This is a genomic window from Bacillus sp. hwrm1, assembly GCF_040207805.1.
GTDB classification, from domain to species: domain Bacteria; phylum Bacillota; class Bacilli; order Bacillales; family Bacillaceae; genus Bacillus; species Bacillus velezensis.
Map to the genome: position 1 here is coordinate 2,058,896 of NZ_CP157943.1, position 922,746 is coordinate 2,981,641.

770 protein-coding genes, 2 tRNA genes, 1 other RNA gene, 18 pseudogenes, 12 riboswitches and 1 other annotated feature (2 of these 804 only partly in view) are annotated in these 922,746 nt (G+C 46.2%); of the genes and pseudogenes, 221 read left to right on the forward strand and 570 right to left on the reverse strand.

What is annotated here, in order from left to right; all coding sequences use genetic code 11:
- Positions 1-220, forward strand: partial view of a PH domain-containing protein gene (locus tag ABK447_RS10905; protein ID WP_003153783.1) — the 3' portion only. 125 nt of this gene lie to the left of the window's left edge; only the last 220 of its 345 coding nucleotides appear in the window; the start codon falls outside the window, past its left edge; the stop codon is at positions 218-220.
- Positions 221-264: 44 nt separating this feature from the next.
- On the opposite strand, the gene ABK447_RS10910 is transcribed toward ABK447_RS10905, so the two are convergent.
- Together ABK447_RS10910 and ABK447_RS10915 are read right to left on the reverse strand one after the other, a co-directional pair.
- A complete protein-coding gene (locus ABK447_RS10910; protein ID WP_003153785.1) occupies positions 265-498 on the reverse strand; it encodes a hypothetical protein in 234 nt (77 codons plus the stop codon).
- A complete protein-coding gene (locus tag ABK447_RS10915; protein WP_003153786.1) occupies positions 495-767 on the reverse strand; it encodes a hypothetical protein in 273 nt (90 codons plus the stop codon). The genes ABK447_RS10910 and ABK447_RS10915 overlap by 4 nt, the downstream gene beginning before the upstream one ends.
- Before the next feature lie 70 nt (positions 768-837).
- Between ABK447_RS10915 and ABK447_RS10920 the strand changes: the two genes are divergently transcribed.
- On the forward strand, positions 838-1,320 hold the full coding sequence (locus ABK447_RS10920) for an Hsp20/alpha crystallin family protein (RefSeq protein ID WP_003153787.1): 483 nt from the start codon (positions 838-840) through the stop codon (positions 1,318-1,320).
- On the opposite strand, the gene ABK447_RS10925 is transcribed toward ABK447_RS10920, so the two are convergent.
- Complete coding sequence (locus tag ABK447_RS10925; RefSeq protein WP_012117743.1) at positions 1,307-1,540, reverse strand: hypothetical protein; 234 nt, start codon at positions 1,538-1,540, stop codon at positions 1,307-1,309. The two genes, ABK447_RS10920 and ABK447_RS10925, sit on opposite strands and share 14 nt — an antisense overlap.
- 92 nt (positions 1,541-1,632) lie before the next feature.
- Here ABK447_RS10925 and gerPC point away from each other — a divergent pair, with 92 nt between their 5' ends.
- The 7 genes from gerPC (at position 1,633) to ABK447_RS10960 (ending at position 7,303) form a co-directional block, all read left to right on the forward strand.
- Complete coding sequence (gene gerPC, locus ABK447_RS10930; protein ID WP_025284852.1) at positions 1,633-2,013, forward strand: spore germination protein GerPC; 381 nt, start codon at positions 1,633-1,635, stop codon at positions 2,011-2,013.
- A gap of 81 nt (positions 2,014-2,094) precedes the next feature.
- Entirely contained in the window at positions 2,095-2,586 is a 492-nt protein-coding gene (locus tag ABK447_RS10935; protein ID WP_015240004.1) for a TraR/DksA C4-type zinc finger protein, read from the forward strand.
- A 144-nt stretch (positions 2,587-2,730) separates the two neighbouring features.
- On the forward strand, positions 2,731-3,357 hold the full coding sequence (locus ABK447_RS10940) for an FMN-dependent NADH-azoreductase (protein ID WP_007407983.1): 627 nt from the start codon (positions 2,731-2,733) through the stop codon (positions 3,355-3,357).
- A 215-nt stretch (positions 3,358-3,572) separates the two neighbouring features.
- Positions 3,573-3,758, forward strand: a non-coding RNA gene (gene ssrS / locus ABK447_RS10945) — 6S RNA.
- 107 nt (positions 3,759-3,865) lie between these two features.
- Positions 3,866-5,644: a DNA helicase RecQ gene (recQ, locus tag ABK447_RS10950; protein ID WP_061046687.1), complete on the forward strand. Its 1,779-nt coding sequence runs from the start codon at positions 3,866-3,868 to the stop codon at positions 5,642-5,644.
- A gap of 235 nt (positions 5,645-5,879) precedes the next feature.
- Positions 5,880-6,749 (forward strand): 3D domain-containing protein, encoded by an 870-nt coding sequence (locus ABK447_RS10955; RefSeq protein WP_007407985.1) that lies wholly within the window; start codon positions 5,880-5,882, stop codon positions 6,747-6,749.
- A gap of 161 nt (positions 6,750-6,910) precedes the next feature.
- Positions 6,911-7,303 (forward strand): hypothetical protein, encoded by a 393-nt coding sequence (locus ABK447_RS10960; protein ID WP_052827570.1) that lies wholly within the window; start codon positions 6,911-6,913, stop codon positions 7,301-7,303.
- Between the two features lie 31 nt (positions 7,304-7,334).
- Here the strand turns inward: ABK447_RS10960 and ABK447_RS10965 are convergent, their stop codons facing one another.
- Together ABK447_RS10965 and ABK447_RS10970 are read right to left on the reverse strand one after the other, a co-directional pair.
- Complete coding sequence (locus ABK447_RS10965) at positions 7,335-8,312, reverse strand: S66 peptidase family protein (protein ID WP_094031772.1); 978 nt, start codon at positions 8,310-8,312, stop codon at positions 7,335-7,337.
- Between the two features lie 63 nt (positions 8,313-8,375).
- Entirely contained in the window at positions 8,376-8,879 is a 504-nt protein-coding gene (locus ABK447_RS10970; protein WP_014418107.1) for an N-acetyltransferase, read from the reverse strand.
- A gap of 188 nt (positions 8,880-9,067) precedes the next feature.
- Here ABK447_RS10970 and ABK447_RS10975 point away from each other — a divergent pair, with 188 nt between their 5' ends.
- The gene (locus ABK447_RS10975) at positions 9,068-9,853 is read left to right on the forward strand and encodes a VLRF1 family aeRF1-type release factor (RefSeq protein ID WP_094031771.1); all 786 of its coding nucleotides are present in this window, start codon (positions 9,068-9,070) and stop codon (positions 9,851-9,853) included.
- Positions 9,854-9,997: 144 nt separating this feature from the next.
- Positions 9,998-10,534 carry a DUF420 domain-containing protein gene (locus ABK447_RS10980; RefSeq protein WP_007611945.1) on the forward strand — a complete coding sequence of 179 codons (537 nt, stop codon included), beginning with the start codon at positions 9,998-10,000 and terminating at the stop codon, positions 10,532-10,534.
- Positions 10,535-10,598: 64 nt separating this feature from the next.
- Here ABK447_RS10980 and ABK447_RS10985 read toward each other — a convergent pair whose 3' ends face one another.
- Positions 10,599-11,264: a lysozyme family protein gene (locus ABK447_RS10985; protein ID WP_003153802.1), complete on the reverse strand. Its 666-nt coding sequence runs from the start codon at positions 11,262-11,264 to the stop codon at positions 10,599-10,601.
- Positions 11,265-11,455: 191 nt separating this feature from the next.
- On the opposite strand from ABK447_RS10985, the gene czrA reads away from it, so the two are divergent.
- On the forward strand, positions 11,456-11,788 hold the full coding sequence (gene czrA, locus ABK447_RS10990; protein WP_012117736.1) for a Zn(II)-responsive metalloregulatory transcriptional repressor CzrA: 333 nt from the start codon (positions 11,456-11,458) through the stop codon (positions 11,786-11,788).
- A 29-nt stretch (positions 11,789-11,817) separates the two neighbouring features.
- Here the strand turns inward: czrA and ABK447_RS10995 are convergent, their stop codons facing one another.
- Positions 11,818-12,339 (reverse strand): kinase, encoded by a 522-nt coding sequence (locus ABK447_RS10995; protein ID WP_100001522.1) that lies wholly within the window; start codon positions 12,337-12,339, stop codon positions 11,818-11,820.
- Positions 12,340-12,564: 225 nt separating this feature from the next.
- On the opposite strand from ABK447_RS10995, the gene ABK447_RS11000 reads away from it, so the two are divergent.
- The 6 genes and pseudogenes from ABK447_RS11000 to ABK447_RS11025 all read left to right on the forward strand — a co-directional run bounded on the left by ABK447_RS11000 (position 12,565) and on the right by ABK447_RS11025 (position 17,618).
- The gene (locus tag ABK447_RS11000) at positions 12,565-13,284 is read left to right on the forward strand and encodes an MBL fold metallo-hydrolase (RefSeq protein ID WP_100001520.1); all 720 of its coding nucleotides are present in this window, start codon (positions 12,565-12,567) and stop codon (positions 13,282-13,284) included.
- Positions 13,284-13,850 carry a TetR/AcrR family transcriptional regulator gene (locus ABK447_RS11005; RefSeq protein ID WP_012117734.1) on the forward strand — a complete coding sequence of 189 codons (567 nt, stop codon included), beginning with the start codon at positions 13,284-13,286 and terminating at the stop codon, positions 13,848-13,850. Before ABK447_RS11000 ends, ABK447_RS11005 begins: the two co-directional genes overlap by 1 nt.
- Positions 13,851-13,901: 51 nt before the next feature.
- A complete protein-coding gene (locus ABK447_RS11010) occupies positions 13,902-14,612 on the forward strand; it encodes a helix-turn-helix domain-containing protein (RefSeq protein WP_007407997.1) in 711 nt (236 codons plus the stop codon).
- 68 nt (positions 14,613-14,680) lie between these two features.
- Positions 14,681-15,013 (forward strand): chaperone CsaA, encoded by a 333-nt coding sequence (csaA, locus tag ABK447_RS11015; protein WP_007611940.1) that lies wholly within the window; start codon positions 14,681-14,683, stop codon positions 15,011-15,013.
- Positions 15,014-15,343: 330 nt separating this feature from the next.
- Positions 15,344-17,145 (forward strand): annotated as a pseudogene (locus ABK447_RS11020) (T7SS effector LXG polymorphic toxin).
- 14 nt (positions 17,146-17,159) lie between these two features.
- On the forward strand, positions 17,160-17,618 hold the full coding sequence (locus ABK447_RS11025) for an SMI1/KNR4 family protein (RefSeq protein WP_014418100.1): 459 nt from the start codon (positions 17,160-17,162) through the stop codon (positions 17,616-17,618).
- Between the two features lie 39 nt (positions 17,619-17,657).
- Here the strand turns inward: ABK447_RS11025 and ABK447_RS11030 are convergent, their stop codons facing one another.
- Together ABK447_RS11030 and ABK447_RS11035 are read right to left on the reverse strand one after the other, a co-directional pair.
- Entirely contained in the window at positions 17,658-17,939 is a 282-nt protein-coding gene (locus ABK447_RS11030; RefSeq protein ID WP_061581688.1) for a hypothetical protein, read from the reverse strand.
- On the reverse strand, positions 17,932-18,510 hold the full coding sequence (locus tag ABK447_RS11035; protein ID WP_052827535.1) for a MarR family winged helix-turn-helix transcriptional regulator: 579 nt from the start codon (positions 18,508-18,510) through the stop codon (positions 17,932-17,934). The genes ABK447_RS11030 and ABK447_RS11035 overlap by 8 nt, the downstream gene beginning before the upstream one ends.
- 199 nt (positions 18,511-18,709) lie before the next feature.
- On the opposite strand from ABK447_RS11035, the gene ABK447_RS11040 reads away from it, so the two are divergent.
- Entirely contained in the window at positions 18,710-18,934 is a 225-nt protein-coding gene (locus ABK447_RS11040) for a hypothetical protein (protein ID WP_094031769.1), read from the forward strand.
- Between the two features lie 43 nt (positions 18,935-18,977).
- Here ABK447_RS11040 and ABK447_RS11045 read toward each other — a convergent pair.
- Both ABK447_RS11045 and ABK447_RS11050 read right to left on the reverse strand, forming a co-directional pair.
- Positions 18,978-19,288: pseudogene (locus tag ABK447_RS11045) on the reverse strand (hypothetical protein).
- Between the two features lie 80 nt (positions 19,289-19,368).
- Positions 19,369-21,408 (reverse strand): annotated as a pseudogene (locus ABK447_RS11050) (molybdopterin oxidoreductase family protein); the annotation flags it as partial.
- A gap of 147 nt (positions 21,409-21,555) precedes the next feature.
- Positions 21,556-21,648: riboswitch (SAM riboswitch) on the forward strand.
- Between the two features lie 121 nt (positions 21,649-21,769).
- Between ABK447_RS11050 and ABK447_RS11055 the strand changes: the two are divergent.
- From ABK447_RS11055 to ABK447_RS11065, 3 genes are read left to right on the forward strand one after another with little or no spacing between them, the layout of a single operon-like run.
- Entirely contained in the window at positions 21,770-22,786 is a 1,017-nt protein-coding gene (locus ABK447_RS11055; protein WP_349908917.1) for a 2-hydroxyacid dehydrogenase, read from the forward strand.
- Entirely contained in the window at positions 22,779-24,245 is a 1,467-nt protein-coding gene (locus ABK447_RS11060; RefSeq protein WP_039063210.1) for an FGGY-family carbohydrate kinase, read from the forward strand. Before ABK447_RS11055 ends, ABK447_RS11060 begins: the two co-directional genes overlap by 8 nt.
- 47 nt (positions 24,246-24,292) lie before the next feature.
- Positions 24,293-25,540: an RbtT/DalT/CsbX family MFS transporter gene (locus ABK447_RS11065; protein WP_020955920.1), complete on the forward strand. Its 1,248-nt coding sequence runs from the start codon at positions 24,293-24,295 to the stop codon at positions 25,538-25,540.
- Between the two features lie 31 nt (positions 25,541-25,571).
- Here ABK447_RS11065 and ABK447_RS11070 read toward each other — a convergent pair whose 3' ends face one another.
- Positions 25,572-26,333 (reverse strand): hypothetical protein, encoded by a 762-nt coding sequence (locus ABK447_RS11070; RefSeq protein WP_007407342.1) that lies wholly within the window; start codon positions 26,331-26,333, stop codon positions 25,572-25,574.
- 67 nt (positions 26,334-26,400) lie between these two features.
- Complete coding sequence (locus ABK447_RS11075; RefSeq protein ID WP_032866226.1) at positions 26,401-26,706, reverse strand: DUF948 domain-containing protein; 306 nt, start codon at positions 26,704-26,706, stop codon at positions 26,401-26,403.
- Between the two features lie 129 nt (positions 26,707-26,835).
- Here ABK447_RS11075 and ABK447_RS11080 point away from each other — a divergent pair, with 129 nt between their 5' ends.
- The 4 genes from ABK447_RS11080 to proB (ABK447_RS11095) all read left to right on the forward strand — a co-directional run bounded on the left by ABK447_RS11080 (position 26,836) and on the right by proB (ABK447_RS11095) (position 30,374).
- Positions 26,836-27,552, forward strand: coding sequence for a 3-ketoacyl-ACP reductase (locus ABK447_RS11080; RefSeq protein WP_007407344.1), 717 nt, complete (start codon positions 26,836-26,838; stop codon positions 27,550-27,552).
- Between the two features lie 285 nt (positions 27,553-27,837).
- Positions 27,838-28,206 carry a replication termination protein gene (gene rtp, locus ABK447_RS11085; RefSeq protein ID WP_003153833.1) on the forward strand — a complete coding sequence of 123 codons (369 nt, stop codon included), beginning with the start codon at positions 27,838-27,840 and terminating at the stop codon, positions 28,204-28,206.
- 176 nt (positions 28,207-28,382) lie between these two features.
- Positions 28,383-29,231, forward strand: coding sequence for a pyrroline-5-carboxylate reductase (gene proC / locus ABK447_RS11090; protein ID WP_076983476.1), 849 nt, complete (start codon positions 28,383-28,385; stop codon positions 29,229-29,231).
- Between the two features lie 24 nt (positions 29,232-29,255).
- Entirely contained in the window at positions 29,256-30,374 is a 1,119-nt protein-coding gene (proB, locus tag ABK447_RS11095; protein WP_007407346.1) for a glutamate 5-kinase, read from the forward strand.
- A 60-nt stretch (positions 30,375-30,434) separates the two neighbouring features.
- On the opposite strand, the gene ABK447_RS11100 is transcribed toward proB (ABK447_RS11095), so the two are convergent.
- On the reverse strand, positions 30,435-31,337 hold the full coding sequence (locus ABK447_RS11100; protein ID WP_007407347.1) for a LysR family transcriptional regulator: 903 nt from the start codon (positions 31,335-31,337) through the stop codon (positions 30,435-30,437).
- Positions 31,338-31,482: 145 nt separating this feature from the next.
- On the opposite strand from ABK447_RS11100, the gene gltB reads away from it, so the two are divergent.
- From gltB to ABK447_RS11115, 3 genes are all read left to right on the forward strand, one after another.
- Positions 31,483-36,042, forward strand: a complete 4,560-nt coding sequence (gltB, locus tag ABK447_RS11105; RefSeq protein WP_039063209.1) for a glutamate synthase large subunit — start codon at positions 31,483-31,485, stop codon at positions 36,040-36,042.
- A 16-nt stretch (positions 36,043-36,058) separates the two neighbouring features.
- A complete protein-coding gene (gene gltD / locus ABK447_RS11110) occupies positions 36,059-37,540 on the forward strand; it encodes a glutamate synthase small subunit (RefSeq protein WP_039063208.1) in 1,482 nt (493 codons plus the stop codon).
- Positions 37,541-37,635: 95 nt separating this feature from the next.
- Positions 37,636-37,836, forward strand: a complete 201-nt coding sequence (locus ABK447_RS11115; protein WP_047935787.1) for a hypothetical protein — start codon at positions 37,636-37,638, stop codon at positions 37,834-37,836.
- 26 nt (positions 37,837-37,862) lie between these two features.
- Here ABK447_RS11115 and ABK447_RS11120 read toward each other — a convergent pair whose 3' ends face one another.
- Positions 37,863-38,843, reverse strand: coding sequence for a zinc-binding dehydrogenase (locus tag ABK447_RS11120; RefSeq protein ID WP_191974106.1), 981 nt, complete (start codon positions 38,841-38,843; stop codon positions 37,863-37,865).
- Between the two features lie 118 nt (positions 38,844-38,961).
- On the opposite strand from ABK447_RS11120, the gene ABK447_RS11125 reads away from it, so the two are divergent.
- From ABK447_RS11125 to ABK447_RS11140, 4 genes and pseudogenes are all read left to right on the forward strand, one after another.
- On the forward strand, positions 38,962-39,828 hold the full coding sequence (locus ABK447_RS11125; protein ID WP_039063207.1) for a LysR family transcriptional regulator: 867 nt from the start codon (positions 38,962-38,964) through the stop codon (positions 39,826-39,828).
- Positions 39,829-39,879: 51 nt separating this feature from the next.
- Positions 39,880-40,110, forward strand: a pseudogene (locus tag ABK447_RS11130) (His/Gly/Thr/Pro-type tRNA ligase C-terminal domain-containing protein); the annotation flags it as partial.
- Between the two features lie 46 nt (positions 40,111-40,156).
- Complete coding sequence (locus ABK447_RS11135) at positions 40,157-40,459, forward strand: helix-turn-helix transcriptional regulator (protein ID WP_003153841.1); 303 nt, start codon at positions 40,157-40,159, stop codon at positions 40,457-40,459.
- 143 nt (positions 40,460-40,602) lie between these two features.
- Entirely contained in the window at positions 40,603-41,778 is a 1,176-nt protein-coding gene (locus ABK447_RS11140; protein ID WP_007407356.1) for an MFS transporter, read from the forward strand.
- Positions 41,779-41,824: 46 nt separating this feature from the next.
- Here the strand turns inward: ABK447_RS11140 and ggt are convergent, their stop codons facing one another.
- Positions 41,825-43,600: a gamma-glutamyltransferase gene (gene ggt / locus ABK447_RS11145; RefSeq protein WP_349908925.1), complete on the reverse strand. Its 1,776-nt coding sequence runs from the start codon at positions 43,598-43,600 to the stop codon at positions 41,825-41,827.
- 243 nt (positions 43,601-43,843) lie between these two features.
- Here ggt and ABK447_RS11150 point away from each other — a divergent pair, with 243 nt between their 5' ends.
- The 3 genes from ABK447_RS11150 to ABK447_RS11160 all read left to right on the forward strand — a co-directional run bounded on the left by ABK447_RS11150 (position 43,844) and on the right by ABK447_RS11160 (position 45,050).
- Positions 43,844-44,074 (forward strand): excisionase family DNA-binding protein, encoded by a 231-nt coding sequence (locus tag ABK447_RS11150; RefSeq protein WP_003153848.1) that lies wholly within the window; start codon positions 43,844-43,846, stop codon positions 44,072-44,074.
- 315 nt (positions 44,075-44,389) lie between these two features.
- The gene (locus ABK447_RS11155) at positions 44,390-44,935 is read left to right on the forward strand and encodes a site-specific integrase (protein ID WP_094031767.1); all 546 of its coding nucleotides are present in this window, start codon (positions 44,390-44,392) and stop codon (positions 44,933-44,935) included.
- A 42-nt stretch (positions 44,936-44,977) separates the two neighbouring features.
- Positions 44,978-45,050, forward strand: a tRNA-Arg gene (locus ABK447_RS11160).
- A 145-nt stretch (positions 45,051-45,195) separates the two neighbouring features.
- Here ABK447_RS11160 and ABK447_RS11165 read toward each other — a convergent pair.
- Positions 45,196-45,738 carry an IseA DL-endopeptidase inhibitor family protein gene (locus ABK447_RS11165; RefSeq protein WP_053104023.1) on the reverse strand — a complete coding sequence of 181 codons (543 nt, stop codon included), beginning with the start codon at positions 45,736-45,738 and terminating at the stop codon, positions 45,196-45,198.
- Positions 45,739-45,966: 228 nt separating this feature from the next.
- Between ABK447_RS11165 and ABK447_RS11170 the strand changes: the two genes are divergently transcribed.
- From ABK447_RS11170 to ABK447_RS11250, 17 genes are all read left to right on the forward strand, one after another.
- Positions 45,967-47,355 (forward strand): MATE family efflux transporter, encoded by a 1,389-nt coding sequence (locus tag ABK447_RS11170; RefSeq protein ID WP_007407362.1) that lies wholly within the window; start codon positions 45,967-45,969, stop codon positions 47,353-47,355.
- Between the two features lie 115 nt (positions 47,356-47,470).
- A complete protein-coding gene (locus ABK447_RS11175) occupies positions 47,471-48,439 on the forward strand; it encodes an aldose 1-epimerase (protein ID WP_039063411.1) in 969 nt (322 codons plus the stop codon).
- A gap of 18 nt (positions 48,440-48,457) precedes the next feature.
- Positions 48,458-49,933, forward strand: coding sequence for a D-alanyl-D-alanine carboxypeptidase/D-alanyl-D-alanine-endopeptidase (dacB, locus tag ABK447_RS11180; RefSeq protein ID WP_020955915.1), 1,476 nt, complete (start codon positions 48,458-48,460; stop codon positions 49,931-49,933).
- A 479-nt stretch (positions 49,934-50,412) separates the two neighbouring features.
- On the forward strand, positions 50,413-58,071 hold the full coding sequence (locus ABK447_RS11185; RefSeq protein WP_349908927.1) for an amino acid adenylation domain-containing protein: 7,659 nt from the start codon (positions 50,413-50,415) through the stop codon (positions 58,069-58,071).
- A 25-nt stretch (positions 58,072-58,096) separates the two neighbouring features.
- Positions 58,097-65,794: a non-ribosomal peptide synthetase gene (locus ABK447_RS11190; RefSeq protein ID WP_099320054.1), complete on the forward strand. Its 7,698-nt coding sequence runs from the start codon at positions 58,097-58,099 to the stop codon at positions 65,792-65,794.
- Between the two features lie 15 nt (positions 65,795-65,809).
- Positions 65,810-73,459, forward strand: a complete 7,650-nt coding sequence (locus tag ABK447_RS11195) for a non-ribosomal peptide synthetase (RefSeq protein WP_094031762.1) — start codon at positions 65,810-65,812, stop codon at positions 73,457-73,459.
- A 25-nt stretch (positions 73,460-73,484) separates the two neighbouring features.
- Positions 73,485-84,260 carry a non-ribosomal peptide synthetase gene (locus ABK447_RS11200; RefSeq protein WP_094031761.1) on the forward strand — a complete coding sequence of 3,592 codons (10,776 nt, stop codon included), beginning with the start codon at positions 73,485-73,487 and terminating at the stop codon, positions 84,258-84,260.
- A gap of 18 nt (positions 84,261-84,278) precedes the next feature.
- Positions 84,279-88,082, forward strand: a complete 3,804-nt coding sequence (locus tag ABK447_RS11205; protein ID WP_038463981.1) for a non-ribosomal peptide synthetase — start codon at positions 84,279-84,281, stop codon at positions 88,080-88,082.
- A 72-nt stretch (positions 88,083-88,154) separates the two neighbouring features.
- Positions 88,155-88,535: a DUF1360 domain-containing protein gene (locus ABK447_RS11210; protein WP_007410116.1), complete on the forward strand. Its 381-nt coding sequence runs from the start codon at positions 88,155-88,157 to the stop codon at positions 88,533-88,535.
- A gap of 121 nt (positions 88,536-88,656) precedes the next feature.
- Entirely contained in the window at positions 88,657-90,195 is a 1,539-nt protein-coding gene (locus ABK447_RS11215) for a glycoside hydrolase family 10 protein (protein WP_094031760.1), read from the forward strand.
- Between the two features lie 140 nt (positions 90,196-90,335).
- The gene (locus ABK447_RS11220) at positions 90,336-91,478 is read left to right on the forward strand and encodes an acyl-CoA dehydrogenase family protein (RefSeq protein WP_007410118.1); all 1,143 of its coding nucleotides are present in this window, start codon (positions 90,336-90,338) and stop codon (positions 91,476-91,478) included.
- Between the two features lie 44 nt (positions 91,479-91,522).
- Entirely contained in the window at positions 91,523-93,163 is a 1,641-nt protein-coding gene (locus ABK447_RS11225) for an AMP-binding protein (protein ID WP_042635251.1), read from the forward strand.
- 21 nt (positions 93,164-93,184) lie between these two features.
- Positions 93,185-94,534, forward strand: coding sequence for an acetyl-CoA carboxylase biotin carboxylase subunit (locus ABK447_RS11230; protein WP_032865960.1), 1,350 nt, complete (start codon positions 93,185-93,187; stop codon positions 94,532-94,534).
- A complete protein-coding gene (locus ABK447_RS11235) occupies positions 94,531-94,743 on the forward strand; it encodes an acetyl-CoA carboxylase biotin carboxyl carrier protein subunit (protein WP_007410121.1) in 213 nt (70 codons plus the stop codon). The genes ABK447_RS11230 and ABK447_RS11235 overlap by 4 nt, the downstream gene beginning before the upstream one ends.
- 15 nt (positions 94,744-94,758) lie before the next feature.
- Positions 94,759-95,658, forward strand: coding sequence for a hydroxymethylglutaryl-CoA lyase (locus tag ABK447_RS11240; RefSeq protein WP_007410122.1), 900 nt, complete (start codon positions 94,759-94,761; stop codon positions 95,656-95,658).
- Positions 95,659-95,671: 13 nt separating this feature from the next.
- Positions 95,672-96,451 carry an enoyl-CoA hydratase gene (locus ABK447_RS11245; RefSeq protein WP_020955908.1) on the forward strand — a complete coding sequence of 260 codons (780 nt, stop codon included), beginning with the start codon at positions 95,672-95,674 and terminating at the stop codon, positions 96,449-96,451.
- A gap of 17 nt (positions 96,452-96,468) precedes the next feature.
- Positions 96,469-97,998: an acyl-CoA carboxylase subunit beta gene (locus ABK447_RS11250; RefSeq protein WP_038463969.1), complete on the forward strand. Its 1,530-nt coding sequence runs from the start codon at positions 96,469-96,471 to the stop codon at positions 97,996-97,998.
- A 55-nt stretch (positions 97,999-98,053) separates the two neighbouring features.
- Here the strand turns inward: ABK447_RS11250 and ABK447_RS11255 are convergent, their stop codons facing one another.
- The 3 genes and pseudogenes from ABK447_RS11255 to ABK447_RS11265 all read right to left on the reverse strand — a co-directional run bounded on the left by ABK447_RS11255 (position 98,054) and on the right by ABK447_RS11265 (position 100,070).
- Positions 98,054-98,644, reverse strand: coding sequence for a DedA family protein (locus tag ABK447_RS11255; RefSeq protein ID WP_016935933.1), 591 nt, complete (start codon positions 98,642-98,644; stop codon positions 98,054-98,056).
- A gap of 74 nt (positions 98,645-98,718) precedes the next feature.
- Positions 98,719-99,612: a UTP--glucose-1-phosphate uridylyltransferase GalU gene (gene galU, locus ABK447_RS11260; RefSeq protein WP_038463964.1), complete on the reverse strand. Its 894-nt coding sequence runs from the start codon at positions 99,610-99,612 to the stop codon at positions 98,719-98,721.
- 6 nt (positions 99,613-99,618) lie between these two features.
- Positions 99,619-100,070, reverse strand: a pseudogene (locus tag ABK447_RS11265) (GtrA family protein).
- Between the two features lie 222 nt (positions 100,071-100,292).
- On the opposite strand from ABK447_RS11265, the gene ABK447_RS11270 reads away from it, so the two are divergent.
- The 18 genes from ABK447_RS11270 (at position 100,293) to ABK447_RS11355 (ending at position 153,682) form a co-directional block, all read left to right on the forward strand.
- On the forward strand, positions 100,293-101,060 hold the full coding sequence (locus tag ABK447_RS11270) for a 6-carboxyhexanoate--CoA ligase (protein ID WP_094031759.1): 768 nt from the start codon (positions 100,293-100,295) through the stop codon (positions 101,058-101,060).
- Entirely contained in the window at positions 101,060-102,406 is a 1,347-nt protein-coding gene (gene bioA, locus ABK447_RS11275; protein ID WP_085342051.1) for an adenosylmethionine--8-amino-7-oxononanoate transaminase, read from the forward strand. Before ABK447_RS11270 ends, bioA begins: the two co-directional genes overlap by 1 nt.
- On the forward strand, positions 102,396-103,556 hold the full coding sequence (bioF, locus tag ABK447_RS11280; RefSeq protein ID WP_094031758.1) for an 8-amino-7-oxononanoate synthase: 1,161 nt from the start codon (positions 102,396-102,398) through the stop codon (positions 103,554-103,556). Before bioA ends, bioF begins: the two co-directional genes overlap by 11 nt.
- Positions 103,553-104,254 carry a dethiobiotin synthase gene (gene bioD, locus ABK447_RS11285; protein WP_059367361.1) on the forward strand — a complete coding sequence of 234 codons (702 nt, stop codon included), beginning with the start codon at positions 103,553-103,555 and terminating at the stop codon, positions 104,252-104,254. The genes bioF and bioD overlap by 4 nt, the downstream gene beginning before the upstream one ends.
- A 2-nt stretch (positions 104,255-104,256) precedes the next feature.
- Positions 104,257-105,276, forward strand: coding sequence for a biotin synthase BioB (gene bioB / locus ABK447_RS11290; protein ID WP_007410132.1), 1,020 nt, complete (start codon positions 104,257-104,259; stop codon positions 105,274-105,276).
- 1 nt (position 105,277) lies between these two features.
- On the forward strand, positions 105,278-106,474 hold the full coding sequence (locus ABK447_RS11295) for a cytochrome P450 (protein ID WP_012117684.1): 1,197 nt from the start codon (positions 105,278-105,280) through the stop codon (positions 106,472-106,474).
- A gap of 304 nt (positions 106,475-106,778) precedes the next feature.
- On the forward strand, positions 106,779-108,224 hold the full coding sequence (locus ABK447_RS11300) for a GntP family permease (RefSeq protein ID WP_017417906.1): 1,446 nt from the start codon (positions 106,779-106,781) through the stop codon (positions 108,222-108,224).
- Between the two features lie 24 nt (positions 108,225-108,248).
- Positions 108,249-108,950: a CoA transferase subunit A gene (locus ABK447_RS11305; protein WP_094031756.1), complete on the forward strand. Its 702-nt coding sequence runs from the start codon at positions 108,249-108,251 to the stop codon at positions 108,948-108,950.
- Between the two features lie 17 nt (positions 108,951-108,967).
- A complete protein-coding gene (locus tag ABK447_RS11310) occupies positions 108,968-109,630 on the forward strand; it encodes a CoA transferase subunit B (protein WP_014305098.1) in 663 nt (220 codons plus the stop codon).
- A gap of 12 nt (positions 109,631-109,642) precedes the next feature.
- Positions 109,643-110,428: a 3-hydroxybutyrate dehydrogenase gene (locus tag ABK447_RS11315; RefSeq protein WP_007410137.1), complete on the forward strand. Its 786-nt coding sequence runs from the start codon at positions 109,643-109,645 to the stop codon at positions 110,426-110,428.
- Between the two features lie 559 nt (positions 110,429-110,987).
- Positions 110,988-112,190, forward strand: a complete 1,203-nt coding sequence (gene bamD / locus ABK447_RS11320) for a bacillomycin D biosynthesis malonyl-CoA transacylase BamD (RefSeq protein ID WP_017417904.1) — start codon at positions 110,988-110,990, stop codon at positions 112,188-112,190.
- Between the two features lie 19 nt (positions 112,191-112,209).
- A complete protein-coding gene (gene bamA, locus ABK447_RS11325) occupies positions 112,210-124,158 on the forward strand; it encodes a bacillomycin D hybrid PKS/NRPS BamA (protein WP_221663979.1) in 11,949 nt (3,982 codons plus the stop codon).
- Positions 124,159-124,201: 43 nt separating this feature from the next.
- The gene (locus ABK447_RS11330) at positions 124,202-140,290 is read left to right on the forward strand and encodes a non-ribosomal peptide synthase/polyketide synthase (RefSeq protein WP_349908939.1); all 16,089 of its coding nucleotides are present in this window, start codon (positions 124,202-124,204) and stop codon (positions 140,288-140,290) included.
- Between the two features lie 88 nt (positions 140,291-140,378).
- Positions 140,379-148,235, forward strand: a complete 7,857-nt coding sequence (locus ABK447_RS11335) for a non-ribosomal peptide synthetase (protein ID WP_094031753.1) — start codon at positions 140,379-140,381, stop codon at positions 148,233-148,235.
- A 324-nt stretch (positions 148,236-148,559) separates the two neighbouring features.
- Entirely contained in the window at positions 148,560-150,098 is a 1,539-nt protein-coding gene (locus ABK447_RS11340) for a glycoside hydrolase family 43 protein (protein WP_094031752.1), read from the forward strand.
- A 61-nt stretch (positions 150,099-150,159) separates the two neighbouring features.
- Positions 150,160-151,431, forward strand: coding sequence for a glycoside hydrolase family 30 beta sandwich domain-containing protein (locus ABK447_RS11345; RefSeq protein ID WP_042635241.1), 1,272 nt, complete (start codon positions 150,160-150,162; stop codon positions 151,429-151,431).
- 143 nt (positions 151,432-151,574) lie between these two features.
- Entirely contained in the window at positions 151,575-152,282 is a 708-nt protein-coding gene (locus ABK447_RS11350; protein WP_094031751.1) for a response regulator transcription factor, read from the forward strand.
- Positions 152,283-152,284: 2 nt separating this feature from the next.
- Positions 152,285-153,682, forward strand: a complete 1,398-nt coding sequence (locus ABK447_RS11355; protein ID WP_094031750.1) for a sensor histidine kinase KdpD — start codon at positions 152,285-152,287, stop codon at positions 153,680-153,682.
- A 54-nt stretch (positions 153,683-153,736) separates the two neighbouring features.
- On the opposite strand, the gene ABK447_RS11360 is transcribed toward ABK447_RS11355, so the two are convergent.
- Positions 153,737-154,048: a DUF4870 domain-containing protein gene (locus ABK447_RS11360; protein ID WP_017417895.1), complete on the reverse strand. Its 312-nt coding sequence runs from the start codon at positions 154,046-154,048 to the stop codon at positions 153,737-153,739.
- Positions 154,049-154,497: 449 nt separating this feature from the next.
- Here ABK447_RS11360 and ABK447_RS11365 point away from each other — a divergent pair, with 449 nt between their 5' ends.
- Together ABK447_RS11365 and ABK447_RS11370 are read left to right on the forward strand one after the other, a co-directional pair.
- Positions 154,498-155,997, forward strand: a complete 1,500-nt coding sequence (locus ABK447_RS11365) for a cellulase family glycosylhydrolase (RefSeq protein WP_094031749.1) — start codon at positions 154,498-154,500, stop codon at positions 155,995-155,997.
- A 244-nt stretch (positions 155,998-156,241) separates the two neighbouring features.
- The gene (locus ABK447_RS11370; RefSeq protein WP_094031748.1) at positions 156,242-157,378 is read left to right on the forward strand and encodes a choline esterase; all 1,137 of its coding nucleotides are present in this window, start codon (positions 156,242-156,244) and stop codon (positions 157,376-157,378) included.
- Positions 157,379-157,670: 292 nt separating this feature from the next.
- Here ABK447_RS11370 and ABK447_RS11375 read toward each other — a convergent pair whose 3' ends face one another.
- The 15 genes from ABK447_RS11375 to ABK447_RS11445 all read right to left on the reverse strand — a co-directional run bounded on the left by ABK447_RS11375 (position 157,671) and on the right by ABK447_RS11445 (position 173,196).
- Positions 157,671-157,940, reverse strand: coding sequence for a hypothetical protein (locus ABK447_RS11375; protein WP_052250225.1), 270 nt, complete (start codon positions 157,938-157,940; stop codon positions 157,671-157,673).
- 301 nt (positions 157,941-158,241) lie between these two features.
- Complete coding sequence (locus tag ABK447_RS11380; RefSeq protein WP_052827494.1) at positions 158,242-158,451, reverse strand: bacteriocin-like WGxF protein; 210 nt, start codon at positions 158,449-158,451, stop codon at positions 158,242-158,244.
- 13 nt (positions 158,452-158,464) lie between these two features.
- Positions 158,465-159,085: an ABC transporter ATP-binding protein gene (locus tag ABK447_RS11385; protein ID WP_059367392.1), complete on the reverse strand. Its 621-nt coding sequence runs from the start codon at positions 159,083-159,085 to the stop codon at positions 158,465-158,467.
- Entirely contained in the window at positions 159,082-161,247 is a 2,166-nt protein-coding gene (locus ABK447_RS11390) for a DUF1430 domain-containing protein (RefSeq protein ID WP_094031746.1), read from the reverse strand. The genes ABK447_RS11385 and ABK447_RS11390 overlap by 4 nt, the downstream gene beginning before the upstream one ends.
- A 163-nt stretch (positions 161,248-161,410) precedes the next feature.
- Positions 161,411-163,048, reverse strand: a complete 1,638-nt coding sequence (locus ABK447_RS11395) for a YndJ family protein (protein ID WP_221663971.1) — start codon at positions 163,046-163,048, stop codon at positions 161,411-161,413.
- Positions 163,042-163,650, reverse strand: a complete 609-nt coding sequence (locus ABK447_RS11400) for a DUF4166 domain-containing protein (protein WP_007410154.1) — start codon at positions 163,648-163,650, stop codon at positions 163,042-163,044. Before ABK447_RS11400 ends, ABK447_RS11395 begins: the two co-directional genes overlap by 7 nt.
- Entirely contained in the window at positions 163,647-164,462 is an 816-nt protein-coding gene (locus ABK447_RS11405; protein WP_007410155.1) for a hypothetical protein, read from the reverse strand. The genes ABK447_RS11400 and ABK447_RS11405 overlap by 4 nt, the downstream gene beginning before the upstream one ends.
- A gap of 118 nt (positions 164,463-164,580) precedes the next feature.
- A complete protein-coding gene (locus ABK447_RS11410; RefSeq protein ID WP_039063165.1) occupies positions 164,581-165,852 on the reverse strand; it encodes an MFS transporter in 1,272 nt (423 codons plus the stop codon).
- Positions 165,853-165,926: 74 nt separating this feature from the next.
- Entirely contained in the window at positions 165,927-166,928 is a 1,002-nt protein-coding gene (locus tag ABK447_RS11415) for a substrate-binding domain-containing protein (RefSeq protein ID WP_020955884.1), read from the reverse strand.
- 83 nt (positions 166,929-167,011) lie between these two features.
- Positions 167,012-167,848, reverse strand: coding sequence for an SDR family oxidoreductase (locus ABK447_RS11420; protein ID WP_007410158.1), 837 nt, complete (start codon positions 167,846-167,848; stop codon positions 167,012-167,014).
- Positions 167,845-168,921 carry a mannonate dehydratase gene (gene uxuA / locus ABK447_RS11425; protein WP_039063163.1) on the reverse strand — a complete coding sequence of 359 codons (1,077 nt, stop codon included), beginning with the start codon at positions 168,919-168,921 and terminating at the stop codon, positions 167,845-167,847. The genes ABK447_RS11420 and uxuA overlap by 4 nt, the downstream gene beginning before the upstream one ends.
- Before the next feature lies 1 nt (position 168,922).
- The gene (locus ABK447_RS11430) at positions 168,923-169,558 is read right to left on the reverse strand and encodes a bifunctional 2-keto-4-hydroxyglutarate aldolase/2-keto-3-deoxy-6-phosphogluconate aldolase (protein ID WP_007410160.1); all 636 of its coding nucleotides are present in this window, start codon (positions 169,556-169,558) and stop codon (positions 168,923-168,925) included.
- Positions 169,559-169,571: 13 nt separating this feature from the next.
- The gene (locus ABK447_RS11435) at positions 169,572-170,591 is read right to left on the reverse strand and encodes a zinc-binding alcohol dehydrogenase family protein (RefSeq protein WP_039063162.1); all 1,020 of its coding nucleotides are present in this window, start codon (positions 170,589-170,591) and stop codon (positions 169,572-169,574) included.
- Between the two features lie 29 nt (positions 170,592-170,620).
- Complete coding sequence (locus tag ABK447_RS11440) at positions 170,621-171,577, reverse strand: sugar kinase (protein WP_032871576.1); 957 nt, start codon at positions 171,575-171,577, stop codon at positions 170,621-170,623.
- A gap of 200 nt (positions 171,578-171,777) precedes the next feature.
- Complete coding sequence (locus tag ABK447_RS11445; RefSeq protein ID WP_007410311.1) at positions 171,778-173,196, reverse strand: sodium:alanine symporter family protein; 1,419 nt, start codon at positions 173,194-173,196, stop codon at positions 171,778-171,780.
- Positions 173,197-173,572: 376 nt separating this feature from the next.
- Here ABK447_RS11445 and ABK447_RS11450 point away from each other — a divergent pair, with 376 nt between their 5' ends.
- Both ABK447_RS11450 and ABK447_RS11455 read left to right on the forward strand, forming a co-directional pair.
- Positions 173,573-173,926, forward strand: coding sequence for a hypothetical protein (locus ABK447_RS11450; protein WP_003153956.1), 354 nt, complete (start codon positions 173,573-173,575; stop codon positions 173,924-173,926).
- A 24-nt stretch (positions 173,927-173,950) separates the two neighbouring features.
- A complete protein-coding gene (locus ABK447_RS11455; protein WP_003153957.1) occupies positions 173,951-174,076 on the forward strand; it encodes a hypothetical protein in 126 nt (41 codons plus the stop codon).
- Positions 174,077-174,128: 52 nt separating this feature from the next.
- Here ABK447_RS11455 and parC read toward each other — a convergent pair whose 3' ends face one another.
- From parC to ABK447_RS11470, 3 genes are all read right to left on the reverse strand, one after another.
- Entirely contained in the window at positions 174,129-176,552 is a 2,424-nt protein-coding gene (gene parC / locus ABK447_RS11460; RefSeq protein WP_012117653.1) for a DNA topoisomerase IV subunit A, read from the reverse strand.
- A gap of 2 nt (positions 176,553-176,554) precedes the next feature.
- Complete coding sequence (gene parE, locus ABK447_RS11465) at positions 176,555-178,522, reverse strand: DNA topoisomerase IV subunit B (protein WP_007611767.1); 1,968 nt, start codon at positions 178,520-178,522, stop codon at positions 176,555-176,557.
- 423 nt (positions 178,523-178,945) lie between these two features.
- Positions 178,946-179,353, reverse strand: coding sequence for a CoA-binding protein (locus ABK447_RS11470; protein WP_007410316.1), 408 nt, complete (start codon positions 179,351-179,353; stop codon positions 178,946-178,948).
- A gap of 151 nt (positions 179,354-179,504) precedes the next feature.
- Here ABK447_RS11470 and plsY point away from each other — a divergent pair, with 151 nt between their 5' ends.
- Positions 179,505-180,086 carry a glycerol-3-phosphate 1-O-acyltransferase PlsY gene (gene plsY, locus ABK447_RS11475; protein WP_007410317.1) on the forward strand — a complete coding sequence of 194 codons (582 nt, stop codon included), beginning with the start codon at positions 179,505-179,507 and terminating at the stop codon, positions 180,084-180,086.
- An 88-nt stretch (positions 180,087-180,174) separates the two neighbouring features.
- Positions 180,175-180,462, forward strand: a complete 288-nt coding sequence (locus ABK447_RS11480; protein WP_007410318.1) for a HesB/YadR/YfhF family protein — start codon at positions 180,175-180,177, stop codon at positions 180,460-180,462.
- A gap of 32 nt (positions 180,463-180,494) precedes the next feature.
- On the opposite strand, the gene ABK447_RS11485 is transcribed toward ABK447_RS11480, so the two are convergent.
- The 7 genes from ABK447_RS11485 to acnA form a co-directional block, all read right to left on the reverse strand.
- Positions 180,495-180,794: a hypothetical protein gene (locus ABK447_RS11485; RefSeq protein WP_007410319.1), complete on the reverse strand. Its 300-nt coding sequence runs from the start codon at positions 180,792-180,794 to the stop codon at positions 180,495-180,497.
- A 15-nt stretch (positions 180,795-180,809) separates the two neighbouring features.
- Positions 180,810-181,226 (reverse strand): YbgC/FadM family acyl-CoA thioesterase, encoded by a 417-nt coding sequence (locus ABK447_RS11490; RefSeq protein WP_003153973.1) that lies wholly within the window; start codon positions 181,224-181,226, stop codon positions 180,810-180,812.
- Positions 181,227-181,312: 86 nt separating this feature from the next.
- On the reverse strand, positions 181,313-181,555 hold the full coding sequence (gene tlp, locus ABK447_RS11495) for a small acid-soluble spore protein Tlp (RefSeq protein ID WP_007410320.1): 243 nt from the start codon (positions 181,553-181,555) through the stop codon (positions 181,313-181,315).
- Between the two features lie 24 nt (positions 181,556-181,579).
- Positions 181,580-181,726 carry an acid-soluble spore protein N gene (locus tag ABK447_RS11500; RefSeq protein ID WP_003153977.1) on the reverse strand — a complete coding sequence of 49 codons (147 nt, stop codon included), beginning with the start codon at positions 181,724-181,726 and terminating at the stop codon, positions 181,580-181,582.
- A gap of 63 nt (positions 181,727-181,789) precedes the next feature.
- On the reverse strand, positions 181,790-181,915 hold the full coding sequence (locus ABK447_RS11505; RefSeq protein ID WP_012117651.1) for an FbpB family small basic protein: 126 nt from the start codon (positions 181,913-181,915) through the stop codon (positions 181,790-181,792).
- Between the two features lie 79 nt (positions 181,916-181,994).
- On the reverse strand, positions 181,995-182,504 hold the full coding sequence (locus ABK447_RS11510) for a redoxin domain-containing protein (RefSeq protein WP_007410322.1): 510 nt from the start codon (positions 182,502-182,504) through the stop codon (positions 181,995-181,997).
- Between the two features lie 61 nt (positions 182,505-182,565).
- Positions 182,566-185,292 carry an aconitate hydratase AcnA gene (acnA, locus tag ABK447_RS11515; RefSeq protein ID WP_221663968.1) on the reverse strand — a complete coding sequence of 909 codons (2,727 nt, stop codon included), beginning with the start codon at positions 185,290-185,292 and terminating at the stop codon, positions 182,566-182,568.
- A gap of 231 nt (positions 185,293-185,523) precedes the next feature.
- Here acnA and sspO point away from each other — a divergent pair, with 231 nt between their 5' ends.
- The 4 genes from sspO (at position 185,524) to ABK447_RS11535 (ending at position 186,974) form a co-directional block, all read left to right on the forward strand.
- Positions 185,524-185,670, forward strand: a complete 147-nt coding sequence (gene sspO / locus ABK447_RS11520; protein ID WP_003153982.1) for an acid-soluble spore protein SspO — start codon at positions 185,524-185,526, stop codon at positions 185,668-185,670.
- 29 nt (positions 185,671-185,699) lie between these two features.
- On the forward strand, positions 185,700-185,846 hold the full coding sequence (locus ABK447_RS11525) for a small acid-soluble spore protein P (RefSeq protein WP_003153984.1): 147 nt from the start codon (positions 185,700-185,702) through the stop codon (positions 185,844-185,846).
- Between the two features lie 93 nt (positions 185,847-185,939).
- Entirely contained in the window at positions 185,940-186,311 is a 372-nt protein-coding gene (locus ABK447_RS11530) for an Hsp20/alpha crystallin family protein (RefSeq protein ID WP_015239929.1), read from the forward strand.
- Between the two features lie 234 nt (positions 186,312-186,545).
- A complete protein-coding gene (locus tag ABK447_RS11535; RefSeq protein WP_007410325.1) occupies positions 186,546-186,974 on the forward strand; it encodes a DUF2621 domain-containing protein in 429 nt (142 codons plus the stop codon).
- Positions 186,975-187,001: 27 nt separating this feature from the next.
- Here the strand turns inward: ABK447_RS11535 and ABK447_RS11540 are convergent, their stop codons facing one another.
- From ABK447_RS11540 to ABK447_RS11550, 3 genes are all read right to left on the reverse strand, one after another.
- Entirely contained in the window at positions 187,002-187,493 is a 492-nt protein-coding gene (locus tag ABK447_RS11540; RefSeq protein ID WP_094031738.1) for a CcdC family protein, read from the reverse strand.
- A 79-nt stretch (positions 187,494-187,572) separates the two neighbouring features.
- A complete protein-coding gene (locus ABK447_RS11545; protein ID WP_094031737.1) occupies positions 187,573-187,935 on the reverse strand; it encodes a response regulator in 363 nt (120 codons plus the stop codon).
- Between the two features lie 85 nt (positions 187,936-188,020).
- Positions 188,021-188,728 carry a cytochrome c biogenesis protein CcdA gene (locus ABK447_RS11550; RefSeq protein ID WP_088056486.1) on the reverse strand — a complete coding sequence of 236 codons (708 nt, stop codon included), beginning with the start codon at positions 188,726-188,728 and terminating at the stop codon, positions 188,021-188,023.
- A gap of 201 nt (positions 188,729-188,929) precedes the next feature.
- On the opposite strand from ABK447_RS11550, the gene ABK447_RS11555 reads away from it, so the two are divergent.
- Positions 188,930-189,103: an aspartyl-phosphate phosphatase Spo0E family protein gene (locus ABK447_RS11555; protein WP_012117647.1), complete on the forward strand. Its 174-nt coding sequence runs from the start codon at positions 188,930-188,932 to the stop codon at positions 189,101-189,103.
- A gap of 73 nt (positions 189,104-189,176) precedes the next feature.
- Here the strand turns inward: ABK447_RS11555 and ABK447_RS11560 are convergent, their stop codons facing one another.
- The 6 genes from ABK447_RS11560 to yneA form a co-directional block, all read right to left on the reverse strand.
- Positions 189,177-189,395: a YneF family protein gene (locus ABK447_RS11560; RefSeq protein WP_003153994.1), complete on the reverse strand. Its 219-nt coding sequence runs from the start codon at positions 189,393-189,395 to the stop codon at positions 189,177-189,179.
- An 85-nt stretch (positions 189,396-189,480) separates the two neighbouring features.
- The gene (gene sirA, locus ABK447_RS11565) at positions 189,481-189,927 is read right to left on the reverse strand and encodes a sporulation inhibitor of replication protein SirA (protein ID WP_094031736.1); all 447 of its coding nucleotides are present in this window, start codon (positions 189,925-189,927) and stop codon (positions 189,481-189,483) included.
- Between the two features lie 151 nt (positions 189,928-190,078).
- Complete coding sequence (tkt, locus tag ABK447_RS11570; protein WP_032865999.1) at positions 190,079-192,082, reverse strand: transketolase; 2,004 nt, start codon at positions 192,080-192,082, stop codon at positions 190,079-190,081.
- 166 nt (positions 192,083-192,248) lie between these two features.
- The gene (locus ABK447_RS11575; RefSeq protein ID WP_003153997.1) at positions 192,249-192,482 is read right to left on the reverse strand and encodes a DUF896 domain-containing protein; all 234 of its coding nucleotides are present in this window, start codon (positions 192,480-192,482) and stop codon (positions 192,249-192,251) included.
- Between the two features lie 68 nt (positions 192,483-192,550).
- Complete coding sequence (locus ABK447_RS11580) at positions 192,551-193,201, reverse strand: recombinase family protein (RefSeq protein ID WP_003153998.1); 651 nt, start codon at positions 193,199-193,201, stop codon at positions 192,551-192,553.
- 15 nt (positions 193,202-193,216) lie between these two features.
- On the reverse strand, positions 193,217-193,528 hold the full coding sequence (gene yneA / locus ABK447_RS11585) for a cell division suppressor protein YneA (protein WP_003154001.1): 312 nt from the start codon (positions 193,526-193,528) through the stop codon (positions 193,217-193,219).
- Positions 193,529-193,684: 156 nt separating this feature from the next.
- Between yneA and lexA the strand changes: the two genes are divergently transcribed.
- A complete protein-coding gene (gene lexA / locus ABK447_RS11590; protein ID WP_007611720.1) occupies positions 193,685-194,305 on the forward strand; it encodes a transcriptional repressor LexA in 621 nt (206 codons plus the stop codon).
- A 339-nt stretch (positions 194,306-194,644) separates the two neighbouring features.
- Here lexA and ABK447_RS11595 read toward each other — a convergent pair whose 3' ends face one another.
- The gene (locus ABK447_RS11595) at positions 194,645-195,073 is read right to left on the reverse strand and encodes a hypothetical protein (protein WP_094031735.1); all 429 of its coding nucleotides are present in this window, start codon (positions 195,071-195,073) and stop codon (positions 194,645-194,647) included.
- A 153-nt stretch (positions 195,074-195,226) separates the two neighbouring features.
- Between ABK447_RS11595 and ABK447_RS11600 the strand changes: the two genes are divergently transcribed.
- Positions 195,227-195,676 (forward strand): YndM family protein, encoded by a 450-nt coding sequence (locus ABK447_RS11600; protein ID WP_052827479.1) that lies wholly within the window; start codon positions 195,227-195,229, stop codon positions 195,674-195,676.
- 29 nt (positions 195,677-195,705) lie between these two features.
- Here the strand turns inward: ABK447_RS11600 and ABK447_RS11605 are convergent, their stop codons facing one another.
- From ABK447_RS11605 to ABK447_RS11620, 4 genes are all read right to left on the reverse strand, one after another.
- Positions 195,706-196,536 carry a prohibitin family protein gene (locus ABK447_RS11605; RefSeq protein WP_007410333.1) on the reverse strand — a complete coding sequence of 277 codons (831 nt, stop codon included), beginning with the start codon at positions 196,534-196,536 and terminating at the stop codon, positions 195,706-195,708.
- Positions 196,523-196,672: a hypothetical protein gene (locus ABK447_RS11610; RefSeq protein WP_007410334.1), complete on the reverse strand. Its 150-nt coding sequence runs from the start codon at positions 196,670-196,672 to the stop codon at positions 196,523-196,525. Before ABK447_RS11610 ends, ABK447_RS11605 begins: the two co-directional genes overlap by 14 nt.
- A gap of 108 nt (positions 196,673-196,780) precedes the next feature.
- Positions 196,781-197,602, reverse strand: coding sequence for a poly-gamma-glutamate hydrolase family protein (locus ABK447_RS11615; protein ID WP_094031734.1), 822 nt, complete (start codon positions 197,600-197,602; stop codon positions 196,781-196,783).
- Positions 197,603-198,008: 406 nt separating this feature from the next.
- Entirely contained in the window at positions 198,009-198,443 is a 435-nt protein-coding gene (locus ABK447_RS11620; RefSeq protein WP_003154017.1) for a dUTP diphosphatase, read from the reverse strand.
- Between the two features lie 378 nt (positions 198,444-198,821).
- Between ABK447_RS11620 and ABK447_RS11625 the strand changes: the two genes are divergently transcribed.
- The 5 genes and pseudogenes from ABK447_RS11625 to ABK447_RS11645 all read left to right on the forward strand — a co-directional run bounded on the left by ABK447_RS11625 (position 198,822) and on the right by ABK447_RS11645 (position 203,274).
- Positions 198,822-201,239, forward strand: coding sequence for a peptidase G2 autoproteolytic cleavage domain-containing protein (locus tag ABK447_RS11625; protein ID WP_007410336.1), 2,418 nt, complete (start codon positions 198,822-198,824; stop codon positions 201,237-201,239).
- A 168-nt stretch (positions 201,240-201,407) separates the two neighbouring features.
- A complete protein-coding gene (locus ABK447_RS11630; RefSeq protein ID WP_164463355.1) occupies positions 201,408-201,578 on the forward strand; it encodes a hypothetical protein in 171 nt (56 codons plus the stop codon).
- 281 nt (positions 201,579-201,859) lie between these two features.
- Complete coding sequence (locus tag ABK447_RS11635; protein ID WP_227749522.1) at positions 201,860-202,012, forward strand: hypothetical protein; 153 nt, start codon at positions 201,860-201,862, stop codon at positions 202,010-202,012.
- A 33-nt stretch (positions 202,013-202,045) separates the two neighbouring features.
- Positions 202,046-202,396: pseudogene (locus ABK447_RS11640) on the forward strand (stress protein); the annotation flags it as partial.
- A 779-nt stretch (positions 202,397-203,175) separates the two neighbouring features.
- Positions 203,176-203,274 (forward strand): YjcZ family sporulation protein, encoded by a 99-nt coding sequence (locus ABK447_RS11645; RefSeq protein WP_003154022.1) that lies wholly within the window; start codon positions 203,176-203,178, stop codon positions 203,272-203,274.
- Positions 203,275-203,438: 164 nt separating this feature from the next.
- Here the strand turns inward: ABK447_RS11645 and ABK447_RS11650 are convergent, their stop codons facing one another.
- The 3 genes from ABK447_RS11650 to ABK447_RS11660 all read right to left on the reverse strand — a co-directional run bounded on the left by ABK447_RS11650 (position 203,439) and on the right by ABK447_RS11660 (position 206,185).
- The gene (locus ABK447_RS11650; RefSeq protein ID WP_015239922.1) at positions 203,439-204,059 is read right to left on the reverse strand and encodes a lytic polysaccharide monooxygenase; all 621 of its coding nucleotides are present in this window, start codon (positions 204,057-204,059) and stop codon (positions 203,439-203,441) included.
- A 207-nt stretch (positions 204,060-204,266) separates the two neighbouring features.
- Complete coding sequence (locus tag ABK447_RS11655; protein WP_012117638.1) at positions 204,267-205,340, reverse strand: LLM class flavin-dependent oxidoreductase; 1,074 nt, start codon at positions 205,338-205,340, stop codon at positions 204,267-204,269.
- Positions 205,341-205,564: 224 nt separating this feature from the next.
- Complete coding sequence (locus tag ABK447_RS11660) at positions 205,565-206,185, reverse strand: DUF3885 domain-containing protein (RefSeq protein ID WP_046702322.1); 621 nt, start codon at positions 206,183-206,185, stop codon at positions 205,565-205,567.
- A 276-nt stretch (positions 206,186-206,461) separates the two neighbouring features.
- On the opposite strand from ABK447_RS11660, the gene ABK447_RS11665 reads away from it, so the two are divergent.
- Positions 206,462-206,698 carry a hypothetical protein gene (locus ABK447_RS11665; RefSeq protein WP_228842175.1) on the forward strand — a complete coding sequence of 79 codons (237 nt, stop codon included), beginning with the start codon at positions 206,462-206,464 and terminating at the stop codon, positions 206,696-206,698.
- A gap of 45 nt (positions 206,699-206,743) precedes the next feature.
- On the opposite strand, the gene ABK447_RS11670 is transcribed toward ABK447_RS11665, so the two are convergent.
- The 7 genes and pseudogenes from ABK447_RS11670 to ABK447_RS11700 form a co-directional block, all read right to left on the reverse strand.
- A complete protein-coding gene (locus ABK447_RS11670) occupies positions 206,744-207,223 on the reverse strand; it encodes a DUF4944 domain-containing protein (RefSeq protein ID WP_032871562.1) in 480 nt (159 codons plus the stop codon).
- Between the two features lie 129 nt (positions 207,224-207,352).
- Positions 207,353-207,787 (reverse strand): DUF3902 family protein, encoded by a 435-nt coding sequence (locus ABK447_RS11675; RefSeq protein ID WP_032866003.1) that lies wholly within the window; start codon positions 207,785-207,787, stop codon positions 207,353-207,355.
- A 30-nt stretch (positions 207,788-207,817) separates the two neighbouring features.
- Positions 207,818-208,136: pseudogene (locus tag ABK447_RS11680) on the reverse strand (hypothetical protein).
- A gap of 214 nt (positions 208,137-208,350) precedes the next feature.
- Positions 208,351-208,893, reverse strand: a complete 543-nt coding sequence (locus ABK447_RS11685) for a GNAT family N-acetyltransferase (RefSeq protein ID WP_046702324.1) — start codon at positions 208,891-208,893, stop codon at positions 208,351-208,353.
- 231 nt (positions 208,894-209,124) lie between these two features.
- Complete coding sequence (locus ABK447_RS11690) at positions 209,125-209,886, reverse strand: N-acetyltransferase (RefSeq protein ID WP_032866005.1); 762 nt, start codon at positions 209,884-209,886, stop codon at positions 209,125-209,127.
- A 35-nt stretch (positions 209,887-209,921) separates the two neighbouring features.
- Positions 209,922-210,338: a UPF0715 family protein gene (locus ABK447_RS11695; protein WP_032866080.1), complete on the reverse strand. Its 417-nt coding sequence runs from the start codon at positions 210,336-210,338 to the stop codon at positions 209,922-209,924.
- A 182-nt stretch (positions 210,339-210,520) separates the two neighbouring features.
- Positions 210,521-210,664: a hypothetical protein gene (locus tag ABK447_RS11700; RefSeq protein WP_007611678.1), complete on the reverse strand. Its 144-nt coding sequence runs from the start codon at positions 210,662-210,664 to the stop codon at positions 210,521-210,523.
- A gap of 297 nt (positions 210,665-210,961) precedes the next feature.
- Between ABK447_RS11700 and adhP the strand changes: the two genes are divergently transcribed.
- A complete protein-coding gene (adhP, locus tag ABK447_RS11705) occupies positions 210,962-211,978 on the forward strand; it encodes an alcohol dehydrogenase AdhP (protein WP_020955863.1) in 1,017 nt (338 codons plus the stop codon).
- Between the two features lie 150 nt (positions 211,979-212,128).
- Here the strand turns inward: adhP and ABK447_RS11710 are convergent.
- Positions 212,129-212,381 (reverse strand): annotated as a pseudogene (locus tag ABK447_RS11710) (DinB family protein); the annotation flags it as partial.
- A gap of 201 nt (positions 212,382-212,582) precedes the next feature.
- Here ABK447_RS11710 and ABK447_RS11715 point away from each other — a divergent pair.
- Positions 212,583-212,750, forward strand: a complete 168-nt coding sequence (locus ABK447_RS11715; protein ID WP_195155831.1) for a hypothetical protein — start codon at positions 212,583-212,585, stop codon at positions 212,748-212,750.
- Positions 212,751-212,798: 48 nt separating this feature from the next.
- On the opposite strand, the gene ABK447_RS11720 is transcribed toward ABK447_RS11715, so the two are convergent.
- Positions 212,799-212,984, reverse strand: coding sequence for a hypothetical protein (locus tag ABK447_RS11720; RefSeq protein ID WP_039063147.1), 186 nt, complete (start codon positions 212,982-212,984; stop codon positions 212,799-212,801).
- A gap of 812 nt (positions 212,985-213,796) precedes the next feature.
- Here ABK447_RS11720 and ABK447_RS11725 point away from each other — a divergent pair.
- Complete coding sequence (locus tag ABK447_RS11725) at positions 213,797-213,895, forward strand: YjcZ family sporulation protein (RefSeq protein ID WP_003154037.1); 99 nt, start codon at positions 213,797-213,799, stop codon at positions 213,893-213,895.
- Here ABK447_RS11725 and ABK447_RS11730 read toward each other — a convergent pair.
- From ABK447_RS11730 to xylA, 4 genes are all read right to left on the reverse strand, one after another.
- Positions 213,867-214,343: a hypothetical protein gene (locus ABK447_RS11730; protein ID WP_007410356.1), complete on the reverse strand. Its 477-nt coding sequence runs from the start codon at positions 214,341-214,343 to the stop codon at positions 213,867-213,869. The two genes, ABK447_RS11725 and ABK447_RS11730, sit on opposite strands and share 29 nt — an antisense overlap.
- A 328-nt stretch (positions 214,344-214,671) precedes the next feature.
- Positions 214,672-217,269 carry a phosphoenolpyruvate synthase gene (gene ppsA / locus ABK447_RS11735; protein WP_046702325.1) on the reverse strand — a complete coding sequence of 866 codons (2,598 nt, stop codon included), beginning with the start codon at positions 217,267-217,269 and terminating at the stop codon, positions 214,672-214,674.
- A 174-nt stretch (positions 217,270-217,443) separates the two neighbouring features.
- A complete protein-coding gene (xylB, locus tag ABK447_RS11740) occupies positions 217,444-218,943 on the reverse strand; it encodes a xylulokinase (protein WP_046702326.1) in 1,500 nt (499 codons plus the stop codon).
- 135 nt (positions 218,944-219,078) lie between these two features.
- Positions 219,079-220,416: a xylose isomerase gene (gene xylA, locus ABK447_RS11745; protein ID WP_053104422.1), complete on the reverse strand. Its 1,338-nt coding sequence runs from the start codon at positions 220,414-220,416 to the stop codon at positions 219,079-219,081.
- Positions 220,417-220,679: 263 nt separating this feature from the next.
- On the opposite strand from xylA, the gene ABK447_RS11750 reads away from it, so the two are divergent.
- On the forward strand, positions 220,680-221,834 hold the full coding sequence (locus tag ABK447_RS11750) for a xylose repressor (RefSeq protein ID WP_025284775.1): 1,155 nt from the start codon (positions 220,680-220,682) through the stop codon (positions 221,832-221,834).
- 143 nt (positions 221,835-221,977) lie between these two features.
- Here the strand turns inward: ABK447_RS11750 and xynB are convergent, their stop codons facing one another.
- Both xynB and ABK447_RS11760 read right to left on the reverse strand, forming a co-directional pair.
- Complete coding sequence (gene xynB / locus ABK447_RS11755) at positions 221,978-223,579, reverse strand: xylan 1,4-beta-xylosidase (protein ID WP_046702327.1); 1,602 nt, start codon at positions 223,577-223,579, stop codon at positions 221,978-221,980.
- A 42-nt stretch (positions 223,580-223,621) separates the two neighbouring features.
- Positions 223,622-225,013, reverse strand: a complete 1,392-nt coding sequence (locus ABK447_RS11760; RefSeq protein WP_007410362.1) for an MFS transporter — start codon at positions 225,011-225,013, stop codon at positions 223,622-223,624.
- A gap of 565 nt (positions 225,014-225,578) precedes the next feature.
- On the opposite strand from ABK447_RS11760, the gene ABK447_RS11765 reads away from it, so the two are divergent.
- On the forward strand, positions 225,579-226,673 hold the full coding sequence (locus tag ABK447_RS11765; protein WP_046702328.1) for an L-dopachrome tautomerase-related protein: 1,095 nt from the start codon (positions 225,579-225,581) through the stop codon (positions 226,671-226,673).
- Positions 226,674-227,408: 735 nt separating this feature from the next.
- Here ABK447_RS11765 and ABK447_RS11770 read toward each other — a convergent pair.
- On the reverse strand, positions 227,409-228,011 hold the full coding sequence (locus tag ABK447_RS11770) for a tetratricopeptide repeat protein (RefSeq protein WP_059366946.1): 603 nt from the start codon (positions 228,009-228,011) through the stop codon (positions 227,409-227,411).
- 311 nt (positions 228,012-228,322) lie between these two features.
- On the reverse strand, positions 228,323-228,514 hold the full coding sequence (locus tag ABK447_RS11775; RefSeq protein ID WP_160223069.1) for a hypothetical protein: 192 nt from the start codon (positions 228,512-228,514) through the stop codon (positions 228,323-228,325).
- A 279-nt stretch (positions 228,515-228,793) separates the two neighbouring features.
- On the opposite strand from ABK447_RS11775, the pseudogene ABK447_RS11780 reads away from it, so the two are divergent.
- The 3 genes and pseudogenes from ABK447_RS11780 to ABK447_RS11790 all read left to right on the forward strand — a co-directional run.
- Positions 228,794-230,003, forward strand: a pseudogene (locus ABK447_RS11780) (ribonuclease YeeF family protein); the annotation flags it as partial.
- A 110-nt stretch (positions 230,004-230,113) separates the two neighbouring features.
- Positions 230,114-230,467 (forward strand): hypothetical protein, encoded by a 354-nt coding sequence (locus ABK447_RS11785; RefSeq protein WP_079978832.1) that lies wholly within the window; start codon positions 230,114-230,116, stop codon positions 230,465-230,467.
- A 25-nt stretch (positions 230,468-230,492) separates the two neighbouring features.
- Complete coding sequence (locus ABK447_RS11790; RefSeq protein WP_059366950.1) at positions 230,493-230,774, forward strand: hypothetical protein; 282 nt, start codon at positions 230,493-230,495, stop codon at positions 230,772-230,774.
- A gap of 55 nt (positions 230,775-230,829) precedes the next feature.
- Here the strand turns inward: ABK447_RS11790 and ABK447_RS11795 are convergent, their stop codons facing one another.
- The 7 genes and pseudogenes from ABK447_RS11795 to spoVK form a co-directional block, all read right to left on the reverse strand.
- Positions 230,830-231,246 (reverse strand): hypothetical protein, encoded by a 417-nt coding sequence (locus tag ABK447_RS11795; RefSeq protein ID WP_059366952.1) that lies wholly within the window; start codon positions 231,244-231,246, stop codon positions 230,830-230,832.
- A gap of 118 nt (positions 231,247-231,364) precedes the next feature.
- A pseudogene (locus ABK447_RS11800) lies at positions 231,365-231,628 on the reverse strand (peptidoglycan-binding protein); the annotation flags it as partial.
- A gap of 397 nt (positions 231,629-232,025) precedes the next feature.
- A complete protein-coding gene (gene glnA / locus ABK447_RS11805; protein ID WP_007410365.1) occupies positions 232,026-233,360 on the reverse strand; it encodes a type I glutamate--ammonia ligase in 1,335 nt (444 codons plus the stop codon).
- Positions 233,361-233,417: 57 nt separating this feature from the next.
- Entirely contained in the window at positions 233,418-233,822 is a 405-nt protein-coding gene (locus ABK447_RS11810) for a MerR family transcriptional regulator (RefSeq protein ID WP_007410366.1), read from the reverse strand.
- Positions 233,823-233,931: 109 nt separating this feature from the next.
- A complete protein-coding gene (locus ABK447_RS11815; RefSeq protein ID WP_025284770.1) occupies positions 233,932-235,197 on the reverse strand; it encodes an aminotransferase class I/II-fold pyridoxal phosphate-dependent enzyme in 1,266 nt (421 codons plus the stop codon).
- Positions 235,198-235,213: 16 nt separating this feature from the next.
- Positions 235,214-236,476 carry a GTPase HflX gene (hflX, locus tag ABK447_RS11820; protein WP_042635219.1) on the reverse strand — a complete coding sequence of 421 codons (1,263 nt, stop codon included), beginning with the start codon at positions 236,474-236,476 and terminating at the stop codon, positions 235,214-235,216.
- Between the two features lie 129 nt (positions 236,477-236,605).
- A complete protein-coding gene (gene spoVK / locus ABK447_RS11825) occupies positions 236,606-237,574 on the reverse strand; it encodes a stage V sporulation protein K (protein WP_015417523.1) in 969 nt (322 codons plus the stop codon).
- Positions 237,575-237,880: 306 nt separating this feature from the next.
- On the opposite strand from spoVK, the gene ABK447_RS11830 reads away from it, so the two are divergent.
- A complete protein-coding gene (locus ABK447_RS11830; RefSeq protein ID WP_012117610.1) occupies positions 237,881-238,639 on the forward strand; it encodes an N-acetylmuramoyl-L-alanine amidase in 759 nt (252 codons plus the stop codon).
- A gap of 49 nt (positions 238,640-238,688) precedes the next feature.
- Here ABK447_RS11830 and ABK447_RS11835 read toward each other — a convergent pair whose 3' ends face one another.
- The 9 genes from ABK447_RS11835 to ABK447_RS11875 all read right to left on the reverse strand — a co-directional run bounded on the left by ABK447_RS11835 (position 238,689) and on the right by ABK447_RS11875 (position 245,457).
- On the reverse strand, positions 238,689-239,309 hold the full coding sequence (locus ABK447_RS11835) for a hypothetical protein (RefSeq protein ID WP_012117609.1): 621 nt from the start codon (positions 239,307-239,309) through the stop codon (positions 238,689-238,691).
- 48 nt (positions 239,310-239,357) lie between these two features.
- Positions 239,358-240,347, reverse strand: a complete 990-nt coding sequence (gene nrdF, locus ABK447_RS11840; protein ID WP_012117608.1) for a class 1b ribonucleoside-diphosphate reductase subunit beta — start codon at positions 240,345-240,347, stop codon at positions 239,358-239,360.
- 17 nt (positions 240,348-240,364) lie between these two features.
- The gene (nrdE, locus tag ABK447_RS11845; RefSeq protein WP_007410373.1) at positions 240,365-242,467 is read right to left on the reverse strand and encodes a class 1b ribonucleoside-diphosphate reductase subunit alpha; all 2,103 of its coding nucleotides are present in this window, start codon (positions 242,465-242,467) and stop codon (positions 240,365-240,367) included.
- Complete coding sequence (nrdI, locus tag ABK447_RS11850; protein ID WP_003154061.1) at positions 242,427-242,819, reverse strand: class Ib ribonucleoside-diphosphate reductase assembly flavoprotein NrdI; 393 nt, start codon at positions 242,817-242,819, stop codon at positions 242,427-242,429. Before nrdI ends, nrdE begins: the two co-directional genes overlap by 41 nt.
- 259 nt (positions 242,820-243,078) lie before the next feature.
- On the reverse strand, positions 243,079-243,294 hold the full coding sequence (locus ABK447_RS11855; RefSeq protein WP_003154062.1) for a hypothetical protein: 216 nt from the start codon (positions 243,292-243,294) through the stop codon (positions 243,079-243,081).
- Between the two features lie 82 nt (positions 243,295-243,376).
- Positions 243,377-243,652 (reverse strand): YmzC family protein, encoded by a 276-nt coding sequence (locus tag ABK447_RS11860; RefSeq protein WP_007611597.1) that lies wholly within the window; start codon positions 243,650-243,652, stop codon positions 243,377-243,379.
- A gap of 96 nt (positions 243,653-243,748) precedes the next feature.
- The gene (gene hfq, locus ABK447_RS11865; RefSeq protein ID WP_003154064.1) at positions 243,749-243,970 is read right to left on the reverse strand and encodes an RNA chaperone Hfq; all 222 of its coding nucleotides are present in this window, start codon (positions 243,968-243,970) and stop codon (positions 243,749-243,751) included.
- 39 nt (positions 243,971-244,009) lie between these two features.
- On the reverse strand, positions 244,010-244,954 hold the full coding sequence (gene miaA / locus ABK447_RS11870; protein ID WP_007410375.1) for a tRNA (adenosine(37)-N6)-dimethylallyltransferase MiaA: 945 nt from the start codon (positions 244,952-244,954) through the stop codon (positions 244,010-244,012).
- 98 nt (positions 244,955-245,052) lie between these two features.
- Complete coding sequence (locus ABK447_RS11875) at positions 245,053-245,457, reverse strand: YmaF family protein (protein ID WP_007410376.1); 405 nt, start codon at positions 245,455-245,457, stop codon at positions 245,053-245,055.
- Positions 245,458-245,558: 101 nt separating this feature from the next.
- On the opposite strand from ABK447_RS11875, the gene ABK447_RS11880 reads away from it, so the two are divergent.
- The 3 genes from ABK447_RS11880 (at position 245,559) to ABK447_RS11890 (ending at position 246,688) form a co-directional block, all read left to right on the forward strand.
- The gene (locus ABK447_RS11880) at positions 245,559-245,864 is read left to right on the forward strand and encodes a hypothetical protein (RefSeq protein WP_015239898.1); all 306 of its coding nucleotides are present in this window, start codon (positions 245,559-245,561) and stop codon (positions 245,862-245,864) included.
- Between the two features lie 138 nt (positions 245,865-246,002).
- Positions 246,003-246,317, forward strand: a complete 315-nt coding sequence (locus tag ABK447_RS11885; protein WP_007410378.1) for a multidrug efflux SMR transporter — start codon at positions 246,003-246,005, stop codon at positions 246,315-246,317.
- Between the two features lie 17 nt (positions 246,318-246,334).
- Positions 246,335-246,688, forward strand: coding sequence for a multidrug efflux SMR transporter (locus ABK447_RS11890; protein ID WP_007410379.1), 354 nt, complete (start codon positions 246,335-246,337; stop codon positions 246,686-246,688).
- A 13-nt stretch (positions 246,689-246,701) separates the two neighbouring features.
- Here ABK447_RS11890 and ABK447_RS11895 read toward each other — a convergent pair whose 3' ends face one another.
- The 3 genes from ABK447_RS11895 to ABK447_RS11905 form a co-directional block, all read right to left on the reverse strand.
- Positions 246,702-247,154, reverse strand: coding sequence for an OsmC family protein (locus tag ABK447_RS11895; protein ID WP_014305039.1), 453 nt, complete (start codon positions 247,152-247,154; stop codon positions 246,702-246,704).
- 58 nt (positions 247,155-247,212) lie between these two features.
- Positions 247,213-247,920: a poly-gamma-glutamate hydrolase family protein gene (locus tag ABK447_RS11900; protein ID WP_007410381.1), complete on the reverse strand. Its 708-nt coding sequence runs from the start codon at positions 247,918-247,920 to the stop codon at positions 247,213-247,215.
- 255 nt (positions 247,921-248,175) lie between these two features.
- A complete protein-coding gene (locus tag ABK447_RS11905) occupies positions 248,176-248,409 on the reverse strand; it encodes a hypothetical protein (RefSeq protein ID WP_015239897.1) in 234 nt (77 codons plus the stop codon).
- A 178-nt stretch (positions 248,410-248,587) separates the two neighbouring features.
- On the opposite strand from ABK447_RS11905, the gene ABK447_RS11910 reads away from it, so the two are divergent.
- Together ABK447_RS11910 and ABK447_RS11915 are read left to right on the forward strand one after the other, a co-directional pair.
- Complete coding sequence (locus tag ABK447_RS11910; RefSeq protein ID WP_007410382.1) at positions 248,588-249,916, forward strand: S8 family peptidase; 1,329 nt, start codon at positions 248,588-248,590, stop codon at positions 249,914-249,916.
- A gap of 192 nt (positions 249,917-250,108) precedes the next feature.
- Positions 250,109-250,471: a hypothetical protein gene (locus tag ABK447_RS11915; protein ID WP_007410383.1), complete on the forward strand. Its 363-nt coding sequence runs from the start codon at positions 250,109-250,111 to the stop codon at positions 250,469-250,471.
- Between the two features lie 33 nt (positions 250,472-250,504).
- Here ABK447_RS11915 and ABK447_RS11920 read toward each other — a convergent pair whose 3' ends face one another.
- Entirely contained in the window at positions 250,505-251,260 is a 756-nt protein-coding gene (locus ABK447_RS11920; protein ID WP_003154084.1) for a YoaK family protein, read from the reverse strand.
- A 59-nt stretch (positions 251,261-251,319) separates the two neighbouring features.
- Entirely contained in the window at positions 251,320-251,754 is a 435-nt protein-coding gene (locus ABK447_RS11925; protein ID WP_015417516.1) for a NucA/NucB deoxyribonuclease domain-containing protein, read from the reverse strand.
- Between the two features lie 288 nt (positions 251,755-252,042).
- Between ABK447_RS11925 and ABK447_RS11930 the strand changes: the two genes are divergently transcribed.
- The gene (locus ABK447_RS11930; RefSeq protein ID WP_094031922.1) at positions 252,043-253,254 is read left to right on the forward strand and encodes a cytochrome P450; all 1,212 of its coding nucleotides are present in this window, start codon (positions 252,043-252,045) and stop codon (positions 253,252-253,254) included.
- A gap of 135 nt (positions 253,255-253,389) precedes the next feature.
- Here the strand turns inward: ABK447_RS11930 and ABK447_RS11935 are convergent, their stop codons facing one another.
- From ABK447_RS11935 to ABK447_RS11995, 13 genes are all read right to left on the reverse strand, one after another.
- Positions 253,390-260,847 carry a beta-ketoacyl synthase N-terminal-like domain-containing protein gene (locus tag ABK447_RS11935; RefSeq protein ID WP_094031725.1) on the reverse strand — a complete coding sequence of 2,486 codons (7,458 nt, stop codon included), beginning with the start codon at positions 260,845-260,847 and terminating at the stop codon, positions 253,390-253,392.
- Positions 260,848-260,860: 13 nt separating this feature from the next.
- The gene (locus ABK447_RS11940; protein WP_124934931.1) at positions 260,861-277,162 is read right to left on the reverse strand and encodes a non-ribosomal peptide synthetase; all 16,302 of its coding nucleotides are present in this window, start codon (positions 277,160-277,162) and stop codon (positions 260,861-260,863) included.
- Positions 277,152-287,687: an SDR family NAD(P)-dependent oxidoreductase gene (locus tag ABK447_RS11945; protein WP_221663954.1), complete on the reverse strand. Its 10,536-nt coding sequence runs from the start codon at positions 287,685-287,687 to the stop codon at positions 277,152-277,154. The genes ABK447_RS11940 and ABK447_RS11945 overlap by 11 nt, the downstream gene beginning before the upstream one ends.
- A gap of 17 nt (positions 287,688-287,704) precedes the next feature.
- Positions 287,705-301,129: a type I polyketide synthase gene (locus tag ABK447_RS11950; protein WP_191974078.1), complete on the reverse strand. Its 13,425-nt coding sequence runs from the start codon at positions 301,127-301,129 to the stop codon at positions 287,705-287,707.
- Position 301,130: 1 nt separating this feature from the next.
- The gene (locus tag ABK447_RS11955) at positions 301,131-316,082 is read right to left on the reverse strand and encodes a non-ribosomal peptide synthetase (protein ID WP_094031722.1); all 14,952 of its coding nucleotides are present in this window, start codon (positions 316,080-316,082) and stop codon (positions 301,131-301,133) included.
- A 39-nt stretch (positions 316,083-316,121) separates the two neighbouring features.
- Positions 316,122-316,871 carry a polyketide synthase gene (locus ABK447_RS11960; protein WP_094031721.1) on the reverse strand — a complete coding sequence of 250 codons (750 nt, stop codon included), beginning with the start codon at positions 316,869-316,871 and terminating at the stop codon, positions 316,122-316,124.
- A 9-nt stretch (positions 316,872-316,880) separates the two neighbouring features.
- Positions 316,881-317,654, reverse strand: a complete 774-nt coding sequence (locus tag ABK447_RS11965) for an enoyl-CoA hydratase/isomerase (RefSeq protein ID WP_094031720.1) — start codon at positions 317,652-317,654, stop codon at positions 316,881-316,883.
- Positions 317,651-318,913, reverse strand: a complete 1,263-nt coding sequence (locus ABK447_RS11970) for a hydroxymethylglutaryl-CoA synthase family protein (RefSeq protein ID WP_094031719.1) — start codon at positions 318,911-318,913, stop codon at positions 317,651-317,653. Before ABK447_RS11970 ends, ABK447_RS11965 begins: the two co-directional genes overlap by 4 nt.
- A gap of 51 nt (positions 318,914-318,964) precedes the next feature.
- Complete coding sequence (locus ABK447_RS11975; protein ID WP_012117592.1) at positions 318,965-319,213, reverse strand: acyl carrier protein; 249 nt, start codon at positions 319,211-319,213, stop codon at positions 318,965-318,967.
- A 65-nt stretch (positions 319,214-319,278) separates the two neighbouring features.
- Positions 319,279-321,519 carry an ACP S-malonyltransferase gene (fabD, locus tag ABK447_RS11980; protein ID WP_094031718.1) on the reverse strand — a complete coding sequence of 747 codons (2,241 nt, stop codon included), beginning with the start codon at positions 321,517-321,519 and terminating at the stop codon, positions 319,279-319,281.
- Between the two features lies 1 nt (position 321,520).
- On the reverse strand, positions 321,521-322,495 hold the full coding sequence (locus ABK447_RS11985) for an acyltransferase domain-containing protein (protein WP_094031717.1): 975 nt from the start codon (positions 322,493-322,495) through the stop codon (positions 321,521-321,523).
- A 136-nt stretch (positions 322,496-322,631) separates the two neighbouring features.
- Entirely contained in the window at positions 322,632-323,501 is an 870-nt protein-coding gene (fabD, locus tag ABK447_RS11990) for an ACP S-malonyltransferase (protein WP_069007012.1), read from the reverse strand.
- A gap of 314 nt (positions 323,502-323,815) precedes the next feature.
- Positions 323,816-324,493 carry an MBL fold metallo-hydrolase gene (locus ABK447_RS11995; protein WP_012117588.1) on the reverse strand — a complete coding sequence of 226 codons (678 nt, stop codon included), beginning with the start codon at positions 324,491-324,493 and terminating at the stop codon, positions 323,816-323,818.
- Between the two features lie 971 nt (positions 324,494-325,464).
- On the opposite strand from ABK447_RS11995, the gene ABK447_RS12000 reads away from it, so the two are divergent.
- Positions 325,465-325,674: a hypothetical protein gene (locus tag ABK447_RS12000; protein ID WP_094031716.1), complete on the forward strand. Its 210-nt coding sequence runs from the start codon at positions 325,465-325,467 to the stop codon at positions 325,672-325,674.
- A gap of 387 nt (positions 325,675-326,061) precedes the next feature.
- Here ABK447_RS12000 and mutL read toward each other — a convergent pair whose 3' ends face one another.
- The 124 genes from mutL to ABK447_RS12620 form a co-directional block, all read right to left on the reverse strand.
- Positions 326,062-327,936: a DNA mismatch repair endonuclease MutL gene (gene mutL, locus ABK447_RS12005; protein WP_025284750.1), complete on the reverse strand. Its 1,875-nt coding sequence runs from the start codon at positions 327,934-327,936 to the stop codon at positions 326,062-326,064.
- Between the two features lie 15 nt (positions 327,937-327,951).
- On the reverse strand, positions 327,952-330,537 hold the full coding sequence (mutS, locus tag ABK447_RS12010) for a DNA mismatch repair protein MutS (RefSeq protein ID WP_094031921.1): 2,586 nt from the start codon (positions 330,535-330,537) through the stop codon (positions 327,952-327,954).
- A 118-nt stretch (positions 330,538-330,655) separates the two neighbouring features.
- Positions 330,656-331,201: an outer spore coat protein CotE gene (cotE, locus tag ABK447_RS12015; protein WP_003154111.1), complete on the reverse strand. Its 546-nt coding sequence runs from the start codon at positions 331,199-331,201 to the stop codon at positions 330,656-330,658.
- A 252-nt stretch (positions 331,202-331,453) separates the two neighbouring features.
- Positions 331,454-331,885 (reverse strand): RicAFT regulatory complex protein RicA family protein, encoded by a 432-nt coding sequence (locus ABK447_RS12020; RefSeq protein ID WP_003154113.1) that lies wholly within the window; start codon positions 331,883-331,885, stop codon positions 331,454-331,456.
- A 2-nt stretch (positions 331,886-331,887) separates the two neighbouring features.
- The gene (gene miaB / locus ABK447_RS12025; protein WP_012117585.1) at positions 331,888-333,417 is read right to left on the reverse strand and encodes a tRNA (N6-isopentenyl adenosine(37)-C2)-methylthiotransferase MiaB; all 1,530 of its coding nucleotides are present in this window, start codon (positions 333,415-333,417) and stop codon (positions 331,888-331,890) included.
- Positions 333,418-333,559: 142 nt separating this feature from the next.
- Complete coding sequence (locus ABK447_RS12030) at positions 333,560-334,738, reverse strand: glycine C-acetyltransferase (RefSeq protein ID WP_136396372.1); 1,179 nt, start codon at positions 334,736-334,738, stop codon at positions 333,560-333,562.
- 12 nt (positions 334,739-334,750) lie between these two features.
- Positions 334,751-335,797, reverse strand: coding sequence for an L-threonine 3-dehydrogenase (gene tdh, locus ABK447_RS12035; RefSeq protein WP_032866039.1), 1,047 nt, complete (start codon positions 335,795-335,797; stop codon positions 334,751-334,753).
- Positions 335,798-336,054: 257 nt separating this feature from the next.
- Positions 336,055-336,315, reverse strand: coding sequence for a stage V sporulation protein SpoVS (gene spoVS, locus ABK447_RS12040; protein WP_003154135.1), 261 nt, complete (start codon positions 336,313-336,315; stop codon positions 336,055-336,057).
- A gap of 199 nt (positions 336,316-336,514) precedes the next feature.
- On the reverse strand, positions 336,515-337,309 hold the full coding sequence (locus ABK447_RS12045; protein WP_038463885.1) for a TIGR00282 family metallophosphoesterase: 795 nt from the start codon (positions 337,307-337,309) through the stop codon (positions 336,515-336,517).
- Between the two features lie 60 nt (positions 337,310-337,369).
- Positions 337,370-338,929 carry a ribonuclease Y gene (gene rny, locus ABK447_RS12050; RefSeq protein ID WP_003154140.1) on the reverse strand — a complete coding sequence of 520 codons (1,560 nt, stop codon included), beginning with the start codon at positions 338,927-338,929 and terminating at the stop codon, positions 337,370-337,372.
- A 292-nt stretch (positions 338,930-339,221) separates the two neighbouring features.
- Positions 339,222-340,403 (reverse strand): serine hydrolase, encoded by a 1,182-nt coding sequence (locus ABK447_RS12055; protein WP_007409824.1) that lies wholly within the window; start codon positions 340,401-340,403, stop codon positions 339,222-339,224.
- 167 nt (positions 340,404-340,570) lie between these two features.
- The gene (recA, locus tag ABK447_RS12060; RefSeq protein WP_003154145.1) at positions 340,571-341,614 is read right to left on the reverse strand and encodes a recombinase RecA; all 1,044 of its coding nucleotides are present in this window, start codon (positions 341,612-341,614) and stop codon (positions 340,571-340,573) included.
- A gap of 170 nt (positions 341,615-341,784) precedes the next feature.
- Positions 341,785-343,035 (reverse strand): competence/damage-inducible protein A, encoded by a 1,251-nt coding sequence (locus tag ABK447_RS12065; protein WP_033574781.1) that lies wholly within the window; start codon positions 343,033-343,035, stop codon positions 341,785-341,787.
- A gap of 17 nt (positions 343,036-343,052) precedes the next feature.
- The gene (gene pgsA, locus ABK447_RS12070) at positions 343,053-343,634 is read right to left on the reverse strand and encodes a CDP-diacylglycerol--glycerol-3-phosphate 3-phosphatidyltransferase (RefSeq protein WP_007409821.1); all 582 of its coding nucleotides are present in this window, start codon (positions 343,632-343,634) and stop codon (positions 343,053-343,055) included.
- A gap of 72 nt (positions 343,635-343,706) precedes the next feature.
- A complete protein-coding gene (locus ABK447_RS12075; protein WP_014417801.1) occupies positions 343,707-344,606 on the reverse strand; it encodes a RodZ domain-containing protein in 900 nt (299 codons plus the stop codon).
- Between the two features lie 18 nt (positions 344,607-344,624).
- Positions 344,625-345,416 carry a YmfK family protein gene (locus ABK447_RS12080; protein ID WP_007409819.1) on the reverse strand — a complete coding sequence of 264 codons (792 nt, stop codon included), beginning with the start codon at positions 345,414-345,416 and terminating at the stop codon, positions 344,625-344,627.
- A gap of 127 nt (positions 345,417-345,543) precedes the next feature.
- Positions 345,544-345,801: a DUF3243 domain-containing protein gene (locus tag ABK447_RS12085; RefSeq protein WP_003154150.1), complete on the reverse strand. Its 258-nt coding sequence runs from the start codon at positions 345,799-345,801 to the stop codon at positions 345,544-345,546.
- A 75-nt stretch (positions 345,802-345,876) separates the two neighbouring features.
- Positions 345,877-346,605 carry an elongation factor P 5-aminopentanone reductase gene (gene ymfI, locus ABK447_RS12090; RefSeq protein WP_094031714.1) on the reverse strand — a complete coding sequence of 243 codons (729 nt, stop codon included), beginning with the start codon at positions 346,603-346,605 and terminating at the stop codon, positions 345,877-345,879.
- A 59-nt stretch (positions 346,606-346,664) separates the two neighbouring features.
- The gene (gene yfmH, locus ABK447_RS12095) at positions 346,665-347,951 is read right to left on the reverse strand and encodes an EF-P 5-aminopentanol modification-associated protein YfmH (RefSeq protein ID WP_094031713.1); all 1,287 of its coding nucleotides are present in this window, start codon (positions 347,949-347,951) and stop codon (positions 346,665-346,667) included.
- Entirely contained in the window at positions 347,948-349,228 is a 1,281-nt protein-coding gene (gene yfmF, locus ABK447_RS12100; protein WP_012117578.1) for an EF-P 5-aminopentanol modification-associated protein YfmF, read from the reverse strand. Before yfmF ends, yfmH begins: the two co-directional genes overlap by 4 nt.
- Positions 349,229-349,379: 151 nt before the next feature.
- On the reverse strand, positions 349,380-352,499 hold the full coding sequence (locus ABK447_RS12105; RefSeq protein WP_197200190.1) for an MMPL family transporter: 3,120 nt from the start codon (positions 352,497-352,499) through the stop codon (positions 349,380-349,382).
- On the reverse strand, positions 352,499-352,954 hold the full coding sequence (locus ABK447_RS12110; RefSeq protein WP_003154157.1) for a MarR family winged helix-turn-helix transcriptional regulator: 456 nt from the start codon (positions 352,952-352,954) through the stop codon (positions 352,499-352,501). Before ABK447_RS12110 ends, ABK447_RS12105 begins: the two co-directional genes overlap by 1 nt.
- A gap of 107 nt (positions 352,955-353,061) precedes the next feature.
- On the reverse strand, positions 353,062-354,333 hold the full coding sequence (locus tag ABK447_RS12115; RefSeq protein WP_234631238.1) for an MFS transporter: 1,272 nt from the start codon (positions 354,331-354,333) through the stop codon (positions 353,062-353,064).
- 70 nt (positions 354,334-354,403) lie between these two features.
- Positions 354,404-355,129: a GntR family transcriptional regulator gene (locus ABK447_RS12120; RefSeq protein ID WP_007409813.1), complete on the reverse strand. Its 726-nt coding sequence runs from the start codon at positions 355,127-355,129 to the stop codon at positions 354,404-354,406.
- 124 nt (positions 355,130-355,253) lie between these two features.
- Positions 355,254-357,614 (reverse strand): DNA translocase FtsK, encoded by a 2,361-nt coding sequence (locus ABK447_RS12125; RefSeq protein ID WP_061861466.1) that lies wholly within the window; start codon positions 357,612-357,614, stop codon positions 355,254-355,256.
- Positions 357,615-357,748: 134 nt separating this feature from the next.
- On the reverse strand, positions 357,749-357,958 hold the full coding sequence (locus ABK447_RS12130) for a YlzJ-like family protein (RefSeq protein WP_003154161.1): 210 nt from the start codon (positions 357,956-357,958) through the stop codon (positions 357,749-357,751).
- Positions 357,955-358,692: a ClpP family protease gene (locus ABK447_RS12135; protein WP_003154162.1), complete on the reverse strand. Its 738-nt coding sequence runs from the start codon at positions 358,690-358,692 to the stop codon at positions 357,955-357,957. Before ABK447_RS12135 ends, ABK447_RS12130 begins: the two co-directional genes overlap by 4 nt.
- A 115-nt stretch (positions 358,693-358,807) precedes the next feature.
- Positions 358,808-360,475 carry a ribonuclease J2 gene (rnjB, locus tag ABK447_RS12140; protein WP_221663946.1) on the reverse strand — a complete coding sequence of 556 codons (1,668 nt, stop codon included), beginning with the start codon at positions 360,473-360,475 and terminating at the stop codon, positions 358,808-358,810.
- Between the two features lie 178 nt (positions 360,476-360,653).
- Positions 360,654-361,523, reverse strand: coding sequence for a 4-hydroxy-tetrahydrodipicolinate synthase (dapA, locus tag ABK447_RS12145; RefSeq protein ID WP_003154166.1), 870 nt, complete (start codon positions 361,521-361,523; stop codon positions 360,654-360,656).
- A gap of 30 nt (positions 361,524-361,553) precedes the next feature.
- Entirely contained in the window at positions 361,554-362,768 is a 1,215-nt protein-coding gene (dapG, locus tag ABK447_RS12150) for an aspartate kinase (protein WP_003154168.1), read from the reverse strand.
- Positions 362,769-362,855: 87 nt separating this feature from the next.
- Complete coding sequence (asd, locus tag ABK447_RS12155; protein ID WP_007409810.1) at positions 362,856-363,896, reverse strand: aspartate-semialdehyde dehydrogenase; 1,041 nt, start codon at positions 363,894-363,896, stop codon at positions 362,856-362,858.
- Between the two features lie 134 nt (positions 363,897-364,030).
- The gene (dpaB, locus tag ABK447_RS12160) at positions 364,031-364,621 is read right to left on the reverse strand and encodes a dipicolinate synthase subunit B (RefSeq protein ID WP_015239869.1); all 591 of its coding nucleotides are present in this window, start codon (positions 364,619-364,621) and stop codon (positions 364,031-364,033) included.
- A gap of 2 nt (positions 364,622-364,623) precedes the next feature.
- On the reverse strand, positions 364,624-365,514 hold the full coding sequence (gene dpaA / locus ABK447_RS12165) for a dipicolinic acid synthetase subunit A (RefSeq protein ID WP_007409808.1): 891 nt from the start codon (positions 365,512-365,514) through the stop codon (positions 364,624-364,626).
- A 157-nt stretch (positions 365,515-365,671) separates the two neighbouring features.
- On the reverse strand, positions 365,672-365,929 hold the full coding sequence (locus ABK447_RS12170) for a YlmC/YmxH family sporulation protein (RefSeq protein WP_003154176.1): 258 nt from the start codon (positions 365,927-365,929) through the stop codon (positions 365,672-365,674).
- A 78-nt stretch (positions 365,930-366,007) separates the two neighbouring features.
- Positions 366,008-367,243 (reverse strand): pitrilysin family protein, encoded by a 1,236-nt coding sequence (locus ABK447_RS12175; RefSeq protein ID WP_033574777.1) that lies wholly within the window; start codon positions 367,241-367,243, stop codon positions 366,008-366,010.
- Between the two features lie 39 nt (positions 367,244-367,282).
- Positions 367,283-368,242 carry a polysaccharide deacetylase family protein gene (locus ABK447_RS12180; RefSeq protein WP_012117569.1) on the reverse strand — a complete coding sequence of 320 codons (960 nt, stop codon included), beginning with the start codon at positions 368,240-368,242 and terminating at the stop codon, positions 367,283-367,285.
- A 112-nt stretch (positions 368,243-368,354) separates the two neighbouring features.
- The gene (gene pnp / locus ABK447_RS12185) at positions 368,355-370,478 is read right to left on the reverse strand and encodes a polyribonucleotide nucleotidyltransferase (RefSeq protein ID WP_015239868.1); all 2,124 of its coding nucleotides are present in this window, start codon (positions 370,476-370,478) and stop codon (positions 368,355-368,357) included.
- A gap of 174 nt (positions 370,479-370,652) precedes the next feature.
- Positions 370,653-370,922, reverse strand: coding sequence for a 30S ribosomal protein S15 (rpsO, locus tag ABK447_RS12190; RefSeq protein ID WP_003154182.1), 270 nt, complete (start codon positions 370,920-370,922; stop codon positions 370,653-370,655).
- Positions 370,923-371,087: 165 nt separating this feature from the next.
- Positions 371,088-372,029, reverse strand: a complete 942-nt coding sequence (ribF, locus tag ABK447_RS12195; RefSeq protein ID WP_191974072.1) for a bifunctional riboflavin kinase/FAD synthetase — start codon at positions 372,027-372,029, stop codon at positions 371,088-371,090.
- Positions 372,030-372,048: 19 nt separating this feature from the next.
- Complete coding sequence (gene truB / locus ABK447_RS12200; RefSeq protein WP_025284736.1) at positions 372,049-372,978, reverse strand: tRNA pseudouridine(55) synthase TruB; 930 nt, start codon at positions 372,976-372,978, stop codon at positions 372,049-372,051.
- A gap of 84 nt (positions 372,979-373,062) precedes the next feature.
- Positions 373,063-373,416: a 30S ribosome-binding factor RbfA gene (gene rbfA / locus ABK447_RS12205; protein ID WP_003154185.1), complete on the reverse strand. Its 354-nt coding sequence runs from the start codon at positions 373,414-373,416 to the stop codon at positions 373,063-373,065.
- A gap of 16 nt (positions 373,417-373,432) precedes the next feature.
- Positions 373,433-373,711 carry a DUF503 domain-containing protein gene (locus tag ABK447_RS12210; RefSeq protein WP_003154188.1) on the reverse strand — a complete coding sequence of 93 codons (279 nt, stop codon included), beginning with the start codon at positions 373,709-373,711 and terminating at the stop codon, positions 373,433-373,435.
- Positions 373,708-375,858 carry a translation initiation factor IF-2 gene (gene infB, locus ABK447_RS12215; RefSeq protein WP_007611462.1) on the reverse strand — a complete coding sequence of 717 codons (2,151 nt, stop codon included), beginning with the start codon at positions 375,856-375,858 and terminating at the stop codon, positions 373,708-373,710. Before infB ends, ABK447_RS12210 begins: the two co-directional genes overlap by 4 nt.
- Positions 375,859-375,877: 19 nt before the next feature.
- On the reverse strand, positions 375,878-376,180 hold the full coding sequence (locus ABK447_RS12220; RefSeq protein WP_003154192.1) for a YlxQ family RNA-binding protein: 303 nt from the start codon (positions 376,178-376,180) through the stop codon (positions 375,878-375,880).
- Position 376,181: 1 nt separating this feature from the next.
- Positions 376,182-376,457 (reverse strand): glucose-induced regulator RulR, encoded by a 276-nt coding sequence (gene rulR / locus ABK447_RS12225; RefSeq protein ID WP_003154193.1) that lies wholly within the window; start codon positions 376,455-376,457, stop codon positions 376,182-376,184.
- Between the two features lie 13 nt (positions 376,458-376,470).
- Entirely contained in the window at positions 376,471-377,592 is a 1,122-nt protein-coding gene (nusA, locus tag ABK447_RS12230) for a transcription termination factor NusA (RefSeq protein ID WP_094031709.1), read from the reverse strand.
- Positions 377,593-377,631: 39 nt separating this feature from the next.
- Positions 377,632-378,102 carry a ribosome maturation factor RimP gene (gene rimP, locus ABK447_RS12235; protein WP_007409801.1) on the reverse strand — a complete coding sequence of 157 codons (471 nt, stop codon included), beginning with the start codon at positions 378,100-378,102 and terminating at the stop codon, positions 377,632-377,634.
- A 239-nt stretch (positions 378,103-378,341) separates the two neighbouring features.
- Positions 378,342-382,655 carry a PolC-type DNA polymerase III gene (locus ABK447_RS12240; protein WP_025284735.1) on the reverse strand — a complete coding sequence of 1,438 codons (4,314 nt, stop codon included), beginning with the start codon at positions 382,653-382,655 and terminating at the stop codon, positions 378,342-378,344.
- 111 nt (positions 382,656-382,766) lie between these two features.
- Positions 382,767-384,461 (reverse strand): proline--tRNA ligase, encoded by a 1,695-nt coding sequence (proS, locus tag ABK447_RS12245; RefSeq protein WP_003154202.1) that lies wholly within the window; start codon positions 384,459-384,461, stop codon positions 382,767-382,769.
- A 31-nt stretch (positions 384,462-384,492) separates the two neighbouring features.
- On the reverse strand, positions 384,493-385,761 hold the full coding sequence (gene rseP, locus ABK447_RS12250) for an RIP metalloprotease RseP (RefSeq protein WP_099566744.1): 1,269 nt from the start codon (positions 385,759-385,761) through the stop codon (positions 384,493-384,495).
- 6 nt (positions 385,762-385,767) lie between these two features.
- Positions 385,768-386,919, reverse strand: a complete 1,152-nt coding sequence (gene dxr, locus ABK447_RS12255) for a 1-deoxy-D-xylulose-5-phosphate reductoisomerase (protein WP_197200193.1) — start codon at positions 386,917-386,919, stop codon at positions 385,768-385,770.
- 55 nt (positions 386,920-386,974) lie between these two features.
- Positions 386,975-387,772 (reverse strand): phosphatidate cytidylyltransferase, encoded by a 798-nt coding sequence (locus tag ABK447_RS12260; protein WP_007409796.1) that lies wholly within the window; start codon positions 387,770-387,772, stop codon positions 386,975-386,977.
- A gap of 3 nt (positions 387,773-387,775) precedes the next feature.
- Positions 387,776-388,558, reverse strand: coding sequence for an isoprenyl transferase (locus tag ABK447_RS12265; protein WP_007611457.1), 783 nt, complete (start codon positions 388,556-388,558; stop codon positions 387,776-387,778).
- A 125-nt stretch (positions 388,559-388,683) separates the two neighbouring features.
- Complete coding sequence (frr, locus tag ABK447_RS12270; protein WP_003154212.1) at positions 388,684-389,241, reverse strand: ribosome recycling factor; 558 nt, start codon at positions 389,239-389,241, stop codon at positions 388,684-388,686.
- Positions 389,242-389,243: 2 nt separating this feature from the next.
- Positions 389,244-389,966 (reverse strand): UMP kinase, encoded by a 723-nt coding sequence (pyrH, locus tag ABK447_RS12275; RefSeq protein ID WP_094031707.1) that lies wholly within the window; start codon positions 389,964-389,966, stop codon positions 389,244-389,246.
- 145 nt (positions 389,967-390,111) lie between these two features.
- The gene (gene tsf / locus ABK447_RS12280) at positions 390,112-390,993 is read right to left on the reverse strand and encodes a translation elongation factor Ts (RefSeq protein ID WP_007611455.1); all 882 of its coding nucleotides are present in this window, start codon (positions 390,991-390,993) and stop codon (positions 390,112-390,114) included.
- 99 nt (positions 390,994-391,092) lie between these two features.
- Positions 391,093-391,833 (reverse strand): 30S ribosomal protein S2, encoded by a 741-nt coding sequence (gene rpsB, locus ABK447_RS12285; RefSeq protein ID WP_003154215.1) that lies wholly within the window; start codon positions 391,831-391,833, stop codon positions 391,093-391,095.
- 143 nt (positions 391,834-391,976) lie between these two features.
- On the reverse strand, positions 391,977-392,444 hold the full coding sequence (locus ABK447_RS12290) for a DUF6115 domain-containing protein (protein ID WP_012117563.1): 468 nt from the start codon (positions 392,442-392,444) through the stop codon (positions 391,977-391,979).
- A 27-nt stretch (positions 392,445-392,471) separates the two neighbouring features.
- Positions 392,472-393,236: an RNA polymerase sigma-28 factor SigD gene (sigD, locus tag ABK447_RS12295; protein ID WP_025284732.1), complete on the reverse strand. Its 765-nt coding sequence runs from the start codon at positions 393,234-393,236 to the stop codon at positions 392,472-392,474.
- 26 nt (positions 393,237-393,262) lie between these two features.
- On the reverse strand, positions 393,263-393,763 hold the full coding sequence (gene cheD / locus ABK447_RS12300; RefSeq protein ID WP_060561686.1) for a chemoreceptor glutamine deamidase CheD: 501 nt from the start codon (positions 393,761-393,763) through the stop codon (positions 393,263-393,265).
- On the reverse strand, positions 393,760-394,389 hold the full coding sequence (cheC, locus tag ABK447_RS12305; protein WP_003154222.1) for a CheY-P phosphatase CheC: 630 nt from the start codon (positions 394,387-394,389) through the stop codon (positions 393,760-393,762). The genes cheD and cheC overlap by 4 nt, the downstream gene beginning before the upstream one ends.
- A gap of 15 nt (positions 394,390-394,404) precedes the next feature.
- On the reverse strand, positions 394,405-394,878 hold the full coding sequence (gene cheW / locus ABK447_RS12310; RefSeq protein ID WP_003154225.1) for a chemotaxis protein CheW: 474 nt from the start codon (positions 394,876-394,878) through the stop codon (positions 394,405-394,407).
- Between the two features lie 22 nt (positions 394,879-394,900).
- Positions 394,901-396,922 carry a chemotaxis protein CheA gene (gene cheA / locus ABK447_RS12315; protein WP_099320050.1) on the reverse strand — a complete coding sequence of 674 codons (2,022 nt, stop codon included), beginning with the start codon at positions 396,920-396,922 and terminating at the stop codon, positions 394,901-394,903.
- Positions 396,923-396,927: 5 nt separating this feature from the next.
- Positions 396,928-397,995, reverse strand: a complete 1,068-nt coding sequence (locus tag ABK447_RS12320; RefSeq protein WP_015239861.1) for a chemotaxis response regulator protein-glutamate methylesterase — start codon at positions 397,993-397,995, stop codon at positions 396,928-396,930.
- Positions 397,992-398,885, reverse strand: coding sequence for a MinD/ParA family protein (locus tag ABK447_RS12325; RefSeq protein ID WP_015239860.1), 894 nt, complete (start codon positions 398,883-398,885; stop codon positions 397,992-397,994). Before ABK447_RS12325 ends, ABK447_RS12320 begins: the two co-directional genes overlap by 4 nt.
- Positions 398,882-399,973, reverse strand: coding sequence for a flagellar biosynthesis protein FlhF (flhF, locus tag ABK447_RS12330; protein WP_039063107.1), 1,092 nt, complete (start codon positions 399,971-399,973; stop codon positions 398,882-398,884). The genes ABK447_RS12325 and flhF overlap by 4 nt, the downstream gene beginning before the upstream one ends.
- Entirely contained in the window at positions 399,973-402,006 is a 2,034-nt protein-coding gene (flhA, locus tag ABK447_RS12335) for a flagellar biosynthesis protein FlhA (RefSeq protein ID WP_007409788.1), read from the reverse strand. The genes flhF and flhA overlap by 1 nt, the downstream gene beginning before the upstream one ends.
- 33 nt (positions 402,007-402,039) lie before the next feature.
- Positions 402,040-403,119, reverse strand: a complete 1,080-nt coding sequence (gene flhB / locus ABK447_RS12340) for a flagellar biosynthesis protein FlhB (RefSeq protein WP_007409787.1) — start codon at positions 403,117-403,119, stop codon at positions 402,040-402,042.
- On the reverse strand, positions 403,119-403,898 hold the full coding sequence (fliR, locus tag ABK447_RS12345) for a flagellar biosynthetic protein FliR (protein WP_003154233.1): 780 nt from the start codon (positions 403,896-403,898) through the stop codon (positions 403,119-403,121). Before fliR ends, flhB begins: the two co-directional genes overlap by 1 nt.
- 6 nt (positions 403,899-403,904) lie before the next feature.
- Positions 403,905-404,174, reverse strand: a complete 270-nt coding sequence (gene fliQ, locus ABK447_RS12350; RefSeq protein WP_003154234.1) for a flagellar biosynthesis protein FliQ — start codon at positions 404,172-404,174, stop codon at positions 403,905-403,907.
- Positions 404,175-404,188: 14 nt separating this feature from the next.
- Positions 404,189-404,854: a flagellar type III secretion system pore protein FliP gene (gene fliP / locus ABK447_RS12355; RefSeq protein ID WP_094031706.1), complete on the reverse strand. Its 666-nt coding sequence runs from the start codon at positions 404,852-404,854 to the stop codon at positions 404,189-404,191.
- Complete coding sequence (gene fliZ, locus ABK447_RS12360) at positions 404,847-405,500, reverse strand: flagella biosynthesis regulatory protein FliZ (protein WP_003154237.1); 654 nt, start codon at positions 405,498-405,500, stop codon at positions 404,847-404,849. Before fliZ ends, fliP begins: the two co-directional genes overlap by 8 nt.
- 14 nt (positions 405,501-405,514) lie before the next feature.
- Positions 405,515-405,877, reverse strand: a complete 363-nt coding sequence (cheY, locus tag ABK447_RS12365) for a chemotaxis protein CheY (RefSeq protein ID WP_003154238.1) — start codon at positions 405,875-405,877, stop codon at positions 405,515-405,517.
- Positions 405,878-405,903: 26 nt separating this feature from the next.
- Positions 405,904-407,040, reverse strand: a complete 1,137-nt coding sequence (gene fliY / locus ABK447_RS12370) for a flagellar motor switch phosphatase FliY (RefSeq protein WP_015417472.1) — start codon at positions 407,038-407,040, stop codon at positions 405,904-405,906.
- Positions 407,030-408,028 (reverse strand): flagellar motor switch protein FliM, encoded by a 999-nt coding sequence (fliM, locus tag ABK447_RS12375; RefSeq protein WP_003154240.1) that lies wholly within the window; start codon positions 408,026-408,028, stop codon positions 407,030-407,032. The genes fliY and fliM overlap by 11 nt, the downstream gene beginning before the upstream one ends.
- Positions 408,029-408,061: 33 nt before the next feature.
- On the reverse strand, positions 408,062-408,481 hold the full coding sequence (gene fliL, locus ABK447_RS12380; protein WP_003154241.1) for a flagellar basal body-associated protein FliL: 420 nt from the start codon (positions 408,479-408,481) through the stop codon (positions 408,062-408,064).
- The gene (locus ABK447_RS12385) at positions 408,478-408,693 is read right to left on the reverse strand and encodes a flagellar FlbD family protein (RefSeq protein ID WP_003154243.1); all 216 of its coding nucleotides are present in this window, start codon (positions 408,691-408,693) and stop codon (positions 408,478-408,480) included. The genes fliL and ABK447_RS12385 overlap by 4 nt, the downstream gene beginning before the upstream one ends.
- A gap of 39 nt (positions 408,694-408,732) precedes the next feature.
- Positions 408,733-409,509 carry a flagellar basal body rod protein FlgG gene (flgG, locus tag ABK447_RS12390; RefSeq protein WP_007409783.1) on the reverse strand — a complete coding sequence of 259 codons (777 nt, stop codon included), beginning with the start codon at positions 409,507-409,509 and terminating at the stop codon, positions 408,733-408,735.
- A gap of 24 nt (positions 409,510-409,533) precedes the next feature.
- On the reverse strand, positions 409,534-409,974 hold the full coding sequence (gene flgD, locus ABK447_RS12395) for a flagellar hook assembly protein FlgD (protein WP_007409782.1): 441 nt from the start codon (positions 409,972-409,974) through the stop codon (positions 409,534-409,536).
- Entirely contained in the window at positions 409,975-411,318 is a 1,344-nt protein-coding gene (locus ABK447_RS12400) for a flagellar hook-length control protein FliK (protein WP_076424139.1), read from the reverse strand.
- A 6-nt stretch (positions 411,319-411,324) separates the two neighbouring features.
- Entirely contained in the window at positions 411,325-411,939 is a 615-nt protein-coding gene (locus ABK447_RS12405; RefSeq protein WP_007409780.1) for a MotE family protein, read from the reverse strand.
- Positions 411,940-411,950: 11 nt separating this feature from the next.
- Positions 411,951-412,394 carry a flagellar export protein FliJ gene (fliJ, locus tag ABK447_RS12410; protein WP_003154253.1) on the reverse strand — a complete coding sequence of 148 codons (444 nt, stop codon included), beginning with the start codon at positions 412,392-412,394 and terminating at the stop codon, positions 411,951-411,953.
- A 5-nt stretch (positions 412,395-412,399) separates the two neighbouring features.
- Positions 412,400-413,716 (reverse strand): flagellar protein export ATPase FliI, encoded by a 1,317-nt coding sequence (gene fliI, locus ABK447_RS12415; RefSeq protein ID WP_015239853.1) that lies wholly within the window; start codon positions 413,714-413,716, stop codon positions 412,400-412,402.
- Positions 413,713-414,468: a flagellar assembly protein FliH gene (fliH, locus tag ABK447_RS12420; RefSeq protein ID WP_015239852.1), complete on the reverse strand. Its 756-nt coding sequence runs from the start codon at positions 414,466-414,468 to the stop codon at positions 413,713-413,715. Before fliH ends, fliI begins: the two co-directional genes overlap by 4 nt.
- A complete protein-coding gene (fliG, locus tag ABK447_RS12425; protein WP_003154256.1) occupies positions 414,461-415,477 on the reverse strand; it encodes a flagellar motor switch protein FliG in 1,017 nt (338 codons plus the stop codon). The genes fliH and fliG overlap by 8 nt, the downstream gene beginning before the upstream one ends.
- Before the next feature lie 12 nt (positions 415,478-415,489).
- The gene (fliF, locus tag ABK447_RS12430) at positions 415,490-417,100 is read right to left on the reverse strand and encodes a flagellar basal-body MS-ring/collar protein FliF (protein WP_076424137.1); all 1,611 of its coding nucleotides are present in this window, start codon (positions 417,098-417,100) and stop codon (positions 415,490-415,492) included.
- Between the two features lie 42 nt (positions 417,101-417,142).
- A complete protein-coding gene (gene fliE / locus ABK447_RS12435) occupies positions 417,143-417,463 on the reverse strand; it encodes a flagellar hook-basal body complex protein FliE (RefSeq protein ID WP_007409777.1) in 321 nt (106 codons plus the stop codon).
- A 10-nt stretch (positions 417,464-417,473) separates the two neighbouring features.
- Complete coding sequence (gene flgC / locus ABK447_RS12440) at positions 417,474-417,926, reverse strand: flagellar basal body rod protein FlgC (RefSeq protein ID WP_015239851.1); 453 nt, start codon at positions 417,924-417,926, stop codon at positions 417,474-417,476.
- Positions 417,926-418,315, reverse strand: coding sequence for a flagellar basal body rod protein FlgB (gene flgB, locus ABK447_RS12445; protein WP_003154260.1), 390 nt, complete (start codon positions 418,313-418,315; stop codon positions 417,926-417,928). The genes flgC and flgB overlap by 1 nt, the downstream gene beginning before the upstream one ends.
- A 353-nt stretch (positions 418,316-418,668) precedes the next feature.
- Positions 418,669-419,448 carry a GTP-sensing pleiotropic transcriptional regulator CodY gene (codY, locus tag ABK447_RS12450; RefSeq protein WP_003154263.1) on the reverse strand — a complete coding sequence of 260 codons (780 nt, stop codon included), beginning with the start codon at positions 419,446-419,448 and terminating at the stop codon, positions 418,669-418,671.
- A gap of 37 nt (positions 419,449-419,485) precedes the next feature.
- Entirely contained in the window at positions 419,486-420,889 is a 1,404-nt protein-coding gene (hslU, locus tag ABK447_RS12455; protein ID WP_007409775.1) for an HslU--HslV peptidase ATPase subunit, read from the reverse strand.
- A gap of 16 nt (positions 420,890-420,905) precedes the next feature.
- Entirely contained in the window at positions 420,906-421,451 is a 546-nt protein-coding gene (gene hslV, locus ABK447_RS12460; RefSeq protein ID WP_014417767.1) for an ATP-dependent protease subunit HslV, read from the reverse strand.
- A 15-nt stretch (positions 421,452-421,466) separates the two neighbouring features.
- Complete coding sequence (xerC, locus tag ABK447_RS12465) at positions 421,467-422,384, reverse strand: tyrosine recombinase XerC (RefSeq protein WP_032871470.1); 918 nt, start codon at positions 422,382-422,384, stop codon at positions 421,467-421,469.
- A 69-nt stretch (positions 422,385-422,453) separates the two neighbouring features.
- Positions 422,454-423,761, reverse strand: a complete 1,308-nt coding sequence (trmFO, locus tag ABK447_RS12470) for an FADH(2)-oxidizing methylenetetrahydrofolate--tRNA-(uracil(54)-C(5))-methyltransferase TrmFO (protein ID WP_094031705.1) — start codon at positions 423,759-423,761, stop codon at positions 422,454-422,456.
- 64 nt (positions 423,762-423,825) lie between these two features.
- On the reverse strand, positions 423,826-425,901 hold the full coding sequence (topA, locus tag ABK447_RS12475; protein ID WP_007409771.1) for a type I DNA topoisomerase: 2,076 nt from the start codon (positions 425,899-425,901) through the stop codon (positions 423,826-423,828).
- Between the two features lie 181 nt (positions 425,902-426,082).
- A complete protein-coding gene (dprA, locus tag ABK447_RS12480; RefSeq protein WP_094031704.1) occupies positions 426,083-426,982 on the reverse strand; it encodes a DNA-processing protein DprA in 900 nt (299 codons plus the stop codon).
- A gap of 65 nt (positions 426,983-427,047) precedes the next feature.
- Positions 427,048-427,950, reverse strand: a complete 903-nt coding sequence (sucD, locus tag ABK447_RS12485) for a succinate--CoA ligase subunit alpha (protein ID WP_003154281.1) — start codon at positions 427,948-427,950, stop codon at positions 427,048-427,050.
- 28 nt (positions 427,951-427,978) lie between these two features.
- Positions 427,979-429,136 (reverse strand): ADP-forming succinate--CoA ligase subunit beta, encoded by a 1,158-nt coding sequence (sucC, locus tag ABK447_RS12490; RefSeq protein ID WP_094031703.1) that lies wholly within the window; start codon positions 429,134-429,136, stop codon positions 427,979-427,981.
- A gap of 174 nt (positions 429,137-429,310) precedes the next feature.
- Positions 429,311-429,592: a FlhB-like flagellar biosynthesis protein gene (locus ABK447_RS12495; protein ID WP_015239847.1), complete on the reverse strand. Its 282-nt coding sequence runs from the start codon at positions 429,590-429,592 to the stop codon at positions 429,311-429,313.
- Complete coding sequence (locus tag ABK447_RS12500; RefSeq protein ID WP_052827416.1) at positions 429,589-431,292, reverse strand: hypothetical protein; 1,704 nt, start codon at positions 431,290-431,292, stop codon at positions 429,589-429,591. The genes ABK447_RS12495 and ABK447_RS12500 overlap by 4 nt, the downstream gene beginning before the upstream one ends.
- Before the next feature lie 16 nt (positions 431,293-431,308).
- The gene (locus ABK447_RS12505; RefSeq protein ID WP_007611398.1) at positions 431,309-432,076 is read right to left on the reverse strand and encodes a ribonuclease HII; all 768 of its coding nucleotides are present in this window, start codon (positions 432,074-432,076) and stop codon (positions 431,309-431,311) included.
- 72 nt (positions 432,077-432,148) lie between these two features.
- Positions 432,149-432,997 (reverse strand): ribosome biogenesis GTPase YlqF, encoded by an 849-nt coding sequence (gene ylqF, locus ABK447_RS12510; RefSeq protein WP_007409766.1) that lies wholly within the window; start codon positions 432,995-432,997, stop codon positions 432,149-432,151.
- Positions 432,998-433,139: 142 nt separating this feature from the next.
- Positions 433,140-433,487 carry a 50S ribosomal protein L19 gene (gene rplS, locus ABK447_RS12515; RefSeq protein WP_003154288.1) on the reverse strand — a complete coding sequence of 116 codons (348 nt, stop codon included), beginning with the start codon at positions 433,485-433,487 and terminating at the stop codon, positions 433,140-433,142.
- A 140-nt stretch (positions 433,488-433,627) separates the two neighbouring features.
- Positions 433,628-434,359 carry a tRNA (guanosine(37)-N1)-methyltransferase TrmD gene (gene trmD, locus ABK447_RS12520; RefSeq protein WP_007409764.1) on the reverse strand — a complete coding sequence of 244 codons (732 nt, stop codon included), beginning with the start codon at positions 434,357-434,359 and terminating at the stop codon, positions 433,628-433,630.
- On the reverse strand, positions 434,356-434,880 hold the full coding sequence (rimM, locus tag ABK447_RS12525; RefSeq protein ID WP_003154290.1) for a ribosome maturation factor RimM: 525 nt from the start codon (positions 434,878-434,880) through the stop codon (positions 434,356-434,358). Before rimM ends, trmD begins: the two co-directional genes overlap by 4 nt.
- A gap of 4 nt (positions 434,881-434,884) precedes the next feature.
- A complete protein-coding gene (locus ABK447_RS12530) occupies positions 434,885-435,271 on the reverse strand; it encodes a YlqD family protein (protein WP_003154291.1) in 387 nt (128 codons plus the stop codon).
- A gap of 90 nt (positions 435,272-435,361) precedes the next feature.
- Positions 435,362-435,607 carry a KH domain-containing protein gene (locus tag ABK447_RS12535; protein ID WP_007611392.1) on the reverse strand — a complete coding sequence of 82 codons (246 nt, stop codon included), beginning with the start codon at positions 435,605-435,607 and terminating at the stop codon, positions 435,362-435,364.
- Entirely contained in the window at positions 435,607-435,879 is a 273-nt protein-coding gene (gene rpsP, locus ABK447_RS12540; RefSeq protein ID WP_003154296.1) for a 30S ribosomal protein S16, read from the reverse strand. The genes ABK447_RS12535 and rpsP overlap by 1 nt, the downstream gene beginning before the upstream one ends.
- Positions 435,880-435,984: 105 nt before the next feature.
- Positions 435,985-437,325, reverse strand: a complete 1,341-nt coding sequence (ffh, locus tag ABK447_RS12545; RefSeq protein ID WP_025284722.1) for a signal recognition particle protein — start codon at positions 437,323-437,325, stop codon at positions 435,985-435,987.
- A 13-nt stretch (positions 437,326-437,338) separates the two neighbouring features.
- Complete coding sequence (locus tag ABK447_RS12550; RefSeq protein ID WP_003154299.1) at positions 437,339-437,671, reverse strand: putative DNA-binding protein; 333 nt, start codon at positions 437,669-437,671, stop codon at positions 437,339-437,341.
- Positions 437,672-437,792: 121 nt separating this feature from the next.
- Positions 437,793-438,563 (reverse strand): phosphotransferase family protein, encoded by a 771-nt coding sequence (locus ABK447_RS12555; RefSeq protein ID WP_072589091.1) that lies wholly within the window; start codon positions 438,561-438,563, stop codon positions 437,793-437,795.
- Between the two features lie 83 nt (positions 438,564-438,646).
- Positions 438,647-439,636, reverse strand: coding sequence for a signal recognition particle-docking protein FtsY (gene ftsY, locus ABK447_RS12560; protein ID WP_003154301.1), 990 nt, complete (start codon positions 439,634-439,636; stop codon positions 438,647-438,649).
- Positions 439,637-439,655: 19 nt separating this feature from the next.
- Complete coding sequence (gene smc, locus ABK447_RS12565) at positions 439,656-443,216, reverse strand: chromosome segregation protein SMC (protein WP_100001437.1); 3,561 nt, start codon at positions 443,214-443,216, stop codon at positions 439,656-439,658.
- A gap of 101 nt (positions 443,217-443,317) precedes the next feature.
- The gene (gene rncS / locus ABK447_RS12570) at positions 443,318-444,067 is read right to left on the reverse strand and encodes a ribonuclease III (protein ID WP_014417754.1); all 750 of its coding nucleotides are present in this window, start codon (positions 444,065-444,067) and stop codon (positions 443,318-443,320) included.
- Positions 444,068-444,205: 138 nt separating this feature from the next.
- Positions 444,206-444,439, reverse strand: coding sequence for an acyl carrier protein (gene acpP / locus ABK447_RS12575; protein WP_003154310.1), 234 nt, complete (start codon positions 444,437-444,439; stop codon positions 444,206-444,208).
- An 84-nt stretch (positions 444,440-444,523) separates the two neighbouring features.
- Positions 444,524-445,264 (reverse strand): 3-oxoacyl-[acyl-carrier-protein] reductase, encoded by a 741-nt coding sequence (gene fabG, locus ABK447_RS12580; RefSeq protein WP_003154312.1) that lies wholly within the window; start codon positions 445,262-445,264, stop codon positions 444,524-444,526.
- Positions 445,257-446,210, reverse strand: coding sequence for an ACP S-malonyltransferase (gene fabD / locus ABK447_RS12585; protein WP_100001435.1), 954 nt, complete (start codon positions 446,208-446,210; stop codon positions 445,257-445,259). The genes fabG and fabD (ABK447_RS12585) overlap by 8 nt, the downstream gene beginning before the upstream one ends.
- Before the next feature lie 18 nt (positions 446,211-446,228).
- On the reverse strand, positions 446,229-447,227 hold the full coding sequence (gene plsX, locus ABK447_RS12590; protein ID WP_007409758.1) for a phosphate acyltransferase PlsX: 999 nt from the start codon (positions 447,225-447,227) through the stop codon (positions 446,229-446,231).
- Positions 447,228-447,240: 13 nt separating this feature from the next.
- Entirely contained in the window at positions 447,241-447,807 is a 567-nt protein-coding gene (gene fapR / locus ABK447_RS12595) for a transcription factor FapR (protein WP_003154320.1), read from the reverse strand.
- 106 nt (positions 447,808-447,913) lie between these two features.
- On the reverse strand, positions 447,914-449,962 hold the full coding sequence (gene recG, locus ABK447_RS12600) for an ATP-dependent DNA helicase RecG (RefSeq protein WP_012117540.1): 2,049 nt from the start codon (positions 449,960-449,962) through the stop codon (positions 447,914-447,916).
- Positions 449,940-450,842, reverse strand: coding sequence for an L-serine ammonia-lyase, iron-sulfur-dependent, subunit alpha (gene sdaAA, locus ABK447_RS12605; protein ID WP_012117539.1), 903 nt, complete (start codon positions 450,840-450,842; stop codon positions 449,940-449,942). The genes recG and sdaAA overlap by 23 nt, the downstream gene beginning before the upstream one ends.
- 20 nt (positions 450,843-450,862) lie before the next feature.
- On the reverse strand, positions 450,863-451,525 hold the full coding sequence (gene sdaAB, locus ABK447_RS12610) for an L-serine ammonia-lyase, iron-sulfur-dependent subunit beta (RefSeq protein WP_003154325.1): 663 nt from the start codon (positions 451,523-451,525) through the stop codon (positions 450,863-450,865).
- 142 nt (positions 451,526-451,667) lie between these two features.
- Entirely contained in the window at positions 451,668-453,335 is a 1,668-nt protein-coding gene (locus tag ABK447_RS12615) for a DAK2 domain-containing protein (RefSeq protein ID WP_022553356.1), read from the reverse strand.
- A 15-nt stretch (positions 453,336-453,350) separates the two neighbouring features.
- A complete protein-coding gene (locus ABK447_RS12620) occupies positions 453,351-453,713 on the reverse strand; it encodes an Asp23/Gls24 family envelope stress response protein (protein WP_003154327.1) in 363 nt (120 codons plus the stop codon).
- 258 nt (positions 453,714-453,971) lie between these two features.
- Here ABK447_RS12620 and rpmB point away from each other — a divergent pair, with 258 nt between their 5' ends.
- Entirely contained in the window at positions 453,972-454,160 is a 189-nt protein-coding gene (gene rpmB, locus ABK447_RS12625; protein ID WP_003154328.1) for a 50S ribosomal protein L28, read from the forward strand.
- Positions 454,161-454,237: 77 nt separating this feature from the next.
- Here rpmB and spoVM read toward each other — a convergent pair whose 3' ends face one another.
- The 17 genes from spoVM to ABK447_RS12710 form a co-directional block, all read right to left on the reverse strand.
- Positions 454,238-454,318 carry a stage V sporulation protein SpoVM gene (gene spoVM / locus ABK447_RS12630; RefSeq protein ID WP_003154329.1) on the reverse strand — a complete coding sequence of 27 codons (81 nt, stop codon included), beginning with the start codon at positions 454,316-454,318 and terminating at the stop codon, positions 454,238-454,240.
- An 86-nt stretch (positions 454,319-454,404) separates the two neighbouring features.
- Positions 454,405-455,049: a thiamine diphosphokinase gene (locus ABK447_RS12635; RefSeq protein WP_100001433.1), complete on the reverse strand. Its 645-nt coding sequence runs from the start codon at positions 455,047-455,049 to the stop codon at positions 454,405-454,407.
- Between the two features lie 68 nt (positions 455,050-455,117).
- Entirely contained in the window at positions 455,118-455,768 is a 651-nt protein-coding gene (gene rpe / locus ABK447_RS12640; protein WP_100001431.1) for a ribulose-phosphate 3-epimerase, read from the reverse strand.
- 1 nt (position 455,769) lies between these two features.
- Positions 455,770-456,660 (reverse strand): ribosome small subunit-dependent GTPase A, encoded by an 891-nt coding sequence (gene rsgA / locus ABK447_RS12645; RefSeq protein WP_100001429.1) that lies wholly within the window; start codon positions 456,658-456,660, stop codon positions 455,770-455,772.
- A gap of 14 nt (positions 456,661-456,674) precedes the next feature.
- Entirely contained in the window at positions 456,675-458,618 is a 1,944-nt protein-coding gene (pknB, locus tag ABK447_RS12650; RefSeq protein ID WP_012117534.1) for a Stk1 family PASTA domain-containing Ser/Thr kinase, read from the reverse strand.
- Positions 458,612-459,373 (reverse strand): Stp1/IreP family PP2C-type Ser/Thr phosphatase, encoded by a 762-nt coding sequence (locus ABK447_RS12655; RefSeq protein WP_007409750.1) that lies wholly within the window; start codon positions 459,371-459,373, stop codon positions 458,612-458,614. The genes pknB and ABK447_RS12655 overlap by 7 nt, the downstream gene beginning before the upstream one ends.
- A gap of 5 nt (positions 459,374-459,378) precedes the next feature.
- Positions 459,379-460,470 carry a 23S rRNA (adenine(2503)-C(2))-methyltransferase RlmN gene (gene rlmN, locus ABK447_RS12660; RefSeq protein ID WP_003154339.1) on the reverse strand — a complete coding sequence of 364 codons (1,092 nt, stop codon included), beginning with the start codon at positions 460,468-460,470 and terminating at the stop codon, positions 459,379-459,381.
- A gap of 3 nt (positions 460,471-460,473) precedes the next feature.
- Positions 460,474-461,817 (reverse strand): 16S rRNA (cytosine(967)-C(5))-methyltransferase RsmB, encoded by a 1,344-nt coding sequence (rsmB, locus tag ABK447_RS12665; protein WP_100001427.1) that lies wholly within the window; start codon positions 461,815-461,817, stop codon positions 460,474-460,476.
- Positions 461,804-462,757 (reverse strand): methionyl-tRNA formyltransferase, encoded by a 954-nt coding sequence (fmt, locus tag ABK447_RS12670; protein ID WP_100001425.1) that lies wholly within the window; start codon positions 462,755-462,757, stop codon positions 461,804-461,806. The genes rsmB and fmt overlap by 14 nt, the downstream gene beginning before the upstream one ends.
- Positions 462,758-462,761: 4 nt before the next feature.
- Positions 462,762-463,244: a peptide deformylase gene (gene def, locus ABK447_RS12675; RefSeq protein ID WP_100001423.1), complete on the reverse strand. Its 483-nt coding sequence runs from the start codon at positions 463,242-463,244 to the stop codon at positions 462,762-462,764.
- Positions 463,245-463,268: 24 nt separating this feature from the next.
- Positions 463,269-465,680, reverse strand: a complete 2,412-nt coding sequence (priA, locus tag ABK447_RS12680; RefSeq protein WP_039063083.1) for a primosomal protein N' — start codon at positions 465,678-465,680, stop codon at positions 463,269-463,271.
- On the reverse strand, positions 465,677-466,897 hold the full coding sequence (coaBC, locus tag ABK447_RS12685) for a bifunctional phosphopantothenoylcysteine decarboxylase/phosphopantothenate--cysteine ligase CoaBC (protein ID WP_100001421.1): 1,221 nt from the start codon (positions 466,895-466,897) through the stop codon (positions 465,677-465,679). The genes priA and coaBC overlap by 4 nt, the downstream gene beginning before the upstream one ends.
- 90 nt (positions 466,898-466,987) lie before the next feature.
- Positions 466,988-467,191, reverse strand: coding sequence for a DNA-directed RNA polymerase subunit omega (gene rpoZ, locus ABK447_RS12690; protein WP_003154346.1), 204 nt, complete (start codon positions 467,189-467,191; stop codon positions 466,988-466,990).
- A 3-nt stretch (positions 467,192-467,194) separates the two neighbouring features.
- A complete protein-coding gene (gmk, locus tag ABK447_RS12695) occupies positions 467,195-467,809 on the reverse strand; it encodes a guanylate kinase (RefSeq protein ID WP_003154347.1) in 615 nt (204 codons plus the stop codon).
- A gap of 7 nt (positions 467,810-467,816) precedes the next feature.
- Positions 467,817-468,086, reverse strand: a complete 270-nt coding sequence (remA, locus tag ABK447_RS12700) for an extracellular matrix/biofilm regulator RemA (RefSeq protein WP_003154355.1) — start codon at positions 468,084-468,086, stop codon at positions 467,817-467,819.
- A gap of 76 nt (positions 468,087-468,162) precedes the next feature.
- On the reverse strand, positions 468,163-469,038 hold the full coding sequence (locus ABK447_RS12705) for a YicC/YloC family endoribonuclease (RefSeq protein ID WP_007409745.1): 876 nt from the start codon (positions 469,036-469,038) through the stop codon (positions 468,163-468,165).
- Between the two features lie 81 nt (positions 469,039-469,119).
- Positions 469,120-471,792, reverse strand: coding sequence for a calcium-translocating P-type ATPase, SERCA-type (locus ABK447_RS12710; RefSeq protein WP_025284709.1), 2,673 nt, complete (start codon positions 471,790-471,792; stop codon positions 469,120-469,122).
- Positions 471,793-471,911: 119 nt separating this feature from the next.
- Here ABK447_RS12710 and ABK447_RS12715 point away from each other — a divergent pair, with 119 nt between their 5' ends.
- Entirely contained in the window at positions 471,912-473,618 is a 1,707-nt protein-coding gene (locus ABK447_RS12715) for an NFACT RNA binding domain-containing protein (protein WP_100001718.1), read from the forward strand.
- 445 nt (positions 473,619-474,063) lie between these two features.
- On the opposite strand, the gene ABK447_RS12720 is transcribed toward ABK447_RS12715, so the two are convergent.
- The 51 genes from ABK447_RS12720 to ABK447_RS12970 all read right to left on the reverse strand — a co-directional run bounded on the left by ABK447_RS12720 (position 474,064) and on the right by ABK447_RS12970 (position 532,409).
- Positions 474,064-475,214 (reverse strand): IS3 family transposase gene (locus ABK447_RS12720; RefSeq protein WP_094031235.1). Its coding sequence is split into 2 segments (ribosomal slippage): positions 474,064-474,941 and positions 474,941-475,214, totalling 1,152 coding nucleotides; the frame shifts between segments, so codons are not numbered across the junction.
- Positions 475,215-475,329: 115 nt separating this feature from the next.
- Positions 475,330-475,818 carry a bifunctional precorrin-2 dehydrogenase/sirohydrochlorin ferrochelatase gene (locus ABK447_RS12725; RefSeq protein WP_076424117.1) on the reverse strand — a complete coding sequence of 163 codons (489 nt, stop codon included), beginning with the start codon at positions 475,816-475,818 and terminating at the stop codon, positions 475,330-475,332.
- Entirely contained in the window at positions 475,799-476,584 is a 786-nt protein-coding gene (locus ABK447_RS12730; protein ID WP_043021070.1) for a sirohydrochlorin chelatase, read from the reverse strand. Before ABK447_RS12730 ends, ABK447_RS12725 begins: the two co-directional genes overlap by 20 nt.
- Entirely contained in the window at positions 476,585-477,358 is a 774-nt protein-coding gene (cobA, locus tag ABK447_RS12735; RefSeq protein ID WP_007409740.1) for a uroporphyrinogen-III C-methyltransferase, read from the reverse strand.
- A 124-nt stretch (positions 477,359-477,482) separates the two neighbouring features.
- Entirely contained in the window at positions 477,483-478,076 is a 594-nt protein-coding gene (cysC, locus tag ABK447_RS12740; RefSeq protein WP_007611313.1) for an adenylyl-sulfate kinase, read from the reverse strand.
- 13 nt (positions 478,077-478,089) lie between these two features.
- A complete protein-coding gene (gene sat, locus ABK447_RS12745) occupies positions 478,090-479,238 on the reverse strand; it encodes a sulfate adenylyltransferase (protein ID WP_061581574.1) in 1,149 nt (382 codons plus the stop codon).
- A 48-nt stretch (positions 479,239-479,286) separates the two neighbouring features.
- Complete coding sequence (locus ABK447_RS12750) at positions 479,287-480,351, reverse strand: inorganic phosphate transporter (RefSeq protein ID WP_015239832.1); 1,065 nt, start codon at positions 480,349-480,351, stop codon at positions 479,287-479,289.
- A gap of 12 nt (positions 480,352-480,363) precedes the next feature.
- On the reverse strand, positions 480,364-481,065 hold the full coding sequence (locus ABK447_RS12755; RefSeq protein ID WP_003154369.1) for a phosphoadenylyl-sulfate reductase: 702 nt from the start codon (positions 481,063-481,065) through the stop codon (positions 480,364-480,366).
- Between the two features lie 127 nt (positions 481,066-481,192).
- Positions 481,193-481,297: riboswitch (SAM riboswitch) on the reverse strand.
- 102 nt (positions 481,298-481,399) lie between these two features.
- Positions 481,400-482,032 carry an orotate phosphoribosyltransferase gene (gene pyrE / locus ABK447_RS12760; RefSeq protein WP_059367014.1) on the reverse strand — a complete coding sequence of 211 codons (633 nt, stop codon included), beginning with the start codon at positions 482,030-482,032 and terminating at the stop codon, positions 481,400-481,402.
- Positions 482,029-482,748: an orotidine-5'-phosphate decarboxylase gene (gene pyrF, locus ABK447_RS12765; RefSeq protein ID WP_015239830.1), complete on the reverse strand. Its 720-nt coding sequence runs from the start codon at positions 482,746-482,748 to the stop codon at positions 482,029-482,031. The genes pyrE and pyrF overlap by 4 nt, the downstream gene beginning before the upstream one ends.
- A complete protein-coding gene (locus ABK447_RS12770) occupies positions 482,717-483,652 on the reverse strand; it encodes a dihydroorotate dehydrogenase (RefSeq protein ID WP_094031699.1) in 936 nt (311 codons plus the stop codon). The genes pyrF and ABK447_RS12770 overlap by 32 nt, the downstream gene beginning before the upstream one ends.
- On the reverse strand, positions 483,652-484,422 hold the full coding sequence (locus tag ABK447_RS12775) for a dihydroorotate dehydrogenase electron transfer subunit (protein ID WP_094031698.1): 771 nt from the start codon (positions 484,420-484,422) through the stop codon (positions 483,652-483,654). The genes ABK447_RS12770 and ABK447_RS12775 overlap by 1 nt, the downstream gene beginning before the upstream one ends.
- Complete coding sequence (gene carB / locus ABK447_RS12780) at positions 484,419-487,634, reverse strand: carbamoyl-phosphate synthase (glutamine-hydrolyzing) large subunit (RefSeq protein WP_094031697.1); 3,216 nt, start codon at positions 487,632-487,634, stop codon at positions 484,419-484,421. The genes ABK447_RS12775 and carB overlap by 4 nt, the downstream gene beginning before the upstream one ends.
- Complete coding sequence (locus ABK447_RS12785) at positions 487,619-488,713, reverse strand: carbamoyl phosphate synthase small subunit (protein ID WP_007409730.1); 1,095 nt, start codon at positions 488,711-488,713, stop codon at positions 487,619-487,621. Before ABK447_RS12785 ends, carB begins: the two co-directional genes overlap by 16 nt.
- Positions 488,710-489,996, reverse strand: coding sequence for a dihydroorotase (locus ABK447_RS12790; protein WP_094031696.1), 1,287 nt, complete (start codon positions 489,994-489,996; stop codon positions 488,710-488,712). The genes ABK447_RS12785 and ABK447_RS12790 overlap by 4 nt, the downstream gene beginning before the upstream one ends.
- Positions 489,980-490,894 carry an aspartate carbamoyltransferase catalytic subunit gene (locus ABK447_RS12795; RefSeq protein ID WP_072589082.1) on the reverse strand — a complete coding sequence of 305 codons (915 nt, stop codon included), beginning with the start codon at positions 490,892-490,894 and terminating at the stop codon, positions 489,980-489,982. Before ABK447_RS12795 ends, ABK447_RS12790 begins: the two co-directional genes overlap by 17 nt.
- Before the next feature lie 142 nt (positions 490,895-491,036).
- Complete coding sequence (gene pyrP, locus ABK447_RS12800) at positions 491,037-492,347, reverse strand: uracil permease PyrP (RefSeq protein ID WP_007409727.1); 1,311 nt, start codon at positions 492,345-492,347, stop codon at positions 491,037-491,039.
- A gap of 153 nt (positions 492,348-492,500) precedes the next feature.
- A complete protein-coding gene (pyrR, locus tag ABK447_RS12805) occupies positions 492,501-493,046 on the reverse strand; it encodes a bifunctional pyrimidine operon transcriptional regulator/uracil phosphoribosyltransferase (protein ID WP_003154392.1) in 546 nt (181 codons plus the stop codon).
- A gap of 188 nt (positions 493,047-493,234) precedes the next feature.
- Positions 493,235-494,149: an RluA family pseudouridine synthase gene (locus ABK447_RS12810; protein ID WP_072589081.1), complete on the reverse strand. Its 915-nt coding sequence runs from the start codon at positions 494,147-494,149 to the stop codon at positions 493,235-493,237.
- A 1-nt stretch (position 494,150) separates the two neighbouring features.
- On the reverse strand, positions 494,151-494,612 hold the full coding sequence (gene lspA / locus ABK447_RS12815; protein WP_003154398.1) for a signal peptidase II: 462 nt from the start codon (positions 494,610-494,612) through the stop codon (positions 494,151-494,153).
- A gap of 101 nt (positions 494,613-494,713) precedes the next feature.
- Positions 494,714-495,085 (reverse strand): TraR/DksA family transcriptional regulator, encoded by a 372-nt coding sequence (locus tag ABK447_RS12820; RefSeq protein ID WP_007409725.1) that lies wholly within the window; start codon positions 495,083-495,085, stop codon positions 494,714-494,716.
- Between the two features lie 149 nt (positions 495,086-495,234).
- Positions 495,235-498,000: an isoleucine--tRNA ligase gene (gene ileS, locus ABK447_RS12825; protein WP_094031694.1), complete on the reverse strand. Its 2,766-nt coding sequence runs from the start codon at positions 497,998-498,000 to the stop codon at positions 495,235-495,237.
- A gap of 341 nt (positions 498,001-498,341) precedes the next feature.
- A complete protein-coding gene (gene divIVA / locus ABK447_RS12830; RefSeq protein WP_003154406.1) occupies positions 498,342-498,836 on the reverse strand; it encodes a septum site-determining protein DivIVA in 495 nt (164 codons plus the stop codon).
- Positions 498,837-498,930: 94 nt separating this feature from the next.
- A complete protein-coding gene (locus ABK447_RS12835) occupies positions 498,931-499,701 on the reverse strand; it encodes an RNA-binding protein (protein ID WP_007409722.1) in 771 nt (256 codons plus the stop codon).
- A 61-nt stretch (positions 499,702-499,762) separates the two neighbouring features.
- Positions 499,763-500,041: a YggT family protein gene (locus ABK447_RS12840; RefSeq protein WP_003154408.1), complete on the reverse strand. Its 279-nt coding sequence runs from the start codon at positions 500,039-500,041 to the stop codon at positions 499,763-499,765.
- A gap of 6 nt (positions 500,042-500,047) precedes the next feature.
- Positions 500,048-500,506 carry a cell division protein SepF gene (sepF, locus tag ABK447_RS12845; RefSeq protein ID WP_007409719.1) on the reverse strand — a complete coding sequence of 153 codons (459 nt, stop codon included), beginning with the start codon at positions 500,504-500,506 and terminating at the stop codon, positions 500,048-500,050.
- Positions 500,503-501,195 (reverse strand): YggS family pyridoxal phosphate-dependent enzyme, encoded by a 693-nt coding sequence (locus ABK447_RS12850; protein WP_094031693.1) that lies wholly within the window; start codon positions 501,193-501,195, stop codon positions 500,503-500,505. Before ABK447_RS12850 ends, sepF begins: the two co-directional genes overlap by 4 nt.
- Positions 501,196-501,199: 4 nt before the next feature.
- Positions 501,200-502,036: a peptidoglycan editing factor PgeF gene (gene pgeF, locus ABK447_RS12855; RefSeq protein ID WP_014304972.1), complete on the reverse strand. Its 837-nt coding sequence runs from the start codon at positions 502,034-502,036 to the stop codon at positions 501,200-501,202.
- Between the two features lie 154 nt (positions 502,037-502,190).
- Positions 502,191-502,442: a YlmC/YmxH family sporulation protein gene (locus ABK447_RS12860; protein ID WP_003154415.1), complete on the reverse strand. Its 252-nt coding sequence runs from the start codon at positions 502,440-502,442 to the stop codon at positions 502,191-502,193.
- 60 nt (positions 502,443-502,502) lie between these two features.
- The gene (locus ABK447_RS12865; RefSeq protein ID WP_025284699.1) at positions 502,503-503,783 is read right to left on the reverse strand and encodes an acetylornithine deacetylase; all 1,281 of its coding nucleotides are present in this window, start codon (positions 503,781-503,783) and stop codon (positions 502,503-502,505) included.
- A 76-nt stretch (positions 503,784-503,859) separates the two neighbouring features.
- Positions 503,860-503,965, reverse strand: a riboswitch (TPP riboswitch).
- Between the two features lie 4 nt (positions 503,966-503,969).
- A complete protein-coding gene (locus ABK447_RS12870; RefSeq protein WP_094031692.1) occupies positions 503,970-504,767 on the reverse strand; it encodes an ABC transporter ATP-binding protein in 798 nt (265 codons plus the stop codon).
- 127 nt (positions 504,768-504,894) lie between these two features.
- Positions 504,895-505,677 carry an RNA polymerase sporulation sigma factor SigG gene (gene sigG, locus ABK447_RS12875; protein ID WP_003154420.1) on the reverse strand — a complete coding sequence of 261 codons (783 nt, stop codon included), beginning with the start codon at positions 505,675-505,677 and terminating at the stop codon, positions 504,895-504,897.
- A 140-nt stretch (positions 505,678-505,817) separates the two neighbouring features.
- Positions 505,818-506,537 (reverse strand): RNA polymerase sporulation sigma factor SigE, encoded by a 720-nt coding sequence (gene sigE / locus ABK447_RS12880; protein ID WP_007409714.1) that lies wholly within the window; start codon positions 506,535-506,537, stop codon positions 505,818-505,820.
- A 57-nt stretch (positions 506,538-506,594) separates the two neighbouring features.
- Positions 506,595-507,524 carry a sigma-E processing peptidase SpoIIGA gene (gene spoIIGA / locus ABK447_RS12885; protein WP_025284698.1) on the reverse strand — a complete coding sequence of 310 codons (930 nt, stop codon included), beginning with the start codon at positions 507,522-507,524 and terminating at the stop codon, positions 506,595-506,597.
- A gap of 215 nt (positions 507,525-507,739) precedes the next feature.
- Positions 507,740-512,035 (reverse strand): S8 family peptidase, encoded by a 4,296-nt coding sequence (locus tag ABK447_RS12890; protein ID WP_100001419.1) that lies wholly within the window; start codon positions 512,033-512,035, stop codon positions 507,740-507,742.
- Between the two features lie 273 nt (positions 512,036-512,308).
- Positions 512,309-513,457, reverse strand: a complete 1,149-nt coding sequence (gene ftsZ, locus ABK447_RS12895; RefSeq protein WP_003154424.1) for a cell division protein FtsZ — start codon at positions 513,455-513,457, stop codon at positions 512,309-512,311.
- Between the two features lie 35 nt (positions 513,458-513,492).
- Entirely contained in the window at positions 513,493-514,806 is a 1,314-nt protein-coding gene (gene ftsA, locus ABK447_RS12900) for a cell division protein FtsA (RefSeq protein ID WP_003154425.1), read from the reverse strand.
- A gap of 549 nt (positions 514,807-515,355) precedes the next feature.
- The gene (locus ABK447_RS12905; protein WP_007409710.1) at positions 515,356-516,144 is read right to left on the reverse strand and encodes a cell division protein FtsQ/DivIB; all 789 of its coding nucleotides are present in this window, start codon (positions 516,142-516,144) and stop codon (positions 515,356-515,358) included.
- 128 nt (positions 516,145-516,272) lie between these two features.
- Entirely contained in the window at positions 516,273-517,184 is a 912-nt protein-coding gene (gene murB, locus ABK447_RS12910) for a UDP-N-acetylmuramate dehydrogenase (RefSeq protein ID WP_015388267.1), read from the reverse strand.
- Between the two features lie 25 nt (positions 517,185-517,209).
- Positions 517,210-518,301: an undecaprenyldiphospho-muramoylpentapeptide beta-N-acetylglucosaminyltransferase gene (murG, locus tag ABK447_RS12915; protein ID WP_003154428.1), complete on the reverse strand. Its 1,092-nt coding sequence runs from the start codon at positions 518,299-518,301 to the stop codon at positions 517,210-517,212.
- Positions 518,302-518,417: 116 nt separating this feature from the next.
- The gene (gene spoVE / locus ABK447_RS12920) at positions 518,418-519,518 is read right to left on the reverse strand and encodes a stage V sporulation protein E (protein WP_015239818.1); all 1,101 of its coding nucleotides are present in this window, start codon (positions 519,516-519,518) and stop codon (positions 518,418-518,420) included.
- A 58-nt stretch (positions 519,519-519,576) separates the two neighbouring features.
- The gene (gene murD / locus ABK447_RS12925) at positions 519,577-520,932 is read right to left on the reverse strand and encodes a UDP-N-acetylmuramoyl-L-alanine--D-glutamate ligase (RefSeq protein ID WP_015417422.1); all 1,356 of its coding nucleotides are present in this window, start codon (positions 520,930-520,932) and stop codon (positions 519,577-519,579) included.
- The gene (mraY, locus tag ABK447_RS12930; protein WP_007409707.1) at positions 520,933-521,907 is read right to left on the reverse strand and encodes a phospho-N-acetylmuramoyl-pentapeptide-transferase; all 975 of its coding nucleotides are present in this window, start codon (positions 521,905-521,907) and stop codon (positions 520,933-520,935) included. It lies immediately after the preceding gene.
- Positions 521,908-522,014: 107 nt separating this feature from the next.
- Positions 522,015-523,487 (reverse strand): UDP-N-acetylmuramoyl-L-alanyl-D-glutamate--2,6-diaminopimelate ligase, encoded by a 1,473-nt coding sequence (locus tag ABK447_RS12935; protein WP_094031690.1) that lies wholly within the window; start codon positions 523,485-523,487, stop codon positions 522,015-522,017.
- Between the two features lie 195 nt (positions 523,488-523,682).
- On the reverse strand, positions 523,683-525,602 hold the full coding sequence (locus ABK447_RS12940) for a stage V sporulation protein D (protein WP_025284695.1): 1,920 nt from the start codon (positions 525,600-525,602) through the stop codon (positions 523,683-523,685).
- Positions 525,603-525,715: 113 nt separating this feature from the next.
- Positions 525,716-527,860: a penicillin-binding protein 2B gene (gene pbpB / locus ABK447_RS12945; protein ID WP_015239816.1), complete on the reverse strand. Its 2,145-nt coding sequence runs from the start codon at positions 527,858-527,860 to the stop codon at positions 525,716-525,718.
- Between the two features lie 6 nt (positions 527,861-527,866).
- Positions 527,867-528,220 (reverse strand): cell division protein FtsL, encoded by a 354-nt coding sequence (ftsL, locus tag ABK447_RS12950; RefSeq protein WP_015239815.1) that lies wholly within the window; start codon positions 528,218-528,220, stop codon positions 527,867-527,869.
- Between the two features lie 39 nt (positions 528,221-528,259).
- Entirely contained in the window at positions 528,260-529,195 is a 936-nt protein-coding gene (rsmH, locus tag ABK447_RS12955) for a 16S rRNA (cytosine(1402)-N(4))-methyltransferase RsmH (RefSeq protein ID WP_015239814.1), read from the reverse strand.
- Between the two features lie 69 nt (positions 529,196-529,264).
- Positions 529,265-529,696 (reverse strand): division/cell wall cluster transcriptional repressor MraZ, encoded by a 432-nt coding sequence (gene mraZ, locus ABK447_RS12960; RefSeq protein ID WP_007409703.1) that lies wholly within the window; start codon positions 529,694-529,696, stop codon positions 529,265-529,267.
- Positions 529,697-529,821: 125 nt separating this feature from the next.
- Complete coding sequence (bshC, locus tag ABK447_RS12965) at positions 529,822-531,441, reverse strand: bacillithiol biosynthesis cysteine-adding enzyme BshC (protein ID WP_015239813.1); 1,620 nt, start codon at positions 531,439-531,441, stop codon at positions 529,822-529,824.
- An 86-nt stretch (positions 531,442-531,527) separates the two neighbouring features.
- Positions 531,528-532,409 carry a 2-dehydropantoate 2-reductase gene (locus ABK447_RS12970; RefSeq protein ID WP_072589072.1) on the reverse strand — a complete coding sequence of 294 codons (882 nt, stop codon included), beginning with the start codon at positions 532,407-532,409 and terminating at the stop codon, positions 531,528-531,530.
- Positions 532,410-532,571: 162 nt separating this feature from the next.
- On the opposite strand from ABK447_RS12970, the gene ABK447_RS12975 reads away from it, so the two are divergent.
- On the forward strand, positions 532,572-533,054 hold the full coding sequence (locus ABK447_RS12975; protein ID WP_007409700.1) for an N-acetyltransferase: 483 nt from the start codon (positions 532,572-532,574) through the stop codon (positions 533,052-533,054).
- A gap of 39 nt (positions 533,055-533,093) precedes the next feature.
- On the opposite strand, the gene gerR is transcribed toward ABK447_RS12975, so the two are convergent.
- From gerR to ABK447_RS12990, 3 genes are all read right to left on the reverse strand, one after another.
- On the reverse strand, positions 533,094-533,669 hold the full coding sequence (gene gerR / locus ABK447_RS12980) for a sporulation-specific transcriptional regulator GerR (RefSeq protein ID WP_012117496.1): 576 nt from the start codon (positions 533,667-533,669) through the stop codon (positions 533,094-533,096).
- A 159-nt stretch (positions 533,670-533,828) separates the two neighbouring features.
- Positions 533,829-534,008, reverse strand: a complete 180-nt coding sequence (gene rpmF / locus ABK447_RS12985) for a 50S ribosomal protein L32 (protein ID WP_003154457.1) — start codon at positions 534,006-534,008, stop codon at positions 533,829-533,831.
- 21 nt (positions 534,009-534,029) lie between these two features.
- Positions 534,030-534,548: a DUF177 domain-containing protein gene (locus tag ABK447_RS12990; RefSeq protein WP_012117495.1), complete on the reverse strand. Its 519-nt coding sequence runs from the start codon at positions 534,546-534,548 to the stop codon at positions 534,030-534,032.
- A gap of 208 nt (positions 534,549-534,756) precedes the next feature.
- Here ABK447_RS12990 and ABK447_RS12995 point away from each other — a divergent pair, with 208 nt between their 5' ends.
- Entirely contained in the window at positions 534,757-536,004 is a 1,248-nt protein-coding gene (locus ABK447_RS12995; RefSeq protein WP_094031689.1) for a nucleotidyltransferase, read from the forward strand.
- A gap of 18 nt (positions 536,005-536,022) precedes the next feature.
- On the opposite strand, the gene ABK447_RS13000 is transcribed toward ABK447_RS12995, so the two are convergent.
- Both ABK447_RS13000 and ABK447_RS13005 read right to left on the reverse strand, forming a co-directional pair.
- Positions 536,023-537,045 (reverse strand): SepM family pheromone-processing serine protease, encoded by a 1,023-nt coding sequence (locus ABK447_RS13000; protein WP_007409697.1) that lies wholly within the window; start codon positions 537,043-537,045, stop codon positions 536,023-536,025.
- Positions 537,046-537,050: 5 nt separating this feature from the next.
- Positions 537,051-537,830 (reverse strand): patatin family protein, encoded by a 780-nt coding sequence (locus ABK447_RS13005; protein ID WP_007409696.1) that lies wholly within the window; start codon positions 537,828-537,830, stop codon positions 537,051-537,053.
- 179 nt (positions 537,831-538,009) lie between these two features.
- Here ABK447_RS13005 and ylbJ point away from each other — a divergent pair, with 179 nt between their 5' ends.
- Positions 538,010-539,236: a sporulation integral membrane protein YlbJ gene (ylbJ, locus tag ABK447_RS13010; protein WP_094031688.1), complete on the forward strand. Its 1,227-nt coding sequence runs from the start codon at positions 538,010-538,012 to the stop codon at positions 539,234-539,236.
- Between the two features lie 18 nt (positions 539,237-539,254).
- On the opposite strand, the gene coaD is transcribed toward ylbJ, so the two are convergent.
- The 8 genes from coaD to ABK447_RS13050 all read right to left on the reverse strand — a co-directional run bounded on the left by coaD (position 539,255) and on the right by ABK447_RS13050 (position 543,856).
- Complete coding sequence (gene coaD, locus ABK447_RS13015; protein WP_007409694.1) at positions 539,255-539,737, reverse strand: pantetheine-phosphate adenylyltransferase; 483 nt, start codon at positions 539,735-539,737, stop codon at positions 539,255-539,257.
- Positions 539,738-539,741: 4 nt separating this feature from the next.
- Positions 539,742-540,296, reverse strand: a complete 555-nt coding sequence (rsmD, locus tag ABK447_RS13020; RefSeq protein WP_007409693.1) for a 16S rRNA (guanine(966)-N(2))-methyltransferase RsmD — start codon at positions 540,294-540,296, stop codon at positions 539,742-539,744.
- A 299-nt stretch (positions 540,297-540,595) separates the two neighbouring features.
- Positions 540,596-540,868: a YlbG family protein gene (locus ABK447_RS13025; protein ID WP_003154470.1), complete on the reverse strand. Its 273-nt coding sequence runs from the start codon at positions 540,866-540,868 to the stop codon at positions 540,596-540,598.
- 58 nt (positions 540,869-540,926) lie between these two features.
- Positions 540,927-541,376 (reverse strand): YlbF family regulator, encoded by a 450-nt coding sequence (locus tag ABK447_RS13030; protein WP_003154472.1) that lies wholly within the window; start codon positions 541,374-541,376, stop codon positions 540,927-540,929.
- 70 nt (positions 541,377-541,446) lie between these two features.
- Positions 541,447-541,686 (reverse strand): YlbE-like family protein, encoded by a 240-nt coding sequence (locus ABK447_RS13035; protein WP_003154475.1) that lies wholly within the window; start codon positions 541,684-541,686, stop codon positions 541,447-541,449.
- Between the two features lie 15 nt (positions 541,687-541,701).
- The gene (locus ABK447_RS13040; protein WP_025284691.1) at positions 541,702-542,112 is read right to left on the reverse strand and encodes a YlbD family protein; all 411 of its coding nucleotides are present in this window, start codon (positions 542,110-542,112) and stop codon (positions 541,702-541,704) included.
- Positions 542,113-542,287: 175 nt separating this feature from the next.
- On the reverse strand, positions 542,288-543,328 hold the full coding sequence (locus tag ABK447_RS13045) for a CAP domain-containing protein (RefSeq protein ID WP_007409690.1): 1,041 nt from the start codon (positions 543,326-543,328) through the stop codon (positions 542,288-542,290).
- Positions 543,329-543,412: 84 nt separating this feature from the next.
- A complete protein-coding gene (locus ABK447_RS13050; RefSeq protein WP_017417724.1) occupies positions 543,413-543,856 on the reverse strand; it encodes a CBS domain-containing protein in 444 nt (147 codons plus the stop codon).
- Positions 543,857-543,996: 140 nt separating this feature from the next.
- Between ABK447_RS13050 and ABK447_RS13055 the strand changes: the two genes are divergently transcribed.
- A complete protein-coding gene (locus ABK447_RS13055; RefSeq protein WP_007409688.1) occupies positions 543,997-544,356 on the forward strand; it encodes a YugN family protein in 360 nt (119 codons plus the stop codon).
- Positions 544,357-544,390: 34 nt separating this feature from the next.
- On the opposite strand, the gene ctaG is transcribed toward ABK447_RS13055, so the two are convergent.
- From ctaG to cyoE, 6 genes are all read right to left on the reverse strand, one after another.
- Entirely contained in the window at positions 544,391-545,275 is an 885-nt protein-coding gene (ctaG, locus tag ABK447_RS13060; protein ID WP_020953993.1) for a cytochrome c oxidase assembly factor CtaG, read from the reverse strand.
- Between the two features lie 24 nt (positions 545,276-545,299).
- Positions 545,300-545,632 (reverse strand): cytochrome c oxidase subunit IVB, encoded by a 333-nt coding sequence (gene ctaF / locus ABK447_RS13065; protein WP_007409686.1) that lies wholly within the window; start codon positions 545,630-545,632, stop codon positions 545,300-545,302.
- 2 nt (positions 545,633-545,634) lie between these two features.
- Entirely contained in the window at positions 545,635-546,258 is a 624-nt protein-coding gene (ctaE, locus tag ABK447_RS13070) for a cytochrome c oxidase subunit III (protein WP_003154482.1), read from the reverse strand.
- Positions 546,258-548,126, reverse strand: a complete 1,869-nt coding sequence (gene ctaD, locus ABK447_RS13075; RefSeq protein ID WP_007611227.1) for a cytochrome c oxidase subunit I — start codon at positions 548,124-548,126, stop codon at positions 546,258-546,260. Before ctaD ends, ctaE begins: the two co-directional genes overlap by 1 nt.
- Positions 548,127-548,157: 31 nt before the next feature.
- The gene (coxB, locus tag ABK447_RS13080; protein ID WP_100001416.1) at positions 548,158-549,228 is read right to left on the reverse strand and encodes a cytochrome c oxidase subunit II; all 1,071 of its coding nucleotides are present in this window, start codon (positions 549,226-549,228) and stop codon (positions 548,158-548,160) included.
- Positions 549,229-549,445: 217 nt separating this feature from the next.
- A complete protein-coding gene (cyoE, locus tag ABK447_RS13085; RefSeq protein ID WP_003154486.1) occupies positions 549,446-550,363 on the reverse strand; it encodes a heme o synthase in 918 nt (305 codons plus the stop codon).
- 343 nt (positions 550,364-550,706) lie between these two features.
- Between cyoE and ctaA the strand changes: the two genes are divergently transcribed.
- The gene (gene ctaA, locus ABK447_RS13090; protein WP_072589067.1) at positions 550,707-551,633 is read left to right on the forward strand and encodes a heme A synthase CtaA; all 927 of its coding nucleotides are present in this window, start codon (positions 550,707-550,709) and stop codon (positions 551,631-551,633) included.
- Positions 551,634-551,729: 96 nt separating this feature from the next.
- On the opposite strand, the gene pyc is transcribed toward ctaA, so the two are convergent.
- The 4 genes from pyc to glsA form a co-directional block, all read right to left on the reverse strand.
- Entirely contained in the window at positions 551,730-555,176 is a 3,447-nt protein-coding gene (pyc, locus tag ABK447_RS13095) for a pyruvate carboxylase (protein WP_100001414.1), read from the reverse strand.
- Between the two features lie 75 nt (positions 555,177-555,251).
- Positions 555,252-556,463, reverse strand: a complete 1,212-nt coding sequence (locus ABK447_RS13100) for an FtsW/RodA/SpoVE family cell cycle protein (RefSeq protein WP_100001412.1) — start codon at positions 556,461-556,463, stop codon at positions 555,252-555,254.
- A gap of 205 nt (positions 556,464-556,668) precedes the next feature.
- Positions 556,669-556,950: a YlaN family protein gene (locus ABK447_RS13105; protein ID WP_003154494.1), complete on the reverse strand. Its 282-nt coding sequence runs from the start codon at positions 556,948-556,950 to the stop codon at positions 556,669-556,671.
- 107 nt (positions 556,951-557,057) lie between these two features.
- Complete coding sequence (gene glsA, locus ABK447_RS13110) at positions 557,058-557,987, reverse strand: glutaminase A (RefSeq protein ID WP_012117487.1); 930 nt, start codon at positions 557,985-557,987, stop codon at positions 557,058-557,060.
- 103 nt (positions 557,988-558,090) lie between these two features.
- Between glsA and ABK447_RS13115 the strand changes: the two genes are divergently transcribed.
- Positions 558,091-558,567 (forward strand): hypothetical protein, encoded by a 477-nt coding sequence (locus tag ABK447_RS13115; protein WP_038463864.1) that lies wholly within the window; start codon positions 558,091-558,093, stop codon positions 558,565-558,567.
- Here ABK447_RS13115 and ABK447_RS13120 read toward each other — a convergent pair.
- Positions 558,562-559,890 carry a PhoH family protein gene (locus ABK447_RS13120; protein WP_015239795.1) on the reverse strand — a complete coding sequence of 443 codons (1,329 nt, stop codon included), beginning with the start codon at positions 559,888-559,890 and terminating at the stop codon, positions 558,562-558,564. The two genes, ABK447_RS13115 and ABK447_RS13120, sit on opposite strands and share 6 nt — an antisense overlap.
- Positions 559,891-560,044: 154 nt before the next feature.
- Between ABK447_RS13120 and ABK447_RS13125 the strand changes: the two genes are divergently transcribed.
- The gene (locus ABK447_RS13125; protein WP_012117484.1) at positions 560,045-560,668 is read left to right on the forward strand and encodes a YhcN/YlaJ family sporulation lipoprotein; all 624 of its coding nucleotides are present in this window, start codon (positions 560,045-560,047) and stop codon (positions 560,666-560,668) included.
- 101 nt (positions 560,669-560,769) lie between these two features.
- A complete protein-coding gene (locus tag ABK447_RS13130) occupies positions 560,770-560,979 on the forward strand; it encodes a YlaI family protein (protein WP_007409677.1) in 210 nt (69 codons plus the stop codon).
- A 41-nt stretch (positions 560,980-561,020) separates the two neighbouring features.
- On the opposite strand, the gene ABK447_RS13135 is transcribed toward ABK447_RS13130, so the two are convergent.
- Positions 561,021-561,341, reverse strand: a complete 321-nt coding sequence (locus ABK447_RS13135; RefSeq protein ID WP_015239793.1) for a YlaH-like family protein — start codon at positions 561,339-561,341, stop codon at positions 561,021-561,023.
- Positions 561,342-561,397: 56 nt separating this feature from the next.
- Complete coding sequence (gene typA / locus ABK447_RS13140; protein ID WP_007409675.1) at positions 561,398-563,236, reverse strand: translational GTPase TypA; 1,839 nt, start codon at positions 563,234-563,236, stop codon at positions 561,398-561,400.
- Between the two features lie 111 nt (positions 563,237-563,347).
- Between typA and ABK447_RS13145 the strand changes: the two genes are divergently transcribed.
- Entirely contained in the window at positions 563,348-563,536 is a 189-nt protein-coding gene (locus ABK447_RS13145; protein ID WP_003154504.1) for a YlaF family protein, read from the forward strand.
- 309 nt (positions 563,537-563,845) lie between these two features.
- Positions 563,846-564,463 carry a hypothetical protein gene (locus ABK447_RS13150; RefSeq protein ID WP_038463860.1) on the forward strand — a complete coding sequence of 206 codons (618 nt, stop codon included), beginning with the start codon at positions 563,846-563,848 and terminating at the stop codon, positions 564,461-564,463.
- Positions 564,464-564,501: 38 nt separating this feature from the next.
- On the opposite strand, the gene ABK447_RS13155 is transcribed toward ABK447_RS13150, so the two are convergent.
- Together ABK447_RS13155 and ABK447_RS13160 are read right to left on the reverse strand one after the other, a co-directional pair.
- Positions 564,502-564,795 (reverse strand): anti-sigma factor, encoded by a 294-nt coding sequence (locus ABK447_RS13155; RefSeq protein WP_038463857.1) that lies wholly within the window; start codon positions 564,793-564,795, stop codon positions 564,502-564,504.
- Positions 564,792-564,926, reverse strand: a pseudogene (locus tag ABK447_RS13160) (RNA polymerase sigma factor); the annotation flags it as partial. The gene ABK447_RS13155 and the pseudogene ABK447_RS13160, both read right to left, overlap by 4 nt.
- Positions 564,927-565,292: 366 nt before the next feature.
- On the opposite strand from ABK447_RS13160, the gene ABK447_RS13165 reads away from it, so the two are divergent.
- Complete coding sequence (locus ABK447_RS13165) at positions 565,293-566,858, forward strand: M4 family metallopeptidase (RefSeq protein WP_038463854.1); 1,566 nt, start codon at positions 565,293-565,295, stop codon at positions 566,856-566,858.
- A gap of 51 nt (positions 566,859-566,909) precedes the next feature.
- On the opposite strand, the gene ABK447_RS13170 is transcribed toward ABK447_RS13165, so the two are convergent.
- The 3 genes from ABK447_RS13170 to ABK447_RS13180 all read right to left on the reverse strand — a co-directional run bounded on the left by ABK447_RS13170 (position 566,910) and on the right by ABK447_RS13180 (position 568,468).
- Complete coding sequence (locus ABK447_RS13170) at positions 566,910-567,362, reverse strand: GNAT family N-acetyltransferase (RefSeq protein WP_015239788.1); 453 nt, start codon at positions 567,360-567,362, stop codon at positions 566,910-566,912.
- Positions 567,349-568,146, reverse strand: a complete 798-nt coding sequence (gene suhB / locus ABK447_RS13175; protein ID WP_007409670.1) for an inositol-1-monophosphatase — start codon at positions 568,144-568,146, stop codon at positions 567,349-567,351. Before suhB ends, ABK447_RS13170 begins: the two co-directional genes overlap by 14 nt.
- A 133-nt stretch (positions 568,147-568,279) precedes the next feature.
- Positions 568,280-568,468, reverse strand: a complete 189-nt coding sequence (locus ABK447_RS13180) for a hypothetical protein (protein ID WP_003154513.1) — start codon at positions 568,466-568,468, stop codon at positions 568,280-568,282.
- 236 nt (positions 568,469-568,704) lie between these two features.
- Between ABK447_RS13180 and ABK447_RS13185 the strand changes: the two genes are divergently transcribed.
- Positions 568,705-569,337: a DUF1054 domain-containing protein gene (locus ABK447_RS13185; protein ID WP_007409668.1), complete on the forward strand. Its 633-nt coding sequence runs from the start codon at positions 568,705-568,707 to the stop codon at positions 569,335-569,337.
- A gap of 34 nt (positions 569,338-569,371) precedes the next feature.
- Here ABK447_RS13185 and ABK447_RS13190 read toward each other — a convergent pair whose 3' ends face one another.
- On the reverse strand, positions 569,372-569,638 hold the full coding sequence (locus ABK447_RS13190; RefSeq protein WP_038463851.1) for a UPF0223 family protein: 267 nt from the start codon (positions 569,636-569,638) through the stop codon (positions 569,372-569,374).
- Positions 569,639-569,817: 179 nt separating this feature from the next.
- Here ABK447_RS13190 and ABK447_RS13195 point away from each other — a divergent pair, with 179 nt between their 5' ends.
- A complete protein-coding gene (locus ABK447_RS13195) occupies positions 569,818-571,290 on the forward strand; it encodes an aminotransferase class I/II-fold pyridoxal phosphate-dependent enzyme (RefSeq protein ID WP_007409666.1) in 1,473 nt (490 codons plus the stop codon).
- A 47-nt stretch (positions 571,291-571,337) separates the two neighbouring features.
- Here the strand turns inward: ABK447_RS13195 and ABK447_RS13200 are convergent, their stop codons facing one another.
- Both ABK447_RS13200 and ABK447_RS13205 read right to left on the reverse strand, forming a co-directional pair.
- Positions 571,338-571,457: a GapA-binding peptide SR1P gene (locus tag ABK447_RS13200; RefSeq protein WP_003154518.1), complete on the reverse strand. Its 120-nt coding sequence runs from the start codon at positions 571,455-571,457 to the stop codon at positions 571,338-571,340.
- A gap of 112 nt (positions 571,458-571,569) precedes the next feature.
- Positions 571,570-572,370: a polysaccharide deacetylase family protein gene (locus ABK447_RS13205; RefSeq protein ID WP_038463848.1), complete on the reverse strand. Its 801-nt coding sequence runs from the start codon at positions 572,368-572,370 to the stop codon at positions 571,570-571,572.
- 248 nt (positions 572,371-572,618) lie between these two features.
- Between ABK447_RS13205 and ABK447_RS13210 the strand changes: the two genes are divergently transcribed.
- Complete coding sequence (locus tag ABK447_RS13210; protein ID WP_007409664.1) at positions 572,619-572,993, forward strand: hypothetical protein; 375 nt, start codon at positions 572,619-572,621, stop codon at positions 572,991-572,993.
- A gap of 47 nt (positions 572,994-573,040) precedes the next feature.
- Here ABK447_RS13210 and lpdA read toward each other — a convergent pair whose 3' ends face one another.
- From lpdA to ABK447_RS13280, 14 genes are all read right to left on the reverse strand, one after another.
- On the reverse strand, positions 573,041-574,453 hold the full coding sequence (gene lpdA, locus ABK447_RS13215) for a dihydrolipoyl dehydrogenase (protein ID WP_007409663.1): 1,413 nt from the start codon (positions 574,451-574,453) through the stop codon (positions 573,041-573,043).
- A gap of 4 nt (positions 574,454-574,457) precedes the next feature.
- Positions 574,458-575,786 (reverse strand): pyruvate dehydrogenase complex dihydrolipoyllysine-residue acetyltransferase, encoded by a 1,329-nt coding sequence (gene pdhC, locus ABK447_RS13220; protein WP_003154526.1) that lies wholly within the window; start codon positions 575,784-575,786, stop codon positions 574,458-574,460.
- 123 nt (positions 575,787-575,909) lie between these two features.
- The gene (pdhB, locus tag ABK447_RS13225; protein ID WP_003154528.1) at positions 575,910-576,887 is read right to left on the reverse strand and encodes a pyruvate dehydrogenase complex E1 component subunit beta; all 978 of its coding nucleotides are present in this window, start codon (positions 576,885-576,887) and stop codon (positions 575,910-575,912) included.
- Positions 576,888-576,890: 3 nt separating this feature from the next.
- Positions 576,891-578,006, reverse strand: coding sequence for a pyruvate dehydrogenase (acetyl-transferring) E1 component subunit alpha (gene pdhA / locus ABK447_RS13230; protein WP_007611171.1), 1,116 nt, complete (start codon positions 578,004-578,006; stop codon positions 576,891-576,893).
- 470 nt (positions 578,007-578,476) lie between these two features.
- Positions 578,477-579,568, reverse strand: a complete 1,092-nt coding sequence (locus ABK447_RS13235; RefSeq protein ID WP_007409662.1) for a serine hydrolase — start codon at positions 579,566-579,568, stop codon at positions 578,477-578,479.
- Between the two features lie 32 nt (positions 579,569-579,600).
- Complete coding sequence (locus ABK447_RS13240; protein ID WP_094031687.1) at positions 579,601-583,452, reverse strand: alpha/beta fold hydrolase; 3,852 nt, start codon at positions 583,450-583,452, stop codon at positions 579,601-579,603.
- Positions 583,453-583,502: 50 nt separating this feature from the next.
- Positions 583,503-590,903 carry a type I polyketide synthase gene (locus tag ABK447_RS13245; RefSeq protein WP_349909078.1) on the reverse strand — a complete coding sequence of 2,467 codons (7,401 nt, stop codon included), beginning with the start codon at positions 590,901-590,903 and terminating at the stop codon, positions 583,503-583,505.
- Entirely contained in the window at positions 590,903-596,614 is a 5,712-nt protein-coding gene (locus ABK447_RS13250; RefSeq protein ID WP_349909079.1) for an SDR family NAD(P)-dependent oxidoreductase, read from the reverse strand. The genes ABK447_RS13245 and ABK447_RS13250 overlap by 1 nt, the downstream gene beginning before the upstream one ends.
- Positions 596,615-596,637: 23 nt before the next feature.
- Positions 596,638-603,642, reverse strand: a complete 7,005-nt coding sequence (locus ABK447_RS13255; RefSeq protein ID WP_349909080.1) for an SDR family NAD(P)-dependent oxidoreductase — start codon at positions 603,640-603,642, stop codon at positions 596,638-596,640.
- Complete coding sequence (locus ABK447_RS13260) at positions 603,635-612,343, reverse strand: type I polyketide synthase (RefSeq protein WP_349909081.1); 8,709 nt, start codon at positions 612,341-612,343, stop codon at positions 603,635-603,637. The genes ABK447_RS13255 and ABK447_RS13260 overlap by 8 nt, the downstream gene beginning before the upstream one ends.
- Positions 612,344-612,390: 47 nt before the next feature.
- Positions 612,391-617,163, reverse strand: a complete 4,773-nt coding sequence (locus ABK447_RS13265; RefSeq protein ID WP_349909083.1) for a type I polyketide synthase — start codon at positions 617,161-617,163, stop codon at positions 612,391-612,393.
- Positions 617,163-629,423 (reverse strand): SDR family NAD(P)-dependent oxidoreductase, encoded by a 12,261-nt coding sequence (locus ABK447_RS13270; protein WP_349909084.1) that lies wholly within the window; start codon positions 629,421-629,423, stop codon positions 617,163-617,165. Before ABK447_RS13270 ends, ABK447_RS13265 begins: the two co-directional genes overlap by 1 nt.
- Before the next feature lie 21 nt (positions 629,424-629,444).
- Complete coding sequence (fabD, locus tag ABK447_RS13275) at positions 629,445-631,751, reverse strand: ACP S-malonyltransferase (RefSeq protein WP_039063012.1); 2,307 nt, start codon at positions 631,749-631,751, stop codon at positions 629,445-629,447.
- Between the two features lie 456 nt (positions 631,752-632,207).
- Positions 632,208-632,846 (reverse strand): YkyA family protein, encoded by a 639-nt coding sequence (locus tag ABK447_RS13280; protein WP_032865273.1) that lies wholly within the window; start codon positions 632,844-632,846, stop codon positions 632,208-632,210.
- 246 nt (positions 632,847-633,092) lie between these two features.
- On the opposite strand from ABK447_RS13280, the gene ABK447_RS13285 reads away from it, so the two are divergent.
- Both ABK447_RS13285 and def (ABK447_RS13290) read left to right on the forward strand, forming a co-directional pair.
- Positions 633,093-633,269, forward strand: coding sequence for a YjcZ family sporulation protein (locus ABK447_RS13285; protein WP_032862645.1), 177 nt, complete (start codon positions 633,093-633,095; stop codon positions 633,267-633,269).
- Positions 633,270-633,381: 112 nt separating this feature from the next.
- Entirely contained in the window at positions 633,382-633,936 is a 555-nt protein-coding gene (gene def, locus ABK447_RS13290; protein WP_039063011.1) for a peptide deformylase, read from the forward strand.
- Between the two features lie 33 nt (positions 633,937-633,969).
- On the opposite strand, the gene ABK447_RS13295 is transcribed toward def (ABK447_RS13290), so the two are convergent.
- Positions 633,970-634,743 (reverse strand): Cof-type HAD-IIB family hydrolase, encoded by a 774-nt coding sequence (locus ABK447_RS13295; protein WP_020955758.1) that lies wholly within the window; start codon positions 634,741-634,743, stop codon positions 633,970-633,972.
- A 354-nt stretch (positions 634,744-635,097) separates the two neighbouring features.
- Here ABK447_RS13295 and ABK447_RS13300 point away from each other — a divergent pair, with 354 nt between their 5' ends.
- Positions 635,098-635,307, forward strand: a complete 210-nt coding sequence (locus tag ABK447_RS13300) for a DNA-dependent RNA polymerase subunit epsilon (protein ID WP_003154548.1) — start codon at positions 635,098-635,100, stop codon at positions 635,305-635,307.
- Positions 635,308-635,312: 5 nt separating this feature from the next.
- Positions 635,313-636,980, forward strand: coding sequence for a ribonuclease J1 (rnjA, locus tag ABK447_RS13305; RefSeq protein ID WP_007409649.1), 1,668 nt, complete (start codon positions 635,313-635,315; stop codon positions 636,978-636,980).
- Positions 636,981-637,012: 32 nt separating this feature from the next.
- On the opposite strand, the gene ade is transcribed toward rnjA, so the two are convergent.
- From ade to ABK447_RS13330, 5 genes are all read right to left on the reverse strand, one after another.
- Positions 637,013-638,746, reverse strand: coding sequence for an adenine deaminase (gene ade / locus ABK447_RS13310; protein ID WP_216062236.1), 1,734 nt, complete (start codon positions 638,744-638,746; stop codon positions 637,013-637,015).
- A gap of 148 nt (positions 638,747-638,894) precedes the next feature.
- Positions 638,895-639,560 (reverse strand): Ktr system potassium transporter KtrC, encoded by a 666-nt coding sequence (ktrC, locus tag ABK447_RS13315; RefSeq protein WP_003154554.1) that lies wholly within the window; start codon positions 639,558-639,560, stop codon positions 638,895-638,897.
- A gap of 40 nt (positions 639,561-639,600) precedes the next feature.
- Positions 639,601-640,428, reverse strand: a complete 828-nt coding sequence (locus ABK447_RS13320; RefSeq protein WP_039063009.1) for a gamma-glutamylcyclotransferase — start codon at positions 640,426-640,428, stop codon at positions 639,601-639,603.
- Between the two features lies 1 nt (position 640,429).
- A complete protein-coding gene (locus ABK447_RS13325) occupies positions 640,430-641,734 on the reverse strand; it encodes an ATP-binding protein (RefSeq protein ID WP_007409646.1) in 1,305 nt (434 codons plus the stop codon).
- Positions 641,735-641,906: 172 nt separating this feature from the next.
- Positions 641,907-642,191 (reverse strand): AbrB/MazE/SpoVT family DNA-binding domain-containing protein, encoded by a 285-nt coding sequence (locus tag ABK447_RS13330; protein WP_003154557.1) that lies wholly within the window; start codon positions 642,189-642,191, stop codon positions 641,907-641,909.
- A gap of 270 nt (positions 642,192-642,461) precedes the next feature.
- Between ABK447_RS13330 and mreBH the strand changes: the two genes are divergently transcribed.
- The 3 genes from mreBH to ABK447_RS13345 all read left to right on the forward strand — a co-directional run bounded on the left by mreBH (position 642,462) and on the right by ABK447_RS13345 (position 645,008).
- On the forward strand, positions 642,462-643,469 hold the full coding sequence (gene mreBH / locus ABK447_RS13335; RefSeq protein WP_003154558.1) for a cell shape-determining protein MreBH: 1,008 nt from the start codon (positions 642,462-642,464) through the stop codon (positions 643,467-643,469).
- A 71-nt stretch (positions 643,470-643,540) separates the two neighbouring features.
- Positions 643,541-643,675: a protein YkpC gene (locus ABK447_RS13340; protein WP_003154559.1), complete on the forward strand. Its 135-nt coding sequence runs from the start codon at positions 643,541-643,543 to the stop codon at positions 643,673-643,675.
- Between the two features lie 100 nt (positions 643,676-643,775).
- Positions 643,776-645,008 (forward strand): aminopeptidase, encoded by a 1,233-nt coding sequence (locus ABK447_RS13345; protein ID WP_007409644.1) that lies wholly within the window; start codon positions 643,776-643,778, stop codon positions 645,006-645,008.
- Positions 645,009-645,039: 31 nt separating this feature from the next.
- Here the strand turns inward: ABK447_RS13345 and ABK447_RS13350 are convergent, their stop codons facing one another.
- Complete coding sequence (locus ABK447_RS13350) at positions 645,040-645,948, reverse strand: ketopantoate reductase family protein (protein WP_124934920.1); 909 nt, start codon at positions 645,946-645,948, stop codon at positions 645,040-645,042.
- Positions 645,949-646,060: 112 nt separating this feature from the next.
- Entirely contained in the window at positions 646,061-647,680 is a 1,620-nt protein-coding gene (locus ABK447_RS13355) for an ABC-F family ATP-binding cassette domain-containing protein (protein ID WP_007409642.1), read from the reverse strand.
- Positions 647,681-647,839: 159 nt separating this feature from the next.
- Here ABK447_RS13355 and ABK447_RS13360 point away from each other — a divergent pair, with 159 nt between their 5' ends.
- Positions 647,840-648,109: a hypothetical protein gene (locus ABK447_RS13360; protein WP_007409641.1), complete on the forward strand. Its 270-nt coding sequence runs from the start codon at positions 647,840-647,842 to the stop codon at positions 648,107-648,109.
- Between the two features lie 37 nt (positions 648,110-648,146).
- Here the strand turns inward: ABK447_RS13360 and sipT are convergent, their stop codons facing one another.
- From sipT to ABK447_RS13430, 14 genes are all read right to left on the reverse strand, one after another.
- Positions 648,147-648,728 carry a signal peptidase I sipT gene (gene sipT / locus ABK447_RS13365; RefSeq protein ID WP_003154568.1) on the reverse strand — a complete coding sequence of 194 codons (582 nt, stop codon included), beginning with the start codon at positions 648,726-648,728 and terminating at the stop codon, positions 648,147-648,149.
- Positions 648,729-648,858: 130 nt separating this feature from the next.
- Positions 648,859-650,763 (reverse strand): PTS fructose transporter subunit IIABC, encoded by a 1,905-nt coding sequence (locus ABK447_RS13370; protein ID WP_007409640.1) that lies wholly within the window; start codon positions 650,761-650,763, stop codon positions 648,859-648,861.
- Between the two features lie 14 nt (positions 650,764-650,777).
- Positions 650,778-651,689 carry a 1-phosphofructokinase gene (pfkB, locus tag ABK447_RS13375; protein WP_003154572.1) on the reverse strand — a complete coding sequence of 304 codons (912 nt, stop codon included), beginning with the start codon at positions 651,687-651,689 and terminating at the stop codon, positions 650,778-650,780.
- A complete protein-coding gene (locus ABK447_RS13380; protein WP_007409639.1) occupies positions 651,686-652,441 on the reverse strand; it encodes a DeoR/GlpR family DNA-binding transcription regulator in 756 nt (251 codons plus the stop codon). Before ABK447_RS13380 ends, pfkB begins: the two co-directional genes overlap by 4 nt.
- A 282-nt stretch (positions 652,442-652,723) precedes the next feature.
- Entirely contained in the window at positions 652,724-653,917 is a 1,194-nt protein-coding gene (locus ABK447_RS13385) for an ABC transporter permease (protein WP_007409638.1), read from the reverse strand.
- Entirely contained in the window at positions 653,914-654,606 is a 693-nt protein-coding gene (locus ABK447_RS13390) for an ABC transporter ATP-binding protein (RefSeq protein WP_007409637.1), read from the reverse strand. Before ABK447_RS13390 ends, ABK447_RS13385 begins: the two co-directional genes overlap by 4 nt.
- Positions 654,607-655,743, reverse strand: coding sequence for an efflux RND transporter periplasmic adaptor subunit (locus tag ABK447_RS13395; RefSeq protein WP_007409636.1), 1,137 nt, complete (start codon positions 655,741-655,743; stop codon positions 654,607-654,609).
- A 1-nt stretch (position 655,744) separates the two neighbouring features.
- Positions 655,745-656,443: a Yip1 family protein gene (locus tag ABK447_RS13400; RefSeq protein ID WP_007409635.1), complete on the reverse strand. Its 699-nt coding sequence runs from the start codon at positions 656,441-656,443 to the stop codon at positions 655,745-655,747.
- 323 nt (positions 656,444-656,766) lie between these two features.
- Positions 656,767-657,000, reverse strand: coding sequence for a molybdopterin converting factor subunit 1 (gene moaD, locus ABK447_RS13405; protein WP_007409633.1), 234 nt, complete (start codon positions 656,998-657,000; stop codon positions 656,767-656,769).
- Complete coding sequence (locus ABK447_RS13410) at positions 656,997-657,467, reverse strand: molybdenum cofactor biosynthesis protein MoaE (protein ID WP_007409632.1); 471 nt, start codon at positions 657,465-657,467, stop codon at positions 656,997-656,999. The genes moaD and ABK447_RS13410 overlap by 4 nt, the downstream gene beginning before the upstream one ends.
- On the reverse strand, positions 657,468-657,989 hold the full coding sequence (gene mobB, locus ABK447_RS13415) for a molybdopterin-guanine dinucleotide biosynthesis protein B (protein WP_032868152.1): 522 nt from the start codon (positions 657,987-657,989) through the stop codon (positions 657,468-657,470). It abuts the gene before it with no gap.
- Entirely contained in the window at positions 657,950-659,242 is a 1,293-nt protein-coding gene (gene glp / locus ABK447_RS13420) for a gephyrin-like molybdotransferase Glp (protein ID WP_077391926.1), read from the reverse strand. The genes mobB and glp overlap by 40 nt, the downstream gene beginning before the upstream one ends.
- A gap of 17 nt (positions 659,243-659,259) precedes the next feature.
- The gene (locus tag ABK447_RS13425) at positions 659,260-660,279 is read right to left on the reverse strand and encodes a molybdopterin-synthase adenylyltransferase MoeB (RefSeq protein WP_007611113.1); all 1,020 of its coding nucleotides are present in this window, start codon (positions 660,277-660,279) and stop codon (positions 659,260-659,262) included.
- 51 nt (positions 660,280-660,330) lie between these two features.
- Complete coding sequence (locus ABK447_RS13430; protein WP_076424045.1) at positions 660,331-660,933, reverse strand: molybdenum cofactor guanylyltransferase; 603 nt, start codon at positions 660,931-660,933, stop codon at positions 660,331-660,333.
- 145 nt (positions 660,934-661,078) lie between these two features.
- Between ABK447_RS13430 and ABK447_RS13435 the strand changes: the two genes are divergently transcribed.
- Entirely contained in the window at positions 661,079-662,071 is a 993-nt protein-coding gene (locus ABK447_RS13435) for a hypothetical protein (protein WP_043021218.1), read from the forward strand.
- Positions 662,072-662,094: 23 nt separating this feature from the next.
- Here the strand turns inward: ABK447_RS13435 and rok are convergent, their stop codons facing one another.
- Together rok and ABK447_RS13445 are read right to left on the reverse strand one after the other, a co-directional pair.
- A complete protein-coding gene (rok, locus tag ABK447_RS13440) occupies positions 662,095-662,691 on the reverse strand; it encodes a transcriptional regulator Rok (protein WP_012117447.1) in 597 nt (198 codons plus the stop codon).
- Positions 662,692-663,143: 452 nt separating this feature from the next.
- Positions 663,144-663,602, reverse strand: coding sequence for a TlpA disulfide reductase family protein (locus ABK447_RS13445; RefSeq protein WP_038463805.1), 459 nt, complete (start codon positions 663,600-663,602; stop codon positions 663,144-663,146).
- 287 nt (positions 663,603-663,889) lie between these two features.
- Here ABK447_RS13445 and ABK447_RS13450 point away from each other — a divergent pair, with 287 nt between their 5' ends.
- Positions 663,890-664,696 carry a mechanosensitive ion channel family protein gene (locus ABK447_RS13450; RefSeq protein ID WP_038463800.1) on the forward strand — a complete coding sequence of 269 codons (807 nt, stop codon included), beginning with the start codon at positions 663,890-663,892 and terminating at the stop codon, positions 664,694-664,696.
- Positions 664,697-664,729: 33 nt separating this feature from the next.
- On the opposite strand, the gene ABK447_RS13455 is transcribed toward ABK447_RS13450, so the two are convergent.
- The 14 genes and pseudogenes from ABK447_RS13455 to fadH form a co-directional block, all read right to left on the reverse strand.
- Positions 664,730-664,975, reverse strand: a complete 246-nt coding sequence (locus tag ABK447_RS13455; RefSeq protein WP_003154596.1) for a YkuS family protein — start codon at positions 664,973-664,975, stop codon at positions 664,730-664,732.
- Positions 664,976-665,035: 60 nt separating this feature from the next.
- Complete coding sequence (locus ABK447_RS13460) at positions 665,036-666,160, reverse strand: N-acetyldiaminopimelate deacetylase (protein WP_038463797.1); 1,125 nt, start codon at positions 666,158-666,160, stop codon at positions 665,036-665,038.
- 70 nt (positions 666,161-666,230) lie between these two features.
- Positions 666,231-666,941: a 2,3,4,5-tetrahydropyridine-2,6-dicarboxylate N-acetyltransferase gene (dapD, locus tag ABK447_RS13465; protein ID WP_007409623.1), complete on the reverse strand. Its 711-nt coding sequence runs from the start codon at positions 666,939-666,941 to the stop codon at positions 666,231-666,233.
- 81 nt (positions 666,942-667,022) lie between these two features.
- Entirely contained in the window at positions 667,023-667,478 is a 456-nt protein-coding gene (locus tag ABK447_RS13470) for a flavodoxin (protein WP_038463794.1), read from the reverse strand.
- 26 nt (positions 667,479-667,504) lie between these two features.
- Complete coding sequence (locus ABK447_RS13475; protein ID WP_020955746.1) at positions 667,505-668,398, reverse strand: sialidase family protein; 894 nt, start codon at positions 668,396-668,398, stop codon at positions 667,505-667,507.
- On the reverse strand, positions 668,388-668,861 hold the full coding sequence (locus ABK447_RS13480) for a flavodoxin (protein ID WP_020955745.1): 474 nt from the start codon (positions 668,859-668,861) through the stop codon (positions 668,388-668,390). Before ABK447_RS13480 ends, ABK447_RS13475 begins: the two co-directional genes overlap by 11 nt.
- Before the next feature lie 111 nt (positions 668,862-668,972).
- The gene (gene ccpC, locus ABK447_RS13485) at positions 668,973-669,854 is read right to left on the reverse strand and encodes a transcriptional regulator CcpC (protein WP_007409619.1); all 882 of its coding nucleotides are present in this window, start codon (positions 669,852-669,854) and stop codon (positions 668,973-668,975) included.
- Between the two features lie 140 nt (positions 669,855-669,994).
- Positions 669,995-670,438, reverse strand: coding sequence for a cyclic-di-AMP-binding protein CbpB (cbpB, locus tag ABK447_RS13490; protein WP_003154608.1), 444 nt, complete (start codon positions 670,436-670,438; stop codon positions 669,995-669,997).
- Positions 670,439-670,581: 143 nt separating this feature from the next.
- The gene (gene abbA, locus ABK447_RS13495) at positions 670,582-670,773 is read right to left on the reverse strand and encodes an antirepressor AbbA (RefSeq protein WP_007409618.1); all 192 of its coding nucleotides are present in this window, start codon (positions 670,771-670,773) and stop codon (positions 670,582-670,584) included.
- Between the two features lie 140 nt (positions 670,774-670,913).
- Positions 670,914-671,432 (reverse strand): ribonuclease H-like YkuK family protein, encoded by a 519-nt coding sequence (locus ABK447_RS13500; protein ID WP_007409617.1) that lies wholly within the window; start codon positions 671,430-671,432, stop codon positions 670,914-670,916.
- A 122-nt stretch (positions 671,433-671,554) separates the two neighbouring features.
- Positions 671,555-671,794: a YkuJ family protein gene (locus ABK447_RS13505; RefSeq protein WP_003154613.1), complete on the reverse strand. Its 240-nt coding sequence runs from the start codon at positions 671,792-671,794 to the stop codon at positions 671,555-671,557.
- A 443-nt stretch (positions 671,795-672,237) separates the two neighbouring features.
- On the reverse strand, positions 672,238-673,458 hold the full coding sequence (locus ABK447_RS13510) for an EAL-associated domain-containing protein (protein WP_007409615.1): 1,221 nt from the start codon (positions 673,456-673,458) through the stop codon (positions 672,238-672,240).
- A gap of 141 nt (positions 673,459-673,599) precedes the next feature.
- Positions 673,600-674,146: pseudogene (locus ABK447_RS13515) on the reverse strand (hypothetical protein).
- A 113-nt stretch (positions 674,147-674,259) separates the two neighbouring features.
- Positions 674,260-675,024 carry a 2,4-dienoyl-CoA reductase gene (gene fadH, locus ABK447_RS13520; protein WP_038463789.1) on the reverse strand — a complete coding sequence of 255 codons (765 nt, stop codon included), beginning with the start codon at positions 675,022-675,024 and terminating at the stop codon, positions 674,260-674,262.
- Between the two features lie 144 nt (positions 675,025-675,168).
- On the opposite strand from fadH, the gene ABK447_RS13525 reads away from it, so the two are divergent.
- From ABK447_RS13525 to ABK447_RS13540, 4 genes are all read left to right on the forward strand, one after another.
- Positions 675,169-676,032 (forward strand): metallophosphoesterase, encoded by an 864-nt coding sequence (locus tag ABK447_RS13525; protein ID WP_038463786.1) that lies wholly within the window; start codon positions 675,169-675,171, stop codon positions 676,030-676,032.
- Positions 676,033-676,106: 74 nt separating this feature from the next.
- Complete coding sequence (locus ABK447_RS13530) at positions 676,107-676,601, forward strand: L,D-transpeptidase family protein (protein WP_088462390.1); 495 nt, start codon at positions 676,107-676,109, stop codon at positions 676,599-676,601.
- 75 nt (positions 676,602-676,676) lie between these two features.
- Complete coding sequence (locus ABK447_RS13535; RefSeq protein ID WP_015239757.1) at positions 676,677-677,969, forward strand: MFS transporter; 1,293 nt, start codon at positions 676,677-676,679, stop codon at positions 677,967-677,969.
- Positions 677,970-678,091: 122 nt separating this feature from the next.
- The gene (locus ABK447_RS13540) at positions 678,092-678,556 is read left to right on the forward strand and encodes a YkyB family protein (protein ID WP_003154622.1); all 465 of its coding nucleotides are present in this window, start codon (positions 678,092-678,094) and stop codon (positions 678,554-678,556) included.
- Positions 678,557-678,598: 42 nt separating this feature from the next.
- Here the strand turns inward: ABK447_RS13540 and cheV are convergent, their stop codons facing one another.
- Positions 678,599-679,510, reverse strand: coding sequence for a chemotaxis protein CheV (gene cheV, locus ABK447_RS13545; RefSeq protein ID WP_007409609.1), 912 nt, complete (start codon positions 679,508-679,510; stop codon positions 678,599-678,601).
- A 188-nt stretch (positions 679,511-679,698) separates the two neighbouring features.
- On the opposite strand from cheV, the gene ABK447_RS13550 reads away from it, so the two are divergent.
- Both ABK447_RS13550 and ABK447_RS13555 read left to right on the forward strand, forming a co-directional pair.
- Positions 679,699-679,860, forward strand: coding sequence for a hypothetical protein (locus ABK447_RS13550; RefSeq protein ID WP_007409608.1), 162 nt, complete (start codon positions 679,699-679,701; stop codon positions 679,858-679,860).
- A gap of 200 nt (positions 679,861-680,060) precedes the next feature.
- Positions 680,061-681,274, forward strand: a pseudogene (locus ABK447_RS13555) (aminotransferase A).
- Here ABK447_RS13555 and ABK447_RS13560 read toward each other — a convergent pair.
- Together ABK447_RS13560 and ABK447_RS13565 are read right to left on the reverse strand one after the other, a co-directional pair.
- Entirely contained in the window at positions 681,255-683,075 is a 1,821-nt protein-coding gene (locus tag ABK447_RS13560) for a PAS domain-containing protein (RefSeq protein ID WP_023356869.1), read from the reverse strand. The pseudogene ABK447_RS13555 and the gene ABK447_RS13560 sit on opposite strands and share 20 nt — an antisense overlap.
- A 177-nt stretch (positions 683,076-683,252) precedes the next feature.
- Positions 683,253-685,385: a penicillin-binding protein 2 gene (locus ABK447_RS13565; RefSeq protein WP_124934919.1), complete on the reverse strand. Its 2,133-nt coding sequence runs from the start codon at positions 685,383-685,385 to the stop codon at positions 683,253-683,255.
- 340 nt (positions 685,386-685,725) lie between these two features.
- On the opposite strand from ABK447_RS13565, the gene ABK447_RS13570 reads away from it, so the two are divergent.
- The 3 genes and pseudogenes from ABK447_RS13570 to ABK447_RS13580 all read left to right on the forward strand — a co-directional run bounded on the left by ABK447_RS13570 (position 685,726) and on the right by ABK447_RS13580 (position 687,251).
- Positions 685,726-686,511, forward strand: a complete 786-nt coding sequence (locus tag ABK447_RS13570; protein ID WP_167860098.1) for a CAP domain-containing protein — start codon at positions 685,726-685,728, stop codon at positions 686,509-686,511.
- A gap of 5 nt (positions 686,512-686,516) precedes the next feature.
- Positions 686,517-686,642: pseudogene (locus ABK447_RS13575) on the forward strand (P-II family nitrogen regulator); the annotation flags it as partial.
- A 216-nt stretch (positions 686,643-686,858) separates the two neighbouring features.
- A complete protein-coding gene (locus ABK447_RS13580; protein WP_167860097.1) occupies positions 686,859-687,251 on the forward strand; it encodes a hypothetical protein in 393 nt (130 codons plus the stop codon).
- 563 nt (positions 687,252-687,814) lie between these two features.
- Here the strand turns inward: ABK447_RS13580 and ABK447_RS13585 are convergent.
- From ABK447_RS13585 to ABK447_RS13625, 9 genes are all read right to left on the reverse strand, one after another.
- On the reverse strand, positions 687,815-688,681 hold the full coding sequence (locus tag ABK447_RS13585; RefSeq protein WP_167860096.1) for an NAD(P)-dependent oxidoreductase: 867 nt from the start codon (positions 688,679-688,681) through the stop codon (positions 687,815-687,817).
- An 81-nt stretch (positions 688,682-688,762) separates the two neighbouring features.
- Positions 688,763-690,730 carry a methyl-accepting chemotaxis protein gene (locus tag ABK447_RS13590; protein ID WP_167860095.1) on the reverse strand — a complete coding sequence of 656 codons (1,968 nt, stop codon included), beginning with the start codon at positions 690,728-690,730 and terminating at the stop codon, positions 688,763-688,765.
- A gap of 126 nt (positions 690,731-690,856) precedes the next feature.
- On the reverse strand, positions 690,857-691,885 hold the full coding sequence (splB, locus tag ABK447_RS13595) for a spore photoproduct lyase (RefSeq protein WP_167860094.1): 1,029 nt from the start codon (positions 691,883-691,885) through the stop codon (positions 690,857-690,859).
- A gap of 84 nt (positions 691,886-691,969) precedes the next feature.
- Positions 691,970-692,209, reverse strand: coding sequence for a transcriptional regulator SplA domain-containing protein (locus ABK447_RS13600; protein ID WP_003154646.1), 240 nt, complete (start codon positions 692,207-692,209; stop codon positions 691,970-691,972).
- 87 nt (positions 692,210-692,296) lie between these two features.
- Positions 692,297-694,012 (reverse strand): phosphoenolpyruvate--protein phosphotransferase, encoded by a 1,716-nt coding sequence (gene ptsP, locus ABK447_RS13605; RefSeq protein ID WP_015417356.1) that lies wholly within the window; start codon positions 694,010-694,012, stop codon positions 692,297-692,299.
- Positions 694,012-694,278 carry a phosphocarrier protein HPr gene (locus tag ABK447_RS13610; protein WP_003154654.1) on the reverse strand — a complete coding sequence of 89 codons (267 nt, stop codon included), beginning with the start codon at positions 694,276-694,278 and terminating at the stop codon, positions 694,012-694,014. The genes ptsP and ABK447_RS13610 overlap by 1 nt, the downstream gene beginning before the upstream one ends.
- 96 nt (positions 694,279-694,374) lie before the next feature.
- On the reverse strand, positions 694,375-696,471 hold the full coding sequence (gene ptsG, locus ABK447_RS13615; protein ID WP_007409599.1) for a glucose-specific PTS transporter subunit IIBC: 2,097 nt from the start codon (positions 696,469-696,471) through the stop codon (positions 694,375-694,377).
- 230 nt (positions 696,472-696,701) lie between these two features.
- A complete protein-coding gene (gene glcT, locus ABK447_RS13620) occupies positions 696,702-697,568 on the reverse strand; it encodes a glucose PTS transporter transcription antiterminator GlcT (RefSeq protein WP_094031680.1) in 867 nt (288 codons plus the stop codon).
- A gap of 50 nt (positions 697,569-697,618) precedes the next feature.
- Positions 697,619-698,584 (reverse strand): LacI family DNA-binding transcriptional regulator, encoded by a 966-nt coding sequence (locus ABK447_RS13625; RefSeq protein WP_015417354.1) that lies wholly within the window; start codon positions 698,582-698,584, stop codon positions 697,619-697,621.
- Positions 698,585-698,675: 91 nt separating this feature from the next.
- Between ABK447_RS13625 and ABK447_RS13630 the strand changes: the two genes are divergently transcribed.
- Positions 698,676-698,801 carry a hypothetical protein gene (locus ABK447_RS13630; protein ID WP_014721086.1) on the forward strand — a complete coding sequence of 42 codons (126 nt, stop codon included), beginning with the start codon at positions 698,676-698,678 and terminating at the stop codon, positions 698,799-698,801.
- 56 nt (positions 698,802-698,857) lie between these two features.
- Here ABK447_RS13630 and ABK447_RS13635 read toward each other — a convergent pair whose 3' ends face one another.
- From ABK447_RS13635 to ABK447_RS13660, 6 genes are all read right to left on the reverse strand, one after another.
- Positions 698,858-699,952: a Xaa-Pro peptidase family protein gene (locus tag ABK447_RS13635; protein WP_191974047.1), complete on the reverse strand. Its 1,095-nt coding sequence runs from the start codon at positions 699,950-699,952 to the stop codon at positions 698,858-698,860.
- Between the two features lie 113 nt (positions 699,953-700,065).
- On the reverse strand, positions 700,066-701,979 hold the full coding sequence (locus ABK447_RS13640) for a heavy metal translocating P-type ATPase (protein WP_007409595.1): 1,914 nt from the start codon (positions 701,977-701,979) through the stop codon (positions 700,066-700,068).
- Between the two features lie 241 nt (positions 701,980-702,220).
- A complete protein-coding gene (gene stoA / locus ABK447_RS13645; RefSeq protein ID WP_007409594.1) occupies positions 702,221-702,715 on the reverse strand; it encodes an endospore biogenesis thiol-disulfide oxidoreductase StoA in 495 nt (164 codons plus the stop codon).
- Positions 702,716-702,777: 62 nt separating this feature from the next.
- Complete coding sequence (locus ABK447_RS13650) at positions 702,778-704,118, reverse strand: polysaccharide biosynthesis protein (RefSeq protein WP_007409593.1); 1,341 nt, start codon at positions 704,116-704,118, stop codon at positions 702,778-702,780.
- A 115-nt stretch (positions 704,119-704,233) separates the two neighbouring features.
- A complete protein-coding gene (locus ABK447_RS13655) occupies positions 704,234-704,857 on the reverse strand; it encodes a cell wall hydrolase (RefSeq protein ID WP_025284651.1) in 624 nt (207 codons plus the stop codon).
- A gap of 274 nt (positions 704,858-705,131) precedes the next feature.
- Positions 705,132-705,326: a hypothetical protein gene (locus ABK447_RS13660; protein ID WP_059367104.1), complete on the reverse strand. Its 195-nt coding sequence runs from the start codon at positions 705,324-705,326 to the stop codon at positions 705,132-705,134.
- Positions 705,327-705,489: 163 nt separating this feature from the next.
- Here ABK447_RS13660 and ABK447_RS13665 point away from each other — a divergent pair, with 163 nt between their 5' ends.
- Entirely contained in the window at positions 705,490-705,675 is a 186-nt protein-coding gene (locus ABK447_RS13665) for a YkvS family protein (protein WP_003154669.1), read from the forward strand.
- 72 nt (positions 705,676-705,747) lie between these two features.
- Here ABK447_RS13665 and ABK447_RS13670 read toward each other — a convergent pair whose 3' ends face one another.
- The 3 genes and pseudogenes from ABK447_RS13670 to ABK447_RS13680 form a co-directional block, all read right to left on the reverse strand.
- The gene (locus ABK447_RS13670) at positions 705,748-706,023 is read right to left on the reverse strand and encodes a DUF3219 family protein (RefSeq protein ID WP_059367106.1); all 276 of its coding nucleotides are present in this window, start codon (positions 706,021-706,023) and stop codon (positions 705,748-705,750) included.
- A 335-nt stretch (positions 706,024-706,358) separates the two neighbouring features.
- A pseudogene (locus tag ABK447_RS13675) lies at positions 706,359-706,571 on the reverse strand (7-cyano-7-deazaguanine reductase); the annotation flags it as partial.
- Positions 706,572-706,685: 114 nt separating this feature from the next.
- Positions 706,686-707,432, reverse strand: a complete 747-nt coding sequence (locus ABK447_RS13680) for an SDR family NAD(P)-dependent oxidoreductase (RefSeq protein WP_007410450.1) — start codon at positions 707,430-707,432, stop codon at positions 706,686-706,688.
- A gap of 168 nt (positions 707,433-707,600) precedes the next feature.
- Here ABK447_RS13680 and ABK447_RS13685 point away from each other — a divergent pair, with 168 nt between their 5' ends.
- Positions 707,601-707,969 carry a winged helix-turn-helix transcriptional regulator gene (locus ABK447_RS13685; protein ID WP_007410449.1) on the forward strand — a complete coding sequence of 123 codons (369 nt, stop codon included), beginning with the start codon at positions 707,601-707,603 and terminating at the stop codon, positions 707,967-707,969.
- A gap of 571 nt (positions 707,970-708,540) precedes the next feature.
- Here ABK447_RS13685 and queF read toward each other — a convergent pair.
- The 6 genes from queF to ABK447_RS13715 form a co-directional block, all read right to left on the reverse strand.
- The gene (gene queF / locus ABK447_RS13690) at positions 708,541-709,035 is read right to left on the reverse strand and encodes a preQ(1) synthase (protein WP_003154673.1); all 495 of its coding nucleotides are present in this window, start codon (positions 709,033-709,035) and stop codon (positions 708,541-708,543) included.
- A gap of 17 nt (positions 709,036-709,052) precedes the next feature.
- A complete protein-coding gene (gene queE, locus ABK447_RS13695) occupies positions 709,053-709,784 on the reverse strand; it encodes a 7-carboxy-7-deazaguanine synthase QueE (RefSeq protein ID WP_003154676.1) in 732 nt (243 codons plus the stop codon).
- On the reverse strand, positions 709,777-710,160 hold the full coding sequence (gene queD, locus ABK447_RS13700; RefSeq protein WP_229024199.1) for a 6-carboxytetrahydropterin synthase QueD: 384 nt from the start codon (positions 710,158-710,160) through the stop codon (positions 709,777-709,779). Before queD ends, queE begins: the two co-directional genes overlap by 8 nt.
- A 60-nt stretch (positions 710,161-710,220) precedes the next feature.
- Positions 710,221-710,880 (reverse strand): 7-cyano-7-deazaguanine synthase QueC, encoded by a 660-nt coding sequence (gene queC, locus ABK447_RS13705; protein ID WP_003154679.1) that lies wholly within the window; start codon positions 710,878-710,880, stop codon positions 710,221-710,223.
- A 96-nt stretch (positions 710,881-710,976) separates the two neighbouring features.
- A riboswitch (PreQ1 riboswitch) is annotated at positions 710,977-711,021 on the reverse strand.
- 108 nt (positions 711,022-711,129) lie between these two features.
- On the reverse strand, positions 711,130-712,251 hold the full coding sequence (locus tag ABK447_RS13710) for a hypothetical protein (RefSeq protein WP_007408456.1): 1,122 nt from the start codon (positions 712,249-712,251) through the stop codon (positions 711,130-711,132).
- Positions 712,252-712,348: 97 nt separating this feature from the next.
- Positions 712,349-713,386, reverse strand: a complete 1,038-nt coding sequence (locus ABK447_RS13715; RefSeq protein WP_020953988.1) for a transporter — start codon at positions 713,384-713,386, stop codon at positions 712,349-712,351.
- A 401-nt stretch (positions 713,387-713,787) separates the two neighbouring features.
- Here ABK447_RS13715 and clpE point away from each other — a divergent pair, with 401 nt between their 5' ends.
- From clpE to motB, 3 genes are all read left to right on the forward strand, one after another.
- Positions 713,788-715,884: an ATP-dependent protease ATP-binding subunit ClpE gene (clpE, locus tag ABK447_RS13720; RefSeq protein ID WP_007408460.1), complete on the forward strand. Its 2,097-nt coding sequence runs from the start codon at positions 713,788-713,790 to the stop codon at positions 715,882-715,884.
- A 169-nt stretch (positions 715,885-716,053) separates the two neighbouring features.
- Positions 716,054-716,869 (forward strand): flagellar motor stator protein MotA, encoded by an 816-nt coding sequence (gene motA, locus ABK447_RS13725; RefSeq protein ID WP_007408461.1) that lies wholly within the window; start codon positions 716,054-716,056, stop codon positions 716,867-716,869.
- A complete protein-coding gene (motB, locus tag ABK447_RS13730; RefSeq protein ID WP_003154685.1) occupies positions 716,841-717,626 on the forward strand; it encodes a flagellar motor protein MotB in 786 nt (261 codons plus the stop codon). Before motA ends, motB begins: the two co-directional genes overlap by 29 nt.
- Positions 717,627-717,661: 35 nt before the next feature.
- Here motB and ABK447_RS13735 read toward each other — a convergent pair whose 3' ends face one another.
- On the reverse strand, positions 717,662-718,108 hold the full coding sequence (locus tag ABK447_RS13735; RefSeq protein ID WP_007408463.1) for a MarR family winged helix-turn-helix transcriptional regulator: 447 nt from the start codon (positions 718,106-718,108) through the stop codon (positions 717,662-717,664).
- A gap of 198 nt (positions 718,109-718,306) precedes the next feature.
- Here ABK447_RS13735 and ABK447_RS13740 point away from each other — a divergent pair, with 198 nt between their 5' ends.
- A complete protein-coding gene (locus ABK447_RS13740; protein WP_061046826.1) occupies positions 718,307-719,824 on the forward strand; it encodes an ATP-binding protein in 1,518 nt (505 codons plus the stop codon).
- 209 nt (positions 719,825-720,033) lie between these two features.
- Here the strand turns inward: ABK447_RS13740 and ABK447_RS13745 are convergent, their stop codons facing one another.
- The 6 genes from ABK447_RS13745 to ABK447_RS13770 all read right to left on the reverse strand — a co-directional run bounded on the left by ABK447_RS13745 (position 720,034) and on the right by ABK447_RS13770 (position 725,043).
- Positions 720,034-720,294 carry an aspartyl-phosphate phosphatase Spo0E family protein gene (locus tag ABK447_RS13745; RefSeq protein ID WP_007408464.1) on the reverse strand — a complete coding sequence of 87 codons (261 nt, stop codon included), beginning with the start codon at positions 720,292-720,294 and terminating at the stop codon, positions 720,034-720,036.
- A gap of 280 nt (positions 720,295-720,574) precedes the next feature.
- A complete protein-coding gene (locus ABK447_RS13750; protein WP_108725003.1) occupies positions 720,575-721,111 on the reverse strand; it encodes an acireductone dioxygenase in 537 nt (178 codons plus the stop codon).
- Between the two features lie 15 nt (positions 721,112-721,126).
- Positions 721,127-721,756, reverse strand: coding sequence for a methylthioribulose 1-phosphate dehydratase (locus ABK447_RS13755; protein ID WP_012117414.1), 630 nt, complete (start codon positions 721,754-721,756; stop codon positions 721,127-721,129).
- Positions 721,714-722,418, reverse strand: a complete 705-nt coding sequence (gene mtnX / locus ABK447_RS13760; RefSeq protein WP_007408467.1) for a 2-hydroxy-3-keto-5-methylthiopentenyl-1-phosphate phosphatase — start codon at positions 722,416-722,418, stop codon at positions 721,714-721,716. Before mtnX ends, ABK447_RS13755 begins: the two co-directional genes overlap by 43 nt.
- Positions 722,415-723,629: a 2,3-diketo-5-methylthiopentyl-1-phosphate enolase gene (gene mtnW / locus ABK447_RS13765; RefSeq protein WP_015239734.1), complete on the reverse strand. Its 1,215-nt coding sequence runs from the start codon at positions 723,627-723,629 to the stop codon at positions 722,415-722,417. Before mtnW ends, mtnX begins: the two co-directional genes overlap by 4 nt.
- 81 nt (positions 723,630-723,710) lie before the next feature.
- Positions 723,711-723,810, reverse strand: a riboswitch (SAM riboswitch).
- Positions 723,811-723,846: 36 nt separating this feature from the next.
- A complete protein-coding gene (locus ABK447_RS13770) occupies positions 723,847-725,043 on the reverse strand; it encodes a pyridoxal phosphate-dependent aminotransferase (RefSeq protein ID WP_060561769.1) in 1,197 nt (398 codons plus the stop codon).
- A gap of 91 nt (positions 725,044-725,134) precedes the next feature.
- On the opposite strand from ABK447_RS13770, the gene ABK447_RS13775 reads away from it, so the two are divergent.
- From ABK447_RS13775 to mtnA, 3 genes are all read left to right on the forward strand, one after another.
- On the forward strand, positions 725,135-725,914 hold the full coding sequence (locus ABK447_RS13775; RefSeq protein ID WP_144463986.1) for a carbon-nitrogen family hydrolase: 780 nt from the start codon (positions 725,135-725,137) through the stop codon (positions 725,912-725,914).
- Between the two features lie 92 nt (positions 725,915-726,006).
- Positions 726,007-726,161, forward strand: a riboswitch (SAM riboswitch).
- 110 nt (positions 726,162-726,271) lie between these two features.
- Positions 726,272-727,456: an S-methyl-5-thioribose kinase gene (mtnK, locus tag ABK447_RS13780; protein WP_014417574.1), complete on the forward strand. Its 1,185-nt coding sequence runs from the start codon at positions 726,272-726,274 to the stop codon at positions 727,454-727,456.
- 6 nt (positions 727,457-727,462) lie between these two features.
- Complete coding sequence (gene mtnA, locus ABK447_RS13785) at positions 727,463-728,524, forward strand: S-methyl-5-thioribose-1-phosphate isomerase (RefSeq protein ID WP_197200162.1); 1,062 nt, start codon at positions 727,463-727,465, stop codon at positions 728,522-728,524.
- Between the two features lie 241 nt (positions 728,525-728,765).
- Here the strand turns inward: mtnA and ABK447_RS13795 are convergent, their stop codons facing one another.
- Together ABK447_RS13795 and ABK447_RS13800 are read right to left on the reverse strand one after the other, a co-directional pair.
- Positions 728,766-729,263: a methylated-DNA--[protein]-cysteine S-methyltransferase gene (locus ABK447_RS13795; RefSeq protein WP_197200161.1), complete on the reverse strand. Its 498-nt coding sequence runs from the start codon at positions 729,261-729,263 to the stop codon at positions 728,766-728,768.
- Positions 729,260-731,479 (reverse strand): PAS domain-containing sensor histidine kinase, encoded by a 2,220-nt coding sequence (locus tag ABK447_RS13800; RefSeq protein WP_014417571.1) that lies wholly within the window; start codon positions 731,477-731,479, stop codon positions 729,260-729,262. Before ABK447_RS13800 ends, ABK447_RS13795 begins: the two co-directional genes overlap by 4 nt.
- Positions 731,480-731,734: 255 nt before the next feature.
- Between ABK447_RS13800 and ABK447_RS13805 the strand changes: the two genes are divergently transcribed.
- Positions 731,735-732,757, forward strand: a complete 1,023-nt coding sequence (locus ABK447_RS13805; protein WP_015239729.1) for an acyltransferase family protein — start codon at positions 731,735-731,737, stop codon at positions 732,755-732,757.
- Between the two features lie 41 nt (positions 732,758-732,798).
- Here the strand turns inward: ABK447_RS13805 and ABK447_RS13810 are convergent, their stop codons facing one another.
- The 3 genes from ABK447_RS13810 to ABK447_RS13820 form a co-directional block, all read right to left on the reverse strand.
- Complete coding sequence (locus ABK447_RS13810) at positions 732,799-732,969, reverse strand: hypothetical protein (protein ID WP_007610936.1); 171 nt, start codon at positions 732,967-732,969, stop codon at positions 732,799-732,801.
- 1 nt (position 732,970) lies between these two features.
- Entirely contained in the window at positions 732,971-733,645 is a 675-nt protein-coding gene (locus tag ABK447_RS13815) for a DUF421 domain-containing protein (protein WP_042635144.1), read from the reverse strand.
- 94 nt (positions 733,646-733,739) lie between these two features.
- On the reverse strand, positions 733,740-735,092 hold the full coding sequence (locus tag ABK447_RS13820) for a TrkH family potassium uptake protein (RefSeq protein WP_007408478.1): 1,353 nt from the start codon (positions 735,090-735,092) through the stop codon (positions 733,740-733,742).
- A gap of 233 nt (positions 735,093-735,325) precedes the next feature.
- Between ABK447_RS13820 and ABK447_RS13825 the strand changes: the two genes are divergently transcribed.
- A protein-coding gene (locus ABK447_RS13825; protein WP_160223007.1) for an IS3 family transposase occupies positions 735,326-736,476 on the forward strand; the annotation gives its coding sequence in 2 pieces (ribosomal slippage) (positions 735,326-735,599 and positions 735,599-736,476; 1,152 coding nt in all).
- A 63-nt stretch (positions 736,477-736,539) separates the two neighbouring features.
- Here the strand turns inward: ABK447_RS13825 and htpX are convergent.
- Positions 736,540-737,433, reverse strand: coding sequence for a protease HtpX (gene htpX / locus ABK447_RS13830; RefSeq protein ID WP_197200252.1), 894 nt, complete (start codon positions 737,431-737,433; stop codon positions 736,540-736,542).
- A gap of 148 nt (positions 737,434-737,581) precedes the next feature.
- Between htpX and ABK447_RS13835 the strand changes: the two genes are divergently transcribed.
- Positions 737,582-738,283, forward strand: coding sequence for a DUF1836 domain-containing protein (locus tag ABK447_RS13835; RefSeq protein WP_007407208.1), 702 nt, complete (start codon positions 737,582-737,584; stop codon positions 738,281-738,283).
- A 135-nt stretch (positions 738,284-738,418) separates the two neighbouring features.
- A complete protein-coding gene (locus tag ABK447_RS13840; protein WP_003154717.1) occupies positions 738,419-738,613 on the forward strand; it encodes an alpha/beta-type small acid-soluble spore protein in 195 nt (64 codons plus the stop codon).
- Between the two features lie 6 nt (positions 738,614-738,619).
- On the opposite strand, the gene ABK447_RS13845 is transcribed toward ABK447_RS13840, so the two are convergent.
- The 4 genes and pseudogenes from ABK447_RS13845 to ABK447_RS13860 form a co-directional block, all read right to left on the reverse strand.
- Positions 738,620-739,789, reverse strand: coding sequence for an anti-sigma factor domain-containing protein (locus tag ABK447_RS13845; protein WP_007407209.1), 1,170 nt, complete (start codon positions 739,787-739,789; stop codon positions 738,620-738,622).
- The gene (gene sigI, locus ABK447_RS13850) at positions 739,786-740,541 is read right to left on the reverse strand and encodes an RNA polymerase sigma factor SigI (RefSeq protein WP_003154719.1); all 756 of its coding nucleotides are present in this window, start codon (positions 740,539-740,541) and stop codon (positions 739,786-739,788) included. Before sigI ends, ABK447_RS13845 begins: the two co-directional genes overlap by 4 nt.
- Before the next feature lie 278 nt (positions 740,542-740,819).
- A pseudogene (locus tag ABK447_RS13855) lies at positions 740,820-741,717 on the reverse strand (TerC family protein).
- A gap of 130 nt (positions 741,718-741,847) precedes the next feature.
- Entirely contained in the window at positions 741,848-742,483 is a 636-nt protein-coding gene (locus tag ABK447_RS13860) for a DedA family protein (RefSeq protein ID WP_369878818.1), read from the reverse strand.
- Positions 742,484-743,016: 533 nt separating this feature from the next.
- On the opposite strand from ABK447_RS13860, the gene ABK447_RS13865 reads away from it, so the two are divergent.
- Positions 743,017-743,898: a Ku protein gene (locus tag ABK447_RS13865; protein WP_015239724.1), complete on the forward strand. Its 882-nt coding sequence runs from the start codon at positions 743,017-743,019 to the stop codon at positions 743,896-743,898.
- A gap of 2 nt (positions 743,899-743,900) precedes the next feature.
- The gene (locus tag ABK447_RS13870; protein ID WP_039062973.1) at positions 743,901-745,736 is read left to right on the forward strand and encodes a DNA ligase D; all 1,836 of its coding nucleotides are present in this window, start codon (positions 743,901-743,903) and stop codon (positions 745,734-745,736) included.
- 9 nt (positions 745,737-745,745) lie between these two features.
- Here ABK447_RS13870 and ABK447_RS13875 read toward each other — a convergent pair whose 3' ends face one another.
- The 4 genes from ABK447_RS13875 to ABK447_RS13890 all read right to left on the reverse strand — a co-directional run bounded on the left by ABK447_RS13875 (position 745,746) and on the right by ABK447_RS13890 (position 747,512).
- Positions 745,746-746,300 carry a hypothetical protein gene (locus tag ABK447_RS13875; protein WP_007407215.1) on the reverse strand — a complete coding sequence of 185 codons (555 nt, stop codon included), beginning with the start codon at positions 746,298-746,300 and terminating at the stop codon, positions 745,746-745,748.
- A gap of 178 nt (positions 746,301-746,478) precedes the next feature.
- The gene (locus tag ABK447_RS13880; protein ID WP_007610911.1) at positions 746,479-746,943 is read right to left on the reverse strand and encodes a MarR family winged helix-turn-helix transcriptional regulator; all 465 of its coding nucleotides are present in this window, start codon (positions 746,941-746,943) and stop codon (positions 746,479-746,481) included.
- A gap of 142 nt (positions 746,944-747,085) precedes the next feature.
- A complete protein-coding gene (locus tag ABK447_RS13885) occupies positions 747,086-747,268 on the reverse strand; it encodes a Fur-regulated basic protein FbpA (protein ID WP_003154731.1) in 183 nt (60 codons plus the stop codon).
- Between the two features lie 88 nt (positions 747,269-747,356).
- The gene (locus ABK447_RS13890) at positions 747,357-747,512 is read right to left on the reverse strand and encodes a hypothetical protein (protein WP_003154733.1); all 156 of its coding nucleotides are present in this window, start codon (positions 747,510-747,512) and stop codon (positions 747,357-747,359) included.
- 193 nt (positions 747,513-747,705) lie between these two features.
- Here ABK447_RS13890 and tnrA point away from each other — a divergent pair, with 193 nt between their 5' ends.
- Positions 747,706-748,038 (forward strand): MerR family transcriptional regulator TnrA, encoded by a 333-nt coding sequence (gene tnrA / locus ABK447_RS13895; RefSeq protein WP_003154734.1) that lies wholly within the window; start codon positions 747,706-747,708, stop codon positions 748,036-748,038.
- A gap of 35 nt (positions 748,039-748,073) precedes the next feature.
- Here tnrA and mgtE read toward each other — a convergent pair whose 3' ends face one another.
- The 3 genes from mgtE to ABK447_RS13910 form a co-directional block, all read right to left on the reverse strand.
- Positions 748,074-749,429 carry a magnesium transporter gene (mgtE, locus tag ABK447_RS13900; protein ID WP_012117400.1) on the reverse strand — a complete coding sequence of 452 codons (1,356 nt, stop codon included), beginning with the start codon at positions 749,427-749,429 and terminating at the stop codon, positions 748,074-748,076.
- Positions 749,430-749,663: 234 nt separating this feature from the next.
- Positions 749,664-749,829: riboswitch (M-box (ykoK) riboswitch) on the reverse strand.
- 106 nt (positions 749,830-749,935) lie between these two features.
- Positions 749,936-750,073: a transcriptional regulator SplA domain-containing protein gene (locus tag ABK447_RS13905; protein ID WP_003154740.1), complete on the reverse strand. Its 138-nt coding sequence runs from the start codon at positions 750,071-750,073 to the stop codon at positions 749,936-749,938.
- A 90-nt stretch (positions 750,074-750,163) separates the two neighbouring features.
- On the reverse strand, positions 750,164-751,426 hold the full coding sequence (locus tag ABK447_RS13910) for a glycoside hydrolase family 18 protein (protein ID WP_015239721.1): 1,263 nt from the start codon (positions 751,424-751,426) through the stop codon (positions 750,164-750,166).
- Positions 751,427-751,574: 148 nt separating this feature from the next.
- Positions 751,575-751,688: riboswitch (TPP riboswitch) on the forward strand.
- A gap of 179 nt (positions 751,689-751,867) precedes the next feature.
- On the opposite strand from ABK447_RS13910, the gene ABK447_RS13915 reads away from it, so the two are divergent.
- Genes ABK447_RS13915 through ABK447_RS13925 form a run of 3 tightly spaced genes read left to right on the forward strand, consistent with a single transcriptional unit; the run spans position 751,868 to position 754,827 of the window.
- Positions 751,868-752,467, forward strand: a complete 600-nt coding sequence (locus ABK447_RS13915) for an ECF transporter S component (protein WP_069007511.1) — start codon at positions 751,868-751,870, stop codon at positions 752,465-752,467.
- A complete protein-coding gene (locus ABK447_RS13920) occupies positions 752,454-754,091 on the forward strand; it encodes an ABC transporter ATP-binding protein (RefSeq protein WP_160223004.1) in 1,638 nt (545 codons plus the stop codon). The genes ABK447_RS13915 and ABK447_RS13920 overlap by 14 nt, the downstream gene beginning before the upstream one ends.
- A complete protein-coding gene (locus tag ABK447_RS13925) occupies positions 754,066-754,827 on the forward strand; it encodes an energy-coupling factor transporter transmembrane protein EcfT (RefSeq protein ID WP_022553447.1) in 762 nt (253 codons plus the stop codon). Before ABK447_RS13920 ends, ABK447_RS13925 begins: the two co-directional genes overlap by 26 nt.
- A gap of 45 nt (positions 754,828-754,872) precedes the next feature.
- On the opposite strand, the gene ABK447_RS13930 is transcribed toward ABK447_RS13925, so the two are convergent.
- A complete protein-coding gene (locus tag ABK447_RS13930; RefSeq protein ID WP_025284633.1) occupies positions 754,873-755,706 on the reverse strand; it encodes an STAS domain-containing protein in 834 nt (277 codons plus the stop codon).
- Between the two features lie 219 nt (positions 755,707-755,925).
- Between ABK447_RS13930 and ABK447_RS13935 the strand changes: the two genes are divergently transcribed.
- Both ABK447_RS13935 and metE read left to right on the forward strand, forming a co-directional pair.
- Entirely contained in the window at positions 755,926-756,885 is a 960-nt protein-coding gene (locus ABK447_RS13935) for a S8 family peptidase (protein ID WP_007407222.1), read from the forward strand.
- A gap of 139 nt (positions 756,886-757,024) precedes the next feature.
- A riboswitch (SAM riboswitch) is annotated at positions 757,025-757,179 on the forward strand.
- 83 nt (positions 757,180-757,262) lie between these two features.
- Positions 757,263-759,551, forward strand: coding sequence for a 5-methyltetrahydropteroyltriglutamate--homocysteine S-methyltransferase (metE, locus tag ABK447_RS13940; protein WP_094031677.1), 2,289 nt, complete (start codon positions 757,263-757,265; stop codon positions 759,549-759,551).
- Between the two features lie 50 nt (positions 759,552-759,601).
- On the opposite strand, the gene yeiL is transcribed toward metE, so the two are convergent.
- Complete coding sequence (gene yeiL / locus ABK447_RS13945) at positions 759,602-760,273, reverse strand: transcriptional regulator YeiL (RefSeq protein ID WP_094031676.1); 672 nt, start codon at positions 760,271-760,273, stop codon at positions 759,602-759,604.
- Between the two features lie 80 nt (positions 760,274-760,353).
- Here yeiL and ABK447_RS13950 point away from each other — a divergent pair, with 80 nt between their 5' ends.
- Both ABK447_RS13950 and ABK447_RS13955 read left to right on the forward strand, forming a co-directional pair.
- Positions 760,354-761,538 carry an MFS transporter gene (locus ABK447_RS13950; protein WP_094031675.1) on the forward strand — a complete coding sequence of 395 codons (1,185 nt, stop codon included), beginning with the start codon at positions 760,354-760,356 and terminating at the stop codon, positions 761,536-761,538.
- Between the two features lie 271 nt (positions 761,539-761,809).
- Entirely contained in the window at positions 761,810-763,123 is a 1,314-nt protein-coding gene (locus ABK447_RS13955; RefSeq protein ID WP_094031674.1) for a hypothetical protein, read from the forward strand.
- Between the two features lie 20 nt (positions 763,124-763,143).
- Here ABK447_RS13955 and ABK447_RS13960 read toward each other — a convergent pair whose 3' ends face one another.
- From ABK447_RS13960 to ABK447_RS13975, 4 genes are all read right to left on the reverse strand, one after another.
- The gene (locus tag ABK447_RS13960; protein ID WP_094031673.1) at positions 763,144-764,271 is read right to left on the reverse strand and encodes a glycosyltransferase; all 1,128 of its coding nucleotides are present in this window, start codon (positions 764,269-764,271) and stop codon (positions 763,144-763,146) included.
- A gap of 4 nt (positions 764,272-764,275) precedes the next feature.
- Positions 764,276-764,737, reverse strand: coding sequence for a hypothetical protein (locus tag ABK447_RS13965; RefSeq protein ID WP_234631208.1), 462 nt, complete (start codon positions 764,735-764,737; stop codon positions 764,276-764,278).
- Positions 764,738-764,758: 21 nt separating this feature from the next.
- On the reverse strand, positions 764,759-765,343 hold the full coding sequence (locus ABK447_RS13970; protein ID WP_032871298.1) for a hypothetical protein: 585 nt from the start codon (positions 765,341-765,343) through the stop codon (positions 764,759-764,761).
- A gap of 140 nt (positions 765,344-765,483) precedes the next feature.
- A complete protein-coding gene (locus ABK447_RS13975) occupies positions 765,484-765,894 on the reverse strand; it encodes an organic hydroperoxide resistance protein (RefSeq protein WP_003154758.1) in 411 nt (136 codons plus the stop codon).
- Between the two features lie 73 nt (positions 765,895-765,967).
- On the opposite strand from ABK447_RS13975, the gene ABK447_RS13980 reads away from it, so the two are divergent.
- Positions 765,968-766,477, forward strand: a complete 510-nt coding sequence (locus ABK447_RS13980; RefSeq protein ID WP_015417314.1) for a MarR family winged helix-turn-helix transcriptional regulator — start codon at positions 765,968-765,970, stop codon at positions 766,475-766,477.
- Positions 766,478-766,504: 27 nt separating this feature from the next.
- Here the strand turns inward: ABK447_RS13980 and ABK447_RS13985 are convergent, their stop codons facing one another.
- From ABK447_RS13985 to ABK447_RS14020, 8 genes are all read right to left on the reverse strand, one after another.
- Positions 766,505-766,930, reverse strand: a complete 426-nt coding sequence (locus tag ABK447_RS13985) for an organic hydroperoxide resistance protein (RefSeq protein WP_007610880.1) — start codon at positions 766,928-766,930, stop codon at positions 766,505-766,507.
- Between the two features lie 113 nt (positions 766,931-767,043).
- Positions 767,044-768,291, reverse strand: a complete 1,248-nt coding sequence (gene proA / locus ABK447_RS13990) for a glutamate-5-semialdehyde dehydrogenase (protein WP_025284624.1) — start codon at positions 768,289-768,291, stop codon at positions 767,044-767,046.
- Positions 768,288-769,400, reverse strand: coding sequence for a glutamate 5-kinase (proB, locus tag ABK447_RS13995; protein ID WP_072589014.1), 1,113 nt, complete (start codon positions 769,398-769,400; stop codon positions 768,288-768,290). Before proB (ABK447_RS13995) ends, proA begins: the two co-directional genes overlap by 4 nt.
- 369 nt (positions 769,401-769,769) lie before the next feature.
- Complete coding sequence (gene purU / locus ABK447_RS14000; protein WP_007407234.1) at positions 769,770-770,672, reverse strand: formyltetrahydrofolate deformylase; 903 nt, start codon at positions 770,670-770,672, stop codon at positions 769,770-769,772.
- Between the two features lie 74 nt (positions 770,673-770,746).
- Positions 770,747-771,061: a multidrug efflux SMR transporter gene (locus ABK447_RS14005; protein WP_100001403.1), complete on the reverse strand. Its 315-nt coding sequence runs from the start codon at positions 771,059-771,061 to the stop codon at positions 770,747-770,749.
- Positions 771,061-771,399 carry a multidrug efflux SMR transporter gene (locus ABK447_RS14010; RefSeq protein ID WP_015239709.1) on the reverse strand — a complete coding sequence of 113 codons (339 nt, stop codon included), beginning with the start codon at positions 771,397-771,399 and terminating at the stop codon, positions 771,061-771,063. Before ABK447_RS14010 ends, ABK447_RS14005 begins: the two co-directional genes overlap by 1 nt.
- Positions 771,400-771,465: 66 nt before the next feature.
- Positions 771,466-771,574: riboswitch (guanidine-I (ykkC/yxkD leader) on the reverse strand.
- Positions 771,575-771,586: 12 nt separating this feature from the next.
- Positions 771,587-772,132 carry a GNAT family N-acetyltransferase gene (locus ABK447_RS14015; protein ID WP_007407237.1) on the reverse strand — a complete coding sequence of 182 codons (546 nt, stop codon included), beginning with the start codon at positions 772,130-772,132 and terminating at the stop codon, positions 771,587-771,589.
- A 99-nt stretch (positions 772,133-772,231) separates the two neighbouring features.
- Positions 772,232-772,750 carry an acyl-CoA thioesterase gene (locus ABK447_RS14020; RefSeq protein ID WP_003154772.1) on the reverse strand — a complete coding sequence of 173 codons (519 nt, stop codon included), beginning with the start codon at positions 772,748-772,750 and terminating at the stop codon, positions 772,232-772,234.
- Positions 772,751-772,939: 189 nt separating this feature from the next.
- Between ABK447_RS14020 and ABK447_RS14025 the strand changes: the two genes are divergently transcribed.
- Entirely contained in the window at positions 772,940-773,800 is an 861-nt protein-coding gene (locus tag ABK447_RS14025) for a dimethylarginine dimethylaminohydrolase family protein (RefSeq protein WP_015239707.1), read from the forward strand.
- Positions 773,801-773,870: 70 nt separating this feature from the next.
- On the forward strand, positions 773,871-774,920 hold the full coding sequence (locus tag ABK447_RS14030; RefSeq protein ID WP_025284622.1) for a lactonase family protein: 1,050 nt from the start codon (positions 773,871-773,873) through the stop codon (positions 774,918-774,920).
- 27 nt (positions 774,921-774,947) lie between these two features.
- On the opposite strand, the gene ABK447_RS14035 is transcribed toward ABK447_RS14030, so the two are convergent.
- The 10 genes from ABK447_RS14035 to ABK447_RS14080 form a co-directional block, all read right to left on the reverse strand.
- Positions 774,948-775,919 (reverse strand): ABC transporter ATP-binding protein, encoded by a 972-nt coding sequence (locus tag ABK447_RS14035; RefSeq protein WP_007610864.1) that lies wholly within the window; start codon positions 775,917-775,919, stop codon positions 774,948-774,950.
- A gap of 3 nt (positions 775,920-775,922) precedes the next feature.
- Complete coding sequence (locus ABK447_RS14040; protein WP_015239704.1) at positions 775,923-776,822, reverse strand: C40 family peptidase; 900 nt, start codon at positions 776,820-776,822, stop codon at positions 775,923-775,925.
- Positions 776,819-777,886 (reverse strand): dipeptide epimerase, encoded by a 1,068-nt coding sequence (locus ABK447_RS14045; protein WP_206701171.1) that lies wholly within the window; start codon positions 777,884-777,886, stop codon positions 776,819-776,821. The genes ABK447_RS14040 and ABK447_RS14045 overlap by 4 nt, the downstream gene beginning before the upstream one ends.
- Positions 777,887-777,922: 36 nt before the next feature.
- Positions 777,923-778,858 carry an LD-carboxypeptidase gene (locus ABK447_RS14050; RefSeq protein WP_061581970.1) on the reverse strand — a complete coding sequence of 312 codons (936 nt, stop codon included), beginning with the start codon at positions 778,856-778,858 and terminating at the stop codon, positions 777,923-777,925.
- An 87-nt stretch (positions 778,859-778,945) separates the two neighbouring features.
- Positions 778,946-780,565: a peptide ABC transporter substrate-binding protein gene (locus ABK447_RS14055; protein ID WP_012117375.1), complete on the reverse strand. Its 1,620-nt coding sequence runs from the start codon at positions 780,563-780,565 to the stop codon at positions 778,946-778,948.
- Positions 780,562-781,590, reverse strand: a complete 1,029-nt coding sequence (locus tag ABK447_RS14060; RefSeq protein ID WP_094031672.1) for an ABC transporter ATP-binding protein — start codon at positions 781,588-781,590, stop codon at positions 780,562-780,564. Before ABK447_RS14060 ends, ABK447_RS14055 begins: the two co-directional genes overlap by 4 nt.
- A gap of 5 nt (positions 781,591-781,595) precedes the next feature.
- The gene (locus tag ABK447_RS14065) at positions 781,596-782,543 is read right to left on the reverse strand and encodes an ABC transporter permease (protein ID WP_094031671.1); all 948 of its coding nucleotides are present in this window, start codon (positions 782,541-782,543) and stop codon (positions 781,596-781,598) included.
- A gap of 5 nt (positions 782,544-782,548) precedes the next feature.
- Entirely contained in the window at positions 782,549-783,475 is a 927-nt protein-coding gene (locus tag ABK447_RS14070) for an ABC transporter permease (RefSeq protein ID WP_007610853.1), read from the reverse strand.
- A 14-nt stretch (positions 783,476-783,489) separates the two neighbouring features.
- Positions 783,490-784,314 (reverse strand): M55 family metallopeptidase, encoded by an 825-nt coding sequence (locus ABK447_RS14075; RefSeq protein WP_007407248.1) that lies wholly within the window; start codon positions 784,312-784,314, stop codon positions 783,490-783,492.
- A gap of 155 nt (positions 784,315-784,469) precedes the next feature.
- Complete coding sequence (locus ABK447_RS14080; RefSeq protein ID WP_094031670.1) at positions 784,470-786,026, reverse strand: MFS transporter; 1,557 nt, start codon at positions 786,024-786,026, stop codon at positions 784,470-784,472.
- A gap of 287 nt (positions 786,027-786,313) precedes the next feature.
- Here ABK447_RS14080 and ABK447_RS14085 point away from each other — a divergent pair, with 287 nt between their 5' ends.
- Both ABK447_RS14085 and ABK447_RS14090 read left to right on the forward strand, forming a co-directional pair.
- Positions 786,314-787,663 (forward strand): S1C family serine protease, encoded by a 1,350-nt coding sequence (locus ABK447_RS14085; protein ID WP_157696431.1) that lies wholly within the window; start codon positions 786,314-786,316, stop codon positions 787,661-787,663.
- A 99-nt stretch (positions 787,664-787,762) separates the two neighbouring features.
- Positions 787,763-787,939, forward strand: a complete 177-nt coding sequence (locus ABK447_RS14090) for a hypothetical protein (protein WP_164463354.1) — start codon at positions 787,763-787,765, stop codon at positions 787,937-787,939.
- A gap of 88 nt (positions 787,940-788,027) precedes the next feature.
- Here the strand turns inward: ABK447_RS14090 and ABK447_RS14095 are convergent, their stop codons facing one another.
- The 3 genes from ABK447_RS14095 to ABK447_RS14105 form a co-directional block, all read right to left on the reverse strand.
- A complete protein-coding gene (locus ABK447_RS14095; protein WP_007610846.1) occupies positions 788,028-788,999 on the reverse strand; it encodes a glycosyltransferase family 2 protein in 972 nt (323 codons plus the stop codon).
- An 11-nt stretch (positions 789,000-789,010) separates the two neighbouring features.
- The gene (locus tag ABK447_RS14100; protein WP_094031668.1) at positions 789,011-791,158 is read right to left on the reverse strand and encodes a glycosyltransferase family 39 protein; all 2,148 of its coding nucleotides are present in this window, start codon (positions 791,156-791,158) and stop codon (positions 789,011-789,013) included.
- A gap of 183 nt (positions 791,159-791,341) precedes the next feature.
- Positions 791,342-792,292 carry a ring-cleaving dioxygenase gene (locus ABK447_RS14105; protein ID WP_349909086.1) on the reverse strand — a complete coding sequence of 317 codons (951 nt, stop codon included), beginning with the start codon at positions 792,290-792,292 and terminating at the stop codon, positions 791,342-791,344.
- Between the two features lie 324 nt (positions 792,293-792,616).
- Here ABK447_RS14105 and ABK447_RS14110 point away from each other — a divergent pair, with 324 nt between their 5' ends.
- The 6 genes from ABK447_RS14110 (at position 792,617) to ABK447_RS14135 (ending at position 797,091) form a co-directional block, all read left to right on the forward strand.
- On the forward strand, positions 792,617-793,933 hold the full coding sequence (locus ABK447_RS14110) for an APC family permease (RefSeq protein WP_007407254.1): 1,317 nt from the start codon (positions 792,617-792,619) through the stop codon (positions 793,931-793,933).
- A 285-nt stretch (positions 793,934-794,218) separates the two neighbouring features.
- On the forward strand, positions 794,219-794,836 hold the full coding sequence (locus tag ABK447_RS14115) for a DUF47 domain-containing protein (RefSeq protein WP_003154804.1): 618 nt from the start codon (positions 794,219-794,221) through the stop codon (positions 794,834-794,836).
- A 12-nt stretch (positions 794,837-794,848) separates the two neighbouring features.
- A complete protein-coding gene (locus ABK447_RS14120) occupies positions 794,849-795,847 on the forward strand; it encodes an inorganic phosphate transporter (RefSeq protein ID WP_007407255.1) in 999 nt (332 codons plus the stop codon).
- Positions 795,848-795,951: 104 nt separating this feature from the next.
- Positions 795,952-796,698, forward strand: coding sequence for a type II toxin-antitoxin system SpoIISA family toxin (locus ABK447_RS14125; RefSeq protein WP_007407256.1), 747 nt, complete (start codon positions 795,952-795,954; stop codon positions 796,696-796,698).
- Positions 796,699-796,869: a type II toxin-antitoxin system SpoIISB family antitoxin gene (locus ABK447_RS14130; protein WP_003154807.1), complete on the forward strand. Its 171-nt coding sequence runs from the start codon at positions 796,699-796,701 to the stop codon at positions 796,867-796,869.
- Between the two features lie 96 nt (positions 796,870-796,965).
- Positions 796,966-797,091: a hypothetical protein gene (locus tag ABK447_RS14135; protein WP_023356844.1), complete on the forward strand. Its 126-nt coding sequence runs from the start codon at positions 796,966-796,968 to the stop codon at positions 797,089-797,091.
- 34 nt (positions 797,092-797,125) lie between these two features.
- Here the strand turns inward: ABK447_RS14135 and ABK447_RS14140 are convergent, their stop codons facing one another.
- From ABK447_RS14140 to ABK447_RS14315, 36 genes are all read right to left on the reverse strand, one after another.
- Positions 797,126-798,004 (reverse strand): N-acetylmuramoyl-L-alanine amidase, encoded by an 879-nt coding sequence (locus tag ABK447_RS14140; RefSeq protein WP_020955695.1) that lies wholly within the window; start codon positions 798,002-798,004, stop codon positions 797,126-797,128.
- A 13-nt stretch (positions 798,005-798,017) separates the two neighbouring features.
- Complete coding sequence (locus ABK447_RS14145) at positions 798,018-798,281, reverse strand: phage holin (RefSeq protein ID WP_003154813.1); 264 nt, start codon at positions 798,279-798,281, stop codon at positions 798,018-798,020.
- Between the two features lie 13 nt (positions 798,282-798,294).
- Entirely contained in the window at positions 798,295-798,558 is a 264-nt protein-coding gene (locus ABK447_RS14150; protein WP_003154815.1) for a hemolysin XhlA family protein, read from the reverse strand.
- Between the two features lie 51 nt (positions 798,559-798,609).
- Entirely contained in the window at positions 798,610-799,371 is a 762-nt protein-coding gene (locus tag ABK447_RS14155; RefSeq protein WP_015239693.1) for a hypothetical protein, read from the reverse strand.
- A gap of 56 nt (positions 799,372-799,427) precedes the next feature.
- Positions 799,428-799,625 carry an XkdX family protein gene (locus ABK447_RS14160; RefSeq protein ID WP_012117366.1) on the reverse strand — a complete coding sequence of 66 codons (198 nt, stop codon included), beginning with the start codon at positions 799,623-799,625 and terminating at the stop codon, positions 799,428-799,430.
- 4 nt (positions 799,626-799,629) lie between these two features.
- Positions 799,630-800,001 (reverse strand): XkdW family protein, encoded by a 372-nt coding sequence (locus tag ABK447_RS14165; RefSeq protein ID WP_043021266.1) that lies wholly within the window; start codon positions 799,999-800,001, stop codon positions 799,630-799,632.
- 12 nt (positions 800,002-800,013) lie between these two features.
- Entirely contained in the window at positions 800,014-801,645 is a 1,632-nt protein-coding gene (locus tag ABK447_RS14170; protein ID WP_221663993.1) for a hypothetical protein, read from the reverse strand.
- A gap of 2 nt (positions 801,646-801,647) precedes the next feature.
- The gene (locus ABK447_RS14175; RefSeq protein WP_060674884.1) at positions 801,648-801,920 is read right to left on the reverse strand and encodes a hypothetical protein; all 273 of its coding nucleotides are present in this window, start codon (positions 801,918-801,920) and stop codon (positions 801,648-801,650) included.
- The gene (locus ABK447_RS14180) at positions 801,917-802,495 is read right to left on the reverse strand and encodes a YmfQ family protein (RefSeq protein WP_015239689.1); all 579 of its coding nucleotides are present in this window, start codon (positions 802,493-802,495) and stop codon (positions 801,917-801,919) included. Before ABK447_RS14180 ends, ABK447_RS14175 begins: the two co-directional genes overlap by 4 nt.
- Positions 802,479-803,525: a baseplate J/gp47 family protein gene (locus ABK447_RS14185; protein WP_015239688.1), complete on the reverse strand. Its 1,047-nt coding sequence runs from the start codon at positions 803,523-803,525 to the stop codon at positions 802,479-802,481. The genes ABK447_RS14180 and ABK447_RS14185 overlap by 17 nt, the downstream gene beginning before the upstream one ends.
- A complete protein-coding gene (locus ABK447_RS14190) occupies positions 803,518-803,943 on the reverse strand; it encodes a DUF2634 domain-containing protein (protein WP_094031917.1) in 426 nt (141 codons plus the stop codon). Before ABK447_RS14190 ends, ABK447_RS14185 begins: the two co-directional genes overlap by 8 nt.
- A gap of 103 nt (positions 803,944-804,046) precedes the next feature.
- Entirely contained in the window at positions 804,047-804,313 is a 267-nt protein-coding gene (locus tag ABK447_RS14195; protein ID WP_007610818.1) for a DUF2577 family protein, read from the reverse strand.
- A complete protein-coding gene (locus ABK447_RS14200; RefSeq protein ID WP_044802866.1) occupies positions 804,313-805,290 on the reverse strand; it encodes a hypothetical protein in 978 nt (325 codons plus the stop codon). The genes ABK447_RS14195 and ABK447_RS14200 overlap by 1 nt, the downstream gene beginning before the upstream one ends.
- A gap of 13 nt (positions 805,291-805,303) precedes the next feature.
- Complete coding sequence (locus ABK447_RS14205; RefSeq protein WP_007610816.1) at positions 805,304-805,963, reverse strand: LysM peptidoglycan-binding domain-containing protein; 660 nt, start codon at positions 805,961-805,963, stop codon at positions 805,304-805,306.
- Positions 805,956-811,244 (reverse strand): transglycosylase SLT domain-containing protein, encoded by a 5,289-nt coding sequence (locus ABK447_RS14210; RefSeq protein ID WP_094031667.1) that lies wholly within the window; start codon positions 811,242-811,244, stop codon positions 805,956-805,958. Before ABK447_RS14210 ends, ABK447_RS14205 begins: the two co-directional genes overlap by 8 nt.
- Positions 811,232-811,384, reverse strand: coding sequence for a hypothetical protein (locus ABK447_RS14215; protein WP_015239684.1), 153 nt, complete (start codon positions 811,382-811,384; stop codon positions 811,232-811,234). Before ABK447_RS14215 ends, ABK447_RS14210 begins: the two co-directional genes overlap by 13 nt.
- Positions 811,385-811,425: 41 nt before the next feature.
- A complete protein-coding gene (locus tag ABK447_RS14220; RefSeq protein WP_094031666.1) occupies positions 811,426-811,872 on the reverse strand; it encodes a phage portal protein in 447 nt (148 codons plus the stop codon).
- 76 nt (positions 811,873-811,948) lie between these two features.
- A complete protein-coding gene (locus tag ABK447_RS14225; protein WP_003154837.1) occupies positions 811,949-812,392 on the reverse strand; it encodes a phage tail tube protein in 444 nt (147 codons plus the stop codon).
- A gap of 1 nt (position 812,393) precedes the next feature.
- The gene (locus ABK447_RS14230) at positions 812,394-813,791 is read right to left on the reverse strand and encodes a phage tail sheath family protein (RefSeq protein ID WP_015239683.1); all 1,398 of its coding nucleotides are present in this window, start codon (positions 813,789-813,791) and stop codon (positions 812,394-812,396) included.
- Positions 813,791-814,000, reverse strand: a complete 210-nt coding sequence (locus tag ABK447_RS14235) for a hypothetical protein (RefSeq protein ID WP_007610809.1) — start codon at positions 813,998-814,000, stop codon at positions 813,791-813,793. Before ABK447_RS14235 ends, ABK447_RS14230 begins: the two co-directional genes overlap by 1 nt.
- Entirely contained in the window at positions 813,997-814,443 is a 447-nt protein-coding gene (locus tag ABK447_RS14240; protein ID WP_032871277.1) for a hypothetical protein, read from the reverse strand. Before ABK447_RS14240 ends, ABK447_RS14235 begins: the two co-directional genes overlap by 4 nt.
- The gene (locus ABK447_RS14245) at positions 814,440-814,943 is read right to left on the reverse strand and encodes an HK97 gp10 family phage protein (protein WP_015239681.1); all 504 of its coding nucleotides are present in this window, start codon (positions 814,941-814,943) and stop codon (positions 814,440-814,442) included. Before ABK447_RS14245 ends, ABK447_RS14240 begins: the two co-directional genes overlap by 4 nt.
- Positions 814,940-815,296 carry a DUF3599 family protein gene (locus ABK447_RS14250; RefSeq protein WP_007407272.1) on the reverse strand — a complete coding sequence of 119 codons (357 nt, stop codon included), beginning with the start codon at positions 815,294-815,296 and terminating at the stop codon, positions 814,940-814,942. The genes ABK447_RS14245 and ABK447_RS14250 overlap by 4 nt, the downstream gene beginning before the upstream one ends.
- The gene (locus ABK447_RS14255) at positions 815,293-815,676 is read right to left on the reverse strand and encodes a DUF3199 family protein (protein ID WP_015239680.1); all 384 of its coding nucleotides are present in this window, start codon (positions 815,674-815,676) and stop codon (positions 815,293-815,295) included. Before ABK447_RS14255 ends, ABK447_RS14250 begins: the two co-directional genes overlap by 4 nt.
- Positions 815,677-815,692: 16 nt before the next feature.
- A complete protein-coding gene (locus ABK447_RS14260) occupies positions 815,693-816,628 on the reverse strand; it encodes a phage major capsid protein (protein WP_007407274.1) in 936 nt (311 codons plus the stop codon).
- 26 nt (positions 816,629-816,654) lie between these two features.
- Positions 816,655-817,500: an XkdF-like putative serine protease domain-containing protein gene (locus tag ABK447_RS14265; protein WP_094031665.1), complete on the reverse strand. Its 846-nt coding sequence runs from the start codon at positions 817,498-817,500 to the stop codon at positions 816,655-816,657.
- 19 nt (positions 817,501-817,519) lie between these two features.
- Complete coding sequence (locus tag ABK447_RS14270) at positions 817,520-818,911, reverse strand: phage portal protein (RefSeq protein ID WP_094031916.1); 1,392 nt, start codon at positions 818,909-818,911, stop codon at positions 817,520-817,522.
- 48 nt (positions 818,912-818,959) lie between these two features.
- On the reverse strand, positions 818,960-820,258 hold the full coding sequence (locus tag ABK447_RS14275; protein ID WP_032871272.1) for a PBSX family phage terminase large subunit: 1,299 nt from the start codon (positions 820,256-820,258) through the stop codon (positions 818,960-818,962).
- Positions 820,255-821,052 carry a terminase small subunit gene (locus ABK447_RS14280; protein WP_100001390.1) on the reverse strand — a complete coding sequence of 266 codons (798 nt, stop codon included), beginning with the start codon at positions 821,050-821,052 and terminating at the stop codon, positions 820,255-820,257. Before ABK447_RS14280 ends, ABK447_RS14275 begins: the two co-directional genes overlap by 4 nt.
- Positions 821,053-821,164: 112 nt before the next feature.
- Positions 821,165-821,677 carry a sigma-70 family RNA polymerase sigma factor gene (locus ABK447_RS14285; RefSeq protein WP_007407279.1) on the reverse strand — a complete coding sequence of 171 codons (513 nt, stop codon included), beginning with the start codon at positions 821,675-821,677 and terminating at the stop codon, positions 821,165-821,167.
- 113 nt (positions 821,678-821,790) lie between these two features.
- Complete coding sequence (locus ABK447_RS14290; RefSeq protein ID WP_100001388.1) at positions 821,791-821,994, reverse strand: XtrA/YqaO family protein; 204 nt, start codon at positions 821,992-821,994, stop codon at positions 821,791-821,793.
- Positions 821,984-822,325 (reverse strand): phage portal protein, encoded by a 342-nt coding sequence (locus ABK447_RS14295; RefSeq protein WP_100001386.1) that lies wholly within the window; start codon positions 822,323-822,325, stop codon positions 821,984-821,986. Before ABK447_RS14295 ends, ABK447_RS14290 begins: the two co-directional genes overlap by 11 nt.
- 97 nt (positions 822,326-822,422) lie before the next feature.
- Complete coding sequence (locus ABK447_RS14300) at positions 822,423-822,590, reverse strand: hypothetical protein (protein WP_003154863.1); 168 nt, start codon at positions 822,588-822,590, stop codon at positions 822,423-822,425.
- The gene (locus ABK447_RS14305; RefSeq protein WP_014417520.1) at positions 822,590-823,390 is read right to left on the reverse strand and encodes an ATP-binding protein; all 801 of its coding nucleotides are present in this window, start codon (positions 823,388-823,390) and stop codon (positions 822,590-822,592) included. The genes ABK447_RS14300 and ABK447_RS14305 overlap by 1 nt, the downstream gene beginning before the upstream one ends.
- Positions 823,290-824,117: a phage portal protein gene (locus ABK447_RS14310; RefSeq protein WP_100001383.1), complete on the reverse strand. Its 828-nt coding sequence runs from the start codon at positions 824,115-824,117 to the stop codon at positions 823,290-823,292. The genes ABK447_RS14305 and ABK447_RS14310 overlap by 101 nt, the downstream gene beginning before the upstream one ends.
- Positions 824,107-824,286 (reverse strand): hypothetical protein, encoded by a 180-nt coding sequence (locus ABK447_RS14315; protein ID WP_007407285.1) that lies wholly within the window; start codon positions 824,284-824,286, stop codon positions 824,107-824,109. Before ABK447_RS14315 ends, ABK447_RS14310 begins: the two co-directional genes overlap by 11 nt.
- 190 nt (positions 824,287-824,476) lie before the next feature.
- Between ABK447_RS14315 and xre the strand changes: the two genes are divergently transcribed.
- The gene (gene xre, locus ABK447_RS14320) at positions 824,477-824,815 is read left to right on the forward strand and encodes an HTH-type transcriptional regulator Xre (RefSeq protein WP_003154871.1); all 339 of its coding nucleotides are present in this window, start codon (positions 824,477-824,479) and stop codon (positions 824,813-824,815) included.
- A 148-nt stretch (positions 824,816-824,963) separates the two neighbouring features.
- Positions 824,964-825,554, forward strand: coding sequence for an ImmA/IrrE family metallo-endopeptidase (locus tag ABK447_RS14325; protein ID WP_007610775.1), 591 nt, complete (start codon positions 824,964-824,966; stop codon positions 825,552-825,554).
- 118 nt (positions 825,555-825,672) lie between these two features.
- Here the strand turns inward: ABK447_RS14325 and ABK447_RS14330 are convergent, their stop codons facing one another.
- Positions 825,673-826,278, reverse strand: coding sequence for a poly-gamma-glutamate hydrolase family protein (locus tag ABK447_RS14330; protein ID WP_047935636.1), 606 nt, complete (start codon positions 826,276-826,278; stop codon positions 825,673-825,675).
- A gap of 109 nt (positions 826,279-826,387) precedes the next feature.
- Here ABK447_RS14330 and ABK447_RS14335 point away from each other — a divergent pair, with 109 nt between their 5' ends.
- Positions 826,388-826,765, forward strand: a complete 378-nt coding sequence (locus ABK447_RS14335; protein WP_007610770.1) for a PH domain-containing protein — start codon at positions 826,388-826,390, stop codon at positions 826,763-826,765.
- Between the two features lie 37 nt (positions 826,766-826,802).
- Here ABK447_RS14335 and ABK447_RS14340 read toward each other — a convergent pair whose 3' ends face one another.
- From ABK447_RS14340 to ABK447_RS14350, 3 genes are all read right to left on the reverse strand, one after another.
- Positions 826,803-827,756: an N-acetylmuramoyl-L-alanine amidase gene (locus ABK447_RS14340; protein ID WP_015417280.1), complete on the reverse strand. Its 954-nt coding sequence runs from the start codon at positions 827,754-827,756 to the stop codon at positions 826,803-826,805.
- Between the two features lie 142 nt (positions 827,757-827,898).
- Entirely contained in the window at positions 827,899-828,033 is a 135-nt protein-coding gene (locus ABK447_RS14345; protein ID WP_003154881.1) for a PhrA family phosphatase inhibitor, read from the reverse strand.
- Entirely contained in the window at positions 828,023-829,159 is a 1,137-nt protein-coding gene (locus ABK447_RS14350) for a Rap family tetratricopeptide repeat protein (protein ID WP_087920760.1), read from the reverse strand. The genes ABK447_RS14345 and ABK447_RS14350 overlap by 11 nt, the downstream gene beginning before the upstream one ends.
- A 205-nt stretch (positions 829,160-829,364) precedes the next feature.
- Here ABK447_RS14350 and ABK447_RS14355 point away from each other — a divergent pair, with 205 nt between their 5' ends.
- Together ABK447_RS14355 and ABK447_RS14360 are read left to right on the forward strand one after the other, a co-directional pair.
- The gene (locus ABK447_RS14355; protein ID WP_025284602.1) at positions 829,365-829,832 is read left to right on the forward strand and encodes a DinB family protein; all 468 of its coding nucleotides are present in this window, start codon (positions 829,365-829,367) and stop codon (positions 829,830-829,832) included.
- Positions 829,833-829,976: 144 nt separating this feature from the next.
- A complete protein-coding gene (locus ABK447_RS14360; protein ID WP_020955677.1) occupies positions 829,977-830,741 on the forward strand; it encodes a sulfite exporter TauE/SafE family protein in 765 nt (254 codons plus the stop codon).
- Between the two features lie 33 nt (positions 830,742-830,774).
- Here ABK447_RS14360 and ABK447_RS14365 read toward each other — a convergent pair whose 3' ends face one another.
- From ABK447_RS14365 to ABK447_RS14400, 8 genes are all read right to left on the reverse strand, one after another.
- Positions 830,775-832,268, reverse strand: a complete 1,494-nt coding sequence (locus ABK447_RS14365; protein WP_349909087.1) for an altronate dehydratase family protein — start codon at positions 832,266-832,268, stop codon at positions 830,775-830,777.
- Positions 832,265-833,710, reverse strand: coding sequence for a tagaturonate reductase (locus ABK447_RS14370; protein WP_033574554.1), 1,446 nt, complete (start codon positions 833,708-833,710; stop codon positions 832,265-832,267). The genes ABK447_RS14365 and ABK447_RS14370 overlap by 4 nt, the downstream gene beginning before the upstream one ends.
- Positions 833,711-833,785: 75 nt before the next feature.
- Entirely contained in the window at positions 833,786-834,784 is a 999-nt protein-coding gene (locus tag ABK447_RS14375; RefSeq protein ID WP_007407297.1) for a LacI family DNA-binding transcriptional regulator, read from the reverse strand.
- A gap of 70 nt (positions 834,785-834,854) precedes the next feature.
- Positions 834,855-836,246, reverse strand: a complete 1,392-nt coding sequence (locus ABK447_RS14380; RefSeq protein WP_033574553.1) for an MFS transporter — start codon at positions 836,244-836,246, stop codon at positions 834,855-834,857.
- Between the two features lie 24 nt (positions 836,247-836,270).
- On the reverse strand, positions 836,271-837,668 hold the full coding sequence (uxaC, locus tag ABK447_RS14385; RefSeq protein WP_015417271.1) for a glucuronate isomerase: 1,398 nt from the start codon (positions 837,666-837,668) through the stop codon (positions 836,271-836,273).
- Between the two features lie 171 nt (positions 837,669-837,839).
- Positions 837,840-839,018, reverse strand: a complete 1,179-nt coding sequence (locus ABK447_RS14390; RefSeq protein ID WP_012117352.1) for an NAD(P)/FAD-dependent oxidoreductase — start codon at positions 839,016-839,018, stop codon at positions 837,840-837,842.
- 39 nt (positions 839,019-839,057) lie between these two features.
- Positions 839,058-839,474: a DUF1641 domain-containing protein gene (locus ABK447_RS14395; protein WP_003154908.1), complete on the reverse strand. Its 417-nt coding sequence runs from the start codon at positions 839,472-839,474 to the stop codon at positions 839,058-839,060.
- A 386-nt stretch (positions 839,475-839,860) separates the two neighbouring features.
- Positions 839,861-840,358 (reverse strand): cupin domain-containing protein, encoded by a 498-nt coding sequence (locus tag ABK447_RS14400; protein WP_060561819.1) that lies wholly within the window; start codon positions 840,356-840,358, stop codon positions 839,861-839,863.
- 129 nt (positions 840,359-840,487) lie between these two features.
- On the opposite strand from ABK447_RS14400, the gene ABK447_RS14405 reads away from it, so the two are divergent.
- From ABK447_RS14405 to fetB, 3 genes are read left to right on the forward strand one after another with little or no spacing between them, the layout of a single operon-like run.
- Complete coding sequence (locus tag ABK447_RS14405) at positions 840,488-841,471, forward strand: multidrug resistance efflux transporter family protein (RefSeq protein ID WP_032871245.1); 984 nt, start codon at positions 840,488-840,490, stop codon at positions 841,469-841,471.
- Positions 841,472-841,497: 26 nt separating this feature from the next.
- Entirely contained in the window at positions 841,498-842,235 is a 738-nt protein-coding gene (locus ABK447_RS14410; protein WP_085341908.1) for a phosphate ABC transporter ATP-binding protein, read from the forward strand.
- 1 nt (position 842,236) lies between these two features.
- On the forward strand, positions 842,237-842,998 hold the full coding sequence (gene fetB / locus ABK447_RS14415) for an iron export ABC transporter permease subunit FetB (protein WP_003154915.1): 762 nt from the start codon (positions 842,237-842,239) through the stop codon (positions 842,996-842,998).
- A 25-nt stretch (positions 842,999-843,023) separates the two neighbouring features.
- On the opposite strand, the gene ABK447_RS14420 is transcribed toward fetB, so the two are convergent.
- Positions 843,024-843,842 carry a uroporphyrinogen-III synthase gene (locus tag ABK447_RS14420; protein WP_025284589.1) on the reverse strand — a complete coding sequence of 273 codons (819 nt, stop codon included), beginning with the start codon at positions 843,840-843,842 and terminating at the stop codon, positions 843,024-843,026.
- Positions 843,843-844,017: 175 nt separating this feature from the next.
- Here ABK447_RS14420 and ABK447_RS14425 point away from each other — a divergent pair, with 175 nt between their 5' ends.
- Entirely contained in the window at positions 844,018-844,203 is a 186-nt protein-coding gene (locus ABK447_RS14425; protein WP_003154919.1) for a hypothetical protein, read from the forward strand.
- A gap of 42 nt (positions 844,204-844,245) precedes the next feature.
- Here the strand turns inward: ABK447_RS14425 and ABK447_RS14430 are convergent, their stop codons facing one another.
- The 4 genes from ABK447_RS14430 to fdhF all read right to left on the reverse strand — a co-directional run bounded on the left by ABK447_RS14430 (position 844,246) and on the right by fdhF (position 850,347).
- Positions 844,246-845,430 (reverse strand): macrolide family glycosyltransferase, encoded by a 1,185-nt coding sequence (locus tag ABK447_RS14430; protein WP_160222987.1) that lies wholly within the window; start codon positions 845,428-845,430, stop codon positions 844,246-844,248.
- Positions 845,430-846,647 (reverse strand): cytochrome P450, encoded by a 1,218-nt coding sequence (locus ABK447_RS14435; RefSeq protein WP_012117345.1) that lies wholly within the window; start codon positions 846,645-846,647, stop codon positions 845,430-845,432. The genes ABK447_RS14430 and ABK447_RS14435 overlap by 1 nt, the downstream gene beginning before the upstream one ends.
- 207 nt (positions 846,648-846,854) lie before the next feature.
- Positions 846,855-847,397 (reverse strand): DUF1641 domain-containing protein, encoded by a 543-nt coding sequence (locus ABK447_RS14440; RefSeq protein WP_069007192.1) that lies wholly within the window; start codon positions 847,395-847,397, stop codon positions 846,855-846,857.
- Positions 847,390-850,347, reverse strand: coding sequence for a formate dehydrogenase subunit alpha (gene fdhF / locus ABK447_RS14445; protein WP_038463763.1), 2,958 nt, complete (start codon positions 850,345-850,347; stop codon positions 847,390-847,392). The genes ABK447_RS14440 and fdhF overlap by 8 nt, the downstream gene beginning before the upstream one ends.
- A gap of 124 nt (positions 850,348-850,471) precedes the next feature.
- On the opposite strand from fdhF, the gene ABK447_RS14450 reads away from it, so the two are divergent.
- The 3 genes from ABK447_RS14450 to ABK447_RS20930 all read left to right on the forward strand — a co-directional run bounded on the left by ABK447_RS14450 (position 850,472) and on the right by ABK447_RS20930 (position 851,894).
- The gene (locus ABK447_RS14450; protein ID WP_124934912.1) at positions 850,472-851,041 is read left to right on the forward strand and encodes a YjgB family protein; all 570 of its coding nucleotides are present in this window, start codon (positions 850,472-850,474) and stop codon (positions 851,039-851,041) included.
- Positions 851,042-851,139: 98 nt separating this feature from the next.
- Positions 851,140-851,598, forward strand: coding sequence for a DUF2809 domain-containing protein (locus ABK447_RS14455; protein ID WP_241159519.1), 459 nt, complete (start codon positions 851,140-851,142; stop codon positions 851,596-851,598).
- A 113-nt stretch (positions 851,599-851,711) separates the two neighbouring features.
- Positions 851,712-851,894 carry a hypothetical protein gene (locus tag ABK447_RS20930; RefSeq protein WP_124934911.1) on the forward strand — a complete coding sequence of 61 codons (183 nt, stop codon included), beginning with the start codon at positions 851,712-851,714 and terminating at the stop codon, positions 851,892-851,894.
- 283 nt (positions 851,895-852,177) lie between these two features.
- Here the strand turns inward: ABK447_RS20930 and ABK447_RS20935 are convergent.
- Positions 852,178-852,574, reverse strand: a pseudogene (locus ABK447_RS20935) (MgtC/SapB family protein); the annotation flags it as partial.
- Between the two features lie 361 nt (positions 852,575-852,935).
- Here ABK447_RS20935 and ABK447_RS14465 point away from each other — a divergent pair.
- Positions 852,936-853,361 (forward strand): MarR family winged helix-turn-helix transcriptional regulator, encoded by a 426-nt coding sequence (locus ABK447_RS14465; RefSeq protein ID WP_124934909.1) that lies wholly within the window; start codon positions 852,936-852,938, stop codon positions 853,359-853,361.
- On the forward strand, positions 853,345-853,692 hold the full coding sequence (locus ABK447_RS14470) for a DUF3147 family protein (RefSeq protein ID WP_124934908.1): 348 nt from the start codon (positions 853,345-853,347) through the stop codon (positions 853,690-853,692). Before ABK447_RS14465 ends, ABK447_RS14470 begins: the two co-directional genes overlap by 17 nt.
- A 195-nt stretch (positions 853,693-853,887) precedes the next feature.
- Here the strand turns inward: ABK447_RS14470 and ABK447_RS14475 are convergent, their stop codons facing one another.
- Complete coding sequence (locus ABK447_RS14475; RefSeq protein ID WP_007407320.1) at positions 853,888-854,571, reverse strand: HAD family phosphatase; 684 nt, start codon at positions 854,569-854,571, stop codon at positions 853,888-853,890.
- Positions 854,552-855,349: a DeoR/GlpR family DNA-binding transcription regulator gene (locus ABK447_RS14480; RefSeq protein ID WP_039062927.1), complete on the reverse strand. Its 798-nt coding sequence runs from the start codon at positions 855,347-855,349 to the stop codon at positions 854,552-854,554. The genes ABK447_RS14475 and ABK447_RS14480 overlap by 20 nt, the downstream gene beginning before the upstream one ends.
- Before the next feature lie 252 nt (positions 855,350-855,601).
- On the opposite strand from ABK447_RS14480, the gene lacG reads away from it, so the two are divergent.
- The 9 genes from lacG to ABK447_RS14525 all read left to right on the forward strand — a co-directional run bounded on the left by lacG (position 855,602) and on the right by ABK447_RS14525 (position 866,249).
- Positions 855,602-857,002, forward strand: a complete 1,401-nt coding sequence (lacG, locus tag ABK447_RS14485; protein ID WP_039062926.1) for a 6-phospho-beta-galactosidase — start codon at positions 855,602-855,604, stop codon at positions 857,000-857,002.
- A 63-nt stretch (positions 857,003-857,065) separates the two neighbouring features.
- Complete coding sequence (locus ABK447_RS14490) at positions 857,066-857,380, forward strand: PTS lactose/cellobiose transporter subunit IIA (RefSeq protein ID WP_039062924.1); 315 nt, start codon at positions 857,066-857,068, stop codon at positions 857,378-857,380.
- 11 nt (positions 857,381-857,391) lie between these two features.
- Entirely contained in the window at positions 857,392-859,089 is a 1,698-nt protein-coding gene (locus ABK447_RS14495; protein WP_015239654.1) for a PTS lactose transporter subunit IIBC, read from the forward strand.
- Positions 859,090-859,104: 15 nt separating this feature from the next.
- Positions 859,105-860,274 (forward strand): galactokinase, encoded by a 1,170-nt coding sequence (locus ABK447_RS14500; RefSeq protein ID WP_124934907.1) that lies wholly within the window; start codon positions 859,105-859,107, stop codon positions 860,272-860,274.
- Positions 860,275-860,277: 3 nt separating this feature from the next.
- On the forward strand, positions 860,278-861,270 hold the full coding sequence (galE, locus tag ABK447_RS14505; RefSeq protein ID WP_032874510.1) for a UDP-glucose 4-epimerase GalE: 993 nt from the start codon (positions 860,278-860,280) through the stop codon (positions 861,268-861,270).
- A gap of 1 nt (position 861,271) precedes the next feature.
- A complete protein-coding gene (galT, locus tag ABK447_RS14510; RefSeq protein WP_124934906.1) occupies positions 861,272-862,771 on the forward strand; it encodes a UDP-glucose--hexose-1-phosphate uridylyltransferase in 1,500 nt (499 codons plus the stop codon).
- 51 nt (positions 862,772-862,822) lie between these two features.
- Positions 862,823-863,935, forward strand: a complete 1,113-nt coding sequence (locus ABK447_RS14515) for a glycosyl hydrolase 53 family protein (RefSeq protein WP_124934905.1) — start codon at positions 862,823-862,825, stop codon at positions 863,933-863,935.
- Positions 863,936-864,220: 285 nt separating this feature from the next.
- Positions 864,221-864,694 carry a MarR family transcriptional regulator gene (locus tag ABK447_RS14520; protein ID WP_124934904.1) on the forward strand — a complete coding sequence of 158 codons (474 nt, stop codon included), beginning with the start codon at positions 864,221-864,223 and terminating at the stop codon, positions 864,692-864,694.
- Positions 864,695-864,836: 142 nt separating this feature from the next.
- On the forward strand, positions 864,837-866,249 hold the full coding sequence (locus ABK447_RS14525) for an MDR family MFS transporter (protein WP_221664011.1): 1,413 nt from the start codon (positions 864,837-864,839) through the stop codon (positions 866,247-866,249).
- A 99-nt stretch (positions 866,250-866,348) separates the two neighbouring features.
- Here ABK447_RS14525 and ABK447_RS14530 read toward each other — a convergent pair whose 3' ends face one another.
- From ABK447_RS14530 to ABK447_RS14545, 4 genes are all read right to left on the reverse strand, one after another.
- Positions 866,349-866,630 carry a putative quinol monooxygenase gene (locus ABK447_RS14530; protein WP_003154950.1) on the reverse strand — a complete coding sequence of 94 codons (282 nt, stop codon included), beginning with the start codon at positions 866,628-866,630 and terminating at the stop codon, positions 866,349-866,351.
- A gap of 121 nt (positions 866,631-866,751) precedes the next feature.
- Entirely contained in the window at positions 866,752-867,672 is a 921-nt protein-coding gene (bla, locus tag ABK447_RS14535) for a class A beta-lactamase (RefSeq protein WP_124934903.1), read from the reverse strand.
- A gap of 347 nt (positions 867,673-868,019) precedes the next feature.
- On the reverse strand, positions 868,020-868,406 hold the full coding sequence (locus ABK447_RS14540) for a VOC family protein (RefSeq protein WP_007407334.1): 387 nt from the start codon (positions 868,404-868,406) through the stop codon (positions 868,020-868,022).
- A 290-nt stretch (positions 868,407-868,696) separates the two neighbouring features.
- Positions 868,697-869,059, reverse strand: a complete 363-nt coding sequence (locus ABK447_RS14545; protein WP_021494062.1) for a hypothetical protein — start codon at positions 869,057-869,059, stop codon at positions 868,697-868,699.
- A gap of 521 nt (positions 869,060-869,580) precedes the next feature.
- On the opposite strand from ABK447_RS14545, the gene ABK447_RS14550 reads away from it, so the two are divergent.
- Positions 869,581-871,419, forward strand: a complete 1,839-nt coding sequence (locus tag ABK447_RS14550; RefSeq protein WP_124934902.1) for a T7SS effector LXG polymorphic toxin — start codon at positions 869,581-869,583, stop codon at positions 871,417-871,419.
- A gap of 21 nt (positions 871,420-871,440) precedes the next feature.
- The gene (locus ABK447_RS14555) at positions 871,441-871,776 is read left to right on the forward strand and encodes a hypothetical protein (RefSeq protein ID WP_045506862.1); all 336 of its coding nucleotides are present in this window, start codon (positions 871,441-871,443) and stop codon (positions 871,774-871,776) included.
- A gap of 514 nt (positions 871,777-872,290) precedes the next feature.
- Here the strand turns inward: ABK447_RS14555 and ABK447_RS14560 are convergent.
- From ABK447_RS14560 to ABK447_RS14570, 3 genes are all read right to left on the reverse strand, one after another.
- Positions 872,291-872,363: transfer RNA gene (locus ABK447_RS14560), tRNA-Val, on the reverse strand.
- A gap of 138 nt (positions 872,364-872,501) precedes the next feature.
- Positions 872,502-873,677 (reverse strand): cystathionine beta-lyase, encoded by a 1,176-nt coding sequence (gene metC / locus ABK447_RS14565; protein WP_007409073.1) that lies wholly within the window; start codon positions 873,675-873,677, stop codon positions 872,502-872,504.
- The gene (locus ABK447_RS14570; protein WP_012117314.1) at positions 873,670-874,791 is read right to left on the reverse strand and encodes a methionine biosynthesis PLP-dependent protein; all 1,122 of its coding nucleotides are present in this window, start codon (positions 874,789-874,791) and stop codon (positions 873,670-873,672) included. The genes metC and ABK447_RS14570 overlap by 8 nt, the downstream gene beginning before the upstream one ends.
- Positions 874,792-874,860: 69 nt before the next feature.
- A riboswitch (SAM riboswitch) is annotated at positions 874,861-874,986 on the reverse strand.
- A 174-nt stretch (positions 874,987-875,160) separates the two neighbouring features.
- On the opposite strand from ABK447_RS14570, the gene ABK447_RS14575 reads away from it, so the two are divergent.
- The 6 genes from ABK447_RS14575 (at position 875,161) to ABK447_RS14600 (ending at position 878,706) form a co-directional block, all read left to right on the forward strand.
- Complete coding sequence (locus tag ABK447_RS14575; RefSeq protein WP_012117313.1) at positions 875,161-875,883, forward strand: esterase family protein; 723 nt, start codon at positions 875,161-875,163, stop codon at positions 875,881-875,883.
- Between the two features lie 25 nt (positions 875,884-875,908).
- Positions 875,909-876,424 carry a YjcG family protein gene (locus tag ABK447_RS14580; RefSeq protein WP_007409076.1) on the forward strand — a complete coding sequence of 172 codons (516 nt, stop codon included), beginning with the start codon at positions 875,909-875,911 and terminating at the stop codon, positions 876,422-876,424.
- Between the two features lie 4 nt (positions 876,425-876,428).
- Entirely contained in the window at positions 876,429-876,860 is a 432-nt protein-coding gene (locus ABK447_RS14585; protein WP_136396271.1) for a GNAT family N-acetyltransferase, read from the forward strand.
- A gap of 159 nt (positions 876,861-877,019) precedes the next feature.
- Positions 877,020-877,253, forward strand: a complete 234-nt coding sequence (locus tag ABK447_RS14590; protein ID WP_007409078.1) for an AbrB/MazE/SpoVT family DNA-binding domain-containing protein — start codon at positions 877,020-877,022, stop codon at positions 877,251-877,253.
- Positions 877,254-877,991, forward strand: a complete 738-nt coding sequence (locus tag ABK447_RS14595; protein WP_007409079.1) for an ABC transporter ATP-binding protein — start codon at positions 877,254-877,256, stop codon at positions 877,989-877,991. It begins immediately after the preceding gene.
- Positions 877,984-878,706: an ABC transporter permease gene (locus ABK447_RS14600; RefSeq protein WP_033574528.1), complete on the forward strand. Its 723-nt coding sequence runs from the start codon at positions 877,984-877,986 to the stop codon at positions 878,704-878,706. Before ABK447_RS14595 ends, ABK447_RS14600 begins: the two co-directional genes overlap by 8 nt.
- A 41-nt stretch (positions 878,707-878,747) precedes the next feature.
- Here the strand turns inward: ABK447_RS14600 and bla (ABK447_RS14605) are convergent, their stop codons facing one another.
- Both bla (ABK447_RS14605) and ABK447_RS14610 read right to left on the reverse strand, forming a co-directional pair.
- The gene (bla, locus tag ABK447_RS14605) at positions 878,748-879,437 is read right to left on the reverse strand and encodes a subclass B1 metallo-beta-lactamase (protein ID WP_033574527.1); all 690 of its coding nucleotides are present in this window, start codon (positions 879,435-879,437) and stop codon (positions 878,748-878,750) included.
- A gap of 128 nt (positions 879,438-879,565) precedes the next feature.
- Complete coding sequence (locus ABK447_RS14610; RefSeq protein ID WP_015417229.1) at positions 879,566-879,820, reverse strand: hypothetical protein; 255 nt, start codon at positions 879,818-879,820, stop codon at positions 879,566-879,568.
- Positions 879,821-879,940: 120 nt separating this feature from the next.
- On the opposite strand from ABK447_RS14610, the gene ABK447_RS14615 reads away from it, so the two are divergent.
- Positions 879,941-882,226 carry an ATP-dependent helicase gene (locus tag ABK447_RS14615; RefSeq protein ID WP_108490839.1) on the forward strand — a complete coding sequence of 762 codons (2,286 nt, stop codon included), beginning with the start codon at positions 879,941-879,943 and terminating at the stop codon, positions 882,224-882,226.
- A gap of 68 nt (positions 882,227-882,294) precedes the next feature.
- On the opposite strand, the gene ABK447_RS14620 is transcribed toward ABK447_RS14615, so the two are convergent.
- The 4 genes from ABK447_RS14620 to ABK447_RS14635 all read right to left on the reverse strand — a co-directional run bounded on the left by ABK447_RS14620 (position 882,295) and on the right by ABK447_RS14635 (position 883,809).
- Positions 882,295-882,549, reverse strand: a complete 255-nt coding sequence (locus tag ABK447_RS14620; RefSeq protein WP_003154986.1) for a stage VI sporulation protein F — start codon at positions 882,547-882,549, stop codon at positions 882,295-882,297.
- Positions 882,550-882,715: 166 nt separating this feature from the next.
- Positions 882,716-882,877, reverse strand: a complete 162-nt coding sequence (locus tag ABK447_RS14625) for a YjcZ family sporulation protein (RefSeq protein WP_007610678.1) — start codon at positions 882,875-882,877, stop codon at positions 882,716-882,718.
- 91 nt (positions 882,878-882,968) lie between these two features.
- Entirely contained in the window at positions 882,969-883,166 is a 198-nt protein-coding gene (locus tag ABK447_RS14630; RefSeq protein ID WP_012117306.1) for a hypothetical protein, read from the reverse strand.
- Positions 883,167-883,452: 286 nt separating this feature from the next.
- Complete coding sequence (locus tag ABK447_RS14635; RefSeq protein ID WP_015388440.1) at positions 883,453-883,809, reverse strand: DUF1360 domain-containing protein; 357 nt, start codon at positions 883,807-883,809, stop codon at positions 883,453-883,455.
- A 170-nt stretch (positions 883,810-883,979) separates the two neighbouring features.
- Between ABK447_RS14635 and ABK447_RS14640 the strand changes: the two genes are divergently transcribed.
- From ABK447_RS14640 to cotZ, 5 genes are all read left to right on the forward strand, one after another.
- Entirely contained in the window at positions 883,980-884,366 is a 387-nt protein-coding gene (locus ABK447_RS14640) for a spore coat protein (RefSeq protein ID WP_003154992.1), read from the forward strand.
- A gap of 37 nt (positions 884,367-884,403) precedes the next feature.
- Positions 884,404-884,718 carry a spore coat protein gene (locus tag ABK447_RS14645; RefSeq protein WP_070081638.1) on the forward strand — a complete coding sequence of 105 codons (315 nt, stop codon included), beginning with the start codon at positions 884,404-884,406 and terminating at the stop codon, positions 884,716-884,718.
- 92 nt (positions 884,719-884,810) lie between these two features.
- On the forward strand, positions 884,811-885,311 hold the full coding sequence (cotX, locus tag ABK447_RS14650; RefSeq protein WP_015417225.1) for a spore coat protein CotX: 501 nt from the start codon (positions 884,811-884,813) through the stop codon (positions 885,309-885,311).
- A gap of 150 nt (positions 885,312-885,461) precedes the next feature.
- Complete coding sequence (gene cotY / locus ABK447_RS14655) at positions 885,462-885,944, forward strand: spore coat protein CotY (RefSeq protein ID WP_061890540.1); 483 nt, start codon at positions 885,462-885,464, stop codon at positions 885,942-885,944.
- A 147-nt stretch (positions 885,945-886,091) separates the two neighbouring features.
- A complete protein-coding gene (gene cotZ, locus ABK447_RS14660) occupies positions 886,092-886,535 on the forward strand; it encodes a spore coat protein CotZ (RefSeq protein WP_061890539.1) in 444 nt (147 codons plus the stop codon).
- 58 nt (positions 886,536-886,593) lie between these two features.
- Here the strand turns inward: cotZ and ABK447_RS14665 are convergent, their stop codons facing one another.
- The 10 genes from ABK447_RS14665 to ABK447_RS14710 form a co-directional block, all read right to left on the reverse strand.
- Complete coding sequence (locus tag ABK447_RS14665; RefSeq protein WP_311776348.1) at positions 886,594-887,181, reverse strand: CotO family spore coat protein; 588 nt, start codon at positions 887,179-887,181, stop codon at positions 886,594-886,596.
- Between the two features lie 97 nt (positions 887,182-887,278).
- On the reverse strand, positions 887,279-888,055 hold the full coding sequence (fabI, locus tag ABK447_RS14670) for an enoyl-ACP reductase FabI (protein WP_221664027.1): 777 nt from the start codon (positions 888,053-888,055) through the stop codon (positions 887,279-887,281).
- Positions 888,056-888,185: 130 nt separating this feature from the next.
- The gene (gene thiD, locus ABK447_RS14675) at positions 888,186-888,998 is read right to left on the reverse strand and encodes a bifunctional hydroxymethylpyrimidine kinase/phosphomethylpyrimidine kinase (protein WP_221664029.1); all 813 of its coding nucleotides are present in this window, start codon (positions 888,996-888,998) and stop codon (positions 888,186-888,188) included.
- 22 nt (positions 888,999-889,020) lie between these two features.
- Entirely contained in the window at positions 889,021-890,031 is a 1,011-nt protein-coding gene (thiF, locus tag ABK447_RS14680) for a thiazole biosynthesis adenylyltransferase ThiF (protein ID WP_221664034.1), read from the reverse strand.
- Positions 890,028-890,798: a thiazole synthase gene (gene thiG, locus ABK447_RS14685; RefSeq protein ID WP_007610655.1), complete on the reverse strand. Its 771-nt coding sequence runs from the start codon at positions 890,796-890,798 to the stop codon at positions 890,028-890,030. The genes thiF and thiG overlap by 4 nt, the downstream gene beginning before the upstream one ends.
- Positions 890,795-890,998, reverse strand: a complete 204-nt coding sequence (gene thiS / locus ABK447_RS14690) for a sulfur carrier protein ThiS (RefSeq protein WP_007409096.1) — start codon at positions 890,996-890,998, stop codon at positions 890,795-890,797. The genes thiG and thiS overlap by 4 nt, the downstream gene beginning before the upstream one ends.
- On the reverse strand, positions 890,995-892,104 hold the full coding sequence (gene thiO, locus ABK447_RS14695) for a glycine oxidase ThiO (protein ID WP_100001369.1): 1,110 nt from the start codon (positions 892,102-892,104) through the stop codon (positions 890,995-890,997). Before thiO ends, thiS begins: the two co-directional genes overlap by 4 nt.
- A complete protein-coding gene (tenI, locus tag ABK447_RS14700) occupies positions 892,088-892,705 on the reverse strand; it encodes a thiazole tautomerase TenI (RefSeq protein WP_100001716.1) in 618 nt (205 codons plus the stop codon). Before tenI ends, thiO begins: the two co-directional genes overlap by 17 nt.
- Positions 892,683-893,390, reverse strand: coding sequence for a thiaminase II (gene tenA, locus ABK447_RS14705; protein WP_007409099.1), 708 nt, complete (start codon positions 893,388-893,390; stop codon positions 892,683-892,685). The genes tenI and tenA overlap by 23 nt, the downstream gene beginning before the upstream one ends.
- An 87-nt stretch (positions 893,391-893,477) precedes the next feature.
- Positions 893,478-893,586, reverse strand: a riboswitch (TPP riboswitch).
- A 53-nt stretch (positions 893,587-893,639) separates the two neighbouring features.
- Positions 893,640-895,484: a monovalent cation:proton antiporter family protein gene (locus tag ABK447_RS14710; RefSeq protein ID WP_025284561.1), complete on the reverse strand. Its 1,845-nt coding sequence runs from the start codon at positions 895,482-895,484 to the stop codon at positions 893,640-893,642.
- Between the two features lie 218 nt (positions 895,485-895,702).
- Here ABK447_RS14710 and prpE point away from each other — a divergent pair, with 218 nt between their 5' ends.
- Entirely contained in the window at positions 895,703-896,452 is a 750-nt protein-coding gene (gene prpE / locus ABK447_RS14715; protein WP_007409101.1) for a bis(5'-nucleosyl)-tetraphosphatase PrpE, read from the forward strand.
- A 33-nt stretch (positions 896,453-896,485) separates the two neighbouring features.
- Here prpE and ABK447_RS14720 read toward each other — a convergent pair whose 3' ends face one another.
- The 4 genes from ABK447_RS14720 to ABK447_RS14735 are packed head-to-tail and all read right to left on the reverse strand — an operon-like array spanning position 896,486 to position 899,240.
- Complete coding sequence (locus tag ABK447_RS14720) at positions 896,486-897,379, reverse strand: RluA family pseudouridine synthase (protein WP_015239575.1); 894 nt, start codon at positions 897,377-897,379, stop codon at positions 896,486-896,488.
- A gap of 14 nt (positions 897,380-897,393) precedes the next feature.
- Complete coding sequence (locus tag ABK447_RS14725; RefSeq protein ID WP_003155018.1) at positions 897,394-898,194, reverse strand: NAD kinase; 801 nt, start codon at positions 898,192-898,194, stop codon at positions 897,394-897,396.
- Between the two features lie 17 nt (positions 898,195-898,211).
- The gene (gene yjbM / locus ABK447_RS14730; RefSeq protein WP_003155019.1) at positions 898,212-898,847 is read right to left on the reverse strand and encodes a GTP diphosphokinase; all 636 of its coding nucleotides are present in this window, start codon (positions 898,845-898,847) and stop codon (positions 898,212-898,214) included.
- A 27-nt stretch (positions 898,848-898,874) separates the two neighbouring features.
- The gene (locus ABK447_RS14735; RefSeq protein ID WP_003155020.1) at positions 898,875-899,240 is read right to left on the reverse strand and encodes a hypothetical protein; all 366 of its coding nucleotides are present in this window, start codon (positions 899,238-899,240) and stop codon (positions 898,875-898,877) included.
- 124 nt (positions 899,241-899,364) lie between these two features.
- On the opposite strand from ABK447_RS14735, the gene ABK447_RS14740 reads away from it, so the two are divergent.
- The 5 genes from ABK447_RS14740 (at position 899,365) to ABK447_RS14760 (ending at position 902,607) form a co-directional block, all read left to right on the forward strand.
- Positions 899,365-899,937: a CYTH domain-containing protein gene (locus tag ABK447_RS14740; RefSeq protein WP_014417426.1), complete on the forward strand. Its 573-nt coding sequence runs from the start codon at positions 899,365-899,367 to the stop codon at positions 899,935-899,937.
- 4 nt (positions 899,938-899,941) lie between these two features.
- On the forward strand, positions 899,942-900,628 hold the full coding sequence (locus ABK447_RS14745; protein ID WP_007409105.1) for a lytic transglycosylase domain-containing protein: 687 nt from the start codon (positions 899,942-899,944) through the stop codon (positions 900,626-900,628).
- Positions 900,629-900,856: 228 nt separating this feature from the next.
- On the forward strand, positions 900,857-901,255 hold the full coding sequence (locus tag ABK447_RS14750; RefSeq protein WP_003155023.1) for a thiol management oxidoreductase: 399 nt from the start codon (positions 900,857-900,859) through the stop codon (positions 901,253-901,255).
- Complete coding sequence (gene spxH, locus ABK447_RS14755; protein WP_032874464.1) at positions 901,252-902,154, forward strand: protease adaptor protein SpxH; 903 nt, start codon at positions 901,252-901,254, stop codon at positions 902,152-902,154. The genes ABK447_RS14750 and spxH overlap by 4 nt, the downstream gene beginning before the upstream one ends.
- Before the next feature lie 285 nt (positions 902,155-902,439).
- The gene (locus tag ABK447_RS14760) at positions 902,440-902,607 is read left to right on the forward strand and encodes a hypothetical protein (RefSeq protein ID WP_003155026.1); all 168 of its coding nucleotides are present in this window, start codon (positions 902,440-902,442) and stop codon (positions 902,605-902,607) included.
- A gap of 37 nt (positions 902,608-902,644) precedes the next feature.
- Here ABK447_RS14760 and pepF read toward each other — a convergent pair whose 3' ends face one another.
- From pepF to ABK447_RS14780, 4 genes and pseudogenes are all read right to left on the reverse strand, one after another.
- Positions 902,645-904,474 (reverse strand): oligoendopeptidase F, encoded by a 1,830-nt coding sequence (pepF, locus tag ABK447_RS14765; protein WP_094031915.1) that lies wholly within the window; start codon positions 904,472-904,474, stop codon positions 902,645-902,647.
- Positions 904,475-904,701: 227 nt separating this feature from the next.
- Entirely contained in the window at positions 904,702-905,862 is a 1,161-nt protein-coding gene (locus ABK447_RS14770; protein WP_069006905.1) for a competence protein CoiA family protein, read from the reverse strand.
- 150 nt (positions 905,863-906,012) lie between these two features.
- Complete coding sequence (mecA, locus tag ABK447_RS14775) at positions 906,013-906,669, reverse strand: adaptor protein MecA (RefSeq protein ID WP_003155032.1); 657 nt, start codon at positions 906,667-906,669, stop codon at positions 906,013-906,015.
- Positions 906,652-906,762, reverse strand: a pseudogene (locus tag ABK447_RS14780) (adaptor protein MecA); the annotation flags it as partial. The pseudogene ABK447_RS14780 and the gene mecA, both read right to left, overlap by 18 nt.
- Before the next feature lie 182 nt (positions 906,763-906,944).
- Here ABK447_RS14780 and ABK447_RS14785 point away from each other — a divergent pair.
- Complete coding sequence (locus ABK447_RS14785) at positions 906,945-907,601, forward strand: TerC family protein (protein WP_015239570.1); 657 nt, start codon at positions 906,945-906,947, stop codon at positions 907,599-907,601.
- A 57-nt stretch (positions 907,602-907,658) separates the two neighbouring features.
- Here the strand turns inward: ABK447_RS14785 and spx are convergent, their stop codons facing one another.
- From spx to ABK447_RS14825, 8 genes are all read right to left on the reverse strand, one after another.
- A complete protein-coding gene (gene spx, locus ABK447_RS14790) occupies positions 907,659-908,054 on the reverse strand; it encodes a transcriptional regulator Spx (RefSeq protein ID WP_003155034.1) in 396 nt (131 codons plus the stop codon).
- Positions 908,055-908,232: 178 nt separating this feature from the next.
- Positions 908,233-908,811: a GNAT family N-acetyltransferase gene (locus ABK447_RS14795; protein WP_007409110.1), complete on the reverse strand. Its 579-nt coding sequence runs from the start codon at positions 908,809-908,811 to the stop codon at positions 908,233-908,235.
- Positions 908,812-908,928: 117 nt separating this feature from the next.
- Entirely contained in the window at positions 908,929-910,116 is a 1,188-nt protein-coding gene (locus tag ABK447_RS14800) for a putative glycoside hydrolase (protein ID WP_015239569.1), read from the reverse strand.
- 106 nt (positions 910,117-910,222) lie between these two features.
- The gene (gene oppF / locus ABK447_RS14805; RefSeq protein WP_015239568.1) at positions 910,223-911,140 is read right to left on the reverse strand and encodes an oligopeptide ABC transporter ATP-binding protein OppF; all 918 of its coding nucleotides are present in this window, start codon (positions 911,138-911,140) and stop codon (positions 910,223-910,225) included.
- Positions 911,133-912,209 (reverse strand): ABC transporter ATP-binding protein, encoded by a 1,077-nt coding sequence (locus ABK447_RS14810; RefSeq protein WP_003155039.1) that lies wholly within the window; start codon positions 912,207-912,209, stop codon positions 911,133-911,135. The genes oppF and ABK447_RS14810 overlap by 8 nt, the downstream gene beginning before the upstream one ends.
- Before the next feature lie 12 nt (positions 912,210-912,221).
- Positions 912,222-913,139, reverse strand: a complete 918-nt coding sequence (gene oppC / locus ABK447_RS14815; RefSeq protein WP_007409113.1) for an oligopeptide ABC transporter permease OppC — start codon at positions 913,137-913,139, stop codon at positions 912,222-912,224.
- A gap of 3 nt (positions 913,140-913,142) precedes the next feature.
- Positions 913,143-914,078 carry an ABC transporter permease gene (locus tag ABK447_RS14820; RefSeq protein WP_015239567.1) on the reverse strand — a complete coding sequence of 312 codons (936 nt, stop codon included), beginning with the start codon at positions 914,076-914,078 and terminating at the stop codon, positions 913,143-913,145.
- 106 nt (positions 914,079-914,184) lie between these two features.
- The gene (locus tag ABK447_RS14825) at positions 914,185-915,819 is read right to left on the reverse strand and encodes a peptide ABC transporter substrate-binding protein (RefSeq protein WP_025284554.1); all 1,635 of its coding nucleotides are present in this window, start codon (positions 915,817-915,819) and stop codon (positions 914,185-914,187) included.
- Positions 915,820-916,295: 476 nt separating this feature from the next.
- Positions 916,296-916,507, forward strand: a binding site (T-box leader).
- A 55-nt stretch (positions 916,508-916,562) separates the two neighbouring features.
- Between ABK447_RS14825 and trpS the strand changes: the two genes are divergently transcribed.
- Positions 916,563-917,555, forward strand: a complete 993-nt coding sequence (gene trpS / locus ABK447_RS14830) for a tryptophan--tRNA ligase (protein ID WP_014304785.1) — start codon at positions 916,563-916,565, stop codon at positions 917,553-917,555.
- A gap of 32 nt (positions 917,556-917,587) precedes the next feature.
- Here trpS and ABK447_RS14835 read toward each other — a convergent pair whose 3' ends face one another.
- The 5 genes from ABK447_RS14835 to ABK447_RS14855 all read right to left on the reverse strand — a co-directional run.
- On the reverse strand, positions 917,588-918,340 hold the full coding sequence (locus ABK447_RS14835) for a YjbA family protein (RefSeq protein ID WP_007409116.1): 753 nt from the start codon (positions 918,338-918,340) through the stop codon (positions 917,588-917,590).
- A 147-nt stretch (positions 918,341-918,487) separates the two neighbouring features.
- Complete coding sequence (gene opp4C / locus ABK447_RS14840) at positions 918,488-919,402, reverse strand: oligopeptide ABC transporter permease (protein WP_007409117.1); 915 nt, start codon at positions 919,400-919,402, stop codon at positions 918,488-918,490.
- Between the two features lie 21 nt (positions 919,403-919,423).
- The gene (locus ABK447_RS14845; RefSeq protein ID WP_003155051.1) at positions 919,424-920,374 is read right to left on the reverse strand and encodes an ABC transporter permease; all 951 of its coding nucleotides are present in this window, start codon (positions 920,372-920,374) and stop codon (positions 919,424-919,426) included.
- Between the two features lie 66 nt (positions 920,375-920,440).
- Complete coding sequence (locus ABK447_RS14850) at positions 920,441-922,069, reverse strand: peptide-binding protein (RefSeq protein WP_007409118.1); 1,629 nt, start codon at positions 922,067-922,069, stop codon at positions 920,441-920,443.
- 77 nt (positions 922,070-922,146) lie between these two features.
- Positions 922,147-922,746: the 3' portion of an ABC transporter ATP-binding protein gene (locus ABK447_RS14855; protein ID WP_003155053.1), read on the reverse strand. 390 nt of this gene lie beyond the right edge of the window; only the last 600 of its 990 coding nucleotides appear in the window; its start codon lies beyond the right edge, outside the window; the stop codon is at positions 922,147-922,149.

Here is a 922,746-nt window from a genome sequence, read left to right on the forward strand (position 1 = left end):
AGTGATTTTCTTTGATAATAAAATGTTCTCCAAAAAGAAAGTGCGCGTATTTCTTCCATATAAAACAATTGAAAGCTTCGCCATTCAAGAAGCGGGGATGTTTGATCCCGATACCGGGCTTGTATTAATGACAAGGGGAAAAACTTTCGAATTGGAATTTGCAAAAGAAACGGACTTGACTGAGGTTCAAGCCATCTTAACAAAATACTTATGCAGTTAAATATCACATAAAAGCCATCCGAATGCATGCGGATGGCCTTTTTATTATATAATGCTTGTTTTTCCGGAGTTCGAATCAATGAGATCCGGATCAGCAATAGAACTGATGGGGATATAAATCGGCGCCAAATCACCATTTTCTTCACCGAATCCGTAGTTGATCTTATTGGATAAAAAATAATCGATTTGCTGATACGGGCCGATCGTAATGGAAGAACCGCGGTCGACTGCATTTACTTTAAAGCCTCCTACATTTACCAAAACCGGCGAAAACATCATAATGGGCCTCCTTTTCCGGCAGGGATTTTATCGCATGCAGACTCAAAGGTAGATGGAGAATCAATTTGATCCCGGTCATCCACTTTGCCGTTCGTGCCGATGAAGCCGCTTGCATCTCCGAAGTTCTGTCCGTATCCCTGATTCTTTTTATCAGAATTCTGCCATTCCGCCAGTAAATTTTGTCCGACATTCACCGCTGAAGCATTTTCAAAGGAATTAATTTTCAACATGAAAATATTAATATTGATATATGGAGTTGGTTGAACCACAGGCAAACCTCCTTTAATACAGGTGTATGCCGGCTGTTATGACCGTATGCTTAGACAGGGGGCGATAAAAATGGATTTCGATAAGATGAAGCAGTGGATGGAAATGGCGCAAAACATGTCCGGCGGCGACTTTTGGAAAAACGTTTTTGATGATGAACAACTGAAATCATTTCAAAACGGCCATTCTCATTTTCCCTTTCAACAGGGAGATGGGCAAATGAGAAGAAATGAGGATGCTTTTCCTCTTATAGATATTGTGGAAACCCATGATGAGCTCCAATTTTTGCTGTATCTGCCCGGCTACCGGAAACAAGATGTTCAGCTGCTGTCCTACGGAGAATATATCGTCGTAAAAGGCACGAGAAAATCCTTTTTTAATGAACAGGATTTTAAACAGAAGACCGGAAAATACGGCGATTTTGAAAAAAAACTCGACCTTCCGCATTCCGCTCAGGGAACGAAGGGAATGCAGGCGGTATTCAAAGACGGGATTTTATATATATCGATTGCTAAACATCTGGGGGATGCAAGCCAGATCATTATCGAAGGCTGATCTTGTTTGCTGTGCCATCTATCAGATCTGAATCATCGATACTCATGATAGGGATTACGACAACAGTGCAATCACCGTTTTGTTCACCGTACCCTTCATTTCTTTTATTGGCTGCTGTGTTTCTCACCATAACGGAAGAGCCGGTGTTAAAAGTTGCTCCGCCGCTGATTCCGTTCATTTTTATATACTCAAAGTTGATAACGGATGGAAAAAACATCATGATTCGCCTCCTTTTTGTATATCATGTTTATATATTTGCAATGCGGGACGCATAGAACTTTCCAAGAGTGACGGGGAAAGAAGTGATTTTCTTTGAAAAAAATAATGAAAGAGATTTTCAAAAAAGTGTGTGAAGAGGAATTAGACCGGCTTAAGAAAGTGGAACAACAGCTTGATGAGCTTCAGGATAAGTGTCATTTTGAGCCGCAAACGGTGGAAGGGGAAAAAACATATGTCCATATTGAGCACGTCAAAGTGGACAAGGTTGAATACAATATTGATTTTGAAAAGCTGAGTATAGAAGAGCTGAGCGGTATGCTGAATATCGGCGCCACTTACCATACACCGGCGCACAGGCTCAAACAAGCCTGCGCTGAAGAATTTCGGGACAACCCGCAAACTGATGCTGCGAAAGAAAAAAGACAGACAAAGCAGCAGACACCCAATGTCACCATCAGGGGGAGAAAGCATTGACCCCGTTGTTTCAGCCTCCTTTTTCGAGGGTATGTATTAACAGTGCAGCGAAGAATACAGACGAAAAAGGAGATGATGAATATGTCATTATCAAAAGTACAGCAGGACAGCCTTTATCATAAATTAATCGATTTAAAGGAAAGTCTTCAGGGAGAATCAAAAGAAAATCATTCAATGAGTGAAGACACAGGAGAACTGTCGAACGGAGTAGATAACCACTTAGCTGATCACGGAAGCATTTATTTGGACAGGGTCACGAATCAAACGCTGGACGGTGTCGATCAGAATCTTTTAGATGAGGTGCACGCCGCGCTTGAACGAATGGAAAAAGGAACATACGGGATTTGCGAGAAAACGGGAAAAGAAATTCCTTATGAAAGACTTGAAGCCGTGCCGTACGCCAGAATGACCGTCGAAGCGCAGCGAGAAACAGAAGGGGATGTGAAAACAGACGCTCCGTCATATGAAAGGGAATTTCACGAGCAGGTGAAAGACCTCTCAAATAAAGAAACCGTTGATCAAAAAAGCTCACAAACATACGAAATCCTGGATCGTGAGCAGGATTCACAATAATAGCAGCAGGTACATTCATATGTACCTGTTTTTTTATTCCATAAAAAATCTCAAAATCGAAATAAAATCATTGACTTTATATAAAAAAGAAAGTAACATACTATTTGTAAGTAAATATTAAAAGATTACCGGGAGGAATTTAGAATGTCTCAAGTATTATTTGTAAAATCAAGTGACCGTACGGCTGAAGAAGGCGTATCCGTAAAATTATACGAAGCGTTTCTGGCTGCTTATAAAGAAAACAATCCGAATGATGAAGTGATCGAACTTGATCTTCATAAAGAAAACCTTCCTTACCTCGGAAGAGATATGATTAACGGAACATTTAAAGCTTCAAAAGGAATTGAAATGACTGACGAAGAGAAAAAACAAGCGTCAACTGCTGACATTTACTTAAATCAATTTGTCAAAGCTGACAAAGTCGTGTTTGCATTCCCGCTTTGGAACTTCACAGTGCCTGCTGTGCTTCATACTTATGTTGATTACCTGTCTCGTGCAGGAGTTACTTTCACATACACGCCTGAAGGCCCTAAAGGTCTGATGGGAGATAAAAAAGTAGCGCTCTTAAACGCACGCGGCGGCGTATATTCTGAAGGACCGATGGCATCTCTTGAAATGTCATTAAACTTCATGAAAACCGTTCTCGGTTTCTGGGGTGTCCAAGATCTTCACACTGTTGTCGTTGAAGGCCATAATGCTGCACCGGATAACGCTCAAGAGATCATTGAAAAAGGACTGCAAGAAGCGAAAGATCTGGCTGCAAAATTCTAATTTCCATTAACTCTTGCGCCCCTACAGGGTGTGAGAGTTTTTTCTATTATAGAAGAAACTGGCGGCAGCTTTCGATCTGATCTTATATTGATATATTGATATTTTGTCGAAAAAACAATTTTTATGTAGAATAAAGCATTTTTCACAAAGAAAAAAGGTTTTCTGTAAAAGAATTAACCCTCTTGCCAAAATACGACTGATGGTGTAGGATATAAGAGAAGCTACATTGTTCGTATTGTTAATTAAGTTTTAACCTTTAAGCTGTAATAGGGAGTTTTATATCGAAGCCGGAATGTCATGCCTCCATTGCAGAGGACGACAGGAACGCTTCTGCAAACACCCACTTTGAGGAGTGGTGGTTTAAAACTTTCTTACTTGCGTACGGCATACGTAGCGAAAGCCATTTCCCTTGCGGAGATGGCTTTTTATTTTGAATTGCCATTGAGCAGCGTACTTTATCAGTATGATAAAATGAAAGAATCAAAGACAAAGTGAGGTTTTACAACATATGCTGGAGAAAGCCCAATCCCTTCTGGCGCATTATTTTGGCTACGACAGTCTTCGCGCGGGCCAAAAGCAGGCGATACAATCAGTTGCAGAGGAGAGAAAAAACACGGTCTGCATTATGCCGACGGGGGGCGGAAAATCAATCTGCTATCAGATTCCCGCACTGCTGTTTGAAGGAACCACAATCGTTATTTCCCCTCTTATTTCCTTAATGAAAGATCAAGTCGACGCGCTTGAAGAAGCGGGTATCGCGGCAGCTTATATTAACAGCACCCAGACAAGCCGTGACATTCATGAGCGCCTGACCGGTTTGAAACAAGGGGCTTACCGGCTCTTTTACATCACACCGGAGCGTTTGACTTCTTCTGAATTCATTCACATCCTGCAGAATATTACGGTTCCTCTTGTCGCCATTGACGAAGCTCACTGTATATCGCAATGGGGACATGATTTCAGGCCGAGTTACCGGAATATCGAAATCCTTTTTAATGAATTAAAAGAACCGCCCGTCATCATCGCATTAACGGCGACGGCTACGCCTGAGGTTCATGATGACATCTGCAAGCAGCTTCATATTAAGAAAGAACAAACTGTATATACCGGTTTTGCCAGAGAGAATTTAACGTTTAAAGTAGTAAAGGGCGAAAACAAAGACCGGTTTATCGAGCGGTATCTGGAAAAGAATAAACACGAAGCCGGCATTATATATACAGCGACAAGAAAAGAAACCGACCGTTTATATGAGAAATTAAAACGCAGCGGCATCAATGCCGGCCGTTATCACGGCGGATTGGCGGATGATGACAGAAAAGACCAGCAGGAGCGGTTTCTTAACGATCAGATACAAGTGATGGTAGCTACGTCCGCTTTCGGAATGGGAATCGATAAGAGCAACATCAGATTCGTTTTACACGCGCAGATTCCGAAAGATATGGAGAGCTATTACCAGGAAGCCGGACGGGCCGGGCGCGATGGTCTTAACAGCGAGTGTGTGCTCTTGTTTTCGCCGCAGGATATTATGGTGCAGCGTTTTTTAATAGACCAATCGGCCGCCGGAGAAGAAAAACAAAAGCAGGATCTCAAAAAACTGAGACAGATGGTGGATTACTGTCATACGGAAGATTGCCTGCAGCGGTTTATTCTGAAGTATTTCGGCGAGAATGAGGCGGAAGCTTGCGGAGCATGCGGCAATTGCACTGATACAAGGACCGCCCATGACGTCACAAAAGAAGCGCAGATGGTATTGTCATGCATCATCAGAATGAATGAGCGCTTCGGAAAAACGATGGTGGCGCAGGTGCTTAGCGGGTCAAAAAATAAAAAAGTGCTGGAAAACGGCTTCAGCAGCCTGTCCACTTACGGCATTATGAAGCATCAATCCGCAGCGGAAATCAGTGATTTTATCGAATTCCTTATTTCAGATGAATATATCAGAATGGCGGACGGCACATTTCCGACGCTTATGGTCACCCAAAAAGGCAGGGACGTTCTGCTTGGAAAAAGCGCAGTCGCGAGAAAAGAAGCCTTACAGGCCGCCGCCGTTACCGAGAATGATGAATTATTTGAGCTTCTCCGGCGTCTCCGCAAAGAAATTGCAGCTGAACAGGGTGTGCCTCCATTTGTCGTGTTCTCAGATCAGACGTTAAAAGAAATGTCGGCGAAACTTCCGAAAACGGATCAGGATCTTCTTTCCGTAAAAGGGGTCGGAGAACAAAAAAGATTGAAATACGGAGCGGTTTTTTTAGAAGAAATCCGAAATTATGTAAGAGAAACAGAGTGAAAAAAAGTTTTTTTAGAAATTTGCACATTGTGTTTTTCATTGGCGCCGGAAAAATCAGAAGCTTGAAAACCCTTGCTGTATCGGGGTTTCAGCAAGACTTACCAAGCGAGAGAAATGTTTCATGTAAAGGAACTGTAATCTAATTCAAATCGTTTTGTTATTGAACTGACATTTTCATATGTTACGATATCACCTGTTAGCCGCCAATAAAAAGCTAACAAGGGAGGATTTACTTATGAAGAAGACGATTATGTCCTTTGTCGCAGTTGCAGCAATTTCAACAACTGCATTTGGAGCTCACGCTTCTGCTAAAGAAATCACGGTGCAAAAGGGTGACACGCTCTGGGGGATCTCGCAAAAAAACGGAGTGAACCTAAAGGACTTAAAAGAATGGAATCAGTTATCTTCTGATTTAATCATTGAAGGAGAGAAACTGACTATTTCTTCAGTAGAAACAACCACATCTGGGCAGTACACAGTGAAGCAGGGCGACAGCCTCTGGAAAATTGCTCAGAAATTCGGAACATCAGTCGGCAATCTGAAAAGCTTGAATAACTTGCAATCAGATATAATTTACGCAGGCACAACGTTAAATGTGAAAGGTCAGGCTCAGGCTGCACAGCCGGCTCAAGAAGCCAGCCAGCCGCAAACTGAACAAAAACCAGCTGCCGAGACAGAACAGCCTAAACAAGAAGCTGTCAAAAACGAGCAGCCTAAACAAGAACCTGTTCAAGAACAACAACCTAAACAAGAAGCGAAGGCTGTCGAAGCAAAACAGCAGCCTGTTCAATCAAATACAAACCAACAAGAGCCTAAAAAGCAGCTGACAATGACTGCAACTGCTTACTCTGCTAACGACGGCGGCATTTCCGGTGTAACGGCAACCGGTGTTGACTTAAACAAAAACCCTGATGCAAAAGTCATCGCGGTAGACCCTAGTGTCATTCCGCTTGGCTCTAAGGTTTATGTTGAAGGTTACGGAGTGGCAACAGCAGCAGATACAGGCGGCGCAATTAAAGGAAATAAAATTGACGTATTTGTTGCAAAGAAAAGTGACGCTAACAACTGGGGCGTCAGAACAGTAAATGTTAAAGTATTAGACTAGTTTCATATAGAGATGAAGAACACAAGGCGAAATGCTTTGTGTTCTTTTTTTCTTCCCTTTTTTGACTGTATATAATCGTTATATGCGGAAAAAGAAAAAGCGTTTCTCTAATATAAAAGGAATGGATGTGAAAACGGAATCTGAAGGGATGTATGAATTTGATGGAGCCGGAATTTATATGTCTATGGAATGCCTTCACAGAATCACCGGTGTTTCAAGCAGGTATATGCACCGCTTTCGCCATTGTGCTCGTTATCGGACTGTCTATGCCTGCTGTCAGGCTGTTTCAGGCGCTTGACAGAGGGAGAGGAAGGCCAGCCGTTATTGAAAAGGTGAGACGTACTGGCGTGATGAAGAATGGCAGGCACGAGCTTGTGCTTATTTTAAACGTGAAAAACCAAGACGGAACGCATGATAAACGTGAACTGACACACGCCGTATATAATGAAGAGATCAGCCATTTTTATGAAGGAGCTTCCGTATGGGTAACGGCAGCGGCTGGCGGACAAATTATGATCGCTCCGCGCACGCCGCGGCATAAGGCGTCAAAATAAAAAGACGGGGCGGTTTTCCCGTCTTTATGTATTAATGCCGATCGATCCATATCCGTCCGCCTTCTGAGCCGGCTTCTATCCTGCATGTTCCTCCGATCGGGAATGTCATCAAAGGGGAGGTGTGGCCGAAATCAGCATTTGCGATAACAGGCATGGATGACAGTTCTTCTTTTGTACGGATGACGGCACGCAGAGCCTCCTCAGACACATTTGAAGCATGCTGGAAACGTCCGATGACAATTCCCTTCACGGCTGAAAAAGCGGGAAGATGGATGAGTGACTGCAAATCCCGGTCAAACATATGAATGTCCGACATATGATCATCTTCTATAAACAGAATCACTTGTTCCATCTCCGGAAAGTATTCGGTGCCCTGCAGAAGATTCAGCGTGCATAGATTTCCTCCGATCAGTGTTCCTTCCGCATATCCGGGTTGAATAACGAGCGGTCCCGGATTCCGATAAAAACGTCTGTCCTCCTGGTTCAAATACCATTTATCATCACTCCACTCGGATGAAGGCTTTACCTCATACGGGTTGTCAGAAGCACAGCAGGCCAAGAAAGACTTAATCGTATAGCCCAGCCCTTTTTTCATGGCAAATGAAGAAAAATGGGGACCGGAATATGTAATAAGGCCGGTTTTTTGATATATGGCATGGCCGAGAGCGGTAATATCTGAATAGCCGCAAAGGATTTTCGGATGCCGCTTGATGTTTTCATAATCAAGATAGCGAAGCAGCTGATTTGATTGGAACCCGCCGAGTGTCGTCAAAATCGCTTTGATGTCAGGGTCAGCGAAAGCCTCGTGCAGATCCCGTACACGCGATTCAATGGATGATGAATCAAATTCATTTATTTCTTTCGCATTCTCTGAAAAAGAGACACAAAAGCCCAGCTCCTCCAATTTTGTCTTCGCGGCATTTATATTTTCATCTGACATAACGGACATGCTTGTGGCCGGAGACACAATACGAATGCCGTCACCTTTTTTCAATTTTTCCGGATACAAAAAAAACCCTCCTTAAATGGTTTAATCTATTACACCATATTAACGAGGGTTTATCTATATTTTTTACAGGTCGACCCATTTAATGCCGCCTGATTGCGTATCATTGTCAATCCAGACATCAAAGTGATGCTTTTCATAAAAATGAACGAGTCTGTCGACATGATCCCAATCACGCTTAGCGATGTCGCCCGTCACTTTCGGGATATTCTGCTCTCTGGCGATATGTTTTAAAAATTTCATGCATATCGAGCCGTAGCCATGGTTCGGCGGGCCTTTAATGTCCCCGATATGAATGGCATTGTCATAATAAGAGGCGATCAGTGAAAAACAGCCTCTTCCCCGGTAGGCTGATTCACAATCAGTCAGCATAATCTTACATGTTTGGCCATCATCAATCGAGGAAACAATGATCCAATCGTCATTGTTCGATTGATCAATACCAAGCACTCGCGCGTCTTTTGATACATCTATCAGATTTTCCCGCATTCTGAAAATCTGAAATTCAAGTTTATGAAGCTCTTTTTCCAGCTCTTTCTGATCTCTTTCTTCTGCAGTAAACAAAATCATACTCCTTTCACAGCGTAAAAGTCTTAGTTAAACACAAGTATCCATTGTAGTAAATGATGTCTTGGTTTGTAAATGGGTTTTGCAAAAACTTTTTTAGAAAAGTCTGCCGTTTATATGTGGATTGACGTTTTTAAGGCGGTGCGGATAGGGAAAGGAACAGTGAGCAGCGGAAAAAGGAGGAATCTATAATGGCAATTGACTCACTCATCGGCAAATTGAAGTACGTAATGACGGAATCTCCTGATAAAATGCTTTCCTTATATGTAAATACGGATATGAGAAATCCGGATCAGCAGGGGGGAGAGTGGAAAATCGCCTTGAAAACCGGTTTTCGGAGGTTAAAAGAGTATCTGTCTGCCAGTGATCCGGAAGAAGAAAAATCTCTCGTCCGCATCATGGAACGTGTCTATCAATATATCGAGGGGCTTGGTAAAGAGATGCCGCGAAGTCTCGTATTTTTTGCATCGGGAGAAGGCGGTATTTGGGAGACGATTGAATTGCAGGTGCCTGTCGAAACACGATTTTATTGGGAAGAGACGGCTGTCCTTGATCAATTAGAACTTCTTCGTGAACAATTTCCGAGCACGGCTTTTATTCTCACCCAGCAGAATGAAGTGAAGATCATAGAAACCGTACTCGGAAAAATTGAAGGAGTGGAGCATTATCATTACGACGTCATCAATGAATCGTGGAAACCGCAGGGTGTAAGCGGAAGCTCCTCCGCGTCGATGGACGAAGACGCTGCCAAAGCCCACGTCGAAGAAAACCAAAACAGGCTGTATAAACGATTGGCTTCAAACCTTGATCAGAAGGCCGCTTCACACCAATGGGAGCGTCTCGTAATCGCAGGGGACAAAGAAACAGCCGATATTCTCGATCAGCATATGAATAAACCGATAGATCGGATCATTCCAAAAAATCTGTTGAATGAAAACGAACATAAGGTGATAGAAGAACTGTTGAAGGAAGCATGATATGACGAAAGGCCGGGTCGCAAACACCCGGTCTTTTTAGGGCTTAAGTTTGTCTAATTTCTGACGAAGCGGGCGAAACCGTTGACATCAAAGCTGAATTCTCATACCATTTGGATAGTCAGTAAAATTGAGAGAGGTCATAAGATGAATCAGACAGAAAACAAACCTAAAAGTTATACCGGTATCGTGCTGACATTGACCGTTCTGATCAACGGGTTAATTGCGGTGCTGTTTTTTATGCCGAAATCGGGACAGGTCAGCATTGCCAATATTCATATTCTGCCGATGTTAAATGCCATTTTTAACAGCTTTACTTTTATCTTTTTGCTGGCAGCGCTCTTTATGATTAAGCAAAAAAATATTCAAGCGCACAAACGCTTTATTTTAGCGGCGTTTACGACGACTTTGCTGTTTTTGATCTGCTATGTCGTGTACCACTCGATAGCTGAGAATACTTTATTCGGCGGCCACGGCATCATGCGCGGGATTTACTTCTTTATTTTAATTACGCATATTTGCCTTTCCTTCATTATCGTGCCGCTTGCGCTGTTTACGCTGATCAGAGGATTCAGTATGCAGGTGGAGCGCCACAAAAAAATCGCGAGATGGACGATGCCGCTCTGGCTGTATGTCAGTCTGACGGGTGTCATTGTATACTTAATGATCTCACCGTATTATTAAAAAAAGCCGTGCTCTGCGCGGCTTTTTTCTATTGATTGAAAAAGGCGCCTCATCAGGGCGCCTTTTACTCTTCAAGCGTTTCAAGTGTTGTTACATTTAAGGATTGTTCAACGGTTTTTGTTTTTGCTTTTACTTTTTCTGCGTACGTGTAATCACCATAGCAGTAGGGATAACGGAAATTGTCTTTGTTCCCTCCGCAAGTGTAAAGTTTCGGATTCTTTTTGACCTGCTGCTCGGAGTATTGTTTTGCCAGTTCCTCAGTATGCGATCCTCCATGTTCAGCCACAAAATCAATATAGCCGGCTCCCATGTTGTAGCTTTGTATAATCGTATCCAAGTCTACGCCTTTTTTCTTGCCTGTTTGGTACATGAGAGTGAATTGTTTGATTCCCTGTTTGATACTGGTTTGAGGGTTTTTAATCTCATTTCGCTTTAAACCCAGAGATTCTGAAGACTGCATGGGATCATTTCCTCTTCCTTTTGACTCCTGATATATCATGCCGAGTACAAGCGATGTATATTTGGTGAGTCCTTTTTCATCCAGTTCGTCTTCAACAAGCGGTTTGTAATCTGTCAGCCGTTCAAGGACGATCGGCTTGACATCAAACGGAAGACTTTTGAGCCATTCATTATTTGAAAATAGCAGAATGAGGAAGAAGGAAACCATGACAAAAACACATATCATCATAAGACCCGCGGCAGCGAAACAGCCTTTTTTCTTTTTCTCCACTGTGTTTCACCCTCAATTTCAGGAGCATTATGACTTTTTCATTATGACACAGATGAATGCGCGAAACCAAGCGGAAACCCGTATTTGAAACATAAATTTAAAATAACGGTTCTTTTGTCAGGCGCAGGATGTATCTGCATCAATTGACATTTGGTATAATTGGGCTACTTGAGAAAAGAAGGGTGAGGTATATGACTGAATTTCACGAATCCGGAAACAAAAATGACCCCGCTGTCGATTTAGATGAGGAAACTTTATTTTTGGTTGCCCAGACTTTTAAGGCGTTGTCTGATCCGACCAGAATCAGAATTCTCCATTTGCTGTCACAGGGTGAGCACGCGGTAAATGATATCGCAGAAAAGCTGAATTTGCTGCAGTCTACCGTTTCTCATCAGCTGCGTTTTCTTAAAAATCTGCGCCTCGTCAAATCACGCAGAGAAGGAACATCCATCTATTATTCTCCTGAGGATGAACATGTGTTAGATGTGCTTCAGCAAATGATTCACCATACGCGGCACGATTAAAAAACATCCCTGCTTTTTAGACAGGGATGTCAGCCGTACTGACTGTTATTGGTTTGGTCTCTGCTCGTTTTTAAAACATAAAAAGAGAAGCCGCTGTAATAAACTGCGATGAAATAAAAGATACTGATGGTCAGCGGATCGGCGCCGACCGTTTGGCTGTATGCCTCCGGATGGGTAAAGTCCGCTGTGATCCGGTAAATTTCAATAACGCGATAAACAAATCTCGATATGAATAACGTTAATAGAATAAGTTCAATCCACAGGTGAGTGCGAAAATACATTTTTCCGCGGCGTTCTTCAAATGAAATGTTCCGTTTAGCAAACAGGACCAGAAGCCAGCCGCAAAAAGTGCCGAATATAAGATGGCCGTATAAAGCCGGGTGTGTGATGCTGAAAAACGCCAGAGCTGCGGCCAGCAATGAAAACAAAATCATTCTTGTATAAAGCCAGCGGGGTTTCAAAGGCTGGAAGCCGACGGACCGTTTCACCTTTTTATACAAAAAAAAGGCAATCATTAAGACAGGGCAGATGCTTTGAAGTGTGATATGCATGGTGTGGAACTCCCCCTCCGTTGAGTAGTGTATGCTTATCCGGCTGGTTTTAGTAGTCTGATTTATTTGCAGGCTGAAAGCATCTTTTATCACATTATGCACGTTTCTTTTTTTTGCATAAGAGAAGCGCCCGCGCCTTTTTCAGGATTTAAACATAAAACTCTTGAAAAACTAACGATATTAGTTATAATAAAACTAATGATATTAGTTTTAGGGGGGATGTTGATGAGAATCTTACAATACGGAAGTGTTTGGCAGCTGACTTTTTTTCCAGCGCTTTTCCCGGTGAATTGTTATTTGGTTGAAGAAGAAGAAGGAGTATCCCTGATTGACGCCGGACTGCCTAACAGTCATAAAGGAATCAAACAAGTATTGCGGCAGCTTGGGAAGCCGCTTAACGACATATTACTCACCCACGCGCACGGGGATCACATCGGTTCGCTTGACTCATTAGCTGCGGAATTTCCGGATGCTTCCGTCTGTATTTCTGAGCGGGATTCTTTCTTGCTGAAAGGTGACACTTCATTATTTGAGCATGAAGCACAAACGCCGATAAAGGGGGGAGTGCCGAAAAATGTTCAGACCGAACCTGATCGCCTGCTGAAAGGCGGCGAGCGGATCGGATCTTTACTTGTCATTCCCGCTCCCGGTCATACGCCGGGAAGCCTCGCTTTTAAAGATATGAGAAATGATATGCTGATCGTCGGAGATGCCTTTCAAGTACGGGGCGGCCTTGCTGTTTCTGGGAAGCTGAAATGGAAATTTCCGTTTCCGGCTTTTGCTACGTGGAATAAAAAAGAAGCTGTAAAAACAGCAAGAACACTTATCGCTCATCAACCAAGCAGTCTGGCCGCCGGACATGGAAATGTTCTCTGCAATCCCGTTGAAATGATGGCTGAGGCTGTTGAGGAAGCCGAACGAAGCCTGCCGGGAGGCCGATCATAATGTCACCGAGAGTCGGAATGAGCCTTGACATGATATTGAGAGCTGCAGCAGGCATCGCTGACGAAAAAGGGCTGAACGAAGTGACGCTTGCGGCTGTTGCAAAGTCCTTAAACGTAAAACCGCCTTCCCTTTACAATTTTGTCAATGGCCTTCAAGGAATTAAAACAGAGCTGGCTGTCTCCGGTTTAACTATGTTATATGAAAAAATGGCGGCCTCTGCAGAAGGACTGACGGGCGAAACGGCTTTGCTTGCTCTCGCCGATGCCTATATCAATTTCGCCGAAGCCAATCCCGGATTATATGACGCAACATTTCAAAAGATAAAAGATGGCCGGATTGAGAATCTGTCAAGCCTGCTTGTAGAGCTTGTTGTCAGGCAGCTGACAGCTAACGGATATGCACAGTCTGACACTGCGATTCATGCTGCGAGAGGACTGAGGAGCCTTCTTCACGGATTTGCCGTGTTGAGAAAACAGAGTGCATTTGAATTAACCGAATCAATTAAGGAAAGCCGGAAGTTTGCAGTTGTTGCTTTTCTAAGAGGTTTGCAGGAGAGGGAACAATAATATTATTATGTAAACTAAATAAAAAGACGTATCATGTAAAAGGAGGGACAAATGGATTCATTACAACATATCATTTGTGAGCGGCGCACCTATTCACATATTTTTGATTCTCATGCACACACATACTGTCAAATGCTCTTTCCGCTCGAAGGACAGCTGGACCTGGAGACAGAAAGACGTAAAATCAGATTAAAACCTGATCAAATGTTGTATATTCCGCCCGGGCATGAACATCGGTTCCGTTCTTTGGAGCGAAATGAATGTCTCGTTCTCGACATACCGGCATATTTTTTCAAAGGTTCATTTGCCCCCGGCGTTCTGAATAAGCTTGATCCTTTTTGGACATCGATTCGGTTTCTGCTGACAGAAGAGACAAAGCAGCAATCGGCTCATTCATTGAGTCTGCTTGCAGAATATATTGCTGAAAAGATACAAGAAAACCGTACAAATGATTCAATTGCGTATATCCGCCGAAATCTCTCAAAGACTTTTACAATTAAAGAGCTTGCCGCAATGGAACATTACCACCCGGCGTATTATTCCGACTGGTTTAAAAAGCAGACGGGAAAAAGCCCGCAAGCTTATATTGCTGAGCTCCGTATGAAGAAAGCGGAACAAATGCTTATTGAAACAAAATGCCGGCTGACAGACATCAGTCAGGAGGTCGGCTTTCAAAATTTGTCTTCCTTTACCAGATGGTTTGTCAGACATAAGGGAATAACGCCGCGTGTCTTCCGAAACACCTTTCAATCTGATAAATAATCCTGAAAATCGGTTAAATAAACTGCTTCTTTTTTTGGTAACATGATTGTAAAAAAGGAGTTTTTGATATGGCAGTCATTGAAGATTTTATCAAGCTTGATCTCAGAATAGGAACGGTCGTAAAAGCGGAAGTATTTCCGGAAGCAAAGGTGCCGGCCATTAAGATGACAATAGATTTCGGCGAAGAGATCGGCATGAAACAATCAAGCGCCCAGATTACAAAACGGTACGAACCGGGTGATCTGACGGGCAGACAGGTGACAGCTATTGTCAACTTTCCGCCGCGGCGGATCGCCGGATTTAAGTCAGAAGTTCTCGTTCTCGGCGGCATCCCGGAAAAAGGAGACGTTGTCCTGCTTACGCCAGAGCAGACAGTACCGAACGGAACGAAAATCGGATAATAAAAAAAGACGTTTGCAGAAGCAAACGTCTTTTGCGTATTGAGGCGATACACCACACGCCACATTCGTGTGTGCCGCAAGGGCATGTGCATCGGCTTACACAATTCAGCTCATCGCTATATCAATATAGCATGACGGGTGTAGAAATGCAAGAGATTTTTTAATATATGTTATATCTGGCTTTGTTTTGCCGATCCCAGATTCCTTCGTGTAAGGTTTTCTTTGAAATTTTATGATCTTGAATAAAGCAGTTCGACAAATGCAAGAGATTCATCTAATCTTATATCCTATGGTAAAATTTAGACGGAAAGAAGCAGAAAGGAGCCGTAAATGAAGGTATTTGAAGCAGCCTCGTTCATTTCAGCCGCAGAAAAGCGGGCAAAACAATACGATCAGATTAGAGAACAATTTATCACTCTCAGGAAAGCATTTCAGGGAATGGCTGATTTAGATGACAGTGAGTTTTCAGGCAAAGGCGCCGACAACATTAAAGCATTCTTTCAAGATCACGCTGGTGTCACAGACAGCTGGCTTGATCTGATCGATATGAAAATTGCGTTTCTTAACAGTATTTCAGGAAAAGTAGCTGATGCGGGACTGGCCGATTCGTTTGTGGAAGAGTCATTTTTAGAACACGAGCTGATTCATGCGAAGAATAAATCACAAGCCATCATGCAGGAGCAGCGCAATGAAATGAAAGGTATCCTTGATGAAATCAGTGATATCATTCATCTTGATGTTTTCTCGACAGAAGATGTCGATCAAAAGCTGGATTCAGCAGATAAAAAAAGGAACGATACCATACATAAACTCGGAAAGCTTGATCACGATCTAACGAAAGAATACGCAGAAACCGAGGCAAATGAACATTTCATTCAGGCCGACTTTCAGCAGCTCCAAAACGCAACAGGCCAAGGAAAAAACGCCACTCCGCTTTATTACAACGCCAAGGCATACCGAGAAAGCGACATACATAAGAAAAAAGACGAGATTGCAAGACACTCAGACACATATTTAACGTTTAAAAAGGAAGAAGCGAAAGAGCGGGAAATCAAGGATCTGAAGAAAAAACTCGCCGACGGTGTGACCGATCCGGATGAATATTTGGAAATTGTGAAGAAGATCGGCTATGAAAACCTTGAACCTTCCCAGCAGCAATATGTCATTCAGCTTGAACAAGCAAAACAGCTGGAAGAAGCCGGAGAAGTGACTTGGGATATATTAAAAGGAGCTGGCGTTGGTTTATATGATGTCGGGAAAGACACGGTAACCGGTCTATGGGACTTCATAACCGATCCGGGAGAAACCTTGTCAGCACTGGGGAATGCAGTACTTCATCCTGTTAAACATATGATGCTGTTTCAGCAGCAATCGAGGAATCGTATCAAAAGGATATGGTAAATGGAGATGCGTATTCCAGATCAAGATGGGTGACATATGCGGTCGGTTCAGCAGCTGTGGCTGTCGTCGGAACGAAAGGCGCAGGAGCCGTTAACAAAGCTGATGCGGCGGGGAAAGTCATAAACAAGGCAGGGCAGGCAGGGAAGAAAATTAAAGACGTTAAACTTCCAGAACTCCTTCCTTATAACTCTAAATATGATCTTGCTCTGTCGGGTGACGTACCATACAATGTGGTTGACAGCCAAAACCTTAAAAATGAACTTTTGACCAATGCAAAGAAAATCCCGGATGGAACGAGAAAGCCGTCTACTGGTCAAGAAATAAACCTTCCTTGGTTAAATAAAGAAAAGTATGGTGCCTTTGAGGTTAAGGGCAAGGTAAAAGCAAAGGGAAAAGTTAAAGACATAAGCCGCAGAGTGTATACTATAAAAGATATTGATATGAACCAAAAAACAGAATTTGGCGTAACAAATCTTCAGCTTACGAAAAACGGTAATGCTCCTTATGCAAAAGATGGCACACAGATTAATTTACATCACTTGATTCAAGAAGAACCTGGGCCAATGCTTGAAATTCCAAACAGTTTACATACAAAATATAGTGATGTTATTCATAAGCTTAAGACTGATGGTGAAAGTTTTAGAAATGATAAGGTTTTAAAAGCACAATATGGAAGCTTTCGAAAGAGATATTGGAAGTGGAGAGCGAAACAATTTGAGAATGAGAATTGAGGTGTTTAAATTAAATGATTTATTCAAAGGTTGAAAACTTTATTAATGAAAACAAGCAAAATGCTATATTCACAGAGGGTGCAAGCCATGAAAACATAACTCGCATTGAAGAAATCCTCCAATGCGAACTTCCTATTAGCTATAAATGGTTCTTAGAAAAATACGGTGCTGGTGGTTTATTTGGGGTTTTGGTTTTAGGCTATAACTTCGATCATGCGTCAGTTGCAGATAAAACTAAAGAATATAAACAACATTATGGACTTGCTGATGGTCTTGTTGTCATAGAAGATGTTGATTTCTTTGCTTACTGTCTAGATACGAATAAAATGAAAGACGGAGAATGCCCTGTAGTGGAATGGGATAGGATAATTGGCTATCAAGATATCGCTGCAGAAAGCTTTATCGAATTTTTTTATAATAAGATTCAGGAAGCGAAAGATGACTGGGAAGAAGATGAAGACTGGGACGATTAATAAAAGAAAGCTCTCTTTTAGAGAGCTTTTTTCAGATTTTCAATTTTTAACAGGCTTTATAATGAGCAAACAGGCATTACTCAAAATACTCGCCGCGCCTATCCAAAGCAGCCATTGTGTTGCGGTCAGCCATGAGGCAGTTAGGATAAAGAGTCCAATGGCAATTGATATATAATTGCCGGCTCGGTCCAGTTTACGGTTGCAATGAATTTTGTATTTAGTATGAGAAATAAATTGATCAATTTTATCTTTCAGCTCATAGCATTTTTCCTTCATTTTATCCTCTGTTTCTTTTACTTTTCGATAAAGCATATTATTCATCGTCTGCACTCCCATATCGCCGTTTTGAAAATTCAGTCATGATTTTTTCTTCATAGTCATCTGAGATGAATTGTGCCTGATCTTCAACTTTCAAATGTGCTTTTTCTTCAAAACCATCCTGTTCTTCACCATCAAAACGATAAAGTTTTTGCAATAGCCTCCAGAATGTTTCAATTTCATCAGTTGTGAAGTCATGAAACATATCCGCTAAAAAATAGGTGGATTTTTCTGAACAGGAAATTAACGCTTTTTTTCCTTCAGCGGTAATCTCAATATTGATTGCACGTTTATCCAGTTTGCTTGGCACAGTGTGAACATATCCTTTTTTCGCGAGGCTTGAAATTAATTTGTTAGCGGTTTGTTTTGTTGTGCCCAGCTTTTTAGCGATATTCATAAGTGTGGTATCTTCCGTCGGTAAATGGGCAATAGCAATAAGAGTCATGTGCTGTCGGGAAGTCAACATTTCTAAGTATTCGTCCCCCCGAGCCTGCACTTTATTGACAACCGAAAATAATGATGCGTAACTTTGTTGCATGACATGCAGTTCCTTCATTAATAAATTAATATCCATAAGGTATCTCCTATTATAATTGTCACCATGTTGACAATTATAATATACAACGAAATGGGAAACAAGTCAATATGGTGACTAATAGTAGCGGGTGCGGCTGTTTTCAAAAATGTCACAGGCAGTCGGAGTGTTTACAAAAGGGGAAATAAGTATAATAAATGCGAAAAGGGCATTAATCCAAAGTGAGAAGGTGTTTGACATGCAGAAAGTGAACTGGTCAGAACAGTATGAATGGTTCAATAAACAAGATGAAAAAGATGGGCGTTTAATGGCGCTCCTTCGTCATGAACTTACATATGAGGAAGTCATACGGTTATATAAGAAAGGGTTTTATTTGAAATCTAAAGAAGGGGATGTTTCATTACGTAAGAACGATATCCTTCGTATGTTTGGGGTTGAAGAGAGGCAGGGCGGCGAATCTTAATAAACGGGAAGAGAAAAACTCTTCCCGCTTTTCATGGCAGCTGTTATTCTTTTTCCAGCATGGAAGTCAGCCATTCTCTTAATGCAGTTTTCTGTACATACAGCTTTCCGTTTCTCGTGATATGCGGAATGTCGGAGGTGTCGGGCACGATTTGTTTCGCTTCTTCCTTGGTAACTCCGAAATAATACCAATATAGAAGTGTAAATCTTTTTCTTTAATGAGAATGTGGTCAGTGTGTTCATGAGGATCAGGTGATTTAAAGTTTTTCAATCCGTCTCCGATGAAATATCCGGCTAAAGCGATTCCGATGCCGGTATGATATCCATACAGCAAACCTCCAATAAACGTTATCATTTTTTATACGGTGAAGCCGGCCGAAAGGATTCAGCCTTCAGCAAGGCCGCCGGGCGTTTACGCGGGCGGTTTTGATTGCTGAGCTTTTCCACCTGCACCTTTCCGGAGAAGAAAACAGCGCCTCCGCCCATATCCGCCAGCCGATCGGGCGTGAGCGAATTGACGAGCTGTTTTTTATCATCCATATCGGCCCAAAGACCTTGGCTGACTGCAACGCCGGGAAGCACCTGTTCGCCGACCGAAACTGTCAATTCACACTCTCCGCGGTGATTCCAAACTCTAACGGTTTCCCCGTCTTCTATGTTCCGGCGTACAGCATCTTCTGTATGAATAAAAAGCTTTGGCGCTTTTTCCAGTTTTACGTGTTTTTCATTATTCGAAAATGTCGAATTTAAAAAATTATGATTCGGTCCCGGGACAAATAAAAGCGGAAAATCGCCATCGCTCTCAAGAGGGATGTGCGTCGGCAGCGCCGGATAACCGTCTTGTTTCATCTTTTCAGAATATAATTCAATTTTTCCGCTCGGTGTCTTGAGCTGTCCCGGAAAAAGCGGTTTTTTCCGTTTGGCTTTCATGAAGGAATGGCGTGAGAGCGATTCGTAATCAATATCCTCGATATACGGATTGTCGGGAAAGTCCAGCGCCTGTCTGATCAATTCTTCATCGGAATCCTGAAGCTCCTGCTCGGTAAATCCCATTGCTCCGGCAAGCAAACGGAACACTTCCGTATTCGATTTGCTGTCCCCGTAGGGTTCGATCACCGGTTTTTGCAGCTGAATAAAATGATGCCAGTAAGACGTGTAAAAATCCGTGTTTTCAAAAGCGGATGCAGCAGGGAGCACGATATCCGCATATTTGGCGGTTTCCGTTAAAAACAGATCGTGAACGACTGTAAATAAATCCTCCCGCAGCAGGCCTTTTCTGACTTTATTCGCTTCCGGCGCAACCACTGCGGGATTCGTACCGTAAATAAACAGGGAGCGCACGGGCGGTTTTGTTTCTAAAAGAACGCTTCCGAGCCTGTTCATATTAAATGATCGTGGCTTCCTGCCGTAAAGCAGATCAGGCCGCTGGAGCGCTTGTCTGTTATAGTTTAATACCGCGCTGTTATGCTTGATTGCGCCTCCTCCGGTGTTGAGCCACTGTCCTGTAACAGCCGGAAGGCAGGCAACGGTGCGGACGATCATTCCGCCATTGTCATGGTGCTGAATGCCGTTTCCGATCCTGATAAGGGAAGGGGAGGTTTCCCCGTACATTCTCGCAAGGCGTCTGATATCGTCGGCTTTAACGCCTGTAATAGCAGTAACCGTTTCCGGATCATAGTGTTTGACATGCGCTTTTAATTCGTCACTGCCTTCGGTGTATTCTGTGAGAAATGCTTCATCGTGAAGGTTTTCGTCGAATAAGACATGCATGATACCGAGGGCGAGTGCGGCATCTGTGCCGGGGCGAATGGGAATAAACCAATCGGCAAGCCGGCCGGTTTGGTTCTTATGTACATCGATAACGACAATTTTAGCCCCTTTTTTCCGGGCTTTTTGAGCAATCATGACTTGGTGCATATTCGTGCTGACGGCATTGATCCCCCAAAAAATAAAGAGCTTTGCATGTATGGTCTCCTCCGGATCAGTACCCGCTCCTTCTCCCATTGTATAGTTATAGCCTTCAGAACCGGCTTTGCTGCAGATCGTCCGTTCGAGATGACTCGCTCCGAGACGATGGAAAAAACGGCGGTCCATTCCCTCTGCCGCCAGTTTTCCCATATTGCCGTAAAAGCTGTACGGAAGAATGCTTTCCGCTCCTTCTTCGGCAATAAGCTCTTTCCAGCGCGTACTGATCGTATTGATCGCTTCCTCCCAGGAAATAGGCGTAAACGCGGCTTCACCTTTTTTACCGATCCGTTTTAACGGAACGGTTACGCGCTTTTCATCATAAATACGCTCAGCCATGTGTCTGACTTTGTTGCAAATATTCCCTGATGTGACCGGGTGATCGGGGTCTCCCTGAATGTTAACGATTTTTCCGTCTTTTTTTGTCACAAGCAAGCCGCATTGATCGGGACAGTCTAGTGAGCATACCGACTTAAAGACCCCGTTCGGCTGTTTTGCAGCAGAATTCATAGCCCATTTCTCCTCTTTGTTTATATTGTAAGCATTATAACATTTCAAAATCGAACGTCAATTCAGAAAAAAAGTGTTGACATCACGGAAAGACTTTTCTATGATGAGTTTATTCTTTTAAACAGCCTGACAATTTCATCATTTTATTTTCTATCCAGAGAGGTGGAGGGACTGGCCCTACGAAACCTCGGCAACATTTATTGTGCCAATTCCAGCAAGCGTATGCTTGAAAGATAGGAAAGAATGATCTATACATATTTGTGCGCTTCAAGCGCATAAAGACGGTATATGAATCTCTTTCCTTCTTTGGGGAAAGAGATTTTTTTATGAAAAAATTTATGTGAAAAGGATGTTTTGCACCATGACGGTTTTAATTACCGCACCATATCACGACGAGGGGTTGAAGGAGCTGACTGAGCTGTTCGGCCGGACTGTGCACCGGCCGTGGAAGAAGCACGGCCGGGCCTATCGGGAAGATGAATTAATCCGAATGATTCAAGAGACAAACGCGTCGGGGCTTATTACTGAACTTGATGAGGTGTCTGAGCGTGTTATTGACATATTGCCCGATTCCGTTTTTATCGGTGTCTGCAGAGGAATGCCGTCTAACGTGGATATTGCGGCGGCGACTAAAAGAAAAATCCCCGTTTTCTTTACACCGGCCCGCAATGCCCAGGCTGTTGCTGAAATGTTTATCGGAAATGTGATTTCATTTTTGCGTCATACGTATTCTTCCCATCAGTGGCTGAAGGACGGGAAGTGGAACGGTGATTATTTGCAGGCTTACGTCAAATTCAGAGGAAATGAGCTGACGGGGAAAACAGTCGGCCTTATCGGTTTCGGAGCTGTCGGACAGAGAATCGCCCGGCTATTGGCCGCTTTTGACTGCAAGGTGCTTTACTATGATCCATTTGTCCGTCATGAAAACCGGGAGTATGAAAAAACGACGATTGAACGGGTATTTTCTGAAAGTGATATTGTTTCCGTTCACTTGCCGCGCACAGAAGAAACCATCGGCCTTATCGGCGCCCGGCACTTTCAATTGATGAAACAGGAAGCTGTTTTTGTCAATACGTCAAGAGCGGCGGTTACAGACAGGGAAGAGCTGCTGCGGGTGCTGAAAGAACGGCGGATTAAGGGAGCGATCCTTGACGTGTTTTATCACGAACCGCCAGAATCTTCTGATTATGAATTGATCTCTTTGCCTAATGTATTAGCGACTCCCCATTTAGCGGGCGCAACATTTGAAGTGGAAGATCATCATGTGAAGATTTTAAATGAAGCGCTTTTCAAATGGAAACAAGATCAAACCTGCTCAATACGTGAACTTTATAACAAAAGAGAACTTGAAACGGAAGGAGGAGGCTGTAATGGCTGAACAAAAAGGCTACCTTGTATTTGACATCGGGACGGGGAATGCGCGAGTCGCGGTCGTGACTGCCGGCGGCGAAGTGACCGCGCTTGAAAGGGAAGACATTGAATATGTGACGGATCCGCTTTATCCGGACGGACGATATTTCTCACCGGAAGGGATATGGAAGCAAATCAGCGCTATGGCAAGGAAGGTTATTGGCAAAAGCCCACATATTACATTAATCGGAATCACCTCTACAAGCCAGAGGCAGGGAATTGTTCTGATCAATAAAGATAAAAAGGCATTTCTCGGTCTGCCCAACATTGATAACAGAGGCCGTGAATGGGAAGACGGGATTGAGGCAAAAGAAGAAGTGCATCAGCAAACCGGACGTCTTCCGAGCGCTTTATTTTCCGCCATGAAACTTGTCGGATTAAAAGCTAGACAGCCGTCTTTATGGAAAGAAGTGAAGTACATCACAAGCATCAGTGACTGGGTGACATTTGAGCTGAGCGGTATTTTAAGCTATGAACCGTCACAGGCTGCTGAAACACTGCTGTTTGACGTAAGGAAAAAGGCGTGGTCAGAGAAATTATGCAACATCTTCGGTGTGCCTTCTGCCATTCTTCCTTCACTCGTCCGATCTGGGACGGTTGTCGGAATGTTAACGTTTAAGAAAGCGGCGGTTCTCGGTCTATCTGAAAGAGTGCCTGTGATTGCAGGCGGGGGAGACACACAGCTTGCCATCAAAAGTGCAGATGCAAAGCCGGGAGATATCGTCATCGTATCCGGCACGACGACGCCGATTACAAAGATAACAGCGGAGACCGGAACCGAAAGTTTAACGAATGCATGGCTGAATTGCCATACAGAAGAAGGTCAATGGCTTCTTGAAACGAATCCGGGTGTAACAGGACTCAATTATCAAAAATTAAAATCCATTTTTTATCCGAATGAATCCTACGGCGTTATGGAACGGGAAATCGCAAGTCTGCCGAAACATGATCATGCTTGTATTTCTGCGTTAGGCTCCTATTTATCGCCTGAGAAAAACGCACTGGCAAAAGGCGGATTTATTTTTGACGCTCCGCTGTCCCAAAACTTAAGCAGAGCCCATTTTGTCAAAGCCGCACTGCTGGAAATCGCTTTTTCAATCAAATGGAACTATGAGGCGTTAATAGAGGTGGCTTCCTTTTCACAAGATGATGTGAAGGTGTGCGGCGGCGGTTTCCAAAGTGATGCTTTGACGCAGTTTCTTGCTAACCTTCTCCAAAAGAAAATCTATAAGAGAGAGGGGTTCAGCCAGGCATCCGCAATGGGAGCGGCGATGATTTGCAACGAAGCTCTCGGTGTGAAAGCAGAGCTTTCGAGCCGCACAAAGGTAATTGAGCCGGAAGCGGATCAGACGGATCTCTTCCTATATGAAGAATGGAAACATACGCAAAAATTATTTACTCATTTTCAGCCGGCGGTGAAAGCCTGACTTGGGGATGAGATGACAACATGAAAGATTGCTGAGGAGGAACAAAAATGCTTAATAAAATAGGAATTCCAAAACAGCTCGCATGGGGATTTTTGGGAGTCGTGCTGTTTATGATGGGGGACGGCCTTGAACAAGGATGGCTCAGCCCGTTTTTAGTTGAAAACGGCTTGACGGTACAGCAATCAGCATCCCTGTTTACAGTTTACGGTATTTCTCTCGCTGTGGCGTCTTGGTTTTCAGGGGTCTGCCTCGAAGCCTTCGGCGCAAAGCGGACGATGTTTATGGGGCTGTTGTTTTACGTTATCGGAACAGCCGCATTTATCGCATACGGATTTGAAAATCTTAATTTGCCGGTGATGTATGTCACGTATTTTATTAAAGGGCTGGGTTATCCGCTGTTTGCCTATTCTTTTTTGACATGGGTGATTTACCGGTCGCCGAAAAACAGGCTCAGTACGGCGGTCGGCTGGTTCTGGATTGCATATTGCTGCGGGATGTTTGTATTCGGTGCTTGGTATTCAAGCTGGGCCATCAAATCCTTCGGCTATTTGAATACACTGTGGAGTTCAATTTTTTGGGTCTGCCTCGGCGCGTTTTTTGCTTTGATTTTAAATAGGGACCGCTTTGAAAAGAAAAAGGCAGATAAGCTGGAAAAGGCGCAGGAATTAATGAAGGGAATCACCATCCTTGCTGAAAATCCGCGCGTGCTCTCTGGGGGGATCATTCGGATCATTAACAGCATCGGTACATACGGATTTCCGGTATTTCTTCCGATGCATATGGCGCAGCACGGCATTTCTACAAATGTATGGCTTCAAATTTGGGGAACGATCTTTCTCGGAAATATCGTCTTTAACTTAATCTTCGGCGCAGTCGGCGATGCCTTCGGCTGGAAAAAGACTGTCATGTGGTTCGGGGGAGTGGGCTGCGGCATTTTTACTCTTTTATTATATTATGCTCCTGTTGTATCACATGGGAACTTGCTTTTCGTCAGCATTGTCGGTTTTATATGGGGAGGGCTCCTCGCCGGGTTCGTTCCGATCGGGGCTATCGTGCCGACGGCGGCCGGCAGCGATAAAGGTGCTGCCATGTCTGTGTTAAATCTGGCTGCGGGCCTGTCGGCATTTGTCGGCCCCGCGCTTGCCTGGGCGTTCATCGGACTTGTCGGCGCACAAGGCGTTGTATGGATTTTCGCAGCGCTCTATTTCGTAAGTGCAATCTTGACAAATCAAATCAAAATACCTGAAGAGAAAACGGCAAAACACAATAAAGCATTGCCTGAATACGCTTCTTAACAGCAGCGCCCCGAAAATTCGGGGCGTTTTTTTACAGCTGCTGAAGAAACCCGGCAAAGCGCTGAATTTGTTCACGTAACGATTGTTTGTTTTCGTGAAATTGTTTGAAACGATGTCCGTTTGCTCCGGACGGATGCGGGAAGCCTTCCAGAATGACCGCATGACCCATTCTGCCGTTCTTCTTCAGCATGCGGCAGGCTGATTCTGCTGCTTTGCCGAGAGGGATAAGCAGAATGTCCTTTTTCATCATTTCTATTTCATCCGGAAAACATGTCAGCGCGTAACGGCTGAGAAGAGCTGACCTGCTGATTGCCGGCCGATGTCCCGTATAGTTTTTCTGTTTATAAAAAACAGGGTGTTTGATAACGGACGTTGTATGAAGCAGCTCCCGTTTTGAATCAAATAACCGGGATGAATCCTCAACGTGAAGCGCGGCCGGCAGACCGCATTCATTAAGCATTTCGATGATGTTCTGCCTCATTGAACCGGAAAGTCCGGCCGCTTTTTTTGTTTCATAGGCTATCGTTTCAAAAGTTTCGCCATCTTTTAAAAGCTGTGCCGCTTTTTTGTAAGCCAGCTGCATTTGAAAAAAACCGGGTGTGATTCCGGAAATGGCAACGACTGCATAAGGGTTAATATATTCATTATGAGGCGAATAATACAAATCCAGATCTCCGTCCTTAGCTAAATGGAAAGCCGGAGTCAGCAAATCCGATTTTGTAAACCCTCCCGAAGAAGATAGTGCTTTAAGCTGCTGCAAAAAATGCGCAAGCCGCTCACGATCGCAAATCATGTTATGCCTCCTTGGATCCGCGCCAGTTTCTCTTAGTGTCATCAAAAACGTCGGATGACATGCAGGCTCATAAACCGCTTTTACCGGCGTTCCAGAGCATTTTCAGCACGTGAGGCGTTCCTTTAACTTCGGCTGCCGTCGTTTGCACGGCTGTTTTTTTAGTAAGAAAGTCTTCCTGCAGTTCTTTCTGCTTTTGTGATAACAAACGGGTTTCTGTTTTGATTTCATCAACGGACGTCTGCATGGACGCTGTCACGGCGTTAATCTTCTTTATATCAGGCGCTGTGTTTCTTTTAAAATGGACGGCGGATACGGCTGCATAAATTAATGCGGCAGCCGCAACGGCAGCACTGATATACAAAATGATGATCATCTGCTTTTCACTCCTTTTTTTCAGTTGATACCCTTTACGGATCGTGTTGAATCATTTTATTTGCTAATTGTTTTTTTTCTGCTTATAATGTGAAATCGTACATAAGGACATTCAGAAAGGGTGAAAGACGTGGAAAGTTTACAAAACAAAACGGCTCTTATCACGGGTGCGGGCAGAGGAATCGGCCGCGCCGCCGCTATCGCTTTAGCCAAAGAAGGAGTCAATATCGGTTTAATCGGCCGCACAGAAGCAAATGTCGAAAAGGTTGCGGAAGAAGTGAAAGCCCTTGGTGTAAAGGCATCATTCGCTGCTGCCGATGTAAAAAACCAAAAAGAGGTAGAGCAAGCCGTCTCCTCTATTAAAGAAGAACTCGGTGAGATTGACATCTTGATTAACAATGCCGGAATCAGCAAATTCGGCGGATTTTTGGATCTTACGCCTGAAGAGTGGGAAGACATCATTCAAGTGAATGTAATGGGTGTATACCACGTGACACGCGCCGTTCTACCTGAAATGATTGAGAGAAAATCAGGAGATATCATTAATATTTCTTCTACGGCGGGCCAAAGAGGCGCCGCGGCGACAAGTGCGTACAGCGCTTCTAAATTTGCCGTTCTCGGTCTGACTGAATCTCTCATGCAGGAAGTCAGAAAACACAATATCCGTGTCAGCGCAATGACTCCGAGCACGGTTGCCAGCGACATGTCTATTGAATTAAATCTGACAGACGGCAATCCGGAAAAAGTCATGCAGCCTGAGGATCTTGCAGAATATATGGTTGCTCAATTGAAATTACATCCGCGCATTTTCATCAAAACTGCCGGTTTGTGGTCAACTAATCCTTAAACAAAAGGGGACCTGTCTTCGTGACGGGTCTTTTTTTGTTTCCGCAACCCGAATAAATGGGCATAAAGATCCGTTTTTGCAGAAAAAAGAGTGAAAAAGAAACCGATATCAGCTATAATTAAACTAAATAAACTATGTACCAAATGTTCACTAAAATTATTTTTCCCCGCCTCCAAAAAACAAATCAATACAAACCAAACTGTCCGAACAATAAAAGGGAAAACGGGATATAAAGAGAATATTTAGTACATGGAATAATTTGTTAGAAGGAAGGGTGTGCACATATTGAAAGAAGAAAAAAGAAGTTCAACCGGTTTTTTAGTGAAACAAAGAGCTTTTTTAAAGCTTTACATGATTACAATGACAGAGCAGGAACGGCTTTACGGACTGAAGCTTCTCGAGGTGCTGCGTTCGGAATTTAAACCCATCGGTTTTAAGCCGAATCATACCGAGGTGTACCGTTCACTTCACGAACTATTGGATGACGGGATTTTAAAGCAAGTAAAAGTGAAAAAAGAGGGAGCCAAACTCCAGGAAGTCGTTCTCTATCAATTTAAAGACTATGAAGCTGCGAAGCTTTACAAAAAACAGCTGAAGACAGAGCTTGACCGCTGCAAAAAGCTGATAGAAAAAGCCATTTCAGATAATTTTTAAATCCGGCCGGAACGCCCCCGGCCTCCCGGGCTCAAAAGGTTTGTTCTGTGATTCATTATACATAATAGCAGGCTCGGAACAATACATATCAATAATACCTTCAAACTTGACATCAACTCCTGAAGTGGTAACATAAAAAACGTGTGAAAAATACGAACAAAATACGAACAAGGGAGATGTTACCGATCTTAGATCAAAAGAAAGTTGCTTTTATCGGAGCAGGATCAATGGCTGAAGGAATGATATCAGGCATGGTCCGCGCAAAAAAAATTCCCAACCAAAACATCTGCGTGACAAACCGCCGCAATACAGAGCGACTCGCTGAATTGGAACATCAATACGGTATTCAGGGCATTGCTTTTGACAGCATGAAAACCGAAGATATTGATGTCTTTATTTTAGCCATGAAGCCGAAGGATGCTGAAATCGCTCTGGCTGCGGTGAAACGGCGTATTCAACCTCATCAAATCATCCTGTCTGTTCTGGCAGGCATAACAACCTCATTTATACAACAGTCATTACATGATAATCAGCCGGTTGTAAGAGTGATGCCGAACACATCCAGCATGATCGGCGAATCGGCAACAGCTGCGGCTTTCGGAGACCATGTCTCTTACGGTTCAGCAAAAACCGCGGTATCCCTTTTGGAATGCCTCGGGGAAGTGTACGTGATCAAGGAAGATCAGATGGACATTTTCACCGGCATCGCAGGCAGCGGACCGGCGTACTTTTATTATTTAATGGAGTTTATTGAAAAAGCAGGTGAAGAAGCCGGCTTAGACAAACGGCTGTCCCGCAAAATCGGCGCGCAAACGTTATTGGGCGCCGCTAAAATGCTGATGGAAACGGGTGAAAAACCGGATGTGCTTCGGGAAAACATCACCTCTCCAAACGGCACGACGGAAGCCGGCCTCGATGCGCTCAGGTCAGAAGGCGGCGGAGAAGCCATTGCCAAAGCCATCAAACACGCGACCGAACGTTCTATTGAGATCAGCAAAACAATTGAAAAAACGGCAGCACTATAATCGTTAAAAAACAGGAGTGATACAGTGACGTCTCGGACGAAGATCAAAAGAGTCGCGGTGAAAATCGGCAGCAGCTCACTGACGAGCCTGCACGGGGAAATCAGCAGAAGAAAGCTGGAAGCATTGGTGGATCAAATCGCACAGCTGAAAGACAGCGGCTATGAAGTGATTTTAGTATCTTCCGGCGCAGTGGCGGCAGGTTATCGGAAGCTCGGATTTATTCAGAAACCGGAAAGCCTCCCTGAAAAACAGGCTTCTGCTTCCATCGGGCAGGGATTATTAATGGAGGCTTATTCAAAGCTGTTTTTAGCGCACGGTTATGTCGCATCACAAATTTTAATTACAAGAAGCGACTTTTCCGATGAATGCCGCTACCATAATGTCCGCAATACGATGAACGTCCTTTTGGAACGGGGCATTATTCCGATTATTAATGAAAATGACACGGTCACAGTCAACCGGCTGAAATTCGGAGATAACGATACACTCGCAGCGAAGGTGGCAGGTTTAATTGATGCCGACATGCTTGTGATTTTATCAGACATTGACGGTTTATATGATGATAATCCGCGCAGCAACCCGAAAGCGAAAAGAATCAGTCATGTAAGTGACATCACTCCGGAAATAGAAGCAAGCGCGGGAGATGCCGGGAGTGAAATGGGAACCGGCGGAATGCGTTCGAAACTGGATGCTTTTAAAATTGTGATGGCCTCCGGTATTAAAGGCTTTCTCGGGCAGGCTAACATTCCGGACATTCTGCTTCAAGCGGTAGATGAGGCGGCTGAAGGAACTTATTTTGAAGCGGAAGGAACCCTGCCGTTAAACCACAAAGAACAATGGCTTGCATTTAATTCCGGCCCCGAAGGCGAAATTGTGATGGAAAAAGAAAGCAGCCGCGATGTCGCGAACGGAAATATGGAGCTGTCACCGCAGGACATCGAGCAGATTAAGGGCAGATTCAGCAGCGGAGCGGTTGTCAGGCTGCTTGATCAGCAGGGAGAAGAGCTCGGACTCGGCATCGTCAACTATTCCTCAGCCCAGCTGAAGACATTTAAAGAAACGCCGCCCAAACAGACCGATCAATCAGTCATTGATCCGGAAGCGTTTGTCTGCCACGTTGAACTATCCATTCCGATCGGCTGAGAAAGATCTAAAAAAATATGAAAAAGCCCGAGGCATCGTTTTGAAGCTCGGGTTTGTTTTTTATTGATATTGTTCAAGTTTGGAGAAAAATTGAATGACAAAATGATAGAAATCATTTGCAGACGGAGCCAGTTCCCTTCCTTTTGGTTTAATAATGCCTACGGTGCGCTTCACTTGAGGAAATTCAATCGGAATTTTGACCGTGAACCGAGGGGTGGTTTCTCCAAAGGTGCTTTCAGGTAATAAAGTAACTCCCATCCCCGCGGAGACTAATCCTTTAATGGCATCTAAATCCTCGCCTTCCGTCGATACAAGCGGCGCAAAGCCGGCCTGTCTGCAAGCGTCAATCGCCATGTTACGGAGAATAAACCCTTCAGGAAATAAAACAAATTGGTCGCCGCGCAGATCAATTAAATGAATATTTTTCTGTTTGGCAAGCGGATGATGCAGCGGAACAAGCGCGTAAATCTTTTCCGTGAATAAGATATTGCCTGTTATGTCGGGGAATTCCGTCGGAACGGGGCCGAGCAGCGCAGCATCTATATCCCTGTTTCTTACGGCTTCAATTAAAAACTTATAAGACCCCTGGCGGAGCAAAAACTCAACGTTCGGGTATTCCTCTTTAAACGCCGAAATCACCGTCGGCAAAAGCTGGCTTGCAAGGCTCGTCGGAAATCCTATTTTGACGGTTCCGCGATTCGGATCAAGATATTCATCAATTTGTTCTTTCGCGTAATCAATTGCTTTCATCGCCGTTTTAATATGTTCTAAAAATTGTTTGCCGATCGGCGTTAATTTAATATTTCTGCCTTCCCGTTCAAATAAAGTGACTTGCAGCTCTTCTTCAAGATTTGCAATCTGCCTGCTGATGGCGGATTGTGCGACATGCAGATGATCAGCCGCTTCTGACACATGTTCCCGTTCTGCTACCTCCATAAAATACCGAAGCTGGCGTAATTCCATTGCGTTCACACCTATCTATCTCATTTTGAGATGTATTTGATCTAAATTATATATTGTTTATATTGTTTTGAAAACTTACAATTAATTTAAAGTTGTCAGATTTTATGACCGATAATTAACGGAAACTGATCGGGGGAGAGGAATTATGACTTACAATCAAATGCCGAAAGCACAAGGTCTCTACCGTCCGGAATTTGAGCACGATGCATGCGGAATCGGCTTGTATGCCCATTTAAAAGGGAAACCTTCACATGACATTGTCAAAAAAGGACTGAAGATGCTTTGCCAGCTTGATCACAGAGGAGGACAGGGCAGTGATCCGAATACGGGTGACGGCGCCGGCCTGATGGTTCAGATCCCTGATGCTTTTTTTAAGAAAGAGTGCGGAGAAATGAGACTGCCGGAAAAAGGCCGTTACGGGGTAGGAATGGTCTTTTTCTCGCAAAATGAAGAGGAAAGAAAAAAGATCGAAAAACAGGTGAATGCATTCATTGAGCAGGAAGGACAGATCGTTCTCGGCTGGAGAACCGTCCCTGTAAATGTCGGAAAAATCGGAACAGTGGCACAAAGCACATGCCCGTATGTGCGTCAAGTATTCATCGGCGCCGCAAACGATTTGAAAGACAGCCTTGCTTTTGAACGCAAACTGTATGTCATCCGGAAGCAGGCGGAAAATTGGGGCGTTCAAGAACAGCTTGATTTTTACTTCGCAAGCCTGTCAAGCCAGACTATTGTTTATAAAGGTTTGTTAACGCCTGAGCAGGTTGACGCATTTTATTTGGATTTGCAGGATGAAACCTTCGTATCTGCATTCTCACTTGTGCATTCAAGGTTCAGCACAAATACCTTTCCAACCTGGGAACGTGCTCATCCGAACCGCTATCTGATTCATAACGGAGAAATCAATACGCTCCGGGGCAACATCAATTGGATGAGAGCGAGGGAGCAGCAGTTCGTTTCAGAAAGCTTCGGAGACGATCTTCACAAAGTGCTGCCGATTTTAAATGCTGAGGGCAGTGACTCATCCATTCTTGATAATGCGTTTGAATTTTTCGTGATGGCAGGGCGGAAACCGGCACATACGGCAATGATGCTGATTCCGGAACCATGGACGGAAAACACTCACATGTCTAAAGCGAAACGGGCTTTTTATGAATATCACAGCTCTTTAATGGAGCCGTGGGACGGGCCGACCGCCATTTCGTTTACGGACGGAAAACAGATCGGCGCCATCCTTGACCGTAACGGCCTGCGTCCGGCACGTTACTATGTGACAAAAGATGACCATATTATTTTCTCATCTGAGGTCGGCGTTATTGAAGTAGAGCAGGAGAACATTCTTCATAAAAAACGTCTGGAGCCCGGAAAAATGCTGCTCATTGACTTAGAAGAAGGCCGGATTATTTCAGATGAAGAAGTGAAAACAGAAATTGCCAATGAATTCCCTTATCAAAAATGGCTTGAAGAAGAATTGGTTCAAGTGAATCCTGACCCGGAAATCCGGGAAGAGGAACAATTCGATGATCTTCTCGTCCGTCAAAAAGCGTTTGGCTATACGTATGAAGATATTCAGAAATATTTAATCCCTGTTATTAAAGAAGGCAAGGACCCGCTCGGCTCTATGGGAAATGATTCGCCGCTCGCCGTTTTATCCGATCGCGCCCAATCACTGTTTCATTACTTTAAACAGCTGTTTGCGCAAGTCACAAACCCGCCGATTGATGCGATCCGCGAGCAGCTTGTGACCTCTACGGTGACCTGGCTTGGAGCTGAAGGCGATCTGCTGCATCCGAGTGAAAGAAATGCACGCCGCATAAAGCTTTATACTCCTGTATTATCAAACGAACAGTTTTATGCGCTGAAAACACTTGTGCATCCTGACATTAAGAGCCAGAACATCCGCACGCTGTTTTCCGATGACCTAGAAAAAGGCCTGAAGGATTTGTTTCAGCAGGCGGAAAAAGCGATCAAGGAAGGCGTATCTCTGTTAATTTTATCTGACAGGGCAATGAGTAAAGAGTTGACACCGATTCCGCCGCTTTTGGCCGTCAGTGCGCTGCATCAGCATTTGATCCGCCAAGGACTGCGAACAAAAGCAAGCATTATCGTTGAATCCGGGGAAGCGCGTGAAGTTCATCACTTTGCGGCTCTCATCGGGTATGGTGCCGATGCTGTCAATCCGTATTTGACTTACGCTACGTATAAGCAGGAAATCGATGAAGGCCGGCTTGATATTCCGTATGAAGAAGCTGTCAGCAAATACGGAAAGAGCGTAACAGAAGGCGTCGTGAAAGTGATGTCAAAAATGGGGATTTCAACTGTGCAAAGTTACAGGGGCGCCCAAATTTTTGAAGCGGTCGGCATCGGTGAAGACGTTATTGCCAAATACTTTACCGGTACTGCATCTCAGCTTGGCGGAATCGATATCGAAACGATTGCGCAAGAAGCGAAACAGCGCCATCAAGCGGCGTACAAGGATGATTACAGCCAAACCCTTGATCCGGGAAGTGAATTCCAATGGCGGAACGGGGGAGAGCACCACGCTTTCAACCCGAAAACCATCCATACGCTGCAATGGGCCTGCCGCAAAAATGATTACAGCCTGTTTAAGCAGTATTCTCATGCAGCGGATGAAGAACGAATCGGATTTTTACGCAATCTGTTCGCCTTCAAAGAAGACCGCAAGCCTTTAAAATTAGAGGAAGTTGAATCAGCTGCTTCCATCGTGAAACGTTTTAAAACAGGAGCGATGTCATTCGGTTCATTAAGCAAGGAAGCCCATGAGGCTTTAGCGATAGCGATGAACAGGCTTGGCGGAAAAAGCAACAGCGGAGAAGGCGGCGAGGACCCGAAACGTTTCGTTCCGGATGATAATGGAGACGACAGAAGAAGTGCGATTAAACAGATCGCTTCCGGCCGTTTCGGCGTAAAGAGCCATTATCTCGTCAATGCGGATGAATTGCAGATCAAAATGGCGCAAGGGGCGAAGCCGGGAGAAGGCGGTCAGCTTCCGGGCAACAAGGTATATCCTTGGGTCGCGGATGTCCGCGGTTCTACACCAGGTGTAGGGCTGATCTCACCGCCTCCTCACCATGATATTTATTCAATTGAAGATTTGGCGCAGCTGATTCATGATTTGAAAAATGCAAACCGAAGCGCGCGAATCAGCGTCAAGCTCGTGTCAAAAGCGGGTGTCGGCACGATTGCGGCCGGTGTGGCAAAAGGCACTGCGGATGTCATCGTCATCAGCGGCTACGATGGCGGAACGGGCGCGTCGCCGAAAACAAGTATTAAACATACGGGTCTTCCGTGGGAGCTTGGTCTTGCAGAAGCTCACCAAACGCTGATGCTGAACGGTTTACGGGATCGCGTGGTATTGGAAACGGACGGTAAGCTGATGACAGGCCGGGATGTCGTAATGGCCGCCTTGCTCGGTGCGGAGGAATTCGGCTTTGCTACAGCGCCGCTTGTCGTTCTCGGCTGCGTCATGATGCGCGCCTGCCATTTAGATACATGTCCTGTAGGTGTCGCGACGCAAAACCCGGAGCTTCGCAAAAAATTCATGGGCGATCCCGATCATATCGTAAACTACATGCTGTTTGTCGCAGAAGAAGTGCGTGAATATATGGCGCAGTTAGGCTTTAAGACGCTTGATGAAATGATCGGACGGACAGACGTTCTTCATGTCAGTGAACGTGCGAAAGCGCATTGGAAAGCGGGCCAGCTTGATTTATCCACACTGCTGTATCAGCCTGAAGGCGTCCGCACTTTCCGTACGGCGCAAAACCATAAAATCGACCAGTCGCTTGATATGACGGTTATTCTTCCGGCGGTGCAGGCTGCAATTGAAGCCGGACAGGAAGCGGAAGCTGAAATCAAGATCAATAATACAAATCGCGTAGCCGGAACCGTGACGGGAAGTGAAATTTCTAAACGCTACGGAGCGGAAGGCCTGCCGGATGATACGATCAGACTTCATTTTACCGGATCAGCCGGACAGAGTTTCGGAGCATTTGTCCCTAAAGGGATGACGCTTCATTTGAACGGGGATTCAAATGACTACGTAGGCAAAGGGCTTTCAGGCGGAAAAATCATCGTGAAAGCGCCTGATGCCTTCAATTGTGAAACGCACGATAACGTTATTATCGGGAACGTCGCATTTTACGGGGCAACAAGCGGGGAAGCGTACATTAACGGGCGCGCCGGTGAACGTTTTGCAGTCCGTAACAGCGGAGTCAATGTCGTTGTAGAAGGTATCGGAGACCACGGCTGTGAATACATGACAGGCGGCCGGGTTGTCGTCCTCGGCGAAGTCGGCAAAAACTTCGGGGCGGGAATGTCAGGCGGTATCGCATACGTCCTGAGTGATGATGCCAAAGCATTTAAACGCAAATGCAACATGGAAATGATTTCATTTGAAAAGCTGACGGATGAGGCGGAGATCAAAGAAGTACAAGAAATGGTCAAACGGCATGCGGCGCTGACAAACAGCAAAAAAGCCGCAGATCTCCTGGACAATTGGGAAAAAGCCGCAGAAACCTTTATCAAAGTCATTCCGAAAAACTATAAACAAATGCTCCTCAGCATCGAAGAACAAAAAGCGGCGGGACTATCAGAGGAAGACGCAATTATGTATGCTTTTGAAGCCAATACAAAGGTTCACCAAACGCCTGCCAAAGATCAAAAACAAGCGGTAGTACAGTAAGAAAGGGGAGAGGAACATGGGGAAACCAACTGGATTCATGGAAGAAAAACGAGAAAAATCGGCTGAGCGGGACCCTCTCACTCGCTTAAAGGATTGGAAAGAGTATTCGGCTCCGTTTTCAGATGAAGCGTCAAAGCGGCAGGGGGCGCGGTGTATGGATTGCGGCACACCGTTTTGCCAAATCGGCGCTGATATCAACGGTTTTACCTCCGGATGCCCGATTTATAATCTGATACCGGAGTGGAATGACCTCGTCTATCGGGGGCGCTGGAAAGAAGCCTTGGAGCGCCTTCTGAAAACGAATAACTTTCCTGAATTCACAGGGCGGGTCTGTCCCGCTCCTTGTGAAGGATCTTGTACGCTGGCTATTTCAGATCCGGCTGTTTCAATTAAAAACATCGAGCGGACGATCATTGACAAAGGTTTTGAAAATGGATGGATACAGCCGAGAATTCCAGCGAAACGCACAGGTAAAAAAGTCGCTGTCGTCGGTTCAGGCCCGGCAGGTCTGGCAAGCGCTGATCAGCTGAACCAAGCCGGTCATTCCGTAACGGTCTATGAGCGTGCTGACAGAGCCGGCGGTCTGCTGATGTACGGCATTCCGAGCATGAAGCTTGAGAAAAATGTCGTCGAACGCCGTATTAAACTTTTGACGCAGGAAGGTATAGATTTTGTAACAAATACCGAAATCGGCGTTGACATAACGGCAGATGAGCTGAAAGATCAATTTGATGCGGTCATTTTGTGCACAGGCGCCCAAAAGCAGCGCAATCTGCTGATTGAAGGCCGGGAAGCAAAAGGCGTCCATTATGCGATGGACTATTTAACACTGGCGACGAAAAGCTATTTAGATTCCAACTTCAAAGACAAACAATATATAGACGCTAAAGGGAAAGACGTCATCGTAATCGGCGGAGGAGACACAGGAGCTGACTGCGTGGCAACCGCGCTGCGCCAAAAAGCGCGCAGCGTGCACCAGTTCGGGAAACATCCTAAACTTCCTCAAACGCGCACGAACGACAATATGTGGCCTGAACAGCCTCACGTCTTTACCCTTGAATACGCCTATGAAGAAGCGCAGGCAAAGTTCGGCAAAGACCCGAGAGAATATTCAATTCAGACGACAAAAATGGTGGCCGATAAGCAGGGCCGCTTACAAGAGATTCACACCATTCAAATGGAAAAAGTCAGAAACGAATTCGGAAAGTATGAATTTCATGAACTGCCCGGAACAGAAAAAGTCTGGCCTGCTCAGCTGGTGTTCATCGCCATCGGTTTTGAAGGGACAGAACAGCCATTATTGAAACAGTTCGGTGTCGATTCGGCAAATCATAAAATTCAGGCGGCATATGGGGATTATAAAACGAATGTTGACGGTGTTTTCGCCGCAGGGGATGCGAGAAGGGGCCAAAGCCTGATTGTATGGGCGATTAATGAAGGCCGAGAAGCAGCGCGCGAAGTCGACAGTTATTTAATGGGAAGCACTGTTTTACCGTAAATAAAGGGGTTTATTTATAAAACCGGCTGGGATCAGCCGGTTTTTCGTATTGAAATGAAACCTTCTTCTTCCTTTATTGGTCATATAAGGGTAACGTGGAAGATAACATATGGAATTTTGTTTTACAGAGTGGAGAGATTGTTTTCTTCCGCAGACTGAGACGATTTGCAAGCCTTGAGCAGTCGATCACGGTGCTGCTGACGGGCTCTGTGTGTCTGCAGTCGATTTGCGGGCAGATTTTAATTGATGAAGAAAAACATATTGAATTTCAAGCGGAAACGCTTATAAACAAATAAGGAACGGACGCGTCTGCTCCTCTTTTTTAGACATCCAAACGAAAGCCGATATTGCCGAACTGCCGTCCTTCCCGCATTCTGTTAAAAGCGGCAGCTGCTTCACTGAGAGGGTACATGCGGTCGATAATGGGACGGATGCCGCAGCGGTTTACCAATTCCAGCATATCCGCGAATTCCTCATTGCTTCCCATTGATGTACCGAGAATATGAATCTGCGGAAAAAACAGCGAGCGAATAGGAAATCCGAGCTGATCGCCTGAACTGGCGCCGAATGTTACGATCCGGCCATTCGGTTTCATAATGTCAAGATAGTGTTGAAACAAGGCGGGGCCTACACCGTCAAGTATGATATCTGCTTTTTCGCCATTCAGCGCCTCATTCCAGTCACCGTAGCTGTCAATCGCCCGGTCTGCACCGTATGACAGTGCGGTTTGTTTTTTGTTTTCACTGCGGGAGGTGACGCTGACTGTCGCTCCGATAGCTTTTGCCATTAATAAGGCGTATGTTGCCACGCCGCTTCCGATGCCCGGAAGGATAAGGTGTTCGCCTTTTTTTAATTGTCCTTTTGTAAATAAGGCGCGATAAGCGGTTAATGCTGATAACGGCAGCACGCCCGCTTCCTCCCATGTCAGGTGTTCGGGTTTTAAAACGGCGTTTTCCGCAGGAACGATGACATAAGGTGAAAAGGTTCCGTCGCTCGGACCGCCTAAAATATCAGGGACGGCCGGTACGTCCCCAACAGTCTTCCAATTCAGCACCGGGTTGATAATGACTTCTGCATGCAGTAAATGAGACCGGACGCCGTGTCCTATTTCGGTTACGATTCCCGCGCCGTCTGAACCGAGAGTAAATTCATGGTTTCCGGTTTCGTGTTTTTTCATTAAAAACAAATCACGATGGTTTAATCCGGCTGTTTTCAGCTTTATTTTTACTTCGCCGTTTCCCGGCCTTTTGTCAGGTGTCTGCCTGAAATCAAAGCCATTTTCGTGTATGATAAGGGCATTCATCATTCTTCTCTCCTTTATGATTGATGAGAAAGATTTTACAGGCTGTATCAGCTGCAGTAAATAAATGAAAATTGATAGCCCGCTATCAATAAAATTCATAGCAAGAAGGTGCCCTTACATGGAAAGCGGAGACTTAAAGATTTTTCAGGCTGTCGCCCGCAAAGGAAGTATTTCAAAGGCGGCAGAAAGCCTGCATTATGTTCAATCAAATGTGACAAACAGGATTCAGCAGCTGGAACGGCAATTGCAAACACAGCTTTTTTACCGCACAAATCGGGGGATGACGCTGACGCCCGCGGGTGAAAACTTATTGAAAGACGCAGACAGAATCCTTCAATTGCTGCATGAGGCGCAAAAAACGGCGCAAGAGGCAGGCGATCCGAACGGCCCGCTTCGAATCGGTTCTCTTGAAACGGCGGCAGCCGTCCATCTCCCTCAATTTTTCACAGAGTATTGCAGCCGCTGCCCGAAAGTACAGCTGTCTCTGTCAACCGGTGATACACATACCTTAGTGCAGCACGTCTTACACTATGAGCTGGACGGCGCTTTTGTTTATGGTCCGGTCGAATACGAAGATCTTGAGCAAGTCGCTGTAATTCAAGAAGAATTGGTCTTGGTTTCAAATAAGCGGGAAGGCAGTTTGCAAGACTTGTTGCGAGATCCGATTCTTTATTTTGCCGCGGGCTGTTCGCACCGCCGCAAAATAAAGAACATACTGAAAGAAGAAGCAGTACCCGCACATAAAATCATTGAATTCGGTACGTTGGAAGCCATTATTGGGGCGGTGCAGGCGGGGATGGGGGTTTCCTTTCTGCCTGCATCAGCCGTCCGTTATTTTCAAAACAGGAAAAATCTTTTTCTTCATGAGCTCCCTGAACAATTTCGGGATATGAATATATCATTTATCTACCGGAGTGATTTATTTTTGACATCGGCGTTTGAAGAACTTCTGAATGGATTAAAAACTTTACCGAACGGAAGATGAGAAAACAGGACAGCTGTGTACGCCAATTTTTTTCGTTCTGGTTTTTCTCAAAAGAAAGCGGGTATCCGGGCTGAGCTTGATCAGCGCGATGAAAAACTCGGCTATAAAATCAGAGAAGCACAAATGAAAAAAATCCCGTATATTGCTGTTGTGGGAGATCGAGAGTGCCGCCATCAATCTGTACATGTAAGGCAATACGGGCGGGAAGACACATTTGAAGAGAATGTGAGTGATTTTATTTCCCGGATCATAAGAGAGGCAAAACAAAAAATAGAGATTTAACAAAAACAACATTGACATATCGCAAAATCACGATATAATAAAGCGTATGAAACCTATTGATGTTTTTAAAGCGTTGTCTAATGAGTCACGGCTTGAGATTTTGCAATGGCTGAAAGAGCCGGACCGTCACTTCGCCCCGCATGATGGCATTGATATGAATGAGATCGGAGTATGTGTCAGCCAGATCACCGATAAGCTTCAGATGACACAGTCAACGGCGTCTCAATATCTTTCCATCCTTCAGCGGGCGGGCCTTATCCAAACAAAACGGATTGGCAAATACACCTATTATAAAAGAGATGAAGACGCGATAAAGGCGATGGCCGATTATTTTCAGCGCGAAATGTAGGGCTGAATCCTTTAGAAGAGGGATTCAGTTTCTTTTTCCGACTACGCATCGACATATTGCGATTTGTTTCTGTTTGTTCAACTCTTTATATCGATATATCACAATATATCTTTATATAAATCATCAATGAAGGAGTGTGTCAGGTGCAAAATACCTGGAAGATTTACATTTTGGCAATTATCAGTTTTTTAGTGGGGACGTCTGAATATGTGATATCAGGGATGCTTGATAAAATTGCAGGTTCCTTGGGAGTTACTGTGGCAGCGGCAGGGCAGCTGATTACGATTTTTTCACTTGTTTATGCAATCGGAACGCCTGTCATGATGGCCCTTACAGCAAAACTGGACAGAAGGAAGCTCATGATCTATGCTCTGGGGCTGTTTGTTATCGGGAATATCATTTCTTTCCTTGTGCAGGGATTCGGCTTATTTGCGGGAGCGCGGGTGATCATGGCGCTTGGAGCAGGAACTGTGGTGGTCACCGCGCTTACGATCGCAGCAAAAATCGCTCCCCCGGGAAAACAGGCAAGTTCTCTCGCAACCGTCATTATGGGGTTTACGGCGGCGCTCATTATCGGTGTTCCGATCGGAAGAACCGTGTCTGAAGCTTTTGGCTGGAAGGTGGTTTTTGCCGGAATTGCGGCAATCGGAATCATTGCCATGCTTATTATACGTTTCGCGTTGCCTGAGATAAAAGGAGATAAACCGGTGCCGCTCATTCAGCAATTTTCTCTTTTGAAGAAACGAAAGGTGGCTGTCGGGCTGGCCATTACGTTTTTTTGGCTCGGAGGCTATTCGGTTGCGTATACGTACCTTTCTCCGTATTTACTGAACGTTACTCATATCGGAAGCGGAATACTGAGTACATTGCTGCTTATTTTCGGTGTTGCAAGTCTTGCCGGTTCTAAAGCAGGCGGTTTCAGCGCAGACAAATGGGGGGCGCGTATGACATTAACCGGCGGAATGGCGCTTCATGCTATCATGCTCATGTTATTGCCGTTTGTCACACATTCTGCTTTCGGAGCGGCGGCAGTGCTTATTTTTTGGTCCTTCGCCGCCTGGTCATCTGGGCCTGCTCAGCAGTATCATTTGGCAACGATGGAGCCTGAATCATCGGGTGTATTACTTGGCCTCAACCAGTCTGTCATGCAGCTGGCTATGGCAGCCGGAGCGGGCATCGGGGGCATTGTTGTCACCCATCTGTCTCTTGCGTCAGTGACATGGATCGGATCAGCGGGTGTTGTCATCGCGATGTGCGGCGTGCTTTCGCTTGCGTCATTAACGTCTGAAAAAACCTCATCTGAATACAGTGCAGAATAAACAAAAGCCTCATTTCTCAGCTTGAGAAACGAGGCTTTTTGTCTAGTTATTTTTTATATTGTTTCAAGTTTACGCCGATTGCGGCTCCGTTTCGGCTTGAGTCGGCAACTCCGGTGAAGGTGCCGTTTTCACGGTCAATCAGGATGCTTTGCACATTACCGATATCAACCGGGCTGCTGCCGAATTTATGCCCCATTTCGTTCAGTTTTGTGCGGGCTTCTTCCGGCACTCCTTTTTCATATCGATAGGATGTCATGCTGTTTGTGTAAATTCTCGGCTCTTCGACGGCCGCTTTCAGATCCATGCCGTACTCAACTTTGTTCAGGATCGTTTGCAGGACGGAAGAAATAATCGTTGCTCCGCCGGGGGAGCCGACAGTCAGGACAGGTTCGTTATTTTTGAATAAAATAGTCGGAGTCATGCTGCTGAGCGGACGTTTATTCGGCTGCACTTCATTTGCGCCGCCAGGCACCGCATCGAAGTCTGTTAACTCATTATTCAACACAACGCCGTATCCGGGAACCATAATGCCGGAACCGAACAGCTGTTCAATCGTTGTCGTATAAGATACGACATTGCCGAAGCGATCAGTTACCGTGAAGTGAGTCGTTTGGCCTTCTTGTTTGTCAGTCGGCTGCTCCACTTGTTTATAGTTTGCAGAACCTTCCTGATAGGCCCAAGGGTCGCCGGCTTTCGGTTTTTTATTGACTTTATCAATATCTATCAGCTGTCTGCGGGCATTGATATAATCTGGATTCAAGAGGCCTTTGAGAGGGACGTTGACGAATTCTGGATCCCCGGCAAATGCGGCGCGGTCAGCATAAGCCAAATGCATCGTTTCTGCGAGAAGCTGATATTTTTGCCAAGAACGGATATCATATTGAGAAAGCTTAAAATCATCCAGAAGGTTCAGCATTTGCAACAGGAAAACACCGCCCGAGCTTGGAGGAGGAGCAGTTGCGATATGATAGCCCTGGTAATCTCCCCAGATCGGTTCGTCAATCGTCACATTGAAGTTTTTAATATCTTTTTCTGTCATTGAGCCGCCGAATTCCTGCACTGTTTCCGCAAGCTTTTTGGAGAATGCTCCGTCATAGAATGCTTTTGTGCCTTTGTACTTAATAGCTGTAAATGTTTTGGCTAAGTCTTTTTGGATGAGTGTGTCTCCTTCTTTCAGAGGTTCTCCGTCCGGAAGAAACACGTCTTTTGCAGCAGTGTGTGATAATTTGTCTTTATAATCTGAGATGGCATCAGCTAAAACCGAATCGATCGGAAAGCCTTTTGAGGCAAGTTTAATGGAAGGGGTGATGAGTTGTTTCATGGAGCGTGTGCCCCATTTGTCGAGCACTTTTTCAAGTCCTTTTAATGTTCCCGGAACACCGACTGCAGTCCCTTTCGTAACGCGTTCGGAGAAAGGGATGGCTTTGCCGTTTTCGTCAAGGAACATATCCGGTGTTGCGCCTGCCGGTGCGCGTTCTCGGCTGTCGATAATGGTGGTGTCTTTCGTCTTCGCATCATAAACCATCATAAATCCGCCGCCGCCGATTCCTGACATCATAGGTTCAGTTACGTTTAATGCGAATTGAATGGCAACCGCGGCGTCAATTGCATTGCCGCCTTTTTTCAGCACGTCGGCACCGATTTGTGAAGCGAGAGGGTGGGCGGTGGCAACCATGCCGTCTTTGCCGACATCTACCTGTTTGTAGTCGTCATAGGAAAACGGGTGTTTCTTAGCCTGAGCGTGATAAGGGATGCTTCCGGCCGCGAGCAACGTACTGAGCAGAACGATAAAACAGAGATTCATAAACTTTTTCTTTTTCATAGTCTGCCTCCTTTGTTTTCCGCTTACAATTATAGAGTAAGTAAAATGTGCTGTTTTCACAAGTGACAAACGGAATAGTCCGGTGCGCAAAAAGCCGGAGTTTCTGTGTGAATGTAATCAGTCGCAAATAGGCTAAATGGGAAACCGGACTGAAAAAGCTGTGAAACAAGCATAAAGACAAAAAATAAGCTACAATGAACAAAACAGAATTCACTCACATGACATATGAAAGGAACGTGAGCCATGTATTTAACGATCAAAGAGACAGCGGAGTTTACCAGTCTTCCTGAAGAATATGTGCACAATCTTGTTTTGACGAATAAAATAAGGGCCGTCCATGACGGACAGCAATATTTAATCAACAAGGAACAATTTCAAACCCATCTCGAGCAGTTGGAAAAATACAAGGAAATGATTCAAGAGTTTTTAAATGAGCCGCTTCCTGAAGACATTGATGTAAAAGATGAAGACTAGGACACAATTTCAGATTGTGTCTTTTTTTTGCATTTTTTTCGGTTGCTCACAAAAAAACGGATGCTCAGATTTCATTTTAAGGCCGTTGTTTTCATTTTTTAATGCCTTGAGTCTCTATTTGTTTAAAAGCTTGTCACCGGGCTGAAAATGATGTTTTTGAGGAATTTGTTGAAACTGCGTATCTGATTCACCTTATGTAACACTATGTATATTATGTTACATAAGACCCTTTATCCTTTATCATTCAACGGGTTTCGGCTATAATAGTAACATAATACTCAATATGTTACTTTACCAATTATAAGGGGTTTTTTGATGCATATCGTACAGCCGATCCGAAGTTTGGAGAAGATCCAGGAAGTCAAAGAGTATTTAATGCAAAAAAGTGATCGTGATTATTTTTTATTTATTTTCGGCATGAACAGCGCACTGCGGATTTCAGATGTTCTGCCGCTTCGCGTGAGGGATGTCAGGGACAAAGACCATGTGTGGGCAACCGAAAGCAAAACGAGAAAGAAAAGAAAAATTCTGATACTGGAGTCTTTAAAGGCCGACATATACGCTTATACAAAAGACATGAAAGAGGATGACTATTTGTTTAAATCGAAACGGACGAATAAGCCTATATCCCGGATTCAGGCATACAGAATATTAAAGGAAGCGGCTGCCGCTTGCGGGTTGGAGGAAATCGGAACGCACACGCTTAGAAAGACGTTCGGGTACCATTTTTATCAGAGGACAAAAGACATTGCTGAACTGCAGAGGATTTTGAATCATTCTTCTCCGTCTATTACAATGCGTTATATCGGAATAGATGAAGATACGACGAGAGCCGCCTATAAAGTGTTCGGAGGGCTGTAGGCTTGAAAAAAACGGCCGCCAGCGTTACTATAATAGAAGCAGGCTCTAGTAGCACAGCGGATAGTGCAGCAGTTTCCTAAACTGCAGGTCGGGAGTTCGAATCTCTCCTAGAGCGTTTTTTGTATAAGATAGGCGCAGATTAATAATGTCGGTAAAACAAAAACCCCCTTGTTATACAAGGGGGTTTTGAGTTGGATATTTTGTGAAAACCTGATGGAAATGATGTGAAAAAAGCCCGCTGTAAGCAAGCGGGCTTTTTCTTATATGACAGCATCAAATTGATTGACTTTCCAAACGTTGTTTTCTTTTACGAATGTTACATCGCGTTTTGCTGACGGAGAACCGTCAAGAGTCGGTACAGTGAAGCGGTATGTTTGGACGCTTCCTTTTTTAGAAAGAAGGGTCATTTTTGCTTTTTTCCAATTCAGGAGGTTATCTCCGTCGCCGACCGGAACAGCCAATTTGCCGTCTTTTACAGTGAAGTGGTAATCTTTGAGCCCTTTGTCAATCGCTTGCTTTGTAAAAGCGGGTGTCAGATATTTTACGGCTTTCGCTTTTGTTCCGAGGTCTTTGCACATAAATACATATTGCAGATTTTGATATTCAAACGGTTCAGATGTGCAATTTGCGTTTGATGTAAGCGCACCGCCGCTCATTGTATTCCAGAAATGTTCTCTCGCTGACAGGGCCAGCTGAAGTGCTTGTTTTTGTGTAAGGTCATTAGGTGCATTTTTTGCGGTCGCAGCAGTGCCCAATGATAGAATCAATGTAATAGTAGTGAGGAATAATAGCCATTTTTTCATGATATAATCTCTCCTTCAATCAATCTCTTTCTCTTATGTTACAAATGTTACAATAATTACGGTAAGATTACAATACCTTTTCAGAAATATTTTCCGGACTTTTTATTTTTATGGTTTATTTCCATGTAAGACGTGAGAAAAAGATAAAGAGTTTCATTGAACAAAAGGTTTTTACAAGCTGTCTGCTGAATAATAAAATGGAAGAAAATCAAAAAAGGAGTCCTACATATGGAAGTACAAGATCATTTAGAAACAGCGGAAGGCCGCGGCCAGTCAGTCTGGCGATCGATGTCACTGTTTTTAGTGCCGCTGCTTTTAAGCAATGTATTGCAATCTGTCGGCCAATTGGTCGGAATGGTATTTGTCGGAAGGTGGCTCGGAGTCGATGCGCTTGCCGCTGTATCGTCTTTTTTTCCGCTGTTTTTTCTGCTGATCTCCTTTACGATCGGAATCGGTTCGGGAAGTTCCATTCTGATCGGGCAGGCTTACGGCGCGAAAAACGAAGAGAGGATGAAGGCGATTGTCGGCACTACACTGACTTTTACCTTTATGCTCGGTGTTGTCCTGGCAGTTGTCGGCAGTGTGTTTACGCTTGATATTCTGCGGCTGATGGGAACGCCGGAAAACGTAATAGATGTCAGTGTCCGATATGCGCGCATTTTGTTTTGCGCAATGCCGCTGATGTTTTTATATTTTGCGTATACGACATTTTTACGCGGAACGGGAGATTCAAAGACTCCGTTTTATACGTTAATCGTCAGTACAGTCATAAACATCGGGCTCTTGCCCTTATTGATTCTCGGGCTTTTCGGACTTCCGAAGTTCGGCATTTACGGTTCGGCGTATGCAACCGTGATTTCAAACATCGTGACATTTATCGTACTCATGGTTTATTTGCGGAAAAGGAAACATCCATTGGCATTTGACCGGACTGCGCTCCGTTCTCTTAAAATGGACAAAAAGCTGCTCGCGCTTTTACTCCGTCTCGGTATTCCGTCGAGCATCAATATGATTCTCGTGTCACTTTCTGAAATTGCGGTCATTTCATTTGTCAATCATTACGGATCAAACGCGACGGCTGCTTACGGGGTCGTCAACCAAGTGGCGAGTTATGTGCAGATGCCGGCGGTAAGCCTCGGTATCGCCGTTTCCATTTTTGCCGCCCAATCCATTGGCGCCAATCAATTCGGCCGGCTGAAACAGGTCATCAAAGTCGGCATCGGCCTGAATTATTTGATCGGCGGGGTTTTGATTGTGCTGATTTACACCTTCTCCCGGCAGATACTTGCTTTGTTTTTAACAGATCAGGATACACTCCACATTGCCCGCAATCTGATTATGATTACCCTTTGGAGCTATTTGATTTTCGGTCACGCTCAGATCGTTTCAGCGACAATGCGGGCGAGCGGTACGGTGTTATGGCCGACGATTATCAGTATTTTTGCGATTTGGGGAATTGAAGTGCCTGTGGCCTTTATTCTTTCTCATTATACGAATCTCGGCATTCTCGGCATTTGGGTCGGTTATCCGGCGGCTTTTGTCGTCAGCCTGCTGCTGCAATACGGATATTACCGGTTTGTATGGAAGAAAAAACAGATTACCCGGCTGATTCAATAAGGTTTTACCGCACATCGCTCAGTTCATACGGGCGATGTTTTTTTTAGAGAAGGAAAATGAGTTTAGAAAATGGAATTCCTATACATGCTAGAAAACAAGGAAAGGGCAGGTGCTTATGACGATTGAACATACGACTTATTTAGGGGCTTCAGCCATAAAAGCGGAGACTGATCAGGCTGAATGCATCATTGTGCCGGAGTGGGGATCAAATGTCATATCGCTTCGGGATAAAAGAACCGGTATGCGGCTTCTGAGAGAACCGGAAACTGCGGAGCAATTCCGCAAAAAACCGATGCTGTACGGCATTCCCGTTTTATTCCCGCCGAACCGGATTACGGATGGGACGTTTCGTTTTGACGGCCGCGCGTATCAATTTGAGATAAACGAAGAGGATAAACATAATCATATTCACGGCTTTCTTCACAATCAGCATTGGAAAGCGACGGCAGCGAAAGAAGAGGGGGATGGAATGAAAGTCGAAACAGAAATTGATCTTTCAAAGATTCCCCGTGTTCATAAACAATTTCCGCACGATGTCATTGTCCGGATGACCTATACATTAAAAGACAATGTGTTTACGCAGCGGGCGCTGATTATGAATAAGGGAACGGAGGCTTTTCCTTGGGGGCTCGGCTATCATTCAACTTTTGTTTTCAATGAAGAGCGATCCCGTCTATTTTTGACGGCTGACCGCATGTGGGAATTAAATGAACGTTTCGTGCCGACGGGCCGTTTATTGGATGTTCCTGATAAAGAAGCGTTCCGTCATGGGATGTCTTTGAAAAATAAACAGTTTGACGATGTTTTTCTTTCTTCCGGACGGAATGGCGGCAATAATGAAGCTGTTATTTATCATCCGGATGAGCAATTATCCGTTTTGTATCAAGCAGACACGTCTTTCAAGCATTGGGTGGTATATAACGGTGACGGAAAGCAGGGGTTTGTCAGTCTTGAGCCTTATACTTCCGTTACAGATGCATTTAATCTGAATCAGCCTGCATCACTGACAGGGCTTCAGATTCTGAAACCGGGCGAAGAAGCGGCTGCGTCATCCAGGATCACCATTTTGCATGACGAAGAATAGGAAAGAGGCGGGATAACATTGAAAACATATGTGAAACGCTTGTGCGCGGTGATTCTGCTTTTGGTCATTGCCGCAGTTCCTTATATTGATGAGGCGGCTAAGGCGGCTGAACAAAAAAATACTTTGCAAAAAGAGCTGGAACACATTCTGGATGAAGAACCTGCTTTAAAGGGAGTTTCAGCGGGCGTCAGTGTCCGGTCAGCAAAAACAGGGGAGGTGCTGTTCGGCAGCCGGGAAGATATGCGGCTGAGGCCTGCATCACTGATGAAGCTGCTGACGGCATCTGCGGCGCTTTCCGTTCTCGGAGAAGATTACACCTTTAAGACAGAAGTACGGGCAGACGGCGCCGTGAAAGGAAAACAGCTGCGCGGAAACCTTTATCTCAGGGGAAAAGGCGATCCGACCCTATTGGCTTCTGATTTTGAGAAGATGGCTAAACAGGTCAAAGCCAGAGGCATCCATGTCATTAAAGGAGATCTGATCGGGGATGATTCGTGGTATGACGATACCAGGTATTCAGTTGATCTTCCGTGGAGTGATGAAGGCCAATATTATGGCGCGCAAGTATCAGCTCTTACCGCTTCCCCAAATGAGGATTATGATACCGGAACGGTGATTGCGGAAATCAGCCCGGCAAAACAGCCCGGTAAAAAGCCGCGCATTTCGATTTCCCCCCATACGGACGTCGTTCGTGTGAAAAATGAAGTGAAAACCGTCGCTTCTGATGAAGCGAAAGAATTGACGGTTGAACGGGAGCACGGCGGCAATGTGATTACGATAAAGGGAACCATACCTGCCGGCTCGGCAAAGGCAAGAGAATGGGCGGCAGTGTGGGATCCGTCGTCCTATGCTTTAGATTTATGGAAACAAGCGCTTACTAAACAGGGTATAACTGTAAAAGGGAAAATCAGAACAGGGCGAATGCCGCACCGCACCCAGCTCGTCACATCACGGACATCCATGCCTCTTTCAGAATTATTGATCCCGTTTATGAAACTGAGCAACAACGGGCACGCCGAAATTCTGATCAAGGAAATGGGAAAAGTGAAAAAAGGGGAGGGCAGCTGGGAAAAGGGCTTGGACGTGATGAAATCGGAGCTCAAATCGTTCGGGCTCAATCCGGATAAATTGATTGCAAGAGACGGATCCGGCGTTTCTCATATTAACGGCGTATCCGCCGGCCAAATCGGAGAGCTTTTGTATGCGGTTCAGAAAGAAAAGTGGTACCCGGCTTTCCTTCGTTCGCTCCCTGTCGCCGGTGCAAGCGACAGAATGACGGGAGGAACCCTTCGGAACCGGCTGAAGAATACTCCGGCAGAAGGCAAAATTAAAGCGAAAACCGGGTCACTAACATCAGTCAGTTCGATTGCCGGCTATGCAGACACAAAAACAGGAGATACGCTTATTTTTTCCGTGCTTCAAAACGGGCTGCTTGACGAAGATGACGGAAAAGACATTGAAGACAAAATTGCAGTCGTGCTGGCAAATCAATAAGAAGGGCCGAATCCTTAGAGGATTCGGCTTTTTTTGATGTCTGTAAAACATTATATTGCGATTATGAATCAATCTTTTCAAAAAGTAATATCGGCAATACCCTTCCTTTTTTTTACATGCCGCTTTCTTACATGTTCACCGATTATTCATTTTTTAACATAAAACTTCTTTTCGGGAGGAAAACCTTTTTAAAAGCGCAATTAATTATACATTTTATTCCTTATTATAGTGTTTAAGAACCAGTTTATAGTATGCATACATACCGTTTTACATGGTATAAAGATTATAGAAATGAAGAAGTGAAGTGAGGAATATATACTATATTCTAAAAAATGTTAGAGAAAATTTAATTTTTTATTGTGATTTCTAAAATATGTTTTAAAATAATGCTTATATGGATGATTAAGTCATATGCTGTCGAAATTTAATTGTAATTATTTCACTTTCTTATCCTCTTAAATTGAAGCGGAGGGATTCCATTGGAGAACACTGTTTATTCTTTAACTCACGCCCAAAGAAGAGTGTGGTTTACGGAGCTGCTCGAACCGGGCACAAGTATCTGCAATCTCGCGGCATGCGTCAAATTCAGGGGGGACATCGATTTTGACGTACTGCGTCAGGCTTTAGATTTTTCTATCTCGCAAAATGATTCGCTCAGGTTTCAACTGACAGAAGGGGACGGATCAGAACCCCAGCTGTATCTGGCGGGGCATCGGCCGATTTCTCTAGAGACTGTTGATTTTACTCATACTGATCAGGCAGAGCGGGACGCATGGATTGACACGCAGACTCGTGTTCCGTTCAAGCTGTTTCATTCACCTCTGTATCACTTTACTCTGCTTGTCATGTCAGACGAAGAAGTTTGGCTTTATTCAAAATTTCACCATATTATCATGGACGGCATCTCGCTCAACCTGCTCGGCAACCAGCTCATTGATATCTACCAAAAGATCATGCGGAGCGAGGATTTAGCTGAACATCACAGGCCTTCCTATCTCAGCTACATGGAAAAAGAACAGCAATACTTACAGTCTTCCCGTTTTCAAAAAGACCGTTCATTTTGGACTGAAACATACCGAACCGTTCCGGAACACCTTTCACTGGCGGAACGAACCTCTCATCTTAGACAAAGCACTGCAGCTTCCAGAGATACTATCACTCTTTCTCACTCCTTAGAACAATCTATCCGGCGTTTTTGCAAAGAAAATAATATCAGCATCATCTCTCTGTTTATGGCTTCGTTATACATATGCATCAGCCGTCTGACGGCTAAAAAGGATATTGCCATCGGCACTTATTACGGAAACCGGGGCTCCAGGCTCGAAAAGGATATGCTCGGCATGTTCGTCAGCACACTGCCGATCAGAATGACGGCAGATCCTGATGCGGAGTTCCTGTCCTTTGTCCGCAGCGTAGGAAAAGAGCAGCTGTCTGTTATGCGGCACCAGAAATATCCTTACAATCTTTTTGTGAATGAATTAAGGCAGATTCATCATGACCTGCAAAATATCATCGGTATTTCGATGCAGTATCAGCCGCTTGAGTGGCGTAAGGCAGACGGTTTCGATTATGAAACGGCCATGTTTTTCAGCGGGCATACGGCAAATGAGCTGTCCATTTTAATTAAGGAGCGGACAGATACGGGATTGATTGAGCTGAATTTTGATTACCAATCCGCTTTATTTACTGAAAAATCAATCAAACGCATTCAAACTCATTTGCTGACGATCGTTGAAAATGCCGTTAGAAATCCAGACCGGCTGATTCGGCATATTGATATGGCGGATGAAAATGAAAAGAAACGGGTGTTAACTGCGTTTAACCGTACAGAAACGGCTGAACCGCCGGCCCCGACGCTTCACGGGCTGTTTACCCGCCGTGCCGCGCTTTCGCCGCATCGTCCGGCGCTTCGTTTTCCGGGCGGTATGCTGACGTACGCCGAGCTTGACCAGTACACAGACAGGCTCGCCGCTCGGCTCCGACAAAAAGGCGTCCGCAAAGAAAGCATGGTCGGCGTACTCGCTGAACGCTCGCCAGAGATGGTGGTTTCAGTGCTTGCTGTGTTAAAAGCGGGCGGCGCCTACGTGCCGCTTGACCCGGAGTATCCTGAGGACAGGCTGCGCTATATGCTCGATGACAGCGGCGCTTGTCTCCTGCTTGCACAGCCGGGATTATCCGTTTCCGGTTTTTCCGGAGAAACGCTTGAAGTGTCTCTTTCCGCTCTGACAAGTGAGGCGGAGACAGGGGCTGTCTCTGACGAAGCGGATGCTGATTCGCTCGCTTATATCATTTATACGTCCGGTTCGACGGGAACACCGAAGGGAGTGGCTGTTGAACACCGTCAGGCCGCCGCCTTTTTATCAGGGATGCAAGGGCAGTTCCCGCTAACGGAAGAGGATATTATCGTGTTGAAATCATCCTTTTCTTTCGATGCCTCCATCTGGCAATTGTTTTGGTGGACGATGTCCGGCGCCTCCGTGTATCTGCTTCCGGCCGGCTGGGAGAAAGATCCTGTGCGGATGATTGAAGCGTTTGCCTCAGAAAAGGTGACGACCGCGCATTTTATTCCGGCGATGGTCAACAGCTTTTTAGACGCGCTGGAAACAGAGCCTGCGGAAACAAGAACACACCTCGGCAGAACACTGACACGCGTGTTTGCCGGAGGGGAAGCTCTTTCACCGCTTACGGCTGCCCGGTTTGCCGATCTTCTGCCGGAGACCGTGCTTATTCACGGCTACGGGCCGACGGAAGCGACGGTTGATGCGGCGTTTTACGTCTGTGACCGAAAACGGGACAGCGGACGGACGCGGCTTCCGATTGGTAAACCCGTTCCGGGTGCCCGTCTGTATGTATTAGATAGCGGAGGAACCATCCAGCCTGCGGGCGTGGCAGGAGAGCTGTACATCGCTGGGACAGGGGTGGCACGCGGCTATCTGAACCGGCCCGAGCTGACGGAGGAGCGTTTTCTCGATGATCCGTTTTATCCGGGAGAGCGCATGTATCAGACGGGCGATATCGCACGCTGGACAGAAGACGGCCTAGTCGAATGGCTCGGACGTTCAGACGGACAGGTGAAAGTCCGCGGCTACCGGATTGAACCGGGAGAGATCGAAGCGGCGATCCGGCGCATCGACGGCATTCGTGAGGCGGCGGTCACCGCCCGGAACGAACACGGCGAAACCGCGCTTTACGCCTATATTGAAGGACGGGAAAGCGATGACGTGCGGGCGGAGCTTGCGACACGCCTTCCGGCTTACATGATGCCAGCTCAGTTCATAAAGATGAGCGAATGGCCGGTCACACCGAGCGGAAAGCTTGACCGCCGCGCACTGCCGGCTCCCGGCGGAGCGGCAGACAGACGGGCGTACACCGCCCCGCGGAACGTCACGGAAATGAAGCTTTGCGCCCTTTGGGAAGAGGTGCTGAAAAACGGCCCCGTCGGCATCCGGGATCACTTTTTTGAGCGGGGCGGCCATTCGTTAAAAGCGACGGCTCTCGTCTCCCGCATCGCCAAAGAGTTCGGTGTTCAGGTGCCGTTACAAGACATCTTCGCCCGGCCGACGGTGGAAGAGCTCGCTTCGGTCATTCAGGACTTGGAAGAGAGCCCGTATGAAGCGATTCAGCCTGCGCAAACACAGGACACCTACCCGGTGTCTTCGGCGCAGAAACGGATGTATGTGCTCCAACAGCTTGAAGACGGCGGTGTCGGCTACAATATGCCGGCTGTGCTGGAACTGACGGGCCCGCTTGACCGCGGCCGGCTGGAGGAGACGTTCCGGGAGCTTGTGGAGCGGCATGAGTCGCTCAGAACGTCCTTTGAAACGGGGCCTGACGGCGAACCGGTGCAGCGCATCCATGACAGCGTACCGTTTCAGCTGGATGAGGCCGAGTCAGCTGACGCATTCGTCCGGCCGTTTTGTCTGGAGGAAGCGCCGCTCTTCCGTGCGGCTCTCGTGAAAGAATCAGACGAACGCCATCTATTATTAACGGATATGCATCATATTATTTCTGACGGTGTGTCCGTCAACACCTTGATAAAAGAATTCGGCGAGCTGTACGCAGGCCGTTCGCTTGCGCCGATGCGCCTTCAATATAAAGACTATGCCGTCTGGCAGCGGTCGTTTCAGGAGAAAGAAGGGTACCAGAAGCAGGAAGCCTATTGGCTGAAGCGGCTTGAAGGAGAGCTTCCGGTGCTTGAGCTTCCGGCTGACAAGGCCCGTCCGGCTGTCAGAAGCTTTGCGGGCGGCAGCGTATCGTGCACGCTTGACGCTGAAACGGCATCCGGCCTTCACCGCATCGCCCGGGATCACGGCTCCACTTTGTATATGGTGCTTCTCGCCGCGTACAATACGTTACTCGCGAGATTGAGCGGGCAGGAAGACATCATCGTCGGCTCGCCGATTGCCGGGCGTCCGCACAAAGACCTTGAACCGATTCTCGGCATGTTCGTCAACACGCTGGCCATCAGAACGGAGCCGAAAGGAGACAAACGGTTTACCGATTACTTGGCGGAAGTCCGCCAGGCCGCGCTTGAGGCGTATGAGCATCAGGACTATCCGTTTGAAGAGCTTGTGGAACGGCTCGGTGTGCAGCGGGACATGAGCCGCAATCCGCTGTTTGATGCGATGTTTATTCTTCAGAATATGGAGCGAGAGGAGATAAATCTGGCCGGTCTGAAAGCGTCGCGATCAGAGCATACCGAACATGATGTATCAAGTTTTGACCTGACCTTATCAGCGGCTGAATCCGATGGAAACATCCGCTTTGAAATGGAATTCAGCACCGAGCTTTTTATGAAAGAAACGATTGAACGCTGGATGGGCCACTTACTGAATCTCTTGCGCCATGTTGCCGCCGAACCGGAAGTCACACTATCGAAAGCTGACATTTTGGATGAAGAAGAAAAACAAAAGTTACTGATTGAGTTTAATAACACACAAACCGAATTCATGGAAAAACACAAACTGTTTCACCAGTTGTTTGAAGAGAAAGCAGAAGAAACGCCTCATCAGACCGCTGTTATTGAAGGAGCACAACAGATCAGCTATTTGCAGCTTAATGAGCGGGCAAATCGGCTTGCGCGAACATTACACAAAAATGGATTCGGTCCGGAAAAAAGAGCAGCTATATTGGCAAACCGTTCGATTGAAGCGATCGTCAGTGTTCTTGCCGTCATGAAATCGGGAGGGGCGTATATACCGGTTGACTCCCATTATCCCGAGGAACGGATTCGCTATTTATTAAAAGACAGCGCGGCATCCGTCTTGATGGTGCAGTCAGAATACAAAGAACTTGCTTCACAGCTGACGGATAACAATTTATTTCTCATTCAGCTTGATCATGAAGATCAATACGATATTTGTGCAAAGAATATTCAGCCGGCAGCGTCACCGGATGATACTGCATATATCATATATACTTCGGGAACAACGGGAACGCCGAAGGGAGTCGAAGTCAGAAATCGCAGCTTTACGCATGCAGCACTTGCATGGCGCAGGATTTATGAGCTTGATCTTATACCGGTCAGAGTGCTGCAGATGGCGAGTTTCTCATTTGATGTATTTTCAGGGGATCTTGCACGCGCCCTGCTAAACGGGGGAACGCTTGTCATTTGTCCGGATGACGTCCGGCTTGAGCCACAACAGCTTTATCGGCTCATTGATCAGCACCGTATCACGTTTATGGAGTCGACACCCGCGCTGGTAGTTCCGTTTATGGAATATATATATCGCCGGAACCTCGCGCTGCAAAGTGTAAAAATACTTGTACTGGGTTCAGATATGATCAAGTCGCAGGATTTTTATACGCTTCATGAACGCTTCGGAAAAGAAATGCGGATCATTAACAGCTACGGTGTAACAGAAGCGACAATTGATTCTTCGTATTATGAAGCCGAAATGAGCGAAGAGCCGCGGGAAGATGATGTGCCGATCGGTGTTCCGCTTCCGAATGTGCAAATGTACGTCTTAAACAAAGACAAACAGGTCCAGCCGATCGGCGTTTTCGGAGAGCTGTATATCGGGGGCGCCGGCGTCGCAAAAGGATATTGGGGACAGCCTGAGCTGACAGAGGACGCATTCAGTGACCCGTTACAAACGGGAGAAACGCTTTACAGAACCGGAGATCAGGCTTGCTGGCTGCCGGATGGTACTCTTCGTTTTCAAGGGCGGATTGATAAGCAGGTAAAAATCAGAGGCTACAGAATTGAGACGGGAGAAATTGAAAGTGTGCTTTTGAAACACGATCAAGTCAAAGAAGCGGCTGTTACCGTGATGAAAGATGCTGAAGGACAAGCCCGATTAGCGGCATACATCGTTCCTAAAGAGGCCGATATCTCATCACTTCGCCAGTCTCTTATGCAGGAGCTCCCGGCTTATATGATGCCGTCTCATATTATCGGTTTAGACAGCATGCCCCTGACACTGAACGGCAAACTTGATAAATCGGCACTGCCGGCAGAAGAGATACATTCAACACAGGCATTTGTCGCGCCCGGCGATGAAAAACAGGAGATGTTATGCCGGATTTGGGAAGATGTGCTTCATGTTCAGAAAGCGGGAATTCATCACTCTTTCTTTGAGCTTGGGGGAGATTCCATTAAGGCGCTTCAAGTGTCAGCCCGACTCGCGGGAGAAGGCTGGAACATGTCGATCCGCGATTTGTTTCAGTTCCCGACGATTGCAGAACTCGCGAAGCACCTCATGCCGGCTGTTGCAATGGCTGATCAGGGGCCGATAGAAGGAAGCGCTCCGCTGACACCGATCCAGCAGAGATTTTTTGAGGAGCCGGGTGCGTTTGAGCTTCATTATAACCAAGCGGTCATGCTGTGCAGTGAAGACAGCCTCGAAATAGATGCGCTGTATCAGGCGGTTTGCGCGCTGACAGAACATCATGATGCGCTGCGAATGACTTTCACTGAAAATGAGCATGGGGAAACGGTTCAATATAATCGCGGAATCACAAAGCAGTATGAAGAAATCTTTACGCTTAACGTCATAGATATTTCAGAAGAAACGCAGCCCGAAAAACGGATAGCCGCTGAGGAAAAAGAAATACAGCAGGCTATGCGTCTTGATCAAGGGCCTCTGCTTCATCTCGGAGTGTTCCGGCAGAAGGAAGCCGACCATCTTCTTATAACAATTCATCATCTTATCGTGGACGGCGTGTCATGGAGGATATTGCTTGAAGATCTGCAGACAGCTTATCAGCAGGCATTGGACGGCAAACAAATCAAACTGCCGCCGAAAAGCGATTCTTATATAAAGTATGCCGAAGAGCTTTTTGACATTTCCAAAAGCAAAGCATTGCTGGAGGAAGCCGCATACTGGGACAGCGTGATGTCTAGTGAAACAGCGCCGCTGCCGAAAATAACTGATGAAAACGCCGGACGATTGCAGGAAAACGCGCGCACGGCATCGTGGATATTAAGCAGCGAAGTCACGAAACAGCTGCTGTTGGAAACACAGCAGGCATACGGAACGGATGTTCATGAATTGCTTTTAACGGCGCTTGGAATGGCGCTTCATGAGTGGACGGGTTCTGAACAGATCCTTATCAGCACTGAAGGGCACGGGCGCCAAGGGCATATGCCTGACATTGATATGTCAAGAACAGCAGGATGGTTTACATCTGTTTACCCGGTGCTTTTGGATATGAGAGTGCCGGGCGGCTCAGGCGAAAAAACCGCTCACCGCATAAAGACGGTAAAAGACATGATGAGACGGGTTCCTTATCACGGAACCGGCTACGGGCTGTTGAGATATTCGCGAAACATTCTTTATAAAGACCCAGAAATAAGCTTTAACTATCTCGGTGCGTTTGACGGTCTTGAGGGAACGCTGAAGATGTCACCGTTCAAGCCGCAGCATGATATAGCGGCCGGGCGCATCCGCGAGTTTGATCTGGATATTAACGCGATGGTGGCGGCCGGGCAACTGGAGGTAAAAGCCGTTTATACCGATGTATTTGCACCGGGGGCAATCGAGGTCTTCATGAATCGTTTCCATACTCACATCGAGGACATCATCGCCCACTGTTCCGGCAAGAAAGAGCGGGAAAAAACATTAACGGATTACAGCCATACAGAATTGACCGTTCAAGCACTATCAAGCATTGAAGATCTCGTAAAAGGACTTTAATTTCATAAAAAGGTGTGTGGCATTCGTGACACAAGCGACAGAAATTCAAGATATTTACCCTTTATCATATATGCAGGAAGGCATGCTGTTTCATTCGCTTCTGGATTCCGGATCAAACGCATATGTCGAGCAGATTTCGTTTACAGTCAGCGGGGATTTATGCATTGATACATTCCAAAAAAGTCTGGATATGCTTGTCAGCCGTTATGATATTTTCAGAACGATTTTCATAAAAGAAGTGCCTGACCTTGAAGGGCCGCAGCAGGTTGTCCTTTCACGCCGTGACACAGCCGTACAGACTGAGAACATTTCAGATTATTCGGAAGAACAGCAGCAAAACATCATTAAGGAATTCAAGGAAACCGACCGGAATAAGGGCTTTGATCTGCAAAAAGGCCCCTTAATGCGCCTGACTCTTTTTCAAACGGGAGAAAACCGCCATACATGCGTTTGGACTCACCATCACATTATGATGGACGGCTGGAGCTTGGGCATTGTGCTGAAAGATTTCTTCAGCATGTATTATGCGATCCGAAACGGGCGGCCTGTAAACCTCGGCAGTCCGGCTCCTTACAGTTCTTATATCAAATGGCTCCGAAGCCGGAATAAAGAAGAAACGTCAGCGTTCTGGTCGCGCTGCTTGGAAGATTACGGAGAAGTCGTTTCCGTTCCGCAAACGAAGAATAAGCCGGCGCAAAACGGTTATGCATCTGAGCATTTTCAATTTTCCCTTGAGTCTGAAACCGTGCAAAAACTGACAGACATTGCCCGAAGCACCGGGGTCACGCTGAATACTTTATTTACGAGCATTTGGGGACTGCTTCTCCACCGTTACAACGGCACTGAAGATGCGGTATTCGGTTCAGTTGTTTCCGGCAGGCCGTCAGCTATCGCCGGCATTGAATCCATGGCCGGACTGTTTATCAATACCGTGCCGGTAAGGGTGCGCGCGGCTGGGGATATGACTTTTTCTTCTCTCCTCAAAAAGGTGCAAAAAGAGTCACTCGCTGCGGAAGAGCACAGCTATTATCCGCTTTATGACATCCAAAACGAGAGCGGTCTGCAAAAAGATCTCTTGAACCACATCCTGGTTTTTGAGAATTATCCGGTTCAGATGCAGACTGCGGTAAACGGCTGGCAGCAAACGGAAAGCAGTGCGCTCTCACTTGAAAACTTTTCGATGGCGGAAGAAACCAATTACGATCTTAACGTCGTCATCGTTCCGGGAGAAGAGTTTTATGTGAAATTCAGCTACAATGCGGGCATCTACGATCGGGAAGACATGAAACGGATCAAAGGGCATATTCTGGAGGTCATCTCCTGTGTAACGGAAGATCCGGACAGGCTTTTATCAAGCATCAGTCTCGTGCCTCCGGAGGAAGAAGCCTTGATTCATTCGTTTAACGAAACGAACCGTCCATACCCTGAGACAACCGTTCATGGGCTGTTTGAAGAACAGGCGGCAAAAACGCCTGACCAAGAGGCGTTGAGATATAACGGGGTAAGCTGGAGCTACAAGAAATTAAATCAGCGGGCGAATCAGATTGCGCATGCGTTAAGGGAAAAAGGCGCACGCCCCGACCAGATCACCGCTGTTATGCTGCGCCGATCAATGAGTACGGTTGCCGCTCTGCTCGGAATTTGGAAGTCGGGCAGCGCCTATATGCCGATTGATGCGGAATTCCCGCCTGAACGGATTTCATTTTTACTGAGAGACAGTGAAGCCTCACTGCTCGTGACCGAAAAGGACCTGCTCCCCCTCATTCCGCCGCATTTCAAGGGCAGCGTCGTCATCATGGAGGAAACGGTTTCCCAGCAGACCGCACCGCTTCCGCCGGTATCTGACAGCGGAAATTGGGCGTATGTCATTTACACCTCCGGAACGACAGGCCGGCCGAAAGGGGTGCTTGTACAACACAAAGCGATCAGCAATACATTGCAATGGCGGCGTGAAGAATACGGGATGACAGAAAGGGACATAGCGCTTCATCTTTTTTCATACGTATTTGACGGGTCATTAACGAGTCTTTTCACTCCGCTTCTGTCGGGCGCCTGTGTATTGTTAACTGATGAAGATGATGCGAAAGACGTCCTTTCAATAAAACAGAAAATCACCCGCCACGGAGTGAGCCATCTTCTGATCGTTCCGTCTCTGTATCGCGTTCTGCTTGATTCGCTGACGAAAAAGGATGCGCAGACACTTCGGGCGGTGACATTTGCCGGGGAAGCGGCCACTCCTGATATCGTGGAAGCGAGCCGCAACATATGCCCGAATGCCGAGCTGCTGAATGAATACGGCCCGACGGAAAACAGTGTGGCAACGACGATTCTGCGCAACCTGCAAAAAAGCAGCCGGATTACGATCGGGCGCCCGATTGCCAACACTTCTGTCTATATGATGCACGGAGATCGGCTGCAGCCGGTCGGAGCCGTCGGTGAACTGTGTATTTCCGGAAAAGGTCTGGCGGACGGATATTTTCAGCAAAAAGAGCTGACGGACAAAGTCTTTGCCCCTCATCCGTTTCGTGAAGGTGAACGGCTGTACAGAACGGGAGATGCAGCCCGATTTTTACCGGATGGAACGATTGAATATATGGGACGCTTTGACGATCAGGTGAAGGTAAGAGGTTACAGAATTGAATTAGGAGAAATCGAAACGGCACTCAGAAGTCTGTCCGGGGTAAAAGAGGCGGCAGTCACCGTGCGCAAAACGGCGGACGGGGAACAGGAGCTTGCAGCTTATGTCGTACTGGAAAACGCGGGTGTGACATTTGACCCTCATGCCGAATTGGCCGGGAGATTACCTGCTTATATGATACCGGGAAGCTTTACCAAATTAACGGAAATGCCGCTGTCTGTGAGCGGAAAACTTGATCGGGCCGCACTTCCTGAGCCGAAAGAAGCCGGGAGAACCGGTGATTATCAAGCTCCGCGCACAATGCTTGAGACTGAGCTGCTGTCTATTTGGCAAGAAGTGCTGAAACGGGAACACATCAGTATGAGAGATGATTTCTTCCAAATCGGCGGACAGTCGCTGAAAGCCGCGTCGCTTGTTTCAAACATACATAAACGGCTGCAAATTGAACTTGCCGTCCGCCATGTTTTTGAACATCCGACCATCGAGAGCATGGCCCGCTTCCTTGAACAGAGGAAAAGAGGAGAATATGCAGAAATCACGCCTGCTGTGGCAAAGGACTTGTACCCGCTATCTTTTGCGCAAAAAAGGCTCTATGCCCTTCATCAGCTTGCAGCGGACAGTACGGGCTATCATATGCCCGCTTGTCTGGAACTGAGCGGCAGACTCAACCGGGATCGCCTGCACGAAGCCTTTTCAGCGCTGTTACAAAGGCATGAAGCGTTACGCACTTCATTTGTTTTACGAAACGGGGAGCCGATGCAGCAAATACATGCACATGTCGATCTTGACCTCACAGAGATTCACATGCCATCCGGGAACCTTCTTCAAGAGGTGATGGAAACTTTCGTCAAACCGTTTGACGTGGAAAAAGCGCCGCTTTTGAGAGTGACTTTAGCCAAAGTTACTGAAGAACGTCATTTTCTGCTGCTTGATATGCATCATCTTATCGCAGACGGTGTGTCAATGAGCGTTCTGATTCAAGAATTGACGGATTTGTACAGAGGAAAAGAGCTGCGGCCGTTAAAACTCCAGTACAAAGATTTTTCCGTCTGGCAGCATGAGCGGTTTGCCGCTGAAGAATTCAAAAGACATGAGCGTTATTGGCTGGAGACGATCGGGGAAAACATTCCCGTACTTGATCTGCCGCTCGATAAAAAGCGCCCGCAGCTTCCTGATTTCAGCGGGTCCGCGGTTCGAACGCGCCTTCAAAAGGAAACGGCGGAGAATTTGCGCCAGCTCATGGATGAGACGGGTTCGACACTGTATATGATTCTTTTGGCAAGCTACTCCTTGTTCCTTTCTAAATTGAGCGGACAGGAAGACATTGTCGTCGGTTCACCTGCGGCCGGCAGAAGCCGCGCTGAGCTTGACGGGGTCATCGGCATGTTTGTAAATACCGTGGCAATGAGAAGCAGGCCGAAAGGGGATAAGACATTCCGCGCTTATTTAGAAGAGGTGAAAATGCTCGCCCTCGGCGCGGCTGAACATCAGGACTTCCCGTTTGAAGAACTTGCCCAAAAGCTTGATACACACCGGGAAGTCAATCGCAATCCGCTGTTTGATGCCATGCTCGTTTTGCAAAACAGTGATGATTTCGAAGTGAACCTTCCGGGCTTATCCGTTTCTTCACATGCAGTGAAGCATGACATTTCAAAATTCGACTTGACGCTTCATGCCGAGGAACGGCCAGATGGCTCACTGGATTTTCATTTTGAATACAGTACCGCGTTGTTTGAAAAAGATACGATCGAACGGTGGGCCGGTCATTTTAAAGAGCTTTTAGGACAAATTGCAGCGGATTACGAACGGAAGCTGTCTGACATTCATTTGCTGGGCATAAACGAGCGGCAGATGCTTCTTCAAGCGGAAAATCAAACGGCGGAGTATCCGAGGCATGAAACGATTGTCAGTTTATTCGAAGCACAGGCGGAAAAAATGCCGGATCAAATTGCAGCCGTCATGTCTCATGAGCGTCTCACCTACCGCGAGCTCAATGAAAAGGCGGATCGAATCGCCGATATGCTGTCGGAAAACGGCATCCGCTCCGGACAGATTGTCGGAATTATGACCGAACGATCTCCGGATATGCTGATTGGGATTCTCGGTATTTTAAAAGCGGGAGGAGCTTATCTGCCGATTGATCCTGACTATCCGGACGAGCGGATTTCATTTATGCTGACTGACAGCGGCGCGCGTGCTCTGTTGACGCAATCGGGTCTTGGGATATCCGGAATGGACGGGCTGCCGGTTTTATACATCGATAAGCCTGAATCCGTTTCAGCAGACAGAACGAAAGAAATGATAACGCCTGAACAGCCGGCTTACGTGATTTACACATCGGGCACAACCGGAAAACCGAAAGGCGTTATGACGGAACACCGCAATGTCATCAGCCTTATCACACATAAAGGACTGCCGTTTGATTTCGGCTCTGAAGACGTCTGGACGCTGTTCCATTCCTATTGCTTTGATTTTTCTGTCTGGGAAATATTCGGCGCGCTCTTATACGGCGGAAAGGTAGTTATCGTGCCGAAAGACACAGCCCGTGATCCGCATTTGTACCGGCAGCTGCTGCAAAGTGAAGGCGTAACGGTGCTGAACCAAACGCCGACGGCTTTTTCCGGACTCATTCATGAAGAGGCCGGGCATACGGACAAGCTGAAGCTTCGATATGTCATTTTCGGCGGAGAAGCGCTTCAGCCCGGCATGCTGAAAAGCTGGAAAGAGAAGTACCCGGAGACGGAGCTTGTTAATATGTACGGTATTACGGAAACCACGGTTCACGTCACATGCAAAAAACTGAATATGGATGATATTGAGAGAAACAAAAGCAATATCGGCAGACCGCTGGAAACCCTTCATGCTTTTGTTATGGACGCCTATATGAATCCGCAGCCGATCGGAATTCCCGGTGAGCTTTATATCGGCGGGGAAGGCGTCGCGAGGGGATATGTAAACAGGGATGATTTAACCGCCTCCCGTTTCATCACGAATCCGCACGTTTCCGGCATGCGGCTCTACCGGACGGGTGATATCGCCAAAAGGCTCTTAAATGGCGAACTGGAATATGTCGGGCGGAAAGATGCGCAAGTAAAAGTCAGAGGCCACAGAATTGAGCTGGGAGAAATTAAATCAGCGCTGCAAGAGCTTTCCTCCGTGAAAGAGGCCGCCGTGATCACACGTGCTGATCAGCACGGTCAGCACTCCATTTACGCATACGCGGTCTTACACGGGAACGAAAAGATAAAAGAAGCAGAGATTCAGGCCTCTCTCAGAGCTTTTCTGCCGGAATATATGATTCCCGCCCGCTTGATAGCGCTTGATGAACTGCCTTTGACGGCGAATGGGAAGCTGGACGAGAAGGCGCTCCCGCAGCCTGAATTAAATGATAGCCTTGGAGATGATATCAGCCTGAGAAATGAAACTGAAGAAATGATGGCTGACATTTGGGAAGAACTCTTAGGTGTTGAAGGCCTCGGCCCCAATGCTCATTTCTTCCATCTCGGCGGGGATTCGATTAAAGCGCTGCAAGTATGTGCGAGGCTGAAACAGCAGGGCTATGAAACGACCGTCCGCGAGCTGTTCGAGCATCAGACACTGGGAGAAGTATCGATGCGGCTCCGGAAAGTCCGCCGCGTGATTGATCAGGCTCCCGTCACGGGAGACGTGCCGCTGACGCCGATCCAGCACTGGTTCTTGTCGCAATCATTGCCGCATGATCATTTTAATCAGTCCGTAATGCTCCGCAGTGCGGACAGAATCAATGAATCTGCTATGAGAAAAGCGTTGGCACAGCTTGCGGTTCATCATGACGCATTACGGATGGTATGCGGCACGCAAAACGGATCGGTGATTCAATATAACAGAGCGGAAAAGCTTTCTGAAGAAGAACTCTTTACGTTTGAAACGCTTGACGTGAGAGGGAAAGGGTCATTACAAGAGGAGCACGCCGCAATTGAACAGGCGGCCGCCCGTATTCAAACTTCCATTCGGCTGGAGACGGGTCCGCTCGTAGCTGTCGGATTATTTCACGCTAATGATGGCGATCATCTGCTGCTTTCCATTCATCACCTTGTCATTGACGGGGTATCATGGCGGATTTTATTTGAAGATCTCACCGCGTGCTACAGGCAGGCGCTCGAAGGAAAAGAAACCGCGCTTCCGGCAAAAACCGATTCCTATCAGACTTACGCGAAGCAAATCTCTGATTATGCAAAAAGCCGCCGGCTGTTACAGGAAGCAGACTACTGGTCCGAAAGAGAAAAAGCGGCGGTCGAACCGCTTCCGAAAGATGCCCGCATCTCTTCCAATCTTCTGAAAGATACAGATGTGATGACCGTTACATTGACGAAACAGGAGACTGAGCAGCTGTTAACGGAAGCGAACAGAGCATACACAACAGAGACGGGTGAATTATTGCTTGCCGCGTTAAGCCTTGCGCTGAACAGATGGACCGGAAACGAGACATTCAAAATCAGCATGGAAGGCCACGGAAGGGAAGAGCACTTGGAGCATCTTGATATCAGCAGAACCATCGGTTGGTTTACGTCAATTTATCCGGTATTGGTTGACGCAAGTTTTCAAGATCAGGCTGATGACGGCGAGCGGCTCGGCTATCACATTAAGCGGACAAAAGACATGATGCGCCGCATTCCGCATAAAGGAGCGGGATACGGGGTGCTGAAGTATATAAGCAAACTCTGGGAAGAGACTGAATCCGATTCTCCTGAAATCAGTTTTAACTATCTGGGACAGTTTGACCGTGAAATCCGTTCCAGCGGCTTTGGTGTTTCTCCCGTAAAAGCGGGAAATGAAGTCAGCCCAGACTGGGAACGTCCGTACACACTTGATATCAGCGGCTCCGTATCGTCGGAATGTCTCAGCATGCATGTCGTGTACAACCGTTTTCAGTATCAAAAAGAAACGATTGAAGTTTTGACGGGATGTTTTCATGCCTTTCTCAAGCAAATCATCACGCATTGCACAGGCAAAGAGGAGCGTGAATGGAGCGCCGCTGATTTCAGTGACGAGGAGTTAACGCTGGAAGATCTGAGTGACATTATGGGAGCCGTCAACAAACTATAGAAAAGGAGTGGCGCAATGGGGCAGCAACCGGAAATACAAGATATATATCCTTTATCTTTTATGCAGGAGGGCATGCTTTTTCATTCTCTGTTGGATCATGACTCAAGAGCCTACTTCGAACAAGCGGTGTTTACGATCAGCGGACAGCTTGACCGGGAACGATTCCAAAAAAGTATAGATGCTGTTTTTGAACGATACGATATTTTCCGTACGACATTTATTCATAAGAATGTGGCGAAGCCCCGCCAAGTCGTGTTGAAAAACAGGCCGAGCCGCGTTCAGTTTCATGATATTTCTCATTTGGACGAGAAGGCACAAGATAAATATGCCGACCGGTTCAGAAAAGAAGATAAAGATAAAGGCTTTGATTTGCAATCAGACCCTCTCATGAGAGTCTCCATTTTGAAAAAAGCGCCTGAACGCTATGTTTGTATATGGAGCCATCATCATATCGTCATGGACGGCTGGTGCTTCGGAATTGTCATGAAGGAATTTCTGATGATCTATCAATCTCTCGGAGACGGGCGGCTCCCGTCTCTCGAGCCTGTTCAGTCATATGGAAAGTATATTAAATGGCTCATGAAGCAGGATCGTAAAGAAGCCGAGATTTTTTGGAAAACGAGACTTGCCGATCTTGAGCAATCGGCGTCTCTTCCGAAAAAATCCGCGGAACCAAATGGCGAACTTGAGCAGGCGGTTTTCACCATTTCTGAAGAGCAGACAAATGAGTTGAAGAACATTGCGGCAAGGGCGGGAGCAACGCTGAATACAGTGTTCCAGGCACTGTGGGGCATTTTGCTCCAGCGTGTCAGCCGCTGTGATGACGCCGTTTTCGGTTCTGTCGTTTCCGGCCGGCCGTCGGATCTCGCAGGCGTGGAAAAAATGGTGGGGCTGTTTATTAATACGATTCCCGTGCGGGTGAAAAGCGGTTCATTTTCTTTTCTGGAGCTCGTCAGGCATTTGCAGCAGGAGACGCTGCAAGCAGAAGCGTACAGCTATTATCCGCTGTATGACATTCAGGCACAAAGCCCTTTGAAGCAAGCGCTGTTTGACCACATTATCGTGTTTGAAAATGTGCCGGCCCAGCGTGAAATTGAAAATGTGAGTCAGGCCGGTTCATTTGATTTTGCGGTAGAAGATTTCACGATGGAGGAAGTCACAAACTACGGATGCAGCATAAAGGTGATTCCGGGAAATTCTCTTTATATCCGCTTAAACTTTGATACCGGTATATACGATCGTATTTTTATGAAGAATATTGAAACATTTTTACGGCATATGATGAATTCAGTCATCTCCGATCCTGAAATTTGCGCCTCCGAGATCGCATTGCTTGATGCGTGTGAAGCCAGAAGTATGCTTGATGCGTTTAACCGTACAGAAACGGTTGAACCGCCGGCTCCGACGCTTCACGGGCTGTTTGCCCGCCGTGCCGCGCTTTCGCCGCATCGTCCGGCGCTCCGTTTTCCGGGCGGCATGCTGACGTACGCCGAGCTTGACCAGTACACAGACAGACTCGCTGTTCGGCTCCGCCAAAAAGGCGTCCGCAAAGAAAGCATGGTCGGCGTACTCGCTGAACGCTCGCCGGAGATGGTGGTTTCTGTGCTTGCCGTGTTAAAAGCGGGCGGCGCCTACGTGCCGCTTGACCCGGAGTATCCTGAGGACAGGCTGCGTTATATGCTCGATGACTGCGGCGCTTGTCTCCTGCTTGCACAGCCGGGGTTATCCGTTTCCGGTTTTTCCGGCGAGACGCTTGAAGTGTCTCTTTCTTCTCTGACAGGCGAGACGGAGACAGGGGCTGTCTCTGACGAAGCGGATGCTGATTCGCTCGCTTATATCATTTATACGTCCGGTTCGACGGGAACACCGAAGGGAGTGGCTGTTGAACACCGTCAGGCCGCCGCCTTTTTATCAGGGATGCAAGGGCAGTTCCCGCTAACGGAAGAGGATATTATCGTGTTGAAATCATCCTTTTCTTTCGATGCCTCCATCTGGCAATTGTTTTGGTGGACGATGTCCGGCGCCTCCGTGTATCTGCTTCCGGCCGGCTGGGAGAAAGATCCTGTGCGGATGATTGAAGCGTTTGCCTCAGAAAAGGTGACGACCGCGCATTTTATTCCGGCGATGGTCAACAGCTTTTTAGACGCGCTGGAAACAGAGCCTGCGGAAACAAGAACACACCTCGGCAGAACACTGACACGCGTGTTTGCCGGAGGGGAAGCTCTTTCACCGCTTACGGCTGCCCGGTTTGCCGATCTTCTGCCGGAGACCGTGCTTATTCACGGCTACGGGCCGACGGAAGCGACGGTGGATGCGGCGTTTTACGTCTGTGACCGAAAACGGGACAGCGGACGGACGCGGCTTCCGATTGGTAAACCCGTTCCGGGTGCCCGTCTGTATGTATTAGATAGCGGAGGAACCATCCAGCCTGCGGGCGTGGCAGGAGAGCTGTACATCGCGGGGACAGGGGTGGCCCGGGGCTATCTGAACCGGCCTGAGCTGACGGAGGAGCGTTTTCTCGATGATCCGTTTTACCCGGGAGAACGCATGTATCAGACGGGCGATATCGCACGCTGGACAGAAGACGGCCTAGTCGAATGGCTCGGACGTTCAGACGGACAGGTGAAAGTCCGCGGCTACCGGATTGAACCGGGAGAGATCGAAGCGGCGATCCGGCGCATCGACGGCATTCGTGAGGCGGCGGTCACCGCCCGGAACGAACACGGCGAAACCGCGCTTTACGCCTATATTGAAGGACGGGAAAGCGATGACGTGCGGGCGGAGCTTGCGACACGCCTTCCGGCCTACATGATGCCGGCTCAGTTCATAAAGATGAGCGAATGGCCGGTCACGCCAAGCGGAAAGCTTGACCGCCGCGCGCTGCCGGCTCCCGACGGAGCGGCAGACAGACAGGCGTACACCGCCCCGCGGAACGTCACGGAAATGAAGCTTTGCGCCCTTTGGGAAGAGGTGCTGAAAAACGGCCCCGTCGGCATCCGGGATCACTTTTTTGAGCGGGGCGGCCATTCGTTAAAAGCGACGGCTCTCGTCTCCCGCATCGCCAAAGAGTTCGGTGTTCAGGTGCCGTTACAGGACATCTTCGCCCGGCCGACGGTGGAAGAGCTCGCTTCGGTTATTCAGGACTTGGAAGAAAGCCCGTATGAAGCGATTCAGCCTGCGCAAACACAGGACACCTACCCGGTGTCTTCGGCGCAGAAACGGATGTATGTGCTCCAGCAGCTTGAAGACGGCGGTGTCGGCTACAATATGCCGGCTGTGCTGGAACTGACGGGCCCGCTTGACCGCGGCCGGCTGGAGGAGACGTTCCGGCAGCTTGTGGAGCGGCATGAGTCGCTCAGAACGTCCTTTGAAACGGGGCCTGACGGCGAACCGGTGCAGCGCATCCATGACAGCGTGCCGTTTCAGCTGGATGAGGCCGAGTCAGCTGACGCATTCGTCCGGCCGTTTTGTCTGGAAGAAGCGCCGCTCTTCCGTGCGGCTCTCGTGAAAGAATCGGACGAACGTCATCTTTTATTAACGGATATGCATCATATTATTTCTGACGGTGTGTCCGTCAACACCTTGATAAAAGAATTCGGCGAGCTGTACGCAGGCCGTTCGCTTGCGCCGATGCGCCTTCAATATAAAGACTATGCCGTCTGGCAGCGGTCGTTTCAGGAGAAAGAAGGGTACCAGAAGCAGGAAGCCTATTGGCTGAAGCGGCTTGAAGGAGAGCTTCCGGTGCTTGAGCTTCCGGCTGACAAGCCCCGTCCGGCTGTCAGAAGCTTTGCGGGCGGCAGCGTATCGTGCGCGCTTGACGCTGAAACGGCATCCGGCCTTCACCGAATCGCCCGGGATCACGGCTCCACTTTGTATATGGTGCTTCTCGCCGCGTACAATACGTTACTCGCGAGATTGAGCGGGCAGGAAGACATCATCGTCGGCTCGCCGATTGCCGGGCGTCCGCACAAAGACCTTGAACCGATTCTCGGCATGTTCGTCAACACGCTCGCCATCAGAACGGAGCCGAAAGGGGACAAACGGTTCACCGATTACTTAGCGGAAGTCCGCCAGGCGGCGCTTGAGGCCTATGAGCATCAGGACTACCCGTTTGAAGAGCTGGTGGAACGGCTTGGCGTGCAGCGGGACACGAGCCGCAATCCGCTGTTTGACGTTATGTTTGTGCTCCAAAATATGGAGCGTGAATCCCTGGTGTTAAATAAGCTGCATTTGGCTCAAGCTGCGGATACAAGTCATAAAACCGCAAAGTTTGATGCCACGCTTTACGCGTCAGAAGGGTCTGACGGTTCCATCAGCTTTGATTTTGAATTCAATACAGATATCTATCAAAAACAGACAATTGAAAAATGGCTTTGTTATTTTACACGTATTCTTACAAAAGTAATTGAAAACCAAGCGATACCGCTTGGTGACATTCACGTACTGGATAATGCTGAAACAAATCGCGTCATTTATCAGTTTAATCAGACGAAAAGCGATTACCCAAGACACGAAACCATCAGCCGTTTATTTGAGCGGCAGGCAAAAGAAACCCCCGATGCCCGGGCAGTTGTATATGATGGACAAATCTTGACATACCGTGAGCTGAACGAACGGGCTAACAGAATAGCGGCGGCTCTCCGATCAAATGGCGTCGGTCCGGAAAGCGTTGTCGCCTTATTAACCGGCCGCACAACAGAGCTTGCCTCCGGAATCCTCGGAATATTAAAAGCGGGAGGCGCCTACTTGCCTATTGGTGACGATGTGCCGCGGGAACGGGCTGAATGGATGCTTAAAGACTGTAAAGCTGATATTCTTCTCCAATCTGATAAACTTGACGGTCTGCCGCTTTCAGGAAAACGTTTATTCATAGAGGATATTCAAACAAAGGCCGGCTTGAGTTCAGAAAATCCCGAACCGCTCGGCGGACCTGAATCGTTGGCCTACATGATTTATACGTCCGGATCAACAGGTGCGCCAAAAGGCGTCATGATTGAACAGCGAAGCGTGATCCGCCTTGTGAAAAACAGCAATTATATTGATTTTACGCCGGAAGACAGACTATTGTTTACTTCATCATTAGGATTTGACGTTACGACATTTGAAATATTCGGTCCGCTTTTAAACGGCGCTTCTTTATATGTAAGTGACCAGGAAACCTATCTCGACTCGGATGTTCTGGAAACATTTATACAGCAAAACGGCATTACGACACTGTGGCTGACATCGTCTCTGTTCAACCATTTATCAGAACAAAATGAACACGTGTTTTCCGGATTATCCCGATTGATTATCGGCGGGGAAGCACTGTCCCCAAGCCATGTAAACCGGGTTCGGAATGCGCTGCCGCATCTCTCAGTATGGAATGGATACGGACCGACTGAAAACACGACGTTCTCGACTTGCTTTTTGATTGAACAATCATACGATCATTCAATCCCGATCGGGCGCCCTGTCGGAAATTCAACCGCATATATCATAAACAGCAGGGGAACACCGCAGCCGATCGGCGTCATCGGCGAATTGTGCACGGGCGGAGACGGTGTGGCAAGAGGATATTTCGGCCGCCCTGAGCTGACGGAAGAAAAATTTGTCCCTAATCCTTTTGTTCCCGGAGAACGGATGTACCGCACCGGAGATTTAGCCCGCTGGCTGCCGGACGGAACGATCGAATATGCCGGGCGGATGGATGATCAAGTGAAAATCCGCGGTTATCGGGTGGAGCTGGGAGAGATTGAAGCCGCACTGAGGAGCCTGGACGGCGTGAAAGAAGCTGCCGTGTCAGTCAGAACCGGGCAGTCCGGCAATAAAGAACTGATCGCATATATGAGTCTGCAGGCGGACATGGATACAGAAAAAGTGCGTTCTTCACTGTCTAAGCAACTGCCGAATTACATGGTTCCGGCCTATATGATGGAACTTGAGAAGCTGCCGCTTACGCCGAACGGTAAATTGGATCGGAAAAATCTGCCCGAACCGGAGCTCGCGCTTCAAACCGCGTACACAGCTCCCCGCAATGAGCTTGAAGAACAGCTTTCCGTGATCTGGCAGGAAGTGCTCGGCGCAAAACAAGTCGGGATTGAGGACTCATTTTTTGAATTGGGCGGTGACTCAATCAAAGCGTTGCAAGTTTCCGCACGGCTCGGACGCTATGGGTGGAAAATGACGGCAAGCGACTTATTCCGGCATCCGTCCATTAAGGAGCTCGCGCCACTTATCCGGAAAGCGGAAAGAGTCATCGATCAGCGGCCGGTGGAAGGAGACATACCTTGGACACCCGTTCAGCAGTGGTTTTTATCACAGCGGATGGAAAACAGAAATCATTTCAATCAGTCCGTCATGATGTTCAGCTCTGACGCATTGCATAAACAGCCGCTCAAAGAAGCCTTGCAGCATCTTGTCATTCATCATGATGCACTCCGGATCACCGTCAGTACAGAAAACGAAAGTTTCAGACAAATCAATCACGGTATTCAAAAAGATGAACTGTACAGCTTGGACATTTGGGATCTGTCTGAGACAGATACTTGGGAAAAAGAAATAGAAAGTGAAGTCGCTGCGCTCCAACAGCGGATGGATATTGAAAAAGGCCCGTTATTAAAAGCCGGCTGGTTCAAAACCCGGTCCGGGGATTATTTATTCATCACCGTACATCACCTGGCGGTTGACGGAGTGTCATGGCGTATTTTGCTGGAGGATTTATCTGCCGCTTACACTCAAGCCGTAAAAGGTCAGCCGGTCCAGCTTCCGCCAAAGACCGATTCGTTTAAGCAATACGCTGAAAGGCTTTCAGAATACGCAAAAAGCAGCAAGCTGATGCGTGAAGAAGAATATTGGCGTTTTATTGAAGAAGAAACAGCCGCCGAACTTCCTTATGAAAAACCGCAGCATCAGACGGGAGCCGAAAACATTCGGCAAACGGTAAGCTTTACGCTTACAGAAGAAGAAACGTCCGTTTTGCTTCAGCAGGTAAACCGGGCCTACCATACCGATACGCAAGATATTCTTCTGACTGCCGCAGCTTTGGCTTTACGGGACTGGACAGGGGGCGGCAGACTGCGCATCGCGATGGAAGGGCACGGGAGAGAGCACATCATGCCGGAGCTCGACATCAGCCGCACCGTAGGCTGGTTTACCTCCATGTATCCGGTGCTCATTGACTTGAACACAGCAGGCGCTGAGCTTGGAACGGCGGTAAAAACGGTCAAAGACACACTCGGAAGAATACCGGATAAAGGAATAGGCTACGGCATTTTAAAATACATGACACCGCCTGAACAAAAAACAATCCGCTTCAGACAAGCGCCTGAAATCAGCTTTAACTATTTAGGGCAATTCAATGATACAGAAGATCAGCACACGTTCAGTCTGTCCGGTCTTGCAAGCGGGCACGACATCACGCCGACATGGCAGCGGGAACAAGCGGTGGAAATGAGCGCGATGGCCGCACAAAACAAACTTCACTTCAGTTTGAGCTATCCGCCGAGCCGCTTCCGCAAAGAAACGATGGAACAGCTGCTGCAAACTTTACAGCAATATTTGCGTGATATTATGGCGCACTGCACAGGCAAAGAGGAAGCAGAAAAAACCGTTAGTGATTTTAGCAGCAAAACGTTAACATCTGATGATTTGGACAGCATAGCGAGTTTTGTCGAGGAACTGTAGAAAAAGGCGACGGGGAGATTATAACATGACAAAAAAGAATGCAATTCAGGATATTTATCCGCTGTCTTATATGCAGGAAGGAATGCTTTTTCATTCCCTCCTGCAAAAGGAATCACAGGCTTACGCCGAGCAGGCCTCCTTTTCAATAACGGGGAAAGTTGACACCCGCGTGTTTGAAGAGAGCGTTCATGCCCTTTTCGAAAGACATGATATTTTCAGAACGATCTTTATCAGCCAGAACGTGTCAGTGCCGCAGCAGGTCGTATTAAAAGAGCGGAACGTCAGCATCATTGAGGAAAATCTCACCAATTTAAACAAGGCTGATCAAATCAAGCATATTGAAGAAGCCAAACGAAGAGACCGTAAGAAAGGATTTCATCTGCAAAAAGACATGCTGATGCGGGTGACGCTGCTTCAAACCGGTGAATGTGAATATACGTGCATATGGAGTTTCCATCACATCATTATGGATGGCTGGTGTCTCGGAATCGTGCTGAAAGAGTTCTTCCAGATATACGCCTCGCGGCTCCGCCGGACACCGTTAACGCTTGAGCCCGCTGTGCCGTACGGGACCTACATCAAGTGGCTGATGGAGCAAGATAAAGAAAAAGCCGCTTCGTACTGGGAGCGGTACCTTGAAGGCTTTGAGCAGCAGACTGTTCTGCCGAAGCAGAAAAAAGCCGGCGAAAGCAGACAAGAGGAAGTGACGTTTTCCTTTTCAAAAGAGGACACGGCTAAGCTGAAAGAGCTGGCCGTAAAAGAAGAGGTCACGCTGAGCACCATTTTCCACACGCTCTGGGGCATTTTGCTTCAGGCGTATAACCAGACAGAAGATGCGGTTTTTGGTTCTGTCATTTCCGGAAGGCCGTCTGAAATCGAAGGCATCGAGCGAATGATCGGCCTGTTTATTAATACCGTGCCTGTCCGGATCAGCGGGGCAAATATCCCGTTTCAAAAGCTGATCAAAAACGTGCAAAAGGACGCTTTGAAAGGACAGGCTTACAGCTATCACCCGCTTTATGACATACAGGCGAATTCACAGGTAAAACAAGGCTTAATTGATCATATTCTCGTCTTTGAGAATTATCCGGTTGAACAGGAGCTTGAAGTGCTGAACAGCAAGGGGGACACGAAAGACCTTTTTCACATCCATGATTTCAGCATGGAAGACGAAACCAACTACAGTTTTTACCTGATGGTGGCGCCGGGTGACGAGATTCATTTGAAAATGAGATACGATTCAAGCGTGTATGACCGCCAATTTATTGAAAATATCAAAGGCCATTTGGCACATATCGTCTCCCAGGTTCTCGACAAACCGGACATCACGCCGGACAAGCTTGCAATCATCACTCCAGGGGAAAAAGCGCAGCTGCTTGCACCGATTTCTGAAGAGACCGAAAAGCCTGAATATGACACGGTTCATGCGATGTTTGAACGGCAGGTTGCAAAAACACCAGATCAAATCGCGATTCGGTATGAAGGTGAGTCAGTGACGTACAAAGAGCTGAACGAATCGGCTAATAAGCTGGCCCGCCTGCTGCAAAAGCGCGGATTAAAGCGGGAGGAACCGGTAGGCGTCATTCTCGGCCGTTCCCCTTCTTTAGCGGCGGCTGTTCTCGGTATTTTAAAAGCGGGCGGCGCCTTTGTCCCGATAGATCCGGGCAGTCCAAAGGAGCGTATCCGATATGTCATTGAAAACAGCGGCTGCGTCCATGTTGTAACAGAGCGGCATCAGTCAGTCCCCGCGGAACAAACGCTGCAGGTTACATATATAGAAGAGGCCGGGACGGAAGCGGACGGAAGCAATGTGCAATCCATTAATACGGCAAACGACCTCCTTTATATGATTTATACATCGGGAACGACAGGGAAACCGAAGGGTGTGCTGCTCGAACATAAAAATATGGCCAACCTGCTTTCTCACCAATTGACGAACACAGACATTGATTTTTGCACAAATGTGCTGCAGTACGCATCTGTGGCGTTTGACGTCTGCTATCAGGAGTTATTTTCAGTACTCTTGAGCGGCGGCACCCTTTGTATCGTGCCGGAATCAATCAAACGGGATGTTTCTCAGCTGTTTTCGTTTATTGATCAGCACAACACGGAAGTTGTGTTTTTCCCGACTGCATTTGTCAAAATGCTTTTCAATGAAGAAGGTTATGCACAGTCTTTTCCCCGTTGTGTGAAGCATGTCATTACGGCCGGGGAGCAGCTGACCGTTTCGCGTTTGTTCAGGCAGACGCTCCGTTTACACGGTATGCATCTGCATAATCATTACGGCCCGTCAGAAACTCATGTGGTTTCAACGTATACGATTTCTGCGGGAGATGACATACCTGAACATCCGCCGATCGGAAAACCGATCCATCATAACAAAATGTATATTCTCAGCAAAAACAGACAGCTTCAGCCTCTCGGAATTGCGGGAGAATTGTATATTTCCGGGGCGAATACAGGAAGAGGCTATGTGAACAATCCGGCGCTGACCGAAGAGAAATTTTTGCCGGATCCGTTCAGAACGGACGCCGTCATGTACCGGACCGGAGATTTGGCAAGACTGCGTGCGGACGGCCAAATTGAATACATCGGCCGGACAGATGATCAAGTGAAGATCAGAGGGTACCGGATTGAACCGAAGGAAATTGAAACCGTCCTGGCAAATCATCATGCCGTGAAAGAAGCTGCTGTTCTGATTCAAACGAATGAGTCGGGCGAAAATGAATTATGCGCCTACTGCAGCGTCTCACAAGCGACTGATCCTTCTCAGCTGCGAAGTGATTTGGCTAAAGAGCTGCCTGATTATATGATTCCGGTCAAATGGGCTTTTGTTGACTCAATTCCGCTCACTGCGAACGGAAAAGTCGATCAGCGGGCCCTTCCGGAAGCTTCGGCATACGCAGCGGGCCGTCAATATACAGCTCCCCGGAATGTGACCGAGCTGAAGCTTACCCGCATATGGGAAGAAGTGCTTCAAACCGGACCGATCGGCGTTCACGATCACTTTTTCGAGCTTGGCGGCCATTCATTAAAGGCGACGGCACTCGTTGCAAAAATAGCTAAAGAGTGCAGTGTGCAAATCCCGCTGAGTGATGTCTTCAGCCATCCGACTGTAGAAGAACTCGCCAAAATCATCAGTGAAGCAGAAGAGAACCCGTTCGCATCCATAGAAAAGACAGAAATGAAAGAAACATATCCTGTCTCATCCGCCCAAAAACGGATGTACGTCCTTCACCAGCTTGAAAATGGCGGTGTCAGTTATAACATTCCAGCCGTTTTAGAGGTTAGGGGGCCGTTTGACCGAGACAGGATGGAAGCCGTGTTCAAGGAACTGATCCGGCGGCATGAACCGCTCAGAACGTCCTTTGAAGAAAAAAACGGCCTGCCTGTGCAGAGGATTCATGATGACGTGCCGTTTGCATTTACAAAAGAACAATCAGCCGAAGCGTTTATCCGGCCGTTCGATCTCGGCAAAGCGCCCCTTTTCCGGGCGGGATTTGTCCAAATAGAAAAAGACCGGCATCTGCTTTTAGCTGACATGCATCATATTATTTCAGACGGCGTATCCGTCAATCTTTTGATACGTGAATTCAGTGAGCTGTATGCTGAGAGAAGTCTGCCGCCGTTACGGATTCAATACAAAGATTATGCCGTCTGGCAGCAATCATTTATGGCGGGCGCCGCATATCGGAAACAAGAGGAGTACTGGCTGAACCGGCTTGCCGGTGAGATTCCCGTGCTTGAATTGCCGGCTGATAAGCCGCGTCCCCCGGTGCGGAGCTTTTCCGGTGACCGGGTGTCATTTGTCATCAATGAAAAACATACAGCACAGTTGAAAAAGCTGGCGAAAGAAAACAAATGCACACTGTATATGACGCTGCTCGGTGTGTACACGGTTCTGTTAGCCCGTTTAAGCGGACAGGAAGATATGATTGTCGGGTCTCCGATTGCAGGAAGGCCTCATGCCGACCTTGACGCCGTTCTGGGCATGTTTGTCAATACGCTTACTTTCAGGACGCGTCCCGACGGAAGCATGACATTCAAAGAATATTTAAAGGAAATTCGCCAAACAGCGCTTGAGGCTTACGAACATCAGGATTACCCGTTAGAAGAGCTCGTCGATAAGCTCGGTGTGCCGCGGGACATGTCCCGAAATCCGCTGTTTGACACAACATTTGCGCTGCAAAATATGGAACAGCAGAAGCTTAGGGCAGCCGGACTTGAACTGCAGCCGGCAGACGTCAGCCTGCCGATTTCTAAATTTGACTTATCACTGTACATCTCTGAAAACGCCGGTGAATTGTACTGCCAGTTTGAATACAGCACCGATTTGTTTAAGAGAAAAACGATTCAAAAATGGGCGGGATTTTTTACGACACTTGCCGAAAACGCCGCGGCTGATCCGGGCTTGGAATTAGACGATATTTCTGTCTTGACAGAAAAAGAAGAAGTGTCTCTGCTTCAAGATTTCAGCCCCTTGCAGAAAACAGCGTTTCCGCTTCATCAGTCTCTTCATGATCTGCTGGAACAGCAGGCGGAAAAAACGCCGGACCGTCCGGCAATTTTAACTGATGACATTTCGATTACGTATCAGGAACTGAACGAAAGGGCAAACGAGCTTGCGCATCAGCTGATCAAGCGCGGGATAAGGCTGGAGGATAAAACTGCCATTATGGGCCGGCGTTCTCCTGACATGCTGATCGGCATTTACGCTGTCTTAAAAGCAGGCGGTGCATATCTGCCGATTGATCCGGATTACCCGGAAGAGCGGATTCGCTTTTTACTGAAAGACAGCGGCGTGAAATTCTTACTGGCAGAACCAGAACTTTTCGCACCAGATCTTTTTGAGGGAGAAACGATCTCTCTGAAAAGCGGACAAACAGGAAACCCTGAAGCTGCGGCCAACCCTAACGTTCCGGTAAAACCTGATTCATTGGCTTATATCATCTATACATCCGGTTCTACGGGACGCCCAAAAGGCGTGCAGGTTGAACATCGGTCAGCCGTAAACTTTTTATACTCACTGCAAACGCGTTATGGATTAAGTGATTCTGACATCATTTTGCATAAAACATCATACTCTTTCGACGCTTCGATTTGGGAGCTGTTTTGGTGGCCGATCGCGGGAGCTTCTGTTTTCCTCCTTCCGCAAGGCGGCGAGAAAGACCCTGAAATGATACTGAACGCATTGGAGAATAACCGCATAACGGCGGCTCATTTTGTGCCATCCATGCTTCATGCTTTCTTGGAATATATAAATTCCAGAAAACAGCCGATCAAAAAGACATGTTTAAAAAGGGTTTTTGCCGGCGGCGAACAATTGGGCCCGCACCTGGTTTCCCGTTTTTATGACCTTCTGCCGGGAACGGAATTGACAAATTCCTACGGTCCGACGGAAGCGACAGTAGAAGCGGCGTACTTTGATTTGCCGCAAGGAAAAGAATTTCACAATGTTCCGATCGGCATTTCCGGGCATAACATGCGGCTGTATATTTTAAATCAAAAGAAACGGCTTCTGCCGCCGGGCTGTATCGGAGAGCTGTACATCGCGGGGACAGGGGTGGCCCGGGGCTATCTGAACCGGCCTGAGCTGACGGAGGAGCGTTTTCTCAATGATCCGTTTTACCCGGGAGAACGCATGTATCAGACGGGTGATATCGCACGCTGGACAGAAGATGGCCTTGTCGAATGGCTCGGACGTTCAGACGGACAGGTGAAAGTCCGCGGCTATCGGATTGAACCGGGAGAAATCGAAGCGGCGATCCGGCGCTTCGACGGTATTCGTGAGGCGGCGGTCACCGCCCGAACCGAACACGGCGAAACCGCGCTTTACGCCTATATCGAAGGACGGGAAAGCGATGACGTGCGGGCGGAGCTTGCGACACGCCTTCCGGCCTACATGATGCCGGCTCAGTTTATAGAGATGAGCGAATGGCCGGTCACGCCGAGCGGAAAGCTTGACCGCCGCGCGCTGCCGGCTCCCGGCGGAGCGGCAGACAGACGGGCGTACACCGCCCCGCGGAACGTCACGGAAATGAAGCTTTGCGCCCTTTGGGAAGAGGTGCTGAAAAACGGCCCCGTCGGCATCCGGGATCATTTTTTTGAGCGGGGCGGCCATTCGTTAAAAGCGACGGCTCTCGTCTCCCGCATCGCCAAAGAGTTCGGTGTTCAGGTGCCGTTACAGGACATCTTCGCCCGGCCGACGGTGGAAGAGCTCGCTTCGGTTATTCAGGACTTGGAAGAAAGCCCGTATGAAGCGATTCAGCCTGCGCAAACACAGGACACCTACCCGGTGTCTTCGGCGCAGAAACGGATGTATGTGCTCCAACAGCTTGAAGACGGCGGTGTCGGCTACAATATGCCGGCTGTGCTGGAACTGACGGGCCCGCTTGACCGCGGCCGGCTGGAGGAGACGTTCCGGCAGCTTGTTGAGCGGCATGAGTCGCTTAGAACGTCCTTTGAAACGGGGCCTGACGGCGAACCGGTGCAGCGCATCCATGACAGCGTGCCGTTTCAGCTGGATGAGGCCGGGTCAGCTGACGCATTCGTCCGGCCGTTTTGTCTGGAGGAAGCGCCGCTTTTCCGTGCGGCCCTCGTGAAAGAATCGGACGAACGTCATCTTTTATTAACGGATATGCATCATATTATTTCTGACGGTGTGTCCGTCAACACCTTGATAAAAGAATTCGGCGAGCTGTACGCAGGCCGTTCGCTTGCGCCAATGCGCCTTCAATATAAAGACTATGCCGTCTGGCAGCGGTCGTTTCAGGAGAAAGAAGGGTACCAGAAGCAGGAAGCCTACTGGCTGAAGCGGCTAGAAGGAGAGCTTCCGGTGCTTGAGCTTCCGGCTGACAAGCCCCGTCCGGCTGTCAGAAGCTTTGCGGGCGGCAGCGTATCGTGCACGCTTGACGCTGAAACGGCATCCGGCCTTCACCGAATCGCCCGGGATCACGGCTCCACTTTGTATATGGTGCTTCTCGCCGCGTACAATACGTTACTCGCGAGATTGAGCGGGCAGGAAGACATCATCGTCGGCTCGCCGATTGCCGGGCGTCCGCACAAAGACCTTGAACCGATTCTCGGCATGTTCGTCAACACGCTCGCCATCAGAACGGAGCCGAAAGGAGACAAACGGTTTACCGATTACTTGGCGGAAGTCCGCCAGGCCGCGCTTGAGGCGTATGAGCATCAGGATTACCCGTTTGAAGAGCTAGTGGAACGGCTCGGTGTGCAGCGGGACACAAGCCGCAATCCGCTGTTTGACGCCATGCTTGTCGTCCAGAATATAGAGCATGAGGAACTGCTGTTGGACGGTTTGCATATTCAGCCTGCGGACGTGTCCCGTCCGGTTTCCAAATTTGATGTCACTCTGCAGGCTTCTGAAGGCGGGGGACAAATTCATTTTCTGTTTGAATATGCGGCGTCTTTATTCCGGAGAGAAACAATGCAACGCTGGGCTTCCCACTTTATGACGATGCTTGAACACATTGTCCGTGAACCGGAAACTTCTTTACAAGCGATCAGCATGCTGACTGCTCCGGAACGGAACCGGATTCTTTCGGACTTTAACGGCATGACGGATCAACAGCTGCCTGAAAAAACAGTTCATGAACTGTTCATCACCCAGGCGCGAAAAACACCTGATGCCGCGGCCCTTATCAGCGGGGAAACATTGATCACATACAAAGAATTAGATGACTGGTCGAATAAAATCGCCAGAGCTCTGCAAAAACGGCAGATCGGACCTGATGCAGCCGTCGGCATTGTGATACCAAGATCGCCGGAACAAGTCGCGGCAGTCTTCGGGGTTTGGAAAGCCGGAGGAGCCTACGTCCCGATAGATCCTGAATATCCGGAGGAACGCAAGCAATATATCATCTCAGACAGCGGCACAGCGCTTCTTCTTACCGCACACGGTGCGATAGAACAAGTGCCTGATCGTTTTAACGGTGAAGTGATCGCACTGGAGGATATCCAAGAACAGGATGCTTCGCCGGTCCAGTCATTATCAGCACCGGAAGATTTAGCTTACATCATTTATACATCGGGAACGACAGGCAGGCCGAAAGGGGTTATGGTCGAACATCGATCCGTCAGCCAAACCCTTCAATGGCGGAGCGGATTTTATGATCTGAATGAGAAAGATACGATTCTTCAGCTCTTTTCATTTTCATTTGACGGGTTTGTAACAAGCATGTTCACACCGCTGATTTCCGGTGCGAAAGCGGCCGTTTTAGCCGAAGATGAAGCAAGAGATATTCTTGCTATTAAACACTATCTTGCATCTTACCGCATCACTCACATGATCATTGTTCCCGTACTGTACCGTACACTGCTTGACGTACTGGAGCCGGGGGATGCAGAGTCTCTCAGAATTGTCACATTAGCGGGAGAAGCTGTCGACCAAAACATTATCAGCCGCAGTTTATCAGTTTGTCCACACACGGAGCTTGCCAATGAGTACGGCCCGACGGAAAACAGCGTCGCCACTACAGCGGCAAGACATATAGAACAAAGTGAGAACATTACGATCGGCCGTCCGATTGAGCATTCACACGTTTATATTTTAAACGGAGATCATCCGCAGCCGATCGGTGTAACGGGAGAACTTTGCATCTCGGGTTCCGGTCTTGCAAGAGGGTACCGCAATCTTCCTAAGCAAACGGCCCAAGCCTTTGTCCAAGACCCGTTCCAGAAGAACCGGCGCATGTACCGCACGGGCGACCTGGCAAAATGGCTGCCGGACGGCACGCTGCAATATATCGGCCGAATAGACGAGCAAGTCAAAATCAGAGGCTACCGGGTGGAACTGAAAGAAATTGAATCCGCCTTAACAGGCATAAAAGGTGTCAAAGAAGCAGCCGTCACCGCTCATACCGCATCAGCAGGCCAAACGGAACTATGCGCTTATATCGTGACAGAAGAAGGAACAGAAAGTGAAACCGTGCAGCAGGCGCTCAGAAATGAAATGCCCGCTTATATGGTGCCGGCGTTCTTTGAAACACTTGAAGCCCTGCCTGTCACACCGAACGGGAAGCTTGACCGCCGCGCGCTTCCTGAGCCGCGGAAAAAAGCGCACACCGGACAGGCATTTACCGAGCCTGAAAGCGACATGGAAAAAGAGCTGTCCGCGATTTGGAGCGAAGTGCTCGGAACTGAAAACATTGCCGCGGATCAATCATTTTTTGAACTGGGCGGCGATTCCATCAAAGCCCTGCAAGTATCAGCCCGATTACATCAAGCAGGAAAACAGATCGCCGTAAAAGATATTTTCAGCCGGCCGACAATTAGGGAGCTGGCGCCTTATGTCCGTACAGAGCGGCAGCCGGTCAGCCAAGCTCCTGCAGAAGGAGAAGTGAAGTGGTCGCCGATTCACAAATGGTTCTTCACACAAGACATGAAGGAAGCAAATCATTTTAACCAGTCCGTCATGCTGACGAGAGCAAATTCAATAGATGAAGAGGCTCTGAGGAAAACGTTAAAAGCCATTACCGTACATCATGATGCCTTGCGCCTTGTCTGCATAAAAGACGAAGAGAAAGGTCTTCTCCTCTTCAACAGACCGGCTGACCTCGCAGATGAGCAGCTTTACAGCCTGACCATATTAGAAATGGAAGGCGATGAGCATGAGAAGGAACGTTTTGTAAAACGCCGCGTCGCAGAGCTTCAGAGAAACATGGATTTAGAGAACGGGCCGCTGGTACAGGCGGGGCTGTTCCGCTCTGAAGCAGAAGATTACTTGTTTCTGACGGTCCATCATCTCGCTGTCGACGGGATATCATGGCGGATTTTATTGGAAGACTTGGCTTCTGCTTATGAACAGGCCGTCTCTGGACAGGAAATCAAACTCCCTCCGAAAACCATGTCATTCAAAACATATACGGAGCAGCTGGCCGATTTTGCCGAAAGTAAACAGCTTCTTCAGCAGGCGGAGTATTGGCGGGAGATTGAACACTATGAAACAGAAAGTCTTCCTTACGAACAGGCAGATTTATCTCAAACTCCTGCAAAAAAACGGAACACGGTATCCTTCACTCTGACAGAAAGTGAAACGGACGCCCTGTTGAAAGATGTGCACAGCGCCTACAATACGGATACGCAAGATGTGCTTTTGGCTTCCGCCGTGCTCGCTGTTCAAAAATGGTCGCCGCGGCACGCTTTGAAAATCGCCCTTGAAGGACACGGACGCCAATCGGAGCAGGCAGGTGCGGACATCAGCAGGACAGTGGGGTGGTTCACTTCCATTTACCCGGTGCTTTTCCGGAGCGGAGCTTATGAACCTCTTGAAGAATATGAAATTCGCACATTGAAAACCGTCAAAGACACATTGCGGCGCATTCCGGATAAAGGGAACGGATACGGTGTCCTCAAATATTTAACACCGCCGAAGCTTGCCGGGATGACTTTCGGGAAAGCACCGGAGATCAGCTTTAATTATCTCGGGCAATTCGATGCGCCCGGCGGGAACCCGGCAGAAACGGAACAGCCTGACGCGTTTCAGTTTTCTCCTTTGGGAGGCGGAGATGATGTGACAGATACATGGAAACGGGAGCAGTCACTTGAAATCAGCGCGATTGCGGCAAAAGGCCGGATGACCGTCAGTATTTCCTATGAAACGGAGCGCTTTCGGCAAGATACGATCGAACAGCTGTCCGAAAGCTGCCGGTATTATCTCCTGAAACTGTCGGAACACTGCCTCAGCAAAACCGATACGGAGAAGACCGTCAGTGACTTTGATGATCGGGAGCTGACTGAGGAAGCATTGCAGGATATTGCCGACTTACTCAGCTTCCACTAAACCGAGCGGGAGGAACACATGGACAAAACAAAAAATATCCAAAATATTTATCCCCTCAGCCGAATGCAGGAAGGAATGCTTTTTCATTCCTTTCTGCAAAAGGAGGGGGCTGCATATATCGAGCAATCCGTCTTCACCATAAAAGGCCGGCTTCGTCCGGAATTGTTTGAGCAAAGCGTACAGTCTGTCATCAGCCGCCACGATATTTTCAGAACGGTTTTTTTACCTCATGTCGCTCAGCTGAACGGCCCCCGCCAAGTTGTGCTGCGTGAGCGGGAATTCCGGCTGCACCGCGAAGATCTTACACATTTGGACGAAGCGGAACAGAGCATCTATTTACAGCGATTTAAGGAACGTGACCGCTTAAAAGGCTTTGACTTGCAAAAGGATATGCTGATGCGTGTTTCTTTGTTTAAAACGGCTGACGAAAAATATGTATGCGTCTGGAGCCACCATCACATCCTTATGGACGGCTGGTGCCTCGGCATCGTCCTTCAGGAATTCATGCATATGTACCGGGCGATTGAAACAGGCTCACCCATCACACTGGCGCCCGCAAAGCCTTACAGCACTTATATTACATGGCTGACTGATCAGGACAAAGACGCGGCTTCTGAATATTGGAAAGGGTATTTAGCAGGCTGTGAGACACCCTCAGGACTCCCGAAAATATCGGCCCGTCCCCAGGAAAAAGGCTACCGCAAGGAAGAGCTGCTGTTTTCTATAGATCAAAACCTGACGGACAAGCTGAAAACCATCGCCAAAGAAGAGGGCGCTACGCTCGCGGTTCTTATGCAGACTGTATGGGGCCTGATGCTGCAGCGCTACAACCGGACGGACGATGCCGTATTCGGCGCCGTCGTATCAGGGCGGCCTTCCGTCATTGACGGCGTGGAAAGCATGATCGGTCTGTTTATCAATACCGTGCCGGTACGCATTAAAACGGGTGACGAAAGCTTTAGAGAACTGCTGGGCCGCTTGCAGAAAGAAATGCTTGATTCAGAGGCGTTCAGCTATCATCCGCTTGCTGACATCCAATCGCAGACTGAGCTGAAACAGGATTTAATTGACCATATCATCGTGTTTGAAAATTATCCGATCCAGCAGCAGATGAAAGACGCGGAAAAGGAATCGGATGCACCGTTCCGGATCGGGAATGTCAACGTTTCGGAACAATCGGGTTACGATTTTAACCTCATCATAGCGCCTGGCGATGAGCTGCTCATCAAATTCAGCTACAATGCGAACGTTTATGACGAAGTATGGATAGAGAGCGTAAAAGGACACTTGGAAGAAGCTCTGCGCGGCGCCGCCTTCAATCCCGATTTTCCGGCTGATCGGCTTCCGATGCTCGGACAAAAGGAAAAATCAAGAATAATCGGCGAATTTAATGACACGAAAACAACTTATGAAAGAGATGAAAGCATCATCAGCCTGTTCAGCCGACAGGTGAAGAAAACCCCGGACCATCAGGCGCTTCACGCCGGCGGGCTGACGATGACGTACCGGGAGCTCGATGAACGGTCAACTGCATTCGCCCGCACCCTGCTGGAAAACGGTTTGGCGCCAAAGGGAATTGCCGGGATTCTGGCCGAACGCTCACCGGAATTTATCATCGCTGTTCTCGCTGTATTGAAAGCGGGAGGGACGTACCTTCCTCTTGATGCAGAACTGCCAACCGACAGGATCGCCGATATGCTCACTGAGAGCGGAGCACAGCTGTTAACGGTGCAAAAAGGAATTGAGACTGACATTGACTTTTCTCACATCATCTCTATCCCGGCTGCAACTGAAAAACAAACACCTGATGCGGGAAAACTGAATACCGATACAGCACGTGATGACCTTGCCTATATTATGTATACATCCGGTTCAACAGGAAAACCGAAGGGCGTGATGATTTCCAACCGAAACGTCGTATCGCTCGTGTCAAACAGCAATTACACGTCGGCTGGCATGTCGGACCGTCTCATTCTGACAGGGTCCATCGGTTTTGATGCAGTGACGTTTGAAATCTTCGGAGCACTTTTGAACGGAGCATGTCTTCATGTGGTTGACCGCTCGACAATGCTTGCCCCTGAGAGGTTCGGCAATTATCTTTCTTCCAACCGTATTACGATTCTGTTTTTGACGACGGCACTCTTTAACCAGTTCGCCCAGGCAGATCCGGAGATGTTTTCTGGGTTGCACACCTTATATGTCGGCGGAGAAGCATTGTCCCCGGCGCTCATCAATAAGGTCAGACACCGCTGTCCGAATCTCAGCCTTTATAACATATACGGACCGACGGAAAATACAACATTTTCTACCTTTTACGAAATCAGGCACGATTTTTCTCAGCCGATCCCAATCGGAAAACCGATCAGCAATTCAACCGCGTATATCATTGATAAAAATGGCGGACTTGCGCCGATCGGCGTGCCCGGTGAGCTTTGTGTCGGCGGTGACGGGGTTGCCAAAGGCTATTTAAACAGGCCTGACTTAACAAGTGAAGCATTTGTCAGCCACCCGGTTCATCCTGAAGAAAAGATCTACAAAACAGGCGACTTGGCACACTGGCTGCCTGATGGAAGCATCGGATACATCAGCCGTATCGACCGCCAATTCAAGATTCGCGGGAAGCGGATTGAGCCGGCCGAAATCGAAGCGCGCTTGACTGAAATCGATGGAATCAGGGAAGCGGCAGTCATCGTGTCAGACGAAGGACAAGAAGCAACCCTTTGTGCGTATTATACGGGCGCGCATGCTGAAGAAAGAGCCATTCAATCCCTGCTGGCCAGGTCGCTTCCCGACTATATGATTCCGCAGTATGTGATGAAGCTTGACCGTATGCCGCTTACTGCAAACGGCAAAGTGGACCGCCGCGGGCTGCCTGCGCCAGAACGGAAAAAAACGTCATCAAAAGCCGTTCCGCCACGAAACTGGGTAGAGCGTGAGCTGATCGACATTTGGACGCCGATCCTCGGCTGCGGGGAGCTGGGCATACAGGATGACTTCTTTGAGCTGGGCGGCCATTCTTTGAAAGCATTGCAAGTGATTCATCAGCTGAAGACCAGGCAGCAGATGGATGTGCCGATTGAAATGATATTTGAATATCCGACAATTGAACAATTGGCTGAAAAGCTGTATTCAAACACACTGTCAGAAGCTGCAGAGCAGCATATCAGCAGACTGAACCAGCCGAAAGGCCGCAATATATTCTGTTTTCCGCCTATCTCAGGTTTCGGCATTTTCTTTAAAGATCTTGCGGCGGCATTAAACGGACGGGCTGCTGTGTACGGTTTTAACTTTATTGAAGAAGACAGCAGAATGGAACAATACATTGATAAAATGCTGGAAATACAGCCGGAAGGCCCTTATATCCTCTTCGGATATTCAGCGGGCGGCAATACGGCATTCGAGGCGGCAAAAGCGATGGAAAAGCGCGGCTTAGAAATCAGCGACGTCATTATCGCAGACGCGTACAGAAAGCTTGACGCACTGCCGCCGCAGCCAACAAACGCAACAGCCGAAAATGTCCCGGAAGCCGTCAGAGAAGCGGTCATCAAAAAGACAGAGCGCTATCAAACGTACTGGGCGGAACTGATAAATGATGGCCAAATTGCGGCAAACCTCCATTTTATCGAGGCCGGTATAAAGGAAGAGCACAGTGATAAGACCGAGCCGATGAAATGGGAAGGCGCCACAACGGGACTCTATCAGGAATATCAAGGCGGGGGCGCCCATAAAGATATGTTTGAACCCGCCTTTGCACATCAAAATGCTGAGGTCATACTCGACATCATTGCAAACAGCGGAAGACGCTTGGCGCGGAATCTGTAACATCCGGCAGAATGGTTCAGGATGACAGAGGGCAAGATAGGGGAATCAAACCAGTTTTTTGGAGGCTTTGACATGACGAACCTATCTTGGCTTACGTATGTAATGATCATTCTTGCCAGCTACCGGCTGACCCATTTGATCGTATTTGATAAGATTACGGAATTCATAAGAAAACCCTTTATAAAGCAAGAAAAAACCGTCGATCAAAACGGGCGCGCCGTCCAAAAAAAAGTCCCTTCCTCCGCATTCGGTTATATGCTGCAATGTTATTGGTGTGCGGGCGTCTGGTGCGCCATATTGATCGGCATCTGCTACTTGGTCTGGCCCCGCTATGCACATCCGGTTATTTTCATTTTGTCCATCGCCGGAGCGCAGGCCATTCTTGAAACGTGTGTCGGCGTCGGAACGAAGGTCATTGACGTGCTCGCCGCCATGAAACATAAAAAGTCCTGAAGCGTTTTGATTCGCTTTAGGACTTTTTTCTTTCCCTTTTAGGCTGAGAGGAGCAAAGCAGGCTTTCTGATTCACCGCCCGGAATGCTTCGGAATACCGTAAAGCAGAGAGGGGGAAAAACATGAAAAGCTGCCGTTTTAGCATGATATGGTTTTTGGCCGTTGTACTGACAGCCGGCATCTTTACATTCTCAGTATCCGCACAAGCAAGCGGCACTCAGCCGGAGAGAGAAATGAGAGCCGTATGGATCGCGTCTGTCACCAATATCGACTGGCCCTCTAAAAAAGGGCTGTCACCGGAAGAGCAAAAAAGAGAATACAGCAAGCTGCTGGATGACGTTCAGGAGATGGGAATGAACGCCGTTATCGTCCAAATTAAGCCTGCGGCTGATGCTTTTTATCCATCAGATTACGGGCCTTGGTCAGAGTATCTGACAGGAACACAAGGCAAAAATCCCGGCTACGATCCGCTTGCTTTTTTAGTTGAAGAGACACATAAACGGAATCTTGAATTTCACGCTTGGTTCAATCCTTACCGGATCACGATGAATCACACAAATTTGAATGCGCTTTCAGATGATCATCCCGCGCGTTCGCATCCGGACTGGGTCGCTGCATACGGAAAACAGCTGTACTATAATCCGGGCATTCCGGAAGTAAGACAATTTATAACGGATGGAATCAAAGAGGTGGTCAGCCGTTATGACATTGATGCGGTTCATATGGATGATTATTTTTATCCTTATAAAATTGCCGGACAGGAATTCCCCGATCAGGCGGAATACGAACGGTACGGAAAAGCTCACTTTGCATCAATTGATGACTGGCGCCGGGATAACGTCAACCGGCTTGTAAAAGAAATCAACCAAACCATCAAACGAGAAAAACCTTATGTCAAATTCGGAATCAGCCCGTTCGGCGTATGGAGAAATGCCGCAGATGACCCGACAGGCTCCGAAACGGCCGCAGGGGTGCGGAACTATGATGATTTATATGCTGATACGAGAGAATGGATCCAAAAAGGATACATTGATTACATCGCACCGCAAATTTACTGGAGCATCGGATTTAAAGCGGCGGCATATGACGTCTTAGCGGATTGGTGGGGAAAAGAAGTGAACAATCGGCCGGTGCATTTATATATCGGGCAGGCAGCTTATAAAATCAACAACAACGCTGATCCGGCCTGGGCCGACCCGGGGGAATACGGAAGGCAGATTACTCTAAACAGGGGATCAGCATGGATAAAAGGCAGCATGCATTTCAGTTTAAAGGATTTAAACCGTAATCCGCTCGATGTAAAAAACCGTTTGATCAAAGACATGTACAGCCGGCCCGCATTAATTCCCGAGATGCCTTGGCTCGGACATTCCGCTTTAAAAAAACCGGCTGTCAAACGGGCGGAGAAGAACGCTTCAGGCCATACACTCTATATCGAAGATGCGAAATCCAACGGTAAAAAAACGGCTTATTACGCCATTTACCGCGCAGAAAAGGGAAAGCAGCCTTATTTAGTGGATACAGTCAGAAAAACATCGTCACGGACGCAGACATTTTCAGATACTGATATTCGGGCGAAAGAAGCCTGCACCTATTTCGTTACTTCCGTTGACAGGCTTCACCATGAGAGCCGTCCCTCCGCAAAACGGACAATTAAATAGCCATTATTAATAAAACTGACCGTTGCGGCGCTGTCAGTTTTTTTGCAGCGGATGAGTCCGAATGTTCAGACTTTATTTGGATGGAATGAATAAAGACCCCCATTAATAAAATGTAGAAAGCAGCAGAAGGAGGAAGGTTAATGAATTTTCAACTGACAAAAGAACAGCAGATGGTGCGCGAAATGGTCAGAGATTTCGCCAAAAATGAAATTGCCCCGAAAGCCCATGAGGTTGATCAATCGGCCGTCTTCCCGATAGACACATTTAAAAAAATAGGCGAACTCGGGCTGCTCGGAATTCCGTTTCCGGAAGAATACGGCGGGGCGGGCGGTGATACCATTTCATATGCAGCAGCGGTCGAAGAAATCGGAAAAGCCTGCGGCAGCACGGGGCTGAGCTACGCGGCGGCCGTGTCACTCGGCGCAAGCCCATTATACTATTTCGGTACTGACCAACAAAAGCAAGAACATCTTATTCCGCTTGCTTCGGGAAAAGCGCTCGGATCATTCGGGCTGACAGAGCCGAATGCCGGTTCCGATGCCGGCGGAACCCAGACAAAAGCCGAGAAAAAGGGCGATGACTATGTGATAAACGGAGAGAAATGCTGGATCACAAACGCAAATTACGCCCGCACGGTCATTGTCACCGCCGTTACGGGAAAGAACTCCGCCGGAAAACCGATCATTTCAGCTCTCATCGTCCCGACAGACACACCGGGATTTACGATCACAAATCCGTACGACAAGATGGGTGTGAGAGGGTCGGATACGGCCGAACTTGTGCTGGAGGATGTCAGGGTGCCTGCCGATAACCTGCTCGGTGATCCTGAAAAAGGTTTTAAACAATTTTTATATACATTAGACGGCGGGCGGATCTCGATTGCGGCACTGGCTGTCGGTATCGCTCAAGGCGCACTGGAGGCATCGCTGTCATATGCGAAGGAACGCAAGCAGTTCGGCAGTCCGATATCGTCATTTCAAGCCATTCAATTTAAGCTGGCCGATATGGCGATGGAAATTGACCTTGCCAGACAGATGGTGCTTAAAGCGGCATGGCTGAAGGATCAAAACCTGCCATTTACGAAAGAAGCTGCATTCGCCAAGCTTTATGCTTCAGAAATGGCCGTCAGAACATGCCTTCAGGCCATCCAAATTCATGGCGGTTCCGGTTATATGAAGGAATGCGGTGTCGAACGTATGCTTCGTGACGCAAAGCTGATGGAGATTGGCGAAGGAACGTCAGAAATTCAAAGAATGGTCATCGCAAGACAGCTTTTGAAGTGAAATGAAAACGTTTACTAAGACAGGGATGGAAGGGGGCAGGTCATATGGCTGAACTTATCCATTTAACAGCCGGAAAGCTGCTTGAGCGGACCGCGGAGCTTTTTCCGGATCGTGAAGCGGTTGTTTACCCTGAGCGCGGCCTTCGTTATACGTATGCCGAGTTTGACCGGTTATGCCGGCAAACCGCAAAAGGGCTGATGAAGCTGGGAGTTGAAAAAGGAGATCATGTTGCCATATGGGCATCCAACATTCCGGAATGGCTCGCGGCGCAATTTGCAACGGCGAAAATCGGCGCCGTTCTGGTCACCATTAATACCAATTTTCAAATCGCAGAGCTCGATTATCTGCTGGCACATTCAGACGTCTCGGCCTTGATAATCATGGATTCCTACCGGCAGACATCTTATGTTGAGATGGTGAATAAGCTAATTCCGGAGCTGAAAACTTGTGAGCGCGGCAGGCTGCGTTCGAAACGTTATCCCTTTTTAAGGACGGTGTTATATATCGGTGATAAAAGCCTGCCCGGGATGCACCGTTGGGATTCATTGCTGGATAATGCCGAAGCTGTAACGGATGCAGCGCTTGACGGAAGGATGGACAGCCTGAAAAAGGATGATTGCATTCATATGCAATATACATCAGGTACGACCGGATTTCCGAAAGGCGTCATGCTCTCACATTTTAATATCGTAAATAACGCGGCCAATATCGCAGAATGCATGAAGCTTACTTCATGTGACCGTTTATGTATTCCCGTGCCGTTTTTCCACTGCTTTGGGTGCGTGCTCGGCGTGCTGGCATGTGTTTCCGCGGGTGCGGCGATGATTCCGATCGAACAGTTTTCTCCGCCGGCCGTTCTGAAAACGGTGGAGCAAGAAGCCTGCACGGCTCTGCACGGTGTACCGACGATGTTTATCGCCCTCCTAAATGACAGCCGTTTTTCTGAATATGATCTTTCCCACGTCCGAACCGGGATTATGGCAGGCTCGCCATGCCCGGCGGAAGTCATGAGAGAAGTGATCGGCAAAATGGGGATGACTGACATTACAATTGCCTACGGACAGACCGAAGCATCACCTGTCATTACGCAGACAAGAACAGATGATCCGTTTGAAAGAAGAGTGGAAACAGCCGGGCGCGCGCTTCCCCATATCGAAGTCAGAATCGTTCGGCCCGGAACATCCGGAGAAGCCGCCAGGGGCGAACAAGGAGAGCTCTGCACCCGCGGATATCATGTCATGAAAGGCTATTATAAAAATCAAGAAGCGACCGAAGAAGCGATAGACAAAGACGGCTGGCTGCATACCGGTGATTTGGCGGTCATGGACGAGGACGGATACTGCAAAATCACGGGCCGTCTGAAAGACATGCTGATCAGGGGCGGCGAAAATATCTATCCGCGCGAGATTGAGGAAATGTTATATCGGCATCCCGCAGTGGCGGACGTTCAGGTCGTCGGCGTTCCTGATCCGAAATACGGAGAAGAGGCCGCGGCGTGGATCAGGCTCAAAGACGGACAAACCGCTTCCGCAGAAGACATCAGAACCTTTTGCAAAGAACATATCGCCCGCTATAAAGTCCCCAGGTATGTTTTGTTTACAGATGAATATCCAATGACAGCCTCAGGAAAAATTCAGAAATTCAAGCTGCGGGAAAAAACGATTGAAGAGCTCAAGTTAACTTAATGAAAAAGGAGTGCTTCACATTTGTTTAAAAAAGTCCTGATTGCCAACAGAGGAGAAATCGCCTTACGAATTATCCGCACCTGCAAACGTCTCGGCATCCCCTCGGCAGCTGTGTATTCAGAAGCCGACCGGGACGCGCTGCATGTAAAAGCGGCTGATGAGGCCTATCCGATCGGTAAATCGAGAGTAAATGAAAGCTATTTACATATCGACAGAATCATAGAAGCCGCCAAATCCGCCGGAGCGGACGCCATTCATCCGGGCTACGGGCTTCTGTCAGAAAACAGCCTGTTCGCCGAACGCTGCCGGAAGGAACAAATCACATTTATCGGTCCGCCCGGTGATATCATCGCCAAGATGGGCAGCAAGATTGAAGCCCGAAAAACGATGCAAAAAGCAAAGGTCCCGATCGTTCCCGGTGTTTCAGAGCCATTGCCCGATGTTCACTCCGCCTTAGCCGAAGCCCGTGCCATCGGTTTTCCGGTCATGCTGAAAGCGTCCGCAGGAGGAGGCGGAATCGGCATGCAGATCGTACATTCAGAAGAAGAGCTGGCCAAAGCGTTCGAAGGAAATCAAAAGCGGGCCGCGTCCTTTTTTGGAGACGGCGCAATGTACATGGAAAAGGTCATTGAAAATGCCCGTCATATTGAAATTCAGATACTCGCAGATTCTTTCGGCAACACCGTTCATCTGTTTGAACGTGACTGTTCAGTCCAAAGGCGCCACCAAAAAGTGATAGAAGAAGCGCCGTCGCCGTTTGTTGACGATGAATTAAGACAAAGACTGGGTGAAACCGCCGTTAAAGCCGCAAAATCGATCGGCTACCAAAATGCAGGCACAATAGAATTTCTCGTCGACCAAAAGAAACAAATCTATTTTTTAGAGATGAACACCAGACTGCAGGTGGAGCATCCGGTGACAGAAGAAATTACAGGACTGGATCTTGTGGAAGAACAGCTGAAAATTGCCGCTGGGCAGGCGCTGCCTTTCTCGCAGAAAGATATCAACCACCGCGGTCATGCGATAGAAGTGCGGATTTATGCGGAAGATCCGGTCACCTTTTACCCGTCTCCCGGTACCATCTCGTCTTTTTCCGTTTTAAGACACCCGTCAGTGCGACACGAATGCGCCGTCGAAAAGGGAAGCGTCATTTCTCCGTTTTACGATCCGATGATTGCCAAAATGGTCGTCACGGCGAATACGAGAAAACAAGCCATTGAACAACTGAAAACCGCCCTTGGCGAATATCATGTAGAAGGGATTAAAACCAACATTCCGCTGCTGACAAAAATTGCCCATTCAGAAGGGTTTGAAAAGGGCGAGGCAACAACCGGTTTTTTACAAACAATGAACGAGGGGGCGTCAAAATGAGCGTCATAAAAATTCAAATGGCGGGAAACCTGTGGAAAATTCATGTGAAGCCGGGTGATGTCATTGAAGAAGGACAGGAAGTGGCCATCTTGGAATCTATGAAAATGGAAATTCCGATTATCGCTGATGCAGCGGGTACGGTGAAAGAAGTGAAAAAATCAGAAGGTGATTTCACTGATGAAGGAGAGGTCCTGATTGAACTTCAATAAAACGGGAGGTGCAGCATGAACTGTCCGAAACATGTCCGCATCAATGAAGTAGGACCGCGTGACGGCTTGCAGAATGAATCGGCGTGGGTGGATACAGAAGATAAGATTGAGTGGATCAATATGCTGTCAAAAACAGGTCTTCCCTATATCGAAGTGACATCATTCGTGCATCCGAGATGGATTCCGGCTCTTCGTGACAGCCTGGACGTCGCAAAAGGCATTGCCAGATCTGAACATACGGTCTACGCGGCTCTCGTTCCGAACCTCATCGGACTGGAGCATGCGGCAGAAGGCGGAATCGATCAGGCATGTGTATTTTTATCTGCAAGCGAAACCCATAACCAAAAAAACGTAAACAAACCGATTGACCGGACCGTTCAAGAGCTCAGGCGGGTTATTACTGAAGCAAAAGCTGAAAAAATGGCGACGAGAGCTTATCTGTCCACTGTGTTCGGCTGTCCGTACGAACAGAACGTGCCGGTAGAACAAGTCATCCGCCTGTCAGACACCCTGCTCGAAATGGGTGTTGATGAAATATCGCTCGGCGACACGATCGGCGCGGCAAACCCCTTGCAGGTCATAGCCGTGCTTGAAGCCCTTTTGCCGAGAATTCCCGCCTCAAAAATCGCACTCCATTTCCATGATACAAGAGGAACGGCTCTAGCGAATATCATTCCCGCTCTTGATATGGGCATCACATCCTTTGATACTTCCTCAGGGGGGCTTGGCGGCTGCCCGTACGCCCCTGGATCAGCAGGAAACGCTGCCACAGAAGACGTCATTTATATGCTCGAACAAATGGGGATTGATACCGGGACGGACATGAATAAACTTCTTTATGCCGCCGGCTGGATCGCGGATAAAATAGGCAAAGACCTGCCAAGCAGAAACCTGCAGGCATTCAGAACGAAATGAGAAAGGAGAAGCCATGGGAGATTGCGTCTTGTATTCCGTCTGTCAAGAAACGATCGGTCTGGTCACGCTGAACCGCCCGCATGCGGCCAACTCGCTGTCTTCAGAAATGATTGATCATTTACAGCGTGTGATTGAAGACATCAAAAACTCGCCATCCATTCGTTGTGTCATTCTCACCGGCACCGGGAACACATTTTGCGCCGGTGCTGATTTAAAAGAAAGAGCGGGGATGAATCATGAACAAGTTAAGCAAAGCGTCAGGCGTATCGGTGAAACGGCCGCATCCATTGAAGCTCTCCCGCAGCCGGTCATTGCAGCGCTGAACGGAACCGCTGTCGGAGGAGGCCTTGAACTCGCCCTCGCCTGCGATATCAGAATCGCCGTCAGCCGGGCGGGCCTCGGCCTTCCTGAAACAGGGCTTGCGATCATTCCCGGAGCGGGCGGAACGCAGAGACTGCCCCGGCTTATCGGCCCCGGCGCGGCAAAAGAATTGATCTATACCGGCCGAAGGCTTTCTGCCGAAGAGGGAAAAGACATGAAGCTGATCGAGCATGTTTGTGAAGCCGATGAACTTATGGAAAAAGCAAAAGCACTGGCCGGCCGCATCGCCGCTAATGGACCGATCGCCGTCAGACAAGCAAAATCCGCGATAAACAAGGGTCTGGAGACAGATCTCAATACAGGGCTCGAAATCGAACGAAAAGCATATGAACAAGTCATCCCCACACTTGACAGAGAAGAGGGCCTGCGCGCTTTTAAAGAAAAAAGACCCCCTGAATACAAAGGAAAATAAAACATGGAGGGACTCGGATGGATTACGAAAAAGAACGGCAGACACGCAGCAAAACGATTGAAAAGGGAGGAGCCGCGAAATATCACGCAAGCAACGAAAAGAAGGGAAAACTTTTTGTAAGAGACAGGCTGAAGCTTTTATTCGATGACGGCATATCCGTTGAAGACGCTTTTTTCGCCGAGTGCATGTCAGACGGACTTCCGGCTGACGGGGTCGTTACCGGGATCGGAACCATCGGCGGCAGAACCGTTTGTGTGATGGCAAACGACTCAACCGTAAAGGCGGGCTCGTGGGGCGCGAAAACGGTGGAAAAAATCATCCGCATTCAGGAGACGGCGGAAAAGCTTCAGTGTCCGCTCTTGTACTTAGTCGATTCCGCAGGTGCGAGAATTACGGATCAGGTCGACATGTTCCCGGGCAGAAGGGGAGCCGGCCGCATCTTTTATAATCAAGTAAAGCTGTCGGGCCGCATTCCGCAAATCTGTTTATTGTTCGGCCCTTCCGCTGCGGGCGGCGCTTACATTCCGGCCTTTTGCGACATTGTCATTATGGTTGAGGGCAATGCATCCATGTACTTAGGTTCCCCGCGTATGGCAGAAATGGTGATTGGCGAGAAAGTATCGCTTGAAGAAATGGGCGGCGCCCGTATGCATTGTTCCGTATCAGGCTGCGGTGATCTCCTCGCCCGGACGGAACAGGAAGCAATCATGATGGCACAGACATACCTCAGCTATTTCCCGTCAAATTATACTGAAAAAGCGCCCGTCAACAAATCTAAGAACCCGAAAGCTTTTGAAAAACCGCTCTCAGATGTCATCCCGGCACATCAAAACGCACCGTTCAACATGATGGATTTAATTGAACGTGTCATTGATGAAGACTCATTTTTTGAGATTAAACCGTTATTTGCGCAGGAATTAATAACGGGGCTTGCGCGGATTCACGGACAGCCGGTCGGCATTATCGCCAATCAGCCGCGTGTTAAAGGCGGGGTTTTATTTCTCGATTCGGCGGATAAAGCCGCAAAATTTATCGCTTTGTGCGACGCATTCCATATTCCGCTTCTGTTTTTGGCAGACATCCCCGGATTTATGATCGGAACGAAGGTTGAACAGGCGGGCATCATCAGGCATGGCGCAAAAATGATCTCCGCAATGGCGGAAGCGACTGTTCCGAAGCTTTCCGTTATTGTCAGAAAAGCCTACGGTGCGGGATTATATGCGATGGCGGGCCCGGCTTTTGAACCGGACTGCTGCTTAGCGCTTCCGACTGCGCAAATTGCCGTAATGGGGCCTGAAGCAGCGGTGAATGCGGTCTACGCAAACAAAATCAGCGAACTTGCTCCAGAAGAAAGGCCGGCTTTTATTCAGGAAAAGCGAGATGAATACAAGGAAGACATTAACCTTTACCGTCTTGCCTCTGAAATGGTGATTGACGGCATCGTTCCCGCTGATTCCTTGCGGGACGAACTCAATAAACGCCTCACTGCTTACATGTCTAAACAACTGACTTTCACACACCGGAAACACCCCGTATACCCGGTATAAATAAAAAAGACCGCATAGATCCGGCCCGCGGCCGTTCTTCTATGCAGTCTTTTTTTCATAGTCTTGATCTCATCTTTTTCACGACAAAATAAACAACAATAAATACAAGAGCCAATATAATGATCGGAGTCGTATACATTCCGGCATAGCTGTCTACATCTTTCCACTGTCCGCCGAGCTGATACCCGAGATAAACGAAAATGACAGACCACGGAATAATCGCAAGTGTCGTCAAGGTGACAAACTTGGAAAGCGGCATTTTCGCGAGGCCGGCCGGGATGGAAATCGCGTGTCTGACGACCGGGATAAACCGGGCCGAGAATACTACGCCCGCGCCGTAACGGCGAAACCAGTTTTCGGCAACATCAATATGATGCTTTTTCAGCAGTAAGTACTTGCCGTACTTGTCCAAAAACGGCCGCCCCCCATAACGGGCGATCCAGTAAATAAAGCACTGCGCGATCGTTCCCCCGATCACGCCGGCGATAACGGCGCCGATAAAACTGATCGTGCCTTCTGACACCATATAGCCTCCATAGGCCAAAACGATTTCACTCGGAATGATTTCGATCATTAATCCGAGCGCAATCCCGAAATAGCCCATACTTGTCAGCCAGGATAATATTTCACTAATAAAATTGCCCACACTGTTCACAACCTCTTTATCTTTTTACCCAATTATATGACTGATTGACAAGCAAAATGGTTACAAATTATTTTTTAACGCACGTTTTCTTCAGATTCTCTTTTTAACACCTCTTCTAAATAAGCTAAGAGTTTCGGTCTCATTTCCTTCCGCAGCAGCCCGATCTCCGTGCCGGCCTTAAAACAGCCGAGCTTGTCGCCTATATCAAACCGTCTTCCTTCAAGCTCCCGCGCGTAGATACTTTGGGTGCGGCACACTTCGCGCAGCGCGTCTGTCAATTGGATTTCGTTGCCTGCGCCTCTTCCGATCGTCTTCAGCGCTTTAAAAATGGCAGGGGTTAATATGTAACGGCCCATCACGGCGATGTGAGAGGGCGCCTTTTCAACAGCCGGCTTTTCAATCAGATCCTCAACCTGGTATACATGACCGTTCTGCTGCCCCGTCTGTATAATACCATATTTGCTGACATCGGCGGGATCGACGGGCTGTACGCCGATCGTTTCTGTGCCGTGTTGGTTATAGACGTCTATGAGCTGCGAGAGCGCGGGAGTGTCAGATACCATAATATCATCACCTAAGAGAACGGCAAAAGGCTCTTCTCCGATAAAATGCTCCGCACACAGCACCGCATGACCTAAGCCGAGCGGCTCTTTTTGGCGGATGTAATGAATATTGGCCAAATCGGCAATCCGCTGCATTTCCTTCAGCATCTCCGTCTTGCCTTTTTCCCGCAGATTGAATTCCAATTCCGCCGACCGGTCAAAATGATCTTCAATCGAGCGTTTGTTTCTCCCTGTAATAATCAATATATCTTCAATTCCTGACGCTGCGGCCTCTTCGACAATATATTGGATGGCCGGTTTGTCGACGATTGGCAGCATTTCTTTAGGCTGCGCCTTTGTCGCCGGCAGAAATCTCGTTCCTAAACCCGCTGCGGGAATGACCGCTTTTCTCACTTTTTTTCTCATTCATCTTCACTCCTGATCCTGTATGTTTTTCAGCGAATCTCCAAATACCCAGATTCGGTTTCCGATAAAATTCATCATCATCCCGCCGATAGTGGCGGCGAACTTACTCACCAATAGCGAACAGCCGCCTTTTTGAAACGCGTAAAGCAGCAAAAAGGTGATTCCCGACGCGGCAAGATTAATCATGAGAAATCGCATGATCTCTTTCCCGTCAGCCTTGCGTTTTACACGAAACGTCCACTTCCGGTTCCATACATAGCTGTTGATGATCCCTGCCGAATAGGAGCAGATCTGCGCCGGAAGATAGGGGACATGACAAGCGGCGAGAAGAAAGAAGACACCAAAATCGATCAGCGTATTACCGACGCCTACAGTGCAAAAACGGCCTGCTGTCTTTACTTTTTCTTTCAGCATAACGGTGACCTCCCCTCATAATAAGATGCGGTTCGCTGTCCTATTTGTTGATATGGATTACTTTAGCGGACAGTGTTGAATAAACAATTACTAAAATATGAACAAAACATGAAAACGTAATGAGGCTTTGCAAAACTCATTAAGTTAACAGTTTGATAGTTTAGGTTGACATATTCCGTGAAGGGCACTAATATTCTGTATAAGTGTTAACCTTTAATTATTTTGGTTAACATTAATTTTCAAAGTAAGAGAAAGGAGGGGAATATATGCGGGAAGAAACCTATTACAGCGTCAGAATGAGAGCTTCCCGAAACGCCCCCCATGAGCAGGGCGGAAAACACATTTCCGGCGGAGAACGGCTCATCACTTACAGCGGTTTACAGGAAGCGGTAGATGGCTTATTACATAAAGGCTTCTCGCACTCAAGAGGGATACCTGATTTTATGCAGATTCAGCTTGAAAGCGTTAATGAACCGATCGAAACGATCCGCCCTTTGCCGGTTGCTTTCCATCAAACAGACACGCCGGAAAAAGGACAAGCAATCGCCCGCAAGCTTCTGCAAAAGGCGGGGATTCCCCCGCACATGATAGAGAAAGCGTACGAAAACATTGCGGAATATGCAGAAGCAAGAGGAGCGGTCCTGTTTGATATCCGGGCAGGAGAACGCATTGACGGCAGAGGAAATAGAGGTGTGCGGGTATCCCGAATGGATTGGCCGTCACGTGATTTTCAAAAATGGGCTTTTACTCACAACATGCCGGAACATTCACGAATAAAAGAAGCACATGCCATCGCGGCAAAAGTTTGCGCACATCCGGGGATTATTGCTGAATTGTGCTGGTCGGATGACCCTGATTACATAACAGGCTACGTTGCCGCAAAGAAGCTGGGATATCAGCGGATTGCCAAGATGAAGAATGCCGGAGATGAAAGCGGCTGCCGGATTTTCTTTACAGATGGCTCCATAGATACGGAGAGCTGTATCCATTTTTTAGAGAAGCAGCCTGTATTCATTCAGCAGGAGGAGAAATGATGAAACAATCAATGATTGAAAAAAGCAAAAAGCATCTTTGGCTGCCTTTCACACAAATGAAAGATTACGATGAAGATCCGTTAATCATTGAAAGCGGAAACGGGATCATGCTGAAAGACATCAGCGGCAAAGAATATTATGACGGCTTTTCTTCAGTATGGCTCAATGTACACGGCCACCGAAAAAAAGAAATGGATGAAGCGATTCAAAAACAGCTTGAAAAAATCGCTCATTCAACCTTGCTGGGTATGACGAACGTTCCCGCAACAGAACTTTCCGAGATGCTGACAGGCATCGCACCGGAAAAGCTGACACGCGTTTTTTACTCCGACAGCGGAGCGGAAGCAATGGAAATCGCTCTGAAAATGGCCTTTCAATACTGGAAAAACATAGGGAGACCCGAGAAACAGACGTTTATTTCTATGCAGAACGGCTATCACGGCGATACGATCGGAGCCGTCAGCGTCGGCTCCATTGAACTCTTCCACCATGTGTACGGCCCGCTGATGTTTGAAAGCTACAAAGCCCCGATTCCGTATGTATACAGATCTGAAAGCGGCGACCCCGTACAGTGCCGGGATGAATGCCTTCACGCGCTCGAACAGCTGCTTGCTAAGCATCACGAAGAGATTGCCGCACTTACGATCGAATCGATGGTGCAAGGCGCATCCGGGATGATCGTCATGCCTGAAGGCTTTCTGGCAGGCGTACGAAAGCTGTGTACGGCATATGATGTGTTAATGATCGTTGACGAAGTGGCGACGGGGTTCGGCCGCACCGGAAAAATGTTTGCCTGTGAGCATGAAAATGTCCAGCCGGACTTGATGGCGGCAGGGAAAGGCATTACGGGAGGCTATTTGCCGATCGCTGTGACGTTTGCCACAGAAGCCATTTATGAAGCCTTCTACGATGACTACGACAAAATGAAAACATTTTTCCACGGCCATTCCTATACAGGAAATCAGCTTGGCTGTGCCGCGGCAATTGAAAATCTGCGTTTATTCGAATCAGAGCGCATCGTTGAACAAGTCGCCGAAAAATCAAAAACGGCAGCGAAATTTCTTCATGATCTGAAGCAGCTTCCTCATGTCGGCGATGTCCGCCAGCTCGGTTTCATGTGCGGCATAGAGCTTGTGCAGGATAAGGGGACAAAACAGCCTTATCCGCCTGAAAAGCGGATGGGATACAAGGTGTCCTTGAAAATGAGAGAGCTTGGTATGCTGACACGGCCGCTCGGAGACGTCATCGCCTTTCTGCCGCCGCTTGCCAGCACAACCGATCAGTTACAAGCCATGATCTCCATTATGAAAGAAGCGATAGCCGAGGTGACCGGCCGTGGATTTTGACGGATGGCTCCTCGGAAGGCTCGATGCGGTGAAAAGAGACGGGCTGTATCGGACGCTGCGAACACAGGAAACCGCTCTCAAAACCAAAGGGCAAAAGCGGCAGACCTGGGCGTCCAATGACTATTTAGGCCTGTCAAAAGATGAGCGGCTGATCACAGCCGCGCAAACGGCGCTGAGCCGGTTCGGAGCGGGAAGCGGCGGCTCACGGTTAACGACAGGAAATACTGTGTGGCACGAAAAACTTGAACACACAATCGCGGATTTTAAACAGACGGAAGCGGCTTTATTGTTTTCAAGCGGTTACTTGGCAAATATCGGCGTGCTTGCCTCACTGCCTCAACAAGGCGATGTCATTTTAAGCGATCAACTGAACCATGCGAGCATTGTTGACGGCTGCCGTTTATCAAAAGCGGAAACCATCGTGTACCGCCATATTGATATGGCTGATCTTGAGAAAAAACTTGCCTCCGTCCAGGCTCGGAACCGCCGCTTCATCGTCACAGACGGCGTCTTCAGCATGGACGGCACCATCGCGCCTCTTGACCGCATAATGGCGCTTGCAAAGCAGTACCAGGCATTTGTGATAGCAGATGACGCGCATGCAACCGGTGTACTCGGGGAAAACGGCGGGGGAACCAGTGACTATTTCGGTGTTTGTCCTGATGTTGTCATCGGCACATTAAGCAAAGCTGTAGGAACGGAAGGCGGTTTTGCCGCGGGATCAAACATTTTCATTGATTTTTTGCTGAATCAGGCGCGGACGTTTATTTTTCAGACGGCCCTCCCGCCGTCAATTTGTGCGGCTTCGCATACGGCATTTGACATCATATCAGATATGCACGATACGCGCCGTGAGCTGCAGTCGTCTGTCAAAATGATAAAAACGCGTCTGGCCGATATGGGCTTTACCGTAAGAGGCGGAGATACACCGATTATCCCCGTTATCATCGGTGATGCAAAAACAGCGGTTTCAGCCTCTGCACTGCTGGAGAAAAAGGGAATCTGCGCCCCGGCCATCCGCCCGCCCGCCGTTCCGGAAGGCGAAAGCAGAATCAGGCTGACCGTTACGGCGGATCGCAGCTTACAGGATATAGACGAGCTGACAGAAGCATTTGATTCCATTAGAAAAGAGCTGAATATAAACAAATGAGAAGTTTTTTTGTCACAGGAACAGATACCGGCGTCGGAAAAACCATCGTTTCTTGCGGACTTGCCGCGGCATTCCGGCAGAAACAGGCGGATATCGGAGTGTTTAAGCCGTTTTTAAGCGGCGTGCCTCGGACTCATCCGGAAAGTGACACCTCGCTGTTGAAAGACATGTCACAAACCGCACTGTCTCATGAAGAAATCACGCCATTTGAATGGAAAGAGCCGCTTGCCCCGTACACGGCCGCCATGCTTGAGGGGAAATCCGTGAGCATGGCGGATGTCATGGCCCACTGGAGTAAGATCAAAAATCGTCATGAGTGTTTCATCGTTGAGGGGGCAGGCGGCATTTCCGTCCCGCTTGGTGAAAATTATTTAGTCAGTGATCTGATAAAAGCCATGGAATTGCCGGCGGTGATTGTGGCCAGGCCTGATCTCGGAACCATCAACCACACATATTTAACCGTTGAATATGCGAAAAACATGGGGATAGAGGTTCTCGGCATTATTATCAACGGCGTAAGGAGCAGGCCGGGGCTGGACGAAAAGACAAACCCGAGCATGATTGAAACATTATGCAAAGTTCCGATTTTGGGAATCACACCGAAGCTGGATCACGTTTCATCGGAAAACATTCAACACATGATTGAGAAACATATAGATGTTTCCTCTTTCATGAATCTGACACAAATGGGGAGATAAACATGAATCAATGGATGGATCTTGCAGAGAGAGTGCTGGACGGGGCGGAAGTAACGAATCAAGAAGCGCTGGCCATTTTAAATTGTCCTGATGAGGATCTTTTATTGCTGATGCATGCCGCTTTTCATATCAGAAAACGATTTTACGGAAAAAAAGTAAAGCTGAATATGATTATGAATGCAAAATCAGGCCTGTGTCCGGAAAATTGCGGGTACTGTTCACAATCTTCAATATCAAAAGCGCCGATTGAGTCTTACCGGATGGTGGATAAGCATATATTGCTTAAAGGGGCAAAACGCGCCCACGACCTGAATATAGGGACATACTGTATCGTCGCCAGCGGCCGGGGACCGTCAAACAGAGAAGTGGATCAAGTTGTTGATGCTGTCAAAGAAATTAAAGAAACGTACGGTTTAAAAATCTGCGCATGCCTCGGTCTGCTGAAGCCGGAACAGGCAGAGCGGCTGAAACAGGCAGGAGTAGACCGGTACAATCATAACATCAATACATCACAAAGAAATCACTCAAACATTACGACCTCCCACACGTATGACGACAGGGTCAATACAGTGGAAACGGCGAAACAATCGGGGATGTCACCTTGTTCTGGTGTCATCGTCGGCATGAAAGAGACGAAACAGGACGTCATTGATATGGCGAACAGCTTAAAAGCGCTTGACGCCGACAGCATCCCGGTTAATTTTCTGCATGCGATTGACGGAACTCCGTTAGAAGGGGTAAGCGAATTACATCCGGTGTATTGCCTGAAAGTGCTCGCCTTGTTCCGTTTTATCAATCCGTCAAAAGAAATCCGTATCTCAGGAGGCCGGGAAGTCAACCTTCGTTCGCTGCAGCCGCTGGGACTTTACGCCGCAAATTCGATTTTCGTCGGAGATTACTTAACGACAGCAGGGCAGCAAGAAACAGAGGATCATCAAATGCTCCATGATTTAGGTTTTGAAGTCGAATCCGTTGAAGAAATGAAAGCCGGCCTGCAATCCGCCTGCAATACGGAGGTATAAGATGACGGCGGACCTATCGATTGCACATCCGTCTCTCCATGCGGATTCGGGTTTTTGGAATGACCCTTACCCGTTTTATGACAAACTGCGATCCATTGATCCTGTTTATAAAGGAACCGTATTAAAATATCCGGGCTGGTATGTCACCGGGTACAAAGAAGCGGCAGCGATTCTGAAAGACATTCGGTTTAAAAACCGCATTCCTCTTCCGGAAGCTTCAACGAAATATCAAAATCTATCGCATATCCAGCACGATATGCTGTTATTTAAAAATCAATCAGACCATAAGCGGATGCGGATGCTTATCGGTAAAGAATTTACCGCAAAGACGGCGGAATCACTTCGCCCTTGTATAAAAGAAACGGTTCATGACTTGTTGGATCAAGTCCAAATCAAAAAAACCGCGGACCTTGTTTCAGAGTTTGCCTTTCCATTGGCAAGCCTTATCATTGCGGAGATACTCGGAGTGCCGAAAGAGGAGAGATATCAATTCAGACAATGGACGGCAGACGTCATTCAGGCCATTGATCTTACCCGATCAAGAAAGACGTTAGTCAGAGCAAGCGACACCGCAGGCAGGCTGACGTCATATTTCAGAGATTTGATTCACAAGCGGGAAGCGCACCCTCAACAAGACTTGATCAGCAGGTTTATTATGGAGGAACAGCTTTCAAAAGAGGAAGTGCTCGCGACATGTATCTTACTTGTCATAGCCGGACACGAGACGACGGTAAACCTCATAAGCAACGGTGTGTTTACTTTATTGAAACACCCTGAACAGCTTAGCGCACTGAGAGAAAACCCCTCGCTTATTGAAACTGCAGTTGAGGAATGTCTGCGCTACGACAGCCCCGCGCAGCTGACGGCACGCACCGCCTCAGAAGACTGCGAAATAAATGGGAAGACCATAAAAAAAGGAGAGCAGGTATATATCCTTTTAGGGGCAGCCAATCGCGATCCAAGCATATTCGATCAACCTCACAAAATGGATATCCAAAGAAAACCGAATCCGCATCTTGCATTCGGAAGGAACGCCCATTTTTGCATAGGCTCCTCATTAGCGCGCATCGAAGCACAAATTGCAATTCTCACACTGTTTGAGCGGATGCCTAAGCTTCGGCTGGCTGCACACCGCCTTGAATACCGCAAGCTCATTGGTTTTAGGTCGCTCAAAGAGCTCCCGGTTGTCATTGGCTGAATGACCATGCAGGAGGGCCGGATTTTATCGGTTCCTCTTGCAGGAAATAAATGAAAGAAAAAAGAATACATATTTATAAAGCAAAAATCCTCTCTGATCCATCTCACTATCCCTAAAAAAACTCACTGCTCAGCCAATCAATCTAATACAGCAAGAGTCTCCCTTTCTTTCGCCAAAACGGAACATTCATCATGATGCACATTTTTTCAGCCTTAGAAACTGTGCAAAACCGGCATGTTTTTTGCTTTATTTTCTCGATTTTTTGTAAGCGCTTACTAATATTAAGCAGAAAAGAGGGGGATTTGTGGACATTGTTATTATTTTATTGGCATTAGGCATGCTGATGTTTGCGGCTTACCGGGGCTTTTCAGTCATTTTATTCGCCCCGATTTGTGCGCTGTTTGCCGTGCTCCTGACAGATCCAAGCTTCGTACTTCCTTTCTTCTCGAATATATTTATGGAGAAGATGGTAGGATTTATTAAGCTGTATTTTCCCGTATTTCTTTTAGGGGCCGTTTTTGGCAAGGTTGTTGAAATATCCGGGCTCGCCGAGTCGATTGCAAAAACAATCGTCAAGCTTGTGGGAGCAAAAAGAGCCATTCTCGCCATCGTCTTAATGGGTGCGATTTTAACGTACAGCGGCGTCAGTCTCTTCGTAGCGGTGTTTGCCATTTATCCGTTTGCTAAAAACCTATTTATTAAAGCTGATATTCCCAAGCGTCTGATACCCGGTACGATTGCATTGGGCGCCTTTACATTTACAATGGATGCGCTTCCCGGCACACCGCAAATTCAAAATGTCATTCCGACCGCTTTTTTTAAAACAAACATTTATGCCGCTCCCTGGCTCGGACTGATTGGTGCAGCATTTGTGCTTACGGCCGGAATGATTTATTTAGAATCCCGGCGCAAAAAAGCGGCTAATGCCGGAGAAGGCTATGCTGGATTTCAATCTGAAGTTTCCGCTGCAGAGGAATCCTCAGGTCTGGCTAATGAAACACATACGCCTGTTTTACCGCAGGAGGCAGAACCCAGCCCCGCGCGGCAAGTTCTCGCCTTTGTTCCGCTTATCCTTGTGGGGGTCATGAACAAATGCTTCACGATGTGGCTCCCTCATTGGTACCCTAGCGGATTTGATTTTGCGCCGCTCGGGCTAGAAGCGTTCGGGAAGATTGACCTTTCCTCCGTCACTGCGATCTGGTCAGTAGAACTCGCACTGTTCATCGGAATCATGACAACGATTTTGTTCGATTGGAAAAAAGTCCTCTTCAATTTGAAAGAAGGACTGAATGAGGGCATCGGGGGCGCCTTGCTGGCGTCGATGAATACAGGAGCCGAATACGGATTTGGCGGCATCATTGCGGCGCTTCCCGGCTTTAAAATGGTCAGCAGCGGCATATCGCAGACGTTTACAGATCCGCTCGTCAACGGAGCGGTGACGACCACTGCGCTTGCCGGGATTACAGGATCGGCATCAGGAGGAATGGGCATCGCTTTAAGCACGATGTCAGCAGCGTATACAGAAGCAATCAATACATTCCACATCCCGCCGGAGGTCATGCACCGGGTGATATCGATGGCCTCCGGCGGGATGGACACTCTTCCGCATAATGGCGCCGTCATTACGCTGCTCGCGGTCACCGGGTTGACCCACCGCCAATCCTATAGGGATATCTTTGCCATAACCGTCATTAAAACAGCCGCTGTGTTTGTCATCATCGCCATTTACAGTCTGACGGGCCTTGTGTAGCCAAAACAGAAAGGGGAAACGAATATGGGAAAAGGAAAAGTGATGAACTCTTATCAAGATGCTGCTGCACTGATCAAGGACGGAGACACCCTCATCGCAGGAGGCTTCGGCCTGTGCGGCATTCCGGAACAATTAATTCTCGCGATCAGGGACAGCGGCGTAAAAAACTTGACCGTTGTCAGTAATAACTGCGGTGTTGATGATTGGGGGTTAGGCCTCTTGCTTGCAAACCGGCAGATCAAAAAAATGGTCGCATCCTATGTGGGAGAAAACAAAACCTTTGAACGGCAGTTTTTAAGCGGGGAGCTGGAAGTCGAATTGGTGCCCCAAGGAACGCTCGCAGAAAGAATTCGCGCGGGAGGGGCGGGCATTCCGGCGTTTTACACACCTGCGGGCGTCGGAACATCAGTAGCCGAGGGAAAAGAACATAAGACATTTGACGGACGCACCTATCTTCTGGAGAAAGGGATTACAGGGAACGCCGCCATCGTAAAGGCCTGGAAAGCCGATCCTCTGGGCAACCTGATGTTCAGAAAGACGGCGAGAAATTTCAATCCGCTCGCTGCAATGGCAGGCAAAGTGACGATTGCAGAGGCTGAAGAAATCGTCGATGCCGGAGAGCTTGATCCGGATCAAATTCATACGCCGGGTATTTTTGTGCAGCACGTGCTGCACGGCGGGATTCATGAAAAACGGATTGAACGCCGCACCGTCCGGCAAGCATGATAAAGGAGGCTGACAGAATGAGAGATAGCAGAAAACGAATGATCAAACGGGCTGTAAAGGAAATTAAGGACGGAATGAATGTGAACTTGGGGATAGGGATGCCGACGCTTGTAGCCAATGAGATACCGAATGATTATAACGTCCTGCTTCAGTCTGAAAACGGCTTGCTCGGGATCGGGCCTTATCCGGCGGAAGGAACGGAGGACCCCGATCTGATCAATGCGGGAAAAGAAACCATTACCGAGGTAAAGGGAGCCTCGTATTTTGACAGTGCCGAATCCTTTGCCATGATTCGCGGCGGCCACATTGATGTAGCGATCCTCGGCGGGATGGAAGTGTCCGAACGGGGAGATTTGGCGAACTGGATGATCCCAGGAAAAATGATCAAAGGAATGGGCGGCGCCATGGACTTGGTCCACGGAGCAAAACGGATTATTGTCATTATGGAGCACGTGAATAAATATGGGGAATCTAAAGTGAGAACGGAATGTACGCTGCCTTTAACCGGCAGGCAGGTGGTCGATCGGCTGATCACAGATTTGGCTGTATTCGATTTTCATGATGGCCGTATGACGCTCACCGAACTGCAGGAAGGTGTAACAATAGAGGAGGTCTTTGAGAAAACAGAAGGTCATTTTACTGTCAGCCAGTCGTTAAAAAACGGGGTCAGACCAAAATGAGGAGGTGCCGTCATGCATTCATTGCTTATTGAAAAAACAGCCGTTGTAACAGGAGCAGCCGGAGGAATCGGGCTTGAAATCGCAAAAGAATTCGCCCGTGAAGGAGCAGCCGTCATCATCTCTGATGTAAACGAACAAGCGGGGAAAGAAGCGGCGGCAAGACTGACAGATGAAGGCTGTGAAGCAGTCAGCATCACATGCGATGTAACAAATGAAAAGCAAGTGGCCGACATGCTGCAGACGGTCGAGAAACAATTCGGACGTCTCGATATCCTTGTGAATAATGCGGGCATTCAGCATGTCGCGCCCATCGAGGAATTTCCCACCGAACAGTTTGAACGGCTCATTCGTCTCATGCTGACTGCGCCATTTATCGCAATGAAGCATGCATTTCCCATTATGAAAAAACAGCAATTCGGTCGAATCATTAATATGGCGTCTGTCAACGGACTGATCGGTTTTCACGGGAAAGCGGCATATAACAGCGCCAAGCACGGCGTCATTGGTTTAACGAAAGTCGGCGCACTTGAAGGCGCGGCTGACGGCATTACCGTCAATGCGCTTTGTCCGGGATATGTGGACACTCAGCTTGTCCGCAATCAGTTAAAGGACATTTCCGCAACAAGGAATGTACCGTACGAGCGGGTGCTTGAGGACGTCATCTTTCCGCTCGTTCCCCAAAAACGGCTGCTGTCAGTGAAGGAAATCGCTGATTACGCCGTATTTTTGGCCAGCGACAAAGCAAAAGGGGTCACAGGTCAGGCCGTAGTCATGGATGGCGGGTATACCGCTCAATAGTTCTTATACTTTTTAAAAAAACAGCCGCTCTGAACGGCTGTTTTTTTATGCCTGAAAACCTTGTTCACTCAATAGGCCGATTTACTGCGTCAATCGGTATCCGGGCAGGGTCATTCGCATGTTCTGCGGCGTATTTCGTCCTTGCGGATTTTCCCCATCCAGATCCATCTCTTGCACCACATTTATAATTAAGCGCAATCAGTTTACAATCCTTCACAGATATACAAATGAATTTTTACAATAAACAGAAAATATGTAATTTCTGACACAATAATGCCAATAGCCCTAAAACATATGAAACATGAAGAGCGCGTCCGAAGTGAAGAAGAGCCGGTAACAGGCTCCACCCCGGCTTTCATCATCTCTCTTTAAGACTGATTTTCGGCGAAACCCCCATGTTTTATTTTATGAATAAATATATCTAATTCGTTTGTGAAAACGAACAATAACTCCTCCGAAAGTATTCTATACACATTTGTTATAATCATGCTAGGATGTTAGATAAAGGGATATTTTGTAGGATATTGTATCCCCTGTTCAATATGATCGGAGGAATCTCATGAACAATCTTGCCTTTTTATTTCCTGGACAAGGGTCTCAATTTGTAGGAATGGGCAAACAATTTTGGAATGATTTTGTGCTCGCAAAGAGATTGTTTGAAGAAGCGAGCGATGCGATCTCCTTGGATGTAAAAAAACTGTGTTTTAACGGAGATATGAATGAATTGACAAAGACAATGAACGCGCAGCCCGCTATTTTAACGGTCAGTGTGATTGCTTTTCAAGTGTATATGCAGGAAATAGGGGTGGAGCCCCGCTTCCTGGCAGGCCATAGCTTAGGCGAATATTCAGCGCTTGTCTGTGCCGGCGCCCTTTCTTTTCAGGATGCCGTTACACTTGTAAGGGAGCGGGGAATTCTTATGCAAAATGCGGATCCCCAGCAGCAGGGGACGATGGCCGCCGTGACACAGCTCTCTCTCCAAACGTTGCAGGAAATATGTTCGAAAGTATCGACGGAAGACTTTCCGGCAGGTGTAGCCTGCATGAATTCAGAACAGCAGCATGTGATTTCCGGACACCGGCAAGCTGTGGAACGTGTCATCAAGATGGCGGAGGAAAAGGGTGCGGCATACACTTATTTGAATGTCAGTGCGCCTTTTCACAGTTCGATGATACGATCAGCCTCCGAACAATTCCAGACTGTTTTACACCGCTATTCCTTCCGAGATGCCGCATGGCCGATCATTTCAAATGTCACCGCGCGCCCTTACAGCAGCGGAAATTCGATCAGCGAACATCTCAAGCAGCACATGACGATGCCGGTTAGATGGACAGAATCGATGCATTACTTGCTTTTACATAGAATCACAGAAGTCATCGAAATGGGTCCGAACAATGTCTTATCCGGTCTGCTGAGAAAAACAACGAATCACATTGTACCTTATCCCTTAGGACAGACATCTGATGTTCCCCCGCTTTCCAATCCAGCGGAAAGAAAGAAACATATTGTCCATTTACGCAAAAAACAACTGAATAAATTGATGATTCAATCCGTCATTGCGCGAAATTACAACAAGGATTCAGCGGCTTATTCCAATATGACGACGCCATTATTTACGCAAATCCAAGAGCTGAAAGAGAGAATGAAAAGGCATGAAGACGTGCTTTCAGAACAAGAACTCGAACATTCGATCCATTTATGCAAATTAATTTGTGAAGCTAAACAGCTTCCGGCTTGGGAAGAATTGCGGATTTTAAAATAAAGCGCCCAGGAGGGGACCTATGTATACCAGTCAATTCCAAACCTTAGTAGATGTCATTCGGGAAAGAAGCAGTATCTCTGATCGCGGGATCCGTTTTATCGAATCCGATAAAAACGAGACGGTTGTCTCTTACCGCCAATTGTTTGAAGAGGCGCAAGGGTATCTTGGCTATTTACAGCATCTCGGCATTAAGCCGAAGCAGGAAATTGTATTTCAAATCCAAGAGAACAAATCATTTGTCGTTGCTTTTTGGGCTTGTATATTAGGAGGAATGATCCCGGTTCCGGTCAGTATCGGAGAAGATGATGACCATAAACTGAAGGTCTGGCGCATTTGGAATATATTAAATCATCCCTTTCTGATTGCCTCTGAAAAAGTATTGGACAAAATAAAGAAATACGCTGCAGAACACGATTTACAGGATTTCCATCATCAATTAAACGAAAAATCTGACATCATTCAAGATCAAACCTACGATTACCCCGCTTCATTTTATGAACCTGATGCGGATGAACTCGCCTTTATCCAATTTTCTTCCGGATCGACAGGAGACCCAAAAGGAGTCATGTTAACGCATCACAACTTAATACATAACACGTGCGCCATTGGGACTGCCCTAGCCATTCATTCGAAAGACTCTTTCTTATCATGGATGCCTTTAACGCATGATATGGGGCTCATCGCCTGCCACCTTGTTCCCTTCATAACCGGAATCAATCAAAATCTAATGCCTACAGAGTTATTTATTCGCAGACCTATTCTTTGGATGAAAAAAGCTCATGAACATAAAGCCAGTATTCTATCATCTCCTAATTTCGGGTACAACTACTTCCTTAAATTTCTGAAAAACGAACCAGACTGGGATTTATCCCACATCAAGGTCATCGCAAACGGTGCAGAACCGATATTGCCGGAGCTGTGTGACGAATTTTTGAAAAGATGCGCAGCATTCAATCTGAAAAGATCCGCCATTTTGAATGTTTACGGTTTAGCGGAAGCTTCGGTTGGCGCAGCGTTCTCTAAAATAGGTAAAGAATTCGTTCCCGTTTATTTGCATCGTGACTATTTAAATCTTGGTGAAAGAGCTGTAAAAGTCAGCAAAGAGGACCAAAATTGCGCTTCATTCGTCGAGGTGGGACAACCTATTGACTATTGTCAGCTTCGGATCTCCGATGAAACAAATGAAAGAGTAGAAGACGGAATCATCGGCCATATCCAGATCAAAGGAGACAATGTGACGCAAGGGTATTATAACAACCCAGAGAGTACGGAAAAAGCGCTGACTTCTGACGGCTGGGTAAAAACGGGAGACCTCGGATTCATTAGTGAAAGTGGTAACTTAGTCGTAACCGGAAGAGAAAAGGACATTATTTTCGTGAACGGAAAAAATGTCTACCCGCACGATATTGAACGGGTCGCGATTGAAATGGAAGAGGTTGACTTAGGAAGGGTTGCCGCCTGCGGTGTATATGATCAAAAGACACAAAGCGGAGAAATCGTGCTCTTTGTTGTTTACAAAAAATCACCTGAAAAATTCGCACCGCTTGTCAAAGAGATAAAAAAACATTTGTACAAGCGGGGCGGCTGGAGCATAAAAGAAGTCCTTCCGATCCGAAAACTCCCTAAAACAACCAGCGGAAAGGTTAAACGCTACGAACTTGCCCGACAGTATGAGGCAGGGAATTTTTCAACAGAGTCTGCCGCCATCAATGAATGTTTGGAGAGCAGCCCGGAAACATCCGGACAGACACCCATTCATGAGATAGAAACGGAATTGCTGTCTATCTTTTCCGAAGTGCTCGATGGAAAAAAGGTTCACCTCGCTGACAGTTATTTTGATATGGGAGCAAATTCATTACAATTATCGCAGATTGCCGAGCGCATAGAACAGAAATTCGGACGCGAGCTTGCCGTTTCAGATCTCTTTACGTATCCTTCTATCACTGATTTAGCGGCATATTTGTCTGAAAGCCGGGCTGAAATCAAGCAGGACGCGGCAGCGAAACCAAGCCATGTGACACCGAAAGATATCGCCATTATCGGGATGTCGCTCAATGTCCCGGGAGCGTCAACGAAAAGTGATTTTTGGAATCTGCTTGAAAAAGGTGAGCACAGCATTCGAGAATACCCCGAATCCCGGCTGAAAGATGCGGCGGATTATTTAAAGTCCATCCAAAGCGAGTTCAATGAGAGTCAGTTTGTGAAGGGCGGCTATTTAGATGAAATCGACCGCTTTGATTATTCGTTCTTCGGTTTAGCTCCTAAAGCGGCTCAGTTTATGGACCCTAACCAAAGACTGTTTTTGCAGTCTGCATGGCATGCGATTGAAGATGCGGGCTATGCCGGCGGCAGCATGAACGGGAGTCGTGTCGGGGTATATGCGGGGTACTCGAAGGTGGGCTACGATTATGAACGTCTCCTTTCTGCGAATTATCCGGAGGAACTTCATCAATATATCGTGGGCAATCTCCCTTCCGTGCTAGCCAGCCGAATCGCTTATTTCTTAAATTTAAAAGGGCCGGCGGTCACAGTGGATACGGCATGCTCCTCATCGCTTGCCGCCGTTCATATGGCATGCAAATCTTTAATATCCGGCGATTGTGAAATGGCTCTTGCCGGCGGTATCCGGACATCGCTCTTGCCGATCTGTATCGGGCTTGATATGGAATCTTCGGACGGGTACACGAAAACGTTCAGCAAAGATTCAGACGGCACGGGCACAGGTGAAGGCGCGGCCGCAGTCCTGCTAAAACCTTTGCAGGATGCTGTTCGCGACGGAGACCATATTTACGGCGTAATCAAGGGAAGCGCGATGAATCAAGACGGAACAACCGCCGGGATTACAGCACCGAATCCGGCAGCTCAGACTGAGGTCATTGAGACGGCTTGGAAAGACGCGGGCATTGCCCCTGAAACACTGTCTTTCATCGAAGCGCATGGCACCGGAACGAAGCTCGGTGATCCGGTTGAATTTAACGGGCTTTGTAAAGCGTTTGAAAAGTATACGGCAAAAAAACAATTTTGTGCGATTGGTTCTGTTAAATCGAACATCGGTCATTTGTTTGAAGCGGCAGGCATCGTCGGGCTGATCAAATCTGTCCTCATGCTGAATCACAAGAAAAATCCGCCGTTAGCGCACTTTAATGAACCTAATCCGCTCATTCATTTTCACTCATCACCATTTTATGTGAATCAGGAAGCTGCGGAGTTCACATCCGGTGATGAGCCGCTGCGAGGCGGAGTCAGCTCATTTGGCTTTAGCGGAACAAACGCTCATGTGGTACTGGAAGAATATATTTCTCAAAGTGAGTATGCACCCGAGGATGAACATGGGCCGCACCTATTTGTTTTATCCGCTCATACTGAAAAATCACTCTATGAACTCGCACAGCAGTACCGGCAATATGTATCGGATGACAGCCAAGCTTCATTAAAGTCCATTTGCTATACAGCCAGTACGGGCAGGGCTCATTTGGATCATGGCATTGCCATGATTGTATCCGGTAAACAAGAACTATCGGATAAGCTGACCCGCCTGATTCAGGGAGACAGAAACCTTCCCGGTGTATACATCGGTTACAAGAATATGAAGGAAATGCTGCCTGCTCATAAAGAAGAGCTGAATCAACAAGCAGCCGCTCTGATTAAGCAGCGTTTACGTACGCAAGATGAACGGATCACATGGCTGCATCGCGCAGCCGAATTATTTGTGCAAGGAGCCGTTATCGATTGGCGCGCGCTTTATTCCGGTGAAACTGTACAAAAGACGCCATTGCCCCTGTATCCGTTTGAACGGAGCCGATGCTGGGCTGAAGCTGACCAATTGCGCTTAAACGAGGGCGAAAAGAAAGGAGGAGCAGCATTGAATATCAATCAATCGAAAGCGCACATTGAATCCTTCCTGAAAACTGTAATCAGCAATGCTTCAGGGATCAGAGCGGAGGAACTCGATCTGAATGCTCATTTTATCGGGCTCGGAATGGATTCTATCATGCTGTCACAGGTCAAAAAAGCCATTGCGGATGAATTTGGGGTAGACATCCCGATGGATCGTTTTTTTGATACGATGAACAACCTTCAAAGTGTCATAGATTACTTGGCTGAGACCGTTCCATCGTCCTTTGCATCCGCTCCGCCTCAAGAGAATGTTCCGGCGCAGGAAATACAGGTCATTTCAGAAGCGCAGTCTGAATCGGATCGCAGAGAAGGTCATCAAGAGCATATGCTCGAAAAAATAATCGCTTCTCAGAATCAATTAATTCAGGATACCTTGCAAGCTCAATTAAATAGCTTTAATTTGTTGAGAAACAGCGGACATCATTCCGATGAGAAAGAATACGCTAAAACGCAAGAGAAATCAATTCCTTCTGTCAAGCAGGGGCATCCGACCGTCACTGCAGAAAAGAAAGCGGCTCAAGAAGCGAAACCCTATGTTCCTTTTCAGCCTCAGAACCTGAATGATCAGGGGCACTATACCGCACGGCAAAAACAATACTTAGAAGATTTCATCAAGAAATACGCCGATAAAACGAAAGGTTCCAAACAATATACGGACAACACCCGATTTGCTCATGCAAACAACCGCAATTTGTCCAGCTTCCGTTCGTATTGGAAGGAAATCGTATACCCGATTATCGCCGAACGTTCTGACGGTTCTAAAATGTGGGATATTGACGGAAATGAATATATCGATATCACCATGGGATTCGGGGTTAACCTTTTCGGGCATCATCCTTCCTTTATTACACAGGTTATCGATGATTCAACCCGTTCATCATTGCCTCCGCTCGGCCCGATGTCAGATGTCGCCGGTGAAGTTGCCGACCGGATCCGCACATGTACCGGAGTGGAAAGGGTCGCTTTCTATAATTCCGGAACAGAGGCCGTCATGGTTGCCCTGCGTTTGGCGCGGGCGGCAACAGGAAGAAAGAAAGTTGTGGCGTTCTCGGGATCTTATCACGGCACGTTTGACGGCGTATTAGGGGTTGCCGGCACAAAAGGCGGGGCTGCGTCTGCGAATCCGCTGGCTCCGGGCATACTGCAGAGCTTTATGGATGATTTGATTATTTTACATTACAACAATCCCGATTCGCTGGACGTGATCCGCAGTCTTGGTGATGAATTGGCAGCCGTACTGGTGGAACCGGTACAAAGCCGCAGACCGGATTTGCAGCCGCAGGCATTTTTGAAAGAATTGCGGGCGATCACGCAGCAATCCGGAACAGCTCTGATTATGGATGAAATTATTACCGGATTTCGGATCGGTCTTGGCGGCGCACAGGAATGGTTCGGCATTCAGGCTGATTTAGTGACCTACGGAAAAATCATCGGCGGCGGACAGCCATTAGGGGTAGTTGCCGGAAAAGCTGAGTTCATGAATGCGATCGACGGGGGTACCTGGCAGTATGGGGACGATTCCTACCCGCAAGACGAGGCGAAACGCACGTTTGTGGCCGGCACCTTCAATACTCACCCGCTTACCATGAGGATGTCATTAGCCGTCCTTCGCCATTTACAAACCGAAGGAGAGCATCTGTATGAGCAGCTTAATCAAAAAACAGCCTACCTGGTCGATGAGCTGAATCGCTGCTTCGAACAAGCGCAAGTGCCTATCCGCATGGTTCGATTCGGTTCTTTATTCCGGTTTGTCTCATCGCTTGATAATGACTTGTTCTTTTACCATCTCAACTATAAAGGGGTCTATGTATGGGAGGGACGCAACTGCTTCTTGTCTGCGGCGCATACCGCGGATGATATCGAAAATATTATTCTAGCGGTGAAAGACACGGTGGAGGATCTTCGCCGAGGCGGATTTATTCCGGAAGGCCCGGATTCCCCTGATGGCGGAGGCCGTAAAAAGTCCGGGACGCGCGAGCTTTCACCTGAACAAAAGCAGTTGGTTATGGCATCCCATTACGGGAATGAAGCTTCCGCCGCTTTAAACCAGTCCATTATGCTGAAAGTGAAGGGCGAACTGCAGTATACATCATTAAAACAAGCCGTCCGGCATATCGTTGACCGTCATGAAGCTTTACGTACGGTGATTCATCCCGATGACGAGGTACAGCAAGTGCTGGAACGGATGAATATAGATATACCTGTCATTGATTTTACCGGTCACCCGCATGAACATCGGGAGCCGGAAATCCAAAAATGGCTGACAGAAGATGCCAAGCGGCCGTTTCATTTCCATGAACAAAAGCCTTTGTTTAGAATCCATGTGCTTACATCGGCTCACAATGAACATCTGATTGTGCTCACGTTCCATCATATCATTGCCGATGGATGGTCAATCGCCGTTTTTGTTCAAGAACTGGAGAGCAACTACGCGGCAATAGTACAAGGAAAACCGATTTCACCGAAAGAGGCAGATGTTTCGTTTCGCCAATACTTAGACTGGCAGCAGGCACAGATTGACAGCGGCCATTATGAAGAAGGGGTCCGTTATTGGCGGCGTCATTTTTCTGAACCGATACAGCAGCCAATTCTGCCAAGCACAGATTCTGTCCGTTATCCGAACGGGTATGAGGGAGACCGGTGTACCGTCAGGCTTGGACGGCCATTGAGCGAGGCTTTAAGGTCATTAAGCATTCAGATGAAAAATAGCGTATTTGTGACGATGCTGGGTGCATTTCATCTTTTTCTGCACCGGCTTACCAAACAGTCAGGCCTTGTGATCGGGGTCCCCGCAGCAGGTCAATCGCATATGAAACAGCATGATCTGATTGGAAATTGCGTCAATATGATTCCGGTGAAGAACACGTCTTCTTCAGAAAGCACTTTATCCGGTTATCTTGGCAGTATGAAAGAAAGCGTGAATCTTGCAATGCGGCACCAAGCCGTCCCGATGACACTGGTGGCCAGAGAGCTTCCGCACGATCAAGTGCCGGATATGCGTATTATCTTTAATTTAGACAGGCCTTTTCGAAAACTGCATTTCGGAAAGGCGGAAGCGGAGCCCGTTGCATACCCGGTAAAATGCACCCTGTACGATTTATTTCTGAACATAACAGACGCACATCAAGAATATGTTCTTGATTTCGACTTTAATACGAACGTCATCAGTCCGGAAATCATGAAAAAGTGGGGAGCGGGTTTTACAAAATTGCTGCAAAAAATGGTTGAGGGAGATTCAATCCCTCTTGACGCCATGATGATGTTTTCCGATGAAGAACAGCATGCTTTACAAGCACTTTACGCCGAACACCAGAAGCGGGTCTCTTCAATAGGAAGCAATACGGCAAATTTTACTGAAGCCTACGAGGCGCCGGTAAATGAAACGGAGCGGCAGCTGGCGCGGATTTGGGAGGAACTTTTCGGCCTTGAACGGGTCGGCAGATCAGATCGCTTCCTGGCTCTGGGAGGAAACTCACTCCAGGCGACGCTAATGCTTTCCAAAGTTCAGAAGACATTTCATCAAAAGGTTTCCATCGGACAATTTTTCAATCACCAGACTGTTAAGGAATTAGCACGTTTCATTCAGAACGAAACGAAAGTCGTGCACCTCCCAATGAAGGCTGCCGAGAAAAAAGCGTATTACCCGACATCGCCGGCACAGCAAAGAGTATATTTCCTGCACCAACTGGAACCGGATCAGCTGGCGCAAAATATGTTCGGCCACATATCAATAACAGGGAAGTACGATGAGCAAGCCCTGATCTCATCTCTTCAACAAGTGATGCAGCGGCACGAAGCGTTTCGCACGTATTTCGACATTATAGATGGCGATATCGTTCAGAAACTTGAAAACGAAGTTGATTTTAACGTTCATGTCCGGACAATGAGCCGGGACGAATTTGATGCCTATTCAGACCGGTTTGTAAAACCGTTCCGCCTGGATCAAGCTCCGTTAGTTCGTGCGGAGCTGATCAAGATTGAAAACGAGCAGGCCGAACTGCTCATCGATATGCATCATATCATTTCGGACGGTTATTCCGTCAACATCCTTACAAATGAATTGCTGGCTTTATATCATCAGAAACCATTACCGGACATTGAATTTGAATATAAAGATTTCGCAGAATGGCAAAACCAACGGCTGAATGACGATGCCATGAAGCGGCAGGAGACATATTGGCTGGAACAATTTCAAGACGAAATTCCCATCCTTGACCTTCCGACAGACGGTTCCAAAGCGGCAGAACGGTCTTCTGAGGGACAGCGTGTGACATGCTCCTTACAGCCGGATGTCATCCGTTCGCTTCAAGACTTGGCGCAAAAGGCGGAAACGACTCTCTATACGGTGCTTCTGGCCGCCTATAATGTGCTGCTTCATAAATATACGGGACAAGAAGACATTGTCGTAGGCACGCCTGCTTCAGGAAGAAATCATCCGGATATCGAAAAAATCATCGGTATTTTCATACAAACCATCGGAATCCGGACGAAGCCGCACGCCAATAGAACGTTTACGGATTATCTGGAAGAAGTAAAGCGGCAGACGCTTGACGCTTTCGAAAACCAAGACTATCCATTCGACCGGCTTGTGGAGAAATTAAATGTGCAGCGGGAAACAACCGGAAAGTCTCTGTTTAACACGATGTTTGTGTTTCAAAACATTGAATTTCATGAAATCCGGCACAATGAATGTACTTTTAAAGTGAAAGAACGAAATCCAGGGGTCTCTTTATATGATTTGATGCTCACGATCGAAGATGCCGGTCAACAGATAGAGATGCATTTTGATTATAAACCGGGACGATTCACAAAAGACACCATTGAACAGATCACCAGACACTATACCGCCATTTTAAACAGCCTTGTTGAGCAGCCGGAGATGACATTGTCTTCCGTTCCTATGCTGTCTGAAACCGAACGGCATCAACTGCTGACGGAGTGTAATGGCACAAAGACGCCGTATCCGCATAAGGAAACGGTATATCGGTGGTTTGAAATGCAGGCGGAACAGAGTCCCGATCATGAAGCCGTTATTTTTGGCAATGAGCGGTATACGTACAGACAGCTCAATGAACGGGCGAACCGATTGGCGCGGACGTTACGGACAAAAGGCGTACAAGCGGATCAATTCGTTGCCATCATCTGCCCGCATCGGATCGAGCTGATTGTCGGAATTTTGGCTGTTCTGAAAGCCGGCGGCGCATACGTGCCCATTGATCCTGAATATCCGGAAGATCGGATCCAATATATGCTGAGAGATTCAAGGGCGGAGGTTGTGTTGACACAGCGCAGCCTGCTGGATCAATTACCGTATGATGGTGACGTTGTGCTTTTGGATGAGGAAAACTCATACCATGAGGATCACTCGAATCTTGAATCGGACAGCGATGTGCATGATTTGGCCTATATGATCTATACGTCAGGTTCGACGGGAAACCCAAAAGGTGTACTCATTGAGCATCAGGGACTGGCTGATTATATTTGGTGGGCGAAAGAGGTTTATGTAAGAGGTGAGAAAACCAACTTCCCATTATACTCTTCCATCTCTTTCGATCTGACTGTGACCTCGATATTTACACCGCTGGTTACGGGAAATACCATCATTGTCTTTGACGGCGAAGATAAAAGCGCTGTGCTTTCTGAGATTATGCGGGACTCAAGAATAGACATGATCAAATTGACCCCGGCACATCTGCACGTCATCAAGGAGATGAATATCGCTGGCGGCACCGCAATACGGAAAATGATTGTCGGCGGAGAAAATTTAAGCACCCGTCTGGCCAAAAGTGTCAGCGAGCAGTTTAAAGGCCGGCTGGACATTTTCAATGAATACGGACCGACGGAAGCTGTCGTCGGATGTATGATTTATCAGTTCGACGCAGAACGGGACAAGCGGGAATTTGTACCGATCGGCACTCCGGCTGCCAACACGGATATTTATGTGGCCGATGCAAGCAGAAACCTGGTTCCCATCGGGGTAATCGGCGAAATATATATCAGCGGACCGGGTGTTGCCAGAGGGTATTGGAACCGCCCGGATTTAACGGCAGAGAAATTTGTTGAAAACCCGTATGTCCCGGGAGCGAAGATGTACAAATCAGGGGATTTGGCTAAGCGATTGAAGGACGGAAATCTCGTATATATTGGGCGCGTTGATGAACAAGTCAAAATCAGGGGACACCGAATCGAGCTTGGTGAAATTGAAGCAGCGATGCATAACGCGGAAGCGGTGCAAAAAGCCGCGGTTACAGTGAAAGAAGAAAAAGACGGCTTAAAACAATTATGCGCGTATTACGTAAGCGACAAGCCTATAGCGGCTGCGCAGCTTAGGGAACAATTGTCATCGAAGCTTCCGGACTACATGGTTCCGTCCTATTTTGTCCATCTGGAGCATATGCCGTTAACGTCCAACGGGAAAATAAACCGTAAGGCACTGCCTGCACCAGAATCGAGTCTGCAGCAGACAGCTGAATATGTTCCGCCGGGTAATGAGACGGAGTCCAAACTGACAGATTTATGGAAGGAAGTGCTCGGAATAAGCCATGCGGGGATCAAACATAATTTCTTTGATCTCGGAGGCAACTCCATCCGAGCGGCTGCCTTAGCCGCCAGAATTCACAAAGAGCTGGATGTGAATCTGTCTCTCAAAGACATATTCAAGTTTCCTACCATTGAACAATTGGCTGACAAGGCGTTACACATGGACAAAAATCGATATGTACCGATTCCGGCTGCAAAGGAAATGCCATATTATCCGGTTTCTTCAGCTCAGAGGCGGATGTATTTGTTAAGTCACACAGAAGGCGGCGAGCTGACTTACAATATGACGGGTGCCATGAATGTGGAAGGGACGATCGATCCCGAACGGTTAAACGCCGCTTTCCGAAAATTAATCGTGCGTCATGAAGCGTTGCGGACCAGCTTTGATTTATATGAAGGCGAGCCGGCACAGCGTATTCATCAGAACGTCGACTTTACGATAGAACGGATTCAAGCAAGCGAAGAAGAAGCGGAAGACCGTGTGCTTGATTTCATCAAAGCGTTTGACTTAGCCAAACCGCCGCTGATGCGGGCCGGACTGATTGAAATTGAACCTGCGCGGCACGTGCTTGTGGTTGATATGCATCATATCATTTCTGACGGCGTGTCCGTCAATATTCTGATGAATGATTTAAGCCGAATCTACGAGGGGAACGAACCGGGCCCGCTCTCTATTCAATATAAAGACTTTGCAGTTTGGCAGCAATCGGACCTTCAGAAACGGAACATCAAGAGCCAGGAAGCGTATTGGCTGGATCAGTTTCACGGTGATATTCCTGTACTAGATATGCCTGCGGATTATGAGCGACCTGCCATACGCGATTACGAAGGCGAATCATTTGAATTTCTTATACCCGAACACTTGAAACAGCGTTTAAGCCAAATGGAAGAAGACACAGGAGCAACACTGTATATGATTTTATTGGCAGCCTATACGATTCTTTTATCCAAATACAGCGGACAAGAAGATATTATCGTAGGAACGCCATCTGCCGGGCGGACTCATCTGGATGTAGAGCCGGTCGTGGGAATGTTCGTTAATACGTTAGTCATTCGCAATCACCCGGCGGGCCGTAAAACATTTGATGCCTACTTAAATGAAGTAAAAGAAAACATGCTGAACGCCTATAAAAATCAAGACTATCCGTTGGAAGAATTAATTCAGCATCTGCATCTTCCAAAAGATTCAAGCCGCAATCCTTTATTCGATACGATGTTTGTGCTGCAAAATCTCGATCATGCTGAATTGACTTTCGATTCCCTTCAACTCAAGCCGTATCCATTTCATCATCCGGTTGCCAAATTCGATTTGACCTTGTCGATTCAGGCGGACCGCGACAACTATCACGGACTGTTTGAATATTCGAAAAAACTGTTTAAGAAAAGCAGAATCGAGGTTTTATCAAACGACTACTTACACATCCTATCGGAGATTTTGGAACAGCCAAGCATTCTAATCGAACATATCGGATTGAGCGGAAGCAATGAGGAAGAAGAGAACGCGCTTGATTCTATTCAATTGAACTTTTAGGGAAAAGCATATTTCTTTAAAATATATAAAATGAGGTGCTCCAATGTCGGTATTTAAAACTCAAGAAACGTACTGGGAAAACCTGTTTGATGAAGAAGACGGCCTAAGCGCATTCCCTTACTTTAAAGCAGCGGATAAAGCGTCGTTGGCCCGTACCGGCTACCAGGAAAAATGCATCTGCCGTTCCTTATCTCCGGAAGTATCTCAAAGAATTATGACAATGGCGAATCATTCCGATATGGCGGCCTATCTGATTTTATTGGCGGGTATTGAATGCTTGTTGTATAAATATACGGATCGCACGAGCCTGATTCTTGGCATTCCAACGGTATCGAAGCAAAAAGCCGGCCAGTCAGCCGTTAACAACATTGTCCTCTTAAAAAATACGCTTTCAAACGAGAGCACATTTAAAACCGTATTCGGGCAGCTGAAAGAAGCCGTTAATGATTCTCTGAAAAATCAAAACCTGCCGTTTAGAAAAATGGCCCGGCATCTGAGCGTGCAATACAATGACGAGCATATGCCTTTGATTCATACCGTCGTTTCGCTTAACGAAATTCATTCCTTGCAATGTAAAGAAGATACTGCAACCGATACGCTGTTTCACTTTGATTTGGAGAACAACGGGATTCATTTGAAGCTTTTTTATAACGGCAATCTGTACGATGAGCGCTATATCAATCAAATTGTATCCCATTTGGATCAGCTACTGTCTGTGATCCTGTTTCAGCCTCAAGCCGCGATCCATACGGCAGAGATCTTACCGGAAGCGGAAAAACAGAAGCTATTGTTTGATTTTAACGACACCGTCAGAGATTTCTCCGGGAGCAGAACAGTCTATCAATTATTTGAAGAGCAGGCAGAAAGAACGCCTGAGCATGCGGCCGTCAAGTTTAAAAACGACCATTTGACGTACAGGGAACTGAATGAGAAGGCGAGCCGTTTGGCAAGAACATTGCGTAATTGCGGGGTTCAACCCGATACGTTAGTCGCCATTCTCGCTGATCGTTCATTAGAGATGATCGTATCCATTATAGCTGTTTGGAAGGCAGGGGGCGCTTATGTGCCCCTGGATCCTGAATATCCAAAAGAGCGGCTTCAATATTTGCTTCATGATGCGGATGCAGACGTTCTTCTTGTTCAGCATCATTTAAAAAACAGCCTCGCCTTTGACGGCCCGGTGATTGATTTGAATGATGAAACATCATACCATGCCGATTGCTCATTGTTATCACCAGTAGCGGGACACAGCCATTTAGCCTATGTCATTTATACGTCGGGTACAACAGGAAAGCCGAAAGGGGTCATGGTTGAACACGGCGGCATTGTGAACTCGCTTCAGTGGAAGAAGGCGTTTTTCAAGCATTCTCCGGCGGATCGCGTGCTTGTCTTGTACCCGTATGTTTTTGATGCGTTCATTTTAAATTTCTTCGGCCCGCTCATCTCAGGAGCAACTTTGCACCTTTTGCCTAATGAAGAGAATAAAGAAACCTTCGCCATTCAAAATGCCATAAAACAAGAAAGAATTACTCATTTTTCAACTTCCCCCCGTCTTCTGAAAACGATGATCGAACAGATGAACAGAGAGGACTTCATCCATGTTCAGCATGTTGTTGTAGGCGGTGAGCAGCTGGAAACAGATACAGTTGAGAAGCTGCATTCTCTGCAGCCTCGCATTCGGATCAATAATGAATACGGACCGACAGAAAACAGCGTGGTATCTACATTTCACCCTGTTCAGTCCGCTGATGAACAGATCACAATCGGCAGCCCGGTGGCCAACCATCAAGCTTATATTTTAGGAGCGCACCATCAAATCCAGCCGATCGGCGTACCGGGAGAGCTGTATGTCGGAGGAGCGGGAGTGGCCCGCGGCTACCTCAATCGGCCTGAATTGACGGAGGAAAAATTTGTGGAGCATCTGCATGTCCCTGGTCAAAAGATGTATAAAACGGGGGATCTCGCCAGATGGCTGCCGGATGGAAGAATCGAATATTTAGGGCGGATTGATCATCAAGTGAAAATTCGCGGCTACCGGATTGAGATCGGCGAGGTAGAGGCAGCCATGTTCAATCTGGAAAACGTTCGTGAAGCCGCAGTTGTCGCGCGGGAAGACGCAGACGGGGCCAAACAATTGTATGCCTATTATGTCGGCGAGCCTTCTTTGACCGCTGCGCAGTTCAGAGAAGAATTATCCCGGGAACTGCCGAATTATATGATTCCCTCCCGCTTTATCCCTTTGGAACGCATTCCGCTCACTTCCAATGGGAAGATTGATCTGAAAGCTTTGCCTGCTGCTGACGAAAATACGCGGGCGGACAACGAATACATAGCCCCGCGGAACACAATAGAAGAACTGCTGGCGTCTATCTGGCAAGAAGTATTAGGGGCAGAACGTATAGGAATTTTGGATAATTTCTTTGATTTTGGCGGAGATTCGATTAAATCAATTCAGGTGTCATCCAGATTGTATCAAGCCGGATACAAGGTTGATATGAAGCATTTGTTTAAACACCCCTCGATTGCTGAACTTAGTCAGTTTGTAGCATCGGTCAGCAGGGTGGCTGATCAAGGAGAAGTGAATGGCGGAACCAAGCTGACCCCGATACAGCATTGGTTTTTTGAGCAAAAAATGCCGCATGCACACCATTACAATCAGGCCGTCATGTTATATTCGGCGGAAGGCTTTAAAGAGGGCCCGCTTCGCCGGACGATGGAACGGATCGCGTCGCATCACGATGCCTTGAGGATGATTTTTGAAAAAACGCCGGATGGATACGCTCCGCGAATTACAGGAACAGATGAAAGTGAACTATTCCATCTGGAAGTGATGAATTATAAAGGGGAAACCGATCCGGCTCAAGCGATTGCCGATAAAGCGAATGAGATTCAAAGCAGCATGGTATTAGACAAAGGGCCATTGATGAAGCTCGGTTTGTTCCAATGTCCGGACGGAGATCATTTGCTGATTGCAATTCATCATTTGCTGATTGACGGTGTATCCTGGCGTATTTTGCTCGAAGATTTTGCAAGCGGTTATGAGCAGGCAGAACGCGGACAAACGATCCAGCTCCCGCAAAAAACAGACTCGTTTCCATTCTGGGCCGGTCAATTGTCCAAATATGCGGCGGAAACCGATATGGAAGAGGAGATTGCGTATTGGACTGAGCTTTCAAGTATAAAGCCTCAGCCATTGCCTAAGGACACTATCAGCGAAGGGGCGTTATTAAGAGACAGCGAAGAAGTGACGATTCAATGGACAAAAGAGGAAACGGAGCAATTATTAAAACAAGCGAACCGCGCCTACAACACGGATATCAACGATCTGCTGCTGACTTCGTTAGGGCTGGCTGTTCACAAGTGGACAGGCACGGAAGAGATTGTCGTGAATTTGGAAGGCCACGGGAGAGAACCGATTATTCCGGATGCTGACATTTCCCGCACGATAGGATGGTTCACAAGCCAGTACCCTGTCGTCCTGAGGATGGAAGCCGGAAAAAACCTGTCGCAGCGGATCAAGATCGTAAAAGAAGGGCTGCGCCGTATCCCTGACAAAGGAATGAATTACAGCATCATCAAATATATATCCGGGCACTCGGAAGCCGACAGCCTGCAGCTGAATCCGGAGATATCGTTTAATTATTTGGGACAATTTGACCAAGACCTGAAGCATCAGGCTTTGCGCATCTCGCCTTTTTCCACAGGGTTGTCAATGAACGAAAACCAAGAGAGAACGGCCGTGCTTGATTTGAACGGAATGATTGCCGAAGGGACATTATCACTGACACTGAGCTACAGCAGCAAACAATACGAAAGATCTACTATGGCTCAATTTGCCCGGGGGTTGATAGAAAGTCTGCAAGAAGTCATTGCGCATTGCGTAAGCCGGCAGCAGACTTCTCTCACACCAAGTGACATCCTGTTAAAAGACATCTCAATCGACGAACTGGAACAGCTTTTGGAGCAGACGCGTGAATTAGGCGAAGCGGAAAATATTTATCCATTAACGCCGATGCAGAAGGGCATGCTGTTTCACAGCTTATTTGATCCGAATTCTGGTGCTTATTTTCAGCAAACGATGTTTGATCTGCATGGAGATCTGGAAATTGATTCATTTTCAAAAAGCTTGGACGGCTTATCGCAAAAATATGATATTTTCCGCACGAATTTTTACAGAGGCTGGAAGGATCAGCCGCTCCAAATCATATTCAAAACGAAAAAAATCGGTTTTCAATTCAATGACTTACGAGAGATGAAGGAATCTCAAAAAGAAGCAATGATTCAGCAGTATGCCAGAGAAGATAAGATGCGGGGGTTCGACTTAGAAAAAGGCGCGTTAATGCGGTTATTCATCCTTCGTACGGATGAAAAGACATACCGTTTTATCTGGAGTTTCCACCATATTTTGATGGACGGCTGGTGTCTGCCGCTGATTACAAAAGAAATTTTCGAGAATTACTTTGCTTTGCTTCAGCAAAAACAGCCTGAACAATCGTCAATTACTCCGTACAGTCAATATATTGAATGGCTCGGCCGGCAAGATGCGAAAGAAGCCACGGCTTATTGGGATCAGTACTTGGAGGGATATGAGGAGCAAACCGGCCTTCCTAAGGATCACCATGCAGCGGAAGACGGACGATACGTTCCTGAAAAAGTGACGTGTGACATAAGCTCTGATCTCACTTCGAAAATGAAGCGGACGGCAGGCAAGCATCATGTCACGCTGAACACGCTGCTGCAGACGGCATGGGCGGTTTTGCTGCAGAAATATAACCGCAGCCGGGACGTTGTGTTTGGAAGTGTTGTATCCGGAAGACCCGCTGGAATTCCAAACGTGGAAACCATGATCGGCTTATTCATTAACACCATTCCTGTCCGGTTTCGGTGTGAAGCCGGGACAACGTTTGCCGGGCTTATGAAAGAGGCGCAGGAAAGGGCTGTAGCGTCTCAACAATTTGAGACGCACCCACTGTACGATATTCAAGCGCGTACAACGCAAAAGCAAGATTTAATTACACATTTAATGATATTCGAAAATTATCCGGTTGATCAGTATATGGAAAGTATAGGCCGCCAAAACGGAACATCCATCACGATTTCCAACGTACAAATGGAAGAACAGACCAACTACGATTTTAATTTGACCGTTATACCGGGCGACGAGATGAACATCTCTTTTGAATACAATGCAAATGTGTATGAGCGGGCAAGCATAGAGCGGGTTCGGGAACATTTCATGCAAATCCTGCATCAAGTCGTGACAGATGCGGATATCCGGGTGGATCAAGCGGAATTGTTAACGGAAGGCGAAAGAAGAACCCTTCTGCAGACGCTGAACGACACGGCTGCGCCGTTCCCGCAGACGCCGGTTCATCAATTATTTGAAGAGCAATCGCAGCGTACGCCCGATCAAGCAGCCGTCATTGATAAGGACAGGCAGCTCACGTACGGAGAGCTCAATAAGCGGGCCAACCGACTGGCGCGAACGTTAAGAGCGAAAGGAGTGCAGACGGATCAGCCTGTAGCCATCATCACAAGAAACAGCATCGAATCGGTGGTCGGAATCCTTGCCGTTTTAAAATCAGGCGGAGCCTATGTCCCTATAGATCCGGAATATCCGCAAGACCGCATCCGGTATATGCTGGATGACTCCCAAGCCGGAATCGTTTTAATGCAGCGGGACGTCAGGAAACAGCTTGCCTATGAAGGCGCCACGGTTTTACTTGATGATGAAAGTTCTTATCACCAAGATGGCTCTGACCTTGCTCCGATAAATGATGCGAGCCATTTGGCATATGTCATTTATACGTCAGGTTCCACAGGCCGGCCAAAAGGCGTACTAATCGAGCACCGAGGCTTGACCAATTATATTTGGTGGGCGAAAGAGGTTTATGTAAAAGGCGAGAAAGCCAACTTCCCATTGTATTCGTCAATTTCTTTTGATCTGACGGTGACTTCTATTTTCACGCCGCTTGTCACAGGCAATGCAATCATCGTCTATGACGGAGAGGATAAAACAGCTCTGCTTGAATCGATTGTGCGGGACCCGAGGGTGGATATCATTAAATTGACCCCGGCCCATTTGCAGGTCTTGAAAGAAATGAACATTGCCGATCAAACGGCTGTCCGAAGAATGATTGTGGGCGGGGAAAACTTAAGCACCCGGTTAGCCCGCAGCATTCATGAACAGTTCGAAGGCCGGATTGAAATATGCAATGAGTACGGACCGACGGAAACCGTTGTCGGCTGCATGATTTACCGTTACGATGCCGCAAAGGACAGGCGGGAATCGGTACCGATCGGAACCGCTGCGGCAAACACGAGCATTTACGTTCTTGATGAGAATATGAAACCCGCGCCGATCGGTGTCCCGGGAGAGATCTATATCAGCGGCGCCGGTGTGGCAAGAGGATATTTGAACCGTCCCGAATTAACGGCAGAGAAATTTGTCGATGACCCGTTTGAACCCGGAGCGAAGATGTATAAGACCGGGGATTTGGCGAAGTGGCTGGCGGACGGAAACATTGAATATGCGGGCAGAATAGATGAACAAGTGAAAATCAGAGGCTATCGTATCGAATTAGGCGAGATCGAGGCGGCACTGCTTCAAGAAGAAGCGATCAAGGAAGCTGTCGTTACAGCCAGAGAGGACGTCCACGGGTTTAAACAATTGTGTGCATATTACGTGAGCGGCGGGCAAACAACGGCAGCCCGGCTCCGGAAACAATTGTCTCATACCCTTGCAAGTTATATGGTTCCGGCTTATTTTATCGAGCTTGATGAAATGCCTTTAACTTCTAACGGAAAAATAAACAGAAAAGGGCTGCCGGCTCCGGATTTCGAGCTGCAGGACAGAGCAGAGTATAAAGCTCCCCGAACAAATGCTGAAGAAATATTAGTTTCTACCTGGGAATCGGTATTAGGCGCTGAAAACGTCAGTATTCTTGATAATTTCTTTGACCTTGGCGGAGATTCCATTAAATCCATTCAAGTATCCTCCAGATTAAATCAGCAAGGATACAAAATGGAAATCAAAGACTTGTTTCAATATGCAACAATTGCTGAATTGAGTCCGCATATCAAGCAGAATCTGCGTATAGCCGATCAAGGTGAGGTCAAAGGAAAAGTCAGCCTGACTCCTATTCAGCATTGGTTTTTCGAACAAACAACAACAGATCAGCATTATTACAATCAAGCCGTCATGCTGCATGCGCCGGAAGGTTTTCAGGAAACGCAGCTTCATCAAACCCTGCAAAAGCTTGCTGAACATCACGATGCGCTCCGCATGACATTCCGGACTACGGAAAATGGCTGTGAGGCACAGAATGAAGAAATCGCCCAAAGCGGACTGTACCGCTTAGAAGTCCTGAATCTGAAAGAAGATCCCGATCCGGGACGGACAATTGAAGCCAAAGCTGATGAGATACAAAGCAGTATGCGTTTAAGTGATGGGCCGTTAATGAAAGCCGGGTTGTTTCAATGCGCAGATGGAGATCATTTGCTCATTGCCATCCATCATTTGATTATAGACGGGATTTCATGGCGCATTTTACTGGAAGATATCGTTAGCGGCTACAAGCAAGCCGAGAACGGGCGAGTGATTCAACTGCCGCAAAAAACAGACTCTTTCCAATTATGGGCTAAGAGACTGTCAGAATATGCGCAAAGTGAAACCATAAAACAAGAACAGGAATATTGGACAAAAATTGAACAAACCGAAGTCAAACCGCTGCCTAAAGATTTTCATGAAACCCATACAACTGCAAAAGACAGTGAAACAGCAGCTGTGGAATGGACGAAAGAGGAAACGGAGCTCTTATTAAAACAAGCGAATCGCGCTTATCACACGGAAATAAACGATTTGCTTTTAACTTCTCTGGGTCTTTCCATATCGCATTGGTCAGGACTGGAACAAATTCCGATTCATTTAGAGGGACACGGCAGAGAACAGATTATACAAGATATAGATATCTCCCGCACGGTCGGCTGGTTTACAAGTCTGTATCCGGTTGTGCTGCACGCGCAGCCGGGCAAAGAGATCTCTGATTATATCAAGACGACCAAAGAAGGATTGCGCCAAATTCCGCATAAAGGGATCGGATATGGAATAGCAAGGTACTTAAGCGGCGGAATGCCATCGAAACTCAATCCCGAGATCAGCTTTAACTACCTGGGACAGTTTGACCAAGATTTACAGCGGCATGGGGTTCAATTATCTTCTTATTCTTGCGGTTCAGACTCAAGCGGACATCAAGAAAGACCGTATGTATTGAATATAAACGGAATGATCACCGACGGCCGGCTGAAGCTTACGATCAGCTACAGCAGCAAACAGTACGCAAAAGAAACGATCATGCGGTTATCGGAAACGATTCAAAGCCGCCTGCGGACCATCATTACGCATTGCGTTCATAAAGAACAATCGGAACTGACGCCAAGCGATATTTTGTTAAAAGGCATATCCATTGACGAATTGGATCAGCTCCTCATTCAACTGCCGCATGCAGGTGAGGTTGAAAACGTGTATCCGCTCACTCCGATGCAGAAAGGAATGCTCTTCCACAGCCTGCTGGACGAGGCCTCAAGTTCTTATTTTGAACAAGCATCGTTCGATTTGCAGGGAGAGTTAAAGATTGATTGGTTTAAAGCAAGCCTTGAACGATTATTTGAAACATACGCCGTGCTCAGAACCCGTTTTTACAGCGGCTGGAACGACACTCCTTTACAAATTGTCTATAAAACGCAAACACCGCAAATTCATTTTGCAGATTTGCGTGATATAGAGGAGCACCTGAGAGAGGATGCAATCGCAGCCTATCAAAGAGAAGATAAGGCAAAAGGATTTGACTTGGCTCGGGATCCGCTGATGCGCATAGCGATTTTCCGGATGGAAGACCGCAAATATCATTTGATTTGGAGCTTCCATCATATTGTGATGGATGGCTGGTGCCTGTCTCTTATCACGAAGGAAGTGTTTGATCATTATAGCGCCTTACAGGAAGGCAGGGAACCAGAACCGCTATCGGCAGTTCCTTACAGCGACTATATCGAGTGGCTTGACCGCCAAGATCAGGGAGCGGCAAAGCGGTACTGGAGCGGGTATCTTGAAGGATATAAAGGTGAAACCACGCTTCTTCATAAAATAGCGCAGCATGAACAAAAAGAATACGCTTATGCCAATTTGATCTGCCGATTTGATCACGAACAGACAAAACAATTACAGCAGATCGCAAATCAGCATCAGGTTACGTTAAATACGTTGATCCAAACGTTATGGGGAGTATTATTACAGAAATACAGCGGGTCCGCAGACGTTGTCTTCGGCAGTGTCGTGTCGGGAAGGCCGGCGGAAATTCCTGATGTGGAACAGATGATCGGCCTGTTCATCAATACGATTCCGGTTCGCATCCGCTGCGATGAGGACAGCACTTTTGCTGATACGATGCAAATGGTTCAACAAAACGCGCTGGCTTCCCAATCGTACGATACCTATCCTTTATACGAAATTCAGGCCCAAACGGAACAAAAGCAAAACTTAATTGATCATATCATGATCTTTGAAAATTATCCGATAGGGCAGCAAGCCGAAGAGACGGGACATCATGGTACGGAGCTGAACATTACGAATTTTCATATGCAGGAACACTCCCACTATGATTTGAATGTGGTTGTCATACCTGGCAAACAGCTGGCCGTTCATTTCGGTTTTAATGAAAACGAATATGAAAAATCAGAAGTGGAGCGGCTCCGAGGTCATTTTGAAAAACTCATGCAGCAAGTATTGCGGCAGCCGTCTGTCAAAATAGAAGATTTGGAGCTTCTCACTCAGCAAGAAAAAGAATATCTGCTCAGCCGCTTTCAGTCTAATGACATGCATTACCCGCGTGAAAAAACGATTCATGAGTTGTTCGAGGAACAGGCGCATCGTACTCCGGACAATACAGCGGTTGTATTCGAGGGTAAACAATTCACCTACGAAGAACTGAACCGGCGTGCCAATCAGCTTGCTCGAACCTTGCAGGCAAAAGGAGTGCAGGCGGATCAGCTTGTCGGCATTATGACTGAACGCTCGCTTGAGATGGTTGTAGGCATCTTGGGAGTTTTAAAAGCGGGCGGTGCATATTTGCCGATAGATCCTGATTCTCCGTCTGAACGCATCCGTTATATTTTAAATGATTCAAGCATCAGCGTATTGCTTTACTGCGGGAAGCTGCAGGATGACATCGGCTTCTCAGGAACATGTATCGATCTCATGGAGGAACATTTCTATCACGAAAAAGACAGCAGTCTTGCACTCTCTTATCAGTCCAGTCAACTGGCCTATGCCATTTATACTTCCGGCACGACAGGCAAGCCTAAAGGCACGTTAATTGAACATCGCCAGGTCATCCACCTGATAGAAGGGCTGAGCCGCCAAGTATACTCTGCCTATGATGCGGAGCTGAATATAGCCATGCTCGCTCCATATTATTTCGATGCTTCTGTTCAGCAAATGTATGCTTCCTTGCTGTCAGGCCATACCTTGTTTATTGTTCCGAAAGAGATAGTGTCAGACGGTGCTGCCTTATGCCGTTACTATCGGCAGCATTCGATTGACATCACTGACGGAACACCTGCCCACTTAAAGCTTTTGATAGCTGCAGGTGATTTGCAGGGAGTCACGCTTCAGCATCTTTTAATCGGAGGAGAGGCTCTTTCCAAAACGACGGTAAATAAGCTCAAGCAATTATTCGGCGAGCATGGCGCTGCGCCTGGGATTACTAATGTATATGGGCCTACGGAGACTTGCGTAGACGCGTCTCTGTTCAACATTGAATGTTCTTCCGATGCTTGGGCACGCAGCCAAAACTATGTCCCTATAGGCAAGCCGTTAGGCAGAAACCGAATGTACATTCTTGATTCAAAAAAACGGCTGCAGCCGAAGGGCGTCCAAGGCGAGCTGTATATTGCAGGGGACGGTGTCGGGCGGGGTTACTTGAACCTGCCGGAACTGACGGACGAAAAATTTGTTGCCGATCCGTTTGTACCGGAGGACCGAATGTACAGAACCGGTGATCTGGCCCGCCTTCTGCCGGATGGAAATATTGAATATATCGGCCGGATTGATCATCAGGTGAAAATTCAAGGTTTTCGGATTGAACTCGGTGAAATCGAATCGGTGATGCTGAACGTTCCTGATATTCAAGAAGCCGCCGCAGCTGCCCTTAAAGATGCAGATGATGAATATTACTTGTGCGGATACTTTGCAGCAGATAAGACAATACAGATCAGTGAACTTCGCGAAAGAATGGCCCGGCATTTACCCGGATATATGATCCCCGCTCATTTTGTGCAGCTGGATAAGATGCCGCTGACGCCAAACGGGAAGTTGAATCGCCAGTTATTGCCGGCTCCGGTCAAAAAGCGTGACAGCGGCATAGAGTACGTCCCGCCGCAAACTTCGGCAGAAATCCAGCTGACAGCAATTTGGGAGGATGTCCTTGGACTAGAGCAGGTGGGGATCAGAGATCACTTTTTTGAGATCGGCGGACACTCCCTGCGGGCAACGGCGCTGATTGCAAAAATACAAAAGCAAATGCATGTCCAAATTCCTTTGCGGGACGTCTTCCGTTTCCCAACCATTGAACAGCTCGCACGGACGATCACGAAGACGGAGCTGACCGGGTATGCCGCGATTCCTGCAATTGAAAAAAGACCTTATTATCCGGTATCCTCAGCACAAAAACGGTTGTACATCCTGAATCACTTGGAAGGCGGAGAACTCAGTTACAACATGCTGGGACTGATGACTGTGGAAGGAAAGCTTGATCGTGACAAGCTGCAGCAAGCCTTCCGCACGCTGATTTTGCGCCATGAATCTTTGCGCACCGGTTTTAAAATGGCTGACGGAGAACCTGTTCAGTATGTCTTGGATCACGCGGCGTTTGAAGCAGAGTGGTACCAAGGGGAAGAAGATGATGCGGACCTTTATATCCGCCAATTTATTCGTCCTTTTCACCTGGATGAGCCGCCGCTGCTTCGCGTAGGGCTGATTGAACTTCAACCTGACCGCGGAATTCTGATGTTTGATATGCACCACATTATTTCTGACGGAACATCCATGAGCGTATTGATCAAAGAATTTATCCGGATTTATGAAGGAGAGACATTACCGCCCCTGCGCATCCAGTACAAGGACTACGCGGTATGGCAGACCGGCGAAGCGAGATTACAGCAGATTCAAAAACAAGAAGCCTATTGGTTAGAGCTGTACAGCGGCGACGTTCCTGTCCTTCATCTGCCGGCCGATTATATCCGGCCGTCGGCACGGGATTTTGCGGGAGCCACAATGCATTTTACGCTTGATAAGCAAAAAAGCGACGGATTAAAGCAGCTGGCATCCCAAACTGAATCGACTTTATATATGGTGCTCCTTGCGTCTTATACATTATTGCTTTCAAAATACAGCGGCCAGGAAGACATTATTGTCGGCAGTCCTATAGCGGGAAGACCGCACGCCGATTTGGAACCGATTATCGGAATGTTTGTCAATACATTGGCGATGAGAAATTACCCTGAAAAAGGGAAGACGTTCTCTCAGTATCTGTCCGAAGTGAAGGAGAATGCATTAAAAGCTTATGAACATCAGGATTATCCGTTCGAAGCGCTGATCGATCAACTGAATATCGCCAGAGACTTGAGCCGCAATCCATTGTTTGACACCATGTTTGTGCTTCAAAACACGGAGCAGGAACAGTTAGAGATAAATGACGTCACTTTCAAACCATATCCAAACGGACATACGATGGCGAAATTTGATCTAACTTTAACTGCTGTGGAAGAAGGGGCGGGTATTCAGTTCACGCTGGAATACTTGACGGCTCTGTTTAAACCGGAAACGATCGAACGGATGATGGGGCATTTTGAACAGCTGGTTGATTCGATTATTAAACAGCCTGAGGCCGAGCTGGCTCGTTTAAATATGATGACCAAGGAAGAGGAAAGAGACATTCAGCAACTCTTTAACGATACTGCAGTTGCGGAAAAACGAATTCCGACAACGATTCATCAGCTTTTTGAGCAGCAGGCTGAGCGTAACCCGGATCATGAAGCCGTCATGTTTGGAAATCAGACGCTGACTTATCGTCAGCTGAATGAACGTTCCAATCAGCTGGCGCGCGTTCTTCAAGATAAGGGTGCCTGCACTGATCAGGTTGTTGCCGTTCTCACGGATCGCTCAGCACATATGATCATCGGCATTTTAGCCATATTAAAGGCCGGCGCAGCATTTCTCCCTATCGATCCGGAGCTTCCCGAAAAACGGCGGGCTTTTATGCTAAAAGACAGCGGTGCCGATGTGCTTTTGACTTGTGCAGGTCACGCTATTCCGCCGCTCTTTGAAGGAGAAGTGCTTCTGCTTGATGATCCGTTACTATATCAAGGCAGAACAGACAATCTTAATCTTTCCTGCTCGGAAAATGATTTAATGTATGTTATTTACACGTCAGGCACAACAGGGCAGCCGAAAGGCGTTCAGCTGGAGCACAAGACGATGACGAATCTGCTCGCTTATGAGCAGGATCATACGCAGCTTCGCTTTGACAGAGTGCTGCAATTTGCCGCAATGAGCTTTGATGTCTGCTATCAAGAAATGTTCTCCGCGCTTTCAAGCGGAGGAATACTCTTTATCATCGGCAATGATGCAAAACGTGACATACGGCAGCTCAATGATTTTGTCAGAACGCACGGGATACAAACAGCATTTCTCCCGACAGCGTTCCTTAAGCTCCTTGCCTCAGAGAAACACTATTTCGAACCGTTTGCCGAGTGCGTGGATCACATCATCGCTGCGGGAGAACAGCTCATCGCAACAAGGATGCTGCGTGACATGCTGGCACGACACCAAGTCACATTGCATAATCATTACGGTCCGTCGGAGACGCATGTTGTGACCATGTATACCGTCGATCCTGATACAGATCAGGAGCTTCAGCCGATCGGAAAACCGATTTCAAATACGGAGATTTTCATTTTGAATGAAGCCGGAACGCTTCAGCCTGTCGGAATCGTCGGTGAACTTTGTATTTCAGGAGTGAGCCTGGCCAGAGGCTATCATAACAGGGAGTCTTTGACGCTCGAAACTTTTGTTCCGCACCCATATGACTCGAATCAACGGATGTATAAAACAGGCGATCTGGCTCGTTACCTTCCCGAGGGAAACATTGAATATGCGGGAAGGAGGGACCATCAAGTCAAAATCCGCGGTTATCGGGTTGAACTCGGTGAGGTGGAAGCCGCTCTTCTCAAGCACGTACAGGAAGCAGTTGTCCTAGCAAAAGAAAATACCGATGGCCAAAGCGATTTGTATGCCTATTTTACAGCAGAGCAATCACTCTCGATCAGTCAGCTTAAAGAAAAACTTGCTGGCCAAATACCGGGATATATGATCCCTTCATACTTCATCCAGCTGGAGAAACTGCCGCTAACCGGCAATGGAAAAGTAAATCGAAGAGCATTACCGATGCCTGAAGCAGGTTTGCAAACGGGGACTGACTACGTTGCTCCGCGGACGAATATGGAAGAGCAGCTGATATGCATCTGGCAAGACGTTTTGAAGGTAAAAGAAATAGGTGTAAAAGATAACTTTTTCGATTTGGGCGGCCACTCGTTGCGGGGGATGACGCTCATCGCCAAAATTCATAAGCAATTCAGCAAAAACATTTCATTAAGAGAAGTCTTTCAATGTCCGACAGTTGAAGAAATGGCACAGGCTATTGCAGAAGCTGAAACCAACGGACCGGACTATATTCCGAAAGCCAAAGCAAAAGATGTCTATCCCGTATCGTCCGTGCAGAAGATGGTTTACCTGTCAACACAAATAGAAGGCGGAGAACTGAGCTACAATATGCCGGGAATTCTTACATTAGAAGGAAAACTCGACATGAATCGCTTGCAAACCGCTTTCCAAAGACTGATCCAGCGCCATGAATCGCTGCGTACCGGTTTTGAAATGGTCCGCGGAGAACCGGTGCAGGTGATCAAATCGCAAGTGGAGTTTTCGATGGAAAGATACAAAGCAACAGCCGACGAGGTTGAGGAATGTTTCCGGGCCTTCGTGCGGCCGTTCGATCTCAGCCAAGCTCCATTACTCAGGGCCGGACTCATCGAGTTAGAACAAGACCTGCATATTTTCATGTTTGACATGCACCACATTATCACGGACGGCGCCTCCATGAATATTTTTGTCGAAGAACTGATTCAATTGTATGACGGCAAAGAGTTAGCTCCGCTCCGTATTCAGTACAAAGACTTTACGGAATGGAAACATCAAAAAGAACAAAGAGAACGAATCAAGAGCCAGGAAGAGTATTGGCTTGGTGTATTTCATGAAGAGCTCCCGTCATTCGAGCTGCCGAAAGATTTTGCGAGACCGCCGGTTAGAAGCTTTGATGGGAAAAGGCACAATTTTACGCTCGATAAGACTGTCACCCAAGGGATAAAGCAGCTGGAAGAATTGACCGGATCGACCGCTTACATGATTCTATTCTCGGCCTATTCCATACTGCTGGCAAAATATAGCGGTCAGGATGATATCGTTGTCGGTACACCTATTGCAGGGAGACCGCATGCGGATTTGGAACCCATTATCGGAATGTTTGTCAATACATTAGCCATCCGCACCGCTCCGATGGCGGAAAAGACATTTTTGGATTATATAACGGAAACGAAAGAAACCATGCTGAAGGCTTTTGAACATCAAGAGTATCCTTTTGAAGAATTAGTTGAAAAACTGGGTGTGAAACGGGACTTAAGCCGCAATCCATTGTTTGATACGATGTTTGTCCTGCAAAATACCGAACAAACAGATATTGAAGTGGACTCTCTCGCAGTCAGGCCTTATGAACAAACAGAGACGGCAGCCAAATTTGATTTACAGCTGAACTTCTTAATAGATCAAGATGAGATTCAGGGCAGTTTTGATTACTGTACGAAACTGTTTAAAAAGAAAACCATTGCTGTATTGGCCAAGGATTACGTCATGATCCTTTCGGCGATTATGAGAAACCCATCCATTCCTTTAAAAGACATTCAATTAAGCGAAAAAGTAAACAAAAGTAAACATCTCGCAAGCACAATCGAATTGGATTTCTAATCACAGGGGCAGCGGCTGTCCCGGCATGAATGCCGCGGCTGCCGCCAGTCGCCTGAAAACAGGAATGAAACCAACTGGAGGGATATGAGTGTCAGAATTCAAACAACAGGAGTTGTTCTGGGGCCGAATGTTTCACACGGAAGACCGTCCTAGTGCATTCCCTTCGTTTCAAATGTCCGACTCAACAGTAAAGCGTGATATAACAAGTGGATCTGACTGTATTCACAGTTCATTGAGTGCGGATGTATCACGGCGCATCCTGACCATGACGAACCAAACGCCAATGGCCGTCTACCTGGTTCTCCTGATCGGAATTGAATCCCTTTTATACAAATACACGGGGGAAGAAGGCGTGATTACAGGGGTTCCAAGCTTTGAAGACGAAACTGATGAAGATCTTCGTTCAGACCAGCTCATGTTAATCAAACAGCATATCAATTCCGGCAGTACGTTTAAATCAATTTTCCATGAATTGAAACATACGCTGGACGAAGCGATCTTATATCAGGACGTTCCCTTTGATAAAATGGCCGGACAGCTGAGGCTGAACTACAATGCAAATCATTTGCCAATCATCGATACAGTCGTTTCACTAGAGCAAATTCATCCTGATGGTTTCATAGAAACGGCTGCTGCAGATGCTTTATTCCAGTTTGCTATGGGTGAAGACTTGATTGACATAAAGTTATGTTTTAATGAACAAGTCTATGATCGTCAGTATATGATGCAGGTGCTCGGACATTTAAACCGGCTATTTTCTGTCATATTATTTCAGCCTGAGCTCCCCCTCGGTCAAGTGAATATTTTGCCAGAATCGGAGACACATTCACTTCTCGTTGACAATCAAACTGCGAAAACTGAATATCCGCGGGATAAGACGGTTTATCAGTTATTCGAAGAACAGATGAAACGAACACCGGATCAAGCAGCCGTTATTTACGGAGAAAAGCAATTCACATATCGTCAGCTCAATGAACGTGCCAATCAATTAGCCCGAACGTTAAGGAAAAAGGGGGTAAAGACGGATCGGCTCACTGCGATTATCTGCGAACATGAGATCGAACTGGTCGTGGGAATACTGGCCGTTTTAAAAGCGGGAGGGGCCTATGTGCCAATTGATCCGGATTATCCGAAGCATCGCATACAGTATATAGTAGAAGACTCCCAAGCTGATATCGTCCTGACGCAGAGCCATCTTCAAAAACAGTTGGAACTTGCGGGCACAATGGTTTTCCTCGATCAGGAAAGCTCTTACCACGAAGACGGCTCTGACCTGGAACCGATCAGCAGTACGAAGGATTTGGCCTATGTCATTTATACGTCAGGCTCCACAGGCAAGCCTAAAGGAGTGGCAATTGAGCATCAGGGCTTAACCAATTATATTTGGTGGGCCAGCCGGGTCTATGTCAAAGGGGAAAAAACCAACTTTCCCCTATATTCGTCCATCGCTTTTGATCTGACGATAACGTCTGTTTTTACTCCGCTCATTACAGGAAATGCCATTATTGTCTACGGAGGAGAAAACAGTGCTGCCTTGCTTGATTCCATTATTCAGGATTCAAGGGCGGATATTATCAAGCTGACCCCGGCGCACTTGCAGTTATTGAAAGAGATAAATATCCCTGCTGAGTGCACCATTCGGAAATTCATTGTCGGCGGTGACAATTTAAGCACGCGGCTCGCCCGAAGCATCAGCGGGAAATTCGGCGGAAAAATCGAAATTTTTAACGAATACGGGCCTACAGAGACAGTCGTCGGCTGTATGATTTATTCCTTTGATCCGCAAAACGACAGACGGGAATCAGTGCCGATCGGAACCGCCGCGGACAACATGAACATTTTCGTGCTGGATAAGAGCATGAAGCCGGTGCCGGCCGGCGTCCCGGGAGAAATATATATCAGCGGGGACGGCATCGCCAGAGGATACTTGAACAGAGCGGAATTAACGGCGGAAAGATTTTTGCAGCACCCCTTTGTACCAGAGGTGAAAATGTACCGGACGGGAGACTTAGCAAGGCGGCTGCCGGACGGAAATATCGAATATTTAGGCCGGATCGACCACCAGGTGAAAATCCGCGGTTACCGCATTGAAATCGGGGAAGTCGAATCCGCATTTTTCCAAATACCGCCGATTCAAGAAGCTCTCGTTACGGCACAAGAAACCAACGGGGAAACATCCTTGTGCGCCTATTATACCGCACAGCATTCTTTAACCGCAGGCGAAATTCGGGAGCACCTGTCCCGGCAGCTTCCGTCCTATATGATCCCTGCTTATTTTGTACAGCTGGCAGCGATGCCGCTTACTTCCAACGGAAAAATAGATCGTCAGGCGCTGCCTGCTCCAACGGGAAATCTCACCGGCAATCCTTATACAGCTCCGCGGACAGAACTGGAAAAAATACTGGCCGGGGTGTGGGAATCGGTATTAGGCGCAGAACAGGTCGGAATCGATGACCATTTCTTTGAGCTGGGAGGAGATTCGATTAAGTCGATTCAGGTAACCTCAAGCTTATATCAAGCCGGGTATAAGCTTGACATCAAACACTTGTTCAAACACCCGACGATCTCCGGGCTTGCTCCTTTTATTAAGCCCGTTACCCGAATCGCAGAACAAGGGGAAATCAAAGGCCGTACTTTATTGACGCCGATTCAGCATTGGTTTTTCGCCCGGCAATACCCTGATCCGCACCATTATAATCAATCTGTCATGCTTTATTTTAAAGAGGGGTTGGACGAATCGAAGCTTCAGAAAGTCATGAAGAAGATTGCCGAGCATCACGATGCTTTGCGCATGGTCTATGTTCAGGGAGATCATGAATACGAAGCCAGAACCTGCGGGATCAGTGAAGGAGAATTATTCAGCCTCGACGTATTCTCTTTACTCGAAGAAAACAACCTTGCCGAAACGATAGAAATGATAGCCAATGACATTCAGCAATCCATCCATTTAGCCGATGGTCCGCTCATGAAACTGGGATTGTTTCAATGTCAGGATGGCGATCATTTGCTGATTGCGATTCATCATCTGGTTGTAGATGGCGTATCGTGGAGGATTTTACTTGAGGATATAACGTCAGCTTATGAGCAGCTCCAAAACGGAGAAGCGATCACGCTCCCTAAGAAGACGGATTCCTATCTGTTATGGGCTGAACGATTGAAACGTTATGCAGAAAGCCCGGAATTTGAAGCGAAAAATCAATATTGGCTTGAGCAGAAACATATCTCGCAACACAAATTGCCAAAGGATAATGAGCAGGAGACCGGTCTGGCCGAAGACCAGGAAACGATCATCGTCCAATGGACAGAGGAAGAAACCGAGCGTTTATTAAAAAAATCGAACCGTGCCTATACGACTGACATTAATGATTTATTGCTGACCGGACTCGGAATGGCTGTTCATCGCTGGACGGGGCATGAAGAAATTCATGTTCATCTGGAAGGACACGGCAGGGAATCTGTTTTTCAAGACGTTGATATTTCACGTACGGTGGGCTGGTTCACAACCCAATACCCGGTTTCTCTTCAAATCCAGGCGGACCGGGACATCTCCCAGCGGATTAGGACGGTGAAAGAACAGCTGCGTCAGATTCCCCAAAAAGGAATAGGATATGGCCTGATGAAATATTTGTCCGATCATCCGAAGGCATCAGAATGGACCGGACATCCGGAAATCAGCTTCAATTACCTCGGACAATTTGATCAAGATTTCGAAAATGGAGGAATCGAGGTATCTCCTTACTCCGGAGGGAAAATTGCGAGCGACAGGCACCCCATTGCCTATACGCTTGACATTAACGGCATGATCTCAGACGGTCGGCTGTCATTGGCCATCAGTTACAGCGGTAAACAATATCGAAGAGAAACAATGGAAACATGTGCAGCTCTCTTAAAGAACAGCCTAAAAGAAGTCATCGAACATTGCGCAGCTCAAGAACACATTCACCTGACGCCAAGCGATATTTCGCTGAAGGACATAACAATCGAGGAATTAGATCAATTTGTTAAGCAAACACAGCATATCGGCGACATTGAAAATATATATCCTTTAACTCCCATGCAGAAAGGTATGCTGTTCCATAGTTTAATCGATTCGGCTTCCAGAGCTTACTTTGAACAAGCCGCTTTTGACCTCAAAGGCGACTTGGATATTGAGGCATTTACAATGAGTTTGTCGCAGCTGGCGGAAAGACACGAGATTCTCCGGACTCATTTTTATACGGAATGGAAAGATCAGCCTTTACAGATCGTATTCCGAAAAAAACCGATCGAAATAACTGTTGAAGATATTCGAAGCATGAAGAATAAACAACGAAACGAGTTCATTGCCGGCTTTGTACAAAAAGATAAGGCAAGAGGATTCGACCTTACCCAAGATGCGTTAATGCGCGTATCAATCCTTCGTACAGAGGACGACCAAGTCCGATTGATATGGAGCTTCCATCATATTTTAATGGATGGCTGGTGTCTGCCTCTTATTACGAAAGAAGTGTTTGAAACCTATTATGAGCTTCTTGAGAGAAGACAACCGGAGCGGGAAGCCGTCACCCCGTACAGCCGATATATCGAATGGCTGGAAGACCAGGATCATCAGAACGCTTTGGCCTATTGGCAAAAATATTTGGACGGTTATGAAGGACAAACCGTTTTACTGAAAGAACCTGTCTCAAACCAAGCCAAGAAATATCAAAAACAAAGGCTTGCATGCCGGCTCGGAAAGCAGCTGTCAGAAGAAATCAGACAGACTGCAAGCAAGCATCACGTCACCGTGAATACATTCATTCAAAGTGCGTGGGGGCTATTGCTGCAAAGATACAACAACAGTCAGGATGTCGTTTTCGGGTCGGTTGTATCCGGACGCCCGGCAGAAATTCCGGGTATTGAATCCATGGTCGGCTTATTTATCAACACCATTCCCGTACGTATTACCGCTCAGCCTGGAATGACTGTGGAACAAGTGTTGAAAATGAGCCAGGAGCAGGCATTGGCTTCTCAGGCGTATGATACATTTCCGTTGTATGAAATTCAGGCTCAAACCGAACAAAAGCAGCAGCTGATCAGTCATATCATGGTATTTGAAAATTATCCGGTCGAGAAACAAATGGAGCATATGAAACCGAATCGTGACGCGCTGGACATTATCAATTTCCATATGGAAGAGCATACCCATTACGATTTCAATTTCATTGTCATGCCGGCTGGAGAAATCGACATTCATTTTGTATACAATAGCAACGTCTATGATCATGCAAGTGTCAAGCGGATGGAAGAGCATTTTATGCAAATCATTAAGCAGATGGTGAACAGTCAGGCGATTCGCGTCCAAGACTTGGATATACTTACGGGAGATGAACGTTCGCTCCTTATAGAGGCATTTAATGATACGGAAGCAGATTATCCAAAGGAAAAGACGCTTCATCAATTGTTTGAGGAACAAGCACAGCGTACGCCTGATCAAACGGCTGTCGTATACGGGGAAAGCCAGCTGACATACCGGGAACTGAATGAAAGAGCGAATCAACTTGCCCGGACATTGCAATCAGAAGGCGTGCAGCCGGATCAGCCGGTCGGGATTATGGCCGAACGTTCCTTGGAAATGATCGTAGGACTCTTCGGAATCTTAAAAGCCGGCGGCGCGTATGTGCCGATCGACCCGAGCTATCCGGTAGAACGGATTCACTATATATTGGAGGATTCGGATACGAAGCTGTTGTTAGCACAGAGTCACTTGAGGAAAAGCGTGCCTTTTACGGGAAAAGTGCTTGACCTGGAAGATCCGCGATTCTCTTGGGAAGATGGTTCAAACTTGAAACAGACGGCCGGACCGAATCACTTAGCTTATGTTATCTATACTTCGGGATCAACAGGCCGACCGAAAGGGGTTATGGTGGAACACCGATCCGTAATCAACCGTCTCGTTTGGATGCAGGAACATTACCCGCTGGATAAGCAGGATGTCATTCTGCAAAAAACCCCAATCACCTTTGATGTATCGGTGTGGGAATTGTTCTGGTGGTCGATGACTGGTTCTAAAGCGGTATTGCTGTCAAACGGAGGAGAAAAGAACCCTGACGTCATTTTAGATACGATTGCGCAGAAAAATGTCACCATTATGCATTTTGTGCCTGCGATGCTGCATGCTTTTCTTGAGTCCATGGAGCAGAAATCCGACGAGGAATTAAAGAGAAAGCTGGCGTCATTAAAATATGTATTTGCAAGCGGCGAGGCTTTGACGCCTGCGCACGTTGCCGGGTTTCATCGCATGATCACACCGGCGGGCGAGGCTCAAATCATTAATTTATACGGACCGACCGAAGCGACGATCGATGTATCGTATTTTGAATGTGAAGCGGGAGAAACGCTTAACTCCGTTCCGATAGGTAAACCGATTTCCAACATTCAATTGTACATCGTACAGCCCGGATCGGAATATTTCCAGCCGCTCGGTGTGGCAGGAGAGCTGTGTATCGCCGGAGACGGGCTCGCTCGGGGCTATTTGAACCGTCCGGAGCTGACAGCTGAGAAGTTTGCAGCTCACCCATTTGAAGCAGGGAAGCGGATGTACCGGACAGGCGACTTGGCAAGATGGCTGCCGGACGGAAATATCGAGTATTTGGGACGAATTGATCATCAAGTGAAAATCCGAGGCTACCGGATAGAACTCGGCGAGATTGAAGCATCTTTATTACAACTCGATGCTGTCAAAGAAGCGGTCGTCATCGCGATTGAAAAAGAGGGCTCAAAGCAGCTGTGTGCTTACTTGTCAGGAGACGAGTCATTAAATACGGCGCAGCTGAAGCGTCATTTGCTGAACAAACTGCCTGCGTATATGATTCCGGCTTATTTTGTACAAGTAGAGAAGATGCCGATAACTGCTAATGGAAAAATCGATCGAAAAGCTTTGCCGGCTCCTGAGGGAAATAGGCTTACCGGAACCGAATACACAGCGCCAGGAACGTTAATTGAAAAGCAGCTGGCCGATATATGGAAGGATATTTTAGCTCTGCCTGACCCCGGGATTAAAGATCACTTCTTTGACGTTGGCGGCCATTCACTTAAAGTATTGCAGCTCATTGATCAAATTAACGCCGGTATGGGACTCAACATGCATTATCAAGCCGTATACGATTTTCCTACCATCGAAACAATGGCACGCGCCATTCAAGCGGCAGTTTTCGAATCCGAGACGGATCATAACGTATTCGTCAAGCTGAACCAGGAAGATTCAATCCCTGTGTTCTGTTTCCCGCCTTTAATCGGATATGGACTCGTTTATAATGAAATGGCGAAAAGACTTGACGGCGTCAGCACCGTCTATGCTGCTGATTTCTTAGAAGAGCCGTCTCATGAGAAAGAAATCGTTGACCGATATGCAGAAAGCATGATACGCATTCAGGAACAAGGGCCTTTTGTTTTGCTTGGTTACTCTTCGGGATCGAATTTGGCTTTTGAGGCTGCCAAAGCTTTGGAGAAGCGAGGCCGCACCGTATCTGATGTGATTATGCTGGATTCTAAAATAACCACTTCTGTAACTCATTTATCGGAAGAGGAAATCGAAGAGATCGTCCATCTGAATATGGACATTATTCCGGACTATTACAGAGAAATATTAACCATTCCTTCGATTAAGGATAAAATCAGAGGCTATCTTGCGTACCACAATGAAGTGATCAATTCCGGCGCCGTTAACGCCAACATCCATCATTTGCTATGCGGCGATGTAACCGATGATAGGGGCTGGACACAATCAACAGCACAGCATTATCTTGAGTACAAATTAAAAGGAGATCACGTGACGATCTTTGAACCTCACAATATCGAAGAAAATGCGGAAGCCATTCGATCTATTATTAAACGGATTGAAGAACGGCATCATCACGGACTTGTTCTTGAAGAACAACTGTCAATGGGATCATTTGCGGGAAATACGAAGTTTGACAACATGTAAATGATCAAGTGTAAAATGCCGCTGGATGACAGTCAGCGGCATTTTGTACGAAAAAGAAGAGAGTAAACTCATAGGCTTGAAACGCTTTCCTCGTTATGCGTTCTCCATGACCAGTTGTCATCAAATGGTAAAAAAATCATCATACATTTTAAGGAAAAAGGAGGATGTCAAGTTATTAGAAAAAAGTGTAGCGTATGTTTATAGGTACTAGCTCTATTATTGAGTTGCTTAACTGCGGAGTCTGCTTTTTACTGCCGGTACTGCAATTTGTTCTCAAATGGTAAAAGTTCCCTAAATTTAAAGAAAAAGGAGGAGCGTTAAGTTATGTGTAAAAAATGTTGGGTATGCCTATGGGTCCTTGCTTTATTATTGAGTTGCTTCACTGGGAAGTCTGCGTATGCTGCCAGCACTCCAATTGCAAAACATGTTGGGAATTCAAATCCGCTTATAGACCATCATCTGGGCGCAGATCCGTTTGCGCTGACCTATAACGAAAGAGTCTACATCTATATGTCAAGCGATGACTATGAATATAATAGCGACGGCACGATTAAGGATAATTCATTTGCCAATTTGAATAAAATATCCGTCATATCTTCAGCGGATATGGTGAACTGGACAGATCACGGAACGATTCCCGCAGCGGGTGCCAATGGGGCGAATGGCGGCCGGGGGATTGCCAAATGGGCAGGAGCATCATGGGCCCCGTCAGCCGCGGTGAAAAAGATCAATGGTAAGGATAAATTTTTCCTTTATTTCGCAAACGGCGGCGGAGGTATCGGGGTTCTCACCGCAGACAGCCCGACCGGCCCATGGACAGATCCGATCGGAAAAGCGCTGGTAACACCAAATACGCCAGGAATGTCCGGTGTTGTATGGCTTTTTGATCCGGCAGTATTCGTAGATGATGACGGTACCGGTTACCTATATGCCGGCGGAGGCGTTCCGGGCGGTTCAAATCCCGCACAGGGGCAATGGGCCAATCCTAAAACAGCAAGAGTCATGAAATTAGGTCCTGATATGACCAGTGTTGCCGGAAGTGCGTCTACGATTGATGCGCCTTTTATGTTTGAAGATTCGGGAATGCATAAGTATAACGGAAAATATTACTATTCCTATTGTATCAATTTCGGGGGCGCGCACCCGGCCGATAAACCTCCAGGTGAGATCGGCTATATGACCAGCTCAAGTCCTTTGGATTCTTTTTCGTATAGAGGGCACTTTCTGAAAAATCCGGGAGCATTTTTCGGAGGCGGCGGGAACAATCACCATGCTGTTTTCAATTTTAAAAACGAGTGGTATGTGGTGTATCATACTCAAACTGTCAGCTCCGCTCTTTACGGGGCCGGCAAAGGATACCGTTCTCCCCATATTAATAAGCTTGTGCATAATCCAGATGGCTCCCTGCAAGAGGTAGCGGCAAATTTTGCAGGTGTCAAACAGCTAACCAATTTGAATCCATATCACCGGGTAGAAGCGGAAACGTTTGCCTGGAACGGACGGATTTTGACAGAGGCATCCTCAGCACCCGGCGGCCCGGTCAATAATCAACATGTCACAAACATTCATAACGGAGACTGGATTGCTGTTGGAAATGCAGACTTCGGCTCAGGCGGCGCCAGGACGTTTAAAGCAAATGTAGCGTCCGCTCTTGGCGGGAAAATAGAAGTGCGGCTAGACAGTGCAAACGGTAAGCTTGTCGGAACCTTGAATGTCCCTTCCACAGGCGGAACGCAATCCTGGAGAGAAATAGAAACTGCGATAAGCGGCGCAACAGGTGTTCACAACGTATTCTTTGTATTTACGGGAACTGGTACAGGAAACTTGTTTAATTTCGATTACTGGCAGTTTACACAAAGATAAGCAAAGGGAGACAAAGGTACGTTTTCTAAGTCCATAAACGACATATGAAGGAGAGGAAAAAATGATATCGAGCGTAAAAAAAACAATTTGTGTATTATTGGTATGTTTCACAATGCTGTCCGTCATGCTCTTAGGACCGGGAGTTACTGAAGTTTCAGCAGCAAGTGATGCAACAGTTAATATATCTGCAGATAGACAAGTGATTCGCGGTTTTGGAGGAATGAACCACCCGGCTTGGATTGGAGACTTGACTGCGGCTCAACGGGAGACCGCTTTTGGCAATGGACAGAATCAGTTAGGTTTTTCGGTCTTAAGAATTCATGTAGATGAAAATAGAAATAATTGGTACAAGGAAGTGGAGACTGCAAAGAGTGCAATCAAACATGGAGCAATCGTTTTTGCTTCCCCTTGGAATCCGCCAAACGATATGGTTGAGACTTTCAATCATAATGGTGACACAACAGCTAAGCGGCTGAGATACGATAAGTACGCCGCATACGCGCAGCATCTTAACGATTTCGTTAATTTCATGAAGAGTAATGGTGTGAATCTGTATGCGATTTCTATGCAAAACGAGCCTGATTACGCTCACGAATGGACATGGTGGACGCCCCAAGAAATCCTGCGTTTCATGAGAGAGAATGCCGGTTCCATTAATGCTCGTGTGATTGCGCCGGAATCATTTCAATACCTGAAAAATATATCGGACCCCATTTTGAACGATCCGCAGGCGCTTAGGAATATGGATATCCTCGGAACCCACCTGTACGGCACTCAGGTCAGTCAGTTTCCTTATCCTCTTTTCAAACAAAAAGGAGGAGGGAAAGAGCTATGGATGACGGAGGTATACTATCCGAATAGTGACAACAATTCAGCGGATCGCTGGCCTGAGGCTTTAGGTGTTTCAGAGCATATTCATCATTCAATGGTAGAGGGAGATTTTCAAGCTTATGTGTGGTGGTACATCCGCAGATCATACGGCCCTATGAAAGAAGATGGGATGATCAGCAAACGCGGATACAATATGGCTCATTTCTCAAAATTTGTGCGCCCTGGCTATGTAAGGATTGATGCAACGAAAAATCCTGAACCGAATGTTTACGTGTCAGCCTATAAAGGAGACAATAAGGTCGTGATTGTTGCCATTAATAAAAATAACACAGGGGTCAACCAAAACTTTGTGTTGCAGAATGGAACTGCTTCGCAAGTATCCAGATGGATCACGAGCAGCAGCAGCAATCTGCAACCTGGAACGGATCTCAAAGTAACGGACAATCATTTTTGGGCCCATCTGCCGGCTCAAAGCGTGACAACATTTGTTGTAAAGCGTTAAAGGCATCAGCATCGCAATAAGCCAATTTTCTTACTTGAAAAAGAAAATTGGCTTATTTTCTGTGGGATAGAAGTGTTGATTTTTTTAACGATACACAGACATTGGGTATAATAATGACAATGACTTCAAGGAGTGATCATTATATGTCACGGCTTCACAGCAAAGTATTAATCATAGACGACGAAAAAGAAATTTTGGAACTGATCAAAACCGTATTAATAAGAGAAGGCATTGATCGTGTGATCACCGCTTCGACTGCCCGTGACGGATTGGCTCAATTTCATCAAGAAAATCCCGATCTGGTGATATTGGATATCATGCTGCCAGACGGTGAAGGCTATGATATCTGCAAGCAAATAAGAGACATTTCACACGTTCCTATTATCTTTTTGTCTGCAAAGGGGGAGGAAACGGATAAAATTGTAGGACTTGCCATCGGCGGGGACGACTACATTACAAAACCCTTCAGCCCTAAGGAAGTTGCATACCGGGTCAAAGCGCAGCTGAGACGGGTCTCTTACTTACAGCCTTCTCAAACCGGAACCATAATAAAAAAAGGGCCATTTGAATTAAACCAACAACAAGCCGAGCTCACCAAAAATGGAGCGGCTATTGAGTTAACACCTAAAGAACTTATGCTTATGACCTATTTTCTGCAGCATCCCAATCGGGTGATCAGTAAAGAAACACTCTATCAAGCTGTATGGGGAGAAGATTTCTTCGGTTCTGACAACACGGTGATGGTTCATATACGCAGGCTCCGTGAGAAAATAGAAAACACCCCATCAAAACCAGACTTTCTCGTCACTGTGAAAGGGTTAGGCTACAAATTTGTTGTAAAGGATGCGTAAGGATGAATTGGCGATTAACAGGCAGATATATGGTCTCTGTCATTATCGTGACCATCATTACAGTTTTCATTAATTTATTTATTTTTATGTTTTGGCTCGTTTTCCAGGCGAACAGCCAACATGACGAAGAAAGTACACCGGAAACTTTCACAAGATCATTCCGACAATATGTCACGTTATCGAACAATGGTATCACAGTAAACAAAGAGGGCCAAAAAGCTTTAAAAGAGCAGAATGCATGGATTCAAATATTAGATGAAAACGGACAGGATGTTTATCATGATAGAGAACCTAAAGGACTGAAGAAAAAATATACGCCTATTGAAATTGTAAATTTACATAAATATAAGGATGAACGATTATTATCAACCATTTACGCCGGCGGAAAAAAAGTAAACGGCAAGGAGTACAGTTACTTTATAGGGTTTAAAAATCCCTCTCTCGGAAAATATGTCCTCTCATATGATACCAAGGAATTTGTGACGAAGTTCAATGCAGGAACCATCATATTATTATCAATAGATGCATTGATCGCGTTAGTCATTGGCTATCTATTCAGCCGGCAGCTCACAAAACCGCTCGGCCGTGTCATTCAAGGAATCCAGCGGTTAGCTAATGGAGATTATACGATCAAAATGAAATCCAAAGGCATTTATAAAGATGTCTTCTATAATGTCAATCATTTATCGGAACAACTATCTTCAAGCAAAAAAGAAAAAGATAAATTAGAGCAAATGCGTGAAGAGTGGATCAGTCATATTTCTCATGACATTAAAACACCATTAGCATCTATTCAAGGCTATGCAGAAATCATTCAAGATCCAAATTACCATCTAACAGTCGAACAGATCAGAGAGTACGCTCAGATCATTGAGAGTAAATCCCTCTATATGAAAGATGTGATGGAAGATTTAAATTTAACGACAAGGCTGAAAAACAACGATGTGATGTTACATACAGAGCGGGTAAACATTGTATCGCTGCTGCGGGAAACGTTAATTGATATGTTAAACGATTCTAGATATGCGGATAAGTCCATTGAACTTCAAACGAACGTGGAAAAGCTGATGCTGAACCTTGATGCGATATTGATTAGGAGAGCGGTCACGAATCTCATTTTAAATGCCCTCGTTCACAATGATCCTGATGTGAAGATCGTTGTACGGCTTGAACAAAAAGAACGGACTCATGTGACAATTAAGGACAACGGCAAAGGGATAGAAGAAGAGGAGCTGGAAAAAGTGTTTGATCGCTATTACAGGGGCACAAATACAGAAACGACGCATGCAGGCTCTGGTCTTGGAATGGCCATAGCAAAGGATATTATCCAAAAGCACGGAGGGGACATCACCATTCACAGCACCGCGGGAGAAGGGACAACGATAGATATACAATTATGATAATGGCTATACAAAAAAAACGGTTCTGTTGATTAATAACAGAACCGTTTTTTCCTATTGTTCCGAAAACACTTTGATTCCTTTGACAATGTTCCAAATGAAAAAATAGATCGCCACAAGGAATGTAACAGCATACGTCGCAAGCAGGAAAGGCCCGGCGTGCCTGATGTCATTCATACCAAGTAAACCTGAAGCGATGATGCCAATCCCAAAAATCAAATAAGGAATCAGATGCGTCCACAAAGATTTTTTCGCATGATATTTCACATCGTCCTGGCCTAAGAAATAGACGATAATCGGAAACAGAAACGGCGCAAAAAATATACTGAAGTAACATAATGAAGACAAAATTTTATTTTCTCTCAAACCTTTTCACCTCTATGATTTATTGAAGGGGGAATTCTTCTGGCTGAATCCCTCACTGAAGTACAATCTTATTGTACAACTCCAACCTTAACCCGTATTAATCCGAACCTTACATCAACCTTAAATTAACAAGGACTCGTCTTCTTACAGCAATCATAAGATTCAATGCCATATTGAGACTCATCACATTCAGCGTGTCTACGTTGGAAATACATTTAATTTTTCGATTCGATTGAAAAATGACGTGTAAAGTCCCGATTCAGCCCGGTTTTCTTTGTTCTATATGTGTCAGGTGTGTCTTATTCAATAGAGATAGAGCAAATTGACAGGCTTTTACACCTCCCAAAAACAAGAAATTAGGTTGATAGACAATCATGAGAAAGATTTTTACAATGAGTTCGAGCTCATAAGAAAGAGCCAAAATGATGCGAAGGAGGAAAAGATCAGATATGAAACGGTCAATTTCTGTTTTTATTACGTGTTTATTGATTGCGGTATTGACAATGGGCGGCTTGCTGCCTTCGCCGGCATCAGCAGCAGGAACAAAAACGCCAGTAGCCAAGAATGGTCAGCTTAGCATAAAAGGTACACAACTTGTAAACCGAGATGGCAAAGCGGTACAACTGAAAGGGATCAGTTCACATGGATTGCAATGGTATGGCGATTTCGTCAATAAAGACAGCTTAAAATGGCTGAGAGACGATTGGGGCATAACCGTTTTCCGCGCGGCGATGTATACGGCAGATGGCGGTTATATTGACAACCCGTCCGTGAAAAATAAAGTAAAAGAAGCGGTTGAAGCGGCAAAAGAACTTGGGATATATGTCATCATTGACTGGCATATTTTAAATGACGGCAACCCAAACCAAAATAAAGAGAAGGCAAAAGAATTTTTCAAGGAGATGTCAAGTCTTTACGGAAACACGCCAAACGTCATTTATGAAATTGCAAACGAACCAAACGGTGACGTGAACTGGAAGCGTGATATTAAACCGTATGCGGAAGAAGTGATTTCCGTTATCCGCAAAAATGATCCAGACAACATCATCATTGTCGGAACCGGTACATGGAGCCAGGATGTGAATGATGCTGCCGATGACCAGTTAAAAGATGCAAACGTCATGTACGCGCTTCATTTTTATGCCGGCACACATGGCCAATTTTTACGGGATAAAGCAAACTACGCACTCAGCAAAGGAGCGCCTATTTTCGTGACGGAATGGGGAACAAGCGATGCGTCTGGAAATGGCGGTGTATTCCTTGACCAGTCGCGGGAATGGCTGAATTATCTCGACAGCAAGAAAATCAGCTGGGTGAACTGGAATCTTTCTGATAAGCAGGAATCATCCTCAGCGTTAAAGCCGGGAGCATCTAAAACAGGCGGCTGGCCGCTGTCAGATTTAACTGCTTCAGGAACATTCGTAAGAGAAAACATTCGCGGCACTAAAGATTCAACGAAGGACGGCCCTGAAACGCCAGCACAAGATAACCCCACACAGGAAAAAGGCGTTTCTGTACAATACAAAGCAGGGGATGGGCTTGTGAACAGCAATCAAATCCGCCCGCAGCTTCACATAAAAAATAACGGCAATGCGACGGTTGATTTAAAAGATGTCACTGCCCGTTACTGGTATAACGTGAAAAACAAAGGCCAAAACTTTGACTGTGACTACGCGCAGATGGGATGCGGCAATCTGACCCACAAATTTGTGACGCTGCATAAACCTAAGCAAGGTGCAGATACCTATCTGGAACTGGGGTTTAAAACAGGAACGCTGTCACCGGGAGCAAGCACAGGGAATATTCAGCTTCGTCTTCACAATGATGACTGGAGCAATTATGCACAAAGCGGCGATTATTCCTTTTTCCAATCAAATACGTTTAAAACAACGAAAAAAATCACATTATATCATCAAGGAAAACTGATTTGGGGAACAGAACCCAATTAGTTAGCTTTAGGCGGACATCAGCAACGATGTCCGCTTTTGTCATCTTAAACAGCAATACAAGGAGGTTTACGTGGCGGATGAAACTCTGAAACAGTATATGGGCCAGTACAAGGGTTGTTAGCAATCTCAAGAAAGCCAAGGAGTAGCTATGATTCACTGAACATATGATGTAATGAAAAGCGTTTGTAGAGCAATGTGTGTATTTCACATCCGCCACTTTTATTACGTAAGGGGGAACAAGAGAATGAAAAAGTATGACGCGTTTCCGGAGCCAATTGGCGGCTATACTGTCGGCCGAACCCAGATGGATTTTGAGTACACGGCATCAGATCATACAAAAAGAGAACTGACGGCGTTTGTGTATTATCCGTCCGACAGCAGCGAAGGGAAGACTACATCAACGTACATGTTTCCTGAAGTCTGCGAAATGCTTGATGAGCAGCCGCTTCTCTCTGCGTTGAAAGATGCTTACTCTATAGATATCAAGACCCAATGTTACGACGACCTTGCTCTCTCCGGGAAGGAAAAACGCTATCCGGTGTTATTTTATGTTTGCGGCGGGGGCGGTTCTCCAGAATGGGGTACAGTGATCTGTACAGACTTGGCAAGCATGGGATATGTTGTAGTAAGCATCGGCCATCAAAATAGCACGATGTATAAGCGTAAAGATGGGCGAATGTTTAATGTATCAAAGGATTTTTCGGATGTCATTATGGCGTTTTCTGAAGATCCGGAGATGCTGGCGTTGGCTGGTAAGATGGAAATGCAGCCCGACGATGAAACTGCCATTGAGATGTGCCAAAACGTGCTTACACTGCCGATACTTGACAAGTTAACAGAGTATAGTGAATTACAGGCAGAAGATGTAAGGTATGTAGCCGATTATCTTGTCAAATTGGATTCTGGAGAGCTGAATTCCATCTTTAAGGGCAGATTGTTGCTTGATATCGGCATGGGCATAGTCGGACATTCTTATGGAGGGCCTACGACGGCGATTGTTTGCCGGGACGACGAACGGTTCGCCTGCGGGATTGGCTTGGATAGCGGTGCGTTCGGCCTTCAGGGCAGCGACCTTAAGAAACCCTTTTTGCTGCTGTTTTCTGAACCGAACTATAACATGAATGCGATCATTGGCGCTAACAATAGCATGGATACCTATTATTTCTCTGTTGATCGTGCTGCGCATTTAGATTACTGCGACATCGTGTTTACCAGTGTGAATAAGGAACTTAGAGGTGAACGGGATGCCATGGAGATGCGAAATCTTGTTACAGACTATACGAAGAACTTTTTTGATCATTACATACTGCAGAAGGCTGCAAGTGTGGAAAGTCTGGCATACGATGGCGTGGACTTGATCAAGAAGACCAGCAACAAGTGACATAACCGACTAAAATACTCAAACTGAAAAACCTTTATGACCAATTTAATTTATTAAGGCCGTAGAGGTTTTTTTAATATTACCTTACAAAAAGGGGATGTTCTTAGAATATGGATCCACTTTTATATTCTCTACATCATTCCTAGTTTACATAATATATATTCTAGGAAGTTGAATAGTGAATAAAAAATTTTGTCTCATTATCCTAAGTATACTTAGATATTGAGACAAAATGAGAAAAAATAGGACTTATTACGATTTATCTTCGCTATATACTATGAATAAGACTTCTTCATTCATATACGTAACAAACTCCGCCTTCTGTAGTTACACACTCAAAATCTTCCCAATAATATTTTCCTTCACTGTCTCTAAAGAAAATTCTAACAGTATCATTACCAAGCCATCTGTATTCTTCAACCTTATCATCAAATTGTTTGTTTCGAATTGGGATTAAATTTCCTGGTTTAGTTGCTGCATCAGCCGCTTGTACTCCAGATACTAGCAAGGCCCCCACCAGTGCTGTAGCTCCTGCTATCTTCTTGAATTTACTTTTTAACATTTTTATTGCCCCCTTTTGATTTGTTGCCTGCTGCTTACTCACTTAGCAGGCAATCTGATTTTATCACCTTGCAAGAGGGAAATTTGTCATATTTTGTAGATGAGAGTATTATTTTCGGAAAAAATACAAAATTATGGCGATTCTTTTCCATTCTTGAATTCTGAAACTTTTCGAAGGGCTTCTGATAGCGATCCTTTTTGCAAATATGCTTACATAAAAAAACCGGCGTGTTGGCCGGTCCTTTCTTCTAGAACAACATGTACCCTTCTTGATACTTCGTGAGGAAGCATTAAAGCCTTTATTAAGCCTCGTAATTTCTGCTGTTTGAACCTAAATTCCTAAAGAGTAAAGAAGAAAGCAGAGCTAGTACAAAATAAACAACTACAAATCCGCCCCAGAAGATTACTGCTTGATCAAAAGGTAAACCAAACATTCTAAAAATTATTCTGTGTACCACCCCGGTAATAATGACCAGGATGCTTGCTGATAACGCAAAAGTAATGTGTTTCAATTTAAACCTCTCCTTATGAAAGATTAATAACTCTGTCAGACCCATTGGCGATTTCTTGATCATGTGTAACACAAATAATCGTTTTCCCCATACCTTTTAACTGATGGAATAAAGACAAAATAATGCTTTTGTTATATTCGTCTAAGTTTCCTGTCGGTTCATCAGCCAGGATAATATCACAAGGCTTCAAAATAATTCTTGCGATGGCCACACGTTGTTGCTCTCCGCCACTCAGTTGATAAACCTTTTTCTTTAAAAAGCTTTTATCCAGACCAACCATTTCTAAAGCTTCTGTCAACTTTTCTTTCTTAAAGTCTTTTGCATAAGCCGTCGAAAGTTGTAAATTTGTTAATACTGTTTCATTGTCCATAAGGACATAATTTTGAAAGATATACCCTAAGTTCTCTCTCCGTAGTTTCATCACGTCGTTAGGTTTAGGGTTTCGAAAGCCTAAAATCTCAATATCTCCTGAGTATGGAGTATCAAGAAGGCCTATTATATTTAGAAGGGTTGTCTTCCCTGAACCGCTCTTACCAACAATTGAAACAAATTCATTTTCTTTTATCTGAAGAGAGAAATTCGAAAGAACAGATTTTTCATCAAACGTCTTTGATATGTTGTTGAGTGTAATCATATTCTATCTCCTTTTAAGATCTTATTCATGTTTTTCCTGTTTAAATAGACACTCAGAAAATAAAGAATAAGCAGCTCGATTACAATAAACAGCGCGATGAAAATTGTTAATTCAAAGATTTTGTAATAAATACTGCATCCTAAACCTATAAGGCAATTGGTTAAAAGGGAAAAGATGATTAAATTTTTATTTCTGGCCCAATATGAATATCCAAAAAGCTCTTTAAGGTACAGCCGATATGCATTTGCGCTGTAATACGACCAAATATAAGCAACAAGAAAGGCTATGGAGAGGATAACTGTTAGTGTTAGTCCAATTAAATTCTGCAAGAATTGATTCTGAATACTTGCTATATTGTCGCTTAACTCTTGATAAACCGAAATTGATGAATCAATTAGATCTCTCGTATTGGTCTTCTCCAGATAAGGAACTATGCGGTCATACGCCATGCCTTTTGAAGAATCTGAAAAGAATAAACTTGAGGTTGAGTAAGCACCTATAACAGATGGATCAACGTTGTCCGTGAAAATTGCAGCTATTGGATCAACAATGTTATTTTTATTGCCGGCATCCCCAAACTCACTATTAAAGGTGAAATACTCCTGCCTATTTTTAGTATAAATGATGTTGATTTTCAATTCATCTTTTTTAAGGGTGTTTAAAGGTTGATTCATCTCCTTGTTATACATATTATCTAATTCAACTTTGTCAAAGAAAAACTGATCCCTGTATGCAGCTATTATTTTTTCTTTATATTTTTCATACTTTTGTGGAACAAGCAGGTTCAATGTATTTGAATCAATCCTTAATTGCTTTTGGCTTATGGCTTCCCCATTAGCGCCGATAATGGGATTCACCTTTAAATAATTAGGGCTGATTGTAATACTTCGTCCAGATGGAGAGTAAATTTCATTTTTCTTTGTCGTATTTAAGGTGTAAAAATAAACAGGTTTTTTTCCATCTTTCCTTAGTACAGCATAGTTATGTGCATCAATGACGAACGCATTTTTATGCTTCTCTAATTGATGATACAACGCGCGAACTCTAACATTTTTCTCCCTGTCTAATTTTAAATCACTATAGTCTATCCCGGTATTTGCAAAGCTTGTCTTATAAGTGTTTTGTGTCTTTTTCCAGTACGATTGATTATCAAGCTGCTGTTTGAGATCGAATACGTTAGAAAGTGAAAACGCAACAATATTGAAGAGCAATATCGTGACAACAATTTTAAAGCCTACAGATAACCATTGGAATTTTTTAATCGGTGTGCTGCCTTTGATCGAGCCACTAATGTCGCTGTTGTTATACAAGATTAGGGTAACAATGATGGTGTATACCATCATGATAAGCGCACCAATCACCGCGTTTCTAATATAAATTCTAAGATATGCAGCCAACCAGTCATTTAAATTGAAAGAAAAAGCTAGTAAAGCTACAATAATTGCACCGCAAAATATGATTATAATTAGAGGCTTCAAGAACATTGCTGGGTAAGAAAGCAGTGTTTTAACTTTGGAATACCCCCATAACTTTTGCAGCAGAAGCCGTTTGCGATTTTTAATTACAAAATAAAGGACACCAATAAACAAAATCAGCATAGAAAGCAACACCAGCATAAGCAAAGTTTTGTTAAACATAAAAGCAGTATTCTCAGTGATGTTTTCAAAACTTACTTCACCATAGTCAGCAAAAAGGTTTTGTGCTTTCTCCAATACCTTGTCATCGTTAGATGAAATATAAAATTTGCTTCCTATGCCTATATTCTTTATTTGATTGAAGTCAAAATATCTGATTTCCCATGTTGACAGCGGAAAAGAAATGCTGCCGATCATCTTCTGCTCTGAATGGCCTCTTAGAAAATTTGACACAAGTTTATTGCCGTTATGTATTGATGGTTCATTTTCAGGGCTTGTAGAATAGATGTTTAAGCTCTTTTCATCCAAGAAATTGTATTGAGAAATGTTCACTTTGTTTTCTTTTGAGAAGGCGGCCAATCTCTTTACAAAGTCCTCACTTTTAAATTCTGAAGTATAATCGATTATCAATGCTTCTTTATTGGAGAATAAAGTGTAATAGATTTGTTTGTTAAGAGTGTAATGATAGCTTGACATATTCATTGAGAGCAAAACCAGAATGAACAATATGTAGATTGTTTTCTTCATTGGACAGCCTCCATAAAAAGAAATCCGGTGCTGTCTTGTATTCAAGTTTGACCACACCGGAAGGAAAATTAAAAAATCACTTTGCTATCGTTTTCTTTATTTTGTATTCCAAAAAGCCTTGTTTCCGAACCAAGTTTGATACACGGAAGCGTAGGCATACCCTTCATCTTTTTTCTTCCATTCGGTTACCTGCGGAAGCATGAGTGATCCGATAATGCACAGTTAAAAATTTCAGTCCGAACAGCCACATATGATGAACGGCCTTCAGGCTGGTTTCGCTCTGGGCTGAAATAAGAAATGTCTCTGCCAGCGGAAGATGACACGTCCCCCATTTCGTCTGCAGATAAATCCCTTCATCACCCGCTCCGCTTTTTCGCCGTCTGCTTGTCAAAACAAGATTCTGCTTACGCGCATAAGGCTTTAAAATGCCCGTCATTTGGCCGTACGGCAGCGGAAGAGAGATATTCATGTATCCTTCCCCTTTTGCCCTGTACGCTGAATACAGCGCAGTAAAAACGGTTTCCTGCTTTTCATTTGTTCTGATCCACGCACGGACATTTTTTCTGCCGTCTTTGTCAGAGTCAACTCCTATAATATCACTGTGCATGATATACCAATCCGGATTCATGGACAGGTGAATCTGCCCCGCTCTTCTGCTGAACGGCTCGTACACGCGCGCGAACGGACGAAACCATCCGCTCCACGTCACTTTTGCCATGATGTCATAATCAATTGTCTCTTCATAAAAGGAAATAACGGCCGGCGCCAGTTTTTCAGTTGAAAAGTCTTCAGAATGCAGTTCTCTCAGCTGATCCAGAAGGCCGGTATAATGGATGTCATTTGCTGCATGAATATCAGTCAAAAATTCTTTGCCTATCGTTCTCTTCCCGTAAATACGGCTGAACGTTCTTTCGCTGCCCTCATCAAACGGTCTCGGATTTTCCAACCTCCACCCCGCCAAAGCCGGCAGGATAACGCCGAATGCATTGACGGCCCCGTGAATCCAAATCATCTGGCTGATCGTGAGCGTTGCCTCCTCGCGGTAGACACCGTACGAATATATCAAAGAAAAAGCAATTGTGATCATTAACACAGCCGAAGAACTCCTGATCAAGATCCTGCCTGTTTTCGTAACAAACGGCGCCGTAAAGACGAGATATGCATTTACATACAGACCCGCCAGATACAGAGCGACAGCAATCACATCAAGTGTCTTTGAAAATGTAATCCCCAAGGCAATAAGGATCGGCGAAATCAAAATAATGACCGTGCTCCATCTGTAAAGAACCCGTTTCTCCCGTATGATCCTGCCGAGCAATCCGTTAAAGATCGGAATGAGAAAAGCGGAATAGTGAAAGTGCACCGCCGTCAGCAGAACGATAAGCGGGCCGAAATTCATGACGGGAATCTCAAGGACATATGCGAAGAACCAGAATCCGCCCCCGGCCAAATAAATGAAACCCGCCATAACAGACATCTCTTCTGTTCTGTGAATATTTGTTTTCATCAGCCGCCGGACAGCATACAGTGCCAGCCCAACCGTATAAATGAGCCACACAACGGCAAAAAAACTGAAGTCTGTGACAAGCGCAAGCACCGCACATAAAGCGGCAACAGGATAACTCCGTAATAACACATTCTCTAAGGTCTTTGACGGCCGAAAAGCAAAATCGAATACAGCGGGAACGAAAAAAAGTACGGAAAATAAAACAAACATCTCAGCAGCTGATATATACGGAGCTTCAGCCGCCGCAAATCCCAAAAAGCAAATCACGCTTACCATGAGATGACGCTTCAGCATGTTTCTCCCTCTGTTTCCCGGAAAGTCCCCCGGTAAGAGAAAAGCGTGCCGAGTATCCGGTTTTTCACATGAACCTTTATGCTGAAGCAATTCATTTCCTCATCATAAGCCTCATAAACGGTTGAACTGCCGCACAGCCATGCCGGAAGCGGGATTTTCTTTCCGACTATCAGGAGCCACTGCCTTCCGGATGTAATAACAAGCCCTCCGTCTGAAGACGCTTCTAAATGCAGTTCAGACAGTAGGATGCGGGGTTTGCCGAAGTAATCAAGAATTCTGTTTTCCCGCTCATCATACTCCATGACCGCATCAAAAAAACGCGGTTTGCTTTTAAAGAAAAAGGTACGATTCCATTCCACGCCATTTTGCCTGTTTTTGTTTTCGATAGTGAAAGGGATATCGTTTCCCCTCTCTGAGAAAAAACATCTGAAAAAAACACCTGTCTTTAAAAGCATTCTGACAAGAAAAGAACCTCCCTTTATTTCTGACATAACGCCTTCTCCGCAAAACGTGCGTGATCCGTCAAATCTGTACCGTTTCTGCAGCATCGGGTGCAGTGATTGATAATGAGTAATCGCTTTTTCATACATTGAATCCGTCATTTCACTTCTCTCTTTCGTTTTGTATGCCAGGCGCTCGGCAGCTTGAGCTTAAGAATCATTGCGGCTATCGTAAGCACTCCTAATGAGATCACGAATCCGCCGCCCGAATATAGCAGTGCCGTTACACAAAAGAAGACTGACTGCCCGGTGTGAATCAGCCACTTTCTCCGCATGGGAAGCAGCCATAATACCCCTAACCCTGTCTCCAGCGCTCCCCTCACGATCTCTGCATCGGCACAGCCATCATGAAAGCCTTGAAAAAACCAATACAGACTGAATACGAGACACATAAAGACATAGACAAACCCGAAACGGACTGATATCTTCGGATGTCTGTTTTGTTCTATCCAAAGCCGCAACGCATCAAAGCTCCATGCGGTAGCCCAGCTTAGCAGAGGACGAAATAAAAACCGGTCTATCCAACTTCCCGGCAGACCGCGGGCCGTTTCATATTGATATTGAGTCAAAAATGCGGTTTGTCCGTTATCCCGCTCTATATACTTCCAGTAGCCCCTGCCTTCTTTTATAAGTGACAGCGGATGATCAGAGGCAAAAGCGAGCGAAGACACTCTTTCTGACGAGCGAGACCTTATGTCACCTATTGATTCGCCCGTGCCGGATACCTTCAGCCCAAAACCGATTCGTGTTTCATATAGAAATCTCTGCGGTTCATCTGGCAGCCTATGAAGATATGTAATGTCAGAAAAACGCAGATCCCATTCTTTATGAAGATGCGGGTTTTGCGTATATTCCCAAAGCGTTTCTATATCAGATGCAATATTGATTTCGACATATATCGGCTTCTGTTTCATGCCCCCTCCTCTTCCCTTCTTTTGTAAACAATTCCTATATTATCATAGGAACAGATCAAGCGGCAGAACGAAAAGGCCATCCCGTTATCGGCAGGACAGCCTCAGTGGCTTTGATGACTTATGAATAAGGTATCGTGTCTTTTTTATCTTCAGAAGCGGTTTGAATGATAATCGGGCGCACGAAACGGATTACCGCAGCCGAGGCCAAAACGGCTAATCCGCCTGCAAGCAAAAACGCCCCGGAGAATGATCCGCTTTTGTCCGCGATAAAGCCGGTTAAAGCAGGCCCGATAATACCGGCCGTGTTTGCAAGAAAATGCATAAAGCCGCCGACTGATCCGACATTCCTTTGATCAACCACATCATGAATCACCGCCCAATAGATAGAGCCCGTTATATATAAAAAGAAGACTGATAAAGCAACAAGAATAACGGCACTTACGGTAGTGGTAACAAGTCCGGCAAATCCGATCAGTACAGCGGAAGCGAACAAACAAGTGACAAGAATGACTTTCCGTGAGAACAAAACCCCTTTTCCGGCGGTTTTTTTGAATACATAATCAGAAATCATTCCGCCTGCCGCCAAACCGATAAATCCAAGAATCCAGGGAATAACAGTCACCACGCTCATAAATTCAACACTTAAACCGCGTTCTTTCACCAGATAGCTCGGAAACCATGTTAAGAAGAAAAATAAGATGTAATTGTAGGCGAAAAAGGCAAAAGCCGTGAAGAGAACCGTTTTTTGTTTCAAATAAAAGGTCATCGGGATATGCTGCTCATGCGATTGAATCGCCGCTTTCATTGCCGGGGCGTCTTCCGTCGGCGCCGGCCGTTCTTTGACATATTTAAACCAGATGACCGCCCAGACTAAACCGATAATCATGATCAGGACAAAGGAAACCTTCCAGCTGAACGCCACAGCAATCATCCCGACAATCGGGCCGGAAATCGCCCCGCCGAGCGGCGTGCCGCTGTTTGTCAGGCCGATGACCGTGGCGCGCTGAGACGGAGGAAACCAATTGTTGACCATTTTGCTTATGGCAGCCGACAGCGGCCCCTCCCCCATACCGAATAAAACACGGATAATCAATAGACTTACAAATCCGAAAGCAAGCGCAACCGCCCCGCTGAAAAGAGACCAAACGATCATCGCCGTACACAATGTCAATTTAGCCCCATACCGGTCAGATGCAACACCGCCGAGAAAGTTAAACACAGCGTATCCGACAGAAAAACTGCTGAAAATCAGCCCCATTTGGGTTGCAGACAATGTGAGATCCTGCTGTATGAACGGCGCTGCAATAGACAGCGCTGAGCGGTCTAAATAGTTAATCACCCCGGCTGAAAATAAAAGAAGAATAATAGGGAATCTATCTTTTGAGAACATATAATCCCCCTCTCATTTCATAATATTCAGACATTTAAATTGCCGGAGTAAACCGGTTTATGCAGTGAAACCGGTTATCCGGATTGCCTTGCGAGCAGCGCCGGTTTATAGCGGTGAATCCGTTTTTCACCGCCATCTTTTTCTTGTATCTGGCGAAGAAGAAGGCTTCCCGCTTTTCGCGCCATTTCTGCCGCAGGCTGGACGATCGTCGTAATCGGAGGAGTAAAAAAACCCGCAAAAGGAACTTCATCAATTCCGATGACGGCTGCCTTATCCGGAATTGTCATATCATGCTCCTTCATATACTTCAGCACCTCAACAAGAACGATATCGTTTGCCGCCAATATCGCTTTCGGAGGCTCCTCAAGTGAGAACAACTCTGACAAAACATTGGAAATATCAGCCGCATCGGCTGTTTTGATATATTCGTCCCGCACCATCATTCCGTGGCGGTCAAGCGCCTTCTTATACCCTTCAATCCTTTCTACCCTCGGACTGATTTCCCGAATAATGGACGTCGTAATAATCGCAATTCTCTTAATGCCGCTCTCGATAAACCGGTCAACGGCAAGACCGGCTGCATGATGGTTATCAAGCATCACTGTCGGAATCCCGAGTTCTTCAATGGTTCTGTCCATAAACACGACCGGAAACGTATCGCGTTTCATCTTTTCATATAAAGAGAGATTTTCGCCCGTCGGAAAAATAATAATTCCGTCCACCTGCTTAGCCCGCAGCATTTCAATATATTTCTTTTCTTTTTCCGGTTCATCATCCGCATTGCAGACAATAATATGAAATCCTTGTTCATGAAAATAGTCTTCCACCGCCCTGATGACCTGAGTGGAAAAAGTGTGAAGAATATTAGCCACCACCACACCTACCGTAAATGTTGATTTCTGTTTTAAGCTGCGGGCGACGAAATTCGGCTGATAGTTCAGCTCTTGAATGGCCGCTTCTATTTTTTGTTTCGTTTTCTCGCTCATATAGTCATAGCGCTGATTTAAAAATTGAGATACGGTGCTTTTAGATACGTTTGCATATTTCGCCACATCAGAAATTGTAATGGTTTTCATAGACTCATCCCCGTCTGTCTTCATTTTTCACTAGTATAAGTCAGAAGTAAATGGTTTACAATCTGACAGGGACATGGATTCTGTCACACTCCGGAATAAGCCATAAAACCTCCGTCGACGGGAACGGTGACCCCGGTGACGAAGCCTGAGCATGAATCATCCGAAAACCACAGGAGCGTTCCCAGAAGGTCTTCCGGTTTCCCGAAACGTTTCATCGGTGTATGTGCCATAATCTTATTGGATCGGTCTGTCAGACTTCCATCTTCCTGTAATAACAACCCACGGTTTTGCGCTGTCAAAAAGAAACCCGGAGCGATGGCATTCACCCGCAGCCCTTTTTTTGCGAAATGAACAGCCATCCACATCGTAAAATTCTGAATCGCCGCCTTGGCCGCGCTGTAGGCGGGCACCTTTGTCATCGGTGTATACGCACTCATAGAAGAAATATTAATAATCGCGGGACATTCCGCCTTCAAAAGGTCTTTTCCAAACACTTGCGATGCCAGAAATGCACCGGTAAAGTTGGTTGAAAATACGCTGGAAAACCCCGTTTCGTCCATATCAAAAAATGATGTGCCCTGCTCATCCTCTTCATACGTCTCGCTGGCAGTGATCGCATCAGGGTGGTTTCCCCCGGCTCCGTTAATTAAAAGATTGACAGAACCGAACCGGCTGATAATCTCGTCTTTTGCCTTTTCGAGCGAATCACGGGCTGAAACATCAGCCGGTACAGAAACCGCGGTTCCTCCAGCGTCAGCAATCTCGCCCGCCGCACGCTCTGCTTTATCAGCATTCCGGCTGACGATCGCAATTTTCATCCCCTGCCGTGAAAGCTCCTTTGCCATTGCTGAACAGAGAACACCGCTCCCGCCTGTTATGACAGCGGTTCTTCCTGATAAACGTTCATGAATCGGTCTCATCCCTTCACCTCTTTCTCATGAGACGAGAATGCATCCCACAGTCCGCTCAAGTACATAATTCCTAAGGCACGATCATATAAACCATAGCCCGGCCGGCATTGTTCGCCCCAGATATGACGGCCGTGATCAGGCCGTACATATCCTTTGTAGCCTTGGCCGTGCAATTCTTTTACCACACCGGTAATATCAATGGACCCATCACTGGTAAGATGCGAAGTTTCCGTAAAATCACCGTTATCGCTGATTTTCACATTTCGTATATGGGCAAACGGCGCAGCTCCCGCATAGTGTTTGGCGATCTTCACCATATCATTGGCGGGATCCGCTCCCATCGAACCCGTGCACAACGTAATACAGTTGGCGGGTGAATCTGAAATCTCTCGCAGCTTTTCATAACTTTTCTCACCGGTGATAATACGGGGCAGGCCAAAAATTGACCAGGGCGGATCATCCGGATGAATGGCCATTTGAATGCCGTGTTCCTCCGCTACAGGAAGGATTTCATGTAAAAAGAATTCTAGATTGGCCCAAAGCTGTTTTTCACCGACCGTTTGATAGGCCTCAAACAGTTCCTTGATCCGGGCCATTTTCTCCGGTTCCCACCCGGGAATCGTCAAATCAGAAGATTTTTCAACCGTGCGGATCAGTTCCTCCGGAGGGAGACTTTCCACTTTCGCTTTTTCAAAAAACAGTGCGGTTGACCCATCCTCCAGCGCGCGAAACATTTCGGTACGCGTCCAGTCAAATACCGGCATGAAATTGTAACAGATGACTTTCACGCCGAATTCGGACAGATTGCGAATGGTCTGTTTATAGTGCTCAATATATTGTCCGCGTTCTTCATGACCGAGTTTAATGGCTTCATGAACATTCACGCTTTCCACGACCTCTGCATGAAACCCATAGGATTGAATGTTTCTGACTTCCGCTTCAATGTCCTCCTTTTCCCATACTTCGCCCGCGGGCTTCTGGTGAAGAGCCCAGACGATGCCTTTGACCCCGGGAATTTGTCTGACATGTTCAAGAGTCACCGTATCATTACCTTGGCCGTACCAGCGAAACGTGATATTCATGTTATACCCCCGTATATTCGTTTTTTCGGCAGACGTATTCTTTGCTGAGGGATACGGCAGCTTCATAGCCGCCCTTTTGATATGCTTTTGTCAAGTCGCTTCCCACACCGACCGCGACCGCTCCGGCAGAGAGCCAGTCATTCATGCTGTTTAATGAGATACCCCCGGTCGGCATAATGCGGACATTCGGCAGAGGACCGTTGACCGACTTGATAAATGAAGGTTCAAACGAATTAGCGGGGAACAGCTTTACCACATCACATCCGGCTTCAAGGGCCAAAGCCATATCAGACACACTCATGCATCCCGGAAGATACGGTACGCTGTACTGGTTGCATAGAGATGCTATCTCTTTTACAAAATGAGAGCTGACGATAAATGAGGCGCCTGATAAAATGGCGTGTCTCGCCGTTTCTGTATCCATTACAGAACCGGCTCCAAGAAGAATATCTTGATGCCGGAGTTCCTTAAAGACATCTTCCACTTCAGGAGTTGTGTATGTAAGCTCAATGGCACTGATACCTCCTGAAATGGCCGCTTTTGAAACTTCAAGCGCCTCTTGGCTGTTTTGTCCCCTTATGACAGCCACCACTTGTGCATGCAGAAGTTTTTCGTAAATGGCGTACTTAGGCAGCATTCTCGCTCCTCCTTTAATCAAACGTAATGATTGCTTTTCCCACCTTGTCCGGGTGCTGTTCGATCAACTGAAATGCTTGATAGACGTCATCTGCTGAAAATGTATGTGTAATAAGACCGCCGTGCGTTAACAGGCCTTTATTCAGTAAGTCTGTAATGTACGGAAACTGATTCGTCTGCAATCTTGAACCGGTTATCGTGACTTCCTTTTTTGTGATCGGAAGCTGAGAAATGCCGGCAGTCCTCTCATCAAAACCAAGCACAACCACATGACCGGCCGGAGACACCGCGTCAATGGACGTTTCAAACGTTGAGGGGAGACAGACGGCATCAATGACGACATTGGCGCCTTCTTTTTTTGTCCATTCGTTCACCCGCAAAACGGGATCTTCTTTTTGCGCGTTGACGGTAACGTCCGCACCGTTTTTTTCAGCGAATGCCAAGCGTTCATCATTCAAGTCGGTTATCATGACAGTAGCGCCTTTGAACTTTGCCATTTTTAATATGCAGATTCCGATCGGTCCCGCTCCCTGAATCAAAACGGTATCTTCCTTCTCGACACGGCCTCTCCAAACGGCCTGGGCGCCGATCGTATATGGTTCTGCCATGACCGCTTCCTCCCAGGCCAGATCGGGGGAAACGGCATGCAGCTGCTTTTCCGGAACCACGATATATTCCCGCATCCCGCCATCTTCATGAACGCCGAACACCGAAAGCGCTTTGCAGACGTTCGGACGTCCTTTCCGGCAGGCATAGCATGTTCCGCAATAAGATATCGGTTCAACCACTACGCGGTCACCCGGCTTGAAACGCCGGACATGAGAACCGGTATTTGCGACTTCCCCTGTAACTTCATGTCCGATTACTCTCGGCAGGGACGCTAACGGATTTGTCCCATGATAAATATGCAAATCTGATCCGCAAATTCCGACCCGCTTCACCTTGACAAGAACATCATCCGCGTGGACAACAGACGGTTTCTCACATTCCGTCACCACCAGATCAAATGCTTTCCGTACTAGAACCGCTTTCATTTTCTCACCCGCTTTTTAAGTTGTGCTTGCTACCGTTCAATCACAGTCTCTTTGTTTACAAATGACAGAACCTCTTCTAGATAGGGAAGCCCTTCATTGTCACCGGAAACTGTGGTGACGAGCGCACCGACCGCATTGGCAAACTCCAGACGTTTTTCCGGTTCAAAACCATGCAGATAACTGTACAGGTAGCCGGCATTAAAGCCGTCACCCGCTCCTACCGTGTCAACAGGCGCAACCGGGAAAGCCTCTTTGTGAATCCACTTATGATCATGATACAGCGCAGAACCTGCTTCACCGTCTTTTATGACAAGCTGACTGATTGAATAGGTCTCTGCAAACCGGGCTAATGCTTCATTTTCCCCTATACCTGTCAGCTGTTTCATTTCGTCCCGGCCCGCCAGAAGAATATCAGTATGCGGAAAGATTTGATGAAATGCCGCACGCGCCTCCTCGATCGTCCACAGCTTCAGCCTGATATTCGGATCAAAAGATACGGGAATCCCTCTTGCTTTGGCGATGGAAAGCACCCTTTCAGCAATTTCAAGATTTTTCTTATCAAGCGCGAGGAACACACCGGTAAGATGAACAATGTGAATGCCGGCAAACATATTCTCTGTTATATCTTCCGGTGCAAGAGTCAGAATTGGTGAATTGAAACGATAATAAAACGTCTTGCCTGAACCGTCATTTCTGATCTCTTTGACATTTAAAGATGTAGGAAAGCCTTCAACATAGGAGACGTCAGTCACATCAATTCCTTCTCCTTTGGCAAACTGATAAATCACTCTGCCGAACTCATCCTTCCCCAGTCTGCTGACCCACTTTGAGTGCAGATTCAATCTGGCGCATGCAATCGCAAAATTCAGTTCAGCTCCTCCTGCTTTTCGTTCAAAATGGGTAACAAAACGCAAAGGTCCTGTGCTTGCGGGATTTAAGGTGATCATCGCATCACCGATCGTAAAAATGCCATAATCAGAAGCCACATCAATACTCCTTTCTTTTAAGACTAAATCGGCTTGGTAAACCGGTTTAGTAAAACTTTATATGAAAACCCTTACACACGCAAGAGAAAAATACAATAAATTCAAAAAACTGTTTTCGGTAAAAAAACCCGGTTTTTCACATAAAAAAACCCCTCACAACAAAATGTAAGAGGTTTTTTGAAAATTGTATGCATGTTTCCTCAGTTAGCAGTCTTACGTTCGGGGCTTGTACCTTCTTCTTCCGCCCATGTTTCAATATGCTTGAGCTCCGGGGTATTCTCGGCTTTGAATACGGGATCAAGACCTTTTTTGCGCTGAGCGGCATAATCCTTATAGATCTTGTAGGCTACATTACTCAGCAGTAAAATTGCCACTAAGTTAATGAGAGCCAAGAGTCCCATAAACAAGTTTGCCATGTCCCAGACGATCTGGAAGTCAGCCAAACATCCGTATACCACCATCACTACGACGAATACGCGGTAAATATTAAGCCATGTTTTGCTTGTTTTAATAAATTCAATATTCGTTTCACCATAGTAATAGTTGCCGACCACAGAGCTGAATGCGAATAAAAACATCGCAATCGCAATAAATGTCGGGGCCCAGCCGCCGAGGTGGTGCTGCAATGCGGCTTGTGTCACTTGGATGCCGTCGCCTTTAGGCGTAAAGCTGTACAATAAAATGATAAAGGCAGTCGATGTACAAACAATAAATGTATCAAAAAACACGCCGAGCGTCTGAATTAATCCCTGCTTAGCCGGATGCGACACATGTGCAGCCGCTGCGGCATTCGGCGCGCTTCCCATACCCGCTTCGTTTGAAAACAGGCCGCGCTGCGCACCGATAATAATGATGCTTCCTAAGCTTCCGCCGACGATCTGTTCAAGACCGAACGCATTTTTCACAATCGTAACAAACAGCTCAGGTACCGCTGTAATATTTACAATCACGACATACAGCGCGATCAGAATATACATACCCGCCATGACCGGAACGATTAATTGCGAGACGGAAACAACACGTTTCAGACCGCCGAATATAATGAAAGCCGTTAATACAGCTAAAATGATTGCGATAACTGTTTTATTCACATGGAATGCTTCGTCAAACGCGACAGAAATCGTATTTGACTGCACGGCGTTAAAGATAAGTCCGAAAGAAACGGTAATCAATACGGCGAATAAAATACCGAGCCAGCGGGCGCCCAGTCCCTTTGCCATGTAATATGCCGGACCGCCGCGGAATTCGTCACCGGAACGCACTTTATACAGCTGCGCCAAGGTGCTTTCCACAAAGCTGGAAGCCATACCGACAATCGCTACGATCCACATCCAAAATACTGCGCCGGGACCGCCTGTTGCAATCGCCAGCGCGACGCCGGTCAAGTTTCCGGTTCCGACACGAGAAGCGGCTGAGATAAAGAATGCCTGCATTGAAGACACTCCTTTATTCCCTTGCGGCTTCTCCCCGACGATTCTGAACATTTCAATAAAGTATTGGAATTGAATAAAGCGAAAACGGAACGTAAAGTACAATCCGATCCCGACTAAAATATAAACAAGATACTTCCAAATAAAATCATTTGGAACATTTATGATTTCACTGATGAAAGCCTCCATGTTTAACCTCCCTTTTACATATCTTTTACTGTCATTTTTGCTGCATATGTTAGATCTTTTAACACAACGAGTATTATTATATCACAACAACAGTGGTTGAGAAGTTTTTTTAAGAAAATGTTTCGGTTTCTTCATCACGTCTTTTGCTGTCATGCCCCGTTTTTTATCTTACAGCCTGAAAAATGTTGTCACGTCATAAGGAATGCGTGCATATCATAACAAATAGGTCTTTAAGAAAAAAGAGATGAAAAGATGGATGGAATGGTATATACTTAACCAGGATAATAATTTTTTAAATTTAATAAATATGTTTACTTTACATTTAAATTAGGGTATTATAATAAAAATATTCAGACTTATGAAGGGGGGAGAACATTTGAAAAAAATCTTGTTTTTAAAAGCTTCTATTTTATTTTTAGCGATTGCAAGCTTTCATTTGCTCTCCATTCCCCATGCGTTTGATACTGCTCATCATTTTAAAGCGGTAGCCGACCAGCAGGAAATGCACGAAATGAAGGCCGGCCAAAATGCTGATGATGAGAAAAAATCGCTGACGGGCTCATATATCTTGACGGCGCTTTTTGCCGCTTCTGTCTCACTGATCGTGATATCAGACAGGAGACGCCCCGCTTCCCGGAGAAGACAGCGAAAGAAAAGCTTTTTAATCGCTAAATTTTATCAGTCCTCGTATTTCGATGAGCTTCATGTTCAACATCGCCTATCTATGTAACATAAAATGAGGAGGTTGTTAAACATGTTGTTTATCTTACGAATGGTGATTTTAGGGTTGTTTTCATTCACTGCATTGAATTTATTTGTATGGCAGGGAATCGAAGTCATTCACGCTATCACTGACTTATTCGGCAGCCATGAAAGCTAAATAGTAAAACCTCCGCTCAATGAGCGGAGGTTTTACTATTTTATTTTTACTCTTAAACATCAGACGCGGGGATACGCCATACATCTGTTACCGGCCCTGTCTCATCTTCATCGGTAAAGAAGGAGCCGTTGCTGTATCGGTCATTCGCCCGCAAGGACTTCACGGCGATTTCAATTCTCTCGCCTTTTTCTGTTTCCGCAGCGATCATGTCGGCTAAAGCGCACGCGAATACGCCGACTGCGCGATGCGGGTTCTTTTTAAGCTCACGCAGCATGATGACACCGCGCTTCGCCCTGGATGTTTTTTCGAATTCAGATAGGTTCATCCGCTTGATTGCTCCCCGCTGTGTGACAAGGACAAGCGAATCTGTCTCATGCAGGATTTGTCCTGATACGACGGTATCACCGTCTTTTACATTTATGCCCTTTACGCCGGCCGCACGGGCACCGACTACATTTACTTCATCTTCACCGAACCATAAACCGTACCCGAGGCGGGTGGCGATAAACAGCTGGCTGCCGCCGTCTGTGACATGAACATCAATCAGCTCGTCGTCCCCTTTAAGGTTAAGGGCAACAAGCGCTTTCGAGTAACGCTGCGCTTTGTAATGCGTCATTTCAGTTCTCTTCACCATGCCGTTTTTCGTCATAAACAATAAATATGAAGATGGATCAAATTCTTTTACCGGTATAGCTTTCACGATGGTTTCATCACGGTCAATCGTGATGATGTTCGTTACGTGCTGCCCCATGTCTTTCCACCTGATATCGGGAAGCTGGTGAACCGGACAATAAACATAGCTTCCCTTATTGGTAAAGAGCAGGAGAACATCCGTTGTATTCATTTCAAATTGGTGAATCAGCCTGTCAGTATCCTTCATACCGAAATCCTGGCCGTTAGAAGCGGCAAATGACCGCTGACTTGTTCGTTTTACATAGCCGTCTTTTGTGACTGTCACATATACGTCCTCAGAGGCTACCATGACTTCAAGATTGATTTTAATTTCCTCAATCTTTTCTTCAATGACAGACCGTCTGCTGTCAGCATAGGTCTTTTTCAATTTTTTCAGGCTGCTTGTAATGACTTTTAACAGCTTTTTATCATGACTTAAAATGGCTTCGAGCTCCTGAATTTTCTTGCTGAGCTCTTCCGCTTCCTCTTTTAGCGCCGTAATATCCGTGTTTGTCAGACGATACAGCTGCAAGGATACGATCGCTTCGGCCTGCGGCTCCGTAAATGTGAATTTAGACATTACGTTTTGTTTCGCATCTTTCTTGTCGCTGCTTGCCCGGATGACGGCTATGACCTCATCTAACACAGACAGTGCCTTCATCAGTCCTTCAACGATGTGGTGCCGCTCTTTTGCTTTTTGCAATTCAAAGACGGAGCGGTTTGTCACCACTTCCTTCTGGTGGGAAATATACGCATCCAGGATGGCCGTAAGACTCATCAGCATCGGCCGGCGGTTATGTATGGCGACCATATTAAAGTTATAAGTTGTCTGCAGATCAGTGTTTTTATATAAGAAATTCAAAATGCCTTTTGCATCGGCTTCTTTCTTTAACTCAACGACCACCCGAAGCCCCGTGCGGTCAGTTTCATCCCGGACTTCAGAAATGCCTTCGACTTTTTTGTCTATGCGGTATTCATCCATTTTCTTTACGAGATTGGCTTTGTTTACTTCAAACGGAATTTCTGTAATGACGATCTGCTCCCGTCCGCCTCTTACGGATTCCACTTCAGCCTTGCCGCGGATAATAATTTTGCCTTTCCCGGTTTCATAAGCCTTCCGAATGCCGTCGACTCCTTGAATAATGCCTCCTGTCGGAAAGTCAGGCCCTTTAATCACCTGCATCAAGTCATCGACGGTGCAATCCGGAGATTCAATCCGTTTAATGACGGCATCAATGACCTCACCCAGATGATGAGGGGGAATATCAGTCGCATAGCCCGCTGAAATCCCGGTTGATCCGTTGACAAGCAAGTTAGGGAACATGGCGGGCAAAACAACCGGTTCTTTACTAGTGTCATCAAAGTTCGGAACGAATTCAACCGTATTTTTATCAATGTCACGCAAAAGCTCTGATGCGATAGAAGATAATCTCGCTTCCGTATAACGCATGGCAGCCGGCGGATCACCGTCAATGCTTCCATTGTTGCCGTGCATCTCAATCAGGACATTCCGCACTTTCCAATCCTGGCTCATCCGCACCATCGCTTCATAAACGGAGCTGTCACCGTGCGGATGATAATTACCGATAACGTTTCCGACCGTTTTCGCCGCTTTACGGAAATTTTTATCGAAAGTATTTCCGTCTGCGTGCATGGCGTATAAAATTCTCCGCTGCACCGGCTTTAAACCGTCACGAGCATCAGGCAGCGCCCTGTCTTGAATAATGTATTTACTATAGCGTCCGAAACGGTCGCCGATTACTTCTTCTAACGGTAAATCATGAAATAATTCTGGCTGTGCCACTATTAAACCTCCTCAGCGACCGACAAGTTTTCATTTTCTAAAATATTGCTTTCCTCATCTAATCCGAAGGCAACATTTTTTTCAATCCATTTTCTTCTCGGTTCTACTTTGTCTCCCATTAATGTCGTTACACGGCGCTCTACCCGTGCCGCATCGTCGATCTTGACTCTGACGAGCGTTCGCGATTCGGGATTCATCGTCGTTTCCCAGAGCTGGTCTGCGTTCATTTCTCCCAGACCTTTATAGCGCTGGATGGTATACCCTTTGCCGACTTTCTTTAAAACGCCGTCCATTTCTTCGTCGGACCAAGCATATTCAATAATCTCTTTCTTACCGCTTCCTTTGCTCACTTTGTAAAGAGGCGGAAGGGCGATGAAGACTTTTCCGTGCTCGATTAAAGGTTTCATATAGCGGTAGAAAAACGTTAACAGCAAGACTTGAATGTGCGCGCCGTCGGTATCCGCGTCCGTCATGATGATGATCTTGTCATAATTGATGTCGTCTATCTCAAAATCTGCGCCGACACCGCCTCCGATCGCATGAATAATCGTATTGATTTCTTCATTTTTGAAGATGTCTGCAAGCTTTGCTTTCTCTGTGTTGATGACCTTTCCGCGAAGGGGCAGCACGGCTTGGAATTTCCGGTCTCTTCCCTGTTTTGCAGAACCTCCCGCAGAGTCTCCCTCCACAAGATACAATTCATTCTTCGCCGGATTTCTGGAACCGGCCGGTGTGAGTTTTCCGCTCAGCGTCGCTTCTGATTTTTTGCGTTTTTTGCCGCTTCTCGCTTCTTCTCTCGCTTTACGGGCCGCTTCACGGGCCTGGCTTGCTTTAATCGCTTTTTTGACAAGCAGGGTTGCTGTATCGCGGTTTTCTTCCAGGAAATAAGCAAGATTCTCGGAAATGACGGCATCCGCGGCGGATCTCGCCTCACTTGTTCCAAGCTTCCCTTTCGTCTGGCCTTCAAATTGCAGCAGTTCCTCCGGGATACGCACGGAAATGATTGCGGACAAACCTTCCCTGATATCGGCGCCTTCAAGGTTCTTGTCTTTCTCTTTTAAAAGGGCTACCTTTCGCGCATACTCGTTAAACGCTCTTGTCATTGCCGTTTTGGCTCCTGATTCGTGGGTGCCGCCGTCCTTTGTTCTGACGTTATTAACGAATGACAGCATATTTTCTGAATACCCGTCATTAAACTGAAACGCGAAATCGACTTCAATGTCATGATGCTCGCCTTCAAAGGAAACCACTTCGCATAAAGCGTCTTTTTCCTCGTTTAGATAAGCGACAAACGCTTCAATTCCGTTCTCATAATAAAATACTTCTTTTACGCCGTTCCGTTCATCAATTAATTCTATTTTCAAGCCTTTTAACAAGAAAGCCGATTCGCGCAGACGTTCTGACAGCGTGTCAAAATTATAAACCGTTGCGCTGAACATTGACGGATCAGGTTTAAAATGGGTAAGCGTTCCCGTTTTTTTGGTCGTTCCGATTTTTTCAAGTGAAGTCACGGGCTTGCCGCCGTTTTCAAACCGCTGTTTATAAACATATCCGTCACGCTCAATAGTAACTGTCAGCCACTCCGATAATGCGTTTACGACAGATGCGCCGACACCATGCAGACCGCCGCTTGTTTTATAGCCGCCCTGTCCGAATTTCCCCCCGGCATGCAGCACGGTGAAAATAACTTCCGGCGTCGGCTTTCCGAGCTTATGCATCCCGGTCGGCATTCCGCGTCCTCTGTCTTGTACGGAGATGCTGTTGTCCTTATGTATCGTTACGATAATATGATCTCCGTAGCCGGCAAGAACTTCATCGACGGAATTGTCGACGATCTCATATACCAGATGGTGCAGGCCGCGTGCGTCCGTCGAACCAATGTACATTCCCGGTCGTTTTCTGACGGCTTCCAGGCCTTCAAGCACCTGTATGGCATCTTCGTTGTAATCAAATTGCTGTTTTCTAGCCAAACGTACAAACCCCTTTCAAAAAACCTGCTCTTAATCATTCTCTTTTTTAAATGTTTTCATGTCTTTGTTTTTCAGTATGCGCAAGCTTCGGTCCAATTCTCCTCGGACTCACAATTATAACCAATATGCTTGATTTCGCAACATATTTAAGCGAATGGCTCGTTTTTTAGGCCGCAAGACATACATTCGAACGGCTTTTCATCTTTCTGGTGCCCTTTTCAGCGGATAAGAACATGAGTTCGCTTTCTATTATATAGCTATATGCCGGCCATCGCAAACAGACTGTAAACCCCTGTATAAAGGGGTTTCTAAAAAAGCTGTTCATGCTTTATTGTATCTGTTTCATCATCATACGCAAAGAGTATTCTTTCAATAAAAAAGCAAAAACCCCTGATTTGCCAAGGATTTTTGCCTTTTTTGTTCCTATTTTATAACAGCGCGGGCGACTTTTATACATAAATCCATAACAGCCGTCCGTCCTTTGTCTGTAATCATGCGATACGCTTCTTCATTTGCAAGGCCCTGCTGCGCCCAAAAAACGGGAGCGTCCGTCTGTAAAAATTCTTCAGCGACGCCGGGAAGCTGCTCAGAGCGTCTGAACACATTCACGATATCAATCGGTCCCTCCACGTCTTTTAATGAAGCGACGGCTTTAACGCCAAGCGCCTCATCAATCGTTGGATTGACGGGAATAATTTCATACCCTTCATCCTGCATCGCTTTGGAAACCATGTAAGAAGTCCGGTCGGGACGGTCTGACAGCCCGACGACTGCGATCCGTTTGCTCCGATCCAGAATTTCTTTAATCTCTGATTTTGAAGGATTTTGCATCTTTACCATCTCCTTTTGATATATTGTACATGACCGCTTCGCCGGAATCAAAAAAAGCGCTTTGTCAGCTTAATTCTCAAAAAACTTGTCATCAGACGGTAACAACTCGTGTTAAAATAGAGTGAAGGGACATTGAAAAGGAGAAATGTAGATGTTGATTGCTTTATTGATTATTTTGGCCTATGTAATAGGCAGCATCCCGTCAGGTTTAATCGTAGGCAAACTTGCGAAAGGGATCGATATTAGAGAACACGGAAGCGGCAATTTGGGCGCTACAAATGCTTTTCGCACGCTTGGCGTTAAAGCGGGATCTGTTGTCATCGCAGCCGATATTTTAAAAGGCACCTTGGCCGCGGCGCTCCCATATTTACTGCACGTCCCCATTCATCCTCTTCTCGCAGGGGTGGCAGCAGTAATCGGCCATGTATTCCCCGTGTTCGCAAAGTTTAAGGGAGGCAAAGCCGTAGCCACATCAGGGGGCGTCCTGCTGTTTTATGCTCCGCTGTTATTCGTTACGATGGTTGCAGTATTTTTCGTATTTTTATTCCTTACGAAATTTGTTTCTCTGTCTTCAATGTTAACAGGGATTTATACGATTATTTACTGTCTGTTTGTAAAAGACCCTTATTTATTAGTCGTAGTGACGCTCTTGACCGCGTTTGTTATCTACAGACACAGGGCAAACATCAAACGGATTATAAACAAAACAGAACCGAAGATCAAATGGTTTTGATGAAACTTCAATTTTGACATCAAAATGCCATATGCGTTTATAATAGAGATAATTTCTTTATATGAGAAACAAAAAGGGAGTGTTCCGGATGAACATGAAAGTAACGAAAGGCGCGCTGGATTGGTACAAAGAAGAGCTCGATCTGGAAACAGGCGACCATGTCCGTTTCTTTGTCCGTTACGGGGGATGCAGCAACGTTCAGAAAGGCTTTTCTCTCGGCATTTTAAAAGACCGGCCGATGAACATCGGCACCAGCACGGAAGTTGAAGGCATTACCTTTTTTATTGAAGAAAGCGACTTATGGTACTTTGATAATCACGATTTGTCAGTCACATATTCAGATCAGGCAGAAGAGCCGGTATTTGATTACGTGTAAGAAAAAAAGAACGCAGCGGATGCGTTCTTTTTTTACAGCCTGAACCTTTTGAGATGATCAGTCAGATGTTCTTTTTCTAATATGCTTCTTTGCGTATCACCGAGCAGGTCAAAGTGGGGAAATTCATTTTTATGGTGAATCCACTCCGGCTTCAGCCCATACTCAGCTCCCCATCTGATCAGTTTATTGAGATCGCTTGAACCGGCCTTCGTCACGGTCTTAGCCTCCGGAAAGCGGTCGTCCAGCCAGTAATGCGTTAAAAAAGCGATTTTCCCTTCCGATACATCCCGCTTCCATCTTTCCAGTTCCTTACGCGTAATTCCAAATGCCATAACTGCAGCCGCTCCTTATTTTTTTGCCTTTTCGTAAGCGGCATGCCAATCAGGAAAAGCCTTGCGAAACTGAATCGGTTTGAAGCTCTCTTTATCAACGCATATATGAGAGGATGTCGCTTTGATGGCAAGTTCTTGATCCGGATTATAGATGTGGTAGCCGTAAACGGTTTTAAATCCGTTATATTCTTCAATCCAAGTATGTACGACAGCCGTTTCTCCGTAGCGGAGCGGCTTTTTATAAGAAATGCTGATATCCAATACAGGGGACAGCACTCCTCTGTCTTCCATATCCTTGTAAAGGAATCCGAGTTCCTTAATCAGCGCCGTTCTGCCGACCTCCATCCAGACTAAGTAATTGGCATGATAGACGATGCCCATTTGATCTGTTTCCGCATAACGCACTTCTATTTCTTTTTTTGACACATGCAACGTTCTCTGCTCCCTTATTATCAGATTAGCCCCATTTTATCACAACGAGCCGGAAAGAGAAAAAAACCAGGTTTCCCTGGTTTTTATTATGATTGATAGCCGTTTTCTCTTGCAGCCGATTCATCCTGGATTTCACTGCGGAACGATTCAATGCTTTCATTGCGTCTGGCATTCTTCTCTTGAATGCGCTGTTTTTCCTCATCTGTCGCAAATTCCATTGATTCTTTGGCTTCTTCTATATTTTCAATTGTATTCTGCACCATATCCTGCAGCTTTTCAACGTTATCGGAACGGTCATCCGGATTCGGTTTTTGATAATTGTTTGTCATAATGTCTGCTCTCCTTTGATGATGTTATTCGCCTTTCGTCTGCATGACAATCGGATGTCCGTTTGACTTGTCATGAAACTTTTCCCCTTTGTTGCGTTTATATTTAACGGGTTTTGTCCCTAAGTGGCTCGGAGCGTATTGCGGCTGGCCGTCTTTCTTGTTTATGCCCATGTTCATCCCTCCTTAAGAGTATATTTTGCAAAAGGAGGTGCAAACATGACTGCAAATTAAAGGTTATTTTTGTTTGAACCGCTGCTCCAGCTTTTCTTCAAGCTGATTCAAATATTCCGTATTGGTCATCAGCTCACGTTTATTTTCCATAACCAATTCATGAAAAGAACGTTTTCGCATTTTTTTCAATCTTCTCACCTCCGTGTTTTCATTCATTTTTTCCAATTTTTCAAAACCTAAGCCCTCCACAAATAAAAAAACTGAACCTCTATTTGAGATCCAGTTTTTCTTTCATTTCTTTTTTTGTCATCGTGCCTACGCGAATATGCTGAATGGTTCCTTCTTCGTCTAATATGTATGTTGTCGGATAAGAAAGCACGTTGAAATCTCCGTTAATTCCGCTTTTGTCAATCAGAATAGGAAAGGTCAGCTGATAATGATCAGCAAATGATTTCACAGCCTGTATATTTTTTTCAGAGGACGTAAAATTAACGGCTGCTACCGCAATATCAGGATATTCTTTCTGCAGCTCCTGCATATCGGGCATTTCCATTCGGCACGGCTTGCACCACGTCGCCCAGAAATTGAGGAGCACTTTTTTTCCTTTATAATCAGAAAGGGAGATGCTTTTTCCTGACAATGTATCAAGTGTAAAGTCAGGGGCTTTCATCCCTTCTTCTGTCCCTTCTTTCGGACTTTTTTGTACAGAATAAATGTTCCAGCCCGCATATACTAACAACCCGATAAGTAACATTCCGCCCAGCCATTTCGCAAGCATCTCAAGGCCTCCCGCATAAAAAGAGAGAAAGCAGACTGCTTTCTCTCCTTTGTTCATTCTGCTACTGTTTCATTTTATCGCGAAGCACCATTTGTAAAATGCCGCCGTGGCGATAGTAATCAATTTCCACTTCACTGTCAAAACGGACAACAACTTCAAATGTTTTTACCGTACCGTCTTCACTGATTGCTCTGACAGTCAGCAAGTCGCGCGGACGTACAGATTCATCAACATCCACCTCGATGACTTCCTTACCGGTTAAGCCGAGTGTATCCGCGTTTTCACCCTGTTTGAACTGAAGCGGCAGCACACCCATGAAGACGAGGTTGCTTCTGTGAATTCTTTCAAAGCTTTCGGCAATGACTGTTCTGATGCCGAGCAGGTTTGTTCCTTTTGCAGCCCAGTCACGTGAAGAGCCCATTCCGTAATCTTTTCCGGCCAGGACGACAAGACCCGTTTTATCTTCTTTATACCGCATGCAGGCATCATAAATACATGTCACTTTCCCGGTAGGCCAATGTGTTGTGTATCCGCCTTCTGTACCCGGTGCGATTTGGTTTTTAATGCGGATATTGGCGAATGTTCCTCTCATCATGACTTCATGGTTTCCGCGGCGTGAGCCGTAAGAGTTAAAGTCACGAGGAGAAACGCCTTTTTCCTGCAGGTATTTGCCCGCCGGTGTGTCTTTTCCGATCGCTCCGGCCGGAGAAATGTGGTCAGTCGTCACAGAATCGCCGAATTTGCCGACAACGCGAAGTCCTCTTAAAGGCTCAACTTTTCCCGGCTCTACAGACATTTCCTCAAAGAACGGCGGGTTTTGAATGTAAGTGGAATCCTGATCCCACTTGTACAGCGCTTCATCCGTCGTTTCGATTTCGTTCCAGCGCTGGTTGTCGTCAAATACCGTTTCATACTCTTTGCGGAATAATTCCGGCGTAACAGTCTGTTTGACGAGAGAATTGATTTCATCCATGGACGGCCAGATGTCATCGAAATAAACATTTTGTCCGTCATTTCCGACACCGATCGGATCCGTTTTCAGGTTGATATTCACAGTGCCTGCTAATGCGTATGCGACAACAAGCGGAGGTGACGCAAGGTAGTTTCCTTTGACAAGCGGATGGATCCGGCCTTCAAAGTTTCTGTTACCTGACAAGACAGAAGTGATCAAGAGATCATTTTTAGCAACCGCTTCTTCAATCTCTGGAGAAAGCGGGCCGGAGTTCCCGATACATGTCGTACAGCCATACCCTACGAGGTTAAAGCCGAGCTCCTTCATGTAAGGAAGCAGGCCTGAGTTGACTAAGTATCCAGTAACAACCTTAGACCCCGGTGCAAGTGATGTTTTCACATAATTCGGCACTTTCAAGCCTAATTCTACCGCTTTTTTGGCTACCAATCCGGCACCGATTAATACATAAGGGTTTGATGTATTCGTACAGCTTGTAATAGCGGCGATTGCAATCGCCCCTGTTTTCATAACCGCATCTTCGCCGCTGTTAAGTTTAAATGAAATTTCTTTGTTCTCTTCAGCAGCATCCGCTCCGAATCCTTGGTTGCCGGCCGGGCTGACAAGATGTTTTTTAAACGTTTCCTGCATAACGGAAAGCGGGATTAAATCCTGCGGACGTTTCGGTCCTGATAGGTTCGCTTCAATTTTTGACAGATCAATTTCCACAACGTCTGTAAAAATCGGCTCTTCCGCGTCAGGCGTATAGAATAAACCGTTGTTGCGGCAGTATGCTTCCACAATATCGATCTGCTCTTCTTCACGGCCGGTCAGACGCAGGTAAGAAAGTGCTTCCTCGTCAACCGGGAAGAATCCGCAAGTCGCTCCGTATTCCGGCGCCATATTGGCAATAGTCGCACGATCCGCAAGCGGAAGCTCAGCAACACCAGGACCGAAGAATTCAACAAATTTATTGACTACGCCTTTTTCGCGCAGCACTTGAGTGACTTTCAGCGCCAAGTCAGTCGCCGTCGTTCCGTTAGGCAATTTTCCGACAAGTTTCGCGCCGATGACCTCAGGAACAGGGAAATATGAAGGCTGGCCGAGCATTCCCGCTTCCGCCTCAATACCGCCGACACCCCAGCCGAGGACGCCGATTCCGTTAATCATTGTTGTATGGGAATCTGTTCCCACCAATGTATCAGGATATGTCACAAGTTCTCCGTCTTCCTCTTTCGTATGAACGACACTTGCCAAAAACTCAAGGTTTACCTGGTGAACGATACCTGTTGCAGGCGGAACGGCCTGATAATTGTTAAACGCTTTCTTTGCCCAGCTTAAAAATTTATAACGTTCTGCATTTCTTTCGAATTCTAAGTCCATATTAATGGCTAACGCGTCTTCCGTACCGGCTTTGTCGACTTGAACGGAGTGGTCAATGACCAGGTCAACCGGAATTTCAGGATTGATTTTATCAGGGTCTCCGCCGACAGAGGCCATGGCTTTTCTTAAAGATGCCAGGTCAACTACGGCCGGAACGCCGGTAAAGTCCTGTAGAATAACCCTTGACGGTTTAAACGGCACATCGATATCTTTTAATTCAGCAGTACCCCATCTTGCTAAATTTTCAACATGTTCTTTTGTAATGACGCGTCCGTCTACCTGACGCAAAACGGATTCCAAAAGAACCTTAATAGAATAAGGAAGTTTTGAAACATTGCCGACCCCTGCGTCTTCCAATGCTTTTAATGAATAGTAGTTGTATGTTTTCCCATTTGAAGAAAATGTTTTTCTTGCTTGGAAAACGTCTTGTGTTGCGACTTTTTGCTGATTTGTCATTTCCCAAAATCCCCCTTCAATGATCAAGATCGTCCTTTAGATGAATGTTCACATTCCATCACAATTTTCTCACAATTTCATCTTAGTATAAAATCATACATAAGTAAATATCAATGTTTTTATTAAATACAATAAGATCGTCTTATCAGCATGATTTTCGGTAAATTTTGTCCGATTTTCCGCCTCATACAACGGGCTGTAAAGAGCCATATTAATGTTGAGGTGATGATCATGGTAAAACGGAAAGCCAATCATGTCATTAACGGCATGAATGATGCGAAAAGCCAAGGCAAAGGCGCGGGTTATATAGAAAATGACCAGCTCGTCCTGACGGAAGAAGAACGGCAGAACAATAAAAAAAGAAAAACAAACCAATAGCCGGAACACCTTAAAAAGGAGGCTTTAACATGACAAATAAAAATACGAGTAAAGATATGCATAAAAATGCTCCGAAGGGCCATAACCCCGGCCAGCCGGAACCGCTGAGCGGAAGCAAAAAAGTGAAAAACCGCAACCATACAAGACAAAAACATAATACAAGCCACGATATGTAAAACAGACCCCGTGTCTGTTTTTTTGTGCCATTCACCCATTCAAAGCTTCTGCATACGTTATAGCAAGGCTTTTTAATATGGAGGGATGCTTCCATGAATCACTCAAAAAACGCTGAAGAATTTGATGATACGGAAGAATGGCTGCGGCAGTTTTACGAGGACCCGTATGCTTGGTATGACGAGACGCTGCCGATCGATCTATATGAAACAAGCCGTCAATATATCATTGAAGCCGACCTGACGATGCTGAAGCAGGTGCAAGCGATAACCGTCACTCTTTCGGGGAATGAATTTATGCTCTCTGTTAAAACGCTTGAACGGACGTTAAACAAACAAATGGTGCTTCCTTTTTATCTGAATGACAAACATATTTTCACTGATTTCACCAACCATATTCTGACCGTCTCCATGAACAAGGAGCCAAATGAGACTCCTGCCTCATTTTCCTTTCAATTTCCTCTATAACATAAAAAAAGCCGCTTTCATCCCTCAATGGAAGCGGCTTTTTTGTCCGGTCATATCAGTCATATACCCTCAAAGTGAATCTCCCATGGCCAAATAGCAGAATCACTATACGATAGAATATGTTCTAGCAACCGGAATGACTGGACATCTATCATTTTTTCTATTCTTTTTTTCATGTGTTCTTCTATTCTGTCTTCGTTTACAATATGGTTAAAGTAAGGAGGAGATAGAACAATGCTGGAAGGCTGGTTTATGTGGTTTATTTTATTTTGGGTCATCGTGATGATCGGATTGCTGTCTATCGGCGGGTTTTTTATGTTTCGAAAATTTTTAAAACGCTTACCGAAAGAAGACGGCCGGTCAGAACTGGATTGGCAGGACTATTATATTGAAAAAAGCAGGCACTTATGGAATGAGGGTGACAAGGCGTTTTTGGATGAATTGGTCGCCCCCGTGCCGGAGCTCTTTCGGGATGTAGCCAAAGCGAAAATCGCCGGAAAAATCGGTGAACTTTCCTTAGCGGAGGAAGCTGAACAAATAAATCGTGATTTAATCATCAGGGGTTACATACTGGCCACTCCTAAGCGTGATCATCAATTTTTAAAAAAGCATCTCCGTGAAAAACAGATTGATCTTACTCCTTATCAAGCCCTGCTCAAATAAAAAACCTTTCCGGCGGACGGAAAGGTTTTAATTCATCTGAATATCAGCGGTCTTCAGTTCATTCGAAAGTTTGCGGTAAGACAAAAACATCGCGATGCGCCACGGGACAATCATTCCGAAAGCCAGAATCCAAAACATTCCGCTTAAAGCTCCGTAATCAATCGTCGTGCTCAAAATGGATTTCATAGCGATTCTGATAACCAAGAGACCAATCAGGATAAACACAAACGCTTTTGACCGTTTTAAATAGATTTCATTATTTTTAATCTCAAATTTAGATGTTTTAATCAGAAAAATAGAGAAGATCACGCCCAGCGTAATGGCCTCCAAAAATTCTTCGCCCGTCACTCTGAAAATCGGAAAAAGGAACATGAGCGCTCCCGTACTCATGAAAATCGGCGGGAGAATTATTTTTTTAGGTGAAGCGGGCTTGTCGGAGGATTTAATCCTGACGATCATCACGGAAATTGCCATGACCGCTGCAATAACGGATGAAATTATAATCATCATCTTTATCATTCCTTTGCTTGCACGGAGTTTGATACTATATACTATACTCCAAAAACATAAAAAAAACCAATTTGAAAAGAGAACACGTTTACGTTCCCGTTACCCGGCCTACGGCCTCCAGCACTTTAGATGCTTCAAACGGTTTAACGATAAAGTCTTTAGCGCCTAATTCAATCGCTTCCAGAACGATCCGCTGCTGCCGCATGGCGGTGCACATGATGATCCGGGCTTTCGGGTCAAAAGCTAAAATATCCTGCAGCGCCTGTATACCGTTTTTGACCGGCATGGTAATATCCATTGTCACCAGGTCGGGACGGATTTTTTGAAATACTGCCAGAGCTTCCTCACCGTCAGCCGCTTCCCCGGCCACTGTGTAATTCGCCGATTCCAGAATCTCTCTGATTTTCACCCTCATGAACTTGGCGTCATCTACAACTAAAACTCGTGTCATATTCCCCTCCACATATTTAACATTAACTAGTCTTATTGTACCAAAAAACAAAAGGGTATATAATAGTTCAAAAGTTATTAATCCGTTACAGACCCGTAAATCCTCCGAAAAGATTTGACAGAACGATCAGAATGTAGCTCATCCAGTTAAAAAACAGCATAACTCCGATCAGAATCATAAGAATGCCGCCGATTTTCATGATAAGCAGCTGATGCTTGCGGATCCAATTCATTCTGGTAATAAAAAATGAAAGAACAAGAAAAGGAATCGCAAATCCGAGAACATATAAAAACATATACGGCACTGCTGAAGAAGGATTTGTATTGGCCAGCGAAAACACGGCCCCTAAAATGGGCCCGCTGCACGGCGACCAGCCGGCTGCAAACGCAAGACCGATCAGAACCGAACCGATAAACCCCTCCGGACGGCGTTTAAAGTGAATGCGCCGCTCTTTCATCATGAATTTCGGCTGAAACACACCGGCAGTAATCAGCCCGAAAAGGATCAGCATGATAGCGCCAAACTGGCGGATCGCTTCATGATATTGGGTAAAAAAACTGCCGATAAACGAAGTTCCATATCCCAATGCGATAAAAATCACGGAGAAACCAAGCAAAAAACAAAGTGTATGCACGAGGCCACGCTTTTGCAGCATCACCTTTTCTGTTTTCACCTCGTCCATACTGACACCAGTTATGTAAGATAAAAAGGCGGGGTACAACGGCAGACAGCATGGAGAAATGAAAGACAGAAATCCGGCCCCAAACGTCAGAAAGTAATTAAAACTCACGATGACACACTCCCTTCGAGTTATGACAAAATCATTTCATTTTTTTAACACTTTTCCGAGAAGGATTACTTTTTATAGAAAAAGCTTATATAATTTAATTTGACATCGAGATATTATACTCCTTCTTATTTGAAAAACAGTATAAATGTGGATATAATAATAGCGACTCAGGTGAAAGATTTATGTATGAAAGGATATATCCCTGTGATTAGAGAGCATCTATTAAATGAAATTGAAAAAAAACGGGCAGAGCTGCTTAAAATCGTCATGACAAACGGAATGACATCAAACATTACGATAGAACTCAGCCAGGAGCTTGACCACCTTCTCATACAATACCAAAAAGAACTGCACACCGGCAGTTGGGGTGAAACATGACGCCAAAATAAAAAACCCTCTCCGGGTTTTTTATTTTTATAACCATGTATCTCTATATCATAATCTGTACGTATTATTTCGCTTGATTATTCATGGCTTTCATCATTTGATTAATTTTCTTTTGAGAAGGTTTCATTCCCATTTGCATCATCATCATGCGTAACATTTGTTCATTAATAGGCGGATTCTTTTTCAAATAGCTCATCATATATTTACGAGCAATAAAAAACCCGAGTGCAACACCTATGAGCAATGCGACAACGCCCACTAGGATGCCAACCCATAAAGTCATTTTATTTCCTCCTTCATGTTGTCTAGTTTAAAGTGTACTAAACCAAAGGCTATTATACAACATTTACATCTCTTTTTCCTCGTTTTTAGACAAAATTTCTTTCTCTGACCGGATTTAACCACCCGTAGCGTCGTGTCTTGAAATCCATTGCAAGAAAACAGGGGCTGATTTTACGCAGAATCTCAAAGAAAATCGTTTCCGCCTCATAATCTCCCGAAGCCGCAATCTCAATTAAACTGTCTTTCATCATGAAGGTGGCGCGACCCTTTTCTCCGGGCAGTGTAAGCCGGTAAATGGAATCCAAACGGCTGTAACTCAGTCGGTTTAAATGCAGCTGGAGACGCTGATGCATATGTATCACCGGAATCGGTTCCGTTATATATTGAACTTGCTTTTCTGTCATTTGATATTCCTGGGGTGTCAGGTCTGTCCAATGATAGTCTCGAAACAACTCAAACATAGCCGTTTCCCGCCCGAAGTAGTGGTTCGCAAACTCATCCTTTATCAGGTGCGTATAGTAATGACGTTCCATTTCCTCATCCCCTTTTACAGCGCTTCGTTATTGCTTTCTATTATACAAAAGGAGAAAAGAAAGAATTGTCTATTACTGTTACGCCGCCCCTTCTATTTTTGTCGCATAAACAGGAAAAAGAGGATGATTTGACTCATCCTCTTTTGTCTCGTTATTTGTTTAAAAGTTTTTTCACGCGGTCAACCACGTTTTCTGCAGTAAACCCGTATTCTTTCATAATTGTTTCTCCCGGAGCTGAAGCACCGAAACGGTCAATTGCAAGAACGTCTCCTTCAAGACCGGTAAATTTACCCCATCCGAAGCTTGAACCCATTTCGATCGCAAGACGTTTCGTCACATTCGGAGGAAGCACGCTGTTTTTGTACTCGGCCGATTGTTTTTCAAAGCGGTCCCAGCTCGGCATGCTGACTACAGATACGTGAATGTTTTCTTCAGCCAGTTTCGCTTGAGCTTCGATCGCAAGTCCGACTTCAGAACCTGTCGCTAAAAGAAGAGCGGCCGGTGATTCCGTTTGGGCTTTGGAAACGATATAAGCCCCTTTTTCCACGCCCGCATACGCTTCTTCAGCCTGCTGATCAATCGTCGGCAGGTTTTGGCGTGTCAATACAAGAGCTGTCGGATGATCTTGGCTTTGAACGGCAACCTTCCATGCAGCTGCGGTTTCATTTCCGTCAGCAGGTCTGATCACAGAAAGGTTAGGAAGTGCGCGTAAAGAAGCAAGCTGCTCAATCGGTTCGTGAGTCGGCCCGTCCTCTCCTACGGCAATACTGTCATGCGTGAATACATAAGTGACGGGAAGACCCATCAATGACGCCAGACGAATGGCAGGTCTTAAATAGTCAGAGAACACAAAGAATGTGCCGCCGAATACGCGGAGGCCGCCGTGAAGCGCCATTCCGTTTAATGCAGCGCCCATCGCAAATTCACGGACACCGAACCAGAAGTTTTTCCCGGCGTAGTCTTTGGCCGTGAAGTCTCCTCCATTTTTGATTGTCGTTTTATTTGAACCCGCAAGGTCAGCAGATCCCCCGACAAAGAAAGGAATTTTCTTGGCGATCCCGTTCAGCACCTCACCTGAAGATGCGCGGGAAGCAAGGCTGCTGCCTTTTTCATAAACGGGAACTTCCTGATCCCAGTCTTTAGGAAGCTCGCCTTTCATGCCGAGTGACAGCTGTTCAGCAAGCTCAGGGTATTTTTCTTTATAAGCCGCGAACAGTTCATTCCATTCCTGTTCTTTTTTCGAGCCGGCTTCTTTTACAGCTTGATTGAAATGCCCGTATACTTCTTCCGGAACATAAAAATCTTCTTCAAACGTCCAAGCATACGCTTCTTTTGTCAGCTTACTCTCTTCTTGTCCTAACGGAGCGCCGTGAACGCCGGATGTGCCCGCGCGGTTTGGAGAACCGAAACCGATTGTCGTTTTCACTTCGATCAATGTCGGTTTTTTATCATTCTGGCGCGCTTTTTCAATTGCAGCCGTCAATTCAGCGATGTTGTTTCCATCCTCAACATAAAGAACTTCCCAGTTCATTGCTTCAAAACGCTGCTTTACATTTTCAGAGAAAGAACGGTCTAAATCTCCGTCTAAGGAAATGTCATTAGAATCGTATAATACGATCAGGCGGCCTAATTCAAGATGGCCTGCAAGAGAAGCGGCTTCGGAAGAAATGCCTTCCATTAAATCGCCGTCTCCGCAAATACTGTATGTATAATGATCAACTACGTTGAATGAATCACGGTTATATGTCTCAGCCAGATGGCGTTCTGCAATTGCCATTCCCACTGCCATTGCAATACCCTGCCCAAGCGGCCCGGTCGTAGCGTCTACTCCGGCTGTGTGCCCGAACTCCGGATGTCCCGGTGTTTTGCTTCCCCATTGACGGAACTGTTTCAAGTCTTCAATGCTGAGGTCATATCCGCTTAAATGCAGCATGCTGTATAAAAGCATTGAACCGTGGCCTGCTGATAAAACAAAGCGGTCGCGGTTAAACCAGCCCGGATTCTGCGGGTTTACATTCATAAATTTCGTCCACAGCGTATATGCCATCGGAGCGGCTCCCATCGGCATGCCCGGATGTCCGGAATTCGCTTTTTCAATTGCGTCTATAGATAGTGTACGAATGGTGGCAACTGATTTCTTTTCAATTGTATCCATTATAATCCCCTTCCTTATTGTTGTACCTTTTCATCATAAAGCGATGCTGACTTTTTCTCAACTCTTTCAGCTTAAATTTGAGATAAACTTGTTGAAAATTGTCGTAAAGCACATCCTGATATTAGTATATACGAAAAAAGAATACGTATTGCCGTATTCTTTCTGTTTAATGAAGATTATTTTTCTGTTGTTCTCTTTTTAATTTTTCAGGGGTGACATCGTTGCCTTCCGGATCAATCACTTTTACGCTCTTTAACGTATTTTTCATTGAGGAGCGGAATCCTTTCAAATACTCCTGGCGAAGCTTTTGCTGTTCAGCTTTTTCCTCATCCGTTATCGTGTTTGATTTAGCTTTTTGAGCCAATTCATTAATTCTTGCGATTTTTTCTTTAGAAATCATAATAAGCTCCTTTGGCGCGTGTTGATTATATACTACTAAAACGCAGTCTTTTTTACAACTGATGCGCGTCAGCTGCCTTCTGTGTCTGCGGTATATTCCTGAAACCGCCGGTGAACCGTGGCTTTGGACACATCGTAGCCGAATCCCCTTAAGGTCGCTGCGATTTCTGCAAAGGTAAGCTTGTTGGCTCTCAGCCTGATAATTTCCGAAACCGGAACCTCTTTTTTTTCTTTTCCGCTGTTTTCATGTCTGTTTTTCAGATTCCGTTCAGGTTTGTAGCCGTTTTTCACGGCTCTTTTCATTCCCCGCCGGATTTTCATATTGTGAATTTTCCTTTGATATTCCTCAACAATACTGACGATTTCGAGTACCATCGAATCAGCTTCGGAAAGCTCCAGTTCACCTTTATGAGCCGTCGTATATATTTTTACGTTCTCCCTGTAAATGCAATGTAAAAGCGCAATCTTGGCGTTTCCTCTTCCCAATCTCGTTTCGTCCTGCACCAATATCGCGTCAATATGTGATTTTTTAATTTCATCAAGCATTTCAAATACTCCGTCGCGGTCCATTTCGTAACCGCTGGCTTTCTCAGAAATGACTTTCACGACTTCCATGCCGTTTGCAGCAGCGATCTCACTGAGCTCCTCTTCCTGTCTTTTTAATGACGTTTGCTGCTGTTCTTTGTTTGTGCTTACGCGGGCATAAATGAGCGCCTTCATTTCTCTCTTTCCTCTCTAATTGACAATGGCCAGCTGATATACGGCCGGATGCTTTTTCTTAACCGGAAGAATAAGTTCGTCTCCGGGCTTTATATCAGCAGTTTGGAGATGATTATTCTCCGTCACCCATTCAATGAAATCTTCTTTATTAATGTGTTTCTTTTCTGCTACATGATCCGCAAGTGACCAGAGTGTATCGCCGTCCTGAACCTTTATTTTAACATATTGGCTGAGGGACTGATCATTTCCCGCACATGAGACAAGTAAAATAGCGGCACTTAAAATCGCAGTAAACAGTCCGACAAATATAATAGATTCTTTCGCCATGTAAACAACCTCCGATAAGAATGTTTGTTCGCTTTTTATACCTTTCAGTATATACGAACAAACGTTTCTGTCAATCGTTTTTTTCGAACCTATGTTTGTACTGTCAGGAAAATCATGCTATAATCTACTTAAAATCGACGTTTTGAGGTGCGAAATATGACGAAGCTATCAAAAAGGCAGCTTGATATCCTGCGTTTTATTAAAGAAGAGGTAAAAACGAAAGGATATCCGCCTTCTGTAAGAGAGATAGGAGAAGCAGTAGGACTGGCTTCCAGTTCAACCGTGCACGGCCATTTGGCGCGGCTGGAGACAAAAGGCCTGATCAGACGGGACCCAACTAAACCGAGGGCGATTGAGGTATTGGATGAAGAAGAAGTCCAAATTCCGAAAAGCCAGGTCGTAAACGTTCCGGTCATCGGGAAAGTGACGGCGGGTATTCCGATTACGGCTGTTGAAAATATCGACGAGTATTTTCCGCTTCCTGACCGGATGGTTCCTCCGGGCGAACATGTCTTTATGTTAGAAATCATGGGAGAAAGTATGATTGACGCCGGTATTTTTGACAAAGATTACGTCATTGTCAAACAGCAGAACACGGCCAATAACGGAGAAATCGTCGTAGCTATGACCGAAGATGATGAAGCGACGGTCAAGCGCTTCTATAAAGAAGACAATTATGTGCGGCTGCAGCCGGAAAATCCGACGATGGAGCCGATTATCCTGCAAAACGTAAGCATTTTGGGGAAAGTTATCGGCGTATTCAGAGCCGTACATTAATTCTATTAAACTTCATTTATCGTAAAAAACCCCTCTGTAAGGGGTTTTTTTGCATAAAAAAAAGCAGATTCGCCCTGGCTTAAGAAACGAATCTGCTAAGGAGGAAAAACTTACATTCTTATTATCCGACATCACACTTTTGAAGTCAACTAATAATGTTTCCCTCGAGAAACTTTTCATTCTTTTTTCAACTTTGTATATTTGTGCGTGATGAATTTACTTTTGTTTATGTTTTTTTTGGACGGGTGCATTAAAATTTATATATGAATATTTAGTACATAGTACAATAAGTTATATTTAAATATAAAAAAACCCGCTGCCTTTAGCGAGTATCTATTTTCAATCAAAATGATAATACTCTACACCGTAAAACCCTTTAATATAGACGGGGCCACAGACGTTTGAAGAACTTTCAACCAGAATTCTGTATTTGTGATACGGATCAATTGATTTTTTATCCTGGGCACTGAGGTTTAACCAGCTGCCGCTGTAGTTTTTAGAACTTAATGTATAAAAATTCCCGTTCAGCGCCATCCGCTGGAGTTTCATGCTTAAACCGCACGAAGAGTTGTTCATTATGGTGAACTTATATCCTAAATAGTAATCGTCGGCAGCTACAGCCCCCGGATTTTCAATATGAAACTCTTTTGCATTTCCCTCCAAAGTGAAGCTTGTTTTTGATCCGAATTCAGTGGTAGCCGCTTCAGCTGAGTGTATTCCGCTAAAACATAATAAAAAAACAGCAATACATATCCAGTATTTTTTCATTTGCATCCCCCTTTTTACATATTTTAACTTGCGAATCCTGTGATGTCTATTCACATTTTATTAAAACGTATGCTTTATAACCACTATATACCAGTTTAAAAATTTGCGGATTGCTTACAATGAATACTAAACGAAATAACGAAGGTGGTTCAAATGAAACACGTAATTGCTTTCGCTTCTAAAACGGCGCTCACACTTGCTTTACTGTACATTGTTTTGGATCTTATGTACCAAGTAACCTTTTTAAACGTTCTGTTTATTACAGTGATCTTAAGTTTAATCACTTATTTTGCGGGTGATTGCATGATTCTGCCGAGAACAAGCAATTTCACAGCCGTTGCAGCTGATTTCGGAATTTCATTCATTATATTATGGATATTCCTTATGAACATTGGCGGATTTAATGTCTCTCCTGCCGCGGCATCGGTTATCTCTGCACTTTGCATTTCTGTTTTTGAGGCATTTTTTCACCGGTATTTGCAGCAATATGTACTTCCCGAAGATTATCAGGACACAACAGAGACGGATAGCACGCTATGGAGCTATCAAATCGAGGCGTCTGAAGAATTAGTGCCGGAAAAAGACCCTCAGGAAAAAACATAAAAAGGAGGCGCAATCGCCTCCTTCTCTTTTTATTTTTGCTTCTGATCGTCCAGCGGCAGCTGCAGCAGTGAGTCTGTGCCTGTCGCTTTCGGCGTTTTTCCGTCCCATTTTTCAATCCATTTATATTTGATCATTTCATCGGACATTGATTTCTTTATGATTTCGTTATAATCAGCGATCCCTTCCGCTTCAATTTTTTTCTTTTTCGCTTCGGCTTCGGCTATTTTAATTTCAGTTTGTGTCCGTTCAAGTTCCTGTGAAGACTTCACCCTTGCATCGATAGCTTCCTGTGTGGCTTTATCCGGCTTCGGTACGCCAAGCGTCAGATCATCAATTAAAAATCCAAGACTCTTCATATCATCAGCAAATCTCTTTTGAACATCGGCAGCGGCTTCTGCAGATTTTTGCCCGTACGTGTCAATAACCGAGTATTTGCTGATTGATTTTCGCGCCGCATCCCACAGCCTTGTTTTTAAATATGTATTTTCAATCGTTTCAACGTCTACCGCTCCGAATTTGTTAAACAGATCGACTACTTTATCAGGCTGCACGACATAGTTGTAAGCGATATCCATTTCTATATTTTTACCGTCTGAGGTTGCCACTTTTATATTTTCATTATTCACTGTCTGCATACGCACCGGATATTCCGTTACTTTATTAAATAATCCGACTAAGTGCCAGCCTTGGTCCAATGTGTCGGATTTTACCCCGCCATTCGGTGAGTATACAACCCCGACATAACCATTCGGTATTTTTTCAATGAATAGTGACGCTGTAACGCCCGCAATTAAAAGGGCTGCACCTATAATCACACCGCCGATAATTTTTTTTGTGTTTCCGCGCTTATTTTCGCTCATGCTGATCTTCTTCCTCCCATGACTTTTTGAATTTTTTGGCTCCGCTTCCCACTTGTTTAAAGATTGGACTAAGCATCAGCCATAAACCGAATCCGATGATGACAAGAAGAATGATAGACCCGATCATCACTTTCATTTGCCCACCTCTTTTCTTTCATCCTGTCAATTATGTATACGATCTTAAGAACTTAAAGTTTCATAAATTTCAAAAGAAAAAGCCCCGCCGACAAAATAGGCGTGCTTATTAATAATTGTCACTGATAAAATCAGAAATCGTTTTTGTGAATTGATAAAAGGTCCCATTTTGTGTGGATGCTCTGCTTTTCAGCGTAAAAGTGTCAAATAGTGATTTTCTGAAGCCGGTGCTCATTTCGATTTGAATACTCAATCCGGATGAAGATTGATTGGCAAGGTTGTTCGGACTGACGCCTGCATATTTATCATTTATGCCAAGAAGAACGGCAGGATACCCGTGCCGTTTCAGCACATCGGTCAAAAGTTCGGCCCGTTCTCTGTCCGTACCGCCGATTTTTATCTTTTTATCGTCACTGCCGTAACCGTGCAATGAAATGACATGAGAGTGCTCTTTCACCATTTGCACGGCCTTAGGTTCATCGAAATGCGAACTTGTCAAATGCAGAGCCGCATTACCGGCTGATTTTAACCCTTCAAATAAATATAAACTCCGGTTTTCAGCAATTTCTCTGGCTAACTCACTGGTCCCCGGCTCTATGCCTCCGCCGTGTATAGCTAATATGAGGACAGAGGGGTCATGCTCTCGCGTTGAAATGGAAAAATCGGAAGGATTTTCATTCAGCTTTAATTCCTCGAAACTGCCGTAAATATCTGAAGCGGCATCAGCCCGAAAGAACGGCAGAAGCAAAAACGGTAAAATTAAAACTAAAATTCCTTTTTTGGTTATTGATGGCATTTGTATGTTTATGTTACAATACAAATGCTTCAGCCTTTGAAGCGAACGGCAGAACAGGGTGACTTTGGACGGTTTCTTCTGCTCTGCCTCTTTGCCAGCTGCTTTACGGTCTATTCTTCTAACCCTTTTTGCCATAACATCATCCTTTCTTTTGTTTACACTTTTGTCACAATATTATATACGTTGGACAAAACCTCCGTTCATCTTGAAGAATAAAAACATCAAAACAACTTCTATCCTTTAACCTAAAAAAGTCTTTCTGTTCAAAGAGACGGAAGGCTTAAATGATAAAAATGAAACCCTTCTCCAGTTTTGGAGGAGAGTGAGGACTGCAGGGAAATCATTTTATCAATATGCTGAGCTGGGCTGGCGTCCGGCTCAAATATTTGCTCCGGCATAGACGGTTACGGAGCGGCCGGTTATTTCGATGTCAAATTCGAACGTGACGTATGATTTCCCAATTCAAGAATCCCCGAAACAAATTGAATGTAACTGCTGTTTCCATAAAAAAAAGACTGCTGTTAAGCAGTCTTTTTTCGTTTTATTTCGTACCTGTTGATCCCAGTCCGCCGCGGTCATTGTTCCCGAGCTTGTCTACTTCGATCAGCTCCACTTCAGGCATTTTCTTCATGATTCTGAATTGGCAGATCCGCTCCCCCTTGGAAATGTCGGTATCCCGAAGCGCGAATGCAGGAAAAAACCAGAAGTCATTGTCGCCTTTATAAGATTCATCAATGACTCCCATTGAATTTGTCTGAATGATACCGAAATGCTTATATGTACTTGAACGCGGAACGACATGGGCCTCATATCCTTCCGGCAGTTCCATCGCAACTCCAAGCGGGATAAGTTTGAATTCACCTTTTTTGATTGTTATATCTTCAGCTGCCCGCAAATCAATCCAATCGCCCTGTTCAATTTTACTGATTCTCGTTTGCGTATCATCTGAATATTTAATTTTGATTTGTAAAGTCATTTTCGCTGCTCCTTTTGCTTCCCTATTTCAGTCGTATTGATGACCAATCCGTGCCCCATTATACCATTTAACTGATAAAAATGTTGATTTTGGTGTATATGCAGCCGAAGAGGAAGCACTGCGAAGCCAATGAGAATAAACCTAAAATGAGGGCCCCTCCTATCAGTTTTTCCTCCATTTTCACATGACAGCTTCAATTACAATAATACAAAGCTTTATATCCGTTCTTTCAACAGAGCTTTTTTAAAATTTCACCTTGGTTTCAAAAGGAATTTCGTTCTGAATAAAGAATTTGAAGAATAAGCGCTTAAAGGGCGCACGACTCTTTTCTGTCCCCTGCCTCAGGCGCTTATATCAAAAGAAAGAGGTGTCTTTAGAATGGTTCAATTTAAAAACTTTCCTGATCCGTCTTTAAACGCCCCATTGCAGTCTCGCCCTGCACAGCCCTCTGAATTGGAGCATCTCAAAGCAAGGATGCAGAATTTTATTAAGCATTCCGCAACGGATGATAATCTTGAGATCGCAGATGCCCGGGTGACGGCGGAAGGAATGGTCACCTCACTTTTAAAAGAACGGCTTGATACCGAATACGAAATGCTTATGAATAAAATCACCCGGGAAGTGAATGTGGAGGACTACGGAGCGGTCCCTGACGGCCGGGACAATACGGAAGCTTTTCGGAGAGCGATCGGGAACGGCCGGGTCAAAGTAAATGTTCCCGCAGGAGAATTTTTGGTTCAAGGGATAAAACTCCCCTCATGGACTACCATTTCCGGTGAGGGACAAGGGATTACCGTGCTTAAGCTTCATGAGGACACTCCCGCATTCGAATGGGTCATTACTAACGATGATTACGAAAATGGAAACCGTAATATTTTTGTGGAAAACATGACTTTAGACTGGAATCCTGATCGTCAATGCGGGGTCAGGAACCCCGGAGGACAGTTTTCCAGCTGTTTAACGTTTGCTAATGTGCAATACGGCTGGATTAAGAATGTTGAAACGGTTAACGCGGGTCTCCATGGTATTGATATTACATCTCCGACTTACGATCATTTGCCTGAAACAGAATGGACGAAAGACGGCTGCCGATATATATGGATTGATAACTGTGTGGCATACGGCGCCGGAGACGACGGCATTACCACCCATTACAGCGAGTATATTTTCATTTCCAACTGCCATTCCGGAAACCCCCGCGGCACAGAGCATGCTGAGGGCAGCGCAAACTCGAACGGCATTGAAATTGACGACGGCTCTAAACATGTATGGCTTTTAAATAACTATACGAGCGGAAATATCCGCGGGATTGAGGTAAAGGCGCACAGCCTGTGGCCGGCTTCTCAAAATGTTCATATTATCGGTCATGTTTCGTATCGTGATGTACGTTCATTTGATATTCGTCATATCGGCCATCATCAGGCCTCAGACCCCGAAAGCACGACGGCTTATGATGTTACTTTAACCGATTGCACCGCGATTGAACCGGTGTTCAATGCTCTCTATGACGGTGTGACCCCGAGGGCGCTGGTCATCTCTGCTTATAAAAACGTTAATGTAAACGGATTCACAGCTATTGGTGATCCCTCATACGACTATGGCGGGAATCCAGTCGTGGCTCTTCAATACCGCAGTCAAAATATTACGATCAACGGCATTAAAATACGCGGCTTTACACAAGCCGGTGTTGACATCAATATATCCGGCGGATCAAATAAAACCGATTATGTTAAAATTTTAAATTTTGATATATACAAGTCATCTCCTAAAGGCATCTCAATCGGCGGAGGCCAATATAACGTAAATATTATGAACGGTACGATGATCGGAGATGGCGGTTCCGTCGGAATTACGTCCCCTAACAGTCAGGCCGTCATTCTCGGGGTGCAAGCGGAAGGTTACAGCGCGGCCGCATCTATAAAAGGACAGACTTATGAGCAGATCCCCGTCAATTTAAAGGGAGGCGCACAGCTCGCGACCAGCTCCGGTTTTGCATTCAACCCGACAAGCGCCGTTATTGCGGGAACAGGCGATATTACGGCCAGAGGTGACAGAAATGCGATCATCAGCTCTTCCGGAGGTTCAAGTTCTGAAGGTTCAAGGGCATTTATCGCCGCTTCAAACAATGTCCATATTACGGGCAGCAAAGTCTCCAGAACGATTCTGTCATCAGAAAGCATTACATTGGAAGAACCATACACGGTTGCCGGAGGGCATCAGTCCATCAAATGGAAACTTGATTCAGCTGGCGGTCACGGTACGTTCGCCGGAGCTGTCACCTCTTCCCTGTCAGGGTACGGAGAATATTTTGAAAGTGTAACCGGCCAGACAATTCCCGCCGGGACGATCGTCACAGTGAAAGGCGAAAAAATTGAATCGGCTCACGTCGGAGATTACATGCTCGGCGTCATTTCAGAAACAGCCGCTTTTATCTCAGGAGCCGCAAGCTTCGGATGGCAAAGCCGCTTTTTGACAAACGAGTTCGGCGGTTTCATTTACGAAAATGTGACTGACGAGGAAACAGGAGAAACGGTACGCGTGCCGAAACAAAACCCAGACTGCAGTCCGGCTCTTGAAGCTGACTATGAAGCACGCGCGGCCAGAGACGAATGGCACATTGTCGGACTCAACGGCCGGCATTACGTACGGGTCGACAGTACGGTCAGCCCGGGAGATTATATCACGGCTCATAACGGAATCGGGACTAAAGCCGCGGAAGGCTGGAAGGTATTGAAACTGACAGCCTTATACAGTTCTGAAAAAGGGTACGGCATTGCAATTGCGGTTATCAAATAGGGTCTCAATATCAGGATCATCTCCTCTCTTTTCTATCGGGCGGGTATGATCCTGTTTTTTATACCGAATGAGATGCCTCTTTTTCAGCATACCGTTTCATTTGTCCAAGCCATCCATGCTTTCTGTCATAGAATACTACCGTCAGATGAAAAAAGGAGGAATATGAGTATGGATATGGGTATGGGAATGGATATGGATATGGATATGAACGGACATTATGATCACCACCACCCAAAACAGCCTAAACAAAAAAAGAAGAAACAAGATAAAAAGCATCTTGATTATGATTACATCGTTGTTTATAAAAGAAAATGCAAAAAATGTAAAAAATGCTGCTAACTTGACATATCAACACTTTTTACACCCGGTAAACTCCGGGTGTTTTTCTTATTATGGCGTTTCTCCGGGCTATTTTCACTTAAAATCCGGTCATCCTATCACAATACATAAAAAGACTCTATTATTTTCTTCCCTTTTCGCCTAATGAAAAGTATTTCATTTACAGAAAACAACACAAATAGAATGACATGACTTTTGAGAAAATCTACTCTTTGCTTGGGCAATTTTTCTGCGATAACATTTGCAACAATTTTTAAAAATTTCCTCAGGAGGTCATAGCCATGAAAATCGCCAGAACGATAGTCGGATCATGCTTAGCTTTATCTCTAACAATTCCTTTCACAGCCAGTGCCTCAGCAGCCAGTCAGTCTGAACACGCAAACGCGCCTCACGTTTCACCCCTTGCAAATCCATTAGAAAGTAAATTATCCTAAACAGCAGACCAAAACGTAAAAGCAGCAGGTGTTGATGCCGGGCTGAACGTAAACGTAGATGTTCTCGGAATTTCAGATCGCATTGCTGAAGCGGTTAAGTCAGATCAAAACCGAACCGGCTGGGTAAAAAATGTCATGGAAACAACATTTTACGCATCAGGACAGAAGTACAACGTCAAGGGGTTCAATTTAAATCAAGAATATGAAGACCGCTTTAACGGCGTTCAGTTTTACGGATCAGCCGTTTATGACGGTATTACTTACGGAATCTGGGTCTTCGAAGACGGGTCCTTCGATAACAAAGGAGACGGGGGCTGGATCAATTGGGCATTCAGAGGGTGGTTCGATCGTGATAATCAGCATATTGAATTCCACAGACCTTAATACGGAGAAAACTTGCGGCAGCGCCCGCAAGTTTTTTTTAACTGGACTGCACATTTTTCACCGTTATAACGACTATACTTGAAGTGCGGGCTCCGATCGCAGCCCCGGTAAAGTCTTTCAAAGTGAGGGTATACCATGTCAAAGTCTTTAAAAATAGTGTTGTGGAGCATATTGATGTTCATCATCTTGTTAGTGATTATCGGAATCGTTTCTTACAATCAAACTCCGTCTGCAGAAAGCACAGCAAAAAAATGCTTTACAGCGTCTAATCCATGTTAAGCCTTCATCGGCTTTTTTTATTTACCGCAGAACACTTGAAGTTCTTCTATTTAGATCGTTAACGTTCCCATTCGGAATGGAGTATACGCGTGTATCATCAGGCAATCCGTTTTGATACATGGTTCCGATTATGCCCTTCGCATCTTTTTTCTCGATTCCCCATCACATTCCCTTTTTTCATGATACTGCTCTTGAAACCAACCAATCATTTCTTCAGCCTGTTCCGTTGAATCAAAAGGTTCCAATCCTAATAGCGTGTTACATTTTCATTTTTTAAAAAACAAGCCAGCTGCGCATCCTCTTCGCAACTTCTCAATGTATGAGCCTACCCGTTTCTATTACAGGAAGCAGTACGATGCCTCCTTTTACTCATTTTAACGGATGGTCATGTAAAGGAAATATAGACTAAAAAAACTTTTTTCAAAAAGTAAACTAGCATCCCTATCAAACTTTTCATTTCGGCATAATATGTATTAATCCTCTTTAGGAGGTGAGATTATATGGGATTCTCAGGTGGTTATGGTAGCTCCTTTGCGTTAATCGTGGTGCTATTCATTTTATTAATCATCGTTGGGGCTTCTTTCCTCGGCGGTTATTAAGAATCCTCTTACCTCCGCATCCATGTCAGCAGCACCTCCATGATCGTACGGCGCCATAAATGAAATGTTTATGGCGCTCTGCTGTTTTTCCCCTTTTCATTCACACATTAAAACTAAAAAGATCGGCCGATGTATCAACATGCAGCCGATCAGTAATTCATAGATTATTGTGTAAGGTTTACATCGATGACGTTATAGAAGGCATTGGAAGTATCCGCAACGTCCCATACCCCTAAAATGACATGATACCCGCTTCGATCAGTCGGCACAAAAATCTTATGAGTCAGATTCGTATCTGCCTTGGAACCGTCGTGGTTTACCGTTCCGATTAATTCGAATTCATCTCTTGACAAAGGTTTATTCGGATTCCAGTTTTTCTTGGTGATATAATAGTGCCACTTTGATGTCGCATGAGGGGCCGTGTAGTACCAAGTAAAGGTGTTAAAACCGCCGCGGATGTTTTGTTTTACCCAATAATCTGCAGTCTGCTTGTCTAAACCGAAGTCAATTTGTCCCGATCCCCCATTTGCAGACGCAATTCTTCCATCCGGCGGACCAGCAGCCGGAAATCCTTTCGGCCCTTCTACAGACTGAGGATTATCAATGACAGAGCCATATTTTTGCGCAGCGGCCGTCCAGCCCAATGTTTGTTTCTCTAATGCTCCCATGTACGCTCTGCTGACGGGCTCTTTTATATACCCGTGCGCAGATGCACCACTTGAATAGAAAGCGCCTCCAATACCAAGAGTAACAGTTAAAACTGCAGCTTTGACTAAACCCTTCATTACTGCATCATCCTCCCTCTTTTGTTAATAAAAACCTTTCAGTGTATACACTTCACGATAGAGGATGAAATGACCTTCCTTTTCTTGATAGGAAAAAGCAATGAGGTTGGCGCTTTTCCCTTTGTTTTTTATAATCATAAAGAAAAAGCCGGGCCGATTCTGTTGTCGAATCCGCGATTGACCGGCCCGCCCCTTTTGCTCAGAACTTCATTCGCTGGATTTGCCGGTTTCTTTTCGGATAACCGGTGCTACTTCCGCTGCTAATCGTTCGATGTTTTCCGCGGCTTTTTTAAACGGCATACCTCCTATATCGATTTGCGCGAGAAATCGCTGATGTCCGAATAACTCGTATTGATGCATGATTTTTTCAATGATCTGCTGTGAGCTTCCCACAAATAAAGCTGTTTCTTTTCCGGACGCCCGCTCAAAATCTTCCTTCGTTAAAGGCTCATCGATCCCGTGATATGAATGAACGTGAGACCAGTAATTTGAATGATACGGATAAAATTCTTGTATTGCCTGTTCATTCGTTTTTGAAATGAACATATGTCCGGTTACGGCAACCTTCACATTTTCCGGAGGATGACCGGCTTTAGAAGCCGCTTCCCGGTATTTGTCAACAAGCGGCTTAGATGACATCGGATCACCGCTCAGTACAGCTAATGCCAACCCCGCACCTGCACGCCCGGCCCGTTCTGCGCTTTCCGGAGTCCCCGAAACACCTAACCATAGCGGAATGCTTCCGCGAAAAGGCCGAGGAGAAATTTCTGCCTCGCGCAGCGGCGGCCGGTAACGTCCTTTCCAGGTAACCGATTCTTCCCCGGAATTTAATTTTAAAAAAAGGTCAATGTGTTCTTCAAACAGTTCTTTATAATGGCCTACGTCATAACCGAAAAGAGGAAACGAGTCTAAAAATGCGCCCCGTCCCGCAATGATTTCCGCCCGGCCGTCTGAAATCAGATCAAGCGTTGCAAAATCCTCAAATAAACGGACGGGATCTGCGGTGGATAATACAGTCGTGGCACTGGTCAGCTTAATATTTTCAGTGATCTGTGAAATCGCTGATAAGATGGCCGGCGGCGAAGATACCGCATAATCAAGACGATGATGCTCGCCTACACCGAATACATCAAGCCCTGCGTCGTCAGCCAGTTTCGCCAGCTTCATCAATTCATCTATCCGCTGCTTTGCGCTGACTGTTTTCCCTGTCAGAGGATCGGGATATAATTCTGCAAATGAATAAATTCCAATTTCCATACAATCACGGTGTTCAGCCCTCACATTTCTCTCCTCCTGCACTGAGTAAAAAAGCTTTTATGTTATTCTATTCAGCCGTTTTACAAATAGGAATTCGTTCAAAATAAATACAGAAGCTTAACATGCAGAAGGTCGGTATGAGAGAAAAAAAGTTTCTGGCGTCCTTCAATTCTGCTCATTATACTCATGCAGCCGGACTAGGCAAGAACAAAGCCGGCACAAGCGGATTCGAATTCATGTGTTCATTTTCAGTCCAATTCAATCCAATCGTAATATTGATCATAAAGCTTTCGTATTCTTCCGGCATCAAGAGCAATGACTTCACACCCTCTGTCATCATACAGAAAGAAAATAATATCTTTTGTCATATTCACAAAGAAAACATCGGGATACCCAACGGAACAGCCCCCGAACCTTGGCTTCAGCGGAAAATCTTCGTGGACGGCTGCCTTAAGTAATTGGGGGATACGCAGATCTTTCCGTTTACATAATAAAGAAAACTGCTGCATTTCATATTCTTCTTCGACCGGGCATGGACAGGTCTTCACTTGAATCCGATATAAGTCATCCTTACACTTCAGAAACGGCTGATAAACCTTTAATTTTCTCGCGTGATTACCTTGAGTTTTGTGCTTATACACGTTGGCAACAAGGAACATGTCATCGCTATGTTCAAACATCTCATTGAAAAATGCGGCGGTTTGATGATGAACAAGCTGAAAATACTCAAGATTCAAAGCACCGCTTTCATTAAATTGATACATATTGCCGCCGAGAGAAAAATGAATTCCCACGTCCCATTGATGATAAATGCCGGGCACTAATTTTAAAGTCGGAAACCTTTCCTTCAGATAATCATTTATTTTCATTCAAACATCTCACTTTCCTTTTCCCGCTCCAGAGGCAGAAGAAGCCGAAAACATTCCGCTTATGTCTTTTTCACCCTTGTAATATTATTCCGATTGGAATACAATGAAATGGAACACTGTGAACCCCATTGATCAGGGTGGATGCTGGTCACATTCATCCTGATCCTTTCTTTTACACAAGATCGCCCCAACTTTGAACCCCTCCGTTTCCAACCCTATTCATTGATATTACATATATTTCAATGGTATTATTTTCTTATACATAAGCATCAAGAGGTGTCCGCTTTGAACAACATCAGAAGATTGAGAGAATATTTCCGGTCTCACCGTAAAATAGGTCTGGCTGCAGACTTGCTTACGGCTGTATTGCTTATCTCATTATCCATTCTTTTTTACGGATGCCGGCAGGGAGCTGTCAATGGTTTCTTTATGTATGTCTTAGTAAGTAATTTTATCGGCTCCAATGCCTCTTTTATCGACTTCAGCACATCGAGGAAAAACAGTCAAAAATAAAGGCTCTGGTCAAAAAGAGGGTTATACCGCCCTCTTTTTATTCTTTCAGTCATACCAATGCGTTCTTTTCAGGTTGAATTTTTCTGAATAGGACTCATGATCGGTTTTCCATGCTGCTTCAACAGTGATTTCATGACCGATTACTTCATGTTCCGGCATATATTCAAACGTTTGAATATGGTCTTCTCCCGTTCCGCCGCCTTCTAATTTCTCTCCGGTGTATTCTGAAAGATGATAGTCTTTATCTTCACCATATTTCCGGCCGTCAACAAACAATGTTAATCTCTTAATCACCGTGTTCTTTTCATTCACTTTATTACCTCTGTAATACAAATTCAAGAAATAGTTAGGGCCGATAGAGGTCTTGCCTGATTTTTCGATTGACGCTTCCCACGTCTTGCTTTGGCTATAGCCGATATATTTAACTTTTTCTCCTGAAATTAAAGAAAACAGTGCAAATCCGGCTGCTATTATGAGAACAGTGATAATAACCAGCAATTTTTTAATGACTTTACGTTTTTTCATGACATCCCGCCTTTATCATTTAGAACGTATGAATATTAGAATTGTTACATTTAATTTGAAAGAATAATAAAAAGGGATTCTAATTCCAGGAATAAAAAAAATACTAAGAAGATCATATTCCCCTTAGCTTCACATCCCAGACTGCCATGCAATAATGATAAAAGTCGTCCAAAAAGTTGTGACTAAAATAAGCATAACGGTTACAATCATTAAAATGAGACAACTTATTGTTAGAATTGAGTCTTTGTTTTTGTTAAGAATCAGAGTAACCATTGATCCTGCAGCAAATAGATACGACAAAACCGCACCGACCCAATACCACAGCATAGAGTCATTGCTCCAGTAAGCCATTGACTGCATATAAATACTGAATATAAATCCTGACAATGCTAATAGAAACGAAACTAAATTTGATTTCAAGTTAGAGTTCCTTTCTTCATAAGTTTTATTTTTAGGAACGGTCATACATCTGATAACACCTTTTATGCGATATGCTTCGCCGCTTTGTCTGCATATTTTAATTCTTATTTCGTTTTTAAATAAGTTTACGAAAAAAGAAATCATATAAAGTTCACCTGAAACGCCGATTTAAAATTAAATAGATGTTTTATAAGCGTTAATTGCTTGATTTCTCAAAAGCATATTTATCATTCGCAACCATTCCAAGATTGTATGCTTGTTTGATGATATCCAGCACTTGATTATCAGTTTCAGTTACAACTCGTCCACCAGTTATTCTGGATTTCCAATAATCAAACTGGTGATTTCATTCTGAACAGCTTTTAACATTTTGAGTATCAACCACTTTTCCATTCTCGAGCGCATCTTTAAATTCATCAAAATGAATTGAACATTGCTGATTCGAATTACTTCCCGCTCCTTCTGTCGCTAAACTGCAAAATGTCCATCCCATTCATCCTCTCTCCAATTTTACAACGTTGCTATAATGAATTTCATGTTTTCCCCAACCTTCAAGCTTAATCTTTTTGATCGTTACTAATCTAAGTACTTTTTTCAATTCCATAATCCATTGGTATGATCGGTAACCTAATGAACTTAAATACAAAAAAACCTGCTTTCAGCAAGGTTTTTTCGACAAAGGGGAGGTTATTTCCCCACAAATTCTATTAACTATGTTTTTGTTTTAACCATTCTTTCTTTAGCAATGCGTATTGGTAAGTGTTTTCATATTTAGGTGTTCCATCCTCGTGTGCAGTAAATGAAATAAATTCAAGAAAATAACCTTCTTTACGCATTCCTAATCTTTCACATAATTTTTGTGACCTGCAGTTATCATCTTCAACATATGCATAAAGCCTTCTTGCTTCTTTTTGCATAAAGAGATACTCAAAGAAAGCCTTCGCACTTTCACTTGCGTATCCCTTCCCTTCAAAACGGGCATTGAAATTCCAACAAACAGAATAGGTATCTGGCTCTTCTTTTAAATAAAATAGTTCTCCGACCAGATCATTACTGTCTTTTAAACAAACTGCAATATAAGAGTCATCTCGGCTTCTTTTTTGAACGTTTACGGCAGCTTCTTCTAACGTAGACATTCTGTCATCAAGAAAGCAATTCACTCTCGGATGTGCAGAATATTCCAACAGACCTTGCGCATCTCTCTCGGTAAAATTTCTTAAAATTAAGCGAAGGGTTTCAATTTTTTGCATTTGCAGTCTCCTGTTTCATTGTTATCGATCTTTGAAAAGAACTTCTTCAACAGATCTTATTCGTTTGTTGAAGAACTTATCTCAATCTATTTTTACTATAATGATGGACGTTATCATCTTTGTCAAAAACAATAATCATTCATTTGGCGCCCGCATGTAAAGTACTGAACAATTTTCGTGAAAAACCCTCAGTATCGAATATAGAAACGAGCAATAGTAATTAAAACAAAGTTAAGCCATTAAAAGCTTATTGAGTATTTTTTCAAACTTATTCACGCTCATCATCTCATGAGTGAGAAATGTCCCGTTATAAAACACGCTGAAAGTCGTCCAAACTGCCGGGGATTTTTGCGCCATATCTTTTGACGTTATTCGCCGGGCCTGAAAATGAAGTCCTTTCTTTTCAGTCAGTTCCTTTAAATCCTTTAACAATCCGACTGCAAATGGGCATTGGGCTGTATAAAATATTGTGATTCCCTCATTATTAACGGAATTACTTTTCACCTGTTTTTTAAATACAGGAGGATATGCATGTTTATTCCACGTCAGTGACATCAACTGAAAATAGGGTTCTGCTTCATCTTGCACAGCAAATCCCATATGTTCAAAGAAATGCTTATCACTTAAATAAGGGAGTTTTTTCTTCCCCACTATATGAACTATCCCATCCATACCGCGGGATTTTGCATCTGACACACATTTTTCTAACAAGTGTTTCGCATGTCCGTTATTCTTATATTTACCTGAGACCCAAAGACAATTAATAAACATAAAATGAGGTGCGCTTACCGGAACCCACGCTTCTTCTGCAGGTAAATATTCAATAAAAACTTTTGCCCGTTCGTTTAGGCGATAGAACACCAAGCCATCAATCATCCGATCTTTGAGCCAGCTCTTCTTTTCATTTACCGCATCCTCATATTGTTTCGCACCTAATGCACAGCAAATATGATTGTCATTAATATTGTCCCTAGTCAACTCAATGTATTCCATTTTTCCTCACCCGCTTTCTTTTGGAAACATCAGCTTTACTTGCAGTGAACATTGTAATTTCTCAGAAATATAGAGTCCCAGAACCAATATATGAACGCAGCAACAATGCTCATTATGTAATAAATGAAACTTCTGAAAACTGTGAAATCAATTGACGGATTATCTATGTGCCAGAACAAGAACACGGCTAAAAAAGCGACTGCTGTATAAATGAAAAGATGAACCAAACTAAACTTTTTAGGCTTCTTTCTTAGCCATAGTTGCACAGGAACAGCAAACAAAAAGTAAGTAATAAATGCATAAAAAGCAATGATAACTACAGTAACCAATGCAAATGGCACAAAACCCGAGTATACAAACATATATAGCCCGAAGATCAAACCATACGACAAACTTGAAAAAGCCAATGTGTAAGTATAGCTTTGACTTTTGCTCCAAGACGCTGCTTCCATATAGTTCACCTGCTTTTTATAAAAATACATTTTTCATTTTTTTCCTATTGTTTAAAATCAGTATATATCCATCACTTTAAAAGATCTATGTTTTTTTGGCAGATCATCAATTCACTATCTTAATATCCAGAAATTTTATTGCCATTAAAAAAGGTCAAGGAAATACCTTGACTGTGTATCGCTCACCAATCTGCATCCGGCTCATCGTGTTCGAATCCGTAAAAGCCTTTAATCCACACATCTCCGCAGCCGGCTCCTTTTGTGATCAATAAGTAATGATTTCTGTTTGCATCACCATTCACCTTATCAGCCGCGCTCAAGTTCAAATGATTACCCGTGAAATTCTTTTCACTAAGGGGAAAATCATATCCTGCCAGTGTAATTCTCTGCAGTGCAATTCAAATATCGGCAGAAAGATTACGACCACAAATTCAAAGCATTCTGTGCATTTGGAGACTACCCCCCCCATTTAAACACCATTCGGATGACAAATGCATAGCTCCCTCAACTTTTGTAGAGACACTTGTCCGCAAAAAAATGTAAGGGTTTTCAAAAGGAGAGCAGTGTGCTAAATTGTAAGATAAGTAAAAATTTTCTGCTAATGTTCGAAAGGGGTGCATGATTTGAAAGCAGTAGTAGCAACAAAAGACAAAAGTATAGCGATCGTACAAAAAGAATTACGTCCTTTACGACATGGTGAAGCCAAAGTTAAGATGGAATACTGTGGTGTATGTCATACTGACTTGCATGTTAAAAATGCTGATTTCGGGGATGTTACTGGCGTCACTCTAGGTCATGAGGGAATAGGCATTGTAACTGAGATCGGTGAAGGTGTAACAAGTTTGAAAAAGGGCGACCGCGTCTCTATTGCCTGGATGTTTGAAAGCTGCGGCTGCTGTGAATATTGCCTAACTGGCCGTGAAACCTTGTGCCGCGATGTAAAAAATGCCGGCTATACAGTTGACGGCGCAATGGCTGAAGAAGCAATCGTAGCGGTTGATTATGCAATAAAGGTGCCGGAAAATTTAGATCCTGCAGCAGCAAGCAGCATTACTTGTGCAGGTGTAACAACTTATAAAGCCGTTAAAGTCAGTGAAATTAAGCCAGGTCAATGGATCGGTGTATTTGGAGTCGGCGGTTTAGGCAACTTGGCTGTTCAATATGCAAAAAATGTCTTTAACGCTAAAGTGATTGCGTTCGACATTAGCGACGAAAAATTGAATTTTGCTAAGAGCTTAGGCGCTGACGCGGTTGTAAACAGTTTAAACGAAGACCCCGTCGCTAAAGCAAAAGAAGTGACTAACGATTTAGGGCTTGATGCTGTGGTCATCACGGCTGTCTCTAAAACCCCTTTCAATCAAGCGATTGATGTTGTAAAAGCAGGAGCCCGCGTAGTCGCTGTCGGTTTACCGGTGGACAAAATGGATTTAGATATTCCCCGTCTCGTGTTAGATGGAATTCAGGTTGTAGGTTCATTAGTAGGTACCAGAGAAGACCTGAAGGAAGCTTTTCAATTTGCTGCAGACGGTAAAGTTGTACCTAAAGTGACAAAACGCCCGATTGAAGATGTGAATGATATTTTTGAAGAAATGGAGCAAGGTAAAGTGACCGGCCGCATGGTTATCGATTTTACTTCCTAATCATTAAGGCTGCCGGGAATGATACGGCAGCCTTTGATCTCGATTCTTGCTCGGCGCCCCACCCAAACTGAATGAGACTTTGTCATTTAGTTCAGAAAAGAAGCTCTACAGATCATTCGGCGGTTATGCATTTTGCAAGTACTCTCTGAACTAATCCTGATACCAATATAATGCAAGGTCATTCATTGCCGAAGCGTAGCCCTGCTGTCTTAACATAGTTGTTATGCTGCCCCGATGATAAGTTCCGTGATTGGCAACATGGAATAAAATTTCTGAGTAAGCAGTTTCTCTGTAACCTAACCAAGGGTTATTTAAGTTCATTTTTTTGTTCTACATCTGTTTGGCTATTCATCCATTCTTCAAACTGTGAAGCCAGTTCTTCATAAGACGCCGCAAATTCATCTGATATTCAATAAAACGGCTGTTGAACCTTTGCTTATGTATACAGCTTCATCTTCACAGGCCCAATTTAATCTACATAATAGTTCACTGAATCTCTCAACAATTTTAGATAAACATCTTCTTTTTATAGAGATGTTCGTTCAATCGACATCCTTGTGATATTTATGGTAAAATTTATAGAAACAAAGGAGTGTTGTTACATATGAGTCTTATCATTTTAGCATCCATGCTTTTATGGGGTGCAGTGATCCACGAGCTAAACAAACCTTCAAAAAAGCAAAGTAAACGAAAAATGATTTCTTTGGTATCCCTCAGTTCTTTATCTACTTTAATCATCACAATTTCGCTTTTTTCTAATTTAATTGGTTGATATTTGTTATGAGGAAACCCGCCAGAGGTTCCTCATAACACTAAAAACCTACTCACTGCACTTTTTACAGCAGACCTTATCAGAGTGTTTGCTTAACACTTTATCCATTCTCCCCACAGGCATCTTCTTCTCACTCGGAAGTGTAAGAGAAGCTGTTATCTCATCCCCTGATTTTAATGTTTTTCCGCAGATAGAGCATTTTAACTCAGTATTAAAGAAATTTTTTAATCCCATTCATAAGCCTCCTTATTTACCTTTATAAAGTAATACGTTAATGCTTTATAAAAGTTTCAGGTTAAAGAAATACTCCTTGCCTGGGAATATACTTCGTTTCAGTTGATCCGCAGCCGCCCCGGCATCGTTATACCCTCGCTCAATCAGGAAGCTTCTTCCTTATATCCTCTACGACATTAAATGCGGGGAAAACGTTCATTCAAGAATTCAGCGTTAACCAAAAAGGAGAATACATCCTGAAATATGATAGCGGCACCGGTGATAGTGTCGATGGCTTCTTTAGATCTGTTGAGATCTAAATTCCGTTAGGAAAGTCGGCAGTTTTGCCGACTTTCTTTTACAAGCATTCTGCAGGAATAAACGTAAAGTTTCGAATAAACATATGACCTTTTTGAAACGGAAACTTTATCTGCACCACAAACCCGCAAGCAGCCTCCTTGTATCGTACCTTCCGTCCCTTTGTGATTTGTTTTGATTTGTCGTATACTGCGCTTGCCCGGGAAATGATGAATATTTTCGTTAACTATAATTTCCCTGTACCTCTTCGTATGTGGCTCTGCATGATGAAGTAACTTCATGGCTCACCACTTTCATACACAGTTTTATTGCATGTTTAGCCATATCCCTCCTCTTTAAACAGCAAACCGTCCCATCCATTTCTCTCTTTCAGTTAACCTCCCATTATTTTATTGTTTTAGAAGCTCTTCATTTTAGACATAACATTCATTTTTTCTTATTTAGACTTAAATCTATGTCGAATTTTATCGTCCGGCATATTATGTACTATCCTAACAACAGGAGGTGGCAATAATATGGGGAACTACGGTGGAAATTATGGCGGAAGCTCTTTCGTATTGATCGTTGTGCTGTTCATTTTGTTAATCATTGTAGGTGCTGCATTCCTTTTCTAGCACATTGACGATTTATATTCGTCTCCCAAACATTGCATCCCTTAGTTCGGACAGACGCCATAAGAAGTTTTATGGCGTTTTTACTTTTTAAAAAAACCAATCTGAGATAAACATTTTTTATTTTTACTCTGGTAAGCGGGAGAGTTTCCTCCCCTGCCTGCGCCAATATTGCCGCTATGAAGAATGAGGCGAACAATCCAAAAGGCGTTGTGATCCATTCTTTAAAAACGATTCCGAAAATCAACAATTCGCAAGCAGTTCCATATAAAATAGCTAAACCAGTGATTGCCCATTGGCTAATATTCTTATCGCCTAAACAATCTGATACATATCCAGTCCAACCGCTCATCATGTTTGATGATGGGCCCGTTGTATCTTCTGCAGACTTTTCTCTTTCAAAGACACTAGACTTATCTTCATCTTTAACGCCATTAACCCAAAATGTCATTTTGTTTTGAATAAAGACTTGTTCATGAACATAGCCCCTAAATAGTTGTTATTAATTCATCAGGATTACAAATGTTGTGAACTTAAAAAGGATATTACTCACCTCCTTTATAAAATTGTCATTCGTTAGATTTAGTCACTGAATCTTTTTTGTTGTTTGGTATCTTAGCGGCCTTCCACACTCATTTAAAAAGGGTCCGCCCACAAAATACGGTGTTCACACATTAAGTCATTTTCACATAAAAAAAACCGGATTCCTCCTCTAAGAGGTTCCGGCTTTTCTTAGTAAAATGCGGGAAATATCTGGTGACGTGCTGCACACCCCGCTATTATAATATTTCAATAGAGCCTTCTGTTCCATGAACGCGTATTCGCTGCCCATCTTTTATCAATTGGGTTGCATTTTCAACTCCGACAACTGCAGGTAAGCCGTATTCACGCGCGATAACCGCTCCGTGGGTCATCAGTCCGCCAACTTCAGTGACCAGGCCTTTTATGGATACAAACAATGGTGTCCAGCTGGGATCAGTATAGGAGGTAACTAATATATCCCCATCTTCCAAATCGGCATCTTCCATGTTTAAAATAACCCGTGCCCGCCCCTCTATGACTCCCGAGGAAACGGGCAGCCCTGCAATCGCTCCGGCCGGGAGATTTTCTCGTTTGTACTCGCCTGTAACGATTTCACCGTCAGATGTGATAACACGCGGCGGAGATAGTTTTTCATATACTTGGTACTCGCCTTTTCGTGTGCTGATGATTTGGTAATCCAATTTATGTGTGCGTACGACTTCCTGAAGTTCTTCAAAAGTGAGATAGTATATGTCCTCTTTTTCATGAATAACGCCCGCTTTTGCGAGTTGTTCGGCTTCTTTCAGTAAAGCCTGCTTATAAACGAAGTAGCGGCTGATCATGCCGTATTTTGGATATTCTCTGAACCCGCTGAAGTTCCGGATGATGCGGATCATTCGTTTAGTTTCTTTGGCTTTTTGTTCACCATCCGGTAATTGCTTCAATCGGTCTAATAACTCTTGTTCTTTCTTCAACGCCTCCCGCCGCCCTTGCTCAAATTTCCGCTGGCTGGCATTTGGCTCAAAGTTTTTGAGATTATTAAGAATCATAGGGACAAGTGCAGTTGGTTTTTCGCTCCATCGAGTTCTTGTCATATCAATTTCTCCGGCACATCGCATTCCGTACTTGTTGAGATAAGCATAGATAGCGTCACGGGTTTCCCGCCCGCCTTCAAACGTCACCAGCCCATCCAAAAAGTGATCATCTTTTACATTCTCTAAATAGGCAATTACTTCTGGATAAGGGCGGATCACATCGGCGACGTCCAATAGCGCAAGCCCCATTTCTGAAGTAATATTATGGGGTACAGATTGAGAAAGCGTATCTGCTGCGTTTTTTTCACCTAACCACTCGTTCATTTTTTCGTTAATCCATGATGAAGCATCCATTGCAGTTCGAATCAACACCGAACTTTTTGGGTTAAATAGAATCTTCTTTAATTCCTTGATATCTTCCAAAATAAAACGAAATAAATCAGATCCTGATTTCGTCTGGATGTTTTGTTTTAACTCTTCTATCGATGCTTGACTGCTCTTAATCAAATCAGAAACAATTGCCGGATCGTTTTCAGCTTGTTCCGGCATATCTGCATTGCCTTTGCCGGGAATCGGTGCCGTTTTATCAGGTATCGGCTTAATGAAATCATCTCGCTCTATTATGGTCATAAGTGCGTCTTTTAAGAGCGGATCGTGCTGCCCCATGCCTTTTAAGAAAACTTCTCTGACATTAGGGGATGCCAGTTGATGTGTGACATCAACGAATAGCCTTCCGCCGGCTTTACGCATGGGTGCAGCAGTCGTCAACAGAAAAAAAGACAATCCAAGGGGTTTTATGGGATCCGTCATCATTTGCTGATGACCAACAGAGATATAGACGTGATTTTCTTGATCGTTCGCTTCAGGAACGGGGTATAACGTTGTGATCGGACGACTTTGAACAATATAAAAAGTATCGCGGTCCAAACACCATTCGATATCTTGCGGCTGGCCGAAATGAGCTTCGATCTGTCTCCCGATACGTGCCAGCTGTAAAATTTGTTCATCAGTCAGTGTTTGAATCTTTTGCTGATCAAGAGCGATTTCCTGTGTTTCTGTTCCGCCTTCTTTTCGTCCATAGATAGCCAATTTTTTAGTTTCTATTCTCTTATCGACGATTTGCCCGTCCTGTACTTTATAACAATCGGCAGAGACTAAGCCGGAGACCAGTGCTTCACCAAGTCCAAAACCGGCATCGATGGACAGCAGCTTTCGGTTTCCGGTCATCGGATCAGCGGTAAATAAAATTCCCGAAGCCTGAGGGAACACCATCCTTTGGATGATAACGGATAAATAAACTTGTCTGTGATCAAATCCATTTTGCATACGGTAAATGACCGCGCGATCCGTAAATAGGGACGCCCAACATTTACTGATATGCTGCAAGATCGTATCTAAGCCGGTAATATTTAAATAGGTGTCTTGTTGACCGGCAAAAGAGGCATGTGGTAAATCCTCAGCTGTCGCACTGGAACGTACGGCATAGGCATGTTCTTCGCCAAACCGGGAGAGATGGCAAGCAACTGCTTTGACTACATCTGAAGGAATTTCTGCTTCCATAATGGTTTGCCGGATTTTTTTGCTGACTTCACCAATTTGATCCCGATTCTCCGCTTTCAGCATGGTCAGTTGAACCAACAGCGCTTGTAACGTTTCGTTTTGTTCAATGGCTTTTTGATATCCTGCGGTTGTGACACAAAATCCTTCCGGTACTTGTATTCCTTGAATTTTTGATAATTCCCCTAAATGTAACCCTTTTCCTCCAACGAGCAAAGGCTGTGTTTTTTCAATTTCGTGAATGCCGAGAACCAAAGAACTCATTCTATATCTCCCCTTCAAAAAAATTTGACAAGAGCTTTTCAGCATGATATAATCATAATATAAGATGGATATCTATGACTTTTCAAAAAGAAAGCGCGCGTGTTCTGATTATATCACCGTGTCTGTTTTTGTGCAATATAAAAAGAACCTGGCCAATTTGGCGAGGTTCTTTCTTCATTTTTGTCGAAAGCTCTTTAAAGCTGTATTGAGATCTTTTGTGTGAACGTAAATGTTCTTATACAACTCGAATAGTGTTTTATATTTTTGAACATTTTGTTCTTTTGGATTAAATGCAGCTGCTTCATGAATGAACTGCTCTGCACATTCTTCAAGAGAGTCAAACCACCCGCTTCCGAAGGCAGCTAACATCGCAGCCCCCATGGCGGGACCTTGTTCATTCTCTAACTTAACAACCCTCGTATTGAAAATATCAGCCTGCATTTGAAGCCACGTTTCATTTTTAGCTCCCCCGCCAATAGAGACAACCGTATCAACTGATTTTCCCGCTTCGCGGAATAGCTCAATTGATTCATATAAAGAGAATGTGATGCCTTCCATTATCGCCCTCAAAAAGTGCTCTCTTTTATGGGCTCCGTCCATTCCGATCAAGCTTCCCCGAATAGATGAATCAGCATGCGGCGTTCTTTCACCGACTAAGTAAGGAGTGTACAGCAGTCCATTTGCTCCTATCGGAACAGATTCCACCCCCCGCAATAATTGTTCAAACGATTCGTTCGGCGCAAACGTTCTTTTGAACCAGTCTAAGCTGTATCCAGCAGCGAGCGTGACTCCCATCGTATAAAAAGAATCCTTCTTTCCATGATTAAAAAAGTGCACTTTCCCTTTAAAGTCCCTTTCTTTGTCTTCTTCACAGGAAAGTATGACTCCTGACGTCCCGATACTGCATAATGTTTTTCCGGAAGAAAGAATACCGGCTCCGACAGCACCGCAAGCATTGTCTGCTCCCCCGGCGTACACTTTTGTTTTTTCCAACAGCCCAGTCTCCGCCGCAACGCTCGGAAGCAGCGATCCTACACAGTCATGGGATTCAACAAGCGGAGGACAAATTTCCGCTGAAATACCATATTGATTGCAAATCTCATCGCTCCACTCTTTGCGGGTCATATGTAAAAGTAACGTTCCCGCCGCATCGGAGTATTCGGTGTGAATGGCGCCAGTCATGCGGAATCTCACATAGTCTTTCGGAAGCAAAAAAACAGCGGTTTTGTTAAAAAGTTCAGGCTCATGTTCCTTCACCCATAACATTTTAGGTAATGTAAACCCTTCAAGGACACGGTTTTTTGTGATATCAAGCAGATGATCGCCAAATGTCTCGGTCATCCTGCTACATTGAGGCGTCGTTCTGGTATCATTCCAAAGAATCGCATGACGCAGCACCCGCCGATCTTGATCAAGCAGTACTAACCCATGCATTTGTCCTGAATAGCTAATCCCGTCAATATCCCCGGCTTGAACGTTGGATATCGAAATCAATTCAGCCAATGCTTCAATTGTTTGCTGCACCCAGTCTTCAGGATTTTGCTCACTATATCCCGCCTTCTCTTGGATGAGCGGGTAACTTTTGGACGTTTCTGCACAAACCTTGCCGTTTTGATTGACTAAAATGGTTTTAACGGCACTCGTACCAAGATCTATTCCAATGACATACTTCATTTTTTCACTCCTTCCTCTCTAAATAGATCTCCATTGAAATGACCCGCCATAACAGTAACTTCATGACGGGCCATTCCGGGAACTCGGCTGCCTGCATCTTTTTATAGCGGGATCTGGAGCTTCTTTTTTCATTTGTTATACCTCTAAAATGTATTGGTTTAATATCGCTTTTAACCGCTCCTGTCTCCCTGATTCGTTTTTAATTGGCTGATTGTTCAGCGCATATTGCTCAAGCGTCTTAAAATCAGCTCTTCCTTCTGCAATTTCAAGCCCAATCCCTTCAGTAAAGCTGCGGTAACGGTGTTGAATCACATCTTCAAACACACGATCTTCGATTAATTTGTGGGCGGCTTTCAACCCTCTTGCAAATGTATCCATCCCTGCAACATGGGCATATAGTAAATCATCAGGCTCAAAAGAAGATCTCCTCACCTTTGCGTCAAAGTTTAATCCGCCGCTTCCAAGACCGCCATTTTGCAGGATTTCGTACATTGCTAATGTCGCAGAATATAAATCTGTCGGAAATTCATCTGTGTCCCAGCCTAAAAGCGGATCACCCTGATTCGCGTCAACAGAGCCAAGAAGGCCATGCACTCTCGCCATGCGTAATTCATGTTCGAATGTATGCCCGGCTAATGTGGCATGATTGGCTTCGAGATTTAATTTAAAATGATTCTCTAAGCCATATTGTTTTAAAAAGGCAATGGTTGTTGCTGCGTCCGTATCATATTGATGGGTGGTCGGCTCTTTTGGTTTTGGTTCAATCAAAAACTGCCCTGTATACCCGATTTCCTTCGCATAATCCGCTGCCATATGCATAAATCTGGCCATATTATCAAGCTCAAATTTTAAATCGGTATTTAACAAAGTTTCGTACCCTTCACGTCCGCCCCAAAATACATAGTTCTCGGCGCCAAGCTCCTTTGCTGTTTCTAATCCTTTTTTTACTTGGGCTGCGGCATACGCAAATACATCTGCATTACAAGAAGTCGCCGCACCATGGACGAAACGGGGATTCGTAAACATGTTTGCAGTATTCCATAATAGCTTAACGCCGCTGGTTCTCATGTAGTCTTTTATCATGTCCACGATTATATCCAGATTTTGATTTGTCTCTTTTAACGTACTTCCTTCCGGTGCGATATCCCGGTCATGAAAAGCAAAAAATGGCGCATCCAGTTTTTCAAACAGCTCAAACGCTGCATCTACCCTCGCTCTCGCCAGATCCATGCCTTTATAGTGATCCCACGGTCTTTGCATCGTAGCTGCGCCAAAAATGTCTGTGCCGTCAGCGGTAAATGTATGCCAATAGGCAATAGAAAATCGCAAATGCTCTTTCATCGTTTTTCCGCCAATTACTTCTTGAGAATTATAGTATTTAAATGCTAAAGGATTCGTGGATTCTTTCCCTTCGTAAATCAATTTGTTTGCGCTTTCAAAATAGTTGACCGAACCGGAATGAGAGTGAGCCATGTGTGATTTCCCCCTTAAAAATAAATTCTAAACATGATCATTCAAATACAGATGCTTTTATGTCATGTTGCACATTAGTTTGTTGCCCAAACAAACTAACTTATTTTCATCTTATATAACCTCATCAGTATTTTCAATATTTTTTTTAGTTTTTTACGAACACATTAGATATAATAAAGGTTGGATTCGCTATGTACTGCGTTTCGCACGATAACACAGAACGTTCAACTTAATTTAAAGATTATACAAATGGAGTGGATGAAGTGGATATCGCTGATCAAGCCTTTGTCAAAAAAGTTAACCAAAAGTTATTGCTAAACGAAATACTTAAAAATTCACCTATTTCAAGAGCAAAATTATCTGAAATGACCGGATTAAATAAATCAACTGTTTCGTCACAGGTAAACACATTAATGAAAGAAAACCTCGTATTTGAAATCGGTCAGGGACAATCAAGCGGCGGCAGAAGACCTGTTATGCTTGTTTTTAATAAAAAAGCAGGATACTCCGTAGGAATAGATGTTGGCGTGGATTATGTTAATGGCATTTTAACAGATCTTGAAGGGACGATCGTCCTTGATCAACACCACCATTTGGAATGCAATTCTCCAGAAATCACTAAAGATATTTTAATTGAGATGATTCATCACTTTATTGCAAATATGCCGCAATCTCCATACGGCCTTATTGGTATAGGGATATGCGCGCCCGGGCTGATTGACAAAAATCAAAAAATCGTTTTCGCTCCGAACGCCAACTGGAGAGATATTGACTTAAAATCTTTCATCCAAAAGAAGTTCAATGTGCCCGTTTTTATTGAAAATGAGGCAAATGCCGGCGCATATGGAGAAAAAGTATTTGGTGCTGCAAAAAATCACGATAACATTATTTATGCAAGTATCGGTACAGGAATAGGGATCGGCGTTATGATCAACAATCATTTATATAGAGGGGTTGGCGGATTCTCTGGAGAAATGGGACATATGACAATAGACTTTAAGGGTCCTAAATGCAGCTGCGGAAACCGAGGCTGCTGGGAATTGTATGCTTCAGAGAAGGCTTTATTAACATCTCTTCAGACGAAAGAGAAAAAAGTGTCCAGCCAAGATATCATAGACCTCGCCCATCTGAATGATGTTGGAACTTTACAGGCATTACAGAATTTTGGTTTCTATTTAGGAATAGGCCTGACCAATATTTTAAATACATTTAATCCGCAAGCCATCATTTTAAGAAACAGCATCATTGAATCGCATCCTATGGTTTTACATTCAATTAAAAGCGAAGTGTCATCGAGGGTTTATTCCCAACTAGACAATAGCTATGAATTATTACCATCTATCTTAGGAAAAAATGCCCCTGCTCTAGGAATGTCCTCTATTGTTATTGATCATTTTCTCGACATGGTTCATAACTGAAATGTACATACTTCTATGTTTTACGCTCATCTTTAAAGATGGGTTTTTTTATTCTAGGAGTATTTCTGAATCAATACTGACAAAGGCACCTTCTAATATGAAAAAGGAGTTCTAAAATAGAAATCTCCTTTTTCATGTGCTAATTATTTTTCTTTATAACGGAAATATCTGAAGTCGGCCGGAATATGATGACCGCTCGTATCTTGGCATTGCATCCCTACAAAAGCTCCTGTAAAGAATCCCCCGCCGCGGATGTAATCATCTGATAATTTTTTCGATTCTAATGCAATGTCGATTTTGTGCCAATCTTCTTTGTTAAATGAATACAAATAATAATATTTTTCGTTTTCAATATTCACTTTTAAATAGACATACTTGACTTCACGAGGAATCACAATTTTATTTTTTAACGGTTGTGAAAAAGAAAAGTTATCACATATCGTTAATTCAAGAATACGGCCAAGTTCTTCATCATACGTGACTTGAAGAGCCGTCCAATTCTCTGTATTGTAATAGTTCACCAAACCAGCGGCTTGCTGAAAATTTTCCGGATAAAACGCAACAGCCGTTTCCGCTTCAAAATGGAGGCTTTGCCAGCGTCTGGCTACAAATGCCTGAGTAAATGTCGAAGTTAAGGATTCATGGCCGTATAATCGTAAATGATTTGGCGCTTGAGTTAATGAACCTAATTTCTCCGTAAACGGGATTCTTAACGTTTGAAAATTAATATTTAATATTGCATCCTCAAATTCATCAACTTCCGGATAGGTTTCTTCAAACATTGTTTCAGGTATAGAAGGCGCTTCCACTTCCAAGCTCCCTTCTTTTCCGCCTTCTACATAAGGCCAGCCATCTTTCCAATAGAGCTTTTGAATAGCTGTTTCTCTGCCCAGAGGACAATATCCTCTCTGCTGAAAAATTGAATCATCGTCCGGGTGAATGGGACGTCCCGTTAAATGAGCTAAATACCACTCGCCTGTATGTGTTTGTACAATGGATGCATGTCCGCATTTTTGCAGCGGATTTTCCGGCGCATGCCATGACGTTAAGATAGGATTATCAGGATGTACTTCATATGGACCCTCAATATTTGCAGAACGGGCAATTGTAGCAGCATGTTCGAACCGTGTTCCTCCTTCTGCGGTTAATAAATAATAATAGTTCCCGATACGGTAAAGGTGCGGCGCTTCTGTCAGCTTTCTTTCAGTTCCTTTAAAAATCACTTTCGGTTTACCGATTAGTTTTTGCTCCTTATCAGAATATTCCTGCATGACAATGCCTCCAAAGGAGTGCCGATCAATACGCTGATCCCATAACATATTTAATAAATATTTTTTCCCATCCGTATCATGGAACAAAGAAGCATCAAAACCCGAGCTGTTTAATGTGATCGGCTCCCCCCAATCACCATCAATCGTGTCACAAGTCACTAAATAATTGTGGCAATCTTTCCAGGCGCCATCTACTACCTTAACATCCGTATAGATCAGCCAAAACTTTCCGTCGCTGTAACTTAAACATGGCGCCCAGACCCCGCCTGAATTAGGATTTCCTTTCATGTCTAATTGCGAAACTCTCTTTAATGGATGTGCAACTAAGCGCCAATTGACTAAATCTTTTGAGTGGTGTATCTGGACTCCCGGAAACCACTCAAATGTAGATACAGCGATATAATAATCCTCTCCAACCCTGCAAATACTCGGATCGGGGTTGAATCCTTTAAGTACTGGATTGATGATCTTCATTTTGAACTCCTCCTCAGCTATTTTCTGTTGACTCATCATGTTTTAAGCTTTGAAATCGTCAATATGATCCAAATAAACTTTGTCTCTATTCTCTAATTCTCGAACCATGCTTTTATATTTTTTCTCATCTAAGTTATAGAAATTAATATCAATCATGGCCAGAACCAGTAAGAACACGGGAATAATGGTTGTTGTAATTAAAATTCCCGTCAATGCCTCCGGCGTTTGCACCTGATTTGCCACATATCCAAACTGATCTAGAACCAAACCCGGTACAACCCCTCCCAAGGCCATGCCGAATTTAAAGAAAAATCCGATAATAGCGTATATAAGACCGCCCATTCTTTTCCCGGTCTTATACTCTCCATATTCTATTGTTTCAGGAATAAGCGCCCACATATATCCCCCGGCAGTGAGACTTCCTGCAGCAGCCAGCAATCGAAAGGAAAGTATCAGGAATACATTACTTGACGGAACGAAAAGTAAAGCTAAGAGGCCGATCATATTCAGTAATAATGCATAGTTTAGTAATTTCTTCTTCCCTAATAATTGATGAAGCTTTGGAATAAACGGTAAAATGACCAAAGCAGGCAAACTTCCCAACAAACCGTACCACTTCACTAAATCCGCTCTTTCTAAATTATACGTTACGTAATAGATGCCAACCGAATTACTGATTGAATTCACTCCAAAAATAATAATAAAGAAAATACTTAATACAACTAGAGGCCGATTAACACGAAATTGCTCAAATATATCCGAAAATTTAATTTTTTCTTCCGATTTTTGAAGCGTGACACGCTCTTTTGTGCTTTTAAAACAAAAGATTAAAAGGCACCCGCCTATAACTCCCATAATACCCATGGTTAGCTGCCAGCCAAGAGATTCGCTGCCGGAATTATCGCTTAAATAAGCAGCCAGTAAGGGAACAAAAAATGCAACGACAAGTCCTCCAAGATTTGCAAATAACATACGGACAGACGTTATACTAACAACTTCTTGATTATTTCTGGTCATTGCAGATGTTAACGCGCCATATGGCACGTTTATCATGGTGTATGTAAGCGATAAGCCGACATAGGTGATATAGGCATATATTAATTTCCCCATATCCGAAAAATCCGGGGTTGTAAAACAGAGTATTGCCAATATGACAAAGGGAAAAGCTCCGAATAAAAGATACGGTCTGAAGCGGCCAAACCTGCTATTTGTTCTGTCAACTATTGTTCCAATAAAAGGATCAGCGAGAGCGTCGATGATTCTAACCACTAAAAACATCGTACCGGCTGTTGCTGCCGATAAACCAAAAACATCTGTATAGAAGAACAAAAGATACGTAGACACTGTTGCATAAATTAAATTACATGCAAAATCTCCAGACGCATATCCAACTTTTTCAACCATGCTGATCTTCTTTACATTTTCACTGAGCATGATTTCCTCCCCTTTTCGATCCTTTACATAAGGAACATGATGAAATGGTATAACATTTCTTTAAAATTATCAGCCAGTGAGCGGCATATAAAAGCGCTTTCAAAAAAATGATAGCGGTTTACTTTCACAGAGCATTTTCAACATCCAAATGGTGATCAGATAGCAGTGAACAGGATAAAAGCTTGGCTTTCGCTTTTTATATACCTCCAATTAAATCGAGCCTCTTATCCCCCTCCCATTTAAGACCTTTACATGATGGACAATTAAAGTGGTTTTATTAGTTTGTTGATCGAACAAACTAACTTGATTTCATATTATAAAATCTTTTCTGCTTTTTCAACTCTTTTTTCAGAGAATTTAAAACCGACCAAAGGACATACCATGTTGTAATTGCCGACTGCTTCGACAGACGTTAAGTAACCCCCCCTGTGTCACCTGACTGACTTATTAAATGATAAGAACTTCCATCATCTTTTGTTTAGAAAAACTTATTAAGAAACATGCACTAGAAAAAATGCGAATCATATATAAGTGATATCCCGTTTAATTGGTTGAGGAGGATATTATGAAACCTATGCTGCCTTTTGAAAAATATTTTGGGGATTTAGAACTGGTTTATGCATTTTATGGAGCTATGCCTACCGGTGTTACTGTTTCAGAAACTGGTCGTATTTTCATTTGTTTTCCGAAATGGGGAGACAATGTTAAATTTACGGTGGCGGAAATAATTGGGGATAAATTGCAGCCTTATCCTGATTTACAAACCAATTTGGTTAACCCTGAGAATATCAAAATGACTTTCATCAGTGTCCAAAGTGTAGTTACTGATGGAAGAGGAACGCTTTGGGTACTAGATACGGCGGCACCCAATTTTTCTGAACCAATTAAAGGCGGGGCAAAATTAGTCGCTGTTGATTTAAAAACCAATACAATCAGAAGAGTTTATACCTTTACAGAAGATGTTGTCCTTCCAACAACTTACCTGAATGATGTCCGATTTGATTTTCGTGTTGGAACTGCAGGTTATGCCTATATAACGGATTCTTCTTCCAAAGGACCAGGAGCTATTATCGTCGTGGATTTAGAAACCGGAAACGCATTTAGACGGTTAAATGGAGCAAATCCAACTTCACCGGATTCCTATTTTATACCGAAAGTAGAAGGCAAAATTTTGATGAATCGTAACAGGGATGGTTCAACTTCCCCATTTAGGCTGGCATCCGACGGTATTGCGATTTCTCCTGACGGAAAGGTATTATTTTTTTGTCCACTGACCAGCCGTCATCTGTTCTCGATCTCAACAGAAGCCCTGAGAGATAGAAATATACCGGACATGGATTTACTTTATCATGTGGCGTATTGGGGAGAAAAAGGCGCGTCTGATGGAATGATTACAGATGCGAAAGGAGCCATTTATGCCGGAGATTATGAGAACAATAGTATTCGAAAGATGCTGCCGAATGGCACAATGGAAACCATCGCACATGATCCGAGAATTTTATGGCCGGATACTTTTTCGATTGGTCCGGATGAATACTTATATGTCATCGTGAACCAATTACATCGGCAGGCTAGATTTCATTATGGAAAAGACTTACGACAGAAACCTTATAGTTTACTTCGTATCAAAATTGATGAATTTCCTGCTCCTGCTTTTTGAAAATAAAAATGGCCGGTTCAATTTTAGAACATAATTAGCTTCATTTAGCCTTCATCCTAAACCGAATAAGGGATTACAATAAATACGTGTCCTCAATTATGGAGTTAGATTCATAACTTCAATTTTTTTGGTCATATTTTGGTCAAGGACCAAAAATGTTGTTCTTTTAATCTTATGACCAAAACCAAAAAATCCCCTGACACCAATAGTGCCAAGGGATTGAGAGATTAATACTGAGACATATATTGTTCGCGCTCCCACGGATGAACCTGTGTGCGGATTATAACCTAGACAATATTTCAATGTCATAATGCATGATAAACGTTGAATTAAAAAGGTTTTGTTATTTGTCTTCGAATAACAAATCATCAAGGATATTATATTTGTGGGTGTCTTTGTGGGCGCCCACATCTATTTCTTTTTAGATTTTTATTGTAATCTAAAGGTACATATAACGGGATTAATTACATTTTTTCACTTTATGAAGATGAGGTCTGATAAAAAGAGACAACTCCCATTATCATTAACACGATGACTATCCCTAAGATGCTCCATAATGTTATTTTAACGCCTTTTGTCATATTATGACCCCCATCTTTTAATTGAGACTTGATTTTTATTATGTGCCGACTGGCTTTTCAGCTACATGTTTATTAGAAAACCCCATAAAACCCGCAACAGCTACCCCGTTCAAACAAGCAACAGATAATGCCGCAAAAAGAATTCTCTTTTTCATCAAATTCCCTCCAACTGCTTCATTTTCTTTTCAGCTAAAATAGCTTTATTAGAAAACTTTAGAGCCTCTTTATAAAATCCCCTTTCTTCAAATTTTTTTGAAGTGATTAGAGCTAGATCGCGAATGCTGTCAAAGTCATTTTGTTCTGCTAATCTGTTCATATGACTGTGAATCCGATCAACACGCTCATTTAAAGGACTTTGTGAAAGCTCATGAATAATATTTATTTTAGCTTCGTATATTTTATTTTGTTTTTGTCTAAGATTTTCCTGTCCCTTTTTCAAATAATATGATGCTTTATTGTTTTCCCCCATCATCACCAGCTCTTTTGCGATCATATATAATGAATTTATATAATACGATAATCCACACCACTCTTTATTTCTTAATGCATGCTTAATGGCATTAAGACAATCTTGCGGCCGCTTCGCTTCTGAATATGTAATGCTTAAATTGTGATGAATCATAGCCACGAAAAATGAATCTTCCAATTTCTTTGCCACTTTAATTGCTTGTAAATAATGTTCCTCCGATTTTTCGTATTGTCCCAATTCAGTGTAATTATGAGCAACCACCATTAAAGACGTCGCAAATTGCTTCAAGTAATTTTCATTATTCTTAAAGATATTCATTGCATTGGTTATATAATTTAACGGATGTTCTGGCCCAACATCATGTACATAGAGGCAACCTTTGAATAAAATTCTGCAGCTTCAATTTCATCCGGTATTAATGAAAGCTTTTTTTCAACGATATTAAATAAACTTATGGCGCTCTCGAAATTTCTATTATATGACTCGAAAAGCGCTTCAAATAAATAAAAATAATATTCAATCATATGGTCTGTTTTTAGGATTTCATCAGCGTGGTTCTCATTAAAGTATGAATGAGGCGGCAGCTCCTCCCCTTTAACTTACAAAAGCATTTTATGCCTTTCTTCCAGCAGAGAATAATACATTAAAACCTCTTGATCCTCTTCCATTTCATCTAAAAGTGGTTTGATCTCTTCAAAATATTTCTCAGCAGACTCAGCGTCTTGTTGTTTTATCGCGATATACCAATCATTTAATATATTTGCAACTCTTTCAGAAGCCAGTTTACTCATACGATAAACCCCTCTTTCTACAAATATTCTAAATTTTCTCAAAAAACATTATATGTTTAGCATAATATGTAATATATAGAAATAATTTTCGACATGCCGCAATTCCAATCAGAGGAAAGGGCAATTCAACCTATTTTTTAAAGTTCGAATCAAAGGCTAAAAGTAAAAATAAACCAAACCAAAAGAACTATTTTGTATTTGGAAGTTTTGTTATGTATTTACTCCGGGTTTCATCGTGGTAAAATTTTGAATAACATTTTATCACGAAAGGATATGATCATGAAAATCATTGAAGCAACCACCCTGCTTTCTGCCGCCAAACAACGCGCAAACGAACACAAAGAATTGCGCAGCCAAATGACGAACCTGAAAAATGCGTTCCAAGGCATGGCAGACCTGGGCGACAGCGATTTTTCGGGCAAAGGCGCCGATAACATCAAAGCTTTATTTCAAGATCACGCTGGCGTCACAGATGAATGGCTGGAATTGATTGATATGAAAATTGCGTTTCTCACAAACATAGAAGCTATGATTGAAGATGCCGACCTTTCAGACTCTTATGTGAAGAATCTTTCCTTGAACATGAATTGACAAACGCACTTGATAAATCAAAAGCGATTATGCAAGAGCAGCGCAACGAAATGAAAGGTATCCTTGATAAAATCGCAGATATACTGCCGCTCGATCTCTTTTCAACCGATAACGCGGATCAAAAATTAGATAATTCTGATACAACCCAAAAATTGGTGAGCTGGATAACAATCTTTCAAATAAATATGGGCTGTTAGAAGCTAATGAGGCGTTCATTATGGCAGATTTTCAGGCATTACAAGATGCGACAGGGAAAGGCAAAAACGCCACCCCGCTCAACTATAATGCCAAGGCGTACCGGGAAAGTGAAATCCACCAGATGCAAGCAGGATTACATAAACAGTCGTCCGAATATCTTTCGTTCAAAAAGCAACAGGCTGATGAAAGAAGAATTGTGAAGGAACAGGAAGAGCTTGCGAACAGGCCTTGGTACGAAAAAACATGGGATGTTGTTTGTGATTTTACAGGTGAAGTTACCGGATATTATGATTATAAAAGGGCGGCTGATGGAGTTGACCCTGTTACAGGTGAAAAACTTACTGCCGGGCAACGGGTCGCAGCCGGGGGAATGGCTGCTGCAGGGTATATTCCGATTGTCGGGTGGGCCGGAAAATTAGCCAAAGGCGGAAAGGCTTTCTACTCAACGAGCAAAGCCATTTATAGGGCAGACAAAGCGCTTGATATCTATAAAACACCTAAGACATTCCCTGCCCTTCAAAACTCCAGCAAAGGACTTTATGGACTTGCATCTGCAAATGGTTTTAGTGAGGCTATAACTGGCCGGGATATGTTTGGAAATAAGATTTCTGAGGAGAGACGTGAGAACAGTTTTAATAGCGCTCTAGCTGCTCTTGGACCTGTAGGAGCAATTGGAACGGGAAAAGTATTGAAAGCAAGCACAGTAGCCGGCAAATCTTCAAACCTCTATCATGGGATAAAGATTTATATTCTACCAAAGCAGCTAACGGCTTAGGAAAATCACATATTGATCCGGAAACCGGAAATCTTGTGCCAATAAATAAAGAAGGTATATATAAAGGCAGACAAGTCACAGTAACAGAACATATTTTAGGAGGATATAGAGAAGCTCAAAAGTCCAATAGTCCGTACACCAATTTCACAATGAATAAAAATGTAATAACTAATTACGGTGATAATTCTATTGAATTGAATCTGCCGGCTTTGCGAAAGGCCATTCAATCAGGAGAAGTAAAAGGAGTAGCTATTTTATCTCCGAAACAAATTGAACGTCTAATTAAGAATGATAAGCATTCAGATTATTGGAAGAAAAGGGCTCTTAGTTGGACAAAAAGGGATACTGAATATTTACATAAGAGGCGAAATACCAAAAGAGTATTTTAAATTGCATCAAAAGGAGTCAAAATAGATGATTTTATATTTTAAAGGTACGAAATTAGGAGAAATTCATGATGTTTCCGGTGAGGGAATGTGGATGTATGGAATTCTAAAACCTGAAAAAGAAATTGAAGTTTTCAGGGATCTATTTAATGATCTTATAGATGAAGAAGGACAACTTGATGAAACTCGCTACGATAAAGAATGGTTAGAAGATGAAAATTGGTACATCATTGACGAGAACAGCAGCAAACGAGGAATCATTGTTCCTGCTGTTTACCCTGACGGAGCAATTAACTGGAGATGGAATTAATAAAGACTCAAAAAACTTATAGTAACTTTAAAAGGGAGCCATCGCTCCCTTTTTTTCACTGAATTACAGAACTTTCTAATGTGTATGATCCGCCAGTTTTTGCAGTGCTATATCCAGCAACCCTCATGCTATAAGTATAGCTTTTACTGACTGCAATAGTATACTTCGATAATTCTGAGGAATCATAAGAATTTACAAGAGTTACTTTTCCAGTATTTATATCTTCTTTGTAAATACTAACTTTTAACGGAGTTGTTGTACTATCTTTAGACAAATAAAACTTTACTTTTGTAGCTGCTCCCGGATGGAATTGCCACTCATGTCCTTCTTTAGCAGCAGCGGCATCAGCAAAAGATCCACTTACCTTGTCATTAAGAGGCAGTACACCTTTAAATTCATAGGCTGATGCACTTCCCATAGCAGTAAACATCAAAATCAGAACAAAAAACATTGATACTAACGACTTTTTCATTTCACATTTCCCCCTTTTAAAATTAAGTCACTGTAATAATACCCGCCTTCATTTAACAAATCCTCCCATTCGAATTAAACTTCATAAATTTGACACAATATGATAATAAAGGATACTACTAACTCCTGTTATCCTTCAATTTCTCTTCAATTTTCGCTTTTGTCTTAGGCCCATAAATGCCGTCAACAGTCAGACCATTTACTGACTGGAACCGCTTGACTGCATTTGCTGTTTTGGGACCATACACGCCATCAACACCGTTATTCTTTGTCCCCTTATCCGGGTAGAAATAAAGAGCCGCCAACGCTGTCTGTATTTGTTTTACGGCTGTGCCTCTGGTTAATGGGTTGGTGACTTTGAAAACACCGTCAGGCAGGGGGAATTTTGGCCTTTCCATCTGCTTAACCTTCAGTTCATTTAATATGAAAGAATCTCTGATTGAAGGAAACAGGCTGATACCAGCATCAACCGATTCCTTCAAAAATTTAAAGAAAAGTCTAAGCGTGGTTTTTTCACAAAAAAGAGGTTCAATTGGCTGTAGCTGGAAAATAAAAACGAATGGATCATCAAAACAAATAAAAAACGAGAATACAATATGGAGTTTATCAATAGCGATGACATACCTTTTTTTCGTGTAGCATATGAATGAGGATTATATCTCCAAATTATGGAGTAATTTTTTATTGTTTTGTGGGTGATACTTGATTTATATTAAGATGTTAAACTTGTTAAGAAACCAAAAAATCCCCTGACACCAATAGTGCCAAGGGATTGAGAGATTAATACTGAGACATGTATTGTTCGCGCTCCCACGGATGAACCTGTGTGCGGAACATATCCCATTCGATTTCTTTTGCTTCGATGAAGTGTTCGAACAGGTGCTCGCCGAGCGCCGCAACCATGACTTCGTTTGATTTGAATTCATCGAGAGCTTCCGCCAGTGTCGCCGGAAGATCTACGATGCCGTTTTCCATGCGCTCTTCTTTGCTCATGACGTAGATGTTGCGGTCAATCGGAGCCGGTGCTTCAAGTTTGTTTTTGATTCCGTCAAGGCCTGCTGCAAGCAATACGCTTAACGCCAGGTACGGGTTTGCCGCCGGGTCTACGCTGCGGACTTCAACACGCGTGCTGATGCCGCGGGAAGCCGGGATACGGATCAGCGGGCTTCTGTTTTGCGCGCTCCATGCCACGTAGCAAGGTGCTTCATAGCCCGGAACAAGGCGTTTGTAAGAGTTCACTGTCGGGTTTGTGACAGCCGTAAAGCTTGTCGCGTGTTTTACGATACCGGCAATGAAATGTTTTGCTGTTTCACTCAGCTGAAGATCAGCGTCTTTATCAAAGAACGCGTTAACGCTATCTTTAAAGAGTGATAGGTTGCAGTGCATACCGGAACCGTTTACGCCGAACAGCGGTTTTGGCATGAATGTCGCATGCAGACCGTGTTTGCGGGCGATCGTTTTGACAACCAGTTTGAAAGTTTGGATGTCGTCACAAGAACGGATGGCACCGGCATATTTAAAATCGATTTCGTGCTGACCCGGAGCAACTTCATGGTGAGATGCTTCGATTTCAAAGCCCATTTCTTCAAGCTCAAGCACGATATCGCGGCGGCAGTTTTCTCCCAAGTCAGTCGGAGCCAGGTCGAAGTATCCGCCTTTATCGTTCAATTCAAGCGTCGGTTCGCCTTTTTCATCTAATTTAAACAGGAAGAATTCAGGCTCAGGTCCAAGATTGAAATCGCTGAAACCGAGTTCTTTCATTTCTTTCAGAATCCGTTTGAGGTTGTTACGCGGGTCACCTTCGAACGGCGTGCCGTCCGGATTGTAAATGTCACAGATGAAGCGTGCTACTTTACCTTTTTCAGCCGTCCATGGGAAGATTACAAATGTGTTCAGATCAGGATATAAGTACATATCAGACTCTTCGATACGGACGAAACCTTCGATGGAAGAACCGTCGAACATGCATTTATTATCAAGTGCTTTTTCAAGCTGGCTCACAGGAATTTCCACGTTTTTAATCGTTCCGAGAATGTCTGTGAATTGAAGGCGGATATACTTTACGTTTTCCTCATTTACTAATTTTACGATGTCTTCTCTTGTGTACTTTGCCATTTCGTAAAACTCCTCCTCTAAAAGGTAAATGTATATAGCAAAACAGTTGCTAACGGATTAATGAAAGAATCGGGACATGTCACCTTGGCGGAAAGTATTTCCCCGCTGGAAACGGCCTGCCTGCATCAGTTCGTTTTTCAGAAGCTTTCTGAGTTCGTCATCAGACAGATTGTGCTTCATCGGTTTGGCGGTTTTTTCGGATTTTTCTTCCGGTTCGGCAGATGCCTTATCCAGAATTTGTTTGATCCCCGCCATATTGACGCCTTGTTCAATCAGATTTTTGATTTCTAACAGTTTATCTACATCATGGAATGAAAATAATCGTCTATTTCCTTCGCTTCTCGCTGGAAATATCAATCCATTTTCCTCATAATATCGAATTTGCCGGGCAGAAAGTTCTGTTAACTGCATGACAATCCCAATTGGAAATAAAGGCATTGAGCGGCGAATGTTATCACTCATCTCAATTTCCTCCTTTTCTTATCTTAGTCTCATTATAGGTGATGTTATATTTTGTGTCAACACAATGTAAGGAATCTTAACATCAAATTCTTTGAAAATTGCAAACGGCCTAAATCAGCTCTTTTTCCATTAAAGCATTTACGGCGCTGCAAATCGCATTTTTCACGTGCGCGTAGGTTAATCCTCCTTGGACATACGCGACATAAGGCGGTCTGATAGGTCCATCTGCTGATAATTCAATGCTTGCTCCCTGTACGAAAGTGCCCGCTGCCATAATGACATCGTCTTCATATCCCGGCATATAGCTCGGATAAGGCGTCACATGCGCATTAATCGGTGAAGCATATTGTATCGCCTGGCAAAAAGCGATCATCTTATCAGGGTCCTGAAACTCAACTGATTGAATCAGATCCGTTCTCGGCGCATTCCATGCAGGGTTTGACGTAAAGCCGAGCTTTTCAAGAAAACGGGCGGTAAATACCGCTCCCTTCAAGCTTTGCGCCACTACATGGGGAGCGAGAAAGAAACCTTGATACATTTCCTGCAGTGAATAAAGCGAAGCGCCGGCTTCACTTCCGATTCCCGGGGAGGTCATCCGGTAAGAGCAGGCCTCAATCCACTTGGCTTTCCCTACAAGATAGCCGCCCGTTTTAGCAAGGCCGCCGCCCGGGTTTTTAATCAGGGAGCCGGCCATAAGATCCGCTCCGACGTGGCAGGGTTCCCGCTCTTCTGCAAATTCTCCGTAGCAATTGTCCACAAAAACAATGACATCTTCTTTGATTTCCTTTACGAAACGAATCATCTCTTTAATTTCATTTATTCTGAAAGACGGACGATTCGCATATCCTTTTGAACGCTGGATGCCGATCACTTTTGTATTCGGCTGGATTGCAGCCCGGACCGCTTCAAAGTCCACTCTGCCTTCTGATGTTAAATCGACTGCATTGTATCCGATTTGAAATTCCTTAAGCGAGCCTGAATACTCCCCGCCTCTTACTCCGACGATTTCCTCGAGTGTATCGTAAGGCTTGCCTGTTATATAAAGCAATTCGTCCCCGGGTCTCAGCACACCAAAGAGCGCGATTGAAATCGCATGCGTTCCGGAAATGATTTGCGGCCGCACGAGTCCCGCCTCTCCTCCGAACACATCAGCATAGATCTTCTCCAGTGTATCTCGTCCGATATCATCATAGCCGTATCCGGTTGAAGGCGTAAAATGCGTATCGCTTACTTTATGTTTTCTGTAGCTTTGCAGGACTCTCCATTCATTCCGTTCACTGATTTCTTCTATTCTTTTATGAACGGCGGAGATTTCCGCTTCTGTTTCTTCGGCGGTTTTTTGTAAAAGAGCGCCGTGGGTCAGTGTGTCAAACATGTTGTGTATACCTTCCTTACATGAATTTCTTCAGTTCTCCGAGTATGCTTTGTTCTTCCTGTACATAACCCGAGACTTCGTAGCGTTCATTTTCTTCATTAAAATAAAGGCTGTCGATCATGGTCTCTGATTTGATGCGTGACATCAATTTGCCTTCGGCGGCAGGCACATGAACTTCATACGGCGTCATCAGCTCCCGGCGCAAATAAGCTTCGATTTCCGCTTTTAGTTTTGCTTCATCCCCGGCGATTCTGGCGCTGATCATGATGTGGCCTTCTCCCGCTGTCGGGATGAAGTCAGGAAGTGTCTCATCACGTTTGTTATAAGCGGTCAGCACCGGAATATCATCTGCCTCAAGCTCTTTTAACAGACCGAGGACCGTCTGTTCATGCCCGGCATAATCTTCATTGGATGAATCAATGACATGAATGATCAAGTCTGCTTCTTTCACTTCCTCAAGCGTTGAGCGGAAAGCGGCAATCAGCGTCGTCGGCAGGTCCTGAATGAAGCCGACCGTATCAGACAAAAGGACGCTGTAGCCGCTTGGGAGCGCCATCTTTCTCGTCATCGGATCAAGTGTTGCAAACAGCAGATCTTCTTCATAGCTGTCTGAGCTTGTTAATTGATTGAACCATGTTGATTTTCCGGCGTTGGTATAACCGACGAGTGCAGCCTGAAGCACGCCGTTCTTTTTACGTCTCTCCCGATAACGGCTTCTGTGGCGGATAACCGTTGAAAGCTGCACGTTAATTTCGTGTATGCGGTTTCTAATGTGGCGCCGGTCTGTTTCAAGCTTTGTCTCACCGGGTCCTCTCGTCCCGATTCCGCCGCCTTGTCTTGAGAGATTGATTCCTTGTCCGCTCAGACGCGGCAGCGCGTATTGAAGCTGGGCCAATTCGATCTGAAGCTTTCCTTCTCTCGTCTTCGCTCTTTTTGCGAAAATATCCAAAATAAGCTGCGTGCGGTCGATGATCTTCGCTTCAATTGCAGTGGCGAGTGATTTAAGCTGGCTCGGTGACAGTTCATCATTAAAAATGATCAGATCTGCTTCAAGCTCTTCACACAGCGCCTTCAGCTCGTCTACTTTCCCCTTGCCTATATATGTAGCGGCATCCGCTCTGTTCCGTTTTTGCGTAATCCGGGTCAGCACCGTTCCGTCAGCCGTTTTTGTCAATGAAGCAAGCTCTTCCATGGAATGTTCAAAGTGCTCATCTGTCATGTGCGGAAGCTGGCAGCCGACCAAAATGACCGTTTCTTTTTTTCCTTCCTGTTCGTTCAAATGGATGTTCCTTTCTGTGTCGTATTGGGCAGTAGTACTATCATACCAAACCCGCAGGGCGTATACCACACATCCGGCGGGTTTTAAAGAGAGAAATAAAAAAGAGACCCCTCAAACCGGCTGAGAGGTCTATTCGTGAGCTGCCGCCTCATCTTTTATAAGTAAATCCTGGCTCTTGATCGTCATTAAATCGTTTTTTAAGTATTGGTCTCCCATTAAAAGTCTCATGGCCTGAGCGCGGATTGATTTTTCAATCACGTTTCTGACAAAGCGCCCGTTGCTGAATTTAATGGGGCTTGTCGTGCTTTTCACTGTCATTAAGTAATCTTTTAACTTCCACTCGGCTTCCTGGCTTAATTGATACTCCCGCTCTGCTATCATGCGCTTTGCGATGTCCATCAGCTGAGTGACAGAGTAATCCGGAAAATCGATGCTGATAGGGAAACGCGATTGCAGGCCGGGATTTAATGACAGGAAATGTGTCATTTCTCTCGAGTACCCTGCCAGGATCAGAATAAATTCATGCTGTTTGTCTTCCATATGCTTGACAAGCGTATCAATCGCCTCTTTACCGAAATCCTTTTCTCCGCCCCTTGCAAGTGAGTATGCTTCATCAATGAATAAAATGCCCCCGAGCGATTTTTTAATCAGATCTCTCGTTTTTTGCGCCGTGTGTCCGATGTATTCACCGACCAGATCGGCACGTTCCGCTTCGATCAGATGTCCTTTGGAAAGCACGTTCATTTCGAAGAAAAGCTTGCCGATCAGTCTCGCGACGGTGGTTTTCCCGGTGCCGGGGTTCCCTTTGAACATCATATGAAGAGCTTGTTTTCCGACTTTCAGCCCTTGTTCGGCCCGTTTTTGGTTGACGAATATCCACGCGTAAATTTCTTTAATGTTGCGTTTCATTTCTTCCATACCCACTAATGTGTTCATTTCTTTTTCAATTTCTTTCAGAATGCTGTGCTTGGCTTCATTTTTTTGCAGGGCGGCCTGATATTCCGCCTCAGCTTCCGCATTTGTCAGCACTTGCTTTTGGCCATTAAGAATGATGTTAATTTGTCCGTTATTTTTATAGGTTACAGCGCGCTCCAACATGCTCACCTCTCTGTTCTCTCTTTATCTTACTCATGATGAAGCGGTTCCGTGACATCCGCCTATCATCATGAGACCCGTTTTCCTCTTTATCTGTCACTTTTTCCGTTCTCTTCGGGAATGATGTTGAATCCTGCGCTTTCCCGAGAAATATTTTTCATTTCTTATTGTATTCAGCAGAAACGGGAGGACAAACCATTTATTTTTATTTTCCGGGAAATGTTGGGGATATTTCTCATTTTTTTTATGAATGACAGCCGTACAAGCACCATTTGAATATCATCATATGCTGTAATGAGGTGATGGAGAATGGTTAAAATTTTTATAGACCCCGGTCATGGCGGAACTGATTCAGGTGCAACCGGAAACGGACTTCAGGAAAAAGCGGTCACGCTGGAGATCGCGCTGGCTTTGCGCACGATTCTGACGAATGAGTATGAAGGAGTTTCTGTCACGATGAGCAGGACAAGCGATAAGACGGTCAGCCTGACGGAGAGAACGGATGCCGCCAACAGCTGGGGCGCAGATTATTTTTTATCCATTCATATTAACTCAGGAGGCGGAACCGGATTCGAAAGCTATATTTACCCCGGTGTCGGAGCGCCGACCTCGACTTACCAATCAGCCGTCCACACGCAAGTGATTCAAGCATCGGGTTTTAATGACCGAGGAAAAAAAACAGCCAACTTCCATGTGCTGCGGGAGACAAGTATGCCGGCGATTTTGACGGAGAATGGTTTTGTTGATACGTCAGCTGATGCAAACAAACTGAAAACAGCCAGTTTTATTGAAAGCCTTGCAAGAGGACATGCCAAGGGCTTGGAGCAAGCTTTCGGTCTAAAAAAAAAGGCTGACTTATATAAAGTGCAAATCGGCGCATTCAAAGTGAAAGCAAATGCTGATGCGCTTGCCGCCGATGCGGAGTCTAAAGGTTTTGACGCGATTGTGCTTCCAAAAGGCGGCTTATTTAAAGTGCAGATCGGCGCATTCTCTTCCAGAGATTACGCTGAAGCGTTGGCAGCGCGGGCCGAAAAAGCCGGATTTGATGCCTTCATTATGCAAGACTAAATGAAAAAACCCCCGCTCTCCCTTTTTTGGGCCGAACGGGGGTTTTTTGTTATTGAAGTATATCGGCGACAAACTGAGACCAAGCTTCAAGACGCTGATACACATTTTCCTCTTTCAGTTCGCTCAGTTTCATCCAGCGCCCGGCGATTTGATCTTTTTCTTTCACTTCGACTTGTGCCGCAGACGCTAACTGGAGCGCAGAAAGGATGCCGATATGCACCTTTCCTACATCGTTTTCATCATCATTGATCAGGCCGAGTGTGACAATGTTTTGTTTGTCTTCCTCGCGAATGTACAGTTCTTCCGCCAGCTCCCGGTCGGTATTCTGTTTCAGCACTTCCGAAAATGAAGCCGCCCCTTCCATAGGGTTCATGTGTCCGCCGAAGCCGAGAGAAAGCTTATTATGGAGGCGCGATTCCCCTCCGCCCGCGAGCCGTTCATACACAAACACCTCATCGTCACGGCGGATGACGACATACGGAATCGGCTGTTTAAATCGCGGGTCCTCTTCCGCGTCGCCTCTTCTGATTTCAAAAAAATGCGCCTCAATTTGAGCCATAATGTTTACGATACGTTCATCCTCGCTGTTGACTCCCTGAAATGTCAGCATTTCGTTTTGAAAGACATCACTCCGCGGTGCAGCCAAGATGATTTCATCCATTTTATTCATGCCCGTTCCTCCTGTCTTACCTCTCCATTCAAGCCAAAAGAGCAGATATTATATCTGCTCTTCATCTTGGCCAAAATAAAAATCTTCGTCCTTAATCGGTTCTACCGTCGCCTTTTTGTAGCCGTTTCCTTTCATGGAGAAGAAATCATGTGATTTTGTTTTGGTGTTTAATCCGTTTAATACGATCGGATTAATATCCTCTTCTTCAAAGTAAGGATCGAACCCTAAGTTCATCAAAGCTTTATTGGCGTTATAGCGGATGAATTTCTTTACATCGTGTGAGAGTCCGACTTGATCGTACAAGTCCTCTGTATATTCAAGCTCATTTTCATATAACTGATTCAGAAGGTCAATCGCAAATTCACGAAGCTCTGCTTTTTTCTCTTCTGTCTGTTTATTATAAATTTCCTGAGCAAGGAGACCGACATACACGCCGTGAATCGCTTCGTCACGAAGGATCAGGTTAATGATCTCACCGCTTTGCATCAGTTTTCCTTGTCCGTAGAAATATAACGGATAATAGAAACCGCTGTAGAAAAGGAAGCTTTCCAGATAGACGGAAGCAACCATCGCTTTGAACAGTGAAATTTCATCATCTTTTTGAATGGCTTTGTAAAGCCCGACAATCATTTGCGCTTTTTTCTGCAGATATTTATTCTGCTTTACCCATTCAAATACTTCGTTGATCGTTTCAGTCGGAGCAAGCGTCATAAAAATATTTGAATATGATTTTGCGTGCACGGCGTTTTCCATCATCGCCATGAAATTAAGAACCGCTTTTCGCTGATGGCCTTCGACGTGCTCAGCCACAATCGGCATGCCCGTGTTCCCCTGCTCTGTATCAAGCAGTGTCAGGCCGGCGAGCACCTTCATGTACGTATCCTGCTCATTTTTACCCAAATACTTCCAAGTGAGAAGATCGCCGTTTAATGCGATCTCTTCCGGAAGCCAAAACTGCTTTACGTTTTGGTTGTAAAACATTTGGGTGAAATCATCTTCATGCTTTGACCAGTTTGCTGCGTCATAAATTTTCGTCACTATAAACTCTCCTTTAATCAAACAACACAAGAAAGGCAGCTATCTTGCCCGGTATCTTTCGTTCTTGCATAGTAAATGGTTTTGATGCCTCTATGGTGGGCATACAGATCAATACGGTTCAGATCACGAGTTGTCATCGTATCTTTCAAAAACAGGGTAAAGCTGATTCCCTGATCGATATGCTGCTGGATTGTCGCGATCATATCCACCACTTTGAACATGTCCATATCATAAGCTTCTTTGTAGAAGAACCAGTTATTAGACGCTAATCCCGGCATCGGGTAATACGTTTTTGAATTTCCGTATGTTCTTTCTTCGATCCGTTCCATGATCGGCATAACGGACGCCGTGCTGGATTGGACGTAGGAAATGGAGCCTGTCGGCGCGATGCACAGTCTGTAGCTGTGATACATACCGTGTTCAGCGACAAACGCCTTCAGCTCTTTCCAGTCTTCGATTGTCGGAATGTGCATGCCCTCAAAGAGCGCAGCGATTTTTTCGTATGCCGGTGAGAACTCTTTTTCGATGTATTTATTGAAATATTCTCCCGTTGCATAAGTGGAGCCTTCATAATGCTCAAACGTTTCGCCTTTTTCTTTCGCAAGCTCAGCTGAACGCTGGATGGAATAAAAGTTCACCATCATAAAGAACGTATTCGCGAAATCTCTTGCTTCCGGGCTTTCATAAGCGATGCCGTTTTGGGCAAGGTAGCCGTGGAGGTTCATGGCGCCTAAACCGATCGACTTCATCGCTTTGTTCGCGCGTCTGACTGCCGGCGCGTTGCGGATATCCGTCGTCTCAGATACATGAGTCAGGGAATCCGTCGCGAGTTTCACCGTGCGCTCAATCGATTTATGTTTCATGACATTCAAAATATTTAATGAACCAAGGTTGCAGGAAATGTCCAAGCCGATTTCGTCTTCTTCATCATAATCTGTGTAAGCCGAAACTTGTGACGCTTGAAGCACCTCAGAGCAAAGGTTCGAGAATTTCACTTTTGATACGTGGTTATTCGCGTGCTCTTTGTTTACGTTGTCCTGGAACATAATGTACGGATAACCTGACTCAGAACGGAGAACGGCAAGCTTTTCAAGCAATTTGCGCGCATTCACTTTTTCTTTTTTGACACGCGGGTTGTCGACAAGCTCCTCATACATCGCCGTCATGTCCATTTCGTCCATATGCTGGCCGTATTCTTTATAAATCGTATGCGGATAGAATACATAAGCCGCTTTATCCTCACGCGCAAGCTCAACGAACTTATCCGGAATGACGACACCGATAGAAAGCGTTTTGACGCGCACATCTTCATCCGCAGAAATCTTTTTCGTATCAAGAAAATCATTGATATCGCGGTGGAAAATATTTAAATACGCCGCGCCTGAGCCTTGTCTTTGGCCCATTTGGTCAGCGTAACGGAACGCATTATCAAGAAGCTTCATGACGCCTACAACACCTTTTGTGGCGTTTTCAACATCTTTAATCGCTTCGCCTTTCGCGCGAAGCTTGGACAGATTAAGAGAAACCCCGCCGCCCAATTTAGACAGCTGCATGGAAATATCGATCGCCCGTGAAATATCGTTTAAGGAATCATTGACTTCGAGCAAGAAGCAGCTCACCAGTTCTCCGCGGCGTTTTCTGCCGGCATTCAAAAATGTCGGTGTACTCGGCTGATATTCCTGGTTGATCATCAGGTTTACATATTCTTTTGCTTTCTCAGTGTCGCCGTTTGCGAAGAACAGCGCGACGATTGAGATTCGGTCCTCATAACGCTCGAGGATTCTTTTCTTGTCATTCGTTTTCAAAGCATAGTCATTATAAAATTTAAACGCACTCATGAAGGAAGGAAAACGAAACTTCTTTGCGTAAGCTGTCTTAAACACTTCTTTAATGTCTTCAAAAGAGTAAAGGCTTAAGAATTCCTCTTCGTAGTATTGGTTTTCAATCAAATAATCCAGCTTCTCTTTTAAATCGTGAAAGTAAACTGTGTTTTGATTGATATAGTCAACAAAATAGCTATGTACAGCCTCTTTATCTTTATCAAACTGGAATTTTCCATCTTGTTGGATCATGATTTCGTTATTTAACTGGATCCATTTTGGCACTTGATTTTGTGACAACTCTTTCTACCTCCTGAGTAAACAATTCAACGTCTTTAGATGTGCCGCTGAGTTCAAATTTGTGCAAGATCGGCACCTGATATTGTCTTGAAATGGTATCGGCGCTTTTTGCAAAGTTATCGCCCCATACTTTGTTGCCGCTCGCAGCGACTCCTAATAAGAGATGGGCGTATTTTTCGAGAAATGATTGTGTTGATGCCGGTACCTGACCGAAGTTTGTCGTGTAGGTGACCAAAACAAACGGAGTGTCCACGTGGTCCGTTTCGTCCACCTTGCGGATCAGCTGAAAGTCTGTTTTATTCACAAAACGCTGAACATTCCCTGTCTTTGAATCAAATATGATTTGAACCATCCTTATCACGACCTATCAAAAATAATGAATCTCTTAACACTATATATAGTATACTAACCTCTCAGAAAAACACAACATATTGAGATCGATTTATAAAAAATTCATATTTTTGAAAGAGCGGACTTTGGCTCTGGCCCGATTAACGCCCAAAAAAGAGAGCAGAACGAGAATCATCTCTCATCCTACTCAAGGTGTCATGTGTAAGCCGATGTCTATCATAACATGAAAAAAAACTGCTTAGTAGTCTAGACTTTTATTCTTATTTTTTGTAAGAATCACATTTTTTTTCGCTTTCAACGGTTTCTTCAATCTCCACATCAGCACCGATTTCTTTCAGTACGGCTTTCAGAGCGCTTGTGATGGAAGCCTCTCTGATCAGTTCTTTGCCGTCAACGATGATGCTGGTTCCATATTCATAGCAGGAATCATCTTCACAAGTTTCTTCCCAATGGTTGATTATCACCTTGTGTTTCAATCGTCTCACCCTCTGCATGATCAATGTCAGTACTTAGTGTAGCTTGTGCGGCCCGCTTTGTAAATTCGAACGCTTGTGAAATTTATTCAAGCTCATCCAGCGCCGTTTCTTTTTTCAGTTCGATTTTATTCGTTTTTTCATCATAGCGGTATATTTTTAAGTAACCGTCCTCAACGATGCCGAAACGATTATGTTCCAGCTGCACCATGCCTTCTGTCTGCGGTTCGGTATCCGTTGAGCCGCCGTCATCATCCGTCACCACAGTCTCATGATTGCTGCAAGCTCCAAACAGCAAAAAAACAGCGATCCAAACGAGCGTAATCCTGATTCTTCTCAGTTCATTTTCACTTTCGAACACGATTTTCCGAACCCCCTTTTATGTTTCCGATATACAGCCTGCAATATACAGATGCGCATAGAAAAAGACCATTGTTCATGGTCTTTTTCAAAAAGTCTATTCAAGCTCAAGCTGGACGTTTTTTTGCGGGGCGAACGTGGAGATGGCATGTTTATAAATAAGCTGCTGCTTCCCCTCCGTTTCGAGCAAAACGGTAAAGTTGTCAAAGCCTTTTACCTGGCCGCGAAGCTGGAAGCCGTTGAGTAAAAACACCGTGACGAACGTATTGTCTTTTCGGATTTGATTCAAAAACTGATCTTGAATATTAATCGGTTTCATGTTTCGTCCTCCTTGGTTCTCAATACAATACTGTTTCGATTAAATTTCCAGTTTTCCTGCTATGCACTCGAAAATTTCCTTTTTTTTCTGCTCAATATCAACAGGCGGCGTCATATCTGTCCATGAAACGGGCATTTTATTGCGAAACCAGGTCAGCTGGCGTTTCGCATATCGCCTAGAATTTTGTTTTAATTGTTCCACAGCCTGAGGGAGCGGGACTTTACCATCAAGATATTCATACAGCTCTTTATAGCCGATCGCCTGAATCGATTGGCTGTCCCGTATATTCATATCATACAGCCGCTTTACTTCGTCAAGAAGGCCGGTTTCCAGCATCAGGTCAACGCGCTCGTTAATCCGGCCGTACAGCACTTCTCTGTCCATTGTAAGACCGATAAGAACCGCATTGTAAAGCAGCTCCCGTTTTTGGGTTTTAAGATGCTCTGACATTGTTTTTCCCGATACATGCAAGATTTCGAGCGCGCGGATGACTCTTCGCGTATTGTTTTGATGAATGGCTGCCGCCGCTTCCGGGTCGGCTGCCGCAAGCTTGGCATGAAGCGCTTCCGCCCCTTCTTCAGCCGCCAGTTTCTCCATGCGCTCCCGGAATACAGGGTCGCCGGAGTTTTCCGTGAACGTATAGTCATACAGCACGGACTGAATGTACAGACCCGTCCCCCCGACAATCATCGGCAGCTTCCCTCTATCGGCAATCTCGGTGATTTTTCCCCTTACCATTTTCTGATAATCCGCCGTTGAAAAAGTGTCGGACGGCTCCAAAATATCAATCAGGTGATGCGGCACGCCTTCTGTCTCTTCTTCGGTGACTTTGGCCGTTCCGATGTCCATCCCTTTATATACCTGCATGGAATCTCCGCTGATGATTTCCGCATTCAGCATTTTCGCGAGTCCGATGCTTAGTTTTGTTTTTCCGACTGCCGTCGGTCCGACAAGTATGACGACAGGCTGTTTTTTATTTTTCAATATGTATCACTCTCTTTTATAAATCTCCCCCTAATTATAGCATTCATTTCTTCAGGCACCTATCCATTTTGCCCTTTTTCCTGAGCGCTAAACGTCCATTACCACCCGATCGGCTCGTTTCCGACAACCTCTCTCGTTTTTCCTTTGAGTGTATGGCGGTGCGTTTTCCGTCCTTCCTCCCGCGGATCGTAAACGACGCCGCCGTGCTGGATCTGAATCGGCTCATTGTAGGCGGCAAAGGTGGTCTCTGAAAGCTCATGGTAATGTGTTCCGTCAACCCTCGGGATGGCAGGGCCGGAAATGCCGTAATACCTATGAAAATGGCCGTTTTCAAACGAGGTGATGCCCGTATAGAAATGTGTATGCTCATCTGTATTGCTGCCGTTCTCCGGTTGCGAAAAGCCTTCGATCACATGGTAATGTCCCTGCACTACATCCGTAACAGCCCGGTATGCGTGTGTGTGCGGAGGTTTTTTTGACCAATCGGACTGATACAGGCCCACAAAAGCTCACTCCTTTATTTTTTTGATAAACGCCCAATCAAAAATTGGTGGGCTGAATACTCTGTTATCATCTCAAATTTATTCTTGGAGGTACCTAAATTATGAATGAAGAATACACATACGAAGCAGATAGTGATATGAGACAGTTTGGACGGCCCGGATTTGGGTTCGGACGGCCGGGATTCGGGTTCGGGCGTCCCGGATTCGGATTCGGCTTCGGACGGCCGGGTTTTGGTTTTGGCCGGCCTTGGTTTGGCCGCCCTTGGTTTGGCGGGTTCGGACGGCCGTTTGGTTTTTACGGCGGACCGTTTGTCGGAGGGCTTGTCGGGGGGCTTGTCGGAAGCGCTTTGTTCAATCCGTATTTGTACGGAGGTTACGGCTACCCTTACTATCCGTATTACTACTAAGACAATCAAAAAGGGCTCCTTTCAGGGGCCTTTTTGTATAGGCCTAATGTCTTGACTTGGCGGGCAAAGTTCGGATATTATTTTATTTTACTGCCTTAAACAAAAGGCATAAGGATTATGATGAGAGGGGGATTTGATATGATTCTGGGTTATATCTTCCTCACAATTGCTATTTTATCAGAGTCAATCGGCGCGGCCATGCTGAAGGTCTCCCGCGGATTTACGCGGTTTTTGCCGAGCGCGCTTGTAGTGGCAGGCTATTCATTGGCCTTTTATATGCTTTCACTGACACTGAATCTCATTCCGCTTAGCTTATCCTATGCAACATGGAGCGGAGCCGGAACGGTGCTCGCATCCATTATCGGAGCGAAATGGTTTCATGAAAAACTGGACAAGCAGGCCGTCATCGGACTCTTTTTCTTATTGGCCGGTGTCATTTTGATGAATTGGTAGAAAGGAGAGGCATGCTGATGAAAGGATTACTTTGCTTGGCATTAGCCATTGTATCAGAAGTGTTCGGGAGCACGATGCTGAAGCTGTCGGACGGTTTTACGCACCTGTGGCCCGCTCTCGGCGTCATCGCCGGAATCGGAGCCTCTTTTATGTTTTTGAGCTTCTCTTTGAAAAGCCTTGATTTATCCGCCGCATACGCGACATGGTCAGGTGTCGGCACCGCTTTAACGGCAATTGTCGGCTTTTTTGTTTTTAAGGAGGCCATGACAGTCAAAATGATGATCGGGCTTGTTTTGGTCATCACGGGCGTCATCCTGCTGAACCGTTCCAAGTCTCAAAAAGCTAAAAAAAATCAAACGGCCCGGAGCTGACCGTTTGAACTCGTCAAGCGCGGGCAGCTTTTACTTCAACCTCAAGCTCCATCTCCACGTTTCCTTGGACCGCTCGTGAAATCATACATGAGGACTCTGCTTTTTGCGCTAACTTCCTGGCGAGCGTAAAGTCCGTTTCGGCTGCATCCGGCTTTAATAATATAAACGGGCGGTGAATGATTTTCTGGTACGTGAACACACCGTTCGTGACGTCTACAATTCCTTCAGATTCCATATGTAGATCTTCTTTATCCAGGCCGCTTCTTTCCATCATCGCCGCAAGCGTTATAATATAACAGGTCGCGGCCGCTCCAAGCAGCATTTCATCAGGATTTGTGCCTTCTCCGGGTCCGTCCATTTCCTTAGGAATGGACACAGCCGTTTCCAGCCGGCCGCTTTTAATATCGCCGACGTCATTGCGATTTCCGGGCCAATTTGCTTTTAAATAAAAGTGATGTTTTGCCAAGGGACAAACCTCCTTTTTTCAGTTTACTCATCTTTCACTCGTTTGTCTTTTTTTAAGCTTACGAATACTCTTGATTGATCACTCTTTTTATCGTACGGACAAACCGGTAAAATTCCTCCGTTTTTGTGAATTCCCTTTCGCGGTAATCAAAATTATCAAAAAACGCTTCCCGCTGTTCTCTGCTGATCTCAAGCTGTATGCTCAGCCCGGTTTGCGCCTGGTTATTGATATTTTCGGTGTCAACCCCGGCCAGACCGGTTTTTGAGGTTGCCAATTCTGCAGAAAATCCGTTTCGTTCGAGAGCTCTCACCAATTTTTTCGCCCGCTTCCGGTCGCTTCCTCCGACAAGAGTATTTTTCTCGTCGCCTTTATAACCGTGAACTGCGATAACATAATGGTGCTGCTTAATGCTTTCGACTGCTGAAGGCTCATCGAACCTGGTGCTCGTAATATGAAGAGTCTGGTTATCATGCGTTTTTAATCCCTCAAACAGATAGGTTGAATAATCATCTCTGAAAGAGCGGACGATCTCGCTCACCCCGCCCTCAATTCTCCCTCCGTGCGGCGACATGATCAATACGGGGCTCCCCTTTCGCTTATTGTACGATATATGATAATCATCGGGGTCTTCATGTTCAGCCAAATCTTTAAAATCTGTGTATGTATCAGAAGAATTCGAGGGATCAGGGTCTGACGCATAATGAGCACATCTTATTAGTAAGACCATTGCTACGATAATGATGACATTAAGTAAAATTCTTTTCATCAGCTCTCCTTCTTTGCTCCTTTCTGAAAAATGACATGTTCATTATATGGATTTTTGTCAATAGGTCTTATCTTAACATTCTATTAACATTATCATCAGTGAAAAACTTCCCGGTTTCGAAAAATCAATGGATTGTCACGGTTCAAGCGCTCAAATGCCGGGCATCAGTGAAAAAAGGTTGAGAGAGGGCAAAAAAAAAGGGAGGAACGCCCGAATTTTCAGGGGCGGGAGATTCACGGCCGGAAACGGACGGCATCAAGAATACGCTTTTAAAAATGAATATCCGCCTCCCGAAGCAAATGCACAGGACAGAATGGAGCCCGTCAAAAAAGTTCTCATCTGCCTTTTTGTACAGCAAAATGCCGTTACAGCCCGCTCATCCCCTTTTTTTATCATAATGGTCCGTTTTGAAATGGAGCCGTCTTTTTTCATATATATAATATCAATCGGAAGCTGTTTTTCCAAGGAATGTCTCAATATTATGTTCATGTATATACCTCCTTCCGCCGGCTTCATTATAAACGAACAAACGTTCTGTTTCAACTCGATTTCTTCTCCTGAAAAAGCCGCAAGTAACCAGCGCTCCTGAAGGACAAACAAACTGACCGAACATACGGCCTGTTCATATGGTATAGAGAGAATCGCCAGAATGGGAGGAAAAGTATATATGTTTGGTTACTCAATGGTACAAATGGTGCGGTCAAATGCTCATAAGCTGGACTGGCCGCTCAGAGAAAACGTATTACAGTTATATAAACCTTTCAAATGGACACCTTGCTTTTTGCACAAGTTTTTCGAAAAAAAGGTGAAAAACAGAAAGAAAATGTCAGTCATCATTGAATTTGAAGAGGGCTGCCATGAATCCGGTTTTCACAGCACAGGACAGGTCTTATCAAAAGAAAAACGCTGCACCATAAAAAAGCAGTTTCAAACAATCAATTGCTGCAGCGCCGAAGTCACTCCGTCCGCCCTTCACATGCTTCTTTCGCAATGCCGGGATATCCGTAAAATCTATTTAAACCGTGAAGTAAAAGCGCTCCTTGATACGGCAGCTGAATCGTCTCATGCAAAAGAAGTGACCCGTAACGGCACCGTATTAACAGGAAAAGGCGTAACCGTCGCCGTTATTGATACCGGAATCTATCAGCATCCCGATTTAGAAGGCAGAGTTATCGGATTTGCGGACTTTGTCAACCAAAAGACAGAACCGTATGATGACAACGGACACGGCACCCATTGCGCCGGTGATATCGCAAGCAGCGGCGCTTCATCTTCGGGTAAATATCAGGGGCCGGCGCCGGAAGCCGATCTGATCGGAGTCAAGGTATTAAACAAATCAGGATCAGGAACCTTGGCTGATATCATTGAAGGTGTGGAATGGTGCATACAATATAATAAAGAACACACAAAGAATCCGATCAGAATCATCAGCATGTCACTGGGCGGAGATGCGCTCAGATATGATAAAGAAACGGACGACCCGCTCGTCAAGGCCGTTGAAGAGGCATGGAATGAAGGAATCGTCGTCTGCGTCGCCGCGGGCAACTCCGGTCCGGAAGCTCAAACGATTTCAAGCCCCGGTGTCAGCGAGAAGGTCATCACAGTAGGCGCCTATGATGACAATGATACGGCCGGCAATGAGGACGATACGGTCGCTTCTTTCTCAAGCCGCGGCCCGACGGTGTACGGAAAAGAGAAGCCTGACATTCTTGCGCCCGGGGTCGATATCGTATCTCTCCGTTCTCCGCGTTCATACCTTGACAAATTACAGAAATCAAACCGTGTAGGCTCCTTGTATTTCAGTCTGTCGGGCACGTCCATGGCCACTCCGATCTGTGCGGGCATTGCCGCCTTAATCCTTCAGCAGAACCCGCAGCTTTCGCCTGACGAAGTGAAAACACTGATCAAACAAAGTCCGGATCAATGGACAAATGAAGATCCGAACATTTACGGAGCGGGCGCAGTAAACGCTGAAAACGCCGTGCCGAAAGAGTAACCTTTTTATCATGAGAACGGGGTCGTCTGCATTGGCAGATGACCCCGTTTTTTAGGTGAACAGATGAAACATTTATAATGAAGGAACTCGGAATGCTTCAGAACCGGCTGTCAGAAAAAAAGATCAATGCAAGGCAGTGTATTTCTAAAAAAATAGGGAATAAGTATGGTGTAGATAAAAGGAGGAATCACAATGGCACTTACAAACACCGAATTGTCTGAATGGCTGCAAAAACAGATCGGACAAACGCTTGATATCAGGAAAGGAGAGCTGACAGACAGCCGAAACGAGATTTCTGATATGGATCAGATCATGCTTCACCTTGATGATGTTCTCGTCCGCCGGACAAACCATCCCGATGACTATGTAGCGGACGAAGAGCTCGTCTTAAAAGGGCATGGCACAACCTATACGGAGGAAGGAAATGTCCCGCTTCCCCAAGATGCGTATGAAATCCCTCTGCTCGGCGACATTACCATCCAAAAGGAGCAAGACGGATTAAAGGTACATACAGATCGGGCCGTTTATACAATCGGTACCCGGAAAGAGCAATAAAAAGAAAAAACGCCCTGAATCAGCGGCGTTTTTTTATTGGTTTTTTTCTTCTGAATATCCGTGGAACATCGTGAATGCGCAAAGCATAATGCCTAAAATAATGATAATCGGGAGCCAGATCACGGCAAACTTATAATCCGGTTCAGCGAATGCACCGATGACCGCCCCAAAGCAATACAGCACCAAAGCAAGCGCGCGCAATACAGCATCTCTCGTAAACTGCTTCCGCTTGTCCGCTTTGTAAAACCTTGCGGTGAGATCTTCAAAAAAATTAGCGAGCGTTCCCGTTAATACGGTCGTGGAAATCCCCGCTACACCAAGTTTTCTCGCGGCTGTCGTCTGCATTCCCATTGCGAAGCTGAGCAGCATAATCAGCACATAAACAGAAATGGCATCTGCAAAAAAGCAGGAGAACAAAGCAAACAGCAGCAAAACAGCTCCTTCAATAGCTAAAGCGGCAGTTACCGCAGGGGGCCAGAATGATTTCTTTTTATTGCCCACAAGCAGGGCCGCGGCAATAACGCCGGCAATAAATCCGATTAACGAGGTTAACGATTTGAGTACGGCAAGGTGCCACGAGTTGCCGATCGCCAGGCCGAACAGAACGATGTTCCCCGTCATATTGGCGGTAAAGATATGTCCCAGGCTTAAATAACCGATCACATCCACAATTCCCGCTGTTAAACAAAGAAGTAAAAGTGCAATATTTCGGTATGTAGTCACTGTCAATGTGATCCAATCCTTTCTCATGCTGATTCCAACATATAAGTTTACTCTTTGCCATTTCATATGTCCAGCCGGCGTGCCGCTTTTTCAGAGCATAAAAAAACTCCGGCGAACCGGAGAAGCTACTGAACGATAAATAATACTCTCGTGCCGTCGGAATATCCGCTCATTTGATTTCCAACCCATGAACCGGCCCCGCGGTTATCCGACGGGGTTACATATCTGACATCAGCCCCCGCCCCGCCTTCTGTGCAGACTGCCATGGGCCATTCATCACGGTCAAACCCGGGCTTTGTCGGAATTCCTTTCAATGATTCTTTCCTTCTATTCTCTGCTCCGCCCCGATCAATTGTACAAATCTCAGAATGACCTGCCGAAATGGCGTCTTTTATATGATTTCCCGTCTCCGGATATTTTGACAGCGGGAAATACAGCACCTGATCGTATCGGGATGCGGCACGAGCAGCACTGTCCGAATGGATACCGGCGCCCGTAAGGCCGAACTGAAGAGAGATCACCAAAAGCAGACTTGCCGCCCATTTCATAAACGCATTCATTCACATCCTCCTTAAGAAGTTGATATGAAGCGTAAATATGTATATTAGCCGGATTTAACACACATGATGAAATGGCAAAAAAAGTTTGCTGTTTTGTTGATAATCAACGAAAATGGCGGCTTTACGATTTGTCTATTGAACCGGCTTCTGTTTCCTTATATATTTTAGACATACTTATGAGCCGTTGTGATCAGTGTCTTCGGCAGATAAAAGGAGGAATGCCGTCCGGTCGGCAGGCACCGGCTGTTTGTTATGTCTTTTCAAAAACATGAAGGCGGGGAAATCCAGATGGAAAAAACAATGTTTCACCCACACTCACCCGAGTTTCACGAAAACCCTTTTGCGGTTTTAAGCAGATTCAGAGAGCAGGACCCCATACATAAATTCGAACTGCAGCGTTTCGGAGGCACCTTTCCGGCTTGGCTCATCACGCGTTATGATGATTGTATGGCGTTTTTGAAAGACGGCAGAATTACGAGAGATGTAAAACGAGTCATGCCGAAGGAGCTGATCGCGAAGCTGAATGTCAGTGAAGATATCGATTTTGTCTCAGAACATATGCTGGCAAAAGACCCCCCTGATCATTCACGACTTCGATCTTTGGTGCATCAGGGGTTTACTCCCCGGATGATTGAGCAGCTTCGCACCGGGATAGAGCAGATCACAGAAGAGCTGCTGGATGAAATGGAAACAAAAGCAGACCCTGATATCATGAGAGATTTCGCCGCACCGCTTCCGTTTATCGTCATTTCCGAGCTGCTCGGAATTCCGAAAGAGGACCGCGCCAAATTTCAAGTGTGGACAAACGCAATGGTCGACACGTCAGAAAGCGGACAAGATGCGACCAACCAGGCTCTCAAAGAATTTAAACAATATATGAAAACACTGATCGAAGAAAAAAGAAAACATCCGGGTGAAGACTTGACGAGCAAGCTTATTTACGCTGAAGAGGACGGCCAAAAGCTGAGTGAATCAGAGCTGTATTCCATGCTGTTTTTGTTAGTCGTTGCCGGGCTTGAAACAACGGTTAACCTTCTCGGCTCCGGCACCCTGGCGCTTCTTCTGCACAAAGACCAGATGGATAAGATAAAGCGGCAGCCGGAAAATATCCAGACGGCGGTCGAAGAGCTTTTGCGTTATACCTCTCCCGTCATCATGATGGCAAATCGATGGGCGATTGAAGATTTCACCTATAAAGATGTTTCCATTAAAAAAGGCGATATGATATTTATCGGCATCGGTTCAGCCAATCGGGACCCGGAATATTTCGATGATCCTGATACATTAAATATAGCGAGAACACCGAACCGTCATATTTCTTTTGGATTCGGCATTCATTTTTGTCTCGGGGCTCCGCTCGCCCGGATGGAAGCATCCATTGCCTTTACTGCGCTTTTAAAACGGTTTCCGGATATAGAGCTGAAAGGCGCGCCCGAGGATGTAACATGGAGAAAAAATGTGTTTTTGAGAGGGCTTGAAACATTGCCTGTCAGATTTTAATATCGCCCCCCTGTTTTTCGGGGGTTTTTTTAATGTCTTATAAACAGAAATCAATATCACATTGAAGATTTAGTACATAGTTAATTTAGTTCTATATAGATAAAAAAGCGGCCGGATTGCTCCGGCCGTTCTCTATTACCGTTTTACCAACTCATTTGTTTCGTCCAGCTTTTTTCTGAAAGATTTAAGGAAATTTGCGCTTATCGTTCCTTTGTTTGCGTACAGTTTTTCGCAGAATGCCTTAATGGCGTTTTGCGGCTTCGGTTCCGACAGCATCGTGACATGATTGGAAGAGTGGACGTCCAGCAGGTGAAACTGTTTCATCTGGTGTTCCCATTCTTTCCAATACGCATCATGGTCTAACGGAATTTGTTCTTCCTCTGCCGTCAGATAACGTTCAAGATCTCCGAGGAACAAACCGCTTTTATTACGGAAGTAGTAGCATTGCAGCGCTTCCGGATGAGGCAGCGGCTTCATGTCATACTCTTCCATTCCGTAAGCGAGCTGCGTCTTCATCATTTGCTCCAGCTGCACCCGGATCGCTTCTTCGGATTTTGGCAGACCGCGCTTTTTGGCAAGGCCGATCAATTCTTTCAATACTTCTTCTTCCTCAGCCTGGACGGTAATGTCTTCTCTGCTGATTAATGCCTCTTCAAGGTTTTCAGGCTTAAGATATGCTGTAAGCATCGTATTGATCGTTTGCAGCATGACTGACTTAACAGATGGTTTTCTTTCTTTCCATTTTTCACTGTACGGGGTGTCGATCATGACGGCGCTTTTTACCGTATGACCTTCCTCCTGCAAGAGGCGCGCGGTTTCATATGCAAGCATTCCGCCCAAGGAATATCCGCCGAGATCATAAGGGCCTTTCGGCTGTACCGCTTGGATGATTCTCTTATAAGAAGCGGCCGTCTCTTCGATTCCTTGCAGCGGCTCTTTCCCTGTCAAACCTCTTGCCTGGATGCCGTAAAAAGGTCGCTGACTCTTTTTGGCGAATGGCTGGTATGCTTCCACGCCTCCCGTTCCGCCGTGAAACCAAAAAACAGGACGGCCTTTTTCTCTATCATTCAGCTTGACGAGTTCGGGAAAATTCCGGCCCTTCTCCTGCGGTTGGTTCGTTTTTAACAGCATGCCGATCTCCTGAAGAGTGCTGCATTTCTGAAGAGCCTCCAGACTGATGCGGCTGTCTCCGTCCTCAAGTTTTTTCAGCAGCTGAATAGAGGAGATTGAATCGAAGCCGTATTCAGTCAGCGGCTTATTTTGATCAATTTCCGCTGCCTTCATCCCCAAAATGTCTGCCACAATGTCAGCCGCGCTCCCGCAGCGGATCTGAGGATTCTGTGAAACCGGTGCAAGGCTGATGTCTTCTGGCTTACCGCCGTTCCAATACTTATGGTTTTCAAAAGGATATGTCGGAAGCGGCACTCTTTGAACAGATTTGCCTTGGTGGAGTCTGTCCCACGGTATATCCGCACCTTTCACCCAGCAAAATGCAAGTTTTTCCAGATTGTTTTCAGCCAACAGCGTCTCCGTGACGACTGTACCGAGAGTCCCTTCCAGTAAAACGCCGATATCTCCTGATCCAGTCTGCTGACTGCCTGTAAAGAAGCTTTTCATTCCATTGCTTTCTTCGGAAAATGCTCTGTACTCTTTCAGTTTTTCCAGCAATTCATGTTGATTGCGGGCAACGAGTGCCAGGCGGCAGTTCATCGCCTCACGGCCGGTCTGAAGCGTATAAGCAATATCCCGCAATGACGGAGTATCTCCAGTTTGCACAAAATCAGCCAGCTGACTTGCGGCCGCCTTAAGACGCCCTTCGCTCTTAGCAGAAAGCACGATAAGCTGCGGTTCATGCACAGATTCTTTGTCTTTATGGCTCGGGCTGTACTGTTCCAAAACGACATGCGCATTCATGCCGCCGAAGCCATAGCTGTTAATTGCGGCCCGGCGCGGGATCGGTCTGCCCGTATGGTCGGTGAGCTGTGTCCATTCCTGATTGTCTTCGGTGAAACGGAAGCGGCTTTTCTGAATGGCCATTTGCTCATTTGCAGCTGTAAATCCGGGAATGCCCGGGATGGTATGATGCTTCATGGCCATCGCCACTTTTATAAGGGCGGCCAGTCCGGAAGCGAGTTCGCCGTGCCCGATGCAAGGTTTCACGGTGCTGATATAACAAGGCGCGATTTCCTCTTGATTTGCAGACTCGCCGTAACCCGCTTTGATTGCATTAAACTCCAGCGCATCTGCCATTTCGGAGGCAATGCCGTGCGCTTCAATATAAGTGACGGTTTGCGGATCAACATCGGTGTCTTCGTACGCTTTTTTCATCGCGGCCTTCATTCCCGCCGGATTCGGCGCGTGAAGCGACATGCCTTTACCGCCGTGAGACACTCCTGTTCCTTTAATGACCATGTGAATATGATCGCCGTCTTCAATTGCCGCCTCAAGCGGTTTGATGATGATAACGCCCGCCCCTTCGCTTCTGACAAAGCCATCGGCATCTTTTTGGAACGATTTCGCCCGGCCGTTTTTGCTTAAATACCCCATTGAATCAAAACCGATAAAGCCCTTCGGCGACTGCAGAATATTGGCTGCACCCACGACAGCCTGCTCACATTCTTTATGACGGATTGATTGAACCGCCCTGTGCAATGCCACCAGGGTTGACGTGCAGGCAGCCTCGTAATATTCACTCGGTCCTTGTAAATTCAAGGCATATGATATTCTGTTCGGAATGATGGACGGGATGGCTGTTCCATTGTTCGGATCGCTGTTGCCCGCGGCAACGAAAACGCCTGTCGGTCTGCTTGATAATGCCTTATTTGTCAGGCCCGCATCCTCCATTGCCTTCCATGTATGCATCAAAAGCAGAAATTGCTCCGGCCCCATTTGTGATGCCTCTTTAGGGGAAATTCCGAAAAAGAGCGGGTCAAATTCGCCGACACCGTCAATAAAACCGCCCCATCTGAGACTCGTGTCATTCTCATCACCGGCGTAACGGCGCCAGTCCCAGCGGTCCGCCGGAATTTCGGTAATACAGTGATCCCCGTTTACGATGTGCTCCCAAAAAGACTGGATATCCGGGGATTGCGGAAACTGAGCTGACATACCGATAATCGCGATTCCTTGCTTGATATCGGCGTTATCACAAGGCGTATGCTGTTTCTTCGGTAAAGTGCGCTCTTCTGTTTCCGTGACCCTGGCCTCTTCTGAATGCTTATGATCGGCAAGAAATTGAGAAAACTTGCTCTCATATGCTGACGCGAAGTGGCGGGTCAGCTCCTCCGCGGTCGGATACTCGAAAAACAATGTTGGATTCACATCGATGTCCGCCTCTTGGCCGATCTCTTTTGTCAGCCCGATCAGGCTCGCTGAATCAAGTCCCAATTCCATGATATTCGCGTCAGAACGAAGAGATGGCCCGGGTTCACCCATCATCTTGGCGAGCTTGCCAAGGACGTAGCTGCGGATATCATCTGTCAGACTGCCGGCAGAAATCGGTGCCCCCGCATTCTTAACAGCCGTTCGGGCCGGCTGATTCATCTGTTCGGTTTTCGGGCGGAACCGTTTCAGGGCATAGCCTTCAAAACGCATCACCACTTCCGATCGGCTGCTGATGACATCTGCGTTAATCAGAATCATTTCCCTCGTTTGTTTGGTCAGCTTGATGTGCAGCCAGCAATCGGTAAGATCTTCAGGGCTGCTGAAGGTGACGGAATTAATGCCGAACGGCAGATAGCTTTCCGCCTCCGTTTGGTCCAATAAAGAAAGTGAGGCCAAGTAAGCACTGTTGGCGATTAACGGATTTACGGCATAATGATGCGCTTGTTGTGAGTCGCTATTGTTCAGGTTCACTCTCGCTAAAACGGCATCAGAGCCTTGGTACAGGCGGGTGATCGTTTTAAATTCTTCTCCCCACACGACGGGTCCCGTTCCGTCTCCGTATAACTCATCTATCCGGCCCACTTCCCGGTAAGAGCGCTGAATGGCCGCCAGATTCGCGTGCTGCTTTTGAAACGGATAGGGGCTGCACTCGGCATACGCCGCTATGCTCCAATCAGGAGACGTGCGGCTGCGGTGCATTATGCTCAGTTCAAATCCATCCCCGTTTTGTTTCGATTCTGTTTTCATCTCGATACGATCGCCTTTTTTTACGGTAATGGGGCTGACGTAATTCAGTTTTTTAATTTGTCCTCCTTCCGCTTCAGGAAAAAGATCACAAAAATGATCGACTGCCAGACTGTTATATGTAGCGCCGACGAGTACCGGTTCTCCGCTGAATTGATGCCCTTTCACGTATGGGTCGTCATCACTGTATACCGCCTGAACGCCGGCAGCGTTTTCTGATTCACCGAATTGAAAAGAAGTCCCGTGGTCAAAAGCGTAGGCCGGCAGATGAACGGCGTGCTCTTGCTGCAACTGATCAAACGCGATATTCTCTCCTTTTTCCCATTGCCGCGCACGCCGGCCAATATCAGATTCAGAGAAATTGAGATTCCGCTGATCCATGCGGTAAGCGGCCAGCTTTTCCAGCAGTTCCTGAACGGAAGCAGCCGTAAATGCCGCCCGATACTCCGAATGATGCGTTCTTTTTTGCAGCGCGGATGCGATGGCGGCCGGATGAAGAGGTGGCGTCTTTTCTAAAAAGGCCGCCAGTCTGTCAAGATAGGCTTCAAAACTCCATTTTGTTTTCGCTGACACAGGGAAAATATATTCCTCATCGCCGTGACGGGCCTGATCGGAATTCGGGCTGATATATTCTTCTACGATGAGATTTGCATATGCCCCGCCTGCCCCGAAGGAATTAATCATGCTTCTCCGCGGTATGATGTCCCCCGTTTCGGCATCCCTCATACGCTCCCAATACTCGGTTTTTTCCTGCAGGTAAAAAGCCGTTTGTTCAAGCGCGATATTCGGGTTTTGCGGTTTTGCATTAATGGTTGGAACTAATGTTTCCCGCTCCATTTGCAGCAGCACTTTCGCGAGCTGGGACATGCCGGAGGCCGCCTCTAAATGGCCGAGATTTGACTTGACGGATCCAAGCGCGCAAAATCGTTTTTTATCGGTATATTGCGAGAACGCGTTTGTCAGGGCAATGACCTCAATCGGATCTCCCAATACAGAGCCGTTTGCCGCTGATTCAACATAACTGATTGTTTCCGGATTGATTCCGGCCTTGTCGATGGAAGCCGCCATGAGCTTCGCCTGCTGTTTCGGATCCGGAGCCGTGTACATCTGCCTTCCGCCGCTATGGCACAACGCGCTGCTTTTAATGACCCCGTAAATATGGTCTTTGTCGGCAAGCGCTTTGGAGAGCGGCTTCAAGAGCACCGCCCCGACTCCTTCTCCCGGCATCAGGCCCGTGCCGGTTCCGAAGCTTTTGCTTTCACTTCCCTGTTCAAGCAAATTCGCCCGTTCGAGCGCATCATATTTAGACGGTTCAAGCGTGAGATTGACCCCTCCGGCAATCGCCATGGAACAGCTGTTAAGCTTCAGGCTTTCACAGGCGAGATGAATGGCGCTCAGTGAGCTGGAGCATGCGGTCGTAACGCCCATGCTCGGGCCCGTTAGATTGAAAAAGTGGGAAATGCGGTTGGCGATATGCCAATCCCCTCCGTTAGAGCTGAGCGCAGCTTTTTCCAATGACGGGATATTCCAGAAATATTGATTGTACATACTGCCCATAAATACACCGATGCCGCTGTCTGATTCCTGCCATTCGTTTACTCTTTCTAACGAGTAACCGCCATTTTCAAATGTTTCCCATACGGTTTCTAAGCTTAGACGGAGCTCAGGCGTCATCTCCATCACATGGTCTTCCCGGATGTCAAACAAGTGATGGTCAAAAGCTTCAATATGCTGCAGAAATCCGCCGTACCGTGTTTTGCGTTCTTCTTTTCGTGTTTCTTTTGCCATTGTTTTCAGAAGACCGGATTTCCATCTGTTTTCCGGAGCTTCCGTGATACAGCTGTCTCCGGCTTTTAAATGCTCCCACAGCTCATCGAGGGTTTCAGACTCGGGATAGCGGCCGCTGATGCCGATAATGGCAATGTCGTCACGATCAGAACGATTAACGGTGACGGTTTCTGTTTCCGGCTTTGGCGCTTTTGGCTCTTTTTGTTCATTGATAAATCGCCGCGTTTCCGTGACAAGCGGCACCGGTTCATTCATTGCAGGTTCCGGATGCTCCGTTTCAGGAGGCGCTTGTTCGGCTCCGAATGCCTGTTGCAGCTTATCCGGGTAAGTTTCCAGCAAATACCCGGCAAGTTCTTTCGTATTCGTGTGTTCAAATAAGATCGTTTTCGGCAGCTCGCCCGTCAATGTTTCCAGTTCGCGGATAAAATTCACCTGCAAAATGGAGTCGATGCCGTATTTTTCAAAGCTGGTTTCCGGCTGAATGCGCTCGGGAGCAAGCTTTATGGACTTGGCTAACGTTTCTTTTATGAATTGCACAGTCCGGTCTGTGACTGAGAAAGACGGTTCTGTGAAATCAGCCGGCTCTTTGGAAGCCGCAGTTTCTTCAACCGCCTGCGCGTCCGGCTGCTTTTGCCTGATAACGCCGTCGCTTTCTGCCGCCACGATCTGCTGGCCGAGGTGATGTGACGATTCCGCCATAAATGTAACGTACCGATATCCCTCGCTTTCCAGCGCAGACTGCCACGCTTCAGGATACAGCCCCGGGCATCCGGGAATGCGCAGTTTGGCGTCTTCATACAGCCACCAGCCTTCCAAAAGACCGAATGTCAGATGAGAATAAACCGAATGGCTGCTGATCTCATTTAATAGCAAAATCCCATTCTTCTTAAGCACCGCTTTGGCATTGCGAAGTGTCCGCCGAATATTTTTTGTCGCGTGAAGCACATTTGCCGCAATTACCGCGTCATATGCGCCCGCCTCTATACCCTGCAAAGCCGGGGGCTCTTCCACATTAAACCGCTTATAAGTCAAATACGGATTGTCGGGACCGTATTTTTTTTCAGCATGCATGAAAAAGGCCTTTGACAGATCGGTGTAGCAATATTCTTTCATATGATGTTTGTACTCTTTTAATCTTTTGAACACGGCCGCGCTCGTCCCGCCCGTCCCCGCTCCGATCTCTAATATCCGGATTTCCGCGTTCGGGTCTTCTTTCAGGCGTTCTTCAATGAAAGCCGTCAATGTGTCAGCGAGCACCTCATTAAAGTAGTCTGCCGTTTCATTGTTTTTATAGATTCCTTCCACCAATTCCATTGAGGAATCAGGAAACAGAATATCAGTGGCAGAAACTCTGCCGGATAAAATATCCGGCAAAGCTCTGAGAGCGGTCTCCACTAAGGTGATCATCGCCTGTTTGCTGCTGTCCTTGAGTAAAGGAGCTTTCTTTTCATCCCATTCTTGCCACAGAACGTCCGCACGCTCTATCGGACCCGTTAACACATACGTACTGCCTGACTGTTTCAAAAAGCCTTTTTGCACCAAGATGGAGATGCTTTCTTCCAGCCACCTGCCGTAAAACCCCTGCATGACAGGCTGCGTTTCGTTTTCCGTAAAAAATCCGACAGATTTCAGCTGGCCTGCCAATAGTTTGTAAAGAAGATCTTCAGTGTTTTGCAAAGCCGTCCCCTCCTTAACTCAATTGTTGTACATGTCTTGTTACTTTAGGCTGATAGCTTCGCAGTTTTTGCATCGCCGAGCCGTGATGTTCAGGGTATACTTCTATCATTTCTTCCGGTTTTTCCTCCGGCTCTTCCGCCTGTTTCATCATGACCAACTGATTCAACGGGCCGCCGAGCAATCGTTCAAGCGCCGCCATTGCTTCCGGCGCTTCAATTGATCCGACTCCCGCCTGTTTCATCCGTTCTTGATAGTCGGCAGATGATACGATTCCGACACTGCCCCAGTAGCTCCAATTCATCACTGCCGCCGAATACGGCCGCGTTTTAGCCAAATGAGCGGCAAAGGCATCTTTGAAACTGCATCCGGCAGCATAATTGCTTTGTCCGGCCGCTCGTGCAAATGATTGAACAGATGAGAAGAACAAAGCAAAGTCCAGCGGCTCATTTTGGAACACGCGGGCCATATTCACGCTGACATTGACTTTCGCAGCGAGCACGCTTTTCAAACGGCTTTCCGGCATATTTGCCAGGCTCTGATCCTCTAAAACAATTGCGGAATGGATGATTCCGTTAATTTGCGGGTGCGTGCGTTTGATCGTTTCATACGCCCGTGTGAGCTCATTCGGATTTGCCGCGTCAGCTTCAATATAAATCGGAGCCGGGCCGAATTGGCTGAGTCTGTCGATTTTTTCCTGGATGGCGCTGTTATGTTTTCGTCTGCCGATCCAAACGACTCGCGCCTGATACGTTTTCACGGCATATTCGCTCCATGCCTCGCCGATGCCCCCCGCGCCGCCGATGACGACATAAACGCCGCCTTTTTGGTAGGCGGGCCGGCTTGACACCGGCTGCTGTACAGGAATAAGGCGCTGTTTGTACCAGTGATTGTTCCGGTACGCCCATGTATTGCCTTGCTCATCAAACGGCGCTGAGAACAGCTCCGCCTTTGAAACATCTTCCGGACAGCCGGCATCAATCAGCCTTGTTTGCCAGTTCGGATACTCTTTTGCGAGCGAGCCGACCAAACCGTGAATGCCTGCATGAGCCGGATCAATAATGTCCGCCGGCTGTACGGACTGTGTTTTTATTGTGACTGAAGTCAAGCTGATTCGCTTGCCTCCATATCCTAAAGCAAGCATGGCCTTAATCACTCTGTACATCTGAATGACGCCCGCATCCTGAGCTTTTACCATGTCATCAGCGCTGTGAAAAGGAGCGATCCATACGATATGCCCGAAAGACCCTGTTGCTTTCAGTTCAGCCGCAACAGCCTCTATTTCATCCTCCGGGTTGATATGAAGCCGTTTCGCAGAAGGATGATGCAATTGAAAAGCCGCGCTTTCCTCATCCCCCGCGATAAAGACAACCTCTTCCGTCTTATATGCCGGGCTTTGATCACGGAATTCCGCGAGATCCCACACCGGAGCCAGAAGGTTTGCTCCATTTAATGATGTTTCCGGCGCGGGGCCTTCCATCATTCTGGAAGAAATCCCTTTAATTCTGACACAGACCCGGCCTGTCTCATCGCATAAGTCAATGTCCATACGCTGTATTTTTTCATCCGTTCCCCGGGAGCTGACATACGCCCACATGCTTGTCGTGCACGGGCTGAAAATGTCCAGTTCTTCAAGGGCGAACGGCAGTGACAGCTGGTTATCATCTGCGTGCAGCTTCAGACCGATTGTCGCTTGCAAAGCTGAATCAAGCATACACGGGTGAAGAACGTATTGATCTGCCGTTTCTTCGAGGAAGGAAGGCAGCCGGAGCTCAGCTAATGCTTGATTGCTTCCGATATGAATCTGCTGAATTCCTTGTTGTCCGGGACCGTAGTCAATGCCGATTTTGCTGAATAAGCTGTAACACTGTTCAGAAGTCAGTATACTGAGGCCGCATTGAGCTTTCAGTGCGCCTATATCACGGTGCGGAGCCTCCCCGGCGCTGAGAATGCCGGCAGCCCCCTGACAGTGTATCTGCCTGCCGCTTGCTTCTGTTTGTGAATCCGTGTAAACGTCATACACGATTTCACCGTTTTCCCTCGGGTTCAGGCTGATCTGCGCTTCAATCGGGCGGTTTCCCGCTTCGATCGGCCGAACCCAAACGATGTTTTTCAGGCGGGTGACAGATGGACGTTCCTTTTGCCCTTTGAGTGCCTGAGCAACCGCCGCCCTAGCCATTTCCAAGTAGGCAACGCCCGGCATAACCGGCTTGCCTTTAATAAGATGATCGGTGAAAATCGTCTCTTGTCCCGTAAATTCGGATCGGTACCGCTGCTCTGTTAAATCTGATACATTTTCGTGAAGCAGCGGGTGCAGCACCCGCGACGTCGGCACAGCTTGCGGTTTCTCTGCTTTCGGCCGATTATCCGTGATCCAGTACCGCTCTTTCGCAAACGGGTAAGCAGGAAGACTCATCCGTTGAGGCTTGATATCAGAATATAGGCCGTCCCATTTGATATCCGCGCCCTGCACCCATAATTCCGCAAGCTTGTCATTCTCTCGGCGGCTTATCAGCTCTTCGATATCCGCTTCCCCGTTTGCGCCTGCCAGAATGGATTTCAGGGAGGTTTTACCCGCTTTTCCTTTATAAATGCCCGCTATATCATAACGTCCTTTCGCACAGCTCTTTAGCTTGTCCCGCAGTTCTTCGGCCGAGGAAGCGATAATGGCCGCTCTTTCTTCCATGGCATCACGCCCCTGCTGAAGCGTGTAAGCAACATCGGCAAGATCCGCATCCGTAAAAGAAGCTTGCGCCAGCTGCTGCGCCTGTTCCTGCAGACGTTCTTCTTCTTTGGCCGACAGCACAAAGATTTGAGGGTGTGTGAAAACAGCTGTTTTTCTTTCTTCCTTCGGGATATATTCTTCAATGACGACATGGGCGTTTACGCCGCCGATGCCGAAAGAACTGATTCCCGCACGGCGCGGCAGAAGATTGCCGTTTTCGTCTTTCAATGCCGTCCATTCTCTTTTTTCCTGTACGATGTAAAACGGACTGTCTTTCAGCTTGATATACGGGTTGATGACCTCGCTGTGGAGGCTTTTTGCAAGTGTTTTATGCTTCATCTGCATCAGCACTTTGATCACACCCGCGACACCTGCTGCCAGTGACAGGTGGCCGATATTGGTTTTGGCCGATCCCAGACCGCAGTGACTCGCGTAAACGGCGGGATCGCCTGTTTTTTCGTACAGCTTTTGAAAGGCGGATTTCAGGCCGTTGATTTCGACCGGATCGCCAAGCTCCGTTCCGGTTCCGTGCGCTTCAATATAAGTGACTGTTCTCGGATCAATGCCTGCTTTGTCATAAGCCGTTCTGACGACTTCCGCCTGGGCTTTCGGATTCGGCGTCGTCAAGGAGTTCGCACGTCCGCCGTGGTTGACCGCGCTGCCTTTAATGACGCCGTAGATATGATCGCCCGCTTTTTCCGCTTCTGACAGCTTTTTCAAAAACAGAATTCCGGCACCTTCACTGACGGCAAATCCGTCCGCCCTGTCGGAGAATGTTTTACATTTCCCTTCTTTGCTCAGAGCGCCGGCTTTGTCATAAGCGATGTGGCCTTGCGGTGTGACGACGGTATTCACGCCGCCGGCGATCGCCATATCGCAGTTCCCGTTTTCAATGGCGCATACGGCGTGATGAATCGCGACCAGCGAGCTGGAACAAGCCGTGTCGATCGGTTCACTCGGCCCGTGCAGATTAAGCATATAGCTGACGCGGTTCGGCCCCGCTGACGGACTCATATTTGCGGCTGACGCACCGCCGATATCCAGGTCGGAAAACAGTGAGCCGTATCCGGTATTCCCCGTGCCGATATACAGGCCTGTTTTCGTGCCGGAAAGGCTTTTAGCGGAATATCCCGCATCTTCTATCGCCTTCCACGCATACATCATTAACAAGCGCTGCTGGGGATCCATCTGTTCGGCTTCCAGCGGTGAAATTCCGAAGAACAGCGGATCAAAATCCGCAACTCCGTCAATAAATCCGCCCCACTTTACATTTGTTTTGTTGGCTTCATTTAGCGGGTCACCGTAATACTCACGCCAGTCCCAGCGATCCGCCGGCACCTCTGTTATACAGTCTTTTCCCTCTTCTAAGTTGCGCCAATACTCATCAATATTTGCGGCCTTCGGAAACACTCCGCTCATGCCGACAATGGCGATCGGTTCCGGTTTATGTTCAGCCGCCGTCTGAACAGGCTGTACGGCAGTTTTTGCAAATCGTTTGTTCCCCGCCAGTCTGATGCCGCCATCATCTGATACACCGCTTTGTTTTTCTTCTTTCGGCTGTGTGCTGCCGGCAAATTGTGTTTGATAGTCTTCTGCTAAATGATGCGCCAAGGCTTGAATCGTCGCATATTCAAAAAATACGGTCGGTGTCAGATCAAGCTGATAAGTGTCATTCAGCTTGTTGGCGAATTCCGTCAGCGTAATGGAATCAAATCCGTATTGATTAAACTCCAATTCGATATCGATTTCTTCAATGTTTATTTTCAGAAGCCCGGAAACCTCGTTTGCCAGCAATTCCTGAAGTTTTGCCGTCAGGTCTTTCGGCGCAGGCGTTTCATCCGTTTTCTTAACCGGTGCAAAAGCGGCTGCAGGAGTCTTTTGAAGCAGCTTTTCCCGCATTACGGCGCGGTTTCCTTCCATGACGAGCACGCTTGTTTTCCCCATGCTCCATGCTTTGTAAAGAGCTTCTATTCCGGTCTCAGTGCGCATCGGTGTTACGCCGGTTCTTTTTTCGGTGAGCTTCGCCATTTCTTCATTGACTTGCATTCCGCCGTTTTTCCACAGCGGCCAATTGACCGACAATGTGTGACCGTGGCGGTACATTGCGGTAACCAGTGCGTTGCGGTATGCCGCATAGCTGTCCATAAATGCGTTTGCCGCCGCATAATCCGCCTGTCCCGCATTCCCGGTGACGCCGGAAATGGATGAGAAAACGATGAAAAAGTCCAGCGCTAAATGCTCGGTTGCTTCATCAAGGTTTACAAATCCGTCCGTTTTAGGAGCCAATACACTGTAAAACTCTTCGGTTGTTTTCTTTGCGATATACTGATCTTTCATCACACCCGCGCTATGAATGATGCCGTGAAGGCCGCCATATTCCGTCTCAATTGTTTTGACCAGGTCTGCCGCAGCTTGAGCGTTTGTTACGTCAGCCTGCTTGTATTCCGCTTTTGCTCCGAGTGATTCAAGCGATTGCAGCTGCATCCGCTGATTCTCGCTTAATGCGGAACGGCCTGTCAAAACCAGTGTCGGCTCTTTGACTTTGCGGGCGATTTCTTTCGCGAAGATAAAGCCTAAGCCCCCGGCTCCTCCGGTAATGAGATATATGCCTCCGTCGTTCCATGGAATGCGTATTTTGCCGCCGGACACGGCCGTTTCTTTGACATCTGCGCTGTATCGGATGCCGTTTTCATATTTGATATGGCTGTCATCAGCCCATGTTTTATTTTCTCTGATAATGTCTGTGATTCTGCCGTTTTCCGCCGGTTCTATTTCAATCAGCTGGGTTTTCAGTTTTTTATGTTCCAGGCCGGCTGTTTTTAACAAAGCTGAAATGCCTGAGAGCAGCTGATGCTTATCTGTTTTAGAGAGAACCGTCTGCATGAGGACGTCTCCATCCGTCTCTTCCTTCAGCAGTTTTTGCAGCGTCTCCAATATCCGTCCTGTATAATCTCGGAAGCGCGCCGCCGCTTTCCCGTGCCGGGAGGTCATTTCAATACATTCAGCTCCCGCGGCTTCAACGGCTTGTTTCAATCCGGCGTCTGTGTCACAAAGCAACACGATATGCCGGGCAAAAACCGGTTCCGTTTGAACGGCGGTTTCATCGCTTCGGGTCCATACCGGCTCAAGCATGAGCGTTACCGGAGCTTTTTCTTTTTTCTCAGGTTCTTTTTCAGCCGTTCTGAATGACAAACCTTTCAGCCTTACGCAAACCTTGCCGTTTTCATCACAAATATCAAGATCGCGTTTTTCAATCTGGCCGGCTTTGTGGTCTTCAGAAAGTCTGGCGTAAACCCACATCTCGGCAGCGCATGCGCTGAATACTTCAAGCTCCTGAACCGCAAACGGAAGCATCAGTTTTTCATCATTTGTTCCGGTTAATATGCTTGATGCCTGCAATGCAGAGTCCATTAAGCCCGGATGCATGACATACTCCTGTACCGTGTCCGCACAAGCCGCATCAAGTGACAGTCTGCCCAATACGAAATCATCACCTGTATAAATCGCTTTGACACCCCGGAAAGCCGGGCCGTAATCAAAACCGATTTTGCGGTACATATCGTACACTTCATCTGCAGAAAACGGTGTCTCGGCGGATTGTGATCTCAGCTTTTGGAGATCAATGACCGGTGCCTCGGCGTCAGGGCGGACTGATACTGCCCCTTGGCTGTAAACGGACGGCTGATCTGTTTTCCGGCCGCTGTAAATGTCAAATTGAACGTCATTTGCCGTTTCAGGAATGAGACGGATGTTGACATGAACCGGCTCGTCTTCAATGGTGATCGGCCGCACCCAAACCGTATTCTTAAGCTTGACGCTTCCTTGTCCGGCCGGAACTTCAGATGCCTGTTCCATTGCTGCGCGCGCCATTTCAAGATGTGCCACTCCCGGTAAAATCGGTACGCCTTTTACAACATGGTCCGCAAGGTAAAATTCTTTTCCTGTATAGATTGAACTGAACCGCTGTTCTGCAAGATTTGAAGTATTTCTGTGCAGAAGCGGATGAAGCGCGTCTTGTTTTCCGGCAGATACAGTGCTTGTTTTTTCGTGTTTTCCGGTGCTTTTTGCCGCCCAATAGCGGTCTTTTGCAAAAGGATACGACGGCAGGCTCATGCGTTTAGGCGGCCGGTCTCCATACAGCTTCGCCCAATCGACGTTCAGCCCTTTGACCCATAATTCAAGCAGCTTCGCGTATTTGCCGCGTGCCATCCATTTTTCAACGGCTTCTTGAATTTCTTCATCTTCCGTCAGCATTTGCAGCGTGCCTTTGTCTATTCTTCCTCTGTACAAGTCCGCGTGCTTATCTCCAGTGATAAACTGTGACAGTTTTTCCTGCAGTTCTTCTGCAGATCCGGCAATAACCGCCAGGCGTTCTTCCATGGCGTCCCTTCCGATTTGGAGGGTATATGCCATAGAAACGAGGGAGGATTGATTGTACCGTTTTTCAGTAAGCACACGTTTCAGCTGTTTTGCCTGCTCTTTCAGGCGTTTTTCATTTTTGGCGGACAGAACGAAAAGACATGGGTCGATATGAGAATCATCTGCTTCCTCTCTGTCTTCTGGAATGTATTCTTCGATGACGACGTGGGCATTTACGCCTCCGATGCCGAATGAGCTGATGCCCGCGCGGCGAGGCTGTTCGTTTCCGCGTTCGTCCGTCTGCGTCTTCCATTCCATCGTCTCCCGCACCAGATAAAACGGGCTGTCTTCAAGCTGAATGTACGGATTTACCGTCTCACAGTGGAGACTTTTTACTAGTGTCCGATGCTTCATCTGCAGCAAAATTTTAATAATGCCCGCTGCTCCCGCGGCAAGGGATAAATGGCCGATATTCGTTTTGACCGACCCTAAGCCGCAATAGCCGGCCGCTTTCTCTTTTCCGTCTGCAAACGAGCTGAACGCTTGTTTCAGGCCGTTAATTTCAACGGGATCTCCCAGTTCTGTTCCGGTGCCGTGCGCTTCGATATAAGAGACTGTTTTCGGATCAATGCCCGCTTTTTTGTATGCGGCTTTAATGACTTCCGCCTGTTGTTTCGGGTTAGGCGTTGTTAAAGATGCCGCGCGGCCGCCGTGATTCACCGCGCTTCCTTTAATGACGCCGTAAATATGATCCCCATCCGCCTCAGCGGCTTTCAGCTTTTTGAGGAAAAAGAGACCCGCTCCTTCACCATGGGCAAAACCGTCAGCCTGATCAGAGAACGTTTTGCATCTTCCTTCTTTACTCAGCGCGCCCGCTTTATCAAAGCTGATATACACATCCGGAAGAACAATCGTATTGATTCCTCCCGCCAAAGCCATGTCGCACGTCCCTTCTTCAATTGAAGAAACGGCATGGTGTATGGCAACGAGCGAGCTTGAGCAGGCTGTATCAATCGGCTCGCTCGGCCCGTGCAGATTGAGCGTATAGCTGACACGGTTCGGTCCGACAGACGGACTTGTATTCGCCGCGGATGACCCTTCAATCTCCGCATCGGCATTGGCTAAAAGAGAACCGTAGCCGGTATTTCCGGTCCCGATAAACACACCTGTCTTTGTGCCTGAGAGACTCTTTGACGCATACCCGGCATCTTCGATCGCTTTCCACGCGTACGTCAGCAAGAGGCGCTGCTGAGGGTCCATTTGCTCCGCTTCCCGGGGTGAAATCCCGAAAAATAACGGATCAAATTCAGCAATTCCGTCAATAAATCCGCCTTGGTTGACGTTTGTTTTATTGGCTTCTTTTGCGGGATCCCCGTAATAGTCCCGCCAGTCCCAGCGGTCTTTCGGAATCTCGGTCATGCAGTCTTTGCCTTCTTTCAGGTTCTGCCAGAAAGCTTCAATATCTTCTGCCATCGGGAAAATCCCGCTGATGCCTACGATTGCGATCGGTTCCGGCCCTTGGCCCCGCTGCACTGTCTGCGGAAGTGTCTCAGGCAGAGTGCGTCGTCGCTTAACGGCCGGGCGCGTGATTTGAGTCTCTTTTACCGGTCTTGCCGATTGAACCGTTTTTGTATTTACCGCAAACCGTCCGGCAAATTCCTCTTCGTATTCACTGATTAAATGAACGGCAAATTCATGGATTGTCGGATGATCAAAGAAAATCGTCGGCGTTAACGTAAGCCGGTACGTTTTGTTTAACTGGTTCGTAAACTCAGTCATCGAGATGGAATCCAGCCCGTATTTTGTCATTTCTTCATGAGGATCAATTTTGTCAATGTTTACTTTTAACAGTGAGGCCGTCTGCTGTTTTAACAGATGCTTCACTTTTTCAAGCAGGCTGTCAGCATCAATGTCATGACGTACGCCGGTCTCTGCTTCCGGATGATCATTCTCTTTGCGGAACAGTTTTGCTTTCATGTGTTTCACATCTCCTTCAACAACCGTCATCCGGGCTGTCCCGCTCATCAAGCCTTGATATAAAGCCTTGATGCCGGCATCTGTGCCGAGCGGTGCGATTCCCGCCTCCTGCATCAGCATATCTTCCGTCTGCTTTCCTGCCTGCATTCCGCCTTCTTTCCATAACGGCCAGCTGACAGAAAGCGTCTTTCCGTATCTTTGTCCTGCGGCTTGTAAAGAACGGCGGTACTCGGCATACATCTCCATAAAGACATTTGCAGACGCATAATCAGCCTGGCCGACGCTTCCAAGCACACCTGATAAGGATGAAAAGACAATAAAGACATCTAATTTCTCATGTTGTGACGCTTCATCAAGATACACAAGGCCCTTCACTTTCGGAGCGAGAACGTGTTGGAATTCCTCTGTCGTCTTCTTCACCATGTAGTTGTCTTTTATAATGCCGGCACTGTGAACAATCCCGTCCAGCCTGCCATGCCGTTTGCGGATATTGCGGATCAATCGGTATACTTCTGCTTCGTCCGTGACATCGGTCTGCTCGTAGAAAACAGAAGCGCCGGCAGCACGTACTGTTTCCAGCATGTCTTTCTGCTTTTCTCTGAGAGCGGACCGGCCGGTTAGTATGATGACGGCGTCTTTTGTACAGTTTGCGATCTCTTTTGCAAAGATCAGACCTAAACCTCCGGCACCTCCTGTAATGAGATAAACGCCTTCGTCTTTCCACGGAATGTCCGGCTCCGCTTGAGAAATATCCATCTCTCCCCAATCAGCGGCAAAGCGCTTGCCGTTTTCATATTTCACATGGACGCTTTCGGCATGCATACGGTTTTCGGACGCTTTTTCCGCTATGCCTTCAGCACTTTCTTTCTCCTCGGCTTCGATCATTTGACAAATCAGCTTGGAATGTTCAAGGCATGCGGTTTTGAAGAGGCCGGTAATGCCTGAGAACACCTGCTGTAAGCCTGCTGACCGCGTAACAGCCTGAAAAAGAACGCTGCCCTTCGGCTTGCCTTTCATTATGGTTTTGATATGGTTAAACAGCTGGCCCGCATAAGAATGATACCGCTCTGCAATAGATGCGGGACGATCGTCCAAGATAATGACGCTTGCATGTTCAAGCTTTGCTTCCACGGCCTGTTTTACGGCTTCATCGTACTCACAAAGAAAAATGATATGCTCTTCATACGAAGGCTCGTGATCGGCCGGTTCCGGCTGCTCTTTCCAGACCGGTTCAGCTAGCAATGTGTCCGTACGGCTGACCGAAACGCCGGCACCCGCGTTTTCTTCCATGATCCGTGTTGAGAAACCTCTCATCCGCACACAAAGCCCGCCGTTATTGTCATATAAATCAATATCGGCTTTTTGGATAGAATCGCCGGCTTTATTGTTCGCACTGAATGTGACGTGCACCCACATATCATCAGCGCACGGATTCAGAACGTCCAGCTCCTCTAAAGCAAACGGCAATGCGGCTTTGAATGGTTCCCCGCTTTCTGCAAGCAGCGCTCTCGTCACGTTTTGCAAATATTCGGCGGCCTGAAGCGCACCGTCCATCATACTCGGATGAAGGATATAATCAGCTTTTGTATGAGAGACGGATTCAGGAAGCTTCAATTTAGCAAGCAGCCGGTCTTCGCCTTTGTATACAAGCTGCACCCCTTTGTAACCCGGCCCGTAATCAGCACCAATCATTCCTTTGTAAAACGCTTGAGATTCGATTGTTCCCTGCGTGCATCGGCGCTTCAGCTGCTCAATATCCGCCGCTTCCTCCGGTTCCTTCCGGATGATTTCAGCGATGCCCTGATTATAAAGAGGAGCTTCTTCACCGATAGAATCGTTACCCCCGTACATTCTGTAATGAATCTGTCCGTCCTCTTCTTCATAAAGTCCGATATGGACACGGACAGCCTCCTGATCGGCTATCACCGGACGGACCCATACAATATTCTTTAAGCGCAGGCCCAGAGATTCCTCTGTTGCCCCGCCGATGCTTTTCTCCGCCGCGGCCCGTGCCATCTCAAGGGTAACGGCAGCCGGCACGATCGCCATTCCTTTAATGATATGCTCGGCAATAAAATACTCTTTTCCCGTGAATTCCGAACTGAACCGCTGCTCCTGCAAGACGGATGTATTCTGATGTACCAGCGGATGCAAAAGCTTGGTATCCGTTTGCTTCACGGTTTCTTCCGGCCAGAAGCGCTCCTCTGCGAACGGGTAGGTCGGCGCACTGATTCTTTGCGGCGCGGAATCCGGATACAATAAGCCCCAATCGACACGCGCTCCTTCAAGCCAGAGCGCCGCGAGTGCTTTCAGCTTTTCATCCCGTGTCTGACATGCCGCAAGCTCTTCCATCTCCTGAGCTGACACTTCTCTGCTTCTCACTTTTTCGCCCCGTAAGATGTTTTGGTCATTGCCGTTGATGAAATCCTGCAGCTGACGCTTCAAATCGTGACGATCATGACTGATAAAAACGGCTCTCTCTTCCATCGCTTCACGTCCGGTCTGATACGTAAATGCCAGATCATGCAAGGAAACATCGTTTTCGGCTTCATCCAGAAAGCCGGATAAACAAGATGCATAGGCAGTAAGACGCTGCTTATTTCTCGCGGACAGCGGAACGATATAAGGCGGCTGTCCGTCATTTGATCCGCTGATCGTTTTGTTTTCATACTGTTCAAAAATGGCGTGTGCGTTTGTTCCTCCGAGTCCGAATGAGCTTAACGCTGCGCGGTGCGGCGTCTCTCTCTCCGGCAGCGGTTTTCTCTTATCCGCCACATAAAACGGCGAACCGCTGAATTTGATATTCGGATTCGGTGACGTGTAATTAATGGTAGGCGCCAGCTCCCGATGATATAAACTCATGGCGACTTTGATGCACCCGGCCAGACCTGCTGCTGTATCCAAATGTCCGATATTCGTTTTTACGGAGCCGATCCCGCAATACTGCTCCCGGTCCGTGTAACGTTTATACACTTGCTGCAGCGCGGACATTTCAATCGGATCACCCAATGTCGTTCCAGTGCCGTGCGCTTCGATATAGGAAATCGTCTCCGGGTGAATATTCGTGCTGTCTAAAACATGCTGGATGACGTCAGTCTGACCTTTTACACTCGGTGCGTAAAAACCGACTTTATCCGCTCCGTCATTGTTCAGACCGATGCCTCTGAGCATGGCGTATATGTGATCTCCGTCCTGAACGGCTTGTGACGCCTTTTTCAGCAGAATGACGGCAGCTCCTTCTCCGCCCGCCATACCGTCGGCTGAAGCGTCAAATGCTTTGACATGCCCGTCGCTTGAAAAATTCAATCCGTTTTGGTGCACATAGCCGATGCCGGTCGCTGCATGCAGAGTTGCTCCGCCGACGAGCGCGTATTCCGATTCTCCGCTCGTTATGCTTTTGTAGGCTGAATAAAGACCGACTAATGATGATGAGCAATTGGAATGAACGAAATAGCTTGGCCCTTTTAATCCGAGCTTATGGGAAACCATCGTCGGAATCGTGCCGCTCTGCGCTAACACCCATGACACATAGCCGTCGGGAGATTCATGGCCTTCTGTCGTTTTTTCCGGCAAAAGCGACCGATACGAATTATTGCTTGCCGACATATAAACGCTTGTCTTCGGAATCTCTTTCGATACATATCCCGCGTCCTCGACGGCTTTCCAAGAATGAAGCAGCAGAAGCCGAAGCTGAGGATCCATAAATTCTGCGTCTTTCGGAGAAATGTGAAAGAACTCAGGGTCAAAGAGATCTTTTCCTTCTATCGTCGATAATGCCGGCACATAGTCGGGATTTTCGATCAAATCTTCAGGCACGCCGGCTTCCCGAAGTTCTTCTTCCGAGTAGAACCGGACGCTTTCCTTTCCTTCTCTTAACTGCTTCCAAAACTCATGATGATTTTTCGCGCCGGGGAACTGGCAGGAAATCCCCACTATCGCCACACTGTCATCAAAGTAAGACGGCACCCCGTTTTGCGGTGTTTGTTCTCTTTCTCTCTCATCTTGGCAGGACGCCTCTGATTCAGCCGCCTGTTTTGTTTCAACAATAAATCGGCTGATCGCCTGAATGGTAGAGTGTTCGAATAAATCGGTGACGGTAAAATCGCATTCCAGCTCCTGTTTAATGCGTTCTGCTGCCGCAACAGCCAGAAGCGAGTCGCCTCCCACATCGAAAAAGCCGTCTTCGATTTTGATGCCCGCCGTATTCAGCAGGTCTTCCCATATTGCGGTCACTTTCGCTTCCGCTTCTGATAACGGCAGTCTGCCCGTCTTTTCAGACCGGTGAACGATTACCTTGCGCTGTTTTAGGTCTTTGCGGTTCACTTTTCCGCTCGGTGTTAACGGCAGTGCATCCAGGCGGATAAAATGGGCAGGCGCCATATAATCCGGCAGACTCGATAAAAGATGGTTGCGGAGCGCTTTTTCGTCTGCCGTATGACCGGAGCGGGCCGTATAATAAGCAATCAGCTTTTTATGTCCGTTCTTTTCCTGAACCACAACCGCCTGATCAAGAATGTCCGGATGTTCGCTCAATTTCGTTTCAATCGCTCCCAATTCGATGCGGAAGCCGCGAATTTTCACCTGACTGTCAATCCGGCCGGCATATTCTATATTTCCGTCAGGCAGCCATCTGGCCAAATCACCTGTCTTGTAAAGTTTTTCTCCTTCACTAAACGGATTATCAATAAATGATGCCGCCGTCAGCTCAGGCTGATTGTAATAGCCTCTGGCCAGACCGGCGCCGGCCACGCAAAGCTCCCCGGCCACACCGTCAGGGACGGGGCTGAGCTTTTCATCAACGATATAAAGCCGCGTATTGTGAATCGGTTTCCCGATCGGCGTATTCCTGCTTGTGATTTCCTTTTGGCCGCAGCTGTAGTAAGCGGCATAAATGGATGTTTCCGTCGGGCCGTATATGTTTTCAATTCTGGCATGTTTGAAGATGGAAACTGACTTTTTAACTAAATCTTTCGGAAACGCCTCACCGGCCACCATCACATACTTCACAGGGCCGTCTTCTGTAAATGCCGTATGCCGCTTTACCGTTTCCAGAAATACATTAAACACGGCGGGCGCAAAATTCAGATGCGTGACCTGGTGGGTTTGGATATGTTCCATGCAAAGCTGCGGATTTTTTTCTGCACCAGGCGGCAAAATGACAAGCCGTCCGTTTCCAATAAACCAGCCGAATAATTCAGAAATCGAAACGTCAAATACGTAATTCGTTTTTAACAGATAGGCATCCTCTTGTGCGACCGGATACTCAGCTTCCAAAAACTGCAGCGTATTCATGATGGCCCTGTGCTCAACCATGACGCCTTTCGGTTTTCCCGTGCTTCCGGACGTATATAGAATATAAGCGAGATGATGCGGTTTTGAACGCGGCGTCAGTTTTGCCCCGCTGACAGAACGTCCGCTGTTTTCAATTTCCACCGTGGTCACACCGCTGATGGCCAACTGTTCAATCATGCCGCGCGTCTTTTCCTGCGTTAATACGATTGACACGCCGCTGTCAGTCAACACGTGGGCCATCCGTTCGTTTGGAAAAGCCGGGTCCAGCGGTACATACGCGCCTCCCGCTTTTAAAATGGCGAGGATGCCGATGACCATCTCAAAAGAACGCTCCGTGCAAATGCCGACCGGGCATTCCGGTGTGACGCCCTTTTCTTGCAGGTACACAGCGAGCGCCGTGCTTCGTTCATCTAATTCGCGATATGTAAGACTGTTTTCACCGAATGTGACGGCTTCTCTGTCAGGGTGGCGTCCGGCTTTTTCCGCAAACACTTCATGAATGCAGCGCTCATTCGGCTGATGGGATGAACGGCTTTCATCCCGTTTTTGATTGAGCAGGCCGGAACAGGCTTCAAAAGCGATCTCCGGATCAGAAAGCACCTTTTCTGCCAGTTTCATATAATGCTCCGCCATTCGTTCGATGAAAGAAGGGCTGTAGACATCCGGGTTGTATAGAAATTGCAGGACGGTTCCCGTTTCTTTTTTATAGACTTCAAGCGCAAGCTCAAATTCGCCTTCCTGATGAATGTCTTCTATCATTTCAATGCCGAGTGATTGATATAGTTCCGCCAGCTTTTCCGCTCCTTCCGTCCGGAAGAAGTTTTGATAGAAAAACGCGGTTTGAAAAACAGGCGACACCGCAGGCGAGCGTTCCGTCTTCAATTCTTTGACAAGCGCGGGAAACGGATACGCGGCATGGTCCAGCCCTTCTGCCAGTGTCAGCTGCAGCTCCTTCAAAAACGACGTAAAAGATTTGGCGCCCGTCTCCCTGCTTCTGACCGCGATCATATTAATAAAGTAGCCGATGACAGACTCAAATTGAGCCTCAGAACGCCCCATCGTCGGCATGCCGACGATGACATCTTCCTGATTCGTATATTGATAAAGCAGTCCTTTGAAAATAGCGAGATACACAACGGATTCATTGACATTATTTTTTTGGGCGCAAACTTTAATCTGCCGGTTCAGTTCATCAGGAAGCAAGCGCTGATACGCCTGCCCTTTGCAAGTTTGAACCGATGATCTCGGATAATCCGACGGAAGCTCAAGCACCGGCAGCGGTCCTTCCAGCTGCTTTTTCCAATAAGAGAGATGCGCTTTTCCCGCTTCGCTTTCCAGCAGCTCTTTTTCCCATTTCACAAAGTCATGATAATCTGCGGCCTGCTGAAGCATGACAGGTTCTTTGCCTTCGCTTGCTTTTACATAAGCGTCCAGCAGCGCCGACATAAACGTCATAAGAGAGACGCCGTCAAAAATGATATGGTGAATGGTGATTAACACAATCGGCTCCCGCTTCGCCCGCCGGAATACTTGAACACGCAGGAGCGGCCCGGTTTCAAGCGAGAACGGTTCTTTTGCTTTTTCTTTAATAAACGTAAGCGCATCACGCCCGCTTAATTCAGAAAGATCCATTTCTTCAATCGGAAAATGCCGATCCGTATCTTCTATCTGATACGGAAGGCCGTTTTCCTCTTTTATCACACTGGTCAAAATAGGGTGCTGGCGCTGCACGGACAAAAGGGCGTTTTTGAATGTCTCGATATCCAGCTTTTGAAAACGAAAGCATAACGGAATGTTATATGCGCTCATCTCCGGAAACATTTTCTGAAGCATCCACAAACCTTTCTGGCCTTCAGAAAGCGGACGTTTTGCAGTTGTCCGCTTGAAAGCCTGAAGCTTTTGTTCTACTTCAGCGATGGTGAGCGTTCCTGATCTGTAGGCATCGAGAAGTTCTTTATGATTCATAGGTCTTACTCCCTTCTATGATGTCTTGCACTCTTTTAAAATCTAATGTCCCCTCAGAGACCTGTTTCATCATGGCGATGATCTCCTGATCCGTATACTCCTTGTTATCCGGAGCGGCGGCTTCTGTTTCGGTTTCTTCCGTTCTGTAAAACGTTTCGATCGTTTCTTTGTGTTCTGTCAAGTAATAGCTGATGACGTCTCCGAGCGTGGCATAGCTGTAAAATAACGCCGGAGTGACTTCAATGCCGTAATGACTCGTCAAAAGAGCGGCAAATTTGGCTAAATAGATGGAATCAAATCCGAATTCCGCCCAGTTTTTATGCAGGACGAGTTTATCTTTGGATATTTTCAGCAGACTGTGTATCAGCTCTTTCAAATCCGCTTCGAGCCGTTTTTCTGCGCTTTCTTCCGGGATGCGGCGGCTCACGGTTTCCAAAAGCGCATCCGGTTTTGATGAATCGTCCCGCCGTATGCCTAAAAATCGTTCGGCACGGCTTCTTTCGCCGGCAATGACAAGGCACTGGGTGTTGTCTTGAGAAATGACGCGCTCAAATAGCTCAATGCCTTCATCTGTTTCTAACAGGCGCTGGCCGCTTGATTTCAGGTACATGCCCGTCGTCTCTTCACCGCCGACGGCCATTCCGCCGTTTTTCCAGACCGGCCAGTTGATGACAAAAGCGTTTCCGCTTTCTGATTGTTCGTTTTTATAGTTGGCATACGCCATTTGGAACCTGTTCGCGACCGCATAATCACAGCAGCCGAAATCTCCTAAAACAGCCGATGTGGATGAAAAGTAGCAGATGAAATCAGGCGTTTCGTTTTTCAGCCACTCGTCAAGAAGCAGGCTTCCGTTTATTTTCGGTTCAAGCGTACTGCGGAAATTCCCAATTTCATTTTCAAAGACGGATGTTCTGCTTTCGATGCCGGCCGCATGAATGACGCCGTGAATGGCTCCGAATCGTTCTTTCGCGCGCTTGATGCAGTCGCCCATTCCGATCGGATCACAAACATCGGCTTCGGCGTAAAGAACACCTGCGCCGAGATTTTCCAGGTCTTTCATTTTTTCTTTCTTTTCTTCATTGATCGGCGACCGCCCCGTGAGAATGACATTTGCCTGGTAGTTCCGGGCGAGATGGCGGGCAAATAAGTAGCCGAGCCCTCCTAATCCGCCTGTAATGAGATATGTTCCGCCGGTTCTGATCCTGCCGTTTTCTTTCGTTAGTCCGGTTGGTTCGGTGTGATAGACATATCGTTTTCCCTCTTCCAAGAAAACGGTTTGGTCTGTTTCAGCTTTCAGCTCGTCCCAAATGGTTCTCATCCAGTCCGTTATGGCCGCACCGGCTTTTCTGAAGTGGCCGGTAACACTTGTTTTCGGGAGAACAATGCCGAGCGAACGCTCAAAGCCGATCCATGATTCCAAGTAGCACCTTTCCAGACCGGATGCATATTCCCCCGCCAATAACAGCCTTTCCGGCTGCAGACCGGTCTCAGCCATTGCTTGGAGAATATGGACGATACATGAATAATCTTCGATGCAGCTTTTATCTTCAAGCGCCCATAAATACAAAATGGCAGAAGCTTCACCGTACTCTTTTTGAATATCCGCAAAAGCGTTCACATATGATTGCGGATCTTCCCGCACCACTTGGCAGCGGCCGGCGGACAGAGCCTCATACCGGTCTCCCTGAGCGATAAAAATAACGTCAATGTCATTGTCATACGATTTGATCACAGAGACGGCTTCCTGCTGCTTCTTCTGATCAGATAAGAAAGAAATCACCGTTTTGACTTGCTTTTCTCCGGCTGCCGGCAGAGCCTGTTCTTTAAGAACTTCTCTAAAAGCCATTACTTCAAATTGTTCCGCCGGATCACTTTCATCAGCCGGCGCGTTAACGGGCGCGGCCTTGCTTTGTACAGGCTGCTGATGCCAGAAGCGTTCTTTCGCAAACGGATAAGCAGGCAGGCTGATGCGGGCCGGAGGACGGTCTCCGTATAATTTCGCCCAATCGATGTCCAATCCTTTTACCCAAAGCTCAAGCAGCTTAGAATATTTCCGTTTGCTGATCCAAGCGTCTATGATTGTTTCCATATCATCATCCGCCGAAAATACGGCAAGCATCCGTTTGTTTTCTTCCGTGCCGTCACGGTGCAGTCCGGCGCTGTTTTGTCCGGAGGTAAATCCATTCAGTTTTTCTTCAAGTTCATGAAGTGAATGGACGATAAAACCGAGACGCTCTTCCATCGGCACCCGGCCCGTCTGAAGAGTAAAGGCTATGCTCATAAGGTCGCTGCCGCTGTATCTTTTTTCACGGATGGCGTCTCTGAGCTGTTTTGCTTTTTCAGTGAGCCGTTCGCTGTTTTTCGCGGACAGGACGATGATGGCGGGCTGATCTGCCGGCATCTCATCAGGCTCTTTGTCTGCCGTATATTCTTCTATGACGAGGTGGGCGTTTGCTCCTCCCGCGCCGAAGCTGCTTAACCCCGCCCTTCTCGGAAGCTCTTTGCCGCCGATGACGGGACGTTTCCACTCACCGAGCTCCTGCTGAACGGCAAACGGCGTATACGCGAAATCAATATTCGGATTCAGCTGTTCCGCGTGCAGGGACGGCGCAATTTGGCGGTCTTTGAGCTGGAATAGTATTTTTGTCAGACCCGCAATGCCCGCGGCGCTTTCACAATGACCGATATTTGATTTTGCGGAGCCGATGGCGCAAAACTGTTTGTCTGTTGTATCCTCTTCAAATGCTTTCGTTAATCCGGCGATTTCAATCGGATCTCCTAATGCGGTCCCCGTACCGTGGGCTTCAATATAACTGACGGTGCGCGCCGGGACGTTTGCCCTTTCGAAAGCTTCTTTTATTAAGGCGGCCTGCGCATTCGGATTCGGAACGGTGTATCCGTTCGTTTTGCCTCCGCTGTTAATGGTGCTTCCTTTAATCACACCGTAAATGTGATCGTTGTCGGCAATCGCTCGGTCCAACGGCTTTAATACGACCGCTCCTACCCCTTCTCCGTCGACAAAACCATCCGCGCGGTCTCCGAACGATTTGCACGTGTCGCCTGCGGAAAGCATGTTCATGACTGACAGATTCATATAATGGATCGGGTCGGTCACTATGTTTACGCCCCCGGCAATCGCACATTCGCTTGAACTGCTGTATATGCTCTCAAGCGCCAGATGAATGGCCGTCAAAGAAGAAGAGCAGGCTGTATCAACGGCAATGCTCGGCCCTTGGAAATCAAAAAGGTAAGATACCCTGTTGGCAATGGACCAATAGCCGTAGCCTGTCGGGTAGTTTTTGTTCATCGCGCCGGCAAAAACACCGATTTTTCTGCTTTGGCACAGGTTGTCAGGCGTATAGCCGGCATCCTCGATACTCGCATACACCGTTTCTAAAAATAATCGCTCCTGCGGGTCCATTCGCTCCGCTTCCAAAGGAGAAATCTGAAAGAACAGCGGATCAAACTTGTCCATATCCTCAATGAAGCCGCCCCATTTCGTATAAATAGAGCCTTCTTTACCTTTCTCTTCATCGTAGTAATCCTGCCAGTTCCAGCGTTCCCGCGGGATTTCTTCTATGCAGTTTTTTCCTTTTTTAATATTAGCCCAAAGCTCAGCCGCTGTTTTTGCCTGCGGGTAGCGTCCTGAAACACCGATGATGGCCACGTCGCGAACCGAACTTTGCCGGACGGTCTCTTTGGCTGCCCGTTTTTTCCTCCGCCGCCAGTCAGTGCGAAGCGGCTTAGCCGGCTGTACAGCCTGCGGTTCTGGTGATGCCTTCCGTTCTTCCTGAACAGGCGTTTGTCCCGTCAGTTTGATCATCGCGTCTTTTTTCGTTTTGATTAAGTGAGCGACGAGCGCCTCAATCGTCTGATATTCAAAAAATAAAGTGCTGCTGACTTGGTCCAATACATTTCGTAACGCGTTTGTCAGCTGTACGACGACGATAGAATCAATTCCGTATTTTTCAAGCGGCGCTTTCGGATCAATTTGAGCCGGCGGAATTTTTAATGTTTCTCCGATTAACGTTTTCAAGTACTCGGTGCTTTTTTCTGTTAAAGACGTGTCGCCTTTTTGCACCGTTGTTTGCGCCTGAAGTTCCGGCGCATGTGCTGCTTTTGGCGGAGCGGTCCGTTTTCCGGCCCCTGCGTTAAGCGTTTTTTGGCGAACAATGCCGTTGCTTTTTGCCGCTATAATCTGATGGCTTAATTCATGTGCCGCTTCTGCCGGGAAGAAGACAGAATGCCAGCCTTCACTTTCTAACACGCGCTTCCAGCTTTCCGGATACAAGCCCGGGCACCCCGGAATACGAAGGGCGGAATCTTCATGCAGCCACCAGCCTTCAAGCAGTCCGAAAGTAATATGCGGGAACAGGCTGTTTCCCGCCATTTCATTTAAGAGCAGCAAACCGTTGTCTTTTAAAACGGCTTTGGCGTTTCTCAGCGTCTGGCGGATGTCTTTCGTCGCGTGGAGCACATTGGCCGCAACGACGATGTCGTATGCGCCCGGCTCTATGCCCTGGCCGGCAAGCGGCGCTTCTGCGTTCAAAAGCTTATACGTCAGATAAGGATTCCGTTTGCCGTATTCCGTCTCCGCATGCACAAGAAAAGCTTTCGATACATCGGTGTAACAGTATTCTTTTATATGGTTTTGATACGGCCTAAGCTTTTCAAATATGCCTGCGCTTGTGCCGCCTGTGCCCGCTCCGATTTCCAGGATGCGGATCTCGGCTTTTGAATGTTTGCTGATGTTTTCTTTCACATAAGCCGTTAATGTATCTGACAGGGCGCTGTTAAAGTAATCCGCGACTTGATTGTGCTTATAAATTCCTTCAACAAGTTCCATTGAAGAGTGCGGGAACATGATGTCTGTCGCCGGCACGTCTTCGCGCAGAATGTCCGGCAGTGCTTTAAGCATCGTCTCGGCTAAAACAGTCATCGCTTTTGTATCGGCGTTGTTGAGCCATTCCTCTTTTTCCTGCTCCCATTTTTTCCATAGGGAGGCGGTTGTGTTTTCGGCTCGCGCCGACAGTTTATATGAATCCGCATTCCCTTCCAGATAGCCATGTTCCAGAAGGAAAGCGATCGTTTGATTGAGCCATTTTTTAAAGTATTCATGTTCGGGCTCATACGCTTTAAGGCTTTGCGGCGTCAGCAAGTCTGCTTCTTTAAGCTGGGCGATCAACAGCTGATACAGATAATCATCGAGCTCCTGATGTTCAGCCTCTCTAACAAGACGTGCGCCGGGCGGAGCGACCTTCGGCTGTTGTGAAAAGACAAGCGGCTGAGGCGGATAAACGGAAATCTTTTCTCTTTCACTCATCCCTTCGACTGCGACCGGTTTTGTCGTATGAATGAAAGCCGCCTGATCAACCGGCAGCGTCATAAGGGTTTCAAGCGCCTCCATTGCAGCGTCCGGTTCGATCAATCCCAATCCGATCTGATCCATCAGCTGAATAAAATCGCCGTCTTCAGCCGCTTCGCTGTTGCCCCAATAGCCCCAATTCATCACTTTGACCGGACAATTCCATGTCTGATCAAGTTCTTTCGCAAATGCGTCACTGAAAGCGCATCCCGCGGCATAATGGCTTTGTTTCACGTTATGGATAAATGCCACAAGCGAGGAGAAGAAGAGCGCAAAGTCAAGCGGCTCCCGTCCAAATACCTCCGCCATGGACACACTTACATCGGCTTTTGCCCGCAGCACCGATTTGAACTCTTCTGTCTTCATATTACTTAAGCTTTGCTCAGACAAATCCATTGCCGAGTGGATGATTCCATTCATTTTTGTGTGGCGCTCTTTTATGAACTGATAAGCCCTCTCTAAGGAAGCACTGTCGGCGGCATCGGCGGAAACATATTCAGGCGCCGGGCCGAATGCGCTGAGCCGGTCGAGTTTCGCCTGTATGGAATCATTCAGTGTGCTTCTTCCGATCCAAATGATGCGTGCTTTGTAGCGGCGGATCATGTATTCACTCCATGCCTCGCCAAGATACCCGGCGCCTCCGATCACGGCATAAACCCCGCCTGTTTGGTACAGCGTGCCGTTTTTCGGCATATTGTCAAGCGGTATCAGCTGCCGCTCAAACAGCTGCTGATTGCGGTACGCCCAAATTTGACCGTTTTTCCCGGCAGAAAGACTGAGCGCCTCTTCGATCGGCCAGCTGCCGTCCGTTTCTGTGTCAATCATGCGGATATGCCAATGCGGATATTCTTTCGCCATTGTTCCGGCAAGTCCGCTGACTGCGGCTTGTGACGGGTCGGCGCTGTCTTGATCCGAAAACGGCTGGGCATTTGCTGTGACGATGCACCAGTCCAAACGTTTTTCTCCGTACTCTAAGGCAAGTAATGCTTTCATCAGCTTGAACACATGAAGAACGTTTCTTTCCTGTTCTTTGAGGCTGTCCGCACTCTCAGCCTGCGGAGCAAGCCAAATGATTTGCTCCAGTTCTTTTTGTCCTTCAAGCATGTGCGTAAGAGATGTGATATCATCCGTACTTCTGATCGGATAATAGGAAGCGTTCGGCAGATGTTCTTTTATGCGCGTATGTCTCGAACCCGTTCCGCCGAATACTGCCGTCTGCTTATCCGCCGCTGCTTCCCCGGCTTTTTCAAGCGCAACAGGCTCCCAAGCCGGAATCAGCATCGTATGGCCGACAGGCGCCTCCGAGGTTTCTCCGCCCGCTGTTTGGCTTGTGTCAAGCGCCCGGACGGACGCGCCTTTCATCCGGACATAAACCGTACCGGCATCATCGCACATATCAATGTCAAATTTTCTTACGTTGTCATCTGCTTTGCTGCCTTCTGTGTACCGGATATATGACCAGATATGTTCAGGACACGGCCCAAACACTTCCACCTCCTGCATCGCAAACGGCAAAGAAAGCTCGTGGCTGTCTGCATCTTCATGTATCGAGCGGACAAGCAGACCGACGGAAGCGTGAAAAGCGGCGTCCATCATACTCGGGTGAAGCGTATACTGTTCTTTTTTGTCATGTACGGCTGCTGGGAGTGAAATACGAGCCAATAATCGGTCTTCTCCGATCAGCAATTGCTGTACGCCCCTGTATGCCTCTCCGTAATCCAGACCGATCTTCTCAAAAGCACCGTAACATTCTTCCGCAGTCACGATTCCTAAATTGCAGGAAGCTTTGACAGACTCGATATCAATCTGGGCGCTTCCCGGTTCGGTAATGACCGCTTCACCCTGGCTGTGAATAACCGGATCTTCGCCGTTTTCTGCCTCACTGTATATTTCATAGGTAATCTCACCATTGTCTTCTGGGTAAAGGGCAATATGTATTTCCTTCGGTTTGTCTTCAATCATGACCGGCCGGACCCAAACAACCTGTCTGAGTGTGACGCTATGGTCTTTTTCCGTCACGGCAGCAGCCTTTTTGACCGCCTCTCTGGCCATTTCCAAATAGGCGACGCCCGGCAGTATTTTTTGTCCGTTGACGACATGGTCAGATAGGAAAAATTCATCTCCCGTAAAAAGAGAGGTGAAGCGCTGCTGCGAAAAATCTGACGTATTTTCTTGTAAAAGCGGATGCAGCACTGTGCCTGAAAGGCTTTTCTCCTGTTTTTTCTGCTGCGGAATCCAATAGCGTTCTTTTGCAAACGGATAAGTCGGAACGCTTGTTTTACGCGGTTTACCCGAAGCGTACAGCCTATTCCAATCTATTATTTTCCCTTCTGCCCATAACTCGGCAAGCCGTATCGGATCATCCGTCTCGGGAGCGGCTTCGCTCATCTCCGGCAGCTCGGCTTGTCCGCGCCAAAGACCGGGGATGTTTTCGTTTCCTTTTACGAAATCATTCAGCTTTTCTTTCAAGTCGCGGGTGTCATTTACAAGGAAGACAGCTCTTTCCTCCATTGCTTCACGTCCTGTCTGAAGAGTATAAGCCAGTTCAGACAGCACCGTCTTTTCTGAAAGCGATCGGGCTAGTTTTTCCGCATAGGCCAGAAGCCTGTCTTTATTTCTTGCTGACAGCGGGATGAGTTTTGCTGCATCGTTCTCAGGTGCAGGCGCTTTTTGTTCAGGCTGAATGTATTCTTCTAAAATGATATGGGCGTTCGAACCTGATGCACCGAAGGAACTGAGTCCGGCCCGGCGCGGATAATGTGTGACTTTTCCGTTTTCTTCGGCTTCCGGCTGCTTCCACGGAGCAGTCTGCTGCTGTACGTAAAAAGGAGATCCCTCAAATTTCAGGTAAGGGTTTAATTCCGCAGAATGCAGTGATTTGACAAGCGTTTTGTGATGAAGCTGCAGCGCCGCTTTTGTTAACCCGCTGATCCCCGCCGCTGATTCTGCGTGACCGATATTTGATTTGACCGAACCGATGGAACAAAATTGCTGATCCTGCGTCCCTTGGCTGAACGCTTTTGACAGACCTTCAATTTCAATCGGGTCTCCTAACGAAGTACCCGTGCCATGGGCTTCCACATAGCTGACGGTCCGCGGGCTGATACCTGCTTTTTTCAGACAGGCCTTAATGACTTCTGCCTGTGCAGCAGGACTCGGGACGGTAATTCCGCTTACTTTCCCGACGTGATTAACGGCGCTTCCTTTAATGACCGCGTAAATGCGGTCGCCGTCTTGTTCGGCTTTTTCCAACGGCTTGAGCAAGACCGCACCGACTCCTTCTCCGGAAACGTAGCCGTCCCCGCCCTCGCCGAATGTACGGCAGCGGCCGTCACTTGAGTGCATGCCCACGCTTCCGTAGCTGAGATATTTCGCCGGGTGCAGCGACAAGTTCACCCCTCCCGCAAGCGCGGCCTCACATTCGCCGCGGCGGATGCTTTCAATGGCCAGATGAACGGCGGTCAATGATGAGGAACAAACGGTATCCACCGCGATGCTCGGCCCGTGGAAGTCACAATAATAGGACACTCTGTTGGCGATCTGCGCATAATTCAGTGAAACCGGAAAAGGATCAGTTTCAGATAATTGTTCTGCGCCGATTAAGGAATAATCTTTATGCATCACCCCTGCAAATACGCCGATCGGATGCTGTTTTTCCCCTTTATTTCCCAGCGTTTCAGGCGTATACCCCGCATCTTCAATCGTTTCCCAGCATGTTTCTAAAAACAGGCGCTCCTGCGGGTCCATCGTTTCCGCCTCACGCGGTGAGATTCTGAAAAACTGCGGATCGAAACAGTCGGCATCGTCAATGAAACCGCCCCATTTTGATACTGTTTTTCCAGACGGGGACGTTACGTTTTGATATGTTTTCCAATCCCAGCGGGACTTCGGAACTTCAGTGATGCAATCCGTGCCTGCCTTAAGGTTTTCCCAAAACTCCGCCACACTTTTCGCTTTCGGATAGCGGCCGGCCATTCCGATAATCGCGATGTCTCCGGTGTTTTTATGATGTTCTGGCGCGTCCGGTGTTTCAGCTTCAGACCGTTGTGGTTCGGCTGCACGTTCCGCACATTCAAATGAAACGGTCTCTTTCAAAAAGGCTGCGAGTTCTTTTATATTTGTATATTCAAAGAGAAGAGTGGGCGCGAGGTCCGCACCCGTCTTTTTACTGATATCCTGTACAATCTCAAGCAAAGAAGATGAATCCAGACCAAGCTCGTAGTAGCCTGCAAGAACGTCCAGCGTCTCCCAAGGCTGCCCAAGCTTATCTGCCAAAAGCTTCTTTAAAAACAGAATGATGTCTTTTTCATCTGTGCTTTCCGGCTCAGTTGCAGCCTGTTGATTCTGTTCGGCTGTATTCGCGTCTTCTTCGAGCCGAACCGCTTTTCCCGTAATGTTTTTAAGCTCCGCCACCTTTTGTCCGGATCGGCTGAAGTACTCGATCGTCATCGTTGTGAGTTCTTTTTCCTGACGGACGCCGGAAGCGGCGATACGCGCCGTGCACTCAGATTGCAGTCTGTCGGCGGCCGTGAACGATTCATAATATAAAGGCAGATGAAGCCGGTTTGTTTCAGAAAGCAAACCGCTCGCCCCGATTCCGCTCGCATCCAAAAGGGCCGGATGGAATAAAAAGAAATCCTTTCCTTCTTCACAAGAAAGCTCAGCCAGCATGCCGCCTTCTGTTTCGTACAATCGTCCGTTCGATTTCATCATGCCGGAATGAACCAAGTCATGATCCAGGCAGCGGTTATACATGTCATCAAGATTCAGAGATCTGCCTGACTGCTTCACATCGCCGAAATCAATGGTTTCGTCAAATGTCACAGCGTCTCTTTTCACCATTTCAGCCGTCGCATATTGTATATTGTCTGACAGCTCGTCACCTTGCTGTTTCTGCCCTGAAAGGGAGATGAGCCACTTTCCATCTCCGCTATCAGAACATTGAATGGTCAGAATGATTGCAGCCGTTTCACTTACGGTTAAAGGCTGATAAATCGTAACGTGCTTCAATTCGAGCTCATTGTATACATAACCGTGTTCCTGAAAAACCTGATAAATCAAATCGATATAAGCAAGACCGGGCAATACCGCTTCACCAAAGACCTTATGGCCCTTCATGATGGGATGATCCAGTGAGATATTGATTTTTTCCGATATCATTCCTTCCCACTCCTCTCTCATTTAAATGCTTTCCAAAACATTTTTTTCGCAGGAAGCTCTTGTTTCTCCGCTAGTACGTCAGGTTCTTTTACCAGAGCCTTACGTCTTAATGACGGTACCGGCAGCGGCTTTCTTTTCATTCGGGTATCTTTTTCTTCCCAAGCTTCCAGAATGACGTGGGCGTTCGTTCCGCCGTCAGCAAAGCAGTTGATGGCTACTGACGGTCTGGCTGCATCCCATTCGCCGGCTGTTTTATGAAAATGAAAATCTGTCTTTGTTATATCAAAATGCGGCATCGGTTCATCTCCTGAGAGGAACGGAACCGTTTGTTTATGCTTCAGCATTAATACGACTTTAATGAAGCTTGCGATGCCTTCTGCGCAAAGCGGATGCCCGATGTTCGGCTTAATTGACCCGATGCCGAGCGGAACATGCTGGCCAGAGCGGTATACGGCTTGAATCGCCTTCAGCTCAAGCAAATCAGTTACAGCGGAACCCGATCCGTTTGCTTCGATATAACTGATGTCTTCCGGCTTTTTGCCGCTTTTGAAAAGCGCGCTTTGCATGACATCTTTTTGCGCCTGCATATTAGGAGCTGACGGGCCTGCCGTTCTGCCGTCATTGTTCATGGCGGCAGCCTTAATGACCGCGTGTATCGTGTCGCCGTCTTTTTGCGCCTGGCTTACTGTTTTTAACAGCACCATGCCGACGCCTTCACCGAGGACAACTCCGCCTGAACGCTTGTCAAATACGTGAAATGCCGGCTTTTCGTTTAACAGCCCGCGCTCTTGGAACATCCGGTGCGCCGCATCCGTGTTCAGCAGGCTGACGCCGCCAACTACCGCCGCTTTGATATCGCCGCTTCTCAGTGCCTGAACGGCCATGTTCATTCCTGTCAAAGCCGATGAACAAGCCGTATCAAGCACGATGCTCGGCCCGCGCAGATCAAAAAATTGCGAAACGTTTGCCGCTAAATAATTCTGCCCGCCCGCAACGATCGGGTTGCGGGTATTCGCAAGAATTTCAGGATCAGGCTGATGCTGGCTTCGGCCTCCGATATACACACCGGCCTCTATACCCTTGATTTCTTCACGGGAATAGCCGGCATGGCACCAAAGTTTCAAGCTCTCTTCCAACACCGCCAATGCCTGAGGGTCCATCGCTTTCGCGTCGTTTTCCGGAATGAAAAAGAATTCGGAATCAAAGTGATCCATATTGTCAATCAATCCCGCAACGTATTGATTTGCATATCCGAAACGTTCCGCCGGGACGGAGCCGATTGCGGACCTGCCGCTTCTCAGCAAGTCCCAATATTGTTCTAACGATTCCGCTCCCGGAAAACGGCAGCTCATTCCGACGACGGCAATGTCTTCAGTTACGGCATCACGCTTTTGTTCAGTATGAACCGTTTGTACGGCAGCCGGAACCAAGATTTCTGTATCAGGTTCCTCCCTTTCTGCAAGCAGCGGCTGTCCATTGGATACAAGCCATTCGGCAAACGCGTCAATCGTCGGATGTTCATATAAAACAGACGGATCTAAGTCCTCTTTGAGCGCTTGATTCATTTGCTGTAAAAGCTGCGCTAAAATGATCGAATCAACCCCGTAATCCTGAAACGGTTCGTCTGTTTCCAGTTCTTCCGGAGCGATTTTCAGCTCATCGGAAAACAGTTTCACAAGCCACGTCTTCGTATCAAGAAGCAGTTCTCTGTCTGAATGTTTTTCAGCGGCTTTGCCGTTTATTACGGCTTCAGTCTCTTTTTGTTTTTTCTCTTGACAGAGCAGCCTGTCAGGATGCCATTCGCTCCGATCAATGATAGCCGGCAGAACGGACGGGCGGATGTTTTCAGATAAAATGCGGTCCAGCAAGTCAAGTCCTTCCGCGTTGGACAGTCCCAGCAGCCCGGTCTGCTTCAAGCTTTCTGTGCGGACTTCACCCAATCCGGTTTCCTTCCAGTTCGGCCATTGAATGCTGACTAACGGATATTGATGCTGATGAGCCGCCGCGAAATAATCCATGTACGCATTTGCCATCGCATAATCCGACTGTCCCGCCGCGAGCGCCGGAACGACTGCAGATACTGAAGAAAATAAGACAAAAAATTGCAAAGGATCATTTGTGAAAAGGCTGCTTAATGTTTGAAGCCCTGCGACTTTCGGTTCCAGCACTTCTTGTATATCGTCAGCAGTCTTTCTGATAAACGCCGGATTTACTGAATTAACAGATCCCGCACAATGAATGACGCCGCCGATCGGTCCCATCGTGCGCCGGATCGTTTCAATTTCCGCTGCCGCCGCATCATGATCAGACAATTTCAGACTGATCACCGCCACTTGCACTCCTTTTGCTTCAAGCTCTTCAATCGCCCGTATCTTCTCTTTCAGCCTCGTATTAACGGCTGACCGTTTATGACGGGGAGGAATCGGCTCCCTGCCTGTCAGCACTACTTTTTTCACGCCGTGTTTTTCTGTGAAATGGCGGGCGCATAAGAGACCCAGTCCCCTCGTGCCTCCGGTAATGAAAAGCACATGGTCTTCAGGAAACGGTGCGGGCTTATGTTCTGCTCGCTTCCCGCTTGGAATCTCCCTGAATAAAGCACGGTATCTCTGTCCGTTTCGGCGGCAGATTTCCGGTTCTGTGCTGTCCGCCGCAAATTCATCTGCAATCTGTTTGGCAAGCGTCTGCTGATCCGTATCTGTATCGGCATCCATGTGTCTGGACGTCACGTTTTGATACTCATTTTGAAGCATTCTGTACAGGCCGCTTTTTGCCGCTCCTGCAAGATGAATCGTTTTCTGCTGAAATGGCTCCAAGCCTTTTGTTACATATAGCAGCGTCAGCGGCCGCGCCTGCCGGCGGCTTGTATCAATCAGAGTCTGGAGCCGGCTGATCCCTTCCAGTGAAGGGTCTTCGTCTCCGCATCCCGTCAGATCGATTGCGCCATCTATGTGATTCCAATCGCTAGCTGCAGTGTCAGCCGAATCGACCGGGAGAATGAATGAGTCAGTGAAATGCTTTGCAGTCTCTTCGGCTAGCTCCGCTGTTCTTGCATCAGCCAGAATCATGACCGTCTTGCCGCTTTTCTCACCGGCCGAATCGATCTCACAAGGAACCCATTGCTTTTCTAAAAGCACAGCCTCGCGCCGGTCTTCTGTTTCCTGCGGTACAGCTTTCGGCTCAGGCAGCCAGTACGGCTCCTTCGCAAACGGATAAGCCGGCAGACTGATTCTGCGGGGTTTTTCGCCTTGATAGAGTCTGTCCCAGTCCATCTGAAGCCCTTTGGCCCACAATTCCGCTATTTTGGCGTATTTTTTCTTATCGAACCATGACCTCACAAGCTGCTTCAGGTCATCGTCCGTTTCAAATGCTTTGATTTCTTTTTTAGCCGTTTTGATATGGGCTTCATATATCCCTTCACCCGTATTTCCGTTTACAAAATCGGTTAAACGGCTGATCAGTTCTTCTCTCGAACCGGCTGTAACCGCAAGACGGTAATCCATCGCATCACGCCCGGTTTGAAGCGTGTACGCCATATCTGAAAGATTGATATTCTGATTGGCTTTTGCAAATTCGATCACAGACTCGGCATAGGTTTTTACCTGGGGCGCTTTTTTCGCCGACAGCACAAAAATGTTTGTCTCATCAGGCTTACGGCTTCCCCGGTCTTTCGGCTGATACTCTTCGATAACGAGATGAGCGTTTGTGCCGCTGTAGCCGAATGAGCTGACACAGGCCCGCCGCGGTGCTCCGCCTGTTTCCCAAGGTTTGAGTTCGGTATTGACAAATAAAGGCGAGTCATCGAAATCAAAATGTTCATTCGGCGTGCTGAAATGAAGGGTCGGCACAAGCTGCTGATGCTTCATCGACAGCAGAACCTTCTGGACGCTTGCTACACCTGCCGCCGCCGACGTGTGCCCAATATTCGATTTAACCGAACCGATGGCGCAAAATTGTTTGCGATCCGTTTTTTCCTTAAATACAGAAGACAGGGCTTCTAATTCAATCGGATCCCCCTGCTTTGTGCCGGTGCCGTGCATTTCCGCATAGGTGATGCTCTCAGGGTGGATGTTGTGCGCTTCATACACTTGGCGCTCTAAATCCATTTGGCTTTTCGCGCTTGGTGCGGTAATGCCGTTGGTTTTTCCGTCCTGGTTAATTCCAGATCCGATAATGACTCCGTAAATATGGTCTTGATCGGCTTCCGCATCTTTCAGCCTCTTCAAAACGAGCGCCCCCGCGCCTTCGCCAGGCACAAATCCGTTCGCACTGTTATCAAATGCTTTACATTGGCCGTCAGGAGACAGCATTCCTGCTTCACACATGCTGATGTATGATTCAGGCGTTAAATACAAGGTCACACCGCCGACAAGCGCCATGTCAATTTCATGATTCAACAGCGCCTGACGCGCCAAATGAGTCCCGACGAGAGATGAAGAGCATGCCGTATCGATCGGAATGGCCGGCCCTTTCAAATTGAGATAATAAGGCAGGCGGGCCGCCGCGATGCTGAAACTGTTGCCCGTCGCGCTTCCTCCTGTCTGATGTTTGTTTAACATCATGCCGTATTCATTGTTCATAATCCCCAAATAAACGCCGCAATTTTTCCCGTTTAATTCTTTTGAGCTGTAACCCGCATCCTCAAAGGCTTTAAAACCTTCCTGTAAAAATATCCGGTGCTGCGGGTCCATAAGTTCCGCTTCAGACGGAGATATATTAAAGAACAGCGGATCAAACTCTTCAATGCCGTCAAGCATACCGATTGATCTGCAGTATACTTTGCCCTTCTTGTTTAAGGCCGGATCATAGTATTTGTTTACATCCCAGCGGGAAAGCGGGATGTCGCGAATGGCGTTTTTCGCACGGGCTAAGTTGTCCCAATATGTCTTTAGGTCCGGCGCATCCGGGTACTTGCCCGACATGCCGACGATGGCTATCGCGTCCGCTATCTCGTCTTCAGGCTCCCGTTTGGCCTGCACCGGTTCAGGTTCCTTTTGAACCGTTAATCTCTCCGGCTCGGCAGGTGTTTTCTCCTGCGGGGCATGTTGCGTAAGCGGCTTTGTACGTACGGGAACCGCCTGTTTTTTTCTTCCGCGGACAGACGGCTGCGTACGCAGAAAATCGGCAAATTGACGGATTGTCGGATAATCATACACTTTCGTTACGTTACAGTCCGTGCCGTACCGTTTATTGACGGCCTTTATCCATTCAAGACCGGTAATCGAATCCATACCCAAGTCAATAAAGGCCTCATCAATATCTACTTCATGCCGCTCCATGTACAATACATCAGCCAGTGCTTTTGATAACTCGTCATGCACCGCTTCAATCGGTTCTTCCGGTTCGGCGGAAGCTGCCGTTTCAGACATCGCCTCCAGAATATCCGCTTCTGCTTGTGTCACATGCTGCTTATGAGCGTTTAAAGGCTGCAGCATGATGTTTGATGGTTTTTTCACGGCCTCTGTTTTCTGCGGTTCGGTTGCTTCCTCAAGGATCGGTTCTGTCCCGAGCTCTTTTTGCAAGAAAGCCGCAAACTGGCGGATTGTCGGATAATCATATACTTTCGTCACCGTAAGGGACGTGCCGTATGCTTTATTAACAGACTTTATCCATTCAAGACCGGTAATTGAATCCATGCCGATATCAATAAATGTGTCGTCTGCGTCGATATCGTCGGCATCCATATATAAAACGTCTGCCAAACTTTCGGTCAATACGGCACTTACTTTGTCAGCGGAAACCGCCGGACGGGAAGCGGGCTGTACGGTTCTTTTCGGTTTCGCGCCGCTCAAAGTCTGCAGTGTAATGTTTGACGGTTTTTCTTTGACAGTCTCCTCGTGAAGAGTTGTTACTTCAATGACCGGTTCCGGGGCGGCCGCCGGTGCGATCGGCGCAGACTGTGTTTCGGCCGGTCTTTTGACAGCTGCATCAGCTGATGTGTCGATCCAATAACGGTCTTTTGCAAACGGGTAGGCCGGAAGACTGATTTTTTGCGGTCTGCCCATTTGATACAGCTTATCCCAATTCAGCGGAAGGCCCTTCACCCAAAGCTCTAATACCTTTGCGGCTTTGCCTTTTTCAAGCCACGCCTCAATGGTTTTTTCCATGTCCTCATCAGCCGTAAACAGCGCCATCGTGTCTTTATTCTGTTTGACTTGTCCGCGGTAGAGCTGGTCAATTGACTCCTTGCCGCCCGTAAATTCGTCAAGCTTCTCTTCAAGCTCGCGCAAATTGCTGACAATCATTCCGAGACGCTCTTCCATCGGTTCACGGCCGATTTGAAGCGTATATGCGATCCGGCTCAGATCCGCTTCCCGGTAACGCCCGCTCCGCAGTGCATCAAGAAGACGTTTCGCCCGTTTTTGAAGACGTTGCTCATTTTTCGCGGAAAGGACGATCATCGACGGATGAGGCGCGGCAAAAGCCGTCTCCTTATCCTCATCAGCGGAATATTCTTCGATGACGATATGAGCGTTGACGCCGCCGGCTCCGAATGAGGAAAGCCCCGCGGTTCTCGGCAATTCATTATTTACTCCGTTTTCATTTATGACCGGTCTTTTCCACTCTTCAAGCGTCTGCTGCACTTTAAACGGCGTAGCGAGAAAATCAATATTCGGGTTAAGCGTCCGGGAATGCAATGACGGTGCGAGCTGCTTATGCTTCATTTGCAGGAGCACCTTCGTCAGCCCGGCGATGCCCGCGGCGCTTTCACAGTGGCCGATATTGGATTTCGCTGAGCCGATGGCACAAAACTGTTTATCTTGTGTTTGTTCTGAAAAGGCTTTTGTCAGACCCGTGATTTCAATCGGATCGCCGAGTGAAGTCCCGGTGCCGTGGGCTTCGATGTAGCTGACCGCCCTCGGATCGGTTCCCGCGTCTTTTAACGCCTGTTTGATCACCGCGGCTTGGGCGTTCGGATTCGGTACGGAATACCCGTTTGTTTTTCCATCATGGTTCACGGCCGTTCCTTTGATCAGGCCGTAAATATGATCACCATCCGCTTTTGCTTTAGAAAGCGGCTTAAGGAGTACGGCGCCCACTCCTTCACCGGGCACATAACCGTCCCCGCCTTCTCCGAAACTTTCACATCTGCCTTTGCTTGATAAAAATCTGTTCTGGCCGAGCATCAAATATTTATTCGGATGAACGGATACATTGACGCCCCCGGCAAATGCTGCTTCGCATTCCCCGTTCCGCAAGCTTTGGCATGCCAGATGAATGGCTGTTAAAGAAGAAGAGCACATCGTATCCAGAGCCATGCTCGGGCCGTTAAAACCGAATACATAGGAAGCCCTGTTCGCAATTGATGACGGATTTCCGGTCAGCGCAAGCGATTTACCGCGCGCCTGTTCTTCTGCTCCGTAAAGCTGATATTCCTCGTACATGACGCCGACGTAAACACCGACATTAGCGCCAAGCAAATCACCCGATTTTTCCGTGAGCTTTTTGCGCGTGTAACCGGCATCTTCCATCGTTTCGTAGACACATTGCAGGAATAACCGCTCCTGCGGGTCCATCAATTTTGCATCCCGGGGCGAAATAGAGAAGAATTGCGGATCAAATTTGTCCACGTCTTTCAAAAATCCTCCCCATTTTCCGTACGTCTTGCCTTCTTTATCTTTATCAGCGTCGTAATAAAGACTGTGATCCCAGCGATCGTTTGGAATTTCGGTTATGCAGTCAGTGCCTTCACTCAAATTCTTCCAAAATTCCTGAAGATTTTCGGCCTGCGGATATCGTCCTGATATACCGATAATTGCGATATCTTCACGTTCTGTCAGCTGCTGATTTTTCCGCGTTTCCGGACGGACTTGCGCAAAGCCTTTTTTCCCTTCATTCCGTTTGGAAACGGGCTTTACTTTCGCTTTCTCAGACAGCGCCGGTTTGGCTTCAGGGGTTTCTTCTGTTTTCATCCCGGTCACTTCCAGCAGCGTGTCCCGGTGTGCTTTCATAAAATACTGCGCCAGCGATTCGATATTCTGGTACTCGAAAAACAATGTTTTTGATAATGAGCCGAAGCTCTTTTCCAGCCGGCCCGTCAAATGCATAATCATAATCGAATCAATTCCGTAATCTTCCATAGGCGCCTTGGCATCAATTTTGCCGACAGGAAGTTTGGTCACTTCCGAAAGCACTTGTTTCAAGAAATGCTCCGTTTTTTCTGCAAGCATGTTCTCTCCGCCTGCTGTAAGACCTGCCGTTTCTTCCGTTTCGCTGCCCTTATCCGGCTGATCATCCGCTGATTTTTTCAGAAACGCCCGGATTTTTGCGGCGTAGCCTTCCGTCACCATGACTTGGGATGTGTTTGCCGCCCACCCGCGGTATAAAGCCTGAATGCCGTTTTCTGTTTGCATAGGGACCATGCCGCTTTCTTTTGTCAGCATGGCTTCCGTTTCAGCATCAACCGTCATGCCGCCGTCTTTCCAAAGCGGCCAGCAGATTGAAAGGGTATGTCCATAGCGTTCATTTCGGGCTTTTTTACGGTTTCTTTTTTCACTGAAGGCGTTCATAAACGCATTGGCCATCGCATAATCAGCCTGGCCCGCGCTTCCGGCGCTTCCGGCTCCGGAAGAGAAAAGAATCAGAAAATCAAGCTCAATGTCCTTTGCCGCTTCATCAAGATGAACCAGCCCGGAGACTTTTGGCGCCAGTACATCACGGATTTCATCTTTGTGCTTTTTCAGAATATAGTTGTCTTTTATCGTTCCGGCGCTGTGTATGATACCGTTTAATCCGCCGTACTGCCGACAGATGTCCGCTGTGAGCGATTGAACTTCTTGTTTTTCCGTTATGTCTGTTTGTTTGTACACAGCTTGCGCGCCGAGATCGGACAGTTCTTGAAGCTGGGCTTTTTTACGGTTATCCAACAGAGAACGCCCCGTTAAAATAAGAACGGCGTCTTTTGCATGCCGGGCGATTTCTTTGGCGAATAAAAATCCGAGTCCGCCCGCACCGCCTGTGATCAGATAAACACCTTTATCCTTCCACGGCTTTTCGGCGCCGAACTGTTCAAGCCCTGTTTCCTGCCATTGTGCCGTATAGCGCCTGCCGTTTTCATAGCGAATATGCTTGTCATCAGGATGAGCGCTGCATTCTTTTACATATCGGGACAGAATGTCTGCCTTGACGTCCGGCTCCAATTCAATCAGCTGGCCGGTCAGGTTCGGGTTTTCAAGCGCCGCTGTTTTCAAAAGCCCCGTTAAGCCGCAAAGGAGCTGCGTATCCGCTTCTTGAGGCACGACAATCTGTATAAGCTCGCGCCCGCCGGAATTTGAAGCGAGGATTTTCTTCACTTCTTCGAACGCCTGAAGCGCACAAGCTTCAAACCGTTCGTCTTCACTCTTATGCTGATCACGGAGCACATGACAGCTGAAGTCCGTCTGTATGCTGTTCATTTGATCCGTAAACCGGTCAGATATCATCACGTGACGGGCTTTGAAATGGATCGGCGCTTCTTCATGTACAGCGGCCTTCTCTTCCCATACGTGTTCAAAATATAGTGTATCTGTTTTATCCGTTTCAATTTCCCGTGCGGAATAACCAGTCATTTTCACACATACATTGCCTTGTTCGTCACATACATCAATATCCAGCTTCTGCACGGCATCTTCAGGCTTGCTTTCGCCGCTGTACGCAATGGAAACCCACATATCGCTTTTACAGCTTTTCAACACATCAATCTGTTCGAGAGCAAACGGCAGCATCGGCCGTATGTCAGTCCCGTCTCTGTCAAGCATTAACCCGATTGTCGCGTGGAAGGCCGCATCCAAAAGGCTCGGATGGAGGACAAACTGATCTTTTGTATGAGAAATAGATGACGGGAGTGAGAGCTTCGCGAGCACTTTGCTGTCTTTTGCATAGATTTCCGTGACCGCTTTGTGAGCATCCCCGTATTCAATCCCCATCTGTTTGTATGCCTGATAGCAAGCGTCAGGTGTGATCAGACGGCGTGACTCTCTTAATTTGTCAATCTCGATTTTGGCCGGTTCGCCCGCTCGGACAAACGCTACGCTTCCTTGCGCATAGAGTACGGGCTCTTCTTCCGAGGAAGCCGATTCACTGTAAACCGTAAATCCCATCTCTCCATTTTCTTCGTCATAAAGGCGGAGATACAGTTCTGCGGACTCATCCGCCGCTGTAAACGGACGTATCCATACGACATGTTTCAGCCGGACTGTTCCTTCTTCCTTCGTTTCTGCCGCATGTTCAACGGCCGCCCGGACCATTTCCAGATAAGCCGCGCCCGGTAACGTCCGCTCGTTTTTGACGACGTGATCTTTCAGGAAAAACTCTCCGCCGCTAAACGAGGACCGAAAACGGACGCCTGACATGTTTGATACATTTTCATGCAGGAGCGGATGCAGCATGCCTGCATTTTTTTGCGGCAGCGATTCTCTTTTCTCCGCCTTCGGCACCCAATACCGGATTTTTTCAAACGGATATGTCGGCAGGCTGATCCGATTCGGTTTGTTTTCACCGTACAAGAGATTCCAATCCATCGTTCCTCCGCCGGCCCACTTTTCGGCAATCATCTCCAGAGTTCCGGAAGAAAGCCATTTATGTATTAAGTCCGGAGCAAGCTCTGCCTGTTTGCTTTTATCGGCTCGGTTCCGCCAGCACCCGCTGACCGTTTTACCCGCCAGAAAGCCTTCCAGCCGCTCTTTGAGCTGTGTCATATTCTGAGCGGTGAACGCAACCCGCTCCTCCATCTGTTCACGGCCGATCTGAAGTGTATACGCCGCATCCTCAAGCGGCAGGCCGGGATGAATAAATGCAGACAGCTTCGCAACATACTCTTTTAGCCGTTCTTCATTCCGGGCTGAAACCGGGAAAATGAATGTCTGTTCTTCTGCCGGTTCATACGCTGTTCCGTGTGATTCTTCAGGGATAAATTCCTCCAGAATGAGATGCACGTTTGAACCTGTCGCCCCGAAAGAACTGATCCCAGCACGCCGGGGATATACGGTTTCGTTTCCGTTTTCCTTTACTGAAGGCTGCTGCCACTCTTCGGTATGATGCTGGACGTAAAACGGTGATTGTTCAAAATCTAAATACGGATTCAGCTCCTCGGAATGAAGAGACGGCACCAAAGTTTTATGGTGAAGCTGCAGGGCAACTTTGCTTAAGCCGCTGATGCCCGCAGCCGATTCCGCATGGCCGATATTGGACTTCACTGATCCGATCGAACAGAACTGTTTGTCCTGTGTGTACTGGCGGAACGCCTTGACAAGGCCTTGAACCTCAATCGGATCGCCGAGAGAAGTTCCCGTCCCGTGCGCCTCAATATAACTGACCGTGCGCGGATCGATGCCCGCTTTGTCCAGGCATTCTTCAATCAAATCGGCCTGCGCGACAGGACTCGGCACGGAAATTCCGCTCACTGTCCCCACGTGATTGACGGCACTGCCCTTTATCACCGCATAAATCCGGTCTCCGTCTTTTACCGCCTCCCGCAGCGGTTTTAATAAAACGGCACCGATTCCTTCAGCCGGTACATAGCCGTCTCCGTCTTTCCCGAATGTATGACAAACTCCGTCTGTTGAAAACATGTCCCATAAACCGTATGTCAGATATTTATTCGGATGCAGCGACAAGTTGACGCCTCCGGCAACCGCCGATTCACATTCCCCGCGCCGAATGCTTTCCGCAGCAAGGTGAACCGCAGTCAGCGAAGATGAACAGACCGTATCGACCGCCATGCTCGGCCCGTGAAAATTGCAAAAATATGAAACTCTGTTTGCGATTTGCGCATAATTAAGAGAAAGCGGGAATACATGATCTTCAGAAGAAGCTTCAGCCCCGACCAACGTATAATCCTTATGCATCACCCCTGCGAAGACGCCGACGCGCTGTCTCTTATTCCGTCCGCGCGCCTCTGCGAGCGACTTCGGCGTATATCCGGCATCCTCAATCGTTTCCCAGCATGTTTGTAAAAACAGCCGTTCCTGAGGGTCCATTGTTTCAGCTTCCCGCGGCGTAATCCGGAAAAATTGGGGATCAAAGCAATCCGTATCATCAATAAATCCGCCCCATTTTGAAATGCTCTTTCCGGAAGGCGACTTTACATTTTCAAACCGGCGCCAGTCCCAGCGAGACTCCGGAATTTCGGTGACACAGTTTTTTCCTTCTTTCAGGTTTTCCCAGAATTCATGAATATTTTCGGCCTGCGGATAGCGGCCGGCCATGCCGATAATCGCGATATCTTCATCTTGCGGAACACTGCTTTTCCGCCTGTTTTCTGTTTGCGGCTCAACCGGCTTCGCCATTTTTGCCGGAGGCGCGCTGAAATGGCTCCCGTACTGCTCAGTCAGGAAAGCCGCCAGCTCTGCTGCCGTCGTATATTCAAACAGCAAAGTCGGAGAAAGGGTTTCGCCGATTTTTTCGCTGATCGTTTCGACGACATCAAGCAGTCCGGACGATGTCAGCCCCATTTCATAGTAGCCGACTTGAGAATCAATCTGTTCAAGCGGCTTGCCGATTTTTTCCGCCATCAGATTCATGACATACCGCTCTGCTTCCTCATGCGGGTGTCCGCCTTCAAGCGATGCCGCAACTTCCGGTAAACCGGCTTTTTCAGGAGACTTCTCAGCAGTCTTTCGTTCTGTATTGATCAGCTCGGCATCCCGCACGAGCTTGCTTGTGAAATCTTTCAGCTCGGCTACTTTCCGGCCGGATGCGTTAAAAAACTCCAGTGTAATGTAAATGAGCTCCTTTTCCTGCCGAAGCGACGAACGTTTGATTCTCGTGATGCAGCCGGCCTGCAAAGGTTCGGAAGCTGTAAAAGATTCGTAGAAAAGAGGCAGAAACAGCCTCTTTTCCCCATTTAACAGCGATGAGATCAATAGGTTTGCGCCGACGCCGCTTCCGTCAAGAAGAGTCGGATGGAACAAAAACCCTCCGGCCTGTCCCATCGCGTCTTTTCCGAGCGATACATCAAAGGTGACGCCGTCCCGCTCCTCAAACACTTCTCCTTCTGCTTTCATATATCCGCTGTGAACCAATTCCTGGCTTCTGCATTGTGCATAAAGCTCATTTAAATCGATGGTGCGTTCCGCCCCGCGTTTGACAGAGTCAAGATCAAGCGTGTCACTGAAAATTGCGGGTGCCGTCTCGTGCATTTCCGCTTTGACGTAAATACGTTCTTCCGGCTGTACTCGTCCGCCGCTGACCTCAGCCCCTTTTGCGGTAAGTTTCCAGCGCCCTTCTTTTACCTTTGTACATTCAACCGTAAGCTTGACGGCGCTGTCTTCTTTCGCAATAAGCGGCTGATATATGGATAAATGGCGCAGCTGAAGCCCGTCGTATGAATAGCCGCGCTCTTTGAAAATCTGATAAAACATATCAATATAAGCCAATCCCGGAAGGACTTTTTGTCCGTAAACGTCATGGTGTAAAATAAACGGATTTTTCAGCGATAAAGTGATTTGCTTATTGAAGTTCTTCACGTTAAACCTCCACTTCATAGGTATCCCAGATGTTTGCCGCAGCTTTTTCGTTCGTTTCTTCTTTGCTGTCCGGCGAAATCAGCCGCTTATTTAATGCAGGCGGTGTTAAAGGATGGCGCTTGATTCGGCGCCCTTCGTCTTCCTGCCACGCTTCCACAATGACGTGGGCGTTTGTTCCGCCGTCGGCAAAGCAGTTAATTCCTGCCGCCGGTATTGGTGACGGCCAGTCTGCCAGAGTGCGGCTGAACTGAATATTGGCCTTTTCTCTATCAAAATGTGTGTTTTCATGCTCGCCTGATAAAAACGGGATAAAGCTCTTTTCTTTCAGCATGAGAACAACTTTTATGAAACTTGCAATTCCTTCCGCGCAAAGCGGGTGCCCGATGTTCGGTTTCACAGATCCGATTCCGAGCGGGCCGGCGTCTTTTGAACGGTAGACGGATTGAATGGCCTTCAGTTCTAACAGATCCGTCACGACCGTGCCTGAACCGTTCGCTTCAATATGAGTAATGTCTTCCGGCTGTTTTCCGCTTTTTTCAAGAGCCGTCTTCATGACGGATTTTTGCGCTTCCAGACTCGGCGTAGCCGGGCCTGCCGTTCTTCCGTCATTATTGACGGATGCCGCCTTCACTACGGCATAAATAGAATCTCCGTCTTCAATCGCCTGAGACACGGTTTTTAATAGAACCATTCCGACACCCTCGCCCAGCACGACTCCATCGGCGCGTTCGTCAAATACATGGAACGACTGCGCTTTACTTAATATGCCGCGCTGTTCAAATAATTTATGGGTTTCTTCTGATTCAAACAGGCTCACCCCGCCGACGACAGCCGCTTTTATTTCTCCTGTTACAAGAGCCTGCACGGCCATATTCATTCCGACTAAAGCAGAAGAACAAGCCGTATCGAGGACAACGCTCGGGCCGCGCATATCAAAGTATTGAGAGAGATTTGCGGCCAAATAATTCTGGCCCAGCGCGACGATCGGGTTTTTCGCGTCCAGCAGTTTCTCTTCACCCGGTCTGTGACGGCTGCGTCCGCCGAGATACACACCTATTGCTTCTCCCTTTATCTCATCCGGCGTATAGCCCGCGTGATACCACAGGTTAAGGCATTCTTCCAGAGCGGCCAAAGCTTGAGGGTCCATTGCCTTTACATCTTCTTCTGCCAGTAAAAAGAAGTCCGGATCAAATTGATTGATTCCGTCAAGCATTCCCGCGTAATAAGGCGTCTTCAACCCCCATCGTTCAGCCGGAACAGGACGGATAGCCGAACGGCCTTCAGCCAAAAGCGACCAGTACGCCTCTAAAGAAGCCGCTCCCGGAAACCGGCAGGACATGCCGACGACCGCGATATCTTCCCGGTGAATCTGTTTTCCGGCCGGCTCTTCTTGCACCTTAACGGCTTGTGTTTCAATTACCGGCTCAGCCGGCTTCTTCAGAACAGGCTTCGCCGCCGCCAAATCAAATCGTTCTGACAAAACTTCTGTATATCCTTCGAGAAGCCAATTTGCGAAAGATTGAATCGTCGGATATTCATACAGAATGGACGGGTCAAGCGATGCCGAGAGATTCCGATTGATCCGCTGCAGAAGCTGAGCAAGAATAATGGAATCCACTCCGTAATCTTGGAATAATACGTCTGTCTCAAGCTGATCCTGGTCAATCCGCAGCTCTTCAGAAAATAATTCTTTCAGCCATTCTTCTGTTTTCCTTATTAATTGATCGTTGTCTGCGGCAGTATAAGCGGTTTTTTCCGCCGGTTTTACCATAGCCGGACTCATTGGCTGATCCTGCCTGCTCCGCCGCAGGAGTCGCTCCGGCTTCCACAGTTTAGGATTCAGAACGGCCGGCAGCACCGGGCCCCTTGCTGATTCAAGAAGTATGCCGTCAAGGAGCTGTAGTCCTTCTGCATTCGTGATGCTGTATAGCCCGCTCTCTTTATAAGCTTTGTTCGTTACCTCGCCCATTCCGGTTTCTTTCCAGTTCGGCCACTGAATGCTTACGATCGGCAGCTGCTCTTTGTATGAGTTTGCAAAATAGTCCATATACGCATTGGCCATGGCATAGTCGGCCTGTCCTGCCGAAAGCGCCGGTATCGCAGCTGACACGGAAGAGAACAAGACGAAAAACTTCAGCGGCTCTTCGCTGAGCACACTGTATAACGCCTGAAGCCCGTCTACTTTCGGCTCGAGCACGCGCTGTATGTCTTCATCGGTTTTTCTGATGAATGCGAGCGTCTCTTTATCGGTCACACCCGCGCAGTGAATCACGCCGCCGATAGGTCCGAGCGTCTGTTTTATCTGACTCAGTTCCTGTCTCAGCCCGGCTTCATCAGCTAACGGGACTGACAAAACCTTCACTTGTACACCTTTGGATTCCAAGTCGAGAACAGCTTCAATTTTCGCTTTTACAGAAGCCGTCACCCCATTCAGTCCGCCCGTCCACTCACTTCGCGGCGGAAGGGTCTCGCGGCCTGTAAGCACCAGTTTTTTCACTCCGTAATGTTCGGCAAAATGGCGTGCGCATAAAAGACCGATCCCCCTCGTCCCTCCGGTGATCAGAAGCACATGGTTGTCCGGAAAATCAATTCTCTCGCCTTGCATATTCATATTTTCTGATCCGCTCAATACGGCGCGGTAGCGCAAGCCATCCCTCCGGCAAACTTCCGCGTCATCAGTGCGGGCATGAAACTCATCGGCAATCTGCTTCGCCAGTTTGTCATCCGAAAGCGCTCCTTCAAGGTCGAGATGCCTTGAAGACAGGTGACCGTACTCGTATGCCAGCATTCTGTACAGACCGGCCCGTTTTGCTCCTGTTGTTTGATTGGCCTCTTTATTTAATGACTCAAGGTCTTTCGTGACACAAAGCAGTGTCATCCCTTCTTTATGCCCATGCTCAATCAATTGCTGAAGCCATTTGATTCCGGCCATGTCTTGAGAATCTTCTTTCGCTGCGCCGAAGAGGTCGATGACTCCGTCAAACGCCTGCCAGTCATATTCACCGGTAAGGTCTGATGCGGTGATGATACGGTGATTCGGCATACGCGCTGCGATCTCTTCTGCGAGATTGATCGTGTCCCCGCCTGTCAAAATCGCAACGGAACGTGCGCACGGTTCACCCAGTTCGAGCGGGCTCAGTTCCCATTGTTTCATCAGAATACGCTTCATCCGTTCCTCTGTATGGACCTTCTTTTTGTCAGGATTCTCAGGCACCCAATACGTGTCTTTTGCGAACGGATAAGACGGAAGACTGAGTAAACGCGGCGTACCCTTTTCATACAGCCGGTTCCAATTCAACACGCCGCCTTTCACCCATACCTCTGCCAGCTTGGCGAATTTGCCTTTTTTAATCCAGGCGTCAATGACGATGTCCATATCTTCATCTGCCGTGAACAAGGCAAACGTATCTTTATTGCGGTGAGACTGGCCGGTATACAGCCCGGCAATGTTTTTCTCATTTTTCGTAAATGCTTCCAGCTTTGTTTCCAATTCCGCCATCGTCGCTGCAAGAATGGCCAAGCGCTCTTCCATTTCGTCCCTTCCGGTTTGCAGCGTATAAGCGACGCCCGCCAAGTCTTGATCTGTATACGGCGTTTGACGGATCGCTTTTAGCAGCTGCTGCGCCTGTTCAAACAGTTTTTCTTTTGATTTGGCGGACAAAAAGATGATTGCCGGATTTTCCGGGCTGTGCTCAGGCTGAGCGGCTGCTTTCGGGACATACTCTTCAATGACGATATGGGCGTTGACCCCGCCGATGCCAAATGAGCTGACCCCGGCCCGGCGCGGAATGGCATTTCCGTTTCTATCTTTTGCTGCCGTCCATTCCTGATTTTCCCGCACGATGTAGAAAGGACTGTCATCGAGCTGAATGTACGGATTGATCGTTTCGCAATGCAGGCTTTTCACCAGCGTTTTGTGCTTCATTTGCAAAAGCACTTTCATGACGCCTGATACTCCCGCGGCAAGCTCTAAATGGCCGATATTGCTTTTGACCGAACCGATGCCGCAGCGGTGACCGGAGACTTCAGGCTCTTGATTTGTTTTCGCCAGCTCGTGAAACGCCGCTTTCAGACCATTTATTTCAATCGGATCGCCCAATTCCGTTCCTGTACCGTGCGCTTCAATATACGTGACGGTGCTCGGGTCCACTCCCGCTTTCCGATATGCTTTCACCAATAAATCAGCCTGCAGTTTCGGATTCGGCGAGGTTAACGTATTCGCCCGGCCGCCGTGGTTTTCAGCCGTACCGCGGATCACACCGTAAATCGGATTGCCGTCACGTTCTGCATCTGTCAGTTTCTTCAGCATCAGAATTCCCGCGCCTTCTCCTCTGACATACCCGTTGGCATCTTTGGAGAAGGTTTTGCATTTTCCGTCTTTGCTGAGCATGCCTGCTTTGCTGTAGCTGATATGCGCTTCTTCCGTCAGAATCGTGTTGATTCCCCCGGCAATCGCCATGTCGCATTCTCCGTTTTCTATCGCGGATACCGCCCGGTGAATCGCCACAAGCGAGCTTGAGCATGCCGTTTCAATCGGCTCGCTCGGCCCGTGAAGATTTAACAAATAGCTCAAACGGTTCGGACCTATGGAAGGAATCATGCTGCCTGTCGCCGCATGTCCTTCCGGCGCAAGACCTGCCCTTGTGAACAAATCTTTATAACCGGTATTTCCGGTGCCGATAAAGACGCCCGTATTTGTACCGGAAAGGCTTTCCGGCTTACAGCCCGCATCTTCTATCGCCCGCCATGCATAAGTCAATAACAGCCGCTGCTGCGGATCTAAATATTGGGCTTCCCGCGGTGAAATCCCAAAGAACAGCGGATCAAATTCAGCTATTCCGTCGATAAAGCCGCCCCACTTGATATTCGTTTTGTTCCCTTCAAGATTCGGGTCGCCATCAAACGCTTGCCAATCCCAGCGTTCTTTCGGAATGGTTGTGATCGAATCCTTTCCTTCTTTCAAATTGCGCCAAAATTCCTCTATATCCTTCGCGCCCGGGAATCGGCCGCTGATTCCGACAATGGCAATCGGGTCCAAGCGGCGCGGCTCTTTTGTCGCTGCCGCAGCGTTCATTACAGTTGCGAAGCGCTTTTTCCGCTGCATTTTCGGTTTTTGGGCTTTTGGCTGCTCTTTTTTCGGAGACTCTTTCTTCTTTTCGCCGAAACGGCCCGGATGCTCTTTTGCCAGATATCCGGCGAGACCGCTGATCGTTCCGTACTCAAAGAAAATCGTCGGCGCCAGCTCCAGCTGATACGCTTCATTTAATTGATTCGTAAAGACGGTAAAGGATACGGAATCAAAACCGTATTCACTCAATTCCGTATCTGTCTCAATGTCCTCACGGTCAACTTTTAAAATGCCGCTTACCATGGCTGTCAAAGCGGTGTGAAGCGTTTGAAGAGATTCTTCTGCATCGTGTTTTTCTTCCGGCTGAGAAGGAAGGCCGGCTTCTGCCTCATCCGTCAAATACTCCGCTAAACTGCGGATCGTCCCGTGTTCGAAGAAGATCGTCGGCGCCAGTTCCAGCTGATACGCTTCATTTAATTGATTCGTAAAGACGGTAAACGATACAGAATCAAAACCGTATTCACTCAGTTCCGTATCAATATCAATCTCGTCTTGGCCGACTTTTAAAATTGAACTGACCAATCTGATAAGCGCACCGTGCCATTTGTCTCCCGAAACGGCGGATACAGGCTCTATTTTCTGCACCTGCGGCTTTTCAGTTTCAGAAACGGACAGGAACGACTGTTTTAATTTTGCTGCGTGTCCTTCAGCTGCTAAAAGCTGCGGCTTTTCCTGAGCCATTCCTTCATAAAATGCAGCCAGGCCTGACGCCTTTTGAAGCGGAACCATGCCGAAAACTTTTTTCATCATTCTCTCCGTCTCGTCTCCCGCCTGCATACCGCCATCTTTCCACAGCGTCCAGTTAAAGGCGACCGTTTTTCCGTGCCGAAGGCCATTCTCCGTAAGGGATTGCCTGTAAGCGGCGTATGCATCCATAAACGCGTTGCCGGCGGCATAATCAGCCTGCCCGACATTGCCGAGAACGCCGGAAACACTGGAGAACAATACGAAAAAGTCAAGATTGCAATCTTTGCTGGCTTCATCTAAATAAGCGGTTCCGATGACTTTCGGATCAAGCACTTCCCTGAACTCTTCCTTCGTTTTTTGCAGCAGGAAGCGGTCTTGTATCACTCCCGCAGCGTGAATAATTCCGTTAAGCTTTCCGAATTCCGCCGTAATCTCTTTGATCAGCGCTTCATTTTCCCGCCGGTCTGCCGCATTCAGCTTTTTGTAGACGACATTTGCGCCTGAGTGCTGAAGCATAGCAAGCTCACGCTGTTTGGCTTCTGCCAGATTTGAGCGGCCCGTCAGAATGATTTTCGGGTGTTTTACGCGACCTGCGATTTCTTTTGCGAACATCAAGCCCAGGCTTCCCGCGCCTCCGGTAATCAGATATACACCTTCGTCCTTCCAGACGGTGCCGCCTCCTGCAGGATGCATTTCTTCCCAAGCCTTCACATACCGTTTTTCTCCTTTATAACGGATATGTTTATCATGCGGCCGATGACTGTCGTTTTTCAGTTTTTGAGCGACAGCCGGCATTTCGCCGATTGATTCCATTTCGATGAGCTGACAGTCAAGTTTTCCGTATTCCAGCTCGGCTGTTTTTAACAAACCTGTTAACCCCGCAAACAATTGCTGGCTGCCGTCTGCTGAAATAACGGTCTGAATCAGAATGCGGCCCTGCCTTTTTTCGCTGATGATCCGCCGGATGTGTTCGGCGATTGTCTGCGCATAGCTTTGGAAGCGTTCAGCGGCTGTTTCACCCTCACCTTCTGCAATCAGCAGTTCGGCGTCTTTCAGGCCGAATGCCGTTTCATCTTTTATACGGCAGGCATCTTCACAAAGTATGATCAAATGCTCATCAGCACGGACAGAAGCTTTCTCGGATGCGGCGGCTTCTTTCCAGACCGGTGCAAACAAGACCTTTTCCGATCCTGATGGCGGCTGAGCCGATTCTGCATCGCCTTCAAGCACTCTCGTAGAGAATCCTCTCACCTTCACGCAAAGCGCTCCTGTTTCGTCGAACAGGTCAATGTCGGCTTTCTGCACGGAATCACCGGTTTGATATCCATCGCTGAAGCGTGCATGCGCCCGCATAGTCGGCGTGCATGCTTTGATGACTTCAAGATATTCCAACGCAAACGGCAGAATCAGCTTTTGTCCGGAAAACTCCTGCATAATGCAGATCGTCGCCGTCTGAATAGCCGAATCAATGATGCTCGGATGAAGCGTAAATTGTCCGTTCGTATGAGAAACAGAATCCGGAAGCTGTATGTCCGAAAACACTTCTTTCTCGCCGATAAAGGCGGACTTAATGCCTTGGAAGGCTTTTCCGTGGAACATCCCCCTGCTCCGACCTTCCCGATAAAAGGCCGCCGGATCAAGAATGTCCGCTGTGCACCTGTTTTGTATGGCAGAAAGGTCGGCCTCAGGCTCTCGTTCAGCCTTTATGATCTCGGCCCGTCCTTGGCTGTGCAGCACTTCTTCGCCGTCAGCGTTGACGCTGTAAATGTCATATGAGATGATGCCGTCCTCTTCAGGGAACAGCGCAATATGGACTTGGCGCTCTTGTTCGTGAACGACGATCGGCTTCATCCAGACGGTATGATGGAGCGTTATTCTGTCTTGGTCTTTTAATAAGCCGCCAAGCGCCCGTTTTACCGCTTCATAAGACATTTCCAAATATGCCGCTCCCGGCAGCACCGCTTTTTCCCTGACCACATGATCCTTCAGGAAAAATTCTGAGCCTGTAAACCGTGAGCTGAACCGCTGAACGGCCAAATCTGACGTATTTTGCTGCACGAGCGGGTGTAAAACTGAGACTCCGGTGTGTGCGGCAGATGTGTTCTTTTCTGCTTTTTTCGGCCAGTACGGCTCCTTTGCAAACGGGTAGACCGGCACGCTGATTCGTTTCGGATGCTCGTCTTTGTAAAGCTTGTGCCAATTAATGGCGACGCCTTTACTCCACATTTCACAGAGCTTCGATCCTTTTCCTTTCGCAAGCCATTTCTCAATGAGTTCAGCGCTGTCATCATCATCAGAAAGCCAGGCAATATCTTTCGCCTGCTGTTTTTCTCCTCTGAAGCAGCCTGTTACAGCCGGCTTATCATTGATAAAATCGGCAAGCTGCCGCTTCAGCTCCGCAGTGCCGCTTGTGATAAAGGCCGCGCGCTCTTCCATCGCTTCCCTTCCGACTTGGAACGTGTAGGCAAGATCAGCGAGGTCTGTGTCCGTTTTTCTTTCCAGAAAAGCCAGCAGCTGTTTTGCGTACTCCTTCAGACGATCTTTTTTTCTGGCAGACAACGGAATGATGAACGGACCCGCAGCGTCTGCTGCTTCAGATGCATCCGGATATTGTTCAAAAATCGCGTGTGTGTTTGTCCCGCCAAGACCGAAAGAGCTTAAAGCCATGCGGTGCGCTCTGTTCTCACGAGTTAACTCTTTCTTTTCTTCCGCTACGTAAAACGGAGAGTCTTCTAAATGAAGATTCGGGTTCGGCTCTTTGTAATTGATGCTCGGCGCGATTTCCTGATGATATAAGCTCATGACAACCTTGATGCAGCCCGCCATTCCGGCCGCTGTATCCAAATGCCCAAGATTTGTTTTGACTGAACCGATGCCGCAGTATTGTTTTTTATCTGTATATCGGCCGTACACCGATTGAAGTGCGGACAGTTCGATCGGATCGCCGAGTTTTGTTCCTGTGCCGTGAGCTTCGACGTACGCGATCGTTTCGGGATGGATGCCCGTCTGATCAATGACCTTCTGAATGACCTCAGCTTGTCCTTTGACGCTCGGCGCATAAAATCCGACCTTATCCGCTCCGTCGTTATTGACGCCGATTCCGCGAAGCAGCGCATAAATATGGTCGCCGTCCTTAACGGCATCAGACGCTTTTTTCAAGAGCACGGCGCCGGCCCCTTCACCGCCGATCATTCCGTCAGCATCCGCGTCAAACGCTTTAATATGCCCGTCGCTTGAAAAATTCAGCCCCGGCTGATGAACATATCCGGCGCTTGATTCCGTATGAAGGGTCGCACCGCCGACAAGGGCGTACTTGGCTTCGCCGGACTGCAGGCTTTGAAAAGCCGAATGCAGGCCGATTAACGAAGATGAGCAGTTGGCATGGACAAAATAGCTCGGCCCTTTCAACCCGAGTTTATGAGAAATCATCGTCGGAATCGTACCGCTTTGGGCAAGCACCCATGACACGTAGCCATCCGGCGTTTCCAGCTGTGCTGTCGTCTCCTCCGGCAGCAGGCTGCGGTAAGAGTTCGTGCTGGCAGACATATACACGCTTGTTTCCGGAATTTCTTTGGAGATATATCCCGCATCCTCGATTGCCTTCCATGAATGGAGCAAAAGCATTCTCAGCTGAGGATCCATATATTCCGCATCTTTCGGTGAAAAGCCGAAGAAACCGGGATCAAACATTTCTTTCCCCTCTAAAACTGATTTAGCCGGAACGAAGCCGGGATGATCAGCCAGTTCTTCAGAAATACCGAATCGGCGGAGCTCTTCTTTTGAAAAGAAGGTGATGCTTTCTTTGCCTTCTTTGATGTTATTCCAAAATTCATAATGATCTTTCGCTCCCGGAAACTCACAGGATATACCGATAACCGCAAGGCTGTCCTCGTAATAATCGGGAAATTCTCCCGCCGGATGTTCCCGGTCTTCTGCATTCACTTTCTTTTGCGGCACAGGAGCCAAAACGGCTTCTTTCGGTTTTTGTTCAGCGATATACCGGCTGATGTCTTTTACCGTCGCGTATTCAAACAGCTCCGTTACACTGAATTCACAATCCAATTCCTGCGTCATCCGGTCAGTGACAGTCACGGCAAGAAGCGAATCTCCCCCCGCATCAAAAAAGCGGTCATCAAGCTCTATATCTTTGCTTTTCAATACATCCTGCCAAATCGCCAGCACCGCCTGCTGGATATGAGATGATGAAAATGTTTGTGTGTCCGGCTGCTTTTCCGTCAGATCGCGGGCAGCAAGAAGCTTGCGGTCCACTTTTCCGTTCGGCGTAAGCGGCAGCTCTTCAAGACGGATAAACGAAGCTGGCGTCATATAGGCCGGCAGCGCTTGTTTCAAATGATTGCGCAATTCCTTTGCAGACGGAAGCGGCTCTCCGTTTTTCCGGATATAAAACGCGCAAAGCTTCTCATTTCCGGAGTGATTGTTCACAACCACTACACTTTCCTGTACGGCCGGATGGGCATTCAGCCTGCTCTCAATATCTCCGGGTTCAATCCGGTAGCCGCGGATTTTAACTTGGGTATCCATCCGTCCCATGTATTCAATGCGGCCGCCGGGGAGAAAACGCGCCATATCGCCTGTTTTATAAAGCTTTGATCCCAGTTCGAGCCGGTGGCTGACGAAAGCTTTATCTGTCAGCTCAGGCTTGTTGAAATACCCTCTTGCCAATCCGTCTCCCGCAATACAAAGTTCTCCCGGCACCCCTTCTAAAACAGGGTTGAGACCGGAATCCATAATATACACGCGGGTATTGGCGATCGGGCGCCCGATCGTAAGCGCGCTCTCATTTTCCGTTATACGCTGCACCGCGGACCAGATTGTCGTCTCTGTCGGCCCGAACATATTCCAAGCCTCGCTTTTCGTATCGAGAAACTGCTGCTTCAATTGTTCGCTAAGCGCCTCCCCGCCGCAAAGGATTTTCACATTTTCTTCATTTGACCATCCGGAATGAAAGAGCATTTTCCATGTAAACGGCGTCGCCTGCATGATCGTCGGTTTGTACTCTTGAATCAGCTCTTTCAGCTTCCGTGCGTCTTTTGTGACTTCTGTCTTACAGATGTTGCACTCCGCTCCTTTGATTAAAGGAAGGTAAAGCTCCAGTGCCGCGATGTCAAAGCAATATGTCGTGACGGCAAGCAGTTTGTCTTCGGACGAAAGCCCCGGTTCATTCGCCATCGAGAGTAAGAAATTGGTCAGCGCCCGGTGCGGAATCATGACGCCTTTCGGTTTGCCCGTGCTGCCCGACGTGTAAATGACATACGCCAGATCGTCAGGTGTCACTAACCGCTTCAACGACGTTCTTTCCGCGGCTGTACTTTCAATATGAGACCAATCGCGGTCAATGGCAGTTGTCTGCACGCCTCCCCAGTTCAAAGAGTGCTCTAAATCAGCTGTCGTCAGGCACATTGAAATCCTGCTGTCGGCGATCATATATTCCAATCTGTCAGCGGGATAAGAAGGATCAAGCGGCACATACGCTCCCCCGGCTTTTAAAATGCCGAGAAGTCCGACAGCCATATGCAATGAACGGTCTGTATAAATGCCGATGAGATCATCAGGGCCTGCACCGTGCGCCTGCAAATAGAGCGCCAGCTTCGTACTTTTTTCATTAAGCTCACGGTACGTCAGCTTTTGCTGTTCATACACGACCGCACAAGCGTCCGGCGTTTCTGCCGCCTGACGTTCGAATAATTCATGGAAGCAGGCATCCGGATATTCACGGCTTGTCTCATTCCAAGACTTAAGAATCATGTGCTCCTCTCTTTTTGTCATGAGAGAAACGTTCTCAAGCGGCGCATCCGGATTCGCCGTCAAAGCTTCAGCAGCCTGTACAAATTGGCTGAAAAGTCTGGCCGCCCCTGCTTCGTCGAATAATTCGGTGCTGTATTTAATCGTAAGATCCATGCCCGATGCTTCTTCCCACATTTCAAATACAAGATCATATTCCCCCTCCTGATGAATGTCTTTTACAAACTCACAGGAGAATTCCTTGTATTCATCAAGCATCGATTGATAGCTGGAATGCTGCAGAAAGTTCTGATAGAAAAAGGCATTGCTGAAAACAGGCGAACCGTTCTGCCGGGGTTTCGCATGCACATCACGCACCATTTTCGGAAACGGATAAAAGGAGTGATCCAGTCCGTCCAGAACGGCATCCTGCACCTTTTGAACAAAGTCAGCAAACGTTTCTTTTCGTCCGGCTCTGCTCCGTATGGGAAGCATGTTGAGGAAATGGCCGACCACTCGGTCAAAACGTTCTTCGGGTCTGACCATTGCAGGCATGCCTGTCACAATATCTTCCTTATCCGTATATTTGCTTAAAAGCACCATGTAACAGCTCAGCATGACGGTAGACAAATGAATCGAACGGGATGCGGCAAACGCCGTTAAATTATTCAGCAGCCGTTCGGGAAGACGGCGTGTCAGCGTATCTTCTGTAAACTCCGGAACACTTCTGTCCGTGCGCATCGGCGGAAGCTGAAGGTCAGGCAGATCGCCCCCGAGCTGTTTCATCCAGTAAGCGCGGGCAGCTTTGCTTTCTTCACCCGCTAAATACCGCTTTTCCCAAGCCGCGAAATCGGGATGAATGCCGGGAGCGGCAGCCGTAAACTCTTCTTTTCCCTCCAGCAGCGCCTGATAATGATCCAGCAGACTGTGAATAAATGTAATGGATGAAATGCCGTCAAACACGATGTGGTGAATGACCGTCAAAAGATAATGTTCCTCGGCGGATTTTGAAAGCAGCTGCACGCGCAGCAAAGGCCCGCCTTCTTTGACAAACGGATCTTTCACTTTTTTCCGTATCAGAGCGGATATTTGTGATTCATTGACGTCAGAAATATCTTCTTCCGAGAATACAAAAGGATCTGCCGCTTCTATGAAATAAAACCCGCCGTCTGTTTCATTCACGGCGCTTTTGAGCATCGGATGCTGCTTTAATACGAGCTGAAACGCCTGTTTCAGTTTCTCTTTGTCGATTCCGGATGTGAATCGGAAACAGAGCGGGACATGGTATGCAGTCGTTTCAGGCGACATTTTCTGCAATGTCCACAGCCCTTTTTGGACTTCTGAAAGCGCTGGCGCCGTTTGCCGTCTCTCCCGTTCTCCCGGCGGTTCGGCTTTTTGGGGATGATGGTCCGCTGACATGTTTGCCGCTTTTTCAGCAGTATAAGCCGCTAAAGCGCCAATCGTCGGGTTTTTGTGCAGCTCTCTTGCCGTCAGCCGGATGTGATACGTTTTTTCAATTGATCTGGCGAGTTTCATCATCTTGATGGAATTGACGCCAAGACTTTGAAACGGTGTATTTGGATCAACGAGCTCATCCGCGATGGAAAGTTCCTCTTTCAGAAAACGGATAAAATCCCGTTCAATTTCTTTCTCTGCAGAAGCCGTGTCTGAATTGCCGCCTTCTTGTCTGTTATTATGTAATGAATCAAATTGCCCTTGTTCAAATGAATGTTTCAGCTGAGTGCGCTGGATTTTCCCGATCGCCGTCTTAGGAATGTCTTCTTTTGCGACCGGAAGCAGATAATCAGGGGTAACGCCGATTCTCTGTGTCACGTGCTGGTGAATGTGATGAAGAAGCTTCGTCATGCGGTTCTCATCCAACGGAACAGATGTCACAAAGAAAATCGCCAGCTCATCTGTCGTGCTTTGATTCGGCCGGACGGCGCATGCCGCTGTATATGACGTTTCAATTTCCGGCAATTCCTCAACGGCTGATTCAATGGCATGGCTGTAATAATTCACACCGTTGATAATGATGGCATCTTTTGTGCGCCCCGTTATCGTCAGGCGGCCTTCACGCAGAAATCCGAGATCTCCCGTTTCAAACCAGCCGTCTTCTGTAAAGACACTCTCATTTAAGTCCGGGCGCTCATAATATCCGCTCGTTACAGTCAGACCCGACACTTGGAAGCGGCCGATTTCTCCTTCTTCCACCACTTGATTGCGGTCATCCGTAATTCTCATATTAAATCCCGGGATCGGCAGACCGATCTCGACGAAACGATCGTCGTCATTCGTGTTTTCCAGTGTAAACTCATCTGAGAAAATAACGCCTGAAGACGTTTCGGACATTCCCCATGCGGGTCGGATGGCATTAGCCGGCAGACCGTGCGGCTCTAAAAGCTCCATAATTCTGCGTCCGACTTTCGCAACCGCGGCCTCCCCGCCGTTCAGCATGTAACGCATGGAAGATAAGTCCCATTTCCGCGTTTGAATCTCTTCTGCAAAATCAGCAAGCAGTCCAAAGGCAAAATTGGGGGCCCACGTGACCGAAGCGCGGTAATGATCAATCAGATCGAGCCATTTTAAAGGGTCCATCAAAATGGATTCGCTCGGTATGTTGATTTCCTCACATCCGAGATAAACATCACGCAGATGAAGCATTCCGATGCCGCCGACATGGTCAAAAGGCATCCAGTTAAACGTGACATCCTCACTTGTATAGCCCTGCATCTGAATATTTCCTTTGACCATGCAGACGATGTTTTCATGGCTGAGCATCACGGCTTTCGGCGTGCCCGTGCTTCCCGAGGTCAAAAGCAGCATCGCCAAATCTTCGGGACGGGGATGATGACAGTCCGTATCCATTTCGTGCGCACTGAGATCTTCTGCCGCCAAAGCGCAAAACCCGGAAAGCTCCTGCTCCTCCGCCCATTCAGTCATCTCCGGCAGCACGTCACGGCTTGTGATGACATACGGCCGATTCAAAAGCGTCCAGGCGTCTTTCAGTTTTTGCGTCCCGCTGTTCATTTCTGTATAAGCCGGAGCGGCCGCAAGCGGAACCGGGATCGCTCCTAAAAAAACACAGCCCCAAAAAGCAGGAATCAGCTGGGAATTGTCACTTAGCTGTAATATGACTTCATCCTGAGCCTTCACTCCTGATTGGCGGAGCCCTTTCACAATGGAAAGAGCGATCTTTTCCAGGCCGCTGTAAGTCTGGTACACTTTGGTGCCGTCAGGCTGTATATATGTGATGCCCTTTTGGTCTCCCGCTGCCGCGGCGGTTTTGTGCAGGACTTCAGGAATCGTCATCGGCTGATCCGCTGAAAGCCGCAATGATTTTCCATAGCTGACAGATGGCTTGAGTAACCCGCTTGCCTTCATATCACTTTTCATAGAGCTGCCTCCATTTCATCTGTATGTAAGATGTATGTCTTATACTCCGTACATCGTCGTGATTCGTTTTTTCACTTCATCATCATGAAACGTCTCATCGTGCATGATTAACTCCTTCTCAATGACGGCCGGAAGCTGCTCGCGAAACGGCGTCACCAAGTGCCTTTTCAATGTAATTAAAGAGTTTCTCGGTTTTTCCGCAAGCTCACGGGCCAATTCCTGCGCATAGTCTAATACTTCCTGCCGAGGAAGCACCGGAAAAGGCACCCCTCTTTTCTCCAGGTCACCGCCGCGGTAGTGGCCGCCGTTTAACAGCATCTCATGGCCGAGGCTTGCCCCAAGCTTCTCCGGAACGATAAAGGTAGCGCCCATTCCGGGGGTGAAACCGTATTTCATAAAGTTTGCGGTATACACGCTTTCTTTGCTTAAAATGACAAAATCACTGAAAAGCCCCATGACAAACCCGCCTCCGATTCCGTGGCCCTGCATGGCGGAAATGACGGGGATATCACATTCCAGCGCCAAAGAGTACAATTTGTCTTCCGTAAACTTCGTGATGCCCTGCTGAATCCTGAGCAGGCCTTCCTGTGTGCCTCCGGAAGCAAAGTAATGGCCGTATCCTGTTAAAATCACAGCTTTATAGACTGACGATTTTTTTATACGGGTGAATGCTTCCATCAATCCATCAGTCAGTTCTTTGGAGAAGGCGTTTTTATGGGCTTTATCCTGCATTGTCACTTGGATAATATCCGGTTCAATTTCGAGCAGTTCAACTGCGGCGTTCGGCATGATATCCTCCTAACTGTTCTCCGTTTCCCAAGGAAGCCGTCCCGTTTCTGCATAACGGGTGATGGCTGATTGGTTATCCGGATCTGAAAACATCGCTTGATTTTCGGCTAAAGCAATGGATTTCGAACGATGAACAAGGTCGTTTAAGGAATCCATGTATTGTTTATAGCGGATGACTGCTTTTTTCGACAGAGGGCGAAGACGCAGCAAATGCTTTCTCAGCTCTGTTGCTGAGTCCGGGACGCATACGTCACAAAGTCCCCATTCAAGCGCCTGGCGTGCCGGCACGGGCTTTGTCATAATCGTCATATAATGCGCCTTTTGAAATCCGATTCTTTGAATTAAAAACGGCAGAACGCAGGCCGGATAAAGTCCGAATAACAGTTCAGATAAACTGAACGAAGCATTCTCCTCTGCAATGACGATATCGCACGCGGCGGCAAAACCGACACCTCCCGCATTTACTTGTCCGCGGACGCGGGCGATTGTGATGTACGGCCCGGATTTTAATGCCAGCCACAAACGGTAAAGCGGCTCCTGCGATTCCGCATGCTGCATTCCCTGCCTCATTTTCCGGTACATCTCATCAAAATCCGCCCCGAAACAAAATACCTCCGGCTGCCCTTCAAGCACTACGGAGGTCACGGAGTCTTCACATTCAGCAAGAACGTGCAGGCATTCCTCCACTAAACGCTCATTAATCGTATTGTTGGCTTCAGGCCGATCAAAGGTGATGAAGCAGACATTTTGCTGAAAACGGACGTTTATCGTCTCATAGGTCACGATATCCACCTGTATTTCCGATGAAATTCCGTGATTTCTTCCAAATACAAACGAGGGCTTCCGGTATGATGGTCTAAAATGTTCGGAATCATATTCACATCCAATTTGACATTCCGGGTTCCAAACTTCACCAGACCGCTGCCTTTAAACAGTTCTTCATACTCTTCCATGGACAGCCTGTACCTGTTGTTCAGGTGCTCTTCTATTTTGAAAGAATGCTGCCGCGCTTGCCCTTCAGGCGTCACAACGCCGCTGTAAAATTCTGAACAGCATCCGGAGCCGTAGGAGAAACAGCCGATCCGCTTAGAAGTGTCGAATGCCCCTTGGTCAATCGTGCTTGCAAGAGCCAGTAAAGAGGCTGCTCCCATAATGTTTCCGACTCTTTGGCAGTAGCGGAGCCCCGGCTCTACTCTGGTTTGAAAATCCTGTTCGATTTCAGCGTTTTTCGCTTTTGCAAGCTTGCGCATCATCGTCCGGTGGGCCCCTTTGACCATGCCGCCAAACGGTGTATGGAAGGCAAGGTAGTGAAACGTCTCTTTGTAGTCAGCGCCCGGCACACGGTTTTTGTACTCGCGAAATGTCTGTTCACAGCAATCGAGGTAAGACATCAATGACAAATCGGCGTCACCGGCTTCACTGTCCGGGATCGGACGGCATGTATCCATCACCTCATAGCCGTAGTAGCCGTTAGCTCCCGCATCCGCCTGAAATACAATTGGATTTTCACCGATCAATAAGGCGACGGCACCCGCTCCGGCGCTCGGTTCTGCGTAAGACCAATCCTCGCTTAACGCATCGCCGCCTTCGGCAATTAAAAACCGGGAAATATCCGTCGCGACGACAAGCGCCTTCGCTCCGGGGGATGTCTGCGACAAAATAAAGTTAAGCGCCATCTGCAAACCCGCCGTTCCTGAATAACAGGCTTGTTTCAGTTCAAATAAACGGCAGTTCCGGTTGAGGCCTAAGTGATCATGAATATATGTACTGAGTGATTTTCCGAAGTCGATGCCGGACTCCGAGCAGGTAATCAGCAGCTCGATTCTGTCTTTTTCAGCCTCTGTCAATCGGTCGATAATCGGCTTTGCCGCGTTAACGCCGAATGTAACGGGGTCTTCGTACGGAAGCGCCACCGCTTTTTCTTTCATCAGTAAATTCTCAAATCTGGCAGGGTCTAAGTTTCTGTACTCCGCCAGCTGCATGACATCAAGGTATGCTGTCCCGCCAAACACATTTATCGCTTCTATTCCGGCAGCCGCCATGAACTTCGCCTCCAATATGAATTTTGAGTTTCCGATTTTTCCACCGTTTTATCAGACAGCCTGTACCTTTTCATAAAGCTTTTCCGCCAATTCGCCGATGTTTGACACTCCCGTCAGCTCAACACGCGGGATCTGCAGTGATAATTCTTCAAGCATCATCGTGATAATTTCGGCGCGGTCCACTGAATCCGCCCCCAGATCAACTAACCGGTCTTCCTGTGAAAGCTGTTCGCCTTCTAAATCAGGTAAAACCTCGTAGATTGTGTTCTGCAGCAATTCAAAGATTCTTTCTTTACTCATTGTCAGTTCCTCCCTGTTTCATCTTTTATGAATATTCCATGTTTTCAATCTATCATTTCGTCTTGTCAACACGTTTGCAAAAATGAACCTAACTTCTGATTCAAAAGCGTGGCCGTCTCTTCCATAAGCCGCAGGCCGATACCATCGGCATGGCGGTTTTTCCAGGACTCCAGCTCCGTACCTTTCACCCATTGATTAAAGGCGCCTAATGCCGGGCCGCAATGAATCTGGAAGTCTACCTTGGCATCCGGGTCTCCTTTAATCGCCGAAGCAGAGCTTTGCCTGAAATACCATTTGAATATGAGCGCCATTTTCTGTTTCGGATTCCGTTCGGCTTTTGAAATGTCTTCATTCGAATAATGAGCCTTCACTTTGTCATAAATACTGCTTACACTTGCCTTAAAATACTTCTCTTCTATTTGTCTGAGTGTCTTTTCATCAATTTCTTCAATTGAGCGGTGACGCTGATACAGTTCATGCAGCTTAGAGGCACGGGTCGGAAAGAACAGCCCTTTCTTTAATACCTGCACCTTGCTGCCTGATTCAAACATATCGCCGGCCGGCGCGTAGGCCGTGTCCTGTACATTCATCTGCTGCAGGAGGTCCTTTACGAGGCCGCTCGTCGCTGCCTCAACGGTGCATTGGTTAATAGATCCGGTCACAATAAAATCAGCGCCGAGCATAAATGCGGCCATGGCAGCCTCGGGCGTTCCGATTCCCCCTGCGGCTCCAACGCGGACAGTTTTGCCGTATCGGTATTTTTTCATCATGTCATCTCGTAAACGGATGATCGCCGGCATGAGACTGTAAGCAACTCCGCCGTCAGTGTGGCCGCCTGAATCAGCCTCTACGCAGATGTCATGCGCAACGGGTATTTCTCTCATCAGACTTGCTTCTTCAGCGGTAATTTTGTTTTCGGCTGCAAGTTTCTGCAGAATGTGATCAGGCGCCGGGCTGAGAAACGCTTCCGCTACTTCCGGACGGGACAGCTTGGCGATAATCCGCTGACGCGCTATTATTTGTCCGCCGGCACCGCGTTTTAACCCCTTAGCGCGAAACCTTACTAAAGCGGGAGTAACCGTTAAAAACGCTGATGCTTCCAAGTTCTGAACCCCATGCTTCAGTAAAAGATCAATCATTTTTTCTTCTGAATCTGTATGCTTCATGTTATGTACAACATTTATGCCGAAGGAACCGCCGTCACGAAGCTCATGCTGAATTGACAAAATGACGTCCTCAACGTGCGCGATGTTCAAACCGCCCGTTCCGAAAAAGCCCATCATTCCTTTTTCGGCCAGTTTGACGACCATTTCCTTCGAAGAAATTCCGCGGTACATGCCGCCGGCCAAGTAGGCGTATTTCAATTGATAATCGCGCTTAAACTCTTCATTTCCTAAAGACGCCGCCGTAATTGAGCTTTTTCCAGCCTCAGCCGGGACTTTGATTTCATCTGTTATCGGCTCCGCTTCAGTCGTAATTCTTTGTATCAGCCCCGTCAGCACTTTTCCGGGACCGATTTCCTCAAAGCTCATGTTCTTTCTTCCCATTAAGAAACGGATGCTGTCTGTCCAGTTCACCGATCCCGTTATTTGTCCGGTGAGTGTCTCTTTCAGCTCTCTTTGCTCATAAGGTCTTGCCGTCACATTTGAAATGACCGGGATGGACAGCGGCTTAAAATGGAAAGATTCAATAAACCGTGAAAACTCTTTCTTCGCTTCCAGCATGTATCTGGAGTGAAAGGCGCCGCTGACATTTAAGCGGTGAACCATTTTTACGCCGTTTACGGCTTCAAAAACGGATGCTGCTTTTTCAATATCTTCTTTATATCCGGAAATGACAATTTGCTGCGGTGTGTTCATGTTGGCGATATCAATCATATCCAAGTGATTTTCTCTTAAAACATCCGTCACCTGCTCATGAGTCAGGCCGATCACCGCTGCCATGCCGCCTCCTTTTGCGCGGCTCATCAGTTCGCCCCTTTTTTTGACCAACTGTAAGCCTTCTTCAAAATCAAAGGCGCCCGAAGCGTATAACGCGTTATATTCGCCCAAACTGTGTCCGGCGGTAAAATCCGGTTTCAAGCCGGTTTCTTCTGTTTTTTTCAAATAACTGAGGGCATTGACGACATAGAGCGCCGGCTGAGTGAATTGAGTCTGATTGAGACGTTCTCCGTCCCGGCACAGCTCCTGAATGGAATATCCGAGAATGTGATCGGCCTTTGCGGTTAATTCAGGATAGCGGCCGAACAGGTCCTCCCCCATCCCTATTCTTTGCGAGCCTTGGCCTGGAAAAACAAAGCTGATCATCTTACAGTCTCCTTCCGGGCGGTGATAAAATGCTGTCTTCTATTTGCTGCAAATGTGTTTGTTCTTTATGAAACGGCGTCATAATGGCACGGATGCGTTCAGCCGATCCTGCAGGAAGAATCTGTTTGGCAAATGCGGCCAATGTTCCGGAAGGCCCGGCATCAATATACAATCCTTTTTGGCGGCTGTCTGCGAATTGAAGCGCTTCGCGGAATCGAATCGGCTTTCTTACGATATCCCAGAAAAAGTCCGCTTGTATATCGGTCTCAGCCTCTCCGGTCGCACTGGAGATGTACGGTATAAACGGAGTCCGGATTGATATCCGAGCTAAAAAGCGCTTGTACGGCTGTTCCGCCTGATCAACCAGCGCTGAGTGAAACCCGTAAGATACCGGCAATAGCTGATGAGGAATCTGCTTTTCTCTCAGATCGTCCATGATCTTTTTGATATGTTCCCGCTCTCCCGAGATGACAAAGTGAGAATGATAGTTTACAGATGCCAATTCACTATGTTCGCCGAGCAGCGGATCATCTTGATATAAAGCCGGATCACCCAGTATCGCAAGCATGCTGCCGTTACGGCAAGTTTCCGTAACGATTCGGGCCTGTTCCAGCACGCAATCTAAAGCATCCTCGGCGCTCAGCACCCCCGACACAGCGGCCGCTGCATACTCTCCGAGGCTTGCTCCGATCACATAATCGGGACGTATGCCTCTTTGCTCCAAAGCATATGCAAGTGCGTACTCAGCCATAAAAATGGCAGGATGGCTGAAAAGAAGGCGGTCAAATGGATCAGACAGACGATTGCCTGTATGATACATCTCTTTAAGGACAGAGTAACCGAAATGGCTGACTGCAAAATCGTCCAAGTCAAGCATTTTCTGCCGAAAAGCGGCGTTATGTGCAAACAGCTCTTTCCCCATTTGATAGTATTGGGAACCCTGTCCAGAAAACATGAAAACAATTGGCTGGTTCATTTGTTCTCCTTTTTGCTCTTTATTTTTTCAAAATATTGATTTGTGAGTGTTTCGTGATGTCGTGTGCAGGTGAAGTGGTCGTGATGTTGTATGGCTGGCACTATTGTGTGAGATAAGAATTTTGACTTGCATTCCGCTACATGGCGGGTGAAGCTTCAGTTTCTTTTTTGATGCGGTGAATAAGTCCTGTCAGCACATGGCCCGGGCCGACTTCTTCAAATTCCATCCGCCCTTTGTCCAGCAGATAGCGGATGCTGTCGTTCCATCGCACTGAATGGTCGATCTGATCGGCCAGAACGGAGTGGATTCCGTCTTGCTCATAAGGTCTGGCATGAACATTAGAAATGACAGGAATTGATATAGCAGAAAAATGAAATGACTGTAAAAATTTTTCGAACTCTTGTTTTGCTTCACTCATATATCTCGAGTGAAAAGCGCCGCTTACGTTTAACGGATGAAACATCGTAACGTCTTTTAATCCTTCGAATACGCTTTTGGCTCTTTCAATGTCTTCTTTGCGTCCGGATATGACAACTTGGTAAGGAGAATTCATATTGGCAATATCAATCGTATGTAATCCGTGCGTTTGAAGGGCGTCTGACACTTGAGCTGCAGTTAACCCCATAACAGCGGCCATTTTTCCGTCAGTGGCCATACTCATTAATTCGCCTCTTTTACGGACAAGCTGCAGACCGGTAATAAAATCAAAAGCACCTGCTGCAAACAGCGCATTATATTCTCCCAAACTGTGGCCGGCCACATAATCCGGCTTTATGTCATTGTCTTGGATTTTTTTCAAATAGCTTAACGCGTTTACAACATATAAAGCAGGCTGGGTGAACTGCGTCTTGTGAAGGTTGGAATACGGATTCTCAAGACAAAGCCGTTTCATAGAATATCCGAGTGTTTCATCAGCCTGCTCCGTTAAGTCTTTAAATTCATCAAACAATGAGCTCCCCATTCCCTGCTTTTGAGAACCTTGTCCGGGGAATAAGTATGTGATCATTTTCTCAGCCATCCTTTCTCGGATTCAGATAAGAAGCATGTTCAAGTTGATAGTAACTTCACAAAAATACCATGTCAAGTTAATTTATCCTATGCGAACTCCTGAATAATGCCTATTTTTCCCTGTCGAAAGGCGGACTCAGGGCTTTCGGAACAGGCGTAAGCAGAATGTCCCATCCGGCCTGCCCGGCGTTCTCTTCCGCAAACTCCCGTTACTCAGCCATTCATCACCAGAAATCTAGTAATAACTTCCATTCCATTTCAGAAGTTCCTTGCCTCAAAAGAAAAGCTAGTTAGATAGAACTAAATTACACATTACTTAAAATGAAACAGCCCTTTTTGATTTTTTCTGTTGCGGAAATTCACAAAATGTTCTTTTTTTTCAATCTGAAAGTAAATATTGTTTTTCAAAAGACTCTCCATTTTTTGACCCGGCTTCTCCCCGAAGGAGTGCCCCGGATACACACGCACATGCGGCGGAATGGAGGCTTTGATCCTCTGTATACTGTGAAACATATCTTCAGCTGAGCTGCCCCTGTCCCCACATATACCGCACCCTTCTGTAAACACGGTGTCACCGGTAAAAAGATGATCAGATAGCAAATAGCACATTCCCCCGGCCGTATGTCCCGGGGTCAGTATACTTCTGATGATAAACCCTCCGGCCGCAAAGGTTTGGCCGTCTTCAAGCGCTATTAAGTTTCTGCACCGGAATTGATAGAAATCGATTTCCGCCGACGACATGTATATATCAGAATGATAGATTTGCTGAAGCGGCTCCGCCAAGTTTACATGGTCATAATGCGAATGTGTTAATAAAATAGCGGATAAATCAACATCCAATTCATGCAGTTTATCGGTTATTTTATCGATTTCCCAGGACGGATCCACCGCTATCGCAGATTTTTTTGAGCGGTCTGCGATAATATAACAATAGTTGGACCACATCTGGTGATAAGTTTTGATTTGATGCACTTCATATGTATGATCCATTGTCACCATTCCCATTTAAAAGATCCGGGCAGACTGCTGCCGCCGCCCAGCCGACTGTAACCACTTTACCAGATGACACCACGTTTTTCCATGGATTTTCCGGTAAAGTTAAAAAAACTTTCTGCTCCCGCCAAAAGCACCAGTCTGGACCTTTTTTACAAATTGCTATGCTGATATATAAGTAAATCAGAATATTAATTTAGATGAATTCTTTAGGTAATTTTATTCAGAAAATGAAGGATGAATATGGGTTTCGGATAAAAAGAAAACAAATTGAGCTTTTGTTTTGAAAAGCAATTGCCGAAGCGGCCGAAGGGGATAATCAGTTTTTAGAAATGACCCGCAATCAAGACTATTATTTCAATCCTTTTCTTCAAGATAAACTAAACCATACGGGCTCTCGAAATATATCAGAATACCTTAGTTCTTACACCGAATTCAACGTTATGTTGACATTAACATAATTGAACTTAGAAAAGTACGGCGTAATTTACACTCTTTTCAAATCAGCCCTAGCTGCAACAATTCACGAAAGCGCCGCGCAGCTTTTTACTGTGCAAAAACAAAACTAACATAAAATCATTAAGTGTAAAAAGTAAATATAAAATATTAAACATTAGACAAATAGACTATGTTATATGGGTCGGAGTTTACTGCTCAAGGTAAATTGCCCTGGGATGCAAAAGCACTAAGAGCAGATTGGGATGCAATACCTGCTAAAGTTAAAGCTGCTATGGGCGGAATCGGCGTTTTGAAATAATTCTTAATATGATCGACAATTTTACTGGTGCAGTTGAAGATGCGTGCTATGCGGGTGCTCTAAAAGAACTGGCAACCCAACAGCCGCTTGGCGGATTACTAAAACTCTTAGGCTTTTCATTTAAACGGGGCTATTGTTGGTGTTTAACAAATTTATCCTGTGTTAAGCTTTAAAGTGATTATTTTCTAAAGTGCTAAGATCGGAGGTAACTATGGAACATAAAAGTAATGCTGAACCGAGCCCAAAAGCTATAAAAATTCTAACTTTCATCATTCCTATAGGTTTAATAGGACTTATCCTTGTTCTTAAGAATATTAATACCGCAGCAGCAGAAATTTCATTTTATATTGTTGCTATCGGTGTGGTTCTCTTAGTGGTTTTCAGTTTGATCAAAAATAGAAAAAACCGCAGGAAGAACTAAAAGGGGGGCTAATTACTAGCCCCCCTTGACTGACTTGCGGATAGTATAACCCGCCAAATTCCAATTTGATTTAAATTCTTCACAGATTTTTCAGGAACCGTTTTCTACAATTATTTTACTATTAATGCAGTCAATTGACGATATAGACGGTTATACCAAACACAGGATACTACATCGCCAACCCCAAATACTCTCCAAAAACAATTTTTATATGACAGAAAACCAGCTGGATGTTAAACCAATCATTTTCATGATTGACGGCATACCGATGCAACAATTATGCCAGAAATTAAAAAACTCAAAAGTTATCTCTGAAAGGCTGGGTCATTCAATCTAGTAAGGCTGCTTGTGGGCAAATAACGGTTTAGTCTCACATAAACGTTGTTATTACATCACACGTTTAAACATCTTCTCCATCTCATACGTGCTGTGGTGGATAATGATCGGCCGGCCGTGCGGGCATGTGAACGGGTCTGTCGTTCGGCGCAGATCGTCCAAGAGCGCTTTGATTTCGTCGTTTCGCAAATGGCGGTTCGCTTTGATTGAGCCTTTGCAGCTCATCATAATGGCCGCTTCCTCCCGCAGCTTTTTAATATCGATCTGTTTGGCGTCAAGCACCTGCTGAATGATTTCTTCAATCAGTTCAGCTTCTTCCCCTTTTGGAAACCAGGCCGGATGGCAGCGAACGATGTAGCTGTTGGTGCCGAATGCTTCTAAAAATACTCCGACGCTTTCAAGCTCATGCTGATGCTGGTCAATGATCAGCGCTTCATTTGCCGCGTAATGAAAGGTGAGCGGCACGATCATATCCTGCACTTCAGGCTCGACCTGCCCGACTTTCTCCCGGAAATATTCGTATTTAATCCGTTCTTGTGCCGCATGCTGGTCAATGATATACAAGCCGTTTTCGTTTTGGGCTAAAATATATGTCCCGTGCATTTGGCCGATCGGATACATCACCGGAACCCTTCCCTCCCGTATTTCTTCAGCGACAGCTTCCGGTTCCGGAGTATCGGAAACAGGCGCTGCCGTTTCGGGCATACCGATCTCCGGCGGCACTCCGTGATCCGCTTCATTCGGGAGGATCTCTTCTTCTATTATTACCGGCTCAGGCTCTTTTACGACCGAACTCAGCTTCATTGGTGAGTAAGACGGCTCCGGCGTTTTTTCAGGAAGTTTCCGCTCAGGCGCGCTTTCCTCGAATGTCATAAATTGCTGTTCGTTTTTGGCCGGCGCCGGCGCTGATTTTTTCGGGAGCTGGGCGCTCGGAATAAGCCGCTGCTTTTGAAACACTTCCTTTATCCCGTCACGGATCAGCTCATGCAGCTCCGTCTCTTTGCTGAGGCGGACTTCAAGCTTCGACGGATGGACATTGACATCAACCAAAATCGGGTCCATCGTAATTTCGATAAACGTAATCGGATGGCGGCCGATCGGCAGAAGTGTGTGATAGCCCTCATGCACCGCTTTTACAAGCGGGAAATTCTTAATGTATCTTCCGTTAATGACAGATGACATGTAGTTTCTGGATGCACGCGTGATTTCCGGAAGCGCAATGTAGCCCTTGACTTCAAAATCAAGCGAGCTGACATGGAGCGGTATCATTTTTTTCGCAACCGCCGTCCCGTAAATTGCGGCCAGCACATGGCGCACATCCCCGTTACCGTTTGTCTGCAGCAGATTTTTCCCCTGATGGCGGAGACGGATCGATACTTCCGGATGCGCAAGAGCGATCCGGTTGACAACATCCGTAATATTGCCGAGCTCCGTATGCACGGTTTTCATATATTTCAATCTGGCGGGTGTATTGAAAAACAGGTTGGTAACGATAATCTCCGTTCCTTTTCTGCTGGAGGATTTCTGCTCAGAAATGATATTCCCGCCCTGAAGAATGAGATGGGTTCCCGCTCCCTCGCCGATGCTCGTTTTGATTTCCAGATGAGAAACAGACGCGATACTTGGCAAAGCTTCTCCGCGGAAACCGAGTGTTCTCACCCGGAACAGGTCGTTTTCATCTTTGATTTTACTGGTCGCGTGGCGGCGGAAAGCCCGCTTGCAATCATCGGTTTCCATACCTTCGCCGTTATCGAGCACCCGAATCGACGAAAGCCCCGCTTCCTCTATGTCGATTTCAATGACTGTGCTGTTTGCGTCGATGGCGTTTTCCACCAATTCTTTAACGACTGAGGCAGGCCGTTCGACCACCTCGCCGGCCGCTATTTTATTTGAAAGTTCATCTGACAGCTGGATGACTTTTGCCAAGTCCGTCACCTCTTTCTATTTTAATTTTTTTTGCAGCTTGTACATTTCATTCATCGCTTCAAGCGGCGTCATATCGAGAATATTGATTGACTTAAAGGCTTCAAGCACTTGTTTTTCTTTATTAGAAACAGCCGGTGCCTTCTGTTCTTTTTCACCGTCAGCAAAAAAGGACAGCTGTGCCGGTTCTTCTCTGACGGCGGACTTTTTCTCAGATACCGCCGGAAGCTCCGGTTTATCTCCCGTCTGCTCAAGCTGTTTCAAAATCTCCTGCGCGCGGCTGATCAGATCGTCCGGGAGCTCGGCAAGCTGGGCGACATGAATGCCGTAACTTTTATCTGCGGCTCCTTCTTTGATTTGATGGAGAAACACGACCGTTCCGTTATATTCCTCTGCGCGCACATGAACGTTTTTCAGCTGAGGAAGCTTATCTTCAAGCACCGTCAGCTCATGATAATGCGTGCTGAACAGTGTTTTAGCGCCGATATGATCATGGACATACTCAATAATCGCCTGTGCCAGCGCCATTCCGTCGTACGTTGATGTCCCGCGGCCGATTTCATCAAACAGGATCAGGCTGTCTTTTGTGGCGTTCACAATCGCGTTTTTCGCTTCCAGCATTTCCACCATAAAGGTGCTTTGTCCGGAAATCAAATCATCCGCTGCCCCGATTCTCGTGAAGATTTGATCAAAAATCGGCAGAACCGCTTCTTTTGCGGGCACAAAACAGCCGATCTGAGCCATGATCGATAGAAGTGCGATCTGTCTCATATACGTGCTTTTACCTGACATATTCGGACCCGTAATCAGGAGCATTTCCCGCGAATCGCCCATCAGGCAGTTGTTCGGCACGTATTCTTGACTGTCCATCACCTTTTCAACGACGGGGTGTCTCCCTTCAATGACTTTTACTTCATTATCAGAAAAGACGGGCTTTGTGTAATGCCTGTTTTCACTGATCGTAGCAAAGCATTGCAGTGCGTCCAGCTCACTCATTTGTTTGGCAAGACGCTGCAAGCGCGGAATAAATTGTTTCACCTTTTCACGCAGTCCGGCAAAAAGCTCATATTCCAGCTCGCAGATGTTGTTTTCCGCTTCTAAAATAAGCGCTTCTTTTTCCTTCAATTCCGGCGTAATGTACCGTTCGGCGTTTGTGAGGGTCTGCTTCCGCTCATACCGTCCGTCTTCAAGCAGATGAAGGTTTGCTTTTGTGACTTCAATATAATAGCCGAACACTTTATTGAAACCGACCTTTAATGAACGGATGCCCGTATAAGCGCGTTCCTGCTGCTCCAGTCTGGCAATCCAGTCTTTACCGTTTTTGCTGGCGTCACGGTACTCATCGAGCTTCTGATGATAGCCGTCTTTAATTAAATTGCCTTCTTTTAACGATAACGGCGGGTTTTCATGAAGGGCTTCTTCTAACAGGTCAAGCAAATCTCCGCACGGATCAATCAAGCCGGCGCGTTCTTTTGCTTTTTTATGGTTAAGAGACCCTACAAGCTCTTTGATGCTCGGCACTTGTTTTAAAGATTCTTTCAGCTGGATTAAATCCCTTGCGTTGACGTTTCCGAATGCGACCCGGCCCGCCAGACGTTCTAAATCGTATACTTCCTTCAGGCGCTCTCGCAGATCTTCACGCTCAAACAGATGATTGATCAGCGTCTCGACCATTTCCTGGCGTTCTTCGATTTGGGATGCCCTGATCAGCGGGCGGTCAATCCATTGTTTGAGAAGCCGGCCGCCCATCGCTGTTTTCGTCTCGTCTAAAAGCCAAAGCAATGACCCTTTTTTGCTTTTCGAACGGATCGTTTCCGTCAGCTCAAGATTCCGTTTTGAATACAGGTCAATTTTCATCGCTTCTTCCAATTCATATACTTGAACCGGCTGCAGATGATCCAGGCTCCGTTTTTGCGTTTTCTGCAAATACGTATATAAACGCATAAACGTCTCTGTCAGCTCTTCGCCCGGCAAGTGCTTTGCGATTTCAATGCGTTCTGTTATTTCCCCGTCTTCGATGGAAATCGTGGCGCCGCACCGTTCTTTCAGCTGAGCAGCTGTATGTTCGTTAAACTTGCTCGATACGACAATTTCCTTTGCGCCGACTGAGTAAATTTCTGACATGACATCTTCAATCCGCTCAATAAATACGGCCAGGTTTTCTCCGGTCGTTAAGTCCGATAAAGCGAGACCGTATCCGTCACGGAATTTGGAAACGGAAGCGATAAAGTTGTTTTCCGATTCATGAATGCCTTTTCCATCCATCACGGTTCCCGGTGTGATCAGCTGGACGACTTCTCTTTTTACAACGCCTTTAGCCGCCTTCGGATCTTCCGTCTGCTCACAGATCGCCACTTTATAGCCCTTTTTAATCAGCTGTTCAATATAAGCCGCCGCGGAATGATACGGCACGCCGCACATCGGAATTTTATCAGCCGAACCTCCGTCTCTGCTTGTCAGTGTAATTTCAAGCTCTTGTGACGCTTTTTTTGCATCTTCAAAAAACATTTCATAAAAGTCACCAAGCCGAAAAAATAAAAAGGCATCTTGGTGCTCTGCCTTTATCTTCAAGTATTGCTGTATCATAGGCGTGTAACTAGCCATCATTTAATCCCTCACTATGTATCTTCTCTTATCCGAATCCCATTATAACATAAACAAAAGAGTGATATCTTTATATATAAAAAAGAGACTTGGGGTGTTAAACTCCCCTAGCCTCAACTTATTCTTCAGGATCTCCGACTAAAAATTCAGGGTTAATGTCCTCTAATTCTTCATCAAGATCGTCTTCCCAATCATCATCATCGTCTTCTTCCCAGTCAGGATTGACTTCGACGACGACTTTCGTTTCACCGACCACTTCTGCTAAAAATTCTCTCTCTGCCTGAACCACGATTTTATTTCCGTTAGGAGAAATGGTGACTTCAAGACAATTCGGCTGCTGCAGCACTTTGGCAATGACTTCGTGTTCGTCATCTAAGTAATTTGTGTCTCTGTATCTGAGTTTAATCACATCGACATACTTTACTCTCTCGGTTACAACTTCCGTTTTTGTATTATCGGCGTAAGAGTACCAGACGTTTATATCATAATACCCTTCAATTTCTACAGTCTTCCCGATCTTTTCGGCATCGTACTTGTGGTTGATAATCCAGCCGCCCAATATACTTGACGGTTTTTCTCCAGGTGAGATCGTGTTGGTGCATTGGGTGAATTTTCTTCCTTTCGCAACTACCGCTTTCGTAATAATTTCCCTGTATTCAGACATTCCGGCAGGCCTCCTTGTTCTTCTTCGTGTTATCTTATGCTGGGCATTTGTCTCATGTGCATTTTTATAATAAAAATATAAAAATACAAAGTTTCTGTTTCATTGTATGCAGCCCTGCCCAGAAACTTTACTTTTAAGTATGATAAAACTATCCAGTAAAATGGGACAAAACGATAAGACGATGAAAATTTAGTACATATTACAATTAGTTCTCAAATAACAAAAAAACACGGGCCGATGAAGGCCCCGTGTTTAAATAGAACAGCTGTTATTCGAATGTTTTACTTTTGAACCGGTTTCTCCCGTCAGCAGGTTGCCTCCGGTAGATGTAATGATTTCGTTTGTCACCTGATTTGAGATCGTATGTGCGACAAGCTGAAGAAGGTCATTGACCTCAATCTGGGAATCTCTGAATTCCTGAATGATCGGAATCCCTTCAAGCTCTTCCTGCAGGGCGTCAATTTTACTTTCCACTTGTTTCAGCGCTTCAAGCTTTTCGTAGTGCTTCAGGTTAACGGCTTGCTTTTGCAGGGTTTTAATCTGATTAATAATCGCAGAGACTTTTTCATTTTCGTTAATCTGCGCCTCGGCGCGTTTGAAAAAATCAACTTCTTCTGTTTCAGAAATCATTTTCGCAAGGTTCCTAGCCTGCTGTACAATGTCTTTCTTTGAGTAAAGCGTCATTATTATTTCACCTCGATTGCTTCTCCTGCCATCACACCGTCAAGCGACCATGTTTTCGCCTGTTCGATTTTGACGCGTACAATCTTGCCGATGGCGTCTTTCGGCCCTTTGAAGTTGACGAGCTTGCTTTTTTCCGTATAGCCGGCAAGAATGTCAGGGTTATTTTTGCTTTCTCCCTCAACTAATACTTCGACGGTCCTGCCTTCATATTCCTTCATTTTTTTGGCTGAAATTTCTTTCACCAAATCATTGAGGCGCTGAAGACGTTCTTTCTTGACCCTCATCGGAACATTGTCTTTCATCTTCGCTGCCGGCGTGCCTTCACGAGGAGAGTAAATAAACGTATATGCGCTGTCAAATTCCACTTCGCGATATAACGAAAGCGTTTCTTCAAATTGTTCATCGGTTTCATTCGGAAAACCGACAATAATATCAGTCGTCAGTGAAGCGTTCGGCATCGCCGCTTTAATTTTTCCGACAAGCTCCAGATAGCGTTCTCTGTCATATTTGCGCGCCATCATTTTTAACATCGCTGAGCTTCCTGATTGAACCGGAAGATGGATATGGTCAAGAAGGTTGCCGCCTTTGGCGAGCACTTCGATCAGATGATCATCAAAGTCACGCGGATGACTCGTCGTGAATCGGATTCTCGGAATATCAATTTTGCGCAGTTCGTCCATTAAATCACCGAGTCCGTACGTCATATCCTCAAAATCTTTTCCGTACGCATTCACGTTTTGACCGAGCAGCGTGATTTCTTTATAACCTTCGCTTGCAAGTCTTCTGACTTCCTGGATAATTTCCTCAGGACGGCGGCTTCGTTCTTTTCCGCGGGTATACGGTACGATGCAGTATGTGCAGAACTTATCACAGCCGTACATAATGTTGACCCAGCCTTTAATTTTTCCGTTGCGGACTTTCGGAAGGTTTTCAATGACATCCCCTTCCTTCGACCACACTTCAATGACCATCTCTTTTGATAAATATGCCTCTGATAACAGTTCCGGCAGACGGTGAATGTTGTGCGTGCCGAAAATCATATCGACAAACGGGTGCTTCTTAAGGATGCGGTTTACAACTGATTCTTCCTGTGACATGCAGCCGCAGACGCCGAGAATCAAGTCCGGGTTATTTTTTTTGAGCGCCTTTAAATGGCCGAGCTCTCCGAACACTTTGTTTTCAGCATTTTCCCGGATAGCGCAAGTGTTTAATAAAATAACGTTCGCGTCATCAACCGAATTTGTCGCTTCATAACCGAGCGCCATAAAAATACCCGCCATGACTTCCGTATCATGCTCGTTCATTTGGCATCCGTACGTGCGGATATAAAATTTCCTGCCTTCACCGAGGCCTTTAAATTCTTCTGAGATTTTAAAATCGTTATGATATTGAACGGATTCTTTGCCCCGTTTTTTCGCATCTTTTAAAGAAGGCGGAATATATACGGCTTCAAAATACTTGCTGTAATCCTTTTCGGATGTTTTGTCCGCTGGATTCACTTGTCCGCTTTCCTGCTTTTGCTTTTCATTCATGTTCGAATGTCTCCTTTCAACCGAAACTTCCACCCTCAAGTATACTGGTTAAAAGCGTTTGGCACAACCGCCAGCCTATTATTGTACACCTTATTGAGAATAAGAATCAATCAGAAATAAAAAAGAGGGAATCATTTCCCCCTTACACAAGCTGAAACTCTTTTGCGGCTGAACGGATTACTTCCAGGGCCCGGTCAAGCTCCTCTTTTGTATGCTCCGCCGTAATAATGGTGCGGATTCTCGCTTTTCCTTGGGCGACCGTCGGATACACGATGCTTTGTGCAAAGACGCCGCGGGTCAATAAAAGGTCTGATAATGCCTGGGCTTTTTCTTCCTCCCCTATTAATATCGGCACGATCGGTGTTTCGCTTTTTGTGAGGGTCAGCCCCATTTGAACCAGTTTATCTTTGAAATACGCCGTGTTCTCCCACAGCTTTTCCATATGCTCAGGCTCTTCCAGCAGGACGTCAATGGCTTCTATGCATGCGGCCGTTACCGCAGGCGGATGAGAAGTGCTGAATAAGAAAGGGCGCCCTTTATGGCGCAGGTAATCGATCAGAACCTGCGACCCTGCGGCGTAACCGCCAAGCACTCCGATGGCTTTGCTTAATGTGCCCACCTGTATATGGACTCTTCCGTCAAGACCGAAGTGATTAACCGTTCCCCTTCCGTTTTTTCCGAGTACGCCGGAAGCATGCGCGTCGTCGACCATCACAAAGGCATCGTACGCCTCCGCAAGTTTGACGATGTCAGGCAAAGGAGCGATGTTGCCGTCCATTGAGAATACGCCGTCGGTGACGATCAGGCGCATGCGGTAATTCATTGATTTTTTCAGCACCCTTTCCAAATCGTCCATATCAACATGGCGGTACACCTTTTTATCTGCTTTCGTCAGCCTGATCCCGTCAATAATGGAAGCATGGTTCAGTTCGTCAGAGATCACGATATCTTCTTTTGTAAGAATGCTTGATAAGACGCCCTGGTTCGTTGTGAACCCCGATTGAAAAACAAGTGCCGCTTCTGTTTTTTTAAAGTTTGCCAATTTTTTCTCCAGCTCATTGTGCATTGTGAATGTTCCGGCGATTGTCCGGACGGACCCCGTACCCGCTCCGAATTCTTCCGCGGCGCGTTTGGCCGCTTCGACAAGCCTTGGATGCGACGTCAAACCGAGATAATTGTTCGATGAAAGCTGTATCACGTTTTCCCCTTTGACTTCCACCGACGGACCCTGCTTCGTTTCAATTTGTTTCATTTGCTGCCACGTTTTATTTTCTTTCATTTTATCAAGCTCTGCTTTTAGAAATTCAAATTCTTTCATTATAGAACCCTCCCCTTATGGAATCAAAATGACTTTGCCGCACTGGCCCTTTCTCATCAGGTCAAACCCTTTTTCAAAGTCTTCAAGCGGAAACTGATGCGTGATCACCGGCGTCAGATCAACAAGGCCGGATTCAAGCAGGTGCGATACCTGCCGCCATGTTTCAAACATTTTTCTGCCTGTGATGCCTTGGACGGTAAGTCCTTTAAACACCACGTCATTTGTCAGGTCAACCGTCACCGGACGTTCCGGCAGACTCAGCATGTGGAACCTTCCCCCGTTGGCCGCCATCTTTAATCCTTGTGCTATAGCTGCCGGGTGGCCTGACATTTCGCAGACAAGGTCGATCCCTTCTCCGCCTGTTAAGGTGTCGATCACCTCAAGCGGATCTTCCTTATCAGCTGAAATGGTGATCGTGGCTCCCAATTTCTTCGCAAGAGCCAGCCTGTAATCATTTTTATCAATGGCCGCAATACAGGATGCACCGGCCGCTTTAGCCACTGCCACCGCCATCAGCCCGATCGGTCCGCAGCCGATAATTGCAGCGGAACCGCCCGCAAGCTGGCTGCTTTCCAGCACCGTATGCACCGCGTTGCCAAGCGGCTCTTGAACAGAAGCGACGGCGGGGTCCATATCAGCGGGATTTTTCCAAACATTTCGAGCCGGCACTTTGACATATTCAGCGAAGGAACCGGCTGTATCTACGCCGAGGATCTTTGTATGGGTGCACACATGATGTTTTCCTGTTAAACAAGGGACACAAGTACCGCAGACGAAGTGGGTTTCAGCCGAAACGTAGTCACCTATTTTGACATTTGTGACGTGCTTGCCCGTTTCCGCTACGATACCGCTGAATTCATGTCCGAATACTTGAGGTGTTTTGATTCGTTTCTGCGCCCATTGATCCCAATTATAAATATGCACATCTGTACCGCATATAGATGCGGCCTGTACTTTAATGAGAACTTCATTCTCATTAATGGAAGGTATGGGAATTTCTTTCAGAGTTGCTCCGAAAGCGTTTTCATTTTTGACGATAGCTTTCATCTTTCCTCCCAACACGTACACTCCTCCTCGAAAAAACACTGTAATAACTGGATTGTAACATGATATAAAAAGGAGGTAAATACCAGTGTCCACTCCAAGAAAACAACTGCTTCCGTCCGGAAAAATGGGCGGGATTTTTTTTGAATATTATATGAATAAAGCCATTTATCATCTCTTCGTACTATCAATATAATATTGTGAGAAAATATGACAACAATAAAAACAACCCGCTCGCCTTACGCAAGCAGGTTGAGAATATCATGTTTTTGTTTTTAACGGGGTTCGACGATTAACTTAATCGCCGTTCTTTCTTCTCCGTCAATCTGTATATCTGTAAAAGCCGGAATACAAATCAAATCTACGCCGCTTGGCGCGACAAAGCCTCTGGCAATCGCAACCGCTTTAACAGCCTGATTTAAGGCACCCGCCCCAATTGCTTGAATTTCGGCGGCTCCGCGTTCCCTCAATACACCGGCAAGCGCGCCTGCTACTGAATTTGGACTTGATTTTGCTGAAACTTTTAAGATTTCCATTTCTGCTCCCCCTTAGTTTTACAATGGATAAGTGAGTGTTCATTAGAACAATCATTATTAGATGTTGCTATCCAAAAAGCCATCCCCACAATGCTTTTCAAAAATAGCGGGCTACCTTCCATTTTTACTATATTCACTAAGAAGTTGCTATATTCCTGCTTTTCCTTTTAATATTTTTATAAAATAAACACATGATCACCTATTCAAAGAACATATGGTCATCATTGATTAATATCCGTTCGATATTTACGGCCTTTTTCGTTTGATCGTCGATGTCAATGAGCACTCCGCTCAGCGTAGTTTTACCTTCCGCCACCGTAAACCGGACAGGAAGATTGGTTTTAAACCGCTTGATGACCGTTTCTCTGTCCATACCGAGAATTCCGTCGTACGGACCCGTCATGCCTACATCAGTAATATATGCCGTTCCTTTCGGCAAAATGCGGTTATCTGCCGTTTGCACGTGTGTATGGGTGCCTACCACGGCAGAGGCTCTTCCGTCTGTGTACCAGCCGATCGCAATTTTTTCGCTTGTCGCTTCGGCGTGAAAATCAATAAAAATGTACGGCGTGCGCTTTTTCGCTTCTTCTATTAATTCATCCGCTTTAGCAAACGGATCATCAAGCGGCGGAAGAAACGTCCGCCCCTGTAAGTTAATGACGGCAAGCTCTTTTCCGTTCGATTTAATATAGGTAATGCCTTTGCCCGGCGTACCTTCCGGGAAATTCGCCGGCCGGACAAGATGCGGCACATCATCAATAAAGTCGAAGATCTCTCTTTTATCCCACGTATGGTTTCCCATTGTAATGACATCTGCTCCCGCTTCCATAAGGCTGTGGTAGATCTTTTCTGTCAGTCCTTTTCCGTGTGCTGCATTTTCTCCGTTAATAATTGTAAAATGCGGTTTATGTTTCGCTTTCAGTTTCGGGACATATTCTTTTACCATGTCGCGGCCCGGGGAACCGACAACATCTCCGATAAATAAAATTCTCATACATTCCATTCCTTCCTTTTCAGGGACTCAAAAAAATAAAGTGATGCGCTAAGCATCACTTTATTTTGCATACTCTACGGCTCGAGTTTCTCTGATTACGGTCACTTTAATGTGGCCCGGATAATCAAGCTCGTCCTCAATTCGTTTACGGATATCACGTGCCAAACGATGGGCTTCTAAATCATTAATGGAGTCCGGCTTCACCATGATGCGAACTTCACGGCCGGCCTGAATCGCAAATGATTTTTCAACACCTTCGTAAGACTCGGAGATTTCTTCAAGCTTTTCAAGTCTGCGGATATAGTTTTCGAGCGTTTCACTTCTCGCGCCCGGTCTTGCGGCTGACAATGCATCAGCGGCAGCGACCAGAACGGCGATAATGGAAGTCGGCTCTTCGTCTCCGTGGTGTGACGCAATACTGTTAATGACGACTGGATGCTCTTTATATTTGGTCGCAAGCTCCACTCCGATTTCCACGTGGCTTCCTTCCACTTCATGGTCAATTGCTTTTCCGATGTCATGCAGAAGACCGGCCCGCTTGGCAAGCTTTGCATCTTCTCCAAGCTCGGAAGCCATTAAACCTGCTAAAAACGCAACTTCCATAGAATGTTTCAGTACGTTCTGCCCGTAGCTTGTACGGAATTTCAACCGGCCGAGGATCTTGATCAGATCCGGGTGGAGTCCGTGAACGCCGACTTCAAACGTCGTCTGCTCACCCATTTCCCGGATATAGTCATCAACCTCACGGCGGGATTTTTCAACCATTTCTTCAATGCGCGCCGGGTGAATACGGCCATCCTGAACGAGTTTATCAAGAGCGATTCTTGCCGTCTCCCGTCTGATCGGATCAAATCCGGAAAGAATGACTGCTTCAGGTGTGTCATCAATAATCAGGTCAATACCTGTAAGCGTTTCAAGCGTACGAATGTTACGCCCTTCACGGCCGATGATACGTCCTTTCATCTCATCATTCGGAAGATTGACGACCGATACCGTCGTTTCGGCAACATGATCTGCTGCACAGCGCTGCAAAGCAAGCGACAGAATGTTTTTCGCCTTTTTATCTGCCTCTTCTTTCGCACGGTTTTCGGTTTCTTTTGTCATGATGGCGATGTCATGTGAAAGCTCATTTTCAACCCGGTCAAGAATGATTTGTTTCGCTTCATCCCGTGTCAGGCTCGAAATGCGTTCGAGTTCTGACTGCTGCATACGAATCATCTCATCCACTTTGCTTTCCATCTCTTCAATATGTTGTTGTCGTTCATTCAGAGAATGATCTTTCTTCTCCAACATCGCTTCCCGTTTATCAATTCCTTCATGTTTACGGTCAAGATTTTCTTCTTTTTGAAGTAAACGGTTTTCTTGTTTTTGAAGCTCATTTCGTCTTTCACGAACTTCCTGTTCAGCATCTATTCGAAGTGTATGGATTTCGTCCTTTGCTTCAAGCAGAGCTTCTTTTTTCAGTGCTTCAGCATCACGCTTTGCATCTTCAAGGATTTGCTCGGCAGCACCGCGTGCGCCCGCAATCTTTGCTTCGGCAATGGTTTTACGAACATAGTAGCCAACAACTAAACCGAGCAGAGTCAGCAAAATGGAGATGAGAACCGTCATTGGGGTCATACTTTCACCTCCTCTTGCTATGAACTTGGTTTTTGCTTAAATAAGTGCCGGCATGTACATTGTCTGATTTTCTCAACATACAGAACCTTCACAGGGAATGAGTCTCTCACGCCCTTGTCAAGTTTAAATGGTTTAACAATCATGTTAAAAAAACAAATGTTACAACTTCATTGTAATTGTGTCGGAAATACTTGTCAAGCTTGCCAGCTTAACGATTCGCCTTCAGCTCGGATCTTCGCCCATGTATATATCATACCATACCTAGATCCGCTTTTCGTGAATGACGGCTCTGTCAGTCCGGCTGGTTAAGCAATTGGTAAATTCTATTGTTTACCTGTCCTAATTTGGCGTTATTCTGAATGTTTGACAGTAATATGACATATTTGCTTGCCGAATGGCTGAAGCTGTTTAAAATGTTGTAACCGGGCATAACACCGTGATTGGAATAGCTTCCCGGATCAATGTAAAACCCCATGCCGTAAGCGGCACTGCTTCCTGCTGTAAACATTTTTGTGAAGCTTTCTTTTGAAAGGAGCGTGCCGTTTACGATCGCTTTATCAAATTTATAGAGATCTTCAGCGCTCATATACATGTCGCCCGCCCCGTACAGCTGCGATAAGTCCAAAAGGTGCGGCGTTACAAGACTGCCGCTCTCATCGACTTTGTAGCCGACGGCAGGATATTTGGCTTTAGCAAATGTTTTGTAAAATCCGGCATGCTTCATTCCGGCCGGTTTGAACACGTGTTCTTTTATATATTGTTCATAAGACTCCCCGCTGACCTGAGATACGATATAAGCAAGCACTGAATAGTTGGAATCCCTGTAATCCCAAACCCCGGGCTGCCGTTTAATTCCGCGGTATTCTATATCCTTGATTAAATCAATTGGAGAAATCGGTCCCTGACCCTCAATATGCCCGTTTATGCCGGACGTATGATTGAGCAGGTTTTTCAATGTGATGCGCGTGCCGTTAGGAAAATTCGGCAAGTATGTACTGACGGGGTCACTCGTCTGCAGCAGCCCTTTTTCTTCAAGCTGCAGGACAGCCGTCGCGATTAACGCTTTTTGTGAAGAACCGATATAATATGATGTCTCCGGATTGTTTTTAATTTTTTGTTTTCGGTCCGCATAGCCAAAGCCTTTTTTCAGCACAACTTTTCCATCTTTTACGATCATTGCTGTGCCGCTGAACCCGATCTGTTGCAAGTAATTGCTGATCTGTTTATTGTGATCGATTGATTTAGGTGTTTTCTCTTTTTGCGTCTTTTCTTTTTTCTGTTGAGTCTGGTCTTTTGAAGTATCAGATTGAGCGGCAGGAGCGTTTTTAACGGATTCCTTCTCCCGGTGATGCGCTGTGACGGTCCAGATCATAATAAAAACAGTAACAAGCAGCAGAAAAAGAAACAGCCCTCCCGTTTTCATCAGCTTCTTCTTTCTTTTTTTATTTATTCTTGTGCGGCGGGGGCTCGTCATCTTTTTTCCTCCTCAGATATAATTTCAACTTTCGCCATGATGTTAGACGAGTGAAGGGTGAAAAAAGTTGTAACATTCCAGATAAAATTTTCCGAAACAGCCAGTGTTTTTTGAAACACACAAAAAAAAGAGCGGAAATTGCTTATTCCGCTCTTTTGATCGTGTTTTTATTCTTCTAATTCCATCTCTTCCTGAACTTCTTCCGCTTTGTCCGTTACACCGTTATTGTCTAAACCGTAATATTCACGGATTTGTTCCTGAATCATCAGCATGATGTCTTTATTTTCTTTTAAGAACTGCTTGGCGTTTTCACGGCCCTGACCGAGGCGTTCTTCTTCATAAGAATACCACGAACCGCTTTTTTGCACGATATCCAGTTCAGTTCCAAGGTCGATGATTTCCCCTTCTTTGGAGATTCCTTCACCGTACATAATGTCCACTTCAGCCGTACGGAACGGAGGAGCGACTTTGTTTTTTACGACTTTAATTCTCGTTTTATTCCCCATCACGTCGTTGCCCTGCTTTAATTGCTCGGCACGGCGCACTTCAAGGCGCACGGAAGAATAGAATTTCAGCGCGCGGCCGCCCGGTGTCGTCTCCGGATTTCCGAACATAACGCCGACTTTTTCACGAATCTGGTTAATAAAGATTGCGATTGTTTTAGATTTATTGATGGCGCCGGAAAGCTTACGGAGCGCCTGAGACATAAGACGCGCCTGTAAACCGACGTGTGAATCACCCATGTCACCTTCAATTTCAGCTTTTGGAACAAGCGCCGCAACAGAGTCAACGACCACGATATCAACAGCTCCGCTTCGCACCAGCGCTTCAGCAATCTCTAGCGCCTGCTCTCCCGTATCCGGCTGAGAAAGCAGAAGCTCTTCGATATTGACACCGAGCTTTTGCGCGTAAACAGGATCAAGAGCATGCTCAGCATCAATAAATGCTGCCTGTCCGCCTTTTTCCTGAACCTCAGCGATTGCGTGAAGCGCTACAGTCGTTTTACCTGAGCTTTCAGGTCCGTATACTTCAATAATCCGTCCGCGCGGGTATCCGCCTATTCCGAGAGCGGTATCAAGTGCAAGGGAACCGCTTGGCACCGTTGAAATTCTTGTATCCGTTTTTTCTCCGAGCTTCATGATGGAACCTTTGCCGAATTGTTTTTCTATTTGCTTAAGAGCCATATCTAAGGCTGCCTGACGATCACTCATTTATTTTTTCCTCCTTTATCTTGCCACTACATATACTATACCTTGTTTACTGGCATTTGCCAAGAAAAAAGCGAACGCATATTCGGATTTTTTCCGCGTTCGCTTTTCTGCAAAAGAGCATAATTTCCCTTATAAAACTTAAAAATCAGAGAAAACGGCTCTTTAAAACTTTATTTTTGATCCAGCATTTTTAAAATGAGATGGCAGCCGTATTTAGCGGCGCGCTTTCTGATCCCGGTTCTTGAGCCGGCAAAGTTAAATTCGTGCACCTCTTCTTTTCCTTCCGCTGAAATGCCGATAAAGACGCGGCCCGGCGCATGCCCTTCCTGCGGGTCGGGACCCGCAACCCCGGTAAAGCTGATGCCGATATCGCTTCCGGTCAGCTTTCTCACACCGGCTGCAAGCTCTTTCGCACACTCTTTGCTGACCGCTCCGCTTTCTGCGAGCGTCTCAGCTTTCACGCCGAGCACATGCTGTTTCACGCTGTCGGAATAGCAGACAACGCCCCCTGCAAATAGTTGAGACGCACCGCTTAAATCAGTCACCCACTCTGAAAACAGGCCGCCTGTAAAGCTTTCGGCAGAGGAAACCGTAATTCCGTTTTGTCTGCATGCTTTTGAAAGCTCCTTCACCAGAGACGTATCATCATATCCGTAGAAAAATTCACCGACACGTTCTAAAATGGCGGCTTCCGTTTCTTTTAAAAGCCGTTCTGTTTCTTTTTCGTCGGCATGTTTCGCCGTTAAACGCAGCGTGACCTCTCCGTCAGCAGCGAGCGGCGCAATCGTCGGGTTCGTCTGCGCATCAATGATATCTTCTAAATCAGCTTCAAGCTGGGATTCACCGATTCCGAAAAACCGCAGCACGGTTGAAACGATTTTCTCATTAGAACCGAGCTTTTTAAGAAGCAGCGGCTTCGCTTCATTTTCAAACATCGGACGCAGCTCGCTCGGCGGCCCGGGAAGCAGCATATAAAGCCTTGAGCCGTGCTCTGCAAGCATTCCCGGCGCCATGCCGAAATGATTCGCCAAAACGTCTGAGCCCTCAATGACGAGCGCCTGTTTGCGGTTATTCGGCGACATGGTCCGTTTTGTTTTCGCGAAATATTCTTCGATCGACCGGAATGCTTCGTCATTCAGAACGAGCGGGCGCCCCAGTGTGTTTGCAATGGTTTCTTTCGTCAAATCGTCCTTGGTCGGTCCGAGGCCGCCTGAAAAAATAATCAGGTCTGAGCGCTCTTCGGCAATGCGGATGACTTGCTTAAGCCGCTCCGGATTGTCACCGACAGCGGTATGATAAAACACGTTTACACCGATTTCCGCCAGCTCTTTACTGATAAACTGCGCGTTCGTATTGGCGATCTGGCCGAGCAGAAGCTCCGAGCCGACTGCAATGATTTCTGCTTTTTTTGCTATTTCCATCTTTAAGTCCTTCTTTCTTAGTTAGATGTTTTTAACGCATCCCAGTTCTTCGCAAAATAATCCCAGCCGGAAATGACTGTGAAGAGCACGGCCACCCATAAAGCGATATCGCCGAACGGGAAAGAAACGAGCTCAAACGGAAGATTATGCAGCAAAAGCGCGGCAACAGCGATGATCTGAGCCCATGTTTTAATTTTCCCCAGCATATTGGCGGCTACAACTTCCCCCGTTCCCGCCAGCACAAGTCTTAATCCCGTTACGGCAAATTCGCGGCTGATGATGATGATGACCATCCACGCCGGCGCAAGGTCAAACTGCACAAGCGTAATTAATGCCGCGGACACCAGCAGTTTGTCAGCCAGCGGATCTAAAAATTTCCCGAAATTTGTCACGAGGTTCAGTTTTCTGGCGTAGTAGCCATCCACCCAGTCAGTCGTTGATGCGATAATGAACAAAACAGCTCCCGTAAGATGCGCGACCGGAATCGATTCATCCCCTATATGAACGCTGCCCCACTGAAAAGGAACAAGCATGATAATCATAAATACAGGAATTAAAGCGATTCTTGCCAGTGTGATTTTATTCGGTAAGTTAAACATAAAGCCCCTCCAATATATGTACTCGGACGTGAAGAAAAAGTCATCTTAATCGTTCAGATGACTTTTCCCCTTTTATTTTTTCATCTTGATTGTGATGGTCTGCGCCATCACATCATGCGGATTGAGTTCATAGGACAGAACCTCTCCGTTGATTTTAATTTTCAGGTTAGGGGCATAGCCCGTGCGGATTTCAATCTGCTTTTGATCCGTGACGTCTTTTTTAAAGGTTTCGCCTTTTTGCAGCGTTCCTTCTTTTAAAGAACCGCCGCTGTCATCACGGACGCGGATCCATGCGCTGTCAGAAGCAATCAGTTCAAGCTTATACTTATCTGCCCCGGAGACGTTGTATGAAGAAGCCGATCCTTCCGTTCCGGCCGCTTTGATCTCCGTCTTTTCACTGCTTTTTTCTTTCTTTTTCTGCTCTGACGCTTTTGTGTCCTTTTTGTCTTTCTTGCTGTCAGATTGCGCTTCGTCATTTGTATTGCCGTCGTTTTTCAGCGCAGAATCCTTAGGAATCTCATACTTGCTCTCACTTTGGGTGACGGCCTTATCTCCGTCTGTCTGCCCGGATTTGCTCATTCCGAGCTGAATAATCGCATAAATGATCGCGATGACGATAATGACACCGATGACGACAAGGACGGTCGGAAGCCATTCCGCCGCCTTTGAAGCGGACTTAGGAAGCTCCCTTTGCATGGCGAGACCGGAGATTTTTTCCGACACATCGTCATGGTACGTGTTAGGGATGTCTTTTTTATATTCTTCAAATAACTGATCTGAATCAAGCCCGACAGCTTCAGCGTATTGCTTGATAAACGCCCGCACATAAAAATTGCCGGGAATGACGTCATAATTGCCTTCTTCCAGAGCGGTTAAGTATCTTTTCTGAATTTTCGTCGCCGCCTGGAGTTCATCCAATGACATCCCTTTTTCCTCTCTGGCTTCTTTAAGCCGGATTGCTAATTCTGTCACAACAAACACCTTCCAATATTAAAAATCAAAGCTTGAAAAACCGGTCTGATCAAATATTTGCGGTTCTTCTGCATGTTCATATGTAATAACTTCGTCAGGATCATTTCTGAGTTCGATAATATAATCGAAATCATCGAGCGTATACTCCGAATTTTGAACAAAAATATCGGGGTGCTCCACGACCTTTGTCGCCGGAAGCCGCATAATTTCACTGACGAGCTGAAGATGGCGCTCAGATCCCCGTCTTGTCGAAACGATGCCGTCGAGGATAAACACGTTTTCCGTGCTGTATTCATCGGCAACCAGCTGGCTCCGGATCGTTTGTTTTAGCAGCGTTGATGATACGAAAAGCCATCTTTTGCTGGCACAAACGCTTGACGCAACGATGGACTCCGTTTTTCCGACCCTCGGCATTCCCCGGATTCCGATCAGTTTGTGTCCTTCTTTTTTAAACAGCTCGGCCATAAAGTCAACCAGAAGACCGAGCTCGTCCCTTTCAAAACGGAAGGTTTTTTTGTCATCGGCATCACGCTGAATGTATCTTCCGTGGCGGACTGCGAGACGGTCGCGAAGCCTCGGTTCTCTCAGCTTCGTTACTTTAATGGTCTCCATTGTTTTTAAAATTGATTCCAATCGTTTAATTTGATCTATATGCCGGCATCTGAGCAGCATTCCCCTTCTGGAAAGGTCGACACCGTTAATTGTGACAATATTAATTGACAGCATCCCGAGAAGAGATGAAATATCCCCGAGCAGGCCGGGGCGGTTCACTTGAATTTCATATTCAAAATACCATTCGAGCTTTGCCAAATGATATACCCCCTCCATTGTGGCAAATTTTTACCTTCCTTTATCATAAAACATTTTTCTCTAATTAGAAAGAAGAATGTTGCTCTATAGAGGAAAACATAAAAAAAGAGAGGAGAAATCCCCCCTCTTAATGAGTGCTGTTATTTTCAACAAGCTTCACCATCATATTTGCGATGGCGCGCTGTTCATCTTCAGAAGCAACGCTCCAAAGATCAGCAAGCACTTTTTCCTGATGGTTTTTCGAGTCGACTTCGTTCGCAAGGTAACCGCCGATTTCTGTAGCGAGGTCAGTGATCGTTTCATCACTCATCCCTTTTTCCTGCGCATAGTTCAATCTGTCGCCAAGGAAATTCTTCCAATTATCCCAGTTTTCTAATACTGACATGTTGGGTTCCTCCATTTCATCTGTTGTTACAAAATTATTTTGTCCGTACAGATGCAAACTATACACACATTTTTTTCAGCAGTGCCAGCCGCCGTTTACGGATAATATATGCCCCGTAATATAGGAAGCCTTGTCCGATAATAAAAAGGCCGCCGCTTCGGCAATTTCCTCCGGCTTTGCCAGCCGGCCCGCGGGAATTTCCTCTGCCAACGCTTCTTTTTCATCAGACGTGAACTGATCAAGCATATTTGTGTCAACGGCACCCGGCGAGACCGCATTCACGCGGACGCCGCTCGGAGCAAGCTCTTTGGCAAGCGCTTTGACGAACGAATGCTGCGCTCCCTTGACCATGCTGTATAATACCTCGCACGATGCGCCTGTTTCTCCCCAGACGGAACCGATCGCGACGATGCCCCCGCTTTTTTTCCGGATCATGCCGGGCATCAGATTACGCGCCAAAAGAAACGGACTCGTTACATGCAGCTGCACCATCTCCTGCGCCGTGTCATCCGTAACGTCCGTAATCAGGCCGAAATGACTTTTGCCGCTGTTTAATATCAGAGCATCCACAGGCTGCTTAACGGAACGGCTGAGTGTCTCCGCGCCATCCGGTGAGGACAGATCCGCCTGAATAACGGAGGCTTTTACGCCGAATGATGCGCTCAGCCTTTCCGCAAGCCTGTGTGCGGCTTCCTTATTAGAATGATAATGCAAGAGGACGTCATATCCGTTTTTTGCGAGGACTTCACTTATACTTTGTCCGATTCCGCCGCTTGCTCCGGTTACGAGCGCTGTCTGTTTCATCAATCAATACTCCTTCTTTCCCCAGAAAAATATCCCTCAGGGCGTGAGGGATGTTTTTGTTATGATTTTGGCACGACTTTGCAGACTGTCAGCCTGTCTTCTGATAGTTCTTCTTTAATGACCCGCTTTACGTCTTCCAGCGTAATCTGCTCCAGTACGGTTACGACATCAAACAGACTCATATCTAAAAAGGCGTAGCGTGTGAATTGGTTGGCAATATATTCAGGCGAATTGAGCGCTTTTAAGAATGACCCGATCTTCTTTTTTCTCGCAAGATCAAGTTTTTCCGCAGTCACGGCTGATTCTGCATCAAGCAGCATGTGTTTTAATTCGTCAGCGAGCTTATCCGGCTCCGGTGTATCTCCTCCGACAGAGGCAAAACCGAATCCGTATTCAGCCGTGTAATCAAAGCTGAAGGTTTCATCAATGTAGCCTTTGTCGTACAAGTCACCGTAATGCGGTGAGCTTTTTCCGAAAAGACATTCAAGCATGAGGTTCATGCTGAGCTCGTGCTTCAACAGATCCTGCCCCGTTTTATAAGGGTCTTTCGCCTTTAAGCCGACAAGACATTTTGAGCCTTGCACGTTCATTTTTAATTCCTGCTCCCGGCGGAAAACCGCTTCCTGCTCCTGAACTTCTTCACGTTTGATTTCGGGCTGGTCTGTAAACGGCTTTTTCTCCTGGTTTTTCCGCACCTGGCTGATGACCGCTTCAGGATCTACGGGACCGACGATAAAGAGCAGCATATTGCTCGGGTGATAAAACGTTTCATAGCACTCATACAGCAGATCTTTCGTAATATGAGAGATGCTCTCCACCGTTCCGGCAATGTCAATTTTCACGGGGTGGTCTTTATACATATTTTCGATAAGGCCGAAAAACAGCCGCCAATCCGGATTATCATCATACATATTGATTTCCTGGCCGATGATGCCTTTTTCTTTTTCAACTGATTTTTCCGTGAAATACGGGTCCTGAACAAAATCTACGAGTGTTTCCAGGTTTTTCTCCACATTAGAAGTGCTGGAGAAAAGATAAGCGGTTCGTGTAAATGATGTAAAGGCATTTGCCGACGCCCCCTGCTTACTGAAGTCCTGAAACACGTCGCCGTCCGCTTTTTCAAACAGTTTATGCTCCAGAAAATGCGCGATTCCGTCAGGGACGTGTACCATTTCTTCCTTATTTAAAGGAACGAATTGATTGTCAATGGAACCGTACTTTGTCGTAAACACGGCGTATGTTTTATTAAAGCCCTGTTTCGGCAGCACATAGACATCAAGGCCGTTTGCCATTTTTTCATGATACAGCGTTTCCTGAAGCTGTTCGAAGTTTATCGGTTTAGTCAAGATGCTCCCCCCGTCCCTTTTAAGAAATAAGTCGTATCCAGCTTAATGTTCTTTCCGACATTGATAATGTCCTCTTTTGTCACTTTCTCGATATTGTCAAGGAATCTTTCGATCGGTATCTCTACTTGGGCTGAGGCCTGCTGATACAGAAATTCCGCTAAGCCGTATGCCGTATCAATGGTTTCTAATACTTGATTTTTAATAACGGCTTTCGTTTGGGCGATATCATCTTCTGAAAAGTCACCGTTTTGCATAGCCTGAAACTGTTCTTCAATGATGGTGACGGCCTGCTTGTAATTTTTCACCTCAATGCCCGACATGACCATCAAAAGCCCTTTGAAGCTTTCCACCCTTGAGGCTGCATAATAGGCGAGGCTCGCTTTTTCACGGACATTTATAAACAGCTTTGAATGAGAGAAACCTCCGAACAGCCCGTTAAACACCTGCAATGCAGGATAATCCGGATCTGTATATGTCGTATTGGTCCGGAATCCGATATTCAGCTTGCCCTGCTTGACGTCCTCTTCATCAATGACTTCCTTCGGATCGGGCTGTTCATTCGCCGCGCTTCTTTCAAAAGGCTGAAGCTCCCGTTCTTCCGTTTTAAAATACGTATCAACGGCCGTTTTCACCTGATCTGTATCAACATCGCCGATGACGTACAGGTCCAGCTGATCTTCGCGTATGGCTTTTTGATAGGCTTCATACAAATCTTGCGGTGTAATGTGTTCAACATCATCGAACTCGCCGTTGACGTGAAGGGCATACGGTTCGCTTTTGCACATTTCCTGAACGAGACGCAGATTAGAATATCTCATCTTATCATCATATACGGCTTGAATCCGCTGTTTCAGCGTCCGTTTTTCCTGCGTGACATAAAGGGGCAGGAAGGCGCCGTTTTCCAAAGCGGGCGAAAAGACAAGCTCTGATAAAAGCTGAAGGCCTTTTTCCAATAACGGTGTGCGGTCCTTCAGATACTTTTCATTAGGAATCTCAAGTCTGAACGTAATGACATGACGTTCTCCCTTTTTTGTCAGATCAGCTGAAACGGATGTGCCGTACAGTTCATCAAAATAAGACCGCAGATCAGCGGTTTTCGGGCGGCTTTCTGTTCCGCGCAGAAGCACATGCGGAAACAGCGCCCTTTTTGTTACGAGCTCTTTCGTTAAAGGAGCCAGCATTTTAAACGTCAGCGAAACGGTTTTAAATTTCTCGGTCTTTACGATGTGGGCGGTGATCCCGCCGTGCTTTGACTTCATTTCATTTACGTAAGTCATGTGAAACCTCCTTCGTTCATTCTTTCATAGTATGTATTATGACCAAATTTCAGCATTCGCAAAAAAGAGTGCGCAGATGTAATTATATCAACTGGAGGATTTATAAGGAAACAAAAAACCTCTGCCCGAAAACAGGCAGAGGCATTGAGCGTTATTTTTTCAAATTAAAAGGCCACCAGTTGGCTCTTCCGAATATTTTCACCATGACCGGTACAAAAAACGGAAGGACGACAATTGCGTACATGAGAAGGCCTGTTAATACCACGGTTGCAATCTGTAATAAGGAAAGAACGCCTGACGGCAGCATGGCCGCAAAGGTTCCCGCTAAAATAATGGCTGCAGAAATGATGACGGAACCCATATTTTTCATACTGCTGATCATTGCGGGTTCCGTTCCTTCTTTTTTAAGCTCATTAAAGCGGTCCATTAAAAAGATGGAATAATCCACGCCTAGAGCCATCAAAATGACAAAGCCGAAGAACGGCACGGCCCAGTTTACGCCCGGATACCCGAAGAAGTGTGTAAAGATGTATTCCGTCACGCCGATGGATGCGAAATACGTCAGTACGAGCGACGCCACTAAATAAACAGGCATAATGAGGGAGCGCAGCATCACGATGAGAATCAGAAAAATTCCCGCCAGCATAAACATGGCCGTCCGTTTGAAGTCTGAATCCGATACTTCCTTCAGATCGGCATTCATGCTGGAGACTCCCGAAACGCCGAAGGAAGCATTCTTCAGATCCGTGTTCGGAATGGCCCTTTTTACGCTCGCTTTGATCGCTTGAATATCTTGAATGGCCGTATTTGAGTAAGGATTGTTATCAAGAACGACGGTCAATTCTGTCGTTTTTCTGTCATCTGACATGTACGTATTAAACACGCTTGTGAAATCACTGTTTTTCAAGGCGTCTTTCGGCACAAACCAGCCTGTCATTTCTTTGTCTGACGCCTTGTGAAGCTCACCCAGGTAATCATTCGCCCCCATCATGCCGCTTGATACTTTCTTAAGCCCTTTTACACTGTCGTTAAGGCCGGAAGAAAGTTCGCTGAGCCGGGAAGAAAAATCACCGAGACCGCTCTTCATTTTTTTCTGGCCCTCGGCGAGCTGTCCTGCCGCCGATTCAAGGCGCGGCATTTGTCCTGCGAGAGCCCCCTGTCCGTCTGACACTTGCTGCAGACCGTTTTCAATACTGGTCAGACCGTTGATCATTGCGTTAATTTGAGTGTCAATCTTCTTCTGAGCGGCTGCCAGTCGGGCAAATTGTTTTTCCGCTTGCTGCAGATGAGCCTTTTGACTGTCGACCTGTTTAGAAAACGCTTCTGCATCCGCGTTTGCCTTGGAAACGGCTGACTGTACACCCGTAAAGGCTGATTTGATTTCTTGGTAAGAGGGATCGGTTTTGACTGACGGTATTGACGCTTCCAATTTTGCAAACGGCAGCCGGGCAAGCTGCTTGTTCAAATCGGCAAGCTGTCTGCTGGCTTCATCTTTCATCGGCAGGACGGTTTTTACCAATTTTAAAGCGTTTTGCGTTTCTGAAGCGAGACCGCTGTTTTGTTTGAACTGTGAAGTCAGCATTTGTTTTTGCTCTTCAATCTGCTTTCTCATCTGGGCGACGCCGGCTTTATTCTCGTTCACGCCAGCCTGCAGTTTATTCAGGTTTTCTCCTATATCAGAAAGCCCGGATTTCAGAGACAATGTTCCGTCAATAAGCTGATTGACGCTTTTCCCCGACTCTTCGATCTGCGGCTGTGAATCAGCTAACGACTTTGCGGCATGCCCTAATCCGTCCGTGATTTTTTCAAGTCCTGTATTGCCTTTATCAAGCCCTTCTTGAAGCTGCTTTGCCTGATTTGTGACAAATAATTGATTCAATCCGTTTCCAGCAGGGCGCGTGGCGCTTCTGACCGTTTTTACACCCTCTGTTTTTTCAAGTTCTCTGCTGATTTTTTCGATATCAATCAGGTGTTTTTCGGTATTTAATGTCTCATCATTTTTGATGACGACTGTGGCCGGAAGAAGTTCTCCCGGGCCGAAGGCGTCTGAAATCGTATGAAACGCGCGGACGGATTCATATTTATCCCCGATTTCGTCAAGACTGTTGTAAGACAGCGACCCTTTGTAAAGAAGGATAGGCGGGACGGTGAATACCGCAACGATTGCAAGACTGATGAGCGGCCTTTTAAATGAAAACCGCCCTGACGTTTCCCATGCTTTGCTTTGAGGATGGGAAATATCGCCCTTAACAGGCCAAAACAGGCTTTTTCCTAAAACAGCCATAAAAAACGGCACGATCGTCATGAGCGCAAGCAGCAGCACCGCGACACCGACCGCAACGGCTGCTGCCGACTGATACAGCTTAAATGTCGCAAATCCGATGCAGGCAAATCCGATCAGCACCGCACCGCCGCTGTACAAAACCGTCTTTCCGGCCGTTTTGTAGGTGACGACGATCGCTTCTCTTATATCAGCGCCATGCGACAGTTCTTCTTTAAATCTGCTGAGAAGCAGAATGCAGTAGTCTGTGCCGATCCCGAACATAATCGCAACCATAAAAATCTGAGTAAAAGTTGAGAGCGGAAAATTCAGCTGATCGACTAAAAATGCGACAATCGACTGGCTGACTAAATAAGATATCAATACTGATAAAAGCGGCACGAACGGAGCGACCACTGACCGAAATACAAGGATCAGCACGATCAGAATAAAAGCGACCGTTATATATTCAGTCTTTTTCAAGCCGTCCTGTGAGCTTTTTAACACATCTTCGTCGATCAGCGATTGGCCTGTAATGCCGTATGATACGCCGTACGGTTTCAGCTCTTTATCAATTTTATTTTTTATTTCGATGATATCGTTTTTGGATGTATCAAGCTGCAGCTGAACGAGCATCGTTTGTCTGTCTTTTGACAGCAGCTGTTTTTTAATGTCGTCATTTTTCTCCCCGAAGTATGAGGTCACCGTTTTAATCTGAAGCGCTTTTTTATGTTCAGACAAAGTGCTGACGGCTTCTTCCAGACGATCTTTTTTGTCTGTCATTAAGCCTTTTTCGTGAAATACGATGACGGCAGAAGAAGACGGTGCATCGGAATCAGACATTTCATCAAGCAATTCATGGGCGTAAGAAGAGGAATATCCGTCCGGTACGGAAATCTGCCCTTTCTCCCGTGTCAATTCAGCCATATCAGGCGCTGTAAGCATAAATATCACCGTTGCGGCGACCCACACCGCGGCGATGATCCAGCGGGCTCGGATAATGTTTTTCATTATGTCTGCTGATCCTCCTCAGTCATCATCAATCGATATAATTTTTCATATGTATTCACGAACATCTCCGCCTCGTCTTCATCAAAATACATAATATATGATCGGACGAGTTCCTCAATCCGCCGCTCCACACGGTGAAATACTTCCGTCCCCTTTTCCGTGACATTTAAAAGTATGCTCCGGCGGTCGCTTTGGCTGCGTTCTCTATTGATGTAGCCTTTTTCATACAGGCGGTTCGTCATAGATGTAATGGCGCTTTTATTGACGTGGCACACCGCGGCCAGTTCAATTGATTTGCAATCGGGATTGAGCATAATATAGCGGAGGATGTAATATTGATCCAATGTCAGTTCTTTGTTCACTTTTTCAGCGATAATGCTGTCAATTTTTTTTAAGACGTGCAGGTATACATCGGAATAACGCTGAATCAGCTGCTTTACTTTTTCTTCATGCACCTTTTCCCCCTCCTTCCGATAGTTAATATGTTTAACTATTAAAAAGGATAACGACTTGACGGTATCATGTCAATCTTCAAAATAAAATAAAAAAAAGACAGTGCAGATTACACCGTCTTTAATGATTCCTTTTTTTCTTTTGCTTGTGATGAGATATTTAACAGCGCTAAAAATACAGACACAATGCCGCAAAAAGCGGATAAAATAAAAATCAGCCAGCCTGCATTTGACATCAGGGCAGCAAAGATCGGCGGTCCCGCCGCTACTCCGATAAACCGCATGCTGTTATAAAATGAGGTGATGGTTCCCGATTCCTCGTTGTCTACGCCTTCTGTGATGACAGCGTCTAAAGCCGGCAATGCCATTCCGATACCGATACCGCTGACACACAAAAAGATAAATAATAAATAAAAACTGTGATTCCACCATAGGCCGATAAACGACAGTGTCACGGCACTCATTCCGAAAACGATGCAAAACTTCATTTTGCCTTGGTCTTTTCCGATTTTCCTGCCTGATATATATGAACTGACGGATAGAAATAAAAGCGGGATTGCCAAAAGCGCTCCTTTAGCCACACCGTCAATGCCGTATTTCTTCTCCAGTGAGTCTGATAAATAAAAAAGAACCCCGAACAGCAAAAACATAATCACGCAGCCGATGATAAAAACCGTAAAGAGCCAGCGTCCGTCACGCTTAAATATGCGGCCGACATTTTTCACAAATTCGGAAATAGAAGGCGCTTCTTTTTGTTCCTCCGGCTTTGCCACCAAAAACAATACGAGAAAAAAACTGATGAGCGAAAAAAACGGAATGAACCAAAATGGCATAAACCAAAACCATGCAGCCAAGAGCGAACCGAGAATCGGGCTTATTACTTTCCCGGCAGTGTTAGACGTCTCAATATCACCGAGCCCCGCGGTAATCCGCTCATCATCCCCTTTGAATAAATCACCGATAAACGGCATCACTACAGGAGCCGCCCCTGCCGAACCGATTCCCTGCAGCACCCGCCCCGCCAAGATAATGGGATAAGGATGCTTGAACGCGGTGGAAGCTATCGCGGCAAGCGCTCCGCCCGCACCGGCTATGAGAAGACAAGGCAGAAGAACCTTTTTTCTTCCGAATTTATCGGACAGATATCCGGCAATCGGAATACAAATAATCGCCACAATCGAATAGACCGTTATAATTAACGATACTTGAAAAGACGATATGGACAGCTTCTTTTCAATCATCGGAAGCACAGGAATCAGCATGGAATTCCCGAGTGTCATCACGAGCGGTACAGAAGCCAGAGCAATGATATTTTTCGTTCCATTTTTCTTCTTACTCAACTTATTCACCCATTCACTATACTTGGTTGTTTCCTGTTTTATTGTGCCTTGCAGAAAATAAAGTATGTACTGAAACGGCAAATAAAAAAAACAGACACATGACGCGTCTGTCTTAAAAACGTTTTCTTACAACATGAAAACTGAACTTATCAGCCCGGAAATAATTTAATGAATACAGTACAGGTTCATCATTCTGATTATAGTGGGTTTGCTTCAGCAATAAAAGCGCCGTCTCCGGCTCGCATTCCAAAACCGGTGAAATCGTATCGTGATATCCGATCGGTTCGATATCAGCAACGGCATAGCTGATCACAGACCCGGAGTTTTTTTCCAAAAGATCAAAAATAGACTCCTGTTCATGACAGAAAGAATTCGGCAGAATGTGCATCGGAATCGTATCTAAACAGTAAACGACCGGAGTGCCGCTTGCCGTTCTCACGCGTTCCAAATAAAAAAGCTCCTGCTCAGGCTCAAGCCGGAATCTAGCGATATCTTCATCAGACGGCGTGATGACCTGAGACGACAAAAAAATCGTACCCGGCACCATGTTCGCCTGCTGAATCGTTTTCGTCACGCTGTTGAGCTGTTCAATACCTGAAAGAAACAGCGGTTTTGTATGGACGAAAGTGCCCACACCGTGCCTTCTGATAATCACATGCTCCTCTTCAAGGATACGCAAAGCTTCACGCAGAGTTGCCCGGCTGACACCCATTGATTTTGAAAGCTCAAATTCAGAAGGAAGCTTTTCCTTTTCGGTGTAAATTCCGTTTTGTATATCCTCTTTGATTCGCTCAATCACTTTTAGATACAAGTGACGATTGTCAGCTTTTGTAGACATGTTTCCCCTCCGTAAACCACTTTCATAAATTATTGAACAATTGGGACAACTATATCATGTTTTAATAAAAAAATAAATAGGAATGATTTTGGTGATATCATTTTCAGTGAAAACTCTCTCCTTTTTAAGAAGAGAGCTCATCATATTGTTCCTTAGATAATAGTACTTCCCTCGGTTTGCTTCCTTCATACGGCCCGACGACGCCCCGTTCCTCCATTGCGTCAATCAGACGGGCAGCTCTCGTATATCCGATTCTGAACCGCCTTTGGAGCATGGAGACTGATGCCGTCTGCATGCCGATAATCAAATCGACCGCTTCGTCATAGAGATCATCCGTTACTTCACTGTGTGTTTCCGAAACTTCTTCCGGAATCATCTCTTCTTGGTACTGCGCTTTTTGCTGCGTAATGACATGATCGACGACATGCTCAACCTCTTCATCGGATAAGAATGCCCCTTGCACACGCACCGGCTTATTTGCGCCTACAGGCAGAAACAGCATGTCTCCGCGCCCCAGAAGCTTTTCAGCGCCGCCCATGTCTAAAATCGTCCGTGAATCGGTCTGAGATGAGACACTGAAGGCGATTCTTGACGGGATGTTGGCTTTAATAACACCGGTAATAACGTCGACTGAAGGCCGCTGTGTCGCGATAATCAAATGAATTCCCGCCGCCCGCGCCATCTGTGAAAGTCTCGTAATTGAATCTTCCACGTCGGAAGAAGCGACCATCATCAGATCGGCAAGCTCGTCAACGATGACGACGATGTACGGCAGCTCAGGCTGCTTGACTTCTTCTTCGGCATTTGACCGCTTAATATGATCGTTATAGCCTTCTATATTTCTCGTACCCGTATGGGAGAACAGCTCATAGCGGCGCTCCATCTCATTGACGACCTTTTTCAAAGCCTGCGAGGCCTTTTTCGGATCTGTCACGACCGGCGCAAGCAGATGAGGAATGCCGTTATACACATTCAGCTCAACCATTTTCGGGTCAATCATCATCATCTTCACTTCATGCGGTTTGGCCCTCATCAGAATGCTCGTAATAATACCGTTGACACAGACGCTTTTTCCGCTTCCCGTTGCCCCCGCTACGAGCAGATGGGGCATTTTGTTCAGTTCGGCAAGCACGGCTTCCCCGGAAATATTTCGTCCCAAGCCGATCAGAAGCTTCGCGTCCGGCTTGTCATTGAGCTTGGATTCAAGCACTTCTTTTAACGAAACCATCGCAACTTCAGCATTGGGCACCTCGATGCCGATTGCCGATTTACCCGGAATCGGCGCTTCGATCCGAATATCCTTCGCGGCAAGCGCGAGCGCGAGGTCATCGCTCAGATTCACGATTTTACTGACTTTGACCCCGACGTCCGGATACACCTCATATTTTGTGACCGCCGGACCGAGATGAACCTGCGTCACTTTCGCCTTTACGCCGAAGCTTTGAAAAGTCCGTTCGAGTTTTCTTGCATTCTCGTAAATGTTTTTCTTATCGGTCTGCTGGCCGGTATGTTTCGGGTCAGCCAGTATGTCCAATGAAGGCATTTGATAATCTTTATTTTCAAGCTCTGTAAACGTCATCGGCGGAGCCGCAGCCGTTTCGCCACTGTCTTGAGCGCCGCCGGAAGGCTCATCTTTTGCCGCTTGTGCAGCCTCCTGCGTTTTTTCCGGAATCAGCGGTTCGGCGGGCTCTTCCTGACGGTCTGAAAAGCTTGAAATAATCGGCTCTGAATGGATGATCGGCGAAATGATTTCCTCATCCTCTTCCTCCGGTTCAGGCTCTTCTTTTTTCTTTTGAACCCGTTTTTGTTTTTTGCCCGATTTTGTTTTTGTTTTCGGCGAAGACATATTCGTTCTGACCGTCTTCATATCCTCAAGAAATGCCTGCCATTGACCGCGGATAAACCGGCCGACGGGGCTCGTCCACTTTTTGAGCGTTTCCTGCAGTGAACGGCCCGTTACAAGAATCAGCCCCATTAAGATCAGCACGATCGCCATGATCTGTGAACCCGTTGATGCAAATAAAAAGTGGGAAGCTGCAAACAGTACCGCGCCGATCATGCCGCCGCCCAAATCAGGGGAAGCAGCCTGCTGTTTCATGTCAATCATAAACAGCTCCCACGTGTTGCCGATGACACTTGCCGACCGAATCGACCCGTGATGAGACAGATTTTTAAAGAGCTGCACGTGAGACAGCAGCAATATACTGGCGATAATACAGTACAGCCCTGCCTTTCTTCTCGTTAAAAGGCTTGGACTCTTCTTTTTCCAAAACAGCGAAATTCCGAGAAGGAAGAGCGCAATTAAGCATAAAATAAACCACTCTCCGGCAAAAAAACGGAACAAGTACACAAATGTCTGTCCCACAACGCCGAGCTGCAAAACAGCAATAATCGAGATTGCAACACAGAGCAGTCCGCTTAGTTCGTATTTTAGATTGAGCTTACTCTCTTGTTTCTTTTTAGATTTCCGTTTTTTCTTTGCCACACTCATCACCTTACTGCGTTAAAAAATGTAAAATCATACATCATGAAGAAAAGCAGCCTTTTGCCGGCTGCATTTTTCTGTAGGATTCCCCTATTATAGCATATTTTGCCCCCGAGAAACGGACTGAATGCCGGTTAGATTTTCAGCTTGATTTTTTGTCCAGGAGCGATGTCCGGATTCAGAAAATCCATCGGGTTCGTACTTAAAATCTGTACGACTTCAGCTTCATTTCCCTTCATCTCAACTAGCAGCGGCACGCCGGCGTAATCTACCTGTTCATGCACGCTTTGCTCTATATCCTGACCGTAAACGACTTCTTGGGGCATGACGGTATAAAGGATCATTGAATCATCCTTCCTTCCTCGCCCTTTCGTTCCTCAATCAGCTGATTCAGCTTTTTTATCGCCTGTCCGACGCCGCCCACGGCATCAATTAATCCGTAATCAGCCGCATCTTTCCCGACTACGTTCGTCCCGATGTCCCTGGTTAAGTTTCCTTTTGAAAACATCAGCTCTTTGAATTTTTCTTCGGAAATATTTGAATGATGGGTCACAAAGTTGACGACCCGCTCCTGCATTTTGTCCAAGTATTCAAATGTTTGCGGAACCCCGATAACCAGACCTGTAAGCCGAACGGGGTGAATGGTCATAGTCGCTGTTTCCGCGATAAAACTATGATCACATGACACGGCGATCGGCACACCTATCGAGTGTCCCCCGCCGAGTACGATTGAGACGGTCGGTTTTGATAAGGATGCGAGCATTTCCGCAATCGCAAGCCCCGCTTCCACATCGCCTCCGACGGTGTTTAAGATGATCAGAAGTCCTTCGATTTTCGGATTTTGCTCAATGGCGACGATTTGCGGAATGACGTGTTCATATTTGGTTGTTTTATTTTGCGGCGGGAGCTGGACGTGCCCCTCAATTTGGCCGATGATCGTCAGGCAGTGAATATTGGTATCTTGGGACATTTGCGGCAGAGATGTCTCTCCCAGCTGCTGAATTTTGCTCATAATGCTGTCTTTCGCATCTGATTTTTCGGGCTGCTGTTCTTCGGTGTTTTCCATACGATGATCCATTTTATCTTTCACCCTTTCCGAATGTCTCTTTGTATTATGAACAAAGATGATGATTTCCATCCGGGACATGAACAAAAACAAAGCCGGAGCATCATGCGCTCCGGCTTTGTATACATTATACTTCCATAATGATCGGAATGATCATCGGCTTGCGTTTTGTTTTTTCATAAAGGAATTGATTCAGCGCATCACGCATGGCTTGTTTCAGCGTGGACCATTCTACGGCAGATGTTTCCGTCGCTTCAGTTACGATAGAGCGGACGAGCTCAGTAGCTTGTACAATTAAACCTTCTGATTCTCTGACATATACGAAACCGCGCGTAATGATCTCAGGACCTGATACGAGGTTCTTTTTCTGCTTATCGAGTGAAATTACGACGATGAGAATGCCGTCTTGTGACAATAAGCGGCGGTCTCTCAGCACGATGTTGCCGATGTCGCCGACTCCGAGGCCGTCAATCAACACGTTTCCGTACGTGACTTTATCCCCGATTTTCACATTCTGGCCGCGGAATTCAACGACGTCACCTTTTTCAATCAAGAAAATGTCGCTGCGTTTCATGCCGATCTCTTCTGCGATTTTGGAATGCGCTTTTTGCATTCTGAATTCACCGTTAACCGGAATTAAATATTTCGGTTTCAGCAAATTAAGCATGAGTTTCAATTCTTCCTGCGAACCGTGCCCGGACACATGCACGCGTTTTTGGGCGAAAATGACTTGAGCGCCGGCGCGGGCAAGCAGGTTGACGGTTTTGGAATATATCAATTCATGCCCCGGAATCGGTGTTGATGCAATGACAACGGTGTCTCCTTCTTCAATGTTAAGCTGCTTATGCGCCTGCTTGGCCATCCGCGTAAGAGCGGCCAGCGGCTCACCATGGCTTCCGGCTGTAACAATTGCCACTTCCCGCTTCGGATATTTTTTCACATCCTGCACAGGAATAAACATTTCATCTTCGGCTTCAATATAGCCGAGCTTGCACCCAAGCTGAAGCACGTTTTGCAGATTTTTTCCGGCGATTGCAAGTTTGCGGCCGTTCTGGACGGCAGCCTGTATCACTTGCTGGATCCGGTTGATATTAGACGCGAATACAGCAATGATGACACGGTTTTCTGAATTGTTCATCGCATCGGAAATTTCACCGCTTACATATGCTTCTGACGGAGTATACCCCGGGCGCTCCGCATTGGCGCTGTCAGAAAGCAGGGCGAGCACGCCGCTGTTTCCGATTTTGGCAATTTCGCCAATATCACATGATTGGTGATAAGCAGGCGTCTGGTCAAATTTAAAGTCTCCCGTGCATACAATAGAGCCAAGTGATGTTTTGAAGCTGACTCCCACTGAATCCGGAATACTGTGAATCGTTTTAAAGAACGATACTTTCGTTGAATCAAATGTAATGACTGATTTAGAGTGAACTTCACGCAAATCAGCTTTTCGATTATGCCCGTACTGCTTGAGTTTTTCTCTCAGTAATGCAAGCGTAAGCTTCGTTCCGTATACCGGCACCGACAGCTTATTCAATAAATAAAAGACGCCCCCGATGTTTTCATCGTGCCCGTGTGTCAGAAAGATGGCCTTCACGCGGTCAGCCCGTTCTACTAAGTAGGAAATATCCGGAATGACGACATCAATACCGAGCATTTCATTTTCAGGGTGCATCAGCCCTGCATCCACTACAAATATGTCTGAGTCAATTTCAATGACATATAGGTTCTTCCCAATTTCTCCGACGCCGCCAAGGGCGATAATTCTGACGTTTTCTGTATTTTTCTTTTTCAAAATCTGTATCCTCCTAGTCTCATACCCGTCCATCATCACTTGTTCCTATTATAACTGATATCAATTTTAGAAAACAAGAAGAAGCGGAAGGTTTAGGGAAAACCAATATGTATACAAAACGGTCAAACTCACGATAAAAATGAGAATGACCGCGTATTTTAACTGTATAAATTTTTTCTTACAGTTCGCTGATGACGCTGCTCAGGCTCAGACGTTCATCTTCATTCAGCGGGATAAGAGGAAGACGCACAGATCCGACATCAAGGCCTTTCAGCTGTAGCGCCGTTTTGACCGGAGCCGGATTAGGCGCTTTAAAGAGCTCCTTCATGATCGGCAGAAGCTTCTGATGAATCAGTGCCGCGGTTGCCGTCTGCCCGTTCGTATAGTTTTTAATCATCTGCTGCATGTCAGAACCTACGATATGGCTGGCCACTGACACGACTCCTCTTCCGCCGACTGCGAGAATAGGAAGCGTTAACCCGTCATCACCTGAATAGACGTAAAAATCTTCCGGTGTTTCGGCAATGATTTTCGTAATGGCATCAAGATCGCCGCTCGCTTCTTTAATCGCAGAGATATTCGGTATCTCCGCAAGTCTGATGGCCGTTTCCGGCGCAAGCGAAGCGACCGTTCTGCCCGGCACGTTGTAAAGCATCACAGGAAGAGACGTTTCTTCCGCAATGGCTTTAAAATGACGGTACATCCCCTCTTGGGAAGGCTTATTATAATACGGCGTGACAAGCATAACGCAATCGACGCCGGCTTCTTCAGCTTTTTTTGTCAGTTTAATGGAGTCTTTCGTATTGTTGCTTCCCGTACCCGCAATAACAGGCACGCGTCCGTTCACTTCTTTGACTGTAAATTCAAAGAGTGCAATTTTTTCTTCCGTTGAAAGTGTCGGAGATTCGCCGGTCGTGCCTGCGACGACTAAAGAATCCGTGCCGTTTTTCAACAAATAGTCGATTAATGTAGACAGTTTTTGAAAGTCTACATTCCCTTTACTGTCAAAGGGGGTAATCATCGCTGTAGATATATTTCCGACATTCATTTTTTTCACCTCATCATGATTCAATCACATTTACTTTGAAAGTTCAAACACTTCATGCAGCGCATTTACGGCCGTTACCATATCTTTTTCATGAACGAGCACCCAGATCGTCGTATGGCTGTCGGCAGATTGCAGAATCGGAATGCCTTTATCAGAAAGTGCGGAGACGATTTTTGACGTGACACCCGGAACACCCATTATCCCGGCGCCGACCGCTGACACTTTCGCACAGCTCTCCGTCACTGTCGGCTCATATCCTAATTCAGCCAAAATGCTGCGCGCGGCTTCCGTTTTACTGCCGGCTACGGTATATACGATTTCACTCGGCGTAATGTTAAAGAAATCTACGCTGATTCCGGCATTTGCCATTGCTTTAAAGACTTCAGTCTGAACGTTGTATTGCCCCATTTTGGCGGGAACCTTAAATTGCGTCACATCTTTCACATGGGCGATCCCCGTGATCAGCCGTTCGAATACATCGCTGCCGATGTTAGACGAATGATGGGACGTCACCAAAGTGCCTTTGTCTTTTGAATAAGTGGAGCGCACGCGGATCGGCACCTTTGCCTGCATGGCGATTTCCACCGCGCGCGGATGAATGACTTTCGCGCCTTGATAGGCAAGGTTGCAGATTTCCGTATATGTGACGTTCGGAAGCGGCTTAGCATTTTCCACGATTCTCGGATCGGCTGTCATAACGCCTTCCACGTCCGTAAAAATGTCGATAAACTCAGCATCAACCGCCGCGCCGAGCGCCGCTGCTGAAGTATCGCTTCCTCCTCTGCCGATTGTCGTCGTGTCGCCTTTTTCAGTCGCTCCCTGAAATCCTGCGACAACGACAGCGTCATGGCTGGCAAGTGCAGCGAAAAGCCGCTCTGTTTTCATTTCTATAATTTTGGCGTCAGTATGCTGGGCATTGGTTAAAAAGCCGGCCTGGGCTCCTGTTAAAGCTGCGGCTTTTATGCCGTTTTCCTTCAGCATGCTGGAAAAAACAACGGACGAAATCGTTTCTCCGCAAGACAGAAGCATATCCTGCTCTCTCGGAGAAATGTCGGACTGGCTGCCGTAAAGGAGCCCGATTAAAGAATCTGTCGCGTACGGGTCTCCTTTTCTTCCCATCGCCGATACGACAACAACAACTTTATAACCTTCACTGATGGCATCTTTAATGTGTGCTAGCGCAAGCTTGCGGCCTTTGTCATCTTTTACGGATGTTCCGCCGAATTTTTGAACAATGATCTTCACTATTTTCACTCCAAATTAGTCTGACGTAACAGAAGAGAGCAGGCAGAGCCTTACTCTCTTCTGTTCGCCTATAGAAAATACGTTTGTTTATACGAGGTTCAGTTTTTGCAGGCTTTCCGCGATTTGGACTGAGTTCCAAGCGGCGCCTTTTAACAGGTTATCAGAAACAACCCACAAATGAAAACCGTTTGCTCTGTCCAAATCTTTCCGGATTCTTCCTACAAATACATCGCGTTTGCCGACGCAATCAGCAGGCATCGGGTAAAGTTGCTCCGCCGGATCATCCTGAAGCGTAACACCCGGAGCTTCTTTTAAAAGCTGTTTAATATCTTCAACGGTTGCGTCATCACGGTCAAGCTCAATGTAAACAGATTCTGAGTGCCCTGTTTCAATCGGCAGTCTGACACATGTCGCAGCCACTTCCAGATTCGGCATATGCATGATTTTTTTCGTTTCATTAATCATTTTCATTTCCTCAAACGTATAGCCGTTATCTTGGAATTTATCAATTTGCGGAATGGCGTTAAATGCGATTTGATAATGCTTTTTGTCGCCTTTAACCGGCATAATGGACGGTTCTGCGGGTTCATTGTTTAAAATCGCCTTTGTCTGGCTGTACAATTCCTTCGCCGCTTCATTGCCGGCCCCGGACACAGCTTGGTAAGTAGATACAATGACTTTTTTCAATCCGTACGCTTTGCGGATCGGTTCAAGCGCAGCCACCATCTGAATCGTTGAACAGTTAGGGTTGGCGATAATGCCGTTATGTTTGTGCAGATCACCTTCGTTCACCTCAGGCACCACGAGCGGTGTATTTTCGTCCATACGGAATGCGCTGGTATTGTCAATCACGATGGCTCCCCGTTTTACAGCCTCAGGCGCCAAGCTTTGTGATACGCTTCCGCCGGCGCTGAATAACGCGATATGAACGCCTTCGAAGCTTTCAGGAACAGCTTCCTGCACTGTATATTCTTCGCCTTTAAACGTTACTTTCGTACCAGCAGAACGCTTTGAGGATAGTAGTGTGAGTGTTTCGATTTCAAAGTTTCTGTCTTCCAGTGTTTTCAGCATTTGCTGTCCTACGGCTCCCGTCGCTCCGACAACTGCTACGTGTAATCCTCTTCCCATCTGTAAAACTCCTTCCGCCAATTAAGCATCATTTGTTGAATTGACTTTGCATTTTACGTTTTATTTTACCATAGAATAGTCACGGATTGATCGAATTTTTTTATTCCGGAATGATTTTCTGTCATCATGATTTTTTATTCTTGGTGGTGTACGAGCACCGGCTGAACCTGCTGGTGCAAAAGAGCTTTTTCTACCGTAATCGGAAGGAGATCCATTCTGGCGACGAGCGATGTCGGTTTTTTCACGTGGTCGTCCTGGCCGAACGGGATGAAATATATGTTTTTTGCGGACATCAGCCTCATTAAATTCGTTCCGTTTAAACCGAGTCCGTCGTTTGTCGAAATTCCGAGCACGACCGGGCGGCCGTTGCGGATCGTGGCTTTCGCAGCCATAAGGACGGGGCTGTCAGTCATCGCATTTGCGAGTTTGCTCATTGAATTTCCGGTTAAAGGGGCGATGACCATGCAGTCGAGCGGAAGTTTCGGCCCGAGAGGCTCCGCTTTTACGATGGAATCAATCGCCTCAAAGCCTGTTGCTTCTTCAATTTTTCTGACCCAATCTCCCCCCTCCCCAAAGCGGGTATCGGTCGATTGAACGGTTGATGTCACGACCGGCCGGACTTCAGCTCCTTGACTGATAAGCGCCTCTATTTGCGGAAAAACTTCCTCATATGTGCAATGCGAGCCGGTTAATCCGAATCCGATTCTTTTCCCTTTCAGAGACATGGTTATTTCCCCTCTTTCTTTAAGTCTGCCAAAAGCTTGCTCAATACGTTCGCAATAATCTGTCCGGCTGTTTTCGGGGCCACAATTCCCGGAAGACCCGGAGCAAGCAGCGCTTTAATGCCTTGTTTTTCAGCATATTTGAAATCCGTTCCGCCCGGACGGGATGCTAAATCCAAAATCAAGGTCTTCGGCGTCATGCGCGATAAAACGCTTTGATTCAGAATCAAGCTCGGTACGGTGTTAATGCAGATATCAATATCATTTACATGTTCAGTAAGCTCTTCAAGTTGAAAAGGAGAAAGCCCCATTTCCGTTATACGGGCCAAATGAGCCGAACTCCGCGCGCCCACTTTTACCTTCGCTCCTAACGCCGCAAACGTCCGGGCGATCGTCATACCGGTGCGCCCCATGCCGAGAACGGCGACATTTGATCCGTGAATGGTATAATCCGTATGCTGAATCGCCATCATGATTGTTCCTTCAACAGTGGGAATCGAGTTGAATATCGCGATATCGTCCCGTTCAAATAATTTCACAAGTTTGCGGCCGGCTTCGCTGGCGATCCCCTCAAGATACGCGTTGGAGATGCCTGAATAAATGACGCAATGCTCCGGTGTCCGCTCAAGATAGCTCTGCTTTAATACCACTTCTTCATTTGAAAAAACCGTGGAAACAACGCCTTCTCCGGTCGTTGCCGATACGGGCAGGATGATACTGTCTATTTTTTGAAAGGGAATCTCATCAATTTTGCATTTGACGGTTCCTGTAAAACCGTCATCCAATTGGTCAAACCCTGCAAGATAAATATCGGCATGCTGTTCTGTCAGCTTTCTTATAATCTCAAGCTGTCTTGCGTCACCGCCAATGATCGCAATTGTCAATCCGGTTAACATCTGAAACGTTCACCTTCTTTACAGTTACTGGATCTTTTAAGTGTCATCCTCCTCTTCATCGTATGTGCAAAGAGAAAGGGCGGTGAATGTACAGCGTTCTTTTTCATGAAAAAAGCACCGGCTGTATGAGCCGGTGCTTGCAAAAAATGAATAAGATCTACTCTTCGGGAGGCGTGATCTCCCCCGGAACGTCTAAAATGATCATGTCTGACCCGATTTTTTGGATATGGTTCCAGGGGACGCGGATGTCGTGGCCTTGTTTTCGCAATCCGAACCATTTTACCGTCGGTATCAACAGCGCGGTAATTTGTCCGTCCTGTTCATTAATTTCCAAATCGGTCTGGCCGAGCACGCCGAGCCGCTCTGCCCGTTTAATGTCCACAATTTCTTTACCTGAAAGTTCACTGAGCCTCATGATAGCCACCCCCTTGTACTATATGACCCGGAGCAAAAAAAAATGCCTGCCCCGTATAGAGGCAGACTGCTTTTCCGATTAAGACGAGGCCGGCATATTGCCGGTCGGGCTGATGAGCGATAGTGCGTAATCATCCGTAAATAAGCGGCGGCTGAGGCCGTTGACGCTTTCCAGGCTGACCGCATTTAATTCAGTGATAATTTCATCCATGGTCTTATGCTTTCCGAGCAGGAGTTCGTTTTTCCCGTTCCGGCTCATTTTGCTGTTTGTGCTCTCTAAGCTGAGCATTAAGCTCCCCTTCATTTGCTCTTTGCTGTTTTCCAGCTCTTTCGAGGTGATACCGTCACGTTTTAGAACCGATAACGTTTCCTGAATAGTTTCAGACAGAAGTCCGAGCTGATTCGCGCCGGTGCCTCCGTAAATCGTCAGCATACCGCTGTCTTCATAGGAACTGTGATAGCTGTATACAGAATAGGCCAGTCCTTTATCTTCGCGCACATCCTGGAAAAGACGGCTGCTCATGCTTCCGCCCAGCACATTGTTTAAGACGATCAAATCGTAAATGTCCGGATCTCCGACTTTCAGGCCTTTGAAACCGAGACAGAGATGCGCCTGTTCGGTGTCTTTTTTTCTGGTCAGCTTTTCATAATGAAACTCAGGCTCGCTGATGCCGCTTGCTTTGCCCTTCGCTTCGTATGTACCGAACCATTTCTCCACGTCTTTAATGAATTGTTCCGTTACATTTCCGGCGACAGAAATGACGACGCGGTCCGGCGTGTAAAAGTCATCCATATGCTGTCTGAGAGAATCGCCGTTAAATGACGAAAGCGTTTCCTCCGTCCCGAGAATCGGGTAGCCGAGCGAATGATTGCCGTATGTCGCTTTGCTCAGCAGATCGTGGACAATATCATCCGGCGCGTCTTCATACATTTTGATTTCTTCATATACGACGTTCTTTTCTTTTTTGAGCTCATCTTCGTCAAAAGCAGAATGAAAGAACATATCAGCCAGCACATCAAGTGCGTAGTTTGCATGCTCATCCAGCACTTTGGCGTAATAGCACGTATATTCTTTTGAAGTGAAGGCATTCACTTGGCCGCCTATCCGATCAAAGGATTCTGCGATTTCACGTGCGGACCTGGTATTTGTTCCTTTAAAAAACATATGCTCAAGAAAGTGCGAAATACCGTTTGTATCCGGCGTTTCATGACGTGATCCCGTCCCGATCCATACGCCGATTGCCACAGACCGCACCGTTGGATTATTTTCAAGCACAACTCTTACACCGTTTTGGCATGTATAGCGTTTTATCAAGTCTGTTCCTCCTATTCAAAGACAGGCAACTGCCGCCTGCTACTTCATCAGCCTGTTTTCATCCATTAAGTCAGACACTGAGCCGAGCGCGTAGCCTTTTTCTTTGATTTTTGCAATCAGTGTATCCAGGCTTTTCGCAGTCGGATCAGTCGGATGCATTAAAATCATGGCTCCGTTATGTATTTTGCTCAACACCCTTGTTTGTAAAACAGCCGGAGACGGTTTTTGCCAGTCAATGGTGTCCACGGTCCACATGATGGTGCCCATTCCTTTTTCCGCCGCAAGATCGACCACAGCTTTTCTGAAGCTGCCGCTTGGCGGCGCAAACCATTTCGGCTTTATGCCGAGCGTCTCGCTGATTTGTGCATTGGTTTTGTCAAGCTGTTCGGAAATGCTTCCTGAAGTCAGTTTGCTCATATCAGGGTGATTGTATGAATGATTTCCGATTTCATGTCCGTCTGCCGCTATTTTTTTCCCCAGCTCCTGATTGTTTTTCAGCCATTTCCCTTCAAGAAAGAAAGTTGCTTTGACCTGGTGCTGCTTCAGAATAGGCAGCATTTGCTCCACGTATTCATTTCCCCAGGCGACATTTATCAGGAAAGCGACCATCGGTTTGTCGGGATTTCCTTTATAAATGGGTTCGGGCGCGAGAGAATCAAGATGGACTTTCGGTTTTACCTGCTCATAGACAAGGCCGTCTTCGTGAAATTCTCCGTCCTTTTTCATTTGTTTATAGGATTTTTCCACATTGACTTTTAAACCGTTATATCCCGGTATACTCTTCCATATTTTATCAATCCGCGCGTCTTGCGGCTTCACTTCATACTCTGACGCTTTTTGCAGTAATTCTTCATAGAGCGGATCTTTTGATGCTGACACAGTTACAGCGTCTTTTTTCATTGCGTCTATGTAATCAACTGTATACGGATTTTTTAACATTTCAAACGAAACAAAAAAAAGAAATAAAAAAACGGCAAACGGCACGAATTTTTTCAACATGTCCTTCCCCCCTCCTCACACATTATGTATGAGGAGGACAAGGTAGAACCCGTCTGTTGTCTTTCTCAAAATAAAGAAGCCGGGTCTCCCAGGCTCCTTGTTAGGTTTTCATTTAAGATTGTTGTTGTTCCTGTTCTTTTTCTTTCTCTTCGCGCAGCACTGCTTTACGCGACAGATTCACTCGTCCCTGTTTGTCAATTTCAGTTACCTTCACAAGGATTTCGTCACCGATTTTCACAACATCCTCAACCTTGCCGACCCGTTCGAGCGCTAGTTCAGAGATGTGAACGAGACCGTCTTTTCCGCTGAAGATTTCAACGAAAGCGCCGAATTTCTCAATCCGTTTGACTTTACCGAGGTAAAGCTGGCCGACTTCGACTTCTCTGACAAGATCTTCGATGATTTTTTTCGCTTTTTGGTTGCTGCTTTCATCAGTAGAAGAAATAAAGATGGTGCCGTCTTGTTCAATGTCAATTTTAACACCGGTATCTTCAATGATTTTGTTGATTTGTTTACCGCTCGGTCCGATAACATCACGGATTTTATCCGGATTAATGTTCATCGTTAAAATTTTCGGCGCATATTGAGAAAGTTCTTTTCTTGATTCACCAAGCGTGCTGAGCATGCTGTTCAAGATTTCCATTCTTCCTTTTTTCGCCTGCTGAAGCGCTTCTTCAAGAATTTCTCTTGAAAGACCTTCAATTTTAATGTCCATTTGCAGCGCTGTCACGCCTTTTTCCGTGCCGGCTACTTTAAAGTCCATGTCACCGAGGGCGTCTTCCATCCCTTGAATATCCGTTAATACCGTATAGTACTCGCCTGATTTCACAAGTCCCATCGCGATACCCGCAACAGGGGCTTTAATCGGAACACCTGCGTCCATCATGGCAAGCGTGCTCGCGCAAATGCTGGCCTGTGAAGTGGAACCGTTTGATTCAAGCACTTCGGATACGAGGCGGACCGTATACGGGAAGTCTTTTTCATTCGGAATGACCGGCTCAAGCGCACGCTCTCCAAGAGCACCGTGACCGATCTCACGGCGTCCCGGTCCGCGCATCGGGCCTGTCTCCCCTACGCTGAACTGCGGGAAGTTATAATGATGCATAAAGCGTTTTGATTCTTCCACGCCTAAACCGTCAAGAATCTGAACGTCCCCAAGGGCGCCTAATGTACATACGCTGAGCGCCTGCGTCTGTCCTCTCGTAAACAGCCCGGAGCCGTGCGTTCTCGGCAGAAGGCCGACTTCTGAAGAAAGCGGACGGATCTGATCAACGCCGCGGCCGTCCGGACGGACTTTTTCTTCTGTGATCAAACGGCGCACTTCGTTTTTCACAAGTTTAGACAGTGTCTGTTTCACTTTTTTAATCGTATCTTCATCATGCTCTTCTTCTTCGAATTTCGCGACAACTGCATTTTTCACTTCATTAATCGCGTCTTCGCGAGCATGTTTTTCGTGAACCTGAATGGCGCTGAGAAGATCCGGCTCCGCAAGGCTTTTTACTTTTTCGCTGAGCTCTTCGTCAATTTCATACAGTTGGATTTCTGTTTTCTCTTTGCCGACTGCTGCGACGATTTCTTCTTGGAATGCGATCAGGCGCTTAATTTCTTCGTGACCGAACATAATCGCCTCAAGCATGATTTCTTCAGGTACTTCATCCGCTCCGGCTTCCACCATGTTGATGGCGTCTTTTGTGCCTGCAACGATGAGGTTGATATCACTTTTTTCAAGCTGGTCAACCGTCGGATTGATGACGAATTTCCCGTCAATGCGGCCTACCGTCACACCCGCGATCGGGCCTTCAAACGGGATATCGGAAACGCAAAGAGCGAGTGATGAACCGAACATTGCAGCCATTTCAGATGAGCAGTCCTGATCAACACTCATGACAATGCTGATGACCTGTACTTCGTTACGGAATCCGTCTGCGAAAAGCGGGCGGATCGGACGGTCGATCAGACGGCTGGCTAAAACGGCCTTTTCACTTGGACGGCCTTCTCTTTTAATAAAACCGCCCGGAATTTTACCTACTGCGTATAATCTTTCTTCATAGTTAACGGTAAGCGGGAAAAAATCTAGCGGTTTCGGTTCTTTTGATGCGGTTGCTGTGCTGAGCACTGCAGTATCGCCGTAGCGGACCATGACAGCGCCGTTTGCCTGTTTGGCAAGCTGGCCGGCTTCTACTGTAAGCTGTCTGCCGGCCCAATCTATGGTAAAGACATGTTTCTCTTGTCCCATTCGATTACGAGCTCCTCTCTTAATGTGTGAAATAATCAATTACTCCTATTATGAACGAAATGAATTGAACATATCAATGTCAAAGTAGTATGTAAAAGGATTTCATTGTTTTTTTATCATTATTTTTTTCGCTTTAATACGATAAAAAAGCGGGAATCCTCCCGCTTTTTACGATTATCGACGTAAGCCTAGTTTGTTAATTAACTCACGGTAACGAGTTACGTCTTTATTACGCAGATACGTAAGAAGATTACGACGTTTACCTACCATTTTAAGAAGACCGCGACGTGAGTGGTGATCTTTCTTGTGAGTACGCAAATGCTCGTTCAAGTTGTTAATTGAGTCTGTTAGGATAGCGATCTGAACTTCTGGAGATCCAGTATCAGATTCGTGTGTTTTGAACTCACTGATGAGTTGATTTTTACGCTCTTGAGTAATTGCCATCCTGTTTCACCTCCATATCATAATTAGCCCCAGTTACCTAGCAACCGTCGGTGACTTCGGATTGCCAAGCAATGGTTTTAAGACTACGAAACATATGATACTAAAAATCGCGCCCATATGCAAATCTTTTAGAAGAAAATTTGTGTACTTTTGATGTTTTTTCCGTTATTTGCTGAAAAAACGGATCGCTTCTTGTTTGTCTTTCCCGATCTGAGCCGTCAGTTCTTCGATGCCGTTAAATTTCCGTTCGCTTCGGATTCGTTTGTACCACTCGATTTTAACGTCTTCTCCGTATACATCCTGCTGAAAATTAAACAAATGAACTTCAATTGACGGCTGATCGGGGCGCTTTTCATAAAAGGTCGGTTTGTAGCCGATGTTGCAGACGCCTTCATACACCTCGCCTTTTATTTCGGCTTTCACTGCATACACGCCTGTCGGCGGCACGATATAGCTGTTTTGCAGGCCGACATTCGCGGTCGGAAAACCGATGGTGCGGCCTCTTTTGTCTCCGTGAATCACAGTGCCCCGGATAAAATACGGCTGGCCGAGAAGAGTGTGCGCAAGTTCAACGTCACCATCCTGCAGCGCTGACCGGATATAAGTGGAGCTGATCTTTCTGTCCTGCTCGGTCTGTTTCTCGACAGTCGTGCATCCGGCCTTGCCATTTAAATCATCCGGCAGCGTCTCCATCGTGCCTTTTCCGTATTTTCCGTACGTAAAATCAAAGCCTCCCACAGCGTGCCGCGCGTTTAACCCTAAAATATACTCCTCGGCAAACTGTTTTGGAGACAGAGACGCAAACGCTTCATCAAACTTTACGACATACAGCACATCAGCGCCTAAACGCCCGATCTGGCTGATTTTATCTTCAAGCGGCGTAATCAGATCCTTTGGCTCTTTGTCCCTGCCCAACACATGGGAAGGGTGGGGATGAAACGTCATAACGGCCAGCGACAGGCCTTTTTCTTCGGCAATTTGTCTGGCTGTTCCGATTACTTTCCGGTGTCCCAAATGAACGCCGTCAAAGTAGCCGAGCGCCATGACAGACGCCGGCTGCTCTTCTTTTTGTAAATGATGCGGATGAGAAATATGTATCGTCTTCACAGAACGGTCACCTTTTTTCTTATTGTTCGCTTTTTTGCATGAGCACTTTAGCCGGTTTCAGCAGTCCTTTTTTTGAAGGATGCGGCATATAAATGGCCACACATTCTCCGTCTTCAGTACAGACCGCTATACGGGCGTCAGCTGTCATTGCAGAAAATTCCGCCGGGATGTCAAACACTGACCCGTTTTCAGCTTTCTTAGCTAATGTATCACTTATGACCCATTTCGGCAAATGATTGAGCGCTCTTTCAATCGGCACGGCATGCTCTGCAACCATGCCGTCTGAAACCTGCTGTTCAAGTTCCTCAAACGTGAAACACTCATCAAGGCTGAAATCGCCGGAAGCGGTGCGGATGAGATGCGACATATGCGCGGGATAGCCGAGTTTTTCACCGATTGTCACCGCCAATGTTCTCACGTAAGTGCCCTTTGAGCACGTGACTGTAAAGCGGAATGATGCTGTGTCTTCTTTATAAGTGACAGGGGAAGTGAGCGCGATATCTTCAATCGTGATATTCCGCTTCGGCCGCTCCACTTCAATACCCGCCCTGGCGTATTCATAGAGCTTTTTCCCGTTGACCTTTACAGCGGAATACATCGGCGGCACTTGCTCCTGCGGTCCCTTCAGTTCGTCTAAAACGGCTTTGATATCCGCTTCTTTCAGCGGCTCCTTGACAGGTTTTACGCTGACCGTTTCTCCAGTCTGGTCTTCGGTCGATGTGGAGAAGCCGAGAGTGATCTCAGCATCATACGTTTTTGACTTGTCGGTGACGTACTCAACAATCTTTGTGGCCCGTCCGACACAGATCGGCAGTACGCCTGACACTGCCGGATCAAGCGTTCCCGTATGTCCGACTTTCTTTGTTTTTAACAGTTTTCTTATTTTCATGACACAGTCGTGAGAAGTCATGCCGACCGGTTTATGTAAAAGGAGAACTCCGTTAACCATATGTCTTTCGCTCCTTTGTTATCAATTGTATCCCGTAAAACGCAGAAAAGAGGACAGACGACACTCGCCCATCCTCTTTCCTTGTTATTCAGACGGTTTATCTGAATGCAGTTCGTGAATCAATGTTTCAATACGGTTGCCGTACTCAATTGATTCATCAAATTCAAATTCAAGCTCAGGCGTTTTTCGAAGTCTGATTCGGCTGCCGATTTCGGAACGGATAAATCCTTTCGCTTTCTCAAGCCCTTTCAGCGCCTCCTCTTTCTTTTTCTCTCCGCCGAGAACGGAGATATACACCTTCGCTATTTGTAAATCACCTGAAACACGTACGTCTGTTACAGTGAGAAATCCGATTCTCGGGTCTTTCAGCTTTCGGCTGATAATATCCCCGAGCTCTTTTTTCATCTGCTCGCCGACACGGTTTGCTCTCATACTCAATTCAATCACCTCTAAGTTAAAACCACTCTGTTCTAGTGATCGTCCGTTCTATTTCGGGAAAGGAGTCAATAAACGCGAGTACACGCTGGATCTCCTTTTCCGCCTGAACGTGAGAGGAGGAGACGACGGCGATTCCGAAGCTGGTCCGCTGCCAAGTGTCCTGATAGCCGATTTCTGCGGCCGACACGTTGAACTTATTCTGAACCCTCGTTATAATCCGCTTCAGAACGGCTCGTTTCTCCTTTAATGATCCCGCATCATAAATGATGCATTCACATTCCGCAAATCCGATCACTTTCTTTCGATTTCCTGCATGACATACGCTTCAATGATGTCGCCTTCGCGAATGTCATTGTATTTCTTAATTGTAATACCACATTCATATCCTTGTGAAACTTCTTTCACATCATCTTTGAAGCGTTTCAGAACGTCTACTTCCCCTTCGAAGATGACCACGCCGTCACGGATCAGGCGGAGTCCGCTGTCACGTGTAATGTGGCCGTCTGTTACATATCCGCCGGCAATCGTGCCGATTTTCGACACTTTGAATGTTTGGCGCACTTCAACCTGACCGATGACTTTTTCTTCGTATTCAGGATCAAGCATTCCTTTCATCGCCGCTTCAATTTCTTCGATGACTTTGTAAATGATACGGTGAAGACGGATATCTACATTTTCAGCTTCAGCCGTGCTCTTAGCATTTCCGTCTGGGCGCACATTAAACCCGATAACAATTGCATTTGAAGCAGATGCGAGAATGATGTCTGATTCCGTAATCGCACCGACGCCTGTGTGAATGATTTTCACTTTTACGCCTTCTACTTCAATTTTTTGAAGAGCGGCTGTTAACGCTTCGGCTGAACCTTGAACGTCAGCTTTTACGATTAAATTGATGTCTTTGACATCGCCTTGTTTAATTTGTTCAAACAGATCATCGAGGCTCAGCTTCGCTTTGTCGCTGCGCTGTTCTTCCAGTTGCTTGGAAGCGCGTGCTTCACCGACAGAACGGGCTGTTTTTTCGTCTTTAAAGACGAGGAATTGATCGCCAGCCTGCGGTACGTCGTTTAAGCCAGTAATTTCTACAGGTGTGGACGGTCCGGCTGTTTTCACGCGGCGGCCGAGATCATTGACCATGGCCCGCACGCGGCCGAATGTATTTCCGACAACGATCGGATCTCCGACATTCAATGTTCCCGTTTGAACGAGAAGTGTCGCGACAGATCCTCTTCCTTTATCGAGCTCAGCTTCAATAACCGTTCCTTTTGCCTGACGGTTCGGATTGGCTTTCAGCTCTTCCACTTCACTGACAAGCAGAATCATTTCGACAAGCTCGTCAATTCCCTTGCCTGTAAGAGCGGACAGAGGAACGAAAATCGTTTCTCCTCCCCATGCTTCAGGAACGAGTCCGTATTCAGTCAGCTCCTGCATGACACGGTCAGGGTTCGCGCTTTCTTTATCCACTTTATTCACGGCAACGATAATCGGAACCTCAGCCGCTTTCGCATGGTTGATGGCTTCGACTGTCTGCGGCATAACGCCGTCATCAGCCGCTACAACTAAAATGGTAATATCAGTTACTTCCGCACCGCGCGCACGCATTGTTGTGAACGCCGCGTGTCCCGGAGTATCTAAGAACGTGATTTTTTTGCCGTTTTCTTCGATCTGGTAAGCCCCGATATGCTGGGTGATTCCGCCGGCTTCACCTTCAACAACTTTTGTTTTTCTGATGCTGTCAAGGAGGGTCGTTTTCCCGTGGTCAACGTGGCCCATGATCGTCACGACAGGCGGACGGATTTGAAGATCTTCTTCTTTGTCAGCCTCTTCATATTTTTCAAGCTCAGTTTCTTCAAGCACAATCACTTCTTCTGTTTCTACACCGTATTCAGATGCGATCAGTTCGATTGTGTCTTTGTCAAGCTCCTGGTTAATGGTAGCCATTACGCCCAGAAGCATCAGTTTTTTAATGAGTTCAGACGGCTCTTTGCCCAGTTCCTCGGCTAAAGCTCCGACTGTTAAAGAGCCGGAAAACGTAATTTTCTCAGGAAGCTCTTTTTTCGGCTTCAGCGGTTTTTGCTGATACTGATTTTTGTTGTTATGATTGCGTTTGTTTTTGTTTTTGTTGTTGTTGTTATTCTTCTTGTTTTTGTTAAATTGATTATTCTGCACGTCATTCTTCTTTCCGTCTCGAATTTTGTTTGGTTGATTCCCAGCAGGCTGCTGATTAATCCCTTGCGGCTTGTTTTTGTTCGTTTCCGCAGGCTTCTGAGATGTAACGCCGGCGCCGCCTTTTTTAAATTTCGCATCAAGCTGCTTAATGGTCTTTTCTTCAAGCATTGCCATATGGTTATTTACTACTATATCCATGTTTTTCAGCGCAGTCAAAATTTCCTTGCTTGAAACATTGATGGCTTTTGCATATTCGTAAACTCTCATTTTAGCCATTCGTTCACCCCCAAAAATATTAATCGAGCAAGCTGATCAGCTTATTCGCAAAACCTTGGTCAGTGACGGCGACAACGACACGTGATTCCTTGCCGATAGAGCGGCCGAGATCAGCGCGGCTTTCGACTTTTTTATAAGGCACTTTATAATAATTGCATTTATCGGATACTTTTTTTGCAGTATTCGCAGATGCATCTTCTGTCAGCAGAACAAGTTTTGCACGCGCATTTCTAATTTCTTTTATAACCAAGTCCTCGCCCGACACGACCTTACGAGCTCGATTGGCCAGACCCAGCAAGGGAAACCATTCCATTCCAGACATGTTATTTTTTCACCTTTTCCGCCAGTTCCAGCAATTCTTCGAAAATCTGGTCATCGATTTGTGATTGAAATTGATTTTGCAATGTGTTTTTCTTTTTCGCAGCTAAGATGCATTCTTTCTCAAGGGTGATATAGGCACCCCGCCCGTTCTTCTTTCCGGTCGGATCGACTGAAATCTCTCCTTCTTTAGAACGGACAATTCGGATCAGTTCCTTTTTAGGCTTCATTTCCCCCGTTACCACGCATTTGCGCAGAGGAATTTTTTTTCGCTTATTCACCTAAAGTCACCTCTTATTCATCCGATTCGGCTGTTTCAGGCTCCATAAAGAGCGGCTCTAAATCGTCATCTTCTTCATGCTCTCTCGGATAGATGCCAAGGTCTCTTGCATCCGTTTCACTTTTGATATCGATTTTCCAGCCTGTCAGTTTCGCGGCTAAGCGGGCGTTTTGCCCTCTTTTTCCGATTGCCAGAGAAAGCTGGTAATCAGGAACGATGACAGTCGTGGCTTTTTCTTCTTCGCTGACGATGACATCCAGCACTTTAGACGGGCTGAGCGCATTGGCAACAAATTCAACCGGATCATCAGACCAGTTGACGATATCAATTTTTTCGCCCTTCAGTTCATTGACGATCGCCTGTACGCGCTGGCCTTTAGGACCGACGCATGAACCGACCGGATCAACGCCAGGATCATCAGTGCGGACGGAGATTTTAGAGCGGTCGCCCGCTTCTCTGGCAACGGATTTCAGTTCGACCGTTCCGTCATAAATTTCCGGCACTTCGATTTCAAAAAGACGCTTCAACAGACCAGGATGCGTTCTTGATACATAGATCTGCGGCCCTTTTGTCGTTTTTTCGACTTTTGTGATAAATACTTTAATCCGATCGTGCGGTTTATAGCTCTCATTCGGCATTTGTTCATTGACGGGCAGCAGCGCTTCAATCTTGCCGAGAGACACGTAAATAAACTTGCTGTCTAAGCGCTGTACAATTCCCGTCATGATGTCTTCTTCACGATCGATAAATTCTGAGTAAATCACGCCGCGCTCAGCTTCACGGACACGCTGCGTCACCACTTGTTTCGCCGTCTGCGCAGCAATGCGGCCGAAGTCTTTCGGCGTTACTTCTATTTCAACGACATCTCCGACAAGGTAGTTCGGATGGATGTGCTGAGCGTCGTCAAGCGAGATTTCAAGTCTTGAATCGTATACCTCGTCTACGACATCCTTTCTTGCGAACACGCGGATCGTGCCCGTCTCACGGTTCAGATCGACCCGTACGTTTTGCGCCTGGTTAAAATTTCGCTTATACGCGGAAATTAAGGCAGCTTCAATTGCTTCGATGATAATGTCTTTACTGATGCCTTTTTCTTTTTCAAGAATAGTGAGAGCATCTAATAGTTCACTGCTCATGTTAGCGGTCTCCCCCCTTAAACACTAATACTTCATTCATTAAAATGTTACAGCTAATCTTGCGTTAGCTATTTTTTCATACGGAATATTGACCCGTTTCTTTCTTGTTTTGACCGTCATCTCTATTGTAACAGTTTGTCCATCGAATTCAGCCAATTTGCCTTCAAACACTTTTAAACCGTCAATCGGTTCGTACGTTTTCATGTACACATTTTTGCCCAGTGATTTTTCGAAGTCGGCTTTTTTCTTTAATGGACGCTCGGCTCCAGGAGAAGATACTTCAAGAAAGTAGTTCTGGGTGATCGGATCGGCCTCATCCAGCTTTTCGCTTAACGCTTCGCTGACTTTGGCGCACTCCTCAATATCAACACCGTTCTCGGAATCAATAAACACGCGAAGGAACCAGTTTTGACCCTCTTTGACAAATTCAATGTCTACGAGTTCAAGCTGAAGGTCATCCAGTATGGGCTGAGCCATTTCTTGAACGGTATCAGTCACTTTTTTGCTCATGTTTTTCCTCCTTGTGCTGTCGATATCATATCAGCCGTTCCTCTGCATAAAAACCCTGCTTCAAAAGAGCAGGGGCATTGAGAAAACGATGGACATGTCGAGGCAAAATTGCCTGTTCAATACAAAAGAGCGGGTTTCCCCACTCTTTGCCTCGGTAATCGTTAGCATTTCCAATAAAACTATACCATAACCATATATTTAATGCAAATCAAACTCCGCTCGGAGGCTGTGCACAAAGCTTAAAACAGAGACAGCTGATTTTGGTCCGGAAGCGACTCAAGACAGCCGTGACGGTCTAAATACTCTAAAATGGTTTTTGACACTTTTCCGCGTTTTTGAAGATCCTCTTTTGAAAGGAACTCCCCTTCCTTCCGCGCTTTCACAATATTGAGAGCGGCGTTGGTTCCGAGTCCCGGAATTGAGTTGAACGGCGGGATGAGACTGTTGCCGTCAATGATAAATTCCGAAGCGCTCGAACGGTATAGATCGACCTTCTGGAAGGAATAGCCGCGCTCACACATTTCAAGCGCAAGCTCTAACACGGTAAGGAGGTTTTTCTCCTTCGGCGAAGCATCAAGCCCTTTAGAGCTGATATCATCCATCACCGCTCTGATGGCAGTCGAGCCTTTAATCATTGTATCAATGTCAAAGTCATCTGCGCGGACGGTAAAATACGCAGCATAATATAAAAGCGCGTGATGCACTTTAAAGTATGCAATCCGCACCGCCATCAGCACGTATGCGGCGGCGTGGGCTTTCGGGAACATGTATTTGATTTTTTTGCATGAATCAATATACCAGTTCGGCACATTGTTCTTTTTCATTTCTTCTTCCCATTCCGGCGTCAGGCCTTTGCCTTTACGGACGAATTCCATGATTTTAAAGGCCAGTGAAGGCTCAAGGCCCTGATAGATCAAGTAAACCATAATGTCATCACGGCAGCCGATCACTTCGCTAAGTTCACACGTATTGTTGTGTATCAGTTCCTGCGCATTGCCGAGCCATACGTCCGTTCCGTGAGAAAGCCCGGAAATCTGGACAAGCTCGGAGAACGTCGTCGGCTTCGTATCCTCAAGCATCTGCCGCACAAATCGCGTCCCGAATTCAGGAATGCCGAGCGTCCCCGTTTTACAGCCGATCTGCTCTTCAGTAACGCCGAGCGATTCTGTGCCTTGGAAAATCTTCATAACTTCCGGATCATCTGTCGGAATTGTCTTCGGATCAATTCCGCTTAAATCCTGAAGCATCCGGATGACGGTCGGATCATCGTGCCCTAATATATCAAGCTTCAGCAGGTTGTCATGAATGGAGTGGAAGTCAAAATGAGTCGTTTTCCATTCAGACCCCGTCGCATCTGCCGGGAATTGTATCGGTGAAAAATCGTAAATATCCATGTAATCCGGGACAACGATAATCCCCCCCGGGTGCTGGCCGGTCGTTCTCTTAACGCCGGTGCAGCCCTGCACCAGACGGTCGATCTCCGCGCCGCGCATGTGTAGGTTGTGATCGCCCGCATAGCCTTTCACATATCCGTAAGCCGTCTTTTCCGCGACGGTGCCGATCGTTCCCGCGCGATACACGTTATCTTCACCGAACAATACTTTCGTGTAGTTATGGGCATGGGGCTGATACTCACCTGAGAAGTTCAAGTCGATATCGGGTACTTTGTCACCTTTAAAGCCTAAGAACGTTTCAAACGGGATATCATGTCCGTCCTTTTTCAAAGGGGTGCCGCAAGACGGGCAGCTTTTATCCGGAAGGTCAAAACCGGAACCGACTGATCCGTCATTAAAGAATTCGGAATATCGGCAGCTCGGGCACACGTAGTGCGGAGCGAGCGGGTTCACTTCAGTAATTTCCGTTAAGGTCGCCACAAGCGATGAACCGACGGACCCCCGGGAGCCGACGAGATAACCGTCATCCAGAGACCGTTTTACAAGCTTATGAGAGATGAGATAAATAACGGCGAATCCATGACCGATGATACTTTTTAATTCTTTTTCTATTCTCGCTTCCACAATTTCGGGAAGCTCTTCACCGTAAATGCTTCTGGCGCGCTGATAGCTCATTTCACGGATTTCTTCATCGGCCCCGTCAATTTTCGGCGTGTACAGATCGTCTTTGATCGGTTTGATCTCATCGATCATCGAAGCGACTTTCTGCGTATTGTCAACCACGATTTCTTTCGCTTTTTCCGCACCGAGGAAGGAGAAAGCCTCCAGCATTTCATCTGTCGTTCTGAAGTGCACTTTAGGCAGTTCGTGTCTGTTTAACGGGTTGGCGCCGCCTTGGGAAGATATTAAGATCTTCCGGTAAATTTTATCCTCATCGTTTAAATAGTGGACATTTCCCGTAGCCACGACCGGCTTATTCAATTTTTCTCCGAGCTTCGTAATGTTGGCGATGATTTCTTTCAGCGCTTTTTCATCCCGGACGAGCTCAAGCTGCAGAAGGTGTCTGTATACTTCCGGCGGCTGCACTTCAAGATAATCATAGAAGGATGCGATATCTTCAACCTCTTCAGGAGATTTTTGCATCATGCCTTCAAAGACCTCACCCCTGTCACAGGCAGAGCCGATTAACAGACCTTCTCTGTATTTATTAAGCTGCGACCTCGGAATGCGCGGCACTCTGTAGAAATATTGAATATGAGAAATGGACACGAGCTTAAACAGATTTTTAAGGCCGGTCTCATTTACGGCAAGCAATGTAGCGTGATAAGGTCTTGATCTCTGATAAGCATTGGATTGTCCCATATTCTCATTCAGCTGATCATGATAAAAAATGTCTTTTTCAGCGGCATCTTTGAGCATTTTCAACAGCAGGTAGCCCGTTGCTTCAGCGTCAAAAACCGCTCGGTGATGCTGGGTTAATTCGATATCAAACTTCTTACATAACGTATTTAAGCGGTGATTTTTAAACTCAGGATACAGGAAACGCGCGAGTTCCAGCGTATCAATGACCGGATTTTTCGCTTTTTCCGTTTTCAAAAGACGCTTGTACGCCACATTTAAAAATCCCATATCAAAGCTGGCGTTATGAGCCACAAGCACGTCATCGCCGATCCATTCTTTAAAATCCCGGACGACGTCAACGACATCGGGAGCGTCGCGGACCATGTCGTCCGTAATCCCGGTAAGCTCTATCGTCGTTGCTGACAGCGGATGGTGCGGATTGGCAAACGCTTCGAATTTATCGATAATTTCTCCGCCTCTTATTTTGACTGCGGCAAGCTCAATGATGGTGTCATACACTGCGGACAGACCTGTCGTTTCAACGTCAAAGACAACGTATGTGTCTTCTTCCAGGAGACGGTGAGCTGGATTGTATGCGATCGGCACGCCGTCATCTACGATATTGGCTTCCATTCCGTAAATCATTTTAATGCCGTGTTTTTTCGCGGCGGAATAGGCATCCGGGAAAGACTGCACAACGGCATGATCAGTTAACGCAATCGCTTCATGTCCCCATTTTTTCGCCTGTTCGACAAGCTTTCCGATGCCCGTTACAGCATCCATTTGGCTCATCGGAGAATGCAGATGAAGCTCAACCCGTTTTTCGCCTTCAGGAGCGGTGTCTTCACGGGTTTTGGCTTTTATTTCATTCACGTCATTTGCAATCATAACGAGGTCTCTAACGAATGTATCGTTTTGAATGCTTCCCCGCGCCTTCACCCACATGCCTTTTTTCAGCGTTTTCATCAAAGCGGCGTCTTCTTTTTCTCTGGCGAACATTTTTACTAAAATGCTGTTTGTATAGTCCGTGATTTTGAAAATGCAGAGCGTGCGTCCGCTTTTCAGCTCGCGTGTTTCAGCATCAAACACAAACCCCTGCACCGTAATTCTTCTTTCTTCATCCATGATGCTGTCTAGCGTCCGGATTTCTTCGTTCTCTTTAATTTGATAGCCGATGACAAGCGGTCCGGACGGTGCCTGATCCTCATCGCCCTCTTTTTCCTTCTTCTCCATCTCGATAAGCGCTTGCATCGCCCGCTCCTGATCTTCAGCAAGCTTTTGCTCGCGGAATTTCTGGACTTCTTGGTCAGATACGAAAATTTCGGTATCCAGCTGAAGTTCCGGAAAGCCGAATTGGCGGTAGCTGTGCTGAATCAGTGCGCTGTATTTATTTTTGAGCGCAGATGCTTCTGTATCTGTTTTTGTTTTCACGATCAGTTTGTTTCCCTTGAGCTTCGGCTTCTGCTGATTCAAAAGAGCCACCATCGGCGGCGAGGTTCCTTCAAGCTCTTCAATACAGCGTGTCCAATAATCCTGTACAAGCTCCTCTGTCACTGTAGGGTCGATGACCTGAACAGACGATGTGACACGGGCGATGTGAGCAAACGATTGTGTTAACCTCATCATGAATGAGTCATATATTTGATAAGGCAGAAGAGCCTTAAAGCGAAATTGGAAATGCCAGACCTTTTCTGCTTTATGGATTGTCAGTTTATCAATCTCTCCGTCTTCAAAGTATGTCATGAAGGTATCATCTGTCATATTAAGCTGCTGCAGAAGAATCTGAAACTGTCTTCTGTTTACTGATAACTGTTCCATTCAGACAGTATCCCTCCCTTAAAACATCATAAGTGAAGGTACCTCCGCAGGTGTTGAGGTACCTTCTTTTTTCTCTATTTTAACATGATTTTGTATGATTCGTTATGGTGATTACTTCGTCTTGATAAATTCAGAAAGCTCATCCACTGAAACTTCGGCAGATTCACCGGTTTTGCGGATTTTCACTTCTACGATGCCTTCATCGGCACGTTTTCCGACAGTGATGCGGATCGGAAGGCCGATCAGATCAGAATCAGCAAACTTCACGCCTGCGCGTTCAGCGCGGTCATCGTATAATACCTCATAACCTTCCGCCTGGAATTTGCCGTAAAGCTGTTCAGCAAGCTCTTTTTGCGCTTCGTTTTTCATATTCAGCGCCAAAATATGAAGGTCATACGGAGCAACGCTTTTCGGCCAGATCAAGCCTTTTTCGTCGTGATGCTGTTCAGCGATGGCTGAAAGCGTTCTGGACACGCCGATTCCGTAACATCCCATCAGCATCGGCTGCGCACGCCCGTTTTCATCGAGGTATGTCGCATTCATCGCTTCAGAGTAACGCGTGCCTAGTTTAAAGACTTGTCCGACCTCAATCCCTTCAGCGAAACGGATCGTGCCTTTTCCGTCAGGTGACGGATCGCCTTCCTGAATGATTCGAAGATCGGCGTATGCTTTTACAGACGCGTCACGTTCGATGTTTACGTTTCGGTAATGACGGTCTTTTTCATTCGCGCCGCAAACGGCGTTTACCATTACTTTCACGGCTTGGTCGGCATAAATCTCAATGTCGCCGGCAGCGCCGATCGGCCCCGCAAATCCCGGCTCCGTGCCAAGTTTCTCGGCTACTTCTTCATGAGACGCAAGCTCAACCACTTCCGCGTTCAGAAGGTTTTTCACTTTCACGTCATTGACCTCATGATCGCCTCTTACTAACACGAGAACAAATCGGTCATCCGCTTTAAACAGCATTGATTTGATGCAGGCGCTCGGCTCGATCTGCAAGAACGAAGCGAGCTCTTCAATGCTTTTGACATTCGGCGTATCAATTTTCTCCAATGCCTCGGGTGTTTCATCTGACGGCTCGCTGTTCATGACAACTTCCGCCATTTCCGTATTGGCTGCGTAAGAGGATCCATCGGAATAAGCGATGGTATCTTCCCCTATTTCAGAAAGAGCCATAAATTCATGCGTGTCTTTTCCGCCCATCGCGCCCGAGTCGGCAATAACGGGACGGACGTTTAATTCACAGCGTGCGAAAATGCTGCTGTATGCGCCGTACATGTTTTGGTATGTTTCCTCCAGACTTTCTTCAGAAGCATGGAAAGAATACGCATCTTTCATGATGAATTCGCGTCCGCGCAATAAGCCGAAACGCGGGCGTTTTTCATCTCTGAATTTAGACTGGATCTGGTAAAGAGTGAGCGGCAGACGCTTATAAGATTTCACCTCATCGCGCACGAGAGAAGTAATGACTTCTTCATGTGTCGCGCCTAAAGCAAATTCACGGCCGTGGCGGTCTTTCAGACGCATTAATTCAGGGCCGTACGTATACCACCTGCCCGATTCCTGCCATGTTTCAGCCTGCTGAAGGGCCGGCATCAGCATTTCCACCGCGTTGATTTTTTCCATTTCTTCACGCACGATCTTCTGAATGTTTTGAATGACCCTGTAAGCCAGGGGCATGTAGCTGTAAACCCCGCTCGTATTTTGTCTGATAAATCCCGCTCTCAGCAGAAGCTTATGGCTTTTTGCTTCAGCATCAGCCGGCACTTCTCTCAGGGTCGGAATAAGCGTCAAACTTTGTCTCATGTCTTCGCACCTCTGATTTTTTACTAGTCAATTATAAGAATAAACGCTGGATATCGTTCCATGTGACAACCAGCATAAGAAGCATTAAGAAAGCTACGCCGATAAATACGACAAATGCTTCCTTGTCACGGTTTATCGGCTTGCCGCGGATTGCTTCAATGAATAAAAACAGCAGCCGCCCGCCGTCAAGCGCCGGTATCGGCAGCAGGTTGACAATTCCCAGGTTGATGCTTAAAAACGCCGCAAACTGGAATAGGTTGATAATACCGGTTTTTGCAACTTGATCCGTCATATCATAAATGCCGACAGGACCCGAAAGCATATCAAGCTTAAACTGGCCTGTCACAAGTTTGCTCAGATTGGTCAGAATCGCTTTTGTGACATCAACGGTAGATGTCGCGCCATAGGCGATCGCTGCAAGCGCGCCTTTTTCAGTCGGCGCATAAGAGCCGAAGCGGCCGATTGTTTTTTTATTTTCATCTTTTACAGCTTCAGGTGTAACCGAGATATGAAACGATTTGCCGTCCCGTTTGACGGCGACATCGATTTTTTTTCCGGGATTTTCTTTTACCGCTGTCACGATGTCTGTCCATGACCTCATTTTTTCACCGTTAATGCTCTGGATATAGTCGCCTTCTTTTAAACCGGCAGCCGCTGCGCGTCCATTGTCTGTCAGCTTCCCGAGCTCAGGCTGATTCGAAGGCACGCCTTGAATGAATCCAAGCATGACGAGAATGACATACGCTAAGATGAAGTTCATTATCGGACCGGCAGCAATCGCCTTAATCCGCTTCCATACGGGTTTAGACCCGAATTGTCGATTGTAAGGCGCAATCTGCACTTCTTCTCCGTCTACGATAAAAAAGGAGGTCTGACTGACAGTAAAGCCCGCCAGTTCATCTTCTTTCCCCTGCTCGTACCCGGTAATCTTCATTTCGTGCTCAAGATCAGCCGTCTCCACCTCGATCATTAAAGCGTCGGGATATTTTTCTTTTTGATTAATGATGACTTTTTCCACTTCGTCATCTTTATTAAAAAGAAGCCCGACGGTATAACCGGGTTTGACTTCGATCATCTCCGGGTCTTCACCGGCCATGCGGACGAACCCGCCGACCGGAAGGAGTCTGATCGTATACACGGTTTCATTCTTTTTAAATGAAAAGATTTTAGGGCCGAAGCCGATCGCAAATTCACGGCAAAGGATTCCCGCTCTTTGGGCGAGCAATAAATGCCCGAGCTCATGGAAAAAAACGAGCGTTCCGAAAATAATAATAAACGCGATAACTGTATTCACGAACATACCACCTTATGTGAGTATTGAATTAACGTATCCCCGGGTGTCTTTGTCCACTTCTTGGATATCCGCAAGACTCGGATCCTGAATTACGCTGTGGCGGTCCAATGCTTGTTCAATCAGGTCCTCAATCGATAAGAATGAAATCCGTCCGGCAAGAAAAGCGGCAACGGCTTCTTCGTTGGCCGCATTTAAAACCGTCGGCATCGTTCCCCCTATTTTACCTGATTCAAAGGCAAATTGTAAGCAGCGGAACCTTTCAAAGTCAGCTTTCGCAAAATGGAGGTTTCCGATCTCCCATAATTCAAGCCTTTTAGTTTCAGGCAGAGGCAGACGGTCCGGATATGTCAGCGCATATTGAATCGGCACCCTCATGTCCGGATTTCCGAGCTGGGCGATGACGCTTCTGTCGTGAAATTCAACCATCGAATGAATGATGCTCTCCTTATGTAATACAACGTCAATCTGTTCATACGGAATGTCAAACAGCCAATGCGCCTCAATGACTTCAAGTCCTTTATTCATCATTGTAGCCGAGTCAATCGTAATTTTTGCGCCCATCGACCAGTTCGGGTGGTTAAGGGCGTCGGCAATCGTTACAGACTCAAGCTCCTGCCGCGTTTTATCTCTGAAACTGCCGCCGGATGCCGTAATGATCAGGCGCTCGATATTTTTGCTCTGTTCGCCTTGCAGCGCCTGGAAAATAGCGGAATGTTCGCTGTCGACCGGAAGAAGAGGAACGCCGTATCGTTTTGCGTGTCCTTTCACTATATGCCCGGCAGTGACGAGAGTTTCCTTATTTGCAAGCGCAATTGTTTTTTTCTGTTCAATCGCTTTCAAAGTCGGGATTAAACCGACGCTTCCAAGCAGCGCATTGACCACGATATCGACTTCGTCCATGACTGCCGCTTCAATCAGGCCTTCTTCTCCGATGCCGATTTGACATTCATGAGAAAAAGACGCTTCTTTCACTTTTTGGTATGTATCCATGTCGCCGACTGCTACATATTTCGGCTGAAACGTTCTGATCAACGGGATCGCTTTCTCGGCGTTTTTACCGAAAGTCATCGAGACGAGACGGAACTGATCTTGATGCATGCGCAATACGTCTAACGTCTGCTCCCCTATTGATCCTGTTGCTCCTAAAAGACAAATATTCTTCAAAATGCCACTCCCATTCTATGCGTCCAGATCGGTCTTATTTTCATATTAGCCTTTCTCATGAAAAAAGCGCAAGCAGAAAGTATAAGAACGGCATGACAAACAAAAAGCTGTCAAATCGATCTAAAATGCCGCCGTGCCCGGGAAGGATTTTTCCCGAATCCTTCACATCATAGTGCCGCTTAAGCGCTGATTCAACCAAATCCCCGATCTGTCCGAACACAGACAAAACAAGCGTGATGACCAAAAGAACCGGGTATGAAATCGGAAGGTGCGCAAACAGCTGAAAAACAGCCGTAAAAATAAGGGCGATGACAATACCGCCGAGAAACCCTTCCACCGTTTTGTTGGGACTGATTTCGGGCCACAGCTTCCGCTTCCCGAGCGACTTTCCGACGAAATATGCGCCTGAGTCCGTTGACCATATGACAACGCAGGCATAAAAGATATACAAAAGCCCGTTTGTTTCAATGTTTCTGATTTCAATAAAATAATGAAAACACAGTCCGATATATACCGTCGCGAGAACGATAAACCCGACTTCGTCAAACGTAAAAGTGTTTTTCACGAGCACCGTATAGCTGAGCAGAATCAATACGGCGAAAATCGTTACTTCCATTTTCGCATCGAAAAAATGATACTTGTCCGGCATCATATACAGCCATAACAACAAGAGGCTGATCAGACCCGGAAAAGAAAAAAATCTGAGCTTTTTCATCCGCAAAAGCTCAAAAAGCGCTATACTTCCCATCACGTAAACAAATACGGTGAACGGCAATCCTCCGAAAATAACCAAAAATAAAAATAGTGCCGCTGCCAGAACACCTGTTAACAATCTTTGTTTCATTTCCACCATCCTCTAAATTCCGCCAAACCTCCGGCCCCGCTGCTGAAATTCTCCCACTGCCTGCAGAAAGTGATCTTCTTTAAAATCGGGCCACAGGACATCTGTAAAAACAAATTCACTGTAAGCCACCTGCCAAAGCATAAAGTTGCTCAATCTGATTTCTCCGCTCGTTCTGATGAGCAGCTCCGGGTCCTGGATTGATTCTGTCATTAAATGCCCGGAAAAGAGCGCTTCATCAATGTCTTCGATATTCAGCGTGCCGCTTTTCACCTGTTCAGCCAGTGCTTTTGCCGCATTGACGATTTCCGTGCGTCCGCCGTAGTTCAAAGCGAAATTGAGAATCAGCCCGTCATTTTGTTCTGTATCTTTTACGGCCTTCTCAATCGCCCTGTACGTATGAGAAGGGAGCGCGGATTCATCTCCGATAATTTTCACCTGTACATTTTCCTCTATTAATTCAGGAAGATACGTATTCAGGAACTCTTCCGGAAGCTTCATCAAAAAGTCGACTTCCATCTTCGGGCGCTTCCAGTTCTCCGTTGAAAACGCATAAAGAGTCAGAACTTTAACGCCGAGCTGACTTGCGAGCTTTGTCACCCTTTTTACCACTTTCATTCCTTCATGATGTCCTGCAATCCGAGGGAGTGAGCGCTTCTTCGCCCAGCGTCCGTTTCCGTCCATAATAATGGCAATGTGTGCGGGAATTTCACCCTTCAGTATGTCTTCTTTTGTATACCGTTCTAAGTTGGAAGCCGCATTCTGCTGATTCTTCCAATTTTTGAGTATGTTGAGCATGAGATTCCTCCGTCACCCAAAAAGGTTGCGTTGCTGATGATCAATGTAATCAACAGTATTAACAAAAAAACCCCCTGTAAACATGAGAGGGTCTTTTCACATTATCTATTGTACATAGTTTTTCATTAAACTTCCATGATTTCTTTTTCTTTGTCCTTCGTGACGCTGTCAATTTTTGACACATATTCATCTGTCAGCTTTTGAACGTCTTCACTGGAAGCACGAAGCTCGTCTTCTGTAATGTCTCCGTTTTTCTCAAGTTTTTTGAGGTCATCGTTGCTGTCACGGCGGACATTACGGACTGCTACTTTCGCTTCTTCCGCGTATTTTTTCACAACTTTGACAAGTTCTTTACGTCTTTCTTCCGTCAGAGCCGGGATCGCGATGCGGATAATTGTGCCGTCACTTGTCGGCGTTACGCCAAGATCAGCTTTCAAAATCGCTTTTTCAATATCGCCGATTGCCGTTTTGTCATACGGTGTGACAACAAGCATACGCGCTTCAGGCACATTGATGGAAGACAGCTGGTTTAAAGGTGTTTGGGCACCGTAGTATTCTACTGTCACTTTATCCAATAGAGATGGGTTGGCACGTCCTGCGCGGACTGACGCCAATTCACGTGAATAAGCGGCAACCGCTTTTTCCATGCGTTCTTTTGTTTGTGTTAATACTTCGTTTGACAACGTTATTTCCCCCTTACGATCGTTCCGATTGATTCGCCGATTACGGCACGCTTAATATTTCCTTCTTCCATAATAGAAAAGACGATCAGCGGAATATCATTATCCATACATAGTGAAGAAGCCGTAGAATCCATGACTTCCAGCCCGTCTTTTAACACATCGAGATAAGATAATTTTTCGTATTTAACGGCTGACTCATCTTTTCTCGGATCAGCATTATACACACCGTCGACATTATTTTTCGCCATTAAGATCACGTCCGCTTCGATTTCAGCGGCACGCAGCGCTGCGGTTGTGTCCGTAGAGAAATAAGGGTTTCCTGTTCCCGCGGCAAAAATAACAACGCGTTTTTTCTCCAGGTGGCGGATGGCTTTTCTTCTGATGTAAGGCTCAGCGACCTGACGCATTTCAATTGATGTCTGCACTCTGGACTGAATTCCGAGCGTTTCCAGGCTGTCCTGCAGGGCAAGTGAGTTCATGACAGTAGCAAGCATGCCCATATAATCGGCCGTCGCACGGTCCATTCCTAAGTCACTGCCCGTTTTTCCGCGCCATAAGTTGCCGCCGCCTACGACTACGGCCACTTCGACGTCAAGCTCAGCGATTTCTTTTACCTGTTTAGCGATGGATTGGATGACAGTCGGATTAATGCCGTTTCCCTGCTCTCCTGCCAATGCTTCTCCGCTAAGCTTTAAAACGATACGATTGTATTTTGGTTTTCCCATAATAACCTCCAAGTGTAAACATTGCCGTTTCCTATTATGCAAGAGAAAAAAAGGTTTGTAAATATAGTTTTAAAAATAGGGAACACAAGTAGTGTCCCCTATACTGCCTGAAAAGCCGCGAAAGATTCGCCAAGGCTTTCCGCCATTATTTTTTCACTTGGTTCATAACTTCTTCAGCAAAGTTTTCTTGGCGTTTTTCAATACCTTCTCCAACTTCGTAGCGGACGTAAGTTTTAACAGATGCGTTTTTCGCAGCCACAACTTGTTTCACTTTTTCGTCTGGGTTTTTAACGAAAGCTTGGTCTAATAAGCAAATTTCTTCGAAGAATTTGTTCAGACGGCCTTCAACCATTTTAGCTACGATGTTTTCCGGTTTGCCTTCTTGAAGAGCTTGCTGAGTCAGAATCTGACGCTCATGGTTTGCTTCTTCTTCAGACACTTGGTCGCGGGAAATGTAACGAGGATTTACCGCTGCAACATGCATCGCGATGTCTTTTGCAAGATCTTCGTCAGTTGTTCCGCTAAGAACGGATAATACGCCGATGCGGCCTCCCATGTGAAGGTAAGCACCGAACGCTTCGCTGTCTTCTTTTGAAATAACAGCAAAACGGCGAAGAGTGATTTTCTCTCCGATTTTAGCAACGTTGCTTGTGATGTATTCTTCAACAGTAGAACCGTTTTCCATCTTTTGACCCATTGCTTCTTCAAGATCAGCAGGAGCGTTTGCAAGAAGGTGGTCAGCAAGCGTGTTCAGAAGCTCTTTGAAGCCTTCGTTTTTCGCAACGAAATCAGTTTCAGAGTTTACTTCTAAGATAACGCCTTTGTTGCCGTCAGTTTTAATAAGAGTAGAACCTTCAGCAGCGATACGGTCAGCTTTTTTAGCCGCTTTCGCAATTCCTTTTTCTCTCAGAAGGTCGATTGCTTTGTCCATATCTCCGTCAGTTTCAGTCAATGCTTTTTTACAGTCCATCATACCAGCGCCTGTTTTTTGACGCAGTTCTTTTACCTGCTGTGCAGTAATAGCCATTTGAATTCCTCCTTATATGTGTAAACAAGATATGTATAGATACATTTTTCTTGAAAAAAGGTGATAAAAGGCAGTCCCTCTTATCACCTTTTGATTAGGTTACGCAGTTGTCGTTTCTGTTTCAGGTGCAGTCTCTTCAGCAGCTTCCGCTTCTTCTTCGCCTTGCTTCGCTTCAAGAATAGCATCTGCCATTTTAGAAGTAAGAAGTTTGACAGCGCGGATTGCGTCATCGTTTGCAGGGATTACGACATCAATTTCATCAGGATCACAGTTTGTATCTACGATTCCGATGATAGGAATGTTCAATTTGCGAGCTTCCGCAACAGCGATGCGCTCTTTGCGAGGATCGATGATGAATAATGCATCAGGAAGATCCTTCATGTCTTTAATTCCGCCGAGGAATTTTTCAAGACGCTCTAATTCTTTTTTCAATTGAACAACTTCTTTTTTCGGAAGTACTTCAAATGTACCGTTTTCTTGCATTTTCTCGATGTCTTTCAGACGCTTAATGCGTTTTTGGATTGTTTCGAAGTTTGTCAGTGTACCGCCCAACCAGCGTTGGTTGACATAGTACATGCCAGAGCGTACAGCTTCTTCTTTAACAGAATCCTGAGCTTGTTTTTTTGTGCCGACGAAAAGAATTTTTCCGCCTTCAGCAGCAAGGTTTTTAGTGAAGTTGTAAGCTTCCTCTACTTTTTTCACTGTTTTTTGAAGGTCAATGATGTAGATTCCGTTACGCTCCGTGAAAATGTAACGCTTCATTTTTGGGTTCCAGCGGCGTGTTTGGTGGCCGAAGTGAACACCAGCTTCAAGCAATTGTTTCATAGAAATAACTGACATGTGATTTCCTCCTAATAAAATGGTTTTTTTCCTCCGCTTAGGTCATTTTTGTGCAGAACTGCCGTTTGCAGCACCCTCTGCATAAATCGTTAAGCGTGTGTATTTAACACCAAGACATAATATAACACAGCTTTATGCGACAATCAAGAATCCTTTACAGCTTTGCCGCGAAATTTTAAAAACAGCTCGATTTCTGTCTTTCCGCTCTGCATCCGTTTGGCGATTTCCGCGGGGGTGAGCCCTTGTTCATATAATTCTGAAACACGTTCTTCAAACGAATGCGCGCCGTTGTTTTCATCACTTTCAGCCCGTTCCGTTGCACTGATGAGCTTTTCCATGTGGTCCGGAATATCAGGCTCTTCTTTCGGTTCCGCCAGGGGTTCGGCGTCTTCTGCGTCCGGCGCTTGACGGCTTTTTGCGTCTTCGAGTCTTTCATTTTCTTCTTTCAGCTCAAGCAGAAACGCTGCAAGGGTGTTTTCCGTCTCTTCAAGAATCTTCTTCTGCTGGCGCTCCGTCTCCTTGAGGGCTGAAAACCTCGTGTACAGAATAATGACGGCATAAAGCAGTACGCCGTGAAGCACAAAGCTTAAAAGCCATAATAGTGTTGACATGTTTTTCACTCGCTAACCATGAGTTCATTATTGAATTACTTTTTCAAGCAGATGCTTTAATTTAAACAGCGCCTTTGAATGAATCTGTGAAATCCGCGACGTCGAAAGGTTCAGGACTTGTCCGATTTCGGTCAAAGTCAGTTCTTCTTTATAGAATAAACTGACGACAAGCTGCTCTTTTTCGGAGAGCTCGTGAATTTTGCCCGCAAGCTGAGTGATCAGCTCGTCCTTCATGATTTTTTCTTCCGGCGGCACATTTTTGTCATCTCTGATCATCACTTGAATATTCTCACCGTCATCCTGGTCATGAAGCTTTTCATCAATGGATAAGAGATTGGCAAAAAACCCTTCATTCATCGTTGATACTACGTCCTGCTCCGTCATCCCCAGCTCTTCTGCGATCTCTGAAGGCGTCACATTCCGAAGGTAGCGCTGTTCAAGTTTTTCGATCGCCGCTTCGACTTTTTTTGTCTTCTCCCGTGAAGTTCTGGGCAGCCAATCTTCTTTACGCAGCCCGTCGATGATTGCACCGCGAATTCTAAACGAGGCATAGGTATCAAATTTTAAATCCCGGCCGGGGTCAAATTTTTCCAGGGCATCATATAAACCAAGCATACCAAGGCTCATTAGATCGTCTTTATGCACCGATTTCGGCAGTCCGACGGAAATTCTGCCGACATGATATGTGACCAGCGGCATGTAACGGCGCATTAAATCATCACCGGCTTTAGGATCTTTCCACTCTTTCCAGCGCGACCAAAGCACCTGATCTTCATAATTCAAGGATTGCATTGTTATCCCCCTACCTCATACCTTTATTAAATCGTTGTTTCACCTTGTTTAACAGTTCGAATGTGCAGCATGCAGGACTTTGGCTCAAATTCAATCGTCCGGCCGCTTGAGCCGCCCGTATCTTCACTGATGACCGGAATGTTATACAATGAAAGCTGCTCTTTGATGGCCGCTACATTCCTCGGACCGATTTTCATCAGGTCGTTTGTCATTTTAAACTTAAACATCTCCGCTCCCCCGGCGAGTTTTGCCTTCAGGGCAAACTTGCGGCAGCCGACTTTCAAAAGCATATCAATCGTCATCTTAACGGCGGTGTCCGCGTATTTTGCACGGTTGAGCTCCGCCGTTTTTGATAAACCGGAGTCCGGCAGCATGACGTGAACGAGTCCTGCCGTTTGTTTGTCTTTATCGTATAAAACCAGCCCCACGCATGAACCGAGTCCCGAGGTCCGGATTTTATCCGGGTAACGCGCGACTTGAACATCCGCAATCCCCACTTTAACGACTGCGGCTTCCGCACGGCTCATAAAGCCGCACCCAATGAGACGAAGAGCTTTTCAAAAGAATCATAGTCCGGGAGCATAAACATGTGAGCTTTGAGCTCCTGCCGGCTGCCCTGGTCAAAAATAGAAGTATCCACGACAATGGCATGCTCTCCGACTTGGCTGAGCTCCATCAGCCCTTCACTGATAACCGCGCCGAACATATCAAGTGAGATTTCCGGCACGCTCGGGTAAATCTCAAGTTTTGTCAAATCAGCCAATGCCGTTAAATAGGAACCTGCTAAAATATTGCCGAACTCATGTAAAGCAGAAGAACTCAAATGATCTTCGCCCAACTGGTCAATATCAAAATCCGGATTTCCGATCAGCTCTCTGATAAACTGTTCCGCCTGATGGAAAGGCATGATGAGAAAGATAGAGCCGGTCATGTCGCCTTCCATTCTTAAAAAGATACTGGCGACCGGCGTTTCAGCCCCGCCGAAAAAATCAGCAAGCTCATCAAATGTCAATAAAGTCGCAAACGGCACTTCCATGTCTATCTTTCTGTTCAGCAGCTGAGCCATTGCAGAAGCCGAGTGACCCGCCCCGATATTTCCGACTTCCCGCAAAATATCCATCTGCTCTTCTTTGATCGCTTCAAACTTACTCATGTTGTCTTTTCCCCTTTAAGCATTAGGCTCTCCGGACGCAGATGCCGAAGCACCTTTATCCAGCACCGCATGCGCATCGATAATATTGAGGAGCCTGTTATCTTGCTTGACGATCTGTTTAATCCACACATCCGTTTCCTTTGTCTGGCTTTCAGGCGCGGATTCGATTTCATTTTCATGCACGGTGATGACGTCATTGGCCTCATCCACGACCCATCCGACATCAGCGTCACGGTAAGAAATAATGATAATCCGAGTCTCTTCTGTGATGTCCTGTTCAGGCTGATTCAGACGTTTTCTTAAATCAAGAACCGGGGTAATCACTCCGCGCAGATTGATAACGCCGCGGATATAAGATTCCACACCCGGGACCCTCGTCGGTTTTTGCCACTTTTCAATTGATTTCACCTGGGAAACTGAGATAGCGTATTCTTTCCCGTTTATCATAAACACAATCATTTTTTCACCTGTTTTGATTTCAGCAGTCATTCGGGCACCTCCTCGTGTCGTTTTAGTAGATCAGCGCATTGCAATCAATAATCAGCGCCACTTCTCCATTTCCGAGAATCGTAGCGCCGGAAATCGCAAAGACGTTCGTCAAATAGTCGCCGAGTGATTTCAGTACGACTTCCTGCTGTCCGATAAAAGAGTCCACGACAAAAGCAGTGGATTTATCGCCCTTTTTCACGACGATTACATGGAACTGATCGGCATCCTGTTTTGAATCCGTAATGCCGAATTCTTTTTTCAGATAGACGATCGGAACGATTTGGCCTCTGAAATCAATCACTTCTCTGTCATGCGTCTGCAGGATATCTTTCTTATCAATAACAGCCGTCTCTATAATAGAAGAAATCGGTATCGCAAACGTCTCTTCTTCCAGTTTAATGAGAAGAACGGATATAATTGAAAGTGTCAGCGGAAGCTGGATACTGAAAAGAGAACCTTGACCTTCCGCGGATTTGACACTGACAGAGCCGCCGAGTGATTCGAGTTTATTTTTTACGACATCCAGGCCGACGCCCCGCCCTGAAATGTCAGAAATTTGATCGGCAGTCGAGAAACCCGGAGCAAAAATAAGCTCGTAAATCTCATTATCTTCAAGCGTTTCAGCATCACGTTCGGTGATTACACTCCGCTCGAGCGCTTTTTCAAGAATTTTCTTTCTGTTCAGGCCGGCCCCGTCATCTTCAACCTCAATAAAGACGTGGTTGCCGCTGTGATATGCCTTAAGCACAACATGACCTGATTCCGGTTTTCCTTTATTCACCCGTACTTCAGGCGATTCAATGCCGTGATCGATGCTGTTTCTGATTAAATGAACAAGCGGATCGCCGATTTCATCAATCACCGTGCGGTCCAGCTCCGTTTCAGCTCCGATGATGGACAATTCGATTTTCTTGTTTAATTCTTTTTGAAGCTGGCGGATCATTCTCGGGAAACGGTTAAAGACGGTTTCTACCGGCACCATCCGCATATTAAGAATAATAGACTGAAGGTCGCCCGAGATTCTGGTCAGGCGTTCAACGGTTTCAGTCAGCTCATTGTGGTCAAGCTCTTTGGCGATCTGCTCAAGACGTCCGCGGTCAATGACAAGTTCTTCAAAAAGGTTCATTGAAGAATCCAGTCTTTCAATGTTGACGCGAATCGTTTTCGAGCCGCTGTGATGCTTCGGCTGTTCTTCCGTTTTCGCTTGCGGCTTAGGCTGTTTCTCAGCCTTTTTAACCGGAGCTTCCTTCACCGGTTCAGCCGCTTGCGGTTTTTCGGCCGTTTTTAACGGCGCACCGGCAGAAATTTCGACATTCTCCACTTCTGAAATGCCGCTGATGAGTTCTTTAATTTCTTCAGCAGGCTGCTTTGTTAAGAAACACACCTGAAAATCCGTTCCGAAATCTTCCGTCTCAAGCACTTCCGCGGCGGGTATCGTTTTTGCGACTTCCCCGGCTTCATTCAGCTTTTCAAATATCATGTACACGCGCACGGCTTTGAGCATGCAGCTTTCATTCAGGGAAACCGTTATTTCATAGCGGCTGAATCCTTGCTCTTCCGCCTCTTCAATAACAGTCCGTTCGAACTCATCATAATTCCATTCAGTTGAAGCCTGTTGTTTTGAAACCGGCGGTTCTGCTGTTTCGGCTGAAGCCGCAGTTTCATGCACCACCGCATTTACGTCGAGCTTCGCACTCACTTCAGAAATATCACGTTTGCCGTCTCCTCCGTCAATAATGGACTGCACCATCTCTTCAAGATGATCAAGCGCTTCAAACAGCACGTCCAGCCAATCTGATGTAACGGGCATTTCTCCATTGCGGATAGCGTCCAGCACATTTTCCATCAGGTGGGTTAAATGCGCCAGATCTGTATATCCCATCGTTGCGCTCATGCCTTTCAGCGTATGGGCAGCTCTGAAGATGTCATGCACAAGCTGAAGATCTGCCGGATCTTTTTCCAACAGCAGCAGCTTTTCGTTACATGTCTGTAAGTGCTCTTTACTTTCATCAATAAAGACATCTAAATATTGATTCATATCCAATTGATTCACACCCTCTCTTTTTTCACACATCCGGTGATGGATGCCGCGATATCTTCCACATGTTTAATCTCATGAATGAGGCCCGCCTTTATCGCTGACTTCGGCATTCCGAACACAACACAGGATTCGTCCGATTCCGCAATCGTTTTAACGCCGCCTGTTCTGAGCATTTCTTTTACGCCCTCGGTTCCGTCGCTGCCCATGCCGGTCATAATGACGGCTACCTTTTCGTAATCGGATAAGCGGCTTGCCGACCGAAACAAATAATCGGCTGACGGTTTATGCCGGCTTTCGGTATCATGAACGTCAAGAATGATGCGGAGCCTTCCGCCTTCCTCTGCAACCGTCATATTTTTTCCGCCGGGCGCGATGTACACCCATCCGTCTTTCGCTTCTTCACCGTTTTCCGCTTCTTTGACCTGAATATCTGACAAATGGTTGAGTCTGTCTGCAAGTGAAGCGGTGAAGCCTTCAGGCATGTGCTGAACGACAAATACAGGCGCCTTTAAATCCTTCGGCAGTTTCGGAATCACCTTTTGCAGAGCCCGCGGTCCGCCTGTAGAGGTCGCGATGAATACGGCCTGCTTGGCGGATTTTGCTTTCGGTCTTTCAAATCCCGCCAAAGCCGGACGTTCCGGGATAGAAGACTCTTTCACTGCCGCCTCAGGTTTTTGTGCGCAGGACAGCCCGGCTGCAATCACCCTCTCAATCAGCTGCTCTTTAATTTTATAAAGATCAAGTGAAATCGCTCCGGAAGGCTTGGTGATAAAATCAAAAGCGCCCATTTCCAGACAGTTGATCGTTTGGTCCTTCCCTTGCTGTGTCTGGCTCGATACCATGATTACGGGAAGTTTATATATGCTGATGATCTTCCGCAATGTGTCCGTTCCGTTCATGACCGGCATTTCAATATCAAGCGTGACAACATCAGGCTTGAGAAGCTCTATTTTCTTCAGCGCCTCTTCCCCGTTTCTGGCTGTCCCGATGACTTCTATCTGCACTTCCGCAGCCAGAAAATCGGTAATCATCTTTCTCATAAAAGCTGAGTCATCAACGACAAGCACACGAATCACTGTAAAGTCCTCCTCAATAAAAAAGAAGATAATCTCTCAATAAATGCCGGTTTCTCTTCTCTTGGTTTGTTTTCTTCCGTTTGAAACAAGACATCCGTCAGAAGACGGACGGACCTGCTGGCTTTTGCTTGAGGACTTTTTATTAAAAAAGGCACCTGGTCAATGACGGCTTGACTTACTAGCGGGTCATCGGGTATGGAGCCGGCGAAACGCACCTCCGCGCCTAAAAACGTGTGAATTGCATGAGAAAGGCGGTTGTACGTGTCCAGCGCCTGTTTTTGGGCACGGGCGCGATTGACGGCAATGTTTACGGTCAGCCGTTCATCCGCGAGCAAGAGATGTTTGATCGCGCTGTAGGCATCCATAATGGCCGTCGGCTCAGGCGTTGTCACGGCGAGAATGTCTTCCGCCGATAAAATAAACGGCAGCTGTTCTTTTGAAAGTCCCGCTCCCATATCAAACAGAACGTAATCAAAATCGCTTAATACAGCGGAAAGACCATTCATAAAAGCCGCCCACTTCTCTCCGTCTGCTTGATAGATCGCCTCAAGCCCCGTTCCTCCGGATATGTAGCGAAGGCCTTTCGGACCGGAGGACAGTGATTGCGCCAACGCGTGCCGATTCTCCATCACATCAATAATGGTGCGGGAAGAAGCAGCGCCGATCAGCACATCAATGTTGCCCATTCCGATGTCAAGATCAATGATGAGTGCTTTTTTTCCTTTTTCCTGCAGGGCAACTGCCATGTTTAATGTTAAATTAGATTTTCCGACGCCGCCTTTACCGCTGATGACGGCTAATGTCTTCGCTTTTTTCTCATAAAGCTCCGGCTTGATCATTTGCCGCTCTCTCATTTTCCTTCTTAATGACTCTGCCTGATCGGGTTTCATGTCAAAAGCATCCTTACAAACTCTTTTGGTGAAGCCGATAGGATGTCTTCAGGCACATCCTGTCCATTTGTCAAATAGGCGGCGCCGATTCTTGATTCCGACAGCACTTGAAACACGGAGCCGAGTGAGGCGGTTTCATCCGTTTTCGTGAAAATGAATTGATTGACCGGCACACCTGAAAACTGTTTCAGCACCTGTTTCATATCGTCATATTTTGCAGATGCCGATAATACGAGAAAGGATTGTAAGCCTGATTCAAACGGAATCATCTCTTGTAATTCCGTAATATACTGCTCTTCTTTAAAGTTTCTACCGGCTGTATCAATGAAAACATGGTCATATTCAGCGAATTTTTCCAGTGCCTTCAGACATTCTTCCTTTGAATAGCATACTTCAAGAGGAGCCTGAAGCAGCTCCGCATATGTCTTCAGCTGCTCGACCGCGGCAATCCGGTAAGTATCCGTCGTCATAAAGGCAATTTTTTTATGCTCTGTCAGCATTGATGAGGCCGCGAGTTTCGCAAGTGTAGTCGTTTTACCGGCCCCGGTTGAACCGAAAAGCACGACGTATTTTGATTGAATCCCTTCCTGCCACCTGTCTGCCGAAGGGAGTTTTTTCACTAACAAATCCTGCAGTTTTGAGCTGACATTATCTTCAGTTAAATCTCCGGAAACAATTGAAGAACGGAGCAATTCACTGAGTACGGCGTTTTGCGTATGATTAGGAAGCCCGGCTTGCTTCAATAGTCTCTCGGCTTTTTTTAATGGTTCAGGGAGCACTTCTTTAAAATGCGCCAGTTCGCCGGAAATACTTTGATCCGGAAGACGCGGCGGCTGAACAGGCTCAGCTTTCTCCGCCGTTTTCGTCTTTTTCAATTCTTCAGCGGCAGCCGGCGGCGTTTTTCTCGCTTCCCTGACGTCACGATCTAAAACCGCTATCACTTCGACGGCCTGCTGCGACCGCAGCCCCAGCCATTTTCGTTTCTTTACTTGTTTGGAATGTAAAATAACGGCATCATTGCCGAGTTCCTTTTTGATTTGCTTCGCGGCATCCTGCATTGAAGCGGCTGTAAATTTTTTTATTTTCATTAAATATCCACCACTCCAATGCTCTGTACTTCAACATTTGCTTCCAGCTCATTATAAGAAAGAACCGGAAGATCAGGGAAATACCGTTCTAACAGCTGTTTTACATACATTCTGACAGCAGGCGAGCAAAGAAGAATCGCCGACTCCTGGCGGATGGAAAGCTGCTCGGCCTCTTTAGCGACAGAACGGATGATGCTGTCTGAAACCTCAGGGTCGAGTGACAGGTAATTGCCCTGTTCAGTCTGCTGTACCCCGTCTGCAATCGCTTTTTCCACCCGGCCTGAGCATGTGATGACCTTCAGCGTTTCATGCTCTCTCGCATATTGTGCCGTGATTTGTTTGGCAAGCGACTGTCTCGCGTATTCTGTCAAAAGATCTGAATCTGTCGTTAATCTTCCGTAATCGGCAAGAGTTTCAAAAATGGTCACCAAGTTTCTGATTGAAACTTTTTCTCTCAGCAATTTGGCAAGCACCTTTTGAATATCGCCGACAGAAAGAGGGTTTGGCGTGACTTCCTCAACAAGCACAGGATAATTTTCCTTCAGATGATCGATCAGCTGCTTTGTTTCCTGTCTGCCGACCAGTTCATGGGCATGCTGCTTAATTTTTTCTGTAATATGCGTAGATACGACTGATGCCGGATCAACAACTGTATATCCCAGCATGTCCGCTTCATCTTTTGCAGCTTCGCTGATCCATTTTGCGGGAAGTCCGAACGACGGCTCTATCGTTTCAATTCCTTCAATGACGTCATCTTCAGGCGTCGGTGACATCGCTAAGTAATGATCTAGCAGGAGCTCTCCTTTAGCGACTTCATTGCCTTTAATTTTCAATCTGTATTCATTCGGCTGGAGCGCGATGTTATCTCTGATGCGCACAACCGGAATGACAAGTCCCAATTCAAGCGCAAGCTGACGTCTGATCATGACGATACGGTCAAGAAGATCACCGCCCTGCCCCGCGTCTGCAAGCGGCACGAGTCCGTATCCGAACTCAAATTCAATCGGATCAATATGTAAAAGCTGCACAACGCTTTCCGGGCTTTTCAGTTCATCCGCCTGAGCCTCTTCTTCAAGAATTTCTTCCTCTTCTTCGCTCGGCTTATCCGCTTTGGACAGCATGTAAGCGCCGAATGCAAGCAGACCGGCGATCGGCCCCGTCAGCAGAATGCCGATCGGTGTAAGAAGACCGAGCAAAAGTACAGTTCCCGCGGCTACATACAAGAGCTTCGGATAAGCAAACAACTGGCCTGTAATATCATGACCGAGGTTTCCTTCAGATGCCGCTCTCGTCACGACAATCCCTGTAGCCGTTGAAATGAGCAAGGCCGGCATTTGAGAAACGATACCGTCACCGACCGTCAGCATTGTAAAGTGAGACGCAGCTTCTTGTATGCTCATCCCCTGCTGCAGCATGCCGATTACGATTCCGAAAATAATATTGATCATCACGATGATGATCCCCGCGATGGCATCCCCTTTGACGAATTTGCTCGCACCGTCCATAGCGCCGTAAAAATCCGCTTCCCGGGCGACTTTTTCACGTCTGTGCTTTGCATCCTGCTCCGTAATCATGCCGGCATTTAAATCCGCGTCAATACTCATTTGCTTTCCGGGCATCGCATCGAGCGTAAATCTCGCCGCCACTTCCGATACCCGCTCGGCGCCTTTTGTAATGACGATAAACTGAATAATAATCAAGATAATGAAGACAACAAGCCCTACCAGCACATTTCCGCCGACAACGAAATTCCCGAATGTCTCAACAACCTTTCCCCCTTCTCCGTGAGAAAGAATCGAACGTGTCGTCGACACATTGAGCGAAAGCCGAAACAGCGTCAATAACAGCAGCAATGACGGGAATATCGAGAATTGCAGCGGTTCTTGCATATTCATTGTGGTGAGAAGCACGATCAACGCAAGAGAGATATTAATGATGATCAAAATACTTAACAACCATGGAGGGAATGGAATCACCAGCATTGCCACAATGAGGACAACACTTATTAAAACCGATAAATCTCTTGTTGACATGCTGTTTTTCTCTCCTTTTGAATCTGAAATTCACTATACTTTTTGTTTCGTTTTATATACATAAGCCAAAATTTCCGCAATGACTTTGAAAAACTCTTCCGGCACGGCCTGGTCAATGTCAACCTGATCATATAACGCACGTGCGAGCGGCCTGTTTTCAATCGTCATGACATCGTGTTCTTTGGCGATCTGTCTGATTTTTAATGCGAGATGGTCGACCCCTTTGGCAACAATGTAAGGGGCGTCCATTTTCTTTTCATCATATTTTAAAGCTATCGCATAATGGGTCGGGTTGGTAATGATGACATCCGCTTTCGGCACTTCCTGCATCATCCGCCTCATCGCCATTTCCCGCTGCTTCTGCTTAATTTTGGACTTGATTATCGGATCACCCTCCGATTTTTTGTATTCATCTTTTATATCCTGTTTTGACATTCTGATATTTTTCTCATAATCAAAACGCTGATATAAGTAATCAAGCCCGGCCAGCAGCATTAAAGCCCCTGATCCCGCAAGCCCCATCCAAAGAGTGAGCTTGGAAACGAAAGTGAGCACTTCCGCAGGAGTCAAAAGCGGAAGGCGGAGAATATCGCCATAATGCAGCCAGAGCACCATAAAGGCGGCAAAACCGACCACAGTAATCTTCAAAATGGATTTGACCAGTTCAACAATCGCCCTCATGCTGTAAATCCGCTTAAATCCTTTCAGCGGGCTGAGCTTATTCAAGTCAGGCTTGAGGACTTCCGCAGAAAACAGAAAACCCACCTGCATGTAATTGCTCACGACACCTGCCACAAGCGCGACCAGCATAATCGGCGCGAGGATGAGGCTGATATCTTTCACCGTATCCACGAACAGTTCATGCACGGCAGATGCAGACAGATGTAATGATATCGATTTCGTATAAAACGTTTTAATAAAGGACAGCAGCCTGTCCCGCATATAAGGACCGAGCGCGATCAGCGAAAGAAAGATAATCAGTAAAGAAACGGCTGTATTCACATCCGTACTTTTCGCGACCTGTCCTTTCTTTCTTGTATCCTTCCGTTTTTTCGGCGTGGCTTTCTCCGTTTTTTCACCGGCAAAGAATTGCAGATTCAGTCTGAGCCTCATCATGTCACACCGACCAATGCCAATAGATTCCGCATGGTTTCAACGGTAAGGCTGAAGATGTTGCGGACAACGACAAACATCACCGCCATACAAACGATCAGCATAATAAAGCTCACAGCTATTTTCAGAGGAAGCCCGACAACGAAAACATTCAGCTGCGGCACCGTTCTCGCCACGATACCGAGCGCCAAATCAACTAAAAACAGACTGGCCACAACCGGCGCAGACATTTGAAAAGCGATAATAAACATGGCATTGAAGCTTTTTGCGATAAAAAGTCCAAAGTGATCATTTCCAAACGACGGAAATGCCTGATCAAGCGGGATATACTGAAAGCTGTAATAAATCCCGTCCAATAAAAGATAATGGGCGTTTACGCTGAGCATAAATAACAGCGCCAGCGTATAAACGAATTGTCCGATCAGCGGGCTTTGCGTTCCTGATTGCGGATCAATGACATTGGCGATGGAAAAGCCCATCTGAAAATCAATAAAGGAACCTGCTATCTGAATGGCTGTCATCATCATGAAAGCGATCAGCCCGAGGCTCAAGCCCACAACGGCCTCTTTTATGACAAGCAGCATATACTGTTCCCCTATTTCTATTTCCGGCGCATGTTTCAGCGTGCTGAAGCAGATCACCGAAAGAAAAAAAGCAAAGCCGATTCGGTGAACCGCCGGCAGATTCCGATGCCCGAACACCGGCACCGTTACAAAAAAAGCAGAGATTCTGATAAAGACCAATAAAAAAGCGGGAAATAAATCAATGATGGAATTCATTTGATTCTACCCTGCAAATCGGTTCAGATGAGAGAACAGATCAGTTGTGAACGAAAGAATCGTCGACAGCATCCAAGGACCGAAAAAGATCAGTCCAAGCATCACCGCCACGATTTTCGGAATGAACGCAAGCGTCTGTTCCTGGATTTGAGTTGTCGCTTGAAAGATACTGACGAGCAAACCGACAATCAGCGCGATCGCAAGCAGCGGCCCGCTGATCATTAGTGTTACATATACGGCTTTTTCCGCCATGGAAATTACAAATTCTGAACTCACAATTAGCACCTACCCTAAAAGCTGTCAAGCAAAGATTTCACGATTAAATACCATCCATCGACCAAAACGAAAAGCAATATTTTAAAGGGCAGAGAGATCATAACCGGCGGTAGCATCATCATTCCCATTGACATTAAGACGCTCGCCACGACCATATCGATAATTAAAAACGGAATAAAAATCATAAAGCCCATTTGAAAAGCGGTTTTGAGTTCTGATATCGCATAAGCGGGCACCATCGTCGTCAAAGGAATATCCTGAATCGATTCAGGTTTTTTCATTTTGGCATAGTTCATAAACAGCGCCAGATCCTTCTGCCTTGTATGCTTGCTCATATACTCTTTAATCGGCTTCTCGGCTTTTGTATATGCTTCATCGAGACTGATTTTATTGTCCATCAGCGGCGTTAAGGCTTCCTTATTAACCTCTGAAAAAGTCGGCGCCATAATAAAAAACGTCAAAAACAGCGCAAGGCCGATTAAAACCTGGTTGGGAGGCATGTTCTGCGTCGCCAGTGAGGTTCTTACAAAAGACAGGACGATGACGATTCTCGTAAAGCAGGTCATCAAAATCAGAATCCCCGGCGCCACTGAAAAGACAGTCAAAAGCAGCAGTAATTTAACAGTGGAGCTGACTTCGGTCGGACTGTTTGAATTAAAAAGATTAATAAATTCATTCATGGTGATAAGGGCCTTTCTTCTTTCCTTCAGAACGGCTTTGTTTCAGCTCGTTCAGCTGTTCTTTCAGCGCTTTTGAAAACGACGGAAGCATCGTTTGCGGCTTTTTTTCTCCATCCTTACGCGGATTTACGAGCTTGGTCCATTCCACTTTTGAAGACATCGACTCTTCGTATTGGCTCAGAATCGCCTCGCGCTCTTTTTCATCTTCAATTTCTTTTAAAAGCTGTATCGTTTCGCCCACACCGACTACGAGAACGCTGTTTCCCACTTTAATCAGCTGCACGGAACGGTTTTGGCCGACTGATGTTCCGCCGATATTTTCTACATATTGAAACGGCTTCAGCAGACGGTTTCTTCTATTCATCAGTTTGACAAATCCATAGATCAGCAGAATGACGAATAATAACGCCCCAATCATCTTCACAAAATCAAAAGCGGAGACAGAAGATGCAGAAGCATCCCCTATCTCTTGATCAGCCGTTTGTTTCGATGTATCGCTTTTTTTCTCTGTTTTGTTTGTTGATTGTTTGTCAAACCATTCGTTGACGGTGGAATTGTCAGACTCCGCCGCAAAAGCAGGGAACGGATGTACATTGAGTAAAACGAAACAACAAATCAAAGCTAGTAAACCATGACTCTTTTTCAACAGTCGTACACCCTTTAGCTTAATGTTTTATTAATAGCTTCAAGCACGCGGTCCGCTTGGAACGGTTTCACGATAAAGTCTTTTGCGCCGGCTTGAATCGCGTCAATAACCATTGACTGCTGGCCCATAGCCGAACACATGATGATTTTCGCCTGCGGATCGATTTGTTTAATTTCCTTTAAAGCTGTAATCCCGTCCATTTCAGGCATTGTAATATCCATTGTCACAAGGTCGGGGGAATGCTCTTTGAATTTTTCGACTGCCTGCGCTCCGTCTGAAGCTTCAGCTACAACGTCAAAACCGTTCTTCACTAAAATATCTTTGATCATCATTCTCATAAATGCTGCATCGTCTACAATTAAAATTCTGTGTGCCATAATCTGTTTCTCTCCTCTATGTTCGCTTATTTTAAATTGTTAAGGCGGTCTGCCTGACTTAAAATATCAGTGACTCTCACGCCGAAGTTTTCTTCTATGACAACGACCTCGCCCTTTGCCACGATCCGCTGGTTGACCAGGATGTCAACAGGTTCACCAGCCAGCTTGTCAAGCTCAATAATGCTTCCCGCAGAAAGTTCAAGGATTTCTTTGACGCTTCTCTTCGTTCTGCCGAGCTCAACCGTAACGGAAAGCGGAATATCCATCAGCATATCAAGGTTATTCCTTGATCCTTGCGCCGCTTCGTTATGATCAAACGCCTGGAATTCCACCGGAGCGACTTGAACAGGAGCAGCTTTTTTTGCGGTTCCCTGTCTCTTCGGAAGCTCGGGTTTTGCCTGCGGCTCCGGCTGCATGGCAGGTTCCGGCTGCGGCGTTTCGTATGTTTGCTGAGGTTCTGATACAGTTTCTGCGGCCTCTGACTCATGCTGGTCTGCAGTCATCAGGTCTGCGATCAGATCTTTCGCAAACGTAATCGGATAAAGCTGCATGATGCTCGAATCGATTAATTCGCCGACTTTCAGACGGAATGACACTTTTACGAGCAGGTCATCCTCAGGTATTCTGTCGGTCCCTTTTTCTTCCGTCACATCCAGAAGTTCAACCCTTGGCGGAGAAATGTCAATCTTTTTACTGAACACGGTCGACATTGACGTAGCAGCCGAGCCCATCATTTGATTCATTGCTTCCTGCACGGCGCTCAGGTGGATTTCACCGAGTGACGGATCGGCGCCCCGGCCGTCCCCGCCGATCATCAAATCCGCGATGATGGCCGCGTCGCTTTGTTCGACGACGAGCAAATTGCTGCCGTCAAAGCCTTCTGTGTAGTTCACTTCAATGGCAACATACGGATGAGGAAATTCATCACTGATTTTGCTTTTTGAAATGACGGTCACACTCGGGGTCGTAATGTCCACTTTTTGATTTAAAAGAGTGGACAGCGCCGTAGCCGAGCTGCCGAACGAAATATTCCCGATTTCTCCGATCGCATCGCGCTCTAGTTCAGACAAGTTCGCCCCTTGAGGCTGTTCTGTATCCTCTGACTGACTGCTTGTGCCGTTAAGAAGAGCATCGATTTCATCTTGAGATAATCTATTGTTCATCTTGTTCACCTCTTATGTCGTGATCTAAAATTTGCACTGCCTGTCTTCGATTCACCCGGCCGGCCTGCCCTAAAAACTTCGGTTTGTTTCCGACCAATACAGTAAGAGGATCAGTCACTGATTTGTCCAGAGTTATACAGTCCCCGACTTCCAAACTTAAAAATTCTTCTATTGTCAGTTCAGAAGCGCCCAAGAGAGCCACAACGGGAATTTGAGCCGTCATGATGCGCTTTTCAAGCAACTTCGTTTCTTCGGGCTTCGCTTCATTCCGGTCTGATTGCATCCAATAATGTACGGAAAGCTTAGGGATAATCGGCTCAAGTACGACATGGGGAATACAAAGATTAATGACACCGCTGATTTCACCTATCTGTGTATTGAGAGAAATGACAACGACTGTTTCATTTGGGGAAACCATCTGTACAAACTGAGGATTCACTTCAAATTCAGTCATTTCAGGGTCAATATCAGCAATTGATTGCCACGCTTCTTTGTAGTTGCCCAGTGCATTTTCAAATAAGTTAGAAATAATATTCGTTTCAATTTCCGTAAGGCTGTCAGCTTTGTTATGAGTGATGCCGATGCCTCCCATGACGCGGTCAAGCATTGCGTATGCGATGGTGGGATTAACCTCCATCATGATTCTGCCTTCCATCGGATGAACATCGAATAAATTTAAAATCGTCATGTTCGGTATGGAACGGATAAATTCTTCATACGGCACCTGGTCAACTGAGCTGACGGATATATGAATATACGTTCTGAGCTTGGCGGAAAAGTGTGTTGTGAGAAGCCTCGCAAAGTTATCATGTATCCGGGTTAAACTGCGTATCTGATCTTTCGAGAATCTGAGAGCCCGTTTAAAATCATATACCTTTACTTTTTTCTCTTTAACTTCCTTTTTCAGCTCTTCCGCATCCGCCTCACCCGTGGAAATGGCGGAAAGCAGTGCGTCTATTTCATTTTGGGAGAGAACTTCTCCTGACATTTTCTTCACCTCCGTATTCTGTCAAATTTGTTTTTATTGCAGATTAAAGGAGGTAATGTACACTTTCTGAACTTTTCCTTCTTGGAGATAGCTGTTTACTTTCTCTTTTAATGATTGTTTAAACGCTTCTCTTCCTTTATCTCCCTCAATCTCTCCGGCGCTTGTGTCGGCTAAAATGGAAATGATGTTGTCTTTCACCTGAAAATCGCGTTTTTCAAGTTCTTCCTTCGCTTTAGCCGAGTCGGTTTCAAGCTTGATGCCGATACGGATGATGCTGTCAGACTTTAAGTTTGTCGTGATATCGTCGACAGACACAGTGGCTGCAACGACTTCGTCAATTGTCGGCTTTTTATCTTTGCCGGAATGTCCGCTGACGACAAAATATGCTGCCGTTCCGAGGCCGGCGATGACAATTAAAATAATCAGCAAAATGATGACTAATTTTTTCTTCATTCTTCTTCCTCTATTCCCTGATCCAGTGAAAATATTTGTATGCTATGGTAAAACGATATGACTTTTTTGAGAACTGCTTCTTCCGGTTCTTTCACTACGAACTTTTTGCCGTTGGACAGTGTAATCGTCGTGTCGGGGAAGCACTCAATCTGTTCGATAAACAGCGCGTTCAGCGTAAAAGGCTGGCCGTTTAAACGGGTGACTTGAATCATGCAATCCGGAGAAGCGGCCTAACCGCCTCTCCTCCCTCCTTACCGTTTCAGATTAACCAGCTCCTGAAGGATTTCATCTGAAGTCGTAATGATTTTTGAGTTTGATTGGAAACCGCGCTGAGCAACGATCATTTCGGTAAATTCATCTGTCAGATCTACGTTTGACATTTCAAGATAGCCTGCCAAAAGCTTACCCGTTCCGTTTTCGCCAGGAGTGGTGACTGCGCTTGCAGCTCCTGAACTTAATGATTCTCTGTAAAGGTTTCCTCCGATTTTTTCCAGACCGGCGCTGTTAGGGAACGTGACCAGACCGATTTGTCCGGCATCATGAACCTCATCCCCTGCATCAGTGTATGTAACGGTTCCGTCTGCACCGATGCTGTAATCTTTCGCATCAGTCGGAATATTGATTTTACCGCCGCCGATTTTTTCAAGGTAGTACCCGTCAGTCGTAACAAGGTTCCCTTGATTGTCCTTACCGAAATTCCCCGCACGTGTGTAAACAATTCCCGCACCTGTATTAATCTGAAAGTAGCCGTCTCCGTCAATGGCTAGGTCGGTTTTATTCTGTGTAGCCTGCGGGGCGCCGGTTGAATGAACAACATCAATGGAAGAAGTCGCGGCACCCAAGCCGATTTGTTTTGAATTGGTCACGTTTGAACCGCCGGCGACTGTCTGGCTGATCATATCTTTAAATGTAACGCGGCTTTTCTTAAATCCCACTGTGTTGACGTTGGCGATGTTATTGCCGATTACATCTAGTTTTGTCTGAAAGTTTTTCATGCCGCTGATACCGGAATATAATGAACGTAACATGTTAAATTCCCCCTGAGTTTCTTATTATTTAGATGTTTCGCTGACGGCCGTGACATTCCACGGACTGACCTCTTTGCCATTTTCAAGCACGAGCACGTAATTGCCGTTTGAATGCTTGACTGAATTGACTGGGCTTGTCTGATCCTTCCCGTCGCTGTCGCTGAATGTGACATTTTTGCCGATCCAGTTCACATACATCGTAAACGGATCTTGATTTTCTACAAATTTAGTCATCGTCGTATTCATATTCATCATTTGCTCCAATGAAGAAAATGTCGCCATCTGGCTGATGAATTCTTTGTCATCAACCGGATTGAGCGGGTCCTGGTTTTGAACCTGTGTCATTAAGATCTTCAGAAATTCGTCTTTCCCTAAATTCGTGCTGCTGTTTACTGCGGAGGTGCTCTTCGCGCTTGAAGTGGTTGAAGCGCCCGCCGCGGCATAATCCGAGTTTACTGATGTCAACTATTCTTCCTCCATTTCATTGAGAGAAAGCTCCTCCAGCATATCTCCGAAATCGCCTGACTGCTGCTGGTTCTTCTGCTCTCTCTGTCCCTGATGCTGCTGTTTATTGTGATCGGCCGTCTGCCCGTAAACAGGCTGCTGATCCCCGCTTTGAAGCGGGACTGTAAAACGGTCGACCTGGACCGACATATTCGGAAGCGACTGTTTCAGCTGAGGAAGATGCTGTTCCAGCAGCTCTTTCGCGGACTGGCTGGATGCGATTATTTTGCTTTGAAACATCCCGTTTTCATTTGTCACCTTAATTGTGACAAATCCGAGGTTCTCGGGATTAAGACGAATCGTAAAGCTTCCGGTTGTTTTCCCGAAAGGCGTGTATTTCATCTGTTTCCAGCCGCTGATGACCTGATCCGTTAACGGTTTATTTTCTGCCTGCTGCTGTTCAGCTCCTGCGGACGCTTGCTGAATGCCGGCAAGGCTTCTCGTTCCCGAAAACAGTATATGTGCAGACAATTTGCTATCGGGCGCCTTTGCGTGAGAAACCGTGCCGCCGTTTTGCTGTTCTGTTTTCCCGGCTGACTCTTGGGATGATTCAGATGATTGAGATAACACAAAAGCTTTCAGCTCAGTTTCAGCCATATCCCATTCCTTTGTTCCCTTTTGAGAAAGGCCCGCAAGCTGCTCCGCGACGCTTTGAAAGCTCTTCAGCTCAGCGGCTGTCATGGAGTAAAGTTTAGATGCAGATTCGTTTTTCGGAAAAAATGTCTGCCGCAGGTCTTGAATCACGCGGTCTGGGACACCTTGTTTTTTCAATGCCTCTAATAAATGGGCGCCTTCCTGGTAAACCGCCTTTGCCTGCGCGCTGTCCGGCAGTTCCTGCTGAGATGTGAAGAGCTGGGATACGGCTTCTTGAATGAAAAGCAGGCCCTTCTCAAGCGCATCCTTGACGGAATCCCCGTCTTTTGCGGAAGAATCCGGCTCATCCGTTTCAGGCTTCGCCCCATGCTGTTTGCCCGCTAACATGTCTTCAACAGATTCGGCAAGCTGTTTCAATAAAGGAAGAGCTGTTGCAGCCGTCTGCTTTCCTTCAAGTGCTTTTACCGCCTCAAGCAGCTGTTTTAGCTGCAATTCTTTATCTTCCGGGCCGGCTTTCAGCCAATCACCGATTTTCGATAGGGCATCATTCAGCTCAGCGTCACTTGTTTTTGTTTCATCTCCGGGCTGCCGGGGAGAAGTGATTTCCGACAGAAGCCAGTTCTGAAATAGACCTAAGCTGTTTACATTCATCTTCACATTGCTGTTTTGCACAGTCTGCGTACGATTACCCGTTAATTCAAGCAGCTTCAACTTACATCACTCCTTATTTCCGTCAGCGGATAGTTTTTCTGTATATTTAGCCGCTTGTTCAGGAGTCATTTTCGTCAAGATTTCAGCAAGCTGCTTTTTACTTAATCCGTTTAAAATATCGAGGGCTTCTTTTTCTTTCAGCTTTACGATAATGCTTGCCGCTTTACCGCTGTCCATACTTTTATAGATGTTGATCATTTTATCTTTTCCGGCTGAATCCGCAGCGTCTTTTTTCGTTTCATCCGTCTTCGTTTTCTGCTGCTGTTCAGCTTCCTGTTTCAGTGAACGGATTTTCTGATTCAGATTATCGATTTCGGACTTACTTGTGTCTAAATCTTTATTCAAAATGTTAATTTCACTTTTTTGTTCCTTTATGGTCTTTTCAAGAGAAGCCGTTCTGTCTTCCTTCTGCTTTTCCGCCGCGCTTTTCATTTCTTTCGTTTCGGGAACCAATTCTTTTAAAACAGGCGTTTTAGCGGCTGTTTCCTGAATCGGCTTCATTACATCAACGCCGGCAGCCCAAAGAATGATGCTTGCGACGATGATCAGAAAAATCAGCGGGATCATGATAAAAAGCAGGATTGAACCGAACTTTCCAGATCTCTTTTCTTTATCGGCCATTTCATTCGCTCCTAATGCCCCTGAATCATAAACTGCTTGATTGAAATGTCGTCCATTTCCCTCATCTCTGCAGCTTTGTCTTCAAGTGCGAACATATTAAATTGTTTTTCCCGCATTTTTTCAAATTTCTTTACTTCAATGTTTTTTTCGGTGAGCTGTTCCTGCTTCTCATTCATTTCATTTCGTTTCATGATGACAAGCTTTTGATAATGATAGATGGTGTTCTCAAGATTGGAAACGAATTGCTGATAATGTCTCATTTCCTGAACGCTCATCCCGCATTTCAGCTTTGATTCTTTGTCTTTTTCGAGCAATTCTTTTTTGCTCATATTTTCATATAGTTTTTCAGCCACTGTCTCAAATTCAGAAACCGATTGTCTGTATTCAGTCAATGTTTGGTCTTTTTCATTTTCTTTTAATTCCAGCAGCTTTTGAAATCTGAATTGGTATGCCACGATGTTTATTCCTCTTTTCCTGTCAGACTCGTCAATGCCGCAATGCTGTCTTCCAATTGAGCAGGTTCTTCCGTTCCTTGTTTTAAAAATTGAATAAGCTGCGGATAAAACTGAATCGCTTCATCAATTTCTCTTGATGATCCTCTTTTGTAAGCTCCGATATTAATGAGATCTTCAGAGTTTTGATAAGTTGACAGAAGATCGCGGAATTTGTTGGCCGCCTCTATATGCGATGTGTCTGAAATATTAGACATGACCCTGCTGATGCTTTTCAGGATGTTCACGGCCGGGAACTGCCCTTTGTTGGCAAGCGCCCGATCGAGAACGATATGCCCGTCTAATATTCCGCGCACCGTATCGGCAATCGGTTCGTTCATGTCATCTCCGTCTACGAGAACCGTATAAAAAGCGGTTATCGTTCCTTGTTCATTCGCGCCCGTTCTTTCCAGCAAACGGGGCAAAATAGCGAACACAGAAGGTGTATATCCTTTTGTTGTCGGCGGTTCTCCCGCTGCCAGGCCGATTTCCCGCTGAGCCATCGCGACCCTCGTGACAGAGTCCATCATGAACATCACATTCCGGCCCTTATCGCGGAAGTACTCTGCAATGGCGGTGGCCGTATACGCCGCTTTCAAACGCATTAAGGCAGGCTGATCAGAGGTCGCGACTACGACTATCGAGCGTTTCAGGCCTTCTTCACCTAAATCCTTCTCGATGAATTCACGCACCTCGCGCCCCCGTTCACCGACGAGTGCGATAATGTTTAAATCAGCTTCAGTCTGCTTCGCGATCATTCCCATCAGGGTGCTTTTTCCGACTCCGCTTCCGGCAAAAATCCCGATTCTCTGCCCTTTTCCTACCGTCAGCAGACTGTCAATCGATCTGACGCCGACACCCATCTTTTCCCGTATCGGCGGGCGTTTCATCGGGTTTGGCGGCGGCTGTTCCGTCGAAACGGGGGACAAACCTTTCGGAAGCGCCCGGCCGTCAAGAGGCTCGCCGAACGCGTCGACAACTTGTCCGATTAAACCCGCGCCTACTTTGATGCGGAGCGACTCGCCAGTGGCCTCCACAATGCTGCCCGGCGCGATGCTGGCCGCTTCCAGATAAGGCATTAACAGAATGTTTTCATCTTGGAAGCCTACAACCTCAGCTTTAATCGCTTTTCTCGCATGGCCTTTCGGATAAATGAGACAAACATCTCCGATTGAGCTTTCGGGCCCTTTTGATTCAATCATCAGCCCGATGACCCGTTTAACCTTGCCGTAGCGTTTGTACGGATCCGCTGTTTCAATTGAGTCTATTAAATACTGTGTCTTCATTGCTCCGCTCCCGCCTCAAGCGCCGTTAAAAGTTTTTGCTTTAATTGCATCAGCTGGGTGTCTATGCCTGCATCAACCCGTCCGAACGGAGTTTCTATCGAGCACGTTCCCTTTGCGGCTTTTTCATCGGCATATAAGCTTAATCTGCATTCTTTGTATAACAGCTGCTGAATTTCGTCCATATGCTGATGAACCGTCTCATAATATTCAGGGTCCACATAGATGGAGATGTCATCATAATCTTTTACTTCGGCTACTACCTGTTTGACCAGCAGAAGGAAAGCCTCTTTATCATCACTTTTTTGCCGCCATACTTTTTTAGCGAGCGCAACGGAAAGCTCAATAATCTCTTCCTCAGCGCTTTCCAGTTTTTCCTCGACTGACTGTCTCGCCATTTCCATAACGGCATTGGCCCGGCTGATGAGATTGGCGTATTCAGCTTGAGCCTCGGCTTTTCCCAATGCCATGCCTTCTTCATATCCTTCTGCCTTTGCTTCTTCTATCAATCTTTGTTTTTCTTCCGCCCAGCGGTTTTTCTCTTCTTCAATCTGCAGAAGAGTGTGCTCTAATTGATTTTTCGCTTCTTCAGACACCCTGTCGGCTTCTGCTTTGGCAAAAGCCATGAGAGCCTCTGGATTTTCGGGTTCCTCCCGGTCTGGATGGGAATGTGTTTTCCTGACTTCCTGCAAGGAAAGCTTGCGCCGTTTTTGTTCAGGAGAAAATGATGATTGCTGTTTAATGATATTAGACAATAATATCGTCTCCTCCGCCTCGCGCGATTACAATTTCTCCGGCTTCTTCCAGCTTGCGGACGACGCCCACGATTCTTGATTGCGCCTCTTCCACATCACGCAAACGCACAGGCCCCATAATTTCCATTTCCTCTTTAAACGTTTCAACCATACGCTGTGACATATTGCTGAAGACGATCTCTTTGACTTCCTCGCTCGCAACCTTCAATGAAAGCAGGAGGTCGTCGTTTTCAACGTCTCTGATCACGCGCTGAATCGCACGGTTATCAAGGGTGACAATATCTTCAAAGACAAACATCCGTTTTTTGATTTCATCCGCCAATTCAGGATCTTGGATTTCCAATGAATCAAGGATCGTTTTTTCCGTTCCTCTGTCTACGCCGTTTAACACTTCAACAACGGCTTCTATGCCGCCGGTCTGCGTATAATCCTGCGTAAAGGAGGAGGACAGCTTTTGTTCAAGGACCCGCTCCACTTCATTTATGATTTCAGGAGACGTTCTGTCCATAACCGCAATCCTTCTTGCCACCTCAGCCTGAACGTCCGGGTTCAGCTCAGACAAAATCTGTCCGGCCTGCACCGGGTCAAGGTAGGATAAAATCAGCGCCATCGTTTGCGGATGTTCCTGCTGAATGAAATTTAAAATCTGTTCGGGCTCCGCTTTTCTCGCGAAATCAAACGGCTTTACCTGCAAAGAAGAGGTGAGCCTGTTTAAAATGCTTACCGCTTTGTCTTCTCCGAGCGCTTTTTCAAGCACTTGGCGGGCGTAATTTAAACCGCCTTGTGAAATATAGTCCTGAGCGATTGCGATATTATGAAATTCTTCAATGATTTCATCTTTTCTTTGATGATCGACGCTTCTGACTCCCGAAATCTCGAGTGTCAATCTTTCAATTTCTTCTTCAGACAAATGCTTGTACACAGAAGCTGATACATCAAGGCCTAAGGAAATCATGAGGATGGCTGCTTTTTGTTTTCCTGTAAGCTTGTTCTGATCACGTTTCGCCATTTTCCATTCCCCCTAATCCTCGTCCAGCCAGCTTCGAAGCAATTTAGCAAAGTCTTCCGGTTTTTCTTTAGCCATTTTTTCAAGCTGTTTTCGTCTGACTGTTTCTTCCGTTTCAATTTTCTCTTCGTTGATATCAGGCAATCGAACCGGCTCGGGCGGTGTTTCATATTCATATTCTTCGTATTCATCCTCTTGTGAGCGTTTCTTTCTGATGAGGAGAATAATAAGCAGAATAATGGCCGCAAGCAGTACGCCGCCTGTAATGTATACCCAGATCGGAAGACCTGAAGATTGTGCCGAATCTGTGTTCAGGCTTGTTTTTCCGTCAAACGGCTGAACGGATACAACGATTTTATTGTTGATATCATTGTCTGTCAGGTTTTGATTTTGCGTTTCGTTTTTATCAAGAGACGTTCTGACGACCGTTCCTAAAATCTTCTGTATATCAGCCTGTCTCTGTGCTGATAAGGAAGCGGCATTTTTCGGATTAGGCGGCTCCACCATGACCTGAATGCCTAAATCACGCACTTTATACGGGCTTTCCGCGATTTCTTTATGAATGCGGTTGACTTCATAGTTGATTTTATTGCTGCTTTTTTCGTAGTCCCCGCTGTTTGAACCGCCGTTTGTCTCGGCATAGTTCGCGGTGTCATTGCTTCCCGTTCCGGCCGTGCCGCCGTTGGCCGCGCCGTCGCCTTTATACGTTTCCGCAACTTTTTCGGCGCTTACCGTTATGCCTTCCATGTTATCTTTATCGACAGGTTCGACAGTGTCTTCAGTGCGTTTTTCCTTCGTGAAGTCAACATCCGCCGTCACGGAAACAACGACCTTATCCTGCCCCATCATTGTGCCGAGCAGTGACTGAACATGTTTTTGAATGTCCTTTTCGACCTGCGACTTAATACCTTGCTGAGAAGCATAACTGTCAGAAACGGACCCTGCACCGCTGTCACTTTTGTCATAATATGTAGAATTTTGATCCATTATGACGATATTATCTTCTTTTAAGTTCGGAACACTTTTAGAAACGAGATGGTACAGCCCGTTGATCTGGTTTTGATCAAGCGAGTAGCCCGGTTTCATCTGCAAAACGATTGATGCGGACGCTGCCGGCTGATCTTCACCGACGAACACGGCTTCTTTCGGCATGTTGATCATGACCTTCGAGCTTTTAATACCGTCCATTTCATTTATCAGGTTTGACAATTCGGTCTGAGTCGCCTCAACCTTTAAAACGTCAAACTCATTATCCGTCAGGCCGAAGCCCGCATTTTGTCCGAAAAACGAATAATCAATTGATCCCGTTTTCGGCAGGCCTTCCGCGGCAAGCTGGACTTTAAGCGAATCCACTTGGCTCTCAGGAACCTTAATGACCGTGCCGCCGTCAGCAAGTTCAGAAGACACCTTTTTCGTATCGAGCTCTTCTTTAATCTTCCCCGCTTCTTCCGCGGACAAATCTTTATAAAGAGGCACCATCTTTTCAGACGAAGTAAAAATAATAACGACGATGAGTAAAATAATGAATGCGGCCAAGCCGCTTACCATGAGTATCTTCTGTGTTTTTGATCTGTTGTTCCAAAACGCTGCCGTTTTGGTTTTCATTTGCATTAGAGTACGATTCATGTTAACCCCCGGTCATTCCAGTCATTCTCTTCAATCTGACCACTACATCTGCATTCTCATGATTTCCTGATAGGCTTCCACGGCTTTATTGCGGAATTCGGTAGCGGCCGTCAGAGAAATATTTGCTTTTTGGGCAGCGATCATGACCTCGTCAAGGTTTACATCCTTTCCTGCAGCCAGTTCGTTCGTTATTTGGTCAGATTTCACTTGTGACTCATTTAACGAATCAATAGAGTTTTTTAAAAGCTCCGAAAAGCTTGTTTGGTTTGAAGAATCAGTTTTTTGAGTTTGGTTTAATTGATTCGTTACGTTTTGAGTATTTTGGGTTTGTTGAAGCTGAAAAGGAGTAATAGCGTTAACCACTTACATCACCTTACTTTCCGATTTCTAACGCCTTCAAAAGCATGCCTTTGGAGGCGTTTAATGCAGTTACGTTTGCTTCATATGATCTCGAGCTGCTGACAAGATCCACCATTTCCTTTAATGGATCTACATTTGGTTTTTGTACATATCCGTCTTTATTCGCATCAGGATTCTCCGGATCATAAACGAGATTAAAAGCGGACGGGTCTTCCGTAACACCAGATACCTTTACGCCATTTCCCGCGCTTCCTGTTCCGTTCATCTTGGAATGTAAAAGGGACGAAAATGATTCGCCTCCGGATTGGAGAGATACCAGCTTTCTTCTGTAAGGCACCCATTCGCCATTTACCTGCTTCGCTCTCGTTGTATCCATATTGGCCAGGTTGGACGATACGACGTCCATCCGGACACGCTGTGCAGTTAAAGCGGAACCCGAAATATTTAAGCTTTGAAAGCCACTCATTATTTTCCTCCTGTCAAGACGGTTTTCAGAGAATTGAATTTGCCGCTCATTCTTTCAACCAAAGCCTGATAATTAATTTGGTTTTCGGCTAAATCTGTCATTTCTTTGTCGATATCGACATTGTTTCCGTTTTGCTGGTACGATGTATCACTGCTGGACACGATAGAATAATCGTCCCCCGAACCCGTAAAGTCAACGTGCCGATAGTCGGTTTTTACAGCCTCAAGATTGGATGTTTCCTGATCTAACAAATTTCGGAAAGAGACTTTTTTTGCCTTATAGTTCGGTGTATCTATATTGGCGATATTATTAGTTAAGACTTTTTGCTTAATGTCCGCTCTCCCCAAGGCATTCTCAAGATTTTGTATAGTTCCAGAAAATAAGTCCAAATCCACTTACCTCCATTTCAGATATTTTTCTCCTAAAAATCCTTGTCGAGAATTGTAAAACCATATGCTTATTGTAAGAAATAACAGGCTTAAAGTCTATGAAGTTAGGCTAAAAAAAAGTGCTCAATTATATCTATTTTGCATGTAGGTATTAAGCCCTAGAATATTTGTACTACAAGGATTTGTTTAATATAAGACTGAAAATAGCAGAATTTCTGTTTCTTCCTCCTTTTTTCACACAGCAAGATGGATTATCTCAGATCAGATTCCAATAAGCAACTTTAAACTGCAACTTTTCACCTATTGTCCATAAAAAAAGCAGAACCCCCATTTTCAGGGATCCTGCTTTTGTCTTAATGAGATTTAAGGTTTTCCAATTCAATAAGGAATTTGTTGTTCAGAACTTTAATGTACGTCCCCTTCATTCCCAGTGATCTGGATTCAATGACACCTGCGCTTTCCAGCTTTCTCAGCGCATTAACGATTACTGAACGCGTAATGCCGACACGGTCGGCAATCTTACTTGCCACAAGCAAGCCTTCGTTTCCGTCAAGCTCTTCAAAGATATGCTCAATCGCTTCAAGTTCACTGTAAGACAGAGAACTGATCGCCATTTGAACAACCGCTTTGCTTCGCGCCTCTTCTTCGATTTCTTCCGCTTTTTCTCTTAAAATCTCCATTCCTACAACGGTTGCTCCGTATTCAGCAAGAATGAGATCATCATCTTCAAATTGATCCTGCAGACGGGACAGAATGAGCGTGCCCAGTCTCTCTCCTCCGCCGATGATCGGCACGATCGTTGTTAAGCCCGCTTGGAACAGGTCTCTGTTTTCCACAGGAAACGCCGTGTATTCGCTGTTGATATCAAGGTTTGAAGACGTCTCCGGAACATTGAACAGATTTCTCGTGTACTCTTCCGGGAACTGGCGGTCTTCAAGCATTTTTTTCATGCGGTCATTTTCAATCTGCTGATTAATAGAGTAGCCCAAAAGCTTTCCTCTGCGGCTGACGACGAAAATATTAGAATCAATGACGTCACGAAGTGTTTCAGCCATTTCTTTAAAGTTTACGGGTTTGCCTGCCGCAGCCTGCAGCATGCTGTTAATAATTCGTGTTTTTTGTAGTAAAGCCATGATAAATAATCCTCCTAGAATTCCTCTTATTAAATTTTCACAATATAAATTGACTTAGATCTTTGTTGTTTGCAATCGTTCCGAGCTTTTCTTCAACGTATTGCGGCGTGATAGCGACTTTTTCCATCGTCACGTCCGGCGCTTCAAACGACAGGTCTTCCAAGAGACGTTCCAATATCGTGTGAAGCCTTCTCGCTCCGATGTTGTCCGTATCCTGATTCACATGATAAGCCACTTCGGCGATCTTACGAATAGCTTCGTCAGAAAATTCAAGAGATATACCTTCTGTCTGCAATAAAGCCTGATATTGTTTTAACAGCGCGTTATCGGGTTCGACGAGAATCTTCACAAAATCATCTACCGTCAGCTTGCTCAATTCTACACGAATCGGAAAGCGGCCCTGCAGCTCCGGAATCAGATCAGACGGTTTGGCCATATGGAATGCCCCGGCTGCGATAAACAGCACGTGATCTGTTTTGACGGAGCCGTATTTCGTGACGACGGTAGATCCTTCGACAATCGGAAGGATATCTCTTTGAACGCCTTCTCTCGATACATCTGCTGAGGAAGAAGCCCCTCCGTTTTTTGCGATTTTATCTATTTCGTCAATAAAGATAATGCCGCCCTCTTCAGCTCTTAACACGGCCTCTTGGCCGACTTCATCCATATCGATTAATTTGCCTGCCTCTTCATTGGTCAGAACCTTCCTTGCTTCTCTGACCGTCATTTTGCGGCGTTTTTTCTTTTTTGGCACCAGATTGCTCAGCGCATCCTGCATATTCATGCCCATCTGCTCCATCCCGGAGCCTTGCAGCATGTCAAACATCGACGGCTGCTGCTCTTCCACCTCTACGGAGACGTAATGGTCTTCGAGCTCTCCCAATGCGAGCTGATGCGCCATGCGCTTTCTTTTCTCTTCAAGGCTTGCTTCTTCCTGCTGGTCGGCTTCATCATCATTTGCCGCCTGGTTTCCTCCGAAAAGCATTTCAAACGGATTTTTCACACCCGCTTGTTTTTTCTTTCCCGGAACGAGAAGCCGCACTATACGTTTGTTTGCATTTTCTTCAGCCTGCTCTTTCACTTCGCTGATTTTTTCTTCTTTAATGAGCCGCACAGATGTCTCAACGAGGTCTCTGACCATTGATTCGACATCTCTGCCTACATAGCCGACTTCTGTAAATTTTGTCGCTTCAATTTTTATAAATGGCGCACCGGTAAGCTTGGCGATCCTTCTGGCGATCTCTGTTTTCCCCACCCCGGTCGGGCCCATCATCAGGATGTTTTTGGGAACGATCTCGTCTCTCAGTTTTTCATCAAGAAGACTTCTGCGATAGCGGTTTCTTAATGCCACGGCGACAGCTTTTTTCGCATCCTGCTGTCCTACAATGTATTGATCCAACCGATCTACGATTTGTCTCGGTGTTAACGGTTTGTTTTCCATGCGCCTCAAGTCCTTTCTATTCAAGTTCTTCCAAAATGATCTGATCGTTTGTGTACACACAAATCTCGCCCGCGATTTTCAAAGCGGCTTTTGCAATATCTTTGGCGGACAGATTCTCTCCGGCATAGGTTTTCAGCGCTCTTCCTGCTGACAGGGCGTAGTTTCCGCCGGAGCCGATTGCCAAAATGCCGTCATCCGGCTCAATCACTTCACCTGTTCCCGATACGAGAAGCAAGGTATCCTGGTTCATGACAATCAGCATGGCTTCCAGCTTGCGCAGCACTTTATCGCTGCGCCATTCTTTCGCAAGCTCAACCGACGCACGTTTTAAATTGCCGTTGTATTCTTCAAGCTTCGCCTCAAACATTTCAAAAAGTGTGAAAGCGTCTGCAACAGATCCCGCAAATCCGGCCAGAACCTTTCCGTTAAACAGCTTTCTCACTTTTCTTGCAGTATGTTTCATGACTACAGCCTGACCGAATGTGACCTGGCCGTCTCCTGACATAGCGCTTTTCCCGTTATGCCGGACGGCAAAAATCGTTGTCGCATGAAAAGATGACATGAGAAGGGCCTCCTTTTAATTTTCTTTAAAAGCTCTCGGGTGGTGGGACATATATGTGTTTCTCAGCATTTCCTTCGATACATGCGTGTAAATCTGCGTAGAAGACAGATTGGAATGGCCCAAAAGCTCCTGGACGCTTCTTAAATCAGCCCCTTCATTCAGCAGATGAGTCGCAAACGTGTGCCGAAGCATATGCGGGTGTATATGTAAAGTGCCGGATGCTTTTTTTACAAGCCCGCTTAAAATATACCGGATTCCTCTGGCGGTCAGCGGGCCGCCTCTTTGATTGACAAACAGCACATCATGAGGCTCTTTTGCTTTTTCAAGCAGGCACTGCCTTCCGCTGTTGATATACAGCTCCAGCGCATCACGGGCATATGAGCCGAACGGGATATAGCGCTGCTTCTTGCCTTTCCCGTGAACGAGCACCGTATCCATGAACAGGTCAAGATCGCTGACAGTGAGCGTACAGCACTCACTGACCCTCATTCCGGTCGCATAAAGAAGCTCAAGCAGGGCCTGATCGCGCATCCCTGACGGCTGACTTCTGTCTGAAACAGCGAATAGTTCCTCAAGTTCTTTTTCATAAAGAAACTTCGGAATCCGTTTCTCTTGTTTCGGCAGATGAACAAGCTGAAACGGATTCTCTTCAACAAGCTTTTCCCTCATTAAAAATTTATAGAAGCTTCTCAAAGCTGAAATTTTCTTGCTGATTGTTTTTCTTGACAGGCCTTTTTCATAAGCCTCTGTCAAAAATATTCTCACATCATGATATGCAGCTTCTTTCATTCCATTTATATTTTGAGCATGCAGAAACATCCCAAATTCTTCAATCGAATTAACATAATTCACAATAGTATATTGTGAATAATTTTTTTCAATTTGTAAATATTCAACGAATAACTTTAAAAAAAAGTTAACATTCTCAGTCATTATGAAGACCTCCCTCTCCGAAGGGCTTTTAAATGGTATCATATAATGCATCGAAGTTGCAATGAAAAGCTATATCGTTTTCGAAATAGTTTGAATAGTCTCAATTGCGCGTTTAGCGTATTCTTCATTTCGTTCTTTTTTGTTTTTAATTCTTACAGGCAATTCTTTTAAGAGGCCGAAGTTTGCATTCATCGGCTGGAAGTTCTTCTGATTTGTCGTCGTAATGTAGTGAGCCATGCTTCCTATCGCCGTCTCCTGCGGGAATGTCACAAGATCCTGACCGAGCACAAGTTTGGCGGCATTGATTCCCGCTACAAGACCTGAAGCGGCAGATTCAACATAACCCTCTACGCCGGTCATTTGGCCCGCGAAAAACAGATCGTTCCGCTTTTTAAATTGATATGTCGGATTCAAAAGGCTCGGCGAGTTGATAAATGTGTTTCTGTGCATGACGCCGTATCTGACGATATCAACATTTTCAAGACCGGGGATCAGTTTAAGCACTTCTTTTTGGTCTCCCCATTTTAAATGTGTCTGAAAACCTACAATATTATAAAGCGTTCCCGCCGCATCATCCTGTCTGAGCTGAACGACTGCATAAGGGCGCTTGCCTGTTTTCGGATCTTCCAGTCCGACCGGTTTCATCGGTCCGAACAGCATTGTTTTCTTGCCTCTTTTCGCCATGACTTCAATCGGCATGCAGCCTTCAAAGAAGATTTCTTTCTCGAATTCTTTTAAAGGTACCGTCTCAGCCGTCGTCAATGCTTCATAGAAACGGTCGAACTCTTCCTCTGTCATCGGGCAGTTTAAGTACGCCGCTTCTCCCTTGTCATAACGGGATTTTAAGTACACTTTCTCCATATCGAGGCTGTCTTTTTCGACAATCGGCGCCGCCGCGTCATAAAAATACAGATACTCTTCTCCCGTGAGCTCTTTCAGCTGCTGTGAAAGCGATTCTGACGTAAGCGGTCCGGTCGCGATAACAGTCGGACCTTCCGGAATCTCTGTTACTTCCTCAGTAAGAACCGTTACGTTCGGATGGTTTTTCACGAGATCCGTCACGCTTTGCGCAAATTCATGACGGTCAACGGCAAGCGCTCCCCCGGCCGGAACCGAGCATTTATCAGCAGATTGAATGATTGCCGAGTCAAGGGCCCGCATTTCTTCTTTTAATACGCCTACCGCATTGGCGAGTGTATTTGAACGGAGGGAGTTGCTGCATACCAGTTCGGCGAATTTATCAGTATGATGGGCTGCCGTCTGCCTGACGGGCCGCATTTCATATAGTTTCACTTGAATTCCTCGTTTTGCAAGCTGCCATGCCGCTTCACTTCCGGCAAGGCCTGCTCCGATTACATTAACTGTTTGCTGGTTCATTTCTTTTCATCTCCTGTTGTTTGTCCCTTCCACACAAAGAAGGTGAGCAAGGCTCTGCTCACCGCTACTTCTGTGGTTCTTCCTTATAATCGCATTCGACGCATTGGACTTGTATGCCTTTTTTAAGCTTTTTCTCTACGAGCATATTTTCACATTTCGGGCATTTTCGTTCAATCGGTTTGTCCCAAGATACGAAGTCGCATTCAGGATAACGGTCACAGCCGTAAAAGATGCGTTTCTTTTTTGATTTTCGTTCGACAATGTTTCCTTCATGGCACTTAGGGCATTTTACGCCGATTTGTTTGACAATCGGTTTTGTATTCCGGCAGTCAGGGAAATTGGAGCACGCCATAAATTTGCCGTATCGGCCCATTTTATAAACCATCCGGGAGCCGCATAACTCACAATCTTCATCGGCGTATTCAGGTTCAATTTCCACTTCTTTCATTTCGGCTTCCGCTTTTTTCACGCGTTTTTCGAAATCAGTATAGAAGCTGTCAATGATTTGAACCCATTCTGTCTGGCCATCTTCAACATGGTCAAGGTCTCTTTCCATTTTAGCCGTGAATTCAACGTTAATGATTTCCGGGAAAAACTCCATGATAAGATCCAGCACGATCTGCCCAAGCTCAGTCGGCACAAACCGTTTATTGTCTAATCCCACGTAACCGCGGCGCTGGATGGTGTCAAGAGTCGGCGCATATGTCGAAGGACGGCCGATCCCCAGTTCTTCAAGCGTTTTAACCAGGCGCGCCTCTGTATAACGCGGAGGCGGCTGAGTAAAGTGCTGCTCAGGCTCAATATCTTTCGATAAAACCGTGTCTCCCTCTTTAAGATCCGGAAGCATGCGGTCTTTTTCTTCCAGCTGATCGTCTTTACCCTCTACATAGACTTTCATGAAGCCGGCGAATTTGACTTTACTTCCGTTTGCCCGGAATGTCAATCCGTTATTGCTGAGATCGACGCTCATCGTATCAAGGACTGCAGGCGCCATCTGGCTTGCAACAAAGCGCTCCCAAATCAGCTTGTATAATCTGAGCTGGTCTCTTCCAAGCACCGCTTTTAAGTCGGCAGGTTTTCTGAGCACCGAAGTCGGGCGGATCGCTTCGTGGGCATCTTGTGCGTTTTCATTTTTCTTTGCCGGTTTCCGTTTTCCCGCTAAGTACTCTTTTCCGTACGCCTGATCAATAAAAGCTGACGCTTCTTCAACGGCTGTATTGGAAATCCGCGTTGAGTCCGTTCTCATATACGTGATGAGCCCGACTGTCCCTTCTTTGCCGAGATCAATTCCTTCATATAATTGCTGCGCGATCATCATCGTTTTCTTCGCTCTGAAATTCAGCTTTCTTGCAGCCTCCTGCTGCAGAGTGGACGTTGTAAACGGCAGAGCGGGATTTCGTTTGCGCTCTTTTTTCGTAACCTTGTCAACTGTATACTTATTGCCTTTCAGCTGAGCAAGGATGGCTTTTACGTCTTCTTCGCTTTTTAAAGGAAGCTTTTTGCCGTTTTTTCCGAAAAATCCGGCTTCAAACGTCTCTTTTCCTTTTAAAAATGAGCCGGTAATCGTCCAGTACTCTTCAGGTTTAAAATCGTTGATTTCCTTTTCCCGGTCGATGATCAGCCGGAGCGCAACGGATTGCACACGGCCCGCACTGAGGCCTTTTTTTACTTTTTTCCAAAGAATCGGGCTGATTTTGTATCCGACGAGTCTGTCTAGTATGCGGCGCGCCTGCTGCGCATCGACAAGATCCATATTAATCATGCGCGGATGTTTAAATGATTCTTTAATGGCGTCTTTCGTTATTTCATTAAAGACGACCCGGCAGTCCGAGCTGAGATCCAGATCAAGACTGTGTGCGAGATGCCATGCAATCGCTTCCCCTTCTCTGTCGGGGTCGGCCGCGAGATAAACTTTTTTTGCTTTCTTTGCCGCTGTTTTTAATTCTTTTAAAACAGGGCCTTTTCCGCGGATCGTAATATATTTCGGTTCAAAGTTCTGTTCGATGTCAACTCCCATTTGACTTTTCGGAAGATCCCGGACATGTCCCATTGAAGCTTTGACTTTATATTTCTTCCCTAAATAACGTTCAATCGTTTTCGCCTTTGCCGGCGATTCCACGATGACTAGATAATCAGACATTTTCATCCCCCTCAAGAGGTGTTCTCTCTCTTTTCAAGTATCAATTCATTTTAGAGCTGCCTTTTTATGGCTTTCAACATTTCATTCTTTATGATGAACGTCATTTTATACATGAAAATAATGTGCAACTTTAAATCCTCACTATTATTAAATATTACAATACCGTTTGTCAAACGATATTTCAAAAGGGTTCCGTATACTGAACGCATCGGGCGGTCAGCTCTCCGTCAATATCCTCTGCGCATAATACAGCTTTCGCCCCTTCTTGAATGAGTTTTATAGGTCCTCCGGAATATGGATTAAATATGGAACCCGGAACGGCAAATACCTCTCTGCCTTGATCGAGAGCCTGGTAAGCTGTGATTAATGAACCGCTTTTTTCTTTTCCCTGCACGACCACAATTCCTTCACTTAGTCCGCTGATTATGCGGTTTCTCATCGGAAAGTGCCATTTTTTCGGCTTTGTTTCAGGAGGATGTTCTGAGAGTAGGAGATGGTGTTCAGCCATGTATTCTGCTAACAGGAGATTTTCCCGGGGATAGATGTGATGGAATCCGCCGGCTATCACGCCGATCGTAAGCCCTTTTGCCCTGATGCTCGCCTTATGAGACAATCCGTCTATACCGGATGCAAGCCCGCTTACAATGACCCAGCCTTTTTTTGAGAGTTCGGCGGAAAGATGCCCAACCGCTTTTATTCCGTCTTCCGTCGGTTTCCGCGTTCCTACAATCCCGATTTTTCTGCCTTTTTCAAGAAGCAGCGTGTTCCCTTTTGCATACAAGACAGCCGGCGGATCATAAATCGCTTTAAGCCATGTTGGATAGCGGCTTGATGAAATCGGAATGACAGTAATGCCTTCGCGGCGGTAATCGGACAGAACTTCATCAAGTTCCGGATCCTTGCGCTCTATTTCCCGAAAAATTGCTTCCGGGGCTGTTTTCCCTTCTGATAAAACAGTTAATGGATGCGGATTCGGTAAAAAAGACAGAGAGTGATCAGCTTTCCACCATTTTAATAGAAGAGACGGGGAAATGATTTGATTAATACTGCAGACCATTAAACAGCGCGATGCTTGATCCAAATCTGGAAACCTCCTCTTTTTTTCAGCAAAAACAGGAACAGCCGTTACGGCTGCCCCTGCTTCGATCAGTGAGTTTTGCACGTTTCAAACAAGCCTTTTTCTTTTAACACCTTAATCAGCGTTTCACCCATTACAGAAGGGGTTTCCGCGACTTCAATTCCGCAGGCGTTCATCGTTTTGACTTTTTCTTCTGCCGTGCCTTTTCCTCCGGAGATGATGGCGCCCGCATGGCCCATGCGTTTTCCCGGAGGCGCGGTTTTACCGCCGATAAAGCCGACAACAGGCTTCGTCATGTTCGCTTTCACCCACTCAGCCGCTTCTTCTTCAGCTGTGCCGCCGATTTCTCCGATCATGATGACTGCATGTGTTTCAGGATCTTCGTTGAACGCTTTTAACACGTCAATAAAGTTCGTGCCGTTGACCGGATCGCCGCCGATCCCTACAGCGGTAGATTGGCCTACGCCGGCTTCTGAAAGCTGATGGACGGCCTCGTATGTCAATGTTCCTGAACGGGACACAACGCCTACATGGCCCTTTTTATGAATGTATCCCGGCATAATGCCGATCTTGCATTCTTCAGGTGTAATAACACCAGGGCAGTTCGGCCCTATTAATCTCGTTTTCTTGCCTTCCATAAAGCGCTTCACTTTCACCATGTCCAAAACCGGAATGTGCTCAGTGATACAAATGACAAGATCAATTTCCGCGTCAACCGCTTCCATAATTGCGTCCGCCGCAAACGGAGCCGGCACGTAAATAACTGACGCATCTGCGCCCGTTGTATGAACCGCTTCTGCGACCGTATTGAATACCGGTACGCCTTCCGCTTCCGTTCCGCCTTTTCCAGGTGTTACACCGCCAACGATATTCGTGCCGTATTCCAGCATCTGCTTTGTATGAAATAAAGCGGTAGAACCTGTAATCCCCTGTACAATAACTCTTGTATCTTTATTGATAAAAACACTCATTATCTGGTCCCCTGCCTTTCATTCTTTCCTAAACTAAGGATACTATTTTCTGTGCGCCGTCTGCCATTGATTCCGCAGATGTGATGTTTAAGCCTGATTCATTCAGGATTTTCTTTCCTAAATCTACGTTTGTCCCTTCAAGGCGCACGACCAGCGGCAATGTCAATCCGACTTGTCTCGTCGCTTCAACAACGCCCTCGGCGATGACATCACACTTCATGATGCCTCCGAAAATATTGACGAAAATTCCTTTTACGTTTTGATCGGAAAGAATGATTTTAAAAGCTTCCGTAACTTTTTCTGCGGTTGCGCCACCCCCGACATCAAGGAAGTTTGCAGGTTCTCCGCCGTAGTGTTTAATGATATCCATAGTAGACATTGCAAGACCCGCGCCGTTTACCATACAGCCGATATTTCCATCAAGGGAAATGTAGCTTAAATCGTAATTTGACGCTTCGATTTCTTTCGGATCTTCTTCATCTAAATCTCTGTATTCCATAATGTCTTTTTGTCTGTATAACGCATTGCTGTCGAAGTTCAGCTTAGCATCCAGCGCCATGACGTTTCCGTCCCCCGTAACGACGAGAGGGTTGATCTCGGCGATGGAGCAGTCCTTCTCAACAAATGCTTTATATAAACCGAGCATAAATTTAGCGGCTTTGCCGACAAGCTCTTTCGGGATGTTAATTGCGAATGCAATTTCCCTTGCCTGATAGCCCTGAAGGCCGACAGCCGGATCAATTACCGCTTTTTTAATTTTTTCAGGTGTTTTTTCCGCTACTTCTTCAATCTCCGTTCCGCCTTCTTCAGACGCCATTAAAACGATTCTTGAAGTAGCGCGGTCAAGTACAAGCCCGACATAGTATTCCTTTTTAATATCGCAGCCTTCTTCAATAAGTAAGCGTTTTATTACTTGTCCGTCCGGACCCGTTTGATGTGTGACGAGCGTCTTGCCTAACAGTTCTTCGGCATACTCTTTCACTTCATCTTTTGTTTTTGCAATCTTTACCCCACCAGCTTTGCCGCGGCCGCCAGCATGGATTTGCGCCTTTACGACATAAACCGAGCTTGACAGGCTCTCTGCTTTTTCAACTGCTTCCTCTGCTGTAAAAGCCACTTTACCTTCAGGAACAGACACCCCGTATTTTCTGAGGACTTCTTTTCCCTGGTACTCATGGATATTCATTTCCCATCCTCCTAACTTATGTAGCAAAACTAAAAATAGACTGCGCTTTCATTCTATATAATACTGGAAGAATTGTCTAGGGTTCAAAACAAAATCTTTATATCCTTCCAAACATTCTAACTTTTATTTTATTGAAAATATAAATTTAAACGGAGTCCGGGAAATGAATGGTCCTTATTTTTCGTTTTTCAGGGTTTCGTCCAGTTTGTAAACAAATGAAAAAATTTCGGCAACGGTTTCATAAAGCGCCTCCGGTATCTGATCGTCAACCGTCAAATGGCGCATTAATTCGACAAGGGTTCTGTCTTCCTGAATGGGAACCCCAGCCTTCTCAGCTTCTTTTATAATATTTTCCGCCACGTGCCCCCTGCCTGTTGCGACAACCTTCGGGGCTTGGTCTTTCTGCCGGTCGTAATGCAGGGCGACAGCTCTTCTTAACGGCGTTTGCTCTTTCATATTTTCACATCCACTTTTCTTCCGCCGTCTTTTTCTATAAACTCTTCCACAAGAGCGCTCTGGTCTTTCGGGCGCCGTTTTTTAGCCGTGACGCCTGACAGGCTGAAGCCCGTTTCTTTTACGGCTTCTTTTAAAGCCGGTACGAGAGGGTCGATGGCCGCCTGAAGCTCAAAATCAGTCTCAACCGTAATGGTCATTACATTTTGCTGAATCATGCAGTCCACAACGGTTTCTTGCAGTGTTTCAAGGTGCAGCAAAAACAGGAGCCTGCAATGTGACGGATCGAGTTTTCCGTCCGGCTTCTTCCGTCCTTTAAAGAGAACTGTGATGTCATTCTCATACGCGGACGCTCCCAGCGGAAATGACAGCACCATCTGCGTAAAAGAAGGGTTATGCTGCTCAATAAACAGCTGGCCGTTTAATTTATGAATAAGCGGTTCCGCCTCTTGTTTAACGGATTGGGGCGCTTCTTGAAGCGTCCGGACGGCTTGGAGGGCTGTTTTCAGCGCTTGTTTCTCCGGCTGCGGAGACACGCCTTTTTCAAGCGCTGTAATGAATGATAATTCATCACGTGTGCCCAGTCCTTTTTTGATTTTCTGCAAAAGGCTTAATACATCATGTTTTTCTGCATATTTCAATTCGGTGAGCTGAGCGGCTTTTTCGAAAACAGCCGCCTCCTGTTCTGTCAGTTGTGCGTTTTGAAGAACAGGTGCTGTTTTAAATGTTTTTTCTTGAGAAATGAAAGCCTTAATGATCTCCGCCGTTACTTTTACGGGACGGTTTTCAGTTTTTTCTGCCGATGTCATTAATTTCTCTATAATCTGTTTTGCCGTTTTTTCAGGCAGTTCCGGATTTGCCCGTGCACTCGGAGGAGAAGGCTGGCTTGAGACTGCCTTTCCGTTTTCACGAGTCTCTCGGACAAATGGTGATTGTTTTGATTCCGTCCGTTCTCCTTCATCCATCAGCCCGGTTTCTGAGAGCGGCATGCGTGCAGCCTCGGCAAGCTTCTTCAGGAGACGTTCTGCATGAAGATCCGTTTCCGCGTTTAACACGTCAGAAACCGCCTCTTTGAGCACAGACAGCTCTTTTGCCGATTGCGGAGCCTGATTGATTGCCTGAAGCAGTCCTGAGAGGAGGCGCCGGGTCGGAACCGGATATTTAACGGCATGAATGGCTGACAAGACTTCCGGATGTGCGGGCAGTTCCCGTTTCAGCGCAAATACGATTGTTTCCGCCGCTTTTTTCAATTCGGCGGCCGGAAGCGATTCAGCCCAGCGGATGCAAGCTTTGAGGCTGTTTTCCGTCATCGGCAGCTTCTGCTGCATAAACGTTTCGGCAATCTGCAGAGACACAGGGCCTGGTTTGACAGAAAGAGCGTTTAACAGTCTTCCCGCCGCTTCCTGAACGGTTTTCGGGCTTCCTTCGAATTGGTCAATGACATGAAGCCGGCCTGTTTTTTCCGCCGGCTGTTTGTCATAAGAAAACCAGTAATACGCCTGCGGACGAAGGGCGGTTTCAAGTTTTCCCTGCATCGTCCGGCCGCCGATTTGGATAAGGGCGCTTTGATCGTCCAGCAAACGGAGAACCTTCCCTAACAGCAGCCTTTGAGCGCCGCTGTCTTTACCGCCGTCTTGCCGGTCCGGAGGGATTTCCGCCGTCAGCTGTCTGAAAGCCGCTTGGATTTCGCCGCTTATGTTCATGTCTTAAGCCTCTTTTCTAACAATAAGATTGAACGGGAGCGAACGTTTTTCGGTGAATAGTTGTCGGTCCGTATGCCTGAAGAGCTTCAAGATGTTCTTTCGTTCCGTAGCCTTTATTTTTTTCAAAGCCGTACATGGGGTAGGTTTTGGCGTACTCAGCCATGAGACGGTCCCGCGTTACTTTTGCGATGCAGGCTCCGGCGGCAATTGACACGCTTTTGGCATCCCCTTTTATAACTGATGACTGCGGAATGTCAAGCGGAAGGGTCATGGCATCAACAAGCAGATAATCAGGTGTTTCCGTTAAAGCATTGACGGCTTTTACCATCGCCAGTCTCGCGGCCTCATAAATGTTGATCCGGTCAATGACGTCCGCATGGACAATGCCGACTCCTACAGCCGCCGCTTCTTCCGTGATCCGGCTGTAATACTCCTCGAGCTTCTTTTCCGACAATTTCTTCGAGTCCGTGAGACCGAGAATCTCGCATTCTGCCGGCAAAATGACGGCGCCGGCGACAACCGGTCCGGCAAGCGGCCCTCTTCCGGCTTCGTCAACACCCGCAATCAGGCGGAAGCCCTTTTTGGATGACAGTCTTTCGTATGCCGTCATGTTCAGCCATTGCTCTTTAAGAGCTTTTTCCTTCGCGTGCTTTTTCAGCCATTGCTCTAAAAGCGTCTGTACGCTTTTTCTCGGGTCTTTCTCACATTGGGCAAGGAAGGGGTCGCTTTCGTCCCTGACCTCTTGCAGGCGTTCTTTTACGCTTTTTACGGTTAATGTATTCACGTTCTCTTCTCCCTTACATTATGTATATCGGTATTCTGCGGAAAAAATAAAGACCCGCATCGCTGCGCGTCTTTATTCTGATGGTGTTTCAAATGAAAGCCTGCCGAATTTTTCCGTCCGGATGTCCCGAATGATGACTTCCGTTGTTTTATCATAGTCAACCATTCCGCCGCCCATCAAACAGCCGCGTTTTTCACCGATCGCGTCGAAAAGAGCGGCGATATCCTCAGGGATTTCCTGAAGTCCGTAGCGCTCCTTCAAGCGGTCGGGATAATGCTCTTCCAGAAAGCGCAGCCCGAAGACGGCCACATCCTGCAGGTTGATAATCGTATCTTTAATCGCCCCGGTGATCGCCAGACGCAAGCCGACAAGCTCATCTTCAAATTTAGGCCATAAAATTCCCGGTGTATCGAGCAGCTCTAATTCCTTGCCTACCTTTACCCACTGCTGTGAAGTGGTAATGCCGGGCCTGTCTCCCGTCTTGGCAATGTTTTTTTTGGCCAGCCGGTTAATGAGCGTAGACTTGCCGACATTCGGAATGCCGATGATTAATGCGCGGATTGCTCTTGGCCTAACACCTTTTGCTTTCATTTTATCGAACTTATCTTTCAGCAGCTCTTTCGATGACGGCACGATTTGATGCAGTCCCTGCCCGTTAACGGAGTTTATTGAAAGAGAGGGAATGCCCTGTTCCTGAAAGTGGTCCTTCCACTGAGCAGTCACAGCCGCATCCGCCTTATCGGCTTTATTTAAAAGCATAATGCGCGGCTTATTCTTTAAAATCTCCTCAATCATCGGATTTCTCGATGACATCGGGATTCTCGCATCCACCAATTCGTATACGATATCAATTAATTTCAGTTTTTCTGTTACTTCCCGTCTCGCTTTAGCCATATGGCCTGGGAACCATTGAATGGTCATGTGACTTCGACACCTGCCTTATTTACCGGAACCGGATGTTCCGATGATCTCTTATGTATTTTACGTTGCTTGTTCTGCTTTTACAAATTTCATATAAAAAAAGAGCCTGTTACGGGTAACAAGCTCTTTTCGTTCGTTATCATTATCGTCTGATTTCTTTAATACGAGCCGCTTTTCCGCGAAGTTCACGCAGGTAGTAAAGCTTAGCGCGACGTACTTTACCGTAACGTACAACTTCGATTTTCGCGATTTTTGGTGTGTGTACAGGGAATGTACGTTCAACGCCAACACCGTAAGAAATCTTACGAACTGTGAACGTTTCGCTGATTCCACCACCACGACGCTTGATCACAACACCTTCGAAGATCTGGATACGCTCACGATTACCCTCAACAACTTTTACGTGTACACGTAAAGTGTCACCAGGACGGAACGCAGGAAGATCAGTGCGAAGCTGTTCTTTTGTGATATCTTGAATTAGTTTTTGCATCGTTTTCAACTCCTTCCAACAGATGCTCTTGGCCACAACTGCAAGGCACAGCGGAACATCGTTTTCAAGCTTCTGAAGGATAAGCCTCCTTAAGCCACAAGTAGTATCTTATCATATCTTCACCGCCTGCGCAATAGAATCTATTCGTTTTCCCACTCGGAAATCCATTTTCTTTGCTCATCAGTGAGAGGATAGTTTTCAAGAAGATCGGGACGTCTTAAAAAGGTTCTTCTGATTGATTCTTTATTGCGCCATTTTTGTATTTTTGCATGGTTGCCCGACAGAAGGGTCTCAGGCACTTTTAAGCCTCTATAATCTGCAGGCCTCGTATAGTGCGGATGCTCTAAAAGCCCCGTGCTGAAGGAATCCTCCACGTGGGATGCTTCTTTTCCGAGGACGCCCGGCAAAAGCCTGACAACGCTGTCGGCAATCATCATGGCAGGGAGCTCTCCCCCGGTCAGCACAAAATCCCCGATGGAGATTTCATCAGTGACAAGATGTTCCCGGATCCGTTCATCATACCCTTCATAATGTCCGCAAATAAACATGAGATGTTCCTCTTGTGCCAGCTCCTCGGCTTTCTTCTGCGTATAACGCTCACCTTGCGGGCAGACGAGAATAATGCGCGGCTTGGCGTCCGTACCGGCTGTCAGCTTTTCAACCGCATCAAATACAGGCTGCGGCTTTAACACCATCCCGGCTCCCCCGCCGTACGGGTAATCATCAACCGTTTGGTGTTTATTATCCGAAAAAGCCCGGAAATTGATGACGTCAAAACGGACAGCCTCTTTTTCCTGTGCTTTTTGCAGAATGGAGGAGCCGAGCACCCCTTGAAACATTTCGGGAAACAGTGTTAAAAAGTCGATTTTCATTCGTCTATTAACCCTTCCATTACATGAATCTTAATTTTCTTCTCATTTATATTAATATCCTTTACCACGGAAGCAATATACGGAATGAGCGCATCTTTTTTGCCTTTTCTTGCAACCACCCATACGTCATTAGCCCCTGGCGTCAAGATTTCCTTCACTGTGCCGATCAGTTCCCCGTCTTCTGACACAACCTCGCAGCCGATGATTTCATGAAAATAAAATTCATCTTCTTCAAGCTCTCCCAAGTCTTCTTCAGGGACTTTGATCACCATGTTTCTTAGGTGTTCGACTTCATTGAGACTCGGCATTTCTTTGAATTGCAGCAGGTGAAACTGCTTGTGAAGCCTGTGGGCGCTGACCGTTACTTTAATTGGCTCCGCAGCCCCTTCCGCAAACAAATAGAGCGTATTGCCGGGCTTGTACCGTTCTTCGGCAAAGTCCGTTTTAGAAATGACCCGCACTTCGCCTTTAATGCCGTGGGTATTTACAATTTTGCCTACATTAAACCATCTGTTTGTCATATTATCACCTCGGGCGGATTTCAATTACTACCCCGTCTTTTATGACGATGGTATTTGCCGCTGTTTTTTCATGCCAGTTATCACCGACATTGATTGAAAGCAGCGCATCGATCTCCTTTTCCTTCACTTCGCTTCCAAGCGGGAGCGACTCTGTCTGGCTTATTTGGAAATCGATCATTTTGATTTTGTCTTGTCTTTTCTCAATGGCTTTTTTAAAAGATTCCGCTACATCGGGATTCTGCTGATCTTTTTCATGTTTTCTAAGCTGAAAATAGAGCTGGCTGCATTCTCGTTCAAGCGTTTGCTTTTTTTCTGCAAAAGAGGCCAAAAGCTTTTCCTTGCTTTGCTCGGTCAGAACCTGCATAACGGTTACCCTGTGAATAATCTGCATAGGACCAGACTCCCCACTCTTCCAACATATTTCTGTTCATTTGCCTTTTTTACGTGTAAAAAAAGGGGAGGTGCCGGCCCTCTCCCTTTTTCAGTCAAATATTTCAAATTGAACTTTCTTAGAAGACTGTGCGCCAGCTGCAAAAACGACGGTTCGAATCGCTCTTGCAGTCCGGCCTTGCTTTCCGATAATCTTACCGGTATCTGACTTATTGACAGATAAGCGCAGCGCAATCTTTTGATCAGTCTCTTCCTTTGTGACCGTTATGTCTTCCGGATGGTCGACAAGCGGAGCCACAATGCTGACAATCAAATCTTCCAAGTTCTGATCAGTCATTACTTGCCTTGTTTAGCGTTGTGGAATTTTTCCATAATTCCTTGGCTTGAGAACAAGTTGCGGACTGTATCAGAAGGTTTAGCTCCTGTTTGAAGCCATTTAAGAGCAAGCTCTTCGTTGATTTTCACTTCAGCCGGCTTTGCAACCGGGTTGTATGTGCCGACTGTTTCGATGAAACGGCCGTCACGCGGTGAACGAGAATCTGCTACAACAATACGATAGAAAGGAGATTTTTTTGCTCCCATACGTTTTAAACGAATTTTTACTGCCATTTTACTAGCACCTCCGAAAATATTTCAACAAGATAGTATATTAACAATGATAAAAGTGTTTGTAAAGTGTTTTTTCTTAACAACGGTTTTATCATGTATAACCGATTACATAAAAGGTAATTTAAAGCCTTTTTTCTTCCCTTTTGTCATGTTGGTCATCTGCTTCATCATTTTTTTCATTTCCTCAAACTGCTTTAAAAGACGGTTGACTTCCTGAACGGATGTTCCGCTTCCTTTGGCAATCCGCTTCCGCCGGCTGGCGTTAATGACATCCGGCTGTTCTTTTTCAAGAACAGTCATTGATTTAATGATCGCTTCCACATGATTCAGCTGTTTTTCATCGACTTGGATGTTTTTTAAGCCTTTCATTTTGCCTGCGCCGGGCATCATTTGCAGCAGTTCGTCAAGAGGCCCCATGTTTCGGACCTGGCCGAGCTGCTCCAGAAAATCATCCAATGTGAAGCTCATCGTTCTCATTTTCTGCTCAAGCTCTTTGGCTTTGTCTTCATCAACAGTCGCCTGAGCTTTTTCAATCAAGGTCAGCACGTCACCCATTCCGAGAATCCGGGATGCCATCCGTTCAGGATGGAACGCTTCAAGAGCATCGAGCTTTTCTCCCATTCCGGCGAATTTAATCGGCGTTTCGGTGACCGCGCGGATAGAAAGCGCCGCACCTCCGCGGGTATCCCCGTCAAGCTTTGTTAAAATGACACCCGTTAAACCGAGCTGGTCATTAAAGCTTTTGGCGACGTTTACCGCATCCTGACCGGTCATTGAGTCGACGACAAGGAAAATTTCCTCAGGATTTGCGACTTCCTTTACGCCGGAGAGCTCATCCATCAGTTCATGATCGATGTGCAGCCGTCCGGCGGTGTCTAAAATCACATAATCATGATGCTCTTCCTTCGCTTTTTCAATCGCCTGTCTGGCAATTTCCACCGGGCTGACCTGATCGCCAAGCGAAAAGACCGGCATATCAAGCTGTTTCCCCAGGGTTTCCAGCTGTTTAATCGCGGCGGGGCGGTAAATATCCGCAGCCACGAGCAGCGGTTTGCGGTTATGTTTTTTGCGCAGCAGGTTGGCAAGCTTCCCCGTGGTTGTCGTTTTACCGGCACCTTGGAGCCCGACCATCATAATAACGGTCGGCGGGCGTTTGGCGACGGCAATTTTGCTTTCTTCGCCGCCCATCAGCTCGGTAAGCTCTTCTTTTACGACTTTAATAACCTGCTGACCGGGTGTCAGACTCTGCATAACGTCCTGTCCGACAGCCCGTTCACTTACTTTTTTCACAAAATCCTTTACGACTTTAAAGTTAACGTCAGCCTCAAGAAGCGCAAGACGAACTTCACGCATCATCTCTTTTACGTCTTGTTCGCTGACTTTTCCTTTTCCGCGGATTTTTGAAATCGTCTTTTGCAGTCGGTCGGCTAATCCTTCAAATGCCATTGTTTGCCGCCTCCTAATCTAATTTCTCAAGCGCTTCAATCAGAGCCGTCATTTTTTCCTCTTCCTGCAACCCGGAAGCAAGCTCTTTCAGCTTTGTAAACATTTCTTTACGCTCCTGAAACTTTTTAAAAAGGAGCAGTTTTTCTTCATATTGTTCAAGCATCGCTTCAGTCCGTTTGATGTTATCGTAAACGGCTTGCCTTGAAACGTCATACTCTTCGGCTATTTCACCAAGGGAGAAATCGTCCAGATAATAAAGCGACATATAGCTCTTTTGTTTTGACGTCAGCAACGACTGATAGAAGTCAAATAAATAGTTCATTCTCGTCGTTTTTTCGAGCGACATTTGAGCTCTCCCCTTTGTTAAGTCAAATCCCTTTACAAAAACTTAGTTTACATGGTTTCAGAGCGTGTGTCAAGTTTTTATCTTGTCAAAGCATGATGCTCTTTTTACATAATAAGTTTTTTCAAAAAAATTCATATAGACCGTCGTTAAAATACTCGAATTCTTGTTTTGATACACGATAGCGGCAATAGCCTTCGTAAAAAGCATTGAGGCATGCTTCGTTTGTGACAAAATGACTGATCGCTAATGATTCATCATATCGCGGATCTCCCGCCGATATTCCCGCAGCATCGATAAACAGATAGACCTCTCCGTCTTTCACCAGCACATTATCAGTCGTGCAGTCACCGTGTATCATTGTCTGCTGAACAGGAACAGGCCTGTACCTGTCCAATTCCTTCAAAAGCTCTGCACTTCCTTCAGCCTGTCCTTTTTTGACATATTCCCCGGCTCGTTTGATTTGCAGATCGAGCCAGTCTGATTCCGGCTGTAAACCAGGGACCATTTCGGTTTCATGCAGACGTTGCAGAAACTGGCCGAAACTTTTGATCAGCTTTTTCTTTTCAGTATCCCCTTTTGCTTTTCTTAAAGCCGAAGTCAGGGTGATTCCATCCTCAAATGACATGATGATATGGCTGGCATGCTGTTCCTGTATCATCCCATAATAAATAGGAACAGGCAGACGACGAGTTTCCGTCAGTTTTTGTAAAACGAAGGCTTCTCTCATTAACCATTCCCGATACTTCTGTTGAAAAGAACTTTTCAGCAGAAATGCGTCTTGGCCGGCCACTATTTTTCGAACGGTTGAAGTGCCTCCCTGTTCATCCAACAGCGACATATGGTTTATCGCTCCGACCTTACTTTCCAATTCAGCTTTCAGCCATTTGTCCAACAATTGCCCCCTCCATTCCGATCTATCAATGCGTATAAAAAAACGAGTATAAAACCGTCCATTTTATACTCGTTTTTTATTCATTAATCCTCGGCTTTTTCAACTAAATCAGAAAAGAGACCGTATACGTAAGATTCTGCATCAAACCGCTGGAGATCGTCAACCTTTTCTCCGAGGCCGACCAGTTTCACGGGGATGTGAAGCTCATTGCGGATCGCCAGGACGATACCGCCTTTTGCGGTGCCGTCAAGCTTCGTTAACGCGATACCCGTCACATTCGTCGCTTTGGAGAATTCTTTCGCCTGCGCCATCGCATTTTGGCCTGTCGTCGCGTCCAGCGCAAGGAGAACCTCATGCGGAGCCTCAGGCACTTCGCGTTCGATGACGCGTTTGACTTTTTCAAGCTCTTTCATTAAGTTTACTTTATTCTGAAGGCGGCCGGCCGTATCACAAATCAGCACATCCGCTCCTCTTGCTTTAGCCGCGTGTACGGCATCATAAATAACCGCAGCAGGGTCGCTTCCGGCAGCCTGTTTAATGACAGGCACGCCTGTACGCTCCCCCCACACTTCAAGCTGTTCAATCGCCCCGGCTCTGAAGGTGTCTCCGGCAGCGAGCACAACGGATTTGCCTTCATTCTTCAGCTTATGGGCAAGTTTTCCGATCGTTGTCGTTTTTCCGACGCCGTTTACCCCGACAAGCAGAATAACGTTCAGGCGCCCGTCCTGAATATTTAATTCAGAAATCTGTTCGTCGCCGCTGTTATAAATGTCGACAAGCTTTTCAGAAATGACGGACTGCACTTCCTGAGGATCCTGGATGTTTTTCAGCTTCACTTCTTTTTTGAGCTCATCAATCAGCTCCATGACGGTTGTAAAACCTACGTCAGCGCCAATCAGCACTTCCTCAAGCTCTTCGAAGAAATCCTCGTCGACTTTTCGGTAGCGGGAGACGAGTTCGTTCACTTTATTTGAGAAGGAATTTCTTGTTTTTTCAAGACCATCTTTAAATTTTTCAGAGACGGAGTCTGTCTGTTTCGTGATTTTCTCTTTTAATTTTTTAAAAAAGCTCATCTTTCAACCTCTTTCCTCGTTACTGAACGAATTCTTTTGTTTCTTCCAGTTTGACCGAAACCATTCGGGAAACGCCGGATTCCTGCATCGTAACACCGTAGAGGACATCCGCTTTTTCCATGGTGCCTTTTCTGTGGGTGATGACGATAAACTGGCTGTCGCCGCTGTATTTTTTTAAATATTGCGCAAACCTGAATACATTGGCTTCATCAAGCGCAGCTTCCACTTCATCAAGGACGCAGAACGGCACGGGCCTTACTTTCAGAATGGAGAATAAAAGGGCAATGGCAGTCAGCGCCCGTTCTCCCCCTGACAAAAGATTTAAGTTTTGCAGTTTTTTGCCCGGAGGCTGCGCGATAATGTCCACCCCGGAATTAAGAAGATCATTCGGATCAGTCAGCTTCAGTTCAGCCCGTCCTCCTCCGAATAAAGAACGGAACACGTCGTTGAATTGAGAACGGATCTGGATAAACGTTTCATGGAATCGCTTCGTCATTTCAGAATCCATTTCTTCAATGACTTGAAACAGTGTGTTTTTCGCTTCCGTCAGGTCATTTTTCTGCTCTGTTAAAAACTGATACCGTTCGTTTACTCTTTCAAATTCATCGATGCTGCCGAGATTGACCGTTCCGAGCTCTTCAATTGAAAGCTTGATCAGTTTGACCCGTTTTCTCGCCTCTTCAGGCTCGAGTTCGAGCTGATATTGTTCTTTTGCCCCTTCAAAGGATAAGCTGTATTCCTCGCGTAAATACTGCAAGAGATTATCAAGCTCAACTTCCATCCGGCCGAGTTTTACCTCTTCATCTTTCAGAATGTCTGTTTTTTGCTTATACAGACGCTTCATCTCTTTCAGTTCAAGCTCGTTCGTATCAAGAGCCCGCTGGAGCTTCACCCGCTGGTCGCGCCGGCTGGCGATCAATTCGATCGTTCTCGTTTTATCGTGAAGCTTGTGATGGGCTGCTTCTTCAAGCTGCTCCTCACCGCTTGTGCTGGACGTCATCTCTGAGGTCAGGAGGCTTAAATCTTCCCGTGTTTCTTTCAGAGCGAGCTGCGTTTCTTCAAGCTCTTTTTTCAGCCGTTTGAGGTTGTCTTCTTCACTCGAACACGCCTGTTCTTTTTTCGCAGCAGCCACTTTACATTCCGTCAGTTCATGAGAGAGCGTTTCTTTTGTTGAGGATAGGGTCTGCTTTTGTTTTGTCAGCCTTTCCATCTCTTCCTCAAGCTCTTTCAGCTGGCCGGATGCCTCACTCAGCTGTTCTTCCAGAGCTGATTTGCGCGTCTCTTTTTCCCGGCTGCTTTCGGTCAGTGATGCTTTCTCCTGATCGTAAAGCTCCAGATGGGTATTGATGTTCTTTTCAGCGACTTCGAGTTCATACAGCCTGCCTTTTACATCCTGCTGCTTTGTTCTGAAAGCTTCACCGTCTTCACGGAGACCGCTCAGCGTATGTTCAAGCTCTTGAATGGCCTGCTTCAGCGTTTTGACCTCTTTTTCGAGCAAAGCTGTTTTTTCTTCCATTTCGGCAAGCCGCGCAGTCACCGTCTCAAGCTCACGGCTTCTGCCGAGCAGAGAATTGTTTTTCTTTTTGACCGCGCCGCCTGTCATTGATCCGCCTGGATTGACGACATCGCCCTCAAGCGTCACGATGCGGTAGCGGTGCCCGAGAAGCTTGGCCAGTTCGTTCGCACCTTTTAAATCTTCAGTGATCAGCACGGTGCCGAGAAGGTTTTGAATGACATTCCGATACGCGGCATCATATGTGACAAGCCCGCTCGCTGTGCCGAGGAAAGACGGATGCTTCTGAGCCGTCTGTTCATCACGGGTTTGGAGCTGGCGCGGTTTCATAACCGTAAGCGGCAGGAACGTCGCGCGGCCGAATGAATTCTGTTTTAAATATTGAATCGCTTTCCGCGCCGCCTGCTCGTCGTCTGTGACAACGTGCTGCGCCGCTGCGCCGAGTGCAATCTCGATCGCCGTTTCATACTTTTGTTCGGTGGCAATCAGTTCGAGAACGGCGCCGCGGATGCCGCCGAGCTTCTCTTTCTGCTTCAGCACTTCTTTTACGCCTTGGTAAAATCCTGAAAAATCGCCTTGCATCGTTTCAAGCATATCTTTTTTGGATCTGGCCTGCTGGACGAATTGATATGCCTGATACAGCGCAGATTCTTTCTTTTCATATTGGCGTTTTTTCTGTTCATATGCTGTCTGGACTTCGCGAAAGCGGACGACCTGATTGTGAATATCCTCTTCAACGGCAGCCAATTCTTCTTCGCACGCCGCTTTGCGGACTGCAATATCGTTACGTTCTTCAAGATATTTTTCATTGTTTGCGGTCAGTCTCGCCTGCTGGACCGCAGATTGGGACATCTGGTCATCTAAAAGCTGCAGCTCGTTGCGAATCGACGCCTGGCTGTTTAACAATTCAAAGTAATCGCTTTTTAATTGTTCAATTTTCTCTTCTACATTTTCATTATGCAGACTGAGAGCCTGCTGCTTTTCTTTCACTTGGGCGTTTAACCGCTTCACTTCCGCACGCAGCTTATCATAGACGGCAGACTGTTTTTCAATGTCGGCTTTCAGTTCGGCTTCTTTGTTCGTGTAATGTGTAACGGATTCCTCAAGCTGTTCCCGGTTTTGCGCGGCATTTTTTTTGCGCTCTTTCAGCACTTCTTTCCGGCCTTCCAGCTTTTCCAGCTCTTCACTTGTCACGAGCAGAACCTGCTGCAGTTCGTTGACGGATTCATCAAGCGCGTGGATTTTATCTCTCGTCTCTTCTATCATCGCTTCTTTTGCGGATAGAGCCGATGATTCCGCCAATTCTTCTTCTTTAGCAGCCTGCACCTTGTCTTTTAAACCCGACCATCTGCCATGCAGTTGTTCGATGTCAAAGGCGGTAAGGGCAATTTCGACATGCTCAAGCTCTTTCTTTTTTTCTAAGTAGTCTTTGGCGATTGATGCCTGGATTTTCAGCGGTTCGACCTGATCTTCAAGCTCATGGAGAATATCTTCCACCCTGTTTAAGTTATCCTGCGTCTCAAACAGTTTGTTTTCCGCTTTTTTCTTTCTTGTTTTATATTTCAGCACGCCGGCCGCTTCTTCAAAAATACTGCGGCGGTCTTCCGCTTTGCTGCTGAGAATCTCTTCGACTTTCCCCTGGCTGATAATAGAGAATGCTTCTTTTCCGAGCCCGGAGTCCATAAATAAGTCAATGATGTCTTTCAAACGGCACTGCTGATTGTTGATGAGAAATTCACTCTCTCCGGAACGGTACACCCGTCTCGTCACGCTGACTTCGTGGTAATCGATCGGGAGAAAATGATCTTCATTATCAAGCGTTAACGTGACTTCGGCAAGGTTCAGCCGCTTGCGCGAATCACTTCCCGCAAAAATGATATCTTCCATTTTTCCGCCCCGAAGCGAGCGGGCTGATTGTTCGCCGAGCACCCAGCGGATGGCTTCGGTAATGTTGCTCTTTCCGCTGCCGTTCGGACCGACAACGGCCGTGACGCCTTTTACAAAGTCAACGGATATCCGTTCTGCAAATGATTTAAATCCTATAACGTCTAAACGTTTGAGGAACATCCCAGATCCTCCTTATCGTATAAGTATCTCAATATTATCATAATCACCCGCTTATATCAGGCGCAGACATACTGAAATCCCCCTAGGGAAACAGGGGGATTTTATTGTTTCGTATGATGTTTTTGCATTTTCGCAAGAGCTTCCTGTGCCGCATGCTGCTCGGCTTCTTTTTTGGAACGTCCGTTCCCGATACCGAGCGCCTCACCTTTAAGAGAGACAAGCGCCTCGAATTCCCGGTTGTGGGCAGGCCCTTTTTCATTGAGAATTTTGTACTCAAGCGATCCTTTTCCGTCCCGCTGTACAAATTCTTGAAGCTGGCTTTTGAAATCCATCACATGAGAAAAAGCACCATCGTTTATTTTAGGGAACACGTACACTTTCAGGAATTGCTGAACCGGCTCAAGGCCCTGATCCAGATACAGTGCGCCGATAAACGCTTCAAACACATCCGCTAAAAGCGCAGGACGCTTTCTGCCGCCCGTCATTTCTTCTCCTTTTCCCAAGAGAACAAGATCGCCGAATGACAATTCATGGGCAAGTGAGACGAGTGACGGCTCGCATACGATAGCGGCTCTCAGCTTCGTCAAATCTCCTTCACTCATGGCCGGGTATTTGGCAAATAAGAATTGGGAGATCGTCAGTTCCAAAACAGCGTCACCTAAAAATTCAAGCCTTTCATTGTCTTCATACGGCTTTTTCCGATGCTCATTCACATAAGATGAATGTGTAAATGCTTGATACAAAAGTTTCTCGTTTTGAAAATGAACCGAAATCCGTTCTTGGAACTCTTTAAATTGCTCTATTTTTTTATAGAACTTTTTTTTATCTTTAAAATGTGAGTGTTTTGACATAGTAACCTCCATAGGCACATCAGGTTCACCGCGCTCCCCGCCGTAAACGGAATCGGCAGCGCGTACAGCGTCAGACGCCGGTAACCGAACGATTAAAGGGCTAAAGCCCCGCTGTCAGGCGGGACTTTTAGCATCAGCTTATTGCTGGTTTTGTATGTAGTTCACAGCGTCGCCGACTGTTGCAATCTTTTCAGCATCTTCGTCAGAAATCTCCATATCAAACTCGTCTTCAAGTTCCATAACAAGCTCAACTACATCTAGGGAATCAGCACCTAAGTCTTCCTTGAAAGAAGCTTCAAGTTTGACGTCAGCTTCATCAACGCCAAGGCGGTCTACGATGATTTTCGTTACACGCTCTAATGTATCTGCCATAGCAATTCACCTCCCCTCAAGTATTATAGAGGATTCGTTTTTAAAAAACTAGAGAAACTAGGATGAAATTTTAAAAACAAATCTTTACATCACCATTCCGCCGTCAATATGAAGGGTTTGGCCCGTCATATAACGCGATCCTTCAGAAGCAAGGAACGTAACAACGCTGCTGATATCGGAAGGATCACCGAAACGCGCGAGCGGAATCTGCTTCAGCATTTCATCTTGGACTTCTTTAGAAAGCTTGTCCGTCATATCTGTAGAAATAAAGCCCGGAGCAATGGCATTGACCGTAATATTTCGGCTCGCAAGCTCTTTGGCTGATGACTTCGTTAAGCCGATTACACCGGCTTTTGCCGCCACATAGTTCGCCTGGCCGGGGTTTCCGCTGACGCCGACGATTGATGATACGTTGATAATCCGGCCGGAGCGCTGTTTCATCATCTGTCTTGTCACGGCTTTCGTGCAGTTGAATACACCTTTCAGGTTAATGTTAATGACATCATCCCATTCATTTTCTTTCATTCTCATCAGAAGATTGTCTTTTGTGATCCCCGCATTGTTCACGAGAATGTCGATTGAAGAAAATGCAGCGACAGCCTCTTTCATCATGTTTTGTACTTCTTCGGAATTTGATACATCGGCTTTTACCGCGATCGCGTTTCGGCCCAAAGATTTGATTTCATCTACGACTTCGTTCGCTTTCGCTTCATTCCCGGAGTAGTTGACTACTACGTTACAGCCGTTTTTCGCAAGATCAAGCGCGATCGCCCGCCCGATTCCGCGGGACGCTCCCGTTACCACTGCTGTTTTTTCATTAAGCATCCTGATTCTCCTCCTTCAGCGTTTGAATCGCCAGTTCGATGGTTTCATGGTCAGAAACCGCGATTGTTTTAAGGCGGCGGTTCACTTTTTTCACAAGGCCTGAAAGCACTTTTCCTGGCCCGATTTCAACAAACGTCGTGACGCCTTCGTCAATCAGTTTGTTAATGGTTTCTTCAAAGCGAACAGGTGAGTACAGCTGTTCGATCAGTTTTTTCTTGATATCGTCTTTTTCTGTCATAACGTCAGCCGAAACGTTTGAAATCACGGGAACAGCCGCATTTTTTAACTCACAGGCGCTGAGCACCTCCTCGAGTTTTTGCGCTGCCGGCTTCATTAATTCAGAATGGAACGGTCCGCTTACTTCTAATGGGATTGCCCGTTTTGCTCCGTTGTTTTTCGCTTCCTCTGAAGCCAGCTCCACACCTTTTGCCGTTCCGGAAATTACGATCTGGCCGGGGCAGTTCAAGTTTGCAAGCTGTACGAGATGACCGTTTTCCGTCACTTGATCCGTCACCTTTTTCAAGGACTCCGCATCCATTCCGAGAATAGCTGCCATGGCGCCTTCTCCGGCCGGCACGGCTTCATTCATGAATTCTCCCCGTTTTCTTACCGTGTGAACGGCATCTTTAAATGTCATCGCTCCCGCCGCAACAAGCGCCGAATATTCTCCGAGGCTGTGTCCGGCGGTGAAATCAGGGGTGATGCCGAATTCTTTAAACTTTTCCAATACGGCAATGCTCGTTGTCAACAGCGCGGGCTGCGCATTGTATGTAAGGGTTAATTCTTCGGCGTCGCCTTCAAAAATGAGCGAGCTCAGCTTTGTTTCAAGCGTTTCATCCGCTTCATCAAAAATACGTTTTGACGCTTCTTCGCGTTCGTACAGGTCTTTTCCCATACCGATATATTGTGATCCCTGTCCGGGAAATAAAAATGCAATCTTACTCATGATGCGGTAACCTCCAGACTACTCATCTGTTTTTTCTTCTTTTACTTCTTCTTCTATAAATGCGGCCACGTTTTGGCTGACCATTTCTCTCGCCTGGCGCAGCGCATGGTAAACAGCGCGTGCGTCAGAAGAGCCGTGCGCTTTAACGACGGGCGCTTTCAAACCGAAAAGACTCGCCCCGCCGTACTCAGAATAGTCCATTTTCAGTTTCATTTCCATCAGCTTCGGCTTCAGCACTCCAGCTGCGAGCTTAGAAACAAAACTTGAAGTCAGTGTATCTTTCAGCATTTTGAAAATCGATAACGCTGAACCTTCCAATGTTTTCAACGTGACGTTGCCCGTAAAGCCGTCTGTGACGATGACGTCAGCAGCTCCTTCGAGCAAGTCTCTCGCCTCAACGTTTCCGACAAAATTCACGTTTGTTTCTTTTAATAGTTCAAACGTCTTTTTTGTCAGGTCGTTTCCTTTCTTTTCTTCCGTGCCGACATTTAACAATCCGACGCGGGGCGAGCTGATTCCGAGAACCTGCCGGGCATATACAGATCCCATAATTCCGTACTGGACGAGATGCTCCGGTTTGGCATCTACATTGGCTCCCACGTCCAAAAGAAGGAAACCGTCGCCTGAAACGGTCGGAAGCGTCGGGGCAAGCGCAGGCCGGTCGATTCCTTTAATTCTGCCGACGATAAACAGTCCCGCTGTCATGAGTGCGCCCGTATTCCCCGCTGAGATGCAGGCGTCCGCTCTGTTTTCAGCCACTTCCTGCGCCATCAGCACCATAGAAGAGTTTTTCTTTCTGCGTACGGCGCGGACCGGTTCATCCGTCGGTTCAATCACTTCATCGGCGTGCAACACAGTGATGCGGTCTGATGTTGTTGGCAAGTGTGATTCTATCGTTGTCTTGTCACCGACCAGCGTAATATGAAGATCGTCAAATGCCTCAATACTCTTCATTACTCCGTCAATAACAGCTTTGGGTGCGTTGTCGCCCCCCATTGCATCTACAGCTATTCTCATGCATGCTCCACCTTTATGATTGTTTTGAACGGTACATGTCAAAGCTGCCGGAGAACACGACTTCTTCTCCCACATAGCTGTTGACTTCAACTACCGTTCTGCCTTTTTCTTTTTCGACTGCCGTCACTTTGGCTTTCGCAACGACGCGCTCGCCTTCTTTCACCTGTCTTGTAAAGCGGATATTTGCGCTTGCGGTCAGCGCCAGCTCATCATCAATGACGGCTACGGCGAGTGAGTTCGCCTGCGCAAACAAATGATGACCCCGCGCAATTTGATTGCGGCTGAAGACATGTTCGCGTCTTACTTCTAATATGGAAATGGCCTGGCCGTCAAGCTCCAGATCAATAATTTCACCGATCACTTCGTCTAAAGACAGTGATTTCACTTCATCATCAAGCGTTTGTTCTGCCACGTTTTTAATTCTTTCCCTCAGCTCCGGTATTGAGAGCTCTAAGCGGTCTAAACGGATCGTCTGAATGCTGACGCCGAATTTCCCCGCTAATTCTTCATCTGTGATGAAGGGTGTCGATTTGATCGTCTGCTGCAATAATTTTTGGCGTTCTTTCTTGCTTCTTCTCATCTGTAAACACCATCCGGACAATTAAGACTAGGTACTAATAGTAGTATATAATCTCATAGTTTGGAATGCAATGATTGTTTTTTGAAAGCCGCCGAATTTTGCAGAATCAGCTTAATTTCTCCCCTTCCAGGACGCCGCTTGAAAGTAATTGACCGCGCAGCATGCGGTATTCGTCATCTTTCCAAAACGCCTCTGAAGACACCAGATTGGCCGCATCCTGGCGGGCCGTTTCCAAAGCTCTGTAGTCATGAACCATATCCGCCACCTTGAACTCGGGCATACCGCTCTGTTTTTTTCCGAAGAAATCACCGGGGCCGCGCAGTTCAAGGTCCTTTTCAGACAGCTCGAAGCCGTCGTTTGTCTCCGACATGATTCTCATCCGTTCCTTCCCGGTTTCGGATTTCGGATCTGCCATCAAGATGCAGAAAGATTGGTGGTCTCCCCGCCCGACCCGGCCGCGGAGCTGATGGAGCTGAGATAATCCGAAACGGTCGGCGTCATAGATGACCATAATCGTCGCATTCGGCACGTTCACCCCGACTTCTACGACGGTTGTTGACACAAGTACCTGACATTGATTGGCGCTGAATTCTCTCATCACCTGATCTTTTTCATCAGAATGGAGCTTCCCGTGCATCAGGCCGACATTCCATTTACCGCGGTAAACGTCAGACAGCATGTTATATACGTCAATCGCATTCTGTACATCCAGTTTATCCGACTCTTCAATGAGCGGGCAGATAACATAGGCTTGCCTTCCCTGCTTCAGCTCTTTTTCTATAAAAGCCAAAATCCGCTCCAGCATGTCGTGTTTTACCCAATACGTTTCGATTTGTTTTCGCCCCGCGGGCATTTCATCTATCACGGAAACATCCATTTCTCCGAAGACGGTAATGGCCAGCGTTCTCGGAATCGGGGTGGCTGTCATAAACAGCACATCCGGATCCTGACCTTTATTCTTGAGTTTTTTGCGCTGTTCGACCCCGAACCGGTGCTGCTCGTCCGTAATAACAAGGCTCAGCGCTTTGAATTCCACTTCATCCTGGATTAAAGCATGGGTCCCTACTAAAATATCAATCTCTCCGAGAGCAAGCCGCTCCAAAAGCTCCCTGCGCCGCTTTCCTTTGACAGAACTCGTCAAAAGCGCGATATTTACATCTTCATTTGCAAACAACGATACGAGAGAATCTGCATGCTGTTCGGCCAAAATTTCAGTCGGCACCATTAATGCCCCCTGATACCCCGACAAAATCGCAGCGTACAAAGCGATGGCGGCGACGGCCGTTTTCCCTGATCCGACATCACCTTGCAGCAGACGGTTCATTCGGTAAGGGGATGTCATATCAGCGGTAATTTCCCGAAGCACACGCGTCTGTGCGGTCGTGAGCGAAAACGGCAGGCTGTCTGTGAAAGCGGCGAGTTTTTCAGCCGGAAACACATGGCTGATGCCTTTTGACTGTTCCCTTTCCGCTTTACGGAACGCCTGCATTTTCAGCTGAAATAATAAGAATTCCTCGTAAACAAACCGGCGTCTTGCCTGCTGTAACGATTCCCTCGTTTCAGGCTGATGCATCGTCTGCAGGGCATGTTTGTAATCAGGCAGCTTGTAGCGGATTCTCAATTTTTCAGGAAGCGGATCGGCCGCACTGTCCAAATGATGCTGCAGCGCTTCCTTAATAAACCGTCTCATCATTTTTACGGTGACGTTTTCTTTAACAGAATAAACAGGCTCAATGCTTTTATCTTCTTGATGAGGACCGTTTTTTAATTCCTGCACGGAAACGGTCTGTCTGTGTTTATCCCATTTCCCTGATATCGTGACGACAGAACCTAACGTCAGTTTCTTTTTTAAGTAGGGACGGTTAAAGCAGACCGCGGTAATTAAATAATTGCCGACAAGCACTCTGAATGTCAGCCTGTTTCGTTTTTTGCCGTAATAGGTAAGAGAAGGTTCTGAATGAACCTTCCCTTCTACCGTCACTCTTTCTTCATGTTTTACTTCTTCTAAATCCCTCAGCTCATAGTCGTCATAACGGTAAGGGAAATAATTCAGAAGATCAGAAATGTCATAGATACCAAGTTCGTGCAATGTTTTTTCTGTTTCCGGCCCAATGCCCTTAATTTCCGCTATACTAGTTTGCTGATGGTGTGTCACTTGATTTCAGCGCTCCTCCGAAAATTTTTTTCTCTAATTCTCTTCCCGTCGGTGTCGCGGCTAAACCGCCTTGTCCCGTTTCACGCAGTGCTGTCGGCATTGTCTGGCCGATTTTGTACATCGCGTCAATCACCTCATCGCAAGGAATGCGGCTTGTAATCCCGGCCAGCGCCATATCCGCCGCGATCATTGCGTTGGATGCTCCCATTGCGTTTCGTTTGACACACGGCACTTCTACCAATCCGGCGACCGGGTCACATACGAGACCGAGCATATTTTTCAGTGTAATCGCCATTGCTTCCGCTGATTGCTGAGGCGTTCCGCCCGCCATTTCCACAATCGCAGCCGCTGCCATGCCTGATGCTGACCCGACTTCCGCCTGACAGCCTCCTGCCGCTCCTGAAATACTCGCATTATTTGCTACGACAAAACCGAACGCGCCGGCTGTAAACAGAAAACGGATCATTTGTTCTGTCGTAGGGTGCAGCTTATGCTTTACGGCGAATAACGTTCCCGGCACGACCCCGGCAGAGCCGGCAGTCGGTGTAGCGCAGATCGTTCCCATCGCCGCATTGACTTCATTTGTCGCCACAGCTTTAGAAACGGCGTCTAAAATCAGATTGCCCGACAGGCTTCTTCCAGATTGGATGTATGCCTGAAGTTTCACGGCATCTCCGCCTGTTAAACCGGTCTGACTCGTGACGCCCTTCAGCCCTTTTTCAACAGCTGCTTCCATGACGGAGAGATTGCGCTCCATTCCTTGAAAGATTTCTTCCCGCGTTTTTTGCGTCACTTCCATCTCTTGGGTGATCATCACTTCCGAAATCGGAATTTGTTTTTCTTGAGTGATTTCTATTAATTCTTTTACATTACGAAACATGTCATTTTCCTCCTGACTTTTTAGTCAGCTATCTTAGTAACCTGTATAATATTAGGAAGTGTTGAAAGCTCGTCAAGCACTTCTTCTTCAATATTCTGATCGACCTCAATCGTCATCAGCGCAAGCTGGCCGACGTCCTTACGCGCCACTTCCATATGTCCGACGTTGATGGAGAATTTCGCAAGCACATTGGCAACGCCTGCAATCGTGCCGAATTTATCATTGTGAACGACTAAAATAGCCGGATGGTTTCCGGACAAACGCAGCTCAAAGCCGTTGAGCTCCGTGATTTCTATTTTTCCGCCGCCGATGGAAATACCGGTAAGGGCAAGCTCTCCCTCATCATCAGAAATGACGATGCGCGCTGTATTCGGATGAACGGGCACGGCATCCTCTGTACGGAACTCTACATATATGCCCTTCTCTTCCGCAATTTGAATCGCTGTTTTAATCCGCTCATCAAATGTATCAAAATCAAGCAGGCCGCCGATAATCGCGACATCAGTGCCGTGACCCTTATACGTCTCCGCAAATGATCCGTAAAAAGACACAACGATCCGGCGGGGCTCCCGCCTGAATAAGCTTCTGGCCACTCTGCCGATCCGGGCGGCGCCTGCGGTATGTGAACTGGACGGACCGATCATTACCGGGCCGATAATATCAAAAACGCTTCTATACTTCATGCTGGTTTGCTCCTCCTTAACATCACTTCATTCAGCGCTTTTCTTTAGACTAATTGAACATTTCTCAATTGGCAAGCAGGCACACTGCCGCACTGCCGCAGGTAAATAAAGGCATAAGAATAGAAGGGCCTGATAAGCCCTTCTATTCTGCCGCAAATATATATGGATACAGAGGCTGTCTGCCGTTATGGATTTCAACCTCGATATCTTCACAGACGCTTGCAATATACTCAGCGAGTTTCTCAGCTTCTTCTTCGGGCGCGTCCTCTCCGTACAAAATGGTGACGATTTCATCTTCTTCCCCGATCATTTCATCCAGCAGCAATTTCGCCGCACTTATCCGATCTTCGGCGCTGCCGATAATTGAACTGTTTAAAATGCCGATAAAATCACCTTTTTTAATATCTTTGCCGTCGATATGGGTGTCTCTGACTGAATATGTCACCTGTCCGCTTTTCACATTCCGGATGGCCTCAAGCATATTAGCTTCATTTACGTCAGCCGGCTGGTCAGGGTTAAACGCAAGCAGGGCAGTCATGCCTTGAGGGACCGTTTTTGCCGGAATGACAATGACATTTTCTTCAGCCACGCTCGCCGCCTGATTGGCAGCCATCACAATATTGGAATTGTTCGGAAGAATGAAAACCGTCTCCGCATTGACAGACTGAACGGCTTCAACAATATCTTCCGTGCTCGGATTCATTGTCTGGCCGCCTTCGATTACGTGTGAAGCGCCGATGCTCGTAAACAATTCAGAAATGCCCTCTCCCATTGCCACAGTCACGATGCCAAAAGGCTTGCGGGCTTCTTTCATAACGCCGGCCGGCTTTTTTTCATCATGTTCTTGGCTGATGATTGAAGTATGCTGTTCCCTCATGTTTTCAATTTTAATTTTAATCAAATCGCCGTAACGCTGTGCGAGATTGAGTACGTTCCCTGGTTCTTCGGCATGAATATGAACTTTCGCAAGCGTATCATCAGCCACGACCAGCAATGAATCGCCGAAACGGCTCAGTTCGTTTCTGAACGTCTCTTCCTTGAACGTCCGTTTATCTTGATCCAGCCTCACCATCACTTCCGTACAAAATCCGAATTCAATGTCTTCTGTACTCAGCATGCTCTGCGCGCTTTTATGATGCTCGGCATTCACCATATCATCGAGTGCCGGAAGAACCGCTTTTTTCGGTACGGCCTCTCCTTTTAAAGCAGCCAAAAAGCCTTCATATACACAAAGCAGACCTTTTCCGCCGCTGTCAACGACACCGACGTCCTTTAAAACAGGAAGCAGATCCGGCGTGCGGTTCAGCGACGCTTCCGCTTCTTCAATAACGGCCTCCATGACCGAAATAATATCGGTTTCTTCTTTGGCCGAGGCGACCGCTTTTTTAGCCGCATCCTTGGCCACGGTTAAAATCGTTCCTTCAACCGGTTTCATGACCGCCTTATATGCCATATCCACTCCCGCTTGGAGTGCTGCGGCAAATTCTTGGGCGTCTATTTGGTTTTTGTTTTCAATGCTCTTTGTGAAACCTCTGAACAATTGGGACAAGATCACCCCTGAGTTTCCTCTCGCCCCCATAAGCAGGCCTTTTGACAGGGCGATGCCGACTTTGCCGATGTCGGGTGAGTCAATGTGCTCTACCTCTCTTGCACCGGATGACATCGATAAATTCATATTTGTTCCGGTATCGCCGTCAGGCACGGGAAACACGTTCAGCGCATCCACCGCGGACGCGTTTTGAGACAATGTCTCAGCCCCCGCCAGAATCATTGCCGCAAAAGCTCTCCCATCTAAGTTTCGTCTAGACAATACTCATCCTCCTCACTACGGGTTCGTTACTCGTACGCCTTGGACATAAATATTTACAGAATCAACTGCAAGTCCGATTGTTTGATTTACTGTGTATTTTACCTTCGTCTGAACATTGTGGGCTACTTCGGATATTTTAGTGCCGTAGCTGACAATAATGTACATGTCGATATGTATTTGTTCGGCTTCCTGACGGACATGTACGCCTTTTGCGAAGTTCTCTCTCCGGAGGATTTCAGACAAACCGTCTTTAATCTGGTTTTTTGAGGCCATCCCCACTATTCCGTAACAGTCAATGGCAGCGCCTCCGGCAACCATTGCGATGACTTCGTTGGATATATCAATCTGTCCGTATTTTGTCTTCATTTCAATGGACACACAGGTTCCTCCTTCAGATGCATAGAGTTATCATTATTCTACTATATGTATCCCATTATGAAAAGAAAAGATACAGACAGCGGCCTTCAGCGCGGAAATGTGATTGGTTTTACATGTCAAGTGATTTTTCTTGAAAGTAAGGGAAACAATAGTTGCAAACGGTTTTTAGCTGTGGTAAATTATTTAAAGTATTGTATAACGAAAGCATCTGAGACACTATGTTTGAAAAGATGTTTCGCGCAGTTAGGAGGGAAACAAATGGCACGTAAATGTTTTATTACAGGTAAAAAAACAAAAGCCGGAAACAACCGTTCTCACGCAATGAACGCTTCTAAGCGTACTTGGGGCGCCAACCTTCAAAAGGTCCGCATCCTTGTTGACGGCAAACCTAAAAAAGTGTATGTATCTGCCCGGGCTTTAAAATCCGGTAAAGTTGAGCGTGTATAAGCAAAAATGAACGCCTGCCCTTTTATGCGGCAGGCGTTTTTTATGCGTTCAAAGAGGGCAATTTCAGCTTCTTGGGCTTACTCTTTTCTAAATGAGCCCAGCATCGCCCGGACAATTCCTCCTAAAAACTTCGGCAATTTAATGGTATAAAATTTCATTTTGTCCCCTCCTATAAGTCCCGTATCCGCTGCGTTCATCACTTTAGGATTCATGGTTTTTTCCGCATATGGCAGAAGCCGCTTTTCTAATCCGCGCTCCTTACCATTATTAATATGCCTTTTGCAAACGAAAAAGTACCTCGTGAATGAATGAGTTCGTTACTAATACATAGTGTGGAACCCAGAGGAATATGACAATTATCAAGGGGATATTTAAAACCGTCGAGTGTCAGGCCGTCTGCCGCTTCCGTAAACGGAATGAAAGAAATATAGCGTCTGCGCGCTTTTTCTTCAATTGTATAACGGCCGGGCCCGAACATCTGAATGTCATTCTGCCGGTCGATCAGCACGACATCGGTATTCTTATGTAAGGCTTTATACAGCAGCTGGATGTTCCCTAAAAAGTGATCGGCTCTTCCGCCCGTCACACCGAATATCCGAATGGTTTCCGGTTCTTTTTGTAAAGCCCAGTCAAGGGCGAGTTCAAGATCGGTATAATCTTTTTCCGCCTGATACACATGGAGGGCCGGCGCCGCTTTTTGAATCTGCATGAGCTCCTCTTCCGTAATGCTGTCAAAATCACCGAAAGCTTCCTGCGGAATGATTCCGGCTTCCAAAAGAGCAACCGTCCCTTTATCGACTCCGACCCACGTCGTATCTCCGTCAGTGTATTCGGATAGATCGGGAATAAGCTCCCGCGGGCCGCCCGCAACGATATTGATTGTCTTCATATGTTTTCCTCTCTCTTAGACGCGAAAAGAGCCGGCGGCTTTCACCGGGCTCTTTTTCAGCATGTTTATTACGCGTTTCGGATGTCAGCAATGGCTTTTTTCCGATCCGGCTGATTATATACGGCAGACCCGGCAACAAGCAGATTGGCGCCCGCTTCAGTGCATAAAGGGGCTGTTTCTTTATTAACGCCTCCGTCCACTTCGATTAAAAGCTCAGACAGGCCTTTCTCCTCAGCCAGCTGTTTGACCTGACGGATTTTCGGCAGAACCGAATGAATGAAGCGCTGTCCGCCAAAACCGGGGTTAACCGTCATTAACAGCACAAGGTCAAGCTCCTCGATCACATGTTCAATCGTTTGGACGGGCGTATGCGGATTGAGCACAACTCCCGCTTTTACTCCCTGCTCTTTTATCAATTGAATGGTCCGGTGAAGATGCGGACACGCTTCAGCATGAACGGAAAGGATGTCCGCACCGGCTTTTGCGAATGCCGGGATGTAGCGGTCCGGGTTTTCAATCATAAGATGGACATCCAGCGGCAGATCAGTCACCGGACGGACGGCTTCAACGATAAGCGGCCCGATTGTAATGTTAGGGACGAAATGGCCATCCATGACATCAATATGGATATAGTCCGCCCCTCCTTTTTCCACGTCTTTAATTTCCTCGCCCAGTGAAGCAAAATCGGCGGAAAGAATTGATGGCGCAACCTTAATCATATTAATACCTCGGCTTTCTCTCTTTTATTTCCTGCATAAATTCTTTGTAATGCTCATAGCGGTACGGCTGAATCTCTCCTTCTTCCACCGCTTGCTTTACCGCGCATTTCGGCTCTTTAAGATGCAGACAGCCTCTGAATTTGCAAGAGGCGCTTATTTCTCTGATCTCAGGGAACGTGCTGCCCAGCTCTTCTTCCTCAATGCCGGTAAATTCAAGCGAACTGAATCCCGGAGTATCCGCCACCAGACCGCCTGATGTATGAATGAGCTCCACATGGCGCGTCGTATGTTTTCCGCGTCCCAAATGCGTGGAAATCTCGTTTGTTTTCAGCTCAAGCTCCGGGCTGATCGCATTTAAAAGCGAAGATTTTCCGACTCCGGACTGACCGGCAAACACCGTTGTTTTGTTCTCGAAGTGTTTCACAATGCCTGTTAAGCCGCTGTTTTCTTTTGATGACGTCACATATACGTCATAACCGATCGCCTGATAGTCTTTCACGTAAGAAAGTATCGCCTCTTTCGATTCCCCGTCTGCAGCTAAGTCCATTTTGGTTATGCAGATGATCGGGTGAATGCCGTTGACTTCCACAAGGACGAGAAAACGGTCCAATAAAGACGTGCTGAACGCCGGCTGAACGGCAGAAAAGACAAGAACGGCCTGATCGACATTTGAAATCGGCGGCCTGATCAGCTCGTTTGTTCGTTCTTTGATTTCCAGCAGGTAGCCTTCTTTATCATTTTCAGCCTGATAAACGGCATAATCGCCGACCAGGGGCGTTATTTTATTTTTTCTGAAAATGCCCCGGCCCCTGCATTGAATGATCTTGTCCTGTGATTCATCCAAGACATAATAGAATCCGCTTAACGCTTTTATAATTTTGCCCTCAGGCATAGGGTCCCTCCTTGTCAGTCATTATCTTTCGGGTATTCAATCGTTTTGTAGCTGACGACTTTATGATCGACCATCACTTGATAATACCCCTTCTGTCCCTGATCAATCTTCAGTTCGATTGTTTTTTCAGTCGGCTCTTTTATTTTAAATGAGTCATACGTATCAGAGATGCTGTGGTCCTTATCATCGATGGCGATTTGCACTTCAAGCTCGTCCCCTTCATGTTCGGGTTCGTAAGGAATGCTGATTTTTTCTTTTACCGTTTTCGCCGGTTTTTCTTCAGGTCCGAGCGAGAACGTCACTTCAACATTACTTCCCGGCTTAACCGCAGTGCCGGCTGCCGGCTCTTGCTTCATGACTTGTCCTTCCGGCACGTCATCTGAATGGGCTTGTTTTTCAACAAGCTGCAGGCCGTTATCTTCAAGATACCCTGAAGCCGCTTCTTTGCTGTAAGTCTTTAAGTCCCTCAGCGTAACGTCCGCCGGGCCGAGGCTGACCGTTAGATTGACTTCATCGTCGCTTGCGACCATGTCGGTGCCGGCTGACGGGTTCTGATCAATTACGGTGCCGGCCTCGCTGTCATCGTTCTCTTCTTTGACATTGACATGTTTGAAGCCTTTTTCCTTCAGCGCTTTTTTTGCGTCGCCGATCTGCCGCCCTTTCACGTCGATCAGCTGGGTTTTCGGTTTTCCGATGCTTTTGTACAGTTTTACAGAAGAGCCTTCTTTAACGGTAGACCCCGCTTTTGGGTCCGTTTTGACCATTAATTCCTCTTCTATTTTTTCATCTTCAATATCCGTTATATCAGGATCCGCCCGGAGCCCGTTCTTTTCAAGCAGGGCTTCCGCTTTTTCGTACTTCATGCCCCGTACGTCGGGGACGCTTACATCTTTAGGCATAAACAAAGACGGGAACACGGTGACCGCAAGAACAGCCGCCATAATGAAAATGAAACAGACGGCCAGCAAAACCCACGGCCATTTCCGTTTTTTCTTTTTGGCGGGCTGCTGTTCCTTATCATCCGTCTCCCCCGGCGTTTCCGCCTGAGGTGCGGCTTTTGCGCCGTCAGTAATAACGGGAATGGCTTTTGTCATTTCCTCATCATCCTGCACGGAAAATTTTTGTTCATTCAGCCTGCCGGCGTCAAAAGCCGTTCTGATGTCCGCTTCCATGTCCTCGGCGCTTTCATAGCGGTGAAACGGGTCTTTAGCGGTTGCCTTTAAAATAATGTTTTCGACGCTCTGCGGAATGGAAGGGTTCCACTTTCTGGCGGAAGGCGTTTCTGTTTGCAGATGCTTTAGCGCTATGCTGACGGCTGATTCTCCGTCAAAAGGGATTTTACCTGTTAAAAGCTCAAACAGCACGATGCCGAGCGCGTAAATATCTGATTTTTTCGTTGCCAGACCGCCTCTCGCCTGCTCCGGAGACAAATAATGAACCGAGCCCAGCACAGAATTCGTATGTGTGATTGTCGTAGACGTAAGCGCTGTGGCGATGCCGAAATCCGTCACCTTGATATGCCCTAAATGATCTATCAATATATTGTGCGGTTTAATATCCCGGTGCACGATATGGTTTTGATGGGCATGGGCGATGGCCGAGACGATCTGCTCCATAACGGACAGCGCTTCTTTCGGATGAAGCGGTCCGTGTGCGTTTATGTATTCCTTTAATGTCATGCCTTCCACATATTCCATGACAATGTAATAAATATCGCCTTCCTCCCCGATATCGTAAATACTGACGATATTCGGATGATCGAGGCTTGATGCCGACTGTGCTTCTCTTCTGAAACGCCTGATAAAATCAATGTCATTCACAAAGTCAAACCGCAGAATTTTAATTGCGACTTCACGTTCGAGAATGATGTCCTCAGCTAAAAAAACGTTTGCCATTCCGCCGCCGCCAATGGGCCGGAGGATATGATAACGCCCGCTGATCCGCTTGCCGGTTAGCACTTGTCTTCACCCTCTTTTGCATCTGCGGAAAACTCAATCAACACAGCCGTGATGTTATCTTCGCCGCCGTTTTGATTCGCTTTGCTGATGAGAAGGTCTACTTTTTCCTGAGGATCAGATTCGGCTTGAAGCATTTGTTTGATCTCGTGATCTTCTATTTTATTTGACAGTCCGTCAGAGCATAAAAGCAGCTGATCGCCGTCAGACAGTTCAAAAGAACGGGCGTCGGGACTGATGGTTTCATCTGTCCCCAGCGCTCTCGTCAATACATTTTTCCGCGGATGGTGCTCGGCGTCCTCTTTCGAAATTTCCCCCGTCTTGACCAGCTCATTCACAAGCGAATGGTCCTCAGTCAGCTGAGTGAATTCCCCCTCTTGAAGCAGGTAGCACCGGCTGTCACCGATATGAGCCACAGTGACAAACTTCCCGGTGAATAAGGCGCAAACAACAGTGGTGCCCATTCCCCGGCATTCTTCATTCGCTTTAGCGTGGTCATGTACTTTGACATTCGCCTCATGAATCCGGTCTTTCAGCCAATCCTCGCAAGCAGACGGCAGAGAAGGAACCGTTTCGGTCCGGTTCCACTGCTCTTCCATCGCCGCAACCGCCATCCTGCTCGCTACATCTCCGGCAAGATGACCGCCCATGCCGTCGGCGACAACCGCAAGCACCGCGTCTTCTTTTGTGAAAATGCCCGCCGCATCTTCATTATGCCGGCGGACTTTACCTGTATCTGTTTTCAAGGCTGTAATCAACCTCTTCACCTCGTCTCGTCTTGACGCTCCTTCGCGCGAAGCTGACCGCAGGCCGCGTCAATGTCATGGCCTTGCTCTCTTCTGATCGTGACATTTACACCGCGGGATTTTAACGTTTTTTCAAATGCGAAAATCTGATCTCTCGGTGTGCGGACGTAATCCCGTTCAGGCACATAGTTTACCGGAATTAAATTGACATGGCATTTCACGTCTTTTAACAGTTCTGCAAGCTCTTCTGCATGTTCGACCTGATCATTTACGCCGCCGAACAGCCCGTATTCAAAGCTGATCCGTCTGCCTGTTTTCTCGATGTAATATTTGACGGCCTCCATAAGGTCAGGAAGCTTATAGGCTTTATTAATCGGCATCAGACGGCTTCTGATTTCTGTATTCGGAGCATGCAGAGAAATCGCGAAATTGATCTGCATTTTTTGATCCGCGAAATCGTAAATCTTCGGAATGATTCCGCTGGTGGAAACTGTGATATGACGCGCTCCGATGTTCAGCCCTTTATCGTGGTTAATGATTTTTAAGAAAGCGAGCATTTCATTGAAATTATCAAACGGCTCTCCGATTCCCATGATGACGACTGAGCTGACGCGTTCATCCGTTTCATCAAGCGCCTTTTGCACTTTCACGACTTGAGCGACGATTTCTCCCGCTTCAAGATTCCGTTTCAGTCCGCCGAGCGTTGACGCGCAAAATGTGCAGCCGATCCGGCAGCCGACCTGTGTCGTTACACATACAGAATTACCATACTCGTGTCTCATTAAAACCGTTTCGATCGTATAACCGTCATGAAGCTCAAATAAAAATTTCATCGTGCCGTCTTGAGATGTCTGTTTTACAGCCGTTTTCAGCGTTGTCAGCACAAAATTGCTCTCGAGTTTTTCACGCAGGCTTTTTGAGAGGTTTGTCATTTCATCAAATGAAGAAACCCGCTTTTCATAAAGCCATTCAAAAATCTGTGCTGCGCGGAACGGCTTTTCGCCATTCTCGGTCAGCCATTGTTTGATTTCATCTAATTCAAAAGAGTAAATGGACGGCTGCTCAGTCCGCAGCTCTTTCCGTACGCTTGTCTTTTTTAATTGTGTCATTTTTTATCCCTTCTTTCTCATGCTGCTAATAAAGAAACCGTCTGTTCCGAAATAATGCGGAAGAATTTGAAGGCTTCCATCCTGAACAAAGGGTCTCGCCTTTTCAGGCAGCCGCTTTTCAAGAGACAAATCGGGTTCAAACTCAGGGTGTTCTTGTATAAACGCATGCATAACTTCTTCATTTTCTGTCCGGTCCATTGTACACGTACTGTATACGAGTGTGCCACCTTTTTTTACTAATGGGGCGATTTCCCTTAAAATGCCGAGCTGGATTTCTGACAGCCGTCTGCTGTCCTCCGGCGTCTTCGTATATTTCATATCGGGTTTTCTTCTGATGACGCCGAAACCTGAGCAAGGGGCATCAACGAGAACACGGTCAAACCGTTCTGCGCCAAAGGCCTCTCCCGCTTTTCGCGCATCCATCGTTTGCGCGTCGATGATCGTAAGCCCGAGCCGTTCTGCGCCCTCTTTAATCAGCTTCACTTTATGGCGGTGAAGATCAAGCGATGTGAGGCTCCCCTCGTTCTCCATCAGTTCCGCAATGTGAGCCGACTTTCCGCCCGGTGCGGCGCATGCGTCTAAAACGGTTTCGCCCGGCTTCGGGTCCAGCGCCCGCGCGACAAGCATTGAGCTTTCATCCTGTATGGATACCCGGCCGTTTTGGAAAAATGCCGTGTTCGCGATGCTTCCTTTTAAAAGCTTAATCGCATCAGGAGAAAGGTCTCCGGCTTCAGCTTCAAGACCGGCATTCTCCATCTCATTCAGCACCGTTTCCCTGTCGCTCTTTATGTGATTGACACGGAGCGTCTGCTTCGGCGGAATGAGATGAATCCGGCAGATCTTTTCAGCTGCCTCAAAGCCGTACGCCTCGACCCACTCTTTTACGAGCCACTCGGGATGGCTTGTCTCTGTGGAAAGACGGAGAACCGGGTCTTCAATTTCAGCGAATGACGGCGCCCCTTCACGCTGCAGGGAGCGGAGGATGCCGTTGACAAAGGACGCAATGCCCTTATGCCCGCGTTTTTTGGCGATCTCAACCGCTTCATGAATGGCGGCGCGATCCGGTATTTTTTCTAAATACTCCATTTGATACGCGGACAGACGAAGCAGCTGAATCACCCATGGCTTCACTTTATTCGGCTTGCGGATAAAAGGCTTCAGCATGTAGTCTAAGGCGATTTTATTTTGCAGTGTTCCGTAGACAAGCTCTGTCAGCAGTCCTCTGTCCTGATCGCTGAGCGTGTTCGTTTTGATAACCGATGTAAGAAGCAGGTTGCTGTATGCCTGATTTTGCTCAAGCTTCTCAAGCGCTTCAAGGGCGAGCTCCCGGACATTAATATTCTTCATTTGCTTCTCCTAACACGTCACCGGGCTGCACATTTTTGCCTCTTACAAAATCTTCGCCCTTCATCCGTTTTTTTCCCGCCGGCTGCAGCTCAGTAATTAAAAGTGCGGTGCTGTTTCCTGATGCGACGACAATGCCGTTTTGCTCTGTGCGGATGACTGTTCCGGGCGCAGCTTCAGTTTTTGCCGCAACTTTTTCAGAAGCCCATACTTTCATATTTTGACCGTTCAAAGTTGTATAGGAGACAGGCCAAGGGTTTAAACCTCTGATCTGGTTGTAAATCTCTTCTCCGGGCTTTGCCCAATCAATCCGCTCCTGCTCACGCTTAATGTTAGGCGCGTAAGTCGCTTTTGATTCGTCCTGTTTGATCGGTTTAATATTTCCGGAAATGACGTTCGGGACGGTCTCTGACAAAAGCTTTGCCCCCGCTATGCTTAATTTGTCGTGAAGCGTGCCGACGTTATCCTTTTCATCAATCTCCACTTCGATTTTCGAAATCATATCACCCGCATCAAGCTTTTCAACCATATACATGATTGTCACGCCCGTTTTCTTCTTGCCTTGGAGAATCGAATAATGTATCGGCGCTCCGCCTCTTAATTCAGGCAATAGTGACGCGTGTACGTTGATACAGCCGTATTTCGGGCCGTCCAGCAGCTGCTTGGGCAGGATCTGTCCGAATGCCGCCGTAACAATCAGGTCCGGCTTCAGGCTGAGCACTTTTTCTATTTCTTCTTCGAGCCTTACTTTTTCGGGCTGAAGCACGGGAATTCCGTGACGTTCAGCTTCAGCCTTAACAGGAGGGGGCGTCATGATTTTTTTTCTGCCTTTCGGGCGGTCAGGCTGCGTAACGACACCAACCACTTCATACCCGTCTTCAATAAGCGTGCGCAGGACGGGAACTGAAAAATCGGGCGTTCCCATAAAAACGATCCTTGTCATCCAATCATCCTTCCATTTCTGCCAGTTCTTCTTCAGTGTAGTAAGCCGTAATTTTTGATGTGAATAAAATGCCGTCTAAATGATCCATTTCATGCTGAACGGCTCTGGCCAAAAAACCCTCCGCTTCTAAAATAAACGGTTTTCCTTTACGGTCATAGGCTTTTACCTTTACGTAATCCGGGCGGGTGACATCGCCGTAAACCCCTGGAAAGCTTAAGCAGCCCTCGACTCCGGTCTGTTCACCGCTCTTTTCAAGAATAACCGGATTTACAAGGTCGATCCGGCCGCTTTCTTCACCGATGTCCACGACGGCCGCTCTTTTTAAAATGCCGATTTGCGGCGCGGCGAGGCCGACGCCATCCATTTCGAGCATCGTATCGTACATATCGTCAAGCAGTTTTTTTATTTTTTTATCAAACACTGTCACTTCATCGGCAGGTGTTTCCAGAACCTCCGCCGGGTGTGTGACGATTTTTTTTACAGCCAAAATTTTGCCCTCCAAAAACTAATGTTACATCAGCATGTACGGATTCATATCGATTGAAATCATGACATGCTTTTGCGCAATGTCGCGTTTATAGTGCTCCAGTATCTTTTTCAACTGAATCTGCAACTCGTTTTCCTGTCTGTATTTTATCACGCATTGATAGCGATATCTATCTTTGATCCTGGCGATCGGGGAAGCCGCCGGCCCGAGAATTTTCGTATCAGGCCCGCATCCCGCCCTTAAATAGTTTGTAATCTTTTCTGCGGTGACCGCGGCTTTTGCCGCTTCTTCATGAGAAACGGTCACCAGCGCCACGTAATAATAAGGCGGGTATGACTGGGCCCTTCTGTGCGCCATTTCCTGCTGAAAAAAAGTTTCATAGTCGTGCGTTTTCGTCAGCTGAATGCTGTAATGAGACGGTGTATACGTTTGAATGACCACCGTTCCCGGCTTTTCATGCCGCCCGGCCCGGCCGCTTACCTGCGTCAGCAGCTGGAATGTCTTCTCCGCGGCCCTGAAATCAGGGATGTGAAGCGTCGTATCTGCGCTTAATACTCCGACGAGCGTCACGTTCGGAAAATCAAGCCCTTTTGCGATCATTTGCGTACCGAGCAGGATATCCGCCTTCCCTTCACCGAACGCTGACAACAGTTTTTCATGGGCGCCTTTTCTTGAAGTGGTGTCCACATCCATCCTGATCACGCGCGCCTGAGGCAGCACTTTGGTAAGCTCCTCCTCCACACGCTGCGTTCCCGTGCCGAAAAAGCGGATATGTTCGCTGCCGCATTCCGGGCATGTTCCCGGGACAGGTTCCTCATGGCCGCAGTAATGGCATTTCAGCCTTTGTCCGTAGCGGTGATAAGTCATCGAAATGTCGCAATGCGGACATTGCGGCACATAACCGCAGTCCCGGCACATCACAAACGAGGAATACCCCCGTTTATTCAGAAAAAGGACGGCCTGCTCTTTTTTTGCAAGCTTCTCTTCCAGCTGTTCCATCAGTTCTCTTGAAAACATTGATCTGTTGCCGTTTCTCAGTTCTTCTCTCATATCAACGAGAGAAACGTCAGGCATGAGCTGGCGATTTACGCGATGTTTTAATGGAAGCAGCTCATAAACGCCTTTTTTCGCCCGCGCAAATGACTCCAATGTCGGCGTGGCGCTCCCGAGGACGACCGGACAGCTGTGATGCTCGGCCCGGCGGATGGCTACGTCCTTTGCATGATACCGCGGCATTTCCTCCTGCTTATAGGAAGATTCGTGCTCTTCATCAATAATGATCATGCCGAGATTTTCAAACGGGGCAAAGATGGCCGATCTGGCTCCGACGACAAGCCGGACTTCCTTGCGCTGAATCTTCCGCCATTCATCGTATTTTTCACCTGTGGATAATCCGCTGTGCATGACCGCAACCTGTGAGCCGAAACGGCCTTTAAAACGGTTGACCATTTGCGGTGTCAACGAGATTTCCGGAACGAGCACGATGGCTTCTTGTCCTTTTGCCAGCACTTTTTCAATGGATTGCAGGTAAATTTCCGTTTTGCCGCTTCCTGTGACGCCGTGAAGCAGAAAGACATGATGGACATGATCGGCTACAGCTTGTTTAATCGGCTCAAAAGCGGCCTGCTGCTCTTCTGTAAGAGAGAGCGGCTCTGTTTTTTTGAACATTCTGTCCTGATAAGGATCGCGGTAAACCTCCTCAAAGCTTTCCGTAAGAAGCCCCTTTTTAAGAAGCGTTTTCAGCGTCGCGGAACTGGAATCGGTCTTTTTGCAAAGCTCGGCCGCGGAAATCTTTGCTCCCCCGCCGATAAAATAAGTAAGCACGGCGAGCTGTTTAGAAGCCTGCTTTGTCAATGAATCTGCGTGCCGGGCGAGTTCTTCTTTGTCCGCCCCCGCTTCGATCATGCGGATCATTTTTTTATTCGTTTTTTGGGCGACTTTATATGTGACATCAATGCTTCCTTTGCGCACGAATTTTTGAAGTGACGAAAGAATGCTTTCATCGGTAATATCCGAGTACAGAAGACTTTTTTGATTCCTGAAAAGCTGTTTGATGTCCGGTGTCAGCGCTTCTTCGTCAACGACTTTCAGCTCTTTCTCGTACTTCGCCTTCAGTGCGGCGGGCAGCATTGCCTGAAGCGCCGTGATTTTAAACGACAGCGTTTTGTCAGAAAGCCATGAAGACAGCTGCATCAGTTCCTCAGTCAGAACGGGCGTCAAATCAAGAAGCTTCTCGACTTCCTTCATTGAGCCGCCGTTTAATTCAGACGAATCTTTCAAACCGGTCACAAATCCTTGAAGCTTGCGCGGGCCAAACGGGACAATCACCCGCATGCCGACTTCGATCATCCCTTTTAAATGATCGGGAATTTTGTAATCAAAGGGTCTGTCAATGTTTTTGGAGCTGACATCGACAATGACTTCTGCTACATTCATACGGGTTTTCGGTCCTCGGCTTTCAAAGCGGTCATTTCCTTCAGCATTTCAAAGGAAACGTCAAGTTTAGACATAAGCGCAAGCTCCCGTTTTCTTCCGTCCCGGAAATAGAAGGTGACGACATTCGTATCCGTGCCAAATCCGGCCCCTTCTGCTTTCACATCATTCGCAACGATCATATCAAGGTTTTTCTGTTCGAGTTTTCTGCGCGCATAGCGTTCGACGTCTTGCGTTTCAGCCGCAAAACCGACCAGCAGCTGGTGTGTTTTCCGTTCGCCGAGTTCTTTCAGTATGTCTGCCGTACGGTTGAATTCGATCACGAGCGAACCGTCTTTCTTCTTCATTTTGTGATCAGAAACAGCCGCCGGCGTAAAATCGGCCACGGCCGCCGTCTTAATCACCATGTCGCATGAATCAAACACAGAAAGCACGGCTTCTCTCATATCGGCTGCCGATTGCACAGGAAGAAACTGATACAGCCCGACTGGCGGCTCTATTGACACCGGGCCTGAAATCAGCGTCACCCGCGCCCCGAGACGGACAGCGGCTTCAGCAGCGGCGTAGCCCATTTTGCCGGTGGATTTATTTGTGAAGAAGCGGACAGGGTCCACGGCTTCGCGCGTCGGACCGGCTGTAATGACAATATGTTTTCCTTTCAGCGGCGCATCGTTTTCAGGCTCCTTAAAATGCTCTCTGACACGCTCAACAATAAGCTCCGGCTCCTCCAGCCTTCCTTTGCCGACATATCCGCATGCCAAATAGCCTTCACTCGGTTCGATAAAGCGGACCCCGTCCTGATAAAGCACAGAGATGTTCCGTTTCACCGCCGGATGATCATACATATGGACATTCATCGCAGGCGCCACCCAGACCGGGGCCTCAGCCGCCAGCACCGTCGTTGTGAGCATATCGTCAGCAATTCCGTTGGCAAGCTTGCCGATGATATTTGCCGTAGCGGGCGCGACAATAATTAAATCCGCCCAGTCAGCGGCATCAATATGAGAAATCACCTTCGGATTTTGTTCATTAAATGTATCTGTATATACTTCATTCCGGCTCAGCGCCTGAAATGTCAGCGGAGAAACAAACTCACGCGCGGACTCAGTCATAATCACTTTGACGTTTGCGCCGGCCTGAACCAGCTTGCTCGTGAGTGCGGAAGCTTTATAAACGGCAATTCCTCCGCTTACGCATAGCAAAATGTTTCGGTTTTTCATGAAGTCTTCTCCCCTTTATGAAAGCATTGGACAAATCCCAAACGGAAAAAAATAACAACCTATGTAGAGATAGGTTGCTACGTGTGCTTGTTATTCGCTGTCTTCTCTTTCAAACGAAAGCAGGCCCGCGTCAATTTCTTCTAAAGCTTTGCCTACATATTTGTGAGAAATGGTATGTTCAATCTGCTGGTCTTTTTTGATCTGCATTTCACGCGCGCGTCTTGCAGACACGGTCACCAGCGTATATTTAGAATCTAATTTATTCATTAAAGAGTCAATTGACGGATCTAACATAAGTTATTCTACCTCCAGCATTTTCTTATATCTCGGAGCGACGCGTTCACGTTTTAAGTGCTCGGCGAGAACGATTGCGTTAATCTTATCACAAGCCGTTTGGATATCGTCGTTTTCAACGACATAATCATACGCGTCCATCATTTCGATTTCAGCTTTTGCGGCATTCATTCTGTTTTCGATTAAATCGTCGGTTTCAGTTCCTCTTGTCACGATTCTGTTTTTCAGCTCAGAAAGACTCGGCGGCGCTAAGAAGATAAACAGGCCTTCCGGAAATGCATTCCGCACTTGGAGCGCGCCCTGCACTTCAATCTCTAAGAAGACGTCTTTTCCTTCTTGAAGCGTCTGTTCGACATAATCAACGGGCGTCCCGTAATAGTTGCCGACATATTCTGCCCACTCAAGCAGTTTGTTGTTTTCAATCATGCGTTCGAATTCATCTCTAGATTTAAAGAAATAATCGACGCCATCGACTTCGCCCTCTCTCGGGTTTCTCGTCGTGACTGAAATTGAGTATTCAAATTTCGTGTCCTGTTGTGAAAATATTGCTTGCCGAACCGTTCCTTTTCCAACTCCGGAGGGACCTGAGAGAACGATTAATAACCCTCTTTCTTTCATGCGGCAATTACCCCTGCCCTTCATCCATAATTTCTTCTTTCACAGAAAGTCTGTGTGCAACTGTCTCAGGCTGGACGGCAGATAAGATAATGTGATCACTATCCATGACGACAACTGCACGGGTTCTTCGTCCGTATGTAGCGTCTATTAGCATTCCGCGGTCTCTTGCATCCTGGATCATTCGCTTTATTGGCGCAGACTCCGGGCTGACAATCGAAATCATCCGATTGGCGGAGATGATATTGCCAAATCCGATATTAATCAGTTTAATCGTCATCTTCTACGTTCCCCCTGTAAAATAGACGTCTCTAGTGTAACCTGAAGAGGCCGTCTGTAAACAATACGCACAGTCGCTATTCTATATTTTGCACTTGTTCCTTCAATTTTTCAATAGAACTTTTCATTTCAACGACAAGCTTTGTGATTTGATGATCATTGGCTTTTGAGCCGATCGTGTTCGCTTCTCGGTTAAGCTCCTGAACAAGGAAATCAAGTTTGCGGCCGACTGCCCCGCCTTCTTTTAATATATCACGGAATTGAACAAAATGGCTCTTCAACCTGGTAATTTCTTCCGTTATATCAGAACGATCGGCGAAAATGGCGCATTCCGTGATCAGCCTGCTTTCGTCGAGCGCATCCTCCGTCCATTCCTTCATTCGGGCGTAAAGACGCTCGCGGTATTGAATAACAACGGCCGAAGCGCGCTCTTTCACCTGTTCGGACAGCGTCTCAAGCCGCTCGATGTGCAGAAAGCAGTCTTCCGCCAAAAGCCGTCCTTCTTTTTCCCTCATGTCACAAAGTTCCTTTACAGCCAGCTCAGCGGCTTCCCTGATGACTTCTTCAAGCTTGTCATCACGCATCTGTTCTTCGTGTATCTGCGCAATATGTTCAAATTTAAAGAACTCCATTGCATCGGGTTCTGCGGCCAGGCTGTAGCGCTCTTTCATGACGCGTGCGGCGCTCACATATTCATCAAGGAGCTCCCAATCGATGTTCAGGCTTCTTTTTATGAGCGCGTCACTGTTTACAGTGAGAAACAGCTCTACTCTTCCGCGCTGTATATGCTGCAATATCGTTTGTTTCAGCTTATCCTCTACATATAGCAAAGGCCGTGGCAGGCGGGCGTTCACTTCTTTGAACCGGTAATTGACGGATTTCAATTCAACGGTTGCCGAGAGATCGCCTTTTGTGCTGCTTGCGCTGCCGAAGCCTGTCATACTCCGTATCATATGAAACACCCAATTCTTTCCCGTTATCAAAATAAAAGGGCAATAGACATGCTATTACCCCTAAGATTATATCATATGGAATTATTTTTTTCTTGTCAAAAGTGAACCCGCCAGCAAAAAAGTAGGTATGCCCGACATACCGATAATCAGCATCCAATCGCCCGGCGTAATCGGCACTGTTTTGAATATCGGCTGCAGCGGCGGATAATAGATGACGATGACCATCAGGAAGATAGAAGAAATGATGGCCCCGAGCAGATAGATATTTTCAAACGGATTCCGGGAGAAAACAGACGTTTCGCTCCGGCAGTCAAACACGTGTATAAGCTGAGCCAGGACAAGAGTCGCGAATGCAACGGTCTGTGCGTAGGGCAGATTTTCAGGATTGCGGTGATAGACGATGATAAACGCTAAAATGGTTGCAGCTCCGATTAAAAACCCTCTTGATACGACTTTCCAGCCCAGTTTTCTCGCAAACACTCCTTCTTTCGGGTGCCGCGGCTTCCGCCTCATCAGGTCTCCTTCCGGCTGATCCATACCGAGGGCCATCGCCGGCAGCCCGTCAGTGACTAAGTTCACCCACAATATCTGAATCGGAACGAGCGGCAGCGGCAGAGCGAGAAGCATCGCAAACAGCATCACTAAAATTTCACCGACGTTGGAGGCGAGCAAATAACGGACGAATTTTCTTATATTTTCATAGATATTCCGTCCCTCTTTTATGGCTGATTTAATCGTAGCAAAGTTATCATCTACCAGAATGAGAGAAGAGGCTTCCTTTGCCACATCCGTTCCCGTCACGCCCATGGCAACGCCGATATCTGCCTGCTTTATGGCCGGCGCGTCATTAACCCCGTCTCCCGTCATGGCGACGACGTGTCCGTTTTCCTGGAACGCTTTGACGATTTTCAATTTATGTTCAGGCGACACGCGTGCGAAGACGTAGACATCATCGACCGTTTCGATAAGTTCTTTCTCCGTAAGCTCATTCAGCGTCTTGCCGTCCATCACACGCCCCTTTTTCGGAAGAAGACGCAAATCTTTTGCAATGGCCTTTGCCGTTTCGACGTGATCCCCTGTGATCATAACCGTTTTAATGCCGGCTTCACGGCATTCTTTAATCGCCTGTCTGACCTCCGGACGGGGCGGATCAATCATGCCTGACAAGCCGAGTATCGTCAGATTTTTTTCCGCCTGCTCCATTGTCGGCTTTTCTCCGGGCTTAAGCGGTTTATAAGCAATCGCGATCGTACGCAAAGCTTGCGACGCCAGCTCTTTCAGAACCGCTTCCGTTTCTGCTTTCTTTTCTCCTGAAAATGGCGCGCTTCTTGCGTCGTACATCAGATGTGACGAGCGGTCAATCAGCACATCGGGCGCTCCTTTAGTGATGACGAACTGCTTTTTTTCCTGATCCTCTACAATGACGGTCATCATTTTGCGGACGGAGTCAAACGGAAACTCGGCAACCACGCGGTAGTGCCCGCTGAGCCAATCGTTTGAATAGCCGCCCTTTCTTGCAGCCGTCAGCAGCGCTCCTTCTGTCGGATCGCCGTCGAGTACATAATGGCCGTCTTTCAGTGCGATTTCGGATGTGTTGCACAACGCGCCGAAAACCAGCATCTGTTCAAGAATCTTCTCATCTTTCGGCTTGATTTCCCGCTCATCTCGGGTGAAAACGCCCTCCGGCTCATAGCCGATGCCTGACACTTTAAATGTTTTTCCCCCTGACCACATATGGGTGACGGTCATTTTGTTTTGTGTCAGCGTGCCGGTTTTATCAGAACAAATGACAGAGGCGCAGCCCAATGTTTCAACCGCCGGAAGCTTTCTGACAATTGATTTTTGTTTGATCATGCGCTGGACGCCGATTGATAATGCCACCGTAACAATGGCGGGAAGCCCTTCCGGAATCGCGGCGACGGCCAATGACACCCCGGCCAAAAACATGCTGTAAAGCTCATGTCCCTGTAAGACGCCGACTGCAACGACCAATACCGTTAAAAGGAGCGCGACGATAATTAAAATTTTGCCGAGCTCTTCAAGTCTTCGCTGCAGCGGTGTTGAAAGGCTGCCGGCGGATTCCAGCATATCGGCGATTTTCCCCATTGCCGTATTCATTCCTGTACCGACGACGACGCCGACACCGCTGCCGCGCGTTACGATCGTACCCATAAACGCCATATTGCTGATGTCGCCTAACGAAACATCCGGCTTTCTCAGTTTATCAGCTTGTTTAACCACCGGAATTGATTCCCCGGTCAGCGCCGATTCCTCAATTTCAAGGCTTTTCGCTTCAACGATCCGCACATCCGCGCCAATCCGGTCGCCGCTTGAAAATTTCATGATATCGCCGGGAACGAGCTCCTTGGACTGAATTTTCTTCCAGCTCCCGTCCCGCAACGCTGACACATACGGCGTTGACAGCTCTTTTAATGCGTGTAAAGACTTTTCCGCACGCCGCTCTTGAAAAAAACCGAGAACCCCATTGACAAATACAATCGCCATAATCGCTACGGCATCTACATATTCGCCTAAAAACCCGGATATTAAGGTTGCCGCCAGCAGCACGAGCACCATAAAATCTTTAAATTGGGCGAAAAACACGGCGATCGCCGGTGTCCTCTTGCCCTCCTGAAGCTCGTTCGGTCCGTGCTTTTCAAGGCGTTTTTTCACCTCTTTTTCGGTCAACCCCTGTTTAATGGACGTATTTGTTGCTTTCAGCAAATCGGTTTGTCCCATTTCATGAAACTTCATTCTTCTCGTCCACTCCCCTGCCTCGCTTTAGAGATGTCACTCTGTAAACAAGCTTATTCTGACTCGTCCCTTTTCATGCTATAATTATCGAATGCAGGAAGAAGGAAAGGGTGTTTTATATGTCTTTTGATGGCATGTTTACATACGGAATGACACATGAATTAAACAGCCGGATCGCCGGAGGCCGGATTACGAGAGTCCATCAGCCTTTTAAGCATGATGTGATATTTCATATCCGCGCTAACGGAAAAAACCATAAATTATTATTATCGGCGCATCCGAGCTATTCACGGGTGCACATGACAAACCAGGCCTATGAAAATCCGAGCGAGCCGCCGATGTTTTGTATGCTGCTCAGAAAGCATATAGAAGGCGGATTTATTGAGAAAATAGAACAGGCCGGATTAGACCGGATTATGATATTCCGGATAAAAAGCAGAAATGAAATCGGCGACGAAACCGTCAGAACGCTGTATGTTGAAATTATGGGACGGCACAGCAATATTATCCTGACTGACGGAGAAGGAGCCATCATCGACGGACTGAAGCATTTATCTCCGTCGATGAACAGCTACCGGACCGTTCTGCCGGGATATGATTACAAGCTTCCTCCCGCTCAGGAAAAAATTTCGCCGCTTGCCGCGGATGAAGAGGACGTTTTGCGTTATCTCAGTTTTCAGGAAGGACGGCTTGACCAGCAGATCGTCAGACATTTCTCCGGTGTTTCTCCGCTGTTTGCAAAAGAAGCCGTGCATAGAGCGGGTCTCGCTAACAAAATAACGCTGCCGAAGACGCTGATTGAAATGTTCCATGCCGTGAAAGATTGCAGGTTTACACCGAACATTACGACAGCCGGCGGAAAGGAATACTTTTATCTCCTGTCTCTCACACATGTAAACGGTGAGGAGCGCACCTTTCACTCACTGAGTGAGCTGTTGGACCGGTTTTATTTCGGCAAGGCGGAACGCGACCGCGTCAAACAGCAGGCTCAGGATCTCGAGCGGTTTGTCGCAAACGAACGGAAAAAGAACTCCAATAAGATAAAAAAGCTGGAAAAGACGCTCGACTACTCAGAAAATGCGAAGGAATTCCAGCTATACGGCGAACTGCTGACGGCGAATTTGTATATGCTGAAAAAAGGTGACAAAGAAGCGGAAGTCATCAATTATTATGATGAAGAAAGTAAGACAGTGACCATCCCTTTAAATCCGAACAAAACACCGTCAGAAAACGCGCAGATGTATTTTACAAAGTATCAAAAGGCGAAGAATTCCGTCGAGGTGGTAAAAGAACAGATCCGTCTGGCTGAGGAGGAAATCGCTTATTTCGATCAGCTGATCCAGCAGCTCTCCTCCGCCTCCACAAAGGATATTCACGAAATAAGGGAGGAGCTCGTGGAAGGCAAATATCTGCGACCGAAACAGCAGCGAGGACAGAAAAAACAGAAGCAGCACGTTCCTGTTTTGGAGCAATATGAATCTTCACGGGGATTGACGATTCTTGTCGGCAAAAACAATAAACAAAATGAGTACTTAACGACAAAAGCTGCCGCAAGGGATGATTTATGGTTCCACACGAAAGACATTCCCGGTTCCCACGTTGTGATTAAAAGCAACGATCCGGATGAACAATCCATACTGGAGGCGGCTGCGATCGCCGCTTATTTTTCCAAGGCGAAAGATTCCGGCTCCGTTCCCGTTGATTATACAAAAATCAGACACGTGAAAAAGCCAAACGGCGCAAAGCCCGGATTTGTCACCTATGACAGCCAGCATACCGTATTTGTCACACCTGATGCCGACCTTGTCATACGGCTGAAAAAATAAACGCACCTCCAAGCTGAAACCCGCACTCAGCTTGGAGGTGTTTTTATTACGTATAAACGGAGACGAAACTCTCCCAGCCGTCAGAACCGATCTATACAGTATCTGATCAGTTTCCCGTCATGTCTGCCTGATCCGCCGGGGCCGTCTCTGATTAAAGCGGTCACACCTTGATTTGGCGGCGGATACTGTCACCTTCCCTCGCCGCACCTGAGCACATCCGGGCGGGTCTCTGACCTTTCCTTTGTATGCGGGCGGAATCCAGGCGGCATTGGGATCAGATAGATATTCCGCATCACTTCGCAATCCTGACCGCTTGCCGGCATATACCGTTCAAACTGCCCGCTTTCGTTTTGAATTGTTCACATTCGGGGACTGTGAGGACAGTATAAAAAACACCCTGCCTGAGGGACTGACCCCCGTTTTTGAGACAGGGATCAAAACACCTTTAAGCAGCCAGCTGTCGGTATGTGACCGGCGGCTGGTTGTTTAGTTTCGTTTGAATACGAATGTTGTTATAATAGTGTATATAGGTTTCGACAGTTTGTTCTACGATGGTCGTCGTAGTGCTTTCCAACCTGTCGAGGTAGAACGTTTCAGACTTTAGTGAGGAATGAAACGATTCGATGGAGGCATTATCAGCGGGCGTCCCTTTGCGGGACATGCTCATGGTAATGCCTTTTGTTTTAACAGCTTTCTGATACTCATAAGATGTATAAACAGAACCTTGGTCACTATGTAACACACAGTTCTCTGGCAGTGCGGGCAGCTGATCAAGTGTGTGTAAGACAAAGTCTGTGTCCTGTCTATCGCCAATCGTAAAAGCAATCACTTCTCCATTGTATAAATCCAATATACTGGAAAGATACAATTGTTTCTGCCCATAAGGCAAATATGTGATATCCGTTACTAGCTTTTCCAGAGGGCGATCAGACTGAAAGTTCCGATCCAATATATTCTCGGCCACGGCATATGGCTGCCCATTCTTCTTACGCTTTTTCACCTTAACCCGGCATTGCCACTGATTCTTCTGCATAATGCGCTGAACCGTTTTATGATTCATACGCATTCCCTTTTTTAATATGGCTGTGATTTTCCGATAGCCATATCGATACTTGTGTTCTCGGCACAACGTGCCGATTTGTTTTTCTAAATGGTATTTAGGGTTATCTTTCATCAGATTCTTCTTCCAACGATAATAAGATGCTCGTGAGATACCTAAATGAATACAGATATCCTTTATGGTCATTGTGCTGCGCAATGCTTCTACAAGCTCGACTGGCGTTTCGCTATCAGCTTCCTTTCCAATTCGTTGTACTTTTTTAACACTTCATTCTGTTGTCTCAGATAACGATTTTCTGCCTGCAGTTTCTCTAATTCGGAAGAATACTCTGGACCTTTTCCATAAGAATATTGCTTTCCGACAGGTTGTTCGAATCGATGTGTGTCCCCAGCTTTATACCACCTGACCCATGTCTGCACCTGCGTCTTATTCTTTATATTCAATTCCTGCATGATCTCCTTCACAGGCACGCCCGCCAATCTCATTTCTACAGCCTTCTGTTTGACTTCAACCGGATAACTCACTCTTGCCCTCATAGAAAAACACCTCCAAGTCTAATTTCGGATAACAACGATCCGTTTTCAAACTTGAAGGTGTTTTTTGTTTGTCTCATATTATGGGGTCAGTCCCTGATGACAGACAAGGTGTTTTTTATGGTCTTCTTCTTTTCTCAAATAATCGATCCACTTCTTCAGCCAAATCAGCAGTAATGAGAGGCTCTAAGTCCTCAGCCAGTCTTTTCGTATGTGCCGGGCTTGCGCCGCTTGTTGATACGGATACTTGAATGCGCCCTTTGCGGATGATCTTCGGCATATACACGCTGCCCTGTTCAGCATCGCTTACACAATTGACCAGCTGCGTTTCAGAAGCGCTCGCGGCTATCTCCTGATTCACGCTGCGGTCATTTGTCGCGGCAATGATGAAAAAAGCGGGCGCGAGATCCTTCATTTCAATTTTACGGGAAACCCAGCGGATGCGCCCTTCATCCGCCAGCTGTTTAATTTCGGGCAGGGCATCGGGACTGATTACAGTAATATCCGCGCCTTCCGGAAGCACCGTTTTGAGCCTTCTTAAGGCAACATTGCCTCCGCCCGCGATGATAATTCTTTTTCCGCTTAAATTAATGTGCAGAGGCAGCATACTGTCCCCCCTTAAAATCAAACTGACCGCCGGGGTTTCGAACAGCTTCTGACACACGGTTCAAAAACGCCTGCTTAATATGCGGGTGAAAACCTAAGTATGAAGCGAGATGAACATTTTGACTGACCGTTTGAAGCTTTTGAACTTCCCGTTCAATCTCAGTCATTAAAAGCCCGGTAAACAGAAGATATGGAACGATAAAAACGGGTGCTCCGTCATCCTCTTCAAGGCCGGCAAACACTTCTTTATAGTGCGGATCACATGCTGTTAAAAAACAAGGGATGACTTCTTTAACAGGTGTAATCGCCTCAAGTTTTCCGGCAATCTCACTGACTGCGTTTTTAACTGCCGGATCTGTGCTTCCTCTTCCGATCAGCACCACTTTCGCCTGCTCAATGGGCACTCCGGTATCTTCAATGCGATGATGCACCGCTTTTACGACTTCATCGTCCACTCCGATCGGAACACCATATGTCACTTTTATATCGGGATGCAGGGCCGCCGCACGGGCGATTTCAGCCGGAATGTCATGTTTTGCGTGGGCAGCGGTCAACAGCAGTAAAGGCACGGCCGCAATATGAGTGGCGCCTTGTCTGACACATGCTTCAAATCCCGCTTCAATAGAAGGTTCCTGCAGTTCTAAAAAACAAATTTCCTGAATGGGAACGTCAGCGTGCGGCATGCACCCTTTTAAAAACGCCGCCGACTCTGTCTGCGCTTTTTTCAGCCTGCTTCCGTGCCCGATGTATAAAATCGCCTGCTTCATTTACAACGCCTCGCTCAAATCCAGATTTTTCTGTTCAGATGCATACCAGTCCAGTTTGCAGTGATAATTGACGACATCGCCGATAACAATTAAGCTCGGGTTTTTGATTTCTTCTTTTATCACTGTGTCTGAAAGCGTGCCGACGGTGCAGACGACTGTTTTTTGCCTGTCCGTCGTTCCCCAATGAATAAAGGCTGCCGGGGTGCCGGCGTCTCTGCCGTTTTCCAGCAGCATTCTTTCAATCTGCCGGATATTTTTAATTCCCATATAAATCACCAGCGTATCAATGCCCGTCGCCAGCGCTTTCCATTTTTCTTCAAAGTCGTCTTCTTGTTTATAATGTCCCGTAACGAATGCGACATTGGAGCTCGCCTCTCTGTGCGTCACGGGAATGCCGGCATAAGCAGCAGCCGCGATTCCTGATGTAATGCCGGGAACGATCTCAAACGGAATGGCGTTTTGTGCGAGAGCCTCCGCTTCTTCGCCTCCGCGGCCGAAAACAAACGGGTCGCCTCCCTTGAGCCTTACAACGGTTTTCCCCTTTTTCGCATACTTCACAAGGAAACGGTTGATCGTATCCTGTTTCATAATGTGAAAATCCGGGAGCTTTCCGCAGTAAATCAGATCCGCTTCTTCTCCGGCATATTGTAAAATCTCTTTGCTTACCAATCTGTCATATAATATAACGTCCGCTTTCTGTATGGCTTTCATTGCCTTCACCGTTAATAAGTCCGGATCTCCCGGACCGGCTCCAACGATAAATACTTTCCCCATAGCATGTCTCCCCGATCCGTTTTGAAATCTTCCCAGAACAGCCGCGAGGCCGCACTTCAGCTATTTTACCATATCCCGCCATTGCGGGGGATATCCGGCTGATTGCGCGGCCTTTTTGGACCTATTATGCTAAGCTGTTTTTCACAAAGTCAACCAGTCTTCCGGTGCATTCTTCGCGTTCACATTTGCCTGAATCAAGTACGAGCTCAGGCGCTTTCGGCTCTTCATACGGTGAGTCGATCCCCGTAAAGAACGGAATTTCACCATTTCTTGCTTTTTTATATAAACCTTTCGGATCGCGCTTTTCACATATATCGAGGTCGCATTTCACATAGATTTCATTAAATTCGCCCTCCGCCACAAGCTCTCTCACCTGATCTCTGTCCTCACGGAACGGAGAAATAAAAGCCGTGATGACGATGGTTCCCTGCTGAACGAAAAGCTTCGCCACTTCCCCGATGCGGCGTATATTTTCCTTGCGGTCATCATCGGAAAAACCTAAGTCCTTGTTTAAGCCGTGGCGGATGTTATCACCATCAAGCACGATGACTTGATAGCCTTGTTCAAACAGCTCGCGCGCTGCGGCGTTTGCAATCGTGGATTTTCCTGAACCGCTTAAGCCCGTCAGCCAGAGGATAGAGCTTTTATGCTTGTTTTTCTGCTGGTATTCTTCTTTCGTTATTGAGGCTTCATGCCACACGATATCACGATTTGTCACTCTATTTTCCTCCTTAAGAAACGCCTGCTTCTTCTTTCGTTTTCAGCCCTTTAATCAACACCTCGACAACTTCAGGACGGCTGAATTCCGCCGGCGGCATGACGCCGCTTCGCAGCATTTCTCTGACCTTTGTTCCTGACAGAATGACGTGGTCTTCTCTGTCATGCGGGCATGTTTTGGCCGTTCCCATGTTGCCGCATTTCTGGCAGAAGAAGCTGTGCTCGAATTTCATCGGTGTAATCCCGAGTTCATCCGCTGTAAATTGATCAAACAGCTCTTGCGCTTCATATGTGCCGTAGTAATCACCGACGCCGGCATGATCGCGGCCGACGATAAAATGCGTGCAGCCGTAGTTTTTGCGGACAAGCGCGTGGAAAATGGCTTCTCTCGGCCCCGCATACCGCATAGCCGCCAAAAATACGCCGAGGAACACGCGGTCTTTCGGATAATAATGATCGAGCAGCACCTGGTAGCTTTCCATTCTGACATCCGCCGGAATGTCATCTGATTTTGTTTCACCGACGAGCGGGTTCAAAAACAGGCCGTCAACCGTCTCAAGCGCGGTTTTTTGGATATATTCGTGGGCGCGGTGGACCGGATTTCTCGTTTGGAAACCGACAATGGTTTTCCAGCCCTTTTCTTCGAAGCTTCGTCTTGTATCGGCAGGTTCAAATGTAAACTCAGGAAACTGCTTTGACGCTTTTTTAACTAATGTGATCGGCCCGCCGACATACGTATCGCCGCGTGAAAATAATTTTTTCACGCCCGGATGCGCGGCATCATCGGTTTTATATACGTGAACGGCTTCTTTTTGTTTATCCGGCGTATAAATATCTTCGATGTCGACTATGCCGTATGTTTCTCCGCCGTAAGTCAGTTTCACCGTGTCGCCGACGGCAAGCTCAGCCGCTTTTTCTGAATCGACCGGAAGCGTGATCGGCAGGGACCAGACAACCCCGGATGCCAGACGCATATTTTCAACGACTGACACGTAATCTTTTTCTGTGAAAAATCCTTCAATCGGGCTGTACCCCCCGATCCCGATCAGCTCTAAATCAGCGAACGAAATCAAATCAAGCTCAATTTCTTTTTGGACGGATGTAAGATCATACTGCTCATTTACCCGATTAATTAATGTTCCTCCGTGCGGTGCTAAACTCATAATACATGATTCCTCCCAGTTAACAGATAAATAAACTCAGATTAATAGTTAAATGCCTCCGCCTTGTTCATGGACAGAGCGTTTCTCTTTTCGGATGGCTTTCATCAGACTGGCAGCTCCGCCAGCTGCCAAAAGCACGCTGGCCATCATAAAGATGGAATAGTAATCTCCTTTTAACAGCAGGGAGACAAGCAAATACGAAATCGACAGTGACAAAAACGGTGAAACGACCCATACTTTGAGCATCGTTTTCACGACTTCTTTATGAAAAACGTTCGGCCCGTTTTTGGCCATTCCGATACCGATAATTGATGATGATGTGACTTGCGCCAATGGGACCGGCAGACCGAAGACGGAACTGATAATGACAAGCCCCGCGCCGGTTCCTGAAAGCAGTATGCCTTCTCCGGCTGAAAATCTCGTAATCTTTTTCCCGTTGGTTTCAAGCACTTTGCGTCCTAAAAGCAGAGCGCCGAGAGCGACAAAGATGCCTCCGTACAGCGTTCCTTTGGACACGCTGAGCACGCCCGCAGCAACCAAAGGGCCTACCGCATTTGCGACATTGTTCATTCCGGCTGAAAAAGCTTCCCAAAACCCCGCAATCAGCAGCACAATCCCTAAAATCTTCTGTTTCCGACTCGAAATGACTCGAATATTCAGAGAACTGAATACCTTCGAGACGAGAAACGTGAAACAGAACGCGACGAACGGTACGAGCACCCAAAAAATCACGATGACCAAAAGATGCTGTAAAAACAATACTTTGTACGCGACGCCGACACCGACAATCGCCCCGACAGTGACCTCACTCGTCGACAGCGGAATGCCGAGCACATTCGCCGTGAATAATGATAGCGCCGCCGATCCGATAATAATGCAGACAATGGTGAGCGTAATGGTTTGTTCGGGAATGATTCCGCCGCTGATCGTCTTAACGACTTCTCCGCCGCCGATAACCGCCCCTGACAGGACTCCGGCCGCGCAGATGATCAGCGCATACGTTTTCTTTTTAACGGCGCCGGACCCATAAGCGACTCCCATTGAAGCCGCGGCTCCGCTTGCTCCGATATTCATGGCAAAAAACAGGCAGAATAAAATAGCGGCTAATTCCATCGTGCAGCTCCTTTATTCATGCAGTCCGCATTCTGTTTTCGCCATGCCGTTCCATCTGCCGCTCCGCAAATCTTCCGCGGTAAACGCAGGTGAAGTGCACGGTTCACAGCCGATGCTCGGATACCCCTGATCATGGAGGATATTGTAATCCAGCTCATGCTTGGAAGTATATCTCCAGATGTCTTTCCATGTCCAATGGATCAGCGGGCATACTTTAATCGATTGAAACTTGTCGTCTTTATTCAGGAAATTCGTATTCGCCCGGCTCGGCCCTTGATCCCGGCGAAGACCGGACAGCCATGCCGGATGTCCCGCGAGCGCTTCTCTTAACGGCAGAATTTTTCTGATGTAGCAGCACTGGTTCGGTTCTCTTTCCCACAGTTTATCTCCGTGAGCCTCGGCCTGTTCTTCAAGAGTAAGGCTGGGCTTTTTCAGGATAATGTTCAGTCCCGGGTAACGCTCTTTCACTTTTTCGATCGTTTCATATGTTTCTTTAAAGTGAAGACCCGTATCAAGAAACACGATTTCCGCGTCTTTCTTTACTTTAGAAATTAAATCGATCAGGACGATGCCTTCAATCCCGAAGCTGCACGCGTAAACAAGCTGGTCTCCGTAGTGGCCGTATGCCCATTTTAAAACGGACAGCGCGCCTTTATAGGAATCGTCTTCCGGAAATGTAATCGCCGGCTCTTCCCATGTGTCATACGTTAGCATTTTTCCTTTCCTCCTCCCGGAGACAATCAAACAGCTGTTGTTTTCTGCCGGTTGTCTTATCCCTCAATCTTTTTTTCATATAAAAAACTTTCAATCCAGCGGAATGAAAGACAGTGACCCGGTATAGCCCTTATCTTCAAAATGCTGTGCATTTTTCTGGATGCGGCACCTTGCATGACACGCAGGTTGCCGGGCGTCATCGGTCCAGTCCCTCAGCCGCTCTTGATAAGCTTTTTAGATTTGTACTAAATTTTAGCACAATTCTAACAGAAGTCAACCCGAGTTTTTTGATAGGAATAATAAAAACAGGCCCTGAGGCCTGTTTTTATTGTCATTATTTTTTAAACCAATCTTTTGACTCGGGATTCTGTTTCCATGATTTCAGTTTCTCAATGTCATCTGAATGAATCGTTCCGTTTTCAAGCGCGACTTCAATCAGCGTGTCATAATCCGTTAACGAGTAATAAGGAAGACCCGCTTTTTTAAAGGCTTCTTTTGCTTTCGGCAGTCCGTATGTAAAAATGGAAATGACGCCGAGGACTTCCGCGCCCTCTCTTTGAAGGGCCGCCGCAGCTTCAAGCACGCTGCCTCCGGTAGAAATCAAGTCTTCAATCACGACTGTTTTTTGCCCTTTTTTAATGGCGCCTTCTATTTGATTTCCTTTGCCGTGCGCTTTCGGTTTGCTTCTGACGTAGCACATCGGTGCGCCTGCACGGTCTGCGAGAAGCGCAGCATGCGGAATGCCCGCCGTTGCAGTGCCCGAGATCATCTCCGCCTCGGGAAAATGCTCTTTCAGCAGTTTGCCGAGCCCGTCCGCCACATCATTTCTCACTTTTGGATACGACAATGTCAGACGGTTGTCACAATAGATCGGTGATAAAATACCGCTCGCCCACGTAAACGGCTCATTCGGGCGTAAAAAGACAGCTTCAATGTGTAATAGATGTTTTGCGATAGCCTGTTTCATCGGCGAACGCCCTCCCATTCCAGTTTAATTGCTTCATATGCTTTAACGGGGTTTTCCGCTTTTGTAATTGAGCGGCCCACAACGATGGCTGACGAACCGTTTTCTTTCGCAAATGACGGAGTCGCCGTCCGGACTTGATCGTCAGCTGCGTCACTGGCCGTGCGGATGCCCGGTGTGACTGTCAGAAATGAAGGCCGGACCGCTTCATAAATGGCTTTTGTTTCATGTACCGAACATACCACTCCGTCCAGCCCGCACTCTTCCGCCATTTTGCCGTAATGCACGACCGTTTCTAACAGCGGCTTTTGCAGCAGAAGCTCTTCCTTCGCCACCTGCTCTGAAGTGCTGGTCAGCTGAGTCACCGCGATTAAAGACGGGCGTTTTCTGCCTGCCGGCGTGCCTTCTTCAAGTCCCTCAAGGGCCGCGCGCATCATGCGTGCGCCCCCTGCCGCATGCACATTGACGAGATCAACGCCGAGGCCGGCCAGCCGCTTCATCGCTTTATTGACCGTAGTCGGGATATCATGAAGCTTTAAATCTAAAAATATATCACAGTTCCGTTCTTTTAATTGGTGAATGATGGCGGGGCCTTCCTGATAAAAAAGTTCCATCCCCGTTTTGACAAAAAGCCTTTCCTTTTCAAACAAGTCTAAAAACGTTAAAGTCTCTTCCCCTGATGCAAAATCAAGCGCGATGATGGGCAGGTTGTTTTTCATGTTTCCAGCTCCTTCCGATGCATTCACTTACAGATTGAAAGCCGTGTTGGCGCAGTACACGGGGGAGCTGTTCTATGATTTCCGGGCAGACGAACGGATTGACGAAGTTTGCTGTGCCGACGGCAACCGCACTCGCTCCCGCAAGAAGAAATTCTAATGCATCCTCTGCGGTCTGAACGCCGCCCATCCCGATAATCGGGATTTGAACGGCGTGGCTGACTTCGTATACCATCCGGATGGCGACCGGTTTGATCGCCGGGCCTGACAGTCCGCCCGTTTTATTTGCTAAGATCGGCCGTCCCGTCTTGAGATCGAGCCTCATCCCGATGAGTGTATTAATCATCGTCAGACCGTCAGCACCGGCCGCTTCAATCGCTTTAGCAATTTCGGTTATGTTTGCGACATTAGGCGAAAGCTTCACATACACAGGCACTGCGGAAACTTCTTTCACCGCTTTTGTCAGTTCGGCCGCCATGACGGGATCAGTACCAAAAGCAATCCCCCCCGTTTTGACATTCGGACATGAAATGTTAAGCTCAAGCGCATGCACATTCGGCGCTTGGCTGATGTGCTCGGCCACTTCTTTATAGTCGTCCACCTGAGAACCGGCGACATTTGCGATAATCGGCGTGTCAAATTGTTCGAGCCAAGGCAGCTCATGATTGAGCACATGCTCAAGGCCGGGGTTTTGCAGTCCGATGGCATTCAGCATTCCCGCGCTTGTCTCCGCCACTCTCGGCGCCGGATTTCCGAAGCGGGCTTCGTTCGTCGTGGCTTTAATCATAATGCCTCCGAGGCATGATAAATCGTAAAATCCGGCATATTCTTTCCCGAAACCGAAACATCCGGAAGCGGGGATGATCGGATTTTTCAATTGGAGACCCGGCAGATTCACCTCTAACATTACAGCGCCACCTCCTCAGCTTTAAATACCGGCCCGTCAAGGCAGACCTTTACATATGATGTATCGCTTTCACCCGTGCGGCACACGCAGGCGAAGCAGGCTCCGATGCCGCAGCCCATCCGCTCTTCCATCGAAAGATAAACCTCTTTATGGCCGTACTGCTGCTTCAGAGCTTTCAGCATCGGTGTCGGTCCGCAGCTTAGCAGGACATCGAATTCGAGCTGCTTTTCACGGATGACATCGGTGACAAACCCTTTCTCTCCATATGTTCCGTCAGCCGTCGCCACATAGGTGTCTCCGTACGCACGACATTCCTGTTCGTAAAAAATATCCTTTGCTGATTGAAATCCAAGCACATGAATGACGTTTACGCCTTTTTCCGTCAGGCGCTTTGACAGTTCCTGCAAAGGCGGAACTCCCACTCCGCCTCCGACTAACAGCGCGGTTTTTCCGGGTTCAATCCGCCGGACGGGGAATCCGTTGCCGAGAGGGCCGAGAACGTCTATCCTGCCGCCCTCTTTTTTCTCGGACAAAAGACGCGTTCCCTCACCGTCAGCTCTGTAGATAACGGATACTTCATTCGCGGCGAAATCGACGTCCGCAATGCTGAGCGGTCTTCTTAATAGCGGCGTGACCGCGTCACTCACCTTCAGATGAAGAAATTGACCCGGCTCGGTAAGGTGCCGGACAAGCTCTCCTTTCAGCACCATCTTATAAATCCGGTCGGCAATTTCTAAGTTGGATTGAACAGTCAAATGCGCTTTCTTCATATCGTGACTGCCGCCTTTTGATTGGTTTCGGATGCAGGCATATGATCCGCCCGGAATGTCATGCTTTCCAATACCCGCAAAATGGCTTCGGCCGTATCTAAAGATGTCAGGCAGGCGACTCCGTTCTCAACGGATTCGCGGCGGATTCTGAAGCCGTCTCTGGCCGGCTGTTTGCCCTTTGTCAGCGTATTGATGACAAATTGCGCTTCTCCGTTTCTGATGACGTCGATGAGATTCTTCCCTTCTTCGCCGATTTTCCCGACAACCTGAGCCGGAATCTGAGCGTCTTTCAAATAAGCTGCCGTTCCTACCGTCGCCATGATGTTATAGCCGATAGCGTGGAACCGCTTCGCGATCAGAAGTCCTTCTTCTTTATCTTTATCAGCAACGGTCAACAGCACCGAGCCGTAATTCGGAATTTGAATGCCAGAGGCAATCAGTGCTTTATAGAGCGCTTTTTCAAGAGTTGAATCTTTGCCCATGACCTCTCCCGTCGACTTCATTTCAGGCCCTAATGTAATATCCACTCTTCTCAGCTTCGCGAATGAGAAGACAGGCGCTTTCACGTACACCCCCTGCTGTTCAGGCTGCAGCCCCTCTTGATAGCCGAAATCAGCAAGCTTTTGGCCGAGAATGACCTTTGTCGCCAGATTCGCCATCGGAATCTTTGTGATTTTGCTTAAGAACGGCACGGTTCTGCTTGACCGCGGATTTACCTCAAGCACATACACTTCACCTTGCGACAGTACGAACTGGATGTTCAGCAACCCGATGATGTTAAGGCCTTTTGCCAAGGCTACAGTGTATTGTTCGATTTTTTTCTTAATGTCTTCGCTTAAAGACTGAGGCGGATAGACGGCGATTGAATCCCCTGAATGGACGCCGGCCCGCTCGATATGCTCCATAATTCCCGGAATAACGACTGTTTCGCCGTCAGATACGGCATCGACTTCGATTTCTTTCCCCGTCAGATAACGGTCGATTAACACCGGATGCTGCGGGTTGATTTTGACCGCGTTTTTCATATAGTGAAGCAGCTCTTCTTCGTGATAGACGATTTCCATCGCCCGGCCGCCGAGCACATACGAAGGGCGGACAAGTACCGGATAGCCGATGGATGCGGCAATTTTGACCGCTTCGTTCACCGACACAGCGGTTTTTCCGAGCGGCTGCGGCACATTCAGCGCCTCAAGCGCCTGCTCAAACTTATCCCGGTCTTCCGCACGGTCTAAATCTTCAAGTGATGTGCCGAGGATTTTGACGCCGCGGGCGCTCAATTCTTCCGCAAGATTGATCGCCGTCTGGCCGCCGAATTGGACGACAACGCCTTCCGGCTGTTCCAAATCGATGATGTGCATGACATCTTCTACCGTCAGCGGTTCAAAATACAGTTTGTCTGATATGCTGAAATCAGTGGACACCGTCTCAGGGTTGTTGTTGATAATAATCGCTTCATAGCCTGCCTGTTTGATGGCCCAGACAGAATGAACGGTCGCATAGTCAAATTCGACGCCCTGTCCGATGCGGATCGGGCCGGAGCCGAGGACGACGACGCTTTTTCTTGATGTAACCTCAGACTCATTTTCTTCCTCATATGTGCTGTAGAAGTACGGGGTTTCTGATTCGAATTCCGCCGCGCATGTATCCACCATTTTATATACAGGCTTGATGGCTGCTTCTTTTCGCATTTGATACAGCTCTTGTTCCGGCATATTCCATTCCCGGCTGATATATTTGTCGGAGAAACCGAGTTCCTTCGCTGTCTGAAGGACGGCGAGGCTGCCTTTTTCCGCTTTCAGCTCTGTTTCAAAAGCGACCAGCTTACAGAGCTTGTGCAAAAAGAATACGTCAATTGCGGAAAACTCATGAAGCTGCTCGACTGTGTAGCCTCTTCTGAACGCTTCAGCAAGATAAAACAGCCGTTCATCTCCGGCCTTTCTGATCCGTTTTTCCAAAAGCCCGTCAGAAATCTCTTCCGCATCCTTCAGTTCCAGGTGATAGACATCGGCTTCCAGTGAGCGGACCGCCTTTAACAGCGATTCTTCAAGGGTGCGTCCGATGGCCATGACCTCTCCGGTGGCTTTCATTTGCGTCCCGAGCCTGCGGTTTGCCGACTCAAATTTGTCGAACGGCCAGCGCGGGATTTTAGAAACGACATAGTCAAGCGCGGGCTCAAAAGCCGCATATGTTTTTCCCGTTACGGGATTCATCATTTCATCAAGAGAAAGCCCGACTGCGATTTTCGCCGCAAGCTTTGCGATCGGGTAACCCGTCGCTTTTGAGGCGAGGGCAGATGAGCGGCTCACCCGCGGATTCACTTCGATAATGTAATATTGGAAGCTGTCGGGATCGAGCGCGAGCTGAACATTACAGCCGCCTTCAATGCCGAGCGCGCGGATCAGCTTTAATGAAACATTGCGCAAAAGCTGGTATTCCCGGTCGCTCAAAGTCTGGCTCGGGGCAACGACGATGCTGTCACCCGTATGGATGCCGACTGGATCGATATTTTCCATGTTGCAGACGACGATCGCGTGATCTCTGCTGTCTCTCATGACTTCATATTCGATCTCTTTGTAACCGGCAATGCTTTTTTCCAGAAGGCATTGATGGACGGGGCTGAGTTTTAATCCGTTTTCGACGATCTCTTTCAGTTCTGCTTCATTCGAGCAGATGCCGCCGCCCGTTCCGCCTAATGTGTAAGCGGGGCGCACAATAACCGGAAACCCGATCCGGCCGACAAATTCCTCGGCTTCCTGTAAAGTGCGGATGATCTCACTTTCCGGCACCGGTTCATTCAGCTCATTCATCAGCGTACGGAATAAGTCGCGGTCTTCCGCCTGCTGGATGGCGGACAGCTTTGTGCCGAGCACTTCCACCCCGCATTCCTCAAGAACCCCGAGTTCAGACAGCTCAACGGCAAGATTCAGTCCGGTCTGTCCTCCCAGAGTCGGCAGGATGGCGTCCGGCCGTTCTTTTCTGATAATACGCGTGAGAAACTCCGGCGTCAGCGGTTCTATGTATACCCGATCAGCCATTTCCGTATCCGTCATAATCGTTGCCGGATTCGAGTTGACGAGAATAACTTCATAGCCTTCTTCCTTTAAAGCGAGACACGCCTGTGTGCCCGCATAATCAAATTCCGCCGCCTGTCCGATAATAATCGGGCCTGATCCGATCACTAAAATCTTTTTAATATCTACGCGTTTTGGCATACCGCTTCCCCTTCTTTCTCAGTTGTTTCGATCAAGTCAATGAATCTGTCAAATAAATGATTGGCGTCTTCCGGCCCCGGTGAAGCTTCAGGGTGGTACTGAACCGTAAATGCCGGCAATGTTTTATGCTTGAGTCCTTCGATCGTTTGATCATTGATCGCAATGTGCGTCACTTCAAGCTCTGTCTCATCTATTGAAGAAACTGTATATCCGTGGTTTTGGGCGGTTAAAGCGACTTTCCCTGTCGCAAGCTCTTTAACCGGATGATTGGAACCCCTGTGTCCGAATTTCATTTTTTCCGTTTCCGCTCCGGATGCCAGTGCAAATAATTGGTGGCCGAGGCAGATTCCGAATAACGGCACCTTCCCGAGTATGCCTTTTATCATTTCAATGGCTTCCGGCACATCTTTCGGATCTCCGGGTCCGTTAGAAAGCATGATGCCGTCCGGCTTGAGCTGAAGCACTTCTTCCGCCGTTACATTGTACGGCACAACGATAACATCGCATTTTCTTTTGTTTAACTCTCTTAAAATGCCGTGCTTCATACCGAAATCGACGAGTACGATGCGTTTGCCGCGGCCCGGACTCGGATATGCCGTTTTCGCAGATACTTGAGCGACTTGATTTCTCGGCAGTTCCGTTTCTTTCAGCCTTGCAAGAACCTCTCCGACATTCTCCTCACTTGAAGCAAACGTTCCTTTTAATGCGCCGGCCGTGCGGATCATTCTTGTGAGCTTTCTCGTGTCAATCCCTTGTAAGCCGGGGATATTTTTCATTTTCAAATACTCGTCAAGCGTGTAAGCCGAACGCCAGTTGGAAGGCAGCTCGCACAGTTCTTTTACGATCAGCCCTTTTACAAAAGGAGTGATGGATTCAAAGTCATCTCTGTTAATTCCGTAGTTGCCGATCAGAGGATACGTCAGCGTCACGATCTGCCCGCAGTAAGAAGGGTCTGATAAAATTTCCTGATAACCGGTCATTCCCGTGTTGAATACGACTTCACCCGCGGTATGCTCCAGGCTCCCGAATGCTTCACCCTCAAATACCGCTCCATTTTCCAGCACTAGTCTTCTTTTCATTTGACGAGTCTCCCTTCTTCGTATGCAAGCTTACCGGCAGCCATCGTTGCAACAGGCCAGCCGAAGCACTTCATCTTGTTGAATGGCGTATTTTTTCCTTTAGATAAAAATGTATCTTTGTCAATGGCTGCTTCTTTTTCCAGATCAATCAGGGTGATGTCAGCCGGCGCCCCCGGTGCAAGCGTTCCGTACGGAAGATCAAATGCCTCGCAAGGTTTTACCGTCATGAAATCAACCAGCTGCTTCAGCGTCCACGCCCCGTTTTTCACAAAATGTGTGTACAGAAGCGGAAAGGCTGTTTCTAAACCGACGATACCGAAAGGCGCAAGCTTCATATCCGTGTTTTTCTCTTCTTCTGTATGCGGCGCATGGTCAGTGGCGATGAAATCAATCGTACCGTCTAAAAGCCCTTCAATCAGCGCCTCTCTGTCCTCTTTGCTGCGAAGCGGCGGATTCATCTTAAAATTGGTATCAAGTCCCGGGATATCTTCGTCACAAAGCAGCAGGTGGTGCGGCGATACTTCCGCCGTCACGCGGATTCCCGCTTTTTTTGCGTCTCTTACGGCTCTGACGGACTCTTTCGTGCTGATATGACACACGTGGTAATGGCAGCCCGCCGCTTCCGCCAGCAGCACGTCACGGGCGATATGTACCGCTTCACAAATGGAAGGTATGCCGTTCAGGCCGTTCGCTTTTGAAAAAGAACCTTCATGCACGCTCCCTCCGTAAATAAGCGAGTTATCCTCACAATGAGCGACAATCGCTTTATTCATTGAAGCCGCCCGTTTCATGGCTTCATACATCATTCCGGCCGTCTGAACGCCGACGCCGTCATCGGTGAAGGCGAATGCGCCGGCTTCATGAAGCGCCTCAAAATCTGTCATTTCTTCGCCGGTTTGTCTGATCGTAATGGATGCGTAAGGAAGAACCCTGACAGATGAGGTTTCTTTGATCCGGTTTTGCAGCCATTCCATCTGCTCTTTCGTATCCGGCACCGGTCTTGTATTCGGCATGGCTGCGACTGTGGTAAAGCCGCCCCGCGCCGCGGCTTTAGAGCCCGTCTCAATGGTTTCTTTTTTCTCGCCGCCCGGTTCTCTGAAGTGAACATGAAGGTCTACGAGTCCCGGTGAAACGAACAGTCCGTCAGCGTCGATCACCGTTTCTCCGTCTTTCGCTGTCAGAAGCCCGGTTTCCGAAATGAATTCACCCGTTACCCGGATATCCTGTGCCACTTTTTCTCCCTGTTCATTTAACATCCAGCCGTTTTTAATGAGATAAGACATAAGCCGCTTCTCCCCTTTTCACATTGGTTTGCAGTGCTCTTTTTAAGACTGCCATTCTGATATACACGCCATTTTCCATTTGTTTAAAGATTCTTGATTTTCCGCATTCCACTAATGTTGTGTCAATTTCGACTCCTCTGTTCACCGGTGCGGGATGCATGATGATGGCATGCCGCTTCATGCTCTCCGCCCGCTTTGCGGTCAGCCCGTATGCTTCCAGATAGCCTTTTTGGTCGGCTTCTGTCTGATGCCTTTCATTTTGGATGCGGAGCAGCATGACGACATCTGAAGCTTGTATGGCTTCATCCGTCTGCACACAGGTGCCGAAGGCGTTTTTCTCATCCTGCCATTGCGGCGGCCCTGAAAACAGCACGCGTGCGCCGAGTCTTGTCAGCACCTCGGCATTTGACCTTGCCACCCTGCTGTGTTTGATATCGCCATGAATGGAAACCGTCAGGCCCTGAAAGGTCTCAAATTCCTCTTGAATCGTCATTAAATCGAGTAATGACTGAGTCGGGTGCTGGCCGCAGCCGTCGCCGGCGTTTAAGATCGGAATATTGACTCTGCCGGTCAGATCTTTGTAATATTCATCCGTGCTGTGCCGGATGACGCAGGCGTCCGCTCCGATTGATTCCAGTGTTCTGACCGTGTCGTATAAGGACTCGCCTTTTTGAACGCTTGTGCTCGTGCCGTCTAAGCTGAGCACGTTCATCCCGAGTTTCTTTTCCGCCACTTCAAAGCTGAACCGCGTCCTCGTGCTCGGTTCAAAAAACAGATTCGCAACGAATTTTCCCGCGAGATCGGGGCGGACTGTTCCCTCTTTTATCGCTTTTGCCTCACGCAGCAGTTCTGTAATTTCAGCCGTGCTCAGTTCAGACATCGCCGTTAAATGATTCATGTTTTTCTCCTCCGTTTCCGCTTGAAGGCCGTAAAAAAACACCCCGGTCTATAGACTCGGGGTGCGGTTAAAGAGAGAAGCAGCGTACAGCTTCTTCCCGTTATAACCCTTCCAAGCCTCTCTGGACTTTCTTTAAAAGGTTTTACATATGATTTTGTTTTTCTGATGCAATCGCGTCTTCTTCATTTGCATGCGGCAGGATGAGGTTCAGGATGACTCCGACGATTGCCGCAAGCGCCATGCCGGATATTTGGAACCCGCCTTTTGAAACTTGAATAAAAGCCCCTCCGACGCCAATCACGAGGATGACGGATGTGATAATTAAATTTCTCTTGTTCTCATAATCAATGTTGTTGTCAATCAGCATTCTTAAGCCGCTGGAGGCGATAATTCCAAAGAGCAGGAAGGAAACGCCTCCCATAACCGCGGACGGAACAGAGCTGATCAGTGCTGATACTTTTCCGATAAATCCGAAGCACAGCGCAATCACACCCGCGCCGCCGATGACAAAGACGCTGAAAACTCTCGTAATTGCCAGTACTCCGATGTTCTCGCCGTATGTCGTCGTCGGCGGGCCGCCGATTAACGAAGCGATGATCGTCGCAACACTGTCCCCCATTATGGAGCGGTGCAGTCCCGGCTTTTTAATGAAATCCTGTCCGACGACTTTACTCAGCACCATTTGGTGGCCGATATGTTCTGACATCGTCACGAAAGCGACCGGCACCATCGCAGCCGCAATGCCCAATGTCACTGACGGCGTATAGTCTTTGAAAGGGATGATAAATTCAGGAACGGCGAACCACTTTGCATCAATGACCGGCTGGAAATTGACGATGCCCTGTGTCAGCGCAAACAGATAGCCGCCTATAATGCCGATCAATACCGGAATCAGGCTTAAAAATCCCCGTAAAAAGATGGCACAGATAATGGTTATGGCCAAAGTGACGCCGGCTACACTGAAATGTTTCAGGCTGTAGACGAGTTCCTTCGCATTCGGATCAGCATACATTGCCATATTGACGGCTGTGCTTGCCAGTCCGAGGCCGATGACGATGATGACCGGCCCGACGACCACCGGGGGCAGCAGCTTCATCAGCCACCCCGTTCCAAGCTGCCTGATGAGCAGTGCGATCAGGCCGTACACAATTCCCGCCAGGAAAGCGCCGACCATGGCAGCCCCCGGCCCTCCCGTCGCCTTCACCAAGATAATCGGTGATATAAAGGCGAATGATGAGCCGAGATAAGCGGGAATCTGGCCTTTTGTCACCAAGAGATAGGCGAGTGTCCCGATTCCGCTCGTGACAAGCGCCACTGCCGGGCTCATTCCGACCAGTTTCGGCACGAGTATGGTTGAACCGAACATGGCGAATAAATGCTGCAGGCTGAATGACAGCCAAGACAATGGATTGGGGACGTCCCTGACTCCCAGGTTTACTTTTTTCTTACTCATGGCGTTTTCCTCCCGGTTGACTTTCAAATGGTATAAAAAAACCTCTTTGCTTTTTGCGCAAAGAGGCATACAAAACCCGGCCGCGTCGATCCGCCCGGCTTTGTGTTTTAAAATCCTCTTTGCAAACTCTCTGGAATGCATTTAAAAAGGTGATTATTCATTTTCGTAAATGGCGACCATATCAGTCTGATCAACTTCGCTCAGCTGAACCATCACTTTTTCAGCTTTTGAGGTCGGAATGTTTTTTCCGATATAGTCCGCTCTGATCGGCAGCTCCCGGTGCCCTCTGTCGACAAGCACGGCAAGCTGTATCGATGACGGCCGTCCGACATCAACGAGGGCATCCATCGCAGCTCTCACCGTCCGGCCGGTATAAAGCACATCATCAACCACAATGACCTTTTGGTCTGTGATATCGGCCGGAATGTCCGCGCCTTTTACAAGCGGCTCTTCATTGCTCGTTTTTTTCGTCAGGTCGTCACGGTAAAGGGTGATATCGATTTCCCCGACGGTGACTGGATTCCCTTCAATCTGTTCGATCCGCTCGGCCAGCCGCTTCGCTAAATAAATGCCTCTTGTTTTAATTCCTACAAGAATGCAGTCATTCATTCCTTTATTCCGTTCGATCATTTCATGGGCTATCCTTGTCAGCGCCCGCCTGATCGCCTGTTCGTCGAGAATAACAGCTTTTTGATTCACTCGTGACACCTCTCCATTCGTATATAAGAAGAAAAAACCCCTCCTGCCAGAGCATAGAGGGGTTCCTTTCCAGGACGAAGACACACGTGTATCTCTTCTGTCCTATCCGTTATCCTTCTCAGCCTCTCTGGACTGTGTTAAAGAATCTATTCAGCTTGTTTTTATTATTTCAGAAAAGAAAGTCGCTGTCAATGGCTATTTCTTAAATCTTCAATGAGTTTTTTCATATCTTCAGGAAGGGGCGCTTCAAACTCCATGTATTCTCCCGTCCGCGGATGATCAAAACCTAATATTCCGGCATGAAGCGCCTGACCATTGAAATCAATGGTTTTTCTCGGTCCGTACTTCGGGTCGCCTGCCAAAGGAAACCCGATATATTTCATATGAACACGGATCTGATGCGTTCTTCCGGTCTCAAGACGGCACTCTACGAGCGTGAAATCTTGAAAACGCTCAAGCACGTGGAAATGCGTGACGGCGTTTTTGCTGCTTTCTCTTGTTACGGTCATGCTTTGACGGTCTTTTTTATCTCTCCCGATCGGAGCGTCAATCGTTCCGTCATCATGTGAAATCACCCCGTGGACAACCGCTATGTACTTTCTGGTCACGGTTTTATTGACGAGCTGATTAACGAGTGATTCATGCGCCATATCGTTTTTAGCGACCATTAACAGACCGGAAGTATCTTTATCAATCCGGTGGACGATTCCCGGGCGCATGACGCCGTTAATGCCGGAAAGGTCGTTGCAGTGAGCCATCAGTCCGTTTACAAGCGTCCCAGTCACATGGCCGGGCGCCGGGTGTACAACCATGCCCCGCGGTTTGTTCACAACCAAGACGTCCTGATCCTCATAGTAAATGTCCAAATCCATCGGCTCTGCAAGCACGTCCAATTCTTCCGGTTCAGGAATGGTGACGTTTACCTGATCGCCGGGCTGCATTTTATAATTCGCTTTTACGGATTTGCCGTTAACGGATACCAATCCCTCTTTTACCCATTGCTGCACTTGAGTGCGTGACCAGTTTTCTCCCGTTGAAGCCAAAAATTTATCAATCCGTTCGCTCTTTTGTTCAGGCTGAACGGTTATCTCAAATTGATTCATGTTATTGCTCCTTCTTTTTCCCGCTGTCAAACAGCATATGAATAAATAAAAGTATTACACCGACGCACAGTGAGGAGTCCGCGATATTAAAAATCGGATAGTGATAATCCACGATGATGACATGAATAAAATCCACCACTTCCTGGCGCGCCGCCCGGTCAATAAAGTTTCCGGCCGCACCGCCCAGCATTAAGCCGAGAGAAATTCCGAGTAACATCTGCCCTTTTGCATAACGCTGTATGTAATAAACGATTCCGATAATCACGGCGATGGTAATGACGTAGAAAAACCACATTTGGCCGGCTAAAATCCCCCACGCCGCTCCCGTGTTGCGATGAGATGTGATATAAAGCACCTGATCGATGACAGGTATGCTTTGTCCCAATTCCATATGGCTGACGACAAGCCATTTGGTCAATTGGTCGGCAATAATAATAAAAAGAGCGATTAGATAATAAAGCACACACGTTCCTCCAGTATACAGTTACTTTTATCCTTTATGAATTTTATCAGTAAAAGATGCCAGAGTAAAGGCAGATCATAAGCGCATGCAAACAGACGCTGTCACTCATACAGCGCCTGATCATATGCATAATCTCCGGGTTCCCAATATGGAAGGGTTTTCTTTTCAAATTGAGCGGGATAATAAAAATCATCAGCGGTTCTGGCCGTCGGCAGCACCGCAAGTTTTTCAATCGGAATGGGGTCGCCTGTTTTTTCACAATAACCGTACGTATTGTTTTCAAACTTAGACAGGGCAAGAAGAACGTCCTGAAGTTCTTCTTTTATATGATAGATCAGAGTTGCTTCTTGGTCGTTCATTGAAGGTTCAACAGATGCTGACATTTGAAAGCAAGAATATTCGAATAATCTTGATTGAAGTTCTTCTTTCATCATGAGAAGCTCCGTGTGGATTGCGGTCAGTTGATCATTCATTCATCACAACTCCTGCTCTTGATGTTATGGCTTTATTGTTGCCCCCAGAGCGCCATTTGAAGCCCATAAGATTTTTCCTGTCGTTCTAATCGATGACATTAGTGGCATGTAAAAAAGCGCCCGGCTGTCACCGGGCGCTTTCTCATTTATTATTTTTGATAATATTTTTCAACGATTTCCGCATTGCGCAGTGATAATGTCGGATATTTCGGATTGGCTCCGACATCTTTAGAAATTACGCGGGAACGTTCACACATCTGGCCTTCCGCTTTTTCTACGGTCATTTTTCCTGTTGTGAAGCTTTGCGCGTTTTCCGGCGCTTCACTTTCGTCTTTTACTGTCAGTTCTGAGACGATAAACAGCTGCGCGATGTTTTCTTTAATGGATGACAAGAGGTCGCGGTTTTCTTTGTTCGGATACAAAGTCAGGCTCGCTTCCAATGATCTTCCGATAATTTTTTCGTTACGGGCTGTTTCCAAAGCTTTCAGCACGTCGTTTCGAAGCTCCATGAAGCGGTCGAACTTTTCTTCTGTCGCTTGATTGTCCGGAACAGCAATGGTTTCCGGCATATCTGTCAGCTGCACGCTCGCTTCTTCAACAAATGATAAGTGAGACCACATTTCATCCGCCGTGTGCGGGAGAATCGGCGCCGTCAGCTTCACTAACGCCAGCAGCGTTTCATAGAAGACCGTCTGCATGCTGCGGCGGTCCGGATGATCAGCATGCTCGATGTACACAACATCTTTTGCAAAATCAAGATAGAAGGAGCTGAGCTCGATCGTACAGAAATTGTGAATGCTGTGATAAACAACCGCAAATTCATATTCATCGTACGCTTTTTTCACCTTATCGATCAGCTTATTCAGCTTGATCAGCATATATTGATCCACTTCGCGGAGATCTTTTACATCCACGGCATTGACGCTTGGATTGAAATCGAACAGGTTGCCGTGAAGGAAGCGGAACGTGTTGCGGACTTTCCGGTATACTTCCGCGACCTGCTTCAGAATGGCGTCAGACACGCGAACGTCCGCCTGATAATCCACTGACGATACCCATAATCTTAAGATGTCGGCACCAAGCTGTTTCATGACTTTAGCCGGAACAACAACGTTACCGATTGATTTACTCATCTTGCGTCCTTCTCCATCCAGTGCGAACCCATGGCTGAGCACACCTTTATACGGCGCTTTTCCTGTTACGGCTACTGCTGTAGAAAGAGAAGAGTTAAACCAGCCGCGATATTGGTCAGATCCCTCTAGGTATAAATCAGCCGGGCGAACGAGGTCATCACGTTCTTCAAGCACTGCTTGATGTGAAGAGCCTGAATCAAACCAAACATCCATGATATCCTGTTCTTTTGTAAATGTGCCGTTCGGGCTGCCAGGATGCGTAAAGCCTTCCGGAAGAAGATCCTTTGCTTCTTTTTCAAACCAAATGTTTGATCCGTGCTGTCTGAACAATTCAGAAACATGTTCAATGGTTTCATCTGTAATAATCGGTTCTCCGTTTTCAGCGTAAAATACCGGAATCGGCACACCCCACGCACGCTGTCTGGAAATACACCAGTCTCCGCGGTCCCGAACCATGTTGTGCAAACGCTGCTCACCCCATTCAGGAACCCATTTGGTTTCTTTAATGGCATCCAGCAGGTCTGATCTGAAATCTTTAATAGACGCAAACCATTGCGCTGTCGCTCTGAAAATGGTTGGTTTTTTTGTTCTCCAATCATGCGGATAAGAGTGAGTAATGAATTCAAGCTTCACAAGTGCGCCTTTTTCATCGAGCTGCTGTGTGATCGCTTTGTTTGCATCATCATAGAACATGCCTTCAAACCCAGGAGCTTCGCTTGTCATTACACCTTTTTCATCGACCGGGCAAAGCACATCTAAACCGTATTTTTGGCCAATGATAAAGTCATCTTCCCCATGTCCTGGCGCTGTATGAACACAGCCTGTTCCGGCATCAGTTGTTACGTGTTCACCAAGCATAACGAGAGAGTCTCTGCCATATAGCGGGTGTTCAGCGATAATGTTCTCAAGGTCTTTTCCTTTGACCGTTCTTGTCACTTCATACTGATCAAATCCGCATGCTGATGCAACACTTTCGACTAAGGCACTTGCTACGACAAAGCGGTCTTCACCTACTGCAATCACGCTGTACTCAAGATCAGGGTGCACTGAGATTCCGAGGTTCGCCGGAATTGTCCAAGGCGTTGTTGTCCAAATGATGATGCGCTCGCCGTTTTCAAGAACGCCTTTTCCGTCTTTTACACCAAAAGCGACGTAAATAGATGCTGAACGTTTGTCTTGATATTCGATCTCGGCTTCAGCCAGAGCAGACTCACTTGAAGGTGACCAGTTAACCGGTTTAAGGCCTTTGTAAATGTAGCCTCGTTTTGCCATTTCACCAAATACGCGGATTTGCTGCGCTTCGTATTCCGGTTTTAATGTCACGTATGGGTTTTCCCAGTCACCGCGGACACCAAGACGTTTGAATTGCTCACGCTGTCCCTCGATTTGCTTCCAAGCGTACTCTTCACATAGTTTGCGGAATTCTGCTACTGACATTTCTTTCCGGTTTACTTTTTTGTTTTTCGTCAGCGCCGTTTCAATCGGCAGTCCGTGCGTATCCCAGCCCGGCACGTACGGTGCGTTGTAGCCGCTCATTGATTTATAGCGGACGATGAAGTCTTTCAGGATTTTGTTCAGGGCATGGCCCATGTGGATGTCTCCGTTTGCATAAGGAGGTCCGTCATGCAGCACGAATTTCGGGCGGTCTTTCGTCCGTTCTTGAACAAGACGGTAAATGTCCTGCTCCTCCCAGTCTTTTTGCATGTCCGGCTCACGATTCGGCAGATTTCCGCGCATCGGAAAATCTGTTTTCGGCATTAACAGCGTATCTTTGTAATCCATTTTCATTCCTCCACAACATTTTTCAGAAAATAAAAAAAGCCCTCTCATCCCATAAGGGACGAGAAAGCTTATCTCGCGGTACCACCCTTTTAGAAAAAACGGATCATCCGTCTTTTCCTCTCGAACATCGTAACGTGATGGAACGTCCTTTCCTACTCTCGGTTCAGAAAGGAAACTAAAGGGCTGATCTGCATGATTCCGGCCATCCCGGGCTTTCACCTTCCCCGGGTCGCTTTTTAGCCTGTTTTGAGTCATGCCGGTCCCTTTCAATCGTCTTTTCATCTGAATTTATGAACGTATTATATTCGAACGGGCCGGAGAATGTCAAGAAAATCAGAAAATTATTCTTTTTCCTCAAATACCGCGTCGACTTCGTATTCCAGCAGATGATCCCAATCATCGTTCTTCAGCAGGTCGAGCTGCGCTTCAATCAGCATTTGGAAACGTGTTCTGAAGACTTTAGACTGTTTTTTCAGCTCTTCAATTTCCATTGCGATTTTTCTTGATTTGGAAAGCGACTCATTGATGATGCGATCAGCATTTTTTTCTGCTTCACGGACGATCAGCTTCGCTTCTTTCTGCGAGTTGCGCTTTACGTCTTCTGCGGCTTCCTGAGCTACGAGAATTGATTTATTCAGCGTTTCTTCGATATTGGCAAAGTGGCCGATTTTTTCGTCCAGCTCGTTCACTTTCGCCTCAAGCTCCGTTTTTTTACGGAGTGCGATTTCGTAATCTTTTCTGACCTGCATTAAAAATTCATTTACTTCATCTTCATCATATCCGCGAAAACCTTTTGTAAACGTTTTGTTATGGATATCATTCGGCGTTAATGGCATATTGCCACCTCCATTTTTACATTTCAGTACGGTTATCTAGTTCACATTATAAAACAAATACGGCACAGATGGAGAAAAAAACTGAAAAAACGACTCATTTTTGCCGTTCAAATGTAACTTTCCATTTGTCTTTTTTCGTTTTTCCGTCAACTTTTGCCAAACTGCATCGTCCGAAGCCGCGAATCGAGAGCATGTCCCCTTCAGCAACCTGATAAGACGGATCTTCAATGGCTTTCCAATTCACCTTAACGAGCCCGTTTTTCACAAGCGCCTGCGCTTTCTGACGGGATTGCCTGCTCATTGAAGCGCAGACGGCGTCGAGACGCAATGAAGAAACCGTGTCATCCCTTATTTCGACATCTGAAGCGGGAATGTGAAGAGCGGAAAGCTCGATTTTCTCAAGCTTTACCGGCGCTTTGCCCGCCTTGGTCAGCTGAGTGCTGACAAAATCGGCGATTTCACCGGAGACGATCAGCTGAACGGCTTCCTCAGAGAAAATCAGATCGCCGTATTTCTGCCGCTTTAAGCCGATCCCCATTAATGATCCGAGAAGAGAGCGGTGGTCAATGCTGACGAATTTTTCAGCGTATTGAACGTCAAAAGCCCGAAGCTCAAAATCATCCTGTTCAGGTTCCATATATTCAGGGTATAAAATCGCGCGTTTGCGCTCAGCTCTGTCATATCCTCCGAAAAACGCAAGACCGCAGGCGTCGCCGATAACGGCTTTTACAATGACCTGTTCTCTGGGATCTAAGAAATCAGTCAGCTTCATCCGATACTGGTCCAGGACAATCTGTTTCCATTCAAGCGCCTGATCAATAAAAGGCCGCTCGTCTTGTCTGAAGTGCTGGTAAATATCGCTCATGTTCTTTCCTTTCTATGTAAAGAGGCTTGGCTGGTGCCAAGCCCGTATCAAACTGTCGCATTCAAGTATACATTGCGATCATGCGGTATAGGCCCCAAAGTCCCGTCGTGGCAAACCGAAGCACGATAATCGCTACAATCGGGGATATATCCAGCATGGCAATGGGCGGAATGATCCTTCTGAACGGCTCTAAATACGGTTCGCAAATCGCTGCGAGAAACCGTCCGACCGCCGTTTCTCTCGTACTCGGCACCCATGACATAAAGATATAGATGATCAGGGCAAACGAGTAGATGTAAATTAAATAACTCAGAACGGAAAAAATTTGATAAAGAATCATCCTGCTTTACCACCTCTGATGTTCGTCTTCATTTATAAGCTCCGAAATCGTACCGGAAACGTCGACATTATCAGGCGTGCACAGAAAAATATCTGAACCGATTCTCTGAATGTCGCCGCCGATGGCGTAGACGGTACCGCTTAAAAAGTCGACGATTCTTTTCGCCTGATCATGCTGGATGCGCTGCAGATTGACGACAACCGCCCGCCTGTTCTTTAAATGATCGGCGATTTCCTGCGCTTCCGCATATACACGCGGTTCACTCAACACCACTTTAGAGGATTTCTGAACACTTTGCAAGCTTACTACGTTCTGCTTGCCCTGCGGCTTCTGAGCGTAAGCAGGCTGTTTATCTTTCTGCTGTTCATGCTCTTCCGGATGATCCTGCTCCGTTTCAATGTATTCGTACTCGTACTCCTCCTCATCCATTGAGAAAAAGTTTTTCAGTTTATTTTTCATGCTCATTTGTTTACACCCCCCGGTTCATTTCCGACTAATGAAGAGCCGATTCTGATAAAAGTTGCGCCCTCTTCAACAGCGATTTCATAATCATTTGACATGCCCATTGACAGTTCCCGGCACGGTGCGTTTGTCTGATGCAGTTTTTGCACCTGATCCCTCAGATCACGCAATTGCCGGAAGCAGGCTCTGATCGTTTCTGTATCGTCTGTCAGGGGAGCCATCGTCATCAGGCCCTCTACAGAAATGTTTCTAAACTCAGAAAGCTCTCTGATAAAGGGGATGACCTCCTCTGTTTTCAAACCGTGCTTAGACGGCTCAAGCGAAGTATTCACCTGCACAAAACAGCGAACCGCATGCTGCGCCCGTTTTTCAACCTCTTTTGCCAATGACAGTCTGTCTAAGGAATGAATATAAGATACACGGTCAACGACGGCCTTCACCTTTCTGGACTGAAGACTGCCGATAAAGTGCCACTCCGGGCTGCCTTTGATGACTTCCTGCTTATGAATAAGCTCGGCATCCCGGTTTTCTCCCAGACTTGTAATACCGGCATCAACGGCCTCTTGAGCCCTTTCGGCTGATACGTATTTTGTAACCGCGATGACGGTAACATCTTCGGGGCTTCGGCCCGATCTGTTACATGCTTCGTTTATTCTTTCGTTTATATGTCGTAATTGATCAGCAACACGCAAGATCTTACGCCTCCTTCATTCCGATAAAGGACATCATGCGTCCCGTTTTCCCTTTGTCGCGGCGGTGTGAAAAGAATAGTTCACGCTCTCGTTCGGTGCATAAACCGCTGACTGAAATGTTTTCTTCCGGAATGCCGCAATGTATCAGAAGAAGACGGTTGACCTCTTTTAAATCAAGCTGATACTGGCCTTTTTCCGTTTCGCATATGGCGGATTCAGCCGTAAAAGGCAGCGCCCGCACTTCATTGATGACGCGGTCGTCGACTGTATAGCTTCCCGCGCTGATGGACGGACCGATGACAGCCTGAATATCTGTTAAACGGGAGCCTTCTTCGTTTACCCAGCGTTCCGTCATGATGCGTCCGATTTGTTTGACCGTCCCCTTCCATCCGGCATGGGCAGCGCCGATAATGGATTTCACCGGGTCATAAAAATACAAGGGCACACAGTCCGCAAAACAAAGGGCCAAAAAAAGATTCGCATCTTTCGTGTAGAGCCCGTCCGTCCCGCGGAATGCGGAAGAATAGTCTCTCGCTCCTTTTCCTTTATCCCCGGCTGTCACGCGCCGGACGCGGTTTTCATGTGTCTGGTCGGCGAACACCCAGGAATCCAGATCAGTACCGCATAAGGACGCTATGACTTCACGGTTTGTCACAACATCATGAGCTTCGTCCCGGACGTGCAATCCGGTATTTAATGACTCATACGGAGGATTGCTGACCCCGCCGTTTTTCGTTGTGAATCCGGCGATGACCTTTGTGTTAAGCTGATTCACACAGTTCCAGTCTTCTATCATGAGTGCCGAGGGGGTGGTAAGACTAAACGGGTGATATGTATTCATGGAGATCCAACCTTTCGACAAACATTAAAAAAGCGTAATTTCCCACTCATTTTAACACAATTTTAAGCATACGTTTAGCGGCTGATTGAAAAATGAGATAAATAAATGTGCCGGAAACATTGAGATTTCCGGCTTTTTACAAGTAAAGGGAGGATTACGCTCCCCCCTTTGGTTCGTTTACACGCACTAAGATGACATCTTCCCCAATTTTAACTATATTTCGCCAAGGAATGATCATTTCCTCTTCTTTTCCGAAAAAACCGAGAACTTTTCCGCTGCCGCCTAAAATAATCGCCTGAATTTTTCCCGTTGTCACGTTAATATCAATATCACCGATGCTTCCGAGTTTTTTTCCGTTCGACACGTTTACCACATCTTTTATTTGAAATTCAGATATGCTGATCATCCGTATCACGCCCTTTGCCCGTTCTTTTTCCTATTATATGAACGGCCGGGCTGAACCTTGTCACATCGGGCAATCTTTTTTGCGGCTGCACCAGCCGAGGATAAATCTCAGCATGATTTTCGTATAGTCCATAAGCTCATCAACGGACACTTCCTCGTTTACGGAGTGGGCGTTTTTTAAATCGCCGGGACCGTATATGACGCTCGGAATCCCGGCATGATAAAGCCACCCTCCGTCAGTTACGGTTTGGGAAACATCAATGACGGGCTCCTGTTTTCTGACGGCTGAGTGTGATGCAGCCAAGACAGAAACTGCCGGATGATCCGGGTCGATTTCCAGCGCCGGGAACACCTCTCCTCTGTCTTCAATCATCGAAGATCCGCCCCATTTGAACACCGGCCTGTTTTCTTTGAGCCACAGATCACTGTCAGCGACACGATTAATATAGTCTTCGATTTCTGCGGCTGCTTGTTCGTGCGTTTCGTTCGGATAAAAGTGGACGGTGATCCATAACCGGCATTCATCGGCAACAAACGCTGCGTGTCTTCCGCCTTCAATGACGGCAGGGTTGATCGTATTGGTGCCGGGCGCAAAACCGGGATAGCTTTTCGTTACCGCCCAGTGGCGCTCCAGCTCTCCCAAGGCAGTGATGATTTTCGCCATTTTTTCGATGGCGCTCGCTCCGAATGTGCCTCCGCCCGCATGAATCATATTGCGCCTCATGCCGTCATGAAATGTTTGTTTGCTTTTCAATTCTATCCAGCCGGTGATGACTCCGCCCTGCCCTTGAATATGCAGGCTGCTCGTATCCGCGACAACGGCAAAATCCGCGTGATAGCCGCGTTTACAGCATTCCAGCGTCCCCGCCTCACCGACTTCTTCTCCGATTACAGACTGTACAATGAGGTCGCCCGGAAGCTTAATGCCGGCATCATGGATCAGCTTCAGAGAGAAAAGAACACACGCCAAACCCCCTTTCATATCAGCGGCGCCCCTTCCGATCAGCATGCCATCTTTTACGTGCGGCTGAAACGGGTCAGAGTGCCAGTCTTCGCCCCCGGCTTCTGCCACATCAATGTGTCCGTTTAAAATCAGGCTTTGATGCCTGCTTGAATCTGTCCCTTTTAAAACACCGACTACATTCGGATCTTCCGGATACACATCCCACATATCGACCGAGCAGCCCGTTTCTTTTAAAAATCCGGCCACCCACTTTTGGGCTTCTGCCGTATTTCTTGCTGGCGGGGCCGGAGTCGGAAAGGCTATCAATCTTTCAGCAATATGTATGAAGTCGTGCCGCCGTTTCTCCGCCTGGTGTAACAGCATATCAATCTGATGCATTGGAAATCTCCCCTTTGGCTGTATCAAAAAACCCGTTTCATTCATGAAATGAAACGGGTAAAAAACGGATCTTCCTCCGCTTTTTTCACCGCTTCCCTCCGCCGGCATGATCCGGATCAGGTCCGTTAAGGGTTGAGACAAACGTCTCTCTCAGCCGCATGGCAGCACCCCCAGGGTGAATTTATGTTATTTTACGGATGATGCCTCTTTTGCACGTGTTAAAAACGGGCGGCCATTGTTCCATAAGACATTGACAGGCATATCGAAAAACGCTGTAAGCCGCTCGTCAGAAAGCATGTCCATGATTTTCCCGGAGGCGAACACCTCGCCTTGTTTTAAAAGAAGCGCCTGATCAAATACCGGCAGAATTTCTTCAGCGTGATGGGTGACATAAAGGATGGACGGCGCATTTTCTTTTTCGGCGATCGACATAATCGTGTCCAGCAGCTGCTCCCTTGCCATAAAATCAAGACCCGTCACGGGTTCGTCCAAAATCAGCAGTTCCGGATCAGCCATAAGCGCCCGCGCAATCAGCGCTCTTTGTCTTTCCCCTTGTGATAATGTTTCATATCGTCTGTCGGCGTAACCGATGGCGCCCAAATCCTTCAGAAGACCGATCGCTTTTTCCCTTACCTGCTCACTCGGAGTTTCGTACAGCCCGATTGAGGCGTACGCGCCGCTGAGGGCGATTTCAAAAGCGGAGTCCGCGGCATATAATTTGTGCTGAAGACCTGCCGAAACAAGGCCGATTTTCCTTCTGAGCCTGTCACCGAGCTCTGTTTTGCCGAATTGATGGCCGAGCACCTGCATCTCTCCTGAAGTGGGGAAGTAATAAGAGCATAACATATTCAGCAAAGCCGTTTTTCCGGCTCCGTTTAATCCGTACAGCACCCAATTTTCGTTTTTCTCGACGCGCCAGTTGATATCTTTCAAAATCCATTTCCCGTTTCTTTTTAATGACACACTGTCCAGCTGTAAAATCATTGCGTTTCCCCCGTTTACTTTGTTTAAATTTTCTAAAAACTTTTACACATTAGAATACATCACTTTTTTGCAAACGTAAACCATCGCATGAAAAAAGCCTTTAAACAAGGTTTAAAGGCTTTTTCCGTTATTGATGGATATTCTTATTCATTTGTTTAATGGCTGCTTTTTCAAGCCTTGAGACCTGAGCTTGGGATATGCCGATTTCTTCAGCGACTTCCATTTGGGTCTTCCCTTGGAAAAAGCGCTTTCGCAAAATCATTTTTTCCCGTTCGTTCAGTCTTCTCATGCCTTCTTTCAGAGCGAGCTCCTCAATCCATTGTGTATCCTTATTGCGCTCATCGCTGATCTGGTCCATCACGTAAATCGGATCGCCGCCGTCATTATAAATCGGCTCAAACAGTGAAACCGGATCCTGGATGGCGTCAAGGGCAAACACAATTTCTTCATGGGGCACTTCAAGAACTTTGGCGATTTCCTCTGCTGTCGGCTCCCTGCTTGTCTCACTGATTAACCGCTCTCTTACTTGAAGCGCTTTATATGCGATATCGCGAAGCGACCTCGAGACGCGGATCGGATTGTTATCCCGCAAATATCTGCGGATTTCTCCGATGATCATCGGTACAGCGTATGTTGAAAACTTAACATTATGGCTTAGGTCAAAATTATCAATGGATTTCATTAGTCCGATGCAGCCGACCTGAAATAAGTCATCAACATACTCTCCTCTGTTGTTAAACCTCTGAATGACGCTTAAGACAAGGCGCAGATTGCCGTTTACAAGCTTTTCCCTCGCTGAATCATCGCCCTCATCCTGTAATTGCCTAAACAGCTTTCTCATCTCTTCATTCTTGAGCACCGGTAATTTGGAGGTATCCACCCCGCAAATTTCGACTTTATTTCTTGACACGTTTTTCCCTCCCACTAGGAGCTGCTGTACAACGTTAAGTATCTCCTCGGGTGGGAAAAATATGCACCGCCATTTTACAGAAATAAACATCCGGCGACGGCAATCCTTGCAGCAGTAAGGGCTGTCAGATGGAAAAAATTTTACACCATTTTGTTAAACTCTTTTCTCAGTCTTTTGATAATCCGCTTTTCGAGCCGGGAGATATAAGATTGTGAAATCCCCATCATGTCGGCTACATCTTTTTGTGTTTTTTCTTCTTCTCCGACAAGCCCGAAACGCAGTTCCATAATCTGCTTTTCTCTTTCGTTTAATTGCTCAAGCGCTTTTTTCAAAAGTTTTTTATCCACATTGGCTTCAATGTCTTTTGTAATAATATCATCATCTGTGCCGAGCACATCCGAAAGCAGCAGTTCGTTTCCGTCCCAATCAATATTCAGCGGTTCATCAAAGGATACCTCTGAACGGATTTTATTGTTTCGGCGCAAGTACATTAAAATTTCGTTTTCGATACATCGCGACGCGTAGGTGGCGAGTTTGATTTTCTTTTCCGGATTAAAAGTGTTTACCGCTTTGATCAAACCGATGGTGCCGATGCTGATTAAGTCCTCGATGTTGATGCCGGTATTTTCGAATTTGCGGGCAATGTAAACGACAAGACGTAAGTTTCTCTCAATCAGGATGGCCCGCGCCGCCTGATCCCCGCTCGGCAGCTTTAATAAGAGCACCTGCTCCTCTTCTTTAGACAAAGGCGGCGGCAGCGCCTCGCTTCCTCCTATGTAATACACTTCATCGCTTTTCAGTCCGAGTTTCATCAGCCATTTATACCACAAATATGTCAGACGCAGCTTAAGTTTTTTCATCTTCCTCCCCCTTCTAAATACAACGCGTTTTGAGTATGATGAATAACAGACTTTTCGTCAGGAAACATGTTTTACAGCCTTCCCTGTCAGCATCTTCGGATGAACGATTCCGTCAAATTCACCGTCCGCGGATAATGGTTTCGTGCTGATGCCGATCAGGCATTTTTCACAAGCGATCATTTCGTCTTTTGTTAAAATCGTGACGTAATCCGGCTTTAAACAGAGTAAAAATTGATTGTCCTGGCCGACGCCCCTGTATGGAATCAGCCTCAGCTTATCCGCATGGCGGAACGAATCATCAAGCTGCTCTATCACTTCAAGCGGACTGGCGGATTTGATGAGGGCCGTTTCCTTTTCGCTGAGAATCGGAGCGAATTTGTCAATGTGAAGGATCATGACCGGCGTTTTCGTCAGCGGATCATACAGCTGATTCCCGGAATCCACCAATCCTTTCGCGCGGATTGTCTGTCCGCTGAATTCCGCCTGCACCATGACAAGTTCATCGTACTGAATGGACTTCGTCTCGATGTCTTCAATTCTCTTTTTCGAAAAAAACCATATGGCCGGAAATCCGATAACTACAAACATCCAGCTGATCGGGTCGCCGAATCCGGTCTGGCTTGTGACCATTACGCCTTGCTGCACAATTGATTCTGTCTGCAGCAGGGAATGTACGCCGATCATTCCCCCGCCGACGAGAAAAGTCGCGAAATAAAAGGCGAACAAATTTTGAAAAAAGTATCGGAACCGTTTAAAGCCAAAAGCCGCAAGCACGATGACTACTGAAAACGCCATTTTTCCCGCCGGATGCTCCACAAAGGGAGAAACAGGCGTAAACATCAGAAGCACAATGGCTGACCCGATGAAACCGCCGGCGGCCACTCTTCTTTTTTTCACCTGGCGTTTTAAAATAAAGGCGGTCAATAAAAGCAAAAGAGAATCAAAACAAAAGTTCAACAGCCAAATGACATCCAGATAGATTTTCACATCTGACCCCTTTCCTCTTTTGTCTTACTTATCTGTATCTCTCTCTTGTTTCATAAGTATAAAGCAAGCTCTGTGGGAAAGTCTGTCAATTAATGTTGAGGGTAAAGTACAATTTTTAAGGGATAACCGTTTTATTTGTCGAGGGCCGAAAGGGTTGCTTTCCTATTGTCCGCTTCAACTAAAAAAGCGCTGCCGTGATCTGGCAGCGCTCTGTTTTACTCATTGATATAAAGTTTTCCTTTAGCCGTCTGTCTCGTTTCATTTCCGTAGTCATCTCTAGCGATAACGTCAATTTTTGCTCCGCTTGCTTTGATGGAAGAAGTCGCCGTCCAGTAACCCTCATATCGTCCCGGAGAAATTTCTCTCAGCGGAAGCTCTGTTGCGTTTTGGCTCCCTGCCCGGGCGTTTGTCAGAGGCAGACGGATAACGAAGGAAGCGTCTAATTTCTTTCCGCTTGAAAAAGCGATTTTCACTGATTCTCCGGCTTTTAATTCCTTATCCGCTCCGGGAACCAATCCGGAAATGACGGGAGCATTGTAATTGACATCGATTACCGTCTTTTTCGTTGTTTTGTTACCCGCTTCATCTGAGGCCGTGACCTTGATCTCATTGCTGCCGTTTTCCAGAAGGGTTCTCGCTTGATAAGAACCGTTATTTACTTCAGCTTTTTTTCCGTTCACCTTTACCCATTTTAAATGGGCGTCGTGCACTTTTCCTTTTACGGTCACTGCTTCTTTATTTGTTTTATCACCGTTTGCCGGACTGTCAATCGTCACATCCGGCTTATCCTCATCCAGTATGACCGTGACAGGGCTTGACTCATCGGTTGACCCGCTGTCTGTCACAGATGCCGCCGTCAGCCGATTGGCATCTTCAGTGAGTGTGACGCCGGCCTGGAAATTGCCGTCTGCATCTGCTTTCGTTTCTGCGGCGGTTTTACCGTTATTGGTAAGACGGACAGCGGTTTTTGGTGAAGCCGTTCCTTTCACCGTGATTGACTTCTTGTTTGTAAATGACCGGTCTTCAGGCGACATTATGTCAGGCACAGAAGCTTCGTAGTCGACCAAAGCCCTGATCATAAAGTTTCCGTCTGATTTATCGGTTTTAGACCAGCGGCCGTCGAGGTATTGCCAGTTTCTGTTCGAGTACGGACTGCCGTCATCAGATGACAGGGCAGGTGTATAAGGATCGGGTTTCGTCTGGCGGAACACAAGATAAAAATCCTTTCCGACCGCGATTCCTTTTGAGCTGAGATCCACTTTGGTCCATTCGCCGTTTCGAAGCGCTTCAGCTTGGAACGGGCCGGCAATTTTGCTGCCCGGAGCTCCATCAGGGCCGGATGCATCATATACTTCTGCTTGAAATTCGGTACCGCCCGGATCAGGCCAGTCGGCGCCCCAAAATTTAAAAAGGCCTCCCGTCAGCATACCGTGTTCTTTTCCGTCTTTGAGCGTCATCTTAACGGCAGATTTGCTGCCGGCTTTAAAATATGACAGCGCGGCTTCTTCCGTTCCGTTATCATATGCAATTTCCCCTTCATAACCGATATACGGCTTAAGCTTGACGTTTTTTTCAGCATCTCCTTTGATGTCAACGGAAAATTCGCTATTGTAAAAGCCTTTTGCCGCTACTTTGATTGTGTAGGAGCCTTCGTACGCCTTAAGCGAATATTCCCCTTTATCGTTTGTCACCGCCGGTTCAATTGCGGCATCCTCAGCCACATAAAGCGCAGCCCCTTTTACCGGTTCGCCTGTTGACTGATTGGTGATGGTTCCTTTTAGCGTGCCGGACGGCATTTGCTCCAGTGTAAAGTCTGCCTGTGCGGTTTTGTCTGATTGAATAGAAACTTGTTTCGAAGCGGACTTAAATCCGTAAGCCTCGGCTTTCAGCGTATAGCTTCCCGCCTTATGCGACAGGCTGTAGCTTCCGCTTGCAGGGTCGGAATATACGGATTTCCCCGTCTCGGCGACACTGATTTGCGCTCTGAGAGGCAGGAGGTTTGTTTCACGTTTTACTCTTTTTCCGGGTGATTTCACTGCCGGTTTGGCCTGTTTCGGACTGACTGCTTTTTTCTTCAGGTGGCCGGGAGGTGTTTGTCTATTGTGTTTACTTTTTTTAGCCGCCTTGCCGAGAGGGCTGCTTGAAAGCCGGACATCATCGATATACCATCCGTCTTCATTGAGTACTTCGTCTGACTGCATATTAAACATGAGCTTTATGTTTTGGCCTTTATACGCAGATAAATCTGCCTCTTCATCGTTCCATCCTGCGGAGTCACCATTGTAAACGGCCGCCTGCTCCCAATGTGATTTTCCTTCCGGAAGAACGAACACATACCCGTAATCAAAAAATTCTTCGAGCTTGTGCCAGCTTTTAAATTGCAAAAACAGCCGTCCTGTTTCCGGAACTTGAATCGGAGGCATCACCAAATTCATGTTGGCTGAATCGGCATAAGGGCCGGACAGATTCGTCGCATACACTTTATCTCCGGAAAATGCGGTGCCGGGCCCTGAACCCGGGATACCCCATTCCCATTGGTCATGTGTCCCGTAACTGGACCAGCCCGCCGGCTGTGATTCAAAATCCTCTTTGTATCCCGCCGTAATGCTCGGTTTCACGTCAGCCTGGTACGTATCAGATTCTACAGAATGACCTCCGAAATCTTTTATGGTCCATTTATAACTTACCTTGCTTCCCGTTACATCCGGAATCTCCGCCTGGTATGTTCCCTTTTTTTCATCACCGCTTTTTTGGTCGGCAGCTGTCGTTTTCCACTTTCCTTCATCAAACTGATAGGAAAGGATGACTTCAGTTACGCTTACATCGTCTTCTGCTGTAACCGTTAACGGAAGGTTTGCCCCTTTGTAAGCCGCTGAGACCGGTTCATGGTGAAAGCTCGGCGGATTGTGATCTTCGCCCGCAGAAGAGACCTTGCCTTCTACGCTTCCGATTCCGTCCGTTACGGCAGAAACGGCATCAAAAGCGTTAACGAGACCGTGGCCGTAACCGTTATTCGGTGATTCCGGAAAAACGGAATCTGTCAGCTTTTCCGCGGTGCGCGTCAAAACGTCTTCCATTTCATCGACCGTAATAGAGGCGTTCGCCTGCCTTAACAAAGCCGCCGTCGCCGCCACATGCGGCCCGGCCATTGAAGTTCCGTCCCAGCCGCCTTCGTATGTTCCTCCAGGAATCGAAGAACGGATATTCACTCCCGGAGCCGAAATGTCCGGTTTTGTTTCATGATACGGTGAGGGGCCTTGAAGTGAGAAATCAGCGAGTTTCTTGTCGATGTCAGTCGCACCTGTCGCAAATGCTTCAGGATAATTGGCCGGATTTGCGATTGAACCCGGTCCTCCCGGTGTAAATAAGTCTTCATTTCCCGCAGAGAATTCCGGAAAAATCCCTGCCGCTCTCCACGCATTCACCATATCGCGGTACCACTCGTCCATTCCCGAACCGCCTGCCCAGGAATTATTGACAACATCCGGCGACATCTCGGGATGCGGCGTGCCGTTTTTATCTTTAGGCGCGAGCACCCACTCACCGGCATCCAAAATATCGGCATCAGTTCCTCCGTCATCTGAAAATGCTTTTACTGCGATCCATTTCGCTCCCGGAGCTACACCGATTTGATTTGAGCCGTCAGGTTCTGAACCCGTCATGGTCCCTGTTACATGAGTGCCGTGTTCAAGATCATCGTAGGGAGCGTCTTTATGGGACACGGCATCATACCAGTTCATTTCATGATTCGGCGCTGCGGGATTTTCAGGATCGTAACCCCGGTATTTTTCTTTAAGCGCCGGATGATCCCACTGAACTCCCGTATCAATGGAGGCGACAACCGTGCCGGTTCCGTCGTATCCTGAAGCCCAGGCCTGCGGCGCATCAATTTGGCTGATATTCCATTCGATGCCTTCCTTTGCTTTGATCTCTTTTTGTTTTTTCTTCATTTGAAAAGGAGCTTTTGATTGTCGTTGAGTAAGCTGACGTTTTTCATTCGGAAGAACTTTTTCTACTTCAGGAAATGAGGCGGCTTTTTCCATTACCTCTTTCGAAGCAGTGACTGCCATTCCGTTGACAATATAATAGGAATGGATGTGATCAGCCTTGCCTTTCTTTTTTTGTTTTTCCAAATATGTTTTCAGATTCTGCTGCGCATCATGAGCCGCCAGTTTTAAAGAAGAAACGACGGCTGACCGCTTTTGATATTCAGTTTTTGCTGCGGAAAGCGATTGAGACTTGGCGTTTTTTTCTGCTTCTTTGACCGCTTTTTTCGTATTGGCTTTCTCTTTAAATTTGATAAGAAACGTGACTTTATCATTTTTTTCAAAACGCTTCTTGACTGAATCGGAAATCTTATGCTGAATGCTCTTAGAGGAAGAAAGATCTTTGGTGAAAGAAACTGCCCCCGGTGTGCTGTTCGCTCCGGCTGCACCCGGAAACAACAGGGAACTGACGACAATCGCGCTTAAAACGGAGCCTGTCCATCTGTTTCTTGTTTTTTTCTTCAATCGTATCCCCCCTTATTTGGTAACGCCCTATAAAATGTGTATCCCTCCTTCATAATTGGAATCGTTTGTTATTTCGATGCTGTACGTTAAATGTAGACAATCTTCCATCCAGATATTGTCACATTCTGTAGAAAGCCGTATGAAATTAAAAAACAATCAATTCGTCATAGGTATAAAGTTGCTTTTTTCACTGTATAGATCATGGGGATAGGAAGGAAGACTGTACACAAAAAAGAAAAAGGACAAAACCATGTGGTCTTGTCCTTTTTTACATCAGCCGCGTTTGTTGCGGTTTCTTAAAAATGTAGGAATGTCGAGAGCATCATCCGCCGGCTGTGATGTATGGCGGTTCACCGTGTTTTGATGCTGTGTTTCTTCTCGTTTCGGCTCGCGTTTCGCAGCGTTTTGGCTTTGAGACTTCAATCCTTGGTTTAAAGTCGGACGCTGCGGTTTTGAGTCATCTTTTTCCTGTTCGATAAAACCGGTCGCAATAACGGTGACGACGATTTCATCTTTCAGATTTTCATTGATAACTGAACCGAAAATCATGTTGACATCAGGGTCAGATGCAGAAGCGACGATGTCGGCTGCTTCCTGCACTTCGTAGAGGCTCAGGTTTGTACCTCCCGTAATGTTCATCAAAACACCTTGCGCTCCGTCGATTGCCGCTTCCAGTAACGGACTGGAGATCGCCTTTTTGGCGGCTTCAGCAGCACGGCTTTCGCCCGTAGCGATCCCGATACCCATCAATGCTGAACCTTTGTTGGACATGATGGTTTTGACATCGGCAAAGTCCAAGTTGATTAAACCAGGCGTCGCGATGAGGTCAGAGATACCTTGCACCCCTTGGCGAAGCACGTTATCAGCTTCACGGAATGCTTCAAGCATCGGTGTGTTTTTATCGACAATTTCAAGAATGCGGTCATTCGGAATAACGATCAGTGTGTCAACGGCTTCTTTCATTGCCGTGATACCGCCTGCAGCCTGCAGCTGACGTTTTCTTCCTTCAAATGTAAACGGTCTTGTTACGACACCGACAGTCAAAGCGCCTAAGTCCTTTGCGATTTGCGCGATAACCGGTGCGGCTCCCGTTCCGGTACCGCCTCCCATTCCGGCTGTAACGAACACCATGTCAGCGCCTTTTAGCGCTTCTTCGATTTGTTCCTTACTTTCTTCAGCGGCTTTTTTGCCGACTTCCGGATTCGCTCCCGCTCCGAGACCGCGGGTCAGCTTTTCCCCGATCTGCATTTTCACTTCCGCTTTTGACAGGTTAAGAGCTTGCGCGTCCGTGTTTACCGCAATGTACTCTACACCCTGCACTTCATTTTCAATCATTCGGTTGACCGCGTTATTACCGCCGCCTCCTACTCCGATTACTTTAATTGATGCTAAGCCGTCTATGTTTGTTTCGAAATCCAACATGCTAAATCCTCCTAATCTGCCGAATGACTATCAATCTATTCCCAAAACATGCTTAATAGTTTTTTCATTTTGCTCGGTTTGTTGTGTTCGGCTTGTGTTTTTTGTTTTGCTTTTGGACGCTGCTGCGCCTCTGGCCGCTGATGATGTTCTTCTTCGTGAGAGACCGCGATTTCCTGCACGGCTTCTTCCGGCATATGAAAGCCTATTTTTCTTCCCTGAATTCTGGCATTTCGGCAGGCAAATTGTATCAAGCCGACACCCGTCATATACTGAGGGTCTCTTACACCGATATAATTCGGGCTTGCGACCCTTACATTGTGCCTCAGCACTTCCTGTGCCAATGAAAGCACTCCGGGCATTGCGGCCTGTCCGCCGGTCAGCACAAAGCCGCCGGGCAGATCTGTAATTCCCATATGCTCAATTTCGGCTGCGGCAATCTCAAGAATCTCTTCCACTCTTGCTTCAATAATATTGGCAATTTCCTGCTGTGTAAAAGATTGCTTTTGATTCGTTCCTATGACGGTGACTTCAAATACTTCATCTTCTGAAGCCTCATCGTAGAATGCATGTCCGAATTGTTTTTTTACTCTTTCAGCCTCTTCGGTGGAAGTGCGCAATCCGATCGATACATCTTTCGTGATGTTTTCGCCTCCGAGCGGAATGACGGCTGTCTCCTTCAGGTGCCCCTGTTCAAATACCGCCACCGTCGTCGAGCCGCCGCCGATATCAATCATGGCGACTCCGAGGTTTTTTTCGTCTTTTGACAAAGCCGCCGAACCGGCCGCAAGCGGCTGCAGGCAAATATCAGTAATTTCAACGCCCGCTCTCTCCACACAGCGAAGTAAGTTATGTAAGATCGTTTTGGAGCCGGTAATCAGCGTGCCTTCTACTTCCAGGCGCACGCCGAGCATTTTTTTCGGATCGGTAATTTCGTCTCTTCCGTCAACGATAAACTGTTTCGGAACGACGTCTACGATCAGCTGCTCATGCGGAACTGACACGACCTGTGCCGCTTCCATTACCCTGCGGACGTCTTCAACGTGAATTTCTTTGTTTTCACTGGAAACAGCGACAACGCCGTTCGTATCTTGAATATGAATATAATTTCCATTAACGCCGACAATGGCTTTTTTCAGCGGAAAACCTACCATTCTTTCAGCTTGGTCAAACGCTTTTCTTATAGAATGAACGGTTTCATCTATATCAACGATTGAGCCTTTTTTCAACCCTTCAGACGGTACATTTCCCACTCCGATAATGTTAAGGGAATCATCTGTCATTTCTCCGACGATCACTTTTGTATTGGACGTACCGATGTCAAGACTGACGTAAAGTTCATTGTTGTTCATTCTATGGCACCTCCTCACATTTCGATCAAATTCTATTCTATTATTTGCGGAACAACAATACAATGAATGTGGCTTTACAAGTGTGTAACAAAAACAACAGCATCAACAAATTCTTATCTGATTTCTCACAATTTATGTTTAATGAAACTATTCGTTATATTCTATGTATATCCTCTTTTATATCGTATTTTTTTTATTTTTTTTAGAGACGGCCCACCTTACCGTAAGATTTCCTGTCACGGTGCCATACTGTGCAAACCAGATGCAAATATACCCGCTTTCCATTAGTCTACACTAAGATGAACCTCCAGAAAAGCTATAGATATTGCCAGAAACATCCGAAAAAAGAAGAAACAGGAGGAAAATTCCAAATGCAATGCTCACTGCAGAAGACACGCCCATTGCATTGAGAATTTTCCGCTTGTCCGGCAGCCATATACCGGACAAAAACAAACATAGTCATAATGATTCCGCTATCGGTTATATCGGCTGCCCCGCTGATTGTAATAGATTCTTTTGAATCACCTTGAAATTAGTTCTTTAGAACTATTAATCATTTTCTTTTTTCTTGCCGGATTTACCTTTGTTAAATTCTTCAAAATACGTAGCGACTTCTAAGTGGATAATCCCCTTTTTCCCGCCGTCCAGCTGGGAAACGATAGAAGGATAGGTCTTCATCCGGCCGGCAAACGTTTTAATAGAAGCGGTAACTACATACCCGTCGTTCATATACAGCTTGATCCGGTCCTGATCCATTTTTACCGGTGTATAATAGATTTCAGAAATCGACTGCTTAAGCGAACCGGAAAGCTTATCAAGCTGCTCCGCCATTTTGACCCGCTTTTTCGCGTTTGTCCAGTCAACCAAAATCGGGCCCGCGTCATCCGGCGTGACTTCGTTCGGCAGCACAGTGCCGTTTTCGAGCACTTCATAATACACATCATGTCGCTGCAGATACGCGATCGTCTTGTATTCTTCAATGTGAATGCTGACTTTGTTAGGAAATACTTTTGAAAGTTCCGCCTTTTTCACCAGCTTATTCTGCTCAATCTTTTCTTCTGTTTGTTTCTTGTTCAGACTCCAGAACTCGGTTTGTCCGTTATGTATATCAGAAAGCGCGTTGATCTCTTTTACAGACACGTTTTCGTTTCCGGAAACGGTGACAGAAGACACTTTGCTGATCGGCATCTGCAAGTACACGATGATCAGCACCATCATAAAAAAGAGCACAATGAATGAAATCAGCCGGCGGTTTGCTTTTTGCTTCCGCTGCTCTTTGATTTTCGGAATCCGCTCTTCAATATTTACAATTTTTTCTCTTTCATGATTTGGGTTCACTGCCTGTCCACCTCACTAAGAATGAAACAGCTTGACATTCGTCTGATTGAAAAACAAACGGCATGCTGTGATGCCGTTCGACATTTGTTAAAAGTATATCACATGAGCTCATGTAATCAGAGAACCTTTTAACGATTCCCTCCGATGATTTCAACTTCTGTATGCATGTCAACATCATACTGCTCACGGATTGTCTTTTTCACATATTCAATCAGGTCGAGAACGTCCTTGGCAGTCGCTCCGCCGGCATTGACGATAAAATTCCCGTGCATTTCGGACACTTTCGCTCCGCCGATCTGATGTCCTTTTAATCCCGCTTTTTCAACGAGGTTTCCGGCATGATTCGGCAGCGGATTTCTGAATATGCTTCCGGCGCATGGGCTTGAATACGGCTGCGTATTTTTTCTGTAATCTTTGTTCTGCTGCATTTGCGCCGTAATGGCTTCCCGTTCCTTTTGCTCAAGCTGAAGAACTGCCTCGAGACAGACGCCGGGACGTTTTTTCTGCAAAACAGACGTTCTGTAGCTGAAATCCATCTCTTCGTTCGTCAGCCATTCGATTGTGCCGTCTTCAAATAAGATACGGGCTTTCACAAGAATCTCACTCATATCAGATCCGTGCGCCCCGGCATTCATATAGACGGCTCCGCCGATTGATCCGGGAATGCCCGCTGCAAATTCGAGACCGGACATTCCTTTTTTACTCATGGAAGTCGCAAGCCGGACGACCGAATAGCCGCCTCCGACCGTCACCTGATCGCCGTCAATCTCCAAATGATCCAGACCCGCGCCCAGTTTGATGACAACTCCTCTTATGCCTTCATCAAGCACGAGCAGATTTGAACCGCGGCCGATAACCGTCCATGGCAGATCATGTTTCTTCACAATATCCATAATATCTTTGACCGCTTCCACACGGTTGGGGATGATCAAAATGTCCGCCGGACCGCCGATTTTCATCGTTGTATGGTTCGCGAGCGGTTCTTGTTCCAGCACTTTGCCGACTTCGCGGTCTCTTAATTCCTGAATTACGTTCTCCATCATAAACCTCCGCATTCCATTTGCTCTATTTTTTTATGTCTTCCATGATACTGTACAGTCTGGCTGCCGCATCCGGAACACCGAGTGATTTTGTCCGCTCACTCATGTCTTTTAAGGTTTCTTCATTCATGACGATTTTGTCCAGCGCAGCGATCAGTTTTTCTCCGCTGAGCTCGGTTTCCTTCAGTACGATTGCAGCGTCATGCTGGCTGAGCGCCTTCGCATTGACTTCCTGGTGATTGGCTGTCACATACGGGCTCGGAATAAGCACGCTCGGAATGCCGAGAGCGGTGATCTCCGCAATCGTCGTCGCTCCGGCTCTGGCCACAATGACATCAATTGATTGTAAGTACTCCGGCATTTGGTGCAAAAACGGTTTTGTCACCATATTATCAGCGGCTTTTCCGCCTTTCAGCTCAGCCGTTACCTTCTCGTAATGTACTTCCCCGGTAATATAAAGCACTTGGTAAGGTCTCGTTTTCAATTCTTCCTGCATATCTATAACGGCACGGTTAATGGGAGCCGCGCCTCTGCTTCCGCCGAAAATGAGCACCGTTTTTTGATTGTCTTTCAGCCCGAACTCAGTTAATGAGCGGCCTGTCTTAATTGAGACGACTTCAGAGGCTCTCGGGTTTCCCGTAAACACAACTTTTTCAGCAGGAAAATGCGATTTTGCCTCTTCAAAGCAAATTGCTACCTTATTAACATATTTCGAGAGAAACTTATTTGTGATGCCGGGCAGGCTGTTTTGCTCATGAATGATCGTCGGAATTCCCATTTTTGCCGCCGCGTATACGACCGGACCGCATACATAGCCGCCTGTACCGATAACGGCATCTGGTTTAAACTCTTTTAAATATGATTTGCTTTTCTTCACGCCTTTTAAGAAGCGCATGACGGTTTTTACATTTTCAAAAGAAAGTTTTCGTTTGAAACCTGTAATTTCAATGGCGCGGAACGGAATATTTTCCCGTTCAACAATTTTTTTCTCAAGACCGTTCTCTGTTCCGATATACAAAAATTCCACATCCGGATGCCGGCGCTGAACTTCTTTAATAAAGGCCAGGGCCGGATAAATATGTCCTCCGGTTCCGCCTCCGCTTACTGCAATACGCATTCGTATGTCCCCCTTAATCACATAGCGATAACCCTGTTTTTTAGGACAGGGTTATTGATGTTGTCTGTTTTTTTATAGATAACGAATAAATCATGAGTGATGAGGTAAGATACAGATCAATACCTCGAGTACCGGCTGACATTTAAAAGCACGCCGACCGCTGCGAGCATCAGCGTCAGTGATGAGCCTCCGTAGCTTAAAAACGGCAGCGTAATTCCTGTTACCGGGATCAGCCCCGTCACAACGCCGATATTAATCATGACTTGAATAGCTATCATAGAAATAATACCGATAGCGACAAAGCTTCCGTATAAATCCGGCGCGCCGAGGGCAATTCTGACGCCCCGCCATAATAAAATAGTGAACAGCAGCAATATGAGCGAACCGCCGATAAAGCCGAGTTCCTCAGATAAAATAGCAAAAATGAAATCGGTTTGCGGCTCCGGCAGGTAAAAAAACTTTTGCCGGCTTTGGCCGAGCCCCATCCCGAACAGTCCGCCCGGACCTACGGCATAGAGCGACTGAATGATCTGAAATCCGCTTCCAAGCGGATCCTCCCACGGGTTTAAGTAAGAGGTAATCCGTTTAATCCGATAAGGAGCGGACAGAACTAGTGCCGCAAATCCGCTTAAACCGATGAGTCCGAGGAACGCAAAATGAGCGATTCGCGCACCGGAAACAAAAATCATCACGATGCACGTGCCCACCATTACCGTCCCCGTTCCCAGGTCTGGCTGGCACATAATAATAATAAATGCAGAAAACACGATTCCGAGCGCGGGAACGAATCCGCGTCTGAATGACGTAATATTCTTCTGTTTTTCAGAAAGAAATTTAGCCAGAAACGCAATCATCGCCAGTTTCATAAACTCCGAAGGCTGAATGCTGAACGCTCCCACTCCGATCCAGCTTCTTGAACCGTTCCGCACCATTCCGACTCCCGGAATCAGCACAAGCACAAGCAGAAAAAAACAAATGATCAGAAGCAGCTTCGACCATGTGCGCCATGTCCAATAATCCACATTCATAATGAAAAACATGGCAATGACGCCGATCCCCGCAAACAGCAGCTGCCGTTTCGCGAAGAAAAACGAGTCGTCAAATTTATAATCCGCCCATACCGCACTTGCACTGTAGACCATAATTAATCCTATTGTTAAAAGCAATAACGTAATGATAACTAATAACAAATCAGGCGCTGTTTTTTTAGTAGTCAAAGCAATCGACACCCCAAGCATAAGTCATTTAGGGCTGCCGATGAACAGAGACAAGCCCTTACTTAAGCATATGCACGGCATCTATAAACATGTCACCGCGTTCTTCAAATGTTTTGAACTGATCCCAGCTTGCACACGCGGGTGACAAGAGGATGACGTCTCCTTCATTTGAGAGCGCAAACGCCGCAGATACTGCTTGTTCAACATTATCGACACGTTTGACATGTTGTATTCCCAGCTCATTGCCCAGTTTTTCTATCTTCGGCGCTGTCTGTCCGAACGTCAGGACCGCTTTGACATTGTCCATATACGGTTTCAGGTCGTCAAAACCGTTGCCGCGGTCCAGTCCGCCTGCAAGCAGAATAACCGGTGCTTTGAACGCGGAGAGCGCTTTGCTTGTGGCCAAAATATTCGTCGCTTTGCTGTCATTATAAAATCTACGATTCTGGATCGCAGTTACATACTGCAGACGGTGTTTGACACCGGTAAAGCTTGTCAGCACCTTCTGAATCGCTTTATTAGACGCGCCCGCCGTTTTTGCCGCGGCTACAGCGGCTAAAATATTTTCTAAATTGTGCGCGCCCGGCAGTACGATGTCATCAACAGGCAGAATCGCTTCATCGCCGAACATCAGCATTCCGTCTTTAATGAATGCGCCGCTTGACAGTTCCTGGTGGACTGAAAACGGAACGGTGCCGGCTTTTCCGCTTTCGGCAAGCCGCACGACTGTTTCATCGCTTTGATTGACGATGGCCGTATCACTCTCAAGCTGATGAAGATACACGTTCTGCTTGGCTTTTTCATAGTTTTCACGGCTGTGATGGTAATCCAAATGAGCGTCGAACACATTTAAAATCAGGCCGATTTCAGGTCTGAACGCATGAGTCCCCATCAGCTGGAACGAAGAAAGCTCTGTGACGATCCATTCATCACCGTCAGCATGATAAGCCACTTCACTGGCGACAGTGCCGATATTCCCTGCGATCAGCGCCTTTATCGAGTCAGCTTTCAGCATTTCATAAATCAAGGTCGTCGTTGTTGTTTTCCCGTTTGAACCTGTAATGCCGATGAATTTTGCATTGGTGATATAATACGCAAGCTCGATTTCCGTCCAGACCGGGATGCCTCTTCTTTGCGCTTCCTCCACCATGATATTTTCATACGGGATTCCGGGATTTTTGATCAGAATGGTAATGTGATGCTGATCAAAAAGTGACGTCGGATGCTCACCGCAGATGACTTCAATTCCTCTTTCTGCAAGCCTTTGGGCAGGTTCGTTCTCTTCAAAGGCTTTTTGATCATTCACGACGACGTTAATGCCTTTTTCATGAAGAATCGACGCAGCCGCATATCCGCTTTTCGCCAGTCCGAGGACCAGAAAGTTTTGTTTTTGCAAAAAAAGTTCGTTTTCCACTTATAACCACACCTCGATGTAAATTCCTAAAACGGCAAGCAGCAGTCCCGCAGTCCAGAATGTGACGACAACTCTCCATTCAGACCATCCGACCAATTCGTAATGGTGGTGAAGCGGACTCATCTTAAAGATTCGTTTTCCTGTCGTTTTAAAGCTGATGACTTGTAAGATAACAGATAAGGTCTCAATAACAAATACTCCGCCGATAATGACGAGCAGAATTTCAAGCTTCGTCAGAATGGCAACGGTCACGATCGCTCCTCCGAGCGCAAGCGAACCGGTATCCCCCATAAATACCTTGGCGGGATGGGCGTTGAATACAAGAAAACCGAGAACGGCGCCGACAACGGCAACCGAGAAAATCGCAACGTCATATTGTGACTGGTTCCACGCAAGGATGGCGAAAGCGCCGAATGCGATAGCCGCGGTACCGGACAAGAGACCGTCCAGACCGTCTGTCAGGTTGACGGCATTTGAACCTCCGACAAGCATAAAGAGAACGAGGATAAAGTATCCCCAGCCGAGATCGATTGACAGATGTGTGCCCGGCACCCTGATGCCGGTTGAAAAATGGCAATAATGATATACTCCGTAAAATACTATGGCAATAATGATCTGGCCGATCAATTTCTGCTTCGACGTCAATCCGAGATTCCGTTTCATTACTACTTTAATATAGTCATCCAGAAAGCCGAGCAGGCCGTATCCGATCGTGACAAACAGCAGAAGAAACATTTCCGCGCTCAGATGCGAAAATTTCTGCGTCATGACAATCGCCGTAATGGCGATGGATACAATAATCATGACCCCGCCCATCGTCGGCGTCCCTGATTTTTTCATATGTGATTTCGGCCCCTCTTCCCTGATACTTTGGCCGAATTTTAAACGTCTTAAAAACGGGATAAGAATCGGAGATATCAGAACACTGATTAAAAATCCCATTATTATTGTAAATAAAATCACTTGCTCAAGCATTGCTCTTTTCTCCTCCCGTTTCGTTCAAACGACATACGTATTTATCATATTCACATTGTGTCCCCGTAATTCTTTTCATTTCCCTCATTCTAACACTCTTTCCTGTTTTACTTTTTATTCAGCTCAACAATAGCTCTTCCCGCTACTTCGGCGTCATCAAAGTCGAATGTTTCATTGCCGATCTGCTGATAGGTTTCATGCCCTTTCCCGGCAATCAGAACCACATCTCCCTTTTTCGCGTTGGCAATGGCAAAAAAGATAGCCTGCTCGCGATTTGCGATACTGTGATAGTAAGTGCCTTCTACCCCTCTTTCCATATCTCTTAATATGGCCAGCGGGTCCTCGCTTCTCGGGTTATCTGAAGTGAAAATCGGTTCGTCGGCAATCCGCACCGCAATTTCCGCCATTTTCGGGCGTTTCGTTTTGTCCCGGTCACCGCCGCAGCCGACGACGACGAAAAGCTTGCCCTCTGTCATGTCTTTGCATGTATTCAGGACGTTTTCCAGACTGTCAGGCGTGTGCGCGTAATCGACGACCACAGGAAACGGCTGATTGTGATTCACCAGTTCAAACCGGCCTCTGACACCTTGCAGCTCTTCAAGAGCGCTTGTGATCGTATCAAACGGCAGACCCGCTGCGATCGCTGTCGCCGCTGCAGCCAGTACGTTATACACGTTGAAGCGGCCGACGAGTGAAACTGTGATCTGCTTTGTTCCTTTTGGCGTAACAAGTTCAAAGCTTGTGCCTTGCGCAGAGATCTCGATTTGTTTCGCCATGACATCGGCATCATTCTCGATTCCGTATGTAAGGATGTGCGCCGCCGTCACTTTTTCAAAATAAGCACTGGCTTTGTCATCTGCGTTTAAAACGGCCCGCTTCGGCTTTTCGTGATTAAAGGAGCCGCCCAGCTGGGAAAACAGGAGGCTTTTAGCCTGTCTGTAGTCTTCCATCGTCTTGTGATAATCTAAATGGTCCTGCGTCAGGTTCGTGAATACGGCGATATCATAATCGCAGCCGTGAACCCTGCCGAGTGACAGAGCGTGAGAAGACACTTCCATAATAGCTGTGTCAACATGCTCATCATTCATTTTCTTGAACGTTTTTTGCAGTGTGACGCTTTCGGGCGTTGTATTTTTGACCGGGAATGTCTCATCCCCGATTTTAATGTACATCGTTCCGATTAAACCGGTCTGTCTTCCCGCTTTTTTGAAAATCTCATCAACCATGTGCGTCGTTGATGTTTTGCCGTTTGTGCCGGTGATGCCGATAAGCTGAAGCTGCTTTGTCGGCTGCCCGTAAAACGCGTCAGAAAGAACGCTGAGCGCCCGCTGTGACCGGCGGACAATAATGACAGGAACATCGACGTCAAGCTCTTTCTCGGCAACGATGGCCGCTGCGCCGTTTTCTGCGGCTTTTTGGGCAAAATCATGTCCGTCTACCGTATACCCTTTTATACACACAAAAAGACTCCCTTTTCTCACTTCCCTGGAGTCCATCTCAATTGAAGTTATGTCAGGGTCTTGAAAGTCATTTTGAACAGGTTCGGCCATTAAATATGTAAGCAGCTTTGTAAGTTTCATTGTATCAAACCTCTCAGAAATTCTATTCATTCTTTTATCATGATAACCGTTTATAAAAGTCAGAATGGCTTTTAAACATACAGTTCATATTTTAGCGTAAATAAAAGGATACATCCAGTTAATCTTAAAAGTTATCTTCTTTTTTTCTCTTTATGATAAGAGGCAGCCGAAAACAATCGGCTGCCTCAAAAAGACTCATTCTTCACTCAAGTAAACACGGATCTTTGAGCCTTCTTTTACTTTCGTTCCGGCTGCAGGTGATTGTTTCACAATTTTGCTTCCTTTTCCTGAGGAGTCAATATTCAAATTGACAAGCAGCGACTCAAGATCAGAGACAGACATCCCTACAACATTCGGAACCTCTATTGTTTTTGTGTCGTTCCATTGATATTTTTTCTCGATTTGATTTTTTCGCGGTTTCACGCCGAGCTCAGGCAGACTGTCTCTCATCATATTTCCGACAATCGGCGCGGCGACGGTTCCCCCGAATTGAATCGTGCCTTTCGGATTATCAACCGCGACATACACGACAAGGCTCGGGTCATCGGCCGGCGCAAAACCGATAAAGGAGACGATATGGTTGTTTTCGAGATATTTGCCGTCTTTCACCTTTTGTGCGGTACCTGTTTTTCCGCCGACGCGATATCCTTCCACAAAGGCATTCCGCCCCGTTCCCTGAGCGACGACGCTTTCTAAAGCATATCTGATCTGCTTTGACGTTTCCTGGGAAATAACTTGCCTTTTCGCAATCGGCGATTGTTTCTTAACGGTTTTTTTCGTAACGGGATCAACCCACTCTTTGGCAATAAACGGAGTATAAAGCGTTCCGCCGTTTATTGCTGCGGAAACGGCTGCCACCTGCTGAATCGGCGTGACGGAAACCCCTTGTCCGAAAGCGGTTGTCGCCTGTTCGACCGGGCCGACTCTGTCAAGCGGGAATAAGATCCCCGTTCCTTCCCCTTGCAGATCAATGCCTGTTTTCTTTCCAAAACCGAAGTCCTTAATATATTGAAACAGCTTTTGTTTTCCGAGCCGTTCCCCCAGCTGTACAAACCCGGGGTTGCAGGAATTTTGAACGACTTCAAGATAAGATTGCGAACCGTGGCCGCCCTTTTTCCAGCATCGGAGGCGGGCGCCGTCGACCTCGGCAAATCCTCTGTCATAAAAGTGGTCTCTTTGCAAGTTTACTTTTTGCTCTTGAAGAGCCGCCGCAAGCGTAATAATCTTAAAGGTCGAACCCGGTTCATATGTGCTCCATACCGGCAGGTTCCGGTTGTAAACGGACGGATCCACCGATTGATAGTCAGCCGGATCAAAATCAGGACGGCTTGACATGCCGAGCACTTCCCCGTTTTTCGGGTTCATTGCGACCGCAATCATTCCGTCCGGGTTATATTTCGCCGCTGCATTGTCGAGCTCTCTTTCTATAATCGTCTGAACCTTGGCGTCAATCGTCAGTTTCATATCAAGTCCGTCTTTCGGAGGGGTGTAATCATCCGCTTCATCAGGCATTTTCTTCCCCTTGGCATCCGTATAAAATTTCACGGATCCCTTTACACCTTTTAAGTCATCATCATAATAAGCCTCCAAACCGAGAAGACCCTGGTTATCAATACCGGCAAAACCGAGAACATGGGACAAAAAGCTTCCGTACGGATAATGGCGGATGCTGTCTTCAGCCACATAAACCCCTTTTAAGTCGAGCGCTTTGATTTCTTTCGCTTTTTTATTGGAAATTTTCCGCCCCTCGGGTGAGATTTTTTCTATGGAGGTTTTCTTAGTAATATGTTTGTAGACCTTCTCTTCCGACATATTTAAAACTGACGCGAGAAGCTTGCCCGTTTTGATGGGATTTTGGATCTGGCGCGGTACGACAAAGACGGTCGGCGCGCTTTTATTAGTAGCCAGCTTCACGCCGTTTCGGTCAAGAATCTCTCCCCGCTCAGGCTCAAACGGCAAATTCCGGCTCCAGGAATCCTTAGCCAGTGAAGTCAGCTTTTCTCCCATCACAAATTGAACATAGCCTAATCTGCTGTCAATGATCAAAAAAATGATTACGCCAAAAAGCAAAACCAGTAATAAACGTTTTCGAACCGTTACATTTGAAACGCGCAAGGGACCGTCCACTCCTTATTTAGGCTTGTTTCAATTTATGCCTCAGCTTGGACACATAGAACGGCGGCGCATAAAAAAGAAGCCCGCGGGCATCCGCGGACTTCTCTGTCCCGTTAATCAGGATTTTTAAATTTCACCTTGATCACGGTATTTTCTTTCAGTTCTTTGCCTTTTTTCACACTTTGGCTTGAAGCGTAACCTTCACCGCTCACATCGATGTGAATGCCTGATACTTTGCTGAATTGAAGCACTTCCCGTCTCGACCATCCGGACATATCCGGCATCGTCATCTTTCCGTCTGTTTTTAAGAAGATTTTCTGATTGGTGATCACATCTTCTCCGGCTGTCGGATACTGCTCTTTTACGGCAACATCGCTGCCGATGACAATCGGTGTGAGATGTTCATTTTTCGCTTCCTTCTCAGCGCTCTTGACCGTCTTATCTGTCAGGTCAGGCATCTTTTGGCTTTTCGTTTCTTCCTGACCGGAATCTGTTTTTTCCGTCGGTTCGATATTCATGTAGTGGAGGCTGTTTTTCATCGTCGGGTTAAAGATTTCCGCGACAGGATCAGAGCTGCTTTGCCCCGCTTTTAATTGCGGCTGCTGCACGGCTACATAGATGACAAGCTTAGGATCATTTTTCGGCGCCATGCCCATGAATGAAAACACATAGTTGCTCGTTCCTCTTAAATATCCGCCCGTCCCGGCAATTTGTGCGGTTCCCGTTTTACCCGCGACGTCAAATCCTTCAATTTTATAAGGTTTTCCGGTTCCGATGTCTGACGTCACGACTTCTCCGAGCAGATTCCGGACTTTTTTAGCCGTATCGGCTGAAATCGGCGTGCCTGCCTGCTCTGGTTTTGTCTGCTTGACGACTTTTTTCGTATCGGGGTCGACAATATGATCAATGACGTAAGGTTTCATCATTTTGCCGTTATTGGCAATCGCCGTGACGGCCTGAAGCTGCTGGATCGGCGTTATCGCCGATGCTTGGCCGTAAGCCGTAGACGCTTTGTCAAAATCATATTTGTAGTTAATTTTACTTGATACTTCACCGGGCAGATCAATCCCTGTTTTTTGATAGAGCCCGAATTTGTGCAGGTACTCATTAAACCGATCAAACCCCAGTTTTTCGTTGGCCAGTTTGGCGAAAGCAACATTCGATGACCTCATGAGGCCGTCATGGAAGCTTGTCATACCCCAACCGGCGCCATCGTTCCAATCTTTAACAGGTTTGCCTCCCACTTTATATGTTCCTGATTTATATTTCTCGTTTGCAGAAAACACATTTTCCTGAATCGCCGCGGCAAGCGTAAAGATCTTCATCGTTGAACCCGGTTCATACGCGTACGACACTAAGTCGTTGTAATAATTGGTGACGTTTCTGATATTCGGGTCAAAACTCGGACGCTGCCCCATCGCAAGCACTTTGCCTGTTTTCGGTTCTACGACAGCCGCCATAATTTTTTTCGGTTTATATTTTTCCGCTACTTTCGTCATGCTGTCTTCTAAAAAGGTTTGAATTTTCTGATCAATGGTTAAATATACATTGTCACCGTTTTTAGGTGCGGTGATTTTTTCTTTGCTGTTCGGAAGTTTCCAGCCGGATTTATCACTTTCGTAAGTGACGGATCCGTCGCGTTCCGTCAGATAGTTGTTCAGTATTTTTTCAAGCCCTAAAGAGCCTTGTATCTCGTTTGTTTTTTCATTCACATCGGCATACCCGAGAACATTTGACAAAAATACGCCGTTCGGATAGTAGCGCTTCGTATCTCTTAAGAAAGAAATACCCGGAAGATTCATTTTTTCGATCTTTTGTTTTTTCGCATAAGAGATATCGCGGCCGGCTGAACCGAATTCCACCTGCTTCGCGCCATCCCTGTTTAAGATGTCCAGAATCTCGCTTTTATCAAGATTGATAACGGTCGCCAGTTTTTCCGCCGTTTTCTCTTTGTCTTTGACATGCTGAGGATGCTTCGGATCACTTGTCATTTTTTTATCAAGCACGGCAATGAGCTTATATGTCGCCGTGTCCTCTGCAAGCACTTTGCCGTTCCGGTCAAGAATAGAGCCGCGGCTCGCTTCTATCGTCCGCTTTTTTTCGTGCTGCTCGGTCGCTTTTGTTGCAAGTTCTACACCGTTTGCTTTACCGGTTAATTGAATGTACGCCATTCTCCCGAGAATGACAAAGAAAAAGAGAGCGAAACAAATACTGAGTATCGCTGCTCCTCTGTTCATAAACTTATTTTTTTTCGGCATGGGTTATCATTCCTGTATGTTTTTCACTTTTTTATCTTTCAGATTCAAACCGTGCTTTTTAGCGATATCCATCAGGCGCTGCGGCTGGCTTAAGTCAGCAGCCGTCTTTTCGAGATCACCGATCTGCTTATTCTTCTCAGATACTTTCTCCTCCAGTTGTTGCACCTCAATATTGGATTGGTACGCCGCGTATGCCTTTGATACGATAAACATTGATGTGGAGAGAACGGCAATGGCAAACAGGACGAGCAGCACCTTTTCCCCGAGTGTAATGGAAGCCCTCTTTTTGACAATCACCTTTTTTTCGGGACTTATCACTGGCCGTTGTTGTTTTTCCTGCTGGTAAGCTAAGTTGCTCATAGGCTGATGACCTCCTTTAATGTTGTCATTTGCTGCCCGTTATTTTCGTTTCTCCGCAATGCGGAGCTTCGCTGACCGGGCGCGGTTATTTTCTTCAAGCTCCTCTTTTGATGCCGTAATGGGCTTTCTTGTAATCAGTTTTAATTCCGGTTCAAATTCTTCCGGTATCACAGGAAGACCCGGAGGCAGTTCGGGAAGTGATGATTTTTCCTTGAATGTCGTCTTGCACATTCTGTCTTCCAGCGAGTGAAAAGTGATCACAGACACCCTTCCGCCCGGCTTCAGCACCTCTATCGCTTGCAAGAGGGCCTCTTCAAATACTTGAAGCTCGTCGTTTACGGCGATTCGAATGGCTTGGAATACACGTTTGGCCGGATGACCTCCGCTTCTTCTTGCCGGAGCCGGTATCGCGTCCTTTATTAGATCGACCAGTTGGCCGGTTGTTTGAATAGGCGATTTTTCTCTTGCCTCTTCAATTTTTCGGGCGATCTGCTTGCTGAATTTTTCTTCTCCGTATTTAAAGAAAATCCTCACAAGGTCCTCATACCGCCATTCATTTACGACTTCTTTCGCCGTAAGGGCGGCCGACTGGTCCATCCTCATGTCCAGCGGTGCGTCATGATGATAGCTGAATCCCCGTTCCGGTGTATCAAGCTGCGGAGAGGATACTCCTAAATCAAATAGAACTCCGTCGACACTCGTAATGCCGTGTTCATGTAAACACTCTTTTAAATAACGAAAGTTGCTTTTCACCAGAATGAGCTGTCCTTTGTATTCGGACAATGTTTTCTTTGCGTTTTCAAGTGCCGTGTCATCTTGATCAAAGGCGATCAAGCGTCCTTTTTCCGATAATTGCTGCAATAAATATGTACTGTGCCCGGCGCCGCCAAGGGTGCAGTCCACATAGGTTCCGTCCGGTTTGATATTTAAACCGTCGACGGTTTCACGAAGAAGTACTGTCTTATGCTGAAACATTTGTGTCGGTCCCACCTTTATCAGGAATGAATTGAATTGTCAGTTGTTGTTGTGATGCACGAAGATCCATTATATATCAAATCCAATCATGTTTTCAGCAATTTCAGCGAATGAATCTTCTTGCTCTTCTGTGTATTGTTCCCATATTACCTTACTCCACAATTCAATTCGATTGGAAACCCCGATGACAACACATTCTTTTTCCAGTTTTGCGTAATTCAGAAGAGATGACGCAATATTAACCCTTCCCTGCTTGTCCAGTTCGCATTCGGTCGCACCGGAAAAAAAGAATCGGGTAAATGCGCGGGCGTCTTTTTTGGTGAGCGGCAGAGCCTTCAGCTTTTCTTCAATCAGCTTCCATTCATTCATCGGATAGCCGAAAAGGCATTGGTCAAGTCCTCTTGTCAGCACAAACTGCTCACCGAGGCCTTCTCTGAATTTTGCGGGTACGATCATGCGGCCCTTTGCATCAACAGTATGCCGGTATTCACCCATAAACATGATAAGGACCCCCACTTTCTCCCCTAAACTCACCACTATCCGCCACTTCTCTCCACAACCTCATTTTACACTGTTTACACATAAAAAAAAACCCTGAACTATTCAGGGTTCTTTAAAACTTTATTTCAAAGTTTGACAATCTGATGTTGGTTTTGAAAAGAAAATGGCAGATGTTTGAAGGTTGTGAAGAATTTTGGACCGTAGCGGTTCAGATAATACATCACATTCCAAATCCGTTCCTGCGGAGCGCCGAGCGGTCTGATGCTGTTTTGGATTCTTTCATAGTCACGCAGCACAAAGCCTTCTTTTTCTTCAATTCTTTTCGTTACCGTCCGTTCTAAAAACAAGAGCTGATCTTGAATGAAGGCGGCATTCTTCTGTAAGAGCGGCTCAAGGCTTGAATCGACCTTCAGCGCTTCGTCCCTTGCACGTTTATGGACAGCTTCAATCTGCGACTTCGCCTGTTCCATTACAGAAGAAAACTCTTCCGGAATCTGCTCTTCAAAATAAGTGTCTTTCAGGTGTCCGGTGCCGTGTTCGATCGCTTCCTGAAGCGGGATATTCCGTTCTGAAAGCTTCTTTTCAATATGGCGCTCTAAAATCGTAATGTTCAGTCTCGGCATTACCGGGGTCATGCGAAAGCCCATTAATGAGAAAGCCCGCTTCAGCTCACCCCAATAATTGATCTCCCCCGGTCCCGCGATAAACGCCAGAGTCGGGATGAGAAACTCCTGCATAAGCGGCCTTGTCACAACGTTATTGCTGAAACATTCCGGTTTTTCTTCCATATGGGTATGAAGCTCGTCGTTCGTCCACTTCAGATCAAGCTCCTTAATGACAAAAACGCCGTTTTCTTTTTCAATTAAGAAACGCTCTCCCTCGTGTTCGTAAAACAGATTGGCCTGATCTTTGTCCGATTCAATAATCGGGTGATAACCGGCTTCCCGCATAAGACGCTGCTGGTCTGACACGGCTTTGGCAAGCTCATGATTGTGTTTTAAAATCTGCTGAAACATACCCGTTTCCAGCTTTTTAATCCCCGGATCTCCCGAATTCATCAGAATAAGGCCTTCTTCTTGAAACAAGTCGGCGATCAACAGTTCAAAAAAGTCCGTGAATGTCTCTGATGAGCGTAAACATCGCTTCACGTTTTGAAGGAGTGTGTTTGTGTGATCCGTCTCCTCAAAAGCAGCGAACACTTCATCAATCCAAGCCGCGCATTTTTCCTGATCAAGCTCGGTTTTAGCCGCCGATGTTTTTTTCCAGTACGACTGCGGCAGTTTCTGTTTCACCGGACCTTTATTCTCTGTTGACGTATGCACAAAATTGATTTCTTCCAGATCGTGATCTTCACCCGCCACCCAGAAAATCGGAACGACAGGAATCTGCAACGCCTCTTCCTGCTGTCTGGCAAGTACGATAATGGAGATAATTTTATGTATGGTGTAAAGAGGCCCCGTTAAAAGACCGGCCTGCTGGCCGCCTACTACCGCTGCGCTTTTTGGATCTCTCAGTTTTTCGATGGAGGCCTGCATGGCGGCGGAGTGAAATTTTTCGTGATAGGAGGATAAATAATCCGCTAATTCTTCTCTGGCAAACGGCCGCGAAGACAGGTCATGAAGCCGCTTTTGCCATACGTCCTCTGAATGAATATCATAATCAAAAAATGAAGACATGTTTTCTCCATCTATATAGTGCTGCACAAACTTATTTTGACTTTTGATGGAAAGTTCAGTTAGCTGCATCTGTCTGGAACTTCCTTTCTCCAATAAATAGTTAGGTTTCCGAAATGAGTATAGCATGTTACCGGAAAACCTCAAAAGACTTTGTTTCAGTTTCTTTCTAACGCTTTTATGCTGCGGTGTAAAAATGGGAGATGAACGGCCGGCAATCCGCGGCTTTCCGCTTCTTTTACAAGGTAGCCGATAATCGCATCGGCCTCTGTCCGCCTGCCTGCCATGATATCGACGAGCATGGAGGAATGATTTTTTTCCGTCAGTCTGCAAACTTCGCAAACCTTGTTCCACGCTTTTTCTCTATCAGCGAGGCCAAGTATTGTCTCCGCTTCTTCAAACACGTTTCTCATATATTTTTTGTAAGCGTCATTTGTTACCAGCTCTCCGTTTTTCACGCGCAGCAATGCAGTTAACGGGTTGATGCATACATTTATGATCAGTTTTCCCGTTAACAGCCGATACCAGTCGTTTTCATCATATACGGGAAAATCCCGGTGCATGCCGGAAAAGATGCTTTTGAGCGTTTCCGGCCGGGATGCGCTGAATACACTCCATCTTACGGCTCCGGCTCCCGTATGTTCAACGGCATGATCTGATATCTTTTTTGCTCCGTGCTCAACAGTGCCGACATAAAGCGAATGATCCGTATGCCAATCTTTAATGTCGTGTATGTGTCCCATGCCGTTTTGCAAAAACAGCACATTCGTCCCTTTTATCGTCTCAAGATCCCGCAACACAGCACTTAGCTGGTGCTGTTTAACGGCTGCGATTAAGAGGTCGAATCCGGAAGTGAGGCCTGTTTGCGCTCTGCATGCCGCCGTACATTCTATTCCGTCTTTCAAAAGCCGTATACCGCCTGAGTTAATCGCATCAGCCTGCTCCGTCCGCCGCGTAATGACCGTTACCTGATGGCGGGACGATAAGTAGTAAGCACATAAAAGGCCTACCGCTCCGCCGCCGATAATTCCGATTTTCACACTGTCACACCCTATATCTGCATTTTTCCATATTATCATAGCAGAAGCCGCCGCAAATTACTTCAATTTCGTTTTGAGCAAAAAGACTGGCAAGCATATTATAGTTGGAATTTTCAATTAAAGCGTTTACAATAATGGTAGAACACAACAAAGGGGGAGTTTGTGTTGAAAATAGAGCGACTGCTCATCAACTTTAAGACACTCGAAGAATTTAAAAGGTTTAAGGAATACGGGATGCAGGAGCTGTCGATGCTTGAAGATCTTCAGGATAATATCATTGAAAATGACAGCACCTCGCCTTTTTACGGGATTTACTTCGGGGATAAACTAGTGGCGAGAATGAGTTTATATCAGGTAAACGGAGGCGCGAATCCGTATTTTGATCACCGTCAGGACTTTTTGGAACTTTGGAAGCTTGAGGTTCTTCCGGGCTATCAAAACAACGGATACGGAAAAGCGCTTGTTGATTTTGCCAAATCCTTCAGAATGCCGATCAGGACAAATTCACGCATGAAATCAGCAGATTTCTGGGATAAGATGAATTTTGAGCCCGTTAAATATGATATGGCGCGTGATAAAGGAGAAAATCCTTATATCTGGCATCCCGATATGGACGGTGAAATGACATCCGGAGAAACGGCATAATAAAAAACCGGCGGGGCGCCGCCCCCAGGCCGGTTCATTTTACAGGCTCTGCGCCGATTTTCTGTCGTCTTCTTTTGAATTGAACATCCTTCTCGCTCTGTCCATAATGTCAATTAACGCTTTATAATCTTCTTCCGTCATCTCCAGCTTGTTTCTCAAGCTTTCATTTTCCTCACGCAGATCCTCGACTTCTTTTTGCAGCGCGGTCAGCTGTTCTGTGAGTTTTTCTTTTTCATGACGCATATCCGCTGCGGCTGGCGACTCTTTAAATTGCTGCAGAAACAAAATGACATCATCAATGGACAGCTCTTTTTCTCCTTCCGCCCTGCGGATCGGAGGCTGTTTGACGGTTCCCGGCAGATTGGCGGAATGCACCCCGATCTGCTTTCTTAATTCCTTCCGCTGTTTTTTCGCCAGTTCTATCCCTGACTGATATTGTTTTCTGACATAAGAATTCCATCTGAACCCGCAGGCGGCAGCCGTTCTCGTCAGCGCTCTGCCGACTTCTTCAAAAGCGGAAAGCTGGGTCCCGCCTTCCCGAATATGCCTGAGCACCACTTCGGCCAGCAGCAAATCTTCATCTTGCGTCCACGCGTCTTGTCTCGTTATCGTCAATCGTATCTCCCTCCATATTTGCTCATTTACCTCATACATATGCCGCTGATAGATTAGATAGACTACTGGGGCTCACAATTTTTTCGGCGGGAGCAGGCCGGAGGGGCAAAAAAAAAAGAAAAGCGCAGGAACCGAGATTCCCGCGCTTTTCTTCATACATTAATTGCTTTTAACATTTATGTCTTTGCCGTTGTATGATCCGCATGCTTTACATACACGGTGAGACAATTTCATCTCTCCGCATGACGGGCATTCTGTCATACCAGGTACATTTAGTTTGAAATGTGTACGGCGCAATCTTTTTTTCATTTTAGAAGTTCTTCTAAAAGGTACAGCCATTATTCCCACCTCCTTAAAGAGTTAAGATTCATCATCTTGTGTTAAGAGCTTTTTCAGATCCGCAAGTCTGGGGTCGATTTGATTTTTCTTGTCTTCCTCAGAAATCACTTGCCAATCCTTCCCCACTTGGGGAGCGGCTCCTTCTTTTTGTTCAGTTTCACAAAAGACTTGCATAGGAATTTCTAAAAGAATCTCTTCTTTTATGATCGGAGTTAAGTCGACGGTATCGTCTTCAGCAAAATGAACGTCCTCATCTTCTATATCATCCGACTTATGAAATCTAAACAGTTCTTTTGTCGCGATTGTAAATGGATACGGCACATCAACTAAAGTTCTTGAGCACGGCAAAACCATTTCGCCTGAAATCGTAAAGTCAAACGAAACTTGCTTGGATTCAATCTCCGCGCGGCCCTTCACCCGGACGGGAGAAATGCGGCGGATGTCAGAATTCAATTTTGTCAGCTCATTTAACTCAACTGTTTCATCAAATTCAAAGCTCTTTTTCGCGATTTGATGAAGCTGATAAATCGTCCATTTCATTTGTATCACCTCAGGAAAGCAACAAACATGATTATAGCTTTTCAGAATGTTTTTGTCAATATTTTTTCTTTACAGCATAATGCCGCCGTCATGCAATCGTTGACAGCCGGATAGGCTATGCATACACTAAACGAAACGGACTAAAATATGCACTTCATTTGCAAATGTACCACACGAAGCAAAACATAGCAAGAAAGGCGGGACAAATATGAAAGCAGTCGGCCTGGTTGTTGAATATAATCCCTTTCATAACGGACACCGCTATCATGCGGAACAAGCAAAAATCAAAACGGACAGCAGCGTCGCGGCGGCGGTGATGAGCGGCCCTTTTTTGCAGCGCGGGGAACCGGCCGCCGTCTCAAAGTGGGCCCGGACAAAAATGGCGCTGGAAAACGGCGTGGATATCGTCATTGAGCTCCCTTATATATATGCCGTACAAAAAGCGGAATTATTCGCGCGCGGCAGCGTTTCGCTTCTTCATCATTTAGGATGCAGCAGCTTGTTTTTCGGCAGCGAAAACGGGCGGATCGAACCCTTTATTGAAGCGTCTGAAGCGTTCAGCCGAAAGGAAGATGACTGCAGCCTGATTCTGAAAGAGGAGCTGAAAAAGGGTCTCAGCTATCCGGCCGCCGCCTCAAAAGCTTTTTCACACATATTCAAAGGGCGGGACATGCTCGATTTGTCCAAGCCGAACAATATTCTCGGTTTTCACTACGTTAGAGCCATACACACCTCCGGTTCCGCTATGAAGCCTTATACGACAGCCAGAATCGCTTCCCAATATCATGACGCCGAGCTTCCCGGAGATAACAGCCGGATAGCCAGCGCAACAAGCATCCGGAAAGCGCTGATAGAAAAAGGAACGGCGGCTGCAAGGAGCTTTCTCCCGGAAGCGTCTGCGCGTGAGCTGGAGGCATACAGAAATTCATACGGCATATGGCACAGCACGGAAGACTATTTTTCATATGTAAAATACAGCCTCAGCACTCTTTCCGCTGAAGAATTGAGCCGAATCTATGAAGTGGAAGAAGGCCTTGAGCACAGAATTCTGCGCACCATCAGACAAGCCCGATCCTATCGCGAAATGATGGAACGATTGAAAACAAAACGATACACGTGGACGAGGCTGCAGCGGATAAACACGCACATTCTGACACGGACGAAAAAAGAAGACATGCATCGGCTCTTGCAGCCTTCAAGCGCTCCTTATATCCGTCTTCTCGGAATGACGAAAAAAGGACAGGCGTACCTGTCGGCAAAGAAAAAAGAGCTTACCGCACCTCTCGTCAGCAAGCTCTCTTCTTTCTCTCATCCCGCTCTGGATCTGGACATACTGGCGGGACGGGTTTACAGCCTGCCGATAAACGAACCTGAACGCACATTGTTTGAGAAACAGGAATTTTCACAAGCGCCGATCCGCTATGATGAAGACGAAAAGCGTTTTTTGAATGCGTAAAAAAAGCACCTGTCTGTATCAGGTGCTTTTTACTTTCAGCTGATCCAAATAGTCAAGTGCGTCCTGCATGGTGTCGACAGGGACGATTTTCATATCGGACTTGATTGCTTTCGCCGTTTTTACCGCATTTTTGTAATCAGAATTTTCAGCTCCGTTTTGATTCGGCGCAAAGAAAATATCTTTTCCCGCTTTGTCTGCGGCGACGACTTTCTGATCGATTCCGCCGATCGGTCCGACTTTGCCGTCCACGTCGATTGTCCCCGTTCCGGCTATATTATAGCCTTTTGTTTCGTCAGGTTTTGTCAGCTGGTTGTAAATTTCTAAAGACATCATGAGACCCGCAGAAGGCCCGCCGATGTTTTCAATGCTGAAATGAAGATCCGGCTTCACTTTCACGTTCCGGTCAGTATATAATGCGACACCGATTCCCGCTCTTTTCGGGTCGTCCGGGAATGATTTCAGCACAATGTCAACGGTCTTTTCTTTCGTGTCCCGTTCAATGTGAAACGTTACTTTTTCCCCCGCTTTTTTGCTGCTGATATAATCAATCAGCTTTTCAGCGGATTCGTATGTTTTCCCGTCCGCGCTGATGATTTTATCACCGACCTCTATTTTTCCTTTTGCCGGCATGTCAGAGACGACTGAACTGGCATAAATGCCGTTAAATGAGTATTTCACCTGTTTCCCGGCTTTTTGATAAGCGGCAATGACCGCGTTTTCTTGGGAGCTTTTCATCATTTGCAGCTGGCGCTTCATATAATCCGAGTCCGATTCGCCCTCTTCTTTTATGCTTTCATCAGGGACGATTTCTTCGTAAGGATGCACTTTCGCCCAAAGATATGTATACGGATTGGCGGGGCCTACTTTGACAGTCATCAAGGAAAGGCTTCCTTTTTCAGGATAGCCTCCGTCCACCTTAATCAGCGGTCTCAGCTCTGATGCTTCTCCCGGCTGTGTGATGTAATACGGAAGCTTAATAAATGTAACAGCGATTAATAAGATCAGGATGATAAACACCCAGCGAAAATGTTTTGCTTTCATATGAGTTAGCCCTCCCAGTTCTCTATTTCTTGTTTAATCCGGCCGATCATCCGGTCTGCGGCTTCTTCGCCCGCTGTGATCATATGATCAATGTTGGCAAAAGAACTTGAGCTGAATGATTCAAGAGAAGGGCGGATCATGACGTCTGCGGCAATGGTCTGGTGACGGACCAATTCATTTTGCAGTATATCCATACTTTGCATGATTACATCAAAAATATGTGCCGCCTTTTCCGTTTTTTTCACCCGGGAGACGTCAGAGGCGATGACGATATCAGCACCCATATCTTTTACGGCGGAAACCGGGATTCTGTCGACCACCGCGCCGTCGACTAACATACGTCCGTTCATTTTTTGCGGGACGAAAACGCCCGGTATGCTGATGCTCGCGCGGACGGCTTCGGACACTGAACCTTTCGTAAAAACGAGTTTTTCGCCGGTCTGAAGGTCGCAGGCCACGATGCCGAGCGGGATCCGCAGTTCTTCTATCGGCTTGCCGTACGTATAGGCATGAACGAGCTGCCTGATGCGGTCTCCTTTTAAAAATCCGAGCTTCGGCATCGTATAATCCGCGTACAGCCGCCGCTTAAATGCTTTAGCGACTTTTTTCATCGTGGCCACGTCATGCCCGGCCGCATAAAAGCTTCCGACTAATGCTCCCATGCTGCTGCCGGCAATCATATCAATTGGAATCTGATGCTTATGTAAACTGGATAACACTCCGAGATGAGCGATGCCTCTTGCCCCTCCCGAACCTAACGCTAACCCGATTGTAGGTTTGGCCAACGCGACGAACCCCCTAATAGACATCCTATACATGAATTCTATGGTCTAAATTGAACCCCTATGCTCGTATATTAGTACAGGATGACAAATAGGTACTTGCCCGGCCGCCTTTAAGGTCTGTTCTATATTTTATCATGATATAAATGTCAGTGTGCAATTTTAGCATCGGGGAGGTAAGAATGAATTTGTCTAAGTTTCATACATTTTTGATTTCATTGTTTTTCATTTTTTTGACGGCTACGGTTATTTCACACCCTCAGGCCTCATTCGAAGCCTCCAAAACCGGTCTTTCCATGTGGTGGGAGGTAGTTTTTCCTTCATTGCTTCCGTTTTTTATTCTATCTGAGCTTTTAATCGGATTCGGCATTGTCAAGTTTGTCGGCCTTTTACTCGAACCCTTTATGCGTCCCATTTTCAGAGTGCCGGGGGTCGGCGGATTTGTACTGGCTATGGGGATGGCTTCAGGCAATCCGGCCGGCGCGAAGCTGACTGCACGGCTGCGCCAGGATAAACAAATCTCCAGAGTAGAGGCTGAACGCCTCGTCTCTTTTACCAATTCATCCAATCCGTTATTTATATTCGCTGCTGTGGCAGTCGGCTTTTTTCATAACGCGTCTCTCGGCATTCTGCTGGCATCGGCTCACTATCTCGGAAACATCGCCGTCGGCCTGACGATGCGTTCATACGGACGGAAAGAAGAAGCGGCGTATACCGGTAAAAAGACGATCGCTCTCCCTTCTCTGAAGGAAGCATTTCTGGCCCTCCACAAGGCGCGGCTTTCGGAAAAGCGGCCGCTCGGAAAAATTTTGGGCGACGCCGTCACCTCTTCTGTACAAACCTTGCTGATGGTGGGCGGTTTTATTATATTGTTTTCGGTTTTCAGCCGGTTATTATCAATCGTACAAGTCATGGATGTGCTTTCTGTATTTACAAACGCGCTGCTTTCGCTTTTTCATCTTCCGGCAAATCTGGACATCCCTCTTATCAGCGGAATGTTTGAAATTACACTTGGGAGCAAGCTGGTCAGTGAAGCTGATGCCGCCTTGCTGCCGAAAGCCATGATTGTGAGTTTTATTCTCGGGTTCAGCGGCCTTTCCGTACAGGCCCAGGTAGCCGGCATTTTATCGGAAACAGATATCCGCTTTAAACCGTTTTTCGCGGCGCGTATCCTTCAGGGCATTTATGCCGCACTCTTTATTCTCTTACTGTGGAAGCCGCTTTACCTTGCATTGGACGAACCTTACCAGTCCGTATTCCTCCCTTTCCGCGATCAGGAAGCGGGATCTGCTGCCGTCAGCGGCTGGAATACACTTGTTGAAACCGGGCCCGCCATCACGCTGACAGCTCTCGCCGTATACGCATTGATTTATTGTTACAGGCTGTCAGCACGGACAAAAAAAGGATGAGACGCCAATCAGCGCTTCTCATCCTTTAAATTTCTGCATCAGCGCCTGTTCAACTTCCGGAGGAACAAACTCTGAAACAGGCCCGTTATATTTTGCGACTTCTTTTACGATGCTTGAACTTAAAAAAGAGTACTGATTGTTCGTCATCATAAAAAAAGTTTCTATTGATTCGTCGAGCACGCGGTTGACGGAAGTCCCCTGCATCTCATATTCGAAGTCAGAAACGGCTCTGAGCCCCCTGATAATCGCCTTCGCCCGCTTTTTTTTCGCATAGTCGATTAACAGTCCCTGTGACGTCTCGACCGTAACATTCGGTATGTCTTTTGTCACTTCTCTTAACAGCTCACATCGTTCCTCAACTGTAAACAGCGGCTGCTTAGAAGAATTATTGAGCACGCATACGTACACCTGCTCAAACACGTTTGCCCCCCGTCTGATAATGTCCAGATGTCCGTAGGTGACGGGATCAAAACTTCCGGGACATACAGCTATACTTGCCACATCATTACCCCCTATTTCGGTATATCGTCACTCCTGTAAGCCCGTAAATTTCCCTTCTTGTTACAGAAAGCGCGCCGACGGCTTCAGGAAGCGCAACGGCTTTATCATGCTCGGCTACGACAAAACCGTCTTCATTCAGCATGTTCTGCTCATCAATCATTTCGATAAGCGCTTTCAGCTTTTGTTCCTTATACGGAGGATCTAAGAAAATTCCGTCAAAACCTTTTTCCCGTTTCGCCGCGGCATAGAGGGCCCGCTCTGCATCATTGCGGTATACTTCCGCTGAAGACAGCAGATCAAGCGCTTTGATATTCGCTTTTACCGTTTGGATGGCTTTGAAATCACGATCCACAAAGATACAGCGGTCAAATCCGCGCGACAGCGCTTCAATCCCGAGACCGCCGCTCCCCGCAAACAAATCCAGCCCCGTTCCTCCGTCAAAATACGGGCCGATCATATTAAAAATAGACTCTTTTACTTTATCCGTCGTCGGCCTTGTTGATGTGCCCGGCACAGCCTTTAAGGCTCGTCCTTTTCTTGAACCGGAAATTACTCTCATTATTCACACCACTTTTTCTGAAAACTTTGATGTTACTCATCGGCTGAGCCGTTATGTATCAAAACAATCCCTATCTTATCATAAAGCATTCTTTCAAACAATGAACGTGAAAAACGTGTATACATATTCACATTCCTGTCAAGACTACGTGTAACAGCATCAATGAATGATGTTGTTGCCAACCGCGGAGAAGACTTACGTTTCCCCATAAGTTCTTCCTCCGGTTTCTCCTCTCCCTTTTCCTTCTCCTTAACTTGTTAAGGAATAGAAGGACCCCGCAGGTATCTGCGGGGATTTTTTTATATACCGACTTTGTAATCGTACTCTTTCGCCTTATCAAGCTTTGATTCAAATTCCAGCTTTAAAAAAGGTTTATAAGAAGGCTCTACCTTCTTCACATAAGAATAAGAAGAAATCTTTTCCATTGTTTTTTCGATTAGGTCCATATCGCAATACAGCACAACGTATTTCAGCCGCTTGGAAACATAATGAACGTTGCCGAATTTTCTCAGCATTTTGCTGTGTTTTAAGGAATGCAGATATACGATTATGCCTTGGCGCTTATTTTCCATCATGATCACCCGCCTGACTTTCTGTTCATTTTATGTAAAAGACGAGACGGCCGTCTCGTCAGGAAACTTTGCATCCGCAGCCGCCGCCGGAACCGCACCCGCCGCCGCAGGATGACAGGCCGTCAAAATAAGGATTCCCCGTCGGAACTTTTACATGCTCCGAGACGGCCGTTCCGAGTTCAATGCTGATCTCGTCAAGCAGCGACTGAAGCTCAGTCTCCGCTTTTTTAAATTCGGCCACCTTATCGTTTAAATCCAGTTCCCGCTTCATTTCTCTCATTTTGCGGGAAATCTCTCTATAATCAGGATGGTATTTGCCAAAGCGCTGCACATCCTCATACTGCTCTTTAACGCTCATAAAAGAACGAATGATCCGCCCTGCCTCTTCATCTTCACGGAGACGCTTGTAACAATCGCGGTAATTTTCAGCCGTCTCAGACTGCAGAATCATGCCGGCAAGCTGCTCCGCTTCACTTTGAAGCTTGACGGACTCAATTGTTGCATACATAAATACGCACCTCCAGTTGCTAGTTTACCATGAAACCACCCAATTGGAAAATGCGGCGTTTAAACGCTTTTTAATCCTGTGAACGCATGGCGTGAACCATCTGCATCATCATCTGCGCCATTTGAATCCCGTTTGAGAATTGGCTTACCCGATGCGGTATCGTCTTTTCATAAAAATTCATCATGTCAAGCTGAAAGGAATTGAGATCGTCCGGTTTTCTCGCAAGTCTGCGGTACCAGACGGGACGCTGCCGTATAAACCGTTTCCGTTCCTCATCTGCGGATATGAATTCCTGAACCTCTTTTCGCATACACGATCCCCTTCTTTAATCCTTCCTGAACGAAAAAGGATGTTGTCCGGAGCCTTGCCGGGGCTGCTTCGTGCTGCTCCCCGAAAATTGGCTTAAAAGGCTTTGCAATGATGAAATGGATTGGCTCATTTTATTGATCTGCTCATTCATTTGGTTGATATCCATCTTTTTGACGGCAGTGACCATTTTTGAAACGAAATCGTTTTTTTCAGCTGGTTCCTGTTTGGTTTCCGCGTCGGAAGAAGGCTGAACGGCCTCGTCTTTAAAAGGGTTCCATATCGGATCATCCTCGCCCAGAAGAACCCAGTTTTCATAGACTTCCTGCCAGCTTCTTTGTTCCTTGCGAACATTTTGGATCAGTTTGGGATGCTTTTTTACGAATTGTTTAAAATCATCGATTGATTGCCGTGATTGCTGATTCGCCACAATTCTCACCCCCTCCGAAAAGTTTTGCCTGCTATAATGTATCGGTTCATGCGCCTTAATGTTCGCCTAAATTGCGAAAAAAAGCAGGTATATATAAAAATTGTTTTTTTCGCCAGAAGCACCGCTCGCGAAAAAACATAAAAAAACCGCGGGGGACGCGCCCCTCTGCGGTTTTTTACTGCCAAGGCTTAATGAAGTTTTGCGTATAATACTTCTGATCAACGCCGACACCGAGGTGCGTATAATCCGGGCTTAACAGCGCCTTTCTGTGGCCTTCGCTGTTCAGCCAGCCCTCCACGGCTGCAGGACCGTCCACATAGTTGTAGGCAATATTTTCACCGGCCTCCCGGTATTTCACATCGCCTTTTTCCAAGCGGTCCTTCAGAGTCCCGTATTTCTTTGAGACGTGAGAGAAATACTTGTTATCCTTCATGTCCTTGCTGTGACCGAATGCCACTTTTGCGGCGCCTTCGTCCCATTTCAGCCTTGCAAGTCCGTGTTTTACGCGGATGACATTTGTAATATCGAGAATCTGCTGCTCACTCGCTCGTTCAATGTCGTTCCATTTTTTATCAGAAACAGGCTCGGGTTCTGTCAGCTTTCCTCTGTACATGACTTCATACGGCCTTTGTTTCACAAGTGTTTCCGCATCAAATGCCCTGATGCTTGACAGATTCCCGTCAAATTTGTCCATGTACAGCTGAACATACATTCCGCCTATCTTAACGGTGGGACGGGTATTGATATCTTCTTCAGAAAACTCGAACCGATACGTGTTTCCCTTGTCAGTCACATTGACAAAAGGAGAAACCTGCGTCGTTTTAAAAACTTCGCCCGTCGATTCGCCGATCTTAAACGGTTTTGCGTTGATGCCGCTTCCCGAAGCGTATAAAGTCACGGCTTTATCATTCAAAATACCGACTTGTACGTATTGGTCTTTCCCCTGGTTGTACACCCACCACTCGTAATCGTAGGCAGAAGGATCTTTCCGGGACGGTTCCCCAAGTTTCTTTTTCACATCGGCGGCAGATTTCCCCATGAGAGAAAGCAGTCCGGATGACGGCATTTTCAGCCGTTTTCCGCTCTCTTCTTCATTGGAAACCTGAGGCTCCTCCTGATCCGTCTTTTTCTGAGGAGCCGATCCATATTGTATAAACAGAACATACGCTCCGTAAATAAGCAAAAGGATAACGAGAGCCCTTGCGATATTTTTCAACCTCTCACCCCCATATGTTCAAACCGTTCTGTTTTTGTTTACTCTTATACAGTACAGCCTATTTGCATCGTCCGTGATTTATGTTTAATGGATAAACCCCTCCGGACCGCCGTCTTCAGAAATGTCAGACAGCACTCGGCCTGCTTGCTCATTTGATTGCTCGGCCAACGAAAGATCGCCGAGCGTAACAATGCCGACCAGTTTTTTATCCTTTGTGACGGGAATTCTTCTGAGCTGATGTTCAGCCATCAAATGGAGCACCTCCTCCACAGAGGCGTCTTCTTCTGCACTGATAACCCGCTCTGTCATTGCGTCGGTTATTTTTTGAGAGTTCGGCTTTTTTGAAGCAATTCCCCGTAATACGAGATCTCTGTCTGTCACGATCCCGACAAGTGTGGCGCCGTCTTCATCCACTATCGGAATGGCGCCGACATCTGCGTCTTTCATCTTCACCGCAGCTTCATATACATTATCTAATACTGTACAATATTGCAAGTCTGACGTCATGAGCTTATTGATCTTTGTCATTGCGGAATTCCTCCTTTTTTCTGCTACTATTGTCGTCAAATTTTTCTTTTTGCATACTTTCACCGTATGAATCATTGAAAGTGTAACGCTTTCATACTATGATTGTCAGGAAAGGGCATTTTTAAAAGGAGGGGGAAGGTTTGAAGTTTGAAAACAGCGGTCTTGAAGGGGTAACAGCGGAGCTCAGCCGCTTGAATGATCTGATGGAAGGTAAAGGGCTCATTCTGGCTGGACAATGGGATTATGAAAGAGTGACTTACGACAAAAAGTTTTCAGTACCTGAGGGGACATTTTATCTGCGGATTCAAGGAACGGCAAAAGAGGGCGATGTCGGCGGCAGCCGGGCCGTGATTCAGCTGAAGGCCCCTCTTTTAGGAAAGCATTATTATCCGCACGGCGTAGAATACGGCAGCGCTGAAGAATTTCCGGAACATGTCGTCGCTGAAAGCAAAGCTTTACTGCTTGAATTGGAAGAGTCATTAAAAACAGTGCAAATGTAATAAAAAAGTACAGCATATTCTGCTGTACTTTTTTTCATGAGACGGTATGCTCGATATACGGCGGCTCTGACAGCGTATCTTTTTCCCGTTCCGTTCTGACCCACTGAAAAAAGATGACAGCCAAATATGTTCCGTAGACCGCCTCTTGAATGATTTTCATCAGTACTGCCCCAAGCTGCTGATCTTCCAGAGGAGGAAGCGTGTTGAACATCTCCGGTCCGGATAAAGGGATCTCCTCCAGCAAATCTAAAGGAACGCAAAGCTTCATTGCTTCGGCCCAAGCCGCCGGATCTGTATACGTGGCATACATGGGCGCCCCGCTGAACATAATGAGCGCGCAGGCCGGCGTTAACAGAATCCCGTCTGCCATAATATACCCCAGCTTCATTAAACCGCTGAGACGGGGCAGACCGTCCACCTTATGCACAAGCGGCCACCACATAAAAAACGCCGTTACAAAGATGAGTCCGTTCATCAGCGTGTGATACAGCGAATCCGTTTTGACGAAATCAAATATAAACGGGATGTGATACAGTGAAAAAATACCGTTAAACAGCACTAATGCGATAAGCGGCATTGAAAAGAACGAAAACAGCGGCTTTACGACAGGACGGAAGATCAGTTTTTTCCATGCCCAGCCGGGAATTCCGGAAATCAACAGCGGCGGTACGACTAAAAACAGAACCGCCATCTGCGTCATATGGGCGCTGAACATCACATGGCCCAATAAATCAACCGGACTTCCCGCAGCCGCGTAAAAAAATAGCGCGGAAAGCACAAACAGCACCTTTTCCTTAGCGGACACACGTCCTTTATGCCGGCTGCACCAGTAAAAGTAAACACCTGTTATCACGGCAGTTATACAAAACAGATACGGGCTCCACATTGCGCGAAACCCGAACATTTCCAAATTAATCAAATCTCTCACTCCCCGCCGTCCCGATTACCACCAAATAATCGTGACAAATGCAAGCACGGTGATAAACGCGACAAATATTCCCGAATACAGAAATAATGACGGCGCTTCATGCCCCTTCTGGCTCATATGCATAAAGTAAAACAGCTGAAAGATGACCTGGATGACCGCAAGCAGGATCAGAAACGGCATCGTAAACCATCCGGCAATGCCGTCTGCAGCCACCGTCAAAAACGCGACAAGCGTAAGACCGATCATCAAGCCGAAGGATATGACCTGATATTTCATCTCCTCGGCATTTTTCTTTTTTCGATATTCGAGATCCGTACTGACAGTCCCTCTGTTTTTGTTATCGTCCATCGTTATCCCACCATCCCCATCAAATATACAACGGTAAAGATAAAGACCCACACGACATCGATAAAATGCCAATATAAGCTGGCCACATAATATTTCGGCGCATTATAAAGGCTGAGCCCTCTTTTTGCATTCCGGATCATCAGCGCGCTGATCCACAACAGCCCGAACGCCACGTGTGCTCCGTGTGTGCCGACGAGCGTGTAAAACGCTGAGCCGAGCGCAGAGCTTGTAATGGTAAAGCCGAATTCGTGAGTGTAATGCATAAATTCATAGATTTCTACCCCTAAAAATCCTGCTCCCAATAAAACGGTAACCAAAAGCCACACCTGCATTTTTTTAAAGGAGAAATTTTTCATATGATACATCGCATACACACTCGTTAAGCTGCTCGTTAAAAGAAGCATCGTCGCGATAAATACGATCGGCAGCTCAAACATCTCAGCTGTTGACGGCCCTCCGGCTTTAGATTCCCGTAAAGCAAGGAATGTTGCAAATAGCGAGGCGAACAGAACCGTTTCCCCGCCGAGAAACAGCCAAAATCCCAAAAACTTATTTTTCCCTTCCAGCGTTGCTTTTTCAGGAGAAGCCGGAAAGGTTTCAGCCGTCATTTTTTCCTGCAGCTGCATTACGCCTTCACCCCTTTATCATCATTCGGCAGATCTTCTTTGTGAATATGATAGCCGTAATCATCGACCACAGAGCGAAGCAGCATGGTAAAGAATGTGATGCCGAGCCCTATGAAGATAACCGGAAGCCCCCATGAATAATCGGAGTGGTATAAAAACCCGAACGCTGCGACAAACAGCCCGAAAGATATGATAAACGGCATGATGGAGCCGTTCGGCATATGAATGTCCTCTACAGGCTCTGCAGGCGCCATCCCTTCATTTCCGGCCTGCTTTTCAATCCACAGCGGGTCAAGTCCCCGGACAAACGGAAGCTGTTTAAAATTATATTCCGGCGGCGGCGAAGAGACCGCCCATTCAAGCGTACGACCGTCCAGCCACGGGTCGTTCCCGACGTATTTCCCCTTTATTGAGGTATAAATAATATTGACGACGAGTAAAGCAGCCGCGCCCGCCATGAAAAACGCGCCGATTGAACTGATCAGGTTTCCAGTATCAAGCCCCTGGCCGGGCAGATATGTGTAAACGCGCCGCGGCATTCCCATCAAACCGAGGAAATGCTGAATGAAGAAGGTAAGATGAAACCCGATAAAAAATAAGACGAACGAAATTTTCCCCATCGTTTCATGAAGCACCTTCCCGAACATTTTCGGCCACCAGAAATGCACGCCCGCCAGGATGCCGAACACAACGCCGCCGATAATGACATAGTGGAAATGCGCTACGACAAAATACGTATCGTGGAACTGATAATCTGCCGCTGCGGCCGCCAGCATGACACCCGTGACTCCTCCGAGTACGAAAGAAGGAATAAAGGCGACGGCATACAGCATAGGCGTCGTGAATTTGACATTTCCTCCCCAGATGGTCAAAAGCCAGTTGAAAATTTTAATGCCCGTAGGCACCGCGATCGCCATCGTCGCAACCGCAAATATCGCATTAGCGATCGGTCCGAGTCCCGTCGTAAACATATGGTGAACCCAAACCATGAACCCGAGAAAGCCGATCAGCACGATAGCAAAGACCATAGACGAATAACCGAACAGACGTTTCCTCGCAAATACGGGAATGATTTCTGAAAAAATCCCAAAGGCGGGAAGAATTAAAATGTATACTTCCGGATGCCCGAAAATCCAAAACAGATGCTCCCAGATTATCGTATTGCCGCCCAATTCAGGATTAAAGAAATTCGTTCCGAACAAACGATCCAGCATCATCAGCGCCAAACCGACGGTGAGCGGAGGAAATGCGAATAAAATGAGTGCCGACGCCACAAATGTCGTCCACGTAAACAGCGGCAGTCTCATATACGTCAAACCCGGCGCCCTCATATTAATAATCGTGGCGAGAAAGTTGATCCCCGCAATCAGCGTACCTAAGCCTGATATTTGCAGGCCGAGCACGAAAAAGTCTATGCCGTGCCCTTTCGAATTCAGCGCAAGCGACGCGTACGACGTCCAGCCTGCATCAGGAGCGCCTCCTAAAAACCAGCTCAGATTCAAAAAGATGCCTCCGAAGAAAAACAGCCAAAATCCGAGCGCATTCAGAAATGGGAACGATACGTCACGCGCCCCGATCTGAAGCGGCACAACCGCGTTCATCAGCCCGAATAACAGCGGCATCGCCGCCAGGAAGATCATTGTCGTGCCGTGCATCGTCATAATTTCATTAAACTGCTGCGCACCCATAAAATCGTTCCCCGGCCTCAAGAGCTGAATCCTGATAAGCATGGCCTCAAGTCCGCCGACGACGAAGAAAAATCCCCCGGCGATCATATATAAAATCGCGATTTTCTTATGGTCAACCGTCGTCAAATAATCCCAAAGCAAAGAGCTTTTTCTTTGCTGTCCTGTAAGCGTATTCATCATTTACGACCTCCCCCCTGATATCTCCCTGTCCTCACTTGTTCTCCGCTTTCAGCCCTTTTAAATATTCATACAGCGCATCCGTTTCAGCGTCCGAGAGCTTCGGATAAGTGCCTGTCATTTTATTGCCCGGTTTAATGCTGTCCGGATTTTTCAGCCAGGCTTTTATATTCTCTTTATTCGCATCCTTAATGCCGGCCACTTTGACCCGTTCACCGAAGGTAGCGAGGTTCGGAGCCGTTCTTGCCGCTTCAGCCCGTTTATCATTGGGCTCAACCGCATGACAGCTCAGGCAGTTTTTTTCCTTAAACAGCTCTTCTCCTTGCGCGGCTAAACCGGAGTCTGTTGTATGCTTATAATTTTTCATCGCTTTCGTCCATTGTTTAAATTCTTTTGACGGCAGCGGCTTCACTTTGAAATCCATCAGCGCATGTGAAGGTCCGCACAGCTCTGCGCATTTCCCGAAGAAATATTCTCCCGCTTCTTTGCTGCGTTTAGAATCGAAGGTCAGAAAGAAAGTATTGTCATTATCCGTATTCGTATCGATTTTTCCCCCGGCTGACGGAATCCAGAAAGAGTGTTTCACATCTGAGGACTTCAGCTTGAAATAGACGCGTTCATCTGTGGGAACGATCAGCTCCTGACTTGTCACAAACCCGTAATCAGGATACTCGAATTCCCACCAGTATAAATTCGCCCTTACATTAATCACGAGCGCATCCTCTGCTTTACGGTTTTTCTTATCCATCGGCGACGTATCCGCCAGCGCCAATGTATCGATGACAACCGGAATGACAAGAATAATCAGAAGCAGGATCGGAATAACGGTCCAGGTGATTTCTAAAAAACGGTTCCCCTCCACCTGTTTCGGTATCGTGTCTTCCCCTATACGCGACCGTCTGAATCTCACAATGACGTAAAAGAAAATAACTGCTACGACCGCAACGACGACAACCATGATAAGTGTGCTGAGCACCGTCAGATCATATTGTTTATCAGCCACTTCGCCGGCAGGCTTGAGCGTGGACAGAAACGGTTTTCCACAGCCGCTCAATAAAAGCGGCATTAAGGCTAATAATGATAAAAGACGCCAACGCTTTAACATTTCACCCAACCCCTTTTTTGAATCAGTACGAGATGCACAAGCAGTAAATCTGCTTCCAGCCGAAATACTTCTTTTCCTCATTTCTTAAAATATGAGATTTTTTACTTAAAATTCCATCTATGTATAAAAGCAAAGCCGCCTGATTAAACAAAAGGTCAAGGCGGCGTTTACTAGTTGTCATTGTTTGTTTTGGCGATCAAACAAGCTCATTATTCAATTAAAACAGCGTAAAGACCACCATCGCTACAAAATAAATGGTCATGTAATTAAGCGAATAGACAAACATAAGAGTTGCCCACTTCATGATGTTTTTCATGCGGAATCCCATCAGTCCGAGAACAAGCCATCCGACATTCAGCAAAGTGCCGAGAATGACGATCGGAAGACCGAGACTGCCGAGGAAAAACGGAAGCGGCAGCAGGCATGCGACCCAGACGATAATCTGTCTTTTCGTCACTTCAAAGCCGTGCACTACTGGAAGCATCGGAATATTCGCTGCTCTGTAATCTTCCGTCTTCTTAATCGCAAGCGCTAAAAAGTGCGGAATCTGCCAGATGAATAAAATCATGAATAAAACCCACGCGACAACACCGATGTGCCCTTCAACCGCTGTCCAGCCGATTAACGGCGGCACGGCGCCTGATACACTTCCGACAACCGTATTAATCGTATAACGGCGTTTGGTCCACATTGTATAAAGAACAACGTACGTAAACACGCCGATAAAACCGATGACTGCTGCCATCACGGTGGTCATCAAAAGCATGATAAGTCCTAAAGCAATGAGTAAAATTCCTGACCACAGCGCTTGATTCGGCTGAATCTTTCCGGTTACCGTCGGTCTTACTTTCGTGCGTTCCATTAAATGATCAATATCACGGTCGTAATAGTTGTTAACCGCACAAGAACCGGCGATGATCAAAGAAGATCCTATTAATGTAAGAAGCACGGTGTTTAAATTGCCTAAAAAACTCAGACCGGATATATGTAACGCAAGCCACATGCCGGTAAAAGTCGTAATTAAATTCGAATTGACGATTCCTATTTTGATAAGCGAAAGGAAATCCTTCCATGCCGTCGTCTCTTCAATCTGTCCGTCTATAGCTGTATCGTTTAAAATTCTGGAATTAGCCATAACGTAAACCTCCCTTACAAACCTAAAGCAGGTTTTTTAAGACCTGCAACTCTATCATACAAGATAATGACCTGTAAAAAAACATCCTCTTAAATATTAAACGAGAAACAGGAATTTATTTGTGAACTTTTTATGAATTTTACCAAATCCGCCGGTTTCATAATAAAGCGGTTACTTTATTTCTATCAGACCCATCTGGAATAATCAACCCCATTATCTAAGAAGTCCTGATTCTATTATATTTTTGTGAACAAACAGAATTGAGAATTGCCACAAAACACATATTCGCTTACACTTGGTACGTATATCATTTTGTCCAGTTTGTTAAGAAGGTGAATGTAAAATGAATAAAGCTTTGAAAGCGCTCGGCGTGCTGACGACATTCGTTATGCTCGTCGTGCTGATCGGCGGCGCTCTTGTCACAAAGACAGGATCGGGTCTCGGATGCGGAAGGCAGTGGCCGCTTTGCCACGGCCGGTTTTTCCCGGAGCTTAACGCCGCTTCTATCATTGAATGGAGCCACAGACTCGCAAGCGGTGTCTCAATCGTTCTCGTGCTGAGTCTCGCTTTTTGGGCATGGAGAAAAGTCACGCCTGTTTTCCGTGAAACAACCTTTCTCGCCATTATGTCCATTATCTTTTTATTTTTACAGGCGCTTCTCGGCGCATTAGCGGTTGTTTTCGGATCAAATGCGCTCGTTATGGCGCTTCATTTCGGCATATCGCTGATTTCTTTCGCTTCTGTTCTGATTTTGACGCTGCTCATATTCGAAGCTGATAAATCAGACAAAAAGCTCGTCAAGCCGCTCAGAATCGGCAGAAAAATGCAGTTTCATATGATCGGCCTTTCGATTTACACGTATATCGTCGTTTATACGGGGGCTTATGTACGCCATACGAAATCAAGCCTTGCCTGCCCTGACGTTCCGCTTTGCAGCAGGCTGAATCACGGGCTTCCGTCCCATTTTCAGGAATGGGTGCAGATGGGCCACAGAACGGCAGCGCTGCTTCTGTTCGTATGGATTCTTGTCGCTTTTGCACATGCGATGCGCTCTTACAAAGACCAAAAACAGATTCTTGGGGGCTGGATAGCGGCTGTTGCCTTTGTTGTATTACAGGCGCTCTCCGGAATCATGGTTGTTTATTCAGAAATGGCCACCGGCTTTGCACTTGCCCATTCGCTCTTTATTGCCGGCCTGTTCGGCGTCTTATGCTATTTCTTATTATTAATCGCCCGCTTCCGCTATGAATCAAAACAGCGGAACATCTGAGGCACATGAAAAGGCCGAAGCATTAGAGCTTCGGCCTTTACACATAAAAAACCTGATCGCACACGGGGGCGGATCAGGTTTTTTTAGGTTCATTTTTTACGCTTTTTCAATTTCGATCAGTAAATCGCCTGTCTGAATCGGTTCACCGTTTTTCACATGAATCTGCTGTATCGTCCCGGAGAACGGCGCCTGTACCGTCGTCTCCATTTTCATCGCTTCATTAATCATCAGATGATCGCCTTTATTCACCTTTGCCCCGGTTTCCGTTAACAATTTAATGACGGTTCCCGGCATGGATGCCGCAATGTGGCTCGGGTTTGTCCGATCTGCTTTTAATTTTTCCTGTACGGACGATTTAATGCTTTCATCTTTAATGACCACCTCGCGCGGCTGGCCGTTCAATTCGAAATAAACGACACGTGTCGCATCTGGCTGCGGTTCACCGATAGATACAAGCTTCACGATCAGCGTTTTTCCGCGCTCAATTTCCACTTCGATTTCTTCACCGAGTGTCATGCCGTAGAAGAAAGTCGGTGTGTCCAATACGGAAATATCACCGAAGCGTTCCGCCGTTTTAACATATTCAGTAAACACCTTCGGATAAAGAGCATACGCGATTGCGTCCTGATCACTCAATTCCATCTGATGCGTTTCTTTCCATTCTTCTTTAATACCTTCAAAAGATACCGGTTCAAGCAGCTCACCCGGTCTTACCGTGATCGGCGTCTGTCCTTTCAGAACGAGCTTTTGCAGTTTTTCCGGAAATCCGCCGTGCGGCTGGCCGATCTGCCCTTTAAAGAGCTCTACGACTGAATCCGGAAAATCAAGCGTTTCGCCTTTACCATAAACATCTTGTTCTGTTAAATTGTTTTGCACCATGTAAAGCGCCATATCTCCGACGACTTTGGAAGAAGGTGTTACTTTCACGACGTCGCCGAACATGCGGTTGACGACGCTGTACATGTCTTTCACCTCATTCCAGCGATCACCCAGGCCGACTCCTTTTGCCTGCTGCTGCAGATTACTGTACTGGCCGCCCGGCATTTCATGATTATAAATCTCAGTATGCGGAGACTTCATCCCGCTTTCAAATTCACTGTAATACTGACGGACGGATTCCCAGTATTGCGACAGTCTTTCCACCTGCCGGACATCCATTTCAGGACGGCGGCTGTTTCCTTCAAGGGCATGATAAAATCCGCTTGCGCTCGGCTGTGAAGTCAGACCCGCCATTGAGCTGACGGCGACATCCACGATGTCCACACCCGCTTCAACAGCTTTGGCATAGAGAAAGACGCCATTGCCGCTCGTATCATGCGTGTGAAGATGAACGGGAATATCAATCGTTTCCTTCAGCGCTGAGACAAGTTCGTATGCGGCTTGAGGTTTCAAAAGACCGGCCATGTCTTTAATGCCGAGAATGTGGGCACCAGACGCCTCAAGCTCTTTCGCCATAGAAAGATAATATTGCAAATCATATTTCGTCCGGGTCTTATCAAGAATATCTCCCGTGTAACAAATCGCAGCCTCCGCCACTTTTCCGGTTTCACGGACGGCATCGATGGCCAGCGTCATCCCTTTTACCCAGTTCAGGCTGTCAAAGATCCGGAATACGTCAATACCTGACTCCGCTGACTGCCGGACAAATTTTTGGATGACATTGTCCGGATAGTTTGTATAACCGACGGCATTTGATGAACGAAGCAGCATCTGGAACAATGTGTTCGGCACTTCCTTGCGAAGATCTTCAAGGCGTTTCCAAGGGTCTTCTTTTAAGAAACGGTACGCTACATCAAATGTCGCGCCTCCCCACATTTCAAGGCTGAACAGTTCAGGCCACAGGGCAGCCGTAGGATTCGCGATTTTTTTCAAATCATTGGATCTGATCCGGGTTGCAAGCAGGGACTGATGGGCATCCCTGAACGTTGTATCGGTCAGGAGCACGGATTTTTGCTCTTTCACCCAGTCAGCAAGCCCCTCAGCGCCTCTTTCATCAAGGATCTGTTTCGTACCGCTTGCCGGCTTTTCCCCGATACCTAACGTAACGGTCTGAGGCTTATCAAATGCAGGTTTTTCTTTTTTTCCGATTCCCGGAAAACCGTTCACCGTGACATTGCCGATATAGGAAAGCATTTTTGTTCCGCGGTCCTTCTGTTTTGGGAAAACAAACAGCTCAGGCGTTGTGTCGATAAACGATGTGTCATATTGGCCCGTCAGGAATTTTTCATGCTTTGCCACGTTTTCAAGAAACGGAATATTGGTCTTAATGCCCCTGATCCTGAATTCCTGCAGGTTGCGGACCATTTTCGCTGATGCCTGTTCAAACGTCAGCGCCCATGTCGACAGCTTGACGAGCAGTGAATCATAATAAGGCGTGATGACGGCGCCCTGGAAGCTGTTTCCCGTATCAAGGCGGACGCCGAAGCCGCCGCCTGAGCGGTAAGCCATAATTTTACCCGTGTCAGGCATAAAGTCATTCAGCGGATCTTCAGTGGTCACACGTGATTGTATCGCATACCCGTTTGTAAAAATGTCTTTCTGCTCAGGGATATTGACGGCACGGCTGTGCAGTCCGTGGCCCTGCGCCACGAGGATTTGCGTCTGAACGATATCAACCCCCGTTATCATTTCCGTAATCGTATGCTCCACTTGCACGCGCGGGTTCACTTCAATAAAGTAAAATTCACCGCCCGCTACGAGAAACTCCACGGTCCCTGCGTTGATATAGCCGACATTTTTCGCAAGCGCCACAGCCGCTTCACAGATTTCGTCCCTTAATTCAGGCTGCAAAGATACACTAGGCGCCACCTCAATGACCTTTTGATGGCGTCTCTGAACGGAACAGTCCCGCTCATACAGATGGACGACATTGCCTTCTTTATCTCCGATCACCTGAACTTCAATATGCTTAGGATTTTCGATCAGTTTTTCAACATACACTTCATCGTTTCCGAATGCGGCTTTCGCTTCTGATTTGGCCCGCTCAAACGATTCTTTCAATTCGCTTTCGTTTCGGACGATTCTCATTCCGCGGCCTCCGCCTCCGAGCGATGCTTTAATAATAAACGGAAATCCGTGGACTTTTGCGAATTGTTCGACATCTTTTAATGTTTCAGCCGGTCCGTCACTCCCCGGAATAACGGGGATGCCGGCTTTTTCTGCCTGCTCCCTCGCCTTTACCTTATCTCCGAACATATCCAAATGCGCTGACGTCGGTCCGATAAATACGATGCCCTCTTCTTCACAGCGTCTCGCAAATTGGATATTTTCAGAGAGAAATCCGTAGCCCGGATGAATGGCATCTACGCCGTTTCTTTTTGCGATCTCAATAATCCCTTCAATATCAAGATACGCATCAATCGGTTTTTTGCCTTCTCCCACTAGATAAGCTTCATCCGCTTTATAGCGATGATAGGAGCCCGAATCTTCTTTTGAATAAACGGCTACCGTTCTGATGTTCAATTCTGTGCACGCCCGGAAAATCCGAATCGCAATTTCTCCCCTGTTTGCTACTAACACTTTTTGGATGGATTGTTGTGACAAACTTTTCTCCCCCTTGGCCTAATAAATATGTAGTTTATAATAAAGGAATATCCGTCCTGTGTATACACTTGTTTTTTAGAGATACACAGATTTTTCCGTCTGCCGTCTTTTTACCCCCTTAGACGGAACGGGCTCCCTCTTTTTCTTCTTTTCTGAGTACTTGACATGCATGCTGACATTCACCAATATACCGGCGCTCATTAATAACAACAACATTGATGAGCCCCCGTAGCTGATAAACGGCAGCGGAACACCTGTGATCGGAATTAAACCGCTGACACCGCCGAGATTGATAAAGGTCTGAATCGCAATCATGCTGGATATCCCGATTGCCAAAAGGCTCCCGAACGGATCTTCACATTTTCTCGCAATATAAAAACCTTTTAACACGACAAAAGCCAGCAGCACAATGACAAACAGCACGCCGAAAATGCCGAGCTCCTCTGAAATAACCGCCATAATAAAGTCTGTATGCGATTCAGGCAGATAACCGTATTTTTGAATGCTTTCTCCAAGACCGAGACCGAAAAAACCGCCTGAGCCGATCGCATAATACGAATTTATAATCTGCAGGCCTGATGTGCTGGCGTATTTAAAGGGATTTTCAAGGCTTTCAAACCGGCTCATACGCCCGGGTGTCAAAATATCGTCCCATTTCAGATAGATGATCGGGCTGACAAGGAGCAATACGATTCCCGCCATGAGAACCAGCCTGAGCAGGGTTCTTCCGCTGAATCCCGAACACATAATGACGCAAAACGCGATCAGGCCGATAATCATCGCCGTTCCGAAGTCAGGCTGAATGGCGATAAGCGCACAAATGACTACGGTGACGATCACCGGCGGTGCAACCCCCGTCAAAAGCTGATCGATATAGCTTTGTTTCTTTGCGTATACCGCGGCTAGGTAGAGTATCAGGGTCAGCTTGACAAATTCCCCCGGCTGAATGGCCATTCCGCCGATTTTAAACCAGCTTTGCGCATTTCCGGCAACATGTCCGAAAACAAACAGCGCGCAAAGCGCAGCCACTGACGCAAGCAGTATGAATTTCTGAATCTTTTGATGGGCGAACACTTTGTACGGAAAAACGGCCGCGATGATAAACAGCACAAACCCTGCGAGGACGGCGAACAGCTGCCGTTTAAAGAAATAGTCGCTGCTCACGCCGTAACGCATAACGGCGGTAATCATGCTTGAGCTGTATACCATTACCAATCCGAAACAGCACAGCAGAATGATAGCGCATATCAATGAATAATCGTAAGATTTTAACATCCTTTTAAACATAACATCCTCTTTCCTGCTTAAAGCTTACGTTTAATACCTATAGCGTATTATATTTTACTATAATTCATAAACAATTTACGCAGTTTCTTTATAGTTTTTCGGATGAAATGCAGATTAAGAGACCGTCTTACGAAAAGAAGATGCAAAAAAAACGGTTTACGGTTATAAAAAAACCCAAACCGTTGAATAGTTTGAGTTTGATCATTTATTTTCCTGTAAACGCGTCATGCAAAGCAGACAGTTCTCTTTCAAGTCTGTCCAGCAGCTCTTTGCCGTCGTTTTCGTCAACTAATCCCAGGCGGACAGCAAAATCGATTTCCCTCGACAGTCCGAACATCTGAGTATCCAAGACCTCTTCATACAGAGGACATTGAGGCATCGTTAAGTTATCCATTTGTACTCGGATCAGCTTCAAAATCTTCTCAGCATCTAACTTCAACAGCTCGAATGCTTTCTGCTGATGGTCAACTATAATCTCTGAAGCCAAAAGTATCCCTCCGTTCCCCAGGCGAGTACCTAATTCTTCTATTTATCATAAAGGGTATCAGATGAAATTGCAAGAGGATTTAAGCAGATGTTATGATAAAAAATGTTTCAAAAAATACTCAGCCTGTATTTCTCAGACATGATTTCCAAAAGCTTCACACCCGCGATGCTGTTGCCTTTTTCATCAAGCGCCGGGCCGAATATACCGATTCCGAAGTTGTACGGCGAAATGCCCATGATCCCTCCCGAAACGCCGCTTTTAGCTGGAATGCCGACCTTAATCGCGAATTCCCCGCTCGCATTATACATGCCGCATGTCACCATAAACGTCTTGCAGATTCTCGCCACATCTTTTTTAATGACCTGCTCCCCGGTTTCCGGATGCTTGCCGTCAAGGGCGAATACACAGCCGATTTTGGCTAAATCCAGACTGCTCATCTTAATCGCGCACTGTTTTGTATACAAATCCATGACCTCTTCTACATCGCCTTCAAAAATGTCATACTGCTTCATGTAATAACACATGGCCCGATTAATCATGGATGAACTGAATTCCGATTCCGCGACATGTCTGCAATATGTAATGTCCTGATTATTCGCAAGTCTTCTGATGAATCCGAGCAGGTAATCCAGGCGGTCTTTCGGCGAATGCCCTTTAATGAAACCCGTAACGACGAGAGCGCCCGCATTAATCATCGGATTTAAAGGCTTGCCCGGATTCACTGTTTCAAGCTTAATCATGGAATTAAACGGGTCGCCGGTCGGCTCCTGACCCACGCAGCTGAACACCTTTTCCTTTCCGTAATCCATCAGTACGAGCGCCAGAGAAAGCACTTTCGAAATGCTCTGCAGCGTAAATGTCCGGTCGGCGTCTCCTGCCGTCAGACATGTATTTTCCGCATGATAAATCGTGACCGAAAGGCTGTCTTGTTCAGATTCAGCCAGAGCCGGAATATAGTCTGCCACTTTGCCTTCTTCGGTCCTTTTTTTCGCTTCCTGAACTAATGCGTCCAGCTCTTGGTAATGCCGGCATACCATGTCGATCATCCTCACTTCGCTGCCGTTGTATACATCTAATTTGCGACGCAAAGTGACAATTCATGCGAAAACTTTTATACTTTAAGTAAAGGGGGGCTTCACCATGAGCGTTATTCAAGTAAAAGGCAATGTTACATACCCGATTACAATTGATCCGAGTGTCTGGATTTTCGATGACCGTAAGTTTCCGTTTGAAAAAAATCAGCCTGTTCATCCGGACGGCTCTGCAGAAACCCAGGAGCATACGCTTGATCCGGAACGGGTGATCAGAGAAGGGCGCATTTCGCCGCCGACTTTAAAAAGCGAAAAACGTTATGAAAAAGAAAGACTGATGAACGGCAGCTTCGCCATGAAGCTCGGCGCTGTTTTAGCAAATGCCGAGCCGAAAGAAAGCGCTGTCCTGTGCGCATTTATTTCAAAATCAGAAAGAACCGAAGTGGCGCTCGAAAAGGCGATGGACGCAATCGCGCATTTCAGCGATGCAGGGAAACCCCTTCAAGACGGCGGCCCGGTCCATTTTTACGTGGACGGAGACTTTGAAAACCCGATAACGGGCGTCACAGAAATCGAAGTTTTATAACAAATCGGCGGCGAGCTGTGCAAGGCCGGATCTCTCACCTTTCACAAGCTTCACGCTGCCGGAGACGGTTTGTTCTTTAAACCGTTCTACAACATAAGCAAGTCCGTTGTTTAAACTGTCTAAGTATGGGTGATCTATTTGCTCCGGATCGCCCATCAGGACAATTTTGCTGCCCTCTCCCACCCGAGTCAAAAGCGTTTTGACCTCGTGCCTCGTCAAATTCTGAGCCTCATCAATAATAATAAACTGATCCGGAATGCTTCTTCCCCGAATGTATGTCAGCGCCTCCACCTGAATCGATCCGATTCCTGCCAAAATCGCTTCAAGTTCACCCGGCTTTTTCGCATTGAATAAAAATTCAAGATTATCAAAGATCGGCTGCATCCACGGCTTGAGCTTTTCCTCTTTTTCGCCCGGCAAATATCCGATATCCTTTCCCACCGGGACGATGGGACGCGCGACGATCAGTTTTTTATAAATACCGAGATCCTCCGTCTGCAGAAGCCCTGCCGCGAGAGCAAGCAAGGTTTTTCCCGTTCCCGCTTTTCCGATCAGGGTGACAAGCGGGATATCTTCCCTCAGCAGGAGTTCAAGCGCCATTGTCTGCTGGACGTTCTTCGGCCTGATACCCCATACGTGCTCATCATCGAAAACGAGTCTTTTTACGGTCTCGCCTTTCTTATCTGTCATGCCGACCGCAGACGAAGATCCTCCTAATTCATCTTTCATCAGCACAAATTGATTCGGATAAACCTGATGCTGCTGAAGCTCCTTGACTGAAATTTGTTTGTCTCTATAAAACGAGGCAAACCGCTCTTTATTCATAAATATATCTTTGTACCCGCTATATATTTCATCATGGTCAACGACTCTGTCGTTTAAAAAGTCCTCCGCCAAAAGCCCGATGGCATCCGCCTTTACCCTGACAAGCACATCTTTGCTGACCAGGATGACGAGGCGGCCGTTTTCTTTCGTCTCCTCCTCAAGGCTTAAATTTTTTGCCACCGCCAAAATGCGGTTATCATTCGTTTTTTCGATAAAAATTTCTTGGAGCTGGTGAAATGACCGGTGGTTCAGTTCAATTCTGAGCGTTCCTCCGCTTTCAAGCGGAACTTTCTCGTGCAGCCTTCCTTTCTCCCTGAGCCCGTCTATCAGCTTAGATACGTGCCTCGCATTCCTCCCGACCTCGTCCATATACCGCTTTTTTGAATCGACCTCTTCCAGCACGACGGCGGGGATGACAACTTCGTTTTCTTCAAAGGAAAAAATGGCGTTAGGATCCTGCAAAAGTACATTCGTATCTAACACATAAATTTTACTCAAGTCTCAGCCTCCTGAAATAAGGATCAAAGCCCATCGTGTGCTTCTCTTTCCGCGAATAACGGGGATGCCTGCTAAAATATATGATTTGGTGAATAAAGATAGAAGGTTAATTCAACAATAAAATAAATGAAAGCATTCAAGGAGGAAATCTGACGTGCGAATTCTTTTCATTATCATACAAGCCTTGTTTATCCTTACCGGCTGCACTGCTGTACAGGACGGCCGCGGCCGCAATATTCAGAACGAATCAGCCGATCAGCGCGATGCAAAACCGATCCATGTGAAAAATACGGCTCCTGAGACAGCTGAAAATCCCGGCCGGACAGACATCGCTAAGCATCTCGTCGAGGTAACCGAAAAAATCCCCGGCATTTCAGATGCCACCGCGGTTGTACTCGGAAGATACTCCGTTGTCGGTATCGATGTGGATGACAATTTAGAAAGAAGCAAAGTGGAGAGCATTAAATACACGGTTGCCCAGGCGTTAAAAAACGATCCTTACGGCGCCAATGCCGTTGTCGTGGCTGATCCTGATACGGTTTCCCGTCTGAGAGGCATGGGCAGCGACATTAAGGCCGGCCGCCCCGTTTCAGGCATTTTGGACGAACTTGCCGCCATCGTCGGCCGTGTCATGCCGGAAGTCCCGAATGATGTGACCGACAATGAAAAAGAATCACCGACTCAATCGAATGATGATCAGCTGAACCAAAGAGACCAGAACAAGCTGCAAAACGAACAGAACGATCAATCGGATCATCATATGAAAAACCGCCGGTAAAAAGCAGCGCCCGCTCCAAAGGAAGGGCGCTGCTTTCTTTCCCTTTGGCAGGAGGGGCATCCATGTTATAATGCTTGTCATAGTGAAAGAGGTGAAAATCAATGAGAGTAAAATGTTCCATTTGCGACAAAATCGAACAAATTGATGATGAAACACTGACAGCCAAACGCCTCCGCAATCGTCCGATTCATACATATATGTGCCGGGAATGCCATGACCGAATCAAAGTCAAAACGGAGGCGCGGCTGAATACCGGACACTTTTCCTTTCATCCCGGACAAAAAGCGAAAAAAGATAAACTGAAAAAATAAACCGAATAAAAAATGACCCGCCGGAAGGCAAGGTCATTTTTTTATTGCGGTTTAGCTGACTGGCTTTTTTTGGACTGGTGCAGACGGATTTTGTAAATGATCAAAATCAAGGCGGCGACAACAAGCCCTTCTCCGACCGGCAGAAACACACCGAAAAAAGTCAGCACGGTGCAGCCGAGCACGAGAAAGAGATAAACTGCCGCAGCCTTCAACACCGGCAGCCGTTTGGCAAAGCCGAGTTTAAATACAATCACCGAAAGCACGACGATCGTTCCGTATAACAGCCACATTCCCGTCAGCGGATGCTCATCCACTTGGTAAAGAGCCGCAAAGAACGACAGCCGTTCACTTACTTCATTCAAAAAGATCCCCCTCCCCTTTTCCGTTCGGGTTCTACCTTTTCAAATTCTGCAAGTGATTAAGACATTCCTGCTGTTTTTTTCTTTTTCGCCGCTTTTTCACGTTCGTTTTTATTCAGGATTTTCTTTCTTAAACGGATGGATTCCGGCGTTACTTCACAGTATTCATCTTCGTTTAAGTACTCGAGTGATTCTTCCAGCGACATAATGCGCGCTTTCTTAATCGTAGTCGTTTGATCCTTCGTAGCGGAACGGACGTTTGTCTGCTGTTTCATTTTGCTGACATTGACGACAAGGTCATTGTCACGGTTATGTTCGCCGACAATCATGCCTTCATATACTTCTGTTCCGGGCTCAACGAAGATGACGCCGCGGTCTTCAATACCTTGAATTCCGTAAGATGTCGCTTTTCCGTTTTCCATGGAAACGAGCACACCCTGACGTCGGCCTCCGACTTGGCCTTTTTGCATCGGCTGATAGCTGTCAAACGTGTGGTTCAGGATACCGAAACCGCGTGTCAGTGACAGAAACTCAGTAGAATAGCCGATGAGTCCGCGTGAAGGTACGGTAAAGATCAGGCGGACCTGGCCGTTTCCGTTATTAATCATATCAAGCATTTCGCCTTTTCTCGCACCCATTGATTCCATAACAGAACCGGTATGCTCTTCAGGCACGTCAATCTGCACGCGCTCAACAGGCTCGCAGCTTACGCCGTCGATTTCCTTAATGATAACTTCAGGTTTAGACACTTGAAGCTCATAGCCTTCACGGCGCATGTTTTCAATTAAAATGGACAGGTGAAGCTCACCGCGTCCTGAAACAACCCATGCGTCAGGTGATGCAGTCGGTTCGACACGAAGACTGACGTCTGTTTGAAGCTGCGCATTCAGACGCTCTTCAATTTTGCGGGCTGTGACATATTTGCCTTCACGGCCTGCAAACGGGCTGTTGTTTACGACAAATGTCATTTGAAGCGTAGGCTCATCAATGCGCAGAACCGGCAGCGGCTCATGGTGGTCAGCCGGACAAACCGTTTCACCGACATTGATGTCTTCCATGCCCGAAACGGCAACGAGGTCTCCCGCTCTCGCTTCTTCAATTTCCACGCGTTTCAATCCTTGGAAACCGAAGATTTTCGTTACGCGGAATGATTTTACCGTTCCGTCAAGTTTCATCAATGAAACCTGCTGACCCACTTTCATCGTGCCGCGGAAAACGCGTCCGATACCGATACGGCCGACATAATCATTGTAATCAAGCAGCGCCACTTGGAATTGAAGAGGCTCTTCGGCGTTATCTACCGGGGCAGGGACATGTTCAAGAATCGTTTCATACAGTGATTCCATATTTTCGTCCTGCTTTTTCGGATCTAGACTTGCCGTTCCGTTAATCGCAGAAGCGTAGACGACAGGGAACTCAAGCTGTTGTTCGTTTGCGTCAAGCTCGATGAACAAATCAAGCACTTCATCAATGACTTCTTCCGGGCGGGCAAAATCACGGTCGATTTTGTTTACGACGACAACCGGATTTAAGTTCTGCTCAAGAGCTTTTTTCAGTACGAAACGGGTTTGCGGCATGCAGCCTTCATATGCGTCAACGACTAACAGAACGCCGTCAACCATTTTCATAATCCGTTCTACCTCTCCGCCGAAGTCGGCGTGTCCCGGAGTGTCCAAAATATTAATGCGTGTATCTTTATAGTTAATCGCAGTATTTTTCGCAAGAATTGTAATACCGCGTTCACGTTCAAGATCGTTTGAATCCATTGCGCGTTCGGCAATATTTTCGTTGGCACGGAATGTTCCGGCTTGGTGAAGCAATTGGTCTACCAAAGTCGTTTTCCCATGGTCAACGTGGGCAATAATCGCGATGTTGCGAAGATCGTTTCGAAGTTTCACATTTTCATCTCCTAAAAAAATTAGATAACTTTCATATTATACCACACATCCTCTTTAAAAGCGTTACGTTTTTCTGTAAACTGAAAGTATGACGTTAAAGGGGATGGAAATATGAAAAAATTGAATTGGCTCTTATTATTATTTGCATTCGCAGCAGTCTTCAGCATGATGCTGATCGGCGTATCAATCGCTGAGAAAAGCGCATGGGGCATCATCGGAAGCATTGTTCTCGTTATCGCCATGATGGGAAGCGGTTTCACCGTAAAGAAAAAAATGCGCGAACAGGGACTGCTTGATTAAAAGCATGACCCTTTGCAAAATTCCGTAAACATGGAAAGAAAATATCTAATGAAGCCTGAATCAAAGATTCAGGCTTTTTTACATCCTCAAAACAGGCTGAGATGTAAGGCTTATCTCCCCCGCCGCCTAGTCAGGAAGCCGGAAATGACAGCTCCCATTCTAGTTACATCAGCAGATTCCCTCAGAATATGCAGTCTGAAATAGTCCGGCATCGTTATGCAGAAAATACCATACCTCCTATTTCAATTCCATCATTGTCTTTTTATACTTGTGGCTGTAAGCAAATACACATGACAAGGAGAGAACGAAATGAAAACATCTTTTTTGAAGAAAACCGCTGTAACTGCCGCCGCAACCGCCTCAGCCGCCTTGCTTGCATTCAGTCCGCTTGATTCTGCCGGCGCAAAAACGATCCAGGCAAATGAACCGCATGCCCTGCAGGCTTCCGCAGAGAAGACACCGGAAGACGCGGCAAAACTCATTGACATCATCAGCCAATCGATTTACGAAAAAGACGGTGTCTATTATTTTGACGGCGAAAAAGCGGTTGAATTGGGATTAGATCAAGAACAAGCCCAGATCATTCAAAAGCTGTGGGACAGTTCAACCGAATTTTTAACCGTACTTTCCCAATGTATTGAGAAAACGGACGGCGAATATACATTTAATAAAGAAAAAGCGGTGGAGCTCGGCTTTACGGAAAAAGAGGCCCTTATCGTTGATCAGCTGTTCACCGCTTTTTCCCAAAGCCTTCATATCCTTCAATCTGCGCTGATTGAAGAAGACGGTGTGTATACGTTTGATCAGGAACTTGCTGAAAAAGCAGGAGCAGGAAAAAAAGAAGCAAAGCTGTGTGCCGGATTCTTTAATTCACTGCCCCAGGAATTGCTTGAAGGCATTTATACAGCCTTTCATCCGGCTGAGTAAACGGATTAAAACGCCCGGTCATTCAGCCGGGCGTTTTTTTAAATCAGCAGTTTAAGGACCAGCATGATAAAGAAAACAGCGCCGAACAAACAGGCTGCTTTTATCAGCAGCTTCCCGTAATACCGTTCCTTAAACCGCCTTGCTTCTTCTGCATAACAGGCTGGCGCCTTCATCTCAGGGCTGCCGAGGTCAAACGGCTCCTTCATCATATGATATAAACTCCCGCACTTACCGCATGATTCAAGATGGCGGGAAATAAACCGCTCCGTTTCTGTTTCACAATCGCCTTCAATATATAAAGGGAGTAAATCTCTCACTAAACAGCAAGTCATATCTGTCCGTCCTTCCTTTTTTCCCCAAAGTGCTGTTTCAGCTGCATTCTCGCCCTGTACAGGGTGCTCTTCACCTTCGAAAGACTCCAGTCCAAAACATCAGCAATCTCTTCGTAAGACAGCTCTTGAAATATCTGTCGAAATGCTGAATAAAATGACTGAAAATCTCTGACATCTGAAACAATCCTTTTCGTTTATTAAGGCCTCACCCATTTAGACAAACGGCTATAAAAAAAGTTTTACAGATCGGAACATTTTTCCCCTATCATTTTTCCCGACTTCATTTGTCATTTTTTTCAGAATAAATCGCATCATTCGACTCATGTCTGATTCAACACGTGCCTCTCGGCTTATCCCCCGATGCTGGCCGCCGGAAGCCTTTCCGGGACGATTCTATCAATTCATCAGCGGAGTCTAGTTTTATATTGCAGAATGAGAGAATGCTGGTTTATTATAACAATATAAGTTTTCATTATTTTCAAAAAGGGGGATTTATTGTGGGTTTAGGTAAGAAATTGTCTGTTGCTGTCGCCGCTTCCTTTATGAGTTTAACTATCAGTCTTCCGGGTGTTCAGGCCGCTGAGAATCCTCAGCTTAAAGAAAACCTGACGAACTTTGTGCCGAAGCATTCTTTGGTGCAGTCTGAGTTGCCTTCAGTCAGTGACAAAGCAATCAAGCACTACTTGAAACAAAACGGCAAAGTCTTCAAAGGCAACCCTTCTGAGAGACTGAAGCTGATTGACCACACGACTGATGATCTCGGCTACAAGCATTTCCGTTATGTGCCTGTCGTTAACGGTGTGCCTGTGAAAGACTCACAAGTCATTATTCACGTCGATAAATCCAACAATGTCTATGCGATTAACGGTGAATTAAACAACGATGCTTCTGCCAAAACGGCAAACAGCAAAAAATTATCTGCAAATCAGGCGCTGGATCATGCTTTTAAAGCAATCGGCAAATCACCTGAAGCCGTCTCTAACGGCAACGTTGCAAACAAAAACAAAGCCGAGCTGAAAGCAGCGGCCACAAAAGACGGTAAATACCGCCTCGCCTATGATGTAACCATCCGCTACATCGAACCGGAACCAGCTAACTGGGAAGTAACCGTTGATGCGGAGACAGGGAAAGTCCTGAAAAAGCAAAACAAAGTGGAGCATGCCGCTGCAACCGGAACAGGTACGACTCTTAAAGGAAAAACGGTCTCATTAAATATTTCTTCTGAAAGCGGAAAATATGTAATGCGTGATCTTTCTAAACCTACCGGAACGCAAATTATTACGTACGATCTGCAAAACCGACAATATAACCTGCCGGGCACACTCGTATCAAGCACTACCAACCAGTTCACAACTTCTTCTCAGCGCGCTGCCGTTGATGCGCATTACAATCTCGGCAAAGTGTACGATTATTTCTATCAGACGTTTAAACGCAACAGTTACGACAATAAAGGCGGCAAAATCGTATCTTCCGTTCATTACGGCAGCAAATACAATAACGCGGCCTGGATCGGCGACCAAATGATTTACGGTGACGGTGACGGCTCATTCTTCTCGCCTCTTTCCGGTTCAATGGACGTAACGGCCCATGAAATGACACACGGTGTTACACAGGAAACAGCCAACCTAAACTATGAAAATCAGCCGGGCGCTTTAAACGAATCCTTCTCTGATGTATTCGGATACTTCAATGATACTGAGGACTGGGATATCGGTGAAGATATTACGGTCAGCCAGCCGGCTCTCCGCAGTTTATCCACTCCGACAAAATACGGACAGCCCGACCATTACAAAAATTATCAAAACCTTCCGAACACTGATGCCGGCGACTACGGCGGCGTGCATACAAACAGCGGAATTCCGAACAAAGCCGCTTACAACACGATTACTAAAATCGGCGTGAAAAAAGCGGAGCAGATTTACTATCGCGCACTAACGGTATATCTCACTCCGTCATCAAACTTTAAAGATGCAAAAGCAGCTTTGATTCAATCAGCGCGGGACCTTTACGGCTCTCAAGACGCTGCAAGCGTAGAAGCGGCCTGGAATGCGGTCGGCTTGTAAACAAGAAAAGAGACCGGAGAAATCCGGTCTCTTTTTTATATCTGAAACATTTCACAATGGCTTCACCATGATCATATATGTCTTTTCCTGATCGTCTTTTTCAAGCTTAAGCTGTTCAAAGCCGCATTGGCTTAAAAACAAAACCCATTCCTGCCTGTCCAGGGGAACGGCTGAAAACATCGCTTTATGCTCCCCTCTCAGCCGGCCCGCAATCTCTTCAATGACCGCGCGTCCGATTCCTTTCTCTTTTGCCTCCGGAGCGACGGCCACGGTTCCGAGCCACGGTTTTCCGTTTGAAGGCGCCCATTCCAAATGAAAACTGACGGCGGCAGGAGCGCCGTCAATCTCCCATACGAGCCATGTTCCATTGTACATGGAGTATGCAAGCATAAACTCCGCCGCATTTTTTGTTCCGAACTCTTCGTTTTTCCACACCGGGTGTGATGCCGCCAGCTGCTCCAGAAACCCGAGATCTTCTTCTTCAAAATCTCTACCTGTCAGCATGTAAATAGTCGTCAAAGATAATTTTATGTATTGCCGGATTGCCCGCAAGCACGCTGTGGTTGTCTAAAAACGTAAACGGTTCGCCGTCTGTGGTCGTGTAAATGCCCCCGACTTCGTTCAGCAGCACGCAGCCGGCAGCGTAATCCCACGGCGCGAGCCTCATCGTAATGTATGCGTCAATGCGGCCGGCCGCAACACTGGCCAGCTCAAGTGCCGCCGAACCGTAGGAACGCGTTCCTCTGACCCGTTTTACGAGCGGCGCCAAAATACTCGGGTCAATCCTTCTGTTTTCCGTCACCCATGTGGCATTGATTGCAATAATGGCTTCTTCAATGGAAGCTTCTTTTAAAGGAGCAAGCGGCGTGTCGTTCAGATAAGCCCCTTTTCCGCTGAATGCGTGATACAGTTCGTCCTGCATCACATCATAAATTAAGCCGATTTTGCCTTTTCCGTCTTCAAAGATGCCGATGGAGATCGCGAAATGCCGCTTTTGATGGACAAAATTCATCGTTCCGTCAATCGGATCAATAATCCAGACGATTCCGTCAAGGGAGCGGAGTTTATCCCCCTGCCCTTCTTCTCCGAGAATCCGGTGTCCGGGAAAAGTTCCCTGTATACGGTCAATGAAAAAGCGCTCCGTCTCTTTATCAATATTTGTGACTAAATCATTCGGATTTGATTTTGTTTCAATCGTCAAGCTTTCCTGCATGGATTGTCTGATTCTCGTTCCGGCTTCTTTTACCCATTGTTTTGCGATATCATCAATTTCCGTCCAATTTGTCATACCGTGTACCTCTTTTCTATGTATAGCTTATTCTATAGCATACTGATAAAGGCGATGAAAAAGCAAGGAAAATGAAAAAAATGCCTTCTCACGTAAAAACGAACCATTTCCTGCGGTTCGTTTTTACTATTCTTTATCCGTTAAGCCGAATCCATTCTTTTCTGAGACGTTCCAGTTTTCTTTTGCTGAGATCGATTTGATCTTCATTCTCTTTTTGCATGGCCTCATACAGGGTTGCCAATTCATAATCAACCTCTAGTCTCCAGACAGCTACACGGTTATTTTTTTCCTCCCTGAATCCTTCCTTCACCACTTGCCTCATTGTCTTTCGCCCCTTCCAGAGATCATTTGTTAAAAAAGCATCCCATTTTTCCAATTTATTAATGATACTTCTTATATCGTATGGAAACTTATATTCGGCTGTAACAACATTCTTAAAATTGTGTGTTTACCTATTCGTTTTTTACCACCAATCCTCTCGGCTCAAACGTTCTCAATGTTTTTGCGGCCGGCGGCGGCTGTGGTAAAATATGAATACTTACGATAAGGAGGAAAAAGATGACTCAGATGCGTTTTACAAAAGAAGACTTCGATACATTTACAATAGAAGGTTTAGATCCGCGCATGGAGGTGTTAAAAGAACAAGTCCGTCCGAAGCTGACCTTGTTAGGAGAGCATTTCGCACCGACATTGTCAGCATTGACAGGAGATGAAATGTTCCCGCATGTCGCCAAGCACGCGAGAAGATCTGTCAACCCGCCGGCTGACAGCTGGGTTGCCTTTGCCAACAGCAAACGCGGGTATAAGAAACTCCCTCACTTTCAGATCGGTTTATGGGACACCCATATGTTTGTATGGTTTGCCATCATTTATGAATCTCCGATAAAAGAGGAATACGGCAGATTGCTGGAAGCGAAGCAGGAGGACATCACAAAACAGATTCCCGGTCATTTTGTATGGTCGCCGGATCATACGAAGCCAGGTGCGTACAAGCAGTCCGACATGGATCAGGAGCAGCTGAAAACATTATTTGAACGCCTGCAGACAGTGAAAAAAGCAGAGCTTTTGTGCGGCATTCAGCTGCAAAAAGAAGACGTGATCAACATGAACAACAATGAATTCCTGCAAACCATTGAAGATGCTTTTAGGAAGCTTTCCTTTTTATACACACTGACTCAGAAAGTCTCATAACATAAAAAGCGGGCCGATTGCCGGCTCGCTTTGTCTACATTTTGATAATCGCTTGATCTGATTGTTTCGCCTGTTTCACAGTCCGATACGGGGAATAGGTGCTGTCAGCTTCAAATTGGCTGCAGATTTTCTTTTCTTCCGCTTTCCCGGGAACGATTTCTTTAAAGCGGCGGTACGCATTCAGAAGTCTGTCTCGGTCAGCTCCTTTTTCATAGGCGTTTTCCACCTGCTGAAAAAAAGCAATGACATCCACGGCCTCCTCTGTCGTCCAGTCCTCATCCATCGGATATTGATATTCCAAATGTCTTCACTCCTTTATAATCATGCTCAAAATAAGCATCTTCCATAGATCATAAATTGTTCTTTACTTTCTTTCAAGTTCATAATATAATTCATTTGTTTTACGTTTAAAAAACGGGTAATAAAACTGAATGTAATACAAACTAATCCGTAGGTATTATGATAAAGGTGGGAAAACAATTGCCGCAACATGAAACACCCCTGTACAGCGGACTGAAAAAGCACGCGGACAGACAGCCTGTCCAATTCCACATTCCGGGCCATAAAAAAGGCGCGGGAATGGATCCGGAATTCAGACAATTTATCGGAGAAAACGCGTTAAGCATAGATTTAATTAATATCGAACCTCTGGATGATTTACATGCGCCAAAGGGCATCATTAAAGAAGCCCAGGATCTGGCCGCTCGAGCATTCGGCGCAGACCATACCTTCTTTTCCGTACAAGGGACGAGCGGCGCCATTATGACGATGGTCATGGCCGTATGCGGACCCGGAGATAAAATCATCATCCCGAGAAACGTTCATAAATCCATTATGTCGGCCATTGTATTTTCCGGAGCGGTGCCGATTTTTATTCACCCGGAAATTGACGATGAGCTCGGAATTTCTCACGGCATTACGCTTGAGTCCGCCGAGCGGGCTTTGACGGAGCACCCTGACGCAAAAGGCCTGCTTGTCATAAATCCGACGTACTTCGGTGTGGCAGCTGACTTGAGCAGCATTGTAAAGCTCGCGCATTCTTTCGATGTGCCTGTGCTTGTCGATGAAGCGCACGGCGTGCATATTCATTTTCATGATAAGCTTCCTCTGTCCGCCATGCAGGCGGGCGCTGATATGGCAGCCACAAGCGTGCACAAATTGGGAGGCTCCCTGACGCAGAGCTCCATTTTAAATGTGAGAGAAGGTCTTGTTTCCAAAGAAAGAGTACAGTCGATTTTAAGCATGCTGACGACAACGTCAACATCCTATCTGCTTCTCGCTTCACTGGATGTCGCAAGAAAACGCCTCGCTACAGAAGGCCGCGACCTTCTTGAAGATACGATTCTGCTGGCGGATCAGACACGGAAACGCCTCAATCAAATTGAAGGCATCCGCTGTGTCGGCGAAGAAATCACAGGGTCTAAAGCTGCATTCAGTTATGATCCGACTAAATTAATCATTTCGGTCAAAAACCTCGGCCTGACGGGTCATGACGTTGAAAAATGGCTCCGCGAATCATATAATATCGAAGTCGAGCTGTCCGATTTGTATAATATTTTATGTATTTTCACCCCCGGCGACAGAGCGGGAGATGCCGACCGTCTTGTAAGCGCGCTTACAGACATTTCAAAGCAGGCTTCCGACAATGACTATGCTCATCAGCAAACCGAAGTTCTGCTTCCTGAAATTCCTCTGTTAGCGATGACGCCAAGAGACGCGTTTTACGCAAATACGGAAGTCATTCCGTTAAAAGAATCCGCGGGACGGATCATCGCAGAGTTTGTCATGGTGTACCCGCCGGGAATTCCGATCTTTATTCCGGGCGAGATCATTACTGAAGAAAATATCAGCTACATTTTTAAAAACTTGGACGCCGGCCTTCCTGTGCAGGGTCCCGAAGATGCAACGCTTGAAATGATCAGAGTCATCAAAGAGCAAAAAGCCATCCAATAAACATAAAGAAGCCCGAAACGAAATCGTTTCGGGCCTTTTTACGCTTTTTACTCTTCTTCAAGATGACACTGGCATTGTCCGCAGCATGTTCCGTATAACGTCGTGACCTTCTCATCCTCAAAGTAATGAATCGCTTCGTTACAGTCTTGGCAAACAATTGTACCCATCTGTCATTCCCCATTTCTCAGAATTTGAAAACGCTTAATTTTCACTTGTTGTTATTATATTATTATGTCACATTTAATATGTCAACTATAAATTGTATAACACATTTATTTTTTACGGTCTTTTTATAGCTCGAGGTTCAATCACAGTATATCCTTTATGACGCAATCCTTTTACAATGTCCGGCATGGCTTCCGCCGTCCATTTCCGGTCATGCATCAATATGTTGGCCCCGTCCCGCAGATAAGGACTGTTCAGTGTGATATCGGTAAGCGCTTTTTTGGATTGATATTTCTGATCCCAATCATACCCGAAGGTCCAGTTCATTTTCACCATACCTTCTTTTTTTATAAGTCTGTCACTGTAGTCCGTATTGCTTCCGAAAGGCGCCCTGAAAAATGCGGGTTTCTCTCCTATTACCTTTTCAACCGCTTTATTGACGCCAATGATTTCTTCCCATTGTTTTTGTTCGGAAAGATCTTTTAAGTTTTGATGAGTCATTGTATGATTACCGATCATAAAACCTAACTCATGAATATGCTTAAGCGCTTTCTTATTTTCATCTTTTTTCAAAAAATGTCCGTTTACAAAAAAGATCGCTGACGCATTGAGATCGTGCAGTTTGTCCGCAATCTCAGCGGCATGCTGATCAGGCGCGTCATCGATCGTTACCAATGCGATCGGTTTTTTCTCTTTCTGTTCATCCATTTTTTCCACAGAAAAGCTATTCGGATTGATATAGTAACGGGGCTCCGCCTTCTGTTTTTTCTGTTTTTCCTCTTTTGTATGGTGGTTTTCCCGTTTGGCATGATTGGCCGCGGCTTGAGAATGAGGTTTGTTTGTTTGCATCTTTTCATTTGATTGGCAGCCGGCGAGTAAGCACATACATATGACGGCTGCAGCGGCTTTATACATGACAATCCCTCCTGATATGGTTTTGCTCCCAGTATAACGAAAAAACAGCGCTCTCACGAAAAACAATGTGCCTTTTTTACACATCGGCTGCGCAAGTTGTCACACGTATTATTTCTTCATTAAAAACGGTTTCAATTATATAACAATTCAGTAACAAGCCTTAGGTTTTTCACCTCTCGTGATACACTTGATATAGTCCTTATAAATGGATGAACCCATATATTATATAAAACAGAGGAGTAAGATAGATGCGCTACCGTACGGTGATTCCCTTTTTTTTGATGCTGTTCGTTCTGTCAAGCTGTTCGGTTTCTACTGTCAGTCCATTCACAAAAAACCGGATCGACAGCATTCATCACACTCAAATCTTGTTTTTTTCCGATGAAAATCATATAGATAAAGAAGTGCCTTATTACGATGCGATTCTTGATTTAGAAAAGAAATATCCCCATCATGTCGATCAAATGAAGGTTTATGACAACAGAAAGGGATGGGAAGAGGAAATCAACACGTTCCCTGCGCTGATGGTGATCAATCATCGGCATGTGGTCATGAAGATTGAGGGATCCGTAAAGAAAAAAGAGGATATCATCAAACCTATGCAGCATGTGCTTGCACAATAAAAACAGCCCCCGCTTTTACAAACGGGGGCTGTTTCTTTGTTACATTATTATTTCACGATATGGATCGGGCTTCCGATTGCTACTTCGGCAGCTTCCATAGTGATTTCGCCCAATGTCGGGTGAGCGTGAATTGTCATTGCGATATCTTCAGCAGTCATTCCGCCTTCGATCGCCAGGCTCAATTCAGAAATCATGTCAGAAGCGCTTGCGCCGGCAATTTGCGCACCGATTACAAGACCGTCTTCTTTACGAGTGATCAGCTTCATAAAGCCGTCAGTTTCGTTAAGAGACAGCGCACGTCCGTTTGCTGCAAACGGGAACTTAGCTGCAACGACTTCAATGCCTTCTTCTTTCGCCTGTGCTTCAGTGTAACCGACAGAAGCCAGTTCAGGCTCAGAGAATACAACCGCCGGAATACCGAGGTAATCGATTTCAGCCGGCTCTCCTGAAATAGCTTCCGCAGCGATTTTACCTTCGTAAGACGCTTTGTGAGCCAACGGAGGTCCGTCAATGATGTCACCGATTGCGTAAATGTTCGGTACGTTTGTGCGGCACTGCTTGTCTGTTTTAATGACACCGCGGTCAGTCATTTCGATACCGACTTGCTCAAGGCCGAGCTCATCAGTGTTCGGACGGCGTCCGACAGTGATTAATACGTAATCAGCATCAACCGTTTTTTCTTCGCCTTTTACTTCGAATGTAACTGTTACGCCGTCAGGTCTTTCCTCAACGCCTTTAGCCATGGCGCTTGTATGGATTTCAACGTTGCCTTTTTTCTTCAGTCTGCGGGTAACGAGAGAACTCATTTGTTTTTCGAAGCCAGGAAGAATTTCATCTCCGCCTTCTAAAATAACCAATTCAGTTCCGAAGTTCGCATACGCTGTTCCAAGCTCAGTACCGATATATCCGCCGCCGATAACAACGAGCTTTTTCGGAATTTCTTTAAGTGCAAGTGCGCCTGTAGAGTTCAGAACGCGTTCGCTATATTTGAAGTTTGGCAATTCGATAGGGCGAGAACCGGTAGCAATGATTGCGTTTTTAAACGTGTATGTTTGCGCAGAGTTCTCATCCATTACACGGACAGAGTTGCTGTCTACGAAATAAGCTTCCCCTTTTATAACATCCACTTTATTTCCTTTTAAAAGACCTGCAACACCGCCGGTAAGCTTATTTACAACAGAAGCTTTCCATTCTTGGACTTTTGTAAAGTCAACCGTTACGTTCTCAGCAGTGATTCCCATGTCATCTGAATGTTTTGCATTCTCGTAACGATGGCCTGCATTGATGAGCGCTTTTGAAGGAATACAGCCGACGTTCAGACAAACGCCTCCAAGAGTTGCTTTTTCAACGACTGTTACTTTTTGTCCAAGCTGAGCAGCGCGGATGGCAGCTACATAGCCGCCGGGTCCCGCACCAATCACAAGAGTATCTGTTTCAATAGGGAAATCTCCTACTACCATAACATTACGCCTCCATTAAAATAAGTTGTGGATCGTTCAGTAAACGCTTGATGTGGTTTAACGCATTTTGTGCAGTTGCTCCGTCAATCATACGGTGGTCAAAGCTGAGAGAAAGAGCTAAGACAGGAGCAGCTACAATTTCACCGTCACGGACGATCGCTTTTTCAGCAATACGGCCGATACCGAGAATCGCAACCTCTGGATGGTTGATAACCGGTGTGAACCATTGGCCTCCGGCAGAACCGATATTTGTGATCGTGCAAGAAGCGCCTTTCATTTCCGCAGGTGCAAGCTTGCCTTCACGCGCTTTTGTAGCAAGGCTGTTGATTTCATCAGAGATTTCGAAAACGGCTTTACGGTCGGCATTTTTCACTACCGGCACAAGCAGGCCTTTTTCGGTATCCGCTGCAATTCCGATGTTGAAGTAATGTTTTTGGATCACTTCATCTGTTTTATCATCAATAGATGTGTTTAAAACAGGGAATTTTTTCAAAGCGGATGTTAATGCTTTGACGACGTAAGGCAGATAAGTCAGCTTGATGCCTTGATCAGCAGCAACTTGTTTGAACTGTTTGCGGTGAGCAACAAGATTTGTTACGTCAACTTCATCCATAAGAGTTACGTGCGGTGCAGTATGCTTAGAGTTCACCATTGCTTTCGCGATCGCTTTACGGATACCGCTCATTTTTTCGCGTGTTTCAGGGAATTCGCCTTCAGGAGCCTGAGCCGCTGCAGGTTTAGCTGTTTCCTGAGGTGCAGCTGTTTCTTGCGGTGCCGCTTCTTGAGCCGCTCCTCCATTTGCAAAGCTGTCGATATCTTCTTTTACAACACGTCCGTTATTGCCTGAACCTGTTACTTTACGGATATCCACGCCTTTTTCACGGGCATATTTGCGTACGGAAGGCATGGCGATCACGCGTTTGTTCGGATCAGCTTCCGCTTGGTCCTGCTGTCCTGCGCCGGTTTCTTTTGCAGGCTCTTTAGGAGTCTCTTCTTTAGAGATATCCTGCCCTGCTTCAGCAGACGACTGAACTTGCGCTTCAGTTTTCGCCTCTCCTGAATCATGGCTTCCTTTAAATTGAAGATCTTCGTAACCAGGTGCGTCAAACGTAATAATCGTTTGTCCAACAGTTGCAACTGTTCCCTCTTCAACTTTTAATTCTAATACTTTTCCTTTAACAGGTGAAGGAATTTCTACCACTGCTTTATCATTTTGCACTTCAGCCAGAACATCGTCTTCTTCTACCTCGTCGTTCGGCTTTACAAACCATTTTACGATTTCGCCTTCGTGGATACCTTCCCCGATATCCGGAAGTTTAAATTCAAATGCCACAGTTTTCGACCTCCTAGTTGATTAAGCAAATTTTAGTTATGCATTCGCAAGCATTGAACCTAGTAAACAGATTCCTTCATATAAGAGAAAAGGACTCTCTTTACCGTCTTTTATGATGCCTGATTAAAATTCAAGAACTTTTTTCGCAGTTTCAAGAACGTCTTTATGGTTTGGAAGCCATACGCTCTCAGCAAGCGAGAAAGGAAATACTGTATCAGGCGCCGCAACACGCAGAACCGGAGCTTCCAGGCTCAGAATCGCGCGGTCATTGATTTCAGCTACAACGTTGGCAGCGATGCCGGCTTGTTTTTGAGCTTCTTGCACGACAATTGCGCGGCCTGTTTTTTCAACAGAAGCAATAATTGTATCAATATCAAGCGGACTTACAGTGCGAAGGTCGATAACTTCAGCAGAAACGCCTTCTTTTTCAAGCTCTTCAGCAGCCTTAAGCGACTCATGAACCATCGCGCCGTATGTGATGATAGAAAGGTCAGTACCTTCGCGTTTCACATCAGCTTTGCCTAGCTCGATTGTGTATTCCTCCTCAGGAACTTCCTGACGGAAAGAACGGTAAAGTTTCATATGCTCTAAGAAAACAACCGGATCATTGTCTCTGATAGAGGCAATCAGCAGTCCTTTTGCATCGTAAGGAGTGGATGGGATAACAACTTTAATACCCGGCTGCTGAGCGATAAGGCCTTCCAAACTGTCAGCGTGAAGTTCAGGTGTATGAACCCCTCCGCCGAATGGAGAACGGATTGTCACCGGAGAAGTCCAGCGTCCGCCGGAACGGTAGCGGAGACGAGCCATTTGTCCTGAAATTGAATCCATTACTTCATATACGAATCCGAAGAATTGGATTTCCATAACAGGACGGTAATCTTGCAGGCCTAAACCGAGAGCGAGACCGCCGATACCGGATTCAGCAAGCGGCGTGTCAAATACGCGGTCCTCACCGAATTCTTTTTGAAGGCCTTCAGTTGCACGGAATACGCCTCCGGCAACGCCTACATCTTCCCCGAAAAGCAGAACGTTTTCATTGTTTTTCAGTTCTGTGCGTAACGCATCAGTGATCGCTTGAATCATTGTCATTTGCGCCATGGCTTACTTCGACTCCTTCGCTTTGTAAATTTCAAGTTGTTCTTTCAAGTTGAACGTCGGCTCTTCAAACATATTCTCAATCAGCTCTGTTACTTTCGGTTTTGATTCGCCGTCAGCCTTTTTGATAGCTTGTTTGATTTCTTCTTTGGCCTGTTCAATCACTTTGTTCTCTTCTTCTTCAGACCATAGTCCTTTGTTTTCCAAGAACTTGCGGAAACGTACGAGCGGGTCTTTTTGCTCCCATTCATTTTCTATTTCTTTCGTACGATATTTAGTCGGATCGTCACCGGACATTGTATGAGGTCCGTAACGGAATGTAAGAGTTTCAATCAGAGTCGGACCTTCACCGTTAATTGCGCGCTGGCGTGCTTCTGCGGTTGCAGCGTAAACGGCAAGTGCATCCATTCCGTCTACTTGAACACCTGTAATACCGACGGCAACTGCTTTTTGGGCAATTGTCTGTGCGGATGATTGCTTTTCTACAGGAGTTGAAATCGCATAGCGGTTATTCTGAACAACGAAGATCGCTGGCGCTTTAAATGCTCCGGCAAAGTTCATTCCTTCATAGAAGTCACCTTGAGAAGCTCCGCCGTCACCAGTGTAAGTAATAGCTACCGCTTTTTTACCGCGCTTTTTAAGACCTAAAGCTACACCTGCGGTTTGGATAATTTGAGCACCTATAATAATTTGAGGTGATAAAGCATTTACTCCCTCAGGCATCTGATTACCTTTAAAATGGCCTCGTGAGAACAGGAATGCCTGATGTAAAGGAAGACCGTGCCAAATCAGCTGAGGAACGTCACGATAACCCGGAAGGATAAAGTCGTCCTGTTCAAGCGCGAAGTGTGATGCAATTTGAGAAGCTTCCTGGCCCGCTGTCGGTGCATAGAAACCTAAACGTCCTTGACGGGAAAGAGAAATTGAACGCTGGTCTAAAATGCGGATATACACCATTCTTCTCATTAATTCCTTTAACTGATCATCTGAAAGATCAGGCATTGCGTCTTTATTTACGACTTCTCCTTCAGCATTTAAAATTTGGAACGTTTCAAACTGCTTATGAATAGCATCAAATTGTTTTTTGCTATCAACAATTGAAGTTTTTGTCTTTGCAGCCATTTTTTAAACCACCTCTTCTTTTGATTTAACAGGGTTAGGATACCGTTTAGCCATCCGTATTAAAAACAGTCTTATCATGCTCTGCAATTCTAAAATTAATCATTCAGAAATTCACATAGCGCTTAAGCAAAGATAATGACGTTTAAACTGTACTAATAAAAAAAGATTTTTTATTAGTACAATATGATCAACAACCATAGTTTACAGTAATTAAACAAAGCCGTCAATTATTTATAACGTCATTTTGAAACCGCTTATAAAACATAAGATCATATTGCGCCAAACTGTACTATAAAAGACTTTAAACTGTATTATAAAAATGCTCTACTGTACTATAATTAAAAAAAATTACAAAGAGTAAATTAAGTTATTTAACTTCGGGTCAGGCTTTGAAAAGATGCCGCGGGATAAAAACGGGCAGTTAGCAATCGTCCCGCCTGCCGAACAGACGGGACGATGCTTTTGTCTAATTATTCAATACCCGCCCACACGATATTCAGCGGCGTCAGCACGGCATGAGGATGAAACTCGGAAATCGGAGTGAAAAATACATACGTAAAATCTTCGGCTGGATCAGAAAACATGCCGCACCACCCCATTCCAAGATGTGAGAAGGTGCCTTCTGTCATGAAATAATGGTCACCGGCCGGCCACAAATTAATGCCTAAACCAAAGCCGCCTTCCTCTCTGGGCGCTCCGAAGAAGTAAAAAGGAAGACCGGGCTTTATTTGATTTCTCAGCATCGCCTCGACTGTTTTTCTTCCAAGCAGCTTCTTATCTTTCAATCTGCCTTTATTTCTAAACATTTCAGCTAACTTCCAAATATCTCGCAACGAAGAGTACAGACCGCTTGTCGCTTTATTCGGAAAATACGGGTGATGACTTTTTTCCAGCTGTACGCACTCGTGCTCATTGATCACACAAACTTCTTCTTTTAAAGCATCAGGCACATAAAAATACGTTCTTTCTAATCCGAGCGCTTCAATAATATGCTTTGTTACATACTGTTCGTAGGATACGCCTGTTACTTTTGAAATAATGATGCCAAGTATAACAAAGCCGGTTCTGGAATAGTTCCATGCTTCATCCACTCCGTACTCCAAAGGCGTACTGACCAGATAGTTTATCCATTCTTCCTCATTCGTTAAGTCAATGCCTTCAGCCTTTTGAATATCCAGCTCAAAACTTAATCCCGCCGTATGAGTCAAAAGGTGCAAAATTTTAATTTCTCCGAAACCCGGTTTATCAAACGCTGGCAAAATGAGCTTGACCGGCATTTTCAGATCGAGCAAACCTTTTTCGACGAGCTGCATGACGGCTACAGCGGTAAACACTTTTGTCAAAGAACCGATTTCTCTGATTGTATCAAGCTGAAATGTTTGCTTTTCTTTTTGGCCGCCGGTAAATTCCCCTAACGACTCAGCTGCAAAAACCTCACCTCCTCTTGACATCATATAACTCGCACATTGCAGATCTCCATTGTCTATCATCGTCTGATAATGGCCGTTAAGAGCGTTAATTTGTTTCATATCAAATGCCGGATTGCTTAATGTTTGTTTCATTGTTTTCTCCCCCTGTACTGTATGTATCGTTTTCATCCCTTACTTACTGATTTCTTGATGAATTCTGACACCGCTTTATTAAATTCTTCCGGATGTGTGATGTTCGGAAGATGCCCCGCTCCCTTAATTTTCTTTAATTCTGCATTGCTCAGCAGTTTCTGCAGCCTTTTTGTTTCTTTCTGATCAACTACGCTTTCCTTCTCACCCGTAAGGATAAGCGTTCTTGTATAAATGTCTTTTAAAAAGCCGATCGTAGAATAGCCTTCTTGTTGATGTATCTTCATAAAACGTTCAATAGAAGCATTTAAGAATTGATTACTGTATAAACTTTCATATTCATGCGACTTTCCTATAGCTATAAAATCATTTTTCAGTTTTTCCTCGACACTGCTTTCAGGGTCTTCTTCGTATGCGGTGTAACTTCCGGAAAGAATGAGCGTTTTTACTTTTTCAGGGTATTCATAGGCTATCCTCTGCCCTATCATGCCTCCCCAAGAAGCTGCCGCAATGTGGATCGGCCAAGCAACCCCTATCTCGTTCAGCACTTCGATAAAAGTCTGAGCCAGCCCGCTCAGTGTAAAATCGGCGCTCCCCTCACTCAGCCCGTAACCCGGTGTGTGTATGACAATTACATTAAATTGATCTGCCCACTCCTTCATTTGTTCTTTCCACATGTAAGCAGTGGTAGCAAAACCGCAAATCAGTAAAATTGTTTCACCCTTACCGCTCATCAATATTTCCATATGCCGGGCATTTTCTGTGTTTGCCAGAAAATGAACGGTTTCCGTTTCTTCTGTCTGGTAAAAAGCGATGAGTTTTTTTGCGGCATCGCTTTGATTGTGCTGAAGGGCTCCTTTCTTCAGTCTGCTCCAATAATGCAAATAATCGTCGAGATGACGATTGGAAGCCGTGCCGAGTATTCGGAAAGGACTCTCGGCTTCTTCCGTAACGACTGACGAAGCATCAAAATCGGCTGCAATCGCTGAATCTCTTACCAGAGGCGGTGCTGAACGGGCGGATAACGGCTTGAAAGCGTTTTGTATTTTTTCTTTTTCTCCGTATAACACGATCAGCTGGTGGCCTCGGCCGAGAAGCGAGTGTTCAAAAGCTTTGATTCCGGCAGTATTTTCTAATGGGTGAAGTCCGTACTCCGTTTTCATAATGTCTTGAATGCCGGGATCAACTGACATGCCTCCGTCTTTCCAGAAAGGCCAATTTACAGCGATGGTTTTTCCTGATCTTCCCCCCGCCTTTCTCATACATTCCCTCCACTCGGCAAAATGCTCCAGAAAACGATTGGCATAGGCGTAATCGGCTTGACCCAGACTTCCGATTTCTGAGGAGATGGAAGAAAACAAAACAAAAAAGTCTAAAGGCATATTTCTGAGCGCTTCATCCAAATGAATCACACCATTGACCTTTGATTGCAGCACCGCTTGAGCTTCCGCGTCTGTTTTATTCATAATGAGAGAGTCTTTTAACACGCCTGCACTGTAAATGACCCCGTTGATTTCGGAATAATCAGCATGAATTTTTTCCGCTAACTTGATGACCTGCTGCTTATCTGACATGTCAGCCTGGATATAAGAAATGCTTGCCCCGTCATATCGGATGCTGTCTAATTTTTCTTCCATGTCTGCTGTCATTTTCGATCGCCCGGCAATGATAACGCTGGCTCCGTGATTTGCATAAAGAAACGCTGAAATAATCCAGCCGATGCCGCTTAATCCTCCGATGATGAGATACACCCCGTTTTTTGCAAACTTTGCGGCCTTTTGTCCTGTTTGCGGCGAAGTGTCTTTATATGCTGTCACCCGCCTTTTTTGATCGCTGTCATATTTCACAGCCTGATGATGTCCGGCACTTAATTCATTGAGAAGCAAAGGTGCTTTTTCAATGGTTTGTCTTGAAGAAATCTCAACCGTTTTACACTTTATATTCGGCTGCTCCGCATTCAGCGTTTTAAAAAAGCCTCCAATCGCGGCGTAAACCGGATTTGTATATTGACCCTTGTCATGTACGTACAAAATGTTGATGTTTTCTTTTGTTTTTTGACGGATCAATGCTTTGCTTAAATAAAGGATTGAATAAAAGCTGTGAGTCAGATCTAACGCTGCCTCAGTATAAGCTTTTTTTGACAGGTAATGAATGATTGACGCCGGAAACGTTCCGGACTTTTTAAGATCTTCTAACAGTCTGGTGTAATGAGCAGACTGCTCCGGATTAAATTTATAATGCTTTTCATTTACCATTTCATATTCAGCGGCGGCTTCCGCATAAATAACATTTTCACTGCCGATGTACTTTCGGATTTCATCACTCAATGAACTGCCGAAATCGAAAATCAATGTATTTTCCTTAGGTACTTCTCCGGACTTTAATGGAGATTCTATCCATTCTTTTTGTAAATACAAGGAATCAAGCACCGGCTTTTCAGACGGCTCTTTCGTTTGCGTTTTTTCTTTAAAAGCTGCGGCCGGCGTATTACGCACATCATATTTTTCTTCTAAATAAGCCGCTAAATCATGAATATTGTTATAATCAAAAAGCAATGTCGGATACAATTGTGTATCCAATCTTTCCTCGAGCATTTTCGATATATGCAGCAGCTGTTTTGAGTCAAGACCCAGTTCGTAAAAAGATTGGTGTTTGTCCGCTTTATTTGGCGGTGTGTTTGTAGCCTCTCCAATAATGGATGACAGCTCATCTGTTAATGTTTTATGACTGTCTTGGTGCTGAACTGTATCAGAGATAGAGTCTGTAATGTCGGCTCCGTATTTCTCCTGCAGATATTCCGTCAATTCACCGATTGTGGAGTAATCAAATAATAAAGTCGGGTACAGCTTTGAACCTAACATCAGTTCTAATTTTTTGGATAAGTCTAATAATTGTTTAGAATCCAAGCCCATCTCGTAAAAGGAAATATCATTCTTCACTGTTTCAGCAGGTTTTTCAATCATGCCGGCTATCTCTTGGATCAAATTATTTCTGATCATTTCTTTATTGTTCGTTGCGCTGCCGACCTCTTTAGCTTTTTGGGAATGCTCCAGCCTTTGTATTGATTTTTCATTTCTGACTCTTTTCACACCGAATCTCTCATAATAAAAAGCAAGCTCTCCATCAGGCCTGTATACTTCTATGTCCGCATATAAAATGTCTTTAGAAGGCGGCTGCGTTATACTGGTTTTATTAATATACACAAAACAAGACCCAGTTGTTTTATGCAGTGCCCGGAATGTCTCAATATATATAGGGATAAACGCATTTGTTCCTTCATCCGGCAAGTCTGATGTAAGGATTCCCAACAAGCTGAGAGACCCATCCAAAAATGCGGGATGCATGTAAAAGTCATCTGTATATTCTTTTGAAAGTCCGCTTAAACTGACCTCTCCCAGAATATAATTTTCACCTTCATATACCGTACCTTCCAATTTCATAAAATCTTTATGAATCAGGCCGCCTCTGCGCAAATTACGATAGGCGGATTCAGCATCCGAAGTCCGGACGGCCCCTTTCTTTAATTCTTCGATTGAAATTGTCTTTTCGTTTATCGCATTTTTTCTTATGATTTCCGCCTGCAAGTTGACTGACGCTTCACCTTCCGCCTTTTCAGCGACCCATTTCCTGCTTGTTGTTTCAACAAGCCAGCCGTTTTCTTGTTCCGTAAACTGGAAGGTGACTTTTTTATCAAAATGGACTGACGTCGCAACAGGTTCACGGAATAAAACATGTTTGATTTCAAAACTTCGGGGTGATATCCCTTTCTCAGCTAAAAATCGTGTTATTAAATCCAGATACGTTACGCCGGGTATCGTACGCACTTGATGAAGGACATGGTCTGAAACAATATAATCGTCATGTTTGACTAATACGCTGAACCTCATGCAACTCGACAACCTTTCTTCTTTTACAAAGTAAAGAAACAGAGCAGGTGCTACTCTGTTTCATCAATAATTTCAAGAAGCCGTTTTTTATTCTGTTTGATTTGTTTTTTCCGATTTGAATCCGGCCAGTACTCTTTTCTGACAAACTCAGCAGGCGGCAGCGGAGTTCTGACGGAATGATATGAATCATCCAGGCCGCTTACCAAAAGGTGGGCGTTTGTTCCGCCAAAACCGAAAGCGCTGATGCCCGCCCTCCGTTTTCCATCCTTCCAGCTTCTCAGCTCTGTATTCGGATAAAAAGGCGACTTTTCAAATTCAAAGCGCGGATTTGGCGTTTCACAATTCAATGTAGGCGGAATTTCCTTATGCCATATTGATAAAATCACTTTAATGAAACTTGCCGCTCCGGCAGCGCTTAATAAGTGTCCGATATTGGTTTTCACACTTCCTACTCCGCAAAATTGCGTTTTGTTTGTGTCTCTTCGGAATACTTTTGTCAGAGCCTGAAGCTCAATCGGATCTCCAATCATCGTGCCTGTGCCGTGAGTTTCGACGTAGCTGACTGATCCGGGAGTGATATCGGCTTTTTCAAATGCATCTTGAATAACCTGCTCTTGAAGCTTAGGATTCGGGGTCGTAATTCCCATTGTCGCACCGTCGTTATTAATAGCTGATGCTTCAATGATACCGTATATCCGATCTCCGTCAGCTTTCGCTTTCTCCAGCGGTTTTAACAGAACAGCGCCAAAACCCTCTCCGGGTACAAAGCCGTTTGCCCTTTCATCAAAAGTAAAACACTGACCGTCCGGCGAAAGAGCTCCTCCTTCTGTTAACATCAGGTAAGGAATTTCATCCAAAAGCAGATCCGCCCCTCCTGCCAGCGCCATCTCTGAATCACCGTTTTTTATGCTTTGGCAGGCTAAATGAATGCTGACTAATGAAGAAGAACAAGCGGTATCAGAAACCATGCTTGGACCGTGAAAATTAAAGAAATGCGACACATGTGAAGCAATAAAGTTTTGACTAAGCCCGACGATGTGGCTGCTGCTTTCTTTCGGCAGTTTGTGACCGTAACCGCCCATTCTGGAACCGACAAATACGCCGACTTTTTTTCCCGATAATTCCGTTTCTTCATAACCGGCATCCCGTACAGTCTGTACACTCGTTTCTAAGAAATGTCTTATCAGCGGGTCCGTTTGGATGGCTTTCTCCTCTTCCATGCGGAAATACTCCGGATCGAAGCTGCCGATTCCATTGATAAATCCTCCCCATTTGCTGATGCTTTTTCCCTTTTGCTGCACCGGAGAGTAATTTTCTTCTATATTCCACCGGGAATCAGGTACTTCTTTAATATGATTCTTCCCTTTTCTCAGATTGTCCCAAAATTCCTCTTTATCAGCCGCTCCAGGGAACTTACATCCGATTCCGATAACAGCTATCTTTGCAGATGAAGCCGTCTGCGGTTCTGTATTTCGGCTCGTCACAGACTGCATATCTTGCATATCTTGCATATCTTGCTGATTGCTGCTTTGAGAATCAGTCTGTTCGATTTGTTTCTTCAACGGCGGCGCCGTCTTACCGATATATTCCGCAAGACCATGAATCGTGTTGTGTTCAAGAAGCACAGTAGGGTCAATTTTTTTCTGAATCATTGCTTCTATTCGATGTATAATGCTGACAAGTAGTATAGAATCCACACCGTATTCCTGAAAATCCGTATTTGGGTTAAGCTTTTCAAGGGGAATGCTCAATTCCTCGGCAAATACGGCAGAAAGTTCACTGACAAGCCCTTCTGAATGATCAAAAGTGTCGGGAGTCTCCTGTCTTCGGACTGGAACCGAAGCTCCGCCGGTTTTATTGATGTTCAGGAGACTGTCTGCATGAAACACTGTTCCTTTTTTCACGATAGGAATGATATTGGCCGATTTTCTCTCCAGTGCATGATACAAAATCGCCAGTCCTTCCCGTGTGGATAGAGAGTCCAGTCCCAATTCATCATATAAAGGACTCGTCACAGTACCCATTCCGACTTCTTTCCAGCTCGGCCAATTGATGGACGTGAAATACGTTCTCCCCTTTTGAAAATGATAAGCCGCGAAATAGTCCATATATGCGTTTGCAGACGCGTAATCAGTCATTCCTTTCGACAGTTTGGGTGACTGTGCTGCAATTGATGAAAATAGAATAAAGAAATCCAGCGGCCTATTATTAAAAATCCGCTCCAAATTCTGAAGTCCAGTGACTTTCGGCCCGTACACCGTCTTAAATTCACTCATTCTTTTATGAATAAAGGCTGGATTTCCGCCGCTGTGCAGTCCGGCACAGTGTATGACACCGCTTATATCTTTAAATTCAAGGCTTACTTGGTGAAAGAATGAACGCAGCTTCTCTTCATTTGTGAGAGAACCGCTGTAATACATATAGTTGACACCTTTCTCTTCAAAACTTTGAAACAGTTTTATATTGCTGACTGTCTTTTCGTCCTGTCTGCCCTCTTTCAGCAAATGATCCCATTCACTTCGCAAAGGTAATGGACGCGTACCCGTCAGCACGAGTTTTTTCACTCCCCGTTTCACCAAATCTTCAGCTATTGCTCTGCCAATGCCCCCTGTCCCGCCGGTAATCACGATGGCTTTATCCGCAGGAAATGAAACAGGCCCGCCGGTATGGATTCTTTCTTCTTCAAAATACGGAACATATCTGACGCCGCTGCGGTAGCATACTTCATTCTCTCCGGTACATTGCGCCCTTTCATTCTCAAAGATTTGTTTCAGCTCATGCGTTTCTTTCATGCTGTCTATATCTATTGTTTTCACATGAACAAAGCCGTATTCCGCAGAAAGGGCTTTCAGAAAAGCCGCTGATTCTGCCCCTGTCAGCTTTGGTTTTTCCGCTTTAAATACCTGCAAGCCATTGGTGATTTGTAAAATGGATAATGGTGTTTCCTTTTTACTCCGCTTAATTATTTCTTGTATAAATAAGAATTTACCATATGGGATGCCGTTCTGATTGTCACTCTGGTTTCCGATATCTGAGAAATCAAATATATTTTCGACCTGCCGCTCACCGCCCGAGAAGATCTCACGGATAACGGCGTATGCGTGGTTTTCATCTAATAAAGAACACTCAAACATTTGATCAGAGTGTTTTATAAATGAAGAGTGATGTTTGATGACAATCAGATTCTCCTGATCTATATCCGAACAAATGGTGCGGGCAATTGATTCTGTGTCTTGATTTACAAATGCTACTGTCAGTCCGTACTCTTTTGTTTCGGATGGATTTACAAACGGATTCTCCCTCCATTTTTTTTGCAAGTGATGTTGAAAAGAATGCTGAGGGATCTCTGTCTTCTCAGTCCTGGACGGAACCCAATAACGTTCTTTTGCAAACGGATAAGTCGGAATTGAGATCCGTTTACCCGGCTGCTGTAAATGTTGATGAACGGATTTCCAGTCGATATCCGCCCCCCAAACCCATAATTGAGCCAGCTTTTCCGCTTCACCGTTCTCAATAATAGTCTTTACAAACAATTCACCTGCTCTGCCTTCCGTTAACGCCTTCATTTTTTCAGCAAATGCATCTGCTGATTGCTGATGAACATATACGCCTGGAACTTGCTTGTCACCGCGGCAAAACTCAAATAATTTATCTTTGATTTCTTTAAGAGACGTACCGGTAATCGCCGCTCTGGCCTCCATCGCTTCTCTGCCCGATTGTGTAGTGTATGCCAGATCCCGTAAAACGACGCTTTCCGATTGGCTGCCTTCCATCACTTCATTCGGGAACAGGTTTCTTATCGCTCCGGCATATTCCTTCAATAAGTATTCAGTAACCGCTTGAATGGAGGGGCAATCAGTTAATTCATACATCGTGAGTTCAATATGAAACATTTCGTTAATAAAATCCGCCATCCGGCTTAATTCCAAAGGCCCTACGCCAAATTCACTCAGGTGATCAGCAATATTAATTTCTTCCGGATGGATATGAAGCAATTCCGAAACAAACGGTTTGAGTACTTCATACACCTTTTCTCTCATATCAGGCTGCTTATCCTTTACTTCAGGACTTAGTGAACGTTGGATAAAATCTCTCATGTTTTCGGCATACTCAAGAAGACGTTCATTGTCTTTGGCAGATAACAGGACAATATGCGGTTCGTTCTCAACATGTTCTGTTGAGACGTTTGTTTCTTCATATTCTTCTATAATGATATGAACATTCGTTCCTCCCGCTCCGAATGAGCTGATCCCCGCTCTTCTCGGAACAGTTACTGTTTTTCCGTTTTCCTGAAATTTGGGTTTCTTCCAATCTTGCAATGACCGCTGTACATAAAAGGGAGATGCTTTAAAATCGATATTTGGATTCAACGTCTCCGCATGTATGGAAGGAAACAGTTTTTTCAGTTTCATTTGCAAAAGAACCTTTGTCAAACCGGCAATTCCCGCTGCGGCCTCAAGATGGCCGATATTTGATTTGACAGAACCGATGGAACAATATTGAGTGTGCTCCGTAAATTCCCGAAACGCTTTTGTTAACCCGGTGATCTCAATCGGGTCGCCCAGAGAAGTTCCCGTTCCGTGAGCTTCAATATAACTAATTGTACGAGGATCAATACAAGCTTTCTGAAGCGCGTCCTGTATCAGTTCAGACTGACCATTTGGATTAGGAACCGTAAAACCGTTTGTTCTCCCTCCGTGATTGACCGCTGTCGCTTTAATCAGCGCATAAATATGATCTCCGTCCCTTACCGCTTCCGCCGCCGGCTTTAAAAGTACGGATCCCACTCCTTCTCCCGGTACATAACCGTCACCGCCCTCGCCGAATGTACGGCATCGGCCATCACTTGCAAAGAAGCGGCTTTGATTTAATAATGTATATTTATTCGGATGAAGCGTAAGATTGACCCCGCCCGCAACAGCAAGTGTGCTTTCTCCTCTTCGTATACTTTCACAGGCTAAGTGAATGGCGTTAAGAGAGGATGAACACATTGTATCAACCGCCATACTCGGCCCCTTAAAGTTAAAGAAATACGATATTCTGTTTGCTATTGCAGAAAATGGAGACCCGACGGCCAGTTCATTTCCTTTAAGTGATTCTTCAACGCCGAAAAATTGATAGCTTCCATATGTGACGCCTGCAAATACTCCGACCTTTTTGCGGGTCAGATCTGAAGGTTTATAACCCGCATCCTCTATGGTATTGTACACTGTCTCTAAAAAGAGACGTTCCTGAGGATCAAGAAAAGCCGCTTCTTTCGGTGATATCCGGAAAAATAAAGGATCAAACCGGTCTGGATTTTTCAGAAAACCTCCCCACTTATAGCAGCTTCCCTCCAGCATTTCTTTCCGATCATCAGGAATTTCGCTTACGCAATCCCGTCCATTCATCAGCACATTCTGGAACTCCCTGATGTTTTCCGCACCCGGGTATCTGCCGCTGACACCGATAATGGCTATATCAGCAGAAAGGGGATCGGCCGCAATGTGCTCTTTTGAACCTTCTCCTTCAGAGCGTACCGGCGCTTTTGTTTCCACTGGTTTTCTTTTTTGCTTTTTTTGATATGAGACAAGTTCAGATGTGCCGGCCGGTTTCAGCAGTTTCATCATTCGTTCGCTGTGATGACTCAGGAAATATTCAGCTAACTGAGATATTGAATGATATTCAAAAAATAATGTTTTCGACAATCTGCCGATACTTTGCTCCAGCTTTTTGGTCAGACGCATGATCATTACTGAATCAATGCCGTATTTCTCCAGGTATTGTTTTTCATCTATGAGTGAGACCGGTAATTTCAATTCCTCTGACATTATATTTTTCAGATAACTGATGATATTTTGTCTTAATTCATCGTTTTGCAAATCGGCATCTTCCTGCTGGTCTGAATGTAAGCTGATTGTGCCGGCACGCTTCAGCACATCCTCAATCTTTTCTTTACGGCCTTTCAGGGCAATCAGCTGTTCAGATGATTGACACAAGCTGTTCTCCAGAGCCTGTATTCCGTCACCATCATCTAACGGGTCAAGACCGAGTTCCTGTTTCATGTAGGATATTCCTTCATCGTCAATATTCATCCCGCCGGAAGTCCATAGCGGCCAATTGACTGACACTATCCTTTCGGCAGACTCTTTTGCGGTCATAACTGCTGCATACTGATCCAAACAGGCATTGGCGAAAGCATAGTCACATTGGCCGGCTGAGCCGAAGACTGCCGATGTGGATGAAAACAAGACAAGTAATTCAACTTTCATTTTTTTGATTTCTTCCGCCAGCCACAGCGTGCCATAAACTTTCGAACCTGTGACTTGATCAATTTCTTCTTTTGTCTTTCTTAAGATAAAAGAGTCACGGAGTACGCCGGCACTGTGAAATACTCCATGTAAGGTGCCGAACTGCTCTTTTGCAAAAGCAAACATCCGTTCAGCATCACTTTGTTTTGAAACATCAGATCGGATATATTCAACTGTTGAACCTGAACTTCTTAAATATTCGATCTTTTTCTCCTGCTCTTCAGTTAAATCAGAGCGCCCTGTCAATATGAGATTCGCTTTCCATTTTTCCGACAGATGTTTTGCCAGAATATAACCGAGACCGCCCAGGCCTCCTGTAATCAGATAATTCCCATGATGTTTCAGCGGCTGGGTTAAATCGAATGAGCCGGCTTTATTATAGCTTTTCGTAAAACGTCTGCCGTTTTCATAGCGCACTTCAAAATGGATATCCCGTTTTTCGTCACACTCTCTCTGATATATATCCGCTATTGCTGGAAGAGCGGCTCCCGCACCCTCTGATTGCGTGATATTGATAATCTGATAGTGAAAATTGGGGTGTTCCTGGTGAACAGTTTTCACCAATCCGCCGAGAGCATGATGCAGCGGCAGTTGTTCTTTATTCTCTGTTTGAAAAATATGCGTCAGCTTTATTATCTTTTTCCATTTTAGTTCAATCAGCGCCTGTGTAATATACAGAAGAGAAAACAATCCGTTTTCCAATTGTTTCTGTATACCTTTCTTACTCATGTCAGCCTGAGAATCAGACCACAAGTGAAGAATCTTTTCGGGCAGCTGAAAATGATCATGAATGTATCGGAACAGCTTTAGATAATCGTCTTTTTTCACGTGGTTCATACAAATCGTATCATCATGTAAAACAGCAAATTCTTTTCCGCGGATAACAAACAAGAGAGTACAGTCCTTAAACAAACCGCTCAATTCTTGTATTTGCCGTTCATTTTCTGCAAAAATCAGGAGCAATCCCGTCAAGGGTACGCTCTTCTTACTGGGAATGAACGATTCAGTCCATTCCGACTTGTAATATAAAAGCGGATGGTTCGATGCCCGTGATTTTTGATTCTGAATGGATGTCACACGGGCATAGCCTTCGTCAGCCGACATTTGTCCTGTTTGAATCAGATCAAGAATATCGCTGAGTTGTTCACGTTTTCCGTTCATCATTCTTCCCCCATTAATTGTTTCAATACAGCCTTCTGATCAATATCATTGGTTTCCAATTGACGCAGGAGACGAATGAGTTCGTCGTCCGTCTGAACAGTGTCTTTTTCATGACCATATCTGAATCTCACATCTCTGCACTCTGCCAGAATGCTTCCGTTTTTATCTGTAAACGTCATATGACACGTTACATCACGGCTGTTCTGCCGGTTCTCTTTTTGAGTATAGACATAAAAATTTTGAGCGAGAGGGTGATAGACATCCGCCGCTCCCATTCCGATCAATTCCGGGAAGGTTTCTCCGCTGACAAAAAACGCACTGGCTTGAATCGCGGACTCAAGCGCTTCAGGAGAGATCGTAAAATTCTCTCTTTTTGCATAAAGCTCATCCGGCAATGAATGAAGCGACAGCATTCCGTCACTGTTTTTCGCTGATTCAATGACAAAAGGCGCTTCAGCCGGATGTTCAGTCATTTTTGATTTGACTTCAGCAATATCAAGCGCTTCAGGAAACATACCGCTTTCAGGCTTAACAATATGCGCATTTCCCCTGGCAAGACGTACTTTATTCTCATTTTTTGTGTTTGCATATATGTCAAACCGCGCAAAGTCGCGCTCAGGTGTCAGCGTAATCATCAGTTCCCGTATATCAGTTATTCCGTTCATGCTTTCGGTCCACAATAAATCAGTCAATGTTTGAACCGGTTGTCCAAATGCCGCCGCTGCATTGACGATAGCCATTTCAGCCAAAGATGCATAAGGGAAAAAGGACACGTTTCCTTCAGACAGACTTAGTGCGAACGGATGATTACGGGTGATTTTTTTCGTGAAACTGAACTGATTAAAATCGGACGTGTTACTCCCCAAGAAAGGGTGACCCGGCTTACTCACATCCGCTGAAACAAGTGCTTCCCCTTTTTCCGCTATCCAATACCGCTGTTTGATCAGCGGTTGTCCCGGAATAGAAATCCTGCGGGCATTCCGATTCACCTCAAAAGTCTCCCAATCTATCTTTCTTCCATTTACCCATTTGGATGCGGCTTCGGCGTAATCTGAACAAACGTGAGGCATTTCATTGTGAACTTCTGATTCGAATGTATTACCGGTATAGCTTAAGCTGCTTTTTTCACCCCTGATATAAGCTGAAAGCTCTTCAGCAATGACCCGCCCGGAATCTGCCACTATCGCCAGCCGTTCTTCCATATGATCGCGTCCCGTCTGAAGTGTATAGGCAATATCCTGAAGACGCAGTTTATGATTGTTATCCTTCGATTCATTTTCTGATAGAAAATCAGCCATAACCTTTGCATATTTTATCAGCCGTTGTTTGTCTTGAGCCGATAAAACAAAGATCACTCGGCCGCTTTGATGATCAAAAGCTTTTGGCGGCTCATACGCTTCCAATATAAGATGCGCGTTTGTTCCTCCTGCCCCAAAAGCGCTTACCCCGGCTCTCAAAGGATGAACAGCATTGCTGTTTTGCGGAATATTCCATTCAGCCGCTTTCCGCTGCACTTGAAAAGGAACCTGATCAAAATCTATAAACGGATTAACAATATCGGAATGCAGAGAAGGAACAAGCTGCTTATTCTTCATTTGGAGAAGCACTTTCGTTACCGCAGCGATTCCTGCCGCAGATTCTAAATGTCCGATATTTGATTTCACCGAACCGATGGCGCAAGGATGGTTCAATTGATAGGAATCTTTCAGTCCTTGAATTTCAATCGGATCGCCTAATGACGTACCCGTTCCATGCGCTTCAATATAATTGACGGTATTCGGATCAATGTCAGCTTTACGAAGCGCTTCTGAAATGACCTCCGCCTGCGCATCCGGATTCGGTATGGAATACCCGCTCGTCTTCCCTCCATGGTTAACGGCGCTTCCCTTAATCACACCGTATATTTGATCTTGATCTTCTATTGCTTTTTTCAATGGTTTTAACAATACGGCCCCGACTCCCTCACCGGGAACATAACCGCTTCCGTCTTTTCCAAAACTCCGGCATCTGCCGTCACTTGATAGAAACTGTCCCATGCTGAGGAACTTATATTTATTCGGATGTATTGACAAATTCACTCCGCCGGCTAATGCCATATCGCTCTCTCCACAATGTATGCTTTGGCATGCGTAATGAATAGAGGTCAGTGATGAAGAGCACATTGTATCCAGAGCCAAACTCGGACCTTTTAAATGAAAATAATAAGACACCCGATTGGCAATTGAAGAATAGACGGACGCCGGCGAGAAAGCCACTCCATTTTCTTCTCCTTCAAATAGTTGATATTGGCCCCACATTGCACCGACAAATACACCGACTTTCATCTTTTCCAGCATGTTTCTCGGGTACCCTGAGTCTTCAAAACAATGTTTGGCCGTTTCTAAAAAGAGCCTTTCCTGGGGATCCATAAGTTCTGCTTCCCTTGGGGAAATATGAAAGAAAAGCGGATCAAATTGATCGGCTCCGCTGATAAAACCTCCCCACTTGCTGTAAGACTTCCCTTTCATATCTCTGTCTTCGCTGAAGAAATCATCCATATTCCAGCGGTCAGGCGGGATTTCTGTAATACAATCTTTTCCGCTCTTTAAATTCTCCCAAAATTCAGGTAGGTTTTCAGCCATCGGATACTTTCCGCTTAATCCGATAATGGCAATGTCCTCATGCCTTGTATCAGCTGTTTCATTTATTTGGATCTCACGGCTTTCATCCTCTATGAAGGTATCTTGAAGTGCAGATTCCAATTTTTCTTTGTCACCTTCAAACACGATCAGCTGTGATGCGTTCAGAGAGAGTGAATCTTGAAAAGCTTTGATCCCATTGGTTTTACTAAGGGGAACCATACCGATTTTTTGTTTCATCCATTTTTCAGTTTGTTTATCCACTTTCATGCCGCCGTCTTCCCATAGCGGCCAGCTGATGGCTACTGAGACGCCGGAGCGTTCTTTTTTCCGCCTCATTCCTTCACGCCACTCAGCGAAAAGATCGATGAACCGGTTGGCCAATGCGTAATCCGTCTGTCCGATATTCCCGTACATCGAGGTGCTTGATGAAAACATCACAAAGAAGTCCAAAGGTTCGGTTTGCAGCAAGCTGTCCAATAAGACCGTCCCATTTATTTTCGGAGCGATTACTTCCTGAATTTCATCTTTTGATTTTTGAATCAATAAAGCGTCGTGCGTCACACCGGCACTGTGTATCACACCGTTGATTTCTCCGAATTTCCTTTTAATGGTTTTTATGATTCGCTCTGCATCGCGGCTATCTGAAAAATCACCTCTTATATATTGAACCGAAGAACCGCCTGCTTTCATTCGGCTGATTTTGTTCTTTTTGTCTTCCGTAAGTTCAGAACGGCCCGCTAAAATAATATTGGCTTTCGTTTGGGCTGCAATATGTTCTGCAAATATAAGGCCTAAGCCGCCGGCCCCTCCTGTAATCATGTATACTCCGTTTTCTTTAAAGGAGAAATCTGAGTTTGGAGCCGGTTCTGCTTCCCGTAAGGCACGGACCCAGCGCACATTTCCTTCATAATAAAGATCGGTTTCTCCCGGATGCGCTTCCGTAGATTCGACTCTGATGATTTCAGCTGTAAGTTCCGGCAACGATGACTTGTCTGAAACTGATATCCCGATTGTCTTAAGGGCCAGTTTCGGGTTCTCAAGCACAATAGACTGCCCTGCGCCATGGACTGAAGCGTAAAGCGGCTGATCATTTTTATGATCCGCCGGATAAAGGAAAAGCGATACAACCTTTTTTTCCGCCTTGCTGCGCATCAATGCCCGGCTGAAAAAGAATAGCGGGTAAGCCCCCTTAGAAAGCTGTTCACTTATTCTTTCCGGGCCGGCAAATGACCCTTCCGGCCACCCGTAAACCACGGTGTCGGGCATTTGTCCCCTTTTTTTCAGATCAGCTGCAAGCCTGTCAAAGTGAGCTTCCTCCCTGTGATCTATCTCATAAACACCGTCTCCGTGATAGGAGAAACGATTCCCTGATAAAACGAGAATGATCTGTGTATTTTCGAATCCATTTTCAGCATTTTCCCGCATAAAATGAAAAAGCTCTCTGTCATATTGAAACAGCAGGCATGTTCTTTTCTTTTTATTTCCGCAATTCGGGTCCCAAGCGGCAGCCTTTTGTCTCCAATGCGGCGTTAAATAGGTCAGAGCCGTATGATTCTCTCCATGATGAAGAGGGAGGTCTTTGTCAACGAAAGTCTTTTCGCCGCTCTCTGCAAAATAATTTGCAAGTTTTTGAATCGTCGGATACTCAAACAATAAAGTAGGGTACAGTTCCCTGCCTGTTTTCTCTTCCAATGCCTTTACGGCTTGCATAAGTGTTACGGAATCGAGGCCTTGTTCATAAAAACCTTTTACAACAGAGAGTGTTTCAGGGGCAGTCCCTTTGATATCTGCGATCAGCTGCTGAATGTCTCCTTCTGTTATAAGAGCGGAAAGATTTTCGTTCTTACTTTCTTTCATGTCAGGCTTTTCAGCCGGTTGATTTTGCGTTAAGAAATAACTGGACATTTTTTGATTTTCTTTAATATACGCGGCGAGTTCCCGGATCGTTTTCTGCTCAAACAGGAGTGTAGGATACAGCTGTTCCCCTGTTTTGTTTTCAAGTTCTTTGACAATGGCAAGCAAAGAAGCTGAATCCAGGCCTTGTTCATAAAAACCAATGTCTGTCCTTATGTCACGCAGATCTATATTTGAAACCCCGGATATTAATTCTTTAAGGTGTGTCTCGATGCTTTCGCTTCGATTTATGATTGAATCTTTTCTGATCAGGCTGTCTTTTGGCTGAGAAGCCGCTTCAGTTTCCAAACGAGTCTGCTTCAGGTTTTCAATTAAATCTTTTGAGCGAATATGTTTCACAGACAGCCGCGTAAAATAAGCGATCATCTCCCCGTATGCATCGTACAAACCGTAACTTACTTGGATGACATCCCCTGAATCATGATTTTGGTCTTGCTTCTCTATGTACACATAACACCTGTCTTCCAGGCGCTTCGTCATACGGAAAGATTCAATATGAATGGGAATATACGTTTTCATCCGGCTTGCCGGAGATCCTTGTGTAAAATATTCGGGACATGCCTGATAAAGGATCGATATGATGGTAGACGCATCAAGAAAAGTGGGATGCAATTGAAAATAGCCGGTATATTGATTGGCAATTTGGCTGAGCGTTAACTCTGCAAGTACAGAATGATCAGACGCATAAACCTTCCCCAGACTCTTCATAAATTCAAAATGCTCTATATCAACCTTTTTTAAATAGTCATAACATATCTCCATATCATCTTCACGGGCGGAGGCATGTTTAATTTCATCAATATTGATTGAACTCATGCTTTCCGGGAATTTCTGCATGAGCCTGCAGGTCATATTCTCATCCCAGCTTTCATCCAGAATGCGGTCATCTTTTACCTTTCTGCTCTTCGCCTGAATTTCCCATCCCTGTTCCAATCCCTGAAAACGGATGCGGATTTCTCTGTCAAAGGTATCCGATGTTGCTACAGGTTCCAAATACAAAATATTCTGACACTCGAGTTCTTCAATAGGCAAACCTTTGCTCAGCGCCATACGGTATATCATATCTAAAAATGTGACACCGGGTATAATCCGGGTGCCATGCACCCGGTGATCCCTGACAATATAGTCCGTATGTTTAATTGTTAATGTGAACTGATAGTTTTGATTACTGGCCACCTGTCTCATTCCTTTTCTTTTCTTTATAATTCTTTGAAATCAAGTAAAGGAATCAGCAATTCTGACTCTTCCTTTTCTGGAGTTTCTCCATTGTCGATCCAGCATTGTTCCTTATTGAATATAACCGGAGAAAGCGGGTGTCTTTTTGTCTCTCCATATCCTAATGTGAGATGGCTGTCGCTCAATATCATATGTGCGTTCGTGCCCCCGAATCCAAAAGAACTGATTCCGGCTCTCAAAACCCCTTTTCTGGGACGCCATTCTTTTAAAGACGTGTTCGGAAAGAATGGCGACTGATCAAATTTAAAACGCGGATTTGGCGTTTTACAATGTAATGTCGGCGGGAGCATCTGATTTTTTATGGATAAGGCAACCTTTATAATACTCGCTATCCCCGCTGCGCTCATTAAATGTCCGAAATTCGTTTTTACGCTGCCTACTCCGCAAAATTGCCTTTCTTCCGTAACCTCCCGGAACACTTCTGTCAGCGCTTTTAATTCAATCGGATCTCCTATCATCGTACCGGTGCCATGCGTCTCGACATAACTGAGAGTATCTGCATCAATTCCGCCTTTTTTCAGGGCTTTTTTTATCACTGCGCTTTGCGCTTTCGGATTAGGTGTTGTCATTCCCATTGTCTGTCCGTCATTATTAACCGCGGATGAGTCAATTACCGCGTAAATTCTGTCACCTTCGGCAAGGGCGTCATCAAGTCTTTTCAAAAGGACTGCGCCGCATCCCTCTCCCGGTACAAATCCATCTGCCTTCTCATCAAATGTATGACATTTTCCTTCAGGTGAAAGCGCCCGAGCCTCACTCAGCATGACGTAAGGCTTTTGATCCAGCAAAATGTCAACTCCGCCCGCAATCGCCATATCTGACTCTTTTGACATCAGGCTTTGACAAGCGAGATGGACGCTGACCAATGAAGAAGAACAAGCCGTGTCTACAACCAGATTCGGTCCTTTCAGATTAAAAAAGTGTGAGATATGCGCGCCTATGAAATTTTGTCCTATACCCACGATCGTATTTTTTGAAGGGGAACCTATTTTGGACATAAACGTCCCGGTCCGCGAACCGATGAAGACGCCGACTTCTTTGTTTGATACTTCTTCTTTTGTATAGCCGCCGTCTCTCAAAGTCTGGACGCTGACCTCAAGGCATTTTTTGATTAACGGATCAAGCTCTGATGCCTCACTTTTGTTCATATTAAAAAACGCGGGATCGAAAGACTCAATATCTTGAAGAAATCCGCCCCACTTACTGATACTTTTTCCCTTTTCATAGGTGTCAGAGTAGTATGAAGAAATATCCCATCGCGACGCCGGGACTTCGCGGACACTATTTTGTCCTTTCTTCAAGTTTGTCCAGAACGTTTCTGTGTCCGGAGCATCCGGAAACTCACAGCCCATTCCGATAATAGCGATTTGGTTCAGACTGGTTTGTTGTATTTGAGATCCGCTGTCCCGTACTTCGGAAGCATTTTGATTTATATGTTGCTCTTTTTTCCGAACCTCAATGTTTTCTGAATCAATTTGAGGACTGATTCCCTCACTTGCAAATAATTCGTTTAAATAGACGCCCAGTTGTGAAAAACTCGGATACTCCAGAAAAGCTGATGGTTCAATTTTTATTTGAAATGCATCTTCCGCTTTTTTGACAAGCTGAACCAGTAAGATTGAATCAACTCCGTAATCCGCAAAAGACGTATCCTGATCTAAATTCTCATAAGGTATTTTCAGCTCCGCGGAAAAAATCTCCATTAACTTCCTGATCATAGCTTCATTGTCTCCCTGACCAGAGATCTCTTTTTCTTCAGCATCCGGGTTATTTTTAGCAGCTTGAATTCTTGTCTGAAGCAGCTGCTCCAGCTTGAATTTCTCCGGATGTGTCTTTGCCGGTATAAGGCAGGGGTATCCGTTTATCGTCATCATTTCATCCAGCATGGCAATACCTGTTTCTGTTGAGTGTGAAAGTAAACCAAGTGCCTGATATGATGGACTGGTCACCTCGCCCATCCCAATGTCCTTCCAGCTCGGCCAGTTAATTGATTGATAATACGTTCTGCCGGCTGCATGCTGATACGCCGCAAAGTAATCCATAAAAGCGTTCGCTGCGGCATAGTCACTTGTTCCGGCGCCTAATAAAGGAAAGGCGCTCGCAACAGATGAAAACAAAATGAAGAAATCAAGTTTGTCATCAATAAAAATGTCATGAAGTACCTGCATCCCCTGCACCTTTGGCTCAAATACTTCTCTTATTTCTTGATCAGATTTATGAATAAAAGCCGGATTCGAATGATTGGCTGCACCAGCGCAATGAATCACCCCGCCGATTTTGCCGAACTTCAGTCTCACCTTTGAAAAGAAGCGTTGTAATGTTTCTTTTTCCGTGAGCGGCCCGGAATACACTTCCACCTGAACTCCCTTTTGATCCAACTCATGCAGCAGTTGTAATTTCGAATAAAGAGGTGACTTTTCATCGGTGTCTTTTAACATGCCGGCTATTTTATCAGATTCCGGAAGGTCGGTTACTCCCATCAACACAAGTTTTTTGACTCCCTTGCCGGCATAATGTCTGGCAAGTTCTGCTCCGATCCCTCTTGTTCCCCCTGTAATAACCAGGGTTTGATCCGTACGGCATACTGGCAGACCGGATAGTTTCCGGTTTATTTCCGTTGCATGTAATTTCTCGACGTATGGAATATAACGTTCACCGTTCCGGTAGCAGATTTCACTATACAGCCCGTCAGCGCAAGCTTCATCTGTGATTACCTGTCTCAATTCCGCCGCAGTCCCGACATGCCCGTCTACATCTATTGTTTTTGATTTTATCTTTTGATACTCCGCACTCAGCATTTTATATAGTCCGGCTGTTTCGGCTCCGGCTAACGACGGCTTGTCATTCAGAAATGTCTGCAGCCCTCTGGTCACATGTAAAACGAAAAGCTGTTTACGTGTCTTTATGATTTCCTGCAGCAGTGTCAGCTTCCCGATTGTGCCGGTGCGTGCCCCGTTTTGATCACTCCGCAAATCTGACAGGTCAATCATGCCGATGATTTCCGGATTTTCTTCTATGACTGCTAGAGCCGTTTTTTTGGCTTCTCCATCCGAATGATCCCAGTTATCTACGCAAATGACAGCGGATTCAATCAGAGGATCTGAATCAAACAATTCGAATGCAAGCCGCTCACTTTCACTATTAGTCAGGATCATCACCTGTCCTTTCGTAAAAGCGGAGGGCGCAGCCTTTTGTTTTTTCCACGCTTTTTTAAATACATCAAATGATAAATCAGTCGGTGCGTGTGGCAGACTTTGCGGTACACCTGTTTTTTTCTGTTTCTGTGCAGCTTTTGCGGCAGGCACCCAATATCTGTTCCGTTCAAAAGGATATGCAGGAAGAGAGACAAGCTTCGGTAATTCCGCAGTGTACATCTCTTCCCATTGAACGTCTCCTCCGTTCACCCAGTGAATGGCCATTTCTCTTGCACTATTAAAGTGAGTAGCTGACATGGCATCCTTTTGACCAGCGCCTCGGCGGGCCTTTCCCCTATATAAACCGTTTAACTTATGATCTGACCGCAAATACATCGTCAGCTTATTGCGAAGATCGTCAATGCTGCTAACCTCAACAGCGAGCCGCTCTTCCATAGCGTTTCTCCCGGTCTGCGAGGTGTACGCAGCATCAGCTAGTGACGTTTTTGGCCCCAGTTCATTTATATATGCATCAATCAAGAGTCTGAGACGTTCTTCATTTTTGGCAGAAAGCAGAATAATTTGCGTCTTGTTGCTCTTTACCGTTTCCATCTTTTCTTCATTCTTATACTCTTCGATGATAATGTGGGCATTAGATCCTCCAGCGCCGAACGAACTGATGCCTGACCTTCTGGCTTGATTTTGCGGCGTCTCCCAATCGGTCAGTTCAGACTGCACGTAAAACGGTGTTTCCTCAAAATCAATATTAGGATTTAAGTTATCGGAATGAAGGGAAGGAGCAAGCTGTTTATACTTCATTTGCATCAGCACTTTTGTAATAGAAGCAATTCCCGCCGCAGCTTCTAGGTGTCCGATATTTGACTTAACCGAACCAATTGCACAACGATAATCGCTTTTCGAGCTGTGCAAAGCTTTGGTTAAACCTGAAATTTCAATCGGGTCTCCCAAAGATGTCCCGGTGCCATGCGCTTCAATATAACTTATGCTGTCTGCATCAATCCCCGCCTTATCAAGAGTTTCACTGATGACGTTTGCCTGCTCGCCCGGATTTGGCACAGTGTATCCGTTTGTTTTTCCGCCGTGATTTACAGATGTTCCCTTAATCACACCGTAAATCCTGTCCCCGTCAGCCTTCGCGGCAGAAAGCGATTTCAAAAGAACGGCCCCGACTCCTTCTCCCGGCACATATCCGTCTCCTCCCGCTCCAAAGCTTCTGCAGCGCCCATCGCTTGAAACAAAATGATTTTGGGAAAGTAAAGTATATTTATCCGGGTGTAAAGATAAATTCACGCCTCCGGCTATGGCGAGGGTGGATTCTCCTCTTTTTATACTTTCACATGCAAAATGAACAGCAGAAAGTGAAGAAGAACACATTGTATCAATTGCAAGGCTGGGTCCGTGCAGGTCAAAGAAATATGACACCCGGTTTGCGATAGACGAATAAGAAGACAAGAGCGCCTGACGTTCCTCATCATCTGAAGCACCGGCTGCAAATAACTGATAGTGGCTGTAGGTGACACCGACAAATACACCTGTCTTATGCCGTTTCAACTTTTTCTTTGTGTAACCCGCATCTTCAAACGTGTGCCATGCTGTCTCTAAAAATAACCGTTCCTGAGGATCAATTAACTCGGCATCACGAGGCGAAATTGAGAAGAACAGCGGATCGAATTTATCAGCGTCTTTTATAAAACCTCCCCATTTGCTGTCATGACGGGCATTGTCACCTGTGTGATAATATTTCCGAAAATCCCAGCGCTCTTTCGGTATTTCCGTTATACAATCTTTTCCGGAAGAAATATTTTCCCAAAACTCTTCCACATCCTTCGCCATCGGGTAGCGGCCGGCTATACCGATAATCGCAATATCTTCCTCGGAAGGTGCGGATGGTATGCGGGAAACGGAAAGCTTCTCCCGTTTCGCCGGAGCCGAATGATCAATTCGCTGTTCGGCTGCCGGTAAAAACGCCTTCTGCAACTCATGCTGATAGTGTTCAAGAAAATACTCTGACAGCTCTTCAACACTGCTGTATTCAAAGAAAAGAGTCTTAGACACTCTTCCAAAATATTTTTCCAGACGAGAGTTAAGACCTAAAATCGTTAGAGAATCAATTCCGTAACGGTCAAACGTATCCTCGGGTAAAATACTGTCCGCCGGTCTTCCCGTTTCCGCTCCGACGATCTCTGTCAAAAGACGGACCGTTTGCTTTTTCAGATCTTTTTCATGTAATTGCGGCAGGTTACTGTTGTTTTCAGGCACAGTCTCTATCTTTTTATGGTCAGTTGAGAGTAATTCACTTATTCTATCTTTGTCTCCGCTGATAACAGCCAGCTGAGAAGCAGAGCGGCTCATACTGTCCTGAAAAGCGGCAAGCCCTGCTTGGGCGGATAAAAGTTCCAGCCCTGCATGTCTTAAAGCCTGCAGCTCTCCCGGCCCGACTGTCATATTGCCCGCATCCCATAACGGCCAATTAATAGAAAGTGTTTTCCCGGGACGTCCTTTAATGCTTCGATACTGGGTGAATCCGTCCATACATCCGTTAGCGAAGGCGTAGTCGCTTTGACCCGCATTAGGCAGAACGGCCGAAAGGGATGAAAACATAACGAAGAAATCTAGAGGCTCTTCTTCAGCTGCTTTATCCAGCCAAACGGTTCCGAATACTTTAGGCGCTATAACTTCTTCTATGCTTTCTTTCGTTTTTTTTATGATAAATGCATCCTTAACAAGTCCGGCACTGTGCAAAATTCCGTTTAATTCTCCGAATGTCTGCTTAATGTACTTAATCAGAGCGTCCGTCTCTTTTTCCTTTGAAATATCTGCCGGGACATATAAGGCTTCAGCGCCGAGATTTTCAAGAGCGCTTAATTTTTGCGCCGTTTCACGGGAGGCCGGGGAACGCCCGGTTAATATCAGCTTGACTTCTGCCTGTTTCGCCAGATATTCAGCAAACAGATACCCGAGACCGCCGGCTCCTCCCGTAATTAAATACACACCGTTCTTTTTTACACTGAAACTATGTTTCTCCCCATCTTCTTTTTTTACTCTTTGAAGCTGCCTTTTATAATAATGCCTCGGCTCATAGCAGGTAAAGTGGTCCGTTTTAAATTGGTTGTTCCATTCAAAAGAGATGACATCTGCAATATGCTGCTTTGTAAACGGCTCGTCAAACATTGATTTCAGCTCTGCAGCCTTACATGTGAAACTCGGATTTTCGGCCTGTACGGTCTTAAGAAAACTTTCAACCGCGTTATAAATCGGCTGAACCTCGCCCTCGGCATTTTCATACAGATACAAAATTTCTGCTTTCGGACAAAGTTTGTTCGCCATGAAGGCCTGAAACATTTGAAACAAGGAATACAGACTTTTATTGAGCTGCTTTCTCATTGCATCTTCTGTATTTTTGAAGAGCCCGGCAGCCAAAAAATGAATAATATGGCGGGGTCTTATATTTTGAGAACGCAGAACCCCGCATAACGCGTCATAATCCTCACCTTTTGCAAAGTTCATTGTAAAACGACCGTTCCGGCAATCTTCGAAACGCTCGCCGGAAGTCACGTAAATGAAAGGCGCCTCATAACCTTCAAGCTGTCTCTTCATTACGGTATACATGCTGTCGTCTTCGCAAAAAAATAAAATTGGCTCTTTCGTATGCGGGAATTTTTTACTGCCTTTAAATTCATGTCTATCCCATACCATTTCATATAGATGGGTTGTCCCCAAGCTCTTAATTAATTCCAGCCCTTCTTCAGGCGTCAGGCTGCATTCTTTCACCTTTTTCACGATTTGCTCAATTTGCATCGTTTTTTCATTCATGGAAAAGCAACTCCTCTATCAGCTCTGACGTCTCTTTCGTATTCATCTCACCTGTTTGTGCTTTTTCAAGAAGCGACATGATTTCTCCATCTGCTGTATCTTTATTTGAGTTGTGAAGCTCAGTGTTCGAGAAAGCCTCAGCCTTCTGCGCTTCATCTTTATTTAAATGAATCCAATGTCTGTTCTTACTGAAAGGATAGAGAGGAAGAGACAGTTTAACCGGTTTGAGTTCCTCCTCATACAAGTCTTCCCAGCTGATTTCACAACCGATCGTCCACAACTGAGCCAGTTTGGCCGGCTTGTTTTGCTGAATCAGTGATTGTACATATGCATGACCTTCGGGGCCGCCGAATAAAGGAGCGTACAGACTATCAAAATCCGTTACATTTCCTTCATAAACACCTTGCAGCCTGCTCCCCTGGATGTAACCGTTTAATTTTTCAAGAAGATCTCCTGTATTCGAGCAAGTGATCGCAAGGCGGCATTCAAATGGTTCCCTTCCGGTTTGCAGCGTATATGCTATTTCTTCAAGACTGATTCCGGACTTCTCTCTAAAATTGCCCTTATACGGTTTATCAGCTGATCGATTCCGGATGCTGCTGATATAGCGGCACAGCTCGCTCAGTGTCTTTAATTCCTGAAATATGTCAAGTGATATTTCTGTGTCGTACATTTGGTTTATAAAAGAGATTAATTCGGAATAAGCCAACGGATCAAATCCGAATTCCGATAGAGGTGTCTTTGCATCTATATCTGCGGTATCTAAACGCAGGATACCCGCTGCCGCTTCCCGAACCGCCTCTTGCAAATCACGTTCCTGTACCTCTTGCTGACTGAATTGAACTGATAGTTCTTCATGTAAAAACATTGTTAACTCTTTGGCTTTAACCATCAGCCTTTCCTTTGTTTTGGCCGAAAGAACAATGATTTGTTCCCGCTCGGCAGTTACTGCTTTATCTTGTCCGTATTCAAATTCTTCCACGATGACATGAGCATTTGCCCCGCCGAATCCAAAGGAACTGACTCCGGCACGGCGCGGAATTTCATTTCCTTTTCGATCTATTAATCTGGCCCACTTCATAGTTTTATTGACAATATGAAACGGTGTTCCGCTTAATTGAATGTAAGGGTTCAGTTCATTGACATGTAGTGTGGCAGGCAATGTTTTATACTTCATGGATAGTAATACTTTAATCAGCCCCGGCATTCCAGAGGCGGGCTCTAAATGACCGATATTCGTTTTTACTGAACCGATGCCGCAATATTGATCATGATTCTTTCCTGAATGCGGCTCAAAAGATCCAAACGCTTTTTTCAAGCCTTCAATCTCAATCGGATCTCCCAGTTCTGTCCCGGTTCCGTGTGCTTCAATGTAAGATATCGTATCAACAGGAATATCGGCATTTTTGTAAACAGACGTTAACAGTTCTGCCTGAGCTTCCGGGTTCGGAGCGGTCAATGAAGCAGATCTTCCTCCGTGATTTTCTCCGGTTCCTCTCAGAACTCCGTAAATATTGTCTCTGTCATTCATTGCCGCTTGCAATGGTTTCAATAACAGAACAGCTGCACCTTCACCGCGGACATAACCGTCGGCAAGTTTATCAAACGTCTTACACCGGCCGTCCCTAGACAAAATACCGAGTTTATCAGTATACATATGCGTGACTGGATCTAAGAGCAGCGAAACCCCGCCTGCTACCGCCAGCTCACTTTCACCATTTTGAATCGAGCGCACAGCTCTGTGGATTGCTACAAGACTGCTTGAGCAGGCTGTATCAATGGACTCACTCGGACCTCTGAAATTAAAATAATGGGATACACGATTGCTGATGAGCGCCTGGCTGTTTCCGGTTCCCGCAAACGCATGCGCCCCGTCCGAATGCCTCATCAGCAGCTGGCGGTAATCATTAAATTGAATGCCCGTAAACACCCCGATATTTTTGCCAGACAGCTTTGAAGCTTTGTAACCCGCATCTTCTATCGCTTTCCAGGTCTCCTGCAAATAAATTCTGTGCTGAGGATCCATGAGTTCTGCTTCCCGCGGATTAATATTGAAAAACGCCTCATCGAATTTATCGGCATCTGTGATAAAGCCGCCCCATTTCGAATGTACTTCGCTGCTTCCTTTGCCTTCGGCGTATTTTTTCCAATCCCAGCGATCCGGGGGAATTTCCTGAATCAAATCTTTTTCATTGATTAAATTGATCCAAAACTCATCTGCATTTTTTGCTCCCGGAAAAACACAACTCATCCCGATAATGGCAACTGGCTGCTTCTCTGGATGATGGTCAGCCTGTCTTGTTGTCTTTTTTTCAAACGGAAAACTTCGCGGCGGCTTCACGGTTTTCCCGGTGGTTTTCCCAGCGTGCACTACTTTCCTTTTTTCAGAAATGTTTTTTTCTGCATCTGTATTCCCTTTTGCAACAGTACGCAGTTCACTGTTTAGAAATTCTGAAAGAGACTTAATATGGCTGTAAGTAAAGAAAACGGCAGGTGTCAGCTTAAGTTTGTATTTTTTATTCAGTCGGACAGCTAATGTTTTCAAACTGATAGAATCAAAGCCGAGATTGCCGAAATTCTCTGCCGTATCCAGCTGTTCAATGTTAATTTTCAATAATTCCGACACCATTTGCTTCAGTTCTTCCAGGACATTGTCTGTATAAGCCGGTGCTGTATAAGAAATTTCCTCTTGACGAACCGGAAGCGTATTTACTTTTTGATGCGGCAGATCTTTTCTTGCTGGTGTCGTTTCGGCATCCCCGGTAACAACCGAAATTTGCGGGCAGTCACTTGCCAAAATCGTCTCAAAAGCCGCTATCCCTTCTTCCGTTTCCAAATAATCAAACCCGGATGCGGAAAGATATGCTTCTTCCGCTTCTTTGTTTAAATGCATTCCGCCTTTACGCCACAACGGCCAGTTAATCGAAATGCTCTTGCCTTGTCTCTCTTGCCGGCGGCTCTGTTCGGATCTCCAATTTATATATTGATCTTGAAAATAATTGCATAACGCATAGTTAACCTGTCCAAAATCTCCGAAGACCGAAGAAATAGAAGAAAATACGATAAAGAAATCAAGCGGCTCATCTTTCGTTAATTCATCTAAACATACCGTGCCTTCAATTTTAGCAGTCATGCCATCTGAAAAATCAGCCAGATTCATCTCTGTAAATAACCGATCATCGGCATGACCAGCTGAATGGATAACGCCTTGAATAGAGCCCCAAGTCCGTTTCGTTTCTTCTATGACCCGTCCCATCGTCTTTTGATCTGCGGCATCAGCTTGATAATATACCGCATCTCCTCCAAGCGCCTGCAGCCGGTCAATGTTATGGCGTTTATCAGCTGTTAACGGTGACCTTCCCGTCAATACTAATTTTGCTTGATATTGAGAGGCTAAATATTTTGCGAAAATCAGGCCCAGACCGCCCAAACCGCCCGTTATGAGGTAAATCCCTTCCTGTTTCAGCTGATGAGAGTGCTCTGTATGATTGAATACATAGTCCTTTAATGTCTTAACATACCTCTTGTCATTAATATATTTAACTTCTTCAGCCTGCCGTTCCACGCGTGAAACCATTTCGTTAAGACAAAATTCAGCCATTTTTTCAATTGATATACGTTCTGAAAAACCGATTGACTTCACATTCTCTGCGGATGGCACCAACATATTTGCCGTTTTTAAACAGCCTGCAAGAGCGCCCGTATACGGATCATTCACGCCTTCTTTAAAAGAGTGAACAAGAAGCAGAGAATGAAGATAAAGAGAGGCGTCACTGCGGGCGCTCAGAGCTTTTAATAAATAAAAAATTGATTCCAGGCCGCTGAGAAGGTGGTCACCCGCGTAAAATGTTTCTCCCGTGTGCAAGATGACATCAGGAGAAAACCCCTTTTTCTCTAATTCTTCAAATAAACGAATGTAATCTGATGTCACTTCCGGGTTTACACAGAATGTCAGCAGGTCCTGATCGATCTGCCGCTGATCCGGCGTGACGAGAATGACACGGCTGTCTGATTGATTTTTCAGAGCTCCAGCCAGTGCTTCATCTTTTGCAAAGACCAGAATTGTTTTTGGCTCCCTATCTTTGATTTCAATCAGAGGGTTTTTTTGATCCCACTTATGCTCATAAAAACGTACATTTTTATTAGGCTTTTCGCCAAAAACCAGCCCGCTCAGTTCCATCAAAATCCCGCCGGCATTGTCTAATACATACATATCATAAGCCGAATCGCTTTCTCCAGTTTGTTCTGCATATACATAAACGGGTTCAGTCTCATGATCAAAAATCGTACATTCTTTAATGTTTTCCGGGAGCTCTCCGGCATTTTCCCCCGCAAGGTATATGACGGCTTGATATACGCTCTCAATAACTTCCGGTTTGATTATGCACCCTTTCGGCCCGGCCTTTGCTTTTATTTTTAAAAGTACCTGTCCGTTCCTGCTGACGCAGTGCTCTGCCGCTTTCAGACTGTCACTGCAGCTGTATCCGAATTCGGCAAGCCGCTGATAAAACGCTTCGTACGGAATGGGGTCTGCGCGCTGAGACAGAAACGGCTCAAGATGAATATTTCCGTTCTCGTACGCCCCGCCTTCTAATTCGAGCCGCCCTGAGGAATAAATGGATGAGTCGCTCTGTTTTTCTATAGAATACGATGCACCCTGATTATCCGGGGTTAATACAATCCGGATCTGCTCATTGCTTCCGCTTTGTAACATCGGTTCTCTAAAGGAGAGCTCTGTTAATTTAATAATCGGATTCCCTGAAGCCATCGCTCCGGCAGCTCTCGCCATTTCAATCTGGCTGAGAAACGGAAACATTTCCTTGTCTTGATACTTTGTTTTTATATACAAACCGGTATCGCTTACATTGATAAGAAACTTCTGTGCTTTAAAATCAGATATATTGCATGAAATGTAAGGATGCAGATCGTTATTAACGTTCATCCGGCGGCTTCCCATATTTTGCGCATCTATTCTGCACAGCTCTTTGGCAAATGGATATCCGGGTGCTGATACCCGTCTCAGAGTGGCATCTTTATAAAGTGACGGCCAATCTACCCCGTTACCGCCAACCCAGTATTCAGCAATCTTCAAAAGATCTCTGTTTGCGGCTGCTTCTTCAATTTCAACTTTATTCATCCTTTGAGCTTCTGTTGTGTCTTTGCCGCTTGTAAAAATATGATCCGTCGCGTTTCCGAGAGTATAGTCTGTCAGTCCTTTAAGCAATTCATCTCTTGTGGAGGCGATAACAGCCAATCTGTGCGGCATTTCTTCTCTGCCGGTTTGTAAAGTAAATGCTGTATTTCTAAGTGTTTCTAATGGATAATCTCTGGCTGCTATATGTTCTTTTGCGCGTTTTGCATATTCTGCCAGCCTGTCGGCATTTTTTGCAGAAAAAACAAATAAAAGCTGTTCAGGTTCTTCAGCCGCGAGAGGAGAGATAGCTTCATCCGCAAATTCTTCTAAAATAACATGGGCATTAGCTCCTCCTGCCCCGAAAGAACTGATTCCGGCACGCCTGGGAACGGATGACTCCCATTTTTCGGCACTGTCCGGTACATAAAAAGGTGTTTTTTGAAACGGTATATTTTCATTCAATTCAGCAGAATGAGTCAGTGACGGAACAATCGTTTTATGTTTCATTTGAAGAATAACTTTCGTAATGCCCGCTATGCCTGCAGCAGCCTCAAGATGTCCAATATTTGATTTAATCGACCCGATCGCGCATGTTTTCTTATCGCGTTCGGCATCTGAAAATGCTCTGGTCAGACCGGTGATTTCAATCGGATCTCCTAAGGCGGTGCCTGTTCCGTGAGCTTCTATATAGCTGATGCTTTTTGGATCAATAAATCCTTTTTTTAAGGCTCTCGTAATGACCTCACTTTGAGCTTTGGGATTCGGCACGGTATATCCATTCGTCTTAGCACCGTGGTTGATGGCTGTTGCCTTAATAACTGAATAAATCTGATCACCGTCCGCAATAGCCTTTTTTACAGGTTTCAGCAGCACGGCACCTGTCCCTTCTCCCGGCACATAGCCGTCTCCTCCGGAACCGAAGCTTCTGCACCGGCCATCACTGGATAAAAATCCGCCTTGAGTCAGGAGTTCATATTTATGAGGATGAATGGATAAATTGACGCCTCCTGCAATTGCAATTTCACATTCATTCCTGATTAAACTTTCACAGGCAAAATGAACAGCCGTTAATGATGAGGAACACATCGTGTCCAAAGCAATACTTGGTCCGCTGAAATTAAAGAAGTACGATACCCGGTTGGCGATTGATGCATATGAGGAAGAAACGGCCGCTTCGTGACCAACGCTGTACAGCTGATAGTGGCCGTACATAACCCCTGCAAAAACACCGACGTTTTTTCGTTCAAGCGTTTTCTTTGCGTACCCCGCATCTTCTATGGTGTGCCAAACCGTCTCTAAAAACAGTCTCTCCTGCGGATCAATTAATTCAGCTTCGGCAGGAGAAATATTAAAGAACAACGGATCAAAATGATACACATCGTCAATAAATCCCCCCCATTTGCTTTGGTTTTTTACTTCATCGCCCGCTGCGGGCTGATAGTGCAGCCCCGAATCCCACCGATCCTCAGGTATCTCAGTTATACAGTCTTTACCGTTCAATAAGTTTTCCCACAGAGTATCAAGATCATTTGCCATCGGGTAACGTCCGCTGATACCGATAATCGCGATATCATTGTCATGATACTTCTCCTGCTGCACCTGATTTTTCATCTGGATTTTCTGTTTCCCGTTAACTTCGGCTGTCTGTTCATGATCTTTTTTCTTCTGAGATGGGGTGCTGCTCCCGTTTTCTCCTAACCGGAGTTTATGAAGAAGAGTATCCCTGTGCTCCTCAACGAAATACTGTGACAATTCTTCTGCAGTCTGATATTCGAATAACAGCGTTTTTGAGAGCGCGCCGAAATGTTTTTCAAGCTCATTCGTCATATTGATAATCATAACGGAATCAAGTCCGTATTTTTCCAATGCCTCTTCTGCATCTATTTTGTCCGCAGGCATCCTGAATTCTGCAGCAATCACTTTGATGATGAAATCAGATGTTTCAGCTTTCAGTTTCTCTGAATCAAATGATTCGATATTTCTCCCTGTTCCTTCATCTGCCTGAATATTGTCTTTTCGTTCATATAATTGCTGAACATGATTGTCAATTTGCTCATCTCCGTAAAATACAGTAAATTGCGAAAAACCGGAGGACAATGCGACTGCAAACGCTTCTTTACCTTCCTCTTTTTCTAAAGGATAAAAACCCGCCTTTTTCATTGTCTCTACCGTGCGCTCATCCACTTGCATGCCGACTTCTTTCCACAGCGGCCAGTTCAGAGAGAGAGAAATCGTATCAGAATCCTGGGCAGAACGCATATTCATGAAATGATCCATATAACTGTTTCCGAACGCGTAATCAGATTGCCCGACATTTCCCAACACTGCGGAAGTAGAGGAGAAGCAAATGAAAAAGTCAGGATTTTCTTTCTCAACAGCATCATTCAGCCACATCGTACCCAATACTTTCGGTCTGATTACCTGATCGAATTCCTCTCGTGACTTGTTAAGAAGGAAAGAGTCACGGATGATTCCCGCGCCCTGAATGACCCCGTTTACTTTTCCATAAGAAGTTTTGGCTTTTTTGACTACATATTCGGCTTCTTCCTTATTGGTAATATCAGCCTGAACATAAACAGCTGAAGAACCGGCATCCTCTAATCGTCTCAGCTGTTTTCTTATATGATCTGAAAGCGGAGATCTCCCCGTTAAAACAAGGCAGCATTTTGTTTGAAAAGCCAAATATTCTGCAAAGGTAAATCCTAATCCGCCCGCGCCTCCTGCGATAATATATACTCCATTTTCTCTCAGCGGCACATCTCCGCTTCCGGAATTTTTTTCGGGTTCATACATTTTGAGCTGTTTAACATAACGCTGCATGTCTTTATAACGGATCTCTACATCTGAAGGCTGGAAATCACTCAGCTCATTGCGTATGATATCAGCTGCGTGAACAGCTGCTATTGACTGCTCCATCTCAATGCTTTTTGCTGAGATTAACGGATTTTCCAGCTGCAATGTCCGCAAAAATCCGCTTGCCGCCGCGTAAAGAGGCTGTTCTCCAGAAAGATGTGAAAAATATCCATATAACAGTTTGATCGGTTTGCGGCAGTTATTTTTGAAGAGCGCCTGTTGTAATAAAAACAAAGAATAGACTCCGCTGTCGCATTGTTCACGAATCGCTCTCTCTGTCTTTTCAAACGGCATGTCTGACCACAAATGCACCGCTTCCCGTATATCTGACTTCTCTTCTTCTATAAGCCATCCTAACAGGTTTATGTAATCTCTTTCAGAGCGGGGGTCGATTTCAAATACACCGTCCCCGGTTTTTCGAAACTCTTTCCCCGGCTTAACCAAAATAACCCTTGTATCATGCAATGCAGCAAGTTCTTTACTCACATCTTCATTTTTATCAAATAATAAAAGGCTGCCCTCACGCCGGCCGCCTTTTACATGAATGCTGAGATCTGTCCGCTGCCAGACCGTCTGATAATATATCGCCTGTCCGTTACCCCCTGCGGAATGAGAACCAAGCTGCTGTATCCGCTTTACTCCTTCTTCCAAAGAAATGATGCCGCTTTCTATGTCAGAAAGTACTTTTTTTCTAATATGACGGGCTTCTTTCATAAAAATCTTCATCCCCTTTACAAATGGCACTGCCGCAAAATGATAAACTAATCCTGCATACGCTCCAGCGCATAATCTGCTTCCTCCGCAGTCAGTTCGCCCGCTTTTAATTGTCTGAGGAGCTCTTTTACTCTCTCGTTCTTTCCATTGGAATCCGCTGTTGCACGAGTCTGTGCCTCCGCGGAAAACGTTTCTTTTTTACGAATGGTTACATCCTTCAAACCTGCAAGTCTTTCTCCTTGTTCATTAAGCAGCTGAATATCGTAAATAAGCTCGGATTGACCTTTTTGGCCTGTTTTACGCGCATAAGCCCAGCATTCTGCTGAAACCTTTTTCCGAACCGTAATCTCTCCTATTGAAAAAGGAACATAAACAGATGCCTCTTCTCTTCCGTCCGTAATTCCGAACAAAGATTGCAGAGCCCCATCAATTAAAGACGGATGCAATGTATAATGTTCAAGAGCATATGCGGCTTCTTTTGGCAGCAATAAGTGTGCAACCGCTTCCGTTTTTCCGCCCCATAAACGCTGAATCGGCTGAAAAGCGCGCCCATACAGGAACCCGTTTTCCCGAAAATACTCGTAACATTCATCTTGTTCACGGACAAAAGCACTTCTGTTTATCATCTCTTGTCTGTCGATGTTCTCTATATCATCATCACTGTAATGATGATCATAATCTAATTCCCCCGTCACAAATCCAGTCCTTACAGCAGCATCCTCGTCAGGTGACATGTTAAATAATATGCTGCCGTCTTTTACGGAAATGTGAGTGTAAATGGTCAGGCTCTCTTTCAAAAGCATGGCCGGTCTGGCAAATATCACGTTTTTTAAACGAGTGACCTTTTTCTTTCGATATGACCGCGTTCCCGCTGCACATGCCATTTCAAGAAAAGCAGCTGCCGGGAGAATGCTCTTGTTTTTTACGATGTGGTCTTTTAACCAAATCTCTTTTTCTCTTAATGTCGTTTTAAAAAACTGCTGTTCCAGAGTAGATTCATTCGAATCCAGAAGCGGGTGCAGTGAAGACTGCCGCGGCAATATTTCCGGAAATGTTGCACTTTGGTTTCGAGGCACCCAGTAAGACTCCTCAGCAAATGGATATAAAGGAAGCTTGACCTTTTGCGGGGTATATTCTTCATATAACTCTCTCCATTGAATATCAGCCCCGAAAGACCATAATTTTGCAAGAAGATTCAAGTCCTTTGTCTCCATCATCACCTCGAGGAATTTATCTTTCATCTTTTGATCATGAAAGATAAAGACTTTATCAAAATCTTTCGTAACATTCCCTTTGTATACGCCCTCCCCAATTGTTCCTTCAGTACAGAAAGTTCTCAGTTTCTCCTTTAGTTCCGGCAAATCGGAAGCTACAACAGCAAGTCTGTCTTCCATCGGTTCCCTGCATGTCTGCAATGTAAAAGCGATATCAGCTGCCGAGGCCTTTGTCTCCCGCTCTGTGAATTGCAGAAGGCGCCGAGCGTATTCTTTCAGTCTGTCTTCATTTTTGGCAGAGAGAACTGCGGCAAACGGACCGCTTATTGTTTGTGTGTCCGCATGGTTTTGATATTCTTCCACAATGACATGGGCATTTGCTCCGCCCGCTCCGAACGAACTGATTGCTGCTCTCCTGTTGGAGGCGCCTGATTCTTTCCGCCACTCTTCTTCTTTCTGCTGAACGTAAAAAGGCGTCTTTTCAAATCGGATATTTTGGTTCAGCTGTTCCGAGTGAATGGATGGCGCCAATTTCTGATGCTTAAATTGTAAAAGAACTTTTGTAAGGGCTGCTATACCTGCGGCAGACTCCAGATGTCCGATATTAGACTTCACTGAACCTATGGCACAAAATTGTTTATCGTCCGTAAATTTCTCAAACGCTTTTGTCAATCCTGCAATCTCAATCGGATCTCCGAGCGAGGTACCCGTTCCGTGTGCTTCCAAGTAGCTGACGGATCGCGGACTGATGCCCGATTTCTTGAAATTTTCAGCAATCAGCTCAGCTTGTGCATTCGGATTCGGAACCGTAAATCCATTGGTTTTTCCGCCATGATTTACAGATGTTCCTTTAATCACTCCGTATATATGATCCTGATCAGCAATTGCTTTTTCCAAAGGTTTCAAAAGGACGGCTCCTGAACCTTCTCCCGGGACATAGCCGTCTCCGCCCTCTCCGAAACTTCTGCACAATCCTTCGGTGGAAACAAAATTACCTTGACTCAGCCAAAGGTATTTGCTGGGGTGTATGGACACATTAACGCCGCCCGCAAGCGCAATTTCACTTTCCCCTCTTTTAATGCTCTCACATGCCAAGTGAATGGCCGTCAGCGATGATGAACACATCGTATCCAGTGCAATGCTCGGGCCGGAGAGATTAAAAAAGTATGAAACCCTGTTCGCAATAGATGAAAAGAAGGAACTGAGCGCAATCGGATTGCCCCGCGCAGTTTCTTCTGCGCCGAATAATTGATATTGTCCGTACATGGCTCCGACAAACACACCGGCTTTCATACCGTTAAGCTTCTCTTTTGTATATCCTGAATCTTCAAACGTATGCCAGGAGGTTTCGAGAAAAATTCGCTCCTGAGGGTCCATCAGCTCAGCTTCTTTATGAGAAATGTGGAAAAACAGCGGATCGAATTGATCAACACCGCTGATAAAACCGCCCCACTTACTGTTGATTTTCCCCTTCTCCATTCTGTCGGGACTGTAATTCGATCTGAAATCCCAACGTTCCTCGGGGATTTCAATAATACAGTTTTTCCCTCCGGCAATGTTTTCCCAGAACTCCTCAAGAGTATCGGAATTCGGATATCTTCCGCTCACACCGATAATGGCAATATCCTCACCCGGCTGAACCATGCTCGGTGCAGATGCAACCCTCTGCTGCCGGTGCTGTTTTTTACTCAGATTTTCTCTTTTCTTCGGCACTCTTGTTACCGGAGCTGCCCCTGCGGCCTTAAGCACTTTTTCTTTAAAAGATGTTAGGAAGAAGTTTGAAAGCTCTTCAATGTTCTGATATTCAAAAAAGATTGTTTTTGGAAGATCCCCGAAAGTATCTTCAAGCTTTGAAATAAGTGACATGATCATAAGTGAGTTGATTCCGAATTTCTCAAAAGAGTCCTTCGCATTTATTTTATGAGCTTGGATTTTCAAGACACCGCTGATGATCTTGATTAAATAGTCATTGACTTTTTCTTTCGCAGCATATTCCTCTTCTTCATCGTGTTCCGCCGTGAGTGTATCTTGATCTGCTGCAGCTGTATTTCTTTGAATAGAAAGCGCTTTTATCATTTTATCCCGCTTTCCTTCTGCAGGCATTAAGCTGGTAAATGAAGACCGCAGCATTTTTAGAAACGCTTCGAAAACAGAGGAAGTTCGCATTGGAGTCATTCCGTATTTTTCTTTTATTTGGTTGATTCCATTGCTGTCGAGACTCATCCCCCCATCTTTCAATAACGGCCAATTGATTGAAAGGGTTTTTCCGTTTCGGGAGAGCTGGGATCGAAGCACTGCAAAACTGTCCATAAAATGATTTGCGTACGCATAGTCACTTTGGCCGGCATTTCCATAAGCGGAAAAAGAAGAAAAGAGAACAAAAAAATCAAGATCTTCGTCTTTTGTCAGCTCATCCAGCCAGATTGTCCCGTAAACTTTCGGTTTCAGTACGTCCGTAAAATCACTGAGACTTTTATTTACAAGAAATGAGTCACGAAGGATGCCGGCAGCATGAATGATCCCGTTTATGCTGCCGTACCGCTGTTTAACGCCGAAAATGAATCGCTCTGCCTCTGTTCGATCTGTGATGTCCGTCCGCTGATATTCAACAATAGAGCCGCTCTCATTAAGCTTACTGATCCGTTCTTTTTGATCAGCGGTTAAAAAAGAACGGCCTGTAAGTATAATCACGGCTTGGTTTTCTTTAGCGATGTGTTCCGCAAACAGCAGCCCGAGTTTTCCCGCTCCTCCGGTAATGATATATATACCGCCTTTTTGATACGTTACAGATCCGTTATCGTGTTCCGGATTATCAATATGCTGCAGCCCTTTCACATAACGGGTATGTGAGTCTATTAAAATCTCACATTCATCCGTTTGAAAGCGCTGTATTTCACTGATTGCAGCATCCCACATCTCGGAAACCGGAGGATTTTTGTCAGAATCCTCATGGCGAATCTGTATGGTTTTCGCTTGAAGCTTGGAGCTTTCCATGTTTACCGTTTTCATGAACCCTCCGACAGCTTCCTGAAACGGCTGATTCAGACCGCTTGTCCAATAAATATGCAATAATGTAACAGGTTCGTTTCTCCGCATTAAAGCTTTTGATAATAAAAAGAGCGAGTTGATCCCTCTGCGAAGAGTTTCATTAACGGATTCTTCAGTGAATTCTCTGATTTCTTCGTTCCATAAATAAAGCACGACATCAGGTGTAAATCCGTTTACAGCCAAATCAGACAGCAGCATTTCGACATGATTTTCATCAGAAGGATTGATTGTGCATCTATTCCGTTCAATTCTATAATCAGAATCGGGCGTTACGAGAATGACACGGTTATGATCTCCATTCATCATCTCGGCATGCTGAAACAGACGGTTATCCTGATCAAAAATCAGCATATTCCCCGGTGCCTGCTGATTCGGCATATCAATGTTATTTGTCCTTACCCAATCGTTCTTAAAAAAAATGGTTGGGGACGGAGCTTGTGATTCCGGCTCCGCCTTTTTTTCCATTTGTTCTTTTCTGTAAGTGCGAATTAGCTCCAGTCCTGCATCAGGAGACATTTGCTGTTCTTCAATTAAGGAAAGTATTTGTTTGATCTGCACTATTTTCCCTCCAGCAGCTGATAAACTTGGTCAGCAGAAAGTTCACCGTTTTTCAATTGTTCTAATAAGAAGAGAATTTCCTGATCTTCATTTTTACGTCCTGCGGTTAATTCTCCCCCGGTCACTTTTCTGACAGAAAAGTCTTTCATGCTCACGGCTATTTCGCCGCTCTCGTTAATAAAATCAATGTTATACGTATAAAAACCGGTTTCTCTCACCGAGACATGGCATCGGGCAGTAAGCGCCCTCTTAATATGAAGCTCTCTAAGTGAATATGGAACAAATAAGCCGTCTTTCTCATTATCTCTTAACAAAAATGCCGCCGCTTGAAAACCGCCGTCAATTAATGAAGGATGAAGTGTAAAATGTGAAAACCCGTTCGCTAAATGAGCCGGAAGCTCCAATTCTGCCATTAACTCCATATCACCGCGGTATACGGCTTTCAACGTTTGAAAACTGCTATGATATGTCAGGCCCATACGACTGAAGCGGTGATAACACTCTTCCCGGCTTATGACAGCCTTACTGCTGCGTTTGAACTTATCAATATCGACATACTCAGCATTTCTGTTTATGTCTCCGAATACTGTTTCACTTTGTGTGCAGATTTGCTGCACGCCATCCGGACCCTCTTTACATATCGTTACGTTCAACTTATCTTGTTTCATTTCCAAGTCGGTATAAATGTGCAGCGTTTTTCCTTTATATAATATAGGTCTGTTCCACATCACGTCTTTTATTTTATATACTTTACTTTCTCCGCTTATTTCCGCACAAACAAGAGCCATTTCAAGCGAAGCGGCTCCCGGCAGCACATAGTCTCCTGAAACAAGATGATCAGTGACGAAAAATTCAGTTCCGGAAATAACAGTTTTAAATGCTTGTTTCTTTAATGTTGAGACATTCTCGCTGATTAATGGGTGAAGACTTTTGCTATTAACCTTAACCTCACTTTTGTTCTTTTTCGGGGTGAACCAATAACTCTCTTTTGCAAACGGATAAGTTGGCAGCGGCACTCTATTCAATTTCTTATTGCCGATTGTCTTCCATTCAAACTCGGCTCCATTGGCCCACCATTGTGCGAGCAGCTCCTCTTTTCCGCTTTGAAGAGCCTCCTCAATCATATATTCAGAAACAGCTGTGGGCTCTTCAGTGTTTTCGCTTATAAATACGCCTTTTTGCACCTTGCTGTCATCAAGAAAGCTGACGTATTTATCTCTCAGCTCAGTCAGACTCGCTGCACATACGGCAATTCTTTCGTTCATTGCTTCCCGGCCGTTTTGCAATGTAAATTCCATGTCACTGGCATTAACGGTCATGTCACCGGCAATCACGCGATCCAAGTACTGAAGCATAAGCCGGATATACTCAAGTAATTGATCTTTGGTTTTCGCAGATAAAACAAAAATATGTGTGTTACCGTTGTTTTCCGGCATTTCTTTTTGAGGTTCCCTATATTCCTCTAAAACAATATGCGCGTTCACACCGCCGAATCCGAATGAGCTGACACCCGCTCTCCTCGGCAGATCGTTGTTCTCTTTATCTTTTATCGGATTCCACTTTTGAGCGGTTTCTGTGATATAAAATGGCGTATTTTCCAGTTTGATGTATGGATTGAGTTGTGAAAAATGGGCGAGTCCCGGAAGTTTGCGATATTTAAAAGCCAGTAACACTTTCATCACTCCGGCTATTCCGGCAGCGGTTTCGAGATGGCCGATGTTTGTTTTCACAGACCCGATTCCGCAGCATTTCTGTTTCGCAAAAGGAATGTCCCATTCTTGATATAACGTTTTAAATGCCTTTATGATGCTGTTTACTTCAATCGGATCGCCAAGACTTGTCCCTGTGCCATGCGCTTCTATATATCCCGCAGTGGCAGGGCTGACTCCCGCCTTCCGCCAAGCTTCGGTTAATAAGTCCGCCTGTGCGTTCGGATTCGGAGCTGTCAAAGAATTGGCGCGGCCGCCGTGATTTACAGCTGACCCTTTAATCAAACCATATATATGATCACCGTCTGCCTGTGCTTTGCTGAGCGGCTTAAGCAATACTGCAGCCGCCCCTTCACTCCTTACATAGCCGTCAGCGCTTTTATCGAACGTTTTGCACTTTCCGTCTTTGGAAAGCATACCTGCTTTATCAAAAGCTATAAACAGAGTAGGGCTTGTCATAATATGCACTCCGCCTGCAATCGCCATTTCAAAATCGCCTCTTTGAATCCCCTCAGCCGCACGATGGAGTGCAACTAACGAACTTGAACAGGCAGTGTCAATCGGTTCGCTCGGACCCGTCAGGTTCAGCTGGTAAGAAATACGATTTGCCAATATACAATGATTTAAACCGGTTGCGGTCTGCGCCTGAACAGAGACACCATTTTCATTCAGACGTTCAGCATAATCCGTTGTGGCGACCCCTGCAAACACCGCGGTTTTCGTCCCTGCCAAATCAGATGGCTTATAGCCCGCATCTTCTATTGTTTTCCATACAGTCTCCATAAAAATTCTTTGCTGGGGATCCATTAATTCTGCTTCGGCGGGAGAAATCCCGAAAAACAACGGATCAAAACTGTCCGCGCCTTTGATAAATCCGCCTTTTTTTATTTTTGTTCTATTGACGTCCCTGATCGGATCGCCGTCAAACTCTTTCCAGTTCCAACGGTCTTCAGGAATGTCTGTAATCATATCCCGCCCTTTTTCAATTCCTTCCCAAAAGTCTTCCAGCGTATCTGTTTGGGGGAAACGGCCGCTTATTCCCACTATTGCAACCGGCTCATTCATATGTCTTTCCTCTTGCCTGGTTTTGTTTTCAGGCTCAGGGGAATGTTCATAAGATTCCGGCGGAGGCGTGCTGTACAATGTTTTTTCGTCAGCTGCAGAAAAAGATTCTGTCTCAGCAAAAAGGATTTCTCCGTATTGCTCGATTACATAATCAGTCATTTCAGCCAGTGAATTGCATTCAAAGAAAATGGACGGCAATAATTCCGTACCATATTGTTGATTGATTTCATTTCCGAGTCTGGTAAACGTAATAGAATCAAATCCGTACTCGCCGAATGAAGTCTCTTCTTCTATTTCCTTTCTGTCAATCTTCAAAATACTTGACATCATCTTTGCGATGCCCTCAATCAGATTTTCTCTCCGGTCTTTCGCCGCAGATTCATCTGAAGAAAAAGAACCGCAGAGATGAAGCTCCTCGGAATACTCACTCTTTAAAAACTCAAGAAGTTCATTAAAATCAGTAAGACCGAAAAAATCTGACGGCATCATTGATATTCCTAAAGTTTCGTTTAATTCGTTGCCCAGCATTGTAAACATAATTGAATCAAATCCGTATTCACTTATCGGCAGTTCAAAATCAAATTCCCGTTCTTCAATTTTTAATACGCCGGTGATGATGCGTGTCAAAGTGCTTTTTAAAGATTCAGTTATTGACAGCTCTTTCGGTTCGTGATTTTCGTCGGCGATTGCCGGATCACTTTTTCCGCTGTCAATCGTTATCATTCGTTCCAGCTTTAATTCATTACCGCTAAATACCATTATTTGATGTTCACACCCTGTCATTGCTTGATCAAATGCTGCAAGGCCTTCCCGTTTTACCAGAGGCAGCATTCCGAAACGGTCATAAAGGAACTTCTCTGAATGAATATCAATTTGCATACCGCCTTCTTTCCATAAAGGCCAATTAATCGAGACTGTTTTTCCAGGTTTATTTTCCGCCGCTCTCATTTCCGCAAAATAATCCATAAACCGGTTTGCATAAGCATAATCAGTTTGTCCGGCATTCCCGATTATTGCGCTGATAGATGAAAACATAACAAAAAAGTCCAGAGGTTCTCTGTCTGTATACCGGTCAAGCCATATTGTTCCGTAAACCTTGCTGGCCAAAACTGAATCGAGATCCTCTTCACGCTTATTGATGAGTAATGAATCTTTTATCACACCGGCGCTGTGAATAATTCCTTTAACAGGACCTAATTTGTTTTTGACGAGTTTTATCAGGTTATTGACATTTTCCTTATCAGAAATATCGGTTCTTACATAAAAAACCTCTGATCCGTTTTTTTCGAGCTCTTTTACATTGCTTACGGCTTCCTCAGAAAGCTCTGACCTGCCGATAAGGACAAGTTTTATTCTCCCTTTTCGCACAAGATGTCTGGCGAAAATCAGTCCCAGACCGCCTGTTCCTCCTGTAATGAGGTAAACTCCCCCTTCTTTTACTTCCATCTTTTCGGGGGGCTCGGCACTTTCAATTTCTGCAGAGTGCTTTACCTGCCTGATTCCATCTCTGTATCTGATTTCTGAAGTATCATCGCTGATGATTGTTTCTTTCACAAGGTTTTTTAATTCAGGCAGACCGGTGTTCAGCTGTAACTGAATTTCGTCGCTGTGTATTTCAATATTTTTACCGGACAACATAGGATGTTCTAAATGAAGCGACCTAAAAAAGCCGCTGATTGCCATTTGATAAGGTAAGATTTGATTTTCCCTTGTGAAAAATACATGTGATATCAGGATTTTATGTCTTGGGATTGTTGCTAACAGAGCTTTCGTTACATTGAAAACCGGCAAAACAGCCTCTTCCAGCTTTTCACGAATGTTCTGCTCAATTCCCGTTTCAGGGCTCATCCCGATTAAAATGACGCGGTCAATTGTCACTTGTCTTTCTTTAAGAATCGCCAGCAATTTCTTATAGCCGTCAAGTTTGACGCTGTTCAATTCAAAGGAATCAGCTTCTTTTTCTTGAAAACTGCCGCCATGGCGGACAAAGATCATGTTCAGGCCGATATCTTTATATGCCTGGCGGATCAGCGGTTCTGATATATCCCGACGGAGTGAAATCACAAGGCAGCTGTTTAAACCGCTGGCTTCAGGCTGATGAAGCATAGGGGCCCGCTTCCACATATCTGTGTAATACTTAACTGAATGCCGCTCATCCTGAGTCTGCGGTGCAGCCCTTAATGCCTTCAACGCTAAGTTTTTTATTTTAAGACTTACAGATCCGTTTTCATCCATAAATAGTATATGAAACCTTTTGACATCATCATGTTGTCTTTCATCGGCAGCTGTAATATAAGCAAAGCCGTTTGCCGAAGGTGCGTGAAGAATCTCCAGCTCACCTAATTCAAAAGGCAAATATGCGATGTGATCGTCTTGCTGACTGGACGTAAACCCTGTTGTGGATTGAAAAATGCCATCCAATAAACACGGTTCCAGCAGCGTGCCGGATTTTTTATGAATGCTCTCAGGAAGTGATATTCGTGCAAGAACAGCATTTTCATGGATAAACAGCTGTTTTATTACCTGAAAACTGGTTCCATAGTCCAAACCGCTCTGCCGGAAATCCCTGTAACATTCAGCGCCGCTGATTAATCTTTTCTGTCCGGTTAACCAGCTGTCCAATTGAAAACGCTCTGTATGAGAGGCATCTTGATCTCCGCATGTGGTAATGTTTCCTTGGCAGTGAACTGCCGCTTCAGGTTGCATATCGGTTTTCACCACAAATCTGCCGTCTTTTTGATTCGGCAGCAGATCTATCATTATCGTCTTTTCTTTTTCAACGGTTATCGGAACCGCCCATACAACCTGACTCAGTTTTATGACTGATTTTCCGTACAGCCTCTCTCCCGCTTCTCTGGCCGCTTCGATGATTGCCGCTCCGGGCAGAACCGTTTTCCCATGCACAACATGGTCTTTTACATAATATTCAGAATCAGAAAGCGTTTTATAAAATCGGCACTCACCTGCTGAAAAATCAAATAAAGGAGCTGTACCGGCTGCTGATGTTGTTTGCGCCTTATTTGACACCCACAGTCTGTTTTTTAAGAAAGGGTAAGTCGGCAGGGCAATTTTTCTCGGTTTTCTGCCGGTGCGGAAATCTTCCCAGCTTAAATTGCCTCCTGATACCCAAAATTCAGCCATTTCGGTTAATGTGGTGCCGCCGGATTTGAGCGGAAGATCCGATTGCTGCTGTCTGCGTTTATGATTCGGTTTTTTCCCTCTAAATATTTCGTGATCGTCAATTCCATTATAAAAGTGATTTAATTTCAACATCAGATCATCGATATTATTTGAAATGACAGCAAGCCTTTCCGGCATGGCTTCACGCCCTTCAAGAAGGGTATACGCAATATCAGAAAGGTGAAGCGGCTTGTTTGTTCCCGCTTGCTGTAAAAACTCGCCCTGCTTATGACGGGCCTTTTGAAGATATTCCTCCAGCTGTTTTGCTGATTCCCGTAAACTCAGTGAATGCTTGGCTGAGAGTACGATAAGTTCCTCACTTTCCTCACGCCTCGTATGACAGTCAGCAGCAGACTCATACTCTTCCACAAGGATATGAGCATTTGCCCCGCCCGCTCCGAAAGAACTTAATCCCGCACGCCGCGGATATTTGCTGTCAGAATGTTTTTCATTCGCGGGTTTTATCCAGTCGGCGGTTTCCTGCTGGAGGCAAAAAGGTGTCTCTTCCAGATAAAGATCCGGATGCACCCGTTCAGCATGCAGTGTTGCGGCTATTTTTTTATACTTCATTTGTAAGATAATCTTTGTCAGGCCGGCAATACCCGCGGCCGCTTCCAGGTGGCCGATGTTAGATTTAATCGATCCGAGAGAGCAATATGAAACATCTTCGGTATAAGCTCTAAACGCCTTGGTCAGGCCTCGAACTTCAATCGGGTCACCCAGCGGCGTTCCCGTGCCGTGGGCTTCAATAAAGCTGACACTTCTGGCGCTCCAACCGGCCGCTTTAAGAGCTCCTTGAATTAAATCCGCCTGTGCGGCAGGATTAGGCACCGTATAGCCATTTGTCTTTCCGCCATGATTAATTGCCGTTCCTTTAATGACGGCGTACACAGTATCATTATCACGTATGGCATCTTTAAGCGGTTTAAGAATAACGGCCCCTACACCTTCCCCGGGCACGAAACCGTCGCCGCCTTCTCCAAAACTTCTGCATTTTCCCGATTTTGAAAGCATTCCCATCTGACATCGGTATAAATAGTCAGAAGGATGAAGATACAAATTTACTCCTCCCGCAACCGCAACCGAGCACTCACCCTTTGTTAAACTTTGGCAAGCCATGTGAATTGCCGTTAAGGATGAAGAACAAGCCGTATCTACAGGGACACTGGGACCTGTAAAGTCAAATGTGTAAGACACTCTGTTCGCGAGAGACCATGGGAACGAATTTGGAAGTACATCGTTTTTGTCAGTCGGTATTCTTTCGCCGAGCAGCTTGTAAGAATTGGTCGTCACTCCCGCAAATACACCGACATGTTTTTCGGTCTGCTTTCTCAACCCTTCAATGGTATATCCCGAATCTTCAAATGCTTTCCACACGGTTTCGAGAAATATTCGTTCTTGTGGATCCATCGCTTCTGCTTCTCTCGGCGATATTTGGAAAAACAAAGAATCAAATGATTCAGCATTCTTTAAAAATCCGCCCCATTTGCAATAAATTTTCCCCTCATGCGCTTTAGCGGGGTCTGGATCATAGTAGGTCTCATAATTCCATCGTTCTTTCGGAATTTCTGTGATTGCGGTTCTCTCTTTTGATAGAAGCTCCCACAATTCTTCGATATTTTCAGCCCCGGGATAACGGCCGCTGATACCGATTACCGCTATCCCGTCAAGATGTTCTTTTTCCTCCGCCGCAGGTGCAGTGATGTTTTGTTCCGGTCTGGCGGGGGTAATGCTCTGAATCTGTTTTCCTTTTTCCTCCCGTGAAAATAAACGCCCCAGCCGATCCGGATATTCCTTTACAAGATGATCTGCTAAATCTCTGATTGTATGAAATTCAAATAAAAGCGTTTTCGAAATTGCTCCCAGTGACTGCTCCAGCTTTGTGTTGCATTGATGAATCATAACCGAATCCATTCCATATTCAGCCAGATGCACATCTTGATCGATCTCTTCCCGTTCTGCACCGACCTCAGAGGAGATGATATTGGTTAAAAACAAAACTGTCTGATCCAAAATATCGCCTTGAGCCAAAGGAATGGCACTGCCTGTCTCTGTTTCGTCCGTCAAAAATCTCTGCCGCATAAATTGTTCAAAGCGCTCATGATCACCGCAGACTGCAATATTATGCAGCTGACCCGAAGTTACAATCCGCGAAAACCATTCCGTTCCGTCTTCAGCAGGAAGTTCTTCGAGCCCGGAACCATGAAAAAGAGACGTCCGCCCTTGACCTGACAGGTTCGCCCCCATTCCGATGTCTTGCCATAAAGGCCAATTGATTGTCAGCGTGCGGCCGCTGCGCAGAGAATTTTGCCGTTTCTGTTCCCGATATTCGGCAAAATGATCTAAAAAGCCGTTTGCATATGCATAATCACATTGGCCTTCGTTCCCTGCAATAGAGACGACTGAAGAAAAAACGGCGAAAAAATCCAATTCCAGCGACTTCGTTGCATGATCAAGATTCAATGCACCATGAACTTTCGGAGCAATCACCTCTGAAAGTTCATGCTTTGTTTTTCGAAAAAACAGCGAGTCTCTGATAACTCCTGCACAATGAATGACGCCATGAAGACCTGCATGCTGATCGGTAATACCGTCAATCATTTTTTTTACCGCTTCTTTATCGGATATATTCGCCTGTATATAATAAACCTTTGCTTTAAAGCTGTTCAGGTATTCTAAATGTTTCTGCTTATCTCCGTTTAAAGCAGATCGCCCCGATAGAATAATGGTGGATCTTTCAGTTTTCGCGCAATATTCAGCGACTTTACTGCCAATCCCCCCGAATCCCCCTGTAATTAAATACACTTTATCTTTTTCAGGGTATTGAATGGTCTTTCTGTTTGTTTCTCTCTGCTTCACTAACATCCGTGCATATCTTACGCAGCCTCTGTAAGTGATATGAATATGCCGATCAGGCGCTGTGTTTATTTCTTTATGAAGAATGTCAGCCCTTTCTGAAAATGAAACAGATGCCGAATCATGTTCAAAGCAAACCGTCTTACAATGCAGCTGCGGATATTCTTGTTTTACCGATTTTAAAAAACCGTTCACACCTTCAAAATACGGCAATTTTTCTTTTTGATCTGCGCTGAATGTATAAATGAACGTTACTTTGTTTATAAGGTTCTCGCTGATTAAAGCCTTAGTCAGATAAAACACGGAATAAATTCCTGATTCGAGTGTTTCTTCCAGTTCAGGCCGTTTTTCAGACCACGTATGCAAAATTGCATCAGGCGCTGCGCCTTTTTCTTTTAACAGACGAATGACACTTTGATAATCATCGGGACGCTGCCTGTTGATCGTGAAAACACTGTCGCTTATCTGCTCTAAACGGTCACCGGGCATAATAAGATATGCGGACGTATTCTCTCTTTTTTTCAGCTCTTCAAAATAGTCTTTGTTACTTGAGAACAACAAAATAGTACAGGCTTTGCCGCTGCCCGCCTCATTCTCAAGTGCGGTTTCTTTCCATACCGGCGTATAAAGTGCCTGATTCTTCTTTTCTGAAAAAGCCGCGTCTGATTTTACCGGCTGAGGGTTTAAAGAAAATTGAGAGCGCTCAAACGGATAAGGCGGAAGCGGTGCTTTTCTTTTATGATAATCACCTAGTTTCGCCCATTCAATCTCTTCTCCTGAAAGCCACATTTGCATAAATGAATGATATAGAGCCTCATCGGCTGGTTTGTCCGCTTCAAAAGCAGCCGCTTTGTTTAGTTTTGCTGATGGAGGGAGCGATCCGAATTTAAAAACTGAAAAATCAGAAATATTCACATCCGGCTCCGTTCCCTTTTCTTCCGTGTGAAGCGGCATATGGTCAGCTATCTCCTGAGACACGGCATCCATTTGATTGTATTCTGTCATCAACGGAAAACGAGTTTTATCATAAAAACCTGCCGGCTGCTCATTAATACAAGCAACAGCCTGTTTAATTCCGTCTTGCTTTTTCAATAACATGCTCAGAAAAAGTTCTTTAGACAAGATTCCTTCATCCAGTAAATTTAATATTTCCAGAACATAATCATTATTAAAGAATCCATCATAATCTGTTAAATCCCATCTCTTATACAGTCTTCTCATAGAGGCAAGGATAGCCATGATCGCCGCTTCCTCATCAGCCGGCAATGCGTTTCTTTTATCCGCCGTGCGATTCACAATATAAGATAAAATCTCGATTTCCTGAGTCTTTCCCGCTTTATCCCACTCTTCTAAAAACCCTTTAAACGTATATTGGTGCTCAAGAAGCAGCCGTGTTTTCCCGTACAGGCGGTCTGCAAAATCAGCCTGGAAGCTCAGACCGTTCAGCAGCATCCTTACATAATCTTCGTTTAATCGAACCGGCGGGTACGTTTTTGAAGTGTACGGATTGACAAATGGAATGGACGGCGGCTTACAGGATATGCGCGAAGGTTTTTCAGCGCCTGTGATTACAGAAATGGCCTTTTCAATTTTGATGATATCCGCTGCTGCAAGAGCGACGTAATATCCGTCTCCGGCGCCTGTAATGAGGCTTGGCTTAAAACCGGATGCCAGGATACTTTTTATGATTTCCGTATTGATAACTAAAGAATACAAGCGGATTTTCTCAGGTGTCCATTTTCTTTTAAATGAACTGTGCAATGTTGGTATACCCTTCAGCACCGGCCTTACGTTCTTTTCTAAATCAGGGAACACCCGTTTCAAAACGGCAAATTGTTTATAACTTTCCCATTTGAAGTCACCGACGGCAAGCGCCCATTCAGAATCTTGTTTCCTCCGAAAACTCAATCCCTCTTTAAGCTGATTTTTAAATTCCTCCTTGCTGCCTGCCAATAAACCAGCCCTGTAATCAAACGATGTCCTTGTTAAAAGGGTGCTGCTGATCACTTCATTTGATATTTTGCAAAATTCCTCTGAATCGTCAGCAAAGGTTCTCCAATGATGTATCATTTGTTTCATGCTTTCTTCACTTTTAGCGGAAAAAAGGAAGGGTATCCTTCCTTTTCTGTCAGATTCGTCTTTTGTATGTATAAATTCTTCAATGATGACGTGAGAGTTGACACCCCCAAAACCGAAGGAGCTGATTCCCGCCCTGAGCGGAGCCCCGTCTGCCGCCTTCCAATCACTTGAATCAAGCGCCGGCCTAAACGGTGTTTTTTCAAACTGTATAATTGGGTTTACCGTATGTACATTCAGGCTTTTCGGCACCCTCCGGTGTTTCATCATCATTAGAACTTTTATCAATCCGGCCATTCCCGCCGCTGCTTCTGTATGACCGATATTTGTTTTCACACTTCCGATCCTGCAATATTGAGTATCCTCAGTATATTGCCGATACGCTTTTGTCAATGCTTCTATTTCTATCGGATCGCCCAGAGATGTACCTGTGCCATGTGCTTCTACATAAGAAACCGTCGCAGCATCGACAGCAGCGTTGTGTAAAGCTTCTGAGATGACCCGGCACTGCGCTTCTGCTCTGGGAGCGGTTATGGAACGGGTTTTACCGCCATGATTAACAGCTGTCCCTTTTATGATCCCGTATATATGGTGACCGGCTTTTACTGCATCACCAAGGCGCTGCAGCAATACAACGCCTGCCCCTTCTCCGGGAACGTACCCGTTCGCTGCTGCGTCAAAGGTTTTACATTTGCCGTCAGGACTCAGCATTCTGGCTTTAGAAAAAGAAATATATTTTCCGGGTTGGAAATTCAAGTTTACTCCCGATGCGATTGCATAATCGCTTTCTTTTGTCCGCAATGACTTAACCGCTTCATGTAAAGCAACAAGCGATGATGCACAAGCGGCATTTACAGACATGCTTTTTCCGGTCAAACCGAATGTGTATGAAAGCCGGTTGGAAAGCATAGCTTCGAAACTTCCTAAACAGGCATAACTGTCGATTTCCGATTCAGCATGACCTGTCTGCCGGTAGTCAGAATTCATAATACCCGCAAAAACAGAAGTGGTTTTACGCTGGAGATCCTGCAAAGAAACCCCGGAATCTTCGATGCACCGCCAAGTTTCTTCTAAAAGGATTCTTTGCTCAGGATCCATGTTTTTCGCTTCCCGGGGAGAGATATTAAAAAACTTATGGTCGAAATGGTCAGCTTTATGAATAAAACCTCCCCACTTGCTGATTGTTTTGTTCGGTATACTGATATCAGCTGAATAATAAAGATCGGGATCCCACCGTTCAATCGGCACTTCCCGGATGGAATCTTTGCCGCTATTTATGTTTTCCCAGAATTCATGATAATGATCTGCATCGGGGAATCTGCAAGCAACCCCGATTATCGCGATATCCGCACTCTGTTTATTCAAATGAACCATTGGCCTCCACCCGCTCCTTCTTTAGTGTAGAAATAACGTATCCAATCTGCGCCTTAGCAGACTTTCGGTCTCATTCATCAATTTTTCACCAATGTCATCGACATGTCTGTTTCTCCATGATTCCAAACCCGTGCCCTTTACCCAATGATTAAAAGCGCCTAAAGACGGGCCGCAATGAACTTGGAAATTCACCTTTTGTTCTTCCTGCCCTGCCAAAGCAAGCAGACATCCTCTCTGCAAATACCACTTAAATAATAACAGCATCTTATATTTTTGATTGCGCTCAGCTTTTTGGGCCAGGTTCGGCTGTTTTTCTATTATGCTTTCGTAGATTTCATCAAAAGTCTTGTTAAAATAATCATTTTCGAGCTGAATCTTTGTCTTTTCATCTATCTCACTCAAAGACTCATATTGTTGGTAGATTTGAAATAATTTATTTGCCCTGACCGGAAACAGCGTGCCCTTTTTCAGCACCTGAACCTTTGTTCCGAACTCAAACAGAGTCTCCGAAGGCGCATAAGCAGTATCGCATATTCCTGTCTCACTCAGCATTTCTTTAACAAAACCGCTTGTTTCGGCTTCAACTGTACATTGATTAATGGATCCCGTCATAATAAAATCAGCGCCCATTAAAAAAGCAGAAGCGGCAGACTCGGGAGTCCCGATTCCTCCCGCAGCCCCGATTCTTATCTTCCTTGCGTATTTGTGTGTTTCCATCATTTCATCCCGCAGCTTAACAAAAAACGGCAGCATCGCTGTCAATGAGCCCTGTTCGGTATTACTTCCGCAATCTGCTTCAATAATGATATCGTCTGCTGCCGGAATACGGCTGAGCCATTCCGCCTGCTCTTCCGTCAGCATACCATGCTGACACATCCTCTTTACGATACTTTGAGGAGGCGGACTCAGAAATGCGGCCGCAACTTCCGGCCGTGAAACTTTGGCAATGATCCGATTATGAGGTATGACCCTGCCGCTTTTGTCTATCTTCAACTGATGCGCTTTGTAATAAATTAATGGTGCGCTGACGGAAAAATACGAAGACGCTTCTATTACTCGTACGTCATGCTTGATATATAAATCTATCAATTCCTTTTCTCTATCTTGATGATCCGGCTCAAATCGCAGATTCATTCCGTAGGGCTGGCCATTTTTGAGTGTCTTCTTAATAGAAATAAGGGCCTGTTCAATTTCCCTTATAGGTAAACCCGCTGTGCCAAAGAACCCCAGCATTCCTTTCTTCCCGAGGCGGATCAGCATTTCAGCGGAAGAGATCCCTCTATGCATCCCACCTGCCAAATACGCGTATGTCAAACCGTAATCTTCTTTGAAAGATTGATCACCCAATCGGGACACCGGTGAAGCTGCACCGCTCTCTATATTTTCGGCCAAGAGGCTATGCTCTTTCCCGCTTTCCGAATTGTCCTTGTTCCCTTCAGAAAAAAAGAGACTGTCTTCCGGCGCACTAATATTAAGCGGTTCCTCATCTCTTTGTATGGTTTGAATTAATTTAGTCAGAATGTTTCCAGGACCGATCTCTTCAAACAGAGTGACGCCTTGTCCCATTAAGTACCTGATGCTTTCAGTCCATTTTACCGAGTTTGTTATTTGTTCAATTAAATTCCGTTTGATATCTTCTTGTTTATAAGGTCTTGCCGTATAGTTAGAGATGACTGGGAAATTCAATTCTGAAAAATGAACCCCCTCGATAAATTCCGCAAATTCACGCTTTGCACTTTCCATGAAACGAGAATGAAAAGCTCCGCCGACTTGCAATACGATATAAGCTTTCGCCCCTTCTTTTTCAAAAAAAGAGGCTGCCCGCTTTATCTCTTCTGCAGCTCCTGCTATCACAATTTGTGAAGATGTATTGTAATTGGCGATATCTATTTGGCCGAATTCATACTTTTGAAGTATTTTTTTTATGTGGTGCTCATCCAGTCCGATCACGGCAGCCATTCCGCCCTCGGGAGCCTCACTCATTAACTCGCCTCTTTTAGCAACCAGCCGGAGACCTGTTTCAAAATTAAAAACGCCGGCCGCAAAAAGCGCAGTATATTCACCCAGACTATGTCCTGCAACAGCATCAGGGCGTGTATGACCTTCTTTTAAACCCTTTAAATATTGCAGTGCGCTCACTGTATAAATTGCAGGTTGTGTATACTTCGTATCAGTCAGCCTCTCTTTTTCATCTGAAAGGCATAAATCCTTTATGGAGTATCCTAAAATATGATCTGCCTTTTTAATGAGCTCACTGAATTCATCGAATAAGTCTCTGCCCATTCCTTTAAACTGCGCTCCCTGTCCGGGAAAGACGTAAGCAAGCATTTGTTTTCCTCCTGTTCCGTATTTCTGCCGTTTCTTTTCGTTCCGATTTTGATTAACGTTTTTCACTTCAATTTTAAAATTGTCGTTTACTCTCAGCACCCTTACTTAATAAGCATTACTAAGCAAAATAAAAAAACCTTTATGCCGGATAAAGGTTTAAAAGCAAAAAGCATGTACAAATATCATATTGCCGCAAATATAAATAGATAGAATTTTCTGATAATTAAAACCACATTTTCATTCTGTTTTCTATATATCAATATAATAAAAACATTCCAACGTGCCGAAACAACGATTGGTTTTATGTGAATATTTCCCTAAATAAATACTATACCATGATTTACTTGTTGTCAATGGGAAACACACGTATATACCAATTCTTCAGCCGCCTTTTTACAGGCGGCTGAACTCGGTTGTTATCAGTTCATCAGCCCATGCCGATATGCCTTCACTATACTATTTGCGGAATAATAGTTCTTTCTCTTTGTTGTAGTCTTTAGTAAATTGATTGAACTCATCTGCTTGTTTATGCACCTTTTCGTAAACTGAGTTTACTTTGCTGATTTGCTCTTCCAGCTGCGCTAATGTGAGCTTTTTATCTTTAATCAGTTTATAAAGGTCCTTATCAAGTGAAATGGCTTTTTCGTACTTTTTGTACAAAAGATCATAAGATGCATACCTTTTCTCCATTAAAGCGACAGCATGCCCGGCTTTTTCTTTTACTTTCTTATCCTTTATTTCTTGAGAAGTTTTTTTTGCGGATTCAAACGCTTTTTTTGAATCATCAATACTGTCTTTTTCTGCTTTCAGATGTTTTTTTCGCTGATTTGCATTGCTCAGAGCCTGATCAGACAGTGTGACAATTTTCTGGTAATCATCCATATTCAGTTTAACCGCGCTGTCGTATAGCTTATGCTCTTTTTTCTCCAATTTTTCTAATGTTTTCTGCTCTTTTTGAAACGGTTTTTCCGCTTGAACGGCTTTTTCCATCGAGTCATGAAGCGATTCAACCGGATCTTTTCCCCCGCAGCCCGCAAGCAGCATACTTGCGGCGCCGAGCGCTCCGATTCCTGCTAATACCTTTTTTTGAATCATATTCACTTAAAATCCCCCAATCTTGACAATTTCCACTATAGAAGCCCGAACGCTTTTTGACAATAGCTGAGCTGTAATTGGCATGACCGGGTAAAAAGACGCTTACGGTGCTGTCAAAGAATACTTGCGTAAAAAATTGAGAAAACAGGGCGGATGACCATACATCTTTTTGGCTTTTACATAGTTTATAGTAGACGCCGGCCCTGCTGACAAAGGGTCAGCGTAATTAAAAGAGGAGGTTTTTTTATGTACGGATATGGATTTGGCGGCGGATTTGGCGGCGGTTGCTGCGGCGGCGGATACGGTTATGGCGGTTACGGTTATGGCTGCGGCGGCGGATATGGCCGCACATTCGCATTAATCGTCGTATTGTTTATCTTATTAATCATCGTCGGTGCCGCTTATTTAGGCTGCGGCTGCTGACCTTATACACCATGAAAATCGGCCGGCCTGCTATGGCCGGCCAATTGTTTCGTTGCGCCGCGATAAAGAAATTCGCTATAATTTACATATTAAGCTTTAGGAGTGAAGTTTCTTGATTACTATGGAAAATATTGTACGCGACGGACATCCCGCGCTCAGAGAGATCGCTGAAGAGGTTCAGCTTCCCGCTTCTGACGAAGAAAAACAGCATCTTGCTGATATGATTGAGTTTGTGAAAAACAGCCAAAATCCTGAATTAGCCGAGAAATACAAGCTTCGTCCGGGCGTCGGTCTTGCCGCTCCGCAAACAGACGTAAAAAAACGGATGATCGCCGTCCATGCAGAAGATGCGAAAGGCACTTTATACAGCTATGCTCTTTTTAACCCTAAAATCGTCAGCCACTCAGTGGAAAAAAGCTACTTGACGAGCGGAGAAGGCTGCCTGTCGGTAGACGAACCCATTCCCGGCTATGTGCCGCGCTACGCCCGCATCCGCGTGAAGGCGGTGACGCTTGAAGGAGAACAGATTGACATCCGCCTCAAAGGTTTTCCGGCCATCGTGTTTCAGCACGAAATCGATCATCTGAACGGCGTGATGTTTTACGACCATATCGATAAAGAAGATCCGTTCAAAGAACCTGAAAACGCCATTGCCATTGACCGTTAAAAAAACCGGCACTTCCCAAAGTGCCGGTTTTCTTTATTTCAAAAGGCCCAGTTCTTTGACGGCCCAGCTGATTCCCTCTTCATCCACCGGCTTTGTGACGAAATCGGCGGCAGCTTTTAATTCCGGAACCGCATTTCCCATCGCCACCCCGGTGCCGACAAAACGGATCATCTCAAGGTCATTTAGTCCGTCGCCGAATGCATAAGTGTCACTTACGCCGTACGGAAGCCGCTCAAGCACTCTTTTAATGCCTTCCGCTTTTGAACCGCCTTTCGGAAGCACATCCGTGGACAATTCATGCCAGCGGACGTAATCAAACTCCGGAAAAGCGGCATATGCTTTTTCTTCATGTCCGCGGCAGAATAAAAGCAGCTGATAAATTTCTTTTCCTTTATAAAATGTTTCATCAACTTCGGGATAAGGCGCTTTCAGACTGCCGATACCTTCCGAGACGTGCGGATGTCCGGGGACGGTCGTTTTCATCGTGTCTTCCGCCATAAATACGACGGGATGCTCCCCTTCTGCCGCCTGCTTTAATAAACGCGCAACCGCATCTTCAGGAAGAGGATTTTTATAAATGACCTCACCTTCAAATACGACATACTGGCCATTGTATGAAATAAATGATTCAATCTCAAGCTCTTCCAGAATCGGTTTTACCATAAACGGGGACCTTCCGCTGGCGATAAAAACGTGATGCCCAGCCTCTTTAAGCGCCGTCACGGCGTTTCTTGCGCTATCGGGAATATGTTTATCATGGTCATAGATCGTGCCGTCAATATCAAAAAAGATCAGTTTTGGATTCATGTCAATTTCTCCTTTTTCCCGTTTATCAGTCGTGTCTTTTTCAATATCATCATACAGAAAGTTTTTCTTCCGGAAAACCGCCTTGATCAAATTCCAGTTTTACCCACGAAAACAAATTCATTTTTTCCGCATACTACTGCTATAAAGGGCTTTAAAGGAGGTATACGATGCTGCGCCGATTACGGAAGAAACTCAGAAGACAGTGGGGCGGAATGCTCCGGAAAAAAGTCATCGCGTAGAAGGGATCTTTCGGTTTTTGAAAGTCCCTTTTTTGCTCGAGACTTTCCTTATAATCCGTTTTCGAATATAATAGAATGAGCGAGTCTAACATACGGCATTTAAGGAGAGATTTGGATGATTTATAAGGTATTTTATCAAGAGAAGGCTGACGAAGTACCTGTTCGGGAAAAAACAGATTCACTTTACATTGAGGGCGTTTCAGAACGGGACGTCAGAACGAAACTGAAAGATCAGAAATACAACATTGAATTTGTTCAGCCTGTGGACGGTGCTTTTTTAGAATATGAGAAGCAGAGCGAAAATTTTAAAGTATTGGAGTTATGAGCGGAATGAAATTTGTAAAAAATGACCAGACTGCCGTTTTCGCCCTCGGCGGATTGGGCGAGATCGGGAAAAATACGTACGGGGTGCAGTTTCAGGATGAAATTGTACTGATTGATGCGGGAATCAAGTTCCCGGAAGATGAACTTCTCGGCATTGATTACGTAATCCCCGATTACACGTATTTAGTAAAAAATGAAGATAAAATTAAAGGTCTGTTTATCACCCACGGTCATGAAGACCATATCGGCGGTATTCCGTACCTGCTCAGACAAGTAAATATTCCCGTTTACGGCGGTAAACTCGCGATCGGCTTACTTCGGAATAAACTTGAAGAGCACGGGCTGTTAAGACAGACCAAATTAAACATCATCGGTGAAGACGACATCGTGAAGTTCCGCAAGACGTCTGTATCCTTCTTCAGAACGACACACAGCATTCCGGATTCATACGGAATCGTCGTCAAAACACCGCCGGGCAATATCGTACATACCGGGGACTTTAAGTTCGATTTCACACCGGTAGGCGAACCGGCCAACTTGACAAAGATGGCTGAAATCGGGAAAGAAGGCGTTTTGTGCCTGCTTTCTGACAGTACAAACAGTGAGGTGCCTGATTTCACCATGTCAGAACGCCGCGTAGGCGAAAGCATTCACGATATTTTCCGAAAAGTGGACGGCAGAATTATATTTGCGACATTCGCTTCGAATATACACCGTCTTCAGCAGGTGATTGAAGCAGCCGTTTTAAACGGCAGAAAAGTTGCCGTATTCGGACGCAGTATGGAATCGGCTATTGAAATCGGACAAAATCTCGGTTACATTACCTGTCCTAAAAATACGTTTATTGAGCATAACGAAATCAATCGTTTGCCTGCCAATAAGGTAACGATTTTATGTACGGGGAGCCAAGGTGAACCGATGGCGGCGTTATCACGCATCGCTAACGGGACGCACCGGCAGATTTCCATTAATCCCGGAGATACAGTCGTCTTTTCTTCCTCTCCGATACCCGGAAACACAATCAGCGTAAGCCGCACCATCAACCAGCTGTACCGTGCGGGCGCAGAAGTCATTCACGGTTCATTGAATGACATTCATACATCCGGACACGGCGGACAGGAAGAGCAGAAATTAATGCTCCGCCTGATCAAACCGAAGTTCTTTATGCCGATTCACGGTGAGTACAGAATGCAGAAAATGCACGTCAAACTCGCGACTGATTGCGGCATACCTGAAGAAAACTGCTTTATCATGGATAATGGCGAAGTGCTGGCCCTCAAAGGCGAAGAAGCCGCTGTGGCAGGCAAAATTCCGTCCGGCTCCGTTTACATTGACGGAAGCGGAATCGGTGATATCGGCAATATCGTGCTCCGCGACCGCCGCATTCTTTCAGAAGAAGGCCTTGTTATCGTTGTTGTCAGCATCAATATGGACGACTTTAAGGTTTCGGCGGGGCCTGATTTAATCTCAAGAGGTTTTGTATACATGAGAGAATCCGGTGATTTGATCAATGACGCGCAGCAGCTGATTTCGAACCATCTGGAGAAAGTAATGGATCGGAAAACAACGCAGTGGTCCGAAATTAAAAACGAAATTACCGATACACTTGCTCCGTTCCTATACGAAAAAACAAAACGCCGCCCGATGATCCTTCCGATCATTATGGAGGTCTAAAAAAAACTGCACTCGTAATGAGTGCAGTTTTTTTATTGCAGCGGAATATGCTGAAAGGCTTTGACATCAAACAGACCGGCTGCTGTCATTTTAATATCCGGAATCACCGGAAGCGCTAAAAACGATAATGTGAGAAACGGATTGAAATCACCGGTGAATCCGAGCAGAGGAAGCTTTTCATGAAGCACGCCCAAGCTGTCATTGACCCATTCCGCCGACTTATCAGACAAAAGCCCGGCGATCGGAAGCGGAACGGAGTGAAGCAATTCTCCGTTTTTCACGGCTGTTAATCCTCCTCCGGTGTCACGGAGCCTGTTGATTGCTTTTGCCAAATCGGCATCGTTTGTACCGACGGCGATGATATTATGGGAATCGTGAGAAATGGTTGTGGCGATGGCGCCTTCTTTTAACCCGAACCCTTGTACAATCCCGAGTCCTATCATTTTTTCGCCGCTGTGCCGCTCTGTGACGGCGATTTTTAATAAATCATTTTCTGTATCAGGACAAAACGCGTCAGCAGACGGTGCAGGCACTTCTTTTTTTCTCGTCTCCAAATGATTCGGTATCATTTCGATTACTTTCATTTTCCTGCCCTCATGAATCGGCATATAAAAATCAGATTCAGTCAGCGGCGATCTCAGCCGCACTGTATCCAACAGCGCCTGGTCCGGCGAATAGGAACCGGCAGACTGTTCATAAACCGTTCGTCCGTTCTCGGCAACGGTCCGGCCGGCGACCATGGTCTTCGTGACGGCAGCCTCCCGTACATCTGAAATGAACAGCAGATCTGCGTCAAAACCCGGCGCTACCGCCCCTTTTGTTTCAAGGCCGTAGCACTCAGCCGCATTTAAGCTGGCGAGCTGATACGCAAGGAATGGATCAAGTCCCGCCTTTATCGCCATTTTGACTTGGTGGTTCACACTTCCTTCTGAAAGCAGATCATCTACATGCTTATCATCCGTACAAAAGAAAAAGCGGCGCGCGTTTTTTTCATTCACCGCCGGCAGCACATTGAGCGTATTTTTTGCCACCGATCCTTCGCGCAGCATGACGTACATTCCCCGTCTGATTCTGTCCAGCGCTTCTTCTTTTGTCGTCACTTCATGATCATTTGACACCATTGCGGTTCTGTATATATTGATGATATCTGAAGACAGTCCGGCTAAATGCCCGTCGATCCGTTTTCCGTGACGCTTGGCATCAAGCAGTTTCTGAAGCATATCCTCTTCACCTTCCGCAACAGACACATAATCCATTACTTCCGCAAGCCCGAGCACCTCTTTCTCCTTATAAAAAGGCTTTAAATCCTCGGCTTTTAATACGGCTCCCGAGCGTTCAAAGCTAGCGGCGGGAACACAGGAAGGAAGCATGAAACGGATGTTCAGCGGCGCCTTTTTCGCCTGCTCTATCATAAATGAAATGCCTTTTGCTCCGGAAACGTTCGCAATTTCGTGAGGATCAGTAATGACAGTAGTCACTCCGTGAGGGAGGACGGCTTTAGCAAATTCAATCGGAGTAACCATAGAGGACTCGATATGAACATGTCCGTCAATAAAGCCCGGAACGATCATTTGACCTTCTGCATCAATGACTTCTTCCCCTTCATATTCGCCCAGCCCGACGATCACTCCGCCCGTAATGGCGATATCTGCAGAAATCCATTCCTGGTTAAATACATCCATGATTTTTCCGTTTTTAATGACGGTATCGGCTTTTTGTCTGCCGGCTGATGCATTCAGCCGTTCAGCCAGTGTTTCTTTGTTCAAAATGAGGCCTCCTCTTTTTCTTTATATGGTACAATATGCTATCGGATCGCCTGATCATAGTCAATAAAAATTGCAGAAAATACCGCTTACATGATAAATGTCTTTCTATTCTGACATAATAAAAGACCGTCCTTTTACGGACGGCTTTTCACTTTGTGTGAAGCACTCTTTTTTCAAATCGGGAAATGTCCGTAAGAGAGCCGATAACGATGAGAATATCTTCTTTTTGGATCATTTCAGTCGCCAGCGGAGATACGATCACTTCTTTTTCTCTCTTGATGGCCACGATATTAATGCCGTACTTCGCCCGGATGTCCAGATCAAGCAGTGTGTTGCCCGCAAGCCTGCTGTTGGCCACGATCTCCACAATGCTGTGTTCGTCGGACAGCTCCAAATAATCAAGCACATTATTTGATACGATGTTGTGGGCGATGCGTTTTGCCATGTCACGTTCAGGGTGGACGATGTGATCGGCCCCGATTTTCGCAAGCACTTTCTCATGATAATCGTTCTGCGCTTTAACAGTGATCGTGTTCACGCCGAGTTCCTTTAAGATCAGCGTCGTTAAAATGCTCGCCTGTATATTTTCGCCGATTGCCACAATGACGTGATCAAAGTTGCGCAGCCCTAAGTTTTTCAGCACCGATTCATCGGTTGAATCGCCGATGACCGCGTGTGATGCGATTTTGGCGTATTCATTTACTTTATCTTCATCAATATCCATCGCCATGACCTCAAGGCCTTCTTCACTTAATGCTTTGCAAATACTTCCGCCGAAGCGTCCGAGACCGATAACGGCAAACTCTTTTCTCATAACAGTACTCCTTTAAACAATATCTCTAATAGGAATAGTATCACATTTTCGGCAACGAGTTCATATAGCGTTTAAGCTTTTCTGAAAAGGTGGGCGATAAATACAGGTCCGCTCCGCGTTCGATTTCTTCCTGATAGTGACCCGGAGGCGCAATTTCCTCAGCTTTATCAAGAACGAGAAACGTCAGGACGCCTCTGTATACACGGCCGCCGGCACACACTTCTATGAACGCTGGACGGTATGTGTGGTTATCAACACCTTCTCTTTTGTACAGATAGGTTGCCGCTTCAAACGGGAGCTTGTACAGCACGCCTTCAGTTCGTCCCCCGTCTTCAACAAGATCGGCTCTGGAACCGTCAGGACGCCTTAACGTGAATCTCGTCGAATACCCTTCAACAACCGCCCCTCCGACCGGCTCGGCAAAAAAGTGGTCGACCCCCGCCTGTTTAAACCGGGCATTGTCCATACAGGAGCCGTATGCGAAATAATAAACCGGACTGTCATCCTCCCGTTTCATAAAACGGTATTCTTTCCAGTCTCCGCTTTTGATACGGCTGAATGAGGCACACTGGTCGGGCTTTACGACATATGCGAAGGCGGTTTTATTCCCGGCATCCGTCGTCACGGCAACCTCTTTTCGATCAAAATCAGCATAATACGCATCCAGCTTACGGATCATCTGATGATCTGTTTCATACAATTCCCCGTACACAAAAGCTGTTTCTGCTAAAGACGCCGCAGGCTGACCTTTATCCGTTTCGTACAGCACGCCGTTTATCGCAGCCTGCTCGCACACACACGGAGCGCCTTTCAGCAGTTCATGGTTTTCTTCACGCTTCCGTAACAAACCGTATACAAAAAGAAGCAAGTTATTTTTCCTCCTTTTGGACAGCAGCCGCTTCTAACGGCAGAATCACCTGAAACGTACTGCCTTCTCCATTTTTGCTCTTAATGTTAAGTTTACCATTATGCTCCTTCAGAATTCGTAAACAAATCGGAAGCCCGAGACCCGTTCCCTGATCTTTTGTTGAGAAAAACGGTTTCCCGATGTTTTCAAGCTTTTCTTTCGACATGCCGTTTCCTTCATCCTGTATGCTGATCACCGCGTATTCTTCATCCCGTTTTGTATAAATATGAATATTCCCGCCGTCAGGCATCGCTTCAATCGCATTTTTAATAATATTGATAAATACCTGTTTCAGCTGGTTTTCGTCACCGTTGACCATACAGGACTCAGTCTGCCTGAAATCCTTCTCAATCACAGTGTTCGACAGCACCGCGTTCGTGTCAAGAAGCGTCGCCACCTGCCGTAAAATATGGTTGAGATGATGAGCGGTAAACGTCACGGTCTGCGGCTTGGCGAGCAGAAGCAGCTCCCCCAGCACGAGATCAATCCTTTTAATCTCCGAAAAAATAATATCAAAATAATCCGTTCTTTCCGGATACTGGGCTTTCATCAGCTGGAGAAAGCCGCTGACTGACGTTAAAGGATTTCTTACTTCATGGGCGATTCCTGCCGCAAGCTCCCCGGCAATGGCCAGCTTTTGAGATTGCATGGCGAGGCGTTCGTTCGTTTCCAGAAGCTCATCGACAGCTTTTTTCCGTTCACTGATATCAGACATCGTCCCCAGGCTTCCGACAAATTTCTGTCTGCGGTCATAATACAGCTTATAATGGACTTCTCCCCAAAAGATCGAGCCGTCTCTTTTAATATATTTGGCCGTAAACATTCCTGACGGGGACTGCTGCTTAATTTGGGAGATAATATAATCAATGATATGTTTTTCTTTTATAAAATAATCATTATACATCGTGCCCATACATTCGCTGATGGAGTGGCCCGTAATCGCCGTCCAGGCCTGATTCAAATATGTAATATTCCCTTGAGCATCCGTCTGAAAAACGATTTCCTGCAGATTGTCCATGATCCGGTTTTTCTCATCTGAAAGCGCCTTTGCTTTCTGCTCGCTGTCCTTCAGCTCCGCCAGCAGCTGCTTTTTATTATCCACATAATAAGCCAGCAGCCAGACGCTGATTAATGTGACGGCGGTAAAGGTGATGTCAACGGGCCAGTTAATCGGATTCCGTTCAATCATATAAAATAAATAATCCCAAAACATAATAAAAATCATTGCCAAGATTAAGGAAATGATACGCGCTTGATATTTTCCCATAGTCCCACCTGCCGCTAGCATTTCTACATATATTGTAACATTGTTGACTGCATTATTGACTAAAAAATGATAACTATTCCCAATTAATTGAGCAGGTTCGCTTACTTTTCCCGTGAGTTTTTGCACAAGTTCATAATAAAAGGACGGAATGATGCTCCGCCCTTTTTGCTGATTATGATCTATCTTTTAACGCTTCCTCGATTTCCTCAAGCAGCATTTTCGCTCCTTCAGGACTTAAAATAATTTTGCCGTTGCCGTACTCCTGATTTTCGGGAGTAATTTCCCCCGTCATTAAGCAAATGCCGTGCGGCTTGTATTTTTTTAAGACAATTTTGTCTCCGTCAACGAAAAATTCAATACTATCTTTAATAGCGATATCCAATGCTCTTCTCAATTCAATCGGCATGACAATACGCCCGAGTTCGTCTACTTTTCTTACTACACCAATTGATTTCATAGAAATCCCCTACTTCCTTTAATGTCTCTTCTTTATGTCCAAGGAAAATCCTTCATAAACGTAGACGAAAGGAACGGAGCAAAAGTTTCTCAGCATCCGGAACTGAATGTTTTTTTACAGAAGAAAATCCTTTTGAAATATGGGATACAGACTTTCCCTCCTTTTTTACAAAAACATTTCATTCCCGGCGGAAACCCCCAAAAATCGTGGTTTTTCTCAGAAACTTTAAATGTAGAATCAATTAAATCAGGATAGGGATTGGGTGAAAACATGTTTCAATCAACTGAGATCGGAATCGACTTAGGAACCGCTAATATACTTGTTTACAGTAAAAATAAAGGAATTATTTTAAACGAGCCTTCCGTTGTCGCTGTAGATACAACAACGAAAGCGGTGCTTGCCATCGGAACGGATGCCAAAAGCATGATCGGAAAGACGCCTGGGAAAATCGTCGCCGTTCGGCCGATGAAAGACGGTGTCATTGCTGATTATGATATGACAACTGACTTATTAAAACACATTATGAAAAAAGCCGGAAAAAAAATCGGAATGACTTTCCGCAAACCGAATGTCGTCGTCTGCACGCCTTCAGGCTCAACAGCCGTTGAACGCCGCGCCATCAGTGACGCTGTCAAAAACTGCGGAGCGAAAAACGTTCACTTGATTGAAGAACCCGTAGCCGCTGCAATCGGAGCCGACCTCCCTGTTGACGAGCCGGTCGCAAACGTCGTCGTAGATATCGGCGGCGGTACGACTGAAGTCGCCATCATCTCATTCGGGGGCGTCGTATCCTGCCATTCGATCAGAATCGGCGGCGACCAGCTTGATGAAGATATCGCCTCGTTCGTCAGAAAAAAATACAACCTGCTGATCGGGGAACGTACGGCAGAACAAGTGAAAATGGAAATCGGTTTTGCATTGATCGAACATGTGCCGGAAACGATGGAAATCCGCGGGCGTGACCTTGTAACCGGTCTGCCGAAGACAATCAGACTGCAATCTAATGAAATTCAGCACGCGATGCGTGAGTCGCTCCTGCATATTCTTGAAGCGATCAGAGCGACACTTGAAGATTGTCCGCCGGAGCTCAGCGGTGATATCGTTGACCGCGGCGTCGTGTTAACCGGCGGAGGCTCCCTTTTAAACGGGATGAAAGAATGGCTGACAGATGAAATCGTCGTTCCCGTTCATTTGGCGGCAAATCCGCTTGAATCAGTGGCTATCGGCACGGGACGTTCATTAGACGTCATCGACAAGCTGCAAAAAGCGATTAAATAATAAGATTGTGCTTCTTTTTTCTCCGGCCGGCTCATATTGTGAGAACTGGAGAAACATTAAGGAGGAAGCATATGCTTAGAGATGTGGGAAGACGCGTAGCAGTAGCCGTCATTTTAAGCGGAATTATTTTGGGGGGTATGAGCATATCACTGGCCAATATGCCCCATTCTCCGGCCGGCGGCGCCGTAAAACTGAATCACCCGTAAAGACGCAGCAAAAGCTGTGTCTTTTTCGTTTGTGCTCCTTTCTTTCCTTTATGAGGCGATATTTGATATGATGAGAAAAACCGATGAGGAGGAATGAACGATGAGTTCGTTTACTGAAAAGTTACATACATATGCTCAGCTGGCGGTAGAAGTCGGCGTCAATGTCCAAAAAGGACAGCATGTCGTAATCAATGCCTCAACTGATGTCCGGGAACTTGTCAGACTGCTTGCCAAACATTCTTATGAAAAAGGCGCTAAAAACGTCACCGTAAATTGGCAGGACGATGAACTGTCCAGATTAAAATACGAGATGGCACCTTTTGAAGCGTTTGAAGAGTATCCTGAATGGGAAGCAAAAGGAAAAGAAGAGCTCGCGAAAAAAGGGGCTGCGTTTATTTCTGTCGTCTCATCCGACCCCGACCTGTTAAAAGGCACTGACGGCAAACGGATTGCAGCGTTCCAAAAAGCCGCCGGAAAAGCATTGCATACATACAGACAATATATTCAATCAGATAAGGTCAGCTGGACGGTGATCGGAGCGGCTTCAACAGGCTGGGCGAAAAAAGTGTTCCCGGATCAGCCGGAAGAAACAGCCGTTCAGCTTTTATGGGAAGAAATTTTCAAAACGACCCGCGTAAATGAAGAAAACCCTGTGGAAGCATGGAAAAAACATGATCAAAACCTTCATGAAAAAGTGGAACACTTAAACAAAAAACATTACAGCGCCCTGCATTATCAGGCTGAAGGAACAGACTTAACCATTGAACTGCCGAAAAAACATGTATGGGCAGGCGCAGGAAGCGTGAATGAAAGCGGGCACGAATTCATGGCCAACATGCCGACAGAAGAGGTTTTTACCCTTCCGCAGCGTGACGGGGTGAACGGCACGGTTTCCAGCACGAAACCGCTGAGCTACGGCGGCAACATTATTGATAACTTCACTCTTACCTTTGAAAACGGCCGCATCGTTGATGTGAAAGCTGAAAAAGGCGAGGAGATTTTAAAAGGCATCGTCGAAACCGATGAAGGCTCACACTATCTCGGAGAAGTGGCCTTAGTGCCGTACGATTCACCGATTTCACAATCAAATATTTTATTTTACAACACACTGTACGATGAAAACGCCTCTAACCACTTGGCGATCGGCAGTGCGTATGCCTTTAATATTGAGGGCGGCAAACAAATGACACGGGAAGAGCTTGTCAAAGAGGGCTTAAATGAAAGCATTACACACGTAGATTTTATGGTCGGTTCCAAAGATATGAATATCGACGGCATTACGGCGGACGGCAAAAGAGAACCGATCTTCAGAAACGGAAACTGGGCATTTTAATAAAAAAAGGAGGCGATCAGGCCTCCTTTTTTTATTTCGCTTCATACATTTGCAAGTTGGCGCAGACGGTTTCCAAAACAGGTGTATCAACTGACAAGCCTTTCGCTTTCTCAAGCAAAAATCCGTGTAAATGATCACCTTCCGTCACCCTGCCCTTTTCCATATCTCTCAGCATCGACGATTTCATATGGTAAGACATGCTTGTCAATGTGCGATAACTCTCCTCTTCCAGACCAGGATCTTTCGGGATGCCGGCAGCCTTGAAAATGGCACCGATTTCAGCAAAGAGGCGCTTTGCCGTGTTGCGGCCGCCTTCTGTTTCTAAAATCGGTCCGACAGGCTGTTGAAACAGAGTGGTCACTCCCGCCTGCGCGGCAATAAACATATATTTTTTCCAAATGTCCTTTTCAATATCCCGGCTGATGATGACATCCGCTTTCACACCTGCAAATGCGTTTTCCAGCTCGTTCATACGTTCTGTGCGTTCCCCGTTCCATTCACCGAAAACAAAGCGGTGGGCAGCGCTCGTATGAAGAATTTCCCCTTTGTCGTTAAGGGCGCTCTCAATAAAGCAGAGGCCGCCCAGCACCTGCCGTTTTGAAAAAGCTTCAAACAGCTGGTTATAGTGCCTGTATCCGTTTAAAAAAGGAATAATGACCGACGAAGGTTTGACAAACGGTTTGACATCCCGAATGACGTCCTGCAAAGAATACGCTTTTGAAGCGATGATAACCGCGTCAAATGCTCCTTCTTCGTCCGCCATGATTAATTTTGGCTTGATTGAAACATCACCTTTTTCACTTTTGACGGTCAATCCCGTCTCTTGTAATTGTTCCGCCCGTTTCTTGCGGACGAGAAACGTCACGTCATTTCCCTTTTCTGCAAGACGCGCGCCGATATATCCGCCCACTCCCCCAGCTCCGACAACTAAAAACTTCATGATGCATTCCTCCGTCTCTTTTCAAGTTATGTATTCATTTATTGTAACGGGAAGTCAGAAGATTGAAAACTTTTTTCATAAATAAAAAAGCAGAGTCTCCCCTGCTTCTTTATTACGCGTATAGCTCTTCAAGCTTTTTCTGTACATCCGCGTTTTCAAGAAATTCGTCATAAGACATTTGTTTGTCAACAATGCCTTTAGGCGTTAATTCAATGATGCGGTTGGCAATTGTCTGTACAAACTGATGGTCATGAGATGAAAACAGCATAGCGCCTTTAAAGCTGATTAAGCCGTTGTTAAGCGCCGTAATGGATTCCAAATCTAAGTGGTTTGTCGGTTCATCCAGAATTAAGATATTCGCGCCGGAAAGCATCGCTTTTGAAAGCATGCAGCGCACTTTTTCTCCTCCGGAAAGGACGTTTGATTTTTTGTTGACTTCTTCTCCTGAGAACAGCATGCGTCCTAAGAAACCGCGCAGAAAGCTTTCGCTTTGGTCATGCGGCGAGTATTGGCGGAGCCAGTCAACAAGGTTCGCATCGCTGCCGTCAAAATATTCGCTGTTGTCTTTAGGGAAGTACGCCTGGGAAGTGGTCACGCCCCATTTAAATGTGCCGCTGTCTGCTTCCATTTCCCCGGAAATGATTTTAAACAATGTCGTAACGGCAAGTTCGTTGCGGCCCGTAAAAGCGATTTTATCTTCTCTGTTCATAATAAAGCTGACGTTATCAAGCACCTTAACCCCGTCAATCGTTTTTGTTAAGCCTTCAACCCGCAGCACGTCATTTCCGATCTCGCGTTCCGGCGTGAAATTGACATAAGGATAACGGCGTGATGACGGTTTGATATCATCAAGCGTGATTTTATCAAGGAGTTTCTTTCTTGATGTCGCCTGCTTTGATTTAGAGGCGTTGGCGCTGAATCTGGCCACGAACTCCTGAAGCTGTTTAATCTGCTCTTCTTTTTTCTTGTTGGCTTCCTGAGAAAGCTTTAAAGCAAGCTGGCTGGATTCATACCAGAAATCATAGTTGCCGACGTACACTTGAATTTTATTAAAATCAAGATCGGCGATGTGCGTGCACACTTTATTTAAAAAGTGACGGTCATGGGATACGACGATGACTGTGTTCTCAAAGTTGATTAAAAACTCTTCCAGCCACTGAATCGCTTTCAGATCCAAGTGGTTGGTCGGTTCATCAAGCAGCAGAACGTCCGGCTTGCCGAACAGCGCCTGTGCCAAGAGCACTTTCACCTTTTCTGAACCGCCTAAGTCAGCCATTTTCTTCGTATGCAGGTCTTCAGAGATGCCCAGGCCCTTTAACAAAATAGCGGCTTCACTTTCAGCTTCCCATCCGTTTAATTCCGCAAACTCTCCTTCAAGCTCAGCGGCGCGGATGCCGTCTTCATCTGAAAAATCAGGCTTCATATAAATCGCGTCTTTTTCCTGCATGACTTCGTATAAACGTTTATGTCCCATAATAACGACTTTCAGCACTTCGAAGTCTTCATATTCAAAGTGGTTCTGCTTCAGAATGGCAAGACGTTCGCCCGGGCTCATATGGACATCGCCGGTCTGCGGCTCCAGCTCACCGGATAAAATTTTCAAAAATGTTGATTTTCCGGCACCGTTTGCGCCTATTAATCCGTAGCAGTTGCCCGGCGTAAATTTAATATTGACATCTTCAAATAACTTGCGATCCGCAAAACGCAAGCTCACATTATTTACAGCAATCATTTAGAATCCTCCATCGTGTCTATCATCATTAAAAGTATACCATGAATAAAGGGGAAGAGAAATGTTTCCCTGCGAATATACGGGTTTGAAAAGATGCAGGCAAACCCGGAGCCCTGTGATACAATAGATATATATACATATTCATCACGGAGGAACAAGTTGAAGCTTTTAACACTCACAGAATATTGTCTTATGATTTTCTTTACCGGGGTTTTTCTGGCCGTCACAGGCTTTACCGCACGTGACATCGGCTTGTACGTCGGAATCGCCCTCATTTATACGTTTTCGCATCTCTTTTCAAAACGGATGCTTGAAAAACGCGGCAAAGAGAAGCAGCAGGTGAATCTTTTTTTCAGCGTTCTGGCCATTGTCGGATCAGTGCTGGCCACGGTAATGTTCATCGCCGTCGCCGCCTCGTTTGCCAAATAAAAAACGCCTGCTGTCCAAATCGGGCAGCGCGGCGTTTTTATTTTGTCTGACGCATATCATGAAACGGGAAGAACACAAACTTCGAGGTGCCGACGATTCGGTTTTCGGCAATTAAGCCGAGGCCGTTCCGGCTGTCCATTGAGTTCAGCCGATTGTCGCCCATGACGAAGTATTTGCCTTTCGGAACCTTTACGGGGCCGAAATCTCCCGTCAGGTTGACTCCCAGTTTTTTCGCTTCTTTTTTATTGCTCGCGAGGTACGGTTCTGCGATTTTTTTGCCGTTTATATAAAGCGTGTCATTTTTCATTTCCACCGTTTCTCCCGGTTTTCCGATGAGCCGCTTTACATAATGGACTTTCGATGTATCGCCGTTAATAATGACGATGTCCCCCCGCTCGATTTCTCCGATATAATTGACGCTTTTGTTGACAAACAGCCTTTCACCGTCATGTAATGTCGGGTACATTGATGATCCTTCCACTAAGTACGGTTCAAACAGAAAATGGCGGATTAACAGCGCAAGTGCGACTGCTATAATGATGGCCTTTCCCCATTCCCAATACGTGTTGGATTTTCTTTTTACCGATTTTTCAGAAGTAGGTTTTTGTTCTTCAGTCAACGTGGTTCCTCCTAGACGATCACTGTTTCAGTTCATGTACCATCTTTACTTTATCATAACTCATCATAAAATACATAACGCTACTATGCGTACATGATTGAAAAAAGCGCCCGTAAAGGACGCTTTTTGCTTATTTCTCTGCAACCGGTTTTTTGACGATTCCCAAGATAACAGCCGTTACAATCGCTCCGATCACGATGCTCATTAAGTAAAGCAGCGGATGGTTCGTAATGAATGCAACGAATATTCCTCCGTGCGGTGCAGGAAGCGTTACCCGGAAAAACTCTGTCAACCCGCCAGCTACCGCAGAACCGACAACGGCTGCAGGGATGACGCGAAGCGGATCAGCCGCTGCAAACGGGATGGCGCCTTCTGTAACGAAAGCTGCTCCCATGAAGTAGCACGTAATACCGGCTTCACGGTCACGTTTAGAGAATTTGTGTTTAAAGAATGTTGTCGCCAGTGCGATTCCAAGCGGCGGAGCCATTCCGCCCGCCATGATGGCCGCATGCGGCGCATAGTTTCCGGCCCCGATCATCGCGATACCGAAAGTGAACGCCGCTTTATTGAGCGGGCCGCCCATGTCGATAGCCATCATACCGCCTAAAATAATACCCATTAAGACAAGGTTTCCAGTTCCAAGGCTTTCAAGCCAATTTGTTAAGAAATTCATGAACGCTGCGACAGGTGTGTTTATGACAAATTGCATCAGGACACCGGTGATAAAAATACCGAGCAACGGATAAATCAATACAGGTTTTAATCCGTCAAGAGTCTGAGGAATAAAGACAAACAGCTTTTTCAAAAGGACTACGACATAACCTGCTAAGAATCCGGCAATCAGTCCGCCCAAGAATCCGGCATTCGCCTGCGTAGCCATAAATCCGCCGACCATACCCGGCGCAAATCCCGGACGGTCCGCAATACTCATTGCGATGAATCCGGCAAGAACTGCAACAATCAGCTTTAACGCATTATCGCCGCCGATAAAGTTCAGCGCTGCGGCAAACGTGTTGTATGTCGGGTCTTTCGGATCAGCTGAATGAATTCCCCAGAAGAATGAAATCGCAACGAGAATTCCGCCGCCGACGACAAATGGCAGCATGTTGCTGACACCGCTCATTAAGTGTTTATAGAAAGTACTTCCGATACTTGTGCCTGATTTCTGTTTCGGACCGTCTTCATCTGAAGCGGAAGATCCTCCGCCGCTGCCCTCGTAAATCGGCGCATCTTGGTTAACGGCTTTTTCAATCAGTTCCTGAGGACGTCTGATACCGGCCGTCACAGGCACTTGAAGAACATGTTTGCCTTTAAAGCGTTCCATTTCAACCTGTTTATCAGCCGCCACGATGATCGCAGGCGCGTCTTCAATTTCTTGAGCCGTCAGCTTATGTTTGATACCGCTTGAGCCGTTTGTCTCGACTTTAATGTCAACGCCGAGCTCTTTCGCTTTTTCCTTCAGTGCGTCAGCTGCCATAAACGTATGGGCGATACCTGTCGGACATGCCGTAACGGCAAGGATTTTGCCTTTTCCTGACGGCGCTGCCTGTTCTTCCTGCTCTTCTTCTTCCTCATCGTCATCTTTGTCATGCTGATTGATGATGTCAATGATCGCATCTTCTGATTCAGCTTCAAGAAGCTGTTTGCGGATTTCCTCACGCATGAGAAGCGTTGAAAGTCTTGATAATGCCTCAAGGTGCGTATTATTCGCTCCTTCGGTTGCCGCAATCATAAAGACCAGGTGTGCCGGCTGACCGTCTAATGATTCATAATCCACACCATCTTTTGAACGGCCGAATGCGATGGCCGGGTTAATGACGCTCGCCGTCTTCGCATGAGGAATGGCAATGCCTTCGCCGATTCCCGTCGAGCTTTGGCTTTCACGATTTAAAATGGCTGCTTTGTAAGCCTCTCTGTCATTTAATCTGCCGGCTTTGTCAAGCACTGTCACCATTTCATCGATAACGTTTTCTTTCTCTTTGCTTTCTATATTGAGATGAATTGTATCTCTTGTTAACAGCTCAGTTATCTTCACTTTTCTTTCCTCCTCTATAGACGTGTGACTTTAACTTCAGGAAGAAGCTGCTGTACAAACTCTTCAGTTCCGAGTTCTTCAGAAAATGCCGTCGCGCTTCCGGAAGCAACTCCTAAACGGAACGCATCTTCCAAAGGCAGCTGTTTTGAAATTCCCGCAAGGAATCCCGCGACGACGGAATCACCCGCGCCTACCGAATTGACAAGCTTTCCTTTAGGAACATTGGCGAGGAAAACCGCCTCTTTCGTAAATAAAAGCGCACCGTCGCCAGCCATCGAAACAATCGCATGTTCAGCGCCTTGTTCAATCAATTTTTTACCGTAAGGAACGGCAGCTTCGGCTGAATCAATGACCGTATTGAACATTTCCCCAAGCTCATGATGATTCGGTTTCATCAAAAACGGTTTCATTTCTGTCGCTTTCATCAGCGCTTCACCGGAGATGTCCACCACTACCCGGGCATTCTGCTTTCTGCATGCCTCAGCAATTTTTTCATACGTGTTATGCGGCAGGGAAGAAGGAATGCTTCCCGCTAAAACGACGATGTCTCCTTCTTCCAGAGCGGAGAACTGTTCTAAAAAGGCATTGAACACTTCGTCTGAAATCGTCGGGCCCTGTCCGTTAATTTCCGTTTCATCGCCCGTTTTCAGTTTTACATTTATACGCGTGTCTTCATCCACCTCAGAAAAAGCCGTTTCCAGACCTTCCTGCTGCAAAAATGACGTGATATAGTTTCCGGTAAATCCGCCGACAAATCCCAATGCTTTTGACGGCACATGGTGTCTTTTCAGTAATCTCGAAACGTTGATGCCTTTTCCGCCGGGATACTTCGTGTCATAGCTGGAACGGTTTAAACCGCCTACGGCAAAATCTTCAACGTGAACGATATAGTCAACAGACGGATTGAGGGTTACAGTGTAAATCATGGTTTCACTACCTTTACGACAGTTTTTTCTTGGTAATTATCGAATGCAAGTTCTTCAGCTTCAGTGGTAATGATAGCGGCATCGCCCAAGGCGGCGAACGCTGCGAAAGAAATCTCGCCGAATTTAGAAGGATCGGCTAAAACATACGCATTTTTCGCCTGTCTCACAGCCTTTGTCTTCAGAAGAGCCTCATCCGGATCGGGTGTTGTAAAGCCGGCTTCAATGTGCACGCCGTTCACCCCGAGGAAGCTTTTGTCAAAACGGTACTGGCTGACCGCCGTTAATGAGGCGCCGCCGATCATCGCACCTGTTCTATGCTTCACATATCCTCCGAGAAGATAAAAGGGGATCCCTTTCCTTATTAAAGCGTCGATATGCATAACTCCGTTTGTGACAACCACAATGTCCTTAGATGGATCTATAAAATCAATCATGTGCAATGTAGTTGTTCCCGCATCAAGATAAATACAGTCACCTTCTTCTAATAAAGATGCCGCTTCTTCTGCGATCTTCAGTTTATCCTGAAGGTTTTTGGAGGATTTTTCAAGCATATCGGGTTCTTGCCTGCTGTTGGAAAGTTTAGACGCCCCGCCGTGAACGCGCTTTAAAAATCCGCGCTCTTCAAGTGTTGATAAATCTCTTCTGATCGTTGATTCAGAAGCATTTGTCATACTTATCAGCTCTTGAATCTTCACCACATCACGCTTTTCAATCTGATCCATAATCAGCTGATACCTTTCAGGAGTGAGCATATTCCGCCTCCTTTGGAAACGTATTCATTTCGGCTGCAAGATAATTGTAAACGCTTTTTTTACTTCTAGCAACTAAAATCACTCAAATTCATTCAATAACTATCAAAATCTTTCACATTTGTTCATATTAACGTATGTACATAGGGTTTGTAAACTGTAAATTCGACAAAAAGGGGGACAATTGTATGACATTTTCTTTTTATCATAAATGAAAAAAGTCTATTATATTCATTCAATCATTAAAACACAAAAAAACCCCATGCAGACTGCATGGGGCGCCGATTATTCATACCGTAACGCTTCAATCGGATCTAAGCGAGATGCTTTGTTGGCGGGCAGCATGCCGAAAATGACACCGATCAGCATACTGAACAGCACACCGATACAAACCACCTGCCAGGAAACGAGCGACGGCCAGCCTGCGATAAGGGAAACGAGTGATGCTCCCCCGTAGCCGAGACAGATTCCGATTAAGCCGCCGATTAATGTAAGCACAACAGATTCAATTAAGAATTGTGTCAGAATCTGTCCTCTCGTGGCACCGAGCGATTTGCGGATGCCGATTTCTCTTGTCCGTTCCGTCACTGATACGAGCATAATATTCATGACCCCGATCCCGCCGACAACGAGAGAAATACCGGCGATCGAACCGATGATCGTCGTCATGACGGTCGTGACCTGACCGATGCCCGCCGCGATTTCTTCCATATTCATGACTTGATAGGCCTCTTTTGTACCGTGATTGTCATTTAAGAGACGGGCCGCTTCTTTTCCTGTTGATTTGATTTGATCAGCTGACTCCGTCTGAACGGAAACGTTGCTGTAGTCGTTAGTACCGAAAGACGTTTTCAGCATGTTGAACGGCACATACATTTCACTGAGTCCTAACGATAAAAAGCCGCTCTCTTCTTTCAGTACGCCGATTACTTCAACGGGCTGTCCGCCGGCCCAGACGATTTTTCCGAGCGGAGACGTTTTCCCGAACAGCTTTTCAGCCATTTTTTTCGAGATGATTCCCGCTCTTTTCCCGGAAAGAAAATCATTATCCGTAAATGTCCGTCCATCTTGAACGTCCAGCTTTTTTACGTCCATGTAGCCGCTGTTAATGCCGTTCAGCGTAATATCCGTGTCTTCTTCATGGTAACGTGCCGTCATGGATTTTACCGCGGAAGCGACAACCTGCTTTACGCCGTCCACACCTTTTAATCCATTAATATCTTCTTCTGTAAAACTCGCTTCCTGTAAGGCGTTCGGATTGGCTGTTAATTCTTCATCACTGGGCATGTAAAACAATTCAATCGTATTGCCCGGCCCGCTGATGGATTGCTTCAGCATTTGCTCTCCGCCCTGGCCGACAGCCACAACAACGATTACTGAACCGACGCCGATAATGATTCCGAGCATTGTCAGAATCGATCTCAGCTTGTGAGCTCTTACGGAACTGAGGGCCATCCGGAGATTTTCTGACAGGCTCATTCCCCCACTCTCCTCTGCTCAGCATCGCGGGAAACGATCATGCCGTCACGGACGAAAATCACTCTGTTTGTACAGTCCGCCACTTCAGGCTCATGAGTGACAAGCACCACGGTCACGCCCTCTGCATTAAGCTCTGTGAACTGCTCCATAATGGAAATGCTTGTTTTCGTATCCAGCGCGCCGGTCGGTTCATCAGCTAAAATGAGCTTCGGTTCGTTCACAATGGCTCTTGCAATCGCGACACGCTGCTTCTGGCCGCCGGACAGCTCATTCGGCATGTGACGCATCCGATCCGCCAAACCGACTTTTTCCAGCGCATGCTCAGCCCGTTCCTCACGCTCTTTTTTGCCGATACCGGCGTAGATCATGGGGAGTTCGACATTTTTTCTTGCATTCAATCGCGGCAGCAGCTGAAATTGCTGAAAGACAAATCCGATTGATTTGTTCCGGACCGCCGCAAGCTCTTTTTCGGTGCATGAAGAAACATCTTCGCCCGCAAGCCTGTAACTGCCGGACGTCGGTCTGTCCAGACAGCCGATGATATTCATGATCGTAGATTTTCCCGATCCCGACGGTCCCATAATTGACACATATTCTCCTTCTTCAATCGTCAAGTCGATTGAACGGAGAACATCAAACGTCTCCTTGCCGATCTGATAGCTTTTTTTCACCTTTGAAAGCTGAATCATCTATGCTTTCACATCCGTTCCGTCAGTCAAACCGTCAGCCGGATTCAGAATGACTTTATCATCCTTTGAAAGCCCTTCTTTTATCTCCGTAAGCTGATTTGCGGTATCGCCGACTTTAACTTTCACGCGTTTGGCCTTCCCGTCTTTTACCGTAAAGACCCAGTGCTCATCTCCGTCTTTTTTGACCGCGGAGGACGGCAGCGTATCGGCTTTCCGTTTGTCGGTTTCAATGTTCATAATTAATTTAAACCCCGGCTTGCCCTCCGGAAGGTTTCCGATCAGCTTAACCTGGAACGGATACTGCACGGCCTGTTCCGTACTTTCCCCCGAAGCAGCGCTTGACTTTTGATCAGGAACGAGGCCGACAGCCGCCACTCTCCCTTTCCACGTTTTACCTGGAATGGCGTCTGAGGTAATTGTAACGCTTTGTCCCTTTTTCACTTTCAGCGTGTCGTATTCGGACAAATTGCCGGCAACGATCAGGTGTTCCGGGTCTCCTATATGTATAACCGGTTCTTGAATATCCGATTTTTTAGAAGCCGCTTCTTGATTTACCGAGATTACCGTCCCGTCCATCTCACTCTTAACATTGAGATTCGCCACCTGATTTTCAAGAGACTGCTTTTGCAAATCAGATTGCTTTAATTCGATTTCCGCCGTTTTTTGCTGAAGCTGCAGATCAGTCCGTTCGGATTCAATTTGTTTTTTGGCTTCCGCTTCTCCCACTTGTTTTGCCAGATCTTGTTCCTTGCTGTTTAATGCTCTGAGTTTTTCTTCAACTTGTTCGATTTGCATCCGTTTTGATTGTTCTGTCAACTCATTTTGTTCTTTATCAAGATTGAGCTGCTCATTTGTATACGTGACTAACGACGACCCTTTTTTTACTTTGTCGCCTTCTTTTACTTTCACTTTATCAAGAGTTCCTTTATCCGCTTCATAAAAAACATACTGTTCTTTAGAGAATTTAAGTGTTCCCGGAACCATAACCGTAGAGGAGATTTCTCTGTTTTCCATGGTTCCGGTTTCGATTTTTTTCCCGGCGCTGCCGCCCGCGGGAGCGGCAGACTTATAAATATTGATACCGATGAATACTGCAACAATTACGGCGATGCTGATTCCGATCCAAATTTTTTTCATGTTATACACCTGCTGTCACTGAACTTAACAGTCCTCCGACTGCCGAAACTAAAAGCATAATAACAAACAGGACAATCGCGGAAGTCCAGGCCGCTTTTTTCGAAATGCCGCCTGTATAGCGAAGTCCCAAAGCGAGCAGAATATAGCTCCAGATGCTGAAAATGTCGAACGCGCTTAAAAAGACCGCGACGCCGCCTCCGGCCGGTATGACACTCGCCAAAGATGTAACGGCATACAATGAGCCCGCACCGGTAAAATAAGTGACAAGACCGTTAATAACTAAGCCGATATTGGTAATAAATGCCGTAAACAGGCTGAGTGAGAGCATTTTTTTGTAAGTTGTTACGCCGCCTGAAATTTTAACGCACAGCCAGTAAATGAGCGGAACGATAAACAGAGCGATAATGCCCCCGAAGATTCCTCCGAACATCGAGCCGAATTTAGCAATGGTTTTGGTCATTTCAATCTGATCATCCGACAATCCGTCAAGAGATGAGCTGTTCAGCACTTCTTCATAATTCATCCCCAATCCGCGCAAAATACTGCCGGCCGCGATGAGAATGATGACAATCAGGAGAGGAATGCCGATGACCGGCTTCTCTTTTAATCTTTTAAACTGCACAACAGGACTTGTAATGACGCCGAAAATTGACGGCTTTTCCGTTACTGCCGTATTGCTTTTTTCCAGGTTTGGTTCCATATTGCTGATGCCTCCTATGTATTATTCTGTTTATACGTACGCTTTAGGCTGAGAGAAGTTTCAATTTTTTTGCCGTTTGCGTATTTATGCTAAATTGTAACACAAATTCTCAGCTTTACGTTCCATAATTATGTAAAAAAAAGCATTGTCTGACCGGTATGACGGGAGGCTCAAAGCCTTGTGAAGGCACTGTCTTCAGCCTATTCACGTAGTCAAAACCAGCTCAATCGCAAATCCCTTTAAATCCCATTTAGATATTCTCTGGAATTCAGCGCCTATATACAAAAAAGCCGGATGGCAATGATGCACATCCGGCTCTTTTTTCACCCTCCGCTTACAGGAGGGATAAAGGCAATGGTATCACCTTCTGTTACGATGCTGTTGTCTTTTACATATGTTTCATTGATTGCGATCATGGCATTGTCAATCGTCTGAAGTCCGTACCGTTCCTTTAACAGTGTTTTTACAGCAGACGCCGCCGTCTCTTTTTCGTCAAGTTCAATGACCGGTGTTCCCGCCTGCTCCGCAAGCCCGGCAAACAATAATACTTTAATCATCGCGATTCCCCTTTATGCAAATCCGGTTTTCCGTTCGGATAGGGCGTTGTTTCCAGCTGATCGCCTATCCATTCTTCGCCGTCTTCCCAGATTTCTTTTTTCCATATCGGCACAATCTGTTTTATCCGTTCAATTGCATATTCATTCGCCTCATATGCCGCCTTTCTGTGCGGTGAGGACACGGCGATTACGACCGCTGCTTCTCCGATATCAAGGACGCCGACACGGTGAGTGATTGCAGCTTCGGCTCCTTCCCATTTCGCGCTGATTTCATCGCCGATTTGAGAAAGCATTTGAACAGCCATCGGTTCATACGCTTCATATTCGAGCCGCACCGTCCGCCGTCCTGCAGTCCACTCTCTGACCGTGCCGATAAACGTTGTGATGGCGCCGGCTTCACGCTTTTCAACTTTTTTTACGATATTTTCCGCAATGATAGGTTCCCTTGTAATTTGAAAACGTTCCATTTATGCAGATTCCCCTTTCAGCTGCGAAAGCACAAACATCATGGCAGCCGGATCGTCCGCATGGAATACGGGCATGCCTGCATCTGCCGGCATATGCTCCGTATTTCTGCTGATAACCGCGATCACGCGCTCCAAATGCTTCAGCTTTTGCCAATCTTCGCTGTCTTTGATCATAATGATTTTCGGATGCGGCGCATGTTTAAATCCCTCTATGAGAAGACCGTCAATTCCCAGGCATTCATACAGACTGATCAAACCCGCCAGATCCCATTTTTTTCGCGCCGTAAGCTGCAGGACGCCATCCCCTTCTACTCCCGTAACCGCGGCCCCGGCTTTTGAAAAACGCTCCGAGTCTTTTCCGTCAGAAAAAGGTTCCGGTTCTCCGCCGTGTCCGTGATGTTTTAAACATCCAATATCGCACTCTTTCGGCGCCGCTTTCAGCACACGTTCAATAAACGTTGTTTTACCGCTGTTTTGAAAACCTACGATCTGGACGATCGGGAAAGAATTGACCACGGCCATTCACTTCCATTCTCATCACGGATGAGGAGCACGTGAACCGTCCGGCCCGCTTCATATCCCCTCGTTCCTCCCGGCAGAAGGATAAACGCGTTTGCTTCGGCTAGAGATGTGACTGAGCTTGATTTGTCGAGACCGACCGGTGACGCCATCATCTTTCCGTCCTTATGATAAACAAATGCCCTCACAAATCTCGTAAACGGATTCGGTTTCGGAAAGTCGTTTGTTAACACGGCTTCCGCCCATCCGGAATGAGGTTTTTCATTCAGAAGCCACGTCTGAATCATCGGTTTGACAAACAGGGTGAATCCGACATAACATGCGGACGGATTGCCTGAAAGGCCGAACAGCAGCATGTCATCGGCCCGGGCGACAGTTGTCACGCTCCCCGGGCGCATTGCCACTTTGTTAAAAAGAACTTCCGCTCCGAGCTTATTATAAATGTCTGGAAGAAAATCAAAATCGCCGACTGACACGCCGCCGGTCGTGATCAGAAAATCAACTTTTTTCATAGCTTCCTTCACCGCATCATAGCTGTCATCAAAATCATCGGAAATTTTCCCTAAGTTCAGCGGTACCGCGCCCGCTTCAATGACCTGGGCATACACCATCGCAGCATTGCTGTTGCGGATTTTCCCCGGCTCAAGCGGATCGCTGACATGAAGAAGCTCGGTTCCCGTTGCGATAATGCCGACAACCGGCTTTCTGACCACGGGAACGGAAGCATAGCCGAAGGTTGCTAAAAGAGCGGTTACGCCCGGCGTGATTTTCGTCCCTTTTTTTAATAGCGAGCTGCCTTTTTTCGCGTCTTCTCCTTGATATGAAATATTATCGCCCGCATGGAAAGGGCGTTTCACTGACATGTAATTCGTCCCGTTTTCAGAAAACGTTTTTGTCAGCTCAAGCATCACTACGGCATCCGCGCCTTTTGGAATCTGCGCCCCCGTCATAATGCGGACCGCTTCATAAGGCCCGAGTTCTTTTTCCGACACGGCGCCGGCTCCGATATGGTCAATGACTTCAAAGGTGACGGCATTGTCACGGGAAGCCGTTTTTGAATCGCTCGCCCTGATGGCAAATCCGTCATACGGGGAACGGTTAAAGGCCGGCACATCATGATCCGCCTTAACATCCTCCGCCAAATAGCGGTGGAGACTGTCCTCAAGCGCCACCCATTCGGTATCCCCCTGTTTTTTATATCGGCTCACCCGGCGGACTGCTTCGTCCACCTGAATCGGCGTTCTTTTTTCAAGCATAGCAATATCTCCCCTTCCTACAGTCCGATCACCCTGGCCAGAACTGAATTTGCTTCTTTTATATCGTTTGTACCGTGAATCAAAGCCCGTCCGTCCTGAAAAATAACGATTCTGAAGCGCTCATACGCCATGTGCAGCAGAAATTCATTTGCTTCCACTTTACCGATCTGCTTCAGACGTTTGACAAGCTCTTCTTTATCCAGCCTCTTTAAGGCTTCCGATCTGATTTGAACGGTGTCTCTACCGCACAGCACGCTTGCTTTCGGCCTGTTTTCAGGCTGCAGATACGGATATACGGGCTCCGCGCCGCAGGAAGGGCAATGATCTCGTTTGATCTGATCCACATTTATGCTCATATTGGTGTTATTCCACACGTCAAACGTGAAAAAGCGCCGATTTACCGCCGCATGATTTCCTGTCAGCAATTTCAGCGCCTCAGCCTGCTGATAAGCGGAGACGATATGAACCGCCGGAGGTATGATACCCGCTGTATCACATGTCGCTCCGCCCACGGGCATTTGCTCAAACAGGCAGGATAAACACGGCGTAACCCCCGGAATAATCGTCATGCACATTCCCTGACTGCTGACACAGGCACCGTAAATCCAAGGCGTTTTCGTTTTCAGCGCCAGATCATTGATGACCATTCTCGTTTCAAAATTATCTGTCGCATCCACGATGCAATCCGCTTGTTCGATCAGCGGTTCGAGCGTTTCCGCCGTACCTTCCGCCGCGTAAGCATCGATATGTATATCACTGTTTACCGCCAAAAGACGCGCCTTAGCCGCCATTGCTTTCGGCAGGCGCTGTCTCGCGTCTTCTTCTGTATACAGCTGCTGTCTTTGTAAATTGCTCCATTCCACATAATCCCGGTCAATAATCGCCATACGGCCCGCTCCGGCTCTTGCCAGGCCCTCTGCCGCGGCTGTTCCGAGGGCTCCGGCTCCGACAATCAGGACGCTGCTGTCAGCCAGCGCCTGCTGCCCTTTTTCCCCTATCGGCTTAAATCTTGTCTGCCGCGAATAGCGCTCTTCCATCTGTGTTGTCCCCTTGCATTTTTATTTCCATCATACCATGTTTCTTCCCGATCAGTCTTGATTTGAAGACTCGACATGCGCCAAAAGTCTGGTGTAATCGTCCTGTGTGTTGATATTAGCGAACTCCTCCGGCCCGGCGCCGATGTCTTCAGCCTGCACATAACAGACAGACAGCCGCTTCAGCGTGTCTGTCATTTTCAGTTTGTTTTGTGTCAGCTGATCAAAAAGCACATCCTGCACCCGTTTATGGTAAACCGCCAAGAGGGGCTGCTCTCTGTTTTCACAAACCGGTATGACAGCGTCCAGGTTTCCGGTCAGCTTCATTTCAAGCGCAGCCATCGTTTTTCTTGTCACGAGCGGCGTGTCACAGGATATGACCGTATATATTTCGCCTTCCGTTTGTTTCATTGCCGTATAGATGCCGGCAAGCGGGCCCATTGCCCGAAACCGCGGCTCATCGGCCAAAACATGCCGCTCCCTGTTTGATAAGAACTTTTTTATATGCTCAGGGCGGCTGATAATTACCGTTTCTCCGCCGCCGAAGGCTTTTTTCGCCTGTTCATAAAACATGCCGCCCTTCCACTTTGCAAAAGCTTTCGGTTCTCCGAATCTTCGGGAAGCTCCCCCTGCTAATATTACATTCACCCGTTTCATGTCATCTCTCTCCCATTCTATATAAAAGCATAGCAAACGCCTCAGCCGAAATACAATATTACGGTGCTTGTCTGTTTAATTAAGAGGAATAGCCGTTGATCCTTTCCCATATTGTAGTGTTAACATCATGAAGGAGATGGTTCTTATGAAAATATCTGGTCCGTTTTTCCACGACACTTCTCAAGAGAACCTTTACTTGAAATCCGAACTTTCCAGATGCAGAAAATTAATTTCAGAATTTGAAGCAAGCTACTTCCATCAAAAAAATAATAAGCTTCAGGAGGAAAACGCCAATATTAAAGAGCGGCTTCACAAGCTTTCTGACGAATTGGAAGCCATGGCTCAAAAACACAAACAGACAAGTGACACGGAACGTTCTTTGCATGAAATCAGAGCCGGGCTGCTCGATAAAATCGTCATTTTGCAAGAACTGCTTCAGCAGGAAACGTTTCGGCGGAAAAATGAGATGGAAGAAAAGCACCGTCTGCATCTTACAAATGTAAAATTTGAAGAAGAAAATAAAAACTTACATACCCGCATCCGCTCACTTGAGACCGCCATTCAAACTGAACGGACTTCTCACGAAGATATGAAACAGCGTTATCATGCCGCTGCAGACGAAAATACCCGGCTTCAAACACAAATGATAGAAAAAGAATACCAGCTCAAACATATTAAAATAGAAATTAATCATATGAGAGATCGAATACTAGAAACAAAAGAACGGCTTGTAGAAATAGAAAAAACGAAAGAAAAGTTATTTCAAGAAACCATTCTTTCGTATAAACGGCAGCTGGACGAAAGTGATGCTTGGATTGCCGGCCATTTTGCTGATATTGACAGCCGCACGGCGGAACCGGCGGAACAAGCTCTGGAAATCCCTTCTGTTTCCAAAGAGACTGTTCAGGCAGAAGACTTGCTTAAAGCCGTTACCGAACAAGTCATCTCCCTGCAAAAACAATTTGTACAATCAGAGTCCCGCGATCAGTCGTTTGATGAAAAACTGGATGCGTTGAAAGAACGTGCTGACGGCGAAAAGCCTTTCCAAAAATATGTCGTCAAGCTTGAAAAAAAGCCTGGAAAAGAGGCGTCACTTCCGCAGAATAAGCGGGAAAACGCAAAAAAACTGCTTGAGTAACGCAAGCAGTTTTTACTGTTTTATTATTCAGCAGCCGTATCATTTGCCGTTTCTGCTGTTTCCTGAGAAATTTCTCCCTCAAGAATATATTGGCCGCGGTATGGTTTTTTCACTTCCGGATACATTTTAATTAAGCTTTGCATAAATGTTGTCATATTAGGAATTTCAAGGCCGCTTTCCTTTTCAATTTCCTTTTGAAGTTCGGAACTTTTGATCGCTGCATTGTGGCGTTTCAATGTTTTAATCGCTGCTTCGCGCAGTTTTGCCGCTTTTGATCCCGGTCTCGCCGTCCCTCTTCTTCTTCTTGTAGAACCGTCTGGAATGCCGGCGGGAAGAGACGTAATAGACTGCATCTGCGGCTGGGAGGATTGAGGCTGTGCCTGCGGCTTTTGATAGCTTCTCATTTCCTGTGCTGCAAGCTCTGCAAGCACCGGGAGAGAGTCACTTTTTTTCTCCGGACGAAACTCTTTTTTTGTATCGGACAGGCTGCCTGTATTGTCTAATTCTCTCAGTTTTGCATATATTTTATCACGTTCTATTTGATATTCACGAATGACTTTTACCTCTGCTTCGTTCAATTGTTCTAAACGTAAGCGCAGCGCTTCTCTTTCATTAAACATGTGTAAAACCCCCTGTCAAAAATTTAAACGCTTTTATTAAGATATTAGATTACAAAAGTAATTTTATCAACTATTATTTTATCATTTTACTATTTTATTTACTCTATGAAAAATTGCTTATTTTCTGAAAATGGTACTTTATATACAAAAATCCCTTGTCATATAGGGGATTCTGGACAAAGTTCCAATTTATTCAACCATTTCAAAATATAACTTGAAATTACTTGTTTAATGAAAATTAGCGTGATATCTACAATTTTCGACTATAATATGTAAAAGATAATGATATCGATAAAACAAGCGGTACAGCGTGTTTACGGCTGTTTCTCTTATTTTTAAAGCCGCTCATGTCATATTGGAATTTTTTATCCAATAGGCACAAAAAAACCCTGTTACCTAAACGGCAAAGGGTTTGCAGAACCGAGACAATAGTCCGACGGAGATTGTCCCGATTACTCAGAAGCCCGCTCCGTTTCTGAAAGTACTCGGCTGACGCGTTTTTCAAGCATTTTCATCCCGCTTCCTCCCGCTTGAAAATGGCGGAGCTGTCCGGTTTTATCGAAAAGGTAATAAGCCGGCACATATTCATTTTCAAATGCTTCAGTCAGCGTATGATCGCTGTCGACGTAAATCGGCTGAGAGATATCGTGTTCAGCCGCTGTTTCCTTGATTTTCTCAAGGTCAAGATCGTCTTCGGAACGGGGCATGTGAACGGCCATCACATTCAGCTGATCTTTATATTTATCACGAAATTCGTTCATCTCAGGCATCGCTTCTTTACACATGCGGCAGCTGGCGGACCAGAAGTGAATCAGTGCCGGCTTTCCGCCGACCAGCTGTTCCTTCGTGACTTCTCTGTTAATCCATGCTTTAGCGCCTGTCAATTCAGGCATTTGCTGACGTAATTTCATCTTATTTCCCTCCTTATGAAAAAGGTTTTTTGCCGGGGCTTTCAATTTCGCCGGGCAACGTTCTCCTGTTTTCCCTCCAAAGGATATGATTTGGCTGAATCACCATGTTAAAATGAGTGTGGCGATTCCTTAGTTCATATCTTCACAAAAATGATGATATTGAAACCGGGCAATATGAACAAATCATAAATGAAATAACTGGTTTCTATTAAAAGGTTTATTTTTTTTAAAAACGGGTATATCACTTTTAGCTTTTTCCGCAAAAGACTTGAAAGGAAGACATCACTATGATTGATTTAAAACACTTTGACTGGGCCGGGCTTCTCACATCTGCCGGGATTTTCATCATAAAGCTGGCTCTCATTATTTTAGCGTACTTTATTTTCCGGGCGGCAGGAAAAAAGCTGATCAAGCATCTGTTTCAGAAATTCGAGCAACAAAACAACCTCTCCACAGGCCGCGCTTATACTTTGCGAAGCCTCGCGCTTAATGTATATGGATACATCCTGATTTTCGTTTTTATCGTAATGATTTTGGATTTATTTCACTACAATCCGAGCGCTCTCATTGCCGGCGCCGGCGTGGTCGGTCTCGCAGTCGGCTTCGGGGCTCAGGGGCTTGTCAGTGACATCGTCACCGGATTTTTTATCCTTTTGGAAAAACAGATCGACGTCGGCGATTATATTACGGTTGCCGGCTACAGCGGCATTGTCGAGCAGGTCGGTCTCCGTACGACGCAAATCCGGAGCTTTGACGGCACGCTTCACTATCTTCCCAACCGGGGCATTACGAATGTGAGCAACCATTCCCGCGGAACGATGCAGGCGCTTGTCGATATTAAAGTGCCGCTTGAAAAAAATCTTGATGAAACCATTCAAATCCTGCAAACCGCGTGTGACAAAGCAGCCGCTGAGCTCCCGCAGATTAAGGAAGGGCCGGACGTCATCGGGGTTCAGGATTTAAGCACGTCAGAAATGGTGATCAGAATCATTGCCAAAACAGAAAATATGGAGCAATGGCGGGTTGAACGCGTACTGCGGAGAGAAATAAAAATCGCGCTCGACCGTTTTAAAAACGCCGCTTCCGCCGAATAGAAAAACCGAAGCGTGAGCTTCGGTTTTTTCTTTTTAATGAAATTTTTTTTCCACTTCGCTGCAGATTTCGTCGGCGGTCATTCCGGAAGCCGTAATGACGGGAGCCTGAGTTGACGTATCGGCAATTCCTTGGACATTGCTGTCAAGTCCGGTTACGACACAGCAGTCACAATTCTTCGCATCCTCAGGAGTCTTCATCATCACTACGTCATATCCTTTTTGTTTTAACGCCTGTTCTACATCCGATAAAGATTGTTCAATTCCAATTTTTTTCGTCATATTGAACACCTCCGTTATGTAGAATGCTCAATTTTTGTTAGATTATTCTTCTTTTCGGATTTAATTGGCATACTTCGAAAAATATCCGACCATGACATTTACCGCGGTTTCCATCGCATCTTCATCCGGGTTCAGCTTGGCGTGATGAAGCCCGTGGGATGAATCGGCCCCCAGCCAGAACATAAAGCCGGGATATTTTTTCAGCATATAGCCGAAATCTTCTCCGGTCATCGCTTCTTTCGCCGTTCTCACGTCAGCAAGCTGATGATCGCTGACAAATTGCATAAATTCTTCGGTCAGGCCGCTTGTATTATAAACTTGATGATAAACGGACGGATACGTGACTTTTCCTTTGCATCGGAAGCCGATTTCAATTCCTTTGACAAGCTCTTCAATCCGCTTTTTCACCATACGCATTGATTCCTCGGAAAGCGTCCGGATGGTTCCCTCCAGATGAGCATGCTCTGCGATGATATTTTGCGCCGTGCCCCCGGTAATCGTTCCGACAGTTATCACAGCGCTGTCAAGCGGATCCGTATTTCTGGATATGACCGTTTGCAGCTGCGTGACAAGCGTGCTCGCGGCAACGACCATGTCGTCTGCTGTATGCGGATATGCCGCATGCCCGCCTTTCCCCTCAAGATCGATGACAAGCTCGCTCGTATTGGCAAACAGCAATCCGCTTTTGGTGGAAATTGTGCCTACAGGAAGCTCAGGTGCTATATGGAGAGCGGTAATCAAATCCGGCGTCCATTTTTTCAGCACATCGCTTTCAAGCATCGGTTCCGCTCCGCCCGGTCCTTCTTCAGCCGGCTGGAATAAAAAGAGCAGATCATGTTTGACGGGATGATGGACAAAATGATCAATAATGCCGAGCGCAATGGTCATGTGCATATCGTGGCCGCATGCGTGCATAAAACCGGGGTGTTCAGATGCAAACGGAAGCCCCGTCTGCTCTTCAATCGACAGAGCGTCTATATCCGCTCTGTAGGCGAGCATTTTTTCCGGAGCCGTGCCGTTGACTTTGACAAAGGTGCCGGTTCTCCAAGTTTCGATTTCAATTCTTTCCTCCGGATATTGGTTCAATAGATTCAGCAGGTACTGTTGGGTTTTATATTCCTGAAAGCCGATCTCCGGAATGCGGTGCAGATCTCTTCGGATGGCAATAAGCCGCTCTTTTTCCATATGTACTCCTCCTTGAGATAAGAATAAGGCGTGGATTTTATCATCCACGCCCATTCTATCAAACCATTCCTTACAGCTGGCGTAATTCCTGTTTGATTTCTGTTTTGCCTTTTGTTTTTTCATCGATATCTTTGATTTTTTTCGCAGGTGTTCCCGCTACAACGGTATATGGCTCGACGTCATTTACAACGATGGCTCCGGCAGCGACAACCGCGCCTTTACCGATTGTTACGCCTTCAAGCACAACCGCATTTGCGCCGATCACAACGTCGTCTTCCACGACAACAGGCTTAGCGCTAGGCGGCTCAATAACGCCCGCTAATACAGAACCCGCTCCGATGTGGCAGTTTTTGCCGACAGTCGCGCGTCCACCGAGAACAACGTTCATATCAATCATCGTACCTTCGCCGATGACTGAACCGATATTAATAGATGCACCCATCATGATAACGGCATTGTCGCCGATTTCGACTTGGTCGCGGATAATAGCGCCGGGCTCGATTCTCGCTTTAACATCTTTTAAATCAAGCATCGGGATCGCAGAGTTGCGGCGGTCATTTTCAATGACGTAATCCTCAATTTTGTCTTTGTTTTCTTCGATTGCGCTTTTAATTTCAGCCCACTCGCCAAAAACGACGCCGGATTGGCCGTTCAGGAATGTTTTAGCGGAATCGCCAAAGCTGATTCCTTCAAGATCGCCTTTTACATACACTTTTACAGGCGTTGATTTTGTACTATTTTGAATAAATGAAATAATTTCATTTGCATCCATCATTTTCATATGTATTGTCCTCCTCTGATTTTCTACCTCATTACTGTAACAAAGGAAGGATACAAAGACAAGAAAAAAAGGAACAAGCCTTTATTCTGCCGGCTGGCTGCACAGCGCGGCAAACTGTCTTCCGAATTCCCGGAGCTCTTCTTCCTCACTGCCCTCAGGGTTGTTTTCAATTTTGACCGACGGCAGCACCACCCGCCCGCCGCGGGCTGTGATTACTTTTTCCAATTCGTCAACCGCTCCGCAAAAAAACTCATAGGACGTATCTCCGGAACCGAACAAAGCAAATGTTTTTCCTATAAACTCCAGGTTTTCCATATCTTCAGCAATATCGAGCATTTCATCAGGAAGATCCCCGTCTCCCCACGTATATGTGCCTAATAAAATATACTCGTAATCATTAAAAAGTTCGGCATGAATATCCATAGCTTCATATCTGTCTACGGATGCTTGTGCTTCGATCAGCCCTTTTTCAATTAAATCCGCCATCGCCTCGGTGTTTCCTGACATTGTGGCGTAAACAAGCAATACATTCCCCATCTTCGTCTCTCCTTTATGCATAAAAACTAATGTGCGAGCCGAACCGCCTCATACGGTCTGACAAACTTACTTTCGTAAAGGCCCGCGCAAAAAAAGTTTTCTTCCCGGTTGGCCACCCGCCATCCGTGACCGCGGATCGTATCAAACCACTTTAATTCACCGGCGGCGAGATCAGCTTGATAAATACGCGAAAATCCGTTTTCGTCCTGTGACGATGTGACATAAATAATCCCGTTATCCTCAGAAACGTCGAGAAATGATTTTTCCCGTACGGCGGGTCCGGCTGTAATGGCAAACTCCTCTTGCGTCCGCACGTTTCGGACGGCAACCTCCCCCCGTTCTCCCTTTGCCGCGCCCTTTGCTGCAATGAGCCAGTCATTCTGATACATCATCATTGAAGCCGTCATGCGCTGCCTTTCGCGGCTTATACGCCGGATGCGTTCTTCCGTCAGATCATACGCCCAAATGCCGCCATGATTCATATGAATCCGGGTGCCGATATAAATCGTCTGACCGTGTAAACAAAGCGAACGGATGACAGGCGGCTCCTTTAATTGTGAAAAGGGCTTAGCCACATGCCAAGTGACGCCGAAATCATCAGATAAGTAGAGGCAGTATGTGCCGTGCGCACAGACAAACCCGTCATTCCGCCCGGCAACGGCCCATACGGAGGCGCTGGTCGGAAAACGGGAGGCCGTCCAAGTCTTTCCCTGATCGGCTGATCTGAGGACGGCGCCTTTTTCTCCAGCCGCGAATATGTAGGGCCCTATGTAAGTCAGCACATGAATTCTGCTTTTCACTCGGAACAATCTTTTCCAGCCTTCTTCCGCGGAAAAATGAAAAATACCTTCGCCTTTCACAGCCACAAAAAATCCCGAAGATACTGATGCCATGACAGCCGTCGCGCCTTTATGAAACATAGCACCGGTCTCCGTGGTGTGCGGCCCATGCAAGAAAACCGCGGACAAATTCTTTGCAGCATTCCTGATCCTCAGCCGTCTCGGGCGCCAGCTCGATTTTCAGCGTTTCCGGATATAAATTGGCTCCGGCCTGTTCAAACGCATCGCAAAACAGCGTGACCGCTTCGCAAAACTTCGGGTAGGCGTGATCGCCTGAACCGAAACAGGCCGTTTTCAGTCCGTTGAGCTGGCTGTGCAGAATATCTTCGTAAAAATCTTCCGCTTCGTAAGGAAGATCACCGTCCCCCCATGTGTACGTGCCGACAAAAACATAATCATATGCTTCTAGAGAATCCGCATCTGCTTCGTCCATGTCAAGACAGTCAACTGCTATCTGATGCCCGCTCAGTGTTTCTTTTATAATGCCGGCAATATCCTCTGTATTCCCCGACATGCTTGCGTATATCATTAATGCTTTCTGCATATGACCACCTCGTAATTGATAATGATTTTCATTAACATATATAACACTTTAAATGATAATGATTTTCATTGTCAATAAAAAATAAAAAAAGACAGCATGATTGCTGTCTTTCTAAAATGGGCGTTCCTGCTTCAGCATATCTTTAATGACAGAAACAAAAGCCTGCACCTGTTTTAATTCAAATGCCGGCTCATAACCGAGCAGCCATGTGTCACGGCCGATCGGATGATCTTTTGTATCAAGCAGGGGCATTTTATTTACTTTGTCTTCCTCTTCTAAGGTGACTGACGGCAGAATGGCATATCCGATCCCGTGCAGCGCCATCTGCTTGCACGTTTCAATCTGATCGACAAGGATGGTCTGTTTCGGCGAGGTTTTGAATTTTTGATGCCACCAATGCTGAATTTCCTGAAAATATGTACTGTCACTTTTGAATTGGATGAACGGCCGGTCGGTATGGGCAATATCATCAATACAGGAAATTTCCGTATCGACCAAATATAAATGATCGGTCATTAAATAATCTTTCCGGCCTTTCCATTCCGGATTTCCCCGGATAATGCCGATATGTACCTGATCTTCATACAGACTTTTCAGCATTTCGCTGCTCCACCCTGTAATGAGAGAGACCTTTGCATTCGGATATCGTTCCACATATGTTTTTAACACTTTCGGAAGCCAGTGCTGCCCGATAATCGAAGCGACGGCAAGCTTTAGTGTGCCGTGAATCTCACCCTCAAGTTCATCAATGTTTTCTCTGATTCTTTCTTGCCGATCCGTGACGTCATTTGCAAATTGTATGATTTTTTCTCCTGCCGGCGTTACCGTAAGTCCTTTTTGAGATCTTAGAAAGATCTTTGTTCCCCAGGCTTTTTCAATGGTCTGCAATCGCTGGGACAGAGCCGGCTGTGACACGAATAACCGTTCGGCAGCCTTCCTCATGTTTAATTCCTCAGCTAAAATTACGAGCATATGAAGCTCTTGAAGCTGCATGTCGTCCTCCTTTTCAATGCCTTTTCGTATTTCTTATCTACCATTCTAATAAAATAAAGGCTGCCGAGGCAAGCGCCACTCATATGTATGCGTTTTCTTTTTCTGGCATGCAAAAGAACAAATAGGCTGATCGTGCGAGCCTACTTATTCAATGATCTGATATGACTGCTCAACTGCTTTAATACGACTCTTCTCGTGAAAATGCCTTCAAAGACGCCTTCATCATTTTCAACGCAGACAAAGCCGTTGTTAATGACCATGCTGAACCCTTTGATAATCGGATCATTGATGTGGAGACGGGGAATGTCTTTCAGCATGACTTCCTCAACCGTAATTTGATCCAGCTTCTCAAACTCGATCCGTTCAAGTCCGAAAATGCTGTTCATAATCATATTTGTCCCGATCAAACCGTGCAGACGGTACGAAGCGTCAAGGACGGGAATGGCGGTATAGCCGGTTTTCGTCAGCACTAATAGAGCATGCTCAAGGTTGTTTCCGACTTGAACGTGCGCCACTTTATCCGCCTCGATCATAAATTGTCCGACTGTTGCATCAAGAAGCTGATCTGATTGTAAGCTAATCATGTCACTTCGACCCCTTTACATTTTTCATCAAAGCATGTATTCCCTATATTGCAATAATATAAACATTATCATTTTTTGTCGAAAAGTTTCCGTCAATAAAAAAGATACTCTTTGCAATCGAGTATCAATTTATAGGCCGCTGATTAATTTTCATTCCGAAAACGGTCATAGAGCGTTACGAGTTTTTTATAAGTGGTTCCATCAACGCTTTTTGACCCTGCTTCTATATCGTTGATTTCGCTGGTCAAAAGCTCAATGGCATATTCTTGATTGATCAGGATATTCAGCAGAAGTTTCTGTTCTTCTTCCGTAAATCGTTCACCGATAAGACTCATACGTAATCAGGCCCCCTATTTTTAACTGAATACCTCCGAAAGCAAGGTGAAATTTGCTTTCAGCTCTACCGCTAGAATAAGTAAACAGAAAAAAATCGTCAACCGCATAATTCGACATTTTGCGGATTCTGTATGAAATATTATTTTGTGTAACGATTGGCATAACTGAATGCTGTGCAGGAATCGGGCTTGATTTTCGCTTCAATGCCCATCGAGGTAATGCGGCCGGTCATTTCTTGTATCAATTCTTTTGTCAGCCCTTTTTGACCGATATCCAGATGCACTTCAAATGAAAGATCCGCCCCTTCATCCGTAAAAGGCAAGAGCAAATCTGTCAGTTCCATAAGACGGCCGTCGAGGATATGCGCAGCCATCTCCTGGCTGAATGCGGTTTCCAGCGAAATTTTTTCGCGAAGGCTATGTATCGGTCTTGCAAGATCATGATTTTTCAAACAGCCCCAAGCTCCCTTGCCTGTACGGTGCAAGTGTATAGCCGTAATAAACTTTGTGAAGTCGCGGTAAACTTGTGAATCAGTCCCTACAGACAGCACGTATGCTGAACGGGGGTCTTTATTGACAAAGCGTTTCAGCCGCTCCGTCACGTCTTGAAAGGTCATCTGTGCCTCAGAAAGATTATAAAACAGAAAAGAATCAGCCATGTACGGACACTCCTCTTTCCAGAGTCTACAACCAAACGAACAAGCACGTTCCTTTGCATAATTTAATAAAGCTCCGCTTGCGGAAGACCGGAAGCTTGGTCAGCCTGAAAAATCAAATCAAATTACTGAAGGAGCTCAAAAATTTCAATAGAAATCATGTCAATGTTATCAAACGGATATGTGTTAGGTTTTTCACCTTTTTGGAAAACCGTCAGTTCAAACGTTTGATTTTTTTCGAAATATTTAACACTGCAAATTTTTTCGCCGTTAACTTCAAAATAACGCTGCATCGGCTCGTTAGCCGCTTCCGCTGTTTCTTGCAGACTTTGCAGCCGCGTGATGATACCCATTAATTGTGACATTCTAAAAAAAGACTCCTTTCAAAAAACAACTTCAAATCAACAAGTATTTATTATAATACAAGTTCTACAGAGCATCATACCATAAAGTAGACCGGGATGGCATTTTCCCGCTGGATTTTCAAAAAGAAATAAACGGGAAAACCGTGTTTTCGAATAGTTTGAAGCTTTTTTCGGAATGTCATACACCTTTCAAAAATAATTTTTCACTTTTTGAGCCGCCATTATCAAATGTATGTAAGGAGAAGCCCTTTTATGAGGAGATAGCATAAAAAAACTTGGCGGGGGTAGCGCCAAGTTTTTTCGGATCTTGATCTGATAGAGGGGTTGGGGAACAGAGAGTAACTTCTCTCTATAACTAAATGATAATGATTATCAGTATCATTGTCAATCGTTTTTTAAAACTTTTTTCAAATGAACAAAAAAAGCGGCATACAGCAGCCGCTTTAAAGTAACCCGTCCTGTTCATATAAATAAGAGTAAGGCAGATCGATAAATAAATACATATTGTCATCCATCGGGTATGAAAAGGTTCTGATCATCTCACCTGTCTCAATATCACTGTACAGGTCACTGAAAAAGCCTTTTCTTGAATTCCGCATCTTCATGATGTTTTCTAAAAAGTACGGACGCCAGCTCCAGTTTTTCTCCATGTATTCAGGCTGATAAAGCCATTCGCCGGACTGCTTGAACACATTTCCCGTCAGCTGATAGCCTTCTTCATCACACATATAAATTCTGAAGCAGCAGTCGGTCAGGTTTTCCGCCAGTTTTTTAATAAACTCATCGTCCGCCTGATGGGTTTTCTTTAGCTCGGAAACTGCCTGATTGACCCGCTTATAAAAATTCTCAGAGTGTTCATATACCGTTTCCAGCTTCTTTTTTTCTCTCGTAATAAATTGCTGAAACTCCGTTTTCAAGCGTGCTTTTAACAGGCTCCGGTCTATAAAATCCCCGCTCGGCGCCTGCAGATAATAGCCTTGAAAAAATCGGCCTCCGTTTCTCCATGCGTACTGGAGCTGGAAATCAGCTTCTATATCTTCATACAGCAGCGCGGCGCCGATTTTTCTCGCCAGCAATGAAATGCTGTACAGCACATGCTCATATGATGGTGACGGCTGAGATACCTTCAGCGCCTGCAAATCTATTTTCAGAAGGTCCGGTGAAAGGAGCGCGATTCTGTCCAGGTTGCTGCTCTCCTTACCTATATTGTCCACCGCGATTTTAATGCCGTATGTACGATAGTAGGCAAGCATATGGTACAGCTGTTCAATGTCGCCTTCGAAATTGTGCTCGGTGATCTCAAGCACAATACGGTTCAATTCAATGCCCTGCTCTTCGTATTCTTTCAAAAGCTCAAGAAAGCTTTCGCCGTGGTCAAGCATCAATACATTCGCATCCTGATTGATAAAAATCAACAGATCACGGTCAGCTTCTTTAAACCGCTCCAGCGCCTGCCTGATGACTCTGTCATCGACCTCAAGCTTATATTCTTCCGGAATGCCGGAATCTAAGAAAAACGGCCCGAGGCTCTCAATCTCCGCATCTGCCAAAATCCGCCCAAGCACTTCGTAGCCTACGACTCTTTGTTCCTCAGCGTTAAAAATCGCTTGGTAATACGGAATGACATCATCAATATTCGTCAGTATATCAAGTGGGTCCAACATGTTATCACCTGCTTCTCTATCTTTGTCTGATTATACACAATTATATCAGCACCACAAATGTTTAGATTAGGGGAAAAGGAGGCAGTATGGCCGCAGCTTAAAATAAAAGGGGGACATTTTTAAGATCACTCTTCAGACCGGTTAATTAAGGACGTTATTGATTTGTTTCACAATCACAAATAAAAGGATAAATATAAGAGCATTATAACCGGCAGCTGTCCAAAAATAATGGCTCCAATCAGTGCTGTTAAATATCCAATCATCATCATGTTCCAACTGAAAGAAAGTTCCTTTTTTATCTAAAGTGCCAAATGTAAGAGTTGTTAACCCGCCAACACTCTCGGAAACGTCAACTCCATACATTGAACCCGCATGATCAGTATGATGTATTGGCATATACGTATAATCAGATAAAATTGTTTCCGCCAGCTTAGTTGGCAGAGACACATATAATACAGCCGATGTATCGCCTCCGAGCCCACTCAAATACTCCCTGGCTTTAATAAATTTCGTTTCATCAGGAAAATCGATGTGATATAGCTTTTCAAATCTGATTATTTCATCAGATGTAAGATTGGTATTTTGATAATACTCCGGAGTAAAAGCACAAATAATAAAGTACCAAATATTAAAGATGATAACGAAACTGCTTACATAGTACAACGAACCATTTTAATAATTTCTTCAATTAATCGCCCCTTAATCTTTCAAAATTATATCATAATTTTGAATAGAAAATAAAACAAGCGAACGGCGGCTTTAACGTTCGCTTGTTTTGCAAAATAATCAATATATGAAAAATTAAAACGGATAAGGATTCAGCCATTGCCCTCCGTCCATTGTGATACAATCCCCGTTTATATAGGATGCTTCATCAGAAAGCAAAAACGCTGCCAAAGCGGCGATTTCCTCCGGTGTGCCCAATCGGCCGAGCGGCACACTGTTCATCGTGCGGGCCATCGCTTTTTCCGATTCAAACAGCTTCTCCGCACCGCCTGTTCGTTCAATCGGTCCGGGGGCTATCGCGTTTGTGCGGATGCCGTACTTGCTCCCCCACTCAACGGCCAGCGTTCTTGTCAGTGACAATACCCCTGCTTTGGCTGCAGCGGAATGAACGACACCCGCTCCCGCTCCCCATGCGTATGTAGCGGCCATATTTAAGATGACGCCCTTCTGCTCCTGCTCGATCCAATGCCTTGCCGCTGCTTGGCTGCAGAAAAATGTGCCGTTTAAAACAATCTCAATAACAGCTTTCCATCCATTGGGCGTCAGCTTCTCTGCCGGGCAAATAAAGTTGCCGGCCGCATTGTTAATCAGCGCATCAAGCCGGCCAAAGACTTTTTTCGCTTCTGAAATCATGTCTGAAGCGGCGGAATCAGAACGGACATCCATTTGAAAACAGGCGACCTGCCCCTCAAAGGTCTCAATTTCTTTTTTTGTTTCCTCAAGTGCTTCATGGTTCCTCCCTGTCACCATGACGTGCCATCCTAATTCAGCCTGTTTTTTCGCCATTGCTTTTCCCATGCCGCTTGATCCGCCTGTAATGATTACCGCTTTCTTATCCATAACAAACCCACCCCTTTTTATTGAATGAATAATCATTCATAATTTTATCATAGATGTCTTTCCGCGTCATTACATGCTGAGAAGGGATTTTTCAGCCAAGCTGATGATATAATAGAACAACTCTGACAAAGGTTGGTTTTACATATGGAGAAAATGACCAGAAGAACATTTTTAAAAAGAGGATTCGGCATTTTGGGTGCAGCTCTCGCAATGGCTTGCGGAGGTTACGGCTATGCCCGTTATATTGAACCGCGCATGATTGAGATCACCCGGCATACAATCACCAGCCGCCTGATCCCCCGCGGCTTTGACAATTTTAAAATCGTTCAATTCAGCGATACGCATCTCAGTGATGTGTTTACATCCGGTGACTTGAATAAAGCAGCGGAAAAGATCAATCAGCTGAAACCCGATCTGCTCATCTTTACGGGAGATTTAATTGATAAGCCGCATTTATTTAATGATCACCAGCATGCACTCGCCGTGCTGCAAAATCTTGAAGCTCCCTTCGGCAAACTTTGTGTTTACGGAAACCATGACCACGGAGGCTACGGTACGAACACGTACAAGGCTCTGATGGAAGCGGCTGATTTTCAAGTGTTTCGAAACGGCTACCGTCAGGTGCAGCTGACAGATGGAAGCCGGATTGAATTCGCGTTTTTGGATGATGTAATGCTCGGAAAACCCGATTATGAAGGCACCCTGTCACGCCTTTCCGAAGATGCGTTTTCCATTTTAATCGTCCACGAGCCTGATGCCGCTCTCAAGATAGGCGGATATCCCGTAAACCTCCAGCTGTCGGGACACACTCACGGCGGCCAGGTCCAGTTCCCGTTTTTCGGCCCTCTCATTACGCCTCCTTACGGAAAAACGTATACCGACGGCATGTATACACTGCATGACACAGCCGTTTACGTCAATCGCGGGCTCGGTACGACAAGACTGCCGTATCGATTTTTAGCCAGACCGGAAATCACGCTGTTCACATTGAAAACCGAGCAAAAATAAGACTTTTATCCTGATGCACAGACACCCCCTCCGTAATATGTATATGGAAAAGAGCAAAAAGGAGGGTGATGAAACTGCTGACATATCAAGTGAAACAAGGAGAAACCATCTCAAGCATTGCGCAAGACTTCAGAATAAGCACTGCTGCTCTCCTTCAGGCAAATCCCTCAATCCAATCGGTCATATACGCGGGACAGCATATTATCATACCGAATCTTCCCGACCCATCCACCATTCCCTACTCCATCATCGTGTATATCGGAGCGAAGAAACTGGAGTTATACCGCCTTGGCAGGCTCATCCGTACGTACCCCATCGCAGTCGGAAAAATATTGACGACCACGCCGACCGGAGAATTTTACATCGTGAACCGCCAGCCTAAGCCCGGCGGCCCGTTCGGCGCTTATTGGCTCAGCCTCTCTAAAATTCATTACGGCATTCACGGAACAAATAATCCTTCCTCCATCGGCAAAGCGGTATCAAAAGGATGCATCCGGATGTATAATCAGGACGTCACTGAACTTGCCGCTACCGTTCCTAATGGAACAAGGGTGACTATTATAAGATAGAAAGATCTTATTTGTTAATGGAACGAGCTGATGATAATATATTACAGTGGGACCTTTAGGGTAAGGAGCGTGTTTATGGATATATTTAAAAATCGCAATTTTGTCCGTCTCTTTTTCGCAGCACTCGCTTCTCAAATGGGAACGACTGTAGGTAATATGGCTTTCGCTTTTTACTTGCTGGACCATTTTTCAAACCAGCCGGCATACACGACTTTGGCTGAGCTGATGTATTCACTGCCGACAGTTTTCGTATTTCTGATTGTCGGTGTCGCAGCTGACCGGCTTGACAGGAAAAAGGTCGCAGAGAATTGTGACTGGATCAGAGCCGGACTGACGATCGTATTGTTTGCCGCATTATACACCGGGAGCATCCCTCTCGTATTCTGTATTTTGTTCATCAGAAGCGCCGTGACCAAGTTCTTTTTCCCGGCGGAAGCCAGCCTTGTACAAGCTATTCTGCCTAAGGAGCATTACGCGAAAGCGGCGGGACTTAACCAGATCCTGTTCAGCATCTTCATGGTATTCGGCGTAGGTATAGGCGCGTTTATGTATAAAACGATCGGTATTCACGGAGCCATCATCCTTGATTTTGTCAGCTTTATTGTATCAGGCTTTCTGATCCGCGCGTGCCGCATTCCGAAAGAAGCCCGTCAGCCGAACGGCCCTTTTAAATGGGGAGATTCGTTTCTGAAAGACTCGGTCGCTGATTTTAAGGAAGGGATCGTATATATTGTTAAAAACAAATTGCTTGCTTCCCTTATTTTCGGCTTTTTTATCTTTGGTTTTGTCAACGGCGGCTTTGCCGTACTGCCGATGTTTACGATGAAATACGGACTTGCGCCTGATCATTACGAATCACATACTTCCATCTTCACCGTCGCACTCGGCTTCGGCCTGCTTGCAGGAAGTGTGATCGGAACGATGATCGCAAAAAAAGTCAAACCGCATCATTTGATGTCGATTCCTATTTTGGCAGCCGGACTGCTCATTTTTGTCCTCGGCTATACGGATAAGCTGTGGATTTATTATGCGGCGGCTTTCGTCCTCGGCATGTGCATCGGCCCTGTCAATATCGCCATCGGCGGCTGGATGCCGAAAATCGTTCATCCGAAAATAATGGGCCGGGTCAGCGGCTGGCAGGATCCTTTTATGATGTTTGCCCAATCGATTACACTCGGACTGGTTGCCCTGTTGTTTCCGAAATTCGTTACCAATATTGATTACCTTTATTACGGCATGGGAATCGTGATTTTAGCGGTATTTGTGTTCTATTTTATCGCTCTTCCGAAATACAGCGCCGAGGCAGCAGAGATCGATGTGCAGCAATCATTAAAGGCTGATTCTGAAAAACATGCGAAACCTGTCTAATAAAGGAAAAAGATGCGCCCTTTTCATCAGAAAAAGGCGTATTTTTATAATCAATATTTGCATTTCAACGCTAAAAAAGTATAATCTATATATGAACTTGATCAATGCAAAGGAGAGAAATAATGGACGACCACGCTTATTCGAAAGAGCTGCAGCCAACCATCGAGAATCTTTCAAAAGCTGTTTATACTGTGAACCGCCATGCAAAAACCGCCCCCAACCCTAAATACCTTTATCTGCTGAAAAAACGGGCATTACAAAAGCTTGTGAAAGAAGGCAAAGGGAAAAAAATAGGGCTTCACTTTTCAAATAATCCCAGGTTTAGCCAACAGCAGTCAGACGTACTTATCTCTATCGGAGACTACTATTTTCACATGCCTCCAACAAAAGAAGACTTCCAGCATCTTCCGCATTTAGGTACGTTAAATCAATCGTACCGCAATCCTAAAGCACAAATGTCTTTGACAAAAGCGAAAAACGTATTGCAAAAATATGTGGGCTTAAAGGAAAAACCGCTTGCCGCCAACAGGCAGCAGCCCGCTTATCATAAACCCGTATTTAAAAAACTTGGTGAGAGTTATTTTTAATTCCGCCGCAAAAAAAGCCGATGCGTCATGCATCGGCTTTTTCTATTCAATCACGTACGTATCCACTTTTTTAATGAGCTCGCTGATTTCAGGCTTGCTGATCTGTTCATCTGCTCCGACTACTTCGCCCCGGTGGCGCAGGTCGTCCGTAATCAGGGACGAGAAAATCATAATCGGCACATCAGAGCTTTGCGGGTTATCCTTAAGGAGCTTCGTCAAACGATGCCCGTCCATTTTCGGCATTTCAATGTCACTGATAATCATGTCAATATGGTCTGACAGGTTTGCTCCGTTATCCGTCAGTTCCACGACGTAATCATACGCTTCTTTTCCGTTTTCAAACGTAACGATTTCACTGTACCCCGCCTCAGTCAGCTCATCCGTCAAAAGACGCATCAGAAGCGGAGAATCTTCAACGATGATCAGTTTTTTACCCGCCCGTCTTTCATCAAATCCTTCCTGATGGACATGATAAGTCTCAACTCCGGATGCCGATTCAATATCATAAATGATCTTTTCATAATCAGGCAGAAAGATCATCGTGTCTTCCAGTTTGATGATTCCCGTTAAATGCCGCTCCATGCCCTGGTTCAAGGAAGTCGGCTTTTCAATCGCCTCCCAGGACACCCTGTGGATTTGTGAAACGGAACCGACGTGAAAGACGATTTTCCGCTTGTTGAATTCCGTTACGATATATTTATCGTCTTTTGCTCCTTCGGCATCAACGCCGAAAAAGGTATACAGACTGATGACGGGAAGAATTTCGCCTCTCAGCTTAATCATCCCTTCTACGTCTTTATGAGACTGAGGCACAGATGTGACATCTACCGGCTGAATGATTTCCCGGACTTTCATCACATTTATGCCAAATGTATTGACGCCTACTTCAAATTTGACGATTTCTAATTCGTTTGTGCCTGAATCCAATAAAATATCGTATTGTTGTAAAGACAATTCAATCCCTCGCTATCCGCATTCAGTATTGTACTGTATATATCGGCTGGAAACGGAAAAAGTGAATGTATTCGGTCCAACTGGCCATGAACTCTTTATAAAAAGATGCTTTTTTCTGATATCCCATTGACTTTTTGACATCGAGTGGTAAAATAGTCAAGGATTTTTCAGGAAGAAGGGTGTAATAAATGGGTACAGTAGTCATATTCGACCAAGATCAAATGACGGTGTTAGAAGATATCAGCAAAACGGCTTACCTGCAAATGAAAAAAGAGGCGAAAGAGCGTCCCGACAAGCCCGCTCCATACATCTTATGGCGGGAAGACGTCAGCTTTGAATACGGGTATTAATGACATTCGCCACATATCACAATAGATAGATCATGATACAATGAAGACAATCATTTCAGCTGGTTGTCTTATTTTTTTCTGAAAGAAGGTATGTTTTCACATATCGGACATATACTCGGGATAGTTCAATAAAAAGATGACAAATGCTCAGCTAGTGGTAAAATAGGATAAACTCAATATATAGTATAAGGTGATGAATTATGGAACATTTGCTTAATCCGAATGTAAAAGAAATTGAAATTTCAGGAATTCGCAAATTCTCAAATCTTGTAGCTCAGCACGACAATGTCATTTCGCTTACGATCGGTCAGCCGGATTTCTTCACGCCGCACCATGTCAAAGCGGCTGCCAAAAAGGCAATCGACGAGAACGCAACGGCATATACTCCGAATGCGGGCGGCCTTGAGCTGAGACAGGCCGTACAGCTTTATATGAAGAAAAAAGCTGATTTGAATTATGAAGCTGAAACTGAAATCATCGTCACAACCGGGGCAAGCCAAGCGATTGACGCGTCTTTGCGGACGATTTTATCTCCGGGCGATGAAGTTATTCTCCCCGGACCGATATATCCGGGCTACGAACCGATCATCCGCATGTCGGGCGCCGTTCCGGTCCATGTGGATACGACGACACACGGATTTAAGCTGACGGCGCGGCTCATTGAAGAATCGCTGACACCAAAAACAAAATGCGTCATTCTTCCTTATCCGTCAAACCCGACCGGAGTGACATTGTCTGAGGAAGAGCTGCAAAACATCGCAGCCGTCCTGAAGGGCAGAAATGTTTTTGTCCTGTCTGATGAGATTTACAGCGAATTAACCTATGACAGACCGCATTATTCGATTGCGTCTTATTTGAGAGACCAGACGATCGTCATCAACGGCCTGTCAAAATCGCACAGCATGACGGGCTGGAGAATCGGTTTCATTTTCGCACCGAAAGAAATTGCCAAGCACATCTTAAAAGTTCACCAATACAGTGTGACATGCGCGTCTTCAATCTCTCAGAAAGCGGCTCTTGAAGCGGTGACAAACGGTGTTGATGATGCGCTTATTATGAGAGAACAGTATAAAAAGCGGCTTGACTATGTATATGACCGTCTTGTTTCAATGGGGCTTGACGTCGTAAAGCCGTCAGGCGCATTTTATATCTTCCCTTCCATTAAGTCATTCGGAATGTCATCGTTTGATTTTAGTATGGCTCTTTTAGAGGATGCAGGTGTGGCTCTTGTGCCCGGCAGCTCGTTTTCAAAGTTGGGTGAAGGGTATGTGAGGCTGTCATTCGCATATTCACTGGATACATTGAGAGAAGGCTTGGACCGGCTGGAAGCATTTATTTTAAAAACGAGAGAATCCATACAGACTATTTAAACAACGGCATAACGCCGTTGTTTTTTATTGTTTCGGGAATGTAATATGAAAGGCCGTGCCTCTGTCCGGTTTGCTGTCTACTTGGATAGCTCCCTGGTGGTTTTTAATAAGGTTGAATGTGACCATCAGCCCCAGGCCGGTTCCTTTTTCTTTCGTTGTCAAAAACGGTTCGCCTATTCGTTTCAGCACGTTTTCCGGTATCCCGTCACCCTCGTCTTTCACCGTCACATTAACGGAATACTCATCTTCTGTCATGATGATGTGAACCGTTCCCCCATCCGGCATCGACTCAACGGCATTTTTAATCAGATTGATAAACACCTGTTTCAGCTGATTTTGATCACCGTTAATATACATGCTGTCATGTTCGTAATCCGTTTTGATAAAAATCCCTTTAAGATTTGCCTGCGTCTCTAAAAGAGCGGTCACTTCACTTATAATTTTCTTTAAGTTTACACGCTCTTTCACGGCGTTTTGCTGAGGTTTGGCAAGCATTAAAAGCTCACTTAAAATTAATTCGATTCTGCTCAGTTCAGAAAACACAATTTCAAAGTAATGTTCGTTTTCCTCCATCGTCGGCTTCATGAGCTGTAAAAATCCTTTGATCGCCGTCAGCGGATTGCGGATTTCGTGAGCGATTCCCGCCGCCAGCTGCCCTGCGATAGACAGCTTCTCCGACTTCAGCATTAATTCCTCCGTCTGCTTCCGCTCAGAAATGTCACGCAGAATGACCTGCACGGCCGTTTCTCCGAAAAACGTCGTCGGAATGCAGACCATTTCCGTGTAGATCAGCCGGTTTTTAAAGGTAAACCACGATTGCTTAATAATTTCTGACTCGGTCTTTCGGTTGATAATATTTTGGATCCGCTGTTTCACGCCGTCATGATCACAGGGATGAAGCTGATCATAGACGTTTTTCCCGATTAAATCTTCATATGTTTCAGCCTCAAACAGCGAAATGCCCGACTCATTCATGAATACCCATTTATCATTGTGAATCACGGCGATCGTGTCAATTGAATTCTGAATGAGGAGCTGATAACGTTCTCTGCTTTTTTGCAGAATCGTTTGGAATTTTTTCCGTGAAGAAATATCAATCAGAAGCAGCAATTCCGCCCGCTGATTTTTATATGTCGTCGGTGCCGCCTTTACTTCTAAATGAACGGGCGTGCCGTCGAGCCTTCTCCACGTCTGTTCGATCATTCCGACTTCCATTCCTTTTTGCATCCGCACAATTCGGTTTTTCACAATGTCGTGGTACTCTTCTTCAATAAACTCATAAGAGCGCCTGCCGATTACCTCGTCTTTGCTGTCGGCTCCCAGCATGGCAAGCATCGCGTTGTTGGCGTAGGCGATTGTGCCGTTGATGCTGACATATAAAGGATTCGGCAGCATTTCGACAAGACGCTCGAATTCGCCGTTTCCAGCCGCATCTTCCGACTGTTGTTCTGCCTTTTGCTTCTTTTGTTCATACATATAAGGCCGGCGGGGCGTCTTCTCCTCAAGCACCTTGATTTTGAGGATGATTTCCCGATCCGTCCCCTCCATTTGCGGTGTGACAATTTCCACACCCGCTTCAAGCCATACGATGGTATGATCTTTTTTAATAAGACGAAAGGTGCAAGGCATCAAATGATGCTCATTATAGAAGTAACTTTCAACCAAAAATTGATCTTCTTCATGCAGGAACGTTTTGAGAAATGACCCAATCATCTCTTCCTGAGAATAACTGAAGTACGATTTGCAGTTTGCAGAAATATACATAATACGCCCGTTAGACGTCAAAACGGCATGAAGATCGGTTTTCGATTGAAACTGTTTGACATGCTGAGTATCCTGTTCCACAGAATCCCTCCTTTGCATTATACTCGCACTGCAGGCTGGACACGGACTGATATAAAAAGAAATTCCACTAGATTGATTCGCTAAAAAATGAGCATTCTCCTTCTATTCTTATTGTGAACGTCAATTTTCCTGAATGAAAGAAAGGGCGCACGAGATGTTCGGCCGCCCTTTCATTTGTTATTTTTTATTGTATTTCTTTTCAAGTTCTTTGTAAGCGTCAATTGCTCCCTTGGCAATGTTTTTGCTTACATGATCTTTATCATTTCGAACAGACGGAACGACGACGCTGAATGCCACTCTTGGATGTTCTGACGGATAATAGCCGACAAAGGTCAGGTTATACGTGTACTTCCCCCACCAGTTTTTGTTCGTGCCGTAATAGTGCGTCTCCGCGGTTCCCGTTTTTCCGGAAACATCAGCGCCGGAACCTTGGAATGTTGAATAAGCCGTTCCTTGAGGTGAGCTTGTGACCAATTTCATTCCTTTATGAACCTGATCAAAATCGCTCGGACTGTTATTTACTTTGTTCAAAATTTTAATATCTCGCTGTTCAATCGCTTTTCCAATCTTGTTTTTGCTGTCCGGTTCATGAATGCTTGTGACGATCCGCGGCTGGACGCGATACCCGCCGTTTGCGATGGCTGAAATATATTGAGCCATTTGAAGCGGCGTATACGTATCAAACTGTCCGATCGCAAAATCCAGCAGTAATCCCCCGACCAATTGCGGATTTGACTGCATGCCTGCTGATTCCTGAGGAAGATCAATCCCGGTCTTCACACCCAAACCGAATTGGGCGTAGTAGTTGCGCATTTTTTTAATATCGTCTAATCCGGCAGGCAGCGTACCGTGCGGGACGTAAGTAATGCCGGCGATATGCATGGCCACATGAAACATATATACGTTTGAACTTCTTTGCAGCGCAGTCAGCTCAGTAATGGCTCCCATTTGTGTCCACGATTGTTTTTTCGTGTCGCCTTTAAATACAAGCGGTGCATCGACAAACGTTTTATAATGCGGGAGGCCGCTTTGGTAACCCGCGAGAACAGTCGCTCCTTTAACAGAAGAGCCCATCTCATATTGGGTCGTAAATGCTCCGATCGCAAAATCCTGTGTTTTATTTGTTTCGAGATCGATGCGTTTCCCCGCCATTGAGAGAATATCCCCGTTGTTCGGGTCCATCATGACGGCAAATCCTCTGTCAACCATAAAGTTGCCTGCGGCGCGGCTTCTTCTCAGCTCTTTTTCAATTACTTTTTCGACTTTCGACTGTAATTCCATATCGAGCGAGAGCTGAAGATCGTAGCCTCTGCTGCCTTCATCGACGGGCTTTTGGCTGACGACCTCACCTTTGCTGTTTTCCACATACTCTACTTTTTCTTTATGCGCGTTTAAATAGTCTTCATATTGATATTCGATGTAGCTTTTTCCCACTCGGTCATTCAGTGAATAGCCTCTTGTGACATAGTAATCTTTCCGTTCGCCCAACAATCCCTGTTCCGGTGTCGTCACACCGCCGAACAGAGAGTAAAGCGTTTTGTCATACGGATATTTACGCGTCCAGTCATTGATCACGTCAATGCCGGGGAGCTCTTTCAGGTGCTCGGATACGACGGAAACTTCTTCATATGTCAGGTCGCTTTTTGGTTTTTGCTTGTTGTTTTCATGCTCGTCAAGCAGTGAACCGCTGTTTCCGTTTCCGTTCAGCTTATTCGGGTCCATTGATTTGACGACTTGCGGCTGATAGGCGTTGCCGCTTGAAAAACGCGTATAAATCGCCGCGATTTCCAGCTCTTTTTTATTTTGTTTGATCGCATCAATCTCCTGCTTCGGGACGCGTTCAATCTGGCGTTTGTATACTTCTTGGGATTTCAGGCTGTTTTCTGAATCCTTCATAAGCTTTTCCGCCTTCTTCGGATGTGCGGCAAGCCAGTAATCAATGATATTTCGATCCTTCATAAATTCAGTATCAATATGAATCAGTGCGGCGAGATTTTTTGCCGTTTTCAATTTGTCCTTTGCCGAGGTTTTTGAGGTAGAAACGTATACAATTTCAGGCACAGCCTGGTTATCAACCGCCACTCTGTTCCGCTTGTCATACATCTTTCCCCGCGGTGTCGGATAATAGGCGGTTTTTGCATTTGCCTTCTCCGCATCCTGGCGGTGTTTATCCCCTTCGACAATCTGGACGATGCCAAGTTTAAAAATCAGTGCCGTAAAGAGAAGAAAAACAATCAAAAAATAGAGATTCATTCTCAGCGCTCTGTAACGTTTCGTTTTTTTCTTTGGTTCACGCGCGACTTCAGCCACTTTCTGTTACACCTCTCAAATCATTGAATATATTTACATAAACAGATTTTAATTGTAACATTTTTGTAAAAGTTGTTACAGCGAAAACGGGTAAAAAAAACTGTCAAGATCAAATTATCTTAAAATATATCTAACACTTCAAATAATTTGAAGAGATGTAACGGATTTTAAAAAATAAATACAGATCGTTTTTCCCGGTATAGAGCCATTTTTCTGCGCTCAATTACAATTATGACAAACGTTTGTTGTCAAAGGAAATGGCTGCCTGCATTATGACAAAAAAGCTGTGATAAGATTTTTCATGTAGAAAAAAACAACTTCTCTGGGAGGCTATAAACTTATGAAAAAAGCATTTCTCTTATCTGCCGCCGCGGCAGTCAGTTTGATTACATTCGGAGGCATTCAGCAGGCATCTGCCAAAGAGCTGTCATGCCAGCACGTCGTTACCGTGAAAAAAGGAAACACTGTACAGCATCTGACTCTTCAAGAGGCTGTTGAAAAACTACATATGAAAACGAGCGTGAAACAGCTGAACGTTAAAAATGAGAAAGAACTGAAACAGCAGCTGCAAAAACACGCCAAGCATTCTGATATGACAGTTAAAGACGTTCAAAAAGAAACACCGGCAAAAACGGCACCGGCAGCTGCCGAAAAACCGAAAGCCGATCAAAACCAGCAAAACCAGGCTGCTGACAATGCAAAGCAGACAGATAACACAAACAACAGCAGCGAGAAAACTCCTTCTTCTGTCAGTGCGTACGAAAAGAAAGTCGTTGAATTGACAAATGCAGAGAGACAAAAGCAAGGCTTAAAACCTCTGCAGATTGATGATAAACTAAGCAAATCAGCTCACGCAAAATCACAAGATATGAAAGACAAAAACTATTTCGATCACCAAAGCCCTACTTACGGCTCACCTTTCGATATGATGAAATCTTTCGGAATCACTTATAAAACCGCCGGTGAAAATATCGCCAAAGGCCAGCCGACTCCTGAAGCTGTCGTTAAATCTTGGATGAACAGTGAAGGCCACAGAAAGAACATCATGAATCCTGAGTTCACTCAAATCGGTGTCGGTTACGTAGAATCAGGAAACATCTGGACACAGCAATTTATCGGAAAATAAATAAAAAAGTGGCTGAAACGGTGCAAAAAGTGCTCAAAACCCGTGAACCCGGTGACGGCAAAATCTTAATTTACGAAGTTCCCAATACAATCAGCATCCGTACGGGCGAAGAAGGGCCTGACACTTTATAAATTTATAAACATTTTAAGCTCCCGGCACATAAGTGCTGGGAGCTTTTTTGTAAAATCTTAAACGTGATGATTAAATTGGTTTTGTTAGCCTTTGCTTCTTTAGCAATACTTTATTTAATAAAAAGTAGAATTTACCTATTTTTATGTTGAATAATTTTTCAAAATTTAGTAATATATTGAATGGATTTCTAAATAAATGGAGAAAGGAAGTTTCAATTGAAAAAAATTGTAATGACACTATTCACAGTTGCTCTTTTGACATTCGGGGTTTTCTCAAACAGTTCAGAAGCGTTAGCCATGACTTCAAAAGGAGCAATTAAATTCCAAACAGATGCTAATACTTACTCAAAACACGCTACTTCTATTGTCGTAACAGGTACTGTGCCTTCAAAATATGAGGTAAACTGGGGTGTTACAGTTTTTCTTGAAAATAAAAAAGGAGATATAGTCAAATATATAGTTGTTAATAGACATAATGTTCGCAATTTTAAAGTAAGCTTTTTGACGAAAAATATTCCAGCAGGCAAGTATGATGTGCAAGTAGCATTGACCTGGGGAACTCAAACCCATATAGGAGAACTGAAACACTATATTACTGTACAACATTAAAATTTATATTGCTAACAAATGGATTTAACGTTGATTTTATCTGGAATTCTCAAAAAACAACATGTAATGATAAAATCTCTGGATCGAGGATGTTTTCGTAAATCTCTTGGATTTTTTACGATACATCCTCTTTTATTTTTCAGTTTTGCTAGAAAGCGAATCTGTAGAGTTTCGGATGCCGAATTATTAGGTTTTAATTGCGGGAATACGAACTCGATTTATTGCTATGTATATTTGGGTTACTCGAATTCATAGTTTGAATCATACATGATACATCCTACTGTTGGAAAGTTGTATTAATCCTAATAATTATTCGGAAATCCCCCTTTAGATTTATAATAGACAGTCTGCATCAAACAAACGAGGGGGATTTTCCAAATTATTCACAGTAGAGCATTATAAATGGATGCACGTTAATACATTATCCTGCCAAGTTCCTGTCTTCATTAAAGGCTCTAAGAATACAAGGTTTGCAGATCATTGTTTACAAAACACCATCAACAATACCGTAAAGCCATCGCTTCCTCAGCATCCATAAAATAGTCGCGTTCGGGCAATCTTTTTTATTTCACCCAAAGCTTATAAATACTTTGAGTTCCGCTGTTTTCTTCACCTTGCGCGGAAAGCTTGTCGTATAATGATTTGGCGAGCGCCAATCCGGGCATCTCTTCTCCCATGAGCTCCGCTTCTTCAAGGGCGATTCCCATGTCTTTAATAAAGTGTTTCACGTAGAATCCGGGCGCAAAATCGCCTTTCAGCATACGGGGAGCGAGATTTGACAGTGACCAGCTGCCAGCCGCTCCGGTTGTAATGCTTTTCAGCACTTGTTCCGGGTTCAGACCGGATTTTTCAGCGTAAGCCATCGCTTCAGCCACTCCGACCATTCCCGCTGCAATCGCGATCTGATTGCACATTTTCGTATGCTGGCCGCTGCCGGCCGGCCCTTGATACTGAATGTTTTCCCCCATAACGGAGAAAAGCGGCAGGCATGCTTCAAACGCTTCTTTTTCTCCTCCGGCCATAATGGCAAGCGTTCCGTTCCTGGCGCCGATGTCTCCGCCGGAAACGGGTGCATCCAAGGCGAGAATGGACTTTTCTTTGGCCTGCTCCGCAATCTTTTTCGCCAGAGACGGTTTTGATGTCGTCATATCAATGACAAACGCCCCTTCTTTTGCGTGCCGGAGAATGCCGTTTTCGCCGAGATAGATGTCCTCGACATCACTCGGATAGCCGACCATGGTAATAATAATGTCAGCTTTCTCTGAAAGGTCTTTGACCGTCTCCTGCCAAACCGCTCCCTTATTCAGGATCTCTTCCGCTTTTTGTTTCGTACGCGTGTAGACTAAAACAGGATAGCCCGCTTCTAAAATGTGCGATGCCATACTGTTTCCCATGACGCCTAAACCGATAAATCCGACCGTTTTGTTCACTGCGCTTTCCTCCCCTGATGCGATTCAGAATATCATTCTTTCATGTCTATATTACCATATAATAGGCTGATAGAGTCCGCGTTACAAGGTGAATTTAGAAATGGCGCTGATGAGATCTTCGCTTGCGCTCTTTAGCATATCAGTCGATTGCTTTACTTTTTCAAGCGTAACGAGCTGTTCATCAGTAGAAGCATTCACTTCTTCCGCCGCTGCCGCAGATTCTTGAGAAATGGCGGAGATGCTTTGAATCGCTTCTTGAATCGCGGCTTGTTCTTCACTCATTTTTTGAATGTCATTGTAAATATGATCTATACCTTGAACGAGAGACTGCATTTCCGTCGTAATCAGATTGAGAACCTCACCCGTTTCATGAATGGCGCTGTTTTGTTCATCATTCATTCTGCTTGCCTCAATCATCGCGTGTGACGCTTCTTTTGTCTCAGATTGAATCAGACGGACCGTCTCACTGATATGGCCGGAAGAAAGAGCTGATTGTTCAGCAAGCTTGCGGACTTCTTCCGCGACGACGGCAAAGCCCCGTCCGCTTTCTCCCGCTCTTGCGGCTTCTATGCTCGCATTCAGCGCCAAGAGATTCGTCTGGTCTGAAATAGCGGATATTGCCGTCACGACTTCTTCTATGTTTTTCGTTTGTTCTTCCAGGTCATTCAGCATTGCCTCTACTTTTTTCGTTTCTGAATTGGCTTCGTTTGACTTCATCAGAAGCTGCCCGAGCGCGTCCAATCCTTTGTAGCTGGCATCCTCTGAAGATTTTGAGAGTTGTTTTATGCTGCCTGCGCGATCTGCGATTCCTTTTATTTTGACCGAGAGATTTTCTGATTTTTCATTGATCGTCTCAACCTCTGACGCTTGCTCTGTCGCTCCGGCGGCGACTTCCTCTATCGCTTTTGCGATTTGTCCGCTCGTTTCATTTGTTTCTTGTGAAATGACGGTTAGCTGGTCAGATGTATCAGACACATTTTCTGAGGAGGCCTTAACCTGTTCGACCATCTCTTTCATATTTTCAACCATTTGGTTAAAGTCTTTTGTTAACTCGCCTACTTCATCTTTTGATTTCGTCCGGGCGCGGACGGTTAAATCTCCCGCTGAGACCGAATTTGTTTTCGCGATCAGCTGCTGAATCGGCCCGGTTATCGTTTTTGCAAGGAAATAGCTGAGTCCGATCGTAATCACAAGGGCGATCAGTGACATAAAAATGCTCACCGTGTTCATTTTGTCGGCTACTCCCATCAGCTGATCTTTTTCAAACTGCGTTCCGACTTTCCACCCTGTTTCTTTTACCGTTTGGTAGACGACCATGTTCCCCTGCAGCTCTTTGATGCCTTCTTTATCCGTAGTGATGTCTTTTAACGTCTGATCTTCCGAAATATTTTTTCCCTGTTTTTCCGGATGCGCCAGAAGAGAGCCGTTTTCATCCGCCAAAAACGCAAATCCTTTATACGGTACCTTTTGCTCGTTGACCATGCTCTGAATGGAGGACAGTTTCAGATCTAAGCTCGCCACTCCGACGACGGTTCCGCTGTTTTGAATGGCTTTTGACGCCGTCACGATCATGTCTCCCGTCACTGCATCTTTATAAGGGTCAGTCCAGACAACCTTATCGGGTTTTTCGGCCGCCATCTTATACCACGTTCTATTTGTCGGATTATAGTCTTTGGCAAAATCGGCCTTTGGATATGTAAACATTTGTTTGTTTGCGGTTCCGACATACGCAAGCGCGACATATTTGTCATTCTGTCCGATCTGTTTTAACTCATCGTTAAAAAGCCGCGCGGTTTCTTTGTTCCCATCTGATAAAAAAGACCGGGACAATTCACCGCCTGCTAATCTCATTAATACGGTCTCATCATTTTTCAGCTGAAGCTCAATGTTCTGACCGAGTGAATTGGTGACATTCTCTGTCGTACGTTTTGCTTCCTCCGTCATCATCGGCTTTAATGTCAAATATGAAGAAACCGTTAAAAAAACAACCGTTACGATAAGCATTGCCGATACAAACACAGCAATTTTGATGTGCATTTTTTTAAACATAACCATCCCCTCCTGAGAGTTATATCGGTCTTTCGGCCAAGAAAATGAATAAACCTTGAAATAAATATCAAAAATTTCCGCCATTTGGCGCAGCAAAAAAAGAGCCGTCGTACCGACAGCTCCGCCTTACGTAAAATATTCGATTTTCGCTTTCGGGAAATAGGTTTCGATATAAGATTCCAGTGTTTCCCTTAAAGTATGCTCTTCGTCTTTTTGGTATATATACTTGCCGATTCCGTAGCGACCCCATTTGTATCTGCGCTTTTCTTCATCAAGCTCAAGCTTTGTTTTCGGATAGTTCTTCTCAATCACCCGTTTGGCCGGTTTTGTAAAACGGTGCTGGATCAGTTCAAATGTGATGTCATGCCGAACGTCTTCATCAAGCGCCGCATCAAGTTTCTCAAACAGTTCCTTATAGCCTTCCTCCCAGCCATCGTGAATATAAATCGGCGCCACGATGAAACCGAGCGGATAGCCCGCTTTAGCGACTTTAACGGCGGCTTCTATCCGTTTGTCGAGCGGAGAAGTTCCCGGTTCAAAGTTTTTAATGACATAATCCGCATTGATGCTGAATCTGAACCTAGTCTTTCCGTTATGTTTTGCATCAAGCAAATGATCGACGTGGTGAAATTTAGTCACGAATCTGAGCTGTCCCAATTCGCTTTGTCCGAAATGTTCAATGGCTCTTTTTAATGTATGTGTCAGATGATCGATTCCTACGATATCAGACGTACAAGAGGCTTCAAATCTTGTAAATTCCGGCGCCCGTTCTTTCATATACTCATCAGCCTGATCCAGAATCTCTTCCACATTGACATATGTCCGAATGTAGGGCTTTGACCCCATCGTCGTCTGCAGGTAGCAATAGTGGCAATGCCCCATACAGCCCGTCGCAAATGGAATGGCATATTCGGCGGACGGCTTTGAAGAATCGAATTTCAGTGTTTTCCGGACGCCGATTACCAATGTTGATTTCGCGTTCCGGTATTGCTGCAAGTGATTTTTTCCCGGAATATTCCGGACTTGATTATGCGATGTCGTTTCTCTGATCTCAAGCCCCATGGTTTCAAACTTATTCTTCAGCTCTTGTCCTAACGGGTATTCGAGCGCTCTCGGTTCAATATAAACAAGCTGGGGCACAAACGGCTTCAGCATAGACAGACACTCCCTTTACATATTCTCATGTTGTTACTTTCCGTTTAAAAGAGAGTGAATATGCGTTGTAAACATTTCCTTTGATCAATGATACCGGTCTTCTTCAAAAAGCTCGCTGTAAAGTGCTTCCGCTTCCTCATATGTCGAAAAGACCGCGTCATCTTCGGCCAGCGGATGATAGGTTTCGTATAAAAACAGAGACAATTCTCCCTCATGATACGGGTGATGGACGATCTCCGCCTCTTTAATATGGGCAACATTGGCGGCATGCGGATTGCGGTAAATCACATAGACCGTATCCCCCGCTGCAAATGATTTTGTCATGATAATCCCTCCTGTTGAAAGTTATTGTTCCCCCCTTTTTTCCGAATATGAAAAAAACCAGACGGCTTACACCGTCTGGCTTTTGTATTACTTATTGAATGTTTCTTTAACGAATGCGACAACCTCTTCTGTCGTGCTCATAGACAAGATTGTTTCTTTGAATGATTCAGCTTCTTTTTTAGAAAGCTTGCTGATCTGCGTTCTTGCCGGAAGGATGGATGTAGCGCTCATCGAGAACTCATCTAAGCCTAAGCCGAGAAGAATCGGAATCGCAATTTCGTCTCCCGCCATTTCTCCGCACATGCCGACCCATTTGCCCTCTTTGTGAGCGGCTTCAATAACAAGGGTGATCAGACGGAGAATCGCCGGATTGTATGGCTGATACAGATAAGCTACGCGCTCGTTCATGCGGTCAGCAGCCATCGTGTATTGGATCAAGTCATTTGTTCCGATACTGAAGAAGTCAACTTCTGCGGCAAACTGATCTGCGATAACGGCTGTAGACGGAATCTCTACCATCATACCGACTTCAATATCGTCAGAAACCGCTACGCCGGCTTCGACGAGTTTTTCTTTTTCTTCGAGAAGAATCGCTTTCGCCTGTTTAAACTCGTTTACTGTCGCAATCATCGGGAACATGATTTTTAAGTTTCCGTATGTACTTGCACGAAGCAGCGCACGAAGCTGAGTTCTGAAGATTTCTTGCTCTTCAAGGCAAAGGCGGATGGCTCTGTAGCCTAAGAACGGGTTCATTTCTTTAGGGAGCTGCAGGTAAGGAAGCTCTTTGTCGCCGCCGATATCCAATGTCCGCACGACAACTGATTTTCCTTCCATACGCTCAAGAACCGTTTTATAAGCGTCAAACTGCTCGTCTTCCGTCGGAAGCTGGTCGCGTCCCATGTAAAGGAATTCCGTACGGTAAAGCCCTACAGCTTCTCCTCCGTTTTCAAGAACGCCTTTTACATCGTCAGGTGTGCCGATATTTGCGGCAAGCTCTACATGATGGCCGTCTTTAGAAACAGTCGGTTCATTGACGAGCTTCGCCCACTCAGCTTTTTGCGCCAGGTAAGCACTGTGCTTTTCTTCATATTTCTTTAACGTTTCACTGGAAGGATCGATGATCACATCACCATCGATGCCGTCTACGATTACCGTAACACCGTTTTCAATTGTCCCTGTAGCCGCTTTTGTGCCGACGACAGCCGGAATTTCAAGCGAACGGGCCATGATCGCGGAGTGTGAAGTGCGTCCGCCGATATCAGTTGTAAAACCTTTTACAAACTGACGGTTTAATTGCGCCGTATCAGACGGTGTCAAATCTTCAGCCACGATAACAACCTCTTCTGAGATCATGCTCGGGTTCGGAATTTCCACGCCCAGCAGGTGCCCCGTCACACGTTTTGTTACGTCACGGATATCCGCCGCACGCTCTTTCATGTATTCGTTATCCATTGATTCAAACATAGTAACGAACATGGAAGCTGTTTCTTTCAAAGCGAATTCAGCATTGACTGAATCTGTGCTGATTTTCTCCTTTACCGGGTTCAACAGCTCAGGATCACTCAGAACTAAAAGGTGCGCGGAGAAAATGTCAGCTTTGTCTTGTCCCAGTTCTTTTAAAGCATGCTCTTTAATTTTTTCAAGCTCTTCTTTAGAACGTACAATCGCTTCATCAAAACGGCTTACTTCAGCCGCAGCATCAGCAATGTTTTTCTTTTCAACCGTTAAGTCCGGCTCTTCAAGCCGGTATGCTTTCGCAATCGCAATTCCGGCTGAAGCGCCTATTCCTTTTAATTCTTGCATTACTCGCCGAGTCCTTCGCTTTTCATTGTTTCTTCTAAAGCGTTAAGAGCATCGTTTTCGTCAGCGCCTGAAGCGGAAATTGTGATTTCAGCGCCTTTAGCGATACCTAGAGACATAACGCCCATGATTGACTTAAGGTTTACTGTTTTGCCGTTATATTCTAAGTTTACGTCAGCATCGTATTTGCTTGCAGTCTGTACAAGAACTGTCGCAGGACGAGCGTGGATTCCGGAATCTGCTGTTACTTTAAATGTTTTTTGTGCCATGATTATCATTCTCCTTTAAATTAAAGCTATTTTACTACACAATATTATATCATACAGCCGTACTTGTCATCTGACAAGCACGGCGTATTTATATGCTTATTTTCCGATTTTCACAATATCTTTTTGTTCCCGTTTTACGGTACCTTCGGCCGAAAGGGAAATCGCTTCACCCTCGGCAAGATTTGTAAAGACAATCGGTGTCATTAATGAAGGAACATGAGGTTTAACCGCTTCAAGATCAACTTCAAGCAGCTTTTGCCCCGGTTCAACCCGGTCACCCTCAGAAACAAAAGAAGTGAATCCTTCGCCTTTCAGACTGACTGTGTCGATTCCGAAATGAATCAGGATCTCTCTTCCGCCGTCAGACTGAAGGCCGATCGCATGTTTTGTCGGGAAAACATTCAGCACTTTTCCGCGGACAGGCGATACGACGATTCCTTCTTCAGGAAGAATCGCAAAACCGTCACCCATCATTTTTCCTGAGAACACCTGGTCAGGCACATCGGTAATCGGATGGATTTCGCCGGTGATCGGAGAAGCGAACACTTCTTCACCCTGCTCGTTTCGGAGCGGATCTGCGATAACCTCTTCAACCTGCTGGCTGACTTCTTCTTGCGCGGATACTTTCGGTTCAGGGCGCGGCGTGCGTCCGGCGATAATATCCTGCATCTGTGTTTTTAAACCGTCAGAACGCGGGCCGAAAATGGCCTGAATGTTGTTTCCGACTTCAAGAACGCCTGAGGCGCCAAGCTGTTTCAGACGGGCCTTATCCACTTTCTTCTGGTCGTTGACCGTAACGCGAAGTCTCGTGATACAAGCGTCAAGGTGCTTAATGTTTTCCTGATCACCCATTGCCTGCAGGATTTCATAAGGAAGGTCGCCGGCTTCGCCTGAGGCGCCCGCACCTTCATCCGCAGCCTCTTCTTCACGGCCCGGCGTTTTCAGATTGAACTTTCTGATCGCAAACCGGAAACCGAAGTAGTAAATGACGGCTAATCCTAAGCCGACCGGAATGACAAGCCACCAAGCCGTCCGGTTAGGCAGAATTCCGAACAGGAAGTAGTCAATCAGACCGCCTGAGAAGGTCATACCGATTTTTACATGCAGCAGCTGCATAACCATAAAGGAAAGTCCCGCGAATACGCAGTGAATCGCAAACAGGATAGGAGCCACAAACAAGAATGAGAATTCAAGCGGCTCGGTAATTCCCGTTAAGAAACTTGTCAGAGCGGCAGAACCCATGATTCCGGCTACAAGTTTTTTCTTTTCAGGCTTCGCTTCATGATAGATTGCAAGCGCTGCCGCCGGAAGACCGAACATCATAAACGGATATTTCCCCGTCATAAATGTTCCCGCCGTCAGCTGTACGCCGTCTTTGATCTGAGCCATGAAAATCCGCTGATCTCCGCGGATGATGTCTCCGGCCGCATCTTTATAGCTGAAAAATTCATACCAGAACGGCGAGTAGAAAATGTGATGAAGACCGAACGGAATCAATGACCGCTCAATCATCCCGAAAATAAAGGCCGCCAAGGTTGGATTCGCTTCCACAAGACCCGTGGAGAAGGAATTCAGACCGTGCTGGATCGGAGGCCAGATCACTAACATAATAAGACCGAGAATTAATGCGGAAATCGATGTGATAATCGGGACGAACCGCTTACCCGCAAAGAATCCGAGGTACTGCGGAAGTTCAATTTTATAAAACTTGTTGAACAATAACGCGGCCAGAACCCCGACGATAATACCGCCGAACACGCCCGTCGCCAAAGTGGGTATCCCCAGCATGTTAATATAGGCCGGATGGTTTTCCGCAAAAAACTTTGCCCGTTCAATTTTGTCAGACGGAATACTGCCGTTTGCCATAAGCACGGCGCTCATGGATACGTTCATGACCAAGTATCCGATAATAGCCGCGATTCCGGCAACACCGTCTCCGTTGGCTAGACCGATCGCAACCCCTACTGCAAAAAGAAGCGGCAGGTTGTCAAATACGATTTGGCCGGCGCTTTCCATGACATTCGCCACAAGCTGAACGTTATCATTGCTTAAGAAGTGCATGACTTGAATCATATCTTTGTTCTGCATGGCATTCCCTAACGCAAGCAAGATCCCCGCAGCCGGTAAAATCGCAACCGGAAGCATAAGAGCACGGCCGATTTTCTGGAGAACGCCGAATAATGCTTTAAACATAAAAGATGTACCTCCTCTGTTAGCTAGTGTGACCTTACAGCGAAAATTCATGACAACGAATTCACTGGCGCAAGTCTTCAGTTTAACCGTTTACATTTGCCCTTTTACACAACAAAAAAGGCATGAGTAAAAAGGGTGTGCAAAATAACGGGACCGTTCTTCCCGTTTTTTACCCTCAATCACTCATGCCTGATCGAATCAGTGACACGTTTTTAAGGTTTCAACTGAAATTATGAAATTTTATTGGTTAATCGGTACAAATGAAGCGTGAGATAAACCGCTTCCGCCTCATGAACTGGTTTTTTCAGTATTTGCTGCAAGATTTTTATCAGTTTCCAAGCAGTATTGTAGCATAGCGGGTATTCATTTTTCAATAATAACATTAACTTTTCTGGTTCTTTTGTCTGCTCTTCCCGATTAATCCTGTCTATGGTAAATCTGATATGCCGGATCAGCCGCAAATAGTGGACGCTTTCTTTATTCACTTTCATCTGGAAAGATTCCTCAATCACCTGAACGAGCCGGGACATCAGCTGTGAATGCTGATTGACCTCTGAAAGGGGCCGATTACTCAGGGCGGAGTGGATATGCAGAGCGATAAAGCCGATCTCCCCTTCCGGAAGGCAGATTCCCGTCTTTTCATTAATCATGCCGACGACTTCACGGGCAATTTGGAATTCTTCCGGATAAAGCGTTTCGGTTTCCATGAGAAACGGGTTTTTAATGTCAAAACCCTGCTGCAGCCGCTTTACCGCAAAGGCGATATGGTCAGTCAGCGCAATATGGATATGCTCATTTAACGGTTGGCTTGTCCGCTTCTTGATATGATAAATGACGTCATTGGAGATGTCGACAAGTGTCTCGTCCACATAACCGAGGAGCTTTTTAAATTGTTTTTGTTCTTTTTCATCCTTTAAGATGAACATCTTGTCATACCCTTTATCTTCAATGACATCCGCTTGTTTTTTTCCAAAGCCGATCCCTTTTCCGATTAAGACGACCTCACTGTATCTATCATGTGTTGCGATGAGCACATTGTTATTTAATACCTTTTCAACTGTAAAGGACCCCTTCATGATCCTCAGCTCCTTTGTCATTCAATACCTCATATCGTACAAAACGAACGGAAAGCGCGTCAATTCTTTTTTTAGACGGTTGATCGTTCAATAAGGCGGTAATCAAGAACTTTCCTTGCCGGAGGCCCGCCGCTGATCCTGTTCTCAAGCATGTGAAAAGCCTGCTTTCCCATTTCTTTTGTTTGTATATCTATTGTGGAAATACCTAACATCTTGCTGATATCATGATTGTCGATGCTCAAAATCGCAAGCTCTTCCGGGATGCGCGTCCCGTTTGCCTTGGCTTCAAGGTAAAGACCTGCGGATACTTGATCATTCGCCGCAAACAGCGCAGTCGGTTTGTCATCCCAGCTCTTCCATCTATGAAAAAGGGCTTTCCCGTCAAGCAGCGTCAGCGCCTTTTCCACAACCAGCTCTTCCCTGTAAGGCTGCCCGATCTTCTTGAGCGCCTCTTTGTATGCGGCAATGCGTACTTGACTGTTTTTTCCCTTTTTTCTGGCCAGGCTGATCGCTATTTTCCGGTGTCCCTTTTCTATCAGATAATCCAGACCGTGCCGAAATGCTTCCCGATGTGGATTACTGATGGAGGAAAGCCCCGCCGCATCAGTGTACTGGCAGAGGATGAGCGGTTCTTTCACGGTAAGCAGATGTTCATCAGGAATTGCTTTGGAGCAGATAATCAGGCCGTCCACTTGGCGCTCCTGTAATTGTGATAAGGCAAAACGTTCTTTTTGCTGCTGATAATCTGTCTGGTATAAAGAAAGATGCACGCCTGACGCTTCGGCAGCCTCGGCAATACCTGCAACAAGGTCTGCAAAATACGGCAGATTCACCGACGGAAGCACAACGCCGATCATATCGGAAAAACCTTTGGATAAATGTACAGCATGAATGTTGCGCGTATATCCGAGCGATTGCATCGCTTTTTTCACTCTTTCTCTTTTGTCCTTACTTACATAAGGATGATCGTTTAATACTCTTGATACCGTTGTAACGGAAACCCCGGCAGCGCCGGCAATGTCTCTGATCGTAGCCATGGCGTCCCCCTTTCTTTTTTCCCTTGATCTGGAATGCGTTTCATACAGTAAGCTAGAAACAGCCTATTCGTTTGAAAGGAGAAGAACAGCGATGGGGATTCTTTGCTTAATCGGTTTATGTCTCGCCATAGTCGGCGGCAGTTACCTTGCCATGCGGCCCCTGAATGAAAAGCATGACATCAAACCATTTCAGCATTTTGATGATTTTTTCATTTAAAAGGTGATAAAAAAGGACGCTGCGTTCCAGAACCGTCCTTTTTATCACAAAGCTTTCTATTTCAGAATCGTTAATTCTTTCGGATACTGCGTTAATGCTTCGGCGCCGTCTTTTGTGACGAACACATCGTCTTCAATGCGCACGCCGCCGACATCCGGCACGTAAATCCCCGGTTCTATCGTGTATACCATGCCTTCTTTGAGGAGTGTGTCGTTCGCGCTGCTCATTGATGGATATTCGTGAACCGAAATCCCGAGTCCGTGGCCGAGGCGGTGCGGGAAATAGTCTCCGTATCCGGCTTTTTCAATAATGCCGCGGGCTTTTAAATCGAGATCGCCGATTCTGACGCCGGGTTTGCTTAATTGAAGCGCCGCCTGTTCAGCTTTAAGCACCGTTTCGTAAATCTCTTCCTGTTTCTGGCTGATTGATTGGTATGCGAATGTTCTCGTAATGTCTGAACAGTAGCCGTCAAGAATAACGCCCAGATCAAACAGAACGAAATCGCCTTTTTTCAACCGGTCTGCACCCGGATTCCCATGGGGCTGGCCTGATTTTTCCCCGAACAGCACCATCGTTGAAAATGACATGCCCTGCACGCCTTTTTTCTTCAGCTCAAACTCAATCTGCGCGAGTACTTCGGTTTCACTCACACCCTCTTTGAGCGCCGCGACACCGACTTCAACTCCGTAATCCGCGAGCTTTGCCGCTTCCCTGAGAATTCTGATTTCCTTCTCATCTTTCACGAGACGGAATTGGTTGAGCGTTTCTTCTGCCGAAACAAATGCCGCGCCCCCTGAAGCTTGTTTGAGCTGTTCTGAGCGGGAAAGAGAGATCGAATCCTTTTCAACCGCGATGGAATCAAGCCGCACATTTCGTTTTGTGAGCTCGGCTTTGATCAGCTCCCACGGATCTTCGTGATCGCCGTAGCCGATAATACCATGCTCCCACCCGGCGCTGCGGGCTTGTCCGGCTTCCATTCCCGGACAAACGAAAAACGGCTCCTGTTCCTGAAACAGGAACAATCCCATTAACCGCTCATGCGGATCCGTGTAAAAATCAGTTAAATAAAATACGTTTTCCTTTGTATGTATAAACGCCGCATCATGTCCTTCTTTTTTCAGCCAAGATGAAACACGTTCTAATCTGTTCATTTTTTGCTTTTCCTCCTTACCAAAGTGACTCTTTATTCATTCTATCAGTTTTCCGGCGTTTATGCTGTGAACGAACATTTAAAAAACAGCCGCCCGATGTGCGGCTGTCATGTTTATTTTAATAATCTCAGTCCGTTCAGAATGACCAGAATCGTGCTCCCCTCATGCCCGATCACGCCAAACGGCAGTTCCATCACCTGCAGAAAGTTAGCGCAGATCAAAAGGCAGATGACCGAGAGCGAGAAAACAATATTCTGCTTTATAATCCGGTTCATTTTCCTTGAGAGTCTGCACATTTTCACAAGCTTGTGAAGATCATTTTTCATAAGGACTAAGTCAGCCGTTTCAAGGGCCACGTCCGTTCCCCCGCCCATCGCAATACCGACGTCAGCGGTTTTCAGAGCGGGCGCGTCATTAATGCCGTCCCCCACCATGGCGATTGTGCCGTACGTTTCTTTCAGCTTCTTCACTTCTTTTGCCTTTTGGTCCGGCAGACAATCGGCAACAACCGTCGTCATGCCCGCCTCTTTTGCAATGGCAGCCGCAGTTTCAGACTGATCGCCGGTGAGCATGGCTGTTTTAATGCCCAGTGATTCAAGCTCAGCCATCACGGCTTTGGCTTCAGGTCGGATTTGATCCTTTAAGGCAAAGCAGCCCGCAATCCGGTCATCTTTTTTAACAAAGACCAGTGTAAAACCTTTATCCTTTAATTCTTTTCCCGATGTTTGCAAAAAAGCATCTGCCGCATCTTCACCTGCAAACCCCGCTTTTCCGACCATCCATTTGACGCCTTCTATTTCAGCCTGAACACCGAATCCGGACGTCTCGTCAATCGATAGATGTCCTGCGGGCGCGGCGCCCCGGCTTTCGGCAAATTCAGCTATCGCTTTTGCAAGCGGGTGGCTTGATTGCTTTTCCATCGCATACACCGCCTGCATGATCTCATCTTCACTCACATGTTCGGCAGCTTGAAACGCCGCGACTGCCGGCTGTCCCTTTGTGACCGTGCCGGTTTTGTCAAAAGCGATCATCCGTACGCTTCCCAGCTGCTCTAAAAACACACTTCCTTTAACCAATAATCCGTTGCGGGCCCCATTTGAGATAAGGGAAAGCGCAGCGGGCATAATAGAAGCGACAAGCGCGCACGGGGAGGCGACCACCATAAACACCATCGCCCGGTAAAAGGTTTCACTCCAGCTCCAGCCTAAAGCGAAATGAGGAATGAATAAAAGCAAAGCCACGGCTAACAGCACGCCTTTGACATAGACACTTTCGAACCGCTCAATAAATGCCTGAGCCGGTGACACGCTGTTTTGGGCTGATTCCACCAGCCGGATGATTTTTCTGAATAAAGACTGTTCATTTGTTTTCGTCACACGAACCGTTAAGGAGCCGTTTCCATTTACCGTTCCTGTAAACACAGAATCTCCGGCTGTTTTTTCCGCCGGCATCGCTTCACCCGTAAGCGCCGATTCATCGAGGCTCGTCACGCCAGACTCAATGATCCCGTCTGCTGCTACGCGTTCGCCCGGCTTAATGACGATCATGTCACCGATCTTAAGTTCAGCAGCCGGCACCCGCTTTTCCCGTCCGTCCGCAAGCAGTGTCGCTTCCTCCGGCTCCAGTTTCATTAAAGATGTTAAATCACGGCTGCTTTTATTCATCGTATATGTTTCGAGCGCGCCGCTTAACGAAAAAATAAAGATAAGAACAGCGCCTTCAGCCCAATAACCGATCAGGGCGGAGCCGACAGCCGCAAAAATCATCAGCAGTTCCACATTTAACGCCTTCGTCTCAATGGTATCCTCAATTCCCTCTTTCGCTTTTGCAAATCCCCCGATCAGGAAGGCAAGGATATACAAAGTGACGGACAGGCCTTTTGTTTCGGTAAAAAACCAGGCCGCAAGAATAAGGACGCCGGATACGAGCGCCGCAATGAGTTCTGCATGCTGGAGCCACTTTTTTCCGGCCCGCTCTTCTTGTATGTGCTGTTGTGAATGGGTTTGTGTCATCACTTGTTCATTCATTATGAATCTCCTCTCTAATTGAGAACGCAAATCATCTTCAATTCCCCGATAAAAGCAAAACAGCCGCCTGACAGGCAGCATTTTCACAGTGTTATCGCAGTGTTTTCTTTATTATAGCATGCCGGCGGAAGATTTCAATTATAATTGTTTTAATTTCTTTTTGATAATAATTATCATTAGTGTTTCTTCAGCTGTTCATTATATGCAAAAAAGGTGCGGGAGGAATTCCTCCAGCACCTTTTTATTTCTCTGACCATTCTTTTAATTGTGAGGCGGTCATCGGACCGACGATCTTTTTTTCGATTTCTCCTTTTTCATTCAGCAGAAATGACGTGGGAATCGTCATGACATCGTATTCCTTCATAAGCTCGCCTTTCGTGTCAAGAACAATCGGGAAAGTGAGATGGTGCTGACTGACAAAGTTTTGAACGGTATTTTTGTTTCGCTCGGCATTCATCAAATTTACCGTTACAAGGCTTACATCATCGGACTGATGCTGTTCATAATACGTTTGGAACTGAGGCAGTTCTTTTTTGCACGGCGGACACCACGATGTCCAAAAATGCAAAATCGTTTTCTGCCCTTTATTCGGAATCGATATCTCGTCTCCTTCAATCGTCTTCATCAGAAACACGGCGGGAACTGCCTGTTTTTCTGATGAGGCTTTTGCTTCAGGCATCCAGACGGCGGCAGCTATCAAAAGGACTGCACATACAATTAGGCGGTTTTTATGCATATGATCTTCCTTTCACGCGTTTCGGATAGCTTGCCCTTCCTTATTGAAATGTATCAGCCTTTTCAGCTTTCGATCCGGGGCGCTGTTCTTCCGCCGCCCGTCAAAAACACGGAGACACCGAGGTCTTTGCAGATCGTCGCGTAATGTAAACTTGTCAGAAGAATCATGCCGGTATTCATGCCGAGTATAATGCCGAGCATTTGCAATTCCGGCATAGAACCGAGCACATACATCATCGAAAGCCCTACAATGCTGCTCCATACGTTATGATAAAACGCCGTTTTCACGTGGCCGATACCGATCAGACAGGCCTGAAGCGGCATCACAAACAGGTGAAAAAGAAAAAACGGCCACAAAAGCTGCAAATAATACTGCGCTTCCGGAGACTGAAAAAACAAATGGGTCAGCGGGCCCGCGAACTGAAACATGACCCAGACTGCCGGAATGCCGTAGCCGAATGTAATAAAAATCGCTTGTCTCAGCCGTTTCAGCACAATATCATATTGGGACAGCGCATACGCTTCTGAAATGCTGGGAATCATGACGACCATCAGCGAATGGGCGATAAACGCGGGAAACGAACCGATTGTCATCGCTACACCGGCAAGCATGCCGTATTGATCAATCGCGGCTGTCCCGGCTGCCCCGGACGCCAGCAGCGCTCCTTTCACTAAAAAGGGTTCAATGGCGTTTGTCACCGCATGAAATATACGAAGTCCCGTTGTCGGGATGGATACGGCCAGGAGGCGTTTCCGCACGTCTTTCCCGCGAAGATGAATGTGCTGATGGCCGGAAAGCGCCCTCCGCGCCAAAATAAACTGCGTATACAAGTAAACGAACACCACGACATCGCTTGCGACCAGCACAAATAATGAAATGAGCACGGCCATATCAATTTCAAAAGAATACCATTGAAAAAAGATAAACAGACAAAGCACTTGAATGATTTTTTTCATGACATTCGCAACCGCGATTTTTCCCATTTGCTGCACACCCATAAAATAACCTCTGGCGATGGATGTAAAAGCGACGACTGGAATCAGCCCGATGACAATCCCTTTAATAAACGGGTGATACGTATCGAATACAGGAATGAACGGCAGCGCGATGCTTGCGGCCGCGGTTGAAAACGCGGTAAAAACGGCGGTCATTCTGAAGGCATGCCGGAGCATGCTTTCATGCAGCTTCTGATTGGATTCCGCGATGAATTTTGAAATGGAGATCGGAAGCTCCAGACTGGCGATGACGATAATTAAAAAAATGGTGGGCAGAATGCTCATGTAAAGTCCCATCCCATGCTCGCCAAGCTCCCGCGCCAGTATCATATTCACGACAAATTCCAGACATTCCGCGAAAAAGGCGGCGATGGATAAAAGAATGATCCCTTTCACAAATCGATTCATGGTGTCTCTCCTTGTCTCTCGTTCTTCCATCATCATATGAGACAAGTTCTCAAAATATTTTCGATTTCTCAAAATTGAAAAAAGCATAGCCGGGATATTTTTGATCCCGCTATGCTTACATCGCAAATACGTGTCTGCCAATCCGTTCGATAATTTTCCGGGAACGGATCCAGTGGTCAGATGCCGTTTTCGGATTGTAGAAAAACAACGCGTCCGTTTCTCTGCCCGGATGGTCAAGCGCCTCATTTGCGGCGGCGATGGAATCCTTATCCGGCTTTTGATTAATACTTCCGTTTGCTACCGGTTCAAATGCATTCCTTTGATAGATCACGCCCCGAATGGTATCCGGGAAGCCGTTTTTTTCAGTGCGGTTCAGCACTACGCTGGCTACCGCAACCTTCCCTTTATAAGATTCACCTTTCGCTTCTGCGTGAACGAGACGTGACAGAAGTTGTCTGTCAGCGCGGGAATACGTTTTTTTCGGCGGCTGATAAGCCGTCTCTTCCGGTTCTGCTTTCTTCTCTTGGTGAGATGACAGCTTTATCGGTTGGATAGAATGCTTATGATCCGTTTTTGAAAGCTTCGGAACCGAGCTTTTTTTATTTAAATCAGCAACCAGTGTGCTGGGTTCTTGCTTTGGCTTCTTCGCAAAAGTAAACAGAGCTTCTGTATGTTCAATTTTTGATGCAGGCATAAAACATAGAAAAAAGACAGCCAAGGCAGCAAATTTTGTCGTCATACGATTTCCTCCTTAAATACTTCACTACCTTAACAAGAGCTGTGCGCAAATTCACGGTTAAAGATTTTCCAGTGCTCCCAATCAGCTTTTATGATGGAAGAAGTTCGTTAACAGCCTTGTTATTGGCAGGAAAACAGCCGTCATTTTCACAACATTAACCAAATAGCAGTAAAAGTATCCATCGGAGGGATTTTACATTTTGTTTACATCTGTTACAGCCAGATGAAATGAGAAACTAAGAAACAAAAAAAGACTCCTCAAGTGCGAGGAGCCGTCAGCTTCTTGGCTGTTCTAAATACTGGAAAACAACATCTCCGCCCTGCTGTGCAATACCGCGGAAATGCTTAAAATCTTCCTGCTTCGATAAAACTGCTCGAAATGCAAGAAAATGTTCTTTCTGCACCCTGAATTCTTTGACTTCCCCGGTGCGCATTTGGTTGATACATTCTGAAATTTCCTCAGGCAGCAACGAACACAGCCTCCTTTTCTCGGCTTTTTCCCGAAAATCAATATACCATCTTTCCCCCGCCGGGACAATGATTGAGCGGGCTGATACCCATATCGCTTTACTTCTTAAAGAAAATACTGCAAAATATTTTCAAACAGGATTTATGATAAAGGAGAGGAAGCTCGTGAAAATTGCTAAGGTTGGAAACGTCATTGAATTTAAAAACGGATTAACCGGTATTGTTGAAAAAGTAAATGAAAACTCCGTCATCGTTGATGTAACCATCATGGATAATTATCGTGACCTTGAATTAGATTCCCTCACTGTCGTCAACCATAAGAATTATAAAATCATCAGAGACTCCTATTAAACCCCCCGAACAATCCGAACCATTTACATATCCCGCACAAAAGCTGCCGCCCGGCAGCTTTTTCAAATGAATTCAGATCTCGGTCATTTCTACAAAAAAATCACCGGTCTCACCTTTATTGTAAAGATTTGTGACGGATGTATAGTAGTTGGTTATTTTACCGCGGAATTCAAGTCCACGCTCGGGCGCCTTGATGTCAAATGTTTTTTCATACAAAAGGACGGCAATATCATGATACGTTTCAGATGTCACCTTCAATACGAATGAAATCATGCGGCCGTTTTTGCCCGCACTTTCTTTACAATCATACATTTTCAGCCTTACACCGTTTAACTCTAACGGCTCCATAACGAACACTCCTTCTTTTTACAGGACATGCTATCATGCTGACCATTCCTTTACAATTGATCCGCTCCGAATGAGAAAAAACTGCGCAGGCCTTTACAAACGTATGTTCCCTATTTTATAATGAAACAGACGAGCTGCCATCCAGCACCCGTCACGTATTGAAGCGGCGAGTACACTCCCCCCGGGTTTACTCGTCTTTTTCTTTTCTCTTTTCCTTATAGAAGTTCTGTGCAAATATCATGCACCTTTTTGGCGGCGCGGCACAGACGAAAAATACCCCCGCTTAAAAGGCGGGGGTATTTGGTTATATCCCAAGACCGTACCCCGTCTGAAAATTAACGGTTGTCAATCGTCTCCGGATACATATCATGATTCATCATCCGATGTTCGGCCATTTTTTCATATTTTGTTCCCGGTCTGCCGTAGTTTGTATACGGGTCAATGGAGATTCCGCCTCTAGGCGTGAATTTGCCCCATACTTCAATGTAGCGGGGGTCCATTAATTCGATCAAGTCATTCATGATGATGTTCATGCAGTCCTCGTGGAAGAAAAGGCAGGTCAAAGTCTTGTCCCATAAGTACTTGCTCTAGACATTAATCATGAAGTCACACCAATTTCACACCTTACCAAGGGGACTATTTGTAATCTCTGCACAGTGAAATTATACCTGTGCTAGCCCGCCATCTACGAACAATTCAACACCCGTCAAGTAACTGCTTTCGTCTGAAGCAAGGAAAGATACAGCGTTTGCTACTTCTTCAGGTGTCCCAACTTTTCCAGCTGGAACAGTATTTCTGGTATTTTCCATTGCTCCTTCAAGTGCATCACCAAAAAGCTCATCGTATGCAGGTGTAAGAATAGCTCCTGGACTAACCACATTTACACGGATTTCAGTACCTTTTAGGTCAAGAATCCAGTTGCGAACCAGTGCTCTTAATGCTGCTTTAGATGCTCCATATACACTAAACGCTGGGTTGCCAATTGATCCAGCAGTAGAGCCCGTTACAATAATAGAACCTACTTTGTCCGGGAATAGTGATAACGCTTTTTGAACAGTAAAGATGGTTCCTTTAACGTTAATGTCGAACGTTCTATCAACCTGCTCTTCAGTAATTTCACCTAATGAAAGGAAGTTGCCGGTGCCTGCATTAGCAAAAAGAATGTCCAACTTACCTTTTTCCTGCTTTATCATGTCATATAGTTTATCTAAGTCTTCAAGCTTAGAAATATCACCTTGAACACCGGTTACGTTCTTGCCAATTTGGTTAACAGCTTTATCAAGTTCGTTTTGTCTACGTCCCGTGATATAAACATATGCACCTTCGTTTACAAATTTTTGTGCTGTAGCAAGACCAATCCCACTTGTTCCACCCGTTACAAGCGCTATTTTACCTTCAAATTTACCCATACTTAACACTCCTTTAGAATTGATTTTATTTTATGTCTAGTACCTTTAAGTACTTGAAGAACAACTTACAAGATATAGTATCCTTCAGTAAGCACATTATCGGAAGTACCCACTTTTTTGTGATATAGTAACTAAAAAGTAATAAATGTGGAATGGAGAGCTTTAGACATGAAAAAATTTAGCTGTGGGTTTGAAGTGACAAAGGAAGTTATTGGCGGAAAATGGAAAGGCCTTGTATTATACTTTTTAATGAATGGACCAAAGAGAACGAGTGAATTAAAGCGCATGATCCCAAATATAACTCAGAAAATGCTGATTCAAACACTTAGAGAGCTTGAAGCCAGTGGACTTGTGAGCAGAAAGATGTATAATCAAGTACCGCCGAAGGTTGAATATTCATCCACTGAACTTGGAGAATCTCTTAAACCTATCTTGCAGGAGCTCTGTCAATGGGGAAGCCATTATGCGGAGCAAAAGTATGCAGAAGGTGAATATGAAATTGTACAACCAGAACAACTAAAGTTAGGATTGATGTAGCTGCTGAAGTAAATGCTAAACAACTTCAATACCATCACCTAACAGATGAAGAACAGTCAGAAATAAATGAGATATTCAATTTTGAAAGTGAAGTTCTAATAAGAAGTGTCATGGACTATATTCAGGAAAACTTTGATGAAATTCAAAAAAGAGCTGTTTCAAATGTTAAAGAGAAGGTTCAGAAACTTAGCCAAAAAATAAATGAAGATATTGATAATAATATTTAATGCCTATGATCTCTAGATAGGCATTTTTTCTTTCGGATAAAAAAGAAAAGACGTACAAATTGTACGCCTTAATCTGCTTCTGTACTATCAATTTTTCACTGCATAAAAGTCACAGTTCAGGTTGCACCTCAGGTCACACTTTTTAATACAATTCCCATGAGTAGAGCCATTTTCAGGGGTGACTTTTCCCACTTTTAGTGTGACCGGGTCACACTTTTATTGAGCTTAGTGCTGGTCACACTTCGCTGTGACTCGGTCACAATTCCGCTGAAAATCAGCACTGAATGTTCGGATTTTACTGTGACTCCACTTCGTTTCACACTCCGTATCACACAACGGAATAATTACCGATTATCAATCGTCTCCGGGTACATATCATGATTCATCATCCGATGTTCGGCCATTTTTTCATATTTTGTTCCCGGTCTGCCGTAGTTTGTATACGGGTCAATCGAGATTCCGCCTCTAGGCGTGAATTTGCCCCATACTTCAATGTAGCGGGGGTCCATTAATTCGATCAAATCATTCATGATGATGTTCATGCAGTCCTCGTGGAAATCTCCGTGGTTGCGGAAGCTGAAAAGATACAGCTTCAGCGATTTGCTTTCCACCATTTTTTCGTCCGGAATATAGCTGATGTAGATGGTTGCAAAATCCGGCTGTCCCGTTTTGGGGCAAAGCGACGTAAATTCCGGGCAGTTGAATTTAACGAAATAATCACGGTTCACGTGTTTATTCGGAAATGATTCCAAAACCTCCGGCGCATATTCAAATAAATAGTTTGTCCCTTGATTCCCCAGGAGCGTAACTCCTTCTAATTCTGATTCTTTTCTTGTCATATAAATCTCCCTTTCTATTAAACTCCCCGTTTATTGCCCCAAAGCAATGTATGCAGCTGAGGCAGGACTCTGACGAGATTCAGATCCGAATCGGCTGAAACCTTATCAACGAGTGTTTCGTATTTTCCGAGCAGATGTGCGATCAATGCCCGGTCGTCCGTCGTATGGACGTTATCGTTTCCGACCTGAAGATAAAACGGGATATTCGGATACCGCTTGTGCACGGTTTTCGCGAATTGCAGATCTTCATCATTAAAAATGACGACCTTTAAGCTGACCGCGTTAAGCCTTTCTGCCGCATCAAGCGAAGACACAATGTGATCGAGCTTTGCAAAATCGGTTGTCATCCCCGAACTTGGCGGCTTCGGTGAAATCGTCAGGTCGTTAATCATTGTGAACCAATCCTGATAGACCGTTCCCTGCGTTTCTAAAGCGGCGCGCACCCCGTGCTCTTTCAGCAGCAGAATCAGCGCGTCAAGCTGCTTTAACAGCGCCGGGTTTCCTCCTGAGATGGTGACATGGGAAAAGGCGTCTCCGCCGATTTCTCTCAGCTCGCGGTAAATGTCTTCCGCCGTCATCCAGCGGATATCTTTTTTGGCTGAGCCGTCCCATGTAAAAGCGGAGTCGCACCAGCTGCAAGAGTAGTCGCAGCCCGCCGTGCGGACGAACATGGTTTTCTGGCCGATAACCATGCCCTCCCCTTGTATCGTCGGTCCGAAAATTTCTAATACCGGAATTCCTTTAGCCATTCCTATCACCTTTTTTCGGGCGGTATACGCAATAGCTTGTCGGGGTTTCCCTGACAAAAATCTGCACGCAGACCGGCTGATTCTCCAGTGTTTCGAGGTAGGACTGCACCTTATCGTAAATCGTTTTGGCCACGACCTCGGTCGTCGGCAGTGAATATCTGTCATCATCAGCAGAAAACTCGTCATGGTCATTCAGCAATGTATGGTCATAAGCGCCGTGCACCAATTTCTTCAGCACGCTGAAATTCACGAGAAAGCCTGAATCGTCCAGTTCATCCCCCGCAACTGTAATATTTACTGTATACGTGTGCCCGTGGACTCTGCTGCACGCTCCGGCGCTTTCGCGGGGAATAAAGTGCGCGGCTGAGATGTGCATGTCCTTATTCAACTCAAACGAATAAGGATGCTGAACCTGCGGGTAAATTTGAGAAAGCAATTAGTTTCGCTCTCCTTTCATTTTCATATATTCATCATATCCTTTATTGCGGAGCAGGCATGCCGGGCATTCGCCGCATCCGTCCGCAATGATGCCGTTATAGCAAGTCAGTGTGTTATTCTTTACAAAATCAAGCGCGCCGAGCTCATCCGCAAGTTTCCACGTTTCCGCTTTGTTCAGCCACATAAGCGGCGTATGAATGACGAACGGCTTTTCCATCGCCAGGTTGACGGTGACATTGCAGGATTTGACGAACTCGTCACGGCAGTCCGGGTAGCCGCTGAAATCAGTCTCGCAAACACCGGTGATAATGTGGCGCGCGCCGATTTGATATGCAAGAATCGATGCAAAGGATAAAAATACAAGGTTGCGTCCCGGCACAAAGGTTGTCGGCAGTTCCCCGTCCTTCGCTTCAATTTCGATATCATCTCTTGTCAGCGCATTCGGCGCGAGCTGATTTAAAAGAGACATATCAAGCAAGTGATTTTTGACACCGAGCTTTTCGGCAATCGATTTTGCCACATCGATTTCTTCTTGGTGACGCTGATTATAATGGAATGTAACGGTTTCCACTTCTTCGAAATTTTGCAAAGCCCATAATAAACAAGTCGTGCTGTCTTGGCCTCCGCTGAACACCACAACTGCTTTTTCTTTTTTCATGTCTTTCTCTCCCTTATCTATCATTCCATAAAAAAAGCGCCTTTTTCGGAGAAGGCGCCCTAAAAAACATAAAAAAACCGTATCCAAGGATACAGCTCGTCCTTAGTTTTTTATAGAGGGTGTAGCTAGAACCTCTCCCGCATCAATACGGATTTTCTTCTTTTTTCACTTTTGCTATCATACCATAATGTTGTTTCCCGTGACAATAAAAAAACAGCCTGAACCCTGTGTCAGGCTGCAAAATCGGGTTTAAGCCCCGCGTTTTTTCCCCGGAAATACCATCAGCGCAATCCCGATCAGAACAAATAAAGCAGGCCAGAAAACAGAAACCGGAATGATCGGCTGATTCGTCATCATAAAGCAAAGTGCTGTCAAGGTCAGCACCGCAACCGGGATGAGCAGCGCCTTCTGTTTCCCGCCGAACAGCCACAGCTCAAATAAACCGAATGCCGTTGCCAACAGGTAAACAGGCCATGTCACACCGGAGTAGGACCAATTGGTTGCCGTTTCAAAGACAAACAAGATCCCCGTAATCAATAAGATGCCGCCCGGTACGAGAAGTCCCGCGTTTTTGACAGGTTTCGGGCCGAAAATCGGAATGTGAAAAGCGGCGCCCAGCAAAAGAATGAGAGCGGGCCAGCCGCGTTCGCTGATGACTTCATTTGCATTGGTGAATATGCCGAAAATGCCCGCGGCGCACAGAACCGCCGCAGCAGTCAAAAGCCCTCTTTGCCTTCTGCCGAACAGCCAGGCTTCAAACAGGCCGAACGCAACGGCAAAGAGGTAGACAGGCGATGTCACATTTGCGTATGTCCAATCCGTCAGCGTTTCAAACCATAACAACCCGCCCGTCACAAGCAAAATGCCGCCCGGAATAAGAAGGCCCGATCTTTTTTTCGGCTGCATAAAGGCAGCGGCGTGAAACAAAAGCGCGGCTGCGATGATCAAAAGCGGCCACAGCCCCGTCATCAGCATACCGGCAAAGCATAGTGCTCCCACGGCTGTCAGGATGAAAGCAGGAATCAATACACCTAACTTCCTCCCGCCGAAATACCACAGCTCAAACAGACCGAGAGCAGGCGCCCATATATAAACAGGCCACGTCACGCCTGAATACGTCCATCCCGTTGCCGTTTCAAAACAAAACAGGCAGCCCAGCACAAAAAACATACCGCCCGGAACGAGCAGTCCCGCCTGGTCAGGCGTTTTTTTCGCAAAAATAAATCCGGCGTGAAACCCTGCGGACATTATAATGAAAAGAAACGGCCACGCCGAACCTGCGGATATATGAATAACTCCCGCCCTCTGTAAAAAAAACGCAATGCCGATACAAATAAAAATAAATCCCAATAATACACGTCGAGCTTTCATCTCTTACTCCTCCCCATCATTTCCCAATTCATTATACAGAAATGTCAGGAAAAAAGAAGGGGAATTCCCAAAAAATACAGACATTTTCCTTATATCCTTATTTTTCTTTCGGGATTTTTTTGCAAATCAATGCGCCGATGAAAGCGAGGCTCACATACCCAAACACCGGATAAACGGTGGAAATCAGCTGTCCGTAGCCGATTTGGCTGATAATGAAAGCAAACGCCAAAATGCCGCCGTAAATATATGTACTTTTTATATGAAGAAAACTGTTTAATTGTTTTTCCAATCCGTATAAATTACCGATGACCGACGTAAACACTTCTCCGAAAATAATAAACAAATAAATGATATGAAGCGAACGCGAATACGAATAGACGACTTGAGCCATCGGAATGTCAAACTCCAGCACATCCGGCAGCACCGATAATGATAAAAAGCTCGCGGCAAGCACCAGTGTCAACAGAACGCCGCCAAAATAAGCCCCCCTTCTGATCACCTTCTCTGAAGACATTTCATTCGCAAGCGGCACAAGCACGGCTTGGGCGAGCGATAAATTTAACGCGCCGTAAGAGACGGCGGACAAAAGCCAATTCCACTTGTCAGGCCATACCCATTCGTCCGCGTTTCTCGTGCTTGTAAATACAAATGAATCTGCTGTCACGATAAAAGAGAAGGAAATTAAAAGCGGCACAACCAATATATTGACGCCGAACACACCTTTAACGCCGCTTGTCATGACGGCAAAGCTCAGTACGATCGTCAGAAGGATCCCCGCTTGTGCGGACCAGCCAAGCTGTTCATGAAACAGCGCTCCCGCTCCGGACAGCATGACAGAGGTCACTCCCAGCAATATAAACATCATAAACATGTTCACGGCGCGGCCGATGGACTGGCCGAATAAATATGTGTTCAATTCCTGATAAGATGCTGCATGAATCCGTTTGGAAATGATCATGATTTTGGCGCCTAAATATGTAAACATCAGACCGCTTACCACGATACCGAACAGACCGATCCAGCCAAACTTCAGAAAAAACTCAACGATTTCCCGTCCCGTGGCAAAACCGGCTCCTACAACCGTGCCTACGTATACAAATGCAAGCTGACTTGCAGAACCTTTTGTTTGTCCCATTTCACCCTCCGGCTAAGCGCAGATTTGTCCAGGCCTTTATATATGCTTATGAGACAAGTCGCCCGAAAAGACGAACAAATCGTCCTTCCCCGGAGAAAACAGATTCAGCTCTCTCCTCTAAGCAAAAATATTGAAAGAAAAAAAGGGCCGGCGTATACTCTTCATCAAGAAAGGTCAAAACATTTCATTTCCTTTCTGACTATATTGGTCAAAAATAATCAAACCTCACAAATATCACTTATCATGCTGTAAACATTTATTTTTCAGGGTTTGAAACAAAACACTTGAAAGTCAAAGAAGGTCAGAGTATACTATTAATCAAAGAAGGTCAAAGTTAAGACCTTATTTTCTAATCCATTTGGTCAAAGATGATCAAACATTTTTCGAGGAGGTTTTGGCAAATGCGTTGTCAACATTGTCAGAAAAACGAGGCGACGATTCGCCTGAACATGCAAGTCAATTCCATTCAAAAACAATTCGTTTTATGTGAAACATGTTATACAGAATTAACCCGAAAACCGTCTATGAGCATGGGGCCACAATCATTCGGATTCCCGTTTGAGCAAGGTTTCGCTCCCAATCAAAATAAACAGCAGGCCGGCTCTGAAAAAGGCCTGCTCGACGAGCTCGCTCAAAACGTCACAAACGGCGCAAAAGCAGGTCTGATTGACCCTGTGATCGGCCGCGATCATGAAGTGGCGCGCGTAATTGAAATTTTGAACCGCCGGAATAAAAACAATCCGGTGCTGATCGGTGAGCCGGGCGTCGGTAAAACGGCTATTGCAGAAGGCCTCGCGCTTAAAATCGCTGAAGGCGATGTGCCGAACAAATTGAAAAACAAAGAGCTTTACCTGCTTGACGTCGCTTCTCTCGTCGCCAATACAGGGATCAGAGGCCAGTTTGAAGAAAGAATGAAACAATTAATGAACGAATTAAAAGAACGGAAAAACGTCATCTTGTTCATTGACGAGATTCACCTTCTTGTAGGCGCCGGCTCTGCCGAGGGATCAATGGATGCCGGGAACATCCTGAAACCGGCGCTTGCCAGAGGCGAGCTGCAGGTCATCGGGGCGACAACGCTGAAAGAGTACCGCCAGATTGAAAAAGATGCGGCGCTTGAAAGACGCTTCCAGCCTGTCATGGTTCACGAGCCTACAATAGAACAAGCCATCAGCATTCTGGAAGGCATTAAAGATAAATACGAGAAATACCACGGCGTCACATTCAGCAATGAAGCGATAAACGCCTGTGTTACGCTTTCATCCCGTTACATTCAGGACCGCCACCTGCCGGATAAAGCGATCGACTTATTAGATGAAGCCGGCTCTAAGGCGAACCTGGAGCTTGATACCGTAAATGAAGAAGATGCGGCTGAGAGACTCAAAGCAATTGACGCGGAGAAAACAAAAGCGCTTCATGAAGAAAATTATGAGCTTGCCGCGAAACTGCGTGATGAAGAAGCGGCGTTGGAAAAGCAGCTGGCGCATGAAACACCGGCCTCTTCACCTGAAATCGGGGCGGAGCATATTCAAGCCATCATTGAACAGAAAACAGGCATTCCGGTCGGAAAACTCCAGGCTGATGAACAAGTCAAAATGAAGGAACTTGAAGAGCATCTTCATCAGCGCGTCATCGGTCAGGAAAAAGCCGTGAAAAAAGTGGCGAAAGCGGTCAGACGAAGCCGCGCCGGCTTAAAATCCAAAAACAGACCTGTCGGCTCCTTCCTCTTTGTCGGACCGACCGGAGTCGGAAAAACCGAGTTATCAAAGACACTCGCAGATGAACTGTTCGGTACAAAAGATTCCATTATCCGTCTCGATATGAGTGAATACATGGAAAAACACGCCGTATCAAAAATTATCGGTTCACCGCCGGGATATGTCGGACACGATGAAGCCGGTCAATTAACGGAAAAAGTTCGCCGCAATCCGTACAGCATCGTGCTGCTCGATGAGATTGAAAAAGCCCACCCTGATGTCCAGCATATGTTTCTGCAGATTATGGAGGACGGCCGTCTGACAGACAGCCAGGGCAGAACGGTCAGCTTCAAAGATACCGTTTTGATTATGACAAGCAACGCTGGAACCGGCGAAAAACAGGTGAAAGTCGGATTCCAATCTGAAGAGAGCGTCCTGGAGGAACAAACGCTGATTGATTCACTGAGCGCGTTCTTCAAACCGGAGTTTTTAAACCGGTTTGACAGCATCATTGAATTCCAATCCCTGAAAAAAGAACATCTCGTGAAAATCGTCAGCCTGCTTCTCACAGAGCTTGAAGACACATTAAAAGAGCGCGGCATCAGCCTGAGCGTAACGGACGAAGCGAAAGAAAAAATCGCTGAAATCGGCTACCACCCAGCTTTCGGAGCACGCCCGCTCAGAAGAACCATCCAAGAATTGATCGAGGACGAAATGACAGATCTCTTATTGGATGACAACGAAATAAAAGCCTTCCATGTCGTAATGGAAGAGGACGGCATCAAAGTCCGGGCACAATAAGAAAAAAGCGGTTCCCTCCTCGCGGGGAGCCGCTTTTTTGTTTCTTTCTCCATGCCGAAAGGGAGAAACTGTGAAGAATTCGGGAACAATTTCTCAATCACCCTAAAGTTCCATGCACTGCCACCGATATTAACCATAGAAAGCTAGTATAAAGGATTTGGTGAAAACTATGGATAAAACATCGATTATCGGTATCATCCTCGCCTTGATTGCTTTAAGCGTGGGCATGGTGCTGAAAGGGGTCAGCTTAAGCGCACTCGCTAACCCGGCAGCTATTCTGATTATTTTGTTCGGTACGATTTCTGCGGTGATCATCGCATTCCCCGGAAAAGAAATCAAAAAAGTGCCTGCCCTTTTTAAAGTGCTGTTTAAAGAAAACAAACAGCTGACAATTGCGCAATTAATTCCTATGTTCTCTCAATGGGCGCAAATCGCCAGACGTGAAGGTCTGCTCGCATTGGAAGCAAGCATTGAAGACGTGGATGACGCATTTTTGAAAAACGGCCTGAGTATGGCGGTTGACGGACAAAGCGCAGAATTTATCAGAGATATTATGACTGAGGAAGTTGAAGCGATGGAAGACAGACACCAGGCCGGCGCAGCCATCTTTACACAAGCCGGCACATATGCGCCGACACTCGGCGTTTTGGGTGCGGTCATCGGCCTTATCGCGGCTCTTTCCAACATGAACAATACCGAGGCGCTCGGACATGCCATCAGTGCGGCTTTTGTCGCCACCCTTCTCGGGATTTTCACAGGATATGTACTATGGCATCCCTTCGCCAACAAACTGAAACGCAAATCAAAGCAGGAAGTCAAACTGCGTGAAATCATGATCGAAGGCGTTCTGTCAGTGCTTGAAGGACAGGCCCCGAAAGTGATCGAACAAAAACTTCTCATGTATCTTCCTGCGAATGAACGCGCAAAAGTCGCTGAACAAGAAGGAGAGGCAAACAATGGCGAGAAAAAAGAAGAAGAAGCATGATGACGAGCATGTGGATGAGTCTTGGCTGATCCCGTACGCGGATTTGCTCACCCTTCTTTTGGCTCTGTTCATTGTATTGTTCGCCATGAGCTCGGTCGATGCGGCGAAATTCCAAATGCTGTCTAAATCATTTAACGCCGTGTTTACCGGAGGCACGGGTGTTCTTGAATATTCAAGCGTCACCCCTCCTGAAAACGAAAAAGACGGCGTTGATCAGTTAAAAAAAGACAAGGAAAAAGATAAAGAACAGAAAAAGAAAGAAAGAGAAGCAGCCGACCGCGAAGAACTTGAAGGCGTGCAAAAGCAAGTCAATCAATTTATAAAAAATAAAAAGCTTGAAACTCAGCTGGAAACAAAGCTGACTAAAGAAGGACTCTTAATTACCATTAAAGACAGTATCTTTTTTGATTCCGGACGGGCGGATATCCGTCAGGAAGATATTCCGCTTGCCAAGGAAATCTCGAATCTCCTTGTGCTGAATCCGCCAAGGAACATTATTATCAGCGGACATACGGACAATGTACCGATTAAAAACTCACAATATCAATCTAACTGGCATTTAAGCGTCATGCGGGCCGTCAACTTCATGGCTATTCTCACGGAAAACCCGAAACTTGACGCAAAAGTATTCAGCGCCAAAGGTTTCGGAGAGTATAAACCGGCCGTGTCGAACAAAACCGCCGAAGGGCGCAGCAAAAACAGGCGCGTCGAGGTATTGATACAGCCTAGAAACGCCGCGACTGACCAAAATCAGTAATATAAAAAAGGAAGCCTTTCAAATGGCTTCCTTTTTTATTTCTGATGAAAATGTTTAGCGTTTAACCCCACTCTTTTCAGCATTTCCGTACACATTTCTATCTCTTCATCACTCAACACACTGATCATTTCTTTAATTTCGTCAGCATGATCAGGGAAAATATCGTCCAAAAGACGGATTCCCTTTTCGGAAATCTGTGCGAAAGTCACTCTTCTGTCAGTCGGCGAGGCTTTTCTGATGAGAAGTTCTTTTTTCTCTAATTTGTCAACAACGTATGTAATACTTCCGCTCGCTAATAAAATTTTGTCGCCGATCTGCTGAAGCGGCTGGTTGCCTTTGTGGTACAGCAGCTCAAGCACCGCAAATTCCGTCGGGTTCAGGCCGTGCTTATGAATATGTTTATTCATATGGTCGTTAATAGATCGGTACGCACGTGACAGTACAATAAATAATTTCAATGAGTTTTCTGTTTTATCCGTCATACATTCAATCATCCTTTTACAAAAGAAACCGTTACAGAGAAACATTAATAAACAAAATGAAAAATGTCAACAAAAATGTTTCCAAAATTTCTCTTCTTTTTGTCAGACCTTAATAAAATAATTTGTTTTTCTATCATTTTGGTTATTTTTTCTTATTAAAGAAGTATAAAAATGATATAATACCTCTATTCAAGTGTAATGTTGGAGCGATGCAGAGTGAATACATTTAAAGGTGCCCGGGGAAAGATCAAGCTTTATCTCATATTGGTGATCATCCCGGCACTTATTATCAGCTTTTTCATTTATGAAAAAGAAAAGCAGAAAATAGCCGATAAACACATACAGGAAGCCAGTATGATGCTCAACCTTCACCGCAATAAGCTCAATTATTTAATCGGTGAAACAAAAGCCCGGATGACAACACTTGCGATCGCTGTCGATAAGCCTGTCAATGAAGAAAAGATCATTGACATTCTCGATCAGGCTTTTGAGGATGAACCCAGATTCAGCGGACTGTATATGCTGAATTCCAAAGGTGATGTCATCGCAAGCACGACTGATCTGAAATCAAAGGTGAATTTGGCCGACAGACCGTATTTTACGAAGGCGAAAAAGACGAAAAAAACGGTCATCACAAATGACTACTCCAGCAGAATTACAGGCCAGCGCATCTTCACGATCTGCGTGCCGGTGTTAGACGCAGAACGGGAAGTCACGGATTATTTAGTAGCCGCCATACAAGTCGATTATTTGAGAAATATGATCAATATGCTGAGCCCTGACGTTTATGTCAAGGCAACCAATCAGAATAAAGTGATATTTGCCAGCGGACGGGCTGATCAATCAGAAGGTGTGAAACCGGTCAGCGGCTATCTGGATGATATTAATTGGAATATCAATGTTTATCCGAAACCGGTTGAGCTGAATGAGCTGACCAAAAGCGTGCTGCTGCCGATGTCCAGTATTGCCGTGCTGCTGAATATTCTGTTCATCCTCGTTCAATATTATTTGCTTAAGCGCAAGACCCAGCTGGAGCGCGCTCAAAATGAAGCGCAGAAATTGGAGCTGATCGGAACGCTTGCCGCCAGCACCGCCCATGAAATCCGCAACCCGCTTACAGGGATCAGCGGCTTCATTCAGCTTTTGCAGAAAAAATACAAATCGGAGGAAGATCAGCTGTATTTCTCAATTATTGAGCAGGAGATTAAACGGATCAATCAGATTGTCAGTGAGTTTTTAGTGCTTGGAAAACCCACTGCTGAACGGTTGGAAGTGAACTCGCTGCAGGATATTCTTGATGAGATTATGCCGATTATTTATTCTGAAGGGAATCTATACAATGTGGAAGTGAATGTGGAGATTCTCGTCAATCGGCCGCTCAAGGTCAACTGCACGAAAGACCATATTAAACAGGTGATTTTAAATGTCGCGAAAAACGCGCTGGAATCCATGCAGGAAGGCGGCCGGCTGTCCATCTATTTAGAAGCCCGCGATCATAAAGCAGTCATTAAGGTGGCTGACAACGGAATGGGCATTTCTGAAGATATGCTTGAGCACATTTTTCTTCCGTTTGTAACGTCAAAGGAAAAAGGCACCGGCCTCGGCCTTGTCGTATGTAAACGAATCATGCTGATGTACGGCGGTTCGATTGACATTCAAAGCGAAGTCGATAAGGGCACAGAGGTCACCATTACCCTCCCTGCCGCTTCTCGATGAAAAAAACACCCTGATCGGGGTGTTTTTTATTTAAAGAAGAGTATGTGTAAGAGGATATACCAGAGGAACGGCATCATAGCCGGCAGATAGTACGAGGCGCTTCGTGAGCCGTGCCAGCGGAAAAATCTGCTGACTGTACGCGGTCATCTTTCGGATGCGGCGCTTGATCAGGAAGCGCATTCAGTCTTCGTTATCTGTTTTATCATCCATCATTTGTTTGCTTCATATGCAGGCATGACGTCACCGCGGGAGAACAAGCCTATTTTCTTCACAAGGCCCTGTATTCCTTGGTGATGTGTACGATCACGGTTTACCAGCTGCTGATACGCGTTCATCAGACAGTCCAGTTCCTGGCTGTGCCTGATCGTGTCATATCCTGTAAACCCTTGCCTGTTAGCCGCATCTATCATCATTTTTCTTTTTTTATCAATAGATAGAAGCAATTTTTCTTGTTCAGAATAACTGCCCATTCACTTCACCCCTCACCGCTAAAAGAATAGGAAACAAGTTTGATTGGGTTATTGAGCATTATTACAGATTATACTTTATTTGTAAACATTTTTTTACTAAATAACTTATTTTTTCATTTCATATTGGAATCTTTAGCATGAATAAGAGAATAATACCCATTCGGGTAATGATATAAACAGAATGCGGCATATTCAAGAATTAAAAAACAGCCAAAGCTGACTTTATATTACAATAAAAAACCTCTCATGCCGGCGGGTGCATGAGAGGTTCGGGCGTCTATCAGTTTTGCACACTTTCATTTTCGTAAATCGGCACCCAGCCCTCAGTCGTCACGAAGATTCGGATTGCGACGACCCGGCGGTCTTCCTGAAGCGTAAAGTAGTGGCGGATGTTCTCCGGAACTGAAATCAAATCTCCCGGATTTAAACGGACGTCGAAAAATGTGCCGTCTTTGCCTTGAATGACGAAGATGCCGTGTCCGCTGACGATAAAGCGGACTTCATCATCCGTGTGGTGATGTTCTCTTTGGAAATTTTTTAATAATTCATCAAGATTCGGCGTGGTGTCTGATAAAGAAATGACATCCTGAGACTGATATCCGCGCCGGGCTGAAATGTCCTGAATCTCCGTGTCAAACGCCGCGAGAATCCGTTCTTTTTCATCTTCGGTTAGATCGTATTTTTCCGAAAGCTCAGACGGAAGTTTTTCAATGTTCCACTGCTCATAGATCACCTCTTGTTCGTCTAAGAAGCGCGCTACTTCTTCCTGTTTTTCAATGAGCGTATTCTTTTCGTCATGAATTCTGATGGTCGCCATTTTCTATTCCTCCTTTTATTTTACCAGCTGCGGCCGAAGTGACAGAAGCTTGAGGTGACAGCTGAATAAAAATTCATAGGCTTCCAGCACCCTTTTCGCTTCAAATGCGGTCCGCCCCCATGCCGTAATGCCGTGATTGCGGATTAACACCGCGCCTGAGCCGGCGGCCGCATGGTGCGCGAAGTTTTCGGCCAATGCCGGGATGTGCGCCGGATTGTCAATGATCGGAACGGTCACGGACGCGTTTTCCTCCCATAATCCGAGCGCCTTAATCATCTCCTGCCCCTGAAAAGTGATTTGTTTTTCATCCCCGTAAAGCTCTGAGATGACATTATTATTGACGGTATGGACATGCAGACAGCAGCCGGCGTCTGTCTTTTGGTATAAGTAAGTATGGAGAAGCGTTTCCGCTGAAGGTTTTAAAGAATGGCCGGTCTCAGCGGGCTTCCCGTACTCATCGATTAAGAGAAAATCTTCGTCTGTTTCTTTTCGTTTGTCTTTTCCGCTCGCCGTAACGAGAAAAGTCAGCGGCCCGTCGGATACTTTGATGGAAAGATTCCCGCTCGTTGCCGGGAACCAGTCTCTTTCAGCCAGCTCGCGTTTTACCTCGGCAAGTTCGCGCCAGCGTTCTTCTTTTGCAGCCATGCCTGCACCTCCCCGATGTTTTCAATGCCTGTTTTCACCTCATGAAAATCTTGAAAAGGCAGATGCCGGAGGCCGAGTTCTTTGCATTCAGTCAAAAGATAATCTCTCGCAAAGCACATATCGGACAACTTTGCAGCCTCGACATCCGTGACCGAATCACCGATCATAATGAGAAATTTCTGCTGATCGGATAGCTTACGGATGACTGACGGTTTGCAGCAGCCGCATTGATTGGTACAGTCTCCGTCACAGGCGTGCGGCCAGTCTATATGAATATGCTCATTGTCAAAGGATGCATGATTGCAGAAAATCCGCTCCTTTTCTACGATCCCTTCCAAAAGCGGATGCACAAAAAAGTCCATTCCCCCGCTTACGATATAAAACGGGAGGCCGTTTGACCGGACAAACGAGACAAAATCCAAAAAGCCGTCCCGTATTTTCGCATCCTTCAGAATAAAGCCGGTCAGTTCTTCTTTTAAGCTGCTCGGCAGCAGTCCGAACATCCGGCCGACTCCTTCTTGGATTGATATGCTTTTAGACAGAACACCGTCTTTTAATTCAAGCCACTCAGGAGGCGCGAATTCTTTCATCATGCTGACAATGTTGTCGTTCATGGTGACCGTTCCGTCGAAATCACAAATAATCAGCGGTGTGCGGGTCATACGGCTTCCACCCTTCCCCATTTGTCTAATGCGAGCTGAAGATCTTTGCACGACGCGGCTTTTTCTTCAATCGGCTGCGCTTCAAGCACCGCATCAATGATGGCGCGGAACGCTTTTCCCCCGCCCTCGGCTCCTTTCGGATGGCCGTGAATGCCTCCGCCGGCATTGATGATGTGATCGATGCCGAAATCGCGCATCAACAATGGCACCATACCGGGGTGAATGCCTGCTGACGGGACGGCAAACGACGGATGAAAGACATCGTCTTTTACACATTCATCATGGATTGCAAGCGCGGACTCCTTCGGAAGAGCAACGGATCCGTAAGGTGACGGAAATAAACTGAAATCAGCGCCGCAATAGCGGTTCAGCTTGCCGAGCAAAAGCGCATGCGACAAGCCGTAAACGGGAGATGATGTGAACGCGCCGCTGACTGCCGGATGCGCCATGATCGGAAGCGGGATTTCCCTGTCCTCAGCAAGGCTCTGCATCACATCTAAACCGTAAGCAAACACATTCAATAAAAGCGCGTCCGCCCCGAGTTCTGCCGCGCGCCTCGCTTTATCCCGCAATTCAGCGGTCCTTCCCGTAAGGTTTACGGCATACAGCGTTTTATGCCCCGTTTCCTCCCGGGTTTCCTTCAGGACTTGTTTTCCTTCGATAATGCGGGTTTCAAACGGAGCCAGTTCATTTTCAAAGAAAATTTCGTCATCTTTAATAAGATCCACGCCGCCGAGCGCCTGCTGTCTGAGCTGTTCTTTAATGTCGGCGAGATCCCGTCCGATCACGCCTTTAAATATGCTCATCAGAAGCGGTCTTTCAAATTCGCCCAGCAGTTTGCGGATGCCGTATATACCGAATTTCGGCCCGGGAAGGGAGCGTTTAAACCCTTCGGAAAATTCAAGATCAGTCAATTTTATTTTTCCGTCCAGTGACAGCTTTCCGAATACCGTCGTCAGGACGGCCGGAATATCTCTTGAAAAATTCGCCTCGGGATAGGCGATGGTGATGACGGATTGTGTTTCGTTTTCTGAGGTTCCTTCTTTCTCCTCAACTTTTACGACCCGCCCTTTATGTTTTCTGAGCTGTTCCTGCTTCACCAGGGGCAGGTCAGTCCAGGAGCCTACCGTCAGCCCCGCCGCAATCTGTTCCGCCCGCTTTTCACTGTCCGTTGTGTCTGTCAGAAGATATGTTGCCAATACTTCGCTCATGCGTGAACGCCTCTCTTTCTTTCGCAAAACATAAAAAAACCTCTTCCGTTTGAGCAGAAAGAGGCTTCGTGTTATGTCCGAATCTTATCTCTCAGCTCCTGCTGCAAGAATTAGCACCGTGCTTTATCAGTCGGTTGCCGGGCTTCATCGGGCTCGTCCCTCTGCCTGCTCTTGATAAGAATAATGATTTTATAAAGTATTTTGAATTATCGCATTGTTATTCTGATATGTCAATGCTTTTTCGGGTGAAAAGATTCAGTTTCCCGATCCGTTCCGCAGCTTCTTTAAGTCTTTCTTCACTTGTCAGAAGACCGACTCTTATATAGCCTTCCCCCCATTTTCCGAACCCGTTTCCGGCAGCGACCGCGACATCCGCTTTCTCGAGCAGCAGATCTGAAAACGACTGTGACGTATAACCGTCAGGCACAGGGAGCCATGCAAAAAAGGAGCCCGCCGGAGCCGTCACATCCCAGCCGATATTGCGGCAGGCTTTAATCCATGCATTGCGTCTCGATTCATATCTGTCATTTTGCGCCGCGACGCATGCCTGATCCGCTAAAAGTGCGGCTGCCGCCGCCTGCTGCGCCGCAGGAAACAGGCTGACAAACATATGATCCTGATAAAGGTTGATCGCTTCGATGACAGAAGCGTTTCCGACGGCAAATCCGACCCGCCAGCCCGCCATATTATACGTTTTAGACAAGGTATAGATTTCGATTCCCGTCTCTTTTGCGCCTTCGGTCTGCAAAAAGCTCAGCGGTTTATGCCCGTCAAAGCCGACGGCTCCGTACGCGAAATCATGAACGACACAAATGCCGTTTTGCTCCGCAAAACCGACCGTCTCCTCGAAAAACGCCTCTGTCGCCACAGCGCCGGTCGGATTATTCGGATAATTGAGATACAGCAGCTTCGCCTCGCTCCGCACCTTTTCAGGAATTACGCTGTAATCAGGGAGAAACCCTCTTTCTTCCGTCAGCGGCATCATTTCCATTCTCGCTTTTGCAAGGGCGACGCCTGACCAGTAATCAGGATATCCGGGATCAGGCACCAGAATGGTATCTCCCGGGTTTAAAAGACATTGCGGAAGCTCAACAAGTCCCGCCTTGCCTCCGAACAGCACGGCGACTTCCGTTTCAGGATCAAGCGTGACCCCGTACTCCCTTTCATAAAATGCAGCGGCTGCTTTTTTGAAGCTGTAAGCGCCCCGGAATGATGAGTATTTATGATTTTCCGGCCTTTCGACGGCGCGCTTCATTTCTTCAACGATATGCTGAGGCGTCGGCTGATCAGGGTTTCCCTGCCCTAAGTTGATGACGTCTCTGCCTTCTTTCAGCTTTTGATTCACTTTTTGCACCAATGATGCGAAAAATTGTTCCGGCAGCTGTTTGAGTACATCTGAGATTTCAAAGTTCATATTTTCACCTTCTAAAAATGTCTTGAAATGATAGTCCATCATCATATATGGTTAAATAAAAAAAGTAAAGAGAAACTTGAGGTGTTAAAAAATGAAATGGACCGTTTCCTGTTTGCAATTTGATATTTCATACGGAAATCCTTCAGAAAACTTTAAAAAAGCAGAATCTTTGATTGAGCAAGAAAGCCGCCATGCGGATGTAATCGTGCTTCCTGAGTTGTGGACGACCGGCTATGATCTCACACGGCTAGACCAGCTGGCGGATGAAAACGGCAAAGTTTCGGAACAATGGCTTAAAGAAACGGCAAAAACATACAACGTACACCTCGTTGCCGGATCTTTTGCGGTCAAAGAAGGCGAAAATGTCTATAACACCATGTACATCGCCGATAACAGCGGACAGATCGTGAAGCGGTATCAGAAAGCCCATCTGTTTCAGCTGATGGATGAACACCTTTACTTGTCAGCAGGAAACAGCGACGGTTCCTTTGAGCTTGACGGTGTCAAGTGCGCCGGACTGATCTGCTATGATATCCGTTTCCCCGAATGGATCAGAAAGCATACGTCCCGGGGCGCGAATGTCCTGTTTATCTCTGCGGAATGGCCTCTGCCCCGCCTTGATCATTGGCGAAGCCTGCTTATCGCCAGAGCAATTGAAAACCAATGTTTTGTCGCAGCCTCTAACTGCACGGGGTCCAATCCCGATAATGAATTTGCCGGCCACAGCCTGATTATTGACCCGTGGGGCCGGATTTTAGCCGAAGGAGACCGGACGGAAGGCGCAGTCCGGGCGGAAATCGATGTGTCAGAAAGCGCGGCCGTGCGGGGAACCATTCCGGTTTTTCAAGACTTGCGGCGTGAACTATATTAATTTTCAAAAAAACGTTGACAAGAATATCCGGCACCTGCTAATATTTTCATCAACTGATTAATCCGAATTGTGATACAAATCAATATATTTTTCTCTTATCGAGAGTTGGGCGAGGGATTGGCCTTTTGACCCCAACAGCAACCGACCGTAATTCCATTGTGAAATGGGGCGCGTACATTTTGCGCCGAGACGATTGTCTCATAAGGCACGGTGCTAATTCCATCAGATGTTATCTGAGAGATAAGAGGCGGACTGCACTGTTTCAGCCTCCTTCTCTTTCAGAGAAGGAGGCTTTTTTTTCGGGCGTATTCTCCGTCACGATCTCTTACTGCCACTACATAATTGGAGGGTAAATCCATGTCAGCAACTAAAACAAGTCTTTATGAACAATTAACAGAAAGCTCCGCCGCCGCGTTAGCCGTCAAGCTCGGCTTATTCCAAAGCAAAAGCACTCTGACATGCCGTGAAATCGGCGACGGCAATTTAAATTACGTCTTTCATGTTTACGATAAAGAAAACAAAAAAGGACTGATTATTAAACAGGCAATCCCTTACGCGAAAGTCGTCGGTGAAAGCTGGCCGCTTACAATTGATCGGGCGAGAATCGAAAGCAGCGCCCTCATCCGCCAGGGCGAACACGTGCCGCACCTCGTTCCGGCCGTTTACTATTCCGATACTGAAATGGCCGTCACGGTAATGGAAGACCTCTCGCATTTGCGGATTTCAAGAAAAGGGCTGCTGGAAGGGCAGCATTATCCGAACTTATCGGTTCATATCGGTGAATTTTTAGGGAAAACGCTTTTTTACTCATCCGATTATGCGCTTGATGCGAAAGTAAAGCAGCAGCTCGCAAAGCAGTTTACAAATCCTGAGCTTTGCAATATTACGGAAAGGCTTGTGTTTACAGAACCGTTTCTCGACCATGAGACAAACGATTTTGAAGAGGAGCTGCGCCCATACGCAGAAAAAGTTTGGAACAATTCCCGGCTGAAAGAAGGCGCTGACGAATTGAAAGCCATCTTTCTGAATTCCGCGGAAACATTGGTTCACGGCGATCTGCACACGGGAAGCATTTTCGCCGATGAACATGAAACAAAGGTGATTGATCCCGAGTTTGCTTTCTTCGGACCGATCGGGTTTGACATCGGCCAATTTATCGCCAATCTGCTGTTAAACGCCCTCAGCCGCGACGGTGACGACAGACAGCCGTTATATGATCATACTGCCGCCGTATGGGATACATTTGTGAAAACATTCAGTGAAGCATGGGAGAAAGACTGCTTGCCTTCCCGCAGACACCTGCTGGAAGACACACTGAAAAACGCGTTTGAGGAAGCGGTCGGTTTTGCGGGATGCGAACTGATCCGGCGCACGATCGGACTCGCCCATGTGGCTGACTTAGATGAAATCACTCCGTTTGACAAACGAATCGAACGGAAGAAGCTCGCGCTTGACATCGGCGCCTATTATATCGAAAACAGAAAAAAACTGAAGCATATCACCGAGGTTCTGGACCAATTTAAGCTCCGTGTAAAGGAATGATGCAGCATGACCAATGAATTTGCCATCCCCCGTTCTGTAGAATGGAAAGAAACCTACATCCGCATTTTAAATCAGCAAAAGCTTCCCGACGTCACTGAATATGCGGAACTTAAAACAAAGGAAGATGTATTCGACGCGATTGTCACGCTGAAAGTAAGGGGCGCCCCGGCCATCGGTATAACCGCGGCGTTCGGACTCGCGCTCTCCGCCAAGTCGTTTGAAGCCCGCGACCTTTCAGATTTCCGACGTCAGTTCGCGGATGTCAAAGCGTATTTAAACAGTTCGAGGCCCACTGCCGTCAACCTCGCGTGGGCGCTTGACAGACTGACGGATTCCATCAGGGATGCGATCTCAATCAATGAAGCGAAGACAACGCTCGTTCATGAAGCCATTCAAATTCAGATTGAGGATGAAGAAACATGCCGAATGATCGGCCAGAATGCGCTGCACCTTTTTAAAAAAGGCGACCAGATTATGACCATCTGCAATGCGGGCTCGATTGCCACAAGCCGATACGGCACGGCGCTTGCTCCCTTTTACTTAGCGAAACAAAAAGATCTCGGCCTTCATATCTACGCATGTGAAACAAGACCCGTTCTCCAAGGATCACGGCTGACGGCGTGGGAGCTGATGCAGGGCGGAATTGATGTCACGCTCATTACCGACAGCATGGCCGCCCATACAATGAAGGAAAAACATATTTCTGCAGTCATTGTCGGCGCTGACAGAATTGCAAAAAACGGTGATACGGCCAACAAAATCGGAACGTACGGCCTCGCTATTTTGGCAAACGCCTTTCAAATTCCGTTTTTTGTGGCCGCACCGCTTTCGACATTTGACTTGCAGATTGAAAACGGCTATCAGATTCCGATTGAAGAGAGAGATCCGGATGAAGTCAGACAGATCTCCGGCATACGCACCGCTCCCGAAGATGTGCCGGTCTTCAATCCGGCCTTTGACATCACACCGGGCAGCCTGATTTCCGGCATTATAACCGAGAAAGGAATTGTGACCGGCTCTTACACGGAAGAAATTGAACAATTATTCACTGACTGCCAGCTGAGCTGAAAAACCGCTGATGATATTGCCTCAGGCAATGTCAGCGGTTTTTTTGTCTGCACAATGTAATCACTTCATCTTTTTGGACGGCTGTAATGAGATGCATTTTAAAAAACAGCTCTGCATAACCGGCTATCTTTTGCGGACGGCTCATTTTCATCAGGCTTCGTCCTCCTTTTTCATCAGACCAACTTTTTTCACTTAATAAAATGATATGTCGGACGTGAAAAAACGGAACGTGCCATACGCTTTATTTTTCTTTATAGGATATTTGTTCGATGTTCAGCAGCACCGCTTTTACATCCGTCTTCGTGCCCGCGTATCCCGTTAAGGCGCTGTTTTTGCCGATTACCCGATGGCACGGGATCAAAATCGGCAGCCGGTTTCGTTTATTGGCTTGTCCGATGGCGCGCACCACTTTCGGTTTTCCGATCGCTTCAGCCATATCGCCGTAGCTTCGGGATTCCCCGTAAGGAATCATCGTCAGCGCGTTCCATACCCTTTCCTGAAAGGGTGTGCCTTTTTGTCTCAGAGGCAGAGAGAATTGCTTTCTTTCTCCTGAAAAATATGATGCCAGCTGCTGTTTCGCCTCCGACAGCAAAGCGGTTTCGCACGGCTTTACGCCGGGCGCGTCTTTCCGCCATTCCTCAAAATCTTCCCCGGTGAGAAACAGGCCGGTAATAAAGCTCTCTTCCTCTGTTATGATGACGGTTCCAAACGGCGCTCTCACACTTGTAAAACAGATCATTCCCCGCTCCTTCTTTCTTCGGTATTCTGCCGGATCGGAAGCGTCAAATGAAAAACGGTGCCCTTCCCTTCTTCACTTTCCACATGAATGCGTCCCTGATGTTCTTCGATGATTTTATAGCTGACCATGAGACCGAGACCCGTTCCCCTGTCTTTTGTCGTGTAAAATGGTTCACCCAGACGTTTTAATTTGTCTTCGGAAATGCCTGTTCCTTCATCTTGAATAGAAATCAAAATGTGGTCTTGATCAGAAGACTGAATGGTCACGTAGATATTGCCGCCGCCCGGCATGACTTCAATGGCGTTTTTTAAAATATTGATAAACACCTGTTTTAATTGATTCGGTTCACAGTAAATCGGCGGGATGTTTCCGGTCAGGTTCAGATGGATCTGCACATTGACAAGATTGGCCTGGGCATTCAAAAGATCAGCCGTGTCTTTCATAATCTGCGTCACGTCTTTTTCTTCATATAATATCGCCTGGGGTTTCGCTAAAATTAAAAATTCAGTGATGATAGACTCGATGCGTTTTAATTCTGAGGTAATGACGTTAAAGTACAGAGAATATTCGCCTTCAATGCTTCCTTGAAGAAGCTGAATGAATCCTTTCAGCGCCGTCATCGGGTTTCTGATTTCGTGGGCGATGCCCGCCGCCAGCTCCCCTACAACATGAAGAGTGTCGGATTTCCGCAGCCTCTCTTCAAGCTCTTTGGCCTCTGTGACATCTTTAAAGATGGCCAGATTCATATTTTGAATGATATTTCTTTTGAAGGAGAATTCCAGTTTGCGGCTGTCGCTGCTGCTTAACAGGAAGGGGATTTCATTATCCATTCCTTCTAAATCAATCTTTCTGGCGGGAACACCCGCGTTTTCAATATCAAATAAAGAAAGAATATCCGGAACGGTGTACGCTCTCAGCTCCTCATCCGGCATACCGAGTATACGGCTTGCGAGAGGATTCGCGTCAATAATGCGGAATTGGTTGTCAAATAAGACCTTGCCGTCCATTGAGCCGTTGAATACTTTTCTGAATTTCAGCTCGCTTTCCCGCAATTCCTTTTCCATCCGCTTACGATCGCTGACATTTCTTAAAATGGTTAAATGCTGACCTTCAAGTATGGTTCGTTTTGATGTGAATTCCAACTCTTTAAATTGGCCGTTTGCCATCTGAAACAGCATTTCTTCACGGATTTCCCCGTATTTTTCATATTTTTTCTTAATCTGTTTGTATTTTTTCTGCGGATCAACGATAAACGTACATAAATTCGTCTCCACCAGTTTATCCATCGGCAGTTCGAAAATGCGGCACGCCGATTCGTTTGCTTTGGCAATCTTTCCGTCATCAGACCAAATGACAATCGCGTCCATGGCGTTTTCAAAAATTTCGCGGAATCGCTCTTCGCTTTTGAAAAGTTTCAATTCCATCAACCGTTTCTCTGTTATGTCCCTCATAATGGACATGTAGAACCCGCTGATTAAGTTGGACGTAATCGTAAATTCAAACAGCTTCTCTTCGCCCGACCGAAGCTTGACGGGCAGTTCTCCTTTGGCGTTTCCTTTTCTGCGGAGGGTTTCCCAGATTTCTTTCAGATGCTTTTTGTTTTCTCCGTCGGTAAAATGGCGGAGCGACAGATGGGACAATTCATTCTGGCCGATCTCAAAGCTTTTGCAAAAAGAGAGGTTCGCATCAATAAACCCGCCGTCCTTATCAAACAGCACGATGCCGTCGACAGCCCTGTCAAACAAATCTTTAAACAGCTGCTCGTTCATGGAGAATTCGCGCTCTAATATTTTTTTAGAGGAGATGTCCCTCATCACCACAAAAAAATAATCCTCCCCAATTCCGTCTCTGGCGAGGAATTCAATGTATTTCGTCGCGCCGCTGTCAAGCTTAATCGGCACCTCTTTCCACAGATGGCCTTTTTTTAAAAACTTTTTCACAGCCTTATTCAGTTCTTCCTGAGGCACGGAATATAAAAAATCCAGGACGGAGCGGTTAATGAGGTTCTCTGCCTCAATCTGCATCATCCGGGCCGCAGCCTCGTTCGCCTGGACGATTTTCATTTCCTTACGGCATATAAAAATGGCATCAAGCGTGTTATTCATAATCACGTGATACCGGTTCAAATCACTCTTCAGGCGGTCATTTTCCTCTTTCATCCGCTTCAGCTGCTCTTTCAGCGACTCGTTTGTTTGCAAATCCAGAGTTTCAGCCATTCAGTACACTCCTTCTTCAAAAACCTATCCTTCAATATTTCTACAAAATACCTCATCTTCCTTCATTCGCCCTATACATTTCAGAAAATTTCAATGATATGACAAGTTAAAGTCTTTTTCTACGATCCTTACCTCCCCATTACATCATCCTAACAATCCCTTTTGTCCTCCTTCAATTTTTTGTTTTTTATTTTAAAATGAACACCAACAGGAAATAATCATGCAGTGGATGATTTTTGAAGAGAAGGTGATGCTATGACAAAATCGCGAGACAGTTACTTTGACAACGCCAAGTTTATCTTGATTTTTCTGGTGGTGTTCGGCCATATCCTCCGGTCATTTATTAACGGAAATGAGTTTATGCTCCATCTCTACAAATTCATTTATACTTTTCATATGCCGGCCTTTATCCTGGTTTCCGGCTATTTCGCAAAAAACTTTAAGCGGAAAGGTTATGTGAAGAAGCTGGCTGTGAAGCTGATTATTCCGTACTTGATTTTTCAGGGCATTTACTCAGTTTTTTACTATTTGATTCAGGATGAAAGCATGGCAAGCGTCAATCCGATTGATCCGCAGTGGTCTCTCTGGTTTTTAGTCAGCTTATTCTTTTGGAATCTGCTGCTTTACCCCTTTACGAAGCTGCCGAAAATGTGGGCGCTTGGGGCGAGCTGCGGGCTTGCCGTCATGATCGGGTATCTTGATTTTATCAGCAGCACGCTGAGTCTTTCACGGACGTTTGTTTTTCTTCCGATGTTTCTCGTCGGGTTTTATTTAAAGAAACAGCACTTTGATTTGCTTCGGGCTAAAAGAGGCAGGCAGATTGCCGCGGGCGTACTGGGGATTGTTTTCCTCTTATGCTGGTGTATTGATTTTGATTACTCGTGGCTGTTCGGATCGGAGCCTTATTCTACATTCGGCACAGTGTCGCTGTTGAGCGGTCTGTCGCGCATCGGCTGGTATGTTTTGGCCTTTGCCGCTACTTTCAGCTTTTTGGCGCTCGTTCCGCAAAGGCGTTATTTCTTTACGAAATGGGGTACGAGAACGTTTTACGTGTATCTGCTGCATGGATTCATTATAAAAACGCTGCGGCAGATCGGGCTTGAAGATCACTTGTCTGATTATCAGAATTTAGTCATGCTCTTAATTTTAACGGCCGCTCTTACGTCCATTCTCTCCAGCAATGCGGTGAAAACGGCCGCACAGCCGTTTATTGAGCTGCGGATCACCGGCTGGCTTGAAGCGGTGAAAGGAACAAGAAACGGTGCTTATTCGAAATAATGCAAAATACCTCTTAAGCGTTATCGCCTAAGAGGTATTTTTTATTGTTTGCCGTCTTCTTTTTTCTTTGGCTTCGTCTGTTCAAGCGTTTCAATCCATTTTCCGGCGTTATAATCACCGAGCTCGCTTGCAAACTCTTCTTCAAGCAATTTAGGGTCCATCGGCTTTTTATGGTTTTGCATGTCTTTGCTGTGGCGGTTTTTTTTCGTCATGTTACTCGCCTCCTTGTTTGCCGTGTTTTGATTTGCGGTTTGCGCCTCTCAGTCCGGGATCACCGTCATATTGTGTTTTGTATGCATCTTTGTCCATGCTCTCAGTCGGTGTGTTGTTGTTGGTCAAAGCTTCATTCTTTGCTGCTTTGCGTTTCATTTGATTTCCTCCTTCTGTCAGCAAATCTGTTTTGAATTCATCAAGCATTTTTTTCAAGTCGCGCACTGTCACGTTTTTGGCCTCATCAATGAGTTCATAGCCGATCTGTCCGTTCGGCTCAAGCAGCACATATTTAAAATCTTGAATGTCTCCGAGGCCTTCCTGCCTGATCCTCATTGACAGCTGAGCTTCGGTAAAACGCATTTTTTTTAAGTTTTCCGGGATGATTTTTCCGTTTCTGACAACGGCGACGGTTTTTCCTGAAAATAAAAACTCAAAAAAGCTTGATTTGATTTCTAAATATTCCATCAGGATTAATACCGCAATAAAAATCGCCGCCGCGAAAATAGTTTCCCATAAATTATGTTCAATAAACGGCTGAATAATAATCGAGCCGATCGAAATCATGATGACTGTCTGGGTCACCGACAGCTGGCTGATTGATTTCCGTCCGGCAATCCGCAATAAAAAGGTACCGACCGCTATCATAACTACCGACTTCCAAAATACGGTAAACAATGACGTCACCTCTTTACAAGTAGAATCTCCAAAGAAACTGTTTCCACTCATCCATTTTACGGCAATAAAAAACACCGCTTTCTGAAAAGCGGTGTCAGCCGATAATCATTCTTTCCTTCGGATAGTGATAATTTGCTTCGATTTCTTTTCGGCCGATCAGATAAAGGAACGTCAAAATGCCGATCCGGCCGATAAACATGACAATCATGATGACGCATTTTCCGATGTCGCTTAAATGCGGAGTAATCCCAAGCGACAGGCCGGTCGTTCCGAATGCGGAACACACTTCAAAAAGCAGTCCGAGGAGCGTCTGATTTTTCTCGGTCACGGCCAGAATCAGCGTCGATCCGAACACGAGCAGAATCGCCATCATCGTAACGACCAGCGACTTCATGACATCAGCCTGGTGAAGCTCGCGTTTAAAGACCTTGACCGCTTTATTTCCCCGGGCAAAATGAAACAGGGCAAGAAGGTTAAGCGCAAACGTCGTCGTACGGATTCCGCCGCCGACCGAGCTCGGTGATGCGCCGATGAACATGAGGGCGCAGATGAAAAATAATGTCGGCGCCGACAGCTGGCTGATATCAATTGTCGCAAGCCCGCCGCTTCGCGTAGCGGTTGATTGAAAGAGACATAAAAATAAAACATCATGCCAGCTTTTCCCCTTCATGACATGGCTTGCTTCAAGCGCATAAATGCCCACGGCTCCGAACAAAACGAGCATTCCGAACGTAACGGTCGTAATTTTCGTAAACAGCGTGAATGAGTATCTGCGCTGTTTTGAAAACAAAAAGTCCTTTACTTCTACGAGCACTGGAAAACCGATCGCACCGAAAATAATCAGAAGCATCGTAATAAACTGCACGAAATAGTCATGTCTGAACGGGACGAGTGAATTTCCCGTAATATCAAAACCGCCGTTTGTCGTGGCACTGACGCTCGCAAAGAATCCGTGCAAGTACGCCTGTTCAAACGAATCATAATACGTTAAAAAATATGTTCCTAAGATGATGCCGCCTAAAAACTCGATTAATAAAATCAAAAACAGCACTTGCTTCATCAGGTTGACGATACCGGAAAACTGCGATTGATTCTGATCCACCATGATGAGCTTCCGTTCCCGCAGACCGATCCGTTTGCCCATAATGAGCCAGACGAATGTTCCGAGCGTCATGATGCCGATTCCGCCGAATTGAAGCACGAAAGCCAAAATGACAATCCCGGCCGTGCTGAATGTATCAGCCGTGTTGACGACCGTTAAACCGGTGACACTGACTGAGCTTACAGCCGTAAACAGCGCGTCTATAAACGACCAGCTGGCCCCTTGTTTGTGGGCGGCCGGCAGACTTAGCAAAATAAATGCCACCGTCACAGCGAGAAAATAATATAATGCAATCAGCTGTGCAGGCGACAAGATCTGTATGAATTTCTTCAGTTTTAATTTCATAAGATAGTTCCTTCTGCCTCTCAAATGTAGTACGTAATTATTCTAATGATATTGGGAGAATTTTTAAAGGTCTTTTTAGAAAGATTTTTCATTACCTTATGTAATTTGCCGATCTTTAAACAAAAAACCTCTGAAACGAGGGACTGACCCCATAATATGAGACAAACAAAAAACACCTTCAAGTTTGAAAACGGATCGTTGTTATCCGAAATTAGACTTGGAGGTGTTTTTCTATGAGGGCAAGAGTGAGTTATCCGGTTGAAGTCAAACAGAAGGCTGTAGAAATGAGATTGGCGGGCGTGCCTGTGAAGGAGATCATGCAGGAATTGAATATAAAGAATAAGACGCAGGTGCAGACATGGGTCAGGTGGTATAAAGCTGGGGACACACATCGATTCGAACAACCTGTCGGAAAGCAATATTCTTATGGAAAAGGTCCAGAGTATTCTTCCGAATTAGAGAAACTGCAGGCAGAAAATCGTTATCTGAGACAACAGAATGAAGTGTTAAAAAAGTACAACGAATTGGAAAGGAAGCTGATAGCGAAACGCCAGTCGAGCTTGTAGAAGCATTGCGCAGCACAATGACCATAAAGGATATCTGTATTCATTTAGGTATCTCTCGAGCGTCTTATTATCGTTGGAAGAATAATCTGATGAAGGATCATCCCAAGCGCCATTTGGAAAAACAAATCGGCACGTTGTGCCGAGAGCACAAGTATCGATATGGATATCGAAAAATCACAGCCATACTAAAAAAGAGAATGTGTATTAACCATAAAACGGTTCAACGTATTATGCAGAAGAATCAATGGCAGTGTCGGGTTAAGGTGAAAAAGCGCAAGAAGGATGGGCAGCCATATGCCGTGGCCGAGAATATATTGGATCGGAACTTTCAGTCTGATCGCCCTCTGGAAAAGCTAGTAACGGATATCACATATTTGCCTTATGGGCAGAAACAATTGTATCTTTCCAGTATATTGGATTTATACAATGGAGAAGTGATTGCTTTTACGATTGGCGATAGACAGGACACAGACTTTGTCTTACACACACTTGATCAGCTGCCCGCACTGCCAGAGAACTGTGTGTTACATAGTGACCAAGGTTCTGTTTATACATCTTATGAGTATCAGAAAGCTGTTAAAACAAAAGGCATTACCATGAGCATGTCCCGCAAAGGGACGCCCGCTGATAATGCCTCCATCGAATCGTTTCATTCCTCACTAAAGTCTGAAACGTTCTACCTCGACAGGTTGGAAAGCACTACGACGACCATCGTAGAACAAACTGTCGAAACCTATATACACTATTATAACAACATTCGTATTCAAACGAAACTAAACAACCAGCCGCCGGTAACATACCGACAGCTGGCTGCTTAAAGGTGTTTTGATCCCTGTCTCAAAAACGGGGGTCAGTCCCACGATTGTCAGAGGTTTTGTTGATTATTTTGCTTCCAGCCTGCGGATGCGCTCATCGAGATCAGGGTGTGTGGAGAACAGTGACGAATGCTTTTTGCCGTTAATTTTTAACGTCTGCACCGCCGTCTGGTCCTCTTCATTCACATGTCCTGTATAAGACTTCAGCGTACGCAGGGCGTAAATCATTTTATCCTTGCCGGCAAGGTCTGCACCGCCGCGGTCAGCGTGAAACTCTCTGTGGCGCGAGTAGGCGAAGACGACAAGACTGCCGAGAATGGAAAAGATAATCTGAAACACGATCATCGCGATAAAATGAACGACCGGCGCGAGGTCTTCTTTGACAAAGCGGCTTGCAACCCAAGCCGCGATTCGGGAAAGGAATACGACGAACGTATTGACGATTCCCTGCAGCAGCGTCATCGTGACCATATCACCGTTTGTGATGTGTGCGACTTCATGGGCAAGAACCCCTTCCACCGCAGCATCATCCATCTGCTGCAATAAACCTGAAGAAACCGCGACAAGCGAACGGCGCTTAGAAGGTCCGGTCGCAAAAGCATTGACCTCCGGGGAATGATAAATGCCGACTTCAGGCATTTTCGTCATCCCTGCGGCACGGGCCAATCTGTGCACACGGTCAACCAATTGCTGTTCTTCATAGCTGAGCGACTGTTTCTTCGGATTTAACACCCGGACGCCCATCATCGTTTTGGCCATCCATCTGGACATTCCGAGAGAAATAAAAGAACCGACAAAACCGACGACAAGACTGAACACGAGCAATGCCATCAGATCAATGCGGCCATTTTGTATATACGAGCCGACACCGGTAACGCTTGTAATAATCGTAAGCACAATTCCGATTGTCGTAATGACCAAAAGGTTCGTTAAAATAAACAGAAATATTCTTTTCGCCATAATTACCTCCGTCTTTTTTAAGATCAAAAGAACTTATTTACTTAAATTATAAATGATCTGTTTGAAAATGCAACAATTTCGACGTATGATGTTAATGTAATTCTCAGTGATATTAAAAAGTGAACACGTAATCAATCAGAGGTGAACCATGAACACGTTTAAACTGACCCGAACTGATATGGTCCGGCTTCTTTACGCGCTAAAAGGCCAAGGAGACGCAACCCCTCTCCAAATCTTATTGCAGTCAGCGGATATGACCTTGGATGAGGCGGAAAGCCGTCTGCATATCCCTGAATTTCTGACGAGATTCGAACGAAAAAAAGAGAAAAAGGAATACGGGCTTTCAACTAACGAGATTGTCGAGCTGGGAAATCTGTGCGAGCTGACGTCTTTAAAATCAACCGCCGTCCAAAACTGGGTGAAGCGCGATATTAAAGATTTAATCGGCCACCCCTTACTCGGCAAAAAATATACAATTGAACAAGCTGTCATCCTTCTCATTGTACGTGATTTAAAATCAATTTATGACTTCGAACATATACGCGGCATATTAAAAATCGCTTTTAACACGATCACAGACAGATCAGACGACGTCATCAGCCCGATCAGCTACTATGAAAGCTGCGCCCAAGTGATTGATTATCTTCATCATAAGGCAAACCCGCCGATGAAGGAAACGAGCCTGCAGGAGCTCGTCGAAGAGCAGACGGACAAGCTCAAAGGCTGCTTTAAAGAACTCGGAAGCGGACAATGGAACAATATCAGATCCATAATCGCCGTCACGGTGCTCTCCGTTTTGACTTTCCATATTCAAGCCTCAGCCTACAAAATGACCAGCCATTTATTATAATTCATAACGCTTCTTCGCCCCGGTGTCTGCGCCGGGGTTTTTTTGCTGTACAACAATTGCCAGCATAATCAATACCGTTCCGTTTGAAACTAAAACGCGAAAACACATCTTGCCAGAGAAAAGGAGATGAAAAAGATGGCGAGCAGAAATAAACTCTTAGTTCCAGGGGCTGAGCAGGCACTTGACCAATTTAAATACGAAGTGGCTCAAGAATTCGGCGTGAACCTTAGCTCTGATACAGCAGCACGCGCAAACGGCTCTGTAGGCGGGGAAATGACAAAACGTCTTGTACAGCAGGCTCAATCACAATTAAACGGGAAAAATCAATAATGCAGCTTATTCGCCGGGACTTCTCGGCGAATTTTGATATTTATCGGCATTCTCCTTTCCGTGCCGGTAGCCGTTCGGATTCCTTCGGTCTGACGAATCTTCATGATGCCGATAGGATTCCCAATGTTCATTGCGATCATGATTCCAGTAATGATTGTAATACTTTTGCTTAGGCTCTTTGTCATTTCCGTTTTCCTGAGGATTTTGTGTTGGGGGCTGCTCTGTTTCCCCATCTTGTTCCTTCTGTGTGTTTTCCTCTGATCCGGAAGCTGCATTTTTTTCGGTTTGCTGATTGCCGTCCTGACTGTCCGGCTTCGCTTCTTCCGTACCGGGCGTTGTTTCATTGTTTCCCGGCTTCTCTGCTGCCTTTTCTTCATCAGGAGCTGTCTTTTCATCAGCCGCCGGCTTTTCTGTGTCCGGCTGCTCGCTTTGATCAGCGTCTGTTTCGGTATCTTTTTGATCTGTTTCATTGCCGTCGGTTTGCTTTTCAGGCTGTTTTTCTTCTGTTTTCTTTTCGTTTCTTCTTATGTAGCTGCCTGTTGACATCCCTTCCTGTTTTGCTTTTTCTCTTGTTTCCATATCAGATTCAAGCGATTGGACCTGGTAGGTGCCCTTATATTTTTCAGTCATGTCGGCCAGCTGTTTTTTAACGCCTTTTTTATATGTATTGTCATCTGTATTTTCATAAACCGTGGAAATTAAAATCTCTTTTGATTCCTTTACATATCCATGCTTGCTGCAATCGGTAATAATATTACTGATGACTTCCTTAAAATCGCTGCTTTTCCAATCTCCGATGTCACTGATGACCTGTTTGGCGTCATGGTTCAGCGGTGTCAGTTCAATGACTTCATATTTGCTGTTTAAAGCCATTTCAATGCTGGGATTAATGTCAAGCGTCATATACGCGTAAGCTTTGTTATCAGAAAAAACCGGGAGCAAAATTAAAATAAACAAAATAATAGCAGTCATCGTAAACACTCCCAATTTAAAAGGGCGCAGTTTCAGAAAATCAAAAAAGCTGGCCCTTCTTCCCATACGCGTTTCGCCTTCGAACGTAATTTCCTCTCCGATTTCACAAGTGCGGTGATCATTTTTTGTTTTTAAAAATTGTCCGTCAGGGGTTAGCAACGTGACGAATTTTTTATTTTTCTCTACTATGATCCCTCTTCTCATGAGTGCAACACCCCTTTAAGATAATCTTTTAAATAAATATAATCACCGGTAATAATAATACTCATGGCGATGATATATTTTCGGTTCCGTTCGATCGTTTTTCTGCTGACCGACACGAGCTGCTCCAGCTGCTTGACAGGAAGCTGTTTTTTCTGGTGCAAAATGGACGCCAGCTCTTCATTTTCAACAAGCGTGTAGGCTACCTTAATCGCATTCTGCCTCGCATCTGTATGCTTCGGCGATTGTTCCAGCAGCTCTTTAAAAGACAGGCCGTATTCTTTCAGCTGCTTCTGAAAAAAAAGAATTTCTTCCCGGCGCTGTTCCTGTTCTATCTGTTTGCGGTATTCATCAATGGAAAGCTCCGCTTCGATAAGGCTCTGCGAAGATTCCTGGTCGTCGCCTTCCTGCACATCCATATTGATATGCTGAGCGGTTCTTGCTTCTTTTCTGATATAATCTATCACTTTTCTTTTTATAATCAGCTCTGCAAATGCAAGCAGCGAATTACCTTTTTCAGCCGAATATTTTTCAATGGCTTCGTTAAACGCGATCAGCCCGATGCTGAATTCGTCGTCTTTTTCATCTATATATCGTTTACAAACGGATGAAACCGTCTTCGCGATAAAAGGCTTATATTGTTGTATTAAATCGTTCTGCAGATCTTTGTCGCCTTTTTGTATTTTTTCAACAGATGTTTCAAGCGTTTGCTTCTTTTTTCCCAATTTAAACAAAAGGCTAAGCACTGGTTTCACCTCAGTTCCTCCCTATAACTACTCATAATCATAGCTAATTTAGTAGGGATTCGCAAAGGAAGAAAAAGAGAAATCGATTTCATTTGTCTCAATTATGACAAGCCAATAAGACGTACTATACATGATTTCGTGCCCCCATGCAGAATTAAGGGGGTTTTCTCTGTGTTTTTTGTAACAATGCTGTTATAAAATTGTTATCATATGTCTTAAATGTAAGCGTTTCAAACAAAAAAGGGAACCTGCTTTTTAAAAAAAGCCAGACTCCCTTTTTGATCATTTTACGCGTGTTCTCTTTTTTCCGATTCCGCGCCAGACTCTATTTGTTTTGCTCCTGACATAAACCATCCGCAAACCGCAATGGCAGCCAGAACCGCCCAGAAAATGATTTTCCAGGCCGCCGAATGGATGATATCTGCCGGAATTATACCGAGTTCCTCATGGGCCAATGTATAAAGAGCGAGCTTCACGCCTACCCATCCGACAATCACAAATGCCGCCGTTTCAAGGCCCGGCCTGGTTTTCAGTAAGGATACGAACATTGATGCCGCAAAACGCATAATGATTAAACCGATTACGCCGCCGGCTAAAATAACGAGAAACTGACCGCCGTCCAAGCCGCCGATGGCAGGAAGCTGAGTTCCCGGGAGCGTTACGGCAAGCGCGACCGCCGCTAAAATGGAATCAACGGCAAAAGCGATGTCCGCGAGCTCCACTTTCAAGACAGTCTGCCAAAACCCGCTTTCTTTCTGCGTTTTCTGACCGGCGTTATCTTTAAATACATACCGCTTCAGCAAATGGCTGACCGCAATGTAAAACAGATATAAAGCGCCGACGGCCTGGACCTGCCAAACATTCACCAGAAAAGAAATGGCGAACAGCGACCCGAAACGCAAAATAAATGCGCCCGCCAATCCGTAAAATAAAGCCTTCTTCCTTTGTTTTTCAGGAAGATGCTTCACCATCACAGCCATCACCAGCGCGTTATCCGCCGCCAAAATCCCTTCCAGCCCGATTAAAACGAGAAGAACCCATCCATACTCCAATAATAATGCAAAGTCCAATCCATTCCCTCCGTTTCTTTTTTCTATCATCCGAGCTTATACCGGCGGTTTTTTACGCAAAAAAGACCTTTGCCGATATAAGGCAAAGGTCTTGCTAGACATGAATGATTGGCATGCCAACAAAGCCGATGGATATGATCCATGAATTGACGACTTTGTTTCCGGAATATCCGGACGCTACTCCCCTTTGGGATTTCAAGAAATATTTGTTTATACGCTCATGATAAAGCCTGTTTCATCATTTGTCAACGCTTAACTTTTTTAACAAATTGAGAAATTTTTTCTGTTTTGGCCCGCTGTTTTCTTCTCTTTAAAAACATCCAAAGAATGAGAAGCAACACAATGAATATACCGAGCGGCAGCATATATTGATCGAGAATGGAACCGACGCTTTTCCAATTTTCCCCGAGTTTCATTCCGAGGTATACGTAAGCAAATGTAATCGGCAGCATCGCTGCATATGTATATAGAGAGAACACCCAGACATTCATCTTCGCTATGCCGCACGGCAAAGAAATCAGCGTCCTGACCCCCGGTATAAAACGGCCGCTGAACGCGACCAAACCTCCGTGCTTCTGAAAGAAATCATCTGATTTCTGCAGGGATTCGGGTTTTATCCATATATACTTTCCATATTTCAGCAAAAACGGCCGACCGCCCAGCCTGCCGATTCCATATAAGACAAGCGGACCTGAAACACCGCCGAGCGAACCGGCAAACACGGTCCCGGCAAGTGTCATATCCCCTTTTGAGACCCAATAGCCCGCAAGCGGAAGAACAATTTCCGCCGGGATGAATTCTATACTGAGCGCCAAAAAAATTCCGGCATAAGATAAGCTTTTAAACGCCTCTATTATTGATATGATGAAATCTTCGATGATCTATCACTCCCGGCTTACGTCTATATTCCGAAACTTAAGAATGATTTTAACACAAAACCTTGAGGCTGAAATATCTTTTAGACATGCCCTTTATAAATGTGAGTCGTTTCAGATCGGTATAGCGGGAGGGAATGACATGCGCAATACAACGTCCCGCCTGTCTCCTGATTGCTTGTCTGGCGGCGTTTACATCACTTAAGATCTCCCGAAAAGTAAGCGGCGGCTGACCGCGGATTCAGTTCATATGGGAGCGGGAAATTTTCTCAGTCACCACATGGGAATGCGTGGGCATTTCCCGGGGAATGATTTTGTATAATCTTTTTGATTACCGCTGATGATTTTCAGGGACTTCAGCGCTTTAAAGAACTTACCGATTCACTGATTGTAAATAAAGAATTCATTTCCTTTTCAGCCGACCATTTCCGCCTGAGGAAATGGAACAGCCGCTCCATGAAGCGCCGCAACACCCATAAGTTGCTACACATGGAACGGACCCGTTTATCCACAATAAAGACAAAAAGGAGTTTTTATTCATGCACACGATGTGGAAGGGTTCGATCAGTTTCGGCCTCGTCAATATCCCGGTCAAGCTCTTTGCGGCCACTGAAGATAAAGATATAAAATTCCGCAGTCTTCATAAAGAAGACCATGCGCCGATTAAATACGAGAAAATCTGCACCGGATGTGAAAAAAGTCTGGAACCTGATGAAATCGTGAAAGGCTATGAGTATGTAAAAGGGAAATACGTCATTATGACAGACGAAGACTTGAAAGACGTAAAACAGGAACATGAAGAAAAAGCGGTTGAGATTGTTGACTTTGTCCAGCTGCAGGAAATTGATCCGATTTATTTTAACCGGTCATATTATGTCGGGCCGGGAGATAACGGCACAAAAGCCTATACACTTCTGCGAGAAGCGCTGAGGACGACGGGTAAAATCGGGATTGCCTCCATTACGATCCGCTCTAAACAGCAGCTTGCGATTCTTCGCGTGTATGACAACTGCATCGTGATGGAATCCATTCATTATCCGGATGAAGTCAGAAATGCCGGACATGTGCCGGGCGTTCCCGAGCAGACAGCCGTTAATGAAAAAGAGCTGCAGACGGCGATTACGTTAATTAATGAGCTGACAACCGAGTTTGACCCGGAACAATACGAAGACACATACCGGAAAGCCCTTCTCGCTAAAATTAACGATAAGCTCGAACATGAAGAAGCGGGCGTGACACCGGCTGCTGCCGGCCCGCGCGAAGATGTCATCGATCTTGTCAGCGCGCTTCAGGCAAGCATTGACCGGACGAAGCGGCCGGATCGCGAACAGGCTGCACCGGCGCGGCCAAAAGACGCCGCGTCAGCAGGCGGCGGAGGCAAAAAGCAGAAGACGACCAGACAAAAAGCCGGAACGTCTTAATCATGGTGCTGACGATGCAGCCGATTTTGACCTCTGTACCGCCTGAAGGCAGTGAGTGGCGCTATGAGGTAAAGTATGACGGGTTCCGCTGTCTTCTCCGCATAGACGAAAGCGGCGTTACATTAACCAGCAGAAACGGACAGACGCTGACGAATCAATTTCCGGAAATCACAGCTTTTGCGGCTCGGTGTTTTCAGCACATGAAAGACAGGTTCCCCATTACGCTTGACGGAGAGCTTGTCTATTTAATCAATCCGTACAGAGCGGACTTTGAGCATCTTCAAATCCGCGGACGTTTAAAACGGACGGAAGCAATTGAAAGCACCGCTGATAGACGGCCGTGCCGCTTTCTGGCATTTGATCTCCTCGTTCTGGAAGGCGCGGGCACCGTTTCATTACCGTATGTGAAACGGAAACGCGCCCTTTCCAAACTGCTTAAAGAAGCAAATCTTCCAGCCTGCCCTCATCACTTAGCGGAAGAAGCGATTCAATACATTCCGGAACACACTGACTTTGATGCGCTTTGGGACAAGGTCGTCCGCCATGACGGAGAAGGTATCGTAGCAAAAAGGGCTTCCAGCGGCTGGGCGGAAAATAAACGCTCCCCCGACTGGCAAAAGTATAAACATATGAAAACGGCACATGTGCTATTAACCGGGTTTAATCCGAAGAACGGGTATGTAACGGCCTCTGTTTTAAAAGACGGCACCGCCGTCCCGATCGCTTCCGTTTCCCACGGCATGCAGGCGGAAGAAAAAAACGCCGTCAGAACCATTATGGAGACCCACGGAAAAAAACAAAAAAGCGGCGAGTATACACTTGAGCCTTCTATCTGCATGACCGTGCAGTATTTAACCATATTGCAGGACACGCTGCGTGAAGTATCTTTTGTGTCTTTTCAGTTTGAAATGGATTGGACGGAATGCACGTATCAGCAGCTTATCCTTCACTCTAAAACGCTGCCGCCGAAGCTGCAGTTCACAAGCCTGGATAAGATTGTTTTTAAAAAACGTGAAAAAACGAAAGCAGATTTCCTTAGTTATATGGTGAAAATGAGCGATTTTCTTATGCCCTTTCTTAAAGATCGGGCCGTCACGGTGATCCGTTATCCGCACGGCGCGCCTGGCGAATCTTTTTTTCAAAAAAACAAACCGGACTACACGCCGGACTTTGTCTCAAGCGTGTTTGACGGGAGCCACGAGCACATCGTATGCAGCAGCATACCGTCACTTCTATGGCTGGCCAATCAGCTGGCGCTTGAATTTCACGTTCCGTTTCAGACAGTGCATTCTGAAAGGCCCGCAGAAATCGTCATTGATCTTGATCCTCCGTCAAGGAATGATTTTCCTATGGCAGTGGAGGCTGCGCATGTGCTGAAACAGCTGTTTGACTCATTCAGCATTACGTCATTCCCGAAGCTCTCCGGAAATAAAGGCATTCAGCTCTACATCCCGCTTTCACCGGAAGCATTCACCTATGAAGAAACCCGTGCGTTCACAATGCTCATCGCCGATTATTGCGTCAGGACGCGGCCGGATCTTTTTACGACAGAGCGGTTTATCAAAAACCGAAACGGCAGGCTCTACCTAGATTACTTGCAGCATGCCGAAGGGAAAACCATTATCGCCCCCTATTCGACCCGGGGCAACGAATTGGGAACGGTTGCGGCTCCCCTTTATTGGAGTGAAGTCAACTCCTCTTTAACACCTGATGATTATACGATCGATACAGTAGTGAACCGCGTCAGGACAGAGGGAGATCCGTTTTATGATTTTTACCGGAATCCGCAGGACGGCCCGCTTTCAATCGTGCTTGAGCAAATCAAGAGAAAGAGCTGACGCTTTTTGTCAGCTCTTTTCAGTCTGATACGTGCACATCAATTTTTCTTTGGAAATAAATAAATAGCAGGAGTAAGGAATGTTTTTGAGGGTGAGCTGTTTTGCAGTAAAGTATAAAATCGGAATATGGGCCGCTTTCTTAAACAGCCTGTAGCAGCCGCTGGACGGTTTTATCACATCAAAACCGAGTCTCGCAGCTCCTTTATGAAGCATTGTAATGCCGACGACTCCCTTAATCTCGTCTTTCCGTTTATGCTGGTTAATATAATCCGCTAAATGAGGCATGGATTGATATACCTTCTGATATAGCATAATCCCCCTTCTGACCGCGCTTTCAATAGGCTGCAGCTCTTTCAGGAGTTTGACATTATGAAGATGAATCTTAACTAACACGTCGTTTTTTTTAATTCTGGTTCCGTCGCTCAGGATGACTTCTTTTCCTTTATATCTAGTCAAACGGACGCGGAATACATTCGATTGCCGTTTATCAATCAGCGTCAGCCGGGTAAAGAAGAAATAAAGCGGATCAAGTAAGTACCATATAGACAGCAGACAGCTTCTCACATGTTCACCTTCTTTATATTCAAAGCACCCTCATATTTTGGCATGGGGCATGTCACATTATGATTGGTAAATAATGATGCCGACCTGTATCAGCTTATGCAAAAACCGCTTCAGGCTCTACTGTCCGGAACAGAAAAAAACACTCTTCGTGAAGAAGAGTGTTTGTATCCGCTTTCTTTTAACGGAAAAGCAAATGCTGGCTGTGAATTCCCGCTTTTTTCAGTAAGGCTATCAGCTGTTCCTGTTCCTCAGGCATAAGTCCTGAAAACGCTCTCGCAATTCTCAATGAATGAATCGGATAAATTTTATCCAAATACTCGTTTCCTTTATCAGTTAAATGGGCGTAAACAGACCGTTTGTCCTTAGGGTCTTGTTCTCTGACCAAAAACCCGTTTCTTTCAAGCTTGTCGATGACATAGGTGACATTCCCGCTGACAAGCAAAAGACGCGACCCGATTTGCTGAAGCTTTTGCGGTCCTCTCGTATAGAGCAGCTCCAAAACGGCAAATTCAGTCGGATTAAAACCGTGTTCTTTACTGTCGCGGATGCTGTGTTCAGACACACTCTTGAAAGCCCTTGCAAAAACTTTGTACAAATTCATCGAACGCATCACTTCTTCTTCGTTAAATGATAATCTCATCATATCTACCCCGTATTTAAGATTTTTATAAAAAAATAATGTAAACCCTTACAATTCATAAGAGTCGTTCTTTGTTTTATATTCTATTCGTGCCGTTTTTCAGAATTCCTTCTTTTTTATATAAAAAAATACCCTTATACATCATTTAATTTGTATAAGGGTTCCGTTCTTTATAGGGAATGTTCCGAAAAAAATACGCGTATTCCTTTCTCAGCTCCGTAATTGTCATGGAATTGAGTATTTCTTTCGTATAGACTCCGATCTGCAGAAGCTTTTTGGAATAATGGTTTCTCTCTTTGTCCAATGCATTTTGAAGCAAACGACTCATAGCGGCCTCCTTTGTTTTCCGTTATTCTATGATCAGAATAACGCTTTTATATCAAAGACGTATAAAGCCATTGTAAAACTTCTGTAGATTATGATGTTTTTCGGTAAAGTCCGTTCTGGACGGCTCTGAGCAGCGGAAAAGCGTGTTCCCCGGCAAGCTGCATGAACGCCTCCAGCATTTCATCGCGTTTCATATCTAATTCAATGATTTCTTTTGCCAGCGAAACCGCTTTTTCTTTCTCCATTCCTATCCTTCCTCCTCATTGTGTCTGTACAGTAAGCATAAAACGGGGCACAGAACCATGCATTAACCTTGTCAATTTTTCTGCCGCTTTTTTTCTAAAATTTTCTATTCCGCGTCAGAAAACCTGACAAGCGTCAGGTTTTTTCTCTTTTTTTCTTATATAATATGAGTAAAAGACATCCAGGGGTGGAAAAATGACGACAGACGAACAATCTTACAAAGATAAAAAAGTAATCTCGATCGGCATTGTAAGCGAATTAACCGGATTGTCAGTCAGACAGATCAGATACTATGAAGAACGGAAATTAATCTATCCGCAGCGTTCATCACGGGGAACGAGAAAGTATTCCTTCGCGGACGTTGAGCGGCTGATGGATATTGCCAACAAGCGGGAAGACGGCGTGCAGACGGCTGAAATTTTAAAAGACATGCGAAAAAAAGAACAGGCTCTCAAAAACGACCCGCAGCTCCGCAAAAAAATGCTGGAAGGACAGCTTAATGCTCATTTTAAGTATAAAAACCGCTGATCAAAAAAGTCCGCCTCCTGTGAGACGGACTTTTTTTATAAAGCATGAAGAAATGCAGTTGCAATGCCGAAATAAATTAATAAGGACAAAATATCGTTCAGCGTCGTAATCAGCGGTCCTGATGCAATCGCCGGGTCAATGTTCAGTTTATGAAGAATAATAGGGACGATCGTTCCGGCCATCGTACCGATAATCAACGTTGCAAGCAGCGATGAACCGACGACAAAACCGAGCGTTAAGTCTTTCTGCCAGACGGTTGCGACAATCGTAATCGCGATCGCACAGACGATGCCGATATAGATACCGGTTCTTAATTCACGGAAAATCAGTTTAAAGATGGTTTTTTTATTCATTTCTTCTTTAGCCAGTCCTCTGATGACGACGGCGAGTGACTGTGTGCCTGTATTACCCGTCGTTCCCGCGATCATCGGCATGAAAAACGCGAGGGCGACTACTTTTTGCAATGTATCTTCAAAATAATTCAGAATGCTTCCGGAAATCAATCCGATAAACAAAAGCAGAATGAGCCACGGCAAACGGCGGTACGCCGCAACGTACGCTTTCGTATCAAATGTAATCGCCTTACCGGAGGCTGCGAATTTTTCGTAATCTTCATCGGCTTCTTTAATCACGACGTCAATAATATCATCGACAGTGACAATACCGACAAGCACATGATTTTCTTCCACGATGGGAATGGCTAAAAAGTCATACCGCTGGATCAGCCTGGCGACTTCTTCCTGGTCTTGGAGCACCCCGGCCGAGATGACACGTGTAAACATGAGATCCTGCACTTTATCCTCAGGCTCGCCGAGAATTAAATCTCTGTAAGAGAGCACTCCGACAAGCTGCTTGCTGTCATTAATCACGTACAAATAATTTATTGATTCTGCGATTTCTGCAAAGCTTTTCAGCTTCACGACCGCATCTTTTACTGTATAATGCTGCGGAATCCAGACGAAGCGGTTCGTCATCATCCGGCCCGCCGATTCTTGCGGATAGTTCATCAAAAGCTGTACGGCCTTTGATTCCTCAGCCTCCATGCTGGATAAAAGCTGTTCTTTCAGTTCTTCATCCATCTCTTCCAGCAATGCGGCGAGATCGTCGTTATCCATTTTATTCATTGCGAGAGTGGCTTTCGTTTTACCGACTTTATGCAAAACGGCAAGCTGAAATTCCCGCTCCAGCTCTCCGATCATGTCGGTGATGTCATCAACCGTCATATATGACAGATAGCGGGCCCGGTGCTTTTCCGGCATTTCTTTAAACAAAAATGCCATGTCATAGGGCTGAAGCTCATCTATCATGTTTCGGAATTCTTTTATTTTTCCGTCCCGCAATAAAATGATAATGCGTAATATGAGTTCGTCATAGGTCATGTTTTGGACCATCGGGACTCGTACCTCCTTTACGGAGACGCGCCGTCCGTCAAGGGAAGTGCGGCGGTTTGTCTCCTCATCATGTCGTCACTGGTTATCTGGCTGTATATGGGTACTTCTTCTGACATACTCGAATGGGGAGAATCCATACTCCGCACCTCCTTATCATGCTCAGTCGTGTACGTTTTGAGGCATAAAAAAAACCTTCTGATATGAAGGCGAAAACAAGCACGGCAAATAAACGTGCGGGGCCTCCAATCGTAGAGCTTTAGCACTGTATGGCATAGGACAGCCATCCAGCTGCGTTAAGAATCACCTTATGTCGATGATTCCTGTTGACCCATTGGCGTCTTTGGACATTTTTGGGCAGCAGCGTATCTCCATACAGGAGCCTCACCTAACGAAGTTCTTATTTGAATTGACACACTGAGATTACAGAAAAAAAAGGAATGTGTCAACCTTAAATTTGTGATTTCAGCACATGCCTATAAAATAAACGGAATAAAGGCATAAAGCCCTTATTCCGGCAAATCGCTTTCATCCTCTTCTGAAAGGAAATGATAGGATTCATGCAGCATGAGCGCGTACTCCCCTTCTTTTGTCGGATGCGGTACATACTCAGCCTCGTTGATATACTGCTCTTCCCTTTTCTTCATATGACAGACCTCCTGTTCAATTTTAGATTGTCCAAAAGAAGACCCGTTATCATAGAAAAGAAAAAATCACTTGCAGAGCAGGACATGCAGCTATATTTTTCGGATCGTGAAAAAGTTCCTAAGCAGCCACGGGCCCGGTTTGAAACCGAGCGTTAATTGCCACGCGCCGATCGCCTGCAGTCCGAACTCCCGAACGAGAACCATTTTTTCACTCATGCTCCGCACATCCTCAAACCACACTTCATGCGTTCTTCCATTTTCATCAGTATACCGGAAGTAAGGGGAACGCTCCTGCTGGGAATAACGGATCACTGATTGATGCTTCATGGCCGTTTCCATGGCGCGCTGATTGGAGATGGCGGATCCGATCGTTCCGGGACGGTACGGAATCACCCAATCATACCCGTACAGCGGAACACCGAGAATCACTTTTCTTCTCGGCACCCTGCTGATGGCAAAATTGATCGTTTGCCTGACCTCTGTCAAAGGCGCCACGGGTCCCGGCTCACTGCCGGCGTGGTGCCAGTCGTACGCCATAATGAACATATAATCGACGACGGTTCCGATTCCGCCGTAATCATATCCCCTCAGCCACGGCACTGCATCACTTGTTTTCGCCGGAACCGATATCGTTAACGCGAGCTGATGCTCTGAAAGCCGGGTTTTTAACTGCCGGAGAAATCCTGTGAAGAGGTCCCTGTCAGCTTCTCTGACCCGTTCAAAATCGATATTTACACCGCCGTACCCCTTTCTTACGGTTAAGGAGACGATATTGTTGACGAGATTCGTCCTTGCCGTCGGATTTTGCAGCACTTGATGGGCTAATTCCGGACTGAATCCCCCTTCTGTCAGATTCGTAATGACGGCAAGCGGGCGCACTCTGTTCTGCCATGTGGTTTCTATTGCGGTTCTGTCGTTTAAATCGTTAATGATATCTCCGTTCGGGCCAAAATGATATTCAAACAAAGAAATCGCCGAAGAATACGGCGCAAAATCATTAATTAACTCTCTATCCGCTTCAGGCGTCCGTATGACATAAAATTGCAGGGTGCCCGCAAGATAGTTAGAGATATCAGGGATCTTCACTTTCATACCCGCCCGCAGCCGGTTCGGCGGAATATCCGGGTTTGCCTGCATCAGCTGCATCTGCGGCACATAAGCCTTACCTGCGATAACGGCATACGTATCATTCGGCTGAACCGTATATTCATTAAGAGGGATTAAAAGCGCCTGCCCCGGAACGATATTCGTTTCCTCAAGCCCGTTGACGCTTCTGATGCTGTCAACAGGGTATCCGTACTTTCTGCTGATGGAAAATAACGAGTCACCAGACTGCACTGTATGAACAAACATAGATGTCCTCCGTTTCCTTTTGATCAAAAGGGCTCTTCTTATCTTTATGAATGATCATCCGGTCCGATTCCAAACTCTGTTCGGAGAAAGGCTGTTTACAAATCAGACATGATCAACTATGATGATGTCATCATAAAAAACTGTATAGGAAACGCACTAGGGGTGCTGTTATCGGCTGAGATAAAACATGCGGCAGGCGTGTTTTGATCCCTTATAACCCGATCTGGATAATACCAGCGTGGGGAAGTGCAGATTGACCGGAGCGCAGGGTTTTTCCCCATGCGTTTTCGTTCTGCTGCTGCATATTCCCTCGGATATGCAGTTTTTTATTTTTCATTAAAAAACGGGGGAGGACACCGCAATATGAAACTGAATATAAACCGCCTGTAAAATCAACTCTTTCATACATACGACTATCCGATAAGAAAGCAGGAGATCACAATGAAAAATTGGAAAATGAGAGAAATTGTCGTCATGTCCGTCATCAGTGTTGTATTTGCTGTCATTTATTTAGTATCAACTCATGCAAGCAATATAGCGGCAGGATTTTTCGGCCGGATGAGCTATGAGCCGATTTACGGTATCTGGTTTATCGTCTCGGTGATTGCCGCGTACATTATTCAAAAACCGGGAGCGGCTCTCGTTTCTGAAATCATCGCCGCGTTTGTGGAGTGCTTACTCGGAAATCCGTCAGGACCGATGGTGATTCTGATCGGGATCGCACAGGGAATCGGTGCGGAAGCGGTCTTTTTTGCGACACGCTGGCGGGTGTATACCCTGCCCGTGCTTCTTTTATCCGGTATGGGGTCTTCTGTGACGAGCTTCATTTATGACTTGTTCGTTTCCGGATACTCTGTTTTGAATCCGGGTTTATTAGCCGTCATGCTTCTCATCCGTCTGGTCTCAGGTGCGCTTCTTGCCGGCCTTCTCGGCAAAGCAATCAGTGATGCGCTGGCTTACACAGGGGTGCTGAGCGGCATGGCGCTCGGAAAACAATTCAAGAAGAAAAAGAAACAGGTGAACCAAGATGCAGGCATGTGAGCCCCTTCTATCGGCCGGCCGTCTTACCTTTTCTTATGATCAGGATGAAAAGCCGATTCTTCAAAACGTGTCCTTTCAGCTCCGCAAAGGAGAGCGGGCTTTATTGCTCGGGCCGAGCGGATGCGGCAAAAGCTCGCTCGCTCTCTGTTTAAACGGTCTGTACCCGGAAGCATGCGATGGGGTTCAATCGGGAACCGTGTCTTTATACGGAACACCTCTTTCACATCTGACAGAACCCGCCGCCAGATCCATCGGCGTCGTGTTTCAAGATCCGGACCAGCAGTTTTGCATGCTGACGGTCGAAGATGAAATCGCCTTCGGCCTGGAAAATTTGCAATATACAAAAGAAGATATGGACGCAATCATCGATGACGTTTTAGAAAAATTAGAGATCACTCATCTGAAAACGCGAACGATCGCTTCGCTGTCAGGCGGTTCAAAACAAAAAGTGGCGCTTGCCTGTATCATTGCGATGGAACCGGAACTCATTATTTTGGACGAACCGACGGCACAGCTTGATCCATATTCCGCACGTGAATTAGTGCGGCTGATCAAAGATCTTCAAGCAAAAAAAGGCTTCGGCCTTCTCGTTATCGAACATCAGCTTGATCATTGGGCGCCGTGGATGGACAGGACGATTGTCCTTGACGAAACGGGTCAGAAGGTGATGGACGGAGAGACGGACGTTATCTTTGAAACAAAGGTTGAAGAGCTGATAGAGCTCGGCATTCCGATTCCGCGTGTAATCTCATTGCAGAAGCACGTCAGCATTCCTTTTACATTGTGTAAAGAAAAGCTGTTTCACGAACCTGTACCGTCTCTGCCCGAACCCCGGCCCGCCGCGCTTTCGGCAGAAGACGCGCTGAGCGTTCACGGGCTGTCATTCTCAAGAGGAGCAGACGTCATTTTTCAGGATGTGAGCTTTTCCGTAAAAAAAGGTTCAATCACCGCGATTGCCGGTCCTAACGGAACAGGAAAATCCACGCTCCTTTCTGCCGCGGCCAAGCTCATCCGTCCGCTGGGCGGAGACATCAAAATAGACGGCAGACCGATTGATTCCTATTCTGAAAAAGAGCTGCGGCGGCTGATCGGATATGTTTTCCAAAATCCTGAACACCAGTTTGTCACAGATTCCGTCATTCAAGAGCTGATGTTCGGTTTTGAAAGCAGCAGAGCCGCAAAGGAGAAAGCTCTTCAGCTGTTAACCCGATTCGGCCTGAGACGCCATGCCTCACAGCATCCGTTTTCTTTAAGCCAAGGACAAAAACGCCGGCTCAGCGTCGCAACGATGCTTATGCACAATGTGAACGTTTTGATGCTTGATGAACCGACTTTCGGACAGGATGCCAAAACGGCGCGGGAGTGTATGCAAATGCTCCGTGAGATTCAAAAGGAAGGAACGGCTGTTTTGATGGTGACACACGATATGGAACTCGTCTCAGATTATGCCGACACGATCCTTGTGCTCTGCGGCACGAAACTGGTATTCCGGGGAACTCCCGACGCTTTATTTTCTGATAACACCAGGATCGCCGAGCAGGCGCATTTGGCTTTGCCGCTGCGGTATGAATGGATGAGACACGACAGGAGGCGGAGAAATGAACTTGCGGCTGGAGGCTGTTAATCCGTCAATAAAGGCGGCGGCTGTATTGTTATGCGTCATAATGCTGTCGTTTATTTATAATCCGTACACCCCTGCTTTGTTTTATATCATCATTGCGGGAGGCGTCCTCTCGGCGGGTCGTGTGCCGCTGAAAAAATGGCTGCTGTTCACGATTCCGTTTGTCATTCTGGCCTTCGGTTCTTTATGGACAGCCGCCGTATTCGGAAACGTCCCGACAACCGGAAGCAACCTGCTGTTTAAGCTCGGGCCGATTGCCGTCAACAGTGATAACGCGGCGCTCGGGATTTCTATCGCGTTTCGTATTTTATGTTTTTCCGCTTTGTCGATGATGTTTCTTTTCACAACCGATCCGATTCTGTTCATGCTCAGTCTGATTCAGCAGTGTAAGCTGCCGCCCAAGCTTGCATACGGCGTTATCGCGGGGTTCCGGTTTCTCCCTCTTCTGAAAGATGAAATCCTGATCATCCGGCAGGCGCACAGAATCAGGGGCGCGGCGTCTGATTCCGGGCTGAAAGGAAAGCTCTCCGCCTTCAGGCGCTTCACCATTCCGCTATTGGCAGGCGCAATCAGAAAGGCGGAACGCACGGCGATCGCGATGGAATCTAAAGGCTTTACGGGGAGCCGAAACCGCACGTTTTACAGAACTGTTACCGTGCGCCGCGCCGACTGGTGCTTTTTCCTGCTCGTGCTTCTGTTATTCGGCGCAAGCTGGCTCATTTCATTGTTGTTTGTATAAAAACAGGCCGCCGGAGTGATTCGGCAGCCTGTTTTGTTATGTATGTTATTGATGATAATTGAGAGCCTGAGCGAGATTGGACTTGATCGTAATATCTGAGAAATTAATGCCGAGCTGTACGGCGGTTTGAGCGATTTCCGGCCTGATTCCGGATAAAGTGGACGTGACGCCGATCAATTTCAGCGCCTCAACTAATTTAAAAATCTGATGCGCCACCATCGTATCGACAACCACTACACCCGACAGGTCAATTAGCAGATGTTCAATCAGCCGTTTTGCACATGTGCTCAGCGTATTTTCAAGAATGAATTTGGCGCGCTCCGTGTCAATATCGCCGACAAGCGGCAGCAGCGCCGTCCGTTTGCTCAGTGTGATAACCGGCGAGCTTAACTCCAAAATCATTTCTCTTTGCGCATTCAGCTGCATTTTTGAGTTATGCTCGGCATGATCGACAAACGTGTAAATCGTAAAATCAAATACTTGTACAATTAAATTCTCCCATTTCTTCCTTTCTCCCTGTGCAAACGAAGATTCATGTTTATCGGCAAACGCATCATAATAACTGACATATAGTCTCCGGTTTCTCATGAATTCACGGACCACATACTGGACGGGAGTATCCAGATGCTTCTGGTCTTTCGCAAGCTCAATCACCCACCGCTCGAACTCTTCTAAAAATTCTTTTTTCGGCATGATATACATTTTATTAATATGCCGGTAAAATTCTTTATCCTGCTCCGTCAGTTCTTCTGTGATGATGGGATTTGTCAAAGAATAAATCGAATTCGGATCCGAATCTTCCATCGTTTCGATCCACTCTTTCGCAATTTGATCCACTTGTTCTGAAAAATAGTTGTATAATGCTTCACTTATCTTCATATCTCTTCTCCTTTCCCATTTCCAATTATACCGTCAGCGGATCATGAATGAAAATAAAAGCTGTTAAACTATCCATATATTTGAAATTTTTTAGTGCGATAGATTACGCCTTTTTTATGAAAATGCTTCAAATGACTCTTTCCGGCCGGCATGCTCTGCCATAAAATAGTAGCAACACCCTTGTATCCACTCGCAAGCATAAAAAAGGAGGGCTTTTTTATGAATGGTGAAATGCATTTGATTCCTTATGTCACGGATGAACAGATCATGGAGGTGAACGAGCTTCCAGAGGGGATTAAAGTGATTAAGGCGCCAGAGTTGTGGGCAAAAGGGTTTAAAGGCAAGGATATTAAAATCGCGGTGCTTGACACAGGCTGCGACATCAATCATCCTGATTTGAAAGACCGGATTGTCGGCGGGAAAAACTTCACCGATGATGACGGAGGCAAAGAAGACGCGATTTCCGATTATAACGGACATGGGACACACGTTTCCGGAACGATTGCCGCCAATGATTCAAACGGCGGAATTTCGGGTGTCGCGCCGGAAGCAAGCCTTTTAATCGTTAAAGTTCTCGGCGGTCAAAACGGCAGCGGCAAATACGAATGGATCATTAACGGCATCAACTACGCCGTTGAACAAAAGGCAGATATCATTTCCATGTCACTCGGCGGGCCAAGCGATGTGCCTGAATTGAAAGAAGCCGTCACAAATGCGGTAAAAAGCGGTGTTCTGGTCGTTTGCGCGGCAGGAAACGAAGGCGACGGAGACGAGCGTACAGAGGAACTGTCGTATCCGGCCGCTTACAACGAAGTGATCGCAGTCGGATCAGTCTCAATCGCCCGTAAATCGTCTGAATTTTCAAACGCTAATAAAGAGATTGACCTGGTGGCTCCGGGAGAAAATATTCTCTCCACCCTTCCCAACCATAAATACGGGAAGCTGACGGGCACTTCAATGGCCGCCCCGCATGTGAGCGGAGCGCTTGCCTTAATAAAAGGGCTTGAACAGGACGCGTTTCAGCGGACGCTTTCTGAGGCTGAAGTCTACGCCCAGCTCGTGCGGCGGACCCTTCCTTTGGACATCGCCAAAACATTGGCCGGGAACGGATTTCTGTATTTAGACGCGCCTGAAGTACTGATGGAAAGAGCCGAACAGGCACAGCTGCTGTCTTTCTGATATTTTTCTCATATAATGATTAATCAGCTTGTCACATCACCAATTTTTAAAATGTGAGATTTTCTATTGACAGTGATCTGAATAAGCTGATAAGATAACCAACAAATGATGTAACTTTTCAAAAAAATTGAAATATTTTCTCTTATCGAGAGTTGGGCGAGGGATTGGCCTTTTGACCCCAACAGCAACCGACCGTAATTCCATTGTGAAATGGGGCGCGTGATTTTTGCGCCGAGACGACTGTCTCATAAGGCACGGTGCTAATTCCATCAGACGTGATCTGAGAGATAAGAGAGGCTTGCATTTTGAAGTTAAAGCCTCTTTCTCTCATGAGAAAGAGGCTTTTTTGTTACATCTCACTTAAAGGAGGAAACTTAATGACAACAATCAAAACTTCGAACCTCGGTTTTCCGAGAATCGGCTTGAACAGAGAATGGAAAAAAACGCTTGAGGCTTATTGGAAAGGTAACACTGACAAAGAAACGTTTCTTAAAGAACTTGACGGTTTATTCTTATCAGCTGTCAAAACACAACTTGACCAACATATCGATATCGTGCCGGTCTCTGATTTCACCCATTATGACCATGTGCTTGATACAGCCGTCAGCTTTAACTGGATTCCGAAAAGATTCCGCAGCATCACGGATCCCGTTGATACATACTTTGCGATTGCCCGCGGTGTAAAAGACGCCGTTTCCAGTGAAATGACGAAATGGTTTAATACCAACTACCATTACATCGTTCCTGAATATGACGAAAGCATTGAATTCCGTCTGACGAGAAACAAACAGCTTGACGACTACCGCCGGATCAAAGAAGAATTCGGAGCGGAAACAAAACCTGTCATCGTCGGTCCGTACACATTCGTCACACTTGCGAAAGGATACGAAGAATCAGAAGCGAAAGCGATTCAAAAACGCCTTGTTCCTCTTTATGTTCAGCTGCTGAAAGAACTTGAAGCTGAAGGCGTAAAATGGGTTCAGATCGATGAGCCGGCCCTTGTGACAGCTTCTTCTGAAGACGTCCGTGCCGCAAAAGAACTCTATGAATCTATTACAAAAGAGCTTTCAGGGCTGAATGTCCTCCTGCAGACATACTTCGATTCGGTTGATGCATATGAAGAACTCGTTTCTTATCCCGTACAGGGAATCGGGCTTGACTTCGTGCATGATAAAGGCAGAAACCTTGATCAGCTGAAAAAGCACGGCTTCCCGAAAGATAAAGTGCTGGCAGCCGGTGTGGTCGACGGCCGCAACATTTGGAAAATCGATGTTGAAGAACGCCTTGATGCAGCTCTGGATATCCTCAGCCACGCTGATGTTGAGGAGTTATGGATTCAGCCTTCAAGCAGCCTTCTGCACGTGCCGGTGGCGAAACACCCTGACGAGCATCTTGAAAAGGATTTGCTGAACGGCCTGTCATACGCTAAAGAAAAACTGGCGGAACTCGGCGTCTTAAAAGAAGGGCTTCTGTCCGGCAAAGCGGCCGTCAGTGAGCAGATCGAAGAATCAAAAGCGGCACTTAAGGCTTTAAAAGCATTCGCAACAGGAGCGAACTCAGCTCAAAAAGAAGAGCTGAATCAGCTGACGGAAAAAGATTTCTCCCGTCAGGCAAGCTTTGAAGAACGATTGGCGCTGCAGAATGAATCACTCGGTCTTCCCCTTCTGCCGACGACGACAATCGGAAGCTTCCCTCAATCTGCCGAGGTGCGGAGCGCACGGCAAAAATGGCGGAAAAAAGATTGGACGGATGAACAGTACCAAGCCTTTATTAATGCGGAAACGAAGCGCTGGGTTGACATTCAGGAAGAAATCGGCTTAGACGTGCTCGTTCACGGAGAATTCGAGCGGACGGACATGGTCGAATACTTCGGTGAAAAACTGGCCGGATTCGCCTTTACGAAATATGCATGGGTGCAGTCTTACGGTTCACGCTGCGTACGTCCGCCTGTCATTTTCGGAGATGTCGAATTTATCGAACCGATGACGGTAAAAGATACGGTCTACGCCCAATCGCTGACGGAAAAACACATGAAAGGCATGCTGACGGGACCTGTCACCATCTTAAACTGGTCATTCCCGCGTGTGGATATTTCAAGAAAAGAAATCGCCTTCCAGATCGGGCTTGCCCTCAGAAAAGAAGTAAAAGTGCTTGAAGATGCCGGTATTCAGATTATCCAAGTGGATGAACCCGCGCTCCGCGAAGGACTGCCGTTAAAAACGCAGGATTGGGATGAATATTTAACTTGGGCCGCAGAAGCATTCCGGTTAACGACGTCTTCTGTGCAAAATGAGACGCAGATTCATACGCATATGTGTTACAGCAACTTTGAAGATATCGTAGATACGATCAATGATCTTGACGCGGATGTCATTACAATCGAACACAGCAGAAGCCACGGAGGATTTTTAGAATACTTGAAAGAACATCCTTACGTGAAAGGCCTCGGACTCGGTGTATACGACATTCACAGCCCGCGTGTGCCGGCAACTGAAGAAATCTATCAAATTATTGATGACGCGCTTGAAGTGTGTCCGACTGACCGCTTCTGGGTAAACCCGGACTGCGGACTGAAAACAAGACAGCAGGAAGAAACCGTTGCGGCATTAAAAAATATGGTCGACGCCGCGAAACAGGCACGAAAAAAACAAGCTCAGCTTGTATAAAAAAAGAACAGCCATCCGCAAATCGCGGGTGGCTGTTTTTTCTGGGCGTGCTATTTATTCTTCAGCGCCTCCGCAAGTTCACTTAGTGAATCATGCTGCTTAATTTGATAGCCCCGCCCTTCTTTTTGCAAATACCCTTTTTGGCAGAATTGCGTCAGCACATGCAAGAGATGACGGTAAGATACACCCAAATAATCACAGACCGTTACGTGCTTCTCTTTATAAACCCCTTCATAAGCCGTCTGCAAAATAAAATCGGCCAGCCGGTTTTCAAGCGGGAACGCCAGACTTTGTGAATATTTCGAAGCCATAAGCGTTGCCTTAGCACTTAAAAACTTAGCCAATTCACGCAGGAATTTCGCATCCTGCAGCAATTGCGCGCGGCAGCGGTAAATAGGCAGAGCAAAACAAACAGTCTTCGCTGAGGCTTGAATTCCTTTTGTGTAATACACTTCATGTAATAGTTCCATCTCTCCGATGTAATCATCTTTGTTGATAAAATTAATTAAAGAAACTTTCCCGTTTTGGTGGGTTACATATATTTTCGCTTTTCCTTCAATCACGTAAAACAGGAAGTCAGGCCTCCTGCCCTCTTGAATAATCCATTCGTCCCGCTCATATTCGCGCACTTCCATAAACTCTTCAGCGGGGAAAGAGAATAAATGCGCGATTGAGTGTTTTTCTAACTGATGCCGCTTTTTCTCGCCTTTATAAATTTCCATCGTCCACCCCAATATATGAGATATCTCATATTGTCTTTATGTCTTTACATGATAACATGCCAATTAAAGGAGGAACGGGAATGAAAGCATATCGCTGGATGAGTCTGCATTTTTTTAGTTTTTTTATGACATGGGGTGTTTTTCTGCCCTATTGGACGGGATGGATGGTGCATATAAAAGGGGTTTCCGTATCCGAAGCCAGTTTCATTATGAGCCTGGGCTTGGCGGCAAGAGGGATTTCCACATTATTTTTCTTCCCTTATTTAGCAGGAAAATTCAGCAGCAAAGCCTTATTAAACGGCGCAAGAATCGGGACGCTTCTCGCACTTTTATGTTATATTCCCGCTGATTCTTTTCAAAGCCTGCTTCTTGTCACATTAGTGCTGCATGTGTTTTACCCTGCTTTAATGCCTGCTTTAGACAGCGCTTGCGGCGTCCTTGTACAGCATAACGAATTAAAGGCCTATGGGACAAGCCGCCAGTGGGGGTCCGCGGGTTTTGTTTCAGCCGGCGTCATCCTGTCCGTCTTTACAGGTATATTCGGAGATCAAGCGATTTTATGGGCACTGCTTTTGGGCACCCTGATATTCGCATGCCTCAGCTTTATGCATGCGCCAGCTGTTCTTTCAAAACGGCCGGAAACAGACCGCGCAAGAAAAGAGGGCATGTTTGCCTTATTCCGCATCAAATATTTCGGTCTGGTGCTCGCAATCGTTATCTTACTGCAGGCGGCACACGCGTCTTATTACAATTACGGTTATCTCTTTTTGCAGGAAATCGATGCCCCCGCATATGCCATCGGAATCATTATCAACATCGCCGTTATCGCGGAGATTATCTTCTTTGCAATCGCTGACCGATACTTTCATCAATTTACGGCAGGCTCTTTGCTCGCCTTGGCGGCGCTTGGTGCTACCGTACGCTGGATACTCGTATTTGCCTTTCCTCATGTCATCATTTTCTGTATTGCGCAGACGCTGCATGCCTGTTCATTCGCGATGGGACACTATGCATTTATGAAATACTTAATTGAAAATATTTCACCCGCGCAAATCCCGAAAGCCCAAGGCATATATTCAGCGCTTGCTCTCAGCTGGAGCACTGCGGTATTTACTATTTTCGGAGGTTTTTTATATGAAATTGAACCCCGGTATGCCTTTATCGGAATGATTGTTTGTACGATCCCATCCATGCTACTCGCCCTTTTATACAGAAAACTTGAAATGAAAAAGAGAGTTTTTGCAGGAAACGCACAAGATATATAGCCATCGCTTTATAGACGATCACATGTCCCGCTGTCATTTTGACCGATTTGCGAATGCTGTGCGATGTATTTTCTCTATATTTAAAGTATTTCCTTCATATATGTTGAAATCAAAAACAGTGGTATAACCCGCTCAATTGGTTTATAAAGGGAATCCATTCAGAAACTTGGACAGAATCAGTGAATATACTGATACAGTACTGCTTACGCTCATTTCGGGGAACTTTGTTCGTAATAAAATGATTTTCAGCCAACTCATAAGGAGGGACATTGTGTCACAGCCTAATTTGCCCAATATCACCCCTGTCGTTACACTTTCCAGAGACGATACCATTAACCTTCTTCTTTCGTCAATTGCTATGGAAGAGCTGGGAATGGCACATATTCTGAATGCGGAAGGGGAAAAAATCCAATACGCGCTCGGAACGATTCCCGGATTAACAGGGCCCCCCTCAAGTCTTGCGGATATTCTTAACCTGAATGAGAGCGTCCGTGATACGCTTGACAGCTTAATGAAACAGGAGCTTCTTCTCGGTTCAAAATTGGACAGTATCTCAAATATCCCTACACTGGCGGGACCGACTGGTGCTACGGGGCCGACGGGACCTACGGGAGCAATCGGACCGGCCGGAGCGACGGGGCCAACCGGATCGATCGGACCGACGGGGGTCACCGGTGCGGGCCTTCAAGGGATTGTTGCTTTTAATCCGCTGATTGCTCCCACTTACACAACCGGACAGGTTGTCTTGTATAACGGAAGCTCTTACGTCGCAAACGTAAACAGCCCGGCGGGAACCCCTGGAGCCTCAGCTGACTATACACTTTTAGCTGCGGCGGGAATCACCGGCGCTACTGGCGCTACCGGACCGACCGGAAGCACCGGCGCTACTGGCGACACCGGACCGACTGGAATTACCGGTGCTACTGGCGGTACCGGGCCGACCGGGATCACCGGCGCTACTGGCGCTACTGGACCGATCGGAAGCACCGGCGTTACTGGCGACACCGGACCGACTGGAAGCACTGGCGCTACTGGCGGCACCGGGCTGACTGGAAGCACCGGCGTTACTGGCGACACCGGACCGACTGGAAGCACCGGCGCTACTGGCGGTACCGGGCCGACCGGAAGCACTGGCGCTACTGGCGGCACCGGACCGACCGGAAGCACCGGAACAAGTCTGACAGCAACTTCCGGCTATGCGAGCAATACGGGCGGCGGTGTTGTCGCAGTTATTGTCGGCGGCACGACCATTTCCTTACCGAATGAACAAAACCTTTCGGCAGATATTACGGCTAATGCCGCAAATACCATATTTACCGTTGCTCCGGCGGGACGGTACTATATTTCCTACCATATTAATTTAACGGCCGGCTTGCTTGTAAGTTCGCGTATTTTAATCAACGGCACTCCTCCTGCAAGTTCGATTATCGCCCCGGTCGCGTCTTTGGCAAACTTTAATAACTCCTTTATTGTGACTTTGCCAGCAGGCAGCACCATCCAGCTTCAGCTGTTCGGATTATTGGGTGCGGCCACATTGCTTGGAGGAAGCGTCGGTGCAGCTTTAAACATTATTCGATTATCTTAATGGAACATGCAAAAAAAGGATCAAGCGTTTGTCCGCTGATCCTTTTTTAATTGAGACAGAAGTTCTTTCGCGGGTTTAAATTGAGGATTGAACTTCACGGATTTTTTGGCGTAAGCGATGGCCGTCATATCATGGTTTAATGCAGAATGGCATTTTGCCATATAATAAAAGGCTCTGAAATCGGCGGCACCTTTTAACATTAAGTGATCAGCGTTTTCTCCTTCAACCTGCGTTCCGTTTTCAAATGCTTTGATTGCCGCTCTGTACTTTTCCAAATGATATAATACAAGGCCTTTATAATAATGAAGATTGCTGTAATCAGGATATAGCTTGAGCACTTTTTCAATCCCTTGTTCGGCTTCTTCATACCGTTTGAGCTCAAGCAATATTGTATATTTCAAATAATACAGGAGAGACGGAGGCATTCGTTTTTCGCTTAAAAATTGAAAAATTGAGCCGTTGACAAGATGTAATGCTTTTTCATAGTCTTTGATTCTGTAGCATTCACTTGCCAAATGATAGACAAGCCACGGATCAGGATTTTCCTCTGAAAGCTCTTCATTTAAAATGCTGATATTCCGTTTATGTTTTTGCTTGATCTTTTCTTCCTGCTCCAAGTAGCCGTAGTGATGAATCACACATGGGAGCGTGAAAAAAGCATTGTTTTCTTCCTCATTGGGAGCCGAGATATTCTCGTGAATTCTGCCTTGATACAGAAGGCCTTTATGATTGCGGAACAGTCTCGGCTGCATGCTTTCAAACGCTTCGTTTTCATCGAGCTGCTTCCCCGTATAATTGATGATTTTCAAAAGGCCCCGGCTCGGTAATCCGTCATGAAGCAGCGAAGTTAAAAAACGGCCCGTCTCCTGATCGAGCTCTTCATCCGCGTCAAGCACTAAAATCCAATCTCCTTCGGCATGCTGCAGGGCGTAATTTCTGGCCTTTGCGAAATCATTCTCCCATTCGAAATCAAACACTCTTGCCTGAAAACTTTTGCATATATCTTTTGTATTATCTTGTGATCCGGTGTCTGCGATGACGATCTCATCAGCGATGTCTTGTACACTTGATAAACAACGGGAGATGTATCTCTCCTCGTTTTTCACAATCATGCAAAGAGTCAGTTTACATTCAGCATTTCCGCTCATTTTCTCACCTTTCCCGATTTTGGAGTTGTTGATTGAACCAAGGCCGTTCAGGAGTGCCGTTCATCGTGATGATGACAGGCCGCACCCATCTGACGGCAGGTTCGGCAGTTTCCGTATTCCATTCCTGAAGCTGCCTGACAGCCCGCTTCGTAATCGGATGCGCCCGGAATTCGCGCGGGCTTTCAGAAATGAATTTTTTCGTTCGTTCCGTAACTGTCTTCATTTCAAGAAAGTGCCCCTCATACATCTGCTTCTGCTCTTCTTCCAAGCTGATCATTAAAAACAGACGGCCGCCTGTTTCCATCTGCCAGCGGCACAATGCGGAGAACAGCCTGATTTCTTCTTTGTAATTTGAACCCCTTCTTTTATCCACGGTCACAGATAATATATGTAACAGCGCCATCGTGAGACAATGCAAGGCTTCAAAAGATGCCTGTTTCGCTTTTGAGATGCTTGGATACGGCATATGCTTCACCCGTCTCTTTTTTTATGAACGCTCCCCGCCTTTTTTCTTCCAACCGCAGTCCTCACAATCCCCGCACTCACAGCAGCCAATGCGGCCGTAAAACAGGCCGTCACACGGATCTTCCGGATCACTGGGATCGTCCGGATTCCACGGGTCATCAGGATCGCCTGGATCACTCGGATTGCTCGGGTCGTCCGGATTCCACGGGTCATCAGGATCGCCCGGATCACTCGGATTGCTCGGGTCGTCCGGATTCCACGGGTCATCAGGATCGCCCGGATTACTCGGATTGCTTGGGTCGTCCGGGTCCATACAGACTTCAGAATCCTGTAAGAAGATAATGTCCTCAAGCTTCGTCTGCAAAAGGAGTTGTGATTTCATGACGGTGCGCAGGAGCCGTTCAGTGCTTCTATTGATTGATGACAATTCCTCCAAGGAGGGATCGCCGGAAGCGCCGAGAAACATTTGAATCCTTTCCGCTTCCGCCTGCAGAATATGGGATAGTCCGATTTCTTCCATAGCCACGGATGAAAGAAGGAGGTTCAGGGTCTCACATCTGGAGAGTGTAATGTCGGGGGTGATGTTCGGTATGTTTGGAAGAGACATCGATTTCTCCCTCTTTTCTCTTGGTGTCATTATGCAAAAGTGCTATATCGTATTCTTATTCCGGGAGAGAAGAGATCATTACTGATGTTTTCGTTAATAAAATATCCCGGATATAAAATCCGGGATATTCGTTCGGTTATTTATTTTAATTCAAGTTTGACGTCTACATTTCCTCTTGTTGCTTTTGAATACGGACAGAACTCGTGAGCGGCATGCACTAGCTTCTCCGCCGTTTCTTTGTCAAGATCTTTTGTATCAATGACGAGCGTTACGCCGATTTTGTAACCTCCGTCACTCTCATCTTTTAAAAGGCTGACCTGTCCTTCAATTTCAGAGGTCATGTCGATTTTTTGTTTTTGGGCGGCGAGCTCAAGCGCTCCCCCGAAGCAGGCAGCATATCCTGCCGCAAAGAGCTGTTCAGGGTTTGTGCCGGTTTCTCCGTCTTTTTTTGCATTCGGCATGATGATGTCAAAATCCAGCACCCCGTCTTCGGATTTAATATGTCCTGCTCGTCCGCCGACTGCGGTCGCTTTTGAAGTAAATAATGCCATTATTATCAGCCTCCTCATTGTACTTACTGTATATATTGCCCCTGCTCATATTTTTAAACATGAGGAATAGGAAATGGGCCGTTTTTCGGCTACAATAGGGGTAACGTTAACAAACAAAGAGTTGGTGAAAGAAGTAATGGCAGAAAAAGATTTTGAACATATGAAACTGGAGAATCAGCTTTGTTTTTTGCTGTACGCAAGCTCAAGGGAAATGACGAAACGGTACAAACCGCTGCTTGATAAGCTCAACGTAACTTATCCCCAATATTTGGCGCTGCTTTTATTATGGGAGCACGAAGAACTGAATGTGAAACGGATGGGTGAGCTTTTGTACCTGGATTCCGGAACGCTGACACCGATGCTGAAACGGATGGAGCAGCACGGAATCATCATGAGAAAGCGGTCGGCTGAAGACGAGCGATCCGTGACGATCAGGCTCACAGATGAAGGACGGGCCTTGCAGAAGACAGCGGCGGATATCCCCATTGCCATGCTGGAACAGACGGGACGGTCAAAAGAGGAATTAAAGCAGTTAAAACAGTCGCTTTATGAGGTTTTGAATACGCTGCACGGCAAAAAATAAGGATGCCCCGAATGGGCATCCTTATTTTTATTCTGCTGCCAGAAGCTTCACTTCAATATTTCCCGCTGTCGCTTTTGAATACGGGCAGACACCGTGCGCTTTTTGGATAAGGGCTTCAAGCTCCTGTTTATCAATGCCGGATGCTTTGACCTCAAGCGTAACGCCTAGTTTATATCCTTGGTCTGCTTCATCTTTCAGCAGACTGACATGCGCAGTGACCTCTGTTTCAATACTCAGACGCTCTTTTCTCGCTACGAGCTGAAGAGCGCTGTCAAAGCAGGCTGAATATCCTGCGGCAAACAGCTGTTCAGGGTTTGTGGCATGTTCGAGCTTTTTTGCTCTTGGCGTTCCCGGCATAGCAACATCAAGATTCAGCACTCCGTCAGAAGACGTGACTTTCCCTTCACGTCCGCCGGCGGCTGATACGGTTGCAGTAAATAATGGTTTTGTCATGTGAATTCACCTCTATTATATTGTGTGCAATTTAATTTTACACAATATAATAAGAACCGTCAATCTTTCCGCATAAAAAAAGCCTACCCTTTTTGAAGGATAAGCTTAAAAGATTATACGCGGATTTGTCCGTTTCCTTTGATGATGATTTTTGTAGATGTTAACGCCGGAAGCCCCATCGGCCCTCTCGCGTGAAGCTTTTGCGTGCTGATGCCGATTTCGGCTCCGTATCCGAATTCAAAGCCGTCCGTAAACCGGGTTGAAGCATTATGATACACGGCGGCGGCGTCAACGGCGGTCTGGAAGTAAGCCGCATGCTCGGCGTTCTCCGTCAGAATGGCTTCTGAATGGTTTGTGCCGTACTGCTGAATGTGGCGGACCGCCTCCTGTACGTCCTGCACCGTTTTCACACTGAGAATCGGCGCCAGGTACTCCGCTCCCCAATCGGCTTCTTCTGCTTGTTTCGCTTGAGGCTCCAGTTTGCAAATTACCTGGTCTCCTCGGAGCTCCACCCCTTTTTCTGTCAGCTGATTCAGCAGCTTTCGTCCGTGTTCTTCGGCCCATTTTTCATGAATCAAAAGAGATTCAATCGCGTTGCAGACCGAAGGACGCTGTGTTTTGGCATTGATGACGACCTCGCTTGCCATTTGAGGATCTGCTGACTCATCTATGTACACGTGGCAATTGCCCGCTCCGGTTTCTAAAACGGGTACGGTTGATTCCCTGACCACTAGATCAATTAAATTTTTACCGCCGCGCGGGATCAATACATCCAGCCCGTCATTTAATGTAAAGAGCTGTTTGGCGGTTTCTTTGCTTGTATCTTCTATGAGCTGAACGGCATCAATCGGAAGCTTTGACAGCCCCAGTGCGCGTTTCATCACACTGACAAGCGCTATGTTGCTGTGGATGGCGGAAGAACTTCCTCTGAGCACAACCGCGTTTCCGGTTTTCAGACAGAGTGTGGCCGCGTCTACGGTAACGTTCGGTCTGGCCTCATAGATCATGCCCACTACTCCAAGGGGCACGCGGATTTTTTCAATGGATAATCCATTCTCTTTTTGAATGGTCTCCAGCGATTCACCGACGGGATCTTCAAGACCGATTAATAGTTCCACGGCGTCCGCGATATCGAGCAGGCGTTTTTCATCAAGAGTCAGCCTGTCAATAATGTCAGGTGTCAGTCCTCTGTTCCGTCCCGCTTCAATATCTTTCTGATTCTCTGTTAAAATCAGCCGGCGTTCATTTCTGAGTCCGTCTGCGATACATTGGAGCGCTTCGTTTTTTTCAGCCGTCGTTTTCATGACCATTTCGGCAGCCGCTTCTTTTGCCAAGGCCGCTTTTTGCAATACTTCACTCATTTGTGTTCCCCCTCGTCAAATAAATTCACCCAATCATCTCTGTGAATCACTTCCACCTGCTTCGTTCCTGAAAGCTGGTCGCTCCGCTTCCCTTTGACTTCTAAAATTTCATCGGATGAGTACTGCGTCTGCCCTTTGCCGATAATGCCGCCGGGCCCTTTGACTTCCACTACGGCCCCTTTCGGAAAACTGCCGCAGACATCGGCGACGCCGGCAGGGAGGAGACTTGACCCATTATGGATCATCGCCTGCTCCGCTCCCCCATCAATGATGATTTCCCCTGATATCGGAGAATGAAACATGATCCATTGCCGTGTATTATTCACTGAGGACAGGTCTTTATCGCCGATATAAGTGCCGTCGCCTTTTCCGTCTAAAATCACCATCAGTTTTTCCCGTCCGGAGCCGGTTCCGATAAATACCTTTACCCCGAGCGACAATGCGGTCTGGGCGGCGAGAAGTTTTGACTTCATGCCTCCGGTGCCGACCTTTGAGCCTGCTGATCCGGCATATCCGAGCAATTCAGGTGTGATGTCATTCAGATAGTCGAACCGCTTTGCGTCCGGGTTTTCATTCGGATTGGCATCGTACAGCCCGTTAATGTCTGTGAGAATCATTAATTGGTCTGCATGAATCAAACCGCTTACAAGCGCCGACAGCATGTCGTTATCACCGAACGTCAGCTCTTCGACTGATGTGGAATCATTTTCATTAATAATCGGCACGACGCCCCGCTCCAACAGTTCCATTACAGTGGCATAGGCATTTCTGTACCGCTCTCTTTTTGAGAAATCATTTCTTGTTAATAAAATTTGTGCCGGCGTCAGACCGTATCTTTTTAAATGGTCCATATATTGCTGCATTAAAAGCGTCTGGCCGACTGCGGCAGATGCCTGCTTTCCTTTTATCGTAACGGGTCGCGACGGATAGCCGAGAGCGGAAAAACCCGCTGCCACCGCGCCTGAGGTAATGAGGATCACTTCATGCCCGTTTTCTTTTAATAAAGAAATGGCTTCCGTATGTTCCTTGATTTTTGCTTCATCAATGCTTCCGTTACTGTTGGTGAGCGAGCTGCTCCCGATTTTCACAACAATTCTTTGTTTTTTCATCGTTTCTCCTCCGTGGCAATCAATCCAAACCGGCTCTCTTCAATAAAAAAAGCCCATTCCGTCCTGAAAAATAAGGACGAAATGGGCTTTCCGTGGTACCACCTTGTTTGAACGCGTTTTTCACGCGTCCCGCTTTCCTGTAACGCCAGGTTATCGCGCCTGAGTTTTCCCCTCAGGACTCCAAGGCAGGTTCGGCAGGTTTCATGCGGCAAAATGTTTCAGCGGGCCATTTTGCTCTCTGTCACAGAAAGTTCTGCGTACTGATCCTCTTCAACGCTCAATGATTTTTTTATATTATGCAAAGAAAACAGGTTCTTGTCAAGACATTTTCATCCATAAAAAACAGTCCGCCTCCCCGGCGGACCGCCATTAATTAAATACGATCGTTTTGTTTCCGTGAACGATGACGCGGTCTTCCAGATGCCATTTTACGGCTCTTGCCAACACGCTCCGCTCAATCGTTCTGCCGATATTCTTCAGATCCTCTGCGTGATCTCTGTGATCGACGCGTTCAATATCCTGTTCAATAATAGGCCCTTCATCAAGATCGTCCGTCACATAGTGAGAGGTCGCGCCGATTAATTTCACTCCGCGCTCATAAGCCCGTTTATACGGGTTAGCGCCGATAAAGGCCGGCAGAAATGAATGGTGGATGTTAATAATCCGATTCGGATGGGCAGATACAAAATCAGACGTCAAAATCTGCATGTAGCGGGCAAGAACGATCACATCAATCTTATACCGCTCCAGCAGCTCAAGCTGGCGCCGCTCCACTTCGGCGCGGATGTCTTTGTTAGCTTTCATGTAATGGAACGGAATATTCAGCGGTTCGACCACTTCTTTGGCCTCTTCGTGGTTGCTGATGACGACCGCAATTTCGGCCATCATATTGCCGCTTTGCCATTCCCAAATCAGTTCATGAAGGCAGTGCAGCTCCTTCGATACAAAGATCGCCACCCGCTTCAGCTCACTTGCCAGAGACAGGCTCCATGTCATGCCGAATGTCTGGGCGATTGAGGCGAACGCCTGCTGTAAGTCCTCTTTTTTCTCACGAATGCCCTTGCAGTCGAATTCGATCCTAAGAAAAAACCGTCCGCCTTCAGGGTCAGTCGTGTATTGATTTGATTCAATAATGTTTGCACCATGTTCAAACAAAAACGCCGACACGGCCGATACAATTCCCGGCTGGTCGGGGCAGCTGACAAGCAGGCGCCCTTTTTCCTCATTCCCGCGGCGGTATTCTTTCAGCCGCTGTGTCATATATGAATTCATCTGTTTTAATCCCTCGTATCTTCATAATTCGTAACTTACTAATAAATTATACTGAAGATTTGATAAAAATCAATTTACGAAAGAATTTTCAGCCCTACGGCAGCGCATAAAATAAGCGCAATGAAAAAGATGCGCTTCGCATCCTTCTGCTCGCCGTAGAAAAGAATGCCGGCTAATGCGCCGCCCGCCGTGCCGATACCGGTCCAGATCGCATAGGCCGTGCCCATCGCGATCGTCTCCATCGCATAAGAAAGCAGGGAAAAAGAAGCCGCAAATCCGGCGATAATGAAAAGAATCCATTTGACTTTCTTTTCTTTTTGAAATTGATTCATTAAAAAGACCCCGAGCATTTCACAAAGACCCGCGGCTATCAGGCTGATCCAATGCATTACGCCTTCTCCTCCTTCGTCTCAGGCTTATCCTGTGTGACCAGCTTTAATCCGATGACACCGATCAGCAAAACGCCGATCAGCACGATTTTCACCGGATCGGCCTGCTCTTTGAAAAGCAGGATTTCACTGAGCACGGTGCCCGCTGTCCCGAGTCCGGTAAAGACCGCATATACCGTTCCTACGGGCAGGCTGTCTGTCGCCTTGATTAATAGATAAAAACTGATGATGATTCCCACAATCGTGCCGCTCCACGCCAGTGCCGAATCAGCATGTTTCAGGCCGGTGACCCATACCACTTCAAATACGGCCGCTATGACCACTAAACCCCATTTCATGTTCTTCATCCTTTCTGTATCCGGACAATACAAAAAAGCCCGGATAGTCGTCTCACATGAGATTGACTCTCCCGGGCTTTTTTCCCTCCGTGTGCATATGCGGGATATGTCCGCATATGTGTTTTCTCTCGGACCAGGCCATGTATGAACATGCGGAACCCTAGAAAACATGTCTGTTCGTATCATACTACATTTCGCCGAAACGTTCAACGTCAGATGTGATGTCAAAAACCGTCAGCTGCCTCTCCCATTTGGTAACGGTCTCACCGGGCACCATACCGATTTTTTCCGCGACACGGACGGAGGCAGCGTTTTCCGGATCAATCAGCGCCGCTATGCGTCCGTATTGCTGCGTATGAAAACCGTAGTCCAGACAGGCGTTCGCCGCCTCTGTCGCATAGCCGCAGCCCCAGCGGCGGCGGGCAAACATATAGCCGATTTCCATCAAAGTGTTTCCGTTTACCGTCTGCGGAACGATTCCGCATTGACCGAGAAATGCGCCCGTCTCTTTATCCTCTGCGATCCAAAGACTGACGCCGTATCCTGCGGCCAATCGTTTGTTCCAGGCAATCCATTCCTTCGTTTCCCGTCTGCTTTTAAGAGAAGGATAATATTTCATGACCTCTCTGTCGGTAAACAGCCCGTACAAATTTTCTTCATCGTCATCCCGCATAGTCCGCAGACGGATACGCCCGGTTGTCAGGATGGTGCCGGAAGACTTATGTTTCATCATGCACGCCACGTCTCCTTTCCCTGTAATAGATTATGGATCCGGCAGGAAAAGTCCTTTCTCAGCATAAAAAAACCGCTTTTTAAAAAAGCGGTTTGATGATTACCAAGGTTTATCTGTTCCGAGCGCCTCGGCCAGGGCCTTGCTGTGTTTTAAGCGGTTTTTTCGTTCTCCGGCGCGCTGAACGGCCGTATTGTGAAGCATGATTTCTTCCTCGGTTTCCGGCACGATCCGCGGAACGGGTACCGATTTCCCGTTTGAATCAAGCGCGACAAAGGTCAGAAACGACGTTGCCGCAAGCTCGCGTTCGCCCGTCATCAGATGTTCTTTAATGACTTTAACAAACACCTCCATAGACGATGTGCCGACCCATGTGACGTAAGATTCAAGGCATACGGAATCCTGTTGGCCGATGGGGCGCAAAAAATCTACAGAATCCATTGAGGCCGTGACTGTTTCACACCGGCAGTGGCGGGCCGCGGAAATTGAAGCGATATCATCAATGTAGCTCATCAGCTTTCCGCCAAACAGCGTATTGTGATTATTCGTATCAAGCGGAAAAACCCTGCTTGTTTTAACAACCCTTGTTTCTTTGCAAAATCTTGATTCTGGCAACTTCATATTATTTAAACTCCCCTTTGGTGTCTGGTCGTTTTGACTCATTCATCTGTACCCTATTAAACAATACTTTGACCGTTTTGTCTAAAATTTTAAATATTAAGTTGGTTAGATATTCTCTCATAAATGTTTCATTATTCATCACATCCGGGAATAATAAACGCACATTGAATACCGATAGGAGGATATCACATGGACGTATCCATTCCCAAATCCACGCGGAAACCGGCTTGCCGCAGTGAGTTTGATGCTTTGCAGACAGTCATCTTATGCCGGCCGGAACACATGGCCATCAAGGATATTATTAACGGAACGCAGAAACATTTCAAACAAGAAAATATTAACATACCCGTTGCCCTCAAACAGCATAGTGAGTTTATTGACATTTTAAGATCTCATCAGATTGAAGTCGTCCTGCTGCCTGCCGATCCCGCATTGCCTGAGCAGGTATTCACCCGGGATATCGGATTTGTCTTAGGCGAGACGGCGTTTATTTCAAACATGGCGGCTTCAGTCCGGCAGGGAGAAGAAAAAGTGTTTCAAAACCTGCTTGACAATAAGAAAATCCCCTATACGCGACTGAAAAAAGCGAACATTGAAGGCGGCGACATCTTGATCGCAGACGGCACCGTTTACGCCGGGCTGAGCGAGCGCACGGATAAAGCGGCTGTCCGGGAGCTGCGGGAGGCACTGCCGGAGATGACGGTAGTGCCGATCCCTCTCAAGGAAGATTTCTTACATTTGGACTGTGTATTTAATATGATCTCGGAAACGGAGGCGCTATACTGCAAAAATGGCTTGCGGCAGGAAGAAATTGATCTTCTCGCCGAACGTTTTGAGATGATAGAAGTGCCTGAAGAAGAGCAATTCACGCTCGGTCCTAATATCTTGTCAATCGGCAATCAGACAATTATCAGCCTGCCTCAGCACCGTCATACGAACCGCGAGCTCAGAAAAAGAGGTTATACAGTCATTGAAACCGAGTTTTCCGAAATTATTAAATCAGGCGGTTCCTTCCGCTGCTGCACCTTGCCGCTTGTCAGAACATCTTAAACATTTACAAGGCAGTTTCCTTCAAGATACGTTAATATAGAGAAGACAAGACTCTAAAGGGGGAAACCGAATGGCTAAGTACATAGGATACGCGGGAACATATACAAAAGGCGGAAGCGAAGGCATTTATTGTTTTGAACTTGATACAGAAGCGAAACGGCTCAGCCGTCCGAAGCTGGCAGCAAAGCTCGGCAACCCGACATACGTCACTCCGAATTCTGATAACAGCATGCTGTATTCCATTGAAAAGGCAGACGGAAAAGGCGGCGTCGCAGCCTATCAGATTCATCAGAACAGCGGGGAATTAACTTTTGTGAACCACCAGCTGATTGAAGGCCCGTCTCCATGCCACGTCAGCATTGATGATAAACATGAATATGTGTTAACCGCTAATTACCACAGCGGAAAAGTGCACGCCTTTCCCGTCAATGAAGACGGAAGTCTGCGGGAGCCGGCTGCCGAAGCCGCTCATACGGGAACAGGTCCTCATGAAAGACAAGAGAAACCGCATACCCATTTCGCAGGCTATACACCTGAGCATAACTACATTGCAGCCGTCGATTTAGGGACGGATACGCTTTATACTTACCAAATGAAAAACGGTTCGCTCACAGAGGTGAAAACTCACTCTTTCGCACCGGGTTCAGGGCCGCGCCACATCGTTTTCCATCCGGCGGAAAAATACGCCTATGTCATGACGGAAATCAGTAATGAAGTCATCGCGCTTGAATACAACCCGACCTTAGGTGAATTCAGAGAGCTGCAGGTCATTTCCGCTTTGCCTGAAGGCTTTACGGACAAATCGCAAGGCAGCGCGATCCGCATATCTAAAGACGGCAGATTTCTTTATGCCGCCAACCGCGGACATGACAGCATCGCCATCTTTAAGATCAACCAATATTCCGGCGAATTGTCTCTTATTGAATGGGTGCCGACAGAAGGAAACTGGCCGCGTGATTTCGCGTTTGACCCTTCCGAGACATTCCTTGTCGCGTCAAACGAAGAAACGGGAAATCTGGTTTTGTTTGAACGTGATCCGGAAACGGGCAAATTGACTCTGCTTCAATCTGACATTCCGGTTCCGTATCCGGTCTGCGTGTCATTTCTGCATCAGGTTTAATTAAAAAAGAAAGCTGACTTTATATTGTCAGCTTTCTTTTTTGTATAAATGGCAGGCGACAAAACGCCCCGCCTTCACTTCTTCAAGCTCAGGCGTTATCTTACCGCAGAGCTCCATCGCTTCAGGACACCGCGTCCTGAATACACAGCCGCTCGGCGGGTTAAGGGGGCTCGGCAGCTCCCCTTTCAGAATAATCCGTTCACGCTTGTCCTCAAGAAGCGGATCAGGAATCGGGATTGAGGATAAAAGCGCCTTCGTATAAGGGTGAAGCGGTTCCCGGTAAAGCGCAGCGCTTTCTGTAATTTCCATCATGCGGCCCAAATACATCACGCCGATCCGGTCGCTGATATGCTTGACCATTGATAAATCGTGGGCGATAAATAAAAATGTCAGCCCTTTCTCTTTCTGAAGCCTTTTTAAAAGGTTGACGACCTGAGCCTGTACCGACACATCCAGCGCGGAAATCGGCTCATCCGCCACGATAAATTCGGGATGCAGAGAGAGCGCTCTGGCAATCCCGATTCTCTGCCTCTGTCCGCCGCTGAATTCGTGGGGATACCGGCTGCCGAAATCCGGATGGAGCCCGACAGCTTCAAGCAGTTCATCCGCCATCATCAGACGGGCTTTCCTTGTATTATAAAGATTGTGGATTTCCATCGGCTCCATAATAATTTCCCTTACGGTCAGGCGCGGATTTAACGAGGCGTAAGGATCCTGGAAAATCATCTGCAGCTTGCGGAAGAAGACCGACCGCTGTTCTGCCGCGGCACGGTGTATATCCGTCCCTTCATATGATACCGAACCGGCCGTCGGGTCATACAGACGGAGAATAACCCTTCCGAGCGTCGATTTACCGCATCCCGATTCTCCGACAAGTCCGAATGTTTCCCCTCTTTTAATGTGAAAGCTGACACCGTCGACTGCTTTTACGGCTTTCTTTCTTCCTGCGTCAAAATGCATTTTCAGCCCGCTGACTTCAAGGAGCGGAGATGCCGTCATTTTCTATTCCCCCTTTTCGCTTATACAGCGGCGTACGGTGCATAATTCTTTTTCATAGACGGTTCCTTCCAAAGACAGCACTTCGATTGTTTTTCCCGTTTTCGGGGAGTGCAGCATTCGGCCGTCTCCCAGCGCCAAACCGACATGGTGGATCGCGCCTTTTCCTTCTTCATAGGCGAAAAACAAAAGGTCAGCCGGCAGGATATCGTTTACCGCCGCGCCGCATCCGGCTTTTGCTTGGTCCGTTGCATCACGGGGAAGGGTATAGCCGTTTGCTTTAAATATCGAATACATAAACCCGGAACAGTCAAACCCGAAACCGCTCAGTCCTCCCCATAAATACGGAAGCCCGAGAAACATCATGCCCGTTTCGATGACATCGGCCGCCCGTCCTTCCGTATGCCGGCACTCGTCTGCGTCAGCTTCATTTACGAACCTTTCTCCGAGCGGCGTCACCACCCGGAAAAAGCCTTTCTCACGTCCTGATGCCGGAAGACGCGTTAGGAAACTTACTTCCAAGTCCGGTTCGCCATTTGTGTGATATAAAAAAGCTGTCGGTTTGGTAATCCATACGGCGGGGGAAGATGTATGAAAGCCGTCTTTTGAAAGCTGGCTTTTTTTCATCCACCCCGGATATCCGCGCACATCCTTGTTTGAAGGCTGGCCGGGAACGGCGACAAAAGTCCATTCCCCTTCCTCTTTGAGAATGATCACTTCTTCCCCGAAAAGCGCTTGCGTTTGGACAAGGTTGTCTGTGCATAATTGCAGCCGCTCTTCATATCCCATAGACGCTAACCATTTTCTGATCTGCGGCGGGTTTTCAAGCATCGGCGCATCATACGAACGGGGAGATGACGGCAGCGTCCATACGTTGGCTGCCGCCGCTGTAACGGCTGCTCTCATCTTTTCGCCCCCTCTTGTATCGACACACCGGTAATGCCGAGACCCGGTTCGTCGGGAATCGCAATCTGACTGCCGCTGTATGTGATGCCGCCTTGAATCAAATCATCTTTCAGCATAAGCGGCGCATCAAAATCAAACCTCGTCACATTCCGTTTGCCCGCGGCAAAATGGGCCGCGGCGGTGATGCCGAGTTTGGTCTCAATCATGCTGCCGACCATGCACTCCACGCCGCACGTTTCCGCCATCGCATTGATTGTTTCCGCCTGCTTTATGCCGCCCGCTTTCATCAGCTTAATATTAATTAAATCGGCGCTTCTCGTCTGCAGCACGTGAAAGGCCTGACGGGGGGTAAAGACGCTCTCATCCGCCATAATCGGCGTGTCTACGGCATCGGTGACCTGCTTCAGCCCGGCGATATCGTCTTTGTGAACAGGCTGCTCGACCAGCTCAATGTCCAGTCCGGCGTCTTCCATCTTTCGGATCGCAGTCACGGCTTCTTTCGAAGTCCAGCCTTGGTTGGCGTCCAATCTCAGTTTGACGTTTCCGCCGACACGTGATCTGATCGCCTGAATCCGGGCAACATCGTCTGATATGTCACCTATGCCGACTTTTATTTTTAAAATATGAAATCCTTTGTTCACATAACGGTCTGCATCCCCCGCCATCTCCTCAGGAGAGTTAACGCTGACGGTAAAATCTGTTTCCAGTGTATTCCGATAGCCGCCGAGAAGCCGGTAAAGCGGCTGTCCGTGCATTTGCGCCCATCCGTCATATACAGCCATATCCACCGCGGCTTTTGCGCTTTGATTTCTTTCCAACAGCCGGCTGATATCAAACAAAACGGCTTCCATGCCGGAAAGGCCCCGCCCCAAGAGAGCGGGCTTCAGCACATCGTGGACGGCGCTTTCAATACCGGCCGCACTGTCGCCTGTAATGACAACCGTCGGCGGCGCCTCCCCCCAGCCGGTCAGACCGTTGTCAAAAGTGAGCTTCACAATGACCGATTCAGCATTGTAAACCGTGCGTAAAGCGGTCTTAAACGGCTTTTTCAGCGGCACGGACATCCGTCCCGTTTGAATATCTGTAATCCTCACGCCTGATCACTCCCTTCCGGAAACCCCCGATTCAATCGTTACCGCTTTGGCCGCCGTATCCATAACCGCGCGGGCTCCGATCGGAACGGCGAAGCTCGGTGAACAATGGCCGATTTTAAAGCCTTTAAGCGCGGGCTTCCCTGATTTGACAATGTAATCGTTCAGCACTTGCTCTAAAGTAAGCGACTTTTCTTTATGCTTCGGTTCGCATTGGTGAAAATCACAGACCAGGATTCCGGCTGCGTCTGACAGTTTTCCGGCCATCTTTAATTGATTCAGCATTCTGTCGATTTGATACGGCTCCTCATCAATATCCTCGATAAACAGCAATTTGTCTTTTGTATCAATTTCAAACGCCGTGCCGAGTGTGGACGTAATGAGCGACAAGTTGCCTCCCGCAAGCTCTCCCTCGGCCCTTCCGCCTGTCAGCACCTCTAAGGGAGAAATGTCCTCCGTATAGGTGAATTCCGTTTCTGTAAAAAGCTGATGATACGACGCTTTTGTCAGGGGATCAGCATCTTCAAGCCCGACATCCGTGCTCAGCATCGGGCCGTGAAATGTGACGAGCCCCGTATTTTGATGAATGGCGGTATGTAAAAACGTGATATCACTGTATCCCCAGAAAATTTTCGGATTGCGGCGGATTAAGCCGAAATCGATGTCGGCGGCAATGCGGCCCGTGCCGAATCCTCCGCACGCGCATATCACCGCTTTGACATTCTGATCACTAAACATGTCATGGAGATCATCGAGGCGCGCCCGGTCCTCTCCCGCCAAATAGCCGTGACGGGTCTTCAGCGCCCGGCCGAGTTTCACTTGAAGGCCAAGCTCATTCTCTAAAAACAGCAGCGCGGTTTGCAGCGTCCCGCTCTCAGGCGGGCTTGCGGGCGCAATCACACCGACCGTGTCGCCTTTTTGCAGTGCTTTCGGTTTATGGTTCATGACTTTTTCAATCTCCTTTCCGGATTGAAAAGTGAAACACGCCGCTCCTTTATCGGCAAAAGAGCGGCGTATGTTTCCGCTGTAAGATCAGGACTTTTCCGCCCACTTCAGATCAATGTAACCGACGGGGTGCCGGACAATGCCCTTCACGCCGCTGTTCTGCAGATGCACCTGATTGTAAAAGTAAATCGGAATGATCGGAGCCTCGTTCATGAGCAGTTTTTCCGCTTTATGCATGAGCGCAAAACGTTTTTTGGCATCGGCTTCCTGTTTTGCCTGCTTGATGTAGCCGTCGTATGCCGCGCTGCCCCAGCCGGTGCGGTTCATGGAATTATCCGTCTGGAAAGCCTCTAGAAAACTGATCGGATCTGCGTAATCCGGTAAAAATGAGCTTTGAGAGAACTGGAACTTCAGTCCTTTCTGCTCTTCTAAAAAGACGTTCCATTCCATATTGGCGAGCTTAACGTCTATACCGAGCACACTTTTGAGCTTCTGCTGAATCGCTTCCGCTATTTTCTTATGCTCCGGTTTTGTGCTGTATGTCAATGTAACGGCGGGCAGCTTGTCATAATGCTCTTCTGCCATGCCTTTTTCCAGCAGTTTTTTGGCTTCTGATTCATCCGGATTTAATAAACTGCCGCCCGCTTCGCGGAAATCTTTCCCGTCAGGCTGAGTAAATCCCGGGGACACAAAGGCATGTGCCGGCTTTTCACTGTTTTTGGTCACATAATCCGTGATTTCTTTCTGATCAATCGCTGCCGCGAACGCTTTTCTGATCTTTTCATTTTGAAACGGCTCCATTTTTACGTTAAAACGATAGAAATAGAGTCCGGCCTGATCCCACGTGCGGACATTTTTCCCTCCCATCAGCTGCTCGCTCAGCTCTGCCGGCACAAAGGCGGTATCCAAATCCCCCGACTGGAACATCTGATAGTCGGTATTCCGGTCACTGACCATCGCCCATGTGACTTTATCCAGTTTCACCGTCTTTTTATCCCAATACGTCTCGTTTTTGACCATCGTCATGCTGTCGTCATGCTTCCATTCCGTCAGTTTGAACGGCCCGTTGCCGACAAAGGTTTTTGCTTCAGTGAACCATTTCGGATCAGCCTTGGCGACCTTCTCATTAATCGGGAAATACGCCGGATTGGACACGACGCTCAGAAAATAATCCTGCGGTGCCGCCAATGTGACGACAAGCGTTTTTTTATCTTTTGCCGTGACTTTCACGTCTTCTTGTTTGCCTTTTCCGCTGTTAAATTCTTCCCCGCCTTTGATCATATAGCCGAGAAAAGCGGAAGATGCGCCCGTTTTCGGATCGAGCATCCGTTTCCAGGCGTACACGAAGTCTTCCGCCGTAACGGGATCGCCATTTGTCCATTCGGCGTTATCCCGGATATTGAAGGTATATGTCAGCTTATCAGCGGACACCTTCCAGCTTTCCGCCATGGCCGGTTCGGGCTTATTATCTTTTCCGAGCCTCGTCAATCCTTCCATGATGTTATTCAGCGGCTGCCAGGAAACATTATTAAATCCGATCGGCGGATCAAGTGAGGTCGGCTCATTTTCGTTATTGAGCCGCAGCACCGTTTCACCCCCCTGTTCTTTTGCTTTTCCGGGTTCTGTCCCCGCCTGTTCATTGGCTGTACAGCCCATCAGAGCAAACGAAACAACAGCAATCACACCGATCGCCCATCTCTTTTTCATTTCAATCCCCCTTTTTCCTCTGCTGCCGTCAGCTGCTGCTTCAGCCGCTCTGCACGGTGATCCTGAAGCCAGCAGTTGACGATATGGCTTTTGGATTTCACGGTTGTTGCCGGGTATACCTTTTCACAGACGATCATCCTGTCCGGGCAGCGGGCGGCAAACGGGCAGCCCGGCGGCGGATCGAATAAATCAGGCGGCGTCCCGTCAATCGGCGACAGCTCACTATCCTCCATATCCAGCCGCGGCACTGAACGAAGCAGCCCCTTTGTGTACGGATGAGCCGGACGGTAAAAAATATCATGCCTCGTGCCGATTTCGGCGATTTTCCCCGCATACATGACGGCGACTCTGTCGGCGGTCTGAGCGACGACGCCGAGATCGTGTGTGATCAGAATAATAGACACGCCTGTTTTTCTTTGAATCTTCTTAAATAATTCAAGGATTTGTGCTTGAATCGTCACATCAAGAGCCGTTGTCGGTTCATCGGCGATCATAATTTCCGGCTCGCAGATCAGAGCCATCGCAATCACGATCCGCTGCCGCATGCCCCCGCTTAATTGGTGGGGGTACTGCTTCAGGCGGGATTTCGAGTCCGGGATACCGACCAGATCCAGCATGGCGAGAACTTCGGATTCAGCTTGTTTTCTTGTCATGGCGCGGTGTTCCAACAGCGCTTCTGAGAGCTGATTCCCTATGGTCAAAGTCGGATTGAGCGCCGTCATCGGGTCCTGAAAGATCATAGAAATATCGAGCCCCCGGATTCCCCGCATTTCCCGATCCGACATTTGGCAAAGGTCTTTCTGTTTAAATTGTATGCTTCCGGATTCAATCTTTGCCGAATGTTTCGGAAGAAGACCCATCACGGCTTGTGACGTCACGCTTTTTCCGCAGCCCGATTCACCGACGATCGCAAACGTTTCACCTTTATATAAATCGAAGCTGACGCCTCTGACGGCTTTTACAGTGCCTCCGTATGTTGAAAAAGTAACATGCAGATTTTGAACGGAAAGAACTTGCTGCGCCATTTTTCCTACCTCCTCAGTTTCGGGTCTAACGCGTCCTGCAAGCCGTCTCCAAGTACGTTAAACGCGTACATCGTCAAGGAAATGAAAAAAGCGGGGAAAAACAGCCGCCACCAATGGCCTGATAAAATCGCCGGCAGCCCGTCGTTTGCCATGACTCCCCAGCTTGCAAACGGCGCCTGAATGCCGAGTCCGAGAAAACTTAAAAATGATTCCGCAAAAATCGCCGCCGGCACCGTAAGCGTCATTTGGACAATAATGGCTCCCATCGTATTCGGCAGCAGATTTTTCTTAATGATCCGAAATGTTTTCGCTCCAAACGTTTTCGAAGCCAATACGTGTTCATCATGCTTCATCCTCAGCACCTGCCCTCTGACAATCCGCGCCATGCCGACCCATCCCGTCACGGTCAGAGCGACGATAATGGAACTGAGCCCCGGCCCCATCAGCACCATTAACAAAATGACAACGAGCAGATACGGCAATCCGTAGAGAACCTCGATAATTCTCATCATAGCGCTGTCTGTCCGGCCCCCTTTGTAGCCGGCGACGCCTCCGTAGATGACGCCGATCAAAAAGTCGATCAGCGCCGCCATCACACCGACAAATAAAGAGATCCTCGCTCCGTACCACGTTCTTGTAAACACGTCCCGGCCAAGTTCATCGGTTCCGAACCAGTGTGAAAAAGACGGCGGAAGATTCTGCTCGGCGAGCGTCTGCCTTGTCACGCTGTGCGGTGATATCAGCGGACAGAACGCAGCCGATAGAAACAGGCAGCATAATATCACAAGCCCGGCCATCGCCAATTTGTTCTTTTTAAGCCGCCGCCACGCATCCTGACTGTAAGACAGGCTCGGACGCTTGACCGACTCGGTTTCACCCTTTCTTTCCGCGCCCGGCTGAAACCAGTCATCAGGCACTTCTGTGTGTTTTACCGTTTCTTGCGGGAGATTCATCAGGATCACCCTTTCTTATGAAGTTTTATGCGCGGGTCTAACAGGCCGTATGCCAAATCAACCAGAAACAGCAGGACGATCAGAATCACACTGTAAAATACGGTCGTTCCCATGATGACCGGGTAATCACGCTGATTGATGCTTTCTACGAAATATTTGCCCATTCCCGGTATGGCAAAAATTTTCTCGATGACGAAACTGCCTGTTAAAATACTTGCGGCAAGCGTCCCGAGGACTGTCACAACAGGCATAAGAGCATTTTTCAATGCGTGTTTGATCACAATTTTGACGGGAGAAAGCCCCTTTGCTTTTGCCGTGCGGATGTAATCCTGAGTCAGCACTTCGGCCATGCTTGATCTTGTCAGCCTCGCGATAATGGCCATGGGACCGACGGCAAGCGCAACAGTCGGCAGGACCATGTGAACGGGACTCGTCCAGGTAGCTGCCGGAAACCATTTCAGATGAACCGCAAATTGCTGAATCAGCAGCGTAGCCATAATAAAATTCGGAATGGAAATCCCGAGCACCGCAAGGCTCATGGCCGCGTAATCGAGAAATCCGCCGCGCCTGAGAGCGGCCATTATGCCGAGCGCGAGCCCGGAAATAACCGCGATGATGATCGCCGTTATCCCAAGCTCAAATGAGACCGGAAACCCGCGTTCAAGCATGGCGTTTACACTGTCTGACGGTTTTTTAATTGAAGGACCGAAATCAAAGGTAAGAATGGATTTTAGATAGATGGCGTATTGAGTGATAAGAGGTTCGTTCAGATGGTAGTAGGATTCGAGATTTCGCTGGACCGCTTCGTTTGTGCCCCGCTCTTCGTTAAAAGGCGAGCCGGGTATCACTTTCATCATGACAAATGTCAGAGTGGTGATGACGAGGACGGTCATAATCATGGCGATAAAACGTTTGATAAAATACCGCAGCAATGCCGTTCACCCCTTTAACAGAATGTTGTTCTCATGGCGAGTTCTGTCATGACGAGCATGGCCTGATAGGCTTCCGGCATGTCTTTTGCCTGAAATTGAACGATTGTCGTTCCCGGGATGATTTCTGTGCCCGGCATTAAATGGGCCCATTCAGCCTGTCCGTAGTTGGCAAATTCAATGCCTAATACAGGTCTTTCAGGCGGAGTCAGCGGTTTGACCTTATCTTTATTTTTGAGCGCATAGGCTGTTTTTTCCGTCAGGAGCCGTCCGGCTTTTTGAGGGGACAGGCATTTGACCGCGGTTCTTGAAATGGTTTGTTTGACGGCGGCAGTCGTCACATTCGGGATCAGCTCCTCCGCTTCTTTTGCGGCGCAATCATCTCCTGCAGCCATGATGACCGGGACATCGTAAAATCCGGCGAGATAGGCATTTAACCCCAGTTCACCGACCGGCTTATCATTTATGTAAAAGTGGCGGACGCCGAATATCATGCTGTGCGACATAACGCCCGGCATCGACGCTCTCGCATGATAGCCGATAAACATCACACCCGAATACGATTCATCAAGCCCCTGCATCATGGAAAACGGCTTGACATCCCCCGTAATCAGCTCTGCCTCAGGGTGAAGTTTTTCCGCGAGCAGATTATTCATCTTTGAGTGGCTGTCATTCACGGTCACTTCCGTGCATCCGTTATTAAACGCTTCTGCGATGCACCAGTTTGCTTCTTCGGTCATCAGAACCCTGCCGCGCTCATAATTGTGCATGCGGGAATTGACAAATGTTTCATCAGGCAGCCCGGAAATCCCTTCCATATCCACAGATAGATACAGTTTCATGTAATGCCTCCTTTTTTACTTAAAATTCCGATATTGAATTATGAATATTCTAACAAATTATATTAAAAAAGGATGAAACATGCAATATACCATTCTGCCATTATGGGAAAAAACAAACCCTTTTCACCGGGAAAAGGGTTTGCTGATAGAAAAAGTTACATACTGTTTTTGCTTATATGATGACGCTGAAACTGTCTGACCGCACTTCTGTATTCATGATCGGGAATGACCTGATGCCTGATCGGTTCAGGAGCCTGCGGCGAAGGCTGTTCAACCGCCTGCTTACGGACGGCATGCGGTTTATGCGCCAGCTTATGTCCCATGCCGGTCGCATTCATGACAAATGATAAACACACTAAAAGCAAGCTTAAGATGAAAGCAATAAGAAACAAATCGCTGTATGTCCCCATCAGCAGGTCATGCGGCGATTGTGTGCCGCGCGCGCCCCGAAGCGTGCCGGAAGCATCTCTTTTCGTAAAATACCCTATTAAAACAGGTGCGCCCATATAAATGAAAAGCCTCAAAAACTGAACTGCCGTCATGCGTTTCACCAGTTCCGGAAGCGGTCCGCCCAACGCGGCTCCCATCAGTCCGGCTGCCACAATAAGCCCTGTCCCGGCCGCCAGCATCACGAAAAGCCCCGCAAATAGAATAAGCGGTATATGATGATCTGCCGTCATCCATTGGAAATTCACGAACACCAGTATAACAGAGCCTGTTATGCCGAGCATGCCCGGACCGACTTTATCATATGCTAATGCACTGATGACAGCGGCGATGGCCACGCCTCCCAAAAGGCTCGCATAAAGGAATATCAGTTGAGTTTGTGACATATGATATGCGGTCTGAAGCTCCCCGTGAAATGCAGAAAGACTGACCGCTATGGAAATACTGCCCGCAGCGATCATGAAAACACCCAGAATCGGCTTTGGAATCAGCATAAGTTTAATCGAAATCAGCGCATGTTCGTTTCTGTACTGCATGATCAGCAAGATCAGAAGAATGACGATGCTTCCTCCAAATCCCGCCAATGTCTGCCATGATGAAAAGCCCCATTTCGGCAGATGAATAAATGTATAGGCGGTCAGCACGGCTGATACACCCGCTAACAGAAAACCGATGCCGTCAAATGGAGATTTTTCAGCATTTTTATGAGCGTCATCCCGCAGCCACATATAACTGAAAATGAGGCCGAAAAAAGACAGCAGGCCAAAAATGCCGAACAGCCAATGCCAATGGCCGGCGCTTGCCGCCGTGCCTAAAACGGTTCCCATAATGACGGACCCGTAAAATCCGCCGATCAACACAAATAATGCGTAATTCCGGCGCTCAATCGGAAACGAAAGCACCAGCATCGGGATCATAATCATCAACATAGTGCCCGCCGCAGCTCCCTGTAAAAAACGGCCCGCAGCGAGCGGATAAATATCATTTGTCACAGCAGCAAGGAGCGCTCCGATGACACCCGCGGCCATCGAAATCATATAGACAGGCCGGGAGCCGAATCTTTTTCTTAAATACGGCCCCGCCGGCACGAATAAGGCAAATGCCATATTACCGATAATAATCGGATGAAAAGAGTCAAAGTTTTCCCCGCCGACCGTCTGCCGGACAAGGCTTTGGACAGCCGAAAGAGCGGTATTCGACATCAGCCCCGGCCCGACCGCCAATACAGCGAGCAGAGAAATAATCCAGTGATGTTTTTCTTTCATGTGACAGCTCCTTTCTGACTATTTGACAAAGTGAAAAAGCTAACAGATCTCCCCCATTAGCTTGACAGAATTTTCATATCTTTTCATGTGAAGGATTGAACATAATATCTCATTTATTATTTCAAATCCGATGGAAATTGTCAATATAAAGCGCCGCGCGTCCGATTTCGTCTTTTTCACAATTTCCCACAATCTTTTCATTATTATCCCACACTTTTTGTTTAAGATGGAGTCAGTAATAATAGGCAAATCATGCTATGATGAAATAGAGAAACGGAGTGAACATGATGGATAACTATCGTGATGAAAATCGGACAGACCAAAAAGAACAGGAAGTCCTTTTAGTAAAAGAAAACCCGCAGACGGCCAGATATTCCGCGCCGGACGAGGACAAGAAAAAACGAAGCTTCGGCTGGTTCAGACCGCTTCTCGGCGGAGTGATCGGCGGAGGGCTCGCCCTCGGCATCTATACATTTACGCCGCTTGGAGACCATCAGACTCAAGATACTTCCAATCCGGCTCCCGCTCAGGAAACGTCATCGGTAACCGCCAAGCAGACATCTTCTGAATCAGACAGCGGCAAATCGGCAAACAGCTCATCGGCAAATTCAAGCAGCATTTCGAATATGGTGGAAGACATTTCACCGGCGATCGTCGGGATCACCAATCTGCAGAAGCAGCAAAGCAGTTCCGATTTATTCGGATTCGGATCAAGCTCAGATTCAAACTCTAATTCGTCGGGTGATGATGCGGAAACGGGATCGGGTTCAGGCGTTATTTTTAAGAAAGCAAACGGCAAAGCGTATATCATTACGAATAACCACGTGGTCGAAGGCGCCTCTTCCCTTAAAGTGTCATTATTTGACGGCACCGATGTAACAGCTAAACTCGTCGGCAGCGACTCTCTGACAGACTTGGCCGTTTTAGAAATCAGTGATAAACACGTGACAAAAACGGCAAGCTTCGGCAGCTCATCCGCTCTCAGAACGGGTGAATCCGTCATCGCCATCGGTGATCCGCTCGGAAAAGACCTTTCCCGCACCGTCACACAAGGCATCGTGAGCGGCTTAAACAGAACCGTCTCGATCTCTACGTCAGCCGGCGAGTCGAGCATCAACGTCATCCAAACCGATGCCGCCATCAATCCCGGAAACAGCGGCGGACCGCTCTTGAATACAGACGGCAAAATCATCGGCATCAACAGCATGAAAATCAGCGAAAGTGATGTAGAAGGCATCGGCTTTGCCATCCCGAGCAACGATGTAAAACCGATCGCCGAAGAGCTTCTCACGAAAGGACAGGTGGAGCGCCCTTATATCGGCGTGAGCATGATCGACTTGGAACAAGTGCCGCAAAACTATCAGGAAGGCACACTCGGGCTTTTCGGCAAACAGCTGAATAAAGGCGTTTATATTCGCGAAGTGGCACAGGGCTCACCTGCTGCCAAAGCCGGATTAAAAGCAGAAGACATCATTATCAGCTTAAAAGGGAAAGAAACCGGCACGGGCAGCGAACTTCGCAATATTCTCTACAAGAATACGAAAGTCGGCAGCACCGTTGACGTGAAGATTATCAGAAACGGCAAGGAAATGACGAAAAAAATGAAACTGACTCAAAAAGAAGAAACATCTTCTTAACAAAAATCCAAGGCAGCCGCCTTGGATTTTTTATGTACAGCGGAAACTTTAGGCCTGGATCAGCCGTATGACTTAGTGTACAAAGGAGGATACTTACACATGAAACAAACAGGACTTTTGCTGGTCGTTACAGGCCTGATCTTGCTGCAGCTGAGCATTCAGTTTCCTCAGCAAAACGCTGCTTGGGGTATGACGCTTGGCGCAAGCATTTTACTGAACCTTTCGGGAACCGGACTGATCATGCGCTCTCTGCACACGCAGACCGGCCGCAGATGAATGAAAAAAGCCGCGGGACATTCTGTCATCCCGCGGCTTTTATTTCACATAAAAGCACCCTGTCCGCTGGCCGGACAGGGTGTTTCGGTTAAGACATATGCTGGTCCCGATAAATCTTTTCGTTTTTCATGCCGTACGCTTTTTGCACGATATAGAGCGGACGGTCTTTTGCTTCGTCATAAATCCTTCCGATATATTCGCCGATCATTCCAAGCATTAATAGAACGATGCCGCTGAATAACAGCTGTATCACAATCAGAGAGGACCAGCCCGTAATGGTGCTGTTCGTAAACAGCTTCATGTATAAAACGATAAACATATAGAGAAAACCCGCTCCGGACATGATCATTCCCGCATAGCTTGCCGCCTTGAGCGGTTTATGAGAGAACGTTGTGATCCCGTCCATGGAAAGCTTCAGCATTTTTTTAAGCGGGTATTTCGTTTCCCCCGCAAGCCGCTCATCTCGTTCATATTCTACAGCAGTCTGCTTAAAGCCGACCCAGCTGACGAGTCCTCTGACAAAAGGATTTTTTTCTTTTAATCTTTTCATCTCATCACAGACTTTTCTGTCCAGCAGGCGGAAATCTCCGGTGTCGAGCGGAATATCAATATCAGTCACGCTCCGCAGCAGCCGGTAAAACATAGAGGCCGTCTGTTTCTTGAAAAAGGTTTCTCCCTTTCGTTTCGTTCTGACGGCGTACACCACATCGTAGCCTTCTTTCCACTGCTCAATCATATCAAGGATTAATTCAGGAGGATCCTGCAAATCGGCGTCAATGACGGCGATTGCATTCCCCTCTGCATAATCCATACCCGCTGTGATCGCGATCTGATGTCCGAAGTTTCTGGAAAAATCAATAATTTTCACTCTCGGATCAATCAGACTTTGCTCTCTTAAAATCTCAATACTGCGGTCTTTGCTTCCATCATTGACAAAGATCAATTCATAATGCTCTTTTGTTTGATCCATGACTTCTTTCAGGCGCTGATAGGTTGTCTGAATGACGAGTTCCTCGTTATAAACCGGGACGACTATTGAATATTGAATATGTCTGCTCATGTTTTTTCCTCCTATTCATCAGATTGAAGTTCGTATAGTGAAGCTGACTGATTCATTCCGCCCGGCCCGCCGCTCATTCGTCTGTTTTTACCCGCAGCCTTGCTGCTTTTTGTATCAGCTGGATCACTATTTTTCGTTTTCTGATCTGTGCTTGATTTCCATTTATCTGAAGATACTTTCTTTCCGTTTTTCTCAACCCACTGCACAATATCGTTATTTCCGCCTTTGCCCATTCCGGATGTTAAGAAGTATTTTACTTTCCCTTCTTTTACGAGCTTTTTAAATTGAGTCAGCGTAATGGCCGGGTCAGACCCGCTGAAACCGCCGATCGCCATGACCGCTTTTTTCGTTTTGATAATGTAAGGCGCCGCTGTGTTGGAATCGGTTGCAGCAAATAGATAGTCCGCTCCGGCGTTATGTTTCTCTAAATAGTTGATCAGTTTTGTATTGACAGATGCGTTATCCATTCCCATGCCTTTTCCGCTTGTTGAAGCGAGCTGAGGGCCTGTTTCAGGCAATGAGCTGTTGCCTCCGTACAGAAGCGGTGTGCTCGCCCAATAAATCGGCATGACCATCAAGACGAAAAGGGCTGCAAGTGAAACATAATAACTTAGCGGTTTTTGGCGCTGTTTGAATACGAACAGGGCGATTGCTGCCACTGCGCCGAGAACGCCTGCTCCGATGCTCCAGCCTGCGCCGATTTGATCATTGTAGTTTCTGAGGATAAACAGCTCAAATCCGGTTGTCACAAGAATAGCGGCCGGCAATAGCCAAGTTTTCCATCCCGCCTGCTTGCGGTACAGATGAACGAGGGCGACCCATCCCGCACCGACAAGTGCCGCGATCGGAGGCGCCAGCATAATGAGATAATAATGGTGGAAAAATTCCGCCACACTGAAGAATCCGGCAATCGGCACAAGCCACGCTGCCCAAAAGATCGTTTCCTTCTGTTCTGCTGATAATCGTCTTCTTTCTCTCGCCCCGGCGATCAATAAACCGGCCATTCCAAAAATCGCAAACGACAGGAGCCAGCTGATCTGATCAGATAATTCCGTTTGGAAAAGGCGCAGCGGACCAGGAGTTCCCGTTCCGAACATTCCTGAACCTGATTGCATTTTCGAGCCGGTGCCTGTACCGCTTTTTCCTCCGCCACCGGGACCATCTCCGCCGCTTGTAGGACCTCCTTGACCGCCGCTTGGCATTTTCCCGTTAGATGGAGGTGCCGTCATACTGCCGTTTTGTGGTTTGTCTCCGCTTGCTGAACTGCTGCTTGAAGACTGGCCAGGCGGTTTTTGCATTTGTGAAGAACCATCGGAAGAAGACATCTCTTTCGATGCGTTTCCGTCCGGCCCGCCCTGACCGCCGCCGGAACTTTGCCCTGTCAGCCGCTGAATCCCGTTATATCCGAAAGCCAATTCCAATACGGAGTTTGTCTGGCTGCTTCCGACATATGGCCTTTTGCCGGCTGGAATATTATCAACAATGAGCGGCCATGACAATGAAACGGCTGCTAAAACGGCTAACGCGCTTACCAATGAAATGATTTTTTTCTTAATCGTGGTGTTTGCCGCAATCATATAGAACAGCAAGAAGGCCGGCAAAATCATATAAGCCTGAAGCATTTTTGTGTTAAAGCCTGCTCCGACGACAAAAAATGCCGCCAAAAGCCAGATCAGTCTGCCTTTTCTGATCGCTTTAAAGAGAAGCCATGTGGCGAACAAGAGGAAAAAGACCAGTAAAGCATCGACATTATTCGTCCGCGCGACCGCTACTGCGATCGGTGTACACGCCATGACAAATGAGGCGATGCGCGCCGCCGTTTTTCCGAACGTCGGCTTTATTAATAAGTACATGAATAGAACTGAACCTACACCCGCCAATGCCTGAGGCAGGATGACGCTCCACCCGTGCATACCGAATATCAGCGCGCTGATCGTTTGTATCTGGTATGTAACAGGCGGTTTATCTACCGTGATAAACCCGGCTGCGTCAAATGAAGCGTAAAAGAAATTATGAAAGCTTTGAAGCATACTCGTTACCGCTGCGGTGTAATAAGGATTCACCGTATCGTCATTCCAGATGTTGTACATATTCAAGAATGCGGAAGCGAGTAAAATGAGAATGAAGACTGCGTCTATCTCGCGTTTTTTCATTTTCACCTGTGTTTTCACTCCTTTTGTTTAACTTTGAACAAGTGTAACAACCAAATGTGAAAAATTTATTAATAAACAAAGACAATTATTTTGCCGTTTACAAATAGGTAAAAAGAATGACAAAACGGGTAAAAAAGCAAAAAAAAGATGCCCCCGTCAAGCCGGGAGGCATCTGTCATGATTTCTGATTTACTGTATCGGTTTCAGCCGTGCTTCTATTTCAGAACGGTGGTGTTCGAGATAAGGCGGGAGCGCAACCGTTTTGCCTAGCTCTTCAGGTTTTTCATCAACCATAAATCCCGGACCGTCCGTTGACAATTCGAACAGAATTCCGTTCGGCTCCCGGAAGTACAGCGCTTTGAAATAATAACGCTCTACAATGCCTGAGTTGCTGAAACCTTCTTTTGTAATGATGCGGTGCCATAAAGCAAGCTCCTCTTCATTCTGAACGCGGAAGGCCACATGGTGGACGCTGCCTTTCCCCGGACGCTCGCGCGGAAGATCGTTTCTTTCAATGAGATGGACTTCTGTGCGCGCGCCTCCGTTTCCGGATTCGAGCACCGTAACCGTGCCCCGGTCTTCATGCGTTTCTTTCCCGATTTCAGTGAAGCCCAGCACATCGGTTAACACACGCAGCGTCGGTTCTGCATACGGGACGGTCAATTCAACGGGACCAAGACCGCGGAAAGAATATTCTTCCGGTATGCCGCTTTGCTTCACCGCTTCACCGATGTCTTTTCCTTTTTCGTCAGCTGTCAGCACAAGCCGCTGTCCTTCATGATCCCAAAAAGCGAGTGTCTCTCTGCCCGCTATTGTCATGATGTCGCCATGAGCGACCTGATGCTCTTCAAATCGTTTTTTCCAATATTGAAGCGCTTGTGCATCCGGGACACGCAGGCCGATTGAAGAAATACTGTTTGTTCCCGCATGAAACGGCGCAATCCGCGGAATTTCGAAAAACGTCAATTCCGATCCCGGATTAGCTGTTTCATCACCGTAAAATAAGTGATACATCGTCGGTTCATCCTGGTTTACGGACTTTTTCACAAGCTTCAATCCCAGGATGTTCCGATAGAAATCTAAATTTTTCTGCGCATCAGCCGTCAATGCTGATACATGGTGTATTCCATTAACTTTCATTATGTTATCCTCCAGTCAATTATCTCGATTTCGAGATATTTTATATATATACAATTTATGTTATCCGGATCGCAAAGTCAACCCATCTGCTTCACAGACGGTCTGCAGACTGTCGCTCTCCAAATAACGAACCTTCGATATTAAAAAACCATTAATGTTCGCTTTTAAAACAGTATTTTTTCCTTCTCAAAAGCAGAAACCTTTATCTTTTAGGGAAAACAACAAAATCAGAAAATTTATTTTATTCGTGTTTCAGCAATTAGGGTTTACAATATGGAAAATAGTTTTTTCAGCATGACGATTTTACATCTGGAGGGATAGGATATGCAGATTGAAGAGAACGGACTTAAAAAAGAGATCGGCCTTACCATCGCCCTCTCACTTGTTATCGGCACCATCATCGGTTCCGGCGTATTTATGAAACCAGGCGCCGTGCTTGCCTACTCCGGTGATGCGAAAACTGCGCTTATCGCGTGGCTGTTAGGAGGCATTTTGACGCTTGCCGGCGGCTTGACCGTTGCGGAAATCGGCACTCAGATTCCGAAAACGGGCGGACTTTATACATATCTAGAAGAAGTGTACGGCGAATTTTGGGGCTTTTTGTGCGGATGGGTTCAAATTATCATTTACGGCCCCGCCATTATCGGAGCAATCGGCTTGTATTTCGGCTCTTTGATGGCGCACTTGTTCAATTGGGATTCCGGCTGGTCTAAATTGATCGGGATTTCAGCCGTTTTGTTTTTAAGCATCATTAACATTATCGGAACGAAATATGGCGGCATCGTCCAGGGAATTACGACTGTCGGCAAATTGATTCCGATTATCTGCATGATCGTGTTCGGCCTTTGGAAAGGCGATCAGCATATTTTCACAGCCGTTACAAGCAGCATGTCGGACATGAATTTCGGCGCTGCCATACTGGCCACCTTGTTTGCTTATGACGGCTGGATTCTGCTTGCGGCACTCGGCGGCGAAATGAAAAATCCGGAAAAGCTGCTCCCGAGAGCGATGACGGGCGGACTGCTGGTCGTCACCGCCATTTATCTTTTCATTAACTTTGCGCTGCTGCACATTCTTCCTGCGACCGACATCGTCAAACTCGGTGAAAATGCGACCGGCACCGCTGCCGGAATGCTATTTGGCGACATCGGAGGAAAATTGATCAGCGTCGGAATCATCGTCAGCATCTTCGGCTGTTTAAACGGAAAGATTCTCGCTTTTCCGCGTGTCTCATTTGCGATGGCGGAACGGAAACAGCTGCCGTTTGCCGGACAGATTTCGCGGGTGCACCCGACGTTCCGCACCCCGTGGATTGCCGTGTCATTTCAGATCGCGCTGGCCATTATTTTTATGATCGCCAGCAATCCCGATAAGCTGTCTGAAATCTCTATTTTCATGATTTATATTTTTTACGTCATGGCCTTTTTCGCCGTGTTTATCCTCAGAAAAAAAAGCGGCGGAAAACCGCGCGCCTACAGCGTGCCTTTGTATCCGATCATTCCTGTTTTGGCCATCGCGGGTTCACTGTTTGTGCTGATCAGCACGATCATTACAGATACACTGAGCTGCGTGCTGTCCCTCTTGATCGGCCTCGCCGGGCTGCCGCTTTATTTTTGGCTGAAAAACGGCAGAAAAAACTGACAAAAACGGTTCCTTTTACGGGAGCCGTTTTTTTTCTGGCAAAATCACGTGCAAAAGTTGACAGCAAATTCACATCTTTTGTTATACTTTTTAAGCAAGATGTCTGAATTCGAAGTATGTTACGTTTTTTTGGCGAAGTGGGTAACATAAGAAAAACAGGATGAGACACGTTTTTACGAAAAAATCAAGAGGCGTTTTTTTCGACTTTATCTGTTTTTTTTCGACAAAAGGCTATATAATAATTTGATGTGTGCATTGTCTCATTCAAACAATGGAGGGTTTTTAATGATAAAAAGAAAAAAAGATAAGTTCTCACTCCTTTTAACAGAAATCGCAAAAAACATAGACGAAACCGCAGAATATTTTGTCAACTTTAAAGTGACGAACCAGACGACTTTAAAGGAATTTGCCGATACGTTAAAAGAGTTTGAAACAAAAGGAGATAATCATGTTCATGTTATGATTAAAGAGCTGAACAAAGCTTTTATCACTCCCATTGAACGTGAAGACATCCTTGAGCTGACAAACAGCCTCGATGACGTGCTTGACGGAATCGAACATTTTTCAGCAATGATGGAGATTTTCTCGATCACTTCTTCCGATGAGCATATCGATAAGTTCAGCGGATACATCAGAGAGTGCGCGAAGGAAATTTTAATCACGATTGAACTTCTTGCAGAAAACCGATTGAAGGACATTCACCCTCACGCCATTAAAATTAAGGAATACGAGCACAGCTGTGATAACCTGCACCGTAAATCATTAAAAAATCTGTTCGGCACAGAAACCGATCCGATTAAAGTGATTCAGTACCGCGAAATTTACGAAACGCTTGAGGAAATTGCCGACTCTTGCCAAAGCGTTGCCAATAACCTTGAAACCATTATTATGAAAAACGCGTAACGAGGGGTTATAATGGATACTCTATTACTTTTAACGATATTAATTGTCATATGCGCTTTGGTATTTGACTTCATTAACGGATTTCACGATACCGCAAACGCAATCGCCACCTCAGTTTCGACAAAAGCGCTGAAGCCGCGGCACGCAATCGTTATGGCCGCCATCATGAACTTTCTCGGAGCGATGACATTTACCGGTGTGGCGAAAACCATTACAAAGGACATTGTGAATCCTTATACATTAGACAACGGGTCAGTTGTCATTCTGGCGGCTTTACTCGCCGCAATCGTCTGGAACTTGATCACATGGTATTTCGGCATTCCGAGCAGCTCTTCACATGCGATTATCGGAGCGATCGCCGGAGCGGCCATTGCAGCGTCAGGTTTTGCAACGCTTAATTATAAAGGGTTCATTAAAATTATCGAAGCACTTATTTTATCACCGATCATCGCCTTTGTTCTCGGCTTTATCGTATATTCGATCGTGAAGCTGATTTTTAAAGACAGCAATCTGGCGAAAACAAATAAACGCTTCCGCAGAGTGCAGATTTTGACGGCTGCCATTCAGTCCTATACACACGGAACGAACGACGCGCAAAAAGCGATGGGTATCATTACGATGGCGCTTATGACGGCCAATTTACATAAAAGTGATGCCATTCCTTTTTGGGTGCAGCTCTCTTGTGCCCTGGCAATGGGTCTCGGCACATCCATCGGCGGCTGGAAAATCATTAAAACCGTCGGCGGAAAAATTATGAAAATCCGTCCGGTAAACGGCGTATCTGCCGACTTAACCGGCGCAGCCATTATTTTCGGGGCCACGTTTATTCATCTCCCTGTCAGCACGACGCACGTCATTTCGTCTTCCATTCTCGGTGTGGGCGCTTCCCACCGCGTAAAAGGCGTAAACTGGGGAACGGCTAAACGGATGCTCATTACATGGGTCATCACCCTGCCGATTGCAGGTACACTCGGCGCCATCGCCTTTTTCATCCTAGATCTCTTTTTCTGATGACATCCGCTTCTTTACAGAAGCGGTTTTTTTTGTGACAGGAAAATGATGTCATGACATAGAATGAACATAGCAGACCATTTTTCAAATTGTGAGGGATGCTCATGCTTTTGTTTTTTCAGATCATGGTGTGGACGATGGCGGCCGCGCTCATTTTATATGTGTACGCATCCTGGCGGTATGAGGCAAAGGTAAAAGAAAAAATGTTTGCCATCCGTAAAACGTGGTATTTACTATTTGTACTGGGCTCCATGGTCTATTGGACATATGATCCTGAATCGCTCTTTGCCGCATGGAGACAATATTTGATTGTTGCCGTCTGCTTTGCCCTTATTGATGCGTTTATCTTTTTGAGCGCGTATATCAAAAAGCTCGCCGGCAATGAATTAGAGACGGATACGCGGGAAATTTTAGAAGAAAATAACGAAATGCTTCACTCCTATCTTGAAAAACTGAAAACCTATCAATATCTGTTGAAAAATGAACCGATCCATGTATATTATGGAAGTACAGAAGCTTATGCGGAAGGCATCAGCAGACTGCTGGCCGCTTATGCCGAAAAAATGAATGTCACGGCTTCCTTGTGCGACTATTCCGCACAATCGGATAAGGACCGCTTGACGGAGCATATGCCTGATGCGGCGGACGTTCAGTCCCGTCTTAACCGTAAAGATGTCTACTATGATCAAAAAGGCAGGCTTGTGCTTATTCCGTTTACAGTCCAGAACCGCCATTACGTGATCAAACTCACGTCGGAAAACCTGTTGACGGAATTCGATTATTTGCTTTTCACATCGCTAACGAGCATTTATGATTTAATGCTGCCAATAGAAGAGGAAGGTGACGGTTAAATGGAGCAGGCATTTCAAAACGGGCAGCCGGAACAAAGAGCGAAACCGTTCAAAATGTTTAAAAAACGTTCAATGACAAGTATCGCAAGTTACCAGGTCAGCCCTCATACCGCCAGAATTTTCAAAGAAAACGAGCGGCTGATTGACAAGTATAAACAAAAAAAAGCTTGATTACACTAAGGACAGGAGACACGGCTCTTGTCCTTATTCCTTTTTTCCTTATCTTTCATATAATAAAACCAACAAAGAGATGCGACAGGTGATGATGTGAAGAAAATTGTCAGGCGCGTAAAGTTTGTGGATTACGGACGCTTCGGGCTTTCCGCTTATTCGCTGAGGATGCGGGCGAGGAATCTCAGGCTATTGAACCGGTTAAAAAAGAAAAAAGGCTGAATCCCGCAATGTGAACGGGACTCAGCCTTTTTTGTTAAAGCTGCATCAGAATTTTCGCTTTTACAGCGGGGCCGTAGACGCCGTCAGACGTCAGTCCGTTTACAGATTGGAAGCGGGCCACGGCATCTGCGGTTTTCGGACCGTAGATACCGTCAATTCCGTTATTGACAGCTCCTTTTTCAGGATAGAAATAAAGCGCGGCGAGCGCGTTTTGCACCTGGTATACCTTTTCGCCGGACGTGTACGGCTCTGTCAGCTGAATCACCTCGTCCGGAAGAGAATACAGTGCTTCAACCGGCGGGCTGACGATCAGTACTTGTCCGACTTTAATCAGGTTCGGGTCAGCGATGTTATTCCATTTCTGCAGATCGGCCACGCTGACGCCGAATTTCCGCGCGATCGCCGACAGCGTATCTCCTTTTTGGACGGTATACGTCTGTCTTTCCCCAGAACCGATTCCCGCTTTAAACTCATCCCATGTATCCAACAGTCTTCTCGGACAAAGCTTTCCTGACCAATGCTTGTGCGCAACGACATTTGCAAGCGTGATGCCGTGAGAGGTCATTAATGTGCGGATGAGCCATTGGGCGTTTGCCACGGCCTGTGAAAAGTTGCCGTCTGCGTTTTCACAAATTTCAATACCGATGGATTTACGGTTGCCGTCCCCGTTTCCGTCACCGGCATGCCAGCCGCTTTCGTTCAGCGGAAGATGCTGATAAATTTCCGTATCATCGACTGTGAAATGCCAGCTTGTCGGTGTATCGGGATTTTTCACATAGCTTGCGTGACTTTTGGCGTTAGCTCCGACTGCGGTATTGGCTGTATTGTGCACCGTAATGTAAATCGGTGTCATTGCATAGCCTGGGCGGTTATTGTTTCCTGCCGGGATAAAATCCTGTGTGATTTTTACCATATTCTCATCTCTCCTATTTCGATAAATTGTTTATTTTTAATAAAGCCTGCTGTTTTTTCCCTTTTGCTGTAACGTAATTGTTTTTAAACCAGGCGGCGGCAGTCGTTATGATTGTAAAAACGGCCGACCCGGCGGCATACAGCGTATCTGCAAGCTGGCTGACCTGGTCCTCCTGAATATTCAGCGGCGATTTGCCGAACATCAGCAAAGTTTGATTCAATAAAGCAAGCAAAAGAAGCACCGTCCTGACGACCGTGCCTTTGTCCGCGAATTTCATATCGGTTTCCCCCTTACTTTTGCAGCAGATTGTACATGATGGCGATGGCTCCGCCAATGACGCCCGTGCAGATTGCTGTCACGATCGCTCCTGTAATGGTCCGCTTAATCCATGTTGTGTTTTCGTCAATTTTGTTCAGTTTTTCATTCAGCGTCATGATTTGCTGATCCTGCCGGTCGGATACCCGCTCTAATGCGGCTACCCGCTGTTCAAGCACCTTTTGTTCACCTTTGATGCCTGCGAATTCTTTTTGCACCGCTTGTTCATCCAGAAGCACTTCCGCTCCCCCCTCTTACATTGTTCTCACCTCCCTTCGGAAGCTTCATTCTTACGAAAATGCCGTGCCTTTGACAGAAAGGCTCCCGCCGGAAATGCTCTGGATTTCCATGACGATTTCCTTAAAGCCGGCAATATCAAATGACCACACTTCTTCTGTGCCTGATGTACCGGCGGCTGATGTCCCGTCATCAGACCTGATTCCTCTGATCGGCACGTTTTTTCCCGAGATGGATCTCCCCCAAAACGCGACATGGCCCGACTCAGCCGTGCCGGTGATTTCGACGAGAAGTTTTTTCCAAGCGCCCGCCGAGAAGATGCTTCCCTCGCCCGCCTCTGCTGCATTTTCATGAAAAATCACGTCTGTATATGAAAACGCCATATCACCGCCCGTACCGACAGATTGGTATAAAACAAATTCGGACTGCTTTTGATTTCCGTTTTCAAAACGGAACCGGTAATATCGTTTTGTCAGGCAGACCCACCCCGAAGCGGTCAGCACTCCGCCTTTGACTGCGACAAAATGTGAAGCTGTCCACGAATTGTTATCCTCGCTCTCTTCGATAAAAAGAGTTCCGCTGCGGTCCGAATAAGCCCACCCCTGTACTCTGTCTATTAAGACGGCTCCTAAACGGTCTTGTCCGAATTGGCTGTATACTTCAATCGCTTCTAGCGGCGTATTGGTAAGAAGCTCTGCCATTCCGGACAAATCAGCAACCGGTGTGACATAATCGTTTTTGTTACCGCGATAAGCTTTTACGGCGCCGGGTCTGCCAAGTTGATCGGCGGGAAATTCAAATGAATGCTTTTTCATCGGCCGTCCTCCTTTTCTCATTTATTAAAAATGACAAATAAAAAAAGCCGTTTGGCTTATGACACAGCATTTTTATAATTTTCGTATGTTTCACCCGTTATTTCTTGAAATTCCTCAGGCGTGATATACTTCGCGGCCACACCTTCAGCCAGATCTTCGGCAGAGCAGTCATCATAGCCCATAGCTTGTTTGACCATTTCTATTGTGGCCCACTTATAAAACAAAGCGTAAACCCAAAAGTTAAGTCTCTTCATTTTTTCATTCTCCTTTCACGTTTAATAATTCTAATTTTAAAGACGCTAATTGCCTGCCGAGTGACTGCTGCGCTTGTTCGGCTGCTTTTCTGGCCAATTTCTCATTCGCCAGCTGTCCGCCGAGGCCTGCAAGCTGGTTTGAATCGGGAGCCGTATCTTTTTTTAAGCTGTCTTTATATGCTTCGTCAGCGGTTTCCACCCATTCTTGTTTCTCTTCATCAAAAAATGGGCGCCACATGCCTTCGCCGTTTATTTCCGGCGGAAAGTCCGCAGCGTTAGGCGGCAGCATATAATTTCCTGTCTCAGAATCCGGATAAAGCTCAACCGGAGTGCCTGTATAAATGTTGTTATTGTCATACGGAAATATTAATTTCATATTCTCGCTCCTTTACGTGAGTGCCAAAACAAGGTCAATATAATAGCCGTTCACATTACTTTCTATATTGGCCATAATTCCCGTCAGCTTCATATCTCCATTAGAATAAATAATAAATTTGCTGTAACCGGTGGTGCCGCTGGCTGCAACCATCGTCACAACGCCTTTGGCCGGCGCACAAGAGGATGGCACACTCCCGAATACCACTTCTCTGTCCGTAAGAACGTGTCCGTTCAGGTGAAGGGTGTTTCCCACTTTGCGGTATTGAAGCGGCCTGTCTCCTGATTTAGCGCCATTTTTATAAGGAACATTGATCCAAGGTACATTCTCAGTATCAAGTTCAGTAATGAGGCGACGCCAGCCCTGCCAGCCCAAGTTCAAATCCAAATAGTTCGTGAACATATTATTTTTATAATCAACGGCAATGACATACCCAAACGTTCCCTTTCCCTCACTGTCAAGAGAGGTAAAATGAAACATGCCGCGGGTCGAAGCGCTGCTCGGACTGTCTGCCGCTTTGCCGGTTGAATAAAAGGTGCCGAACGCCCTGCCGTTTTTAACGATTTTTTCAAGAAAGTTATCATCATCACCAATTGTAAGAAGATAGCCGCCGTTATCGTTTGTTATTTTCGAAAGCTGTGCCCCGTTCCACATATTTTTATCCGCCTGTGTGACATGGATGTCTTTTTTATTAGCGTGAGCGTCTAATAGTTTTTGTACAGCTTCTGTGTTGTCCAACTCAACCCAATCACTCCAAACATTATTTGCCAAAGACTTACGGAATGTTCTGTTGTCATTTGTCATGGCAAGAACATGACCATATGACTTTCCGACACTGCAGGTCCAAAACCCGCGTCCGCCTGCAGGAGGGGTATTCGCCGCAGTTTTTTCATATGAGAAATAGGTCAATGAAGGATAATTTAACAATTCAGCATGAAGATCAGTTGTGACATTAAATAACGGCTGGCCGTCATCATTCGAAATTTTATTTAACTGCGCATTGTTCCATTTATCCTTATCAGATTTTGTTACGTGAATATCTGTTTTATTAGCATGTGCATCGACCTTTGACTGCGATCCTTCCACTGACTCAAACTCACGCCATGACGTCCAAGAATCCGAGCCTGAGATTTTATTACGCATAAACTTTCGGCGGCCTGACGACGTTGAGTCGCTGCTGCTATAGGACGTATATTCCTGATAAGCATACGTTCCGTAGTTGTGAACAAACAAATACCCGTTATTATTCACTGGCGCGTTTAATGCGGTCGTGACACTGCTCATATAATATAAACCTGTATCCGTTACCGTATTAAAGTCAGCACCGCTTCGATACTTTGCCAACCCATTATCTTCCGTTAATTTAAACAGCTGTCCTGCATTCCATGTATCCTTCTCAGCTTTCGTCACATGCCGGTCCAGATCTTGATTGTGCTGATCAAAATCTTTCTTTGCTGCCTGCTGGACATTGTCCACGTTTCCGAGGCCGATTTGCGCCTTTGTCGTTTTGTGCGGGTTGTTCATGTCGTTTTTATGGGCCGCCAGATCCGTGTGTGCGTCATTTATGCCTTTTTCCCAGCGGTTGACGTCATCTTCGTTAATCGGATCGTCCGGAAGCCAGTCTGTTTTTTCTTCGTAAGCCATCGTTACACCACCTCAAAGGTAAATCTTAAATCAAGCGTTCTGTTATTGCTGAGATCTAAATTTGTTTTTCGTTCTGTGATGACGCTTCCTGTTTCGTCAAGCATCTGCACGGTTTCAATGTGTTTGACGTCTTCTTCCCTGCGTGTGAGAACGGTGACTGCGGCTTCTTTTACGGAAATGTCCGCAATCGGAGTTTCTTTTCCGTTTAACAGCACTTTTGTGATCCTGTTTTTCAGATCGGCTGCGGCACGCTGTCTGTAAGCGGCTGATATCATGGTAAGACCACCTCGTTATTGTTGAGTGTGACGGAATAACCGACCTTCAGTTCACTGACTTTTCGGTATCTCCGATTGTTGAGAATGACCCGGTCTTTGATTTCCAGTGTTTCGTTTAATGCGGCTCTCAATGTATACGCCAAATGAGCAGGTTTGATTTTTTCAAGTGTTTCAATCAGCTCGTTCATGTGCTGCAGGTCATCAAGCCCGATATCGGCATAAAAACGATACTGCCCCGGAAACATCCGAACGTAAGCTGACGGATGTTTTAAAAAACGGTTTAGCGCCTGCTCGATCGCTTGATGTGTGATGGGCGGAATATTCGACATCTTCGAAATCAGCCTGAGCCGTCTCATATCCTCCGTGTCACCTGATTCCCGCGGTATTTTTAATATTTTTTCCCAGCGTTCAAGCCCCCATGTCGCCGTCGTGATAAAGAGCTGATCCGTCAAATCGAAAATATCGTTATTCTGCCGCTCAAACTCGGGAGCTTCCGCCTCAAGCAGTTGTGCCATCTCCTTTAATCGGGTTAAAAACGGCGGGAGGTACGCCGTCATCTCATCGAGTCTGCTCAAGGATTGTCACCTCTTTGAGTTTAGGAATTTCCACGTCACTGAGCACGAGGTTTTCCGCCGCACCGTTCATTTTGATATCGGCGTAGTCACTGACGGATGCCGAGTTATAAACGATGTTGTTAATTTGTGATAAACGGACGGTGTTTTCTTCGAAGGCCATTTTCTTAAATAAATTCAGGACGCCTTTTTCAATCTCCGCTTTTACGTCATCGATCGAGCTGTTCAGCTCAGGCAGCACGGAAGCGGAGATTTCGATTTCCTTCCATACGGCGCTTTCCACCGTTACTGCCGCTCCGATCGGCGCCTGTCCTTCTCCCTGCCCTTCGTCCGGATCAATATAATCCTTTACTTTTTTGATCAGAATATCTGATGCCGGTTCCAAATTCGCATTTGTGATGACAACCTTCACCGTTCCGGCTCCGTTCCAAAGCGGGAAGATTTTCGCCCTGCCGACGCCGTCAACCTCTTCGGCCCATTGTTTATAATGCTGTTTATTTGCGCTGACTGCCTCCCGGCGGACACGGGTAAAATAGCGCGCCCTTAAGCTGTTGTCATCTTCTTCCTCACGGCCGGGAATTAATATATCGCGCACGACTGCTTTCTCAAGCCCGGGTATCGTATCAAGCGGCAGCAGGTTCTGCCCTGAAATGCCGGCATTGCCCGCTTCACCGGCTGTTTCACATTCAAGCGTTCCATCCCCCGTATATTGAAAATACAGGTTATCAACGAAGAAACGGGAGCCTGGCGGAATGGTGATGCCCGCTGTAAATTCTCCTGCTCTGACCGCTTTTGTGGCAGGTGTTCGTTCAATTCCCGCTTCAGCAGCACGCCTGTCCAGAAATTCTCCCTGAGCCGTATCGGAAAACACGAGCTCCAGCACGGTATCCAGCCAAATATAAGACTTTGCGAGCTCAGCGGCCGCAGGCGCGAGCGCATTGTAAATGACGCTGCCTTCTCTCGTATCAATATCCGCCGTAACGCGCGCCAGCATTCTATCCATAATGTCGTCAAACGTCTGAGCTTCAAACATCCTCACCCAGCACCTCCTCTATCTCAAGCATGCCCTCATCAGTTTCAACGGTAAAAGAGACGATGAAGGCATCATCTTTTTTCTCAATCTCAAAATTGGTAACGGCCAAAATGCGGTCATCATACAGCAAGGCTTCTTCTATCAGTCTTGGAATCTCCATTTTTTTATAAGCTTCCGTCGTGTTCTGATCTGAAAGCACTTCCTGAAGTTCGTTTCCGATATCATGGCTGAAAACCGAATATGAATACCGTTCTGTGTGAAGAGCGATATAGACAAATTGTCTGATTGCGTCCAGTCCGTTTATCAGTTCATTGGTAATCCGGTTGTTTTCAAAATCAATTCGGTAGGTTTGTGAAGTCTCAACGGCCTCACTCGCATCCTCCAAATCTTCAAATTCGATTTCCGGTGTCAAGGCCATTGCACCCGCTCCTTTTAGATTTGTCCATGTAAAAAAGCCCTCTTCGGCAGATGAAGCGGCTTTAATAGGCTGATATTCTCGTGCATCTCCGTCCGGATGCCGGTTAAATTTTGTCCAGTACAAAGAAAGACTGTCCTCCTGTTAAGGCGGCGGTCATCACCCGATCTCCCGCCTGGAGCTGATCATCTTCTCCGGATCTCAGCCGCTTCGGCACAATGAGTGCATCAGACGGAATCAAAAGTTTGTCGTGATCTTTCAGTTTCAGCTCGAGCGGCGAAACGGAGGTCACTTCGGCCGGCATCAGCTCCACCGGCGCTTCGGCGTCAACCGCTCCGACGGCTAAATGTTTAATGGCATCACTTAATCTCATCAGGATGTCCCCTCCGGCAGTGAATTTTTCTCCGTGACGTCAATCGTCATGGTATGTTTTGTTCCTTGGAATTCATGGCGGTCCGTATCTACATAATAGGTTTTCTTCAGCCCGATTTCCGGAATTGAAATATATACAGGCAATCCGCTTTCCAACCCAGGAATACCGATTGCCTGTATATTTTTCAGCTCTTTCTTAACGCCTTTTTTCTCAGCCTGCTTCACTTTTGCGCGCTGTTTCAGCTGGGCTTCATTAATGTCGTCAGAAACCGTTTCGGTATACTGCAAAACGCCGAATGTTTTCATGCCCGCGCTGTCTGACGCGGAAGCCTTTATCGTTTTATTGTCTTTTTGCAGCCGCATGACGACACGGGTTGCGGTGTCATCAATTGAGGTGCTGTATTGATACCCTGTGATATTAACTCCTGTTTCCAGCACCCATATGTCAGACGGCTCCGGCCATTCACGCAAGCCGAGCCTGCCTTTTTCTGAATAGAGCTGATAATTGCGCCCCGTCTGGCTTTTTGTCTGCTTTAACGCTTTTAGCATCATATCGTAAAGGCTTGTATCATTTTTAAAAACGAGTGATTTAATGGTATGGCCTGTGTTGGCAATGGATGTGACGGGAATTTGAAAATCGCTGGCGATCCTTTTCAATATTTGATCGGCGCGCTTGTTGGAAAACACGTAAACGTCCTGGTTTTTCACAAGGTATTGGAGCATATCGTATGCGGTGAAGGCGACGGTATGCTCATCGGGCGTTCTTGCAAAAACAATGCCGCGGAACAGTTCTTTTCCGTTCCATTTGAACAAAACCGTATCCCCCTCCGATACACCGTAATACGTCTGGCTGCCCTGCTTTACGACAATCGTCGCTTCGATGGAGCGGGGCGCCTGATATCTGTGTCCTTCCAGCGTTACGCTTTCTGTGACAAGCTCGAGCCACTCCGTTTCTTTTATGACAAATAGTTCAATCATCTTTTCACCCGTTTCATTGCGGTATCTTCAGCTTCTGCCCCGGGAAGATCCAATGCCCCGGCTGCCGGATATTCCGTTTGCTGCGCTTAATCATGGCGGTTTTATTCGCGTTCCAGATTTTCCGCCACTCCGTGTGTTTTCCGTAAAACTTGCCGGCGATGTCCCAAAGCGTATCCCCTTTTTTGACGGTATATGTTTTGGGTGAAGCTTTGGACGGGCGCTTCGCTTTCGTTTTTTTCTTTTGTTTGATTTTTCTTGGCGAAGCGGTTTTATATTCTTTCAGTACGATATCAAAATTCCGGTCACCGATTTCATTGTCACCTTCGCTGTAATTAAAGCTTTCAATGCTGCATGTGACATTGATTTTTGTCCCTGTAATCAAAAACTGAACGGGTTTTTTCGCTTTCATCCATGCTTCAATGGCTGAAATGGCTTTTTCCGGCGAAGGGATGCTTTGATATTCGGCAATCGGGCTGTACCGTTTCGGAAAAAAAGAAGAGAACGAAATTTCTTTCGCTCCCGGTTCTTCGATAAACGTCACCTCTCCAAGTCCGGTGACTTTCACGGAATCATTCTGCACGCTGTTTGCGATATCAATCGCTTCAGGGAGAACGGGAAGCCGGAGCTTGTCCTTCCCCTGAGACAGCCAAAATTCGTAAACAGATTTAGTCAAAAGCAACGGCCCCCTTTGCTCCGGTATAAATGTCTTTTTGCAGTTCATCAATCAGCGCCTGTTTGATTTTGGCGGCGAGGCTGTCGGCGTCCTGTCCGTTATGGAAATGCTGATCGCCGCTGAATTCGATTTTAATTTCTTTTGTTCCCGTTTTTTGAACGGTTTGTCCGCCGCCTTTAACGGCTGCGGAAACCGTGCCGGCTGAAAGCGCCGCCGGTTCCGTCTGGGACGGATCGGACACTTCCATGCCGAGCGCTTGAGCGGCTTTTTGCAGCAGATAACGGCCGCGGATGCCCCGCTCTTCAGGGATGATCCACTCCCGTTTGTTCCCTTCGCCGACACGGGCGATCTGCTCCTTGGTAATCAGACCCCCATTGGCATAACCGACGTAAGGGCCTCCATGAGCCATACTTTTAATCCCGGGGACATTGCTGATCGAGCCGTATCGGCTTTTAATATAGCCGATAGCGGCAGCGGCGTTGTGAATTGGATTTCTGATATCATTCATACCCGGCGCTTTGTGATCTTCAAAGGTGCTTGGAATCGTCTGCATAAGCCCCTGTGACGGGTGTCCGGCTTTGGCGTTGCTGTCCCATAGATTAATGGAATTAGGGTTGCCGCCTGACTCATGCTGTGCGATCGTCATTAATCCCGGAAGCCAGCTGATCGGCGTATTGGTTGCTTTCATTGCGGCCAAAAGCCACTCTTTGACGCTTCCTCCCGCTGCACCCATGCCGGAAAAGGCTGCTGCAAGCGAGCCTGCCTGTTTTTCGGCGTATTTTTTCACGTCAACTGAGCTGAGCCCTTTGACGACGCCGACTGAAGCAAAGCGTCCGAGACTCATCATGACACGGGAAGGAGAGTGAATATCAAGCTCTTCCCTGAATGCGTCCTCGACTTTTTTGGCCAGATCTTTGGCCGCCTGTTTGACTTCGCTTCCTTTTGCAGTCATCCCTGATACGAAGTGTCCGATCAGGCCTGACCCCCAGCCGTTCGCGGAATCTCTTGATTGCACAAACGGTTTATTGATATGTGTGCTTACGTATTGCGACGTTCCCGTATCTTTTGCATTCTGTCCGGCCGAATATCCTTTCACCGTTGCGGCGCCCCATGATGACGATTGATTAACCGCCGATTGATAAGGTGTTTTCACCTTTGTTTTTAAAAATGAATCGGTGCCCGTCGGCGAAGTATTCTGACCTTTGGCATAGCCCGCAACGACTTGCTTTCCGTAACCGGATGAAGACGAAATGAGGGTATTGAACGGCGCTCTGATGTTTTTTTCCTTCCAGCCGTCCATATCCACCGCTTTTTTGCTGATTCCGCTGTCAAAGCCTTCAGTAAACTGTTTGCCGAGTGATGAAGCCGTCCCGGCAAATCCGGAAGAATCCACAGACGCTGCGGCCGACACAGATGCAGAAGAAGAAACACCGCCCGCTCCCGCCGGAACAGCAGAAGACTGAGCCGAAGCCGCGCCCATATCATCGACAACACGCATGCCGAGCTTAGACGCAGCTTGTGAAAGCAGCATCTTTCCGCGTCCGCGATTGTTGTCAACGGGAATGACAAATTCTTTACCGGCTTCACCGATCCAGGAAATGGTCGGCTTTGTAATGTAGCCGCCCGTGGCGTTTTTGTCCGTTTTTTTCTTTTTATCTCCGCCGCCTCCTGTGACAAAGTTCATTATGCCTGAAATCATTTTGCCGCCGGTTTTATCCCAAATCTTTTTCACCCAGTCGAATGCTGCAGAAAAAGCATCTGATATGGCCGTTCCCACTTTTACAAGAGGTTCTTTTATATGTTTCTCAAACCAGCCGCTTAACCCTTTCCATATATCCTTTACCGTATCTAAAGCAGTCTGGAAAGCATCTGATATTCCTTTACCGACATTTTTCACCGTGTCTTTCACCGGATTCCAGACAGTATCCATGAACCAGCCGGAAACCGTACTGAAAACGGATTTAATTTTATCCCAAGCTCCTGTGATTTTACTCCAAATGGACGTCGCCACTCCGACGACAGCCGATTTTACGGGCCCCCACACCGTGCTCATAAACCAGCCGGATACTGTGCTGAAGACACCTTGAATCGTCGTCCACGCATTCACGATATTTGACCAGATGCTGGTTGCCACTCCGACGACAGCCGATGAAACCGGCGTCCATACATTCTCCATGAACCAGGATGACACCGTGCTGAAAATCCCTTGAATCGTCGTCCACGCATTCACGATATTTGACCAGATGCTTGTCGCCACTCCGACGACAGCTGATGAAACCGGCGTCCATACATTTTCCATGAACCAGGATGAAACGCTTCCCCAAGTATCTTGTATTGTTGTCCAAGCACTTTGCGCCGCTTTGGAAATATCATTCCAAGTGTCTTTCAAAGCCCCTGAATCAAAGGCCTCTCCCAAGCTGGAACCGCCCAAACTGCCGGCGATGCCGCCTACCGCGCCGCCGATTAGCGTGCCCACTCCGGGAACAACGCTTCCTATTGCCGCTCCGGCCGCGGCTCCGGCAAGACCGCCGCCTGCTGAGCCGACCTTCTCTCCTGCATTATCTTTATTGATGCCGGCTAAATCAGTGAGTGATAACAATTCACCTATGCCGGGAATTCCTTTAGCGGCACCTTTTAACCCTTTCATACCGCCTTTTAGCGCCTTTGAATCTCCCAAGCCTTTCAAAAGCGCGCCGATGCCTTTACCTGCCCCTTTTGTTTTCGGCGTGTTTACGGATGCCTGTTTGCTTCCCTTTGCGGATGAACCTCGTTTTGAAGATTTATTCCGCTCTTCGACTTTACTGCTTTTGCCCCTCGTCACTCCGGTACAGCAGCAGCAGCCCCCCAAAGCCCCGCCGGTTTTTTTGGCTGACTTTCCTGAAGATTTTGACGCTGTTACCGTGCGCTGTGAACCCTTTGTCAGATCAGGACGCTTCGGGCCGTTGGAGCCGCCGGCAGTAAGGCCGCCCTTACTCTTTTCTTTTTTCGTTCCGCCTCCTAATAATCCGCCGATATTGAGTTTGCCTAATTTTTCAGCGATTCCTGAAAATATTTTTTCTATTAATTCCCCGGCTTTTTCGATGATTTTGTCCGGGCTGAATTTCTCAAATTTCTTGGCAATCTTGCTGACAATTTTATCAACAAATGCCTCGGCTTTTTCGATGATCGCATCAGGACTGAATTTGCCGAACTTTTTATCAATGCCTCCGAACAGTGAGGATGTAAACTGCTCCACTTTTTCCAAAATCTTATCCGGATTGAGAAAATCGAATTTCTCAGAAATTCGGTCAATCGTGTCATTTACAAATTGTTCGGCGCGGTCGATTAGCTTATCAGGACTGAATTTGCCGACAACGTCGTCGACTTTCTTCATAAACGAATCAGTAAAATGATCCAGCTCTTTCAATATGGTCTCCGGACTGAATTTGCTGACAACGTCATCTATCTTTTTCATAAATGAATCAGTGAACTTATCCAGCTCTGCCAAAATCGTCTCCGGGCTGAATTTGCTCGCGATTTCGTCTACTTTCCCCATGAATGATGTCGTGAACTTGTCCAATTCTGCTAAAATCGTCTCCGGGCTGAATTTGCTTGCGATCTCGTCCACTTTTCCCATGAATGACGTTGTGAACTTATCCAGTTCGGTTAAAATCGTTGCCGGGCTGAATTTGCTCGCGATTTCGTCTACTTTTCCCATGAATGAGCTCGTGAACTTATCCAGCTCTGCTAATATCGTTGCCGGGCTGAATTTGCTCGCGATTTCGTCTACTTTTCCCATGAATGAGCTCGTGAACTTGTCCAGCTCTGCTAAAATCGTCTCCGGGCTGAATTTGCTTGCGATTTCGTCTACTTTTCCCATGAATGACGTTGTGAACTTATCCAGTTCGGTTAAAATCGTTGCCGGGCTGAATTTGCTCACGATTTCGTCTACTTTTCCCATGAATGAGCTCGTGAACTTATCCAGCTCTGCTAATATCGTTGCCGGGCTGAATTTGCTCGCGATTTCGTCTACTTTCCCCATGAATGAGGTCGTGAACTTATCCAGTTCTGCTAATATCGTTTGCGGGCTGAATTTGCTCGCGATCTCGTCCACTTTTCCCATGAATGACGTTGTGAACTTATCCAGTTCGGTTAAAATCGTTGCCGGGCTGAATTTGCTCGCGATTTCGTCTACTTTTCCCATGAATGAGCTCGTGAACTTATCCAGCTCTGCTAATATCGTTGCCGGGCTGAATTTGCTCGCGATTTCGTCTACTTTTCCCATGAATGATGTTGTGAACTTGTCCAGTTCGGCTAATATCGTCTCCGGACTGAATTTGCTCGCGATTTCGTTTACTTTTCCCATGAATGACGTTGTGAACTTATCCAGCTCTGCCAAAATCGTCTCCGGGCTGAATTTGCTCGCGATTTCGTCTACTTTCCCCATGATTGATGTCGTGAACTTGTCCAATTCTGCTAAAATCGTCTCCGGGCTGAATTTGCTTGCGATTTCGTCCGCTTTCTTCATAAAGCTTGCAGCGAATTTATCCAGTTCCGCTATGATTGTTTCCGGATAAAATTTGGATGCGATATCATTGACTTTTTTCATGAAGGTGTCTGCAATGGAGTCAAGCATTGAAAAATCGTTTTTCGGCGAAGCAGGAGCAGCAGATGCAGAAGCTTTTCCGACGTCCGGCATATTCTTTTGCATTGCAGCCAGCTGTGCTGTCACCTTTTCGTTTAACGATAATTGAATGACATTGTTTTTTCCCGTCAGCGAATCAATGCCCGCTGAAATTCGGCCGACTGTTTTCATGACGTGATCTATGACGCGTATAGTGACAGAGTACCCGTTCTTTAACGCAGATTGCATATAGCGTTTGATACGTTCCATGGCAGGGGTCACTTCGTCTGACGCATAAAGTGAAACGGTAAATCCTTTAAAACCGGCAGCCAGATCCCGCAATCTCTCAAATGCCGCTGTCGCGCTGTCTTTTGCTCCTATTTTAATGGTTAAAGACGCAGGCAGACCCGCTAATTGGGCTTGCACCTTTTGAATGACGGCACTGGCTCCGTCTTCAGCTGAAATAGAGATCATTTGTGCGCCCAGCTTTCTTTTCATAGAGCGCTGAATGCGGTCAATTGTTCTTAAAACTGATTTACTCTCTTTGCGTATATCAATTTCACTTTGGCGTTTTGTCATTTTCCTGTATTTCTCAAGCGCTCTGAAGCCATTTTGGATTTTCCTTATTTTCTTTGAAACCCGATCTTCCAATTCAAAACGGGCGGTCAGCTTTGCCATGATGTCGCTCCCCCTTTCTTCGCTTGTTTTTCAAGAATGTCCAGCTTGTAACCGATTAAACCGTACAACAGCGCCTTAAAATGTCTCGGTGCTTCATATAACTCTTTCAGTTCTGATGGAGAATAATGAAGCTCATGCATCGCGTAATAGAGATACACGGCTTCCTTATTCCCATCTTTTATCAGTTTTTTACTTCTTGCTCCAGATCTTCTAATTCATCTTCAAAACCATTGATCTCAATCGCTTTATTCAGCCAATTTGCATACTCACCGCCGACTGAAAGCACGCGTTTTGCCACCTCGACCGGATCTGCCGTTTTGTAAGCGTCGCGGAGCTCCTTAGACCGGAAATCAGGGTAAATCGTAGATTCAACCGCGATCCGCGCATAGAAGCGCTGGCTGTCTAAGTCTTTTACTCGGCCTCTGCCCTTCACATTTTTATATGTCGTGCTTTCCTTCTCCAGTTCATCAATGCGCTCAGTCGTAATGGCTTTAAAAATAAAAGGCACGATGTTTCCTTTTTTATCGACAAAACGCTTTGAAAGCGGAACCCGAATCTCCTCAGCCTCGACTGTTTTACCTGGCATAAAGAATGATAGATCATATACTTGTTCGTTTTTTTCGCTCATGATGAAAACTCCCTTACTCTATTTTTTATAAAAAACAGGCCTGTAAAAAGGCCTGTTTCACTCATACCGATCTTAATTAAAACGTTTCAGAAAGCTTTTCCGGCACATCGAAATCTTCAAAGGTAAACGGCACTTCTTCTTCGAGTGCTTCTGAGTCTACGTCCAGTCCGGCGATTTTTGCAGAATCAAAGTTGACGTCATACAGAGTGACGCGTTCTGTTCCGCGGCCCGATGATTTGTCATCAAGAACGGCTTGCAGTGTAAAATACGGGTCGCTGCCTTTTTTGACGTAATCCATCATAAGGACGGCGAATTTGGATGTGACCTTATAGAATGTTGCCGTGCCCGTTCCGTTGGCGCCTGTTGTTTTATGTCCCGTCATGCGGCGGCCCATGATGTTTACTTCTGATTTGTTTTTTTCCACGTTTGCTTCAAACGTTTTAATATGCGCCATCTCTTCTCCGTCGAGAAATAAACGGCCTTCTTTTCCTGAAATCGTGTTTTGCGCTTTTAATGCCATCTTAGTTTACCTCCACGTTAAAGTAGAATTTTTCTGCCGCATCCACAGGCTGTACGGCGAGATCGATTAAAAAGCCGTCGCGGTCTTCATTCAGCCCGATTGTAATGTCTTTGTCTGAATTAAAGTTGGCGATGCCACCCGCATCCTGAAGCGTAGTCAAATATTGAATGATCATCGTTTTGACGAATTGAAGGCCGTCATTTGTCGCAGGAAGATCGCTGCCCGTGCCTTTTTTCGATTTAATTAAGGCTTTCAGTTCACGTGTCAAATCGTTATTCACCGCATCAAGCACACGGACGATTTTGTTTTTCGCGAACTTTTTGTTTTTCTCTGCCGTAAATGTCACCAATGAGTTGATATCTTTTTCAACGCTGACTGACTTATCACGGGCATCATAAGAGAAAAGGAATTCACCTTTGGAAAGACGTTCGATCACTTCATCATGAGTCAGGCGGTGCAGCACATCGACGGCGCCTTCGTATTCAACGAATGTTAAGGATTGATTAAATGCGGCGCTGGCACTTGCGCCTGCCACCCAGGCGGTCGCATCTTCAGCTTTAATCTCGGTTCCGTCTTCCAGCAGGACACCTTCAGTCACATTGATAATGCCTTCATAATCCCCGCTGTAATGGGCGGTCACCCCTTGCACTTTCTGTCCCTGCGCATCGCGAAGGCGTTTAATGAATGCGGCAAATGTCGCTTTCAGCTGATCGTTTTCCGCGACAGGAAGAGCGATGACATCGAAATTCTCCGTTTCAGCAGCAGCTAAAAAATCCGTATAGTCTGAGTTGACCGGTGCTTTATCAGTTCCGCCCGCAAGACGGATGCCTGCCTGCGGGTTTAACGTTTCCCCGGATTCTTCCTCGGTGCCTGTCAGCGGGATGGAAGCCGACAGTTCGCCCGTTCCCGTGAATGTGACATAGCCGTTTGCTTTTAATTCTTCGGCTTTTTTCACCGTTTGTTTGTCAACTTCCGCTTCATCCATGTAAGTGGTCACATCGAAAGCGGTCTGATCAAGGACGTTTTCACTGATGCGGATGATGATGTCATTTCCTTTTGAACCGCCGTACAAAGCGGTTGCCTTAACACCTTGCGAAAGATCGGCGCTCGCTCTGATTCCCTCTGTCAGACGGTACATCAAAACGGTTTTTGCTTTCTTTTTCGCCTCACGAAGCAGAATCAGTGACGGATCTTCAATACTGAGCCCCACTTTTTTATTCAAATCTTCAATACTTGAAATGGAAACGAATGTTTTCGCTTCCCCCCAGCCGGATGCGACGGGAAGGGCGACAATCCCGCGTTCACCGATCGATACCCGCTCCTGGGCGGTTGTTTTAAAGTTAAAATAGATCCCGGCACGTTCTTTTTCTTTTCCTTGCGTAAATGTTCCGCCGTTCATTATTGCATGACCTCCTTGGTTAAAAATGCTTCAATGTAAGACTTGGCTTGCGCTTTTGTCATTTGTTTTTGCTTCACGCCGAATAAAGCCCCCTGGAGAATCTCAGGTTTTACGCCGAAAAGCTCCTTCGCGTGCTTTGTTAAATCCGCCGTGTCATAAAGAACCGCTCGTTCCGCCGCTGCGGCATTTTTCTTTTTATGTTGTTTCACTTTTCTTTCACCCCGCTGTTAATGTCCACATCCCGCAGTGCGGGAGATGTTTGTTTCTGATAGTAGTAGCGGCTCGTCCAGCGGATTGTGATCACTGCCTCGCCTTTGTCTCCGACTCTTGTTTCGATACGGCTGATGCGGACGAAATCACCGGTATCCTCCCCTGATTCCGTAAGCAGCGGAATCAGCTGTCTTGATTCTCTCACCGCATCAGCGATCCGGTCGGCTGTATAGAGCGCCTGCACCGAGTCGGCATGGAACAGCTTCACATTCAGACTGTACGTTTTCTTATAAGTGGAGACTGTATCATTTTCGTCAAAAACAAATGGGGGCGGAATGTATAGTGACGGCACCTGAAATTGTTCAGGCAGTTCATTTTCATATACGGGCACGCCGCACTGCTGATACAAAAAAGCGGCGATTGAACCGGTTTCGCGATTCATCCGATATCTCCCCCCAACGTGTTAAGCCACTGATTGAAACGCTTGTCCAGCGATTCGGCGAAGAGTGTTTCATACAAAAGAAGGGCTTTGTCCCAAAACCCATTCCCGCTGATCCACTGTTTTTTGAGCGCCATTCCCGTTGAAGCTGACGGATCATAGATGAACCGGGAGCCTTGAAAATACCCGGGCACCCATCTGACATTTTCATCTGAGACGGTCCAATGTCCGTCATTTATGAATGAGGCATACTCTACATTGGTGCCGATTTCAAGGGTCAGTCCCCCGTTTTCAATGATCCATACATGATCCTGCGCTCCTTTTCGGAAAGAAGACAGCAGGTTTTCTGTATCAATCCCTCCCGAATGAATAAGCTCCTCCCGTACCAAGTCGAGAAAATCCTCTCCTGACTGTTCCAGCCATTCGCCTGCCTGACGGGCAAATTCTCCGGATGATGCCTTTTGCAGCGACCGATTCCATTGTTCAAGGTTTTTTATGCTCATAGCCTGTCATCTCTCACAGCGATAACCTCCCAATGGTGCTGTCTTGCTTTCTTCGGCATTTCCAGAATATACGCCTGTCCTTCCCAAATGATTTTGTCATTGACACGCACAGCGGCCTCTTTCGGAAAATGAACGAGAAACCGCTGATATACCTTATGATCAGGCGCAAGCTGAATAAGCTGCTGCTGTTTTTCAACAAACAGACACGGCACGTCTTCAGCGTCGGGCACTTCCGGATAAGAAAAGACAGGCTGGAGCTTTTCGGCGGGAATCCCGAAGCGTCCGGCCTTCGGAACTGACACCGTCTCATGATAAATATCGCATCTGTCAGTGAGCAGCCGTTCGTAGCTCATAAAGGTCTCACCTTTGCGATTGCAGAAACCGGGGAATAACCCGGCGTGATATATTCACAGAGCAGATGGTGCACCGCCGGTTTTCTGATTCCGCCTTCACCTGCCACCGTATACGAGTAGTCGCCTATCTTTTCAGATTGATAGGCGGAAGCGGCTGCTTCATTCTGGTTGATCAGCGCAAAATATTGAGAAAGCTTTAATAACGCAAGCTTAATCTTTTCGGGAAGCGGTGAGTAAATAGGGTCAGTGAACGAATGCCCCGCCATTCTGGCCGCTTCCGCCTCCGCCTCCAGAATGTCCTGTATTAGAAGCGGCTCCGGCCTGTTTTTGACTTGATCATAAACTGAATATGAAACAACGTCAGACGGCTGAATTAACATAACTGCCACCCCCGTCTTATTCTTTAACGTTTACGATTTTGGCGCTTGCATCTTCTTCTTCAAATTTGCTGTCAAGTTTAGCCGTCAGTACGATAATAAATTTGCGGCTGCGAATATCTTTATCTACTTCGATTCGGATATTCCGTGAAAAACCGAGAATGATATTTTTTGGGTGAGTCAAAATGATGTCAGACGCATCGTATTGGGAGTCACCTTCTCCGACCGAGTACGGCTGCAGATTGGACACTCCTTTGACCGGAACGCCGAATGCTGAAGACAAACCGCCCTGCACCGCAAGATCCCCCAGATTGGTCTGACGGTCAGCCACACGGTCTTTCCATTCAATCTCCATGCCTTGAGATGTGTAAAATCTGAATTCCTGAGGCAAGCGCAAATATTTAGCCGGAATGGCTTTTAAGCCTTTTTTAAATGTGGCTCTGGACAGCTCTTCCCCGTTTCCGTCAATGACGTGAGATACAGTCTGCTTACGGATTCCGTCAAGCTGTGCCAAGTACGGATCAGAAGAAGATGTATCGCCGTTTACGACAAGCTCCTCAATATCGACTGCCGCCCGCTCCGCCAAAATCTGCATGATCGTCTGCTGCAGGCCGTCTTTTTCAATATTATTTTCAAGCGTGTCATAGGTGATATTAATTTCCGCAATGACTTCTTTCGTATTCAGCTGCACCGTACTTGTTGCCGGGACGGTCAGCTGATCGTCAGTTAAGGCTTTTCCTTCCTCAGCGGCACGCAGAATACGCTGTCCGAAACCGATTTTTTCAAATTTCTGCGAGTCATTTTCCATTTGAATCACACGCGATTCGCTGAAAATGGTCGGCGTGTTCTGCACCATGCGGATAAATGCTGAAGCTTGTGCGGGGTTCATTAAACCGCCGCTTTTTAAAGCGGAAAGTGACATTTCCGCCTTTCTGATGATATCTTGATTTCTCACTCTACAGTTCCTCCTTCTGACTGGGCTTAAAGCAGTCCGCTCCAAATGGATTTTTTAACAGGCTCTTGGCCGCCCGTCTCTTCTTCCGGCTGCTTTGATGCGCCTCTTACTTTTTCAAGCGCTTCAATGCGTTTAATAATCGGCGCGAGCATGTCCTCAACAAGCGTTTTCAGCTTTTCTTCATCAGACGGCGCAGCCGCCCCGTCTTTGTCTTCCGTGTTTTGGTCCAAGCTGTCAAGCCGCTTTAAAAGCGGGTGCAGCGCGTGCTCAATCGATTCTCTAACGTCTTCTTTTCTCATCTTGTTCAAGTCCTCTCCTTTGCGGTTTCTTGATTTGCGGTCACGGTCGAGAAATTGCTTGACCGCGCCGAATAAGCCGGCTTGCTTTTCTGCCGGCTTTTCGTAAACGTCAGCGGTTCCCGCCATGCTGTAGCCCGTAATGATACCGGCTTTAATCTGATCCCATACTTCATCGGAAGCTTTGGTGACAAGCACCCAAGATCCTTTCCGGATCACAGCATTCCCGATTTCAAAGTCATCCGGGGCGACGTACGACTCCACCACCTCGCCGGTCCCGCCTTCAAAATTATGATTTGTATCGATGTTGCGGGCGTCCGCCAAAAAACCGTGAGCGGCCTTTTCAATCTCTTCAGCCGTCATATAATCGCCATGGGCATCCGGGACATCCGGCTCGTAAACGATGCCGTAAACAATCTTCTGCTCATCCGATTCGCTTTTTGTAAACACCTGCACCTTTTTTTCAAATGACGGAAGGCCTCCGGCTGATTTTGTAAAAAAGAATTCCGTTTGGTTCGCCGCCTTATCGACATAGCTCACAAAACTGATGACGGCATTTCTCAATTCTCTCGGCACGAGATGTTTTCACCCCCTTTCAGGATTGCTCCTTTTTCCCTTTCAGCACCGGCCGGCTGTAGTACTCTTCAGGCCACTCCTCAAGCGTCTTGCCGAGCACTCTTCCGGCCAGATCACGGAGGTCATTAGGAGAGACCGCGCCGGCGGAAATAAATGGTGTAAGCACCTTCGCAATTTCAAGCGGATCGCGAAAATCAGGCCCTTTTAATGTAAGCTGTACATCGTGGAGACCCAGTTCAGGCAAAAATAACGTGTTGAGCTTATTAATCAGCGTTTTCCGCTCCGGCTGAAACACCTGCTCCTCCGTTATTTTCCGTGCCGTATCGGCGGTGGCTTTGTTGTATTCCTGCGCCTCGCCCGTATAAAGCGGCGGGAGACGGAAAGCGGAGCGGAGTTTATTTCTGCTTTTGTCGTCATATTCAAGAAACAGCGCATCATCCTGCAGAATTTCCGCAAGTGATTTAATTTCCACAGACACGGGCGTAATGTCTTCGCCTCCGTGAAGGTCTTTTTCCTTCGCAATGCCTTCCGCCTCAATCAGCAGAAATTTGTGGGCATTTTCCACCCCTTCCAGGTCATTCATATAATCCTGGAGTTCTTTGTACGATGCTTCTGACAGCATGCCGTTTTCAACCGTAATGGCGGCCGGCACGTGACGGCCCTGCTTGAAATACATAAAATTCAGTTCTTCCGCTTTCCGGGCGCCGTATAGATTGACGATATTGCCGACCCAGCGCGGAATTCCGTAAGTGCCGCTGCCGATTTTTAAGTGAATGGCTTCATTTGCCCGGTATTCTTCAGACAGGGTCTTTACGTATTCGCCGGTTCTCATGTCCATCATGCGGGGATCGCCGTATTCCTTAAAAAACACTTTCCGACCGTTCAGCATCTGAACATATTTACGGAACCGTTTTTGCCTTTTAATCGTTTTGGATGCGCCATTTTCTTCATAAGAAAATGTAACTTCAACGGGATCAGTCACACCGCAGACGCGCATATGTTTCACATCCAGATATTCAATCCCCGCTGGTTTTCCCGCCCCGTCCCGAAGCACTTCGAGAAAACCGTTGCCCGTTTTTTCACGGTCTTCTATCGCATATCCGAGGATCGTCTCGGCCGATTCATCAAAATGAAGACATTTGTAAAAGCTCTCCAGCTTCATCCAGTTTTTTTCGGCCCGGGCCTTTTTTGACGGGGAGCAATCTGGGCTATTTACATCAAAGGTGTATTCCACATCAAACCCAAAACCCGTAATATTGACCCGATACGCGTCAATGCACTGCTGAAGAATCGTCGAGTATTCGGCGATTGTTTTCAGTTCAATGAGATTATAGGGCGGTGAAATGATGTCTTCGCCGTACAGATCGGCAAATTGATCTTCGTTCATCTGCCTTGCCTGCGGCGCGGCCATTTTTGATTTAAAGACGGTGGCTCTAACGTTTTGATAGTTCGGCAACGCCTACCTCCTCCTTTCCCGATTCGGACGTCTCCGTTTTTGTGATGCATCTTTCAGATCCGCCGCGTCATAGTCATCCAGCGCATACCAAATGGCTGAAAGTGTGTGGGGATCAATTGAAAACTCATCTTCCGACAGAGCGCCGTTTTTGTTTTTTGCGTACGTTAAGTTCTGCAATTCGCGGATCGTATGTTGACAGCTGTCTGAGCAATAGATGTGTTTGAACCGTTTCAGTTTTTTTGTATACTGAAGTCTTGAGCCCGGAAACTTTTTGGCCGCAACCATGCAAAAGCCCTGCCTGCGAAAATATTGGATGCTTTTCGGCTCAGCCGAATCCGCTTTGATCAGCTCTTTTTGATCCGCCAATTCCTGAAGCTCCTCAGCTGTCTGATCATCGGTCATTTTGTTTTTGTAATACTCCCAGAAAATATAAAGCTCTTTTTGATCCGGATCGACGGCAAGCCGGATGACCGCATTGTATGACTCTTCAAAACCGAAATCCATGCCGGTCCGAAACAGGGGGCGCCTGATGGAAGCAATCCGCTCCGTTACTTCGTTGTGCTCCATGACCTGAAACTGCGGAAACACGCGGATGCCATTGATGCCGAACTGTCCTTTGCGGGCGATCCGGTATAAATCGGGATCGTAATGCCGTAAACTGTCCAGCTGCTTAATATAGCTTTTCGGCAAAAACAGATTATCGCACGCTGTGGAGTGGTGGTAATACGTATCCCCCTTAACGACGGTGCCTTTTTCATACAGCGTCTGATCATCCAATACGAAGCGTTTTTTTTGCTCATCACGAAAAAAATGCCGGTACGTCCAATTGGAGGTGCCGACGGGATTTGTGGTGCATATCATATGAAGCGAAAGCTCGGGATGGCGCAGACGCCCGATCAGCTCCTTAAAGCCTTCATACTTCACTTCAGAGCATTCTTCAATCCAAATCAGTGAAATATGATGAATGGATTTCAATTTGGCCGGGTTGTCCATCCCTTTAAACATAATCCGGCTTCCGTTTGAAAATCTCAGCTGCATCGGTGAAGACACGGCCTTTACGGCATGTCCCAGCTCAAGCTCCCCGATAATATCTTCAAACAAGGCAAAAGTAGAATCTCTGTGCGTATCGAAAACTTCCCGCACGACAAGCGCCGTCCGCTTTTCACGAAGCAGCTTTAGGATGATTTTCAGCGCGGTATGATAGCTTTTTGACGAGCCGTAGCCTCCGACGAGAAATTGGTACGTTTCATTCCAATTGAACAAATAATCTTCAAAGCGCGGGTTGACCGCTTTTTCAATCATGACCGTTCCTCTTTCCGCGTAATGACAATGTCAATCGGCTTTTGGCTGTCTTCTGTTTTTTCCATCTTCTGCTGTGCCAGCTTTAATTTTTCATTTTCGATTTTTTGTTTAAATTGATCGGGGAAAAGGTCAAAGTACAAGGACAGCTTTTCAAGAGCCTTCATCTTGTCGGCAAGCTTTATTGCAATGCCCTCTTTTCCGAGTTTTGCTTCTGTGACGATGGTTCCGTCCAGAAGGTGCGAATCTTTAACGTCAACGTAGCTGATTTCCTGCATAATCGGCTTATCATTTTCGTCAAAGAGCGGCCCTGATTTTCCGAAGGCCTGAACCTCTTTTTTTCCGAAGGTTACATAATCGGTAATGTCGGCGAAAGCGATTTTCACATAGACTTGAAGAACGTCCATCGCTTCGACAAACACTTTATTGACCATTTCCTTTTTCATGCGGCTGATTTCTTTGGCGACTTTTTCGTTTTTTAACAGCCTGCTTCCCGTCACATGCGCGCTTTCCGGTGAATACCCGGCTTTTATCGCAGATTGGGTGGCGTTAAAGCTTTTCACATAATAAAGACAAAACAGCCGCTGGCGTTCGTTTAACTCATCATCTTCGCCCGGGGTGTTTTTTCCGCCGCTTTCCGCGTTCTTATGGAGCGCCTCGTCCCAGCGCCCTTCTTTTTTCCATCTGCCGATCGTTCTTGCGGATACGCCTGATTCGCCGGCAAGGGCGCGATTTGTGATGCGGCCTTTATGAGACTGATAGATTGTAAATGCCTGTTTTCTTTTTGCGTTTTTCATGCTACGGCATCACCGCCACCTCCGACATGATTGTCTATAATAAAAAGCGGCTTCTAATCGGGCCGCTTTTTGTGATCGTCTGTTCACTTCTAGGTGGCAAACGTATGACAACTTATGAAGCAGGCGATTGATTTCTTTGTTCCTGCTGTTTTTGTATTTTTAGAAGCGCCCGTTTGACCGTCGTCTGTACGGTTGATTTCTTTACATTCAGCAAGGCGGCGATCCGTTCATATGAAAAGCATTCCGCTTTGTGGAGCAGCAGCATTTCTTTTTCTCTATCCGTTAAAACGGCTAATGCGTCCCGCAGTCTGATTCTGTCTTCTTCAGTCACATTCCCGGAAGGTTCAAACATCAGCGCCTGCGAATAGGTTTCTATGATTCTCGGATCTTTAATCAGCATTCTCTGATAAGCGTCTCTGCGGTCTATCGCTCTTCTTATGCCGGGCTGCCGGCCTTTTTCAAGCCATTCGATGACATATTCCACATCTGTAATGATCGTTCTGATGATTTTTTTATCTTTCAGTTCTTCTGAAGTAAGCACCGTTTCATCGGCTTCCTCCAGCTGCTTGTACCACTTTTTCGTCTCTTTCAGCGTGCGTTTATATTCAAATAGTAAGTCTTCCATGCAGATCCTCCTCTTTTTCGGAACAAAAAAAGGACACCAACCAATGCGCAGCATGTACGCGATTGATCAGTGTCCGCAGGCTTTCCGTCTTGGACGTATTCTGTTTTTTTCGATTAATTCAATTTAAAGCCGATTTCATATTCGACCCGGGCCAGATCCCCTTTTCGCGTTTCGACAAGCGTTTTGCCGTGCTCCGGCGCTTCGGCGAGCCATGCTTCCTTATTCAGTCCGTCTATAATAATCACCCGAACCTTGCCTTCTTCCAGCTGGCTTTGTAATGTTGTATGTTCAATGTCAGTCAGTTTTTTAGGATTCATGTTTTACGTCCTCCGTTTTTTTCAGGATGTTTACTTCATGTATGAGGCTTCCGAGCTCATTTATGAACGCTTCTTTTTCTTCAGAACTTTCTCCCCGGAGCAGGCGGAGAGCCGTTTCGGCCGCCTCAAAAAGTTCCGGGGCTTTTGCCATCAATCCCGCGTTGATCTGTTGTGAGTATGAACTTAAGTTGAAAACGGCCGCGATGAGCCTTCCGTTTGAATAAGGGAACTTCTCTTTATCCGCTTCGCTGTAAGCGGAATAAATGTAAATGGGTTTTTCTTCTCCGCTGTGTACGGCCCGCCATGGAGCGGGGCTGTGTTTTTCTTGCAATGGTTATCCTCACTTTCCATCAGCCTCATGCCATGCTTCAATTTGCTTTTCTATCCGTTTCGCCCTGAACAGCAGGCAAAAAAGCCATTTAATATATTTATACACGTGCATCAAGCCTCGCTTTTGCGTCTTGAACCATTCGCTCAAGACGTTTAATGACCGGCGTTAAATCAGTGCCTGTTTTGCAGTTCGGGCAAGGGTGAAAGACAGCGCCGAAACCCGTTTCCGTCACAATGACCTTCTTCGGCCCGCACAGCTTACACATTATCTCGCCCCCTCTAATCTGTGGTTTACGTCAAATGAATTGCCATTAATGATGACTAAATAATCGCTGCACATCTCATAAATTCTTGTGCCCAAGGCTTCATCAACCTGCACCAGTCCGTCACAGGCCAGCTCGCTCGAGATAAGAACCGGCTTATGATTTAAATAGCGGTAATTTACGACGGCGTACATTTGTTCAATCTGCCAATCGGTCGCCCGGGGTTTTCCGTTCAGCGGTTTGAACAGATCGTCAATAAAAAGCACATCCGCCTGTTTCATACGGCCAAGCTTTGCATCAAGCAGATCAAAATCATTTTTTAAATCCGTAAATCCCTCCACAAAAGGAAAATACAGCACGGGTGTCTGCTTCTGTCTCATGACATAATTGCTGAGAGCGGTCAAAAGATGGGTTTTTCCCGACCCCGGACGCCCTAAAAGGGCAATGCTGTTTTTCCGGCAGTTTTTAATCTTGTCGAAGTTTTCAACATATTCAAGGGCGCACTCATATGCGTCGACGACTGCCTGAGGCTTGCCCCGCGTGATAAATCCTTTGAAATCCAGCTTCCGAAAGGCGCCTGTAATCTCACTTGCGCTGAGGATGCGCTCTGCTTTTCGTTCGGCGGCGCAGCGGCACTTAACCCACACATCCATTCCCAGCTGGTTTTTGAGATAACCGCCCTGATCTTTACAGAGCGGACAGTCAAAGCGGCTTTCGTCTGATTCTTCCGGTCTGTCCGCCAGTAATGGACGTTTTCCGTTTTTCAGGTCGGCCAGTATCTGCTCGATCGTTCGTTTTGTCATGTATCGTATTCCTCTCTTTTTTTGTTGTGATTGTCCTTCCCGCAATTCGTGCATTCAAGCGGTCTTCCATATACTTGGCGCAATAGCTGAAAGCCTTGATCGTTTCAGCTGAAGATGTGCGCCGCTGTTCAAAAGCGGTAAAGCATTCGCCGAGCCATTTGATTGCTTCTTGTGCTGACGCACCGAGGGAAACAATACGGGCGATGGCCTGATAATCCCGGGGCGACGGGTATACGCTCCGCCCCTCCTGTGCAGACCTTAATCTGATAAAATGGGCGGCAATGTCGTTAATCGTTTCTTCAGCAGTATGATTTTTTGTTATATCTATTTCTCCCCGGACATTTTTGTCCCGGTGATCCGCCGATATTGTCCGGTCAGTTGCTTCCGGGCGGGTCAATGTCTTTTTCGGCGTGAATCTTTTCGAGTGCTTTACGGAGACGATGAGTCCGTAAGGGGCGCGGACGGTTTTGATATATTCATGCTGTTCCAAAACCTCAAGCCACCGTCTGACGGTTTTTTCGCTGACGGCAAATACATCGGCCATCTCTCTTGCTTTTACGGGCTTATGACCAAGGACGATCCCCCACTTTACACCGTCTTTTACGTGTTCCTTTGTCGTTGAGCTGATGAACCATAAAAACAGCCAAATGGCGGACCCTATTTTGTCATAATGTTCTGAATTCAGTAATCCGGAATAGATGAAAAACGGGTAGCTTTTACGATTCATAAGGGACGTCTCCGTTTGTCTTCAGACCTATATAGCGTTCATATTGCAATCGGTTATCAAATCGGAATACCGGAAGTCCGCAAGCGGTAAAAGATATCGAACCGCCTGCTTTTCCTAAACATCTCTGGTCAGCCGGATTGCTGCTGAAACGGATGATTATCGGCTGCATCTCTCACCCTCCTGATCAATTTTTTATCGTATATTGATACATTTTGTATCCTTATGATGTTGATTATATACGATACATTTTGTATCATCAAGACCTTTTTGATACTTTTTTTATCATCTCTTTATTTTGATACATTTTGTATCTATAATCATAAGTAACTTAGGGTGTTGAAAAAAGAGAGGTCATTCGGATGATAGGCGGAAGATTAAAGAGTCTCAGAGGAAAGAAAACGCAGGAAGAAGTCGCAAATCATATCGGTGTCTCGCGCGCCAGATATTCTCATTATGAAAACGGCCGATCTGAACCCGATTACGACACGCTGCAAAAGCTTGCGGATTATTTCAAAGTGTCGACTGATTATTTGTTAACCGGAAAAGAACCTTCAGATGAAGACATGTTTGCCGATCCCGACCTGCAGATCGCATATCGGGACATGCAGGACTTTTCCCCGGAGAGCAAACAGCAGGCCATTGAATTCATTAATTATTTAAAAGAAAAAGAGAAAAACCGCAGGCCGAAACATAAATAATCCGCTCTTTTCCTTTAAACTGCTTAACGTTCAGCCGATATAAAAGCTGAATGTTTATTTTTAAAAGAAAAGGGAATTGATTCAAAGTCCGATCAGGGCTTTTCTTTCTCGCTTAAAAAAGAACATATGTTCGAAAGGGTGTATTCAATTGGGCGATTTTTTAACACATCTTGAGGAATACGTCAAAAACTTATATTGCCGCATGGGAATGACCGCCCCTCTCCATATTGATATGCAGATGATTGCCAAGGAGCTTGACATTTGGATTCATTTTGAAGATACGCACAGTATGATGCTGAAGCGGGACGGCATGTACAGCATCGTCCTGAATCAAAAAAAGTCACCCGAAGAGCAATGGCAGGATTTTGCGCACGAACTGTGCCATGTGCTGAAGCATACCGGCAACCATTTTCATATGAACAAGCTGTTCAGAGAACTGCAGGAATTTCAGGCCAACCATTTTATGTACCACTTCTGTGTGCCGACCTTTATGCTGTTAAACATGGAGCTTCCCCAGCGAAGGAGCCACGCCGTCATTTTAATCGCAGCCGCTTTCCGGGTGACGGCATCATTTGCGGAAAAAAGGCTGGAGCTGTTTGAACGGCGTAAAGCAGGTATTCAATTTCAGAAGCGGCTCGCTTGTCTGTTATCCGACAAGCGGCCGAATGTGTATTATGAAAGCGGACAGACACACTTGCATGCCGCTGAAGAAAAAACGCCGTATTTTATTGAAAATTAGCGATACTCTGCCGGCTTGGAACGCAGCCGGCAGAATGTCATCATTCTCACCGTGCTGCCCGCCACGCACTTCTTGCGCCGCATAGCAGCTCCAGTAAATATAAGAACGGGCCCCCTGTTCATTTATCATAAAAACCGGCCTTCACGGCTTCTACATACCGAAAAAACAGATCGGTTGGCGTATATTTTTCTCCCCGGCAGCCAAAATTGCTGAACAGCGCGTGTCTCTGCGCCGTGCTCACTTCCAATTGCAGCCCCATTTTCCTTTTTGTCCGATTGACAATGTTGCGGGGATTTACACCTGCCAGCCGATCATTCTTCTCTGTCAGCTCGGCATCAAACCCCGCTTCACGCAGCAGATCACAAATCAGTCTTGCTTTTTCCAGATCCGCGCCCCCGACGAGTGTATTTGCCTTTTTCAGATCATGATACCCATGAAAAGCCAATCCGTAATGATGGGCGGTCACTTTTTCTAAAGCCAGGGGTTCGTCAAAGCGTGTGCTTGTCAAATGGAGAGAACGGTTATCGCACCGCTTCGTTCCTTCAAATAAATAAATTGAGCTTTGGTCAGAAAATGCCCGCACCAGCTCACTGACACCCGGCTCAATCCTGCCGCCGTGGGGAGCGAGGACGATACATTTACTTCCCTCTTTTTCTTCATAAATAATTCTGTATTCCGATTCAGCAGCAGAAAGGGCTGCGAAATTGTCATATCTATCTTTCATGTGTAACATGCTCTCCTTTTCCAGTCAGCACCAGTTTACTCTACTCATCTGGGAATGGAAACCTTTTTATAGTATGATTTGATAGAATACGTATCAGGGGGGATATATCATGGGGTTCATCAATGGATTGCTGGGCAATGCGTCGACAATATCGACGGCTGAAGCAAAAGCAGAACTGGCTCGTATTCTGCTGGAAGGTGAGAATGTCAATGCCGCATTTAAGCTTGTCCGAGATATCATTGTCTTTACGGATAAGCGTCTTATTCTTGTTGATAAACAGGGACTCACAGGGAAGAAAACGGAGATTCAATCCATTCCGTACAAGAGCATTTCCAGATTCAGCGTAGAAACTGCCGGCCGCTTTGACCTTGATTCAGAGCTGAAAATTTGGATTTCAGGCGCGGAACTTCCCGCTGTCTCAAAGCAGTTTAAAAAAGATGAAAGCATTTATGATATTCAAAAGGCCCTTGCAGCAGTTTGTATGTAAGAAGAAACGGAAGCCCGGGGAGCTTCCGTTTTATTGATTACAGTTTTTCTTCAATTTTCGCCTTCGTTTTCGGGCCGTAAATTCCGTCTGCCGTTAATCCGCTGACGGATTGAAAACGTTTTACGGCATTTGCCGTTTTCGGACCGTAAACGCCGTCCGCCCCATGATTTTTTGCTCCTTTATCGGGATAAAAATAAAGAGCGGATAAAGCGTTTTGCACTTGTTTTACGTTTGTCCCTTTCGTCAGCGGTTTCGTCACTTTGATCACACCGGATGGAAGCGGATAGGAAGACACAGCCTGACTTTTTGAAGAAGAACCCGTCTGAGCGAGCTTGATCACTTGTCCGACTGTAATGTGATTCGGATCGGTGATATGGTTGATGCTTTGCAGCGATTTTACGCTGACACCGTGCGATGCGGCGATTTCCGATAAGGTGTCGCCTTTTTTCACATGGTATTCAGACGCGGAAGAAGCAATAGAGGCTTTTTTCGCCGGCATACTCCCGCTTAATTTTTTTTCAATCTTCGCCTTCACTTCATCCCAGCGGCCTTCAGACAAAATGCGGTGCGGGCAGTACTTTCCGTTCCAGTCCTGATGCTTTCTGATTCTGTCAATCCCCCAGCCCCGTTCTTTCAAAAGCTGCGCCGCGAACGCAATCGCCAGTTCTTCTGCGGCTCTGTACCGTTCGCCGCCTGACTTACTGTAACAGATTTCTATAGCAATCGACTTTCGGTTTCCGGTACCGTTCGTGCCGTCTCCCGAATGCCAGGCATTCCGGTCCAACGGAATTCCCTGGATCACTTCTTTGTCATCAACCGCAAAATGATAGCTCGTTGATTCGCTGTTTCCCGTCATATAGCTGATTTCATTAGCGGCGGATGCGTCGTTTGCCGTGTTATGAATGGTAATATACTCCGGCGTCATCGGATTCGGACATTTTAACGCATATTTATCAGCCGATACGAGCCGTTTTTTCACTTCAATCCCCACTCTTCATCTCTCCTTATGCCTTTTTCATCAATAGGTGGCATTCGTAGGACAGATAACTTGAGCATATAGACCCTGCATTCGGATAAAAATGGAATGGATACGCATGCAAAAAATAAGACCCTTCCAAAGAAGGGTCTTTATGTTATGTTTGGTTGCGCGCGGCAATATGGAATGTGCCGTCCGCTTGATTTTCCAAATGGCTTTCATGGCCGATCACCTGTGTAAAGCTGAACCCGACAGCAACAAGCAGCAATCCTGACAACAGTTTAGATTTCATATAGACAATCTCCTCTCTGGATTTGTTTTTGGGCGTGCACCATTTTTTCATAAAACGTGAGCGCTTTTTCAGGCTGTCCGTGTTTCATGTAAAATTTGGCAGCGTCATGCGCCAATTCTTCCACATACGGATACAGCATGTGTTCTTCCAGAAAATCAAACGTGTGCCTGACGGATGCGTTATCCATTTCCTTGCCGTATAACGCATGTAAAAATTGGAACAGATTCACAAACAATTCATCATTGTATTCGCGGGCGATACTGAGCCCGAGGCGGTATTGCTTCTCTGCTTCGGCTGTAGTGTTCTGTTTATAAAGAACCTGTGTTAATGAGTAAATAGAATGCGGAAGATTATCGAACTTTTCTGACCTGCAAATGGAAACGGATGTCTCAAAATATTCGGCTGCTTTAGAGAGGTCTCCCATTTTTTCGTAACAGTTTCCGAGATTATATAAGGCTGAACTGATAAGACGGGGATTGCCTTCTTGTTTTGCAAGATCTAAAGCAAGTTCTAAGTGGGGCAATGCTCTTTCTGGATACTGCATGTCATCATAATTCCCTGCAATAACGAATTCACATTGGATTCTGCGGACGTTGTACGTCTCATACGATTGGTACGTTTCAAGGGCTTGAACGGCATAACTCATGGAGACGTAGGTTTGTTTCAGGTTGTAAAATATCTCGGCCATTTTAAAAGCAAACTCAGCTTTCTCGATGTCATCAGAAACGAGTGCAAGGTTTTTTTCAGCCCGTTTGTAATACATCATGGCGTTTAGGAACATTTTCTGTTTAAATTCGTACATTCCTCGAAAAAAATTAAAGTAGTAATCAAGCAGTCCTGTCAGTTTATACTGGTTGCCTTCAATGTCTTCCAATAATTCTGAAAACTCAGGCTGAGAAGGGTCCTCCTTTAAGGGCTTGATGTAATCCAGCATGACACGGTGTCTGAATTCCATTAATGAATAATACAGCAGCAGATCCTGATCTTCTTCCATATCCTCGATCTCTCTCTCTACTTCACGTTTGACGCGCTCCGCCTCAAGGACGTGAAACTGCCGGATATGGGTATACCATTCATTAATTTTGAGCCCGACAAAAGAGGACGGAATAGTCTGCTTCATCCTCAATAAATCCCCCCTTTTGGAATGACCGAGATATGTCATATTTTATCATATTTGCTAGAAAAAGAAGAACGCAAAAAGACCGCAATTGTCGAATTTCGGATATCCGCAACGATTTATCTCCGTCACAAGCTTATTGCTTGTTTCTTCCGTGCCGTTGATATAGCATATCCTTGCAGCTTTTTATTCTGTATTAAATGGGGGTTTTCACATGACAGCACAAAATCAATTGGTCAGCCACTTTCTGTCACATCGAAACGTGACGATTGAGCTGGCGGAAAAAATCAGCCGCGAACATTACGATTATAAGCCGGCAGAGACATCAATGTCCGCTCAGGAACTTGTAAAACACATGGTTTATTCTTTTCTTATGTTTGCAAACGTCATTAACGACGGAAACGCATCAGCCATCCAGAACAAACCGAAAGAAGAAGCAGAAACAGACCTCGTCAAACTGGCTGAAACGTGTACTGAAAAAACGACAGACATCCTGTCACAGCTGACAGAAGAGCAGCTGAACCGCGAAATTGACCTGACCGCCTCTTTCGGCAGAAAAGTGACCGGCGCGGCTCTCCTTCAGCTTGCGATGGAGCATGAAATTCATCATAAAGGCAATCTTTTCGTGTATGTCAGAGAAATGGGCCACACGGAACTTCCGTTTTATCAGCAAAAATCATAATCCGGCCATCCGCCGGTCTGCGACATAACAGCAGGCTGGCGGATTTTTTGTTCTGTATAAAATTTTCCGAAAATTTAATTGATTACCGCCTCTTAATCATATATAATCTGATAAAAATAGTAGGATTATTCAGGAGGCACACAGATGACAGTAAGCATTGTGTTTATGGGTTTCTTTGTCGGAACGCTTGTCGGATTGACGGGTGTGGGAGGAGCAGCGCTTTTGACTCCTTTACTGATCGTTTTGGGGATCAACCCCTCAATCGCCGTCGGCACTGACCTTTTATATAACTCCATCACCAAACTGTTCGGTGTCGTTTCTCATTGGAAGCAGCGCACCGTTCAATTTAAACTTGTCGGTTACTTGGCGCTCGGAAGCATTCCCAGCGCAACAGCCGCCATCGGTGTTCTTCACTTGTTTCCCGCTTTTCACCAGCATCAGGAGCAGATTATCAAACAGGCGCTCGGCTACGTACTGACCCTTGTCGCCATTTCCATTATCGCCCGCCTTTTTTTCGATAAAAGACTGCGGCCGAACCGCTGGCAGCAAAAAACGCTTGAAGAAAAGCGGACACTCATGATACTGATCGGCGTCATTTTCGGTTTCATCGTCGGCCTGACATCTATTGGATCCGGCTCATTATTTGCGATCGCCATGTTATACCTGTTCAGAATGAAAACGGCAGAAGTGGTGGGAACGGATATCGCACATGCCTTTCTGCTCGTAACTGCTGCCGGTCTGTTAAACGCAAGCTTTGGAAGCGTCGATTACCTGCTTGTATTGAATCTGTTGATCGGCTCTGTGCCGGGTGTGCTTCTCGGCAGCTTCTTTTCGCCGAAATTCTCACCGCGCCCCCTGCAGTTTGTGATGGCGGCGATTATTTTAATCAGCGGAATAAAATTAATATAAAAAAGGCGGTCTGTTGTCAGATCGCCTTTTCCCTTATAACGTCACACCGGACTTAAAGATTGCAAGCTCCCGAAAATCGTTTTTTTCGTTATTGACGAATTGTCCGCTTGCAACGTTAATAATGTATTGAATAAAATCTCTTACAATGTGATCTTCTGTTGTTTCGTCTTCCGCCAATCTCCCCGCGTTGTAATCAATCCAATGCGGTTTTGATTGAAATAAATCGGTATTTGTTGATACTTTCACAGTCGGGACAAATGTGCCGAACGGCGTGCCTCTTCCGGTTGTAAACAAAACGATGTGACAGCCCGCCGCGGCGAGCGCTGAAGAAGCGATTAAATCATTGCCGGGCGCACTGAGCAGTGTCAATCCCTTTGTTTTCAGTGTTTCACCGTATGTCAGCACATCAGAAACCGGTGCAAGACCGGCTTTTTGGGTGCAGCCGAGCGACTTGTCTTCGAGCGTTGAAATGCCGCCTTCCTTATTCCCTGGTGACGGGTTTTCATAAATCGGCTGCTCGTGCTTCATAAAATATTGCTTGAAATCATTGATCAATCGGACTGTTTTATGAAACACTTCTTCACTCGCCGCGCGCTGCATGAGAATCGTCTCAGCGCCGAACATCTCAGGCACCTCCGTTAAGACCGTGCTCCCTCCCTGTGCAATCAAGTAGTCTGAAAATCTCCCTAATAAAGGGTTTGCCGTAATGCCGGAAAAACCGTCCGACCCGCCGCATTTCAATCCGATGCTCAATTCTGACAGCGGAATCTCCTCACGTTTATCTCCCTTTGCCGTAAGATGTATCTCTTTAAGAAGCGCAGTCCCCGCTTCAATTTCATCTGTGACAGCTTGTGATTCGAGAAATTTCACACGATCTCCGTTCACTTCAGAAAGGGTTTCCCTAATCGCCGCCAGCTCATTATTTTCACAGCCGAGCCCTAAAACCAGCACACCGCCCGCATTTGGATGGCGGATGGCGTTTATCAGCATTTGTTTCGTATTCTCATGATCATCGCCAAGCTGGGAGCATCCGTATTGATGCTTTAAAACCAGCACATTATCAAAGGGCGCAATGTCTTTCGTCTCTTTTACGAAGCGCTGCAGGATTTTCTCAGCGACGCCGTTTATGCAGCCGACTGTAGGCACGATCCACAGTTCATTCCGGACGCCGAATGTACCGTTTTCTCTTCTGTAACCTTTAAATGTCCGGTTCTCATTTGTAAAAGGATTGTCCTCGAAGCGCGGTGAATACGTGTATTCTTGCACATCGGATAAATTCGTTTGCAGATTATGGGCATGAATATGCTCGCCGGCCGAAATCCGCCTTGTCGCACGCCCGATCGAAAAACCGTATTTAATGATGCTGCCGTTTTCTTCAATGGTTTGCAGCGCGATTTTATGCCCCCGCTTGACAGGGTCCTTCACTTCAATCGTCAGTCCGTCTGTATGCAGCCGCTCTCCTTTGTTAAAATGGCGCATGGCGAGAAGCACGTTATCGTTTTTATGGATTTTTATGACCTCTTTCATTTCACTTCCCCCTTTTTTCCGCAGCATTCATGTAACGCATGCTTCATACCCCGCTTATGAATGACAGACAGAAAAAAAGCCGTTCGTTCAGTCAGCCCCGGAAGATGATTCAGATTCTTCCCCCACAATCGCTCTTCTCCTAATATGGCAGATGCCGCTTGAAACATATCATCTTTGCAACGGGACCGCGCCATTTGAAAACGGTTAAGAACCTCCCCGCCGTCTGCCGGTTTGTTCGGTCCGTTCCAGTATGAATAGATCATGGCGCTGAACGAAAATACCAGCTTCTCAGGTAGCCGGCCCTCCTGTTCGATATAAGCCCTCAGCGTCGGCAGGTTTCTTGTTTTGAATTTCGCGGCGGCGTTAAGGGTAATGCTTTGCAGATAATGGTGGCTATAAGGGTTTTTAAACCGCTGTAACACGTCTGCCGCGTATTGGGTGACACCCTCCATTTGCAGCACAGGGAGGATTTCTTCATTGATCAGCTCTTCGATGAATCTGCCCGTCACCTCGTGCTCAGCCGCTTCCCGGACGGTTTGCAGTCCGTATAGTAAAGCCACTGGCGCCAATGCCGTGTGAGCGCCGTTTAAGATTCTCACCTTTTTTGTCCTGTAAGGCGTAAGGTCAGATGTGATCAGTGCGTTCAGCCCGGCCTCAGTAAAAGGAAGCTCATTCTGAAGCTGTTCCGGCCCTTCTATCACCCACAAATAATAATGCTCACCGACCACAAGCAGACGGTCTTCGTATCCGAGAAAATCGGTAAGTTCTTCCGCGGTATCAACAGGAAATCCGGGAACAATCCGATCCACGAGGGTATTGCAGAAGATGTTCGCATCATGAATCCATTGAGTAAAACCAGGTTCCAGCTCCCACAGCCCGGCATATTGAAGCACGGCCGCCTTCAGTTTCCGTCCGTTTTCTTCGACCAGTTCACATGGAAGCACAATGCACCCTTTCTCGGCGTCACCCGCAAATGCCTTATAGCGGAAATAAAGGAACGCCGCTAATTTCCCGGGGAATGTTTTTTGAGGTTTATCCTCGAGCCGGTCGCCTTTCTCAAACGTAATTCCCGCTTCCGTCGTATTGGAAATGATAAAACGAAGCTCCTCTTGTGCTGCCAGCCGTTTAAAGGAATCATAGTCAGAAAAAAGATCAATGCCGCGGCTGATGGATTTGACGATCATGTGTTCTTCAGCCGGTTTTCCGTCCTTTATCCCCTGCAAAAAAAGCGTAAATAAACCGTCCTGCTCGTTTAAACGTTTGATTTTCTCAGAGCCTCTCGGCTGTACGGCGACAACGCTTCCGTTAAAATCCGTCAATTGATTCAATTGATCGATCTGCCAGTCAGCGAAAGCCCGCAAAAAGTTGCCTTCACCGAACTGAAGGACTTTTTCAGGATATTGAATGTATTCGCCGCACATCTTTTTATTCAGCTGCTGCAAGCTGTCCGCCTCCTTCTGTATTTATGCACACGTTAACATTTCTCCGTGTGAAAACCCGGATATTCAGACGGGCCGTTATGTGAGTTTTTTAATGGAATCTCTTATCATCACCTCGGTGTTTTCATATATTTTTTCCGCCGCCGTATCCGGGTCGGCGATTAGCGCCAAAATCTTCTCTGCGCCGAGTATGCTGATGTTTTCTACCGGGCGTTTTACTGTCGAAAGCCTCGGCGTCATGTATTGGGAAATGCCGATGTCATCAAACCCGATAACGGATATATCTTCCGGAACGTTCAGGCCTTTGGCGAAAATAGCGTTCATCGCCCCGATCGCCATATCATCGTTTGAACAAAAAACAGCCGTAGGCGGTGATTGAAGCGCCAAGAGTTTTTCCATCGCCTGACTGCCGCTTTCCATATCATAGCGGCCTTTTACACTGTATTCATGCTTAATCGGAATAGAATGATCAATTAAAGATGTCAAATAGCCTTCTTTCCGCTGAGAAGTTGACCTGAATCCTTCCTTTCCCTCAATGATCGCGATATCTCTGTGTCCGTTTGCGATCAGGCAGTCGACCGCCTGTCTGGAGCCTTCTTTATCGTTTGACAGGATATTCGTGATGCTCCGGTCATCAATATCCCGGTTCAGCACGACAAGCGGGATGTTTTTCTCGCGGATATGATAAATAAATGAATTATCACTGTCGCTTTGGCTCATTAAAATGATTCCGTCATATCTCATGGGCGTAATGGTTTCAAAGCTTTTCAGGTCGTCAATCGCGCGGACGAACAAATTGTATTCCTCACTGATTGTGCGGTTTACACCTTTGATGGTATCGGAAAAAAAGCTGTGTGAGGTTCCGTTTGTGATGCTTGTAAAAAACAGCCCGATCGTATGGGACTTTTGCATGGCAAGGCTTTTTGCATTTACATTCGGTGTGTAATTCAGCTGTGAAGCGAGCTCTAATATTTTCTGTTTTGTATGCTCTTTAATGTAGGGGCTGCCGTTAAGTGCCCGGGATACGGTTGTGTGGGATACGTTGGCGAGTTTTGCGATATCTTTTATGGTTACCATCGTTTTTCCTTTCTTTCTGTATGCTGTCATTTATTTCTATTGTACCATTAACGGACAGTCCATAAAATCACTAAAGTTGAGGTTTTGCATGATGTAAGTCCTGAACGAGCTCGGCATGCTGCCGGTCCGTCAGTTTATACATCAAACCGATAATCAGCATGGCGCACGCTAAAGCGAAAGCCGGGTACAGCAGCAGAAGCCCTTTAATCCCGATTAACGTGCCTTTTGTCTGAGATGCATTCGGGATATAGCCGATAACGCTCAGCCCGATGCCTGAAAGAAAACCTGATAAAGATTGGGCGAGTTTTCTGGAGAAGTTGAAAAGCGAATATGTCGTCGCCTCCTTCCGTTCACCCGTCTTCCATTCCCCGTAATCAATAATGTCTGACACGAGCGCCCACGTAATGCCGTTTGGTATGCTGATCCCGATAAAAGCAATGCTCGCTAACGCCGTAAAGATAAATACGTTTGACGGCAGACAGAAATTCAGCGCATCAGCCGCGGCGCTGACGGCGAAACCGATCATCACCGTTTGCTTTTTTCCGAAATGTTTGACGAGTTTCGGCATAAACAAAACACCTAAAAATGAAGAACCGATGATGATAAAACTCATGTAGGACATCAGCTCCGCATTGTTGAGATTATACTGGGCGAAGTAAACAAGCATAGCGGATTTAATGTTATATGCCGATATTGAGAAAATCGTCATGAAAACGACGGTCAGAAGCGGTTTGTTGCCGATAAAGCATTTGAAAACCGACATGACGGACAGCTTTTCTTTCGGCGCTTCACGGACGATAATTCTTTCTTTGCAGTTTCGGTAGCAGATCATAAATCCCGCGATTCCGATTACGGCCATCATTCCCATGACTGCCGGGTAGCCGATGTGAACGTTATCAAAATGAACAAGAATCGGGATGACGATGACACTTGTAATGAGCAGCGCGCCGAGGGAGCCGATCTGGCGGAATGCGGAAAGCGCCGTTCTGTCCTCCGCATCCTGTGTAATGGCCGCGCCGAGGGAGCCGTACGGAATATTGACGAAAGAATAAGCGACCCCCCACAGCATGTAAGAAGCATAGGCGTACACAAGCTTCCAGGTGACGCTCACGTCCGGTGACACAAAAATCAATACGGTCATGACCGCAAGAATAATACTTCCGAATAATAAGTACGGCCTGAATTTCCCCCGGGGTCCGATCTTTTTTCTATAGTCAATGGCCGAGCCGACAATCGGATCAGTCACAGCCGCAAACAGCTTGCTGACCAAAAAAATACTGCCGGCGAACGCTGCCGGAATGCCTGCAACATCTGTGAAAAACTTCAGCAAATAGATCTGCCCGAGATCAAACATAAATCCGTTCCCAAAATCTCCAAAACCATAGGATACTTTTTCTTTCAGACTCAGCTTATGCTCCTTCACTTTTGCGGCAGGTGCTGTCACGACAGGCACATTACTCATAGGCCACCTCTTTCATTCCATTTTTTAAAAGCGGAAATATTCCTCAGCATTCCGGTAACAAATCCCCTCGACAATCTTTCCTAAAAGCTCCATATCGTAAGGCGCTTCGCCTTGTTCCGCCCAGCCGCCGATCAGCGTGCAGACAAGCCGCCTGAAGTATTCATGGCGGGGATAGGACAGGAAACTTCTTGAATCCGTCAGCATCCCGATAAAACGGCTGAACAGGCCCATGTTTGATAACGCTTTCATTTGTTGGAGCATTCCATCTTTCGTGTCATTGAACCACCAGGCTGTGCCGAATTGAATTTTCCCCGGTGTTTTCCCATCCTGAAAGCTGTTGATCATGCTGGCGATAATATAGTTGTCATTCGGATTCAAAGAATACAAAATCGTTTTAGGCAATTGCCGCTTTTTTTCGGCGGAATCTAACAGCCGGGCAAGCGGTTTTGCGATACGTTCATCATTAATTGAGTCATATCCCGTATCAGGACCGAGGCTGCTGAACTTATTTGTATTGGTATTTCTTAACGCGTTAATATGGAACTGCATCGCCCAGTCCAGTTCGGCGTAAAGACCGCAAAGATATTGCAGCGTCCGTGTTCTGAATTTCTTTTCATCTTCAAAAGACACATGCTCTCCGCTTAATCCGGCTGCAAAAATCCAGGCCGCTTCCTCTTCGGTCGTCTCGGCATAAACCATTTGATCTAACGCATGATCCGACACTCTTCCCCCGGCATTGTGAAAAAAGCGGACGCGGGATTCTAACGCATCTAAATACGATTGGTAGGTGGTGACAGCCATTCCTGAAGCGCTCTCCAGCGAACGGACCCAATCGGCAAAACCCGGGCTGCTGATGTCCAGTCCTTTGTCAGGCCGAAATCCGGGCAGCACTTGAACCGGAAAATCACTTTCTTTCAACAGTTCGTGGTATGTCAGCGCATCGGCAGGATCGTCGGTTGTGCAAATGACTTTGACATTTGATTTCAGAATGAGATCCCTTGCGCCAAACCCGTCTCCCTGCAGGAGCTCATTCGTTTTTTTCCAAATTGCCGCGGCCGTTTTTTCATTCAATACGTCATAAATGCCGAACCAGCGCTGCAGCTCTAAATGCGTCCAGCTGTACAGCGGATTGCCTATCGCCATCGGCACCGTTTTTGCCCAGGCGAAAAACTTCTCTTCATCTGAAGCGTTTCCGGTAATACAGCGCTCTTCAATGCCGTTGGCCCTCATGATCCGCCACTTGTAGTGGTCACCGTAAAGCCATGCCTCCGTAATCGTTGCGAAGGTTTTATTTTCATAGATTTCCTTTGGGCTTAAGTGACAGTGATAATCAATGATCGGCATGTTTTCAGCATATTCCCTGTACAGCTTTACGGCCGTTTTACTATCCAGTAAAAAATCATCACCCATAAAAGCTTTCACACTTTCATCCTCCCTCTTAAAAATGTTAACGTTAACAAAATGATTCTTTTTTATTTTAGCTTCCTCTTTCTCACATATCAATCATTTTATTTTATTTTTCAGAAAATTGTATCCGTTAAAAAAAGACACTGCCGAGAAAGTCCGGCAATGTCTTCTGTGTGATCTTAAGAATTAGTAAGCGAGGCTGAATAATCCTTTGATATGTGTTAAATAACGTACGTTACTTGCTTCTTTCATTAAAGATGCCGGAAGACCTTTCAGCGGAGTAGAGTTCGCTCCGATGATGGCAACCGCGTCTTTACGTCCGAGGCTTGCAAGCGTACCAGAGTTTACAGGCTTGAATGTTTCAAGCGTTTTTCCTTCTAAGTAAGCGAACAGGTTGTAACCGACAAGTTCACCCATCTGCCAAGCGATTTGCGCTGTCGGCGGGTACGGACGGCCGTCCGGCGCAAAGTATACAGCGCTGTCTCCGACAACGAATACATCTTCATGAGAAGTAGATTGTAAGAAATCGTTAACCGTCGCACGGCCGCGGTTCACTTCAAGGCCGGATTCGCCGACTAACGGGTTGCCTTGTACGCCGCCTGTCCATACAAATGTGTTGGCAACGACTTTTGAACCGTCTTTCAGATCAATAACGTTTCCTTCAACATTTGTAACAGGAAGACCTGTTAAGAACTCAACGCCGCGTTTTTCAAGACTTTTTGTCGCGCGTTCGATAAGGTCATCAGGAAGAACAGGAAGAATTTTCGGACCTGCTTCTACTAATTTCAGTTTGATTGCTTTCGGATCTACGCCGTATTTTTTCGTAAGGTTCGGCATGATGTCAGCAAGCTCACCGACAAGCTCAACGCCTGTTAAGCCGCCGCCGCCGATAAGGATTGTTGCATCAGCTTCGTTTTTCGTTTTAGCGTATTCACGCACACGGTCTTCCACGTGTTTGTATACTTTGTTGGCATCAGCCGCAGATTTCAGCACCATGCTGTTTTCTTCGAGTCCAGGAATGCCGAAATAAGCCGTAACAGAACCAAGTCCGACAACAAGCGCGTCATAAGTCAGCTTAGAACCGTCAGAAAGGGCAACTTCTTTCTTATCAACTGAGAAAGAATTGACTTCTGCGATTTTAATGTCGACGTCTTTTCCTTTCAGAAGTTTTTCAAGCGGCATAGCAACAGCCTGTTCAGACACGTTGCCCGCTGCAAGGCGGTGCAGTTCCGTAATGATTTGGTGAGTCGGGTATTTGTTCACAACGGTTACGCGTGCTTCATCTTTACTGTAATGTTTGCGAACGGTTAAAGCAGAAAGAACTCCGCCGTAACCAGCGCCTAAAATGACAATATGTTTTGACATCGTATATCCTCCGTCCTTTATATCAATTTGAATCTGAGATTATTTTTGTTTTTCGTTCATGATTTCAAGATAGCTGTTAGCAAAACGGAACAGCTTTTGAGCTTGAGGATCTTTCAGCATGCGCAGCAGGCCGAAAAGTCCGATCGTTTCATTGCTTGCATCCGCGCGGTCTTTTGCTTCGATCGCAGTAGCCGCCACTTCTTTCGCTGTTTCTTTCACCGGCTCAAGAATTTCTGTAAGCGCACCCACTGTATCGCTCTTCAATACTTCGTCTGTCGCTACAGACTGTGCAAAATCATAAGACTTCGTTAAAATATTTACTAACTCAGTCAGTTTTGGAAGCTGATCCACTAAAACAGTCAGTGATTCTTGAACTTCAGGTTTTAGCAGCTGATCAATAAGATCGCGTTGGCCTTGGCTGACAGATGCATTTGTTTGATCGATTGTTTCTGGCATATCCGATTCTCCTTTACTATAAGCAGTATGCTGATTTTTTTGGAAAGGGTAGCCTTTCCCCCTTCATGCAGAAAAGCATGAAAAAGCAAGATTGTGAATTCATGCACAATCATTTACAAAAATAAATGTTTACTACCCAGTTTTTCACTTTGCCATATCCAGTATTATTTTTATATCAACAAAAACAATTGAATAAGTCAAAATTTCTTTTTCCTCTCTGAAAATAGCAAACATAAAAAACCCCAATTTGATTTACTCTTATATAATAACACTTTTTGAACAAAATTTGAACGTGAATTGTTTCGTTTATGAAATTATTTATATGGCGGGGGTGTAATAACGTTTCTTTTAGGCTATTTTTTTACAGACCATCCGCTTTTCCCCTGTCATTTTTCCCACAATTTTAATAGCGGGCCCGTTTTTCCCGTAAAGGGGTCGCATTCCGGGAGGGGGACACGGCTGGTTTCTTCTGAAGTTCTATCATTTTTCTCCGTTTTTGTATCGTACTGCCGGCCGCCCGGATAAGCCCCGATCACGGTAAAATCAAAACTGCCCGACAGTTTTTTATGTCCGGTGCCGGCCGGAATGACCGCTGCGTCCCCCGTTTGAAGAACGGCATCCGCTCCTTGTTCCCCGCCGAACCTCAAAACCGCGTTTCCTTTTACCGCGACAAGAACTTCGTGCGTGGTGCTGTGAAAATGGTGATACGGAAATACTCCGCCCGTCCAGCTGTTCGACCAATCGTGCCGGCTGAGGACGGACTCTGCTTTCTGCACCGTTTCTTCATTAAATACCGCTTTATAAATAACAAGCGGAAGATTCGGGTTATTCGGAATGCGGCCGTCATCTTCAAAATAAAGCACTTGAATATCCTCTTTCTGCATTGTTTTCACCTCCGTATATGTCTGTTTCCCATTCATCATTTGTTAAAACGCTATTTTCTCATATTCCATTGCGAAGCCTGCCAGTGAATAGTATAGTATAAAAAAATATGTGTAAAAATGAGGGATTTAATGAAAGCCATCGTGATCGGAATATTGGCATCTCTGTTTTTTGCAGTCACATTTATTTTAAACAGGGCGATGGAGCTTTCCGGCGGAAGCTGGATGTGGAGCTCTTCCCTGCGTTTTCTTTTTATGGTTCCGTTTTTATTTTTGATCGTTTATGCGAAAGGAAAATGGGCGCCGCTCTGGCATGAAATCCGGAAAAAACCGTTTTTTTGGCTGAAGTGGAGTTTTACCGGGTTCGTGCTTTTTTATGCCCCGATTACGTTTGCGGCGGCATATGGGCCGGGCTGGCTGATCGCCGGCACGTGGCAGATTACAATTGTCGCGGGTGTGCTTCTGTCGCCGTTTTTCTACGAAACAAAACATTCACCGGCGGGCCCGGTTTCCGCCAGACAAAAGATCCCGCTGATTTCGCTGGTTACTTCCGTCATCATCCTGATCGGAGCCGGTCTGATTCAGCTTCAGCATGCGGGTTCTCTGTCCGGCCGCACGATACTATTCAGCGTGGTGCCGGTCGTCATCGCCGCTTTTGCCTATCCGCTCGGCAACCGCAAAATGCTGGAACAATACGGCGGAAAACTCGATACGTTTCAGCGGGTGCTCGGCATGACGCTCGCAAGCCTTCCGTTTTGGCTTTTGATCGCCGCTTTCGGCTGGCATAGAGACGGGCTTCCGTCAATGGGACAGTCATTCCAATCCTTTATCGTCGCACTCAGCTCTGGCGTTATCGCAACAGTATTATTTTTCCGCGCCACCGATATGGTGAGGAATGAGCCGCAGAAGCTCGCTGCTGTTGAAGCGACGCAGTCCGGAGAGGTTCTTTTTGCACTGATCGGCGAAATCGTCTTTTTATCCGCGGCGTTTCCGTCACTTCTTTCATTTGCCGGACTGTTCATTATTATTGCGGGAATGGTCATGCATACATTCGCTTCCCGGCAGACAGACCAGAAAACGGCTGAGCAAACGTCAGCCAATCTCACCGGTTCCTGATTTTTTTACGAAAGGTGTCCTCCTGTATGAAAGAAGAAATTCCGGCAATATCTTTTCTGTCAGCCGGCAAACGCTTTGAACAAAACAATACGTCCTTTGATGTCCTAAGCCGTGTAACCGGACATATTCAAAAAGATTCTATCACGGCGTTGATAGGCCCTTCCGGCGCGGGAAAAAGCACATTGCTGTCACTGTGCAATCTGATGAATACACCTGATGAAGGGGAAGTGCTTGTATTCGGAAAAGAAATAAGACACTGGGACATCAGAGAGCTCAGAAAAACCGCGGGCCTTGCATTTCAATCAGCTCCCGTCCTCGAGGGAACGGTGCGGGACAACCTTCTGCTCGCAGAAAAACTCCACGGGGCACAGCACTATACGCCTGAAGAGCTCGCAGATTTTACAGACCTTCCGCGCGTGCTTCTGGATCGGAATGCAAAAGAATTATCCGGAGGTCAGCGGCAGAAGCTCTCATTAGCGCGAACTCTCGCCGGACTGCCGTCCATCCTGCTGCTGGATGAAATCACCTCGGCGCTGGACCCGTCATCCGTTCTCATCATTGAGAAACTGATTACGAAACTCCATCGGCAAAAACAGCTGACGGTCCTGTGGATCACCCATAACCTTGAACAAGCGGAACGATTATCCGATACGGTATGGTTTATGGCTGAGGGTCGGCTTTTAGAGACCGCGGAAACGAAAACGTTCTTTAAGGAACCGAAACACGAAAAGGCCCGGGCGCTTTTACAAGGGAGCGGGCGCTGATATGAATGATCTTTCTCTGTTATTGACAAGTATATTTGTCATTATCGCTTTATTCCTGTCTAAATCTTTTAAAGCCGGCGTCGAAAAGGATATGATCGTCGCAACCGTCAGGGCCGTCATTCAGCTTCTCATCATCGGCTATGTGCTGTCATTGATTTTTCGCGGTGATCACCCGATATTTATCATATTAATGGTGCTTCTCATGCTCACGGCCGCTTCGCACAATGTCGCCAAACGGAAAAAAATGCGGATCGGCTCATTTTGGCGCGTTTTTCTGACACTGGCGATCGCGGAAACCGTGACGCAGGGACTTTTACTGACCCTTCACATCATTCCGTTCACTTCAAGATATGTCATTCCGATAAGCGGCATGGTCATCGGAAACTCCATGGTGCTCTCAAGCCTGTTTTTAAGCAGGCTCAGTTCGGAAGCAGACCTGCGGAAAGAAGAAATCCAGCTGATTCTCTCTCTCGGAGGAACGCCTAAGCAGGCCGTCCGGCAGATATTGACGTCCAGTATGAAGCTCAGTATGATCCCGACGCTTGAAAGCCAGAAAACATTGGGTCTCGTTCAGCTTCCCGGCATGATGACGGGGCAGATTTTAGCGGGGGCTGATCCGATACAGGCGGTGCGCTTTCAGCTGCTGATCGTTTTTACAACGATGGCCTCCGCTCTTCTTACATGTATCATACTCAGCGCCTTGACATATCCTTCCCTTTTCACGGAACACTGGCAATTAAAAAAATTCAGCAGGGAAGCGTAGGCTTTTTTCCCTGCTGAATGATGGTTTATGACAAGGTCAGAGATTCATAGTAACGGGATAATTCAATAATCATCGCTCCCATCCGCTCAATGTCCGGAGCAAGGACCCTCTTTACCCCTTCATCCCGGATCGCTTCAGCCGTCACTTTGCCGACTGCGGCGGCAAGCACTTGTTTTTCGAATGCCTGCTGCAATTCTTTTGTGGATCCTTTTTCTTTTGCATAATCAAAGAGAGAGCGCACTTGAATGGCTGTTGTAAAACATACGGCATCGACCTCTCCGTTTAACAGCTCTCCCAGCAGTTTATCAACCGTCTCCCTTTCAGGCGGAATATGCTGATACGGCAGAACAGGGAATACCTCCGCTCCGTTTTTCTCAAGGAACTGCGTTAAGACCGGCGCTTTTTCGCCATGAAGCTGTATCATGACTTTTTTATCTTTAAAGTCAAATCGTTCCAAGGAGCGGATCAGCCCTCTTGTTGTACCGTCTTCATCTGAGGCATGCGGCGTGATGCCGAGCTTTTTTAAGGCCGCATATGTTTTATAGCCTCTGCAGCCGATTTTCGCTTCATGAACGGCCGCTAAAAATTCTTCTTTCAGACCGATTTTTTCCGATACCGACAATAACGTTTCCGTACCGATGCCTGTGGTGAATATTACCCAGTCGGCTTTTTGCCCGGCAAATGTTCTTACGTCGGGTTCAATTTGATCCTCCGCCAGGTATACGGTTCCTTGGAGGGAACGGACGACCGCCGTTCCGCCCTGCTTTTCTATTAATCTTGTGATCTCTTCTGTTTTCCGCGAACCGCCGATGGCAATCCGTTTCCCGTTCAATCCTTTTCCCATCGCTGTTTTCTTCTTCCCTTCAGATGCCGGGCGCCCTATGGCAGGCCGTCATTTATTTCTATTATTGTTACGCAATCAGCCGGGAAAATCAAGCTATGCTCCCGTTGAATCCCCCGTGCAGTTGCTGTATCATTAACCGGGCAGAACGATTTGATTCGCGGAGGGATTTTCAATCATGGAAACAAAAAAAGAGTTCGAGACAAAAGGATACGATACTTCGGTCATTTATGAGTTCAATGAATATCCTGATGTTCACAGCGGCCGATGTGACAATTGCGACTACACGCTGTTTAAAAGCTCAGTGAAGGGCGGAAAATTTTTGAGGGAATGCCGGAGATGCGGCATGAAGAAAAACATATAACAAAACAGGCAGCCGTCTTCCGGTGCGCTGCCTGTTTCTCAATCAATTTTCGACGGCCGCCTTTTTCAAAAATTCTTCAATGGCGCAAACAGCCTGTTTGGGGCCGCCGGTTTCTTCTATTTTCTGCTGCATGCTTTTCACGCGGCTGAGGATGTTTTTATCGCCGTATACGTTTTGAACGTCTTTTTGCAAACGGGCCACAGTGACTTCTTTCGGCGGCAGATGCACGCCAAGCCCCAATTCATCCACACGCTTTGCGGTAACCTCTTGTTCGTGCATTTGCGGAACGACAACGAGCGGGACACCCGCATTCATCGCCTCCATTGTACTGTTCATCCCGCCGTGAGATACGAACAGCTTTGCTTTCTCCAGCACATCAAGCTGAGGAACGTGCTGGCGGATGATAAAGTGATCGGGGACATCCGAAAAACTTTCCGGATCAATTGTTGTGCCGACTGACATAATAACCCGCCAGTCCGAGTCCCGAAACGCGTCAATACACATCTGGTAAAATTCAGGCCAGGCGTTAAACGCCGTTCCCAGTGAGATGAGCATAAGCGGACGGTCATCGGCTGCATCAATTTCCAGACTTCCCGTATTTGTGCGTTCTCCAAGAGACGGACCCGCAAAACAGAATCGTTCATCAAAGGTTTCCTGTTTCGGCTGAAAGGCCCTTGGCATAAAGACAATATTCAGTTTTTCAGGCATAAAAAATTCTTCCATTGTCATCCGTTTCAATTGTTCATTTTCAATCTGCTCCTGGTATTCTTCTATCGCCTGTTTGGCCGCTTCCAGTGTTTCTTCGTCTCTTCCTAATTGAAAATACTCATTCATTGCATAGCTCGGGCAGAACTTTACGGCCGGGATGCCGCCATTATCCGCAAACAATTTTCCGGCAAGAGCTAAAAAATCAAACAGGACGATGTCAGGAAGGTCGTCTTTGTACAGCTCTTCCAGCTGCGGAAGCACTTCAACCGCTTCTTCCAGAAACATCACAAACGCGTCATTTTTGTTTACCCGATCTTTTATCGTCTCCGGGTCCGCCTTTATGCTTGTGCGGTATAAAACGGGAATGGCGCCCGTTTTGGCAACGGAAGCTTCAAATTCCTCAGTCGTAGCGAATGTCACTTTATACCCGCGATTGACAAGTTCCTCGGCTACGGGCAGCGTGGGATTGACATGACCGTGAGCGGCCACATTAATAATGGCGATGTGTGTTTTTCTCATCATTTTTCTTCTCCCTCATTTTCGTTTATCTCCGCTTCTAAAGACTCCAGCCCGTACATGACACTGTTTCGGATCGGCTCAATCCGGACCGGCTCAAGGTGTGAAAAGGCTTTTACAATTCCTTTCAGCGCCACTTCCGCTTCAAGTCTGGCAAGCGGAGCGCCTAAGCAGAAGTGTACGCCGAATCCGAAGGAAAGGTGCGGATTCGATTGGCGATGAATATCAAATACGCCCGCCTTCTCAAATTTGTTTTCATCACGGTTGGCAGATGCAACGTAGCAGAGAACGATCTCCCCGCTTTTCAAGCGGCGTCCGCGCAGTTCAGTGTCGTGCCGGACCGTCCTTCTGACAAACGGAGCGGGAGCGCGAAAACGCAGCGTCTCTTCCACCGTTTGCGCGATGAGAGAAGGGTCCTGTCTCAGCTCTTCATAAAGGCCGGGCGTCTCTAATATGCTGTAAACCGCATTTGAAATGAGATTAGTCGTTGTTTCATTTCCCGCCACTAAAAGCAGGTTGCAAAACGGGATCAGATCTTCTGCCGTGAGCTTCTCTCCCTCTTCTTCCTCTTTTATCAAAATAGAAATAATGTCTTGGCCGGGCTGTTTTCGTTTGCTTTCTATTATTTCCGCAAAAAACGCCGCCAGCTCCGCCTCACATTGGTCACGTTCCTGCTGATTTTTCTCCGCCGCTTCAGGACTCGCATCTTTCGGCATGCTGACGAGAATGTCCGACCATTTTTTAAACTGATCCATACGTTCGGACGGAACGCCTAATAATTCTGAAATCACCATGACCGGCAAAGGGTAAGAGAGATCTTTAACGATATCAATCCGCCCTTTGTTCTTTGCCTGTTTCAGGAGATGATCGGTAATGTCTTTAATTCTCGGCTCCCATTCCTTCAAGACGCGGGGAGTGAAAGCGCGATTGACGGCAGATCTGATTTGGGTATGCTTCGGCGGGTCCATATTCAGCATGGACTTTGCAATCGAGCTTTTCACATCAGTCATGAGGCTTGAGAACGTCTCTTTATCACTGATGACTTTTTTGACATCATCGTATAAAAATACACTCCAAACCTTCGTTTCTTCATCAAAGTGTATAGGGCTTTCCCGTCTCATTTTTTCGTACCAAGGAAAAGGGTTGTATACGTCCAGGCCGTTTTTTCCTTTCATCAGGGTTCTTTGGATGGCTTGTCTCGTGCTCCTCAGCTTACTCATGTTTCATCACTCCTGATTGTTTCATATTTGAATAGTTGACGTACCTTGAATTTTATCCTAGCACATATTTTCAATTTTTTTCTATTCATAACCTTAACTATTAACATAACACAACAAAAGTCATGAATCCGGAGGTGAAATTTCTCCCAAGAAAACAGGAGAAGCGCACAAAAAACCCGAGCCTTCGGCCAGGCTCGGGAGATATGTTCACTCATTCGTCTGCGGTTTCTGGTGCTGCTTTTGGTCTTCAGGAGGCTGCGTATTTCTTTCCATATCGTCCGTATCAGCGCCCATGCCTTTCAGGAAAGAAAACAGCAGAGTGACGGCCTTGTTGATTTCCGGGTCTTTTAAAGCGCGGACGATATCAAAATACCCGGTCTTCCTGCCGCTGTCTTTTTCCTCGACGGCCTTTGTGACCCCCGCATTGATTTTAACGATAAATGGCTCAAGCTGTTTTACATCGAGCATGCCGAGAACGCCGCTTAACAGCAGGAGATTTTTCAGCATATTGGCCGTTTCCGGAGTATTCGCCTTCTTCACGAGGATATCCATCACTTTGTCTCCCTGGCCGAAGAGCCCGCGCAGAAGCGCCAAAACGCCGCGCTCGTTCATGTGCTGAAGAATGTGCAGAGATTCCAAAATCGCGTCTTTATTTCGTAAAAGAGCCGTCTCGATCTCTTCTAAGTCCTTTTTTCGTTTGTCTTCTTCTGTGACGGTCTGTTTTCGGATGCCGCTGATTGCTTTACCCATTTTGCTGTTTCCCCCTTTTTACGGCGTCTCCCGGAAATACATAATCTTTACGCGCCCATTTCCGATCAACCCGGACACCGATCTGCGGCTGCGGGTTTCCGTAACGGAAATTGATTTTCGGAAGCGGATTAACGCCTTCTTTTTTCAAAATCTCCATCTTCGCTGATGTTTCTTTATAAGCCGGTGTATCGGTATCCTTATCGGCATAGCTGCTTGTCAAAAGGTTAATGGCGGCGTCTTTTGAATCGTTCATCGGGAGATAGACTTGTTTGCCTTTTACCCTGTCTGTGATGACGCATTTGACTTTCACATTTCCGTACGGTGATGTCAGACGGACAAGCGTTCCGTCTTCCAGCCCTCTTTCTTCGGCGAGTTCGGGCGAGACCTCAAGGAACACACTCGGTGTTTTTTCGGATATTCCTTTTGATCGGTAAGTCAGATTCCCTTCGTGAAAATGCTCGAGCAGCCTCCCGTTATTCACATGGATATCATATTCTTCACCAAATTCTTTCGGCTCGGTCCACTGAACGGGATATAGAATCGCTTTGCCGTCTGAAAACGGGAACTTATCCGTAAATAAAAGCGGTGAATCGGTTCCGTCCGCTGCAACCGGCCATTGCAGTGAATTGTAGCCTTCGAGACGTTCGTAAGTGACGCCTGCGTAGAGCGGCGAAAGCATTGCCGCTTCTTCCATAATGTCTGCCGGATGTTCATAGTGCCAATCAGCGCCCAGACGGTTGGCGATGTCCGTAATGATCTGCCAATCAGGCTTTGAATCGCCCAGCGGTTCAAACACTTCGTAAAGGCGCTGCACCCTCCGTTCCGTATTCGTAAACGTCCCTTCTTTTTCAAGGCTCGGGCTTGCCGGAAGCACGACATCGGCGAACTCGGCCGTACGCGAAAGAAAGATATCCTGCACAACGAAGAAATCAAGCTTTTCAAACGCGGCATGAACATGGTTAATATTGGAGTCGACAAGCCCCATTTCTTCTCCTTTTAAGTACATGGACTTCAGTTTTCCTGAGTGGATGCCTTCGATCATTTCATGATTTGTCATTCCGATTTCTTTCGGCAAGTCTGTTCCCCAGCCCTGCTCATACTTTTTGCGGGCTTTTTCATCCGTTACTTTTTCATAGCCGGGGAAGCTGTCAGGCATACTGCCGAAATCACTGGCTCCCTGCACGTTATTATGGCCCCGAAGCGGATATGAGCCTGCGCCGGGCTTGCCGTAATTTCCGGTCACAAGAAGCATGTTGGAAATGGCCGTGCTCGTATCACTTCCTCCGATATGCTGGGTGACACCCATCGCCCACAGTGCGCACACGCTGCCGGCTTCATGAATCATCCGGGCCACTTTGATTAGGGTATCCTTGTCCACACCGGTATGTTTTTCCGCATATTCCATTGTATAAGGTTCAAGGCTTTTCACGAATTCATCTAATCCGTTCACTCTCTCCTTCAGAAATGCAGTATCCGCCAAATCGTGATCAAGCAGATATTTCGATACGGCATTCAGCCAGACAATATCTGATCCGGCACGCGGCTGGAAAAACACATCGGAGCGCTCGGCCATTTCATGTTTTCGCAAGTCAGCGACGACGAGCTTCTGTCCGTGCAGTTTATGAGAACGTTTAATACGTGTGGACAGGACGGGGTGAGACTCAGACGTATTTGAGCCGATAATCAGCACGAGCTCAGCTTTTTCTATATCTGTAATCGACCCTGAATCACCGCCGTATCCGACCGTTCTGAACAATCCGGCCGTGGCGGGAGACTGGCAGTAGCGTGAGCAGTTGTCGACATTATTTGTGCCGATGACGGCTCTTGCAAGCTTCTGCATCACGTATGATTCTTCATTCGTGCATTTGGAAGATGTGATAAAGGCAAGTGCGTCCGGGCCGAAATGTTCTTTTATATCGGTAAATTTATCAGCGATCAGCTGCAGCGCTTCATCCCATTCCGCCTCCCGAAACGAGTCTCCTTCCCGGATAAGCGGTTTGGTAAGGCGCTTTTCACTATTGACGAAATCCCAGCCGAATTTCCCTTTCACACACGTCGAAATGCCATTTGCTGGGGCCTCGGCCTGAGGTTCTACCTTTAAAATGTCTCTTCCTTTCGTCCATATATCAAAACTGCAGCCGACACCGCAGTATGTGCATACGGTTTTCGTTTTTTTGATTCTTTCATCCCGCATGGCCGATTCCATGTCCGATATGGCCAAAATCGATCCGTATCCGGTTTCGACGCCTTTTGTGATGTCAATCATCGGCCGAAGCGTCTCTTGGTTAATGCCTGTTAAATACCCCGCTTCGCCCTCCATGCCTTTTTCCATCATGGCATTGCACGGACATACCGTCGAGCAATGTCCGCAGGAAACACATGATGATTCATTGATCGGCACATCCTGATCCCAAATGACCCGCGGGCGTTTCCGCTCCCAATCAATGCTTAACGTTTCGGTTACCTGTACGTCCTGACAGGCTTCGACGCAGCGTCCGCACAAAATGCACTGGTCGGGATCATATCGGTAAAACGGATTTGATTCATCTTTAGGATACGGTTTTTGATCGAACGGAATGCTTTGATGATTGATTTTCATTTCCTTTACGGTATTATGTACTTCGCAGCTCCCATTGTTGTAATCACAGACCGTGCAGTACAATTCATGGTTGTGCAAAATGTTGTCCATGCCGATAATCTGCGCTTTTTTCACATCGGACGAAAGCGTATCAATGACATCTCCGTCCTTTATTTGCGCGGAACACGAACGCACCAGTTCCCCGTTAACATTGACGATACAGGTATCGCACGTTTCAATCGGCCCGAGACTCGGATGATAACACACGTGCGGCACGTCAATTGAACTATTGTTCAAAAGCTGCAAAACGGTTTGACCGTCCCGAGCTTCCATTTCAACCCCATTGATTGTAACCTTCTTTGTATCAGCCATTTTCTTTTCCCCTTTCTGTACCCCTCTATACATCCTCTATGATTCCCAACCGGCCTTTCACTAAAACATCTCGTTTATCTCAGGAAACATGCGGGTATGAGCGGTAAAAAGGAGGCGTTCACATATGTTGAACAAAAAAACACTCGTCACCGGATTATCGGCGGTGATGCTCACGGGATGCGCATTCGGAGCAGAAGCATTTTCGGATACACAGCCCGTCCATGCCGCAGCCGCTTCAAAAACAGAAAACCAACGTGCACAAGAACTGGTGAACAGCCTTTATCAATCGGCGTTTAAAGGGGAAATGCCGCAAAATGTGAAAGGCCTGAAAATCAACCAAAGCACAAGACAGGACGTTTACGATAAAATCGGCGAGCCGGAACAAAAAGCAGACAGCCGCAATCCATTTGATTTATACAGCTGGAACATGGGAAACCCCGGTTATGGATTTTCCTATCATAAAAACGGAAAAATCTCGGAAATACGCTATTTCGGAACAGGGGTCGAGCGGCGCTTAAACCTCGGCAGCGTCACACCTGACGTCTTAAGCAGACAAATCGGCAGCGCTGACAAAATCCTGACAGTGCCAAAAACGGGCGAAACAGATTACGTCTACCATACGGGGCAGTATGAGCTCCGCTTCGTCATCGGCAGTGACCAAAAAGCAGACCACGTCAACCTAAAAGCCAGATAACGCAAAAAAAGCGGCCTCCCGGGCCGTTTTTTCATAGACAGCTTTTCCATCGTTCCTTACAATACATGGGAGTACAAAAAAAAGGGGAACAGTGTGAAGTGAATAGACATCCATTGACATACGGAATATGTACCGTTTTTATCATCGCCCTCGGTTTGCTGTCCAGAACCGCATACATCACCGCCCTATTGCCCGGCATCATAAACGCTTATTTAGGAGATGCCTTGTGGGCGGCAATGATTTTTACAGGATTCGGGCTTCTGTTTCGGAACATCCGGACGGAAACAGCCGCATTTTTGAGCCTCTCGTTTTGCTGTCTGATTGAATGCAGCCAGCTGTATCACGCGCCTTGGATTGACGCAATCAGAAGCAGCACGCTCGGCGGGCTGATCCTCGGCTGGCAATTTGTCTGGAGTGACATTTTCGCCTATACCCTCGGGGTATGCGCTGCCGCATTAACGGTCATGCAGCATGCACAGGCTGCGGCGGAAGAAACAGTGAAAATGCTGCCGTCCCAGCACCCGACTGCCGGACATTCAATTGATGTGAAAGTGTAAAAAAAGATGCCGGATGATAACCGGCGTCTTTTTTTTGCCCGTTGTACGTACACCATACCTGGCATACAGGAATAAGGTAAACGGAACCAACATTTGAAAAGGAGGTTTTCCTCTTGTACGATCCTTTCTATCATGAATACACAGCCGAGAGCCACGAACGGGTGCCATATCATTATCCGCGGCCGCCTTATTATTACCCCAGACCATATCCATACTACCCGCGGCCGCCTTATTATTTCCCCAGACCGTATCCATACTATCCGCGGCCGTATATCCCGTTCTATCCTTGGTATTAATGTTTTAAAAGAAATGACCGCAGACAGGAGGCTTCCCCTGTCTGCTATTCAACTTTGACCGACAGAATATACGGGAGAGCTTGAACTTTTTCCATTACTGCCGCTTTCCCGCTTTTGCTTTTCACCCTTCCCTTCACTTCAAGCACCGCCTTATTCAATTCATAGGACGTAATAAGAATTCCTTTTTCCTCAAGAGAAGTTAAAATATCATGCATGACGGCTTTCTCCTCAATCCTGAAACTGACAGACAAAGAATGCGCCGCCGGTTTAAACAGAAAATTTAACAGTTCAAGCCCGATTAACGCCAAAATCGTGCCGCTGATGCCGATGACATACATACCTGCCCCGATCGTCAGCCCGATGCCCGACGTAGCCCAAATCCCCGCGGCCGTCGTAAGCCCCCGCACGACATGCCGCTGCAAAATAATCGTGCCGGCTCCTAAAAATCCGACGCCGCTGACGACCTGCGCCGCCACCCGGCTCGGATCAAAGGACGTATGGCTGTTGGATAACAAATCAAAAAAGCCGTATTTGGAAACGATCATCATCAAGGCGCTGCCGACGGCCACTAAAAAATGCGTCCTCAAACCGGCTTCCTTCGCCCTGAATTCTCTCTCCAATCCAATAAGAGCCCCAAGCAGACCCGCAACCGCCAGACGAATCACAAAATCAAGTTCCATCCGTCTCTCTCCTTTCCTTATCTTCTTACCCGCTTTTTATCCCCCGTATCTTTTTCTTTCAGCACAAGACTGCCCTGCTGAAAAAAACTGCATTTGAATATATACTTTGGTTCTTTATCATATTGTCAGCGCTCTTATTTATATGCGGAAGGTATTAAGCTGGCGTTTCCAAAATAAAGGAAATAACTTATTGAGAGTATATGAAACAAGTTTATTCGTTGAAGCTGCGGCCGCTTGTCTCTTCCAATCTTCTAAAAACAGAACGAATGCCGCTCCCTCATGCTCAAAAATTGCTTTCAATCCGCAAAAATATATCGTAATATAAGATATAATCTTAATAAACGATAGAAGGTGGATGATGATGTCAAACGAAACCATGCGATTAAATGACCTCTGGACAGATATTTACTACCGGCTCCGTTATCAGCACCATGAAAAAATTACTCACCAAGGTGTACGGATTCTGCAAGTCATTCAAAAAGAGAAGGCAGTCGGAATAAAAGACATTGCCGAAGCGATTCAAGTATCACATAATACCGCTTCGGAACATATAAAGCGGTTACTGCAGAAAAAGTACGTTTATAAAACCAGAAGTGTTGAGGATGAGCGGAAAGTCATTTTAAAACTTACCAGTTTGGGGGCGGATGTCCTTTACCGGCATTCCGGGCTCGATGAAGAAAAGCTTAAACAGCTTCTTATTGACAGCATGAATAATGAAGAAAGAACACTTGTCCTAAAAGCATTCAGTTTGATGAAGGAGCGTGCTGAAGATGTTTACGATCGTTAAAATCATTGTCTCCGCTGCTATTATTGGGATTATCACTGAAATATCAAGAAGAAGCCCGAGTTATGGAGGTATAATAGCGGCTTTACCAATTGTCAGTATGCTGAGCATGGTTTGGCTGTACATCCAAGGCGAACCGAAGGAGACATTAAGTCATTTTGCATTCAGCGTGGCTTCCGGCATCCCCTCCACAGTCATTATGCTGGTCATTATCGGCATCGCCCTTCGCCATTCACTGTCTTTCATTGCCGCATCAGGGCTTGGACTTACAGGATGGCTGGTTTTCTTGTATGCTCAGGATTTTATCGTAAAACATATAAACAGTCAGCAATAAGCACCTTAGCGCTTCTTTGTAAATACGAGGAAATAAAAAAAACAGGGATACCCCTGTCTTAAAAGTGACTCCGATTAAAAAGCGAAACCCCTTTCTTCACGAGAAGCAGACACCGCCGAACACAAAAACATCCCGTGTTGCGAACGGAGTCCGCAGCCTGTACAGCCATATCGGCATGAAGAACCGGCTGATCTCTCAAACAGAATGTCCGGCAATCACCTCAAAAAACGAGGTGAAATCTGTCAGTATCCCGTCATCCGCCAGCTGTTTTTCTTCAAATAGCGCGCGGTTTTTTCCGAGCGGGTCAATGGCCATAATCTTGCCTGCACCTGCTTTTTTCGCCGCTGTGAGCCCCGAAAAGGCATCTTCAATGACTAAGCATTCTTCAGGCCTGAGGCCTAACTTTTCCGATGCGATGAGAAAAATATCCGGCGCCGGTTTTCCGGGGAAGCTCCCGTCATCAAACGTGACTTTGTCAAAATCAAACCACCGATCCAACTGAAAGACGTCAAAGTAAAACTCGACATTTTCCTTTACCGTAGCCGTGGCAATGGTCATTGGCGTTTCTGATTTTTTCAGATGGTTCAATACGCCGGTCAGTCCCTTCGTCAGCTTTAACTCATCTTTGTTTTCAAGGCATAATTCTCTGTAGTAGGCTTCTTTTTCAAAAGACAGCTTCTTGATTTCTTCATTTGTTAAATCGCCGGAAATAAAATACGTCAGGATTTCACTGTTTGTTCTCCCGTGAATGTTAACGAAAATGTCTTCATCAGAAATGGTTTTCGGCGCGTATTTTTTCACCATGAAAAACCATGCTTTTTCGTGCAGATGCGAATCTTGAAACATCGTGCCGTTGAAATCAAAAATAACCCCTTTCATCGAACCGCCCGCCTTTTTTATTTTTTGCGATTTTGACATCTACATATTGCTCGTAATGAATTTGAACATCTTTCATCACTTTATCATCCGTAATCAGATAGTCCATATCGTGCAAGTTATAGAATACGTAAAAATCTTCCCGGTTGAATTTTTTATTATCCGCCAGCAAAAATTTCGTCCGCGAATTATTCAGCGCGATTTGATGAGCTTCCCCTTCTTCAATGCTGTAAGAAGAAATCTCATCATTATGTATGCCGTTGGCGCTGATGAAGGCTTTCGTAAAATTGAATTTCTGCAGATTGCCGTTCACGATGGGCCCGACGAAGGCACCGGTATTTTTTCGGAAATCGCCGCCAATCAGGATGGTATCCGCAGTGTCACCATGCTTTAAAATATCAAATACGGGATAGTTGTTTGTGATAATCCTGATTCGCTTATGCAGCAGGTGTTTGGCTAAAAGTTCAATCGTCGTGCCGGGCCCTAAAAAAACGGTATCGCCGTCATTTACATATGAAGCTGCAAGTTCCGCGATTTTCTCCTTCTCATCCATTTGAACACCCAGTTTTTCATTATGCGATAATTCGTGATCAATGGAATAAGATATGCTCTGTGCGCCTCCGTGAATACGTACGATTTTTCCGGCCTTATCCAGCTCGTCCAGATCTCTTCTCACTGTCATATCAGAAACATCCAGTTCATCGATAATATCACTCACCGTAATAAACCCCCGCGAGTTTACGATGTCGATGATTTTTAAAAGACGCTCTTTTTTTAACATGTTCAATCATCCCCTCAACTTTACACACAATCTAACACACCGCGGCACTCCGGTCAACAAAAACAAACACTAACAAACAACATAATCAACATATAAAACAACAAGAAACTTATAAAACCCCTATGAACACAGATGTTATTTCTTTATGAAGCTATTGACAACAAAAATGTATGCGTTTACTATTAAACAAAAGATAACAATTACAAACATTAACAAACTTCAATTCCCACATTGGCGAAGGAGGATTCAGTAATGCTCAAATTACCTCATGACTTTATTTTCGGCGGGGCGACTGCGGCATATCAAGCGGAAGGCGCCACAAAAGAAGGCGGCAAAGGGCCTGTGGCCTGGGATGAATTCCTTGAAAAACAGGGAAGATTCAGCCCTGATCCGGCAAGTGATTTTTACCGCCAGTTTCCGGAAGATATTAAACTATGTGAAAAATTCGGAATAAATGGCATCCGCCTTTCTATAGCCTGGACGAGAATTTTCCCTGACGGCACGGGCAAAATCAATCAGGAAGGTGTTGATTACTATCATCGTATTTTCTCAGAGTGCCATAAACGCAACGTCACCCCTTTTGTCACGCTGCATCATTTCGATACACCGAAAGGATTATTTGATCAGGGAGATTTCCTCAACCGCGCTGCAATAGAAGCGTTCGTCAGCTATGCGGAGTTTTGCTTTAAAGAATTCAGCGAAATCAGATATTGGAGCACGTTTAACGAAATTTATCCCACAGCCACCAACCAGTATTTACTCGGGGTTTTCCCGCCATCAATTAAAAGTGATATCACAAAAGTCATTCAATGCCTCCATCACATGATGGTAGCGCATGCGATGACCGTCAATCTTTTTAAAGACGGCGGCTATCCGGGAGAAATCGGTGTCGTCCACTCATTGGAAACAAAATATCCCGCCAGCGACTCAGAAGAAGACCGCCGCGCCTGTTTTCTGGATGACGCATTATCAGTGAGATTCCTCCTCGACGCCACCTACCTCGGCTATTACTCCGAGGAAACCATGCGTGCCCTGAATGAAATCTGTGAGGCAAACGGCGCTTCATACGAGTTTTCAGACAGTGACTTTGACGTGATGAAAAAAGCTTCAACCCGCAATGATTATCTCGGCATCAATCATTATCAATGCCATTTCGTCAAAGCGTACAACGGAGAAACCGTTATTCACCATAACGGAACGGGCGATAAGGGCACTTCGGTCTATAAAGTAAAAGGAATCGGCGAAAGAATTTACAAAGAAGGCCTGAAACGGACCGATTGGGACTGGCTCATTTATCCTGAAGGCATGTATGACATGCTGATGCGCATCAAACGGGACTATCCGCAATATAACAAAATGTACATTACCGAAAACGGCATGGGCTATAAAGATGAGTTTGAAGACGGCATCATTATGGATAAGGCAAGAATCGACTATTTAAAAGTCTATTTAGAAGCCGTCAGTAAAGCGATTAGCGACGGGGTCAATGTAAAGGGGTACTTCTTATGGTCCTTAATGGATTTATTTTCATGGACCAACGGCTACAACAAACGTTACGGTCTTTTTTACGTCGACTTTGACACCCAAAAACGATATCCGAAAGAATCGGCCTACTGGTACAAACTTGTAAGTGAAACAAAAACAATCATTTAACGATCATACATGGTGAAAAGAGTCTCTTTTCATCATGTGTGCCGTCTTTAGGAGGTTTTTTTCATGACAAAGGAAGAATTGCAGATGCTCGGTTTTGAAATCGTCGCCTATGCCGGCGACGCCAGAAGCACTTTATTGAAAGTCCTGAAAGAAGTCCGTGCCGGAAACTTCGAAAACACGGAAGCAGCATTGAAAAGCGCCGATGAAAATTTAACCCTCGCCCACAGTGCGCAAACGAAAATGTTAGCTGAAGAAGCTGACGGCAAGGACATGGAATTAGGGTTTATTTTCGTTCACGGTCAGGACCACTTGATGACAACCCTTTTGCTCCGTGATCTTATTCAGGATTTTATAGAACTCTACCGAAGCCGCCGATAAGGAGTGGAAAAATGAACGGTATCATCAAGCAAATCGAAAAGGGAAAACCGTTTTTTGAAAAAATCTCAAGAAACATTTATTTAGGCGCGATCCGCGACGGCTTCTTAACGGCCATGCCTGTTATTTTATTCGCCAGCATTTTCATCCTCACCGCCGCTGTGCCGGAAGTGTTGGGTTTCACTTGGCCTAAAAGTGTTTCTGAATGGCTTTGGAAAGTTTATAACTATTCAATGGGCGCCCTCGGTCTGATCGTTGCGGCAACAAGTGCGAAATGCCTGAGTGAATCAATGAACCGAAAAATGCCGAAAAACAAAGGGATCAACCCCGTTTCAGCGATGCTTGCTTCAGTCGTCGGGTTTCTCATTTTAAGCGTCACTCAAATCGATGGCGGATTCTCCACGGAATACCTCGGCACAAAAGGTCTTTTAGCCGCTTTTGTATCCGCTTTCATAACAGTGAACGTTTACAGATTCTGCGTGCTGAAAAATATTACGATTAAAATGCCTAAAGAAGTACCGGGTACCATTTCACAAACATTTAAAGATGTTTTTCCGTTCGCTTTTTCCGTTCTGGCCATGGTGATCGTTGATTTATTGATCAGGAATACGCTGAACGTATCTTTTGCAGAGGCTCTCTCCTCTCTCTTATCGCCGTTTTTTACCGCCGCAGACGGTTATCTGGGGATTTGTGTCATTTGGGGAATGATGGCGCTGTTCTGGTTTGTCGGCGTTCACGGTCCTTCTATTGTGGAACCGGCCATCGCAGCTATTATTTACGCAAATGTGGAGGCGAACCTTCAGCTTCATAATGCCGGTGAGCAGGCGTCCAACGTGCTGACCGTCGGACTCGGGAACTTCGTCGGCACAATGGGAGGGACCGGCGCAACCCTTGTTGTTCCGTTTATCTTTCTTCTTTTCGCGAAATCCAAGCAATTGAAAGCAGTCGGAAAAGCATCCGCGGTTCCGGTGTCTTTCGCAGTAAACGAACCTCTGCTCTTTGCTGCGCCGATCATTTTAAATCCTTATTTTTTCATTCCGTTTGTTGTAACGCCGATGGTGAATGTCTGTCTGTTTAAATTTTTCGTGGATGTCATCGGAATGAACAGTTTTATGTATGTTCTTCCGTGGGCCACCCCGGCGCCCGCCGGCTTGATTCTCGGAACCGGCATGGGGCTCTCGGCTTTTGTGCTGACGGCTGTATTAATCATTGTCGATTTCCTGATATACCTGCCATTCTGTAAAGCTTATGACAAAGTATTAGCGGCGAAAGAAGCCCAACACACCGAGCCTGAAACCGCGCCGCAAACATTACAGCCCGCCATGGCCGGCGCCTCCGAAGACGCGTCCTCCGTCATCAGCACAAATCTTCAGGAATCCTCATCCGCCTTGGAACACAGCACCAATGTGTTAGTGCTGTGCGCCGGAGCGGGAACGAGCGCCATGCTTGCGAACGCACTGACAGAAGGAGCCGAAGAATATAACGTGCCGATTACCGCCTCAGCAGGCGCCTACGGATCCCATTACGACATCATGAAAGACTTCGATATGATCATTTTGGCTCCGCAAGTCGGCTCTTATTATGATGACATTAAAGAAGATGCGGACCGCCTGCAAGTGAAACTCATCGCAACGAAAGGAGCAGAATATATCAGCCTCACCAGAAATTCACAAAAAGCCATTCAGTTCATACTGGAGCATACCTCAAAATAGAATCGGGGGTTTATCATGGATGCCAAACTTTTAAAATCAAGATTCGAAGACATTTTCAAGAGAAGTAACGGAGAACTGTTTTTCGCACCCGGCCGGATCAACCTGATCGGGGAACATACGGATTATATAGGCGGCCACGTTCTTCCATGCGCGATCACGATCGGAACTTATGCCGTATGCGCAAAACGCGGAGATCACCAGATCCGGTTATACTCAGAAAACTTTCCTGACAGCGGCATTGTCTGCCTTGATCTTTCCGCCACAGCATACAAAAAAGAAGACGGCTGGGCCAATTATCCGAAGGGGATGATCCATTACCTTCTTAAAGCCGGCGGCCAAATAGACAGCGGAATGGATATTCTTTTTCACGGTACGATTCCAAACGGAGCCGGTTTAAGCTCCTCCGCTTCTATTGAAATGTTAACAGGTTCCATTTTAAGAAAGTTATTCAGCCTGGATGTTTCCGATACTGAACTGGCGCTTATCGGAAAAAGAGTCGAAAATGATTTTATCGGCGTGAATTCAGGCATTATGGATCAATTCGCAGTGCAAAAAGGCAAAAAGAACATGGCCATTCTGTTAAACTGCGATAAGCTTGAGCACGAAATGATTCCGGCTGCTTTTAACGGATATAAAATCGTCATTATGAATACGAACAAGCGCCGGGAGCTGGCCGCTTCAAATTATAATGAACGCCGCAGCGAATGTGACGAGGCTCTTTCAGAACTGCGGCAATATCGGAATATCGCATCACTTGCGGAATTGACAGGAGAAGAATTCAACGAACTCGAATCCCTTCTCTCCTGTGAAACTTTGCGTAAAAGAGCCCGGCACGCGGTCAACGAAAACGAGCGGACCCTCTCAGCCGCGGAGGCTCTCAAATTGAATGATTTGAAAACGTTCGGCGAGCTGATGAATGCGTCCCACCGTTCGTTACGCGATGATTATGAAGTGACCGGTGACGAATTAGACGCGCTCGCTGAAGCAGCCTGGAAAGAAGGAGCACTCGGAGCGCGGATGACGGGAGCGGGGTTCGGCGGCTGCGCCATAGCCATTGTGGAAAGTGAAGAAACCGCCGGCTTTATCCGGGCCGTTTCATCTCACTACCGCAGCAGGACAGGTCTTGAAGCTTCTTTCTACATCGCGGATATAAGCGATGGCGCGGCTGAATGGAGGGAAAAATAAATCATGGCGATTCTCGTTCTCGGCGGAGCCGGCTATATCGGTTCTCATGCGGTTGATCAATTATTAAACAAAGGATTTGAAACGATAGCTGTGGATCATCTGCAGACAGGCCACCGGAAAGCTGTTCATGAAAAAGCAGTTTTTTACCATGGAGATATCCGTGACAAACCGTTTCTTCGCTCTGTGTTTGCGAAGGAGAACGTAACAGGCGTTCTCCATTTTGCCGCTCAATCCCTTGTCGGCGAATCAATGAAAGACCCTCTTTCATATTTCAATAATAATGTGTACGGTACGCAAATTACACTGGAGGTCATGCAGGAATTCGGGGTGAAACACATTGTGTTTTCTTCATCCGCCGCTGTATACGGCGAACCTGAAAAAGTGCCCATCACAGAAGACATGCCGGAAAAGCCGGAAAGCGCATACGGCGAATCAAAACTCATGGCAGAAAAAATGCTGAAGTGGTGTGAAACCGCCTGCGGCATAAAATATGTCTCGCTTCGGTATTTTAACGTTGCCGGCGCGAAAACGGACGGTTCCATCGGAGAAGATCATCATCCGGAAACCCACCTTATCCCTATCCTTTTACAAACCGCGCTCGGTCAGCGCGAGGAGGTTTTGATATTCGGCACTGACTATGATACAAAAGACGGCACGTGCATCCGCGATTATGTCCATGTTTCCGATTTAATCGATGCCCATATTCTCGCTCTGGAATATTTGCAAAACGGCGGAGACAGCGGCATTTTCAATTTAGGATCAAGCAGCGGGTTTTCCGTATCAGAAATGGCGGAAGCGGCCCGGCAAGTGACCGAAAGAGACATAAAAGTAAGAGCGGCCGCAAGAAGACCCGGTGATCCAAGCACCCTCATCGCTTCCAGCGATAAAGCGCGGAACATTCTGGGCTGGAATCCGAAACAAACGGACATATCGGAAATCATTGCGTCAGCATGGAATTGGCATCGGCAACATCCAAACGGATACAAGGACAAATGAAATGGAGGCGGCGGTCATTGAAGTTTTTGAATCAGTGGCAGGGTTTCTGAAAGAAAGCACTGTCTTAGGCGACATAAATGAAACAGATGTGATTTATACAAGAAACAGACTTCTCGATCTGCTCGGACTGACGGATTATGCAGAACCGAAACATATCAAGAAACAAAACAGGCTTCACTATTTGGACGAAATGGTGAAAGACGCGGTAAAACGGTCAATCATTAACGATACGCCGGCTGAAAGAGACATGCTGGGAAGCAGAATCATGGACGTGATCACACCGGCCCCTTCTCTGATCAACGCCGCATTCAGCAAATTGTTATCAGATTGCCCGAAAAAAGCAACAGATTACTTTTACCGACTGAGCCAAAACAACGACTATATTAAGACGCGGGCCATTCGAAAAAATATCGTGTACCGCTCACCAACACCTTTTGGGGCATTGGACATCACCATTAATTTATCAAAGCCCGAAAAAGACCCTAAAGACATCGCCGCGGTAAAAAACAGTCCGGAAAACCGGTATCCGACATGCCTGCTCTGTATGGAAAACGAGGGGTATGCCGGAACACCGCATCACCCCGCCCGTTCAAATCACCGCATCATCAGGCTTGACTTAGCGGGAGAACAGTGGGGGTTTCAATACTCTCCTTATGCGTATTACAGCGAGCACGCTATCTTTCTTTCAAGCGTGCACAAGCCGATGAACATCAGCCGCGACAGCTTCAGAAGGCTTTTGGCTATTACGGAAATCTTCCCGCATTATTTTGCGGGATCAAACGCAGACTTGCCGATCGTAGGAGGTTCCATTCTTTCACACGATCATTATCAAGGCGGCGCCCATGAGTTTCCGATGGCAAAAGCGGGTTCCCTCTACCCTTTTCATATGCGTCATTTTCCAGACGTTCAGGCCGAAGCCGTGAAGTGGCCGGTATCAGTGATCCGCCTTCGCGCAAAAGATCCGGATTTGCTGACAGATGCCGCTGCGTATGTTTTTGAAAAGTGGCGGGAATATTCAGACGAAACCGTCAGCATCATCGCAAAGACAAATGAACCCCATAATACCGTCACCCCAATTGCCAGACGCAGGGGAACGGATTTTGAAATCGATCTCGCTCTCAGAAACAACCGCACCTCCGAAAATTATCCGGATGGCATTTTTCACCCGCATCAAGATGTGCATCACATCAAAAAAGAAAATATCGGTCTGATTGAAGTGATGGGACTCGCCGTTTTACCTCCCCGCCTGAAAGATGAGCTGGCAGAAGTGAAAAAGTATTTACTGAATGAACCTCATGACATCAAAGACATTCATCTTCCGTGGGCCGAAAACATCAAAACGGATGAAGACGTGACACCGGAAAATGCAGCCGCTGTTTTACAAAAAGAAACCGCGAATGTATTTTTACGCGCGCTGACCGATGCAGGCGTTTTTAAAATGACACACGAAGGAATTCAGGCGTTTCAGCGTTTCACGACGTTATTGGAGAATGGCAGCTGAAACATTCAGAGTGAAATCAATCAACAATCTTTTTTATCAGGAGGTATTGTGATGTTCAAAAACCGATTGAAACGTGTATTTGTAAACGCAATCTGTCTTTCTCTCATTTTCACTGCTTTTACATTCTTTGAGAAGTCTCCTAAAGCAAAAGCGGATGCCCCGTTTGCCTATGGCGCTGATATAGGATGGCTGAAACAAATGGAGGACGAAGGTGTGCGCTGGCTGGATGACGGCGGAAAACAGAAAGATGCCTTGCAGATTCTTAAAGATCACGGAATAAATGCCGTGAGACTGAGAGTGTTTGTGAATCCGCCAAGCAGCTATTATTGGCTGAAAGACGGCACAACATGGACCATGCTCGGCTATAGTGACAAAGCGGGCGTACTTGCGGCGGCCAAAAGGGCAAAAGCGTTAGGAATGAAGGTAATGGTTGACTTCCATTACAGTGATGTGTTCGCTGATCCAGGCCACCAGATCAAGCCGAACCAATGGAACGGTTATTCAAACAGCCAGCTGCAGGCAGCCGTGTATAACCATACGTACGATGTCATGAAAGAACTTAAAAATCACGGCATCTCCCCTGATTGGGTGCAAGTAGGGAATGAAATGAATTCAGGAATTTTACTGCCCGACGGCAGCACGAACGATTTCAGCAAATTGACCGCCTTACTGAACAAAGGCTATGACGCCGTGAAATCCGTCAGCCCGGCCACCAAGGTCATCAGCCATTTGGCACACGGCACGGACAACAGCCTATTCAGATGGTGGTTTGATCAATTCTTTAAAAATGGAGGAAAAACCGACATCATCGGCGTTTCATTCTATCCCTATTGGGAAGGTAAGCCGTACTGGGAGCTCACCGGCCATTTATCATCTAATTTGAATGACATCGCCTCACGCTACAACAAGGAAGTCATGGTGGTTGAACTGGGCGGAGATGAAAATAATCCGAAAGATTCCTACTGGACCATAAAAGACACCATAAAACTGGTGAAAGCCGTTCCGAACGGCAAAGGAACCGGCGTATTTTACTGGGAACCCGAAGCTCACTCCAGCGTTCTGTCAGACGCGTACCCATTAGGCGCAACCGCCAAAGTGTCTAAAAACGTCTTGAAATACACAACCGCAATCGACGCTTTTCATGATGCCGCAACAGGAAAATGATTGATGCGAATCTCAAGCAGGCTCATTGCGCAGCCTGCTTTTTTATAAGGCTGTAGTGTTGGCCTGTTATGAAACAGAGCAAGTAACGAATACGGAAAGAAAAATACCCGAAAACCCACGTTTCGGTTAAAAAGCCGCTTTTTAAATAGAATACTTCTTCTGTTCCCCCTCCTTTTTATTTCTGCGCACTATCTCTCAGTTCCTAAATAATAACTTTACGATTGTTGAAAAAGAAACAAACATTTTATAATATTGTGTAAGCACCACCGAGCAGGAGGACGGGACATGGACAAAAAAGAACAGCTCCTCACGGATTTCAGGGACTTCTTTAACAAGATGGTGTGGCTGAATAGGCTGAAGATGGAAGAAAGCCTTAAGGGGCATAAACCTTCTGAAGTGCATTGCATCGAATTCATCAAAAAAATTGAAGACGCCAATGTGACAAAACTTGCGGAGTCCCTTTATATGACAAGAGGCGCCATAAGTAAATTAACGAAAAAGCTTATCAATAAAGGCCTTATCGAAAGCTATCAGAAGCCGCTTAACAAGAAAGAAATCTATTTCAGGCTTACTGAGCAAGGAAAAGTCATTTATAAAATTCACGAGGAATTGCACAAAGAGTTTCAAGAACGGGACAAAATCGTGTTTGAACAAGTAACTGATGAACAATTTGACACGATGCTGAACTTCGTGGAAACATACAGCAGGCATTTGGATTCAGAAATAAAGAAACTTGGTGCAGACATGAAATCGGAATAAATATGAATAAAACCATAGGCAGCCCTGCTCCATGAAAACGGGCTGCCTTTTTATATCCCTCTTATTGTTGACAAAGAAACAAAATCACTCTATTATTTTGTTGACAAGAAAACAAAGACAGCAATTTTGAGAGGAGAGTAATATGTCAACACATAAAAGAAAGGAACTTCGGGTGCCAAAAGAAGTTCTCACAGCCGCCTGGGCTATTGCACTGGGAGCAATCGCTCCAATGCTTGACTCTACGATGGTAAACATCGCCATCGGCAAACTGACCAAAGACTTCAACACGACATTGGATACCATTCAGTGGTCCGTTACAGGCTATGTCTTAGCACTTGCGATTGCAGTACCCGTATCCGGCTGGCTTATGAATAAATATAACGGTAAGAAAATCTTCATCGGCTCAGTCATCGCCTTTGGTGTCATTTCTGTTTTTGCGGGGATGAGCCGTGACGTTTCCAGCTTCATCTTCTTCCGTTTGCTTCAAGGATTCAGCGCCGGCATTATAACTCCGCTTATGTCAACACTCTTGGTTAAAACGGCAGGTCCGGAAAACCTGGGAAAAGTGATGGCAATCGTCAGCACCCCTATGATCTTCGGCCCGATCTTAGGACCTGTCATCGGAGGCTTCATCGTCCAAGGCGCTTCATGGCATTGGATTTTTTACATCAACGTGTTCATCGTTTTGATTGCTGCACCGCTTATGATGAAGACCATTCCAGACTTTGAACCATTCAACAAAGATCGTAAACTCGATATTTTCGGGATTATCAATTTGTCATTAATGAGCGCGGCATTGATTTACGGTATTACGAAAGCGGCGGATCATGCATCATTTAACAATAGCGACACCATTTTATGGACGGGCATCGGTCTTGTTTCAGCAGTCATTTATCTTGTATATAATCTGATCAAGAAAAACCAAACCGTGCTGCCTATGAATTTGTTTGCAAACAAGAGCTTCTTATCATCTTCGATCGGGTTGTTCTTAGCGAATGTTGCCATCATGGGGCCGATGTTAATACTTCCGCTGTTTTTTCAAAACATTCGTCAGTTCACGGCAGTCGGAGCAGCACTCGCTTTAATCCCTCAAGGAGTCGGAATGCTCGTGACTCGTCCGCTGATCGGAAAAATGATTGATAAGATCGGTGCGAAATACGTGGTTACGGTCAGTCTTGTTCTTTCGCTGATCGGATCGATCCCGCTTATTTTTATCACCGATAACACAAGTATGATTTGGATTTCCGTCGTATTATTTATCCGCGGCACCAGTTTTGGAGGAATTATGCTCCCATTGATGAGTGACGCTTATACAGGCCTTGACAGCAAACAGCTTCCGGAAGCAGGTGTCGGTATTCATATGATTGAAAACCTCGGTTCCAGCTTTGGGTCAGCTGTGATCGCAACCGTTACCGCAACTGTCATACAAGGATTGCAGCCGACGATTCCGAACAGTTTAAAAGGCTACCATGCCGGATTCTTAGTATCCGTCATCATCCTTGCGGCCATCTTCATTCCAAGTCTGTTCCTTACCCATAAAAAGACTGCGATATAAAGAACTTTTTAAAGTAAAAAACCCTTGCACAGCAAGGGTTTTAGTGAATGAAACTGATGATGGTTGCCGGCAAAGTCAGCCAACTATAGACAAAGCCTTTTACTCATTCACATTGCTTTTCATTAACCATTCTACTTCCGTTAATTCTTGTTTTTGAACGTCTTTTGTATGTTTTTTCGTAAAATGGACTTTAACAGCTTCTTCGTTTTCCCAAATCTCCCAAAGCATGATTTTGCGTTCTGATGGTTCAAGCGGATGAGCATGGAACTGAATACACCCTTCTTCTTTGTTCGTTTCTTCCTCAAGTTTTTTGAACTCTTTCATTATTTCATTAAGGTCTTTATCACTGATGATTTTTAAGCATGCCGTTATGTAATGCATCGAAAATCCCCCTCTTTCCATCTTTTTATGGCTTTACATTATAACATGTATCGAAAAACGAAACCGGCATACCGCATTCTCAACATATAAAAAACCGTCCATAAAAAATGAACGGCAATGTTTATTTAAGATCATTAAGAGCGACTTTTGCAGCCTCAGCGATAAGAGCATTATTATAATTGGCATCTTCCGTAAACCGGTTTGACAGGATTGCCAAAACAATTGGGGCTCTGTCAGGCGGCCAAACGATCGCAATGTCGTTTCGTGTGCCGTAGCTTCCGGCTCCGGATTTATCGCCGACTTCCCATCCTGCAGGAGCGCCTGCCCGAATCAGTTCGTCGCCGGTAGCGTTGCCCCGCATCCAATCTGTTAAAATCGTGCGCTTGTCAGCCGTGAGAGTGTTACCCAAAGCGAAAGTCTTAAGGTCAGTCGCCAGTGCTTTTGCGGTGCTTGTGTCACGACGATCCCCAGGAATCGCAGAGTTTAGATCCGTCTCGAATCGATCAGCTTTCGTTACATGATCCCCGATCTGTTTCAGTGATTTTTCAAAACCTTTGGGGCCGCCAAGCTGCTGGAGCAATAGGTTCCCGGCGGTATTATCGCTGTAACGGACAGCGGCTTCTGAGATTTCTTTCAGGCTCATGCCTGTATCCAGGTGTTTTTCTGTGATTGGAGAATATGTAACAAGATCATCTTTGGTGTAGCGGATGATGTCATTAAGTTTTTCATTTGAGCTTGTCTTCAGAACAGCAGCTGCAGCCAGAACTTTATAGGTTGATGCGTAAGCAAACCGTTCATTCGGCCGATAGGCGATTGTCTTGTTTGAACCTGTTTCAATCGCATAAACCCCAAGCCTGGCATCGAATTTTTTCTCAAGCTGAACAAATTTTTGATTCGTTATACAGCTTGTCATTTTTGTGTTTTCTATAGATTTCGCTTCAGCATGCGCTGAGCCGAATAAAGGGTTGAAACCGGTAAAGCTTAAACATAAAAGTCCAATGCATAGTCCAACTTGGATTCCCGCTTTATTTTTCACATCCAGACCTCCTCATTATAATGTTTTTGTATACATCTTCTAATTAACATTACAAACAGGATGAAAGTCAATATATTTCCTGTGAGATGATTAAATCCTGCATTCTGACTCCTCCCCTTATTAAATGCGCCGCCCTCGCCGCGTCTGAATGTTTGCATGTCCGCTTCGTGTTCATCATCTATTTGTTATCCCTCCGTGCAAATAAAAACGGACACCAATCACAGCACAGTGAGCTGTGCAATGATCAGTGTCCGCAGGCTTTCCGTCTTGGACCTATATATGTTTCTCTTGCAGACTATAAAAATCATAAGTAAGTTAACAAACGCATTACCTTAATCCTGCCAGTCAAAAAATTATATCATTTTATATATTTCAATAAGATTATTATCTGGATCTCTGAAATGAGCCACTCGTGCACGCCATTCCTGACGATCATGTGGTTCATTGACGCATTTAATCCCTTGCTTGTGCAGATAGTCATACGTTTTATCAACATCTTCTACCTTAAACTGAAGCAAAAATCTTGATTGCGCATCTCCGTCTAAAGATTTTCTTTCTTCTCCAACTATTTCAGCCATATTTTCTCGAGATAAAAGCTCTATTTTCGTTTCTCCATTATCGAAGAGTGCATATTCCATTTCCTTCTCTAACCAACTGATTGGAAGTCCTAATGAATCTTTATAAAACTCGACGCTTTTCTTAAAGTCATTAACCAATAGTCTAATTTGCAGCAATTTCATATTGAACGCCTCCTATCATTTTACTGGCCATTCATTTAATCATACAATAGGGACCTGACAGCATTATGTCAAGTTTCCATAAATTTTTTTCCATACTGCACCCAAATTTCGGATGAAAGCCTTCGGAGATTCATGAAACTGCGTTTGATCAATTCACATTCTTGGTTTGAATTTTCCTTCACTTCACCGTGGAGGCTCCGGCCGTGTAAGTCGCGCATCCGTAAACATCCGGCCGCCGCTCCTGTAAGTAACACAACTGATAAATGATTGACTGAATCGTTTTTTCACCGTCATTGCTTCCCCTGCTTTTTATATTCTGCGATTTCCTTAGGGGTAGCCTTTCGGACTCCGTCTGTGTCTGTCCTGTTTGCCACTTGAACGCCTTCCATGTTTTTTATCTCGCTGACTACTCCCAAATGCTCTAAATACACATGATCACCAATCTTGAAACGATTCAGTTTAGCCCGCTCCTCAGTCATGCTCCTGTATTCAGTCGCGGCTTTCATTTTTAATTCAGCCAGACACATTTGACAAAGGGTTACTGTTACAGAATTGCCGTTAAAATCAGTAAACGAAACCGATCTGACAGATTCCTTTCCCGGGTGCATCGTGCATGTTTTCTTCATAGGCGATGGCCGTGTAAATTCAATCATTCCGCTTCCTCCTCCATAAAAGTCTTTTCGTCCCTCTGACATAACTCCCGATGAACGGGAAGTTCCATACACCCGCATTCAAACCGTCACGACACATGGAGATTGCCTTTCCTTCGCCGTCTGACGGATATTCATACATCTTTCATAGCTGTAAGCCTATATTCCTTTATATTCCCAATGCTTGCCGTACTTCCCTGTTAGGATGAAGTTTCTAAAGCTGTTGACCAGTTGCCCAGGTTGGTTCCATGCGGAAAGCAGTTTGGACCGTCGTATCCTAATTCATTCGAGTGAATTTCAGCCATCTAATATGTGTTTATGCTTTTTAAAGGAGGTGCATCACATGATGTTCTAACAACCGATTCAACCTAAAGCTAACTCTTCCCCAATTCCCGATCATAAAATAAGTAAATTTACCCAGAACAAATTAATCATTTTGTACTTTCAAAATACTTATTTGTCTTTCCCTTCATTCTTCCATGGTAATATCTTGTTGAAGTATTTCGAATGAAAGGATTATGGTCATGAAAGTTTTCGAAGCAACCACCCTGCTGGCCGCCGTCAAACAGCGCGCGGGTGAATACAAAGAACTGCGCGGCCAGATGGTCAATCTGAAAAAAGCGTTTCAAGGTATGGCTGACCTCGGTGACAACGACTTCTCAGGCCGGGGCGCCAATAACATCAAAGCCTTTTTCCAAGACCACGCCGGCGTCACAGACAGCTGGCTTGATCTGATCGACATGAAAATCGCATTTCTCACAAGCCTTCCCGGCAAGGTCGAAGACGCCGGACTTTCCAATTCGCATGTGGAGGAATCATTTCTGGAGCACGAGCTCACCCACGCCCTCAGTAAATCAAAGGCGATTATGGAAGAGCAGAAAAAGGACATGCGCTCCATCCTCGGAGAGATCGAAGACATCATCTCGCTTGATCTGTTTTCAACGGAAAGCACAGATCAGAAGCTCTCTTCAGCTGACAAAAAAAGAAACGAAACAATACATAAGCTCGGGAAGCTTGATCACGATCTAACGAAGGAATACACAGAAACCGAAGCGAACGAACAGTTCATCCAAGCCGACTTTCAGCAGCTCCAAAACGCCACAGGCAAAGGAAAAAGCGCCGCGCCGCTTCACTACAACGCCAAAGCGTACCGTGAAAGTGATATTCATAAGAAAAAAGGCGATATCGCAAGACATTCGGATGCTTATTTGACGATTAAAAAGGAAGAGGCGAAAGAGCGAGCGATCAAGGATCTGAAGAAAAAGCTGGCCGATGGTGTCACCGATCCGGATGAGTATTTGGAAATCGCGAAGAAGATCGGCTATGAAAACCTTGAACCCGCTCAGGTGCAATATGTGATGCAGCTTGAACAAGCAAAACAGCTAGAAGAAGTCGGAGAAACGGCTTGGGATATCGTTAAAGGAATAGGCGTCGGCCTTTATGATGTCGGGAAAGACACCATAACCGGCGTCAAAGATCTGGCTGTCGGCGCATGGGATTTTTACCATCTCTCCGATGAACAAAAAGTCGCTAAAACCATATCGGCTGTATTGAACACGCCCTCCTACGCAAAAATCATATGGACAAACCTGGCGGATTCATGGAATGATAAAATGGTTAACGGGGATGCGTATTCAAGATCACATTACATCACCTACGCCATCGGGAGCATTGTGGGACTCAAAGGTTCCGGTTCAGCTGTAAAAGTAACAAGCAAGCTCGCAAAAACAGGTGCCACCAAAGTGGATAACGTCTTGGAAGCAGGAGAAAAAGCAGCCGCAAAACATGTAAAAACCGGGATTGAAAAAGGACAAAACTACATCAATTCCTTTTCGAAAAACAAGTACGAACCCGCGCTTGCCGGACTAGCACAGGATATTGAAAATACTCATAACGTGAAGAATACGCCTTTGTTGAAAAGTATTATTGAAGATCAGAAAGAGAGTGTTCTCAGAAAATCTGTGTCTTCAAATTTTAGTACAGGAAAAAGCAAGTATACCGCCGGTACAATGAAACATATTTATCATGGAGAAGTTAATAAACGCGGTAAAGCAGTTGGCTACCACCATGAAAGCATGATGGGTGGGAAGATTATACCAGGTACAGAAAAGAAACCTGACAAAAATGGAGTGTATATGGCGAAAGTTGAAGTCGGGTCTGTAAAAAAGATAGCGGATTCAAGTTTCTTTCCAAGAGAATGGAACCGCGCCGATGTTTTAAAAGCAATTGACGAAGCTTATCATACTAGAAAACAAGTACGTTCAAATAAGTATAGGGGAATCACTTCAACAGGAATTAAAATTGAAATGTATTTAAATAGTGACGGAACAATAGCAACTGCATATCCGTTATATAAAAAATAATCTTAAAGGTGACCGTGACACATGAAATATTCATACAGGTTTGATAAAGATCCATTTGGTGATATAAAAATAGTTTTACCAGAAGAAATCAGTCTTTTCTCTGACTTCATTGAAAATATTACAACAATAGAACAAACTGATGAGTATATAGAATACATTCAGAATGTTTTAAATGGGATACATGAGGATTTTGAAATTGATTTAAATGGCATAAGTGTATTGATAAAAAAAGATGTTACCGATGTTGAAAACCCTTTTTTGATCGACGACCCTTATAAAAACTCAATAGAAACAGACCAATTTAAAGAGCTGTTATTAATATGGAGAAATAAAATTCCTGAGATATTCAAAGGTTAAGTACATTCATTATTCTACGCGGTGAAATTTGAGTAACATGTCAGACACCACTTGCCGAAAAGGTCGGAAAGTATAGTTCTGTTCTGAGTGATCCAAAAAACATTAGTAAAATAAAAAAATGGCTCTCTAATTCTGATAGTAGACCTCCTAATGCCTTAAACAAGTTACAGACAAATAAAACAACACATTGAATTCCTCAAGATAAAAGAAAGCCCTTCTCTTACGAGAAGGGCTTTATCTATGTTTTCAATAGGATAGACTGTCTTCAGTCCGTAGAAAAGCCATCGAGATTGCTCATAGTATTCCGTAAAGTACGTTCCTTTTTGACGCGTTTTCCTGTTCTATTTGCGGACATATTACCGCCTCCATTCGGTTAAGTACACCGAAATAAAAACCGCTACCTTGTCGTTGGTAGGACCGCTTCCCTGCGCCTTAATACGCCTAAGTCATCGACTAAGTCAACGCAATAAAAAACGGCTAGAAACGTTGATATAACGCCTCTAACCGCCGTGGATGATTCCGACTGGGCTCGAACCAGCGACCTCTACCCTGTCAAGGTAGCGCTCTCCCAGCTGAGCTACGGAATCATGATATGTATGTGTTGCTGGGTATGTTGTTGTCTCTCTGACATTTATAATTATATATCCTGATTTCTCATTCGTCAACACTTTTTTTATCTAAAATAAAAAAAGGGCGCGTCGCAAAATTGACGGCGCCCTTTTCGTTTATGATCTCACTTGGGCAGGGGTTATTTTTTTCAATGCCTGTTCGAAGTCCCGCTCTAAATCTTCGGCGTTTTCGACTCCGACGCTCAAGCGCAGAAGGCCGTCTGTGATGCCGCGTTTCTCCCTCTCTGCTTTCGGCATGGCGGCATGCGACATGGCTGCAGGGTATGAGAGAATGGATTCGACGGCGCCGAGGCTGACGGCAAATACCGGAAGCGATACGTTTTCGACCAGCTTTTTGACGGCTTCTTTGCTTTCCAATTCAAAGGACAGGACGGCGCCCGCTCCGCTCGCTTGCCGTTTATGGGTATCGGCTCCCGGATGTCCGGCAAGGCCGGGATAGTAAACGTTTTTGATGGCGGGATGTCCGTCAAAATAGGCAGCCAGCCGCTCAGCTGTCCGGCTCGCTTTTTCTAGTCTGACCTGCAATGTTTTTAAGCCTCTCAATACGAGCCAGCAGTCCTGAACGCCGAGCACCGCTCCAAATGAATTTTGCAGCTTATACAGCTGATTGCCGAGCTCTTCATCTTTTACGGCGGCAAGGCCTGACAGCACGTCACTGTGTCCGCTTAAAAATTTCGTCGCACTGTGGAGCACGATATCTACACCGAGATCAAGCGGACGCTGCAGAGCAGGCGTCATGAAAGTATTGTCAAGGTATGTCAGACAGCCGTGATCCTTTGCCAGTTTGACGACGCCCTTAATATCCGTGATGCCGAGCGTCGGATTTGACGGTGTTTCCATATAGATGGCTTTCGTATTCGGCCGGATGGCGCGGGCGACCGCTTCTGTGTCCGTCATATCGACAAAGGTATGTTCAATTCCGAAACGGGACAGAACCTCAGTCACCATGCGGAATGTTCCGCCGTACACATCCTCCGTGACGAGGACATGGTCGCCTTGGGATAAGAGCAGAAACGCCGTCGAAATCGCCGCCATTCCCGAGCTGAAAGCAAAGCCTCTCGTTCCGCCTTCAAGACCTGCGATCGTTTCTTCAAGCGCTGTTCTTGTCGGTGTGCCTGAGCGGCTGTAGTCATATGTCCCGAATTCTTCAAATGAAGACTGATGGAATGTGGAAGCATGCTGGATCGGGACGCTGACGGCTCCGGTGGCTCCGTCTGTTTTAAATGGATTGTGCACGAGCTGGGTTTCCAGCGTCCAATTGTGATTACTCATATGACACGGCCCCCTCTTTTACTTGCTGTAATGCCTGCTTTACATCCCGCTTCAAATCTTCTGCATGTTCAATGCCCACTGAAAATCTCAGCAGACGGTTGCAGACGCCGTTTGCGATACGGATGTCTTCAGGAATATCCATGTGCGTCTGTGTCGCGGGGTATGTAATAAAGCTTTCCACCCCGCCGAGACTTTCTGCGAAACAGATTGTTTTCAGCGCCTTTAAAAACGGATTGACCCATTCCTCTTTTTGCAGCCGGAAAGACAGCATCCCGCCTTTTCCGGGATATAACACATCGGCGATTTCTTCTTCCTGTTCTAAAAATTCCGCAAGTTCACGGGCGTTTTCTTCATGACGGCGCATTCTGAGTCCGAGTGTTTTCATCCCTCTCATTAAAAGCCACGAATCAAACGGCGGGAGAACGGCTCCGATCGCATTTTGGTGATTAAACATGATCTCGCCGAGCTCTTCATCCTTTACGACAGCAAGACCGGCAAGGAGATCATTGTGCCCGCCTAAATATTTTGTGGCGCTGTGAATGACGATGTCCGCTCCCAGTTCAAGCGGACGCTGGAGCACCGGGGTATAAAACGTATTATCCACAATCAAAAGCAGGCCGGCTTCTTTCGTAATCCGGGCGATTTTTTCAATGTCCGCCTCCTGCATTAACGGGTTTGTCGGCGTTTCAACAAATACCGCTTTCGTGTTTTCCGTTATTTTGGAGCGTAAACAGTCTTCATCGCTGAAATCATCGTAAATAAAGCTTAAGCCGTATTTTCTCCATTCGTTTTCAAACAAACGGTACGTGCCTCCGTATAAATCGGAGGATACAATCAATTCATCTCCGCTTTTAAATAAAGCCATAATCGTTTGAATGGCTGCCATTCCCGAGCTGAAAGCAAAGCCTCTCGCACCGTTTTCCAACACGGCGATAGCGTCTTCAACGAGCTGGCGTGTCGGGTTTTTCGTACGCACATAATCAAAGCCTGTAGATTCTCCAATTCCTCTATGTCGGTAAGCGGTGGACAGATAAATCGGCGGACTGACCGTTCCCGTTGCTTCTTCGCTTCTATTTCCGATTTGGGCTAATTTTGTATCAACATGCTGCGTCATCAGTAAGCACCATCCTTTTTCAAAAATAAAAAAGCCCCCTCTTCATAAGAAGAAGGAGCTTTTCTCTTCCTCTTATCTTCCAAGCATGTGAATCGCTTGCTGGATTTAGCACCTTGGCACTTTGCCTTCCCGCGGCAAAGCAAACCGGTTGCTGAGGTTTCAAAGGGCCAGTCCCTCCACCTCTCGTGATAAGAATATTGTTTTGTATTTTCTGATTGTTCTATATTAACGCACTATAAAATGAATTTCAATAACTTTTTATTTATCTGAACTCTCGCAAGAAGTGCATCTGAAGAAAGAAATTTCTAATAATTCATGGTACAATAGGAAAAAACCATCAAGACAAGAAGCGGCCTGGAGGAATGCGAAGTGGCATCAAAAAACGGAATCATTCATGAGAAAAAACTTTTCTCCCATGAGCTTGAAGAGGAAATGACCGTTTTGGTCTACCTGCCCGCCACCTTCTCCCCCCTGTATAAATATCATACGATCATCGCTCAGGACGGCCATGATTATTTCAGATTAGGGAGAATCGGGCGGCAGGCGGAAGAGCTTATGTCAAAAGGGGAAATTGACCGCTGCATCATTATCGGCGTCCCTTATAAAAATGTGCGGGAGCGAAGAAACACATACCATCCAGAAGGCTCTAAGTTCGCCTCATATAAGCGATTTATCGCAAATGAGCTCGTTCCTTTTATCGACAAAGAATACCCGACTTATCAAGTTGGATACGGCCGCACCATGATTGGGGATTCCCTCGGCGGAACCGTTTCGCTCATGACGGCGATTGACTATCCGAACATGTTTGGAAACGTCATCATGCAGTCTCCGTATGTTGACGGGCACGTGCTGGATGCCGTCCGGCAGTCGGAGGATCTCAAACAGATTTCCGTTTATCATCAAATCGGAGAAAAAGAAACCGGCGTTCACACGACAGACGGCCAGGTTCTTGATTTCACCGCGCCGAACGAAGAGCTCAAACAGCTGCTGGAAAGCAAACAGTCTGAATACACGTATGAAACCTTCGACGGGGATCATAAATGGACCTACTGGCAGCCGCTCATCACGCCGGCGCTGAAAAAAATGCTGTAACCATTCATTTAAGGAGGGAACTTTCATGAAATACGGTATTGTTTTATTTCCATCAAAAAAATTACAGGATCTCGCAAATTCGTACCGGAAACGCTACGACCCGAGCTACGCGCTCATTCCGCCGCATCTGACGCTAAGAGATCCGTTTGAAGCGACAGAACAGGAAATCGAGCAGGTCGTATCACAGCTGAGACAGACGGCGAAAGAATCGCATCCGCTCGTTCTGAAAATCACAAAATACAGCTCGTTTTCTCCTGTGAATAATGTGATATATATGAAAGCAGAGCCGACGGAGGAATTAAAATCTCTGAGTGAGAAATGCTACTCAGGAGCATTATCCGGCGAGCCGGAATACAGCTTCGTTCCGCATGTCACGGTCGGCCAGAAGCTGTCGTCAGATGAACATTCCGACGTACTCGGACAGCTGAAAATGCTGGACATTTCCCACGAAGAAGTCATCGACCGTTTTCACTTGCTCTATCAGCTGGATAACGGCTCATGGACTGTGTACGAAACATTTTTATTAGGCGGAGGAGAATAACTGCTTGGAATCCATCATCGCAAAAACTGAAAAACAGCTGAACGACGCTTTTTTCGTCAGAAAAGAGGTCTTTGTTAAAGAACAGCACGTTCCGGAAGAAGAAGAGATTGATCAATTCGAAGACACGTCAGAGCATATAGTCATATATGACGGCGGCCAGCCGGTCGGAGCCGGCAGATGGCGCTTGAAAGACGGGCATGGAAAATTAGAGCGCATCTGCGTGATGAAAAGCCATCGTTCTTTAGGCGTCGGAGCCATCATTATGCAGGCGCTTGAAAAAGCGGCGGCAGCCAAAGGCGCCGACAGCTTTATCTTACATGCGCAGACGCAGGCGGTTCCGTTTTACGAAAAACAAGGATACCGCGTCACATCCGGCGAAGAATTTCCAGATGCTGGCATCCCCCATCTGGAAATGATAAAGGAACACAAACGATAAAATCAAAAGCACTCCTGTTATATGGCAGGAGTGCTTTTTTTATGAAAATAATACTATTAAATGAATTTTATTGCATTTTATGGAAGGTTAATGTATGTTTAGTATACGAAGTATTACAATCCATACAAAAAATACAATTCATATTTCGGAGGGATAAACATGACGGCACCAAAAGGAAAACACATATTCGGGACTGTTAAAGTGGGCACAAAAGGACAGATTGTCATTCCTAAAGAAGCAAGAGATGTTTTCGATATAAATCCGGGGGATTCACTGCTTATGCTCGGGGATGACCAGCAAGGTATCGCACTTGTTAAACAAGAACTCTTTTTCGAGTTTGCAAAAGATATTTTAAACGCTAAGCAAATCGATGAAGATAGCGAGGATGAGTAAATGCACGCGATTGAGCTGAAGCAATTAACGAAACATTATAAAGAAACCGCCGCCGTTGACCGTCTTGAGTTCTCAGTTGAGAAAGGGGAATTTTTCGCTTTACTCGGTGAGAACGGAGCCGGAAAAACGACATTAATCAGTATGCTTTGCGGACTCCTTTCTCCGGATGACGGTGATGCATCAGTGCTTGGACACAGTATTTTGACTGATTTAGATAAAATAAAACCGAAATTGAATATGTCCCCGCAGGAAACAGCCATCGCTCCTCATCTAACCGTGCGGGAAAACTTAGAGTTTATAGCCGGAGTCTACGGAATTCCGAAAAAAGAAGCAAAAAAAAGAACAGATGAGATGCTCGAATTGTTTCAATTAAAAGAGAAAGAAAGAGCAAAAACCAAAACATTATCAGGAGGAATGCAGCGCCGGCTCAGCATCGCAATGGGAATGATCACCAAGCCGGATATTTATTTCTTAGATGAGCCGACATTAGGGCTGGACGTCCGTTCGCGCCGCGAGTTGTGGAAAAATCTTGAGGCATTAAAGGGTGACATGACGATTATTTTAACGACACACTATTTAGAAGAGGCTGAAGCCCTGGCAGATCGTATTTGCATTTTAGAAAATGGGACTTTAAAAGCACTGGGTACGGCGGAGGCCCTGAAAAAGCAAACTCATTCAGCTACATTTGAAGATGCCTTTTTAGCGATTTGTGACGGGGAGGCGGGTCTTTATGCTTGATTTCGCCATTCGCAACCGCAAAGAAATTTTTCGTGACCCCCTGTCTATTATCCTTGGAATCGCACTGCCTGTTATTCTATTGTTTCTGTTTACGGCGATTGAAAAAAATGCGCCGCTTGATACCTTTAAAATTCAGCACTTAGCACCCGGACTCATTGTTTTCGGTTTCGCTTTCCTTACGATGTTCTCTGCATTGCTGATCGCAAAAGACAAACAGACCGCCCTTTTGACCCGTTTGTTTGCTTCCCCTTTAAAAACAGCCGATTATGTCATCGGTTATGCAATGCCGATGCTGCCGTTAGCCATTTTACAAATCGTCATTTGTTTTATCGCAGCAGCGGCTGCCGGTTTATCCGCCGAGTGGATGAATCTTCTCGCAGGTATCGCTGTCTTGCTGCCGATTGCGATGATGTCTGTTTTCTTCGGTTTATGTTTAGGGGCTGTGTTTACGGACAAACAAATTTCAGGTATCGGAACGATTTATATTACACTCGTGCAATTTCTGGGCGGGGCTTGGATGGAGGTGAGCCTGCTCGGTGACACATTCAAACATATCGCTTATGCCTTACCGTTTATTCACTCGATCGAGCTGGCCCAGGAAGTCATAACCGGAGATTATTCTTCCTTTCATCAGCATATTTGGCCGATAGCGGGATATACCGTTTTGGCGCTTGCACTTGCTTTCCTCAGTTTTATGAAAATCAGGAAGAGATAAAAAAAGCCGGCACTCCGTAATGGGAGCGCCGGTCTTCTTTATTACGTTTCTTTCAGAAGGTTTATCGTATGCGGCAGCAGACGATCATCCCCCGGACTGCCATGGCCCGGAACGACAATGCTGATGTCCTGATATCTTTTCATGACTTTGCGGACGGCGCGCGGCCACTTATCCGGATAAAAGCCCGGAGTAGGCACGATTTCCTTTGTTTCTAAAGCCTTGATTAAGCAACCGCCGAATAAGAGCTTATCCTCAGGCAGCCAGACGGTCATATTGTCTTCCGTATGCCCTTTTCCCGGATAAAACGTTTCAATTTTCATATCGCCAAACTGCAGCTTTGTCACGTTTTTCAAATCTCCGAGCGGCCGGTCATATCCCTGCTCTCGGGCCAAGTCGGCGGTCAGCTTCGTGCTGTGCACCTTTACGCCGTATTTGTACAGGGTGTTCAGCCCGCCGATACGATCATCATGGGCGTGTGTCACAATGGCATCGGTCATCCTTTTGCCGGGAAACCGCTTTTTTATTTGTGTCATTAATTGCTCTGTGAGACTGTCATTCCACGGAGTATCAATCAGTACGATTCCTTTGGAAGTCTCAAGAAGCAATCCGTTCGCAGGGACGGGACTTCCGTCTGCCGTACCGGTGCTTGTATGCATCCAAACATGCGGCGCCAGCTGTATGAGAGTGACATCTTTTGCTGCGGGGCCCTCCGCAGCGTCTGCCGGTTTCATTCCGGCAGTAAAGAGGCCGAATAGAAATAACCCCGCAATTCATAATGAAAGCTTTCTCAAATTGAATCATTCCTTTCCGCATCTTTCATATATACGACTCAAAAAAACCCGGATATATCCGGGCTTTTTCACACGTATTGATTTATTAACCTGCCTTTTCCCATGATTTGCGGCAGACGGGAAAGAGAGCGCTTACGTTTTTCCTCATGTACTTTCTTTTCTGCGGCTGCGGTGTTTTCCTGGCGGCGCTCCACCTCTCTGTACACCCTGTCATTGGCGAGGGCGGCCGCTTTCGTAATGCTGGCGTAATCAGGCTTATAACCCGCTGCCCGGTTTGCGTATTGAGAATACTGCTGGTTTTGAATCCGTCCTGCATAAATCATATGTACCCCTCCCCTTCGCTTTTCATTTCCCTTAATCTTACTTTTTGAAACGCTGTTCTTTTGTTATGATATTCTTTGTCTATCAAATGGATGAACACCTTTTAATGGGAGGACCCCTTTTTGAAATGCGCCCGACTGAATAACCGAACGATACATTTACATACATATTCTAGAGAACATTACCAATTCCTTTTTGAAGAAGCTCAGAAAGGAAATATTTTTTGCGCACATTGTGAGCAGCCCGTCTTGATGCGGCTTTCGATTTTAGAGCAGCCGGCATTTTATCACCGGCAAAAGGGAGACTTCACCGCCTGTGAAAAAGCATGCGCGGCCGAGGAACCACTAGCGGAGAAAGAAAAAGAAGAGTATAAGGAAGCCGGCATGTTCCGCCTGCCGAAAGGAAAAGCGATTTCAGAGAATCCGAAACCGATCGTCTCAGAATGGAAAAGCCCGAAAAAAGTGCCTGCGGCCGAACCGTTTTCACCAACATCCGAGGCGGCTGATACATCTTTGTTCCCCGGCATCGGCCTGAACCGTGAACAGATGAAGGCAGTTACTGAAACGGACGGGCCTTTATTAGTGCTTGCCGGAGCGGGAAGCGGAAAAACAAGGGTGCTGACAGCACGCGCCGCCTATATGATTGAACACCTCGGCATTTCACCTGAGAATATGCTGCTTGTGACCTTTACGACAAAAGCCGTCGCCGAAATGAAAGAGCGGATGGCAAATGAGTACGGTCTGGCAGCCGGAAAAGTCTCCCGTCTCGTGACAGGAACATTCCACAGCTTTTTCTATAAAATACTCTATCATTATGATTCTTCAAAATGGAACGGCAGCCAGCTTTTAAAAATGGAGTGGCAAAAAGAGCAATATGTGAAAAAGGCGCTCTATGAAGAAAATTTGGATGAAAAAGAGTTTCCCGTCGACCAGGCGCTTCAGCTTATCGGCTGCTGGAAAAACACGTATCTCCCCCATGAGACCATTCCGCTTGCGGACGACTGGGAGAAAAAAGTGTACAGGCTCTACGAACATTACGAACGGCAGAAGCGGGAAAAACGGCAATTTGATTTTGATGACATGGCCCAAGGCTGTTATGAACTGTTTCAAAGCCGGCCTGATATTCTCGCGCAGTACCAAAACAGATTTTCTCATATTTTGATTGATGAATTCCAAGATATCAATCCTGTCCAGTACAACATTATGCAAATGATCGCAAGCCCTGAGAATAACCTGTGCTGCGTGGGTGATGACGACCAATCCATTTATGCATTCCGCGGCAGCAGCCCGTCTTTCATTCTTGACTTTCAAAAGGACTATCCGGCAGCAAAGACCATTTACTTAACGGCAAATTACCGCTCGCCGCATCCGATCGTCTCAAGCGCTCATGCCGTCGTAAAGAAAAATAAAAAACGGTATGAAAAAACACTTTCTGCCGTCAAAGACGGCGTTCACAATCCCGTGATGTTTTTTCCTTACGATGAAGAAGAAGAAGCGACCATGATCGTTTCGGATATGAAAGAGAAAATTCAAAACGGGGCGAGTCCTGACGATTTTGCCGTGCTTTACCGGACAAACAGCGCCGGACGGGCCATTTATGAAAGACTGCACCAATCATCGATTCCTTATCATGCCGACCGGGGCGTGCAGACGTTCTACAGCCGCAGAATCGTACGCCAGATCCTCGCCTACTTATATGCGAGTCAGAATGAAGATGATCCGGATGCGGTGAAAGACCTGCTGCCCGCCTTATTTTTAAAGCAATCCGCCCTGCAAACGTTAAAGGCGCTGTCAATCACGGAAGATTGCACGATGATTAAGGCACTGACGAAACTGCCTGACCTGAAGCCTTTTCAAATAGAGAAGATCAAGCAGATCGTTCCGTTTTTCGCAAGCATCCGGACAATGAAGCCGGTTGAAGCCATCACCTTTGCAGAAAGCAAAATGGGTTTTTCCGAGTATTTAAAAAAACGGGGCAATGAGGGAAACAAACTGGAAAAAGGCTCTGATGATCTCAGGGATGTCAAAGTGGCCGCAAAAAAATTCAAAACCATTCCCGATTTTCTTGCGCATGTCGATCATATGCGCGCCGCTGAGAATCTGAAAACCGATGAAAACGGCGTCGAACTGCTGACCATTCACCGCTCTAAAGGTCTTGAATTCAATACGGTCTATATTTTAGGCGCGGCTGACGGCTCGATCCCCCATGACTTCGCACTTGAGACGGCGAGACAGGGCGATCCCGCTCCGCTCGAAGAAGAAAGACGGCTTCTGTATGTCGCAATGACAAGGGCCATGCAGCATTTATATGTATCTTGTCCCGCGTACAGGCGGGGAAAAACAGCGCGCAGCTCAAGATTTCTCGAGCCCCTTCTTCGGACGGACAGACGGAGCGCACTCAGGATATAAAGAACCCGGCAGATCACTGCCGGGTTCTTCTCACATAAAAAGGCCTTTTTAGCAAGGCCGGCTGACGCCTATTTATTGTTCAGCATTTTAGAAATGGTGCCAAAATCAAGTTTCTCTTTACCGCTTGTAATCGATTGAACGATTTTGTCTTCCAATTCTTTCGGAACACGCTTGTTAGCCAGCTGGGACACCTTCTGAATGACGCCTCTCACCGTGTTTTCATCTTTGAAATTGGCATTTTGCAATGATCCTGCAAGGTTCATGACATCCTTCATGCTGACGCCTGTTTTCTTCTCAATATTTTTGAAAAATTGATTATCCATGGTGTGCCTCCTTTTGTGGAGTAATACGATATTGTATGAATAAAGAGCGGAACATGTGCCCGTAAGACAAGGAAAAAATTCCGAGTGCCCCGTCTCTATACTCCTTCATACATCAGGGAAGCACGGGACTGAACGGTCCCGCGCTTATCCAAGGTCTTGCTAAGGTTTAGCCAAAGAAGGATGCACCGACAATGATCAGAAGGATGAACAATACGACAACAAGAACAAATGTTGAGCCGTATCCGCCTCCGACATAGCCGCCTCCGTATCCGCCGCAGCCGCCATAACCGCCGTAGCCGCCGCCGAATCCGCCATATCCGAATCCCATATCTAAGCACCTCCTTTACTCTCTATACTCTATGTGAGCCGACTTGTTTGGCTTGGATAAATGCATAGGGCCGGTGCGGATTTCGTTCATTTTAGTGAGAATGCTCATTTTTCTTCAGTTTTGCTTCTGTTTCGGCGGCAAACACATCTATCCATTCCTCAAAGCGCGATCCCGCTTCATCAAACTCAGACAGCTGTTTTTCAATAGATAAGATATATTTGTCATGCTCCCGCTGGTTTTGATTGTGCCGGCGGTATTTACCGTTTATGAATGATTCAAATATATTCATAACATCCCCTCCTCCTATGATCTATGCCGAACGGAGGCCGGCGTTCGGCAAAAAACAAAAAAACCGGAAGCTCCGGTTTTTTAGAAAACGGCTATTTCGGTTTTTTCTTTTGGCCGCAGCCGCAGCCTTTTTTCTTGATTTTTTTTTCGTAAGGCTGATGCACAGTTGATTTGTATGGAGAATGTTGGGAAGGTTTGCTTGATTGATTCATGGTGATCCTTCCTTTCCTTATGTCATATATGCCAGTTTATGCCGAAAGTGACGGTAAGTTGCTGGTGGAACCGCCTTATTCCTGCAGAAGACGGGAAACCGCAGCTTCAATGATCCCGGCCGCGCCGGCTATGGCTAACAGCAAAATCAGCCATTGCGCAGCCTCGGGTATCACAATCTGCGCCGCAATTAAAAAGGCGGCACACCACACGCCCGTACACCAGTAGCAGCTGAGAAGTTCACCGATAAATGCCCTGATGCCTTTTCCTTTTATGACAATGTAGGTTTCTGTCGTGCCGTCTGGTGCGGTTTCTGTTTTTTCCTCGTGAAAAAGGCTCCGAAGCGGTGCCATAATGGTGTCAAATACGAAAAGCCTGGCCAGCCGGAAAACGGCAAACGATAACAGAATAAATGAAAGCCAATTGATAACCACCTGTTCACTCCTTTTCAAAACTTGACCTCTTTATACATATGCGAAAACCCTGATCTTCATGAATCGCACCTTGTCCGGTAAAAAAATAGGTGCGGTTTAGTTGTTTTTCTTATTCCGCTCGGCGTTTCATTTGCATTATATAGAGTATGAATGAGAAAGGAGTGAAGGTTATGTCGTTTGAAGAAAAAGTCGAAACACTGCAACCGCAAATATACGAACAATTATCCAACGAATTCGAGCAGACGATCGAAGTGATTGATTGCGAAAATGTCACAATAGATACAACACATATAACGGCCGCTCTTTCTATACAAGCCTCAGTTACTACGGCGATTATCCTCGCGACACAGCTCGCGATCGCAGATGAAGACACAGCCGACCAAATCGCAACCGAACTGCTGATCCTGGATGATTGCCAAATAAAAAAGAGGACCGTCATTCAAGTCCTGAACAGCCGCAATATTAAAATCACACTGACAGCAGACGATATCATGGCCTTTGTACAAATTTTGTTTCAATTATTAAATATACTTTTTGCTGAACTAGACATCCTTTAACCTTTCTTTTCAAATATTTAAATAGAGGTGAGAACAAATGGCAGATAACGAAAAATTAAAAAAAGAACTCGAAAATCTACCAGAAGTGGATCCGCTTTTAAAGGTGCTTGTCAGCAATGTCTTCAAAAAACACGGCGTGACAAAGGATAAAATGCGGGATATCCCTGATGAAGAAAAAGAAATGCTGATCGCATTAGTCAAAGACATGCAGGCGAAAACAGAAGCTTTTCTTGAAAGCCAGAAACAGAAAAAAGAGCAGGAAAAAGCGCAAGAACAGCAGACAAATCCGCAAACCCGCAGAGAACAATTAATCGAACAGCTCCGGCAAAGACGCCAAAATCCCGGTCAATAACTAAAAAATAGTGATTTTTATCAGGATAGATGCCTGAGTCAAAGTAAGGGGCCGGCTCATTTAATAATAGTAAAAGAAAAGGAGGAATAGATATGGAAAGCAGACCATACTCTTGGGTTGCACTTGATCCTGAATGCGAACATCCGCGAGAAGAAAAAGAGGAAAAAGAAGGCAGAAGATGCAGTGTTTGCTGTAACGGAAATGGATTCGGCGAAGATAATGCCTTCATCGACCAAGACCTGGCACAGGCGAATCTCAACAAACAAGTTTCTGAAGAAGCGATTATTATCAGAGACTCTTGTGATATTAACGTGACATCGACAGATATTCAGGCAGTCACTTCAGTCATGACAGCTCTTAATGCAGCAGTCGTAACAGCCACTCTCACTTCAATCGCTGACGGAGTCATCGCTGAATTGGTCGCACAAGACTTATTGCAGCTAACAGCTAACAAACAAATCAACCGTCAAAAACTGCTCATCGAAAACTCCCGCGGCGTAAACGTGACAACAGTAGATGCCGATATCGCAACATTGATTTCTACAGCAACAAATACACTGGTTGCCATCTTAGTCATCACCCTCGTCCTCTAAAAAGAAAAAGCAGAGCTAAAAATGCTCTGCTTTTTCTTATTTTCTCCGCATATGATGAATATATAGACGTTCACCCACACCAAGTGAGGCTCGCGTACATATGTTGTTAAAGACAAAAGTCAAATACCCTAAAAGAAGGAGCTGAAATCCATGAGCTGCGGAAAACACCATGGCCGAGATGAAAGTTGTGTATGCGATGCAGTCGAGAAGATTTTAGCAGAACAAGAGGCTGTTGAAGAACAATGCCCGACTGGATGCTATACGAATCTTTTGAGCCCGACGATTGCAGGTAAAGACACCATTCCGTTTCTCGTATTTGATAAAAAAGGCGGATTGTTCTCCACATTCGGGAACGTCGGAGGATTTGCGGATGACAGCCAGTGCTTTGAGTCCATTTTCTTTCGTGTAGAAAGACTATGCGATTGCTGCGCGACGCTGTCAGTATTGCGCCCCGTAGATGTGCACGGCGACACCCTCAGCGTCTGCCATCCTTGTGATCCTGATTTCTTCGGTTTAGAAAAAACAGAATTTTGCATTGAAGTTGATCTGAGCTGCTTCAGCGCCATTCAGTGCCTTTCACCGGAGCTTGTTAACCGGCCTGAGCCGCACAAAGAGAAAAAGCATCACGGATAGTCATTGATTCGCATCTTTTCTAAAGAGAATCCCCTTCCAATCTTCTATTACAGATGCAATCATCAGCCCGCCCGGACTTCCGGGCGGCTGACTCTCCGATATCGTTTAATCCGGTCCCATTTAAAACGTTAAGGCAGGAGGGATATTATGAACCAGAAAACAACATACTGTGTGCGTGAAGCGGTAGAAAATATTGAAGACCTGCAAAATGCGGTCGAAGAAGATTGCCCGACAGGCTGTTATTCTAACCTTTTATCTCCGGCTTATACATTAGGCAATACAGTGCCGTTCGCCATCTTCACCTCAAAATCGAAACCGTTCACCGCATTCGGAAACGTCGGCGAGCTGGATAACGGTCCGTGTTTTAATACCGTTTTTTTCAGAGTTGAAAGGGTCTGTGACGGCTGTGCCACATTAAGCCTGCTTATTGCTTTTGATGAGCATAAACACATTCTTGATTTTACAGATAAAGACTCTCTCTGCGATGTATTCCGTTTAGAAAAAACGAACTATTGCGTTGAAGTCGATCTTAATAGCTTCTGCGCCATCAATTGCCTGAACCCGAGACTGATCAACCGCACACATTCTTAAATCAAAAAGCATAAAAATAAGCTGCCGGATTACAGAATTCAGGCAGCTTTTTGTATGGTTAAAATCCAAGCGGATGCAGCGAGGTGATATCGTCTATTGCGAGTTCTGCCGGCGCTCCGTTGCTTGTCGTCCGCAGGAAGATCGCATTATTTTTTCTGCCGACGATTACGCCTCTGTAGGTTTTCCCGTTGGCTTCTATCAGACAAAGGGTCCGCGGCATATTATGCGGCAGCTTCGTTAAGAAATCAATTTTTTCAAGAATGGACATTCTGCTCATCGGCTTTTTCACGCGCTTTGGCGGAACCTTTTCCTCTGGGGCGGCATTGTGAACCGCTTCAGGCTCTTTTTCAGCGGCGTCAGGCTTGGCAGTGTCCTGCTCCGCTTGCGCCGGAACTTCTTGAACGGCTTCTTCTGAGCGGCTGTGCTGTTCAGGTACTTGCTTTTCTGGTTCGACAGCCACTGCTCCTTCAGGCTGAGTTTTACATTCTTCCTCCCGCTTTCCATGCATCGGCTCTTCTTCCGGCGGCTGCGGCGCTTTCCTTTTTTTGATTAATATGTCCTGCATTGATGATTGCGTGTCTGAATAATCCGCCTGAACAATATACATGAGCGGTTTTTTTTCCGCGTTTCTGTTTTGTTTTGACATCTTCATCCCTCCGATTCTGTCATGTTTTATTTATATGACGGAATGATTAAAATCAGAAGAAAGAAAAAAGCAATCCCTGAAAGGGACTGCTTGTTATTTAACGTGCGATAATATGGAATCCTGAATCCACGTGAAGATTTTCGCCCGTGATGCCTCTTGACAGGTCACTGAACAAGAATGCAGCCGTGTCGCCCACTTCTTCAGGTGTTGTCGTGCGGCGCAGCGGCGCGCGCTCTTCAATTTCTTTCAGGATAGAGTTGAAATCACTGATTCCTTTTGCAGACAGCGTACGGATCGGCCCTGCTGAAATGCTGTTGACGCGGATGTTTTCTTTTCCTAAGTCAGCGGCTAAATATCTCACGCTCGCATCAAGAGACGCTTTTGCCACACCCATTACGTTATAGTTTGAAACGACGCGCTCTCCGCCGAGGTAAGTGAGTGTAACGATGCTTCCGCCTTCAGTCATAATCGGACGCGCCGCTTTTGCGACCGCTGTCAGAGAGTAAGAACTGATGTTATGCGCAAGCAGGAATCCTTCGCGGTTCGTATTTAAATATTCGCCGACAAGCTCTTCTTTGTTTGCAAACGCGATGCAGTGCGCGATGCCGTGAATCACGCCGACCTGCTCTTTAATGCTTGCAAAGCAAGTTTCGATCTCAGCGTCATTTGTCACATCACACGGAAGGATGATGGAATCATTTCTTTCTAATGTAGCCGCAAGGTCATGAACTGATTTTTCCAAGCGCTCTCCCGCGTAAGTGAAAATGAGGCGCGCTCCGGCTTCATGCAGCGAACGGGCGATTCCCCATGCGATACTGCGTTTATTGGCAACGCCCATCACAACGATGTTGCGGCCTTCAAGTGAGAAATTCATATGTATAAAGCCTCCTGTAATCGTCTTAAAGACATAGTTTTAGTACCTGATCTTAATTTTTATCATACCATAACCTTGTCCAGATTGAAAGCATGGGAAAAAGACCGCGGATGTTGACGCGGCCTCTTTTTTATCTCGTCTGCAGACTGTTCCTTTTAAAGGCAAAATGATTGGTCGGGCCGTGTCCCGCTCCGATGCCGAGCGTATGTTCCACGGCTTCCCGCACAAAATTGACGGCTGTCTCAAACGCGGTCTGAATGTTTTTCCCCTTTGCCGTTTCCGCCGTCAGCGCGGCTGCGAACGTGCAGCCTGTTCCGTGGGTGTGTTTCGTGTCAATATAAGCGTGGCTTATTTGGGTAAAAGACGAACCGTCAAATAATAAATCAACGATTCTCCCCTGTTCAGGCTGATGTCCGCCTTTTATGATGACATGCTTTGCCCCAAGCTTGTAAAGGCGTTCGGCCGCTTTTTTCCGGTCCTCAAACGTGCGGATTTCCATCCCCGTCAATACCTCAGCTTCCGGAACATTCGGCGTCACCGCATAGCTGCGCGGAATTAACAGCTCTTTTAACGCGGCCTGAGATTCCTCACGCAGCAGGGAAGCGCCTCCTTTGGCAATCATGACGGGATCGGTGATGAGATGATCAAGCCCGTACTGATCCGTTTTTTCCGCAATTTCCGCAATCATTTCCGCGCTCCACAGCATTCCCGTTTTTACAGCGTCAGGCCGCAAATCTTCCGCCACCGCGTCAATCTGGCTGCCCAGCGCCTCCCGGGTGAGCGGATAAATGCCGTGAACGCCCAACGTGTTCTGGGCGGTTACCGCTGTAATGGCTGACATCCCGAAAACGCCGAGCTCCTGAAAGGTTTTGAGATCCGCCTGTATACCGGCGCCGCCTCCTGAATCTGATCCGGCAATCGTCAATGCTTTGCATATGCTCATGATGTTTTTCGCTCCTTTCGCATTATCCGATCCATTTATGATAAAAAGATTTCGCTCTGCTGATATCACTTGTGCCGTGTATTAATGCTCTGCCGTCACGAAACAGTACCATCTTGAAATTGTCTGTGCAAAACGAAATTAAATACGGGTTGGCTGAAACATCAAGCCCTGCCCGTCTGAGCTGTCCCGCAAGGTTTTGCAGATCAAACTGTTCGGAAATCCCCGTTCTGATCTGCACCGTGTTCCGTCCGCACAGAACCGCCGCCTTTGTCTGATTTTCATAGGATAAAAACGGAAAATCGTTTGTGCCGCAGCTTGGGCAATCAGCCGACTTAAGACGGGCGACGTTTATTTCTGACCGTTCATTTTTCCATAAATCAAAGGAACGGAGAACATGCTCGATAGATCCGCCCGTTAACAGCTTCAGCGCATCTGCTGCCTGAAAAACGGCCGTCTGCAATACAGCCGGGCTGATGATTCCCGCCGTATCGCATGTCATACCGCCTAAAGGCAATGTCTCAAGCAGACAGTGAAGGCACGGCGTGACACCGGGAATGACGGTAAAAGAGAGCCCGTAGCTGCCGACACAGGCGCCGTACAGAAAGGGAATCCCTTTCTGCACAGCAGCATCGTTCACAATCAGTCTCGTTTCAAAGTTGTCGGCGGCATCCACGATGAGGGAGGCGCCACGAATCAATCCGGGTGCGTTTTCCGCAGTGACATCCATGACAAATCCCTCGACCTCTACATCGCTATTTATAGATCGAAGCCGTTTTTCAGCCGCCGCGGCTTTCGGCATTTCCTGTCTGACATCGTCTTCGGTATAAAGCTGCTGGCGCTGGAGATTACTCCACTCCACATAATCTCTGTCAGCGACCGTTACCTTCCCGACCCCTGCTCTGACAAGCATCTCCGCACTTGCCGTCCCAAGCGCACCCGCGCCGATAATCACGGCATGAGATGACCGGAGCTTCTCTTGGCCGGAGGGACCGATCGGCTGAAACAGCTCCTGTCTGGAATATCTGTCCGTCATACCGGAAGACCGTCTCGCGGACTGCTTGCAGTTCCGTAATCTTTCACCGGAATTCTCCCCGCTTCATAAGAAAGACGGCCCGCTTCTACGGCAAGCTTCATCGCCCGGGCCATTTTGACCGGATCATCAGCGCCTGATACAGCGGTATTTAACAGCACGCCGTCAGCCCCGAGCTCCATCGCGTAGGCGGCGTCTTTTGAAGATCCGACGCCGGCATCGACAATGACCGGCACCTTCGCCTGTTCAATGATAAAAGAAAGATTCAGCGGATTTAAAATTCCCTGACCGGAACCGATCGGCGAAGCGCCCGGCATAATGGCATGCACCCCGAGCTCCTCAAGGCGTCTTGCGAGCACGACATCATCTGACGTATACGGAAGCACGATAAATCCCTCTTCGAGCAGCTGTTCTGATGCTTTCAGCGTTTCAACCGGATCTGGCAAAAGTGACCGGCTGCATCCGATGACTTCTACTTTTATCATGTCACAAAGCCCTGAAGCTTTGGCAAGCCTTGCGATTCTGACCGCCTCTTCAGCCGTTGCGGCGCCGGCCGTATTCGGCAGAAGCGTGTATTTAGACAAATCAAGCTGTTCGAGAAAGTTAGGCTGAGACTCTTCAAAGATGTTCATCCGCCGCACCGCAAAGGTTAAAATATCTGATTCCGAGACAGCCACCGCCTCTTTCTGAATCTCAAAACTCGGATATTTTCCCGTTCCTAACAGCAATCTTGACTGAAACTGTTTTCCGCCTATTGTTAACATCCTCATCCGCCTCCTACAAAATGGACAATTTCTATGACATCGCGGTCACACAAACTCGTATTTTCATAATTCTTTTTTTCAATGATTTCTTTATTTCTCTCCACAACTACGATTCTTTGATCAAGCTGGTACGATTCAAGCAAATCCTGAACCGTCCCCTCATTTCGATTCCAATCAATTTGTTTTCCGTTCAGCTGAAGGATCATATATGAACAGCCTCCTTGCGATCAATTCGAAACGCTTCTTCCCATTCCTGCTTAATCTGTCTTTCCAGGATCATATCCCGCACCATTTCAGCCGTTGCCGGCGCCAACAGGATGCCGTTCCGAAAATGGCCGGCAGCGAAGATGATGCCGCTGTCTTCAGGATGCCGCCCAATAAACGGCTTTCCGTCTCTTGTTCCCGGCCTGAGACCCGCCCAAAACCGGTCTATTTTCATATGTTCGATGGCGGGAAGCATGGTTTTCGCTTTTGCAATGACGGCCTCAATTCCTCCGATGTCAGGCGTATCGCTCCAGTCGCCCTGTTTCATCGTGGCGCCGATGACAAGCCGGCCGCTTTTTCTCGGGACGACATAACAATGATCATGGTAAAGGGTTTTGGTCAGCGGGAAATCGTCATTCCACACGGAAAGGCATTCTCCTTTCACAGGAAAAAAAGGCTGTCCCAAGCCGAGCTGGCTGAAAAACCGGCCGCTCCATACCCCGCTTGCAACTGCGACTTTGTCAGCATAGACATCCCCGCCGGATGTTGTGATGCAATATTCTCCGTTCACCCGTTTTACGGAGGTGACTTGTGTATGCTCATATATGTCAGCGCCATAGCGCCGCGCCCCTTTTGCATACGCTTTGCAGACATAGTACGGTTCGACATGGACATCGTCTTTTATAAAACTTGCGCCGAGAATGTCTTTTGAAGCGTAAGACTCTTTTTCAAGGGCATCTTCCGCTGAAAGCCAGGTGACGGAAGGCAGATCATCCATCTTCCGTAGACGGGCGATATCTTCTTCGGTATACGCCAGTTTAAGCATTCCGCCGTTATGGCGCCTGATGTCAATGCCGCAAGCTTCCTCAAGCTCTTGCCCCGCCGCTTCATACAGCCTTTGACTGTGCATGGCAAAATCAAAAAACGCATCCCGGTTTTCACATTCCGCATGAGCGCCCAGCATTCCCGCGGCAGCGCTTGTCGTTTTTCGGCCGACTTCTCCGGCTTCAAACAAGACAACGTTCTGCTGCGTCTTCGCCAGCTCATAAGAAATGGCGCACCCGATAATTCCGCCGCCGATCACCGCCGTATCATAGTGCTTCTTCATAATCGGCCTCCCTTACCGCGCGTGCATACCGCTTTGCCGCCTCCTCAGGATTTTCAGCTGAGAAAATACCTGACATGACGGCAATTCCGTCCGGTTTCGCCTGCTTTGTGTGTCCGATCGTCTGCATTGTCATTCCGCCGATTGCGATGACGGGGATGGAAAGCGTGCGTTTGATCTCTGAAAGCAGGCTGATGCCTCTTGCTTCAAGTCCTTGTTTACATTCGGTTTCAAATACATGGCCGAACACCACATAATCCGCATCTTCCTTTTCAGCTTGGATGGCTTCTTTCAGCGAATGAACCGAACGTCCGATATGAAGATGGGGAAATCTGCTTCGCACCTGCTTTACGGAAAAGCTGCGGGACGGAAGCTGAACACGGTGTATATTGGCAAAAAGCGCGATATCCGCCCTGTCATTGATGATCAATTTGTCCTTATCCGCACCGCCCTTTTTCAAAAGGGTCAAAAGCTGCATGATTTCTCCCGCTGTTTTATCCCGCTCACGGATATGGATAAAGCTTACTTCGCGCTGAATCGAAAGAATATCCTCGGCCAGCTCGGCAACGGGTTTGCGATTATCAGTTACCGCGTGCAGCTCCAAAAGATTCCACCTCTTTTCCGCCCTTCTCGGACCAGCCTTCTTTTTGATAGGCCATTCCCCAAAATTGATATTCATAATAGCTTGAAATCACAAAATTCTCTTTCATTTTCGCGCGGATGTCCTCTGTGCTGTTTTCAGCAATCTCGTCAAAACGGCTGATCTGTTCTTCGACTTGCTGTCTGAACCAGTCTCCGCCGTATGTACCGATCCATTTTTCATAAATCGGATGCTCCGGTTTGCACTCCTTTAAGTGTTCGCCGACTTCATAATAAAGCCAATAACAGGGCAGAAGCGCAGCTAATATTTCTCCAAAATTGCCGCTCATCACCGATCTGTACATATGAGACGTATAAGAATAGGCGGTCGGTGCCGGTTTAAATGCCGCACGCTCTTCTTCCGTAATCCCTAAAAGTTCCGTAAACTCGCGGTGCAGCGCCATTTCCGCTTCATATGTCCCTTGAGCGTGGCCCGCCATCCTGCCCGTCGTAAACAAGTCTTCGGCATATGCGGCGCCGAACGCCTGAACTTTTGCAAAATGCGTCAAATAGTAGGAATCTTGCAGCACGTAATAGCTGAAACGGTCTATCGGCAGGCTTCCGTCACCGATTCCCGTTACAAACGGATGAACAAAACTTCCGTCCCACCATTCGGCAGCCGCCAGTCTGCATTCTTCAGAAAATGTCATCATGTCTTCCCCCCTGATAAAATAAAAAAACCACTTTCCCGCATCGGAAAAGTGGTTTGGAATTTAAATGGATAAAAGGAACCCCAAAAAAATACCGCTCCACTTCCCTACGCAGGTCTGAACCTGTTCAAGTTATGAGGGTCTAAAAGTCTCACTTTTATCTCAGCCCTTATGAAGGACACCCCTAGTGGTCATACGATTAATGATTTATTTGTTATGCCTTCTATATTATCACGAATTGCAATTTGGTCAAGCTTCAAGGATTTTTCTCAGTTCCGACACGTAGTTGCGCGAGCCCGTGACGATGAGACGGTCTCCTGTTTTCAGCCGCGTGTCTCCGTGCGGAACGATGCTGTCCACACCTCTGAAAATCCGGACGAAAATCACATCGCCCATCAGCGGAAATTCCCGCAGAATGATGCCGTTATACGCCGGGTTTTCCAGATTGATCTGATATAACGAAGACTCCTCATTCGTCAGGAGGCTCATCACGCCCGGCGCCTCAATTAATGCGCGCAAGAGCGTCTTTGTAGACAGAAGGATAGAAAAAATACTGATGCCCTCTTCTTTCAGTTTTGTTTCATGCTCAACCGAGCCGACGCTTGCGATGATACGCTCAGTCCCTTTCTCTTTCGCTATTAAGGCGATTTCAGCGTTCACATCTTCATTTCCCGTCGCCACGACAAGAATATCCGTTTTGAAAATACCGTGCGACTCAAGCGTGCCGGGCTCGTAATCAGAAATCGTGTCAACCGAAAAAACAGATTCCGCAAGCGTTTCTCCGGCATTTTCCTGATACACATGGACGACCCGTACTTCATATTCCTCATCGGGCAATTCCAGCGTAACAGGAAGCGTCATTTGGTTGGCGCCGATAAATGTAATGCGCTTTTTTTCCTGCGGCGCACTTTGCCGTTTGTATAATTTCTTAAAGCCGATCGGCGTGATGATGCTGGCAATAACCGCAACTAAAGTCAACGCGCCGGACATATTGGCGCTGATAATGTGGAGCCTTTCTCCAATCGTAGCCGCCGCGATAACAAGCGACAGCGTGGACGTCAGCAAAAAGCCCGAAGCAAACACGGTTCTTTTGTCATACCATTTCTTTAAATAAAACACCGGAAACATTTTGCTGATAAACAGCGCAAGCAGAAGCAGCGGAATCATCGTTAATGTTTTCGGATCTTGGAAAAGCGTCCAAATGTCCAATTTCACCCCGACCATGACGAAAAAGATCGGAATTAAAAACCCGTAGCCGAAGGAATCCAGCTGTTCCACCATTTCTTTATTCGGAGACAGAAGCGATACCAGAACGCCTGCCAAAAACGCGCCGAGAATATTTTCCGCCCCGAGAGATTCCGATAAAGCGACAAGCACGATAATCAGTGTGAAAATGGCTCTCGTGCCGATCTGCACGGTGCCTTTAGACATCGACTGCACAAATGAACGGTGTTTAAAGATCCTGCCGAAGAAATACAGCACGACCCCCGCGGCAAAGAGAATCAACAGAAGCCACATATTTCCGCTGTCTTCTCCGTAAAGAGAAGAGAAGAAAGCGAGCAGAATCATCGTAGCCAAGTCCGCGATAACGGCGACAAGCAGGATGATCTGGCCGATATTGGAGTTCATGATCCGTTCTTCCTTTAAAGTCGGGACCACCACACCGAGTGATATCGTCGAAATAATAAGCGTCATTAAAAATGCGTTTTGAATAAAACCGGCTAATACAAAGGCATAGGACAGCAGCAATGATAAAATAAAGATGCCGAAAAAGATAATCAGTGCGGCAGAAAACGTGTTGGGCGCTTCCTTGCCGTTCGGAAGGAATTGTTTTTTCTTCCCTTTCTCAAATGAAGAAAAATCAATTTCCAAGCCGCTTAAAAACATTAAAAAGATAAAGCCGAGAACAGACAGCGTCTCCAGCCACGTGTCTCCCTGAACGACAAGATTCAGGCCGCTTTTTCCGATAATAAGCCCCATGATGATCTCCGCGACGACGACGGGGATGCTGAGCTTAAACCGATGTAAAAGGAGCGGCGTCAAAAAAGCGACGATCAGAACGACGACTAAAGATGCGACTGATGTGTGTTCCATTCGTAAATACCTCCTTAAAACAAGGGTTATAAAAAGCGGGCGAAACCTTACTTTTTTTTAAAAACATAACGCATATTCTAACAAGGCTGAACGCGAAAAAAAAGTGATAAGGCTTTATTTCTTTAATTCTTTTTTTAATTTGTGCAAAAACAGCGTAATTAGGTATAGGAATTAGCCCCATAATAAATAAAAAAACGTTAATAAGGAGGCAGACACGAATGGCTTATGACATCATCAGCGATATACACGGATGTTATGACGAAATGATCGCGTTAATGCAAAAGCTCGGATATGAAGTCAAAGACGGAACGCCCGTTCACTCTGAAGGCAGGACGCTTGTCTTTGCGGGGGATTTAACGGACAGAGGCCCAAAATCCGTAGAAGTGATGCGTTTTGTGGCAAAAGCATATGAAAAAGGAGCCGTCCGTTATGTCCCGGGAAATCATTGCAACAAACTGTACCGTTACTTAAAAGGAAACCCCGTAAAAGTGATGCACGGACTGGAAACGACGGCAGCCGAACTGAAAGAGCTGTCTCCCGCCGACAGAACGGAAGTCTCCAGACAATTTATCCGATTATATGAGTCAGCGCCGCTTTATGACATTTTACATAATGGCGATCTCGTTGTCGCCCACGCCGGCATAAAAGCTGACGATATCGGTAAATACTCGCGTAAGGTAAAAGAATTTGTTCTGTACGGCGATATCACGGGTGAAACGTATCCCGACGGCAGACCCGTCAGAAGAGACTGGGCCGCCGCTTATGAAGGCAAGGCATGGATTGTTTACGGCCATACCCCGGTAAAACGCCCCCGGATCGTCAACCGTACAATCAACATTGATACAGGATGCGTCTTCGGCAATCAACTGACAGGCTTTCGCTTTCCGGAGCATGAAACCGTCTCTGTGGAAAGCTCAATGCCCTATGATGCCTCACGATTTCGCGAGGATCACGGAAGGCAGGCATGAAAAAAAGCCCGAAACCGGCAAACGGTTCGGGCTTTACATTTGTTCAATTAATGTTTTCATATCGTCAGGCACCGGAGCGTGAAAAACGAGCGTTTTTCCGGTCATGGGGTGTACGAATGAAAGCCGCTCACTGTGAAGAGCCTGCCGCGCAATTCCCTCATTTTTTCCGCCGTACAGTGTATCACCGACTAACGGGTGGCCGAGGTAGCTCATGTGCACCCGGATTTGATGCGTCCGCCCCGTTTCCAGCCGCAGGGCTGCAAGCGTAAACGCATGTCCCGCTTTTTCCGTTTGAAAATGCGTCACCGCTCGTTGTCCCTCCGGCGTTACCATCCGCTCAATAATACTGTCGTGTTTTCTTCCGATGGGCGCGTCCACCGTTCCTTCCTTCTGAGGCATGATCCCGTGTACGACAGCGAGATACCGCCTGCTGACAAGCCCCTTCTTCTGTGCTGCCGACAAAAGAGAATGGGAAAGCCGATGTTTGGCGATCAGCATCGCCCCCGATGTATCCCTGTCAAGGCGGGTGACAAGATGAACCGTTGATTGTACGCCGCTTTTTCGGTAGTGGCTGATCACTCCGTTAGCGATGCTCTCCGACGGGTGTTCTCTTGATGGAATTGAGGAGACATACGGCTGTTTATTGACCACAAGCACATGGTCATCTTCATAAAGAATATCAAGGGGAACCGGCTCAGGCAAAAGCGTTTCACTCACATGCTCCTTCGGAAATTCAATCTTAAGCACGTCTCCTTCCGCTAACACGGCGCGGACGGTTACATGCTCTCCGTTCACAAGCAGGTCTCCCCCGCCGAATTTAATGTCAGCGAGAAGCCGCTTTGAAATGCCGAGCAGAGCCGTATATTCTTTTACCGTCATGCCGGCTTCCCGGGCAGTCATGTTCTTTTGGATAAAAAAGTTGTCCAATCCGTTTCCTCTTTCTATTCGCCTTTTCCGATAAAGGAGTCCTGCACCCTTTTCCAAAACGGAAAAGGACGGAATCTTGCAAATCTGACTTTTTCATTTGCCACACGGCATAGAATGGACTTGACATCCTTATGCAGCAAGGTTAAATGATCAATTGTGACTTGAAAGTCGACGTCGTTTCTCGGTTTGATGACACAGTTATGATGATCGGGAAGCAAAAGCGGCGAGCCGACAGTCCTGAACACTCTGTTGTTGATGGATGCCATTTCCGCAAGCTGTATCGCTCTGATGGAAGGGTGGATGATCGCGCCGCCTAACGCCTTATTATAAGCCGTGCTTCCGGAAGGCGTGGACAGACATAAACCGTCCCCCCTGAACGTTTCAAACAGCTGGCCTTTAATTTCCACGTCAGCGACGAGACTGCCTTCTATGCTTTTGATCGTACATTCGTTCAAAGCCAGATACCGCTCCTCACGCTCTTCATCATGATAAGTGACAATCACCTCAAGAAGGGGATACTCCACGGTATGATACGGCGTTTTGGCAATAGCCAGAACGAGCTTTTCTATCTCCTGCGGAACCCAATCGGCATAAAAACCCAAATGCCCCGTGTGAACTCCGACAAACGCCGTTTTATCGAGACGGTCGCTGTACCTGTGAAATGCGTAAAGAAGCGTTCCGTCACCGCCGACGGAAATCACGATTTCCGGCTCTTTTTCATCCAAGGTCATATCAAAATCGAGTAAATACGCCTGTATTTTGCTTTTCAGTGTATCTGAAACCTCGTCTCCTTTTGAAGAAACGGCAAATTTCATGCCATTCCCCTCCTTTCCTACTGGCGGTCTCCCGCTTTTTTCTTTCGCGAGAACGCGGCTTGGGCTTCCTGGATTTCTCCGCGGATTTCTGACATTTCTTCATCGAGCCGGGATGCGGCTTCTGAGGCCCGCTGCAGCCTCAGCTTTACTTTTTCGGGAATGTTCCCGCTGTATTTGTAATTCAGTGAATGCTCAATGGTTGCCCAAAAGTTCATGGCAAGCGTCCGAATCTGTATTTCCACAAGAACGTGCTTTTCTCCGGACGTTGTTTGTAAAGGATATAAAACGACAAGGTGGTAAGACCGATATCCGCTTTCCTTATGCTCTGCTATGTAATCCCGCTTATCGACAACGGTAAAATCTTTTCTGGCAAACAGCATATTTTTGACGATCTGGATATCATCGACGAATTGGCACATAATACGCAGCCCCGCGATATCCTGCATCGTTTCAATCTGATGAAGCGGTATGCTTTTTCGTCTCGCTTTTTCAAGTATGCTCGCCACCGGCTTCACGCGGCCTGTCACAAACTCAATCGGTGAGTGGTCATCTTCATACTCATAAAGGGTTCTGACGCCTTTCAGCTTCACCTTTAATTCTTCAACAGCCTGGCGGTATGGCGCTAGAAATTGCTCCCATTGTTTGTCATCCATCGTACATCCCCCAATTCCGAACCTGTTCTAAAGAAATACGCTTTTCACTTTTTCTTCCATATCTCCGTAGTTTGCATTATCTTTAATATTTTCAAGAAGATAATCGAGTTCTTCATGCAGCCCTGAAAGTTCAACCGTTTTTCCGCCGGCCTCAAGGACCGCCGGTTTTCTTTGGTCTAAGGCTTCTTTCAGATCCGGCCAGATATGTTCTTTTATAATGACATATTCAAAAGAGTCAGCTGATTCAAGTATGTATACAAAAGCAAAGTGATCGGAATCAACAAGCATTTGACCTGAGGCTTTGCGTTCCGCTCCGCTTAAGTCCTCTCCGCACTTCAAGCGGAGCGCGTCTTCTGTTAATGATGCATTTTGGATTTCAATTCTCTTTTGCATAATGTTCTCCTTTTTTAACAAAGTACAGCATTTATTTTATCATATCAAGGTCGATATTGATAAACGTAACCTCTAAAGAGATAATGGGAATTATACAATTTTTCGTCCTGAAAGGAAGACTGTCATGACCCAAGAAATAGAAATTGAATTCAAAAACCTGCTGACAAAATCAGAATTTCTGAAGCTGAGTGAAGCACTCTGCATGAAAGAACATGATTTTAAACAGCAGGTCAATCATTATTTCGACACGAAAGATTTTTCCCTGAAACAAAAAAAATCAGCACTCCGCATCCGAGAAAAAGACGGCGCGTTCGTTCTGACGTTAAAAGAGCCTGCCGCGGTCGGTCTGCTGGAAACCCACCAAGAGCTTGCGGCACCTGATCTTGACGTCTTCAAGATTCCGGATGGCCCCGTCAAACGTCAGCTGGAAGGTCTCGGAATCAACTCAGAACACATTTGCTATTTCGGAACGCTGTCGACCGCACGCGCGGAAAAAGAATCAGAAAAAGGCTTAATCATTTTAGATCACAGCCGATATTTAGAGAAAGAAGACTTTGAATTGGAATTCGAAGCTGCTGACTGGGATGAAGGAAAACGGGCGTTTGAACAATTGCTCAAGCAATTCGGCATCCCAGAGCGGATCACGAAAAATAAAATCCAGCGTTTTTATGAACAGAAACAAAAAAAGGTGGAATGACACAGTGAATATCACGAATTGGGCGGCCCTTCTCCAGCTGCAATCAATGGCGCTGCAATCAATCTCTCATACAAGCACGGCTTCAGGCGGACAATCTTCAGAAAGCCCGCTTGCAAATTTCAGCGCGCTGCTCAGCCAGTATACGGACACAGCCGTCCGGCAGCAGCCGGAATCAGGAATTTTAAACGGTGTGCGGACCGCTCACGCTTCATATTCACCGAGAATTCCCGTTTCATCCGGCTCCGCGGCTGCTTCACAGACCGCTTCCCCGGGCATAAAGTCTCCGGATGCGGCTTCTGATATCAGCACCGGAAACTTTTCAATAGACAGCGCCATTCAGAAAGCGGCCGAAAAATACGGAGTGGACGAAAAGCTGATCCGCGCGGTTATTAAACAGGAATCAGGCTTTAATCCGAAAGCGGTCAGCGGTGCGGGGGCAATGGGACTGATGCAGCTCATGCCTTCCACGGCAGAATCACTCGGGGTGTCAAACCCGCTTGATCCCGTCCAGAACGCTGAGGGCGGCACAAAGTACCTAAAGCAGATGCTCACGAAATACGACGGAAATGTATCTCTGGCGTTAGCCGCCTACAACGCAGGCCCCGGCAACGTAGATCGGTACGGAGGCATTCCGCCGTTTAAGGAAACACAGCAATATGTCAAAAACATAACCAAACAGTATTACGCGTAAACCAGAGAGGCTTCCTTCGCCCTCTGGTTTTTTTGCGGAGTGAAATCTTACACATGAATGAAGGCGATGTGATATGATATGAAATACAAGCGCCTGACAGAAAGGCACTTTGTTTGTAGAAATAAAATGTTATTGCTAAAATATACAGTAACTGAAGATAGTAAAACTGAAAGATAAATTCGCAATGGGAATTATGATTCCTATTAGCCATATAAAGGAGTAGTCAACATGGGACAATCGTTTAACGCACCATATGAAGCGATTGGAGAGGAACTTCTATCGCAACTTGTTGATACTTTTTATGAGCGTGTCTCGTCTCATCCCTTGCTGAAGCCGATATTTCCAAGTGATTTGACTGAAACGGCCAGAAAACAAAAGCAATTTTTAACCCAGTATTTGGGCGGACCTCCTCTTTATACTGAAGAGCACGGACATCCCATGCTCAGGGCAAGGCATCTCCCCTTTCCGATTACGGACGAGAGGGCTGATGCGTGGCTAAGCTGTATGAGCAAAGCGATGGATCAGGTCGGGCTGGAGGGCGATATTCGTGAATTTCTGTACGGGCGTCTGGAACTGACGGCCAGGCATATGGTAAACCAGTCAGAAGCGGAGGATCGATCATATTGACGAATTATCAGCATGAGCAATACTTCGCCCATTGCCACGGACATCCAAAAAAACCGCTCGAAATTTACATGTTTGTCGACCCTTTATGTCCTGAATGCTGGTCGCTGGAGCCCGCCATAAAAAAATTAAAAATCAAATACGGTCGTTTTTTTACGCTGCGGATCATTGTTTCCGCGAGCATTACATCGCTGAATAAGCAAAAGCGGAAAAAACACCTCCTTGCCGAAGCTTGGGAAAAAATTGCGAACCGTTCCGGGATGCCCTGTGACGGAAGCCTTTGGCTTGAGCAGGATCAGCCTCTTTCATCGCCCTACCTTGCCGCACTCGCTTTAAAAGCGGCCGAACTGCAGGGAAGAAAAGCGGGCATTCTGTTTCTCCGCAGCATGCAGGAAAGCCTGTTTGTTTCCAAGCAGAATATTACGGATGAAGACGTTCTTTTAGAAATTGCCGAAAAGACGAAATTGGATGTTGAAGAATTCAAGCGCGACCTCCATTCGCAAAGCGCGGTAAAAGCGCTTCAGTGCGATATGAAAATCGCGGCGGAAATGGATGTCACCGTCAACCCGACATTGACGTTCTTTAACAGCCTGCATGATGATGAAGGGCTGAAGGTTCCCGGCAACTATTCTTATGACGTGTACGAAGAGATCTTATTCGAAATGCTCGGGGATGAACCGAAGCCTTCTGAAACGCCGCCTTTGGAATGTTTCATTGAATATTTCCGGTTTGTCGCATCGAAAGAAATCGCACTCGTTTATGATTTGAGTCTAGAAGAAGTTGAAAAAGAAATGAAAAAACTGGCATTCGCCAAAAAGGTCGCCAGAGTGGAAGCAAAGCACGGTCTGTTTTGGAAGTCTCTTTCCGGCACCCAGGAGGATGTCACCTGTTGTGATCATTAAAAAAAGCTGATTCCTTACGGAGCCGGCTTTTTTTGTGCAAATAAAGAAACCGCGCCGGGATAAGCGCGGTTTCATATGTCTTAACGACAACAAAGGGGATGGGAGAAATTTTTCACGGTCAAACAAAGGGGTAATGTTTGTTTGTGATCAATTTCACATCCTTATCATATCAAATCTTGTCGAGTTTTGACAAGCCATAAGATTAATGTTCATATTTTTGTCACAAAACATAACTGACTGCTTGTTTTCATAGAATATATCAAAGAAAAACAAGGAGGGAAATCAATGCTCCGCACCGTATTGATCATCGGAATGATTGTGTTTTTCTTCTTTTTAAACCTGCTGGCCATGATGCACATGCTGCCGATTTACATTACATCTCCCCTGCTGTTTCTGTCCATATTGTTTGCCCTGTATCGGCTGAATCACAGAAAAACGTTTAAAGGGTTTTAAAAAAAGCCTGCGCATCTTATGCACAGGCTTTTTTGAACTACGAAGGGTTCACTTTTGAAAGAAGCTCTTCCATTTCGTTCAGTTTCTCTTCAAACATTTTGCAGGCCGCCTCGATCGGTTCAGGCGATGTCATATCGACTCCCGCTTTTTTCAGTATGTCGATCGGATATTCCGAGCTTCCCGCTTTTAAGAATTCGGTATAGCGCTCCACCGCAGGCTTGCCTTCTTTTAAGATCTGGCTGCTCAGCGCTTGGGCCGCACTGTAGCCTGTCGCATATTGATACACATAATAATTGTAATAGAAATGCGGAATTCTTGACCATTCCAGACTGATTTCTTTATCAATCACCATGTTGTCACCGAAATACTTTTTATTCAGATCATAATAAAGTTCGTTCAGCAGTTCAGGCGTTAGCGGCTCGCCTTCCTGCGCTTTCGTATGAATCAGATGCTCAAATTCAGCGAACATCGTCTGTCTGAACACTGTGCCTCTGAATCCTTCAAGCATGTGGTTGAGCAGGTACAGACGCTGTTTTTCATCCTTTAAGCTGTTCAGCATATATTCACCGAGCAGCGCTTCATTGGTCGTTGAAGCGACTTCAGCGACAAAAATGCTGTAGTTACCGTACGGATACGGCTGATATTTTCTCGTATAGTAGCTGTGCACGGAATGGCCGAACTCGTGAACGAGCGTAAACAGATTATTGACATTGTCATGCCAGTTCATCAAGATGTACGGATTCGTGCCGTATGTACCGGACGAATAAGCACCGCTGCGTTTTCCTTTATTTTCGTATATATCGACCCAGCGGTTTTCAAGTCCTTCTTTTAAAATAGACGCGTATTCCTCGCCCAGCGGAGCAAGTCCTTTGAGCATATACTCTTTCGCTTCCTCATATGTGACCTTCATTCCCGAATCTTTTACGAGCGGTGTGTAAAGGTCATAAATATGGACTTCATCAAGGCCGAGAACCTTTTTCCGCAGGTCAATGTAACGGTGTAATAACGGAAGATGTTTATTGATCGTTTTAATAAGGTTATCGTAAACTTCTTCAGGGATGCTGTTATTGGATAAAGCCGCTTCCCGTGCTGATTTATACTTTTTCACACGGGCGTAAAAATTATCTTTTTTCACAGTGCCGCTGAGTGTAGTCGCCATCGTGTTTTTATACTGTCCGTATGTTTTATATACGGCTTCAAATGCGTTTTTGCGGACTTCACGATTGCTGCTTTCCAGGAAATTAATAAAGTTGCCGTGTGTGATTTGAGTTTCCTTGCCGTTTTCATCTTTAATCGACGGAAACGTAATATCGGCGTTATTTAAAACACTGAATGTATTGGAAGGCGACGACAGCGCTTCTGAGGCTTCCGCAAGCAGGGCCTCTTCTTGTTCGCTCAGCACGTGCGGACGCTGTTTTGTAATTTCTTCAATTGCATGGGAGTAAAGTTTAAGCTCCTCTTTTTCCAGAATAAACTGGTGCAGCTTGTCCTCCTGAATCGCCAGAATTTCCGGTTCAATGTAAGCAGTCGCGCTGGCAGCCTGGGAATACAGGCTTGCGGCTTTGTCGTTCAGCCCTTGGTAGAAAGAATTTCCCGTATCCTGGTCTGAGCGCATATGCGCGTATGCATAAAGTTTCCCAAGGCGGTTCGTCACTTCATCCTGTGCCGTAAGCGCCGCGTATAAATTATCAGCCGAATGAGCAAGCGTGCCTTTAAAAGAAGATAAATTCGGGATTAATTCTTTAACTGCTTGAAATTCTTTATTCCAGGCCTCATCACTAGGAAAAATATCCTCTAGTCTCCATGTATGCTCTGCCTTTACTTCACTTCTGTCAGGCAGCTGTGCTGCTTTATTTTCCTCAGTCATGGTGATCCCCCTCGTTTTCTTTACTTCAAGCCAATTGAAAAAACGATTGTTTCTCCAAAAACTTGTGTTGTGATTATCTTCCGGCTTTTCACTGCCTTTTGTCAAATCATATGCGGCATATAAGACCGAGCATACCAATAATACAGTGAAAAAACGAAAACAAAATGCTTGTACGCCCCTCACATTCGCCACCACCTTGACGTTAGGGTGAACGAAATGAAGCATTCTCATTCCCCAAAAAAGAGCAGATCCCGCCGGCGCAGCTCTTCTGCCGTTTGAGGGAGCTTCCGTTGAGATGAGGGCATATATACTTCATTCTCAATTTCCCTTAAAAAATCCTGCAAGCATAAGAAATCAGCATATTGTTTTACCGCCATTCTGATAAGGCTATCTTGTGAACCATACCGCATCCGGATCTCCTTACGCCTGATTTTTTGCCGCAAATCATGAACCATGCCGGTTAATCGGATCGGCGCGCCTTTTTTAGAAAGTTCCGCAAGCCGCAAGTATAAATGGCTCTGCCACACAAAAACGGGACTTGCAAACACAAAGCCCGCTGAAACGGGAATAAACACTTCAGAGGGGAGAAATGGAAATGCAACCTGATGTCTTTCGTAGAAAAGACGCCGGATAAGACCGGCATCTTCAGATAAAAACCGCCCGCTTTTGTTTCGGAAGCCGGCTACGGCACGTCCCCACGAGGGAAGTCTGACGCTGTGCCGCCCTTCCGGATGACAAATGTCTTTCAGGTTTGCTTTGTGAAGAGGGATTGTGGTTAAGCCGGCATAAGAATAGCCGGTGTAAAACGGAGTGATGGAATGCAGCCTGTAAAAGGAGCGGGCGTCGGGGCAGTAAAACAGTAAGGAGGAAAATGAATGGACTTCAAAGAACTGCCAGTGAAAAGCAGAAAGCCGGAAAAATTGCGCGGCCATCCGTTTTAACCGTTTTGCCCCGATGATCCAGACCGGCCGGTACCCGGCGTTTTTCAGGCCTGCTGTCCGGCTCTTTAAAGAGTCCGCCGAAAGGTTCGCACATTGAAATTCAAAAGCCAGCCTCTCTTCTCCGCTTTCCGCCGTCAAGTCAGGCCGCTGTCCAACGGAAGTCAGATACGGTTCCAGGCTGACGCTGCACCCTTGTGTCTTTAGCCAGAGAAAAAGCTGCCTTTTTCCTTCCAGATGGTATTCGCTTTCAGGTTCGGATTCCCCTGGACACAGCCTGCTTTTTTTATGAGCGAAGTGCGGCAGTTTCTCCCGTCCCAGTTTGATATCAAGTTCACTTTCGCAAACGGGGCAGAACCAGCGTTTCTTTCTCAGCTCCGCCGCTTTTTCCTTTGAATAGCTTCCGGCCAGCTGAATGAGCCGTCCGTCGGCAGTCACAGCACTGAACATGTTGCATCTTCTCCTTTCCTGAATCTTGTTGTATTCAGCAGGAAGAAGATATAATCCTGTTTGCGGATGAGAGCCGTTATACGGTTTTCATCCGTTCATCCTGTCATTCAGAACAAAAAAAACCGATTTCTGCTGAGAGAAATCGGTTTGTTATGATGCAAAGTGTTTTTTTATTGTATATAACGCATGATCAGCGATCACCAATTTGCCGTATTCTTCAAGACGGTGAATGCTGACTGATGATTCGTGCGCGTACTCCAACAGGATGCTTAGCTGATTTTCAACCTCTTCATCAGTTTGCTCATAAAAATCTGCATATAAATAATATCGGTCTTCAAACGAATACAGGGTCGTTTTGATTCCGTTAAGATTCAATTTTGATAGCGAGATGAGATCCTCAAAATCATCGAACCGCAAAGTGAACTGAAGCTTTTGCTCCTTATCTTCCCGGCTCTCGGCCTGCTCTTCTTTCTGGAAATCATCAAGTAAAGCATCGAGATTTTCATCTGCCGGCTCTTGTTTTTTATCTTCCGGGATCGGCAGTTCGAGTTTTTGTCCATCCTTGGAAAGCTGGGCTTTTGTTACGATTATTTCCAGTCCTTTGTCCAATGCCTGAACCTGAATCCAAAGAGGACCCTCGACAGCGAATTCCTCTTCATCATGCACTTCATCCATGACTTCCCAGAACAGTTCTTCACTGCGCTCGCGATTGTACCAGATTTCTTCTCTGTCAAAACCGCGATCTTCAATATCACCATAAGACATATAAAATTTTACAGTATGCTCATTAATTCTTTCTATTTCCATTTTGCCAACCTTCCCTTCTTTATAAGATGTTGAAGGGACATCTAAGCTCCCGATGAATAGTACTTTACTACACTTTACCCATTCCGTCCACATCTTAACCTTATAGAAGACAGCGCAAATTCTTTATATTTCTATTTTATGATAAAACAGTTATAAAAGAAATAAAAAAGCATTTTCACACCGAAAAACAGGCTTTCTCCCGGTTCCCATCATAAATAGCGCACTTCTTCATATATTAGCTGTACAAGCAATCGATCTATAAGCGAGGTGTTACCATGCCGCACGATTACCTGCTGTCCCTTCTGCTCATTATCGGAATTGACCTTATTCTCGGCGGTGACAATGCCGTCGTCATCGCGATGGCCAGCCGGAATCTGGCCCATAAACAAAGACAGCAAGCGATCATCTTCGGAACGTTTATCGCAGTCGTCTTGAGAATCGTTCTGACGAGCGCTGCGGTCTATTTATTGAATGTTCCTTTTTTGCAATGCGCAGGCGGGGTATTTTTATTGTATCTCGGCTATCAGCTTCTGATTGAGAAGAAAGATACGCAGCATGTGAAAAGCAGTTCTTCTCTTTGGAAAGCCATCCGCACAATCGTTATGGCTGATATCTTTATGTCGCTTGACAATGTCATCGCAGTAGCCGGCGCTTCTCACGGTGAGCTGACACTTGTAGTGATCGGTCTCTTCATCTCGGTGCCGATTATCATTTGGGGCAGCAAGCTCGTTCATGCCGCCATGGACAAAATGCCTTTATTGATGTACGCCGGAAGCGGTCTTCTCGCATTTACCGGCGGTGAAATGATTGCCGGAGACAGCAAGCTGTCATTTTTCATGGCAGAACACGGCATTATACAAATGACGCTGCCGATTTTGACCGTCGTATTTGTTATCCTCGCCAGTATGATTTACCAACAGACTGAAAAATAACAAAAAGCCCAAACCGCGATGGTTTTGGGCTTTTTCCATGCTTATCGTAAGCTTATATCAGTTGGCAAGACGCTGTGCTTCTCTTAATTGGAAAGAACGCACTTTTCTTGGCAGGAATCGTCTGATTTCATCTTCGTTATAGCCGACTTGCAGACGTTTTTCATCAATGATGATCGGACGGCGGAGCAGTCCCGGATGCTCATTGATCAAAGTATATAAGTCTTGAAGCGGCATAGATTCAACATTTACGTTCAGTTTCTGGAATACTTTAGAACGGGTAGAGATAATTTCATCCGTACCGTCTTCAGTCATACGCAGAATCTGCTTGATCTCATCAATTGATAACGGCTCGGAGAAAATGTTTCTCTCTACAAACGGAATCTCGTGCTCTTCAAGCCAAGCTCTTGCTTTTCTGCATGACGTACAGCTAGGTGATGTGTATAATGTAACCATTAATCTTCACTCCTCTAATTAGTAGGATGAACATGTTTGTATTCTCAAATTGAAATGACTTTAAAAAAGGAATCTTTATAGGTATTATACTATAAAAAAGTAAGTGTGAACAGTCTCCTGAGAAAAAAATGTGTCAATCCGGCAAATTTACGGCCGGCGGATGTTTCCCCATTCTCAATTAGCTCAGCTGATCGAAAATGTTTTTTCGTTTTTTCTCATCAATGACTTTGAGAACTTCATCCGTTTTTTCGTATGATTCTCCGTACCATTTTTCATCTTTATAAGTGTGAATGTTTTCATATGTCTGTTTCATTGCTTCAAACATTTCTTCTTCTGATTCCGTCTTAGGTGACCAGTACAGAATCTCCATTTTGTTCACTTCATTCGTAGCCAATGACCGGCGCCGATACCCGATTGACTGCGCGTGCTTGAAATGCTCTCTTTGATAAAAACGCAAGCGTTTCTGTGTATCCGTGTCATCCTCGTCAACAGGCTCCACCTCAAGCAGAATCGGCTTGTTTTTCTTTTTCAGCCTGCCGATCAGCTTGCTTCCGAGGCCTTGTCCTCTGGATTTCTTTGACACAAACAGGTAATCAATAAAGATGAAAGAGTCAAATTCCGCATACATCAGCACGTGGTACTGCCCCTCTTCTTTATGATAAACATCGCTTTGCTCCTTTAACAGAGCTTCCATATGCGCTTTTGATTTCATTTCTTCAATCGGAAAATATTCACTCAGCTTTTCGTACCAGTTCATTCATTTGCTCCTTATGGGTTCGTTGTCTTCACACTTTTAGATATACCCCATTTCCGATTGTTTAAACAATCTTACATCTATTAAGACGTGTGATCCTTTAACATGGTTTCAATTTTTTTAAAATGGTGTGTAATCGACGTTTTTGGTATAGCGGTTTGCCGCGTCCCACAATAAAAATTCGTCAATTCCTTCATCATGCAGCGCTTTAACCTGGTCTTCCACCTGGCGTTTTCCGTACTTTTGATAATTTCCGCTGCCGAGATATGATGCCGTGAAGTCCTGAAGCCACGGACGCGATACAGGCGGGTGTTTCAGCTTAGACAGTTTTTTATGTTCCACCTTCGCGTATTCTTTGACGACTTTGTAAGGCTCAAGATCCGGTTTATCAATGCCGAAATAGCTTGTCCAATGGCTCGGATAAATCATGGATGAAATGACATCGACCTGTTCTGAAATTTTGCTGAAATTCTGGCCGATCCCAGGCGCTTCCGGCAGCGTGGCTGAATAGCCGAAAATATCAACCGACACATCCGCGCCGTACGGCTTGAGTTTTTTCTTCGCATAACCGACAAAATCGGTGACGGCGTGAACGCGTTTTTGCACATTGCTATCTGCTGTTTTTCCGTAATCGCCGTGACCGTATGTCAGTTCGTCATCACGTTTTTCAAATCCTTCAGGAAAACGGACATAATCAAACTGAATTTCTTGAAAACCCATCTTTACGGCTTGTTTTGCAATCTTTACATTGTAATCCCATACTTCTTTCATAAACGGATTGACGAACGATTCGCCGCGGCCGTTTTTCCAGACACTTCCGTTTTTTTCTTTAAAGGACCACTCCGGCTTTTTGTTCGCGAGTTCGCTGTCTTTAAATACGACAATACGCGCGATCGGATAGATCTTTTTTTCCTCCAGCTTTTTCATCATCTTTTTTGGGTCTTTGATGTACGGCTTGGCGATTTTGGCATACTCAGAATGGCCGTCCGGCTTAAAGGTGAGGTTTCCGTTGTCGTCCTTGACATCAATCACCATTGTATTGAGCTCCGTTTTGTCCACAAAGTCTGTCAGCTCTCCGAATTTGCTTCCTCCCGCTGAATGCCCTGTGACGTAAATGCCCCGCACCTTATCAGGATGTGAAAAATGCAGCCCTGACGGATAAGCGAACCGTGCATTTGATTTCGGCAGTTCTTTTTCGGCCAGCGCTATTTTTACAAGCGGCTGCTCCTCTTTCGCAGCGGCGTGGGCCGGATAAGCGGCTGCACTGATAAACAGTCCCGCACAAATGGCGCACAAAATGGTTTTCATACTGATCTCCCCCTTTTTTTCCATTATAGAAAAACGGGAGCAGGCTTAATAAACTTGAATGTGCGCAAAAAAATCCTCCAAGACTGAGTCTTGGAGGATGATACGTTTATAGATAGGTTTTAAATTCAGCTTCAGTGCACATAACAAAATGTCCCGGTTTCACTTCTCTGAATTCCATCTTTTCTCCGTCTTGCAGCTGATGAATGGACGGATCGTATTTCTTTCGCGTGCGATTTCTTTCATAGTCCGGATCAGGGAGCGGGATAGCGGACAGCAATGATTTCGTGTATGGGTGAAGCGGGTTTTCGTAAAGCTCATCCGCCGGCGCAAGCTCCACCAATTTTCCGAAATACATGACGCCGATGCGATCGCTGATGTATTTGACCATTGATAAATCATGGGCGATAAACAGGTAAGTGAGCCCTTTTTCTTTCTGCAATTCTTTCATTAAATTGACGACTTGCGCCTGAATGGAGACATCAAGCGCCGAAATCGGTTCGTCCGCGATGATAAACTCCGGATCAACCGCCAGCGCTCTGGCGATTCCGATACGCTGGCGCTGTCCGCCCGAAAATTCATGCGGGTAGCGGTTGGCGTGCTCTTTATTTAAACCGACCGTTTCCAGCAGTTCGTGAACCCGCTGCATCCGCTCTTTTTTCGTTTTTGCCAGGCGGTGAATATCTATTCCCTCGGCAATAATGTCGGCGACTGTCATTCTCGGATTTAAAGATGCGTACGGATCCTGGAAAATCATCTGCATTTTCCGGTTAAACTCCAGCAGCTTCTTGCGGGATTTTTTCCCGTGGACATTTTCCCCGTTAAAGAGAACTTCCCCGCCGGTTGCCTCATACAGCCGGATAATGCTGCGGCCTGTCGTTGATTTACCGCAGCCTGATTCTCCGACAAGGCCGAGCGTTTCGCCTTTATAAATATCAAATGACAAATCATCTACGGCTTTTACCGTTCCTTTCTGCGTGAAAAAATGCTGTTTTAAGTGTTTGATTTCGAGAAGCTTCTCAGTCATTTTTTTCACCTTCCTTCATTAAAACAGGATGCTGATACGTATTCGGAAGCTGACGGATTTTAGCCTTCACCGCTTCAGGCGGCTCGACCTTAGGCGCATCAGGATGCAGAAGCCACGATTTCACAAAATGCGTATCAGACACTTTATACATCGGCGGTTCCTGTTCAAAGTCAATTTTCATCGCATATGAGCTGCGGAGCGCAAATGCATCCCCTTTCGGAGGGTTCGTCAGATCAGGCGGCGTGCCCGGGATGGCCGTCAGTTTTTCCTGATCGGTGCTGTCCAGGCTAGGCATTGAGGCAAGCAGCCCCCACGTATACGGATGGCGCGGATCATAAAAGATTTCATCCACCGTGCCCGATTCGACGACCTGACCCGCGTACATGACAGCGACCCGGTCGGCGACATTGGCGACAACGCCGAGATCATGCGTGATAAAAATGATAGACGTATCAATTTTCTTTTGCAGATCTTTCATCAGCTCAAGGATCTGTGCCTGAATCGTCACATCAAGAGCTGTTGTCGGTTCATCGGCAATTAACAGTTTCGGATTTGCCGCAAGCGCCATCGCGATGACGACACGCTGTCTCATCCCGCCTGAAAATTCATGGGGGAATTGGCCGATCCTTTTTTCGGGCATCGGAATTCCGACGAGATCAAGCAGCTCTATGGCGCGCTTTTTCGCGGCTTCACTTGAGATTTTTTCATGTTTGAAAAGCACTTCCGTAATTTGTTTGCCGACTCTCATCGTCGGGTTCAGAGAGGTCATCGGATCTTGGAAAATCATTCCGATGTCCTTTCCCCTGATGGCCTGCATTTCTTTTTCAGACATCGGCACGATATCGCGTCCGTCAAAAAGAATCTGTCCTCTTTTAAAGTAGCCCGGCGGCATCGGGATCAGCTTCATAATCGCTTGGGAGGTCACACTTTTTCCGGAACCTGACTCCCCCACGATCGCAAGCGTCTCTCCTTTATTCAAATGGAAATTCACGCCGCGGATTGCCTGTACCTCTCCGCCGTATGTTTTAAATGAAATGGCTAAGTCTTTTACTTCTAGCAAACGTGTCACTCATATCACTCCTTATTTGCGTAACTTAGGATCCAGCGCGTCTCTTAACCCGTCGCCGACAACGTTAAAGCCGAACATCGCCAGGCAGATAAAGCCGGCAGGGAAGAACAGACGCCAAGGGTAATAGGTTAATGCAGGCAATCCGTCTGAGGCCATCGTTCCCCAGCTCGCAAGCGGCGCAGGTACGCCGAGGCCCAAATAACTTAAAAACGCTTCTGTAAAAATCGCCGTCGGAACCGTCAGTGTCATCGTTACGAGGATAGAGCCCATCGCGTTCGGGACGATATGCTTAAACAAAAGCCGGCCGGTTTTGGCGCCGAGTGTCTGTGAAGCAAGCACATACTCCTGATTCTTTAATTGCAGCACCTGTCCGCGGACGATCCTCGCCATATTGATCCAGCCCGTGATCGTCATGGCGACGATAATGGTCAGCAATCCTTTCGGCAGGACAACCATCAGCAAAATAACCATTAATAATGAAGGAACAGCCCACAGAATGTCGGCGATGCGCATCATCACTTCATCTGTGCGTCCGCCGCGGAATCCGGAAATGCTGCCCCAGATTACGCCGATTAATAAATCAAGCACGGCAGCTGCAACACCGATAAAGATAGAAATCCGCGCGCCCACCCATGTCCGGACGAATATATCCCTTCCAAGGTCATCCGTGCCGAACCAATGATCTTTCGACGGCGCTTTATCCGCATTTAATAGATTGGTAGTGGCATAATCATACCTTGAAAAGACAGGCGCAAAAATCGCCATCAGAATAATAAGAACGATCAGTACGAACCCGACCATCGCAAGCTTATTGCTGCGGAAGCGGAGCATGGCGTCTTTCCAGAGGGAAAGGCTTTTTTTATTTATTTTTTCGGCATCGCCGGCATTAGCTGAAGCTGGTTCAAACATATTTTTAGGAATGTTCTGCATGGTCTAGGCTCCTTTCTTTGCTTTGGAAAGCTTGATTCTCGGATCGATTAATCCGTACAGCACGTCTACAATTAATACGCATAAAAGCAGAAGCACGCTGAAGAACACGGTAACTCCCATAATGACCGTATAATCACGGTTTGTAATGCTGTTTACAAAATGCGCGCCTAAACCGGGAATTCCGAAAATGGATTCAATGATGAAACTTCCCGTTAAAATGGATGCCGCCATCGGCCCCATATATGTCACGACCGGCAAAAGCGCGTTTCGAAGCGCATGGCGCACGGTGACTGACGGACGGGAAAGTCCTTTAGCTGTTGCAGTCCGTATGTAATCGCTGTTTAACACTTCAATCATGCTTGAACGGGAGAGTCTGGCAATGAACGCCATCGGCATGGAAGCGAGCGCAATAGAGGGCAGAAAGGTGTATGCCCAGGATTCCCACCCTGCGACCGGGAACAGTTCTAATTTAATTGAGAAAATATATTGCAAAATCGTCGCCAATATAAAGCTCGGAACTGAGATCCCAAAGATCGTTAAAATCGCAATGGTATAATCCTGCCATTTATTATGGTACAGGGCAGCAAGCACCCCGAAAAGCACACCGAACGCTAAAGCGAGGAGAATAGCTTCTGCACCGAGAGTGAATGAGACGGGGAAGCCTGAATTGATTAAATCATTAACACTTTGGCCTTTATATTTAAAAGAAGGTCCGAAGTCCCACATCGCCACAGATTTTAAGTAGCTGACATATTGAACGAAAAGAGGCTTGTCCAGGCCATAGTGTTCGTTTAAGTTTGCCTCAATTTCAGGCGGCAGCTTTCTTTCGCCGGAAAATGGTCCGCCCGGCGCTGCCTGCATTAAGAAGAATGTGGCGGTCACAATCACAAACAGCGTGATGATCATGTAAATGAATCGTTTACCGATATATTTCAGCAAGGTGAACACCTCCATGTTTTTTACAATTTTATACTTAATCAGTAAGAAAGGTATATGGGGACATCCTCCCCATATACCTTGGGTCTTTTGTTTTCAGAACCGTCTTTTATTCAAAAGAAGCATTTCTGAAGTAAACTTCGCCTGTTCCTGTCAAGATCACATTTTTGAGGTTTTTATCCTGCACCCAAGGATCCGTATAGAAATAAACTGGCGCGACCGGCATTGCGTCAATAAAGATCTTTTCTGCTTTTTTCAGCTCTTCGATACGTTTATCCGGATCCGTTTCAAGCTGAGATTGGTTCAGCAGCTTTTTAAACTCAGGATCTTCCCATCCGGTATCATTGTTTCCGCCTTCTTTATCACGGAACAATTCTAGGAAGTTGATCGGATCGTTGAAATCGCCGAGCCAGCCCATACGCCCGATTTGGTAGTTCTGGCTGTGCAGCTTGTCGATGTAAACATTCCATTCGGAGTTATCAAGCTCAACTTTGACGCCCAAGTTCTTTTTCCACATTTCCTGTACGGCCTGCGCGATTTTCGCATGCGCGTCATCCGTATTGTAGGACAGTTTGATCGCCGGAAGGTCAGAGGCATTCTTGACGCCTAATTCCTTCAGTCCTTTATTTAAGAATTCTTTAGCTGATTTGACGTCATTGTCTTTGAAATAACCTTTTGTGTTATCCTTGAATCCCTTCATTGACGGCGGCACCGCAGCCATGGCCGGGATCTGTTCGCCCTGCGTTACATTTTTCACGATGGACGAGCGGTCGATCGCATAAGCAAGGGCTTTACGGATGTTGACATTGTTCAGCGGTTTCTCTTCTGTGTTGAATTTGTACCAATACACGCCTGCGATCGGTTCAACGTGAAGAGATCCGTCTTTTTTCAATGTCGGCAGAGATTCAGTCGGAAGCTGGCCGAGCGGCATTCCTGCCCAGTCAAGCTCACCGGCCTGGAATTTTTTCAGTTCGGTGTTGTTATTGTTAATCATCACCATGTTGATTTTCTTCAATTTCACAGCGTCTTTATCCCAATATTGATCGTTCTTTTCGAGCGTGATGGAACCGCTGTGTTTCCAGGCCGTCATTTTGAACGGGCCGTTTGACACATAATTTTCGCCCGCGTTTGTGTTCCAGTTTTTATGTTTTTCCGCGATTTTCTTGTTGATCGGCATATACGTATAGAATGAAGTTAATTGCGTGAAATAAGGTGTCGGGTTATTCAGTTCAACCTTTAATGTTTTGTCATTTACGGCTTTTACGCCTACATCATCAATCTTTCCTTTTCCTGTATTGGCAGCTTCAGCGCCTTTGATGTAGTAGAGCTGATAAGCGTATTGTGATTCGTTGTTCGGGTCAAGCGCCCATTTCCACGCATATTCAAAATCCTGCGCCGTCACAGGGTCGCCGTTAGACCATTTCGCACCGTCACGAATCGTAAATGTATAGGTCTTTCCGTCTTTGCTTGTTTCAATTTTAGATGCCATTCCTTCTTCAGGCTCACCTTTGGAGTTTACGCGTGTCAATCCTTCAAAAGTCTGGCGGATTACGCCTCCTGAAACGGAATCATTCGCTAAACCAGGATGCAGTGAGAACGGCTCGGTTTTAATATTGATATTAAGTGAAGTCTGTCCTTTGGTGTCTTTTTTACCGCCGCCTGATCCGCCGCTGAATCCGCCGCACGCACTTAATACAAGCGAGAAGATAAGCATCAAACCTACAATAGACCAACGCTTTTTCATGCACTAACCCCCTAATCAAATTTTTCAGCCTTTACTACTAAATACTCAGAAATATCAGACAAAATAACTTAATATTTTTCTAAACTTTAATTGTGTTCCGTCTTTTCTGATTATTTTATGTAAAGAAGCTGTAACAATAGAGTGAACAAGTTCATTATAATGAAATGAATAATTTATTGCAATACTATTTTCTCAATTTAAAATATTTAAATTTGGTCAGTTTTTCTGTCAAAAAGGTGATACACTTCTATAGTTTAAAGCATGACCTAACTAAATTTTTTTATTGCAATTTCCAGTTCATATTGCTTTTTACATATAATATTCGTTATACGAAATGTTGATATGCGTTATCATTTAAGCATTTTCAGTTCTTTTTGAGGATTTCCAGCCCTTAAGCAAACTGGAAATAAGCTTGTATTCCTCTGATGACATTTGGCTATAATTGATTTATAATAGATCAATCAAATACATTTGTTGTGATTGCGATGATGAAGAGTAGTACACATTTTCATCCGTTTGAAGAGAGTCTGCGGTGCTGGGAGCAGGTAACGGGCGATGTGGAATGGACTTCTGAGCAGCTGACCGAACGTTAGTAGGCCCAGCCGGAGCAGCCTCCGTTACCAACGTCTCGAGCGATTCCATTGTAATGGAATAATCAGGGTGGCACCACGGTTCATTCGTCCCTTTTTTCTACGGGAAGAATGGGCTTTTTTTATTATGTTTTAAGAAATGAGGTAAGAACTATGAAGAAAACGATTTTTTCTGGCATTCAGCCGAGCGGTTCCGTTACCCTCGGCAACTACATCGGCGCAATGAAGCAATTTGTTGATTTGCAGCATGACTACAACGGCTACTTCTGTATTGTCGATCAGCATGCGATTACGGTTCCGCAGGATCGGCTTGAGCTGCGGAAGAACATCCGCAACCTCGCGGCTCTTTACCTGGCCGTCGGACTTGATCCCGAGAAAGCGACCCTCTTTATCCAGTCGGAGGTTCCCGCTCATGCCCAGGCGGGGTGGATGCTCCAATGCGTCGCATATATCGGCGAGCTTGAGCGGATGACGCAATTTAAAGATAAGTCAAAGGGCAAAGAAGCCGTCGTGTCAGGACTGTTAACCTATCCGCCGCTGATGGCCGGCGATATTTTACTGTACGGAACGGATCTTGTTCCGGTCGGAGAAGATCAAAAACAGCATCTTGAACTGACCCGCAACCTAGCGGAACGCTTCAATAAAAAATACAATGACATCTTCACGATTCCTGAGGTGAAAATTCCTGAATCAGGCGCGCGCATCATGTCACTGGCTGATCCGCTCAAAAAAATGAGCAAATCAGATCCGAACCAAAAGGCATTCATCACGCTGCTTGATGAGCCGAAGCAGCTCGAGAAGAAAATCAAGAGCGCCGTGACTGATTCTGAAGGCATTGTAAAGTATGATAAAGAAAACAAACCGGGCGTTTCTAATCTTTTGACGATCTATTCTATTTTAGGAAACACATCAATTGAAGAATTAGAAGCTAAATATGAAGGCAAAGGGTACGGTGAATTCAAAAGCGATTTAGCCGAAGTCGTTATCGGCGCATTGACACCGATCCAAGAGCGCTACCGTGAATTAATTGAGAGCGACGAACTTGACCGCATTCTCGACGAAGGAGCGGCGCGCGCAAACAAAACGGCCGGCAAAATGGTGAAGAAAATGGAAAACGCCATGGGTCTCGGACGGAAAAGAAGATAAAGAAAAGAGGCGGGAGAATCCCCGCCTCTTTTTTAGTTCACTTTTGATTCCTGCTCCATTTCCCAAAGCTTTTCGAAAAACGGCTGCCCTTTAATCAAATTTTCACAGAACGCAAGATGTTTATCTGACCAGCCTTCAATTGTTTCATTGTAAAGCATGTCCCAAATCTCTTCAAAGCTCATCCGTTTGATCTGCTCGTACATATGCGGATTCCATTCCGTGTACCAATACACAATTTCCGCACGGTTTTTCAGCCCTTTCAGCTGGTCGAGCGCCATAAACATCAGCTGCTTGATCTGCCGCTCTTTTCTCGTCAGCCCTCTGACGTGCTCCGGCGCCAATGACAAAATGTGATATTCCTTTGAAGACTCCAATTGCGCCGGCTCAAATTGAAACGATTCCGGTTCTACATCCTTTACCATTTCATAAACAAGCTGCTCCTGTCTCGGAATCAGGCGGCTCTTTCTGACCGGAATGGTATACCCGATCGTATCCACGGCAATGATGCCGATCCCGTCTGTCACGACAAAACAATACTCCAGCTTTGTCCGCTCATGATTTTTTCGAACGTATGACTTTTGGTGGACTTGGTCAAGCAGCTCTTTCGGAAGCTCTGATAAGTCGTTTTCTATGTAATGAAATAATACCGACGGCACTCTGAGCAGCGGCGTCTGATCCAAAAGTTCAACCGTGTCTTCCTTCCGCCATTCGTGAAAATGGCATACATTGTACCCGTTTTCTTCCCCTTCAAACCAATTGACCCATACATCATGAAGAAATAACATATTCGACCCCTCACTTTATAAAAACTGTTGTCCACAGTATAGGCAAGGGATAGATAAATTATTCCATTTCGATATGAGATTTCCGCAATACGGAACTGGATTTCTGACTGCATCGCAACAAAAAAATCTCCCGTTTCGTCCGGGAGATCATTTCACATTTTTCGGATCAAGCGCATCACGCAGCCCGTCTCCGACAAAGTTAAAGCACAATACGGTAAGAAGAATCAACAAACCTGGGAATAACGGGTACCACCAAGCCTGAATCATAAGCGTAAAGTTCTGTGCATCCTGAAGCATATTGCCCCAGCTTGCGATCGGCGGCTGGATCCCGAAACCGAGATAACTTAATGTAGATTCCGCCAAAATAACCGTTCCCACCTTTAATGTGGCTGAGACAATAATCGGTCCGAGCGCATTCGGCAATATATGAGAAAAGATGATGTGATGATTTTTTGTACCGATCGTCTTTGCAGCTAATACAAACTCTCTGGAACGAAGCGATAAAAACTCCCCTCGGACAAGGCGTGCCGTTGTTGTCCAGCCTGTAAGGGAGAAAATTAAAATTAATTTATCCATTCCGGGCTGGAAAATCGTAACAAGTGTAATAAGCAAAAATATATCAGGTATGGATAATACGATATCAACGGTTCTCATGAGAACGGCATCGACAATCCCTTTAAAATATCCGGCAACGGCTCCGACAACTGTCCCGATTGTAATCGCGCCGATCACAGAAGCGAATCCGACAAGCAAGGAGACGCGCGCCCCGTACAGAACCCTCGTAAAGATGTCTCTTCCGAATTTATCAGTTCCCATTAGATGTTTTAAGCTCGGCGGCTTCAAACGATTGATAAGAGATTGACTCTCCGGAGAGTAAGGAGCGATTACCGAAGCGAATAAGGCTGACAAGATGATGATGGTTAATATAACGGCTCCGATTACAGCTAGTTTATTTTGAAAGAACTTTTCGAAAAAAATCTTCGTCATTGTTTCCGGTTTGGATTGAATATTTTCCTTTAATTTTACTTCGCTGGGGGGTGTGCCGGTATTTGGCTGTAACATTTGACCTCTCACCTCTCTTTGTTAATATTCAATGCGGGGATCAACCAGCGCATATAAGATGTCCGCAATTAAATTCCCCACCACAACCAAAACAGCTGAAATGACCGTCATGGCCATGATAACCGGATAATCCCGCGAAAAGGCTGAATCAATAAACAATTTGCCGAGACCCGGCCAAGTAAAAATCTGTTCTACCACTACCGCTCCCCCGATAAATGACGGTATCATCAGACCAAAAATAGTGATGACAGGAAGAAGTCCGTTTCTCAAACCGTGTTTAAAAATCACTTTATTATCTCGGAATCCTTTCGCACGCGCCGTTCGTATATAATCCTGTTTTAACACATCAAGCATACTGGATCTTGTGTATCTCGTTATCCCTGCCATGTCTGCCGTGGCGAGCACAAAAGCAGGCAGAATCAAGTGATGCAATCGGTCAAATATGTTAAAGTCAGCATTCAAAGTGCTTACTCCGCCAGTGGGAAACCACCCCAGATTTACAGATAAAACCATGATTAAAATCAAACCGAACCAAAAATTCGGAATGGCGAGCCCTAAAAATGAAGTAACAGTTATCCCGTAATCCAATTTTGAATAAGGACGCTTCGCTGACAGAACACCAAATGGAATAGAAATAAGAAGAGCGACAAGGGTTGAGAAAAGCATAAGCACAATCGTATTCGGTAAGCGGGATAAGATAAGTTCAGAAACTGGAGTGCCTTTCTTGACGATAGAAGTCCCGAAATCCCCTTGCAGCATATTCCCCAGCCATTTCACATATTGAACAGGTTCCGGATCATTCAACCCGTATTTTTCAATGAATTTTGCCCTGTCCGCTTGACTGATTGTAGGGTCCATCATAAGTGACATCGGGTCTCCCGGCGCTGCTTTCATGATGGCAAACGACAAAATTGTAATGCCTAAGAGAATCGGCAAGGACATTAATGTTCGCCGTAAAATATATGTAACCATGTTCTTGTCCCCTTTTTAAATAGGATAAGAGAGGAAAGGAACCTCCTTCCCTCTCCAGGGCTTTTGCTATTTTTGATCCAGCCACCATTTTTCAATATTGTACAAGTCATTTTTAGGGTGGAATACATAGCCTTGTAAATTATTCGGCATCGCTCTGTGGTAATTGTAATAGAATAAGAAGCTGTACGGCTGATCTTCAGCAATCAATTTGTATATCTCTTCATACTTCTTTTGGTATTCTTTTCTGTCTGTAATTGTCTTCGCTTCTTCAAGCAGCTTATCGACTTTCGGGTTTTTATACCAGATATTATTCAGCCCGTTTTTCGATTGGCTTGAATGGAAGATAGAGAACTGATCCGGGAACGTTGCAAGACTCCATCCGAGAAGAAGAGCGTCATAATCCCAATTAGGGGCACTTGTCTGTTCGATTAACGCACTGAATTCAACAATTCGCGGTTTAGCCTCGATTCCCACTTCTTTTAATTGCTGCTGAACGACAACAGCTAAATCTTCACGAATTTTATTGCCTTGATTCGTTTTAATTTCAAATGAGAATTTTTTTCCGTCTTTATCAAGGTAGCCGTCACCGTCATGGTCTTCCCATCCGGCTTCTTTTAGCAGCTGCTTTGCTTTTTTCGGATTATAATCAAATGTCGGCACTTTAGACTTCGGATAATTCCATGACAGCGGACTCTCAGGAACATCCGCTACCTTACCGTCTCCGTTCAGCACTTGATCCACCATTGCCTGCCTGTCAAGAGCGTAAGTCAATGCCTGACGCACTTTTTTGTCTTTAAAGATCTCTTTTTTCTCATTCCAGCCGATATAGCTGTAGTTTAAACCAAGGTCAGATTTGACCTTCACATTTCCAAACGTTTTAACCGTATCAAAATCTGTGCCCGGCACAACGAAGAAATCAATATCCCCCGCTTTTAACTGAGCCACGGCCGCGTTAGAATCAGGTATTGTTTTTACTGTCACTGTATCAAGGTAAGGTCTGCCGCCAAAGTAATCATCATTTGCTTCCAGTTTGACATACTCGCCCTTTTTCCACTCAACAAACTTAAACGGACCGGAACCGATTGGATTTTTACGGTTAAATTCATTCTCTCCCAGATCTGCAACCGGGACCTTACCCAATATATGTTTTGGCAAAATGCCGTAACTGTCGAGAACGACATTATAGAAATAGGCATCTTTTTTCTTCATTTTAAACTGAATTTCATATTTTCCTTTTTTCGTTACGGATTTAAGGGACTCAAAACCCGAGCCACGCTCACCGTTGTAATCTTTGTTAAGAGGGATGCTGTAGGTGAAAACAACATCATCGGCCGTCAGTTCTTTTCCATCATGGAATTTAACGCCTTTTTTCAGTTTTACATCATACGTTAATCCCCCGTCAGCTTCTGTTACTTTTTCAGCCAGCGACGGCTTGACGTTTAATTTCTCATCAGTTTCCAATAATGTGCTGTAAAGCATTCCTTCAATATCAGAACTTGCAACATCAGTAGAATAAAGTGGATTAAAAAGTGTGGGTTCCCCGGTTGACCCGACAACCAAATCTCCGCCTTTTTGCGGTTTTCCTGCCGGTTTGGATTCGGTGCTTGTGGATTTTGAGCCGGAGCAGGCTGACAGGAAGATGGCAAACGCCATAAAAACACTTAGCATCATCAGTGCGCTTTTACGTAATTTCATATCAATTCCCCCTTTGTGATATATATGCAGCAAACTGGTTATGTAATCCGGCATACCCCCTCTCGATGCTTGTCATTTCAGGCATATAAATGGCAGGCGACGTAATGGCCGGGAGCGGCTTCTTCAAATGCCGGGATTTGTTCCTTGCAGATCGGTTTGGCCATCGGGCACCGCGTGTGGAACACGCAGCCTTTCGGCGGGTTTGCCGGGCTTGGCAGTTCTCCTTTCAGGATGATTCGTTCCCGCTTGACGGCGTCTTTTTTTCTCGTGACGGGCACTGAAGACAAAAGCGCTTGCGTATAAGGGTGAAGCGGATTGCCGTACAGCTCGTGTTTATCGGTCAGCTCCATCATTTTTCCCAGATACATGACGCCGACTCTGTCGCTGATATGGCGGACAACACTCAAATCATGAGAAATAAACAAATAGGTCAGGTTGAATTCATCCTGCAGTTCTTCCATCAGATTGATGACCTGGGCCTGAATGGAGACATCGAGTGCGGAAACGGGTTCATCCGCAATAATCAGCTCGGGATTCAACGTCAGAGCCCGCGCAATCCCGATCCGCTGGCGCTGCCCCCCGGAAAATTCGTGCGGATAGCGGTTTGCAAAGCTCGGATGAAGGCCGACTTTCGCCAGCAGCTCCTCTACTCGCTCGTTCCGCTCGCTCATGCTGTA

Excerpts from the sequence above, each read along its gene's own strand:
- ABK447_RS10910 (WP_003153785.1), bottom strand. The coding sequence starts at position 498 with ATGATGTTTTCGCCGGTTTTGGTAAATGTAGGAGGCTTTAAAGTAAAT.
- ABK447_RS10920 (WP_003153787.1), top strand. The coding sequence starts at position 838 with ATGGATTTCGATAAGATGAAGCAGTGGATGGAAATGGCGCAAAACATG.
- ABK447_RS10925 (WP_012117743.1), bottom strand. The coding sequence starts at position 1,540 with ATGATGTTTTTTCCATCCGTTATCAACTTTGAGTATATAAAAATGAAC.
- ABK447_RS10935 (WP_015240004.1), top strand. The coding sequence starts at position 2,095 with ATGTCATTATCAAAAGTACAGCAGGACAGCCTTTATCATAAATTAATC.
- ABK447_RS10940 (WP_007407983.1), top strand. The coding sequence starts at position 2,731 with ATGTCTCAAGTATTATTTGTAAAATCAAGTGACCGTACGGCTGAAGAA.
- recQ (WP_061046687.1), top strand. The coding sequence starts at position 3,866 with ATGCTGGAGAAAGCCCAATCCCTTCTGGCGCATTATTTTGGCTACGAC.
- ABK447_RS10955 (WP_007407985.1), top strand. The coding sequence starts at position 5,880 with ATGAAGAAGACGATTATGTCCTTTGTCGCAGTTGCAGCAATTTCAACA.
- ABK447_RS10960 (WP_052827570.1), top strand. The coding sequence starts at position 6,911 with ATGGAGCCGGAATTTATATGTCTATGGAATGCCTTCACAGAATCACCG.
- ABK447_RS10970 (WP_014418107.1), bottom strand. The coding sequence starts at position 8,879 with ATGATTTTGTTTACTGCAGAAGAAAGAGATCAGAAAGAGCTGGAAAAA.
- ABK447_RS10975 (WP_094031771.1), top strand. The coding sequence starts at position 9,068 with ATGGCAATTGACTCACTCATCGGCAAATTGAAGTACGTAATGACGGAA.
- ABK447_RS10980 (WP_007611945.1), top strand. The coding sequence starts at position 9,998 with ATGAATCAGACAGAAAACAAACCTAAAAGTTATACCGGTATCGTGCTG.
- czrA (WP_012117736.1), top strand. The coding sequence starts at position 11,456 with ATGACTGAATTTCACGAATCCGGAAACAAAAATGACCCCGCTGTCGAT.
- ABK447_RS10995 (WP_100001522.1), bottom strand. The coding sequence starts at position 12,339 with ATGCATATCACACTTCAAAGCATCTGCCCTGTCTTAATGATTGCCTTT.
- ABK447_RS11000 (WP_100001520.1), top strand. The coding sequence starts at position 12,565 with ATGAGAATCTTACAATACGGAAGTGTTTGGCAGCTGACTTTTTTTCCA.
- ABK447_RS11005 (WP_012117734.1), top strand. The coding sequence starts at position 13,284 with ATGTCACCGAGAGTCGGAATGAGCCTTGACATGATATTGAGAGCTGCA.
- ABK447_RS11010 (WP_007407997.1), top strand. The coding sequence starts at position 13,902 with ATGGATTCATTACAACATATCATTTGTGAGCGGCGCACCTATTCACAT.
- csaA (WP_007611940.1), top strand. The coding sequence starts at position 14,681 with ATGGCAGTCATTGAAGATTTTATCAAGCTTGATCTCAGAATAGGAACG.
- ABK447_RS11025 (WP_014418100.1), top strand. The coding sequence starts at position 17,160 with ATGATTTATTCAAAGGTTGAAAACTTTATTAATGAAAACAAGCAAAAT.
- ABK447_RS11030 (WP_061581688.1), bottom strand. The coding sequence starts at position 17,939 with ATGAATAATATGCTTTATCGAAAAGTAAAAGAAACAGAGGATAAAATG.
- ABK447_RS11035 (WP_052827535.1), bottom strand. The coding sequence starts at position 18,510 with ATGGATATTAATTTATTAATGAAGGAACTGCATGTCATGCAACAAAGT.
- ABK447_RS11040 (WP_094031769.1), top strand. The coding sequence starts at position 18,710 with ATGCAGAAAGTGAACTGGTCAGAACAGTATGAATGGTTCAATAAACAA.
- ABK447_RS11055 (WP_349908917.1), top strand. The coding sequence starts at position 21,770 with ATGACGGTTTTAATTACCGCACCATATCACGACGAGGGGTTGAAGGAG.
- ABK447_RS11060 (WP_039063210.1), top strand. The coding sequence starts at position 22,779 with ATGGCTGAACAAAAAGGCTACCTTGTATTTGACATCGGGACGGGGAAT.
- ABK447_RS11065 (WP_020955920.1), top strand. The coding sequence starts at position 24,293 with ATGCTTAATAAAATAGGAATTCCAAAACAGCTCGCATGGGGATTTTTG.
- ABK447_RS11070 (WP_007407342.1), bottom strand. The coding sequence starts at position 26,333 with ATGATTTGCGATCGTGAGCGGCTTGCGCATTTTTTGCAGCAGCTTAAA.
- ABK447_RS11075 (WP_032866226.1), bottom strand. The coding sequence starts at position 26,706 with ATGATCATCATTTTGTATATCAGTGCTGCCGTTGCGGCTGCCGCATTA.
- proC (WP_076983476.1), top strand. The coding sequence starts at position 28,383 with ATGTTACCGATCTTAGATCAAAAGAAAGTTGCTTTTATCGGAGCAGGA.
- ABK447_RS11100 (WP_007407347.1), bottom strand. The coding sequence starts at position 31,337 with ATGGAATTACGCCAGCTTCGGTATTTTATGGAGGTAGCAGAACGGGAA.
- gltB (WP_039063209.1), top strand. The coding sequence starts at position 31,483 with ATGACTTACAATCAAATGCCGAAAGCACAAGGTCTCTACCGTCCGGAA.
- gltD (WP_039063208.1), top strand. The coding sequence starts at position 36,059 with ATGGGGAAACCAACTGGATTCATGGAAGAAAAACGAGAAAAATCGGCT.
- ABK447_RS11120 (WP_191974106.1), bottom strand. The coding sequence starts at position 38,843 with ATGAATGCCCTTATCATACACGAAAATGGCTTTGATTTCAGGCAGACA.
- ABK447_RS11125 (WP_039063207.1), top strand. The coding sequence starts at position 38,962 with ATGGAAAGCGGAGACTTAAAGATTTTTCAGGCTGTCGCCCGCAAAGGA.
- ABK447_RS11135 (WP_003153841.1), top strand. The coding sequence starts at position 40,157 with ATGAAACCTATTGATGTTTTTAAAGCGTTGTCTAATGAGTCACGGCTT.
- ggt (WP_349908925.1), bottom strand. The coding sequence starts at position 43,600 with ATGAAAAAGAAAAAGTTTATGAATCTCTGTTTTATCGTTCTGCTCAGT.
- ABK447_RS11150 (WP_003153848.1), top strand. The coding sequence starts at position 43,844 with ATGTATTTAACGATCAAAGAGACAGCGGAGTTTACCAGTCTTCCTGAA.
- ABK447_RS11155 (WP_094031767.1), top strand. The coding sequence starts at position 44,390 with ATGCATATCGTACAGCCGATCCGAAGTTTGGAGAAGATCCAGGAAGTC.
- ABK447_RS11165 (WP_053104023.1), bottom strand. The coding sequence starts at position 45,738 with ATGAAAAAATGGCTATTATTCCTCACTACTATTACATTGATTCTATCA.
- ABK447_RS11170 (WP_007407362.1), top strand. The coding sequence starts at position 45,967 with ATGGAAGTACAAGATCATTTAGAAACAGCGGAAGGCCGCGGCCAGTCA.
- ABK447_RS11175 (WP_039063411.1), top strand. The coding sequence starts at position 47,471 with ATGACGATTGAACATACGACTTATTTAGGGGCTTCAGCCATAAAAGCG.
- ABK447_RS11195 (WP_094031762.1), top strand. The coding sequence starts at position 65,810 with ATGGGGCAGCAACCGGAAATACAAGATATATATCCTTTATCTTTTATG.
- ABK447_RS11200 (WP_094031761.1), top strand. The coding sequence starts at position 73,485 with ATGACAAAAAAGAATGCAATTCAGGATATTTATCCGCTGTCTTATATG.
- ABK447_RS11205 (WP_038463981.1), top strand. The coding sequence starts at position 84,279 with ATGGACAAAACAAAAAATATCCAAAATATTTATCCCCTCAGCCGAATG.
- ABK447_RS11210 (WP_007410116.1), top strand. The coding sequence starts at position 88,155 with ATGACGAACCTATCTTGGCTTACGTATGTAATGATCATTCTTGCCAGC.
- ABK447_RS11215 (WP_094031760.1), top strand. The coding sequence starts at position 88,657 with ATGAAAAGCTGCCGTTTTAGCATGATATGGTTTTTGGCCGTTGTACTG.
- ABK447_RS11220 (WP_007410118.1), top strand. The coding sequence starts at position 90,336 with ATGAATTTTCAACTGACAAAAGAACAGCAGATGGTGCGCGAAATGGTC.
- ABK447_RS11225 (WP_042635251.1), top strand. The coding sequence starts at position 91,523 with ATGGCTGAACTTATCCATTTAACAGCCGGAAAGCTGCTTGAGCGGACC.
- ABK447_RS11235 (WP_007410121.1), top strand. The coding sequence starts at position 94,531 with ATGAGCGTCATAAAAATTCAAATGGCGGGAAACCTGTGGAAAATTCAT.
- ABK447_RS11240 (WP_007410122.1), top strand. The coding sequence starts at position 94,759 with ATGAACTGTCCGAAACATGTCCGCATCAATGAAGTAGGACCGCGTGAC.
- ABK447_RS11245 (WP_020955908.1), top strand. The coding sequence starts at position 95,672 with ATGGGAGATTGCGTCTTGTATTCCGTCTGTCAAGAAACGATCGGTCTG.
- ABK447_RS11250 (WP_038463969.1), top strand. The coding sequence starts at position 96,469 with ATGGATTACGAAAAAGAACGGCAGACACGCAGCAAAACGATTGAAAAG.
- galU (WP_038463964.1), bottom strand. The coding sequence starts at position 99,612 with ATGAGAAAAAAAGTGAGAAAAGCGGTCATTCCCGCAGCGGGTTTAGGA.
- ABK447_RS11270 (WP_094031759.1), top strand. The coding sequence starts at position 100,293 with ATGCGGGAAGAAACCTATTACAGCGTCAGAATGAGAGCTTCCCGAAAC.
- bioA (WP_085342051.1), top strand. The coding sequence starts at position 101,060 with ATGAAACAATCAATGATTGAAAAAAGCAAAAAGCATCTTTGGCTGCCT.
- bioD (WP_059367361.1), top strand. The coding sequence starts at position 103,553 with ATGAGAAGTTTTTTTGTCACAGGAACAGATACCGGCGTCGGAAAAACC.
- bioB (WP_007410132.1), top strand. The coding sequence starts at position 104,257 with ATGAATCAATGGATGGATCTTGCAGAGAGAGTGCTGGACGGGGCGGAA.
- ABK447_RS11295 (WP_012117684.1), top strand. The coding sequence starts at position 105,278 with ATGACGGCGGACCTATCGATTGCACATCCGTCTCTCCATGCGGATTCG.
- ABK447_RS11305 (WP_094031756.1), top strand. The coding sequence starts at position 108,249 with ATGGGAAAAGGAAAAGTGATGAACTCTTATCAAGATGCTGCTGCACTG.
- ABK447_RS11310 (WP_014305098.1), top strand. The coding sequence starts at position 108,968 with ATGAGAGATAGCAGAAAACGAATGATCAAACGGGCTGTAAAGGAAATT.
- ABK447_RS11315 (WP_007410137.1), top strand. The coding sequence starts at position 109,643 with ATGCATTCATTGCTTATTGAAAAAACAGCCGTTGTAACAGGAGCAGCC.
- bamD (WP_017417904.1), top strand. The coding sequence starts at position 110,988 with ATGAACAATCTTGCCTTTTTATTTCCTGGACAAGGGTCTCAATTTGTA.
- bamA (WP_221663979.1), top strand. The coding sequence starts at position 112,210 with ATGTATACCAGTCAATTCCAAACCTTAGTAGATGTCATTCGGGAAAGA.
- ABK447_RS11330 (WP_349908939.1), top strand. The coding sequence starts at position 124,202 with ATGTCGGTATTTAAAACTCAAGAAACGTACTGGGAAAACCTGTTTGAT.
- ABK447_RS11340 (WP_094031752.1), top strand. The coding sequence starts at position 148,560 with ATGTGTAAAAAATGTTGGGTATGCCTATGGGTCCTTGCTTTATTATTG.
- ABK447_RS11345 (WP_042635241.1), top strand. The coding sequence starts at position 150,160 with ATGATATCGAGCGTAAAAAAAACAATTTGTGTATTATTGGTATGTTTC.
- ABK447_RS11350 (WP_094031751.1), top strand. The coding sequence starts at position 151,575 with ATGTCACGGCTTCACAGCAAAGTATTAATCATAGACGACGAAAAAGAA.
- ABK447_RS11355 (WP_094031750.1), top strand. The coding sequence starts at position 152,285 with ATGAATTGGCGATTAACAGGCAGATATATGGTCTCTGTCATTATCGTG.
- ABK447_RS11365 (WP_094031749.1), top strand. The coding sequence starts at position 154,498 with ATGAAACGGTCAATTTCTGTTTTTATTACGTGTTTATTGATTGCGGTA.
- ABK447_RS11370 (WP_094031748.1), top strand. The coding sequence starts at position 156,242 with ATGAAAAAGTATGACGCGTTTCCGGAGCCAATTGGCGGCTATACTGTC.
- ABK447_RS11375 (WP_052250225.1), bottom strand. The coding sequence starts at position 157,940 with ATGTTAAAAAGTAAATTCAAGAAGATAGCAGGAGCTACAGCACTGGTG.
- ABK447_RS11385 (WP_059367392.1), bottom strand. The coding sequence starts at position 159,085 with ATGATTACACTCAACAACATATCAAAGACGTTTGATGAAAAATCTGTT.
- ABK447_RS11390 (WP_094031746.1), bottom strand. The coding sequence starts at position 161,247 with ATGAAGAAAACAATCTACATATTGTTCATTCTGGTTTTGCTCTCAATG.
- ABK447_RS11395 (WP_221663971.1), bottom strand. The coding sequence starts at position 163,048 with ATGCTGAAGCGTCATCTCATGGTAAGCGTGATTTGCTTTTTGGGATTT.
- ABK447_RS11400 (WP_007410154.1), bottom strand. The coding sequence starts at position 163,650 with ATGACGGATTCAATGTATGAAAAAGCGATTACTCATTATCAATCACTG.
- ABK447_RS11405 (WP_007410155.1), bottom strand. The coding sequence starts at position 164,462 with ATGAAACAGAAGCCGATATATGTCGAAATCAATATTGCATCTGATATA.
- ABK447_RS11410 (WP_039063165.1), bottom strand. The coding sequence starts at position 165,852 with ATGTTCTCAAAAGATAGATTCCCTATTATTCTTCTTTTATTTTCAGCC.
- ABK447_RS11415 (WP_020955884.1), bottom strand. The coding sequence starts at position 166,928 with ATGAAAACCATTACAATTTCTGATGTGGCGAAATATGCAAACGTATCT.
- ABK447_RS11420 (WP_007410158.1), bottom strand. The coding sequence starts at position 167,848 with ATGAGACCGATTCATGAACGTTTATCAGGAAGAACCGCTGTCATAACA.
- uxuA (WP_039063163.1), bottom strand. The coding sequence starts at position 168,921 with ATGAATATCACGTTTCGCTGGTACGGCCAAGGTAATGATACGGTGACT.
- ABK447_RS11430 (WP_007410160.1), bottom strand. The coding sequence starts at position 169,558 with ATGCTGCCTAAGTACGCCATTTACGAAAAACTTCTGCATGCACAAGTG.
- ABK447_RS11435 (WP_039063162.1), bottom strand. The coding sequence starts at position 170,591 with ATGAAAGCGGTTCTAGTACGGAAAGCATTTGATCTGGTGGTGACGGAA.
- ABK447_RS11445 (WP_007410311.1), bottom strand. The coding sequence starts at position 173,196 with ATGGAGGCTTTCATCAGTGAAATCATAAATGTTCCAAATGATTTTATT.
- ABK447_RS11455 (WP_003153957.1), top strand. The coding sequence starts at position 173,951 with ATGTTGTTTATCTTACGAATGGTGATTTTAGGGTTGTTTTCATTCACT.
- ABK447_RS11470 (WP_007410316.1), bottom strand. The coding sequence starts at position 179,353 with ATGCAAAATCCTTCAAAATCAGAGATTAAAGAAATTCTGGATCGGAGC.
- plsY (WP_007410317.1), top strand. The coding sequence starts at position 179,505 with ATGTTGATTGCTTTATTGATTATTTTGGCCTATGTAATAGGCAGCATC.
- ABK447_RS11480 (WP_007410318.1), top strand. The coding sequence starts at position 180,175 with ATGAACATGAAAGTAACGAAAGGCGCGCTGGATTGGTACAAAGAAGAG.
- ABK447_RS11485 (WP_007410319.1), bottom strand. The coding sequence starts at position 180,794 with ATGGCATTTGGAATTACGCGTAAGGAACTGGAAAGATGGAAGCGGGAT.
- tlp (WP_007410320.1), bottom strand. The coding sequence starts at position 181,555 with ATGACAAACAATTATCAAAAACCGAATCCGGATGACCGTTCCGATAAC.
- ABK447_RS11500 (WP_003153977.1), bottom strand. The coding sequence starts at position 181,726 with ATGGGCATAAACAAGAAAGACGGCCAGCCGCAATACGCTCCGAGCCAC.
- ABK447_RS11510 (WP_007410322.1), bottom strand. The coding sequence starts at position 182,504 with ATGCTTGCGAAATGGCTGGGCGGAATGTTACTTATCGGGTTGTTAGTA.
- acnA (WP_221663968.1), bottom strand. The coding sequence starts at position 185,292 with ATGACAAATCAGCAAAAAGTCGCAACACAAGACGTTTTCCAAGCAAGA.
- sspO (WP_003153982.1), top strand. The coding sequence starts at position 185,524 with ATGGTAAAACGGAAAGCCAATCATGTCATTAACGGCATGAATGATGCG.
- ABK447_RS11525 (WP_003153984.1), top strand. The coding sequence starts at position 185,700 with ATGACAAATAAAAATACGAGTAAAGATATGCATAAAAATGCTCCGAAG.
- ABK447_RS11530 (WP_015239929.1), top strand. The coding sequence starts at position 185,940 with ATGAATCACTCAAAAAACGCTGAAGAATTTGATGATACGGAAGAATGG.
- ABK447_RS11535 (WP_007410325.1), top strand. The coding sequence starts at position 186,546 with ATGCTGGAAGGCTGGTTTATGTGGTTTATTTTATTTTGGGTCATCGTG.
- ABK447_RS11540 (WP_094031738.1), bottom strand. The coding sequence starts at position 187,493 with ATGATAAAGATGATGATTATAATTTCATCCGTTATTGCAGCGGTCATG.
- ABK447_RS11545 (WP_094031737.1), bottom strand. The coding sequence starts at position 187,935 with ATGACACGAGTTTTAGTTGTAGATGACGCCAAGTTCATGAGGGTGAAA.
- ABK447_RS11560 (WP_003153994.1), bottom strand. The coding sequence starts at position 189,395 with ATGACTTTATGGGTTGGCATCCTAGTGGGCGTTGTCGCATTGCTCATA.
- sirA (WP_094031736.1), bottom strand. The coding sequence starts at position 189,927 with ATGGAACGTCATTACTATACGCACCTGATAAAGGATGAGTTTGCGAAC.
- tkt (WP_032865999.1), bottom strand. The coding sequence starts at position 192,082 with ATGGATACAATTGAAAAGAAATCAGTTGCCACCATTCGTACACTATCT.
- ABK447_RS11575 (WP_003153997.1), bottom strand. The coding sequence starts at position 192,482 with ATGATTTCTAAAGAAAAAATCGCAAGAATTAATGAATTGGCTCAAAAA.
- ABK447_RS11580 (WP_003153998.1), bottom strand. The coding sequence starts at position 193,201 with ATGAAGGCGCTCATTTATGCCCGCGTAAGCACAAACAAAGAACAGCAG.
- yneA (WP_003154001.1), bottom strand. The coding sequence starts at position 193,528 with ATGGCGAAAGAATCTATTATATTTGTCGGACTGTTTACTGCGATTTTA.
- lexA (WP_007611720.1), top strand. The coding sequence starts at position 193,685 with ATGACGAAGCTATCAAAAAGGCAGCTTGATATCCTGCGTTTTATTAAA.
- ABK447_RS11595 (WP_094031735.1), bottom strand. The coding sequence starts at position 195,073 with ATGAAAAAATACTGGATATGTATTGCTGTTTTTTTATTATGTTTTAGC.
- ABK447_RS11600 (WP_052827479.1), top strand. The coding sequence starts at position 195,227 with ATGAAACACGTAATTGCTTTCGCTTCTAAAACGGCGCTCACACTTGCT.
- ABK447_RS11605 (WP_007410333.1), bottom strand. The coding sequence starts at position 196,536 with ATGAGCGAAAATAAGCGCGGAAACACAAAAAAAATTATCGGCGGTGTG.
- ABK447_RS11610 (WP_007410334.1), bottom strand. The coding sequence starts at position 196,672 with ATGAAAGTGATGATCGGGTCTATCATTCTTCTTGTCATCATCGGATTC.
- ABK447_RS11615 (WP_094031734.1), bottom strand. The coding sequence starts at position 197,602 with ATGGCAAAAAGGGTTAGAAGAATAGACCGTAAAGCAGCTGGCAAAGAG.
- ABK447_RS11620 (WP_003154017.1), bottom strand. The coding sequence starts at position 198,443 with ATGACTTTACAAATCAAAATTAAATATTCAGATGATACGCAAACGAGA.
- ABK447_RS11625 (WP_007410336.1), top strand. The coding sequence starts at position 198,822 with ATGGTTCAATTTAAAAACTTTCCTGATCCGTCTTTAAACGCCCCATTG.
- ABK447_RS11630 (WP_164463355.1), top strand. The coding sequence starts at position 201,408 with ATGGATATGGGTATGGGAATGGATATGGATATGGATATGAACGGACAT.
- ABK447_RS11635 (WP_227749522.1), top strand. The coding sequence starts at position 201,860 with ATGAAAATCGCCAGAACGATAGTCGGATCATGCTTAGCTTTATCTCTA.
- ABK447_RS11645 (WP_003154022.1), top strand. The coding sequence starts at position 203,176 with ATGGGATTCTCAGGTGGTTATGGTAGCTCCTTTGCGTTAATCGTGGTG.
- ABK447_RS11650 (WP_015239922.1), bottom strand. The coding sequence starts at position 204,059 with ATGAAGGGTTTAGTCAAAGCTGCAGTTTTAACTGTTACTCTTGGTATT.
- ABK447_RS11660 (WP_046702322.1), bottom strand. The coding sequence starts at position 206,185 with ATGAAAATAAATGATTATCTGAAGGAAAGGTTTCCGACTTTAAAATTA.
- ABK447_RS11670 (WP_032871562.1), bottom strand. The coding sequence starts at position 207,223 with ATGAAAAAACGTAAAGTCATTAAAAAATTGCTGGTTATTATCACTGTT.
- ABK447_RS11675 (WP_032866003.1), bottom strand. The coding sequence starts at position 207,787 with ATGATTTCTTTTTTCGTAAACTTATTTAAAAACGAAATAAGAATTAAA.
- ABK447_RS11685 (WP_046702324.1), bottom strand. The coding sequence starts at position 208,893 with ATGCAAAAAATTGAAACCCTTCGCTTAATTTTAAGAAATTTTACCGAG.
- ABK447_RS11690 (WP_032866005.1), bottom strand. The coding sequence starts at position 209,886 with ATGGAATACATTGAGTTGACTAGGGACAATATTAATGACAATCATATT.
- ABK447_RS11695 (WP_032866080.1), bottom strand. The coding sequence starts at position 210,338 with ATGGAAGCAGCGTCTTGGAGCAAAAGTCAAAGCTATACTTACACATTG.
- ABK447_RS11715 (WP_195155831.1), top strand. The coding sequence starts at position 212,583 with ATGAGTCTTATCATTTTAGCATCCATGCTTTTATGGGGTGCAGTGATC.
- ABK447_RS11720 (WP_039063147.1), bottom strand. The coding sequence starts at position 212,984 with ATGGGATTAAAAAATTTCTTTAATACTGAGTTAAAATGCTCTATCTGC.
- ABK447_RS11725 (WP_003154037.1), top strand. The coding sequence starts at position 213,797 with ATGGGGAACTACGGTGGAAATTATGGCGGAAGCTCTTTCGTATTGATC.
- ABK447_RS11730 (WP_007410356.1), bottom strand. The coding sequence starts at position 214,343 with ATGACATTTTGGGTTAATGGCGTTAAAGATGAAGATAAGTCTAGTGTC.
- ppsA (WP_046702325.1), bottom strand. The coding sequence starts at position 217,269 with ATGAGTTCTTTGGTTCTCGGCATTCACGAAATTGAAAAAACACAGCCT.
- xylB (WP_046702326.1), bottom strand. The coding sequence starts at position 218,943 with ATGAAGTATGTCATTGGAATAGATCTTGGTACGAGTGCCGTTAAAACC.
- xylA (WP_053104422.1), bottom strand. The coding sequence starts at position 220,416 with ATGGCTCACTCTCATTCCGGTTCGGTCAACTATTTTGAAAGCGCAAAC.
- xynB (WP_046702327.1), bottom strand. The coding sequence starts at position 223,579 with ATGAAGATCATCAATCCAGTACTTAAAGGATTCAACCCCGATCCGAGT.
- ABK447_RS11760 (WP_007410362.1), bottom strand. The coding sequence starts at position 225,013 with ATGCTCAGTGAAAATGTAAAGAAGATCAGCATGGTTGAAAAAGTTGGA.
- ABK447_RS11765 (WP_046702328.1), top strand. The coding sequence starts at position 225,579 with ATGAAACCTATGCTGCCTTTTGAAAAATATTTTGGGGATTTAGAACTG.
- ABK447_RS11775 (WP_160223069.1), bottom strand. The coding sequence starts at position 228,514 with ATGAGTAAACTGGCTTCTGAAAGAGTTGCAAATATATTAAATGATTGG.
- ABK447_RS11790 (WP_059366950.1), top strand. The coding sequence starts at position 230,493 with ATGATTTTATATTTTAAAGGTACGAAATTAGGAGAAATTCATGATGTT.
- ABK447_RS11795 (WP_059366952.1), bottom strand. The coding sequence starts at position 231,246 with ATGAAAAAGTCGTTAGTATCAATGTTTTTTGTTCTGATTTTGATGTTT.
- glnA (WP_007410365.1), bottom strand. The coding sequence starts at position 233,360 with ATGGCAAAGTACACAAGAGAAGACATCGTAAAATTAGTAAATGAGGAA.
- ABK447_RS11810 (WP_007410366.1), bottom strand. The coding sequence starts at position 233,822 with ATGAGTGATAACATTCGCCGCTCAATGCCTTTATTTCCAATTGGGATT.
- ABK447_RS11815 (WP_025284770.1), bottom strand. The coding sequence starts at position 235,197 with ATGTTTGACACACTGACCCACGGCGCTCTTTTACAAAAAACCGCCGAA.
- spoVK (WP_015417523.1), bottom strand. The coding sequence starts at position 237,574 with ATGTTGGAGCGCGCTGTAACCTATAAAAATAACGGACAAATTAACATC.
- ABK447_RS11830 (WP_012117610.1), top strand. The coding sequence starts at position 237,881 with ATGGTTAAAATTTTTATAGACCCCGGTCATGGCGGAACTGATTCAGGT.
- ABK447_RS11835 (WP_012117609.1), bottom strand. The coding sequence starts at position 239,309 with ATGAATAAAATGGATGAAATCATCTTGGCTGCACCGCGGAGTGATGTC.
- nrdI (WP_003154061.1), bottom strand. The coding sequence starts at position 242,819 with ATGGTTCAAATCATATTTGATTCAAAGACAGGGAATGTTCAGCGTTTT.
- hfq (WP_003154064.1), bottom strand. The coding sequence starts at position 243,970 with ATGAAACCGATTAATATTCAAGATCAGTTTTTGAATCAAATCCGAAAA.
- ABK447_RS11880 (WP_015239898.1), top strand. The coding sequence starts at position 245,559 with ATGAATGAAGAATACACATACGAAGCAGATAGTGATATGAGACAGTTT.
- ABK447_RS11885 (WP_007410378.1), top strand. The coding sequence starts at position 246,003 with ATGATTCTGGGTTATATCTTCCTCACAATTGCTATTTTATCAGAGTCA.
- ABK447_RS11890 (WP_007410379.1), top strand. The coding sequence starts at position 246,335 with ATGAAAGGATTACTTTGCTTGGCATTAGCCATTGTATCAGAAGTGTTC.
- ABK447_RS11900 (WP_007410381.1), bottom strand. The coding sequence starts at position 247,920 with ATGAAAAGAATTTTACTTAATGTCATCATTATCGTAGCAATGGTCTTA.
- ABK447_RS11905 (WP_015239897.1), bottom strand. The coding sequence starts at position 248,409 with ATGAACATAATATTGAGACATTCCTTGGAAAAACAGCTTCCGATTGAT.
- ABK447_RS11910 (WP_007410382.1), top strand. The coding sequence starts at position 248,588 with ATGTTTGGTTACTCAATGGTACAAATGGTGCGGTCAAATGCTCATAAG.
- ABK447_RS11915 (WP_007410383.1), top strand. The coding sequence starts at position 250,109 with ATGGCACTTACAAACACCGAATTGTCTGAATGGCTGCAAAAACAGATC.
- ABK447_RS11920 (WP_003154084.1), bottom strand. The coding sequence starts at position 251,260 with ATGAAATGGCAAAGAGTAAACTTATATGTTGGAATCAGCATGAGAAAG.
- ABK447_RS11925 (WP_015417516.1), bottom strand. The coding sequence starts at position 251,754 with ATGAATGCGTTTATGAAATGGGCGGCAAGTCTGCTTTTGGTGATCTCT.
- ABK447_RS11930 (WP_094031922.1), top strand. The coding sequence starts at position 252,043 with ATGGAAAAAACAATGTTTCACCCACACTCACCCGAGTTTCACGAAAAC.
- ABK447_RS11940 (WP_124934931.1), bottom strand. The coding sequence starts at position 277,162 with ATGAATCATAAAGAACTTCTCGATGCCTACAGATCAGGAACGCTCACC.
- ABK447_RS11945 (WP_221663954.1), bottom strand. The coding sequence starts at position 287,687 with ATGATATCGGAAAAAATCAATATCTCACTGGATCATCCCATCATGAAG.
- ABK447_RS11955 (WP_094031722.1), bottom strand. The coding sequence starts at position 316,082 with ATGAAAAGTGATATGAAGGCAAGCGGGTTACTCAAGCCATCTGTCAGC.
- ABK447_RS11960 (WP_094031721.1), bottom strand. The coding sequence starts at position 316,871 with ATGCCGAACGCCGCAGTTGAACTGCTCGAAATTGAACCGGATATTATC.
- ABK447_RS11970 (WP_094031719.1), bottom strand. The coding sequence starts at position 318,913 with ATGGCGGCTGCCGGAATAGAAGCGATAAATGTGTTTGGCGGGACAGCA.
- ABK447_RS11975 (WP_012117592.1), bottom strand. The coding sequence starts at position 319,213 with ATGAGTAAAGAAAGAATCTTTGAATTGCTGCAGAACACAATCTACGAG.
- fabD (WP_094031718.1), bottom strand. The coding sequence starts at position 321,519 with ATGATCAGCTTTGTTTTTCCAGGCCAAGGCTCGCAAAGAATAGGGATG.
- ABK447_RS11985 (WP_094031717.1), bottom strand. The coding sequence starts at position 322,495 with ATGAACCAGCCAATTGTTTTCATGTTTTCTGGACAGGGTTCCCAATAC.
- fabD (WP_069007012.1), bottom strand. The coding sequence starts at position 323,501 with ATGATCACATACTTATTCCCCGGACAAGGTTCTCAAAAGCAGGGAATG.
- ABK447_RS11995 (WP_012117588.1), bottom strand. The coding sequence starts at position 324,493 with ATGGATCATACATATGAAGTGCATCAAATCAAAACTTATCACCAGATG.
- ABK447_RS12000 (WP_094031716.1), top strand. The coding sequence starts at position 325,465 with ATGGAACATAAAAGTAATGCTGAACCGAGCCCAAAAGCTATAAAAATT.
- mutS (WP_094031921.1), bottom strand. The coding sequence starts at position 330,537 with ATGGCTAGTTACACGCCTATGATACAGCAATACTTGAAGATAAAGGCA.
- cotE (WP_003154111.1), bottom strand. The coding sequence starts at position 331,201 with ATGTCTGAATACAGGGAAATTATTACGAAAGCGGTAGTTGCGAAAGGA.
- ABK447_RS12020 (WP_003154113.1), bottom strand. The coding sequence starts at position 331,885 with ATGACGCTTTACTCAAAGAAAGACATTGTACAGCAGGCTAGGAACCTT.
- miaB (WP_012117585.1), bottom strand. The coding sequence starts at position 333,417 with ATGAATGAAAAGCAAAAGCAGGAAAGCGGACAAGTGAATCCAGCGGAC.
- spoVS (WP_003154135.1), bottom strand. The coding sequence starts at position 336,315 with ATGGAAATCTTAAAAGTTTCAGCAAAATCAAGTCCAAATTCAGTAGCA.
- ABK447_RS12045 (WP_038463885.1), bottom strand. The coding sequence starts at position 337,309 with ATGAGAATTTTATTTATCGGAGATGTTGTCGGTTCCCCGGGCCGCGAC.
- rny (WP_003154140.1), bottom strand. The coding sequence starts at position 338,929 with ATGACCCCAATGACGGTTCTCATCTCCATTTTGCTGACTCTGCTCGGT.
- ABK447_RS12055 (WP_007409824.1), bottom strand. The coding sequence starts at position 340,403 with ATGACGAGCCCCCGCCGCACAAGAATAAATAAAAAAAGAAAGAAGAAG.
- recA (WP_003154145.1), bottom strand. The coding sequence starts at position 341,614 with ATGAGTGATCGTCAGGCAGCCTTAGATATGGCTCTTAAGCAAATAGAA.
- ABK447_RS12065 (WP_033574781.1), bottom strand. The coding sequence starts at position 343,035 with ATGGAAATAGCAAAAAAAGCAGAAATCATTGCAGTCGGCTCGGAGCTT.
- pgsA (WP_007409821.1), bottom strand. The coding sequence starts at position 343,634 with ATGTTTAACTTACCGAATAAAATCACACTGGCAAGAATCGCTTTAATT.
- ABK447_RS12085 (WP_003154150.1), bottom strand. The coding sequence starts at position 345,801 with ATGTCAGTATTAGAAAACTGGGATAATTGGAAGAATTTCCTTGGCGAC.
- ymfI (WP_094031714.1), bottom strand. The coding sequence starts at position 346,605 with ATGAAACAGACAGCGCTCGTAACCGGAGCAAGCGGCGGAATCGGACAA.
- yfmF (WP_012117578.1), bottom strand. The coding sequence starts at position 349,228 with ATGACTTACGTAAATGAAATGAAGTCAAAGCACGGCGGGATCACCGCC.
- ABK447_RS12105 (WP_197200190.1), bottom strand. The coding sequence starts at position 352,499 with ATGAAAAACATTATCCGAGCCCGCTGGATCATCGCCGCGGTGTGGGTC.
- ABK447_RS12120 (WP_007409813.1), bottom strand. The coding sequence starts at position 355,129 with ATGTCTACAAAAGCTGACAATCGTCACTTGTATCTAAAAGTGATTGAG.
- ABK447_RS12130 (WP_003154161.1), bottom strand. The coding sequence starts at position 357,958 with ATGATCCTTTATACCGTCATGCCCCAAGAAGTCGTTTACGGTCAGGAT.
- ABK447_RS12135 (WP_003154162.1), bottom strand. The coding sequence starts at position 358,692 with ATGGATCATCGTATGGAAAACACCGAAGAACAGCAGCCCGAAAAATCA.
- dapA (WP_003154166.1), bottom strand. The coding sequence starts at position 361,523 with ATGAATGTCGGAAATATATCTACAGCGATGATTACCCCCTTTGACAGT.
- asd (WP_007409810.1), bottom strand. The coding sequence starts at position 363,896 with ATGGGAAGAGGATTACACGTAGCAGTTGTCGGAGCGACGGGAGCCGTA.
- dpaB (WP_015239869.1), bottom strand. The coding sequence starts at position 364,621 with ATGTCTCTGAAAGGGAAAAGAATCGGATTCGGATTAACCGGCTCGCAT.
- dpaA (WP_007409808.1), bottom strand. The coding sequence starts at position 365,514 with ATGTTAACCGGATTGACAATTGCGATCATTGGCGGTGACGCAAGACAG.
- ABK447_RS12170 (WP_003154176.1), bottom strand. The coding sequence starts at position 365,929 with ATGAGGCTCAGTGAACTTTCAGGTAAAGAAATTGTGGACATTAAACGG.
- ABK447_RS12180 (WP_012117569.1), bottom strand. The coding sequence starts at position 368,242 with ATGTTGAAAAAATTCGTGCCGTTTGCCGTTTTTTTATTTCTTTTTTTT.
- pnp (WP_015239868.1), bottom strand. The coding sequence starts at position 370,478 with ATGGGACAAGAGAAACATGTCTTTACCATAGATTGGGCCGGCAGACAG.
- rpsO (WP_003154182.1), bottom strand. The coding sequence starts at position 370,922 with ATGGCAATTACTCAAGAGCGTAAAAATCAACTCATCAGTGAGTTCAAA.
- truB (WP_025284736.1), bottom strand. The coding sequence starts at position 372,978 with ATGGTTAACGGAGTTCTCCTTTTACATAAACCGGTCGGCATGACTTCT.
- infB (WP_007611462.1), bottom strand. The coding sequence starts at position 375,858 with ATGGCTAAAATGAGAGTTTACGAATATGCAAAAGCCATCAATGTTTCA.
- ABK447_RS12220 (WP_003154192.1), bottom strand. The coding sequence starts at position 376,180 with ATGTCTGGAATGGAATGGTTTCCCTTGCTGGGTCTGGCCAATCGAGCT.
- nusA (WP_094031709.1), bottom strand. The coding sequence starts at position 377,592 with ATGAGCAGTGAACTATTAGATGCTCTCACTATTCTTGAAAAAGAAAAA.
- rimP (WP_007409801.1), bottom strand. The coding sequence starts at position 378,102 with ATGAGCAAAAAAGTGACTGATACCGTTCAAGAAATGGCTCAGCCCATA.
- ABK447_RS12240 (WP_025284735.1), bottom strand. The coding sequence starts at position 382,655 with ATGGAACAGTTATCAGTAAACAGAAGACAGTTTCAGATTCTTCTGCAG.
- proS (WP_003154202.1), bottom strand. The coding sequence starts at position 384,461 with ATGAGACAAAGTTTGACGCTTATTCCGACCCTGAGAGAAGTGCCGGCT.
- rseP (WP_099566744.1), bottom strand. The coding sequence starts at position 385,761 with ATGTTCGTGAATACAGTTATCGCGTTTATTATTATTTTCGGAACGCTC.
- ABK447_RS12260 (WP_007409796.1), bottom strand. The coding sequence starts at position 387,772 with ATGGTGGAAATGAAACAAAGATTGTTAACAGGTGTTCTGGCAGCGGCA.
- ABK447_RS12265 (WP_007611457.1), bottom strand. The coding sequence starts at position 388,558 with ATGCTCAACATACTCAAAAATTGGAAGAATCAGCAGAATGCGGCTTCC.
- pyrH (WP_094031707.1), bottom strand. The coding sequence starts at position 389,966 with ATGGGAAAACCAAAATACAATCGTATCGTTTTAAAGCTTAGCGGAGAA.
- tsf (WP_007611455.1), bottom strand. The coding sequence starts at position 390,993 with ATGGCTATTACTGCACAGCAGGTAAAAGAACTGCGTCAAAAAACAGGC.
- rpsB (WP_003154215.1), bottom strand. The coding sequence starts at position 391,833 with ATGTCAGTTATTTCTATGAAACAATTGCTTGAAGCTGGTGTTCACTTC.
- ABK447_RS12290 (WP_012117563.1), bottom strand. The coding sequence starts at position 392,444 with ATGTCAACACTATTATGGCTTTTAAGCTTTGTGCTTCACGGCGTACTG.
- sigD (WP_025284732.1), bottom strand. The coding sequence starts at position 393,236 with ATGCAATCCTTGAATTATGAAGATCAGGTGCTTTGGTCGCGCTGGAAA.
- cheD (WP_060561686.1), bottom strand. The coding sequence starts at position 393,763 with ATGAGCCGTGCGGAAGCCGCAGTCGTTAAAGTGGGGATTGCGGATGTT.
- cheC (WP_003154222.1), bottom strand. The coding sequence starts at position 394,389 with ATGAGTAAGTTTGAAGCGATCAAAGAAGAGCAGATGGATATTTTGCGG.
- cheW (WP_003154225.1), bottom strand. The coding sequence starts at position 394,878 with ATGACTGCTGAAATCAAAACAGGTGAAAAAATGATTGTGTTTATGATA.
- ABK447_RS12325 (WP_015239860.1), bottom strand. The coding sequence starts at position 398,885 with ATGAAACCCGATCAGGCAGAGTCATTAAGAAGGAAAATGAGAGAGCGG.
- flhF (WP_039063107.1), bottom strand. The coding sequence starts at position 399,973 with ATGAAAATAAAAAAATTTACAGCCGCTTCAATGCAGGATGCCGCGAAG.
- flhA (WP_007409788.1), bottom strand. The coding sequence starts at position 402,006 with ATGTCAACAAGAGATTTATCGGTTTTAATAAGTGTTGTCCTCATTGTG.
- flhB (WP_007409787.1), bottom strand. The coding sequence starts at position 403,119 with ATGAGGCTCAGACTGAATCTGCAATTCTTTGCCGGTGAAAAAACGGAG.
- fliR (WP_003154233.1), bottom strand. The coding sequence starts at position 403,898 with ATGAATTCCATCATTGATTTATTTCCCGCTTTTTTATTGGTCTTTATC.
- fliP (WP_094031706.1), bottom strand. The coding sequence starts at position 404,854 with ATGAATGAATTTATTAATCTTTTTAATTCAAACAGTCCGACCGAAGTC.
- cheY (WP_003154238.1), bottom strand. The coding sequence starts at position 405,877 with ATGGCACACAGAATTTTAATTGTAGACGATGCAGCATTTATGAGAATG.
- fliY (WP_015417472.1), bottom strand. The coding sequence starts at position 407,040 with ATGAACAATAGATTATCTCAAGATGAAATCGATGCTCTTCTTAACGGC.
- fliM (WP_003154240.1), bottom strand. The coding sequence starts at position 408,028 with ATGTCAGGAGAAGTTCTCTCCCAAAATGAAATAGACGCACTGCTTTCC.
- fliL (WP_003154241.1), bottom strand. The coding sequence starts at position 408,481 with ATGAAGAAAAAATTAGTCATCATTTTGCTGATTATTTTAATTGTCATC.
- ABK447_RS12385 (WP_003154243.1), bottom strand. The coding sequence starts at position 408,693 with ATGATTCAAGTCACCCGTTTAAACGGCCAGCCTTTTACGCTGAACGCG.
- flgG (WP_007409783.1), bottom strand. The coding sequence starts at position 409,509 with ATGTTACGTTCATTATATTCCGGTATCAGCGGCATGAAAAACTTTCAG.
- ABK447_RS12405 (WP_007409780.1), bottom strand. The coding sequence starts at position 411,939 with ATGGCCGATAAAGAAAAGAGATCTGGAAAGTTCGGTTCAATCCTGCTT.
- fliI (WP_015239853.1), bottom strand. The coding sequence starts at position 413,716 with ATGAAGACACAGTATTTAATAGACTCAATTGAAACAGCGGATCCGTAC.
- fliG (WP_003154256.1), bottom strand. The coding sequence starts at position 415,477 with ATGGCGAAACGTGATCAGAACAAGCTTACAGGAAAACAAAAAGCAGCC.
- fliF (WP_076424137.1), bottom strand. The coding sequence starts at position 417,100 with ATGAATCGTACTCTAATGCAAATGAAAACCAAAACGGCAGCGTTTTGG.
- flgC (WP_015239851.1), bottom strand. The coding sequence starts at position 417,926 with ATGAGTGGCTTTCAAAGCTTAAATATTTCGGGTTCCGCTTTAACTGCA.
- codY (WP_003154263.1), bottom strand. The coding sequence starts at position 419,448 with ATGGCTTTACTACAAAAAACACGAATTATTAACAGCATGCTGCAGGCT.
- hslU (WP_007409775.1), bottom strand. The coding sequence starts at position 420,889 with ATGGAAAACAAACCGTTAACACCGAGACAAATCGTAGATCGGTTGGAT.
- hslV (WP_014417767.1), bottom strand. The coding sequence starts at position 421,451 with ATGTCATCTTTTCATGCGACAACGATTTTTGCCGTCCGGCATAACGGG.
- xerC (WP_032871470.1), bottom strand. The coding sequence starts at position 422,384 with ATGACTGAGAATGTTAACTTTTTTTTAAAGTTATTCGTTGAATATTTA.
- trmFO (WP_094031705.1), bottom strand. The coding sequence starts at position 423,761 with ATGAACCAGCAAACAGTTAATGTAATCGGAGCAGGCCTTGCCGGAAGT.
- topA (WP_007409771.1), bottom strand. The coding sequence starts at position 425,901 with ATGTCTGATTATCTAGTCATCGTGGAATCGCCGGCAAAGGCGAAAACG.
- sucD (WP_003154281.1), bottom strand. The coding sequence starts at position 427,950 with ATGAGTGTTTTTATCAATAAAGATACAAGAGTTATTGTACAGGGGATT.
- sucC (WP_094031703.1), bottom strand. The coding sequence starts at position 429,136 with ATGAATATCCATGAGTACCAGGGAAAAGAAGTCCTCAGAAAATACGGG.
- ABK447_RS12495 (WP_015239847.1), bottom strand. The coding sequence starts at position 429,592 with ATGAAAGAGCAAACGCCGTTAAGAAGAGCTGTCGCCCTGCATTACGAC.
- ABK447_RS12500 (WP_052827416.1), bottom strand. The coding sequence starts at position 431,292 with ATGAACATAAGCGGCGAAATCCAAGCGGCTTTCAGACAGCTGACGGCG.
- ylqF (WP_007409766.1), bottom strand. The coding sequence starts at position 432,997 with ATGACCATTCAATGGTTCCCAGGCCATATGGCTAAAGCGAGACGGGAA.
- rplS (WP_003154288.1), bottom strand. The coding sequence starts at position 433,487 with ATGCAAAAACTAATTCAAGATATCACAAAAGAACAGCTTCGCACTGAT.
- trmD (WP_007409764.1), bottom strand. The coding sequence starts at position 434,359 with ATGAAAATCGACTTTTTAACACTGTTTCCCGAAATGTTTCAAGGGGTG.
- rimM (WP_003154290.1), bottom strand. The coding sequence starts at position 434,880 with ATGACAAACAGATGGTTTAATGTAGGCAAAATTGTAAATACCCACGGC.
- ABK447_RS12530 (WP_003154291.1), bottom strand. The coding sequence starts at position 435,271 with ATGCAGATTATTCACAGGGTAACCGTTATGCAGGTTCTGACCGAGCAA.
- ABK447_RS12535 (WP_007611392.1), bottom strand. The coding sequence starts at position 435,607 with ATGACTGATCAGAACTTGGAAGATTTGATTGTCAGCATTGTGGCTCCG.
- rpsP (WP_003154296.1), bottom strand. The coding sequence starts at position 435,879 with ATGGCAGTAAAAATTCGTTTAAAACGTATGGGAGCAAAAAAATCTCCT.
- ffh (WP_025284722.1), bottom strand. The coding sequence starts at position 437,325 with ATGGCATTTGAAGGATTAGCCGACCGACTGCAAAAGACGATTTCAAAA.
- ABK447_RS12550 (WP_003154299.1), bottom strand. The coding sequence starts at position 437,671 with ATGTCGCTCGAAAAAACGACGAGAATGAACTATTTATTTGACTTCTAT.
- ftsY (WP_003154301.1), bottom strand. The coding sequence starts at position 439,636 with ATGAGCTTTTTTAAAAAATTAAAAGAGAAAATCACGAAACAGACAGAC.
- smc (WP_100001437.1), bottom strand. The coding sequence starts at position 443,216 with ATGTTCCTCAAACGTTTAGACGTTATAGGATTTAAATCATTTGCAGAA.
- rncS (WP_014417754.1), bottom strand. The coding sequence starts at position 444,067 with ATGTCAAAACACTCACATTTTAAAGATAAAAAAAAGTTCTATAAAAAA.
- acpP (WP_003154310.1), bottom strand. The coding sequence starts at position 444,439 with ATGGCAGATACATTAGAGCGTGTAACGAAAATCATCGTAGACCGCCTT.
- fabG (WP_003154312.1), bottom strand. The coding sequence starts at position 445,264 with ATGCTTAATGAAAAAACAGCAGTGGTAACGGGAGCGTCCCGCGGAATC.
- fabD (WP_100001435.1), bottom strand. The coding sequence starts at position 446,210 with ATGAGTAAGATTGCATTTTTATTTCCCGGACAGGGATCACAATATATC.
- plsX (WP_007409758.1), bottom strand. The coding sequence starts at position 447,227 with ATGAGAATAGCTGTAGATGCAATGGGGGGCGACAACGCACCCAAAGCT.
- fapR (WP_003154320.1), bottom strand. The coding sequence starts at position 447,807 with ATGAGAAGAAGCAAGAAAGAACGCCAAAAATTATTGCAGCAGACGATC.
- sdaAA (WP_012117539.1), bottom strand. The coding sequence starts at position 450,842 with ATGTTTCGTAATGTAAAAGAATTAATAGAAATCACTCAAGAAAAACAA.
- sdaAB (WP_003154325.1), bottom strand. The coding sequence starts at position 451,525 with ATGAAGTATAGAAGCGTTTTTGATATTATCGGCCCGGTAATGATCGGT.
- rpmB (WP_003154328.1), top strand. The coding sequence starts at position 453,972 with ATGGCACGTAAATGTTTTATTACAGGTAAAAAAACAAAAGCCGGAAAC.
- spoVM (WP_003154329.1), bottom strand. The coding sequence starts at position 454,318 with ATGAAATTTTATACCATTAAATTGCCGAAGTTTTTAGGAGGAATTGTC.
- ABK447_RS12635 (WP_100001433.1), bottom strand. The coding sequence starts at position 455,049 with ATGAAGACAATCAATATCGTTGCGGGCGGCCCGCGGGAGCTTATTCCC.
- rpe (WP_100001431.1), bottom strand. The coding sequence starts at position 455,768 with ATGATTAAGGTTGCGCCATCAATTCTTTCCGCCGATTTTGCTTCACTG.
- rsgA (WP_100001429.1), bottom strand. The coding sequence starts at position 456,660 with ATGCCTGAGGGCAAAATTATAAAAGCGTTAAGCGGATTCTATTATGTC.
- rlmN (WP_003154339.1), bottom strand. The coding sequence starts at position 460,470 with ATGACACAATTAAAAAAGACAAGCGTACGGAAAGAGCTGCGGACTGAG.
- rsmB (WP_100001427.1), bottom strand. The coding sequence starts at position 461,817 with ATGAAGAATATTAATGTCCGGGAGCTCGCCCTTGAAGCGCTTGAGAAG.
- fmt (WP_100001425.1), bottom strand. The coding sequence starts at position 462,757 with ATGACAAGGATCGTTTTTATGGGAACGCCCGATTTTTCAGTTCCCGTC.
- priA (WP_039063083.1), bottom strand. The coding sequence starts at position 465,680 with ATGAATGTAGCAGAAGTCATTGTCGATGTCAGCTCCAAAAACATTGAC.
- coaBC (WP_100001421.1), bottom strand. The coding sequence starts at position 466,897 with ATGAAAAACCGAAACATTTTGCTATGCGTAAGCGGAGGAATTGCCGTT.
- rpoZ (WP_003154346.1), bottom strand. The coding sequence starts at position 467,191 with ATGTTAGATCCGTCAATTGACTCTTTAATGAATAAATTAGATTCTAAA.
- gmk (WP_003154347.1), bottom strand. The coding sequence starts at position 467,809 with ATGAAAGAAAGAGGGTTATTAATCGTTCTCTCAGGTCCCTCCGGAGTT.
- remA (WP_003154355.1), bottom strand. The coding sequence starts at position 468,086 with ATGACGATTAAACTGATTAATATCGGATTTGGCAATATCATCTCCGCC.
- ABK447_RS12705 (WP_007409745.1), bottom strand. The coding sequence starts at position 469,038 with ATGATACGGAGTATGACAGGCTTCGGCAGCGCAAGCAGCACAAAAGGC.
- ABK447_RS12710 (WP_025284709.1), bottom strand. The coding sequence starts at position 471,792 with ATGAAGTTTCATGAAATGGGACAAACCGATTTGCTGAAAGCAACAAAT.
- ABK447_RS12715 (WP_100001718.1), top strand. The coding sequence starts at position 471,912 with ATGTCTTTTGATGGCATGTTTACATACGGAATGACACATGAATTAAAC.
- ABK447_RS12725 (WP_076424117.1), bottom strand. The coding sequence starts at position 475,818 with ATGCTGCCTCTGCACATTAATTTAAGCGGAAAAAGAATTATCATCGCG.
- ABK447_RS12730 (WP_043021070.1), bottom strand. The coding sequence starts at position 476,584 with ATGAAGCAGGCGATTTTATACATCGGGCACGGAAGCAGGCTGAAAAAA.
- cobA (WP_007409740.1), bottom strand. The coding sequence starts at position 477,358 with ATGGGGAAAGTATTTATCGTTGGAGCCGGTCCGGGAGATCCGGACTTA.
- sat (WP_061581574.1), bottom strand. The coding sequence starts at position 479,238 with ATGAGTTTAGCACCGCACGGAGGAACATTAATTAATCGGGTAAATGAG.
- ABK447_RS12750 (WP_015239832.1), bottom strand. The coding sequence starts at position 480,351 with ATGGAATTAGCCGCTATTTTATTCTGCCTGTTTTTTGCCATGAATATC.
- ABK447_RS12755 (WP_003154369.1), bottom strand. The coding sequence starts at position 481,065 with ATGCTAACGTATGACACATGGGAAGAGCCGGCGATTACATTTCCGGAA.
- pyrE (WP_059367014.1), bottom strand. The coding sequence starts at position 482,032 with ATGAAACAGGCTATCGCAAAACATCTATTACACATTGAAGCTGTCTTT.
- pyrF (WP_015239830.1), bottom strand. The coding sequence starts at position 482,748 with ATGAAAAACAACCTGCCCATCATCGCGCTTGATTTTGCATCAGGGGAA.
- ABK447_RS12770 (WP_094031699.1), bottom strand. The coding sequence starts at position 483,652 with ATGTTAGAGGTGAATCTGCCGGGTCTCCAATTGAAAAATCCGATCATC.
- ABK447_RS12775 (WP_094031698.1), bottom strand. The coding sequence starts at position 484,422 with ATGAAGAAAGCGCATTTGACTGTTCAATCCAACTTAGAAATTGCCGAC.
- carB (WP_094031697.1), bottom strand. The coding sequence starts at position 487,634 with ATGCCAAAACGCGTAGATATTAAAAAGATTTTAGTGATCGGATCAGGC.
- ABK447_RS12785 (WP_007409730.1), bottom strand. The coding sequence starts at position 488,713 with ATGAAAAGAAGACTAGTGCTGGAAAATGGAGCGGTATTTGAGGGTGAA.
- ABK447_RS12790 (WP_094031696.1), bottom strand. The coding sequence starts at position 489,996 with ATGTCTTATCTCATTAAAAACGGCTGGATGTTAAATGAACAGGGAGAA.
- ABK447_RS12795 (WP_072589082.1), bottom strand. The coding sequence starts at position 490,894 with ATGAATCATTTAACGGCGATGTCTGAACTGAGCACGGCTGAAATTACA.
- pyrP (WP_007409727.1), bottom strand. The coding sequence starts at position 492,347 with ATGAGTAAGAAAAAAGTAAACCTGGGAGTCAGGGACGTCCCCAATCCA.
- ABK447_RS12810 (WP_072589081.1), bottom strand. The coding sequence starts at position 494,149 with ATGAATCAATTTGAGATAACCGTTCAGCCTGAACAAAAGAGCGAACGG.
- ABK447_RS12820 (WP_007409725.1), bottom strand. The coding sequence starts at position 495,085 with ATGAATGATCAACTGACCGCAATCCACACGGAGCTTCTCATGATGAAA.
- ileS (WP_094031694.1), bottom strand. The coding sequence starts at position 498,000 with ATGGATTACAAAGATACGCTGTTAATGCCGAAAACAGATTTTCCGATG.
- divIVA (WP_003154406.1), bottom strand. The coding sequence starts at position 498,836 with ATGCCATTAACGCCGAATGATATCCATAACAAAACGTTTACAAAAGGT.
- ABK447_RS12835 (WP_007409722.1), bottom strand. The coding sequence starts at position 499,701 with ATGAGCGATATTTACCAGCACTTCAGACAAGACGAGCGGCCTTTTATT.
- ABK447_RS12840 (WP_003154408.1), bottom strand. The coding sequence starts at position 500,041 with ATGATTCTTTATCAAATTTTTTCCGTTCTGAGTTATTTAATTTACATC.
- sepF (WP_007409719.1), bottom strand. The coding sequence starts at position 500,506 with ATGAGCATGAAAAATAAACTGAAAAACTTTTTCTCAATGGATGAGGAG.
- pgeF (WP_014304972.1), bottom strand. The coding sequence starts at position 502,036 with ATGAATACATATCACCCGTTTAGTCTTACCACCCCCTCGGCACTCATG.
- ABK447_RS12860 (WP_003154415.1), bottom strand. The coding sequence starts at position 502,442 with ATGATCAGCATATCTGAATTTCAAATAAAAGATGTGGTAAACGTGTCG.
- ABK447_RS12865 (WP_025284699.1), bottom strand. The coding sequence starts at position 503,783 with ATGCATCAGATTGATATGCTGTTACACCAGGCGGAGAAACGGCGGCAC.
- ABK447_RS12870 (WP_094031692.1), bottom strand. The coding sequence starts at position 504,767 with ATGATTTTACAGCTGGACAGTGTGTCATTAAAAAGAAACGGGAAATGG.
- sigE (WP_007409714.1), bottom strand. The coding sequence starts at position 506,537 with ATGAAAAAACTTAAGCTGCGTCTGACATATTTGTGGTATAAATGGCTG.
- ftsZ (WP_003154424.1), bottom strand. The coding sequence starts at position 513,457 with ATGTTGGATTTCGAAACAAACATAGACGGCTTAGCATCAATTAAAGTA.
- ftsA (WP_003154425.1), bottom strand. The coding sequence starts at position 514,806 with ATGAACAACAATGAACTTTACGTCAGTCTTGACATCGGTACGTCCAAT.
- murB (WP_015388267.1), bottom strand. The coding sequence starts at position 517,184 with ATGGAGAACGTAATTCAGGAATTAAGAGACCGCGAAGTCGGCAAAGTG.
- murG (WP_003154428.1), bottom strand. The coding sequence starts at position 518,301 with ATGCGTATTGCAGTAAGCGGAGGCGGAACCGGAGGACATATTTATCCG.
- mraY (WP_007409707.1), bottom strand. The coding sequence starts at position 521,907 with ATGCTTGAGCAAGTGATTTTATTTACAATAATAATGGGATTTTTAATC.
- ABK447_RS12935 (WP_094031690.1), bottom strand. The coding sequence starts at position 523,487 with ATGAAACTTACAAAGCTGCTTACATATTTAATGGCCGAACCTGTTCAA.
- pbpB (WP_015239816.1), bottom strand. The coding sequence starts at position 527,860 with ATGCCGAAAAAAAATAAGTTTATGAACAGAGGAGCAGCGATACTCAGT.
- ftsL (WP_015239815.1), bottom strand. The coding sequence starts at position 528,220 with ATGAGCAACTTAGCTTACCAGCAGGAAAAACAACAACGGCCAGTGATA.
- rsmH (WP_015239814.1), bottom strand. The coding sequence starts at position 529,195 with ATGTTTCAGCATAAGACAGTACTTCTTCGTGAAACCGTCGACGGTTTA.
- mraZ (WP_007409703.1), bottom strand. The coding sequence starts at position 529,696 with ATGTTTATGGGTGAATACCGGCATACTGTTGATGCAAAGGGCCGCATG.
- bshC (WP_015239813.1), bottom strand. The coding sequence starts at position 531,441 with ATGCAGCTAACTGAACTTTCCATCAAAAGTCAAAATAAGTTTGTGCAG.
- rpmF (WP_003154457.1), bottom strand. The coding sequence starts at position 534,008 with ATGGCTGTACCTTTTAGAAGAACTTCTAAAATGAAAAAAAGATTGCGC.
- ABK447_RS12990 (WP_012117495.1), bottom strand. The coding sequence starts at position 534,548 with ATGAAATGGACGATTTATCAGCTTCATCAAATCGCGAAAAAGAGCTTT.
- ABK447_RS12995 (WP_094031689.1), top strand. The coding sequence starts at position 534,757 with ATGAAAGCAGTCGGCCTGGTTGTTGAATATAATCCCTTTCATAACGGA.
- ABK447_RS13000 (WP_007409697.1), bottom strand. The coding sequence starts at position 537,045 with ATGAAAGCAAAACATTTTCGCTGGGTGTTTATCATCCTGATCTTATTA.
- ylbJ (WP_094031688.1), top strand. The coding sequence starts at position 538,010 with ATGAATTTGTCTAAGTTTCATACATTTTTGATTTCATTGTTTTTCATT.
- rsmD (WP_007409693.1), bottom strand. The coding sequence starts at position 540,296 with ATGAGAGTAATTTCCGGTTCAAGAAAAGGACGAGCCTTAAAGGCTGTG.
- ABK447_RS13025 (WP_003154470.1), bottom strand. The coding sequence starts at position 540,868 with ATGGAAAATAAGCGCCAAGGCATAATCGTATATCTGCATTCCTTAAAA.
- ABK447_RS13030 (WP_003154472.1), bottom strand. The coding sequence starts at position 541,376 with ATGTATGCAACAATTGAGTCCGTCAAGCTTCAAAGTGAAGCGGAGCAG.
- ABK447_RS13035 (WP_003154475.1), bottom strand. The coding sequence starts at position 541,686 with ATGCGAAAAGAGGTTCAGGAATTCATATCCGCAGATGAGGAACGGAAA.
- ABK447_RS13050 (WP_017417724.1), bottom strand. The coding sequence starts at position 543,856 with ATGACAAAGATCAATAAGCTCATGACGTCAGACTTGCAATATTGTACA.
- ctaF (WP_007409686.1), bottom strand. The coding sequence starts at position 545,632 with ATGGACGATAACAAAAACAGAGGGACTGTCAGTACGGATCTCGAATAT.
- ctaE (WP_003154482.1), bottom strand. The coding sequence starts at position 546,258 with ATGCAGCTGCAGGAAAAAATGACGGCTGAAACCTTTCCGGCTTCTCCT.
- ctaD (WP_007611227.1), bottom strand. The coding sequence starts at position 548,126 with ATGATGAATACGCTTACAGGACAGCAAAGAAAAAGCTCTTTGCTTTGG.
- coxB (WP_100001416.1), bottom strand. The coding sequence starts at position 549,228 with ATGTTAAAGCGTTGGCGTCTTTTATCATTATTAGCCTTAATGCCGCTT.
- cyoE (WP_003154486.1), bottom strand. The coding sequence starts at position 550,363 with ATGGCTAATTCCAGAATTTTAAACGATACAGCTATAGACGGACAGATT.
- ctaA (WP_072589067.1), top strand. The coding sequence starts at position 550,707 with ATGAATAAAGCTTTGAAAGCGCTCGGCGTGCTGACGACATTCGTTATG.
- ABK447_RS13100 (WP_100001412.1), bottom strand. The coding sequence starts at position 556,463 with ATGTTTAAAAGGATGTTAAAATCTTACGATTATTCATTGATATGCGCT.
- glsA (WP_012117487.1), bottom strand. The coding sequence starts at position 557,987 with ATGGTATGCCGGCATTACCAAGAGCTGGACGCATTAGTTCAGGAAGCG.
- ABK447_RS13115 (WP_038463864.1), top strand. The coding sequence starts at position 558,091 with ATGAGCGTTATTCAAGTAAAAGGCAATGTTACATACCCGATTACAATT.
- ABK447_RS13130 (WP_007409677.1), top strand. The coding sequence starts at position 560,770 with ATGAGAGTAAAATGTTCCATTTGCGACAAAATCGAACAAATTGATGAT.
- ABK447_RS13145 (WP_003154504.1), top strand. The coding sequence starts at position 563,348 with ATGAAAAAATTGAATTGGCTCTTATTATTATTTGCATTCGCAGCAGTC.
- ABK447_RS13150 (WP_038463860.1), top strand. The coding sequence starts at position 563,846 with ATGAAAACATCTTTTTTGAAGAAAACCGCTGTAACTGCCGCCGCAACC.
- ABK447_RS13155 (WP_038463857.1), bottom strand. The coding sequence starts at position 564,795 with ATGACTTGCTGTTTAGTGAGAGATTTACTCCCTTTATATATTGAAGGC.
- ABK447_RS13170 (WP_015239788.1), bottom strand. The coding sequence starts at position 567,362 with ATGCTGACAGGTAGAGATTTTGAAGAAGAAGATCTCGGGTTTCTGGAG.
- suhB (WP_007409670.1), bottom strand. The coding sequence starts at position 568,146 with ATGACAAATTGGACGGAAATTGATGATATCGCAAAACAATGGGTAAAA.
- ABK447_RS13180 (WP_003154513.1), bottom strand. The coding sequence starts at position 568,468 with ATGAGGCAAGTGGTGAAGGAAGGATTCAGGGAGGAAAAAAATAACCGT.
- ABK447_RS13185 (WP_007409668.1), top strand. The coding sequence starts at position 568,705 with ATGACTCAGATGCGTTTTACAAAAGAAGACTTCGATACATTTACAATA.
- ABK447_RS13200 (WP_003154518.1), bottom strand. The coding sequence starts at position 571,457 with ATGGGTACAATTGTTTGCCAAGACTGTAACGAAGCGATTCATTACTTT.
- ABK447_RS13205 (WP_038463848.1), bottom strand. The coding sequence starts at position 572,370 with ATGTATAAAGCCGCTGCAGCCGTCATATGTATGTGCTTACTCGCCGGC.
- ABK447_RS13210 (WP_007409664.1), top strand. The coding sequence starts at position 572,619 with ATGCGCTACCGTACGGTGATTCCCTTTTTTTTGATGCTGTTCGTTCTG.
- lpdA (WP_007409663.1), bottom strand. The coding sequence starts at position 574,453 with ATGGTAGTAGGAGATTTCCCTATTGAAACAGATACTCTTGTGATTGGT.
- pdhB (WP_003154528.1), bottom strand. The coding sequence starts at position 576,887 with ATGGCGCAAATGACAATGATTCAAGCGATCACTGATGCGTTACGCACA.
- pdhA (WP_007611171.1), bottom strand. The coding sequence starts at position 578,006 with ATGGCTGCAAAGACAAAAACTTCAATTGTTGATAGCAAAAAACAATTT.
- ABK447_RS13235 (WP_007409662.1), bottom strand. The coding sequence starts at position 579,568 with ATGAAACAAACATTAAGCAATCCGGCATTTGATATGAAACAAATTAAC.
- ABK447_RS13240 (WP_094031687.1), bottom strand. The coding sequence starts at position 583,452 with ATGAGGTTCAGCGTATTAGTCAAACATGACGATTATATTGTTTCAGAC.
- ABK447_RS13245 (WP_349909078.1), bottom strand. The coding sequence starts at position 590,903 with ATGAACGGAAAACGTGAACAACTCAGCGATATTCTTGATCTGATTCAA.
- ABK447_RS13255 (WP_349909080.1), bottom strand. The coding sequence starts at position 603,642 with ATGAATGAAAAAACGATGCAAATTGAGCAAATCGTGAAAAAGGTGAAA.
- ABK447_RS13260 (WP_349909081.1), bottom strand. The coding sequence starts at position 612,343 with ATGAAAGAAGCCCGTCATATTAGAAAAAAAGTACTTTCTGACATAGAA.
- ABK447_RS13270 (WP_349909084.1), bottom strand. The coding sequence starts at position 629,423 with ATGGTTCATTTGAATAAACAGAGTGCGGATATCGCGATAATCGGGGTT.
- fabD (WP_039063012.1), bottom strand. The coding sequence starts at position 631,751 with ATGCTTGCTTACGTCTTTCCCGGACAGGGAGCGCAGTTTAAAGGAATG.
- ABK447_RS13280 (WP_032865273.1), bottom strand. The coding sequence starts at position 632,846 with ATGATTCAAAAAAAGGTATTAGCAGGAATCGGAGCGCTCGGCGCCGCA.
- ABK447_RS13285 (WP_032862645.1), top strand. The coding sequence starts at position 633,093 with ATGTACGGATATGGATTTGGCGGCGGATTTGGCGGCGGTTGCTGCGGC.
- ABK447_RS13295 (WP_020955758.1), bottom strand. The coding sequence starts at position 634,743 with ATGAATCCAAAACTGATCTTTTTTGATATTGACGGCACGATCTATGAC.
- ABK447_RS13300 (WP_003154548.1), top strand. The coding sequence starts at position 635,098 with ATGATTTATAAGGTATTTTATCAAGAGAAGGCTGACGAAGTACCTGTT.
- rnjA (WP_007409649.1), top strand. The coding sequence starts at position 635,313 with ATGAAATTTGTAAAAAATGACCAGACTGCCGTTTTCGCCCTCGGCGGA.
- ktrC (WP_003154554.1), bottom strand. The coding sequence starts at position 639,560 with ATGAGAAAAGAGTTTGCCGTTATCGGTCTCGGACGCTTCGGCGGAAGT.
- ABK447_RS13325 (WP_007409646.1), bottom strand. The coding sequence starts at position 641,734 with ATGGGAAAATATCAAGCGCGTATCATTTCCTTAATCTTGGCAATGATT.
- ABK447_RS13330 (WP_003154557.1), bottom strand. The coding sequence starts at position 642,191 with ATGAAATCAATTGGTGTAGTAAGAAAAGTAGACGAACTCGGGCGTATT.
- mreBH (WP_003154558.1), top strand. The coding sequence starts at position 642,462 with ATGTTTCAATCAACTGAGATCGGAATCGACTTAGGAACCGCTAATATA.
- ABK447_RS13340 (WP_003154559.1), top strand. The coding sequence starts at position 643,541 with ATGCTTAGAGATGTGGGAAGACGCGTAGCAGTAGCCGTCATTTTAAGC.
- ABK447_RS13345 (WP_007409644.1), top strand. The coding sequence starts at position 643,776 with ATGAGTTCGTTTACTGAAAAGTTACATACATATGCTCAGCTGGCGGTA.
- ABK447_RS13350 (WP_124934920.1), bottom strand. The coding sequence starts at position 645,948 with ATGAAGTTTTTAGTTGTCGGAGCTGGGGGAGTGGGCGGATATATCGGC.
- ABK447_RS13355 (WP_007409642.1), bottom strand. The coding sequence starts at position 647,680 with ATGATTGCTGTAAATAATGTGAGCTTGCGTTTTGCGGATCGCAAGTTA.
- pfkB (WP_003154572.1), bottom strand. The coding sequence starts at position 651,689 with ATGATTTACACTGTAACCCTCAATCCGTCTGTTGACTATATCGTTCAC.
- ABK447_RS13380 (WP_007409639.1), bottom strand. The coding sequence starts at position 652,441 with ATGCTCACTCCTGAAAGGTATCAGCTGATTATGGATCAGATTGAAAAG.
- ABK447_RS13385 (WP_007409638.1), bottom strand. The coding sequence starts at position 653,917 with ATGAGCCTGTCAGAAAATCTCCGGATGGCCCTCAGTTCCGTAAGAGCT.
- ABK447_RS13390 (WP_007409637.1), bottom strand. The coding sequence starts at position 654,606 with ATGATTCAGCTTTCAAAGGTGAAAAAAAGCTATCAGATCGGCAAGGAG.
- ABK447_RS13395 (WP_007409636.1), bottom strand. The coding sequence starts at position 655,743 with ATGAAAAAAATTTGGATCGGAATCAGCATCGCCGTAATTGTTGCAGTA.
- ABK447_RS13400 (WP_007409635.1), bottom strand. The coding sequence starts at position 656,443 with ATGGAACCAAACCTGGAAAAAAGCAATACGGCAGTAACGGAAAAGCCG.
- moaD (WP_007409633.1), bottom strand. The coding sequence starts at position 657,000 with ATGATTAAAGTATTATTGTTTGCCGGGCTTGCGGAGCAGGCGGGAACA.
- ABK447_RS13410 (WP_007409632.1), bottom strand. The coding sequence starts at position 657,467 with ATGGAACGTTTTCAAATTACAAGGGAACCTATCATTGCGGAAAATATC.
- mobB (WP_032868152.1), bottom strand. The coding sequence starts at position 657,989 with ATGGCCGTGGTCAATTCTTTCCCGATCGTCCAGATCGTAGGTTTTCAA.
- glp (WP_077391926.1), bottom strand. The coding sequence starts at position 659,242 with ATGCTTGAAAAAAGAACGCCGATTCAGGTGGACGAAGCAGTCCGCCGG.
- ABK447_RS13425 (WP_007611113.1), bottom strand. The coding sequence starts at position 660,279 with ATGGAAGAGCGCTATTCGCGGCAGACAAGATTTAAGCCGATAGGGGAA.
- ABK447_RS13430 (WP_076424045.1), bottom strand. The coding sequence starts at position 660,933 with ATGAAACGGGTGAATGTAATATTAGCAGGGGGAGCTTCCCGAAGATTC.
- ABK447_RS13435 (WP_043021218.1), top strand. The coding sequence starts at position 661,079 with ATGAAAATATCTGGTCCGTTTTTCCACGACACTTCTCAAGAGAACCTT.
- rok (WP_012117447.1), bottom strand. The coding sequence starts at position 662,691 with ATGTTTAATGAAAGAGAAGCGCTGCGCTTACGTTTAGAACAATTGAAC.
- ABK447_RS13445 (WP_038463805.1), bottom strand. The coding sequence starts at position 663,602 with ATGAAATTACGTCAGCAAATGCCTGAATTGACAGGCGCTAAAGCATGG.
- ABK447_RS13450 (WP_038463800.1), top strand. The coding sequence starts at position 663,890 with ATGATTGATTTAAAACACTTTGACTGGGCCGGGCTTCTCACATCTGCC.
- ABK447_RS13455 (WP_003154596.1), bottom strand. The coding sequence starts at position 664,975 with ATGACGAAAAAAATTGGAATTGAACAATCTTTATCGGATGTAGAACAG.
- ABK447_RS13460 (WP_038463797.1), bottom strand. The coding sequence starts at position 666,160 with ATGGAAAAAGAGCGGCTTATTGCCATCCGAAGAGATCTGCACCGCATT.
- dapD (WP_007409623.1), bottom strand. The coding sequence starts at position 666,941 with ATGAAAATGATGGATGCAAATGAAATTATTTCATTTATTCAAAATAGT.
- ABK447_RS13470 (WP_038463794.1), bottom strand. The coding sequence starts at position 667,478 with ATGGGGAATGTATTGCTTGTTTACGCCACAATGTCAGGAAACACCGAG.
- ABK447_RS13475 (WP_020955746.1), bottom strand. The coding sequence starts at position 668,398 with ATGTTTCATAAAGGCGCGACGGCTGTCATGGCATCAGTATCTTCGGGA.
- ABK447_RS13480 (WP_020955745.1), bottom strand. The coding sequence starts at position 668,861 with ATGCAGAAAGCATTAATGATATACGCAAGCATGTCGGGGAATACAGAG.
- ccpC (WP_007409619.1), bottom strand. The coding sequence starts at position 669,854 with ATGCAGCTTCAAGAGCTTCATATGCTCGTAATTTTAGCTGAGGAATTA.
- cbpB (WP_003154608.1), bottom strand. The coding sequence starts at position 670,438 with ATGATTAGCTTACAATCAGATCAGCTTCTTGATGCAACAGTCGGACAA.
- abbA (WP_007409618.1), bottom strand. The coding sequence starts at position 670,773 with ATGAGTCTTATCGGTGAACGATTTACGGAAGAAGAACAGAAACTTCTG.
- ABK447_RS13500 (WP_007409617.1), bottom strand. The coding sequence starts at position 671,432 with ATGGCTGATTCTTTTCTGTTTTATAATCTTTCTGAGGCACAGATGACC.
- ABK447_RS13505 (WP_003154613.1), bottom strand. The coding sequence starts at position 671,794 with ATGTCACAATTAATGGGTATCATCACGCGGCTGCAAAGTCTGCAAGAA.
- ABK447_RS13510 (WP_007409615.1), bottom strand. The coding sequence starts at position 673,458 with ATGTTGGACCCACTTGATATACTGACGAATATTGATGATGTCATTCCG.
- fadH (WP_038463789.1), bottom strand. The coding sequence starts at position 675,024 with ATGGATAAGAAAGCGGTAATCATTACAGGCGGATCAAGCGGCATGGGA.
- ABK447_RS13525 (WP_038463786.1), top strand. The coding sequence starts at position 675,169 with ATGGAGAAAATGACCAGAAGAACATTTTTAAAAAGAGGATTCGGCATT.
- ABK447_RS13535 (WP_015239757.1), top strand. The coding sequence starts at position 676,677 with ATGGATATATTTAAAAATCGCAATTTTGTCCGTCTCTTTTTCGCAGCA.
- ABK447_RS13540 (WP_003154622.1), top strand. The coding sequence starts at position 678,092 with ATGGACGACCACGCTTATTCGAAAGAGCTGCAGCCAACCATCGAGAAT.
- ABK447_RS13550 (WP_007409608.1), top strand. The coding sequence starts at position 679,699 with ATGGGTACAGTAGTCATATTCGACCAAGATCAAATGACGGTGTTAGAA.
- ABK447_RS13570 (WP_167860098.1), top strand. The coding sequence starts at position 685,726 with ATGAAAAAAGCATTTCTCTTATCTGCCGCCGCGGCAGTCAGTTTGATT.
- ABK447_RS13590 (WP_167860095.1), bottom strand. The coding sequence starts at position 690,730 with ATGTTTAAAAAAATGCACATCAAAATTGCTGTGTTTGTATCGGCAATG.
- splB (WP_167860094.1), bottom strand. The coding sequence starts at position 691,885 with ATGCTGAAGCCGTTTGTGCCCCAGCTTGTTTATATTGAACCGAGAGCG.
- ABK447_RS13600 (WP_003154646.1), bottom strand. The coding sequence starts at position 692,209 with ATGACAAAATCATTTGCAGCGGGGGATACGGTCTATGTGATTTACCGC.
- ptsP (WP_015417356.1), bottom strand. The coding sequence starts at position 694,012 with ATGCAAGAATTAAAAGGAATAGGCGCTTCAGCCGGAATTGCGATTGCG.
- ABK447_RS13610 (WP_003154654.1), bottom strand. The coding sequence starts at position 694,278 with ATGGCACAAAAAACATTTAAAGTAACAGCAGATTCCGGAATCCACGCT.
- ptsG (WP_007409599.1), bottom strand. The coding sequence starts at position 696,471 with ATGTTTAAAGCATTATTCGGCGTTCTCCAGAAAATCGGCCGTGCTCTT.
- glcT (WP_094031680.1), bottom strand. The coding sequence starts at position 697,568 with ATGACAAAGGAGCTGAGGATCATGAAGGGGTCCTTTACAGTTGAAAAG.
- ABK447_RS13625 (WP_015417354.1), bottom strand. The coding sequence starts at position 698,584 with ATGGCTACGATCAGAGACATTGCCGGCGCTGCCGGGGTTTCCGTTACA.
- ABK447_RS13630 (WP_014721086.1), top strand. The coding sequence starts at position 698,676 with ATGGGGATTCTTTGCTTAATCGGTTTATGTCTCGCCATAGTCGGCGGC.
- ABK447_RS13635 (WP_191974047.1), bottom strand. The coding sequence starts at position 699,952 with ATGAACAGATTAGAACGTGTTTCATCTTGGCTGAAAAAAGAAGGACAT.
- ABK447_RS13640 (WP_007409595.1), bottom strand. The coding sequence starts at position 701,979 with ATGAATGAACAAGTGATGACACAAACCCATTCACAACAGCACATACAA.
- stoA (WP_007409594.1), bottom strand. The coding sequence starts at position 702,715 with ATGCATAAAAACCGCCTAATTGTATGTGCAGTCCTTTTGATAGCTGCC.
- ABK447_RS13650 (WP_007409593.1), bottom strand. The coding sequence starts at position 704,118 with ATGAATCGATTTGTGAAAGGGATCATTCTTTTATCCATCGCCGCCTTT.
- ABK447_RS13655 (WP_025284651.1), bottom strand. The coding sequence starts at position 704,857 with ATGACGACAAAATTTGCTGCCTTGGCTGTCTTTTTTCTATGTTTTATG.
- ABK447_RS13670 (WP_059367106.1), bottom strand. The coding sequence starts at position 706,023 with ATGGAGCCGTTAGAGTTAAACGGTGTAAGGCTGAAAATGTATGATTGT.
- ABK447_RS13680 (WP_007410450.1), bottom strand. The coding sequence starts at position 707,432 with ATGGGTAAATTTGAAGGTAAAATAGCGCTTGTAACGGGTGGAACAAGT.
- ABK447_RS13685 (WP_007410449.1), top strand. The coding sequence starts at position 707,601 with ATGAAAAAATTTAGCTGTGGGTTTGAAGTGACAAAGGAAGTTATTGGC.
- queF (WP_003154673.1), bottom strand. The coding sequence starts at position 709,035 with ATGACAAGAAAAGAATCAGAATTAGAAGGAGTTACGCTCCTGGGGAAT.
- queE (WP_003154676.1), bottom strand. The coding sequence starts at position 709,784 with ATGGCTAAAGGAATTCCGGTATTAGAAATTTTCGGACCGACGATACAA.
- queD (WP_229024199.1), bottom strand. The coding sequence starts at position 710,160 with ATGCACATCTCAGCCGCGCACTTTATTCCCCGCGAAAGCGCCGGAGCG.
- queC (WP_003154679.1), bottom strand. The coding sequence starts at position 710,880 with ATGAAAAAAGAAAAAGCAGTTGTGGTGTTCAGCGGAGGCCAAGACAGC.
- ABK447_RS13710 (WP_007408456.1), bottom strand. The coding sequence starts at position 712,251 with ATGAAAGCTCGACGTGTATTATTGGGATTTATTTTTATTTGTATCGGC.
- ABK447_RS13715 (WP_020953988.1), bottom strand. The coding sequence starts at position 713,386 with ATGGGACAAACAAAAGGTTCTGCAAGTCAGCTTGCATTTGTATACGTA.
- clpE (WP_007408460.1), top strand. The coding sequence starts at position 713,788 with ATGCGTTGTCAACATTGTCAGAAAAACGAGGCGACGATTCGCCTGAAC.
- motA (WP_007408461.1), top strand. The coding sequence starts at position 716,054 with ATGGATAAAACATCGATTATCGGTATCATCCTCGCCTTGATTGCTTTA.
- motB (WP_003154685.1), top strand. The coding sequence starts at position 716,841 with ATGGCGAGAAAAAAGAAGAAGAAGCATGATGACGAGCATGTGGATGAG.
- ABK447_RS13735 (WP_007408463.1), bottom strand. The coding sequence starts at position 718,108 with ATGACGGATAAAACAGAAAACTCATTGAAATTATTTATTGTACTGTCA.
- ABK447_RS13740 (WP_061046826.1), top strand. The coding sequence starts at position 718,307 with ATGTTGGAGCGATGCAGAGTGAATACATTTAAAGGTGCCCGGGGAAAG.
- ABK447_RS13745 (WP_007408464.1), bottom strand. The coding sequence starts at position 720,294 with ATGGGCAGTTATTCTGAACAAGAAAAATTGCTTCTATCTATTGATAAA.
- ABK447_RS13750 (WP_108725003.1), bottom strand. The coding sequence starts at position 721,111 with ATGGCGACCATCAGAATTCATGACGAAAAGAATACGCTCATTGAAAAA.
- ABK447_RS13755 (WP_012117414.1), bottom strand. The coding sequence starts at position 721,756 with ATGGCTGCAAAAGAAGAACGCTGGCGCGAACTTGCCGAGGTAAAACGC.
- mtnX (WP_007408467.1), bottom strand. The coding sequence starts at position 722,418 with ATGACCCGCACACCGCTGATTATTTGTGATTTCGACGGAACGGTCACC.
- mtnW (WP_015239734.1), bottom strand. The coding sequence starts at position 723,629 with ATGAGCGAAGTATTGGCAACATATCTTCTGACAGACACAACGGACAGT.
- ABK447_RS13770 (WP_060561769.1), bottom strand. The coding sequence starts at position 725,043 with ATGAACTTTGAAATCTCAGATGTACTCAAACAGCTGCCGGAACAATTT.
- ABK447_RS13775 (WP_144463986.1), top strand. The coding sequence starts at position 725,135 with ATGAAATGGACCGTTTCCTGTTTGCAATTTGATATTTCATACGGAAAT.
- mtnK (WP_014417574.1), top strand. The coding sequence starts at position 726,272 with ATGTCAGCAACTAAAACAAGTCTTTATGAACAATTAACAGAAAGCTCC.
- mtnA (WP_197200162.1), top strand. The coding sequence starts at position 727,463 with ATGACCAATGAATTTGCCATCCCCCGTTCTGTAGAATGGAAAGAAACC.
- ABK447_RS13795 (WP_197200161.1), bottom strand. The coding sequence starts at position 729,263 with ATGATCTGTTTTACAAGTGTGAGAGCGCCGTTTGGAACCGTCATCATA.
- ABK447_RS13800 (WP_014417571.1), bottom strand. The coding sequence starts at position 731,479 with ATGGCTGAAACTCTGGATTTGCAAACAAACGAGTCGCTGAAAGAGCAG.
- ABK447_RS13805 (WP_015239729.1), top strand. The coding sequence starts at position 731,735 with ATGACAAAATCGCGAGACAGTTACTTTGACAACGCCAAGTTTATCTTG.
- ABK447_RS13810 (WP_007610936.1), bottom strand. The coding sequence starts at position 732,969 with ATGACGAAAAAAAACCGCCACAGCAAAGACATGCAAAACCATAAAAAG.
- ABK447_RS13820 (WP_007408478.1), bottom strand. The coding sequence starts at position 735,092 with ATGAAATTAAAACTGAAGAAATTCATACAGATCTTGTCGCCTGCACAG.
- htpX (WP_197200252.1), bottom strand. The coding sequence starts at position 737,433 with ATGGCGAAAAGAATATTTCTGTTTATTTTAACGAACCTTTTGGTCATT.
- ABK447_RS13835 (WP_007407208.1), top strand. The coding sequence starts at position 737,582 with ATGAACACGTTTAAACTGACCCGAACTGATATGGTCCGGCTTCTTTAC.
- ABK447_RS13840 (WP_003154717.1), top strand. The coding sequence starts at position 738,419 with ATGGCGAGCAGAAATAAACTCTTAGTTCCAGGGGCTGAGCAGGCACTT.
- ABK447_RS13845 (WP_007407209.1), bottom strand. The coding sequence starts at position 739,789 with ATGAGAAGAGGGATCATAGTAGAGAAAAATAAAAAATTCGTCACGTTG.
- ABK447_RS13865 (WP_015239724.1), top strand. The coding sequence starts at position 743,017 with ATGCACACGATGTGGAAGGGTTCGATCAGTTTCGGCCTCGTCAATATC.
- ABK447_RS13870 (WP_039062973.1), top strand. The coding sequence starts at position 743,901 with ATGGTGCTGACGATGCAGCCGATTTTGACCTCTGTACCGCCTGAAGGC.
- ABK447_RS13880 (WP_007610911.1), bottom strand. The coding sequence starts at position 746,943 with ATGATGAGATTATCATTTAACGAAGAAGAAGTGATGCGTTCGATGAAT.
- ABK447_RS13885 (WP_003154731.1), bottom strand. The coding sequence starts at position 747,268 with ATGAGTCGTTTGCTTCAAAATGCATTGGACAAAGAGAGAAACCATTAT.
- ABK447_RS13890 (WP_003154733.1), bottom strand. The coding sequence starts at position 747,512 with ATGGAGAAAGAAAAAGCGGTTTCGCTGGCAAAAGAAATCATTGAATTA.
- tnrA (WP_003154734.1), top strand. The coding sequence starts at position 747,706 with ATGACGACAGACGAACAATCTTACAAAGATAAAAAAGTAATCTCGATC.
- mgtE (WP_012117400.1), bottom strand. The coding sequence starts at position 749,429 with ATGGTCCAAAACATGACCTATGACGAACTCATATTACGCATTATCATT.
- ABK447_RS13905 (WP_003154740.1), bottom strand. The coding sequence starts at position 750,073 with ATGAAGAAAAGGGAAGAGCAGTATATCAACGAGGCTGAGTATGTACCG.
- ABK447_RS13910 (WP_015239721.1), bottom strand. The coding sequence starts at position 751,426 with ATGTTTGTTCATACAGTGCAGTCTGGTGACTCGTTATTTTCCATCAGC.
- ABK447_RS13915 (WP_069007511.1), top strand. The coding sequence starts at position 751,868 with ATGAAAAATTGGAAAATGAGAGAAATTGTCGTCATGTCCGTCATCAGT.
- ABK447_RS13920 (WP_160223004.1), top strand. The coding sequence starts at position 752,454 with ATGCAGGCATGTGAGCCCCTTCTATCGGCCGGCCGTCTTACCTTTTCT.
- ABK447_RS13925 (WP_022553447.1), top strand. The coding sequence starts at position 754,066 with ATGAACTTGCGGCTGGAGGCTGTTAATCCGTCAATAAAGGCGGCGGCT.
- ABK447_RS13930 (WP_025284633.1), bottom strand. The coding sequence starts at position 755,706 with ATGAAGATAAGTGAAGCATTATACAACTATTTTTCAGAACAAGTGGAT.
- ABK447_RS13935 (WP_007407222.1), top strand. The coding sequence starts at position 755,926 with ATGAATGGTGAAATGCATTTGATTCCTTATGTCACGGATGAACAGATC.
- metE (WP_094031677.1), top strand. The coding sequence starts at position 757,263 with ATGACAACAATCAAAACTTCGAACCTCGGTTTTCCGAGAATCGGCTTG.
- yeiL (WP_094031676.1), bottom strand. The coding sequence starts at position 760,273 with ATGGAAATTTATAAAGGCGAGAAAAAGCGGCATCAGTTAGAAAAACAC.
- ABK447_RS13950 (WP_094031675.1), top strand. The coding sequence starts at position 760,354 with ATGAAAGCATATCGCTGGATGAGTCTGCATTTTTTTAGTTTTTTTATG.
- ABK447_RS13960 (WP_094031673.1), bottom strand. The coding sequence starts at position 764,271 with ATGAGCGGAAATGCTGAATGTAAACTGACTCTTTGCATGATTGTGAAA.
- ABK447_RS13965 (WP_234631208.1), bottom strand. The coding sequence starts at position 764,737 with ATGCCGTATCCAAGCATCTCAAAAGCGAAACAGGCATCTTTTGAAGCC.
- ABK447_RS13970 (WP_032871298.1), bottom strand. The coding sequence starts at position 765,343 with ATGTCTCTTCCAAACATACCGAACATCACCCCCGACATTACACTCTCC.
- ABK447_RS13975 (WP_003154758.1), bottom strand. The coding sequence starts at position 765,894 with ATGGCATTATTTACTTCAAAAGCGACCGCAGTCGGCGGACGAGCAGGA.
- ABK447_RS13980 (WP_015417314.1), top strand. The coding sequence starts at position 765,968 with ATGGGCCGTTTTTCGGCTACAATAGGGGTAACGTTAACAAACAAAGAG.
- ABK447_RS13985 (WP_007610880.1), bottom strand. The coding sequence starts at position 766,930 with ATGACAAAACCATTATTTACTGCAACCGTATCAGCCGCCGGCGGACGT.
- proA (WP_025284624.1), bottom strand. The coding sequence starts at position 768,291 with ATGAGTGAAGTATTGCAAAAAGCGGCCTTGGCAAAAGAAGCGGCTGCC.
- proB (WP_072589014.1), bottom strand. The coding sequence starts at position 769,400 with ATGAAAAAACAAAGAATTGTTGTGAAAATCGGGAGCAGCTCGCTCACC.
- purU (WP_007407234.1), bottom strand. The coding sequence starts at position 770,672 with ATGAATTCATATATGACACAGCGGCTGAAAGAATACCGCCGCGGGAAT.
- ABK447_RS14005 (WP_100001403.1), bottom strand. The coding sequence starts at position 771,061 with ATGCATTGGATCAGCCTGATAGCCGCGGGTCTTTGTGAAATGCTCGGG.
- ABK447_RS14010 (WP_015239709.1), bottom strand. The coding sequence starts at position 771,399 with ATGAAATGGGGTTTAGTGGTCATAGCGGCCGTATTTGAAGTGGTATGG.
- ABK447_RS14015 (WP_007407237.1), bottom strand. The coding sequence starts at position 772,132 with ATGATGAAACATAAGTCTTCCGGCACCATCCTGACAACCGGGCGTATC.
- ABK447_RS14020 (WP_003154772.1), bottom strand. The coding sequence starts at position 772,750 with ATGAAGTTGCCAGAATCAAGATTTTGCAAAGAAACAAGGGTTGTTAAA.
- ABK447_RS14025 (WP_015239707.1), top strand. The coding sequence starts at position 772,940 with ATGGACGTATCCATTCCCAAATCCACGCGGAAACCGGCTTGCCGCAGT.
- ABK447_RS14030 (WP_025284622.1), top strand. The coding sequence starts at position 773,871 with ATGGCTAAGTACATAGGATACGCGGGAACATATACAAAAGGCGGAAGC.
- ABK447_RS14035 (WP_007610864.1), bottom strand. The coding sequence starts at position 775,919 with ATGACGGCATCTCCGCTCCTTGAAGTCAGCGGGCTGAAAATGCATTTT.
- ABK447_RS14040 (WP_015239704.1), bottom strand. The coding sequence starts at position 776,822 with ATGAGAGCAGCCGTTACAGCGGCGGCAGCCAACGTATGGACGCTGCCG.
- ABK447_RS14045 (WP_206701171.1), bottom strand. The coding sequence starts at position 777,886 with ATGTCCGTGCCGCTGAAAAAGCCGTTTAAGACCGCTTTACGCACGGTT.
- ABK447_RS14050 (WP_061581970.1), bottom strand. The coding sequence starts at position 778,858 with ATGAACCATAAACCGAAAGCACTGCAAAAAGGCGACACGGTCGGTGTG.
- ABK447_RS14055 (WP_012117375.1), bottom strand. The coding sequence starts at position 780,565 with ATGAAAAAGAGATGGGCGATCGGTGTGATTGCTGTTGTTTCGTTTGCT.
- ABK447_RS14060 (WP_094031672.1), bottom strand. The coding sequence starts at position 781,590 with ATGGCGCAGCAAGTTCTTTCCGTTCAAAATCTGCATGTTACTTTTTCA.
- ABK447_RS14065 (WP_094031671.1), bottom strand. The coding sequence starts at position 782,543 with ATGAATCTCCCGCAAGAAACGGTAAAACACACAGAAGTGCCTGATGAC.
- ABK447_RS14075 (WP_007407248.1), bottom strand. The coding sequence starts at position 784,314 with ATGAAACTGTATCTATCTGTGGATATGGAAGGGATTTCCGGGCTGCCT.
- ABK447_RS14080 (WP_094031670.1), bottom strand. The coding sequence starts at position 786,026 with ATGAAAGAAAAACATCACTGGATTATTTCTCTGCTCGCTGTATTGGCG.
- ABK447_RS14085 (WP_157696431.1), top strand. The coding sequence starts at position 786,314 with ATGGATAACTATCGTGATGAAAATCGGACAGACCAAAAAGAACAGGAA.
- ABK447_RS14090 (WP_164463354.1), top strand. The coding sequence starts at position 787,763 with ATGAAACAAACAGGACTTTTGCTGGTCGTTACAGGCCTGATCTTGCTG.
- ABK447_RS14095 (WP_007610846.1), bottom strand. The coding sequence starts at position 788,999 with ATGAGCAGACATATTCAATATTCAATAGTCGTCCCGGTTTATAACGAG.
- ABK447_RS14105 (WP_349909086.1), bottom strand. The coding sequence starts at position 792,292 with ATGAAAGTTAATGGAATACACCATGTATCAGCATTGACGGCTGATGCG.
- ABK447_RS14110 (WP_007407254.1), top strand. The coding sequence starts at position 792,617 with ATGCAGATTGAAGAGAACGGACTTAAAAAAGAGATCGGCCTTACCATC.
- ABK447_RS14115 (WP_003154804.1), top strand. The coding sequence starts at position 794,219 with ATGATAAAAAGAAAAAAAGATAAGTTCTCACTCCTTTTAACAGAAATC.
- ABK447_RS14120 (WP_007407255.1), top strand. The coding sequence starts at position 794,849 with ATGGATACTCTATTACTTTTAACGATATTAATTGTCATATGCGCTTTG.
- ABK447_RS14125 (WP_007407256.1), top strand. The coding sequence starts at position 795,952 with ATGCTTTTGTTTTTTCAGATCATGGTGTGGACGATGGCGGCCGCGCTC.
- ABK447_RS14130 (WP_003154807.1), top strand. The coding sequence starts at position 796,699 with ATGGAGCAGGCATTTCAAAACGGGCAGCCGGAACAAAGAGCGAAACCG.
- ABK447_RS14140 (WP_020955695.1), bottom strand. The coding sequence starts at position 798,004 with ATGGTAAAAATCACACAGGATTTTATCCCGGCAGGAAACAATAACCGC.
- ABK447_RS14145 (WP_003154813.1), bottom strand. The coding sequence starts at position 798,281 with ATGAAATTCGCGGACAAAGGCACGGTCGTCAGGACGGTGCTTCTTTTG.
- ABK447_RS14155 (WP_015239693.1), bottom strand. The coding sequence starts at position 799,371 with ATGAAAAAGCATTCATTTGAATTTCCCGCCGATCAACTTGGCAGACCC.
- ABK447_RS14160 (WP_012117366.1), bottom strand. The coding sequence starts at position 799,625 with ATGAAGAGACTTAACTTTTGGGTTTACGCTTTGTTTTATAAGTGGGCC.
- ABK447_RS14165 (WP_043021266.1), bottom strand. The coding sequence starts at position 800,001 with ATGAAATTAATATTTCCGTATGACAATAACAACATTTATACAGGCACT.
- ABK447_RS14170 (WP_221663993.1), bottom strand. The coding sequence starts at position 801,645 with ATGGCTTACGAAGAAAAAACAGACTGGCTTCCGGACGATCCGATTAAC.
- ABK447_RS14175 (WP_060674884.1), bottom strand. The coding sequence starts at position 801,920 with ATGATATCAGCCGCTTACAGACAGCGTGCCGCAGCCGATCTGAAAAAC.
- ABK447_RS14185 (WP_015239688.1), bottom strand. The coding sequence starts at position 803,525 with ATGTTTGAAGCTCAGACGTTTGACGACATTATGGATAGAATGCTGGCG.
- ABK447_RS14190 (WP_094031917.1), bottom strand. The coding sequence starts at position 803,943 with ATGGCCTTGACACCGGAAATCGAATTTGAAGATTTGGAGGATGCGAGT.
- ABK447_RS14195 (WP_007610818.1), bottom strand. The coding sequence starts at position 804,313 with ATGAGATTAAGTGATGCCATTAAACATTTAGCCGTCGGAGCGGTTGAC.
- ABK447_RS14200 (WP_044802866.1), bottom strand. The coding sequence starts at position 805,290 with ATGATTGAACTATTTGTCATAAAAGAAACGGAGTGGCTCGAGCTTGTC.
- ABK447_RS14210 (WP_094031667.1), bottom strand. The coding sequence starts at position 811,244 with ATGGCAAAGCTGACCGCCCGTTTTGAATTGGAAGATCGGGTTTCAAAG.
- ABK447_RS14215 (WP_015239684.1), bottom strand. The coding sequence starts at position 811,384 with ATGCATGAGCTTCATTATTCTCCATCAGAACTGAAAGAGTTATATGAA.
- ABK447_RS14220 (WP_094031666.1), bottom strand. The coding sequence starts at position 811,872 with ATGAGCGAAAAAAACGAACAAGTATATGATCTATCATTCTTTATGCCA.
- ABK447_RS14225 (WP_003154837.1), bottom strand. The coding sequence starts at position 812,392 with ATGGCATTAAAAGCGCAAAACACGATTTCAGGAAAAGAAGGCCGTTTA.
- ABK447_RS14230 (WP_015239683.1), bottom strand. The coding sequence starts at position 813,791 with ATGAACGGCGGAACATTTACGCAAGGAAAAGAAAAAGAACGTGCCGGG.
- ABK447_RS14240 (WP_032871277.1), bottom strand. The coding sequence starts at position 814,443 with ATGAATCGCGAAACCGGTTCAATCGCCGCTTTTTTGTATCAGCAGTGC.
- ABK447_RS14245 (WP_015239681.1), bottom strand. The coding sequence starts at position 814,943 with ATGAGCATAAAAAACCTTGAACAATGGAATCGGTCGCTGCAAAAGGCA.
- ABK447_RS14250 (WP_007407272.1), bottom strand. The coding sequence starts at position 815,296 with ATGAGCTACGAACGGCTGCTCACTGACAGATGCGATATTTATCATGAG.
- ABK447_RS14255 (WP_015239680.1), bottom strand. The coding sequence starts at position 815,676 with ATGTTAATTCAGCCGTCTGACGTTGTTTCATATTCAGTTTATGATCAA.
- ABK447_RS14270 (WP_094031916.1), bottom strand. The coding sequence starts at position 818,911 with ATGGCCGCGCCGCAGGCAAGGCAGATGAACGAAGATCAATTTGCCGAT.
- ABK447_RS14275 (WP_032871272.1), bottom strand. The coding sequence starts at position 820,258 with ATGATTGAAAAAGCGGTCAACCCGCGCTTTGAAGATTATTTGTTCAAT.
- ABK447_RS14280 (WP_100001390.1), bottom strand. The coding sequence starts at position 821,052 with ATGAAAAACGCAAAAAGAAAACAGGCATTTACAATCTATCAGTCTCAT.
- ABK447_RS14285 (WP_007407279.1), bottom strand. The coding sequence starts at position 821,677 with ATGGAAGACTTACTATTTGAATATAAACGCACGCTGAAAGAGACGAAA.
- ABK447_RS14290 (WP_100001388.1), bottom strand. The coding sequence starts at position 821,994 with ATGAATCCTAAAAAACTGACTGACATTGAACATACAACATTACAAAGC.
- ABK447_RS14300 (WP_003154863.1), bottom strand. The coding sequence starts at position 822,590 with ATGTGTAAGCTGTGCGGGCCGAAGAAGGTCATTGTGACGGAAACGGGT.
- ABK447_RS14305 (WP_014417520.1), bottom strand. The coding sequence starts at position 823,390 with ATGACAAAACGAACGATCGAGCAGATACTGGCCGACCTGAAAAACGGA.
- ABK447_RS14310 (WP_100001383.1), bottom strand. The coding sequence starts at position 824,117 with ATGAATCGTAAAAGCTACCCGTTTTTCATCTATTCCGGATTACTGAAT.
- ABK447_RS14315 (WP_007407285.1), bottom strand. The coding sequence starts at position 824,286 with ATGCAGCCGATAATCATCCGTTTCAGCAGCAATCCGGCTGACCAGAGA.
- xre (WP_003154871.1), top strand. The coding sequence starts at position 824,477 with ATGATAGGCGGAAGATTAAAGAGTCTCAGAGGAAAGAAAACGCAGGAA.
- ABK447_RS14330 (WP_047935636.1), bottom strand. The coding sequence starts at position 826,278 with ATGAAAGATAGATATGACAATTTCGCAGCCCTTTCTGCTGCTGAATCG.
- ABK447_RS14335 (WP_007610770.1), top strand. The coding sequence starts at position 826,388 with ATGGGGTTCATCAATGGATTGCTGGGCAATGCGTCGACAATATCGACG.
- ABK447_RS14345 (WP_003154881.1), bottom strand. The coding sequence starts at position 828,033 with ATGAAATCTAAACTGTTGTCAGGATTGCTGCTTGTTGCTGTCGGGTTC.
- ABK447_RS14355 (WP_025284602.1), top strand. The coding sequence starts at position 829,365 with ATGACAGCACAAAATCAATTGGTCAGCCACTTTCTGTCACATCGAAAC.
- ABK447_RS14360 (WP_020955677.1), top strand. The coding sequence starts at position 829,977 with ATGACAGTAAGCATTGTGTTTATGGGTTTCTTTGTCGGAACGCTTGTC.
- ABK447_RS14365 (WP_349909087.1), bottom strand. The coding sequence starts at position 832,268 with ATGAAAGAGGTCATAAAAATCCATAAAAACGATAACGTGCTTCTCGCC.
- ABK447_RS14375 (WP_007407297.1), bottom strand. The coding sequence starts at position 834,784 with ATGGTAACCATAAAAGATATCGCAAAACTCGCCAACGTATCCCACACA.
- ABK447_RS14380 (WP_033574553.1), bottom strand. The coding sequence starts at position 836,246 with ATGAGTAATGTGCCTGTCGTGACAGCACCTGCCGCAAAAGTGAAGGAG.
- ABK447_RS14390 (WP_012117352.1), bottom strand. The coding sequence starts at position 839,018 with ATGTCAAAACATATTGTCATTTTAGGCGCTGGTTACGGCGGAGTTCTT.
- ABK447_RS14395 (WP_003154908.1), bottom strand. The coding sequence starts at position 839,474 with ATGCCAGAAACAATCGATCAAACAAATGCATCTGTCAGCCAAGGCCAA.
- ABK447_RS14400 (WP_060561819.1), bottom strand. The coding sequence starts at position 840,358 with ATGCAGAAAGAGGATATTCAAGTGCTTTATTTTGAAGATGACGGCCGC.
- ABK447_RS14405 (WP_032871245.1), top strand. The coding sequence starts at position 840,488 with ATGAAAGCCATCGTGATCGGAATATTGGCATCTCTGTTTTTTGCAGTC.
- ABK447_RS14410 (WP_085341908.1), top strand. The coding sequence starts at position 841,498 with ATGAAAGAAGAAATTCCGGCAATATCTTTTCTGTCAGCCGGCAAACGC.
- fetB (WP_003154915.1), top strand. The coding sequence starts at position 842,237 with ATGAATGATCTTTCTCTGTTATTGACAAGTATATTTGTCATTATCGCT.
- ABK447_RS14420 (WP_025284589.1), bottom strand. The coding sequence starts at position 843,842 with ATGGGAAAAGGATTGAACGGGAAACGGATTGCCATCGGCGGTTCGCGG.
- ABK447_RS14425 (WP_003154919.1), top strand. The coding sequence starts at position 844,018 with ATGGAAACAAAAAAAGAGTTCGAGACAAAAGGATACGATACTTCGGTC.
- ABK447_RS14430 (WP_160222987.1), bottom strand. The coding sequence starts at position 845,430 with ATGAGAAAAACACACATCGCCATTATTAATGTGGCCGCTCACGGTCAT.
- ABK447_RS14435 (WP_012117345.1), bottom strand. The coding sequence starts at position 846,647 with ATGAGTAAGCTGAGGAGCACGAGACAAGCCATCCAAAGAACCCTGATG.
- ABK447_RS14440 (WP_069007192.1), bottom strand. The coding sequence starts at position 847,397 with ATGGGTAAAGCAATCAGCGGCATCCGAAAACAGACCGTCACAGAAGAA.
- fdhF (WP_038463763.1), bottom strand. The coding sequence starts at position 850,347 with ATGGCTGATACAAAGAAGGTTACAATCAATGGGGTTGAAATGGAAGCT.
- ABK447_RS14450 (WP_124934912.1), top strand. The coding sequence starts at position 850,472 with ATGTTGAACAAAAAAACACTCGTCACCGGATTATCGGCGGTGATGCTC.
- ABK447_RS14465 (WP_124934909.1), top strand. The coding sequence starts at position 852,936 with ATGTCAAACGAAACCATGCGATTAAATGACCTCTGGACAGATATTTAC.
- ABK447_RS14470 (WP_124934908.1), top strand. The coding sequence starts at position 853,345 with ATGTTTACGATCGTTAAAATCATTGTCTCCGCTGCTATTATTGGGATT.
- ABK447_RS14475 (WP_007407320.1), bottom strand. The coding sequence starts at position 854,571 with ATGAAAGGGGTTATTTTTGATTTCAACGGCACGATGTTTCAAGATTCG.
- ABK447_RS14480 (WP_039062927.1), bottom strand. The coding sequence starts at position 855,349 with ATGTTAAAAAAAGAGCGTCTTTTAAAAATCATCGACATCGTAAACTCG.
- lacG (WP_039062926.1), top strand. The coding sequence starts at position 855,602 with ATGCTCAAATTACCTCATGACTTTATTTTCGGCGGGGCGACTGCGGCA.
- ABK447_RS14490 (WP_039062924.1), top strand. The coding sequence starts at position 857,066 with ATGACAAAGGAAGAATTGCAGATGCTCGGTTTTGAAATCGTCGCCTAT.
- ABK447_RS14495 (WP_015239654.1), top strand. The coding sequence starts at position 857,392 with ATGAACGGTATCATCAAGCAAATCGAAAAGGGAAAACCGTTTTTTGAA.
- ABK447_RS14500 (WP_124934907.1), top strand. The coding sequence starts at position 859,105 with ATGGATGCCAAACTTTTAAAATCAAGATTCGAAGACATTTTCAAGAGA.
- galE (WP_032874510.1), top strand. The coding sequence starts at position 860,278 with ATGGCGATTCTCGTTCTCGGCGGAGCCGGCTATATCGGTTCTCATGCG.
- galT (WP_124934906.1), top strand. The coding sequence starts at position 861,272 with ATGGAGGCGGCGGTCATTGAAGTTTTTGAATCAGTGGCAGGGTTTCTG.
- ABK447_RS14515 (WP_124934905.1), top strand. The coding sequence starts at position 862,823 with ATGTTCAAAAACCGATTGAAACGTGTATTTGTAAACGCAATCTGTCTT.
- ABK447_RS14520 (WP_124934904.1), top strand. The coding sequence starts at position 864,221 with ATGGACAAAAAAGAACAGCTCCTCACGGATTTCAGGGACTTCTTTAAC.
- ABK447_RS14525 (WP_221664011.1), top strand. The coding sequence starts at position 864,837 with ATGTCAACACATAAAAGAAAGGAACTTCGGGTGCCAAAAGAAGTTCTC.
- ABK447_RS14530 (WP_003154950.1), bottom strand. The coding sequence starts at position 866,630 with ATGCATTACATAACGGCATGCTTAAAAATCATCAGTGATAAAGACCTT.
- ABK447_RS14540 (WP_007407334.1), bottom strand. The coding sequence starts at position 868,406 with ATGAAATTGCTGCAAATTAGACTATTGGTTAATGACTTTAAGAAAAGC.
- ABK447_RS14545 (WP_021494062.1), bottom strand. The coding sequence starts at position 869,059 with ATGATTGAATTTACACGGCCATCGCCTATGAAGAAAACATGCACGATG.
- ABK447_RS14550 (WP_124934902.1), top strand. The coding sequence starts at position 869,581 with ATGAAAGTTTTCGAAGCAACCACCCTGCTGGCCGCCGTCAAACAGCGC.
- ABK447_RS14555 (WP_045506862.1), top strand. The coding sequence starts at position 871,441 with ATGAAATATTCATACAGGTTTGATAAAGATCCATTTGGTGATATAAAA.
- metC (WP_007409073.1), bottom strand. The coding sequence starts at position 873,677 with ATGAGTAATCACAATTGGACGCTGGAAACCCAGCTCGTGCACAATCCA.
- ABK447_RS14570 (WP_012117314.1), bottom strand. The coding sequence starts at position 874,791 with ATGACGCAGCATGTTGATACAAAATTAGCCCAAATCGGAAATAGAAGC.
- ABK447_RS14580 (WP_007409076.1), top strand. The coding sequence starts at position 875,909 with ATGAAATACGGTATTGTTTTATTTCCATCAAAAAAATTACAGGATCTC.
- ABK447_RS14590 (WP_007409078.1), top strand. The coding sequence starts at position 877,020 with ATGACGGCACCAAAAGGAAAACACATATTCGGGACTGTTAAAGTGGGC.
- ABK447_RS14595 (WP_007409079.1), top strand. The coding sequence starts at position 877,254 with ATGCACGCGATTGAGCTGAAGCAATTAACGAAACATTATAAAGAAACC.
- ABK447_RS14600 (WP_033574528.1), top strand. The coding sequence starts at position 877,984 with ATGCTTGATTTCGCCATTCGCAACCGCAAAGAAATTTTTCGTGACCCC.
- bla (WP_033574527.1), bottom strand. The coding sequence starts at position 879,437 with ATGAAACCGGCAGACGCTGCGGAGGGCCCCGCAGCAAAAGATGTCACT.
- ABK447_RS14610 (WP_015417229.1), bottom strand. The coding sequence starts at position 879,820 with ATGATTTATGCAGGACGGATTCAAAACCAGCAGTATTCTCAATACGCA.
- ABK447_RS14620 (WP_003154986.1), bottom strand. The coding sequence starts at position 882,549 with ATGGATAATCAATTTTTCAAAAATATTGAGAAGAAAACAGGCGTCAGC.
- ABK447_RS14625 (WP_007610678.1), bottom strand. The coding sequence starts at position 882,877 with ATGGGATTCGGATATGGCGGATTCGGCGGCGGCTACGGCGGTTATGGC.
- ABK447_RS14630 (WP_012117306.1), bottom strand. The coding sequence starts at position 883,166 with ATGAATATATTTGAATCATTCATAAACGGTAAATACCGCCGGCACAAT.
- ABK447_RS14640 (WP_003154992.1), top strand. The coding sequence starts at position 883,980 with ATGTCGTTTGAAGAAAAAGTCGAAACACTGCAACCGCAAATATACGAA.
- ABK447_RS14645 (WP_070081638.1), top strand. The coding sequence starts at position 884,404 with ATGGCAGATAACGAAAAATTAAAAAAAGAACTCGAAAATCTACCAGAA.
- cotX (WP_015417225.1), top strand. The coding sequence starts at position 884,811 with ATGGAAAGCAGACCATACTCTTGGGTTGCACTTGATCCTGAATGCGAA.
- cotY (WP_061890540.1), top strand. The coding sequence starts at position 885,462 with ATGAGCTGCGGAAAACACCATGGCCGAGATGAAAGTTGTGTATGCGAT.
- cotZ (WP_061890539.1), top strand. The coding sequence starts at position 886,092 with ATGAACCAGAAAACAACATACTGTGTGCGTGAAGCGGTAGAAAATATT.
- ABK447_RS14665 (WP_311776348.1), bottom strand. The coding sequence starts at position 887,181 with ATGTCAAAACAAAACAGAAACGCGGAAAAAAAACCGCTCATGTATATT.
- fabI (WP_221664027.1), bottom strand. The coding sequence starts at position 888,055 with ATGAATTTCTCACTTGAAGGCCGCAACATCGTTGTGATGGGCGTTGCC.
- thiD (WP_221664029.1), bottom strand. The coding sequence starts at position 888,998 with ATGAGCATATGCAAAGCATTGACGATTGCCGGATCAGATTCAGGAGGC.
- thiF (WP_221664034.1), bottom strand. The coding sequence starts at position 890,031 with ATGACGGACAGATATTCCAGACAGGAGCTGTTTCAGCCGATCGGTCCC.
- thiG (WP_007610655.1), bottom strand. The coding sequence starts at position 890,798 with ATGAGGATGTTAACAATAGGCGGAAAACAGTTTCAGTCAAGATTGCTG.
- thiS (WP_007409096.1), bottom strand. The coding sequence starts at position 890,998 with ATGATCCTTCAGCTGAACGGAAAACAAATTGATTGGAATCGAAATGAG.
- thiO (WP_100001369.1), bottom strand. The coding sequence starts at position 892,104 with ATGAAGAAGCACTATGATACGGCGGTGATCGGCGGCGGAATTATCGGG.
- tenA (WP_007409099.1), bottom strand. The coding sequence starts at position 893,390 with ATGACATTTTCTGAAGAATGCAGACTGGCGGCTGCCGAATGGTGGGAC.
- ABK447_RS14710 (WP_025284561.1), bottom strand. The coding sequence starts at position 895,484 with ATGGAACACACATCAGTCGCATCTTTAGTCGTCGTTCTGATCGTCGCT.
- prpE (WP_007409101.1), top strand. The coding sequence starts at position 895,703 with ATGGCTTATGACATCATCAGCGATATACACGGATGTTATGACGAAATG.
- ABK447_RS14725 (WP_003155018.1), bottom strand. The coding sequence starts at position 898,194 with ATGAAATTTGCCGTTTCTTCAAAAGGAGACGAGGTTTCAGATACACTG.
- yjbM (WP_003155019.1), bottom strand. The coding sequence starts at position 898,847 with ATGGATGACAAACAATGGGAGCAATTTCTAGCGCCATACCGCCAGGCT.
- ABK447_RS14735 (WP_003155020.1), bottom strand. The coding sequence starts at position 899,240 with ATGCAAAAGAGAATTGAAATCCAAAATGCATCATTAACAGAAGACGCG.
- ABK447_RS14740 (WP_014417426.1), top strand. The coding sequence starts at position 899,365 with ATGACCCAAGAAATAGAAATTGAATTCAAAAACCTGCTGACAAAATCA.
- ABK447_RS14750 (WP_003155023.1), top strand. The coding sequence starts at position 900,857 with ATGGGACAATCGTTTAACGCACCATATGAAGCGATTGGAGAGGAACTT.
- ABK447_RS14760 (WP_003155026.1), top strand. The coding sequence starts at position 902,440 with ATGCTCCGCACCGTATTGATCATCGGAATGATTGTGTTTTTCTTCTTT.
- pepF (WP_094031915.1), bottom strand. The coding sequence starts at position 904,474 with ATGACTGAGGAAAATAAAGCAGCACAGCTGCCTGACAGAAGTGAAGTA.
- ABK447_RS14770 (WP_069006905.1), bottom strand. The coding sequence starts at position 905,862 with ATGTTCAGTGCTGTGACTGCCGACGGACGGCTCATTCAGCTGGCCGGA.
- mecA (WP_003155032.1), bottom strand. The coding sequence starts at position 906,669 with ATGGAAATAGAAAGAATTAATGAGCATACTGTAAAATTTTATATGTCT.
- ABK447_RS14785 (WP_015239570.1), top strand. The coding sequence starts at position 906,945 with ATGCCGCACGATTACCTGCTGTCCCTTCTGCTCATTATCGGAATTGAC.
- spx (WP_003155034.1), bottom strand. The coding sequence starts at position 908,054 with ATGGTTACATTATACACATCACCTAGCTGTACGTCATGCAGAAAAGCA.
- ABK447_RS14795 (WP_007409110.1), bottom strand. The coding sequence starts at position 908,811 with ATGAACTGGTACGAAAAGCTGAGTGAATATTTTCCGATTGAAGAAATG.
- ABK447_RS14800 (WP_015239569.1), bottom strand. The coding sequence starts at position 910,116 with ATGAAAACCATTTTGTGCGCCATTTGTGCGGGACTGTTTATCAGTGCA.
- oppF (WP_015239568.1), bottom strand. The coding sequence starts at position 911,140 with ATGACTGAGAAGCTTCTCGAAATCAAACACTTAAAACAGCATTTTTTC.
- oppC (WP_007409113.1), bottom strand. The coding sequence starts at position 913,139 with ATGCAGAACATTCCTAAAAATATGTTTGAACCAGCTTCAGCTAATGCC.
- ABK447_RS14825 (WP_025284554.1), bottom strand. The coding sequence starts at position 915,819 with ATGAAAAAGCGTTGGTCTATTGTAGGTTTGATGCTTATCTTCTCGCTT.
- trpS (WP_014304785.1), top strand. The coding sequence starts at position 916,563 with ATGAAGAAAACGATTTTTTCTGGCATTCAGCCGAGCGGTTCCGTTACC.
- ABK447_RS14835 (WP_007409116.1), bottom strand. The coding sequence starts at position 918,340 with ATGTTATTTCTTCATGATGTATGGGTCAATTGGTTTGAAGGGGAAGAA.
- opp4C (WP_007409117.1), bottom strand. The coding sequence starts at position 919,402 with ATGTTACAGCCAAATACCGGCACACCCCCCAGCGAAGTAAAATTAAAG.
- ABK447_RS14845 (WP_003155051.1), bottom strand. The coding sequence starts at position 920,374 with ATGGTTACATATATTTTACGGCGAACATTAATGTCCTTGCCGATTCTC.
- ABK447_RS14850 (WP_007409118.1), bottom strand. The coding sequence starts at position 922,069 with ATGAAATTACGTAAAAGCGCACTGATGATGCTAAGTGTTTTTATGGCG.